We start from the raw sequence: 893,285 nt of genomic DNA, 5'->3' as shown, positions 1-893,285 counted from the left end.
ACTGCTGCTGTTCCGAGCCGCCAGCCGGTGCTGCCGGGGCAGCGCCTTCGCCGGCGTTGATCGGGCTGATGCTGCCGCCCTCTTCCGCCAGCGCGGCCTTCAGCGACAGGCGCAGGCGGCCCTTCTCGTCGGCCTGAATCAGCTTGACGCGGACCTGCTGGCCTTCCTTCAGCCAGTCCTTGATGTCCTTGACACGCTCGTTGACGATTTCCGAGATGTGCAGCAGGCCGTCCTTGCCCGGCAGGATGTTGACGATGGCGCCAAAGTCCAGCAGCTTCAGCACGGTACCGGCGTAGATCTTGCCCACTTCGGCTTCCGCGGTGATGCCCTCGATGCGGCGCTTGGCTTCGGCCATGCCTTCGGTCGAGGTCGAGGCGATGGTGATGGTGCCGTCTTCCTGGATGTCGATGGTGGTGCCGGTTTCCTTGGTCAGCGCCTGGATGGTCGAACCGCCCTTGCCGATCACTTCGCGGATCTTGTCCGGATGGATCTTCATGGTGATCATGCGCGGTGCGTGCGCCGACAGCTCGGTGCGGGCGTGGCCCATCGCTTCCTGCATGTTCGACAGGATATGCAGGCGGCCTTCCTTGGCCTGCGCCAGCGCAACCTGCATGATCTCCTTGGTGATGCCCTGGACCTTGATGTCCATCTGCAGCGCGGTGATGCCGTTGTCGGTACCCGCCACCTTGAAATCCATGTCGCCCAGGTGATCTTCATCGCCCAGGATGTCGGTCAGCACGGCGAACTTGTTGCCCTCCAGGATCAGGCCCATGGCCACGCCGGCCACGTGCGCCTTGACCGGAACGCCGGCGTCCATCAGCGCCAGGCAGCCGCCGCAGACCGAAGCCATCGACGACGAGCCGTTGGATTCGGTGATTTCCGACACCAGGCGGATGGTGTAGGCGAACTCATCGTCCTTCGGCAGCACCGGGATCAGTGCGCGCTTGGCCAGGCGGCCGTGGCCGATTTCGCGGCGCTTCGGGCTGCCCACGCGGCCGGTCTCGCCGGTGGCGAACGGAGGCATGTTGTAGTGGAGCATGAAGCGGTCGCGGTACTCGCCGGCCAGCGCGTCGATGATCTGCTCGTCGCTCTTGGTGCCCAGCGTGGCCACCACCAGCGCCTGGGTCTCGCCGCGGGTGAACAGCGCCGAGCCGTGCGCGCGCGGCAGCACCGACGAACGGATCTCGATCGGGCGCACGGTGCGGGTGTCGCGGCCGTCGATGCGCGGCTCGCCGTTCAGGATCTGGCCGCGAACGATCTTCGCTTCCAGGTCGAACATGATGTTGCCGACTTCCACCTTGTCGGCTTCGACGCCGGCCTCGGCCAGCGCGGCGGCGACATTGGCCGACACTTCCTTCAGCTTCTGGCTGCGCGCCGACTTCTGGCGCAGCTGGTAGGCCTCCTGCAGCAGCGGCAGCGCGACTTCGGTGACCTTGGCGATCAGCGGCTCGTTCTTGGCGGCCGGGGCCCAGTCCCACTCCGGCTTGCCGCCTTCGCGCACCAGTTCATGGATGGCGTTGATGGCGGTCTGCATCTGCTCGTGGCCATAGACCACGGCGCCCAGCATCACGTCTTCCGACAGCTGGTTGGCTTCCGATTCCACCATCAGCACGGCGCGCTCGGTACCAGCGACGATCAGGTCCAGGTCAGAGGTGGCGAGCTGCGAGCGGGTCGGGTTCAGCAGGTACTGGCCGTCCTTGTAGCCGACGCGCGCGGCGCCCACCGGGCCGCTGAACGGGATGCCCGACACGGCCAGCGCGGCCGAGGCGCCGATCAGCGCGGGGATGTCGGCGGGCACATCCGGGTTCAGCGACACCACATGCACCACCACCTGCACTTCGTTGTAGAAGCCTTCCGGGAACAGCGGGCGCAGCGGACGGTCGATCAGGCGCGAGGTCAGGGTCTCGTTTTCCGACGGACGGCCTTCACGCTTGAAGAAGCCGCCGGGGATCTTGCCGGCGGCGTAGGTCTTCTCGATGTAATCGACGGTCAGCGGGAAGAAGTCCTGGCCCGGCTTCGGGTTCTTGGCGGCGACCACGGTCGCCAGCACCACGGTGTCTTCCACATCGACCAGCACGGCGCCGCCAGCCTGGCGGGCGATTTCGCCGGTTTCCATGCGGACCTTGTGCTGGCCCCACTGGAATTCCTTGACGACCTTGTTGAACATGGACATGTGCATTCCTTGACTTGCGTGCTGGCCGCGCGATTCACGCAATGACACGCGCGCGGCCGGCGACGCCTGCGTTCTCAGCCGCAGGCAAACTGCCGGGTTGCCGGTCGCGGTCGCAGGGAAGTGCTATGCCATTCCAGCATGGCACCGGCGTTGCCGATGCCGTGCTGGAATGACACAAAGCCCTGTTTCCTTGCCCGATCCGGGTGTTGGATAAAAAGAACAACTTACTCCGTTGCGCGGCTTGCCGCAACGGCGCCCGCGCCATCGACATGGCCGGGCGGCGTGAAGCGAAAATCACTCCATTCACCGCTTGCACCCTGGCGACACGGAGTCGGCCGCCAGAAATGCAAAATGCCTGCCCAGCAATGCTGAAGCAGGCATCGAGGCCTCACGCGAAACCGTGCAAACCCTGGAATCGCGCTGCCATCGGACGCAACCTTACTTGCGCAGACCCAGCTTTTCGATCAGGGCGCGGTAACGGTCGGCATCGTTGGACTTGAGGTAGTCCAGCAGGCGGCGACGGCGGCTCACCATGCGCAGCAGGCCGCGGCGGCTGTGGTGGTCCTTCATGTTGGCCTTGAAGTGCGGGGTCAGTTCGTTGATGCGGGTGGTCAGCAGGGCCACTTGCACTTCGGGGCTGCCAGTGTCGTTGGCGCCACGTGCGAACTGCTTGATGACTTCGGACTTGTTGATATCGGCGACTGCCATGATGATTTCCTTTCACTTGCGAACGCTACAGCGCGGGATGCGCCGCATGCGTCGTGCCATGTAATTGACTGGCTAGTGCCGCCACCGGACCGGGGCCAGGTAACGACAGCCGCGGATTATAGCCGAAAAGCCGGCGCAGGAGTACCCGCCGCCCCGCCGCTCACGGACGCTCCATCCGGCAGGTGGTCGGCAGCGTGGTCTGCGCCGCCTTGAGCTTGCGCACGGTGCGGAAGCCATAGCCCGAGCCCTCGTTGTCGAAGCGCACGGCGCCGCCCTGGCGCTCCATCACCGACACGTACAGCGGCTGCAGCACCTGGTGGTCGTCGGCCCGCACCGTGGCCTCGTGGAAGTCGTTGACGTAGCGCATGTGCTCGAGCGCGCGCGCCACCTTGACCGCGTCGGTGGAGCCGGCCTGCGTGATCGCGCGCGCCAGCATCTCGACCATCATCTGCATGCGCAGGTGGACGTAGTCGTCCTTGGGCTCCGGATAGCGCGCGCGGAATTCCTGGTAGAACGCGTCGGACGCCGCGCCGCCCACATTGGGATGCCACTCGGCCACGGCCAGCACGCGCCCGACCCCGGCATCGCCCATCGCCGCCGGCGCGCCCAGGCCATTGCCGTAGAAAGTATAGAACTTGGCCCGCAGCCCGCCCTCGCGCGCGGCCTTGACCATCAGCGTCAGGTCGTTGCCCCAGTTGCCGGTGATGACCGCATCGGCCCCGCTGGCCTTGATCTTGGCGATATAGGGCGCGAAGTCCTTGATCTTGCCGATCGGGTGGAACTCGTCGCCGACGATCTGGATATCGGGCCGGCGCGCCGCCAGCATCTCGCGCGCCGAGCGTGCCACCTGGTGGCCGAAGCTGTAGTCCTGGTCGATCAGGTAGACGCGGCGCACCGCCTGGTCCTGGCGAATGACCTCGGTCAGCGCCTGCATGCGCATGTCGGCGCTGGCATCGAAGCGGAAATGCCAGAAGCTGCAGTTCTCGTTGGTCAGGCTGGGATCGACCGCCGAATAATTCAGGAACAGCACGCGCGCGTCCGGCTGGCGCGCGTTATGGCGGTTGATGGCCGCCACCAGCGCCCCCGCCACCGCCGAGCTGTTGCCCTGCAAGACAAAGGGGATGCGCTTGTCGGTCAGCGCGCGCAGCTGGATCAGGCTTTCATCGACATTGCCCTTGCTGTCGAAGGTGACCAGCTCGAGCGGCCGCGCGCCCTCGGCGGTCTTGACGCCGCCGCGCGCATTGATGCGCTCGATCGCCAGGCGCAGGTTGCGCGCCACCGCTTCGCCGGCATTGGCGAACGGGCCGGAGAGGCCATCGATCATGCCCAGCCGGATCGGCTCCTGCGCGGATGCGCCCGCCGCTGCCGCCAGCAACAACCCGCCCAGCCATCCCCGCCACCGCGCCGCAACCGTCATTCGTCTCTCCTGGAAAGCGCTGGATGGTACGGCAGCGTCCCGCTGCCGGCAAATACCGGCGCAGACCGCATCCGCACCGCCAGTTCCATGGAGAACCGGCCGCGTTATCGGCAGATCCGCACAAAAGCAGCGCCGAACGCACACACTTGCCGCTGCCGGACTACACTGGCGGTATCCACACCCCATACATCGATCGAGGTCCAGCCATGAATTCCGTCTTCGCCAAGGGCGCGCGCCGTCTCGTGCTGGCGCTGGGCGTCGCCATGCTGTCCGCCTGCGCCACGCTGATGCCGGAGCAGGAAGGGACGCGGCTGGTGGGCCAGCCGCAGGCAGCGGTGCAGGGCATGTTCGGGCCGCCCACCGACGTGTTCCCGCTGCGCGATGGCACCACGCGCTGGATCTACTCGAAGCAGCCGATGGGCCAGTATGCCTATGGCGCCGACTTCGACCGCAACGGCAACCTGACCGCGTTCCGCAACATGCTGTCGACGCCGGAACTGTACAAGGCGCAGGTCAACACCTGGACCAAGCGCGACGTGGCCGAGCACTTTGGCATGACGCGGCTGCCGATCAGCTACTACCCGCGCATGCGCAACGAGGTCTGGTCCTACCGCTTCCGCCACGAAGACGTATGGCCGTCGCTGTTCCACTTCTATTTCGACGATGCCGGCGTGCTGCGCCGGACCCAGATCACGCCCGACCCGCTCTACGACCCGGACGAGCGCCGCCTGTTCTGACTGCGCCCATGAAAAAGCCCGCCATCCCCGGGTCGGGAATGGCGGGCCTGGTCCGTACGTTCGGGCCGGGTAGGCCTTCCGCCGTCAGCGCAGGGGCCTGGGTCAGATCTGCGGGTTGATCTTTTGCACGGCCTTGTCGTGCAGCTTGTTCAGCGCGGCCAGGTAGGCCTTGGCCGAGGCCGCGACGATATCCGGGTCGGTGCCCACGCCGTTGACGATGCGGCCGGCCTTGGACAGGCGCACCGTCACTTCGCCCTGGGCCTCGGTGCCGCCGGTGATGGCGTTCACCGAATACAGCACCATCTCGGCGCCGCTGGCCACGCGCGACTCGATCGCATGCAACGTGGCATCGACCGGGCCGTTGCCCTCGCCCTCGCCGCTCTGCTCCTGGCCGTCCATGCTGAACACCACGCGCGCATGCGGTCGCTCGCCGGTCTCGGAGCGCTGCGACAGCGAGATAAAGCGGAAGTGCTCGTTGGCGTCGTGCTGGGCTTCGTTCGAGACGATGGCGACGATGTCCTCGTCGAAGATCTCGGCCTTCTGGTCGGCCAGCTCCTTGAAGCGCGTGAAGGCGGCGTTGACCTCGCTCTCGCTTTCGAGCTCGATGCCCAGCTCCTGCAGGCGCTGCTTGAAGGCATTGCGGCCCGAGAGCTTGCCCAGCACGATCTTGTTGGCGGTCCAGCCCACGTCTTCGGCGCGCATGATCTCGTAGGTGTCGCGCGCCTTGAGCACGCCATCCTGGTGGATGCCCGAGGCATGCGCGAAGGCGTTGGCGCCGACCACGGCCTTGTTCGGCTGCACCGCGAAGCCGGTGATCTGCGACACCAGCTTGGACGCCGGCACAATCTGCGTGGTGTCGATGCCGAGGTCCAGGTTGAAGTAGTCGCGGCGCGTCTTCACCGCCATCACCACCTCTTCCAGGCTGGTGTTGCCGGCGCGCTCGCCGAGGCCGTTGATGGTGCATTCGATCTGGCGCGCACCGGCCATCTTGACCGCCGCCAGCGAATTGGCCACGGCCATGCCGAGGTCGTTATGGCAGTGCACCGACCACACCGCCTTGTCCGAGTTGGGAATGCGCTCGCGCACCGAGCGGATCAGCTCGGCATAGCCTTCCGGCACGGCATAGCCCACGGTATCGGGCAGGTTGATAGTGGTCGCGCCCTCGGCGATCACGCCTTCGAGCACGCGGCACAGGAAGTCCATGTCCGAGCGGCTGCCGTCTTCCGGCGAGAACTCGATATCGTCGGTGAACTGGCGCGCAAATCGTACCGCCAGGCGCGCCTGCTGGTAGACCTCGTCCGGCGTCATGCGCAGCTTCTTCTCCATGTGCAGCGCGGAGGTGGCAATGAAGGTGTGGATGCGGAACGAGTTGGCCGGCTTGAGCGCCTCGGCCGCGCGGGCAATGTCCTTGTCGTTGGCGCGGGCCAGCGAGCAGATGGTGGAGTCCTTGACCACCTGCGCGATCGAGCGGATCGCCTCGAAGTCGCCGTTGGAGCTCGCGGCGAAACCGGCCTCGATCACATCGACCTTCAGGCGTTCCAGCTGGCGCGCGATGCGGATCTTCTCCTCGCGCGTCATCGAGGCGCCGGGCGACTGCTCGCCGTCACGCAAGGTGGTGTCGAAAATGATGAGTTTGTCAGACATGGTGTGGAGCTCCTGATTGCTTGTCGTGTGCTGTCCCCGGCATGCTGCGGCCGGGGCTTTACCGCCTGTTCCGCGCTCCACGGCTGTGGAATGCAAAACGCCCCGGCGTGCATGAAGCAGGCCGGGGCGTTGGAAAATTCCTTGCGGATTTCGCGCTAAGGGTGAGTCCGTCCTTAGCGCGCGCGCGTCCCGACCTGATGGCCTAGTAGGCCACCTAGGGTGGTGCGGGCGATTAGGACTTGGCGCGAAATCATGGCTGCGACTATAGCCGACTTGGCGCGCACGCGCAACACAGGGTTTTGCCGCACGCGCCGTCCGCGGAGGCTCAGCCCTTGGGCGGGATACGCAGCTTCTGGCCCGGGTAGATCTTGTCGGGGTGGCTCAGCATCGGCTTGTTGGCCTCGAAGATCTTGTTGTAGTCGGCGCCGTTGCCGTAGGCGGCCTGCGCGATCGCCCACAGCGTGTCGCCCTTGACCACGGTGTGCCAGCCCGATTCCGCGGACTCGACGTTGACCGACATCTTGTCCTCGACCTTGTCGACGCCTTCGACATTGCCGGCGCACAAAATGATCTTCTCGCGCGTGGCCTGGTCGGGTGCCACGCCGAACACGGTGACAAGTCCCTGCGAGCCGTCGACCTGCACCATCAGCCCGGTCGCGTCCAGCCCCATCTTCCTGATATACGCCTCGATCGCGTCGCCCGCGGCGCGATTGGCGGCATCGACCTTCTCCGCCGATGCATCCGCCGCGGCTGCTGCCTGCGCGGCCTTGGCCTCGCCGGTGCCGAACAGCTTTTCTCCCGCTTCCTTGATGAAGTCGAACATGCCCATGACATCCTCCTGACGGTGGGTGGAAAACACTGCAGAGTGCCACGCCCGGATGGCCGCGGCATGAAAACAATTGTGAATCCCGCAATGCATGAAGGGCGCCTGAGCGCCCTTCTGCGATTTATTCCCGCGGCTTCTTCTCGATCGCCGGCTTGCCATGCATGGCTCGCCAGGCCCACAGCACATAGCCCGAAATCGCATAGGCCACGAACAGCCCGAACAGCGCCACCGGCGGATCGGTCGAGACCACCACGAACAGCACCAGGACCAGCACCATCATGCCGAACGGCACGCGGTAGCGCACGTCGAGCGCCTTGCCGCTGTAGAACGGCGCGTTGGATACCATCGACAGCCCCGCGTACAGCGTGATGCCGAACGCCACCCACGGCATCCACAGCTCCTTGACCGGCAGCTTGTTATCGATCACCAGCCAGACGAAGCCGGCCACTAGGGCCGCCGCGGCCGGGCTCGGCAAACCCTGGAAGAAGCGCTTGTCGACCACGCCGATATTGGCATTGAAACGCGCCAGCCGCAGTGCCGCACAGGTGCAGTAGACAAAGGCTGCTATCCAGCCCCACTTGCCGAGGTCATGCAGGATCCATTCGTACATCACCAGCGCCGGCGCGACGCCGAACGAGGTCATGTCCGAGAGCGAGTCATACTGCTCGCCGAACGCGCTTTGCGTATTGGTGATGCGCGCCACGCGCCCGTCCATGCCATCGAGCACCATGGCCGCGAAGATGGCGATGGCGGCGGCGTCGAAGCGCATGTTCATCGCCTGCACGATGGCGAAGAAGCCGGCGAACAGCGCCGCGGTGGTGAAGGCGTTGGGCAGCAGGTAGATGCCGCGCCGGCGCGGGCGCTGGTAGACGATATCGTGGTCGTCGACGGCTTCGTCGTCGAAGTCGTCGTCGGCGCCGCGCAGCTGGTTGTGGCGGAACGGCCGCAGGTGGGTCACGTTGCCGCTGCCGCTGCGCTTGTTACGTCGATGGAAGGCAACCATCACTGTCCTCCGGTCAGGCCGCCGCTCACTGCACGTCGAGTTCGGCGAGGATGGTCGACGAGGCCGACACCTTCTCGCCGATGGTCACGCGCGGGCGTGCGTCGAGCGGCAGGTACACGTCGACGCGCGAGCCGAAGCGGATAAAGCCGTAGCGCTGGCCACGCGAGAGATTGTCGCCGGCCTTGGTGTAGCACAGGATGCGGCGCGCCACCAGGCCCGCCACTTGCACCAGCGTCACCAGCTGGCCGTCGGCCGCGCGCCGGATCAGCACCGCGTTGCGTTCGTTCTCGGTCGACGCCTTGTCGAGGTCGGCATTGACGAACTTGCCGGGAAAGTATTCGACCTTCTCCACCGCGCCGTCGACCGAGACGCGGTTCGAGTGCACGTTGAAGACATTCATGAAGACGCTGATCTTCAGCGCCTCGCGCTTGGCGTACGGATCCATCGTCTTCTCGACCACGACGATGCGGCCGTCGGCCGGGGCCAGCACGGCATTGGGCTGCGACGGGATCGGACGCGGCGGGTCGCGGAAGAACTGCAGCACGAACACCGTGATGATCCAAAGCGGCAGCGCCCACCAGAAGCCCGCGCTGGCATGCACCAGCAGCGAGATGACAAAGGCGCCGGCCAGGAACGGCCAGCCTTCACGGGCGATCAGCGGATGAGGATAGTTCATGCAGTACGTGTTTCGGTGGATACAGGCCAGGGCAAGGCGGCCTGGCGGCGGCACGCACGTGCCGCGCGCGCTGCCGGCCGCCGCGGGGAGCAGCATCCGGCACGCCTTGCCCGAAAAGTTCGACAAGGATAACAAAAAGCCGTTCAGGTCCCGGCAATCCCCTTCCGATGATAGAAGGGCAAGGCACGGAACGCTGAACGGCTTCGGCCCGCCGCCGTGCGGCGCGGGCCATCAGGCAGCGCTGTGAATCAGTTCTTCGACTGGTCGACCATCTTGTTCTTGGCGATCCACGGCATCATCGCGCGCAGCTTCTCGCCCACCACTTCGATTTCGTGCTCGGCGTTCAGGCGGCGGCGCGAGATCAGGGTCGGGGCGCCGGCCTTGTTCTCCAGCAGGAAGCTCTTGGCGTATTCGCCAGTCTGGATGTCCTTCAGGCACTGCTTCATCGCCTTCTTGGTCTCCTCGGTCACCACGCGCGGGCCGGTGACGTACTCACCATATTCGGCGTTATTGGAGATCGAGTAGTTCATGTTGGCGATGCCGCCTTCGTAGATCAGGTCGACGATCAGCTTCAGCTCGTGCAGGCACTCGAAGTAGGCCATTTCCGGCGCGTAGCCGGCTTCCACCAGGGTCTCGAAGCCGGCCTTGATCAGCTCGACGGTACCGCCGCACAGCACGGCCTGCTCGCCGAACAGGTCGGTTTCGGTTTCTTCGCGGAAGTTGGTCTCGATGATGCCGGCACGGCCGCCGCCGTTGGCGGTGGCGTACGACAGCGCGATGTCACGGGCGGCGCCGGACTTGTTCTGGTGCACGGCGATCAGGTGCGGCACGCCGCCACCTTGCGTGTAGGTGGCGCGCACGGTGTGGCCCGGGGCCTTCGGCGCGATCATGATCACGTCGAGGTCGGCGCGCGGGATCACCGCACCGTAGTGCACGTTGAAGCCGTGGGCGAACGCCAGCGCGGCGCCTTCCTTGATGTTGGCGTGCACTTCGTTCTTGTACACGTCGGCGATCTGCTCGTCCGGCAGCAGGATCATGACCACGTCGGCGTTCTTGACGGCCTCGGCCACTTCCTTGACCTGCAGGCCGGCGTTGACGGCCTTGTTCCACGACGCGCCGCTCTTGCGCAGGCCGACCGTCACATTGACGCCCGAATCCTTCAGGTTCAGCGCGTGGGCATGGCCCTGCGAGCCGTAGCCGATGATGGTGACGTTCTTGCCCTTGATCAGGGAGAGGTCGGCGTCCTTGTCGTAAAACACTTTCATGATGATTCCTTCAATCTCTGTCTTTTGTATGAGAGGAGCGGCATCCTCGCGCGCATCGTGTGCGCCCGGATCGCGCCGCCCCGGGGATACTGCGTGAAGCCGTTGCGTGAGCCGGGGCCGGTCAGACCTTCAGGATGCGCTCGCCGCGGCCGATGCCCGAGCCGCCGGTACGGACGGTTTCGAGGATGGCGGTGCGATCGATCGCGTCCAGGAACGCATCGAGCTTGACGCCGTTGCCGGTCAGCTCGATGGTGTAGGTCTTCTCGGTGACATCGATGATGCGGCCGCGGAAGATGTCGGCGGTGCGCTTCATTTCCTCGCGTTCCTTGCCGACGGCGCGCACCTTGACGAGCATCAGCTCGCGCTCGATGTGCGCGCCTTCGGTCAGGTCGACCACCTTGACCACTTCGACCAGGCGGTTCAGGTGCTTGGTGATCTGCTCGATCACGTCATCCGAACCGGTGGTGACGATGGTCATGCGCGACAGCGAGGAGTCCTCGGTCGGCGCCACGGTCAGCGTCTCGATGTTGTAGCCGCGGGCCGAGAACAGGCCCACCACGCGCGACAGCGCGCCGGCTTCGTTTTCCAGCAGGACCGAAATGATGTGTCGCATTTACAGGTCCTCCGCGCCGAGCAGCATTTCGGAAATGCCCTTGCCGGCCTGGACCATCGGCCAGACGTTTTCGGTGGGATCGGTCTGGAAGTCCAGGAACACGGTACGGTCCTTCAGGCGGAATGCTTCGCGCAGCGCCGGCTCGACGTCCGAGGTCTTCTCGACGCGCATGCCGATATGCCCGTAGGCCTCGGCCAGCTTGACGAAATCAGGCAGCGCGTCCATGTAGGAGTGCGAGTAGCGGTTGTCGTACTCGATCTCCTGCCACTGGCGCACCATGCCGAGGTAGCCGTTGTTGAGCGAGCAGATCTTCACCGGGGTGTCGTACTGCAGGCAGGTCGACAGCTCCTGGATGCACATCTGGATCGAGCCCTCGCCGGTGATGGTGACGACCTCCTTCTCGGGGAAGGCCTTCTTGATGCCCATCGCGTACGGCAGGCCCACGCCCATCGTGCCCAGGCCGCCGGAGTTGATCCAGCGGCGCGGCTCGTTGAACTTGTAGAACTGCGCGGCCCACATCTGGTGCTGACCGACGTCGGAGCAGATAAAGGCGTCGCCGTGGGTCAGTTCCCAGATCTTTTCCACCACGTACTGCGGCTTGATGATCTCGGAGCTGCGGTCGTACTTCAGGCAGTCGACCGAGCGCCATTGCTCGATCTGCTCCCACCACCTGGCCAGCGCCTCGCGCTTGGGCTTGATGTCGCTGGCCTTGATCTGGGCGATCAGTTCCTGCAGCACATCCTTGACGTTGCCGACGATGGGGATGTCGACCTTGACGCGCTTCGAGATCGACGACGGGTCGATATCGATATGGATGATCTTGCGCGCCTGCGAGGTGAAGTGCGCCGGGTTGCCGATCACGCGGTCGTCGAAGCGGGCCCCGATGGCGATCAGCACATCGCAGTTCTGCATGGCCATGTTGGCTTCATACGTGCCGTGCATGCCGAGCATGCCGACGAACTGCTTGTGAGTGCCGGGAAACGCGCCCAGGCCCATCAACGTGTTGGTCACCGGGTGGCCGGTCATTGCCGCCAGCTGGCGCAGCTCGTCGCTGGCATTGGCCAGCACCACGCCGCCGCCGCTGTAGATGTACGGGCGCTCGGCGTTCTGCAGCAGCGCCACGGCCTTGCGGATCTGGCCCGAGTGGCCCTTGTTGACCGGATTGTACGAGCGCATGTCGATCGACTTGGGGTACTCGTACTTGCAGGCATTGCGCGAGACATCCTTGGGGATGTCGACCACCACCGGGCCGGGACGGCCGGTCGAGGCAATGAAGAACGCCTTCTTGATGGTCGCTGCGAGGTCGCGCACGTCCTTCACCAGGAAGTTGTGCTTGACGATCGGGCGGGTGATGCCGACGGTGTCGCACTCCTGGAAGGCGTCCTGGCCGATGGCGTGGGTCGGCACGTTGCCGGTGATCACCACCATCGGGATCGAGTCGAGGTAGGCGGTGGCGATGCCGGTGACGGCATTGGTCACGCCGGGACCGGAGGTCACCAGGGCGACGCCCACCTTGCCCGTGGCGCGTGCATAGCCATCCGCGGCATGGACCGCGGCCTGCTCGTGGCGCACCAGGATGTGCTCGAACTTGGTTTGCTTGTGGAGCTCGTCGTAGATATACAGCACTGCGCCGCCGGGGTAGCCCCAGACGTACTCGACGCCTTCTTCGGCAAGTGCGTGAACGAGAATTTCCGCCCCGATCATTTCGGGTGCGGCAGATGAATTGCTGTCGGCGTGGGAGAATTCCGCGCTGGGCATGTTCATTTCAGTCCTTTGCAATTTTCGGCAAAAAATTGTTTGGATGCTCTCTGCCGAACTTGTGGCTCGGGTTCAAGCGGTGCGCGTCTGCATGGAAGACCGCCTCATAAGCGGCCGGATGAGACAACCACTGATGTCGTGTGAACCGTCGATGATACTGCAATGCACCAGCGCGGTCTACGGTTGTTTAGGCCGCCGGCGTCGGCAAGTTCCCCGGATTTGCAAAATCTTTTGCGCAGCGCCATGTATGTCCCGCCATACAAAACGGTACAGCACGGCCAAATTTTGCTAGCATCCCAGCACCTCGGGGCGCCGCGCGCCCCCGGCAGCACATTCACCAGAACCGGGCCCGGGTCCCGGCGCAACAAGCCCCAACCGCCTGAATGGCCACCGACCAGGAACTGTCCGCCTTTCTTGCCAGCGTCGAGCGGCGCGCCTTCAAGCAGGCCGTGTTCGCCGTCCGCGACGACGAGGCCGCGCTGGACATCGTCCAGGACGCCATGATCAAGCTGGCGGAAAAATACGGCGACAAGAGCGCCGCGGAACTCGCGCCGCTGTTCCAGCGCATCCTGCAGAACACCATCCATGACTGGTTCCGGCGCCAGAAGGTACGCAATACCTGGGTCTCGCTGTTTTCCAGCCTGCGCGACGACCGCGACGGCGGCGACGACAGCGACCTGCTGGAGACGCTCGAGGCACAGGCCGGCTCGGAATCGGCCGAAAGCAGCGCCGACAAGGTCGAGCGTGCCCAGGTCATGCACATCATCGAGCAGGAGATCCAGCGCCTGCCCACGCGTCAACGCCAGGCATTCCTGATGCGTTACTGGGAAGATATGGACGTCGCCGAAACCGCGGCCGTGATGGGCTGTTCCGAAGGCAGCGTCAAGACGCACTGTTCCCGTGCCACGCATACACTTGCGCAGGCCCTGCGCGCACGGGGGGTCCGACTATGAGCAGAAACGACAAAGAAATCCGCGAGCGCCGGTTTGCGCATGAGGTTCGCGCCGCACTCGACGCCGGCGCCGACGCCTTGCCGGCCGATATTTCCGAACGGCTTGCCGCCGCGCGCCGGATGGCGGTCGCCCGCAAGAAGGCCGAGGCGCCCGTGCTGGTGCCGCAGCTTGCCATGCCGGGCGCGCACGCGCCGCTGTTCGACGACGATGCCTCGCCGCTGCACCGCGCCGGCGCCTGGCTGCGCCGGCTGGGCCTGGTCTGGACGCTGGTTGCGCTGGGCGCCGGCCTGGTGGGCATCTACCACTGGCAGGAGCAGAAGCGCATCGAGGAACTGGCCGATATCGACGCCGCCATGCTGCTCGACGACCTGCCGCCCACCGCCTATGCCGACGAGGGCTTCCACGTGTTCCTGAAGCACGGCCAATAGCATGGCGTCCCCGCTTCCCCGTCCCGACGCCCTGCGCCGCCGGCTGGCCGCCCTGCTGGCCGGCGCAGCCGCCTGGTGCGTACTGCTTCCCGCCCCGGCGCAGGCACAGGGAGCTTCCGCGGTGGACGGAGCCGCTGGCCCCCAGGCGGCCCGGCCGGTCAGCGCGAAGCCTGCCTGGGCCGACCTGAGCCCGGTCAACCAGCGCATCCTGGCGCCGCTGCAGCCGCTGTGGGACAGCCTGCCGGAGCTGAACCGCCACAAGTGGCTGCGCATCGCCGCGCGCTATCCGAAGTACTCGCCGGCCGAGCAGGCCCGGCTGCAGGCGCGCATGGCGGAGTGGGTCAGGATGACCCCGCAGCAACGCCGGCTGGCGCGCGAAAACTACCAGATCACCCGCTCGCTGCCGACCGAGAAGAAGGCCGAGGCCTGGGACAAGTACCAGCAGTTGCCCGAAGAGCAGAAAAAGAAGCTGGCCGCCGCCGACCGCGTGCCGCGCCGCCCCGGCGCCGTCAGCGCGCTGCCCAGCGGCAAGCGCCTGCCCAGCGACACCAGCCGCCAGCTGCGCCATGAACACAAGGCGGGCGCGAGCCACGCTGCCCACCCGGCTGGCACACCGGCCAGCGAGGGCGCGACGCTGCCAGCAGCCGCCGCGGTCACGGCAGCTGCCGTGACCGCGGCGTCCGCCCCTGCCGCTGCCACTCCGGCATCGCCCGCAAGCGCCGCGCTCCCCGCGGCCGGCGCGCCGGCATCCGCGGCAGCCCAGGCTACCACCGAAGCGACGGCCGCCGCGTCCGACGCGACCGTGCGCCAGTAATTGGCGGGCCATTTGGCATAATCGCCGTTTGAGGCCGGCCAGCGCACGCGGGCCAGCTTCTTCGCCAGGCCCGCACCGGCATCCGCATGCCGCGCGCCGGCGCCCTGTTCAGAACGCCATCGATGCCCGCTGCCACCCTCGACCCCGTACCCCCTGCCGCGTCCGCGCCGGCCGCCCCGCCGCTGCGCCGCCGCCTCGCCTGCATGCTTTATGAAGGCGTGCTGCTGTTCGGCGTGCTGAGCGCCTCGACCGCCGCCTACCTGCTGGTGCGTCCGCTGCTGCAGAAACTGGGCGCGGACGGGCCGCTGGTGATCCAGCTGTGGAGCTTCATCGTGATGGGGCTGTATTTCACCTGGTTCTGGCAGCGCAACGGCCAGACGCTGGCGATGCAGACCTGGCGCATGCGCGTCGAAAACGCCGCCGGGTTGCCGCCGCGCTGGCCGCAGGCGGCGCTGCGCTACGTGCTGGCGTGGCTGTGGCTGCCGCCATCGGCCGCGGTCGGGCATATGCTCGGGCTGGTCAAGGGCCCGTTCGTCGGCGTGCTGTGCGCCGGCCTGCTGGTCTGGATCCTGCTGGCCTGGCTGGACCCGCGCCGCCAGTTCCTGCACGACCGCCTGGCCGGCACGCGCCTGACCGACCTGCGCACCAAGCCATGAGCCTGGGCGCCGCCGGCATCCGCCGCGTCGCGGTGACCGTGCAGGCGGCCGCAGCGCTGGGCATTGCCGCGGCGCTGGTACGGACGGCGGCCTGGCCCTGGCCCGGCGCGCTCGCCGCCGGCGCGGGGCTGATCCTGGGCGGCTTCGCCTGCGGCATTGCCATCGCCTTCGCGCTGAGCGGGCGCGGCCTGTGGGTCGGCCGCGCCGACCACCCGCCCGCGCCGCCCCCTGAACTTGCCGCCACCCGCAGGCCGCTGCGGCTGGCGGAGGCGTTGCGCTGCTACGGCGCCGAATGCCTGGCGGTGCTGCGCATGTTCGACTGGCTGCAGCCCTTCCGCGCGCGGGCACCGTTTGTGCCGCCTGACCCTGCCCGGCCCGGTCGCGATGCCCCGCCGGTGCTGCTGGTCCATGGCTATGCCTGCGGCCAGGCGATCTGGCTCGACATGCAGCCGGCGCTGGCCACCGCCGGCTACCGCTGCCACGGGATCGACCTGGAACCCGTGTTCGGCGACATCGACGACTACGCGCGCGCGCTGCTGGCCGCGATGCGGCGCATCCGCGCCGAAAGCGGGCGCGCGCCGCTGCTGCTCTGCCACAGCATGGGCGGCCTGGCCGCGCGGGCCGCGCTGCAGCTGGCCGGCGACGAGGACCTCTGCGCCGGCATCGTGACGCTGGGCAGCCCGCACCACGGCAGCGCGCTGGCGCGCTTTGGCGGCGGCCACAATGCGCGCCAGATGCGTTGCGGCAGCCCCTGGCTGCGCGCGCTCGCGGCGGCCGAAACGCCGCGGCTGCGCGCGCGCATGATCTCGATCTTCAGCTGGCACGATTCGATCGCGGGGCCACCATGCACCGGGTGGCTCGACGGCGCCGGCCATATCCCGCTGTCCGGCATCGGCCATGTGTCGCTGCTGCGCCATCCCGCCGCGGTGCGTGCCGTGCTCGACGCACTGGCCGAGCTGTCCGCGCGCGGCCGCTGAGCTGGCCGCTGAACCGCCCGCGGGTGGGCCCATGCAGCGGCTGTCCCGCGGCCGCAACGATTCACATGTCAGTCATGTTTTCGTCACCGTCGCGTCATGGCTGGCTGGCTGAATGCAGCCATCGCCGCAACCGGGACTGGCATGGTGCAAGCAATCCGATCTGCCCGCGGGTATCTGTCGAAGGCCTCGCAACTGGCGCCATGGCTGCGCCGCAGCGCTGACAGCGGCCCCGCCGCGCCGGTGACCGCCTTCATGGCGCCGGCACTCGATGGCGCCGCGCTAGCGCCGCCGCGCGAAGCGCAGGAAACCTATCCCCCCGAGCCGCACCCGATCCAGCGCTACCGCGCCATCTGGCTGTCTGACATCCACCTGGGCACCCCCGGCTGCCAGGCCGACTACCTGCTGGATTTCCTCAAGCACAACGAATCCGACCAGCTCTACCTGGTCGGCGACATCATCGACGGCTGGCAGCTGCGCCGGGGCTGGTACTGGCCGCAGAGCCACAACGACGTGGTGCAGAAGCTGCTGCGCAAGGCGCGCAAGGGCACCGAGGTGATCTATGTGCCCGGCAACCACGACGAAGCCGCGCGCCAGTTCGATGGCATGGCCTTCGGCGACATCACCGTGCGCGAAGAGGCGATCCACGTCACCGCGAGCGGACGCCGCCTGTGGGTGGTGCACGGCGACCTGTTCGACGGCGTGGTGCAGCACGCGCGCTGGCTGGCCTACCTGGGCGATTCGCTCTACACCATGATCCTGGCGCTAAACCGCCACTTCAACCGGCTGCGCGCGCGCCTGGGCTTTCCGTACTGGTCGCTGTCGCAGTACCTGAAGCACCAGGTCAAGAACGCGGTCAACTACATCGGCTCGTTCGAGAGCGCGATGGTCGACGAGGCGCGCCGCCGCGGCTGCGACGGCGTGGTCTGCGGCCATATCCACAAGGCCGAGATCCGCGAGGTCAACGGCCAGCTCTACTGCAACGACGGCGACTGGGTCGAAAGCCTGTCGGCGCTGGTCGAAACCCTGGAAGGCGAACTGAAGATCGTCTACTGGACCACGCTGCTCGACGCGCCTGCGTCCGCCGTGCGCCGCCGGCGCCGCGCTGCCGTGGCCGGCTGAGCCGCGCCGGTCGTACCTGCTTCGCATGGCTCCATCCGCCCGGCGCCATCCGCATTGCCCTTCCACCGCGCCCAAGGAGGCTGCATGAAGATCCTGATCGTCACCGATGCCTGGGAACCGCAGGTCAATGGCGTGGTGCGCACGCTCAAGTCCACGCGCCGCGAACTGGAGGCGATGGGCCACACGGTCGACATGATCACGCCGCTGGAATTCCGCACGGTGCCATGCCCGACCTATCCCGAGATCCGGCTGTCGCTGCTGCCGGGCGCGCGCGTGCGGCGGCGCATCGAGGCCTTTGGCCCCGACGCCCTGCACATCGCCACCGAAGGCCCGCTCGGGCTGGCCGCGCGCAGCCATGCGCTGCGCCGCAAGCTGCCCTTCACCACCGCCTACCACACGCGCTTTCCGGAATATGTGCAGGCGCGCTTCGGCATTCCGCTGGCCTGGACCTACCGATTCCTGGGCTGGTTCCATGGCCGCGCCCAGGCGGTGATGGCGCCGACGCCGGTGGTGCTGGACGACCTGCGGCGCTACGGCATCAACAACGCCGTGCTGTGGACGCGCGGCGTGGACCTGGACGTGTTCACGCCGCAGCGCGCCAATGTGCTCAACACCGCCCACCCGATCTTCCTGTACGTCGGCCGCGTGGCGGTGGAGAAGAATGTCGAGGCGTTCCTGGCGCTGGACCTGCCCGGATCCAAATGGGTGGTCGGCGACGGCCCGGCGCTGCCGGCGCTGCGCGCGCGCTATCCCGGCGCCAACTACCTGGGCGTGCTGAGCCAGCCCGAGCTGGCGCGGGTGTATGCTTCCGCTGACGTGTTCGTGTTCCCGAGCCGCACCGACACCTTCGGGCTGGTGCTGCTGGAAGCGCTGGCCAGCGGCCTGCCGGTGGCAGCGTATCCGGTCACGGGCCCGATCGACGTGCTCGGCGACAGCCCCGCCGGCGTGATGCACGAAGACCTGCGCGAGGCCTGCCTGGAAGCGCTGCGCATCGACCGCGCCACGGCCCGGGCCCATGCCGAGCGCTTCTCGTGGCGCGCCGCGTCCGAGCAGTTCCTGGCCCACCTGCGGCCGTTCGCCGCTCCCAGGCCAGGCCGGGGCGGCGCAGCGGCCTCACCCGCCACAGCCCAGCCTTCCGCCCCGCAAACCCATGCCGAAACCGCATCCGGAACTGCCGTCCGACCCGCCAATGCAGAGGCCGCCGCCCGCCATGCAGAGCGCTGACTACTCGATCGACCAGAATCCGCACAAGGGCAACCGGGGCCTGGCGCGCGCCTGGCATGCGGCCATCAATTCGCTGTCCGGGCTGCGCTATGCGGTGCTGGAGGAGAGCGCGTTCCGCCAGGAGCTGACCCTGGTGGTGATCCTGACGCCGTGCGCCTTCCTGTTGCCGGTGACGGCGGTCGAGCGCATCCTGCTGCTGGGCACGCTGCTGGTGGTGCTGATCGTGGAGCTGCTCAACTCCAGCGTCGAGGCCGCGGTCGACCGCATCTCGCTGGAGCGGCACAGCCTGTCCAAGCGCGCCAAGGACTTCGGCAGCGCCGCGGTGATGCTGGCGCTGGTGCTGTGCGGCGGCACCTGGATCACCATCGCCGGGCCGCACGTGCTGCGGTGGGCGCAGGCGCTGGCGGGCTGATCCGGCCCGGGACAGGTGTAGCGGGGCGCGGCGGGGGCGCAGCATGGGCAAGGCAGGCCGATTGCTTATAATCGCTACCCTGCCCCCGACTTACCGATCGCACCGATCGCCCGGACGCCCATGGAACCGAAACCGCAAACCGGACCCCGCCGCACCAGGGACCGCATCCTCGACGTCTCGCTGCGCCTGTTCAACGAAGTCGGCGAGCCCAACGTCACCACCACCACGATCGCGGAAGCGATGGAGATCAGCCCCGGCAATCTCTACTACCACTTCCGCAACAAGGACGACATCATCAATTCCATCTTCGTGCGCTTCGAGCAGGAGATGGAGCGCCGCCTGAAGATGCCGGACGACCACAAGGCCACGCTCGACGAAAGCTGGGGCTACCTGCAGTACATGTCCGAGTTCCTGTGGAACTACCGCTTCCTGTACCGCGACATCAACGACCTGCTGGCGCGCAACCGGATGCTGGAGACCAACTTCAAGCGCATCGTCGAGCAGAAGCAGCGCTTTGCGCACGAGATCTGCCGCCAGTTCATCGAGGACGGCGAGATGGAAGCCACGCCCGAGCAGGTCGAGGCCATCTGCACCAACATGGTGGTGGTCGCCACCTACTGGCTGTCGTTCCAGTTCGTGCAGCATCCGCGCCAGTACAACGATCCGGAGCAGATCCGCGGTTACCTGCACGGCTCGAGCTACCACATCTTCTCGATCCTGGCGCCCTACCTGCGCGGTCGGGCACGGGAGGCATTCGACCAGCTGGCGCGCGACTACGCGGCAGCCAAAGCCGCCGGCGCGGCAAAGGAAACGAAGTGAAATCCGTCTGCGTGTATTGCGGGTCCAGTCCCGGCAATCGTCCCGAATACGCCGAGGGGGCGCGCCTGCTCGGCCGCACCTTGGCCGAAAACGACCTGACGCTGGTGTACGGCGGCGGCAAGGTGGGCCTGATGGGCATCGTCGCCGATGCCGTGCTGGAACATGGCGGCCGTGCCATCGGCATCATCCCGGAAGCGCTGATGCAGAAGGAGGTCGGCCATCGCGGCCTGACCGAGCTGCACGTGGTGCGCAACATGCACGAGCGCAAGCAGATGATGGCCGACCGCGCCGATGCCTTTGTCGCCATGCCCGGCGGCGTGGGCACCTTCGAGGAACTGTTCGAGACCTTCACCTGGCTGCAGCTGGGCTACCACGCCAAGCCGGTGGGCCTGCTGAACCTGGCCGGGTTCTACGATGGCATGCTGGGCTTCCTGTCGCACGCGGTGCGCGAAGGCTTCCTGAAGCAGGTGCACGCCGAGCTGCTGCACGTGGGCGACACGCCCGCCGGCCTGCTGCAGCAACTGGCGGCCGCGCCGCGCGTGCGTGTCGACAAGTGGCAGGAGGCGCGCGACCAGACCTGAGCGCGCGCCGGCTGCCGGGCCTGCTTCAGAAGGAGGAGCCCGGCTGCTGCAGGAACGCCTGTTCCTCTGCCGTACTCGGCCGGCCCAGCACCGCATTGCGATGGGGGAAGCGGCCAAAGCGCGCGATGATCACGCGGTGCTTCTCGGCCCACTCGACGGCATCCACCACCCCGCCGCTGGCTTCGCGCAGCAGCGTCATCAGGCGCACTGCCTCGTCCTGGTCTTCCAGCGACTCCGAATGCTCGAACGGCATGTAGCAGAACATGCGGTGGTAGTCGGTCGGCAGCGCGCGGTCCATGCCGCTGGCGACGATGCGCCGGGCCAGTGCCAGCGCCTGCGCATCGGTGCCGAAGCTGCGCGGGTCGTTGCGGAACATGTTGCGCGGGAACTGGTCCAGCAGCACCACGCGCGCGCACGCGCCTTCCGGCGTCACCGACCAGTCGTCCGGCGCCCCGTCGCAGGCGACCTGCCAGTCAGACAGGAAGTTCGCGCGAATCTGCGCATCGAACGCATCCGACTTGGTGAACCATTGCGGACGCGCCGTATTCCAGGCGGCCGAACCGGGCTGGTCGAACCAGGAATCCAGCACACGCAGGGCGTCTTCAGGCAGTTGAGCTGTCATCGGCAGGGAAACCTTTCGAGGTAGAAACGGGAGCCTTGGCGCCTCAGCGCGCCACGTTGCGCATCCAGTCGGCGGTCTGGAAAAAGGCCTGCATCAGGCGCAACTGCAGGCCTTCGGGCAGGCCGATGTCCTGCATCGCCAGCGCCATGCAGCGCATCCACTGGTCGCGCTCGCTGACGCCGATCTCGAACGGCATATGGCGCGCGCGCAGGCGCGGATGGCCGAAGCGCTCGATAAAGTGGTTGGGACCGCCCAGCCAGCCGCACAGGAACCAGAACAGCTTGTCGCGCGAGCCCTCCAGCGACGGCGGATGCAGCGCGCGCAGCCCCGCGAACTGCGGCTCCAGGTCCATCAGGTCGTAGAAGCGGTCGACCAGTTCGCGCACGCGCGCCTCGCCGCCCACCAGTTCAAAGGCAGTGACCTCGGCATTGCCGGGCTTGTCGTCGGATTCAGTACTCATCACACACTCGGTCTGCGGCGGCGCCGGCACGCGGGCTCAGGCATCGCGCAAGGTGGCCAGCGCGGGCTGGCGCAGCACTTCGCGCAGGCCCAGCCAGCCGCCGGCAAAAGCGCACAGCATGCCAGAAACCACGCCGACCGGCACGATCCACGCATTGAAGCGATACGGGAAATCGAACACGAACTGCGACAGCCCCCAGCCCACCGCGATCGCGCCGAGGCTGGCCAGCAGGCCGGCGAGGCCGCCCACCACCAGGAACTCGGCATACTGGGTCTGCCGCACCAGCGCGGCCGAAGCGCCCAGCGCCTTGAGCAGGCCCGCGTCGCGCATGCGCTCGTCGCGCGCGCCGGACAACGCCGCGTACAGCACCGTCACCCCCGCGGCGAGCGTGAACACGAACAGGAACTCCACCGCCGCGATCACCTGGTCCAGGATGTCCTGGATCTGGCGCAGGATCATGTCGGTGTTGACCACGGTGATGTTGGGAAAGGCCGCGATCAGCCGGTTGCCCAGCGCGGCGCTGGCGGGCGGCAGGTGGAACGAGGTGATGTAGGTCTCGGGCATGCCCTGCATCGCCCGCGGCGGCAGGATCACGAAGAAGTTGACCCGCATCGAGCCCCAGTCGAGCTTGCGCAGCGAGGTCACGCGCGCCTGCACCGGCTGGCCGGCCACGTCGAAGCGCAGCGTGTCGCCGAGCCGGATGCCCAGGGTCTTGGCGATGCCCTCTTCCACCGACGCGCCAGCCTCGTCGCCGTCGGACCCGTTCGACCAGCGTCCGGCGATCACGCGGTTGCCCTCCGGCAGCGCATCGGTATAGGACAGGTTGAACTCGCGCTCGACCAGGTTGCGCGCGCGCCCGTCCTCGAAGCTGTCGCCGCGGATGGTGCGCTCGCCGATATGGGTCAGGCGCCCGCGCACCATCGGGTAAAGCAGGTCGGTGATGCCGGCGCTGGCCAGCATCTGGCGCAGCGGCTCGCGCTGGTCCGGCTGGATATTGATGATGAAGCGGTTGGGCGCGTCGGCCGGCGTGGCGTTGCGCCAGGAATCGACCAGGTCGTTGCGCGTCATGCCGAGCAGCAGCAGCGCCATCAGCCCCACCGCCAGCGCCACCGTCTGCAGCACCGTGACCGCGCGACGGCGCTCCAGCACCGCCAGCGCAAAGCGCCACCCCATCGCCGCGCGCCCGCGCAGGCGTCCGCGCAGCAGTCGCGACAGCAAGGTCAGCAGGCCCAGCGCCAGCACGCCGAACACCATCCCCGCGGCGACAAAGCCCCCGGCGGTGGTCAGACCCAGCTTCAGGTCGCGCGCGGCCACCAGCAGCAGCGCGACAAAGGCGCCCAGCCCGAGCGCGTAGGCCACCCAGGCCGACACCGGCGGCAGCCCGATATCGCGCCGCAGCACCCGCAGCGGCGCGACCCGCGTCAGCGCCAGCAGCGGCGGCAGCGCAAACCCGGCCAGCAGCACCAGCCCGGCCAGCACGCCCACTATCGCCGGCAGCAGCGACGGCTGCGGCAGCGACACCTTGAGCAGCCCGCCCAGCGACAGCAGCAAGCCATAGTGCGCCAGGTAGCCGAGCAGCACGCCGGCGAGCGCGCCGGCGGCCCCGACCAGCAGGAATTCCAGCCCGAACGCCCGCAGGATCTGCCCGCGCGACAGCCCCAGGCACTTGTAGACCGCGCAGGCATCGGTGTGGCGCTGCATATAGCGGCGCGCCGACATCGCGATCGCCACCGCCGCGATCATCGACGACAGCACCGCCACCAGCGACAGGAAGCGCTCGGCGCGGTCCAGCGTGGCGCGCATCTGCGGCTGACCCGATTCCAGCGACTCGACCCGCGTATTGCGCAGCTGGCGGCGTTCGATCTCGTCCAGCGCCCATTTCTGGAAGGCCGCGCCGGCGGCGTCGGGGCCAGCCACCAGCAGCCGGTAGGTGACGCGGCTGCCCCAGCCGATCAGCCCGGTGCTGTCCAGGTCCGACAGCGGCATCAGCACGCGCGGCGCGAAGTTCATGAAGCCGGTGCCGCGGTCGAGTTCCTGCGTGATGATGCGGTCGATGCGGAAGCTGCGGCTGCCCAGCCGCAGGTTGTCGCCCACCGCGACGCCGAGCGCGCCCAGCAGCGCCTCGTCGACCCATACCGTACCCGGCGCGGGAATGCCTTCCGCGGGCGCGTCCGGCGCGCCCGGCGTGCCGGTCACCCTGAGCCGGCCGCGCAGCGGATAGCCGTCGGTCACCGCCTTGAGCGCCGCCAGCTGGCTGGGCGCCTCGGCGCCGGCCTGGGCCTTGCCCTCGGCGGTGGCCATGCTCGGGAAGGTCACGGTCTGCGCCACCGCCAGGCCGGCTGCGCGGGCCCGCTGCGCGAACGCGGCATCGAAGGGCTGGTCGGCCACCAGCAGCACGTCGGACGCAATCATCTGGCGCGCGTCGCGCTCCAGGCCCAGCCGCATGCGGTCGGCCATGAAGCCCACGCTGGTCAGCGCGGCCACGGCCAGCACCAGCGCAAACAGCAGCAGGTAGAGCTCGCCCGCCAGCCAGTCGCGCCGGGCCATGCGCAGCGCCTGGCGCCAGGCGGAGAATTTGCCGCCAGCGGCGGCTTGCAGTCCGGCGGATGAGGCGTCGGATTGGGCGGCGGTGGCCGGGACGTCGATGGCGGACTCGGAGGGCATCGGTTGGTTGGTTCTTGGTTGCTGGCGCCGGTGCGCCTCGGGTCAGTCAGACAATGCAAAAAAGCTGGCCGGAACGGCCGGGCCGCTAGCGCGGCACATCGTGCCGGGTACCGCCGCGCAGGCTGGCATGGAGCCGGCGCACCCCGCGCCACAACTTCGGCAGCAGCCACACCGAGCCCACCAGAAACACCGCCAGCAGCACCAGGAACAGCACCGGCACGAAGAACGCCAGCAGCAGGCTGCCGGTGGCGGTCAGGTCCTCAGTGAATGAGGCCGTCCAGTTGGAAAACGGTTCCGGCGACACGTTGATCAGCGCGCGTGTGCCGGCCTTGACCGCATGCGCGGTGCCGGCCAGCGTGCCGCCGATCAGGCCCGCCGCCACCACCCATTGCGGATCCAGCTGACCGAACGCGGCAGCCGCCAGGATCGCCCCGGCCGGAATGCGGATGAAGGTATGGATGCCGTCCCAGACGGTGTCGAAGGCCGGCACCTTGTCGGCGACGAACTCGGCCACGGCCAGCACCGCGGCCACGCCAATCACCCACCAGGACTCCAGCGGCTGCAGCCCGGGCGGCAGTTCCAGCCAGCCCAGCCGCGCCAGCACCCCGGCGGCCAGCACGGCAAGATACAGGCGAAATCCGCTGGCCCAGGACATGCCCGCGGCCAGCGCGGCGGTTTCCAGCATGGCGCTCCTTGCAAGGGTCCGGCGCAGGCCGGTACGGAGACCGGCGCGCCCTGGCAAGGAGTGTAATACGGACCGGCCGGACCGGTCCGAGGCGCGGCCCGGCCGTGGCTCAGCTGCCTTCCTTGCCGTCCGGGCCAAACCACGGCAGCGCCTCCTGGGGAGTCAGGATGCCCGCCGGCTCTGCCATGGTATAGCCCGGCAGCGCCTCGATCCGCCGCGCAAAGGCCGGATCGGCCAACAGGGCGAGCAGCGCGGCCATCCAGCCGGCGGTCTGGTCGTTCTTGCGCAGCGCCAGGTAATAGGCCTCGCGCGTGAGCGGCACGAACGCCAGCCCGTGAGCCTCGGCGTTCATGCGAAGCCCGAAACCGGCCTGGGCGCGGCCGCTATGCACGGCTTCCGCCACTTTTTCATTGCTGAACTCGGTTTCGTCGTAACCATTGACCAGGTCGGGATACAGGCCCTCGGCGGCCAGCAGCTGGTCGAACAGCATGCGCGTGCCGGAGCTGCGCTGCCGGTTGACGAAGCGCGCCTGGCTGCGCGCCAGGCCGCGCAGATCGTGCACCTCGCGCGCCAGCTCCGGGGCCAGGATCAGGCCCTGCTCGCGCCACGCCAGCCGCAGCAGCCGCACGGCGCCGGGTCGCAGCCACTTGCGCAAGGTCACATGCGCCACCGAGCCCGCGGTCTGCACCGGCGAGACATAGAACCCGGCCAGCTCCGACTGGCGCTCCTGCAGGCAGATCAGCCCTTCCACGCTGCCGCAGAACACCGTGTCGAGCTGCAGCGGACTGCCGGCCGTGCCCAGCGCGGCGGCCAGCACTTCCACCGCCGGGTCATGGCTGCCGGTGAAATGCACGCACGACTGCGGCTGCTGGGCGTCGTCCAGGTCGGCGATGAACTCCGCCATGGCTCGCTGCACCGCCGGCTCGATCGACTCGCGCAGGCGCAGCTCGGCGCGCAGCAGGCGCTCGCCGAAGCGCGTCAGCGACGCGCCGCGCCCGCGCTCCATATCCAGCATGCTGCGACCGAGCATCTCTTCCCACGACCGCATCACGCCCCAGGCGTGGCGGTACGACAGCCCGATCTCGCGCGCGGCACGGTGCAGCGATCCGGTTTCGCGCACCGCCTTGAGCAGCTGGAACACCTTGGCATTGGCGCGCGGATTGTCGTCGGAGGCGATCACCGGAAACAGGTCGAAGCGGAAGGTCATAGGTTCCCCGCTACATATTTACTTGTCGATCTCGGCTGGACCACAATGAATACCCCATTCTTATGTTGTTTTGCCGAATTCTCCCTGAGATCCGAAGGCAAAATCAATTATGTCGGTAAAAACATAACAACGAGGAGATCGCCCATGTCCCGCCGTGCCCAACCCTTGCGCCGCCGCGCGCGCCACCTCGTCGTGTCCGCCGTGCCGCTGCTGTGCCTCGGCCTGCTGTCGGCCGCGCAGGCCGGCGAGATCAAGCTCGCCACCACCACCAGCACCGAGAACTCGGGCCTGCTGAAGCACCTGTTGCCGCGTTTCGAGCGGATATCAGGCGTCACGGTGAAAGTCATCGCCGTCGGCTCGGGCAAGGCCATGAAGATGGGCGAGATGGGCGATGTCGACGTGCTGCTGGTGCACGCGCGCAAGATGGAAGACGCGTTCGTCGCCGCCGGCTACGGCGTGAACCGGCGCGACGTGATGTACAACGATTTCATCGTGGTCGGGCCAGCCAGCGACCCGGCCGGGGTCAAGGGCGGCAAGGACGTGCTGGCCGGGTTCCGCAAGCTCGCCGCCAGCGGCAGCAAGTTCATCTCGCGCGGCGACAATTCCGGCACCGACGTGATGGAGAAGGACTACTGGAAGCAGCTCGGCATCGAGCCCAAGGGCCAGCCGTGGTACGTCAACGCCGGCCTGGGCATGGGCGAGGTGCTGACCATGGCGGCGCAGATGCCGGCCTATACGCTGTCGGACCGCGCCACCTACGGCGCCTACCGCGCCAAGACCGGCCTGGCGATCGCCATCGAGGGCGATCCGAAGATGTTCAACCCGTATGGGATCATTGCGGTCAACCCCGCCAGGCATCCTGGCACCAACTACAAGGATGCGATGAAGCTGGTGGAGTGGATTACGTCAAGGGAAGGACAGGACGCGATTGCGGGGTACAAGGTCGAGGGCGAACAGCTGTTCTTCCCCACTGCCCACGCAAAGTAGGGGTCGCGGCCCCCCTCGTCCAGGCTCAACCTGCCTCGGCCTCGAGCCGGGGCAACTGCGGCAGATCCGCCGCCACCTCCGCGATCATGCGGCGGATCCACATCACGTCCGGCGCGGCATGGCAGCGCTCGTGCCACAGCTGGTAGAAGCGCATGCGCGGGAACGATACCGGCGAAGGCACCATGCGGATCGGCAGGTACTGCGCATAGTGCGCGGCGAACTGCCGACCGGTGGTGAAGACCATGTCGGTCTTCATCAGCACATACGGCACCAGCCCGAAATACGGCAGCGTCACCTGGATATTGCGCTTGTAGCCCTGCTCGGCGAGCGCCTGGTCGATCATGCTGCGCTGCATCGACGCGTAGGGCGCCGGCGCCAGGTGGGGCATTTCCAGGTAGTGCTTGAGCGTCAGTCCCTTGCGCGCCAGCGGATGTTGCGCGCCCAGCATGCACACCACCTCGTCGTCGAACAGCGGCGAAATATGCAGGTGCTCCGGCGGCGACAGCCAGTTGCCGACCACGATATCCAGCTGTCCCTGCTCGAGGTCGTCGAGAAAATCCGACGACGACGTCATCGGGTGCACGAACAGCTTGGCGCCCGGCGCCAGCCGGCGCACGCGCTCGACGATATTGGGCAGGAAGAAGGCGTCCAGGTAGTCGGGCGCGCCAAGGTGGAAGGTGCGCGTGGTGGTGGCCGGGTCGAACTGCTGCGGCGGCCGCGCGATGCGGTCCATCGCCGCCAGGCTCTGCTCGGCCAGCGCCAGCAGCTCGCGGCCGCGCTCGGTGGGCACCATGCCGTTTTTGCCCCGCACCAAAATGGCGTCGCCGGTGATCTCGCGCAGGCGCTTCAGGGTATTGCTGATGGCGGGCTGGGACTGGCCTAGACGCACGGCGGTGCGGGTCACGCTCTGCTCGGTGAGCAGGGTGTGGAGCACCCGCAGCAAATAGGTATCGAGATGGTCGCGTCCGTGCATGGCGATGGCGGCCCTCCGGCGCGGCCGGATGGGTGGCGTGGGGGATGGGAACGGCGCATAGTGTATGACAGGCACCCCACAATTGGTCAAATCCGCATGCCGCTCGGTGCGGCCGGGCACCGACGGGCGTGCCCGCTGATGGCGCATATCACCTGGGTCGAATATTGCATGAAACGTAGCGATGCTATGTTTCCGCCATCCCCAAGAGAGAGAAGACCATGGAGACGCAAACCATCCGCTTTTTCCACCGCGGCCAGGTCAAGGAAGTATCCGACGCCCCCATTACCCGCACCGTGCTGCAGTACCTGCGTGAAGACGCGCGCTGCACCGGCACCAAGGAAGGCTGCGCCGAAGGTGACTGCGGCGCCTGCACCGTCGTGGTCGGCGAGCTGCAGGACGGCGGCGACGTCGAGTTCAAGGCGGTCAACGCCTGCATCCAGTTCCTGCCCACGCTCGACGGCAAGGCCCTGATCACGGTCGAGGACCTGCGCCAGGCCGACGGCAACCTGCACCCGGTGCAGGAAGCCATGGTCGAGTGCCACGGCTCGCAGTGCGGCTTCTGCACCCCCGGCTTCGTGATGTCGCTGTGGGCGCTGTACCAGCAGCACACCCCGGGCGGCACGGCGCCGTCGCGCCAGACCATCTGCGACGCGCTGACCGGCAACCTGTGCCGCTGTACCGGCTACCGCCCGATCATCGATGCCGGCGAACGCATGATGGCCCTGCCCGCCCCCACCGCGAACAAGCTCGACCCGCGCCAGATCGCCGACACGCTGCGCAACCTCAAGCGCGGCGAAACCTTCCGCTACCGCGCCCAGGGCCAGGAGTTCTTCGCCCCGCGCACCGCGGCCGAGTTCGGCGCGATCAAGGCGGCGCAGCCCGATATCCGCATCCTGGCCGGCAGCACCGACGTGGGCCTGTGGGTCACCAAGCAGTTCCGCGAGCTGGGCAATCTGCTCTACGTGGGCCAGGTCGAAGACCTGAACCACATCGAGCAACGCGACGGCATGATCGAGATCGGCGCCGCCGTGACGCTCGAAAAAGCCTACGCCGCACTGAACGCCGCGCACCCGGAGCTGGAAGAACTGTGGAAGCGCTTCGCCTCGCTGCCGATCCGCAATGCCGGCACGCTGGGCGGCAATATCGCCAACGGCTCGCCGATCGGTGATTCGATGCCGGCATTGATCGCGCTGGGCGCGGAAGTGGTGCTGCAGCACGGCGAGACGCGCCGCACGCTGCCGCTGGAAGACCTGTACCTGGCATACCAGAAGACCGCTATGCAGCCGGGCGAATTCGTCGCCGCGCTGCGCGTGCCGGTGGCCGGCCCGCAGCACTTCCGCACCTACAAGCTGTCCAAACGCTTTGACGAGGATATTTCCGCCGTGTGTGCCGCGTTCGGCATCACCGTGCAGGACGGCATCGTCACGCAGGCCCGCATCGCCTTCGGCGGCATGGCCGCGACGCCCAGGCGCGCTGCCGCGACCGAGGCGGCGCTGACCGGCCAGCCGTGGAATGAAGCCACCGCGCGCGCCGGCATGGCGGCGCTGGAGCAGGACTACACGCCGCTGTCCGACATGCGCGCGACCGCGTCGTACCGCAGCCGCGGCGCCGCCAACCTGCTGTACCGGTTCTGGCTGGAAACCAACGCCGACGCGCTGCCCGCCGCAGCCGTCAATGTCCGCGCCCCCGGCGCCGGCATCAACGCCACCGCAACCGCGGCCGCCACGGCCTGAGCCAGAGAACAAGGAACGAAATCGGCATGAACAAGCAAACCGAACCCTTCCTGCTCGACGCCGCCGCCGAACAGGTACCCCAGGTCGGCATCTCGCGTCCGCACGAATCCGCCCACCTGCACGTGGCCGGCACCGCCACCTACACCGACGACATCCCCGAGCTGGCCGGCACGCTGCACGCCGCGCTCGGCATGAGCACCCGCGCGCACGCGCGCATCAAGTCGGTCTCGCTCGACAAAGTGCGCGCCGCACCGGGCGTGGTCGACGTGCTGACGGTGGACGACATCCCCGGCACCAACGACTGTGGCCCGATCATCCATGACGACCCGATCCTGGCGCGTGGCGTGGTGCAGTTCATCGGCCAGCCGGTGTTTATCGTGGTGGCGACCTCGCATGATGCGGCCCGCCGTGCCGCGCGTCTCGGCGTGATCGACTATGAAGACCTGCCGCCGGTGCTGTCGCCGCAGGCCGCGCACGCGGCCGGCAGCTATGTGCTGCCGCCGATGCACCTGACGCGCGGCGAACCGGCCGCGCGCATTGCCGGCGCGGCCCACCAGGACAGCGGCACGATCCACCTCGGCGGCCAGGAGCAGTTCTATCTCGAAGGCCAGATCTCGTACGCCGCGCCGCGCGAGAACGACGGCATGCACGTGTGGTGTTCGACCCAGCACCCGACCGAGATGCAGCACGCGGTCGCGCATATGCTGGGCTGGCATGCGCACCAGGTGCTGGTCGAGTGCCGCCGCATGGGCGGCGGCTTCGGCGGCAAGGAATCGCAGTCGGCGCTGTTCGCCTGCTGCGCAGCACTTGCGGCGTGGAAGCTGATGTGCCCGGTCAAGCTGCGCCCGGACCGCGACGACGACATGATGATCACCGGCAAGCGCCATGACTTCGTGTTCGACTACAGCGTCGGCCACGACGACGAAGGCCATATCGAAGGCGTCAAGGTCGAGATGGTGTCGCGCGCCGGCTTCTCGGCCGACTTGTCGGGCCCGGTGATGACCCGCGCCATCTGCCATTTCGACAACGCCTACTGGCTGCCGAACGTGCAGATCGACGGCTACTGCGGCAAGACCAACACGCAGAGCAACACCGCCTTCCGCGGCTTCGGCGGCCCGCAGGGCGCGTTCGCGGTCGAGTACATCCTCGACAATATCGCCCGCACCGTCGGCAAGGATTCGCTCGACGTGCGCCGCGTCAACTTCTACGGCAAGACCGGGAACAACGTCACGCCCTACGGGCAGACCGTGGAAGACAATGTCATCCACGAGCTGATCGACGAACTGGTGGCCAGCAGCGAATACCGCGCCCGCCGCGAGGCTACACGCGCGTTCAACGCCACCAGCCCGGTGCTGAAGAAGGGTATCGCCATCACCCCGGTGAAGTTCGGCATCTCGTTCAACGTGGCCCACTACAACCAGGCCGGCGCGCTGGTGCACGTCTACAACGACGGCTCGGTGCTGGTGAACCACGGCGGCACCGAAATGGGCCAGGGCCTGAACACCAAGGTGGCGATGGTGGTGGCGCACGAGCTCGGCATCCGCATGGAACGCGTGCGCGTGACCGCGACCGACACCAGCAAGGTGGCCAATACCTCGGCCACCGCGGCCTCGACCGGCGCCGACCTGAACGGCAAGGCCGCGCAGGACGCGGCGCGGCAGATCCGCGAGCGCCTGGCCGCGTTTGCCGCGCGCAAGGCCGGCGTGGAGCCGTCCGAGGTGCGCTTCAACGATGACCTGGTCAGCGCCGGCGAGCTGCGCCTGTCGTTCGGCGAGCTGGCGCGCGAAGCCTATGTGGCGCGCGTGCAGCTGTGGTCCGACGGCTTCTACACCACGCCCAAGCTGCACTGGGACCAGAAGACGCTGCAGGGCCGCCCGTTCTACTACTTCGCCTACGGCGCCGCGTGCTCCGAGGTGCTGGTGGACACGCTCACCGGCGAATGGAAGCTGCTGCGCGCCGATGCGCTGCACGACGCCGGCCGCTCGCTGAACCCGGCGATCGATATCGGCCAGGTCGAAGGCGCATTCATCCAGGGCATGGGCTGGCTGACCACCGAGGAACTGTGGTGGAACAAGGACGGCAAGCTGATGACGCACGCCCCGTCGACGTACAAGATCCCGACGGTCAACGACTGCCCCGAGGAATTCAACGTGCGCCTGTTCCAGAACCGCAACGTCGAGGACAGCATCCACCGCTCCAAGGCGGTGGGCGAACCGCCGCTGCTGCTGCCGTTCTCGGTATTCTTCGCGATCCGCGACGCCGTGGCCGCGCTGGGCGACTACCGCATCAACCCGCCGCTGAAGGCCCCGGCCACCAGCGAGGCGATCCTCGATGCTGTCGATGCCGTGCGCGCGGCGGCGGCGCAAGGGGCTGCTCGGGTGGCTGCTCCCGCAGCCTGAACGGTGGCAAGGAAGCGCGCGCCTGCGGACGCCCCGGACTTTCCCCCCTCGACTGCGTTGACAGGCGAGGGGCCGGCGGAAGAAGCAGGCGCGCGCCACCACTGACGCAAGCGATACCACAAGCGATACCACGCATCACCACAAGGCCCCCGACCATGCAGGACGCACCGCTCAAACCCTTCCGCTTCGCCGACGCCGCCCGCATGGTGCGCGCCGGCGTGCCGGTGGCGATGGTCACCATCGTCGAGGTCAAGGGCTCGGCGCCGCGCGAGGCCGGCATCCGCATGCTGGTCAGCGCCGACGACCTGGTCGGCACCATCGGCGGCGGCCACCTGGAATGGCGCGGCATGGACATCGCCCGCGAGATGCTGGTGCGTGGCGAGCCGCGCCGGATCGAGCGCATTCCGCTTGGCCCGGCGCTGGGGCAGTGCTGCGGCGGCGTGGTGCAGCTGGCGTTCGAAGTGCTGGGCGAGGCCGACCTGGCCTGGCTGGATGCGGTCGAGCGCAATTTCGCCGCGCAGCGCGCGCTGCAGCGGCAGGTGCCGGCCAGCGGCGCGGTGACCTTTTGCGACAGCCGCGCGGTGCTGGCCGGCGTGGAGCTGCAAGCGGACGGCAGCTGGACCGACACGCTGGTGCCCGACACCATGCACGTGGTGCTGTTCGGCGCCGGCCATGTCGGCCATGCGCTGGTCAAGGTGCTGGCCACGCTGCCGTGCCGCGTGCACTGGGTCGACGAGCGCGACACGCTGTTCCCCGGTGGCCTGCCCGACAACGTCGAGGCCGAGCCCAGCGACACACCCGAGGCCGTGGTCGCGCAGGCGCCGGCGGGCAGCTATTTCCTGGTGATGACGCACAGCCATGCGCTCGACCAGACCCTGTGCGAGGAAATCCTCAAGCGTACCGATTTCGCCTACTTCGGGCTGATCGGTTCCAAGACCAAGCGCGCGCGCTTTGAACACCGCATGGCCGAGCACGGCATCGACCCGGCCCGGTTTGCGGAAATGACATGCCCCATGGGGGTTCCCGGGATCACCGACAAGGCTCCGGCTATGATTGCGGTTGCCATCGTCGCCCAGCTGCTCCAGGTCCGCGAACAGCGCCTTGCCGCGCTGCGTGCGGGCCGCACGGAGACGGTGCATCCCTGAACCCGTGCCGCCGGCGCTGCCGGCCGGCACAGAAAAGCCCAGAAACGAGGCCCCCATGACCATCGATGCCGCGCTCGCGGAACAGATCCGCCGCACCCCCAAGGCCGAACTGCATGTGCATATCGAAGGCACGCTTGAGCCGGAACTGATCTTCCGGCTGGCGCAGCGCAACCAGGTGGCGCTGCCCTACCCCAGCGTCGACGCGCTGCGCGCCGCCTATGCCTTCACCGACCTGCAATCGTTCCTGGACATCTACTACGCCGGCGCCAGCGTGCTGCTGACCGAGGAAGATTTCTTCGACATGACCATGGACTACGTCAAGCGCGCCGTCGCCGACAACGTCCGCCACGCCGAGATCTTCTTCGATCCGCAGACCCATACCGCGCGCGGCGTGCCGATCGGCGTGGTGATCGACGGCATTGCCGATGCGCTGGCGCAGGCGCGCACCGAATACGACTTTTCCAGCAGCCTGATCCTGTGCTTCCTGCGCCATCTGTCGGAGGAAGACGCGTTTGCCACGCTGGAGGCGGCGCTGCCCTACCGGGACCGCTTCGTCGGTGTCGGGCTCGATTCGTCCGAGAAAGGCAACCCGCCGGAGAAATTCGCGCGCGTGTTCGCCCGGGCGCGCGAACTCGGGCTGCACCTGGTGGCGCACGCTGGCGAGGAAGGTCCGGCGCAATACGTGACCGATGCGCTCGACATCCTGAAGGCAGAGCGCATCGACCACGGCGTGCGCGCCATCGACGACGCCGCGCTGGTCGAGCGCCTGGCGCGCGAGCGCGTGGCGCTGACGGTGTGCCCGCTGTCGAACGTCAAGCTCAAGGTCTATCCCGACCTGCGCGACCACCCGCTCAAGCGCATGCTGGATGCGGGCGTGGCAATCACGCTGCATTCGGACGACCCGGCCTACTTCGGCGGCTATATGAATGCGAACTGGGAAGCCACCTTCGACGCGCTGCCGCTGGACGCGGCTGACGCGCACAAGCTGGCCCGCAACAGTTTTGAAGCGGCCTTCCTGCCCGCCATGCAGAAGGCCGAGTTCCTGGCGGAAGTCGACCACTTCTGGTCCGCGCCGCCCAAGTCCCCGCCCGCGACGGCCCCCGCGGCCTGAGCACGGCGCATGCCAATAGCCCGGCCTGCTGCTTGCACCATACGGTGCCGCGCGGGCCGGCCACAAGAGACAAACCATGACGAACCCCGCTACTGACTCCCGTACCCGCGCCATCCGCGGCCGCGTGCTGCATTTCCTGCGCGACCCGCAATTCCATGAGGACGCGTATCAGTATTGGGACGACGGGGTGCTGATCGTCACCGACGGGCGCATCGCCGCCGCCGGCGACTACGCGCAACTGGCCGCGCGCATCCCGGCCGGCGCCGAGGTCATCGACCACCGCGGCAAGCTGATCGTGCCCGGCTTTATCGACACCCACGTGCACTACCCGCAGACCGACATGATTGCGTCGCCGTCGCCGGGCCTGCTGCACTGGCTCGACACCTACACCTTCCCCGAAGAGCGCCGCTTTGCCGACCCCGACTACGCGCGCGGCGTGGCCGGCTTCTTCACCGAGGAGCTGCTGCGCAACGGCACCACCAGCGCGGTGGTCTGGAGCACGGTGCACAAGGCCTCGGCCGACGCCCTCTTTGCCGAGAGCGAGGCGCGCAACCTGCGCATGGTCACCGGCAAGGTGATGATGGACCGCAACTGCCCCGAATTCCTGCGCGACACCGCCGAAAGCGGCGCACAGGACTCGGCCGACCTGCTGTCGCGCTGGCATAACAAGGGGCGCCTGTCGTACGCGATCACGCCGCGCTTCGCGCCGACCTCGACCGAGGCGCAGCTGGCGGCCTGCGGCGAGCTTGCGCGCGCCTACCCCGACGCCTTTATCCAGACCCACGTGGCCGAGAACCGCGACGAGGTCAAATGGGTGGCCGAGCTGTTCCCGGACGCGCGCAGCTACCTGGACGTCTACGACCGCTATGGCCTGCTGCGCCCGGGCGCGATGTACGGCCACGCCATCTACCTGGACCAGGACGACCGCCGCCGGCTGGACGACAGTGGCGCCGCGGTGGCGCACTGCCCGACTTCCAACCTGTTCCTCGGCAGCGGCTTCTATGACTTCCACCAGTCCGATGCCAACCGCCTGAACGTGACGCTGGCCACCGACGTCGGTGGCGGCACCTCGTTCTCGATGTTCCGCACCATGAACGCCGCGCACAAGGTGGCGCGTATGGGCGGCTACTATCTGACCGCGCTGCGCATGTTCTACCTCGCCACCCGCGCCGCGGCCGAGGCGCTGGGCTGGACCGGCCGCGTCGGCAGCTTCAGCGAAGGCTGCGAGGCCGACTTCATCGTGCTCGACCCCAAGGCCACGCCGCTGATCGCACGCCGCAGCAACCGCTCGGAAACGCTGGAAGAAGAGCTGTTCGCCTTTGCCATGCTGGGCGACGACCGCGTGATCGACAGCGTCTATGTGATGGGCGAGCCGGCCAGCGTCCCGGCAGCCTGATCCGCCACACTTTCCGCATCCGTGGCCCGCCGCACCCGCGGCGGGCGCGCCCTTACCGCTTCCGCCGTCCCACCGGCTTGACGACCGTCAAGACTGCTTTCGACAAAGCCTTCTAACCTTGCGGTTCCGCCGCGGCCACTCTGCCTTGCCGCGCACCGATACCGAACGACCGCAATCAGAAGGTTCTGCATGACCGCATATCAATCCGCTCAATCCGTCGACCCCGCCCCCGGGCGCGCCCATGCCCCGCAGCAGGCTCCGCTGCCGGAACCGATCGCGCCGGACGCGCCGCTGCCGTCGCGCAAGATCATCCGCGGCTGGCTGATCCCGCTTGGCCAGCGCAGCACGCCGCGCGCGCTGATGCTGTTCGGCTTCGATTACCTGCTGTTCGGCGCCGTGCTGGCCGGCGTGGTGCTGGCGCCGCACTGGGCCGCCAAGCTGGCGCTGGGCGTGCTGGCCGGGCTGGTGATCGCGCGCCTGTTTATCATCGGCCACGATGCCTGCCACCAGAGCCTGACCCCGCGCCGCGGCCTGAACAAGTGGCTGGGCCGGCTGACCTTCCTGCCCTCGCTGACACCGTACAGCCTGTGGGAAGTCGGCCATAACGTGGTCCATCACGGCTACACCAACCTGAAGGGCTTCGACTTCGTCTGGGCGCCGTATTCGCTCGAGGAGTTCAACGCGCTGCCGCGCTGGCGCCGGGTGATGGAGCGCATCTACCGCACCGGCTTCGGCCCGGGACTGTATTACCTGGTCGAGATCTGGTGGTGCAAGCTGTTCTTCCCCAGCAAACGCCAGATGGCCACGCGCCGTTCGGTCTTCACCGGCGATTGCGTGCTGGTGGCGGCGTTCGGGCTGGCCTGGATCGGCGCGCTGGCGGGGCTGGCACTGGCCACGCAGCAGTCCGTCTGGATGCTAATTGGCGCCGGCTTCGTGCTGCCCTTCCTGGTGTGGAACATCACCGTCGGCTTCGTGCTGTACGTGCACCATACCCACACCAGCGTCGCCTGGTACGACACCAAGACGATGTGGGCCAAGGCCCAGCCGTTCGTTTCCACCACCGTGCACCTGCGCTTCCGCCATGGCATCGGCGCGGCGCTGCATCACATCATGGAACACACCGCGCACCACGTCGACATGAGCGTGCCGCTGTACCGCCTCAAGCGCGCGCAGGCGCTGCTGGAGCACGCGCTGCCGGGCCGCATCATCATCGAGAATTTCTCGTGGCGCTGGTATTTCGACACCGCGCGCCGCTGCAAGCTCTATGACTTCAAGGCGCTGTGCTGGACCGATTTCCGCGGCCGCCAGACCAGCGACAACGCGCCGGTGCCGGCCTGAGCCCCGTGCCGGCCGCCAGCGGCGGTGGACGCGCCACCGCCGCCGCGGTTATAATCGCCGCTTCCATTGGGGAGTAGCCGCCCTGCTCTCGCCGCGCCGCGCAATGCGGACTCCGGCAGACAGGGGCGTACGTCAACAGACTTGACCGCTTGCGGTTATGGCGTGCGCAGCTCCGGACCCGCCTGGCCAGACCGGCCCAGGCAGCGTCCATGCCTGGCGAGACCGATGACCATCCCTTTCTGGCCGGGCCGGGAAAGGGTTGCGTCATTGGCATCTCGCGATGCATTGCGGCCCGGTTACCCCACAAGACCAATATGGAAGCCTTCCTCGTCTCCACAGGCATCGTCGCCCTCGCAGAAATGGGCGACAAGACGCAATTGCTGTCGCTGGTGCTGGCCGCGCGCTACCGCAAGCCGGTGCCCATCATCCTCGGCATCCTGATCGCCACGCTGTTCAACCACGGCTTTGCCGGCGCGCTCGGCGGCTGGATCACCCACGTGGTCGGCGAAAGCCTGCTGCGCTGGATCCTGGGCCTGGGCTTTATCGCGATGGCCGCGTGGATGCTGATCCCCGACAAGCTCGACGACGCCGAGCAGGCCAAGCCGGTCAAGGGCTTCATCGGCATCCTCGGCACCACCCTCGTCGCCTTCTTCTTTGCCGAGATGGGGGACAAGACCCAGATCGCCACGGTGGCGCTGGCGGCGCGCTTCAGCGATGCGGTGCTGGCGGTGGTCATGGGTACCACCTTCGGCATGATGATCGCCAATGCACCCGCCGTATTGCTGGGCGACCGGTTCGCCAACAAGATGCCGATCGGCCTGGTGCACAAGGTTGCCGCCGGCATCTTCCTGGTGCTGGGGGTGCTGGCGCTGCTGAATATCGGCGGATAAAGCGCCAGGCAAAAAAAAACGGGGCACAAGGCCCCGTTCAAACCCTCGCCGGTCCGGTACTGACGGCTGCCAACTGCGCAACCCTCCGGACCGTCGATCACCGATGCTCGGATTTCGCGGGCCGGCCCTGCAAGCGCCGGCCCCAATGCTTCTCAGTTCAGAAACACGTTAATTCGTCGTCTTGGCACCGCCTTCGAACCACTGCCCCAGCAGCGCGCGTTCGTCGTCGGTGATCTGCGTCACGTTGCCCAGCGGCATCGCCTTCTGCTGCACCGCCTGCTGGTAGATCAGCTGGGCGTGGGCCTTGATCTCCTCGGGCGTCTCGAGCTTGATGCCCTTGGCCGCGGTCGGCATCATCTTCGGCTGCTCGGCGTGGCACTGCACGCAGCGCGCGTTCATCACTTCCTGCACCTTGGCGAAGCTGACCGCCGCGGTGGCCTCGCCATCGGCCTTGGCCACGGCCGGGCGCGGCTGCGGCGCGATCATCACGGCGACAACGCCCAGCGCGGCGACGCCGGCGGCCGGCCACAGCACGTTGATCTTGCCCTTGTGCTTCAGGATGAAGAACTGGCGGATCAGCACGCCCGACAGCATGATCAGGATCAGCACCACCCAGTTATATTTGTGGGCGTAGGTCATGCTGTAGTGGTTCGACAGCATCGCGAACAGCACCGGCAGCGTGAAGTAGGTGTTGTGCACGCTGCGCTGCTTGCCGCGCTTGCCGTGGATCGGGTCCACCGGCTGGCCGGCCTTCAGTGCCGCGACCACCTTGCGCTGGCCCGGGATGATCCACGCCAGCACGTTCGCGCTCATGATCGTCGCGATCATCGCGCCGGTCAGCAGGAACGCCGCGCGGCCCGAGAAGATATGGCACGCGACGTAGGCAGCGGCGGCGATGTAGATCGCCACCAGGATGCCGACCAGGCGGTCGTTCTTGTTGAACAGGCGGCAGATGCTGTCATAGACGATCCAGCCGATCAGCAGGTACGACACCGCGAAGCCGACCGCCGCGCCGGGCGACATGTCGAATACGTTCTTGTCGATCAGGAACGTGCTGGCGTTGAACAGGTACAGCACCACCAGCAGCGCAAAGCCGCTCATCCAGGTCGAATACGACTCCCAGTAGAACCAGTGCAGGTTCTCCGGCAACTGCTTGGGCGCGGTCAGGTACTTCTGCGGGTTGTAGAAGCCGCCGCCGTGCACGGCCCACAGTTCGCCGTCGACACCCTTCTCCTTCAGGTCCGGCGCGGTGGGCTTGGTCAGGCTGTTGTCCAGCCACACGAAATAGAACGAAGAGCCGATCCATGCGATGGCGGTGATGACGTGCACCCACCGCAGCAGCATATTGGCCCAGTCGAGGATATAGCCTTCCATGTCTTGTCTCCTGTTTCCCTATGCCACCGCTTCAGCTGCCGCGGTAGGTCGAGTACGACCAGGGCGAAACCAGGAGGGGCACGTGATAGTGCGCGTTGACATCGGCAATGCCGAAGCGCAGCGGCACCACGTCCAGGAAGGCCGGCTCGGGCAGCTTCACGCCCTGGGCGCGGAAATAATCGCCGGCGGCGAATTCCAGCTCGTACACGCCCGCGGCGAGGTTGGCGCCTTCCAGCAGCGGCTGGTCGCAGCGGCCGTCGTGGTTGGTGACCACGGTCTTGAGGGTTTCGCGACGATTGTCGACAATTTTATGGAGAGTAATCGACATGCCCTGCCCGGGGGTGCCGGCAGCGGTGTCGAGAACATGGGTGGTCAAGCGTCCCATCGTATTTGTCCTTTTGCGATTGGGTTGTGAGGGGCGCCGCTGCCTTCACTAGCACCATGTGTGGGATGGTGCCCGCTCGGTACGTCTGGTAACGCATCCCGGCGCTGGGTTGGTGCGTGGCGACAATGCGCCTGCACTTCCCCGTTGGCAATTCAGGGATTTCCCTGAGTTGTCGAAAACCTGAGTTGGTTTTGTTGACAATATTGAGGCCGTAACCAAATAATTGTCAACAATTTTTGGATCACCGTACCCTGATACGCAGGATTTACGGTGCCCTGCCTGACCTGCCGGTGCCACGATGTCCAAGAGCCTGAAGCTGATTGCCGCCAACGCCGAATCCAAGGCCGACGCTGACCTGACCGAGATCCCGGGCAAGCCCGCCAAGCCCGCGCGCAAGGGCTCGGTCGAGGAGCGCATGTACCACGAGATCTACGACGCGATCATGGAGCACCGGCTGCCGCCGCGCACCAAGCTTACCGAGCATTCGCTTTGCGAGATCTATGCCACCGCGCGCCACACCGTGCGCAAGGTGCTGTCGCACCTGGCGGCGGATGGCATGGTCGACCTCGAGCCCAACCGCGGCGCGTTTATCGCCAGCCCGTCCACCGACGAGGCGCACGACATGTTCGAGCTGCGCCAGATGCTGGAGCGCGCGGTGCTGGAAAAGCTGGCCGGCATGGCCGACGTCAAGGCCGTGATCGCCCCGCTGCGCCAGATGGTGGCCAATGAGCGCCAGGCCTTCCTGACGCACGACCGTCCCAGGTGGATTCGCCTGTCGGCCGAATTCCACACCGCGCTGGCGGAACTTTCGGGCAATGCGCTGCTGGTCAACATGATGCGCCGCCTGGTGTCGCGCACCACGCTGATGATTGCCAGCGTGGAAGCGCCGGGCAACAACGCCTGCTCGTTCGACGAGCATGAGGAAATCCTCGACGCCCTCGAACAGGGCAATGCCGCCCTGGCCCAGTCGCGCATGGCGCACCACCTTGGCGCCTGCGCCGACCGCGTGCAGCCGGACGAACCGGGCAACTTCGATCTTCGCAGCGTACTAGGCCGCTCCACCTAGCACGGTGTTCCCGTCACGCCCCCGCAAGAAGAAGGCAGCAGGCCCGTCGTCAGTACCGCGCCCAGGCAGTGCAAACGAGAGCGCGGCGACGGCGGGCCCATAACAACACCGACCAAACTGCCGGCACGGACGTGGCGTTCCCATCAAACCAAAGGAGAGGAGACGCACCAATGAATTCCGCAAGCACCACGGTCCCGACGGACCTCACCAACGAGCGTTTGCCTTCCGGGCGCCTGCTCGCGCTCGGGTTGCAGCACGTTCTGGTGATGTACGCCGGCACGGTTGCCGTGCCACTGATCGTGGGTGGCGCGCTCAAGCTGCCCAAGGACCAGCTGGCGTTCCTGATCAACGCCGACCTGTTCGCCGCCGGCCTGGCCACGCTGATCCAGGCCATCGGCTTCTGGAAGTTCGGCATCCGCCTGCCGGTGATGATGGGCGTGACCTTCGCCTCGGTGGCACCGATGATCGCCATCGGTACCGATCCCAATGTCGGCCTGCTCGGCATCTACGGCGCGGTGATCGCGTCAGGGATCTTCGGCATCCTGATCGCGCCGCTGATGGGGCGCATGCTGGGATTGTTCCCGCCGGTGGTGACCGGCACCGTGATCACGCTGATCGGCGTGTCGCTGATGCGCGTGGCCATCAACTGGTCGGCCGGTGGCCAGCCCACCACGCGCGCCGTCATCGACGGCGTCGTCAAGGAAGTGCCGAACCTGGCTTATGGCGACCTGGCCAACCTCGGCATCGCCGGCCTGACGCTGATCATCATCCTGCTGCTGACCAAGTACGGCCGCGGCCTGGTCGCCAACTGCGCGGTGCTGCTCGGCATCATCATCGGCACGCTGGTGGCGATGGGCCTGGGCAAGGTGTCGTTCGACGGCCTCGATGAAGCCAGCTTCGTCGCCGTGATCACGCCGCTGCATTTCGGCATGCCGACCTTCGAAGTGACCGCGATCCTGTCGATGTGCATCGTCATGCTGATCACGCTGGTGGAGTCGACCGGCATGTTCCTGGCGCTGTCGGACATCACCGGCAAGAAGCTGAGCAACGAGGACCTGACCCGCGGCCTGCGCGCCGACGGCCTGGGCACGGTGATCGGCGGCTTCTTCAACACCTTCCCCTACACCTCGTTCTCGCAGAACGTGGGCCTGGTCACGGTGACCGGCGTGCGCTCGCGCTACGTCGCGGCAGCCGGCGGCATCATCCTGATCGCCTTTGGCCTGTTTCCCAAGATGGCCCACGTGGTGGCCTCGGTGCCGCAGTTCGTGCTGGGCGGCGCGGGCATCGTGATGTTCGGCATGGTCGCCGCCACCGGCATCCGCATCCTGGGCTCGTGCGATTTCAACCGCAACCGCCACAACCTGTTCATCGTCGCCATCTCGATCGGCTTCGGCATGATCCCGACGCTGGCGCCGACGTTCTTCCAGTACCTGCCCAAGTGGACCGACCCGTTCACGCACAGCGGCATCGTGCTCGGCACCATCGTGGCGGTGGCGCTGAACCTGTTCTACAACGGCATCCAGTCGCGCGAAGAGGCCATGCGCAACGCCGCGGCCAACTCGCACGGCACCGAGTAATCGAAGTACCGGCAACGCAGGGCCGGCCCGTAAGGTTCCGGCCCTGGATGCAGACCGGCGCCGCCGCCGGCACGACTGGCATGTTCATTGCATGACCATCGGCGCCTGCGGCGGGACGGCGGTGCCGGGTAGTTTCCTGAAGCAAGCAACGACACATGACAAACGATAACTATCCACGCGATCTCATCGGTTACGGCGCCCGCCCGCCGCACGCCCGCTGGCCTGGCGGCGCGCGCGTCGCGCTGCAGTTCGTGCTCAACTACGAAGAAGGCGGCGAGAACTGCGTGCTGCACGGCGATGCCGCCTCCGAGCAGTTCCTGTCCGAGATCGTCGGCGCCGCGGCCTACCCCGACCGCCACATGAGCATGGAGGGCATCTACGAATACGGCTCGCGCGCCGGCGTCTGGCGCATCCTGCGCGAGTTCGAGAAGCGCGGCCTGCCGCTGACCATCTTCGGCGTGTCGATGGCGCTGCAGCGCCATCCGGAACTGACCCGCGCCTTCGTCGAGCTGGGCCACGAAATCGCCTGCCACGGCTGGCGCTGGATCCACTACCAGAACATCGACGAAGCCACCGAGCGCGAGCACATGCGCATCGGCATGCAGATCATCAAGGACCTGACCGGCGAGCTGCCGTTGGGCTGGTACACCGGCCGCGACAGCCCCAACACGCGCCGCCTGGTGGTCGAGCATGGCGGCTTCCTGTATGACTCCGATTACTACGGCGACGACCTGCCGTTCTGGACCGAGGTGGAAGTCAGCGGCGGCGAGAAGAAGCCGCACCTGGTGGTGCCGTACACGCTGGACTCGAACGACATGCGCTTCGCCACGCCGCAGGGCTTCAACACCGGCGAACAGTTCTTCCAGTACCTGAAGGATGCGTTCGACGTCTTGTATGACGAAGGCGACCCCGGCGGGCAGGACAGCCCCAAGATGCTGTCGATCGGCATGCACTGCCGCCTGCTCGGCCGCCCGGGCCGCTTCCGCGCGCTGCAGCGCTTCCTCGACTACGTGCAGGGGCACGACAAGGTGTGGATCTGCCGCCGTGTCGATATCGCCCGGCACTGGGCCGCCACCCACCCCTACACTCCCCGGAATCAAGCATGAGCCAGACCTACACCATCGCCCAACTCAACACCATGCCGGTCGCGGAATTCGTGCAGGTGCTGGGAGGCATTTACGAACATTCGCCCTGGTTTGCCGAGACCGCCGCCGCGCAACGCCCCTTCGCCGATGGCGCCGCGCTGGCGCAGGCGCTGCGCCAGGCTGTCGATGAAGCCGGCGAGGCGGCGCAGCTGAAGCTGGTGCGTGCCCACCCGGAACTTGCCGGCAAGGCGGCCGTGCGCGGCGAGCTGACCGCCGAGTCGACGCGCGAGCAGAGCGGCGCCGGCCTGAACCAGTGCACGCCCGAGGAGTTCGACCGCCTGCAGTCGCTCAATGCGGCGTACAACCAGAAGTTCGGCTTCCCGTTCATCCTGGCGGTGCGCGGCTACGACCGCCACGGCATCATCGCCGAGTTCGCGCGCCGCATCGAAAACACGCCGCAGCAAGAGTTGCAAACTTGCATCAGCCAGATCCATCGCATTGCACAGTTCCGTCTTGACGACTTAGTATCCGCCTGAGCAAAAAAGCGTCACCTGTATAACAAAAAAACGCTGTACCCCGATGCCGCCGGCCTCCCATGCAACACCACACCGAGCCCCGGCCAGGCGGCACGAATAAAAGCACAAAGACATGACAAGAACCCGTCAGGGACCCAGTACACAACGTTCCAAGCAGGATCAAAACCACGGAGGTCTAACAATGCAGAAGCAGTACAAGCCGGCGTTCAAGCTGGCGGCGGTAGCGGCTACCCTTTTTTCCGGCGCGGCCATGGCCCAGTCCAGCGTCACGCTGTACGGCCAGGCTGACATGTTCGTCGGCGGCGTGAAGAGCCCGGGCTCGGGCGAGCGCGCATGGGTGGCCAATTCGGGCGGCATGCAGACGTCTTACTGGGGCATCAAGGGCACCGAAGACCTGGGCGGCGGCACCAAGGCCATCTTCGACCTGAACGGTTTCTTCCGCACGGACGCCGGCCGCAGCGGCCGCTTCGAAGGCGACTCGATGTTCAGCCGCAACGCCTATGTCGGCCTGCAGAACGACAAGGCCGGCACCATCAAGCTGGGCCGCAACACCACGCCGTACTTCATCTCGACCATCCTGTTCAACCCGCTGGTCGACTCGTATGTGTTCTCGCCGACGATCTTCCACACCTACTTCGGCGCGGTCAGCGGCGCCGTTGCTGATCCCGGCATCATCGGCGACTCGGGCTGGAACAACTCGGTGGTGTACAGCACGCCGAACTTCGGCGGCCTGACCGCCAACTTCATCTACGGCTTTGGCGAGCAGCCGGGCGCCGCGGGCAAGCAGAAGTTCGGCGGCAACGTCCTGTACTTCAACGGCCCGTTCGCCGCGACCGTGGCCTACCAGCAGGTCCGCTTCAACAGCGTGCCGACTGATATGTCCGACATCGGCCTGTCGCGCCAGGACGCCGCGCAGATCGGCCTGTCCTATGACTTCAAGGTGGTCAAGCTGTTCGCGCAGGGCCAGTACATCAAGACCCGCGCCACCACCGCGCCGTCGGGCGACATCAAGCACATCGACGGCCAGTTCGGCGCCTCGGTGCCGATCGGCGCGGGCAACCTGCTGGCGTCGTACGCCTACGGCAAGGTCGACAACTCGCTGGGCGACTTCAAGCGCAATACCTTTGCCGTCGCCTACGACTACAACCTGTCCAAGCGCACCGACGTGTACGCCGCCTACTACTACGACAAGATCACCGGCATCGAGCACGGCGATACCTTCGGCGTGGGCGTGCGCCACAAGTTCTGATGCGCTGAGCGCGTCACCCGCAGCACTGGAGCCCGTCGTTTCCGGCGGGCTTTTTCATTGGCGGCGAGGCGCATCGCACGTCACCGGCCCGCCCCGGCAATGCTGCGCCGCGCCATGCCGGACGCGGACCCGCGCCGGATGGGAAGTTGCCGCTCCATAGGCGGATTCAATTGGATTGGCCCCGGCGCGCTTCCTAGATTGGTGTTCCAGGCCTCAAAAACCAATGACAGCGAGGTGACACATGCGGCGATACGCGAAGACCCGGTCTGAACTGATGGCCATCCTGAACCAGTGCCTCGACAACAACCCCGAGTGCGGCGAGTGCGAGCTGCACGCGGTGCGAATGCACCAGCCTGACCATACCGGTTGCAACTGGAGCGCCGAGGTCGATTTCCCGCAGGAGTCCGTCGACAACCTGGGACACCAGCTCGCAGCGGCAAAATCGATCATCGTGGTCATGCGCGAGCAGTACAACGTGCTGCAATAGCCACCACGCCAACCGCCCCTGGCCGCTCGGATGCGGCGGGGCAACAAACAAAAAGGCCGGGTCATCGACCCGGCCTTTTGCATGGCATACGCTGCGCGACGACTCAGCGCACCGCGTTGCACTCGGCCACGGCAACGGCCGTCATATTGACGATCCGGCGCGTGGTGGCCTGCGGGTTCAGGATGTGCACCGGCTTGGCCGCGCCCAGCAGGATCGGGCCCACCGTCACGCCCTGCCCGCCCGTGATCTTGAGCAGGTTGAAGGCAATGTTGGCGGCGTCCAGCGTCGGCATCACCAGCAGGTTGGCGCTGCCGGCCAGCTTGGTCGACGGCAGGAAGTGGCGGCGCACATCCTCGACCAGCGCGGCGTCGCCCTGCATCTCGCCTTCGACCTCCAGGTGCGGCGCCTCGCGCGCCAGGATTTGCGCGGCCTCGCGCATCTTGCGCGCCGACGGGCGCGTCGACGAGCCGAACATCGAGTGCGACATCAGCGCCACCTTGGGCTGCAGGCCGAAACGCGCGATCTCTTCCGCGGCCAGCTGCGTGATGGCCGCCAGCTGTTCCGCGCTGGGATCGTCGTTGACGAAGGTGTCGGTGATGAACAGCGTGTACTTCTCCAGCATCAGCGCGTTCATCGCCGCGAACACATGCGCGCCCGGCGCCAGGCCGATCACGTCGCGCACGTGCTCGAGGTGGGCCTCGAAGCGGCCCACCGTGCCGCACAGCAGCGCGTCGGCGTCACCCATATGCATCAGCATGGTGCCGATCAGCGTGTTGGAGCGGCGCAGCGCCACCTTGGCCATGTCCGGGGTCACGCCGTCGCGGCCGCGCAGCGCGTGGTAGGCCTCGTGATAGGCGCGGTAGCGCGGATCGTCCTCGGGGTTGATCAGCTCGAAGTCCACGCCTGGCTTCAGGCGCAGGCCGGCCTTGTCGATGCGCATCTGGATCACGTGCGGGCGGCCGATCAGGATCGGACGCGCCAGGCCTTCGTCGACCACCGACTGCACCGCGCGCAGCACGCGCTCTTCCTCGCCCTCGGCATAGGCGACGCGCTTGGGCGCGGCCTTGGCGGCCGAGAACACCGGCTTCATGATCAGGCCGGTGTGGTAGACGTAGGTCGACAGCTGCTGGCGATACGCCTCCAGGTCCTTGATCGGGCGCGTGGCCACGCCGGACTCTTCGGCGGCCTTGGCCACCGCCGGCGCGATCTTCTCGATCAGGCGCTGGTCGAACGGCGTCGGGATGATGTAGTCCGGGCCGAACTTCAGCTCGCGGCCACCGTAGGCCGCGGCCACGGCATCGTTCAGCTCGGCCTCGGCCAGCTCGGCGATGGCCTTGACGCAGGCCAGCTTCATCGCTTCCGTGATCTTGGTGGCGCCGCAATCGAGCGCGCCACGGAAGATGTACGGGAAGCACAGCACGTTGTTGACCTGGTTCGGGTAGTCCGAACGGCCGGTGGCGATGATGCAGTCCGGGCGCGCGGCCTTGGCCACTTCCGGACGGATCTCGGGCTCGGGGTTGGCCAGCGCCAGGATGATGGGCTGGTCGGCCATGGTCTTGACCATCTCGGCGGTCAGCACGCCGGCGGTCGAGCAGCCCAGGAAGACGTCGGCGCCCTTGACGATGTCGGCCAGCGTGCGGGCCGAGGTGTCTTGCGCGTAGCGGGCCTTGTTGGCTTCCATGCTGGCGTCGCGGCCAACGTAGATTACGCCCTTCGAGTCCACCACCGAGATGTTCTCGCGCGTCACGCCGAGGCTCACCATCGTGTCGAGGCATGCAATCGCAGCCGCGCCGGCGCCCGATACGGCGACCTTCACCTTGGCAATGTCCTTGCCGACGATCTTCAGGCCGTTCAGCAGCGCTGCAGTCGAAATGATCGCGGTACCGTGCTGGTCGTCATGGAACACGGGAATATTCATGCGCTCGCGCAGCTTCTGCTCGATGTAGAAGCACTCCGGCGCCTTGATGTCTTCCAGGTTGACGCCGCCCAGCGTGGGCTCCAGCGCGGCGACGATCTCGACGATCTTGTCCGGGTCGCGCGCGTCGAGCTCGATGTCGAATACGTCGATGCCGGCGAACTTCTTGAACAGGCACCCCTTGCCCTCCATCACCGGCTTGCCGGCCAGCGGGCCGATGTCGCCCAGGCCCAGCACCGCGGTGCCGTTGGTGACCACGGCCACCAGGTTGGCGCGCGAGGTGTACTCCGCGGCGGTGGCGGGGTCCTTGGCGATTTCCTCGCAGGCGTACGCTACGCCCGGCGAATAGGCCAGCGACAGGTCGCGCTGGTTGGACAGCGCCTTGGTCGCGGTGACCTGGATCTTGCCCTTGGTGGGGCTGCGGTGGTATTCCAGCGCGGCGAGGCGCAGCTGCGCTTCAGGACTGTTCGGGGCATGTTGCGGTGCATCACCGCTGGTCTTGCTGCTCATTGGCTCGTCCGGAAAATGGCCCGGACCGGAAGCGCCCCTCTCCCGCCATGGTTCGGCCCGGCTCAAGCGACAAGCCGGCAGCGAAGGACAAGCTCTGGCAGCGAAACTGACGATTCCGGCAGCCAGGCCGGAAAAATCGAGCAGCTATTCTAGCCCACGCGCCCGCGCAAAGTACCACCGCGGCACGCCCGCAGGCCGCATTTTGCGCGGATTCTGGCCGTTAAACAGCTTTTACCATTGGGTATGCAATGGCGGTGCAGAAGCATGCTCCTGCATGCATCCGCACGCATCGCCCCGCCGGGCCTGGGGCCGCTGATTGCGGCCGCGCTATTTGGCGTTCTTTTCCACCTCCAGCGTCACGCGGCGGGGACGGCCGCTGTCGGACGGGAAGTCGGTGAAGGCACTGCGGATCAGGTAGGGCATCATCGCCGGCAGGCTGCCGTTCTCGGCCCGGTTCTGCGCGGTGACCTGGTAGACCCGCTTGCCGCTGGCCGCGTCCTTGAAATACACCCGCAGGCTGGAGAACGTCACCGGCACGTCGCGCACCACCGTCTGCGGCGGCCAGTAGCCCGGACCCCACGGGCCCCACGGCCCCCAGGGGCCCCACGGCCGGTAATACCCTGGTCCCCAGTAAGGGCCCCAGGGGCCGTACCACGGGTCCGGATAGACCGTTTCGGCGACGCGCACCAGCCCCGGCGCGGAGTCATAGTCCATGCTGACCAGATAGCGCGCCTGCCGGGCAGGCACCTGCTCGAAGCCCACCCCGGCCAGCGCCACCGCCAGCCACTGCTCATAGGTCTGCCGGTCGAGCTGGGCCGCCTGCTCGGCGCTGCGCTCGAAGCTGTAGGTGCGCGGCGCGTCGTTTTGCCAGCCGGGCTGGCGGAACGCCGTGACATCGGTGGTCACGGTGCTGGCGCACCCCGTCAGCAGCAGCGCCGCCAGCAGCGCCAGCGCGCCCCACATCCTGCGCAGCCCCGGCCACCGCCCCGCTGCCCCTTCATCGCCGACACCGCCTGCGCGCTGCCACATAGTGCTACCTCGCTCTTCTGCCTACTGAAACCCTGCGTGTCTCTGAGACCACGCCGGCGGCGCGGAATTCCCCGCGCCCGCTTGGTGCGGCGCCCGCCAGACCGCGCCCCGACCCCTTGGCTACAATGAGGACTTCAGCGCCATGCTTTGCTTGCACGCGCCTGGCCGCCTCCTTTTTCCTAACGGTCTTCCGAAGACAGGATCCCTCCATGCTGCGCACCGACACGCCCGTTACCGTCTATCGCAAGGACTATACCCCGCCGCCGTTCGCCATCGACCACGCCGCGCTGGTGCTGGAGCTCGATCCGCAGCGCACCGTGGTCACCAGCACGCTGCGCTTCGCGCGCACGGCCGGCGCGCCTGACGCGCCGCTGGTGCTGGCCGGCGAAGAACTCGAACTGATCGGCGTCAGCCTGGACGGCAAGCCGGTGGCCAACGCCACCCAGGACGGCGGCACGCTGACGCTGCCCGGCCTGCCGGCGCAGGGCACGCTGGAAATCACTACCGCATGCCAGCCCGCGGCCAACACCACGCTGTCGGGCCTCTATGTGTCCAACGGCAACTTCTTCACCCAATGCGAGGCCGAAGGCTTCCGCCGCATCACCTATTTCCTCGACCGCCCCGACGTGATGGCGACCTACCGCGTCACGCTGCGCGCCGACCGCGCCGCCTATCCGGTGCTGCTGTCCAACGGCAACCTGGTGAGCCAGCGCGAACTGCCCGACGGCCGCCACGAGGCCGTGTGGGAAGACCCGTTCCCCAAGCCGTCGTACCTGTTCGCGCTGGTCGCGGGCAAGCTCGAATGCATCGAGGAAAAGATCCAGTCCGCCTCCGGCAAGGACAAGCTGCTGCAGGTGTGGGTCGAGCCGCGCGACCTCGACAAGACCCGCCACGCCATGGATTCGCTGGTCCATTCGATCCGCTGGGATGAGCAGCGCTTCGGCCTGGAGCTCGATCTCGACCGCTTCATGATCGTCGCCGTCGGCGACTTCAACATGGGCGCGATGGAGAACAAGGGCCTGAACATCTTCAACACCAAGTACGTGCTGGCCAACGCGGAAACCGCCACCGACACGGACTTCGCCAATATCGAGGCGGTGGTCGGCCACGAGTACTTCCATAACTGGACCGGCAACCGCGTGACCTGCCGTGACTGGTTCCAGCTGTCGCTGAAGGAAGGCCTGACAGTGTTCCGCGACCAGGAGTTCTCGGCCGACATGATGGGCTCGGAATCGGGCCGCGCGGTCAAGCGCATCGAGGACGTGCGCGTGCTGCGCCAGGTGCAGTTCCCCGAGGACGCCGGTCCGATGGCGCATCCGGTGCGCCCCGACAGCTACGAAGAGATCAACAACTTCTACACCGTCACGGTGTACGAGAAAGGCGCCGAGGTGGTGCGCATGTACCAGACCCTGCTGGGCCGCGAAGGCTTCCGCAAGGGCATGGACCTGTACTTTCAGCGCCACGACGGCCAGGCCGTGACCTGCGACGACTTCCGCGCCGCCATGGCCGATGCCAACGGCCGCGACCTGACCCAGTTCGGGCTGTGGTACAGCCAGGCCGGCACGCCGGTGGTGACCGCGCGCACCGCGTGGAGCGGCGACGACGGCAGCCTGACGCTGACACTGACGCAACGCTGCCCCAAGGTCGGCATCGAGACCCGCGCCGGCACGCCCGACAAGCAGCCCTTCCACATCCCCTTCGCGCTCGGCCTGCTGGGCGCCGACGGCAACGACCTGCCGCTGCAGCTCGAGGGCGAAAGCGCACCCGCCGGCACCACGCGCGTGCTCGACTTCACGCAGGCCGAGCAGAGCTTCCGCTTTATCAACCTGCCGCGCGGCGCCGAGGCCCCGCTGCCGTCGCTGCTGCGCAACTTCTCCGCGCCGGTGATCGTCGATGCCGAGTACACCGACGCGCAGCTGACCTTCCAGCTGTCGCACGACAGCGACGCCTTCAACCGCTGGGAAGCCGGCCAGCGCCTGGCCACGCGCGCGCTGCTGCAGCTGGTGGCCGACGTGCAGGCCGGGCGCGAGCTCAGGCTCGATCCCGCGCTGGTGCGCGCCATGCGCGCGGTGCTGACCGACGACACGCTCAACCCCGCCTTTCGCGAGCAGGCCCTGGTGCTACCCGCCGAGGCCTACCTGGCCGAGCGCATGGGCGTGGCCGATCCCGCCGCGATCCACCGCGCCCGCCAGTTCATGCGCGAAGGCCTGGCGCGCGCGCTGCAGGCGGACTGGCTCGCCGCCTACGACGCCAATGCCACGCCGGGCCCGTATTCGCCCGATGCCGCCTCGGCGGCGAAGCGCGCGCTGCGCAACCTCGCGCTTGGCTACCTGGCCGACAGCGGCGACCCCGCGATGCACGCGCTGGCCGACCAGCAATACCAGAATGCCGACAACATGACCGACCGCTTCGCCGCGCTGTCGGCGCTGGTCAACAGCTTCGCCCCCGGCCGCGAGCATGCGCTGGCGGACTTCTACCAACGCTTCGAAGACGATGCGCTGGTGATCGACAAGTGGTTCTCGCTGCAAGGCATGCAGCGCGGCAGCGTCGGCCCGCAGCCCGGTGGCCCGCACGCCGGCAAGCGCACCATCGACACCGTGCGCGCGCTGATGGAGCATCCCGCCTTCAACCTGCGCAACCCCAACCGCGCGCGCTCGCTGATCTTCAGCTTCTGCTCCGGCAACCCCGCGCAGTTCCACGCCGAGGACGGCTCGGGCTACCGCTTCTGGGCCGACCAGGTGCTGGCGCTTGACGCCATCAACCCCCAGGTGGCGGCGCGCCTGGCGCGCGTGATGGACCGCTGGCAAAAGTACGAACTGGCGTTGCGCGACCGCATGCGCGCCGAGCTGGAACGCGTCGCCGCCTGCACCACGCTGTCGCGCGACGTGCGCGAGATCGTCGGCAAGGCGCTGGCCGGCTGAGCGCGACCGGCCGACGCCCCCCGATGCCCGGCCCCGGCGCGGCCGGGCATGTAGAATTGCGGCCATCCAAGGAGAACCAACCATGACTCGCATCAGCCTGACCCGCTACCTGGTCGAGGAGCAGCGCAAGCACAACACCATCCAGCCCGAACTGCGGCTGCTGATCGAAGTGGTCGCGCGTGCCTGCAAGGCCATTTCCAACGCTGTCAGCAAGGGCGCCCTCGCCGGCGTGCTGGGCTCGGCCGGCACCGGCAACGTCCAGGGCGAAACCCAGCAGAAGCTGGACGTGATCGCCAATGAAGTGCTGCTCGACGCCAACGAATGGGGCGGCCACCTGGCCGCGATGGCTTCGGAAGAAATGGAATCGTTCTACGAGATTCCCAACCGCTACCCGAAGGGCGAATACCTGCTGATGTTCGACCCGCTCGATGGCTCGTCGAATATCGACGTCAACGTCTCCATCGGCACCATCTTCTCGGTGCTGCACATGCCCAAGCCCGGCCAGACCGTGACCGAGGCCGACTTCCTGCAGCCCGGCACGCACCAGGTCGCCGCCGGCTACGCCGTGTACGGCCCGCAGACCACGCTGGTGCTGACGGTCGGCAACGGCGTGCACATGTTCACGCTCGACCGCGAGGCCGGCAGCTTCGTGCTGACCCAGTCCAACGTCACGATTCCGGAAGACACCAAGGAATTCGCCATCAACATGTCGAACATGCGCCACTGGGCCCCGCCGGTGCGCAAGTACATCGACGAGTGCCTGGCCGGCGACGAAGGCCCGCGCGGCAAGAACTTCAACATGCGCTGGGTCGCATCGATGGTCGCCGACGTGCACCGCATCCTGACCCGCGGCGGCATCTTCATGTACCCGTGGGACAAGCGCGAACCGGAAAAGCCCGGCAAGCTGCGCCTGATGTACGAAGCCAACCCGATGGCGATGCTGGTCGAGCAGGCCGGCGGCGCCGCCACCAACGGCGAGCAGCGCATCCTCGACGTGCAGCCGACCAAGCTGCACCAGCGCGTCTCGGTGATCCTGGGCTCGAAGAACGAAGTGGAGCGCGTCACGCGCTACCACCAGGAAGCACAAGCGAAGGCCTGATCGCGGCCCGGCTGCGCGAAAGCGGGGCGCATTGCCCTAATGCCGTTCAGCTAACCACCGTCGTTCCCGCGCAGGCGGGAACCCAGTGACTTTTAAAGACGCTGGATTCCCGCCTGCGCGGGAATGACGGTAGTGTTGGATACGTTAACTGAACGGCATTGGGCGCACTGCCCCCGTTTTTTCGTGCGTGCGCCGGATGGCATCGGCGACACAAAGGGCTTCACAAGGCTGGAAAACGCTGCTACTATTGCGGGCTGTTCCAGATCGCCGGAACAAGTTGCCGAAGTAGCTCAGTCGGTAGAGCAGCTCATTCGTAATGAGAAGGTCGGGGGTTCGATTCCTCTCTTCGGCACCACCAGAATTCCAAGGCCCAGCCCGCACAAACCCGGACAGCGTCACGCTCTCCGGGTTTTTTGTTGGCTGCGTTCTTGCGATGACGGCGGTGTAGAGGGGGGCAGCGGCAATGCCGCCGGCTGGCGCCCCAGCCGTTGCGCCCACCAGTAGCGGAAGGGGTGATCCAGATCGGGATAGAGCACCGGCTGGCTGAAGCAGCCGGCACGCTTCATCAGGAGATAGGCGGCAAGCATGGCCGCCCAGAAAGCTAGCAGTTCCACGATCACGGCCGCCGCGGATGTCGGGGTGGCCGTTTTCATTATAGGCAGCCGCCTCCGGCATGGGGCCGATGGCGCACCCCGTGGATACCCTAGGCGCCAGGATTCGCTCAGTACACCTCCGGCACGATCATCTCCTTCGGCACCGGCTGGCGCACGTAATCCTCGTGTCGCTCGCGGCCGGGCAGCACCACCGTGGGGCTCTCCACTTCGCCGTACGGCACCAGGCTCAGCAAGTGATGGATGCAGTTCAGCCGCGCACGCTTCTTGTCGTCGGCCTGCACCACCCACCACGGCGCCTCCGGGATGTGGGTGCGCTCGAGCATGATCTCCTTGGCCCGGGTGTAGTCTTCCCAGCGGCGCTGCGATTCCAGGTCCATCGGGCTGAGCTTCCACTGCTTGAGCGGGTCATGGATGCGGCTGAGGAAGCGCAGGCGCTGCTCGTCATGCGTGATCGAGAACCAGTACTTGATCACCTGGATGCCGGAGCGCACCAGCATCTTTTCGAATTCTGGCACCGAGCGGAAGAACTCTTCGTACTGGTCGTCGGTACAGAAGCCCATCACGCGCTCGACCCCGGCGCGGTTGTACCAGCTGCGGTCGAACAGCACGATCTCGCCGGCGGCGGGCAGGTGCGCGACGTAGCGCTGGAAGTACCACTGGGTGCGTTCGCGGTCGTTGGGCGCGGGCAGCGCGGCGACGCGGCAGACGCGCGGGTTCAGCCGCTGGGTGATGCGCTTGATCACGCCGCCCTTGCCGGCGGCGTCGCGCCCCTCGAACAGGATCACGACCTTGTGCCCGGTGGCGGCGACCCAGCTCTGCAGCCGCACCAGTTCGCCTTGCAGCCGGAACAGCTCGCGGAAATATTTCCGGCGGTCGTCCTGCTCGGCCTGGTCGTCCAGGTGCACAGGATCGCCAAAGGCCTCGCTGGCCTCGCGGTCGTCCAGTTCCAGTTCGATCTCTTCGTCGTAGTAGTCGGCCACCTCGTTGTGGATGCGCCGCACCAGCTCTGCTTCACCCGGTCTCATCTTCTTGCTCTCCCTGTGGATACAACGCGCTCGCGGCGATGCTGGCATGGCCGTATTGCAGCCGCGTGAAGGCGGAGCAGGTTGCCCTGCCCCGCCCCGCGCGTGATACGCCTTTCAGCCCGCGGGATTGATGTTGTGGTTATGGCGGAACAGGTTGTCGGGATCGTAGCGCCGCTTTACTTCCACCAGCCGGTCGTAGTTCGGCCCATAGGCGGCACCGACGCGGTCGACTTCCTCTTGCGTGAGGAAGTTGACATAGACGCTGCCCAGCGCGAACGGCGCGGCCGCGCGGAACACCTCGCGCGCCCAGCCGATGCAGCGGTCGTCGTCCGCGGGGCTGTCCCAGCGCCCGTGGAGGTTCATGACGAACTTGGCGTCGCGGTTGGCGTAGGCGGTAGCGTCAGGGGCGACGCGATTGGTCTGCCCGCCCATCGCGCCGATAAAGACCTCGCATTGCGGCGACGGCAGCTTGCCGATCTGCTCGATCAGCATCGTGATCAGCCCATCGTCCAGCCCGGCGAAGTTGTGCGACTTCCAGTAGTTGCGCGCACCCGGTGTCAGCAGCGGATCGAAGGCCTGCTGCCACGCGGTGAGCGGCATTGGCCCCAGGTGCTCGCCATACGGCGTGCCGAGCCGGCGCAGCGGCTCGACCAGTTGCGGCCCCTGCTCCGGCGGGCCGATATAGCAGATCGCCAGCGCCGCCACCGGCTTGCCGTGCACCTCGGGCGGCAGGAACGGCAGCGGCGGCGCCTGCCGCAGCACCACCCACACGGTCAGTTCGTCGGGCATCGATTCATACAGTTCGCGATAGGCCGGCAGCACGCTGGCGGCCTGCTCCAGCGGATAGACGACCAGTCCGCCATAGACCTGCGGCCCGACCGGATGCAGCCGGAACTCGAACATCGTCACCACGCCGAAGTTGCCGCCGCCCCCGCGCAGCGCCCAGAACAGGTCGGCGTTCTCGTCGCTGCTGGCGCGCACCAGCTTGCCGTCGGCGGTGACGACCTGAGCCGACACCAGGTTGTCGACGGTGGTGCCGAACTTGCGGCTGAGCCAGCCGAAGCCGCCGCCCAGCGTCAACCCGGCGACGCCGGTGGTGGAGTTGATGCCGAGCGGCGTGGCCAGGCCTTGCGCCTGCGCTTCGTGGTCGAAGTCGCGCAGCGTGGCGCCCGGCTCTACCCATGCGCGTTGCGCGTGGGGATCGATGCGCACCGAGCGCATCGTCGACAGGTCCAGCACCATGCCGCCCTCGCAGATCGCCAGTCCGCCGATATTGTGGCCGCCGCCGCGTACCGACAGCAGCACGCCGTGCTCGCGCGCGAAGTTCACCGCCGCCGCAACGTCGGCAGCGCCCGCAGCCTGCACGATCCACTGCGGATGCCGATCGATCATCGCGTTCCAGATCTGGCGTGCGTCGTCATAGCCGCCGTCGCCCGGCTGCAGCAAGCGTCCGCGCAACTGCGCCTTGAGTGCCTCAATATGTTCCTGCGATGGCTGGGCCATGATTTGCCTCCCGATGCTGGTTGGAAACATCGGACGGCACGCGGCGTCACGAGCAAAAAAATGGCCACGAGGACCGATGACTTCATCATTTAAGGCAGGCACCGCCGGAATGTAAATGCGCGCTGCGTCCCGGCGCATTCCGCGGGTGAGGCCAAATCCTGCGGTGGCCGCGCGGCCTATCATGGAGGCACGGCGGCACGGTGCCCGCGCGCCGTGCGCCTGCACGATGAACACTGCCAGCCAACCTCCCCTGTTCCTGTGCGGCGACGTGATGACGGGTCGCGGCATCGACCAGATCCTGGCGCATCCCAGCCAGCCGCTGCTGCATGAATCGTATGTGCATTCCGCGCTCGACTACGTGCGCCTGGCGGAACGCAAGGCCGGCCCGATCGCGCGCCCCGCTGGGCCCGACTATCCGTGGGGCGACGCGCTGGCGGAACTGGCAAGCCGCGCCGCGCGGCCGCGCATCGTCAACCTGGAAACCGCCGTCACCACCAGCGACGATGCCTGGCCCGGCAAGGCCGTGCACTACCGCATGCATCCGCGCAACGTCGATTGCCTGCAGGCTGCCGGCATCGACTGCGCGGTCCTGGCCAACAACCATGTGATGGACTGGGGCCGCGCTGGCCTGGCCGATACGCTGGACACGCTTGATGGCGCGCACATCGCGCACGCCGGCGCCGGCCCCGACGAGGCCAGTGCCGCACGCGCCGCGGTGCTGCCGCGGCCCGGCGGTGGTCGCGTGGTGGTGCTTGCATTCGCCATGCCGAATGCCGGCACACCGGCGGCGTGGCGCGCCACCGCGGGGCACTCGGGGGTGAACCTGCTGGACGACTGGTCCGCGGCCTCGCAAGAACGCATTGCCGCGCAAGTCCATCAGCTGCGGTGCCCTGGCGATGTGATGGTGCTGTCGATCCACTGGGGCCCGAACTGGGGCTACCACATCGATCCCGCGCAGCGCGCCTTCGCCCGCGCGCTGGTCGAGCACGCCGGCGTCGACATCGTGCACGGCCATTCCTCGCATCACCCGCTCGGCATCGAGCTGCATGCCGGCAAGCCGATCCTGTACGGCTGCGGCGATTTCATCAACGATTACGAGGGCATTGGTGGATACGATAGCTACCGCCCGGACCTGGCGCTGATGGCATTCGTCAGCTTCGATGACGGCGGCAGCGCGGACCTGCGGCTGGTGCCCTTGCGGCGCAGCCACTTCCGGCTGGCGTATGCGCGCGAAGTCGACATGGCCTGGCTGCAAGCCATGTTCGAAGCACAGGGACGCGCGCCTGGCACACGCGTGGCGCGCAGCGGGCTGCACGAGTTGCGGCTGTGGGCGGCATAAGCGCAAGCCGTCCGTGCCACGCTCCCGGTACTTGCCGAATGGGCTGCAGGAAACAGAAAGGCCAGCGCGATGGCTGGCCTTCCCGTTCATTCAAAGTGCCACGTGTGTCGGTTCGGTGTAACGCTTCCACAGAGTGCTGATCCGCTTCTGCATTCATTGCCCAACACTAGCTCGATCGCCCATCCTGCGGCACCCCAGGACATACCTGCAGGATAGTACAAATCCCCGCGGATCAAAGCGGGATCGAAAAGGCGCGCGTTTCAGCCGACGGTGATGCGGTCGTCGAGCAGCCGGATCTGGCCGCCGGGCTTGTCTTCCATCACTTTGAGCACGCGGCTGCCCACCTGCAGCGTGACCCCGCCATGGATGCGCCGCGGGGCGTCGATGACGGCATCGGCGGCGGGCTGCATCTGCTGTCCCAGCTCGGTCAGGCGCGCCTCCAGCTCGAACAGGTCGCGCGACAGCTTGAACAGCGTCGCGCGCGCCTTTTCACGCAGGTCGCCGACGGCACGCTCGGGGTGCTTGGCAAAGAAGTCCACCAGCTGCCTGACCTTGTTCTGCTCCTCCAGCATGCGCCGGCGCTCGGCCTCGAGCGCGGCGCGCTGCGCGTCGGCATAGGGATTGAGGCCCACCTGGATGCTGGTGGCGGTGCCGGCCGGCGCGCCCAGCACCGCGGCGCGCACCGCCAGCAAGGCGCGGCTGCGGCCACCGCTGATGCTGCCCTGCACGCCGGTGCCGCCCACCACGATGCGCTGGCCCGCGGCGACGTCGCTCTGGCGGATGCCGCTGTCGACGGTGACTTCGGTGCCGGCCTCGACCACCGCGTTCTCGATGAAGCGCGCCTTCACCACGCCCTTGCAGCGCACGCTGGCGCGGCTGATGCCGCCTTCGGCATGAGCGCTTTCGGACTTGCCGATAATGCCACCCTTGACGACGACGTTGCCGCCGGCCTCGACGCTGGCGGCTTCGATGGTGCCTTCGACCACCACGTCGCCGGTGACATTGACCGACATGCCGGTGCGGATGTCGCCCGAGACGCGCAGCGTGCCGTCGAACGCCACGTTGCCGGAGTGCAGGTCCACCGATTCCACCTGCACCACGGGACTGACCGAGATGCCGTAGACGCCGACCACCGGGGATCCAGCGATCACCGCGCGCAGCAGTCCGGGGTCGTCCGGATCCGTCGCCGCGCCGGTCAGGCCCTCGGCAAACGGCGGGTCGTCGACCGCATCGGCGGCAATCGGCTTGCCGAACACGTCGACCCCGGCATGGCCCGGCACCGCTGCAATGCGCCGCATCAGCGGCGTGCCGGGGCTCACCAGCAGCAGGTTGCCCAGCTCGCGCAGGTCGACCTTGCCGGCATCGTCGTCGCTGTGCGCCGGCTTGCGTGGCTCCAGCAGGTTGATGAAGCGCGCCGGTTCGCCCTGCCGCGGCGCAATCCCTGCGGCGATGGTGCGCAATTCGCAGCCGCCTTCGGCCAGCGCGGCGTCCAGTGCGAGCGCCTGGATCGGCGCCACCACGCCGAGCTCCGCCGCGGCGCGGCGGATCTCCTCCGCGCTGACCGGCCGCCCCCCCTCTGGCGGCATCAGCGTCAGCCGCACGGCCAGGCCGTCGGCGCTGATGTCGAGTTCGAACGCGCCGTCGACCAGCGCGCCGATGGTGGCATCGATCTCATGCTCGGCCCGCTGGCATTGCGCCAGGAACTGCGCCACCGCACGCGCATCCAGCCGCGCGCCAGACCAGCCCAGTCCCTCCAGGCACTGCTGCAGCGTGGCTGGGTCCGGCGGCAGCCGGCCCGGCTGCGGCGTGTAGCGTGCGTGCACCTGTTCGCCTGGCTCGGCAAGCTCCAGGCGCAGTCCCGATTCATGCGTCATGCGTCCCCTGAATCGTCTGGCGGCGACGGCGGCTGCCGGCGCTCTGCTTGTTATCGATTCATCACCAACGGCAGGCGCGCCGGGAACTTTAGCGCACAACAGCCGCGCGGCGGGCACCGGGCGGGTTTTCGGTAAACTGTCGCCATTCGGGGCGCGCCGCGCTCCGCAGCCTGTGCAGTCCTCTCCATGTCAAATACCCACGAAATCCGCCCCGGCCAGTCCATCGAGCTGCTCAAGGAACTCCATATCCTGACGCGCGACGGCAAGATGAACCAGGACAGCCGGCGCAAGCTCAAGCAGGTCTACCACCTGTTCCAGTTCATCGAACCGCTGCTGCAGGAGGTCAAGGCAGCGCGCGGCCGCGTCACGCTGGTGGACCACGGCGCCGGCAAGTCATACCTGGGCTTCATCCTCTATGACCTGTTCTTCAAGGCACTGCAGGACGACTCGCATATCTACGGCATCGAGACTCGTGAAGAACTGGTGAAGACCTCGCAGGCGCTCGCGGCGCGGCTGGATTTTCCGGGGATGTCGTTCCTGAACCTGTCGGTGGCGGAATCGATCACCTCGCCGCAGCTGCCGCCCACCGTCGACGTGGTCACCGCGCTGCATGCGTGCAATACCGCCACCGACGACGCCATCCGCTTCGCGCTGGCCAAGCGCGCGCAGCACATCGTGCTGGTGCCCTGTTGCCAGGCCGAGGTGGCCAGCGTGCTGCGCAAGCACAAGGGCAAGCTGCTGGCGGGCAATCCGCTGACCGAGATCTGGCGCCACCCGCTGCATACGCGCGAGTTCGGCAGCCAGGTGACCAACGTGCTGCGTTGCCTGCAGCTGGAGGCGCACGGTTACCAGGTCAGCGTGACCGAGCTGGTGGGCTGGGAACACTCGATGAAGAACGAGCTGATCATCGCCCAGTACAAGGACCTGCCGCGCCGCCGCCCGGCCGAGCGGCTGGAAGAGGTGCTGGCCCGGCTGGGGCTGGAAGAAATGCGCGAGCGCTTCTTCACCGAGCCGGTCGCGGCGGCGTAACTACGCCTTCCCCGGCCTCGGACCCGGGTTCGTCCTCGCCCGACATCCAGCGTTGCCAGCCCTCGTGGCCGAGGCGGCGCATGACCGCCTGGTTGCGCTCGTAGATGTCCGCCGCGTCGGGAAACGCCGCCGTCGCGCGCGCAATCGAGTCCTCGCGCAGCAGATGCAGGATGGGGTACGGCGCGCGGTTGGTGTAGTTCTCGATATCGTCCGGCTCGGTCCCGGCAAACTGGTAGTGCGGATGGAAGCTGGCGAGCTGCAGCGTGCCTTCCAGCCCCAGGCTGGCGAGCAGGCGCTCGGCGAAGTACAGCAGGTCGTTGAAGTCGAGGAAATCCGCCACCGCGTGCGGCAGAATCAGCAGGGTGGTGTCGATCTGCGCCGGGTCGGCATTGGCCAGCAGGCGCAGTTCGCGCTCGAGGTCATCCATCACGTCGGGCGCCTCGGTGACGGCGCTGACGACGTAGCGCACCTGCTCCTTTACGTACACGCTCTTGGCGAACGGGCACAGGTTGAGCCCGATCACCGCGCGTTCCAGCCAATGGCGGGTGGCGGCAATAACGGCATCGTCGGGCTGGCGGGCGGAGTGCGTGGCGGAAGACATGATGGCAAGGCGTGGCAAAGCGTCATTCTAGCGCTGCCGCAGGCTCTATAATCCGCGGCGGAAACACCCCACCCTCCCGAGCCCCGCCGATGCCCTCTCCCACCACACCCGCCCCTGCCCCAGCCACTCCAGACGTTGCCGTGATCGGCGGCGGCCCGGCCGGGTTGATGGCGGCCGAAGTGCTGGCCGCGCAGGGCGCCAGCGTGGCGGTCTATGACGCCATGCCGTCGGTCGGCCGCAAGTTCCTGATGGCGGGCAAGGGCGGCATGAACCTGACCCATGCCGAGCCGGAGCCGGCCTTCCTGGGCCGCTACGGCGCGCGCACTGGGCAGCTGGCGCCGATGCTGGCGGACTTCGGCGCGCAGGCTCTGCGCGACTGGGTCCATGGACTCGGCATCGAGACCTTCGTTGGCAGCTCCGGCCGCGTCTTCCCCACCGACATGAAGGCCGCGCCGATGCTGCGCGCGTGGCTGCACCGGCTGCGCGAGTCGGGCGTGCAGTTCCATATGCGCCATCGCTGGCTGGGTTGGGACGATGGCGACGGCGCCGGGCATGCGCTGCGCTTCGCCACGCCGCACGGCGACACGGTCGTGCACGCACGCGCCGTGGTGCTGGCGCTGGGCGGTGCCAGCTGGGCCAGGCTGGGTTCCGATGGCGCATGGGTGCCGCGCCTGGCCGAGCGCGGCGTCGAGATCGCGCCGCTGCGGCCGGCAAACTGCGGATTCGACGTGGCATGGAGCGAGGACTTCGCCGCGCGCTTTGCGGGCGCGCCGGTCAAGCCGGTGGCGATCGCGCTGAATGACCGTGACGGACACGCGCACTACCGCCAGGGCGAATTCGTGATCAGCCGCGACGGCATCGAAGGCAGCCTGGTCTACGCGCTTTCCGCACCGATCCGCGACCGCATCGAAGCCGATGGCGAGGCCACCATCCACCTCGACCTGCTGCCTTCGCACAGCGCCGAACAGGTCAGCGCGCAGGTCGAGCATCCGCGCGGCTCGCGTTCGCTGTCCAGCCACCTGCAGAGCCGCCTCGGCATCACCGGCGTCAAGGCCGGCCTGCTGCGCGAATGCCTGTCGCGCGACGCCATGCTCGATCCCGGCACGCTGGCCGTGTCGCTGAAGGCGCTGCCCCTGCGCGTGCTGCGCCCCCGCCCAATCGACGAGGTCATCAGCAGCGCCGGCGGCGTGCGCTTCGAAGCGATGGATGCCAGCCTGATGCTGCGCGCCCTGCCCGGCGTGTTCTGCGCGGGCGAGATGCTGGACTGGGAAGCGCCCACCGGCGGCTACCTGCTGACGGCCTGCTTCGCCAGTGGCCGCACCGCGGCGCTAGGGGCCGCGGCTTACCTGAAGCAGGCTTGACTGCAAAAGCCGGTAAGCGGACTGCAGTGTAGTCGTAACGCTCGCGCGATTGTTTGAACAGGCACCGGCATGGCGCCCGCCGCCCTCAGTCGAGCCGGTGTGCCGCCAGTTCCAGCCTTTCGTTGGTCCGCTCATAGCGCGACGTGAACTCTGCCGTGAACAACACCACGCGACTGAGTTCGGGCGCATACCAGACCACCGCCTTGTATGGGACCGGGCCGGCTCCGTTCGAGCCAAAGCCATAGAAGGGACGCTGCACATAACCGTCGTAGGTAATACGGATAGCGCGGTAGGCGCCGGCGGCCACGCGTACCGTGGATTCACCGGTGGCCACGCCATCGAGCTGGGTCTCGAAGCCGGTTCCGGCCTGACGATACGACACCCGCCAGCGGTTGCCGACCTTCACGTTGGCCGGCACCCATCCGCCCGGCGGCGCGGCCGAGTCAAACTCTCCGCCTGCCGGCGTGGCAATGCGATCGACGCGGCCATCCATCAGCTCGATCCGGCCACCCTGGTTAAAGATGACGCGATCGTTTTCGATACGGTCCACGCGATACCGCACCTCCTGGCGTGTGCCGGTCAGGGTGTCGGTCAGCTGGTAGCGCCATTCCTCCCCAACGCGCGGCGAGCCCGCGCTGGCGCCGGCCGACACGCCCGCCGCAGCGGGCGCTTGCGCCGCGGCGGATGCCGCAGTCATTGCAGTCGCAGGCGCCGGGGCAGAGGGCCGGTAGCCCGCCAGCGCTGCGGCGCCGCGCGCGCGGATCTCCGGAATCCACGATGCAGGCACTGCCGCCTGGCGCAGTTGAGCCCCCGCCGTGGCCGGCCCGGGCGCGCCAACCAGGATGCCGATCAGGCGTCCGGTCTCATCGAACAGGCCGCCGCCGGTCGCGCCGTCCTCGGGTGCGACGGATGCCTCGATACGGTCGAGCTTACCGTTGGTGGCAGCCTGCAGGCCCGCCACGGTTGCCTGGCGCAAACTCACCGCGGTGCCGGCGACCGAGGCCGCCAACACCTTCTGACCGAATCCGGGCGCTGCCCCGGACGCGATCTGCGCGGCTGGCGCGCTCAGGTTAGGTACCTTGAGCAGGCACAGCCCGCGCTCGACATCGGGCGCTTCCAGCGAGGCGCCGTAGCTGATGTTCTCGCGCCGCACCGCGATCGAGCGCGCGCCGGCCAGCACTTGGCATGCAGTCACTACCTGCCCCGGCGCAATCACCACGCCCAGGCCCGCGCCCAGCGGCGTTTCCTGCGGGCCGTACGGCAAAGATGCTCTGCGAAACAGTCGAGAGCGATGGCTCGGCCCCCACCGCGATGGCAGGCGTGGCAGCGATACAAAGCAGGCCGATGGCAGCAGGCAGATAACGTAGGCGCATGGATATGGCGGGGAAACGAAACAGCAATGAAGGCGACGGAGGACGACTGCCAGGGCACCCCTGGCACCACGAACCTCAGCGCGGCGGCAACAGGTGGCGCAGGTCGTCCATGGCCACCGGCTGCGCGCTGCGCGCGCCGGTCTGCGTGATGGCCAGCGGCGCCGCTGGCGCAGCCGATGCCTTGGTGTCAGCGCCAGACGGACTCTGCGGCGCGCCGGAACCAGTCACCGCCGTGGCGGGCTTTTCGGCATTGGCCGCGACCAACGTGGCCGGGGCCACGTCGCGCGAATTGATCACCACGGTCTCGCCCATCCCCACGCGGATCAGTTCCGGATAGTCATAGGCCGCACCGGACGAAACGTCCACCGCCACGCCGATCGCGCCGCCAAAAATGATATTGCCGAACGCCATCGCCTTGGTGGCCGATACCACCGTGGCCTGGCCGGTTTCCATGCCATCCTTGTCGCAGCGAACCATCAAGTCGCCGTAGGCCCGGCTGACCGTGGCGGTGCCGGGAGTGGTTACATGGAAGGTGCCTTTGCTGTTCACCATCTCGCATCGTGCGCCGGTGACAGGGCTTTGGGACTGGTGGGTTTCGACGGAGACTACCTGGGTCGTGCCGCCGACAATCGACGCACAACCGCTCGCCAGGCAAGTGCTGACGAGGACCAACGACAGAGATGACCGCATGTTCCCGTAAATTTTGTTTTTTGGGCGTCTTGTTCTTGTGCCTGACGTCTTGCAGGACGCAGGGCGCCGCTAATGTAGCGCGACGACTTCCATCGGGCTGCCCCTGCTTTGGTGGGGTAGCCGCCTCGCAATGCCGCTCGCAACGCGGCGGGACGTGAGCCCATCGCCGGTGGACACACCGCAGCCCACCGGTTGGTTATCGACGCAGCGTGACGCGCCTTTAGCCACCGACGCCGCCAGCGCCGCCAACGATGCTGAGCGCCACCGCCTCGGCCACTTCGATGCCATCGATCGCCGCGGAATAGATGCCGCCCGCATAGCCCGCGCCCTCGCCCGCCGGGTACAGGCCCTTGACGTTGACGCTCTGGTAGTCATCATTGTTGCGGCGGATGCGCAGCGGCGACGAGGTGCGTGTCTCGACCCCGGTCAGCACCGCATCGTGCAGCGCGAAGCCGGGCAGCTTCTTGTCGATCTCGGGAATGCCTTCGCGGATCGCCTCGATCACGTAGTCGGGCAGCGACGTGCTCAGGTCGGTCGGCGTCACGCCCGGCTTGTAGGAAGGCTCGACCGATCCCAGCGAGGTCGACGCGCGGCCGGCGATAAAGTCGCCGACCAGCTGGCCCGGCGCGTTGTAGTTGCGCCCGCCCAGCTCGAACGCGCGCTCTTCCCACTTGCGCTGGAACTCGATGCCGGCCAGCGGGCCGCCCGGGTAGTCTTCCGGCGTGATGCCGACCACGATGCCGGCATTGGCGTTGCGCTCGGCGCGCTTGTACTGGCTCATGCCGTTGGTCACCACGCGGCCCGGCTCCGACGCCGCGGCCACCACGGTGCCGCCCGGGCACATGCAGAAGCTGTACACCGAACGGCCATTGCTGCAGTGGTGCACCACCTTGTAGTCGGCCGCGCCCAGCAGCTTGTTGCCGGCGAACTTGCCGAAGCGGCTGCGGTTGATCAGCCCCTGCGGATGCTCGATGCGGAAGCCCAGCGAGAACGGCTTGGCCTCCATGAACACGCCGCGCTCGTGCAGCATCTGGAAGGTGTCGCGCGCGCTGTGGCCCACCGCCATGATGACGTGGTCGGCCACAAGATACTCGCCGTTGGACAGCTTCAGGCCGCGCACCCGGCCGCCGTCGATATCGATATCGTCGACGCGGGTCTCGAAGCGGATCTCTCCGCCCAGCTCGATGATTTCGGCGCGCATCTTCTCGACCATGCTGACCAGCCGGAAGGTGCCGATATGCGGGCGCGCCTTGAACAGGATGTCTTCCGGCGCGCCGGCGCGCACGAACTCGTGCAGCACCTTGCGGCCATAGTGCTTGGGGTCCTTGATCTGGCTGTACAGCTTGCCGTCCGAGAAAGTACCTGCACCGCCTTCGCCGAACTGCACGTTCGACTCGGGATTGAGCACGCTCTTGCGCCACAGGCCGAAGGTGTCCTTGGTGCGCTCGCGCACTTCCTTGCCGCGCTCCAGGATGATGGGGCGAAAGCCCGACTGCGCCAGGATCAGGCCGGCCAGCAGGCCGCACGGGCCCATGCCGATCACCACCGGGCGCGGATGCGGACCGCCCTGCGGCGCGCGCGCGACGAAGTGGTACGCCATGTCGGGCGTCACGCTCCAGTTCGGCTTGCCGGCCATGCGGCGGATGGCCGCGGCCTCGTCGCGCACCTCGATATCGATGATGTAGGTCAGCTTGATATCCGAGCGCTTGCGCGCATCGTGGGCACGGCGGAATACGGTATAGCCGATCAGGCCGTCTCCCTTGACGCCGATCTGCGCGGCACCGGCGCGCACGGCGGCGTCGAGGTCGCTTTCGGTATGGTCGAGCGGGAGTTTGACTTCACTTAGACGTAGCATGGGAACCTGGGAACTGCGGCCGGGGGGTTGGGCACACCAATGTGCCAGGCCGGCCGGAGCGCAATTTTATCGCCTTTGGCGCGCCGGGTCGGGAATCCGCAGCGGCACCGGCCGGGCAGCCGGACGCGGACGGTGCCAGGGCAGCGCCAGCCGCGCCCGCAACCGTGCCAGCCACCCCGGCGGCACCATCACCGACAACGCCCCGCCCCGGAGCGCCGACACCGTCAGCCAGCCGCGCGCGGGAACGATCCAGGTGTCGCCGGCGCGCAGGCGCCGTTGCGGCATGTGGCAGTGGCCGGCGAGCCATTGCATCGGCCCGGCCAGCGCCATCTCGCCGGCGGCGGCGTGCAGCACGGTGCCGGCCGCTACATGCAGCCGCAGGGCCTGGCCGGCCGGCAGTGGCATCACGGTAGAGGTGTCGTTGAGATCGCTTGGCATGGCAGGACTCCGGTAGCAGGCACAGGACTCCAGCCTATCGACCGCCTCGCGCGCGCGGCAGGCACAAGGCCACATCGCGGCGACCGGAACAGCAGCCAGGATTTTCGCCTGTTACGATACAGCGCCCCCGCCTCTGTATCTGTACCGATGCGGCCCGCCACGCCACCATGCCGCCATGGAAACCACCCCGCTCTATCGCCAGCTTGCAGGCCATTACCGCCGCGCCATCGACTCCGGCACGCTCGCCGCCGGCGACCGCATGCCGTCGGTGCGCGCGCTGATGGCGCTGCACGGCGTGAGCCTGTCGACGGCGCTGCAGGCCTGCCGGCAACTGGAAAGCGACGGCCTGCTCGAAGCGCGGCCGCGCTCGGGCTACTTCGTCGCCGCGCCGCGGCACGCAGCGCTGGCCGCGCTGTCCGAGCCCGCCGCCGCGCTGCCCGACCCGGCCCAGTACGTCGGCATCCACCAGCGCATTTCGGGCCTGCTCGCGCGCGGCCAGCACGAGCACGTGCACACCAACCTGGGCGGCGCCTACTGCGCGCCATCGCTGTACCCGACCGAGGCCCTGCGCAGTGCCGCGACGCGCGCGCTGCGCCGGCATCCGCAACTGTTCGGCGAGGGCGTCGAGCCCGATGGCTACCAGCCGCTGCGCGCCGCGATTGCGCGGCAGGCGCTGCACAACCGCGTGCAGCTGGCGCCGGAGCAGATCGTCATTACCAACGGCTGCACCGAGGCGCTGAACCTCGCCTTGCGCGCGGTGGCGGGTCCGGGCGATGTGATCGCGGTGGAGTCGCCCACCTACTACGGCCTGCTGCAGATCCTGGAAAGCCTGGGCATGCGCGCGCTGGAAATCCCGTGCAGCCCGCAGACCGGCATCTCGCTCGAGGCGCTGGAGCTGGCCGCGCAGCACTACGACAACATCCGCGCGGTGGCGGTGGTGCCGAACCTGCAGAACCCGCTCGGCTGCATCATGCCCGACGCGCACAAGGCGCGGCTAGTGCAATGGTGCGAGGCGCGCGGCATCGCGCTGATCGAGGACGACTGCTTTTCCGCCACCGCAGACAGCGACGCGCCGCCGGCGGCGGCCAAGGCCTGGGATGGCAGCGGCAACGTGATCCACTGCGCTTCGCTGCACAAGGTGCTGGCCCCCGGCATGCGGCTGGGCTGGATCGCCGCAGGCAAATGGCAGGCGCGTGTCGAGATGCTGAAGTTCGGACTGTCGCGGCCCAACGAGATGCTGTCGCAGATGGCCGCGGCGGATTTCCTGGCATCCGGCGCGCATGACCGTCACCTGCGCCGGCTGCGCACGCGGCTGCGCGCGCAGCGCGAATGGTTCGCGCAGGCCATCGCCACCAGCTTTCCCGCCGGCACGCGGCTGGGCGCGCCGCGCGGCGGCATGCACCTGTGGGTGGAGCTGCCCGCGCAGGTCTCGTCCGAGGCGGTGTTCGACCAGGCGCTGCAGGCCGGCATCCGCGTGATGCCGGGCGTGATGTTCTCCAACGCCGGGCGCTTCGACCACTGCCTGCGCATCAACTGCGGCGCCCCGCGCTCCGCGCAGATCGAGCGCGCGCTCGGCACGATCGCCGCAATCGTGCAGCGGCTGGCGGGCTGAGCGATGCGGAGATTGCCGCAGCGCCTCCCGCCGATTTGCAACAACCCTCCCTTTTTGCCAGCGCCTCGCCTATCCTAGTGCGCTGGTGTGCACGCGCCCGTCCGGCTGGTCCCCGGAACCCGATCGCATCGGTTGCCACGGCCGCCGCGCACCTCCACGACAAGAACAAGGAGAATGGCCTTGACCAGTACATCCGTGGCGCCGTCCGCCCAGGGTAGCGCCGACCCTGCCCGCACCCTTCCCGACGATTACCAGGCCCTGTTCCAGCTGGCGCCGGTGTCGCTGTGGCTGGAAGACTTCAGCGCGGTGCGCGAGTGCTTCGCGCAATGGCGGCAGCAGGGCATCACCGACGTGCGCCCGCACCTGCGTGCCGATCCGCGGCGGGTGGCGCAGTGTTCCGCGCTGATCCGCGTGATCGCGGTGAACCGGCGCACGCTGGAGCTGTTCCGCGCGGCCGACTTCGACGACCTGGTGGCCAACCTCGACACCGTGTTCCGCGACGACATGTTCGAGCAGCATGTCGAAGAACTCGGCCAGCTGTGGGACGGCGCCAACGGCTTTGCCAGCCAGACCGTTAACTACGCGCTGGACGGCACGCGGCTCGACATCCAGCTGGAGGCCACGGTGATGCCCGGCCACGAACAGACCTGGGAGCGCGTGCTGCTGTCGATCAAGGACATCACCCCGCGCCTGCGCACCGAGCGCGAGCTGCGCCGCAGCGAGCAGTATGCGCTGGGCCTGTTCGAGCATTCGCCGGTGTCGCTGTGGGTCGAGGACTTCAGCGCGGTCAAGGTGCTGATCGACGAGGTGCGCGCCGCCGGCATTACCGACTTCCGCACCTTCCTCAACGTCCATCCCGACTTTGTCTCGCGCTGCATGCAGGAAATCCGGGTGCTCGACGTCAACCAGCAGACCCTGCTGATGTTCGGCGCCGACAGCAAGGCGACGCTGCTGTCGCGGCTCGGCGACGTGTTCCGCGACGACATGCGCGCCCACTTCGCCGAGCAGCTGATCGACCTGTGGCATGGCCGGCTGTGGCAGCAGCGCGAGGTCATCAACTACGCGCTCGATGGCCGCGCCGTCGACGTGTTCATGCAGTGGTCGGTGTTTCCCGGGCGGGAGGCGGACTGGGACCAGGTGCTGGTGTCGCTGACCGATATCACGGCGCGCAAGAAGGCCGAGGCCTATGTCGAGTTCCTCGGCAAGCATGACGTGCTGACCAAGCTCTACAACCGCGCCTACTATGAGGACGAGCTGGCGCGGCTGGGCCGCAAGGGCCCGTGGCCGGTCAGCGTGGTGGCGGTGGACCTGAACGGGCTCAAGGTGGTCAACGACCAGTTCGGCCACGCCGACGGCGACAGCCTGCTGCGCCGCACCGGCGAGGTGCTGAAGAAGGCGGTGGGCGAGCAGGCCTGCGTGGCGCGCACCGGCGGCGACGAATTCATGGTGCTGCTGCCTGGACGCGACGAGCGCGGTGCGGCCACCGTGGTCGAGCAGATCGGCAAGGTGGTCGAACTGAACAACCAGTTCTACCCCGGCACGCGGCTCAGTTTCTCCATCGGCCACGCCACTTGCCAGCAAGGCGAGCGCCTGGGCGACATCGTCAAGCTGGCCGACAGCCGCATGTACCAGGCCAAGCGCGACCACTACGCCGCGCTCGCCAACGAACGCCGCCGCGACTGAAGGCGCGGCGCTTCAGGGCGTTGCTTCAGCCCGGCGTGCACTCGCCGCGCATCAGCGCCCATTCCTCGCACTGCTTGCCCGACGGAAAGGTGCAGAGGCCGGTCTGCCCCGCCGGCGTCGACACGATCTGCAGCTTGCCGCCGCGCTGCGCGCAGTTGACCGAGGCGGGGTTGGCCATGCCGATAGCGGCGCCGGTGCTGGCGGGGCGCTCGGCGGGCGTGGTAGTGCAGGCGGCCGCGGCAAGGCTAGCGGCCAGCCAAAGGGCGACGGGAAGAAAGCGCATCGGCATCTCCGGCAGGAAACAGGTCTGCAAAACGAAAGAGCCGGCTGGCGCCGGCTCTTTTGCTGCTTACAGGTAGACGATCAAACCCACGCCCAGCACGATCAGGCCGAACTTGGCCACGTAGTAGAGCTGGCGGTTCCAGGCCTTGAAGCGGCGGCGGTATTGGCCGCCCAGCCAGACAAAGCGGAACAGCTTGTTGATCATGCCGGTCTGGTCGTGCTCGTCGTTGGGCGAGCTGGCCGCGGTCATGACTTTGCGGCCCATCCAGTGGTTGAATTTCGCGGCCCAGCCGTAGCGCATCGGGCGCTCGATATCGCAGAACAGGATCAGCCGGTTGGCGTCGCTGCGGTTCTCGGCCCAGTGCAGGTAGGTCTCGTCGAACACCACGCCCTCGCCGTCGCGCCAGCTGTGGCGCTCGCCGTCGACTTCGATAAAGCAGCGGTCGTCGTTCGGCGTGGCCAGGCCCAGGTGATAGCGCAGCGAGCCGGCAAACGGGTCGCGGTGCGGATTGAGCTTGCCGCCCGGCGGCAGCTCGGCGAACATCGCCGCCTTGACCGTGGGCAGCTCGCGCAGCAGCGCCACGGTCTTGGGGCACAGCTGCTCGGCCGACGGATGCTGGGCCTCGTACCACTTCAGGTAGAAGCGCTTCCAGCCGTACTTGAAGAAGGAATTGAAGCCGGCGTCGTCGTTCTTGTCGGCGGCCTTGATCTTGCGCATCGCCGCCAGGGCCAGGCCTTCATCGCGGATCTCCGGCCAGGCGGCGCGCAGCTTTTCCAGGTCGGGGAAATTGTCGACCGGGATATACGGGGTGCGCGGCACGCCCGAGAACGCGTACATGAAGCAATTGATCGGCGCCACCAGGGCCGAATGGTCCAGCAGCTGGCGCCAGATGCGCAGGCGCACCTTGCCGCGGAAGTGCACATACAGGATGGCACCGAGGTAGCCCGCGACGATTATCCACTTGATCACCGAAATCCTCCTGGTCAGCCGCCTCCGCTGCATGGCGCGCCGCGGCCGGCTGGGCGAAAACCGGTATTTTAACGAAACCGCGGGGGCACCGCAGCTTGCGCCGGGTGCGGCACATGGCGGGGCCGGATGTCAGCGCCGGATAGCAGCGGATCAGGCGTCGCCGCGCGACTGGCGGGCGATGCGCTCGATCAGCGCGCGCGCATCGTCGGGCTGGCCCTGCAGCGTCAGCAGGCGCGCGTTCAGGACCAGGTTCTCCAGCACCAGCTTGGCGGTCGAGGCCCACATCGTGGCCAGCAGCGCCTCCACCGGCAGGCCGGATGCTTCCAGCTCGCTGGAGCGTTCGGCGATCAGGCGGCAGGCCAGCCGGCGCAGCGCGGCGTCATCGAACGGCAGGTCGGCGTAGTCGATCGGGTCTTCCTTTTCGACTTCCGTCATCAGTTGCAACAGGGTGTCTTCGGTCATGGGCAGACTCCTGGCGGGGGACGTCACTACACGCGGAAATCCGCGGCCATGTCGGCATCGGTGCGCGCTTCCAGCCGCCCCGAACGGCAGGCGGCGACAAACTGGTCGTAGTCGCGCTCGACCTGGTCGGCATAGCCATTGGCATAGCCTACCATCACGTCGGCCATGCGGTCGCTGCGGCCCAGGTAGCCGCTGACTTCTGCGGCCAGGCCGCCGGCCTTGGCGTGGGCCCGGGCCAGCACCCAGCCACACAGCGCGGCATAGCGGCCGAGCAGGTCGGCATCCATCAGTTCGATCTGTGCCGACAGCTTCATGTCGCGCAGCTGCCGCATATAGAAGTGCCGCCCGCGCGGGCCCCTGGTCCAGCCCAGGAACAGGTCGCTCGCCGCCTGCATCAGGCGCTGGCCCTCGACCACGCGGCGGCCCTCGTGCCCGCACGGCGCGCTCTTGTAGTAGCGCGCCACCACCGAGCGGGTCGCCTCCTTCACCTGCAGGAACAACGGCTTGTCATGCTGGTCCACCAGCAGCTGGATCAGGCAGCGGGTGCCGACGCTGCCCACCCCCACCACCTTGAAGGCCTGATCATGGCGGGTGAAGTGCCCGAGCAGCCGGCGCCGGTCCGGCGCCAGGGTCGACAGATATTCCTTGAACGCCTGCGCGATCGCCTGGTCCGGATCGGCCACGGTCATCCAGTCGTCGCCCGGCTCGAACAGGGTCTGCCTGCCGTGCACGTGGAATACGGCGGGCGGCGCATCGAGGATCTTCCAGCGCTCGCCGATGCGCTCGGCAAGCTTGGGCAGCAGCGATTCATGGGTGCGGTCGGCGGCGCGCTCCATGCCGCGCCGGATGCGCTTCTGCACCTCGGGCGAGGTTTCCTTCTGGATCAGCCGGTCGAACGTGATGCGGTCGTACCAGGTGTCGAGCATGCCCATCCCGGCGTAGTCGGCCATGCGCCGCTGATAGCTGCCCAACGCCGCGCGCACCGCGTCTTCCGCCACCCCTGGGCCATGCCGCAGGTGGCGCACCGCCACCACGAAGCTTGCGCACAGGCGCTTCAGATCCCACTCCCACGGGCCGGGGCTGGTTTCGTCGAAATCGTTGAGGTCGAACAGCAGCGCGCGCTCGGGCGTGGCAAAGCCGCCGAAGTTGGCTAGGTGGCAGTCGCCGCAGATCTGCATGGACAGGCCGGAATCGGGGGTGCCGGCAAGATCGTGCGCCTGCAGGATGGCGCTGCCGCGAAAGAAGGCGAACGGGGACTGGATCATGCGGCCGTAGCGCAGCGGCACCAGCCGGGGCACCCGGCCCTCGCTGCTGAGCTGCAGTAGCACGACCGGATCGCGGTCGACCTGGCCGATGGCCTCGTGCGCGCCGCGCGGCACCTGCTGGCGCAGCGCCTTGCCGCGCTCGCGCCGGGTTGCGACCGGCGTGGGATCGGCATCCGGTGCCGGCGCCGAGGAGCTTTCCTGACGTATCGCCACATTGCCTCCCATGCCGGCGCCGCCGGCCGTTGCCACATGTGCAGTCGCTGCAACCGAAGCTAATGCAGCGCGCGCCGGCTTGTCAATCGACAAGCCGGCGCGCAGCGGTCAGACAGGCAGGCGGGAGAGCGGCTTCAGAGCGCCGGCGGCTGGCGACGGAAGCCGACGCCGAAGCGGTTCCACGCGTTGATGGCCGAGATCAGCAGCGTCAGGTCGGCCATTTCCTTTTCCGAGAACTGCTCGCGCAGCGCCTGGTAGTCCGCATCCGGCGCCTGGCTTTGCGGCAGCAGCGTCAGCGCCTCGGTCCACGCCAGCGCGGCGCGCTCGCGCGGGGTGAACCAGCTCACTTCGCGCCAGGCCGGCAGCAGGCTCAGGCGGCGCTCGCTTTCGCCGTGCTTGCGCGCGTCGGTCACGTGCATGTCCAGGCAGAAGGCGCAGCCGTTGATCTGCGAGGCGCGGATCTTGACCAGTTCCTTCAGCGTGGTTTCCAGCGAGCAGCGCGCCAGGTAGACCTCGACGCCGATCATTGCCTTGTAGGCGTCGGGGGCCACGTCTTGCCAGTTCATCCGTTCTTCCATGATCGATCTCCTTGAGCGGGTTCAGCAGGTTGGATTCAGGTTCGATGCAGCGGGCGCTGTTCGGCGCCCGACGGGATGAAAGATAGACCCCCGCATTGGCTCCGTACACTGCCAATTTTTGGCAAAATCAGTAGACCAATCGAGATCAACCCCATCCGCCATGGAACTGCACCTGGCCCTGGACCACGCCGGCGACCTGACCGCGCAGATCGTCCACCACATCCGCGACGCGATCCAGGGCGGCCGGCTCGAAGCCGGCGCGCGCATGCCGCCGTCGCGCCTGCTCGGCACGCAGCTGGGCGTGGCGCGCAAGACCGTGACCACCGCCTACGAGCGGCTGGTGGCGGAAGGCTGGCTGCACGCGCGCGTCGGCGACGGCACCTATGTTGCGCAGGGCCTGGCGCGGCCGGCGGTGCGCATCGCCGCAGCGCCGGTGCTGCCGCCGGCGGTGCAGCGCTGGCTGGCCGTGCCGACGCCGTTCCTGGCCCCGACGGGCGGCGCCCGCTATGCGTTCCAGCCGGGCCAGGCCGATACCACCCGCTTTCCGCACGAAGCCTGGGCGCGCTGCGTGCGCGCGGCGCTCGCGGCCGAGCGCACGCGGACGCCCGGCCCGGCCGATGCCGCCGGCGAGATGCCGCTGCGCCAGGCGATCGCGCGCCATATCGCCTTTACCCGCGGCGTGCAGAGCACGCCCACCGACATCCTCGTCACCAGCGGCGCGCAGCAGGGCATCGACCTGCTGGGGCGGCTGCTGCTCGGGCCGGGCGCGGTGGTGGCGATGGAGGATCCCGGCTACCCGATGGCGCGCGCCCTGTTCCAGGGGCTTGGCGCGCGGGTCGTGCCGGTGCCGGTCGACGACGAAGGACTGGTGGTGGCGGCGCTGCCCAACGACGCCAGCCTGGTCTATGTCACGCCCTCGCACCAGTCGCCGCTGGGCGTGCCGATGAGCCTGGCGCGGCGCCAGGCCCTGCTCGACTGGGCCGCACGCCGCCATGCGGTGATCCTGGAAGACGACTACGACAGCGAGTTCCGCTACGGCGGCCAGGCGCTGGACGCACTGCAGACGCTGGACCGGCACGGCCGCGTGGTCTACCTGGGCACGTTCTCCAAGACCCTGGCGGCCAACCTGCGTGGCGGCTATGTGGTGGTGCCGCCGTGGTTGATGCCGGCGGCACGCAAGGTCAAGCACCTGATGGACTGGTACACGCCGACGCTGCTGCAGCAGGCGCTGGCGCGCTTCCTGTCGGAAGGCCACCTGCTGCGCCATATCCGGCGTTCGCACGCACGCCATGCCCAGCGCCGCGCGCGCTTGCTGGCACGGCTGCAGGGCGACCTGTCGCCGTGGCTCGAGCCGCTGCCGGCAGTGGCCGGCTTCCACCTGGCGGCACGGCTGCGGGTGCCGGTGACCACCGAGGCGCTGGTGTCGATGGCGCGGCTGGCGGACCTGGAACTGGCCACGCTGGACCCTTGCTATGCCAGTCCGCCCCCCAGTTGCGCCGGGCTGCTGCTGGGCTTCGGAGCGATCGACCTGCTGGATATCGACCCTGCCCTGGACCGGCTGGCGATGGTACTCTCTGCCTTGGCTCCCGCCCCGCCACGCCCCGCGTGACGCGGCCGGCACCAGGGCGCGCGAGCCACGCACGGCAAGCAGGTGACACACCTTCGACATGGCGCCTCAGTCATACTTGCCGGACAAATTTGCTGTGAACAAAACGGATGTACGAAAGTCTCATTCGCACTTCCAAACAACCCGAGTCGCGTTCATGACCAAGCGTTTGTTGTCCGCCATGCGTCAGTACGCATGGTTTGCAGGGGTGAAGCACCATGTCGTGCAGGGCGTCGAAGCCCTAGCCGAGCTGCTCAAGTCCCCGTCCGCCGCGGCGCGTGCCGTCGCGGCCATCGTTGCCGAAACCGAGCAGGGCGTACAGGTCTGGGTCTCGTACTTCGGCAAGCCGCTGGACCCGCACACCAACTATGTGCTGTGGCCGAACCGGGCGTTGCGTCCGGCGCGACGGCGCATCCAGCCCTCTCCCATCGAGCTGCTGCAGAACCAGCGACGGCGCGACGACTAGTCGCGCTCGCATCTCCGCTGATCCCAGCACCGCGCGCCGGCAGCGCTCAGGCGTCGGCCCAGCGCCGCAGCAGGTTGTGATAGACGCCGGTCAGGCCGATCACCGATTCGTGCGCCTGGCCGAGTTCCTGCGCCACCTGGCGGATGCGTCCATCCAGCTCGAACAACATCGCGCGCTGGCCGTCGTCGCGCACCATGCTCTGGATCCAGAAGAACGACGACACCCGCGCGCCGCGCGTGACCGGCGTCACGTGGTGGATGCTGGTGGCCGGGTACAGCACCATGTGCCCGGCCGGCAGTTTCACGCGCTGCTGCCCGTAGGTGTCCTCGATCACCAGTTCACCGCCGTCGTAGTCTTCCGGTTCGGTCAGGAACAGCGTCGCCGACAGGTCGCTGCGGATGCGGAAGCTGGTGCCGCGCAGATAGCGGATCGCGTTGTCGACATGGTTGGCAAAGGTATGACCGCCCTCATAGCGGTTGAACAGCGGCGGATAAACCTTCAGCGGCAGCGCCGCCGAGAAGAACAGCGCATGGTTGCCCAATGCATCCTGGATCAGGTCGCCGACCTGCCGCGCCGCCGGCGAACCCTCGGGCAGCTGCAGGTTGCGCTTGGCCAGCGCCGACTGGTAGCCCGAGGTTTCGTTGCCATCTGTCCACGGCGCCGCGTCGATGAGCTCGCGCACGTGCGCGACCTGGGCCTTGGTCAATACGTCGGGAATCTGCAGCATCATGATGGCTTGTACGTCGGGATAAATCGGCAGGCGCCCATTGTATGGGAAGCCCGCAAAGGCCCCGAACAAGAATCATTACTGTTTGATCCCGGGCAGGCGGCGCCTTCACTACAATGGTTTGAGGTATGCCGTCATCGACAAGGAGCAGACATGTCCGAACCGCTACACGACGAAGCGCTGGTCAATCTCTACCTGGAACGCATCTCGGCCCTTTCGGTCAGCGCCTTCGATGGCGCCGACGTCAGCGGCGAACTCGATGCGGTGATGCGCGAAGCCGTGACCAAGTGCCAGGCCGCCGGCGGGCCGCAGGCTCAGGGAACGCTGACGGTGCTCGCCGCGCGCTTGCGCGATCGCGCCGAGGCGGCCGAACGCGAAGACCAGCCGCTGGTGCGCGACACCTTCAGGCTTGCGGCGGAACGCGTGCCGGCCTGATGTCGATGCGCTGCAAGTCCAGGCGTGGACTGGCCGCATTGGCATCGATCTTGAAACGCTAAGGAAATCTGGCCGGACGGCCTTTGGAACCACGCCTTGAGGCTTGCGGCGGGTGCCGCTGGTACAAGGTGTTGGTTGCGGGGGCAGGACTTGAACCTGCGACCTTCGGGTTATGAGCCCGACGAGCTGCCAACTGCTCCACCCCGCGTCTGAAGGAGATGGATTATGGGTGATCCGATGGCGCATGGCAAGCACTATTTGCGTCGGCACAGCAAATCGTTCGCCGCCGCGGGCAAGCCGATACATCACAACGTGATATAAACCGCTGCGCGCGCGAGGGCTAGCGGCGCTTATTCGGCAGGTCCCAGCAGGCGATCGACCAGCGCATAGCCCGCGCCGAACGCAGCCACCTCGGCCGCATGGCGCGTGGAAAACTGCTGCGGCCCGCTGGCGAGCAGTTCGGTATCGCCCGCATCGGCCGGATCGGCACCTTCCTGCGATACGCGCACCTCGTAACCCCAACGGCCGATGCTACCCTGCCCCTGCGGCGACACAAGGACATAGACGTCCATGCCGCGATATGCCTCGACACGCCAGTCAGCGTTGTCCATGCGAGCGACTCCCGGATCCATGATGGTTCTTCGAGACTAGGAGGCGACACGCGCGACCGCAAGGCATAACGCGAGCGCGCGGCAAGACGGTACACACAAGCTGAGCCGCAAAGAAAAAGGGCTTCCGTTTCCGGAAGCCCTCTTCTTTCTGCATAGGTGGCGCGGCTGGCAGGATTCGAACCCACGACCCCTTGGTTCGTAGCCAAGTACTCTATCCAACTGAGCTACAGCCGCACGCGAGAAAAAGATTATAACTCAGTTTTCGTTTTTGTGAAGCCCCCTACCAACTTTTTTGCGATCTTTATTGGAACGGGTCGTCACGAGCCTGCGCCGGCGCTGCCCGCCAGTGGGCTTTTCCTATAATGGCAGACTGAAGAAGTGATCCGGACCATGAACAAGGCATTTGTCAAAGAGTCCTCGGGCGACGAGCACGACGACCTTCCCGAAGGCGCAACCCCGCTGCCTCCCGGCACCAAGAACTACATCACCGCGCAAGGCTACGCGCGCCTGCGCGACGAGCTGATGCACCTGATCGATGTCGAGCGGCCCGACGTGGTGCAGATCGTGTCGTGGGCGGCGTCGAATGGCGACCGCTCCGAGAACGGCGACTATCTCTATGGCAAGAAGCGCCTGCGCGAGATCGACCGCCGCATCCGTTTCCTGACGCGCCGCCTGGACAAGGCCGAAGTGGTCGACCCGTCCCTGCAGGGCGACAACGACCAGATCTTCTTTGGCGCCACCGTCACCTACGCGCATGCGTCGGGTGAAGAGACCACCATCACCATCGTCGGCATGGACGAGGTCGATCTCGAACACAACCACGTCAGCTGGATCTCGCCGATCGCCAAGGCGCTGCTCAAGGCGCGCGAAGGCGACACCGTGGCGTTGCGCACGCCGGCCGGCGTCGAGCAGATCGATATCCTGGAAGTTCGCTACCCCGCGAAGAAACAATAGGCGCGCGGGCCCGCCTAATTGTCGTTGCGGTCGCGGAAGATGCGAATGACGTCGGGGTTGCGGCGCAGCCCGCGCATCACGTTGGCCAGGTGCAGGCGGTTCTGCACCTGGATGATGAACTGCATGTAGGTGGCTTCCTGCTGGCCGGCGTCCTGCTGCTCCATCGCCACGTGGGCAACGTTGGCGTCGGCCGCGGTCAGGTCCGCCGCCACGCGCGCGACGATGCCCTTGACGTTGCGCACCATCACCTTGATCGACACATCGAAGGCGCGCGTGGTCTTCTTGGCCCACATCACGTCGATCCAGTGCTCCGGATCCTTGCTGTGCAGGCGCTTGGCGATCTTGCAGTCCTGCACGTGGATCTGCAGTCCCTCGCCCTTGCCGAGGTACCCGACGATCGAATCGCCCGGGATCGGGCGGCAGCACGCCGAGAAGATCATCGACATGCCTTCGTCGCCGGTGATCGGCACCGCGGGTGCTTCCTCGCCGGCAAAGGTCTGCACCGCCGCCAGCAGCGCGCTGTCGACATCGCCGGACAGCTCCTGCAGCAGGATCTCCATGCGCTTGGCCACCACCGCCGGCACGCGCCGGCCCAGTGCCAGGTCGGCGAAGATGTCCTCGCGCTGCTTGTTGCCGGTCCACTGGATCATGCGGTCCCACACCGACTGCGGCACCGCCTTCAGCTCGATTCCGAGCTGGCGCGCCGACTGCTCCAGCAGGCGCTCGCCCAGCTGGATCGCTTCGTCCAGCTTGGTGGTCTTGAGGTAGTGACGGATCGCCGCGCGCGCCTTGCCGGTGCGCACGAACGACAGCCACGCCGGATTCGGCTTGGAGTACGGCGCCGTCACCACTTCGACAATGTCGCCGCTCTTGAGCTCGGTGCGCAGCGGCAGCATCTCGTTGTTGATCTTGACTGCGACGCACTGGTTGCCCAGGTCGCTGTGCACCGCGTAGGCGAAGTCCAGCGCGGTGGCGCCGCGCGGCAGCGCGCGGATATGGCCCTTGGGCGTGAACACGTAGACCGCGTCCGGGAACAGGTCGATCTTGACGTGCTCGAGGAATTCCTGCGAATCGCCGGTCTGGCTCTGGATATCGAGCAGCGACTGCAGCCACTGGTGCGCCTGCTGCTGGATATCGTTGGCGTGGTCGGCCTGGTGCTTGTACATCCAGTGCGCGGCCACGCCGGCCTCGGCGATCTGGTGCATGTCGCGCGTGCGGATCTGGAACTCCACCGGCGTGCCGAACGGCCCCACCAGCGTGGTGTGCAGCGACTGGTAGCCGTTGATCTTGGGGATCGCGATGTAGTCCTTGAACTTGCCCGGCATCGGCTTGTACAAACCGTGCAGCGCGCCCATCGCCATGTAGCAGTGCATCTGCGTTTCCACCACCACGCGGAAACCGTACACATCCAGCACCTGCGAGAACGACAACTGCTTGTCATGCATCTTGCGGTAGATGCTGTACAGCGTCTTCTCGCGCCCGGACAGCTCGGCGACGATGCCGGCATCGGCCAGCCCCTTCTGCGCGGCCTCGAGGATGCGCTTCACCACTTCGCGCCGGTTGCCGCGCGCGGCCTTGACGGCTTTTTCGAGCGTGGCGTAGCGGAACGGCGAGCCGACCTTGAACGACAGCTCCTGCAGCTCGCGATAGATCGTGTTGAGACCGAGACGGTGCGCGATCGGCGCATAGATCTCCATGGTCTCGAGCGCGATGCGGCGGCGTTTTTCGGGCGGCACGAAGTCGAGCGTGCGCATGTTGTGCGTACGGTCGGCCAGCTTCACCAGGATCACGCGCACGTCGCGCGCCATCGCCAGCAGCATCTTGCGGAAACTTTCCGCCTGCGCCTGCTCGCGGCTCTGGAACTCGAGCTTGTCCAGCTTGGTCAGGCCATCAACCAGTTCGGCGACCTTGGGGCCGAATTTCTCGGCCAGCTCGCTCTTGGTGATGCCCTGGTCTTCCATCACGTCGTGCAGCAACGCCGCCATGATGGACTGTACGTCCAGCTTCCAGTCCGCGCACAGCTCGGCCACCGCCACCGGATGGGTGATGTAGGGCTCGCCGCTCTGGCGGTACTGGCCCAGGTGGGCCTCGTCGGAAAACTGGAAGGCCTCGCGCACGCGCGCCAGGTCGGGCGCCTTCAGGTACGCGAGCTTCTCCATCAGCCGGGTGATGGAGATGACCTGCTGGCGCGGCGGCACCGCCGGCTGCGAGGTCGGGCCGAAGAAGTGCCGGTATGACTGCGCCAGCACTGCATCGATAAACAGGCTGTCGGCTGCCGGTGGCGTCACTGGCTGCACCGCGGCCGGTTCGTCATGCGCGGCCGCGCCGCGCGCCTTGCCCGGGGCCAGCGCGGGTGCGACGGCGCGCTCGCCGACGACATCGTCGCCGAGCGGATCGGGAAGATTGGGAGCGCCGGTGCGCGCGTTCACGGAAGACTGGCCCGGAATGGTGCGCTTACGCGCCGCGGGCGGGGCCGCATCGCCAGGCGCCGGCACGACCGCGGTCGGCGACGGCTGGGATGGAGGCTTGGAGGGCGGATGCGGCGATGGCATGGCGGCGGCCCGGGGAATCCGGCTGGGTAGCCTGGAACTGTGCTGGCACGATGCAGGGATGAGCCATGGGCCGCCTGGTGGATCAGGTCGGGACCTTTTTCAGCATCTCGATGCCGACCTGGCCCGACGCGATCTCGCGCAGTGCCACCACGGTCGGCTTGTCCTTCGCTTCGACCTTGGGCGTGTGGCCCTGCACCAGCTGGCGCGCACGATACGTGGCCGCCAGCGCGAGCTCGAAACGATTCGGAATGTGTTTCAGACAATCTTCGACGGTAATACGCGCCATATCAAATCCACCTTGGGACAAAACCTTACGTTGGGTTGCTATTTTACAGCACGCGGCGGGAAACGCCGGCGGCGCCCCGCGCGGCTGTCATCGGCAGGCATCGTTTCAGTGGATGCCAAGCTCGATGAACAGCTCCGCGTGCCGCGCCTTCTGCGAGGAAAAGCGCAGCCGCGTGGCGCTGATGATGTTGCGCAACTGCTCCAGCGCATCGTCGAACACCTCGTTGATGATGACGTAGTCCGACTCCGAGGCGTGGGCCATTTCGCTGCCCGCGGCCAGCAAGCGGCGCACGATCACATTGGGCTCGTCCTGGCCCCGCTTCTTCAGGCGCTCTTCCAGCGCGGTCAGCGACGGCGGCAGGATGAAGATCTCCACCGCGTTGGAAAAGCGCTGGTGCACCTGCTGCGCGCCCTGCCAGTCGATCTCGAGCAGCACGTCGTTGCCTTGCGCCATCTGCTGCTCGATCCACACGCGCGAGGTCGCGTAGTAGTTGCCGTGCACCTCGGCCCATTCCAGGAAGTCGCCGCGGTCGCGCGCGGTGCGGAAGCCGTCCACCGTGACGAAGTGGTATTCGCGGCCGTCCTCTTCGCCCGGGCGCGGTGCGCGCGTGGTGTGCGAGATCGACAGGCGGATCGCCGGGTCCTGCGCCAGCAGCGCGTTGACCAGCGTCGACTTGCCCGCGCCCGAGGGCGCCACCACCATGAAGAGGTTGCCGGGGTAGACGGTGTCGATGGCGGTGTGCGAGGTCGGAGCGGAGGCCGATGGAGAAGTTGGGCTCATGATGTTTCGGTGACTGTCTTACTCTAGATTCTGGACCTGCTCGCGCATCTGCTCGATCAGCAGCTTGAGTTCCATCGAGGCATCGGCCAGCTCCTTGGCGGCGGCCTTGGAGCCCAGCGTGTTGGCCTCGCGGTTGAGCTCCTGCATCATGAAGTCCAGACGCTTGCCGACCTGGCCGCCCTTCTTCAGGATATGGCGCGTTTCGTTCAGATGCGCCTGCAGCCGCGACAGCTCTTCGGCGATATCGATGCGGATGCCGTAGACGGTGGCTTCCTGGCGGATGCGCTCGGCGATCTCGTCGCGGCTCATCGCCGGCATGCCGTTGGGCGCGGCCAGGTTGAAGGCCTCCTGCAGGCGCTCGGTCAGCTTTTCCTGGTGATGCGCGATCAGTTGCGGGATGGTCGGGGTCAGGCGCTCGACGATCGCCAGCATGGCGTCGATGCGCTCGGTCAGCGTGGCCTTGAGCGCGTCCCCCTCGCGGCGGCGCGCTTCCAGCAGGTGGTCAAGCGCCTCGCGCGCGGCGCCGAGCACGGCCTCGCGCAGCGACTCCTGCGACAGCTCCGGCTCGACCAGCACGCCGGGCCAGCGCAGGATCTCGCCCATACGCAGGGTGCCGGCGCTGCTGAAGGTGGCGGCCACGGTGGTCTCCAGCGCGCGGATCTGCGCCAGCAGCCCGTCATTCAGCGCCAGCGTGGCGCCGCCGGCATCGGTGCGCTGCAGGTTGATGCGGCATTCCAGCTTGCCGCGCGACAGCTCGGCCATCAGCATCTCGCGCAACGCCGGCTCGAACGCGCGGCACTCCTCGGGGGCCCGGAACAACAGGTCGAGGAAACGCGAATTGACAGTGCGGAATTCCACCGAAACGGACGCGGTGCGCCCGCTGGGCTCGCCCTGCGCGTTGGTCAATGGCGCCTGGCGCGTCGCCAGGCCGTAGCCTGTCATGCTGTGGATCATTGGTTGTTCTCGTGATTGGCGCCGCACCGGCCCGAAGCGGCCGCGGCCTGCCCGGCGGACACCCGCCCGGCAGCCGCGCGCACAGCCTGTGGGGGCGCCCTCAAAACGTTGAAAGGCGGGCAATAACGCCCGTATTTGTGTTCTTTACAAGTGACCGATTAGCCCGGACAATCCGGAGGCAAATCCGTCCGGAGGCAAATCCGCGGGGGCAACTCCGGTCCTAGTCCTAATCCCATGACAGAGCCAAAGGGCACGCCACAACCGAAGAGTGCACCGCTGCCCGTCGGCACGCTGCTGTCCAACTATCGTATTGTAAAGAAGTTGGCCAGCGGGGGGTTCAGTTTCGTCTACCTGGCCACCGACGAAACCGGCGCGCCGGTCGCCATCAAGGAGTACCTGCCGTCGTCGCTGGCGCGGCGCAACCCGGGCGAACTGATCCCCGTGGTGCCCGACGAAAACGCCGCGGCGTTCCGGCTGGGCCTGAAGTACTTCTTCGAAGAGGGCCGCTCGCTGGCCCGCATTTCCCATCCCAGCGTGGTGCGCGTGGTGAACTTCTTCCGCGAGAACGCCACCGTCTACATGGTGATGAACTACGAGCTGGGCAAGACGCTGCAGGAGCATGTGCTGGCGGCCCGGCAGCAGGGCCGCGCCAAGGTGCTGCGCGAGCATTTCATCCGCAAGGTGTTCCACGACCTGATGAGCGGCCTGCGCGAAGTGCATATCCACAAGCTGCTGCACCTGGACATCAAGCCGGGCAACATCTACCTGCGCGAGGACGAGTCCCCCATCCTGCTGGATTTCGGCGCCGCGCGGCAGACCCTGACCATGGAGGCCGCACGCTTCCAGCCGATGTACACGCCGGGCTTTGCCGCTCCGGAACTGTACGGCAAGCACACTGACCTGGGCCCGTGGACCGACATCTACAGCCTGGGCGCGACGCTCTACGCCTGCATGGCCGGACTGCCGCCGCAGGAAGCCAACCAGCGCGAAAAGGACGACCGCATGGGCGAGGCGCTGGTGCGGCTGCGCAGCAGCTACACCAACGGCCTGGTCGACCTGGTCGAGTGGTGCCTGCGGCTGGAGCCCTCGGGCCGCCCGCAGAGCGTATTCCGGCTGCAGAAGGAATTGCGCGAGCAGACCAACGCGCTGGGCGAGCAGGCGCTGGCGCCCGCGACCCAGGCCCCGGCACCCGCTCCCATGCCGCCGGAAAAAGCGCCCGCGACCTCGCGCTTTCTGACGCTGCTGCGCCGGCGTGACGAGCCGGCACCGGGCGCGAGCGTCGACTGAATCACAAACCCGACCGCAGCGCCCGCGCGCGCGGCCGGGCCATCGAACCCCAAAGAAAGCCATCCAGCCAACATGCGATTCTCTGTCTACCAGGAAAGCAGGAAAGGCGGCCGCCGCATCAACCAGGACCGCATGGGCTATTGCTTCACGCGCGACGCGCTGCTGATGGTGCTGGCCGACGGCCTGGGCGGCCACGCCCACGGCGAAGTCGCCGCGCAGCAGGCGCTGCAGACCCTGGCGCGCCAGTTCCAGCTGCAGGCGCGGCCCGCGGTGCGCAACCCGGCCGAGTTCCTGCAGGACACCATCATGCTGGCGCACCGCGAGATCCACCGCTATGCCGAAGCCAACCAGATGGCCGACGTGCCCCGCACCACGGTGGTCTGCTGCCTGGTGCAGCACGGCCAGATCCACTGGGCCCACGCCGGCGATTCGCGCTATTACCTGCTGCGCAAGGGCCGGCTGCTGACGCGCACGCGCGACCACTCCAAGATCGAGAACCTGCTGCAGCAGGAGCGCGTGCTGCCGATGGAGGTGGCCAACCACCCCGAGCGCAACAAGCTCTACAACTGCCTGGGCTCCCCCAACCTGCCGCTGATTGACCTGGGCGGGCCGGTGCGGCTGGAACCGGGCGACGTCGCCCTGCTCTGCTCCGACGGCCTGTGGGGCCCGCTGGACGAGCCGGTGCTGGTCGACAAGCTGTCGCGCTTGTCGGTGGTGCAGGCAGTGCCGGCGCTGATCGACCAGGCGCTGCAGCAGGCCGGCGAAGGTGCCGACAACACCACCGGCATCGCCATGATGTGGGAGCTGGACAACAACACCGCCAGCCAGGATGCGGTGATGACCGACACCCTGCCGCTCAACGCCTTCACCACCTCGATCCTCGAGCGTAACGGCACCGACAGCGACCTGCTGTCCGAGGAAGAGATCGAGCGCTCCATCGCCGAGATCCGCGCCGCCATCGACAAGACCAGCAACCTGATGCGGTGATGGCACCGGCAAGGTCCGGCCGGGTCGGAGCGCCAGCGCGCACCGGCCGGCAGCGGTAGAATCGCGGTCTCTCCTTTCTACCCTTTGCGGACAAACCATCTCATGCGACCCAGCGGCCGCGCAGCCGATGCGCTGCGTTCCATCAGCCTTACCCGCCACTACACCCGCCACGCCGAAGGCTCGGTCCTGTGCGCCTTTGGCGATACCAAGGTGCTGTGCACCGCCAGCGTGCTGGCCAAGGTGCCGCCGCACAAGAAAGGCAGCGGCGAAGGCTGGGTCACGGCCGAGTACGGCATGCTGCCGCGCGCCACGCATACGCGTTCCGACCGCGAGGCCGCGCGCGGCAAGCAGACCGGCCGCACCCAGGAAATCCAGCGCCTGATCGGCCGCGCCATGCGCTCGGTGTTCGACCTGGCGGCGCTGGGCGAATACACCCTGCATCTCGACTGCGATGTGCTGCAGGCCGACGGCGGCACCCGCACCGCGGCTATCACCGGCGCCTTTGTCGCCGCCCACGACGCGGTCGCGACCATGCTGCGCGACGGCCTGATCGCCGCCAGCCCGATCCGCGACCATGTCGCCGCGGTCTCGGTCGGCATGGTCGACGGCGTGCCGGTGCTGGACCTCGACTACGCCGAGGACAGCAACTGCGACACCGACATGAACGTGGTCATGACCGGCAGTGGCGGCTTTGTCGAAGTGCAGGGCACCGCCGAGGGCGCGCCCTTCAGCCGCGCCGACCTCGACGCCATGACGCGCCTGGCCGAAGCCGGCATCGCCCGGCTGGTACAGCTCCAGCGCGAAGCGCTGGGCCTGGCCTGAGCCACGGAGCCCGCGATGCAACGCCTGGTACTGGCCTCCAACAATCCCGGCAAGCTGCGCGAATTCGGCGCGCTGCTGGCGCCGCTCGGCTTTGACGTGGTAACGCAGGGCGAGCTTGGCATCCCCGAGGCCGAAGAGCCCTTCGCCACCTTTGTCGAGAACGCGCTGGCCAAGGCCCGCCACGCCAGCCGGCTTGCCGGCCTGCCCGCGCTGGCCGACGACTCCGGCATCTGCGTGCAGGCGCTGGGCGGCGCGCCCGGGGTCTATTCCGCGCGCTATGCGCAGATGGCGGGACAGGCCAGGTCGGATACGGCCAACAACGCCTACCTGGTTTCTCAGCTGGCCGGCAAGCTGAACCGGCACGCGTACTACTACTGCGTGCTGGTGTTCGTGCGCCACGCCGATGACCCGTGCCCGATCATCGCCGAAGGGGTGTGGCACGGCGAGGTCGTCGACGCGCCGCGCGGCGCCGGCGGCTTCGGCTACGACCCGCACTTCCTGCTGCCGGCGCTGGGCAAGACCGCGTCCGAGCTGCCGCCGGAAGAGAAGAACCGCGTCAGCCACCGTGCCCAGGCGCTGCGCGCCCTGGTGGCCAGGCTGCAGGCCGAGGCCGCGGAGCCTGCGACCCGATGATTCCGATCGTACCGGCCTCCGCGTCCGTGCCCGTGGACAGCAAGCAGCTGTGGCTCAAGCCCGGGCAGATCAGCCTGCCCGGTTCGCCGCCGCTGTCGCTGTACGTGCATATCCCGTGGTGCGTGCGCAAGTGCCCGTATTGCGATTTCAACTCGCACGCCGCGCCCGGCGCGGACAATCACGAGATTCCGGAAGATCTCTACCTGGACGCGCTGCGCGCGGACCTGGAGCAGTCGCTGCCGCTGGTATGGGGCCGCCCGGTGCATACCGTGTTTATCGGCGGCGGCACCCCCAGCCTGCTGTCGGCGGCGGGCATGGACCGGTTGCTGTCGGATATCCGAGCCCTGCTGCCGCTCGACGCCGATGCCGAGATCACGATGGAGGCCAATCCCGGCACCTTCGAAGCCGACAAGTTCGCCAGCTACCGCGCCAGCGGCATCAATCGGCTGTCGATCGGCATCCAGAGCTTCAACGACCGGCACCTGCAGGCGCTGGGACGCATCCACGGCGGCACCGAGGCGCGCCGCGCCATCGACATCGCCCAGGCCAGCTTCGACAACATCAACCTGGACCTGATGTACGCGCTGCCCGGCCAGACCCTGCAGGAATGCCAGGCGGACGTCGAAGCCGCGCTGGCCTACGGCACCACGCACCTGTCCCTGTACCACCTGACGCTGGAGCCGAACACGCTGTTCGCAAAGTTTCCGCCGGCGCTGCCGGATGACGACACGGCGTACGAAATGCAGGACTGGATCGAAGCGCGAACGGCCGCGGCGGGCTATCGGCACTACGAGACCTCGGCGTATGCAAAGCCGCATCGCGAGGCGCGCCACAACCTCAACTACTGGCGCTTTGGCGACTACCTCGGCATCGGCGCCGGCGCGCACGGCAAGCTGTCGTTCCCGCAGCGCGTGCTGCGCCAGATGCGGCACAAGCATCCGGCAACCTACATGGCGCAGGCCATGGCCGGCAACGCGGTGCAGGAAGCGCGCGACGTCGGCGCCGACGAACTGCCGTTCGAGTTCATGCTCAATGCGCTGCGCCTGACCGACGGCGTGCCGGCCTCGAGCTTCCACGACTACACCGGGCTGCCGCTGCACACCATCAGCAAACAGCTGGCCGAGGCCGAGAAGAAGGGACTGCTCGAAGCCGACCTGACCACGATCCGGCCCACCGAACTGGGCCGGCGCTTCCTCAATGACCTGCAGGAGATGTTCCTGAAGGACTGAGCGGCCCGCACCCCGGCAGCGTTAAAAAAAGGCCACGCAAGCGCGTGGCCTTTTACTTCTGGCAAACGTCAGGCTGGCACGTCAGTACGGCGTGGCCATGTCGTTGGCCACGCGCGCGCGCATGCCCACTTGCAGGCTGCCCAGGTTCGACTGCGTCACCGTGGCGAGGCGGCCGTCATCGAGCCGCACGTTGACGCGATAGACCGTCTGCGTATTGCTGCCGGCGCGCTTCTCGATCTGGTTGCCGGCCACGGCGCCGACCACGGCGCCGCCGATGGTCGCCGCGGTCTGGCCACGCCCGCCGCCGATCTGGTGGCCCAGCAGGCCGCCCGCGGCGCCGCCGATCACGGTGCCCAGCAGGCCCGAGCTGCCCTGCGTGGTGGTGACCGGCTCGATCGATTCCACGCGGCCGTAGTAGACCGCACCGGCCGGCGCCTGCGAGGTGTGCGGGTTCTGGTAACCCGGGGGCGGCGCGTTGTAGCCGGTGTTGTAGCCCTGGTCGTAGCCGCTGCCATACGGCGCCGCACAACCGGCCAGCGCGGCCGCCGCGGCCACCGGAACGATCAACCATGTCTTGCTAGGGGTTCGCATTTTTCGCATTTTGAGTTCTCCTCTGTTGCCTGGCGAAAGCCGGGGATGCGGCACACACCGCAGTGCCCGGTACGACCATATGAGCGCTGGCGCGATATGAAGGTTCCTTCTTGTCAGACAGAGCCCGACAGCACGGCCAGAAGATGTGGCAAGAAATTTACGGCTGCCTCCACGCCGCGGCACAAGTCCCCATCAAGCCTCGCGGGGCTTGTATAATGCGCGGCCAGACCGTTGCGTCTGCATGCGGCACTGCGCCGGAGGCCCCGCCCTTTCGCGCTACAATGCCCGCACTTTTCCGGAAGCGTGGCCGAGTGGTTTAAGGCAGCAGTCTTGAAAACTGCCGATGGGGTGACCCATCCGTGAGTTCGAATCTCACCGCTTCCGCCATTCCTCATTCCACCGCGTTCCGACACCCTCCAGCGAATCAGCCGGAAACCCAATAGAGGCGCGGCTTTGGGGGTATTTTTCTTCTTGCCGCCTCCACACCGCTCCGACACAATCCGACCATCGAACAGGGGTCAGAACGGGGGTGGGAAATGGCAACACGGCAACTGCATCGGCTCACGGCGCTGAAGATCGGCAAGCTGGATGTACCGGGGCATTACCCGGACGGCGGCAACCTCTATTTCCAGATCTCTCAGACTGGCTCGCGCTCCTGGATCTTCAAGTTCACGCTACGCGGCCGGTCGCGCGAAATGGGGCTGGGCCCCCTGGCTTCCGTCTCGCTGGCTGCAGCGCGCGCAGAAGCCTCAAAATGCCGGGACCTTCTTCGGGATGGAGTCGATCCGATTGAGGCGCGGAAGGCCAAGCAGCGGCAACGCATGCTCGAATTGTCAGGACCGCGCCTATTCAAGGCTGCAGCGGCCGACTACATCGCCAAGCATCGTGCCGGGTGGAAGAACAAGAAGCACGCCCAACAGTGGACAAACACGATCGCCACCTACGCAGGCCCAATCCTTGGTGATCAAGACGTGCGCGACGTCGACACGGCCATGATCTTGCAGGTGCTGCAGCCGATCTGGATCAAGAAGCGCGAAACAGCGTTCCGACTACGTGGGCGCCTCGAATGCATACTCGATGCCGAAAAGGCGCTCGGACATCGCGAGGGAGAGAATCCGGCACGCTGGCGCGGCCACCTCGACAAGCTGCTCCCCAAACAAAATCGGCGCAAAAAGATCAAGCATCACCCAGCGCTACCGTGGCAGGAAATTCCGGGCTTTATGAAGGAACTGCGCGAGCAGCGCGGGACTGCCGCTCGCATGCTCGAGCACTTAATCCTGACGGTTGTCCGCACCCAGGAGGTCCAATTTGCGAGACCCGAGGAATTCGACATGCGTTATCGCGTCTGGACTGTACCGGGCGAACGCATGAAGATGGAATTGCCCCTACGTGTGCCAATGACCGATCGCCTCGTCGAGTTGGTTGAGGCAGCATTGCCTGGCGCGCGAGACGGCTGGCTCTATCCGGGCCGGAAGAAGGGGAAGCCGCTTTCCAACATGGCTATGCTGAAGCTGCTTGAGCGAATGGGTTACGGACATGTCACCGTGCATGGCTTCCGCTCGACCTTCCGGGATTGGGTGGCGGACTGCACGGAATATGCGGACTCGCTTGCAGAAATGGCGCTGGCTCACGCCATCCAGAACGAAAGCGAAGCGGCCTACCGTCGGGGCGACATGCTTGAGCGCCGGCGCAAGTTGATGAGGGACTGGGCGCACTACTGCTCCGGCCAAACAGCAGCAGCCATTCCACTGGATCAGAGCGCCACGCCGCAATCGGCGTGCAACTGATGGGGCTGGGAGTTGCTGATTAGCGCCGAGTGAAATCTTGGCGACGGCATAGGGATACAGATGTGGTTGGGCGCTTCCCTACTCTCGAAACTGGTCAACCGATAGAGCTACCGGCACAATTTAGCGAGCACTGCCTTCGGAGTTTTGGTGACAAACCAAGACGCTTTATAAATCAAGGCCTTGCGCAACTCGCAAATTGCAAAACCAAGGTCAACCAAGGTAACCAAAGGCCAACCCAGCCCACCATAGGTGCAATTTAGGTGCAGTCCGGCTTAGGCAACTGAGCGTGAAAAGCGCCCTGGAGGCACCGCGCCCGGCCGCTTCACTGTCAGCCAGTCCCGAGAGCGCTTGCCAGATCGATAGGTGGAGCCGGCACGTTTGCCGACGACGCCCTCCAGCCCCAGCGTTAACGCATGGCCGTACAGCCAGGCGCCGTCCTCGACGCTGTCCACATAGAGCAGCCCCGGCGGCGGCTCGACAGGCTCGCGCGGGATGGTCTTACGCTCGCACAGGAGCATGGCCCGCAGCTCGGCCAGCGTCGGCGCCGGCGGCGGCCGGCTGGCCATGGCATCACCCCTTGATGTTTCGTGGGTCGTGTCCGAAGGAGTTGCGCTCACGGATCTGGCCGTCGCGGCCGTGGATCAGGAGCTCGACCTGCTCGCGCTTGGCTCGCTCAGTGCCGGCGGCAATGGCTTCGTCCTGGGTGGCGAATTTCTGTTGCTGGCCCTCCCAGCCTTCGGCCTCAACGACCCAACTGTCACCGGCGGGCACGACGTGGATGTTCTTGCCTGGCATGGCTGTCTCCTGGATGTTGATGCAGCCAGTCTCTGCTCGACGCTTGGCCGGCGCTATCAGGCGCCGTCCGACAGCAGGCAGGTGGAAGCGCCTAGAACGGCAGCTCTGGGGCGGCCACGGAAGGGGGTTCCTTGGTCTGCCGCACGATGGGCGCCGCCTCGGTGGCCATGGCTTCAGCCGGAAAGAGGGTCATGAAGGTGCGGGCGACTTCCGGGTCGCGGCACGCCAGCCAGTCGTTCCATTGCTGCCGCGGCACGATAACCACCGATCGCTTTTCCTTGCCGGAGGCGTGCATCCGATTCATGACGGGGTGCTTGTCCGCGTTCACAGTCAGCATGGTGAACGAGTAGGCGCCGTCGGGCCAGTCGCGCCAGAGGCCGGCGATGCCAAAGGCCGGCTCGCCAGGGAGCCAGATCTTGTACCGCGTCGACTTGGGCCCGGCCTCGTAGTGGGGTTCGTAGACCGCGGTGGCCGGAATCAGGCAGAGCTGGCCCTTCTTCCATGGGCCGCTGAACGTTTGCTTCTCCCCCACCGTCTCCGACCTGGCGTTCATGGTGTCGTAGGGGCGGACGCCTTGCGGAACGCGTGAGCGCGGCTCCAGGCCAAAGCTGGCCAGCACGCTGTTCCGCCGGCCGCCACCGTCCAGGCGCACGATGGGGGCAGCGTAGTCTGGCCAAGCCTCGGGCTTCCACTCGGCAGGCGGCGGCTCGACTCCGAAGATGTCCCGCAGGATCTGGCGCTGCACTGGGCCGTAGTTGGTACACATCAGCGTCTCCTTGCCAATCATGACCGCCGCCGGCGAGCACCTCGCGCGGCCGCCGTGTCTACGTTGTCGAACACCTCTTCCGCCGCGGCCTCGCCGACACCAGCTTCGCCCTGCATCATCCACGTCTCCTCGGCCAGCTCGCGCCGCAGTGCGGCCAGGATGATGTGGGCAGCCGAGCTGTTCATCATGCTGTCGTAGATCGGAAAGCATGCCGCAAACTGGGCAGCACGCCGCACCGTGCGCTGCAGCCGCGCAATCTCCCACAACAGCGCCCGAACCTCGGGGGTCCGGTTGCGCTGGTACATGGCGCGCATCTCTGTCGGGGTCAACGGCGCGCGAAAGTGATGACCAGCCGCACGCCGCGTCCGCAGCTCTGCCTGATCGCCGTCGACCAGGTCTTGCGCCCGGAATGCTGCTGTGAGCTTCGGGATCTCATCCGTCCGTCAGGAGCTACTACTGTATAAAAACACAGCATATCGAAAAGGGCGCCGCTAAAAGTCGTGGGGGGTCGGGAAAAAGGTAACCTTGGTAACCTCGACGCGGAAATCGTCCGCAAAGCCTTGTCAGATAAGGAATTCCGGGTTTCTGCAAAAAGGTAACATTGGGGTAACTTTAGGGTAACTAAATTACCTTTTCGAAAGGTAACCTCTACAGAAACCGACCTTCAATAAAATCAACGACTTAGCACCAGGTTACCTTTTTGGTTACCTCAGATTACCTTTGCAAGGTAACCACCTCCCCCTTGTAAATCAATGAGTTAGCGCCGCTTTTCGGGGCTGGTTACCGAAGTTACCTTTTTCCTGACCCCTCCCCGCTCCTTAACTTGCCGATCACGCCATATGTGTTGCATAGCGCACAATTGGGGCGGTTCCTGTCACCCTGCCTGGCGACCGCTGCCGCATAGCGAAGGCGCATAAATCCGCGTAAGGCGATGCACCCTGCCGACCGCCCGCCCCCATAGCACTGGCGCGGCTCCGCGGGCTTCATGCAACTGCATAAAAACCACTCGATGAAGCGAGCGGGTGAGGCGGGGTCTCCACCGCGCGCACTACGATGTAGACTCTGGTTCTCTTCATCTTTACTCCACGTCTTGTCCACAGCTATGCCCAATGACGCCACCCCAACGCAGCAGGCCGTCCCAAATCCTCCAGCATTGAGCTTGGAGGACGTTTTCAAGAAATCGGGTGTACCGACGCACACCTTTGTCGAGCCAAGCGAGTTCAACCGTGTCGTTGTTGCATTACGGACCCCGGGCCGCGGCCTTATCGTGGAGGGCCCGTCCGGCATTGGTAAGACTTCGTGTATCAGACGAGCAGTGGAGCGGCTGCAATATGGGGACTCCTGCACCTGGCTATCGGCACGCCGATCGGCCGACGTCGCCCGCATTGCAGGTCTCAAGGGGCAGTCAAACGTAGGCTTGGTCATCATCGACGATTTTCACCGCCTTCCGGACGAGTTGAAGCTGCAGCTGACGGACTTGATGAAGCTTGCGGCAGACGAAGAAGACGTTGGGACCAAAATTGTCTTGATCGGTATCAACAGAGCCGGCCAGTCACTTATTGACGTCGCCCCAGATCTGCTACACCGAATTGAAATTATTCGATTGGCGCGGACCAATATCGAACGGTTGATCGAACTGATCAACCGCGGTCAATATGCGTTGAACTGTGAGATCGCGGCCTGGGAAGACATCGCGGGCGAGGCCGAAGGAAGCTTTGCGATGGCACAGATTCTTTGCCACGAAGCATGTTTGCAAGCTGGCGTGATTGAGCGTTGCCAAGGGACCGTTACGATTGAGACGAGCGTGCCCGCGATGCGTGAGGCCGTAATTCGAGAACTGTCAGCGCGCTTTACCCCAGTCGCGCGGGATTTTGCTACAGGGAACCGACTTCGCCGCGAAGGCCGCGCCCCCTATTTGCATCTACTGAGATGGCTATCAACCACGGAGCAGGGTGTGTTGGATACACGTGACGCCATCGCAGCGAATCCAAAAATGAAGGGAAGTGTTTCTCAAGTGATCGAAAAAGGTCACTTGCGCACACTCATCTCTAACAATACTGAGATCGGCAACCTAATTCACTTCGATGCACAGAGCCAGTTGCTCACTGCGGAAGACCCGAAGTTTCTGTATTTCATTCGCCATCTAATTTGGTCGAATTTTTCGCGACAGATCGGTTATTTCAATCTCGACTTCACAAGCAAGTACGACTTCGCGCTATCGTTTGCGGGGGAAAATCGTGAAATTGCTGAGCGCCTTTGCGAGAAGCTCATGGAAAGAGAAATCCAGGTCTTCTACGACATGCACGAACAGCATCGCATCGTCGCAAATGACGTCGAAGAATACCTGGCACCAATCTATCGAGCGGAAGCCAGGTACGTAGTTGCGATCCTAAGCAAGGACTACCCCCGCAAGATTTGGACGAAGTTTGAATCCGGCGAGTTTGCAGAGCGTTATGGCAGCAATGTAATTTCGATCGTGTGCTCTGACTGGGTCCCAGGCGCCATCGATCCTGTTTCCGCAATTGGCTATCTTTCCTATGATTTGAACGGTGACCGAGAAGCGCAAATCGAGCATATCGCCGATGTTATCGCAGCAAAACTCACCTCGGATCGCACAGAGGAACTCGCTGCTGCAGCGAAGGAAGCGGAGAACGCAGCCAACGACCTTTTTTATGACGGATCGAAGTAGAGTCAATCGGAGAGCCGGTAGCTTGAAAAGCGTACGACCTCCTCCTCCAGCCAGTAGTTGAGTTCTTTGAGCCGCTCTTGCAGCGGCTCAATTTCATTTCGCGCGAAGACCAATGCGGCCTTCTCGGCGTCACCGAACCCGCCCGTGTTGTTCGGGATAATGCCCATCAGTTGCGGCGGCACGCGATGCGCAGCCAACTGGTCGTCGCGGGTCACATTCTTGATGTTCCAGAACTCGTCCTTGGCTGCCACCTCGGAGACCGGCAGCAGTTGGATGCCGTCCTTCTTCCCTCCTGGCGCGTACATAAACAGGTTGCGGAAGTTACCGGGCCCCTTGGACTCCTTGAGCGCTTTCCGCAGGACATCGACGTCTTCCTGCTTTTGCGCGGCATCGGTCATGTACAGGATGAAGCCGGCGTGGCTGCCATTCTTGTAATAACGCCGGCGGAAGAGCGTGGCCGATTCGTTGAGCCAGGTGGCATTGAGCGCCGACAGGTATTCGGGCAGCCCATACACCTCCTGGTTGATGTCCGGCTCCAGCAGGTGAAAGATGCTGCCGCGCTTGAAGGTGTGCTTGTCCTGCCAGTTCTGCACGAAGTGGTAGGTCTCCAGATCCACGCCGCGGCGAACGTACTTTGCCATGGCCGGCTCCAGTGCGATGGGCTGGCCCAGCACGTTGTCACGCCGCTCCAGATAGCCATTGCCGAACACCAAAAAATCCTGCACCCACCTCGCGAAGGCCGAGCGCGACAGCAGCTTGTGGGGAATGAACGTGGAGACCAGGATGTTGCGCTTCACGTAGATCGGAGAGCTGTTGTGCACGGCCGCGCGGAAGCTCCGCGCCAGGCCATCCCAGGGCAGCGGCGGCTCGTACCAGTCGCCGACGCGCATGCACTCCACGTAGTCGAGCAGCTCGCGACGATCTAGGACAGCCACCGGATCGCCGAAGCTGAACGCCTCCACAGACGCAGCGCGCGCCGGCTCGGCCGGCACAGATGCGGCGCCATGGGACGCGCCGCGGTATTTCTTGCGGGTCATGAGAACTCCAGAATGCTGGTATTGGTGGTGGTCACGCCTTCGATCGGCTCGTGCGCTAGCGCGTGCATGCAAGCCCAGGCCAGATCGGCGTGGCTGGTTTCTTCCGAGCGGCCGGCCTGGTAGGTGACCCGGCCGCCCGCAGCGGTGGTGGTCTTGCGGATCGACATGAACGACGCGGCGAAATCCGTCCAGCCGGCGTCAAACTCCAGACGCCCCTTGCTGATGACGTCGGTGGCCTTGAGCACCAGGCCGGTCTTCACGTCGACTGAATAGGTGAAGCCTTGTGCCTCCGGGCGTGTTTTGAGGACGACTTTGTAGACGGCATCGCCGACGCCGGTGCGGTCGATGCCGATGTAGGTCACGTTGTAGCGCTCGCACACCTTCAGGATGGCCGCGGCCTGCTCTTCGTAGTCGATGCCGCGGAACTGGTGTTTCTCCAGCACTCGGAACTTGCCGCCGGGCACCAGCGGCGGCGCGACCACCACTAGTGCGGCGCTGTCGCCGCCGCCACCGTTGGGGTCATAGCCCACCCACACTTCACGGTTGCCCAGCGGCCGCGGCGACCAGTGGCGGAAGTCTTCCCAGACTTCCCAGCTGTCTACCATGCAGCGCATCAGCATCGACAACGGGAAGACGGATGCCGTGTCGTCAATGAAGCCGCACATCAGCAGGTTCTCGAAGTCGGCGTCGCTGTACTCGCGGCGCAGCTGCTCCAGGTCGAACAGGTTGCAGCCGCCGCGCACCGCATCCTCGACGGTCACCACCTGGCGCCACTGCCCGTCCGCGCAGCGCCGGCCTGCCTGAAGATGCGCGTGGCTCACGTCTACCTGCACATGCTGATCTTTCCTGCGTCCGCGGTTGAACAAGGCGCCTGACCAGAAGGGATACGCCTCATGCGCCAGGCTTGATGGCGTCGAGAAATACGTCTGCCGCCACTTCGCATGGATGGCCATGCCGGAAGCCACCTTGCGCAGCTCCTGGAAGCGTTGAATCCAGAAATACTCGTCCAGATACAGGTTGCCGTGGTAGCTCTGGGCCGTGCGCGCATTGGTGCCGAGGAAGTACAGCGTCGCCCCATTGGGCAGCACCAGCGGATCGCCCTTCAACTCCACGCCCGCGGAATCCTTGGCAAACTGGATGATGTAGTGCTTGAAGACGTGGGCCTGCGCCTTGCTGGCCGACAGGAAAACCTGGTTGCGGCCGGTGGTCAGTGCGTCGATGAAGGCTTCGCGGGCGAAGTACCAGGTCGCGCCGATCTGGCGGCTCTTCAGGATGTTGCGGATGCGCTCGACCAGGCCGGCCTCGTACCAGACGCGCTGATAGTCGAACATCGAATCCATGAAGGCGTCGACCAGCTGGTCCTGCTCCTCGTCGCTGATCGCATTGCGCTCCGGCTTCTTGCGCGGGCCTTTGTTGCGGTTGGCCACCTTCGGATTGAGATCGGCCTCGTTGCCGGTGCACTCGTATCGGCGCACGCGCGCCAGGCGCTCGATCTGCCGGCCCAGCAGATCGATCTCCTTGTAATCCTTCCCTTCCTTCTTCTCCTTGGCCACCAGCAGCGCCATGCGCGCTTCGATGCTGGTCCCGATGCGCTCCACGGCATCAGCCTTGTCCCACTCGTCGCGCCGCTTCCAGCTGTGCACGGTCACGGGCTTCACGCGAAGCATTTCCGCGATGCGCGCGACCCGATAGCCCTGCCAGTAGAGCGCGCGCGCGATGCGCCGCGGCTCCATTTCTGGATCGAATGAATGGATGGAAAGAGGCGGAAGCGTAGTCATGCCGCAACGCTACCGGTCGCGCGCGCGCGTGCCACGTGAGCGGTGTTGTGGCGCTGTTTCGCACAACACGATTGCGTTGCCCGCGCGTGGCGGCCCGCCCAACATGGCAGCACGACGTAACCACACGGAACCACGACCGAAGAGGAACCCATGGCCGGCAAGAACCCGAAGTTTTTCCGCATTGCCACCGAAGGCGCGACCAGCGACGGCCGCGTGATTGACCGCGAGATGCTGGTGCAGATGGCGGCGAGCTACGACCCGGACACCTACGGGGCGCGCATCAACCTGGAGCACATCCGCGGCATCGTGCCCGATGGCCCGTTCAAGGCGTACGGTGACGTGCTGGCGCTCAAGACCGAGGAGGAAGGCGGCAAGATGCGCCTCTATGCGCAGCTGGACCCCACCGCCGAGCTGATCGCCTTCAACAAGGCGCGGCAGAAGGTGTTCTGCTCCATGGAAGTGAACCCGGATTTCGCCGACACCGGCGAAGCCTATCTGGTTGGCCTGGCCGTCACCGACAACCCGGCAAGCCTGGGCTGCGAAATGCTTCAGTTCAGCGCCAAGGCGAAGACCAACCCGCTGGCCGAGCGCAAGCAGGATCCGAACAATCTGTTCTCCGAAGCCGTGCCGGTCGAACTGGACTTCTCCGCCGACACACCCAGCGCCGCGCCGGGGGCCGGTTTTGCCGCCAGCATCAAGAAGCTCTTCGCGCGCCAAGACAGGTCCGAAGCCGGCAACGATGCGCGCCACGCCGATACCCAGGAAGCCGTCCAGACCATCGCCAGGGAAGTGCAGTCGCTGGGCGAGACGTTTGCCAAGGCCATCGACGGTATGACACAGCGCCTGGATGCCTTGCAGGCCGACCAGGCCAAGGACAAGGAAGCGTTCAGCGCGCTCAAGGGCGCGCTGGAGAAGAAGGAAGACTTCCGCCGTCGCCCGCCCGCCACCGGCGGCGATGGCAGCGCCATCGAAACCGACTGCTGAGCCTGCCCCCGGACAGCGACACAACAACCCACCGGAGCCAACTCAATGCGCAACGATACCCGCCGCAAGTACGCGGCATACGAAGCCAAAATCGCCGAGATCAACGGCGTCGAGCGCGTGGACCGCAAGTTCAGCGTGCAGCCCAGCGTCCAGCAGAAGCTCGAAACGAAGGTGCAGGAATCCAGCGAATTCCTGGGCAGGATCAACGTCTACGGGGTGACCGAGCAGGAAGGCGAGAAGATCGGCCTCGGCGTGTCGGGTCCGGTGGCCAGCACCACTGACACCGCGGCGCAGGACCGCCAGACCCGCGACATTGCGACGCTGGATGACCGCAACTACCGCTGCGAGCAGACCAACTCGGACACCCACATCACTTACCGCATGCTGGATGCCTGGGCCAAGTTCCCCGACTTCCAGACCCGTATCCGCGACGCCATCCTGCGTCGCCAGGCGCTGGATCGCATCATGATCGGCTTCAACGGCGTGAGCCGCGCCGCCACGTCAAACCGCGCCACCAACCCGATGCTGCAGGACGTCAACAAGGGCTGGCTGCAGCACCTGCGCGAGGAAGCCCCGGAGCGCGTGATGAAGGATGGCAAGGCGGTGGGCAAGATCATCGTCGGCGGCCCGGACACCGATGCCGCGCGCGACTATGCCAGCCTCGACGCCCTGGTGTTCGACCTGTGCAGCCACCTGGTGGCGCCGTGGTACGCCGAAGACCCCGACCTGGTGGTGGTGTGCGGCCGCCAACTGCTGGCCGACAAGTATTTTCCGCTGCTGAACAAGGACCGCGACCCGACGCAGAAGCTGGCGACCGACATCATCATGAGCCAGAAGCGTATCGGAAACCTGCCGGCTGTGCGGGTGCCCTACTTCCCGCCGGCTGCCCTGCTGGTCACGCGCCTGGACAACCTGTCGATCTACTACCAGGAAGGCTCGCGCCGGCGCACGATCGTCGACAACGCCAAGCGCGACCGCATCGAGAACTACGAGTCCAGTAACGACGCGTACGTCATCGAAGACCTGGCGTGCGCCGCCATGGCCGAGAACATCGAGGTGGCCGCCGAATGACGAGCCCCGCCCGAAATCATTTCCTGCGCGTGAGCGCGCAGCGGGCGGCAGCCGCCGCCGAGGCCGACAACCCGCTGCACCACGCTTCGGGCCATGAGCTGATGCTGGCGCAGCTGGCGGAGCACAAGCGCCAGCTCAAGCAGATCCAGTCGATCGAGCGCAAGGCCGATGCCAAGCGCGCCATGCTGCCCGCCTATGCGGCCTGGGTGCAGGGTGTGCTGGACGCCGACACTGGCGTGCAGGACGAGGTCTTCATGCACGTGATGGTCTGGCACATCGACGTGGGCGACTTCGCCGGCGCCCTGCCGCTGGCCAGCTACGCCATCCGCCACGGCCTGGTGATGCCTGACCAGTACCAGCGCACCACGGCGTGCCTGATCGCCGAGGAGTATTCGGCCATGACGATCAAGGCCGTGGAAGCCGGACAGCCGGTCGACGTCGACGCCCTAGGCGAGGTCGGCATGCTGGTCAACGACCAGGACATGCCCGACGAAGTGCGCGCCAAGCTGCACAAGGCGGTCGGCTACGCCCATGCCGCACTGGTCGACACCACGCCGGCCGAGCGCCAGCAGGAGCGCCGCGAGTTCGCGCTGCGCAACCTGCGCCGTGCACTGGAGCTGCACGACAAGGTCGGCGTCAAAAAGGATATCGAGCGCCTCGAGCGCGAAATCAAGAACGCAGCAGCAGCCGGCGCCAAGGAGGGCGACGGCCGCAGCTGACACCGAGCGTGACCCCGCGCATCAGGCGGCACGGGGCATCCCATGGGCGCACCGGCCACATGCCGGCCAACCCTGACGATTGCCCCGTCCACCGCCTCCACGACCAGCGAACCCATGTCATCTTTCATCGCCACCGCTGCGGCAGCCGCCGGCCAGAACCTGATCGCCAACGATGGATTCTTCCCGGACATCGACGTCGACCAGGCTTCGGCCGCCATGCGTCAGGACGGCACCGTGACACCGGATCGCCTGCGCGCGGCGCTGATCGAGGCCGCCTTGTCGGTCAACGCCGAACTGGCTGGCTGGAAGGCAGCCCAGCAAGCCTTTGGCCATGCCTCCCTGGAGTCGGTACCCGCCGGACAGGTCGACGGCAGGTCTGCCAATCTGCACCGCTACCTGCGCGCGCTGTATTGCCAGGCCCGTGCCGGGCTGATTGAGCGATACCGCGACTACGACGCCACGGCGGCCGGCAACAAGACGGCCGAGGCGCTGCTGCAAGCGGTGGAAGACCTGCGGCGCGACGCGCGGTGGGCCATCAGCGACCTGCTGGGCATCACCCGTACCACTGTGGAGCTGATCTGATGCGCGTGCGAACCCTCCAAGGTGACACCGTCGACGCGGTCTGCCAACGCGTCTACGGGCGCACCGCCGGCGTTACCGAGGCCGTACTTGCGGCCAATCCCGGCCTGGCCGATCTCGGTCCGGTTCTACCCCACGGCACGGTCATCGACCTGCCCGACACCTCTCCACAGCCAGCCGTCCAGCGCGTGCAGCTGTGGGACTGATCCAAGGATTCGACCATGGCTGAACCCATTTCCACCGGCACCACCACCGCCATTGCCGTGACCGGCGTTGGGGCCATCACCCTGCTGCCGGGCGTGGACGCGGCGACGGTGCTGGGCGCCTTTGCCGGCGCCGCGGTATTCGCGCTCAATTCCGACGACATGTCGACAGCCAAGAAGCTCGCTTTCCTGGTGCTGTCCATCGTGGCGGGCTGCCTGGCCGCACCGTTGGCTGCTGCGCTGATCGCCAAGGCGCTGCCCACCGACGCAGAGGTGAGCCACGGCGTCGGCGCGCTGGTGGCCTCCGCGGTGATCGTCAAGCTGCTGTTGGTGCTGATCCGCGTGGCCGGCAATGGAGACCGCCTCGTCGGCTACTTCCGCGGTAACGGACAAGGAGGCAACAAGTGACGATACTCTTCTTCATCCAGGCAGCGCTGTGCGCGCTGATCGCCATGCGCCTGCTGCTCTTCCGACGCGCAGGCGCCGCTCACCGGCCTTGGGCCGCGCGTCTGGCCTATGTGCTGATCGTGCTGGCGGGCGCCGTGACCATCGGCGTGCTTTTCGGCCGCTACGAGTGGGCCATGCTCGCTCAGAACGGTATCACCGCGGTGCTGTGCCTCGCCTTGTATGCCGTGCGGGGCAACGTGGTGGAGCTGTTCCGCATGGCGGAGGCCGACGGTGGCGGCTCTTGGCTCGTTCGCTTCCTACGGAGTTCCTGCGATGACCATCCTGCGAGCCGGTGACGTTGGCGCGGATGTACGCGAGCTGCAGCGCCTGCTGCGCGAGCGTGGCGCCCAACTGGAGATGACTGGCGACTTTGACGCCGCGACACTCGCAGCCGTGCGGGCCGCGCAGGCACGATACGGCCTGGTGGTCGATGGTATCGCCGGGCCAAAAACGCTCCTGGCCCTGCAGCGCGACACGCGGCAACCGGCGCATCTGAGCGCCGCCGATCTGCAGCGTGCCGCCGACGTGCTGGAGGTGCCCCTGGCGGCATTGCGGGCGGTGAATGAGGTGGAAAGCCGCGGTTCCGGCTTCCTGGCGGATGGCCGCCCGGTGATCCTGTTCGAGCGGCACATCATGTTCCGGCAACTAAAGGTGGCTGGCCGTGACGCTGACGCGCTGGCACGCCAGTACCCGAACCTGATCAACGCCGCACGGGGCGGCTATGCAGGCGGTGCCGCGGAGCACATGCGGCTCGCCCGAGCCGCTGACATCGATGAAGCGTGCGCGCTGGCTGCGGCCAGCTGGGGACTCTTCCAGGTGATGGGCTATCACTGGGAGCGCCTGGGCTACCCCAGCGTGCAGGCGTTTTCAGCTTGCATGCGCGACAGCGAAGCCGCCCAGCTCGACGCGTTCGTCCGGTTCATCCTCGCGGATCCGGCACTGCACAAGGCGCTCAAGGCTCGCCGCTGGCCAACGTTCGCCAGCCTTTACAACGGCCCGGCATACCGCGAGAACCTCTATGACGTGAAGCTGGCACGCGCCTTCGCGCGCTATGACGCCGAAGAAAAGGAGCCGGCATGAATCGCACCCTGGCCCTCTTCCTCGCCGTCGGCGTGCTGCTGCTGGGTGTCGCCGGCACCGGCGCCTGGATGACGGATCGCTACCAGGCCGCGCAGAAGCGCGCCAGCGACGCCGAAGCAATGACGGCCAGTCTAAGGTCACAACTCGACAGCACCGAGGCCGGCGTCATCAAGGTGACCGAGTATGTCGACCGAGTGCATACGGTCTATGTCAAGGGCGACACCATCATCAAGGAGATCCCGCGCTATGTCCCTGCTCAAGCTGACGCCTCTTGCACTATTCCCATTGGCTTTGTGCGCCTGCATGACGCCGCCGCTGCCGGCACCGTGCTCGGTCCGGGTGCCGGAGATACTGATGCGGCCAGCTCGGGAATTGCACTCTCTGCCGTCTCCCGCGCCATTGCCGGCAACTACACCGTCTGCCACGCAAACGCCGAGCAACTGAACGCCCTGCAGCAGCTGCTCCGTGACCAGGGCGCGATCATCATCGGGGAGGCCCCCGCGCCATGATGAAGCCCAACAGCCTGCGCGAAGCGCTGACGGCGGCGGTGCCGGATCTGGCCCGCCATCCGGAGAAGCTCCATGTGTTCGTGGACGAAGGCCGCCTGGTGGCTACTGGCGCCAGGTCGCTATCCTTCGAGTACCGGTACACGCTGACACTGATCGTGACTGACTTCGCGGCCGGATCCGACGAAATCATGGTGCCGGTTCTGGCCTGGCTGCGCGTCAATCAGCCCGAGTTATTCTTCAGCCCGGCACAGCGAGAGGACGGTGTGAAGTTCGAGGCCGATATCCTGAACCACACCACCGTGGATCTGGCCCTGAAGCTGCCGCTGACCGAGCGCGTCACGGTGCGTGTCAACGGGACCGGATACCAGGTAGAGCACCATCCGGAACCTGTCAACGAAGACGACGATCCGTCTACGTGGCGGCCGGCAGCGCCATGAGCGACTTGCGCGCCCTGGAGGCGTGGGCAGGCGTCCTGCTGGCGAACCTGGGCGCACCAGCCCAGCGCGCGCTGGCGCGGGCCGTGGCCACGGAGATGCGCCGCCGCCAGGGTGCGCGCATCGCCGAGCAGCGCAATCCCGACGGGTCGGCCTATGAGCCGCGCAAGCCTCAGCTGCGGCTACGGCCGGGGCGCGTGCGCCGCGCGATGTTCGCGCGCCTGCGCACTACCCGCTTTCTCAAGATGGAGACGAGTCCGGACGCCGCCGTGGTGACCTTTGTCGGCCGCGCGCAGCGCATCGCCGCAGTCCACCAGTTCGGGCTGCGTGATCGGGTCAACCGGGCCGGCCTCGAGGTCACGTACCCACAGCGCGTGCTGCTCGGCTTTGACGACGCCGACGTGGACCGCATCACCGATCTCGTGCTCGCACACCTCACCGCCTGAGACTGGCTGTTGTACAGCCGGATCTCACAACACCCGCCGCGTGACCGGTTCGCGCGCGCACGGCACGCTGGCGGGCATGGACTCCACCACCGAACTCGCCCGCCTGATCGAGAATCTAATCCGCCTCGGCACCGTTGCCGAGGTTGATACGGCCACCCCGCCGCGCGTGCGCATTGCCACGGGCGGCATCACCACCGATTGGCTGCCTTGGCTTGAGCGGCGCGCTGGCGCCACCCGCACCTGGAACCCACCGACCGTAGGCGAACAGGTGGTGATGCTGTGTCCAAGCGGTGAGCCGCGCAACGGCGTCATCCTGACGGGTCTGCCGTCCGACGCACGAGATGTGCCCAGCCACAGCGCCGACGAAACCGTCACCCTCTACCCGGACGGCGCCATCACGCGCTACAACCACGTCGCCGGCGCGCTAGAGGTGTCCGATGTCAAGACCGTGCTGCTCCGGGCCGGGCAGCAGGTGGTGGTGGAGTGCCCGCAGACCACCTTCAAGGGCAAAGTCACCGTCGAAGGTCTGTTCAGCTACCAGGGCGGTATGTCCGGTGAGGATGGCAGTGGTGGCGCGGGCACGCAAATCCGCGGCAACATCACGCACACCGGCGGCAGCCTGTCGTCCAACGGCGTGGTCCTGGACAGCCACGACCACGGCGGCGTCCTGCGGGGCGGCGACTGGACGGAGGGCATCCAGTGAGCTACCGCGGCATGAACGCCGGCACCGGTCGGACGCTGACCGACCGCGAGCACATCGCGCAATCGGTGCGCGACATCCTCACCACGCCGATCGGCACGCGTGTCATGCGGCGCGACTACGGCTCCCTGCTGCCGCAGCTGGTCGACCAGCCACTGCACCGCGGCACGCTTCTGCGCGCCATGTCGGCGTCGGTCATGGCCTTGGTCCGGTGGGAACCCCGACTGCGTGTCACCCGGGTGGCATTCGAGGCCGGGGCAAATGGCGCCCTATCCATCGACATCGAGGCCGAGCGAGTGGACGGACCGCGCGCTGAGGCAACCCGCCTGCACATCCCCCTGCGCGGAGGCACCCCATGACCACCACGCCCATCGACCTGTCCCGCCTGCCTGCGCCGAACGTGGTCGAGGTGATCGACTACGAATCCCTGCTGGCCGAACGCAAGGCGCATTTCGTTTCGCTGCATCCCGTGGCCGAACGTGCGGCGGTCGAGGAAACGCTCAAGCTCGAATCCGAACCGATCGTCAAAGCGCTGCAGGAATCGGCCTATCGCGAGATGGTGCTGCGCCAGCGCGTGAACGACGCGGCGCGCGCCGTCATGCTGGCCTACGCCGAGGATGCCGACCTGGACCACCTTGGTGCGCTGTTCGGCGTCAGGCGCTTGACCCTGACCCCTGCGGATCCCGAAAACGGCATTGCCGCGGTGATGGAGAGCAACTCGGACTTCCGCAAGCGCATCCAACTGGCGCCGCAAGGCTTTTCGGTAGCAGGCCCGGCCGGCGCCTACCGCTCGCATGCGCTCGGCGCCGACGGCCGCGTTCTCGACGCACTGGCCACCAGCCCGGCGCCCTGCGAGGTGGTGGTGACGATCCTTTCGCGTGAAGGCAACGGCCAGGCGCCACAGGACTTGATCGACGCGGTGGCCGGCGTGCTGGGCGCGGATGACGTGAGGCCGCTCACTGATCTGGTCACAGTTCAATCGGCGGAGATCGTGCCCTACCGGGTACGCGCGAAAATTTACACCTTTCCCGGTCCGGATTCGGGTGTGGTGCTGACCGAGGCCAATGCACGCCTGGCAGCCTATACCGCGGAGACGCACCGCATCGGCCGTGAAGTCACGCTGTCGGGCCTGTACGCGGCCCTGCATGTGGACGGGGTCGAGCGCGTAGAGCTGCTGGAGCCCCTAGCCAACGTCAACGCGTCGCAGACCCAGGCAACCTACTGCAGCGGCACCGATGTTCAGCATGGTGGCATCTATGGCTAACCTGCTGCCCCCCAACACGACGCCGCTCGAGCGCTACCTGGCCGAGGCCAACACCCGGCTGGGCGCCGTCCCGTCTCCCCTTCGCACGTTGATGCGGCCGGACGAAGTCCCGGCGTCCGTCCTGCCCTGGCTCGCCTGGCACATGGGCGTGGACGCCTGGAAAGCCTATTGGCCCGACCAAGTCAAGCGCGCCCGTGTCAAGGCCGCGATCCCGATTGCACGCAAGAACGGCACCGCCGCAGCCGTCCGGGAGGTCGTTGCTGCCTTCGGCGCCAACATCGCTCTGCGCGAGTGGTGGCAGGAGACCCCGAAGGGCACGCCCGGCACGTTCTCGCTGGTTCTGACCATCAGCGGCCGCGACGGCCAGGCCGCGACCGCGGCATTCGTCGCTGACGTGATCGCGGAAATCGACCGTACCAAGCCAGTACGCGCGCACTACACCGTCACCCAGGGCCTGCAGGCGCAGGGTGGCCTCGCATTCGGCGGTGGGGCGCGCGCCGCCATCTACACCCGCCTCTCTCTTTCGGACGCCTGAGACATGCCAGGACTACTTTTCAAGCTCACCAGCGCTGGCCGCGCCGCCCTGGTCAACTCGGAGAACACCGGCACCGTATCGCGCCAGGTGGTGTCGGTCGGCATCGCAACCGCACCGTTTGCGCACAATGATGGCCTGACCGCGTTGCCCAACGAGCGCGCGCCGCGCTTGACCACCGTGGCGGGCGATACCGTCGCGGACGACACGATTCACGTGACCATGACGGACAACTCGGCCGACCAGTACACCATGTACGGGTTCGGCCTGTACCTGGACAACGGCGTGCTGCTCGGCACCTACGGCCAGGACACGCCCATCGTGGAGAAGTCGCCGGCGGCGATGATGCTGCTGGCGACCGATATCCTGCTGACCACGGTCGACACCGCGGCGCTGACGTTCGGCAACACATCGTTCCTCAATCCGCCCGCCACCACCACGGTAAAGGGTGTGGTCGAGCTCGCCGACAACACCGAAACGCAAATCGGCACGGACGCAACGCGGTCCGTCACGCCGGCAGGCCTCTCGTCGCGCACCGCAACCGATACGCGCACCGGCCTAGTCGAGCTGGCCACCAACAGCGAAACCCAAGCCGGCACGGACGCAACGCGGTCCGTCACGCCGGCCGGCCTCTCGTCGCGCACCGCGACCGAAACGCGCACCGGGCTCTTGGAAATTGCCACGCAGACGGAGGTAGACCAGGGAACCGATGATGCTCGCGCCGTGACCGCCAAGAAGCTGCTCGCGCGACTAAAGCTGCTGGGATTCGGCGGGGTCGGCACCGAGGGCGCCATCACCGATATGGATGACGCCAGCGTGCCCGGCGGTTTGCTCTATGTTCCCGGCGCAGCAATCAATGTCCCGCTGAACCTCGGGCCAGGTGTGGCGCTGCATCGCCCGTACGGAACCGCTGGCTTTCAGCTCTTCTCTCCCTATAGCTCCGACCGCATCGTATTTCGCCGTCGCACCAGCAATGCGTGGCAGGCTTGGAAGGAACTCGCCCTTCTCGATAGCCCAACCTTTGTCGGCACTCCGCTGGTCCCGACTGCAGCCAAGGGCACAACCACCAAGCAAGCCGCGAGCACTGAATTCGTGATGGCGGCTATCGCCGACCTGGTCGCCTCGTCTCCGGGCACCCTCGACACGCTCAAGGAGCTGGCCGAGGCGCTGGGGAACGACCCGAATTTTGCGACCACCGTCACGACGCAGCTCGGCAACAAGTTCGACAAGGCCGGCGGCGTGATCGGCCTGCAAACGTCCGGCTGGCCCGCCATCAACGCGCCGACCGCTCGAATCATCGACGGGGGGAATACGCAAGCTGCGAACGGGCCCAGTGGCGGCTTGGCTATCGAGTCATACGGGCCTGGCGTGCAGCTCATTGACCGGTCCGCAGGCGCTCGCAATGCTCGGTTGATGGCGGACGGCAGCATTCTGTCAGTGTCCTTCGACACCACTGCCGCGCCTGGCAGCTACGCATACCAGTTCCTGTTCAGCGCCGATGGATACATGGCAGTCGGCGGGCCGCTTTCGTCCGCTGCAGCCATTCGTATGGGGCTGCCGATACCTGGCGGAGCCGTTTCGCAGCATGGCATCTACAACAACGTGGAGTTCAACGAAACGGCCACGAGCACCGGAGCCACCTATTCGTCGATCCCGAGGGTCAAGGACGCCGCCTTCACGATGGCAAACCTTGTCGGCTTCTTCGCACCCACGCCAGTGGTTGGCGACAGTGCGACCGTGACAGAGTACGCCGGTCTTATGGCAAATGACGTGACGGTGCCGAACATTCTGCGCAAGATCGGCGCGCGGCTTCGCATGGGCGCAGGCCCTGACAAGTGGAACCTGTATGGGGACGGTACCGCATCGAACCACCTCGCAGGCAAGCTGCTGCTCGGCACTACTGCGGACAACGGCAATCTGCTGCAAGTCGCTGGGTCGGCCAGCATCGCTACCCGCCTATACCGCGGCCTGGACGCTGACCTTGCGGTCGGGGCAACCTCCATTGCAGGAATCCAGAATGCTGCCACCGGCAACGACAGCTACATCAACACGGCCCGGTTTTCGAACGACACGCAACCGGCCGGCATCAACATTGGCAAGTCGCGCGGCGTCACCGTAACGACCCAGGGCGCCGTCCTGTCCGGCGACCCGCTCGGCCATGTCAATTTCTGTGGCTCGGATGGCACCGCCATGAACGTCGCTGCCCAGGTCGAGGTTGTCGCGAGCGAGAACTACACGACCACGGCCCGCGGCGCGCATATGGATTTCCGCACCACCGCGCCGGGGACCACTGCGCGGGCCGTGAAGATGCGCCTTGCAGACAACGGCGAGCTGCGCATCGGCAACACCGCGACCGATGGAAGCGGCGCGAAACTGCAGGTAACCGGCTACGCGACGGCTGACACCCCGCCGGCCGGCGACAGCACGCGCAAGCTGGCGACGACCGCTTGGGTCATGTCGACTCTGCTAACCGCCTCTGTTGGGCAAATCATCATCGAGCCGCGCACCACCGCGCGCGCAGGCTGCTTGAAGCTGAACGGCGCGCTACTTAAGCGTGCGGACTACCCCGAGCTGTGGGCCTACGCTCAGGCAAGCGGCGCAATCGTGACGGATGCCGCATGGCTCGCCGGCTCCTGGGGATGCTTCTCCCACGGCGATGGCAACACGACGTTCCGCATCCCTGAGTATCGCGGCGAATACCTGCGGTTTTGGGACGACGCACGCGGCGCGGACGCTGGCCGGGGCATCGGTGTGTTCCAGGACAGCCAGAACAAGACGCACGCGCACGCCGCGTCCGCTACACCAGTCGGCGACCACAACCACGGTGCCTGGACCGATGCGCAAGGCTGGCACGGTCACGGCGTCAACGATCCCGGCCATGCCCACAGCTTCCAGACCTGGACCGGCGGAGGGGCCACCGGCGCGGGACGCGTCTCTGGTTCTTACGTAACGAACGCCGACGCGTGGGCCGGTACATCCGCCTCATATACCGGCATCTCGATCGCCGGCGATGGCTCGCACGCACACAACGTAGGGATCGGCTACGCCGGCAATCACAGCCACACCATCACGGTCAATGCAGACGGCGGCGCAGAAGTTCGGGTTCGCAATATCTCCGCGCTCGCCATGATCCGTGCCTTCTAAGGAGATTTCCGCAAATGATGATCCACCACTACGACAGCCATACCGGCCAGTACATCAGCAGCGCGCTCGCCGACCCGGACCCGCGCAACCCCACCGCCTGGCTGCAGCCGGCCTTTACCACGCTCGTACCGCTGCCGGAGCGCAATCGCTACGAATGGCCATTTTTCCACGATGGCGCATGGGTCATGCTGCCGGATTACCGGGGGGTCATTCTGTACCGCACTGAAAGCGGCGAGCCGGCCGAGCTGGGCGTCCCAGGCGTTACGCCCCAGGAGGCGGGCCTTACTCCGGATCCGCGGCCGTCCGAGCTGCACCGCTGGACCGCCGAAGGCTGGGCGCTCGACGCTGCCCTCGTCGCCGAGCGCACCCGTGCTTCCGCGATGGCCGAGTTCGACCGCCTGATGGCGATCGCCAGGGAAGCAAACGCTGGCAAGGCAGACGCCTACGCGGCGGGCTTGCTGGACGCCGTAGGGACCGCCCTGTTCAAAGCGTGGTCCGCCTATCAGCTGGACCTGGTGCGCGTGGTCAATTCGACTGACTTCCCCGTCGTGGCCGACTGGCCCGAGGCGCCGAACGTCGAAGCCATCACGGCAGCCATTGAGGCAGAGGAAGCGGCAAAGGCTGCAGCCCGCGCCGAGTATGACGCCCTTCTGGCCCTGGCAAACGAAGCGACGGCAGGCAAAGCGGAGCCCTACGCGGCAGGGCAACTCGACGCCGTGCAGAAGGCGATCTACGAGGCCTGGGTGTCCTTCCTGCTGCAGCTGCAGCACGTCGCGTTGGCGCCGACATTCCCCCTCGGTGTCACGTGGCCCACGCAACCAGATGAGGCAGCCATCGAGGCAGGGGTTCATGCCAAGGACGGTGCGGCCAGTGCCGACGAGGGCTCGTAACCACTGACCGCCGGGGCGCCAAGGCGTAGCGCCCTCAACTATTCGTTGTGCGGCTTCTGCCTACAACAGGAACCGCACGACAACCTCGCGCGTGCGCAGCATCCTGCCGGGACGATGCTTTCCATCGTCTGCCAATCTCCCGGAGGACTGCATGGCAACCGACTACCACCACGGCGTACGCGTCATCGAGGTCAACGATGGCACCCGCCCAATCCGCACTATCGCCACGGCCATTCCGGGCCTGGTGACCGTCGCCGAGGACGCCGATGCCACGGCGTTCCCCCTCGACACCCCCGTATTGCTGACGAACCCGCAGGCAGCCATCGGCAAGGCCGGCACCAAAGGCACGCTGCGCGCGAGCCTCGAGGCCATCACCGACCAGGCCAACCCGATGACGGTGGTCGTTCGTGTCGCCGAGGGCGCCACCGAAGCAGAGACCACCAGCAACCTGATCGGTACCACCAACGCCGCCGGCCGCTACACCGGCATGAAGGCCCTGCTGGCGGCGAAGACGCGTTTCGGCGTGACGCCGCGCATTCTGGCCGTGCCTGGGCTCGATAAGCTGGAGGTCGCCACGGCGCTCGCTTCGATCTGCCAGAAGCTGCGGGCCTTCGGCTATGTCAGCGCGCATGGCTGCGCCACCAAGGAAGAGGCGGTGGCCTACCGCGAGAACTTCGGCCAGCGCGAGCTGATGCTGCTGTGGCCAGACTTCGTGGGCTGGGACACAGCCAACAACGCCGAGCGCAACCTGTGGGCAACCGCCCGGGCGCTGGGCTTGCGCGCAAAGCTGGACGAGACGGTCGGGTGGCACAAGACAATCTCCAACGTCCCGGTCAACGGCGTCACCGGCGTCTCGAAGGACATCTACTGGGATCTGCAGGATCCGGCGACCGATGCCGGCTACCTCAACAGCAACGAGGTCACCACGCTGATCAATTTCGAGGGCTTCCGCTTCTGGGGCTCGCGCACCTGCAGTTCCGAGCCGCTGTTCGCCTTCGAGAGCGCCACCCGCACCGCGCAGATCCTGGCAGACACCATGGCCGATGCCCACGCCTGGGCCATCGACCTGCCGCTCACGGCTTCGCTGGCCCGCGACATCGTCGAGGGCCTCAATGCAAAGTTCCGCGAGTGGACGCGTCTTGGCTACCTGATGGGCGGCACCGCTTGGCTGGATGGCGGCATCAACACCAAGGACACGCTCAAGGACGGCAAGCTGTGGATCGACTACGACTACACGCCGGTCCCGCCGCTGGAAAACCTGCAGCTGCGCCAGCGCATCACCGACCGCTACCTGATGGACTTCGCCGCGTCGGTGAACGGCTGATAGCGGGCATTCAAGAGAGGAAACCACCATGGCAATGCCACGCAAACTCAAGAACTTCAACGTCTTCGCCGACGGCGTGAGCCACGTCGGCGAATGCGAGGAGATCATCCTGCCGAAGCTGACGCGCAAGCTCGAGGAATACCGCGCGGGGGGCATGAACGGCCCCATCGACCTGGACTTCGGTAACGAGAAGCTGGAGCTGGAAACCACCTACGGCAGCATCATGCGCGAGATCCTGAAGCAGTACGGGGTGACGCGAGCCTCTGCCGCGATGGTGCGCTTCGCCGGCGCCTACCAGCGCGACGACACGGGCGACATGGACGCGGTCGAAGTCGTCGTGCGCGGTCGCCACACCGAGCTTGACTTCGGCACCGGCAAGGTCGGTGACAGCAGCCAGTTCAAGGTCAAGTCGTCGCTCGCCTACTACAAGCTGACGATCAACGGCGAAGTATGGGTCGAGATCGACCACGAGAACTTCATCGAGGTCGTGTTCGGCGTAGACCGTCTGGCCGAGCAGCGCCGCGCGATGGGCCTGTAACGCCAGCCTGCTGACAGTCCGCTGGCCCGCTCTGGGCCAACTAGCCAACCTTTTCGAGAGCCATCATGAACGAAGTGAAATCCGAAACCATCACCCTGGATACCCCGATCAGCCGCGGCAAGGAACTCATCACCGCCATCACCGTGCGCAAGCCTGCTGCAGGCGAGCTGCGCGGCTGCAGCCTGGTCGACCTGATGCGCATGGAGGTCACCGCGCTGCACACGGTGCTGCCCCGCATCACCACGCCGACCCTGACCGCCCATGACGTGAGCCAGCTGGATCCGGCGGACATGACGCAGCTGGCCACGGCGGTGAGCGGTTTTTTGCTGCCGAAGGCGGCGAAGGCCGAGGCCTACCCGCCCGAGTCGAAGACGCCATCGCCGACGTTGCAGTGATTTTTCATTGGCCGCCTGACCGTCTGTTTGAGATGGGGGTGGCCGAACTGATGGAGTGGCGCGAGCGCGCCAGGCAACGAAGCGGATCCGACGAATGAGCGTGCCACGCAACCTGAGACTGGAGGTCGTCCTGCAGGCGGTGGACCGCCTCACCCGACCTTTCCGCAATGCCATGGGCAGCAGCACCGAGCTGGCCCGCACGGTGCGCGCCGCGCGCGACCAGCTGAAGGAGCTGAACCGGACCCAGGCCAACATCGACAGCTTCCGCAAGCTGTCCAAGGACGCTGCGATCGCGGGCAACCAGCTGCGTGCCGCGCAGGCCCACGTCAAAGCGCTGGCACAGGAAATGGACAGCGCGGAGCGGCCCTCGGCCGCCATGACGCGCAACTTCAACGCGGCGGTCCGCGAAGCCCAGATGCTCAAGCAGCGTGGCGTCGAGCTGCAGCAGAGCCTGGAAGGGGTGCGCGGCCGGCTGCAGGCTGCCGGCATCAGCACCACCTCGCTGCGGCAGGCCCAGGGCGACCTGCGCAGCCAGATCGCCCTGGCCACCCAGGCGCTGACGCAGCAGGAGGCGCGGCTGAAGGCAGTCGGGGAGCACCAGCGCCGTCTGGCCGCCGCCCAAGCGGGCTATGTGAAGGGAATGGCTACCCGCAATGCCATGCTGGGTGCCGGCGTTTCGGTGTCCGCGGCAGGCGGCGTGGCCCTGACGCCAATCGCCAAGGCGGTGAAGGACTATGTGTCCTTCGAGGACGCCATGCTTGGCATTGCCCGGCAGGTCCAGGGCGCGCGTGACGAAGGTGGCAACCTGACCGCCGTGTACTACGACATGGCCAGGCAGATCAAGCTGTTGGGCGAGGAGCTGCCCATTCCCACCACGGCCATCGCCGAGATGGTAACCGCCGGAGCGCGCATGGAAGTGCCTCGCGAGGAGCTGGTCGCCTACACCCGAACCGTCGCCATGATGGCCACCGCCTTCGACGCGGTGCCGGACGAGATTGCCGAGAGCATGGGCAAGGTGGCGAAGAACTTCCGCATCCCGATCAACCAGGTCCAGGCGCTCGCCGATTCGATCAACTACCTGGACGACAACGCCATCAGCAAGGGCGGGGACATCATCGATGTGCTGAATCGGATCTCCGGCGTCGTGTCGACGGTCAAGATGTCCTCGTCGGACGCCGCCGCGCTGGCCTCGACGCTGTTGACGCTGGGCGAGCGCCCGGAGACCGCCGCCACCGCCGTCAACGCCATTGTCCAGAAGTTCGCCGCGGCCGAGAAGGGCACCAAGAAGTTCCAGGCGGCGATGAAGGAAATCGGGCTGTCCAGCGCCGCCGTTCAGCAGGGCATGGCCACCGATGCCACCGGCACCCTCTTCCAGGTGATCCAGGCGGTGCAGAAGTTGCCAAAGGACAAGCGCATCGGCGTGATGGTGGAGCTGGTCGGCATGGAGCATTCCGACACGCTGGCCAAGCTGGTCGACAAGCCGGACGAGTTTCGCCGCCAGCTGGAGCTGGCCAACGGCCGCGGCGCCGAAGCATCCATGTCGCGCGAGTTCGCCGCGCGCCAGGAGACCATCTCAGCCCGCTGGCAGCGGCTGCAGAACCAGCTGTTCAACGGCAGCAGCGCTGCCGGAGAGGCGATGCGCTCGACCATAGTCGGGCTGATGGACACCGTGGGAGAGCTGGTCAGCCGCTTCAACGCCTTCGCCCAGGCAAATCCGACGCTGGTCGGGTGGTTGATGAAGGGCGCCGCGGCGGCAGGCGTGCTGCTGGCCGCCATGGGCGCACTGACGCTCGCGATGGCTGCGACATTGGGGCCGCTGGTGATGACGCGCTATGGGCTGCAGATGCTGGGTATTCGGCTCTCCACGCTGGTGCCATCGCTTGCGCGCGCCTCGGCGGCCTCCTCCCTGCTGGCGCGTGGCGCACAGGTGCTGGGAAGCGTTGGCGGCCGGCTGGCGCCGGTGTTTAGCGCCGCCACCAGCGCGGCCGGCCGCTTCGGCGCACTGCTGGCCGGCGCAACGAGCCGGGCCGGGGCACTCTTCAACGTCCTGCGAGGGCTGGCACTCCTGCCGTTTGCCTGGCCGATTCTGGCCGCAGTGGCGGCATTGGCCGCGGGCGCCGCGCTGGTCTACAGGTATTGGGCACCCATTCGCGCCTTCTTCACCGGCCTGGGCAGCGGCATCGCCAGCGCCTTGGGCCCGACGGCCGCCGGCTTCGCTGACGCTTTCATGCGCTCGGTGGCGGCGGCGTGGCGGCTGGTGACCGCCATTGGAAGCGTGGTCATGGCCATTCCGGGCGTCAGCGCTGCGTTCGGCCTGGTGCGGCAGGTCGTTGGGCCGCTGCTCTCCAACCTGTGGGGCTGGCTGACGCGCCTCATCGCGCCGGTGCAAGACATTGGCGGCGCCGCACAGTCCATGGGACAAAAGATCGGCCAGGCCATCGGCACGGTGCTCGGCATGCCGCTGCGTCTGGCGACGGCCTTCTATGACGCCGGGGCGCAGGTCATGGCTGGCTTTGCCAATGGCATCACCAGCGGGCTCGCCCGCGTGCGCGACGCCGTATCCAGCGCAGCCGGCGCGGCGGTGACCTGGTTCAAGAAGAAGCTGGGGATCCACTCCCCCAGCCGCGTCTTCGCCGAGCTGGGCGGCTTCACCATGGCGGGGCTCGAGCGCGGGATCAACCAAGGCCAAGGCGGGCCCATGAGCGCCATTGCCCGGATCACACAGGCACTGGCCAGCGTTGGCGCTGGCGTGGCGGTGGGGACCACCCCCGCGGTGGCCGCCGTGAAGTTCGATACGCGGCCGCCCGTGTCGGCGATGGCGGGCACCGCGGCGCCGGCCCCGGTGCAGCAGGCCGCGCCCATCACCATCAATGTCTACGCGGCACCGGGCATGGACGAACGGGAGATTGCGCGCCTGGTGGACGAGAAGCTGCGGCAGGCCGAGACTCAGCGCGCCGCCCGCGACCGCTCCCGACTTACCGACAGGGATTGACACCATGATGATGGCCCTCGGGCAATTCGTGTTCAGCCTGGACACCGCGCCCTACCAGGACTTCCAGCAGCAGATCGGGTGGCGGCATCCGGCAAACAGCCGCACCGGCCGCCGGCCGGCCCGCCAGTTCCTCGGTCCGGACGACGAGACGATCACCCTTGCCGGCGTGCTGGCGCCGGAACTGACAGGCGGCGACGACTCGATCGATGACCTGCGCAAGCTTGGCGACAGCGGCGAGGCCCACGTGCTCATCGAGGGCACCGGGCGGTACTACGGCCTTTTCGTGGTGGAGACCATGCAGGTCACGCGTACCTACTTCTTCCAGGACGGCAAGGCCCGACGCATCGAGTTCACCCTCAAGCTGACCCGGGTGGACGACGAGGCCGAAGCGCTGATCGGCAGCGGCCTGGGCGAGGAGGCGGAATGATGTTCTCAGCCGTCCGAGCCGAGCCGCGCACAGCCACCGGTCGGGAGCCGCGCCCGGTCTACCAGCTGGTCCACAACGGGACGAACATCACCTCTCGCTTCCAGGGGCGGCTGATGTCCCTCACCCTGGCGGACAACCGCGGCTTCGAGGCTGACCAGCTCGACATCGAGCTGGACGACCACGACGGCATGCTGGACCTGCCCGAGAAGGGTGTGCGGCTGGCGCTCGCGCTTGGCTGGAGCGACGCGGGGGTGGTCGACAAGGGCATCTTCAAGGTGGACGAGATCGAGCACAGCGGCCCGCCCGACCGGCTCACCATTCGCGCGCGCAGCGCCGACCTGGGCAGCGACCTGACGACGCGCAAGGAGCGCAGCTTTCGCGACAAGACCATCGGCGCCCTGGTGCGCGCCATCGCCAGCCGCAACCAGCTCGCGGCAGTGGTGGCGCAGCAGCTGGCCGACCAAGTCATCGAGCACCTGGATCAGACTGGCGAGTCGGATGCCAATCTGCTGTCCCGGCTGGCGAAGGACTACGACGCGATCGCGACGGTGAAGCAGGGAAAGCTGCTCTTCATAAAGGCCGGCGAGGCATTGAGCGCGTCCGGTATTGCCCTGCCGATGGTCACCATCACGCGATCGTCCGGGGACACCCATTCGTTTGGCATTGCCGACCGTGACAACTACAACGGCGTCAAGGCGTTCTACCAGGACACACGCGGCGCGAAGAAGGGTGAGGTGGTCATCGACGCGTCGAATGCCGCAGCGGTCAGTGAGAAGCCGGCCAAAGGCAAAAGGGAGCAGTCCGTTGCTACGGCGCCCAACCCGGACAACGTGAAGGTGCTGCGGCATACCTACGCCTCGAAAGCCAACGCAGAACGGGCGGCGCGAGCGGAATGGGAGCGGATTCAGCGGGGCATGGCGACCTTCACGGTCACGCTCGCCCGCGGGCGGCCGGATCTGTTTCCCGAGCTGCCCGCTGCCGTGCGCGGTTGGAAGCCGCAGATTGATAACACCAGATGGGTCATCACCAAGGTCACGCATCAGCTCACAGACCGGGGATACACGACTGCGTTGGAATTGGAAATCAAGCCGTCGTCGCTCGCCGAGGCAGATCAGGGATAGAGGGAACGCCGCCTCGTTCGAGGTGAGCCGAATAACACCAGGCTGAGGTGCTTCACGGGCGTGCGACGCATCATTGCAACGCCTTATCTGGAAGCAACGACGTAGGACCGTTGTCGGCCAGTTTGAGCCAATCAGCCTCAGAATTCGATGACTGAAACGAGCGCTTGAGCGGCCATTGACACCACCATCCGTCGAATATCGGCCGCAATCGGAATATGGCGGAAAGGAGACGCCGCGTGCTTCCTTCACCGGAGCGGCCTGGGTTTCGCGAAGCGGGCGACCGTTAGGAGCGGCAGCAGATCATTGATGACTTGAGCTGTCTCGACATGATGTCTCCTCTCTCTTTCGTTCAGACCCTGCGGCATGAACGCCGAGCCTACCTCGCCTTGACGAAGGTGGACAAGCCGTCGATCACGTCCCTGGCCGATGACAAGGCCAATGCAATGGCAGTGTGCGGCGCGCTGGCGAAATGCTGGATCATGGGTGGCAGCCGCCTGCGGGAACCCATTCCTGTACTGACTCGCGTGATCGTTACGGTAGCGAGGAAGCGCGGGTGGACCAGGTCGCCGCCGGGGTCTGCACCGGATACGTGACGCACCCTCGCAGATACCCTGAAGCCTTTGTAGATTGCGTTGTTCTGAGACATGTTCGGTCTCCGTTTATCACCGGGCATACGCGGATATCCCGGGAGGTGTCCGATTTGCTTTCGGCGTCAAGGTAGCGATGTCATCGCGAGCCTTTGCCTCTCCATAGTCAAACGCCGCATCGAGGCTGTGAAAGTAGCCGGTACCATCCATGAGCTCGTAGGAATGTACGCTGAGAAGATTGCCTCTGACGGGCCGGCGGTCCGTACGAGCAATCGAGTAGCGTACGACGTAACCGATCGTTCCAACCAACTGGGTGGGACCGAGGTGTTGCTCAACTTCGATCAACACTTCGTATTCACCGATCGTGACGCGTCTTTGCATATCTGACCTCCGCTCTCGGCCTCCGTTCATTCATCCGGACCAAGAATAACGTCCACGGCGGCGCGCCCTGCCAGTTCCGCCACGAGGTAAGCCCAACGCCTGGAATACGGTCCGCCAAAGACTTTGATTCGCCTACCAATCGCCGCGACGCCCGGCGGCCTCATGGGTCCCTCGACCTGGAACCAGATATCGAACATGTCCTTGGATGACATATGGAGATCGACATGGATATCGAACCCACGATACTCGGTCACGCGCTCCATAGCCATCTTCAATATTCCTGGAGTGAATTTGTCAACGTAATGCTCTACCCAGTAGCAATCAAAGCTGATCTGAGTCCGGAGCAGCAGGATCGAACCATAGGCACCTGCCCACTAGGTCGCCAAACTTCCCGGAGACAGTTTGGCTTCGCTGAGTAACATACGTTTCCGGGAGGGCATTGGCACGGCCGAACCGAAGCGGCAATCATACCCACCTGAAGTTCGGCATCACGTCACGATGCTCGTCTACCCCGACTCCGCCCAATTCGTTGATGACCTGCTTCAAGGCCTCCTTAGATTTCGAATCGCAGCTGGCTATCATCAGGAAGTGGCCGGGTGTCGTTTGCGCATTCTGCCGCCACAGCCCAAGGCGGCCGATCCTGACGCCGACCAATCCGCCGGCCCACCAGCCGATGATCGCGCCAAGCATGACAGCACCAACATACGCAACGGCCGTGGCACCGGCGCCCACGGAGACTCCATATCGCAAGATGACAAGCGCGCCCACAACCGCGCCGACGAATATTCCGGCGAGCGCCGCCTCTTCGCGGTACGTAGTCTGGCCGATGTCGGTCGCAGGAAAACCCTCAACTGGCTGATTGTCGCGCTGGACAAACCACGGCCCTTTGACGCGGGCCGGGGTACCGGCCAAATCGCCGCATCGCACTTGTGCCAGTCGTGCCGTGGCGGTGTCTTTCAGACTGAAATACAACAGCGTACGCATGAAGTCACCTCAATCTCGGTTTCCATTTCTAGCGAGCCGGCGGATGCCAGCCTGACTACCGCGACCGATGCTCCTGATGGCCCTGGTTCGAGTACAGGACGGTGAGCGCAGGTCTGGCCAGCCTTCGTTGACAGCGCGATCCCAGTCAATCAGCAGCGTGATGGCCTGATGCCATCTTGACGCTGCCAATCGCATGACGCCGAATCGCTGGGTGTTGCTTCCCTTCTGCGGCCTGCCTTCCAGGCGGTCGCGTAGAAGGCGCGTGACATGGATCGTCCGGTAAGTGGTCTCGGTGGATTCTCTCGGCACGATATCTTCCTTCATTGCCTGCCAGGGTGGCATGGGAACGGCAGTGTTGAACAGCTGTCACCGTTGTGGGCGCTGATCTTCCAGTGCCGACGGGTAATCATTTCCACCCATAGCGCATTGCTCAGGATCGTTACGGCATCTTCATTACGATGAGAGCACGGCTGCGCCAACCTGAAACGCGGAAGCGCAGCAACGAAGGCGGACACCAGCTTTTCGATCGGACTTGCGGAGAGGCGTCTCTCTCGCCAGACCTCGATTGCACCGATCCTGGCGAAAGATTGTCTTGCGTGGCTAATGGGGGATTGGGCGAACGGCGGTCGCCTCGTGGCATCTTGCATGAATGTTCCCGGAATCCCCATGAGTGACTTCAGGAGTCACCAGTCCTAAGACGTCATCGAGGGGGAGAGCCCGGAAACGAGTGCTTGGCAGACCAGAAGCACTTCGCTTCTGAAACGCTGCACCTAGTAGTATAGAGGGGTGATGCACATCGCCCTAACCCGCTTACAAATTGGCCAGGCTGGAGGCGCTGCGTCACGCACCTGCGGTGCCTGCTGGCGCGGACCGTTCGCCCGCTTCTGACGCTACACTGAATTGAATGGCCAGAGCCGTTGCCCCGGACGACATCGTCTCCGCCTCCATGTAGCCACAAGGTCCGAAATGAACCGCCTTCGGTACTCGGTGAACCTGTCCTATGAGATCCTGGATCCCACGGCAGACTTTCTGTTGCTTGTCGAAGCGGCAAAAACTGCAAGACAGTTCGTCGTCTCCGAGCATCTGGCGCTCACGCCACCGTTGCACGCCGCTCGCCACACGGGCCCACTCTGCAACCGCCTGCTCAGAATACGTGCGAATACGGGCCCGCTGGCCATCCGCTATGAAGCGGTGGTGGACATCGACCATCGCCTGGACGACGGCATGTCATTGACAGAGGTACCCGTCGCCGAACTCCCCTTCGAGGTACTTTCCTACCTGGCCCCGAGCCGGTATTGCGAATCCGACCGCATGATGGAATTCGCCATGCGCGAGTTTGGCGCCATGCGCCCCGGCTATTTGCGTGTGTACGCGATCCGGGAGTGGGTGCGCAACCATGTGCGCTTTCTTTCGCGATGCACCAATGAGCGCACCTCGGCGATCGATACGATTGTCGAGCGCACCGGCGTATGCCGGGATTTTTCTCACCTGATGATCGCGATCTGCCGCGCCCTGAGTATTCCCGCCCGTATGTCCAGCAGCGTGGACTATGGCGCCGATCCTGCCTTGGGCGCGCCGGACTTTCACGCCGTGGTCGAGGTGTTCCTGTCGGGCGGCTGGTACCTGCTCGATCCCTCGGGAGTGTCCATTCCGACTGGCCTGCTGCGCATCGGCACCGGCCGGGATGCCGCCGACATTCCGTTTGCCGCCATATTCGGCAAGGTCGCGTCGGAGCGGCCTTTTATCGAGATCCAGCCAATAGCTGACCCGGCTGCCGGCATTGGCCTGCCACTCGCAACGACAAGCGCCATCTCCACCTGGTGACCGGCATTAGCGCGCTTCGCCTTTATCCCCTCGATCTCCATGGCGGCGTTCCAGTCTTCGTATGCTTCAATCGGTTCCATGGCCTCGTCGACGAACGATGCCGCACGTTCCGCGGCAGCGGTCGGTCCCAGAAGAACATCTTCCCGACCGCCATCCTCCGTCTTCGGCGGCAGCAACATGTCTTCGAGAATGCCGCGAAGTTCCGAGGTATCCCATGACTTGCCAAGCCTCGTTTTTCTGTGCTGATAGTGGCGAACTTCCGAGTCTTGCTCGGCGGTAAGTGGCAAGCCTGGGAACGTCTGGCCTGAGTCAGGGTGGATCATGGTGCGCCTCCCTATCGGTCGGCTTACGTGGAATGAAGAGGTATCACCTTGCCGTGATATCGCGACTTGCCAGGCCCTTGCCCGGCTTACGACTTCCTCTTGGCGAGACCGTCGGTCCGCACCCGCGACTGAACAGTGCTAAACGGCGTTGCCGGTGCGACAGGCTTCTTCGGTTGCTTTGGTTTTTTCGCTTCGCGGTTGCCGCGTAGTTGGCTTTTTGCCATGAGAACTCCTATTGTGTTGCTTGCCGGTTGGCAACCCCAGCATACGCGCATAATCCTTGGCAAAGGGAATTACTTCGTCGAACTTCGTATGGCGCCAAGGCGTGAGAGTCCCTGTCCCTCGCGTCGCGACTGAACCCTTCCGCCTCGACCCAGTTGAGTACCCACCATCAGCAAAGTTTTGCTGGTTGTTCCTGCCCGAGGCTTCGCGCAGCCTTCGCCAGGTGCTCAGCTTGCGAGCTCATTGAGCGCGCATGAGGATCCGCGAGTGATAGCTGCAGAGGCTGCCCCGTCAATACCGGTCATTGCTTCTGGCCCCCGTGGGCGACCGAATAGGGTCGAGAGGCGTCTCCGGCGCCAAGCCGCCGGCAACAGGAGATGCCGGCGGCCGAGACCGGTTATCAAGAGCCACTGAGCAACCCAGCGGCAGGTCATCCCCGCGGTATTCCCGCACCGCCGAGATTGCGCGCAGGGGCCCAGTATGGGTCTCCGGCGCTTTCTGTCATGCACTCATACACATCCGACGTGGCCATGGTTGCGAGGGAGCCCACCGAGAATTCCTTGCCGCTCCACCGGCAAACGGCTGGAGGATTCGGTTGCAGCAGCCAGGCTGCCAGCACCACGCTCGCGAAGAGGGTCAGGATGATGGCGAATTGGGCAAATAGCAGCATGTGACACGCCGTGCCACTGCTTTGCCTGCAATCTGGCAATTGCCGTTGACCGGACCGCGATGCAGGCCTGATGTTCGGGCCGTTGAGATGGTCTAGCCATTCATCGAGATCGCGCACGATGCTGCGATAGTGGGCGCGTGAGATGTCGCTGGGAATTTGGCCGCCATAGTCCTCCAGCAAAACACGATAAATCGCCGCGGTTTCAACGCCTTCTGCAGCGGCAATGCGCTCGACGCGTCGTCCGATATTGAAACGTTGGCGTAGCAGCAACGGTCGGTCGTCTGGCGCCTCCGCGCTCAGTGTCACATGGTTGGTTTGATTAAACGTTGGTGCGGCAAACGTTGCACTGCCGCCGATGACCTGGCCTACGTTCCCGAGAAATTTGAAGCGCGATTCCATGCTCTTTTGAGACGGTCGCGCAGGTGCCAGTGAGGCGTGTCGCCACGCCACCGCCCTGGTGGTTGAAGCGAGAACCGCAATTTGACGGCATGTTGCACGCAGCATGTGTGCCACCAAAGTAGGGGGTGCGGCAGCACTTCCTACTTTGTGCGCTTCTTCTTTCCGCCGACATTGATAGTCACCGGCTCGTTCTGCTGGTAGTCGCCCTCGATGTTCTTCACTTCGCCAACTTGGCCATGGAACACCATGCCAATGCGGCCCGGCGTAGCAACTGGCGGTTGCATGCCGCTGATCAGCGCTAGTACGCCAGTTCGGCCTCGGGCGTCGAGCATTCGATACCCAGCAATTACAGCCTCTTCCTCTGCTGCCAGGCTGGACATGTTGCGGCGGCCGGTCACAACGTAAAGAACGTCCACGCCAACTGACGCTGCGATGTGCAGGAATTCCGCATTAGGCATAGCCGAGCCCTTCTCCCAAGCCAACTGGGAACCCTTCGAAGCGCCGCCCAGAGCGGCAAAGGCAGGTTGAGAGTAGCCAAGACGCTCACGTTCCTCTTTTAGTCGAGCGCCGATGCCGACTCTAATTTCTGTACCATCGCCGTTGACCATATCAGTTTTCTGTACCATAATCGGCGTGTAGTGCATCACTATCCCGCACAAGTATATCCGCCATGCACCGCGCCAAAGTCCCTGTCTCCCGTGCCCCGCGGGGCGTTGATTCAAAGAATCGGGTCACTGTCAGCCTGATGCCCGACGAATTGGAACGCCTCGCGAAGCGGGCAAAGCTGGAAAACCGCTCCGCATCGAGCCTGGCCCGTCTCTTCATCGTGGCAGGCATGGACGCCGAAGACGGCCGCGCTCCCAGCGCGTCGTGACCATTCCCCTTTCTGTCGAGGACAGCATGTATCCCGATCCGAAACGAGTGCGCGACAACCGCATCACCCTCCGCCTCGATGATTACGAGTTCGCCTTGGTCACCGCGCTGGCCAACTATGTCGGCGAGCAACCCGCGACGCTGGTCCGTGAAACGTTGCTTAACCAAGCGCGGCTTCTACTGCCCGTCGAGGCCAATGTAGAGCCTCGCCGCGCCTGACCCAAGACGACGAAGAGCCGCTCAAAAGATGCCGGAAATCGACCTGCACTTCACCGACCAGGAACTGGCCGCGTTGGAGCGCCTGCGTCAGCAGCAAGGGCTGGCGTCCCTGCAGCAAGCTGCCGAATGGCTTGCGAAGACATCCATCCGGCACGCCGCCGAGCGTATGACGGGCAAACGACGTGCTTTCAAATTGGTAGTACCTCCGGGGAAAACGCTGTGAAACTGACCTGCCCACATTGCGAATCGCGCATGAAGATCCGCACTAGCCGCGTGATATCGCTGCTCTCGAAAGAGAGCTACTGGCAATGCCCCAACATCGAGTGCGCCTACACCTGCAAGGCCATCACCTCGGTGATCTCTACCATCGCGCCCAGCATGCGCCCCAACCCCAAGGCGTACCTGCCCGTCGGCAAGGTACGTCCGGGGCTGATGGACGAGCGGCAGATGGACCTGCTGCCGACCTGACCCCGGCCTAGCCCCTCTCCCTGTTGATTCCTGGCTTCATGCCCCTACCCCCGGGGCGTGTGGGACTCTTTTTGCCTGAAGATTCATGAACCCATCGCTGCACAGCGAAGTCACCGGTCGCCTGCTGCGCGACTATGCCTTCAAGTCGAAGCGCGGCGGCGAGAAGCTGGAGGACGGCAAATGCCCGGCCTGCGGCAAGAAAACGCTGTGGGCGTTCGGCAATGCACCGTGGGTCGTGCGCTGCAACCGCCTGAACCATTGCGGCGCCGAGCTGCACATCAAGGAGCTCTATCCCGACCTGTTCGAGAGCTGGAGCGACCGCTTCCAGTCCACGCCCGAGAACCCCAAGGCCGCCGCCGACGCCTATATGCGCGACAGCCGCGGCTTCGACCTCGCCAAGGTACGCGACTGGTACGCCCAAGAGAGCTACTACAGCCACGAGCTGAGGATCGGCAGCGCCACCGTGCGCTTCGCGCTGGGCGCCGGCATCTACTGGGAACGCATCATCGACCAGGCGTACCGCTTCGGCTCGCGCAAGGCCACGTTCCAGGGCAGCTACAGCGGTATGTGGTGGCAGCCGCCGGTGCTGCAAACATCCAGCGCCGACGAGCTGTGGATCGTGGAAGGCGTGTTCGACGCGATCGCCCTCTGGCACCACGACGTGCCGGCAGTGGCGGCCCTGTCCTGTGTCAACTACCCGGGCACGGCGCTGGCCGCGCTGGCCGAGCAATGCGCCGCAGCTGGCCGGGCCCGTCCGAAGCTGGTCTGGGCTCTCGATGCCGACCCCGCTGGCACCCGCTACGGCAAGCAGTGGCTCAAGCGCAGCCGCGAGGCCGGCTGGGAAGCCTCGATCGCGCTGCCCAAGCAGATCGGCGCGAAGAAGCGCGACTGGAACGACCTGCACCAGCTCGGCAAGCTGTCCGCACAGGACCTGGATGAGTACCGCCACCTGGGCGCGCTGGTGGCCGCGCCGAGCGCGGCGGAGAAGGCACGGCTCATCTATGGGCGCACCGGCGTGAGCCAGTTCCCCTTCGACTTCGACAGCAAGCTGTACTGGTTCAAGATGGATCTGGAAGCGCTCAACCGCGAGATGGATGCCGTGCGCAGCGCGCACGACGACATGGATGAGTCGGAGATCCGCGACGAGGCCATGCTCAAGGCCGGCGTGGTGACGAACATCGCCACCTGTCTGCCCACCGTTCTGTACTACCAGGCCAACGCCGCCACCGACGAGGCCTGGTACTACTTCCGCGTCGCCTTCCCCCACGAATCGGAGCCGGTCAAGAACACCTTCACCAGCTCGCAGATCGCCTCGGCGCCCGAGTTCAAGAAGCGGCTGCTGGCCGTCGCGCCGGGCGCCTTCTACACCGGCACCGGCGGGCAGCTGGACGCCTACCTCAAGGAACAGATGCACCGCATCAAGAGCGTGCAGACGATCGACTTCGTGGGGTACAGCAAAGAGCACGGCTGCTATGTGTACGCGGATGTCGCAGTCAAGGACGGCAAGCTGTACACACTCAACGACGAGGATTTCTTCGACGTGGGGCGCCTGTCGATCAAGACTATCGGCGGCTCCGCCGGGCTCTCGCTGAACTCGGACCTGAAGGGATTCCGTCATGACTGGCTGGAGCTGATCTGGCGCGCCTTCGGCGCCAAGGCGATCGTGGCGCTGGCCTTCTGGCTGGGCAGCCTGTTCGCCGAGCAGATCCGCGAGGGCGAAGGGGTCAAGCAGAAGAGCTTCCCGTTCCTCGAGGTGGTTGGCGAGCCCGGCGCCGGCAAATCCACGCTAATCGAGTTCCTGTGGAAGCTGTGCGGCCGCCGCGACTACGAGGGCTTCGACCCGTCCAAGTCCTCGCTGGCGGCGCGCGCGCGCAACTTTGCCCAGGTGTCCAACCTGCCGGTGGTGCTGATCGAAGGCGACCGTGGCGAGGATGGCGCCAAGGTCAAGGGCTTCGACTGGAACGAGCTGAAAACCGCCTACAACGGCCGCAGCACGCGAGCCCGTGGCGTCAAGAACGCCGGCAACGAGACCTACGAGCCGCCCTTCCGCGGCGCGGTAGTCATCAGCCAGAACGCCGAGGTCAACGCCAGCGAGGCCGTGCTGCAGCGGATCGTTCACCTGTACTTCGACCGGGCCGGCCAGAACCCGGACACCTTTGCCGCGGCGCGGGCGCTGGAGCAGATGCCGGTGGAAGACGTCTCCGGCTTCCTGCTCACCGCGATCCTCAAGGAGCGCGAGATCCTCGCCTCCTACGTCGAGCGCATGCCGGTCTACCAGGACCACCTGGTCAAGCACCCCGACGTCAAGCACCAGCGCCTGGTCAAAAACCACGCCCAGGTGATGGCGCTGGTCGACTGCCTCGGACACGTGGTGCCGCTGCCCAAGGAATACCGCGATGCGGCGATCAAGCAACTGGTGACCATGGCGGTGGAGCGCCAGCAAGCTATCGGCGCCGACCACCCGCTGGTGCAGGAATTCTGGGAACTGTACGACCACATCGAATCGGCGGAGGAAGACCACGCCGTTCTCAATCACGCCCGGGGGGATGGCGGAACCATCGCCATCAGCCTGCGGCACTTCGAACAGGTGGCGAACGACCGTCGCCTCAACATGCCTCCGCTCACTGAGCTGAAGCGGGTGCTGCGCACCTCGCGGCAACGCAAGTTCATCGAGCTGAGGGTTGTCAACAGCGCGATCAATGCGCGCCACAACGCCGAGTATCCCGCCGCGCCAAAGCGGCCGACCACGGTCAAGTGCTGGGTCTTCGAGGATCGCTCGGGCAATAAAGGAGCTTGAGCATGAATGCCTTTCTCGTCTATGTCGTCTCGCACAGCGGCGTGCGCATGCAGTTCGCCGCAATCGCGCGCAGCCGCCTTGATGCGCAGCTCGGCGCGCTGGACCGCCTGACCGAGCCGCCCCGCTTCTGCTGCGCGCGCGCTATCGGGAGGGTCGCCTGATGCTCCCGCTTCTCAATCTCTGGATGATTGCTACAGCGATCGGCTCGATCTACCTGCTCAACGCGGGTGCCAAGCGCGCCCGCTGGGGCTCCCTGGTAGGACTGCTGGGCCAGCCGGCCTGGCTGTACCTGACGGCCGCGACCGGCGAGCCCGGCATGTTCTGGGTGAGCCTGTTCTTTACCGTGTGCTACGGCCGCGGCGTGTGGGATGGCTTCGTTCGCCGCGGAGCCCTCCATGGATAAGCCAGCCATCACCGATGCCGACCTGCGCCGCGCCCATCGCGCCATGCGAATCGCTACGCCGTTCGACGCCATGTCCGACCTGCTGCGCACCGCCCTGGCGGCGGCGGCTCGAGCCATGGCCAGCCGCGAACGGCAGCGGACGACACGCTGCTCCGCAGGGCGCATTTCTGACCTGAAGTGCCGCGCCGCCGGCGACTTCGACGATTGACCCAGCACTGGAGACACCATGCCAGCCAGCAAACACCGCAAGTCTCGCCGGCCGCGCCCCGCGCGCACCTGCGGCTTGCCTGTGATGTTCCGCTTCAGCCGCAACGCCGAGGTGGACCTGCAGCTCATCCCGCATGTCGAGCTGAGCAAGATCCTCGACGGTACTGCCACCGAGGCCGCATGGCACACGCTCGCCTTCCGCATCAATGTCGGGCAGGTGGTGGCTTCCCTCTATTACGCCGACAACCAGGCGCTGCGCGATGCCATGGATGCTGCCGTGATGGCGGTGTCCGCAGTGGGCAAACGGTTGGCGAGCCGTGGCGCGCTTGGCGTCACTGGCGACGAGTTCCGCGCGATCGGCCAGGGCCTGAACCTGACCGACGACATGCAGCGCGCCTGCACCCGCCGCCAATTGCTGGCGGCAACGCTGCGGGCAGAACGCCGCGCAACCGCCCAAGGCCCGGTAGCAGCCGGCCAGATCATTCACCTCGCAGAAGCAGCATGACCGACATCACGACCTCCCCCAAACCTGTGCCCTATGTCCAGCGCGTGGCGCAAATTATCTGCACCGGCCTGTACCCCGAGGCCGACGCGGCCGGCAAGACGCTGGCGGATTTCCCGAAATCGACCCGCGAAAACCTGTTGACCATCGCCGAGGCGATCCTGCTGGAAACCGCCACGGAAGCGCAGTCGGCGCAGCGCTACGCCTGGTGGGTGACGGCCCGCGACGAACTCGACGGCTTGGCGCCAGCGCAGCTAATCATTGGCGGGGCGCTCGACACGACTGAAGGCACGCCGCTGGCGATCGATGCCCACCAGCGCAAGCACTTCCTGAAGCCATGGCGCGAGAGACTTGCCATGCTGCTGCAGTTGCTGGTGTTGCCGCAGCATGAGGCTGGCGCCTTGGCCGCCTTCGCGCCGTCGCGTTCGTGGAGCGGCGCCGGACTGGAAGCGGCCCTGGGCTTGACCCAGTGCATCGGGGGGTCGAAATGAGAGCAATTCGCATCAAAGACGTAATCCAAAAGGTCAGCCTGAGCCAGTCGACGATCTACGCGATGATCGCCAAGGGACACTTCCCAAAGCCTTTTGAGTTGACTGCGGGACGTGTCGCATGGCTTGAAGAAGATATCGACGCGTGGCTGGCAGAAAAGGCTGGCCGCGCGGCGGCAGCGGCTGGTCCGCAGCGGATTTCCGGGATGGCGCAGGCACAACTGGGGTGAAAACTGGGGTTGGGGTAGGCTGACGATGCGAGACCCAAACCAGATAAGGTTTGGCGGGAGGTGTTAGACCCCCACCGCTTCCGCCAGACAACGAAAACGGCCCACACCACTGACTGGTGCGGGCCGTTTTTCATTGGGCGTCGTCGTGCACGCCTTGTTTCAGCAGCCGGTAGGCCTCGGCCTCGGATATTCGCAGCCGGTACTTTGTGGCCAGCACGCGCGCCAGCCCGCGGGCCGCGCCCGGAGGGCTGTGCCGCAGCTGCTCGCGGTAGGCCTCGACCTCATAGCGCAGGCGCCAGCGCCGGCTGGCCAGGTAAAGCACGCCCATCAGGCCCCAGCTGCGCCAGAACTGGCGCACGTGGACCTTCTCGTGCTCGATCAGCGCCTGGCTGGCGCCGGGGCGCAGCAGGATCAGCGGGCCGGGCGTGAAGCCGTCAAACCCGCGCGGGATCAGCCAGCGGGTTTCGATGACCAGACACAGGGGCGAGCGGCAGCAGCGAAGCATGCCTCTAGCATAGCGCGCCGGCCGTGCGCGTGCGTGCGGGGTCTGGCTGCCCGGTCAGGCGGCGGCACGCAGCGGTGCGGCCGGTGCAGCCGGGGTCGCCGGCATGCCGGCCTGGCCGCGCGAACGGCCCGAGCTCAGGTAGCCGGCGATCGATTCCTGCGTGACCTCGCCCAGGTAGGCGCCGTCGGCGCCCATCACCGGCAGCCAGCTGGTGTTGTGCTGGTACATGCGCGACAGCACGATGCGCAGGTGCTCGTCGAACGCTGCAGTGGCGGCGAACGGGCGCATCACGTCGCGGCACTGGCCCTGACCCGAACGCGCATCGCGGCGCGTGACGTAGCCCAGCGCCACCTGCGCGTCGTCCACCACCGGCAGGTGGCGCACGTCGGCGTCGTCCATCACGCCCAGCGCCTCGGCCAGCGGCATGCCCGGGTGGCAGCTCGGCGGCATGGTGGCGGCATCGCCGGCGCGCACCAGCAACAGGCGCTTGAGCGTGTTGTCATGGCCGACGAAGGCCTGCACGAACTCATCTGCCGGATGCGCCAGCAGCGCGTCGGGGTGGTCGAACTGCACCAGCTTGCCGCGGCGGAACACCGCGACCTTGTCGGCCAGCTTGATCGCCTCGTCGATATCGTGCGAGACCATGATCACGGTCTTGCCGAGCTGGCGCTGCATCTGCAGGAATTCGTTCTGGATGCTCTCGCGGTTGATCGGGTCGACCGCGCCGAAGGGCTCGTCCATCAGCAGCAGCGGCGCGTCGGCCGCCAGCGCGCGAATCACGCCGATGCGCTGCTGCTGGCCGCCGGACAGCTCGCGCGGATAGCGCGACAGCAGCCGGTTGGGATCGAGCTGCACCATCGCCATCAACTCGCGCGCGCGTTCGCGGCACTGCTTCTTGTCCCAGCCCAGCAGGCGCGGCACCACCATGATGTTTTCTTCGATGGTCATGTTGGGGAACAGGCCGATCTGCTGGATCACGTAACCGATCTTGCGGCGCAGCGTCACGCCGTCGAGTCCGCGCGTATCCTCGCCTTCGATGCGCACCGTGCCCGAGGTCGGCTCGATCAGCCGGTTGATCATCTTCAGCGTGGTGGTCTTGCCGCAGCCCGACGGGCCCAGGAAGACGCAGATCTCGCCGCGCGGCACCGTCAGCGACACGGCGTCGACGGCGCGCATCTCGGTGCCGTCTTTCTGCGGGAAGGACTTGGTGAGTTGGTCGAGTTCGATCATAGCCGGATTCCTTTCGGCGTCAGCGCCCGCTGCAACCACTGCAGGAAGGCGTCCGCCACGATGGCGAGCAGGCTGACCAGGACCGCGCCCACCGCCAGCTTGCTCATGTTGCTCTGGCTGATCGCCTGCAGGATCAGCACCCCAAGGCCACCCGCGCCGATGATGGCGGCAATGGTGGCTACCCCGATATTCATCACCACGGCGGTGCGCACGCCGCCGAGGATCACCGGCACCGCCAGCGGCAGGTCCACCAGCCGCATGCGTTGCCAGGTGGTCATGCCGATGCCGCGGCCCGCTTCCTGGATGCCGGGGTCGACATTGGCCAGTGCGGTGTAGGTGTTGCGCATGATCGGCAGCAGCGAGTACAGGAACACCGCCGTCACCGCCGGCACGTAGCCGAGCGCATGGCCGAAGCGCGCGAAGATCGGGATCATCAGCCCGAACAGCGCGATCGACGGCAGCGTCAGCACGATCGTCGCCAGCGCCAGCAGCGGCGTCGCCAGCGCGCGGAAGCGCGTGATCAGGATGCCCAGCGGCACCCCGATCAGGATCGCCAGCCCCACCGCCGAGCCCACCAGCGCGAGATGCTCGCCGGTCAGTTTGAGCAGCGTGGGCCAGCTGTGTTGCAGGTATGCGAACAAGTCCATGCGGCCCTCCTCAGATCAGTCCGTGGCCGCGCAGGAAATCCTCCGCCACCTTGTCCACCGGCTGCTGGCCGATGTCCACCTTGTAGTTCATGTCGGTCATGCTCTGGTTGTCGAGCGTGGCCGCGAGCGCGTTGAGCAGGCCGGCCAGCTCCGGATGCTGGTCGAGCACGGCCTTGCGCACCACCGGCGCCGCGTTGTACGGCGGGAAGAAATGCTGGTCATCCTCCAGCAGCACCAGGTCGAAGCCCTTGACGCGGCCGTCGGTGGCGTACACCAGGCCCAGTTCGACCTGGTTGTTCTTCAGCGCGGTGTAGACCAGGCCCGGATCGAGCTGGATCACGTCGCGGCGCGAGAACGGCAGCTGGTACAGCGCCTTGAGCGGCTCCAGCCCGTCCGGACGCGCCGCGAATTCCATGTCGACGGCGAACGGATGGCTGGCGTCGGCGCCGGCCTTGCGCATCTGCTCGGCAAAGGCCGACAGCGTGGTCGCGCCGCTGGCGGCCGCACGCGCCTTCGGCATGGCCAGCGCATAGGTGTTGTTGATGCCCGAGGCGTCGAGCCACACCAGCCCGCGCGCGCCGTCCATCTGCTTGACGCGCGCATAGCTTTCCCGCGCATCGAGCTTCTCCTCGACCTTGTTGAACACGATCAGCGCGGTGCCGGTGTAGTCCCACACCACGTCGAGCTGGTCGTTCTCCATCGCCTGGCGCATCAGCGTGCTGCCCAGGCCGGCGGTCAGCTCGGCATCGAAGCCCTTGGCGCGCAGGTAGCGGGTGGTCATCGACGACAGCAGCAGCTGTTCGGTGAAGTTCTTGCCGCCCACGCGGAGGGCGGCGCCCGCGGCCCGGGCCTCGGGCGCGGTGGCCAGCGCCAGGCCTGCGGCGAAGGCGGTCACCGCCGCCACCAGCAGCACGACCCGGCGCGCGCGGCGGCGGATGTATTGCATCTGCTTTTCCATGTCGGTGTCTCCCAGTTCAGCGCGCCAGGCCGCGGCGGCGCAGGTACAGCTGGCCGGCGGCGGCAAACAGTGCATCGAGCGCCAGCGCCAGCAGCGCGGTGGCGGCGGCGCCCAGCAGCAGCAGCGGCTGGTTGTTCAGGTAGATGCCCGGGAAGATCAGCTCGCCCAGGCTGTTGGCGCCGATCAGAAACGACAGCGGCACGGTGCCGACGTTGATCACCAGCGCGATGCGAATGCCGGCCAGCATCACTGGCAGCGCGTTGGGCAGCTCCACCCGCAGCAGGCGCTGGGCCGGGGTCATGCCGATGCCGCGCGCGGCTTCCAGCAGCGTGGGCGAGACATTGCGCAGGCCCTCGTAGGTATTGCGCACGATCGGCAGCAGCGAGGCCAGCCACAGCGCCAGGATGGCGGGCCGCTCGCCGATGCCGAGCACGGCCAGCGCCAGGGCCAGCACCGCCAGCGACGGCACGGTATTACCGACGTTGAAGACCTGCATCAGCCGGTCAGCCCAGCGCCGCATGCACGGGCGGCTCAGCGCGATGCCCGCCGGGATGCCGGTGGCCAGCGCCAGCGCCATCGACAGCACCACCAGCCGCAGGTGATCGGCGACGTCGTAGAGCAGGCGCTCCTGGTACTGGCGGATCACGTCGACGCCGATCCAGGCCACCAGTGCGGCCAGCGCGGCAAGCGTCAGTCCCGCCCAGGCCAGTGCCCGTGCCGGTTGCTTTGACATACTCTCCCCTTCTCCCGGCCCAAAAAGCGCGCAGCACGCCACTTTCCGGCGACGGAAAACAATATGGGCTGGTGTGTGCGGAGATGGGGCGCCACCAGTCCCGGTTCAGATTGCATTGCCGCCATGACCGGCACGATTGCCGGCGGACGGTCTGTGGATTCGTCCGCCGTGGGCGGGGAATCTCGATTGACGGGATGCCGTGGACGGCAGTCCCTGAAGCGGCGCAACCGGCGGTGCAAGCACATCGCGAACGGTTGGCCAGTGGCAGCGCAAGTATTGAAGTTTTCCGACGCGCCGCCGGTCCATCGGCCGTTGACTGGCAAGGGCTGGCGGTACTTTCCCCACCCCGCTTCTCGCATCAACGGATGACAAAGAGAGCGCTATTATAGCGATCTTCATCGATCTTGTCATCTTTGGCCTTTCTCGAGCCCATCTGGCACCGATCTTCGGGCTTCCCGGCGCCGCTACCGCAGGCTCAGGACCCGGCACACGCAGCGGGGCGATCGTTCTGAAATCGAAGCAGCGGCATGCGAGACTTGACGCACCAGCAGAACAATCTGTTGCCCGTGCGCCCTCTACTCTTTCCCCGCCAAACCACTAAATTGACGAGGTAGCTGAAACGACGGACCGCCGCCATCGACGCGCCGGACCGCCCCACAGGAGCAAGACATGGATACCCGTACCCTCGCCACCATTCCCGCCGCTGCCGCGGAAAGCGTGCAGCGCTCGCGCACCGTCGACCGCGTGGTGCGCGGCATCGCCACCTCGGACGGCGCCGGCGTCAAGCTGACGCGCGTGCTGACGCAGAACCTGCAGCGCCGGCTGGACCCGTTCCTGATGCTCGATGCCTTCGGCACCGACAGCAAGGACGACTACATCGGGGGCTTCCCCGATCATCCGCACCGCGGCTTCGAGACCATCACCTATATGCTGGCCGGGCGCATGCGCCATCGCGACAGCGCCGGCAACGAGGGCCTGCTGCAGAACGGCGGCGCGCAGTGGATGGTGGCCGGCGCCGGCGTCGTCCACTCGGAAATGCCCGAGCAGGAGGACGGCCGCATGGAAGGCTTCCAGCTGTGGCTGAACCTGCCGGCCGCCGACAAGATGACGGCGCCGTGGTACCGCGACCTGCCCGCCGCCGAGATCCCGACGGTGGCGCTGGAGCATGGCGCCACAGTGCGCGTGCTGGCCGGCGCGAGCCATGGCGTGGCGGGCGCGATCACGCGTCCGGTGACCGAGCCGGTCTACCTCGACGTCGAGCTGCCGGCTGGCCAGGACTTCACGCAGGCGCTGCCGGCCGGGCACAACGCCTTTATCTACGTGTACCGGGGCGAAGTCTCGGTCGGCACGGGCGATGACCGCGCCGTGGTCGAGGCGCAGCACATGGGCGTGCTGGACAACGCCGGCCAGGCTGACGGCGTCATCGTCAGGGCCGAGGCCGACGCGCGCTTCCTGCTGATCGCCGGCCGCCCGCTGAACGAGCCGATCGCGCAGTACGGCCCGTTCGTGATGAACACGCAGGAGCAGATCTACCAAACCCTGGCGGATTTCCGCGATGGGCGGTTTGCGACTGCTACGAGCGCGTAATCCGGCGCTGTTCTGCTCTCCAGTGTCACAAGACCGCCGCCTCCGGCAAGGAGGCGGCGGTTTTTTTCGTGCTGCTGCCGGCATGCGACTTGCAACCACCCGCCAACCGTTGCACAGACTGGACACCGGCCCGATTCGGGCCTTCCGGGCCCCGCGCACTTATATAATTCATCACCAATATCCGGCATCACGAAACCATGATGAATGCTGCAATGCGTCGCGGCGATGCTGCGCCACGCACTGCCGCGCTTTGACGCATCCCCGTTGCTGCCACTACAACAACCCGAGCCGCCTCAGTGACATCACAACTCCCTCCCCGGCTGGCGCTGGCCCATATCAGCAAGCGCTACCCGGGCGTCGTCGCCAACGACGACGTCAGCCTCAGCGTTGCGCCCGGCGAGATCCATGCCGTGCTGGGTGAAAACGGCGCCGGCAAGTCCACCCTGATGAAGATCATTTTCGGCGCGGTCCGACCGGATGCCGGCGAGATGCACTTCAACGGGGCGCCGGTCAGCATCGGCAGCCCGCACGACGCCCGCAACCTGGGCATCGCCATGGTGTTCCAGCATTTCTCGCTGTTCGACACGCTGACCGTCACCGAGAACATCGCGCTGGGCCTGCCGGCCGCACAGCAGGGCAATATGAAGCAGCTGGCCGAGCGCATCCGCGCCACCGCCGAACGCTACGGCCTGCCGCTGGAGCCCAGCCGTCATGTGCATACGCTATCGGTGGGCGAGCGCCAGCGCGGCGAGATCGTACGCGCGCTGCTGGCCAGCCCGCAGTTGCTGATCCTGGACGAGCCCACCTCGGTGCTGACGCCGCAGGCGGTGGAAACGCTGTTCGTCACGCTGCGCCAGCTGGCCGCCGAAGGCACCAGCATCCTCTACATCAGCCACAAGCTCGACGAGATCCGCGCGCTGTGCCATCACGCCACCGTGATGCGCATGGGCAAGGTCACCGGTGTATGCGATCCGCGCCAGGAAACCGCGGCGTCGCTGTCGCGGCTGATGATCGGCGGCGAGCCGCCGCGCGAGGCGCGCGTGGCTGCGCAGCGCGGTCCGGTGCGGCTGAGCGTGCAGGGCCTGTCGCTGCCGCGCGCGCACGCGTTCGCGACCGAGCTGAGCCAGGTTTCGCTCGATGTCCACGCGGGCGAGATCGTCGGCATCGCCGGGGTCTCGGGCAACGGCCAGCAGGAGTTGCTGGCAGCGCTGTCCGGCGAAGACACGCGCGCCGATGCCACCTCGGTGCAGCTCGAAGGCAAGCCCGCGGGCCGCCTCGATGCGCGCCAGCGGCGCCGAGCCGGACTGGCCTTCGTGCCGGAAGAGCGCCTGGGCCGCGGCGCGGTGCCGGGCATGAGCCTGGCCACCAATATCCTGCTGTCGCACCAGACCCCGCCCTATGTCCGGCAAGGCATGATCTCGCCCGGCGCCGCCAGCGGGCTGGCCTCGGCCGTGATCAACCGCTTCCGCGTCAAGGCCAGCGGCCCCCACGCGCTGGCGCGCAGCCTGTCTGGCGGCAACCTGCAGAAATTCATTGTCGGCCGCGAGATCGAAAGCGGCCCGAAGGTACTGATCGTGGCGCAGCCCACCTGGGGCGTCGACGTCGGCGCCGCGGCGCAGATCCACAACGAGATCCTGGCGCTGAAGGCCACCGGCTGCGCCATCCTCGTGGTATCGGAAGAACTCGACGAACTGTTTGCGATCTGCGACCGGCTGCACGTGATCGCCAAGGGCCGGCTGTCGCCGTCGGTCTCCGCCGAGACCGCCACGCGCGAGCAAGTCGGACTGTGGATGAGCGGATTGTGGGATGGCGGCCCGGCCCGGCCCCATGCCGGCACGGAGGTGGCAAGCCATGGCTGATGTGCGCACCCTGATGCCTCGCTCCCCGCTGACGCTGGCGCCACGCGGCATGCCCTCGCGCGCGATGGCCTACGCCTCGCCGGTGCTGGCGCTGGCGCTGACGCTCCTGTTCGGGGCGCTGCTGTTCCTGGCGCTCGGCAAGGACCCGGTGGCCGCGCTCAAGGTGTTCCTGGCCGATCCGCTGCGCGACAAGCGCGCGATCGGCGAGGTGCTGCTCAAGACCGTGCCGCTGGTGCTGTGCGCGCTGGGCCTGTCGGTGTGCTACCGCGCCAACGTGTGGAATATCGGCGCCGACGGCCAGCTGATTGCCGGCGGCATCTGCGCCGGCGCGGCGGTGCTGGTTTTCGATGTGCCGGGACAAACGATCAACGGCACCGTGGTGCTGGTGCTGGCGTCGCTGGCTGGCATCGTCGGCGGCATGGCGTGGGCATCGCTTACCGCGCTGCTGAAGGACCGCTTCAACGCCAACGAGATCCTGGTCTCGCTGATGCTGACCTATATCGCGCAGCAGCTGCTGCTGTGGGTGGTCAACGGGCCGCTGAAGGATCCCAACGGCATGAATTTTCCGCAATCGAAGGTGTTTTCGTCCGAATACCTGCTGCCCAACCTGATGACGGGCTCGCGGCTGCACGCCGGCTTTGTGGTGATGCTGGTGCTGGTGGCGGTGATGACGGTGTTCGTGTTCCGCAGCTTCGCCGGCTACCGGTTGCAGGTGGGCGGCACCGCGCCGGCCGCGGCGCGCTATGCGGGCTTCTCGGCGCGCAGCGCGCTGTGGAGCGCGCTGCTGATCTCGGGCGCCACCGCGGGCCTGGCGGGCGCGTTCGAAGTGGTCGGGCCGATCGGGCAGTTGCTGCCGTCGATCTCGCCGGGCTATGGCTTCACCGCCATCATCGTCGCCTTTATCGGCCGGCTGCATCCGGTCGGGACCGTGTTCGGCGGCATCATGATGTCGCTGTTCTATATCGGCGGCGAGATGGCGCAGTCGCGCCTGGGCCTGCCTTCGGCCATCGGCTGGGTGTTCCAGGGCATGCTGCTGTTCTTCCTGCTGGCATGCGACACGCTGATCGACAACCGCCTGCGCTGGCGCGCCACCACGGCCTGAGCGGAGCCCACCAAAGACATGGAACAACTCGCTCCCCTCATCGCCACCGCCATCAACGCCGGCACGCCGCTGCTGCTGGCAGCGCTGGGCCTGCTGATCAACGAACGCTCGGGCGTGCTCAACCTGGGCGCCGAAGGCATGATGCTGGTCGCCGCGGTGGCCGGCTTCATGGTCGGCTACCAGACCCAGTCGCCGCTGCTCGGCTTCGCCGCCGGCGCGCTGGCCGGCATGCTGATGGCCACGCTGTTCTCGTGGCTGGCGCTGGTGCTGGCCACCAACCAGGTCGCCACCGGGCTGGCGCTGTCGATCTTCGGCACCGGGCTGTCGGCCTTCATGGGCCAGCGCTTCGTCGGTTTCGCCATGCCGGCGCAGGCCAAGGCCGTGCCGGGACTGGCCGACCTGCCCTTTGTCGGGCCGGCGTTCTTCCAGCATCACTGGATGGTGTATTTCAGCCTGCTGCTGTGCCTGGCCATCATGTGGTTCCTGTTCCGCACGCGCGCGGGGCTGACGCTGCGCGCGATCGGCGAATCGCCGGAATCCGCGCACGCGCTGGGGTACCCGGTGCGCACCATCCGCTTCGGCACGCTGCTGTTCGGCGGCGCCTGCTGCGGGCTGGCGGGCGCCTACCTGTCGCTGGTCTACACCCCGATGTGGGTCGAGAACCTGGTGGCGGGCCGCGGCTGGATCGCGCTGGCGCTGACCACCTTTGCCACCTGGCGCCCGGGCCGCGTGCTGGTGGGCGCGTGGCTGTTCGGCGCCGTGACCATCCTGCAGTTCTACCTGCAGGGGATCGGCGTAGCAGCGCCGCCGCAGTTCCTGTCGATGCTGCCCTACGCCGCCACCATCGTGGTGCTGGCGCTGATCTCGCGCAATCCGGCGTGGATACGCCTGAACATGCCGGCGTCGCTGGGCAAGCCGTTCCGCCCCGGCAACGCCTGATCGTTTTTTTTGACGGAAATCCCCGAGCCATCAACGATTCACACAAGGAGAAATCATGATCGTCACGCGCAGGAAGACCCTGGCGGCGCTGGCCGCCACCGCCGTGCTGGCCCTGGCCGGCTGCGGCAAGAAAGAGGCCGACAAGCCCGCCGAAACCGCCGGCGCCGCCTCCGCGCCGGCTGCCGGGCAGGCCGCCGAGCCGCTCAAGGTCGCGTTCGTCTATATCGGCCCGGTCGGCGATGCCGGCTGGACCTTTGCGCATGACAACGGCCGCAAGGCGGTCGAAGAGAAGTTCGGCAACAAGGTCAAGACCACCTTCGTCGAGAACGTGCCCGAATCCGCCGCCGACGCCGAGCGCGTGTTCCGCGACCTGGCCAGCCAGGGCAACAAGCTGATCTTCGGCACCACCTTCGGCTATATGGAGTCGATGCTCAAGGTGGCGAAGGAATTCCCTGACGTGAAATTCGAGCACGCCACCGGCTTCAAGACCGCCGACAACCTGGCCCAGTACGACGTGCGCACGTATGAAGGCGCCTACCTGGCGGGCGTGGTCGCCGGCAAGATGAGCAAGACCGGCAAGATGGGGGTGGTGGCGTCGGTGCCGATCCCCGAGGTGATCCGCAATATCGACTCGTTCACGCTGGGGGCGCGCAGCGTCAACCCGAACGCCACGGTCAAGGTGGTGTGGGTCAACAAGTGGTTCGATCCGGGCAAGGAACGCGAAGCCGCGACCACGCTGATCGGCCAGGGCGTCGACATGCTGATGCAGAACACCGACTCCGCCGCCGTGGTGCAGACGGCGCAGGAAAAGGGTGTGCATGCCTTCGGCTGGGACAGCGACATGACCAAGTTCGGCGACAAGGCCCACCTGGCCGCGTCGGTGATCTCGTGGGGCGTCTACTACAACAAAGTGGTCGAAGACGTGCTGAACAACCAGTGGAAGAACAGCACCACGTGGTGGGGCCTGAAGGAAGGCATGATCGACCTGAAGAGCTACAACGCCGACGTGCCGGCTGACGTCAAGGCCCTGGTCGACGAGCGCAAGAAGGGCATCATCGACGGCACCGCGCCGATCTGGAAGGGCCCGATCAAGGACAACACCGGCAAGGAACAGCTGGCCAGGGACCAGGTCGCGGACGACAAATTCCTGCACGGCGTGAAGTTCTATGTCGAGGGCGTGGAAGGGAAGATTCCGGGTTGAGCATCCGCGCGCACCTCCGGAACTTGAAGCCGGCGAGACCGGCCCAACCTCTCTGCGTATGCGCCAGTGTCAGGCGCCCGCCATGTGAAGGAGGCCTCTCATGTTGAAGCGTTTTTCGGCCCTGTGGACGCTGGTTCGCCGCGACGGCCGCCTGTTCTGGTATGCGCTGCGCCATCCGGACGCGCCCGCGTGGCTCAAGCCCGCCGCCCTCGGCCTGCTGTTCTACGCGATCTCGCCGATCGACCTGGTGCCCGACGTGGTTGCCGGCCTGGGGCTGGTCGACGACGTGGTGCTGATCCCGCTGGCCGTCCACCTGATCCTGAAGCGCCTGCCGCCGCATATCCTGCGCCAGGCGCAGGCGCGCGCGACCGCCACCACGGTCCGGCCACACTGAAGCGGCCAACAAAAAAATCCCCGGGACACCGAGTGCCCCGGGGATTTTTCATGCCTGCGCAAAACCGCTTTCAGTGCGGCAGCAGGATGGTCGAGCCGGTGGTCTTGCGCGCTTCCAGGTCGCGGTGCGCCTGCGCCACTTCGGACAGCGCGTAGCGCTGGCGGATGTCGACCTTGACCTTGCCGGTGGTGACGGCGTCGAACAGGTCGGCCACCATCGGCTCGAGCAGTTCGCGGTGCACCACGTAGGTCATCAGCGTCGGCCGCGTCAGCCGCAGCGAGCCCTTGTTGCCCAGCACCGACAGGTCGAACGGCGGCACCGGGCCCGAGGCGTTGCCGAAGCTGACCATGGTGCCGCGCGGCGCCAGGCAGTCGAGCGAGCCGCGGAAGGTATCGGCGCCGATCGAGTCATAGACCGCCGGCACACCCTTGCCGTTGGTGATCTCCCTGACCCGCTCGACGAACGACTCGCGCGTATAGACGATGGTGTGGGCACAGCCGTTGGCGCGCGCCAGTTCGGCCTTCTCGTCGCTGCCGACGGTGCCGATCACGGTCACGCCCAGCGCCTTCAGCCACTGGCACGCGATCAGGCCGACGCCGCCCGCGGCGGCGTGCAGCAGTACGGTGTCGCCCGGCTGCACCTTGTAGCTGTCGCGGATCAGGTACTGCGCCGTCAGCCCCTGCAGCATCATCGCCGCGGCGGTGTCGAACGGGATCGCGTCGGGCAACCGCACCACGATGTCGGCCGGCATCACGCGCACCTGCGCATAGGCGCCGGTGGGACGGCCGGCATAGGCGACGCGGTCGCCCACGGCCACGTGGCGCACGCCCTCGCCCACCGCCTCGACCACGCCGGCGCCTTCCATGCCGAGCCCGCCCGGCAGCGGCTGCTTGTACAGGCCGGTGCGGAAATAGACATCGATATAGTTCAGGCCCACGGCCTCGTGGCGCACGCGCACTTCGCCGGGGCCGGGGTCGCCCACCTGCACGTCGACCCACTGCATGACTTCGGGACCGCCGGTCTGCTCGATCCGGATGGCTTTGCTCATCTGCGTCGCTCCTTGTTTTGGTGAGGCATCGATCGGGAATGCGGGGAACTTCAGCTGGCCTGCGCCGCGCCGTTCTCGCGCGCAAGCCCGGCCAGCAGCAACTCGGCGCTGGCCACGTTGGTCGCGCATGGCACGTTGTGCACGTCGCAGGCGCGCACCAGCGCGTTGATATCGGGTTCGTGCGGCTGCGGCGTCATCGGGTCGCGCAGGAACACCACCGCGCTGACGCGGCCTTCGGCCAGCTGCGCGCCGATCTGCAGGTCGCCGCCCCACGGGCCCGACAGCATGCGCGTGACGTCGAGCCCGACTTCGTCGATCAGGCGCCCGCCGGTGGTGCCGGTGGCAAGCAGTTCGCACTGCGACAGGAAGGCGCGATGGCGCGCGGCGAAGGCGACTATGTCGTCCTTCTTGTGGTCATGGGCGATCAGCGCGATACGGGGCCGGGTCATCAGGGCTTCCTTGTGGCGGAGTACGGTAAACGTCGGAAAAAACTGCAGCTCAGAACGTGCCCGGGAAGGCGCCGCCGTCGAGCAGGATGTTCTGGCCGGTGATGTAGCCGGCATGGCGGCTGCACAGGAAGGCGCAGGTGGCACCGAACTCGGCCGGCTCGCCGAAGCGGCGCGACGGATTGGCCGCGGCGCGGCGCTGCGCCACTTCCTCGACGCTCAGGCCGGCCTTTTTCGCGCCGCCTTCCATGGTCTTGAACAGGCGGTCGGTATTGAACGGGCCCGGCAGCAGGTTGTTGATGGTGACGCCGTGCTGCGCCACTTCGCGTGCGACGCCGGCAACGAAGCCGGTCAGGCCGGAGCGCGCGCCGTTGGACAGGCCCAGCACATCGATCGGCGCCTTGACCGCGCCGCTGGTGATATTGATGATGCGGCCCCACTTGCGCGCGATCATGCCGTCGACGGTGGCCTTGATCAGCTCGATCGGGGTCAGCATGTTGGCGTCGAGCGCGGCCAGCCAGTCGCTGCGCTCCCAGTCGCGGAAATTGCCGGGCGGCGGGCCGCCGGCGTTGTTGACCAGGATGTCGAGATCGCCCAGCTTGGCCACCGCGTCGAGCGCGGCCTTGCGGCCTTCGGGCGTGGTGATGTCGGTCGCTACCGCGATCACGCGGCGGCCATGGCGCGCGCGCAGGTCGGCCGCGGCCTTTTCCAGCGCCTCGGCGCCGCGCGCCACGATCACCACATCGACGCCCTCGGCCGCCAGCGCATCGGCGCAGGCGAAGCCCAGGCCCTTGCTGGCGCCGCATACCAGCGCATGCTTGCCGCGCAGTCCCAGATCCATACGTTTCTCCCTTGTCTGTTGTCCGTGACGGACCCGCGCCGGGCGGGCCCGCAAATCAGTTTTTCCTTGCCGACAGCAAATACATGCCGCCCAGCACCAGCGCGCTGCCGGCCAGCTGCACGCCGCTGACAGGCTCGCCGAGCAGCCAGAAGGCCAGCAGCAGCGTCGACACCGGACCGATCATGCCGGCCTGCGACGCCATCGGCGCGCCGATGCGCGACACCGCGACCATGGTCAGCGACACCGGCAGCACGGTGCAGAACACCGCGTTGACCAGCGACAGCCACATCACCGGCGCCGGCTGCGCCAGTTCCGCCAGCGGGCGGCCCAGCACCAGGTACTGGATCACGCAGCAGGCGGTCGACACGCACATGGCATACGCTACCAGCCGTAGCGAGCCGATGCGCCGCACCAGCTCGCCGCTCAGGATCAGGTAGACACCGTAGGTGATGGCGCTGCCCAGCACCAGCGCGCCGCCCAGCCACACCTGGCTGCCGCTGACATCGAGGTCATGCGCGAACACCAGCACGATGCCCGCATAGGCCAGCAGCAGCGACAGCCACTGGTGCCTGCCGATCGGCCGGCGCAACAGCAGCGCGGTGGCCAGCAGCACGAACGACGGCGTCAGGAACAGGATCAGCCGCTCCAGCCCGGCGGTGATGTACTGCAGGCCGATGAAGTCCAGGAAGCTGGACAGGTAGTAGCCGATAAAGCCAAGAAACACCACCCGGCCTCGGTCCGCCCACGACAGCGGCGCCAGCCGGCGCGACTGCCACCAGCCGATCGCCATGAACAGCGGCACCGCGAACAGCATGCGCAGCGTGATCACCATCACGGCATCGACGTTGTAGCGGTACATCAGCTTGGCGACAATCGCCTTGGCGGAGAACAGCACCGCGCCCACGGCGGCGATGACAAGGCCCGAGCGCTGCGGCGAAGGCAGCGCGGCGGGCATGGCGAGAGACTTGTGGGAGGCGGGCACGAAGAATACGGGGAAAGCGAGGGACAGCGGACGGGCACGGCGGCCCCGCAAACGACCCGACGATTGTATTCGAAAAGGCGCGAGGGCATCGGACGCCGCCCCGGCCGCGCGCGCCACCTGTTTTGCGGCCTTCCTCGGTATACTCTGGGTCACCTCCAGCCACCGCACCCTTTTCGTGCCCCAGCCCGCCGACACGCCTTCCGGCAAGCCCGCCGCCGACTATGACTTCACCGAGCAGGTGGGCCACCTGCTGCGGCGTGCCTACCAGCGCCATGTGGCGATCTTCCAGCAGACCATCCCCGATTCGCAGCTGACCGCGGCGCAGTTCGTGGTGCTGTGCGCGGTGCGCGACCGGCAGCCGTGTTCGATGAACGAGGTGGTGCGCGCCACCGCGATCGACCAGGCCACGGTGCGCGGCATCATCGACCGGCTCAAGTCGCGCAAGCTGATCGCGGTCTCGCACGATCCCAACGACCGGCGCAAGGTGGTGGTGACGGTCACGCCCGCCGGGCTGGCCCTGATCGAGGAGACCGTGCCGTTCGCCAAGGAGATCTCGGAGCAGACCTTCGGCAATTTGAATCCGGCCGAGCGCGTGGCGGTGACTTACCTGCTGCGCAAGATGAGCGAGATTGATGAGGGGAATGGCGGCTAGCGCCGTCGAGGGGTTTTCTCCCCTCTCCCGCTTGCGGGATGTATGGACCGGGGACATAGGTGACAGGTGTGCGAGGACATGGTTGACACTCCCGGGCAGATATCTGCCCGGGAGAACGAACCATGCCGTGGAGCGCCCGAGACACCATGAGCCTTCGCCTGGAGTTCATTGCCCTGGCGTCCCAGCCGGGATGCAACCGTCGGGAGCTGTGCCGACGGTTCTCGATCAGTCCGCAAACCGCTTATAAGTGGCTGGCCCGGCATCGGCAGGAAGGCGCCGCGGGCTTGGCCGACCGGCCCCGGCGGCCGCACCACAGCCCCGAGCGCACCGCTGATTTCCTGGAGGAACTGGTGCTGATGCTGCGCCGCGAACACCCGACCTGGGGTGGGCGCAAGATCAGCCGCAGGCTGTCCGACCTGGGCCACGCCGAGGTGCCTGCGCCCAGCACGGTGACCTCGATCCTGCATCGGCATGGTCTGATCGATCCGCAGGCCAGCGCCCAGGCCACCCCCTGGCGACGGTTCGAGCACGACGAACCCAACGAGCTGCTGCAGATGGACTTCAAGGGTCAGGTGCCCAATGAGCACGGCGTCTGCTTTCCGCTCACGCTGATCGACGACCATTCCCGCTTCAACCTGTGCCTGGCAGCCTGCGCGGACCAGCGCCGCCAGACGGTGCAGCAGCAGCTGATCGAGGCCTTCCGCCGCTACGGCCTGCCCCGGCGCATCACCATGGATAACGGCCCTCCATGGGGAGGCGGCGACGAAGAGGGACTGGGCTACACCAGGCTGACGGTCTGGTTAATGCAACTGGGCATCCGGGTCAGCCACTCACGGCCCTATCACCCACAAACACAGGGCAAGGACGAGCGGTTCCACCGCACCCTGAAGGCCGAAGTCCTGCAGCACCGCCGTTTCGTAGACAACACCGAGGCGCAGCAGGTCTTCGATCGATATCGGTACGTGTACAACCACGAGCGGCCCCATCAGGCCCTGGACATGCAGGTGCCGGCCCAACGCTATCGCGTGAGCAACGTGGCCTACCCGGAGGCGCTGCCGGAGGTGCAGTACCAGAGCGGCGACCGTGTCTACAAGGTCGACAGCAGCGCACGGATCATGGTTGGCAACCGGCGCATCAAGATCGGCAAGGCGTTCATCGGCCAGTGGATCGCGCTACGCCCGACCCGGCGCGACGGCGTGTTAACCATATGGTTCAGCCGCTTTGAAATCGGCGAAATTAGTCTGCACGCCGCAGCGGCGTGCAGGCCACAAGCATCACCTAGGGACGTAACCCCCTGACGTCTACAATGTGTCCACCATGTCCTCGCACATGCGTCCACCATGTCCCCGGTCTATACAGCGGGAGAGGGGCCGGGGGAGAGGGCAGGCGCTTGCGTACCGCGGCGGCCGTACTTCGTCGACGCTCCCGCCTTCACCCCAACCCTCTCCCGCAAGCGGGAGAGGGAGTACACAGTCGGCGCTTGCTTACGCCTTCGATGCCATCGCCGCCAGCACCGTCTCAGGCACGAATGGCGGCCGGCGCAGCCGCACCCCCAGCGCATCGAACAGCGCATTGGCAAGCGCCGGCGCGCCCGGCAGCGAGGCCGATTCGCCCGCACCCAGCGGCGGCTCTGACTGGCGCGGCATCAGCACCACGTCGATCGACGGGATTTCCGGGAAGGTCAGCAGCGGATAGCTGCCCCATTCGCGGCTGGCGACGCCGTCGGCATCGAAGCGGACCTGCTCCTTCAGCACGCGGCTGAGGGTCTGCACCACGTTGCCGTGGATCTGGTGACGCACGCCGTCCGGGTTGACGACCATGCCGGTGTCCTGCCCCACCACCACCTTGTCGATGGCGATGCGGCCCGTGCCCGCGTCCACGGACAGGTCCACCACCCACGCGGCCCAGGCCGCGCCGAAGCCAGGGAAGCGGCTGTGAATATAGCGCGCATATGCCACGCCCCGTCCGCGCAGCCGGCCGTCGGCATCCGGCACGCCGCGCGCTCCGGCCGCGCCGCGCTGCCAGCCGGCCGCGTCGGCGACGGCGCGCAACAAATCCGCGGCGCGCTGGTCCGGCAAGTGGCGCAGGCGGAATTCCACCGGATCGGCGCCCGCTTGCGCCGCCAGCTCGTCGATCACGCACTCGTGCGCGAAGGCATTGGGCAGCGCCGACACGCCGCGCAGCCACGACGCGCGCACGATCGCCGGCGTGTCGTCGCAGCCGATGCGGCGCGCGGCATAGGCGTAGGGCGGCACCGCGGTGCGGTCGCCCATCTCGAGCGTGCGCGGGGCATTGGACACGGCGCCGGTCAGCACCAGCGCCAATGTGGGCGCATCGTTGGACGGATAGCGGCTGGTGAAGTCGTAGCCCAGCAGCGCGCCGTCGGCGCCGAGCGTGGCGCTGACATCCATCAGCTGGGCCGCGCCCTTGGGCTCCCACAAATGCTCCTGCTCGCGCGACAGCTGCACGCGCACCGGCCGCCCGACCGCGCGCGACAGCAGCGCCGCGTCGGCGCAGACGTCGTCGGCGCAATTGCGGCCGTAGCAGCCGGCCGCCTCCATGCGCACGATCTCGATGCGGTCCTCGCCCAGCCCGCACAGCCGGGACAGGTCGATGCGCAGCATGTGCGGGTTCTGCGTGCCGGACCATACCGTCAGGCCCTCTTCGTGCCAGTCGGCCACGGCGCAGGACGGGCCGATGGAGCCGTGCATCTGGTACGGCCACACGTAGCGCCGCTGCAGTACCGTGCCGGCGCCGTCGGCGGGCAGCTCGCCCTCTGTCAGCAGCTCGCGCCGCGTGGCGGGGTTGGCGCGCAGTGCCGGCTCCGGATCGTCCAGCGCGGGCAACGGCGGCACCGGCTTCCATTGCACGCGCAGGCGGCGCGCGGCCTGCACCGCATATTCCTCTCGCTCGGCCACCACGCCGACGAAGTCGCCCTGCACCACCACCTCGACCAGGCCAGGCACGTCGCGCACCGAATCGCGATCGATGGCCAGCAGGCTATTGCCGACGAAGGCGCCGCTGTCGCGCCCCGCATACGGCGGGCGCACCACGCGGCCGTGCAGCATGCCGGGCACGCGCACGTCGTGGACGAAAGTCAGTGCGCCGCGCGCCTTGTCAGGGATATCGACGCGCGCCGCCGCGCGGCCGACGATGCGGTAGGACCCGACCGGCTTGACCGGCACGTCTTCGGCCAGCGGCAGCTCAACGTGTTCGCCGGCCACCAGCGCGGCGTAACGGATGCTGGCCTGCGTGCCGCGCACGCGGAATACGCCGTTCTCCGCTTCCAGCGCGGAGGCGTCGACGCCGAGCTGGAGCGCGGCCCGCGCCTGCAGCCACGCGCGCGCCTGCGCAGCGGCGCGGCGCAGCGGCAATGCCGAGATCTGGATCGAGGCGCTGGCGATGGTCGGGCCCTGGTTGGGCGTGGCCTCGGTATGGCCCAGCACCATGCGCACGTGCTCGAGCGGCACATCGAGTTCTTCGGCAACGATCTGCGCCAGCGCGGTGCGGATGCCGGTGCCGAGGTCGACGTGGCCGTTGAAGGCCAGCACCTCGCCGCTGTCTCGCACGGCGATAAACAGGTCCGGCAGCGCGGGCACATAGTCCGACGCCGCGCCGGGCTGGCCCGGCGCCGGGCGCGCGGCGGCCTGCGGGGCGCGCGTGACCAGCAGCACGCCGGTGGCCTGCAGCAGCGCCAGCCGCAGCGCGCGCGGCGTGGCGGCGTCGGCCTGTGCCGGGGGTTGCAGCTGGGTTGCCGTCATCGCTTCATTCTCTCCTTCATCGGCCGCTGCGCGGGGCCGCCGCGCATGTCAACGTTATACTGCCAGCCAACAGGCACACCGCAAAAACACCCACCATGACCACCAAGACTGCGGCCGCGTCCACCACCCGTCGGGCGGCAGCCGGCACCCGGGCCCGGCAGGCGCAGGACAGCCGCGAGCGCATCCTGAAGGCGGCTATCAAGGTCTTCGCCCAGCGCGGCTACGACGGCGGCCGCATCGAGCGCATCTCGTCGCTGGCCAAGACCTACGACCGGATGATCTACTACTACTTCGGCAGCAAGGAGAAGCTGTTCGTCGAAGTGCTGGAGACCATCTACCTGCAGCTCAACCAGGCCGAGCAGCAGCTGGAGCATGAGCTCGACGCCGCCGACCCGGTGCGCGCGCTGTCGCAGCTGATCGACTTCGTCTGGCAGTACTACCTGGACCATCCCGAGTTCGTCGCCATCCTGACCAGCGAGAACATGAGCCAGGGCAGGCACGCGAAGAAGTCGGTGCGGCTGCGCGAGATCTCCAGCTACGCGCTGTCGGTGCTCGACGGCATCCTCGCGCGCGGCAAGGCCGCCGGACTGTTCCGCGCCGACGCCGGCGCGCGCGACGTGTATATGGTGATCGCTTCGCTCGGCTACTTCTATAACTCCAACCATCATACGCTCAGCGCCTTCCTGGGCGAGCCCATGATGAGCCCGCCGGCGCTGGCGCACTGGCGCGATGTGATCCAGCAGACCGTGCTGCGCACGGTGGCCGTGCCCGGCGCCGTGCCGGAGGCGCATGTGCCACCCGCCGCCACGCCGCGCAAGGCGGCACGCGCCAGGCGCGCGGCGGCGGGCTAAGACCGGCACGGGCGCCATCGGCCAGGCTCAGGCGGCGGCGCGCACGCCCGCCACCTGCGCCAGCGCCTCATCCCGCGTCAGCACCGTGGCGTACTTCTGCGCCATGTCGAACAGGTTGGCATCATGCGGTCCCAGCGCGCGGTCGCCCACGCAATCCGACACCACCAGCGGGCGGAAGCCCAGCGACATCGCGTCGACCACGCTGGCGCGCACGCAGCCGCTGGTAACGCAGCCGGCGACCAGCAGCGTCTGCACGCCGCGCTGCGTCAGCCATGCCGCCAGCGAAGTGCCGAAGAACGCCGACGGCACCGTCTTGCGCACCACCAGCTCGCCCGCCGCGGGCGCCAGCTCGGGCACGATCTGGCTGTTGTGGCCGTCTTCCTTCAGCGTCAGCATGCCCGGCACCTTCAGCGTGAAGATGTTGTGGTCGCTGTCGTCGTCGGCGAACACGATGCGGCTGTGCGCCACTGGCCAGCCCTGTTCGCGCGCGGCGCGCAGCAGCGGCTGGGTGTTGCGGATGGCCTCGGGAATATTGCCGCCGCCGAACACCGCCGGATCGGCAAAGCCGTTGACGAAGTCGATGATCAGCAGCCCGTACGGTGCCTTCAGTGGAATCGACGCGCCGAAGCCCTGGCGCTGGTAAGTCTGCACTGCGTCATCCATGGCGCGAGTCCTTGTCTGCCTTGTAGAGCGAGGCGGCCGGAGCATGGTGTCCGTCCATCACCTTGCCGCGCACCACCACCGGCTCGCCGTCGAGGCTGACGGTGCAGTGGCGCACGGGGATATCGATATGGCAGGCGGTGGTGCGGCTGCCGCCGGCTTCGTTGTTGGGGCCGAACGAGCACAGGAAGTTGCCCTCGTAGGCGCGCGCATCCATGCCGATGGTGGCCTCGCGGTCGTACATCGCCAGCGCCGACCAGCTCGCGCGCGGCTGCAGGCCCCAGCCGATATGCGACATGGCATACGCTTCCGGGTCGTTGAACGAGGCCATGTAGTCGGCCAGCAGCTCGGCATCGACGCCGCCTTCGATGCGGCGCACGTAGCCGGCCTCGACCGTGATGCGGATCGGCGCCTGCAGATAGGACTTCATCGGCAGCAGGATGTCGCCGCGGTCCAGCACGATGGTGCCGTCGGTGCCGCCCTCGTCGGGCCAGGCCAGCACGAAGCCGCTCGGCCAGTGGTCCCAGCGCCCGGGCTCGTCGACAAAGCCATACTCGCTGATCGCGGGGAATTCGCCCAGGCGGCAGCGCAGGTCCATGCCCGCGTCGGACACGATATGCATCTCGCGCGCCTTGCCCAGCCGCTGCGTGGCGGCCTTGACGCGGGCGCGGTCGGCCTCGGTCGGCACCAGCCGCGCCAGCACCTCTGGCGGCTCGACCGCCAGCAGGATCTTGGTGCCGCCGGACAGGATCTCGTGCTGCTCGGGCGAGAACAGCAGCGTCATCAGGTCCAGCACCAGGTCGCTCGCCTTCAGCGCGGCGATCGCCGCCGGATTCCCGGTCAGCGGCGTGGTGCCCAGGTAGGCCAGCGCATCGCGGCTCAGTGCCTTCTCGCCGTTGACCGGCGGCAGGTCGAGCCGGTTGACGATGGCGCCCATCGACGCCGCCGCCACCATGGCCGTGCGCAGCGTTTGCGGATGCGTGGCCGCGCCGGTCAGCACGGTGACGGTCTGTCCCGGCTGCAGCTTCGACAGCGTCAGCACCTGCTTCCACGCTGCCGTCAGGTCGTAATCGCTTACGGGCATGTTCGCTCCCTTCAGTTGAGCGGCGCGCCGAGGAAATCGCCGAAGGCGCGGTAGAAGCCGGCCTCGTCGTCCCACGGAATCATGTGGCCGGCATTGGCGACGTGCGCGACCAGCAAGGCCGGCAGCAGCGTGCGCATCTCCTGCACGTCTTCGGCGCGAATCACGTCGCCGCGGCCGGCGGTCATCAGCAGCGCCGGCACGGCGACGTGCGGCAGGTCGGCGTGGATATCGTCCTGATGAAATCCGTTGAAGCTGGCCAGGATCGCGCGCTCGTCGCAGGTATGCAGCCATTGCGCGCGCAGGCGCAGCTGGTCTTCGGTCCAGGTGGGGCAGAAGGCGCGCATGCCTTCGGCGTCGATGCCCTGCTGCGCCAGACGGATCGAATCGATGTACCACGGCAGTTGCGACGGGTAGGCGCGGCGCCCCGGGCCCGACACCGGCGGATCGACCAGCACCAGCCGCGTCAGGCCCGCGGGCTTGCCGCGCGCAGCGCGGATGCCGATACGCGCGCCCATCGAATGGCCGACCACGGCATAGCGCTGCAGTCCCAGCGCCGCGGCCAGGGCCACCACGTCGGCGGCCTGCGCATCGAGGCTGTAGTCCAGCTCGGGGCCGGACTGCGACAGTCCGCGGCCGCGCACGTCGAGCACATAGGTATCGAACTGCTGCCCGAAGCGCTCGCCGACAAAGCCCCAGGTCACCGCGGGGCTGGTGATGCCCGGCACGATGATCACGGCATCGCGCTGCGCGCGCGCGCCCGCCTGTCCACCATAGCGCAGGTAGTGCTGGCGGATGCCGTTGGCGTGGACGTGGGCGCCGTAGAGAAAGGTGCTGTCTGCCATGTCCCGCCCCTTCAGTACGCGCCCGACAGCAGCGCGCCGGCGCCCGGCACCACCGGCTCCAGCCCCAGGCGCTTGAGCAGCGCATACGTGGTGGCGACGGCGGCGGTCACGACCGGCTTGCCGGTCATGGCCTCGACCTTCGCAATCGCAGGCAGCGACGGCATCTGCACGCAGGCCGACAGCACGATCACGTCGGCATCGGCGGTGTTCATCTGCGCGACGATCTCCGGCAGCCTGGCCGGGTCATGGCGGCCGACGTCGAGGTTGTCGGGGATCTCCAGCGCGCGGTAGTCGACCACCTCATAGCCTTCGTTGCGGATGTAGTCGACCACCAGCTCGGTCAGCGGCTTCATGTACGGCGCCACCACCGCGATGCGCTTCGCGCCCATCACCTTGAGCGCATCGACCAGCGCGCCGGCGCTGGTGATCACCGGCGCGTCGCCGCCGTTCTCGGCGGTATGCGCCTGCAGGCGCTGCTCGGAGACGCGGTGGTAGCCGTGGCCCATCGCCATGATCGCCACCAGGCAGGCGTAGCCGAGCACGTCGACGCGGGCGTCGCTCAGTTCCACCGCGCAGCGGTCGGATTCCGCATCCATCGCGGCCAGTTCTTCCTTGACCACTTTCTTCATCCGCATCCGGCTCGAATGGAAGGTGAAGCGTTCCGGGCGCACCAGCTGGCGCGCGGCCAGCATCGCCGGGATTTCGGTTTCCATGGTGGTGTTGGAGCTCGGCACGATCTGGCCGATTCGGAAAACTTTCTGCACTGTCGACTCCGTCATCTGTTTGTCTGCCCTTGGTTGCGCTTTGGTCGCGCTCCCGGTCGGTCTGCCTGCAGCGGCCCAGGGGCCTGCATGCTGCGAACGATTGTAGTGTACACACTTTATATAGGCAAACAGATTCTGCACCGGCAGCGATTCACTCGTTCAGTGCACACTGAATCCATGAATCCCTGCTTTTGCGCACGATTTCGCCATTGCAGCGCATCATTGCAAATTCATCACATCATCATCAGGGTTTTCCATAGGTTCCCGGCATTTCACCTTTACCTCGATATTTTGAGTGTGTACACTCGTTTTCAACGGTCGGCCGCATGGCCGCCCCAGCCCCCATCGACCTTGTGTCATTGCCAGGAGAAATAACGTGCAAGGCAAACCGCGAATCGCAGTTGTCGGCGCCGGACTCGGAGGGACGGCCGCGGCCGCCCTGCTGCAGCGAGCCGGCTTCCAAGTCAGGCTGTATGAGCAGGCACCGGCGTTCTCGCGCCTGGGCGCGGGCATCCATGTCGGGCCCAACGTGATGAAGATCATGCGGCGCATCGGCATCGAGGACGCGCTCAACGACATGGGCTGCCACCCTGACTACTGGTACAGCCGCGACGGCCTCACCGGCGAGGTGATCGCGCAGATCCCGCTGGGCGACTACGCGGTGCGTCACTACGGCGCCAGCTACCTGACCGTGCATCGCGGCGACTTCCACAAGCTGCTGACCGACGCCGTCGCCCCGGGCACGCTGTTCTTCAACAAGAAGCTGGAAAGCGTCACCGACCAGGGCGATGTGGTGCAGCTGCGCTTCACCGACGGCACGGTCGAAGAGGCCGACATCGTGATCGGCGCCGACGGCGTCAACTCACGCATCCGCGAGACCCTGCTGGGCGCCGAGCCGCCCAAGTACACCGGCTACGTCGCGCACCGCGCAGTGTTCCCGATCTCCCGCGTCAAGGGCTTCACGCACGAGCGCTGCACCAAGTGGTGGACCGATGACCGCCACATGATGGTCTACTTCGACACCAGCAAGCTCGACGAGATCTACTACGTCACCGGCGTGCCCGAGCCTGAATGGGACATGAGCAAGAGCTGGGTGCCGAGCAGCATCGAAGAGATGCGCGCCGCCTTCGACGGCTGGCACGAAGGCGTGCAATCGCTGATCGAAGGCACGGTCGAAGTGACCAAGTGGCCGCTGCTGGAGCGGGACCCGCTGCCGCTGTGGAGCCGGGGCCGCCTGGTGCTGCTGGGCGATGCCTGCCACCCGATGAAGCCCCACATGGCGCAGGGCGCTGCGATGGCGATCGAGGATGCTGCCATGCTGACGCGCTGCTTCACCGAAGCCGGCACCGACGACTACGCCGCCGCCTTCGCGCTGTACGAGGCCAACCGGGCCGAGCGCGCCGGCAAGGTCCAGCTCGTTTCGCACAACAACACCTGGCTGCGCAGCAACGAGAACCCGGACTGGTGTTTCGGCTACGATGTGTTCAACGTGCCGCTAGTGTCGGCCGGGAGCAAGCCGCTGTCCGAAGCCGCCTGATCGCCTGACCGCCCTGCCCGCCGCCGCCCTTCGCCAGAATGGGGCGCGGCGCTGCGATGCGTGATGTTCAAACCGCCCCCAGCCCCCGATGAACACGCCCCGCCCCCTGACCCTGCAGGTCAACCACGCCGAGCACACGCTCGAGGTGGCGCCTGACACGCCGCTGCTCTACATCCTGCGCAACGACCTGTGCTGCAACGGGCCCAAGTACGGTTGCGGCCTGGGCCAGTGCGGCGCCTGCACGGTGCTGGTGGACGGCCTGCCGGCGCGTTCGTGCGTGCTGCCCATCAAGGCCGTGGTGGGCCACGCGGTGACCACGCTCGAAGGCCTGGGCACGGCACAGCATCCCGACCCCGTGCAGCAGGCCTTTATCGAAGAACAGGCCGCGCAATGCGGCTACTGCCTGAACGGCATGATCATGACCGCCAAGGCGCTGCTGGCGCAGAATCCCGATCCCGACGAAGCCCAGATCCGCGAAGCCTTGCGCTTCAACCTGTGCCGTTGTGGCACGCATGTGGAAATCGTGCGCGCGGTCAGGCGGGCCGCGGTGCTGCAGCGGCAGGCCACGCAAGGGGCGGCGTCGTGAGCGCCGGCATCGTGCAAGCGACCACGCCGGCCACGGCACTGGCCGCCGGCGTGCCGCCGGGCGCCGCCGATTGCCTGGTGGCCCATGTACTGACACCGCCGGGCCTGCGCTGGGTCGACGGCGAGCCGCTCGCGGCGCGCCTGCTGCATGCCGAGCGCGACGCCGCGCTGGCGCTGCCGGGCATCCGCTCGGTGGTGATCCGCAACAACTTCGCCGGCGTGGCCGCGGTCTCGGCCGGCCAGGCCGCCGACGCGGCGCGTGCACTGCGGGCGCGCTGGTCTGGTCCGCCGCGCGCCGACGCCACCCCTGCGGCGCGCCACACACTGGCGCAACGCGGCGATCCCGCGGATGCGCTCGAACACGCCCGCGCATCCCACACGCAGCATTACCAATGGCCACTGGCAGGCACCCGCGACGATGCCTGCTGCACCGTTGTCGCCGACTGGCGCGACGGCACGCTGACCGTATGGCTGCCAGCCACGCGCCCCGGCGCGCTGCGCGCCGAACTCGCAGCGCTGCTGGGCATCGCGCCAACCCAGGTGCAGCTGGTCTGCTGGCAAGCGCCTGACGACCGCGCCGACCCCGCGCTGCTGGCGCCGCACGCTGCCGCCGACGCGGCGCTGCTGGCGCACGCCAGCGGCCAACCGGTGGTGCGCCGGCTGTGCGCTGCCGAGGTGGGACTGGCCGATGCCGCGCTCGCCATCCGCGTCGATAGCGCGCGCACCGGCGCCAACGTCGACGCCTACGCAGCCACGCTGTCCGGCGCCACGGCCCCCGCTTCACCGCTGGCGCTGTGGCTGACGCATACGCGGGCGCCGGTGACGGACAGCCTCGATGCGGGCCATGGCGGCGACGCTGCGCTGCCGCCGTATCGCATCCCGCATGTCGAACTCGCCGTGTCCGGCGACCCGGTGGCATTCGCCGCCGCGCCGCTGACGGCAGCGCGCGCGCAGGTGTTCGCGCGCGAATCCCATCTGGACGAGCTTGCCGCCGCAAGCGACGCCGACCCGGTGGCGCTGCGCCTTGCGCACCTGGACGACGCGCGCGGCACAGCGCTGGTGCGGCAGGTGGCCGAGCGCGCCGGCTGGGACCTGGACGCCAATGCCGCCGCGCCACGCGCCAGCTCTGCCGCGGGCAATGTGCGGCGCGGCCGCGGCTTTGCCTACGCCCACACCATCGACCATGACGCCGGCCAGAGCTGGTCGGCGTGGGTCGCGGAAGTCGAGGTCGACGGCACCACCGGCGAGCTGGCGGTCACGCGCGTCACGGTCGGCCACGACAGCGAATCGTTGCCGCCACCGCAAGCCGCCGCGACGATGCGCTCGATGCCGCGCTCGATCGAGCGGGACGTCGCAGCCACCGCGCTGCAGCTGACCGCCGCCACGCCTGGATTCGACACCTGGCCGGCCAACGCGCGTGTTGCCGGCGAAACCTTGCCTGCCGTGCCGGCCCAGGCCCTGCCGGAAGTGCGGCTGGCCGGCACGCTGGCCACGCACGATGCGCTGGCTGCCAGCCCCACGGACTCGATGCCGGCGGCCGCCGCCGTCGCCAATGCTATCTACGATGCGACCGGCGTGCGCCTGCGCAAGCCGCCGTTCAGCGCCGAACGCATCCGCCTGGCACTGGCCGAGGCCAGCCCCGGCAACAGAAGCAAGAAGCGCGGCTGGATCGCGGCGGCCGCCGCCGCCGCGGCCGGCGTGTGCGCCACGCTGTTGCCGTGGCGCGCGCCGATCGCGCCGGTGGCGCCGCCCGAGGCCGGCTTCTATTCCGCTGCCACGCTCGAACGCGGCCGGCTGGTGGCCGCCGCCGGCGACTGCGCGGTCTGCCATACCGCGCCCGGCGGCGCGAAGAACGCCGGCGGCCTGCCGCTGGAAACGCCCTTCGGCACGGTCTACAGCACCAACATCACGCCGGATGCGAAGACCGGCATCGGCAACTGGTCGTTCGCCGCATTCGAGCGCGCCATGCGCGAAGGCATCCACCGCGACGGCCGGCGCCTGTATCCGGCGTTCCCGTACACCGCCTTCGCCAAGATCAGCGATGGCGACATGCAGGCGCTGTACGGCTACCTGATGTCGGCCGAGCCGGTGACCTCCGCGGTGCCGCCGACGCAGCTCGCCTTCCCGTTCAACCTGCGCCCCCTGCTGGCAGGCTGGAACCTGCTGTTCCATCGCAACGAACGCTTTACGCCAGACCCGTCGCGCTCGGCGCAATGGAATCGCGGCGCATACCTGGCCGAGGGGCTGGGCCACTGCAGCGCCTGCCATTCGCCGCGCAACGCGCTCGGCGCCGAGCAAGGCGGGCGCCGCTACCTGACCGGCGGCAGCGCCGAAGGCTGGGAAGCGCCGGCGCTGACCGCACTGTCGCAGGCGCCGGTGCCATGGACCGAGGCCGCGCTGTTCACCTACCTGCGCGGCGGCTATGCGCCGCACCATGGTGCCGCGGCGGGACCAATGGCGCCCGTGGTGGAAGAGCTTGCGCAACTGCCCGAGGACGATGTGCGCGCGATCGCGCATTACGTCGCCTCGTTCGGCGCGCCCGCACCGGCACCGTCGGTGCTGGCCGCGCAGGCGGCGCAGGTCGAACAACGCAGCCAGCAGGCCGCGCGCACCCTGGGCGGTCCCGCCGAACGCCTGTACCAGAGCGCCTGCGCGGTCTGCCACCAGTCGGACCAGGGCATCGCGCAGTTTGGCGTCAAGCCATCGCTGGCGCTCAATACCAACCTGCACAGCAAGCTGCCGGACAACGTGATCCAGGTGCTGCTGCGCGGCATGCCGGCACCGCCCAACAGTGAACTGGGAGCGATGCCGGCCTATGCCGACACGCTCGACGACCAGCAGATCGCGCAACTGGCGCAGTACCTGCGCGCGCGCTTTGCGCCCGACAAACCCGCATGGCAGGACCTGGAGAACACCGTCGCACGGCTGCGCGCGGCGCCTGCCCACTGAACCACCGGAGCCCCGTGCACCACGCTGGCGGGCCCTGCGCAGCGGCGCCGGGAGCGCGGGCGTGACCGAGCCTGCGCCAGCCGGCCTGCGCGCGGGAAAACCCCGAGGAGAGAAACGCAATTCGGCCTTGCCCGCCAGTTTCATGTAGCTTACGCTGAACGATCATGTAGTGCGCACTACATGAGTGCCAGCGGGCACGCAGCGGTGCCTCCCCGCACAAGGACGGCGCGCCGCAAGCGGCGGACAAGAACATAAAACCATAAGAGTGGCCCTTTACATCACCGGACGCGCTGGCGCGGGCCTTGCATGGCTCCGCCGGACCAACCGGGACACCGGGCCTGACCAGACCAAGGGTAGACAACCAGGAGTGACTATGTCGTATCAGTATCAGGAAGCTGTTGCAGGCGTGCTACCGGGTTAGTTCTAGCCTCGCCAAGTGGAAGCCATCGTCCCAGACGCATTTCGCAGCAGCTGGCATCACGTGCCAGCCAGCTTCGCCCCGCGCGTGCTTCCGAGTTCCAGAACCAGCCTATAACGAGACAGGTAGACAAACATGTCGTCATCCATTTCATCCATGGCCACCACGACCATCCCGGACGCCACGCTAGGCTCGGCCCCGCAGCCCAGCGCGCGCGCAGCGTCGTCGCAACCCATCACGATCGAGCAAGGCATCCGCGCCGCCGGTGTTGGCCGCTTCCAGTACCGGCTGTTCGTCATCTTTGGCCTGGTGTGGCTTGCCGACGCGATGCAGGTGCTGTCGATCGGCTTCACCGCGCCGTCGATCGCGGCGACCTTCGGCATCCCGGTGCCGACGGCGCTGCAGACCGGCACCATGTTCTTCGTCGGCATGCTGATCGGCGCGTTCGTGTTCGGCCGGCTGGCCGACCGCATCGGCCGCCGCCCGGTGCTGATGATGGCGGTGGTCATCGATGCCATCTGCGGCGTCGCCTCGGCCTTCGCGCCGGACTTCCAGTGGCTGCTGCTGCTGCGCTTCCTGACCGGCATCGGCGTCGGCGGCACCCTGCCGGTCGACTACACCATGATGGCCGAGTTCCTGCCGTCGGACCGGCGCGGCCGCTGGCTGGTGCTGCTGGAGTCGTTCTGGGCGGTCGGCACCATCCTGCTGGCGATCCTGGCGCTGATCGCGGTGTCGCGCGGCAATGATGCGTGGCGGCTGATCTTCCTGGTCACCGGCATCCCGGCGCTGGTCGGCGTGGTGTTCCGCTTCTTCGTGCCCGAGTCGCCGCTCTATCTGAATAAATCGGGGCGCTCGGACGAGGCCCGCGCGGTGCTGCAGCGGGTGGCCGCGGCCAACCGCGTGCCGGTGGAGATCGGCGCGCTGCAGCCGCAGAAGATGGAGCGCAAATCGGTGTTCGCGCTGTTCGCGGCCGGCTGCCGGCGCCGCACCATCTGCCTGCTGGCGGCGTGGATGCTGATCTCGATCGCCTATTACGGGGTCTTCGTCTACCTGCCGGTGAAGCTGGCGGGCCAGGGCTTCGGCTTCATGCGCGGCCAGGTGTTCCTGATCGTGCTGGCGCTGGTGCAGCTGCCGGGCTTCGCGCTGGCCGCGCATGGGGTCGAGCGCTGGGGCCGCAAGCCGACCCTGATCGGCTTCCTGCTGCTGAGCGCGGCGGGCTGCATGCTGTACAGCCTGGGCCAGTCCCCGGCGCTCGTGATCGGCTCGACCCTGCTGATGAGCTTCTCGCTGCTCGGCACCTGGGGCGCGCTGTACGCCTTCACGCCCGAGGTGTACCCGACCGACCTGCGCGCCAGCGGCATGGGCACCGCGGGCGCGATGGCGCGTTTCGGTGGCCTGTTCGCGCCGTCGATCATCGCGCCGATCATGGCCAGCCAGTTCACGCTGGCGCTGGCGCTGCTGTCCACGTTCCTGGCCGTGGCGGCGCTGGCCATCTTCCTGGTCGATATCGAGTCGAAGGACCGCGCGCTCGACTAGGCCGGCGGCGCCACGGGGCAACCGCGGGGGCGCTGCCGGGCGCGGCGGCCCGCTTCCATTACAATCCGGCTGCAACGGCGCGGCGCGCGAGCCCCAACCGGCCTCGCGCGCCCGCTTCACTCGCCATCCCGCCGAGCCCTCGCCGCCAGCCATGAAACAAGACCCGCGCTTTCCCAACCTCTTCATCCTCGACCACCCGCTGATCCAGCACAAGCTCTCGCACATGCGCGACAAGGAAACGTCGACGCGCACGTTTCGCGAACTGCTGCGCGAGATCACGCTGCTGATGGGCTACGAGATCACCCGCAACCTGCCGCTGACCACGCGCCGCATCGAGACCCCGCTGGTGGAGCTGGACGCGCCGGTGATCGCCGGCAAGAAGCTGACCATCGTGCCGGTGCTGCGCGCGGGCGTGGGCATGAGCGACGGCCTGGTCGAGCTGATCCCGTCGGCGCGCATCGGCCATATCGGCGTGTACCGCGACGAGCAGCACCGCCCGGTGGAATACCTGGTGCGCCTGCCGGCCCTGGAGGACCGCAGCTTCATCCTGTGCGATCCGATGGTCGCCACCGGGTATTCCGCCGCGCACGCGGTGGAGGTGCTCAAGCGCCGCGGCGTCAAGGACGAGGCCATCACCTTCGTCGCGCTGGTCGCCGCGCCCGAGGGCGTGGAAGTGTTCCAGAAGGCGCATCCCGGGGTGAAGCTGTTCGTCGCCTCGCTCGACAGCCACCTGGATGCCGATGCCTATATCGTGCCCGGGCTGGGCGATGCGGGCGACCGGCTGTTCGGCACCAAGAACTGACGGCACGGACTCGGGCTGGCCGGCGCTTGACCGGCCTCAATAGCCCGCCTGGAGCGGCTCCCTACACTGGCGGCAAGCGCCGGCGCAACCACGCCGCCCGCCACTATCCACACCAAGGGAGCCACGCATGGAAGCCTTCAAGATCCTGTTCAGTACCAGCACCGGGCTGATGAGCCTGGGCGTGATCGTCTTCATCATCGGCATGGGCTGGTTCTTCGCCCGCATGTTCGCGCGCAAGATGCGCGAGGATGGTGAAGCGGCGAAAACCAGAGATGCGGCGCAGCGGCGTTGACGGTCAAAGAACCGGCGCCCTGCCCCCTCTCCCGCAAGCGGGCGAGGGGAGCAATCCGGCAGGACTCTCTTACTTCTTCTTCCCCAGCAAACTCCCCAGCACCCCACGAATCAGCTCGCGCCCGACCTGCGATCCCACCGTGCGCGCGGCCGACTTCGCCATCGATTCCAGGATCGAATCGCCGCGGCCGCTCTTGCCGGTGCCTTTGGTCAGCGTGCCGAAGATATCGCCGGCGGTGCCGAGCCAGCCGCTGTCCTGCTCGCCCGCCTGCTGCCCGCCGGGCGCGCCGCCCGCGCCCTTGCCGCCATTGGCTACCGTCGGCACGCTGCCGCGCAGCTTTTCATAGGCGGATTCGCGGTCGACGGTCTTCTCATAAGTGCCGGCCACCAGCGAGTTGGCAATCAGTTGCTTGCGTTCGTCGTCCGTCGCCGGGCCAATGCGGCTGCCGGGCGCCAGCACCCAGGCGCGCTCCGTCACGCACGGCGTGCCCTTGGCGTCGAGGAACGACACCAGCGCCTCGCCCACGCCCAGTTCGCCGATGGCGGTTTCCAGGTCCAGCTTCGGGTTGGCGCGCATGGTGGTGGCCGCCACCTTGACCGCCTTCTGGTCGCGCGGGGTGAAGGCGCGCAGCGCGTGCTGCACGCGGTTGCCCAACTGCCCCAGCACCGTGTCCGGGATATCGACCGGGTTCTGCGTGACGAAGTACACGCCCACGCCCTTGGAGCGCACCAGGCGCACCACCTGCTCGATCTTGTCGAGCAGCGCCTTGGGCGCGTCGTTGAACAGCAGGTGAGCCTCGTCGAAGAAGAACACCAGCTTGGGCTTGTCCAGGTCGCCGGCCTCGGGCAGCTTCTCGAACAGTTCGGACAGCATCCACAGCAGGAAGGTCGCGTACAGCCGCGGCGAGTTCATCAGCTTGTCGGCGGCCAGGATATTGACCACGCCCTGGCCCTTGTCGGTCTGGATGAAGTCTTCCAGGTTCAGCATGGGCTCGCCAAAGAAGACGTCGCCGCCCTGCGACTCCAGCGCGATCAGCCCGCGCTGGATCGCGCCCACCGAGGCGGCCGAGATATTGCCGTATTCCGTGGTGAACTGGCTGGCGTTGTCGCCGACGTACTGAAGCATCGCGCGCAGGTCCTTGGCGTCGAGCAGCAGCAGGCCGTTGGCGTCGGCAATGCGGAACACCAGGTTCAGCACGCCCTGCTGCGTATCGTTCAGCTCCAGCATGCGCGACAGCAGCAGCGGCCCCATGTGCGAGACCGTGGCGCGCACCGGGTGGCCCTTCTCGCCGAACACATCCCACAGCGTGGTGGGGCAGCCGCCCCAGACCGGCTCGGGCAGGTTCAGGTCGGCAAGCCGCTGCTTGAGCTTGTCCGACGGCTGGCCGGGCTGCGAAATGCCGGTCAGGTCACCTTTGACATCGGCCATGAACACCGGCACGCCCAGGCGCGAGAACCCCTGCGCCAGCGTCTGCAGCGTGACGGTCTTGCCAGTGCCGGTGGCGCCGGTGATCAGCCCGTGCCGGTTGCCCATCTGCGGCAGCAGCACCAGTTCATGTTCGGCATTCTTGGCGATGAGGATGGGGTCGGCCATGATGTTTCTGGATTCCGTGAGGGTCGGTTAGGACTCGAGTGAGTCCGGGCGGCGCAGGCAGGCCCGCGTGATAAAATCCTGGGCTGATTATAGCCAGCCGCCAGGCATATCCGTCACCTGGCGCGCGCCGCCCGCCCGCCTTGCCGATGCAGCCGCGGCGCGCCTGGCGACCCCGCACAACATCACCGCAGATCACCGCATTCCGCTTCGGAGAGAATCATGGCCGGTCACTCGAAATGGGCCAATATCAAACACAAGAAAGCCGCCGCCGACGCCAAGCGCGGCAAGATCTGGACCCGCCTGATCAAGGAAATCACCGTGGCCGCCAAGCTCGGCGGCGGTGATCCAGACTCCAACCCGCGCCTGCGCCTGTCCATGGACAAGGCCATGGACGCCAACATGCCCAAGGACAACATCCAGCGCGCGATCCAGCGCGGCGTGGGTGGCCTGGAAGGCGTGAACTACGAGGAAATCCGGTACGAAGGCTACGGCCTGAGCGGCGCCGCGATCATCGTCGACTGCCTCACCGACAACCGCACCCGCACCGTGGCCGAAGTGCGCCACGCGTTCTCCAAGCACGGCGGCAACATGGGCACCGAAGGTTCGGTGGCGTTCATGTTCACTCACTGCGGCCAGTTCCTGTTCGCCCCCGGCACGCCGGAAGACAAGCTGATGGAAGCCGCGCTGGAAGCCGGCGCCGACGACATCGTGACCAACGACGACGGCTCGATCGAAGTCACCTGCCCGCCCAACGATTTTTCCGCGGTCAAGGCCGCGCTGGAAGGCGCCGGCTTCAAGGCGGAAGTTGCCGACGTGGTGATGAAGCCGCAGAACGAGGTCAGCTTCAGCGGCGACGACGCCGCCAGGATGCAGAAACTGCTCGACGCCCTGGAAAACCTGGACGACGTGCAGGAAGTCTTCACCAACGCGGTGATCGAAGACTAAAACGGTAACAAGCTCCCCAACGGCGGCAGCCCGGCTTTCAAGACCCAGCTGCCGCCTTTTTGCATGCGTTTCTTTTCTGGCAGTGGATCATGAAAGTATTGGTTGTCGGCTCGGGTGGACGTGAACACGCGCTGGCCTGGAAATTGGCCCAGTCGCCCAAAGTGCAGGTGGTGTACGTCGCGCCCGGCAACGGCGGAACCGCGCTCGACAAGCGCCTGCAGAATGTTCCGCTGACCGATCCCGAGGTCATCGCGGCGTTTGCCGAGCGCGAGGGCGTGGCCTTCACCGTGGTCGGCCCCGAGGCCCCGCTGGCCGCCGGCATCGTCGACATCTTCCGCGCCAAGGGGCTGCGCATCTTCGGGCCGACCCAGGCCGCGGCGCAGCTGGAATCGTCCAAGGATTTCGCCAAGGCGTTCATGCAGCGCCACGGTATTCCCACCGCCGCCTACCAGACTTTCGCCGACGCCGCCCAGGCGCATGCCTACATCGACGCGCAAGGCGCGCCGATCGTGATCAAGGCCGACGGCCTGGCCGCGGGCAAGGGCGTGGTGGTGGCAATGACGCTCGAGGAAGCGCACCAGGCCGTCGACATGATGCTCGACGGCAACAAGCTGGGCGACGCCGGCGCGCGCGTGGTGATCGAAGAGTTCCTGGAGGGCGAGGAAGCCAGCTTCATCGTGCTGGTCGACGGCAAGAACGTACTGGCGCTGGCCACCAGCCAGGACCACAAGCGCCTGCTCGACGCCGACGCCGGCCCCAACACCGGCGGCATGGGCGCGTATTCGCCGGCGCCGGTGGTCACGCCCGCGCTGCACGCGCGCGCGCTGCGCGAGATCATCCTGCCGACGGTGCGCGGCATGGAAAAGGATGGAATCCCGTACACCGGCTTCCTCTACGCCGGCCTGATGATCGACCAGGATGGCAACCCGAAGACGCTGGAATTCAATTGCCGCATGGGCGATCCGGAAACCCAGCCGATCCTGGCGCGCCTGAAGACCGACCTGGTCGATGTGATGGAAGCCGCCGTCTCCGGCAAGCTCGACAGCATCGAGCTGGACTGGGACCGCCGCACCGCGCTGGGCGTGGTGATGGCCGCCCACGGCTATCCGGACGCTCCGCGCAAGGGCGATGCCATCACCGGCATCCCTGCCGAAACTGACGACAGCGTGACCTTCCACGCCGGCACCACGCTCAAGGACGGCACCCTGCTGACCTCGGGCGGGCGCGTGCTGTGCGTGGTCGGCCTGGCCGACACCGTCAAGGCTGCGCAGCGCGCCGCCTATGCCGCGGTCGAGCAGATCCGCTTCGACGGCATGCAGTACCGCACCGACATCGGCTACCGCGCCATCAAGCGCTGAGCGGTCGCCGGCGGCCTCTGGCGACCGGTTCCACCGACCAACAGGCCGCCCAGCCGGTACAATCGTGACAATGCTGTGACGCAACCGGCAGCCGACTGGCTGCCGGCGTGCCATCCGGCCGGTCCATTCGTCGGTTTATCCGATTCAGCCCACCATGATCGATTCCCAGGCAGTCCGTGCCTATCTGCTCGGTCTGCAAGACCGCATCACCGATGCCATCGGTGCCATCGACGGCCAGCCGTTCCTGACCGACGCCTGGGAGAAACCGCCCACCGAACGCCTGCGCGGCAGCGGCCGCACCCGCATCCTCGAAGGCGGCGCGGTGATGGAGCGCGCCGGCGTGGGCTTCTCGCATGTCAGCGGCGACACCCTGCCGCCGTCGGCCACGGCCAACCGGCCGGAACTGGCGGGGCGCAGCTTCGAAGCCATGGGCGTGTCGCTGGTGTTCCATCCGCGTAATCCCCATGTGCCGACGGTGCATATGAACGTGCGCTGCTTCCTCGCGCTCAAGCCGGGGGCGGAACCGGTCTGGTGGTTCGGCGGCGGCATGGACCTGACGCCCTACTATGGCAACGCCGGCGACTGCACCCACTTCCACCGCACCTGCCAGGAGGCGCTGGCGCCGTTCGGCGACGAGCTGTATCCGCGCTTCAAGCAGTGGTGCGACGAGTATTTCTTCCTGAAGCACCGCAACGAGGCGCGCGGCGTCGGCGGGATCTTTTTCGACGATTTCTCCGCGCTCGGCTTCGAGCGCAGCTTCGCCATGATGCAGGCGGTCGGGGACGCCTTCCTGGAGGCATACCTGCCGATCCTGCAATCGCGCAAGGACACGCCCTACGGCGAGCGCGAGCGCGCCTTCCAGGCCTACCGGCGCGGGCGCTACGTCGAGTTCAACCTGGTGTTCGACCGCGGCACGCTGTTCGGCCTGCAATCGGGCGGCCGCGCCGAATCCATCCTGATGTCGATGCCGCCGCTGGCGGCCTGGCGCTATGACTGGCAACCGGAGCCGGGCAGCCCTGAAGCGGCGCTGTACACCGACTTCCTGCCCGCGCGCGACTGGGCCTGACGGCTGAGCCATGGCCCATCCCCCGCACCCCCGCAAGCCCGCCGCCGACGCGGGCGCCTCGCCGCAGCCCGGCGCCGCCCGCCCCTACCGCCTGGGTATCCTGGGCGGCACCTTCGACCCACCCCACGTCGGCCACCTGGCGCTGGCGCGGCTGTGCATCGACCACCTCGGCCTGGACGAGCTGGTGTGGATTCCCACCGGCCAGTCCTGGCAGAAGGGTGACGACGTGACCCCGGCCGCCGACCGCCTGGCGATGACCGAGCTGGCCGCGGCGGCGCTCGGCGACAGCGGCGCCAGAGTCCGCGTCAGCCGCATGGAAGTGGACCGCGCCGGCCCCAGCTACACCATCGACACGGTGCGACAGCTGCGCGACGAATACGGCCCCGAGGCCTCGCTGTGCTGGCTGATGGGCGCCGACCAGCTGCTGCGCCTGCACACCTGGCATGGCTGGCAGGAACTGTTCGCGCACGTGCACTTGTGCACCGCGACACGGCCTCGCTTTGCCCTGGAGGCGCTGGAGGGTCCGGTGCTGGCCGCGCTGGCCGAGCGCCAGGCCGACACGCACCTGATACAATGCACGCCCTCCGGCCGGATGTGGATCGACCAGACGCTCGCCGTCGACCTCTCTTCCACCCATCTGCGCCAGCGGCTGGCGGCCGGCCAGCCGGCAGATGACCAACTGCCGCCCGGCGTGGCACACTACATTGCCAGCCACGGGCTGTACCGCAACGCCCCGGCCCGGGCATGACCAGGGTTGCATCGACCCCGGCGCCCACCCCCCAAACCGATCTGAGCTGAACAAGAAGACACCCATGGATATTCGTAAACTGCAACGCGCCATCGTCGACGGCCTCGAGGATGTCAAAGCGCAGGACATCAAGGTGTACGACACCAGCCACCTGACGGAACTGTTCGACCGGGTGGTGATTGCCAGCGGGACATCCAACCGCCAGACCAAGGCGCTGGCAGCGTCGGTGCGGGATACGGTGAAGGAAGCGGGCGGCCATATCGTGGCGGTCGAGGGCCTGGAAACCGGCGAATGGGTGCTGGTCGACTGCGGCGATGCCGTGGTCCACATCCTGCAGCCGCAGTTGCGCCTGTACTACAACCTGGAAGAGATCTGGGGCGACAAGCCGGTGCGCATGAAGCTCGCCAGCGGCGCCCGCGGCCTGGCCAAGGCCAGCGAGCCGATCGACGAGGACGAGGACGAGGCCCCGGTGCGCACCGTGCGCCGCGCCAGCAACCTGCGTCCGGCGCTGGCCCGCCTGCCGGAGGGCATGAAGGAGCCGTCGCCGCCGATGGGCCACGAGGACACCGACGCGGACGCCATCGCCACCATCCGCAAGCCAGCCCGCAAGACCGCCACCAAGACCACGGCCAGCAAGACCGCCGGCACCCGCGCCGCCGCGCCGCGCAAGACCGCCGCCGGCACCACCGCACGCAAGACCGCGACCAAGACGGCCACCAAGACTGCGGCCAAGCCGGCACCCGCCAGGAAGGCACCCGCCAAGACCGCCGCCGCCAAGCCGGCCGCGCGCAAGCGCGCCACCCGCTCGGCCTGAGTCCGGTGCGCGGCCGTTGGGCGTCAGTCCGGCGGCCGCGCTGCCCCACTGCATCACCGCATCGTCTGACTCATGCAACTGGTGATCGTGGCCGTCGGCCACAAGATGCCCGGCTGGATCGAAACCGGCTTCAGCGAGTACGCCAAGCGCATGCCGCCCGAGCTGCGCATCGAGCTGCGCGAGGTCAAGCCCGAAACCCGCTCGTCCAGCAATAACGCCGCCACCGTGATGCAGCGCGAAGCCGCGCGCATCGAGACGGTGCTGGGCAGCCTGTCGAAGCAATGCCGCATCGTCGCGCTGGACGAGCGCGGGCGCGACTTCACCACGGTGCAACTGGCCGCGCAGCTGACCGACTGGCAGCGCGAGGGCGGCGACGTGGCCTTCCTGATCGGCGGCGCCGACGGGCTCGATCCCGCGCTCAAGGCCCGCGCCAGCACGCTGATCCGGCTCTCCAGCCTGACCCTGCCGCACGGCATGGTGCGCGTGCTGCTGGCCGAGCAGCTGTACCGCGCGTGGTCCGTCACGCAGAACCACCCCTATCATCGGGCCTGATTCCGGCCGTCGCCGGAAGGCCCCCGCCGCGATGCCCGACACCCTGCACGACTACCTCTACCTCGCCTCGCAAAGCCCACGCCGCCGCGAGCTGCTGACCCAGCTCGGCGTGCGCTACGAACTGTTGCTGGCCGACGACGACGAAGACGCCGAAGCGCTCGAAGCGGTACTGCCCGGCGAAAGCCCCGACGACTATGTCCAGCGCGTGTGCGCGCTCAAGGCCGAAGCCGCGCTGCGCCGCCGCGAACGCCGCGCGCTGCCGGACGCGCCGGTGCTGACCTCGGACACCACGGTCTGCCTCGGCGGCCGCATCCTCGGCAAACCCGCCGACGGCGCCGACGCCGCGGCCATGCTGGGCGCGCTGGCGGGCACCACCCATCGCGTGCTGACCGCGGTGACGGTGGTGTCGACCACCGGCATGCGCCATGCGCTGTCGGTTTCCGAAGTCACCTTCCGACCGCTGCAGCGGGCCGAGATCGAGCGCTACGTCGCCAGCGGCGAGCCGCTGGGCAAGGCCGGCGCCTACGGCATCCAGGGCCGCGCGGCCGAGTTCGTGGCGCGGATTGCAGGCAGCTATTCAGGTATCATGGGCTTGCCCTTGTTTGAGACGGCCGCGTTACTTCGCCAGGCCCACCTGCAGTTCTGAGCCGCGGCTTCCGTGCCCAGACAAGACCCGGCCCCGCGCCGGGCCACCCTCTACCGCCGGGCCACCGGCGACGCGTTTCACCCGCTATGACTGAAGACATACTCGTCAACATCACGCCCCAAGAGACCCGCGTCGCCATCGTGCAGCAGGCCGCCGTCCAGGAGCTGCATGTCGAGCGCACGCTCACGCGCGGGCTGGTCGGCAACATCTACCTGGGCAAGGTGGTGCGCGTGCTGCCCGGCATGCAGTCAGCCTTTATCGACATCGGCCTGGAGCGCGCCGCCTTCCTGCACGTGGCCGACATCTGGCATCCGCGCGACCCGGACCGCAATAATTCCACCCCGCAGCTGGCCATCGAGAAGACCCTGTTCGAGGGCCAGGCGCTGATGGTGCAGGTGATCAAGGACCCCATCGGCACCAAGGGTGCGCGGCTGTCGACCCAGGTCAGCATCGCCGGGCGCACGCTGGTGTACCTGCCGCAGGACCCGCATATCGGCATCTCGCAGCGCATCGAAGGCGAGGTCGACCGCGAGGCGCTGCGCAGCCGCGTGCAGGGGCTGGTGCCCGGCGACGAGCGCGGCGGCTTTATCGTGCGCACCATCGCCGAGGAAGCGACCGACGAGGAACTCGGCAACGATATCGCCTACCTGCGCAAGATCTGGGGCGCGATCCGCCAGAACGCCACCACCCTGCCCGCGCCCAGCCTGCTCTACCAGGACCTGAACCTGGCCCAGCGCGTGCTGCGCGATTTCATCAACGACGCCACCGGCGTGATCCAGATCGACTCGCGCGAGAACTACCAGATGCTGCTGGAGTTCGCCAAGGAATACACGCCGGCGGTGCTGCCGCGGCTGTCGCACTACACCGGCGAGCGGCCGATCTTCGACCTGTTCAATATCGACGCCGAGATCGAGAAGGCGCTGTCGCGGCGGGTCGACCTGAAGTCGGGCGGCTACCTGATGATCGACCAGACCGAGGCGATGACGACCATCGACGTCAACACCGGCGGCTACGTGGGCGCGCGCAACTTCGACGACACCATCTTCAAGACCAACCTGGAAGCGGCCCACACCATCGCGCGCCAGCTGCGGCTGCGCAACCTCGGCGGCATCATCATCATCGACTTCATCGACATGGAGAACGTCGAGCACCGCGACGCGGTGCTGTCCGAGCTCAAGCGCGCGCTGTCGCGCGACCGCACCCGCATCACCGTCAACAGCTTCTCGCAGCTGGGCCTGGTCGAGATGACGCGCAAGCGCACGCGCGAGTCGCTGGCGCATGTGCTGTGCGAACAATGCCCGGTGTGCCAGGGCAAGGGCCAGGTCAAGACCCCGCGCACGGTCTGCTACGACATCCTGCGCGAGATCATGCGCGAATCGCGCCAGTTCAACCCGCGCGAGTTCCGCATCCTGGCCTCGCAGGAAGTGATCGACCTGTTCCTGGAAGAAGAAAGCCAGCACCTGGCGATGCTGGGCGACTTCATCGGCAAGCCGATCTCGCTGCAGGTGGAATCGACCTTCCACCAGGAGCAGTACGACATCATCCTGATGTGAAGCGGCCGGCGCGCTTTTCCGCCACCGCCATAGCGAAACAGCCCGCCGACCGGCGGGCTGTCTTGCTTTACGGCCGGATCACCACGTGCGGGCTGATCACCAGCGCCGGTTCGGGCTGGTAATACACCGGCGGGGGCGGCGGCGCCTGGTACACGACCGGGCGGTCCTTGCACTTGCGCTCTTCCTTGTACTCGCCGTTGTCCTTCCACTTGCGCTTGATCTTGCAGTTGCCGACCCAGAATTCTTCCTTGTAGTCGTCGCCCTTGTCATAGCGGCCATGGTGCCGCCCATAGTAACGGTCATCGTCGTCCCAGTCGTCGTCGGCATGGGCGGTGGCACAGAAGGCGCCGAGGAGCACGGGCAGGACCACGAGGGATACCAGGAGACGGGGCTTCATGTCGGAACGGGCAAGAACAGGTTGGGGCGAGGCTAGCACGCGTGCGCGCACTGCAGTGTTTCAAGCTGTTTAATTACGTAACCGCGAGCGTAAGCACGAACGTCACGATGCATCGACGGCGGTTGTCCGATGGCTGGCGCACGCGGGATTGCGGACTCGGTAATGGCCCTAGCCCATTTCCGTTTGCCATCCGCTATAACTAAACGAAGGTAGTCAGCGGTCTTCGCACGGAGACCGCGCCCGGCTGTCCGCGCGAGTTGTTCCGCCGCGGCACCGCCGGTCGGCAAGCAAGGAGTCCGGCATGAACGCCACGAACCATGGGGCCTGTGTGCTGGCCCTCCTGTTGTCGGTCGCGTGCGCGCCATTGCCGATCGCCAGGCGCGCCCCCGCGCCGCCGCCCCAGGCCAGGGTCGAAGTCCCCGAGGCGCCCAAGGAGCGCGCCACGCCGATCGCGCCCAAGGTCATCAACATTGCCGCAGCCTGCAAGCGCACCGAGGAAGACGGCTTCCGCGAAGACGCGCTGATGGACGTCACGGCCAACGAGGTGCGCGCGCTGAAATGGAAGCTGTGGGTATCGCGGCGCGGCAGTTGCGAGTTCAACCTGGTGCAGTTCCGCCAGGTCCGCGCGACCCCGCACATCGAGCTGCAGGCCATCGACGGCAGCCAGTGCAAGCTGCTGGTGTGGCAGGATCCGCGCCGCGTCACGCTGGCGCATAACCGCTGCGAGAAGTACTGCACGCCCGGCATCTACGAGCAGGCGTGGCCGGTGCTGTTCGATCCCAAGAGCGGTGCCTGCGCCGAAGTGCGCTGAGCCCTCCGGCGCCGCCGCACCGCGGCGCCGCTACTTCGCCTTCGGCACTCTGCCCATCAGGTAGAACTCGTCGTTCGGGCGCATGCCGATGGTATTGGCCATGCGGTTCGACAGGCCGAAGAACGCCGTGATCGCGGCAATATCCCACGCGTCCTCGTCGGAAAAGCCATGTGCGCGCAGCGCGTCGAAATCGGCCTCGTCGACTTCATGCGAAGCGGTGCAGACCTTCATGGCAAAGTCGAGCATGGCGCGCTGGCGCGGCGGGATGTCGGCCTTCAGGTAATTCACCGCGACCTGGTCCGCGACCAGCGGCTTCTTCTCGTAGATGCGCAGGATCGCGCCATGCGCGACCACGCAGTACAGGCACTGATTGGCGGCGGATGTGGCCACCACGATCATTTCGCGCTCGCCCTTGGTCAGGCCGCCGTCCTTGAGCATCAGCGCATCGTGATAGGCAAAGAAGGCGCGGAACTCGTCGGGACGGTGCGCCAGCGCCAGGAACACGTTGGGAACGAAGCCGGCTTTTTCCTGGACTTCCAGGATGCGCGTGCGGATATCGTCGGGGAGGTCGGCCAGCTGCGGGATGGCGTAGCGGCTGATCGGGAATGCCGTGTCAGACATGGTGGTCTCCGGTTGGATTGGCGTCATCGTCGTGAGGCTTCTGCACCAATACTAACGGATCGCGCGCAAGCCGGCAGGCCGCATGTCGCCCATGCGTCGCACGGACAGATGCCGGCCGGATCAGGCATACTACGCACCTTCCGAACCAGGCGGCCCCCCTGACCGCGCTACTGTTCCCGATGAAACGCATTCTCATCGTCAAGCTGACCTCGCTCGGCGACATGGTGTTCACCCAGCCGCTGGTGGCTGACCTGCAGCGCGCCTTTCCCGGCGTCAAGATCGACTGGATCGCCGACTCCTACTGCGCCGACGTGCCGCGCTGGAACCCGAATATCGATCGCGTGATCGCCGCGCCGCTGCGCGGCTTCAAGAAGGCGCGCAGCTGGGCCGGCCTGCGCGAGATCTTCGCTGCCCTGCGCGCCTTGCGCCGCGAGAAATACGATGCGGTGCTGGACGTCCACGGCGTCTACAAGAGCGCCATCGTCACCTTCCTCGCCCGCACGCGCCGTCGCTATGGCTACCCGGTGCAGGAGCTGGGCGAGAGTGGCGCGCGCTTCGCCTACAACCATGTGTTCCAGCCGTTCATGGAAGAGGATTGCGCGCGCAATCGCATGCGCCGCGCCGTCAGCCGCGCGCTCGGCTACGAAATGACCCGGGAGATGGACTACGGCCTGCAAATGCCGGCGGACACGCCGGCTGCCGCCGCCAAGGGCCCGTACGCAATGCTGTTCCACGCCACTTCCAGCGAGGAAAAAAAGTGGCCGGTGGCCGACTGGATCAGCGTCGGCAGCGCCATTTCGGCGCGCGGCCTGCGCGTGCTGGTGCCCTGGGGCAATGATGCCGAGCGCCTCGAAGCCGAGACCATCGCCGCCAGCGTGCCGGGCGCCGAGGTGATGCCGCGCCTGAGCATCACCGGCGTGGCGCAGATGGTGGGCAAGGCGTCGCTGGTGGTCGGCATGGACACCGGCTTCGTGCATATTGCCGACGCGCTGCGCCGGCCCACGGTGATCCTGTTCACCACCACCTCGCGCCACCTGTACGGCGTCGATGCGCCGGGCCGCGCGGTGTCGCTGGGCGGCGGCGGCGTGGTGCCGCAGCGGGCCGAGGTGCTGGCAGCCATCGACGAAGTGATGCCCAAGGTCACTGCGACAAACTGAAACCCCGGCACGGAAATTAAAAAAGGGCCGGCGCCAATGCGCCGGCCCTTTTTGCTTGATGGTTCCCCGCCGCCTAGTGGCTGGCGAACTGGATACGGTGCAGCCCGGCGTACAGGCCATTGGCCGCGAGCAGCTCCGCGTGGGTGCCGGTCTCGGCGACGCGGCCGTGGTCGAGCACCGCAATGCGGTCGGCATTCTCGATGGTCGACAGCCGGTGCGCGATCACCAGCGTGGTGCGGCCCTTCATCAGCTCCTCCAGCGCCGCCTGCACCTGCCGCTCCGATTCCGAGTCCAGCGCCGAGGTGGCCTCGTCCAGGATCAGGATCGGCGCATCCTTGTACAGCGCGCGCGCGATCGCCAGGCGCTGGCGCTGGCCGCCGGACAGCTTCATGCCGTTGTCGCCGATATTGGTCTGCACGCCCTCGGGCAGGCCCTTGACGGTTTCGGTCAGGTAGGCCGCCGCCAGCGCGCGCTCGACGCGGGCCATGTCGATCTCGCTGCCGGGCTGCGCGCCATAGGCCACATTGGCCGCGACCGTGTCGTTGAACAGCACCACGTCCTGGCTGACGAAGGCGATCTGGTTGCGCAGGTCCTTCAGCGCCAGCTCGGTCAGCGGCACGCCGTCGAGCAGGATGCGCCCCGAAGTCGGATCGAAGAAGCGCGGCACCAGGTTGACCAGCGTGGTCTTGCCGCTGCCCGACGGGCCCACCAGCGCCACCACCTCGCCCGGGCTGACGCGCAGGTCGATGCCTTCGAGCGCGGCGCGCGGCGCCTCGCCGTAACGGAAGCCGACCTGCTCGAAAGCCAGTTCGCCACGGGCACGGCCGAGCGGCTTGCCGCCATCCTGCGGCTCGACCGGTTCGTCGATCAGCCGGAAGATCATCTCGGCGGCGGTGATGCCGCGCGTCAGCGGCTGGTTGATGTCGGTCAGGTGCTTGAGCGGCGAGATCAGCAGCAGCATCGCCATCACGAAGCCGGTAAAGCCGCCCACCGTGGTCTGGTTGGCCTGCGCCTGCACCATCGCGATGGTGATGATCACCGACAGCGCCAGCGCCGCCAGGAAGGCCGTGACCGGCTGGTTCAGCCCGCCCGCCACCGCCATGCGCATCGAGTAGTTCTTGAGCCGCTCGGCCACGGTGCGGAAGCGCTGCAGCTCATAGGCCTCGCCGCCATGCAGCTTGACCACCTTGTAGCCGCCCACGGCCTCTTCGACCACGTAGGCGGCATTGTTGGTATAGGTCTGGTGATCGCGGTTGAGCTTGCGCAGCCGGCGGTTGATCTTCGACATCAGGTAGCCGATCACCGGCAGGATCACCGCGACGATCAGCGTCAGGCGCCAGTTGGTGTAGAACAGGTAGATCAGCAGCGCGACCACGGTCAGCGAATCGCGCACCAGCGTGATGAATACGCTGGTCAGGATCTGCAGCACCTGGTTGACCTCGAAGATCACCGCGTTGATCAGCGACGCCGCGGTATTGCGGTGGTAGAACGACGCCGGCGCCTGCAGCAGGCGCTCGAACATCTGCAGCCGCATCTTCAGCAGCACGCGGTTCGAGATCAGGTTGAGCAGGTAGCCCGAGGCAAACTGCGCCACGCCGCGGATCAGCGCCACGCCGGTCAGGATCGCCGGCACATGCCACAGCGTGCCGGCGTAGTCGCCGCCGAAGCCCTTGTCGAGCAGGTCGTTGACGACCTTGGGGATCACCCCTTCGCTGGCGGCCACCACCGCCATGGCGAGGATGGCGCCGATGAAGATGCGCAGCTCGGGGCGCAGGTAAGACCAGAGCCGGCTGGCCATGCTGGACGGCACGGCGGCACCTGGCGAAATGGGCGGTTTGGATGTGGTCACTGGGTTTTCTTCTGGGTGATGGCGGCGTTGCGGCACCAGGGCGCGGCGCTAGCCCGGCCGCTTCTGGCGCGCGACGCGCAGGAAGGGCCTGACGAAGACCTGGAACAGGAAACGCTGGTAGACATAGCGGCGCAGATAATAGCCGACACTGCGGCGCGCCTTGTCGGTGGCGTCGAGGTCTGCGCGGTGCGTTTCCAGCGACGAGGCCTCGGCCAGTTCGGTCAGGCCGATGCAATACGGGACCACGGCGCGCACCGAGACCAGCCCGCGCCGCTCGAATGCGGACCAGTAGTCGGCGGCGCACCAGGTCGGCTGCAGCCCCGCCACCAGCCGCTCGGCGGCGGCGCGGGTGACGACATAGCCATGCGCGCGCCACCATTCGCCATAGCGGCGCACCAGCTTGCGCTGCGGGCCCAGCGGCCTGGTGCCCCAACGGGTGAATTTGTCGACATGCGACAGCAGCACGACCTCCGGGCGGGCTGGGTCCATCTGAGACGCCAGCGCCTCGAGCACCGCCGGCACGTCATCGCCCAGCAGTGCATCGTCTTCCAGCACCAGCGCCAGGCTGGCGCCGTCCTCGAGCATCTTGCGGTAGACCCCCAGATGGCTCAGCGCGCAGCCGATCTCGCCGCGGCTCATCGGGCGGTAGCTGGTGCTGGCGGCCTGCGCATCGTAGCGGCGCGCGACCTCGTCCTCGGCCAGCGCGCGTCCGTTCACCGCGGCAAACACCTGGAACGGCACGCCCAGGCGCGTCAGCTGGCCGGCAATGCGCTGGCGACGCGCCCCGGCGCTTTCGAGATTGATCACATAGGCGCCTATCATGCCGCCACCGCCGGTGCGTGGCCGATCCGGCGTGAAAGAGAGATCGATGCGGCGGCGATCGATGCGGCACATGCCACCAGGGATAAAACCGTTTCCATCCCTGTGAATCGGGACCAATGTGCTCGTGTCATCAATTTGGCAACTGAGATCTGGGCTTCGGCGCGCGCGGCGCGCACCGGCAAATCGAAGGCAGGCGGCCGCGGGGCCACTGCGCCGGTGCGGTAGAATACGCGCTCTTCCATCAGCGCCCGGCTGACGGCGACGCCGGCGGCTGGCCGGCCTGGCCCGGACGGGGCGCGCCCCTACGTTCCATGAAAGTCTCCGCCGTCATCATTACCAGGAATGAAGCTCACAATATCGGGCAATGCCTTGAAAGCGTGTCCTGGTGCGAAGAGGCGATTATAGTGGATTGGGCCAGCACGGACGACACGGTGGCGATCGCGCGTGCCGCCGGCGCCACCGTGATCCAGACCGACGACTGGCCAGGTTTCGGCCCGCAGAAAAACCGCGCGGTCCAGGCCGCCAGCGGCGACTGGATCCTCAGCCTGGACGCCGATGAACGCGTCACTCCCGCGCTGCGCGACGAAATCCTGAACCAACTGCAGCAGAACGACGCCCGGGCGCTGGCGCTGCCGCGCCTGTCCGCTTTCTGCGGCACCTTTGTGCGCCACGCCGGCTGGTATCCGGACTACGTCACCCGGGTCTTCCGCAACGGCCGCGGCCGCTTCACCGATGATCTCGTGCACGAACATCTGAAGGTGGACGACCCCGTCACGCGGCTGCGCGAGCCGCTGGTGCACTACAGCTACCGCTCGCTGTCGGACGTGCTGCGCAAGATCGACAGCTATTCCAGCGCCGGCGCGCAGCAGGCCTATGCCCGCGGCAAGCGCAGTTCGGTCGCGTCGGCGGCGGGCCACGGCCTGTGGGCGTTCGTGCGCACCTATTTGCTCAAGCGCGGCTTTCTCGACGGCGGCGCCGGCTTCGGCGTCGCGCTGATGAATGCGCAGGCCAGCTACTACAAGTACGCCAAGCTGGCGCAGCTGCACGCCGCCGCCGAAAACAAGGCCGCCGGCTGAGGCGCCCGACGCGGCCGCGCGCCGCCCCACCCTTATCTTCTCGATCGATGAAAGTTGGCATCTCCTGCAATCGCTTCGGCGCCGGCGGCGGCCTGGAGCGCTACGCGCTCGACATCAGCAGCGCCATGGCGAAGCGCGCCGGTACCGAAGTCTCGGTCTACGCGCGCCGCTTCGACGCCGGCGTGGCGACGTCCGCCGGGGTCGCCGCGCATCGCATCGTGGTGTCGTGGCTGCCGGGCAAGCTGCGCGACCGCTATTTCTCGTGGCGGCTGCAGGGGCTGCGCGACGCCGGCGAAGTGCTGATCGGCTGCAACCGCGTGCGCGGTTCCGATATCGCCATCTGCGGCGGCACGCATCGTGGCTATCTCGCCGCGCGCGGCACGCCGGCGCGGCGCTCGGACCAGTGGCAGATCGATCTCGAAAGCGCGCAATATGCCGGCGCGCACCGCGTGGTGGCGCATTCCGCGCTGATGCGGCGCGAAGTGATCGAGCTGTACGGGATCGCGCCCGAGCGCGTCGAGCTGGTCTACCCGCCGGTCGACACACAGCGCTTCACACCGGTCGATGACGTTGCGCGCGCGGCGCTGCGGCGCGAATTCGGCTTCGGCGACGACGAGATCGTGTTCCTGTTCCCGTCATCGGGCCATGCGCGCAAGGGCTTCGACCTGCTCGCCGATTATTTCTCGCGCTCGGACCTGCCGATCACGCTGGCGGTGGCCGGCCGCCCGGTCGGGCGCACCATCGCGCGCGTGCGCGAGCTGGGCTACAGCAGCCGCATCGATGCGCTCTACCGCGCCGCCGATTTCACCATCCTGGCATCGGGCTATGAGCCGTTCGGGCTGGTGGGGGTGGAGTCCGTGCTGTGCGGCACGCCGCTGGTGTTTGCCGACAACATCGCCTGCCTGGAGGTGATCCGGCCGCAGGCGGTGCATGCGTTCTCGCGCGAGCGCAGCGAGACCCTGGACCATGCCATCCGCGCCGCGGTGGAGTCGGTGCGCAGCGGCCAGGCGCGGCTGGCGAACCCGCTGGCGCTGCTCGACTACGACCCCGGCATCGAACCCCATGTCGACACCCTGCTGCGGCTCGCTGCCGATGCGCGCGCCGCGCGGCACTCCTGACGTACCGCGCCGCAGGAACGCAGGCGCTTATTCGTAGACCGTGTTGACAGCGTCCGCCGAAAGCACCTGCCGCAGCGCCGTCAGCGCCTCATCGGAAGGCACCACCTGCCAGTCGGGGCCGAGCATGGCCTCGCAGCTGGCGGACTTCGCCTCGTAGCGGATCCGCACCGGCAGGCCCTGAGCGCCGCTGGCACGCGCCAGGTGAGGCATCAGCAGCTCGCGCAGCATGCCGGTCGACGAATTGCCGTTCATCGACAGCCGCACCGCGCTGGCAAAGCGCACGCGCGCGGCGACCAGGTCCATCACCGATTCCGCGGTGAAGCGAACGCCGCCGGTGAAGGTATCGTGGCGCGCGTTGCCGGTGGCGATCAGCAGCTCGTCCTCGCGGAACATCTGCCGGTTGGCGTCGAAGACCTCATTGAACACGGTCATCTCGACCAGGCCGGTGCCGTCGTCTAGCGTGACGATCAGCATCTTGCCGCGCTGAGTCATCTGCGTGCGCATGCCGCTGATCACGCCGGCAATGGTCTTGCCGCGCACGTCGCGGCCGAAGCCGCCGCCGTTGCCCTGCACTTCCTTTTCCAGCCCGGCCAGCGTGCCCTTGTTGAAGCGGCGCACCTCGTCGCGGTAGGCGTCGAACAGGTGGCCCGAGAAGTAGTAGCCGAGCGCCTGCTTTTCCTCCTGCAGCGTGCGCTTGGGGCTCCAGCGCGGCTCGTCGAGCAGCTCCGGGCGGTGCGCATCGCCGGCGTCGCCCATCAGGTCGAACAGCGACACCTGGTTGGCCGATTCGGCCTTCTGCTCGGCGGCTTCCATCGCGATCGGCACCGACGCGAGCAGCTGCGCGCGGTTGTCGTTGAGGCTGTCGAAGGCGCCGGCGCGGATCAGCGCCTCGATGGTGCGGCGGTTGACCTGGCGGCGGTCGACCCGCTCGCAGAAGTCGAACAGGTCCTTGAACGCCCCACCCTCTTCGCGCGCGCGCAGGATGTCTTCGATCGCGCCCTGCCCGCTGCCCTTGATGCCGCCCAGGCCGTAGCGGATGGTCCTGGGGTCGGTCGGTGCAAAGCGGTATTCGCTGGCGTTGACGTCCGGCGGCAGCACCGCGATCTTGTTGAGCTTGCAGTCCTCGTAGAGGATCTTGACCTTGTCGGTGTCGTCCATGGCCAGCGACATGTTGGCTGCCATGAATTCGGCCGGATGGTGGGCCTTGAGCCACGCGGTGTAGTACGCCAGCAGCGCATACGCGGCCGCGTGCGACTTGTTGAAGCCGTAGCCCGCGAACTTCTCCATCAGGTCGAAGATGTCGTCGGCCTGCTGCGCGGACAGGCCGTTCTTGTCGGCGCCCTCGCGGAACATCACGCGGTGCTGCGCCATTTCCTCGGGCTTCTTCTTGCCCATGGCGCGGCGCAGCAGGTCGGCGCCGCCGAGCGAGTAGCCGCCGATGATCTGCGCCATCTGCATCACCTGCTCCTGGTAGACCATGATGCCGTAGGTCTCTTTCAGGACAGGTTCGACGCGCGGATCTGGATACTCGACCTTCTCGCGGCCGTGCTTGCGCGCGCAGAAGCTGGGGATCAGGTCCATCGGGCCCGGGCGGTACAGCGCCACCAGCGCGATGATGTCCTCGAAGCGGTCAGGCTTGGCATCCTTCAGCATGCCCTGCATGCCGCGGCTTTCCAGCTGGAACACGGCGACCGTGTTGGCGGTCTTGAGGATGTCGAAGGCAGGGCCGTCGTCGAGCGGGATATGGCTGCAGTTCCAGTCGGCCTTGCTCGGGTCGAGGCGGCGGATATAGCGCTCGGCCCAGTCCAGGATGGTCAGCGTGGTCAGTCCCAGGAAGTCGAACTTGACCAGGCCGGCGGCCTCGACGTCGTCCTTGTCGTACTGGCTGACCACGCCGCTCATGCCGTCGTTCTGCGCGCCCTGCGTGTACAGCGGGCAGAAGTCGGTGAGCTTGCCCGGCGCGATCAGCACGCCGCCGGCGTGCATGCCGACATTGCGGGTCATGCCCTCGACGCGCTGCGCCAGCTCCAGCAGCTGGCGCACTTCTTCCTCGTTGCGCTCGCGCTCGGTCAGCAGCGGCTCTTCCTTCTTGGCCTCTTCGATGGTGACCAGCTTGCCCGGCTTGAACGGGATCAGCTTGGCGATGCCGTCGACAAAGCCGTAGCCGAGGTCGAGCACGCGCCCCACGTCGCGCACCGCGGCCTTTGCGGCCATAGTGCCGAAGGTGGCGATCTGCGACACCGCGTCCTTGCCGTACTTCTCCTTCACGTAGGTGATCACGCGATCGCGGCCGTGCTGGCAGAAGTCGATATCGAAGTCGGGCATCGAGACCCGTTCCGGGTTCAGGAAACGCTCGAACAGCAGCGCATACTTGAGCGGGTCCAGGTCGGTAATGCCGAGCGCATACGCCACCAGCGAACCGGCACCCGAGCCGCGGCCCGGGCCCACCGGCACGCCGTTGTTCTTGGCCCAGTTGATAAAGTCCGCCACGATCAGGAAGTAGCCGGGGAAGCCCATCTTGATGATGGTGCCGGTCTCGAACTCCAGCCGTGCGTAGTATTCGGGGCGCTTCGCCTCGCGCACCGCCTCGTCGGGGAACAGCACCGCCAGGCGCTTCTCCAGCCCGTCCTTCGCCATGAAGACGAGGTAGTCGTCGAGCGACATGCCGTCCGGCGTCGGGAACAGCGGCAGGCGCGGCTTGCCCAGCTCCAGCGTCAGGTTGCAGCGGCGCGCGATCTCGACCGCGTTCTCCAGCGCCGACGGGATGTCGGCGAACAGCGCGCACATCTCGTCCTGGGTCTTGAAGTACTGGTCGGTGGTGAAGCGCCGCGTGCGGCGCGGGTTCGCCAGCAGTTCGCCCTCGGCGATGCAGACGCGCGCCTCGTGCGCGGTGTAGTCGTCCGGCGTCATGAACTGCACCGGATGCGTCGCTACCACCGGCAGCTGCAGCGCTGCCGCAAGTTGCACCGCCTGCTGCACGTAGGCGTCAGTGCCGGCATGGCCGGCGCGCTGCAACTCGATATAGAAGCGCTGCGGGAACACCGAAGCCCAGTGCTGCGCGGCACGGCGCGCGCCATCCGCATTGCCGTTGGCGAGGGCCATGCCGATATCGCCACCCATCGCGCCCGACAGCGCGATCAGCCCGGTGGCCAGTGGCATGTCGTCTTCACCGGGCTCCAGGAACCACGACGGATCGATCTCGGCGCGGCCGCGGTACTGGTTGCCCAGCCACGCGCGCGACAGCAGCATGCACAGGTTCAGGTAGCCGCGCCGGTCCTGCACCAGCAGCAGCAGGCGCGCGGGCTTGTCGCGGTCCTCGGCGTTGGTCAGCCACACGTCGGCGCCGACCACCGGCTTCACGCCCTTGCCGCGCGCTTCCTTGTAGTAGCGGATCAGGCCGAAGGCGTTGGCAAGATCCGTCAGGGCAAGCGCGCCCATGCCATCGGCGGCGGCGGCCTTGACGGCATCATCGAGGCGGACAATGCCGTCCACGATGGAGTATTCGGAATGCAGGCGGAGGTGTACGAAGCGGGGTGCAGACATGGGCGACATTGTACCGGCTCGGCCCGCCGGCATGCCGCCAATGTTGCGTGCCACGGAAGGCGGTGCCCGGCGGCGCAAAGCTGATGAGCGTGCTGGGGAATGCGCCGCGGGAAGCCTGCGCGCACGCTATAATTTCGCCTTTCCAATCAGGCAGTTATCGCAAGCTTTCGGCGCCCCTCGGGAGGCCGCCGCGCCGGCGCAGTTTCCCATGCAGATCGTCAATATTTCCGCTTACAAGTTTGTCTCGCTGGACGACATCGAGACCCTGCGCCCGGCCATGCGCGAGCGCTGCGAGGCGGCGGGCCTGAAGGGCACGATCCTGCTCGCGCCGGAAGGCATCAACATGTTTTTGGCCGGCCCGCGCGCAGCGATCGACGGCTTCATGGCGTGGCTGCATGCCGATGCGCGCTTTGCCGATATCGCGCCCAAGGAAAGCCTGTCGGACCACCAGCCCTTCAAGCGCATGCTGGTGCGCGCCAAGAAGGAAATCATCACCATGAAGATGCCGCTGATCCGCCCCGAGGCGGGCCGCGCGCCATCGGTGCGGCCGGTGGACCTGAAGCGCTGGCTGGACCAGGGGCACGACGACGAAGGCCGTCCGGTGTTGATGCTCGATACGCGCAATGACTTCGAGGTGGCGGTCGGCACCTTCGACAACGCGGTCGAGTACGACATCGCCAAGTTCAGCGAATTTCCCGACGCCGTCGCCGCGCACAAGGCCGAGCTGGAAGGCAAGACCGTGGTCTCGTTCTGCACCGGCGGCATCCGCTGCGAGAAGGCCGCGATCCATATGCAGGAAGTCGGCATCGAGCGCGTCTACCAGCTAGAGGGTGGCATCCTGAAGTACTTCGAGGAGGTCGGTGGCAGCCACTATCGCGGCGACTGCTTCGTCTTCGACTACCGCACCGCGCTGAACCCCAGCCTGGAACCGGCCGGGCCCAGACAGTGCTTTGCCTGCCGCGCCGTGGTCACGCCCGAGCAGCAGCAAAGCCCGCACTATGTGGTCGGCAAGAGCTGCCCGCACTGCATCGGCGGCAAGGACCGGGCGGCGGCTTAAGCGGTAATGCAGCTCCGATAACGCATCACCTTCTACTGTCATTCCCGCGCAGGCGGGACAATGCGCGGGTGCGCATTGGACGTCCGGAGGACGGCCCGCAGGGTGAGCGGCAGCGAGCAATCCAGCGTCGTTCCCGTTCCCTGCGGGATAAAGTCACTGGGTTCCCGCCTGCGCGGGAACGACAAAGGTGGTGGCTCAGGCCGCCAGCAGGTGGTAGAGGTTGCGCAGCATGCCTGCGGTGGCACCCCAGATAAAGCGCTGGCCGCCGTTCTCGCGCGGATAGGGCATGGCGTAGAACATGCGTTCGCCGTCAACCCAGCGGAACAGGCGCCGCTCATGATGCGACGGGTCCATCAGGAAGGCCAGCGGCACTTCGAACACATCGGCCACTTCCGAGGCGTCCGGCCGCAGCGTGAAGCCATCGCGCACCAGGCCCACCACCGGGCTCACGTGGAAGCCGGTGCCGGTGATGTAATCCGGCAGCGCGCCCAGCACCTCGACATAGTCGCGGGCCAGCCCCACTTCTTCTTCGGTCTCGCGCAGCGCGGTGTCGATGCGGTTGACGTCCCACGACTCCTGCCGACCGCCGGGAAAGCTGATCTGCCCGGCATGCGCGCTGAGGTTGGCATTGCGCTGCGTCAGCAGCACCGTCAGGCCATCGCTGCGCTCGACCAGCGGCACCAGCACCGCGGCATCGCGCAGCCCGCGGCTGCGATCGTAGACCCGTGATTCGTCGGTCAGCTCGGGCGCCCACGCCGGCGGGGCCTGGAAGCGGTGCCGGATGAAGTCGACCTGCAGGCGCGGTGCGCTCAGCGCACCGTTGCGCAGGTCGGTATCGATGACGGGAAGGGATTCGGGATCGAAGGCGGGACGCATAACATCGCAAGTATGACAGAAGCGCGCCATCTGGCGACGCAGCAAAGCGCGGCCCTGGACCCGCGCCCCCATGCAAAAAGGGCACCCTGGGGTGCCCTTCCTGAGGAAACGCTGGCCGGGTCGCCCCGGCCGGCATGTCCGGCTTACTGCGCAGCCTTGGCAGCGACAGCGGCCTTCGACACCAGCTTTTCCTTGATACGTGCGGACTTGCCCGAACGCTGGCGCAGGTAGTACAGCTTGGCGCGACGCACGTCGCCGCGGCGCTTCACTTCGATGCCGGCGATCAGCGGCGAGTACAGCTGGAACGTACGCTCCACGCCTTCACCCGACGAGATCTTGCGCACGATGAAGGACGAGTTCAGGCCGCGGTTGCGCTTGGCAATCACGACGCCTTCGTAGGCCTGCACGCGCTTGCGGTTACCTTCGACCACGTTGACGCTGACGACGACGGTGTCGCCGGGCGCGAATGCGGGGATGGTCTTGTTCGCGGTCAGGCGCGCGATCTCTTCCTTCTCGATCTGTTCGATGAGGTTCATCGTTTCTTCTCCGTAACCATCGTGCCGGCGTTGTATGCCCCAGGACTTCCCGGGCCCCGGCAGAGGATGGGGTTTTACCTGGCGGGAGTTTCCCCCCGCCCTTCCTTCGCCGCCCATTCCGACAGGTATTTCTCGTCGGCACGGGTCAGCAAACCTTGTGCGCGCGCTGCCTCGATCAGGTCGGGGCGCTTGCGCGCGGTATTGGCCAGCGCCTGCTGGCGCCGCCATTTTTCAATCTCGGCATGATGGCCCCCGAGCAGGATGTCGGGGACCCGCACGCCTTCATATTCTTCCGGCCGGGTGTAGTGCGGGCAATCCAGCAGGCCGTTGACAAAGCTGTCCTGCACCGCCGATTGCGCGTCGCCCAGCACACCGGGCAGGTGGCGCACCACCGCGTCGATCAGCGCCATCGCCGGCAGTTCGCCGCCCGACAGCACGAAATCGCCGAGGCTGATTTCCTCGTCCACGCGGCGGTCGATCAGCCGCTGGTCGATGGCCTCGTACCTGCCGCACAGCAACACCAGGCCCGGGCGCTGCGCCAGCTCCATGACCTTGGCATGCGTCAGCGTCTTGCCCTGCGGCGACATCAGCACCACATGCGGCCGCGGCACGCCGGCCTGCGCCTGCGCCGCCACCGCGGCATCGATGGCATCGTCCAGCGGCTTGGCCAGCATCACCATGCCGGGACCGCCGCCATAGGGCCGGTCATCGATGGTACGGTAGTTGTCGACGGTGAAATCGCGCGGATTCCAGCTGCGCAACGCATACCGCTGCTGCTTGGCCGCCCGGCTGGTAATGCCCCAGTCGGTCAGCGCACGAAACATTTCGGGAAACAGCGTGATCACGTCGAACTGCATCCGCTCTCTCCCTTCTTTATCCCGCAACTGCGCAGGCACTGCTTAGTAATCGAGCCCCCAGTCCACCACGATGCGCTTGCCGGCGATATCCACCGTGCGCAGGAACGCGTCGACAAATGGAATCAGCCGTTCGCCGGCCTTGCCGTCGGGCTGCACGAAGGCAACCTGCAGGATCTGGTGGGCACCGTTGTCGATCAGCCCGGACACCTCGCCCAGCAACTCGCCTTGCTCGTTGCTGACGCTGCAGCCGATCAGGTCAACCCAGTAGAACTCATCTTCTTCCGGCGCCGGAAAATCCGCGCGCCGGATCCACACGCGACGGCCACGCAGCGCTTCCGCAAGATTGCGGTCGGCCACGCCGGCAGCCTGTGCCACCACGGTACCGCTGTGCTCGCGCGACTGCGCAATCTTGACGCAGACGGGCTCGGCCCGGTCCGCGCCGGCCGCCACCAGCCCCGCCTGCGGCGGGCTCAGCAACCACCAGCGGCGGGCGTGCAGCAACGCCGACGCATCGTCGGCATGCGGCTGGACCTTGATCCAGCCACGGATGCCATAGGCAGCGCTGACATAGCCGACCTCCACCAGGTCTTCCGGCAGGGGCTCGGCATACTGCAGCGCCGCAGGCAGCCTGAGCGCCTTGGCGGGCTCGGCCTGCGGCCGGTTCAGCGGCAGTTTCGACGGCCGCTGGGCGCCCTGCTTTCGCTCAGTCACGTGTGCGCGTGTTCCAATGCAAACGCGCCCCGCCGGTCGAGGCAGGGCGCGTTGCATGCGGCAATCAGGCAGCAGCCTTGGCGCCTTGCTTGACCAGGCGGGCAACGGTCGGCGACAGCTGGGCGCCGACGCCTTGCCAGTAGGCCAGGCGGTCTTGCGACAGGCGCAGGCCTTCTTCACCTTCGGTTGCCAGCGGGTTGTAGAAACCAACGCGCTCAATGAAACGACCATCGCGACGGTTGCGCGAGTCGGTGGCGACGATGTTGAAGAACGGGCGCTTCTTGCTGCCGCCGCGAGCCAGACGGATAACGACCATGGAATGATTCCTCAGAAAACGGGGTGTTCAAGGGCGTTCGAACACGAAACGCAAGAGTATAGCCCAATTCCCGAGGCCAAACAAACACTTAGGTGGTTGACGCGTGAACGCGGCGCAGGCATCGTGGCAAAAACCGCGACAGGAGGGCACACATGCGCCCCGCTCTGCACTTCATGGCTGGCATGGTACCGCGTACGCTGCTGGCGCTGATGGTATTGGCAACGGGCCAGTCCGCGCTGGCCGCGCTGCCGCTGGACCAGCTGCGCCTGCCGCCCGGCTTCCGCATCGAGGTGCTGACCGACGACGTGCCGGGCGCGCGCGCCATGGCCATGTCGCCGTCCGGCACGCTCTTCGTGGGCTCGCGCAGCGAAAAGGTCTATGCGGTCAGCGATGCGCTCGGCACGCGCCCGCGGGTGCGCACCGTGGCCACCGGCTTGCGCAATCCGCTCGGCGTGGCCTTCCATGAGGGCAGCCTGTACGCGTCCTCGGTCTCCAGGATCGTGCGGCTCGACCAGATCGAGTCCCGCCTGGACCAGCCGCCCGCGCCCAGGGTGGTGAGCGACCGCTTCCCGTCCGACGGCCACCACGGCGGCAAATTCATCGGCTTCGGCCCGGACGGATACCTGTACGTCGCCACCGGCGCCCCGTGCAACGTGTGCGAGCCCGACGAAACCCGCTATGCCAACATCGTCCGGATGAAGCCCGACGGCACCGGCCTGCAGGTGATGGCGCGCGGCGTGCGCAACACCGTCGGCTTCGACTGGCACCCCGCCACGCGCGAACTGTGGTTCACCGACAACGGCCGCGACCGCATGGGCGACGACGTGCCCGACGACGAACTGAACCGCGTCACCGCGCCCGGCCAGCATTTCGGCTACCCGTACTGCCATGCCGGCAACGTCGCCGACCCGGAATTCGGCGGCAAACGCCCCTGCTCCGAATTCGTGCCGCCAGTGGCTCGCCTGGGCGCGCACGTCGCCGCGCTCGGCATGCGCTTCTACACCGGCACGCAATTCCCGCCGGACTACCGCAACAACGTCCTGATCGCCGAGCATGGGAGCTGGGACCGCAGCGAGCCTTCCGGCTATCGCGTGGTCCGCGTGGTGCTGGACGGCGCCGGCAAGGCCGTGCGCCAGGAGGTGTTCGCACAGGGCTGGCTGCGCGGCGGCAGGCCCTGGGGCCGTCCCGCCGATGTCCTGGTCGCGCCGGACGGTTCGCTGCTGGTCAGCGACGATCACGCAGGGGCGATTTACCGCATCCGCTACCAGCCCTGAATCCGGCTGAAAGCCCCGCCCGGCGCGGCTTTGTGCGGGCGAAACAATCCGTTACACCGGTAACGGGATTGGCATAGGCGCCCCGATGCCCCATGCGTACCATGAACCCATCTTCCAACAGCAACACAGCGCGACAGGACCCTGGGAATCCTCATGCTCACCCGCTCTCTCCTGCGCGACCTGGTGGCTGGCATCCTGGTGGCCTCGGGCCTGGTCGGCGCGGTAGGCGCCAGCCATGCCCAGGTCGCGTTCTGGCAACAAGTCCGTTCCGATGGCCGGCCCGCCCGGATCCAGTCCGGCGATGGCTGGCAGATGGCCAGCGTGCGCGCCGAAAGCCGTGAACACGTGCAGGCGCAGATCGACCGGATGGAGGCGCGCGCCCGCGCCGACGACCGCCTCAGCGGCCGCCGCGCCGCGCTCGCCGGCGCCCGCGACGACAACCGTGGCCGCGGCCAGGAACGCAATCCTCCCAATGACGCCCGCAACGACCCGCGCCAGGGCCAGATCGGCCCCGGCTGGCAGGCGCGCGGCCGCGACAACGGCCGCTGATCGCAGCAGGCGCCGCTTCCTGGCGGCTGCTCCCCGGCAGCTTAATACCGCGCCCCGCCCCTCGCTGCGGAACTCCGCCCCCGCCCGGCCTGTCTCTACTTAAGTGTGTGCCCCGATACGGGGCGCGCGCACAGGCTGCCGCCCGGCGCTGTCCGGGGCTCACAGCGTGCCGTCATGTGCGGACGGCAATCGAACTGACCTGCCTCTGCCCGACACCTCCTGCCGGGACCCGACCAAGACGGCCCGGGCGCAGCCTCCAGAATGACAATAATTCTGTGAGGTCTGTCATGTCACCCCTGCTTAGCGACCTGGCCGAACACGCGGGCCAGCTATCGCTGTCGATCCTGTTCATGGGCATCCTGACCGTGGTTCTCTACAGCGAAACCCATATCAGCGAGCACGCCTCGGCCTTTATCCGCGGCCTGATCGCCGGCGGCTGGCATTAGCGCCGCTGGCGCCTTTTGACGCACTTCCCTTCCTTGCCCTGACTGCCGGCGTACAATGTGGGCCGGCCGGTACTCTTGTGCCGCCACTTCCCGTGCCGGCGCAACGCCGGCCTGCATCCCAAGGCCTGAAACTATCGTTCCGACCATGCCCGCAGCCACGCCAGCCCGCCACGCCTCTCCGCTCGCCGCTTCCTCCGCGCGCGGCAAATCGAAGCTGCTGACGGTGGCGCTGGCGTTCCTGTTCGGCAGCCTGGGCGCACACCGCTTCTACCTGGGCGGCCTGCGCGACCTGTATGGCTGGGCGCACCTGCTGGCGCTGCTGGCCGGCGCCATCGGCGTGGCCTCGATGGCCACCGGCGCGGGCAGCCCGGCCCTGAACTGGACCTTTGCCGTGGCCGGCGGCATTTCCGTCATCAGCGCCTTCCTGGCGGCGATCGTCTATGGGCTGCGCCCCGACGACAAATGGGACGCCCGCTTCAACCCGCACGGCAAACCCACGCGCTCGGGCTGGCCGGTGGTGATCCTGGTGATCCTGTCGCTGCTGATCGGTACCGGCCTGCTGATGGCAGGGCTGGCCATCAGCTTCCAGACCTTCTTCGAGTCGCAGGTCGAGGCCGCGCGCGAACTGTCCCAGTAGGCCCCAGTAGGCGCCTGCCCACGGCTCCCCTGGCGCATCGCTTGTGCGCGGTCAATGCGGCCGCAAACGCCGGTTTCCCTTTCTGCCAATTCGCCCATACTGGTAGAGCCGTCCGATCCTGGCGGCGCGTCGCGCGGCGAGGCCATGCCCCGGCAGCGCAAAGGAGCAAGAATCGACATGCCAAGCTATGAGGAAGGACGCCTGGCGGCGATCGCCGTCCGGCTGGCGCTGTCCTCGGGACTGCCGCCATCGAGCGCCAAGGCCGCGCTGGAACTCGCCAGCAGCATGATCGGCGACCAGCAGGCCACGGCAGCCGACCTGAAGACTCAGAACAGCGAACCCTGCGGATCGTCCTTGCCGCTGGGCCCCGCCGCCGGCGAGCGAAAACGCGAAGTATCCAGTTCAAACCGGTTGTAGCGGAAGCCGAGCCGTTCGGCGGCCTTGTAGAAGCGCTGGCGCAGCAAGTCCGCCCACACGCCGGTCCCGCGCATGCGCGTGGCAAAGCTCGCATCGTAGGCTTTGCCTTCGCGCATGTCCCGCACGCGGTTCATGACCCGCTCGGCCCGGTCTGGGAAGTGCGCCTGCAGCCATTCCTCGAACAGCGGCCGCACTTCCCACGGCAATCGCAGCACGATGTAGTTCGCATAGACGGCGCCCGCCTCGCGCGCCGCTTCCAGCACGCGCTCCAGGTCGGGTTCGGTGATGAAGGGGATCACCGGGGCGATGCTGACCCCGACCGGGATGCCGGCGTCGGTCAGCGTGCGGATGGTGCGCAGCCGGCGCGACGGCGTAGCCGCCCGCGGCTCGAGCGTGCGCGCGATGCCGGCGTCGAGCGTGGTGATGGTCAGTGCCGCCACCGCCAGCCGCTTGGCCGCCATTGGCGCGAGCAGGTCGATATCGCGCTCGATCAACGACGACTTGGTGATCAGCGCCACCGGGTGGTCGCATTCGTGCAGCACTTCCAGCAGGCTGCGCGTGATGCGCTGTTCACGCTCGATCGGCTGGTAGGCGTCGGTGTTGACGCCCAGCGCGATGGTCTCGCAACGGTACGACGGCCGCGCCAGCGCTTCGCGCAGGCGCTCGGCGGCGTTGGTCTTGGCATAGAGCTGGGTTTCGAAGTCCAGCCCCGGCGACAGGTCCAGATAGGCGTGCGTCGGGCGGGCGAAGCAGTAGATGCAGCCGTGCTCGCAGCCGCGGTAGGGATTGAGCGAAACGTCGAACGGGACATCCGGCGAGGCATTGCGCGTCAGCACGGAACGGGCACGTTCGAGATGGACTTCGGTGCGTAGCGGCGGCAGCGGCGCGTCGTCCGCGCCCGCAATTGCCTCGGGCGCCGCGGCGGTGTCTTCCGGCGCCGGACCCCAGCCATCGTCGAACGCCTCGCGCTGGTCACGCTCGAAACGCCCCTGCAGGTTGCTGACGGCCCCGCGGCCCTTGCGCGCCGCGGGCGGGCGCGCGCCGGCCTGCGGCGCCTGCGCGTCGGCATCGGCATCGCGCCGCGTCGCGCCGGCGAGGGGCCTTGCGGGGAATTTGGGGTTTGGCGGGGGGCGCTCCATGCTGGCCTTCGTTACGCGGCCTGGCTCTTCTCCTCGACCGAGATGGCCAGTGTCTCCTTGATCTCTTCCATCACCACATAGCTCTTCGACTGCGCCGCGCCCGGCAGTTGCAGCAGGATATCGCCCAACAGCCGGCGGTACTCGCCGATCTCGCGGATGCGCGCCTTGATCAGGTAGTCGAAATCGCCCGAAACCAGGTGGCATTCCAGCACTTCCGGAATGCGCAGCACCTCGCGGCGGAACTGCTCGAACATATTGCCCGACTTGTTGCCCAGCGAGATCTCGACGAACACCAGCAGCGCACTGCCCAGCAGTGCCGGGTTGAGCCGTGCGTAGTAGCCCATGATGACACCATCGCGCTCCAGGCGCTTGACGCGCTCGATGCACGGCGTGATGGTCAGCCCGACCGCCTCGGCCAGGTCCTTCATCGACATCCTGCCGTCGCTCTGCAGCGCGGTCAGGATCTTACGGTCGAGCCGGTCGAGCGTGCGCTGGGGCTGGCGACTCGTTCTCATGAGTTTTTCCTGTTTTCCTGAGAAATTCGGTAACTATGACTGGAATTCATTCAATAGTATAGAGACAAATCCTCTATACCGTAGTCATCGCAGTTGGAGCCCCCGAAATGCGCGTTCTCGTACTTGGCAGTGGCGTGATTGGCGTCACCAGTGCGTGGTACCTGGCCAAAGCCGGTCACGAAGTGACCGTGGTCGACCGCGAGTCCGGTCCCGCGCTCGGCACCAGCTTTGCCAATGCGGGCCAGATCTCGCCCGGCTACGCGTCGCCGTGGGCGGCGCCCGGCGTGCCGCTCAAGGCGATCAAGTGGATGTTCCAGGAACATGCGCCGCTCAGCATCCGCCCCGACGGCACGCTGTTCCAGCTGCAATGGATGTGGCAGATGCTGCTGAACTGCAGCGCCGGGCGCTATGCCGTCAACAAGGAGCGCATGGTGCGGCTGGCCGAGTACAGCCGCGACTGCATCCGCGCGCTGCGCGCGGAAACCGGCATTGCCTACGAAGGCCGCCAGCAAGGCACGCTGCAGGTGTTCCGCACCGACGAGCAGCTGCAAGGCGCGGCCAAGGACATCGCGGTGCTGGAGCAGGCCGGGGTCCCCTACCAGTTGCTTTCGCGCGAAGAACTCGCCGCGAGCGAACCGGCACTGGCCGCCGTCCGCCACAAGCTGGCCGGCGGCCTGCGCCTTCCCAATGACGAAACCGGCGACTGCGCGCTGTTCACCCAGCGCCTGGCCAGCATGGCCGGCACGCTCGGCGTCCGCTTCCTGTACAACCGCTCGATCGACGGACTGATGAGCCAGGGCGATGCCGTCACCGGCGCCGTGGTCGATGGCGAGCCGATGGCGGCCGACCTGGTGGTGGTGGCGCTGGGCAGCTGGTCGAGGCAGCTGGTCAAACCCTTCCTGCGCGGCATGTCCAACCTGCCGGTGTATCCGCTCAAGGGCTTTTCGATCACCGTGCCGCTCAGCGATGCCTCGCGCGGGCCGGTATCGACGGTGCTGGACGAGACCTACAAGGTGGCCCTGACCCGCTTCGACGACCGCATCCGTGTCGGCGGCATGGCGCAGATCGTCGGCTATGACCGCAGCCTCGATCCGGCCAAGCGCCGCACGCTCGAGCATGTGGTGACCGACCTGTTCCCGGGCGCCGGCGATGTCAGCCAGGCCACCTTCTGGACCGGCCTGCGCCCGATGACGCCGGACGGCACCCCCATCGTCGGCCCGACCCAGGTGCGCGGCCTGTGGCTGAACACCGGCCACGGCACGCTCGGCTGGACCATGGCCTGCGGCTCCGGCCAGCTGCTGTCGGACCTGGTCTCGGGCAAGTCGCCGGCGATCCGTGCCGACGACCTGTCGGTCGGCCGCTACCTGAAGCCGGCACGCCATCACCTGGCGCCGCGTCCGGCAGCCGCCTGATATAAGCCGGTTTTCTCCCAAACAAAAAAGGGCGGCCCTTGCGGGTCGCCCTTTTTCTATCCGCGCGCAACGATCAGAACTGCTCGGCGCTCAACGCATTGACCGGCGCCCCGCCGCTGACCACGGCATCGCGCAAGGCCGATGCCTGCGACAGGATGTGCTCGGCAAAGAAATGCGCAGTGGCGATCTTGGCGTCGTGGAAGGCCGGATCTTCGGCGCGCTTCGCGTCAGCGGCCAGCATGGCGCGGCCGAACTGCCAGCCGGAGAACACGATGCCGCACAGCTTCAGGTAAGGCACGCTGCCGGCGAAGACCGCGTTCGGGTCCGACTTGGCGTTGGCGACGACGAACTCGACCACGGCTTCCAGCGCGGCGCGACCCTTGGCCAGCTGCGCCTGCACCGCGGTAAACGCCGCGCCGCCATGACGGCCGAGCGCGGACTCGGTCTCGGCAATCTGCGCGCAGATCTCGCGTGCCACGGCGCCGCCGTCGCGCACGGTCTTGCGGCCAACCAGGTCGTTGGCCTGGATCGCCGTAGTGCCTTCATAGATCGGCAGGATGCGCGCGTCGCGGTAGTGCTGCGCCGCGCCGGTTTCCTCGATAAAGCCCATGCCGCCGTGCACCTGCACGCCGAGGCTGGTGACATCGATCGACAGCTCGGTGCTCCAGCCCTTCACCACCGGCACCATGAACTCGTAGAACGCCTGGCTCTGCTTGCGCACCGCGTCGTCGGGATGCTGGTGCGCCGCGTCGCTGGCGGCCGCGGCCACGTACGCCACCGCGCGCGCGCCTTCGGTCAGCGCGCGCATGGTCATCAGCATGCGCTTGACGTCGGGGTGGTGGATGATGGTCACCGCCTCGCGCGCCGAGCCATCGACCGGGCGGCTCTGCACGCGCTCGCGCGCGTAGGCCACCGCCTGCTGGTAGGCGCGCTCGGACACCGCGATGCCCTGCATGCCGACCGAGAAGCGCGCCGAGTTCATCATGATGAACATGTACTCGAGGCCGCGGTTCTCTTCGCCCACCAGCGTGCCGATCGCGCCGCCATGGTCACCGAACTGCAGCACTGCCGTGGGGCTCGCCTTGATGCCCAGCTTGTGTTCGATCGAGACGCAATGCACGTCGTTGCGCGCCCCGGTGCTGCCATCGTCATTGACCAGGAACTTGGGCACGATGAACAGCGAGATGCCCTTCACGCCTTCGGGCGCGTTGGGAGTGCGGGCCAGCACGAGATGCACGATGTTCTGCGCCATGTCGTGCTCGCCGTAAGTGATGAAGATCTTGGTGCCGAACACCTTGTAGGTGCCGTCGCCCTGCGGCTCGGCGCGGGTGCGCACCGCGGCCAGGTCCGAGCCCGCCTGCGGCTCGGTCAGGTTCATGGTGCCGGTCCACTCGCCCGAGATCAGCTTGGGCAGGAAGGTGGCCTTCTGGGCGTCGGAACCCGCCGTCAGCAGCGCCTCGATGGCGCCGTCGGTCAGCAGCGGGCACAGCGCGAACGACAGGTTCGCGGTATTCAGCATCTCGTTGCACGCCGTGGCGATCAGCTTGGGCAGGCCCTGGCCGCCGAATTCCTGCGGATGCAGCACACCCTGCCAGCCGCCCTCGCCGAACTGGCGGAAGGCTTCCCTGAAGCCCGGCGTGGTGGTGACCACGCCGTCCTTCCAGCTGCTCGGATCGAGATCGCCGGCGCGGTTCAGCGGCGCCACGACCTGCTCGTTGAACTTGGCGGCCTCGTCGAGCACGGCCTCGGCGGTGTCGCGGGTGGCTTCCTCGAAGCCGGGCAGCTGGCTGACGGCCTCAAGGCCGGCCAGCTCGTTCATGACGAACAGCATGTCCTTGATCGGCGCACGGTAGGTCATCGATGTCTCCCAACATGTATGAAAAAGCCGTTCGCGGGTCGCCCCCGGAACGGCTCGTTACTTGCTGCCTGCTGCTATCCATGCCGGCCCCAATGCGGTCGGCACGGCCGGCGCGGCATCAGCCCAGTGCTGCCACCAGCTCCGGCACCACGGTGTTCAGGTCGCCCACCAGGCCGTAGTCGGCCACGGAGAAGATCGGGGCCTCGGCATCCTTGTTGATCGCCACGATCACCTTGGAATCCTTCATGCCGGCCAGGTGCTGGATCGCGCCCGAGATACCGACGGCGATATACAGCTGCGGCGCGACGATCTTGCCGGTCTGGCCGACCTGGTAGTCGTTCGGCACGAAGCCAGCGTCCACGGCGGCGCGCGAGGCGCCCAGCGCGGCGTTGAGCTTGTCGGCCAGCGGCGTCAGCACCTTGGTGTAGTTCTCGCCCGAGCCCACGCCACGGCCACCCGAGACGATGATCTTGGCGGCGGTCAGTTCCGGACGGTCGCTCTTGGCCACTTCGCGCGAAACGAATTGCGAAACGCCTGCATCGGCAACGGCCGGCAGGGTCTCGACGGCGGCCGAGCCACCTTCGGCAGCAGCGGCGTCGAAGGCGGTGCCGCGCACGGTGATGACCTTGATCTTGTCTTCCGACTTGACCGTGGCGATGGCGTTGCCGGCGTAGATCGGGCGCTCGAAGGTGTCCGGCGCGTCGACCTTGGAGATTTCCGAGATCTGGGCCACGTCCAGCTTGGCGGCCACGCGCGGCAGGATGTTCTTGCCGTACGGGGTGGCCGGGGCCAGGATGTGCGAGTAGTCGTTGGCGATGGCCAGCGCCTGCTCGGCCACGTTCTCGGCCAGGCCGTCGCCGAAGTAGGCGGCGTCGGCCAGCAGGACCTTGGTCACGCCGGCGATCTTGGCGGCGGCATCGGCCGCGGCCTTGGCGTTGGAACCGGCCACCAGCACGTGCACGTCGCCGCCGCATTGGGCTGCGGCGGTCACGGTGTTGAGCGTGGCGCCCTTGATCGATTGATTGTCGTGTTCAGCAATGACGAGTGCAGTCATGTTATTTCTCCCCGCGCTCTCAGATAACCTTGGCTTCGTTCTTCAGCTTCTGCACCAGCGTCGCGACGTCCGGCACCATCACACCCGCGCTGCGCTTGGGCGGCTCGACCACTTTCAGGGTCGACAGGCGCGGCTTGACGTCGACGCCGAGGTCTTCCGGCTTGACGGTGTCCAGCGGCTTCTTCTTCGCCTTCATGATGTTCGGCAGCGTGACGTAGCGCGGCTCGTTCAGGCGCAGGTCGGTAGTCACCACCGCCGGCAGGCTCAGCGACAGCGTTTCCAGGCCGCCGTCGACTTCACGCGTGACCGAGGCCTTGCCGTCGGCGACCACCACCTTCGAGGCGAACGTGGCTTGCGGCAGGTTGGCCAGCGCGGCGACCATCTGACCGGTCTGGTTGGAGTCGTCGTCGATGGCCTGCTTGCCCAGGATCACCAGTTGCGGCTGTTCCTTGTCGATCAGCGCCTTCAGCAGCTTGGCCACGGCCAGCGGTTGCAGGTCTTCGTTCGATTCCACCAGGATGCCGCGGTCGGCACCGATGGCCATCGCGGTGCGCAGGGTTTCCTGGCACTGCGTGACACCGCACGACACCGCGACCACTTCGGTGGCAACGCCGGCTTCCTTCAGGCGCACGGCCTCTTCCACGGCGATTTCGTCGAAGGGGTTCATGCTCATCTTGACGTTGGCCAGATCGACGCCCGAACCGTCCGCCTTGACGCGGACCTTGACGTTGTAATCCACCACCCGCTTGACTGCGACGAGTACTTTCATGCGCTCACTCCACTGATAGCTGATAGTCAGAAATTTTGTTCGCTCGTCATTATAACCACCGGGTTGGCGGCTCTCCTATTTTTCGAACGATCGTACTATTTTATCGGCAAAATGATGCCGGGCATAGGCCCGGCACCTTTTTACCGGTCAGGCGATTGTGCCGCAAAGCCACGCCGGCAGGCCTCGTCCGATTGGATGAAACCCTCGAGTGACGCCGGCTCACCAGGAAATTACCAGGCGGTAATGACCGATTCCTTGAAGGTCGATGTGACGTATTGCTTGATTTCCGGCGAATGGTAGGCCTTCACCAGCTTGGCCACCCAGGGCTTGCTCTTGTCGGCGTCGCGGATCGCGATCAGGTTGGCGTACGGCCCCTTCGGACCCTCCATGGCGATCGCGTCCTTGGTCGGCGACAGGCCCGCGGACTCGGCATAGTTGCCGTTGATCGCGGCGGCATCCAGGTCATCCAGCGAGCGCGGCAGTTGCGCGGCGTCGAGCTCGACGATGCGGATCTTCTTCGGGTTCTCCGCGATGTCCAGCGGCGTTGCCTTCAGTCCCGCGTTGGGCTTGAGCTTGATCACGCCCTTGCTCTGTAGCAGCAACAGGCCGCGGCCGCCGTTGGTGGGGTCGTTGGGCACGCCCACGCGCGCACCCTGCTTGAGTTGGTCGAGCGACTTGATCTTCTTCGAGTACACGCCCATCGGGAACGTCACCGTGTAGGCAATATGCGTGAACTTGTAGCCGCGGTCCTTGATCTGGGCTTCCAGGTACGGCAGGTGCTGGTAGCTGTTGGCATCCAGGTCGCCGGCGGCCAGCGCGGCATTGGGCTGGACGTAGTCGCTGAACTCGACCACCTGGATATTGAGGCCGTCCCTGGCGGCGACCTTCTTCACCTGTTCCATGATCTGGGCGTGCGGGCCGCCGGTGACGCCGATCCTGATCGGCTTGTCCTGGGCGATCGCGCCAGCGGACAGCGAGGCGCCGAGCGCGGCGCCGAGAATCCATTGCAGCAGGTTGCGACGTTGCATGATTGCGTTCCTATCTCAAAAAAGTCTGGGTTCAGCGATGGCTGATGCGGCGGACCAGCCAGTCGCCGAAGCTCTGCACAGCCTGCACGAACACGATCAGGATCACCACCACCGCCACCATCACCTCGGTGATGTAGCGCTGGTAGCCATAGCGGATGCCGAGGTCGCCCAGTCCGCCGCCGCCGATCGCGCCGGCCATGGCCGAATAGCCGACTAGGCTGACGAAGGTGATGGTCAGGCCGGCGACGATGCCGGGCATGGCCTCGGGCAGCAGCACCTTCCACACGATCTGGCGCGTGGTGGCACCCATCGACTGCGCCGCCTCGACCAGGCCCTTGTCGACCTCGCGCAGCGCGCTTTCGACCAGGCGCGCGATAAACGGGATCGCCGCGATGGTCAGCGGCACGATCGCCGCGGTGGTGCCGATCGACGAGCCGACGATAAAGCGCGTGAACGGGATCACCACCACCAGCAGGATGATGAACGGGATCGAGCGCACCGCGTTGACCACCACGCCGATGGTGCGGTTGAACAGCGGGTGCGACAGCACGCCGCCGCGGTTGGTCAGGTGCAGCAGCACGCCCAGCGGCACGCCCAGCAGCGCGCCGACCACGCCCGAGATCGCCACCATCAGCAGGGTCTCGTTGAACGAGGTCAGGAACAGGTCAAACATTTCAGACCACATGCTCGAACTCCTCCACCACGACGCCTTGCGCCTGCAGGTATTCCATTGCTGCCTTCACATCGGCCAGTTCGCCGGTCGCCATGATCGCCAGCGAGCCGAAAGCCTGCCCCTGGATCTCGTCGATATGGCCGTGCAGGATATTGAAGTCCAGCCCGTAGCGGCGGATCGCCTGCGCCAGCACCGGCTGGTCGACGCCCTCGCCGGTGAAGGCGAGGCGGTAGACGTGGTCGCGCCCGTTGCCGAGCCGGCTTTCGACGCGCTTGAGCACGCTCGCCGGCAGTTCCTGCGAGATGACGTCGCCGATCATGGCGCGCGTGACTTCGTGCTGCGGGCGCAGGAATACGTCGATCACGCGCCCGGTCTCCACCACCTGGCCGGCTTCGAGCACGGCCACGCGGTCGCAGACCTGCTTGATCACCTCCATCTGGTGCGTGATCATCACGATGGTCAGGCCCAGCTCGCGGTTGATCTGCTTGAGCAGATCCAGGATGGAACGGGTGGTTTCGGGATCGAGCGCGGACGTGGCCTCGTCCGACAGCAGCACCTTGGGCTTGCTCGCCAGCGCGCGCGCAATGCCCACGCGCTGCTTCTGCCCGCCGCTGATTTGCGCCGGGTAGCGGTCCTTCAGCGCCGACAGCCCGACCAGCTCCAGCAGCGGCAGTACCGTCGCTGCAATCTCAGCCCTGGGCTTGCCGGCCAGCTCCAGCGGCAGCGCCACGTTGTCATAGACGGTGCGCGACGACAGCAGGTTGAAGTGCTGGAAGATCATGCCGATGTCGCGCCGCGCCAGGCGCAGCGCGCCCTTGTCCAGCGCGGTCAGGTCCTGGCCGGCGACGATGACGCGGCCGCTGGTGGGCCGGTTCAGCAGGTTGATGGCGCGCACCAGCGTGCTCTTGCCGGCGCCGCTGCGGCCGATGATGCCGAAGACTTCGCCCGCCGCAATCGACAGGCTGACGTCTCGCAATGCATGCACGTCGCCAGACGCGCCCGGGAAGCGCTGCGACAGTCCTTGCAGTTCGATCATGGAAAAGGTGACCAAAAGAAAACGGCAACAGGCGAGGGATCTCCAGCGCTGTTGCCGCTCGTTATTTTTCTGAAGCGCGTATTTTATGCGATTCGCTTCATACCATAAACGACTTTTTGCCGATGTCTTTATGCGTTCCCGGCATATAAAGACCTGATAAGTCGATCACGAGGCACGCCAGGACGGCGGCCGCTTGTCGATAAAGGCTTGCACCCCCTCCAGCGCCGCATCGTCCATCATGTTGCAGGCCATGGTCTGGCCGGCCAGCTGGTAGGCAGCCTCGATGCCCATCTCGAGCTGGCGGTAGAACAGCCCTTTGCCGGCAGCAACGGCGGCGGCCGGCTTGGCGCAAATGCTGGCGGCCAGCCGCGCCACTTCGGCGTCGAGGTCGTCGGCCGGCACCACCCGGTTGACCAGCCCGCGCTCGCGCGCACTGGCGGCATCGATCATGTCGCCGGTCAGCAGCATCTCCATGGCCTGCTTGCGGTGCAGGTTGCGCGACAGCGCCACGCCCGGGGTCGAGCAGAACAGGCCCAGGTTGACGCCCGACACGGCAAAGCGCGCATCGTCCGAGGCCACGGCCAGGTCGCACATCGCCACCAGCTGGCAGCCGGCCGCGGTGGCAATGCCGTGGACCCGGGCGATCACCGGCTGCGGCATCTGCTGGATCGCCATCATCATGCGCGTGCAGCGGTCGAACAGGCGCCGGTAGTAATCGTGCGACGGCGCCGCGCGCATCTCGCGCAGGTCGTGGCCGGCGCAGAAGGCCTTGCCCGCGCCCGCCAGCACCACCACGCGCACGCTGGGGTCGGCGGCGAGCCGGCGCAGCGCATCGGTGAGCGCATCGAGCAACCCTTCGGACAAGGCGTTGAACGCCTGCGGCCGGTTCATGGTCAGGCGCGCCACGCCGGCGGCGTCGCGCGATTCGGTCAGCAGCGGCGCGTCGACGCGCGCATCGTTCTCGGCCATGGCGGCGGTCTCCTATTGCTCCAGCAGCACCTTCAGGTGGGCCAGCACGCTGCGGCCCAGCGCGCTGAGGTTGTAGCCGCCCTCGAGGCAGCTGACGATGCGGCCCTGCGCATGGGTGCGTGCTACCTCGACCAGCTGGCCGGTGATCCAGGCGTAGTCCTGCTCCACCAGGCCCATCTGGCCCAGGTCGTCCTCGCGGTGCGCGTCGAAGCCGGCCGAAATGAACAGCATCTGCGGACGGAATTCATTGAGGCGCGGCAGCCAGATGGTCTCGACCACCTCGCGCACCGCCATGCCATTGCTGTAGGCCGGCAGCGGGATGTTGACCATGTTCGGCGCCAGGTGCTCGGTGCCGCTGTAGGGATAGAACGGGTGCTGGAAGATGCTGCACATCATCACGCGCTCGTCGCCGCGGAACGCCGCTTCGGTGCCGTTGCCGTGATGCACGTCGAAGTCGATGATCGCCACGCGCTCCAGCCCATGCGCCTGCAGCGCATGGCGCGCGGCAATGGCCACATTGTTGTAGAAGCAGAAGCCCATGGCGCGGCCGGGCTCGGCGTGGTGGCCGGGCGGGCGCACGCAGCAAAACGCGTTCTCGAATTCGCCGGCGATCACCGCATCGGTGGCCGCCACCGCCGCGCCCGCGGCCAGCGTCGCGGCGGCGAGCGTGTGGGCGTTCATCGAGGTGTCCGGATCGATCGCGTAGTAGCCGCTCGACGGGCTGGCACTTTCGAGCGCGTCGACGTGCTCGGGCCGGTGCACGCGCTCGAGCTGCTCGCGCGTGGCGGGCGGCGCCTCGCGGCGCTCCAGCAGCCCGTCCAGGCCATGCGAAATCAGGTGATCCTCGATCGCCTGCAGGCGCTCCGGACACTCGGGGTGGAAGTGCCCCATCTCGTGCCGCTGGAACTCGGGGTGCGTGTAATAGCCTGTCGGCATCTCTTATCGTCGCAATGGGTTGCAGTGCGTCGCCATGTTGTCTCCAAACGTTACGTTAGCACACGCCACGCCTGGCCACCCAGCAGCGCCGGCGCGCCATGCCGCACCCGCCCCGCCGCGGCTGCCGCGGTGGCATCCGCTATACTCGGTGCGACTTGCAAAGGACACCATGACCGACACCCAGCGCTCACTGCGACGCCCCCTGCTGGGCGCCGCGCTTTCCGCTGCCGCACTCGGACTCTGCGGCCTCTCCCCCAGCCTGCTCGCCGCCGGCAAACGCCGCGTCAGCGTGCGCGAGGAAGAAATCGAACCCGGCCGCTACCGCGACAACCCGCAAGCACGTGCCTTTATCGACGAGATGGTGGCGCGCCACGGCTTTGACCGCGGCACGCTGCAGGACTGGTTCGGGCAGGCGGTCTACTCGGCCACCGTGGTGCGGCTGATCATGCCGCCCGCCACCACCGGCCGCAAAAGCTGGCGCACCTACCGCTCGCGCTTTATCGAGCCGATCCGCATCAATGCCGGCGTGCGCTTCTGGCAGGACAACCGCGACACGCTGCGCCGCGCCGAGGCCGAGTTCGGCGTGCCGGCCTCGGTCATCGTCGGCATCATCGGCGTCGAAACCATCTACGGCCGCGACATGGGCTCGTTCCGCGTGCTCGATTCGCTGTCGACGCTGGCCTTCGACTACCCCGACACGCCGAACCGCGCGGCACGCTCCACGCTGTTCCGCAACCAGCTGGCCGACTACCTGCTGTGGTGCCGCGACACCCGCACCGACGTCTACTCGGTGCTGGGCTCGTATGCCGGCGCCATCGGCATTCCGCAGTTCATGCCGACCAGCCTGCGCGAATACGCCATCGACTACGACAACAACGGCCACATCGACCTGCGCAACAGCCCCACCGACGCCATCGGCAGCGTGGCGCGCTTCCTGCAGCTGCACGGCTGGGAGCCGGGCCGTCCGGTGGTGTGGCGCATCGCCCCCGACGCCGGCAGCCTGGGTATCGCCACCGCGGCGGCCGATGGCGAGCCGTGGCCGACCCGCACCCTCGACCAGCTGACCCGCGCCGGGCTGCGCGTGGACGAACCCATCAACCTGGCGCGCGAAGGCCAAACCGGCGTGCTGGTGGTGGACCTGCCCACGCCGGACCAGCCCACCGAGTACCTGCTGGGCCTGCGCAACTTCTATGTGCTGACGCGGTACAACCGCAGCTTCTTCTATGCGCTGGCGGTGTACCAGCTGGGTGAGGCGGTCAAGGCAGCGATGGGCTGAGGCGGCACGGCCAAAATCAAAAAGGCCTCGCATCAGCGAGGCCTTTATTTTTTTCGGCGCTGCGGATCAGGCCGGGAACACGCCAGTCGACAAGTAGCGGTCGCCGCGATCGCACACCACGAAGACGATGGTGGCATTCTCGACTTCCTCGGCAACGCGCAAGGCCACGCACAACGCGCCGGCGGCGGAAATGCCGCAGAAGATGCCCTCTTCCGATGCCATGCGGCGCGCCATGTGCTCGGCATCGCCCTGGCTCACCGGCTCGGTGCGGTCGATGTACTTGGGATCGTAGATCTTGGGCAGATACGCTTCGGGCCACTTGCGGATGCCCGGGATGCGCGAGCCTTCGGCCGGCTGCGCACCGACGATCTGGATCGCGGGATTCTGCTCCTTGAGGTAGCGCGACACGCCGGTGATGGTGCCGGTGGTGCCCATCGCCGAAACGAAATGGGTGATGCGGCCGTCGGTATCGCGCCAGATCTCGGGGCCGGTGCCCTCGTAGTGCGCCTGCGGGTTGTCCGGGTTGGCGAACTGGTCCAGGATCACGCCCTTGCCGTCGCGCTCCATCGAATCGGCCAGGTCACGGGCATACTCCATGCCGCCCTTGACCGGGGTCAGGATGATTTCGGCGCCGTAGGCCGCCATGCTCTGCCTGCGCTCGAGGCTCAGGTCCTCGGGCATGATCAGCACCATCTTGTAGCCACGGATGGCGGCCGCCATGGCCAGCGCGATGCCGGTGTTGCCCGACGTTGCCTCGATCAGCGTATCGCCCGGCTTGATGCGTCCGCGCGCTTCGGCCCGGGCGATCATCGACACCGCCGGGCGGTCCTTGACCGAACCGGCCGGATTGTTGCCTTCGAGCTTGCCGAGGATCACATTGCCGCGCGCGTCGTTGGCGGCGCCGGGGATGCGCTGCAGTCTGACCAGCGGCGTATTGCCGATGGTGTCTTCAATTGTCTTGTAGGCCATGGGGCGAAGGAAGGTCAAAACGGGGGATGCCGGGGGATTCCAGTTCGCCGGCCATTGTAATCCAGACCCCTATCCCCTCGCCGGCAGGCGGGATTTGCGCCGCCTGCCGGCGTCTGTCGTGGCTCAGGCCTCTTCGCGGTTGCCTTCGCCCAGCAGGTGGTACAGCAGGATGCAGCCGAAGGTAGCGGTGCCGATGCCGCCCAGCGTCATGCCGCCCAGCTTCAGCGTCAGGTCGCCGGCCGCCACCGTCAGCGTGGCGCCCACCGTGATCAGGTTGCGCGAACTGGAGAAATCCACGTGGTTCTGCACCCAGATGCGGCCCGCGGTGGCGGCGATCAGGCCGAACACGACGATGGTCAGGCCGCCGATCACCGGCCCGGGGATGGTCAGGATCAACGCGCCGAACTTGGGCGAGAAGCCCAGCAGGATGGCCACGGCGGCGGCCACCACGAAGATCAGCGTCGAATAGATCTTGGTGACCGCCATCACCCCCATGTTCTCGGCATAGGTGGTCACGCCGGTGCCGCCACCGCTGGCCGACAGCATGGTGGCGATGCCGTCGCCGATAAAGGCACGGCCGATGTACGGATCCAGGTTGCGCCCCGTCATCACGCCGATGGCCTTGATATGGCCCAGGTTCTCGGCCACCAGCACGATCGCCACCGGCGCGATCAGCAGCATGGCGCCGAGCTCGAACGTCGGGGCGGTAAACGCCGGCAGGCCGAACCAGCTGGCAGCGGCCACGCCGGAGAAATCGATCGGTTTGCCCAGTCCCATCACATTGGTGCCCAGGTAGTAGGCAACGTAGCCGGCCAGGCCGCCGATCAGCACCGGCAGGCGGCCGACCATGCCGGGCGCGCGCACCGCGACCAGCCCCACCGCGACCACGGTGAGCAGCCCCACCCAGGTATCGAGCGCCGCGCCGCTGACCGCCTTGACTGCCACCGGCGCCAGGTTCAGCCCGATCGCCGCGACGATGGCGCCGGTCACCACCGGCGGCATCAGCTTTTCCACCCAGGCGTACCCCACCGCCTGCACCACCAGGCCGATCAGCGTGTACAGCGCACCCGCGGCAATGATGCCGCCCAGCGCCACCGGGATATTGAGGTTGGGGCCGCTGCCGGCATAGCCGGTGGCGGCGATCACCACCGCGATGAAGGCAAAGCTGGAGCCCAGGTAGCTGGGCACCCGGCCGCGCACGCAAAGGAAAAAGATCAGCGTGCCGATGCCGGAAAACAGGATGGCGATATTCGGGTTGAAGCCCATCAGGATCGGCGCGATGGCGGTCGAGCCGAACATCGCCACCACGTGCTGGATCCCGGCCAGCAGTGTCTGCCCCGCGGGCAGCCGCTCATCGGGGCCGATCACGCCCTCGGTCTTGAGCCGCCATTGCGGCAGGAATCCCGCGTCCTCGCCATTCGCCATATTGTCTTGCTCCCTGTGGTCCGGGCTGGCCACCGGATCGGCGGCCGCCGCGCTTGTGCCTGGTTGTTAGGTTGTGGAATGCCGGTCGGCAGCCGCGCGGCAGGTCCTGCCTGCGCGGCGTCCGCATGATACTCCGCCGCCACGGGGGCTGCGAAGCCGACAAGCTTTAGCACAACGCATACCAGCCACAACGCACCCGGCCGCAGCACGACCGGGCCCAGGGCAGCAGTGGCGGTGCTAGCGGGCCGGCTTTGCCGGTGCAGGCGTTGCCTTTGCCCCCTTGGCGGGCGCCGGCGTGGCAGCGGAAGGCGCAGTGGACGGCGCGGCGGTGGGCGCCGCGGATGGCGCGCCCTTGCCGGCGATGGTCAGGCCGGCGTCCTGCAGCTTGGCCACGGACTTGGGCCCGATGCCGCTGACGCGCTCGGCCAGGTCGGCAGCGTCCTTGTACGGCCCGCGTTTGTTGCGCTCTTCGACGATGTGGCGGGCCGTGGCCGGGCCCACGCCCTTGACCGAGGTCAGCGCTGCTTCGTCGGCGGTGTTGACGTCGACCGCGGCATGTGCGGTGCCGCCGGCAAGCAGGCACAAGGTTGCCGCGAGGGAAATGAGGGAAAAACGCCGGGCAAGTTGCCGGATCCAGTGCATGGCCATGAAGGCTCTCCTTTCCTGTGGATGGTCTGAGGTACCACCCCCGCCGGGGCGGCGAGGTCAGGTCAGGATAGGGGCGCGCCGCGAGCGCGGCGCATGCGGCAACAAAAGTTGACACCGGCCGCACGAAAGCGTGTCGGCCGGCGTGAAGCAGGAACGATGCGGGCTTCAGCCGTTGCGCTCGAGCAGCCAGCGGCAGTAGCGCGCCACGCCTTCCTCGACGGTCAGGAAGCGCTCGCCGTAGCCGGCGCCGCGCAGCTTGGACACATCCGACTGCGTGAAGCACTGGTACTTGCCGCGCAGTGCGTCGGGAAACTTGACGTACTCGACCAGCCCTTCCTGTACCAGGTCGTCCAGCGACAGCGGCGGCTTGCCTTCGGCCTCGCGCAGCGTGTTGACCACGGTCGCGGCGATGTCGTTGAACGGCTGGGCGCGGCCGGTGCCCAGGTTGAAGATGCCGGACTTCTCCGGATGGTCGAAGAAGAACAGGTTGACCTTGACCACGTCCTCGACCGAGATGAAGTCGCGGCTCTGCATGCCAGGGCCATAGCCGCCGTATTCGCCGAACAGCTTCACCGTGCCGTCGGCGCGGAACTGGTTGAAGTTGTGGAACGCCACCGAGGCCATGCGGCCCTTGTGCGTTTCGCGCGGACCGTACACGTTGAAGTAACGGAAGCCGACGATCTGCGACAGCGCCGATGGCAGCCGGCGCCGCACGATCTGATCGAACAGGAACTTCGAGTAGCCGTAGACGTTGAGCGGTCGCTCGAACTCGCGGTCTTCGCGGAACACCTGCGAGGCGCCGTAGGTCGCCGCCGACGATGCGTAGAGGAACTGCGTGCCCTGCTCCAGGCAGCTCTCCATCAGCGACAGCGTGTAGCGGTAGTTGTTCTCCATCATATAGCGGCCGTCGGTCTCCATGGTGTCGGAGCACGCGCCTTCATGGAACACCGCGCGGACCTTGCCGAACTCGCCGCGGGCAAAGCGCGCGAGGAAGTCCTGCTTGTCCAGGTAATCGGAGATCTCGCAGTCGACCAGGTTGTGGAACTTGTCGGCGCGGGTCAGGTTGTCGACGGCGATGACGTTGGTCTCGCCGCGTTCGTTCAGGCCCTTGACGAGATTGCTGCCGATAAAACCCGCGGCGCCGGTGACGATGATGGTCATGGTCGGATCAGGATGGGGCGCCGCGCCTCAGGCAGCGGCGCCGAACAATTCGGGATAAGTGACGACGGCGGTGCCCAGCTTGCCGACCACGATGCCGCCGGCGCGATTGGCATGCTGTACGGCTTCCTTGAGCGGCACGCCCGCACCCATCATGGTGGCGAGCGTGGCGATCACGGTGTCGCCGGCACCGGATACATCATAGACCTCGCGCGCCTGGGCCGAGACGTGCAGCACTTCAGCTTCGGTATAGAGCGTCATGCCCTCTTCCGAGCGCGTCAGCAGCAGCGCCTCGAGCTGCAGCGCGCGGCGCAGGTTCTGCGCGCGGATGGTCAGGTCGGCCTCGGTCTTCCAGGCGCCGACCACGGCACGCATCTCGGCACGGTTGGGGGTGATCAGCGTGGCGCCGCGGTAGCGCGAGTAGTCGTCACCCTTCGGGTCGACCAGTACCTTGCGGCCGGCCGCGCGGCCGGCGTCGATCATGCGCGTGACATGGGTCAGCCCGCCCTTGCCGTAGTCGGACAGCACTAGCACCTGGTAGTCGTTGACCAGCCCCTGGAAGCGGTCCTGTACCGCGAGCAGCACTTCGTGCGCCGGCGTGTTTTCGAAATCGACGCGCAGCAGCTGCTGCTGGTGCGCCACCACGCGCAGCTTGATGGTGGTGTTGATCTTGGCATCGCGGTGCAGGTAGGGCTGCACGTGGCTCTCGGCCAGCAGCGCCTCGAGCGTGCGCGCCGGCTCGTCGTCGCCGACCACGCCCAGCATGCCGACGCGTGCGCCCAGCGCCGCGGCGTTGCGGGCGACGTTGGCGGCGCCGCCCAGGCGCTCGTCGCTGCGCTTGACCTGCACCACCGGCACCGGCGCTTCGGGCGAAATGCGCTCGACGTCGCCGAACCAATAGCGGTCCAGCATCATGTCGCCGACCACCAGGATATGGGACTGCCGGATCTGCTCCTGCGGAATGACGGTCTTGTTCATGAAGATCCTTGGCAATATCGCGGCGGCAGCGGCCGCCGCGTTAGCTTATCGGTTGATGAGTCCGTTGACCCGCCGGCGCCTCAGTCGTTCGCCGCGGGCGCAGCCTTGCGGGTCGGGCGGCCGATGGCGTGATACTCCACGCCGGTCTCGCGCATCGCCTCGGGCTCATACAGATTGCGTCCATCGAAGATCACCGGCGACTTCAGCCGCCGCTTGATCTGCCCGAAGTCCGGGCTGCGGAACACCTTCCATTCGGTCACAATCGCCAGCGCGTCGGCGCCGTCGAGCGCATCCATCTGGTGCTGGTGGAAGCTCACGCGCGCCGCGCCGCCCGGCACGTCGGCCAGGTCGGCCTCCAGCACCCGGCGCGCCTCGGCCATCGAGACCGGGTCATGCACGCGCAGCGACGCGCCGCGCGACACCAGCTCGCGCGCCAGCACGCGCGACGGCGCCTCGCGCATGTCGTCGGTGTTCGGCTTGAAGGCGAGGCCCCAGACCGCGAACACGCGGCCGCTCAGGTCGTCGCCGAAACGGCGCACGATCTTCTCGCCCAGCACGCGCTTCTGCGCGCCGTTGACGGCTTCCACCGCCTCCAGCACGCGCATCGGCTTGCCGTGGTCGGCGGCGGTGCGCATCAGCGCCTGCACGTCCTTGGGGAAGCACGATCCGCCGTAGCCAGCGCCGGCATAGAGGAAACTGTAGCCGATGCGCGGGTCCGAGCCGATGCCCATGCGCACCAGCTCGATATCGGCGCCGACCTCGTCGGCCAGGTTGGCGAGCTCGTTCATGAACGAGATGCGCGTGGCCAGCATCGAATTGGCGGCGTACTTGGTGAACTCGGCCGAGCGCACGTCCATGTAGAAGGTGCGCTCGTGATGGCGGTTGAACGGCGCGTACAGCTGCCGCATGGTGGCCTGCGCGTGGCGGCCGGCGGCGTCGGCATTGCAGCCCAGCACGATGCGGTCGGGGCGCATGAAGTCTTCGACCGCGGCGCCCTCCTTCAGGAACTCGGGGTTCGACACCACCGAGAACTGCAGGTCTTCCAGCCCGCGCACGGCCAGTTCCTCGCGGATCGCGGCGGTGACGCGGTCGCCGGTGCCCACCGGCACGGTCGACTTGTCGACCACCACCTTGAAGCCGGTCATGTGGCGGCCGATATTGCGCGCCGCCGCCAGCACGTACTTGAGGTCGGCCGAGCCGTCTTCGTCCGGCGGCGTGCCCACCGCGATGAACTGCACGTCGGCATGCTCGACGCTGGCCCCGACGTCGGTGGAAAAGGTCAGGCGGCCGGCCTCGCGGTTGCGCTGGATCAGTTCCTGCAGGCCCGGCTCGTAGATCGGCACGCCGCCCGCGTTGAGCAGCGCGATCTTCTGCTCGTCCAGGTCCAGGCAGAACACGTCGTTGCCCTGCTCCGCAAGGCAGGCGCCGGTGACGAGACCGACGTAGCCGCTGCCGATAATGGTGACTTTCATAGCTTCAATTCACATCCGTTGCATGGCCGCCGGGAATCAGCCGAGCGTTTCGGAACGCCGCGGGGCATAGGTCTCCCAGCGGTTGCAACCAGGGCACTGCCAATAGAACAGCCGCGCACGGAACCCGCATTCGCGACAGGTATAGCGCGCCAGGTTGCGCGTTCGCAGTTGCAGCAGGTCGCGGATGGCGGTGGTTTCCTGGGCCTCGTCGCCGTCTTCGGCAACTTCGGCCTGGCCGGGCGTGGCCTCGACCACCGCGGCCTGTGCCGCGGGCGCGGCGGCCACTGCCGCCTGCGCCTCGAAGTACTTGGTCAGCGCCAGCAGCGTGGGCTGGCGGCGCAGCTGGTCGCGCATCAGGCACGCCGCGGCTTCGGGGCCGTTCACTTCCAGTTCGGCCTTGTACGCGGTGTCGAGCACCTCGGGCGCGAGCTTGCCCTTGAGCAGGCCGCGCAGCCATTCCAGCGCCACGCCTTGCTCGTTCAGGGCGGCATAGGCCTTGACCACGCGCTCGGCCACCAGCGGCAGGAAGGAGGCGTCCTGCTGCTCGATGCCGAGCCAGTGGCCCAGTGCCGCGCGCGCATCGCCCGCCGCCGCGGCGACATCGCCCAGCAGGATCGGCGCGCGCACGTTGGCGGGATTCTCGGCCACGGCCTGGTTCAGCCATTTCACCGCGTCTTCGGGGCGCTTGCGCTGCAGTGCGTCCTGCGCCAGCTCGCAGCAGAACTGCGCGATCTGCAGGCTGTAGCTCTTCTGCTCCAGCGACTGCAGTTCACGCGCGGCATCGATCGCCTTCTGCCATTCCTTTTCGACTTCGTAGAGCTCGAGCAGCACGCGCTTGGCCGACGCCGCGTAAGGCCCGGACATCAGCCGGCGCAGCGATTCCTCGGCACGGTCCAGCAGGCCCGCGCGCAGGTAGTCCTCGCCCAGCTCGAACAGTGCATGCTCGCGCTCGGGCTCGGGCAGGTCGGGGCGCGTGGCCAGGTTCTGGTGCACGCGGATGGCGCGCTCGGTTTCGCCGCGGCGCCGGAACAGCGCGCCCAGCGCAAAGTGCAGCTCGGTGGTTTCCGGGTCCAGCCGCGCGACTTCGACAAAGGCGTCGATGGCCTTGTCGGGCTGCTCGTTGAGCAGGAAATTGAGTCCCTTGAAGTAAGAGCGCGGCAAGGCGCCCTGCTCGCTGATCATCTGGCGCACGTCGAAGCGCGCCGCCATCCAGCCAAGGCCAAAGACAAGTGGCAGCACCAACAGCCACCAGGTTTCGAACATCATGGATCAGACTTTCGGGCCGACTACGTTATAGGGAGACTTGCTGTCGCGCGGCACCGGCGCGGTGCTTGCCGGCGCCGCCGATGGCGCCGTCGCGGACGCCCTGGCGTCCGCGACGGCGCGCCGCAGCCTGGCCAGTTCCATGCGCTGGCGCATCAGCCCCGGCGCCACCGAGGCCAGCGCCGCCACCGCGCCCAGCGCGAACGCGGCAAACAGGATCAGGATCAGCGGCGCATGCCAGACGGCATTGAAGAACAGCTGCAGCGAGGCTTCTGCGGTATTGCGCAGGGCCAGCACGAACAGCAGCACGAATACGACGATGCGGACGATCCAGGCAAACAGTTTCATGCGGGTAGGCGGCGAGGCAGCATGGCGTTGGGGCGGGCAAGCACAAAGCCTGCGGCTGGCAGGACGCCCTGTGCAAGGCCCGGCAAAGACCCCGGCATTGTAACGGAATCACTTCACGGATTCGGTAACGTGGCGGTAACGGCGTGCCGGAGCGCACCGCAGAAGTCGGCGCTCTGCCTTGCAGGCGCGGGAGCGTGCCGCCCCGGCCCGCATCGATCCCAAAAAAAAGCGCCCCAAGGGGCGCTTTTTTACAACTCAGTAGCAGGCAGTGCCAGTCGAAATCAGGAGCGGATGAAATCCAGTCCGCTCTCGTGCAACCCCGTCGGTGCGGCGGATGCCGCGCCCTGGCCTGCCTTGCCGGGCAGGGCTTGCGCCGTGCCGCCGGAATGGCCGTTGCCGTTGGCGCCCGCAGGCACCGGCTGGCTGCGGTCAACCCGTTCGCGCAATTCCTTGCCCGCCTTGAAGTGCGGCACCCGTTTTTCAGGTACCAGCACCCGTTCGCCGGACTTGGGATTGCGCCCCACGCGAGGCGGACGCCGGTTCAGACCAAAACTGCCAAATCCGCGGATCTCGATGCGGTGGCCGTCGGCCAACGCTTCGGACATCGCGTCGAGTATCGTTTTCACCGAGATGTCCGCATCCCGCAGCAGCAGCTGGGGGAAGCGGGCAGCCAGTTTTTCGACAAGCTCCGACTTGGTCATGGGCATACGCGCAAGCGCGGGGGACTGCGATTACTGGTTGTCCTGGCCGAGCTTGGCCTTCAGCAGGGCGCCGAGGTTGGTCGTGCCAGCCGTGCCGGTGTCGGCCTGGAACTTCTGCATCGCTTCCTGCTGCTCTGCGCTGTCCTTGGCCTTGATCGACAGGTTGATGTTGCGCGACTTGCGGTCGACGTTCACCACCAGGGCGGTGATCTGCTCGCCTTCCTTCAGCACGTTGCGGGCATCTTCCACGCGGTCAGCGGAGATTTCCGAAGCGCGCAGGTAGCCTTCGACGTCGTCGGCCAGCTGGACCACGGCACCCTTGGCGTCAACGGCCTTGATCGTGCCCTGAACCAGCGAACCCTTGTCGTTGGCCGAGATGAAGTTGTTGAACGGATCGCCCGACAGCTGCTTGATGCCCAGCGAGATGCGTTCCTTGTCGACATCGATGCCCAGCACCACGGCTTCAACTTCGTCGCCCTTCTTGTACTTGCGCACGGCCTCTTCGCCGGACTCTTGCCAGGACAGGTCGGACAGGTGCACCAGGCCGTCGATGCCACCAGGCAGGCCGATGAACACGCCGAAGTCGGTGATCGACTTGATCTGGCCGCTCAGCTTGTCGCCCTTCTTGTGGTTGCGCGAGAAATCGTCCCACGGGTTGGCCTTGCACTGCTTCATGCCCAGGCTGATACGACGCTTGTCTTCGTCGATATCCAGCACCATGACTTCGACTTCGTCGCCCAGCTGGACAACCTTCGACGGGGCCACGTTCTTGTTGGTCCAGTCCATTTCCGACACGTGCACCAGGCCTTCGATGCCGGCTTCGATCTCGACGAACGCGCCGTAGTCGGTCAGGTTGGTGACCTTGCCGAACAGGCGGGTGCCTTGCGGGTAGCGGCGCGAGATGCCGACCCACGGATCTTCGCCCAGCTGCTTCACGCCCAGCGAGACGCGGTTCTTTTCCTGGTCGAACTTGAGGATCTTGGCGGTGATTTCCTGGCCAACCGACAGCACTTCGCTCGGGTGGCGGACACGGCGCCAGGCCAGGTCGGTGATGTGCAGCAGACCGTCGATGCCGCCCAGGTCAACGAACGCACCGTAGTCGGTGATGTTCTTGACGATACCGTTGACGATGGCGCCTTCCTTCAGGGTTTCCATCAGCTTCTGGCGCTCTTCGCCCAGCGTGGCTTCGACCACGGCGCGGCGCGACAGCACAACGTTGTTGCGCTTGCGGTCCAGCTTGATGACCTTGAATTCCAGGGTCTTGCCTTCGTACGGGGTGGTGTCCTTGATCGGACGCACGTCAACCAGCGAGCCCGGCAGGAACGCGCGGATGCCGTTGACCATCACCGTCAGGCCGCCCTTGACCTTGCCGGTCACGGTACCCGAGATGATTTCGCCGTCTTCCAGGGCCTTCTCGAGGTTCAGCCACGAGGCCAGGCGCTTGGCCTTGTCGCGCGAGAGGATGGTGTCGCCATAGCCGTTCTCGAGTGCGTCGATGGCCACGGAGACGTAGTCGCCGGCCTGCACTTCGAGTTCGCCCTGGTCGTTCAGGAACTCCTCCACCGGCACAAATGCCTCGGACTTGAGGCCGGCGTTGACGACCACGAAGTTGTGGTCGATGCGCACGACTTCAGCGGAGATCACTTCGCCAGCCTTCATATTGGAGCGGGCGATCGATTCCTCGAACAGTGCGGCAAAGGATTCGTTAGTTTGCAGGTCGGACATAAACGTAAGGTGAAATCCGCAATACGCTGGCCGGCGCGACGATCGCGCTCAGTCTGCCAGGGCAGCGGGGTCAGGTTTGACAAAAGCCAGCCAGGGCACGGGCCCGGACTGACGCCATCGGGTACGGAAGGGGCACGCCGCTTCTACGGATGCGCCCGCTGCATGTCATGCATCGGGCCGCACAGCGGCAAACCACTCCAGCACCTGCGCCACCGCCTGATCCACCGTCATGTCGGAGGTATCGAGCAGCTTTGCATCCTCGGCGGGACGCAGCGGTGCGGCGGCACGGGTACGGTCCCGCGCGTCGCGCGCCTCGAGGTCACGCAAAAGGTCTTCGATATTAGCAGAAATTCCCTTATCAATCAATTGTTTATAGCGCCTGCGCGCACGCGCCTCGACGCTCGCGGTCAGGAACACCTTGAGCTGCGCGTCCGGGAAGATCACGGTACCCATGTCGCGGCCGTCCGCCACCAGCCCGGGCAGCTTGCGAAAGCTGCGCTGCAGCTGGGTCAGCGCGTCGCGCACCGGCTGGTGCACGGCGATGGCCGAGGCGCGGTTGCCGATCGCCTCGGCGCGGATCGCCAGGCTCACCTCCTCGCCTTGCAGCCAGACGCGGTCCGGCCCGAACTTCACATCGAGGCGCGAAGCGATCCGCGCCAGGGCGTCCATGTCGGCCAGGTCAACACCCACGCGGTCGCTGGCCAGCGCTACCAGCCGGTACAGCGCACCGCTGTCGAGCAGGTGGAAGCCCACCGCGTCGGCAACCTTGTGCGCAACCGTGCCCTTGCCGGAGGCGGTCGGTCCGTCAATGGTGATGACGTTGACGATAGTCATTGCTTATGATACCCAGAGAAACGATTGATTATTAATTCTATTGAGAATCATTATCATTTGATCCATGGCATTGCGCCGCAAACAGCAGCGCATCCCTCAGTATTGGTCGCGAGGCAATCTACCATGGCAAAAACCCTGACGTTCGGCATCATGCACCTCGGCATCGCGTTCAGCGTGACCTATGCGCTGACCGGCAGCCTGGCCGTGAGCGGCGCCGTCACCTTTATCGAACCGGCCATCAATACCGTGGCCCACTACTTCTTCGACAAGTACTGGGACAAGCGCCAGCACCGCCAGCCGCCGGCCACCCGCGACAGCGCCGCAGCCCCGGCCCGCAACGGCGCCGACACCGGCCTGGTCAGCGCGTGACGCCGGCAAATACGCTGAAATAGTCCGGGAACGTCTTCGCCACGCAGCCCGGATCGTTGATCCGCACCGGCAACGGGCCGAACGCCGCCAGCGAGAAACACATCGCCATGCGATGGTCATCATAGGTGCCAATGCCGTCGGCCGGGGTCTGCCACGGCTGCGGCGGCGTCACGCGCAGATAGTCGGCGCCCTCCTCGACCACCGCGCCCAGCTTGCGCAGTTCCGTCGCCATCGCGGTGATGCGGTCGGTTTCCTTGACGCGCCAGCTGGCGATATTGGTCAGCGTGGTGGTGCCTTCGGCAAACAGCGCTGCCACCGCCAGCGTCATGGCGGCATCGGGGATATGGTTGCAGTCCAGCTCGATGCCGTGCAGGCGCCCGTCGTCGCGCTCGGTGCCGCGCACCTCGATCCAGTTATCGCCCGCCATCACGTTGGCGCCCATGCGGTTGAGCGCATCGGCAAAGCGTACATCGCCCTGGATGCTGGCCATGCCGACGCCTTCCACTCGCACCGGACCGCCGCCGATCGCGCCGGCGGCGAGGAAATACGAAGCCGACGACGCATCGCCCTCGACAAAGATCTCGCCCGGCGAGCGGTAAGCCGCCCCTGCCGGCAAGATGAAGCGCTCCCAGCCCTGCCGCTCCACCTCGATGCCGAAGCGCGCCAGCAGGTTCAGCGTGATCTCGATATACGGCTTGGAGATCAGCTCGCCCACCACTTCGATCTCGATGCGGCCGCTGGCGGACTGCGCCAGCGGCAGGCTCATCAGCAGCGCGGTCAGGAACTGGCTCGAGACATCGCCGCGCACGCGGATCGGCGCGTCGATGCGCAGGCTGGCCGGCTGGATATGCAGCGGCGGGAAGCCTTCGTTGCCAAGGTAGTCGATCACCGCGCCGACCTGGCGCAGGCCGTCGACAAGGTCGCCGATCGGCCGCTCATGCATGCGCGGCACGCCGGACAGCTTGTAGCTGCCGCCCTGCAGCGCCAGCGCGGCAGTCAGCGGACGGATCGCGGTGCCGGCGTTGCCCATGAACAGCTCGGCCGACTTGTTGGGGAAGTTGCCGCCGGCGCCGGTGACGATGTAGTCGGCGCCTTCCTGCCGCCAGGCCACGCCCAGCGTGCTCAACGCCTGCAGCATCACGCGGGTGTCATCGGAATCGAGCAGGTCGCGCACGCGGGTCTCGCCGTTGGCCAGCGCGGCCAGCAGCAGTACGCGGTTGGAGATGCTCTTCGAGCCCGGCAGCCGGACGGTGCCGTGGGCGCGGGTCAGGGGGCCTAGCGTCAGGTGTTCCATGGATGTCGTGGGCGCCGGGGCGCCGCGGTCAGGCGATGGGCCAGGGCCATCAGGGTTCGATATGGTTGTTGCCCGCGGCACGCTCGGCGCCCCAGGCCAGGCGGGTCTTGCTGGCGCGCGTGAAAATGCGCTCGAGCGCGTCGCCGTCGCCCTTCTCGATCAGCGTCTTCAGGTGCGCCAGCACCGACTGGTAGGTATTCAGTTCGCGCAGCAGCGCGTCGCGGTTGGCGACGCAGATGTCCCGCCACATTTCCGGAGACGAGGCTGCGATCCGCGTGAAGTCGCGGAAGCCGCCGCCCGCGAAATCCAGCTTCAGCGCCGCATCTTCGGCGTTGGCCACCTGCGCCACCAGCGCGTACGACAGCACGTGAGGCAGGTGGCTGACCGCGGCAAACACCGCGTCGTGCTGGACCGCCGACATCACGTGGCAATGCGCGCCAGCGCTTTCCCACATGGCGCGCACCGCGGCAACATCGGCGCGCGCGTTTTCCTGCAGCGGACACAGCACGGTCTTCTTGCCGTCGTACAGGTCCGGCAGCGCGGCCTCGACGCCGTTGAGCTCGCGCCCGGCGATCGGATGGGCGGGCACGAACTGCGCGGCCTTGTCGCCCAGCGCGGTCTTGGCGGCGATGATCACGTCGGACTTGGTGCTGCCGGCATCGGTGACGATGGTGCCCGGCTGCAAGTGCGGCTCGAGCGCATGCAGCAGCGCAAAATTCTGCGCCACCGGCGCGCACAGCACGATCACGCTGGCGCCGCGCGCGGCATCGGCCAGCGTCGCGGCCTCGTCGATCACGCCCAGGTCCAGCGCCTTCTGCAGCGAAGCCGCCGAGCGCCCGACCCCAACCACCGTGCCCACCACGCCGGCGCGCTTGAGCGCCAGCGCGAGCGAGCCGCCGATCAGGCCGACGCCGACAATGACAACACGGGAAAAATGCAATGCACTCACAATCACAGGCCGCAAGCGGCGGTAGTTCGGTTCAGACCGAGATCAATCAATGGGTGGCACGACCACCGGCGTTTGCGGCGGCCGGCCTCAGGCCAGCGCCCGCTCCAGCGCCGCGATAAACGCCGCGTTTTCTTCCCGCAAGCCGATGGTCACGCGCAGCCAGCGCGGCAGGTTGTAGTTGCCCACCGGCCGCACGATCACGCCCTGCCGGAGCAAGGCCAGGTTCACGCGCGCGCCGGCGCCGTCATCGTCGCCCACGCGCACCAGCACGAAGTTGCCGGACGACGGCACGTATTCCAGGCCGAGCCGGTCGAACGCTTCGGTCAGCTGCCGCTTGCCGTCGCGGTTCAGCTCGGCGCTGCGGCGCAGGAAATCGGTATCCGCAAGCGCGGCGATGGCGGCGGCCTGCGCTACGCTGTTGACATTGAACGGCTGGCGGATGCGGTTGAGCAGGTCGGTCAGTTCCGGCTGCGCCACCGCATAGCCGATGCGCAGGCCCGCCAGGCCATAGGCCTTGGAGAACGTGCGCGACACCATCAGGTTGGGGTAGCGGCGCACCCAGGCAATCGCGTCGTATTGCTGGTCGGCATCAAGGTACTCGTTGTAGGCCTCGTCCAGCACCACCACGACATGGCGCGGCACCCGCTGCAGGAACGCCTCGATCTGCGCGGCCGGCAGGAAGGTGCCGGTCGGGTTGTTGGGATTGGCGATAAACACCAGGCGCGTATCCGGCGCAATCGCCGCGGCCATCGCGTCGAGGTCGTGGCCGTAGTCGCGCGCGGGCACTTCGATGGCGCGGGCGCCGATCTCCTGGGTGGCCAACGCGTACACCGCGAACGAGTACTCGGCATAGACGATCGACTGGCCCGGCTCCACCAGCGCATGCGCGGCCAGTTCCAGGATGTCGTTGCTGCCGTTGCCCAGCGTCAGCCAGTCGGCGGGCACGCCGAAGCGCGCCGACAGCGCGCCCTTCAGCGCAAAGCCGTTGGCATCGGGATAGCGGCCCAGTTCCGCCACGGCCGCGGCCACCGCAGTGCGCGCCGATTCCGGCATGCCCAGCGGATTCTCGTTGGAGGCGAGCTTGACGATGCCGGCCTCATCCAGGCCGAACTCGCGCGCGACTTCGGCAATCGGCTTGCCCGCCACGTATGGCGAAATCGCCCGCACATAATCCGGCCCGAACACCGTGGCGCCGCCTTGCTTGCCCTGCTCTGCCATCTTGTCTCCTTGTGCTGGTCCGGCTGCTTTACTTGCTCGACGGATACGAGCCGAGCACCTTCAGGTAGGCGGCGTTGCGGCGCAGCTCTTCGATCGCGCGCGCCACCGCCGGCTCATGCTGGTGCCCTTCCACATCAACGTAGAAGTAGTATTCCCACGCGCCGCTGCGCGCCGGGCGCGACTCGAAGCGGCACATCGACACGCCGTTCTCGGCCAGCGGCGCCAGCAGCTGGTACACCGCGCCGGCCTTGTTGGGCACCGACAGGATCAGCGAGGTCTGGTCGCTGCCCGAGGGCTCGGTCTCATAGCGGCCGATCACGGCAAAGCGCGTGCGGTTGTGCGGATCGTCCTGGATATGCGTGCGCACCAGGTGCAGGTGGTAGCGGTTGGCAGCGGACTCGGCGGCAATCGCGGCCACCGTGGGATCTTCGCTGGCCATGCGCGCCGCTTCCGCATTGCTCGACACCGCCTGGCGCTCGAGATGCGGATAGTTGGCGGTCAGCCAGTGCTGGCACTGCGCCAGCGCCTGCGCATGCGCGCGCACCACCGTGACGCCCTTCATGTCGGGCGTCGACGCCATCAGGTTGTGGTGCACCTTGAGCGCGATCTCGCCGCTGATCTTCAACGAAGTCTGCAGGAACAGGTCTAGCGTGCGCGACACCGCGCCCTCGGTGGAATTCTCGACCGGCACCACGCCGTATTCGACCGTGCCCGCCTCGACCGCGCGGAACACCTCGTCGATGCTGGGGCAAGGCACGCCCGACACCTCGTGGCCGAAATGCGCGTACAGCGCCTGCTCCGAGAACGTGCCGGCCGGCCCGAGGAATGCCACTTCCAGCGGTTTCTCCAAGCCGCGGCAGGCGGACATCACCTCGCGCCAGATTGCCGCCACGCTTTCGCCCAGCAGCGGGCCCGGGTTGGCGCCCTGCACCTTGCGGATGACCTGCAGCTCGCGCTCCGGACGGAACACCGGCGCGCCGTACTTCTTCTTGACCTCGCCCACCTCGAGCGCCAGCTTGGCGCGGCGGTTCAGCATCGCCAGCAGCTCGCGATCCACGGTATCGATCTGCTCGCGCAGCGGCCCCAGCTCGACCGACAGCTTGCGCTCGGCATCACTCAGGTGGCTGTCGCCGTTCTGCGGCGCATTGGGCGGCGTCTCCTCGCGCGCGGGGGTGCGGTCTTGGCTTGTCATGTTGTATCAATCCGGTGGGCCGTCGGGCGCGGCCAGAAAACTGCCCGCGCGGGCCGGCATGCCGTGGCTGGCATGCGCGACCCGCTGGCGGGAATGCGCGTCAGGCGGAGGTCCGCTCGAACTCGCGCATAAAGTCGATCAGCGCCATCACGCCTTCCAGCGGCATGGCGTTGTAGATGCTGGCGCGCATGCCGCCCACGGTCTTGTGCCCCTTCAGCTGCACCAGGCCGTTGGCCCTGGCTTGCTGCAGGAAGGCCTCGTTGCGCGATTCGTCGCCCAGGAAGAACGGTACGTTCATGCGCGAGCGGCAGCTGGGATGGATCTCGTTGCGATAGAAATCGCTCTGGTCGAGGTAGTCGTACAGCGCCGACGCCTTGGCGATATTGCGCTGTTCGATCGCGGGCACGCCGCCCTGGCGCTTGAGCCACTGGAACACCAGGCCGGCGATATAGATCGCATAGGTCGGCGGGGTGTTGTACATCGAGTTGTGCTCGGCCACCAGGCGCCAGTTGAACGCCGACGGGCACAGCGGATGGGCATGGCCGATCAGGTCTTCGCGCACGATCACGATGGTGACGCCGGCCGGGCCGATGTTCTTCTGCGCGCCGCCGTAGACCACCTGCACGCGCGACCAGTCGATCGGGCGCGACAGGATGTGGCTGGAGGCATCCGCCACCACCACGCGGTCGCCCTTGACCTGGCCAATATCGGGGATGTCCTGAAACTCCACGCCGACGATGGTCTCGTTGGTGCACAGGTGCACGTAGCCCGCATCGTCCGACAGCTTCCAGTCGGCCACGTCCGGAATGCGGTGGTATTTCTGCGCCTCGCTGCTGGCGGCGATATTGACCGCGCCGTAGCGGCGGGCCTCCTGTTCGGTCTTGACCGACCAGGTGCCGGTGACGACGAAGTCGGCCTTGGGCGCGTCGGCATGGCGCAGGCGCATCAGGTTCAGCGGCACGATGCCGTTTTCACCGATGGCGCCGCCCTGCAGGAACAGCACGCGGTAGTTGGCGGGAATATGCAGCAGCTCGCGCAGGTCGGCGATGGCCTGGTTGTGGATGCCTTCGAACTCGCGGCTGCGGTGGCTCATCTCCATCACCGAAACCCCGGTCCCGCGCCAGGACAGCATCTCCTCGGCAGCCTGTTGCAGCACTTCGGCAGGCAGCGCTGCCGGGCCGGGCGAGAAGTTATAGACGCGTTCGGCCAATGCACGCTGCATCATGCCGGCAAGAGCGGGATTCTGGGGATCGTTCATGAGACGGGGGGATGGAAAAATGGCTGCCGGTGTTACCCAAGCAGCCATTATCCCTCAAACCCGCGCCCCGTTGGGCGCCCGGGGTCAGCCCCGGGTTGCCGCGCACGCCCGAACGGTGTCGGACGGGCGGCGGGCGGATCCGTTGCGGATCACGCCGGCATCACTTCGAAGCGGCGGTGATTTCCTTCTCGGCGGCGTCGCGCATCGACTTGCCGACCTGCGGGCCGTACTTCTGCATCATCGAGCCCCAGATTTCCTGCGTTGCCTTGCCCTGGTTGGCCATGAACTTCTGGCCGGTCGGCGACTTCAGGAAGGTGGTCAGGTCCTTCAGTTCCTGCGTGGTGTAGTACTTGCCGAAGGCATCGTAGTGCGCCTGGATGGCATCCTTGCGGAAGCCGTCGGTGGTGAACGCCGTGCCGGCGCCGTCCACGACGCGCTGGACCGCGCCGTTCTTCTTCAGCTTTTCAACCGCGGCCTGCTTCTGCTTGTCGCTCAGGGTCTTGTTTTCGACCAGCACCTGCTCGAGGACCAGCGGCGCTTCCTGCTTGGCGCCTTGCTGCCAGTTCTCTGCCTGGCCCTTCACAGCCTGGTCTGCCTGCATGACGGAAAGCAGTTCCTTGATAGCTGCCGTCTTTTCCGCGTCCTGTGCGTGGGCATGCTGCGCCATCATGAAGGTCGGGACAAAAGCAGCCAGAACAGCGATACGTCGATAGGTTTTGAGCATTGTGACTCCCTGGTAAATACGTCCGTTTTAGTCCGGACAGCCGCGAGGCGAGTTCCGGCTGGCGTCCTATTGTTGCAACAATTTACGTTTGGTCTTAAGGATTCGCGTCGGCATCCGCACCTGCGGCACCTTCAGCACCTTCGGCGCCTTCCGCACCCTCTGCCTCGTCAGGCTCCTCGCCGTTGCCGCCGTTGTCGGCATCGCTTTCAACGATGCGCTGCAGCCCGGACAGCTTGGTGCCCTCGTCCACGTTGATCAGCGTGACACCCTGCGTGGCGCGGCCCATTTCGCGGATTTCCGCCACACGGGTACGGATCAGCACGCCGCCGGTGGTGATCAGCATGATCTCGTCCTCGGGCGAAACCAGTGCAGCAGCCACCACACGGCCGTTGCGCTCGCTCGTCTGGATCGCAATCATGCCCTTGGTGCCACGGCCATGTCGAGTGTACTCGGCGATCGGGGTACGCTTGCCATAGCCGTTCTCGGTCGCGGTCAGCACGCTGCCGCGCACGCCCGCATCCGCAGATTCTTCAGCGGTCTCGGCCGGCGCCACCAGCATCGCGATCACGGTCTGGCCGTCTTCCAGGTTCATGCCGCGCACGCCGCGCGCCTGGCGGCCCATCGGACGCACATCGTTCTCGTCGAAGCGCACGGCCTTGCCGGCGTCCGAGAACAGCATCACGTCGTGCTGGCCATCAGTCACCGCCGCGCCGATCAGGTAGTCGCCTTCGTCAAGGTCGACCGCGATGATGCCGGCCTTGCGCGGGTTGGAGAACTCAGTCAGCGCCGTCTTCTTGACCGTGCCGCGCGCGGTCGCCATGAAGATGAAGTGCTCGGCGTCGAACTGCCGCACCGGCAGGATGACGTTGATCTTCTCGCCTTCCGACAACGGGAACATGTTGACGATTGGTCGCCCGCGCGAGTTGCGCGACCCCTGCGGCACCTCGTAGACCTTCAGCCAGTACAGGCGTCCGCGGTTGGAGAAGCACAGGATGTAGTCGTGGGTATTGGCCACGAACAGGGTATCGATCCAGTCGTCTTCCTTGGTCGCGGTGGCCAGCTTGCCCCGGCCGCCACGCTTCTGGGCGCGATATTCGGAGATCGGCTGGCTCTTCATATAGCCGCTGTGCGATAGCGTGACCACCATGTCCTGCGGGGTGATCAGGTCCTCGGTATCCAGTTCGGTTGCGTTCAGCTCGATCTGCGAGCGGCGCTCATCGCCGAATTCGGCGCGGATCGCCGTGAGTTCGTCGATGATGATGGTAGTAATACGCTCCGGCCGCGCCAGGATATCGAGCAAGTCGGCGATTACCGCCATGATGTCGCGATATTCCTGGACGATCTTGTCTTGTTCGAGCCCCGTGAGGCGTTGCAGGCGCATTTGCAGGATTTCCTGCGCCTGGCTGTCGGACAGCCGGTACAGGCCGTCGGCCTGCATGCCGAATACCGCCGGCAACCCGTCCGGCCGGTACGAGGCGCGCCCGCCCGGGGTTTCGCCTTCCGCCCGGGCCAGCATGTCGCGCACCAGCGCCGAATCCCATGCCTTGCTCATCAGTTCCTGCTTGGCGATCGGCGGCGTCGGGGCGGCCTTGATGATGGCAATGAACTCGTCAATATTGGCCAGCGCCACGGCCAGGCCTTCGAGCACATGGCCGCGCTCGCGCGCCTTGCGCAGCTCGAACACCGTACGACGGGTGACGACCTCGCGGCGGTGCGCCAGGAAGTACTCCAGCATCTGGCGCAGGTTCAGCAGGCGCGGCTGGCGGTCGACCAGCGCCACCATGTTCATGCCGAAGGTGTCCTGCAGCTGGGTGTTCTTATATAGGTTGTTGAGGACGACCTCGGGCACCTCGTTGCGCTTGAGCTCGATCACCACCCGCATGCCGGACTTGTCCGACTCGTCGCGGATGTCCGAGATGCCTTCGATCTTCTTCTCGGTGACCAGCTCGGCGATGCGCTCCAGCAGGGTGCGCTTGTTGACTTGGTACGGCAGCTCGTCGACGATGATGGCCTGGCGCTGGCCGCGGTCGATATCCTCGAAGTGCGTCTTGGCGCGCATCACCACGCGGCCGCGGCCGGTGCGGTAGCCTTCGCGGACGCCCTGAATGCCATAGATAATGCCGGCGGTCGGAAAATCCGGCGCCGGAATCAATTCAATCAGCTCGTCCACCGTCGCCTGCGGGTTGCGCAGCAGGTGCAGGCAGCCGTCGACGATTTCATTCAGGTTATGCGGCGGGATATTGGTGGCCATGCCCACCGCAATACCCGACGAACCATTGATTAGCAGATTGGGAATACGCGCCGGGAGAATCGAGGGCTCTTTTTCAGAGCCGTCGTAGTTGCTGTCGAAATCGACGGTTTCCTTGTCGATGTCGTGCAGCATCTCGTGGGCGATTTTCGACAGCCGGATTTCGGTATAACGCATGGCCGCGGCGTTATCCCCGTCCACCGAACCGAAATTCCCCTGGCCGTCGACCAGCATGTAGCGCAGCGAGAAGTCCTGCGCCATGCGGACGATGGTGTCGTAGACTGCGGTATCGCCGTGCGGGTGGTACTTACCAATCACATCCCCGACGATACGGGCCGATTTCTTGTAGGCGCGGTTCCAGTCGTTGTTGAGCTCGTGCATCGCATACAGCACGCGCCGGTGCACCGGTTTCAGGCCATCCCGGACATCGGGAAGCGCGCGCCCGACGATCACGCTCATGGCGTAATCCAGGTAGGAGCGGCGCATTTCCTCTTCTAGGGAGACCGGAAGGGTTTCTTTTGCGAATGGATCCATTGCGGCGTGGTTTATGCGGCAGGTTTAAGCAAATGACAGGCCCTTTGGCACGCGGCGCCGGTGGGCGCCCGACGGCTGGGCAACGTGCCATTCTAACATGCCGGCACCCCCTGCCCGGCGCTCTCCGGACAGGCCCCGCGAGAGCCCCCGGCGACCGCTGCTGAAACCCGGAATCCCTGATGCCACAAGGCTTTGCGGGCGATACAAGACCCATGTTGCACAAACACCACAGGCCCAAAACCCATGCGGCGAATCGAATATATTTACTTCTTAGGAAACGACCCTTGTGGCACAATTCCCCAGCGAAGAGCCAGACATTGTTCGAAGTGGAGCATCCACCACATCGAGAATGTTATACTCCGAAGAATGTATGACTTGTTTTCGTCCATTTGCTCGCAGTAACCCTGCGGTGATCTCATCCTGAGAGGAGAAATATGAAAAAATTTGCCAAGCTCGCGCTCGTTGCAGCTACCGCAGTAATGGCTGCATCCGCTCAAGCTCAGTCCGTCCCTTATGAAAAGAAGGCAGTGAACGACAACTGGGGCAACGGTACGAGCGAGTACGTGTGGAAGAATGGCACGAACGAGCTCTGCTGGCGCGACAGCTCCTGGACCCCGGCCACGGCCAACGCGCTGTGCGACGGCGCCCTGGCCCCGGCCGTAGCGGCACCGGCCCCGGCTCCGGTGGCCCCGCCGGTTGTCTCCAGCGAGAAGGTCACTTTCGCTGCTGACACCCTGTTCGACTTCGACAAGGCTGTGCTGAAGCCCGAAGGCAAGGCCAAGCTGGACGACCTGGTCTCGAAGCTGCAAGGCATCACCCTGGAAGTCATCATCGCCGTTGGCCACACCGACTCGTTCGGCTCGGACAAGTACAACGATCGCCTGTCGATCCGCCGCGCTGAATCGGTCAAGGCTTACCTGGTGAGCAAGGGTGTTGAAGCCAACCGCGTCTACACCGAAGGCAAGGGCAAGCGCCAGCTGAAGGTCGATCCGAAGTCGTGCAAGGGCAACCGCAAGTCGCAGATCGCCTGCCAGCAGCCGAACCGCCGCGTGGAAGTCGAAGTGGTCGGCACCCGCAGCGCACGTTAATCGGAACCCTTCCGATCCAAGAAGCCCAGCGCAAGCTGGGCTTTTTTTTTGGTACAGTTGCCCGGACTGTCCCCCTTCCTCCACCCGCCGCGGCCAGCGCCGCCGGACCCGCATACGATGACGTTGCAATCGCACACCCTCCCCGCAGCCGACGCCGCCAGCCAGCACCCGCCGCGCCGGAATGCCGACCCCAAGGAAATCGACAAATTCAGCGAACTGGCCCACCGCTGGTGGGATCCGCAAAGCGAGTTCAAGCCGCTGCATGAGCTGAATCCGCTGCGCCTGGGCTGGATCGATGGCATCGCCGCACTGGCGGGCAAGCGGGTGGTCGACGTGGGCTGCGGTGGCGGCATCCTGTCAGAGAGCATGGCGCGCCTCGGCGCCACCGTGCGCGGCATCGATCTCTCCAGCAAGGCGCTGAAGGTGGCGGACCTGCATAGCCTGGAGTCCGGCGTTGCCGTGACCTACGAGGAGATCGCCGCCGAAGCGCTGGCCGCGCGCGAGCCGGCCAGCGTGGATGTGGTGACTTGCATGGAGATGCTGGAACACGTGCCGGACCCGGCATCCATCGTGCAGGCGTGCGCGACACTGGTCCGTCCCGGTGGCCATGTTTTCTTCTCGACCATCAACCGCAACCTGAAGGCGTACCTGCTGGCCATCGTCGGCGCCGAATACGTGCTCAACATGCTGCCGCGCGGCACCCACGACTACGAAAAGTTCATCACGCCCTCCGAACTGGCCCGCTTCGCGCGCCAGGCCGGCCTGGACCTGGTCGAGATGCGCGGCATGACCTACAACCCGCTGTCGCAGGTCTATACGCTGGGCCAGGACACGGACGTGAACTATCTGATGGCGTTCCGCCGGGTGGCGGCATGAGCGCGGCAATCGCAGGGGTTTTCTTCGATCTCGACGGCACCCTCGCCGACACCGCGCCGGACCTGGCTGCGGCGGCGAACCGGCTGGTGGTCGAACGCGGCCGCCCGCCGGTGGCCTATGAGAAGCTGCGCCCCGTGGCCTCGCATGGCGCGCGCGGACTGCTGGGCGCCGCGTTCGGCTTGCGTCCGGAGGATGCCGAATTTCCGGCCCTGCGCGATACCTTCCTGGATTACTACGAAGCCGACATCGCGGTGCACACGCAGCTGTTCGACGGCATGCCGCAGGTGCTGGCCGCGCTCGAGGCGGCCGGCATCCCCTGGGGCATCGTCACCAACAAGATCGCGCGCTTCACGGTGCCGCTGGTCGCCGCGATCGGCCTGGCGCCCCGCGCCAGCGCCGTGGTCAGCGGCGACACCACGCCGCACGCCAAGCCCCACCCCGCCCCGTTACTGCATGCCGCCGCGAGTGCCGGCGTTGAACCGAGCCGCTGCGTCTATGTCGGCGACGACCTGCGCGACATCCAGGCCGGCAAGGCCGCCGGCATGATCACGGTGACCGCCGCCTATGGCTACTGCGGCGACGGCGACCCGCCCGAGGCCTGGGGCGCCGACCACCTGATTCGCCACCCGTCTGAGCTGATCCCGCTGCTGGTGCCCGCCGCGATCGCCTGAAAGTGCGCTGGCAGTATCCGGAGACACGGCCTGGAACTCCCCAAGACAGCTTGCGTCCAACCGGGTACAATCCAGCTTCCTCACTGGGGCCGACCTGGTTTCGACGTGGGTTACAAAGCAGTGGAGGGCATACCGAGGACCCGTCACCTCGTTAATCAATGGGAATGCAATAACTGCTAACGACGAACGTTACGCACTGGCAGCCTAAGGGCCGCCGTCCTCGCACTGGCTCGCTGACGGGCTAGGGTCGCAAGACCACGCGAGGTCATTTACGTCAGATAAGCTCCGGAAGGGTCACGAAGCCGGGGACGAAAACCTAGTGACTCGCCGTCGTAGAGCGTGTTCGTCCGCGATGCGCCGGTTAAATCAAATGACAGAACTAAGTATGTAGAACTCTCTGTGGAGGGCTTGCGGACGCGGGTTCGATTCCCGCCGGCTCCACCAGTATTCAGTCCGATGCAGTACCAGCAGGACCAGAAACCCGCGACAGCTCAGGCTGCGCGGGTTTTTCTTTGTCCGGCCGCGCCACCGGCATGCGCCGGAAAAAACAACATCCCCAGATTTGGGGATGCCGGGCGCGCCACGCAGGTCCATGATGCGATGCGGGCGATCCGCGACTCGCCCGCTGCCACTTCGAGCCCTCGTCCACCCGGCCGAGGGCTTTTTCTTTTGGTGCGACGGTCAGGGACGGGAAAATTTCCGACCCCAAAATAGGCCAAGCCTTATCGCTTCACGAGGGTGCGGGTCCTATCGTAGCAAGGAACTTTGACTGGCATGCCGCTGGTTGTCATTGGCTGGATCCGCGCACGCCGCGGGAATTTGACGAGGCAAGCCGCATCCCTGACCCTGCTATGAACCGAACCCAACTGTTCCATCTCCTGCGCCGCTGGCTGGTCGTGGTGGCGTGCTTCGCGGCACCGCACCTGGCCCATGCGAAGTGCACTGCCACGCCATCGTTGCCTTATGACCAGACCCTCGACAGCATGGCCATCGCGGTCAACCTTGCCGAAGGCAGCACGATTCCGGGAACGGTGCGCAGCTACCAGTTCAGCGGCAGCTGCGCCAACGTGCAGCCGTGGGTGGTGCCTGGCGCCCCTATCGTCTCGTGCTACTACGGGTCCGGCACCGAAGTGAGGCCGGGCGTCTATTCCACCGGTGTCCCGGGCGTCGGCATCCGCCTGCGCAATGCCGCCGGCCAGCCGATGACCAATGCTTCGGGCGTCTGGTGCGACACCCGCTCGGCCAACCTGGGCCAACTCAATGCCGACCTGTCCTATTCCGTGTCGGTGACCATCGAATTCGTCAAGACCGGGCCGATTTCGACCGGCAACCTCGATCCCGCCCAGACCCGTTTTGGCTTCGGCGTCTATAACGGGTCGGTGGAAGGCGCGCTGGGCGGCACGGGCAACCGCGACAACTACATCGGCTTTTCCGGCACCATCGCAACACGCGAAATCGCTTGCAATGTCGTTGCCCCCCCTACCGTGAGCCTGCCCGCGATCAGCGCCAGGACGCTCGCAACGCAAGGCGCCGGCGGTAACACGCCGTTCTCCATCCAGCTGACCTGCAACAGCGCGGCCATCGTCGGCATGACGCTGGACGGCGCCGCCGGCACGCCGGTCATGTCCGCGGCGGCCGGCATCCTCGGCCTCAGCAACGCCGCGGACCCTGGCGCGGCGAGCGGCACGGGCGTGCAGATCATGAATGCCAGCGGCACCGCGCCGGTACCGCTGCAGGTGCGCAATGCCATGGGCAGCATCCAGGCCAACGTACCCGCAACCTATCGTTTCGGCGCCCGCTATGCCAGCCTCGGCGGCACCCCTTCGCCGGGTAACGTCAGCAGTTCGATGGTGTTTACGCTGGACTACCAGTAAGGGCCATCGCGGCAGTGACGTACCGGAGGCATGGTTCATCGCTACATCCCGGACCGAAGGACTACAATAGCCCGCTGCAGTCCTTCAAGGCTTTCGCGATGTCCGACCATCCCCGCTTCACCATCAACCGCTCCATGATCGCCCTGGTTCCGGAACAGCCGTTCCTGGACTGGATCCAGGCGGTCGATCCCCAGCCCGTGGCCGGCCTCACGCTGGAGCAGGTGCGCGAAGACCAGAGCGTGTTCCTGCTGCCCGAGGAACTCGCCGACACCCACGAGAACGCCGTCCACTGGGTCGAGAAGCGCTGGCAGGATTTCTTCGAATTCATGCTCGGCGAATGGTTCGACGACTCGGCATGGCCCGAGGAACTGTCGCTGAAGATGTTTCGCGAGTGGTTCAGCGTGCGCTATCACTCGATGGTGTTCGACATGGCGCCCGACGTGCCGGTGATGCACGACGACTGGGACGACGAGGACGATTCGTCCGAATTGCTGCACTGATCTCCCGGCTGCCCCTCAAAGGAAGCGGTCAAGTATCTTGCGGCTGTGCTTGTCCAGCGCCATCAGGTCGCGGATCAGGTAGTGGATGCCGTGCGTGTCCGAGATCAGCAGCGTGCTGCCGGCCAGGCGCCGGATCGCTTCTTCGCCGCGCAACACCAGGTCGGTCTGGCCGCGATCGGTCTTGACCGTCCACACGCTCGGCGTGGCGTAGGTCGACACACTGACGATGCGCTCGATTTCCGGCATGAACTCGCGCGAGGCCAGTTCCGCCTCGATCATGTCGCGCTCGGCGATCGGCAGGTCTTCCAGCCGCGGAATCCATACCACCTCATGCCCGTCCGCGCTCATCATGCCGATGCCGCCCTGCGGCGCCGAGATCGGGAAGGCGCGCACCGGCACCACGCCTTCATGGACGGTGCCGTCCTCGGCGATCAGCACCAGGCGGCCGAACGGGTTGCGGTCCAGCGTGAACACTGGGGTCGGCGCGGCGGCGGCGATGTCATTGAGCATGGGCAGTCTCCGGAATCTGGATGGCCTCTTCGGTGTCGTCGTCTTCGGTATCGACATTGCGCGCCTGCGCCTGGTAGAGCTTGTAGTACGCGCCTTCGCGCAGCAGCAGTTCGTCGTGGCTGCCCACTTCGACGATCTGGCCGCGGTCCATCACCACCAGCCGGTCGGCCTTGCGCAGCGTCGACAGGCGGTGCGCAATCGCAATGGTGGTACGGCCCTGCACCAGGTTGTCGAGCGCCTTCTGGATTTCCTTCTCGGTGGCGGTGTCGACCGACGAGGTGGCCTCGTCCATGATCAGGATGCGCGGGTTGATCAGCAGCGCGCGCGCAATCGAGATGCGCTGGCGCTCGCCGCCCGACAGCGCCTGGCCGCGCTCACCCACCAGCGAGTCATAGCCATGCGGCAGCCGCAGGATGAACTCGTGCGCATGCGCGGCGCGCGCCGCGGCGATGATCTCGTCGCGCGTGGCGTCCGGCTTGCCGTAGGCGATGTTGTCGGCAATCGTGCCGAAGAACAGGAACGGCTCCTGCAGCACCAGGCCGATATGGCGGCGGTACTCCGAAACCGGCAATGAGCGGATATCGACCCCGTCGACCCGGATCGCCCCTTCTGAGACGTCGTAGAAGCGGCAGATCAGGTTGACCAGCGTGCTCTTGCCCGAGCCGCTGTGGCCCACCAGCCCGATCATCTCGCCCGGCGCGATCGACAGGTTCAGCCCGCGGATCACCGCGCGGTTGCCGTAGCGGAAGCCCAGGTCGCTCATGTCGATGGCACCCTCGACCCGGTCCAGCCGGGCCGGCCGCGTGGGCTCCGGCACGCTCGACACATGGTCGAGGATGTCGAAGATGCGCTTGGCGCCGGCGGCGGCTTTCTGGGTCACCGAGACGATGCGGCTCATCGAATCCAGCCGCGTATAGAAGCGGCTGATATAGGTCAGGAACGCCACCAGCACGCCCACCGTGATGGCGCTGTGCGAGACCTGCCAGATGCCGAACACCCACACGATCAGCAGCCCGATCTCGGTCAGCAGTGTCACCGTCGGCGTGAACAGCGACCACACCGCGTTGACGCGATCGTTGATTGCCAGGTTGTGCTTGTTGGCCTCGCGGAAGCGCGTGACTTCGCGCTTCTCCTGGGCGAATGCCTTGACCACGCGGATGCCGGGGATGGTGTCGGCGAGCACGTTGGTGATCTCCGACCAGATCCGGTCGATCTTCTCAAAGCCGTGGCGCAGGCGGTCGCGCACCAGGTGGATCATCCAGGCGATAAACGGCAACGGCACCAGCGTCACCAGCGCGAGCCACGGGTTGATCGAAACCAGGATCACCGCCGTCATCAGGATCATCAGCACGTCGGTGGCGAAGTCCAGCAGATGCAGTGACAGGAACACGCAGATGCGATCGCTTTCCGAACCGATGCGCGCCATCAGGTCGCCGGTACGCTTGCCGCCAAAATACTCGAGCGACAGCTTTAGCAAATGTTCATACGTTGTCGTGCGAAGATCCGCGCCGATGCGCTCCGATACCCGCGCCAGCAGGTAAGTTCGCGCCCATCCCAGCGACCACGCCACCAGCGCGGCCCCGAGCAGCCCCGCCAGGTAGAGCCGCACCAGCCCATAGTCGATCGGCACCCCGTTCTGGAACGGGATCAGGACCCGGTCCATCAGCGGCATGGTCAGGTAAGGCGGCACCAGCGTGGCGGCGGTCGACAGCAGCGTCAGGAGGAAGCCGCCCAGCAGTTGCCAGCGGTATGGGCGCGCAAAGCGCCATAGCCGCAACAGCGCCCAGGTCGACGGCGGCGTTTCCAGCTCGCGGCTGCATTGCGGGCACTGTTCTTCGTCCGGCGGCAGCGGCGCCTTGCAGGTCGGGCACAACACCTCGCCCGCCGCGGTGGCCGGGCGCGAGGCGGCGGCGTCGCGCTGGGCCTCGAACTGGTCCGCCAGCCGCAAAGCGGCGGGATTGTAACCAAGCGTATATCGCCAGGTGGCGAGCCGGCCGGCGGGGCCGGTCAGTTCCAGCGTGCCCACCCCCGCGTGGTCGGTATGCGACAGGCGCAGCGCCGGGGCGATGTTCCATTCCCGCACATTTTTTTCGCCGGGGGCGCGGGCAACGATGCGCTGGTCGGTCACAACCAGCCACCCTTGGGTAAAATGCAGCCTCGCGTCGAGGTCCAGTGCCAGTCCGGCCAGCACAGTCTCGCCGGGTCGGAGCCACGATCCGGTTTCAGTCCGCCAGGGTTCATCGGCGGCGGTGGCGGTAGGGACAGGCAGGGAGGACTGGGTCATGGATGGCGCGGCGTGCGTCCAGGGATTGCGGACATAACTTGAAACAATTTAGACCGGGCACGCGCTGGCGGCCCGCGAATTCGCCCGCAGTATACATAACGACGAACGCGCGGGTAGCCCTGATGCATTGCACAATCACTTTTACACCAAGAAAGTCAACCCGCTCTGTGCTGTAACGTTACTGAAAGGTTAGGCTTCCATTTCTCGGGCGTTCCGCCCACTGCCTCAAGCTAATTCAATGAAAAAGAAGGACATTGAGATTTTCGATGTCATGTCGCTGCGCGGCCCGAATATGTGGACATATCGGCCCGTTCTGGAGGCATGGGTCGATATCGGGGAACTGGAGGACTTTCCCTCCAACACGATTCCGGGGTTCTACGAGCGCCTGTCGGCCTGGCTGCCGTCGCTGATCGAGCATCGCTGCAGCATCGGCGAACGCGGCGGCTTCCTGCAGCGGCTGAAGGAAGGCACCTGGCCGGGCCATATCCTGGAACACGTGACGCTTGAGCTGCAAAACCTGGCGGGGATGCCGGGCGGCTTCGGCAAGGCGCGCGAAACGCCGGTGCGCGGCGTGTACAAGGTGATCGTGCGTGCCTGGCACGAGGAAGTCACCCGCGCCGCCCTGTTCGGCGCGCGCGACCTGGTCATGGCCGCGATCGAGGACCGCCCCTACGACGTAGGGGCCACGGTGGAGCATCTGCGCCGCCTGGTCGACAAGCATTGCCTGGGCCCCAGCACCGCCTGCATCGTCGATGCCGCGGACGACCGCGACATCCCGGCGATCCGCCTGTCGGACGGCAACCTGGTGCAGCTGGGCTACGGCGCGCGCCAGCGCCGCATCTGGACCGCCGAGACCGACCGCACCAGCGCCATCGCCGAAAGCATCTCGCGCGACAAGGACCTGACCAAGAGCCTGCTGGACTCCTGCGGCGTGCCGGTGCCGGAAGGCCGCCTGGTCGAATCGCCGGAGGACGCCTGGGATGCCGCCGAGGACATCGGCGTGCCGGTGGTGGTGAAGCCCTATGACGGCAACCATGGCCGCGGCGTGTTCACCAACCTGATGACCCGCGAGGAAGTGGAAACCGCCTATGGCGTGGCCATCGAAGAAGGCAGCGGCGTCATCGTCGAGCGCTTCATCCCGGGCAACGAGCACCGCCTGCTGGTGGTGGGCGGCCGCCTGGTGGCCGCGGCCATGGGCGAGACCGCCAGCGTGGTCGGCGACGGCAAGTCCACCATCGACGAGCTGATCGAGCTGCAGATCAATTCCGATCCGCGCCGCGGCAGCACCGAGGACCACCCGCTCAACCGCGTGCGCCTCGACTCCGCCGCGCGGCTGGAGCTGAAGCGCCAGGGCATGGACGGCAGTTCGGTGCCGCCGGAAGGCCGCACCGTGCTGATCCAGCGCAACGGCAACGTCGCCTTCGACGTCACCGACCGCGTGCACCCCAGCGTCGCCGCGCATGCCGCGCTGGCCGCGCGCGTGGTGGGGCTGGATATTGCCGGCGTCGACCTGGTGGCCGAGGACATCTCGCGCCCGCTGCACGAACAGCGCGGCGCCATCGTCGAAGTCAACGCCGGCCCCGGCCTGCTGATGCATATCAAGCCCGCCGAGGGCACGCCGCGCCCGGTCGGACGGGCCATCGTCAACCACCTGTTCCCCGAGTCGGAAGACGACCAGGGCCGCATCCCGGTGGTGGGCGTGACCGGCACCAACGGCAAGACCGTGGTGGCGCGCCTGGTCGCGCGCCTGTTGCAACTGTCGGGCAAGCATACCGGCCTGGCCTGCAGCGACGGCCTGTTCCTGGACCGCCGCCAGGTCGAAAGCGGCGACCGCGCCAACTGGGAAGCCGGCCACCGCATCCTGATGAACCGCGCGGTCGAGGCCGCCGTGTTCGAGAACGACAGCGGCAGCATCCTGTCCGAGGGCCTGGCCTATGACCGCTGCCAGGTCGGCGTGGTCACCAACTTCGACCAGCCCGACCACCTCGGCGACTATTACGTCGAAGACGAAGACCGCATGTACAACGTGCTGCGGACCCAGGTCGACGTGGTGCTCAAGGACGGCGCCGCCGTGCTCAACGCGCGCGACGAACGCCTGGTCGAGATGGCAGGACTGTGCGACGGCGACGTGATCTTCTTCGGCCTGACCCCGGAGCTGCCGGCGATCATGTCGCACCGCGCCGCCGGCAAGCGCGCGGTGTACGTGCGCGAAGGCAAGATCGTGCTGACCACCGGCAACAGCGAGACCGCGCTGGTCGACGTGGCCGCGGTGCCGCTGACCTACGCCGGCCGCGTCGCCTTCCAGATCGAGAACGTGCTGGCCGCGGTCGCTGCCGGCTGGGCGCTGGGCATCTCCAATGACCTGATCCGCGCCGGCGTGGTGACATTCGATGTGGGCCAGGTCGACGTGCCGGGCCGCTTCACGCTGTTCGAGCGCAACGGCGCCACGGTGGTGGTCGACGATGCCCACAACGCGCCCGCGCTGGAAGCACTGGCGACTGCGCTGGACCGCTTCCCGGCCGAGCGCCGCATGGTGGTCTATGGCGCCGGCGTGCAGCGCCGCGACGACGACCTGGTGCGCCAGGGCAAGGTCCTGGGCCAGCATTTCGACCGCGTGTTCCTGTGCGAGGACCGCAGCGTCAAACGCGCCCTGCCCGACGCCGAGGCGCGCGCGCTGCTCAAGCAGGGCCTGTACGAAGGCCGGCGCGTGACCAAGATCATCGACGAAGGCACGCGCGCCAGCGCCATCGAAAACGCCCTCGGCCAGCTGGTGCCGGGTGACCTGCTGGTGCTGCAGTGCGACGAGGCCGCCACCGGCGCCACTGTCGACCTGGTGCACCACTGGATGGGCCAGCCCGCCCGCCGCGCCTGACGCCCCCAGCCCAACCGCGCATAGAAGACACGGAAACCGTTCTATGGAAGTCTCCCGTATCCGGGCCCTGCGGGGCCCGAACCTGTGGTGCCGCCACACCGCCATCGAGGCGATCGTGGCGTGCCAGGACACCGCCAACATGCTGTCGGCCCTGCCCGGCTTCGAAGACCGGCTGCGCGCCCGCTTTCCCGAGATCGGGCCGCTGCGCCCGGACGAGGAATCGGTCGAGCTGTCGCTCGCCCACGTGCTGGAGGTGACCGCGCTGCGCCTGCAGGCCGCCGCCGGCTGCCCGGTGACGTTCAGCCGCACCGCGCAGACGGTCGAGCCCGGCATCTATCAGGTGATCGTGCAATACAGCGAGGAAGAAGTCGGCCGGCTCGCCTTCGAACTGGCCGAGGCACTGTGCCAGGCCGCGCGCCACGACACCCCGTTCGACCTCGCCGACGCGCTGCACCGACTGCGCGAGCTGGACGAGGACGTGCGCCTCGGGCCGAGCACCGGCTCGATCGTCTACGCCGCGGTCGCGCGCGGCATCCCGTACCGGCGCCTGACGCAGGGCTCGATGGTGCAGTTCGGCTGGGGCAGCAAGCAGCGCCGCATCCAGGCGGCCGAGACTGACCGCACCAGCGCCGTGGCCGAATCGATCGCGCAGGACAAGGAACTGACCAAGACCCTGCTGCACGCCGCCGGCGTGCCGGTGCCGCTGGGCCGCTCGGTGCGCAGCGCCGAGGAAGCCTGGGCCGCGGCGCAGGAAATCGACGCGCCGGTGGTGGTCAAGCCGCGCGACGGCAACCAGGGCAAGGGTGTCGCGGTGCGCATCCGCACCCGCGAGGAAGTGATGACCGCCTACGAGGTGGCCTCGGACATCAGCTCCGACGTGATCGTCGAGCGCTATATCCCGGGCCACGATTTCCGCCTGCTGGTGGTCGGCAAGCAGCTGGTCGCGGCCGCGCGCCGCGATCCGCCGCAGGTGATCGGCGACGGCGTGCATACCGTGCGCCAGCTGGTCGAGGAAGTGAACCGCGACCCGCGCCGCGGCGAAGGCCATGCCACCTCGCTGACCAAGATCCGCTTCGACGATATCGCGCTGGCGACGCTGGCCAAGCAAAACCTGACCGCCGACTCAGTACCGGCCGCCGGCACCCGCGTGGTGCTGCGCAACAACGCCAACCTGTCCACCGGCGGCAGCGCCACCGACGTGACCGACGACGTCCATCCCGACATCGCCGCGCGCGCCGTGGCGGCGGCGCAGATGGTGGGCCTGGACATCGCCGGCGTCGACGCCGTGTGCGAGACCATGCTCAAGCCGTTCGAGGAACAGGCCGGCGGCATCGTCGAGGTCAATGCCGCGCCCGGCCTGCGCATGCACCTGCAGCCGTCGTACGGCAAGGGCCGCGCGGTCGGCGAAGCCATCGTCTCGACCATGTTCGCGGACGGCGACGACGGCCGCATCCCGGTGGTGGCGGTGTCGGGCACCAACGGCAAGACCACCACGGTGCGGCTGATCACCCATATCATGGCCAGCAGCGGCCTGCGCATGGGCATGACCGGTACCGACGGCGTCTATATCCAGGGCGAGCGCATCGACACCGGCGACTGCAGCGGCCCGCGCAGCGCGCGCAACGTGCTGCTGCACCCTGACGTCGACGCCGCCGTGTTCGAAACCGCGCGCGGCGGCCTGCTGCGCGAAGGTCTGGCCTTCGACCGCTGCGACGTGGCGGTGGTAACCAACGTCGGCGAAGGCGACCACCTGGGCCTGTCGTACATCAACTCGGTCGAAGACCTGGCGGTGCTCAAGAGCGTGATCGTGCAGAACGTGGCGCCGCACGGCATGGCCGTGCTCAACGCCGCCGACCCGATGGTGGTGCGCATGGCCGACGCCTGCCCCGGCAGCGTCACCTTCTTTGCGCACGATCCCGACCAGCCGGCCATGGCCACGCACCGCGCGCAGGGCAAGCGTGTGGTGTTCGTCGATGGCGGCGACATCGTCGCCGCGGAAGGCGATGCCGAGGTGCGCATCGCGCTGGCGGAGGTCCCGCTGACGCGCAACGGCACCATCGGCTTCCAGGTCGAGAATGCGATGTCGTCGATCGCCGCGGCGTGGGCGCTGGGCATCGACTGGTCGGTGATCCGCCGCGGGCTGGCCACCTTCGTCAACGATGCGCAGACCGCGCCCGGACGCTTCAATGTGTTCGACTACCGCGGCGCCACGCTGATTGCCGACTACGGCCACAACCCGGATGCCATCCTGGCGCTGTGCAACGCGATCGAATCCATCCCGGCCAGGCGGCGGGTGGTGGTGATCAGTGGCGCGGGCGACCGCCGCGACGACGACATCCGCCGCCAGACCCAGATCCTGGGCGGCGCGTTCGACGAGGTCGTGCTGTACCAGGACCAGTGCCAGCGCGGCCGCGCCGACGGCGAGGTGCTGGCGCTGCTGCGCGAAGGCCTGCAGGGCGCGCAACGCGCCAGCCACGTCGAGGAAATCCGCGGCGAGTTCCTGGCCATCGACACCGCGCTGTCGCACCTGCAGCCGGGCGACCTGTGCCTGATCCTGGTGGACCAGGTGGAAGAGGCGCTGGGGCATATCGCCGGGCGCATCGCGCAGGGCTGAACGGTCCGCTGATGCACAAAGGCCAGCTCCGTGGAGCTGGCCTTTTGCTTTGGCGTGGGTCTCAATGCCGCCCCGGCAGCGACAACCGCCGCTCCAGCCTGTGCTGCAGCCCTGACAACCCCGTGCTCAGCACCCAGTAGATCGCCGCCACCGCCAGGTACAGCGGCAACGGCTGGTAGGTGGCGGCAATCACCTCCTGCGCGGTGCGCAGCAGCTCGGTGACGGTGATCACCGATACCAGCGAGGTATCCTTGATCAGGCTGATCAAGCTGTTCGACAGGCTCGGCACCGCCAGCCGCAGCGCCTGCGGGCCCACCACGTAGCGCAGCGCCTGCGCCGGCGTCAGGCCCAGGCTGTAGGCCGCCAGCCACTGCCCCCGCGCCACGCCGAGGATGGCGCCGCGCATGCTCTCCGACAGGTAGGCGCCGACGTTCAGGCTCAGCGTCAGCACGCCCGCGGGCGTCGGCTCCAGCGCGATGCCGATGCCGGGCAGCCCGTAGTAGACCACGAAGATCTGCACCAGCAGCGGCGTGCCGCGCATGATGCTGACGTAGCCGCGCGCCATCGCCTTGAGCACACGGCTATGGCTGATGCCCATCAGCGCCACCACCGTGCCCAGCATCAGCCCGAACACCATCGACCACAACGCGAACTTGATGGTCAGCAGCGTGCCCTGCAGCAGCACGGGCAGGGAGTCGATGACGAGCTGGAGAGCGGGCATGGCGTGGCGGCGCGAAAAGGATCAGCAATAAGGGGCGAAAAGCAAAGCGGCGCGGCAGCCATGCAGGCCGCCGCGCCGCGACATGATAACGCCCTGCCGGCCGGCTTACTTGGCCGGCTTGATCGGCTTACTTGATCGGCTTGCCGGCGGGCTTGGTCACATCGGTGCCGAACCACTTCACCGACAGTTTGCCGAGCGTGCCGTCCTTGGCCAGGTCCTCCAGCGCATGGTTGATGGCCTGCGCGAACTTGGGATTGTCCTTGCGGAACGGGATCGCCACCTGGGTGGTGGCGCCCGCCACGATCGCGCCCGGCCGCAGCGGCAGGTTGGTGGTCTTGACCAGGTACGCGACCATCAGCCGGTCGTTCAGCGCGGCGTCGACGCGCTGTGCCGCCAGGTCGCGCAGGTATTCCGGCGCGCCGGGATAGGTCTTGACCTCGATGCCGGCCACGGACTTGGCCAGGTCGTTGTAGTTGCTGCCCAGGCTGACGCCGAGCTTGTGGCCCTTCAGGTCTTCCAGCGACTTGAACTGGCGCTTGTCATCCTTGCGCTGGATCAGTTGCGCATCCGAGTAGACGTAGGGCGTGGAAAAATCGAGCACCTGCTGGCGCTGCGGCGTGACATTGACCTGGTTGACGATGATGTCGAACTTGCCCGCCTGCAGGCCGGCGATGATGCCGCTCCATTCGGTGGTGACGAACTCCGGCTTGACGCCGAGCTTGCCCGCCACGGCCCGCGCCACGTCGACGTCGAAGCCTTCCAGCTCGTTCTTTGCGCCACGGAAGCCGAACGGGGGATAGGTGCCCTCCAGCCCGATCTTCAGCACGCCGGCCTGCTTGACGGTGTCGAGCAGGTCGGCGGCATGGGCCGCGGTGGCCGCCAGGCCGGCGCCGGCCACCAGGGAAGCGGCCAGCAGGGATTTGAACCAGCCAGTACGAAGCGATCGCATATGTTCTCCAGTCGATGCGGATAAGCAGTGTGGGGCAGCGCCGGCCGGCCTCTTTTGGAGCGCCGCCGGCTGGTTGTGCTGCTATGAGCCTATATCGGGCTCCACACTACCGCAAACACTATCGAATGCTAAATATCGATTCATCATGGCTAAATAACCGCGAGGCCCGGTTCCGCCCCGCGCGGCCCGCCCCGCCCTACTGGTAGGCCTTGTCGTTGGGCGCCGCGAACAGCGCCTTCATGTCGGCCGACAGCGGGTAGTTCATGTTGATGCCGCGCGGCGGGATCGGTGCCATGAACCACTTGTTGTACAGCTTCTCGGCGCGGCCGCTGGTCTGCAGGTCGGCGATCACGCCGTCGGCCAGCTTCTTGAACGAGGGATCGTCCTTGCGGAACATGCAGGCGTAGTTCTCGGTCTGCAGCGGCGCGCCCACCACCACCCACTCGGAAGCATTTTTGGCCTTGGTGCGCTCGCCGTACAGCAGCGGCTCGTCCATCACGAACGCCGCGGCACGGCCGGTTTCGAGGATCAGGAAGGACTGGCCGTGGTCCTTGGTGCTGATCAGGTTCATGTTCATGGCCTTCTCGCCGTTCATCTTGACCAGCAGGCGCTCGCCGGTGGTGCCGGCGGTGGTGACCACGTTGCGGTCCTTCAGGTCGGCAAACTCCTTCACGCCCGAATCCTTCTTGGTCAGCATCTTGATGCCGTAGACGAACAGGCTGTTGGAGAACGCGACCTGCTTCTGCCGCTCCAGGTTGTTGGTGGTGCTGCCGCATTCGATGTCGATGGTGCCGTTCTGCACCAGCGGAATGCGGTTCTGCGAGGTGATCGGCGTCAGGCGCACCTGCAGGTTGGGCATCTTCAGCTCGCTTTTGACCTTGTCGACGATCTGCAGCAGGATCTCATGCGAGTAACCCATGACCTCCTTGCCGTCGGTGTACGAGAACGGGATCGACGATTCGCGGTAGCCGAGCGAGATCACCCCGCTGTCCTTGATCTTCTTCAGCGTGTCGCCGTCGGCGGCATGGGCGGCGCCGGCGGCCAGCAGCAGCGTCGCTGCCGCAAGCGCGCGGCGGGTGGCGGATCGGTGGGGGTGCAGCGTTTGCATGTGGCGCTCCTTGTAGTGGGGCTTGGTCATTGAGGCATGTTTCACGGACAGCTTCAGGTACTGCAGACTTGCCGGTACGGCAACAACCCATGCTCGGCCGCGGCGCTAGGCGCGCGCGGCGTCGAAATCTTCTGCGTCGATGGCGGGACGGCGCCCCGCCAGGCGGTCGGCCAGCAGGCCGGCACTGCCCATCGCCAGCGTAAACCCCAGCGCGCCGTGGCCCAGGTTGAGCCACAGCCCTGACACCCGCGATGGCCCCACCAGCGGCAGGCCGTCCGGCGTGGCCGGACGCAGCCCCGCCCACGGCTGCAGCTGCGCCAGCGGCTGGTCCGGCACGATGCCGGGAAACAGCGCGCGGGTCTGGGCCACCAGCGTGCCGACCCGCTCCGGGTCGATGCGGGTGCCACCGCGCACCAGGTCGGCCATGCCCGCCACCCGCAGTGTATTGCCGATGCGGGCATAAACGATCTTGTTGGCAAAATCCGTCACGCTGATATGCGGCGCGGGCGCGCCGCCGGCCAGCGGCACCGTGATGCTGTAGCCCTTGAGCGGCCACAGCATCGGCCTGACCCCGAGGGGGCGCAGCAGCGGCACGCTGCCGATGCCGCCCGACATGATCACCACGTCGGCGGGCACCACCCCGGCCGGCGTGCGCACCCCGGTGACGCGCCCGCCCTGCTGCACCAGCCCTTGCACGACGGTGCCAAAGCGCATCGACACGCCCGCGTACGCGCCATCTTGCAGCAACCGTGCCAGCGACAGGCAGAAGCGATGGCAGTCGCCCACCTCCTCGCTTGGGGTATGGATGGCGCCGGCGATCTGGTCGCGGATGCAGGCCAGTGCCGGTTCCAGCGCCACGCAGGCATCGCGGTCCAGCGCCTGCTGCTCGCAGCCCAGGCTGGCCTGGTAGTCGAGCAGCCGGCAGGCCGAATCGAACGCCGCCGCGTCGCGGTGCACCACCAGCTTGCCGCGCCGCGCAAAATGGAAGCCGGCGCCGCCGTCGTCATGCTGGTGCCGGGCCACGAAGGCCTGCATCAGGTCGCGCGAATAGAAGCCCAGCCGCAGCAGCTTGCGCGTAGTCGCTTCGCTGGTGGCGGCATTGCAGGCCGACATGAAGGCGGCCAGCCAGCGCCACTGTGCCGGGTCGGCCACCGGGCGAAAGCGCATGGGCGAATCGCGCCGCAGCAGCCAGCCCGGCACCTTGGCCATCACGCCCGGCCCCGCCAGCGGCGCCACGTAGCTGTAGCTGAGCTGCCCGCCATTGGCAAAGCTGGTTTCCTCGCCGGGGCCGTCGTGGCGCTCGAGCACCGTCACCTGGTGGCCATCCTCGGCCAGGCGCCACGCCGTCGTCATGCCCACCACGCCCGCGCCCACGATCACCACCTGCATTGCCTTTCCTTTGCTTGCGTCCATCAGGCAGAGCCTAGTGCAAGCGCGCCGGCTTGCCCAATGCGAATACGTGCCAGAATATGTCTTCAGGCTATGGCTGTTCCCTGCCCGCCTTGCGCCCCCTATCCCCCACCCCCGAGATGCCATGCGCCTGCGCCAGATCGAAGTGTTCCGCGCCGTGATGCTGACCGGCACCGTCAGCGAGGCCGCGCGCCTGCTGCACGTGTCGCAGCCGGTGGTCACGCGCGTGCTGCAGCATGCCGAGGCCTCGCTCGGCTTCCGGCTGTTCGAGCGCGTGCGCGGACGGCTGCAGGCCACGCCCGAGGCCAACGCGCTGTACGGGGATGTCGAAAGGCTATATGGCGAGATCGAACGCGTGCGCCGGGTCTCGGAAAGCCTGCGCCACAAGGGCGCCGGCCGGCTGCGCGTGGCCGCCACGCCGAGCCTGGCCAACCCGCTGCTGGTGCCGGCGGTGCGCAGCTTCTGCGCGCGCCACCCCGACACCCAGGTGCAGGTGCTGACGCACCATACCGACGAGATCGTCGGCGCGCTGCTGGCCAACCAGATCGACCTGGGCTTTGCCTTCGCTCCGCCCGGCCACGAGGCCATTTCTAGCGAGCCGGTGGCCAGCGGCCGCATGCTGCTGGCGGTGCCGCGCGCGCAGCCGCTGCCCGCCGGTGGTCGCCGCCACGTGGTGCCGATGCAGCGGCTGATGGAGCGCGCCTTCATCGGCTATGACGACAACAGCTCGCTCGGCCTGCTGGTGCGCCAGACCCTGGCGCGGCACGCGCTGGAACCGCGCTCGACGCTCGAGGTGCAGACCTACTCGCTGGCGCTGGCGCTGGTCGACGCCGGCCTGGGCATGACGCTGCTGGACCAGTACACCGCGCTCAGCGCGAGCGCGGAGCGCGTCGCGCTGCATGACGTGGCGCCGGTGCTGCCGTTCGAGATCCAGATGCTGCGCGCCAGCCACCGCGCTGGCTCGAGCCTGGCCGACGACCTGCGCGACCAGTTCGCGCAGGCCGCCGCGGCGCTGGCGGCAACGCTGCCGCAGCGGCTGGAAGCGCCCACCGCAAGCTTCGACGCCGCCCCCGCCAGGCGCCGCGACTGACGGGAGCACAGATTGACAGCCGCGCGCGCCGTGCACCATCATCAAGCCGCCTGCAGGCACAACCTGCCAGCGCAATCCTGCCTATGTTCGTCCTGACCCTGATCCTGCTCGTCCTTGTCAGCGCCTTTTTCTCGATCTCCGAGATCGCGCTGACCGCTGCCCGCCGCACCAAGCTGCAAGTGCTGTCCGAACGCGGCGACGGCCGCGCCACGCGCGTGCTGTTGCTGAAGGAAGAGCCCGGCAACTTCTTCACCATCGTGCAGATCGGGGTCAACAGCGTCGCCATCCTGGCCGGTATCCTGGGGGAAAAGCATGTGTCCGACCTGCTGCTGGAAACGCTGTCGCCCTACATGCAGGTAGTGCACGCGCAGCGCACCGCCAATATCGGCTCGTTCCTGATCGTGACGCTGCTGTTCATCCAGTTCGCCGACCTGATCCCCAAGCGCATCGCCATGACCTTTCCCGAGGCCTGCGCGCTGGCGGTGATCGACCCGATGCTGACGCTGCTGCGCGTGCTCAGGCCGCTGGTGTGGGTCTTCAACGCCGCCGCCGATGCCATGCTGCGGCTGCTGCGGCTGCCGACAAAGCCGGTCGACCAGATCACCACCGAGGACATCGCCGCGATGGTCGATGCCGGTGCCGAGGCCGGCGTGCTGCACAAGCATGAGCTGCATCTGATCGAGAACGTGTTCGAACTCGACTTCAAGGGCATCACCGCGATCATGACGCCGCGCGACGAGGTGGTCTACCTGAGCCTGGACGAGCCGGCCGACAGCGTGCGCCGCAAGCTGGTCAACCAGCCGCACGCGCAATACCCGGTGTGCGGGCACGATCTCGACGACGTGCAGGGCTATATCGATTCGAAGGACATCCTGCAGCTGCTGCTGGCCGATGAAAGCGCCGCGGTGATGGGCAATATCGGCCGCTACCACGACAAGAACGTGCTGGTGATCCCCGATACGCTGACACTGTCCGAATCGCTGACGCGTTTCCGCGAGATGCACCAGAGCTTTGCCGTGGTCATGAACGAGTACGGGCTGGTGGTGGGCATCGTCACGCTGGACGACATCGTCGGCGCGCTGATGGGCGACATCCTCTATTCGAGCGAAGACGAGCAGATCGTGCGGCGCGACGACAGCTCGTGGCTGGTCGATGGCCTGACGCCGCTGGTCGACCTGAAGAAGGCGCTGGAGCTCGACACCCTGCCCGGCGAGGACTACGTCGATACCGCGGCCGGACTGGTGATCTATGCGCTCAAGCGCATCCCGAAGAAGTCCGAGTCGATCACCGTGGCGGGCTATCGCTTCGAAGTGCTGGACATCGACCATCACAAGATCGACCAGCTGCTGGTGTCCCGGCTGCCGCCAGCACCGGAGGCTGATGCGGCGGCGCCAGCCTAGCGGCGTCGGCCTGGCGATAGCGCTCTAGCGTATCCGGCAGCCGGAACCACGCCACGTAGCCAAACGCGGCCACCACCGCAACCGCCGCCACCACGCCGAGCCGCGACGGCGCCACCGAGCCCCGCGGCGCCGGCCCGTGCAGCGTGCGGTAGGCCGTTCCCAGCAGCGCGATCCACGCCAGCCCGAGCGCATAGCCTGCGGCCACGTCGGACAGCCAGTGCATGCCCAGGTACAGCCGCGACACACCGATCGCCGCCACCGCCACCACGGTCAGCGCCAGCACCGGAATGCGCACGCGCCACGGCTGGCGCAGGCACATCAGGAAGGCCAGGAAGCCGTAGGTGACCATGCTGCTGGTGGCGTGGCCGCTGGGGAAGGAGTACGACTCGAGGCCGCTGTATATGCTGGCCGGACGCACCCGCGCCATGCCCAGCTTGAGCGCCATCACGCAGGCGCGCGCGCCGAGCAGCGCGGCCGCCCAGTACAGCGCCACGATCCAGGCCCGGCGCCAGCACAGCCACGCGAACACCGCCACACCCACCGCCACCGAAATACGCCCGCCGCCGAGCTCGGTCACGGCCACCATCACCAGGTCGAGCCAGTCGCTGCGCAAGGCGCGCAGTGCCGCGTACACCTGCTGGTCAACGTGCACCACGTCCGCGTTCTCCGCGACCTCGCCGGCCAGCCAGAACAGCGCGCTGCCGCAGGCCAGCAGCACGGCGCCGGCCAGCAACACCAGCAGCAGCTCGGCCACGTCGCGCTCGAGCACGCGCAGCGTCAGCGCGTCCAGCCGCCGCGGCCGCGCCGCCACGCGCGACGACAGCGCGCCGGCACCCCACAGTCGCCAGCGGTCCAGCCAGCGCACCACGGGCCGCAACAGCGCCACCAGCAGCGGCACCAGGCTCAGCAGCAGCAACGTCACCAGCGCAAACAGCGCCAGCAGCCCCAGTGCCGTGCCCGGCGTGAGCCAGCTTTGGACCAGCTCGCCCGCGCGCGCCGCCGCGTCAGTCACCGGATGCCTTCGCCGTGCCGGCGATTCTGGCGATGTTGGCGCGAGCTGGAGCCTCGCAATCGGTGAACGCGTCGGTCAGGAACAGTCGCGGGCGCTGTGCCAGGTGGCCCAGGAAAGCCGCGCGGCGGCGCATGAATTCGGCCCACAGCGCATCGCCCTGCAAGCCGGTGCGTGCGGCCAGCAAGGCGCGGTTCTCGGCGAAGACGTCGAGGCTGTGGGCATCGAACACGTCCGGCGGCGCGGCCAGCCTGAGCAGGTCGAGATCGAGCACGGTGTCGGCGCCCGCGCAGCTGGGTCGATGGCCGCGCGTATCGAGCACGATCTGCGCGGCACGGTCCAGCACCGCGCGCGCCTCACCGGGCGCGACCGTTTCGATCATCGCCGCGGAAGCGGCTTCGTTGTGCTCGCAGCCCGCCACGTAGACCGCGTCATGGCACAGCACCGCCAGCGCCTGCGCGCGGTCCAGCGCCACGCCGCGCGCATGGGCGGCCTCGAACATTTCCAGGATATGGCGGCGGTCGTGGTAGCGCCGGTACGGCGTGTCGTGCAGCGCCAGCACGTCGAGCACCGCCTGGCGCGGCAGGAAATCCAGGCAGGACAGCGCCGCGGGCCAGTCTGGCGCGAAGCGCGGCACCTCGCCCTGCGGCGTCGCCACCGGCTCGCTGAACACATCGGCGCGGCGCACCCAGAGCAAGGACGGATCGCGCATGGCGCGGTAGACCACCACCGGTGACAGGTCGGCCTCGAAGCGCCCGATGCCTACCGCCGAATAGGCACCGCCCTTGTAATGCCGATACGGCATGCCGTAGACCAGGTCTGGATCGGCCGGCAGTTCGGACGGCTCGCCATGAAAGACCTGTGCGGCGGGAGCTTTGTCGGTGGGCTGGGTCATGGTGCGGCATCCTGCGTTGCGGATCGCCATGATAGTGCACCGGCCGGCGCGTACGGCGGGTACCGCAGCCGCGGCACAAAACCGGCCGCGGAAAAAACAAAACCGACGCGCACTTTCGTGGGCGTCGGCCTGAGTTTTACTACGCTGTTGTTGCCTGCCGGTGGTCGATGCCGACAGCTTCTTGTTTTGGCGGAGAGGGTGGGATTCGAACCCACGGTACCGTCGCCGGTACGCCTGATTTCGAGTCAGGTACATTCGACCACTCTGCCACCTCTCCGGTAACTTGTTGCCGTGTGGCGAAACCGAGATTATAGCCATGCTCTGCCAGCCGATGCAAGAGGCTGGCAGCAGATTTTTTGCGGCGCGTTAGCGGCGCCTTATAGCTCCGGCTCCAGGCGGGTGGTGCCGCCCATGTACGGCTGCAGCGCGGCCGGCACCGTGACCGAGCCGTCGGCGTTCTGGTAGTTCTCCAGGATCGCCACCAGCGTGCGGCCGACGGCCAGGCCCGAGCCGTTCAGCGTGTGCACCAGTTCCGGCTTGCCCTGCCCCGTGCGCATGCGGGCCTGCATCCGGCGCGCCTGGAAATCGCCCATGTTGGAGCACGAGCTGATCTCGCGGTAGGTGTTCTGAGCGGGAATCCACACTTCCAGGTCGTAGGTCTTGGTGCTGCCGAAGCCCATGTCGCCGGTGCACAGCACGATGGTGCGGAACGGCAGCTCCAGCTTCTTCAGGATCGCCTCGGCGTGGCCGGTCAGCTGCTCGAGCGCGTCGAAGGACTGGTCGGCGGGCACCACCTGGACCAGCTCGACCTTGTCGAACTGGTGCTGGCGGATCATGCCGCGGGTGTCCTTGCCATACGAACCGGCTTCCGAGCGGAAGCACGGCGTATGCGCGACGAAGCGCAGCGGCAGCTTCTCGCCGGCGACGATGGCATCGCGCACGATGTTGGTCAGCGGCACCTCGGCGGTGGGGATCAGGTAGAAGTTCTCGATCCGTTCGCCATCCTCGCTGCCGACCTTGCGCGGCACCTTGAACAGGTCTTCCTCGAACTTGGGCAGCTGGCCGGTGCCGCGCATCGACGCGGCGTTGACGATGTACGGCACATACATTTCGGTATAGCCGTGCTCCTGCGTATGGGTGTCGAGCATCAGCTGCACCAGCGCGCGGTGCAGGCGCGCCATGCCGCCGCGCAGCATCGAGAAGCGCGAGCCGGTAACCTTTACCGCGGTGTCGAAATCCAGCCCCAGCTTCTCGCCCACGTCGACGTGGTCGCGCACGGCAAATTCGAACTGGCGCGGCTCGCCTACGCGGCGCACTTCGACGTTCTGGGTCTCGTCGTTGCCCACCGGCACGCTGTCGTGCGGCAGGTTCGGGATCGACAGCATCAGCTCGCCCAGGTGCGCCTGGATCTCGTCCAGCCGCGCGGCCGAAGCCTTGAGCGTGTCGCCGATGCCGCCCACTTCCGCCATCACGGCCGAGGCATCCTCGCCCTTGCCCTTGAGCATGCCGATCTGCTTGGACAGGCTGTTGCGACGCGCCTGCAGTTCCTCGGTCTGGGTCTGCAGTTGCTTGCGTTCGGCCTCGAGTGCCTGGAACGCCGCCACGTCTAGTTGGTAGCCGCGCGTGGCAAGGCGTTGCGCCACGGCGTCGATGTCTTTGCGGAACAGCTGGATGTCGAGCATGTTGCTAAGGTGGAGTGCAGGGCCAGCGACATGCCGGCGGACCCGCCATTTTACTGCACACAGGTTAGCAAGCCGTCAAACCTGTTCGCCCGACTTGCCGCCCTTGCCGCCATCTTTCGCGCCATCCTTCGCCTTCGTGGCGCGCTGTTCGCGATGCCAGGCCTGGTCCAGCTCGCGCAGGTGGCGCAGCTTCTCGGCGATCTTGCCTTCCAGCCCGCGCGGCACCGGCTGGTACCAGCCCTGCGCCTTGAGGTCGTCCGGGAAGTAATGCTCGCCGGCGGCATAGGCCTCGGGCTCGTCGTGCGCGTAGCGGTAGGCGTGGCCGTAGCCCAGCTCCTTCATCAGCCGGGTCGGCGCGTTGCGCAGGTGCACCGGCACCGCGCGCGACTTGTCCTTGGCGACGAAGGCGCGCGCGGCGTTGTAGGCGTTGTAGCCGGCGTTGGACTTGGGCGCGACCGCCAGGTAGATCAGCGCCTGGCCGAGCGCCAGCTCGCCCTCGGGCGAGCCCAGCCGCTCGTAGGTCTCGGCCGCGTCCAGCGTGATGCGCGCGGCGCGCGGATCGGCCAGGCCGATATCCTCCCACGCCATGCGCACGATGCGGCGCGCCAGGTAGCGCGGGTCGGCGCCGCCATCGATCATGCGGCAAAACCAGTACAGCGCGGCGTCCGGGTCCGAGCCGCGCACCGACTTGTGCAGCGCGCTGATCTGGTCGTAGAAGGCATCGCCGCCCTTGTCGAAGCGGCGCAGGTTCTCGGACAGCGCACTGCCCAGCAGCGCGGTATCGATCTGCGCGGCGCCGGCATTGCGCGCGGCGCGCGCGACGATCTCGATGTTGTTCAGCAGCTTGCGCCCGTCGCCATCGGCCGAGGCGACGATCAGCTGCAGCGCTTCGTCCTGCCAGCTGATGCCGCCCAGTTCCTCGGAGGCGCGCAGCGCCAGCTGGGTCAGTTCGGCATCGTCCAGGCTCTTGAGCACGTAGACCGCCGCGCGCGACAGCAAGGCGCCGTTGACCTCGAACGACGGGTTCTCGGTGGTGGCGCCGATAAAGGTGAACAGCCCGCTTTCCACGTGCGGCAGGAACGCGTCCTGCTGGCTCTTGTTGAAGCGGTGTACTTCGTCGACGAACACCAGCGTGCGCCGCCCGTGGGCGCGGAACTGCTCGGCGCGCTCGACCGCCTCGCGGATGTCCTTGACCCCCGACAGCACCGCCGACAGCGCGATGAATTCGGCGTCGAACGCATCCGCCATCAGCCGCGCCAGCGTGGTCTTGCCCACCCCGGGCGGCCCCCACAGGATCATCGAATGCGGCTCGCCCGACTCGAACGCCACGCGCAGCGGCTTGCCTGCGCCAAGCAGGTGCTGCTGGCCGATCACCTCGTCGATGGTGCGCGGGCGCAGGCGCTCCGCCAGCGGTTGCCGGGAACGGTCGGGAGATTCGGAAAACAGCGTGTCCGCCACGGTAGTCAGGCCCTGTCAGGGCGCCGGATGCAGAACGCCACAGTGTAGACCATCGGCGCCGGCCGCTAGCGCGCGCTCAGGCGGCAAACGCCACCACGTCCTCGATCTCGACGCGGATGCCGATGCGCTCGCCCACGGCGTGGTTGTGGTGCGAGGGCACCAGCGCCAGCACGCGGCCGCCGCTGGCCAGGCGCAGCGTGTACAGGATCTCGGCGCCGCGGAAGGCCTTGTGCACGACCTCGGCGCGCATCGGGCTGGCGTCGTCGTGGATGATGTCGTCGGGGCGCACCAGCACGTCGACCGCCGCGCCGGCCGGCAGATCCAGCGGCACGGCCGGGCGCAGCAGGCCCAGTTCCAGTTCGATCTGCGCGGCATCGCGCACCCGCCCCGCCATCAGCACGCCCTGGCCGATAAAGCCGGCGACGAAGCGCGACGCCGGGCGGTGGTACAGGTCGTGCGCGCTGCCCCATTGCTCGATCACGCCGTCGTGCATCACACCGATCTCGTCGGCCATGGCAAAGGCTTCGTGCTGGTCGTGCGTGACCAGGATGGCGGTGGTGCCCTGCGCCTTCAGGATCGCGCGCACTTCCAGGCTCAGGCGTTCGCGCAGGTCGACGTCCAGGTTGGAGAACGGCTCGTCGAGCAGCAGCAGTTCCGGGCGCGGCGCCAGCGCGCGTGCCAGCGCGACGCGCTGCTGCTGGCCACCCGACAGCTCGTGCGGATACTGGCGTCCGGCGCCGTCCAGCCCCACCAGCTGCAACACCTCGTCCACCCGCGCCGCGCGCTCCGCCCGGCTCGCGCGGGTCAGGCCGAAGCCGACATTGGCCGCCACGTCCAGGTGCGGAAACAGCGCGTAGTCCTGGAACACCATGCCGATGCGGCGCTGCTCCGGGGCCAGCAGCGTGCCCGACGAGGACACGGTCTGCCCGTCCAGCACGATGCGCCCGTCCTGCAGCGGCTCGAAACCGGCAATGGCCCGCAGCACCGTGGTCTTGCCGCAGCCGCTGGGCCCCAACAGGCAGGCGATATGGCCGCGCGCCACCGAGAACGACAGGCCCTTGACCACGGCATGGCGGCCGAAGGCGTGACGGATACGCTCCACCTCGATGACAGCCGGAGCGGGTGCGGCCGCATCCGGAGCATCGGCACGGGTAGCCGGACGAGTGCGGGCCTGGGTGCCGGGCAGGCGTGAATAGGAATCGGTTCGCATGTGCGCATTATAGGGACGTGCCGGCCCGTGCGGCCGGTGTCCCGGCTTCGCCCGACGCGCCGACGCCGCCGGCATTGCTAGAATGCGTCAGCCCGCACACCGCGCCGCCAGGCACAGGTCCGGCGGGCGGCACTTTGCTCACCGTTCCCGCGCATGCTCCTGTCCAGCCGCCGCCGCTTCCATCCCCTGACCCTGGCCACCGTGGCGATGGCGCTGCTGATCGCCGTGCCGGTGCTGGTGATCGCCTCGGCCGTGCTGCTGCCCGCGGGCGACACCTGGCGCCACCTGATCGACACGGTGCTGGCCGAATACGTGCTCAATACGGTATGGCTGCTATGCGGCGTCGCCGCGGGCGTGCTGCTGCTGGGCGTGACCACCGCGTGGCTGGTCTCGACCTGCCGTTTCCCCGGCCATGCCGTGATGGAATGGGCGCTGGTGCTGCCGATGGCGATGCCGGCCTACGTAATCGCCTACGCCTACACCGACGCGCTGCAGTTCGCCGGCCCGGTGCAGGGCTGGCTGCGCGAGCTGACCGGCTGGCGCGCGCGCGAGTACTGGTTTCCGGAGATCCGCTCGCTCGGCGGCGCGATCGCGCTGTTCTCGCTGGTGCTGTATCCGTATGTCTACCTGACCGCGCGCGCCGCCTTCCTGCAGCAGAACCAGAACACGCTCGAGGCCGCGCGCCTGCTTGGCCATGGCGCCTGGAGCCGGCTCTGGCGCGTGGTGCTGCCGCTGGCGCGACCTGGCATCGTCGCCGGTACCGCGCTGGCGATGATGGAAACGCTGGCGGACTTCGGCACCGTCGCCTATTTCGCCATACCGACCTTCTCCACCGGCATCTACCGCGCCTGGTTCTCGCTGGGCGACAAGAACGCCGCGGCGCAGCTGTCGGCCTGCATGCTGCTGTTCGTCGCCGCGATCCTGCTGATGGAGCGCGCCAGCCGCGGCCGCGCGCAGGTGTTCGGCAACCAGCGCCGCGCCACGGCCTGGACCCTGGGCGGTGCGCGCGGCTGGCTGGCGCTGGCGGCGTGCCTGGTGCCGGTGCTGCTGGGCTTCGTGGTGCCCGCGCTGATGCTGTGCCGCATGGCCTTTACCGATGGCGACGCCCAGTTCGGCCCGCGCTTCGTCGGCCTGGTGCGCAACAGCTTCCTGCTGGCCAGCGCCACCGCGCTGGCGGCCGTGGCGGTCGCGCTGGCGGTGGGCTATGCCGCGCGCGCGGTCAACGGCAAGCGCAGCTGGCTGATGCGCGGGCTGACCCGGGTGTGCGGCATGGGCTATGCGCTGCCGGGCTCGGTCATCGCGGTGGGGGTGCTGGTGCCGGTGGCGCGGCTGGACAATGCGCTGTCGGCCTGGCTGCAGCAGCAGTTCGGGGTCTCGGTGGGGCTGCTGCTGACCGGCGGCATCGCCGCGCTGGTCTATGCGCTGCTGGTGCGCTTCCTGGGCGTGGCGCTGCAGACCGTCAACGCCGGGCTGGGCAAGATCACGCCCAGCATGGACGCCGCCGCGCGCAGCCTTGGCCATGGCCCAGGGGCCACGCTGCGCCGCGTGCATTTGCCGATGCTGCGCGGCAGCCTGCTGACCGCCGCGCTGATCGTCTTTGTCGACGTGATGAAGGAATTGCCGGCCACCTTCGTGATGCGGCCGTTCAATTTCGACACGCTGGCGGTGCAGGCCTACAACCTGGCCGCCGACGAACGCCTGACCGAGGCCGCCACCGCCTCGCTGGTGATCGTCGCGGTCGGGCTGCTGCCGGTGATCGTGCTGTCGCGCACGATCCGCCGCCAGGCCCAGCACTGAGCCGCGCTGGCCGCGCTAAAGTCGCGCGCACCTCGCGCCGATAGCCTCTTATGGCCCGGCATCCGCCCGGGCGCGACCCGCGGCATGCCCGCCGCGCAAGAGCCTATGCTGCGATATCACATCCTGCTGTTCAAGTTGAACCGGCTCAGCCGCACCAGGCTGAGCGGCGTGGAAGAAGTCTCGCTGGCCGGACAGCTGGCCGAGATGATCGGCTCGGCCGACACCGCCGCGCGCGTGATCGACGACCTGTTCGACCATGCCAACCCTCAGGTACGCCGCATCGCCCTCAACGCGGTCCGCCGCGCGCGGCAATTTTCGGCGCCCGCGCTGCAGCCGGCACTGGTGCGCCGCATGGCCGATGCCGAGGCGGCGGTGCGCCACGATGCCGTATGGATCGTGCAGGAGACCCGCATGGATGGCGCCGAACTGCGCGCCGCGCTGCGCCGGCTGGCCGGCAAGGTGCAACTGCCATGGGATGCCGAGCGCGCCCGCGCCAACCCGGGCGATACCGCGCTGGCGGCACAGGTGCGGGCGCGCATGGCGCTGGACAAGCTGCTGGAGAAGAGCGCCGCAGAGCGCAACCAGGCGCTGGCGGCAATGGCGCTGGGCTCGCCCCCGCACCAGCCCTATGCCGAAGGCACGGTCGGCCACAAGGGGCTGCTGCATCGGGCGCTGGTGCGCAGACAGGCGGGGCGGCGACTCAACAGCAGCGTCAAGCTGACGTTCCGCAAGGTTGAACCGACGCAGGTGACGGGGAACAAGCGGTTCTTGCTGTGACAGCAAGGGTCTGGCTGCCGACAAATTGGCAACCGCTTGTTTGCTCCTTCTCCCGCGCGCGGGAGAGGGAGCAAACCAGAGTCAAGCCATCCTTCGGCTTTACTTGAACCCCGCCCGATCCACCAGCTTCTGCGCCTGCGGCTGGTACTTGCCCAGCTCGGCCACGTTGATGGCATCGGACTTGAACTCGCCCAGCGCCTCGAGCACGGGGTTGCTGACTTTCACGCCCCTGACCACCGGCCATTCGTTGTTGCCGTCGGCAAAGTACCGCTGCGCCTCGTCGCTGGCCAGGTACTCCAGGAACTTGACCGCCGCTTCCTTGTTCGGCGCGTGCTTGAGCATGCCGCCGCCCGAGACGTTCATGTGCACGCCCTGGCTCGACTGGTTGGGCCACACCACGCCCAGCTTTTCGGCCACGGCCTTGTCTTCGGGCTTGGTCGACTTCAGCAGGCGCGCGATGTAGTAGGTGTTGGCAATGGCCACGTCGCACTCGCCGGCGGCAACCGCCTTGAGCTGGTCGGTGTCGCCGCCCTTGGGCACGCGTGCCAGGTTGGCGGCCACGCCGCGCGCCCATTGCTCGGTTCGGGCCTCGCCGTCGTGGGCGATCAGGCTGGAGATCAGCGACAGGTTGTAGACATGGCCGCTGGAACGCGTGCAGACCTTGCCCTTCCACTTGGGATCGGCCAGGTCTTCATAGTTGGCAATGTCGCCGGCCTTGACCGCGGCCTTGTTGTAGGCGATCACGCGGCCGCGTGCCGAGAAGCCGAACCACTCGCCATTGGGATCGCGGTAGTTGGCCGGGATGCGCGACTCCAGCACCTTGGACTTCACCGGCGCGAACACGCCGGCTTGCTGGGCGCGCCACAGGCGCCCGATATCCACCGTGATGAACACGTCCGCCGGGCTGTTGGCGCCTTCGTTGCGAATGCGCTCCAGCAGCGGATCTTCCTGGCCTTCGATGCGGTTGATCTTGATGCCGGTCTGCTTGGTGAAGTTGGCGTACAGCGCCTCGTCGGTCTGGTAGTGCCGCGCGGTGTAGAGGTTGAGCACCTTTTCCTGGGCCGCCGCGGCAAGCGGCAGCGTCAGCAGGGCCAGTGCCGCGGCGCGCGGCAGCAAGGTTCGGATGGTGGTTTTCACGCGGTTGGCTCCCCAGCATGGTTTGGGCAGCCGCCGGGCACCCCCAAGGCCGCCCGGTGTTTGGATTCCGGTTAGCGGAAAACAATATTGATTCTTGTTCAGGCGGTCAAATTACATTTCTGTCATGTTGGGCGGCGCTTGCGCCGGGTCAAGATGACCCGTCAACACCGGCATGAACGCGGCCTCAGCCGCGCCGCACCCACACCACCTTGCCGGCCTTGATTCCCAGTGTGCGTCGCTGCGGGTTGTAGTCCATGGTGCCGGGGAACTGCTGGCCGTCGCGTTCGCCCAGCCGCCAAGTGCAGCCTTGCAGCAGGCCGATGGCTTCGGCCTCGGGCTTGCCGACCAGCGCGTCGTCGGCCAGCTTGTCCGCCGCACAGCCGGCCGGCGTGCCGAGCGAACCTTGCGGGCCCGGCGCCGGTGCCGGCGCCGCTGGCTCCGTCGGGGCGGCCGCGCAGCCGGCCATCAACGCGCCGCCCGCGGCCAGCCACAGCAGTTGATGGGTCCGGCTGCGCATCATGGCAAGCATCGTAATCATTGGGAGGCTCCTGTCAGGGGTGGCGAGTCAGAGGATTCTGGGACACATGGTGCCGCATGGGGTTCAGTTTCTTTTCACTCAGATCTGAAACTTTTGCCGGATTGGCGCGGCGACGGCGTTTTCGCTGTCTGGTCCGCGCTTGACCTGGATAAACCAGCCTATAACCCATGGGTGCTATCAAGGAATCAGGCAGGCCTGGCAACGGCCAGGCCCATTCGCCCCACCCGTACCCACTGGGAGAAACGCATGACCGCAATGATGAAAGCCGCCATCTTTGTCGAGCCCGGCCGGATCGAACTGGCCGACAAGCCCATCCCCGATGTCGGCCCCAACGATGCGCTGGTCCGCATCACCACCACCACGATCTGCGGCACCGACGTGCATATCCTCAAGGGCGAATACCCGGTCGCCCGGGGCCTGACAGTGGGCCACGAGCCGGTCGGCGTGATCGAGAAGCTGGGCAGCGCGGTGGCCGGCTACCGCGAAGGCCAGCGCGTCATTGCCGGCGCGATCTGCCCCAACTTCAATTCCTACGCGGCGCAGGATGGCGTGGCCTCGCAGGATGGCAGCTATCTGGTGCCGCAGGGGCTGTGCGGCTGCCATGGCTACAAGGCTACCGCGGGCTGGCGTTTCGGCAACCTGATCGACGGCACCCAGGCGGAATATGTGCTGGTGCCCGATGCGCAGGCCAACCTCGCCCCGATCCCGGACGGGCTCACCGATGAGCAGGTGCTGATGTGCCCCGACATCATGTCGACCGGCTTCAAGGGCGCGGAAAATGCCAACATCCGCATCGGCGACACCGTCGCGGTGTTCGCGCAGGGTCCGATCGGCCTGTGCGCGACCGCTGGTGCCCGGCTCTGCGGCGCCACCACCATCATCGCCATCGATGGCAACGATCACCGGCTCGAGATCGCGCGCAAGATGGGCGCGGACGTCGCGCTGAATTTCCGCAACTGCGACGTGGTGGATGAAATCATGAAGCTGACGGGCGGCCGCGGCGTCGATGCCTCGATCGAGGCGCTCGGCACCCAGGCGACCTTCGAGCAGGCGCTGCGCGTGCTCAAGCCCGGCGGCACGCTGTCCAGCCTGGGGGTGTATTCCAGCGACCTGACCATCCCGCTGTCGGCGTTTGCCGCCGGGCTGGGCGACCACAAGATCAACACGGCGCTGTGCCCCGGCGGCAAGGAACGCATGCGCCGCCTGGTAAACGTGATCGAATCGGGCCGCGTCGACCTGGGCCTGCTGGTGACCCATCACTACCCGCTGGAGGATATCGTCGCGGCGTACGACCTGTTCGCCAACCAGCGCGACGGCGTGCTGAAGATCGCCATCAAGCCGCACTGAGCGGCACTGAGCGGCACTGAGCCGCAGCAGGCGCCGGCTCGCGTGCGGCTCAGCCCCGGGCGCGGTTGGCCAGGGTCTTCATCGCGTCGGCGGGCAGCGGGCCGTGGCAGGTACGTTCGCCGCCGGCCTCGCTGACCACCAGCCATACCTGGCCAGGCTTGTCCTTCGGATGCAGCAGCCAGGCCGGGCCGCGCGCGTTGCTGCTCGGCGGCAGGTCTTCCAGCACGCCGGTGCTGGTCGATTGCAGCATCACCGCACATTCGTTGGCGGGCACGCGGGTGGCCGCGAGGAAGGCCGGATTGCCGACCACCTCGGGCAACGCCGAGTCCGGCGCGCGCAGGAAGGCATCGACGTCGAACTTGCTGGCGCCGCCGCCGCTGCTGGCGCATGCCGCCAGCGCGAGCAAGCCAGCGCCGGCCAGCAACGCCGCGCCACCGCGACGATACATTCCGCCCGATCCTGACGACCCTTCGTGCGCATCGATCATGGCGGCCCTCATTGCTTCATCACGTCGGCGCCCTTGGGCACCGTGAACCGGAACGCATCGGCCGCCAGCGGCGGGTTCTTCTGCATGCCGGTGAAGGTCAGCAGCGTGGTGTTGCCGAACGCGTCGCGCAGCTCCATCGCCTCGAGATTGCCGCCCTTGAAGCCGATGCCGATGCGCTCGAACTGCGTGTCCTTGGCCTTGGGCGTCAGCTCCAGCCATTCCACGCCATCGCGCGTCGGCCCGTTCCTGACCACGAAGTTCTTGTCGAGATCGTTGCTGCCGAACAGGATCGCCGCCGGGCTGGAGCCCAGCGCGCCGTCGAGCTTGCGCTCGGTGACCTGGTTCAGGTCCTTGTCATAGATGTACAGGGTCTGGCCGTCGGCCTGCAGCAGCTGCTCGTAGGGCTTGGTATAGCGCCAGGTGAACTTGCCCGGGCGCGAGAACACGAAGGTGCCGCTGGAGGTGCCGGTCACCTTGACGTTGGCGCCCTGCCCCTTGACCTGGCGCTGCGTAAATTCGCCGCGCGCGCTCTTCACGCCGGTCACAAAGCTCTGCAGCTGGTCGGTGGCGGCGGCGTGGGCCGGCGCCTGCAGCGCAAACATCGCCAGCGCGGCGCAAGCCGACACGAGGATGCGGTTTCGCATGGTTGGGGTCCTGGTAGTGGTAGGGGTGGTGCCGCGCACCGCCGTATCGCATAGGGGCCGGGCGCGTGCGACCTGTCCATTTAGAGCCGCCGCCGGCGCGGGGATTCCGCGCGCCGCGCGCCGGCGGGTAACCGGATATTACGAGGGATATGCCGAAGGCCGCGCGAGCGGCGCTCAGTCATCTTCCCTCGCGGCGCCGCCACCCTGCACCAGGATGTCGCGGTTGCCGTTGCCCGACATGGCCGAGACCAGCCCGGCCTTCTCCATGTCCTCGAGCAGCCGCGCGGCGCGGTTGTAGCCGATGCGCAGGTGGCGCTGCACCAGCGAGATCGACGCGCGCCGGTTCTTCAGCACCACCTCGACCGCCTGGTCGTACAGCGGATCGGCTTCGCCGCCACCACCACCGATGCCGGCGCCGCCGCCGAAACCATCGCCACCGCCGCCGTCATCGGTCAGGCCGCCTTCCAGGATGCCCTCGATGTAGTTGGCCTCGCCCGACTCCTTGAGTTTTTCCACCACGCGGTGGACTTCCTCGTCCGAGACAAAGGCGCCGTGCACGCGCACCGGCAGGCCAGTGCCAGGCGCCAGGTAGAGCATGTCGCCCATGCCCAGCAGCGTTTCGGCGCCCTGCTGGTCGAGGATGGTGCGCGAATCGATCTTGCTGCTGACCTGGAATGCGATCCGGGTCGGCACGTTGGCCTTGATCAGGCCGGTGATCACGTCCACCGACGGGCGCTGCGTGGCCAGCACCAGGTGCAGGCCGGCGGCGCGAGCCTTCTGCGCGATGCGCGCGATCAGCTCTTCCACCTTTTTGCCAACCACCATCATCAGGTCGGCCAGCTCGTCGATGACGATGACGATGGTGGGCAGCTTGTCCAGCGGCTCCGGCGCGTCCGGGGTCAGGCTGAACGGGTTCGGGATCTTCTCTTCCTTCGCCGCGGCCTCGTCGATCTTCTTGTTGTAGCCGGCCAGGTTGCGCACGCCCAGCTTGCTCATCAGCTTGTAGCGGCGCTCCATCTCGCCGACGGCCCAGTTCAACGCGTTGCCGGCCTGGCGCATGTCGGTCACCACCGGGCACAGCAGGTGCGGGATGCCTTCGTAGACGCTCATTTCAAGCATCTTCGGGTCGATCAGGATCAGGCGCACGCTTTCGGGCTTGGCCTTGTACAGCAGCGACAGGATCATCGCGTTGATGCCCACCGACTTGCCCGAGCCGGTGGTGCCGGCCACCATGCAGTGCGGCATGCGCGCCAGGTCGGCCACCATCGGCTTGCCGGCAATGTCCTTGCCCAGCGCCATGGTCAGGCTGGACGCGCTCTCGTTGTAGACCTGCGAGCCCAGGATTTCCGACAGCCGCACGGTCTGGCGCTTCGGGTTGGGCAGCTCCAGCCCCATGTAGTTCTTGCCGGGGATGGTCTCGACCACGCGGATCGACACCAGCGACAGCGAACGCGCCAGGTCGCGCGCCAGGTTCACCACCTGGCTGCCCTTGACCCCGGTGGCGGGCTCGATCTCGTACCGGGTGATGACCGGGCCCGGGTAGGCCGCCACCACCTTGACCTCGACCCCGAAGTCCTTGAGCTTTTTCTCGATCAGGCGCGAGGTGAATTCGAGGGTTTCGGCGCTGACGGTTTCCTGGTGCGGCGGGATCGGGTCCAGCAGCGACAGCGGCGGCAGGTCCGAGTCCTGGATATCGGCGAACAGCGGCTGCTGCTTCTCGCGCTCGACGCGCTCGTGCTTGGGCACGGCCTGGGGGCGCACGATCTGCACCGGCGCCGCCTCTTCGATGCGCACGCGCTGGACCTCGACGGTTTCCTTGCGCTCGGTCTTGGCAGCCTCGCCGATGATGCGGTCCTGCTTACTCTCGCGGCGGGCCTTGAAGCCCAGGAACAGGGTCTCGACAAAGCCGCCGATCTGCTCGGCCACGGAGAGCCACGAGAAATGGAAGAACAGCGACAGCCCGATCGCCAGCAGCAGCAACAGCAGCAGGGTTGCGCCGGTAAAGCCCAGCGCCACCTGCAGCCAGCCGCCGAGCAGGTCGCCCAGCACCCCGCCGGGCGCGCGCGGCAGCGCGGCGCGCAGCGGGTACATGCGGATCGCCTCCAGGCCCATGCTGGAAAACAGTGTCAGCGCGAAGCCGATCCAGCTGACGGTGACGCCCTGGCGGTGCAGGCCGTGGTCGGTGCGCTCGGGCAGCTCGGCGGTCAGCGTGCGCCAGCCGCGCCAGCAGCGGCGCACCAGCAGCACCGCCAGCCAGTAGGCGGAAAAGCCGAAGATGAAGAACAGCACATCCGCCACCCAGGCGCCGACGCGGCCGCCCAGGTTATGGATATCGGCCACCTGGTTGGCATGGGACCAGCCGGGATCGGTCTTGCTGTAGCTGGCCAGCACGCACAGGAAACCCAGCGTGACGGCCAGCAGCAGGAACCAGCGGACCTCGCCCAGCAGTTTGCCGATGCGGGATGGCAAGGCTGAGGGATCGGTGCGGGTGGTCGTGGTAGCTCGGGCCATGCCTGGTTGAAACTCGCGTGTTAGGGGATTCCGGATCGGTTTCGGACCGATGCCGCCGGCGGACGGCGCTGGTTAGCCGGGTGACGGACAGGCATCGTGGCGGCCATTTTAACGTGGCCCGAGACTATCGCACCCATTGGAATTTGCAACAGTGAGCAAATGCGGCTCCTCTTATAATGTCGCTTTCGAGCAATGCCGGTGCGCACCATGCGGCACCGGCCACAGGAACGCATCATGGCAAAACACGCAAAAGTGCTGATTCTCGGTTCCGGTCCCGCCGGCTACACCGCCGCGGTCTACGCGGCCCGCGCCAACCTGGAACCGGTGCTGATCACCGGCCTGGCCCAGGGTGGCCAGCTGATGACCACCACCGACGTCGAGAACTGGCCGGGCGATGCCAAGGGCGTGCAGGGCCCCGAGCTGATGCAGCGCCTGCTGGCGCACGCCGAGGAATTCAAGACCGAAATCATCTTCGATCACATCCATACCGCCAAGCTGGTCGACGAGCACGGCCAGCCGGCCCGCCCGTTCACGCTGATCGGCGACGCCGGCGAATATACCTGCGACGCGCTGATCATCGCCACCGGCGCCTCGGCCCAGTACCTGGGCCTGCCGTCCGAAGAATCGTTCATGGGCCGCGGCGTGTCGGCCTGCGCCACCTGCGATGGCTTCTTCTACAAGAACCAGGAAGTGGCCGTGGTCGGCGGCGGCAATACCGCCGTCGAAGAAGCGCTGTACCTGTCGCATATCGCCAGCAAGGTCACCGTGATTCACCGCCGCGACAGCTTCCGCGCCGAGCCGATCCTGGTCGACCGCCTGCTGCAGCGCGAGAAGGAAGGCCGCGTGGTGATCCGCTACGACAGCGTGCTGGACGAAGTGCTGGGCGACGAGTCCGGCGTGACCGGCATCCGCGTGCGCGGCACCAAGACCGGGCAGACCGAAGACCTGAAGCTGGCCGGCGTCTTTATCGCCATCGGCCACAAGCCCAACACCGACCTGTTCACCGGCCAGCTGGCCATGGAAAACGGCTACCTGGTGACCAAGTCGGGCCTGCAGGGCGATGCCACCGCCACCAGCGTGCCGGGCGTGTTCGCCGCCGGCGACGTGCAGGACCACGTCTACCGCCAGGCCATTACCAGCGCCGGCACCGGCTGCATGGCCGCGCTGGACGCGCAGCGCTTCGTCGAAGCCCTGAAGTAAGCAACCCCTCCGCCGGCCGCTCATCACCGCCGCCGGCGCGTCACACGGGCGCGGGCCCGCCCGGGGCCCCGCCAGTCGATATAATCGGCGCCGAGCCTCCGGAGATTTTTTTCAATGACGCACGGCGCCCGCAAACCCGACCGACCGCCCCAACGCCTCGGCCTGAACGACCTTGCCAGGCTGCGCGACACTCTCAAGGCCGAGACCGAGCGCCGCGAAGCCGAGCGCCTCGCCGCCGAGCAGGCGGCCGAACGGGCCCGCGCCGAAGCCGATGTGTTCCGCACCAGCGTGGGCCAGGTCAGCCAGCTGCGCGACCGCAACCGCGCCCACCATCCCCCCAGCAAGCCCGCGCCCGTGCCGGTGCAGTCGCAGCGTAACGACCAGGCGGTGCTGCAGGCGTCGCTGTCGGACGAGTTCGATGTCGAAAGCCTGCTCGAGACCGACGAGACGCTTTCGTTCCGCCGCCCCGGCATCGGCATGGACGTGGTGCGCAAGCTGCGCCGCGGCGAATGGGTGCCGCAGGACAAGGTCGACCTGCACGGCCTGCGCAGCGACGAGGCGCGCGAGGCGCTGGCCGAGTTCCTGCGCCGCTCGGTGCGCAACGGCGTGCGTTGCGTGCGCGTGATCCACGGCAAGGGCCTGGGCTCGCCCGACAAGCTGCCGGTGCTCAAGGGCAAGGTGCGCAGCTGGCTGGTGCAGAAGGAGGAAGTGCTGGCCTTCGTGCAGGCGCGCGAGGCCGAAGGCGGCGCCGGCGCGCTGATGGTGCTGCTGCGCCAGCCGCGCGCCTGACGCCGCGCCCGGATGCATCTTCCGCTCGAGTTGCTGATGGGGCGGCTGCCCCTGATCCTCCACATCATGGAGGTGATCGGCGTGCTCGCCTTCGCGGTTTCGGGCGTGGTCGACGCGCGCAAGCAGCGCCTGGACGTGGTCGGCACCTTCGTGGTGGCGTTTGCCACCGCCTTCGGCGGCGGCACCGTGCGCGACGTGCTGCTCGACCGGCGCCCGTTCTACTGGGTCGACCATGAAGGCTATGTGCTGCTGATCTTCGCGATGTCGTTCGGCGCGTCGTTCGTGCTGCGCGTGGTCAGCCGGGTGGCCTCGGACCGGGCCATGATCGTGGCCGACGCCATCGGGCTCGGGCTGTTCTCGGTGACCGGCGCCTCGCTGGCGCTGGTGGCGCAGATGACGCCCACCGTGGCGGTCATGATGGGCATCATCTCGGCCGTGTTCGGCGGCGTGGTGCGCGACGTGCTGTGCAATGAAGTGCCGATGATCCTGCGCGACCGCTCGCCCTATGCCACCTGCTCGTTCATCGGCTGCTGGATCTATATCGGCCTGACCTGGGTCGAGGTGCACCAGGAGGCGGCGCTGCTGACCGGCGCGCTGGCGATCATCGCCATGCGCCTGGCGTCGGTGCGCTATGGCTGGAAGCTGCCCAGCTGAGCGGCGGCCAAGGCGTACCCGCCAATGAAAACGCCGCCCTGCAAGGCGGCGTTTCGCTTGGATCTGGTCGATGACTCAGACCGCGGCTTCGTCCTGCTCACCGGTGCGGATGCGGATTACACGCTCGATTTCCGTGACGAAGATCTTGCCGTCGCCGATCTTGCCGGTGTGGGCGGCTTTGACGATGGCGTCCAGCACGGTATCGAGCTGGTTCTCGGCCACCACTACTTCGATCTTGATCTTGGGCAGGAAGTCGACCACGTACTCGGCGCCGCGGTACAGCTCGGTATGCCCTTTCTGGCGGCCAAATCCCTTTACTTCGGTCACCGTCAGCCCGGTCACGCCGACGTCAGCCAGGGCTTCACGCACCTCGTCGAGCTTGAACGGTTTGATGATGGCGGTAATCTGCTTCATGACTGGCCCCTGTTTATCGTTTGTTCACGCGCCTGGCGGCGCATCGCCGCGGACGCGGCGCTCTCCGGAGGGCATTTTAACAGCCCTTGCGCGCTTGCATTTCCGCCAGCGCCACGGCCGGCGCGGCCATTGCGTGGGCTGGCGCGCATCCGGAGCCGTTCGCGCCTGTGGATAACCCTGTGGGCAGCCGCTGGAGAACCTGTGCATAAACCGGCACTCCAGCGCCAAGTCAACCGGGCCCGGCGCTCAGTCCGGCACCTTCTCCAGATCCGCCAGCCACACCACCGACTCCGAATCACTGGGCGCGCGCCAGTCGCCGCGCGGCGACAGAGAGCCACCCGAGCCGACCTTGGGCGCATTTGGCACGCACGAGCGCTTGAACTGGCTGGTGCGGAAGAAGCGGTCCAGGAAGATCGCCAGGTTGCGCTTGATGTCGGGCAGGCCGTACTGCTTGCGCACCACATGCGGGCCGTTGGGCCAGATGCCGCGCTCGCGGTCGCCCCAGGCATGCTGCGCCAGGAAGGCAATCTTCGACGGGGCAAAGCCGAAGCGCAGCGTGTAGTAGAGGTTGAAGTCCTGCAGCTCGTACGGGCCGATGGTGCTTTCGGTCTTCTGCTCGGGGCCGTGGTTGCTGTCGCCGGGAATCAGCTCCGGGCTGATGTCGGTATCGAGCACCGCCAGCAGCACGTCGGAGCCACCCTCGCCCACCTGCCCGGTCTCGGCGACCCAGCGCACCAGGTGCGAGATCAGCGTCTTGGGCACGCTGGCGTTGACGTTGTAGTGCGACATGTGGTCGCCCACGCCATAGGTGCACCAGCCCAGCGCCAGCTCGCTCAGGTCGCCGGTGCCGATCACGATGGCATGGTTGTAGTTGGCCAGCCGGAACAGGTGGTTGGTGCGCTCGCCCGCCTGCACGTTCTCGAAGGTCACGTCGTAGACCTTTTCACCGGCGGCATAGGGGTGGCCCAGGTCCTTCAGCATAGCCAGGCACGACGGCCGGATATCGATCTCGGTCGCGCTGCAGCCCACCACCTGCATCAGCTGGCGCGCCTGCTGCAGCGTGCGGCCGCTGGTGGCAAAGCCCGGCATGGTGTAGGCAAGGATATTGGCGCGCGGCAGGCCCAGCCGGTCCATCGCCTTGGCGCACACCAGCAGCGCGTGGGTGGAATCCAGCCCCCCCGAGACGCCGATCACGACCTTGCTGATCTTGCTCGCCGACAGCCGCTGCACCAGCGCCTGCACCTGGATGTTGTAGACCTCCATGCAGCGTTCGTCGCGCTGACGCGGATCGGCCGGCACGTAAGGGAAGCGCGCCACGTTGCGCTCCAGCGGCAGCGACTTCTCCAGCGTCAGGTCGAGCGGGAAGCGGACCACGCGGAACTGGTCCACCTCGGCCTTGTGCCGCCGCACCGAGTGGCCGAAGGTGACCTGGTGCATGCGCTCTCGCGACAGCCGCTCGACGTCGATATCGGCGAACAGCAGGTGCGAGGTGTCGGCAAAGCGCTCGGACTCGGCCAGCAGCTCGCCGTTCTCGCAGATCAGCGCCTGGCCGTCCCAGGCCAGGTCGGTGGACGACTCGCCCTTGCCGGCCGAGGTGTACAGGTAGGCCGCCAGGCAGCGCGCCGACTGCTGGGACACCAGCTGGTGCCGGTAGCCCGACTTGCCCACCACGATATTCGATGCCGACAGGTTGACCAGCACGGTGGCCCCGGCCAGCGCCGCGAACGACGACGGCGGAATCGGCACCCATACGTCCTCGCAGATTTCGGCGTGGAAGCGGAAGTCGGGGATGTCTTCGAGCTCGAACAGCAGGCCGGCGCCGAACGGCACCTGCTGGCCCAGCAGTTCGATCGAATCGACCGCGGCGTTGTCGGCGGCGCTGAACTGCCGCGCCTCATAGAACTCCCAGTAGTTGGGCAGGTAGGTCTTGGGCACCACGCCCTGGATGCGCCCTCGCGCCACCACCACGGCGCAGTTGAAGAGCTGATGCTCGACCCGCAGCGGCATGCCCACCACCAGTGCCGCCGGCAGCTTGCGCGAGGCCTCGACGATGGTGGCCAGCGCCGCCTGGCAGGCATCCAGCAGCGCGCGCTGGTGGAACAGGTCGTCGCAGGTGTAGGCCGACAGCCCCAGCTCCGGGAACGCGACCAGCACGGCGCCGCGCTGCGCCGCCTGCGTCGCCAGGGCAATGGTCTCGTTGGCGTTGAAGGCCGGGTCGGCCACGCGGCAGACCGGCACGCCCACCGCGACGCGCGCAAAGCCATGCGAATACAGGTTGAAAAACAGGTTTTTCATATCGGGCCTTGGTGTTGGGAGTCGTGCGGTGGGCCGTTGGACCAGCCGCAAGCGTGCGGGTCGCCCGCGGCATCCGTGGATGCCTGCGAAAGCACTATTGACCAGGATGCTCCATTTTACGACGCCAACTCCGGCGCGGGGTTTCCGGTAGACTCGACCGGTCCACAGAGGGAACTGGTGCAATGCAGTCTGAACCATGCGTGCCCGGGCAGGGCCAGCCGGCACGGCAAACGCGCAGCGAAGCGGGCGACGCCGCCCCGCAATACCGTACGGAGATCGTCTCCGACCTGGGCCAGATCGATGCCGCCGCCTGGGACGCCCTGGTGGCCCGCCACGCCGACGCCACGCCCTTCCTCAAGCACGCCTTCCTGCATGCGCTGCACGCCAGCGGCAGCGCATGCCCGGACACCGGATGGCATCCGCGCTACCTGACCCTATGGGCGCCGCCCTCGGCCGGCCGCCCGCAACGGCTCGCCGCCGCCATGCCGCTATACGCCAAGGCGCATTCCTATGGCGAGTATGTCTTCGATTGGGCCTGGGCCGACGCCTATGCGCGCAACGGCATCGAGTACTACCCCAAGTGGCTGGCGGCGATCCCGTTCACGCCGGTACGCGGCGCGCGGCTGCTGGCCGAAGACGCCGAGGCGCGCCGGCTGCTGCTGCAGGTGGCGCTGGCGCTCGCCGCCGACAGCCAGATGTCGTCGCTGCACATCCTGTTTCCGGACGAGGCCGAGGCCGCGCTGATGGCGCAGGCCGGCATGCTGATGCGGCACGGCGTGCAGTTCCACTGGACCAATGACGGCTACGGCAGCTTCGACGACTTCCTCGCCACGCTGTCGCAGAAGAAGCGCAAGAACATCCGCGCCGAGCGCCGTCAGGTGGCGCAGGCCGGCATCACCTTCCGCCGCCTGCGCGGTGCCGAGATCGACGACGAGGCGTGGAAGTTCTTCAACCGCTGCTATCGCCAGACCTACCGCGAGCACCATTCCACGCCCTACCTGAACCTGGACTTCTTCCGCCGCATCGGCGCCGCCATGCCGCAGCACCTGCTGCTGGTGATCGCCGAGCGCGCGGGCCAGCCCATCGCCAGCTCGCTGCTGGTCTACGACGCGGCGCCGGAAGTCAGCACGCTCTACGGGCGCTACTGGGGCGCGCTGGAATACCACCCCTGCCTGCATTTCGAGACCGCGTACTACCAGCCGCTCGAGTTCTGCATCGAGCATGGCATCGGCACCTTCGAGGGCGGCGCGCAGGGCGAGCACAAGATGGCGCGCGGCTTCCTGCCGGTGGCCACGCGCTCTGCCCACTGGCTCGCGCACCCGGCCTTCGCCGATGCCGTCGAGCGCTTCCTGGCGCGCGAGCGCCAGGGCATCGACGCCTACCTGGACGAGCTGGGCGAACGCAACCCGTTCGCGCGCGCCTGACGCCTGCGTCGCTCAGCGCCACATGCGCCGCAGCGTGTCGTCGCCCAGCATGTAGTGATGAAACAGCGATGCCATCGCGTGCAGGCCGATGACCAGGTAGAACGCGGTGCCCAGGGTTTCGTGGAGGTCCTTGACGCTGTCCTTCAGCGCCGGATCGGGTGCGACCAGTGCCGGCACTTCGATGCCCAGTGCCGGCAGCGCCAGCAGATGGCCGCCGGCATTCATCGCCAGCAGGCCCAGCAACGGCTGGGCCAGGATGAACAGGTACAGCACCCAGTGCATGGCCGCGCCGGCCAGCTGCATCCAGCGCGCGCCCGGCTCTGGCGCGGGCGCGCCGCGCAGCAGGCGCCACAGCAGGCGCGGCAGGGCCAGCACCAGCACCAGCGCGCCGGCCCATTCATGCACCGCCATGGCCAGCGCGCGCGGCGGCGTGCCCCTGGCGAAGCTGCCCTTCAGCTCGATCGCGGCATAGGCCAGCGCCACCAGCACGAACACCGCCCAATGGAAGGACACCGCCAGCCGGTCATAGCGGCGCGACGACGGCAGGGTGTGCGGCGATGCCTGGATTTCGGTCACGGGTTGCATGGGGACTCCTGTTGTCAGTACCCGCCCAGCGTAGCGCACGCCACCTGGCCGGGTGCTAACGCGCATCAAGCACACGGCAATAAAAAACCCCGCCTAAGCGGGGCTGCAGGGTGCTTGTTCAGCGAGCGTTCAGCTTACTTCTTGTAGTTGGCGACGCCGTCGGTGATTTCCTTGTGGGCTTCCTCGATGCCGGCCCAGCCTTCGACCTTGACCCACTTGCCGGCTTCCAGTGCCTTGTAGTGCTCAAAGAAGTGCTTGATCTGGTCCAGCAGGTTTTGCGGCACGTCGGACAGGCCCTTCATGTAGGCGGTGGCCGGCGACAGCTTGTCGACCGGCACAGCGACCAGCTTGGCGTCGACGCCGGACTCGTCGGTCATCTTCAGCATGCCGAGTGCGCGGCAGCGCACCACGGCGCCGGCGAGGATCGGGAACGGCGACAGCACCAGCACGTCGACCGGGTCGCCATCGCCCGACAGCGTCTGCGGGATGTAGCCGTAGTTGGCCGGATAGCGCATGCCGGTGCCGATGAAGCGGTCGACGAACAGCAGGCCGGTTTCCTTGTCGGCCTCGTACTTCACCGGATCGCTCTGGGCCGAGATCTCGATGATGACGTTGAAATCGTTGGGGATGTCCTTGCCCGGGGATACGAGGTTGAAGCTCATGCGGTTCTCCAGATGCCTGCGCTGTGTTGTCGGATGGCGGGCATTATAGCGGCTCGCGCCTGACCGGTTGCTGACAAGCCGCCGCCCGTCGTGGCTTCCCCAGCCCGCTGCAACGCGTTGCAGCGACGCCGGCGTCGGCGATAATGGCGCATTCTTCAGCCGACACTGAATAGCCGCAGCCCCTGCTGCCCCCAATGCTGCCCCGGAGCCAACCATGCACGCCCAGCACTTCGTCGCCAACCGCCTGATCGCGCCCGACAACGGCCTGCGCATCAAGGTCTTCGATCCGTCCAACGGCGAGCCCTTCGCCGAGATTGCGCGCGGCAACGCCACCGATATCAACGTCGCCGTCCATGCGGCACGCCAGGCCGCCGACGGCGCCTGGGGCCAGATGGCCCCGGCCGAGCGGGTGCGCCTGCTCAACCGCGTCGCCGTGGCGCTGATCGCCCACGAGGAAGAACTGGCCGCGCTCGAGGCCCGCGACACCGGCAAGCCGCTGCGCCAGGCGCGCGCCGACGCCCGCGCGGTGGCGCGCTACTTCGAGTTCTACGCCGGCGCGGTCGACAAGCTGCACGGCCAGACCATTCCCTACAACCCCGGCTACACCGTGCTGACGGTGCGCGAGCCGCACGGCGTGACCGGCCACATCATCCCGTGGAACTACCCGCTGCAGATCTTCGGGCGCAGCGTCGGCGCCGCGCTGGCCGCGGGCAACGCCTGCGTGGTCAAGCCGGCCGAGGATGCCTGCCTGTCGCTGCTGCGCGTGGCCGAGATTGCCGCCGAGGCCGGCCTGCCCGAAGGCGCGCTCAACCTCATCACCGGCTACGGCCACGAGGCCGGCGCCGCGCTGGCGCGCCATCCCGGCATCCACCACATCTCGTTCACCGGCTCGCCCCAGACCGGCAAGCTGGTGTCGCAACTGGCCGCCGAGAACCACGTGCCGGTGACGCTGGAGCTAGGCGGCAAGTCGCCGCAGATCGTGTTTGCCGATGCCGACCTCGATGCGCTGGTGCCGGTGGTGGTCAACGGCATCGTGCAGAACGCCGGCCAGACCTGCTCGGCCGGCAGCCGCCTGCTGGTGGAGCGACCGGTCTATGACCTGCTGCTGGACCGGCTGGCCTCGGTATTCGAATCGCTGCGTGTAGGCCCGTCCGAGCTTGACCTGGAATGCGGCCCGCTGATCAGCCGCAAGCAGCAGCAGCGCGTTTGGGACTTCGTCTCGGACGCCCAGCACGCCGGCGTGGCGGTGATGGCGCAGGGCCAGATCGTGGCCGAGGCGCCCGAGGCCGGCTACTACCAGGTGCCGATGCTGTTCCGCGACGTGCCGCCCGCGCACCGGCTGGCACAGGAGGAAGTGTTTGGCCCGCTGCTGGCAGCGATGCCGTTCGACACCGAGGCCGAAGCCATCGCGCTGGCCAACGGCACGCCCTACGGGCTGGTGGCCGGGGTCTGGACCCGCGACGGCGGGCGCCAGCTACGCCTGGCGCACAAGCTGCGCGCGGGCCAGGTCTTTATCAACAACTACGGCGCCGGCGGCGGCGTGGAGCTGCCCTTCGGCGGCAGCGGCCAGTCCGGCTATGGCCGCGAGAAAGGCTTCGAGGCCCTGTACGGATTCACCACCCTGAAAACCATCGCCATTCAACATGGGTAACATCAATTTCCTGTCGGTCGCCTTCGCCATCTTCTTTTTCTGGATGGCCTGGCATGTGCGGAACAAGCGCGCCACCAATCCTTCCGGCATGCCGCGGCTGCAGGTGTTCAAGCGCAAGTGGGGCGACGTGGTCGGCGACCGCGTGCACTGGTGCCTGTATGTCGCGCTGCCGTTCCTGCTGGCGCTGATGATGGTGGCGAATGCCCTGAGGGGGCGCGGGCCGTTTTCGCACTAGCCCCGCCCTGCACCGAACATCACCAAAACACTGAGGAGACAAGCCATGAGACTGGCCAACAAGGTAGCGATCGTCACCGGCGGCGGTTCCGGCTTCGGCGAAGGCATTGCCCATACCTTTGCGCGCGAAGGCGCCAACGTGGTGGTGGCCGACCTGCGCGAGGATGCCGCCGAGCGCGTCGCCGCGGCGATCCGCGACGCCGGCGGGCGCGCCCGCGCGGTGCGCGCCGATGTCTCGCGCGAAGCCGACACCGAGGCCATGCGCGAAGCCGCCCTTGCGGTCTTCGGCGACGTGCATATCGTGGTCAATAACGCCGGCACTACCCATCGCAACAAGCCCATCCTGGAAGTTACCGAAGACGAGTTCGACCGCGTCTACGCCGTCAACGTCAAGAGCATCTACTGGTCGGCGCGCGCGTTCGTCCCGCATTTCCGTCGGCGCGGCGGCGGCGTGTTCGTCAACATCGCTTCCACCGCCGGCATCCGGCCGCGTCCGGGGCTGGTCTGGTACAACGGCAGCAAGGGCGCGGTGATCACCGCCAGCAAGGCCATGGCCGCGGAGCTGGGCCCGGACAATATCCGCGTCAACTGCGTCAACCCGGTGATCGGCGCCACCGCGCTGCTCGAGGAATTCATGGGCATGCCCGACACGCCCGAGAACCGCGCAAAATTCCTCGCCACCATCCCGATGGGGCGCATGTCGACGCCGCAGGACGTGGCCAACGCCTGCCTGTACCTGGCCTCGGACGAAGCGGCCTTCATCACGGGCACCTGCATCGAAGTGGACGGCGGCCGCTGCGTCTGAATACGCGCGCTTTCGTCCTTCTGCTTGCCCAGTCGTACCGTAGCTGTAAGAACGCGTCACACAGAAACGCATTTCCTCAGGAGACAGCATGACAACGACCGCAGTGAACCCCGGCGTCAGCGACGCCGCCTTTGAAGACGCCACCTACCGCAAGGTCAGCTGGCGCCTGGTGCCCTTCCTGCTGCTGTGCTACGTGGTGGCCTACCTGGACCGCGTCAACGTGGGCTTCGCCAAGCTGCAGATGCTGAACGACCTGCAGTTCAGCGAGACGGTCTACGGCCTGGGCGCCGGCATCTTCTTCATCGGCTACTTCCTGTTCGAAGTGCCCAGCAACGTGATCCTGCACAAGGTCGGCGCACGGATCTGGATCGCGCGCATCATGATTACCTGGGGCGCGATCTCGGCGGCGATGATGTTCGTCACCACGCCGACCATGTTCTACGTGCTGCGCTTCCTGCTGGGCATTGCCGAGGCCGGCTTCTTCCCCGGCATCATCCTGTACCTGACCTACTGGTACCCGGCCAACCGCCGCGGGCGCACCACCACCTTCTTCATGACCGCGATCGCGCTGTCGGGCGTGATCGGCGGGCCGCTGTCGGGCTGGATCATGCAGTCGTTCAACGGCCACAACGGCTGGGCCGGCTGGCAGTGGATGTTCCTGCTGGAAGGCATTCCGTCGATCCTGGTGGGGCTGTGGGTGCTGGCCTACCTGGATGACCGCATCGCCCACGCCAAATGGCTGTCGGCCGAAGAGAAGGCGCTGCTGGAGCGCAATATCGCCAGCGAGGACGCGCACAAGGAAGACCCGCCGATCCGCACCGTCATGTCCAGCCCGCGCGTGTGGCTGATGAGCGCGATCTACTTCTGCTTCGTCATGGGCCTGTACGGCGTCAGCTTCTGGCTGCCGACCATCATCAAGCAGACCGGCGTCAAGGGCGCGCTCGATATCGGCCTGCTGACCGCCATCCCCTATGGCTGCGCGGTGGTCGGCATGGTGCTGGTGGCGTACAGCGCCGACCGCAGCGGCGAGCGCCGCTGGCATATCGCGGTGCCGGCGCTGGCGGGCGCGCTCGGGCTGCTGCTGTCGGTGCAATGGCACGGCGATACCACGCTGGCGATGGTGGCGCTGACGCTGGCGACGATCGGCATCCTGACCACGCTGCCGCTGTTCTGGAGCCTGCCCACGGCGTTCCTGGCCGGCACCGGCGCGGCCGCGGGCATTGCGCTGATCAACTCGCTCGGCAATCTCGCCGGCTTTCTCAGCCCGTATGCGGTGGGCTGGCTCAAGGACCTGACCCACAGCACCGATTCCGGCATGTACCTGCTGGCCGCGTGCCTGGTGGTCGGTGCCGCGCTGACGCTGTCGGTACCGAAGCGGCTGGTGAGCCGGAAGTGAAGTCGCGCGCGCGCCGCTTGCCGGCGCGAATGCGCCGTCGACTGACGCGGATGTAGGACCGCGCCCGGCAGTGTCGCCTGTTCCTTGGCCCTAGCATGGAAAAGAGACACCCGGAGTGATCCCGACGGGGTCCTCCGGGGCATCTGATTTTCAAGCTTGCCAAGGAGGCCACGATGCCGCAACTGCCCCCGTTTGCCCCTACCCGTACACTGAAGGTGGTCGAAGCGCGCCTGGCACGCCGCTCGCGCGTCAAGCGCCTGGTGCTCGCGCTAAGCGCCGGCGTGGTCGCGCTGCTGGCCCTGGTGCCAGCCGCCAGCCATGCGCAGGCACCCGTGGTCGATGCCAATCCCGCGCCGGCAACCCCGGCCGCACCAGCGACTGCTGCACCGGCCCCTGCGCCAGGCACCATGGTACCGACGCCGGGCGTCACCACGCCGCCCGCCACGACCGTGCCGCCGGCCGCCACCGTGCCGCCCTCCACCACAGTGCCGCCAGCGGCCACCATGCCGCCTGCCACGCAGCCCGCGCCCGGCATAACGGCGCCGGCCACTGCGGCGCCGCCGCCAACCGCTTCACCGCTACCCGCGCCCACCGGCACGCCACCAGCGGTGCCCGCGCCGCCGCCGGTGGCAGCCCCGTCGCAGCCCCAACCGCCCCTGACCGTGCCGCCCCCGCCGCCGCCGCGCGACGCGATGGTGCAGCGCCAGGCCGGCCCGGTGTCCTATATCTGCGGCGGCGTGGCCGAGGACGAGCAGGTCGCGCTGCAATCGCAGGCGCGCAAGTACAACATGAGCCTGCTGTTCACGCAGGGCGCGCGCGGCGAGTACCTGTCGGATGTCGACGTCAAGCTGATGCGCGGCGGCAGGGAAGTGGCGAGCTTTGTCGCCGACGGGCCGCGTTGCCTGTTGAAGGCGCCGTCGGGCACGTACAACGTGCGTGCGACGTACCAGGGGCGGACCAAGACCATGACGGTCAGCACCAACAGCAAGAATGCGCAGATGCGGTGGTAAGGCGTTGACGCACGGTTAGCGCGCTGAAGCACAGATGCGCTTTGCAAGACCGCTTGGGTACTCCCTCTCCCGCTTGCGGGAGAGGGTCGGGGTGAGGGCGGGAGTATCAACGAAGTGAAGGTGGTCGCTGTTGCTACCGCCTGCCCTCACCCCCGGCCCCTCTCCCGCGCGCGGGAGAGGGGAGCAAACCCTCACCCCGCCTGCCCATCCCCCAGCATCTGCGCCACCGATCCCGCCGTCCCCGCCGCCCGCTCACCCAGCAGCCGGTGCAGCGTCCCCAGCAGTTCATCCTCGTTATACGGCTTGCCCAGGTACACGTTGACGCCGATTTCCTCGGCGTAGCGGCGGTGCTTGTCGGCAGTGCGCGAGGTGATCATCACCAGGGGCAGGTGCGCGGTGCGCGCGTCGGAGCGTACGTTGCGGGTCAGGTCGAAGCCATCCATATGCGGCATCTCGATATCGACCAGCATCGCGTCCGGCATCACGTCCTGCAGCTGCTTCAGCGCGTCAACGCCGTCGCGCGCCAGCACCACGTGGTAGCCGGCGCGGCCCAGCAGGCGCTGGGTGGCCTTGCGCACGGTCAGCGAATCGTCGACCACCATCACGGTAGGCTGCGTCGCCAGCCCGGCCACCGGCTCCGCGGTGCCGTCGCGCGCCAGTTCCGCGACCGCGCCTGGTTGCGGCGCGACGGCCGGCTGCTGCGTCGATTGCGGCAGTGCCGGCGGATCGAGCGGCCGCGAGCGGCCGCGCTCGCGCACGAAGCGCTGCGCCAGCACCACCGGGTTATAGATCAGCACGATCTCGCCATCGCCGAGCGTGGTCGCGCCGGCGATGCCCTCCAGCCGCGCCAGGTGCGGGCCGATGTGCTTGACCACCACTTCGCGATTGCCGGCCACGTCGTCGACATGCACGGCGACGCGCTCGGCGCCGCTGCGCACCACCACCACCGGCGAGTACTTGCGCCCCGCGGGCGCGGCCTCGCCCTGTTCCAGCAGCGCGCCGAAGTAGAAGAACGGCACCTCGGCGCCGGCCACGGTAACACGCCCGTGGTTGTACGCGTCCAGCAGCGCCGGCGCGCGCAGTTGCTGCACCTGGTCGATCATGCCGCTGGGGACCGCATAGCGGCGCGCGCCCAGCGCGAACACCAGCACCTGCGTGATGGCCGTGGTCAGCGGCAGGTGCACGGTGAAGGTAGTGCCCTGCCCCGGCTGCGACGCCAGCGTGATGCGCCCGCCCAGCGCCACGGTCTCGGCCCGCACCACATCCATGCCCACGCCGCGGCCGGCCAGTTCGGACACCGCTTCCGCGGTGGAAAAGCCGGGGGTGAAGATCATCTCGGTCAGGCGTACCTCGCTGGCGTCGTCGTCCGGCGCCAGCAGCCGGCGCTCGACCGCGCGCGCGCGGATGCGCGCCAGGTCCAGCCCGCCGCCGTCGTCGATGAAATGCAGCACCACCTCGTTGCCTTCCTGCTGCACTTCCAGCGTCAGCGCGCCGGTGACGGGCTTGCCCGCGGCGCGGCGCTGCGCGGCGGGCTCGATGCCGTGCGCCACCGCGTTGCGGATCAGGTGCTCGATCGGGCCGGCCATGCGGTCCAGTACCGAGCGGTCGATCTCCACCGTGCCGCCCTTGATCAGCAGCCGCACTTCCTTGCCGGTCTCGGCCGCGGCCTGCCGCGCGACGCGGTAGAGCCGCTCGGCCAGCGCGTCGAACTGCACCATGCGCGCCTGCATCAGGCCGCGCTGCAGCCCGCGCGTCAGCCGTGCCTGCGCGGCCAGGTCGCCGGCGGCGCGGTCGAAGCCGCGCTGCAGGTTCTGCTCGACAGTGGCGACGTCGTTGACCGACTCGGCCATCATCCGCGTCAGTTCCTGGAAGCGCGTAAAGCGGTCGAACTCGAGCGGGTCGAATTCCTGCTTGTGCTGCGCGTCGGCAATGCGCGACGCCATCTGCGATTCGGCCTGGATCTCGATCTCGCGCAGCTGGCCGCGCAGGCGCGCGACGTTGTCGTTCAGTTCGCCCAGGTAGGCGCGCATCGCCTCGAGCTCGCTGTCCAGGCGCGCGCGCGTGGCGCCGACCTCGCCGGCCTCGTTGATGAGTGTGTCGAGCGCGCGAGCCTGCACGCGCACCAGGGCGCGCTGCGGCTCGGCCGATGCCAGGGGAGCCAGCGGAGCGGCCTGCGGCATCGGCACCATCACGTCGGACGGACCGGGCACCGCGGGCAATTCGGGCACAGACGCCGCTGCGGTGGAATCGCCGGACCCTTCGGCGGCTTCAGGCTGCGTCGTGGCGGCGTCGGCCGCCGGTTCCGGATCGGCCAGGCCGTTGACCACATCGGCATCGTCGGCCGGCAGCAGGCGGCCGGCCTGCAAGGCCTCGGCATGCGCCAGGATGCGGTCGTACCAGGCGTAGAGCCGCTCGAACACCTTTGGCGCAACCGGCTGCTGGCCCTGCCCGCGCAGCGTGCTGTCAAGCAGCGTCTCCATCTCGTGCGCGGCCTGTCCCAGCGCCATCGCGCCGGCCATGCGCGCGCTGCCCTTGAGCGTATGCAGCGCGCGCAGCACCAGCCCGCCATGGCGCGCGTCGTCGGGCGCGGCTTCCCAGCCGCGCAACAGCTTGCCCAGCTCGGGCAGCGAGCCCTGCGCCTCTTCCAGGAAGATCTGCACCAGCGCCGGATCCGGTGCGGTAGCGGCGTCGGCGACGGGCGCCTCGGGCGCGCGCGGCGCCGTCGGCAGCGCGATCACCACCGCGTCATGGGCAGTGACAGGCGGCACGTCGGGTGCCGACTGTGCCGCGGCCGGCAGCCGGCCGAATACTTGCGCCATTGCGTCATCGGCCCCGGCCGGCGGCGGCGCGGGCAGCGCCACGCGCGGGCGCAGCAGCGCGCGCTCGCCGAACTCGACCAGGCTGCGGCGCAACGCGGCATCGGCCTGCGGCCAGATGCCGGCGGCAAACTGGTGCAGCATGCCGCGCATGCGCTCGGCGGCCTGCTCCAGCAAGCGGAAATCGCCCGCATGCATCGCCACCGGATGCGAGCCCAGCTGCAGCAGCAACGCTTCCAGCGCCTCGGCAATCTCGCGCACCGGCTCCAGGCCCACGGTCGACGCGCTGCCCTGCAGCGTGTGGGCGACGCGCAGTGCCAGCTCGCTCGGGCATGGATGGGCCTCATGCCGCCATTCGGAGATATCGGTGGCGAACTGACGCAGCAGGCCATCGGCCTCCTGCAGGTAGACGTTGTATAGCGCCAGGCCGATGCGCACCGGACCGATGACCTTGTAGTGATCGTCCTCGTCCGACAGGCCACCGGCCAGGCGGAACGGGATCACGTTGTCGTCGGGCGTGCCGGCGTCCGCGGTTGCGGCTGCCTCCGGATGCTCGTTCCGCGCATCATCCCCAGCCACCTCAGGCGCGGCCGGCTCGATCTCCGGCTCGATCTCCGGCCCAGTGCCGGCATCGCGCACCGTCTCGGCGGCTGCCACCAGCGGCGCGATGTCGTGCCATGCCGCGGCGTCGCCGTGCAGCCGCGCCACCCATGCCGACAGTTCGGCATGCGCGCGGCGCAGCAGCGCCAGCAGCGCCGGCGCCGGCTCGCGCGCCTCGGCCAGCCACAGGTTCATCACCTGCTCCACCGCCCATGCCGCCTCGCCGTAGCGATGCAGGCCGACCATGCGGCTGGAGCCCTTGAGCGTATGGAACGCGCGCCGCAGCCGGCTGAGTGTGTCGGCATCGCGCAGTGCCTCGACGCCGGCGCCAAGGTCACCGGCGATGCCGCCCAGCACCTCGTCGGCCTCGTTCAGGAAGATGTCCAGCAGCTCGGCATCGATGGCGGCGTGGTCGCCGGCCGCGGGCATGGACGGCGTGGACGGCATGGCGGAGCCGGCCGGCACCGGCGCGGGCTCCGCCGGGATCGCGGCGAGCGCCATCACCAGGCGCGCGCCGGCGTCGTCGCTGCCGGCAAGCCAGGCGTTGCACTGCGTGACGGCATCGGCGGCCTGGCGGCGCAGCGCGGCATCGTCGTCGATCTCGGCCTGGTCGGCCAGCGCCTGCAGCGCCGCACGCAGCCGCTGCACCGCCGGCGCGTCGGCAACGGCGCCGGCACGCAGCGCTTCGTCGACGGCGGCGCGCGCCGCGTCGAGCGGATCCTGCGGCGCGTGCGCGTCACCCGCGGCCGCAACCTCCGGCAATGCCTCGGCGTGGCGGGCACGGCCGAATTCGAGCGCATCGGCGAACGCATGGACCGCGCCCAGTTCCGCGGCCACCGTGCGCAGCAGCGCCGCGCGCGCGCCGGCGTCGGCAAGCTCGCCCTCATCGGCAAGCATTGTCTTGACGGCCTCCACTGCAGCGCTGGCCTGCGCGGCATCACCCGCCAGCACGCCCGGCAGCGCCGGCGACGCCTGCAGCTGCGCCAGCGTGCCCGCCAGCGCGGCGAAGGCCTGGCGTGCGTCGCGCAGGTGCGCGGCGCCGTCGGGACGCGCCGCATTGCGGTCATAGCTGTCGAGCCAGGATTCGCCACTGTCCAGTTGCGCGCGCAGTTGCGCCACGGCTTCGCTGCGCTGCGCCTGGGCCCGCGCCTCGTTCACCATGCGCGCCAGCCAGGCCGGCGCGGCGGCGGCAGGGTCCGCCAGGCAGGCGGCCAGCGCGCCGCACTGCGCGGCAAAGTGCGCCGCGGCCGGATGGGCGGATTGTCCGTGCACGCGCCACGGCAGCGCCAGCGCGCGCGACAGGAACAGCGCGATGCCGGCGGCGCCGAGCGCGTCGCCCGCATCGCCCGCATCGCGCTCGCGCCCCGGCATCGCGGCCTGCGCCAGGCAACGCTGCAGCGCCGGCTGCGCCAGCGGCTGCGCGGCCTCGGCCAGTGCGGCCAGCGCGATCTCCCACGCGGCCTGGTCGGCGGCGGCGGCGCGTTCCAGCCCGGCCGCGGCCTGCTGCAGGTTGCGCGTGTCGATCGGGTCGAGCCAGCCGTAGTAGCGCAGCCGGAAATCGGCATGGGCCTGCGCGTGGGCGGCATCGAGGCGGAACGCCGCCAGCGTGCGCGCGATGTCGGCGCGCAGCGCCACCGCGTCGTTGTCGCTATCCTCGCGGCCCTCGGCCAGTCCGGTGCAGACCAGCAGGAACACCGCGTCGTTCAGCAGCGCCTGCGGCACGCGCACATGGCCCTGCTGGTACTGTCGCAGCAGCAGGTTGGCGCGGCCGGCAAAGCGCTTGGCCAGCAGGTCCGATGGCAGCAGGCCCAGCGCCAGCGCGCGGCACACCAGCCCGAGCACGTGCCAGACGCCGCGGTCGGGATGGTCGGCGGCGCGGCGCGCTTCCTGCTCGTTGGCACGCAGTGCATCCAGCGCTGCGTGCAGCGGCAGCCAGGCTTCGCGCAGCAGCGCCGCGTCAGCGCATGGCGTGGGCAGGCGCAGCGCCTTGAGCAAGGCCGATTCAAACTGCTGGCGCGCGCGCGTGACCGCGGCCGGCCCCTGCGCGGGCAGCAGCATGCCAGGCAGCATCTGCAGCTCGTCGAGCCACAGATCGGCGGGATGCACGCGTTCCTCGCCCAGCCTGGCAAGCACGGCCGCATAGGGCTGGAACAGGCGCAGCGGGGCCTCTTCGTCGCCGGCCATCAGGTCGTCGACATATTCGGCCAGCGCCTGCACGCCGGCGCGGAATACCGCCAGCGCCTCGGGGCCGGCGGCAACGGTGCCGGCATCGAGGGCGTCGAGCAGCCGGCGCAGCGCCTGGCAATACGGATCGGTTCCGCGCAGCCCGACGATATGCACCGCTCCGGCAGCCTGGTGCAGGTGCTGGCCGGCCAGGCGCAGCGAGGTGGTATCGCGCGCGCCCAGCGCCTCGGGCGCCTGGCGCACTTCATCGACATAGTGGCCCAACTCCGCGGCGGCGTCTTCGAGCGCGCTGCGCAGGCTGGGCGCCAGCCACGCCAGGCCGGACAGGTCACGCGCGGCGCCGCCGTCGGGCGATGGCTGCGCGCTGGCCGGCAACGGGGCGGGTTCGGGTTCAGGCATGGCGTCGGGGCCTGCCGGCATGCCGGCTGCGGCCGCGTCGCGCGGGATCGGGGAATTCAGGGACATGACGGCTTCCAGTGCGGCGCCGGCAAGGCAGCCGCAGGCCGCCCGCCGCAACGGGCGGCGGGGGCGGAGTTGGCATAAGGCGCGGGGCCGCGGTGCGCGGAAGCGGTCGCAGGCGTCATCCGGCCACTCAGGCGATCTTGAAGCGCGACACCGAGTTGCGCAGCTCCTCGCTCAGCAGCGTCAGCTGGCGCACCGACTGCGCGGTCTGGCGCGTGCCGGTGGTGGTCTGCTCGGTGACCTGCAGGATGCGTTCGATATGGCGCGCCACGGTGGTGGCCAGGTCGGCCTCGTGCGAGGTGGACTGCGAGATCTGCTCGATCAGCTCGGCGAGCTGGCGCGACACGCGCCCGATCTCGACCAGCGCGGCACCGGCGTTATCCGACAGCCGCGCGCCCTCGACCACGCCCTGGGTGCTGCGCTCCATCGCGTGCACCGCGTCCTGGATATCGGTCTGGATGGTGCGGATCAGCGCGCCGATCTGCTTGGTGGCCTCGCCGGAGCGTTCGGCCAGCCGCTGCACTTCTTCGGCCACCACCGAGAAGCCGCGCCCGGCCTCGCCCGCCGACGCCGCCTGGATGGCTGCGTTCAGCGCCAGCACGTTGGTCTGCTCGGTAATGTCAGAGATCAGCTCGACGATTTCACCGATCTCCTGCGACGACTCGCCCAGCCGCTTGATGCGCTTGGAGGTTTCCTGGATCTGCTCGCGGATGTCGTTCATGCCGGCAATCGCGTTCTGCACCGCCTGCTGGCCCTGTTCCGCGGCGGACAGCGAGGCGCGCGCCACGTTGGCGGACTCGGCCGCGCCGCGCGATACCTGCGTGATGCGGTCGGCCATCTCCACCACCGACTCGCCGGTCTGGCGGATCTGGCGCGACTGCTCTTCGGTGGTCGACACCAGCTGGGTCGAGGTGGCCTGCACCTGCCCCGAGGCCTGCGTCACCTCGCCCGCGGTCTGCTGCACCCGGCCGACCAGCTCGCGCAGTTCTTCCACGGTGTAGTTGACCGAATCGGCAATCGCGCCGGTGATGTCCTCGGTCACGGTGGCCTGGCGCGTCAGGTCGCCGTCGGCGATGTCCTGCAACTCGTTCATCAGCTGCAGAATGGCCTTCTGGGTGTTGTCGTTGTTGCGCTTTTCGTCAAGCCGGCGGGCCTCGGCCTCGCGCTCGCGAGCCTCGGCTTCGAGCGCGCGCATGCGCGAATCGCGCAGGTACAGCGCGGCCAGGCCGACCAGGCACAGCAGCGTCAGCGCCGCCGACACCACGGTCGCGCCCAGCGTCACCGGGCGGCTGCGCGCCGACTCCGCGTAGGCGCGCTGCAGTGCCGACAGTTCGGCGCGCAGCGCCTCGTTGTCGTTGAAGATCTGCTGCTGCGCGCGCTTGGCGGCGATCAGCCCGGGCAGGTTCTGCAGGATGGTCTGGGTGGTCTTCTGCACCGCCTCGAAGCGCTGCGACAGCTGCTGCAGGTAGCCGCGCGTCTCCTCGTCGGTGGCGGCGGACAGCCGCAGCGCCTCGCTGCCGTTGAGCAGGCCGTCCAGGGTCTCGCGGAAGGTGTTGGTGTCCTTGCCCAGCAGGAACGCCGTCTCGGGGTTGACGCCTTCGCCGGCCAGGAACTCGTTCAGGTTCTTGCCCAGGCGCTGGGTCAGCATCACCAGCTGCGCCGAGGCCGCCACCTCGCGCGCATTGGCGCCGGACTGCAGCTTGATCGCGGCCACCTGTTCGGCGGCTTCGAGCAGCTCGGGGTTGGAGGCGTTGAAGATCTGCAGGGTCTGGCCGATGGTGGTCAGCACCGGCTGCTGCGCCAGCACGTCGGCGGCGCTTTTCTCGGAACGCAGCCAGGACTGCATGGCGGCCTGCAGCAGCGGCTCGGCCGCGCCGGTGGTGGCGCGCACGCGCTTTTCGTCGCTGCCCTGCTGCAGCGCCTTCAGGTCGCCCGAGAGCGCGTCGCGGGACTGGCGCAGCTGGGTGAAGGCCTGCGCATTGCCCAGCAGCGCGACCGGCACCGCCTTGCCCAGGCGCTGCGAGTGCATCAGCATGTCGCCGGCCACCTCGATCTGCGCGGCGGCATTGTTGGCGATGCGGTTATCCAGGTACACCGAGCCCAGCAGCGCCACCAGCGACACCACCACGCCCACGGTCAGCAGCCGCTGCTGCGAGGCGAACGGCATGCGGCCCAGCCAGCGGCCGAGGTGCTCCAGCGGGGTCGCGCCCAGCCCCGCGGCGGCGGGCGGCACGGGCGCCGGTTCGGGGCCCCCGGCATAGGCCATGCCGGGCCCGTCCGCAAAGTCCGGACCTTCCGGACCACCAGCGAGGCCGATAGCGGCGTCGGCTGCCGGCGTGCGCCGGCCCAGGCTGAAATTCTTGAAACCCATGGCACCCCCTTTCGTTTTATCGTTGTCATCCCCGGCGGCTCGTGCCGGGTGCGGCAGGCCATGGCCTGCGCGCCGTCATTGTCCGTGCCTGGCGTGAGCAGCCGCGCGCGTCAGGCGGCGGCCCGGCCCGCCTGCAGGAAGGCGGGCGCGTCCAGCAGCGCGCGCACGTCCAGCACCTGCCAGTCGCGCCCATCCCGGTCGGCATAGCGCTGCCCTTCCCAGGCCGGCGCCGGATCTGCGCCGGCGGCAGCGGCGTCGCCGTGCGGCAAACCCAGGTCGGCGGCATGGCGCAGGCCGGCCACGCGCGTGGCCAGGATCGCGCAGGCGCGTTCCGCGTCGCGCGACAGCACCACGATCTTGCTGCCCGGCTGCAACGGCGTCGGCGCGCCGCCGCAGAACAGGCTGAAATCGATCACTCCCAGCAGGCTGCCGCGCGCGTTGACCAGGCCGCTGTACCAGGGTTGTGTCAGCGGCACCGGGCTGGGCTGCCGCATATCCAGCACCTCGCCGGCATCGGCCAGCGGCAGCAGCCAGTGGCGCGCGCCCACCTGCAGCGCCAGGTAGCTGTCGGCGGCCGGCAGGCTGCGCGCCTCGCGCAGGCGCCGGGCCAGCATGGCCTGGTAGTCCTGCAGGCGGGTGTGGCGGGCGCGGAGGTCTTGGCGTGGCGCGTTCATGGCGGTCCCCGGAACAGGTGGCTGTGGCTTGCCGTGCGGCCGGCGCGGGCGGCGGGCGGCGGGCGGCGGGCGGCGGGCGGGATTAGTGCGCCAGCGCGGCGATCTTGCCCAGCAGCTCTTCGCCGTCGACGGGCTTGACGATGTAGTCCGACGCGCCCTGGCGCATGCCCCAGATGCGGTCGGTGTCCAGGCCCTTGCTGGTGCACATGATCACAGGGATGTCCTTGAAGCGGTCGTCGCGCTTGATCGCGCGGGTGGCCTGGTAGCCGTTCTGGCCCGGCATCACCACGTCCATCAGGATCAGGTCGAAGGCTTCGGCCTGCAGGCGGGCGAAGGCCTGCTCGCTGTTGCTGGCCACCGCGACCTTGAAGCCGCGCTTGCCGAGCAGGTCGGACATGAACAGGGCTTCGGTCGGGGAGTCGTCGACGATCAGGATCTTGTGAATGGCGGTCATGAGGTTTTCCTTCGATTCGTACATGGCGTGCCTGCCGTTCAGGCGGGCAACGCCTCGCCCGCGGACGGGCATGGCAGGCAGGCCTGCACGGCCTGCAGCAGCGCGTCGCGGGTAAATGGCTTGGCAAGGTGGTCATGCGCGCCGACCAGGCGGCCGCGCGAGCGGTCGAACACGCCGTCGCGCGAGGACAGCATGATCACGGGGATGGCGTGGAAACGCGGACTCTTCTTGATCAGCGAACAGGTCTGGTAACCGTCCAGCCGGGGCATCAGGATGTCGCAGAAGACCAGGTCGGGGTGCAGCTCGCCCACCTTGGCCAGCGCCTCGAAGCCGTCCTCGGCCAGCATCACCTGGTACCCGGCCTGTGCCAGGAAGATTTCCGCGGTACGGCGGATGGTGCTGGAATCGTCGATGACCAGCACCTTGCGGCGCGGCGGTGGAGCGATCCCGGGCTTGGGGTCCGGATTGATGTCCGGCGCGGCACCCGGAACAGGAGCGCCAGGCGCCACACCGTGGGCGCCGGCGGTATTGACCCGCTGGTTTTCTTCTAGATGAGCGACCCGCATGTTGTTCCCGCGACCAGCGGCTCCTGGCGGAGCGCCGGCAAGCACCAGAGAACACCCGTGCGGAGCAGCGCGACCCATGCGCGCCCCGACGGACCCCCGAAATTCTTTTTATTTCCCTTCCAAGGCCGGGCTGAGCCCGGCAGCGGCGATGCGTGATCCCCGCATCTGCCCGCTGTCCTCCCCGCCGCGGGCGGAGGGACAGCCAGTCATTTTTGCAACAGAGTGTGACAAGACGCCGGGGGGCCGTCAATCCGGTGCGGCCAGCCCCCAGCGGCGTTCTGTCGCATCGGCGCGACGGGCGCGCCGGCCGTATTGTTGTTCTTCTGGATCGTGGCCGCTCAGATCGCGACCATCTCGAAATCTTCCTTGCGCGCGCCGCATTCCGGGCAGGTCCAGTTGATCGGCACGTCTTCCCAGCGGGTGCCGGGGGCGATGCCGTCTTCCGGCGCGCCTGCGGCTTCGTCGTAGATCCAGCCGCAGATCAGGCACATCCAAGTCTTGTATTCCATAACAGGCTCTGGCCACTCTCCATTAAAATCCAGCGCAGATGGTACCGAAACCGTGCCGCCGGCGCCAGCCGCGCGAGGGCCGGAATCGGGCCAGTTCCGCCGTGTTCGCACCCGTTAGCGCCTTGTTAGCGCAGGATTGACTGGCAATTGCAGCGAACTTCTGCTGTTTTTGCGGCATGTCAACGCCAGGCCCCTGGCCCGCCGAACACGATCCCTGCAGTCCTGTCCTCACCTCAACGCCATGTCCCGTAATCAGCAGCTTTTCGACCGCGCCCAGCAGACCATTCCCGGGGGCGTCAATTCGCCCGTGCGCGCCTTCCGTTCGGTAGGCGGCACGCCGCGCTTCATCACGCGCGCCGAGGGCCCGTATATGTGGGACGCGGACGGCCAGCGCTATATCGACTACATCGGCTCGTGGGGCCCGATGATCGTCGGCCACGCCCATCCGGAGGTGGTGCGCGCGGTCCAGGAAACCGCCGCGCACAGCTTCTCGTTCGGCGCCCCGACCGAGGCCGAGATCACCATGGCCGAGGAAATCTGCAAGCTGGTGCCATCGATCGAGCAGGTGCGCCTGGTCTCTTCCGGCACCGAGGCCACCATGAGCGCGCTGCGCCTGGCGCGCGGCTTCACCGGCCGCGACCTGATCATCAAGTTCGAAGGCTGCTACCACGGCCATGCCGACAGCCTGCTGGTCAAGGCCGGTTCCGGCCTGCTGACCTTTGCCGACACCACCCGCAACGCGCCGTCGTCGGCCGGCGTGCCGGCCGACGTGACGCGCCATACCATGGTGCTGGAGTACAACAACGTCGAGCAGCTGGAGCAGGCCTTTGCCAAGCATGCCGGCGAGATCGCCGCGGTGATCGTCGAGCCGGTGGCCGGCAACATGAACCTGGTGCGCGCCAGCGATGCCTTCCTGCAGGCCATGCGCGACCTGTGCACACGCGACGGCGCGGTGCTGATCTTCGACGAAGTCATGACCGGCTTCCGCGTGGCGCTGGGCGGCGCGCAGGCGCACTACGGCATCCGTCCCGACATGACCTGCCTGGGCAAGGTCATCGGCGGCGGCATGCCGGCGGCGGCGTTCGGCGGACGGCGCGACATCATGGCTAGCCTGGCACCGCTGGGCGGCGTCTACCAGGCCGGCACGCTGTCGGGCAACCCGCTGGCGGTGGCGGCGGGCCTGACCACGCTCAAGCTGATCCAGGCACCCGGCTTCTATGACCGCCTGGCCGCGCAGACGCGCAAGCTGGCCGATGGCCTGGCCGACGCGGCCCGGGCCGCTGGCGTGCCGTTCGCCGCGGATGCGGTCGGCGGCATGTTCGGGCTCTATTTCCGCGACGGCGTGCCCGGCAGCTTCGCCGAAGTCACGCAAAGCGACACCGCCCGCTTCAACCGCTTCTTCCATGCCATGCTGGACCACGGCGTCTATCTGGCGCCGTCGGCGTTCGAAGCCGGCTTCGTCTCCGCGCAGCACGACGACGCCATCCTGGATGCCACCTTCGAGGCCGCGCGCAAGGCCTTCGCGGCGGCCTGAGGCCACGCGTGCCGCCCGGCGCCAGGTTGCGCCGGCGGCGCACGCGTGACGACAAGGGCGGTGCGCTACACTTGGAGTTCGTCCAATCGCCGGAGCCTCCGATGCGCGCATCCTCGTCCCCTTCGCTGTCCACCCGCTCGCCGCTGTCCGTGTTGCGCTGGCTGGTGCTGGCGGTCATGGCCAGCCTGCTGTCGGCCTGCGGCTACAACGACTTCCAGGCCAAGGACGAGGCGGTCAAGGCGGCCTGGGGCGAAGTCATCAACCAGTACCAGCGCCGCGCCGACCTGATCCCCAACCTGGTCAACACGGTCAAGGGCTACGCCTCGCACGAGCGCGAAACGCTCGAAGCCGTGACCAGGGCGCGCGCCGCCGCCACCAGCATCCAGGTCTCGCCCGAGACCCTGAACGACCCCGAAGCCTTCAAGCGCTTCCAGCAGGCGCAGGGCGAATTGTCCGGCGCGCTGTCGCGCCTGCTGGCGGTGTCCGAGAACTACCCGCAGCTCAAGGCCGATGCCTCGTTCCGCGACCTGCAATCGCAACTGGAAGGCACCGAGAACCGCATCACCGTGGCACGCCAGCGCTATATCGCCGCCGTGCAGCAGTACAACGTGCTGGCGCGCAGCTTCCCGACCAACCTGACGGCGATGATCTTCAAGTACCCGGTCAAGCCTTCGTTTACCGTGGAAAACGAGAAGGCCATCTCCACGCCGCCCGCGGTCAAGTTCTGATCGGCATGGCAGCGATGCGCCAACTCCGGCGTTGGTTCCACCTGCACGGCTGGCTGGCCGCCGCCCTGCTGTGGCTGGCGGCCCTGCCGGGCGGCCCGGCGCTGGCGGCCGACGGCTTCGTTGCGGTGCCGCCGCTGACCCAGCGCGTCACCGACCTGACCGGCACGCTGACGCCGCAGCAGCGCGGCGCGCTGGAAAACGTGCTGGCCGAATACGAGCAGCAGCGCGGCAGCCAGATCTTCGTGCTGATGGTGCCGACCACCGATCCGGAGCCGATCGACGCCTACAGCATCCGCGTGGCCGATGCCTGGCGCGCCGGGCGCCAGGGCATCGACGATGGCGTGATCGTGCTGATCGCCAAGGACAACCCGCCCGGTCTGCGCAAGATGCGGCTGGAAGTGGGCCGGGGCGTGCAGGGCTCGCTGACCGACGCCATGTCCAAGCGCATCCTGCAGGACGTGATGGCGCCCCACTTCCGCCAGAACGACTTCTACGGCGGGCTCGCGGCCGGCATCTCGGCGATCCAGGCCACCATCGACAAGGAAGGCCTGGCGGCGCCGCAGCGCAAGGCGCAGCAAGCTTCAGCGCTTGACGAATGGCTGCCGGCGCTGCTGCCACTGGCGATCATCGTGTTCTTCTTCCTGAGCGCCATGCTGCGCCGGCGCGGGCCGCAGATCGTCACCACCCGGCGCGGCCGCGACGTGATCGCGGGCGGCCTCGGCGGCCTGGGCGGCTACACCATGGGGCAGGACTGGGGCCGGCGCAGCGGCGGCTGGGGCGGAGGCTTCGGCGGCGGCGGCGACATCGGCGGCGGCTTCGGCGGCTTTGGTGGGGGTGGCGGCGGGGGCTTCGACGGCGGCGGCGCGTCCGGCAACTGGTGACAGCACGAGGAACGACGACCATGCCGCATCTCAAACGCGCCCTGCACCATATCGCCACCACCGCCGGCACCGCGCGCAGGCACTTTCCGCCGGAAGCGCAGCAGCAACTGCACCACGCCGTGCACGCCGGCGAATCCAGCCACCGCGGCGAGATCCGCGTGGTGATCGAGGCCAGCCTGCCGGTCGGCGACGCCTGGGCCGGCGTCACGCCGCGCGAGCGCGCGCGCTTCCTGTTCGGCGCGCTCGAGGTCTGGAACACCGCGGACAAGACCGGCGTGCTGCTCTACATCAACCTGGCCGACCATGCCGTCGAACTGCTGGCCGACCGCGGCATCGACGCCAGCGTGGGGCCCGCCACTTGGCGCGAACTGTGCGATGAACTGGCGCAAGGCCTAAGGCAGGACCTGTCGGTGCGGCCGGTGCTGGTCACGGTGGCGCGCATCCATGGCCTGCTGGCCACGCACTTCCCGTCGGACGGCGGGCATAACCCGAACGAGCTGGACGATCGGCCGGTGTTTTTGTAATCCGCTAGCGCCCCGGATCAGCTTGCGGCAGCCGCCTCGCGGCGCGCGCGCCGCCCGCCGATCGCATACCACACCGCCGCCAGCACCTGCAGCGTCACCAGGGCCGCCCACGCCACCAGGTGCGCCGCCCCGGGGTAATGGCCGCCGGTCGCGGGCCACAGGTCGAGCACGAAGCCGACGCCCACCTGGCAGGCAAAGGTCGACAGGAACACGGTCAGGGTCAGCGCCGTGGTGGCGCGGCCGATCAGTGCATCGGGAAAGCTGCGCGCCAGCACCGCGTAGGTCAGGATGCCGCTGGAGCCGAACACGCCATAGGCGGCCCACAGCAGCACCGGCGGCAGCGGCACCTGTGCCATCAGCAGCAGCTGGACCACGATAAAGCCGGTCATGCCGGCGCCGGCAAAGGCATAGAGGCTCACGCCCAGGCGCTCCAGGTGGCGCGCGGCCCAGCCCGAGCCGACGCAGCCTGCCATCATGGCAAAACCGATCACCGATACCAGCCGCGCGCTGGTACCCGCGTCGTAGCCGGACACATCGCGCAGGAAGGCGCCCACCCACAGCGTCTGCACCGCCAGGAATACGCCCTGGTTGAGCAGCGTCAGCGGCACCACGCGCCAGAAGCGCTCGCTGCCCAGGATCTGGCGCGTTCCGCGCAGCTGCTCGCGCAGGCTTTCCTTGCCGACGCGGGGCTTGTCGGGCGCGCTGAACCACAGCAGCGCCGCCATCGCCAGCGACACGCCGGCCAGGCCGATGCTGACGGTGCGCCAGTCGGTCAGCGACAGCAGCCACGACAGCGGCGTGCCGACCAGCACCGCGCCCAGACCGCCGATGGCCATCACCACGCCGTTCAGCAAGGGCATGCGCGACAGCGGGAACCACATCGACAGCGCCTGGATGGCGGCGCCCAGGCACACCGACACGCCCACGCCGATCAGCAGCCGTCCGGCGGCCAGCCCGGCCATGCCGGGTGCGAGCGCGAACACCAGCGAGCCGGCCACCGCCACCAGCAGCATCGCCGCCTCGGTACGGCGCGGGCCGTAGCGGTCCAGCAGGATGCCCGCCGGCAGCTGGGCGCAGGCAAAGCCAAGGAAATAGAAGCTGGTGAGCAGGCCCAGGTCGCCGGCATTGAGCCCGAGCTCGCGCGTCAGGTGCGGCGCGAAGCCCAGGTTGACGCCGCGGAACACATAGGACACCAGGAAGCCCAGCGAAAACACCGCGAGCACGCGCCAGCGCGCGCTGGCCGCCGCACCGGCGGCCGGTTGCGGATGCGTGGGCTGCGAGGGCACGGAAGACAAGTTGGAAGTCGAAGTCGTCATGATGGCATGCATTGTCTTCCCCATCCCGGTGCAAAGCCAACGAAAGATACCTGCGGCAATTGTGAGTAAAATTTGACGGCCATGGCCAAAGCCCCCGCCAGACCCGCCCCCCGTCCCGCCCGACACCCCGTCCACCTGCCGCCGCTGCAAGCGCTGCGTGCACTGGAGGCCGCCGCGCGCCACCGCAGCTTCTCGCGCGCGGCCGAGGAGCTGGCCCTGACCCACAGCGCCATCAGCCACCATGTTCGCGCGCTGGAAACCAGCCTGGGCACCAAGCTGTTCCAGCGCAGCGGCAGCCAGATGGCGCCCACCAGCGTGGGCGCGCGGCTGGCCGAACAGGTGCGCGGCGCGCTCGACGACATCGAAAGCGCGCTGCGCGAGGCCGGCAACAGCGCCGCACCGCCGGTGATCCGGCTGCAGGTCAGCGTGATGGCCGACCTGGCCAACGCCTGGCTGATCCGGCGCCTGCCCAGCCTGCACGCCCAGGTGCCGTCGCTGGACCTGCACCTGCGGCTGCATGCGGAGATTACGCCGCCGGACCCGTACAGCGTCGATGTCGGCATCTGGCACCAACGCATCGACCTGCCCGGCTTCGAGTGCCACAACCTGATCGAAGACCATGTGATCGCGGTGGCCAGCCCGGCGCTGCTGGCGCGCTACCCGGGCTTTACGCTGGCCGACGTGCCGCGCCTGCCGATGCTGCGCTTTGCCCTGCGCCCCTGGCGCGACTGGCTGGAGGCCGCCGGCCTGCCCGGCGACGAACCGGAGCGTGGCCCGATCTTCCAGGATGCCGGCCTGATGCTGCAATCCGCCGTGGCCGGGCTGGGCGTGGCCACGGCGCGCGCTCAGCTGGCGCACGACTACCTGGCCAGCGGCGAGCTGGTGCAGATCGGCCCCACCCGGATCCCGTCGAGCCTGCATTACTGGGTGACCTGGCGCGAAGGCAACCCCCGCGAAAAGGCCATCCAGCAGTTCCATGCCTGGCTGCAGGAACAGGTGCGGCTGGAAGGCGCGCACACGCCTGCCGTGGCCGCCGGCAATGCCGGGCAGTTTCATCCGTGAAATTGTTTGGCGCGGCCAAGTTGGCAATACGAATCATTTTCGTCTAGCCCCGGAAAATCAAGGGCTTGCCGTCTGCGCAGGTCGCACTGCCGCCGGCAAATCCAGGGCGTCGGCATGCCCGGCGAGTTTCATGGATGCAACCATTCGGTTCAGCGTGCCCGCCGCCCTGAAAAACTTGCACGCCCCATCCAAACAGATGAGAAGCGGGCGAGCCGCTCAGCCGCGATTCCTCCGAAGGCTTGTCAACGCGCCCATTGTTTCCATCGCGCCGCTCCTGCCGGCGCGGGCCCGGCACCAAAAGGCTGAGGTCCGCAATGTCACCCCATGTCAGCGGAAGATGTATGCACTTCAAATCCTTGTATCGGAAATGAAACTGTTTTGAAGGGCCGTGAGGTGCAGTATCGGGGCCCTTCATGGCGGGCGTTTCAAATTTTGCACTCCCACATTCAGGTGGGCCCGGCACGGCAAAAATGCCTCCAGGTTCACTGGGGGTTGCGATTCAGTGCCCAGAACATCCCTTTGCCATCGCAAAACTTTTTGCGACGCAACACGAGGATGGCGCCGTGCGTAACAAGAGCGGAACGTTTTCGCACGCGCGGATCCTGCGCTGGGCGCTTCACAACATCACGTTCCCTTTCTTTTCAATGACTTAGCCCGTCATGGCACATTCGTCGCAGATATGTCGGCGCGAACAGAAGCCCGGAACAAAGGGGAAGTCTGAAACGAAAGCGGCAAACATACTGGCACGCGTTCGCCGAGGATCAGTTTCAGGACGACCCCGCAACCCAGGGCGGGAATTGGACTGGCGCTGTAAGCGGGGGCCACGCGGCAGGAACTGGCCCGCATCGGCACCCGCCATGACATGGGGTCGACAAGATAAAGCGGAGGTCATTCAGGCGCACGGGCCGCAAGCGCAAGCAAGCGGTCCGTGCCACCTGAATCCCGCGGCAAGCCGGCATGCCGGTGTGCCCGGACAACAACGGGGTGGAACAACAGAAATTGGGGAGCGCGCCGCGCGGCATCACCACGATGCGCCGGCGCAAGCCTTAGAGCCAACGGAGCGAGCGGCCGGCCATGCCGGCCGCCAGTTCCGCAAAAAACAAGAATCCGGGGAAATCTCATGAGCGCGTACGCCAACCGCCCGCTGCTGTATCTGTCGCAGCACCATGACGCCACGCTGTGCCGGCTGTTCGCCCAGCGCGGCTGGAAAATCAGCTTCGCGTCGAACCTGCAGGATCTGCACGCCCTGCCTCCCGGCAATCAGCCGCTGGCCGCGCTGCTGGACCTGCAAGGCGGCTTCGGCGACGCCGAACTGGAAGCCTTCGAGCCCTGGCTGGCGCAGCGGCATATCGGCTGGATCGGCATCGTCGCCGGCGAGCATGCGCTGAGCGAGAGCGCGCGCCGCTTGCTCGGGCTGTATTTCGTCGACTACCACACCGCCCCGCTCGAGCACCCGCGCCTGGCGGAGGCCCTCGGCCATGCGCTCGGCATGGCGCGGCTGCGGCCCGGCGCCCAGCATGAGGCCCCGCGCACGGCCAGGCCCGATGGCATGATCGGCAGCTGCCCTGCCATGCAGTCGCTGTTCCGCGGCATCGAGAAGGTATCGCGCTGGGACACGCCAGTGCTGATCTCGGGCGAATCCGGCACCGGCAAGGAACTCGCCGCGCAGGCCATCCACCGCGCCTCGGCGCGGGCCTCGCGCCCGTTCATCGCGGTCAACTGCGCGGCGATCCCGCCCACGCTGCTGATGTCGGAGCTGTTCGGCTACGAGCGCGGCGCCTTCACCGGCGCCACCAAGCGCAAGCCGGGCCGCATCGAGATGGCCCAGGGCGGCACCCTGTTCCTCGATGAAATCGGCGACATGCCGATCGAAAGCCAGACCAGCCTGCTGCGCTTCCTCGAGACCGGACGCATCGAGCGGCTTGGCGGCACCGAGTCGGTCGAGGTCGATGTCCGCATCATCTCCGCCACCCACGTCGACCTGGAGGCCGCGATCGCCGCCGAACGCTTCCGCGGCGACCTGTACCACCGGCTGTGCGTGCTGCGCGTGCGCCAGCCCCCGCTGCGCGAGCGCGGCAGCGACATCCTGCTGATCGCCGAACACGTGCTGGACACCGTGCGCAAGCAGTCGCCGGCGCGCATCCGTGGCTTCTCGCCGCTGGCGCTGCGCGCGATCCAGCTGCACACCTGGCCCGGCAATGTGCGCGAGCTGATCAACCGCATCCGCCACGCCGCCGCGATGTGCGAGGACGGCGTGATCCAGCCTGAAGACCTGGAACTGGCCGCGCCCGCCGACGACCGCCCGCTCACGCTGGCCGCGATCCGCGAAGCCGCCGAGCAGAACGCCATCGTCGAAGCGCTGCAGCGGCACCATGAACGGCTGATCGACGTGGCCGCCGAACTCGGGATCTCGCGGGTGACGTTGTTCCGGCTGATGCGCGACTACAAGCTGCAGGTGAAGAAGGGGGACCTGGGGTTGATCTGCGTGCAGGGCTAGCACCGACGTATCCCACTGGAGGATCGCCCCATGTCCCCTGACGCCTACCTCGAGATGGCCGACACCGAGGCCAGCCACTGGTGGTTCCGTGGCCGGCGCGAGATCGTCGCCACCATCCTCTCCGGCATGGCCTTGCCGCGCGACGCGGCTATCCTCGAGATCGGCGCAGGCACCGGCGGCAATCTGGCGATGCTGTCGCAATTCGGCAGGGTCAGCGCGGTGGAAATGGACGACACTGCGCTGCGCCTGGCACGAGAGAAGACTGGCGACGCGTGCGACCTGCGCCATGGCAAGTGCCCCGACCAGATGCCGTTCGCCGGGCGCAGCTTCGACCTGGTGTGCCTGCTCGACTGCCTCGAGCACATCGCCGACGATGCCGGCTCGCTCGACTGCGCGGCAACGCTGCTGAAGGCGGGCGGCGCGGTCTTCATCACCGTGCCCGCCTACCAGTGGCTATGGAGCGCGCACGACGTCTTCCTGCATCACCAGCGCCGCTACAGCAAGCGCTCGCTGCACGCGCTGGCCAGCCGCTGCGGGCTGCACGTGGAGCGGATGTCGTATTTCAACACGATGCTGTTCCCGCTGGCCGTCGCCGCGCGCATGGGCGACCGGCTGCGTGGCAGCTGCCACGCGACCGGCGCCGGCCTACCGGCTGCGCCGGTCAACCACGTGCTGCACCGCGTGTTTCGCGCGGAGCGCCACTGGCTCGCGCGCGGCTCGCTGCCGTTCGGCATTTCGCTGATGGCCGTGCTGCGCGCATCGTGAACGCCGGCGGCACCGCGCCCGGGCTGCGCCAATTCACGCGGTTCCTGTTTTCCGGCGCCACCTCGACCGGCGTGCATGTCGCCATCACGGCCACGCTGATCACCGCGCTCGATGCTTCGCCCGTGGCGGCCAACTGCGTCGCGTTCGTATGCGCGACGGCGTGCTCGTACCTGCTCAATACCCTGTGGAGCTTTTCTTCGCGCTTGCGCCACCGCACCCTCGGGCGCTTTGCCGGCGTCTCGCTGCTTGGCCTGGCGCTGACGGTGGGTATTTCGTGGAGCGCGCAACGGCTCGGCGCGAGCTATTGGGCCGGGCTGGCGGTTGTGGTGCTGACCGTGCCCGTATTCACCTACCTGCTGCACCGGGCCTGGACCTACCGCGACTGACTCGCGGCAGGGTGCCAGTGGCAGCGTGCTTCAGCGGCCGTTGCTGACTTGCCCGCGATCGATCCGGATCACGCGCCGTCCCGATGCCATGATCCGGCCTTGCCCCGTCTCCTGGTAGCGGCGCCGCACCAGGTAGATCGGCCGGCCCTTGGCCTCGTCGTAGATGCGCCCGACATACTCGCCCACCACGCCCAGGCCGATCAGCTGGATGCCGCCGAGAAACAGCAGCGCCGACAGCAGCGACGCATAGCCCGGAACATCGATGCCCAGCACCAGCGTACGCGCCACGATAAAGGCGCCGTAGCCGAACGCCCCCAGCGCGATCGCCACGCCGATATAGGTCCAGCTGCGCAGCGGCATGGTGCTGAAGCTGGTAATGCCCTCGAGCGCGAAGTTCCACAGGCGCCAGCCCGAGAACTTGGAATGCCCGGCGCTGCGCGCCTCGCGCTCGTACGGCACGATCACGGTGCGGTAGCCTACCCAGGCGAACAGGCCTTTCATGAAGCGGCGTCGCTCCGGCATCTGCTTGAGGGCGTTGACCACGACGCGGTCCATCAGGCGGAAGTCGCCTACATTGACCGGCAGCTTCTGGTCCGACAGCCGGTTATGGACGCGGTAGTACGCGCCCGCGGTCACGCGCTTGAGCCACGAATCGCAGGCGCGGCTGCTGCGCTGCGCCAGCACCACCTCGGCGCCTTCGCGCCAGCGCCTGACCAGCTCGGGGATCAGCGCGGGCGGGTCCTGCAGGTCGGCGTCGATGGGAATCACCGCATCGCCCAGGGCCTCGTCGAGCCCGGCGGTCAGCGCCGCCTCCTTGCCGAAGTTGCGCGTCAGGTCGACCACGCGCACGCGCGGGTCGCGGTGCGAATAAGCGATCAGCTGGTCCAGCGTATCGTCGGTACTGCCGTCGTTTACCAGCACGAGCTCGAAGCGGATCGCGTCGATGGCTTCGAGCACTGGAATGACGCTGGCGAAGAATCTGCCGATGCTTTCGGATTCGTTGTAGCAGGGCACCACCAGAGACAGCAGCCTGCTTTCGTATGGACCCGACATGATGCTCTCCCCGGACGGCGTGGCGTAGGTGGAAGCCGTCTTGCTTGCGCGGTCATGCGCATGATCTTGTTATCGGCGCGGCTGCCGGATGGCATTGCACGTCGTGCGTGCCGGTCCTGCCGTGCGCTGCTTTCGTCTGCGTCGCTGCGGAAAATGCAGCGGCGACGCATCAATGGGTTCGCTTCATTCTGGGCAGGCGAGCAGGGATATACAAGCACTACCGGGGTCTCCGGCCAAGCGCGAAAATCCGCCGTGCGCGAGCGTTTCCAGGTTGAATCACCACCTGAATCGGCCGCGCGCCCGCATGGCATCTGGATTCCAGCGGGTCTCGAGCGAAGCGTGGCCTCCCGCCGTCATCGGTCCGCGTTTCTGCCCTGAAACGCCGTGCGCCCGCCAATCCGAGCCTGGCGAAGCCCGATGCGTCATGACGAAGCCGCATCTTTTCGTGGCCAGGTCCGCCAAAGGCACGGTGTGTGGCGCGCTCCGGCTCATCCTTTCGGCGCAGCGCCGGCGGCACATCGCCATCTCGCTTCACCGGCCGTCGCCCGACAAGAAATTAAGCACGATTCGAACCGGAAACGCTGGCCCGGTCCAGCCCGACCAGGCGGGGCCGGTCCCACATGCCAGGCCGGAAAAAACTCCGGAAAAACAAGGCATTTCCGGCAATGGCGCACTCCTTGCAACCAGCAACGCGCCCGCGGGCCGCATTGGGGAAGTGCGCGCCAGACAGATGGGACCGGCCAATCATCGAAGCCTTCGCGAGACACCATGAAAACCAATACCACCTGGGTCGGGGCAACCGGCACGCAAAGCCCGCTTCAGCAGTGCGCCAAACAGCAGTGGTTCTGGCCCGCACTCTATGGGCTCAGTGTGTTCTCGCTCATCTCATTCGCCGGTGCCCGCCTGCTGGTGGACGCGGATACGTTGTGGCACATCGCCGCCGGTAAATGGATGCTTGCCAACCTGGCCGTGCCGTCCACCGATCCATTCTCGTTCTCGTTTCACGGCGCCAGATGGGTGCCGCATGAATGGCTCGCCGAAGTCATCCTTGGCGCCTCCCATGCGTGGCTCGGCTGGGCCGGGCCGGTGCTGGTCACCGCGCTGGCGACCGCCATCACGCTGACGGTGCTGTTGCGGTTCCTGCTGCGCTATATCGAACCCCTGCACGCGTTCAGCGGGACACTGCTCACCTTCCTGACGCTGGCCCAGCACCTGGTCGCCCGCCCTCACGCCATGGCCTGGCCGCTGATGGTGATCTGGACCGCGCAGCTGGTGCTGGCACGCGAGCAGGGCAAGCGGCCGAGCCTGTGGCTGCTGCTCGTCATGCTGGCGTGGGCCAACCTGCATGGCAGCTTCCTGCTTGGCATCGGGCTGGCGGCCGCGCTGGCCGCCGAAGCCGTCCTTACCGAAAAGCAGCCGGTCCGCAGCGCAAAGGCATGGGCACCCTTTCTGGCACTTACCGTGCTGACGGGCTTGCTGACACCCAACCGCCTGGATGGCCTGCTCTTTCCGTTCCACGTCTCCGGCATGAGCTATACGCTCAGCGTCATCGGCGAGTGGAAGGCACCGGATTTCCGCCTGGTCCAGCCGATCGAGCTGTGGCTTGGCTTTGTGCTGTTTGGCGCGCTCTACTTTGGCTTCCGCCTCCCGGCGATGCGGATCTTGATGTGCTTCGGGCTGGTCCACCTGACGCTGATCGCCGCGCGCTATGCCGAACTGCTGGGGCTGCTGGCCCCGCTGTTGCTGATGCCGGGCATCGGGCCCCAGCTGCGCGCGGCGATCCGGCCGGAGGTCAGGCTGCGCCTGCCGCCAACGCTGCTTCGGACCCTGACCGCGTTATGCCTGGCACTGTTCATGGCCAGCATCGTGCTGCTCGCCAAGGGTATTCAGCACGATCATCGGCGCATCCAGCCCCGCGAGGCCGTCAGCGCGGCCCTGGCGGCAGGTGGCGGCGGGCCGGTCTTCAACAGCTACAACTTCGGCGGCTACCTCATCTTCTCTGGCATTCCCCCGCTCATCGACGGTCGCGCCGACCTCTACGGCGACGATTTCGTGCGCAGGTATATGAAGGCCTATTCCGGCGATGCCAAGGTGCTGCAGGCCATGTTCGAGGAATACCAGATTCGCTGGGCAGTCCTGGAACCCAGCAGCCCTGCATCGAAGTGGGTCGATGATTTGCCGGGCTGGCGAAAGGTGCATCAGGATGATGTTGCCATCGCCTATGTCCGCGAACGATAGCGCCCTCGGCAGCACGCTCGTGCGCGTATCCGGCTAGCGGGATACGCAGGCCTCCTGGTGCGGCACGGCGCGGCCCGTCATGGCCGGGGCGAGTGGCGCCATGCCTCGCCGCCCGCGACAGCCAGCGCTGCCTGCAACCGCCGCGCTTATAACCAGGTCTCGCGCAGTCGGCGGGGCTACGTGCGCCGCCGTCTCCATTCTGCAGTCCCTGTAGCCATGCAGCGCGCCAGCTGCGATCGGCTACATCCTCTTCAGCCCCCCGGCTTGCGTCCTCGCGAACAACCTCGCGACGGCTGCCCACGAACCCGCTCCATCGGCATGCGGCAGCTGCTGCGAAAGCGCGCAGGCTGCTGCATGAAGGCAAGCCTTGCCGCACCTGCGTTCTCCGCTGGATTCGATTGCGGCCGCCTGCGCGCAGGCCGGGGCTTGCCGCGCGCAAGCGCCGTCCCGCGCCCCATGTTTCCAAGCTGAATCACGCCACCGCCCAAGGCTGCAAGCCTTATCGCACAAGGGCTTTGAGCATACGTCCGGGAATTCCGCCGACCGTCTCACACCTCGGCTCCGGTGCACAACGTTTCGATCCGGAAACGTAGTCCTCTGCAAGAGATGCCCTCATCCGTCAGTCTGGCCGGCAGCGGCACATGGGGCCGGGGCAGGCAGGAAGACTACGGCTTGTGATGCATGCCGCCCCTCGGTGCGATCGCCCTCTCATGCTTTTGGATGACGTTGCTGAACCGCTCGCATCAGCCCGTCGCACGTGGGCACGTTGCGCGATCTAGTGCATTCGTAGCGGGCCCTCGAATGGCTTGCCAGCGCCGCGTTTCCACCCAGCAACGAAGGCCCGCCGGAATGCCACCCGCAGCCTTGCCAGGCCCGCGGCGATCGCACCGCGCTACCCGCAAACCCTTGTGGCACAACGGTTTGCGCTGGCCTGGCCCGCCGTTTGCCTATGCCAGGCATCCGGCAGCGCAGTCCTGGTTGCCGCGATGGCGGCGCAACGATCGCCGCCATCGAAACCAAAAACGATACGGGGAACCTCACCATGCCAGTCGTGCGCCAATCTGCGATGTCACACCGGAATACCGGCCACGCTGCTGCCGCCAGGGGCGCTGGCAGCGCGCCATTCCGTTGCATGGCTCGCTCGGGCCATGTCCAGCATGCCGCGCGTTGCATGCATGCGTCGGCGCTACGCCGGCTGCAATCACGCAACCCGCGCACCGAGCACGGCGGTCCCGGCCGGTGGCCGTTTCATGCCTGCGCAATCTGCGCCCCGCCCTGCTGCCGGGTTTCCAGGCGCTGATATCCGGTGCCATCCAGAGCCCTTTTCGCAGTTCCGTAGTCCTGCAGTGCTTGTTCCCAACCAAAGGAGTTTGTCATGCAAAACCTGACCACCATGTTCAAGCAATTCATCCGTGACGAAGACGGCGTGACCGCCATTGAATACGGCCTGATTGCAGCGCTCATCGCCGTCGTGATCATCGTTTCGGTTCGCCTGATCGGCACGAACCTGAACATCATCTTCGACTTCATCGGCGACACCCTCACCAACGCCTTGCCCGCCTGATAGCTGGCGAGCCCGCATGGCTGTCCGGTTCCGGGCGGCCATGCGGCACACACTTTCAACTAGCAAGCAACACTGACCGGAGACGCCAAATGTCGAAGCTCATCGCCAGCTCAACCGGCTTCCTGCGCGACGACCGCGGTGTCACGTCCATCGAATACGCATTGCTGGGCAGCCTGATCGCCATGGCAATCGTCGGCTCCGTGTCCGCGCTCGGCGAAACCGTGCAAGGCATGTACGAACAGATTGCCGCCAGGATGCCCTGAGGCATCCGTATCCGAACAGCCCATACCTGAACCCAACCTAGCTGCCAGCGCCGTCACCATGCAAGCCGCCACCGCCCTCGCGCCCTTCATCGGCCCCGTCACCATCGGCATCGTGCTCGCCGCCGCGGCCATCGACCTGAACCGTAGGCGCATTCCCAACTGGCTGACCTTCGGCGCGTGGATTGCCGCGCTGCCGGTGATGGCAGCCATGCACGGCCTGGCTGCCGGCGCGCTGGCGTGGCTGTCGGGCTGGATGGTGGGCCTGGTGCTGTTCCTGCCCTTCTACCTGCTGCGCGGCATGGCCGCCGGCGACGTCAAGCTGATGGCTGCCGTGGGCGCCTGGCTGGGCGCCGGCATGGCCCTGAAGATCGCGCTGGCCACCTTCGTGATCGGCGGGCTTTGGGCACTGATCCAGGTGTTTGCGACCGGACAGGGGCGCACCACCCTCGCCCGCGTGGGACACATGCTGAAAGCCTCCGTGGCGCATGGCTCGCAGTCCGTGCCACCCCAGGCCGCAGGGTCCGCTGGCTCCATGCCCTACGGCGCAGCGATTGCCGCGGGAACGCTGACCATGCTCTTTGCAGGCACCTGACGCAAGCAAGACTGCGCACCGCCGGCAGCGCCAGCCTTCGGCAATGAGAACGAACTGAACAGGGAACGGGGGACGCAATGAACGAGCATCACGACACAGGTCACGCACCACGGCTGCTCGAGCCCGTGGCGACCGGCAGGAATGTCCATGCCGAGCCTGCCACGCCCGGGCTGCCGCCGTGGCACGTGCTGCCGCGCACGATTGCCGATACCGGGCTGGAGGTCACGCAGTTGCTCGGGCTGCTGATGAAGGCCGCCTACCAGCACCGCACCGTCACGCTCGCGGTACTGACCGACACCCTCAAGCTGCCGGCCCTGGTGGTCAATGAAGTCGCAGCCGTCGCCGTGCGCGAGCGCCTGCTGGAGATCGCGCACCGCGGCGCCAGCGACCTCGATGTGCGCTTCCGCCTGACCGATGCCGGTTATGTCCGCGCCGGCGAAGCCGGGGCGCGCTGCAGCTATGTCGGCACGGCGCCGGTCACGCTGGACGCATACATCGACGCAGTCAAGCACCACTCGGTCAGCCACGCCAGCGTGACCAAGGCGGATGTTACCGCGGCCTTCCATGACCTTGTGATCCCGGTCCATCTGCTGGATTCGATCGGTATGGCGCTGAACACCTGCCGTGCGCTGATGATCTACGGCCCGGCAGGCAGCGGCAAGACCTACCTGGCACAACGGCTGGGCTCGCTGCTGCCCGGCGCGGTACCGGTGCCACACGCCATCACCGTGGGCGGCGAGATCATCCAGGTATTCGACCCGCTGGTCCACGTGCCCTGCAACGACGGCGAAGCGTCGCTGGCGCACCGTTCGCTGGACCGGCGCTGGACGCTGTGCCACCGCCCGGTGGTGCTGTCCGGTGGCGAGCTGACGCTGTCCACGCTGGACCTGCGCTATGACCGCACCTCGGGCTTCTACCAGGCGCCCCCCCACATGAAGGCCAACAACGGCATCTACATCGTCGATGACCTGGGCCGGCAACTGGTGGGGGTCGCCGAGCTGCTCAACCGGTGGATCGTGCCGCTGGACCGCTCCGTGGACATGTTCACGCTGCACACCGGCGTGCGCTTCTCGGTGCCGTTCGACGTCTGGCCGGTGTTCTCGACCAATCTCGAACCGGCGGCGCTGGGCGACGATGCCTTCCTGCGCCGGCTGGGCAGCAAGCTCTTTGTGGGACCGCTGTCGGTGGACGACTACCGTGAGGTGTATCACCGCACCGCCGCCGACTTCGGGCTGACCAGCACCGACGCCGTGTTCGATTTCCTGGTGGACAGCCTGCACTACGCCAGCGATACGCCGCTGCTGGCCTGCATTCCGCGGGACCTGCTGCGCCTGGTGGATTCCGGCGTGCGCTACCACGGCCACGCCACGTACGTGACCGAGGCAGGCCTGCTGTCCGCGTGGCAGACCTATTACGGACTGCGCACGGCGGCGGAACCGATGCCGCACCGCGCCGCCACCCACCGATGGGCGGACGATCACCGCGCCGCCAGCTGAACTGCACTACCGAAGTTTCGGGACAACTGTAGGGGAGAGTCATCATGAAGAACACACGTGCAATCCTGATGCTGCTGGTTGCCCTCGTCGCCGGCGTGGCGGCGGTGGTGTCGGCGTCGCGATGGCTGGTCCAGCAGTCGTCCGGCTCGGTCAAGCAAGTGGTGGTCGCGGCCAACGACCTCAATCTGGGCCAGCCGCTCAACGGCGGCCAGCTGCGCATGGTCAGCTGGCCGACTGGCAGCGTGCCGCCCGGCGCATTTACTGACCTGAAGGCGCTGGAAGGCCGCGTGGTCCGCACCAGCCTGCAGCGCGGCGAGCCCATTCTCGACGCCAAGCTGGCACCGGTCGGAACCAAGGGTGGCCTGTCGGCGGTGATCAACGACGGCAAGCGTGCCATCACGGTTCGCGTCAACGATGTGGTGGGGGTGGCCGGCTTCGCACTGCCGGGCAACTACGTCGACGTGATCGTCAACACCAACGAAGAAGCGAAGACTAACCAGAACAGCAGCATCTCGAAGATCGTGCTCGAGAAGATCCTGGTGCTGGCGGTCGCGCAACAGGTTAGCCGCGACGAAACCCAGCCCAAGGTGGTCAACGCCGTGACGCTCGAAGTCACGCCCGACCAGGCCGAGAAGCTCGACGTCGCACGCAGCGTGGGCACGCTCTCGCTGGTGCTGCGCAACCAGATGGACGTGGCCGACATCAACACCGGCGGCGCCACCAAGGGCACGCTGCTGGGCAAGGCACCGGAGGCGCCGCCCAAGGTCGTGACCAAGACCGAGACCCGCACCGTGGTCAAGACGCGCACGGTGGCGACAGCCCCGGCACGCGGCAACTGCATCGGCGTGCTGTCGGGTATGCACGGCGGCATCGAGTGCTTCTGAGCACCGGCACCACAGCATCCAACGAATCCTGAGCTGCAACACAGCCTCTCCGGGGGGAGATTCAAAATGAACCAGAAACGATCCGAAGCCGCAGGCGGCACCCGCATCCTGGTGCTGGCCGCCTTCCTCTGCACGCCCATGGCCGCCGCGGCGCAGGCCGCCGTCGAGGCAGGCAACGTGACCCGGGCCACCGCACCGGCCGCCGCCAAGGCACCGCAGGGCCCGATGCAGATGACCATCAGCATGACGCCCGGTGCCGCCGCGCCAGCCGCGCAGGCCCCGGCAGCGACTTCCGCGGAGGCGCGCGGCCCCAACTGCACCGGCGCCATCCGCAGTGAATCGAGCGTGATCGTGGCGGTCGGCAAGTCGCAGCTGATCACGCTGCAGGAGCCGGTACGCAACCGCACCTTGGGCAACCCGGGCGTGGTGCAGGCCACCATGGTGTCGCCGCAGACGCTCTATGTGCTGGGCCGCACGGTGGGAACCACCAACATGATCGTGCAGGGCCGCAGCGGCAGCTGCAGCATCATCAACGTGGTGGTCAACGCCGACGCCGGCGGGCTGCAAACCTCGCTCGGCCAGCTGCTGCCCGGCGAGCCCGGCATCCGCGTCACCACGGCCGCCGACAACCTGGTGCTGACCGGCAGTGTCACCAACGCGCAGGCCGCACAGCAGGCGATGGAAATTGCCCAGGCTTACGCCAACGCTGCGCACAATGGCGACGGCAACGCCAGCGGCGGCAACAAGAAGGGCAACGTGCTGAACATGCTGTCGGTCGATACCCCGCAGCAGGTGATGCTGGAAGTGAAGGTGGCCGAGGTGTCCAAGACGCTGCTGAACCAGCTCGGTTCCTCGGTGAACCTGCAGGGCGGCTTCGGCTCCTGGAGCGGCGGCCTGGTGACGTCGCTGCTGACCGGCGCGTCTACCGCCATCTTCGGCAGCAAGGCCAACAACCGCCCCTTCGAGTTCGCGATCGACGCGCAGAAGAACGACAGCCTGGTCAAGATCCTGGCCGAGCCGAACCTGGTCACCATCAGCGGCCAGGAAGCCAGCTTCCTGGCAGGCGGAAAGATCTATATCCCGGTGGCACAGACCAACGTGCTCAACGGCGCCGGCACCGTTACGCTGCAGGAAGAAGAGTTCGGCGTAGGCCTGAAGTTCACGCCCACGGTGCTCGCCAACGGCCGCATCCACCTGAAGGTGGCCCCGGAAGTGTCCGAGCTGTCCCCGACAGGCGCCACCATCCGCGGCGGCACGCTGTCGGGCCAGACCATCTTGCCGGTGATCACCACCCGCCGCGCCTCTACCACGGTGCAGATGCGCGATGGCGAGAGCTTCGCCATCGGCGGCCTGCTGACCGACAGCGCGCGCGGCTCTCTCAAGGCGCTGCCGGGCGCCGGCGAAGTACCGGTGCTGGGCACGCTGTTCCGCAGCACGCAATACCAGCAGGACCTGTCCGAGCTGGTGTTCATCATCACGCCGCGCCTGGTCAAGCCGATGCAGACCAGCAACTATCCGCTGCCGACCGACAGTTTCTCCACGCCCAACCCGCTGTCGCTGTACTTCATGGGCAATATGGAAGGCGACGGCAAGCGTCCGACCCAGCCGGCCCCGGCGCCGTCGCAGCCCGCCGCGCCGGCCGCGGTGCCCGCCGCACCGCCGGCGGCACCGCGCAGCGAAGGCGCGCCTGCCACCGCGGTCTCGGCCGTGCCGACCCGCAGGCCGCTGGACGAGCCGGCGCCGGCCGCGTCGCCAGCCGCAGCGGCAGCCAGCCCGCGTCCGTCCCTGCCCGCGCCCGCTGCCCCCGCGCGCAGCAGCGCGGTGGCGCCGGCACCCGCCGAGGACACTGCCGCGCGCATTGCCCGCATCGAGGCTACCGCGGCCCGGCTGGCGCAGGCCAGGGCCGCGTCCAGCGCCGGCCGCACCGCATCGGGCGGCAACTGACCCGCCGCGCCAACCGCAGAACCGGAGAACGACCATGAACAAGACCCTGAAGCTTACGCGCGGCGCCACCGTGGTGGTGCTGGGCGGCCTCGCCTGCCTGGGCCTGTCAGGCTGCATGACGACTACGCCCGTATGGGACGGCCAGCGCGGCGTGGCGCTGGCCACTGTCACGCAGATGCAGATCATCAATCCCGACGCCCCGGCCGGCCTGCCGACCGTCACCGGCACCGACGGCAAGACCGCGGTGGCGGCGATGAAAAACTTCGACCGTTCGCTGTCGAAGGGCCAGCAAGGCGGGTCGCCATCGATGACCATCGATTTCGGCGCCGGCGGCTATGGCGGCGTTGGCATGGGCGGCGGCGGTGGCCGCTGAGCACCGGAACCAGGGGGAGGCGATCATGTCTACATCGCGCTTCGCACGACCCACGCTGACGCGGCGCAGGCGCCAGCGTGGCGCAGTGGCCATCATCGTCGGGTTGTCGCTGGCCGTGCTGATGGGCTTTGTCGGGCTGGCGCTCGACCTGGGCAAGCTCTATGTCACCAAGAGCGAACTGCAGAACAGCGTCGATGCCTGCGCGCTGGCGGCCGCGCGCGATGTCACGGGCGCCACGCCGCTGCTGGTGTCCGAGGCCGCCGGCCTCACCACGGGCACCAGCAACGCCGCCCTGTTCCAGGGCAAGGCCGTGGAGATGTTCGAGGACCTCAACGTCACCTACAGCGATACGCCTGACAACAACTTTTACCCCAAGAGCGAGGTTCCCTACGCGCTCGACAAGATCAAATACGTGAGATGCACGGCCGAGCGCACCGGCATCACCCACTGGTTCATCCAGGTCCTCAATGCGCTGCCAGGGATGAATATCCAGCCCAGCACCGTCAATGCCATGGCGGTCGCCACCACCACCAGCGCGCAGACCGCCTGTGCCATTCCGGTCTATATCTGCACGCCGCAAACGGCGAATCCGGTGAGAACCGCCTACAACCGGGGCGACTGGATCAAGTCCAAGGACGAGAAGGACCCCTACGGTCCCGGCAGCTTTGGCTGGGCTGACCTTACGCCTCCCGGCGGCGGCGCTTCCGAGCTGGCGGACCTGCTGGCCGGCTCCGGACAGTGCGACCTGTCGGTCGTGGGTGCCAAGGTCGGCCAGCCAGGCAGCATCTCGTCGCTGATCCCGGCGTGGAATACCCGCTTCGGCATCTATAGCGGCTCCTACAAGGGGCCCGAGGATGGCACGCCGGACTTCGCCGGTTATGCCTACAGCGTCACGACATGGAATCCGCCGAACGGCGGCAACGCCTACCCGGACTTCATCCAGAAGCGGGCCGCCAACCAGCCGTACCAGACCGACGCGAACAGTGGATTGTCGACCAAGGGCAAGCCGTCGACCACGGCGGTCCACCAGGCCGGCGCCGACCGCAGGCTGGTACAGGTACCGGTGGTGAACTGCAATGACCTGGCATCCACCAAGCAAGCGACGGTGGACTCCTGGGCCTGCATGCTGTTGGTGCAGCCGATGCAGGATCCGAGCGTAAAGGATGTGACCTACATCGAGTACCTCGGCGATTCGAAGGACCCCACCAGCCCGTGCGCGACCCAGGGCGTGCCCGGATCCAGTACGGGCAACGGTCCTCGCGTGCCGGTACTGGTGCAATAGGAGCCGATCATGAAGCGATGCAGGCAACGCAGGTGCAATCGCCGCGGCGCGGTCGCCGTGGAGTTCGCGCTGGTCCTGGTGCCCTTGCTGATGCTGGTGACCGGGGTCGCGGAGTTCGGGCGCGCCATCTACCAGTACAACGCCCTGGCCAAGGCCACGCGCGACGCGGCGCGCTTCCTGTCGCAGTACGCGCCGAGCGAGCCGAACTACCCGGTGGACCAGGCCAAGTGCATCGCCGTCTACGGCAAAACTACCTGCGACGGCACGGTGCTGGTGAAAGGCCTCAGCACATCGATGGTGGTGGTGTGCGACCGCGTCGATTCGAGCGGTTGCGCCGGCAAGCAATTTGCCAACGTCGCCATCTACGAAGGCGGCGGCAGTTCCGGCACGCCAGCGGGGACCATCAACCTGGTGGCAGTGAAGATCTCGGGCTTTACCTACTCACCCATGCAGAGCTACCTCAATGTTGGGGCCCTGGCGTTCTCCGACATCACAACGGTAATGAGGCAGGTGCTATGACCCCGATCCGTGCCCAGCGCCTGCGTTCGCGCCAGACCGGCGCAGCCGCCATCGAGTTCGCCCTGGTCGCCAGCATCTTCTTCATGCTGCTGATCGGCATTGCCGAGTTTTCGCGCGTGCTGTTCTACTGGAACACCGCCGGCGAAGCCACCCGGCTGGGTGCCCGCATCGCGGTGGTGTGCGACGTCACCGACACCGCCATCAAGGAGCGGATGACGCATCTGATGCCCCTGCTGAAGGCCAGCAATATCCAGGTAGCGTTCGAGCCCAGCGGTTGCGACGCCGACGACGACTCGGCGCGCAGCACCTGCCGCTCGGTCACCGTCAGCGTGGCCGACGTCACGGTCAAGACCTTTATTCCGGTGGTGCCGATCACGGTGTCGCTGCCTCCGTTCTCGACCACGCTGCCACGGGAGAGCCTCGACTCCTCCACCGGCGGCAAGATCTGCAACTAGCGCGCATGAACCAGGAGCACACCATGCTCAGAATTCTGATCGTTTCCGAAGACGCCGACCGGCTGGCCGAGATCCACCGGATCAGCGCCGCGGTGGGCAACTTCCAGGCCATGACGCTGCAAGAAGGCCTGGGCCGTTTCCCCCTGCATGCCAGCCGGCTGCGCATGGCGGACCTGCTGGTCCTCGAGCTGCCCGTCATCGGTGCCCAGCAAATCCAGGCGGTCGAATTGCTGCGCCAGCAGCATCCCGAGCTGCCGTGCATCCTGGTCACGCCGGCGCCCAGCTCGGAGGTGCTGATCAAGGCGATGCGCGCCGGTATCCGCGACGTCCTGCCATGGCCGCTGGACAAGGCCCAACTGGCCGAGGCGCTCAGGCGCGTGGAAGCCACCCACGTGCCGCGCGCGCAGGACAACGGGCAGGTGATCTCCGTGATCTCCTGCAAGGGCGGTGCCGGGACCAGCTTCATCGCGGCCAACCTGGGCGATGCGCTGGCGCGGCACCTGGGCAAGCGCGTGCTGGTGGTGGACCTGAACCGGCACTTCGGCGACCTGACCTATATCGTCAGCGACAAGATCCCGCCGTCGACGCTGCCCGAGATCTGCAGCCAGATCGACCGCATGGACAGCGCCTTTCTCGAGGCCTGCCTGGTGCACGTCGACAACGGCTTCGACATGCTGGCCGGCGCCTCCGACCCGGTCAAGGCCAGCCAGATCCAGAAGGACAAGCTGGAGTGGATCCTCTCGGTGGTGCAGCCGGCCTACGACTTCGTGATCTTCGACCTGGGCCAGAGCATCGACCCGCTGTCGATCGGTGTGCTCGACCACAGCGACCGCATCTGCGTGGTGGCCGAACCCGCCATCTCCTTCGGCCGTCCGGGACGCAGGCTGCTCGATATCCTCAGCGCCCTGCACTACCCCGCCGACAAGGTCCGCCTGGTGCTCAACCGCACTGGCCGCAAGCACGAGATGCCGCGCGCAACGATGGAAGAGATTTTCGGCATGAAGGCCGCCTTCACGCTGCCCGATGACGCGGCCGCGGTGGATGAGGCCATCAGCCACGGCGAGCCGGTGGCCAAGCTGAGCCGGCGCAGCGCCATGACGCGTGCGCTGCAGGCGATGGCTACGCAGCTCTGCACGCCGGCCGAGGCCGAGCGGCGCAGCCGCACCGAAACCGCATCGCCGCTGCGCCGGCTGATGCTGCGCGCGAAGAGCACCTGATTTCACCGATTGCAGCCGACCGCCACGGTCATCCGCAGCCGCTAACGAGGAGTCCATCATGTCGATCCGAGAACAACTGGCCAATGCCGAGCCTGCTTTCACCGTCAACGGTCACGCTGCGATCCAGTTTGCGACCTCGGCAGCGTCCGTATCGGGCGGCTACCATCAGCTCAAGCGCGACGTACATGAAACGGTGCTCGACCGCGTCGAGCTCGAGCGGCTGGCACGCTATCCGCAGGAGCAGGTGCGCCAGGAGATCACCGCGCTGGTCAACCTGATCGTCGACGAGCAGAAGGTGCTGCTCAACGACAACGAGCGCCGCCAGCTGACCGTCGAGATCTACGACGAGATGTTCGGCTTCGGCCCGCTCGAGCCGCTGCTGAAAGACCCGACCGTGTCGGACATCCTGGTCAACACCGCGCGCCAGACCTACGTGGAACGGCGCGGCAAGCTGGAGCTGACCGACGTCGTGTTCTACGACGACGCGCACCTGATGAAGGTGATCGAGAAGATCGTGTCGCGCGTCGGGCGCCGCATCGATGAAACCAGCCCGATGGTCGACGCGCGCCTGCCGGACGGCTCGCGTGTCAACGCGATCATTCCGCCCTCGGCCATCGATGGGCCGCTGCTGTCGATCCGCCGCTTTTCCGTGAATCCGCTGCAGGTGGCCGACCTGGTCAACCTGCGCAGCCTGACACCGCCGATGGCGCAGCTGCTGCAGGCGCTGTCGCAGGCCAAGGTCAACGTGCTGGTGTCCGGCGGCACCGGCAGCGGCAAGACCACGCTGCTGAACATCCTGTCCGGCTTTATCCCTGAGGACGAGCGCGTGGTCACGATCGAAGACGCCGCGGAACTGCAGCTGCGCCAGCCCCACGTGCTGCGGCTGGAAACGCGCCCGCCCAATATCGAAGGCAAAGGCGAAATCACGCAGCGCGCGCTGGTGCGCAATGCACTGCGCATGCGCCCGGACCGCATCATCCTGGGCGAAGTGCGCGGTGGCGAGGCGCTGGACATGCTCAACGCGATGAACACCGGCCACGAAGGCTCGCTCACCACCATCCACGCCAACACCCCGCGCGATGCGCTGACACGGCTGGAAAACATGGTCAGCATGGCGGGCCTGACCATGCCGGCCAAGGCCATGCGGCAGCAGATCGCCTCGGCCATCACGGTGATCGTGCAGGCCGCGCGCATGACCGACGGGCGCCGCAAGATCATCAGCATCCAGGAGATCACCGGCATGGAGGGCGACATCATCAACATGCAGGAGATCTTCACGTTCCAGCGCACCGGGGTGGACAAGGACGGCACCGTGCGCGGCAACTTCCGCGCCACCGGGGTCTATCCCAAGTTTGCCGAGCGGCTGCGCGTGTTCGGCGTGGGACTGCCTGACGATACCTACGACCCCGCCAAGCGCTACGAAGTCTGACCGGCCAGGGCACATACCAATACGATCCATCCGGGGGAGCTACACATGAGCACGATCTTCTACGCCTTCGGCATCCTGCTGTTCGTCGCCGTGGTGCTCTGCGTCGAGGGCATCTACCTGTGGTGGAACAATGCCCACGGACCCGCGGCCAAGCGTATCGAAGCGCGGCTGCGGGCACTGTCGGCCGGCGGACACGTTGGTGCCGAGCAGCTCTCGATCCTGAAGAAGCGCCTGCTGGCCGACTCGCCGCGCATGCAGCAGTGGCTGATGCGGGTGCCGCGCATCGGCGCGCTCGATCGCTGGCTCGAACAGTCCGGCAGCAGCTGGTCGGTGGCCCAGTTGTTCGGGTACTGCGCGATGGTGGTGCTGTGCACGGTCGCACTGATTCCGCTGTTGCCGGTACCGGCTTCACTGGTGATGCTCGGCGCGGTGCTGGCCGCCATGCTGCCGATGCTGCACGTGGTACGCCTGCGCGGCAAACGGCTCAAGCAGCTCGAGGCCCAACTGCCCGATGCGGTCGACATGATCAGCCGCGCCCTGCGCGCCGGGCACTCGTTCAGCGGGGCGCTCAGCATGGTCGGGCAGGAAATGAAGGCGCCGATCGGGCCGGAGTTCCGCACCACCTTCGAAGAGATCAACTACGGCGTGGCGCTGGACGAAGCCATGACTAACCTGGCCATGCGCGTGCCGGTGGCCGACCTGCGCTACTTTGTCATCGCGGTGCTGATCCAGCGCGAAAGCGGCGGCAACCTGGCCGAGATCCTCGACACGATCGGCACCATGGTGCGCGAACGCCTGAAGCTGTTCGACAAGATCCGAGTGCTGTCGGCCGAAGGCAAGATGTCGGCATGGGTGCTCGGGCTGCTGCCCTTCTGCACCGCCGGCCTGATCCTGGTGGTCAACCCCGGCTTCATGAACGTGCTGTGGGAAGACCCGCTGGGCCTGCGCATGATTGGCGGGGCGTTGGTGTCGATGAGCTTCGGCGTGCTGTGGATGCGCAAGATCATCCGGATCCGGGTCTGAGACGCCGGCTGCGGTTGCCTCAGGGCAGTACCAGAAGAAGCAGGGCTTGGACAGCCATACTGACGGGAGTCCATCATGCAAGAGATTTTCCAGGGGTTCCAGGGCGACCAGATGATCGTGCTCGTGCTGATCTTCGTGGCCGCGTTCGGTACGGTGTTCGGCGTGCTCTATGTGCTTGCGCCCCACCGGCTGCGGGGGCGGGCCGAGCAGATCGCCGGCCAGGCCGGGCCATTCCAGCCTGACTCGGGTCGGCAGCAGGCACTGATCGAACAGCTGGTGAAGTGGGCGCAGCCGGTATCGCGGCTGTCGCTGCCCAAGGAAGGCTGGGAGAATTCACAGCTGCGCGTGCGTTTCATGAATGCCGGCTGGCGCAGTGCAAGCGCCGCGCCGCTGTACTTCGGTGCCAAGACGGTACTTGCCGTCGGCCTGCCGATGCTTGGACTGCTGGCTGTCAGCAGCCAGCCCGGCCAGCAAAGCCAGCAGCTCATGTTCGTGCTGCTGGCGGTGCTGGGCGCGATTGGCTATTACCTGCCGAATCTGGTCCTCGCCCGCAAAGTCTCCCAACGCCAGCGCACCGTCTTCGAAGAATTCCCCGACGTGATCGACCTGCTGACGGTCTGCGTCGAAGCCGGCCTCGGCCTGGACGCGGCGCTGATGCGCGTGGCCGACGAGCTGGCGCTGCGCTGCCCGGTGCTGGCCGATGAACTGCAGCTGATGCTGCTGGAGCTGCGCTCGGGCTTCTCGAAGGAAAAGGCGCTGACCAACCTGTCGCTGCGCACTGGCGTTGAAGACGTCGACAAGTTTGCGTCGATGCTGGTCCAGGCCGACCGCTTCGGCACCAGCCTGGGCGAGTCGCTGCGCGTGCTGTCCGACATGCTGCGCACCAAGCGCCGCATGCGTGCCGAGGAGCAGGCCGCCAAGATTGCGCTGAAGCTGCTGTTCCCGTTGATCTTCACCATCTTCCCGTCCTTGCTGCTGGTGTTGCTGGGGCCGGCCTTTATCCAGATCTATCGCGTGCTACTGCCAACCATGGCGGGACAAGGAGGATAAACCCCCCGGGAAACCGCGACAGTTTCCCCCGGCTGTCTCCCGGTGCAATGCCGGCAAGACAGTCACTTGCCCGGAACCCAGGTTCCGGGCTTTTTTGCTTTGCCGGACGAGTCCCGGGGCTTGACCGGACGTTCTGGCTTCTGAAGAATGCAGGCAATCCCCCCTGCTGGCGCCGAGTCCTTGCAGCGCGCCCTACCGCCTGGAGTCCCGATGAAGCTACGCATCCTGAGTGACCTCCACATCGAACACAACCTGCCGCAGTCCGTACCCGCATGCGACGCCGACCTCGTGATACTGGCCGGCGACATCGCCAACGGCCGCGACGGCATCGACTGGGCCGTAAGCACGTTCAGCCAGCCGGTGGTCTACGTGCCGGGCAACCACGAGTACTACGAGAGCAATTTCGACACCGTCGACCAGCAGATGGCCGAGGCCGCGGCCGCGCATCCGCGGGTGCGCCTGCTCAATGGCGAGGTGGCGGAATTCGACGGCGTGCGCGTCATCGGTACGACGTGGTGGACCGACTACACGCTGTTCGGCACCGACCGGCGCGACGAGGCGATGCAGGCGTGCGCCAAAGCGATGTACGACCACCGGCTGATCGAGATCCGCGGCGACGATGGCCACATGCGCCAGTTCACGCCGCAGGACGCCCTGGCACGCCACCGGGCCGCATCTGACTGGCTGCAGGCGCAGCTGGCCCTGCCCTACGCCGGCAAGACTGTCGTGGTCACGCACCATGGCCCGGACCTGGGCAGCCTGGATCCGCGCTTCTCGCACGACCTGGTCTCCGGCGGTTTCCTGTCCCGCCGCCCCGACCTGGTGGCGCAGGCAGACCTGTGGATCCACGGCCATACCCACACCAGCTTCGACTACTGTGTCGACAACTCGCGCGTGGTGTGCAACCCGCGCGGCTATGTCAGCCGCCGTACCGGGGAGCTGGAGAACAAGGCATTCGACTGGTGCTGCGTGGTTGAGGTCTGACGCAAACCGACCCGCGCACCGCCGCGTAGGCCATCCAAACAAAAACCCCCGCGGACTCGCGCCCGCGGGGGTTTTTTCATCGCAGCCTGCCCTGACGGGCAGTGGCTGGGGATGGATTACATCATGCCTTCCATGCCGCCCATGCCGCCCATGCCGCCCGGCATTGCCGGAGCCGACTCTTCCTTCGGCGTTTCGGCCACGGCGCAGTCGGTGGTCAGCATCAGCGAAGCCACCGAAGCGGCGTTCTGCAGTGCGGTGCGGGTGACCTTGGTCGGGTCCAGCACGCCCATTTCCACCAGGTCGCCGTACTCGCCCGAAGCGGCGTTGTAGCCGTAGTTGCCCTTGCCTTCGATGACCTTGGCAACGACGACCGACGCTTCTTCACCGGCGTTCAGCACGATCTGGCGCAGCGGCTCTTCCATCGCGCGCAGCACGATCTTGATACCGGCGTTCTGGTCGGCGTTGTCGCCTTGCAGGGCCGAGATCGCGGCGCGGGCGCGCAGCAGGGCCACACCACCGCCGGGGACGATGCCTTCTTCCACCGCAGCACGCGTGGCGTGCAGGGCGTCTTCCACGCGGGCCTTCTTTTCCTTCATTTCGACTTCGGTGGCAGCGCCAACCTTGATCACGGCAACACCGCCGGCCAGCTTGGCCACGCGCTCTTGCAGCTTCTCACGGTCGTAGTCCGAGGTCGCTTCTTCGATCTGGGCGCGGATCTGCTTGACGCGGCCTTCGATCGCCGATGCGTCGCCGGCGCCGTCGATGATGATGGTGTTTTCCTTGCCGATCTCGATGCGCTTGGCCTGGCCCAGGTCGTTCAGGCTGGCCTTTTCCAGCGTCAGGCCGACTTCCTCGGCGATGACGGTGCCGCCGGTCAGGATGGCGATGTCTTCCAGCATGGCCTTGCGGCGGTCGCCGAAGCCCGGGGCCTTGACGGCGGCGGTCTTCAGGATGCCACGGATGTTGTTGACCACCAGGGTCGCCAGGGCTTCGCCCTCGACGTCTTCAGCGATGATCAGCAGCGGGCGGCCGGCCTTGGCCACTTGCTCCAGCACCGGCAGCAGGTCGCGGATGTTGCTGATCTTCTTGTCGAACAGCAGCACGAACGGGTTGTCCAGGGCGACAACCTGCTTTTCCGGGTTGTTGATGAAGTACGGCGACAGGTAGCCGCGGTCGAACTGCATGCCTTCCACGACTTCCAGCTCGTCGGCCAGCGACTTGCCGTCTTCGACGGTGATCACGCCTTCCTTGCCGACCTTGTCCATGGCTTCGGCGATGCGCTCGCCGATCGAGGCGTCGCTGTTGGCCGAGATCGCGCCAACCTGGGCGATTTCCTTGCTGGTGGTGGTGGGCTTGCTGATCTTCTTCAGCTCTTCCACGGCGGCGCCGACAGCCTTGTCGATACCGCGCTTCAGGTCCATCGGGTTCATGCCGGCGGCGACGAACTTCATGCCTTCACGCACGATCGACTGGGCCAGCACGGTTGCGGTGGTGGTACCGTCACCGGCGTTGTCGCTGGTCTTGGAAGCCACTTCCTTGACCATCTGGGCGCCCATGTTCTGCAGCTTGTCCTTCAGCTCGATTTCCTTGGCCACGGACACGCCGTCCTTGGTCACGGTCGGGCCGCCGAAGCTGCGCTCCAGCACCACGTTGCGGCCCTTCGGGCCCAGGGTCACCTTGACTGCGTTGGCGAGGATGTTCACGCCTTCGACCATCTTGGCACGTGCGGCGTCGCCGAACACTACGTCTTTTGCTGCCATGTTCTGAATCTCCTGAAATCTGTACGGGTGGGGCTACAAGTAACGGATTACTTGTTGACCACGGCCATGATGTCTTCTTCGCGCATGACCAGCAGTTCCTGGCCATCCACCTTCACGCCCTGGCCGGCATACTTGCCGAACAGCACGCGATCGCCGACCTTGACGTCCAGGGCGATGTTGTTGCCCTTGTCATCCTTCTTGCCGGGACCGATTGCCAGCACTTCGCCTTGATCGGGCTTCTCGGCAGCGTTGTCGGGAATCACGATACCGGACGCGGTCTTGGTTTCGTTGTCCAGACGCTTCACGATCACGCGGTCGTGCAGAGGACGCAGATTCATACGGACTCCTAGATACAAAGTGAGTTTTTGATCACAAATCGGCCGGCTACCGAGGCGACGGCCGTCAGAAATGTTCAGGTGTCGCAGAGGCTGTTAGCACTCACCCCTGACGAGTGCTAATTATAGGGACGGGGTAGGGGCATTTCAAGACAGGCGCTGGATGCGGGTTTTCCCGGAGGACGGGCGCAGCGCACATGGAGATCCGGCGCCGAGGGTGGCGCCGGTTGCCGGTGGCTGGCGTGATGCTACTTGCCGCCCTTCACGGTCGTGTAAGCGGTAATCAGGTTCCGATAGTCGGGAATATGGTTGGAGAACAAAGTCCCCAGCCCTTCGATGTCGTTGCGCCAGTCGCGATGAAGCTCGCAGGCCACGCCGAACCACGTCATCAGCTGGGCGCCGGCCTCGGCCATGCGGTGCCACGCGGATTCGCGCGTCACCTCATTGAAAGTCCCGGAGGCATCGGTCACCACGAACACATCGTAGCCGTCTTGGATCGCCGACAATGCCGGAAACGCCACGCAGACTTCAGTCACCACCCCGGCGATCAGCAGTTGTTTCTTGCCGGTTGCCTTGACCGCCTTGACGAAGTCCTCGTTGTCCCACGCATTGATCTGGCCAGGGCGTGGAATAAACGGCGCATCGGGGAACATCGCCTTGAGCTCCGGCACCAGCGGCCCGTTGGGTCCGTCCTCGAAGCTGGTGGTCAGGATCGTCGGCAGCTTGAAATACTTGGCCAGATCCGCCATGGCGAGGACGTTGTTCCTGAACTTGTCCGGCTCGATGTCGCGCACCAGCGACAGCAGGCCGGCCTGATGATCCACCATCAGCACCGCTGCCTGGCTCTTGTCCAGACGCTTGTAGGTCTTGCTCATCTTCCGCTCCTGTGAATGCGCGTCCGGTTCCGTCGGACACGCGTGGTGAAAATCCTGTGCAATCGGCATTGCCACCGGGCCCTACTCGACCCTTACCCCCGACAACGCCACCACCTTGCGCGTCTGCTGCGTCTGCGTTTCGATATAGCGCGCGAACTGCTCCGGGGTCAGCTTCATCGGCACCATCCCCTGCGCCGCAAAGTGCTTCTCCACGAAATCCTGTTCGTCGAGGATCTCGCGGATGGTGGCATTGAGCTTGTCGACCACCACGCGCGGCACCCTGGCCGGCGCCAGCACGCCGTAGACCGCCGAGATATTCATCTCCTTGTAGCCGGCCTCGTCGAAGGTGGGGACCTGGGGCAGCGCGCGCGTGCGCTTGTCGCCGCTGACCGCCAGCACCTTGAGCTTCTTCGCCGCGACGAAGCTCTGGATCGTCGGCAGCGCCGGGAACGTCATCAGGATCTGTCCGCCGACGACATCGGCCACCGCGGGCGCCGAGCCCTTGTATGGCACATGCACGAGGTCCGTGCCGGCCAGCTTGTTGAACAGCGCGCCCATCAGGTGCGGCTGGCTGCCGGCACCGAACGAACCGTAGCTGAGCGCCTGCGGGCGGGCCTTTGCATAGGCCGCCAGCTCCTTGACGCTGTCCACCGGCAGGCTGCCCGATACCGCCATCACCAGCGGCACATAGCCGATCGCGGCCACCGGCGCGAAATCGCGCGCGACGTTGTAGGGCACCGAGGGCAGCACCACAGGGTTGAGCACGAAGGTGGCGTCGTTGGTCAGCAGAAGCGTGTAGCCGTCGGGCTGCGCCTTGGCGACCGTGTCGGCGCCGATCACGGTGTTGGCGCCGCTCTTGTTCTCCACCACCACCGGCTGGCGCAGCTTCTCGGACATGCGCTGGGCCAGTTGCCTGGCGATGATGTCGGTCGTGCCACCGGGTGCGTAGGGCACTACCATGCGGATCGGCTGTGCGGGATAGGCTTGTGCGAGGGCGGCGCCTGTGCCGGCGAAGCAGGCCAGGCCGAGCACGGCGGCGCACAGCGCGCGAGGGATGTGAGTGTTCCGGTCCATCATGTCTCCGTCTGTCGTTGTCAGGCGTTCCGGCTCGTGCGGCCGGATCTCCGTTCAGTTGAACAACCAGGGTTCGCGCTGCCGCCGCGCTTGCTCGTAGGCGTCTGGGCGCGGCTCACCGGGTATCGGCAATGCCCTGGCTGCGCGCGCTGGTGGGCACGTTGTGGTCGTGCTCGCGGGGCGGTTGGGGTTGGTCATGTGTCTCCTTGCTAGTCCTCAATTCATTGCTGCGGATAGAATGCGTGCATGACTTCCGCCGCCAAACCCACCGCCCCCGTCGACCACGACACGCCGCGCAAGCTTGAAGAAGGCCATCGGGACTACGTCGCGGCGCTGGCGCGCGGACTGGCGGTGATCCAGGCGTTTACCGACACCACGCCGGAAATGACGCTCAGCGAAGTCGCCCAGGCCACCGGCATGACGCCCGCCAGCGCGCGCCGTGCCTTGCTGACACTGCAGGCACTGGGCTACATCGGCGCCAACGGGCGGCGCTTCGTGCTGCTGCCCAAGGTGCTGTCGCTGGGTGCCGCCTTCCTCAGCTCGATGAACCTGCGCGACATCGTCCAGCCCTTCCTGCAGGAAGTGGCCGAGCGCTTCCGCGACTCGGTCTCGCTCGCCATCCTCGACGGCGACAGCGTGGTCTACCTGGCGCATGTGCCCAGCCAGCGCCGCATCGCGTTCCGCGCCTCGGTCGGCTACCGGCTGCCGGTGCATTGCACCTCGCTCGGCCTCGCCTTGCTCGCCCATGCGCCCAAGGCCCAGCAGAACAAGGTCCTGGACAAGGCGCCGTTCCAGAAATTCACGCCGAAGACGCTCAGCGATGCCGATGCGCTGCGCGCGGCGCTGGCGCGCACGCTCGAACAGGGCTATGCGCTCCAGGAGGGCCAGCTCGAGCTCAACGTCCTGTCGATCGCCGTGCCCGTGCGCGACCCGCAGCAGCGCGTGATCGCCGCCATCAACTGCTCCACCGAGACCGAGCGCACCAGCCCCGACGAGCTGGTCGCGACGCGGCTGCCGGCACTGCGCGAGGCGGCCGCGATGATCGAAGCCGCCATCCGGCGGGCGCCTACGCTGGCGCATTCGATCCTGGCGGCTTCCTGAGCGCCGCGGCGCTTAAGCCGCCTCCTCCGGCTCGATCACCACATCCAGCGTCAGCAACTGGTAGCCGTCACGCTGCGGATGGGGCACCACCTCGACGATATGGTCATCGATGGTCGAGAAGATGCAGTCGACCGGGTTGGCGGGGTCGCCCTTGAAATAGATCTGCGACGTCAGCGTGCGGTATCCCGGCTGCACCACCCGGTAATGGATATGCGGCGCGCGCTGGCGGTTGCGGCCCAGGCGCCGCATCAGCACGCCCACCTCGGTGTCCTCGCGCCCGATGATGTAGCCGCCCGGCCGCACCGTGAAGATCCGGAAGCCGCCCTCGGCATCGCAGCGCAGCTTGCCGCGCAGGTTGTCTTCGAACTGGGAGTCGTCTTCGTTTTCGTAGCGCCCAAACTGGTTGGGCTGCCACACGATCAGCGTCGCGCCCGGCACCGGCCGCCCCGTGCGCGCATCCAGCACGCGGCCGCGCACCTCGAGCCGCTGCCCGGGCTCCTCCGCCGTCGCCAGGTGGCAGGGATTGCTGCCTTCAGCTACCTGGTCCTTGGGGAACGGGCCGGTCACGTTCTGCGGCGTGGCTTGCGCGCCGGTGCGCGCCAGGTCCAGCGCGCGCATGGTCAGGCCCATCATGTCGCACAGCATGATCAGCTCATCCTGCGCGGCCACCCGGCCCAGCCAGTTGGCAATGCGATAGAGCTGCGCATCGGTCAGCTGCAGCTCGTCGAGCATGGCGTGGAAATGCCGCAGCGCCACGCCGAATTGCGCCTGCAGGGCAGCGTCCGAGCCGGGCGCGCCGGTGCACATGGCGTCCAGCGCGCGCTGCAGGGTGTAGTTGTCCCGGGTGCTCATGGTTGTCTCCGTATTCTGGTTATTGGCTTGCGGCCGACAGGTCGATCGCGCGCGCCAGCAAGGTCCGGTCAGCCTTCAGCTTGTGCTTGGCGGGCTTGTGCGTCGGGGTGTGCGGGATCGCCTCGACGGTGGCGATATAACGCGGCAGCTTGTGAACGGCCAGGCGGCCGCGCGCCCAGGCGAGCAGTTCGGCCGCATCGGCCGACTCGCCGGCGCGGAACTGCACCGCCAGCAGGATTTCTTCCTCGCCGAGTTCCGCCGGCACGCCGATGGCCGCCGCTTCTTCCACCGCCGGATGCTCGCCGAAGATGCGGTCGAGCTCGGCGCCCGACACGTTCTCGCCCTTGCGCCGGATCACATCCTTCTTGCGCGCGACAAAGACGTAGTAGCCATCCTCGTCCTGGCGCACCAGGTCGCCGGTGGCGAACCAGCCGTCGCGGAATGCCGCCTCGGTCTGGCCCGGGTCACGGTAGTAGCCTTGCATCAGCGTAGGTGTGCGGATCAGCAATTCGCCCTCGCCGCCAGGGGCCACCTCGGCGCCCTCATCGTCGACGATGCGAGCCTGCGGCAGCGGCACCGCCGGATCCGGATGCGGCGAGATCAGGCCCATGGTGCCCAGCTTGTGCGGGCCGTCGAACGGATTGGCGATCACGCCCGGGATTTCCGTCATGCCGTAGCATTCGATCAGCCGCGGCACGTGGAACTCGTGCTTCATCACGCGCACCATTTCCTCGGTCTGCGGCGCGATAAACATCTTGGTGATGCGGTGAGCGGGCACGAACTCGGCCCGCGGGCGCCGGGCCAGGATGCTGCCGGCCGCCGCCACCAGGTTCACCTCCGTCGCGCCGGTCTCGGCGGCAAAGCGCCAGAACGACGACGCCGAGAACCTGCGCATCAGCACCAGGCAGCCGCCGCAAGCCAGCGCCCCGCCCACCGAATACATCAGCGCATTGATATGGAACAGCGGCATCACGCACATCACGCGCTCGTCGGGCTGCAGCTGCAGCCGGCCGACGAAGGCTTCGGCAGTGAGCACGCAGCCGCGGTGGCTGTGCATCGCGCCCTTGGGGAAGCCCGTGGTGCCGGAGGTGTAGATGATCAGCGCGGTGTCCCCGTCGCTGCCGCCGTCAGCAAGTTCGCTGGCAAACTCACCGGTGGCCGCCGCCATCGACTGGTCCAGCGTCGGCACGCCGTGGTCGCCGGGCTCGTTGGCGCGCAGCCAGACTGCACCGCCGAGCGCGCGGGCGATGTCCGCGCCGGTTTCGAGCGTGGCCGGCGCGCACACCAGTCCGCACACCTGCGCATGTTCGAACACGTACAGTGCCTCGTCCAGGCGGTATTCCGGGTTGGCCGGCACCATGGTTGCGCCGATGCGCGCCAGCGCGAACAGCAGCACGACCGTGGACGGATGGTTGGCGGACAGCACGCCGACGCGGTCGCCGCGGCGCACGCGCATGGCCTGCGCCAGCCATCGCGCGGCCTGCGCGATCCGCGCCTCGAGCTCGCGATAGCTCCAGGTCTGGCCCTCGAACAGCAACGCCGGCTTGTCCGGATGCGCCGCCACGCGAGCCGCGAGGAAGCCGGTCAGCGTGAAGTCGTGCGCCGGGTACTGCCTGAGCACGTCGAGCGGCGCCATCACACCGATGTGGTTGGCAGGCGCGTTCATGATGCTTGCGCCGGCGCGGCGCTGTAGGCGATGGCGTGTTCGGCGGCATCGGCCAGGATGAAGCCGATCGGCTGGCGGCGTTCCTCTTGCAGGTGGGCGATCAGGCTGGCCACGCGCGCCAGCAGCGGCACGCCCTTGAGCGCGGTGGCGGGATAGCCGGCATCGAGCAGCACGGCGGGGATCGCGCCCGAAACATTGAGCGGGAGGGGCTTGCTGTAGTGCTCGGGCACGGCGGCGGCTACCGCTTCCAGCGCGGCCACGTGGTCGCCCGCGATACCCAGCTCACGCGCGACGGCTAGCAGCCGGTGCGCGCGCGGATCCCCCAGCTTGTGCGTCGGATGGCCAAAGCCGGGCAGCGGCTTGCGCGCCTGGCGCACGGCCCGGACCACGGAGTTGGCGCTCTCGGCCAGTGTGCCGTGTTCCCGGCCGACCAGCACTTCCTCAAGCAGCTGGCCCGCGGTTTCCGACGCACCCAGGATCACCGAGCCGCAACCCAGCACGCCAGCCGCCACCGCGCCCTGCAACGCATCCGGCGCGGCCGCCAGTGTCATGCGCGCGGCCTGCACCGAGGGGACCAGGCCATGCTCCGCGATCGCGACGAGGCAGGCATCGGTGATCGCCACCAGCTTGGCGTCAGGCTCGCGGCCGGTCAGCAGGAACAGGAAGTAGGCGGTGAAGCCGGTCTTGCCGATCAGGGCCTCGCTCAGGTTTTTGCCATGTACCGATACGCCGTGGATATCCACCTGCGCGATGCTGGTCTGCCCGGCTGCATGGGGTTGTTTCGCGTCCGCCACGTTGTCTCCTATGTTTGCGCTACGCGCAAATTAATGCGGTATGCGAATTATTCTAGAGGGCCGTCCGGGGTAGCGCAAGAACGGTAAACCCGCATCGGGCCATCGTCGCAGTGGCTGGTACTGCATGTAGCGTGAGGTGGCTCCACGGCCGACGTCTACCGCTATTTCGGCGGCAAGGACGGTTTAGTCGGGGGGTGGAGCGGCCGTGCGACCGCTGCCTGGGAAAGACCGAGGAAGGTGTCGATGTGTCGCACTGCGAGGCGGCGCAGCCTGGACGGGCAGGGATTCTTCAGGCGGAGAGCGCTAGAAACTCGCGGCAAGCCCGAACGACACCCCGGAGACGTTATTGCCGAAGACATAGCGCACCACCGCGCGGATCCGGGTCACGAACACTTCGTGGGCGCTGGTGTCGAGTTCCAGGCCGGTGCCCAGCGTGGTGAGGTAATTGAACCCCAGCGCTCCTGCCTGGTTTCCGAAGTAATGCGAGTGCGACAACTCCAGCACGTAGCGCACCGGCCGGTCGAGCGCGCGCAGCCCGGTCGGCGCGCGCCAGCGCGCGTACAGGCTGGCGGTCTGCGCGGCGGACGAAGCCTCCACGCCCGACGAGGTGCCGAAGCTGCGCAGGTAGATATTGGTATAGCGCAGCTCGACGTCGATATCGCGGTTGTCGCGGTGGCTTTCCCAGTCGAGCATCACCGAGCCGCCCAGGCCATAGGCATTCATCGCGCCGTCGTCGAGGAAGGCGATGTCGCGCTCGGTCTTGTGCTCGACCGCGAACTGGGCGATGGACAGGTCGCTGGCAACGCGGCCGATCGATGCGTTGAAGATCGGGCGGAACACCAGTTCCTTGCTGGGGATCAGCGGGAAATCCCAGCCGATGCCAACCGTGCCGGCGAAGGTGTTCCACTTGGCCGGCAGCCTGCGGGACTCGCGCCCGTCGGTGGCGACAAAGGCCGGGTCGTAGCGGTTGTAGGCAATCGACCCTTCCAGGTAAAGCGGGAACGACTGGCTCAGCGTGAAGCCGCCGCCGAGCTGCCACAGGGTCAGGTCGGGGTTGTCGGTGCTGGCATTGCTGATCGAAAGCGAGCTGGATGCGAGGTCTGGCACGACCGCAAACGACATCAGCGTCAGCACGGCACTGGCGTGCTTCTGCACATTGGTGCCGACCACGCGAAACGCCGGCTGGGTCTGGGCCAGCGCGGGCATCGGCGCGGCCGCAAGGCCGGCCATCAGCATCAACACCAGGGGGCCTTGCGCTCGCATCGTTTCCCTCATCCGCTCCTGTGCCATCGCTCCCTGCGCCGCCACGCTGACCACAGTGTCATGCACGGCATCGCGTTTTCGTGGAGGCCATGGTGGCGGAAGCGCGTCCACGGCAGAAGTGAATCTTCTTGCCGCCGAATTAAAGGAAATGAAAGCCACTTGAGTCCAGCGTGCCGGCGCGGCCGCGGCGGCGCGCTTGTAGGAACAATGCCGGCATCGCATCGGCGCATGCCCGACAGCGCTAACCCGGCCCGCTGCCTAGACTGGCCTTGTCGCCGCGTGGCCTGCCACGCAGGCATGTGCGGCAAACGTCGCGCTGGACCCGACCAGGCCGGCGCTTCCGACCCTAACCCTGGAGGTATTCCATGGATCCGAAACAACCCGCTCGCCATACCCGAATCGCCAGCGTGATTGCGGCAAGCCTGGCAGGCCTCAGCTGCGCCGCAGCCATCGCGCAGACCGCCACGCCCGCCACTCCGGCCACGCCGGCAACCCCCGCCGCGCAGGGCATGCCGGCAACCCCCGCCACCCCCGCAACGCCTGCCGTGCCGGCCACCGCGGCCAGCCCCGCCGGCCAGGGCACCGCGCCCGGCGTGACCCAGATCCAGCCGCCGAAGGACCCGCTGGTCGAGCGTCGCGAGGCACGCCGCGAAGCCGCCGCCGAATACAAGGCGAAGAAAAAGGCCGCCAAGCAGGAGCGCAAGGTCGAGAACAAGGCGGCGGACGCAAACGCCCGCCAGGAAATGGCTGCGCCGAAGCAGTGACGCAGCGGTCGCGGCGGTGTTGCCGCACCAATGCAAACGGGCCCCGCGGGGCCCGTTTTGCCGTGTCAGTCGGCCAGTCCGCTGGCGTCGATATAGCCCAGCGCTTCGGTGACGGCGCGCCGCGCCTTCAGCACATAGCAGACCCGCCGCTCCTGGATCGACAGCGCCAGCACGTCGGCCTGCACCAGCTCCGAGAACACATGGCCGGCGCGCCCCAGGCTCAGTCGCGCCACCTGCGCCAGGTCGGTGGCAGGCAGCCCGGCCTCGCCTGCGTCGAGCAGCGCGCGGCAGATGCGGATGCGCGCGGGTTCGGTCATCAGCGCCAGCGTCAGCGTACTTTCCTGGGTCTCCATGATCACACCTCGGTTCTCCGGGCACGGCACCCGGGCCGGGCAAGATGCGGCGTCGGGGGCCATCCGGGGGGTCATTCTTGCCGCGCGGCCTGGCGCCCGCGGTTTTTCCCCGTTCTACGCGGCTCGCCCCGCAAAGGCAATAGGGTGCTGCCACGGCCAGGCCAACACGGGCGGGATTACAACAGGGCCCGCGCTGTGCCCGGCCGCGCTCAGGCCATCACAAACGGCAATTGCCGCTGGCGCTTGCCGGTCAGCGTGAACAGCGCATTGGCCACCGCCGGCGCGATTGGCGGCACGCCGGGTTCGCCCAGCCCGGTGGGGTTGTCCTGCGACGGCACGAAGAACACGTCCACCACCGGCGCGTCGGTGATGCGCGGCGGCGGATAGTCGGGGAAGTTGCTGTTCTTCACCGCGCCGTTCTCGATCTCGATGGCAAACCCCGGCCGGGTCATGGCCAGCCCGAACACGCACGCACCCTGGATCTGGGCCTCGGCCGACAATGGATTGACCACGCGGTTGGCATGCACGCCGGCGGTCACGCGATGCACGCGCGGCTCGCCCTTCACCAGCGAGACGTCGACCACATAGGCCACCACGGTGCTGAACGACTCATGCACCGCCACGCCCCAGGCATGCCCCTTGGGCAGCTTGCGCTTGCCGTAGCCGGCCTTCTCCACCGCCAGCTGCAGCGCGGCGCGATGGCGCGCATGCTTCTTTTCGTCGAGCCGCGCCAGGCGGAATGCCACCGGGTCCTGCCTGGCGGCGGCGGCCATCTCGTCGGCCAGCGTTTCCTTGACGAAGGCGGTATGCGTATTGCCGACCGAGCGCCACCACAGCACCGGCACGTCCACCTGCGGGTGGTGCACCGACATCTGCAGCGGCAGGTCGTAGTCGTTCTCGACAATGCCCTCGGTCATGGTGGCGTCGACGCCGTTCTTGACCATGAACGGCTCGAACGGCGTGCCTTTCAGGATCGACTGGCCGACGATGGTGTGCTGCCAGCCCACCACCTTGCCCTGCGCGTCCAGGCCGATGCGGGCGCGGTGCAGGTGCAGCGGGCGGTAATAGCCGCCGCGGATATCGTCCTCGCGGCTCCACACCACCTTGAGCGGCTCGGTGTGGCCCGCGGCGACCCAGGCCTTGAGCACGTTGGCCGCTTCGACGATGTAGTCGGAGGTCGGCACCGCGCGCCGGCCGAAGCCGCCGCCGGCCATCATGGTGTTGAGCACCACCTTGTCCGGCGCCAGCCCCAGCGTGCGCGCCACCGCGGCCTGGTCGACGGTCTGGAACTGCGAGCCGACCCAGACCTTGACTGACTGCACCTTGCCGCCGGCCACCTCGGGCTGCAGCGTGCAGTTCAGCGGCTCCATCGGCGCGTGCGCCAGGTAGGGGAAGCGGAAGTCGGCCTCGATCTTGCGCGGCGCGCCGTTGATGGCAGCGGCGATATTGCCCTCGCCCGCGCGCGCGACGGTGCCGGGCCGCGCGGCCAGCTTCGCGTATTCATCGAACAGGGCCTGCGACGAGACTGTCGAGCCAGCGTCTTCCCACTGGACCTCGAGCGCATCGCGGCCCATCTTGGCCGGCCAGTAGCCGCTGGCGATCACGGCCACGCCGCTGCCGCCGCGGTCGACCGGCACCTGCAGCACGCCGCGCACGCCCGGCACCGCTCGGGCCTTGTCGGCGCTGAAGCTTTTGACCTTGCCGCCGAAGCGCGGCGGCCGCGCCACCACCGCCACCACCATGCCCTTGAGCTGGGTGTCGATGCCGAACGGCGTGGTCGCTTCCATCTTGCCGCGCGCATCGAGCCGCGGCGTGGGCTTGCCGACGATGCGGAACTGCGCCGGGTCCTTCAGCGTGACCTGCTGCGGCACCGGCAGCTCCATCGCCGCCGGCGCCAGTTCGCCGAAGGTAGCGCGCTGGCTGCCGGAGCTGACCACGCCCTGCTCCACCTTGCAACTGGCCGGGTCGACCTTCCAGCGCTGCGCCGCGGCCGCGACCAGCATCGCGCGGGCGCGCGCGCCGAGTTCGCGGTACTGCTGGAACGAGTGGTTCAGCGCGGTGGAGCCGCCGGTCATCTGCATGCCGAAACCGGGGTCCTTGTACGGATCGCCGGCCGGGGCCAGTGCCGCGCGCACGTTGCGCCAGTCGGCATCCAGCTCTTCGGCCAGCGCCATCGGCAGCGCGGTATGCACGCCCTGGCCGAATTCGAGCCGGTTCACGGCCACGGTCACGGTGTTGTCCGGCGCGATGATCAGGAACGCCTGCGGCGCTGCCGGCGGCGCCTTGGGCTTGGCGCCTTCCTGCGCCTGCGCCAGCGGTGCCACGCCCAGTGCCAGCCCGCCGCCGGCCAGGCCGGTCAGCTTCAAGAAACTGCGGCGGTCCAGCGTCGCCACGCCGGCGTCGGCACGCGCTTCGCCGCTGTTGCCTGCCTGGCCGCCGGCCAGGGCTTCGATGCCTCGGATACGCATATCGGTTCGCTCCCGCTCAGGCCAGCGCACGGGCGGCGTCTTTGATCGCCGCGCGGATGCGCTGGTACGTGCCGCAACGGCACAGGTTGCCGGCCATGGCCTGGTCGATGTCGGCGTCGGTGGGCCGCGGCTTGCTGCGCAGCAGGCCGACGGCGCTCATCACCTGGCCGTTCTGGCAGTAGCCGCACTGGGCGACATCGTGCTTGAGCCAGGCGTCCATCACGGCGCGCCCGACGCGGTCGCTGCCGATGCCTTCGATGGTGGTGATGCGCGCCCCGGCGACGGCGGAGGCCGGCGTCACGCAGCTGCGCGTGGCCTGGCCGTTGACGTGCACGGTGCAGGCACCGCACGCGGCCATGCCGCAGCCGAACTTGGTGCCGGTCATTTCGAGGTTGTCGCGCAGCGCCCACAGCAGCGGCGTGGACGGGTCCACGTCGACTTCGCGGGTCTTGCCGTTGACGTTGATGGAGAGGGTGGTCATTTGGGGGACACTCCTTGGGTACGTTGCCCGCTGGTCATTGCCTGTGCGCCGCAGCCTGGCGCAACGGACAAGTGAGGATAGTGCAATTTGCGGCACCTTGCCGGAGGCTTTGCGCCCTAACCTGCCCGTGGGTGCGGGTTGCACGAACTTTGTGCAAGGAACGGCTGTCCCTCATGGATTGCCTTGCCATCCCGGCGGGATTCCGGTGTGATCCGGTTCCCGCCGCTGAAACAGTGCCATCGACTATTCCAGAAAATTCGTTTCCCGCGGCCGGCACCGCACCGGCCCACAACCCTGCTGCCGCGCCGGGCACGACCGCCTTGCCAGCAGCCCGCACTCGCACCGCATCGTCACCGTCGATAGCGCGGCTCGACAGCATCCAGGCCCTGCGCGGACTGGCCGCCGCCATGGTGGTGGTCTACCACTCCGGGCTCACGCTGGGCGGCCCCAACGCGCCGGTGCTGAACTGGCTGACCCACAACGTGATCAAGCGCGGCCATGTCGGCGTCGATGTGTTCTTCGTCATCAGCGGCTTCATCATCGCCTGGGTCGCGGTGCTGGCGCGGCCCAGGCCGGAGCGTCCGCTCAGCTTCATGATCCGGCGCCTGTGCCGGCTGGCGCCGCCGTACTGGACCATGTCGGCGCTCCATGCACTGCTGCTCAACCCGGTCACGCCGGCGCTGTTCGCCGCGTCGCTGGCATTCCTGCCAACATCCACCGGCCATGCGCCCTACTACGGCTATCCCGCGCTGTACGTGGGCTGGTCGCTCAATTACGAGCTGGCGTTCTACGCGGTGTTTGCGCTCGGGCTGCTGCTGGCGGGGCGGCGCGCGCTGCTGGTGGTGCTGGGGGTATTCTTGCTGTTCACGCTGGTGCTGCCGTGGTGGCGCTTCGGCACGCTGGTGACCGATCCCGCGCAGGGCTATCCGTTCGCTTCGCCGTGGCTGGCCATGGTCAGCAATCCGCTGGTGCTCGAGTTCCTGCTGGGCTGCGGGCTGGCGTGGGCCTACGCGCGCTGGCGCCACTTGCTGACGCCGGCACTGGCGCTGGCGCTGCTGGCCATCGGCAGCGCGGCGTTCGCACTGTCGCTGCCGATGGTCGGGCCGGATTTCAGCCTGGCGGGACGGGGCTTGCCCGCGGCGCTGCTGGTGGCCGGCGTGGTCGCCGCCGAGCACACCGGCATGCTGCGCGTGCCGCGCGCGCTGATCTGGCTGGGCGAACTGTCCTACGCCCTCTACCTGACCCATCCGACCGTAATCGAAGCGGTCAAGCGCCTGATGCCCGAACTGGGCGCGCACCAGACCGCCATGCAATTGCTGCGCTTTGCCATCGACGCCGGCCTGGCGCTGGCGCTGGCCTGGCTGCTGCACCGCTGGGTCGAGCTGCCCGGCATCGCGGCCGGGCGCCGGCTGGCACGCGGCTAGCGTTGCGGCAGGCCGGCCAGGAACAGGTACAAGGCGGTCAGCTCGGTATCGTTCATGCGGCCGAACGAATCGAACGGCATCACGCGGCTGAGCGCGCTGCCGTCGGGCCGCTTGCCGCTGCGCATCATCTCGATGAACGCGGCAGGCTCGGTGTAGCGGGCCATGGCGCCGCCGGGCACCGGGCGCAGGTCGGCGGCCGCGGGCCAGTCGGGCGGCGCTCCCGGGATCTTGCCGCCACGGAACGCCGGCCCGTGGCATCCCAGGCAGACATTGGCCACGTAGGCGCCATAACGCGGCGTCGGCTCGGGCACCAGCGCCGCCTGCGCCGGCAGGCTGTGGTCGATCTTGGACGCCGCGTCCTGCACCACCCCCACCCCATACAGCGCGCGCACCAGCCACGGCATGGTGATCTCGGCGGGGGCGCCCATCGCCGCGGGCAGGCTGCGCAGGTAGCCGATCAGCGCGCCGAGGTCCTCGTCGCTGAGCCGGTTGTAGTCTTCGCTGGGCATGACCAGCAGCGGGCGCAGCGATGGCGCCACGCCATGGCGGATGCTGCGCACCCAGTCCACTGGCTCGTAAGCGGCAATGGCGGGGTTGGCGCGGGTCAGGTCCGGCGCGCGCACGCGCAGGCCGCCGGGGTCGTCGATCACCTGCTTGCCGCCCCCGCCGGCGCCATGGCATTCCATGCAGCCGCGCGATTCATACAGGTACTTGCCGTGGGCGATGGACGCGGGATCCTCGCGGATGGCAACGGGCGCGACCGGGACTTCCACCACGCGCTGCGCCTTGCGCTCGCCCACCCATGCCGCGCCGTACGCCGCCGCGGCGGCAACCACGGCCGTGCCGGCAAGCCCCCATGCCGCCATCCGCAGAATCCGCGCCATTTGCCTTCCCCTGTCCGCCGCACTGGATGCCGCAGCTTGCGGCCAGTGCCCCGGGGGCTGTCGGTGGGAAAGGCAACATAGCGCAGCGCCGGCGGCGCTCAGGACAGTCCGGCCGGGGCGCGGTCGATGAAGCCGGTCATGCGCGCCAGCCGGCCATCGGCCGACACCGTGGCAAAGTCGGTGCCGACCACCAGCGCCGCTTCGCCCGCGGGCCCAAGCTCCCAGGTAAAGCGCAGGTGCTCCCCGTGCGCATCGACCGGGCTCACACGGGTAAAGCGGAAACCAGGAAACTTCGCCTGCACCGCGGCGATCATCGCATCGATGCCGGCATGGCCGTCGCCCCGCATCAGCGGATCCACATAGCAAGCCGTTTCCGTCCACGCCGCCGCGATCAGCTCGCGCCGGCGCGCGGCATCGGTCTCGTTCCAGGCGGCGAGGTAGCGGTCGGCAAGCGTGGCGGCGTGTGCGACCTGCGGGGATTGGGTGGCAGCGGACATGGCGTTCTCCTTGGGTTGACTGGTCAGGGACTCGGGGCCTGGCGTCAGGCCATGGCTGCATGATCGGCGCGGGGGCGCGGCGGCGCGATTACCGGCGAGGTTATCGGCGTGGATACCGGCATCGCGGACCCAGGCGCTTGCCGCCCTACCAAAAAATCGCCCCCAACACCAGAGGCAAGTAACCCCCCAACCTGCCCCCTGTCCTGCCGATGGCCACGCGCTTATCCTCGCTACATTGCCCATACGCTGGGCGGCAGTCTGTCCGGGCGTTTCGGGGGCATGCCGCCGGGCGCGCCGGCCACGCCGCCTTCTTCCCACCCGCATCGCACCGCCTTTGCCTCGTTCTCGTCCATGACGCCCGATACGGCCCCGCCGATCCCTCCGGCCGCTTCAGCCCCTTCCGCCGCGCCGCGCCGCTGGCTGCCCTTGCTGCTGGCCGGCGCCTGCTACTTCGTGCTTGCGGCGGCGGCGCTGTGGCTGGCGCGGCTGCCCGGGACCGTGGCCTCGGTGTGGCTGCCCAATGCGTTCGGGCTGGGCCTGCTGCTGCAGCGGCCGCGCGTGGAGGCGCCGTGGCTGCTGGCCGGCATGCTGGTGGCCAGCGTGCTGGCCAACCTCGGTGCCGGCGACAGCGTCGGCACGGCGCTGATGCTGACCGGCGCCAACCTCGCGGAGATGCTGTCCGCGCTGCTGCTGTTGCGCCTGCTGGACCGGCATGGCGTGACCGGGCGCCACGGCCCGCTGGCCGCGTTCGGCGTGATGCTGGCGGTAGGCGGCATCCTGGCGCCGATGGTCGGCGCCACCGCCGGCGCGGCGGCCATCGCCGCGGTCGCGGGCAGCCGCTTCGCGGCGGTGTGGTGGACCTGGTGGCAGGCCAGCGCGCTGGGCATGGCTCTGCTGCTGCCGCTGATGCTGTCGATGACCGCGGTGCGCGTGCGCGCCGCCGCCGCGCGGCCGATGCTGGCGCCGCAGGCGGGCGCGCTGGCGCTGAGCCTGGCCATCGGCGCGTTCGCGCACTGGCAGGGCCACGACCCGTTCGCGGCGATGTCGCTGCCGCTGGTGCTGCTGGCGCTGGCCGGCAATCCCTTTGCGACCGCGCTGCTGGCGCTGGTGGCCACGCTGTGCCTGCAGGCGCTGATGCTGCTGTCGCACCGCCATGAAGCGGTGCCGCTGTCGGCCGCGGTGATCATGGTGCTGCCGGTCTGCATCGCTTACCTGACCGAACAGAACCGGCACGGCCGCGCCAGCCTGCGCAGCAGCGACAAGCGCTTCCGCCAGGCCATGGAGCATTCGGCCATCGGCATGGCGCTGGTCGACATGGACGGCCGCTGGCAGACCGTCAACCGCGCCATGACCGAGCTGCTCGGCTACAGCGCGGCCGAACTGCGCGAGCTGAGCTACCAGCAGCTGACCCACCCCGAGGACCTCACCGGCGACCTGCGCCAGGTCGCCAACCTGTTGTCGGGCAAGGTCGAGGCCTATCGCCTGGAAAAGCGCTATCGCCACAAGGACGGCCACTACCGCCGGGTGCTGCTGGCGGTTTCGCTGGTGCGCGACGAGCAGACCGGCGAGCCGCAGCACTTCATCACACAGGTGGAAGATATCCACGCGCGCAAGCTGGCGCAGCAAGAGCTGGAACGGCTGTCGCGGCGCATCCAGCTGGCGGTCGAAGCCGGCGGCGTGGGCATCTGGGAATGGGACCTGGCCAGCGCCGGCATCACCTGGGATGCGCGCATGCATGCGCTGCACGGCACCGACCCGGCCGGCGGCGCGCCGCTGTCTGAGCAATGGATCGCGCTGCTGCATCCCGACGATGTCAGCCGCGTGCGCGGCGAGATGCGCCGGGCCATCCGCGGCGAGGCGGCGTTCGACACCGAATACCGCATCGTGCGCCCGGGCGGCGAGGTGCGCCACGTGCGCGCCATGGCGATGGCAACCCGGGGCGCCGACGGCACCGCCCAGGCGCTGGTTGGCACCAACTGGGACACCACCGAGCAGCGCCGGCTGACCGAGGCGCTGTTCGAGGAGAAGGAGCGCCTGCATATCACGCTGCGCTCGATCGGCGATGCGGTGATCTGCACCGACGCCACCATGCACGTGACGTTCATGAACCCGATCGCGGAACAGCTGACCGGCTGGACCATGGCCTCCGCCACCGGGCTGCCGCTGGAGCGGGTCTTCCGCATCGTCGACGAGACCACCGGCGAGCCCATCCCGAGCCCGGTCGAGGCCTGCCTGCGCACGCTGACGCCGGCCTACCTGCAGGAAGGCGCGGTGCTGCAAAGCCTGACCGGCGAGCGCCACGACGTGCAGGATTCGGCCGCGCCGGTGCTGACCGCGCGCGGCGCGGTGCTGGGCGCGGTGCTGGTGTTCCAGGACATCACCGCCGCGCGCGCGCTGCAGCGCGAGCTGGCGCGTTCGGCCATGCACGATGCGCTGACCGGCCTGCCCAACCGCACCTGGTTCGAGAAGCGCCTGCGCGAGTCGTGCGACGCGGCGCGGCTGCACGGCCATCGCGCCGCGCTGTGCTTTATCGACCTGGACCGCTTCAAGATCGTCAACGACACCGCCGGCCACGGCGCCGGCGACGTGCTGCTGCGCGAGCTCGGTTACATGATCCGCAACCATGTGCGCCCGGACGACGTGCTGGCGCGCCTGGGCGGCGACGAGTTCGCGCTGCTGCTCAAGGATTGCACCGTCGACCAGGCCGAGCAGGTCTGCCAGGGCGTGATCGATGCCATTCGCGGGCGCCGCTTCCCGTGGGAAGGACGCGTGTACGACGTCGGCGCCAGCATCGGCATCGCCGCGATCGACCTCGACGTGCCGCCGGTGAGCGAACTGATGAGCCGCGCCGACGTGGCCTGCTATGCGGCCAAGGCCGCTGGCCGCAGCCGGGTCTCGGTGTACCGCCGCGACGAGAGCGACGCGCGCCGCCACCACCGCGAGCTGGAAGTAGCCGCCGGCATCCACTCGGCGCTGGAGGCCAACCGCTTCCGCCTGTTCGCGCAGGAGATCCGCGCGCTGCAGCCGGAACACGAAGACGACGCCAGCGGCCATCGCCATATCGAGATCCTGGTGCGCATGGTCGACGAGCACGGCGAGCTGATCCTGCCCGGCGCCTTCATTCCCGCCGCCGAGCGCTACGACCTGATGGGCCATGTCGACCGCTGGGTCATCCGCAACGTGCTGCGCGGCTACGGCGAACGGCTGGGCGCGGTGCCGGGGCTGTCGGTGTCGATCAACCTGTCGGCCAACTCGCTGGGCGAGCCCTTCCTGCTGCCGTTCCTGCATGCCGAACTGGAGGCCAGCGCCCTGCCCGCCAGCCGCATCCGGCTGGAGATCACCGAAACCGCGCTGATCAACAACATGGCCGCGGCCAATCGCCTGGTGGCGGAGATGCGCAGCGCCGGCTGCACCGTGTCGCTGGACGACTTCGGCTCGGGCCTGTCGTCGTTCGCGTACCTGAAGCAGTTCCCGGTGGACTATCTCAAGATCGACGGCAGCTTTATCCGGCAGCTGGCCGACAACGCGGTGGACCGCGAGATCGTCAGCTCGATCAACGACATCGGCCACCGGCTGGGCGTGCGCACGGTGGCGGAGTGGGTCGAGGACGAACGCACCCTCGACGCGCTGCGCGCGATCGGCGTCGATTACGCGCAGGGCTATGCGATCGGGCGGCCGGTGGCGCTGGACGTGTTCCTGGCCGGGTACGCGCACCGCGACCCGCAGGCCTCATAGCTCGCCGGCCTGTCCGCGCAGCGGCCGTGATACATTCGGCGCCTGTCCGCGTGACCACCTGGCCGCCTGGCCGAAACCAAGGGGAACCCGTTGTCGCTCGTGTCCGACCCGATGCCGGCGCCGCTGTATGCGCGCGTCAAGCAGCACATCAGCAGCCGGATTGCTGACGGCAGCTGGCCGCCCCATCACCGCGTGCCGTCCGAGACCGAGCTGGTCGAGGCGCTCGGCGTCAGCCGCATGACTGTGCACCGCGCGCTGCGCGAGCTGACCGCCGAGGGCATGCTGGTGCGGCTGCAGGGCGTTGGCACGTTCGTCGCCGAGCCCAAGCGGCGCACCGCGCTGTATGCGGTCAACAATATCGCCGACGACATCGCCGCGCGCGGGCATCGCCATCGCGCCCGCGTGGTCAGCCTGGCGGCCGAGCGCGCCGGTCCGGCGCAGGCCGCGGCGCTGGAAGTTGCGCTGGAAGCGCGGGTGTTCCATTCGGTGATCGTCCACTACGAGGACGACGTGGCCATCCAGCTGGAAGACCGCTATGTCAATGCCGCGGTCGCCCCTGACTACCTGACGCAGGATTTCAGCAGCGAAACCCCTTACCAGTACCTGTCGCGCATTGCCCCGCTGACCGAAGGCGAGCACGTGGTCGAGGCCGTGCTGGCGCTGCCGGGAGAGTGCGAGCTGCTCGCCATCGAACGCGGCGAGCCGTGCCTGCTGATCCGCCGCCGCACCTGGTCATCCGGGCGCGTGGTGACGTCGGTGCGGCTGGTGCATCCGGGTTCGCTGCATCGGCTGGAAGGCCGCTTCACGTCCTGATCCTTGCCCGCGCGGTCGCACTCACCCGGCCGCCATCCCGCGTCACCGCGACGCCCGCCGCGCCTCAGCCATGTTCCGGCTGCGTGGCTGCAAAGCTCGGCCGCTCGCGCATCGCCGCGTGCGCGCGCCGCACGTTCGGGCACTTCTGCAGCAGGTCTGCCCCCTCGGGGAACATGCCCACATAGGCGATGATCGGCGCCAGCAACAGGTCCGCCATCGACAGCGTCGCGCCCACCAGGTAGTTGCGTTCGCCGTACACCTGCTCGAGCACCTCGAGATGCCGGGCGATCTCCGGCAGCGCGGCGTCGATCACCGCGCGGTCCGGCTGGCCGTTTTGCCCCTTCGGGAAGATGTACTGCAGCACGTAGCGCCGGATCATTGCATCGTAGGCATGGGCGTTGATCAGGCTGATCCACTGCTCGCCGCGCGCCTGGGCCGAAGGCCGTCCCTGTGGCAGCAGGCTGGGCCCGTCGAAGGCATCGTCGATGTAGCCGAGGATGGCCCGGGTCTCGTAGAACGAGATCGGCCCATCGCACAGCACCGGGATGCGGCCGAACGGATTGAGCGCGAGCACTTCCGGCGCATGCGGCGGCAACGGCCTGAGCGTATAGGCCACGCCCTTTTCCGCGAGCGCCATGCGCACCGTGCGGCAGTAGCTGCTGCGCGGATCGCCGATCACCACCACCGTCGCAGCGCTGCCGTCCGGGTCCAGGTAGTCGACCAGGCGGTTGTACACCGACTGCCACCCGGTCGCGTGGCCATCGCGCGATTGCGTGTCCGGGAAGCCGCTGTGCCGCATGTGCAGGTGCGTGCCGCCCTGCTGCGCCGTCAGCGTGACCTCGATCAGCGTCTTGACATGCGGCGGCATGGGCCCGGCTTCGGCCTGCCACGTATAGGCGAGGAAGTCGGCGCGGGCCACCACCTGGTACTCGCCGTGGACGGCATGCCTGGAACCGTCGCGGCCGGCCATCACGATGCGGTACTTGCCGCCCACGCGGGCGTCGGCGCTGGCCTCGAGCACGCTCATGCCGCGCGGGCAGTGCCAGGTGGCCAGCGCTGCCTGGTCTGTCAACGCATCGAACACCTTCTCGCGCGGCGCGCGGATGAAGCGGGTCATTTCCAGATGAAAGCTAGCGGCTTCGGTCATGATTCGTTCCCTTGGTCCTTGGTTGCACGGCCGGTGTCTGCGCTGACACCGGCGGCGTGGGTACGCTCGACAAATTCGACGAGGCGGTCCAGGTTGCCTTCCCAATGGCATCGATAGGCCTCCAGCCAGTCGCGCGCGTCCCGCAGAGGGTCCGCGCGCAGATGGCAGATGCGCCAGCGCGCGCTGACCTCGCGCTCGATCAGCCCGGCATCGGCCAGCACGCGCAGGTGCCGGGAGATGGCCGGAGCCGACATGGCGAACGGTCGCGCCAGCTCGCTGACCGGCGCATCCCCTTGCGCGAGCCGGTCAAGGATCGCGCGACGGGTGGGATCGGCCAGGGCGGCAAAGATGGTTGTAAGCGGATCGACGGGAGATGGCATGCGCTCATTTAACGCATTGGTTAAATGAAAGTCAAGGTGAAGCCTTGCAGATCCCCGGGAATACCCTGATTCATACGAACTTGTATATACAGGAATATACATGCCTATGCGTTGACCCAAAGCGCGCGTTCCAGACCTGCAAGACCGAAGGAGTTTCCCCGTGACCCAGACCCCCACCCAACCGACGCGTTTCCGCGACACCGAAATCCGCGCTCCGCGCGGCACCACGCTGACCGCCAGGAGTTGGCTGACCGAAGCGCCGCTGCGCATGCTGATGAACAACCTCGACCCAGAGGTCGCGGAGAACCCGAAGGAACTGGTGGTCTACGGCGGCATCGGCCGCGCCGCCCGCAACTGGGAATGCTATGACCGCATCGTCGAGGCGCTGACCCGGCTGGAAGACGACCAGACCCTGCTGGTGCAATCGGGCAAGCCGGTCGGCGTGTTCCGCACCCACCGCGACGCCCCGCGCGTGCTGATCGCCAACTCCAACCTGGTGCCGCACTGGGCCAACTGGGAACACTTCAACGAGCTCGACGCCAGGGGCCTGGCCATGTACGGCCAGATGACCGCCGGCAGCTGGATCTACATCGGCAGCCAGGGCATCGTGCAGGGCACCTATGAAACCTTCGTCGAAGCGGGCCGCCAGCACTACGGTGGCGACCTGAAGGGACGCTGGGTGCTCACCGCGGGCCTGGGCGGCATGGGCGGCGCACAGCCGCTGGCGGCGACGCTGGCCGGTGCGTGCTCGCTCAATATCGAATGCCAGCAGAGCCGCATCGACTTCCGCCTGAAGACCCGCTATGTCGACGAGCAGGCCACCGACCTCGACGACGCGCTCGCCCGCATCGACCGCTACACCGCGCAGGGCAAGGCGATCTCTATCGCGCTGTGCGCCAACGCCGCCGAAGTGCTGCCCGAGCTGGTGCGCCGCGGCGTGCGCCCGGACATGGTCACCGACCAGACCAGCGCCCACGACCCGCTCAACGGCTACCTGCCCGCCGGCTGGAGCTGGGACGAATACCGCGAGCGCGCGCAGCGCGAGCCGGCGGTGGTGGTGAAGGCGGCCAAGGCCTCGATGGCCGCGCACGTGCGCGCCATGCTGGACTTCCAGAAGCTCGGCGTGCCGACCTTCGACTACGGCAACAACATCCGCCAGATGGCCAAGGAAGAAGGCGTGGCCAATGCCTTCGACTTTCCCGGCTTCGTGCCCGCCTATATCCGTCCGCTGTTCTGCCGCGGCATCGGCCCGTTCCGCTGGGCCGCGCTGTCGGGCGATCCGCAGGACATCTACAAGACCGACGCCAAGGTCAAGGAACTGATCCCCGACGACGCGCACCTGCACCGCTGGCTCGACATGGCGCGCGAGCGCATCAGCTTCCAGGGCCTGCCGGCGCGGATCTGCTGGGTGGGCCTGGGCCTGCGCGCCAGGCTGGGCCTGGCGTTCAACGAGATGGTGCGCAGCGGCGAGCTGTCGGCGCCGGTCGTGATCGGCCGCGACCATCTGGACTCGGGCTCGGTCGCCAGCCCCAACCGCGAGACCGAGGCCATGCAGGACGGCTCTGACGCCGTGTCCGACTGGCCGCTGCTGAACGCGCTGCTGAACACCGCCAGCGGCGCCACCTGGGTCTCGCTGCACCACGGCGGCGGCGTGGGCATGGGCTTCTCGCAGCATTCCGGCGTGGTGATCGTGTGCGACGGCACCGATGAAGCGGCCGCGCGCATCGCCCGCGTGCTGCACAACGACCCCGCCACCGGCGTGATGCGCCATGCCGACGCCGGCTACCAGATCGCCGTCGACTGCGCGCGCGAGCAGGGCCTGGACCTGCCGATGCTGCGCGACTGATCGACGCTCACGCACCCAGTGTTTGCTCCCCTCTCCCGCTTGCGGGAGAGGGGCGGGGGAGAGGGCGGGCGTGTGCAATAGCGACACGCTTTCCACATGGAGACGCCGGCCCTCTCCCCCGGCCCCTCTCCCACTGACGTGGGAGAGGGGAGCAAACCCACGCATTCCACCGGAGACAACCGCATGCCACCCAATATCACTGCGCCCGCCTACGACGGTGCAGCCGGCGCCCACACCCCAGCGCTGTCGCGCACACGCGCCATCGCCGCCATCACCATCGGCAACGGCCTCGAGTTCTACGATTTCGTGGTCTACAGCTTCTTCGCCACGCTGATCGGCCGCCTCTACTTCCCCGTCGACAACCCCACCGGCCAGTTGCTGATGTCGTTCGCCACCTTCGGCGTCGGCTTCCTGATGCGTCCGCTCGGCGGCCTGCTGATCGGCATGTACGCCGACCGCGCCGGGCGCAAGCCGGCGGTGGCGCTGACGCTGTGGCTGATGGGCCTGAGCTCGCTGATCTTCGTGGTGACGCCGCCGTACGCGCAGATCGGCATCCTCGCGCCGGTCATGGTGGTGATCGCGCGGCTGGTGCAGGGCTTCGCCATCGGCGGCGAGATGGGCGCGTCAACCGCGCTGCTGCTGGAATACGCCGACGACCGCACGCGCGGCTTCTATACCGCCTGGCAGCCGTTCAGCCAGGGCCTGGCGGCGCTGCTGGGCGCGATCACCGGCCTGGTGCTGAGCAACCTGCTGGCACCGGTCGAGCTCGAATCATGGGGCTGGCGCCTGGCCTTCCTGATCGGCATCCTGGTGATTCCGGTCGGCCTGCTGATCCGCCGCCGCCTGGAAGAGACCGCCACGCCGGCGCACCACGGCGAACACGCCGCGCAATGGCCGCTGCTGCGCCAGCATGCGCGCGAGGTCTTTGCCAGCATCCTGCTGATGATCGGCCTGGCCTCTTCCACCTATATCGTCGTCTACTACCTCAGCAACTACGCCGTCAGCGTGCTGAAGATGCCGCTGTCGCTGGGCATCTGGGCCGGCTGCGTCGCCGCGGCGGTGCAGGTAGTGCTGTCGCCGTTCGCCGGCTGGCTGGCCGATCGCGTCGGCCGCAAGCCCGTGGTGCTGTGGTCCCGCGTGGCGCTGCTGGCGATGGTCTATCCGGCGTTCGTGCTGATCAATGCCGAGCCCTCGCTGGCGCGGCTGCTGGTGGTGGTGGCGTGCCTGTCGGTGCCGATGTCGATGACCGCGCCGGCGTCGATGGTGCTGGTCAGCGAGGTGCTGCCCAAGCGCCTGCGCGCCACCGGCCTGTCGATCGCCTACTGCGTCGCCATCGCCATCTTCGGCGGCTTTGCGCAGTACTTCTCGACCCAGCTGATCCAGGCCAGCGGCGACGCCAACGCCCCCGCGCTGTACGTGATCGGCTGCGGCGTGGTGTCGCTGCTTGGCCTGCTGATGGTGCCCGAGACGCTGGGGCGCCGGCTGAAATGAGCGACCTGGCAGACTTCGCGCCGGTGACCGACGCCACTGCCGCCGGCCACGACACAGTCTGGCGCGGCCGCCGCGATGCCGGCGAGGCCGGGGACACCCGTCGCCTTTTCGATATCGTCGCCGGCGCCGCCACGCCGCGCACGCCCGGCGTGCCGGTGCTGCTGGGCTTCTGTTGCGATGCCGGCGTAGTGCGCAACCAGGGTCGCCCCGGCGCGGCCGCGGGCCCGCGCGAGATCCGCCGCGCGCTGGCAGGCGTGCCGGCGCACGGCATCGGCCGCCTGATCGACGGCGGCGACATCCACTGCGACGGCGATGCGCTGGAGCCCGCGCAGCAGCGGCTCGGGCAAGCCGTCGCCGCCGAACTGGCGGTCGGCGCCTGGCCGCTGGTGCTGGGCGGCGGGCACGAAGTGGCCTGGGGCACGTGGCAAGGCCTGCGCATGCACCTCGATGCGCGCGGCGACCGCGGCCGCGTGCTGATCGTCAACCTCGACGCGCATTTCGACCTGCGCGCCAGCCGCCCCGGCAGCTCCGGCACCCCCTTCGACCAGATCGCCGCCGACTGCCGCCAGCGCGGCCTGCCGTTCGACTACGCCTGCCTGGGCGTCAGCCGGCTGGCCAACACCGCCGCGCTGTTCGCCCGCGCGCACGCGCTGGGCGTGCGCCATGTCGAGGACACCGAGATGCAGGAGCGCCACCTCGACGCGCGCCTGGCCGAGCTGGAGCGCTGGGTCGCCGATGCCGACCACGTCTACCTGACCATCGACCTCGACGTGCTGCCCGCTGCAGTCATGCCCGGCGTCTCGGCCCCGGCCGCCTACGGCGTGCCGCTGGCGGTGGTCGAGGCCATCGCCACACTGCTGCGCGACAGTGGCAAGCTGCGCGTGGCGGACCTTGCCGAGTTCAACCCGCGGTACGACCGCGACGGCTGCGGCGCAAAGGTGGCGGCAAGATTGTGCTATCGCCTGCTCGGCGGCTGAAACCGCAACCACCGCCAACGCCCCGGCGGTGTACTCCCTCTCCATCACGGAGAGGGAGCAAACCCCTGTAGTCCAGGCTCTTTCGGTCCCTTGTCACCGCCCGATTCCTCGGGTTTACACCTAGCCGCACGTTCGGATTACCGAACACCCCTACCCGTATCCGATCCGGCTTCCCGAACAGTGCGCCGGCATCACATCATTTTCCCCTTTGTATTCAATAGCTTGCATAGCTCCGGCGCGACCTTGGCGCTGGCACGGCACGTGCAATATAGGCCGCCGCTCACAGCGCCAGACAGGTACGCCGGCACGCCCCCAGCGTCCCGGCCGATGCCAAAAAACAAAGGAGGACACACCCATGACCGACCCTGCCTTGCCCACCCCCGTCGCCATCCCGGCGCACCCCTGGCACCTGTTGCCGCGCTGAACCTGACACGGCCGGCCCGGCGCCCCGACGTCGCACCAGCCTTCCCGCAATACACAGACGCCCGTCCCGGCAACCGGGAACGGTCGCACAGGCCTGATCCACGATGAAACTGAATCGACTGCCCACCCTGATCTTCATTGCGATGTTGCTAGGCGTGCTGGCCGGCACCGCCGCGCACAACCTGGCGCCGGACGCCGCCACCGCCAAATCGATTGCCAACCACCTGTCCATCCTGACCGACATCTTCCTGCGGATGATCAAGATGATCATCGGCCCGCTGGTGTTCGCCACGCTGGTGGCCGGCATCGCCAGCATGGGCGACGGCCGCGCCGTCGGCCGCATCGGCATGAAGGCGATGATGTGGTTCATCGGCGCCTCGGTCACCTCGCTGCTGCTCGGCCTGGTCATGGCCAACCTGCTGCAGCCCGGCCACGGCATGAACCTGGCTCTGCCTGCGGCGGACGCCAGTTCGAACCTGAAGACCGGCGCACTGAACCTGCGCGACTTCATCGCGCACATGTTCCCCAAGAGCTTCGTCGAAGCAATGGCGAACAACGAGATCCTGCAGATCGTGGTGTTCTCGCTGTTCTTCGGCTTTGCGCTGGGCACCGTCAAGGACGGCGTCGGCAAGCCGGTGCTGCAGGGCATCGAGGGCCTGGCCGACGTGATGCTGAAGGTCACCAACTACGTGATGGCGTTCGCCCCGGTGGGCGTGTTCGGCGCGATCTCGGCCGTGATCACGGCCCAGGGCCTGGGCGTGCTGTTGGTCTACGCCAAGCTGCTGGGCAGCCTGTACCTGGCGCTGGCGCTGCTGTGGGTGGCGCTGATCGCCGGCGGCTACTGCTTCCTGGGCCGCGACGTGTTCCGCCTGCTCAAGCTGATGCGCGCGCCGCTGATGATCGGCTTCGCCACCGCCAGCAGCGAATCGGCCTACCCCAAGGTGATCGACCAGCTGACCCGCTTCGGCGTCAAGGAGCGCATCACCAACTTCGTGCTGCCGCTGGGCTATTCGTTCAACCTGGACGGCTCGATCATGTACACGTCGTTCGCCGCGCTGTTCGTGGCGCAGGTGTACGGCATCGAGCTGTCGCTGACCCAGCAGATCACCATGCTGCTGGTGCTGCTGGTTACCAGCAAGGGCATCGCCGGCGTGCCGCGCGCCTCGCTGGTGGTGGTCGCCGCCGTGCTGCCGATGTTTGGCCTGCCCGAGGCCGGCATCCTGCTGGTGCTGGGCATCGACCACGTACTCGACATGGGTCGCACCGTGACCAATGTGCTTGGCAATGCGATTGCCACCGCCGTCGTCGCCAAAAGCGAAGGCGCCATCGGCGCGCCGGTACCGTCCGAGGAGGATGAACCCGCCGCGGATACCACCACCGGCCTGGCACCTGCCCAGGTCCTGGCGGCCAAGTAACACCGTCCGCCAGGCGTGCCAGGGCCCGGTTGCCGATCAGGCAACCGGGCCTTTTTGCATTCTGGCGCCGGCACCCCTCCTTGGTGTGGTAAAAGTAGGCACCGCGCCGGCCGCCCGCCCTGCCCGCGCGGCGGCTTTGCCACCTGCGGCTTTGCTTCCTGCTTCACCAGACCCTGATGACCGGCCCGCTCCATCCTTCCGGCGAGACCACCCGCGCCACCACCGCCCCCCCTGCTGCATCCGCGGCGGCCAACGGCTCGCGCCTGCCTTACGGCCTGCGCGGCGTCGCGCCGCTGCTCGCCCTGCTGGCGCTGGCCGTGCTGGTCGGCCTGGCCGGCGCGCTCGGCTACCGCTACACCTACGACACCGCGCTTGCGCGCCAGGCCGAACGCGGCCAGGTGCAGCTGCGGCTGTACACGCAGGCGCTGGAAAGCGAGCTGGCGCACTACGACTACGTGCCCGGCCTGCTGTCGCTCGACGAGCGCATCGCCGCGCTGCTGCTGCGCCCCGACGACGCCGCGCGCACTGCGCGCGCCAACGAATACCTGAGCGCGCTGAACACGCGCGCCGGCACGCGCGTGATCTATGTGCTGGATGCGCACGGCAAGGTGCTGGCCACCAGCAACTGGCAGCGCCCGGACAGCTATCTCGGCGAAGACCTGAGCTTCCGCCCGTATTTCCGCTCGGCCATGGAGGGCCAGCTGGGCCGCTTCTACGGCGTCGGCACCACGCGCAGCGAATCCGGCTACTACCTGTCGGCGCCGCTGGGCGAGCGCGACAACCCGGTCGGCGTGGCGGTGGTCAAGATCGGCCTGGAACCGCTGGAAAACCGCTGGCAGGGCGCCGACAGCCAGATGCTGCTGACCGACGAGAACGGCGTGGTGATCCTGGCCTCGGACCCGTCGTGGAAGCTGGCCGCGCTCCGCCCGCTGTCGGCCGAGACCCGCGAGCGCCTGGCGCGCAGCCTGCAATACAACCGCGCGCCACTGCCGCAGTTGCCGCTGACCCGGGTGCGCAAGCTGGACAATGGCAACGGCAGCGGCAACGGCAACGGCAGTGCTGTCAACACCAGCAGCGACGAGCTGGTGCGCCTGCGCCGCGGGCCGCCGATGCTGGCCCAGCATGCCGCGCTGCCCGGCACCGACTGGCAGCTGACGCTGCTGACCAATACCTCGCAGGCGCGCGTGGCCGCGCTCAACACCGCGGCGCTGGCCGGCGTGCTGACCGCCTTCGTGCTGCTGCTGGGCGCGGCCTGGAACGTGCGCCGGCGCATCATCAACGAGCGCCTGGCGGCGCGCGCGGCGCTGGAGGCGGCCAACAGCGAACTCGAACGCAAGGTGGCCGAGCGCACCGCCGACCTGTCCACCAGCAACCAGCGTCTGCAGGCCGAGGTCACCGAACGCATCCGCGCCGAGACCGTGCTGCGCCAGGCCCAGGACGGGCTGCTGCAGGCCGGCAAGCTGGCCGCGGTCGGGCAGATGTCGACCGGCATCGCGCACGAGCTGAACCAGCCGCTGGCGGCGCTGCGCACCATCTCCGGCAATACCGGCAAGTTCCTCGAGCGCGGCGACTATGCCACGGTGCGCGCCAACCTCGACACCATCATCGGCCTGGTCGAGCGCATGGGCCGCATCACCGGCGCGCTCAAGTCGTTCGCGCGCAAGCCCGGCCACGGCAGGCGCCAGGCGAACCTGGCCGAGGCGGTGGACAACGCGCTGTTCCTGCTGCAGACCCGCATCGACGCGGTGCAGCCGGCGCTGCAGCGCGATGTCGGCCCGGCGCTGGCGGTGGTGTGCGACCCCAACCGGCTGGAGCAGGTGCTGGTCAACCTGCTCGGCAACGCGCTCGACGCGGTGGCCGGCAAGCCCGGCCCGCGCATCGCCCTGCATGCGCACGTGGCCGGCGGCATGGTCCACCTGACCGTGCGCGACAACGGCGCCGGCCTGTCCGAGGAAGCCTTCGCGCGGCTGTTCGAACCGTTCTTCACCACCAAGCCCGCGGGCCAGGGGCTGGGGCTGGGCCTGACGCTGTCGGCCGGCATCCTCAACGAGAACGGCGGCAGCCTGTCCGCCACCAACCATCCGGACGGCGGCGCCTGCTTCACGCTGGTGCTGCCGCTGGCGCTGGAATCCCATTCACAGGATGCCGAACATGCCGGCTGATCTGACCGTACTGGTCGTCGAAGACGATGCCGACGTGCGCCTGGGCTGCGAGCAGGCACTGCGCCTGGAGGGCATTGCCACGCGCGGCGTGGGCAGCGCCGAGGCCGCGCTGCGCGAGGCTGGCCCCGGCTACGCCGGCGTGGTGGTCAGCGACATCCGCCTGCCCGGCCAGGACGGCATGGCGCTGCTGGCGCAATTGCGCGCGCGCGACCCCGCGCTGCCGGTGATCATGATCACCGGCCACGGCGACGTCGGGCTGGCGGTGCAGGCGATGAAGCAAGGCGCCTACGACTTCCTGGAAAAACCGTTCTCGCCCGAGCAGCTGGTGGATGCCACCCGCCGCGCGCTGGAGCAGCGCCGGCTCGCGCTGGAAGTATCAGAACTGCGAGAACGGCTGGCCGGCCGCGAGAAGCTCGAAACCCGGCTGATCGGCGATTCGCCCGCGGTCGAGCGGCTGCGGCGCCTGATCGCCGACCTGGCCGGCACCGACGCCAACGTGCTGATCCACGGCGAGACCGGCACCGGCAAGGAGCTGGTCGCGCGCTGCCTGCACGAGGCCAGCCAGCGCCATGCGCGCAACTTTGTCCCGATCAACTGCGGCGGCCTGCCCGAGCAGCTGTTCGAAAGCGAGATCTTCGGCCACGAGGCCGGCTCCTTCACCGGTGCCGCGCGCCGCCGCATCGGCAAGGTCGAGCATGCCGAAGGCGGCACGCTGTTTCTCGACGAGATCGAGAGCATGCCGATGCCGCTGCAGATCAAGCTGCTGCGGGTGCTGCAGGAGCGCGTGGTGGAACGGCTGGGCTCGAACCAGCCGGTGCCGGTCAACACCCGCGTGGTGGCCGCCACCAAGGCCGACCTGCGCGCGCTGTCCGATGCCGGCCAGTTCCGCGCCGACCTGTACTACCGCCTCAACGTGATCACGCTGGAGCTGCCGCCGCTGCGCGAGCGGCGCGAGGACGTGCCGGCATTGTTTGAACATTTCGTCGCGCAGGCCGCGTTGCGCTTCGAGCGCGACGCGGTGCCGGCCACGCCGGCGGAACTGTCGGCGCTGGTGGCCTACCCGTGGCCGGGCAATGTGCGCGAGCTGCGCAACCTTGCCGAGCGCCATGTGCTGGGCCTCGGCTGCAACCCCGGCCAGGGCGCGACCGCACCCGAGGCCATGCCGCTCGCGCAGGCCGTCGAGCAGTTCGAGCGCGCGCTGATCGCCGACGCCATGCGCCGCCACGACGGCAACCTCAGCCGCGCCAGCGAAGCGCTGGGCGTGGCCAAGACCACGCTGTTCGACAAGGTGCGCAAGTACGGATTGTGAAACAGACGGTAACGCGGTGTTTGCAGCGGTACCGCCAAGCGGAACCGTTAGACGGAACCGTTAGGCGGAACTGTTTGGCGGAACTGTTTGGCGGAACTGTGAAGCGCCCGCTGAATTCAGCACGCGCTGCAGACATTGCAGTCATGGGAACCATGACGAAGCTCACGGGTCTGCACTGACAACCCTGTTGTCATCACGATGCACTCAATGTGCGTTAAGAAACAAAAGCCCCGCAGATTTATGTTTTTTCCTACAGATACTTTGTCGTTTGCGGCATATTATTAGCTTCCAGCAAATCAGCATCGGGACATCCAATACATTGGGATCGCGCTGCGCTTGCTGGAAATGCACAAAAGATCAAAACAACCACAAAAAGCAGTCCGGCCGGCGGGGGAGCGGGCCGGGCACACAGGGTCAGTCAACTGTTGGCAGTGACAAACGCGCGGCGCCAGTGCCAGGGGCCGCGTGCGCCATGACGGCGCGACTGCCTATGGACTACGGGTGATGGGATGAAACTTGATCCGGCACTGGCTGAAAAGCCTTACTACAGCACGCGGACAGCGGCAAAATTGCTCAACGTCTCACTGGGCACGGTCCAGAAGATGGTCGAGCGCGGCGAACTGGGGGCCTGGAAGACCAACGGCGGCCATCGGCGCATCCACAAGGAAACCGTGCATCGACTGCTGGCGACGCGCATCGGGCCCGAGTCGGCGTCGCCGCACGGGCTCGACCTGGTGGTGTTCCACCCCAACCACCAGGAGGCGCAGCGCATCCACAGCCAGCTTGCCAAATGGGGCCTGCCGCTCAAGAGCGTGGTGGTGGACGATGTGCTCGACACCGTCATCACCTCGGTCAGCGAGCATCCGCGCGTGGTGCTCTACTACGTCGACGAGCTCAACGATGCCGAGTCGGCCACGGTCGAGAAGCTGCAGAACTTCTTTGCCAGCCAGCACGTGATCTTTGCCGTCATCACCAACCGTCAGGCCTATGACGGCGTGGCCGATGCGCTGCAGCACTGGGGCATCATGGTGTTCCTGAAGACGCCCTCGCTCGAAGAGGTCAAGGGCTTCCTGCGCGCGCAGCTGATGATGGGCCGCGCCGCCTGAAGCTTCAGGTCACGCCTCGGGCCACGCTTCAGGCCACGGCCGCCGGCCTTGGCACTGGCCGGCCGGCGCCGCCACCGTCCGCCTGTGCCAGCATCCAGCCGTACAGGTTGCGCGGGTCGGGCGGCATCGCCACCAGTTCAACCGCGGTGCCGGCGCGATGCGCCTGCGCCGCGGCGTAGAGCCAGCGCAGCGCGGCATAGTCTTCCAGCGCAAACCCCACCGAATCGAATACGGTCACCTCGTCCGCCGCGGTGCGGCCAGGCGCATGGCCCGACAGCACCTGCCACAGCTCGGTCACGGGCGCGTCGGCGGGTAGTTGCTGGATCTCGCCCTCGATGCGGGTCTGCGGTTCGTACTCCACCACGATGCGCGCGCGGCGCAGGATGTCGGCATGCAGTTCGGTCTTGCCGGGGCAGTCGCCGCCGACCGCATTCAGGTGCATGCCCGGCCGCACCAGGTCCGGCGTCAGGATGGTGGCGCGGGTCTTGTCGGCGGTGACGGTGGAGACGATGTCGGCGCCGGCCAGCGCGGCCTCGATCGAATCCGCACGCCGGATCGCCAGGCCAGGCACCGCGGCAAGATTGCGCATCAGCCGCGCGCTGGCGGCGGGATCGATGTCATAGGCGGCGATCTCGCGCACGCCCAGCATCGCGTGGAACGCCAGCACCTGGAATTCCGCCTGCGCGCCATTGCCGATCAGCGCCATGGTGGCCGCGCCCGGCCGCGCCATGGCGCGCGCCGCCAGCGCCGAGGTGGCCGCGGTGCGCAGCGCGGTCGCCAGCGTCAAGTCGGCCAGCATCAGCGGAAAGCCGGTCTCCACCTCGGCCAGCAGCCCGCACGCCATCACCGTGGGCATGCCGTGCTGCGCATTGCGCGGATGGCCGTTGACGTACTTGAACGCATACTGGCTGCCGTCGCTGACCGGCATCAGCTCGATCACGCCGCGCGCGGAATGGCTGGCCAGCCGCGCCGACTTGTCGAAATCGGCCCAGCGCGCGAACGCCTGGCGCACCTGTGCGGCCAGGTCGACGATGGCGGCCTGCGGGCCGATCGCGGCCACCAGCCGGGCAACATCGGTTGCGTCGAGAAACAATGTTCGGACGGTGTTCTTCATGACCCTCTCCCTCGCTGTTGCTGCCGTGCCTGCGCTCAGGCCGCCGCCGCGGCGACGCCGCCACCGCTGCTGCGATCCAGCCGCAGCGTCATGCAATAGGCGCCGCCGCCTGACAGCATGAACGGCGACAGGTCGACCTCATGCAGTTGGTAGCCGCGCCGTGCCAGCTCGGTGCGCAGGTGCGGCGTGGTGCGAGTCATCACCACCTGGTCGTCGAGGTTGACCGCATTGACGCTGAAATGGCGCAGGTCGTCGGCGCTGGCCTCGATGCGCAGCCGCGCCGGCACGCGCGCGCGCAGCTCGCGCAGCGCCGCCGCGCTGAATGCCGGCGGGTAGTACAGCACCTCGCCGCCCGACAGCGGGCAGAAGCACACGTCGAGGTGATAGCTCTGCTCGGTGGCCAGCTCCAGCGCCACCACGTCCTTGCCGAAATAGCCCGACACCGCCTGCGCTGCCTCATGCGACGAACGCGGTCCGAAGCCGGCCCAGAAATGGCCGCGCCCCGCGTCCCAGATGCAATCGCCGGCGCCTTCCTGGTAGCAGCCCTCCGGCAGCAGCGCGACTTCGTCGAGCAGGCCGCGCTCGCGCAGCTTGCCGAAGATGTCGGCGAACGGCGCTTCCTCGCCGCGGCGCTGCGGATAGCGGAAGCGCGCCAGCAACGCGCGCCCGTCCAGCACCACGGCGGCGTTGGCCGGGAACACCATGTCGGGCAGCCCAGGCGTGCCGGGTGCCAGCTCCACCGCGAAGGCCGCGCGGCCAAGCGCGTCGCGCAGCGCGTGGAACGACTGCATCGCATTGCGGTGCATGCCGTGCGGATCGCGCGCCCAGGCGGCCGGATCCATCCACGGATTGATGCTGTACGACACGTCGTAGAAGGTCGGCTCGACCAGCAAGATGGTGGGGGTCTGGATCACGACGGCTCCTGGTTGGCATGGCGGGTTCGACGGCATCTCGTCAGGGAAATCCATCCGTCGATTCAATTCTGGTGCAAGCACGCGTTAGCCAAAAGCCAGCAAACTGCCCGGTTTGCGCCTACCATTGTGCAAAACGGCAGGCTCTACTGTCGTTTTGCCAATCCCCCCCTTTGCCCCTATGGATGCCACCGACCAGCAGTTGATTGCCCTCCTGCGCGACAACGCGCGCACGCCGGTGACGGCACTGGCGCAAGCGCTGCGCGTGTCGCGCGCGACCGTGCAGAACCGCATCGACAAGCTGGAACAGGAAGGGCTGATCGTCGGCTACACCGTGCGCCTGCGGCCCGAGGCCGAGGCGCACCGCATCCGCGCCTGGATGACGGTCGCCGTCGACGGCAACAAGACCCGCACCGTGCTGCAGGCGCTGCGCGGCGAGCCCAACGTGCAGGCGCTGCACACCACCAACGGCCGCTGGGACATCATCGCCGAGCTGCGCGCCGACACGCTCGAGGCCTTCGACCGCGCGCTCGACCGGATCCGGCTGATCGACGGCATCAGCGCCACCGAAACCAGCATCCTGCTTTCGACCTACAAATAGGGGCGCATCGCCCTGCCGTGCCCTTGTGCGGTGCGGCATGCCCCATCACCGGGATGCGCTGCACCAAGGACGACCCGATATATCACCCCGTGATATATTACGCGCACCATTCCAAAGCGCCCCCCGTCCCAAGAATGCCAACCGCCCCCGTCTCCGCCCTGGCGCATAACGCCCGTGCCTGGCTGCGCACATTCGTTCCCTTGCCCGTCGCCGCCAGCCGCAAGGAGCGCCTCAAGAGTTGCTTCGGCGCCCTGCTGGGCCTGCTGTGCACCGAATGGATCAGCAACCAGACCCTGGGCGGCTTCAACCCCTGGTTCGTCGCGCCGATGGGCGCCTCGGCGGTGCTGCTGTTCGCGGTGCCGGCGTCACCGCTGGCGCAGCCGTGGTCGATCATCGGCGGCAACTTGATCGCCGGTGTGGTCGGGGTGGCCTGCGCACGCTGGATCCCCGATCCCGGCCTTGCCGCCGCCGTCGCGGTAGCCGTCGCCATCGCCCTGATGTTCCAGTTCCATTGCGTGCATCCGCCCAGCGGTGCGGTGGCCATCACCGCGGTCTTCGGCGGGCCGGCGGTCAGTGCGCTGGGCTTCGGCTTCGTGGCGGTGCCGGTGCTGTTCAACTCGATGCTGCTGCTGATGATGGCGCTCGCCTTCAACAACCTGTCGCGCCGGCGCTACCCGCATCGACCGCCCGAGCCCGCGGTGCAGCATGGCACCCGGGACGTCCCACCCACCCAGCGCGTCGGCGTAACCCGCGCGGACCTGGATGCGGCACTGAAGATGCGCGGCGAATTCCTGGATATCGAGGAAGACGACCTCGAACAGATCCTGGTCGCGGCGCAGCTGCGCGCCTATCGCCGTCATTTCGGCAACGTGCTGTGCGGCGAAATCATGTCGCGGGACGTGATCACGGTGACACCCGACCAGCCCGCGCATGAAGCCGGGCACTTGCTGTCGCGGCACCGCATCAAGGCGCTGCCGGTGGTGGATGCGACGCGCAAGGTGATTGGCATCGTCACGCAGAGCGATTTTTTTGCGGCGCAGCGCGATACCGGCGCGCGACGTCTGGCCGGCACCGTGCGCAACCTGATGACGCATGCCGTGGTCACGGCGCGGCCCGAGCAGCCGATGGTGGAACTGGCGCAGGCGTTCTCCGATGGCGGGCTGCATCATGCGCCGGTAATCGATGACCAGCGGCGGGTGGTGGGGATGGTGACGCAGTCGGATTTGGTGGCGGCGTTGCTGAAGAGTGGGGTGATGGCGGTGCCGGATTAACGGGCTGGCGGTCTACTGCTTGTCCGACGTTGGCGTTATTCTGGCTGGGCGCTGTGGATGACATGCTATCAGCGCTTGAACCGCCTGGTTCCGCCCTGCTGGGCGGGTCACTTTTTGGCCGAGCGCCAAAAAGTAACCAAAAAGCGCGTCGCCTGTGCGGCTGGCAATCAATTTCACGGCGTTGGTCGTTCGAGCGGTGGTGCTTTCCGTTTGGGCGTGGTTGCCCGTCCGACCCTGCTACGCTATGTGAGTCAGGGACGGTGCCTACGATTACCCACTATTGAACGATCCCAACAGGGTGTAGGCAGCCTGCTGCGGGCGATATCGCGGGGACGCCTTCGGCTGCTGCGCAGGCTCAATATGCGCTGATGGTCTTTGGGTCTTTGAGCCTTTGCGCGATCGCGGTCGAAGGCTCGTGCGATTGGCGAGCCGGCTCACCCCCGGCAGCGCCAAGCGAGCGCAGCGAGGCGTCCCGTGCCAGTGCCCAAGCTCTGCGATAGGGCCGGCGCAGCAGCCGAAGGCGTTCCTACGGTAAGGCTCGCAGCAGGGACCACTCCGCGCTCTGGGCTCGTTCAACCATCATTCCAGCGCCCCACCCACCGTCGCGCACCACCGCGGCAGGCAGTCCAGCTATGTGAGGAAGCACAGCCCCGTACGAAAACCGTGCGCACACTACGATAAGACATGCCGCCCGCAGGGCAGTAAACGCGTTTTTTGGTTACTTTTTGGCGCTCGGCCAAAAAGTGACCCGCCCAGGGGGGCGGAACCAGGCGGTTCAAGCGCCGACAGCATGTCACCATCAGCGCCGCCCCCCTTTCCCAGCCCCCCACCCTCCATAAGCTATATTTACGCCGTCCCCGTCACACCCAACCCCCCAGGGGACAAACGGAGACCCCAACCATGAGTTCCGGCCAGTTAATCGAGAAAATCGCCGCCGTCTTCGCGCTGATCGTGCTGATCGGCGGCTCGCTGCTGGTCCTGGCGCCGTTTACCACGGCCCTGCTGTGGGGCGCGATCCTGGCGTTCAGCTCCTGGCATCCCTACACCGTGCTGTCGCGCTGGCTCGGCAACCGGCGCGGCCTGGCCGCGCTGATCTGCGTGCTGCTGGCCACGGTGATCGTGCTGGGCCCGTTCGTCTATGCCGGCGCCAGCTTCTCCGCGCACCTGGATGACCTCGCCGCGCTGGTCGACCGCTATATGGAGCAGGGGCTGCCGCAACTGCCGCTGTGGCTGAGCAGCCTGCCCTATGTCGGCTCTTATCTGCAAAGCTCGTGGGACAGCCTGATCAATGCCGATTCCGAGATGGTCGCCAACCTGCGCAAGCTGATCGCGCCGGTCGGCCACGTGCTGCTGGGCGCGGGGCTGTCGATCGGGGCCGGGCTGGGGCAGCTGGCGCTGTCGATCATCCTGGCGTTCTTCTTCTACACCGGCGGCGAGTTCGCCATTGCCTGGCTGCGCGCCGGCATGCGCCGCATCGCCGGCGAGCGCGCCGACCACCTGCTGGAGCTGGCGGGCAGCACCGTCAAGGGCGTGGTCTACGGTGTGCTCGGCACCGCCTTCATCCAGGCCGTGCTGGCCGGCATCGGCCTGTGGATCGCGGGCGTGCCGGGCGCTGCCATCCTCGGCTTCGTGACCTTCTTCCTGTCGGTGGTGCCGGTCGGGCCGCCGCTGGTGTGGCTGCCGGCCGCGCTGTGGCTGTACCACACCGGCGCCACCGGCTGGGCCATCTTCCTGGTGGTGTGGGGCGTGGGCGTGGTCAGCATGGCCGACAACATCGTCAAGCCGCTGCTGATCAGCAAGGGCACCGGCATGCCGCTGATCTGGATCATGCTGGGCGTGCTCGGAGGCGCGCTGGCGTTCGGCTTCCTGGGCGTGTTCATCGGCCCGACGCTGCTGGCGGTGGCCTATGCCCTGCTGCGCGACTGGACCATCGGCTCGCAGGGTGAGCTGCAGCGCGACCTGCGGCAGGGCGCGGCGCTGGCATCCGCGCCGGCACCGGCCGCAGCGTCGGCACCAACGACGGCCCCGGCCGTGGTCGACAACCCCGATGTGCCGCCGGCAGCCACCGGCAAGCGATCCGGCTGATGGCGGCACACGACGTACCCCCAGCCCCGCCGGACGCCGCACTCCCCGACACCTCGCCGGCCGCACTGCACCGGCTGGTGGCCTGCGAATACTGCGACGCCGTCTACGAGCGCACCCCGATCGCAGCGGGCGAGCGCGCGCTGTGCCTGCGCTGCGGCGGCCAGCTCTACCGCGAGAGCCGGCGCCACTACCATCGCCTGCTGCCGCTGGTGATCACCGCGCTGATCCTGTTCCTGATCTCCAACGCCTACCCCATCGTCGAGATGGACCTGAAAGGGGTGCGCACCCAGACCACGCTGCTGGGCGCAGTCCAAGCGCTGTATGCGGACCAGATGGCGCTGGTGGCGGCGCTGGTGTTCGCCACCACCATCCTGTTCCCGCTGTCCGAATTGCTGATGATGATCTACCTGCTGGTGCCGATGGCGCAGCACCGCATGCCGCCCGGCTTCGACCGCATCGTGCGCGGCATCCGCCAGACCCGTCCCTGGGGCATGATCGAGGTCTTCATGATCGGCGTGCTGGTGACGCTGGTGAAGCTGTCGACCATGGCGCGCGTGCTGCCGGGCATTGCGCTGTGGTCGTTCGCCGCGCTGGTGATCGTGCTGGCGGCGATGCTGTCGTTCGATCCGCGGGACCTGTGGCGCCACCTGGAAACACCCGACGACAAGGCCGCGTCGGCCGACGGGGAGACTCGATGACGCAAGCGCAGCGACCGCCGCCGCCCGCCGGCCGCCTGGCCCGTCCGCGCCAGCTCGCACGCGAGGTGGTGGCGGAACTGACCGACGACGACGAGAACACCCCGCTGCCGCAGGTGCCCACCGCCAGCCGGCTTGGGCTGGTGTCGTGCCACGCGTGCGACCTGGTCAGCCCGCGCACGCTGGAAGGCGCGGCCTGCCCGCGCTGCGGCGCCACCCTGCACCATCGCAAGCCCGACAGCGTGGCGCGCACCTGGGCCTTCCTGCTGGCTGCGTACATCCTCTACATTCCTGCCAACATGCTGCCGGTGATGGTGACGCAGTCCATCCTCGGCACGCAGCAGGACACCATCCTGTCGGGCGTGATCTACCTGTGGCTGTCCGGCTCGCACATGCTGGCCGTGCTGGTGCTGATCGCCAGCATCGTGGTGCCGCTGCTGAAGATGGCGATCCTGACCTTCCTGCTGCTGTCGGTGCATTTCCGCTCGAGCTGGCGGATCCGGCAGCAGACCCGGCTGTACGGCCTGGTGGAGGTAATCGGCCGCTGGTCGATGCTCGATATTTTCGTGGTGGCGCTGCTGGCCTCGCTGGTGCGGGCCGGGGCGCTGGCCACCATCATCCCCGGCGGCGGCGCGCTCGCCTTCGGCGCGGTCGTGGTGCTGACCATGCTGGCCTCGCTGAGCTTCGATCCGCGCCTGCTGTGGGATTCGCTGGAACCTGACAATGCCCGACACTGACAACCAAGCCCCCGTGCCGGCCGGCGCCATGCCGCCGTCCCCGCCACCTCCGCCTTCATCCGGCCTGCCGCGGCCCGAACGCCGGCGCCGCGCGCGCTGGCTGCCCTCGCTGGTGTGGCTGATCCCGATCGTCGCCGCGGTGGTCGGGATCTCGCTGCTGATGCACACGCTGGCGTCGCGCGGGCCCGAGATCACCGTGACCTTCCGCACCGCCGAAGGCCTCATCCCCGGCAAGACCGCGGTGCGCTACAAGGACGTCGATATCGGCCTGGTCAAGTCGGTGCGCCTGGCGCGCGACCGCTCGCACGTGGTGGCGACGATCGACCTGACCAAGGACGCCGAAAACTTTGCGGTGGCCGACACCCGCTTCTGGGTGGTGCGCCCGCGCTTCGCCGCCAGCGGCGTGTCGGGGCTGGAGACGCTGCTGTCCGGCGCCTATATCGGCGTCGACGCGGGCAAGTCGAAGGACTCCGCGCGCGACTTCAAGGGCCTGGAAGTGCCGCCGGTGGTGACCACCGACGCCTCGGGCAAGCAGTTCGTGCTGCGCGCGTCCGAGCTGGGCTCGCTCGATATCGGCTCGCCGGTCTACTACCGGCGCGTGCTGGTCGGCCAGGTGGTGGCCTACCAGCTCGACCCCAACGGGCGCGACATCACCCTGCGCGTGTTCGTCAACAAGCCCTATGACAAGCTGGTCACCGCCGACACGCGCTTCTGGCATGCCAGTGGGGTCGACCTGAAGCTCGATGCCGGCGGGCTCAAGCTGTCGACGCAATCGCTGGTGACGGTGCTGCTCGGCGGCGTCGCGTTCCAGGCGCCGGACCACACCACCGCCACCGACGCGGCCGCCGAGAACACCCAGTTCCTGCTGGCCGGCGACCAGGCCGAGGCGATGAAGGAGCCGGAAGAACTGGCGCCGACGCTGGCGGTGCTCAATTTCGACCAGTCGGTGCGCGGGCTGTCGCCAGGCGCGCCGGTGGACTTCCGCGGCGTGGTGGTGGGCCAGGTGCGCTCGATCGGCATCGAGTTCCAGCGCGAGAAGCGCGCCTTCCGCATGCCGGTGGTGGTCGAGCTGTACCCGTCGCGCATGGGCTTCCGCGAACGCGACATCCAGGACCGCGAACGCGCGCGCAAGATCATCGAGGGCCTGCTGCAGCGGGGCATGCGCGCGCAACTTCGCACCGGCAACCTGCTCACCGGCCAGCTGTACGTGGCGCTCGACTTCTTCCCCAAGGCGGCGCCGGTCAAGGTCGACCTGGACGCGCCGATTCCGGAATTCGCCACCACGCCGGGCACCTTCGACCAGCTGCAGGCGCAGGTGGGCGACATCGTCAACCGCATCGACAAGGTGCCGTTCGACCAGATCGGCCAGGACCTGCGCACCACGGTGACGAGCCTGAACAAGACCCTGGCCACCGCCGACAAGCTGGTGCAGCAGCTCAATGGCGATGTCGCGCCGCAGGTGCTGGCCGCGCTGCAGGACGCGCGCAAGACCCTGACCGCAGCCAACGGCACGCTGGCGTCGGACGCGCCGCTGCAGCAGGACACGCGCCGCATGCTGCAGGAACTGACGCGCACCGCCACGTCGCTGCGCACGCTGACCGACTACCTTGAACGCCATCCTGAAGCGCTGCTGCGCGGCAAGCCGGAGAAAGAATGATGAAGCGCCTTCCGCTCACGCTGGCCTGCGCCAGCTTCGCCGCGGCGGTACTGGCAGGCTGCGCCTCGCCCGAGCCGCGCTACTACACGCTGTCGCAAGGCCCGGGCGCCGTGGCGGCGCCAGCGCCCGCAGCGGCACCGTCGACGGACACGCTGTGGCTGGAAGTGGCGCCGGTGCGCGTGCCGGAACGCCTCAACCGGCCGCAACTGGTCGTGCGCGATGGCCGCAGCGGCAACGACAGCAGTAGCGGCAACGATGCCGGCGTGCGCCTGCTGGACCTGTCGCGCTGGTCCTCGCCGCTGCCGGACGAGCTGCGCGATGCGCTGTCGCAGCGCCTGCAGGCCACGCTGGGCGCGGTCGATACCTACCAGCAGGGGCTGTCCGACGTGCAGCCGCTGTACCGCATCACCACCGAAGTGCTGCGCCTGGACGCCGACGTGGGCCAACGGGCCGGCGCCACCATCAACTGGACCGTGCGCCGGCTGCCCGATGGCAAGGTGGTCAGTGGCAGGACCCAGGCCGAACTGCCGGCGCCGGGCGCGGTCGACGGCGTGGTGGCGGCGTATCGCGAGATCGTCGCGAGTACCGCGAACGATATCGCGGCCGGGGTTCAGGCGCTGCGGCGCTAGCCGCCGCTGCGGACGGCCGCGTCGAGGTCGTGCCGGGCCGTGGCCATGGCCGCCAGGCATTCGGCCGCGCCGCCCTGCACCAGCCGGACCGAACAGGCCAGCATCAGGTTCTTGCCCAGCCCGAAGTCCTCGACGGTAAAGCCGCGCGCATCCAGCGGGGTGCCGTCGGCATCGGTGGCCACCGTGACGCGCTCGCGCAGCGTGCCGGCATCGGCGCTGTAGGCCCACACGGGCTTGCCCAGCGCCACCGCAAAGCCGACTTCGAACGCCGTGCCGGAATCCGCCTCGCCGGGGCCGCGGAAGTCATCCAGGTTGGCCATCACCATGTCCGCGCGCCGCAGCAGCGCGATATTGGCGTCATAGATCCAGCGTGCGGTGTCGGGGCCGGACAGGCCTTCGGGCGCGGACTGGTCGAGCGGATACAGGCCGGTGAAGCCATGCGCCGCGCACAGCGCCTTGAGGTGCTCGCCCCAGGCGCGCGCATCCTTGCGAAACACGTCGAAGCCGGCGAGGTAGATGGTGGTCATGGCACGTGGCAGCAGCGTGGCGCGGCGCCAGGCCGCAAGGATTGCAGCATAACCCGCCGCCCGAACATCGCACAGCTTGCGCGCTCACGTCCGGTCGGGCGCCGGCGCGGCGCCGGCCCTTGCGCTAACATTGCCGGTCACGCCTCGACCTCCTCCGCCCCATGCCCGCTCCCCAGATCCTCCAGGTCGGCCCGCTCGCGCCGCAGACCAATGCCACCCTGCAGCAACAGTACGGCGCCGCGGCGCTGTGGCAGCAGGCCGATGCGCTGGCCTGGGCGCGCAGCGAGGGGCAGCGGGTGCGCGTGGTGGTGACCTCGGCGCGCCACGGCTGCAGTGCCGCGCTGATCGATGCGCTGCCGCGCCTGGAAGCCATCGTCAGCTTCGGCGTCGGCTATGACGCGATCGCGCTGGAGGCCGCCCGCGCGCGCGGCATCCAGGTCAGCAATACGCCCGACGTGCTCAACGACTGCGTCGCCGACCTCGCCTTCGGGCTGCTGCTCGACGCGGCGCGCGGCATCGCCCATGGCGACCGCTTCGTGCGCGCCGGGCGCTGGCCGCAGGGGGGCTTCCCGCTGACCACGCGCGTCTCCGGCAAGAAGCTGGGCATCCTCGGCCTGGGCCGCATCGGCGAGATCGTCGCGCGGCGCGCGCAGGGCTTCGACATGGAGATCGCCTACCACAACCGCCGCCCGCGCGCAGGCGCGCCGTGGCGCTTCGAAGCGGACCTGAAGGCGCTGGCAACGTGGGCCGACTTCCTGGTGGTGGCCACCGTCGGCGGGCCCTCGACCGCGGGGCTGGTGTCGCGCGAGATCCTCGATGCGCTGGGTTCGCGCGGCATCCTGGTCAACGTGTCGCGCGGCAGCGTGGTCGACGAGGCGGCGCTGGTCGCGGCTCTCGCCGAAGGCCGGCTCGGCGGCGCGGGGCTCGATGTGTTCCAGGACGAGCCCAACGTGCCGCCGGCGCTGCTCGCCATGGACCATGTCGTGCTGGCGCCGCACATGGCCAGCGGCACGCACGAGACGCGCGCCGCCATGACCGCGCTGACCCTGCAGAACCTCGACGCGTTCCTGGCCGGCGGCAAGGTGCTGACGCCGGTGCCCTAGGGCGTCAACCGGCAGGCACCGCGTGCCTATACTTGAGGCACCGGCTCCAGCCTAGCCTGCGGGCCGGCGTCAGGAGGCATCATGGCACGCAAGTTTATCGATTGCCGCGAGTATCCGAGCGACACCCACTGCACGGTCGCGCTGAGCGCCGACAGCGAGGACGAACTGCTCGAAGCCGCGGTCCAGCATGCGGTGGCGGTGCACAAGCATCAGGACACGCCTGAGCTGCGCAGCCAGCTGAAATCCATGTTCAAGGAAGGCACGCCGCCGGCCTGAAGCCGGCAGGGCTGGCGCCGCGCAGGCGCCAGCCGTCCCCCACGCCGGGGCTCATTCGCAGCCCCTGATACAGCACTTATGCCGGTTGGAATACTCCTGACGCCCGTCATGGCGCATCATTGACGCCGCGCTATATACAGACGTATATTGCGCCTGACAGTCCACCCGCTCCGGCCTTGCCGCGCCTGCCCTTGCATGCCGGCGGCCGCTTCCCGAGGATTCCGTTTCCGATGCCTGCCTTCCATTCCCGCCGCCGCGGGTTGCTGCTGGCCGCCGCCGCGATGCTGGCGCTGGCCGCCCCGCCCGCCTTCGCCGCCGACCTGGTGGTGTCCGCCGCAGCCAGCCTGACCAACGCCTTCAAAGCGCTGGCCGAGTCCTACGAGCGCGCCCACCCCGGCACGCACGTGGTGCTGAACTTCGGCGCCTCGGACGTGTTGATGCAGCAGATCGTCAAGGGTGCGCCGGCCGATGTGTTCGCCTCGGCCGACCAGGAGGCGATGAACAAGGCCGAGGCCGAGAAGGTGATCGCGCCGGCCTCGCGCCGCAACTTCGCAGCAAACCAGGTGGTGCTGATCGTGCCGGCCGACAGCAAGCTGGCGATCGCCTCGCTGCAGGACCTGACGCGCCCCGAAGTCCGGCGCATCGCCTACGGCAACCCGGCCTCGGTGCCGGTGGGCCGCTACACCCGCGGTGCGCTGGAAGCGGCCGGGCTGTGGGACGCGGTCGCCGCCAAGGGGGTGCCGGCGCAGAACGTGCGCCAGAGCCTGGACTACGTCGCGCGCGGCGAGGTCGAGGCCGGCTTCGTCTTTGCCACCGACGCCACTGTGATGCCCGACAAGGTCAAGGTCGCGGTGCGCGTGCCCAGCCGCACGCCGGTGACCTACCCGATCGCCGTCACCAGCCAGGCGCGCCAGCCGCAGCAAGCGGCGCAGTTTGTCGACTATGTCGCCTCGCCGGATGGCCAGGCGATCCTGTCGCGCTTCGGCTTCCACAAGCCCTGAGGCCGCGCCGCGCACGCCATGGATGCCGTCTGGGTACCGCTGCTGCTGTCACTGAAGGTGGCGGGCTGGGCCACCGCGCTGAACGCCGTGCTCGGCGTCGGCGCGGCGTGGGCGCTGGCGCGCTGGCGCTCGCCGCTGCGCGACGTGGTCGACGCGGTGCTGACGCTGCCGCTGGTGCTGCCGCCGACGGTGCTGGGCTACTACCTGCTGGTGCTGGTGGGACGCCGCGGCGTGTTCGGCGAGTGGCTGGCGCGACTGGGCATCGAACTGGTCTTTACCTGGCAGGGCGCGGTGCTGGCCTCGACCATCGTCGCCTTCCCGCTGGTGCTGAAGTCCGCGCGCGCCGCCTTCGAAGGCGTCGACCACCAGCTGGAAAACGCCGCGCGCGTGCTGGGCGTGCCCGAGGCCGGCATCTTCTTCCGCGTCACGCTGCCGCTGGCGGCGCGCGGCATCATCGCCGGCGTGCTGCTGGCCTTTGCGCGCGCGCTGGGCGAATTCGGCGCCACGCTGATGATCGCGGGCAACCTGCCCGGCCGCACGCAGACGCTGTCGGTGGCCATCTATGAGGCGGTCCAGGCCGGCGACGACAATACCGCCAACCTGCTGGTGCTGGTGACCTCCGTCACCTGCGTGCTGCTGCTGGTGATTGCCGGACGCCTGGTGCCGGCGGCCGCGCGCAATCCCGCTGAACTCTACGAACGCCGGCGCTTGCGTCCGCGCGTGCGCTAACACCAGGACCACGCATATCGCCATGAGCATGCACGTCAGCATCCGCAAGCAGATGGTCTCGGCCGACCGCCACTTCGGGCTCGATATCGAATTCGATTCGGCCAGCCGGCGCATTGCGTTGTTCGGCCCTTCGGGCGCGGGCAAGAGCCTGACGCTGCGCGCCATCGCCGGCCTGCTGACCCCGGACAGCGGCCGCATCGTGCTGAACGGCCGCACCCTGTTCGACGCCGACGCCGGCATCGACGTGCGTCCGCAGGAGCGCCGGGTGGCCTACCTGTTCCAGGAATATGCGCTGTTCCCGCACCTGACCGTAAGCCAGAACATCGGCTTCGGCCTGGCGCGCGGCTGGCGCAATCCGCGCCGCGGCGCGGTGCATCCGCAGGCGCAGCGCTGGATCGATGCCTTCGGCCTGGCCGATATCGCCGGCAACTATCCGGCGGAGATCTCCGGCGGCCAGAAGCAGCGCGTAGCGCTGGCGCGCGCGCTGGTGGCGCAGCCCGACATCGTGCTGCTGGATGAACCGTTCTCGGCGCTGGACCCCGCGCTGCGCGCGCGCATGCGGGCAGAGCTGCGCACGCTGCAGGCCAGCCTCGACGTGCCGATGCTGGTGATCTCGCACGACCCCGCCGATGTCGAGGCGCTGGGCGACCACGTGCTCGAAATCCGCGAAGGCCGCATCTTCGGCAGCGGCACCAGCCGCCACCACCCGCCGGTCTACGCGCCGGTGTCGGCGCGCGTGGCCTGAGCCGCGCGCAGCAGGTCGACGTACGCGCCTTCGACCAGGGCGGACGCGGGAACGCCCAGGCGGGCCAGCAGGGCGTGGGCCTCGGCCACGCCGTCCGCCACGCTCTCCGCATCGGCCAGCACCACTTCAAGTTCCAGGAAATCGCCGAGTGCCTCGACCCGGTCCAGGTGCACGCGCGTGCGTCCGGCCAGGTACAGCGTGCGCAGCTTGCGCACCCGCCCGCCTTCGCCGTGCGCGGCGGCCAGCGCGGCGCGCAGCGTGCCGGGCGACGGCGTCGGCGACAGGATGTAGAAGCTCTCCTTCGGCCCGGCCTCGTCGGCGCGCGCGTAGAAGATCAGTTCGCCGCGGTCCGGCGCGAACTCGCGCAGCTTGAGCCGCCCGTTGGCGCAGCGGAAGAAGGTATCGTCCTGGCGGATGTATTCGGGCCCGTGGTCGGCCAGGGCGGCGGCGCGCGGCAACAGCGCCTCGACGCTGTCGATGCGGGCCTTGATCTCGATGTTCCTTGGCATCCGTGTTCCTTCAGGTCAACCGGTCAGCAAGCGCGCCGCAATCACCCCACCACGCCGAGGATCACGCTCGAGGCCTTGAATATCGCCACCGCCGCCACGCCCGCCTGCAGCCCCAGCGCCTCGACGCTGCCGTTGGTGACGATCGCGGCCACCGTGCCGCCGCCGTCGAGTTCGATCACCACCTCGGCGTTCACCGCACCGGGCATCACGCGCGCGACCACGCCCGCCAGCTGGTTGCGCGCCGACAGCCGCAGGCCCGGTTCGGGCAGCCCCACCAGCACCGACGATGCCTTGATCAGCGCAAACGCCTCGACGCCCTCGGCAAGCTCCAGCGTCTCGACGCTCTCGTGCGTGATGGTCGCGACGATGCGCTGCCCGCCGGCAAGCTCAAGCTCGACCTCGTCGTTGACTGCGCCGCCCTTGACGCTGGCGACGCGCCCGAACAGCTTGTTGCGCGCACTGGTCTTGATCATCATTCGCCTCATCAGGTGGATATCGTCGGCCACGCCTTCGCCCAGCCGCGACAGCTGCGCGACAAAGCGCCGGTGCTCGTCCTCGAGCGCGCGATAGGTGCGGATCAGCTGTTCGCCGCGCGCGGTCAGGCGCGTGCCGCCACCGCCCTTGCCGCCCGCGGCGCGCACCACCAACGGCTCGCCGGCGCTGTTGTTCATCGCATCGATGGCGTCCCACGCGGCCTTGTAGCTGATGCCGACGGCGCGCGCGGCGGCCGTGATCGAGCCGTGCTCGCCAATGGCGGCGAGCAGCGCGATGCGGTCCTTGCCGCCCCAGTCCTGCGAGCCGGAGCGGAACCAGATGGCTCCCTGGAGTTCAAGCATTGGGGGTCGGGCGCCGCTGGCCGGCACCGCATTGAAGTCCGAAACGCGGTTATGGTAATCCCATTTGGCGCCGGCTCTCGCGCAAAGAAGAACGCCCGCTACGCCATGATGTGCACGCCGCCGTCCACGTACACGGTATTGCCGGAAATGCGGCGCGCGTACGGCGTGGCCAGGTAGGCGGTGGCGAAGCCCACGTCCATGATGTCGACCCCTTCGCCCAGCGGCGCTCGCCCGGCGGCGTCGGCCAGCAGCAGGTCGAAGTCCTTCAGCCCCGACGCCGCGCGCGTCTTCAGCGGTCCCGGCGAGATCGCATGGACGCGGATGCCGCGCGGCCCCAGTTCATGCGCGAGGTAGCGGCAACTGGCCTCCAGCGCGGCCTTGACCGGGCCCATCAGGTTGTAGTTGGGCACCACGCGGCGGGCGCCTTCATAGCTCATCGCGAACAGCGTGCCGCCTTGCGTCATCAGCGGCACGGCCAGGCGCGCCATGCGCACGAACGAGTGGCACGAGATATCCATGGCGCGCGCAAAGCCTTCGGCCGACGAGTTGAGCAAGCCGCCCTGCAGGTCTGCCTGCGGCGCGAAGGCGATCGAATGGACCACCGCGTCGAGCCGGCCCCACACGCTGTCGATGCGCGCGAACAGCGCCGCCATCTGCGCCGGGTCTTCGACGTCCAGCGGCATCAGGATCGGCGCCTGCACGGACTCGGCCAGCGGCGCGACATGCGGGTAGGCCTTGTCGTTCAGGTAGGTCATGGCCACCTCGGCGCCCAGCTCGCGAAAGGCGCGGGCGCAGCCCCAGGCGATCGAATCGGCATTGGCCACGCCGGCCACCAGTACGCGGGCGCCGACAAGCGGCGGATGAGGGACGTTGACCATGGGGGCTCCTGTCGAAATCCGGGGCGGAATCCTGTCCTCAGCTGCGCGGCGCGGCCTTGCGCCTGCCAGGCGCGCGCGAGGACTGTGGCTTGCCGCTGTCGGCATGGCCGGGCGCACCGGCCGTCTCTGGCGGCTGCGCCGTTGCGGGCGTCTCGGCTGCCTCCGGCGCATCGCCCGTGCCAAGGATCTCCGCGACCTCGCGATAGCGCGCCAGCCGCTCGCCCGCCAGCGGGCCGCTCACGGTCATCACGCGATGCGCCGCCGCCATCAGCTTGCGCCGGGTCTCGCGGTCCGGCACCAGCGCCGGCAGGGCCCGGATCGCGCGCTGAGGGTCGAGCCGGACGATAAAGCTCTGCTGGCGCACCGCGGTCTTGAACGCGGCCAGGTCGGCATGGCCGCCGTTGGTTTCGGTCGCCTGCTGCTGCTCGCGCGCGATGCGACGCAACAGGTTGAAGGGCCGCTCCTCGATCGCGCTGGGCCGTTCGACGACATAGGCCAGCACGCGCACGAAGGCCTCCAGCGTGCCGCCCTGCGCGATCGCCGCCTCGGCATCGCGCAGGCGCCGCGCCGCCAGTTCCTCGCGCAGCGCCACCGTGACGGGCGACTCCAGGTTGGCCGGCGCCTGCGCCTGCAGCCCGACCAGCGCCGCCATCGCGGGCGCCTGGTAGATTGCCTCGAACACCTGCTCGTAGCAGGCATCGCGCCAGTCGCGGAACTGGTCGAGCGCGCGCACGATCTGTTGCGAGGCCGCCTGCTCCAGCGTCAGCAGAGGATTGTCCGGCGCGACCGGCGCGCGATGCTCGCGCACCCATGGCGCGAGCGCGCCGATCCAGGCCATCCACGGGTTCATGTCGGTTGCCAGCGTGCGTTCCAGCCGCGCGGGATGCAGCGCGCGCATCCATTGCGCGCTGAACTCGCTGGAGAAAGCGCGCACCCACGGCGAGGCAAAGGTGTCGTAGACATGCTGGTTGATCTCGGCCACGCGCCGCACCACCTCGAAGGCACGCTCGTCGTCGCGGCCATCGTCCAGCGCCAGGATGTCGGCGATGCCGCGGCGCTCGAAGCGCACCAGGTAGCGCCCTTCGACCAGCTCGCGATGCGGCAGGTCCGGCGCGATGTCTTCGATTTTGGCCTCGTACAGTCCCGGCGGCAGCACGTCGATCAGGTCCAGCGCGCAGAACAGTTCACTGTGCTCGCGGTTGGCCACGCCGGCGGAGACGAAGATGCCCAGGTGGCCCACGGTCGGGTGCAGGCAGTAGACAATGACCTGGTCGTTGGCGACCAGCTCGTCGTCGCTCGCATACAGGTCCGGGATCCAGTTCAGCGCCTGCTGCGGCGGCGTAATATTGTCCCCCCACGAGGCAAAGATGATCACCGGCGCGCGCACGTTGCGCAGATCCACCACGGTCTTGCCGTCGCTGCTGCGCACCGCCCCGGCCGTGAGCCGGTTGCCGACGAACAGCTGCTGCACGATCCAGTCGATCTCGGCGCGGTTCATCAGGAAATGGCCGCCCCACCAGCGCTCGAAGTCAAGGAAACGCGGGCCTTCGGTATCGACGCGCGCGTAGACGTCGTAGAGCTTCTGCCACAGCGTGTTGGCGGGATTGAGCTGCTCGAAGTTCTGCACCAGCCAGGCGCCGTCGAAGCGGCCATTGCCCAGGTCGGCCGCCAGCGATGCCAGCCACGACCCGCCCAGCAGGCCGCCGCTGTAGCGCATCGGGTTGCGCCCGCGCACGCCGGACCAGTACGCCAGCGGCGCGCCGGCCAGCAGCAGCGGACCGGTGCGCTCGGGCGCCACCGCGGCCAGCATCATCAGCGCCCAGCCGGCCTGGCAGTTGCCGATGACAAAGGGCTTGCCGGGCGCATCGGGGTGCCGCTCGCCGACGATGCGCAGGAACGCAGCCTCGGCGCGCGCCACGGCCTCGATGGTCTGGCCCGGGCAGGGCTCGTGGAAGAAGGTGATGAAGTAGCACGGATGGCCGGTGCGCAGCGCGATGCCGATCTCGCTGTCGGCCTTGAAGCCACCGATGCCGGGGCCATGGCCGGCGCGCGGATCGATCACGACGAAGGGCCGCCTGGCGGGATCGGTCGGGCTGCCGGCGGGCGGCACGATGCGCAGCAGCGCGTAGTTGGCGGGCTCCGGCAACTGGCGGCCATCGGCCAGCAATTCGTGTTCGAACACCAGCACCGGGGGCATGCCCTCGCGCTCATGCTCGGCCGACAGATTGCCGCGCTGGCGCAGGATGTCGAGCAGCAGCACGCTGCGCTGCCAGGCGTCATGGGCGTACTCGAGAAACGGCCGGGCCAGTGCGCCAAACGGGTCTGCATGCGCCAGCCCGCGCGTTGGCGTGTCAGGCGTGGAAGTCGCGGTGGCAGTGCCGTCCTGCGGCAGGACGGCGCGTTCGCGTGCGGTCATGGCACTCCCCCTGGTGGACGCCAAGCCGGGATTCCGCGCGCGTGGCGCGCGGCCGGCGTGACGCTTGTTGCCCTGCAACAAAAACAAGCCTAGCAGCGGCGGCGGCGCGGTGCAACCCGCGGCTGGTTGGGGCCGGCTACCGCGCCGCGGGCCGCTTCCATGTTCATCGCCCTGCCCTAATTGGCGCCTATACTGGGGCACGGCGCCTTGCGCATTGCAGCAACCGGCGTCCATTCAACCCCGGTACCCGGGCCGCTGCTTTATCCACTGACCATCGCACGGAACGTCGTCATGACTGCTGCCTCGCCTGCCATGTCCGACCTGGCCGCACCGGCCGCGCCGGCGCCGGACAAATACGCCACGCTGCTGGCGCGCTGTGCCGGGCTGCCGCCCATCCCCACCGCGGTGGCGCATCCGTGCGATGCCGCGTCGCTGGGCGGCGCGCTGCAGGCGGCGCAGATCGGCCTGATCGTGCCGATCCTGGTCGGTCCCGCGGCGCGCATCCGCCGGGTAGCCGCGGAGCACGGCATGGTGCTGGGCGACACCGTCATCATCGACACGCCGCACAGCCATGCCTCGGCCGCGCGCGCGGTCGAGGCGGTGCGCGCCGGCGAGGCCGAACTGCTGATGAAAGGCAGCCTGCATACCGACGAACTGCTGCACGAGGTCACCGCGTCGTCCAGCGGGCTGCGCACCGGGCGGCGCCTGTCGCATGTGTTCGCGATGGACGTGCCGCGGTACCACAAGCCGCTGTTCATCACCGACGCCGCGGTCAACATCTTCCCCACGCTGAACGAGAAGGCCGATATCTGCCGCAATGCCATCGACCTGCTGCGCACGCTCGGGATCGAGCGGCCCAAGGTGGCGATCCTGTCCGCGGTCGAGACCGTCACCGACAAGATCCCCTCCACCATCGACGCCGCCGCGCTGTGCACCATGGCGCGGCGCGGGCAGATCACCGGCGGCGTGCTCGACGGCCCGCTTGCCTTCGACAACGCCATCAGCCGCGAGGCCGCGATCACCAAGGGCATCGATTCGGACGTCGCCGGCGACCCCGACATCCTGCTGGTGCCGGACCTGGAAGCCGGCAACATGCTGGCCAAGCAGCTCACCTTCCTGGCCGGGGCCGAAGCCGCCGGCATCGTGCTGGGCGCGCGCGTGCCCGTGATCCTGACCAGCCGGGCCGACAGCGTGCGCGCGCGCATCGGCAGCTGCGCCATCGCGGTGCTGCTGGCCCACGCCCGCCGCGGCGCCGAAGCCGCGGCACAGGTCTGACCTGAGCGGCGCCACCTGCGCACTGACAACGGAGCTTTACAGCGTGACCACCTTCCACACCGCCGCGCCCGCCGTCATCCTCGTCGTCAACGCGGGCTCGTCCAGCGTCAAGGTCTCGGTCTACGCTGTGCCCGAGGCCGCGCACGGCAATGCCGACATCAACCCGGTGCTGAGCGCGCACGGCCAGATCGAAGGCATCGGCGTCGCGCCGCGGCTGCGCGCCACCATGGCCGACGGCCGCGTGGTTGCCGACGAGACCTTCCCGCAGGCGCAGGTGGCCGACCACGATGCCGCCTTCCGGCTGGTGCGGCTGGTGCTGAGCGTGGGCCTGCGCGACCACCCGCCGGTGGCGATCGGCCATCGCGTGGTGCATGGCGGCGCCGGCTACGCGCAGGCGGTGTGCATCGACGACACCGTGCTGCAAAACCTGGAAGCGCTGGTGCCGCTGGCGCCGCTGCACCAGCCGCACAACCTGACCGCGATCCGTGCGGTGCGCCAGGCCATGCCTGAGTTGCTGCAGGTGGCGTGCTTCGACACCGCTTTCCACGCCGGGCACGACGTGCTGGCGCAGCTGATGGCGCTGCCCTATGCGTATTTCGAGCGCGGCATCCGGCGCTATGGCTTCCATGGGCTGTCGTACGAGTACATCGCGCGCCGGCTGCGCCAGGTCGCCCCGGACCTGGCCGAAGGCCGCGTGGTGGTGGCGCACCTGGGCAACGGCGCCAGCCTGTGCGCGATGCGCGACGGCCTCAGCGTCGACAGCACCATGGGCCTGACCGCGCTCGACGGCCTGCCGATGGGCACGCGCTGCGGCGCGGTCGATCCGGGCGCGCTGCTGTGGCTGGCGCAGCAAGGCATGAGCGCCGCCGAGATCCAGGCGATGCTGTACCAGGAATCGGGGCTGAAGGGACTGTCCGGTATCAGCAGCGACATGCGCGCGCTGCTTGCCAGCGACGCGCCGCGCGCGCGGCTGGCAGTGGATTTTTACGCCTACCGCGCCGCGCAGGAGATCGGCAAGCTCGCCACGACGCTGGGCGGGCTCGACGCGCTGGTATTCACCGCGGGCATCGGCGCCAACTCGCCGCCCGTGCGGGCGCGCATCTGCGAACACCTGGCCGGGCTGTTCGGCATCACGCTCGATGCCGGCGCCAACGGCAACAACAGCCAGCGCATCAGCCGCGACGACAGCCGCGTGCCGGTGCTGGTGCTGCCGACCGACGAAGAAGGAATGATTGCGTTGAGCACCGCGCGCATCCTGCGCGACAGCGGCAAGCTGTAGGTCAATCGGCCAGGTAGTGCGCGCGCAGCTGCGCGACGTCGACCTGCAGCGCGTCGCGCAGGTAGTTGCCGACGCTGCCCCAGCCCGCGTCGATGGCCTGCATCGACGCGTCGAGGTAGCTGGCCCGGACTTCCAGCAGCGGCATCATCACCGCGGCATCGATGCCGAGCCCGCCCATCTGCGCCAGTGCGGCTGCATTGAACTGCGCGTTGCGCTGGTTCGATTCCAGGTAGTTGGCCAGGATATCGTCCTGCCCCACACCCAGCGCGGCCAGCAACAGCAGCGCGGCAAAGCCGGTGCGGTCCTTGCCCGCGGTGCAGTGGAACAGCAGCGTCTGGCCCCCCTGCACGGTCTGCATGAAGCCGCCGAAGGCTTCGCGATAGCGCACCGGGAAATCGCGGTACACCTCGAGCATGAAGGCATCCATCTGCGCCGGCGTGCTGGCGCGCAGGCGCGGCATCAGCACATCCATCGCCATGCTGCCTTCCAGCACCGGCACCGCCTGCCAGCGGAAGCGCTGGCCGAAGGCCGCTTCGCCCGGCGACTTCTCGCCGGGCGAGCGGAAATCCACCACCATGTCGAGCCCGAGCGCCTGCAGCCGCGCCAGGTCAGCGTCGCTCGCCAGCGCCGGGTTACCGCTGCGGTAGAGCCGGCCGTGGCGCACGCGACGGCCTTCCGCGCCCACCAGCCCGCCCAGGTCGCGCGCGTTGCTGATGCGTTCGAACACCAGGTCCGGCACGTTTGGCACGTTCGGCACGGTGCCGGTTACCGCCGGTGTTGGCGGCATGGCCGCGAGGGCATGCGGACAGGCCGAGCGTTGAAGCCACTTGAGCATTATTCTTTCCAGTTTGTCGTTGCCGGGCTCGCGGGTGCCGGTGCGGGCGCTTCAGCGCTCGCGGTACGCCGGCACGTGCCAGCGCAGGTGGCAGCCGGCGATATAGCGCCGGTCCAGCCGCGCCACCAGCTTCCACACCGTCAGCGCGCCGGCGTCGATATCGACCCAGGCCCACGGATGCCTGGGGTCGCCTTCCTTCACCAGTTCCACCGAACGGATCTTCGCATACCGTGCCAGCGCCTTGCGCAGCGCCGCCGGGTCCAGCCCGGCCTTGAGACCGCGTACTAAAACCTTCATGGTCGGCTCCAATTATTTCAGATCACTCCGGCTCGTGCCTCACCTACCCCAGCGCGGCGCCGGTGTTGGATCATGCGGACTGCCGCGGAGGCCTTGTATGGCGAGCCTCTCACTGGTATGACGCGCGCGGCGGCCGGAGAATCCGACGATCTGCCCTCGCCTTGATCTTGCGCATGACGGCCGTAACTATCCCGCTCCGGTCCTCGACATCGCCCGCTGCGCGCCGGAAAATTTCAGACAGCTCGAACTACAAGGAATGTCGGCAATGCCAGAACTTCCCGCCTCCCAGCCGCCTGCCCCTGCCGCCCCCGTCGTCGGCACACCTGCGGCCACACCAGCCCCCGCAGCCACACCCAGGCTGACCCTGCACTGGGGCCTGTTCGCAGCCGCCGCCGCGCTGATCGCGGTGCTGGCGATCCCGCAGCCCGACGGGCTCACCATTGCCGGCCAGCGCATGCTGGCGATCCTCGCGTTCGCCATCGTGGTGTGGATCACCGAGGCGGTGTCGTACGAAGCCAGCGCCATCATGATCACCTCGCTGATGGCCGGGCTGATCGGCTTTGCGCCGACCGTGAACGACCCCTCAATCCAATACGGCACCTCGAAGGCGCTGGGCATGGCCTTGGCCGGATTCTCCAATACCGCGCTGGCGCTGGTCGCGGCGGCGCTGTTCATTTCTGCGGCGATGACGGTGACCGGGCTCGACCGGCGCATCGCACTGGTGACGCTGTCGGCAATCGGCACCAGCACGCGCCGCATCCTGATCGGCACCATCGCGGTCACCGTTGCGCTGAGCCTGGTGGTGCCCAGCGCCACCGCGCGCAGCGCCTGCGTGGTGCCGATCATGATGGGCGTAATCGCCGCGTTCGGGGTCGACAAGAAGTCCAATATCGCCGCCGGCATCATGATCACGGTGGCGCAGGCCACCAGCATCTGGAACGTCGGCATCCAGACCGCCGCCGCGCAGAACCTGCTGACGGTCGGCTTCATGGACAAGCTGCTGGGCGAGCGCATCACCTGGCTGCAATGGCTGATCGCGGGCGCGCCATGGGCGGTGGCCATGTCGGTGGTGCTCTATGTGCTGGTGCGCTGGCTGCTGCCGGCCGAGACCGAGGCCATTCCGGGTGGCAAGGAGGCGGTGCAGCGCGAGCTGTCCGCGCTCGGACCGATGAGCGGCCCGCAGAAGCGGCTGGCCGCGGTGTCGCTGGGCCTGCTGCTGTTCTGGGCCACCGAGGGCAAGCTGCACCGCTTCGACACCGCCACAGTGACCTTCGTCGGGCTGGTGATCCTGATGCTGCCGCGCCTCGGCGTGATGGACTGGAAGACCATGCAGCAGCGCACGCCGTGGGGCACGCTGATCGTGTTCGGGGTCGGCATCAGCCTGGGCACCGCGCTGCTGTCGACCCAGGCCGGGCAGTGGCTGGGCCAGTTCGTGGTCACGCACTCGGGGCTGGCGGCGCATGGCGCGCTGCTGGTGTTTGCGATCCTGTCGGCCTTCCTGATCCTGATCCACCTGGGCTTTGCCAGCGCCACCGCGCTGACCGCGGCGCTGCTGCCGATCCTGATCTCGGTGCTGCAGACCCTGCCAGGCGATATCAACCGCGTCGGCATCACCATGCTGCTGGGCTTTACCGTCAGCTTCGGCTTTATCCTGCCGATCAACGCACCGCAGAACATGGTGTGCCTGGGCACCGAGACCTTCAACGGACGGCAGTTCGCGCGCATCGGCATCCCGGTCACGATCATCGGCTACGCCATGATGCTGCTGTTCGCCGCGACCTATTGGCGCTGGCTGGGCTGGGTATAAGCAAAACCCGCAAACCCGCTAACCGGGGGCTCGCGCGGGGCGCGCGGCGGCTGGCACAATACGCGCCATGAAACGCCTGTGCTCCGCCCTGCTCAAGCTGCTGCTGCTCGCCGCGATCGGCGGCGCGCTGCTGGCCGCCATCGCCATTCTCGCCGCCGACCGGCAGCTGCCGTCGCTCGACGCGCTCACCGCCTTCCGCAATACGCCGGACTACGTGCCCATCGACAGGATGCCGCGCGCGCTGACCGAGGCCGTGGTGGCGATCGAGGACGAACGCTTCTACCTGCATGACGGCATCGACTACGTCGGCGTGATCCGCGCGGGCGTCGCCAACCTGTCGGACGAGCTGTCGCAGGGGGCGTCGACCATCACCATGCAGGTGGCGCGCAATTTCTACCTCTCGCGGGAGAAGACCTACACGCGCAAGCTGTACGAGGTGCTGCTGTCGTACCGGATCGAAAAGGCCCTCGGCAAGGACGAGATCCTCGAGCTGTACCTGAACAAGATCTACCTGGGACAGGGCGCCTATGGCTTTGCCGATGCCGCGCAGACCTACTTCGGCAAGCGGCTGGACCAGCTGACGCTGGCCGAGTGCGCGATGCTGGCAGGCCTGCCGAAGGCGCCCTCGGCGAACAACCCGGTGGCCAATCCCCGGCGCGCGCGTCAGCGGCAGGTGTATATCCTGCAACGCATGCTGGAGCTGGGGCGGATTTCGCGCGGCGAGTACGACGGCGCCCTGCTGGAGCCGTTGCGCCTGCGCTGAGCGGCGCAGGCAAGCGCGGCGCCGCGCCTGCTATTCGAGCATGGCGCGGTGCCGGCCCAGCGCCTCGCGCACGATCTCCAGCAGCCCGCTGCCTGCATCGGCGTCGACATGCCCCAGCAAAGCCCGGCGCATGCGCGGTTCCCAGAAGCGCTTGATATGCCCGGCGATATCCGCGACCGCCTCCTCGCGATCGGGCATGGCTTCGAAGAAGCTGCCGATCTGGTTGGCCATGGTGACAAGGTTATCGATCTTCATGCCAGGCTCTCGTGGGTGCTGCCGTGCTGCAGCCGTTGGGGATGGGCATAGACCACGTGCGCGCCGGCGCGCACGAAGCCGGCCAGTGTGATGCCGGCCTGTCCGGCCAGGCGCACCGCCAGCGCGGTGGGGGCGGACACCGCCGCCAGCACACCGGCGCCGATCGTGGCGGCCTTCAGCACCATTTCATAGCTGGCGCGGCTGGTCACCAGCACCGCGCCGCCGGCGATATCCTCACCACTGCGGGCCAGCGCGCCGGCCAGCTTGTCGAGCGCGTTGTGGCGGCCCACGTCCTCGCGCACCAGCGAGACGTGGCCGTCGGCGCGCAGCCATGCGGCGGCATGCGTAGCGCCGGTGTGGCGCTGCAGGGCCTGGCGCAGTTGCAGTTGTACGAAGGCGGCCTGGATCACGTCGGTATGGAAGCTCGCCGTGCTGTGCACCGGCGCGGGGGTCCGCATCACCTGTTCCAGCGATTCGGTACCGCATAGCCCGCACCCGGTGCGCCCGGCCAGCGCGCGGCGCCGGTCCTTGAGCCGCATGAAGGCTTCCGATGCAATCTCCAGCTGCACCGCAATGCCGTGCTCGCGCGCGTCGATCTCGATGTCATAGACCTCGCCCGCGCTGCCGACGATGCCTTCGCTCAGGCTGAAGCCGAGCGCGAAGTCCTCCAGGTCGGCCGGCGTGGCCAGCATCACCGCATGCGAGATGCCGTTGTACTCCAGCGCGACGGGCACTTCCTCGGCGACCTCGTCAGGCCCCAGCATCAGCTCGCCGCCGCGCCAGCGGTTGACCGCGAAGGTGCTGTGGGTGGCGGTCGCGGCGTCTTCCGCCGCGGCCGGATCGCGTTGCGGCGACTGCATGCAGCGCATCATCGCATCGCCCTCGGCTCAGCCCGCGGCCTGCGCTGGATCGGCGCTGGCTGCTTCCAGCAGCCGCAGCTGCGTGGCGTTGAAGTCCTGGTACTGGCGCTGCCATGCCGACGGCTGCGCCACCGGCAGCACCTGCACCGCGGTCACCTTGTACTCGGGGCAGTTGGTGGCCCAGTCCGAGTTGTCGGTGGTGATCACGTTGGCGCCGGACTCGGGGAAGTGGAAGGTGGTGTAGACCACGCCCGGCTGCATGCGCTCGCTGACGATGGCGCGCAGCACGGTGTCGCCGGCCCGGCTCTGCACCCCGACCCAGTCGCCGTCCTTGATGCCGCGCTCTTCCGCGTCGTGCGGATGGATCTCGAGCCGGTCCTCGGCATGCCAGTGGACGTTGTCGGTGCGCCGCGTCTGCGCGCCGACGTTGTACTGCGACAGGATGCGACCGGTGGTCAGGATCAGCGGGAAGGCACGCGTGATTTTCTCGGTGGTGGGCACGTATTTGGTGATGATGAACTTGCCCTTACCGCGCACGAAGGCATCGATATGCATGGTCGGCGTGCCTTCCGGCGCGTCGGCATTGCACGGCCACTGGATGCTGCCGAGCTGTTCCAGGCGCTGGTAACTGACGCCGGCGAAGGTCGGCGTCAGCCGCGCGATCTCGTCCATGATCTCGGACGGATGCTGGTAGTCCATCGGGTAGCCGAGCGCGTTGGCCAGTAGCATGGTGGCTTCCCAGTCGGCATAGCGCGCCTTGGGTGGCATCACCTTGCGCACGCGCGAGATGCGGCGCTCGGCGTTGGTGAAGGTGCCGTCCTTTTCCAGGAAGGACGAGCCCGGCAGGAACACGTGGGCGTACTTGGCGGTCTCGTTGAGGAAGATGTCCTGCACCACGATGCATTCCATCGACGACAGCGCCTCGGACACGTGCTGCGTGTTCGGGTCCGACTGCACGATGTCCTCGCCCTGGCAATACAGGCCCTTGAAGCTGCCCGCCAGCGCGGCCTCGAACATGTTGGGAATGCGCAGGCCCGGCTCGGGGCTGATCTCGACATTCCAGGCATCTTCGAACAGGCCACGCACGGTCGAGTCCGACACGTGGCGATAGCCCGGCAGCTCATGCGGGAACGAGCCGATATCGCACGAGCCCTGCACGTTGTTCTGCCCGCGCAGCGGGTTCACGCCCACGCCCTCGCGGCCGATATTGCCGGTGGCCATGGCGAGGTTGGCGATGCCCATCACGGTGGTCGAGCCTTGCGCATGCTCGGTCACACCCAGGCCGTAGTAGATCGCGGCGTTGCCGCCGGTCGCGTACAGGCGCGCGGCGCCGCGCAGCTGTTCGGCGGGGATGCCGGTGACGCTCTCCATGGCCTCGGGCGAGTTCTCCGGCAGCGCGACAAAGTCGCGCCACTGCTGGAAGGCGCGGTCCTCGCAGCGCTGGGCGATAAAGGCCTCATTGAGCAGGCCTTCGGTGACGATGACGTGCGCCAGCGAGGTCACCAGCGCGACGTTGGTGCCCGGGCGCAGCTGCAGGTGGAAGTCGGCACGGATATGCGGCGAATCGACCAGGTCGATGCGGCGCGGGTCGACCACGATCAGCTTCGCGCCGGCGCGCAGGCGCTTCTTCATGCGCGAGGCAAAGACCGGGTGGCCATCGGTCGGGTTGGCGCCGATCACCATGATCACGTCGGCCTTTTCCACCGACTTGAAGGTCTGCGTGCCTGCCGATTCGCCCAGCGTCTGCTTCAGCCCGTAGCCGGTCGGTGAATGGCACACGCGCGCGCAGGTGTCGACGTTGTTGTTGCCGAATGCCGCGCGCACCAGCTTCTGCACCAGGTAGCCCTCTTCGTTGGTGCAGCGCGACGACACGATGCCGCCGATCGAGTCCTTGCCGTGCTTTGCCTGGATGCGCTTGAACTCGGACGCGGCATAGTCGATCGCCTCTTCCCACGACACCTCGCGCCACGGGTCGGTGATCTTCGCCCGGATCATCGGCTTGAGGATGCGGTCCTTGTGCGTGGCGTAGCCCCAGGCAAAGCGGCCCTTTACGCAGGCATGGCCCTCGTTGGCCTTGCCGTCCTTGTACGGCACCATGCGCACCACTTCATTGCCCTTCATCTCGGCCTTGAACGAACAGCCCACGCCGCAATAGGCGCAGGTGGTCACGGCGCTGTGCGAGGGCTGGCCCAGCCTGATGATGGAAGTCTCGGTCAGCGTCGCGGTCGGGCACGCCTGCACGCAGGCGCCGCACGAGACGCAGTCCGACTCCATGAACGGCTGGCTGGTGCCGGGCGAGACGCGGGAATCGAAGCCGCGTCCGCTGATGGTCAGCGCGAAGGTGCCCTGGGTTTCTTCGCAGGCGCGCACGCAGCGGTTGCAGACGATGCACTTGGAGGGATCGTAGGTGAAGTAAGGATTGGACTCATCCTTCTTCATCTGGGTGTGCGTGGCGATCGGGGCCGATTCCGGACCGCCGTCGTTGTAGCGCACTTCGCGCAGGCCGACCACGCCGGCCATGTCCTGCAGCTCGCAGTTGCCGTTGGTGGGGCAGGTCAGGCAATCGAGCGGGTGGTCGGAGATATACAGCTCCATCACGCCGCGGCGCAGGTCGGCGAGCTTGTCGCTCTGGGTCTTCACCTTCATGCCGGCTTCCACCGGCGTGGTGCATGAGGCCGGATAGCCGCGCCGCCCTTCGATCTCGACCAGGCACAGCCGGCACGAGCCGAAGGCTTCCAGGCTGTCGGTGGCGCACAGCTTGGGCACGGCGATCTGCGCCTCCATCGCGGCGCGCATCACCGAGGTGCCGGCCGGCACGGTGACGCTGACGCCGTCGACCTCCAGGGTGACCATGTCGGTCGAGGGGCTGGCGGGTGTGCCGAAATCAATCTCGTTGCGGGCGTTCATGGCGGTTTGTCTCCCGTGTCTCTGCTGGACCTGGCTCAGGCGGCCCTGGCCGGATTGGATGCGAGGCCAAAGTCCTCGGGGAATTCATTCAGTGCGGACAGCACCGGGTAGGGCGTCATGCCGCCCATCGCGCACAGCGAGCCGTTGAGCATGGTGTCGCACAGGTCGCGCACCAGCTGCACATGCCGCACCGGTTGCTCGCCGGCGATGATGCGATCCATCACTTCGACGCCGCGGGTCGATCCGATCCGGCACGGCGTGCATTTGCCGCACGATTCGATCGCGCAGAACTCCATCGCGTAGCGCGCCTGCTTCGCCATGTCGACGGTCTCGTCGAACACCACGATGCCGCCGTGGCCGACCACGCCGCCGAACGCGGCATAGGCCTCGTAGTCCAGCGGCACGTCGAAGCGCGACTCGGGCAGGTAGGCGCCCAGCGGCCCGCCCACCTGCACCGCGCGGATCGCGCGGCCGCTGCGGGTGCCACCGCCGTAGTCGACCAGCAGCTCGCGCAGCGTGACGCCGAACGCCTTCTCCACCAGTCCGCCGCGCTTGATGTTGCCGGCCAGCTGGAACGGCAGCGTGCCGCGCGAGCGGCCCATGCCGAAGTCGCGGTAGAACTGCGCGCCGCGCGCCAGGATCACCGGCACCGTGGCCAGCGAGATCACGTTGTTGATCACCGTGGGCTGGCCGAACAAGCCCTTCAGCGCCGGCAGCGGCGGCTTGGCGCGCACCACGCCGCGCCGGCCTTCCAGGCTCTCCAGCAGCGCGGTTTCCTCGCCGCAGACATAGGCGCCGGCGCCCTTGCGCACTTCGAGATGGAAGCGCCTGCCGCTGCCGCGGATGTCGTCGCCGAGCCAGCCCGCGGCGCTGGCGATGCCGATCGCGCTTTGCAGCACGGCGATCGCATGCGGGTATTCGGAACGGCAGTAGATGTAGCCCTGCTCCGCGCCCACCGCCAGGCCGGCGATGGTCATGCCTTCGATCAGCATGAAGGGATCGTCTTCCATCACCATGCGGTCGGAGAAGGTGCCCGAGTCGCCTTCGTCGGCATTGCAGACGATGTACTTGGTTGCGGACTGAGCGCCGAGCACGGTCTTCCACTTGATGCCGGTCGGAAACGCCGCGCCGCCGCGGCCGCGCAGGCCGGAGTCGGTGACTTCCTGCACGATCTCGGCGGGCTGCATGGCGAGCGCGCGTTCCAGGCCGGCGTAGCCCTCGTGCGCACGGTAGTCGTCCAGCGACAGCGGGTCGGTGATGCCGACGCGCGCGAAGGTCAGGCGCTCCTGCCGTTGCAGGAACGGGATCTGGTCGGTCGGGCCGTGTGCCAGCGCGTGCGCGCCGCCCTGCAGCAGGCCGGCATCGAACAGCCCCGGCACGTCGGCCGCGCTGACCGGGCCGTAGGCCACGCGGCCGGCGGCGGTCTGCACCTCGACCAGCGGCTCGAGCCAGAACATGCCGCGCGAACCGTTACGCACGATGCGCACGGCTTCGCCGCGCGCGGCGGCCTCGCTGGCGATTGCGCGCGCGACCTCGTCGGCGCCCAGCGCCAGCGCGGTGGAGTCGCGCGGCACGAACAGGGTGGTGACGGTGCTCATGCCTGGGCCTCCGTTTCGGCGGGGGTGGACGGCGCGCGCAGTCCGCGCACCAGCGCGTCGAAGCGCGCGGCATCGACATAGCCGTGCAACTGCTCGCCGACCATCACGGCCGGGCCGCAGGCGCACTGGCCCAGGCAATAGACCGGCTCCAGCGTCACCTGCCCGTCCGCGCTGGTTTCATGGAAGCCGCAGCCCAGCGCGCGCTGCGCGTGCTCGGCCAGCGCCTCGGCGCCGACCGCCTGGCACGCCTCGGCGCGGCACACCTGCACCACGTGGCGGCCGGCGGGCTGCTGGCGGAAGTGATGGTAGAAGGTGATCACGCCATGCACCTCGGCGCGCGACAGGTTCAGCGCGCGGGCGATCACAGGCACGGCGGTGTCGGGAATAAAGCCCTGGGTGTCCTGGATCTCGTGCAGGATCGGCAGCAAGGCGCCCGGCATGTGCTGGCGTGCCGCGACGATGGCGGCGATGTGCGCGGCATCGGCGGATGCCGGCGCACCGGAGGCACGGGGTGCGTGGGGGGCGATGTCTGGCATGGCGTCTCCTGTGAGGGCTCGCCAGGACCGGCCAAAGTGGCTGCCGGATCCCGCTTATATGCTATTTTTTTCCTATTTCCGGGCTATCGAATCGCCGCTTCGCCCGTTAGGCGGACTATATGAGAGTGACAGCGCCCCTTCAATAAGCTATTTTCTACATATGCTCCGCATCTCGATCCAACCCCACCTGCAAATCCGGGACGACGCCCGGCCGGGCGCCGAGCCGCTGGACGTGTCGCGCCTGGTGGCCCTGCTCGGCTATATCGGCGAATCCGGCAGCATCAGCCAGTCGGCCCAGGCGGTGTCGCTGTCGTACCGCTATGCCTGGGGCATCCTGCGCGATGCCGAGGCGCTGTTCGGCGGCCCGCTGATCGACAAGACGCGCGGACGCGGCAGCGCGCTGACGCCGCTGGCGCAGCAGCTGGTGTGGGCCAGCAAGCGGATCGGCGCGCGGCTGTCGCCGACGCTGGACAGCCTGGCGTCCGAGCTGGAGATCGAGCTGAAGAAGCTGATGGCGCAGCCCGAGGCCACGGCGCGACTGCATGCCAGCCACGGCTTCGCGGTGGCGGCGCTGCGCGATTTCCTCGACGAGCAGCAGGTGCGGCACGACCTGAAGTACTGCGGCAGCGTCGAGGCCGTGGCGGCGCTGGCCGAAGGCGCTTGCGACATCGCCGGCTTCCATGTGCCGGTGGGCGAGTTCGAGCATGGCATGTGGCGCCACTTCACCACCTGGCTCAAGCCCGAGACCCATTGCCTGGTGCACCTCGCGGTGCGCAGCCAGGGGCTGTTCGTGCGGCCGGGCAACCCGCTCGGGATCCATACGCTCGAGGACCTGACCCGGCGCGAAGTGCGCTTCGTCAACCGGCAGGTCGGCTCCGGCACGCGGCTGCTGCTGGACCTGATGCTGGCGGCGCGCGGCATCGACGGCGCGCGCATCGAGGGCTACAGCAATGGGGAGTTCACCCACGCCGCAGTGGCGGCGTACATCGGCAGCGGCATGGCCGACGTGGGCTTCGGCGTCGAGACCGCGGCGCGGCGCTTCGGGCTGGCCTTCGTGCCGGTGATCAAGGAGCGCTACTTCTTTGCCATCGAGCGCGCCAAGCTGCGCAGCCCGGCGCTGGCCGGCGCGGTCGGGGCGCTGACCAGCGAGGCCTTCCGCCAGCGCGTCAATGCGCTGCCCGGCTATGACGGCACCCTGACCGGCACCGTGCAGACCTTGCCGGAAGCCTTCCCGGATTACCGCGACACGCCGCCGCGCTAGCGTCGCAGCAACGACAGCCGGTCAGGATGGCCGGCCCACTGCTCGTGGTCCGGCAGTGGTCCCTTCGCCTGCATCAGCGGCAGCCAGTCCGGCCGCCGCGACAACTCGGCGTTGAGCGCAAGGAAATGGCGCTGGTCCTCGGGCAGGTCATGCTCGGAATAGATCGCGCCGACGGGGCACAACGGCACGCACATCGAGCAGTCGATGCATTGGTCGGGATCGATGGCAAGGAAGTTCGGCCCTTCGTGGAAGCACGACATCGGGCAGACTTCCACGCAGTCGGTATGGCGGCACTGGATGCAGGCATCCGTCACGACAAAGGTCATGGGGCAGTCACGGCACGGCAGGGAAAACAGTGCGTGATGGTAACGGCCGGCCGGGGCGCGTGGGGCACCCCGGCTTGTGCGACTTCTTCAAATCCGCTGAATCGGCGGGGCACCGCGCACGGCCCGCACCGCCGTAATGCCGTTCAGTTAGCCACCGTCGTTCCCGCGCAGGCGGGAACCCAGTGACTTTTAAAGACGCCTGCGCGGGAATGACAGTAGTGTTTGATACCTTACCTGAACGGCATTGCGCGCCGCCGCTTCAGGCACCGCCGCAGTTACCGCAGGCTCAGGCGGTCTCGCGCATCAGCTCTTCCTTGCGCGCGGCCATGGACTGCGCCACGTCGCGCAAGTTGACCTTTTCCTTGATCACGTTCTTGAACAGCTCGCCTTCCTCTTCCTCGACGTGGTGCGAGACGTATTCCGACAGCACCGTGAAGTTGGCCTCGAGCATGTCGCCGGCGGGATCCTCCTCGATCGCGGCGATCAGGTCCTTGGCGACCTGGTGCTCGACCTGGGCCTCGTCCAGCATGTCGTCGATCTCGTCGCTGACGCCCCGCAATGCCGGATAGAAGATTTCTTCCTCGATGGTGGCGTGCACCGTAAGCTGGTGGCATACGTCGAGCGCGATCGATTCCTTCTCGTCGCGGTCCTCGGTGTCCTTGAACGCCTTGAACTGCTTCTTGACCGCGCGGTGGTCGTCCATCAAGGCACCGAGTGCCTCGGCCTGGTCTGCGGGGATCTTCGACTTGTCCACGGTTCTCTCCTGGGTGGGGAGCCGGCACTCCGGCTTCGACCCGCAAGGAAGGCAGGTTCCGTGCCCGCGCCGCATCAGGCGCCGTGGCGCGCGCATGGCGGGCCGGCCTGCGTGTCATTGCAATTCCTGCGCGAAGCCTTGTAATTGTGCCCGCGGCGGCGCGTGGGACAGCGCATGACGTCCTCGCATCGCCTTTGCGCGCCGGTATAGCACCGGTATAGCGTTGCGCCGCTTTGATGGGGGCCGGCACGCGCGGCATGAAAGTTGCGGCAGCTACGGCAACCGTTGCGTTATCGCGCAACCAGCCGGAACAGAATCCTCTGTCCGGACCGCTCTCACCAGCGTGCGGCGCGCGCGCCGTCCGACACCATCATGCCGACCACCTTCCTCTACTCCAATTGCGCCGATGCTGCGTCGGCGGTCCAGGACGAACTGCAGGCCGCCAGCGCCGCCGGCTATGGCATCGACCCGCACCACGTGTTCTGGGAGGCCGCGCCCGCGTCGGTGGCGGCACTGCAGCGCCCGCGACTGCGCGCATTGCAGCACCAGGTGCAACCGGGCGACGCGGTGGTCGCGCTGCGCCTGTGCAGCCTGGGCTGGAGCGTGCCCGAAGTGCTGGCGACGGTCCGGCGCTTCCGCCTGCTCGGCGTGGCGCTGTACTGCGTGCAGCTGTCGCGGGATGACCTTGCCAGCGCGACGCCGCCCGAAGCGGTCGAGGTATTGCGCGCGGTGGCCGCGCTGGAAGGCGCCACCCGCAGCGTGCGCGTGCGCGAGAGCCTGGCCGCGGCCAAGGCCATGGGGCGCCAGGTGGGCCGTCCGCCCAAGCACACGCCCGAGCAGCGCCATGCGATCCTGAGCGCGCTGTCGGCAGGCTATTCGGTCAGCGAGACCGCGCGGCGCTTCAGCACGTCGCGTCAGACCGTGCTGCGCATCCGCGCCGCCGAGCCACTGGCGCAGCGCGCGGCCGCCATCGCCCTGGCCGACGCCGAAGAATCCGCCACCGAAACGGCAACGGAATGAAACCCGGCGCAGCGACGCGCGGCACGGCATTGTCGCGCCCGGCCACGTCTGGCTGGCTGCCATGACCGATCGCCCACCCAACGCCACGGACCTGCCTGCGGCACTGGTCGATGCCAGCGGATTGCCCGAGGCCACGCCCCTGCCCACTCGCTTCGCCAGGCCCACCCTGCTGCTCGAAACGCTGCTGGCGACGCGGCTCGAATTGCTCAGCCGCGACCACGGCTGGCCGCCGCATACGCTGGCGCAGCGCCGCGCCGTGCTGATGCGGCTATGGGAGCAGCGCACGCCTGGACTGTTCGAGCAGGACGGCACCGCCGACAGCATCGAACGCTGCCTGCAGGCAGCATTTGCCGAAGCGGCCGCCGGACGCCGGCTGGAAGCGGCGCTGCAGTTCAAACGCGCGTACTACCTGGTTTGCTGCACGGCATCGTCCGGCAGCCGTGCGCGTCTGCATGGCGACGGCGGGCCGGGCTAGCGCGCGCGTTCTGTTGTCACGCACAGACCGCGCGCAGCGTCTCGTCCCACTCCGCCACGAAGCGGTCGATGCCGAAGCGCTCGCGCGCCACCCGGCAGCCGCGCTCGCCCCAGGCGCGCGCCAGTTCCGGATCGTCCAGCAGTTCGCGCATCACGCTGACCAGCACCTCGACGCGCGTATCGACATAGCCGTTGTTGCCGCTCTGGATCACGGTGGCCAGCTCGGTGGTGGCCAGGCCCACCACCGGCACCCCCAGCATCATCGCCTCCACCACCGCCAGCCCCAGGCTGGTGTAGCGGATCGGGTTGAAGAAGAAGCGGTAGCGCGCGACAAACGCCGCCAGCTCCGGGTTCGGTATCTCGCCCAGTCCGCCCGCCTCCTGCGCCGCCATCCCCACCAGGTCCAGCGGCACCTGCTCGCGCACGCGCGCGAACAGGTCGGCACCGAGCCGGCGGCCGCGCCGCGACAGGTGGTTGACCACGCTAATGCCGCGCGCCAGTTCACCGCTGTATTGCACCGCCTCGTCGACCAGCACGCCGTGTTCGATCACGCGGCACGGCGTGACGCCGTTGTCCCACATCAGCGCGTTGAACGGCGTCACATGCACCAGCAGCATCGACGGATCTTGCACCGGATGCAGCGTGTTGGTCGGGTGTTCCTGCGGCGGATCGTGCTCCAGGTAGATCGCCGGCAGCGCGCGCTGCGCGGCGCTGAGCAGGTCCACGCGGTCATGCTCGTAATGGTGGCGGTGCTGGTACAGCACGCAGTCGAAGCGGCCGGCCGGGACCGCGTCGTAGGGCACCTCGTGCACGTTGGCGCCCCACGGCAGCGCGCCGCCGGCGCCGGCATAGCCGGGCGTGCCGTCATCGCGCGTAACCAGGTACAGCTCGTGCGGGATCTGCGACAGGTAATACAGATAATTCCCGTGCACGTGCCAGGTCAGGATGCGCAGCCGCCTAGCCATGGCCGCGCTCCTGGGCCGCCAGCGCCAGCGCGGCCTCCACCACGCTGGCCACGCTGACATTCGACGCGCACGGGTGCCCGGCAAGCGGGCAGCGCTGGTGCATGCACGGGCGGCATGGCGGCTGGTCGGCCAGCACGCGGTGCAGCGTGGTGTCGAGCGGCGCCCAGCGCGCGCTGTCGCTGCCGCACGAGACCACCACGCTGGGCGTGCCTACCGCAGCGGCAATATGCGAGGCGCCGGTGTCATTGCACAGCAGCAGGCGCGCATCGCGGATGAGCGCAGCCAGCGTGCCCAGCGCGGTCTGCCCGCACAGGTTGACCACCGGCTTGCCCAGGCGCCGCGCCAGCTGCGCCACCAGCGCGGCCTCGTCGCGGCTGCCGGTCAGCACCACCTTCCAGTGGCGCCGCAGCGCGCGGCCGGCCTCGGCAAAGCGCTCCACCGGCCAGCGCCGCGACAGCATGCGCGCGCCGGCGTGCAGGCAGACATAGTCGCCGGCGACGAGCCCGTGCTCGGCGGCCAGCAGCCGCCAGCTGGCATGGTCGAGCGGGCGCAGCGGAAACGCCAGGCTGCGGTCCGCGCACGGATAACCCAGCGCCTGCATCAGCGCCAGCAGCCGCTCGACCTCGTTGCCCTGCGGCCAAGGCACCAGCACGCCGGTGCGGTCGCAGCGCGCCGCCGCCGGGTCCGGACAGAAGCCGGCCATGCGCCGGGCGCCCAGGCGCTGCACCACGGCGTTGGTCAGCGCGCCGCTGCCGTGCAACTGTATCGCCAGGTCGAAGCGCGCCGCGTGCGCGGCCGCGTAGAACGGGCCCGCCGCCGCTTCGGCGCAAGGTTGCTCGGGCATCCCCGGTGCGCCGGGAAACACCATCAGGTCATCCACCAGCGCACTGAAGCGGGACACGAATTCCTGTGCCCACGGCAGGCCGATCAGCGTGATGCGGGCCTCGGGCTCGCCCGCGCGCAGCGCCCGCAGCGCCGGCACCGCGCACAGCATGTCGCCCAGCTGCAGCGCGCGGAACACGGCGATGCGCCGCACGCGCGCTGGCGCCGCGCGGCGCCGCGCCGCATGCTGCGGATCCCGCGCGCGGGGCAAGGCCGTGAGCGGCTCGACGCATGCGCTCATAGGAACACCACCCGGAAGGCCAGCGCGCCGCGCAGCCGCCAGTACAGCGACAGCGGCGGTATCAGCATCGAGGTAAACGCCATCTCGGCCACATGCGCCGGCGTCAGCGCCGCGCCGCGCAGGCGCCGCGCGCAGAATGCCGCGGTAAATCCGAGCCACAGCAGGCCCGCCGCCGCAGCCACAACCGGCGCGCCAGCCAGCCACGCGATCGGCGCGACCAGCAGCGCCAGCACCGTCAGGTAGTAATGCCAGGGCGGCACGCGGCGGATGCGCTGCCGGTACAGGCGCGGATGCTTCTTGTACAGCAGCGCATCGAAATACACCTTGGCCTGCGCCGCGACGCTGCTGCCCCAGGCAGCGGGCCGCACCGGATGCGCCACCACCGCCGCCGGCGCACGCCCCACCGGGCAGACCTGCTCGATCAGGCGGAACTGCAGGTCCGAATCCTCGCGCCAGGCGCGCGTGAAGCGTTCGTCGAAGCCGCCGATGCGCAGCAGCGCGTCGCGCCGGACGAAGCAATTGGCGGTGACGAACTCGGCGTGCGCAAGGCCGCCGGTATCGCGCTCGTGGTCGGTGGGCCGCGCCGGCAGCGGCACGCGCACGGTGCCCGCGACCGCGCAGCACTCGGGCTGCTCCGCCAGCGCGGAGCAGCCCGCTTCGAGCCAACCGGGATCCGGCACGGTGTCGTCGTCGGTAAACGCAATCACGGACGCGCGCGCGCGGCGCCAGCCCGCATTGCGCGCGCCCGACGGCCCCTGCGTGCCCGGCACCGGTACATAGCGCAGCGCATGGTACGGATGCTGCGCGGCCATCAGCGCCACCAGCCGTTCGATGCGGGCCTCGCAGCCATCGTCGGCGACGATGATCTCGTACGCGTGCGCGGCCAGGCGCTGCGCGCACAGCGCCTGCAGGCAGCGCGCCAGCAGTGCCGGCCGGCGCCAGGTGGGCACGACCACCGAAACCCTTGGTTCAGGCTTGTCCATGCGCGCCTCCCGTCTGTCCCTGGGCGCCTCCGGCGCCGGGTTTCTCCAGCAGGAACGGGCCGATCACCAGCGCGTCCAGCGGCGAGGTCCAGAAGCACTCCACCGCATCGCGCGGCGTGCACACGATGGGCTCGCCACGCGTGTTGAACGAGGTGTTGACCAGGATCGGCACGCCGGTGCGGCGCTCGAATGCGGCCAGCAAATCGTAGTAGGCCGGGTTCTGATCGCGGCGCACGGTCTGCACGCGCGCGGTGCCGTCGACGTGGCAGACCGCGGGAATGCGCGCCGCCTGCTCGGGACGCACGTCGTAGATGAACAGCATGAACGGCGCTTCGCCGCTGCCGGGCTTGGCCGCGCTGAACCAGTCCTGCGCACGCTCCTGCATCACCACCGGCGCCACCGGGCGGAAGTCTTCGCGGTCCTTGATCTGGTTCAGCCGCTGCTGCATGCCGGGATCGATCGGCGAGGCCAGGATCGAGCGCGCGCCCAGCGCGCGCGGGCCGAACTCCATGCGGCCCTGGAACCAGCCGATGATCTTGTTCTGCGCCAGCAGCTCGGCGGTCTGCCCGGCCAGGTCGTCGAGCCTGCGGTAAGGCAGCTTGGCCCAATCGAGGAAGGCCGCGATCTCGTCCTCGCCATACGCCGGCCCCAGGTAGGCGTGTGCCATCGACCATTGCCGCGCCGGACGTCCGCGTTGCAGGAAGTCAATCCACAGCGCCGCGCCCAGCGCGGTGCCGGCATCGCCGGCGGCCGGCTGCACCCAGACCTCGTCGAACGGGCTCTGGTCGCGCACGCGCGCGTTCATCACGCAGTTCAGCGCCACCCCGCCGGCCATGGCCAGCTGCCGTTCGCCGGTGGCCTCGGCCAGCCAGGTAGTCATGCCGACCACGGTTTCCTCCAGCACCTCCTGCAGCGAGCGCGCGATATCGAAATGCGCGGCGCCGAAGGCCTCGCCGCGCTGGCGCGGCGGCCCCAGCAAGGCTTCCAGGTCGGGCTGCGCCACCCGGTAGCCGCCTTCGGCATCGCGCCGGACCATGTCGCGGAACACGCCAAGGTGCGCAGGCTTGCCGTAGGAGGCCAGCGCCATCACCTTGTACTCGTCCGACGAATGCAGGAAGCCAAGGTGGCGCGTGACGCGCTCGTACAGCAGGCCGAGCGAGTCCGGCAGGTCGATCTGCTTGATGCGCCGGTACTCCTTGCCGTCGAACACGCCGTAGCTGGTGGTGGCGCGCTCGCCGCGGCCGTCCATGGTCAGCACCGCGCAGCGCGCGAACGGCGCCGCCAGGAAGGCGCTGGCTTCATGCCCCATGTGGTGCTCGACGAAATGCCAGCGGAACGGCCCGTCGTGGCGCACGCCGCGAAAGCGCGCGGCCAGGTGGTGCGGCGCACCGCTGGCCAGTTGCCGCGGCGCGTTGACCACGTACGACAGGAACAGCGGATCCCACGGCGACTCATGCCCATTGGCGGCGCCGTGCGCCGACGGCTCCAGCGGCAGCGTCACGGTGGCGTCATGCCGGCGCGCGCCCAGCATCAGCGCGGGGTCGAACGCGTAGGCAACATGATCGACGTCGCGCAGCGCGATGCCGGCCTCGCCCAGGCAATAGTCAATGGCGTGGAACGGCAGCTCCCACGCCGTGAACGGCACCGGGCGCTTGCCGTGCTTGATATGGGTGAAGCGTTCGTCCTCCGCCGCGGCGATGACTTCGCCATCGCGCACCAGGCAGGCGGCGGAGTCATGGTAGGCAGCGTTAATGCCAAGGGTGTACATGGTCGGCCTCGTCATGGGGTAGGTGGCGGGTTGCACTGTCGTCCGGCATGGGCGGCAAGGCGTCGAACTCGGCGGGCGCCGGTGCAGCCACAGCGACTGCGCCGGGCCACGGCAGTTCGACCGCGGGCATGCTGTCGGGATTGCCGCCCAGCAGCGCCAGCGCGGCCTGCACCGCGTGCGCGGCCGGCACGTCTTCCAGGCAGCGATGATGTCCTTGCGGGCACATGCTCTTGTAGCAATAGCGGCACGGCACATCGGCAAACAGCGTACGGTGCGGCACCTGCCAGGGCGTGTGCTGCGGGTTGGTCAGCGCGTACAGGTCGACCACCGGCGTGCCCAACGCGGCGGCCAGGTGGACCGGCCCGGTGTTGTTCGACACCAGCAGGTCGGCGGCTTCCAGCAAAGCGCCCATTTCGCCCAGGCGCAAGGCGCCGGCGAGCGGCACCACGCGCGCGTGGCCGGCGGCGGCGCAGACCGCGCGCACGATGTCGTGCTCGGCGGCATCGCCGGTCACCAGCACGTGCGCGCCGGCCTTCACCGCCAGCGCGTGCGCCACCTGGGCAAAGCGCGCCGGCGGCCAGCGCCGCGACGGCGCGCTGGCACCGGGATGCACCACCACCACCGGCCCGCTGCGGCCGCCGCGGATCGCGGCCAGGCGCCCGGCGAGCGCGGTGCGGTCCGCCGCCAGCACGCGAAAGCGCAGGCGCGTATCGCATGCGACGGCTCCGACCTGCGCCACCAAGTCGAGCTGGCGCTGCGCCTCGTGGCGCGGACGCTGGCCCGGCTGCGTGCCCGGCTCGGTGTCGGGGACCCAGTCGCTCAGCAACGTGTAGGGGTTCTCGCGGCAGCAGGCCAGCCGCAGCGGAATGCCCGCGAGCGCGCACAACACCGCGGCGGGCAAGGGGCTCTGGCTGTAGACGGTAAAGATCACGGCCGCGTCGAAGCGGAAGCGCGCCAGCCAGCGTGCGCACGCGGCAATTTCCGGCCCGGGCGCCGGTGCCGCCTGGGCCCCGGCGTGCCTGGCCCACGGCGCGTCCCAGGTCAGCACGCGGCTGACCATCGGCAGATGCGGCGCCAGCGCCGCGGCGCTGTGCGAGGTCAGCAACGTCAGCCGGCGGCCCGGCAGCGCATCCGCCAGGGCTTGCATCGCCGGCGTGCTCATCAGCACGTCGCCCATATTGTCGAGGCGCACGCACAGCACGCTGCGCGCGGAGTGCCAGTTCATGGCGCCTCCGCATGGCATGGTGACGCGGCTGTCGATGCGGCAGCGCCGACCAAGTCAGCGGCCCGCGTGCGCGCCACCACCAGGCGCGCGGCGTCCTCTAGCGTGGGCACCACGTAATCGGCCTGACGCGCGGGCGAAAGCTGCCATTCGGTCTCGTTGCCGCAGTCGACCAGCACGGTGGTGCAGCCTGCGCGGTTTCCGGCTTCGACGTCATTGAGGATATCGCCGATCATCCAGGACCGCGCCAGGTCGAGCCGCCATGCCGCGGCCGCCTGCAGCAGCAGCCCGGGCATGGGCTTGCGGCACAGGCACGCGCGCGCGTAGGGCGCCACCTGCCCTTCTGGATGATGCGGGCAATACAGGAAGCCACTCAGCGCCGCGCCATGCTCGGCAAACATGGCGGCCAGCCGTTCGCGTACCGGCACCAGTTCGGCCTCGGTATGCAGGCCATGGGCCACCCCGGGCTGGTTCGTCACCACCACCAGCGGCAGGCCCAGGCCGCCCAGCAGCCGCAGCGCGGCGGCGGCGCCTGGCGCAAGCCGCATGTGCGCCGGATCGACGTTGTAGGGGACGTCGTGCAACACGGTGCCGTCCTTGTCCAGCAGCACGGCCGCCCGTAGCGCGGGGGCAAGGCTCATGGCCACGAGGTCTCCTTCATGGGCAGCACCATCACCTCGGGGATCACGGTTTCTTCCGGCTGCGTCAGCACGAAGCGCACCGCGTTGGCGACATTGGCCGGGTCCTGCAGGTTGTCCTGGTCGATGTCGGGAAAGCGGTCGAGCAGGAACGGCGTGCGCATGCCGCCCGCGACGATCGCCGACACCTTGATCCCGTGCGGCCGCAGTTCCGCATGCAGCGCGTGCGAGAAGCCGAGCAGGCCCCACTTGGTGGCGTGGTACGCCGAGGCATTGGGCCAGGCGCGCTTGGACGCGGTCGAGGCGATGTTGACGATATGCCCCCCGCCCTGCGCCTTCAGCACCGGCACGGCGGCATGCGCCATCAGGTAGGGGCCGTACAGGTTGACCATCAGTACCTTGCGCCAGGTCTCGGCATCGACCTCGTCCACCGGCAGCGTGATGTCGATGGCGGCGTTGTTGACGATGCCGTCGAGGCGCGTGCCGCGCGCGCGCACGGCTTCGAAGGCGGCGCGCACGGAAGCGGGGTCGGAGACATCGAGGTGCAGCGGCCACGCCTGCGCGCCGGCATCGGCCAGCCCCCCGGCGCTGTCGTGCGCGAGCTTGTCGTCGATATCGGCCACGATCACGGCGGCGCCGGCGGCGCTCAGCGTGCGGCAGATCGCGGCGCCCAGACCCCGGCCAGCGCCGCTGACGAGATAGGTGCGGTCCTGCAGCGGCATGGCGGCCTCGATGTGCGCCGCGGGTCGTGACGAAGGCGAAGTTGGCATGGTGGTTCCCTGGCGATCGGTGTGTGGATGGACTGTGATTCGGACGACGAATCGGACAACGAAGCGGACATCGGTGCTGGCACCCTGTCGGCTGCGGCATGCCGCGATCAGGACAGCATGGCCGGGTGCGCAGGCTTGCTGCCGGTGCGAAATGTGTGCCAACAGTCAGGCAAAAGCGCGGCTGCAGGTATCAGCCGGCGGGCTGCGCGCGCATGCAGGACCCTTGCGCCACGGCCCGCAGCAGCATCGCCACGCAGCCGGCAAAGGCCTCGTCGTACCATGCGTTGGCGCCGCTGACGGCAACCACGATGCCGTCCACCACGGCGGCGCCGCCGAGCAGGGTGTCGTCGCTGCGCAGCCGGTGCGGGCTACAGTGGACCACCTGCGCGCTGGCCATGCCGGTGCGCCAGCTCAGGCTGGCCTTGGCGCGCGCATAGCGGCTGTAGTCGGCATCCCAGGCCTCGCGCGACGGCAGCGAATGCTCATAGAGAATCGCTTCCTCGAAGGCGCAATCGCCGGGCTGCAGCGTCGGATCCATCACGACCACATGCATGCAGCCGCTTTCGCCGACGGCCTTGTCGCGCAGCGAGGCCTGCAGCATCGGCAGGGCCAGTTCGACCGCGCGCCGCGCCGCGGCGGGATCGCTGAAGCGGCTGGCGCCGGCATGGGAGGCGCGGGGCGGCTGGCCCGCATCGGGGGTCATGGGCATGGGCAACTCCATCGATGGTTGAACGGCAGGCCGCCACCGAAACGTGTGCAGCGCGTGCAGCAAGACCTGCATGAGCGCCATCGACACAGCAAACATCGGGCCGGTTGCAACGCTGCGCAATGCCGGCCGGCAAATGAAAGATCGGTAAGCGCAAATTACAAAGGGGCGGCGTAAGAATGACCAAACCGCGTCTCGGGGAAGCCGGTGCGGCTTCTTCGCAATGCGCTTCGCCATGTCGTGGAGAACCGCTATAACGCTTCTGCGTCGGTTCCCGCGACACGAGTTTTTTCTCTCTGAATTGCAGCGACTGCGGATGGCACGCTAGCTGCGAGGGCCACCTCCCATCCCGCCCGCGTTCGCGGGCACGGCGGCAAACCACCGGAGCCCACCATGCGCAAGATCGCGCTGATCAGCGAACATGCCTCGCCACTCGCCAGTGTCGGCAGCACCGACTGCGGCGGCCAGAACATCTATGTGGCGCATCTTGCAAGGCAGCTTGGCAGCCGCGGCTACCAGGTGGATGTGTTCACGCGGCGCGACAAGGCGCTGTTGCCCGAGGTGGTGGCGTTCGCGCCCAACGTGCGCGTGATCCACGTCACCGCGGGACCGCCGGTGCAGATACCGAAGGAGCAGCTGCTGCCCTATATGGAGGACTTCGGCGCGTTCCTGGCCGACTTCGTGCGCCGCGATGCCACCGGCTACGACGTGCTCCACGCCAACTTCTTCATGTCCGGGCTGGCCGCGCTGCGCGCGCGCCACACCCTCGGCATCCCGCTGGTGATGACCTTCCATGCGCTGGGCAAGGTGCGGCGGTTGCACCAGGGCAGCACCGACGGCTTCCCCGACGATCGCTTCGGCATCGAGGACGCGCTGGTGCGCGAGGCCGACTGCGTGGTGGCGGAGTGTCCGCAGGACCTGGACGACCTCGTCAACCTCTACGGTGCCGATCCCGCGCGCGTGCAGACCGTCCCGTGCGGCTTCGACGCGGCCGAGTTCGCGCCGGTGCCGCGCGACGCGGCGCGGCGCGCATTGGGCTGGCCGTCGCATGGCTTCCGCGTGCTGCAGCTGGGCCGGCTGGTGCCGCGCAAGGGCATTGACAACGTGATCCGTGCGCTCGGCTGCCTGCGCCGCGACACTGGTCTCGACGCCACCCTGTACGTGGTCGGCGGCAACGCCGAGCAACCGAGCGTGCAGGCCACGCCGGAAATCGGCCGGCTGCAGGAAGTGGCCAACGCCGAGGGCGTGGCCGAGCGCGTGGTGTTTACGGGCCGGCGCGGGCGCGACACTCTGCGCCTGTTCTACAGCGCCGCCGATGTCTTCGTGACCACGCCGTGGTACGAGCCGTTCGGCATCACGCCAGTGGAGGCGATGGCGTGCGGCGCGCCGGTGATCGGCGCCGACGTCGGCGGCATCCGCTCCACCGTGGTGGACGGGCACACCGGCTTCCTGGTGCCGCCCAAGGCGCCGGCGGCGCTGGCGGCGCGGCTGGCGCAGCTGGCCGCCAACCCTGCGTTGGCGCGCCAGCTGGGCGAAGCGGGCCGGCGCCGCGCGCAGGCGCATTTCACCTGGGCCGGCGTGGCCCGGCAGATGGAGGCGGTCTATGAGCGCGTCTGCGCCGGGACTCCGGCGCTGCAGGCCGGAGCCCGCCGCGCCGCGGCCTGACGCCGGCACGGCGGCAGGCCGCGGCAGCAAGCGGCCACGAGCAAGCAATGCAAGGAGAGCGGAAATGAAGGAAAGCGATCGCAAGCGCATCCTGGTCACCGGCGGCGCGGGATTCCTCGGCTCGCACCTGTGCGAGCGGCTGGTACGCGCCGGACAGGACGTGCTGTGCGTGGACAACTTCTACACCGGCACCAAGGAGAACATCGCGCACCTGCTGGGCCGGACCAATTTCGAGCTGCTGCGGCACGACGTCACCTTCCCGCTGTATGTGGAAGTCGACGAGATCTACAACCTCGCGTGCCCGGCCTCGCCGGTGCATTACCAGCACGACCCGGTGCAGACCACCAAGACCAGCGTCAACGGCGCCATCAACATGCTGGGACTGGCCAAGCGGCTCAGGGCGCGCATCCTGCAGGCCTCCACCAGCGAAGTCTATGGCGACCCAGAGCATCATCCGCAGCAGGAAGGGTACTGGGGCCACGTCAATCCGGTCGGCATCCGCTCCTGCTACGACGAAGGCAAGCGCTGCGCCGAGACCCTGTTCATGGACTACCACCGCCAGCATGGGCTGGACGTGCGCATCGCGCGCATCTTCAACACCTACGGACCGCGCATGCACCCGGCCGACGGCCGCGTGGTCTCGAACTTCATCACCCAGGCGCTGGCCGGGCAGCCGCTGACGGTTTACGGCGACGGCGCGCAGACGCGTGCCTTCTGCTATGTCGACGACATGGTCGACGCGCTGATCCGGCTGATGGAAGTGCCCGCCAGCGGCATGCCGGTCAACCTGGGCAACCCGCGCGAAACCACCATGCTCGAGATCGCGCAGGCGGTGCTGCGCGCCACCGGCTCGCCGTCGCGCATCGAGATGCGCCCGCTGCCGGCCGACGACCCGCACCAGCGCTGCCCCGACATCACGCTGGCGCGCCAGCTGCTGGGCTGGGAGCCCCACACCGCGCTCGAAGACGGCCTGCGCCGTACCGTCGATTACTTTGCCGCGCGGCTGGCCGCGCAGGCGCATGCCGAAGGCGCGCCCGGCAACGTGGTGCCGGTGTCGGCCACCGCGCGCGAAGCGCGTGCCGCGCTCAGTTGACGGCGTGCCGGAGCGCGCGAGGGGGCGGCATGGGCACGGCGATGGTGGTCGATCTCGCCGCCGCGGTAACCGTGATCTCGCCGCACCTGGACGATGCCGTGTTCAGCTGCGGCGGGCTGATCGCGGCCGCGCGCGCGGCGCGCGTGGTGACCGTGTTCGCGGGCGTGCCGCCGGCCGACATGGCGGCCCCCGACTGGGACCAGGCGGCCGGCTTCGCCAGCGCCGAGCAGGCGGTGCTGTCACGCCGCCGCGAGGACAACCACGCACTGACCATGCTGGGCGCGCACGCGGTGTGGCTGGACTTCTGGGACAGCCAGTATGGGCGCCGCTACACCGCGCAACAGCTTGCCGATGCGCTGCACACCGTGCTGCTGACGCAGACCGAGGGCGTGGTGGTGGCACCGCTGGGGCTGTTCCATTCCGACCATGCGCTGGTGCATGACGCCTGCCGGCTGCTGATGCTGGCCGCGCACGCGCACGGCCCCGCCTGGAGCGCACCGCATGCAGTCGCCCCCACAGCCGCACCGCCGCCCGTGCAGTGGCTCTACTACGAAGATGCGATCTACCGCCGCATGCCCGGCCTGCTGCAGCAACGCCTGGTGCAATGCCGGGACAGCGGCCTGCGTGCCACGCCCGTCAACCTGCCGGTGACGCAGTACCTGACGCAGAAGAGCTACGCATTGAACGCTTACCAGAGCCAGCTGCAGCTGTTCAGCGAAGACCGGCTGTGCGACCTGTGCGCGCCCGAGCGCTACTGGATGCTGCAGCCGGCCGGCGCCGGGCCTGACTGAGCCCTGAGTCCTCCTGCCAATACCCATGCCGATACCAGCTACCGCCTCCGCGTCCCGCACTTCTCCGCGCCCCCATCCTTGCGACATCAGCGTGGTGGTGCTGACGCACAACCGGCGCGATTCGGTGCGCACCGCGCTGGCGCGCCTGAGCGCTCTGCCGGAACGCCCGCCCATCGCCGTGGTCGACAACGCCTCGGACGACGGCACCGCCGCCATGGTGCGCAGCGAATTCCCGCACGCCGCGCTGCTGCGCAGCGCGCGCAACCTCGGCGCGGCTGGCCGCAACCTGGGCGCGGACTGGGCCCGCACCCGCTATGTCGCCTTCTGCGATGACGATTGCTGGTGGGCACCGGGATCGCTGTCGGCGGCCTGCGCCATGTTCGAGCGCCATCCGCGCGTGGCCGCGCTGACGGCGCGCATCCTGGTGGGCGAGCACCGCGGCGAAGACCCGACCTGCGCGCGCATGGCGGCCAGCCCGCTGCCCTCGGCGATGCTGCCGGGCCGCGCGATCCTGGGCCTGATGGCGGGCGCCACCGCGTTCCGCACCGATGCCTTCCGCCAGGCCGGCGGCTACCATCCGCGCTTCTTCCTCGGCGGCGAGGAAACGCTGCTGGCGCTGGACCTGGCCGCGCATGGCTGGCAGCTGGTGTACGCGCCGCAACTGGTGGTGCACCACCATCCCAGCCCGCTGCGCAACCCCGCGCAGCGCCGCTCGCTGCTGGCGCGCAATGCGATCTGGTCCGCCTGGCTGCGGCTGCCCTGGCATGTGGCGCTGGGCGAGACCGCGGCGGCATTGCCACAGCTGTGGCGCTGCCAGGGATGGCGCGGCCTGGCGGAGGTGCTGGGCGGCATGCCATGGGTATGGCAGGAGCGGCGCGTGATCCCGGCAGAAGTGCTGAAGCTGCGCCGCCGGCTGCGCGAGCCGAGCGCCTGAGACACGAGCGCGCGCCTGCGGCGCGGGCCGCCGCGGTTGCGCTACGCTTCCTGCGCGTCCTGCGCGGAGCGCACCGCCAGCGATCGGATCGCCGCCACCAGCTCGCCCACCCGCACCGGCTTGGACAGGTGCAGCTGGAACCCTGCCATCAGCGCGCGCATACGGTCCTGCGGCTCGGCGTGGCCGGACAGCGCGATCGCGGTCATGCGCTTGCCCAGCGGCACCTGCATCTGCGCCTCGAGCCGCCGCACCCGGCGCAGCACGGTGTAGCCGTCCTCGTCTTCCAGCGCGAGGTCGCACAGCAGCACCTGCGGCCACTGGCCGGGGTGCGTGCCGGCCAGCAGCGCGATCACGTCGTCGCCGCGCTGCTGCGCGATGGCATGGGCGCCATAGTCTTCCAGCGAGGCGCTCAGCACCTCGCGCGTGGGCTCGTCGTCATCCAGCAGCAGCACGCGCAGGCCCTTGAGCGCCTGCGCATCCGGTGCCTCGGGCGCCTCGGGCGCGGGCCCGGCGCCTGGCGCGGCACCCGGAGCGGCGACCGGCGCGCGGCGCGGCTCGGGCTCCTGCACGGCGCGCATCGGCATCAGCAGCTGGTACGCGTGCGCGGGCCCGTCGGCGGTCAGCGTGACGCCATGCTCGGCCAGCCATTCGTGCAGGCCCTGCACGTCCGGCAACGGCAGATCGCCCGGCGTGGCGGACAGCCGCAGGCCGGCCTGGCCGTCCAGCCGCTCGAGCCGCAGTTCCAGCCGCCCGCCCGGCTCGATGGTGGCGATCATGTGCTGGCACAGCTCCCAGATCGCCTTCTGCAGCACGCCCGGATCGCCGGTGACGCGCAGCTCCGACTCGCTCTGCACCGTGAACAGGTTGACATGGCGCTCGGCGATCAACTCGCGCAGCCCGTCGACCACGCTGGCCAGCAGGATCTCCAGCCGCACCGGCTGCAGGGCCAGGCGCCGTTCGGCCCGCTCCAGCTCGCGCTGCTGTTGCTGCAACTGCCACATCTGGGTGTAGATGCCGCCGCGCTCCAGCAACGTGGCGTGGTTGCCGTCTTCGACGATGCGACCGTGCTCCATCACCAGGATGCGGTCGGCATCGACGATGGTCGAGAGCCGGTGCGCGATGATCAGCGCGGTGCGCCCGCGCGCGACTGCGGACAACTCCTGCTGGATCGCGCGCTCCGAGCGCGTGTCAAGCGCCGAGGTGGCCTCGTCGAACACCACGATGGGCGGGCGCTTCAGCATCGCGCGCGCAATTGCGACGCGCTGGCGCTCGCCGCCCGACAGGCGCACGCCACGCTCGCCCACCTGGGTTTCGTAGCCGTCGGGCAGGCGATCGATAAAGGCGTCGAGTTGCGCCGCGCGCGCCGCGGCGACGATGTCGGCACGGGTGGCGCCTTCGCGGCCATAGCCGATGTTGTAGGCGATGGTGTCGTTGAACAGGATGGTGTCCTGCGGCACGATGCCGATCAGTTCGCGCAGGCTGCGCTGCGTCACCAGGCGCAGGTCCTGGCCGTCGATGCTGATGCTGCCGCTGTCGGGCTGGTACAGCCGGAACAGCAGCCGCGCCAGCGTCGACTTGCCCGAGCCGCTGCCGCCGACCACCGCCACGGTCTGGCCGGCACCGGCGCGGAAGCTGACGTCCCACAGGGTCTGGTGGCTGGGGTCATAGCTGAAGTTGACGCGGTCGAACACGATCTCGCCACGGCTCACGCGCAGCGGGCGCGCGGCCGGCGCATCGCTGTCCTCGCCGGGCTTCCCATGCGCGTCGAGCAGCGCGAACAGCCGCTCGACGTTGGTCATGGCGTCGTTCGACTCGCGGAAGATAAAGCCCAGCGTGTTGAGCGGCAGCACCACCTGGATGATGTAGGCATTGATCAGCACCAGGTCGCCCACCGACAGCGAGCCCTGGATCACCCGCTGCGTGGCCAGCAGCATCACCGCGCCGACCCCCACCGCGATGCACACGCTCTGCCCGATATGCAGGGCCGACAGCGCATACTGGTTTTCCACGCTGATGCCGATCCAGCGCTGCAGCATCTCGGACAAGCGCCGGGTCTCGAACGACTCGCGCGCGAAAAACTTGACGGTGTCGTAGTTGAGCAGGCTGTCGACCACCTTGCTGTTGGTGGTGGCCTCGACCGCATTGACCTGGCGCTGCACGCGCATGCGCCGCTGCGTGAAGACATAGGTAAAGCCCGCGTACAGCACGAACACGCCGAGGATGATGGTGGCGAAGGCCGCGCCATAGGCACCGATCATGATCGCCAGCACCGATACGATCTCCATCAACGTCGGCACGATGGTGAAGACCGCCACGCCCAGCAGGAAGCCGATCGCCGCGGTGCCCTTCTCCAGGTCGCGGATCACGCTGCCGGTGGCGCGCTGCGCGTGGAAGCGCGCGCCCAGCGCATGCAGGTGCGCAAAGGCGCGTTCCATGAAGCCCGCCACCGTGCTCTGCGTCACGTAGGCAAAGACCACGTCGCGCAGCTCGCTGAAGGCGTTGCCGAGCAGCCGCAGGATGGCATAGGCCAGCACCAGGAACACCGGCATCGCCACCAGCCCCAGGCGCGCGGCATCGGTGCCGGCCGCGGCTGGCGTGACCTCGTCGACCACCAGCTTGAGCATCAGCGGCACCGCCACGGCACAGGCCTTGGCCAGCAGCAGCAGCGACACCGCGACCAGCACGCGGGCGCGGAAGCGCCAGATCGCGCGGAACAGTTCGGCGGCGATGCGGCGGCGGGAGGCGGGACGGATAGTCTGGGGCATGCGCGCGGTTCAGGCGTCAGTCGTTCGGTGCGGCAAGGCAAGGCGCGCGGTGGCGTGGCCGGCGCGCGGCCATGGGAGAAAGCAAGGGGAGAAGGCAAGTTCCATACCGATCGCACCGCGGCGCCATGGCGCGAAACCTGCAGCGGATCGGTAGCAGCGCGTGCGCTGCGCCACCGTCATCCGCCATGCCCGAGCGCAACAAGCCGCCTGTCAGCCGCGGCGAACTGAACGAATGCCGGCGCTGCCCGTTGTGGCGCAACGCCACCCAGGGCGTGCCCGGCGCCGGCGCGGCGCATGCACGCATCATGCTGGTGGGCGAACAGCCCGGTTCGCAGGAAGACCTGCAAGGCTCGCCCTTTGTCGGGCCGGCCGGGCATTTGCTCGATGAAGCGCTGCAGGCCGCGGGCCTGGACCGCGACAAGCTCTTCATGACCAACGCGGTCAAGCATTTCAAGTTCGAATGGCGCGGCAAGCGCCGGCTGCATAAATCGCCGGCGCAGCAGGAGATCGAGGCCTGCAACCTGTGGCTGGAGCGGGAGCTGGAGACAGTGCACCCGACGGTGGTGGTCGCGCTCGGCGCCACCGCGGCGCGCGCGGTGCTGGGCCGCAAGAGCGTGACGCTGGCAGGCATGATGGAGACACCGGTCGAGCACGAGGGGCGGCTGGTGATCGCCACCTACCACCCCTCGTTTGCCCTGCGCCAGCGCAGCGACGAGGCGCGTGCCGCGGCCTTCGACCGCATCGTGCGCAGCCTGCAGGCTGCCGCGCGGCTGGCGCGCGGCGCGAAGCCCTGACCGCGTCAGGACCGGTTTACGGTTGGCGGCGCATCGGGATCGCGGCTGCCGGGATCGTGCAGGTCACGCGAGCCGACCCCCGGCGGCATCTCGCCCTTGCCGGCCAGGTCCGGCTTGCGCGCCGGTTGGTCGTCCTTGCGGTGTGATGCCGCATGCTCCCAGTCGGCACGGGCGCGCTCGCGCGCGCGCTGGTTGTCCGCGGCGTTTTCCTTCAGTTCACGGTCATCCAGGCCCTGGCGCCGGTCCAGCGCCGGATCGTTCGACGTATCGTGCTTGCTGTGCTTCATGACGCCTCCGCTGAAGTGGGCCGCAATCGCGGGCCAACGCTGAAGTGCGCGCAACTTCCGTTCCCGCGGCACTGGCGCCGCCGCGGCACTGGCGCCGCCGCGGCCCGCGCCTGCTGACGCCGCATCGCCCGTCGCCGCCGCGTCCTTGTAACAACCACCGGCGCTTGTAGAAAGTGCGTTGCGCCGGTGCCCCGTCCGGCCCCGTGCGGCCCCGTGCGGCAGCACGCGAGATGGCCCGGCAAATGCTTTTGCCGTACCAGCATGGCAGCGTTTGACAGGAGACCCAGATGCAATCCACCATCCCCCTCGCCGCGGCCGTCGCGCTGCTGTGCGCGCTCGCCGGCGGCACCCTGGCGCAGCAGCCCGAAACCGGCGTGCGCACCGACAAGGGCCCCAAGGGCAGCCAGACCATACCGCCGCCAGGCGCCAGCGTGGCGCCGGGCAGCACGCCGGGTGCCACGCCCACCAACCCTGGCGGGCTGGCCAGGGATCTCGGCGACGTGCCCAAGGAGCCGCACACCGCGGGCGGCCTGCCCGGCCGCGACAAGCCCAAGCCGGCCTCGGAAAGCGCCGGCAAGGCCGACCGCGACGGCCTGCACGGCAAGCCGCGCAAGGGCACCGGCGGGGCCTCGATCGACCAGACCCGCGTGCCGGACGCCAAGGGGCGCTGATTTTCTTCAGGGCATCAGCACGAAGCGCTGGCGTGCGCCCCGGGCCTGCGCCGCCCACACGCGCCCGATCGCTTCCAGCGGCTCGGCGACGATATCGATCTCCATGCGCCCGGCGGCGGTATGCCGGCACAGTTCGGCGTAGGCCTGCGCCTGCGCCGCGATGGGCGCGTGGTAGTACGCGAAGCCCATGATGTCGAAGCACGCCTGGCGCGCGGCGGCGCCGGCTAAGGTGATGGTCGGCGCGACCGTGGTGCCGATATGGACCAGCCGGCCGCCGTGGCCGAGCGCCAGCAGCGCGGCTTCGGCGGGCGCCCCGCACAGGTAGTCCAGCACGATATCGACGCTGCCGTCGGCCGCATTGCGGTAGGCGTCGAGCAGGTCGCCGGGCTGGTCGAGCGGCACTACCGCATCGGCGCCCAGCCGGCGCGCACGTTCCAGCGCGCGCACGTCGCGCCCGGCGGCGATGACGCGGCCGGCGCCGAGCAGCTTTGCCGCGGCCACGGCGAGCAACCCGGAGATGCCGGTGGCGCCCAGCACCAGCACGGTTTCGCCCGGCTGCATGCGCGCGCGCCACGACAGCGGCAGCCATGCCGCGAGGCCGGCATTGCCGAGCGCGGCCGCGCGCCCATCGTCGATGCCGTCCGGCACCGAGAAGGTGAGCGCCGGGTCCACCAGCGCGCGCTGCGCCATCGAGCCGTACGGCGCACGCGGCGCATTGACGTTGAAGTAGACGCGCTGCCCGTCGGCGAGGCGCCCCACGCCCTCGCGCCCCACTACGAAGCGGCCCGCGCCCGGCTTGAGGTAGTGGCGGCCTTCGGCAATCGCCATGTCCAGCCGCGTCAGCGCTGACGCGGCAACCTGGACCACGACCTTGCCGGGTTCGGCGACCGGGTCGTCGAACTCCTGGTACACCGGCGCCTGGCCGGCGAGCGATACCGCTGCTTTCATCTCTGTTTCTCCTGTTGCTGGTCCCGGCCGGCTGCGGCTTGGCATTGCCGCCCGGGCAGATTACAATGCAATCGATTGCACTACAAGCGCAAAGCCTGGTGGCATCCGGGCCGATTGTAGGAACCATCGCGGCCTTGCGTCCAATCCACTTTTTGCCGGTATTCCGATAACCAGGCGGTATGGCGTGGCGCCTGCCGCACGCTTGCACCCAGCGATGAGCAAACCCACCATCAAGCAGATTGCCCAGGCCCTCGACGTGCATCCGTCGACGGTATCGCGCGTGCTCAACCCGCAGACGCGCCACCGCATCGGCGATGAACTGGTGGCGCGCGTGCTGAAGGCGGCGCAGGACCTGCACTACTCGCCCAATCGCATCGCCGCGGCGCTGCGCACGCGGCGCTCGGGCACCATCGGCGTGGTGGTGCCGGACATCGGCAGCCCGGTGTTTCCGCCGATCGTGCTCGGCATCGAGTACGCGCTGGCGCGGCACCGCTATATCCCGATCGTCGCCAATGCCGGCGGCGACAAGGCGCGCCAGATGTTTATCGTCGACCAGCTGCTGGCGCGGCAGGTCGACGGCCTGATCCTGGCCACCGCCGAGCGCAACGACCCGGTGGTGGAGCATTGCCTGTCGCAAGGCGTGCCACTGGTGATGGTCAACCGCAGCGACGATGCCGGGCGCGTGTCCAGCATCGTCGGCGACCACCGCCGGGCGATGGCGCTGGCCGTGGGCCACCTGCACGCGCTGGGCCACCGGCGCATCGCCCATGTGGCCGGCCCGTCCAATCTGTCGACTGGCCACGAACGCGAAGCGGGCTTCCTGCAGGCGGTGGCGGAACTGGGCCTGCCTGCCTCGCACTGCCCGGTGGTGCGGGCGCCGGCCTACACGGAAGCGGCCGGCCAGGCCGCGTGCGCGCAACTGCTGGCGCAACGCCGGCGCGTCACCGCGGTGGTGGCCGCCAATGACTTCCTGGCGCTGGGCTGCTATGCGGCCGTCAACGCCGCGGGCGGCAGCTGCCCGTCGGACCTGTCGGTGGTCGGACACAACGACATGCTGCTGATGCATGCGGTGTCTCCCGCGCTGACCACCATCCGCGTGCCGTTCTACGAAATGGGCACGCGTGCCGCCGCGCTGATGCTGGGTGCGCTGGATGGCAGCGCCACCACCACGGCGCGGACCCTGCTGGCGCCCGAACTGGTGGTGCGGGGCTCGACCCGGCCGCTGTAACGCTGGCGTTCGCAAGGGCGCCGTTTTTTTGACATCTCGTGCAATCGATTGCACAAATCCCCCAGCAGAGCTACACCATGGATCTCCGACAGCTTCGCTACTTCAAAGTGCTGGCCACGCTGCAGCACTTCGGCCGCGCCTCGGCAGCGCTGCATATCGCGCAGCCGGCGCTCAGCCGCCAGATCCGCCTGCTCGAGGAAGAGCTGGGCGTGCGGCTGCTGGAGCGCCACGTGCGCGGCGCCACGCCCACGCCGGAGGGCCTGGTGCTGCTGGACCGCGCCTCCTTCCTGCTGCGCTACGCCGACCAGGTCAAGGTGGACATCGCCGACCTCGCCGCGTCGCCGCGCGGGCTGGTGGCGCTGGGGCTGACGCCGGCGCTGGCGCCGCTGCTGTTTATCCCGCTGGCCGAAACGCTGCGCGAGCGCTATCCGGAGATCCGGCTGCGGCTGGTGGAGAACTTTGCACCGACGCTGCAAGATGCGCTGCTGCAAGGCACGCTCGACGTCGGCCTGCTGAGCGGGCCGGTGTCGAGCCCCGGGGTCTCGGTGGTGCCGCTGGTGGCGGAGAGCCTGTGCGCGATCGGGCCGTGGGACGACGCCTCGCTGGGCGATGGGCCGGTGGAGATCGAACAGCTGCAGGGCCTGCCGCTGATCCTGACCGGCGTGCCAAAGTCAGGCGTGCGGCTGGCGCTGGAAGCACTGGCGGCGCGCCAGGGACTGGAGCTGCAGGTCACGATGGAGGTGGAATCGATCGAGGTAGCCAGGCGACTGGTGACGCGCGGCTTCGGCTGGACCGTGCATTTTGCCGCGGCGATACGGGATGAACTGCAGGCGCAGCGGCTGCAGGCGGTGCCGATCCGGGGGCTGGAGCTGCATCGGATGATCGGCTATGCGGCCGCGCGGCCGCCGTCGCGGGCCTCGCTTGCGGTGATGGAGACGCTCAGGCGTGTGGCGACGGAGTTGGCGGTGGAGGGGGATTGGCCGAATAGTCGGGTGTTGGGGGAGATGGGGGGTGGATCTTAGTAGGCGTTGGCGTTGTTTTGGGGTGGGCGGTGTTGGTGACATGCTGTCAGCGTTTGAACCGCTTGGTTCCGCCCTCCTGGGCGGGTCACTTTTTGGCCGAGCGCCAAAAAGTAACCAAAAAGCGCGTTTACTGCCCTGCGGGCGGCATGTCTTATCGTAGTGTGCCTGGGGGCTTTCGTACGGGGCTTTACTTCCTCACATAGCGGGACTGCCTGCCGCGGTGGTGCACGACGGTGGTAGGGGCGTTGGAATGATGGTTGAACGAGCCCAGAGCGCGGAGTGGTCCCTGCTGCGGGCCTTACCGTAGGAACGCCTTCGGCTGCGCTGCGCGCCGGCCCTATCGCAGAGCTTGGGCCCTGGCACTGGACGCGTCGCTGCGCTCGCTTGGCGCTGGCAGGTGGGGCTATTGAAGGCCCGACTTCGTTGATGCCGCTCGGCCAAAAAGTGACCCGCCCAGCAGGGCGGAACCAGGCGGTTCAAAAGCCGACAGCATGTCATCAACAGCGACTATCCCACAATGAGAGAGCCGCCTTGCCGAACACGCAGAGCCGATCCCTTTCGCCCCCGACGCGCAGCTAAGCCACCATCGGCATGCACCACCTTTCCATCCACCATCGTCAGCACCGAACGGATGCGATGGATGTCTTCGACCGGGACGGTCAGGTAGGGCTTGTCGAGCACCGCCAGGTCGGCCAGCTTGCCCGCCTCGAGCGTGCCGCGCGAAGTCTCGTCGAACGAAATCCAGGCCGCGTTGGCGGTGTACAGCCGCAGCGCTTCCAGCCGCGACAGCCGGAAGTCCTCCTTGCGTCGGACCTCCTTGCCGATCGAATAGCCGCCGACGTGGAACTCCAGCGCGCGCCAGACGCCGGGAATGCCGATACGCGTGGCATCGGTGCCGCCGGCTACTTTCAGCCCGTGCTGCAGGGCCAGCCGCACCGGCGGCGCGGCCTCGGCCACGTGGTGGTCGTTGGCGTGGCCGATGGCGCTGGCCTCGAAGTACGGCCCCATCTGCACCGTGTAGGCAAGCCCGAGCGCTTTCATGCGCCGGAACGTTTCCGGCTTGCCGGTGTTCAGGTGGGCCATGGCCCAGCGCAGCTTGCCCAGGTCGTGGCGCTTGCCCACTTCCTCGAACACATCCAGGATCGCGCTGGCGGCATCGTCGGTATAGGCGTGGATCTCGACCGGATAGCCGCGGCTGGCGGCAAAGGTTGCCACCTTGAGCAGTTCCTGGCGGTCCTTCGCCGACGGCTGGAATCCGGGCCCCATCTTCACGCCGTCGTCCATGCCGAACACCAGCATTTCGCCCGGCCCCAGGAAGCGCAGCTTGCCGTCGCCCATGCGCGGCGGCAGGTAGGCCAGCGTGTTGCGGAACCAATCGGCCTCGCTGCCCGCGACCAGCGTCGGGATGCGGTAGCCGACCCGCAGCGACAGGCTGTCTTCGCGCCACAGCGCGAACAGCGGATCGTAAGAAGGGCCAGGTCCGGCGGTAGGGTCGATCAGCGCGGTCACGCCCAGGCTGTTGAGCCGGCCGAAGAAGGCCTGCAGGCTGGCCTTGGGGTCGACCTGGCTCTGCGCCAGGATGCGCCCGAACAGCGCCGACAGCGGCCGGATCGCGCCGAAGATCCGGCCGGTGAGGCGGCCTTCGCCGTCGCGCTCCATGCGGACGCCAGGCGGCAGCGCATCGGGCTGGTCGAGCCTGAGCACCTCGATCGCCTTGGCGTTGACCAGCGCGTAGTCGTACAGGTACTGCACGTAGGCCGGATTGTCGGGCAGCAGCGCGGTCAGCTCGGCCGGGGTCGGCGCGCGCTTCTCGGTGAACTGGTCGGGGTGCCAGGAACCGGTCACGGCTACCCACTTGCCCGGGCCGCGCGCCAGCGCGGTCTTGCGCAGCTGTTCCAGGCCCGAAGCCAGGCTGGTGGTTTCGCCCTCGTACCAGTAGGTCTCGAAGACATAGCTCTGGCCGCCGCGGATGGCGTGGATATGGGTGTCGATCAGGCCTGGAATCACTGTGCGCCCGCCCACGTCGATGACCTCGGTAGCCGGGCCGGCCAGGCGGCGGATCTGCGGGTTGGTGCCCACCGCGACGATGCGCTCGCCGCGGATGGCGATGGCCTGCGCCACCGTATCGGCGGCGTCCATGGTCAGCACCGTGCCGTTGACCAGGATACGGTCGGCGTGCGCGGCGGCGGCCTGCGCCTGTGTTCCCCAGGCCGCCATCAGGCAACCAACCGCCATGGCATGTGCCAGGGCCCGTGCAATGCATCGCATAACAGTGTTCCGTGTGTCAGTGGAAGCGGCGCCCGCAGGGACGGACGCCAGTGCTGCAGCGTTACTGGCCCGGCTGCGCGCCCGAGCGCTTGACGATGGGCTCGAGCTTGGCGATGTCGGCGGCGATCAGCTTGTCGAACGCTGCCGGCGTCGACGGCTTGGCCTCGGCGCCTTGCGCCGTCAGCTTGTCGCGCGTCGCCGGCGCGCCCAGCGCCTGCTGCATCGCCGTGTTCAGGCGCGCCACGATCTCCTTGGGCGTGCCTGCCGGTGCCAGCACGCCGAACCAGGCATCGAACACATAGCCCGGCACGCCCGCTTCGGCGATGGTGGGTACGTCCGGCAGCGACGGCACCCGCGCCGCGGTGGCCACGCCCAGGATGCGCAGCTTGCCGTCCTTGACGAACTGCAGCGCGGTGATCGACGGCGCGAAGAACATGTCGACGCGCCCGCTCATCACATCGGTAATCGCCGCCGGCGCGCCCTTGTACGGGATATGCCGGGTCTGCACGCCGGCGGTCACGTTGAACAGCTCGCCGCTGAGGTGCGACGAGCTGCCGCTGCCGGCCGAGCTGTAGGTGACCGAATCCGGCCTGGCGCGCGCCGCGGCCAGCAGGTCCTTGAGCGTGCGGTACGGGCTGGAGGCGCTGACCACCAGCAGATACGGCATGGTCGCCACCGTGGAGATGCCCTTCAGGTCGCGCGTGGTGTCGTACGGCAGCTTCGGGTAGAGCGTGGGATTGACTGCATGGCCGGCGGAGGTCAGCAGCAGCGTGTAGCCGTCGGCGGGGGCCTTGGCCACCACCGCGGTGCCGATGGTGCCGCCGGCGCCAGGCCGGTTGTCGACCACGATCTGCATGTTCGACGCGGAACTCATCTCGGCGCTGACGATGCGCGCGAGCAGGTCGGTGGCGCTGCCGGCGGCAAATGGCACCACCATGCGGATCGGCTTGTCGGGATAACTGTCGGCGTGCGCGGCGCCATGCAGCAGCGGCAGGCACAAGGCGGCAGCCAGCGTGGCGCGCAGCATGTGGCGGAATCTCATGTGGGGTCTCCTGGATCGTTGGTGTCTTGGTAATGGGCCGGGGCGCAGCGCCCTCAGAACACGTGGCGCATGCCCAGCGCAAAGGTCTGCGGATCGGCGCCGGCGGAAATGCCCAGCTCGTTGATCGCAAAGTCGTAGGTGGCGTTCTTCTTGTTGAAGATGCGGCTGTAGAAGCCGAACACCGAGGTGCGCTTGGACAGCGGGTATTCGTAGCCGACGGTGGCCTGCACCGCGCCGGTGTCCGGCCCGCTGCGAAAGAAGCCGACGGTCTCGGTGGCACTGCCGCGGCCGTTGCCGGCATAGCCGACGCCGGCGCGCAGGCTGCCGGTCCACAGTTTCTGCACCACCGAGGCGTAGTACGCATCGCGCTTCAGGTCACCGGTGGCGGTGCGGTAGTGCAGCCGTTCGTAGATGGCGGAGACCTTGGTAGTCGGGAACTGGTACGACAGGCCGATCTTCATGCCTTCGTCGTCGCGGCCCGCGGTCTGGTAGTTGTTGTGGCGCTCGTAGGCCAGCACCACGTTCAGCGGGCCGTTGTCATAGGCCCCGGCAAACGACCACAGGCTGGGGTTGCGCGGCACCGTGGTGCGCTCTTCATTGACGCCCCAGGTCACGCCGCCGCTGAAGCCGTTCCACTTCGGGCTGCGGTAGTGCAGGCTGTTCTTCTGGCGGCGGTCGAAGGCGCTGGTGTCCTGTACGTTGTCGGAGGTCGGCGTCGAACCGTTGCCGATCAGCGCCATGTAGCCGGCCGTGGTCGGATAGAACGGATCGTAGGACGACGTGGCTTCCAGGTAGGGCGTGGTCCAGTTGCCCATGAAGAAGCTGCCGGCCGACCCGGCCAGCCCGAGACGCGTATTGCGGCTGGCAAGTTGCCCGCTTCCCGTATCCAATGAGATATTGCTTTCGATCTGCCAGATCGCCTTGACGCTGCCCACCAGCGCTTCCTCGCCGCGCATGCCGAACACCGAGCGGTTGTTGGTCAGGCGGCCGGTGCCGCCCAGCTTGGTGCCATCGGACGCCGTCGATGCGTCCGAATACTCCATCGACGTATTCAGCCGGCCATACAGCGTAACGTGGCTCTGCGCCGAAGCGACGGTGCAGCAGGCCGCGAGCGCCGCAAAGGTGGCGCCCGCAAGGGGGTTCTTCATGTTGTCTCCAGTGTCGGTCTTGCGCCTGTCCGAATCGATACGGGGATGCCTGCCCCGCCCCGTGCACGAAATCGCGGGCAGCAGCGACCCCTGCCCGGACTACGGCATCAGCAATTTCTGGATTCTTGATTGCGCTATCTCATGCGGCGGATGTACGCGGCGATGCAGCGTGAGGGGATTCTAGAAATCGGCCATCGCAGCGTCCATTCGCATTTTCTTTTGGTCACCATATCGATTTGTTATCGTGATGGCCGACCATGCTGGCATGGACATCGGCAGCATAGGGCGCGGGCGCGGGGCCCGGTAGTGGGCGGTCTTGTGTCGCTGCGTTCCAGCCATGGGACGCCGTGGACACAGGTAGTGCGGGAAGTGCGCACGGCGTGGAGCGTGCGCGAAGTGCGGCAATCGCGGGACAACAAAAAAGGGCCTGGCGGCCCTTTTTTGTTTCGTGCGGTCTGGACGATCCGGGGATCAGCCAGCGAAGTTCTTGCCGGCGAAGTCCCAGTTCACGACATTCCAGAATGCCTCGACATACTTCGGACGGGCATTGCGGTAGTCGATGTAGTAGGCGTGCTCCCACACGTCGCAGGTCAGCAGCGGCTTGGCGTCGGTGGTCAGCGGCGTGGCGGCGTTGGAGGTGGACACCAGGTCCAGCGAGCCGTCGGCCTTCTTGACCAGCCAGGCCCAGCCCGAACCGAAGGTGCCGACGGCAACCTTGGTGAACTCTTCCTTGAACTTGTCGAACGAGCCCCACTTGGCGTTGATGGCATCGGCCAGTGCGCCGGTCGGCTGGCCGCCGCCGTTGGGCTTCAGCGAATCCCAGTAGAAGGTATGGTTCCACACCTGGGCGGCGTTGTTGAAGATGCCGCCCGACGACTTCTTGACGATCTCTTCCAGGGTCGCGTTCTCGAACTCGGTGCCCTTGATGAGGTTGTTCAGGTTGGTGACGTAGGTCTGGTGGTGCTTGTCATGATGGAACTCCAGCGTCTCCTTGGAGATGTGCGGAGCCAGTGCATCATGCGCGTACGGAAGCGGGGGGAGCTTGTGTTCCATTGTTCTGTCTCTGTGGGTTGGGGTTGTTGGGTCCGGAATTGCCGATTGTAGGGGACTTGCAAGACCCACGCAAACCGCGGCGCAAAGCCCCCTGCTCCGATGTTAGTTTGTCCGCGCGCGGCTTTCCGGGAGATTTCGGCGCGCCCTTTCGGACCCGTGCCGCACGCGCATGGGAGGCGTTCCCGGCGCCGCGCGGCGGCTCAGAAATCCGGCAGCTTGGCCTGCACGCCGGCGATCGCCAGGTCGGCCACGCCTTCGGCCAGGTGCGCCTCAACCACGCTGCCGGCACGGATCTCGGCGGGGGCGCGCAGCGCGCGTCCGCGCTGGTCGAGCAGCACCGCATAACCGCGCTCCAGCGTGCGTTGCGGCGCCAGCAACTCGAGCGCGCCGGCGCTGCGCGCCAGGCGCTGGCCGGCGCGCTCGTGCTGGCGCAGCGCGGCGGCCTGCAGCCGCTGCCACAGGCGCGCCACGTCGGCGTGGGCCGCGGCGGCGTCGGGGCGGCATGCGCGCCAGCGCATCGCCAGCAACTGGTGGCGATGGCGCTGCGACACCACGGTGTCACGCAATGCCGACCGCAAATGTCGCGCCAGATTGTCGACCTGCGCGCGGCGCTCCTGCAGCTGCGCCTGCGGGCTGCGCACGCGCCGCGCCAGCCAGTCGAGGTGCTGCGCGCGCAGGTCCAGCCCGCGGCGCAGGCATTGCCTGAGCGCATCGCGCGCGCGCAGCGTCTGCGCGAGCAGGTGCGCGCGATCTGGGCTGACCAGCTCGGCCGCGCCGGTGGGCGTCGGCGCGCGCACGTCGGCGACAAAATCGGCAATGGTGAAATCGGTCTCGTGGCCGACGCCGGAGACCACCGGCAGCGTGCAGCGCGCGATCGCCTGCGCCACCACCTCTTCATTGAACGACCACAGGTCTTCGATGCTGCCGCCGCCGCGGCACAGGATCAGCACGTCGCATTCGGCGCGCGCGGCCGCCGCGTCGAGCATGTCGGCGATCTTCTGCGCCGCGCCCGTGCCCTGCACCGGCACCGGATAGACCACCACCGGCACATGCGGCGCGCGCCGCCGCAGCGTGCTCAGCACATCGCGCAGCGCCGCGGCCTGCAATGACGTGATCACGCCGATGGTGCGCGGCTGCGCCGGCACCGGGCGCTTGCGCTCCGGCGCAAAGAGCCCGGCCTGCGACAGCTTTTCCTTGAGCCGCAGGAAGGCTTCATACAGATTGCCGAGGCCGGCGCGGCGCATGGCCTCGACCCCCAGCTGCAACTCGCCGCGCGCCTCGTACATCGAGACCACGGCGCGCACCTCGACCGCCTCGCCCTCGCGCGGCTGGAAGTCGACATGCTGGTTGCGCCCGCGAAACATCACGCAGCGGATCTGCGCGCGCGCGTCTTTGAGCGAGAAATACCAGTGGCCGCTGGCGGCGCGGGTGAAGTTTGAGATTTCGCCCCGTACCCAGGCGAGCGGGAAACTGCGTTCCAAAACGCGCGCGATCGCGTGGTTGAGTTCACCGACCGGGATCACCTCGCGGCCGCTGCGCGGTGTGGTGGCGGAAGGGTCACGCGAAAAATTCGGCAGGTCAGACATGGCGAAGCCGCGGACGTGCGGCGTGGATCAGACATGTCCACAGCATAACTGCAATGTCAAGGGGGTAGCGCTGATGGCACAGGGCTACCCGGGAAGCCGCATGGGTTCGTGCAAGCCTTTGATTCTTATGCGGTTTATGAGCGCAACAAAAATTAGGCAATATAACCATTTCTCTTTTGCATCAACCACTTACATCGCCGCCCAAGGGCTTGTTCACAAAGTTATCCACAGCCGCTCTGGATAAAATGCGTTGTAGAGAACACTTTTTCGGGCTGCGTGGCGGGTAGCCCGCATATTGGATGCGCCAAGCGCCTCGCCCTGCGCCCGGCCGACGGGCGCTAGAAGGCAGCTCCGTCATGGAACGCTTCTGCTGCATTTGCACATTTTCTCGGCACCACCAAAAAAACCGCTGCTATTCAAGAACTTGTGCAACTTCTCCCGGATTTGTCCACAAGCCATCCACAGCGCTCTCCCTCCTCGCTGTGGACAAGCCCCGCCTTGGACCGCTCCGGCTCGCCGCAGTGCCGGCCTACGGCGAATAAGCCTGTCTGCCTGTTTTTTAAGCACGGGTTCCGAGTCCCTTTGGAATCAATGGCTTACGAAAACTCTCAGGCACCTTTCCACAAGCGCTCCACAGTACTGTCCCGCTGCTTTGTGGAAAGTCGTGCGCTTACGCACAGAAGCCGGGGCTGAAACCGTGGCAGCAGTCGCTGCGGCACGTGCCGGATGCGCCTCAGCGGCTGCCGAACGCTATTGCATAAAATTTAAGCAGCACCTGCTTTGCCTTTTCCGATCAATGAGTTAGCCATCTTGTCCGGCAGCTTTCCACAATCGATCCACAACACTGTCCCTGCCGGCTGTGGAAAGCAGCAGCCTGCGCGGCAGTGACACGATGCGCGCCGGAGACAGGCGCGCTTCGTCCCTTGCCGCGCGCCAGGCCGCGGGTTAGAGTGGCGCCTGTTTTTTCAGAGCAATGCCGGAGCGCGCAGCAAGGCATCATGCCGACGCGCCTCAAGGCATGCCGACAGGTGGTTTGGGGTTTCGTAATTCGGTTGTCGATCCCGGGGGTCCAATTGTTTTCCATCATTCAAGCGGCCGGCTGGCCGATCTGGCCGCTGTTGCTCGCCTCGGTCATCGCGCTGGCTTTGATCGTCGAACGGTTCCTGTCGCTCAAGCGCAGCAAGGTGCTGCCGGCGAAGCTCTATGAAGAAGCGCTGGCGGCCGCGCAGCAGCGCCGTGCCACGCCGGAAGTGGTCAACACGCTGGAACAGAATTCACCGCTGGGGCGCGTGCTGGCCGCCGGGCTGCGCCACGTGGTGCTGCAGCCGCATACCTCGCGCGATGCCGCCAAGGACGTGGTCGAGGAAGCCGGCCGCGTGGTCGCGCACGAGCTCGAGCGCTACCTGAACGCACTCGGCACGATCGCCTCGGTAGCGCCGCTGATGGGGCTGCTGGGCACGGTGATCGGCATGATCGAGATCTTCGGCAGCCAGGGCGGCACCGGCACCAGCCCCGAGCAGCTGGCGCACGGCATCTCGGTGGCCTTGTACAACACCGCCTTCGGGCTGATCGTGGCGATCCCGGCGCTGATCTTCTGGCGCTACTTCCGCCGCCGCGTCGACGACTACGTGGCCGAACTGGAATTCCGCGCCACCTCGTTCCTCGACGCCATCCTGCCGCAGCGCCGCGCCTGAGCGCGGCACGCCTACCCGAACGCCATGCACTTCCGTTCCCGCCAGCGGCGCGAAGAGCCGGAGATCAACCTGATCCCGCTGATCGACGTGCTGCTCGTGATCCTGATCTTCCTGATGATCACGACCACGTACTCGCGCTTTACCGAGCTGCAGATCCAGCTGCCCACCGCCGACGCCGAGCGCGCGCGCCAGCAGCCGCAGGAGATCGTGGTGTCGGTGTCCGCGCGCGGGGTCTACTCGGTCAACAAGCAGGTGATGGAGCACAAGGACGTCACCAGCCTGGCCGACCAGCTGCGTACCGTTGCGGGCCACGGCGGCCAGCCGCCGGTGGTGATCGTCAATGCCGACGCACAGGCAACGCACCAGGCCGTGGTCAACGTGATGGAGGCCGCGCGGCTGGCCGGGCTGTCGCGCCTGACCTTCGCCACGCAGAGCGCGCAGCCGCGCTGACCTCTCGGGCGGGCCTGCGCGCCAGCGGGCCGCCGGCGGGCTTGCCCCATGCGCACGGCAATGCCCATAATGGTTGGGCCGCCCCGAGGGGCGAAGCCGCGAGCGCACTACAATCGCATCCCGACCATCGACTCTCGCCCGCCGCGTCCATGCCCGTTCCCCGCCATGCCCTTGCCGACTTCGTGACCGCCCAATGGCAACGCCGGGGCTGGTTCGCGTGGGTCATGCTGCCGTTCTCGCTGCTGTTCGGCCTAGTCGCACGGGTGCGCCGCCATGGCTACCAGCGCGGCTGGTTCAAGTCGACGCGGCTGCCGATGCCGGTGGTGGTGGTCGGCAACGTCACCGTGGGCGGCACCGGCAAGACCCCGGCGGTAATCGCGCTGGCGCATGCGCTGACCGAGGCCGGGCTGCGGCCCGGCGTGGTCTCGCGCGGCTACGGCGTGCAGCTGAAGCACCCGCGCCGGGTCAAGCCGACCTCGCAGGCCGGCGACGTCGGCGACGAACCGCTGCTGATCGCGCGCGCCACCGACGTGCCGGTCTGGGTCTACCCGGACCGCGCGCTGTGCGCGCAGGCCATGCTGGTGTCGCACCCCGGCATCAACGTGCTGCTGCTCGACGACGGCCTGCAGCACTACAAGCTGCAGCGCGACTTCGAGATCGTGATGTTCGACGCGCGCATGGGCGGCAACGGCCTGATGCTGCCGGCCGGCCCGCTGCGCGAGCCGCTCTCGCGCCCGCGCGACGCCACCCTGATCAACGACCCCAACTTCCGCGCCACCCCCGACCGCCCCGGCGTGTACGGCATGCGCCTGGAACTCGACGACGCCTGGCAGCTCGCCGATCCCACCATGGCGCGGCCGCTCAGCGCCTTTGCCGGACGGCGCGTGCTGGCCGCCGCTGGCATCGGCAATCCCGAGCGCTTCTTCGCCAGCCTGCGCGGCGCCGGCCTGGCGCCGAAGACGCTGCCGCTGCCCGACCACTATGACTTCGTGGTCGACCCGTTTGTCGACCATCCCGATGCGCTCGCTGCCGACGTGATCCTGATTACCGAGAAGGATGCCGTAAAATGCGAGCGCTTCGACGACCCGCGCATCTGGGTCGTGCCCACCAGGCCCGTGATCGACGCGGGCCTGATCGATAAAATCCGCCGCGCCGTGCAGGCGCAAATCCAACCCGCGCCGACCGCGCCGGCCGCCGCAAGCGGCGCCGCCGGGCGCAACGAGGAACACCGAGATGGACAACCGGCTGCTTGAAATCCTGGTCTGCCCGCTATGCAAGGGCAAGCTGGAATACGACCGCGCCGCGCAGGAGCTGATCTGCCACGCCGACAAGCTGGCCTACCCGATCCGCGACGGCATCCCCGTGATGCTGGCCGATGAGGCCCGCCAGTCGGTGCCGGGCCGCGTGATCGAGCCGGACGCGCCGGCGGGCAACTGAGCAGCGCGGCCATGACCCTGCCCGCGTTTACCGTCGTCATTCCCGCGCGGCTGGCCTCGACCCGCCTGCCCGACAAGCCCCTGGCCGATATCGGCGGGCGCCCGATGGTGGTGCGCGTGGCCGAGCGCGCGCACGCGTCGTCGGCGCAGCGCACCGTGGTCGCCACCGACGCGCCCGCGGTGGCACAGGCCTGCGCCGCGCACGGCATCGAAGCCGTGCTGACCCGCGCCGACCACCCGTCCGGCACCGACCGCCTGTCCGAGGTCGCGGCGCAACTGGGCCTGGCCGACGACGCCATCGTCGTCAACGTGCAGGGCGACGAGCCGCTGATCGAGCCGGCGCTGATCGACGAAGTGGCGCTGCACCTGGCGCATCACGCCGACTGCGCCATCGCCACCGCGGCCCATCCGCTGCACGACAGCGCCGACGTGTTCAACCCCAACGTGGTCAAGGTCGTGTGCGACGCCGCCGGCCGCGCGCTGTATTTCTCGCGCGCGCCGATACCGTGGGCGCGCGACGCATGGTCGGGCGTGCCGGCCGTGCCCGCCGCATCGGCCCGGGTGCCGCTGCCCGACATGCCGGTGCTGCGCCATATCGGCCTGTACGCCTATCGCGCCGGCTTCCTGCGCCGCTTCCCGACGCTGGCGGCGGCGCCGCTGGAGCAGGCCGAGGCGCTGGAGCAGTTGCGCGCCATGTGGCACGGCGAGCGCATCGCCGTGATGCAGACCGCCGCCGCGCCCGCGCCCGGCGTCGACACCCAGGCCGACCTGGAGCGGGTGCGCGCGCTGTGGGCGCAGTCGATGGCCCAGGAAGGGCCCTGACCGCCATCCCTCGGCATCCCGCCGACGCCGGCAGGGCCGCCGCGCGGGTTGCCTGCCCGCTCAGGTCGATTCTGCTGCAACCGAACCGGGGGGCCGATTTCGGGCCGAATCCCCGCTGCCTCATGGCATAATGCTTGCCGATACAGAGCCGCCCCGCTGGCGCGAGCATTCGCGCCGCCGGCCAAGGCTCGGTGGGGAGATAAAGATAGAGCCCGTCCGGTGCGCCGCGCCGCCATCCCCCTGGCAGCCGCCGCCGGCCGTACGCGTGGGTACGCCTGAGCCGTGCCCGCGCTGAACGCAGTCAGCGCGCACCGGGACCGCAGTCAGTCTCGCGTCAAGTTACGGCGTTACCCTCCTTCTGATCTCCCGCCATACCGGATTAAAAACTCTGAGGACCCGTAAATGCGTTTGATCCTGTTGGGCGCGCCTGGCGCCGGCAAAGGCACGCAAGCCAAGTTCATCTGCGAGAAGTTCGGCATTCCGCAAATCTCCACCGGCGACATGCTGCGCGCCGCGGTGAAGGCCGGCACGCCGCTGGGCGTGGAAGCCAAGAAGGTCATGGACGCGGGTGGACTGGTGTCGGACGACATCATCATCGGCCTGGTGAAGGACCGCCTGAAGCAGGACGACTGCAAGAGCGGCTACCTGTTCGACGGCTTCCCGCGCACCATTCCGCAAGCCGAGGCGATGAAGGACGCGGGCGTGGCGATCGACTACGTGCTCGAGATCGACGTGCCGTTCGACGCCATCATCGAACGCATGAGCGGGCGCCGCGTGCACGTGGCATCGGGCCGCACCTACCACCTCAAGTACAACCCGCCCAAGGCGGAAGGCATCGACGACGAGACCGGCGAACCGCTGATCCAGCGCGACGACGACAAGGAAGAGACCGTCAAGAAGCGCCTCGACGTCTACTCGCAGCAGACCCGTCCGCTGGTCGACTACTACTCGGCATGGGCCGCCAACGGCGACGCCGCGGCCAAGGTAGCGCCGCCGAAGTACCGCAAGATCCTGGGCGTCGGCAATGTCGACGAGATCACGGCGCGGGTGTTCGAGGCGTTGAAGTAAATGTCTTGCTGGTGCAGACAGCGATAAAAAAAGCGGCCTTCCGGCCGCTTTTTTTATGGCCAATGGACCGTGTCGCCAATCGGCGCTTAGGCACCGCTATCGCCGATTTCTTCGCCTGGCCCCTCTTGCACATCGGCCCCGCCCCCGTACAATGCTTAACGTTTACGTAAACGGAAACCATACCGAGGAGACACCATCGTGGACATCAAGGACAACGTCTTCATCATCACCGGCGGCGCCTCCGGCCTTGGCGCCGGCACCGCCCGGCTGCTCGCCAAGGCCGGCGCCAGGGTTGTCATTGCCGACCTGAACGAGGCCGCCGGGCAGGCGCTGGCAGCCGAGACCGGTGGCCGCTTCGTGCGCTGCGACGTGACCTCGGAAGCCGATGGCCAGGCCGTGGTCGCGGCGGCGCAGTCGCTTGGCCGCCTGGCCGGCCTGGTCAACTGCGCCGGCATTGCCACCGCCAACAAGACCGTGGGCAAGAACGGTCCGCATCCGCTCGATGCCTTCGACAAGACCATCCGCATCAACCTGATCGGCACCTTCAACATGATCCGCCTGGCCGCCGCGGCGATGGTGCAGAACGCCCCCGACAGCGAGGGCGAACGCGGCGTGATCATCAATACCGCCTCGGTGGCGGCGTTCGACGGCCAGATCGGGCAGGCCGCCTATGCCGCGTCCAAGGGCGGCGTGGTCGGCATGACGCTGGCGATCGCGCGCGACCTGGCGCGCGACGGCGTGCGCTGCATGACCATCGCCCCCGGGCTGTTCGAGACCCCGATGCTGCTGGGCATGCCGCAGGAGGTGCAGGACGCGCTGGGCAAGATGGTGCCGTTCCCGTCGCGGCTGGGCCGGCCCGCCGAATATGCGAAGCTGGCGCGCTCGATCATCGAGAACCCCATGCTCAACGGCGAGGTGATCCGCCTGGACGGCGCGATCCGGATGCAGCCCAAGTAAAGCCTGGCTGCTGCCCGCTCAGCCGGGCAGCAGCATTACCAGCATCAGCCCCGGCGCCGCCGCCGGCACCAGCGTCAGCTGCTCGAACTGCAGCGCGCCCTGGCGCGGATGGCGAAAGCCGCGGCGTCCGCCCTCGCGGTCTTCCACGTCCTGCGACAGCCAGGCGGCGCGGAAGTCGGCGCTCTCCGCCATCAATCCCTCGATCAATGCCCGCGTCGGCGCCGCATCGGCGTGGCGGATGCTGTGCGCGCGGAATTCGGCCACCAGGCGTGCGGCGCGGTGCGGCCAGTCCTGCACCAGCGCCTGCAGCGCCGGCGACAGGAACATTGCGCGCAGCAGGTTGCGCTCGGTGGCGGCGGCGTCAAGCCAGCCGATGAACAGGTCCGCGGCCGCGGCGTTCCAGGCCAGCGCGGTCCATTGGCGGTCGAGCAGGTACGCCGGTCCGTCGATCGCATGCACGCTGGCCAGCACCGCGGGCGGCACCGGCTCACCGCCGGCGTGCTGAGGATCGCGCCGGCCGGCCAGTTCGAACAGATAGGCGCGTTCGGCGCGCGACAGCCGCAGCGCCGCGGCGAGGCTGGCGAGCGCGCGCGCCGACAGCGCCACCGGCCGGCCCTGCTCCAGCCACGTGACCCAGGTCGTGCTGAGGCCCGCCAGTTGCGCGACCTCCTCGCGGCGCAGCCCCGGAGTGCGCCGGCGCTGGCCGGGCGCCAGCCCCACGTCCGCCGGCGCCAGGCGTTCGCGGTGCGCGCGCAGGAAGGCGCCGAGCACGGCTTCGCGCGAGGCGGGCGGGGATGGCGGATCTTCAGTTCGGGCGAGTGGCGGCATGGCAGGCTGGTGGCGCTTATACCAGGATAAAGCGATGACTTGTACCGGGAAAACAGCCCGCCTACAGTATGCCGAACCCGCCTCGCGGGCAATCCCCCTCCCCGACAACAACAGCCCCGCCCGACCTGGCTCGGCCGCGGCTTATAGGAGCCCAGCACCATGCAGCAACAGGAACTCGTCGCCGCCCAGTTCGGCGCCACCGCCAGCGCCTATCTCACCAGCGCGGTCCACGCCAGCGGCGCCGACCTGCAGCAACTGAAGGACGAACTGGCCGCGCTGATTCCCGCGGCCAACCGCGCGCGCAGCCGCGTGCTCGACCTGGGCTGCGGCGCCGGCCATGCCAGCTTTGCCGCCGCCGCGGTAGCGGGCGAGGTGACCGCTTACGATTTGTCGGCCGACATGCTGGCGGTGGTCGAGGCCGCGGCGCGCGAGCGCGGGCTGGCCAACCTGCGCACCCGCCAGGGCGCGGCCGAGCAACTGCCGTTCGACGATGCCAGCTTCTGCGCGGTGGTGTCGCGCATGAGCGCGCACCACTGGCGCGACGTGCCGGCCGCGCTGGCCGAGATCCGTCGCGTGCTCAAGCCCGGCGGCAAGGTGGTGATGATCGACATCGCCGGCGCGCCGGACCCGCTGCGCGATACCTGGCTGCAATCGGTCGAGTTGCTGCGCGACCCCTCGCACGTGCGCGACTACACCCCGGCGGGCTGGCGCGCGATGTTCGAAGCCGCGGGCTTTGCCGCGGATGCCATCGCCGTATCGGCGACCTGGCGCATCGGCATCGAGTTCGACAGTTGGGTGCAGCGCATGCGCACGCCGCCGGTGGCGGTGGACGCGATCCGGCACCTGTGGCAGGTGGCGCCCGCGGAAGTGCGCGAGCACTATCGCGTGCAGGCAGACGGCAGCTTCGAGCTGGAAGCGGTGATGGTCACCGCGCGCTGACAGGAGCAAGCCTGCTCAGGCCGCGGCGCTGATCGTCGGCGCCTCGGCCCGCACCGTCAGGCGCCGCACCAGTTCCCACACCGCCGCCGCGGCCGGCGACAAGGAGCGGTCCTCACGCCGCACCATGACGATGCTGCGTTCCTCGCACGGCACCAGCGGGCGCCACACCAGCGGCGACGCCGCCGGCAGCGGCAGCGAGAACGACGGCAGCACCGATGCGCCGATGCCGGCCTCGACCATGCCGAACACGCTGGCCGAATGGCCCAGCTCCTGCACCACCTGCGGCACCACGCCGTGGCGGCCGAACACGCGGTCGATCAGCGGCCGGCTGCCCGAGGCAAAGTCCAGCAACACCAGCCGCATCCCATGCAGCGCCGACCACGGCACCGATTCCGCCTGCGCCAGCGGATGGTCGCGCCGGCAAACGAAGCAGAACGGGTCGGTCGCCACCGGCTCCACCAGCAGGCCGTCGCGCACCAGCGGGTCGATCAGCACGCCGAAGTCCACCGCGCCGGCGCGGACCTGCTCCAGCCCGTCGGCCTGGACGTTGTCGCGCACGGTCAGGCGGATTTCCGGATATTGCGCGGCGCAGGCGGCCACGTAGAGCGGCATCAGCCGGGCGGAAATGGTCGGCGCGCCGGCTATCACTACGCGACCGCGATAGCGCTCACCTAGCTGCCGCGTTTCTTCGAGGGTGTCGTCCAGTTGCCCGAGCAGCCGCTCCAGCGCCGGCGCCAGCGCATGGCCGGCCTCGGTCAGCACCACTTCGCGCGTGGTGCGGTCAAGCAGGCGCACGCCGAGCGCGTCTTCCAGCTCGGCAACGCCCCGGCTGACTGCCGGCTGGGTCAGTCCGACCGCGTCCGCCGCCCGGCTGAAGCCGCCGCTGCTGGCCACGGCCAGGAACACGCGCAACTGCCGCAATGTGTAATTCATGCAACAACCGGATAAATAGATTCTATAAATGAATTTGCATTCTAGACCCGGCTAGCGTCCAATACTAGGCAAAACCCTAACATCGCAGGATTTCACCCGCAGTCATGTCCCGTATTGTCCGCAATCTCAAGAAGCTTTATGACCTGATCGACGGCTTTGTGCTCGTCATGCTGACCGCCATCGCCATCGCGCTGGCCGCGCCCGAACTCGGCACCGGCGACGGCCCGCTGCAGCTCGGCGTAGTGACCAGCCTGGGCGTGGCGCTGGTGTTCTTCCTGCACGGCGCGGCGCTGTCGCGCGACAAGCTGGTGGCGGGCGCCAAGCACTGGCGCCTGCACGTGTTCGTGCAGGTCTTCACCTACGTGGTGTTCCCGGTGGTAGGCGCGCTGCTGATGCTGTCGCTGCGCAATACGCTGCCGGCCGACCTGCTGCTGGGGGTGTTCTTCCTGTGCGCGCTGCCGTCCACGGTGTCGTCGTCGGTGGCCATGACCTCGATGGCGCGCGGCAATGTCTCGGGCGCGATCTTCAACGCCACCATCTCGGGCCTGATCGGCATGCTGGTGACGCCGCTGCTGATGGGGCTGGTGATCAGCGCCAGCGGCGCGTCGATGCCGCTGGGCAAGGCGCTGACCGGCGTGGCGCTGCAGCTGCTGCTGCCGTTCGCGCTGGGGCAGCTGCTGCGCCCGCTGATCGGCAGCTGGCTCGCAAAGAAGAAGCACATCACCAACAAGGTCGACCGCGGCGTGATCGTGCTGATCGTCTATTCGTCCTTCTGCGACGCCACCGCCGAAGGCCTGTGGCACCAGTACCAGTGGCAGACCATCGGCGCGGTGATGGGCATCGCCGCGGTGCTGCTGTTCGTGGTGCTGGGCTTCACCACGCTGACCGCGCGCCGGCTGGGCTTTTCCGTCGAGGACGAGATCACCGCGGTGTTCTGCGGCTCGAAGAAGAGCCTCGCCAACGGCATCCCGATGGCCAAGATCCTGTTTGCCGGCCATCCGGCGCTGGGCCTGCTGGTGCTGCCGCTGATGGTCTATCACCAGCTGCAGCTGATCGTCTGCTCGGTGATCGCGTCGCGCTATGCCAACCGCGATGCGCTGCTGGAGGACCAGGCCCCGGCGCGCGCCTGAAGCGCGCCACCGTGAAAAAACCGGGGCGTGCCCCGGTTTTTTTTGCGCCTGCCGCCCGCGCGGCTGGTCAGACCGACGGATTCTTCGACAGCGGCGGATTGCGCGCGAAGTACGAGCGGATGCCCTTCAGGATGGCATTGGCCAGCTGTTCCTGGTGCGCGTTGTCGTTGAGCTTGCGCTCTTCTTCCGGATTGCTGATGAAGGCGGTCTCGATCAGGATCGACGGGATGTCCGGGGCCTTCAGCACGGCAAACCCGGCCTGTTCGACGCGGGCCTTGTGCAGCTTGTTGATGCCGCCGATCTCTCCCAGCACGGCCTTGCCCACCAGCAGGCTGTCGTTGATCTGCGCGGTGGTCGACAAGTCCAGCAGCACGCGCGCCACCTGCGCATCCTTGTTGCCCATGTTGGCGCCGCCGATCAGGTCGGACGCGTTTTCCTTGTTGGCCAGCCAGCGCGCCGCGGTGCTGGACGCGCCGCGCTCGGACAGCGCGAACACCGACGCGCCGCGCGCCTCGGGCGACAGGAAGGCGTCGGCGTGGATCGACACGAACAGGTCTGCCTGCACCCGGCGTGCCTTCTGCACGCGCACGTTCAGCGGCACGAAGAAATCGGCGTCGCGCGTCATCATCGCGCGCATATTGGGCTGGGCGTCGATCTTGGCGCGCAGCCGGTGCGCGATCTGCAGCACCACGTCTTTCTCGCGCGAGCCGGCCGCGCCGATCGCGCCGGGGTCTTCGCCGCCATGGCCGGGGTCGATCGCCACGGTCAGCAGGCGGCGCATCTTGAACGGACGCTCGGCGGTGGGATTGTCGCGCGCGACCGGCGGCACCACCGGGGCATTCGGGGCCGGCACCGGCGGCACCGGCGCCGTGGACGGTGTCGATGGCCGCGGCCGGGCCGCGGCCACCGGCGGCGGTGCGGTGGTGGGCGGCACCTCGCCCTTCTCGTCGAAGCGGCGCACCAGCGCGCCGATGGCGTCTTCCTCGGCGCCGGCCGGTGCGCCGGCGATGCCTTCCGCGCCCGGCGCCGGGTCGGAAGTGGCAAAGCGGCGCTGCTTTTCCTCGGTGTCGCGCACCAGCTTCCACAGCGGGTCGGGCGGGTTGACCGGGTACAGGTCGAACACCAGCCGGTTGCGGTAGCTGCCGATGGGCGCCAGCGTGAACACCTGCGGCGCCACGTTTTCCTTCAGGTCGAACACCATGCGGACCACGCGCGGGCGGTTCTGGCCGACGCGCACGGTCTGGATATACGGATCGTTCGGCGTGATCTTGGCTACCAGCTCGCGCAGCGTGGGCGACAGGTCGAGGCCGTCGATGTCCACCACCAGCCGGTCGGGGTCGCGGATCATCTGGTGCACCGCGGCCAGCGGCGAGTCCGATTCGATGGTAACGCGGGTGTAGTCCTCCGCCGGCCACACGCGCACCGCGACGATGCCGGCGCCGAACGCGATCTGCGGACCGGCCAGCGTCAGCACGGCGGTGCCGGCGCCCAGCTTCAGCGCCTGCGCCATCCATTTGCGGCGCGCCTGCATGAGGCCGTCGGGTCCATCGGGGCGGTCGGTGGCAAGTCGCTTGATCAGCATGCGTTCAGCAAGGTAAGTCCAGTGGGAGTATAGGCGCGCAGCGTCGCGATCCGCCGCTCGCCGGTGTCATCGGCGCCGGCCATGTCCGATTGGAGCAACACGTGCAGGTCGGGTTCCCCCAGCAGGCGCCCGGCCTTCTCCGGCCACTCGACCAGGTTGAAGGCCGGTTCGGCGAAGCAGTCGCGAAAACCCGCGTCGAGCCACTCTTCGGGATCGGCAAAGCGGTACAGGTCGAAGTGGTAGACCGTCAGCGGCGAGCCGTCGGCGCGCGCGACGTCATAGGGCTCGCACAGCGTATAGGTGGGGCTGCGGACCTTGCCCGCATGGCCCAGCGCGCGCAGCACGGCGCGCGACAGCGTGGTCTTGCCGGCGCCCAGGTCCCCGGACAGCTGCACGTGCACCGTGCGCGGCGGCATGGCCTGCACGGCGGCGGCCAGCGCGGCGCCCAAGCGCGCGGTGGCGGCTTCGTCGGGCAGCGTCAGGGTGCGTTCTTCGAGCAAGGGCATTGCGTACAATTCAGGAATGATCGACCGAGTCGCCCCCGGGCAGGCGGATGCGCCGCCCACACCAGTACCAAAAACCAGCGGCCATGCGGCCGCGGGCCCGGGGGAGCTTGCGGCGCTGGCCGCGTCGATCCGCGCATGGGGCGCGGCGCTGGGCTTTGCCTCGGTGCGCATCGCCGATGTCGACCTCGCGCACGCCGAGCCCGGACTGCTGGCCTGGCTGGCGCAGGGCTACCACGGCGACATGGATTATATGGCCAACCACGGCCTGCGGCGCGCCCGTCCGGCCGAACTGGTGCCCGGCACGGTGCGCGCGATCGTGGCGCGCATGCCCTATGTCCCGGTTGCCGGCGCGCACGCGCAGGCCGCCGACTGGCGCCGCCACGAGCTGGCGCGGCTGGACGACCCGGCCACCGCGGTGGTGTCGCTGTACGCACGCGGACGCGACTATCACAAGGTGCTGCGCAGCCGCCTGCAGCAACTGGCCAGCCGGATCGAGGCCGAGATCGGCAAGTTCGGCTACCGCGTCTTTACCGATTCGGCCCCGGTGATGGAAGTGGCGCTGGCCAGCCAGGGCGGACTGGGCTGGCGCGGCAAGCATACGCTGCTGCTGGACCGCGACGGCGGCTCGATGTTCTTCCTCGGCGAAATCCTGGTCGACATCCCGCTGCCGGCCGATCCGCCCGAATCCGGCCATTGCGGCAGTTGCCACCGCTGCCTGGACATCTGCCCGACACGGGCCATCGTCGCGCCCTACCGGCTCGATGCGCGCCGCTGCATTTCCTACCTCACCATCGAGCACAAGGGCGCGATCCCGGTGGAATTCCGCGCCCCGATGGGCAACCGCGTCTACGGCTGCGACGACTGCCAGCTGGCCTGCCCGTGGAACAAGTTCGCGCACGTGGCCACGGTGCCGGACTTCGATGTGCGCAATGGCCTGGACGCGCCCGACATGGTGGCGCTGTTCCAATGGACCGAAGCGGAATTCAACCAGCGCCTCGAAGGCAGCCCGATCCGCCGCATCGGCCACGAGCGCTGGCTGCGCAACCTGGCGGTGGGGCTGGGCAACAGCCTGCGCACGGCATTGTCGGGCACGCGCGCCGAAGACGCGGCACTGGCCGCACGCATCCGTGCGGCATTGCTGGCGCGGCGCGAGACCGCCACCCCCATGGTGCAGGAACATATCGACTGGGCCCTGGCGCAGGGCGGCCCGCCGGCGCAACGGGCCGGCTGATCACCAGCCCCCCGCTCAGGTCAGCTCACCAGCGCCAGCCACAGTGGCGTGGTGACGATCGCGGCCACCGTCATCAGCGAGATCGTCGCCGCCACCATCGGCCCGTTGCCGCCCATGCGCACGGCCAGGATGTAGGCACTGGAGGCGGTCGGCAGCGAGGCGTACAGCACCACGATCTGGTATTGCAGCGCGGTCAGCGGCAGGTGCCGCCCCACCAGCCAGGCCACGCACGGCATCGCCACCAGCTTGACCCCGGTCCACCACGCCACCGGCCCGGCGGTGCCGGTGGCGCCGCTCATCTGCAGGCCGGCGCCCACCGTCATCAGACCCAGCGCGGTCGACGCCGAGCCGAGCCGGTTCAGCGTCATGCCCAGCACCTCGGGCGCGTGCAGCCCCATCAGGTTGGTCGCCAGGCCGCCGGCGGTGGCCAGGATCAGCGGGTTGCGCGCCAGTTCCTTCCACAGCGCGGCCTGGCCATGCCGGGCCAGCGCCCACACCGCCGCCACGTTGCATAGCGGCACGGTGCAGCCGACGATCACCGCCATCAGCGCCAGCCCTTCGGAGCCGCCCAGCCGCGCGGCCAGCGCCAGCCCGATATAGGAATTGAAGCGAAACGCGGTCTGCAGCCCCGAGGCGAAGCTGACCGGGTCCGGGCGCAGCACCCATTTGACGGCGTAGCCGCCGGCCAGGCCGGTGGCCAGCACCAGCAGCGCCAGCCCCAGCATGGCCGAGGTCGAGGAGAAATCCAGCACCGCGGTATTGGTCGACTGCAGCAGCAGGGCCGGGAACAGCACGAAGTAGACCAGCCGCTCCACCCCGCCCCAGAAGGCGCGGTCGAACGGGGAATAGCGCACCAGCAGCCAGCCGATCAGGATCAGGCTGAAGTCCGGGACCAGCAGGAGGGCGGAAGACATCTATGGTTGTTGTTGTAGTGGCAGTGGCATGGCGCGGCACTGCCCGGGCAGCCATCGCACAGAAACAGCCGCGGGGAGAGATAACGGCAAAAAAGCCGGAATGTGCAGACTAGGGCAGATACGGATAGGTATTTTTCCAGATTTCGGGCAGCATGACATGCCAAGTTGTACGCCTGCCGCCATGTTGTCCCGCATCTGTACCACGCGCCTGCGCGTGGACACCCTCCTCCGCTCCCGCTTCTGCCCTGGCTTCCGGCCGGGCCGCCGCCTGCGCCTGGCCGTCGTGCTGGCGGCGCTCGGCGCCGCGGCCGTGGTACATGCCGTGCCGGGGCCGGCGCGCGCGGTCGAGATCGCCGGCGTGCGTTTCGACGACGCGGCGCGCGTGGGCGGCAAGGAACTGCAGCTCAATGGCGCGGCGCTGCGCACCGGCTTCCTGACCAAGGGCTACGTGGCCGCGCTGTACCTGCAAGAAAAGGCTCGCAATGCGGCCGTGGTATTGGGCACGTCCGGCGCCAAGCGGCTACAGTTACGCATCCTGCGCGAGACCGAGCCACCGGCGGTGGTTCGCGCGATCCGCCAGGGCATGCGCGACAACCACAGCGAGGCGCAGATGCAGGCGCTGGCGGCGCGGCTGGTACAGTTCGAGCGCACCCTGGGCGAGATCGGCACCGCGCACAAGGGCGATGTCATCAACCTGGATTTTTCGCCGCAAACGGGGACGGTCGTGGCCATCAACGGCACGCCGCGCGGCCGGCCGATTCCCGGCGAAGACTTTTACCAGGCGCTGCTGCGCGTGTACCTGGGCGAACGCCCGGTCGACGCCGGCGTCAAGCGCGGCCTGCTGGGCGGCTGACCCAGATTACGCTGCCGGCGCACCGCCCGACCTGTGGCACTGCGACGGTTTTTTTGCTTTCCGGGCGGCACCCTGCCCGGATTTCTGACGGGAGACATGATCTCATGCAAGCTGGCAAACTCGCACTGACCCTGGCCCTGGCGGCCGCCGCCACCGCGGCGCAAGCCCAGAGCTACCCCACCAAGCCGATCCGCCTGATCATTCCGTTCGCCCCCGGCGGCACCACCGACATCGTCGGCCGTGGCGCGGCGGACCAGATGAGCCGCATCCTGGGCCAGCCGGTGGTGGTGGAAAACCGCGCCGGCGGGGGCGGTTCGATCGGCGCCGACGCCATCGCCAAGGCCGCGCCGGACGGCTACACCATCGGCATCTCGACGGTCTCGACCATGGCCGTGAACCCGGCCTGCAACCCCAAGCTGTCGTACGATCCGATCAAGGACTTCAAGCCCATCACCAACCTGGCCAACGTGGCCAACGTGATCGCGGTGAACCCGAACTTCCCGGCCAAGGACTACAAGGAGTTCCTGGCCGTGCTGAAGGCCAACCCGGGCAAGTATTCGTACGCGTCGTCGGGCACCTGCGGCTTCGGCCACATGCTGGGCGAGCAGTTCAAGGTCTCGACCAAGACCTTCATGGTCCATATCCCGTACCGCGGCGCGGGCCCGGCGCTGAACGACGTGCTGGCCGGCCAGGTGCCGATCATGGTCGACAACCTGCCGTCGTCGATGCCCTACATCAAGGCCAACAAGCTGCGCCCGATCGTGGTGGCCTGGAACAAGCGCCTGGACTCGCTGCCCAACGTGCCGACCTTCGGCGAAATGGGCCTGAAGGAGCCGAACGATCCGGCCTGGTACGGCCTGGTGGCGCCGGCCGGCACGCCTGACGAGGTCATCAAGAAGCTCAACGAAGCCGCGGTCAAGGCCCTGCAGGACAAGGACTTCCAGCAGCGCCTGCGCACCGCCGGCGCCGAGCCGTCGGGCAACACGCCGGCGCAGCACGCGGCCGAGATCAAGAAGGAATTCGACAAGATGAAGAACCTGGTCAAGGTGCAGAACATCAAGCTGGAGCAGTAATCCTGCCGGTGTGACACCAACCGCCAAAGGGCCGCCGCGAGGCGGCCTTTTTTTCTGCCTCCGCCGAAAAGCACTAAAATCCAGCATTCGCCCCAGCCTGACCGCCATGCCCGCATCCTACGACGCCATCCTTACCGCCCCGTTCGGCAAGATCGGAGTGCGCACGGACGGCGCGCGCATCCGGGCCATCGTGTACCTTCCCGGGCACGTCGAGGGGCTTGCCCCCGCCGATGCGCTGACGCAGCGGCTGGCGGCGCAGCTGGCGGCCTATTACGACGATCCCGACAGCGCTTTCGACGTGCCGCTGGCCGCCGCCGGCAGTGCCTTCCAGCAGCGCGTGTGGCGGGCCATCTGCGCCGTGCCGCGCGGCGCCACCACCACCTACGGCACCATCGCCGAAGCCATCGGCGCGATGCCGCGCGCGGTCGGCCAGGCGTGCGGGCAGAACCCGTTCCCGATCCTTGTGCCCTGCCATCGCGTGGTCTCGGCGCGCGGCATCGGCGGGTTCTCGCACCATGCCGAGGACGGCTTTTACCTCGAGGTCAAACGCTGGCTGCTGCGCCATGAGCGCGCCATGCTGATATGAGCGGCGCCCCGGCGGCAGCCGAGCTCACCGCCGTCGCCAGCGCTGCCGACCTGGCCCTGGTCAGCCGCTTCTGCGATGCGCTGTGGCTGGAAGACGGACTTTCTCGCAACACCATCGACGCCTACCGGCGCGACCTGACGCTGCTGGCGCGCTGGCTGCAGCAGGAGCAGCGCGGCGAGCTGCTAGGCGCCGACGACGGCGCGCTGTCGGCGTACTTCAGCGCGCGCCATACGCAGACGCGCGCGTCGTCCGCCAACCGGCGCCTGGCGGTGTTCCGCCGCTTCTACCAGTGGGCGCTGCGCGAGCACCTGGTGCAGACCGACCCCTGCCTGCTGCTGCGCCCCGCCAAGCAGCCGCCGCGCTACCCCAAGACGCTGACCGAGGCCCAGGTCGACGCGCTGCTGGAGGCGCCCGACACCGACACCCCGCTGGGGCTGCGCGACCGCACCATGCTCGAGCTGATGTACGCCAGCGGGCTGCGGGTGTCGGAACTGACCCAGATGAAGACCGTCGAGATCGGCCTGAACGAGGGCGTCGCGCGCGTGGTCGGCGGCAAGGGCGACAAGGAGCGCCTGGTGCCGTTCGGCCAGCAGGCCGGCGACTGGCTGCGGCGCTACCTGGCTGACGCGCGTCCGGTGCTGCTGGCCGGGCGCGCCTGCGACGCGCTGTTCGTCACGCAGCGCGGCGAGGGCATGACGCGGCAGGCGTTCTGGCATCTGATCAAGCGCCACGCGCGCGACGCCGGCGTGCATGCCCCGCTGTCGCCGCACACGCTGCGGCATGCCTTCGCCACGCACCTGCTCAACCACGGCGCCGACCTGCGCGTGGTGCAGCTGCTGCTGGGGCACGCCGACATCTCCACCACCCAGATCTATACCCACGTCGCCCGCGAACGCCTGCGCGAGCTGCACCAGCAGCACCATCCGCGCGGCTAAACGGCACACGGGATCGCCATGAGCAAGACCAAGCACGTCTCCGAAACCCCTGCCACCCAATTCCTGCGCAAGCAAGGCGTGACCTTCGGCGAACACCCTTACGACTATGTCGAGCACGGCGGCACCGGCGAATCGGCGCGCCAGCTGGGCGTGCCCGAGCATGACGTGATCAAGACCCTGATCATGGAAGACGAGCGCGCGCAGCCGCTGGTGGTGCTGATGCACGGCGACTGCTCGGTCTCGACCAAGAACCTGGCGCGCCAGACCGGGCGCAAGAGCGTGCAGCCGTGCAAGCCCGAGGTGGCGCAGCGGCACAGCGGCTACCTGGTGGGCGGCACCTCCCCGTTCGGCACGAAGAAGCGCATGCCGGTGTACGTGGAAGCGACCGTGCTGGAGCTGGCGCGCATCTATATCAACGGCGGGCGCCGCGGCTACCTGGTCAGCCTGGACCCGAAGCTGCTGCCCGCGCTGCTCGACGCCCAGCCGGTGCAGTGCGCGCTGCCCGACTGAACTTGCCGGCCGCGTGGCGCCGCTTCAGACCGAAGCAAGCCTCCACGCCAATCCGGGTAGTCACAGTCGTGGCAAGGCCCCTGCCGCGCTACAATCGCGCCAGCCTGAAAACATCCCACTCCACATGGCCAATCTGCTTTTTGCCCTTGCCGCCTACCTGATCGGCTCCGTTTCCTTCGCTGTGGTCGTCAGCAAGCTGATGGGGCTGCCGGACCCGCATTCCTACGGCTCGGGCAACCCCGGCGCCACCAACGTGCTGCGCACCGGCAACAAGAAGGCGGCAATCCTGACGCTGATCGGCGATGCCCTGAAGGGCTGGCTGGCGGTCTGGCTGGCGGCGCGCTTCGGCCCGGCGCACGGCCTCACCGACACCGGCCTCGCCATGGTTGCGCTGGCAGTGTTCCTGGGCCACCTGTTCCCCGTGTTCCATCGCTTCGCCGGCGGCAAGGGCGTGGCCACCGCGGCCGGCATCCTGCTGGCGATCAACCCCATCCTGGGCCTGGGCACGCTGGCCACCTGGCTGATCATCGCCTTCTTCTTCCGCTACTCGTCGCTGGCGGCGCTGGTAGCGGCGATCTTCGCGCCGTTCTTCCATGTGCTGATGAACGGTGTCGACGTGATGGCGGGAGCGATCTTTGCGATCAGCGTGCTGCTGATCGCGCGGCACCGGCAGAATATCGCCAAGCTGCTGGCCGGGAAGGAAAGCCGGATCGGGGAGAAGAAGAAGGTTTGAACATGCAATCGGCCGGCAAACGCAACGGCTGACCGCATCAGCACGCGGGCGGGGTACTCCCTCTCCCGCTTGCGGGAGAGGGCTGGGGTGAGGGCGGGAGCGTCCACGAAGTTCCCGGGCCTCATGCTTGCCACACGCCTGCCCTCACCCCCGCCCCTCTCCCGCAAGCGGGGTGTATAGACCGGGGACATGGTGGACGCATGTGCGAGGACATGGTGGACACATTGTAGACGTCAGGGGGTTACGTCCCTAGGTGATGCTTGTGGCCTGCACGCCGCAGCGGCGTGCAGGCTAATTTCGCCGATTTCAAAGCGGCTGAACCATATGGTTAACACGCCGTCGCGCCGGGTCGGGCGTAGCGCGATCCACTGGCCGATGAACGCCTTGCCGATCTTGATGCGCCGGTTGCCAACCATGATCCGTGCGCTGCTGTCGACCTTGTAGACACGGTCGCCGCTCTGGTACTGCACCTCCGGCAGCGCCTCCGGGTAGGCTACGTTGCTCACGCGATAGCGTTGGGCCGGCACCTGCATGTCCAGGGCCTGATGGGGCCGCTCGTGGTTGTACACGTACCGATATCGATCGAAGACCTCCTGCTGCGCCTCGGTGTTGTCCACGAAACGGCGGTGCTGCAGGACTTCGGCCTTCAGGGTGCGGTGGAACCGCTCGTCCTTGCCCTGTGTTTGTGGGTGATAGGGCCGTGAGTGGCTGACCCGGATGCCCAGTTGCATTAACCAGACCGTCAGCCTGGTGTAGCCCAGTCCCTCTTCGTCGCCGCCTCCCCATGGAGGGCCGTTATCCATGGTGATGCGCCGGGGCAGGCCGTAGCGGCGGAAGGCCTCGATCAGCTGCTGCTGCACCGTCTGGCGGCGCTGGTCCGCGCAGGCTGCCAGGCACAGGTTGAAGCGGGAATGGTCGTCGATCAGCGTGAGCGGAAAGCAGACGCCGTGCTCATTGGGCACCTGACCCTTGAAGTCCATCTGCAGCAGCTCGTTGGGTTCGTCGTGCTCGAACCGCCGCCAGGGGGTGGCCTGGGCGCTGGCCTGCGGATCGATCAGACCATGCCGATGCAGGATCGAGGTCACCGTGCTGGGCGCAGGCACCTCGGCGTGGCCCAGGTCGGACAGCCTGCGGCTGATCTTGCGCCCACCCCAGGTCGGGTGTTCGCGGCGCAGCATCAGCACCAGTTCCTCCAGGAAATCAGCGGTGCGCTCGGGGCTGTGGTGCGGCCGCCGGGGCCGGTCGGCCAAGCCCGCGGCGCCTTCCTGCCGATGCCGGGCCAGCCACTTATAAGCGGTTTGTGGACTGATCGAGAACCGTCGGCACAGCTCCCGACGGTTGCATCCCGGCTGGGAAGCCAGGGCAATGAACTCCAGGCGAAGGCTCATGGTGTCTCGGGCGCTCCACGGCATGGTTCGTTCTCCCGGGCAGATATCTGCCCGGGAGTGTCAACCATGTCCTCGCACACCTGTCACCTATGTCCCCGGTCCATACATCCCGCAGGCGGGAGAGGGGAGCAAACAAGCGGGGCCGTCAGACCGTAGCCGCTCCAAACACCATCTCCACCCGCAGCCCGCCCCCCTCGGCATTCACCAGGTTCAGCTTCCCCCCCGCCTGCCGCACCAGACGATCCACGATCGCCAGCCCCAGCCCGGAATGCGCATTGCCGCCGCGCGCCGGGTCCAGCCGCACGAACGGCAGCGTGGCGCGTTCCTTGTCGTGGTCGGGAATGCCGTCGCCCTGGTCTTCCACCACCAGCATGTAGCCGTCCGGCGTGCGCGAGGTCGCGATGCAGACCGGCGGCTTGCCATAGGCGTAGGCGTTGTCGACCAGGTTGCCGACGATGCGGTCAAGCTGCGTGGCGATCATGCGGAAGCCTTCGCCCGCGCCCAGCGACAGCACCACCTGGCGCTCCTGCTCGGCCAGCGAGGCGGCCAGCTCGTTGACGCGCCGGTCCACCGGCACCGGCCGCGCGGTCGACTCGCTGGTCTGCGCGAAGCTCAGGAACTGCTCGACGATGGCCGCCATTGAGTCGACGTCGCGCGTGACCCCGGCCGCGGCCTTGGGGTCGGCCAGCATCTCGGCGCGCAGGCGCAGCCGCGCCAGCGGTGTCTTCAGGTCGTGGGCGATGCCGGCCAGCATGGTGTTGCGTTCCTGGTCGATGCGCGCGAGGTCGGCCACCATGCGGTTGAAGCGCTCGATCAACTGGCGCAGCTCGTGCGGGCCGCGCTCGCGCAGCGGCGGCACGGCGTGCTGGCGCGACAGCAGCGCGGCCGCGTTCGCCATGTCGCGCACCGGGCGCTGGATCTGCCACGCGATCAACACGGCGAACACGATCGCCACGCCCACCACCAGCATCACCCCCGGCACCAGCCGGTTGTCCGGCGGCGGGTTGTGGACCCAAAGGATCGGCATCGCGATCCAGTCGGCGCGGCTCGGCAGCTTGATCCAGATGCGCGGCGTGGTCTCGTCCTCCAGCCGGATCTCGGTGCCTTGCGGCAGGCGGCTGATGAACTGCTCCACCAGCCGGCGCGAGCGCCCGCCCTTGGGCGCGGTGGCGTGCTCGTCGGCATCGGCGGTGTTGGCGGTTTCCACCAGGCTGGGCAGCTTCGCCGGGGGCCGCGCATCGAGCGCGCGCTCGATGCTGTCGAGCTGGAACAGCATCTGCTCCACCGAATAGTCGACCTGCTGCTGGCGCCGGTCCATGCGCAGGATGGCCAGCCACGAGAAATGGCTGATCACCAGCACCGCGGCGATCAGCAGCGCAATGCGGCCGAACAGGGTATCGATACGTCGCAACTTCATCGGGAAGCAGTTCTGGCGGCGCCGGATTATTCGGGGAAGCCCGCGGGAATCTCTTCCGCTTCGTCGGGCACGAAGGTGTAGCCGCGGCCGCGCACGGTCTGGATATAGCGCGGGCGCTGCGCGTCCTCGTCCAGCAGCCGGCGCAGGCGCCAGATCTGCACGTCGATGCCGCGGTCGCTGATGCCGCTGGCGCTGCCGTACATCAGCTCGACGATGCGCTCGCGCGACAGCACTTCGAGCGGATGCATCAGCAGCAGCTTGAGCAGCGCGAACTCGGTATCGCTGATCGACAGCGCCTGGCCGGCACGCGTCAGCGTGCGCTGGCGGAAGTTGACGCGGAACGGGCCGAAGGCGACCGACTCGCGGTCCTCGGGCGCCGCCGCCGGGCGCGCCAGCTTGCGGCGCAGCACGGCGTTGATGCGCGCCAGCAGCTCGCGCGGCGAGAACGGCTTGCCGAGATAGTCGTCGGCGCCGATCTCGAGGCCGACGATGCGGTCGATCTCGTCACTGCGGGCGGTGAGCAGGATCACCGGGATATCGTCGTTGCGGGCGCGCAGGTTGCGCAGCGCGGTCAGGCCGTCGACCTTGGGCATCATCAGGTCCAGCACGATCAGCGCCGGCCGCTCGCGCTCCAGGCGCGCCTGCAGGCCGTCGCCGTCATGCATTACCGAGACGGCGAAGCCCTGCTGGGTCAGGTACTCGCGCAGCAGGTCGCGCAGTTCGGGATCGTCGTCGACGACAAGGATCTGGGTAGGCTGGTTCGTTCGCATAGGCACATGATAGTCAGCCCCGGCGCCACATACGCCGGCGGGGCCGGACGGTTTTGTTTCCGCAAGTTACACCCGGGGTCCTGGTAATCCTCTGTAATAAATCGGCCGGACACCGAAATACGGGCGTCCGCGCCCGCACATTATCCTTGCCGCATGACTTGCCGCCGGCGCCGCCCAGCGCGCGCCCCACGCGCCGCACGGCCGGCAGGCGCCCATGCCGATGCGGCATACTGCGGCATCGTCACTTGCCAGCAGAACACGACGGTGCGCCACGCGCACCGTTCCCAGGATTGCGGACATGTCCAACCCCGAACAAGGCCAACCTAACCCCTCCCTTCCCCCGTCTTCGCGCCCGCCGCACAGAAACCGGCGCCGGCTCTATGCCGGGCTGCTGGTGCTGCTGCTGGCCGGGGGCGGCTGGTACTGGTATGCGCAGCGCGGCGACGCCCCCAAAGGCGCCGCGGCGGGCCCCGGCGGAGCCAGCGGACCCGCGGCGGGAGGCCCGGGCGGTCCGGGAGCTCCCGGCGGTCGTGCCGGCATGCCGCGCTCGCCGGTGGTGGTCGCCACCGTGGCCCAGCGCGACATGGACGTGGTCCTGAACGGGCTCGGCAACGTGACCCCGGTCTCCAACGTGACCGTGCGCGCGCAGGTGTCCGGGCCGCTGCTCAAGGTGCTGTTCAAGGAAGGCCAGATGGTCAAGGCCGGCGACGTGCTGGCCGAGATCGACCCGCGCCCGTTCCAGGCCGCGCTCGACCAGGCCGTGGGCCAGCTCGCGCGCGACCAGGCGCTGCTGCAGAACGCCAGGCTGGACCAGCAGCGCTACCGCACGCTGCTGGGCCAGGACTCGATCTCCAAGCAGCAGGTCGATACCCAGGACGCGCTGGTGCGCCAGTACGAGGGCGTGGTCAAGACCGACCAGGGCAATGTCGCCAACGCGCGCCTGCAGCTGGGCTACACGAAGATCGTGGCGCCGGTGTCGGGCCGCATCGGCCTGCGCCAGGTCGATCCCGGCAATATCGTCAATACCAGCGACACCAACGGCATCGCGCTGATCACGCAGATCCAGCCGATCGCGGTGATGTACACCATCCCCGAGGACAATCTGCCCTCCGTGCTGAAGAAGCTCAACGCCGGCGAAAAGCTGCCGGTGCAGGCCTGGGACCGCCAGGTGCGCAACCAGCTTGGCGAAGGCACGCTGCTGACCACCGACAACCAGATCGACACCACCACCGGCACGGTCAAGCTCAAGGCGGTGTTCCCCAACGCCGACGGCATGCTGTTCCCCAACCAGTTCGTCAACGTGCGCACGCGCGTCGATACGCTCCGGGACGCCACCGTGATCCCGGTGGCGGCGATCCAGCGCGGCCAGCAGGGCACCTTCGTCTATACCGTCGACGAAGCCAGCCAGGTCAAGGTGCAGGTGGTCGAGCTGGGCCCCGGCGACGGCACCCGTACCGCGGTGCTCAAGGGGCTGCAGCCCGGCCAGCGCGTGGTGGTCGACGGCGCCGACCGGCTCAAGGAAGGCATGACGGTCGAAACCGTCGACCCGGCCGCGCGCGCCGCCGCGGTAACGCCGGCCAGCCAGCCGCGCGCGCGCGGACGGCGCCATCGCGATGGCGCTGGCGCTGCCAGCGGCGCGCAGGCCGATACCGCCCCGGCGGCCGCTTCGGCGCCGCAAGGCGAACGCCGCCGCCACCGCGAAGCCGGCGCCAGCGCACCGGCCGCGCGCGCGCCGCAGCCGTAAGGACGCCGCATGAACCCGTCCCGCCTCTTCATCGAGCGCCCGGTCGCGACGGCGCTGCTGATGCTGGCCATCCTGCTGTCCGGGCTGGTGGCCTACCGGCTGCTGCCGCTGTCGGCGCTGCCCGAGGTCGACTATCCCACCATCCAGGTCACCACGCTCTACCCCGGCGCCAGCCCGGACGTGATGACCTCGTCGGTGACCGCGCCGCTGGAGCGCCAGTTCGGCCAGATGCCGGGCCTGAAGCAGATGTCGTCGTCCTCGTCAGGGGGGGCGTCGGTGATCACGCTGCAGTTCGAGCTGACGCTGCCGCTGGACGTGGCCGAGCAGGAGGTGCAGGCCGCGATCAACGCCGGCAGCAACCTGCTGCCATCGGACCTGCCGATGCCGCCGGTCTACAGCAAGGTCAACCCGGCCGACGCGCCGATCATGACCATCGCCATGACCTCCGACACCATGCCGCTGCCCAAGCTGCAGGACATGGTCGACACGCGCGTGGCGCAGAAGATTTCGCAAATCCAGGGCGTGGGCCTGGTCACCATCAGCGGCGGCCAGCGCCCGGCGGTGCGGATCCAGGCCAACCCGGCCGCGCTGGCGTCGCTGGGCATGTCGATCGACGACCTGCGCACCGCCATCGGCGCGTCCAACGTCAACGGCGCCAAGGGCAGCTTCGACGGCCCGCAACGGGCCTCCACCATCGACGCCAACGACCAGCTGCGCTCGGCCGACGAATACCGCCAGATCATCCTGGGCTACAAGAACGGCGCGCCGATCCGCATCACCGACGTCGCCGAGATCGTCGACGGCCCCGAGAACAGCCGGCTGGCCGCATGGGCCAACGACAAGCCCGCGATCGTGCTGAACATCCAGCGCCAGCCCGGCGCCAACGTGATCGAGGTGGTCGACCGCATCAAGGCGCTGCTGCCGCAGCTGCAGAACGCGCTGCCGGCGTCGGTGCACGTGCAGCTGCTGACCGACCGCACCACCACCATCCGCGCGTCGGTCGAGGACGTGCAGTTCGAGCTGCTGCTGGCGATCGCGCTGGTGGTGCTGGTGATCTTCCTGTTCCTGCGCAATATCCCCGCCACCATTATCCCGGGCGTGGCGGTGCCGCTGTCGCTGGTCGGCACCTTCGGCGTGATGTACCTGGCCGGCTTCTCGATCAACAACCTGACGCTGATGGCGCTGACCATCGCCACCGGCTTCGTCGTCGATGACGCGATCGTGATGATCGAGAACATCATGCGCTACATCGAGAAGGGCGATTCGCCGATGCAGGCGGCGCTCAAGGGCTCGAAGCAGATCGGCTTCACCATCATCTCGCTGACGTTCTCGCTGGTGGCGGTGCTGATCCCGCTGCTGTTCATGGGCGACGTGGTCGGGCGGTTGTTCCGCGAGTTCGCGATCACGCTGGCGGTGTCGATCCTGATCTCGGCGGTGGTGTCGCTGACGCTCACGCCGATGATGTGCGCGCGGCTGCTGCACCATGTGCCGGAAGAAAAGCTGTCGCGCTTCCACCGCGCCACCGGCCGCTTCTTCGACAACGTGATCGAGCGCTACGGCCGCGGCCTGGAGTGGGTGCTCGACCGCCAGAAGGCCACGCTGGTGGTGGCGGTGGCCACGCTGGCGCTGACGGTGCTGCTGTACCTGCTGGTGCCCAAGGGCTTCTTCCCGGTGCAGGACACCGGCGTGATCCAGGGCATCACCGAGGCCGCGCAGACCACCTCGTTCAGCGCCATGGCGCGCAAGCAGGAGGCGGTGGCCAAGGTGGTGATGCAGGACCCCGCGGTGGCGAGCCTGTCGTCGTTCATCGGCGTGGACGGCACCAACGCCACGCTCAATGCCGGGCGCATGCTGATCAACCTCAAGCCCAAGGACGAGCGCGATCCGATCGACGTGGTGACGCAGCGGCTGCAGCAGGCGGTGCACGACCTCGGCGGCGTGTCGCTGTTCACGCAGCCGGTGCAGGACCTGACCATCGAGGACAAGGTCTCGCGCACGCAGTACCAGTTCACGGTGGAAGACCCCGATCCCGCGACGCTGGCGACGTGGGTGCCGAAGCTGGTCGAGCGCCTGCGCCAGGAGCCCGAGCTGCGCGATGTCACCAGCGACCAGCAGAACAACGGCCTGCGCGCCTATGTCGATATCGACCGCGACGCCGCGGCGCGCTTCGGCATCACCACCGCGGTGATCGACAGCGCGCTGTACAGCGCCTTCGGCCAGCGGCTGGTGTCGACCATCTTCACGCAGTCGAGCCAGTACCGCGTGGTGCTCGAGACCATGCCGGAATTCCGCACCAGCCCGCAGTCGCTGGCCGACCTGCGGCTGCCGTCCTCGTCCGGCGGGCAGGTGCCGCTGGGCGCGTTCGCGCGCATCACCGAGCGCACCGGGCCGCTGGTGATCAACCACCAGGGGCAGTTCCCGGCGGCGACGATCTCGTTCAACCTGGCGCATGGCGAGTCGCTCGGCGCCGCGGTCGACAAGATCACCAGGGTGGAGCAGGAACTGGGGCTGCCGATCTCGATGCAGACCAGCTTCCAGGGCGCGGCGCTGGCGTTCCGCGCCTCGCTGTCGAACACGCTGTGGCTGATCCTGGCCGCGGTGGTGACCATGTATATCGTGCTGGGCGTGCTGTATGAAAGCACCATCCACCCCGTCACGATCCTGTCGACGCTGCCGTCGGCCGGGGTCGGCGCGCTGCTGGCGCTGCTGGTGGCGGGGCAGGACCTGGGCATCATCGCCATCATCGGCATCATCCTGCTGATAGGCATCGTCAAGAAGAACGCGATCATGATGATCGACTTCGCGCTCGAGGCCGAGCGCGAGCAGGGCATGTCGCCGCGCGACGCGATCTTCCAGGCCTGCCTGCTGCGCTTCCGCCCGATCCTGATGACCACCATGGCCGCGCTGCTGGCGGCGCTGCCGCTGATGCTGGGCTCGGGCATCGGCAGCGAGCTGCGCCGGCCGCTGGGCGTGACCATGGTCGGCGGCCTGCTGGTCAGCCAGGTGCTGACGCTGTTCACCACGCCGGTGATCTACCTGGCCTTCGACCGCGTGGCGACGCGCGTGAAGGGCTGGCGCAAGCGCCGCTTCGGTGATCCGGAGGAAGGCGGCACGGGCGAGGAGCCGGTCTGAGCATGAATCTCTCGGCCGCCTTTATCCATCGCCCGGTCGCGACCGCGTTGCTGACGCTCGGCATCCTGCTGGCCGGGCTGGCGGCACTGCGGCTGCTGCCGGTGTCGCCGCTGCCGCAGGTCGACTTCCCCACCATTTCGGTATCGGCGTCGCTGCCGGGCGCCAGCCCGGAAACCATGGCCGCCACCGTGGCCACGCCGCTGGAGCGCGCGCTCGGCACCATCGCCGGCGTGACCGAGATCACCTCGAGCAGCTCGCTGGGCTCGACGCGGGTGACGCTGCAGTTCGACCTGTCGCGCAATATCGACGGCGCCGCGCGCGACGTGCAGGCCGCCATCAACGCCTCGCGCGCGACGCTGCCGACCAGCCTGCCCAACAACCCGACCTACCGCAAGGTCAACCCGGCCGACGCGCCGATCATGATCATCGCGCTGACCTCGCCGACCATGACGCGCGGGCAGCTGTACGACGCGGCCTCGACCATCCTGGCGCAGAAGCTGTCGCAGGTCGAAGGCGTGGGCCAGGTCACCATCGGCGGCGCCTCGCTGCCGGCGGTGCGGGTCGAACTGAACCCGACCGCGCTCAACAACTACGGCATCTCGCTCGAGGACGTGCGCAACACCATCAGCGCGACCAACGCCAACCGGCCGCTGGGCACGCTGGAAAACGCCAGCAACAACTGGCAGGTCTACGCCAACGACCAGGCGATGAAGGCGGAAGACTACATGCCGCTGATCATCCGCTACGCCACGCCGGGCACGTACTCGTCGGCGTCGGCCGGGGCATTGATCGCCAGCACCGCCAACGCCACCGCCAGCGGCGGCGTCAGCACCAGGGTGGTCAACGGCGTCACCGTGACCACGCTCACCACCAGCAGCGGCACCACCACCATCACCAGCGGCGCCACCGGCGGCACCAGCGCCACCAGCGGCCCGAATGCGTTCGCGGTGCCGGTGCGGCTGCGCGATGTCGCCAACGTGGTCGATTCGGTGCAGGACATCCGCAACGCCGGCTCGGCCAACGGCAAGCCGTCGGTGCTGCTGGTGCTGAACCGCTCGCCCGGCGCCAACATCATCGAGACCGTCGACCGCGTCAACGAGATGCTGCCGCAGCTGCAGAAGATGATCCCGGCGGCGATCTCGATGGACGTGATGATGGACCGCACGCCCACCATCCGCGCCTCGCTGCGCGAGGTCGAACACACGCTGATGATCTCGGTGGCGCTGGTGATCATGGTGGTGTTCGTGTTCCTGCGCAACGTGCGCGCCACGCTGATTCCCAGCGTGGCGGTGCCGGTTTCGCTGATCGGCACGTTCTCGGTGATGTACCTGGCCGGGTTCTCGCTGAACAACCTGTCGCTGATGGCGCTGACCATCGCTACCGGCTTCGTCGTCGACGATGCCATCGTGGTGCTGGAGAATATCTCGCGCCATATCGAGGACGGCATGAAGCCGCTGGCGGCGGCGCTGCGCGGCGCGCGCGAGGTCGGCTTCACGGTGCTGTCGATGAGCCTGTCGCTGATCGCGGTGTTCATCCCGCTGCTGATGATGGGCGGCATCGTCGGCCGGCTGTTCCAGGAATTCGCGATCACGCTGTCGGTGGCGATCCTGGTGTCGCTGGTGGTCTCGCTGACCACCACGCCGATGATGTGCGCGCGCATGCTGCGGCCGGTGGAGCCGGAAAAACAGGGACGCTTCTTCCGCGCCACCGAGCGCATGTTCCAGTGGCTGCATGACGGCTATGCGCGTTCGCTGTCGACCGCGCTGCGGCTGAGCCCGCTGGTATGGCTGGTGCTGCTCGCCACCATCGCGCTCAACGTGTACCTGTATGTGATCGTGCCCAAGGGCTTTTTCCCCCAGCAGGACACCGGGCGGCTGATCGGCTTTATCCGTGCCGACCAGGCCACCTCGTTCCAGGCCATGCGCGGCAAGCTCGACAGCTTCATCAGGATCGTCCAGTCCGACCCGGCGGTGGTCAACGTGACCGGCTTTACCGGCGGCTCGCAGCGCAATACCGGGCAGATGTTCGTCACGCTCAAGCCGCTGTCTGAGCGCAAGGAATCGGCCGACGCCATCATCGCCCGGCTGCGCGGCAAGCTGGCCAAGGAGCCCGGCGCCAGCCTGTTCCTGCAGTCTGTGCAGGACATCCGCGTGGGCGGGCGCCAGAGCAGCTCGCAGTACCAGTTCACGCTGCAGTCCGACGACCTGGAGGTGCTGCGCGCGTGGGAGCCCAAGGTGCGCGCGGCGCTGTCCAACCTGAAGGGGCTGGAGGACATCGACACCGACACCAACGACAAGGGCCTGCAGACTTCGGTGATCATCGACCGCGACGCGGCCTCGCGCCTGGGCGTGACCGCGCAGCAGGTCGATGCGGTGCTGAACGATGCCTTCGGCCAGCGGCTGGTGTCGACCATCTACCATCCGCTGAACCAGTACCGCGTGGTGATGGAACTGAGCCAGGAATACCTGCAGGGACCCGATGCGCTCAAGGACATCTACGTGGTCACCGGCAACGGCAACCGCGTGCCGCTGGCCGCATTCGCGCGCGTTACGCCCAGCAGCACGCCGCTGGGCGTGAACCACCAGGGCCAGTTCGCGGCCTCGACGATCTCGTTCAACCTGGCCGAAGGCACTTCGCTGTCGCAGGCGACCGACGCCATCAACCGCGAGATGGCGCGCATCGGCGCCCCGGAGACCCTGCGCGCCAACTTCCAGGGCGGTGCCAAGGCGTTCCAGGACTCGCTCAAGAGCCAGCCGATCCTGATCCTGGCGGCGCTCATCACGATCTATATCGTGCTGGGCGTGCTGTACGAGAGCTATGTGCACCCGCTGACCATCCTGTCGACGCTGCCGTCGGCCGGCGTGGGTGCGCTGCTGGCGTTGCTGGCCTCGAAGACCGACTTCAGCATCATCGCGCTGATCGGCGTGATCCTGCTGATCGGCATCGTCAAGAAGAACGCGATCATGATGATCGACTTCGCCATCGACGCCGAGCGGCGCGAGGGGCTGTCGCCGCGCGACGCCATCTACCGCGCCTGCCTGCTGCGCTTCCGCCCGATCCTGATGACCACCATGGCCGCGCTGCTGGGCGCGGTGCCGCTGGCGCTGGGCCGCGGCGATGGCGCCGAGCTGCGCGCGCCGCTGGGCATTTCCATTGTCGGCGGGCTGGTGGTGAGCCAGCTGCTGACGCTGTACACCACGCCGGTGGTCTACCTGACGCTGGACCGCTGGCGCCTGAAGGTGAAGGCCTGGCGCCAGCGCCGCCGCGGCGCCGGCACGCCCGACCAGCCGGCCGCCGTCTAGATTTGCGAAGACTCGACATGAATGCTTTTACCCGTTTCCTGTCCCATGCCCTGCCGGTACCACTGGCGTGCGCACTGCTGCTGGCCGGCTGCGCCGTCGGCCCCGACTACCAGCGTCCCGACGCGCCGGTGTCAGAAACCTTCAAGGAAGCCGATGCCGCAACGCCCGCCTGGACCGGCGACTGGAAACCCGCCGAGCCGCAGGACGCGCTGGCGCGCCCCGACTGGTGGACCGTGTTCGGCGATGCGCAGCTCGACGCGCTGATGGCCGAGGTGCAGATCTCGAACCAGAACATCAAGGCCGCCGAAGCCCAGTACGGCCAGGCGGTGGCATCGCTGCAGGCGGCACGCGCCGGCTTCTTTCCGCTGGTCGATGCGCAGGCCGGCGCCTCGCGCGCACGCGGCGTCACCGGCAACACGCTCAACGGGCAGAACGCCACGCTGGGGGCGACCTGGGAGCTCGACGTGTGGGGCCGCGTGCGGCGCCAGGTCGAAAGCAGCGAGGCCAGCGCGCAGGCGAGCGAGGCCGACCTGGCCTCGACCCTGCTGTCGACGCAGGCCACGCTGGCGCAGAGCTACTTCCTGCTGCGCGTGGCCGATGCGCAGAAGGCGCTGCTGGACCGCACCGTGGCCGACTACCAGAAGTCGCTGCAGCTGGTGCAGAACCAGTACGCGGCGGGCACCGCGCAGCGCTCCGACGTGCTGCAGTCCGAGACCCAGCTCAAGAGCGCGCAGGCGCAGCAGATCGACATCCAGATCACGCGCGCGCAGCTCGAACATGCCATCGCCGTGCTGGTGGGCAAGCCGCCGGCAGCGCTGTCGCTGGCCGCCGACGAGTTCCGCGCCGCGCCGCCGCGCGTGCCGGCGGCGGTGCCGTCGCAGCTGCTGGAACGCCGCCCCGACATCGGCGCGGCCGAGCGGCGCATGGCGTCGGCCAATGCGCAGATCGGCGTGGCGCAGGCGGCCTACTATCCGACCCTGTCGCTGTCGGCCAGCGGCGGGCTGACCGCCAGCACGCTGGCGCGCTGGATGTCGCTGCCGGACCGGATCTGGTCGATCGGGGGCGGCCTGGCCGGCACGCTGTTCGACGGCGGTGCGCGCCGCGCCGCCAAGGCGCAGGCGGTGGCCGCCTACGACCAGACCGTGGCCAACTACCGCCAGACCGTGCTGGGCGCGTTCCAGGAAGTCGAGGACAACCTCGCCGCGCAGCGGCTGCTGGAACAGGAGGCGGTGGTGCAGAACGACGCGCTGCGCTCGGCGCGCGAGGCGCTGGCGCTGGTGAACAACCGCTACCGCGCCGGTACCGCCGGCCTGCTCGACGTGCTGACGGCGCAGACCAGCGCCTACACCGCCGAGCGCACCGCGCTGTCGATCACCGGCCGCCAGTACACCGCGGCGGTGGTGCTGATCAAGGCGCTGGGCGGCGGCTGGCACGCGCAGCCGGCGGGTGGTGGCGACAGCGCAAGTCCCGGCGGGCAAACCGCCGCGCCCGCGACCGTCGGGCAGCGCTAGGCGCCGCGCTGCGGCGCGCTCGGCAGCGGCTGCGCGCAGATGCGCTCGCGCAGCCAGGTGGCGGCCTTGCCCAGCGGCCGCTGCTTGTGCCACACCAGCTCCATCGCCACCGGCCAGTCCTGCTGCTGGAACGCCAGCGGCGGCGACACCAGCTGCGCCGCGGCCGGCGAATTGGCCACAACGTGCCACGGCACGAAGGCCCAGCCCAGCCCGCGCTTGACCAGTTCGACGATCACCCACTGGCTTTCCACCCACCACACGTCGGCGGCCACGCGCAGGCGCATCTTTTCCTCGCTGTCGGTGCGGGTCGCGACCATCAGCTGGCGGTAGCGCTTGAGCTCTTCCCAGTCCACCCGCTGCGACGCCAGCGGATGGTCGGGCGCGCACAGGATCTGCATCGGCATCCAGCCGAGCGCATGGAAGCCCAGCTCCGGCGGCAGCACCTCCTGGCGCCACATGATGCCGAGGTCGGCGCCGCCCTCCAGCACCAGCCGGCTGACGTCCTCCATCAGCGGGAACAGCAGTTCCAGCTCGACCGCCGGGAAGCGCCCGGAAAACTCCACCAGCAGCGCGCCCAGCGTCTCTTCCGGATAGAGCTCGTCGACCGCCAGCACCAGCCGCGTCTCGACGCCCTCGCCCAGGCTCTTGGCCACGCCGCGGAAATGCTCGCAGCGCTCCAGGATCACACGCGCCTCGGCCAGCAGGCGCTCGCCGGCCGGGGTCAGCACCGGGTAGCGGCCGCTGCGGTCGAACAGCGCGTTGCCGGCATCGATCTCGAGGTTGGACACTGCCGCGCTGACCACCGACTGGGCCTTGCCCAGCCGGCGCGCGGCGGCCGAGAACGAGCCCGTGTCGGCCGCCGCGACAAAGGCCTGCAATTGCTCCAGCGAGAGACTCATCCGTACCTCCGCTACCTTATCCATCTGTTAAACCGATGGTATCCAACTTGGCAATCCCTGCCCAGCAGATAGACTAGGCCCCATCGTGTTTGCCCGCAAGGAGAAACAATGCGCAAAACCTGGGACCGGATCCGCCATGCCGTTGGCTTCGAGGTGGTCGGCCTGTTGATCTTCGCCCCGCTGGCGAGCTGGGCCTTCGGCTATGAACTGCACCAGATGGGGCTGATCGGCGCGGTCGCCTCGCTGATCGCCACCGGCTGGAACTACCTGTACAACGTGCTGTTCGACAAGGGCATGCTGCGTTTCACCGGCCAGCTGCGCAAGTCGGTGCCGGTGCGCGTGCTGCACGCGCTGCTGTTCGAACTCGGCCTGCTGGTGGTGTTCCTGCCGTCGGTGGCGTGGTACCTCGATATCAGCCTGCTCGACGCGCTCATCATGGACATCGCCGTGGCCGGCTTCTACATGGTCTACGCGCTGGTCTACAACTGGCTGTACGACATCGTGTTCCCGGTGCCGGCGCTCAAGCCGCAGGCTGGGCCCGCGGCCGACGCCAAGCCGGAAGGCGCCGCGCTGGGCTGAGCGCGGGTTTTTCCCGACCCCGGAAGCCGAGCGCCGGGTCATTCCCGTCTTGCCGCCACCGGTCGAATCGTTATACTCCATAACAAAATCGATTCGCCCGGAGGCGGCGCCGCACGCGCGGCCCCGGCGCGACCTGCACGCGGGAGACACCATGAAGATCGCAATCGCCGGAGGCGGTATCGGCGGCCTGACACTGGCGCTGCTGTGCCACCGCCACGGCATCGAGGCCGAGGTCTGGGAGGCCAGCGAAACGCTGCGCCCGCTGGGCGTGGGCATCAACCTGCTGCCGCACGCGGTGCGCGTGCTGTCCGAGCTGGGCCTGCGCGATGCGATCGCCGCGATCGCGGTCGAGACCTCGTCCCTGTCCTACTACAACAAGCTGGGTCAGCGCATCTGGCATGAGCCGCGCGGGCTGGCCGCAGGCTATGACTGGCCGCAGTTCTCGATCCATCGCGGCGAATTCCAGATGCTGCTGCACCGCACCGTGGTCGAGCGCCTTGGGGCCGGTTCGGTCCATACCGGCCACAGCTTCGAGTCCGTGCTGGATACCGGCGCGCACGGCCAGGCGCGCTTTGTGCTGCGCCGTCGCGGCGACAACGCCGCGGTCGAGGCCAGCGCCGACGTGCTGGTCGGCGCCGACGGCATCCATTCGGCGGTGCGCCGCCATTTCTATCCCACTGGCGACCTGCCGCGCTTCTCGCGCCGGCTGCTGTGGCGCGCGGTCACAGAGGCGCCGCCCTACCTGGACGGCCGCTCGATGTTCATGGCCGGGCACCAGGACCAGAAGTTCGTCGCCTACCCCATCTCCGAACCGCTGCGCCGCCAGGGCCGCTCGCTGGTCAACTGGATTGCCGAGCTGCGCGTGCCCGACAGCGTGCCTGACACGCCGCCGCGCAGCGACTGGAACAAGCAGGTCGACAAGTCGGTGTTCCGCGCGCGGTTTGCCGGCTGGCAGTGGGACTGGATCGACATCCCCGCGCTGATCGACGGCGCCGACGCCATCTACGAATTCCCGATGGTCGACAAGGACCCGCTGCCGCGCTGGACCTTCGACCGCGTCACGCTGCTGGGCGACGCCGCGCACCCGATGTACCCGATCGGCTCGAACGGCAGCGCCCAGGCCATCCTCGACGCGCGCTATTTGATCGACAGCCTGCTCGGCACCCGCGACACCGGCTACGCGCTGCGCGAATACGAGGCCGAGCGCCTGCCCCGCACCGCCGGCATCGTGTTGCGCAACCGCATGAACGGCCCTGAACAGGTGATGCAACTGGCCGAGGAACGCGCACCACAGGGGTTCAGCGATATCGAGCAGGTGATCCCCCGGGCGGAGCTGGAAGCGATTTCGCTGCGGTACAAGCAGCTGGCGGGATTCGACCGGCAGTCGATGCAGGGCAAGGTTTAGCGATACCTTTACTTCGCCGGGTGGGTACTCCCTCTCCCCTCACGGGGAGAGGGCCGGGGTGAGGGGCGGTCTAGCAAGCGACCACGGCAACCGAAGCCGATGGTTTTATCCTGAAGGCGTCAGCCTTGGACGCGCCTGTCCCTCACCCCCTGCCCCTCTCCCGCAGGCGGGAGAGGGGAGCAAACCAGCGGGATGGAAAACACATAAGATCATTCAGCTTCGAGGAGAACAACCATGGCGTCCCACACTCCTGCCAGGCGCACCTGCCTGGCACTCGGCATCGCCCTAGCCTTCACCGCGACCACCGCCCTCGCCGACATCACCGTCGGCGTCAGCCTGTCGACCACCGGCCCGTCCGCTTCGCTCGGCATCCCGCAGAAAAACACGCTGGCCTACCTGCCGCAGCAGATTGGCGGCGAGCCGGTGCGCTACATCGTGCTGGACGATGCCTCGGATCCGACGCAGGGCGCCAAGGCGGCGCGCCGCTTCGTCGCCGAGGACAAGGTCGACATCATCCTGGGCTCGTCCGCGGTGGCGCCGTCGATCGCCATTGCCGAGGTCGCCGACGAAGCCCAGACCGTGCAGCTGGCGTTCTCGCCGATCGAGCTCAAGCCCGGGCGCGGCGCATGGACCTTCCGGCTGGCGCAGCCGGTGCGGCTGATGGCCAATGCCGTGGCCGCCACCGCCAAGACCCAGGGCGTCAAGACCATCGGCTTTATCGGCTTTGCCGATGCCTACGGCGAAACCTGGCTGAAGGATTTCACCGCCGCCGCCAGCGCCAACGGCATCCGCCTGATCGCCACCGAGCGCTACGGCCGCGCCGACACCAGCGTGACCGCGCAGGCGCTCAAGCTGATCGCCGCCAAGCCCGATGCCATCCTGATCGCCGGCGCCGGCACCGGCGCCGCGCTGCCACACACCACGCTGCGCGAGCGCGGCTACGGCGGCACGCTGTACCAGACCCACGGCGCGGCCACCAAGGACCTGATCCGCATCGGCGGGCGCCTGGTCAACGGCGCGATCCTGCCGGCCGGCCCGGTGATCGTGCCGGAGCAGCTGCCCGCCGGCGACCCGGTGCGCAAGCCCGGGCTGGACTACGTCACCCGCTATGAAAAGCAGTACGGGGCCGAGACCCGCACGCAGTTCGGCGCCCATGCCTACGATGCCGGGCTGGTGCTGGAGCGCATCGTGCCGGTGGCGCTGAAACACGCCCGCCCCGGCACGCCGGCCTTCCGCCAGGCGCTGCGGCACGCGCTGGAAACCGAGCGCGACATCGTGGTCTCGCACGGGGTGCTGAACTTCAGTGCGCAAGACCACTATGGCTTTGACCAGCGTGGTCGGGTTATGGTGACAATAGAGAACGGCAACTGGAAACTGCTCAAATGATTCCCGACGCATCCGCTACACCGCCCGCCACCCCCGCGCGGCGGGCCCGCACCGCCGCAGCCCCCGCGCGGCGCAGGACGCGCGATGCGCTGGCGCCCGACCCGGCCGCCGGCGACGGTGCCGAGGCCGGCTTCGACCCGCATGTGCCGAACATCGACTACGGCGTGCTCGACAACCTGGTCGGCTACGCCATCCGCCGCGCGCAGATCCGCATCTACGAAGACTTCGTGCAGTCGCTGGCGCAGTGGCAGATCACCCCGCCGCGCTTCTCGGCGCTGGTGATCATCTCGCGCAACCCGCACCTGAAGCTGACCGAGCTGGCGCAGATCCTGGGCATCGCTCGCTCCGGCGCGGTGCTGCTGGTGGATGCGCTCGAAGCCATGAAGCTGGTGGCGCGCCGCCCCGCCGCGGGCGACCGGCGCGCCTATAGCCTGGTGCTGACCCCGGCCGGCCGCCGCACGCTGGAAGCCGCCACGCAGGCGGTGGTGGCGCACGACGCCCACGTCAGTTCCGCGCTGAGCGAAGCCGAGCAGGCCACGCTGAAAGCGCTGCTGGCACGGCTGGGGCCGCCGCGCGCCGGCTGAACCGCCGCGCCATCGCAACTGTCATCCGCTTGCGGGCGGCCATGCGTTAACATGGCCGCCATGCCAAGAACCCTAGCCGCGCCCACCGCAGCGCGACCCGGCGCGCCGCTGCGCCGCCTGTCGCCACTGCTAACGCCCCTCCTTGCCGCCGTGCTGCTGACCGGCGGTCCGGCGCTGACGCCGGCCTACGCCAAGCCGCCCGCCAAGGCAGTCAAGGCGGCCAAGGCAACCAAGGCGACCAAAGCCGCCAAGCCCGCAAAGGCGTCCAAGGCCACCACCGATCCGGCGCTGGTCAGCGCCGGCGTGCCCGCCCCGGTGGCCGCGGCGCTGCGTCGCGCCGGCGTGCCGGCCGCGGCGGCCAGCTTCTACGTGGTGCGGCTGGGCGAAAGCACTGCGCGCGCGAGCTGGAACGCGCAGCAGCCGATGAACCCGGCCTCGACCATGAAGCTGGTCACCACCTTCGCCGGCCTGCAGCTGCTCGGGCCCGACTACCGCTGGCAGACCTCGCTCTACGCCGACGCGCAGCCGGGCTTCGACGGCACCGTCAACGGCAACGTCTACCTGCGCGGCCACGGCGATCCCAAGCTGGTGCCGGAGGAAATGGCCAAGCTGGTGGCGCGGGCGCGCGCCGGCGGCGCCAACACCATCAACGGCGACCTGGTGCTGGACCGCAGCTATTTTGCCGATGGCCTGGATGGCAACGGCACCATCGACGGCGAAGTGCAGCGCGCCTACAACGTCGGGCCCGATGCGCTGCTGTACGCCTTCAAGACGCTGTCGTTCACGCTGACGCCGGACCCTGCGACGCAAACTGTGGCGGTCAGCGTCACGCCCGAGCTGGCACAACTAAAGCTCGACAACCGCCTCACGCTGACCAACGGCCGCTGCGGCGACTGGCAGAGCAGCGCCAGCCCGACCGTGCTCCCGCAAGCCGACGGCACCGTGCTGGCGTCGTTCTCGGGCGACTATTCCAGCGACTGCGGCGAGCACGTGCTCAATATCGCCACGCTGTCGCATGCGGAATTCACCTGGGGCGGCTTTGTCGCCGAGTGGCAGCGCGCCGGCGGGCGCTTTGCCCGGCTGCCGGCACTGCGCAGCGGCAAGGTGCCGCGCGGCGCGGTGCTGCTGGCGCGCCACTACGGCCTGCCGCTGGCCGATATCGTGCGCGACATCAACAAGTTCTCGAACAACGTGATGGCGCGCCAGCTGTTCCTGACCATTGGCGCCGAGATGGACCGCGGCGGGCCCGCCAGCACCGGCCGCTCGATCCGCGTGGTGCAGCGCTGGCTGGCGCGCCAGGGGCTGGACATGCCGGGGCTGGTGCTCGACAACGGCTCGGGCCTGTCGCGCGCGGAGCGCATCAGCGCCTACGACATGGCGCGGCTGCTGCAGCAGGCCGCGGCCAGCCCGGTGGGGCCGGTACTGATCGACTCGCTGCCGGTGCTTGGCGTCGACGGCACGCTGCGCAACCGCCTGACCCGCGCCAGCGCGGCCGGCAGCGGCTACCTGAAGACCGGCACGCTGGCCGATGTGCGCGCGCTGGCAGGCTACGTCGATGCCGCCGAAGGGGGCCGCTACGTGGTGGTCAGCATGATCAACCATGCCAACGCCGCCCAGGCGCAAGAGGCGCACGACGCGCTGCTGCAGTGGGTGTATCGCGGGGCGCCCTGACACCGCGGCGGCCGGGCTGCGGCGCGGCGCCGTGGCCTGCTGCCAACGCCGCGGCGGCATTTTGTTAAGCGCTCGCTTACCAGCGCGCCATCCCACCCTATAATGCCAGGGTGCCGGCCGCGTCCTGCGGCGGCAGCCTTCCGGGCCGGCCTTCGGCCCCGGGCCGCATCGCCCCCGCTTCCTCTGACATGACTTCCCGACAACCCCCGGTGTGGTTGCGCCTCTGGCATCGCTTCGCACCGGCCGAACGCGCCGGCTTTATCGATGGCGCGCGCCGCTTTGCCCCGTCCCTGCCCGCGGTATTTTCCTGGGGCCTGGTCACCGGCGTGGCCATGAGCAAATCCGTGCTGACCGTGCCCGAGGCCATCGGCATGTCGCTGCTGGTCTACGCCGGCTCGGCGCAGCTGGCGGTGCTGCCGCTGTTCGCCGCGGGGCTGCCGCTGTGGACCATCTGGCTGACCGCGGCCATGGTCAACCTGCGCTTCGTCATCTTCAGCGCCGGCATGCAGCCGCATTTCAGCTACCTGACGCTGGCGCGGCGCACGGTGCTGGGCTTCTTCAACGGCGACCTGCATTTCGTCTACTTCCTGCAGAAGTACAGCACGCCCGGCTACGAGCCCGGCAAGGAAGGCTACTTCTGGGGCATGGCGCTGACCAACTTCTGCATGTGGCAGGTGTCGTCGATCATCGGCATCGTGCTGGCCAGCCTGTTCCCCGACAGCTGGGGCCTGGGGCTGGCCGGCACCATGGCGCTGATCCCGGTGATGATCGCCACCATCAACTCGCGCTCGACGCTGATGGCGGTGGTGATTTCCGCGGTGCTGGCGCTGCTGTGCTTCGACCTGCCGTACCGGCTCGGGCTGGTGGTGGCAGTGGTGGGCGCGATCGCCGCCGGCATGGCCAGCGACGAACTGGCCGCGCGCGCCGCGCTGCGCGGCATCCAGCGGCGCAAGCAGGCACCGCTGGCCAAATCCCCGGCCAAGCCGGCGCCGGAGCCTGCCGACGTACCGGGAGACCGCGCATGAGCCATACCGAAGTCTGGATCGCGCTCGTCGGCATGGCGGTCGTCACCGTGATCACGCGCGCGCTGTTTCTGATGGCGGGCGAACACATCACCGTGCCGGACCGCATCCAGCGCGCGCTGCGCTATGCGCCGGCAGCGGCACTGGCCGCCATCATCCTGCCGGACCTGATGACCTGGCAGGGGCATTTCACCGTGGCGTTGTCGAACTACAAGCTGATGGCCGGGGTGGCGGCGACGGTGTTCTACCTGCTGACCCGGAAGATGGTGGGGATGATTGCGGTGGGGATGGCGGTGTATACGGCGTTGCGGTTGTTGGCGGGGTAATGTCGACGGCTGCGTGCCTGGCACGCGCCGGCCCTACCCCCCAAACGCCGCCGCCGCCCGCTCCAGCCGGTCGCGCACCCCGGCCCAGTCCTGCCCCTCGGGCAACACCTCGAACACCAGCTGCGTGTACCCCTGCCGGTCGAGCTTGCGCAGCAGCCGGTACAGCTCCTGCGCATAAGCGGCGGCATCGGCAGGCGCCTGCACCCAGGTGCAGCGCTGGTCGGCCAGCGGCGCGCGCCCGACCCATGCCACGCGGGCATCCGCTGGCAGCGCTTGCAGGCGCGCGGCAGCGGCCTGTGCATCGGCCAGCAGCAGCGGCGTGTGCGGCGCGTAGTGGGCCTTCAGCGTGCCCGACGCGCGCGGCGCGGCGGCGTCCGGCGGCAGCGGGGCCTCGCCTAGCACCTGCGCCAGCATCCCCACCGTGACCGCGCCCGGGCGCAGCAGCACCGGGCCGATGCCCTGGTCCAGCCGCGACAGGTCGACGATGGTCGATTCAATGCCGACCTCGACGCCATCGCCCTCCAGCACATAGACCGCGTCGCCGAATTCCTCGCGCACATGCTGCGCGGTGGTCGGGCTGACCTGGCCGAACTTGTTGGCGGACGGCGCCGCGATGCCGCCGCGACCGCGCTTGAAGCGCGACAGCAGCGCCTGCGCCACCGGATGCGACGGGCAGCGCAGGCCGATGCTGTCCTGCCCGCCGGCGACGGCGGCGTCGATATGCGCGGCGCGCTTCAGGATCAGCGTCAGCGGGCCGGGCCAGAAGGCGTCGATCAGCTGTTGCGCGGCCGCGGGCACGTCGTCGGTCCAGTAGCCGATGTCGGCACCGTCGACCACGTGCACGATCACCGGATGGTTCGACGGCCGGCCCTTGAGCGCGAAGATGCGGCCGACCGCCGCGGGGTTTTCTGCGTCGGCGCCAAGGCCGTAGACGGTCTCGGTCGGAAAGGCGACCAGTTGCCCGGCCTCGAGCAGGCGGACGGCTTCATCCAGTTCGGCGGCCGTGGGCGTGCGCGGCGACATCGTGTTCCTTCAAAAGGTGGCGTGGCGGTCGACGGAAATTCAGAGCGGGATATGCAGCGCCTGCGCGGCCGCCCGGAACGCGGCGTCGGCGGCCTCGGCATGCTCGCCGATGCAGTTGACGTGCCCCATCTTGCGCGACGGGCGCGCATCGCTCTTGCCGTACAGGTGCAGCTTGGCGCCGGGTTGCGCCACGACTTCGTCCCAGGCCGGCGTGCGCTCCAGGCCGAACTCGAACCACACGTCGCCCAGCAGGTTCAGCATCTTGCCGGCCGAATGCTGGCGCGTGCTGCCCAGCGGCAGCCGCGCCATGGCGCGCACCTGCTGCTCGAACTGGCTGGTCTCGCACGCGTCCATGGTGATATGGCCGGAATTGTGCGGGCGCGGCGCCATTTCGTTGGCGACCAGCGAGCCATCGGTCAGCACGAAGAACTCGATGCACAGCACGCCGACATAGCCCATTTCGGTGGCAATGGCGGCGGCGGCGGCGCGGGCGCGCTCGGCGATCTCGGGCGAGACGCTGGTCGACGGCATCTCGGTCGAGAACAGGATGCCGTCGCGGTGCACGTTCTCGGCCAGCGGCCAAGTCGCGGTGGCGCCGTCCGCGCCGCGCGCGGCCAGCACCGACACCTCGTACGCCAGCGGCAGCATCTGCTCCAGCACGCACGGCACGTGCTGCATCGCCTTCCACGCGGCGCGCACGTCGTCGCGCGTCTTCACGCGCGCCTGGCCCTTGCCGTCATAGCCCATGCGCGCGGTCTTGAGGATGCCGGGCAGCACGTGATCGGGCAACTGGTCGACGTCGGCGTCGTGCTGGATCACCCAGTGCGGCGCGGTCGGCACGCCGGTGCGCTCGGCACACGCGGCGAAGAACTTCTTCTCGCCGATGCGGTTCTGCGCGATCGACACGCAGTAGCCGCGCGGCGCGACGAACGCGCCCAGCTGCTCGAGCCGGTCCAGCGACAGCGACGGCACGTTCTCGAACTCGGTGCTGACCGCCTGGCACAGCTTGCCCATCTCGGCCAGCGCGGCCTCGTCGGTGTACTGCGCGCAGATATGCTTGTCGGCGACCACGCCGGCCGGGCTGTCCTGGTCCGGGTCGAGCACGCACACGCGATAGCCCATCGCCTGCGCCGCATGCGTGAACATGCGGCCGAGCTGGCCGCCGCCCAGCATGCCCAGCCACGCGCCGGGCAGGATGGGCGCGTCGGGACGGTCGACGCCGAATTCGGCGCGCGATTCCGGCGTGTGGGCTTCGGAGAGGTGGGGATGGATATCGGTAGGCATTGCTCGGTTCCGTGTGGGTCCGGAGGGTTACAGCGGCAGCATTACAGCGGCAAGGTCATCGCGCGCGCAGCTTCGGTCTGCTTCGCGCGGAAGGCTTCCAGCGCGGCAGCCAGCGCGTCGTCGGTCGTCGCCAGCGTGGCGATCGCGTGCAGCGCGGCGTTGGCCGCGCCCGCTTCGCCGATGGCGAAAGTGGCCACCGGCACGCCCTTGGGCATCTGCACGATCGACAGCAGCGAGTCCTCGCCGCGCAGGTACTTCGACGGCACCGGCACGCCGAACACCGGCACGATGGTCTTGGCGGCGATCATGCCGGGCAGGTGCGCGGCCCCGCCGGCACCGGCGATGATGGCACGCAGGCCGCGGCTGCGGGCGCTCTCGGCATAGCTGAACATGTCGTCGGCCATGCGGTGCGCGGACACCACCTGGGCTTCGAACGGCACGCCGAAATCCTTCAGCATCGCCACGGCGTGCTGCATCACGTCCCAGTCGGAACTGCTGCCCATGACGACGCCGACCAATGGCTTATCTTGCTTGCTCACTTTATCTGTTCCTTCTGTTGTCGTTCCCGCGAATGCCCAGGGGGCAAGTGGGCGGGAACCCAGTGACTTTGTCTTTGGCATCAACGCAGCGCAAAAGACGCTGGATTCCCGCCTGCGCGGGAATGACGAAGTGACTTACTTCAACTCTTCGCCCGTCAGGCGCGTCAGCGCCTCGCGGTACTTCGCCGCGGTCTTCTCGATCACGTCGTCCGGCAGCTGCGGCGCCGGCGCGGTCTTGGGCCAGGGCTTGCCGTCGATGCGCACGGCTTCGAGCCAGTCGCGCACGAACTGCTTGTCGAACGACGGCGGGTTGGTGCCCACCTGGTACGAATCGGCCGGCCAGAAGCGCGACGAGTCGGCGGTCAGCACTTCGTCCATCAGCGTCAGCACGCCGTTGTCGTCCAGGCCGAACTCGAACTTGGTGTCGGCGATGATGATGCCGCGCGTGGCGGCGAACTCGGCCGCTTCCTTGTACAGGCGGATCGAGATCTCGCGCATCTGGCGCGCCAGCGCGATGCCGATGCGGGCCTCGACCTCGGCGAACGAGATGTTCTCGTCGTGCTCGCCCATCTCGGCCTTGGCCGCCGGCGTGAAGATCGGCTCGGGCAGCTTCTGCGCGTTCTGAAGGCCCGGCGGCAGCTCGATGCCGCACACCTTGCCGGTGGCCTGGTAATCCTTCCAGCCGCTGCCGGCAAGGTAGCCGCGCACCACGGCCTCGACCAGGATCGGCTTCAGGCGCTTGACCACCACCGCGCGGCCCCTGACCTGCTCCACTTCATCCGCGGCTACCACGGTCTCGGGCGCGATACCGGTCTCGTGGTTCGGCACGATGTGCGCAAGCTTGCGAAACCAGAAGCTCGCCATCTGGTTCAGCACGCGGCCCTTGTCGGGGATCGGCTCGCCCATGATGACGTCGAACGCCGACAGGCGGTCGGTGGTGACGATCAGCAGCTTGTCGTTGCCGACGGCATAGTTGTCGCGCACCTTGCCGTGGCCCAGCAGCGGCAGCGAGTTGATGGAGGACTGGTAGAGAGCGTTGGTCATGATGGTTCCGATCGAACGGAGGTAAAGCACAGCGTCCGCAAAAAACACTGACGCTTAAAAATGCGTCGTCCCCGCGGAGGCGGGGACCCAGTGACTTTTGCCTTTGGTCAGCGCCGTGTGAAAGACGCTGGGTTCCCGCCTGCGCGGGAACGACGGTTGAGACTTACTGCACGACCTGCGCCAGCTTGCCCGACTTGTACTGCTGCGCGATCTCGCTCAGCGCCACCGGCTTGATCTTGCCGGCCTGGCCCTCGCAGCCGAACGCCAGGTAGCGCGCCTTGCACACCTGCTTGGCCGCTTCGCGGGCCGGCTTCAGGTATTCGCGCGGGTCGAACTTGCTCGGGTTCTCGACGAAGAAGCGGCGGATCGCGCCAGTCATGGCCAGGCGGATGTCGGTGTCGATATTGATCTTGCGCACGCCGTACTTGATCGCTTCCTGGATTTCCTCGACCGGCACGCCGTAGGTTTCCTTCATGTCGCCGCCGAACTTGCGGATTTCTTCCAGCAGTTCCTGCGGCACCGACGACGAGCCGTGCATCACCAGGTGGGTGTTGGGGATGCGGGCGTGGATTTCCTTGATGCGGTTGATCGCGAGGATGTCGCCGGTGGGCTTGCGGGTGAACTTATAGGCGCCGTGCGAGGTGCCGATGGCGATCGCCAGCGCGTCAAGCTGGGTGGCCTTGACGAAGTCGGCGGCCTGCTCGGGATCGGTCAGCAGCATCGAGTGGTCCAGCTTGCCTTCGGCGCCGATGCCGTCTTCCTCGCCGGCTTCACCGGTTTCGAGCGAGCCCAGGCAGCCCAGCTCGCCCTCGACGGTCACGCCGATGGCGTGCGACAGCTGCACCACCTTGCGCGTCACGTCGACGTTGTATTCGTAGTCGGCCGGGGTCTTGCCGTCTTCGCGCAGCGAGCCGTCCATCATCACCGACGAGAAGCCCAGGTCGATCGCGGCCTGGCAGATCGCCGGCGACTGGCCGTGGTCCTGGTGCATCACCACCGGGATATGCGGATAGGCCTCGACCGCGGCTTCGATCAGGTGGCGCAGGAAGTGCTCACCGGCGTATTTGCGGGCGCCGGCCGAGGCTTGCATGATCACCGGAGCGTTGACCTCGTCGGCCGCCTGCATGATGGCCTGCACTTGCTCGAGGTTGTTCACGTTGAAGGCCGGCAGGCCGTAGCTGTTCTCGGCTGCGTGGTCCAGCAGCTGGCGCATCGAAACGAGTGGCATGTCTAACTCCTAAATGAAAATGGGATGTCTCGGTATTCTTCTGTCGGCGCTCAATGCCCCACCCTGACGATCTTCAGGGTGTTGGTACCGCCCGGCTGCCCCATCGGCTCGCCGATGGTCAGCACGATGAAATCGCCCCGCTGCACCACGCCCTGCGCCAGCAGCAGCTCCTCGGCCTGCTCCAGCGCGGTATCGCGGTCGGTGCTCGACTGCAGCGGCAGCGGCACCACGTTGCGGTACAGCTGCATCTTGCGCTGCGACGCCAGGTTGGGCGTCATCGCGTAAATCGGTACATGGATGCGGTGCCGGCTCATCCACAGCGCGGTCGCGCCGGAATCGGTCAGCGCCGCGATCGCCTTCACCTGCAAATGATAGGCGGTGAACAGCGCCCCCATCGCCACCGACTGGTCGATGCGCGAGAAGGTCTGGTTCAGGAAATCGGTGTCGAGCTGCACCACCTCGGACTTCTCGGCCTCGATGCAGACCGCGGCCATGGCCTCCACGGTCTCGACCGGATAGCGGCCGGCGGCGGTCTCGGCCGACAGCATCACCGCGTCGGTGCCGTCCAGCACGGCGTTGGCCACGTCCGAGACCTCGGCGCGGGTCGGCACCGGGTTGACGATCATGCTTTCCATCATCTGCGTGGCGGTGATGGTCAGCTTGTTGGCCTCGCGCGCCAGCCTGATCATGCGCTTCTGCAGCGCGGGCACGGCGGCGTTGCCGACTTCCACGGCGAGGTCGCCGCGCGCCACCATGATGCCGTCGGAAGCCTGCAGGATTTCTTCCAGCACGCCCGGATGGATGGCCTCGGCGCGCTCGATCTTGGCGATCATGCGGGCCCGGTGGCCGTGCGGCTGGCCGGCCACGGCGGCCAGCTGGCGCGCCATTTCCATGTCGGTGGCGTTCTTGGGGAAGCTCACCGCGAGGTAGTCCGCGCCCAGGGCCATGGCGGTCTTGATGTCGTCCATGTCCTTGGCGGTCAGCGCCGGCGCCGACAGCCCGCCGCCCTGGCGGTTGATGCCCTTGTTGTTGGACAGCTCGCCGCCCACGCGCACGGTGGTGAAGATCTCGTTGCCCAGCACGCGGTCGACCACCAGCACGATCAGGCCGTCGTTGAGCAGCAGCAGGTCGCCCGGACCGACGTCGCGCGGCAGGTCCTGGTAGTCCAGGCCGGCGCGCTCTTCGTTGCCGAGCTTGCAGTTGGAATCGAGGATGAAGGGCTCGCCCGCCTTGAGCAGGACCTTGCCATGCTCGAACTTGCCCACGCGGATCTTGGGACCCTGCAGGTCGGCCATGATGGCGACCTCGCGCCCGCACGCCTGCGCCGCCTCGCGCACCAGCCGGGCGCGGTCGAGATGGTCCTGGGCGGTGCCGTGCGAAAAGTTCAGCCGCACCACGTCGACCCCCGCCGCGATCATGCGGGTCAGGATTTCCAGCGAGCTGGAAGCGGGGCCGATGGTGGCGACGATCTTGGTGGAACGGGTCATGCGGGGATTTCCTTGGTGAAGGACGAGGCCCGGCATGGCGCCAGACCTTGGCGGATGCTTCAGCCTGCTGCGCGCTGTTCCAGCACTTCAAAGGCGGGCAGCTTCTTGCCTTCCAGGAATTCCAGGAATGCGCCGCCGCCGGTCGAGATATAACCGACGCGGTCGGCGATGCCGTACTTGGCGATGGCGGCCAGCGTGTCGCCGCCGCCGGCGATCGAAAACGCCTTCGATTCGGCGATGGCTTGCGCCAGCACCCTGGTGCCGTTGCCGAACTGGTCGAACTCGAACACGCCCACGGGGCCGTTCCAGACGATGGTGCCGGCGGCCTTGAGCTGCTCGGCCAGCATCGCGGCGGTCTTCGGGCCGATGTCGAGGATCATGTCGTCGTCAGCCACGTCCTTGACCTCCTTGACGGTGGCCGTGGCGGTCGCGCTGAATTCCTTGGCGCAGACCACGTCCACGGGAATGGGCACCGAGGCGCCGCGCTTGGCCATGATGTCGATGATGGCCTTGGCGTCGGACACCAGATCGGCTTCGGCCAGCGACTTGCCGATCTTCAGGCCGGCGGCCAGCATGAAGGTGTTGGCGATGCCGCCGCCGACGACCAGATTGTCGACCTTGTCGGCCAGCGACTTCAGGATGGTCAGCTTGGTCGAAACCTTGGAGCCGGCCACGATCGCCACCAGCGGTCGTGCGGGCTGGCCCAGGGCCTTGCCCAGCGCGTCGATCTCGGCGGCCAGCAGCGGGCCGGCACAGGCGATCGGGGCGTATTTGGCGATGCCGTGGGTGGTGGCCTCGGCGCGGTGCGCGGTGCCGAAGGCGTCGTTGACGTAGACGTCGCAGAGCTTGGCCATCTTCTGCGCCAGCTCGTCGCTGTTCTTCTTCTCGCCCTTGTTGACGCGGCAGTTTTCCAGCAGCACCACCTGGCCCGGCGCCACTTCGACGCCGTCGACCCAGTTCTGCACCAGCTGGACCGGCTTGCCAAGCAGTTCGGACAGGCGCGCGGCGATCGGCGCCAGCGAGTCTTCGGGCTTGAACTCGCCCTCGGTCGGGCGGCCCAGGTGGGACGTGACCATCACCGCGGCGCCGGCGCCCAGGCAAGCCTCGATGGCCGGCACGGAGGCGCGGATGCGGGTGTCTTCGGTGATGTTGCCGGCGTCATCCTGCGGCACGTTCAGGTCGGCACGGATGAACACACGCTTGCCGGAGAGTTTGCCTTGGGAAATCAGATCGGAAAGACGCAGGACAGAGGTCATGACGGTGGATGGCGCGAGATTTCGCTGCTGATTCGGGGAAACCGGCATTTTACCTGAACGCGATCGGGGCTTTGCCGAATCCGGACCGTGGCGGATGGCGAAGCGCCCCGGGGCGCACAAACCGGGCCGCGCGACGCGCGCTGCCTGTCCGACTCCCCACCAAAGAAGGGTCGTCCGCGTTTCCGTGAGGCTCCCGAGTGCGGTAATGTACGCAACGTCTGCTACAACAGACACGCAATCACGCCAGAGCCGGTCTACAAACGGCCAAGACAAGCGGCGGCCGACACGGCCAATCACACGCAGCCAGAACAACAAAGCATGCCGGGGTGCGAGCGGACGCACCGCCGGCGCCGCGCATTATTTCGTCGCGAATGCAAGGGGTAAGTCAGATGAATGAAGTCGACATGCACGGAGCAATCCGCGGCTTGTACGAGGGGATTCCAGATCCCATTGCCTGGCACGACAGCCTGCGCGCCCAGCAATTGGGCGTGCGCCAGGAAACCGCACGCACGCAGCGCAAGGCGGTGTTCCACAAGACCGGCTGCAACCGCAAGGCCCAGCCCACGCATCCGCTCGCGCACCTCGGCGCGACGCTGGACCTGGCCTGAACACGCACGCCTCGCAACTAGCCGGCCTGCCCCGGCGGCACGCGCGCCGCCGCACGGGTAAAGTGCCAAAAATAAAAGAAATAAAAAGAAGGAAAGCCATGAGCGACACACAGATGCACGACACCATTCGCGCGCTGTACGAGGGGATTTTCGACGCCGATGCCTGGCAGCGCAGTCTGGGCGCACTGTGCCAGGCCAGCGGCAGCAGCCACGCGCACCTGCTGGTGCTCGATACCGTGCACGAGCGCGTGCTGGTGCACCAGGAGGTCAACCCGATGCCCGAGGCCGTGGCCGCCTACCGCGAACAGTTCGCCGCGATCGATCCGGCGCTGCCGTTCGCCCGGCGCATGGCGGTGGGCAGCTGGTATATCGATTCGCGCGAGCTGGGGCCGCAGGTCATGCGGCAGTCGCCCTTCTACGGCGAGTTCCTGCGGCCGATCGAACAGTCGTCGGTGATGGCCTGCCTGATCGAGCGCCAGCCGCACTACGACGTGTTCCTGTCGCTGCAGCGCCCGCATGGCCACGACCATTACTCGCCCGAGGACGCGCGCGCGCTCGACTGGGCCATCCCGCACGTGCGCCAGGCCATGGCGCTGCGCGAGCGCACCCACCAGGTGTCGGCGCTGGCGCATGCGTCGTCGCAGCTGATGGAGCGGCTGCCGTTCGGGGTGATCGTGTTCCGCGACGACGGCAAGCCGCTGATGGCCAACAGCATCGGCGAAGCCTGGGTGCGGCGGCTGCTGCCGGCGGTGTCGATCGAGACCAGCGTCGGCGCGGCACCGTTTGCCGCGCGCGACGATGGCGGCTGGACTTTGTCGCGCCCGTTCGCGGACGCGTTGCGGGCGGTGTGCAACCCCGCCAGCGCGCAGCCGGCGCAGGCGCTGCGCGCCGTCGACGGCGCGGGCCGGCAGGCACAGGTGATCCTGCTGCCGCTGCCCGCGGCCCATCACCTGGCGCTGGACTGGCAGCGCCCGCGCGTGCTGGTGGCGATCCACGAACCGGGCGCCGCGCCGATGACGCTGCCGACCGTATTGCGCGACCTTTACGCCCTGACGCCGGCGGAGATCCGGCTGGCGCTGCAATTGTCTTCGGGCATCGGCCTGCCCGAGGCCTGCGAGTTGATCGGGATCCGGCGCGAGACCGGGCGCACCCAGCTCAAGGCGATTTTCACCAAGACCGGCACCGGCACGCAGGCGCAGCTGGCGCACCTGCTGACGCGGCTGGGCGTGCGCGCCTAGCCGCGCAGCCCGGCTCCGGCCGCGCCGGGGCGGATCAGTCGACGAATCAGTCGATCGACGCGCCCACGGTCTTGACCACGCCCGCCCACTTCTGGCGGTCGGCCTTCACCGTGGCCTTGAACTGGTCCACGGTCTCGACCCGCGGCGTGTTGCCGGCATCGATCAGCTTCTGGCGGATCGCCGGCGTTTCCAGCGCGACCTTGACCGCGTCATTGACCTTGCGCGCGATCTTCGGGTCCAGCCCCCTGGGCCCGAACAGGCCGAACCAGATGGTGCTGTTGAAGCCGGGCAGGCCGCTCTCGGCAATGGTCGGCACGTCGGGAATCACCTGCACCCGCTGCTTGGTGGTCACGCCCAGCAGGCGCACCTTGCCGGCGCGGAACTGCGGCAGCACGCTCTGCACCTGGTTGAAGATGCAGCAGACCTCGCCCTTCACCACTGCCTGCAGCGCATCCGGGCCGCCCTTGTAGGGCACGTGCACCATGTCCAGGCCGGCGCGCGCATTGAACTCGGCAAACGCCAGGTGCGTGCCGGTGCCGTTGCCGGTGGAGGCAAAGTTGTACTTGCCGGGATTGGCCTTGACCTTCTCGATGAACTCCTTGACCGACTTGACGTCGAGCACGGCCGGGTTGACGGTCAGCACGTTGGAGACTTCGACCAGCGGCGCGATCGGGGTGAAATCGGCGTCGGCATCGAACGGCAGGGTCTTGTACAGCGCCGGGTTGATGCCGTGCGTGGCGGCGGTGCCGAGCAGCAGCGTGTAGCCGTCCGGCTTGGCATGCGCCACCACCTCGGAGGCAACGTTGCCGCCGGCGCCCGGCCGGTAGTCATAGACGATGGTGGTCTTCAGCGACTTCTGCAGCGATTCCTGCAGCGTGCGGCCGACGATGTCGACGCCGGAGCCGGCGGTAAAGCCCATCAGGATCGTCACCGGCTGCGTCGGCCATTCGCCCTGCGCGTGGGCAGGCATGCTGACCGTGCTCACGGCAGTGGCGGCGCACAGCGCGGCCACGCGGACGGCGGAACGGAAGGACAAGCGCGGAAGCAGGCGGGACGAGTTGGGCATGGGGGCACCGTCGGTGAATATCACAAGGAAGCGGCCCGGCGCGGCGGACTCGCGGCGGACCTGAGCGATGGCCGGGATCTGAGCCCCGGGCCAGCGCAACAAGATAGCAAGGTTCCTGCCAAAACCAAACGACTGAGTTTGCCTGAAGGTATGCCGTGCGGGCATATGGCAGCCCACTGCTGCGCGGCCTGGCGCTTCAGCGCCGCAGCAGTCCCACCAGTTCGTCGACATCCGGCAGCGGCGCGCCGGTGCCCGCGGCGTGGTCGTCGTCGGCTTCCAGCAGGCCATCGGCCAGCGCGCGCTTGTCGCGGTGCAGCTCGACGATGCGCTCCTCGATGGTGCCGGCATTGATCAGCCGGTACACCGTGACCGGGCGCTGCTGGCCGATGCGGTGCGCCCGGCCCATGGCCTGGTCTTCGGCGGCGGGGTTCCACCACGGGTCGGCGATGATCACGTAGTCGGCCGCTGTCAGGTTCAGGCCGAAGCCGCCGGCCTTCAGGCTGATCAGGAAGACATCGCCCTCGCCCGCCTGGAACGCGGCCACGCGGCGGGTGCGCTCGGCCGCGGGGGTGGCGCCGTCCAGGTATTGCAGCGCCAGTCCAGCGCGCTCCAGCCCCTGGCGCAGCAGCTGCAGGAAATCGACGAACTGGCTGAACACCAGGGTCTTGTGGCCACTGGCGGCCAGTCCGCTGGCCAGTTCGACGAAGGCGCGCACCTTGGCGCCTTCGTTCAGCTGGCCGCTCAGTTGCCCGCCCACTTCGGGCGTGACCAGGCGCGGATCGCAGGCGGCGCGGCGCAGCCGCATCAGCTGCGCCAGCACGTGCAGGCGCGCCTGCGCCTGGTGCTGGGCCTGCGCCAGCGCCCGCGCCTTCGCGCCGGCGGGCGCATCGCGGGTGGCCTTGCGCGCGGCTTCGACGCGTGCGAGCGCGGCCTCGGCCTCGGTCTGCGCCTGGCGGCGCAGCGCCTCGTAGTGCGCGGCTTCGACCGGCTCGGGCTCGACCCGGATCACCAGCTCGGTACGCGGCGGCAGCTCGTCCAGCACCTGCGCCTTGGTTCGGCGCAGCACGAACGGCGCGATCATGCGGCGCAGCCGCAGGCGCGCCTCGCGGCTGCCGGCGCGTTCGATCGGGTTGGCAAAATACTCGTTGAAGCGGGCCAGCGAGCCCAGCAGGCCCGGATTGCAGAACCGCATCACCGACCACAGCTCGGCCAGCCGGTTCTCCACCGGGGTGCCGGTCAGCGCCATGCGGAAGTCCGACGGCAGCGCGAACATCGCCTGCGCCCGCCGCGTGACCGCGTTCTTGAAGGCCTGCGCCTCGTCGGCCACCACGGTATGCCAGGTGCGCGCGCAGAAAGCGTCGCTGGCCTGCTGCAGCAGCGTGTACGAAACGATCACCAGGTCATGCGGGCCGGCCTGCGCCAGCAGCGCGTCGCGATCGCCCTCGGCATAGACGTGGACGTTGAGCGTGGGCGCGAAACGCCGCGCCTCGGCGGCCCAGTTGCCGCACACCGAGGTCGGCGCGATCACCAGCGCCGCGCCGTCCGCGCCGCGCGCGACCAGCACCGCCAGCGCCTGCAGGGTCTTGCCCAGGCCCATGTCGTCGGCCAGGCAGGCGCCCAGGCCGGAAGCGGCCAGCGTCATGGCCCAGCGGTAGCCGGCTTCCTGGTAGGGGCGCAGCTCGGCCGCCAGCGTTGCCGGCAGCGCGATTTCGCGCTCGCGCGCGGCGCGCAGCCGGGCGATACGGGTGCGGAAGTGCGCGTCGGGATCGACGCCGGCGCCGGCCAGCACGTCGTCCAGCCATGGCGTGGCCATCTGCGGCACGCGGATGCCCTCGGGCATCCGCTCGCCTACGCCGGCAAGATCGCGCAGCCGGCCGCGCAGCATCTGCGTCAGCGCCACGTAGACGCCCTGCCCCATCGGCACGAAGCGCCCGGCATGGCTGCCGGTCCAGTCGATCAGCTTGCCCAGTTCCAGCACCAGCCCCTCGGCCACGCGCAGCTCGCCCGCCAGCTGGTACCACGCACCGCGGCTCTCGATCTGCACCCCCAGCTGCGGCAGGTCGGCGGGCAGCACGCGCAGTTCCTTGCCGCGCGGCCATTCGACCGCCTGCACCGCGGGCAGCGCCGGCAGCGCCTCGACCACCGCGAGCGCATCCTCGGGATCGTCCAGCGTCCATGTGTACTCGCCGCCGGGCGGCGACAGCGCCACCAGCTGCGGCAGCGCGGCGAAGACTTCGGCCACGCTGGCCAGCTCGGCGTCGAGGTCGCGTTGGGTGGACAGGGTCTCGCCGCGCACCGTCGCCATCAGCCGTTCGCGCCCGGCGCCGGGCGCCAGCCGCGGCCCGAGCGGGCCCAGCGGCGTCACCACCAGCCGCAGCGAGATGCCGCGCCCCACCGGCGCCACTTCGGCGCGAAGCCGTGCCTCGGCCTCGACCGCGCGCGAGCCGGCCGCGGCATCGGCCTGGATCTGGAACTGGCCGGCCAGCGCGCGCAGGGTCTGGTCGAGCCGGGCGTGGCCTTCCTCGGGAACGGCCAGGCCGTTGCCGATCAGCCGCGCGGCCTCGAACTGCGCCGGGGTATAGCGGATCAGCCGCAGTCGGTGCGGGCCGTCGCGCAGCAGCGTGAACTGTCGCAGCGCCTCGGCTTCCTGGCGCGCGGCGGCGGGCAGCAGCGCCTCCAGCGCCGGCGCCTCGCGCACCGGGGGGAACAGGCGCAGCACGTAGCGGCCGGCGCTGCGCACCGCCTCCAGCGCGGGCGCGTCCTCGACCACGTCCAGCGTCTGCGTGGGCGCGTGGGCCAGCACCACGCCCGGGTGCCCGGCCAGCGCCATCAGCGCCATGGCGCGATCGAGCACGTAGCGGCGGTGGTGCGAGGCATCGCGGCGGATGGCGCGCGCCACGCGCGCATCCCATGGCTCGAGCCGGTCATCCTCGGCGATGCGCGCCAGCGGCACCGGCCGGGGCTTGCCCCAGCCCTTCGGGCCGCGCACCTGCTCGAGCGGCTCGATCGTGCCGGGCGCGCCGTCGGCGTCCAGCGTCAGCGCCCACAGCAGGCGCCGCGCGGGCTGCGCCGCGCAGGCCGCGGCCCCGGGGTCGGTACCGGCGAGGGCGCGCAGCGCATCCAGCGCCTGCTGCCAGTCAGGTAGCGGCGGTTCAATGGACGCTGACTCGGGCGGCGATTTGGAGGCGGCGTGTGTAGTCAGGGGCACAGCATGATTCGATGGAACGAGGGTTCAACCTCCACCGTCATTCCCGCCTGCGCGGGAATCCAGTGACCTATAAAGACGCTGGGTTCCCGCCTGCGCGGGAACGACGAGCGGTTGACCGAACGGCATCGCCACAAAAAGAGGCATTCTAGACCGCCGCCGCGCCCGCGCTGCGTTGTGACCCATGCCCCCGGGGCTTACAATATCGTTTTTGCTATTTCCACGGCGCAGGAGAACAGACATGTCGATGGCGGATCGCGACGGCAAGATTTGGATGGACGGCAAGCTGATCGAGTGGCGCGACGCCAAGATCCACGTGCTGACGCATACGCTGCACTACGGCATGGGCGTGTTCGAGGGCGTGCGCGCCTACAAGACCCCCGAAGGCACCGCTATCTTCCGCCTGAAAGAGCACACCCGCCGCCTGTTCAATTCCGCCAAGATCTTCCAGATGGCGATGCCGTTCGACGAGGCCACGCTGGAAGCCGCCACGCGCGAAGTGGTGCGCGCCAACAACCTGGAATCCTGCTACATCCGCCCGATCGTGTGGATCGGCTCGGAAAAGCTGGGCGTCTCGGCCAAGGGCAACACCATCCACGTCGCCATCGCGGCGTGGCCGTGGGGCGCCTACCTGGGCGAGGAAGGCATGGAGCGCGGCATCCGCGTGAAGACCTCGTCGTTCACCCGCCACCACGTCAACGTGTCGCTGGTGCGCGCCAAGGCCAGCGGCTACTACATCAACTCGATCCTGGCCAACCAGGAAGCCACCGGCCTGGGCTACGACGAAGCGCTGCTGCTCGACACCGACGGCTACGTCAGCGAAGGCTCGGGCGAGAACGTCTTCATCGTGCGCAACGGCGTGATCTACACCCCCGACCTGGCCTCGTGCCTGGACGGCATCACCCGCGACGCCACCCTGACCATCGCGCGCGACCTGGGCATCGAAGTGCGCGAGAAGCGCATCACCCGCGACGAGATGTACTGCGCCGACGAAGCCTTCTTCACCGGCACCGCCGCCGAGGTCACGCCGATCCGCGAGCTGGACGACCGCATCATCGGCGAAGGCCGCCGCGGCCCGGTGACCAAGCAGATCCAGGACGCCTTCTTTGCCGCCGTCGGCGGCACCGACGAAAAGTACAAGAAGTGGCTGACGCTGGTGTAAGCACCGGCCGGCAGCCGCGTGCCAGTCGCCCGCCCGTGCGGGCGCGGCACGCCCCTTGTTTTGACGAACAATACGTTTTATTCCCTGCAACACCATGACGCAAACCGCGACCATCATCGAAATCGGCGCCGAAGACATTCCGCTGCACTGCCCGACCGCCAACACCCCGGCCTGGAACTACCATCCGCGCGTGTTTCTCGACGTGGCCGACACCGGCGAAGCCAAGTGCCCGTACTGCGGCACCGTGTACAAGCTCAAGCCGGGCACCGTGCTGAAGGGCCACCACTGACCCGAGCCGCCTGCCATCGCACCTCCCTGACGCTCCGGGCCGCCCACAGGCGCCCCGGAGCGTTGGCGTTGCCGGCGCCCGCGCCGCTGCGCCCGTGCCGGCTCCTTGCGCCCCTTCCATGAAGAAAGCCCTCGTCATCGCCCCCAACTGGATCGGCGACGCCCTGATGGCGCAGCCGCTGTTCGCGCTGCTCAAGGCGCGCCATCCGCGCCTGGTCATCGACGCCCTCGCGCCCAAGTGGGTCGCGCCGGTGCTCGCGCGCATGCCGGAAATCGGCCGCGTGTTCCCGTCGGACCTTGCGCACGGCAAGCTGCAGCTGTCGGCGCGGCTGATGTTCGCGCAGCAGCTGAAGAACGAAGGCTATGACCTGGCCTACGTGCTGCCGAACTCGCTCAAGTCGGCGCTGATCCCGTGGCTGGCCGGCATTCCGCTGCGCATCGGCTACCGCGGCGAAGCGCGCTTCGGCATGCTCAACGTGCGCCACGCCAATCCGCCGCGCGACCACCGCCCGCCGATGGTGGAGCACTACGCCCGCCTGGCGCTCAAGCCCGGCGCGCGCCTGCCCGACAACCTGAGCGAGCCGCGCCTGCGCGTGGACCCGGCGCGCGTGGCCGCCACGGCGGAGCGCTTCGGCCTGGCCCCGCACACGCGCGTGATCGCGTTCTGCCCGGGCGCCGAGTTCGGCCCGGCCAAGCGCTGGCCCGCGGCCCATTTCGCGAAGCTGGCGCAGATGCTGCGGCGCTCGTACCCGTACGCGCAGATGATCGCGCTGGGCTCGGCCAAGGACGCCGAGATCGCCGCCGAGATCACCAGCGAGGCCCCGTTCGTGCGCAACCTGTGCGGCCAGACCTCGCTCGACGACGCGGTCGACCTGCTGGCGCTGTCCGAAGCCGCGGTCTGCAACGATTCGGGCCTGATGCACGTGACCGCGGCGCTGGGCCGGCCCCAGGTGGCGGTGTACGGCTCGAGCGATCCGCGCCACACGCCGCCACTGTCACAGGCAGCGAGTATCATGTGGCTGCAGCTGGAGTGCAGCCCGTGCTTCAAGCGTGAGTGCCCGCTGGGCCACCTGCGCTGCCTGAAAGAGATCGAACCGGAAATGGTGTTCGTCGAGCTGCGCAAGCTGCTGCACCGGCCCTGACCGCCTGACGTCCCTGCCGCCCCTGCCCTAGCCACGTCCATTGCCAACATGCCTCGCTTTGCCCGCCTGTTCGATTCCGCCGAAGACATCGTCGACGCTTTCCGCGAAGCGCTGAAGCTGCGCGACGCCGAAGGCGCGCTGCGCCTGTGGCTGGACGAAGACTCGATCACCTGCGTGCTGCCCGACGGTCAGCGCCTGATCGGCCACGAGCAGCTGCGCCAGGCATTCTCGCAGCTGCTGGAAGAACAGCCGGTGCTGGTTGACGCCATCGAAACCAGCAGCCACGCGTCGATGGCCGTGTCGATCTTCGACGTGACCGAGGCGCTGCGCTTCGGCAGCGACCGCGTCGAGGCCGACCTGTACGTGCACACCACCTACGTGCTGATGCAGAACCACGAAGGCTGGCGCCTGGCCCACATCCACTGCAGCCCGGCCAACGCGGTGCAGGTTGCCGCCGTGGCCGCCACGCCGGGCCAGGCGCTGCACTGAACCCGCGGCCGCGCAGCGGCCCGCTGCAACACAAGCCGGCATGACGCAGCTTCCGCACCACCGACTGCCCTACGCCGTCCAGGCAGATCCCGACAGCGCGCACGGCTATGGCGAGGACACGCCCATGCCCTGGTGGCTGCGCGGCGGCCACGCCCAGACCATCATCCCCGCGCGCTTCACGCGCCGCCCGCCGCGCGTCGGCTTCCGCCGCGAACGCTGGGCCACGCCCGACCAGGACTTCATCGACCTCGACTGGACCACCCACACGGTGCAGGCGCAGACGCCGCTGGTGGTGATGTTCCACGGCCTCGAGGGCGACTCCGGCAGCCACTACGCGCAGGCGCTGATGCATGCGCTGTCGCTGCGCGGCTGGCAGGGCGTGATCCCGCATTTCCGCGGCTGTTCCGGCGAACTCAACCTGGCGCCGCGCTTCTACCATTCGGGCGATTCGGCCGAGATCCGCTGGGTGCTGGAGCGCATGCGCCAGCACCACTGCGCCGGCGGCCGCAAGTTGCTGGTGGTGGGGATCTCGCTGGGCGGCAATGCCTTGCTGCGCATGCTGGGCGAAGACGGCAGCGGTGCCGCTTACGTGCACGCGGCCGCGGCGATTTCCGCGCCGCTCGATCTCGCCGCCGGCGGCGCCGCACTGTCGGCCGGCTTCAACCTGGTCTACACGCGCATGTTCCTGCAGACGCTCAAGCGCAAGTCGCTGGCCAAGCTGGAGCAGTTCCCGGGCCTGTTCGACCGCAACACCATGCTGGCCAGCCGCGACCTGTACACCTTCGACAATGTCGTCACCGCGCCGCTGCACGGCTTTGCCGATACCGACGACTACTGGCGCCGCGCCGCCAGCAAACCCGTGCTGCGCGACATCGCCGTGCCCACGCTGGTGCTCAACGCGCGCAACGATCCCTTCCTGCCGGCGCGGCACCTGCCCGGCCCGGCCGACGCCAGCGCGCAGGTCTGGCTGGAACAGCCCGAGCACGGCGGCCATGTCGGCTTCATGACCCCGCCCGCGGGCTGGCGCCGGCACCTGCCACTGCAGGCCGACGGACGCTTCGGCGGCCATATCGAATGGCTGCCGGCACGGATCCTGAAATTTTTCGACAGCATGATGTAAGGCGGACGCCGTCCGCCGGGAGGCAATGATGGACGAGATCGTCAGGCAGGCCATGGCACGCTGGCCCAACGTGCCCAATGCCTATGGCTGGCTCACGCTGGACCGCCGCGGGCAGTGGCGCCTGCGCAATGAATACGCGCAGCAGCACGGACTCTCGGGCGACCCCATCCGCCATGAGGCGCTGATCGGCTTTATCGAGCGCAACTACCAGTGCGACGAGCGCGGCTGCTGGTATTTCCAGAACGGGCCGCAGCGGGTCTTCGTGACGCTGGGCTATGCGCCATGGATCGCGCGGCTGCACCAAGGCACGCTGCAGACCACCACGGGACAGGCTTTCACGCTACAGGGCTGCTTTGCCGACGAACACGGCAACGTGGTGCTGGCAGGCACCATCGCCGGCATGGCGCCGGCGTTGCAGGCAGCGCTGCTGCACGACCACGACCTGGAGCAGTTCAGCGGCGCCAGCACCTGGCATGGCGAAGCCTGCGGCGCCGATCTGGGCGTGTTCCACCACGATGGCCGCGACCTGCCGATCGAGCCGATTGCCGAGAGCGAGGTGCCGAAGCGCTTTGGCTTCGTGCGCCAGCCGGCGGCGCCGGCCGGCTGAGCCGCACCAACCTCGAACCTCAGTTCGGCATGCCCTTGTTGTCCTGCTTGTCCTCGCGGTACTGGCGCTCCAGCTGGTGCAGGCGGGCATCGACCTCGGACAGCGTATAGAAGTCGCCGTCGCCCGCCTTGCGCGCGATCTGCAGCTGTTCGATGGCGGCCTGGTAGGCGCCATCCATCGCATACTTTTCGGCCAGCGCCTGGTGTTGCTGCAGCCGCTTGCCCTGGCCGGCGTAGGCGCGCGCCAGCATCTCCCACCATTCGCTGCGGCCGGTCTCCTGGCGCGTGCGCTCGCGCAGGAAGCGTACGGCTTCGTCATGGCGGCCGGAGCCGATCAGGGTCTCGGCGTAGGCCACCGCCACCGCGTGCGACAGCGGGAAGGCCTTCATCGAGGCGCTGGCCTGCGACAGCGCCTCGGGCACGCGGCCCTGCGCGCGCGCCAGTTCCACCGCCATCACGTCGAGCATCGGGCTGCCTGAGCTGGCGCCGGGGATGTTGCCGTACAGGCGCCGGGCTTCGGCCAGCTCCTGTTCGGCGGCCGGATAGCGGCGCAGGCGCTGCTCGACGAACGCCAGCGCGTAGTGCAGCGCCGGCGCGCGCAGCGCCGACGCCCCGGCCAGTTGCGTGCGCAGCGCCGCGCGCAGGTTCTGCAGCTCGCTCGGCGACGCTTCCTGGATCACGCGGGCACGCATGCGCGCGAACTCGTACTCAGGCGTGTTGGGTACCTTGCGCTGGCTGGCATGGCTGACGCGGTCCTGCATGTCGGCGATGCGCTCAGAGGTGAGCGGGTGGGTGCGCACATAGGACGGCACCGAATTCTCGGCGGTGCCCGAGGCGCGCTGCAGCCGCATGAAGAAATCGGGCATGCCCTGCGGATCGAAGCCCGCCGCGGTCAGGATCTGGAAGCCGACCCGGTCGGCCTCGCGCTCCGCGCCGCGCGAGAACGACAGCTGGTTGGCAATGGCGGCGCCCTGCCCGCCCATCGCCAGCGCCGCCGCCGCATCCGGGCTGCGCGTCGCGGCCAGCCCGGCCAGCACCATCGACGCCAGCGCAATCCACATCGACTGGTCCTGCTGGGTGATGCCGCGTGCGATGTGCCGCTGCATCACGTGGCCGATTTCATGGCCCAGCACCGAGGCCAGTTCGGATTCGGTATCGGACTGCACCAGCAGTCCGGTGTGCACGCCGATATAGCCGCCCGGCAGCGCAAAGGCGTTGATGCTGCGGTCACGCACCGCGAACAGGTCGAAACCGGTGGCGAAGGTGCCGGCGCCAGTCGAACCGGAGATGTTCTGGCGCCGCGCCGCCTGCACCAGCCGGTAGCCGAGCGCGTTCAGGTAGTCGGACAGCAGCGGATCGGGCACGTACAGCGGATCGCGCCGGATATCGCGCATGATGCGGTCGCCCAGGCGTTTTTCCATGTCGGGCGACAGCGACGCGGTCGACGGGTCGCCGAGGTCCGGCAGCTGCACGCCGCCGGCCTCGACCACCGCGTTGTTGGTGCGCAGGCCGAACTCGGATTTCTGGCCCGCCTTGACGCTGCGGTTCAGGTTGTCGTAGACCTGGTCCGCCGCCTCGACCGAGGTGGCGGGCGCCGGCGCACGCGGCGCAGCCACCGGCGTCGCTGGCGCCGCTGCCGGGCGCGGCGTACCCTGGGGCCAGGCCGGTGCCGCCAACGTCAGCACCAGCAGCGCCGCCAGCGGCCGCCGCCATGGCGCCCAGGCGCCGCCGCGATGTGACGCGGAACCGGCAGGAACGGCATTTGCCACGGCGCCACGGCCGCGTGCGGCAGACCTGCGAAGCGATGGGTGTTTTGGCATGTTGCTATGATAGCGGCCTCCCGTGGCCGTTCCCATCGGACGCGTCGGTCGGACCTTTCGGGGCAACACCGGCGGCACCGGCGGCCCCATGCATGCAGTTCGCCCGAAGCCCTCGATCATGACTCAGCTCACCCATTTCGACACCGCCGGACAAGCCCACATGGTCGACGTCGGCGACAAGGCCAGCACCCATCGCGTCGCGGTCGCCACCGGCACCATCACCATGCAGCCCGCCACCTTCGCCCTGGTGCGCGACGGCAGCGCCAAGAAGGGGGACGTGATCGGCATCGCCCGCGTGGCGGCGATCATGGCCACCAAGCGCACCGCCGACCTGATCCCGCTGTGCCACCCGATCGGCCTGACCAAGGTGGCGGTCGAGTTCGCGCTGGACGAGGCCAGCGCCACCGTGGCCTGCACCGTGCGCACCGAGACCCGCGGCCAGACCGGCGTGGAGATGGAGGCACTGACCGGCGTGCAGGTCGCGCTGCTGACGATCTACGACATGTGCAAGGCGGTGGACCGCGGCATGGTGATCGGCAATGTGAAGCTGCTGGAGAAGCATGGCGGCAAGTCCGGGGACTGGGTGGCGGCGAGTTGATACTTGCCGTCGCGGCACGGCTTGCGTGATGCCCGCGGTACGCCCGGCGAGGGCGGACGCGGCCTCTTCTTACGCCATATTCCTTCCCTGGTAATAAAGGTAACGCCGCATTTCCACACGCGCCGTCCGCGGCATCCGCGCGCGACAATTTGGTATTCAATATGATTGCGGGCTGCCAGGGATCGCGGCCGGCTGACCCTGTCCGCGGCGCGCGCGGGGATGAGGTGGATACCATGAACGGGCGCATGCTCTGCCAGATCGCCCTGGCACTCGCGGCCACGGCCGCCAGCGGCGCCGCCCTTGCCGGGCGGGCCGATCTCCATGATGCCGCCTGGCATGGCGGCGATCTGCGCGACGGCATGGTGAAGACGCGCACCAGCGTAGGCGTCGGCATCTATCTCGGGCCCGGCGCGTTCTACGGTGGCTATCCCTATGGCTACCCCGCTCCGTACTATTACCCGCCCGCCGTGGTCGCGGTGCCCGCGGCGCCGCCACAGTACATCGAGCAAGGCCCCAACGGCCCGGTGCCGGCCCCCGGCCCAGACGGCGTCATGCCGCAGCAGGGCTGGTGGTACCACTGCAGCCAGCCGGAAGGCTACTACCCTTACGTCGCATCCTGCCCCGGCGGCTGGCAACGCGTGCCGGCACAGCCGCCGGCCAATTCCTGATACGGGGTGACACCATGCATGCCCTGATCCGCGCCACGCTGGCCGTGGCCACCCTCACCCTCGGCGCCTGCGCCGTGCTGCCCTCCGGGCCCAGCGTGATGGCGCTGCCGGGCACCGGCAAGAACTTCGACCAGTTCCGCGCCGACGACTACAACTGCCGGCAATTCGCCTTCGGGCGCGTCGGCGGGGTGTCTTCGGCCCAGGCGGCCAACAATGCCGCGCTTGGCAGCGCCGCGGTGGGCACCGCGCTGGGCGCCGCCGCCGGCGCGGCCTTCAACGGCGGATCGGGCGCGGCAGTGGGCGCGGGCATCGGCCTGCTCACGGGCGCGGCGGTCGGTGCCGGCAACGCGCAATACGCCGGCTATGGCACGCAGCAGCAATACGACGCCGCCTACGTGCAGTGCATGTACGCCAGCGGCAATCGCGTGCCAGTGCCGGGACGCGTGGCCGCAGTCCCGGCGCCAGCGCCGCGGTACTACTATCCGCCGCCTCCGCCGCCGGTCTACTACAGCCCGTATCCGTACTACTAGGTCAGTCCCGGCCCAGTTCCGCAAGCCGCCGCGAGCGGTCGACCACCCAGCCGCAGAACGCCTGCGGGCGCTGGTCCGCCTGCACGCCGCGGCACGCCTGCGCGATCGTCGCGTACTGCGCGGCCTCGTCGCCAAGGTAATACCAGCGCAGGCGCTCCATCCACTGCCGGCCTTGCGCGGCATCGCCCGTCAACGCCAGCAGCCATGCCGTGCGCGCGATCATGGCCGGCGTGGGCAGCAGGTGTACCGCGGCGACATGCGCGGGCAACAGCGCCGCGGCATTCTCCGGCGTGATCGCGGCCTGCCCCGCCGCATCGGCCTGCGCGTGCTGGCGGAACCAGAAGCGCGGCATCGGCAAGGCCTGGCGGCCTTCGCTGCTGGCATACTCGCGCGCTTCGGCACGGCGATAGTCCTGCCACATGGTGCCCAGCACCACCGCGGCCACCGCGACAAACGCCAGCGCCAGCCCCCGCGCCACCGGCAACGGCACACGCCAGCGCCCGAAGCCGGATGGCTCCAGCCATCCGAGCATGAAGCAGAACGGCAGGAAGAAATACAGGTAATGCAGCGGGTATTCCAGCATCGAATGCGCGCACAGCATCGCCAGCCAGGTCAGCACCAGCACGGTCTGCCTGCGCTCCTCGACATCGCCATGCCACAAGCGCACCCGCACCACCCGCCACAGCCACGCCAGCAGGATCACGCCCACGCCAGCGGTGCCGACGATCCCGGTCTTCGCCAGCAGATCGAGAATCGCGTTGTGGGCGTGCAGGGACATCTCGACCTTCACGCCGACCTGATCGAGCTGCTGGAATTGCGCCCAACCGAACTCACCCCAACCGACGCCGAACCACGGGTGGGCACGGAACATGGCGATGGCGTGCGCCCACAGCGCGCCGCGCGCTGAGATCTGGTCTTCGGCTTCGAGCTGGGCGATGGTGTCGAACAGGCGCCAGTCGAAGGCCTGCCCTGCAACCTTGATCGCGGGTTGCAGTATCAAGAGCATCGCGACCATGGCAACGGCAGCGACGACCAGTCCGACCGGGCGCTGCATCGGATCCGGACCGCGGCGCTCGCCCCGCGCCAGCCACGCTGCAATCAACGCGTAGCACGCGGCAAGGCCCACATGCAGCACGCCGGTACGCGAGCCGGACAGCACGATGCCGCTTTCCAGCAGGACCACCGCGGCCAGCCACATCGGAAAACGCAAACGGCCACGCGAGGCCAGCCACACCGACGCAACCAGCGCCAGGCCGTGGACGGTGGCCTGGTGGTTGGGCTGGTTCAGGTTGCCCCAGAGGCGGCGGTTGGTGTCGTAGAAATAGGTGGAGACGAGGCCGAAGGAGCGGGGTTCGAGGTGGAACAACTGCACCCATTGCGACACGGTACCCAGCAGGCCCGCGATCAGGAGCGCAACGGCGAGGGCGTCACCAGTATCCGATTCGCTGCCGGACTGCGTGCTGCGGTACCACCATGCGGCAGATGCCACGGCTGCGCCTAGCGACAGCGTCAGGACCGTCATCAGGCGGCTGCCGGAAAAGTCGGCGTGTCCCAGGCTCGCGAAGATCAGGCTGACGACGACAAGCCATAGGAATAGCAGTGAGATTAGCGGCAGTGATGCAGACGACGTAGCGGTCGTCGTCACCGGCCTGCGGACCACTTGGAAAGCAATGACAGCAACCGCGGCAATGCCACACAGCGCGGCGGCCCATTCGCCGTAGAACGTGGCTAGCGGCAGCGTGTGTCGGGAGACCAGCAGCGGGATGACGATTGCTGCGATGAGAACAGCCGACGAGAAATTTGGCCGGGACGGCGGCATTGCGGCGCCTGGATTGGGAAAAGGCGCATGATAGCTTGGGCAATAAAGAAAAAGCGCCCAAAGGCGCTTTTTCCAACAATTTGATACAGTGGTTATTACACGCCCGTTTCTGCCTGAGTGCATACCGGTGCTGCGGCGCGAGCAAGGGTCCAGGTTATGGTGGCCGAACCTGCAGCAATAGTAGGCGTCATCGTAACTACACAACCGCGGGCAGCTGCGTTTCCGGTGATAGTCAAAACGGGTACGCCACCAACAGCGGCCAAGGCGGCCGTACCATTAGTCAGAATCATATCGCCTGCACCGTTCAGACCTGCAGTAACGCCAACTTCCGCATACGTGTCGCAAGAGGCGGTTGCCGCGGCGTTTTCCTGCAGACACTGGGCAATTGCTTGCTTAACAGATGCAGTAGCCGCGATGTTGCCCGACCACCGGCTACGCGTCACATAATCCTGATACTGCGGAATCGCAATCGCCGCCAGGATACCAATGATCGCCACCACGATCATCAGTTCGATCAGCGTAAAGCCCTTCTGGACGCGGCGGCCCAGCTTCTTCAGTTGTTGTACCCGTTGCATGATTTGACCCCTCGAAGAGATTTTGGTTAAGCGTTGCACGTCTTCGGTTTCGTGACGCGGGGACGATTGAGCAGCAAGTGTGCCAGGCGCATCCCCCATCGGTAGGGGGTGAAAAGCGACAAATTTCGTCACCCGTCGGGGTGAGGCTTGCCGGTTGCGCCAAAAATTGTCACCTGGGACCGCTATCACAGGCAAGCGCGACAAAAAGTGCGATCACTCACATGAGTTAGTTGGCGCGGGCACCGACACGCCCGGCGTCGCTTCCAATGAAAAAGGGCGGCCAGTTGGCCGCCCTTCTTGTACAGGCTGTTGCCGTCAGGCGGTCTGTGCCGACCGGCGGCTCAGCAGCTTGCCGATGATCACCACCAGGATCGCGCCGGCGGCGCCAAAGACCAGGTGGGCGTGCGGCACGTGGACTTCGAACCAGGCCGCGTCGACCGGGTCGCTGACCAGCATTTCGCCGGCGAGATAGCCGAGCAGCGCGGCGCCCAGCACGATGATGACCGGGAAGCGCTCCATCACCTTGAGCAGGATGGTGCTGCCGAACACGATCAGCGGGATCGACAGGCCCAGGCCGACGATCAGCAGCAGCAACTGGCTGCCTTCCGGGCCCTTCTGCGCGGCGGCGGCCACCGCGACCACGTTGTCCAGCGACATCACCAGGTCGGCGATCAGGATGGTGCGGATGGCGGCCCAGATATTGTCCTTGGCGTCATGGCCGTCTTCGTCGTCCTCGCCGGTCAGCAGCTGCACGCCGATATAGACCAGCAGCACAGCGCCGATGATCTTCAGGTAGGGCAGGCTCAGCAGCTTGACCGCGGCCACGGTCAATACCACGCGCATGATGATGGCGGCGGCGCTGCCCCAGAAGATGGCTTTCTTCTGCTGGGCGGGCGGCAGGTTGCGCGAGGCGAGCGCGATCACCACCGCGTTGTCGCCGGACAGGACGATATTGGTCAGGATGATCGATCCCAACGCAATCCAGAAAGTGGTGGAAGACAGCAGTTCCACGGGGAGGCTCCTCGAGTTCTATGTGGTGGTGCGCCCCGTCATCCGACGGGATTTTGGATGTCTGAAAGCGCAGACATGACTGTTTAACGCATCAACCTTTCGATTAGATTTCAATTCTGTAATCTTTGGGTCGAGCGTGGCAGCCAGGCCACTTCGAGGGCCGGAAAAGACAATGCCCCCGCAGGGCGGGGGCATTTCAAGCCGGGGCCTTCTCCGCCAGGGCGGAGAAAGCGCTGGACTGCCTGTTACAGCATTGCCTTCAGCAGGCGGCCCATTTCCGACGGGTTCTTGGTCACCTTGATACCGCAGGCTTCCATGATTTCCAGCTTGGCCTGGGCGGTATCGGCACCGCCCGAGATCAGCGCGCCGGCGTGGCCCATGCGCTTGCCCGGAGGCGCGGTCACGCCAGCGATGAAGCCGACCACCGGCTTCTTCATGTTGTCCTTGATCCAGTTGGCCGCGTTGGCTTCGTCCGGACCGCCGATCTCACCGATCATGACCACGGCGTCCGTTTCCGGATCGTCGTTGAACATCTTCATCACGTCGATGTGCTTCAGGCCGTTGATGGGGTCGCCACCGATACCGACGGCCGACGACTGGCCCAGGCCCAGCGCGGTCAGCTGGCCCACGGCTTCGTACGTCAGCGTGCCCGAGCGCGACACCACGCCGATGCGGCCCTTCTTGTGGATGTGGCCCGGCATGATGCCGATCTTGATTTCGTCCGGCGTGATCAGGCCCGGGCAGTTCGGCCCCAGCAGCAGGGTCTTCTTGTTCTCGCGGCGCATGCGGTCCTTGACTTCCATCATGTCGCGCACGGGGATGCCTTCGGTGATGCAGACCACCAGGTCCAGGTCGGCGTCAACGGCTTCCCAGATCGCGGCAGCGGCGCCTGCGGGCGGCACGTAGATGACCGACACGGTGGCGCCGGTCTGGGCCTTGGCGTCCTTGACGCTGGCGTAGATGGGAATGCCTTCGAAGTCTTCGCCGGCCTTCTTCGGGTTCACGCCGGCGACGAAGGCGTTCTTGCCGTTGGCGTAGTCGCGGCAGCCACGGGTGTGGAACTGGCCGGTCTTGCCGGTGATGCCCTGGGTGATGACTTTGGTGTCTTTGTTGATCAGAATCGACATGCTTTCGTCCTTTGCTTGACTTTGGCAGCGCGGGCAAAGGCCACGCGCGCTGCCGAAGTTCGCTTGTATTGGGTAACGGCGCCTCGGCTTACTTGCCGGCGGCGGCAGCCACGACCTTCTGGGCGGCTTCTTCCATCGTGTCGGCCGAGATGATCGGCAGGCCCGAGTCAGCCAGCATCTTGCGGCCCAGCTCTTCGTTGGTGCCCTTCATGCGCACGACCAGCGGCACCGTCAGGTGCACGGCCTTGGAAGCCGAGATCACGCCTTCGGCGATCACGTCGCAACGCATGATGCCGCCGAAGATGTTGACCAGGATGGCCTGCACGTTCGGGTTCTTCAGCATCAGCTTGAAGGCTTCGGTCACCTTCTCGGTGGTGGCACCGCCGCCCACGTCGAGGAAGTTGGCCGGCTCGCCGCCGAACAGCTTGATGGTGTCCATGGTGGCCATGGCCAGGCCGGCGCCGTTCACCAGGCAGCCGATGTTGCCGTCCAGCGAGATGTAGGCCAGGTCGAACTTCGAGGCTTCGATTTCGTTGGCGTCTTCTTCATCCAGGTCGCGGTAGGCGACGATTTCCGGATGGCGGAACAGCGCGTTCGAGTCGAAGTTGAACTTGGCGTCGAGCGCGATCACCTTGCCGTCACCGGTCAGGATCAGCGGGTTGATTTCGGCCAGCGAGGCGTCGGTTTCATAGAACGCCTTGTACAGGCCTTGCAGGGCCTGGCGGGCTTGCGCCACGCTTGCGTCGGGCACGCCGATCTTGCGGGCGATATCGTCGGCGTCAGCGTCGGTCAGGCCGGTCGACGGCTCGACGATCAGGGTGTGGATCTTTTCCGGGGAGTGGGCAGCGACTTCCTCGATGTCCATGCCGCCTTCGCTCGATGCCATCAGCGCGATCTTCTGCGACACGCGGTCCACCACCAGCGAAACGTACAGTTCCTTCTTGATGTCGGCGCCTTCTTCGATCAGCAGGCGGTTGACCTTCTTGCCTTCCGGACCGGTCTGGTGCGTGACCAGCTGCATGCCCAGGATGTTGGACGCGTAGGTCTTGACCTCGTCCATGCTCTTGGCAACCTTGACGCCGCCGCCCTTGCCGCGGCCACCCGCGTGGATCTGCGCCTTGACAACCCACACCGGGCCGCCGAGCTGTTCTGCGGCCTTCAGGGCCTCGTCAACCGAGAACGCGGGGATGCCGCGCGGAACCGGCACATTGTATTTGCGCAGGATTTCCTTGCCTTGATACTCATGGATATTCATGCGTGTTTCCTTTCGGGTAGGCGTAAAAGGTAGAAGGGAAGAATCTGAAAGAAGACGAACTCTCTCGTCGGGCTGGCCGATCCTGAGAATCAGCCGGAGGTGCCGGTCGGCCGGTCGGCCGGGACAGCGTCGTTGCCGTCGATTGCGTGACCACCGCGGTCGCCATTGGCCGCGGGCTGCTGCGCCTGAGGCGCGGATGCGACGGCAGGCGCGGCCTCGGCCCTTGCCTTGGGCGTCGGCTGGTGACCATACCAGCGCGGGTAAAACTGACGAACCACCTCGCCGTCGAAACGCAGGGCGTGGCAGCCGTTCAACTGATAGGGCGGCTCCGGATTCGGATCGTCCTCGCCGTTGTCGCGGATACTGATGACCTCGCCGGCAAAGGCCTGGATCGCGGTGCTCGGCAGCACGCCGGCGGCTTCGGTCAGGTGCGAGCAGCCGTGCATGCCGCCCAGGCGCTCGCGCACCGCCTTGCGAAAGCCCTTGCGCAGGTTCAGCCCGATCAGCTTGCGGTAGGCCGGGCCGATCGTGTCGCAATGGGACGGGTACGGCACCCAGTCCGAGCAGGCCTCGGCATCCAGCACCGTCATTTCCTCGTCGATCGTGATGCGCAGCCACAGGTCATGCAGCGGCTGGCCTTGCGGGCGGATGCGGTCGCCGGCCAGTTCGATATCACGGGGCTTGGTGTCGGTCAGGCGCACCTCGATGTCCCACAGGCCGTCTTCCCTCTGGTACGCCTCGGCCGCAATGGCGCGACGGTGACGCAGGGAGCGGTTGACGGGCTGGGACAGAGGCATGGCCAGGCTGGGATGCAGACGAGAGGACGAGAATACGGAGATAGCGGTAATACGGGGGGCTGGGGCACCGTGGTGCCGCGGCACCGAATAACCCGGGGAGTTTAACATGCCATGCCGCGTTGGCCGGGAACATCCTTGTGCGGCAACTGTCGCGCCCGAATTGTCGGCCGACCATGGCACCGCGGCAAGCCGGGGTGCCTTGCCGCAATGCACCAGCAGGCACCGGCTTCCCGGCCGCGACAAAGGTCGGCTGCCGGCAGGGCGCGATGACGCAACGCAGCGAAATACACATGACGGCATCGCAGGTACTGCACTAACCTGCCACGCGACGCTGGCTCAGTCCGCGTCGCCGTAGTCCTCGTCCGCGCCCTGGATGATCTTGCCGACCACCGCACGCGAAAAGCCGCGTGCCACCATGAAGCGGATCTGCTTGGCCCGCGCCTCTGGCGTGTCGGGCGGCGTGCCGAAGCGCTTGCGCCAGACCTCGCGCGCGCGCTCGGCTTCGGTGGCGCGCAGGCGCTCCTGCAGTTCGCCCAGCTGCTCGCTGGCGAGCTTGTGGGTCTTGGCCTCCTGCATCACGCGCGCGGTGCCGTAGCGGGCGCCGCGGCGATGCACCAGGCTGTCGGCGAAGCGCTGGTTCGACAGCCAGTTCTCGCGCTCCAGCGCATCCAGCAGCTGTTCCAGCTGCTCGGGCGACTCGGCATGCGGCGCCAGCTTGCGCGCCAGCTCGGCGCGGCTATGCTCGCGGCGCGACAGGTAGCCGACGGCGCGGGCCTTCAGCGACAGCGGGGGACGGGTTGCCATGGGTGACCGGGATCAGCGGTTGGGAGGACAGCGCCGCGGGCCAAGCAAAAAGGCCGGGGCATCGGCGATGCCCCGGCCTTCCCGGATGGCGCGGCGGTCGCCGGCGCGGTCAGTCTTCGACCGTTGCCGCCGCGGCTGCGGCGGTGGGGTTCATGGCCACCACGCCCAGTGCCGCGCGCACCTTGTTTTCAATCTCGGCGGCAATGTCGGGGTTCTCGCGCAGGTATTCGCGGGCGTTGTCCTTGCCCTGGCCGATCTTGTCGCCGTTGTAGCTGTACCAGGCGCCGGACTTCTCGACGATCTTGGCGTCCACGCCCAGGTCGATGATCTCGCCCTGGCGCGAGATGCCCTGGCCGTAGAGGATGTCGAAGAAGGCTTCGCGGAACGGCGGCGATACCTTGTTCTTGACCACCTTGACCTTGGTCTCGTTGCCGATCACGTCGTCGCCCTTCTTGATCGAGCCGATGCGGCGGATGTCCAGGCGCACCGAGGCGTAGAACTTCAGCGCATTGCCGCCGGTGGTGGTCTCGGGCGAACCGAACATCACGCCGATCTTCATGCGGATCTGGTTGATGAAGATCACCAGGCAGTTGGTGCGCTTGATGGTGCCGGTCAGCTTGCGCAGCGCCTGGCTCATCAGGCGGGCCTGCAGGCCGGGCAGGGAGTCGCCCATTTCGCCTTCGATTTCGGCCTTCGGCACCAGTGCCGCCACCGAGTCGATGACGATCAGGTCGATCGAGCCCGAGCGCACCAGCGCATCGGTGATTTCCAGGGCCTGCTCGCCGGTGTCGGGCTGCGAGATCAGCAGGTCTCCGACATTGACGCCGAGCTTGGAGGCATAGTTGACGTCGAGCGCGTGCTCGGCATCGATAAAGGCGCAGGTGCCGCCCAGCTTCTGCATCTCGGCCACGACCTGCAGCGTCAGCGTGGTCTTGCCCGAGGATTCCGGCCCGTAGATCTCGACCACGCGGCCGCGCGGCAAACCACCGACGCCAAGCGCGATGTCCAGGCCGAGCGAACCGGTGGAAACCACCTGGATGTCCTTTTCGACCTCGCCGTCGCCCAGGCGCATGATCGAGCCCTTGCCGAACTGCTTCTCGATCTGGGAGAGCGCGGCGGCAAGCGCCTTCTGCTTCTCGGCGCTCACGCCGGCACCTGCCTTCTTGTCGTCCATGGTCGTCCTTGAGTCAATGGTGTATAAATAGGCCGCATGTGGCGCGGCACCGGCATTTGCCGGCATCAGCGCCGGCCCGGCTGTCTGCGCGGCCGCACTCCAGGGAGTCTCCCCGGGCGGCCCTAGCGGAACGTGCGGGTACTGTATAAAAAAACAGTATGCTTGGCAAGCCCCTTCGCGCCCCCGTGCCTGTTGCGCACCGGTGCCGGCTATGCCGGCCAGGGTGGAGACAACCATGCGCATTCTGATCGCCGAAGATGACGACGTGCTGGCCGACGGCCTGACCCGCTCGCTACGCCACTCGGGCTACGCCGTCGACCATGTCGCCAATGGCCTGGAAGCCGATTCGGCCCTGTCGACCCAGACCTTCGACCTGCTGATCCTCGACCTGGGCCTGCCGCGCATGTCCGGGCTGGAAGTGCTCAAGCGCCTGCGCGCGCGCGGCGCGATGCTGCCGGTGCTGATCCTGACCGCCGCCGACAGCGTCGACGAGCGCGTCAAGGGTCTGGACCTCGGCGCCGACGACTACATGGCCAAGCCCTTCGCCCTGTCCGAGCTGGAAGCGCGCGTGCGTGCGCTGGTGCGGCGCGGCGCCGGCGGCGGTGCCACGCTGATGCGCCACGGGCCGCTGGCGTACGACCAGGTCGGGCGCATCGCGTATCTCAATGACCAGATGCTGGAGCTGTCCGCGCGCGAGATCGGCCTGCTCGAGATCCTGCTCACGCGCAGCGGCCGCCTGGTGTCGAAGGAACAGCTGGTGGACCACCTGTGCGAATGGGGCGAGGAAGTCAGCAACAATGCCATCGAGGTCTATGTGCACCGCCTGCGCAAGAAGATCGAGGTGGGCGGCATCCGCATCGCGACCGTGCGCGGGCTGGGCTACTGCCTGGAGAAATTCCAGCCGGCGGTGGCCGCGCCGCATTGATCCAGCCACCGCAGGCCATGCGAACGACCTGAGCGCAACCTCGCCCACATGAGCCTGCTGCGACTGCCCTGGCGGCGCGCCACCCGCGCCGCGCCGCCTCCGCCCCCTCCCACGCCGGACGCCACCGACCAGGACCTGGCCGACGCGCTGCCGCACCTGGAGGAAAGCACGGCCCACCCCGCGCCGCGCTCGCTGTTCGGCGAGATCCTGGACTGGATGCTGGCGCCGCTGCTGCTGCTCTGGCCGATGAGCATCGCGGTGACCTACCTGGTGGCCAAGTCGATCGCCAACGGTCCCTTCGACCGCGCGCTCGAAGCCAGCGCCATCGTGCTGTCGCAGCAGGTGCGCGAGGTCAATGGCCGCGTCACGCTGCAGCTGCCGCTGTCGGCACGCGAGATCCTGCGCGCCGACGAGACCGACAACATCTACTACCAGGTGGTCGGCAAGCGCGGCGAGTACATCGCCGGCGACCAGGACCTGCCCCTGCCGTCCGAGGACGACCAGGGCCACGCCGGGCTGGTGTCGCTGCGCGATGACCGCGTGGCCGGCAACGACGTGCGCGTGGCGTATACGTATATCGAGCTGAAGCAGGTCAGCGGCACCCAGCCCGTGCTGGTGCAGGTGGCCGAGACCCTGGACAAGCGCGCGCGGCTGGCCAACGAGATCATCAAGGGCGTGATCCTGCCGCAGTTCGTGATCCTGCCGCTGGCGGTGGTGCTGGTGTGGTTCGGGCTGTCGCGCGGGCTGGCGCCGCTGACCGCGATCCAGCAGCGCATCCGCGCGCGCAACCCGGGCGATACCAGTCCCATCGACGAACGCGCCGCGCCGCAGGAGATTACGCCGCTGGTGGGCTCGTTCAACGACCTGCTGGCGCGGCTGGACCAGTCGGTGCAGACCCAGAAGCGCTTTATCGCCGATGCCGCGCACCAGATGAAGACCCCGCTGGCGGGCCTGCGCATGCAGGCCGAGCTGGCGCAGCGCGAGCAATCGCCGGAAGAACTGCGGCGCTCGCTGGCACAGATCGCGGGCAGCTCGGAACGCACCGCGCACCTGGTCACTCAGCTGCTGGCGCTGGCGCGCATGGAAAACCTGGCCGGCACCGGCGGCATGGCCGCGCTGGACCTGGCGGCGCTGGCGCGCGAAGTGGTCAAGGACTGGCTGCCGCAGGCGTGGGCGCGCGACATCGACCTGGGCCTCGATGCCGACGACCATCCGGTGATGGTCCAGGGCAACCGCCTGATGCTGACCGAGATGCTGAACAACCTGCTCGACAACGCCATCCGCTACACGCCGCGCGGCGGCCGCGCCACGGTGCGGGTCAGCGCCGACGCCTTCGAACCGTTCGCCTATCTCGACGTGGAAGACACCGGCCCGGGCATTGCACCGTCCGAGCGCGAGCGCGTGATGGAGCGCTTCTACCGCGTGCTGGGCACCAACACCGAAGGCAGCGGCCTCGGCCTGGCGATCGTGCGCGAAATCGTGCAGCAGCACGGCGGCGACGTCCAGATCTCGGACCACGTCTACCAGCAATCGCCACGGCTGGCCGGCGCGCATTTCCGCGTGACGCTGCGCCGTCCCGAGAGTTTTCCGCCCGCATGAACGACACCCCTGCTCCCCGCAGCACCGAGGCACGCCATCGCCTCGCCTGGCATCGCAACCTGCGCTGGATCTGCGGCCTGCTCGCGGTCTGGTTCACGGTCACCTTCGTGGTGGCGTGGTTTGCACGCGACCTGCGCTTCGACTTCTTTGGCTGGCCGTTCTCGTTCTGGGTCGGCGCGCAAGGCGCGCTGGTGGTCTATGTGCTGATGGCCGCGCTCTACGCCTGGCGCATGAACCATGACGATGCCGAGGCCGAAGCCAACAGCGCGGCGCCGCAGGCGGCAATGCCATCGCAAGGCGCCTCGCGCGGACCTGGCGCGGATGCTGCATAGCCGCACGCCCGCAACGCGCATATCTGCGCGGAGCGCATGCGCCCAGGCCCCGCAGCGCAGCATCGGCTGCCCTGCCCGCGGCTAGCGTATACCCCGACGTTTTTTGCCGCCGGCGCGCCGGAATCTGTCAGAACGCAGTAAGTTTCGCCACCCACAATCCTCTGCAACTCTGGGCATAGGCCAGCCGCGCGGTGCTTCCCGCGCGCCACGTCCGCCCGAGATCCATTCCAGACGGAGGAGACAAATGGCAAACGTGCAAAACGTTGCGGTGCCCGGAGGGGGCGCGCAGAACGCACCGATGACTGCCGAAGAGCGCAAGGTGATCTTTGCCTCGTCGCTGGGCACGGTGTTCGAGTGGTACGACTTTTACCTGTATGGCTCGCTGGCGGCGATCATCGCCAAGCAGTTCTTTGCCGGGCTGGACCCGACCTCGGCCTTCATCTTCGCGCTGCTCGCGTTTGCCGCCGGCTTTATCGTGCGGCCGTTCGGCGCGCTGGTGTTCGGCCGCCTCGGCGACATGATCGGGCGCAAGTACACCTTCCTGGTAACGATCCTGATCATGGGCGTGTCGACCTTCATCGTCGGCCTGCTGCCCGGCTACGCCACCATCGGCTGGGCCGCGCCGATCATCCTGATCGCGCTGCGCATGCTGCAGGGCCTGGCGCTCGGCGGCGAGTACGGCGGCGCCGCGACCTACGTGGCCGAACACGCCCCGCACGGCAAGCGCGGCGCGTACACCTCGTGGATCCAGACCACCGCCACGCTCGGCCTGTTCCTGTCGCTGATCGTGATCCTGCTGTGCCGCGAGGCGACCGGTCCGAACTTCGAGGTCTGGGGCTGGCGCATCCCGTTCCTGCTGTCGATCCTGCTGCTGGGCGTGTCGGTCTATATCCGGCTGTCGATGAACGAATCGCCGGCGTTCCAGCGCATGAAGGCCGAGGGCAAGACCTCCAAGGCACCGCTGACCGAGTCGTTCGGCCAATGGCGCAACCTGAAGATCGTGATCCTGGCGCTGCTGGGCCTGACCGCCGGCCAGGCCGTGGTCTGGTACACCGGCCAGTTCTACGCGCTGTTCTTCCTGACCCAGGTGCTCAAGGTCGATGCCAAGACGGCCAACCTGCTGATCGCGGGCGCACTGGTGATCGGCACGCCGTTCTTCATCTTCTTCGGCGCGCTGTCGGACAAGATCGGCCGCAAGTGGATCATCATGGCGGGCTGCGCACTGGCCGTGCTGACCTACTTCCCGCTGTTCAAGGCCCTGACCCACTATGCCAACCCGGCGCTGGAGCGCGCCCAGCAAAGCGCCCAGATCGTGGTGACGGCGGATCCGAAGCAGTGCTCGTTCCAGGGCAGCCCGATCGCCCGCGAGATCGACTTCCGCAGTTCGTGCGACATCGCCAAGCGTACCCTGGCCCAGGCCTCGGCAAGCTATGAAGTGGTCGAGGCCCCGGCCGGCACCGTGGCCAGCGTCAAGATCGGCGACAAGGAGATCAAGGCCTTCGATGCCAAGCTGGTGAACGGCCACAGCTTCGACGATGCCAGCAAGCAGCAGATCGCGGCGTTCAAGAAGGAAGTGGGCAGCTCGATGGCCGCGGCCGGTTACCCGACCAAGGCCGACCCGGCGCAGATGAACACGATCATGGTGCTGGTGATCCTGGTCATCCTGGTGATCTACGTCACCATGGTGTACGGCCCGATTGCCGCCATGCTGGTGGAACTGTTCCCGACCCGCATCCGCTACACCTCGATGTCGCTGCCCTACCATATCGGCAACGGCTGGTTCGGCGGCCTGCTGCCCACCATCTCGTTCGCGCTGGTGGCCCAGAACGGCAACATCTACTACGGCCTCTGGTACCCGATCATCATCGCTGCGCTCACCTTCGTGGTCGGCGCGCTGTTTATCCGCGAGACCAAGGACGTGAACATCTACGCCAACGACTGAGCGGTCGTGCGGCACTAAGCAGAACGGCAGGCCCGCGGGCCTGCCGTTTTTTTATGCACGGAGGCCTCGTGCAAAATCTTCGCCGGAAGGTGTTGACAGCTTCGAAAGCGCAGGTATAATCTCAGTCTTCGTTGGCGAATTAGCTCAGTCGGTTAGAGCGACGGAATCATAATCCGCAGGTCCGGGGTTCGAGTCCCTGATTCGCCACCATCTATTTGAAAAGCCGCGATCCCGAAAGGGTTCGCGGCTTTTTGCTTTGGTTCTCGCGGACAGCCGTTCCGGGCAACGCCACGGGGTCCTCCAAGTCGGACGACCCCGCAGGCAACGCTTACCAGTAGCGCACGCGCCCGGTGTCGATATGCACGAACTGGTCGGACTCGTAGTAGCCGACGCCGCCGCCCTGCAATGACTTGGCGGCATCGCGCACATCGGCCAGCGACACGCCGGCGAGCCGGATGTCGATGGCCTTGCCGTCCATATGCAGGCTGTGCCTGGCTACCCCGCCGCCGCGCGAATTGCGCAGGCGCGAATTGGTGGCCGGGCTGCGGTAGCCGGAAATGACCTGGAACGGCTTGTCGGTACCCAGTTCGCGGCGCACCTGGAACAGCAGGTCGAACAGCTGCGGATCGATGGTGCCGACCTTGCCGGAATAATGGTCGCGCAGGAAGCCGTTGAGCGTGGTCAGCGCGTCGGGCACGAAACGGTCGCCCACGGCATAGACCAGCGACACGCGCTCGCCGGTGTGGGTGTGGTCGAAAGCCAGCGTGCGGGCATCCGGCAGGCCGGCCAGCGCCTGGTTGGCGGGCAGGTTCGCGGGCAGGCTTGCCAGCGCGCGGCGCGGCGCCAGCGGCATCAGTCCGGCGGCGAGCGCCAGGGTTCCGGTGGTATGAAGAAAGCGGCGGCGTGCCTTGCGCGTCGCGTCAGTCATGGTACTTCCTCTGAATGTGCGGGGTGCGGCGCCTCAATGGATGACGCCGGAAGCGCTTGCCACAGCGCGCTGCTGGGGGCGACCGTTGCGTTGCCGCAGCGCCTTGTCCAGCAATTTGTCGTGACCGTAGATGTCAGGCAGGAAGGATACACGACCATCGGCGCGCGCGATGACGGTGCCGTAAGCCAGCACCACCGGCAACGGCTGCTGCAGGCGCACCGTGTTCGACTTGCCACGTGCCATCGCCTCGCGGATCCGGGTCTCGTTCCAGTCCGGCATATCGTGCAACACGAACTGCGCCAGCGCTACTGGGGCTTCCACGCGGATGCAGCCGTGGCTGAAGTCGCGCCGGTCGCGCTTGAACAACTGCGGCGACGGGGTGTGGTGCAGGTAGATGTTCTCGTTGTTGGGAAATACGAACTTGATGTCGCCCAGCGCATTGAGCGGGCCGGGCCGCTGGCGGATGCGCAGGCTGCCGTTCAGCACCGCCTCCAGGTTCTCCTCGGACAAGGTGGTCACGGCCTTGCCGTCGCCGCCGACGAACTCCAGCCCCTGCCGGTTGAAATAGCCCGGATCGCGGCGCAGCCGCGGCACCGTCTCGCGGCGCGCGATCGACGGCGGGATATTCCAGTACGGGCTGAATTCGATATAGCGCATGTCCTCCTCGAACAGCGGCGTGCGCGTATCGAGCGCCTTGCCGACGATCACCTTCATCTCCAGCTTGATGTCGAGCTTGCCGTCGCGGATTTCATAGGCGCGCAGCATGAACTCCGGCACGTTGACCACGATCATGCGGGGGCCGTCCAGCGGGGTCCAGCGCAGGCGCTCCATGGTGAGTTCGATCTGCCGCACGCGCTCGGCGATGGGCAGGTTCAGCTGCGCCAGCGTGGCCGCGCCGATCACACCGTCGGGCTGCAGCCCATGGCGCGACTGGAAGGCCTTGACGCCATCGACCAGCGCGCCCTCGTAGCGCTGCGGCGCCTGCGTGCCGGCCGGCAGGTCGCCCAGCGCCACCAGGCGCGCGGTCAGCGCGGCTGCCCCGGCCCACGGCTGGCCCGGCGTCAGCTTGCTGGCCGACAGCGGCGGCAGCGGCTGCTGCCACACCGGCTGCCGGCCGATGTCGCGGTAGCGGGCCAGGGCCTGGCGCAGCGTGCCGTACAGCGGGAATGTCGGCGCCGCCTGGCGGACGGCATCGGGCAGGCGGTGCTGGGCAACGGCATCGCGCAGCCAGGTGGCGGCATCGAAAGGCCGTTCGGCTGGCGGCGCGAAATTGGCATGGACCGCGCGCGGGTTGATGCGGCCGCCGTGCAGGTCGGACAGCATCCGTTCCATGGCGGCGCTCAGCGCCGCGTCGAGCCGGGCCGCGGCATCGGGCGGGAGCGCCGGGCCATGGGTGGCCTGGGTCACCGCCTGGCGCAGGGCTTCGGCATCGTAGTCGCGCGGATCGAGGCCATCGGCGGCCACGGCGGCCAGCGCGTCCACCGCTTGGCGCGCCTCCGGCACAGGCCGGCCCTGCACGAACCACATCGGCTCGTTGGCGAAGGCCGGAACGGCCAGCCACGTGGCACAGGCAATGGCGACGGCGCCGAAGCGGCGCACGGCAGCATTCAGGGTCTGGGGCATCGGGCGGATAGCTCGGATTCGTCACAGATGCCCACAGTCTACCCGCGATGGCCGATGGGCGCGGCAGCGCGCATGCCGCGGCAAACCCGCCAGGTGACGTTCACCACACCAGCTGGTGCCGGCGCGCGTAGTCCACCATCTCGACCAGCGAGCCCACATGCAGCTTGGCCATGATGTTGGCCTTGTGCGTGCTGACGGTCTTGCTGCTGATCAGCAGCTGCGCGGCGATCGACTTGTTGGAATGCCCGCGCGCGAGGTATTGCAGGATGGTGATCTCGCGGTTGCTCAGGCGCGGCAGGCCGGCCTGCTGCTGCTCGCCGAGCTGGCGCACCGTCTCCAGCGTCTGCAGCGGAAACACCAGATAGCCGCTCAGCACGCCGCGCACGGCCTGCATCACTTCCTCGACGCCGCGCTGCTTGACCACGAAGCCATGGGCACCGGCGCGCAGTGCCCGGACCGGCGCCTGGGCGGTGTCGTTGCCGGACAGCACCAGCAGCGGCACGCCGGGCAGCGTGGCGACCACCCTGCGAACGAAGTCGATGCCGGGATTGCCGAAGCGTTCGACGTCGACCAGCACCAGGCCGGGCCGGTGCTCGCGGGCGAGGCGGTAGCCCTCGCGGACTCCATCCGTTTCCAGGACCTCGCCGATGCCAAACTCGGCGGCGAGTTCGGCGCATAACAAGGTGCGGAACCTCGAGGGTTCGTCGACGATCAGCGTTGGGGGCAATTCAGGGCTCCTTGACAACTGGCGGGGAATTGGCCAGGGGACTGGCAATGCCAAGGTTAAGGTCCCTGAGGAGCCCTGATGCGCCGAATTCTCACTGCGCGGACGCAGCAGATTCTGCACAAGAGTCAGGCTTTTCCTTCGATGACGCGGCTGGCGTCAAGTGGCTGCCGCGCCGGTCATTCGGTCCCGCTCATTCCGTCCCGGCCGGCAGGAAGCGCGGCGCCGGCGCGGAGCGCGGCACCTCGCGCTCGCCCTGCTGATAGAGACGATACGTGCCCCGCGCCTGGTTGTGCGGGTGGCGTGCGGCCTCGTCCAGCGTCAGCACGCGCGCGAAGCACACGTCGGTGCCGCCCAGCACGGACTCCCAATGCGTGCTGGGCCTGGCGGCAATCGCCGCGGCGATGCGGGCCTTGACCGCCGGCCACTGCGCGCGGTCGTACTGCGCGGCGGGGTCGATATCGGTCAGCTCCAAACGCTCGAGCAATTCGCGGTAGAACTGCGGCTCCAGCGCACCGAGCGTGATGGCGCGCCCGTCCGCACACGGGAACACGTCATAGAACGGCGAGTCATGGAACGGGCTCGGTTGCGGGCCGCCCAGCGTGCCAGCCGCGCGCGACACCTGCACCAGCGAGCCGAGCATGGCCACGATGTCGGTGATGGCGGCGTCGACCACGCAGCCCTCGCCGCTGGCGCGCGCGCTGAGGATGGCGCTGGTGATGCCGAACGCCAGCCCGAGCGCGCCGGTGGCATCGCCCATCACGGTCGGCGGCACCATCGGCAGGCTGCCTTCGCGCGCGGCCATCGACAGCAGGCCGGTCAGCGCGATGTAGTTGAGGTCATGTCCGGCGCTCTGCGACAGCGGTCCGGTCTGGCCCCAGCCGGTCATGCGGCCGTAGACCAGGCGCGGATTGCGGGCATGGCAGGCCTTGGGGCCCAGTCCCAGGCGCTCCATCGCGCCGGGACGCAGGCCCTCGATCAGCGCGTCGGCGCCGGCGACCAGGTCGAGTGCGGCGGCCACGTCCGCGGGCGCCTTCAGGTTCAGCTGCACCACGCGCTTGCCGTGCTCGAGCTCCATCTCGGCCGGCACCGGCTGGCCGCGCAGGATGCGGCGCGCGTCGGGAGCCACCGGGCGGGTCACCAGCGTGACCTCGGCGCCGAGGCCGGCCAGCATGGCGCCGCACAGCGGGCCGGGGCCAATGCCTTCGAATTCCACGACCTTGATGCCGCGCAGGGGCTGCAGGTTGCCGCGCTCACTCATGATGGTTGTCTCCGGTTCGCCGCCTGCGCGCGCTGTGGCGGGAGGCGGCTGGTATTGGTGGTTGGATCGTCTGCCCGTTACCGCACGGCGGGCCATGCGGGCCCTGGGGCTCGGCAGCATGCTACGCGTCGCCGCGCTGACGGGGCAATGGCCAAATGCGTCAGCCGGAATGACGGAATACGTCAGTGGACCGGCCAACCGGTTATCGCACCAGTAAATCCGACAATTCCGATCCGACTTGATCTGAATCGCCTCCTGGCGGGACACTAGGGGGCATGATGGTTCCAGATGGCGTTGCGGCCACATGGCCGCGGCGCTTCCGACAGCCCCCATCCAGGAGATCCCGCCATGACCAATATCGTCCTCGCCACCGACGGCTCGGCCTTCAGCGACGCCGCTGCGCGCTTTATCGCCGAAGGCAAGCTGCTGCAGAACAGCTTCACCGTGCATGTCGTCCATGTCGCGCCCGAAGTCAGTGGCCAGGTGCGCGCCTTCGTCAGCAAGGAAACCATCGATGACTGGCACAGGGAAGCCAGCGACAAGGCGATGGCGGCGGTCTGCGATATCCTCGCCGCGGCCAATGTGCCGTTCGAGCGGCACCCGCTGCACGGCTTCGCGCCGGAGCGCATCGTCGCCTACGCGAACTCGGTCGACGCCGCGGCCATCGTGATGGGCACGCACGGGCGCGGCTCGTTCTTCGATGCCGTGATCGGTTCGGTGGCGGGCCGGGTGCTGGCCCAGGCGGACTGTCCGGTGGTGCTGGTCAAGACCCCGGAAAAGAAGGGTTAAGCCCCCGAGTGACGGGCGGTGCCGCAACGGCGCCGCCTTGCGGCAGGCTTCAGGCGCCCCACAGGGGCGCTTCGTCCATCAGCGCGACCTGTTCGCGCAATTCCAGGATCCGGTCCTGCCAGTAGCGCGCGGTGCCGAACCACGGGAAGGCGGCCGGAAAGGCCGGGTCGGCCCAGCGGCTGGCCAGCCACGCGCTGTAGTGCAGCAGCCGGAGGGTGCGCAGCGCTTCCACCAGCCACAGCTCGCGCGTCTGGAATTCCGCAAAATCCTCGTAGCCGGCGACGATATCGGCAAGCTGGCCTTGCATCGCCGCGCGGTCGCCCTCGAGCAGCATCCAGATGTCCTGGATCGCGGGGGCCATGCGGCTGTCGTCGAAGTCGACGAAATGCGGGCCGGGCTCGCCATGGGCGCCGCCGCGAGCATCGTCCTCGTCGATCCACAGCACATTGCCGCGATGGCAGTCGCCATGGACGCGCAGCAGCCGCACGTCGCCGGCGCGCTCATAGCAGCGCTGCACGCCGTCCAGCGCCAGCTGCGCCACCGACTGCCAGGCCGGTAGCAGATCGGCGGGAATGCAGCCGCTGGCAAGCAGCCAGTCGCGCGGGGCAATGCCGAAGGTGTGCAGGTCCAGCGCCGGACGCGCCTGGTAGGGCTGGGCCGCGCCCAGCGCATGGATGCGGCCGATGAACCGGCCGAGCCAGGTCAGCGTATCGGCGCGGTCGAGCGCCGGCTCGCGCCCGCCGCAGCGGGGGAAGACGGCAAAGCGGAAGCCCGCGTGATGCAGCAGCGTGCCGGCCTCGCCCGGCGCCAGCGCCATGGCCGGCACGGCGGGAATTTCGGCATCGGCCAGCTGCTGCACGAACGCGTGTTCTTCCAGGATGGCCGCATCGGTCCAGCGGCCCGGGCGATAGAACTTGGCAATGACCGGCGCGGCGTCCTCGATGCCCACCTGCCAGACGCGGTTCTCGTAGCTGTTGAGCGCCAGCAGGCGCCCGTCGGGGCGCAGGCCCGCGCCCTCGAGCGCGTCCAGCATCAGCTCCGGCGTCAGGCCGGCGTACGGAACACCGGAGGGCACACCAGAGTCGGCGGGGGCGTCGGACGCGTGCATGGTGCCGGCCGGCTTCGCGTCAGCGCGCCGGCTTGCGGTTGCCGCCGAGCAGCGCCGCCTGTGGCGCCGGACGGCGGTTGCGCGCCGGTGCCGGCGCGGCGTCATTGGGCTGGCGCGCGGGCTGGGCGGTGGCGCGTTGCGGGCGTGCCTGGTCCTGGCCGTCGCGGCGCGGCGCGGGATTGCGCGCGCCGGCGGGCTGGGCGGCACGATTGCCGTTGGCGGCGCCGTTGCCGCGCTGGCCCTGGCTTTGGCCCTGGCGCGGCGCGCCCTGCGCCGGGCGGGCAGGACGCTGGCGCTGCGCGCCCTCGCCGTCGCCGGCCGGACGCGCCTCGGCCCGTCCGCGGCCCTGGCCCTGGCCGCCACCGCCGCGCTGCTGGCGGCCCTTCTGGATCGGCTCGGGCGCGATGCTGGGATCGACCTCGAAGCCCGGCAGCACGGTCTGTTCGAGCTTGCGCTTGATCAGGCGCTCGATATCGCGCAGCAGCGCCAGCTCGTCCACGCACACCAGCGAGATCGCCTCGCCCTCGGCGCCGGCACGGCCGGTGCGGCCGATGCGGTGGACGTAGTCCTCGGGCACGTTGGGCAGGTCGAAGTTGACCACGTGCGGCAGCTGGTCGATGTCGATGCCGCGCGCGGCGATATCGGTCGCCACCAGCAGCCGCAGCGTGCCTGCCTTGAATTCGGACAGCGCACGGGTGCGTGCCGACTGGCTCTTGTTGCCATGGATCGCCAGCGCCGACAGGCCGTCCTTGGTCAACTGCTCGGCCAGCCGGTTGGCGCCATGCTTGGTGCGCGTGAACACCAGCACCTGGTGCCAGTCATGCTGGCGCACCAGGTGGGCGAGCAGTTCGCGCTTGCGTTCGCGGTCGACCGGATAGACGCGCTGGTCCACGGTCTCGGCGGTGGTGTTGCGCCGCGCGACTTCGATCGACGCCGGATTGTTCAGCAGGCGGTCGGCCAGCGCGCGGATGTCGTCCGAGAACGTCGCCGAGAACAGCAGGTTCTGGCGCTTGGCCGGCAGCACATTGAGGATCTTGCGGATGTCGTGGATAAAGCCCATGTCGAGCATGCGGTCGGCTTCATCGAGCACCAGAAGTTCCACCTGCGACAGGTCGATGGTGCGCTGTGACACGTGGTCCAGCAGGCGGCCGGGCGTGGCCACGACGATCTCCACGCCACGCTTGAGCTGCTCGATCTGCGGGTTGATGCCGACCCCGCCGAACATCACCATCGAGCGCAGGCGCAGGTACTTGCCGTAGTTGCGCACGCTCTCCTCGACCTGCGCCGCCAGTTCGCGCGTGGGCGTCAGCACCAGCGCGCGCACCGCCACACGGCCGCTGCGCGGGGCGGCGCCGCCATGGCGCGCCGCGGTTTCGGACAGCAGCTGCAGCATCGGCAAGGTAAAGCCGGCGGTCTTGCCGGTGCCGGTCTGGGCGCCGGCGAGCAGGTCGCCGCCCTTGAGGATGGCGGGAATTGCCTGGGCCTGGATGGGAGTCGGGGTGGTGTAGCCCTGTTCGGCTACGGCACGCACAATCTTTTCGGACAAGCCGAGTTCAGAAAAAGACATGAATTGCTGCTTGGGCCATCGCTGCGCACGCGGTGCGCCAACGCCGGATGGCTCCTTGTAATCGATCGGAATCGGAACGCGAACGCCGGGAAGCCGGCCTGGCAGGGCACCGGCCCGCCCGCGAAGGAAAGAGCGGTAGTGTACCAGTCCGACGCAAGCGGGTTATGCACCGGATTCACACGCGAATGCGCGGCGGCGCACAGCGAATCCGCGCAGGTGGCGCTGCGCTATCATGACGGCCTCGGTCCGCCCGCTGCCACGGGCCGGCACGTCGCCCCGCCTGCCCCGGAAAGCCGCCATGCGCTTGCGTTTCCTCGAAGACCAGGAAGTCACACTGCTCGCGGCCATCCCGGTCGGGATCGTCGCCGCCATCGCCACCACCCTGTTCAAGGAGGCGCTGGACGGCGCTGGCTTCGTGCTGTTTTCCAGCCATGCCGACGTGGTCACGGTGTTCGCGACGCTGGCGCTGGCGTGGCGCGTGGTGGTGCCGGCCGTCGGCGGCGCGCTCGCGGGCGGCCTGCTGGTGCTGGCCAACCGGCTGGCCAGCACCCACCCAGGCGCCACAGACTATATGGAAGCGGTCGCCAACGGCAGCGGCCGGCTGCCGGTGCGGATCACGCTGCTGCGCGCGCTGTCCTCTTTTTTCTCGATCGTCAGCGGCAGCTCGGTCGGCAAGGAGGGCGCGATGATCCAGCTGGCGGCGCTGTGCGGGTCGCTGTTCCCGTCGACCCGGATCGAGCGCGGCGGCGGCTCCAACATGCGCCGCATGCTGACCGCCTGCGGCGCCGCGGCCGGCCTGGCCACCGTCTACCACACCCCGTTTTCCGCCGCCGTCTTTGTCGCCGAAGTCGTGTTCGGCGCGCTCGCGGTGCAGCGCCTGATGCCGCTGTTCCTGGCCTCGGTCGCCGGCGCCATGGTCAGCCAATGGCACGGCGGGCTGCAGCCGCTCTACCCTGGCCTCGATATCGCTCCCGACCTGCGCCCGCAGATCCTGCTGGCCGCGGCGGCGCTGGGCGTGGCCGCCGGCATCGCGGGCGCGCTGTTCCTGCGCGCCTCCGGCTTCGCGCGCAGCCGCTTCGCAGCGCTGCCGGGCGGGCCGGTGGCGCGGCTGGCGCTAGGCGGCGCGCTGGTCGGCGTGCTGGCGATGGCGGTGCCGGAGGTGGTCGGCAACGGCTTTTCCACCATTCAGACCCTGCTGCAGGAGCAGCCGCTGAGCGTGCCGGTGGCGGCCGTGCTGCTGGCCAAGCTGGCGGCGACGGTGATCAGCATGGGCTCGGGCGCGGTCGGCGGCGTGTTCACGCCGTCGCTGTTCGTCGGCGCGGCGCTGGGACAGCTGCTGGCGCTGGGCATGCAGGGCACGGCGACGGGCGCGGCGCCGCTGCTGCCGCTGGTGGGCATGAGCGCCTTCCTGGCGGCCACCAGCCAGGCGCCGCTGATGTCGGTGCTGATGGTGTTCGAGATGACGCTGGCGCCGGCGCTGCTGCTGCCGTCGATGATCGGCGCGGTGGCCGCTTATTACACCGCCTCGCGCTGCCAGACGCTGTCGCTGTACAGCGTGATCGCCGAGCGCGCGCAGGCATCGGCGGCCGCCGAGCATGCCCGCACGCTGACGCTGGCCGGCCTGTGCGACCCGACCGACACCGTGCTCGATCCCCACGCCACGCTGGCCGCCGCCGCCGACAAGTTCGCCGAGACCGGCACGCGCTACCTCTACCTGGTGCAGGCCGACGGCCGCCTGCTGGGCGCGCTGTCGATCCACGCCTTGCAGCGCGCGCAACGCGAGGGCGCGCCCGACGACGTGCTGGCGCTGGCTGAGCGCGATTTCCCGGCGCTGACGCCCGACTCGCGGCTGCGCGACGCCCTGGCCGTGTTCGCCGAGCACGGCATCAACCGGATCCCGCTGGTGCGCGACCCGGCCGGGCGCGAACTGATGGGCACGGTGTCCAAGCAGCGCGTGCTGCAAGAGGCATCCTGCCTGTTCTGACGCCGCTTCCCTGCCACACTGCCCCACACCAAGCCGGCGCCGGCGAGGTAAAATGCGCGGTTGCCCGCCGTTCGGCCACGGCCCGCGGGCCATCCACCCACCGCACCGCCCTTTTTGTCGGAGTTCCCCATGCCAGCAGGTCGTGATACGCGCCGCGAGGCGCCGGAGTCCATGACATCCAGCCGCCTGCGCAAGCGTTGGGCCGGACTGGCGTGCGGCACGGCGCTGCTGCTCGGCGCGGCGGTGGCCGCGGCCCAGCCGGTGCGCGCGATCCCGGGCGATGCCGCGGCGGCCAGGCTGGTCATCGACGCGCCGTCGGCCGGCGCGCCGCAAACCGCCACGCTCGACGGCAAGCGCGTGGGCGTGGCGCCGGGCCTGCGCCTGTTCGGCACCGACAACCAGTTGCTGGCCAGCGCCGCGGTGGCGGGCCAGAAGCTGCCGGTGCGGTACAAGCTGGACCTGTACGGCCAGCTGCTGACCGCGTGGGTGCTGAGCGAGGCCGAACAGCAGGCGCTGAAAAAATAACCAACCCCGAAGTGCGACCGGCGTGCCCCACGCGCCGGCCGTGTTGTTGCAACACCCTGATGCCCCCAGGTCAACCACTGAGATCGGCATATGAAGAAAGTTTTCGTCAAGACGTACGGCTGCCAGATGAACGAGTACGACTCGGACAAGATGGTCGACGTCCTCAACGCCAGCCAGGGGCTGGAAGCCACCGACAACGTCGAGGACGCGGACGTGATCCTGTTCAACACCTGCTCGGTGCGCGAGAAAGCGCAGGAGAAGGTGTTCTCGGAACTGGGCCGGATGAAGGCGCTCAAGGCCGCCAAGCCCGACCTGGTGATCGGCGTGGGCGGCTGCGTGGCCAGCCAGGAAGGCGCCAGCATCGTCTCGCGCGCGCCCTATGTCGACGTGGTGTTCGGCCCGCAGACGCTGCACCGCCTGCCCGACCTGATCGCGCGCCGCCAGCGCACCGGCCAGTCGCAAGTGGACATCTCCTTTCCCGAGATCGAGAAGTTCGACCACCTGCCGCCCGCGCGCGTCGAGGGCCCGAGCGCGTTCGTGTCGATCATGGAGGGCTGCTCCAAGTACTGCAGCTACTGCGTGGTGCCGTACACGCGCGGCGAGGAAGTGTCGCGCCCGTTCGAGGACGTGCTGGCCGAAGTCGCGGGCCTGGCCGACCAGGGCGTGCGCGAAGTCACGCTGCTGGGTCAGAACGTCAATGCCTACCGCGGCAAGATGGGCGACACCGCTGAGATCGCCGACTTCGCGCTGCTGATCGAATACGTGGCCGAGATCCCGGGCATCGAGCGCATCCGCTACACCACCAGCCATCCCAAGGAATTCACTTCGCGCCTGGTCGAGCTGTACGGCCGCTGTGACAAACTGGTCAACCACCTGCACCTGCCGGTGCAGCATGCGTCCGACCGCATCCTGATGGCGATGAAGCGCGGCTACAGCGTGCTGGAATACAAGAGCATCATCCGCCGGCTGCGCGCGCTGCGCCCGGACATGTCGATGTCGTCGGACTTTATCGTCGGCTTCCCCGGCGAGACCGATGCCGATTTCGACAAGCTGATGGCGATGATCGAGGAAATCGGCTACGACACCTCGTTCTCGTTCATCTTCAGCCCGCGTCCCGGCACGCCCGCGGCCAACCTGCACGACGACACCCCGCGCGAGGTCAAGCTCCAGCGCCTGCAGCGGCTGCAGGCCACGATCGAGGAAAACGTGCAGCGCATCAGCCGGAACATGGTCGGCACGGTGCAGCGCATCCTGGTCGAGGGTCCGGCGCGCAAGGACCCGACCGAGCTGCATGGCCGCACCGAGAACAACCGTGTGGTCAACTTCGCCCTGCCGGGGGTGCCGCAGGCGGGCCGCGACCGGCTGGTCGGCCAGCTGGTCGATGTCAGCATCACGCAGGCGTTCCCGCACTCGCTGCGCGGCGAGATCGTGGTGCGACAATAACGCACCAGCAACCGAGGCCATCGCCCACCGATGAAAATCCCCTCCGCAGAATTTGTCGCCCCGCGGGACGACAACACCCGGCTGCAGAACCTGTGCGGCCCGCTCGACGAGAACCTGCGCCAGATCGAGCAGGCGCTGGACGTGACCATCCAGCGCCGCGGCCATCGCATGACCATCCGCGGCGGCCACGCGCAGGACGCCGCGCTGGCCCTCGAGCGCTTCTACAACCAGGCGCGCACGCCGCTGTCGATCGACGACGTGCAGCTGGGCCTGGTCGAGACGCGCCAGCTGAGCGCGCATGGCAGCTACCTGCCCGGCAACGGCGAGGACGACGAGGCCGAGCGCGAGGAAGGCGACGAATCGCCGGTGCTGCATACGCGCCGCACCGGCCTGCAGGGACGCACCGTGGCGCAGCGCGACTACCTTCGCAATATCCTGTCGCACGACCTGACCATGGGCATCGGCCCGGCCGGCACCGGCAAGACCTACCTGGCGGTGGCGTGCGCGGTCGACGCGCTCGAGCGCGACGCGGTCAAGCGCATCGTGCTGACGCGCCCGGCAGTGGAAGCCGGTGAACGGCTCGGCTTCCTGCCCGGCGACCTGGCGCAGAAGGTCGACCCCTACCTGCGCCCGCTGTACGACGCGCTGTACGACCTGCTCGGCTTCGACCGCACGCAGAAGATGTTCGAGCGGCAGATGATCGAGATCGCGCCGCTGGCGTACATGCGCGGGCGCACGCTGAACCATGCCTTCATCATTCTGGACGAGGCGCAGAACACCACGCCCGAGCAGATGAAGATGTTCCTGACCCGCATCGGCTTCGGCTCCAAGGCGGTGATCACCGGCGACACCACGCAGATCGACCTGCCCAAGGGCCAGAAGAGCGGTTTGGTGGAAGCGCAGCACGTGCTGCGCGACGTGCGCGGCATCGCCTGTACCCGCTTTACCAGCATCGATGTGGTGCGCCATCCGCTGGTGGCGCGCATCGTCGATGCCTATGACGAATATCACGCCCAGCACAAGGACGCTTAATTGAAATCGCAGAAATCCCAGTCTTCCGGCGTCAGCCTGACCCTGTTCGACGGCGAAGGCCGCGCGCGCAAGAGCGCCGCGCACGCGCTGCGCGTGCAGCTGCCCGACGGCCGCAGCCTGACGCTGGACCTGACACAGGCCGCCGACGGCGTGGTCGCGCTGCTGGCCGAGCACACCGATACCCGGCAGCAGGCCGGCCTGCTGGTGCGTCCGGACAACCATGACGCGCTGTCGGTGGCGGTGACCGCCGCGCCGCTGACCACCACCACCGGCACCCCGGCCACGCCGCCGGCGCTGGAGCTGGAAGTCCAGCACGGCGACGACATCGCCAAGGGCAACGGCCTGCCGGCGCGGCGCAAGCTGGAGACCTGGGTCAAGTCGGCGCTGTACGCCGACGCCGCGCTGACCATCCGCTTCGTCGGCGAGGAAGAAGGGCGCACGCTGAATCGCACCTATCGCGGTAAGGACTACGCCACCAATGTGCTGACCTTCGCCTACGCCGAGCACGAGGAAGACCCCGTCACCGGCGACATCGTGCTGTGCTGCCCGGTGGTGGAAGCCGAGGCGCGCGCGCAGCGCAAGCCGCTCGAGGCGCACTATGCCCACCTGGTGGTACATGGCGTGCTGCATGCGCAAGGCTACGAGCACGAAGACGACGCCGAGGCCGAGGAAATGGAAGCGATCGAGACCGAGACGCTGCAGGCACTCGGCTATGCCGATCCCTACCGGGCGGAGAAGGCCGACCGGGCCGCGTGATGCGGCTGCCGCAGGCGGCGCCGGCGAGCGTCTCCTGCGGCACATCCAGCGTGCCGCCACGACCCGCCGTCACGGGACAGCCGGGCTTTTAGTGTATCCTTCAGACGATCTCCACCACGCGCTCGCCGCGAAATGAACGACCCCTATCCCAGTTCGAAGCCCGCTTACCTGAAGCAGGCCGATCGGCCCAGATCGCTGCTCGAACGCCTGTCAGACCTGATCTCCCCCGAGCCGGACACCCGCGCGGAATTGCTTGAAGTGCTCCAGGAAGCGCATGAGCGCAGCCTGATCGATGCCGATTCCCTGTCGATGATCGAGGGCGTGTTCCAGGTGTCCGAACTGACCGCCGCCGACATCATGGTGCCGCGCGCGCAGATGGATATGGTCCATATCGCCGACGCGCCGGAGACCTTCATCCCCTTCATGCAGCAGACCGCGCACTCGCGCTTCCCCGTCTACGAAGGCAGCCGCGACAACATCATCGGCATCTTGCTGGCCAAGGACCTGCTGCGCTACTACACCGACCCCGCCTTCGACCTGCGCGAGACCCTGCGCCCGGCGGTGTTCATCCCCGAATCCAAGCGCCTGAACATCCTGCTGCGCGACTTCCGCATCAACCGCAACCACATCGCCATGGTCGTCGACGAATACGGTGGCGTGGCCGGGCTGGTGACGATCGAGGACGTGCTGGAGCAGATCGTCGGCGATATCGAGGACGAGTTCGACCTCGACGAAGACCAGGACAATATCCTGCCGATGCCCGACGGCAGCTGGCGCGTGCACGGCCTGACCGAGATCGCGCAGTTCAACGAAGCCTTCGGCACGGCCTTCTCCGACCACGATGTCGACACCGTCGGCGGGCTGCTGTCCAACCACGTGGGCCATGTGCCCCATCGCGGCGAAATCATCACGCTGCCACCGATCCGCTTCGAGGTGCTGCGCGCCGACGCGCGCCAGGTGCACCTGCTGCAGGTGCACCGCGAAGCCAACACCGATAGCGCCAGCGCGGCCAGCGCATGAAGCTGCCCGCCCCGCTCCCCAACGGCGCCGCTGCCGACGCCGGCGCCACCGGCGTGCCCGGCACGCGCGCGCCTTCGCGCGCCGCGACGCTGGCGCGGCTGCTGCTGGCCGGCGTGCTCGGCATCGCCCATACCCAGGCTTTCGCCCCGCACGACTGGTGGTGGCTGCAGATCCTGTCGCTGGCCGGCCTGGCCGCGCTGATCGCCGATGCGCCGCGCACGCGCGCGGCCGGCGCCATCGGCTATGCCTTCGGGCTGGGCTGGTTCCTGTCCGGCATCTGGTGGCTCTATATCAGCATGCACGTGTACGGCGAGATGCCGTCGTGGATGGCCGCGCTGGCGGTGGTACTGTTCTCGGGCTTCCTGTCGCTCTACCCCGCGCTGGCCGGCGCGCTCTGGCACCGGCTCACGGCGCGCCTGCCCGCGGGCACGCTGATCGCTCCGCTGGCGTTCGGCGCGGCATGGGGCCTGACTGAATGGCTGCGCGGCGTGGTGTTCACCGGCTTCCCGTGGCTGTCGGGCGGCTATGCGCATGCCGACGGCCCGCTGGCGGGTTTCGCGCCGGTGCTGGGCGTCTACGGCATCGGCGCGCTGGCCGCCGCCGTGGCGGCGCTGCTGGCCGCGGCGGTGCGCGGGCTCGGCCAGGGCGAACGGCGGCGCGGGCTGGGCGCGCTGGCGCTGGCGCTGCTGTTGCCCGCCGCCGGCGCGGCGCTGGCGCCGCTGGCGTGGACCACGCCCGCCGGCCAGCCGCTGACGGTGCGGCTGCTGCAAGGCAACGTGGCGCAGGACATCAAGTTCGAGCCCGCCGGCATCCAGCGCTCGATCGAGCTGTACCGCGACATGATCACCGCGGTGCCGGCCGACCTGGTGGTGACGCCCGAAACCGCGTTCCCGGTGATCCTGCAGGAGCTGCCGGTCGACGTCGCCGTCGCCGTGCGCGACTTCACGCTGGAAAGCGGCACCACGGTGCTGTTCGGTGCCGCCGGCGCCGATTCCCCGGTCGACTTCACCAACAGCGTGTTCGGCCTGGGTCCGGAAACCGAGCGCCTGTACCGCTACAACAAACACCACCTGGTGCCGTTCGGCGAATTCATCCCGCTGGGCTTCCGCTGGTTCGTCGACATGATGAAGATGCCGCTGGGCGACTTCCGCCGCGGCGGGCTGGACCAGGCCTCGCTGCCGGTGCGGGGCGTGCGCGTGGCGCCGAACATCTGCTACGAGGATTTGTTTGGCGAAGAAATCGCGCAGACGCTGCGCCAGCAGCCGGCGCCAGCCAACCTGCTGGCCAATCTGACCAACCTGGCGTGGTTCGGCGACACCATCGCGCTGGACCAGCACCTGCAGATCTCGCGCATGCGGGCGCTGGAAACGCGCCGCCCGATGCTGCGCTCGACCAATACCGGCATGACCGCGGTGGTGCGCCCCGACGGCTCGGTGCAGCAACGCCTGCCGACTTTCACCGTCGGCACGCTGACGGCCGAGGTGCAGGGCATGCAGGGGCTGACGCCCTATATCCGCTGGGGGAATGCGCCGGTGCTGGCGCTGATCGCGCTGGTGCTGGGGATGGCGGCGTGGCGCGTGCGCAAGGCGGGAAGTAGCCGCTGAAGGCCCCGCGCCAGACACAAGTTTAGGCGGGCACCGGACCGGGCGGGATCACCGCTGCGGCTCCGGCACCGCCGGTGGCGCGTCAGGTGTGCGCCGGCAGGTTCAGTTCAGCAGCCCGGTCACCACGGACACGGTGGCCGCGGCGATCATGACCGCGATTGCGACCAGATAAGGTTTGCGAGAAAGAAGTGCCATGATCCGAAAGTCCCCATCAATAATGTCAATCGCAACGCTCTGAAACGGGTTGCTTACTCGTACTGTATACAAAAACATTATCGGCAAGCAGCGGCGCGACTTGAAATCGGGGTCAGTATTTTCCCGATGCGTTGCGCAAGGCCGACATCGGCCGGCCAGCCTGGCCATCGGTGCGTGCCCTATCGGGCCCCGCCAAACAGGGCGCCGCGCCAAAAAGCCGATAGAATTCAGGGTTTGGCAAATCCGTATGCGGCGGCTCCGGCACGCGCTGCGCGGCCTCGGCTTGCCTCCGCTTGCCTCTACCTAGTCTTCCTATGCTGACCTTCCAACAAATGATTCTGACCCTGCAGGCCTACTGGGACCGGCAGGGCTGCGCGCTGTTGCAACCCATCGATCTGGAGGTCGGCGCCGGCACTTCCCACGTACACACCTTCCTGCGCGCGATCGGCCCCGAGCCCTGGCGGGCCGCCTACGTGCAGCCGTCGCGGCGTCCCAAGGATGGCCGCTACGGCGAGAACCCGAACCGGCTGCAGCACTACTACCAATACCAGGTGGTGCTCAAGCCCGCGCCGGAGAACATCCTGGAGCTGTACCTGGGCTCGCTCGAGGCGCTCGGCCTGGACCTGAAGCAGAACGACATCCGCTTCGTCGAGGACGACTGGGAAAACCCCACGCTGGGCGCCTGGGGGCTGGGCTGGGAGGTCTGGCTCAACGGCATGGAGGTGACCCAGTTCACCTACTTCCAGCAAGTGGGCGGCATCGACTGCAAGCCCATCACCGGCGAAATCACCTACGGCATCGAACGCCTGGCGATGTACCTGCAGAAGGTCGAGAACGTCTACGACCTGATCTGGACCGAGTGGGTCGAGAACGGCGAGACGCGCCGCCTGACCTACGGCGACGTGTACCACCAGAACGAGGTGGAGCAGTCCACCTACAACTTCGAGCACAGCAACACCGAGATCCTGTTCCGCCATTTCGCCGAGCACGAGGGCGAGGCCAAGCGGCTGATGGGCAATGGCGACGGGGTTGAGCCCGGCCAGGACAGCGGCACGCGCCTGGCGCTGCCCGCCTACGAACAGGTGCTCAAGGCCGCCCACACCTTCAACCTGCTCGATGCGCGCGGCGCGATCTCGGTCACCGAGCGCGCGGCGTATATCGGCCGTATCCGCAACCTGTCGCGCCAGGTGGCTCAGGCCTACTACGACTCGCGCGAGGCCCTCGGCTTCCCGATGTGCGGCCAGCGCGACGGAGCGCGGGCATGAGGCTGCTGGCGCGCAGCGCGCTGGGCTGCGCCCTGGCCCTCGCCACGCTGGCCGCGGCCGGCAATGCCGCCGGCGCGCGCGCGCAGGCCGCTCCCAGCGCGCAGGTACTGATGCTGCCGGCCGAACTGAGCAATGTGTGCGAGGCCGACGCGCAGGCGCTGCAGCTGGCGATGGCGCGCCAGTGGCGGCCGTCGCTGAATGCGCTGGACCAGTGGACGCAGCTGGTGCGCTCGTTCTCGTGCGACCTCTCCGGCCAGCGTGACCTGGGCTGGCACCGAGTGCCGCTGCGCGCCTATGAAAGCGCGATCCGCTACCCCCTGACCTGGGTCGAAACCGAGACCCACAACGGCCGCACCCGGCGCAAGGTCAAGACCTACTACTCGGCCGGGCAGCTGCCGCCGAAGATCGATTTCTGGGTGGGCGGGCGCATCGACGAGATCCGCTACGACAAGCGCCTGCGCCGCATCGACGCGCGCTTCCCGGCGGCGGGCAGCCGCGGCGGCAGCAATGGCGCCGCGAGCGCCGCCGCAGCAGCCGCCGCGCAATGCGCCTACACCACGCTGCAATTCCGGCAACAGAACGGCCTGTGGCTGCTGTCCGGAGTCGAACCTAATCTTTCGCCGCGCTGCTGAGCCAGGCTGCGCGCGCTACAACCTGTTGGATACGATTCATGTCGCAACCCATGACCGACTCGCTGCTGATCGAACTGTTCACCGAAGAGCTGCCCCCCAAGGCGCTGGCGCGCCTGGGCGACGCCTTCGCGCAGGGCCTGTTCGCCGGCCTGGGCGAGCGCGACCTGCTCGAGCCTGGCGCCACCGTGACGCCGTTCGCCACCCCGCGCCGCCTGGCGGCACTGGTCAGCGGCGTGCGCCGCAACGCGCCGGACCGCGAGCAGCGCGAGAAGGTCCTGCCGCTGTCGGTGGCGCTGGACGCCAACGGCGAGCCGACCGCACCGCTGGCCAAGAAACTCGCCGCGCTGGCCAAGTCGGTCGGCGTTGCCGAGATCGACTGGCAGTCGCTGGAGCGCGCCTCCGACGGCAAGGCCGAGGCCTTCTTCTACCGCTATACCGCGCGCGGCGCCGAGCTGGCCGCCGGGCTGCAGTCCACCCTGGAAGACACCGTGGCCAGGCTGCCGATCCCCAAGGTCATGAGCTACCAGCGCCCGGACGGCAGCACGGTGCATTTCGTGCGCCCGGCGCACAGCCTGATCGCGCTGTTCGGCGCCGAGATCCTGCCGGTGACGCTGCTGGGACTGCAGGCCAGCAACCTGACCCAGGGCCACCGCTTCCTGTCGCACGGCGCGATCGAGATCCGCCACGCCAGCGACTATGCGCAGCAGCTGGAATCGGCCGGCCGCGTGGTGGCCAGCTATGCCGAGCGCCGCGAGCGCATGCGCAGCGCGCTGCTGCAGGAGGCCGGCGCCGACCAGGTCATCATGCCCGAGTCGCTGCTCGATGAAGTCAACTCGCTGGTGGAATGGCCGGTGGTGTACGCCTGCCATTTCGAGGAAGCGTTCCTGGCGGTGCCGCAGGAATGCCTGATCCTGACCATGCAGACCAACCAGAAGTACTTTGCGCTGACCGATGCCGACGGCCACCTGCGCAACCGCTTCCTGATCGTGTCGAACCTGGCCACCGAGACGCCGCAATCGATCATCAGCGGCAACGAGCGCGTGGTGCGTCCGCGCCTGGCCGATGCCAAGTTCTTCTTCGACCAGGACCGCAAGAAGACCCTGGCCTCGCGCGTGCCGCAACTGGCCAGCGTGGTCTACCACAACAAGATCGGCACGCAGCTGGACCGCGTGCAGCGCCTGCAGCAGATCGCCGGCCATGTCGCCGATGCGCTCAACGCCGCCGGCGTGGCCACCGACAAGGCCGCGGCGATGCGCGGCGCCGAACTGGCCAAGGCCGACCTGCTGACCGACATGGTGGGCGAGTTCCCCGAGCTGCAAGGCACCATGGGCACCTACTACGCCCGCCACGACGACGAAGCCGAGGACGTGGCGCTGGCCTGCTCCGAACACTATCGCCCGCGCTTCGCCGGCGATGCGTTGCCGGCAAGCGCGGTCAGCACCGCGGTGGCGCTGGCCGACAAGCTCGAGACCCTGGTCGGGATCTGGGGCATCGGCCTGCAGCCCACCGGCGAGAAGGACCCGTTCGCGCTGCGCCGCCACGCGCTCGGCATCCTGCGCATGCTGATCGAAAAGCCGCTGGCGCTGTCGCTGTCGTCTCTGCTGGCGCTCACGCAGCAGACCTTCGCCGGCATCGCCGCGGTCAAGCCGGCGCCCGAGGCCATCCTCGACTTCCTGTACGACCGCGTGCGCGGCTACCTGAAGGACAAGGGCTACACCACCAACGAAGTCGAGGCCGTGGTCAGCCTGCGCCCGGACCAGCTGCATGACATCCTGGGCCGCATGGAAGCGGTGCGCACCTTCGCCGCGCTGCCCGAGGCCGAGGCCCTGGCCGCCGCCAACAAGCGCATCACCAACATCCTGCGCAAGAACACCGAGCCGGTCGGCGCGGTGAACCCGGCGCTGTTCCAGGAAGACGCCGAAGGCGCGCTGCACGCCGCCATCGAGCGCGTGCGCCCGGCCGTCGAGGCCGCCTTCGCCAGCGGCGACTTCACCGCCGCGCTGCGCGACCTGGCGCAGCTGCGCGACGCCGTCGACCAGTTCTTCAACGACGTGATGGTGATGGCCGAGGACGCACAGCTGCGCGCCAACCGGCTGGCGCTGCTGGCCTCGCTGCATGCGCTGGCCAACCGCGTGGCCGACATCTCCAAGCTGGCCGCCTGAGCGGCGCCCGCAGCCAAGCCCCAAGCAACCGCCGGAGCCGCACATGCCGCAGACGCCGCCCAAGTTTGTCATCCTGGATCGCGACGGGGTAGTCAACCTCGACAGCGACCAGTTCATCAAGACCCCCGATGAATGGGTGCCGATCGACGGCAGCCTGGAAGCCATCGCCGCGCTCAACCAGGCCGGCTACCGCGTGGTCATCGCCAGCAACCAGTCCGGCATCGGCCGCGGGTTGTTCGAGATGAGCGCGCTCAACGCCATGCACGAGAAGATGCACACGGCGCTGGCGCGGCTGGGCGGGCGCGTCGAGGCGGTGTTCTTCTGCCCCCATACCGCCGCGGACGGCTGCGAATGCCGCAAACCCCGCTCGGGCATGCTGGAACAGATCAGCGAGCGCTTCGGCATCGAGCTGCGCGGCGTGCCGATCGTCGGCGATTCGCTGCGCGACCTCGAAGCCGGCGTCGCGGTCGGCTGCGCGCCGCACCTGGTGCGCAGCGGCAAGGGCCTGAAAACGCTCGACAAGGGAGGGCTGCCGCCCGGCACGCAGGTGCACGACGACCTGCGCGCCTTTGCCCGCTGGCTGACCGGCAACGACGGCGGACAGCGCCAGCCGGCCCAGAGCGGCCCGAGCGGTCCGATCGGCCCCAGCGGCCAGGGCGGGCATGCCGCCGCCGGCTGACCGAGCCTGCGGCCCACGCGTCCGCACCCATTCCCTTTTTGCGCCCCCCGCATGACGTTCCTTCGTTCCCTGTTGTTCGCGCTGTACCTGCTGGTACTGACGCCGCCCTACGCCTGCGCCTGCTTCCTGGTGTTCCCGTTCATGAATGCCGACCAGCGCTTCCGCTTCGTGCGCGGCTGGCCGCGGCTGGTGATCGGCGCCGCCCGCGTCATCTGTGGCATCCAGTACCGCATCGAAGGCCATGAGCACATGGACGGCATGCTGGACAAGCCGGTGGTGCTGCTGTCCAAGCACCAGTCGGCCTGGGAAACCGTGGCCTACGTCGCGCTGATGCCGAAGCCGCTGTGCTTTGTGTTCAAGCGCGAGCTGCTGCTGGTGCCGTTCTTCGGCTGGGCGCTGGGCATGCTGAAGATGGTCCATATCAACCGCAAGGAAGGCACCCGCGCCTTTGCCTCGGCCGTGCGCCAGGGCCGCGAGCGTCTTGCCGAAGGCGCCTGGATCATCATGTTCCCGGAAGGCACGCGCACCCCTTCGGGGCTGGAAAAGACGCGCTACAAGAGCGGCGGCGCGCGGCTGGCGGTGGAAACCGGTGCCTGGGTGCTGCCGATGGCGGTCAACTCCGGGCGGGTGTGGCCGCGCAACAAGTTCCTCAAGTATCCCGGCATGGTGACGATTTCGGTCGGCCCGCCGATCTCCTCGGCCAACAAGACCGCCGACCAGCTCAACCAGGAAGTGGCCGACTGGATCGAACGCGACATGCGCCGCATCGACCCGGACAGCTACCAGGCCGCGCAGCGCAGCGAGTCGGCCGCATGAAGCTGCTGCGACCCGCCGCGGAGGCCGACGGCGCGCAGCTGGAGCTGCCGCTGGCGGAGGCCGTCCACGCGCCGCCGCAGCCGGCGGCGCCGCTGGCACCGGACTCGCCGCATCCGCAGCAGGCCCCGGCCTGGCCGGTGCCGCAGCCCAATGCGCGCCTGCTGCAGATCGGCGAGCGGCCGCTGCACTACACCCTCAAGCGCTCGGCGCGCCGCACCATCGGCTTCACCATCGACGACCGCGGCCTGTCGATCACCGCGCCGCGCTGGGTCACGCTGGCCGATATCGAGGCAGCGATCCTGGAAAAGCAGCGCTGGATCTTCAACAAGATGGGCGAGTGGCGCCACCGCGAAGCGCGCCGCGTGCTGCCGACGGTGCAGTGGCGCGAGGGCGCGGCCCTGCCCTTCCTCGGCCAGCCGCTGACGCTGACGCTGGAGTCGCCGATCGGCGCGCTGCTGTTCGATGCCGACCGCCGCGTGCTGCACCTGGCGCTGCCGGCCCATGCCGACGAGCAGCAGATCAAGGACCGCGTGCAGGGCTGGCTGCAGCAGCAGGCGCGGCGCGTGCTGGCCGAGCGTCTGGACCTCTATGCCGCCAGGCTGGGCGTGCGCCACACCGGCTTCGCGCTGACCTCGGCCGCGACGCGCTGGGGCAGCTGCACCGCCGACGGCAAGATCCGGCTGAACTGGCGCCTGATGCATTTCCCGCTGTCGATGATCGACTATGTCGCCGCGCATGAACTGGCGCACCTGAAGGAAATGAACCACGGCCCGCGCTTCTGGGAAACCGTGGAGTCGATCTTTCCCGAGTTCCGCGACGCCCGCGCGCAATTGCGCGCGCACCCGCCCGAGCTGCTGCCGACGTTCTGAGGGCCGCTATCGGTACCGGACTGGCCCCGGTGGGTTTCGGCCAAAGGCACTAAAATGGCGCCTTCCCATACCGATAACAGTTGAAGGCCCCTCCCATGCGACTCCTCCACACCATGCTGCGCGTCGGCGACATGCAGCGCTCCATCGATTTCTACACCCGCGTGCTCGGCATGCAGCTGCTGCGCCAGAGCGACAACCCCGAGTACAAGTACCGCCTCGCCTTCGTCGGCTACGGCCCCGAGAGCGAAACCGCGGTGCTGGAGCTGACCTACAACTACGGCGTCGACAGCTACGACCTCGGCACGGCCTATGGCCACATCGCGCTGGAGACCGACGATGCCGCGGCCGCCTGCGACCGCATCCGCGCCGCGGGCGGCAAGGTCACGCGCGAGGCCGGTCCGGTCAAAGGCGGCACCACCGTGATCGCCTTCGTCGAAGACCCGGATGGCTACAAGATCGAGCTGATCGAGCGCCATTCCACCCGCGACGCCAGCCGTCCCTGAAGGCCGGCGCCGTGAGCCCGGAGAGCATCGCGCGCCAGCCGCTCGACGCCACCGCCATCGGCCTGATGGTGGTGCTGTGCGCCGCCTGGGGACTGCAGCAGGTGGTGATCAAGGTGACCGCGCCGCTGATGGGCGCGGTGCTGCAGGCCGGCGTGCGCTCGGCGGTGGCGGCGCTGCTGGTATTCGGCTTCGCGGCGTGGCGCGGCACCCCGCTGTGGCGGCGCGACGGCACGCTCAACGCTGGCCTGCTGGCCGGGCTGCTGTTCGGGGCGGAGTTCTTCTGCATCTTCGTCGGCCTGGGGCACACCACGGCCTCGCGCATGGCGGTGTTCCTGTACACCGCGCCGATCTTCACCGCGCTGGGACTGCATATGGTGGTGCCTGGCGAACGGCTGCGTCCCGGCCAGTGGCTGGGCGTGGCGCTCGCGTTCGCAGGGATGGCGCTGGCCTTTGCGGATGGCATCGCCGCGCCGTCATCTCAGGGCAGCACGCTGCTGGGCGATGCGCTCGGCATCCTCGCCGGCGCGCTGTGGGCGGCCACCACCGTGGTGGTGCGCGCCAGTCCGCTGGCCGGCGCACCGGCCAGCAAGACCCTGCTGTACCAGCTGGCGGTGTCCGCGGTGATGCTGCTGGGCATGGCGCTCGCCGGCGGCCAGACCGCCACCGTGCAGATCGACGGCGTGGTGCTGGCCAGCCTGTTCTACCAGTCGGTGCTGATCGCCTTTGCCAGCTACCTGACCTGGTTCTGGCTGCTGCAGCGCTACCTGGCGTCGCGGCTGTCGGTGTTTTCCTTCCTGACGCCGCTGTTCGGGGTCGCCTTCGGCGTGGTGCTGATGCACGATGCCGTGGGCCCGCGCTTCGCGGTGGCGGCGGTGCTGGTGCTGGCGGGGATCGTGCTGGTGAATCGGCGGGGGTGAGGGGCTGGACGGGTTGCGTTAAAACCCGTTGGCCTTGCTTTGTGTAGTGCCCTGCTAGCCCACCCCTCACCCCGGTCCCTCTCCCCATGAGGGGAGAGGGGGAACACCTTGCTCAGGCGAGTTCGGGCGGCTTGGGAGCACCCAAAACCATCCCGCCTAGCCGGCGTCCCGGGTTTAGCGGCGCGACTCGAATGAGAACATGCCCAGCGCGTCGCGCACTTCTTCCAGCGTCTGCTGAGTCAGCGCGCGCGCCTTCGCGGTGCCCTGGCGCAGGATGTCGAAGACATAGTCCGGATCCTTGGCCAGCGCTTCGCGGCGCTCGCGGATCGGGGCCAGCATGTCCTGCAGCACGCCCTCGATGCGGCGCTTGAGCACCATGTCGCCGAGCCCGCCGCGCTGGTAGTGTTCCTTCAGCGCCTGGACTTCCTCGGTGTTCGGGTCGAACGCATCCAGGTAGGTGAACACCACGTTGCCCTCGACCTGGCCGGGGTCCGCCACGCGCAGGTGGTTGGGATCGGTGTACATGCTGTGCACCGCGGCCTTGATCTGCTCGGGCGCGGCCCCCAGCGCGATCGCGTTGCCCATCGACTTGCTCATCTTGGCCTTGCCGTCGACGCCGGGCAGGCGGCCGAATTGCGGAATCATCGCCTTGCACTCGGGCAGCACGTCGCGGCCAACCTGGTGGTTGATGCGGCGCACGATTTCGTTGGTCTGCTCGATCAGCGGCGCCTGGTCCTCGCCCACCGGCACCACCTCGGCCTTGAAGCCGGTGATGTCGGCCGCCTGCGAGGCCGGATAGCACAGGAAGCCGGCCGGGATGTCGCGGCCAAAGCCGCGCGCCTGGATTTCTTCCTTGATGGTCGGGTTGCGCTCCAGCCGCGCCACCGTGACGAAGTTCAGGTACATCAGCGTCAGCTCGGCCAGCGCGGGCAGGTGCGACTGCACCGTGATGGTGGTCTTGGCCGGGTCGATGCCGACCGCCAGGTAGTCCAGCGCCACCTCCAGCACGTTGCGGCGCACCTTGTCGGGATCGTGCGCGTTATCGGTCATGGCCTGGGTGTCGGCCAGCAGCAGGTACTGCTCGTGCGAATCCTGCAGCGCGACGCGGCTCTTGAGCGAGCCGACGAAGTGGCCGAGGTGCAGCGGGCCGGTGGGACGGTCGCCGGTCAGGATCACGGGACGCCGGTTGGTTTGGCTGGTTTGGGCTGTCATGGGACGGTCTTGCACGGAAATAGTCGCGGGAGAATCGGGATGCTTTGGGAATGCGGGAATTACGCTGCCGCGCTCAGGCGGCCTGGCCCGAAGGCTTGTCGCCCAGGCGCCGGGCCAGCTCGACATACTCGCCGACCGGCACTTCCTCGGCGCGCCGGCCCAGGTCGAAGCCCATGGCTTCGAAATCGACCTGGTCGCGCAGGAACGACAGCGTATTGCGCAGCACCTTGCGCCGCTGCGAGAACGCCGCCGTGACCACGTCGCCGAGCACGGTGATGTCGCAATCGGCATGCGGCGAACGCAGCCGGCCGTCGCCGTGGCGCGGCCACGGGATCATGCGGACCACCGCGGAGTCGACCTTGGGCGGCGGATTGAAGGCGCCCGGCGGCACGTCCAGCACGTGCTCCATGTAGTACCGCACCTGCAGCATGATCGACAAGCGGCCGAAGGCCTTGCTGCCGGGCTCGGCGACCATGCGTTCCACCACCTCTTTCTGCAGCATGAAATGCTGGTCGTGCACGTGGTCGGCAAACTCCATCAGATGGAACAGCAGCGGGCTCGAAATGTTGTACGGCAGGTTGCCGACGATGCGCAGCGGGCGGCCCGGCACGGCCAGCTTGTCGAAGTCGAAGTCGAGCGCGTCGCCGGCGTGGACCTGCAGGCGGTCGCCATAGCGGCGGCGCAGCCGCTCGACCAGGTCGCGGTCCAGTTCGACCACCTGCATCTGCGCAATCCGCTCGAGCAGCGGGTCGGTCAGCGCGCCCAGGCCCGGCCCGATCTCGACCAGCACGTCGCCGGCCTGCGGGCTGATGGCATTGACGATGCCGTGGATGATGGTGTCGTCGACCAGGAAGTTCTGCCCGAATCGTTTGCGGGCCACATGGCCCTGGTGCACGTTAGAACGCATGATGTATTAGTCCGGCGTCAGCAAGGCGGCTGCGTGCCGGAAGGGGTATGGCCCGGGGCACCGCCGCCGGGCCGTCGGCCGTTGGCGTGGCCAGACATGATAACCGCCGTGCGGATGGCCTCGATCATGCTGCCGTGCTCGGCCTGGCCGGTGCCGGCGAGGTCGAGCGCGGTGCCGTGGTCCACCGACGTGCGGATGAAGGGCAGCCCCAGCGTGATGTTCACGCCGCGGCCGAAGGTGCCGTACTTGAGCGGCGCCAGCCCCTGGTCATGGTACATCGCCAGCACGCAGTCGGCATCGCGCAGGTGGCGCGGCTGGAACAGCGTGTCGGCCGGGAACGGCCCGCGCGCATCGATGCCGGCATCCTTGGCCTGCGCCAGCGCGGGCGTGATGATGTCGATTTCTTCGCGGCCCATATGGCCGCTTTCGCCGGCGTGCGGGTTCAGGCCCGTGACCAGGATGCGCGGCCGCGCGATGCCGAAGCAGCGGCGCAGGTCGGCATCGATGATGGCCAGCGTCTGCACCAGCAGCAGCACCGACAGAGCATCGGGCACCGCGCGCAGCGGCAGGTGGGTGGTGGCCAGCGCCACGCGCAGCATGGCGTCGTCGTGCGCCGGCTGCGGGCCAGCCAGCATCATCACCACGCGCGGCACGCCGGCGCTTTCGGCAAGGTACTCGGTATGGCCGGTGAAGGGCACGCCGGCGTCGTTGATGGTGCTTTTCTGCACCGGCGCCGTCACCATCGCGGCATAGCGCGGCGCGGCGCCACCCTGTGCGCGGCAGCCACCGATGGCGGCATCGAGCAGCTTCAGCACATAGCGGCCATTGCGCGCGTCGAGCCGCCCGGCCTCGCACGCCACCGCCAGCGCGATGTCCTCGATCACCACGCCGCCGTCGGCAAGGCGCCGCTCCCAGGCGTGGGTGACGCCCAGCGCCTCGGCCCGCTCGGCCAGCATGCGGGCATCGCCCAGTACATGGAAGCGGTAGGCCCCGCCGTCGATGCCATGATTGGCGCCCGCCAGCTGCAGCAGCGCCGCGATGGTGATATCGGGGCCGATGCCGGCGGGTTCACCGGTGGAAATGGCCAGGGCTAGCGGATCGGGCATGTCGGGTCGGCGCTTTGGTGCGGACAGGCGGATCAGGGGCCGGCGCTTCAGCGCTGCCGGTTGACCCGGTATTCCACGTACGCCTGCGAGCGCAGCTGGCGCACCCAGTCATCATAGGCGGCGCGCAGTTTTTGTTCGCGCACTTCGGCACGGGCGAAGTCGCGCTGCTTCTCCGGCGACAGCTCGGTCTCGCGGCGGTTCAGCACCTGGATCAGGTGCACGCCGAACTGCGTGACCACGGGCTCGGAGATCTCGTTGGGACGCAGCCGGCTCATGGCCTGCTCGAACTCGGGCACCAGCTCGCCCGGCGACACCCACCCCAGGTCGCCGCCGTTCTGCGCCGAGCCGTCCTGCGAGAAGCGCTTGGCGGCGTCGGCAAAGTCGCCGCCATGGGTGATGCGGTCGCGCAGCGTGCCGAGCTGGCGGCGCGCCTCGGCCTCGGGCATGTTGGGGCCGGTGCGGATCAGGATGTGGCGCACCTGGGTCTGCGTGATCTTGCCAGCCGCGGCCGGGCCCGAGGCCGGCGCCGCGCGCTTGGCCACCAGCTTGATCACGTGGAAGCCGGCGGCGCTCTCGACCACCTGCGGCGCCACCGCGCCGGGCTGCAGGTCGACCACGGCATTGGCGAACAGCGCCGGCAGGCGGCCGATTTCGCGGAAGCCCATGGCACCGCCTTGGGCCGCTTCGGGGCCTTCGGAGCTGCTTTGCGCCAGCTGCGCGAAGTCGGCCCCGCCCTGGGCCTGCTTGAGCAGCCCCTCGGCCTTGGCGCGCAGCGCCTGCTTCTGCGCGTCCGAGGCATTCTCGGGCACGCGCACGAGGATCTGCGCCATGTTGTATTCGGTCGGGCCGCCGGCCGCGCCCTGGCCGCCGCGCGCCGCCAGGTAGTTGTCGATCTCGCCGTCGTAGACCTGCACCTTGGAATCGACTTCGCGCTCGCGCAGGCGGATCACCTGCACCTGCTTGCGCAGCTCGTCGCGGTACTTGGTCCAGGTCATGCCGCTGCCCTCGACCCGGCGGCGCAGCTCGGCCGCGTTCATCTGGTTCTGCTGCGCCACGGATTCGATGGCGCGGTCGACTTCCTGGTCGGTCACGCGGATGCCGGCGTCCTGCGCGGCCTGGGTCTGCACGCGCTCCATCACCAGGCGCTCGAGCACCTCGCCGAGCAGGTCGGCGCGCGCCGGCACCGGACGGCCGCCGGCACGCAGCTGGCTCTCGATCTCGTCGGCGCGGTCAAGCAGTTCGCGCCGCGTGATCACGCTGTTGTTGACCACCGCCACCACTTCGTCGATCAGCTGCGAGCGCTTCTGGCCGCCGGCCTGGGGCACGCCGAGCTTGGGCTGGCTGGACGGCGCGGTGACGTCGGACGCCTGCGGCACGAAGATGCCGCTGGTGCGCGGCGTTCCGGGCGCCTTCAGTTGCGCGGCGGCGGGCACCGCCATCGCGGCCAGCACGGCCGGCAGCAGCAGCCGGTGCCAGGACGTCAGCAAAAAGGAAAACACGGCGAATTCTTGACGTTTCATCGTAATCCGTCATTCATAGTGATCGAACTGGGTCGTCGGCACCGGCTTGGCCGAAACCGGCTCGTAGCCCGGCACGTTCAGGCGCAGGATGTTCAACGGGTTGGACCCGATCTTGGAAAGGCCACGGAACTCCACCTGCAGGAAGACCCGCCCGGTGTAGCCCTGGGTGGTGTTGCGGAAACGCTGGTAGACCACGCGGCCGACCCAGCAGTCCGCCGCGTACTCGACGCCGGCCAGCGCATCGACCATCTGGCTGGCGGTCAGGTCGAAGGCGAAGCGCGCAATGCCGTAGGCACGGCGCGTGATCGGCCACTGGCTCGACAGCTCGAACTGGTCGATCGCGGTGTTGTCGGTCACCGAGGTCGGCCGGCGGTAGCGGTAGCCGGCGTTGAACACCTTGCGCGACTCCGGGCGGTACGTGAACGCCACGTTGCCGTAGTTGACCCGGTCCGAATCGGGGTTGTACTGCACCCCCGCATCCAGATAGTAGCCGCGGAACAGCTGGATGGTGGTAGCGGCCAGCAGGTCCGACGAGCCCGACTTGGGATCGGCCAGCGTGCCGTTGAGCTGCACGCGCTGCCCGGTGAAGTCATAGCGCTGCGCAATGGTGCCGCGGAAGCGCTCGATGCCGGTATCGGACTCGATCAGGCGCGTGGTCACGCCGCCGGTCAGCTTGTTGTTGTCGGCGATGCGGTCATAGCCGGTGAACGGGTTTTCGCTGAAGATCTGCCCGTAGCCGAAGTCGGACTGCACCGTGTCGAACAGCGGGAACTGGCTCTGGTCGCGGAACGGCGTGTAGACATAGAACAGGCGCGGCTCGAGCGTCTGCACGTAGTTGACCCCGAACAGGCGGCTGATGGTCGGCGCGTCGCGCTCGAAGGTCATGCCCGAATCCAGGCTGACGGTCGGGATCGCGCGCGACAAATTGTTCTGCGCGGTCGGCGTGTTGGTGGCCGCTTCCATCTGGTACTGCGCCGCGTTGAACGACACCTTGGGCGTTACGTACCAGCCGGCGCGCACGATCGGGTAACTGATGCTGGGCTGGAAATACATGCGCTCGCCCTGCGGCTGCTGGAAGCCGGTGGACGTCAGCGGGATGCGGAAGCGGGTGTAGTCAGCTTCCATCTGCACGTCGAAGCCGCCCAGGTCATAGCGGATGTACTTGCCGTTCAACTGCGGCACGCGCTCGTACGACGGCTCGCTGGGGCGCAGCGTCTGGAACTTCTGCACCCGCGCCAGCAGGGTGAAGTCCTGCCAGTTGTAGGTGACGCCGCCCTCCTGCGTGTACTGCCGCAGCGTCGATTGCGACACGCTGCGGTTGAAGTCGTCCGGGTAGCGGTCGTCGGAAACCCGGTTCAGGTTCAGGTACGCGGCCAGCCCCGGCGCCAGCCGCTGGGTATGCTGCAGCGAATAGGCCCAGCGGTTCGAGTTGGTCTTCCTGTCGTCCGGCAGGAACTCGGCGCGCACGCGCCCGGAGTAGGTCTCGCTCAGGTAGCGGTATTCGCCGCCGAGCTGCAGGCCGCGCTCGGTCATCAGCCGCGGATAGATGGTCAGGTCGCGGTTGGGCGCGATATTGACGTAGTACGGCGCGGTCAGGTCGAAACCCGACTTCGAGCTGTAGCCCATCAGCGGCGGCAGGAAGCCGCTGCGGCGGTCGTCGTTCAGCGGGAAGCTGAACGCGGGCGCGGCCGCGACCGGCACGCCGAAGAAGTTCAGCACGCCGCCGTAGGCCACGCCCACCTGGCGGTCGCTGTCCAGGTCGATCCGGTTGGCGCTGAAATACCAGTCGGCATTGTCGGGCGAACAGGTGGTGTACGACGCCTGCCGGGCCGTGCTGCGGTTCTGGTCGAGGAAGTCGATGCGCTCGGCCTTGCCGGTGCCGCCGGTCTGCTGGAAGTAGTAATCCGGCGACAGCATGTAGCCTTCGTTGGCCTCGACCTTGAGCCGCGCTTCCGGGCCCACCGCCAGCGCGCCGCCGCGCGACATGCGCACATTGCCCTGGGCGAAAGCCTCGTCGGTGTCCTGGTCGTAGGTCAGCTTGTCGCCCTTGATCACGCCGCCGTCGCGGCGCAATTCGGCATGGCCTTCGAGTTCGACGCCGCGCTCGCTGTAGCCGGTCATGCGGTCGGCTTCGATGAAGGTGGGGGCGTCGGGATCGGACTCGCCCCTGGCGGACGGCTCGGCCAGGCGCGGCACCAGCTCGCCGGACTCCACCGGCAGCGGCGGCGCCGGCGGCGCGGCTTCGAACACCGGCTCGACCTGGTCGAGGTCGGGGATCGCCGAGCCGGTGATCTGCCCATGGGCGCCGGCCGACAGGCCGGCCATGGCCAGCACCAGCGGGCGCAGCGCGCCTGCGTGCAGGCCCCCGGCGCGCCTGGCACGGGCCGGGGCGCTGGGGAAGGCAGGCGAAGGCAAGGCCCTGTTGTTCGGTGATCGTTGTGATTCGGTCATTCGCACGGGTGGTCAGTCTCGGCACGGGCAGCGGCTCGCCTGCAGGCCGCCAGGCCCCCGCCGGGGCAGGCTGCGGGGCAACGCGGCCCCTCCCGGAGGCCACCGGCGCCCCGGTCTGGTCGGGTATTATACGGGGCAACCCGGGGTGCTCTTGCCGCTTACTTTCGGTTTCATTTCCGGCGTCATCGAGGGCGGCTTTCACTTTCGTTCCGCCCCCGCGCCCCATCCCCACACGTGCCTCCGACAAGTACCTGTATGGCAGCTCTTCCTCACGACCCGCGCCTGGACCAGCTCAAGGCCTGGGTGGCCGGACTTGGACCGGCATGGTCCGCCGATCCCGATTCCTGCGTCCCGGCCTCGGCCGATGCCAGCTTCCGGCGCTATTTCCGCGTCCGAACCGGCCATCGCGCGCATCCCACCGCGATCGTGATGGACGCCCCGCCGGCGCACGAGGACTGCCGCCCGTTCATCCATGTCTGCGGGCTGTTCGGCGCCGCCGGCGTGACCGTGCCGACGGTGCTGGCGCAGGACCTGGAACAGGGCTTCCTGCTGCTGGCAGACCTTGGCAGCCAGACCTACCTGTCGAAGCTGGACGATTCCTCCGCGCACGGCCTCTACACCGACGCCGCCGCCGCGCTGGTCCGGATCCAGGCGGCCACGCGCCCCGGCGAGCTGCCCGCCTACGACCGCGCGCTGCTGCAGCGCGAACTCGACCTGTTCCCGCAGTGGTACGTGGCCAGGCACCTCGGCGCCACGCTGTCCGAGGCCCAGCAGGCCGACTGGCACGAAGTGACGGAGGCGCTGCTTGCCAACAACCTCGCCCAGCCCCAGGTCTATGTGCACCGCGATTTCCACTCGCGCAACCTGATGGTGCTCGAGGGCACCGCCAACCCGGGCGTGCTTGATTTCCAGGACGCGGTGACCGGGCCGATCACCTACGATGCGGTGTCGCTGTGGCGCGATGCCTATATCGAATGGGACGAAGAGCAGCAGCTCGACTGGCTGATCCGCTACTGGGAACGCGCGCGCAAGGCCGCGCTGCCGGTCAACCCCGACTTCGGCGAGTTCTACCGCGACTTCGAGTGGATGGGGCTGCAGCGCCATCTCAAGGTGCTGGGGATCTTCGCCCGCCTGTACCACCGCGACGGCAAGGACGGCTACCTGGCCAACCTGCCGCTGGTGATGAAGTACACGCGCCAGGTGGCCGGGCGCTATACCGAACTGCGCAAGCTGATCCGCCTGCTGGACGCGCTCGAAGGCGTGGCCAGCCCGGCCGGCTATACGTTCTGACGCCATGCGCGCCGACGATTCAGGTCCGGACCAGCGCCCTGCACCCGCCATCACCGCCGCCGGCGAATGGCTGGCCGGGGCGCGCGCGCTCGCGCCGATGCTGCTGGGCGTGGTGCCGTTCGGGCTGATCTACGGCGTGCTGGCGGTCGGCGCCGGCATGCCCGCGTGGCTGGCCTGCGCCATGAGCGCGATCGTGTTCGGCGGCGCCTCGCAGATGATCCTGACCCAGCTGTGGACCGCCGGCACCCCGGCAGTGGTGGTCACGCTGACGGTGGCGATGGTCAACCTGCGCCACGCGCTGTATTCCGCCACCATCGCCCCGACCCTGGCACACCTGCCGCGGCGCTGGAAGGCGCTGATCGCCTACCTGCTGACCGACGAGGCCTTTGCCGCGATGACGCACCGGCTGGGCGACACCGGCCCGCGCGCCCGCCATCGCCACTGGTATTACTTTGGCGGCGGCTTCGCGCTGTGGGCCAGCTGGCAGCTGTCGACGCTGGCCGGCGTGCTGGTCGGCGCCCAGGTGCCGCGCCACTGGCCGCTGGATTTCTTCCTGCCGCTGACCTTTATCGGCATCATCGTGCCGGGCCTCAGGCACCGCTCGCATGTCGCCGCGGCGCTGGCGGCCAGTGCGCTGGCGGTGGCCTGCTACAGCCTGCCGCACAAGCTCGGCCTGATGGTGGCGGCGCTGGGCGGCATTGCCGTCGGCATGCTGGTGCTGGGACGCGGCAACCGCGCCGGTCCTCGTGCCGCCAGCCACGCCGCCGATGCCGACACTGCCAGCACCGCCGGCAAGGAGGCCGCATGAGCGCGCTGACGCTGCTGTGGGTGTTCCTGGCCGCGGGCCTGGCCACCTTCCTGATCCGCCTGTCGTTCATTGCCGTCGAAGGCCGGGTGCGGCTGCCGTCGTGGTTTCGCACCGCGCTGCAGTTCGTGCCGGCCGCGATGCTGTCGGCGCTGATCGCGCCCGACCTGCTGATGCACCAGGGCGAGCTCGCCCTGACCCCGACCAACGCCAGGCTGGTGGCCGGCGTGGTCGCCATCCTGATTGCCGCACGTACCCGCAGCGTGGGCTGGACCATCGCCGGCGGCATGGCCACGCTGCTTGCCCTGGAGGCCCTGTTCCGATGAAGGTGATGATTTTTGCCGCCGGCCGCGGCGACCGCATGCGTCCGCTGACCGATGCCTGCCCCAAGCCGCTGCTGGCGGTGGGCGGCAAGCCGCTGATCGTCTGGAAGATCGAAGCGCTGGCGCGCGCCGGGTTGCGCGACATCGTCATCAACCACGCCTGGCTGGGCGCGCAGATCGAGGCGGCGCTGGGCGATGGCAGCCGCTTCGGCGTGCGCATCGCCTACTCGGCCGAGGGCGAGGCGCTGGAAACCGCCGGCGGCATCGCCAAGGCCCTGCCGCTGCTGTCGCACGACCCGGTCCGCGGCGAGATCTTCCTGGCGGTGTCCGGCGACATCTTCTGCGACTACGATTTCCGCGCGCTGCTGCCGCGCGCGCAGGCGCTGGCGGGCGCGGCCGCGCCGCACATGCACCTGGTGATGGTGCCGAACCCGCCGTTCCATCCGCGCGGGGACTTCGCGCTGGACGATCACGGCCGGCTCTCGCTCGAGGCCGAGCCGGCCAGCGGCGCGCGCCTGACCTTCGGCAATATCGGGCTGTACGACACCCGCCTGTTTACCGATATCGTGCCGGGCACGCGGGTGGCCATGACGCCGATCTACCATGCCGGCATCGCCGCCGGCACCGCCACCGGCGAGCGCTTCGATGGGCGCTGGGAGAACGTCGGCACGCCGGCACAGCTGGCCGAGCTGGACGCGATGCTGTCGGCCGCACCGGGGCGCTAGCGCGCGCGACTTTGGCGCCACTGGCGCAGCGGCGCCGCCAGCGGCGGTAGAATCGGCCTGATCCTTCTTCTCCAGGCCTGACCATGTCCGCACCTGACACCGCCCTCCTCGCCGCCTGCCGCGAACGCCGCGCCCGGGTGCTGCAGCACCTGCGCGCCGGCGGCGGCGGCGTGGCGATCCTGCCCACGGCGCCGGAAGCCATGCGCAACCGCGACAGCGACTATCCGTACCGGCACGACAGCTACTTCTATTACCTGAGCGGCTTCACCGAGCCCGAAGCCGCGCTGGTGCTGGTGGCCGGCGCGCCCGGCGAGCCGGCCGAGGCCGACCGCAGCATCCTGTTCTGCCGCCCCAAGCATGAAGAGCGCGAGATCTGGGACGGCTTCCGCTTCGGCCCGGAAGGCGCGCGTGCCGCGTTCGGCTTCGACGAAGCGCATTCGGTCGAAGAGATCGACGCCACGCTGCCGCCACTGCTGGCCAATCGCGCGCAGGTAGCCTACCCGCTGGCCGATTCGATCCGCACCGACATGCAGATGCGCCGCTGGCTCGACGCGGTGCGCATGCAGGGCCGCGCCGGCGTGGCCGCGCCGTCGGTGGCGCTCGACATCCGCACGCTGCTGGATGAAATGCGGCTGTTCAAGGATGCAGGCGAGCTGGCCATCATGCGCCGCGCCGCGGCGATTTCCGCCGGCGCCCATGTGCGCGCGATGCAGGCCAGCCGCGCCGGCCTGCGCGAATACCACCTCGAGGCCGAGCTGCTCTATGAATTCCGCCGCCATGGCGCGCAGAGCGTGGCCTACAACTCGATCGTCGCCACCGGCCCCAACGCCTGCGTGCTGCACTACCGCGCCGGCCCGGCCGAGCTGAAGGACGGCGACCTGTGCCTGATCGACGCCGGCTGCGAGCTGGATGGCTACGCTTCCGACATCACCCGCACCTTCCCGGTCTCGGGCCGCTTCTCGCCGGCGCAGCGCGAGCTGTATGACCTGGTGGTGGCCGCGCAGCAGGCCGCCATCGCCGAAACGCGCGCCGGCGTGCCCTACAACGTGCCGCATGACGCCGCCGTGCGCGTGCTGGCCCAGGGCATGCTCGACACCGGCCTGCTCGACCGCAACAAGGAAGGCACGCTCGACGACGTGCTGGCCAGCGGCAGCTACCGCCGCTTCTACATGCACCGCACCGGCCACTGGCTGGGCATGGACGTCCATGACGTGGGCGAGTACCGCGTCGCCGGCCACAGCGGCGAGGGCGAGCGGCCGTGGCGGCCGCTGCAGCCCGGCATGGTGCTGACCATCGAGCCCGGCATCTACGTGCGCCCGGCCGAGGACGTGCCCGAGCGCTACTGGCATATCGGCATCCGCATCGAGGACGACGCCGTGGTCACCGAGGGCGACTGCGAGCTGATCACGCGCGGCGTTCCGGTACTGGCCGACGAGATCGAAGCGCTGATGCGCGACCGCGCCCCCGCCGGAGGCGAGCGATGATCAGTTGGCTGCGCAGGATCCTGCCGGGCCAGGGCGGCGCCCGCGACCAGGCCGGCAGTGCCCGGCGACCCGATCCGTCCGAACCGTTCATCGTCAACCTGTACGACGACCGCGTGGTGGTGCACCGTCCCGACGGCCAGCGCGAGGAGCTCGCCTGGAACGTGCTCGAGCGCGTGGTGGTGCGGGTCTCCGACCGCGCGCCGTGGGCCGGCAGGGCCTGGCTGATCCTGATCGGCGCGCCGGACTCGGGCCAGGGCTGCGTGGTGCCGTTCGATGCCGCCAACCAGGCCGCGCTGCTGCTGCAGCTGCGCGCGCTGCCGGGCTTCAACCAGCAAAAGCTCGACAACGCACTGCGCGACGCCGCGGCCGGCAAGTCGCGCTCGGACGCGATCTGCTGGAAGCGCGGCACCGAAGCCCAGCCCGGAACCGACGCAGACCAGGCAGGAGACAGTGACCATGGCGGCCCCGCAGCCTGATTTCAACGGCCCGGCCGATATCGCCATCGTCGGCGGCGGCCCGGTCGGGCTGGCGCTGGCCTGCCAGCTGTTGCGCACCACCGGATGGCGCGTAGTTCTGGTCGACGCCGCCACGCCGGCGCGCGCGGCGCGCGACCCGCGCGCGATCGCGCTGTCGCATGGCAGCCGCCAGCTGCTGGAGCAGATCGGCGCATGGCCGGTGCCGGGCAGCCCGATCGAGCATATCCATGTGTCGCAGCGCGGCCGCTTCGGCCATGTCCGCCTGCACCATGACGACTACGGCGTGCCCGCGCTCGGCTACGTGGTGCGCTACGGCGAGCTGTGCAACGTGCTCGAGCGGGCGCTGGCGCAGGCCGCGCACGCAGCCGGCGAAGGCCAGCTGCGGCGGATTTTCGAAACCCGCATCGAGCGGATCGAGCAGGATCCCGTGCCGCGCGCCGCCGACGTGGCGGACACCGGCATCGTGCATCTGAAAGGGACGGGCCACGACGGCCAGGCGGCACGGTTTGCCGCACGCGTGGCGGTGCAGGCCGAGGGCGGGCTGTTCCATGAACAGGCCGCGCACCAGGGCCGCGGCGCGCGCACGCGCGACTACCGCCAGACCGCGGTGATTGCCCATGTCACCTGCTCGCGCCCGCAGCCCGGCTGGGCCTGGGAGCGCTTTACCGAGGAAGGCCCGCTGGCGCTGCTGCCGCACGAGGAGCACGGCACCCCCGGCTACGCGCTGGTGTGGTGCTGCCCGCCGGAACAGGCCGCGCGCCGCCTCGCGCTGCCGGACGCGCAGTTTGCCGCCGAGCTGGACCACGCCTTCGGCGACCGCATGGGCCAGTTCACGCTCGCGGGCAAGCGCCATGCCTTCCCGCTGGGGCTGAACGCCGCGCCGGTCACGGTCAACGGGCGCGTGGTCGCGGTCGGCAATGCCGCGCAGACGCTGCATCCGGTGGCCGGACAGGGGCTGAACCTGGGCCTGCGCGATGCCTTTGCGCTGGCTGACTCGCTGCGCGGCGCCTGCAGCCCGCGAGCGCTGCAGGCGTTTGCCGGCCGCCATCGCCTCGACCGCGCCGTCACCATCGGCGTGACCGACCTGCTGCCGCGCGTGTTCGGCGTGGCCTACCCGCTCGCGGCCCATGCCCGCGGCGCGTCGCTGGCGGCGCTGGCATGCCTGCCGCCGCTGCGGCATGCGCTGGCGCGCCACATGATGTTCGGCATGCGCCGCTAAGGCGCCGGCCGGCCGCTGCCAGTGGCGCTTGCGCCACTGGCGTTGCGGCACGGCGCCACAGTCATCGCCGCCATGCGCCGTGGATGCTCAAATCTTGGGCAACAGCGACCGATTGGCGGTAGAATCCTGCCCTCGCACATGTCCCGATCCACCGCCGGCAGCAGTTTCGGCAGGGGCATGTTTTTCCGTTTCGTCTCTGTTTCCCTCCGGCCTCAGGGCAGGCTGTCCCGGTCCGTCGCGCGCATGGCGTGCAGCACAGCCGGGGTAGCCGGGACGGGCCACCAGAACGGCCGCTTCACGCCACAACCGCCACCACTGCCGTGCAGATCGGACCTCACCAACTCCGCAACAACCTGTTTGTCGCCCCGATGGCGGGCGTGACGGACCGGCCCTTCCGCCAGCTGTGCAAGCAGCTGGGCGCGGGCTACGCGGTGTCGGAAATGGTCGCGTCCAACGCCCAATTGTGGAAGAGCGAGAAGACCATGCGCCGCGCCAACCACGCCGGCGAGGTCGAACCGATCGCGGTGCAGATCGCCGGCGCCGAGCCGGCGATGATGGCCGAGGCCGCGCGCTACAACGTCGACCGTGGCGCGCAGATCATCGACATCAACATGGGCTGCCCGGCCAAGAAGGTGTGCAACGTCGCCGCCGGCTCGGCCCTGCTGCAGAACGAGCCGCTGGTGGTGCGCATCGTCGAGGCGGTGGTCGCCGCGGTCGGCGAGCGCGTGCCGGTGACGCTGAAGATCCGCACCGGCTGGAACCGCGAAAACCGCAATGCGCTGCGCATCGCGCGCATGGTCGCGGACGCCGGCATCAGCATGCTGACCATCCACGGCCGCACCCGCGCCGACCTGTACCACGGCGACGCCGAGTACGAGACCATTGCCGCGGTCAAGGCGGAGCTGTCGATCCCGGTGGTCGCCAACGGCGACATCACCACGCCGCAGAAAGCCAGGGAGGTGCTGGCGCTGACCGGCGCCGACGCGCTCATGATCGGCCGCGCGGCGCAGGGCCGGCCCTGGCTGTTCCGCGAGATCGAGCACTTCCTGAAGACCGGCGAGATGCTGCCGTCGCCGGAAGTGGCCGAGATCCGCGCCATCATGAACGCGCACCTGGAAGACCACTACGCCTTTTACGGCGAGTTCACCGGCGTGCGCACCGCGCGCAAGCACATTGCCTGGTACACGCGCGGGCTGCGCGGCGCCAACCTGTTCCGCCACCGCATGAACACGCTGGAAAGCACCGCCGAGCAGCTGGCGGCGGTCAATGCGTTCTTCGACGAGCAGGCGCAGATTTCCGACCGGCTGGTGTATGTCGACGACGCGGCGCAAGACAAAGACGAAGCGAACAACAACAAAAACGGGGAGTTGCTTGCCGCATGAGCCGCAACGCTATCGACCAGTGCATCCGGGAAAGCCTGGATACGTACTTTCGCGACCTGGACGGCGAAGAGCCGTCGAACATGTACAACATGGTGCTCGAGGCGGTCGAACGGCCGCTGCTGGAAGCCGTGATGGTGCGCGCCGAGCGCAACCAGTCGCTGGCGGCCGCCTACCTGGGCATCAATCGCAATACGCTGCGCAAGAAACTGCAGCAGCACGGTTTACTTTGAATTTGAAGCGTTTCCCACTGCCATGATCAAGCAAGCCCTACTCTCCGTTTCCGACAAGACCGGCATCGTCGAATTCGCGCGCGAACTGAACGCGCTCGGCGTCACGCTGCTTTCCACCGGCGGCACCGCCAAGCTGCTGGCCGACAGCGGCCTGCCCGTAACGGAGGTGGCCGACTACACCGGCTTCCCGGAAATGCTCGACGGCCGCGTCAAGACGCTGCACCCCAAGGTCCACGGCGGCATCCTGGCGCGCCGCGACCTGCCCGAGCACATGGCCGCGCTGGCCGAACACAATATTCCCACCATCGACCTGCTGGTGGTGAACCTGTATCCGTTCCAGCAGACCGTGGCCAAGGATGACTGCACGCTGCCGGACGCGATCGAGAACATCGACATCGGCGGCCCGACCATGCTGCGCTCGGCGGCCAAGAACCATCGCGACGTGACCGTGATCGTCGACCCGGGCGACTACGCCGTGGTGCTCGATGAAATGCGCGCCAACGGCAACAGCGTCGGCTACGACACCAACTTCCGCCTCGCCACCAAGGTGTTCGCGCACACCGCGCAGTACGATGGCGCCATCACCAACTACCTGACCAGCCTGGGTGCCGACAAGTCGCACCAAGGTCGCAGCGCCTACCCGCAAACGCTGAACCTGGCCTTCGACAAGGTGCAGGAAATGCGCTACGGCGAGAACCCGCACCAGTCGGCGGCGTTCTACCGCGACCTGAAGGCGGTCGACGGCGCGCTGGCCAACTACGTGCAGCTGCAGGGCAAGGAGCTGTCGTACAACAACATCGCCGACGCCGATGCCGCGTGGGAGTGCGTGAAGTCGTTCGACGCCGCCAGCGGGGCTGCCTGCGTCATCATCAAGCACGCCAACCCGTGCGGCGTGGCGCTGGGCGCCAGCGCGCTCGAAGCGTATGACAAGGCCTTCAAGACCGACTCGACCTCGGCCTTCGGCGGCATCATCGCCTTCAACGTCGAGCTGGACGAAGCCGCCGCCCAGGCCGTGGCCAAGCAGTTCGTCGAAGTGCTGATCGCGCCGTCGTTCAGCGCCGCCGCGCGCGCGGTGTTCGCGGCCAAGCAGAACGTGCGCCTGCTGGAGATTCCGCTGGGCAAGGGCATCAACCAGTTCGACTTCAAGCGCGTCGGCGGCGGCCTGCTGGTGCAGAGCCCCGACGCCAAGAACGTGCAACCGTCCGAGCTGCGCGTGGTGACGCGCCGCCACCCCACGCCGAAGGAAATGGACGACCTGATGTTCGCCTGGCGCGTGGCCAAGTTCGTCAAGTCCAACGCCATCGTGTTCTGCGGCGGCGGCATGACGCTGGGCGTAGGCGCCGGCCAGATGAGCCGCGTCGATTCGGCCCGCATCGCCAGCATCAAGGCGCAGAACGCCGGCCTGACCCTGGCCGGCTCGGCGGTGGCATCGGACGCGTTCTTCCCGTTCCGCGACGGCCTCGACGTGGTGGTCGATGCCGGCGCGACCTGCGTGATCCAGCCGGGCGGCTCGGTGCGCGACGACGAAGTGATTGCCGCCGCCGACGAGCGCGGCATCGCGATGGTGCTGACGGGCACGCGGCATTTCCGGCATTAAGCACTCCCGATCCCATCGGGTTGCTCCCCTCTCCCGCCTGCGGGAGAGGGGCCGGGGGAGAGGGCAGGCGCTGGCATGCCACTGGCCGTACTTCGTGGACACTCCCGCCCTCACCCCAACCCTCTCCCGCACGCGGGAGAGGGAGCACGCAAAAGGTCGTGTAAACGCCAACGGGCATCTCCTGCATTTCCTGCATTTCCCTCCTTTGATGCCACGCCTTGCGCAACCCTCCGCGCAAAAAGCAATACACTAGTCGGCGTCCTCCCTACCCCATCCCCATGCGAATCCTAGGCATCGACCCCGGCCTGCGCACCACCGGCTTCGGCGTGATCGAGAAGCAGGGCAACAAGCTTGCCTACATCGCCTCGGGCACGATCAAGAGCGACGGCAATGCCAACCTGCCGGAGCGGCTGAAGACGCTGTACGACGGCATCAGCGAGGTGTCGCGGACCTATGCGCCCGACTGCGCGGCGATCGAGAAGGTCTTCGTCAACGTCAACCCGCAGTCCACACTGCTGCTCGGCCAGGCCCGCGGCGCGGCGATCTGCGGGCTGGTCGGCTATGGCCTGCCGGTGTTCGAATACACCGCGCTGCAACTCAAGGTGGCGGTGGTCGGCTATGGCCGCGCCAACAAGGCGCAGGTGCAGGAAATGGTGACGCGGCTGCTGATGCTGCCCGGCCAGCCCGGCAGCGATGCGGCCGATGCGCTGGGCGTGGCGATCTGCCATGCCAACGGCGGCGATACCCTGGGCACGCTGGCCGGCCTGGCGCCGGACCTGGTGCGCAAGGGCATGCGCGTGCGGCGCGGCCGCCTGGTCGGCTGAGCAGCGTTCGCGCTGCCGCCGCCGCATACGCGCTTGCGCGTCTTTTACAATCGGGGCTTGGTCCCACCACAGGAACGCTGCATGCCTAGCCAGTCCCGAGTGCCGCGCCCGCGCGCCAGCCTCGCCCGTGTTGTTGCCGCCTGCCGCCGCTGGCTGTTGCCGACCGTTGCCGCCGCGGCATGCGCGGCGCTGGTTGCCGGCTGCGCCACCGCGCCGCGCCCCAAGCGCGCCGCAGCGCCGGCTGCGCCGGCGCCGGCGCCCGCCGCGAGTGCTCCGGCCGCGGTGACGGCGCCGCCGTCCAAGCCGCTGGTGATCGCGCACCGCGGTGCCAGCGCGCTTCGTCCCGAGCATACGCTGGCCGCCTACGCCAAGGCGATCGAGGACGGCGCCGACGCGATCGAGCCCGACCTCGTCATGACGCGCGACGGCGTGCTGGTGGCGCGCCACGAGAACGACATCACCGGCACCACCAACGTGGCCGAACTGCCGCAGTTCGCCGAGCGCAAGCGCACCAAGGTGATCGACGGCGAGCGCCTGACCGGCTGGTTCACCGAGGACTTTACGCTGGCCGAACTGAAGACACTGCGCGCGCGCGAGCGCATCCCGCGCCTGCGCCCGGCCAATGCGCGCCTGAACGACCAGTTCGAGGTGCCGTCCTTCGACGAGATCGTGCGGCTGGCCGAGCAGGCCGCGCTGCGCACCGGCAAACCCGTCGGCATCTATGCCGAACTGAAGCACCCCAGCTACTTCCGCGGCATCGGCCTGCCGCTCGAGGACAAGCTCGCCGCGGCGCTGCGGGCGCAGCCCTACCTGCGCAATGCGCCGGTATTCATCCAGTGTTTCGAGAGCGGCAGCCTGCGCGCGCTGCGGCGCACGCTGGGCAACGGCTTGCCCAACGTCAGGCTGGTCCAGCTGATCGGCAACCCGCGCAAGGGCCCGGCCGACTGGAAGCTGGCCGGCGACGGCCGCACCTATGGCGACATGCTGGGCACGACCGGCCTGCGCGAAATCGCGGCCTACGCCGACGGCATCGGCCCGGAGAAAAGCAGCGTGGTGCCGCGCGATGCGCAGGGTGCCCTGGGCGCGCCGACCGCGGTGGTGCAGCAGGCCCATGCCGCCGGACTGTTCGTGCATCCGTACACCTTCCGACCGGAAAACAGCTTCCTGCCCAAGGCGCTGCAGAGCGGCGGCGACGACGCCACGCGCAGCCCGGCCGGCATGGAACGCGAGGTGCAGGCCTTCGTCGCGGCCGGCATCGACGGCTTCTTCACCGACGACCCGGCGCTGGGCCGGCGCGCGGTCGATACCCCGGCGCGCTGAGCCGGCCGGGCGGCCGCCGCGCTACACTGGCGGCCGCCTCTTTCCTGACCTCCTGTTTTTTCCCGCACCATGATCGGACGCATCGCCGGCAACCTTATCGAGAAGAATCCCCCGCACTTGCTGGTCGACTGCCACGGCGTCGGCTACGAGGTCGACGTGCCGATGAGCACCTTCTACAACCTGCCCGCGGTGGGCCAGCCGGTGACCCTGCTGACGCAGCTGATCGTGCGCGAGGACGCGCACCTGCTGTACGGCTTCGGCAGCGCGGCCGAGCGCAACACCTTCCGCGAGCTGATCAAGATCACCGGCATCGGCGCGCGCATGGCGCTGGCGGTGTTGTCGGGCATGTCCGTGCCCGAGCTGGCGCAGGCGATCACGCTGCAGGAAGCCGGGCGCCTGACGCGCATTCCCGGCATCGGCAAGAAGACCGCCGAGCGCCTGCTGCTGGAGCTCAAGGGCAAGCTCGGCGCGGAACTGGGCCACGCGCCCGGCACGCCGGCGGTGCCCGACAGTGCCGTCGACGTGCTCAATGCGCTGCTGGCGCTGGGCTATTCCGAGAAGGAAGCCGCCGCGGCGATCAAGCAGGTGCCGGCCGGCACCGGCGTGTCCGAGGGCATCAAGCTGGCGCTGAAGGCGCTGTCGAAGGGTTGAGCCCGGGGTTGCGCCGCAAAATGGCGCGTAGAATGGCGCTTTGTTGCCGCAGTCCGGGCCCCTGACCACCATGATCGAAACAGACAAGCTTGCCGCCCCCGCCCGCGTGATCGCCGCCACCCCCGCCTCGTCGCAGGAGGAGGCGTTCGAGCGCGCGCTGCGGCCCAAGCTGCTGGACGAGTATGTCGGCCAGGAAAAGGTGCGCGGGCAGCTGGACATCTTCATGCATGCGGCGCGCAAGCGCCGCGAGGCGCTCGACCATGTGCTGCTGTTCGGCCCGCCCGGGCTGGGCAAGACCACGCTGGCCCACATCATCGCGCGCGAGATGGGGGTCAACCTGCGCCAGACCTCCGGCCCGGTGCTGGAGCGCCCCGGCGACCTCGCCGCGCTGCTGACCAACCTCGAAGCCAACGACGTCCTCTTCATCGACGAGATCCACCGGCTCTCGCCGGTGGTCGAGGAAATCCTGTACCCGGCGCTCGAGGACTACCAGATCGACATCATGATCGGCGAGGGCCCGGCGGCGCGCTCGGTCAAGCTGGACCTGCAGCCGTTCACGCTGGTGGGCGCGACCACGCGCGCCGGCATGCTGACCAACCCGCTGCGCGACCGCTTCGGCATCGTCGCGCGGCTGGAGTTCTATACCGCCGAGGAACTGGCCCGCATCGTCAGCCGCTCGGCGCAGCTGCTGCACGCCCGCATCGATCCGCAAGGCGCGCTGGAAATCGCCCGGCGCGCGCGCGGCACGCCCCGCATCGCCAACCGGCTGCTGCGCCGCGTGCGCGACTATGCCGAGGTCAAGGGCGACGGCACCATCACGCGCGAGATGGCCGATGCCGCACTCGCCATGCTCGACGTCGACCGCGTCGGCTTCGACCTGATGGACCGCAAGCTGCTCGAGGCGGTGCTGCACAAGTTCGGCGGCGGCCCGGTCGGCGTGGACAACCTCGCCGCCGCCATCGGCGAAGAGCGCGACACCATCGAAGACGTGCTCGAGCCCTACCTGATCCAGCAGGGCTACCTGCAACGCACTCCGCGCGGGCGCGTCGCCACTGCGGCGGCCTACCGGCATTTCGGCCTGGCCAGCCCGCAAGGCATGGCAGGCGACGGCGGCGAACTGTTTGGCGACACCTGAAACTGGGCGGGCGCGGTGTGCCATGGCGCACATACCGCGATCAATTAAACGTTTTAATTTCGCACCCCAAATTTTTTCGAAGTGGATTGCTGGCCGGTGGCCGATTGTCCACAATGGCTTCATCGGCACCTGCCCGGTGCCATGACGGCTGTGTCCGCCGGGGCACGGCTCCTTTGCAAACCTGTCAAGGAAAGCCATGATCCGCCAGTGTTCCAGCCTGCTCGCCGCACTTTTCGCCCTGGCCGCTTTCAGCGCCGGCAGCGCCAACGCCCAGCGCCCGCCGGCCCCGGTCGGCGTGGCAGAAGAAGCGGTCATCAGCGGCAAGATCGTCGATATCGATCCCGAAACCAAGGCGGTGCTGGTGCAGGGCCCGCGCGGCAATGTGGTCGAGCTGGTGGGCGGCGACGAGGTGCGCAATTTCGGCCAGATCCGCAAGGGCGACATCCTGACCGTGGCGCGCGGCGCCGCGCTGGTCGCGGCGCTGGAGCCGGTCGACAGCAAGGCGACGGCACTGGCCGAATCGGTCGACCGCACCACGCGCGCGGCCGAGGGCGGCAAGCCCGGCATCATGCGCGAGATCACCACCACGGTGACCGCCCAGATCACCAAGGTCGACCCGGCCAAGCGCCAGCTCACCTTCCGCGGCCCGCGCGAGACGCTGCGCACGGTCAAGGTCGAAGACCCCGCCATCGACCTGAAGGGTATCAAGCAAGGCCAGATGGCCAAGATCGTCTACCGTGAAGTCGTGGCCATTACGGTCAGGGCGCCAGCGGCAGCCGCAGCAAACTGAGCCACTGAATCAGGCGCGGTACTTTTCCCATCAGGAGGTTACCTATGAATCGTCGCCACTTTGTCACCCGCGTCGCCGGGTCGGGCCTGCTCGTCGCCACCGTGATGGCCGCGGGCTGCACCACCACCGGTACCAGCGCCTCGAACGATCCCGCCGCCAAGCGCAAGGAAATCGATGCCGGCGTCGATGGCGCGCTGAACCGGCTGTACTCGTCGGTCAACGGCTCGCGCGAGCTGGCCCAGCGTGCGCAGGGCATCCTGGTGTTCCCGCGCGTGATCGCGGCCGGCCTGGTGGTCGGCGGCGAGTATGGCGAAGGCGCGCTGCGCTCGCGGGGTTCGACGGTGGGTTACTACAGCACCGCGCAGGCCTCGGTCGGCCTGACCGCCGGCGGGCAGTCCAAGGCGATCATCATCATGTTCATGACCCCGGATGCCTACAACAAGTTTGTTTCCAGCAAGGGCTGGACCGCCGGCGCCGATGCCAACGTGGCGGTGGCCAAGGTCGGCGCCAACGGCCAGCTCGATACGCTGACCACGCAGCAGCCGGTGGTGGGCTTCGTGCAGACCAATGCCGGGCTGATGTTCGACGTCTCGGTGAACGGCTCCAAGATTACCAAGCTGGACATCTGACGCGGCCGCGGTACAGCGCCCGCTCTCTCTCGCCATGCTTGCGATTCCCGGCTTCGGCCGGGAATTTTCGTTTACGGGCGGCTGGCACGGCGGATTGCGTGGCCCGCTGGCATAATCGCGCCCAAACATGGCGCGCCAGCGCCTCCGACCGGGAGCCCCCATGTCCGCCGTCCCCGCCAGCACGACCCAACCGGGCCGCGTCTACCGTTACTACGACTTCGTCATGGTGGCCTTCGTCACCGTGCTGCTGTGCTCGAACCTGATCGGCGCGGCCAAGGCGGCGCAGGTCACACTGCCGCTGATCGGCACTGTCACCTTCGGCGCGGGCGTGCTGTTCTTCCCGGTCTCGTACATCTTCGGCGACGTGCTCACCGAGGTCTACGGCTACGGCCGCGACCGGCGCGTGGTGTGGGCCGGCTTTGCCGCGCTGGCCTTCGCCACCTTCATGAGCGTGGTGGTGCTGAACATGCCGGTCGCGCCGTTCATGGCGGACTACCAGAAGAGCCTGCAGGACGTGTTCGGCAATACCTGGCGCATCGCGCTCGGCTCGCTGGTGGCGTTCTGCTGCGGCAGCTTTACCAACAGCTATGTGCTGGCCAGGATGAAACTGTGGACCGGCGGCCGCTGGCTGTGGACGCGCACCGTCGGCTCGACGCTGGCCGGCGAGCTGGTGGACTCGTCGCTGTTCTATGTGATCGCCTTCTACGGCATCTGGCCGCTGGAGCAGGTGGTCCAGGTGGCGGTGGCGCAGTACGTGCTGAAGACCGGCTGGGAGGTGGTGATGACGCCGGTCACGTACAAGGTGGTGGGCTTCCTGAAGCGGGCCGAGAACGAAGATTACTTCGACCGGCATACCAACTTCACGCCGTTCCGCGTCCGGGTCTAGCGCCGCGCTATGGCACGCGCCGGTCCGCCTCGTCCAGCGCCAGGTTCTCGAGGTGGCTGACGTCGCCCCACTGGGCCAGCGTCAGGTGGGTGCTGTCGCTGCGCAGGCGGTTGACGCTGGCATTGAGCAGCTCGTGCTGGCGGGGCGCTTCCAGCGTCATGCCGGTGGCCTCGCGGTAGAGGCAGTCGAGCACGCCGCCGTGCGCCACCAGCGCGATGCGTTCGCCGGGGTGCCGGCGCGACAGCGCCAGCACCGCGTCGACCGCGCGCTCATGGAAACCCAGCAGCGACTCGCCCTCGGGCGGCGCGTAATCGGGAACGCGCGCCTGCCAGCGGGCAAAGTCTTCCGGCAGGTGCTCGGCCACCTCGGCGTAGGTCTTGCCCTGCAGCGCGCCGTAGCTGCGCTCGCGCAGCCGCGCATCGGCGCGCACCTGCAACCCCAGCGCTTCGGCCAGCGGCGCGGCGGTTTCCAGCGCGCGCGACAGGTCGCTGGAATACACCGCATCGATCGGCTCGCCCGCCAGCGCATTTGCCAGCGCGCGTGCCTGCGCATGGCCGGTCTCGTTCAGCGGAATATCGAGCTGGCCCTGCAGCCGACGCTCCCGGTTCCAGGCCGTTTCGCCGTGGCGGATCACGATCAGGTGGGTAAAGGCCAGCGAATGCGGCCCGGGGCTTTGCGACATGCCGTTTCCTTCGGGGTTGCTGCGGGTGCTTGCCAGGGCCGTCCTGCCCGGCGTCAGGCCGCCGATGACTTGGCCAGCTTCGGGTTCAGCGTATAGGTGCCGGTCAGGCTGGCCTGCGCCAGCACGTGGCCCTGGATCGCCTCGCGCACCTGGGTGCCGGTAAAGGTGCCTTCCAGCGGGAGCCGGTCGAAGTCGAGCGCATACAGCGTGAACACGTAGTGGTGCAGCAGCGCGTCGTTCCACGGCGGGCACGGACCGTCATAGCCGTAATAGTCGCCCTTCATGTCGGCATCGCCGGCGAACCAGCCGGTGTAGTCGTTGATGCCGTGGCGCAGGCCGCCCGCGGTGGCGGTGCCGCCGGTGGCTTCCGGGCCCGGCTTGCCGCGCGCGATCACGCCATCGCTGTGCGAACCCGCGGCGATCGAGGTCAGGCCGGGCGGGACGTCGACCAGCACCCAGTGGAAGAAGTCCACGCGCGGCAGCGAGGCCGGCACTTCGCGGCCTTCCTGGTTGACGTCGTCGCCCTTGCTGGGGACGTCGCGGTCGTGGCAGATCAGCACGAACGAGCGCGTCTCGGCCGGCGCGTCTTCCCAGTGCAGGTCGGGATTGCGGTTGTTCGACAGGGCCACGTGGGCGGCGGCGTCGGGCACGCAGAAGGCAAACTCGCCGGGGATCGGCGCGTTGTCGTTGAAGGACTTGCTCCAGAGTTTCATTTGTCTCTCCTGTCTTGATGCCGCGCCGGAAACGCGGCAACCTCGAATCGGTTCAGGCCGGCGCCACGCGCAGCCAGAACGTGACCGGACCGTCGTTGACCAGGCTGACCTGCATCATCGCGCCGAACTCGCCGGTCTGCACATGCGGATGCGCAGCGCGCGCCCGCGCCACGAAATGCTCGTACAGGCGCCGGCCGTCCTCGGGCGAGGCCGCGGGGGTGAAGCTCGGCCGCGTGCCGCTGTTGGTATCGGCCGCCAGCGTGAACTGCGACACCACCAGCAGCCCGCCCGGATTGCCGTTGCCGTCGATGTTCTGCACCGGCAGGTTCATCTTGCCGTCCGCATCGGAAAACACCCGGTACGACAGCATCTTGGCCAGCAGCCGCTCGGCCTGGGCCTCGGTGTCGCCGCGCTCGGCGCAGACCAGTGCCAGCAGGCCGGCGCCGATTTCGCCGGTGGTGCGGCCTGCGACCGTGACGCGGGCCTGGGCCACCCGCTGGATCAGCGCGATCATCGCCGCCTCAGGCCAGCGTCACGCGCGCAAAGCGGCGCTTGCCGACCTGCACGACGTAGGTGCCCGCGGCCACCCTGGTGGCCTTGTCGCTCACGGTGGCGCCGTCGATCTTGACGCCGCCCTGCTCGATATTGCGGTTGGCTTCCGAGGTCGACGGCACCAGGTTGGCCTGCTTGAGCAACTGCGCGATGCCCAGCGGCGCACCTTCCAGGCTCACCGCCGGGATGTCGTCCGGCACGCCGCCGCGCGCACGGTGGTTGAAGTCTTCCAGCGCCTTCTCGGCATCGGCCTGGCTGTGGAAGCGCGCCACGATCTCCTGCGCCAGCAGCACCTTGCAGTCGCGCGGGTTGCGGCCGGCGGCGATCTCCTGCTTCATCAGGTCGATCTCGCTCATCGGGCGGAACGACAGCAGCGTGAAGTACTGCCACATCAGGTCGTCCGAGATGCTCATCAGCTTGCCGAACATCTCGTTGGGGGCCTCGGTCACGCCGACGTAGTTGCCCTTGGACTTGGACATCTTCTCGACGCCGTCCAGGCCCACCAGCAACGGCATGGTCAGGATGCACTGCGGCTCCTGGCCGTATTCCTTCTGCAGCTCGCGCCCAACCAGCAGGTTGAACTTCTGGTCGGTGCCGCCCAGCTCCAGGTCGGACTTCAGCGCCACCGAGTCGTAGCCCTGCATCAGCGGGTAGAGGAACTCGTGCACGGAAATCGGAATCCCGGAGCGGAAGCGCTTGGTGAAGTCGTCGCGCTCCATCATGCGCGCCACGGTGTACTTGGCGGCGAGCTGGATCATGCCGCGCGCGCCAAGCGGATCGCACCACTCGCTGTTGTAGCGGATCTCGGTGCGGGCCGGGTCGAGCACCAGGCTCGCCTGGCGGTAGTAGGTCTGGGCGTTGGCCTCGATCTGCTCGCGCGTGAGCGGCGGGCGCGTGCTGTTGCGGCCCGACGGGTCGCCGATGGTCGAGGTGAAGTCGCCGATCAGGAAGATCACCTGGTGGCCGAGGTCCTGCAGCTGGCGCAGCTTGTTCAGCACCACGGTATGGCCGATATGGATGTCGGGCGCGGTCGGGTCCAGGCCCAGCTTGATGCGCAGCGGCACGCCGGTGGCCTCGCTGCGCGCCAGCTTCTGCGCCCACTCCGCTTCGATCAGCAGCTCGTCGCAGCCGCGTTTGGAGATTTCCAGGGCCTGCATCACCGAGGGCGTCAGGGGGTATTTGGCCGGTGCGGCCGAGGCAACTTCAGTCATCACGTAAGTCTTTGAAATACTTGAAATTTTAGGAAATCTGCCGACAGCCGCCAGGGCCGGATTTTGGTATAATCCGCGTTTCCGGGCGCCTGCGGAAGCCTTTCCGGTGCGCCACCCGTCACTTTGCTCGGCAGTTTGCACAGCAAGGCAGGCGGCCAAAATTACTGAATACTGACAGCACGCGCCGCACCTCGGGGGAGGAAGGCAGACGAGACACATCGTCCCCGGCAGCGGGCTCAGACCAAGGTTGAATTTTACGTGATGTGGTCCAGACTCCGCGAAGTTTTCGCGCGTGAGCTGGTGGTGCTGGTCGATCCGACCAACCCCCAGCATGCGCGGCGGCGCAAACAACTGACGGCCTCGGTCGGTGCGATCTTCACGCTCGGCATGGCCGCGGCCATGGGTGTCGCGCCCCGCAGCGCCTACGACGATCCGCGCGCGCCCCGCACCCAGCAGGCGCTGCGCATGCCCGACGTGCGCGAACAGCTCGAACAGCTCACCGACAGCCAGGCCGTGTACGTGCGCGAAGAGCGCATGCAGCGTGGCGACACCATTGCCAGCCTGCTCAAGCGCCTGGGCGTGGACGATGCCGACGCGCAGGCGTTCATCGTCAAGAACCCGACCGCGCGCGGCCTGTTCAACCTGAACCCGGGTCAGGCGGTGCAGGCGGAAATCGACGAGAGCAACACGCTGGTGTCGCTGCAGGCCAACCTCGGCGGCGACGCTGCGGCCTCGCGCGAACTGGTGATCGAGCGCGTGCGCGCCGCCAGCGGCGACACCGCCGCCGCATACAAGGCCAAGGTGCAGCGCGTCGACAACGACGTGCACTACGAGATGACCTCGGGCGCGATTTCGTCCGGCGGCTTCTTCAAGGCCATGGACGCGGCTAACGTGCCCGACGAAGTGGTGCAGCAGATGCTGTCGATCTTCTCCGGCGTGATCGACTTCCACCACGACATCGCCGCCGGCGACCGCTTCCGCATCATCTATGAAGCGGGCTTCCGCGACGGCACCTTCGTGCGCAACGGCCGCGTGGTCGCGGTCGAGCTGATCAACCGCAACCAGCTGCACCAGGCGCTGTGGTTCGCGCCCGAGGGCAGCAAGGACGGTGGAGCCTACTACACCTTCGACGGGCGCAGCATGAAGCGGCCGTTCCTGCGTTCGCCGGTGGAGTTCTCGCGCGTGTCGTCGGGCTTCGGCGGCCGAGAGCATCCGCTGCATCACGACTGGGCCCAGCACAAGGGCGTGGACTTCGCCGCCCCGACCGGCACCAAGGTGCTGGCCACCGGCGACGGCGTGGTCGAGTTCGTCGGCCAGCAGAACGGCTACGGCAACATCATCATCCTGTCGCATCCCAACGGCTATTCCACCTACTACGCGCACCTGTCCGGCTTTGCCGGCATGCGCCAGGGCCAGACGGTGCGCCAGGGCCAGCTGATCGGCTATGTCGGCGCGACCGGCTGGGCCACCGGCCCGCACCTGCACTACGAGTTCCGCTTCAACGACGTGCCGCAGAACCCGCTGACCATCACGCTGATGGAATCCCCGGCGCTGACCGGCAAGTCGCGCCAGGAATTCCTGACCTACACCAGCGGGCTGCTCAGCCGCATCAACGCGCTGCGCACCTACAACGTGCTGACCGCCGCCAACTGACCGCGTCGACCGTGATCCCCGTGCCCGGCAGCGAACGCTATATCGGCATCATGTCCGGCACCAGCATGGACGGTGCCGACGCGGTACTGGTCGATTTCAGCGGCGCGCGCCCCGCGGTGCTGGCGGCCGCCAGCCAGCCCTTCCCCGACACGCTGCGCGCCGCCTTCGGCGCCCTGCAGCAGCCGGGCGAGGACGAGATCCACCGCGAGGCGCTGGCGGCCAATGCGCTGGCGCAGGTGTACGCCGACTGCGCCGCCGCGCTGTTGCGCGAGGCGCGTGTCGATGCCGCCTCGGTGGCCGCCATCGGCGCCCACGGCCAGACCATCCGCCATCGGCCGGGCCTCTACGACGGCATCGGCTATACCCGCCAGAGCCAGCATCCGGCGCGGCTGGCTGAGCTGACCGGCATCGACGTGGTGGCGGACTTCCGCAGCCGCGACATTGCCGCCGGGGGACAGGGCGCACCCCTGGTGCCGGCGCTGCACCACGCGCTGTTCGGCAGCGACGCCGAGACCCGCGTGGCCTGCAATATCGGCGGCATCTCCAACATCAGCATCCTGCCGGCAGCGGGGCCCATCAGCGGCTTCGACTGCGGGCCGGGCAATGCGCTGCTCGACTACTGGATCGGCCGCCACCGCGGCCTGGCCTTCGACAACAACGGCGACTGGGCCGCAAGCGGGCGCGTCGACGCCGCGCTGCTGGCGCAGTGCCTGGCCGAGCCCTACTTCAGCGCGCCGCCGCCCAAGAGCACCGGGCGCGACCTGTTTCATCCCGACTGGCTGGAAGCGCGGCTGGCAGCATTCCCGCAGCTCGCGCCGGCCGACGTGCAGGCGACCCTGGCGGCGCTGACCGCCGAGGCCATCGCGCGTGACGTGCGCGCCAGCGCGCCCGCCGCGCGGCGGCTGATCGTGTGCGGCGGCGGCGCGCGCAATGCCTTCGTGATGGCCCGGCTGGCGCAGGCCCTGCCAGGCGTGGCCATCGAAACCTCCGACGACTACGGCGTGCCGGTGTCGCAGGTCGAAGCCATCGCCTTTGCCTGGCTCGCGCGCCAGTGCCTGCTGCGCCTGCCTGGCAACGTTCCCACCGTGACCGGCGCCGCCGGGCCGCGCGTGCTGGGTGCGATCTACCCGCGCTGAACCGCGGCGCCGCCCTCCCCTGCATCGACCCAATCCATGAACACCTGCGCCAGCGGCGATGCCCGCATGGCCGGCGAGTGCGCCAGCACCACGCGCTGCGGCGTCACCGGCTCGCGCAGCGGCCGGCAGGCAATCGGCACGCCGTCATAGCTGCGGTCGCCCACGGGCCGCGTGCACGACAGCGCCACGCCATAGCCATGCGCCACCAGCCCGCGCTGCATCTCGAAGGTCTGCGTGTACTGGTGCAGCGCCGGGCGCAGCCCATGGGCCCAGAACAATGACAGGAAGTATTCGCGGGTCTGTGGAATGTCCTCGAGGATCAGCCGCTCGGCAGCGAGGTCGGCCAGGCTGACATCGGCGCCGCTCGCCAGCGGATGGGTGGCTGGGAGCAACGCGTAGGGCGCCAGCTCCGCCAGCGTGCGCCGCTCGGTGCGGGCGTCGAATCCCAATTCATAGGTCACCGCCAGTTCCGCCTTGCCGGCCTGCAAGGTGCGATGGACGGTGGCGAGGTCGGCCTCGAACAGCGTCACCGAGATGCCGGGGTGCCGCACGCGCAGTCCCGCCAGCAGGCGCGGCACGAAGTAGGGGCCCAGGTCCTGGAAGCAGGTCAGCGACAGCTGGCCACTCAGGCCCCGACCGGCGCCGTCATCGGCGGCAAGCCCCGCCGCCAGCGCGAGCACGTCGCGGGCCTTGCCCAGCAGGCGCTGCCCGGCCGGGGTTAACGACAGCCCGCGGCTGACCTGGCGCCGGAACAGCGGCTCGCCCAGCGAATCCTCCAGCTGGGCGATAGCGGTCGATACCGACGGCTGCGACACATGGCGCGCCCGGGCCGCGGCGCTGATGCTGCCGTGCTCGGCGGCGGCGACGAAGTACTCGAGCTGGCGGAAGGAGAAAGGGATCATGATTTCCTATATCGCAACATAGGAAATATATGCTTTTCCTATCCCATGCGCATGGCGATACTGGGCCCATCGCCCCCACACAAATCGCCATGGATATCACCCGGGAACAGATCGACACCTACCAGCGCGACGGCGTGCTGGTCTTGCGCGGCGCCTTTACCGACTGGGTCGAGCGCCTGCGCGAAGGCTTCGCGCAGAACCTGGCCGCGCCCGGCCCCTTTGCCATCGAGAACGTGCGCGCCGGCGAGGGCGGGCGCTTTTTCGAGGACTATTGCAACTGGCAGCGCATTGCCCCGTTCGCCGCCTTTATCCGCGACTCGGCCGCGGCCGGGATCGCCGGCCGCATCATGCAGTCGCAGGCGGTGCAGGTGTTCCACGAGCACATCCTGGTCAAGGAGCCGGGCACCGCCAAGCCCACCCCATGGCACCAGGACCTGCCCTACTACTGCGTCGATGGCACCCAGACCGCGAGCTACTGGATTCCGCTGGACCCCGTCACGCAGGCCAACACACTGCGCGTGGTGGCCGGCTCGCACCGCTGGCCGCGACTGGTGCGGCCCAAGCGCTGGGCCAGCAACGAGAATTTCTATGGCGGCGACGACGCCTTCATGGAAATGCCCGATGTGGAAGACGGCAGCCACACGCTGCTGGCGCCGGAACTGGAACCGGGCGATGCGGTGGTGTTCGACTTCCGCACCGTGCACGGCGCCGCCGGCAATACCGGCACCGGACGGCGGCGGGCGTTCTCGGCCCGTTTCGTCGGCGACGACGTGCGCTTCATGCAGCGGCCCGGGCGGACCTCGCCGCCGTTCCCCGGCATCGGCCAGCAGACCGGCGAGCGCCTGCGCGAGGACTGGTTTCCGGTGGTCTGGCGCGCCAGCCAGTAAGCTGGAGCGCACCCAAGAAAAAACGCACCCGAAGGTGCGTTTTTTTGTGCAAGCGGGATCGCTCAGACCGAGAACGACGAGCCGCAACCGCAGGTGGTCGAGGCATTCGGGTTCTTGATCACGAACTGCGCGCCGTTGATGTCTTCCTTGTAGTCGATCTCGGCGCCGACCAGGTATTGGTAGCTCATCGAGTCGATCAGCAGGGTGACGCCGTTCTTGACCATGGTGGTGTCGTCTTCGTTGACTTCCTCGTCGAAGGTGAAGCCGTACTGGAAGCCGGAGCAGCCGCCGCCCTGCACGAACACGCGCAGTTTCAGCTCGGCATTGCCCTCTTCCTCGATCAACTGCTTGACCTTGTCGGCGGCGCTGTCGGTAAAGACGAACGGTGCCGGCACGTCCTCGGTAACGGGTGCCTCTGCGACTGCGTTCATGGGGTGTTCTCCTGTTTAGATACGCCTGTATTCTAAGCGCTACTGGGAAATCGTGCCGAAACCTTGTGTTTTCAAGGGGTTCCCGGCATCGAAGTCGCCGCTACGCGGCTTTTTCAGTGGGACTGGCATCGGCTGCCAGAGTTTCGCCGTCAGCAGCGGCCGCTTCGGTCACTTGAGCCACCGGCGCCGCTTCGACCAGGTTCGGCAACGCCTTGACCTCGCCCTGCACCACCGGCATCAGGCGGCCCTCGACCAGCGCGCCCTGGTGCATTTCGAGCGCGGCATAGCGCACGTCGCCCAGCACCCGCGCCTGCGGCTGCAACTCCAGCAGGTCGGCAGCCTGCACCGGGCCCTTGACGGTGCCGTTCAGCACCAGGTGGCCGACGCTGATCTCGCCTTCAACCATGCCCTTCTCGCTGACCACCAGCATGCTGGGCTTGCCCGGCGCGGCGGTCACGTTGCCGCGCACGCGTCCGTCCAGGCGCAGGCCGCCGGCAAACACCAGGTCGCCATCGATGGCGGTGTCTTCGCCGATCAGGGTGTCGATCGAAAGGCCCTTCTTCTTGGAAAACAGCATGACTCTCACTCCTCTCTCGTTCGTGCCAGGCTGGCCTGCCCTTGGCGCAAGCGCGCCGGCAAGTGGACTTGCCGTCGGCGACAGGGCGTGATTGTAGCCGCGTGCGGCCGGATACCCCACAAAAGTATGGCGGCCTGCTTACTATGACGGCAGCACAGCGCGCTTCCTTAGCCCGCGGACGAAAAAAAACCGCACGGCCAGCGTGCGGTTTTTCTGGTCTCGCAAGATCCGGCAGGGCCGGATCCGCGAAAACGCATCAGCGCTTCGAGAACTGCTTGCGACGACGCGCCTTGTGGAAGCCGACCTTCTTACGCTCGACTTCACGTGCATCGCGCGTGACGTAGCCAGCCTTCGACAGGGCCGACTTCAGGGTCGCATCGTAGTCGATCAGGGCGCGGGTGATGCCGTGGCGCACTGCGCCGGCCTGGCCGGTTTCGCCGCCGCCGGTGACGTTGACCTTGATGTCGAACGTTTCAGCGTGAGCGGTCAGTTCCAGCGGCTGGCGCACGATCATCAGCGAGGTTTCGCGAGCGAAATACTCTTTGATGGGTTTGCCGTTGACGACGATGTCGCCCTTGCCCGACTTGATGAAGACACGTGCCACAGCGCTCTTGCGGCGGCCAGTACCGTAATTCCAGTTACCGATCATGGATTGGCCTCCTTAGATTTCCAGCGCCTTGGGCTGCTGCGCTTCGTGCGGATGCTCGGCTTCGGCGTAAACCTTCAGCTTCTTGATCATCGCGTAGCCCAGCGGACCCTTCGGCAGCATGCCCTTGACAGCCTTTTCCAGGGCACGGCCCGGGAAACGCTGCTGCATCTTGCCGAACGTCGTTTCGTAGATACCGCCCGGGTAGCCCGAATGGCGATAGTACTTCTTGTCCGTTTCCTTGGTACCCGTGACACGCAGCTTGGCTGCATTGACGATGATGATGTAATCACCCGTGTCGACGTGCGGAGTGAATTCCGGCTTGTGCTTGCCGCGCAGACGGCGTGCCACTTCGCTGGCGACACGGCCGAGGACTTTGTCCGTCGCGTCAATCACGTACCAGTCGCGCTTTACCTCATGAGGCTTGGCGGAAAAGGTCTTCATGATTTTTCCTGACTATTAGTTCGTGCCCGTAATCCGACTCGCGAAGGCTTGTGCTCGCCCCTGCAAGTCTTGTGGCCGCCTTTGAGGTGGCCGGGTGCTGCTGTCTTCTTCCGCGGGCATGACGGAAAAGCCCTCGATTATACTGGCGGCCGTAGCGAGCGCACAAGCAAAGACTCAAGTTTTCGTCAAGATCGACGCCGATCGCCGCGGTTCTGGGGCCGCCCAATGCACTTGAAGTGCCAACGGCATTTGTTCAGGCGAAAAAAAACCCAAGCGTTTGAGCTTGGGTTTGAATCCACCAAAGGAGGAGGGTGGAGGAGACACCTGGAGATCGACGGAGAGACCTGCGGGCGGTGCGGAGGGCTTGGCCCGGGGGCTTCGCTTTCGCACTCTGGCGCGCTGTCTGCGCCGTCGTTCAATGATTGGAATTATACCTAGGGTTTGTCCGGATGCAAGGGAAATTTGCAGTGCGAAATGTGATTTCGTATTACGAAACGTTGCCTGACCCCGCCAGCCTTGTTTCAAACCCTTGAAAATCAATAACTTACCGAACCAAGCAAGGTTTCATCGCAATGACATACTAGAGGAAACCCTCAGGTTTTCTAAGGTTATCGGCAGCGATGCCCCGAACTTGACCTTGCCATATACTGAGAAAAGCAAGATTCGAGATCACGCGCTTGTGATCGAAAACCGACAAAACAAAGCACAGGAACGAACAAAATGGAATGCAAAGTAACATGGATGGGCGTCGACGGCATGAGCTTCGTCGCCCAGACCGGCAGCGGCCATATCGTTGCCATGGACGGCGCGCCCGAAGGCGGTGGCCACAACCTGGCCCCGCGGCCCATGGAAATGGTGTTGCTGGGCACCGGCGGCTGCACCGCCTATGACGTCGTGCTGATCCTCAAGCGCGGCCGCCAGGACGTTACCGGCTGCAGCGTGCAGCTGCAGGCCGAACGCGCCGGCGAAGATCCCAAGGTGTTCACCCGCATCAACTTCCATTTTGTGGTCACCGGCAAGAATCTCAACCCCGCCACGGTCGAGCGCGCGATCAAGCTGTCGCACGAGAAGTACTGCTCGGCGTCGATCATGCTGGCCAAGACGGCCGAGATCACGCACACGCTGGAGATCGTCGAAGGCTGATGGAAATTTGGCCGGCCCGATGCGCCGCTCGGGCGCCGGGCCATGCCGATGACTGAAGCAAAGCAGGCCGATAAGCCGGATTCTGTGCGCGCCGCCCGCCTTGCGGCGCGCGGCGCGTGACAACCATTCCTCTAGGCCGGCTGTTACCAGCCGGCTCCAGCTCCCTACCCGCAGACTCAGCGGGCCGCTTCATCGCCTGCCTATTTGGGATTGCTCCAGGTGGAGGTTACCGCGTTTCACCCTTCCCGCCGGGCGAACCCGGCGGCAAGACTCGTCTCTGTGGCCCTATTCCGCACGTTGCCGTGGATGGCTGTTAGCCAACACCCTGCCCTGTGGAGTCCGGACTTTCCTCCCCCTGCACCTTGCGGTACAGGCAGCGGTTGCCTGGCCTGCTTTGCGGCCCGCAGTCTAACACCGATTGCTGCCGCTTGCCGGGGCGTCAGCCGGCATCGCCGTCACGGCGCCGGCCGGGACGGAATACGGTGGCATCGGTGTAGAAGTCGGGGTCCGCGTTGTCCTCGCACCAGCCCGGGATGCCCATCACCGGCAGCGGCGCAAAGCTGCGTCCGCCAAGCAACGCGCCGGCATCGGCCGCGGCCTGCAGTGACCCGGCAAGCACCGCATCGAGTGCGGGATCGCCGGGTACGAGCGGCAGTGTCCACGCGTGCGCCGTCACCGCCTTGTACGGTTGCACCAGTTTTTCGAGCAAGGCGTGGCCGAATGGCACCACCGCGCAGTCCCTTCCCCACCGGGACCGACCATCGACAAACAGCGGCCCCCACGCAAACCCCCTGAGCGCCGCGGTCATGCCCGCGTCGGTGCTGAGGAACAGCACCGCGTTCTCGTCGAACAGCGTCGCCGCATCGCGCACGCCACCGCGCGCGGTCTGTACGCCCTCGCGGGCGATGACCTCGGCCTGGATCTGGTTCAACAGGCGCTTGGTCCGCGGGAAATGCAGCCAGATCAGCGCGTTGAAGAAATCGTGAAGATTGTCGCGGGTGGGGACTGCACCGGTGGTGTCGATATGCGCTTCATAGGCGCTGCCGTGCGGCAGGGCGTGCTGGGCGATGAAGCGCAACGGCAGCCCGCGCGCATTGCGCAGGTCCAGTGCCGCGGCGCGGGCATCGAGCGCGCTGCGCAGGTCGGCGCCGCCCTGCACTGCCGCGGCCAGCGCGGCGCCGTGTGCGGCAAAAGGCCGGAACCACGGCCGGGACCAGTCGATTCCGGCCAGCGCGGCGGCGAAGTGCTCGCCGGCCGCGGTCTGCTGCGTGCGCAAGGCGTCAGCGTGCCTTCCAGCGCAGCGTCTCGCCGCCGCGCAGCGGCACCAGCGTGGTGTCGCCGTAAGGCAGCTCGGCCGGCAGTTCCCAGTCCTCGCGCGCCAGCGTCAGCGTGCCGGTGTTGCGCGGCAGCCCGTAGAAAGCCGGGCCGTTGAAACTGGCGAAGGCTTCCAGCTTGTCGAGCGCGCCGGCGGCGTCGAAGGCTTCGGCATACAACTCCATCGCATGCAGCGCGGTATAGCAGCCGGCGCAGCCGCACGCGTGCTCCTTCAGGCCGCGCGCGTGCGGCGCGCTGTCGGTACCCAGGAAGAAGCGCTCGCTGCCCGAGGTGGCGGCGGCCACCAGTGCCTCGCGGTGGGTTTCGCGCTTGAGCACCGGCAGGCAGTAGTAGTGCGGGCGGATGCCGCCGGTGAAGATGGCGTTGCGGTTGTAGAGCAGGTGGTGCGCGGTGATGGTGGCGCCGACCGGGCCGCTCGCGTCGCGCACGTACTGCGCCGCATCCTTGGTGGTGATGTGCTCGAACACCACCTTCAGCTCGGGCATGTCGCGGCGCAGCGGCGTCATCACCTGCTCGATGAACACGGCCTCGCGGTCGAAGATGTCGATCGCCGGGTCGGTGACTTCGCCGTGCACCAGCAGCGGCAGGCCTTCGCGCTGCATCGCTTCCAGCGCGGGATAGCAGCGGCGGATATCGGTCACGCCGGCGTCGCTGTTGGTGGTGGCGCCCGCCGGGTACAGCTTGACGCCGTGCACGAAGCCGCTGGCCTTGGCCGCCGCGATTTCCTCGGGGCTGGTGTTGTCGGTCAGGTACAGCGTCATCAGCGGCTCGAACTGCATGCCGGCCGGCAGCGCCGCCAGGATGCGGGCGCGATACGCCTGTGCCTGCGCCACCGTGGTCACCGGCGGCTTCAGGTTGGGCATGACGATGGCGCGGGCGAACTGGCGGGCGGTGTCGGGCAGCACGGCGGCCAGCGCCGCGCCGTCGCGCAGGTGCAGGTGCCAGTCGTCCGGGCGGGTGATGGTGAGCTTCTGGGTCATGGCTAGCTTGGGGCCGGCCGCGGGCGGCGGCGGGCGTTCGTCGAAATCAGAGAATCAGGATGGCGCGGTAGTCGTTGACGTTGGTGCGCGTGGGGCCGGTGACAACCAGGTCGCCGATCGCATCGAACAGGCCCCAGGCGTCGTGCGCGTCCAACTGGCGCTGGCCCGGCAGGCCGGCGGCCTCGGCGCGCGCCAGCGTGGTCGGGTCGGCCAGCGCGCCGGCATTGTCTTCCGAGCCGTCGATGCCGTCGGTGTCTGCGGCGATCGCGTGCACACCGGGCATGCCTGCCAGTTCGACCGCCAGCGACAGCAGGAACTCCGAGCAGCGCCCGCCGCGCGCCTTGCTGGCGCCGCCGCCGGCCGGCAAAGTGACCGTGCACTCACCTCCGGAAATCAGCGCCACGGGCGTGGCGAACGGGGCATTGTACGCGCGAATCTCGCGCACCAGTGCGGCATAGACGCGGGCCACTTCGCGCGCCTCGCCGGTTACGGTATCGCCCAGCACCACCGGCGTGATGCCGCGCTGGCGGAACAGCGCGGCGGCGGCCTCGAGGCTGCCGTGGGCGGTGGCGATCATGATGTTGTCGACCCGATCGAACAACGGATCGCCGGGCTTGGGCGTCTCCGCCACCTCGCCGCGCGCGCCGCGTTCCAGGTGCGACTGCACGCTGGCCGGCACCTGCGCGCCATAGCGGCGCAGGATCTGCAGCGCGTCATCGAACGTGCTCGGGTCCGCCACGGTCGGGCCCGAGGCGATCGCGCTGGGATCGTCGCCGGCCACGTCCGAGACGATCAGCGCGGTCACCGGCGCCTGGCTCGCCTGCGCCAGCCGGCCGCCCTGGATGCGCGAGATGTGTTTGCGCACGATGTTCATGTCGGTGATCGGCGCGCCACAGCGCAGCAATTCCCGGGTGGTCGCCTTCAGGTCGGCCATCGGGATGCCCTCGGCCGGCAGCGACAGCAGGCTCGAGCCACCGCCCGAGACCAGCACCAGCAGCCGGTCCTGCGGCGTCAGCGACTGCACCGCGGCCAGGATCTCGGCCGCGGCCTGCTCGCCCGACTCGTCGGGCACCGGATGGCCGGCCTCGATCACGCGGATATGGTCGGTCGGCATGCCGTGCGCGTAGCGCGTCACCACCAGCCCCTCCAGCGTGGCCTTGCCGGCGTAGGCGCGCTCGACCGCCGCGGCCATCGACGCGGCGGCCTTGCCCGCGCCCACCACTAGCGTGCGTCCGCCGGCGTGCGGCGGCGGCAGGTGCTGCGCGACGATCTGCAGCGGGTCGGCCGCCGCCACCGCGGCGTGGAAGGTCTCGAGCAACAGTGCGCGGGCGTCCCCCGCAAACCCGGCGCTCACAGCGCCTCCGCGATGGCGCGGCCCAGGTCGGCGGTACCGGCCTTGCCGCCGATGTCGCGCGTCAGCGGCGCGTGCTCCGGCCCGGCCGCCAGCACCTGCTCGATCGCGCCCAGCACGGCGGCGCCCGCCTCGTCATGGCCCAGGTGCTCCAGCATCATGGCGCCGCACCAGATCTGCCCGATCGGGTTGGCCACGCCGCGCCCGGCGATATCCGGGGCCGAGCCGTGCACCGGCTCGAACAGGCTGGGGAAGGTCCGGTCCGGGTTGATGTTGCCCGACGGCGCGATGCCGATGGTGCCGGTGCAGGCCGGGCCCAGGTCGGACAGGATATCGCCGAACAGGTTGCTCGCCACCACCACGTCGAACCAGTCCGGATGCTGGACGAAATGCGCGGTCAGGATATCGATGTGGTACTTGTCGACCTTGATGCCGGGATAATTTGCCGCCATCGCCTCGACCCGCTCGTCCCAGTACGGCATCGTGATCGAGATGCCGTTGGACTTGGTCGCCGAGGTCAGGTGCTTTTTCGGGCGCTTCTGGGCAAGTTCAAAGGCGAACTTCAGGATGCGGTCGACACCGGTGCGGCTCATCACCGTTTCCTGCACCACGATCTCGCGCTCGGTGCCGGGGAACATGCGGCCGCCGATGCTGGAGTATTCGCCCTCGGTGTTCTCGCGCACCACGTAGAAATCGATGTCGCCGGGCTGGCGGCCGGCGAGCGGGCTGCGGATGCCCGGCATCAGCCGCACCGGACGCAGGTTGACGTACTGGTCGAACGAACGGCGGAACTGCAGCAGGGAGCCCCACAGCGAGACATGGTCGGGCACCGTATCCGGCCAGCCCACCGCGCCGAAATAGATGGCGTCGTACTTGACCAGCGTGTCGAACCAGTCGTCCGGCAGCATCTTGCCGTGGCGGGCGTAGTAGTCGCAGCTGGAAAAATCGAAGTGATCCCACTGGAAGTCGATGCCGAAACGGCGCGCCGCGGCGTCCATCACGCGGATGCCCTCGGGCATGACTTCCGTGCCGATTCCGTCTCCGGGAATCACGGCAATCTTGTATTGGCTCATCGTTCTCGGGATTGCTAGCAGGTAGGGTGGCGCCGGGGTTGGTCCCCTTCGACCGTACTGGAGCGCCCGCGGCTTGCTTGGCAGCGGCGCGGGCGCGCGGGATAATGCCTGCATTCTATTGCAAAGCGGCAGCCCCCTGCCGACCGGTGCCCCGACATGTGCCAGCTGCTAGGCATGAACTGCGCCACGCCGACCGACGTGACGTTCTCCTTCACCGGCTTTGCCGCGCGCGGAGGCCTGACCGACCACCACGCCGACGGCTTCGGTGTCGCCTTCTTCGAAGACAAGGCCTGCCGCCTGTTCATCGACAACCAGTCCGCCGGCACCTCGCCGGTGGCGGACCTGATCAAGCGCTATCCGATCAAGTCCAAGAACGTCATCTCGCATATCCGCAAGGCCACGCAGGGCACCGTGCTGCTGGAGAACTGCCACCCCTTCATGCGCGAGCTGTGGGGCCGGCACTGGATCTTCGCCCACAACGGCGACCTCCACGGCTTTACCCCTTTCCTGTCCGGCGTCTACCAGCCGGTGGGCGACACCGACAGCGAGCTGGCCTTCTGCACGTTGATGCAGGGGCTGCGCAAGCGCTTCCCGGGCTCGCAGCCGCCGCTGAACGAACTGGGACACGCGCTGGCCGACATTACCCGCGAGATCACCCTGCACGGCGTGTTCAACTACCTGCTGTGCAACGGGCAGGCGCTGTTCGCGCACTGCTCGACCCGCCTCTACTACATCGTGCGGCAATGGCCGTTCTCGACCGCGCACCTGATCGACGCCGACCTGTCGATCGACTTCGCGCAGGTCACCACGCCGGACGACCGCGTCGCCGTGATCGCCACCGCGCCGCTGACCGACAACGAGACCTGGACCCAGTTCGCCCCGGGCGAACTGATCATGTTCGAGCACGGGCGTCCGACCATGACGCTGAGCGTGCCGATCCCGCCCGAGGTGCAGGCCAAGAACGCGGCCAATACTGCCTGTACCTGAGCGCTTCCGGCACAAGGAAAAAAGGGACGCCGAGGCGTCCCTTTTTCCATGAGTCGGCAGTCCGCTCAGTGATGCAGGATCTTCGACAGGAACTGTCGCGCGCGCTCCGAACGGGCGTCGATATTGCCGAAGAACTCTTCCTTGTCGGCGTCTTCGACGATCTTGCCCTGGTCCATGAAGATCACGCGGTTGGCCACCTTGCGCGCGAAGCCCATTTCGTGGGTCACGCACATCATGGTCATGCCTTCCTGCGCCAGCTGCACCATCACGTCCAGCACTTCGTTGACCATCTCCGGATCCAGCGCGGAGGTCGGCTCGTCGAACAGCATGCAGATCGGGTCCATCGACAGCGCGCGCGCGATCGCCACGCGCTGCTGCTGGCCGCCCGACAGCTGGCCGGGGTACTTGTCGGCCTGGCTCTTCAGGCCCACGCGCTCCAGGTATTTCATGCCCTTGGTCATGGCCTCGTCCTTGGAGCGGCCCAGCACTTTCATCTGCGCGATGGTCAGGTTCTCGGTGATCGACAAGTGCGGGAACAGCTCGAAGTTCTGGAACACCATGCCGACGCGCGAGCGCAGCCTGGGGAGGTTGGTCTTGGGATTGCCCACCGAGGTGCCGTCGACCAGGATGTCGCCCTTCTGGAACGGCTCGAGCGCATTGACGGTCTTGATCAGCGTGGACTTGCCCGAACCCGAGGGCCCGCACACCACCACCACTTCACCCTTGGCAACCTTGGTGGTGCAGTCGGTGAGCACCTGGAACGAGCCGTACCACTTGGAGACGTTATTAATTTCGATCATACAGCCACCTTTTTCTGGTAACGCTTGACCAGCAGCGAAGCGGAGAAACAAATGATGAAGTACACCAGGCCGGCGAACAGCAGCATCTCGACGATGCGGCCGTCGCGCTCGCCAATGCCGTAGGCCTGGCCGAAGAAGTCAGCCAGCGCGCTCACGTACACCAGCGAGGTATCCTGGAACAGGATGATGCCCTGCGTCAGCAGCAGCGGCACCATGTTGCGGAACGCCTGCGGCAGGATCACCAGCCGCATCGACTGCCCGTAGGTCATGCCCAGCGCCTGCGCGGCGAACATCTGCCCGCGCGACACGCTCTGGATGCCCGCCCGGATGATCTCGGAGTAGTACGCCGCCTCGAACAGCGCGAACGCCACCAGCGCCGAAGTCATGCGCAGGTCGGTCGCCGGCGACAGGTTGAAGATGCCCTGCAATACCTGCGGGATGATCAGGAAGAACCACAACAGCACCATCACCAGCGGGATCGAGCGGAAGACGGTCACGTACCCCTGCGCGAACCAGTTCAGCAGCCGGAACGACGACAGCCGCATCATCGCCAGGATGGTGCCCCAGATGATGCCGACCACCACCGCGGTGACGGTGATCTTCAGCGAGACCATCATGCCCTCGCCCAGCACGTGCAGCGTGGCCGGGTTGATCGAGGTGAAATCGAAGGAATAAGCCATGGCGCCCCCTTACTTGCCGCCGATAAAGCCGGGCACGCGCGTGCGGGCCTCGACCCAGCGCATCACCAGCATCACGGTGACGTTGATCAGCGCGTACATCAGCGTGACCGCGATGAACGATTCATACGGACGCGCGGTGTAATCCACCAGCTGGCGCCCCTGCGCGGCCAGCTCCAGCAGGCCGATGGTCGACGCCACCGCAGAGTTCTTGAAGATGTTCAGGAACTCGGAGGTCAGCGGCGGCACGATCACGCGGAACGCCATCGGCAGCAGCACGTGGCGGTACGTCTGCGGCAGGGTGAAGCCCATCGCCAGGCCGGCGTTCTTCTGCCCGCGCGCCAGCGAGTTGATGCCGGAGCGCACCTGCTCGCACACCCGCGCGGCGGTAAATGTCCCCAGGCACAGCATGGCGGCCAGAAACTGCTGCGCGAACGGGTTCATCTGCTTGATCGCCTCGCCGCCGGGCAGCAGCTCGGGCGCGACGAAGTACCAGATGAACAGCTGCACCAGCAGCGGGATGTTGCGGAAAATCTCGACATAGGTGGCGGCAATGCCGGCCAGCCACTTGTTCGGCACCGTGCGCAGCACGCCGAGCACCGAACCGATGACCAGGGCAATGACCCAGGACGAAAGCCCCAGCGCGAGCGTGACCTTGAGGCCGGAGATCATCCAGTCCAGGTAGGTCTCGTTCTGGGCGGCCTGTTCGAGGAAAACTCCCCAATGCCAGTTGTAGTTCATGTTGCGTCCTCAAAAAGAAACGGAAGGACGAGCCTTCCGTTTCGCAGTGCTGTCAACGGCAGGTCAGTCCAGCGCCTTGTCGTTAGGCGCCTTGATCAGCGTCTTCATGTCTTCGGACAGCGGGAAGTCCAGGTTCAGGCCCTTGGGCGGAACCGGTTGCATGAACCACTTGGTGTACAGGGTGTTGATCGAGCCGTCCTTCATCATGCCGGAGATGACGTTGTCGGACAGCTTCTTGAACTGCGGGTCGTCCTTGCGGATCATGCAGCCATAGGACTCGCGCGATTGCGGCTTGCCCACGACGATCCAGTCTGCGGGGTTCTTGGCCTTGGCGCGTTCGCCGTACAGCAGCGCGTCATCCATCATGAAGGCGACCGCGCGGCCCGATTCCAGCGTCAGGAACGACTGGCCGTGGTCCTTGGTGCTGATGATGTTCACGCCCAGCTTCTGCTCGTCGTTCATCTTGCGCAGCAGGCGCTCCGACGTGGTGCCGGCGGTGGTGACGACGTTCTTGCCCTTCAGGTCGGCCCAGTCCTTGATGCCGGCGTCCTTCTTCACCATGATGCGCGTGCCGATGATGAAGATGGAGTTGGTGAAGGCGACCTGCTTCTGGCGTTCCAGGTTATTGGTGGTCGAGCCGCACTCGATATCGATGGTGCCGTTCTGCAGCAGCGTGATGCGGTTCTGCGAGGTGATCGGGATTTCCTTGACCTGCAGGTTCGGCAGCTTCAACTGGTCCTTGATGGCTTCCACGATCTTCATGTTGATATCGTAGGAATAGCCGACCTGGCGCACGCCGCCGAGGTTGTAGTTGAACGGAATCGACGATTCACGCACGCCGAGCGTGATGACGCCGGTGTCCTTGATCTTCTTCAGCGTGCCCGTCAGTTGTTCGGCTGCCTGTGCCGTCCCGCACATTACACCCCCGGCAATCATCAGGGCAGCCAACTTGGCGAAATTCATAACATCTCCTTGACCATGAAGAGAAAGCGGGATTCTAAGAATAAAACCCCCACTGGTGAAACAGTATTGCGCAGCATCCGCCGCAATACAACTGGGTTTTCTCCTAGAACCCCACTTCGGGGCAATCCGTGCGCAGCGCGTCCGGATACGACAACGCGGCCTCCGGCGCTTGCCGGAGACCGCGTCTGACGGTCATGGAGCCGGGGGCCGGGGCGATTATTGCGCTGCACCATACGAGTGCCTCGCCCCGGGCCTGCCTGCCCCGATCAGGGGTACAGGCCGCGCATTTCGCGCGCCTGCAGGATACGCGTACAGGCCACGATGAACGCCGCCGTGCGCAGCGTCACCTTGTTTTCCTGTGCCACTTGCCAGATTGCCCGGAAGGCTTCTTGCATGATCCGTACCAGGCGCTGGTTGATCTCTTCCTCGGTCCAGAAGAAGCTGGAGAAATCCTGCACCCATTCGAAGTAGGACACGGTCACGCCGCCGGCGTTGGCGATCACGTCCGGGCAGACCAGGATATTGCGCTCGCGCAGGATGTCATCGGCCTGCGGGGTGGTCGGGCCGTTGGCGCCCTCGATCACCAGCTTTGCCGTGATCTTCGGCGCGTTTTCGGGGGTAATCTGGCCTTCCAGCGCGGCCGGGATCAGGATGTCGCAGTCGACTTCCCAGAACTGCTCGGTGCGCAGGACTTCGCCGCGGAAGCCGTCGATGGTGCCGCTGTGCGAGGCGTATTCCATCATCGCCGGCACGTCCAGGCCGGCCGGGTCGAACAGCGTGGTGCGGTGGTCCTGCACCGCCACCACCTTGGCGCCGGCCTCATGGAACAGCTTGGCGGCGACAGCGCCGACGTTGCCGAAGCCCTGCACCGCCACGCGCGCGCCCTTGACCTCGAGGCCGATATTGCGCGCGGCCTCGGAGCCGACCACGAACACGCCGCGGCCGGTGGCCTCGTGGCGGCCCAGCGAGCCGCCCAGCGAGATCGGCTTGCCGGTCACGACGCCGGTCGAGGTGCTGCCCGAGTTCATCGAATAGGTGTCCATCATCCACGCCATCACCTGTGCGTTGGTGTTGACGTCGGGCGCCGGGATGTCCTTGCTCGGCCCGATGATGATGTTGATTTCGCTGGTGTAGCGGCGCGTCAGGCGTTCCAGTTCGGCATGCGACAGCGTGCGAGGGTCGACGCGGATGCCGCCCTTGGCGCCGCCGTACGGCACGTTGACCGCCGCGTTCTTCACCGACATCCAGGCCGACAGCGCCATCACCTCGGACAGCGTCACGTCCTGGTGGAAGCGCACGCCGCCCTTGCCCGGGCCGCGCGACAGGTTGTGCTGCACCCGGTAGCCCTCGAAATGGGCGATGGTGCCGTTGTCGAGTTCGATGGGCACGTCGACGATCAGGGCGCGCTTGGGGCGCTTCAGGGTCTCGACCCAGCGCGCCAGCGAGCCCAGGTAGGGCGTGACGCGGTCGACTTGCTGCAGGTAGATGCCCCAGGGGCCGAGGTTGTCGGCATTGAGGTAGGACGGAAGTGCGTGCTTTTGGCCAGCAGTGTTGGTCGGTGCTGCGGAAGACATCGGGGTGGATTCCGGGGTGGAAGATGGGCGCAAGCTTAGGCTTGGCGGCCGCTCGGAATCCAATGCCGTTTGCTCATCGGGTTATGCAAGCGATGCATAACGTTGGGGCGGTTTGCTCCCTCTCCCGCTTGCGGGGAGAGGGGAGAACACAATCGCTACGCTGCCGTCAACGACGCCCACACCTGGTCCACCAGCTGCCGCTTGCGCCGCGCTCCCGCGCGCCGCTCGCCACCGTTCTCGCCCGGCTTCTCGCGATACAGCCGGATCTCCATGTCGATCGACAGCGGCAAGCCTCGCGCCGACTCGGCCCGTACCAGCCGGCCCGCCGCGACGTCGTCGCGCACCGCGCTTTCGGGCAGGAAGGCCATGCCGTGGCCAGACAGCGCCATCACCTTGAGCGCCTCGGCCATATCGGTCTCGTAGCATTTGTCCAGCTTGAGCGCCTCTGCGGTTTCGGCCAGCAGCAGGTCGACCATGCGGCCGAGAAAGGCGTTGGGCGTATAGCTGAGGAACGGCACCGGTTTCTTGTCGGTACCCGGCAGCCGGAATTGCGGCTTGCCGGCGGCATCCGGCACGCTGTAGGGCGACAGCCGTTCGGTACCGAGCACCAGCATGTCGTACCGTGACGGATCGAGCTGGATGGCCTGGCGCGCGTGGTGGTAGACCATCACCAGGTCGCAGCCGCCTTCGACCAGCATCAGCACCGCGTCATGGACGTTGAGCGCGCGCAGCCGGCACGGCAGCGTGCCGAGCTTGCGCTCCAGCGCCTTGAGCCACTCCGGGAAGAACGTCAGCGACAGCGTATGCGGCACCGCGAATTCCAGCACTTGCGCGTTGGCCGAGCGCTGGCCGCGCATCAGCGCGCGGGTCTCGCTGACCTGCGCCAGCATGGCCAGCGCCTGCTCGTAGAACACCTTGCCGGCCGGCGTCAGGCTGGTGGGATAGCTCGAGCGGTCAATCAGCTCGGTGCCGACCCACGCCTCCAGCGACTGGATCCGGCGCGAGAACGCCGGCTGCGTGACGTGGCGCAGTTCGGCCGAGCGCGAGAAGCTGTGCGTCTCGGCCAGGCTGACGAAGTCTTCAAGCCATTTGATTTCCATGACGCGGATTATCCACCGGCGCGCGGCGCTTCGCCACCTGCCGCCTCAGCCCCGGTGGGCCCAGCCGGTCATGCGCTTCTCCACCACCGCGAACAGCTCGTACATCGCCATCGCCATCACCGCGATCACTACCAGTCCGGCGAAGGCCAGCGGCATCTTCATGGCGGAGCCGGCCGACACCAGCAGGTAGCCGATGCCCTCGTTGGCGGCATTCATCTCCGACACCGTGGTGCCGACAAAGGCCAGCGTGATCGCGACCTTCAGCGAGGCGAAGAAATACGGCAGCGCGCGCGGCAGGCCGACCTTGAACAGCACGTCGCGCCGTTTGGCGCCGAGCACGCGCAGCACGTCTTCCAGTTCCGGCTCGAGCGTGGCCAGCCCGGTGGCGATATTGACCATGATCGGGAAGAACGAGATCAGGAACGCAGTCAGGATCGCCGGCCCGGCGCCGAGTCCGAACCATACCACCAGGATCGGCACGAAGGCAGCCTTGGGCAGCGCGTTGAAGGCGGTCATCAGCGGGTAGCTTGCGGCGTAGAGCAGCCGCGACGAGCCCATCGCCAGCCCGAGCAGCACCCCCACGCCGATGGCCACGCCAAACCCGACCATGGTGGTCCAGAAGGTGCGCCACGCATGGCCGGCGATCACGTCCGCGTAGTCCACCAGCGCGGCCACGATCGCGGACGGCGTGGGGAGGATGAAGTCGGAGACGTCGAAGGCCATGCACGCGCCCTGCCACAGCAGCAGCACCGCGGCCAGCAGCAGCCACGGCGCCACGCGCTGCACGCGGCGCTCCTGAGCGGAAGTCAAGGTCATCATCATCGTCAGGTTGTCTCAGTGTTGGCGCACATGGCCGATCTTCTCGCGCAGTTCATGCACCAGGTCGGCAAAGGGCTCGGTATAGGTCAGCGCGAGATCGCGCGGGCGCGGCAGGCCGATCTCCTTGCGCATCACGATGCGGCCGGGGCGCTGGCTCATCACGTAGACCGTGTCGGCGAGAAACACAGCCTCGCGCAGGTCATGCGTGACCAGGATCACGTTGAAACGCTGCGCCTGCCACAGCTCGCGCAGCACGCACCACAGTTCCTCGCGGGTGAAGGCGTCGAGCGCGCCGAAGGGCTCGTCGAGCAACAGCATGCGCGGCTGGTGGATCAGCGCGCGGCAGATCGACGCGCGCTGCTGCATGCCGCCGGAGAGTTGCCACGGGTATTTGTCCTCGTAGCCGCCCAGGCCAACGGTATGCAGCAGCCGGCGGGCACGATCGACGTATTCATCGCGGCGCGCGCGCAGGGTCGAGCGGTAGGGCTCGACGATCTCCAGCGGCAGCATCACGTTGTCGAGCGTGGTGCGCCATGGCAGCAGCGTCGGCGCCTGGAACGCCATGCCAACCTGCTTGAGCGGCCCGCTCACCTTCTCCCCGGCAATCCTGACGATGCCGCGCGTGGCCGGCCTCAGCCCGGTGGCCAGTTTCATGAAGGTGGACTTGCCGCAGCCGGACGGGCCGACGATGGCGATGAACTCGCCCGGGGCGGCCTGCAGCGACAGGTCTTCGACCGCGAACTCGCCCTGGCGCGCCAGCGTGTCGTCGTAGGCCAGCCAGACCCGGTTGAAATCGACAAAAGGCTCGACGGGTGCGGTCGCTGCGGTCGCGGCCGTTGCGGCAGCCGGCATGGATTCAGCCAGGCGCGCCATCATCGCAGCACATCCAGTTCGGCCGCGCCCGGCAGGTACGCGTCGGTCCACAGCGCATCGGCGTTGATACGGCCCTTGGTGCCGAAGGCATCGGCCACCTGCGAGGCCATCAGCGACAGGCGCGGCTTGCTGATGCGGCCAAAGCCTTCGGCCCTGGCATCGGGTGAGCGGACCACGCTGTCCAGCGCCAGCTTGAGCCGGCGCGTTTCCAGCTTCTCGTCGATGATGCCGTCGCGCGCCTTGAGCGCGCGGATGCCCTCTTCCGGACGGGCGATCACGTCGCGCGCCGACTTGCTGAAGGCGCGCAGGAACGCCTTCACCGCCCCCGGATTCTTCTTGATGAATTCCTCGGACGCGATCACGGCGTTGCCGTACAGCTTCACGCCGAACTGCGGATACGGCAGCACCACGATGTCCTCGTCCTTCACGCCGCGCGCATTCAGGTTCAGGATCGACGTGAACGAGAAGCCGGTGATGGCGTCGAGGTCGCCGCGCACCAGCATGGTTTCGCGCAGCGTCGGGTCCATCGCCTGCCAGTTGAATGACGATGCCTGCAGGCCGTTGGCCCGGGCGAAGATCGGGAAGGCGCGGCGGCCGGCGTCGAACACCGGTGCGCCCAGGCGCTTGCCGGCCAGGTCCTTCGGCGCGCGAATGCCCGACTTCCTCAGCGCCAGGATGGCCGCGGGCGTGTTGTTGTAAACCATCATCACCGCCACCGGCTTGTTCTTCGCGTCGGGGTTGTTGCCGTAGAACTCCATCACCGACGACATGTCGGCGAAGCCCATGTCATAGGTGCCCGAGGCCACGCGGTTGACCACGTTGCCCGAGCCGTTGCCGGCATCGATCGAGACCTCGAGCTTTTCGGCCTTGTAGTAGCCCTTCTGCTCGCCGAGCAGGAACAGTGCCGCCGGCCCTTCGAAGCGCCAGTCGAGCTGGAACCGGACCTTGGTGGCCGCGGCCTGCGCGTGGGCGGCGGCGGCGAATTGTGTCGACAGCACCAGGCTGGTGCCGAGCATGGCGCCCAGCTTCAGCAGGCGGCGGCGAGCCGTGTGGGATTGGGGCATGACATCTCTCCGTGGATAGTGATTTCGGAGGGATCCATCCGCAAGGGACATGCCAGCCTTGCAGGCCCCGTTTCAGGGCGTGCCCGCGCGTGATTGTCGAACCAGAAATGGGCGCGACGATTGCTGCAATAGCATCGTCGGCAGCAATTGCCGACAATCCGTGCCGCGCCCTGGTGCGAACCGGCGCAGCCGGGTCGGCCCATGGCGGCTCAGGCGTCCTGGGTGGCGTCGCCCACGTCGAGCGCAAGCGCCTCGCCGCCGACGGCGTCGCCGCCTTTGGCGGCGGCGCGCGCCTGGATGTCCCACATCTCGGCATAGCGTCCGCCCGCTCGCATCAGCTGCGCATGGGTGCCGCGCTCGACGATGCGCCCGTGGTCCATCACCAGGATCTGGTCGGCATGGACCACGGTGGAGAGCCGGTGCGCGATCAGCAGCGTGGTGCGGTTCTGCGCCAGGCGCATCAGCTCGGCCTGGATCGCCTGCTCGGTGCGCGAATCCAGCGCCGAGGTCGCTTCGTCGAACACCAGCACCGGCGGGTTCTTCAGCAGCGTGCGCGCGATCGCCACGCGCTGCTTCTCGCCGCCGGACAGCTTCAGGCCGCGCTCGCCCACGGGGGTGTCGTAGCCCTGCGGCAGCTCGCGGATAAAGGCGTCGATCTGCGCCGCCTGCGCCGCGGCGATGACTTCGTCGCGGGTCGCGTCGGGGCGGCCGTAGGCGATGTTGTAGTAGATGCTGTCGTTGAACAGCACGGTGTCCTGCGGCACGATGCCGATGGCCCGGCGCAGGCTGTCCTGGGTGATGGTGCGGATATCCTGGCCGTCGATCTCGATCGCGCCGCCGCCTACGTCGTAGAAGCGGAACAGCAGCCGCGCCAGCGTCGACTTGCCCGAGCCGCTGTGGCCCACCACCGCGGTGGTGCTGCCCGCCGCGATGGTGAAATCGACGCCGTCCAGGATCAGGCGGTCGGACTCGTAGCTGAAGCGCACGTCGCGGAAGCGCACCTGCGCGCCGTCGACCCGCAGCGCCGGCGCGTCCGGCGCGTCGGCCACCTCCTGGTGCGTGCCCAGCAGCACGAACATGCGGTCCATGTCGGTAGTGGCCTGCTTGATCTCGCGGTAGATCACGCCGAGGAAGTTCAGCGGGATGTAGAGCTGGATCATCAGCGTGTTGACCAGCACCAGGTCGCCCAGCGTCAGCTTGCCGTCGACCACGCCCACCGTGGCGCGCCACAGGATCAGGATCAGGCCGATGGCGATGATGGCCTGCTGGCCGAAGTTCAGGAACGACAGCGAGTTCTGCGAGCGGATCGCCGCGGTGCGGTACTTGCGCAGGTTCTCGTCGTAGCGCTGCGCCTCGTAGGCTTCATTGCCGAAGTACTTGACGGTCTCGAAGTTCAGCAGCGAATCGATCGCCTTCTGGTTGGCGCGCGAATCGAGCTCGTTCATGCGGCGGCGGAAATGCGTGCGCCATTCCGTTACCACGATGGTGAAGACGATATAGCCGACCAGCGCGCAGCCGGTGATGGCGGCGAACCAGATGTCGTAGTGCAGGATGAAGAAGCCGACCACCAGCGCCATTTCCACCAGCGTGGGCAGGATGCTGTACAGCGAATACGAGATCAGCGACTGGATGCCGCGCGTGCCGCGCTCGATGTCGCGGCTCATGCCGCCGGTCTGGCGGTCCAGGTGGAAGCGCAGCGACAGCGCATGCAGGTGCCGGAACACCTGCAGCGCAATCTCGCGCACGGCGCCCTGCGTGACCTTGGAAAAGAGGATTTCCCGTAACTCGGTGAACAGCGTCGCGGACAGTCGCAGCATGCCGTAGGCGACGATCAGCCCCACCGGCACCGCCAGCAGCGCGCGCGGATCGCCGGCGCTGATGTTCATGCTGTCGATCAGCCGCTTCATCAGCACCGGCACGCCCAGGTTGGCGACCTTGGCCGCCACCAGGCAGGCCAGCGCCAGCATCACGCGCCACTTGTAGTGCCAGACGTAGGGCAGCAGGTTGCGCACGGTCTGCCAGTCGCTGCGGGGGGCGCGCTGGCCGGGAAAGAGCTTGACCGAGGCAGTGTCGGGGGCCTGCTCGGCGGTCGTGGAATAGCGGCGCATACGATAGAATTCGGGCCAATGCGCGATTGTCGCAGAGATCGCGTTGCGCGGCTGGCGAAGGGTTTTTTCGCCGCGCCCGCCCCTCTCCCGTTGTCCACCAGACTGCCTCATGAACGCTCCCCACACCGTCCCCGCCCTGCCCGCCGGCAAGAATCCCGCACTGCGCGTGGTACCGATGCCCGCGGACGCCAACGTACATGGCGACGTGTTCGGCGGCTGGATCATGTCGCAGGTGGATATCGCCGGCTCGATCCCGGCGGTCGAGCGCGCGCAGGGGCGCGTCGCCACCGTCGCGGTCAATTCCTTCCTGTTCAAGCACCCGGTGTTCGTCGGCGACCTGGTGAGTTTCTACGCCGACATCGTCAAGACCGGACGGACCTCGATCACGGTCGAGGTTGAGGTCTATGCGCAGCGCATGCGCCACAGCAACGAGATCGTCAAGGTGACCGAGGCCACGCTGACCTATGTGGCCACGGACGAGTCGCGACAGCCGCGGGTGTTGCCGACGGCTTGAATGGATAGTGAGCGCCCTCGATTCCCGATCGGTTTGCTCCCTCTCCCGCTTGCGGGAGAGGGTCGGGGTGAGGGCGGGCGCTGGCCGAAGCTATCGCGCTGGAAAAAACCGTTGGCCCTGCTTTTTATGGTTCCTTGCTAGCCCGCCCCTCACCCCGGCCCTCTCCCCGTGAGGGGAGAGGGAGAACACCTTGCTAAGGCAAGCTCGGGGCGGCTTGGGAGCATTTCACGCAAACTTCATAAAATCCGGCTTCCGCTTCTCGAAGAACGCGCTGAACGCCTCCTTCGCCTCCGGCGCCACCAGCATGCGCCGGAACACCGCGCCCTCGTCGGCCATCTGTTTTTCCACTTCCGCCATCGCGCCCGCCTTCATCAGGCGCTTGGTCTCGCGCAGTGACGACGCCGGCAGGGCCGCCAGCTTGCGTGCCTGCGCCAGGGCGAAGTCATGCAGCTCGGCCACCGGCAGCACCCGCGTCACCAGCCCGATCTCCAGCGCCTCCTGCGCGCTGAAGGCCTCGCCCAGCAGCAGCTTCTCGGCGGCGCGCTGGTAGCCGACCAGGCGCGGCAGCAGCAGGCTGGAGGCGGCCTCCGGGCACAGCCCCAGCTGCACGAACGGCAGCGACAGCTTGGCGGTGTCGGACGCATAGACCAGGTCGCAGTGCAGCAGCAGGGTGGTGCCAACGCCCACCGCCGCGCCGCTGACGGCCGCCACCACCGGCTTGCTGGCATGGCTGATCTGGTACAGGAACTGGAACACCGGGGCGGCTTCGGCGCCCTCGCCCGCGCTGGGCGGGCGCTGCATGAAATCCTCGAGGTCGTTGCCGGCGGTGAAGACTTCGGGCTTGCCGCGCAGCAGGATGGCGCGCACCGCGGGATCGGTGTCGGCCGCGCGCAGCGCGTCGGCCAGCGACTGGTACATCGCCGCGGTGATGGCGTTCTTCTTGTCGATGCGGTCGAATTCGAGCGTCAGGATGCCTTGCTCGATGCTGGTACGGATGCTCATGGTGTCTTCCTCTCTGGTGGCCGTGGCGATCAGACGCGCTCGAAGATGCCTGCGGCGCCCATGCCCGTGCCGACGCACATGGTGACCATGCCGTACTTCAGGTTGTGGCGGCGCAGCGCGTGCACCACCGTGGCCGAGCGGATCGCACCGGTGGCGCCCAACGGGTGGCCCAGCGCGATCGCGCCGCCCATGCGATTGACCCGGGCGGGATCCAGCTGCAGGTCGCGCATCACCGCCAGCGACTGCGCGGCAAAGGCTTCGTTCAGCTCGATCCAGTCCAGCTGGTCCTGGGTCAGGCCCGCCGCCTTCAGCGCCGCCGGGATCGCTTCCTTGGGGCCAATGCCCATGATCTCGGGCGGCACGCCGCGCACCGCGAACGAGACGAAGCGCGCCAGCGGTACCAGGTTGAACTGCTTCAGGATCTTCTCCGAGACCAGGATCAGCGCGCCGGCGCCGTCGGAGGTCTGCGAGCTGTTGCCGGCGGTGACGCTGCCCTTGTTGGCAAACACCGGGCGCAGCTTGCCCAGGCCCTCGAGCGAGCTATCCGGGCGCGGGCCTTCATCCAGCGCGATGGTGCGCGTCTTCACGCTGACCTGGCCGCTGGCCAGATCAGGGAAGCGCTCGACGGTCTCGACTGGCGTGATCTCGTCGCGGAACTCGCCGGCCTGCTGCGCAGCGATGGCCTTCTGGTGCGACGCCAGCGAAAACGCGTCCTGGTCCTCGCGGCTGACCTGCCACTGCTGCGCCACCTTCTCGGCGGTCAGGCCCATGCCGTAGGCAATGCCGACGTTCTCGTCGCGGGTGAAGATCTCCGGCGACATCGACGGCGAGTTGCCCATCATCGGCACCATGCTCATCGACTCCACGCCGGCGGCGATCATCACGTCGGACTCGCCCACGCGGATGCGGTCGGCGGCCATCGCCACCGCGCTCAGGCCCGAGGCACAGAAGCGGTTGACGGTGATACCGCCGACGGTGTTGGGCAGCCCCGACAGCAGCGCGCCGATGCGGGCCACGTTCAGGCCCTGCTGGGCCTCGGGAATGGCGCAGCCGACGATGGCGTCTTCGATCAGCTTCGGATCCAGGTCGGGCACCTGTGCCACCGCGGCCTTCAGGATGGTGGCCAGCAGGTCGTCGGGGCGCGTGTGCTTGAAGGCGCCCTTGGGGGCCTTGCCGATCGGCGAGCGGGTGGCCGCAACGATGTATGCGTCTTGCAGTTGTTTCATGATGTCGGTTCCTCGCTTGCCCAGTTAGTTGCGCACCGGCTTGCCGGTCTGCAGCATGCCCATGATGCGCTCCTGCGTCTTGCCGGTACCCAGCAGGTCGACGAAGGCCTTGCGCTCCAGCGCCAGCAGCCATTCCTCGCTGACCAGCGCGCCGGCGTCGACGTCGCCGCCGCACACCACTTCGGCGATGCGGGTGGCGATCAGGAAATCGTGCGCCGAGATAAAGCCCCCGTCGCGCATGTTGACCAGCGACGCCTTGATGGTGGCCACGCCCGAACGGCCGGCAACCGGGATCAGCGTCGGCAGCGGCGCGCGATAGCCGGCGTCGGCCAGCGCGCGCACGGCGTTCTGCGCCACGTACAGCAGTTCATGCACGTTGAAGACGATCTGGTCGGACGGCTGCAGGTAACCCATCTGGCGCGCTTCCAGCGCCGAGGCCGAGACCTTGGCCATGGCCGCGCTCTGGAAGCGGCTGGTCAGGAACTGCAGGTAGTTGGTGCTGCCCGCGGCCTGCGCCGCACGCGCGGCCGCCAGCGCGGCTTCCTTCAGGCCGCCGCCGGCTGGCACCAGGCCCACGCCCACTTCGACCAGGCCGATATAGGTTTCCAGTGCGGCCACGCGCGCGGCGGAATGCAGCATCAGCTCGCAACCGCCACCCAGCGCAATGCCCGACGCCGCCGACACCACCGGCACCGCGGCGTACTTCACGCGCATCATGCCGTCCTGGAACTTCTTCACGAACGGCTCGATGCCCTTGGCGCCGCCCATCATGAAGGCGGGCATCGCCGCTTCCAGGTTGGCGCCGGCCGAGAACGGGCCGCCCGGCGCGCCCAGCTGCAGCGAGGTCGGCTGCCACACCACCAGGCCCTTGTAGCCGGCCTCGGCCAGGTCGATGGCGCGGGTCAGGCCGTCGATCACGTCGGGCCCGATGGTGTTCATCTTGCTCTTGAACGAGACCACCAGCACGTCGTCCTGGCCCTCGCCCACCCAGATGCGCACCGCGTCATTCTCTTCGACGGTGCGGCCGGCCTTGCGCGGGTCGGCCGCGGCGGTGCCCTGGAGCGCGGCGCGGAAGGCCTGGCGCTGGTACACCGGCAGCGTGCTGCGCGCGACGAACGACTGCGTCGCCGGCGACCACGAACCAGCCGCCGCGTGCACACCCTGGTTGTCGGCGACGGGGCCAGAGAACACCCACGCCGGCAGCGGCGCGCCCGACAGCGCCTTGCCGCCCTCGACGTCTTCCTTGACCCACTCGGCCACCTGCTTCCAGCCTGCCGCCTGCCAGTCCTCGAACGGGCCCGAGTTCCAGCCGAAACCCCAGCGAATCGCCAGGTCGATATCGGCGGTCGAGCCGGCGATCTGCTCCAGGTACACGGCGATGTAGTGGAACACGTCGCGGAACACCGCCCACAGGAACTGCGCCTGCGGGTTGGTTGACTCGCGCAGCAGCCGGATGCGCTCGGCCGGTTCCTTCTTCAGCATGCGCACCACGATCTCGTCGGCCTTCTTGCCGGCATCGACATACTGGCCGGTGCTGGCGTCGAGCACCTTGATCGCCTTGCCTTCTTTCTTGTAGAAGCCGGCGCCGGTCTTCTGGCCCAGCGCGCCCGCGTCGACCAGGCCCTTGAGCACGGCCGGGGTCTGGTAGACCGGTGCGAACGGGTCGTCGTGCAGGTTGTCCTGCATGGTCTTGATCACGTGCGCCATGGTGTCGAGGCCGACCACGTCCGCGGTGCGGAAGGTGGCGGACTTGGCGCGGCCCAGCTTGGAACCGGTCAGGTCGTCGACCACGTCGAACGGGATGCCGAACTTCTGGGCCTCGGCGAACACCGCCAGGATCGAGAAGATGCCGACACGGTTGGCGATGAAGTTTGGCGTGTCCTTGGCGCGCACCACGCCCTTGCCGAGCGTGGTGGTCAGGAAGGCTTCCAGCTGGTCGAGGATCTCCGGCTGCGTGGTCGCGGTCGGGATCAGCTCGACCAGATGCATGTAGCGCGGCGGGTTGAAGAAGTGCACGCCGCAGAAGCGCGACTTCAGGTCACTATCAAAGCCGTCGGACAGCGCGGTGATCGACAGGCCCGAGGTGTTGGTGGCGAAGATCGCGTGCGAAGCCAGGTGCGGCGCGACCTTCTTGTACAGGTCGTGCTTCCAGTCCATGCGCTCGGCGATCGCCTCGATGACGAGGTCGCACTCCTTGAGCAGGGCGATATCGTCTTCGTAGTTGGCTGCCTGGATCAGGCCGGCCTCTTCCTTCAGGCCCAGCGGCGCGGGCGACAGCTTCTTCAGGTTGTCGATGGCGCGCAGCGCGATGCCGTTCTTCGGGCCTTCTTTTGCAGGCAGGTCGAACAACACCACGGGCACACGCGCGTTGATCAGGTGGGCGGCAATCTGCGCGCCCATGACGCCGGCACCCAGCACGGCGACTTTCTTGACGATGAAATTGGACATGCTCGCTCCTGGATTAGTGAGCGTTGAGGTGAGAGATTCTTCGGGCGCTGCTATTGCTGCGGGCCTGCTCCCCTCTCCCATTTATGGGAGAGGGGTTGGGGGAGAGGGCAGGCGCTTCGACGAAGTGCCTCGGCATAACGAGCTCCTGCCCTCTCCCCCGGCCCCTCTCCCGCGCGCGGGAGAGGGGAGCAAACCAGCGGGAGCGGAAACGCCCCGGAAAATCAGAACAAATCCGCGTCCAGCGCCATCAGCGACGCGGAACCCGCGCGCGCCTTGCGGATCTCGCCGGCCGTTTCCGGCAGCAGCTTGGCAAAGTAGAAGCGTGCCGTGGCCAGCTTGGCGGTGTAGAACTTGTCGCCGCTGCCCTGCTTCTCCAGCGCGATCTTGGCCATGCGGGCCCAGAAGTACGCGAACACCAGGTGACCGACCACGCGCAGGTACGGCACAGCGGCGGCACCGACTTCGTCGGCGTTGCCCATCGCCTTCATGCCGATTTCCATGGTCAGCTTCTGCACCTTGTCGCCCAGGTCGGCCAGCGGGTTGACGAACTCCTGCATGGCTTCGCTGGTGCCTTCGGCCTCGACGAATTCCTGCACGATCTTGCCGAAGGCCTTCATCTTCGCGCCCATGTCGCCCAGGATCTTGCGGCCCAGCAGGTCCAGCGCCTGGATCGTGTTGGTGCCTTCGTAGATCATGTTGATGCGGGCGTCGCGCACGTATTGCTCCATGCCCCATTCGGAGATGTAGCCGTGGCCGCCGAATACCTGCATGCCCTCGTTGGTCGCGGTGAAGGCGTTGTCGGTCAGGAACGCCTTGATCACCGGCGTCAGCAGCGCGACCAGGTCGCCGGCCTGCTTGCGCACCGCCTCGTCCGGGTGCGACAGCTCGCGGTCGATCTGCAGCGCGGTCCAGTAGCTGAACGCGCGGCCGCCTTCGGCGTAGGCGCGCTGGGTCAGCAGCATGCGGCGCACGTCGGGATGCACGATGATCGGGTCGGCGGCCTTCTCGGGCGCCTTGGGGCCGGTCAGCGAACGCATCTGCAGGCGGTCCTTGGCGTAGGCGACCGAGTTCTGGTACGCCACCTCGGTCAGGCCCAGGCCCTGCGCGCCCACGCCCAGGCGCGCCGCGTTCATCATCACGAACATGGCGTTCAGGCCCTTGTTCGGCTCGCCCACCATCCAGCCGCGCGCGCCGTCCAGGTTCATCACGCAGGTGGCGTTGCCGTGGATGCCCATCTTGTGTTCGATCGAGCCGCACTGGATGCCGTTGCGCTCGCCCGGGTTGCCGCTGGCATCGGGGATGAACTTGGGCACCACGAACAGCGAGATGCCCTTGGTGCCCGCGGGCGCGTCCGGCAGGCGCGCCAGCACCAGGTGGATGATGTTCTCGGCCAGGTCGTGCTCGCCGGCGGAGATGAAGATCTTGGTGCCGGTGATCAGATAGGAACCGTCGGCCTGGGGCTCGGCCTTGCTGCGCAGGATGCCCAGGTCGGTGCCGCAATGCGGCTCTGTCAGGCACATGGTGCCGGTCCACACGCCGGACACCAGCTTGGGCAGGTAGGTCTGCTGCAGCTCCGGCGTGCCGTGTGCGTGCAGGGCCTCATAGGCGCCGTGCGACAGGCCCGGGTACATGGTCCAGGCCTGGTTGGCCGAGTTCAGCATCTCATAGACCACGTTGTTGACCACGATCGGCAGGCCCTGGCCGCCGAACGCGGGATCGCACGCCAGCGCCGGCCAGCCTGCCTCGACATACTGCTGGTAGGCTTCCTTGAAGCCGGTGGGCGCCTTGACCACGCCGTCGCCGACGTAGGTGCAGCCTTCGCGGTCGCCCACCTGGTTGAGCGGGAACACCACGTCCGAACAGAACTTGCCGGCTTCCTCGATGACCTGGTTGATGGTGTCCGCGTCGATGTCCGCGTGCGGCGGCATCGCCTTGAGTTCGGCTTCGGCGCCGAGCAGTTCATGGAGCACGAACTGCATGTCGCGCAACGGTGCGGTGTACTGGCCCATCAGAGACTCCTTGGAGTTGTGCGATGCCGCCACGCCGCCCGTCCCGCTTGCGCGCGACGGCCCGACCGGGCGACCTCAGGTACGGTAAGACTGAATCAGTTTGTTGAGCGCGACCATGGCAAGCTCGGCGCTGTCGGGCAGGCGCAGGAAACGGGCGTCATGATGCAAGCCTAGTTCAAGGCTGTACATCTCGAACAGCATCAGGCGCGGATCGCAGTCCGCGCGCAGATGCCCCTCTTCCTTGGCCTGGTTGATGGCGCGGGTCAGCGCTGCCCGCCAGATGGTGACGCTCTTGACCAGCTCGTCACGCACCAGGCTGCCGGCACGGTCGTCATACTCCACCGCGCCGCTGATGTAGATGCATCCCGTCGTCACTTCCTGGATGCGCTTCTCCATCCAGCGCCGCACCATCGACCACAGCCGGGGCAGTCCGCGCGGCTCTTGCAGCGAGGGGTAGAACACCTCCTGCTCGAACCGGCGGTGATACTCCCGCACCACCTCCACCTGCAGGTCCTCGCGCGAACCGAAATGCGCGAACACGCCGCTCTTGCTCATCTGCATGCGTTCCGCGAGCAGGCCGATGGTGAGACCTTCGAGCCCGTCGCGGGACGACAATTCCAGTGCGGCATCCAGAATCGCCACGCGCGTCATCTCGCCCTTGCGCATGGGCGAGGGCGACGAGGCGGCGGATTCGAGACGGGCTGACTGGTGTCGCATGTTTTTTCTCCGTTCTGCGGGGCCTGTCGCGGCTCCGCGTATGACCCTGACGTTGCATTCATTGCTTGCGGGCGGCCGGCGGATTTGCCGGTGCATACCGCGAATGCACGCAGTCTAAGCCAAAAAAGAACGGTCGTTCAGATTATTCTGGCGCGGCACCTGCCCATCAAGCTTTTAATTAGACCGCTGTTTCTAAACGGACTGCAATGCAGCATGTCCGCCAGCCGCGATGCTGCAACCGGTTTCAGCGTGGGCGTTGCCGCATGGCAGCAAACGCACACCGGCAGGCCGTTTCAGTAGCGGCCAGTGACGCCGGCGATGATCACGCCCAGCCGCAGCAGCATATAGGCCGCCCAGTTGGCCAGCCGGTGCAGCGGCGAGCGCCGCGCATGCACGTCGGGCAGCACGCGCACGCTGCGATGCGCAATGGCCCGCTCCAGCGCTTCACGCAGTTCAGCGGCGAAGGCCGCATCATAAACGGCAACGTTGGCCTCGCGCGCGAGCAGCAGGCTGAACGGATCCATGTTGCTGGAACCGACCGTGGCCCAGGCCTCGTCGACCACGCCGACCTTGGCGTGCAGGAAGCTCTCGGCGTATTCGTAGATCTCGACCCCGGCCTCGAGCAGCGAGGCATAGAGCGCATGGGTGGCGTAGTGCTGCAGCCGGTATTCGACCATGCCCTGCAGCAGCAGCCGCACGCGCACGCCGCGCTCGCGGCAGGCCAGCAGAGCGCGCCGCATCTTGTGGCCGGGCAGGAAGTAGGCGTTGGCCAGGATCACGTCGTGGCGCGCGGCGCCCAGCGCGCGCAGGTATTCGCGCTCGATGGTGCGGCGGTTGCGCAGGTTGTCACGCAGCAGCAGCGCGGCGCGGATGCCGCCGGTCGCCTCCGGGCGCGGCGGCAGGTCGGTCACCAGCGGATAGTCGGCGACCGCCGCGGCACGCTCGCTGCCGCGCGCCTCGCGCAGCGAGAGCCGCCACCACAGCCGCTCCGACGACAGCGCGATGCGGTCCACCAGCGGCCCGCTGACCTGCACCGCGAAGTCATAGCGCGGCCCCAGGTTGGCGCCTTCGAAGGGCCCGTGGTTGTGGTCGTCGATGATGTTGATGCCGCCGACGAAGGCGACATGGCGATCGATCACGGCGAGCTTGCGGTGCAGCCGGCGCAGGTGGCGCCGCGCCAGGCGGAAGCCGCGCAGGGCGCGGTAGACCCGCAGCCGCACGCCGCCCGCGCGCAGGCGCTCGGCCAGCTCGGCGGGCATGTCGCCGGCGCCGAAGCCGTCCACCGTCACGCGCACCGCGACCCCGCGCGCGGCGGCACGGATCAGCGCATCGGCGACGGCGCGGCCGATCTCGTCGTCGGCATAGATGTAGGTTTCCAGCATAACCTGGAACGCGGCCTGGTCGATCGCGGCGATCAGCGCCGGAAAGAAGTCCTGGCCGCCGTGCAGCAGCCGCACCGTGTTGCCGGTGGTGGGCCTGCCGCGGCGCCAGGCCCAGCGCAGCATGTGGTGGCGATAGGTCGGCTCGCCGGTGGTGGCGGTGTCGTGCACCGGGACGTCCTCGGCCTGGGCGGAGTGGGAGATCCGTGACATGCCGTGATTATCGGACAGTTTGCGGCGTGCAAGGCGCCGCCTGCACATTGGCGCGCTGAACTCTGCTATCGTCGATGCCGATGCGCTGCGCGCCGATGCCGGCGACCAGGCAGACTCCCGACGCCCCTACGGAAACCATGGTGAAGGTATTCGGCATTACCGGCTCGTCCGGCAGCGGCAAGACCACGCTGCTGGATCAGCTCATCCCCTGCTTCGTCGGCGCCGGCCTGCGCGTGGCCGGCGTCAAGCACACCCACCACGGCTTCGATCCCGACACGCCCGGCAAGGATTCGTGGCGCATGCGCGCGGCCGGCTGCGCCAACGTCGTGCTGGTCGGCGCCCGCCACCTGACGCTGATGCGCCATTACCCCGAGACCGTGCCTTCGCCCGAGCTCGACGATGCGCTCGCGGTGCTGCCGCCCGACACCGACCTGGTGCTGGTGGAAGGCTACAAGCGCAGCGATTTTCCCAAGCTGGAGGTGTTCCGCCCCGCGCTGGGCCGCGCGCCGCTGTGGGACGAGGTGCCGGGCGTGGTGGCGGTCGCGAGCGACGATCCCGCCGCCGTCGCCGCCATGACCACGCTGCCGGTGCTGGACCTGAACGATCCGCACGCGGTGTTCGCCTTTATCCGCGACTATCCCCTGTCCGGCCAGCCTCAGGCGTAATGCAGTTGACTGTCGTTCCCGCGCAGGCGGGAACCCAGTGACTTCAAAAGACGCTGGATTGCTCGCTACCGCTCACCCTGCGGGCCGTCCTCCGGACGTCCAATGCGCATCCGCGCATTGTCCCGCCTGCGCGGGAATGACAGCAGTGTTTGATGCCTTGACTGCACGGCGTTACAGCCTCAGGCGGCCTTGTCCGCGGGCGCGTCTCGCTCCACCATTTCGCCCAGCGGATGGCCGAGTTCCGCCACCAGCGGCACGTGGTCGGAGCGTTGCGCCCAGTCGCGGCCGGTCAGCGCGTGGGCGCGTTCGATCTCGTAGCCGCGCACATAGATGCGGTCGAGCTGCCACCATGGCATATGGCTGGGGAAAGTATGCAGCCGCGCGCCGCGCGCGTGCGAGGCCTCGACCGCGCCCAGCGTATTGCAGATCTGCGCGTCGAGCCGGTGGTTCCAGTCGTTGAAGTCGCCGGCGATCACCAGCGGCACGCCAGCCGGCACCACGTTCTGCACCCGCTCCACCAGCGCCTCGGCCTGGCGCGCGCGGCTGCGCGCAAACAGGCCGAAATGCACGCAGATCAGGTGGGTCTCGACGCCGTGCACGTCCGCCACCGCGTGCAGCAGCCCGCGCTGCTCGAAGCGGTGGTCGGAAATATCGAGGTTCTCGGACATCAGGATCGGGTGGCGCGACAGGATCGCGTTGCCGTGATGGCCGTAGTCGTAGACCGCATTGCGGCCGTAGACCGAATGCGGATAGGCGTCAGTGGCAAGGTAGTTGAGCTGGGTGTGTTCGGGGTCGAACAGTGCTGCCGCCACCAGGCGGTCGTTGCGGTCCTGCACTTCCTGCAGGAAGACGATGTCCGCGTCCATCGCATGCAGGCCGGCACGCACGTTCTGGATGCGCGGGCGTCGCGCGATGCCGGTCACGCCCTTGTGGATGTTGTAGGTGACCACGCGCAGCTTCATGGCTGCCCTCCGACGGCGGCGTGGCGGCTGGCATCGCTGCCCATCGCGTCCACTGTGCCCGGCGCGCCGGCACCGCCCGCGCGCCACGCCAGCTGGCGGATGGCGTCGGCGTTGCTGCTGGAAAAGCATTGCTGCGCCGCCTGTTGCCATGGCAGCCACTTGTATTGCAGGTGTTCGCGTGGCGCCAGCGTCACCGGTAGCGCCTCCGCCACGCGCAGGCCGAACCAGTGCTCGGTATTGCGCGTGACCCCTTCGGCGTAGCGGTGGCGCCACTGCGGGTAGATGTCGTACTGGATGGCGTGGCCCCAGTCGGTCAGCTGGTGCTCGCCGGCGATGATGCCGGTTTCCTCGGCCACTTCACGCGCGGCGGTCAGGGCCAGGGGTTCGTCCAGGGTGTCGAGGCTGCCGGTGACGGACTGCCAGAACCCGGGGCGATCGGCGCGTTCCAGCAGCAAGACTTGAAGATCTGGCGTGTAAATCACCACCAGCACGGATTCCGGGATCTTGTAGGACATGGGTCTGGGCCAAAGGACAAACCCAAGGATAGCGCAGGCGCGCGCGCTTGCCACGGGAAAGCGCCGCGGCGCCTGTGCGTGGCGCCGCAAATTCTTGACTGATCAGGCGGCGCTGCGCGCGCCCTGCATGCCATGCGGGGCGAGGTAGGGTTCGGTGCTGCCGTGGCGCTGCCAGGTGTCGAACACCTGCGGCGATTCGCCATGGCCCCAGGCCGCGCGCAGCTGCTCCATCAGCGGCGCCAGCGCGTGGCGGTAGCGCCTGGAGGCGGCATGCGCGTGGGTGGCCAGGGCCTCGGCGCGCTGCCGCGCTTCGCCCTGCAGCCGCGTGCGCTCCTGCGCGATTTCCTTCTCGCGCTGGCCCAGCGTGTTGTACTTCTGGATCAGGAAGCGCTGGTAATCGCCGCCATCCATGCCCTGCGCCGCCTGCGCGTTGACCTGCTCGAAGCGCAGCACGATGCTGCCGGTTTCCTGCTCGATATGGGCGGCCTCGGCGTCCAGCGCCTGCAGCGCCTCCTGCACGCGCTGCGCGTCGCGGCGCAGCGCCTGCACCTGCGCGGCCTCGTCCTCGAACACGCGCTGCGCATCGAGGTAGGCCTGCACCACCGGTTGCGGCGCCACCACCAGCAGCGGGTCGGCGCCGTCGGCGCGCTGGCCGGCAAGCAGGGCATCGTCGGCCAGGCGCAGGTTGCCGAGCTCGTCGAGCCAGCGCCCGCGCGTCATCACCACGCCGACGGTGTCCAGCGCCAGCCGGCGCAGGGCCTCGGCGCGCTGCATCTCGACCGGCTCGGCCACCGGCTGGGGCGACGCCGCCTGCACCGCGTGGGCGATGTCCGGCACGCAGGCGGCCACCGTGGTTGCTACCGATTCGGACATGGCCTGCGCCGCGCGGCGCTGGGCGCGGCGCAGCTCGAAACGGGCCAGCAGCATCATGATCAGCCCCGCCGCCAGCCAGGTCAGGATGGTCTCCTGGTGAGCCAGCAGGAACTGGCGGATCAGTTCGGTATCCAGGTTCAGGTTCACGAATTTCCTCCCGAGTGCCGGGAACCTTCATGACAGGGCCCCTCGGCAAATTGCGTGTCAAAGGAAGGAGACCGGCCCGCCGCCGGCTTCGTTCCGACCGGTAACAAATCGAAACCAATGCACCGGTGCACCGGCATTGCGCATAAGGAAAAAAAGCCGCGCATTCGCGCGGCTTTCTTGCGGATCGAACCGGACCCGGTCAGGCGTTGGGCTTGGGTTCGGCGCTGCGCAGGCGGATATGCAGCTCGCGCAGCTGCTTCTCGTCGACCGAGCTCGGCGCCTGCGTCAGCAGGTCCTGGGCGCGCTGGGTCTTGGGGAAGGCGATCACGTCGCGGATCGAGTCGGCGCCGGCCATCATGGTGACGATGCGATCCAGGCCGAAGGCCAGGCCGCCGTGCGGGGGCGCGCCGTACTGCAGCGCGTCGAGCAGGTAGCCGAACTTGGCGCGGGCTTCCTCGTCGTTGATCTTGAGCGCGCGGAACACCTTGCTCTGGATGTCCGAACGGAAGATCCGCACCGAGCCGCCGCCCATTTCCCAGCCGTTCAGCACCATGTCGTAGGCCTTGGCCAGGCACTTGCCCGGGTCGGTCTCGAGGTATTCCAGGTGCTCGTCCTTGGGGCTGGTGAACGGGTGGTGCATCGCCACCCAGCGCGCGTCTTCCTCGTCGTACTCGAACATCGGGAAGTCCACCACCCACAGCGGCTTCCAGGCGTCCTCGAACAGGCCGTTGGCCTTGCCGAAGTCCGAATGGCCGATCTTCAGGCGCAGCGCGCCGATCGAGTCGTTGACCACCTTGGCCTTGTCGGCGCCGAAGAAGATGATGTCGCCGTCCTGGGCGCCGGTGCGCTTCAGGATCTCGGCAATGGCGGCGTCGTGCAGGTTCTTGACGATCGGCGACTGCAGGCCGTCGCGGCCCTTGGCGACTTCGTTGACCTTGATCCAGGCCAGGCCCTTGGCGCCGTAGATGCCGACGAACTGGGTGTAGGCATCGATCTCGCCGCGCGAGATGGCGCCGCCGCCCGGCACGCGCAGGCCGACCACGCGGCCGCTCTCGCTGTTGGCCGGGCCCGAGAACACCTTGAAGTCGACGTCCTTCATGACCTCGGTCAGCTCGGTGAATTCCAGCTTGACGCGCAGGTCAGGCTTGTCCGAGCCGAAGCGGGCCATGGCCTCGCGGAACTCCATCACCGGGAACCTGGCGTCGAGGTCGACGTCGATGGCGTTCTTGAACACCGTGCGCATCATGTCCTCGAACAGGTCGCGGATCTCCTGCTCGGTCAGGAACGAGGTCTCGCAGTCGATCTGCGTGAATTCGGGCTGGCGGTCGGCGCGCAGGTCTTCGTCGCGGAAGCACTTGGTGATCTGGTAGTAGCGGTCGAAGCCAGACACCATCAGCATCTGCTTGAAGATCTGCGGCGATTGCGGCAGCGCGAAGAAGTGGCCCGGATTGACCCGCGACGGCACCAGGTAGTCGCGCGCGCCTTCGGGCGTGCTCTTGCCCAGCATCGGCGTCTCGATGTCGATGAAGCCCTGCGCGTCCAGGAACTTGCGCACCTCCATCGCCACCTTGTAGCGCAGGCGCAGGTTGTACTGCATCTGCGGGCGGCGCAGGTCGAGCACGCGGTGCGTCAGGCGCGTGGTTTCCGACAGGTTGTCGTCGTCGAGCTGGAACGGCGGCGTGACCGACGGGTTCAGCACGGTCAGCTCGTGGCACAGCACCTCGATCTTGCCCGAGGTCAGGTTGGCGTTCTCGGTGCCGGCCGGGCGCGGGCGAACCTTGCCGGTGATGCGGATGCAGAACTCGTTGCGGATCTCTTCCGCGGCCTTGAACATCTCGGGGCGATCCGGGTCGCACACCACCTGCACCAGGCCCTCGCGGTCGCGCAGGTCGATGAAGATCACGCCGCCATGGTCGCGGCGGCGCTGGACCCAGCCGGTCAGGGCCACTTCCTGGCCCGAGAATTGTTCGGTCACCAGACCGCAGTAGTGAGTACGCATGGAGGACATAAGGAGATTCCCGGTAAAACGCGGCCGCCCGATTGCATCGCGCAGCCCGTGATCAGTTTGGAGGCTCAAGGATCGGTCGTCTGGACCGGCTCCTCGCTGCTGGACCTGCCGGCCGCACTCGCCGCACTTGACGGGGCTGCCGGCCGGGGCGCGCTGCCGTTCTTGCGCGGCAATTCGGCCGGTGCCACCACGCCCATCGAGACGATGTACTTGAGCGCGGCGTCGACGGTCATGTCGAGCTCGATGGTGTCGGCCTTGGGCATCATCAGGAAGAAGCCCGAGGTCGGATTAGGGGTGGTCGGCACGTAGACGCTGACGTACTCGCCTTGCAGGTGGTTCTGCACGTCGCCGCCGGGGCGGCCGGTCAGGAAGGCGATGGTCCACGAGCCCTCGCGCGGGTACTGCACCAGCAGCGCCTTGCGGAAGGCATTGCCCGACGACGACAGCAGCGTGTCCGAGACCTGCTTGACGCTGGTGTAGATCGGCCCCACCACCGGGATATGGCCCAGCAGCGCTTCCCACCAGCGCACCAGGCGCTGGCCGATGAAGTTGTGCGCGAGCAGCCCGACCAGCAGGATGAACAGCAGCGTCAGGATCGCGCCCAGTCCGGTCACGCGCTTGCCGAACATCAGCCGGTCCGGCCGCCAGGCTTCGGGCAGCAGCGCCAGGCTCTGGTCCATCGTGCCGATGATCAGGCTGAGCACCCACAGCGTGATGCCCAGCGGCACCAGCACCAGCAGCCCGGTCAGGAACCAGGTCTTGAGAGCGGAAGTCTTCTTGGCTACCACGGGCGGGTCCGGCTCAGTGGCAGGCGCAGGCGCTGCCGCAACCGCCGGCGGCCGGCGCCGCGGTAGCCGCAGCGGTGCCGCTCGACGACGATTCAGCCGCCGCCGGCGCGCTGGCCGCAGCCGCAGTGCCGCCAGTTGCGCCGGTTGCAGCAGGCGCGCCGGCGCCGCCGCCGCTGCCGCCGCGGAAGTCGGTCACGTACCAGCCCGAGCCCTTCAGCTGGAAGCCGGCAGCGGTCAGCTGCTTCTTGAACGCGCCGGCGGCGCCGCAAGACGGGCAGTCCGTCAGCGGGGCATCGCTCATTTTCTGCAGCACATCGCGCCCGTGGCCGCAGGCGTCGCAACGGTAGGCATAGATCGGCATGGTGTTATTTCGCGAGAAAACTTGGGAATCGGTACCAGGGCAGGCATCGCCGCCAGCCATGGCGGCCGTGGGAATATCCCGCGCGGCGATGCAAAGCCTTGAATTATAAACCGTTCCGGGGCTGCCTGATCGGTGGAAATAAGGGGGTGGACGCCCCCGCGCGGTCAGGCGATATGGACTTCCTTGACCGGCGCGTGATCTGCAATCCACTGCGGCAGCAGCGAGCCGATCACCATGCCGCTGATCGAGAACAGCAGGCCGACCATCTGCGGCGGCACCACGGCATCGGCAAAGGCGACCTCGCAGGTCAGCCAGGACGACAGCCCCAGCAGGATCGCCGCCAGCCCGCCCTGGCGGGTGGCATGCTTCCAGAACATGCCGAAGGCCAGCGGCACGAACGACGACACCAGCGTGACCTTGTAGGCATTTTCGACCATATGGAAGATCGACAGGTGCGAGTTCAGCGCGAACAACGTCACCAGCGTGGTGAACACCAGCACCACGGTCTGCATCACGCGCAGGAACTGCTTGTCGTCGAGATGGCGGAAGTACGGCCGCAGGATGTTTTCGGCAAAGGTCACCGACGGCGCCAGCAGCGTCGCCGAGGCGCAGCTCTTGATCGCCGACAGCAGCGCGCCGAAGAACATCACCTGCGCGAACATCGGTGCGTGCTGCAGGATCAGCTGCGGCAGGATCAGCTGCGAATCGGTGTCGATATACTTCGCCACCATGCCCGGATCGATCAGCGTGGCCGAGTACGCCAGGAACATCGGGATAAAGGCGAAGCAGAAGTACAGCACGCCGCCCAGCACCGACGCGCGCCCGGCGATCTGCTCGGTGCGCGACGAGGTCACCCGCTGGAACACGTCCTGCTGCGGGATCGAGCCCAGCATCATGGTGAACAGCGCTGCCGCAAAGCCGATGATCTGCACGAAATCGAGCGACGGCAGGAACTCGAACTTGCCGGCCGCGGCCGCGTGCGACACCACCGCCGTCACGCCGCCGGCCTGGCCACTGACCTCGTAGCCGATATACATCATGCCGATCACGATGATGATCATCTGGATGAAATCGGTGATCGCCACCGACCACATGCCGCCGAACAGCGTATAGACCAGCACGCTGGCGGCGCCGATCATCATGCCGGCCTCTTGCGACAGCGCGCCGTCCGACACGGTATAGAACACCAGCCCCAGCGCCTTGATCTGCGCCGCGACCCAGCCCAGGTAGGAGACCACGATGCACAGCGTGGTCAGCACCTCGGCCAGCCGGCCATAGCGGTTGTGGTAGTAGTCGCCGATGGTCAGCAGGTTCATCCGGTACAGCGGCCGGGCAAAGAACAAGCCGACCAGGATCAGGCACAGCGACGACCCGAACGGGTCGGACACCACGCCCGACAGGCCTTCCTTCAGGAACACGGCGGGGATGCCCAGCACCGTCTCCGAGCCGAACCAGGTGGCGAAGACGGTGGCGGTGACGATATGGAACGGCAGGCTGCGCCCGGCGACGGCGAAATCGGTGGTGTTGCGAACGCGCAGCGCCGCCCACAGGCCGATGCCGACCGAGATTACCCAGTAGATGATGACAAACCAGATCAGCATGCCGCTGCCCTATGCAGAAGGTGCCCTTGTGGCGAGAAACCGAATGCCGGGCGGCTGGGCGCGGATGCGCGCACGGGGCCCGGAGTCCAATTCATCGGTCGGGGCCGCATATCGGGGTGCCTGGCGCGTCCCGACGAGGCGGGCAACGCGGCGGGGGCCCGCGGTCGTAGCCGAATCAAAACGCGGATTATAGCGACGCAGACCGGCGCGGGCGAAAAAAATTCCCCGCTGGCGCGAATGCGCCACGCGGGGCACCGCCTGCGCCACAGGGCGACCGGCCGGAGGTGGCTTCAGGCGCCGCGCCGGCGCCATACCTGCCAGCGCTCCTGCCCCTGGAACACCGGCAGCGGCGCGGCCGAGGGCCGGTCCTCGATGCGCGCGAAGGCCGGCGCCAGCAGCGCATCGAGCTCAGCCTCGGGCATCGCGAACGGCGGCCCGCCGCGGTTCTCGCCCAGGTAGAAGTAGCCCGCCAGCAGCCCGCCCGACGGCAGCAGTTGCGCCACCCGGGCGCCATAATCGGCCCGCAGCGCGGGCGGCAGCGCGCACAGGAAGGCGCGCTCGTAGATCAGCTCGCACGCCGGCTGCGGCGTGAAGGCGAAGAAATCGCCCTGCTGCACCACCGCCCCGGCCGGACCGAGCGCGCGCCGCGCCGAGGCCACCGCCTGCGGCGAGAAGTCGATCGCCGTCACCGGCCAGCCGCGCTCGAACAGCCACGCCGCTTCCCAGCCGTTGCCGCAGCCCGGCACCAGCGTCGGACATGGCGCGCGGCCTTCGATAAAGTGGCGGAATTCCTCAGGCACGCCGCCCAGGTCCCAGGGCGTGAAGCCTTCCTTGAAGCGCTCGTCCCAGAATGCCGGGTCGCCGGCGTTGCGCGTGCTGAAGCTCGGCACCGGCCTGGTGGTATCGCCCATGGGTCTGTCTCCGTCCCTTGTGATGTTGTCCTGCGCCTACCAGTAGCCGGCCCAGCCCAGCACGTGCGTGAGCACGATGCCGGCGACAAAGCCGCCCACCAGCAGCACCGCGGTGCCGAGCAGCCGGTTGGTGCGGCGCTGCTCCAGCACCAGCATCGCCAGCAGCTTGTCCTGCTCGCCGTTGCTGGTGAGCGCGCGCCGCTCCAGGAACTGGTGCGCCAGGCGCGGGAAGTCGGGCAGCATCTTGGCCCACTGCGGCGCCTCGACCTTGATCCGCTCCCACGCGCCCTGCCAGCCCACCTGCTCGTGCATCCAGCGCTCCAGGAACGGCTTGGCGGTCTTCCACAGGTCCAGGTCCGGGTCGAGCTGGCGGCCCAGCCCTTCGATATTGAGCAGCGTCTTCTGCAGCAGCACCAGCTGCGGCTGGATCTCGACGTTGAAGCGGCGCGAGGTCTGGAACAGCCGCATCAGCACCATGCCGAGCGAGATTTCCTTGAGCGGCTTGTCGAAGTACGGCTCGCAGCAGGCGCGCACCGCGCTTTCCAGTTCCTCCACGCGGGTCTCGGGCGGGACCCATCCCGATTCCACGTGCAGCAGCGCCACGCGGTGGTAGTCGCGGCGGAAGAAGGCGATGAAGTTCTGCGCCAGGTAGTTCTTGTCGAATTCCGACAGCGCGCCGACGATGCCGAAGTCGAGCGCGATATAGCGGCCGAAGGTCTCGGGCTGCACCGACACCAGGATGTTGCCCGGGTGCATGTCGGCATGGAAGAAGCCGTCGCGGAACACCTGGGTGAAGAAGATCTCGACGCCCTCCTCCGCCAGCTGGTGCATGTCGACGCCGGCGGCCTTGAGCGATTCGGTGCGCGAGATCGGGATGCCGTGCATCCGTTCCATCACGAACACCGTGCTGCTGCACCAGTCCCAGAACACCTCGGGCACCAGCAGCAGGTTGGTATCGGCAAAGTTGCGGCGCAGCTGGCTGGCATTGGCCGCCTCGATCATCAGGTCGAGCTCGTCGTGCAGGTACTTGTCGAACTCGGCCACCACCTCGCGCGGCTTCAGGCGCTTGCCATCGGCCCAGAAACGCTCGAGCCAGGTCGCCATGTCGCGCATCAGCGCCAGGTCGCTGTCGATCACCGGCAGCATGCCGGGGCGCAGCACCTTCACCGCGACCTCGCGGCCGTGGCATGGGCCGCCCTTGAGCGTGGCGAAGTGCACCTGCGCGATCGAGGCGCTGGCCACCGGCTGGTGCTCGAAGGTCTCGAACAGCTGGTCCAGCGGGCGCCCGAGCGAGCGTTCGATGATCCTGACCGCGACCGCCGAATCGAACGGCGGCACCTGGTCCTGCAGCTTGGCCAGTTCGTCGGCAATGTCGGGCGGCATCAGGTCGCGCCGGGTCGACAGCACCTGGCCGAATTTGACGAAGATCGGGCCCAGCCGCGTCAGCGCCAGCCGCAGCCGCACGCCGCGCGGCATCTCAAGCTTGCGGCCGATGGTGATGACCCGTACCAGGAAGCGAATCCTGCGGCTGCTGAAGCCCGAGAGCACCAGCTCGTCCAGGCCGTAGTAGAGGATGACGAAAAGGATCTTGCCAAGGCGCAGGAGGCGGGTCATTCGGGAGTCTTCACGGGGCCGGGCAGGCAGTCAGTGGATGATCGGAAGAAAGCGCGGCTGGGCCGGCTCAGCGGTGCGGCGACGGCAGCGTGCCGGATGGACCGGACTGACCCGGCGCGGGCGGCGTGCCGCCGCGCTCCAGACGCTCCAGCCGCTTCTCCAGCCGCGCCAGGCGGTCGCGCAGCCGGCCCACGTCGGCGCCGAACTCGTCCAGCGCGGCGTGGCGCACCAGCGTCGGCTGCTCGTCGAGCAGGTAGTCGGTGACGTTGTCGACCAGCGCGCGGCCCACGCGCGTGGCCTGTTCATGGACCTGGCGCGCGCCATCGACCACGCGCTGCGCCACGCTGTCGCTGACCGGCCCGCCCAGGATGCCGCGCAGCGCGCGCGACAGGTCCTCGGCGGCATCCCAGCGCAGGTTGCGCGCCAGCGTCGAAACCGTGTTGGCCAGCTCGGCGTCGCCCTCGATGCGCACATGGCGCATGGCGGCGGCCTGGCCGCCTTCGGCCACGTCGGCGGCCACCAGCGGCCACTGCTGCAACGGCACGCGCAGCGTCACCGCGGGCGCCTCGGCCGCGGGCGCAAGCTCGGTGCAGCCGTGTTCGGTCACCCTCAGCGACAGCTCGAAGGCGGCGGCATCGAAACGGATCACGCGTCCGGCAAACGGCGCCAGCTGGTTGCGGGCCCACGGCTCCTGCTCGAGCAGGTGGTTCAGTGCCGAGACGGCAGGCGTGGCCAGGGCGGAAGGCAGAGTATTCATGACAGCGCGGTGGGCGGGCAGGCGGCGACGCGCGGGACCGGCGTCGCAAACAAAAAGGCCCACGCTTTCGCGTGGGCCTCCATTCTAAGCTACTCCCCCCGGCGCATCACCGCCGCGGGGTGCGGCATCAGGACTCTTGCTGGATCCCGGCCAGCAGCCAGCCGCCGCTGCCGGAGACCGGCTTGGCCAGGTTCCAGACCTCGCCGAACGGCTGCGCCGCCTCGCCCGCCTTCTCGCGGATCATGCCCGAGAAACGCACGCTGGCCACGTGCTGGGCCGGCGAGGACTCGATGCCGAGCAGCTGGGCTTCGAGCGTGACCACGTCGGTCTTGTTGACTTCGGCGCCGCGCTCGGCCAGGTCCATCTTGATCTCGGCGAACATTTCCGGCGTGGTGAACTCGCGGATATCGTCCAGGTTGCCGGCATCCCAGGCGGCCTGCAGGCGCACGAAGTGGACCTTGGCATTGCGCAGGAACGATTCGGCGTCGAAGTCGGCCGGCACGCCCCACGGCTGCTGCGCCACCGAACCGGCGGCAGCGGCGCCAGCGACGGCACCGGCGGCGGGCAGGACCGGGCTGCCAGACACGTTGCCCACGTTACCCGACACCGGCGGCGTCGGCTCGCCGCGGAACATCGGCTCGGCATCGCGGCCCAGGTTCGGCGCATGGCCGGCACCGGCGTAGGCCGGCTGCGCGGTACGCTTGCTGCCGCCGCGGAACTTGCGGATCAGCCAGATCGCGGCAAAGGCCACCAGCGCAATCAGGATCAGGTTGGACAGGAAGGTCAGTGCCGCGCCGCCCAGGCCGAAGTGCGACAGCAGCCAGCCGATGCCCAGGCCGGCGGCGATGCCGCCCAGGATGCCGCCCCAGTTGCGCTTGGGCGCCGCGGCCGCGGCCGCGCCGGCTGCCCCGGCGGTGGCTGGTGCCGCCTGCTGTGCGGGTTGCTGCGCCTGCTGCGTGGGCGAAGTGGGCTGGGTCTGCTGGCGCTGGGTCACTGACTCGGACTGCTTGCCAATGCTGCGCGAGCCGCCCATGCGCTTGGCCTCGGCGTCGAAGGCCATGCCGACGGCCAGCGCCGTGACCAGCGACCCCACCAGGAATTTTCCACGAATTGACGACATATGCTGTTATCCCCTGTCAGTTTCACCCATATACGGGCGAGCATGGCGATTTCAAGTGTTCTTAATACTTGCGTCCGACATGGAGCGCCACCACTCCGGCCGTCAGATTGAAGTATTCGACATTCTCCAGGCCCGCATGTTCCATTAAGCGTACAAGCGAAACCTGGTCTGGATGCATTCTGATCGATTCCGCGAGATAACGATAGCTCGGGGCATCTCCTGCCACGCGCTCGCCCAGCCACGGCAGCACCTTGAACGAATAGACGTCGTAGGCCTTCTCCAGCGGTTTCCAGACCTTGGAGAACTCCAGCACCATGACCTTGCCGCCCGGCTTGACCACGCGACGCATCTCGGCCAGCGCGGCTTCCTTGTGCGTCATGTTGCGCAGGCCGAAGGCGACCGTGACCAGGTCGAAGTAGTTGTCGGGGAACGGGATCTTCTCGGCGTCGCACAGCGCCACCGGCGTGACGATGCCTTTGTTGAGCAGCCGGTCGCGGCCCACGCGCAGCATCGACTCGTTGATGTCGGTCAGCCAGACCTGTCCGGTCGGCCCGGCCTGCTTCGCGAACGCCTTGGCCAGGTCGCCGGTGCCGCCGGCGATGTCCAGCACCTTGTGGCCCGGGCGCACCCCTGCCTGCGCGATGGTGAACATCTTCCACAGCCGGTGCATGCCGCCCGACATCAGGTCGTTCATCACGTCGTACTTGCTGGCCACCGAATGGAACACGCCGGCAACCTTGCCGGCCTTTTCCGTTTCGTCGACCTTTTCGAACCCGAAGTGGGTTTCACTCATCTTTCAAGACTCCAGGATTGTCGGGGGCGGCTCAGTGGTGGCCGCAGCCGTGCCCGCCGCCGGCGGCGGGCATCGGGGTGTCGCGATCGGCGCCGGCCGCTTCCAGGCGCTGCAGGTAGTCCTGCCACAGCGCGTCCTGGTTGTCGCCCAGGCGGTACAGCAGGTCCCAGGAATAGATGCCGGTGTCGTGGCCGTCGGAGAAGCGGATCTGGATGGCGTAGTTGCCGACCGGCTCCACCGCCTCGACGCCGACCTCGCGCTTGCCGGTCTGCAGCACCTCCTGCCCCGGGCCATGGCCCTGGACTTCGGCGGAGGGCGAATACACGCGCAACAGCTCGAACGGCAGCCGGAAGCTGCGGCCGTTGTCGAAGCCGATCTCGAGCACGCGCGATTGCGTGTGGACCGTCAGCGCGGTGGGATGGGGGGTGTCTTTTTCCAGGCCTGCCATGGTGATCGCGGCCCAGTGACGGGCGCTCCAGAGGGGTGATTGCCGCGCAATGCCGCCTTGGCTGCCGCGGCAGCCCGCATCACGCTTCGCATACGACCCGATAGCTTACCCCAGGCTCGCCGGCTTGCGCAGCCCGGGCTGCTTCGGCGTCCTGCGGCACGTAGCGCAGCCGGCGCTGGTGGAAGGCCGCCACGGTGCTGCGGTGCGCAATGCTGACGATCGCCGTTTGCGGTAGCTGTTCCACCATCAGCTGGTACATGGCGCGCTCGGTGTCCTCGTCCAGCGCGCTGGTGGCTTCGTCCAGGAACAGGTAGTCCGGCTGCTGCAGCAGCGCGCGCGCAAAGGCCAGGCGCTGCTGCTCGCCCGGCGACAGCCGCAGCGACCAGTTGTCGAACACGTCGAGCTGGTCCGCCAGCGCGGCCAGGCGGGTCTGGCGCAGCGCTGCCTGCAGCACGTCCTTGCTGTGTTCGGTGCCGGCGTCCGGGTAGGCCAGCGCATCGGCCAGCGTGCCGATCGGCAGGTAGCTGCGCTGCGGCAGGAACAGCCGGCGCGCGCCCTCCGGCATGGTCACGGTGCCGCTGCCGTACGGCCAGATCCCGGCGAGCGCGCGGAACAGTACGCTCTTGCCGCAGCCCGACGGGCCGCTGACCAGCCAGCGCTCGCCCGGCGCTACCGTCAGCGAAAACGGCGCCACCAGCGGCCGCTGGCCCACCGCCGCGCCGCGTGGGGCGCGCACCGGCAAGGCCAGCGCCAGGCTGTCGATGGCGATGCCGTCCTGCGGCTGGCCGTGGTACGCCACCTCGATATCGCGGCTGCCGTCCTGCGATGCCTCCTGCCGCTCGGCCACGCGGATCGCTTCCTGGAAGTCGATCAGGCGGTTGGCCGCCGCCTTCCAGCCCACCAGCGTGGCATAGCTGTCGACGAACCACGACAGCGCGCCCTGCACCTGCCCGAATGCCGAGCTGGTCTGCATCAGCCCGCCCAGCGTCATCTTGCCGGCGAAGTAGCGCGGCGCCGCCACCAGGATCGGGAAGATGATGGCGAACTGCGCGTAGCCGGAACTGACGAAGGTCAGCCGCCGCGTATAGCGCATCAGCTGGTTCCAGTTGGCGCGGATGCGGTCGAAGCGCGCGCGCAGCCCCGCCTGCTCGGTGGGCTCGCCGCGGTACAGAGCCACCGGCTCGCTGTTCTCGCGCAGGCGCACCAGCGTGAAGCGGAAGTCAGCCTCGTATTGCTCCTGCTGGAAGTTCAGGCCGATCAGCGGGCGGCCGACCACGTGCGCCACCAGCGAGCCGATCACCGCATAGCCGGCCGCGAACCACACCATATAGCCCGGGATGGTCCACTCGGTGCCGCCCAGCGCAAAGCTGATCGGGCCCGACACGGTCCACAGGATGCCGACGAAGGACAGCAGGGTCACCACCGAATTGAGCAGCCCCAGCGACAGCGACAGCGCGCCGTCGGTGAACAGCCGCAGGTCATCGGCGATCCGCTGGTCGGGGTTGTCGGTAGCGTGGGTCTGTTCGATGCGGTAGTAGGCCTGGTGCCCGAGCCAGTGCCCCATGAAGCGGCCGGTCATCCAGGTACGCCAGCGCATCTGCAGCATCATGGTGTAGTACTGGCGCGAGATCGCCGCGACGATAAAGAACGCTGCGATCCACGAGAAGCGCAGCAGCAGCACCTTGAACGAGGCATAGTCGCGCTGCTCCAGCGCGTTGTAGAACACGCGGTTCCATTCGTTGAGCAGCACGTTGATATAGACGATGCCCAGGTTGAGCACCACCACCAGCGCCAGCAGCCCCAGCCCGGCGAGGCGGTCTTCGGATTTCCAGTAAGGCTTGATCAGCGCCCAGGTCGCGCTCATGCGCAGCCGGCTCTGGATCTTCAGGGCCTGGGCCGGTACAGCAGGGCCCGGTACGGTGACGGAGGTCGGGGTCGAGGACATAGCGGCAGCTTTCTGGCCCCCCAGCGCGCTGCCGGGCCGGGCCTGTTGTTCTGGTGCCGCGGCGCATTCGCGACCGCGGCGGCATCAGCATTCAGACGGTGGCTGGCCGGCGCGGGTTCCGCGCCCCGCTTCAGGCGTCGCCCGCCTCGACCAGCGCAAGCGCCGTACGCAGCGCCGGCAGCCGGCTGGCCAGTTCCTGCACGCGCACGGGGTCCGCCGCGCGCTGCGGCGCGGCCCAGATCGCCTCGGGGAAATGCGTGTCCCAGCGGTAGCGCGGAATGATGTGCCAGTGCAGGTGCGGCACCATGTTGCCGAACGCCGCCAGGTTGACCTTGTCGGGCGCCATCACCTCGCGCACCACGCGCTCGACGCGCGCCACCAGCCGCATCAGCCAGGCCTGGTCGCCTTCATCCAGGTCGCTCAGCTCGGCCACGTGATCGTTCCAGACGATGCGGCAGAAGCCGGGGAAGCGGTCATGCTCGACCAGGATCAGGCGGGCTCGGTCGCCCATCCAGACCAGTTCGCCGCCGTCGGTTTCGCAGAGGGGGCAGTTGGGAGAGCGCGTCATGGCGATGGCTTACACCAGCACGCGCTCGATGCCACCCGCATTGGCCTTCGCCACATACTCCGGCATCCAGTTCTCGCCCAGCAGGTGCTTGGCCATCTCGATCACGATGTAGTCCGCCTGCACCGACGCATCTTCCTTGTAGCGCGACAGCCCCTGCAGGCACGACGGGCAGCTGGTCAGGATCTTGACGTCCCCGGTGAAGCCGTCGGCGCGCAGCTTGTCGGCGCCCTTGGTCATTTCTTCTTCCTTGCGGAAGCGGACTTGGGTCGAAATGTCAGGACGGGTCACCGCCAGCGTGCCGGACTCGCCGCAGCAGCGCTCGTTCTTCTCGATCTTGCCCAGGCCGGCGTTGCCGCCCATCAGGTCGTTGACCAGCTTGGTCGGATCGACCGTCTTGATCGGCGTGTGGCAGGGATCGTGGTACATGTAGCGCGTACCGGTCACGCCTTCCAGCTTGACGCCCTTCTCGAGCAGGTACTCGTGGATGTCGATGATGCGGCAGCCCGGGAAGATCTTGTCGAATTCATAGCCGGCGAGCTGGTCGTAGCAGGTGCCGCAGCTGACCACCACGGTCTTGATGTCGAGGTAGTTCAGCGTGTTGGCGACGCGGTGGAACAGCACGCGGTTGTCGGTGACGATCTTCTCGGCCTTGTCGTACTGGCCGTTGCCGCGCTGCGGATAGCCGCAGCACAGGTAGCCCGGCGGCAGCACGGTCTGCACGCCGACGTGCCACAGCATCGCCTGCGTCGCCAGGCCGACCTGCGAGAACAGCCGCTCCGAGCCGCAGCCCGGGAAGTAGAACACCGCTTCCGTTTCCGGCGTGGTCGCCTTCGGGTCGCGGATGATCGGCACGATCTCGTTGTCTTCGATGTCGAGCAGCGCGCGCGCGGTCTTCTTGGGCAGGTTGCCCGGCATCTTCTTGTTGATGAAGTGGATCACCTGCTCGCGCACCGGCGGCTTGCCGACCGTCGCGGGCGGATGCGCGGTCTGCTTCCTGGCGATCTTCTTCAGTACGTCGTTGCCCAGGCGCTGCGCCTTGTAGCCCCAGTCGATCATGACCTTGCGGGTCAGGTTGATGGTCTCGGGGTTGGTGGCGTTGAGGAAGAACATCGACGCCGCGGTGCCGGGGTTGAACTTCTTCTGCCCCATCTTGCGCAGCAGGTTGCGCATATTCATCGACACGTCGCCGAAGTCGATCTTGACCGGGCACGGCGTCACGCACTTGTGGCACACGGTGCAGTGGTCGGCCACGTCGGAGAACTCGTCCCAGTGCTTGACCGAAATGCCGCGGCGGGTCTGCTCTTCGTACAGGAAGGCCTCGACCAGCAGCGAGGTCGCCAGGATCTTGTTGCGCGGGCTGTACAGCAGGTTGGCGCGCGGCACGTGGGTGGCGCACACCGGCTTGCACTTGCCGCAGCGCAGGCAGTCCTTGACGCTCTCGGCAATGGCGCCGATGTCGCTCTGCTGCATGATGATCGACTCATGCCCCATCAGCCCGAACGACGGCGTATAGGCGTTGCGCAGGTCGGCGCCCGGCAGCAGCTTGCCCTTGTTGAAGCGGCCCTGCGGATCGACCTTCTGCTTGTAGGCGCGGAAGTCGCCGATCTCTTCCTCGGTCAGGAATTCCAGCTTGGTGATGCCGATGCCATGCTCGCCCGAGATCACGCCATCCAGCGAACGCGCCAGGTCCATGATGCGGGCCACCGCGCGGTGCGCGTCCTGCAGCATGTCGTAGTCGTCGGAATTGACCGGGATGTTGGTGTGCACGTTGCCGTCGCCGGCATGCATGTGCAGCGCGACGAAGACGCGGCCGCGCAGCACCTGCTTGTGGATCTTCTGGGCTTCATCCAGGATCGGCTTGAACTCGCCGCCGTTGAAGATCTTGCGCAGCTCGGCGCGGATCTCGGTCTTCCACGAGACGCGGATGGTGCGGTCCTGCAGCAGATGGAACACGGTGGCGTCCGGCTGCTGCTGCAGCCGCGCCTCGAACTCCTGCCCCAGCAGCCCCAGCCCGTGCCCGATCAGCGAGGCCTTGGCCTGCGCCAGCGGCGTGTCCAGATGGCCTTGCAGGTAGCGCCAGCGCGCGCGGATCTCGCGCAGCAGCGTCAGCGCGTGCTGCACGCGGTCTTCCAGCAGCTCGGCGCTGGGGATCTCGTTGGCGTCGTCGCTGCGGCCCAGCGGCAGGTTGCCGCGCGCGAAGAAGGCTTCCAGCGTATCGACCAGCTGCAGCTTGCTCTTGATCGACAGCTCGATATTGATGCGCTCGATGCCGTCGGTGTACTCGCCCATGCGGTTGAGCGGGATCACCACGTCTTCGTTGATCTTGAAGGCGTTGGTGTGCTTGGCGATGGCGGCGGTGCGCGAGCGGTCCAGCCAGAACTTCTTGCGCGCCTCGGGGCTGACGGCGATAAAGCCTTCGCCGCTCTTGCCGTTGGCCATGCGGATCACTTCCGAGGTGGCGCGCGCCACGGCGTCTTCATCGTCGCCGACGATATCGCCGATCAGCACCATCTTCGGGAAGGCGTTGCGCTTGCTCTTGGTGGCGTAGCCGACCGCGCGCAGATAGCGCTCATCCAGGTGCTCGAGGCCGGCCAGGATGGCGCCGCCCGGCTTTTTGGTCTCGGCGTCGAGGTAGTCCTTGATCTCGACAATGCTGGGGATGGCGTCGCGCGCCTGGCCGAAGAACTCCAGGCACACGGTGCGGATGTGCTTGGGCATGCGGTGCAGGATCCAGCGCGCGCTGGTGATGATGCCGTCGCAGCCTTCCTTCTGCACGCCCGGCAGGCCCGCCAGGAACTTGTCGGTGACGTCCTTGCCCAGGCCTTCCTTGCGGAACTTGCGCCCCTCGATCGCCAAGGTCTCGGTGCGCAGCACCTTCTCGCCCGGTGCGCGGTTGCCGTCCGACCACTTCAGCTCGAAGGTGGCCACCGGCACGTCGTGGATCTTGCCCAGGTTGTGGTCCAGCCGGGTGATCTCCAGCCAGTTGCCCTCCGGGTCCACCATGCGCCACCAGGCCAGGTTGTCGAGCGCGGTGCCCCACAGCACGGCCTTCTTGCCGCCGGCATTCATGGCGACGTTGCCACCGATGCACGAGGCGTCGATCGAGGTCGGGTCGACCGCGAACACCAGCCCGGCCCGGTCGGCCGCGTCAGCGACGCGGCGCGTCACCACGCCGGCGCCGGCGAAGATAGTGGCGACCTTGTGCGGCACGCCCGGCAGGTCGGTCTGCTCGACCGGCCCGAGCTGCTCCAGCTTCTCGGTATTGATCACCGCGCTCATCGGCGTCAGCGGCACGGCGCCGCCGGTGTAGCCGGTGCCGCCCCCGCGCGGGATGATGGTCAGGCCCAGCTCGAAGCAGCCCTTGACCAGGCCGGCGATCTCTTCCTCGGTGTCCGGGGTCAGCACCACGAACGGGTATTCCACGCGCCAGTCGGTGGCGTCGGTCACGTGCGACACGCGCGACAGCCCGTCGAACTTGATGTTGTCCTTCTGCGTGACGCGGCCCAGCACGCGCTGCGCGCGCTTGCGCAGGTCGTAGGCGGCGGCGAATTCGTTCTTGAAGTCCTCGATCGCCTGCTTGGCGAAGGCGACCAGCTGCTCCACGCGATGCGAGCGGTCCTCGGCGGCGGGCTCAGCGTGCTCGGCACGGTCGGCGGCGCGGCGCTTCTCGATCTCGTTCAGGCGGTGGTGCAGCGCGCTCACCAGCATCTGGCGGCGCTTGGGATTTTCCAGCAGGTCGTCCTGCAGGTAGGGGTTGCGGCGCACCACCCAGATATCGCCCAGCACCTCGTACAGCATGCGGGCGGAGCGGCCGGTGCGGCGCTCGCTGCGGAGTTCGTCCAGGATGCGCCAGGCTTCCTCGCCGAGCAGCCGGATGACAATCTCGCGGTCCGAGAAGGACGTGTAGTTATAGGGAATTTCACGCAGGCGCGGCGGGGCGTCCTGCGCGGCGAGCTTGGCGTCGAGCACGAGTGGGGCGTTCATGGGGGGACCGCTTCCTGCTGCGCACGGGGACAGTGCGCGAATCGTTCAGTAAAGGGCGATTGTACTGCAAGCCCTGCTTTCGCCGCACCGCAACATGACGGAATCCTTGTCGGAACAAGGGATTAGCGCCTCTCCGGGGCGCCGGATGCGCCCCGAAAAACGGCCCGGCGGGCGCCGGAATCAGAACCAGGCCTTCACCGTGTGCGCAATGTTCTGCCAGAAAGTATCCGGAATCCACATCAGCGCGGCGGTCATGACCAGGTAGCGCAGGAACTTGCCGACCGCCATCCAGGCCAGGCTGGGCCAGAACGACAACCGCAGCCAACCCGCCAGAGTGCACAATGGATCACCAACACCGGGCAGCCACGACAGCAGCAGCGTGGGCGGGCCCAGGCGGCGCATCCAGCGGAAATAGCGGGCATCGAGCTTGGGCTTGGGCGGCTTGCGCGCGTGGGCGCGGTGCTCGAGGTGCTCGGCCTCGTGCTCGCGCGCGCGGCGCCGCTTGTGGTAGCGCACCAGCGCCAGCTTGGCGGCGTAGCCCAGCCACCAGTCGATCGCGCCGCCGACGGTATTGCCGGCGGTGGCCACCAGGATCGCCGGCCAGAACATCTGCGGATTGAGCTTGACGTAGCCGAACACTGCGGGCTCGGAGCCGAGCGGCAGCAAGGTGGCCGACACCAGGCTGACCACGAAGATCGCGGGCAGGCCTACCTTGGGCAAGGCAACGGTTTCGAACAGCCAATCGAAGAAGGCTTCCATGTAAGGGGGCAGGGCCGGTGGCGCGGCTCATTCTAGCGGGCCGTGCCCCAAACGGGGCGCGGGCAAACCACATGGCACCTGTGCGGGATTTGTGATTAACTGTTAGAGCCTGTCGGGGCCAAACGTTCGCCGGCCGTGCCGATGCGCCGGCCGCAAGGTTCGCTGGCGCACCAACAGCAGTTGCAGCGGCAGCACCAATATCACGAATTAGCCGTCCTATAGCCGTCTTAAGCGGCAGTACCGCGTCGTGGCCAGTCCCGCGCTTTGCTTTGGGGATCTGGGTATTGGTCATGCGCGTCCACCCCACATGGAGACAAGCATGGCGATTCCGATCCGCCTGACGGTCAACGGCAAGCCCGTTGACGCGCAGGTAGAACCCAACACCCTCCTGGTCCAGTTCCTGCGCGAACAGCTGCGCCTGACCGGCACCCACGTCGGCTGCGACACCGCGCAATGCGGCGCCTGCACGGTCCACCTGGACGGCCGCGCGGTCAAGTCGTGCAACCTGCTGGCGCTGCAGGCGGACGGCGCCACCGTGACCACCATCGAAGGACTGGCCGGGGACAAGGTCGGCAACGGCCTGCACCCGATGCAGGAGGCCTTCCGCGAATGCCACGGGCTGCAATGCGGCTTCTGCACGCCGGGCATGGTGATGAGCGCGACCGCACTGGTCCAGGAACATCCCGACGCCGACGCCGCCACCATCCGCAAGCACCTGGAAGGCAACCTGTGCCGCTGCACCGGCTACCACAACATCGTGCGCGCGGTGCAACAGGGCCAGGCGGGCATGCAGGGCGCCGCGGCCAGCGCTGAATAAAGGGGAGACCGCCATGAACGCACCTGAAAACCAGCGCCTGGTGGGCGCCTCCGTCAAGCGCAAGGAAGACTATCGCTACCTGACCGGCAACGGCCAGTACACCGACGACATCGTGCTGCCGCAGCAGAGCTACGGGTACTTCCTGCGCTCGCCGTATGCGCACGCGCGCATCCGCGCCATCGACAAGAGCGCGGCGGAGTCCGCGCCCGGCGTGATCGCCGTGCTGACCGGCGCCGAACTCGCCGCCGACAAGGTCGGCGGCCTGCCCTGCGGCTGGCTGATCCACAGCATCGACGGCACGCCGATGAAAGAGCCGCCGCACCCGGTGATCGCCCACGACAAGGTGCGTCACGTCGGCGACCAGGTGGCGCTGGTAATCGCCGAGACCCTGCAGCAGGCGCGCGACGCCGCCGAGCAGATCGATGTCGACTACGAAGAGCTGCCGCCCGTGGTCGGCGCCGCCGATGCCGCGTCGGCATCGACGCTGGTGCACGACGACGTCCCGGCCAACACCTGCTACACCTGGGGCCATGGCGACAAGGCCGCCACCGACGCCGCCTTCGCCAAAGCCGCGCACGTGACCACGCTGGAGATCGTCAACAACCGGCTGATTCCCAACGCGATCGAGCCGCGCGCGGTCAACGCCAGCTATGCGCGCCAGGACGACAGCTACACCGTCTACGTCGCCAGCCAGAACCCGCATGTCGAGCGTCTGCTGATGGGCGCGTTCGTGCTGGGGCTGCCGGAATCGCGGCTGCGCATCATCGCGCCCGACGTCGGCGGCGGCTTCGGCTCCAAGATCTTCCTGTACCCGGAGGACGTGGCGCTGACCTGGGCCTCGAAAAAGGTCGGCCGGCCGGTCAAGTGGACCGCGGATCGTAGCGAATCCTTCCTGACCGACGCGCATGGCCGCGACCACGTGACCCGGGCCGAGCTCGCGCTCGACGCCGACGGCAAGTTCCTGGCGCTGCGGGTGCATACGGTCGCCAATATGGGCGCCTACCTGTCGACCTTTGCCAGCAGCGTGCCGACCATTCTCTATGCGACGCTGCTGGCCGGCCAGTACGCCACCCCGGCGATCTACGCGGAGGTCAAGGCGGTGTTCACCAACACCGCGCCGGTCGATGCCTACCGTGGCGCGGGGCGGCCCGAAGCGACCTTCGTGGTCGAGCGCCTGGTCGAAACCGCCGCGCGCGAGCTGAACCTCGATCCGGCCGAGCTGCGCCGCAAGAACTTTATCCGCCAGTTCCCGTACGCCACCCCGGTGGGCCTGACCTACGACACCGGCGACTACGAGCCCTGCCTGGCGCGCGCGCAGGAACTGGCCGACGTCAAGGGCTTCCCGGCACGGCGCGATGAGGCAAAGCAGCGCGGCAAGCTGCGCGGCCTCGGTTATTCCTGCTACATCGAAGCCTGCGGCCTGGCGCCTTCCAACATCGCCGGCGCGCTCGGCGCGCGCGCGGGCCTGTTCGAGGTGGGCGAGATCCGCGTGCACCCGACCGGCACGGTGACGGTGTTCACCGGCTCGCACAGCCATGGCCAGGGGCACGAGACCACCTTCGCGCAGGTAGTGGCGGATCGCCTCGGGCTGCAGCTCGACCAGGTCGAGATCGTGCACGGCGACACCGGGCGCGTGCCGTTCGGCATGGGCACCTATGGCTCGCGTTCGCTGGCGGTGGGCGGCTCGGCCATCGTCAAGGCGCTCGACAAGATCGAGACCAAGGCCAAGAAGATCGCCGCGCACCTGCTGGAGGCATCGGACAGCGACATCGAGTTCAGCAACGGCGTGTTCCGCGTGGCCGGCACCGATCGCACCAAGACCTTTGGCGAGGTCGCGCTGAGCGCCTACGTCCCGCACAACTACCCGCTCGACAAGCTGGAGCCGGGCCTGAACGAAAACGCGTTCTACGACCCGACCAACTTCACCTACCCGTCCGGCGCCTATGTGTGCGAGGTGGAGGTCGACCCCGACACCGGCGCGTCGCAGGTGGTCAAGTTCACCGCGGTCGACGACTTCGGCAACATCATCAACCCGATGATCGTCGAGGGCCAGGTGCATGGCGGCATCGGCCAGGGGCTGGGCCAGGCCATGCTGGAGCAGTGCGTCTACGACAACGACAGCGGCCAGCTGCTGACCGGCTCGTACATGGACTACGCCATGCCGCGCGCCGGCGACCTGCCCGACTTCACCGTCGAGACCGCCAGCGGCACGCCATGCACGCACAACCCGCTGGGCGTGAAGGGCTGCGGCGAGGCCGGCGCCATCGGCTCGCCGCCGGCGTTCATCAACGCGCTGGTCGATGCGCTGTCGCCGCTGGGCGTGAAGGACGTGCAGATGCCCGCCACGCCGCATCGCGTGTGGCAGGCGATCCAGGCCGCGCAGCCCCAACCCTGAGCCACCGCACCTCAAAGGAAACCGACATGTACGCATTCAACTTTGAACGCGCCGCGGATGCCAAGGCGGCAGTGGCCAAGCTCAAGGCCGATCTCGACGCCAAGTTCCTCGGCGGCGGCCAGAGCCTGCTGGCGGCGATGAAGCTGCGGCTGGCATCGCCGTCGACGCTGGTCGACGTCGCGCGCATCCCCGGCATGGCCGAGATCCGCGTCGAAGGCAAGGAGATCGTCATCGGTGCCGCCGCCCGCCATGCCGACGTCGAAGCCAACGCCGAGGTGCGCCAGCGCATCCCGGCGCTGGCGGCGCTGGCCGGCGGCATCGGCGACCGCCAGGTGCGCGCGATGGGCACCATCGGCGGCGCGCTGGCCAATGACGATCCGGCGGCGGACTACCCGGCCGGCGTGCTGGGACTGGGCGCGACCGTGGTCACCGACCGCCGCAGCATCGCGGCCGACGACTTCTTCAAGGGTCTCTACGAGACCGCGCTGGAAGCGGACGAGCTGATCACCGCGGTGCGCTTCCCGATACCGGACCAGGCCGCCTACGCCAAGTTTGCGAACCCGGCGTCGCGCTTCGCGCTGGTCGGCGTGCTGGTGGCGCGCACCGGCAACACGGTGCGCGTCGCGGTCACGGGCGCGGCAGACAGCGTGTTCCGTTGCCAGCCGCTGGAGCAGGCGCTGTCGGCGAATTTCACCGCGCAGGCGGCGCGCGGGGTGAAGGTCGATGCATCGAGGCTGAACAGCGACCTGCATGGGTCGGCGGAGTACCGGGCGCATCTGATTCCGGTGCTGGCGGCAAGGGCGGTGGAGGCGGCGCTGAAGGGTTAGTGCGTCTCCATTGCCGCATGTTGTCTCCCCTCTCCCGCAAGCGGGAGAGGGGAGCAAACCGCTGGCGTGCCAGGCGCGTCGGCAAACCAGAACGCCCATGCTCCCCACCTCCATCGACGACACCCTCGCCCGGCTCGCCCACCAGCAATATTTCGCCGACCGCGAAACCGCGACGGTGCTCTACCTCGCGCTGCGCATGCAACGCCCGCTGTTCCTCGAAGGCGAACCCGGCGTCGGCAAGACCGCATTGGCGCAGGCCATGGCCGGCGTGCTCGGCACGCGGCTGCTGCGGCTGCAGTGCTATGAGGGGCTCGATGCCGCCAGCGCGCTGTATGAATGGGACTACCCGCGGCAAATCATGGCGTTGCGCCTGGCCGAGGCGCGCGGCGAGCGGCCCGAGGCGCAATCGCTGTACCACGACGACTACCTGCTCAAGCGCCCGCTGCTGGAGGCGTTGCTGCCCGACCCCGCCGCGCCCGACGTGCCGCGCGTGCTGCTGATCGACGAGATCGACCGCGCCGACGAGCCCTTTGAAGCGTTCCTGCTCGAAGTCCTGTCTGAATTCCAGGTGTCGATCCCGGAGATCGGCGTGATCCGTGCCGAGCGCCCGCCGCTGATCGTGATCACCTCCAACCGCACGCGCGAGGTGCATGACGCGCTCAAGCGCCGCTGCCTGTACCAATGGGTTGGCTATCCGGAGCGCGAGCGCGAGCTGCAGATCGTCGCGGCGCGGGCGCCCGAGGCTGCGGCCGCGCTGCAGGCGCAGGCGATCGATTTCGTGCACCGGCTGCGCGGCATCGACCTGTTCAAGGCGCCTGGCATCGCCGAGGCCATCGACTGGTGCCGCGCGCTGGCCGCACTGGGCACCACCGAGCTCGATCCACAATCGGTGCGCGATACGCTGGGCGTGCTGCTCAAGTACCAGGACGACCTGGCGCGCGTCGACGGCCCCACCGTGGCGGAATTGCTGGCGGGCGCCACGCCGGGAGCCTGAGCTGTGCCAATGCTTCACGCCGGCGCGCGCAGCGGCGGTCCGCCAGCGGGACTGCCGGTCCTGGCGCGCAACGTCACCCACTTCATGCGGCTGCTGCGCGACGGCGGCTTTGCGCTGTCGCCGGCGCACGCGGTCGATGCGCTGGCCGCGCTGCGCGTGGTGGATATCGGCCAGCGCGACGAGGTGCGCGCCGCGCTGGCGGCGCTGGTGCTGTCCGGCCCCGACCAGCGGCCGCTGTTCGATGCGGCCTTCGACCTGTTCTGGCGCGACCCCGACTGGGAAGGCAAGCTGCGCGCGCTGCTGCTGCCGCGCGTCGACGCGGGCGCGCCGCCGCCCAAGCGCAGCAACCGGCTGGCCGATGCGCTCGCCGCGCGCCAGCCAGACATGCCATCGCGCGCGGCGCAGACCGAAGCAGAACGCGTCCACGTGCCGCTGACCTTCTCCGACCAGGAACGCCTGGCGCAGCGCGATTTCGAGACCCTCAGCGCGCAGGAATGGCGCGCGCTGCAGCACCTGGTGCGCACCCGCCGCGCCCGCCTGGCGCTGCAGCGCACGCGCCGGCTTCGCGCCGCCACCTGCGGCACCCACGCCGACCTGCGCGCCAGCGCGCGCCTGGCGGTGCGCCAGCACGGCGAGTGGCTGCGCTGGAAATTCCGCAAGCATGCCGAGCGCAAGCCGCCGCTGGTGCTGCTGCTCGACATTTCCGGCTCGATGAGCCAGTACTCGCGCGCGGTGCTGTACTTCTGCCACGCGCTGATGCAGTCGCGCGAACGGCTGGCGGTGTTCCTGTTCGGCACGCGGCTGACCAATATCACCCGCTCGCTGCGCGAACGCGACCCGGACGAGGCCGTCGCCGTCATCACCGGCCAGGTGCGCGACTGGGCCGGCGGCACCCGCATCGGCGCCGCGCTGGCGAGCTTCAACCGCCACTGGGCGCGGCGCACGCTGTCCGGGCGCGCCACCGTGCTGCTGGTCACCGACGGCCTGGACCACGAGCAGATCGAGCTGCTGGGCGAGGAGATGGCGCGGCTGCGCCGCTTTGCCCACCGCATCGTCTGGCTCAATCCCCTGCTGCGCTACCCCGGCTTCACGCCGCAGGCGCGTGGCGTGCAGGCCATCCTGCCTTACGTCGACGCGCTGCGGCCGGCCCATAACCTGGACAGCCTGCTGGCGCTCGAGACGCTGCTGTCCGACCACGGCGGCCCCGCCCGGGCCGCCAGATCCGCCACTACCGCCACGCCCTACAAGGAAGCCCCGCCATGGAAATGAACCAGAGCCAGCGCCTGCCGGTCCCGCAGCAGGTGGCATGGGAAGCGCTCAACGACACCGAGCTGCTCAAGCAATGCATCCCCGGATGTGAGAGTATCGAGCCCGACGGCGACCACGCCTACCTGCTGGCCATGACGGCCGCGGTGGGCCCGGTCAAGGCGCGCTTCAAGGGTCGCATGGCGCTGGAAGACATCCAGGCGCCCGACAGCTACACCATCCGTTTCGACGGCCAGGGTGGCGCGGCGGGCTTCGGCAAGGGCAGCGCCCAGGTCCGGTTGGAACCAGACGGGGATGAAACTGTCCTGACCTATACCGTCAACGCCCAGGTGGGGGGCAAGATCGCCCAGATCGGCTCGCGGCTGGTGGACGCCGCGGCACGCAAGATGGCTGATACCTTCTTTGCGCGCTTCACCGAGGCCGTCACCCCTGACGCCACAGACAGCACGCCAGCGGCCGAGGGCGCCCCCGCCGCAGCCGCCGGCGATAGCCCCGATAACGAACCGACAGAACAAGCGAAGCGGAAACGATCATGGACAGCGTGGATCTCGAAGTCCTGAAGAACAGCGTGCAGTGGCAACAGCAAGGCCATCGCGTGCTGCTGGTGACGGTAGTGCGGACCTGGGGCTCGTCGCCCCGGCCCGAGGGTGCGATGCTGGCGGTGCGCGACGACGGCCTGGTGGTGGGCTCGGTCTCGGGCGGCTGCATCGAGGACGACATCATCGACCGCGTGCGCCGGCAAGGCATCACCTCGGACCGGCCCGAGGCGATCAAGTACGGCATCAGCGCCGAGGAGGCGCACCGCTTTGGCCTGCCGTGCGGCGGCACCATCGAGCTGGTCGCCGAGCCGCTCAAGCCGGCCAGCGGCATTGCCGAACTGCTCGATGCCGTAGAGAACGGCCGCCTGGTCGCACGCACGCTGGACATGGCCACCGGCGTGGCCACGCTGGGCCCGGCCAGCGCCACCGACGGGCTGGCGTTCGACGGCAAGACCCTGCTGACCATCCACGGCCCGCGCTACCGCATGCTGGTGATCGGCGCCGGACAGCTGTCCAAGTACCTGTGCCAGATCGCCGTCGGCCTGGGCTTCCAGGTCACCGTGTGCGACCCGCGCGAGGAATACACCGAGACCTGGGACATCCCCGGCGTCACCATGGTGCGCACCATGCCGGACGACACCGTCACCGACATGAAGCTGGACGAGCGCTGCGCGGTGATTGCGCTGACGCACGACCCCAAGCTGGACGACCTGGCGTTGATGGAAGCGCTGCGCACCCGCGCCTTCTATGTTGGCGCGCTCGGTTCGCGCCGCAACAACCAGGCGCGCCGCGAACGGCTCAAGGAATTCGACCTGACCGAGCTGCAGCTGGCACGGCTGCACGGCCCGGTGGGCATCTATATCGGCAGCCGCACGCCGCCGGAGATCGCGATATCGATCCTGGCCGAGGTGATCGCGGCCAAGAACCATGTGTCGCTGCCCGACATCCTGCAGGTGGAAGGCGCCAAGGCCGCGCGCGAAATGGCGGCCAGCACCGGCAGCAGCTGCGACGTGGCGCCCGATCCTGCCTGACGACCCCGCGAGTGCCGCCATGACCGCCGCCCCCAACGCTCCCCTGCTCCGCACCGACCTGCCCACCGGCATCCTGCTGGCCGCGGGCTTCGGCCGCCGCTTCGATGCCGCCGGCCAGCGCAACAAGCTGCTTGAAGTCCTGCCGGGTGGCCGCACGGTGGCGTGGCGCAGCGCGCGCACGCTGGCGGCGGCCCTGCCGGAGTCGATCGCCGTGATCCGCCCCGGCAACCCGGCGCTGGCCCAGGAATTGCGCCGGGGCGGCTGCCGCGTACTGGAGGCGCCCGAGGCCGAAGCCGGCATGGGCGCGGCGCTGCGCGCCGCCGTCGCGGCGACGCCGGAAGCGCGCGGCTGGGTGGTGGCGCTGGCCGACATGCCGTGGCTGCCGATGGAGCTGATCCGCGCGGTAGCGCTGACCATCACCTCGCCCGACACCATCGCCGCGCCGTGGCGCAACGGGCAACGCGGCCATCCGGTGGGCTTTGGCGCGGCCTGGCGCGACGCCCTGCTGGCGCTGGACGGCGACGAAGGCGCGCGCGCGCTGCTGAAGGACAAGCCGGTGACGCGGATCCTGACTGAGGACGAGGGGGCGTTCCGGGATATCGATACGCCGGCGGATTTGCGCTGAGACGCACGCATACGGCAGGGCTTCGCTCTGCTGCTGGTGTCCGGCTTGCGGTGGTTCAAACGCTAACGCCGCGCGCCGTCGTGCAAACAGCGTTGGCCTCAGCCGCCGCCCTGCTGCCCCTCGGCCATCTCGCTCGTCTTCACCGCCATGATGAAATCATTGCGGTGTAACCCTTTGATCTTCTTCGTGCGCCATGACACCGTCGCATGTCCCCAGCCGAAGCTGATCTCGGGATGATGCCCCTGCGCCTCGGCCAGCTGGCCGACGCCGGTCACGAAGGCCAGCGCCTGCGCGAAATTGCCGAAGGTGAAACGCCGTTCGAGCCGCGTCGCGCCATCGGCCAGTTCCCAGCCGGGCGCCTGCTGCAGCAGGGCCTCGGCCTCGTCGGGCGTCAGCGGCGGCACGCCGCCGCGGCAAGGCGTGCACGATTGCGCTGCCAGGTTTTCTTCGCTCATGGTCTTGCTCCCCGACCGCAACGCGCCGTCTCTATGCGCCTTCGGTCTCGGTCAATGCGCGCAGATATTCACGGCTCCACCAGTGCACATCCTGCGCGCGGATGCGCTCCAGCAGTTTCTGGTGGCGCTGCTGGCGCTCGGCCAGCGGCATGTGCAGCGCCTGCTGGATCGCCTGCGCGGTGGCGCGTGTGTCGTAGGGGTTGACCAGCAGCGCCTCGCGCAGCTGCTCGGCGGCGCCGGCAAAGCGCGACAGCACCAGCACGCCCGGATCCTCCGGGTCCTGCGCCGCGATGAACTCCTTGGCCACCAGGTTCATGCCGTCGCGCAGCGGCGTCACCAGCGCCACGCGGCTGGCGCGGCACAGCCCGGGCAGCCGCTTGCGCGCGGTGGTGCGGTGGATATAGCGCACCGGCATCCAGTCGAGCTCACCGAACTCGCCGTTGATCGAGCCGCTCAGCTGCTCCATCTCGCGGCGCAGGTCGACATAGGCGTCGACCGATTCGCGCGAGGGCGCGGCGATCTGCACCAGCGTTGCGCTCGAGCGGTTCTCGGGGTACTCGGCCAGCAGCCGGTAGAACGCCTTGAGCCGCTGCGGCAGGCCCTTGGAATAGTCGAGCCGGTCGATGCCCAGCAGCAGCCGGCGGCGCGCATATTGCGCGCACATCATCTCGTAGGTTTCCTGCGCTTCCTCGCCGCGGCCCAGTTCCATGAACTCGTCGACGTCGATGCCGATCGGGAACGCCTGCGCCCGCACCGTGCGGTGGAAGGCGCGGTAGCGGTGCTCGCCCATCGGCTCGGCCTGCGCTTCGGCCTGCACGTAGCGCGAGAAATGCTCGACATCGGCATGGCTCTGGAAGCCGAGCAGGTCGTAGGCAAACAGCGCGCGCATCAGCCACTCGTGCTGCGGGATCGCGGCCAGGATCAGCGGCGGTGGCAGCGGCACGTGCAGGAAGAAGCCGATCTTCTGCCCGCAGCCGATCGCGCGCAGCTCGGACGCCAGCGGGATCAGGTGGTAGTCGTGGATCCAGATGATGTCGTCGGGCTGCAGCAGCGGCGCCAGCTTGCGCGCGAACAGCTGGTTCACGCGCCGGTAGCCGTTGAGGAAGTTGGAATCGAAATCCGCCAGGTCGAGCCGGTAGTGGAACACCGGCCACAGCACGCCGTTGCTGTAGCCCAGGTAATAGGCGTCGTGGTCCTCGCGGCTCAGGTCGACGGTGGCCAGCGTGACATTGCCGGCTTGCTGCAGGTGCAGGTCGCCTTCGCCGGGCGTGCCACCCTGGGCGGTTTCCAGCGCCTTGCCGCTCCAGCCGAACCACAGGCCGCCGGTCTGCCGCAGGGCCTCGGACAGCGCGACGGCCAGGCCGCCCGCGGCGACGTTGCGTGGATCTGCAACCCGATTGGATACCGCTACAAGTCTTGGCATAGATGTTCTTTTTCAGTTCCTTGTTCTTGGTGCCGGCGCTGCCTGCCGCGCGCGGGGTGCCGCCCTCCCGCTCGCGCGTCGCCTCTCAGATCACCGTATCCCACGGCGCCGACAGCCGCATGGCGCCATTGATCAGGCCGACCATCGAATAGGTCTGCGGGAAATTGCCCCACATCTCGCCGGTCACCGGATGGGTATCCTCGGACAGCAGCCCGAGCGGGTTGCGCGCGGCCAGCATGGCCTCGAAGATTTCGCGCGCCTGGTCGCGGCGGCCGATGCGCGCCAGCGCGTCGATGCGCCAGAAGGTGCAGATATTGAACGCGGTCTCGGGCTTGCCGAAATCGTCCGGGGCCTCGTAGCGGCGCATATAGGGGCCATCGCACAGCGAAGTCTCCAGCGCCTTGACGGTGGCGATGAAGCGCGGGTCGCGCGGGTCGATGAAGTTGACCTCGGCCATCAGCAGCACGCTGGCGTCGAGCTCGCGGCCACCGAAGCTCTCGGCAAAGGCCTGGCGCGACTCGCTCCACGACTCGGCCAGGATCTGCTCCTTCATGCGATGGGCGTGGCTGTGCCAGTACGCGGCGCGCTCGGGCAGCACCAGCTTCTCGGCGATCTTGGCCAGCCGGTCGCAGGCGGCCCAGCTCATCAATGCCGACGAGGTATGCACGCGCGCCCGCGTGCGCAGCTCCCACATGCCGGCGTCGGGCGTGCCGAACACCCGCACCGCCTGCTCGCCTACGGTTTCCAGCCGGCCGAATTCGGCGGCGCCGCCGCGATGCAGCAGCCGGTGGTCATGGAAGGCCTGCGCCGCGCCCAGCACCACGTTGCCATAGACGTCATGCTGGAAGTGCTCCTGCGCCTGGTTGCCGACGCGCACCGGCCCCATGCCGCGGTAGCCGGGCAGGTGGTCGAGCATGCTTTCGGGCAACTCGCGCTCCAGGCCGATGCCGTACAACGGCTGGATATGGCCGTCCTGCGACTGCATCACCACGTTGGACAGCCAGCGCAGGTAGTCCTCCATGGTGCCGACCTCAGACAGGCTGTTGAGCGCGCGCACCACAAAGAACGCGTCGCGCAGCCAGCAGAAGCGGTAGTCCCAGTTGCGGCCGCTGCCCGGCGCTTCCGGAATGCTGGTGGTCATGGCCGCGACGATGGCGCCGGTCTCTTCGTACAGCGACATCTTCAGCGTGATGGCGGCGCGGATCACCGCGTCCTGCCATTCGCGCGGCACCGCCAGCCGGCGGCTCCACAGGCGCCAGTAGGCGGTGGTCTCCTGCTCGAAATCGCGCGCGGTCTCTTCCACGCCGTGCGCCAGGGTCTCGTCCGGGCCCAGGATGAAGTTATGCCCGCGCGTGACCAGGAACGGCGTATGCGACAGCACGTAGGCAAGCGGCGCGTCGGTGGTCATGCGCAGCGTCATGTCGTCGCCGATGTAGCGCACGTGGCTGCTGCCGCGCGTGATCTGCGGCGCCTTGCGGCCCCATTCGAAGCGCGGCGCCACCACCACGCGCACACGCGGCGCGCCGCGCACCGGGCGCATGCGGCGGATCAGCGTGGTCGGGCGGAAATAGCGTCCAAGCCGGAAAAAGCGCGGGGCGAAGTCGGTGATCTCCAGGCAGTTGCCGTGGATGTCCGTCAATCGCGTGCGCAGCACCGCGGTATTGGGCTCGTACCACTGCCGCGACGAATGGAAGTCCTCGATCTCGATCGAGAAATGGCCGGCGTTCTCGCTGGGGTCCAGCAGCGCATTGAACACCGGGTCGCCGTCGAAGCGCGGCAGGCAGGACCAGACGATGCGTCCGCGGCAATCGACCAGCGCCGAGATGGCGCAGTTGCCGATCATGCCAAGCGACAGCGACGGGTTGGCGAAGCGCGTGCCGCCGTCGACGGTTCGATTCACGCCCTCGGTCGGCGGCTTGCCCAGCTCGGCCGGGCTGCTCGGGTTGGTCACGTCGGGTTCTCCGTTACGATGTCGTGGGGCGCCGGCCGCGGCCTGGCCCGGCCTCGTGGGGCACGGCGCGCGGTGCGCCGGCGCTTGCGGATGACGCCAGCGCATGCGCCGAGCGGTGCAGCCAGCTGCGCAGCGCCGCCGGGCCGGGCACGCTCACCGCGGCGACGGTCTCGCGCTGGCCCACCAGCACGCCCAGCCCGCCCAGCTTGCGCACCGCGGCGAAGCCGGGCTCGTCGGTCATGTCGTCGCCGGCAAAGAGCGGCACGCGCTCGGCAAACGGCGCGGTCTTCATGAAGGCCGCGATGGCATCGCCCTTGTCGACGCCGGCCGGCTTGATCTCGACCACCATCTTGCCCGGCAGCGCTTCCAGGCCGACCGCATGGCGCAATACGTCAGTGACGGCGGCATCGACGATGCCGGCCAGCTCGGGTGCCTGCCGGTAGTGGATCGCGACCGCGACCGACTTGCGCTCCAGCCGCAGCGCCGGGTAGGCGCGCACCAGCGCTTCCAGGTGGGGAATCAGCGGTTCGAGCCCGGGGGCGTGGGTCTTCGACACCATGCCGCCGTCGGTGCGGAATTCGGCGCCGTGGATGCCGGCCGCGGGCAATTGCAGCGGCTGCAGGAAGTGGTCGAGTTCGAGGATCGGCCGCCCGGAGATGACGGCCAGCGCGCCGTCCAGACGCTGGTACAGCGTGCGCAGCGTGCCGACCAGTTCTGGTTCGATCTGCACCAGTTCGGGCCGCGGGGCCAGGTCGGCCAGCGTGCCGTCGAAGTCGAGAAACAGGGCGGTATTGGGTTCGATTAGCGGTAGCTGTGGCATCGCGTGAAACCGTAACACGTCGTTTTGACCGGCGTCCACCGGGCGCCGTCCTACATGGCGCAAGCGTAACCCCGGGCCGATGCAAGTGCGACGCCGGCCTGCCCGCCCACATTCCCGCCCGACCGCAAGTGAATGCCGATCCACTCCGTCAGGCGTGGCCGTGGTGTGGCGGGCACTGTCGCCAGGGGGCTGCCGGGTCTCACGGCCGGGGTGCGCGAGGCCGGCATCCTTTATCATTGACGGTTTCCGCCAGAATTTCCCGGCTTTTTTGCGCGCCTGCCGCGCGCGCGCCGGCCAGCCCCGAGACCATGACCCGCCAGTCCGCCGCCCGACCCGATTATTTGAAGAAGATCCTGACCGCCAAGGTCTATGACGTGGCGCAGGAAACCGAACTGACCTACGCTCACCAGCTGTCGGCCCGCACCGGCAACTCGGTCTGGTTCAAGCGCGAGGACACCCAGCCGGTCTTCTCCTTCAAGCTGCGCGGCGCGTACAACAAGATGGCCTCGCTGTCGCCGGAAGAGCTCAAGCGCGGCGTGATCGCCGCGTCGGCCGGCAACCACGCGCAGGGCGTGGCGCTGGCCGCGGCCCGGCTGCAATGCAAGGCCATCATCGCCATGCCGGTGACCACGCCGCAGGTGAAGATCGACGCCGTGCGCGAGCGCGGCGGCCAGTGGGTCGAGATCATGCTGCACGGCGAGTCCTACAGCGACGCCTACAACCACGCCGCGGTGCTGGAGAAGAAGCACAAGCTGACCTTCATCCACCCGTTCGACGACCCCGAGGTGATCGCCGGCCAGGGCACCATCGCCATGGAAATCCTGCGCCAGCACCCGGGCCCGATCCATGCCGTGTTCGTCGCCATCGGCGGTGGCGGGCTGATCTCCGGCGTCGCCGCGTACATCAAGGCGGTGCGTCCCGAGATCAAGGTCATCGGCGTGCAGACCGTCGATTCGGACGCGATGAAGCGCTCGGTCGATGCCGGCAAGCGCATCGAGCTGAAGGAAGTGGGCCTGTTCTCGGACGGCACCGCGGTGAAGCTGGTCGGCAAGGAGACCTTCCGCGTCACGCGCGAACTGGTCGACGACATCATCCTGTGCGATACCGACGCGATCTGCGCGGGCGTGAAGGACGTGTTCCAGGACACCCGCAGCATCCTCGAGCCGGCCGGCGCGCTGGCGGTGGCGGGCCTGAAGGCCTACGCCGAGCGCGAGAAGCTCAAGGGCCAGCACCTGGTGGCGATCGCCTGCGGCGCCAACATGAACTTCGACCGCCTGCGCTTTGTCGCCGAACGTGCCGAGGTGGGCGAGGCCCGCGAAGGCGTGTTCGCCGTGACCATCCCGGAAGAGCGCGGCAGCTTCAAGCGTTTCTGCGAGCTGGTCGGCACGCGCAACGTGACCGAGTTCAACTACCGCATCGCCGACACCAGCATGGCGCATATCTTCGTCGGCGTGCAGATCGCGAGCCGCGCCGAAAACGACAAGATCGCCGCCAGCTTCCGCAAGCACGGCTTCGACACGCTCGACCTGTCCAACGACGAGCTCGCCAAGCAGCATATCCGCTACATGGTGGGCGGGCGCTCGGCGCTGGCGCACGACGAGCTGCTGTACCGCTTCGAGTTCCCGGAGCGCCCGGGCGCGCTGATGAAGTTCCTGTCGAGCATGAGCCCGAACTGGAACATCAGCCTGTTCCACTACCGCAACCAGGGGGCGGACACCTCCAACATCCTGGTCGGCATCCAGGTGCCGAAGAACGAGAAGCGCGCCTTCCGCGCCTTCCTTTCGACGCTGGGTTACGTACACTGGGACGAGACCGACAACCCGGTGTACAAGCTGTTCCTGTCCTGATTGTCCCGATATCCGCCGAGCGCCCCATGAGCCTCCCCGAACACTCGCCGCTGGGCAAGCCCTCGGCCTACAAAACCGAGTACGACGCCACCCTGCTGTTCCCGATCCCGCGCCAGCCCAAGCGCACCGAGATCGGCTTGCCCGAGGGCAGGCCGGTGCCGTTCTTCGGCGTCGACATCTGGAACGCGTACGAGCTGTCGTGGCTGAACCTGAAGGGCAAGCCGCAGGTGGCGCTGGCCACCTTCATCATCCCGTCGGACACGCCCAACATCGTCGAGTCCAAATCGTTCAAGCTTTACCTGAACTCGTTCAACCAGACCCGGATCGCTTCGCCCGAAGCGCTGCAGCAGCTGCTGCACCATGACCTGTCCGAAGCCACCGGCGGCACCGTGCAGGTGCGGCTGGTGACCGAAGCGGAGCTCGGCACGCAGAAGATGGGCGAGCTCGACGGCCTGCTGCTCGACCGCCTCGACATCGAGGTGGACCGCTACGAGCCAGCGCCGGAACTGCTGAGCGCGGACCAGGAAGAGACGCCGGTGGAAGAAACACTGGTGTCGCACCTGCTCAAGTCCAACTGCCTGGTGACCGGCCAGCCGGACTGGGGCAGCGTGCAGATCCGCTACGTCGGCGCGCCGATCAACCAGGAAGGGCTGCTCAAGTACCTGATCTCGTTCCGCAACCACAACGAGTTCCACGAGCAATGCGTCGAGCGCATCTTCATGGACGTGATGCGCCAGTGCAAGCCGGTCAAGCTGGCGGTGTATGCGCGCTATACGCGGCGTGGCGGGCTGGATATCAATCCGTTCCGCACCAACTTCAATACGGCGTGGCCGGATAACAAGAGGAATGCGCGGCAGTAAGCCGGTGTTTTCCGCTAGGTCTCGACCGTAGTTCTCTCGGAAGTCCGCGACGGTAGCTCTCTACCGCGCCATTTGCTCCCCTCTCCCGCTCGCGGGAGAGGGGACCGTCCTGCGCCACATGCAGCGGCAACGTTGCTTGCTGGCCGACTTTAGTACCCCCAACCCTCCCGACGCCCCCGCGGCACAGCTCAAGTTGTAACCGTCCTTGAATTAATTAACGCAAAAATTAATATGGGCTGAACACCCCAATTCCGCCGAGCCAGCCGCCATGCCCCGCAAACCCGCCTCTCCCAAGCCCCCCAGGCGCAGCCCGGGCCGACCGGCGGCGGGCCAGCCCGGCCAGCGCGAGCGCATTCTCGACGCGGCGACCGAGCTGTTCTCGCGCCAAGGCGTGGCCGGCACGCCGGTCAAGGCCATCGCGGCGCTGGCCGGCGTCACCCCGGCACTGGTGCACTACTACTTCAGCGACCGCGACCTGCTGCTCGATGCCGTGATCGAAGAGAAGGTGCAGCCGCTGGTGGCCCGCTTCTTTGCCGGCAGCCAGCCCGGCGACGAGCCGCTGGAAATGCTGGTCGGCATCGCCACCCGGCTGATCCGCGCCGTCGCCGAGACGCCGTGGTTTCCGGGCCTGTGGATCCGCGAAGTGGCCAGCGACGACGGCGCGCTGCGCGAGCGCGTGCTCAAGCGCTTCGCGCTGGATCGCGCCGGGGCGCTGATGGCGCCGCTGGCGGCGGCGATTGCGCGCGGGCAGCTCAATCCCGGCCTGCAACCGGCGCTGGTGGTGCCGTCGCTGATCGGGCTGACGCTGCTGCCGCTGGCGACCACGCATATCTGGCGCCGGCTGCCCGGCGCGGAAGCGGTCGATACCGACGCGCTGGTGCGCCATGTCACGGCGCTGCTGACGCATGGGCTGGCCGCGGCGCCGGCAACGGCGCAGCCAAGCACGCCCGCAGGCACCGCCAAACGGAAGGGCCGCACCGCCAGGCATTCGCCGGAGTCCGCATGAACCACGCTGCTTCCATCCATCGTTCGCCCCTGCGCATAGCGCTGCGCGGTGCTGCCCTGCTCGGCGCCGCGTTGCTGGCCGCCGCTTGCGGCAACGCCCGCACCGATAGCTGGCAAGGCTACGTCGAAGGCGAATTCGTCAGCGTGGCCTCGCCCTTCGCCGGGCGCCTCGACGCGCTCTCGGTGCAGCGCGGCCAGCAGGTCGGCCAGGGCGCGGCGCTGTTCGCGCTCGAAGCCGACGACGAGCGCGCCGCGCGCCAGCAGGCCGAAGACCAGCTGCGCGCCGCCGAAGCCACGCTGCAGGACCTGAAGACCGGCAAGCGCCCGCTCGAAGTCGAGGTCAGCCGGGCCCAGCTCGCGCAGGCGCAGGCGCAGGCCCAGCGCAGCGCCGCGGCCTTGCGGCGCGACCAGCGCCAGTACGAGATCGGCGGCATCGCCCGGGCGCAGCTCGACGAATCGCGCGCGCAGGCCAACAGTGACGCCGCGCGCGTGCGCGAACTGCAGCGCGATATCGACGTGGCGCGCCTGCCGGGACGCGAGGCGCAGCAGGCGGCGCAGGCCGCGCAGGTGGCGGCCGCACGCGCCGCGCTGGCGCAGGCGCAGTGGAAGCTGTCGCGCAAGACCGTCGCCGCGACGCAGGCCGGGCTGGTCTACGACGTGCCCTACCGCCTGGGCGAATGGGTGCCGGCGGGCAGTCCGGTGGTGCGCATGCTGCCGCCGGGCAACGTCAAGGTGCGCTTCTATGTGCCGGAAACCGTGGTCGGCGCGTTGCGCAACGGCCAGGCGCTGCAGGTGCGCTGCGACGGCTGCGCCGCGCCGGTGGCCGCCACCATCACCTATGTCGCCAACGAGGCCGAGTACACGCCGCCGGTGATCTACAGCAACGAGACCCGGCGCAAACTGGTGTTCCTGGTCGAGGCGCGGCCGTCCGCCGCCGACGCGCCCAAGCTACGGCCCGGCCAGCCGGTGGAAGTGGTGCGGCAATGAACACGAGCGCCAACGGCAGCCGCAACAACCTCGGCCTCGCCATCGACGTGCGCGGCCTGAACAAGCACTTCGGCGACAAGCATGTCGTCAATGACCTCTCCATGCAGGTCGCGCGCGGCGAGATCTTCGGCTTCCTCGGCCCCAACGGCAGCGGCAAGACCACCTCGATCCGCATGATGTGCGGCCTGCTGACGCCGGACTCCGGCGCGGGCACCTGCCTGGGCTACGACATCCTGACCGAGTCCGACCAGATCAAGCGCCGCGTCGGCTACATGACGCAGAAGTTCTCGTACTGGGACGACCTGTCGATCCGCGAGAACCTGGACTTCGTCGCGCGCGTGTACGGCATGCCGAATCGGCGTGAAGCCGTCGAGCGCGCGCTCGAAGACCTGGGCCTGGCGACGCGCTCGGCGCAGCTGGCCGGCGCGCTGTCAGGCGGCTGGAAGCAGCGCCTGGCGCTGGCGGCGTGCCTGCTGCACGAGCCCGAGCTGCTGCTGCTCGACGAGCCCACCGCCGGCGTCGATCCCAAGGCGCGGCGCGACTTCTGGGAGCAGCTGCACCAGCTGGCCGCGCGCGGCATCTCGGTGCTGGTCAGCACGCACTACATGGACGAGGCCGAGCGCTGCCACAAGCTTGCCTATATCGCCTACGGCAGGCTGCTGGCGCAGGGCACCGCCGATGAAGTGGTGGCGAGCCAGCGGCTGTCGACCTGGAGCGTGGAAGGCGACGACCTGGCGACGCTGTCGGCGCAGCTGCAAGGCGCGCCGGGCGTGGAGCAGACCGTGGCCTTCGGCACCGCGCTGCACGTGACCGGGCGCGATGCGCAGGCGCTGGCCGACACCCTCGCGCGCCTGGCCGGCCCGGGCCGGCGCATCGAGCAGGCCCAGACCAGTCTGGAAGACGTGTTCATCCACATGATGAGCGGCGCCGAGGACAACATGGCTCGCAAGACCGGGGAGGCGTCATGACGCCCGCCGCGCGCAAGCCATACACCTCTGCACGCTTCTCGCTGCAGCGCTGGTGGAGCATCGTGCTGAAGGAATTCCTGCAGTTGCGGCGCGACCGCGTCACCTTCGGCATGATCGTCGGCCTGCCGATCATGCAGTTGCTGCTGTTCGGCTTTGCCATCAACACCGATCCGCGCCAGCTGCCGACCGCGGTGATCGCCGCCGACCAGAGCGAGTTCACGCGCTCCTTCATCGCCAGCATGGAACAGTCGACCTATTTCAAGCTGGTCGGCACGCTGCCCGACGAGCGCGCCGGGCGCGAGGCGCTGATGAAGGGCGAGGTCCAGTTCGTGCTGACCATCCCGCCCGACTTCACGCGCCGGCTGCTGCGCGGCGAGCGGCCGGCGCTGCTGGTCGAGGCCGATGCCACCGACCCGGGCGCCACCGGGCAGGCCATCGCGGCGCTGGCGCAGCTGCCCTACCGCGTCGCCGCGCACGACCTGAAGGGAGCGCTGGCGCCGCTGGCCGGCGGCAAGCCGCCGTTCGAGGTGCAGGTGCAGCGGCTCTACAACCCCGAGGGCATCACCCAGTACAACATCATCCCCGGGCTGATGGGCGTGATCCTGTCGATGACCATGGTGATGATGACCGGGCTGGCGATGACGCGCGAACGCGAGCGCGGCACCATGGAGAACCTGCTGGCCACGCCGGTGCGGCCGCTCGAAGTGATGACCGGCAAGATCGTGCCGTACATCTTCATCGGCCTGATCCAGTCCACCATCGTGCTGCTGGCCGCGCGCTGGGTCTTCAGCGTGCCCTTTGTCGGTTCGGTGCTGGCGGTGTACCTGGCGGCGCTGCTGTTCATCGCGGCCAACCTGACCGTGGGCATCACGCTGTCATCGCTGGCGCAAAACCAGCTGCAGGCGATGCAGCTGACCTTCTTCTACTTCCTGCCCAACATCCTGCTGTCCGGCTTCATGTTCCCGTTCGCCGGCATGCCGGGCTGGGCGCAGGCGATCGGCAACATCCTGCCGATGACCTACTTCCACCGCATGGTGCGCGGCATCCTGCTCAAGGGCAACGGCTGGTTCGAGCTGTGGCCCAATGTGTGGCCGATGGCGCTGTTTATCGTGGTGGTGATGGCGATCGCGGTGCGCTTCTACCGGCGCACGCTCGATTGAAGGAGCTGCCCATGCAACGTCTCACCTTCCTGTTCGCCGCCGCGCTGCTGTGCGACTGCGCGGTCGGTCCCGATTTCCGCGTGCCCGCGCCGCCGGACGACGCCGGCTACGTGCCGGGTCCGCAGCCGGTGGCGACCGTTGCAGCGGACGGTGCCGACGCCGCGGGGCAGGCCCACGCGCAGACGCTGGCCGCGGGCGCCGATGTCCCGGCGCAGTGGTGGACGCTGTTCCGCAACCCGGCGCTGGACGCGACCATCCGCGCCGCGCTCGCCGCCAGCCCGACACTGGCGCAGGCCCGCGCGCGGCTGACGCAAGCGCAGGAGAACCTGGCCGCCCGCACCGGCGCGACGCGCTGGCCTGCCATCGACGCGAAGCTGGACACCGCGCGCCAGCAAATCGATTTACAGTCGATGGGCATCACCGCCATCCCCAGCCCTGGCCCGTTCACGCTGTACGGCGCGACGGTGCAGGTGTCCTATGCGCTGGACCTGTTCGGCGGCCAGCGGCGCGAGCTGGAAGGCCTGCAGGCCGCGGCCGACTACCAGCGCTACGAGCTCGAGGCCGCGCGCCTGGCGCTGGCCGCCAACATCGCCACCGCGGCCATCCGCGAAGCCGGCCTGCGCGCGCAACTGGCCGACACCGCCGCGATGGTGGCGGCGCAGCAGCGCCAGCTCGGCATCACCGAGGCCCGCCTGCGCGCAGGCGGCGTCGCGCGCGTCGAGGTGCAGCGCCGGCGCGCCGAGCTGGCGCAAACCCAGGCGCTGGTGCCGGCGCTGCAGCGCCAGCTCGATGCCACCCGGCACCAGCTGGCGGTCTACACCGGCCAGACCCCGGCCGCGGCCGCACTGCCGGAATTCCATCTCGACGCGCTGCAGCTGCCCGACACGCTGCCGCTCAGCCTGCCCGCCACGCTGGCGCGCCGCCGGCCCGATATCCGCGCGGCCGAGGCGCTGCTGCACCAGGCGTCGGCCAATATCGGCGTGGCCACCGCCAACCTCTATCCGCAGGTCACGCTGAGCGCCAGCGGCGGCACCCAGGCCACCGCGGCGCGCGACCTGTTCAGCAGCCTCAACGTCTGGAGCCTGGCCGCCGGCCTGGTGCAGCCGGTGTTCCGCGGCGGCGAACTGCAGGCGCGCAAGCGCGCCGCGGAAGCCGCGTACGAACAATCGCTGGCCGCATACCGGCAAGCGGTGCTGCAGGGCCTGCAGAATGTCGCCGACGCGCTGCGTGCGCTCGAGGCCGACGCCGCCGCGCTGCGCGAACGCGCCGACAGCGCGCGCCAGGCGCGCGATACGCTGGCGGTGGTGTCGGAGCAGTACCGTCTCGGCGGCGTCAGCCAGCTGGCGCTGCTGGACGCCGAACGGCAGTCGCGCCAGGCCGCGCTGGATCTGGCGCAGGCGCGCGCCGACCGGCTGGCGGATTCGGCAGCGCTGCTGCAAGCGCTGGGGGGTGGGTGGTGGCAGGAGTCGCCGGATACGAACGCGGCGGCGCTGTCATCACGCTAGCACGGCAGCGCGATCGGCATTCACTTCCTGTCGGTCTGGGTGTACCAGTAGGTGCGCTTGCGCTTGCCGATGCCTGGCGGCGAGATCTTCTGCGCGCCCAGCGACGAAGTATTGTCGCCGCCCCCGGGACCGATCTGATTGCCGCCACCGATCAGCACCGGCACGTTGCTGGTGTTGCCCGACTTGTCCGTGACGGCAACCACGCCGAACACCGGCGACGGCGGCAAGCCACCATTGTTGAACACCACGTGGCGGTTGTTGTTGATGCCCTTGCCGGTCAGGAACGACACCGCATACCCGCGGGCAGTGCCAAGGTCGGGATAGCAGGCGCCGGCCTTGGGAACGCTTGGCTGGTTGGTCCCGAAGTAGGTATAGCCGGCCACGGTGAGCGGCGCGTTGACCACCTTCTCGCCGGCGCCCAGGGTCAGGTAGAACCCCTTTGCGGTCGTCGCATCGGCATATTCGGTGGTGGTGGCGTCGAACAGGCTGCTCTCGGTCAGCGGCGTCCAGGTCGATGGCAAACCGCCGGTGAGTGCGGTGTCCTTCAGCATGTAGAACCGGTTGACAACGTTGTAGGCCAGTCCCGGCGTGGTGCTGGTGGTGTATAGCGGATGCTCGCGGTCGCCACTGCCGATCATCACCGCATCGTAGGCTCCGGTGGTGATGACGTCGGGCGGGTACATGAACTTGCGCGCATCGTTGGTATCCTGTGCGCCGCCCAGTGCGGCGAACTTGCCCAGCGTCCACGCAGCCGGCCCGGTGCCAGCCGCCGTCTCGAAATCGAGCCGCCAGATATTGCCGCCGACGTCGCCGACATAGCCCTTGTCGATCAGCCCGTCGCCGTTGCGATCGACCACCGCGACGTCGGACGGAATCGCGCGGCTCATGCCGGCCGGCGTGCTGCAGACCGTGTCGGCAAGGCCGGAGCAATTCGCCAGCCAGGCGCGCACCACATTGCCTTCGAACGCGTCGAAGACAATGACACCGCGCCCCTGCGCGCCGCTGCCGCCGCCCTTCGACGGCTCCGCGTCCTCACCCGGATCGTAGCCCGCACCCATCACCACCAGCGGGTTGTCATAGCCCTTGACGCGGATCACGCGCGGCTGCGACCAGGTCTGGCCGAGTTCGGCAATCGCGCTGCTGTCGGCTTTCCACAAGAACTGCGGCGCCATCGGGTCCGTCACGTCCAGCGCATAGACCAGCCGCCCGCCGCGACGCGCGGTCAGGTAGATCACCACACGCGGCTTCGACGGGTCGCGCAGGTCCTGGTACACCGTGGTGGTACCGTCGAAGAAGTAGTCGCGCGGCCGGGCGCCCGAGCCCGTCGGTGATCCGCTCAGCTGCACCTCCGGCGCGTTGGTATAGAGCCGGCTGAGCTTGCCGTAAAACTCCGGCGGGACGAAGCCCCACAGTTCCCCGCCCGGACGCACGCCGCCGATACCGGTGGCCTGGTTGCCGTTGACCGCATGGAACACGCCATCGTTGGCGCCGTAGAAAACCACCACGCCGGTGCTGCCGCCGTAGTTGATCACCACCGGCCGTGAATGCAGTACGTCCCCGTGGACGGAACCGCGCACCGTCACGTCTCCGCCCGGACCCGCCTGGAGTTCCTTGCCGGCCACCGTGCTTTCCTTGAGCGCATACACGTCCCGGCCGCGCACCCAGTTGATGAGGTTGGCGACATCGCCCGCGGCGCTGTTCAGCGCCGACTGCCCGGTCGCGCCGGTCAGCGCGGCATTGCCAGTATCGAACGACACCAGCGCCTTGCTGGTCTTGCTGCAGCCACCGCTGGGGCAGGTATAGAGCTTGCGCGCCGACTGGTCTCTGATGATCTGCGCGCGCAGCATCTCGCCCGCTCCGCCCTTCTCGACGATCTCGCCGTCGCCGCCAACGGTGCCGCTGACACCGTCGGCCGAATCCAGCGCGCCCGCGGCGCCCGATGGACTATTGACCCAGAAGCCCTTGGCCGGCCACCCCGCCACGGCGCTGCCGGTATAGCTGTTGCCGCTGAACCCCTGGGGCGGCTCGGCGGTCCAGAAGCTCTTGGCGTTGGGCGAGATGAAACCCGTACCGGCACTGCTGATCGCACTCTGCTGGTCTTTCCCGGGCGGATTGGCGTCCAGCACCACGATCTGGTTCTTGTTGTCGTAGCCGAGCTTGTACTGCTTCAGGTTGCCCATCCACCGCGGCGCCGCGGTGGCGTCGGGCCGGAACATGCCGATATAGATCTGGTTCAGGTACGAACCCTGCCCGTTGACGCTGACCGGCAGGCTTACCGACGAGAACACGTTGTTGATCGCCTGCATCTCGTTGAAGATCTGCAGCAAGGCGTCGACCATGGCCTGGACATCGCCGAGCTCGACCACATAGCGCTTGCCGCCGGCGTTGTCGGCCATGCTGCGGGTCGATTCGACATAGTCCGGGTTCCTGCCGTCGGTGACTGCAATCGTGTAGGTGATGATGTTCTGGTTGTTGTCGAGATTGCCGTTGATGTCGGTCTCGTACATGAACCGCGCCCACTCATCGCCCCAGTTGCTGGCGTACTTGTCCTTGCCGGCCTCGAGCTTGAGCGGGGTCAGCTGCCTGGTCGTGGCACCGGCGGCCACCAGCGAGTCGTAGGCGACCGATCCGGTGTCCTGCGGCTTGCCGTTGTTGACGGCGTTGGCGATATAGATGACGAAGTTCTTCTGGCAGGGATTGGTGATGGGCGAGGTGTACTGCGTGCCCGACAAGCCCTTCCGGCCTCCGAAGAAGGCCCACGCCTCCTGCATGCCGGCGCCGACCTGCGAATTGTTGGAGTTGTCGGCCTGGCGATCGATGGTCGTGATGTACTTGAGGAATTCGGCGCCGTTCTTGGCGTCCATCACCGGCAACGTGTACGGGGCCGCCGCCGGATGGCGAAACCTGCCGCCGACGTTGTTACCGGTGCCGAACATCATCAGCCCCATGTTGATGTTGCCGGTCAGCTGCGGGTTGGTCACCAGCGTGTTGACCGCGCGGTACAGCGCGCATTGGATCGCGCCGACATCGGTGCCCGCGTTGTTGGCGCTGACCACGCTGGCGCCGTTCGCGTCGACGGCATCGCATCCTTTGATAGTGGTCGAAGCATTCCACGTCGAAGCATTGTCCAGCAGCAACAGGACATTGGGCTTGGTGCCGGCATTGGTCTGCAGGCCGGTGAACAGGTCAATGTCTTCCGCCCGCACCCCTTGCCATCCGGCCAGGGTCAGCAGCATGGCGAAGCCGGCATGCGCGAAACAGGTGCGCAGGCGAAAGGTCAGGTTCGAGGCGCAACGGCGGCGGGCAGGGTTCGTCATGCGGGTTCCCGTGCTAGGCATGGTGAAAGGTTGGCGCTGCGGCTTCGACGTCACGGGCATACCGAGCCGGTCGGCATCCGCACCGCCACACCCTGGTGGACGGTGGCCGCGGCACCCGTGGCGGCGGCGTCATTCACCGTGGCGGCGACGTCCCACTGGGTGGCATTGCACAGCGAATTGCCGGCGTTGTTGCCGGCCGTGACGATGCCGGTGTTCTGCACGTTGCTGCCGACGAAGCAGGACACGTCGTCGGGATCGGCCAGGTCCAGCTCGACGTTCTTCATCGGCTTGCTGGCTACGCACTCCGGCTTGGCCACCTGGGCGATGTAGTCGGCCCGGCCATCGGCGCTGACGTCCACCGGCACGCTGAGTGCCGCCGGTGCCTTGGTGAAGTCGTCCGAGATCACCTGTTCAATGGCCTGCTGCGCGACGTCGCGCGCCTCCATCGCGTTTTGCTGGTTCGCCGCCACCTTGACGTTGATCAGTCCGGAGTTGACCATCGCCACCGCGATCAGCAAGAACAACACCATGAACACCAGGGTCACGACCAGCGTGACCCCGGTTTGCCTGCGGCGCGGCGCCGTGCCGGATGACCTTTTCATTGCATGCCTTGACGGTTTCGGGTGATGGCGGCCTTCGGCCTATTGCTCGCGCAGCCCGGCGACGTTGACCAGGCGCGCCACCTGGGCGTAGACATGGCGCTTGTAGCCGTCGTTGAAGGGTCCGCTCGCCATCGCGCGGCCCAGGTCGTAGGTGCGGTTGTCAGCCTGGCCGCCGGAAGGCCGCAGCGTGCGGGCCAGCACGTCGACACGCACGGTGGTGACGTTGCCCCAGTTGGCGAGCGCATTGGTCCAGTCGTAGCCCGGCACGACCGCACAGGCGGCGGCGTTGTTGGCGCCCGGGTCTTCCACGTAGCAGTCGGCGGAGCCATTGCTGTCGAGATCCATGCCGTAGCGGACATGCATGTCCTGCACGCCCTGCGCGACCGAGCGTGCCTGGAATGCGCCATTGACCAGCTCTGCCATCTTCAGGGTGGGAATGCCGTCGCCGCCGTTGGTGCAGCGGTCGCAGCCGGCAAGGTAGAAGACGCGCACCACGGCCTGGCGCAGTTCCGCGCGCATGCCGGGATCGCAAGCCTTGGTGCGCAGCGGGAAAGCCGCGGCCGCGCTGGCGTCGAAAACGAAAGACACACTGTCGTCGGGACAGGCAGAGACCTGCAGGTAGGGCACGCCGGGCACCGGCGCCGCCACAGGGGTGGTCGACACGCGTCGGACCACCAGCACTTCCGAGTTGGCCGACATATCGGGAAGGCACGGAGCCACCACGCCCGGGGCATAGCCGGCTAGCGCCAGCGGCACGGTGGTGCCGGCATCGAATCCCAATGCCGCTGGATCGGTGGCACACAGCGCCGGACCCGCAAGGGTCGCGCCGCGCGCAATGCTGCCCACACCAAAGAACCCCGCCAGCTCCACCTCGCGCCGGATCTGCTCCAGCGCGTAGCGCCCGTTCTCCACCTGTTCGGCCGATTTGGCGAACTCGGTGCGCGACAGGCTGTTGGCGTAATACAGGCTCGCCAGCGCGGTCAGCAGCACCAGGCCGATGGTGATGCCGATCATCAGCTCGATCAGCGAGATGCCGCGCTGGCGGCGCAGGCGCGTGGCGCGGGCCCGGGATGAAGGCACGGAAAAATGCGGCGCGGTCATGACACGGTCCCGAGGGTGCCGATGCGGATCTGCGTACTGACCGCGCGGCGATAGGCGTCGTTGCCGTACTGGTTCTTGCCGCATCCGAGCGCCGGCGCGGCCGTGGTGGCCAGCCCCTGCCACGCCACGGTGATGCGGTAGACCTGGTTGACCGCGTCGACGGTCTCGATGCAGCCGCGCGCGCCGATCATCGCGCCCACCGCTTGCGCGGGATCGACTGCGCTGGCGCCCGGACGCATCTCGGCGTTGCCGAGCAGGGCCGCATTCCAGGCTTGCAGGTCGGCGTTGGCGGTGGCGTTCTGCGCGGCGCTGCCCTGTGTGCATGCGGCCGGCGGCGCGGCCGCGCTGCCCAGCTGCATGCCGGCGGCGCCGTTGGCATAGCACGCTGCCACCTGCCGGTTGGCGTTCAGGCGCGCGGCCATGTCCTGCAGCAGCGCCAGCGCCTGCACGCGCTGGTAGGACTCCATCTCGGTCTGGCCCGAGCGCGCCACCAGTCCGGCGGTGCCCAGCAGCGCGACCAGCAGGATCACCACCGCCACCAGCACTTCGATCAGCAGGAAGCCGGCCTGCGCGCGGCGCGCCGGCCCGCGCCACCGCGGCTTCGCGATGCGCGTCATGTGCAGGCTCCGTTGGTGGAGGCAATGCGGCCGGTCTCACTGACCTGCACGCACACGCGCGTGGTGGCCGAGGTATCGCCGCCGTGCGCGAACTCGAAGGTCATCGCCGCGCCGGTCAGCCGGCCGTCGTTGCCGACTGCCAGACCGCCGGCCGCACTGGGCGTAATGGCCACCCCGCCATAGGGCCCGAACGAACGTACCGTCTCGGCGCCCGCGCTCACGGTCCACCCTGCCGTCCACGCGGCGCCGGCCGGGGCCAGCGACACCGTGGCATTGCGCTTGACCGCTTCGCTGCGCGCCAGCACCAGCGCTGAAGCGAGATCGAGCGAAGCGCTGCGCACGCGCTGGCTGGCGAGCAGCGCGGCAAAGGAAGGCGCCGCCGCGACCGCCAGGATCGCAAGAACCGACAAGGCGCACAGCAGCTCGATCAGCGTAAAGCCGCGGCGTGCGCGCCGCCGGCGATCATTCGCGCGGGACAGATCGGGCCGCATGGTCAGTTCCAGCAGTCGGTGCCGGCGCCCGACGCGGACTTGGCGCCGGCACTGGTCAGCGTCAGCGTGCCGCAATCGGTGTCGCTGAGCTGGCTGCCCTTGGGCGTGGCGACGATGCTGTAGCGCGGCGGCGGCGCCGCGCCCGGTGTCACCGTGACGTCGTAGCGCGTGGCCAGACCGGCAGGCACCGACATGCCGAGCGCGTCGAGGTCGGCGGCATAGGCGCGGTTGTCGACCAGGAAGCGCTCCTGCGCGCCCGAGACCTCCAGCATGAAGGACTCGATCGCCGCGCGGTTGGAGCGCACGACATAACGGCTGTAGTTGGGAATGGCAACGGCGGCAAGAATGGCGATGACCGCCACGGTGATCATTACTTCGATCAGCGTGAAGCCATGCGGCGGCCTGCCCCGGCATGGCATGCCGGCAGCCCCCTGAGTCCCGTCGGCCCGGATTCCTGCGTAGGATCCGACCCCCGGGATGACCCTGAATATGACCCGAAACGGCGGGTTGACCCTCCCACCGTGTCGCACTGCCGGGCTTCTGTGTCCCATGCTCGCGCTCCGCTACTCATTATGTTCCGGACGACCGAATTCCGGAGGTTATGGCGCGGAGTGTAAGTCACGATCTGTTAAGCAGGTAAGGAAAATACGATGCGGGCGGGCCGGCGTTGTAGCGAAGTGACAGTGGCGTGGCCGCGTGTCATCAGGGCTAAAGATTGCGCCCGGCGCGGTCGTTAATCCGGCGCCATCGCTTCACCGGTGCGCAGGCGGCCGCACCTGTGCAACAATCGTTACATCCTTGAAGCCGGAGCCACCATGCCGTCCGATCCCCCCGCCGCATCCCGGCCCGGGACACCAACGCCAACATCGCCACCAGCGCCGCCCCACGACCTGGAGGCATTGCTGGAATTGCTGCGCCGCGGCTTTCCCGCCCTCAGCACGCAGTTCCAGGGCGGTGCCCGCTACCTGCTCGACCATCCGCAGGACGTGCCGGTGCTGTCGATGCGCAAGATCGCGGCCAGCGCCGGGGTGCAGCCCGCCACCCTGGTGCGGCTGTCGCAGCATCTGGGCTTCGAGGGTTGGCAGGCCATGCGCGAGCTGTTTGTCGAAGCGCTGCGCGGCGGCACCCAGCCGTATGCGCGGCGCGCGCGCAAGGTGGTACGCGAAAGCAGCGCCAGCCGCATGCTGGGCGAGATGCTCGAGGCACAGCACCACAACCTGGACCGGATCGCCGCCAGCAACGAGAAAACGCTGCCGCAAGCCGCCGAGCTGCTGTCGCACGCGGCCTGCGTGCATGTGGCGGGCTTCCGGGCATGCTTCCCGATCGCCTTCACCTTCCACTATGTCTACCGGCTATTCCGCAGCACCGTGAACCTGATCCGCGCCGATGCCGGCACGCTGGAGATGGAGCTGCGCGGGCTGGCGCCCAAGGATGCAGTGGTGGTGGTCAGCTTCGCCCCGTATTCGCAGGAGAGCATCCGCGTGGCCGGAGCCGCGCGCGAGTGCGGCTGCAAAGTGATCGCGCTGACCGACAGCACGGTGGCGCCGATCGCGCTGGCGGCGGACTGCACGCTGCTGTTCTCGGTCGAAAGCCCGTCGTTCTTCCCGTCGATCACGGCCGGCGTGGCCGTGGTCGAGGCGCTGGTCGAACAACTGCTGGCGCGCAAGGGCAAGGGCGCCATCCGCGCGCTGGAGCAGGCCGAGGGCGAATTGCACCGCACCGGCGCCTACGTGACCTCTGGCCACGGCTGAGCGCGCGGCCGGCCGAGATCGTGGCCGGCCGGCTTACTGCGTGCACTTCTCCCGATACGCCTGCTGCAGCGCCTGCTTCGGCCGGTCCCGTTCCAGCTCCGGCACCGTGCGGCCCTGGGCGGTTTCGATGGCCGACCCGGTGGCGCGGTACTCGCGCTTGGGCGCCTGCGCAATCTGCTCGGCCAGCGCGCGGCACTCGTCCGACTGGATGCTGGCCGGCGTCGCCGAGGGGTCGGGACGGTAAGGGCTGGTGCCTTGCTGCACGGCTTCATTGATGGCGGCGGCGGCACCGCCCTGGTCCTGCGTCTGCGCATGCGCGCCGCATGCCACCGCCAGGGCGCCAAGGGCGCAAAGGGCGACTAGGGCGGCAATGCGGTTCAGGATTCGCTGGCGTCTTGGCATGATGCGATGTCTCCTCTGGCTCGACGTTTCAGGCAAATACCGCGAGCTTAATCGTTCCCGCGCGGCCTGGCACTACCGGCATTTGCGGCACTTGCGACATTACCGGCCTGCGGGCCCTCTCCGGCTTCGGCTTGCTGCGCGGCCTCACGCCAGTCCTGGCGCTGCCGCCGCATCTGTCCCAGCGCCATGCGTGTCATGCTGGCCCACCCGGACGGCCGCGGATCCGCCAGCATGCTGAGCGCGCGGGCGTAATCGAGCGTCAGGCCCGGGGTCCAGGCCATGGTCTTGGCACGCTTGCGGATCTGCGCCGCCACCCATAGCTCGGGCGTGGTGAGCAGGCGCCACAGCGGCCGCCAGCCCCGCGCCTGGCGCCAGACCCGGGCCGATGCGCCTTCCAGCGCCGCTTCGAGCGCGTGCGAGACCGTGCTGGAGCAGTTGCGGTAGGTCAGGTTATAGGTGGTGTCCTGCCGGTACGCGTCCCAGAAGCGGCGCAGGCGCTCGGGGTCGTAGTTGCGGATGCGCACCTGTACCGTCGACGGGCACCAGGCGCGCGCCTCGGTCTGGTAGTCGGGCTGGTACTTGCCCGGCACGTCGTTCTCGCGGGTGGCGCGCAGGATGCGGGTGAATTCGTCCGGCGCGCGGTCGATCTCTTCGGCCGGGTACAGGCTGATGTAGATGCCTTCCGGCGATTCCAGCGCGGCATGGCCGGTGGAGATGACCCCGTCGCGGTCGACCGCGGCGATATAGCGGTCCACCAGCGGCTGGCGGCGCGCTTCGCCGCGGGCGGAGCCAACCGGGGTCCAGACGTGCACCGTCAGCGCAGGCTCGCCGGGCCCGGGCGGGCCGTCCCACAGCGTCAGTTCGGGCGCGTCGCTGGCCGTGTGGAGCGTCTGCGCGGTATCGGCCGGCACCGCATCGGCTTGGTCCATGCCGGGGTTGTGGTCCAGCCGGCGCAGGCGCGAGGCCAGCAGCAACAGGTTCCAGCCGCCGAAGATCAGCCCCAGGCCAAGGCAATACGGCACGGTGCCGACATAGTTGGTCGGGTACGGCTGATAGAAGAAGATCGCGACCAGGATCTCGAACACGCCCACGGCCATCGCCAGGCGCCAGGTGCGGAAGCGCACCACCCGCGCCGACACGATCTGCAGCAGCCCGTCGGCCAGGAACAGCGTGGCGAAGATCATCGACAGCACGAAGTGGCCGTGATGGTGGCCGGCCAGGATCAGCAACGCGGCAAAGCAGAACGATACGCCCTTGACCTGGCGCAGCGTGCGCTGCCCGCCGATGCCGCTGCGCGCCACCACCAGCGTGGCCAGGCCTTCGAGCAGCAGCACCACCGCGAACGGCGTCATCGGGAAGTAGATGGCGTTGTCCAGTGCATCGACGAACGCCACCACGCCCAGCAGCACGCTCACACAGCCCAGCCACAGCAGGCCGCGCCAGCGCGTGCGCAGGTAGTCGACGCCCAGCAGGATCATTACCAGTCTTGCCATGTCCGCTTATCCCCTTTTTTTGTTGGCCGCCGCTTGTTGTCGGCCGCAGCCCGTGGTTCGAGCACAGACGCAAAGCGCTGAGGAAGCCGGAACGATGCCGTCAGGCGCTAGCCGCGGCGATGCTCGCCGCCCTCCTCGCGCTCCAGTTCCCAGTCGCGGCGCATCATGACGTAGGTGAACGAGGTGGACCAGCCGATCAGGATCAGGCCGACCAGCGGCTCGATACTGGCGATCAGGCGGCTGGCGCCCACCGGCACGATATCGCCCAGGCTCTGCGTGGTAAAGGTTTCCAGCGCGAAGTAGGCGTACCGCAGCGCGCCCGGCTGCGCGCGCGCGGCCTCGACCCCGGGCACCGCCACCCCGGCCAGCCCGCCCAGCCCCAGCATGCGATCGGCAAACCAGAAGCCCGCGGCAAACACCAGCGCCTCGAGGCAATGGACCAGAATGATGCAGACGATCAGCACGCCGATATTCATGCGCCCGCTCCAGCGCCGCGGATGCATCGCGGACAGCAGGCGCAGCGCCTCGTAGTGGATGCCGACCACCGTCACGGTCAGCACGGCGGCGCACAGCAGGGCCAGCGAATAATGTTCGGCGGAGGTTTCCATGCGCGGGGGCGCTCCCGTATGACGTCAGTGCAGTCGGGATGGTACGGATCGGGACGGGCAAAAAAATGACGCCCTCCAAAATAACACCGGAAGGCGTGGGGGAAAACCAGGACGCGCTACGTGGCCCGCGCGCATCGTGCGCCGGCGGCCCTGGCAGAGGGTCAGGAGGCGGCCTGGCGGCCGCTGTTTTGCAAGGCGCGACGCGGCGCCGTGGTTCAGTTACCGGATTTGCACGACAGGTTCACGTACAGCCCGCCGCCCCAGTTGAAGCTGTTGTTGCCGCTGACCTGGACCTGGACCACGTCGTTGGCGGCGACCGGTGTGGTCGCCGGTGTCGAGCAGGTGCGCTCGCTGTTGTCGAGCGCGCATTGCGTCGCGTCGGTGATGGGCAGCACGTCGACCCGGTCCAGCGCCGTGCCGCTGGCGACACGGTGCGCCGTGACCGTGTACTTCGCCTTGGCCGGTACCTGGCCCGCCAGGATCGCGGTCAGCGTGAAGCCGCCCTCGCAGGCCACCGGCATCACCGCGCCGAAGTACGGGTCGCTGCTCTGCAGCGACAGCCCGGTACCGGTCATGACATAGGTGCCGACGCCGCCCGGCGGCGCCGTGACGGCGAAGTTGGCGGTGTAGACGGTGGCGCCCGTGCCGGGCTCGCCGGGGTCGCCGGGGTCGCCCTTGTCTCCCTTCTCGCCTTGCTCGCCCTGATCGCCCTGTTCGCCTTTCTCTCCGGCGGGACCGGGCGCACCGTCGGCACCTGCGGGGCCCGGGGGCCCGACCGGGCCGGTCAGGCCGACCACCGAGATCCCCGCCGGCCACCCGTCCGCCGTCTTCGGCCCGAACAGCGTGCTGGTGGCGGTATTCAGGTAGAAGCTGCCCACCGCGCCGTCCGCCGCGGTGGGATCGGCCGCGCCATGCAGCAGCGTCGCGCCCGGCGCCCCGGCCACGCCTTGCGGGCCGATCAGCGACACACCGGCGGGCCACTCGCCGCCGGCCTTCGGGCCGTACAGCGTCGAACTCGAGACATTGAGGTAGAAATCGCCATCGCTGCCCATGTCCGCGGTGGGCGCATTGGTGCCGGACAGCATGGTCTTGCCATCGGCGCCGGCGGGGCCGGGCACGCTGGCGGCCGGGCCAGCCCCCGCGGTGGTGGAATCGCCACCGCCGCCGCCGCAACCGGCGAGCAGGATGGCAAGGCACGCGAGCGGAAGCGCCGCGCGTTTCAGGTCGATCTGTTGCATGGTGGAAGCCCCCCGGTTTTCGTGGATTGAAGTCCCGGTGCGATGCCGGGTAGCTCCAATCTAGAAAGAGAGGCGACTGCAATAAATCGTGCATTGGCATGGGCTGTTTCAACCCTGAAGCGCCAGCCAGGACACAAAAAATACCCCGGTCATTGCCATGCCCGGCAGTCAGGTCAACCTGCAAAAAGGTCCGTGAAAATGCGGGGCCAGACCATCGGAATGGCCCGGTCGGGCCCCGGCGCCGGCTTCGGCCAAATGGTTGAATATCGGATGAATTGCGAACGGCAGCGCCAGTAATAGGCCGACGCGGCAGCGTTCAAAGAAGAAACAAAACCGCACGATTTACCCCTTTGAGAGGGTATGTTCCGTGGCGGCTGCGGCCCTGGCGCCGATGGCAGTGCCATGCACTATGCTGAAGACTCCAACAGTTCTGCGTGGAGGCCACCGTGCACAAGTTCCTTCCCATCGCCACGGCCATCGTGCTGTGCGGCGCCACCGGCATGGCATTCGCCCATAACTGTCCCAACGAGATGAAGGCCATCGATGCCAAGCTGTCGACCAACCCGAAGCTCTCTACGGAGGACGCCGCCAAGGTCTCCAAGCTGCGCGCCGACGGCGAGGCCTATCACAAGGCCGGCAAGCATGATGAATCGATGAAGTCGCTGCTCGAGGCGAAAAAGATCCTGGGTATCTGACAGCCGATGCCCGTCACAAAAAAACCGCCACGCGTCGGGCGTGGCGGTTTTTCAATTTCTGGCCTCAGGAGCCTGACCCGACCTGCTGGATCACGCCGTTGGGCGCCACCAGGTAATACTCTGCGCCGATCCCGACCCATCGCGTACCTTTGCGCGGCGCGGGCAGGTTGTACTGCTTGTAGTCGTCGATCACATACTGGCGGTCACGGAACTCGGTGGGCAGCCGGTCGCCCTTCTTCCACTGCTGCACCTGCACATAGGGCGAGCTCTGCGCCTCCGGCGCGGACGCCGGCATGGGTTCGGTCATCGGCCTGGACCTGGCACCGCCCTGCGCCATCGCGAACGGCGCCGCCAGCACGCTTGCCGCCAGCAACAACACTGGCATCGCTTTCTTGCTCTTCATCGTGATCTCCTTGCGTACGGGAAAACCGAACTGCCGGAGGATCCGACAGCATCTACCAGATTAGTCACAAATGCCGCCAAGCGGGCATCCGGCGGCCGTGGCGCGATGGGCAAGCGCGCGCGCGCGCGTGTTCACAATTGTTTGCCGGTCAGGCCCCCATTCGGGGGGGCGCCTCAGGCGCCACCCGTGTCTAGAATGCTCGCACAGAAACAATTTGTTACCAGCAGTTGCCGCCCAGCCCATTGCCGCGGGCCGCACTGCGGGCCCCGCCGACGGCGCCACACCGCGCCCGTGCGGCGCCGCTATCCATGTTCCCTGGCTTGCGCGCCTGGACGCGCTTCGCACCGCGGGCTTCATTCCCTGCCAGAGAACACCAAGACAGGGGACTCTCCGTGTTGCACGATGCCGGTCTATTCCTGGCACTGGTCAATCCCGCCATTGCCTTGCTGCTTGCCCTCTGCTTCCTGTTTGCATGGCACCATGAACGCACGCGGCCCCATCTGCTGCAGATGGGCGCCTGCTATCTGCTGGCCGCCGCGGCCATCGGCCTGCAAGTCCTGTGGCCGCCGCGCGCTGGCGGCGGGACCGCCACAGTCACCGGCGCGCTCTACCTGGGCAGCGCCGTGCTGCTGCTGCGCGGCATGCTGGCCCGCATCGGCGCGCGCCCCGACCGCTGCGCGGCGGTGGCGCTGCCGCTCGCGTTGTTCGGCATGGTGGCGTGGTTCGACCTGGTGTATCCGAGCCTGGTCGCGCGCATCTACGTCATCAATGTCGGCATCGCGCTGATCCTGCTGCCGGGGGTCGCGCCGCTGGCGCGGCTGCGCACCGGCCGCACCGTCGACCGGGTGCTGTTCTGGGTGTACCTGGTGTTCGCGCTGCAGTTCCTGCCGCGCACGCTGCTGGCGCTGGCGCCTGCGGCCGTGCACGATGCCGCCGTGCTGCCGACCGCCTACTGGCTATGGCTGCAAGCCACACTGGCCTTGCTGCTGCTGGCGCTCGGACTGGCCCTGCTGGCGGCGACCGCGCAGGACGTGATCGACGACCTGCGCCATGAACGCGATACCGATCCGCTGACCCAGCTGCACACGCGCCGCAGTCTCGAGACCCTGGCCGCGCGCCAGATCCCGCCGCGCCCGGGCGAGGCACTGAGCGTGCTGCTGTGCGACCTGGATTTCTTCAAGTTCATCAACGACAACTACGGCCACAGCGCCGGCGACGCGGTGCTGGCGCAGGTCGGCCGCGTCATCGCCGCGGGCATCCGCCGCCGCGATATCGCCGCGCGCCTGGGCGGCGAGGAATTCGTCGTGCTGCTGCCCGACACCCCGCACGAAGCGGCGCTGCAACTGGCCGAGCGGCTGCGCGAAACGCTCGAGCAGACCAGCATGGAGGCCCTGCCCGGCATGCGCAACGTGACCGCCAGCTTTGGCGTGGCCACCCTGCGGCCCGGCGAAGACCTGGAAGCGCTGCTGATGCGCGCGGACAACGTGCTGTACGCGGCCAAGAACAACGGCCGCAACTGTGTCGAGTGGGAGCGTGAGGCCGGCTTGCCGGCGCTGGTCTGAAACCTGTGGACGGTGGCCTCCCGGCAATGCGATGACTACGCGACCGCGTGCGTGCCGCCGGTATCGAACTCGGGACCGGCATAGTCTTCGTCCACCGCCACGCTGCCGTCGAGCAGGCGCTGGCTCCAGTGGTCGAGCGCCACGCGCGCGGCCTGGCTGACATGGCGGCCCTGTGCCAGCCGCACCGCGGCCGGCGTCTCGAGTCCGAACGCGCGCGCCGTGCCCCATACGATGCTGTCGCGCGCAAAATCCGTGATCGCGCGCTCGACGCACAAGCCGCTGTCTGCCACGGCCGAAGCCACGAACACCTCCGGGTGCCGGCGCGTCCAGTCGAGCACGTTGCCGATCTGGCGCACGCCGCCGGCGCGGCAGGCAGCGATAGCGCCGTCGCGGCCCCCGTCGATCATGGCAAAGACGATATCGGCGCCGGCCTGGGCCTGCGCGGTGACGGCGCGGCTGGCGAGTTCCGGATCATGCTGGTTGCCGCAGAAGGTGGTCAGCGCCGTCACGCCCGGCGCAGCAATGCGCACGCCATGGAGGAACGCCGCACGGCCCTTCAGGCCCGGGCGCACCTTTTCGCCGGACAGGTGCGCCACCACCCCGGTGCGCGAATCCGTTGCCGCCAGCACGCCGGCAAGGAAGGCGGACTGTTCCTGCAGCACGGTGTAGCTGGCGGTATTGGCACCCAGCACGCTGCCCTGCGTGACCACGAAACGGCGCAGCGGATGGCGCGCGGCGGCCACGGCGACAGGATAGTCGCCCTGGCCGCCGTGGGCGACGACCAGGTCCGGTTCGCTTTCGCACAGCGCGAGCACGGCGGCGGCGCGCGCCTGCGGGTCCGGGTCGGCAATCCATGCCACCGCGACATCGTGGCCGGCATCGCGCGCGCGCATGGCGCCGGCATGGCCGGCCTCGTTGAAGCTGCCACGTCCCTCGGGTCCGAACAGCACTACCTGGATGCGCGCGCTCATGACAGCGTCGCCCCGGTGGCCGCAACCACCGGCCCCCATGCCTGCACCTGCTGCCGCACGTAGGCGGCGAAGGCCTCGGGCCGTCGCTCGGCCAGCACGAAGCCCTGGGCTTCCAGGCGGCCGCGCACGGCCGGTTGTTGCAGGATGTCCTGCAGGGGCTGATGCAAGCGTTGCACGATGTCCTCGGGAAGATTGGCCGGCGCCGAGACGCCGACAAAGTTTTCGGCCACCAGGCCGGGATAGCCGGCTTGCGCCACGGTAGGCAGCCGCGGCGCCTGCGGCACCCGCTGGGCCGCGGTCACGGCCAGCAGGCGCAGGTCGCCGGATTGCAGGAACGGCAGGTTCTGCGGCAACGCGTCCACCGCGAACGGAATTTGCCCGCCGAGCAGGTCGGTGCGCATGGGCCCTGCGCCCTTGTACGGGACATGGGTCAGCTTCAGCCCGGCCTGCTGGCCGAACAGCTCGCCGACGATATGCGCCACCGACGCCGCGCCGCCGCTGCCGAACGGCACCGGATCGCGCTGCGCGCGGATCCACGCTGCCAGTTCCGCCAGGCTGCGCGCGGGCACCGACGGATGCACCGCGAACACCATCGGCACCGCGCCGATGTAATGCACATGGGTAAAGCTGTGCACCGGGTCGTAGCTGGGCCGCCGGAGCAGGAACGGCGAGATGCTCAGCGCGGCCGAGTTCGACATCAGCAGCGTGTAGCCATCGTTCGGCGCGGCGGCCACGGCCGCGGCGCCGATGGTGGAGCCCGCACCCGGGCGGTTGTCGGTGACGAACGGCTGCCCCAGCCGCTCTTGCAACAGCGGTGCCAGCAGGCGCGCGACGATGTCGCTGGATCCGCCGGGCGGGAACGTCACCACCAGCCGCACCGGATGCCGCGGCCATGCCGCGCCGCGCTCCGCACGCACGGGTAGCCCGGCCAGGGCTGGCAGCGCCAGCAGGCGCGCCATGCATTGTCTTCTGGAAACCACGATGCGTTCCTCGCCTTACAAGCGATGGCGCAGGCCGACGCCGCCGCCAAACTTGTTGCCGCGCACGCCCATGAAGGCCGGCAGCGCATAGGCACCGCTGATGCGGTTGAAGTCGGCTTCGGCGTAGACGCTGGTGCGCCGCGACAGCGCGTACTCGGCCACGCCGGTCAGCATCAGCCGATGGCCGCTGGCGGCAGTCTGCCGGTCATAGCCAGCGGCGATCGAGAGCGCCAGGGCGGGCGTCGCCTGCAGCGTGGCACCGCCGGTCAGCACATGGTTGCGGGTCGGGCCAAGGCGATAGCGGTGGTCCAGGTAGCCGAGCGCCAGCTTGACGCGGCCAAGCTGGCTGCTGCCGCCGATGCCCCAGATCGTGCGCGCTTCGGCGGTCGGCAGCGCATCGGTACGCTGCAGCAGTGCTCCCACGTCGGTCCGCGCCGTGGTCCAGGCCAGCGCCAGGCCCCGGCTGCTGCCCGCCGTCGCATCGCCAGGCACTTCGCCGAAGGTGTAGTGCGCCGCCGCCGAGAACGCGCCCAGCCGGCCCACGTACTTGACCATGTTGTCCTGCCGCGGACCGGTGTAGCCGTTGAGGATCGCCACCGCATCCAGGTTGGGATGGCCATAGGGCTGGAAGCGGAACGTGGCATCGTAGGCCGTGGTGAACTGGCGGCCGAAGGTCAGCTTGCCCCACGTCCGGTGCTCGATGCCCAGGTACGACTGGCGGCCGAACAAGCGGCCCCTGCCCTGCGTGCCGACTTGCCCGTAATTGGCGGTCGCCGTGCCCTGCAGCGAAGTGCCGGTGGTCAGGTCGAAACCGCTTTCCAGCGTGAACAGCGCAGCCCAGCCTCCGCCCAGCGCCTCGATGCCGCGCATGCCCCAGCGCGAGCCGCTGAAGTAGCCTTCGCCCAGCTCGGCCAGCCGCTGGTCCGCGCGGTTGTTGTCCGAGTAGCGCATCATGGTGTCGATCAGGCCATAGACCGAAACCGATGGTGCTGGCTGCGCGCGGACCGGATCGATGACACCGCAGCCCATGCCCGCCACCATGCCGGCCATTGCCACGGGCATGGCATAGCCGCGTCCTGCATTCCACACCCTCACGGGCACCTCCGTTTGCATACAAAATGAGAATGCAAAATATAGAGCTTGGCCGAGAGCGCGCATACGAATGTGTGCGCATGAGGTCATGCGGTTTGTGCGGGCTGTGCTGGGCCGCGCGGCCCGCTCGCACGTACCGGGCCCCAAAATGCAGAACCCCCGCAGGGCGGGGGTTCGATGGCAACTGGCAGGCTTCCGTCGCGCTGCTCAGAACGGAATATCGTCGTCCATATCCTCGAAGCCATTCGAGGCCGGCTGCTGCGGACGGCGTGCGGCGCCGCCCTGCTGGCCGCCACCGCCCTGGGCACCACGGCCGCCGCCATAGCCGCCGCCCGACGCTTCGCGCTGATAACCGCCGCCACCGCCACCGGCGCCGTAGCCGCCTTCATCACCGCCACCGCCGCCACCGCCCTGGCGCGAACCCAGCATCTGCATCTGGTCGGCAACGATCTCGGTGGAGTACTTGTCCTGGCCGGACTGGTCCTGCCACTTGCGGGTGCGGATGCGGCCCTCGATATAGACCGACGAGCCCTTGCGCAGGTACTGGGCGGCGATCTCGGCCAGCTTGCCGAACATCGCCACGCGGTGCCATTCGGTGGCTTCCTTCATCTCGCCGGACTGCTTGTCCTTGTAGCGGTCGGTGGTGGCCAGGCGCAGGTTGGTGACGGCGTCGCCGCTGGGCATGTAGCGCGTTTCGGGGTCTGCGCCGAGGTTGCCGACGAGAATGACTTTGTTGACCGATGCCATGTGAATGTTCTCCAAAAGCCACGCGCGGTGTTGAAAAGCGTGGCAATACGATAACGGTGAAAGCGGGTTGTAGTGTGACGCCGTAGTTTGACTCGATACGCCGGCGACGTAAACGAACATCGCGCCCCCGCCAGAATGCCGGGTGGCGCGATGATGCTAGGCCTCTTTCCGGCCCGAAAGCTTTACGAAATGATGCGAAACCAGCCGCCGACTCAGGCCGCGGTCGCCGGTGCGGCTTCCTGCCCGCGCGCCGGCGGCGACTTCATGCTCCAGGCGATTATAAGCCACAGCAACAACACCGCCGCGCAGCCGACGAACACGGCACTGCGGCCCTCGTGCTTGAGCAGCCAGCCGCCCGCGACACCGCCCAGGAACAGGCCCAGCGCCTGTGTGGTGTTGTAGACGCCGAGCGCCGCGCCGCGCGCGGCCGCGGCGTAGCGCGACACCAGCGACGGCTGCATCGCCTCCAGCACGTTGAAGGCAACGAAGAACAGCAGCAAGACCCCCACGATCGCCCACAGCCCGTGCACCGCGGCAAACAGCAGCTGCACCGCGGTCATCAGCGCGACCGCGCCCAGCAGCACCGGGCGCACGCGGCCATAGCGCTCGGCCGCCATCATCGGGCCCAGCATCAGCACGAACGACACCAGCACCACCGGCAGGTAGACCTTCCAGTGCTGATCCAGCGGCATGCCGGCATCGGCAAGCATCGCCGGCACCACCATGAACATCGCCACCTGCGACGCGTGCAGCGCCAGCACGCCGACGTTGAGCCGCGCCAGGTCGCCATTGAGCAGCACCTTGCGGAACGGCAGCCGCACCGGGTGCGGCGGCGGCGGGGTCGGCACCAGGAACACGGTCACGCCGATGGCGACCAGGCCCAGCACCGACATCAGCCCGAAGATGCCGGACATGCCGATGCTGTGCAGCAGCGGCGAGGCAATCACCAGCGACAGCGCGAAGGTCAGCCCGATGCTGCCGCCCACCATCGCCATGGCCTTGGTGCGATGGCGCTCGCGGGTCAGGTCGGCGATGCAGGCGGTGATGGCGGCGGAGATCGCGCCCATGCCCTGCAGCGCGCGTCCGGCGATGATGCCGGACAGCGTGTCGGAGAACGCTGCCACCAGGCCGCCGGCGATGAACAGCAGCAGGCCGCCCACCATCACCGGCTTGCGCCCGACGCGGTCGGACAGCCAGCCCAGCGGGATGTGCAGGAACGCCTGCATCAGGCCGTAGATGCCCATGGCCAGACCCACGCGCTGGGCGTCCTGCCCGTCGGGCAAGGCCCGGGCGTATTCGGCAAAGACCGGCAGGATCAGGAACAGGCCCAGCATGCGCAGGGCAAAGATGCTGGCCAGCGACACCGCGGCGCGCAGTTCAGCGCGCGTCATGCGTTCGCGCGCGGAGGCCTGGGATGCATCGGCGGCACCCGTTTCCGGGGAAGTGTCCGGGGAAGAAGACTGGATCGACGGCATTGCGATCGTGGGATCGTGTGGATTCGGGGTCGGGCTGGTTGCCGGTGGGCGGCAATGGTCGGGTCCGCTGGTAGCCGGACAACCCCGGAAACCGAAGTTGGGTATATTAACAGGTTTGCTCCTTCGCGCTTCCCGGGTCACCTGGCCATGCCGGCTGCCCCCGAGAGTGCGCCCGGGCGCGCATTCCGGCCGGGGCGGCCCGCCTGGCGACGACTTTTCGGCATATGGAAGAAATCAAGATCCGTGGGGCGCGTACCCACAACCTGAAGAACATCAATCTCGACCTGCCGCGCAACCGGCTGATCGTGATCACGGGCCTGTCCGGTTCGGGCAAGTCCTCGCTGGCCTTCGACACGCTCTATGCCGAGGGCCAGCGCCGCTACGTGGAATCGCTGTCCGCCTACGCGCGCCAGTTCCTGCAACTGATGGAAAAGCCCGACGTCGACCTGATCGAGGGGCTGTCGCCGGCGATTTCGATCGAGCAGAAAGCCACCAGCCACAACCCGCGCTCGACCGTCGGCACCGTCACCGAGATCCACGACTACCTGCGCCTGCTGTACGCGCGCGCCGGCACCCCCTACTGCCCCGACCACAACCTGCCGCTGCAGGCGCAGAGCGTGTCGCAGATGGTCGACGCGGCGCTGGCGCTGCCGGAAGACACCAAGCTGATGATCCTGGCACCGGTGGTGGTCGACCGCAAGGGCGAGCACTCCGACCTGTTCGACAGCATGCAGGCGCAGGGCTTCGTACGCTTTCGCATCCGCTCGGGCGGCGGCACCGCGCACGAGGCGCAGGCCCGGGTCTACGAGGTCGACGCGCTGCCCAAGCTGAAGAAGACCGAAAAGCACAGCATCGACGTGGTGGTCGACCGGGTCAAGGTGCGCGCCGACATCAAGCAGCGCCTGGCCGAGTCGTTCGAGACCGCGCTGCGGCTGGCCGACGGCCGCGCGCTGGCGCTGGAGATGGACAGCGGCAAGGAGCACACCTTCAGCTCGCGCTTTGCCTGCCCGATCTGCTCGTACTCGCTGCAGGAGCTGGAGCCGCGCCTGTTCTCGTTCAACAACCCCATGGGCGCGTGCCCGAGCTGCGACGGGCTGGGACAGATCACGTTCTTCGACCCGAAGCGCGTGGTGGCCTTCCCCAACCTGTCGCTGGCGTCGGGCGCGATCAAGGGCTGGGACCGCCGCAACCAGTTCTACTTCCAGATGCTGCAGAGCCTGGCGGCGTACTACGAGTTCGACACCGACACCGCCTTCGAGGACCTGCCCGAGAACGTGCAGCAGGTGGTGCTGCACGGCTCGGGCGAACAGGAAATCCCGTTCACCTATATCAACGAACGCGGCCGCACCACGGTGCGCGAGCATGTGTTCGAAGGGATCATCCCCAACCTGGAACGCCGCTACCGCGAGACCGATTCGGTCGCGGTGCGCGAGGAACTGGCCAAGTACCAGAACAACCAGCCCTGCCCGGCCTGCCACGGCACCCGCCTGCGCACCGAGGCGCGCCACGTCAAGCTGGGCGACGGCGAGCAAGCGCGCGCGATCTTCGAGATCAACGGCTGGCCGCTGCGCGACGCGCTGACCTACTTCCTGACGCTGGACATGCACGGCGCCAAGCGCGAGATCGCCGACAAGATCGTCAAGGAGATCACCGCGCGGCTGAACTTCCTCAACAACGTCGGGCTGGATTACCTGTCGCTGGAGCGCAGCGCCGATACGCTGTCAGGCGGCGAGGCCCAGCGCATCCGGCTGGCATCGCAGATCGGCTCGGGCCTGACCGGCGTGATGTACGTGCTGGACGAGCCCTCGATCGGCCTGCACCAGCGCGACAACGACCGCCTGATCGGCACGCTCAAGCACCTGCGCGACATCGGCAACTCGGTGCTGGTGGTCGAGCATGACGAAGACATGATCCGCGCCTGCGACTACGTGGTCGATATCGGCCCCGGCGCCGGCGTGCACGGCGGCATGATCGTGGCCGAGGGCACGCCGCGGCAGATCGAGGCATCGCCGGCTTCACTGACGGGGCAGTACCTGTCCGGCCAGCGCCGCATCGAAGTGCCGAAGCAACGCACCGCGCCCGACGACGAGCGGCTGCTGCGCATCGTCAACGCCAGCGGCAACAACCTGCGCAATGTCACCGCCGAAGTGCCGGTGGGGCTGCTGACCTGCATCACCGGCGTGTCCGGCTCGGGCAAGTCGACGCTGATCAACGACACGCTCTACCACGCGGTGGCGCGCCACCTGTACGGCTCGACTCCCGAGCCGGCGGCGCACGACCGCATCGAGGGGCTGGAGCACTTCGACAAGGTTATCAACGTCGACCAGAGCCCGATCGGCCGCACCCCGCGCTCGAATCCGGCCACCTACACCGGCCTGTTCACGCCGATCCGCGAACTGTTCGCCGGCGTGCCGTCGGCCAAGGAACGCGGCTACGATCCGGGCCGGTTCTCGTTCAACGTCAAGGGCGGGCGCTGCGAATCGTGCCAGGGCGACGGCGTGCTCAAGGTCGAGATGCACTTCCTGCCCGACGTGTACGTGCCCTGCGACGTCTGCCACGGCAAGCGCTACAACCGCGAGACGCTGGAGGTGCTGTACAAGGGCAAGAACATCTCCGAGGTGCTCGACCTGACCGTCGAGCAGGCGCATGAGTTCTTCAGCGCGGTGCCGGTGGTGCGGCGAAAGCTGCAGACCCTGCTCGACGTGGGCCTGGGCTATATCCGCCTGGGACAATCGGCGACCACGCTGTCCGGCGGCGAGGCGCAGCGCGTGAAACTGTCGCTGGAGCTGTCCAAGCGCGATACCGGGCGCACGCTCTACATCCTGGACGAGCCCACCACCGGCCTGCACTTCCACGATATCGAACTGCTGCTCAAGGTCATCCACAAGCTGCGCGACCAGGGCAATACCGTCGTCATCATCGAGCACAACCTCGACGTCATCAAGACCGCCGACTGGCTGATCGACATGGGGCCCGAAGGCGGCGCCGGCGGCGGCCAGGTAATCGCTCGCGGCACGCCGGAGGCGGTGGCGAAGAGCAAGGCGAGTTTTACGGGGAAGTATCTGGCGCCGTTGCTAAAGCGCGCGTGATGCGCGGATCGGCCGGCGGGCCGAGGCTCAATCCAGCCCCGCGGCCGGCAACACCCGCGCGCGCCTCGCCGCGCCACCCTGCGGCAACTCGATCACCACGCCGCCCCCGCTGTCGGCACCATGACCTGTCAATGCGGTGATGACCACCTGGTGCGTGACCATCAGGTAGGGCCCGCCGCGCGGGTCGAGCCCGTCGATCAGCCGCGACAGTTGCGCGACCTGCGCGTCGCGCCGCTGCGCATCCGCGCCGAAGAATGAATTGAGCAGCGGCTGCACCTGCACCGGTCCCAGCCCCATTAGCCGCGCCGTGTCCTGGCAGCGGCACCAGGCGCTGCTCCACACCTGCGTCGGCCGGAAGCCGGCGGCCTTCCAGCTCGCTCCCAGCCGCGCCGCCTGCTCGCGTCCGCGCGCGTCGAGGTTGCGCTGGGTGGCGCAATCCGCCAGCCGGAAGCCGGGCGGGTCGCCCACGCCCGGCGCGCTGGCATGGCGCAACACCACCACGACATTCGGGTGCCGAAGTTCGCTCACCGCGATCTCGCGCTGTGATCCCGGAGCGACCTGCGCGGCAGCAAGCGTCGGAACGATGGCAAGCATGGCAAGCCATCTGCAACAGGCGGGCATGGACGGCTCCTGGGATGGTGGGCCAACTCATCCGGTATAGCAGGCGCTGGCTTGCTTTCGCTACCTCGCGCCCTACCATGAAGCGGACGGCGACACCCATCGCACAGGAGCCACGCCATGGAACTGACGGTTGTACCGGTCACCAAGCCGGAAGCCACCAACTTCATCTTTGGCCAGTCGCATTTCATCAAGACCGTGGAAGACCTGCACGAGGCGCTGGTGGGCACGGTGCCCGGCATCCGCTTCGGGCTGGCGTTCTGCGAGGCGTCGGGCAAGCGGCTGGTGCGCTGGTCGGGCACCGACGAGCACCTGATCGACATGGCCTGCGAAAACGCGCGCGCCATCGGCGCGGGCCACAGCTTCCTGATCTTCCTCGGTGACGGTTTCTTCCCGGTGAACGTGCTGGGCGCGGTGCGCGCGGTGCCGGAGGTTTGCCGGATCTACTGCGCGACCGCGAACCCGACGCAGGTGATCATCGCGCAGACGGATGTGGGGCGCGGCGTGGTGGGAGTGATCGACGGCGCCTCGCCCGTGGGGATCGAGACCGAGGCCGATGTGGCGGAGCGCAAGGCCTTGCTGCGCAAGTTCGGCTACAAGCTGTAGCCGTGCCGCTCAGGGCCGCGCCGCCTGCACGGTCGAGACCGGCGCCACATCGTCTTCTTTCATGCGGCTGCGGTTGAGCACGCCGGCCTGCTCCAGCACCGGATAGGCGGTGGCGCAGAACAGCGAGTTCAGCCGCTTCAGTTCGCTGATCACGTCCAGGTGCAGCGAGCTGGTCTCGATGCTCTCCGCTGTCTGCACCGCCACGCGCTGCAAATGGGTGCGCGCGTACTTGCGCTCCAGTTCGCGGAAGTTGGCTTTTTCCGCCATCAGCGCCTGCGCGCTCTTCAGGTCGCCATTGAGAAACACCGACAGCCCCAGCCGCAGGTTGGCAACCAGGCGCGCGTGCATCTCGGCAATCTCCTGCATGCCGGCCTCGGAGAACATCAGGTTGTGGGCGATCTTCTTGTCCTTGGTATCGAGCAGGATGCGCTCGATGATATCGCCCGCGTGTTCGAGGTTGATGGTGAGCGAGATGATCTCGGTCCAGCGCTGGCCGTCGCGCTCGTCCAGCGCTTCCAGGCTGATGCGGGTCAGGTAAAGCTTGATCGCGGTGTAGAGGTCGTCGACCTCGTTGTCGATGCGGCAGGTGGCGGTGGCCAGCTTGGCGTCGTTGGTGCGCAGCACGCGCAGCATGTTGTCGAGCATCTGCTCGATGCGGTCGCCGATGCGCAGCACTTCGCGCGCGGCGTTGGACAGCGCCAGCGTGGGCGTCGACAGCGCGGCGGTATCCAGATGGCGCGGCGTGACCTGGCTGTCGCCGGTATTGCGTCCCGGCAGCACCTTTTCGCACAGCCGCGCCAGCGGCGCCGTGGCGCCGAGCAGCAGCACCGCCAGCGCAACGTTGAACAGCAGGTGGAAGTTGACGATCAGCCGTTGCGGCTCATGATCGAGCAGCGCCAGCAGCTCCTCGGCCTGGCCCAGCAGCGGCAGCGCGATCAGGCAGCCCAGCAGGCGCGACAGCAGGTTGCCCAGCGTCACGCGCTTGCCTGGCTGGTTGTTGCCCGAGGTGGTCAGCAGCGCCGACACGCCCGAGCCCAGGTTGGCGCCCAGCACCAGCGCCAGCGCCACGTGGATCGACACCACCCCGGCCGACGCCAGCGCACCGCAGAACAGCACCACGGCCAGGCTGGAATAGCACAGGATGGTCAGGAACGCGCCGACCAGCATGTCCAGCCCCGAATCGCCGGTCAGCGAGGCGAACAGCACCTTGACGCCGGCGGCCTGCACCACCGGCCGCGTCGCGATCGAGATCAGTTCCAGCGCCAGCGTGATCAGGCCCAGGCCGATCAGCACGCGGCCGACGTGGCCGGGCTTGCTGCCTTTCCAGGTAAGGTGGCAGATCACGCCGACGAAGATCAGCAGCGGCGACAGCCACGACAGGTCCAGCGAGAACACCTGCACCATCAGCGCGGTGCCGACGTTGGCGCCCAGCATGATCGCCAGCGCCGGCGCCACGGCGATCAGGCCCTGGCCGACGAAGGAGCTGACGATGACCGCGGTGGCGTTGCTGCTCTGGACCAGCCCGGTCACGCCCAGGCCGGCAAGAAAGGCGGTGAAGCGGTTGGAGACGCTGGTCGACAGCACATGGCGCAAATTGGCGCCATAGACGCGCAGGATGCCGACCTTGACGATGTTGGTGCCCCAGACGAGCAGGGCCACGCCCGATAACAGGTGAAGGAGAACGCCCATGGTGCGCCTTTGTGTGACCGGTGCCGAATACTGACTGGAGGCTCCGCCCGGTCATCGTGTCGTTGTCAAGGGCTCATTATGCGCCCGGCCCCCGGCACCGGCAACGGCATGCGCCCGCGTTGCGGGGCGCGGGCAACATGGCAACGCCGCCATCGTCAGCGCCATGACGATGCGGCAGCGCAGCGCCGGCGGCGCTGCCAGGGTCCGGCTCAGGGCAGCGCGACCTTGATGCCGAGCCCGACGAAGATAGCCCCGGCAGCGCGGTCCAGCCAGCGCCCGGTGGCCGGCCGCCGGCGCAGCCAGGCGCCCAGCCAGCCAGCGCACAGCCCGAACAGCGAGAACACCACCGCGGTCTGCAGCATGAAGACCACGCCCAGCAGCAGGAACTGCAGGCCGGGATGCGCGGCATCGGCGCGCACGAACTGCGGCAGGAACACCAGGAAGAACAGCGTCACCTTGGGGTTCAGCATGTTGCCCAGCACGCTCTGGCGAAATACGCGCGCGAGCGGCGCGGCATCGACCTCACCGCCCTGCGCCAGACCGCCCTTCGCACGCAGCGCCTGAATGCCGATCCAGATCAGGTAGGCCGCGCCGGCGTACTTGATCAGCTGGAAGGCCAGCGGCGAGGAACGCAGCACCGCGGCCAGCCCGACCGCGGCGATCACGGTATGGAACAGGCAGCCGACCGAAAAGCCCAGCGCCGCCACCAGCCCGGCGCGACGCCCCTGCGCCATGCCGCGCGCCAGCACCTGCAGGTTGTCCGGCCCCGGGGCCACGGTCACGGCGACGGAGGTCAGCAGGAACAGCAGCAGGTCAGGCATTGGCACTCCTTGCGTGGATCTTTACGCGGGCGCGCATCGCTCAGTGCCCCTCGAACTTGCACACGGTGAACAACGGCAGCCCGGCGCCGTGCAGCAGCTTCGACCCGCCCAGCTCGGGCAGGTCGACGATGGCAGCGCCCTCGACCACGGTCGCGCCCAGGCGCTCGAGCAGCTTGCGCCCGGCCATCATGGTGCCGCCGGTGGCGATCAGGTCGTCGACCAGCAGCACGCGGTCGCCGGCCTTGCAGGCATCGGCGTGGATCTCGACCGTGGCGCTGCCGTATTCCAGTTCGTATTCCTCGGCCACGGTCTGGAACGGCAGCTTGCCCTTCTTGCGGATCGGCACGAAGCCGAGGTTCAGCTCGTACGCGACAATCGCGCCCAGGATAAAGCCGCGCGCATCGATGCCCGCGACAAGGTCCAGCTGCGCGTCCATATAGCGGTGCACGAACACATCGATCAGCACGCGCAGGGTCTTGGGGTCCTGCAGCAGCGGCGTGATGTCGCGGAACATGACGCCGGGCTGGGGCCAGTCCGGCACGGTCCGGATGCGCTCGCGCAGGTAGCCGGTGACGTCGCCGAGGTCGGGGGACTGGATGATGGAATCTGCCATAGGAGTCGGGAGGATGGGCGCGCGGCGCGCCGGTCAGAAAGCGGTGGCGGCGACATGCGGACGGCGTGGTAACCCATTACCACCCGCGCCACCGGGGCGCCCAGCACAATGGTCCTGCCGGCCGGACGGGCTGCCCGCGCCGGCTTGCCGCGTCCGGCACCCGCCGGACATCCGTAACCATACAGGAGACCACGATGGCAAAAAAGATTCTGATGCTGGTGGGCGACTACGCCGAGGACTACGAAACCATGGTGCCGTTCCAGGCGCTGCAGATGGTGGGCCACACCGTCCATGCCGTCTGTCCCGACAAGCACGCGGGCGACGCGTGCGCCACCGCAATCCACGATTTCGAGGGCGACCAGACCTACAGCGAGAAGCGCGGCCACAACTTCACCCTCAATGCCACCTTTGCCGAGATCGACCCGGCCGGCTACGACGCGCTGGTCATCCCGGGCGGGCGCGCCCCCGAATATCTGCGCCTGAACGCGCGCGTGCTGGAAATCGTGCGGCACTTCGCCCAGGCCGGCAAACCGATTGCCGCGGTGTGCCACGGCGCCCAGCTGCTGGCGGCCGCGGGCGTGCTCGAAGGCAGGACTTGCTCCGCCTACCCGGCCTGCGCGCCGGAAGTGAAGCTGGCCGGCGGCACCTATGCCGAGATCCCGGTCGACCAGGCCCACACCGACGGCAACCTCGTCACCGCCCCGGCCTGGCCGGCGCATCCGGCCTGGCTGGCGCAGTTTCTTGCGGTGCTGGGCACGCGGATCGTACATTAGTGCTTTCCGCACGCGGCGCCCCCACGCGTGATGCATGGCTTGCCGAGGCCGGCCATGCCCAGCCTGCCGGCCGCGCCGCCCGCCAGGGAGCCCTTGATGTGTGAAATCTTTATCCGCGCCAATCCGGCGTCTTACCAGAGCCAGTCGCGCTCGCTGCGCCTGCACGGCGCGGCCACCAGCATCCGCCTGGAAAGTCTGTTCTGGGAAGTGCTGGAAGAACTGGCGCAGCGCGACGGCATGACCGTCAACCAGCTGATCACGCGCCTGCACGACGAACTGACCGAACACCGCGGCAGCGAAGCCGTGGCGGGCAACTTCTCGTCCTTCCTGCGGGTGTGCTGCCTGCGCTACCTGATGCTGCAGGGCAAGGGCCGCATCCCCGCCGATCGCGACGTGCCGATCCGCTCGCTGGATTCGCGCGCGGTGCTCGACAACCTGCCGGAATCCTGGGTCGAGCCGCGGCCGCACTGAGGTTTGCTGCTTTAAATGGCTTGCTGCAGCGCGGTTCCGTCGCTCAGCCGTTCAGGATGCGCGTTTCCGCGGCCTCCAGCGCCTCGGGCGGGCCGCGCAGCACGACGATATCGCCGGGCTCCAGCACGGTCTCGGGCTGTGGATCGAAGGCGCGGATGCCGCGCCGGCGCACCGCCGTCACCTCGACCCCGATGCGCTCCAGCCCCAGCACGCCCAGGCGCCTGCCCACCGCGGTGGATTGCGGGCCGAGCGACACCGAATGCAGCCGCACCGAGTCGCGCTCGACCATGTCCTCTTCGTCGTCGCGCCCATGGAAATAGCCGCGCAGCAGGCTGTAGCGCGCGTCGCGAGCCTGCTGCACGCCGCGCACCACGCGGCGCATCGGCACGCCCAGCAGCACCAGTGCGTGCGAGGCCAGCATCAGGCTGCCTTCGATGATCTCGGGCACCACCTCGGTGGCGCCGGCCTTCTGCAGCGTGTCCAGCTCGGAATCGTCGACCGTGCGCACAATCACCGGCAGCGCCGGCGCCAGCTCCTGCACATGGTGCAGCACCTTCAGCGCCGATTGCGTGTTGGCATAGGTCACGATCACCGCGGCGGCGCGGTGCAGGCCCGCGGCGATCAGCGCCTCGCGCCGGCCCGCGTCGCCGTAGACCACGGTATCGCCCGCGGCGGCGGCCTCGCGCACGCGGTCGGGGTCCAGGTCGAGCGCCACGTAGTTGATGCCCTCGCGCTCCAGCATGTGCGCCAGGTTCTGCCCGCTGCGGCCGAAACCGCAGATGATGGCGTGCTTTTCTGTCTGCAGGCTCTGCGCGGCGATGCGGGTCATGTTCAGCGACTGCATCAGCCATTCGTTGGCGGCAAAGCGCAGCACGATGGCGTCGCTGTACTGGATCAGGAAAGGCGCCGCCAGCATCGACAGCAGCATCGACGCCAGGATCACCTGGATCAGCACCGGGTCGACCAGATTCAGGCCGTCGATCTGGTTCAGCAGCACGAAACCGAACTCGCCCGCCTGCGCCAGCCCCAGCCCGGTGCGGATGGCCACGCCCTGGCGCGAGCCGAACACGCGCGCCAGCGCCGCGATCAGCAACAGCTTGAACAGCACCGGCACCACCAGCAGCGCCAGCACCAGCCAGATATGGTCGAGCACCACGCGGATATTGAGCAGCATGCCGATGGTGACGAAGAACAGGCCCAGCAGCACGTCGCGGAACGGCTTGATGTCTTCCTCCACCTGGTGGCGGTAGGGCGTCTCGGAGATCAGCATGCCCGCCATGAAGGCGCCCAGCGCCATCGACAGCCCCAGCCGCTCGGTCAGCGCCGCCATGCCCAGCGTGACCAGCAGCAGGTTCAGCATGAACAGTTCCTGCGAGCGCCGCGCCGCCACCACATGGAACCAGCGGCTCATCAGGCGCTGTCCCAGGAAGAAGATCGCGCCCAGCGCCACCACGATCTTGAGCGTGGCCAGGCCGAGCGCCATCACCAGGTCGCCCGGGTCGCGCGACAGCGCCGGAATCACGATCAGCAGCGGCACCACTGCCAGGTCCTGGAACAGCAGGATGCTGATGATGTTGCGGCCGTGCTCGCTCTCCAGCTCCATGCGCTCGGACAGCATCTTGGACACGATCGCGGTGGAAGACATGGCCAGGGCCCCGCCCAGCGCCACCGAGGCCTGCCACGACAACGGGAACAGCCAGTTGAAGGCCCAGCTGGCCGGCACCACCGCCAGCATCGACAGCACCACCTGCGAGCCGCCCAGCCCGAACACCAGCCGCTTCATCGCGCGCAGCTTGGCCAGGCTGAATTCCAGCCCGATCGAGAACATCAGGAAGACCACGCCGAATTCGGCCAGGTACTTGGTCTGCGCGGTGTCGCTGGCCAGCCCCAGCGCATGCGGCCCGATCAGGATGCCGACCGCCAGGTAGCCCAGCATCGGCGGCAGCTGCAGCATGCGGAACGCGACCACGCCGAACACGGCGGCGGCCAGCAGCACCAGGGTCAGTTCCAGCGGAGAATGCATCAGGCGGTCAGGGTGACCGGCGAGGCGCGCGGCCGACCCGGCACGGGCACCCTGCCGGCGGAAATACGGCGAGCACGGGCGAGCGCGGCGCGCGCCGTGGGTCGGCCAAGGTGCGGTCGCATTCGTTGGTATACTTCGTCGCCATGATAGCTAATTTCGATGCGGATCGAGCACTCAGGCTCGCCCGCGACACGCTCCAGACCGAAGCCGATGCGGTTTCCGCACTTTCCGGCCGCCTGAACGGCGACTTTGCCCGTGCCGTGCAGCTGATCCTGCAATGCACCGGGCGCGTGGTCGTTTCCGGCATCGGCAAGTCCGGCCATATCGGCCGCAAGGTCGCGGCCACGCTGGCCTCGACCGGCACCCCCGCGTTCTTCGTGCACCCCGCCGAAGCCAGCCATGGCGACCTCGGCATGGTCACGCGCGACGACGTGCTGATCGCCTTCTCCAATTCCGGCGAGACCGGCGAGCTGCTGTCGATCATTCCGATCGTCAAGCGCATCGGCGCGCGCCTGATCTCAGTCACCGGCAACCCCGACTCCAACCTCGCCAAGCTGGCCGACGTCCACCTGGACGCGGCGGTAGAAAAGGAAGCCTGCCCGCTTAACCTGGCACCGACCGCCAGCACCACCGCCGCGCTGGCGCTGGGCGACGCGCTCGCGGTGGCGGTGCTCGATGCGCGCGGCTTCGGCGAGGAAGACTTCGCCCGCTCGCACCCCGGTGGCGCGCTCGGACGCAAGCTGCTGACCCACGTGCGCGACGTGATGCGCACCGGCAACGCCGTGCCCGAGGTGCGCGAAAGCACGCCGCTGGCCCAGGCGCTGATGGAAATCACGCGCAAGGGCATGGCCATGACCGCGGTGGTGGATCCGGACGGACGCGCCATCGGCGTGTTCACCGACGGCGACCTGCGCCGCCTGCTGGAAACGCCGCGCGACTGGAAGACCGTGCCGATCGGCGAGGTCATGCACCGCAACCCGCACGTGGTCAACCAGGACCAGCTGGCGGTGGAAGCCGTACAGGTGATGGAAGCCAACCGCATCAACCAGCTGCTGGTGGTGGACGACGACGGGCGCCTGACCGGCGCGCTGCATATCCACGACCTGACCCGCGCCAAGGTCATCTGAGCCGGCGCACGAACGACGGCACCAGCAGCACAACGCCAAGGACACCATGCAGGCACTCCTCGCCTCCCTCAGCGGCATCGTCATGCGGCTGCTGCCGCTGCTGCTGATGGCCATCGTGGCGGGCAGCACGTTCTGGCTGGTCCAGATCAACTCCCCCAAGGAAGACCAGGCCGCGCAGACCGCCAAGAAGCACGAGCCGGATTACTTCATGGACCGCTTCTCGGCCACCGAGCTGGCGCCCGACGGCAGCACCAAGATCCGCTTCACCGGCGAGCGCATGGTCCATTTCGAGGACGACCAGACCTACGAGGTCACGCGCCCCGCGATGCGCGCCTACGAGCCGGACCGCCCGCCGGTGACCGCGCGCGCCGACATCGGCCGCATGAACGCCGAAGGCACGGTGATCGACCTGTACGGCAATGGCTACGTGCTGCGCCAGCAGGGCAAGGATCCGTCCAAGGATCCGCAGCTGACCGCGGCGTCGAGCTATTTCCAGCTGCTCGTCAATGACGACATCGTCAAGACCGACAAGCCGGTCAAGCTGACGCGCGGCCCGTCGGTCATGACCGCCAACGGACTGATCTTCAACAACGTCACCCGCGAAGTACAATTGCTCGGCAATGTACGCGGCACCATCATCACCGGACCGTCCCCGGGCCGCGCGCCAGGGTCCTGACTCCTGGTCCGGCGCAGCCGCGCACGCGATGCCGGCCGGCACCACCCTGCAGCGCGCCGAAGTCCGCGCAAACCGCACCACTACGCATCCAGACGCCCTCAAGCAACCCTGCCAACATGACCGCTTCCCTGACGACATCGTCCCGTCGACGCACCGCCCCGGCCCTGCTCGCGCTGGCCCTGGCCTTCGGCCTGCTGGCCCAGCCTGCCCTTGCCGAGCGCGCGGACCGCGACAAGCCGATGGTGCTCGAGGCGGACAACGCCAGCTATGACGACGTCAAGCAGATCTATACGCTGACCGGCAACGTGGTGCTGACCAAGGGCACCATGATCCTGAAGTCCGACGCCGCCGAACTGCGCACCGACCCCGAGGGCTACCAGTTCGCCGTGGCCACCTCGAAGCCTGGCAAACAGGCTTATATCCGCCAGAAGCGCGAGGGCGTCGACGAATACATCGACGGCTGGGGCGACCGCATCGAATACGACGGCAAGCAGGAATTTTCCAAGCTGATCGGCAATGCCCGCATGGCGCGGCTGCAAGGCGCCAAGCTGGTCGACGAGATCCGCGGCGCGGTGCTGACCTATGACAGCCGCAAGGAACTCTATACCGCGGCGGGCGGCGGCAGCGGCGATGCCGCGGCGGCCAACCCGTCCGGCCGCGTGCGCGCGGTGCTGTCACCGCGCCAGGACCAGAAGTCCGGCACCGCAGGCGGCTCGCCGCTGGACCTGAAGTCGGCGCCCGCGCCCGCCAACAAACCCTGACCGTACCCATGACCGATACCGCCACCATTGCCGACAAGCCTGTCGTCGAAGCCAACTCCGTACTGCCCGGCGGCAGCACGCTGGTCGTGCGCCACCTGAAGAAGCGCTATGGCTCGCGCACGGTGGTCAAGGACGTCTCGCTCGACGTCAAGAGCGGCGAGGTGGTCGGGCTGCTCGGCCCCAACGGCGCGGGCAAGACCACTTCGTTCTACATGATCGTCGGCCTGGTGGCGCTGGACGAAGGCGACATCGTGCTCGACGGCGACCACATCAGCGGCCTGCCGATCCACGAGCGCGCACGCATGGGGCTTTCGTACCTGCCGCAGGAAGCCTCGGTGTTCCGCAAGCTCAACGTCGAGGAAAACATCCGTGCGGTGCTGGAACTGCAGCTCGACAAGGGCAAGCCGCTGGCCAAGGCCGAGATCGAACGCCGCCTCGATGCCCTGCTCGACGACCTGCAGATCGCGCACCTGCGCAACAACCCGGCGCTGTCGCTGTCCGGCGGCGAGCGCCGCCGCGTGGAGATCGCGCGCGCACTGGCATCATCGCCGCGCTTCATCCTGCTCGACGAACCGTTCGCCGGCGTGGATCCGATCGCCGTGGGCGAGATCCAGCGCATCGTCAGCTTCCTGAAGGCGCGCAATATCGGCGTGCTGATCACCGACCACAACGTGCGCGAGACGCTCGGCATCTGCGACCACGCCTACATCATCAGCGAAGGCACGGTGCTGGCCGCGGGCCAGCCCGAAGACATCATCGCCAATGACGCCGTGCGGCGCGTCTATCTGGGCGAGAACTTCCGCATGTGACAACACGGCTGCCCGCGCGGGCAGCCATGGACCGCGCGGCGGGGAGAGCCAGCGGCGATCACGGCGCATAAGCGATAGCAATTTCCGTTCCAACATCGGAAAGATGCGCATAAAATAGGTCGCATGAAACCGTCGCTACAGCTCCGCCTCTCCCAGCACCTGGCACTGACCCCGCAGCTGCAACAGTCGATCCGGCTGCTGCAGCTTTCCACGCTGGAATTGCAGCAGGAAGTCGAACAGGCGCTGACGGAAAACCCGCTGCTCGAGCGGGAGAACGACTGGATCGAAAGCCCGCTGCGCGTGGCTGCCGATGGCTCGGTCAACCTCCAGAGCGCGCCAGCGCCCGCCCCCGCCGAGCCCCAGGGCAATGGCGACGCACGCGCCGAAGGCGCCGCCGATGACAACTACAGCGACAACAGCAGCGGCGACGATTATGGCAGCGGCGACTGGAGCCTGGACGATTTCGCCCGCCGGCCGCAAGGCGACGAGGACGAAAAGACGCCAATGCAGCTGCGCGATGCCGAGCCCACGCTGCGCGAATACCTGATGGAGCAGCTGACGCCGCTGAAGATCTCGGCGCGTGACAAGGGCCTCGCCATCTTCCTGATCGAATCGCTCGATGACGATGGCTACCTGAGCGCCTCGCTCGAAGAGATCTGCGCGGAACTGCCGGAAGAACTCGAGTTCGACCCCGACGAAGTCCACGCCATCCTGACGCTGCTGCAGAGCTTCGATCCGCCCGGCGTGGGCGCGCGCAATGCCGCCGAATGCCTGGCGCTGCAATTGCGCCGCCTGACGCACCCGCAGCGCGAACTGGCGCTGACCATCGTCACGCATCACCTGGAGCTGCTGGCGGTACGCGACTACACGCGGCTGAAGAAAGCCCTGCAGGTCGATGAAGTCGCGCTCAAGGCCGCGCATGACCTGATCCGCTCGCTGGCACCGTACCCAGGCCATGCGTACAGCCGCCCCGAGGCCGATTTCGTCGTGCCGGATGTGTTCGTGCGCAAGAGCGGCGGCGGCTGGATCGCGCAACTCAATCCGGATGTGATGCCGAGGCTGCGCATCAACGATATGTATGCCCAGATCCTGCGTGGCGCCAAGGGCGAGACCGGTACCGCCGGACTGCAGCAAAAGCTGCAAGAGGCACGGTGGCTGATCAAGAATATCCAGCAAAGGTTCGACACGATCCTGCGTGTCTCGCAGGCCATTGTCGAGCGTCAAAAGAACTTTTTCACCCACGGTGAAATCGCCATGCGCCCCTTGGTTTTGCGGGAGATTGCCGATACACTGGGTTTACACGAGTCAACCATCTCCCGGGTGACGACCAATAAATACATGGCCACGCCGATGGGTACTTTCGAACTGAAGTACTTCTTTGGCAGCCACGTGTCCACCGAAACCGGTGGCGCGGCTTCATCAACGGCCATCCGCGCCTTGATCAAGCAACTGATAGGAGCCGAAGACCCGAGGAATCCCCTTTCCGACAGTCGCATCGCCGAACTGCTGGGCGAGCAGGGCTTCGTTGTCGCACGCCGAACCGTCGCCAAATATCGTGAAGCCTTGAAAATCCCCGCAGTCAATCTCCGCAAGTCTTTGTAGCCGAGCCCACCGCCTGCCTGGTGAGGCTCTTTCAGAAGGAGAAGCGCTATGAACTTCAAGATCAGTGGACACCACCTGGACATCACGCCCCCTCTGCGTGAGTACGTGGAAACGAAGCTGGAGCGAATCGTCAGGCATTTCGATCAAGTCATTGGCGTTAGCGTGCTGCTCTCTGTCGACAATCACAAGGAAAAGGACCGGCGTCAGTACGCGGAAATCAATCTGCATCTAAAGGGCAAGGACATCTTTGTCGAGGCGCATCACGAAGACCTGTATGCGGCGATCGACGCACTCGTCGACAAGCTGGACCGTCAGGTGATTCGCTACAAGGATCGCGTGCAAGGCCACGACCGTGAAGCGGTCAAGTACCAGATGGCCGCAGCGCAAATGCAGCAATAAACCCGTGCCCGGCAGCCCCGCAGAGGGCTGCTGAACCAAGGATTCCACAGGCAAGCCGCGCCCCGCGCGGCTTTTTTGCACTTTGGCGCCATGCTGGCTGTGGCAGCGGAGCAAACCCTGTCACGCATGGAAGCCCGAAATGTTCGCAAGCGCAGCGCCAAGGTGTATGCTGCGCCATACAAAGAGAGAGAAATCGTGGCCGCGCCTGCTAGCGCTGCACCGCACAATGCCGGGGTAGCCCCTGCTCTATAATGGGCCGGACGTCTCCCCGCCCGCAGCGGTCAGAGAGCCAGCCGCTGCCCGGCGGAACGATCCGCCCGCTAACTGAAATCCTGCGCATCGCCCATGAATCGTTTGGCCAAATTGCTGCCACCCGGCAACATCACCCTCGACGTCAGCGTCACCAGCAAGAAGCGTGTGTTCGAGCAGGCCGGGCTCCTCTTCGAGAACAACCATGGCGTGGCGCGCGCCATCGTCACCGACAACCTGTTCGCGCGCGAGTCGCTTGGCTCGACCGGGCTGGGCGCCGGCGTGGCGATCCCGCACGGGCGCATCAAGGGCCTGAAGCAGCCCCTGGCCGCGTTCATGCGCCTGGCCGAGCCGATCCCGTTCGAATCGCCGGACGGCAAGCCGGTTTCGCTGCTGATCTTCCTGCTGGTGCCGGAACAGGCCACACAGCAGCACCTGGAAATTTTGTCCGAGATCGCGCAATTGCTGTCGGATCGCGACATGCGCGAGGGCCTGGCGACCCTGCCCACGCCCGATGCCGTGCACGACCTGCTGATCGCATGGCATCCCTGATCCACTGATTCCTCTTTAGCGGGCCGGCACCAGACCGGGCAGGCGCCACGCGCTTCGAACACCGCCTTACCAGCCATACCGCATGGAACTCACCGGCGTCACCTCCCAGTCCATCTTCGACGACAACGCAGCCGACCTCAAACTCTCGTGGGTCGCTGGCCTGGAGGGCGCGGACCGCGCCTTTGACGTGGAATTCGCCCGCGAAGCGACCTCCGCCGCAGACCTGGTGGGCCACCTCAACCTGATCCACCCGAACCGGATCCAGGTCCTCGGCAAGCCCGAAATCACGTACTACCAGCGGCTGGACGACGAGACCCGCAAGCGCCAGATGGGCGAGCTGATCCTGCTGGAGCCGCCGTTCCTGGTGATCGCCGACGGCATGGAGCCGCCGCCGGACCTGGAACTGCGCTGCACGCGCTCGTCGACGCCGCTGTTCACCACGCCGGTGTCGTCTGCCGCGGTGATCGACCACCTGCGCCTGTACCTGTCGCGCATCTCGGCGCCGCGCGTGACCATGCACGGCGTGTTCCTCGACATCCTCGGCATGGGCGTGCTGATCATGGGTGAATCGGGCCTGGGCAAGAGCGAACTGGGCCTGGAACTGATCTCGCGCGGCCACGGGCTGGTGGCCGACGACGCCGTCGATTTCGTCCGGCTGGGGCCGGATTTCATCGAGGGCCGCTGCCCGCCGCTGCTGCAGAACCTGCTGGAAGTGCGCGGCCTGGGCCTGCTCGACATCAAGACCATCTTCGGCGAGACCGCAGTGCGGCGGAAGATGAAGATCAAGCTGGTGGTGCAGCTGGTGCGGCGCAACGACGGCGAATTCGAGCGGCTGCCGCTGGATTCGCAGTACCTGGACGTGCTCGGGCTTCCCATCCACATGGTCAAGATCCAGGTTGCGGCCGGCCGCAACCTGGCCGTGCTGGTCGAGGCCGCCGTGCGCAACACCATCCTGCGCCTGCGCGGCATCGACACGCTGCGCGACTTCATGGACCGCCAGCGCGCCGCGATGCAGGCCGATGCGGTCTCGCGCGGCCAGGGCCGGCTGCTGTAAGCCACCGTCCGCCACGGTTTTCAATTGCTTACAACGGCGTGGCAACCGTTCGTCAACGTTTCTCAGGCATGCTCCGTTTTGTGCTGTAATGGGCATCACGCCCGTTACGGAAGCTGCAACGCCGACCCCGGCGCGCGGCGACAAGGTTGTCCACCCCCGAGGAGAGCAAGCATGAAGACCCTGATTGCAGTGTGCGCGCTGGTGACCCCGCTGTTCGCAGCCAGCGCGTTTGCGCAGACCGCCACGCCGGCCACCCCTGCTACGCCGGCCAAGCCGTCGGCGGCGGCTCCGGCAACGCCTGCCGTGCCGGCCACGCCTGCTACCCCCGCCAATCCGGACAAGCCCGCGGCCAATACCCAGCAGGACAAGATGAAGGCCTGCAACGCGCAGGCCTCCGGCAAGAAGGGCGACGAACGCAAGGCCTTCATGAAGGAATGCCTGTCGAAGTCCGGCGCGCCCAAGACCCAGCAGGAAAAGATGGCGGCCTGCAGCAAGTCGGGCAAGGGCAAGAAGGGCGACGAATACAAGGCCTACATGAAGGAATGCCTGTCGAAGGCAGCCTGAGCGCCACCACAGGCGAAATGGCGAACCAAATGGCGAACCGGGAGGTTCGCCATTTTTTCTGCTGTCAAACAGCTGTCATGACGCAGCCGGCACCTGATGCTATGCTTCAGGTGCTATGCGCATCATCCTCATCACCGGCATATCCGGTTCCGGCAAGTCCGTCGCACTGAACGTCCTCGAAGATGCAGGCTATTACTGCGTGGACAACCTGCCGGCGCAGTTCATCCCTGAACTGACCCGCTACCTCGACGCTCAGGGCTACACGCACCTGGGCGTGGCTACCGACATCCGCAGCCGCGAATCGCTCGACCAGTTGCCCGACACCGTGCGGGCGCTCGCCGCCGAGCACCAGGTCGAGGTGATTTTCCTGACCGCCAGCACCGATGCCCTGGTGCAACGCTACTCCGAGACGCGGCGCCGCCATCCGCTGTCGGCGCGCACCGAAGGGGCAGCCGGCGGCGGCGGCGCCTTCAACGACACGGCGCTGATGGAAGCGATCGAGATGGAGCGCGCGCTGCTGAGCCCGCTTGCCGAAGCCGCGCACCGCATCGACACCAGCAATGTGCGCACCAATACGCTGCGCAGCTGGATCAAGGAGCTGATCCGTGACGACAGCCAGCGCCTGACGCTGCTGTTCGAGTCGTTCGGCTTCAAGCACGGCGTGCCCAGCGATGCCGACATGGTGTTCGACGTGCGCTCGCTGCCCAACCCGTACTATGACCTCGCGCTGCGGCCGCTGACCGGGCGCGACGTGCCGGTGATCGACTTCCTGCAGGCCCAGCCGATGGTGCTGGCAATGGCCGAGGATATCCGCGCCTACGTGGAAAAGTGGCTGCCAAGCTTCATTGCCGACAACCGCAGCTACCTGACCGTGGCGATCGGCTGCACCGGCGGGCAGCATCGCTCGGTCTATATTGCCGAAAGGCTCGCCAACTATTTCCGGGCACATGGTAATGTGCTGGTCAGACACCGAGAGCTCGCACCGGCGGGCTGACGCACGCGGCATGGCACCCCGGGCTGCACGGGGCCTCTGAGCGCGGCGTCGGCCTGGCGGCCCAATGCTGCGCGACCCAAGCCTGCACCGCATGTCCTCGACCGACCTCTACCGTCCCGCAGGGTCCGAAGACCCGCCCCGGACGCTCGACAACCTGCCGCTGTTCCCGCTGCACACTGTGCTGTTTCCCGGTGGACGGCTGCCATTGCGCGTGTTCGAGGCGCGCTATGTCGACATGGTGCGCAACTGCCTGCGCGACAGCGCGCCGTTCGGCGTCTGCCTGATCGCCAGCGGCGAGGAAGTGGCCCGGCCCAATCAGCCCACCGTGCCCGAGCTGGTCGGCTGCCTCGCGGAAATCGTCGACTGCAACATGGAGCAGCTGGGCGTGCTGCTGATCCGCGCGCGCGGCCGCGAGCGCTTCCATATCATCAGCCACGAAACCCGCGACGACGGCCTGCTGGTGGCGCGCGCCGAAGTGCTTCCCCCCGATATCATCGACTGCAAGCTGGAACTGCTGGGCGAATGCCTGGACGCGCTGCGACGCATCGTCACGCGGCTGCACGCCGAGCAGCCCGACCGCATGCCGTTCGACGAGCCCTACCTGTGGGACGACCCGAGCTGGGTCGCGAACCGGCTATGCGAACTGCTGCCGGTGCCGCTGAAGGCCAAGCAGATGCTGATGGCTTTGCCGGACGCGGGCATGCGCATCGAGATCGTGCACCGCTACATGCGGCAGAACCACATGCTGTAGGCGGCCGTCCCCCCCGCCCGGCTCCCGCTTCAGAACAAACCCACCCGCGCCTGATCCTCCAGCAGCCGGCGCACCGGAGCGGGTGTGCCCAGCGCATCGAGATCGTCGAGCGACAGCCAGCGCTGCCCGGCCGGCGTCGCGCTGTCCTGTCGCAGCACCTTCCCCTCCGCATTCAGGTCGACCCGGATGGCGCGGATCAGCAGGCGGAAGTGCGTGAACACATGGGTCAGCTCGCCGGCCAGCATGGCGCGCGCGGGGGTGCCGAAAGCGCGTGCGTAGTCGAGCGCGCGGGCCTCGGCGGCTTCCGCGTCGAAGGGCACGGTGTCGACCGGCATCTCCGGCAGGCTCCACAGGCCGCCCCAGATGCCGCTGTCCGGACGCAGGCGCAGCAGCACTTCACGTTCGCGCCGCACCAGCAGCATCACCGTGCTGCGCTCGGGAATCGCCGCGCGCGGCTTGGGCGCGGGCAGCACGGCGGTCAGGCCGTCGCGGCGCGCGACGCAATCGGCGGACAGCGGGCACGCCGCGGCATCAGCCAGGCAAGCGGGCTTGCCGCGCGAGCACACGGTCGCACCCAGGTCCATCAGCCCCTGCGTATAGGCGACCATGTCCTCGCCCTGGCAAGGGCCGGGCGCCGGCAAGGCCAGTCCCGCCAGCTGCCACATGCGCGTTTCCACCGCGCGCTCGCCCGGATGGCCATGGATGCCGAAGCAGCGCGCGAACACGCGCTTGACGTTGCCGTCCAGGATCGGAGAACGGACCCCAGCGCTGAACGCGGCAATGGCCGCCGCGGTAGAGCGGCCGATGCCCGGCAGCGTGACCAGCACCGTGGGGTCGGTGGGGAAGCGCCCGCCGTGCTCGCTGACCACCTGCATGGCGCAGCGGTGCAGGTTGCGCGCGCGCGAGTAATAGCCCAGCCCGGCCCACAGCGCCATCACCTGGTCGGCAGGCGCGGCCGCCAGATCCTGCACCGTGGGCAGTTGCGCGACGAAGCGCTGGAAATAGTCGATCACCGCGCTGACCTGGGTCTGCTGCAGCATGATCTCGGACAGCCAGATGCGGTATGGGTCGCGCGTGTTCTGCCACGGCAGGTCGTGCCGGCCATGCCGGCGCTGCCACGTGACAACGCGCGCGCCGAAGTCGGGGGGCACACAGAGGTCGTCAGGCAGGTCGGGAGCGGTGCGGGGGGCTGGTTTGCGGGGCATCGGTGTGGCAACTGCGTGGCGAGCGGACATGGGCATCGGCGCGCCAAAGAAAAAGGCGCCGCAAGGCGCGGCGCCACATGATATACCGGTCCGCGAGAGCGGCCCGGCTACGCTACCGCAAGGCTGGCACTGTCCGCATCCGCCGCCGGCCGCATCAACCGCTGGGCAAAGCCTTCGATCCGTCCGCTGCGTTCGTCCAGCCCGTTCAGCACTTCCTCCAGCTGGGCGATGCGGCTTTCCAGCGTGTCGGTGGCCTCGTGGATGCGCTCGATCGAATCGACACGCCGGCGCAGCTGCTTCTGGTGCTCGCGCACCTGCGCTTCCAGCGGCGTCATCACCGACTTGAGCCACACCTCGATATCGCGGTTGAGGCCGCGGAAATTCTCCAGCACGCGGCTGGCCATGGTGTTGAACGCGCTTTGCACCAGCTGCGGGCGCGAGCGCGTCAGCATGTTGACCGTGCCGAAATGCGCCTGCACCAGCCGCAGCGTCTCCTGCAGCTCGGCCAGGTAGCGCTCGGCGGTGAACTGCATCGGCGCGGGCAGCGTGAAGCCGTGCTCGGCATTGAAGCGCCGGTACATGCTTTCGATCAGCTGGTGCAGCTGGCCGATCTTGTTGTCGGCATCGCTGACCAGCCCGCTCAGCTGCGCGAACAATCCGTCCATGTCCTCGCGCAGGCCGCGCGAAAAGAAGCGCTCCTTCATCTGCTCGCGCGCGCTGCGCATGGTGCGGCGCACGTCGCGCAATTGCAGGCTCTTGATGATGTCGGCGCTGTGCCGGCCGAACACCAGGCGCAGCGCCTGGAACTTGCTGATGCTCTGCTCGAACTCGTCCTTCTCGCCCTGCACCCGCATCAGCATGTGCTTGACCATCGCATGGTTCTTGCCGCGCAAGCCGCGCAGTTCGAACAGCTGCTCGACGATATCGCGGCGGCGGCTTTGCAGCAGCTGCTGCGCGGCGCGCGCCATGTCCTGCACCAGCCGGTAGACCTGGTCGGAGACGATCTCGCGCCGGCGCGGAATCAGCTGGTCCGACAGCACGTGCTCGAACTCCGGCAGGCCGCTGCGCGCCAGCAGGGTGTCGTCGTGCGTGACCTTGGCCACCAGCCCCTTCTGCGCCGACACCGGATACACGCGCGACTGCTCGATGCCCAGCACCTGCGCGGTGGTCGACACCTGCCGCGCGATTTCCTGCGCGATCTCGCCGGGCTGGCGCAGCGGATCCCACAGGCCGTCGATCTTGTTGAGCACCGCCAGGCAGCCGCGCCGGTGCCCGGCGCCGACATGGCTGCGCCACAGCTCGAGGTCGCTCTTGGTCACGCCGGCGTCGGCGGCCAGCACGAACACCACCACGTGCGCATCCGGGATCAGCCGCAGCGTCAGCTCGGGCTCGGTGCCGATCGCGTTCAGGCCCGGCGTGTCGAGGATCACCAGGCCCTGGCGCAGCAGCGGATGCGGGAAATTGATGACGGCGTGGCGCCAGCGCGAAATCTCGACCATGCCCTCGGCATCGACCGCATAGGCGGCATCGGGGTCGTTCTCGTGGTACAGCCCCAGCGCCTCGGCCTGCTCGGGCGGCACGCGCATGGTCTGCACCACGTGCTGGAACGCCTCCAGCATGCCCTCGGGCGACGACGGGTCCAGCGGCACCGAATGCCAGTGCGATGCCGAAGTGCCGGCCTCGATGAAGTCGGCGGTGGAGGCGTCCTGCAGGCGCGTCTCGATCGGCAGCAGGCGGATGCTGGGCGGCTCGGCCTCGTCGTAGCGCAGCTCAGTCGGGCACATGGTGGTGCGCCCCGCCGACGACGGCAGGATGCGGCGCCCGTAGTCGGCAAAGAAGATGGCGTTGATCAGCTCGCTCTTGCCGCGCGAGAACTCGGCAATGAAGGCGACCTTGAGGCGGTCGCTGCGCAGCACGCTCTGGATGCGCTGCACCCGGTCGTCGGCCTGGGCATCGTACAGGTCGTGCTGCTGCAGCCAGGACTGGAATTCGGCCAGTGACTGGAGGACACCGGTTCTCCAGGCGCCGTATTGTTCGAATTGGTGGGCGAGCGTTGTCATGGACCTGATGGGCTGACGTGGTTTTGCCTCGGGGCCCGCCACCTGCGCGGCATGCCCGTGTTCACGCAATGCCGGTCCGCACCCCCTGCCGTTCACACGCGGCCGGCCATTTTGTAACTTTTTATGACTGCGCACACGATACAGGTTTCTACGGCGCTTTTGTGGAATTCGCGTCCCTTGGATGGCAGTGACCCCGCCAGTGTTGCGCCGACCCATCGACCCGCTGCAGCGGGCGATCCCTGCAGCACTCCGCCCGCTGGTCAGTGCTGGCAGTTGGTGCAATAGAAGGTGGAACGCTGGCCCTGCACGATCTGGCGCACCGGCTTGGCGCACACCTTGCATGGCAGGCCGGCGCGGTCGTAGACAAAACAATCGAGCTGGAAGTAGCCGCTGGCACCGTCGCTGCCGACGAAGTCGCGCAGCGTGCTGCCGCCGCGCTCGATCGCCTGCGCCAGGGTGTCCCGCACCGCCTGCGCCAGTCGGTCGCAACGCGCGCGGCTCAGACGCCCGGCCGGCGTGGTGGGATGGATGCCGGCACGGAACAGGCTTTCGGACGCGTAGATATTGCCCACGCCCACCACGATCGCGCCGGACAGCAGCACGGTCTTGATCGCGGCACTGCGGCCGCGCGTATGGTGGTGCAGCCAGGCGCCGTCGAAGGCGGAATCGAATGGCTCGATGCCGAGGGTGCTGAGCAACGGATGCGACGGCAGTTCCGCCTCGGGTAGCGTGGTCCAGAGGATGGCGCCGAAGCGGCGCGGATCGCGGAAGCGCAACACGATGGTGCCTGGCTGCTGGCCTGGCGCTGCTACCGACGCTGCGCCGGGCCCCGCGTCGAGCACCAGGTCGAAGTGGTCGTGCACGCCCGGCGGTGGTGCCTCGGGCAGCACCCTCAGCGTGCCCGTCATGCCGAGATGCACCAGCAGCCAGCCGGTGGGCTGCGCTGCGTCGGCGTTGACGCATTCGAGCAGCAGATACTTGCCGCGGCGCTCGATGCGGCGCACCAGGCGCCCGGCCAGGCGGCTTTCGAGTTCCGGGTCGACCGGCCAGCGCAGGCCCCGGTGGCGCACCGTGACCGCGGCGATGCGCCGACCCACCACATGCGGCAGCAAGCCGCGCCGGGTCACCTCGACCTCGGGCAATTCAGGCATCGAACCTCTCCGTTGGTTACCGCTCAAAACTGCTGCAGCGCCTGCTGGCGCCAGCCTGCGGCGCCAAGCAGCGCATTGTAGCGGCAGGCTACAATGCCCTTATCAATGCGCAATCTCCCATCCTTCGCCAGCGCGCGCCGGAGCACTCAATACATGTCGGACCTGATGCCGGACCTGATGCCGGACTCCACGTTGCAAGCCACCGCGGGCGGCGGCCTGACCACATCGCCGGGCGCCGGCTCGCGAACGGCGCGCCGTGCCGGCACCTTCGCCCGCTGGTGGCAGGCGCCGCGGCGCCATGTGCGCGCGCTGGCCGCCGGTGCGCTGCTGGCGGCGGCGGGCGCCAGCCACGCCGCGCCGCCCGACGGCGCAGGGTCCCTGCCCATGCTACAACTGGCCGCGGCGGACGCACCGGCGGCGGCCAAGCCGGCGCGGCCGGCACTGCCGTCGCTGGAGCTGACCGACGATATCGTCTATATGGTGCTGGCCGCCGAGATTTCCATCCAGCGCGGCCTGGTCGGTCCGGCCTACCGCACCTATCTGGAACTGGCGCGCCAGACCCGCGACCCGCGCTTCGCCCAGCGTGCCACCGAGATCGCCTTCAACGCGCGCATCCCGCAGCAGGCGCTTGACGCCGCGCGCCTGTGGAAAGAGATTTCTCCGGCCTCGCCGGCGGCCGGCCAGGTGCTGTCGACGCTGCTGGTACTCAACGGCCGCTGGGACGACGCCCGCCCGCTGCTGCAGCAGCAACTGGCTGCGGTCCCGGCCAGCCAGCGCGGCGATGCCATCCTGCAGCTGCAGCAGCAGCTGTCGCGCACCAGCGATCCGGCCGGTGCGGCCACGCTGCTGCAGGACCTGACCCGCAACGAAACCAAGCTGCCCGAAACCCAGCTGGCGCTGGCGCGCGCGCGCGAAGTCGCCGGCGACGAGCCGGGCGCGCTGGCCGCGCTGGACCAGGCCTTGCGGCTGCGGCCCGGCTATGAAGCGGCCGCGCTGATGTCGGCCGAACTGCGCGCCGAGAAGCAGCCCGACGAAGCCGTGGCGGTGCTCAAGCGCTTCCTGGAAAAGTCGCCCGAATCGGTCAACGGCCATATCACGCTGGCGCGGCTGTACCTGCTGAAGAACGACATGCCGGCGGCCCGCCAGGAATTCGAGACGCTGCGCAAGGTGGCTCCCGCCGATCCGCGCGTGCCGCTGGCGCTGGGTCTGACCAGCCTGCAGGCGAAGAACTACGGCGAGGCCGAGCAGTACCTGCAGGAATACCTGCAGCTGGTCGAAAAACAGCCCAGCGCCAACCCCGATATCGCCTACCAGTACCTGGCGCAGATTGCCGAGGAACGCAAGGACTACGCCGGCGCGATCCGCTGGCTCGACCGCATCGAAGACATCCGCCTGGCACCGGCGGCCACCGCCAAGCGCGCCCAGCTGCTGGCGCGCATGGGCAAGCTCGACGACGCCCAGGCGCTGTTCGGCGAGATGCTCAGCGACGCCGAGGACATCCCCGATCCCGGCCAGCGCTCGCAGCGCGTGACCGCCATCCGCCAGGCCGAAGTGGCCACGCTGATGGAAACCAAGGCCTACGACCGCGCCCGCAAGGTGCTGAACGACCGCATCGCGGCGGAGCCCGACAACGCCGACTGGATCTACGAGCTGGCCATGCTCGACGAGCGCCAGAAGCGCTACGCCAGCATGGAAACCGGCCTGCGCCGCGTGATTGCGCTGCAGCCTCAGCAGAAGCAGGGCTACAACGCCCTCGGCTATTCGCTGGCGGACCGCAACGAGCGCCTGCCCGAGGCGCTCAAGCTGCTGGAGCGTGCCTCCGAGCTGGGTCCGGACGATCCGTACATCATGGACAGCCTGGCCTGGGTCAAATTCCGCATGGGCGACCTGCAACCGGCGGCCGCGCTGCTGCGCAATGCCTATGCCAAGGCCCCCGAGGCCGAAATCGGCGCGCACCTCGGCGAGGTGCTGTGGCAGCTCGGCGAACACGACGAGGCCCGCAAGACCTGGACCGAGGCCGTGCGCATCGATCCCGAGAACGAGACCCTGATCGACACGCTGCGCCGCTACAAGGTCAACGTGCAGCCGTCCAAGTAAGCCCGTGCGCCGCGGCCGGCAAGCCCGGCTTGCGGCGCCGGATTCCCGTCAGCCCGGCGGCCGCCGCGCCGCCGTCCTCACGACCATGCCCATGAACCGATCCCGACGCCTGGCGCTGCTTTGGCTTGGCGCGCCACTGCTGCTGCAGGCGTGCGCCAGCGTGGCGCCGTCGCGCAGCTTCGATGTCGACCAGGACGCTGCCAGCCAGCAGTACACCGGCCGCTTTTCCGCCAGCTACGTGCGCTACGGGCGCGACGAGGGCGTGCAGGGCAGCTTCCGCTGGGAGGAGCAGGGCCGCAACGTGCGGCTCGACCTGGTCTCGCCGCTTGGCCAGACCCTGGCCGTGGTCACCGCCACGCCCTCGGGCGCCACGCTCGACCTGCCCAACCAGCCGCCGCGCAACGCGCCCGAGGTCGACACCCTGATGGAGGAAGCGCTGGGCTTTGCGCTGCCGGTGGCCGGCATGCGCGACTGGCTGCACGGGCGTCCCACCCAGGGCACGCCTGCGCGCGCCACGCGCGACGAGCTGGGCCGGCTGGCGACGCTGGCGCAGAACGGCTGGACCGTGCGCTACGTCGCCTGGCAGGAGACACCAGCCGCCGGGACCGCGGCCACCCAGGTGCCACGTCGCATCGACCTGGCCCGCGATGCCGGCAGCAATCCACTGTCGGTGCGGCTGGTGATCGATCCACAGACACCTTGACCACCGCCATAACAGGCGCAACCACGGCCCCCTTCACCCCACCATGCCACGCAGCCATCCCCTGCCCCCGCCCGAACTGCGCGACTGCCCCGCGCCGGCCAAGCTCAACCTGTTCCTGCATGTGACCGGCCGCCGCGCCGACGGCTACCACACGCTGCAGACCGTGTTCCAGCTGGTCGACTGGTGCGACACCCTGCATTTCCGCCGTCGCGACGACGGCGTGCTCACGCGCGTTACCGACTTGCCCGGCGTGCCGGCCGAAACCGACCTGGTGGTGCGGGCGGCGCGCGCCCTGCAGGCCGCGACCGGCACCACCTTCGGCGCCGACATCGCCATCGACAAGGTGCTGCCGATGGGCGGCGGCATCGGCGGCGGCTCTTCCGACGCCGCCACCACGCTGCTGGCGCTGAACCACCTGTGGGGCCTGGGGCTGACGCGCGCCGAGCTGATGCGGATCGGGCTGACGCTGGGTGCCGATGTGCCGGTGTTCGTGCTCGGACAGAACGCCTTTGCGCAGGGCATCGGCGAGGAGCTCACGCCGGTCGAGCTGCCCGACAGCTGGTTCGTGATCATCCACCCGAAACAGCACGTGCCGACCGCTGAAATTTTTTCGGACGAGTGCTTGACAAGGGATACGCCGGTCTCCATAATTGCGGTCTTCGCTGCTCGCACAAACAAATTCGATTTCGGTCGCAACGATCTGGAACCGATAGCAACAGCGAAGTTCGGCGAAGTCGCCCGAGCCCTGGCATGGCTGAAGCAACACAATCAGCATGCCCGGATGACCGGTTCCGGAGCCTGCGTGTTTGCGCGTTTTCCTGACGCAAAGACAGCGCAGCAGGTTTTGGAAGGGTTGCCACCCGAATGGGATGGCAGGTGCGTGAGAAGTCTGGCACATCACCCGCTCGCGACGTTCGCATAGCAAGTTATCGTTCGGCGCGGTACGGCAGTTTGGTACCACGAAGAACGGCCCGGTTGTGTAGGGGAGTCGCCAAGTTGGTCAAGGCACCGGATTTTGATTCCGGCATTCGAAGGTTCGAATCCTTCTTCCCCTGCCATTACTTCCTATAGTGTCCTAACGGAACACGATATCTCCAAGTCACCGGCTTCGCCGGTGACGCCAAGCTCCCCCAGCAGCAAGACAGGTGCCCCGAATGAGCAGCGAAGGCTTGATGGTATTTACCGGCAACGCCAACCCCAAACTCGCGGAGGCTGTCGTACAGCACCTCGGCATTCCGCTGGGCAAGGCTCAGGTTGGCCGTTTCTCCGACGGTGAAGTCCAGGTCGAAATCCAGGAAAACGTTCGCGGCAAGCACGTCATCGTGCTGCAGTCCACCTGCGCGCCGACCAACGACAACCTGATGGAACTGATGGTGATGGTCGATGCGCTCAAGCGCGCCTCGGCACGCAGCATCACTGCCGCCATGCCCTACTTCGGCTATGCCCGCCAGGACCGCCGCCCGCGTTCGGCGCGCGTGGCGATCTCGGCCAAGGTGGTCGCCAACATGCTGGAAGTCGCCGGCGTCGAGCGCGTGCTGACGATGGACCTGCACGCCGACCAGATCCAGGGCTTCTTCGATATTCCGGTCGACAACATCTACGCTTCGCCGGTACTGCTGGGCGACCTGCGCGAGAAGAACTACGGCGACCTGCTGGTGGTCTCGCCGGACGTCGGCGGCGTGGTCCGTGCCCGCGCGCTGGCCAAGGAACTGAACTGCGACCTGGCCATCATCGACAAGCGCCGTCCCAAGGCCAACGTGGCCGAGGTGATGAACATCATCGGTGAAGTCGAAGGCCGCAACTGCGTCATCATGGACGACATGATCGACACCGGCGGCACGCTGTGCAAGGCCGCCCAGGTGCTGAAGGAGCGCGGCGCGCTGAAGGTCTTCGCCTACTGCACGCACCCCGTGCTGTCGGGCGGCGCGGCGGCACGCATCGCGGATTCGGCGCTGGACGAAGTGGTGGTGTGCGACACCATCCCGCTGTCCGAGGAAGCCGCCAAGTGCACCAAGATCCGTCAGCTCTCGACCGCTCCGCTGCTGGCCGAGACCTTCACCCGCATCGTCAAGGGCGACTCGATCATGTCGCTGTTCGCGGGTTCCTGATAGAATCTACGGTTTTACCGCGTTGATCATCGTTGTCTGGTGATCAACGTTACTTGATCGGCGCATATTTTTGCCTTTGCGCCGCAACGAGGCTGTCTGGTCGCGGACAGCCTTCTTACTTTTGGAGTCATCATGAAAGTTGTCGCTTTCGAGCGTAGCGTACAGGGAACGGGTGCGAGCCGCCGCCTGCGCAATTCGGGCAAGACCCCCGGCATCATCTACGGCGGCGCCGCCGAGCCGAAGATGATCGAACTGGATCACAACGCCCTGTGGCACGCCCTGAAGAAGGAAGCGTTCCACTCGTCGATCCTCGACCTGGAAGTCGCTGGCAAGTCGGAAAAGGCGCTGCTGCGCGCATTCCAGATGCACCCGTTCAAGCCGCTGGTGCTGCACGTCGATTTCCAGCGCGTGTCGGCCAACGACAAGATCCACGTCAAGGTGCCCCTGCACTTCATGAACCAGGAAACCGCTCCTGGCGTGAAGCTGGGCCACGGCCTGGTCAACCACATCGTCAACGACCTGGAAGTGTCGTGCCTGCCGGCCGACCTGCCCGAGTTCATCGAAGTGGACGTCGGCGCGATGGAGCTGGGCCAGACCCTGCACCTGTCCGACCTGAAGCTGCCGAAGGGCGTGACCGTGATCACCCACGGTGACGACAACCCGGCCATCGCCAGCATCTCGCAACCGGCTGGTGCCGTGTCGGAAGCTGCCGAAGGCGGCGAAGCCGCTGGCGAAACCCCGGCCGCCTAAGCTGCCGCAGCGGTGGCGGCCCGCGGGCCGCGCCACGAAGAAACCGCCGCTCTTGCGGCGGTTTTTTTTCGCCCGGCAGCGGACTGCCGGTTTTTCGGTATCCTTGGCGCCTGTGGCGCAGTCCCGCGCGCCAACGACACAGTCACACGCATGATCAAGCTTATCGTCGGCCTCGGCAATCCCGGTGCGGAATACGAGGCCACCCGACACAACGCCGGCTTCTGGCTGGTGGACCAGCTGGCCCGCATGGGCGGCGCCACGTTGCGCGTCGAGGGCCGCTTCCACGGGCTGGCCGCGCGCGCGCGGCTCTGGGACCAGGAGATCTGGCTGCTCAAGCCGTCGACCTTCATGAACCGCTCCGGCCTGGCGGTGGTGTCGCTGGCGCGCTTCTACAAGGTCCTGCCCGACGAGATCGTGGTGGTGCATGACGAGATGGACCTGCCGGCCGGCGCCGCCAAGCTCAAGCGCGGCGGCGGCGCGGGCGGCCACAACGGCCTGAAGGACATCTCGGCCCACCTGGGCACGCAGGACTACTGGCGCCTGCGCGTGGGCGTGGGCCATCCGCGCAATGCGCCCGGCGGTGCCGGCGGGGGCCGCGAGGACGTGGTCAACTTCGTGCTCAAGCCACCGCGGCGCGAGGAGCAGGAAGCCATCGATGCCGCAATCGACCGCTGCATCGAGCCGCTCGGCCTGCTGGCCCGTGGCGATGCCGAGCGCGCCATGGCGCAGCTGCATACCGCGCGCTGAGCGCCGCACGCCAACCAGCATATTTTTGCGACAGCAGCATGAAAACGGGCCGCATCCGCGGCCCGTCGTCGTTTGGCTGCACCGGTCTGCAGTTGCAGACATAGTGTCATCAAAGTGCCATGGGCACCACCTAAATTGCGGGGTTTCCAATCGCGTCGGTATCGCATGGTTGCCGATGCGCATGACATCCCACAGGAGGAAAGCCCATGTCGTACCTGACCGACGAAGCGCGCGCCGCAAGCCGCGCCGCCAAGCCCGACGTTGACGTGCCCGGCCAGATGCTCGAGGACATCGTCGCCGCCAACCCGGCCCGCCGCCGGGTGCTGCGCGGCGGCCTGGGCCTGTCGCTGGTGTCGGCATTCGGCAGCGGCCTGCTGGCCGCCTGCGGCGGCGATGACGATCCCGCTCCGGCTCCGGCGCCCGCACCGGCCCCTGCACCCGCACCCGCTCCGGCCCCGGCACCGGCCACGCCGAGCTACGAGGTCACCTTCGAGCCGATCGCGAAGTCCACCGCCGACACCGTGGTGGTGCCCAGCGGCTACAGCGTCGACGTGCTGTTCTCCGCCGGCGACCCGGTCGAAGCCGGCGCCACCGGCTATGCCGGCGCCTTCCAGTCGTCGGCCGAGACCGAGCGCCAGGCCGGCGGCAACCACGACGGCATGCATTACTTCGCTCTGCCTGGCGTCGATCCGCAGAAGGGTGGCCTGCTGGCGATCAACCACGAGCTGCCGGACTACAACATCCTGTTCCCGACTGCCTACGACGCCGCCACCGCGAGCCCGGAGCAAAAGCGCATCGCCCTGTCGGCGGTCGGTATTTCCGTGATCGAAGTCGAGCTGGCCGCCAGCGGCAAGTGGCAGGTCAAGCGCGACTCGATCTACAACAAGCGCTACACCGGCAACACGCTGTACCGCGTCGGCGGCCCGGCCGCACCGGTGGTCGGCGCCACCGTGGTCGGCATGCTCAACAACTGCTCGAGCGGCCACACCCCGTGGGGCACTTACCTGACCTGCGAGGAAAGCACCGACAACTACATCGACCCGAACCAAGCCGACAACGGCTACGGCTGGGTGGTGGAGATCGACCCGTACGGCACGCTGGGCGCGCCGGCCAAGCGCACCGCGATGGGCCGCTTCGACCACGAGAACGTCGCCTACATCACCGACGCCAACAACAACGTGGCCTTCTACATGGGCGACGACGGCACCCCGGGCTGCATCTACAAGTTCGTGCCGAGCAAGGCCTTCGACCCGAACAACCGCGCCGCCAACGCCAACCTGCTGGACACCGGCACGCTCTACGTGGCGAAGTTCAACGCCGACGGCAGCGGCCAGTGGATCGAACTGTCGCAGGGCAAGAACGGCCTGACCGTCGGTGCCTCGGACCCGGGCAACTGGACCCAGTCGGCGGTGTCGCCGGCCCCGACCACGGTCGACTTCGCCACCCAGGCAGACGTGCTGATCAACACCAAGTCGGCCGCGCGCGTGGCCGGCGGCACGCTGATGGACCGCCCGGAGTGGATCACCGCGGCACCGGACAACACGCTCTACTGCACGCTGACCAACAACAGCGGCCGCCAGCAGACCGACGCCGCCAACCCGCGCAAGAACAACCTGCACGGCCACATCATCAAGTGGACCGAAGCCGGCAATTCGCCGCTGGCGACGACCTTCACCTGGAGCATCCTGCTGCAGGCCGGCGACCCGTCGCTGGCCACGGACAACCTGAAGGGCAACATCAACGGCGACACCTTCTCCAGCCCGGACGGCCTGCGCGTCGATCCCAAGGGCCGCCTGTGGGTGCAGACCGATTCGAGCACCAGCGCCACCTACACCGGCACCTTCGGCAACAACAGCATGTACTACATCTCGCCGACGGGCCAGTCGAAGCGCTTCCTGGCGGGTCCGACCGGTTGCGAGATCACCGGCATCGCCTACACGCCGGACCTGACCACCTGCTTCATCAATATCCAGCACCCGACCGGCAAGTGGCCGGATGCCGCCAAGCCGCCGCGCTCGTCCACCATCGTGGTGCGCCGTGCCGACGGCAAGCCGATCGGTGCCTGACCAGTGCAGTAGGCAGTAACCGTAGTAATTGGGGAAAGGTTAAGCCCCCGTCACCTTGCGGTGCCGGGGGCTTTTTTTGCACTGCTAAAGCCGCGATAGCGAGGCCCGGATAGCGAGGCCTGGCCAGGCGGGGCCCGAGTCAGGCCGCGTGCCGGGCTGCCGTCAGCAGCCGATACCGCTGCATCAGGACCTCATGGGTCTCGACGCGGTTCGGGTCCTTGGGAATGCACGCGACCGGGCAGACCTGCTGGCATTGCGGCTCGTCGAAGTGCCCGACGCACTCGGTGCACTTGTTGGGGTCGATTTCATAGATCTCGGGCCCCATCGAAATGGCTTCGTTCGGGCACTCGGGTTCACAAACGTCGCAGTTGATGCAGTCGTCGGTGATCATCAGCGCCATGGTGTTTCCTTCCTGCGGACACGCCCGCGCCCGACTGGCCGCGGTCTGACGTGTCTGAAGCCGTATTTTATTCCGCTTTGCCGATTTTCTCTTGCAGCCAGCGCTCCACCGACGGGAACACGAACTTGCTGACGTCGCCGCCCAGTACCGCGATCTCGCGCACGAAGGTGCCGGAGATGAACTGGTATTGGTCCGACGGGGTCAGGAACATGGTCTCGACGTCCGGCAGCAGATAGCGGTTCATGCCCGCCATCTGGAACTCGTACTCGAAGTCGGACACCGCGCGCAGGCCGCGCACGATCACGCGCGCATTGTTCTTGCGCACAAAGTCCTTGAGCAGCCCGGAGAAGCCCTCGACGCGCACGTTGGGATAGTGCCCGAGCACTTCGCGTGCAATGCTGATGCGCTCTTCGAGCGAAAAGAACGGGCGCTTGTTGGGGCTGTGCGCCACGCCGACCACCAGTTCGTCGAAGATGTTCGACGCACGGCGGACCAGATCCTCGTGTCCCCGGGTCATTGGATCGAAGGTGCCGGGATAGACCGCGCTGACCATACTTCCTCCTTGATCTGCCCGCTGCCGGCCGTGGAGGGGCCGCCTCTTGCGCCGGCCGGGCCGGCGTGGGTGCTGCGTCGCGAGCGTTGTGACAGCGGCGTAGTGTAACCCTAAATGCCCCGCTTGGAAGTCGCCGGAGGCACCGTTTTGCGGCAGTGCACCCAAGAACCGGTTCCGCAATCAGGAAGGGTCCCTTCCCCGTTCCGGAACCACCGCGCCACGGGCCTGGCGGATCAGCCGGCGCCGTTGCCCGGCACGCGGTGCTGCAGCAGGTGGAAATGCACCGCCCCCGCGCGCGCGTGCCGCACGATCTCGAGCGCGGCCGGCACCGGCGCGTCGGCGCCGGTCAGCGGGTGATCGGTCTCGACATAGACCGCCCCGCCCGGCCGCGACAGCCGCGCCGCGTGCGCCAGCGACGGGCCGATCCAGTCCTCGGCGAACGGCGGGTCCAGGAACACCACGTCGAAGCTGGCATCCGGCAGTTGCGCGGCAATGGCGAAGGCGTCGCCTTGCAGCACGCGCACCTGCCCGGCATCGAGCCGGGTCACGTTGTCACGCAATTGCCTGGCCACGCGCGCATTGGACTCGACCAGCGTCACCGCGGCCGCCCCGCGCGAGGCGGCCTCGAAGCCGAGCGCACCGGAGCCGGCGAACAGGTCCAGGCATTCCAGCCCGGACAGGTCCTGGCCCAGCCAGTTGAAGAGAGTCTCGCGCACGCGGTCGGGGGTCGGGCGCAGGCCCTGGGCGTCAGGCACCGGCAGCAGCGTGCGCTTCCAGCGTCCGCCGATGATGCGGACCTGCGCGGGTGCCTGGCGCGGCACGGGAGAGACGGGAGATCGCCCGCGAGGCGCGGGCGAGGGCAATCGGGAACGCGAATTCATGCCGTGATTGTAGAGCCTGCGGCAGGCTCCGCCGCAGGCGATGCCGCCGTCGTCGCCGACGTCTTCGCTAACATCACTGCCGCGAAGCCGTGGGCGCGGTGCGCACCGGCCCGCCAACGATCACCGTGGCCATATTGTCCGGGTGCACGTGACGCTGGAACGCCGCCCTGACCTGTTCGCGCGTGACCTTGCCGATCTGCGCGGTCCAGGTATCGAGGTAATCGAGCGGCAGCCCGTACCAGCCGATATTGGCCACGTTGGTCAGCAGCTTGCGGTTGTTGTCGATGCGCAGCGGGAAGCCGTTGACCAGGTTGTCCTTGGCCGCGCGCAGCTCCTTCTCGCTCGGGCCCTCGGCGACAAAGCGCGCCAGCACCTGGCGCACCAGCGCCAGCGCCTCGTCGGTCTGGGCCTTCTTGGTCTGCAGGCTGATGCCGAACGGCCCCGGCTGCTTGGACGGCGCGAAGTAGCTGTCCACGCCGTAGGTCAGACCGCGCTTCTCGCGCACTTCGTCGGTCAGGCGCGAGCTGAAGCCGCCGCCGCCCAGCACGTAGTTGCCCACCAGCAGCGCGAAATAGTCGGGGTCGCCCCGCGCGATCGCCGGCTGGCCCAGCGCCACGCTGGACTGCTGCGCCGGGTGCGGCAGGCGCTGCTCGCTGGGCGCGATCTTCAGCCGCACCTGCGGCAGCGTGGGCGCGGCACGGCCGGGCGGCAGCCCGCGCGTCAGCTGCTCGGCGATGGCCTCGGCCTGCTTGCGGTCGACCGCGCCGATCAGCGTCACCACCGCGCGCTGCGCGCCGTAGTTGTCGCGCCAGAAGCCGACGATGTCGTCGCGCGTGATCGACGCCACGCTCTCGGGGGTCGCGGCAACGCCGTAGGGATGGTCGGGATACATGGCCCGGGCCAGCGCCTTGTCGGCGATCACGCCCGGCTTGGTGTCGGCTTCGCGGATGGCGGTGATCAGGCGCTGCTTTTCACGCCCGACCACGGCATCGGGATAGGTCGGCGCCTTGATCAGCTGCGCCGCCAGCGCGACCGACTGGTCCAGCTCCGGCTGCGCGGTCAGGGTGCGCAGCCCGATGCCGCCGCGGTCGCCGCCGGCCGCGCCGCCGAAGGCGGCACCCGTATCGGCAAAGGCATCGGCGATCTTGGCCTCGTCGCGCGCCGGCTGGCCGTCCTGCGCGGCGGCGCCCTTGTCCAGCAGGGCAGCGGTCAGTGTGGCCAGCCCGGCCTTCCCCTGCGGGTCATAGCGGCTGCCGGCGTCGAAGTCGATATTGATGTCGAGCATCGGGATCGACGGGCTGTGCACAAAAAACACCCGGGCGCCGGTGGACGCGGTCCAGTGTTCGATCGGGATCGCCGCCTGCGCCAGCTGCGCGGCCAGCAGCACCACGGCGCCCAACGCGGCGCCGGCCAGTTTGCGCAGCGGGCGCCGCGCAGAAGTGATGGACTGGGTCATCGCCTTGTTCTCAGTGGCGCAGGCCCGACGGGGCCTGCGACTTGGGCTTGTTCGGGTCGATCGGCTGCGGCACCAGCGTGGCCACGGTGAGGTTGTCGTCATTGAAATACTTCGCCGCGACGGCCTGCACCTGGGCCGGGGTGACGGCCTTGATCTTGTCGAGCATGCGGTCGATCTGGCGCCACGAGATCTCCGAGATCTCGGCCACGCCGATCTCCATGCCCTGCCCGAATACCGAATCGCGCTTGTAGATCTGGCCGGCCACCACCTGCGCCTTGACGCGCTTGAGCTCTTCCGGCGACACGCCCTCGCGGGCGATGCGCTGGATCTCCGCGCGCAGCGCGCGCTCGATCTCGTCGGTGTTGTGGCCCGCCGCCGGCGTGCCGTCCAGCACGAACAGCGACTCGCCGCGGTTGATGCTGTCGTAGCCGACATTGACGTCGTCGGCCAGGCGCTGCTCGCGCACCAGTTCGCGGGTCAGGCGCGCGTTGTCGTAGCCGTTGAGCACCGCCGCCAGCACCTCGAGCGCATAGGGGTCGACGTCTTTCTCGACGTCGCGCAGGCGCGGCACCTTGTAGGCCATCACCATGTACTGGTTCTCGGCGGGCGCCTTGACCCAGATGCGCTTGATGCCCTTCTGCGCCGGCTCTTCCTGGTCCTTGCGCACCGGCAGCGCGCGCGGCTTGAGCTTGCCGTAGTAGCGCTCGGCCAGCGCGCGCACTTCGTCGGCCCTGACGTCGCCGGTGACGATCACGGTGGCGTTGTTGGGCACATACCAGTGGCGATACCAGTCCTTGACGTCGTCGACGCGCATGTTGACCAGGTCGTCCATCCAGCCGATCACCGGGTGGCGGTAGGCGGCGGCGGTGTAGACGGTAGCCAGCAACTGCTCATAGACCGTGCCGCGCGCGGAGTCGTCGGTGCGCAGGCGGCGTTCTTCCATCACCACCTTCATCTCGCGCTCGAACTCGTCCCGGGTGATGACCAGGTTGGCCATGCGGTCGGCTTCCAGCTCCATCATCTTGGGCAGGTATTGCTTGCCGATCTGCTGGTAGTACATGGTGAAGTCGCGGTTGGTCATGGCGTTCTCGCGCCCGCCGAGTGCCGCCACCTGCTTCGAGAATTCGCCCACGCCGACCTTGGGCGTGCCCTTGAACATCATGTGCTCCAGCATGTGGGCCACGCCGGTGGTGCCGCTGACCTCGTCGATGCCGCCCACGCGGTACCAGACCTGGTGTGCCACCGTCGGGGCGCGGTGGTCTTCCTTGACGATCAGCCGCAGGCCGTTGGACAGACGGTACTCGGTCGTGCCGTGGGCGGTGGCGCCGGCCGGCGCGGTCTGCGCCGCCGGCATCGGCGAGGCCACCACGCCCTGCGCCGCCGCGGGCAGCGCCCACGGCAACAGTGCCAGCAGCAGCGCGGGGATGGAGCGCCGCGCCAGCCGCGCGGCGCGTGCGGAAGGTGCCTGCAACGGCGGTGCGTGGCGTTGGATGCGCGTTTGGGCGGCGGCGTTGGTGCCTGGTACGCCCGGTGCGCCCGTTGCGGTCATGACAGCGCAATGGTTCATGCGACCCCGTCTGCTAAAATTTTGCCGATCGATTCGCGTGCGCGACGCTGCGCGCGAATCTGCCATGTAGTGAACTCATGTAGCGAACTATACGCAATCGCCGGCCGGGACCACAACGGTTTCTCCCCAGCCATCGCGAAGCCTGCGTAACCCATTGATTAATCACCGGTTGCCTGCTGGCATTGGCTGCCGCCAGGGTTTCGGCCCCGGTATTGACCCCGTTCCCCAATGTTTAGTTTCTGGAAGAAGCGCAAGGCCGAGCCGGCCCCCATCGAGGCGCCCGCGCCAGCCCCGGCCCCCACGCCCGAGGTGCCCGCGCCCGCACCGGCACCGTCCCCGACGCCAACGCCAACGCCAACGCCTTCGCCTTCGCCCGCCCCTGCGCCCGTGCCGGTTCCCGTGCCCGTCCCCGTGCCGGCGCAAGTGCCTCCGCCCGCGCCAGCGCCGGTGGCAGCCGAGGCGCTGGAACTGGTGCCGCCGCCCGCCCCCAGCGCCGAAGCCCGGCAGGGCTGGATGCAGCGCCTGCGCACCGGCCTGTCCAAGACCAGCCGCAACCTCGGCACGCTGTTCGTCGGCGTCAAGGTCGACGAAGACCTGTTCGAGGAACTGGAAACCGCGCTGCTGATGGCCGACGCCGGCGTCGAAGCCACCGAGTACCTGCTGGGCGAACTGCGCAAGCGCGTCAGGTCCGAGCGCATCGAAACCGCCGAGGGCGTCAAGGCGGCGCTGCGCGAGCTGCTGACGCAACTGCTGCGCCCGCTCGAAAAGACCATGGCGCTGGGCCGCGAGCAGCCGCTGGTGATGATGATCGCGGGCGTCAACGGCGCCGGCAAGACCACCAGCATCGGCAAGCTGTGCAAGCACTTCCAGCGCTATGACCAGAAGGTGCTGCTGGCCGCCGGTGACACCTTCCGCGCCGCCGCGCGCGAGCAGCTGACGATCTGGGGGGAACGCAACAACGTCACCGTGGTGGCGCAGGAAAGCGGCGACCCCGCGGCGGTGATCTTCGACGCGGTCAACGCCGCCAAGGCGCGCGGCATCGACATCGTCATGGCCGACACCGCCGGGCGCCTGCCGACGCAGCTGCACCTGATGGAAGAGCTGAAGAAGGTCAAGCGCGTGATCAGCAAGGCCATGCCGAGCGCGCCGCACGAGGTGCTGCTGGTCATCGATGCCAATACCGGCCAGAACGCCCTGCAGCAAACCCGCGCCTTCGACGACGCGCTCGGGCTCACCGGCCTGATCGTGACCAAGCTCGACGGCACCGCCAAGGGCGGCATCCTGGCGGCGATCGCGCGCCAGCGCCCGGTGCCGGTGTACTTCATCGGTGTCGGCGAGAAGGTGGAAGACCTGCAGCCGTTCAAGGCGGAAGAGTTCGCCGAGGCGCTGCTGGGGTAAATTCCAACGTCTTTCAAGACAAAACGCCCCGGCAATGCCGGGGCGTTTGTGCTTTGCCGGGGCGAAATACTATTCCGCGTCAGGCTGCGACTTCGGCTCCGCCTTCTGGAACGCCGGCAGTGCCATGCAGGTTTCATAGATCTTCGCGATCGCGGGATAGCGCGCCACGTCGATATTAAAACGCTGCGCGTTGAACACCTGCGGCACCAGGCACAGGTCGGCCAGCGTGGGCGTGTCGCCAAGGCAGAAACGCCCGGCCTTGCCGCTGCGATCGAGGTTGGCTTGCAGCGAGGCGAAGCCGAGCTCGATCCAGTGGCGGTACCAGGCGTCCTTGACCTCGTCGGTCACGCCCACCGTGTGCTTCAGGTACTTCAGCACGCGCAGGTTGTTCAGCGGATGGATCTCGCAGGCAATCTCCTGCGCCAGGCCGCGCACATAGGCGCGGTCCAGCGCCGTGCCGGGCAGCAGCTTCGGCTCGGGGTGGACCTCGTCCAGGTACTCGACGATGGCCAGCGATTGCTGCAGCACGTGCTCGCCATCGACCAGCGCCGGCACCAGGCCGTCGGGGTTCAACGCGCGGAACTCCGGCTTGAGTTGCTGGCCGCCTTCCTTGAGCAGGTGCACCGGCACGTAGTCATAGGACAGGCCCTTCAGTTCCAGCGCGATACGCACGCGGAACGAGGCCGAACTGCGGAAATAGCTGTAAAGCTTGAGCATTGGTTCAGACTACCTTGATGGTGAGATCGCCCACGCCGCCGACGTGGCACTGCATGACATCGCCCTTGACCACCGGCCCCACGCCCTCGGGCGTGCCGCTGAAGATCAGGTCGCCGGGCTGCAGCTCGAACAGCTTCGACAGGTACGACACCATCTCGGGCACCGACCAGATCAGGTCCGACAGATCGCCGCGCTGCTTTTCCACGCCATTGACCGACAGCGTGACCTCGCCCTTCTCGGGATGGCCGATGGCGGCGACCGGCACGATCGGGCCGATCGGCGCGGAACGGTCGAAGGCCTTGCCGGTCTCCCACGGGCGCCCGGTTTTTTTCGATTCGTTCTGCAGGTCGCGGCGCGTCATGTCCAGGCCCACGGCATAGCCGAACACATGGCCGGCGGCCTGCTCGACCGGGATGTCGCGGCCGCCCTTGCCGATCGCCACCACCAGCTCCACTTCATAGTGGCAGTTGCTGGTGCCCGGCGGGTACGGGAAGGCGCCCTCGGTGCCGTCGGCGACGTAGCTGACCGCATCGGACGGCTTGCAGAAGAAGAACGGCGGCTCGCGGTCGGGGTCCGAACCCATTTCCCGGGCATGGGCGGCATAGTTGCGGCCGACGCAGTACACGCGCCGGACCGGAAAGCTGGTGTGGCTGCCGCGCACAGGCACGCCGACGGGCGCGGGCGGGGCGAACACGAATTCGGTCATGCATCTCTCCAGATAGTTCTGATCGGTGCTGCGACGGGGCCCGGTGCCGGGCGCAGCAGGGCAACAGGATACACCGCGGGCCGGGGGCCTGCGTACGGCCGCATACAATGAATCCAGGCACGCTCGCAGCGCCGCCGCACCGGACTGGGGCGTCATCCCTGGCGCTGCCGGCGCGAATCTTGCATGGCGCACTGCAACAGAGCCAGCCATGACACGACGCCATCCGCCCCCCACGCCCACGCCGGCAACCGCGGCCCGCACCAGCCGGGTGCTGCGCATCCTGCTCGTGCGCGACCCGCTCGATGCCGATCCCCTCAACGTCGAAACCATCCGCAGCGGGCTGGTGAACGCGGGCTTCACCGAGATCCAGATCGTCGACGCCGACATGCGGCTGCCCGACGTGATCACCGCCACCCAGCCCGACATGCTGATCATCGCGTCCGAGTCGGCCGCGCGCGACACCATCGAGCACGTGTGCGTCTCGACCCAGCATGCACCGCGCCCGATCGTGCTGTTCACCGACAACGACGACAGCCAGCGCATCAAGGCCGCGCTGAGCGCGGGCATTACCGCCTATATCGTCGACGGCCTGCGCGCGGAGCGCGTCAAGACCGTGCTCGACGTCGCCTACGCGCGCTTCGAGCTGGACCAGCAGCTGCGCGCCGAACTCGACGCCACGCGGCTGAAGCTGGCCGAGCGCAAGGTGGTGGAGCGCGCCAAGGGCCTGCTGATGCAGGCGCGCGGGCTCAGCGAGGAAGACGCCTACAAGCGCCTGCGCAGCATGGCGATGGAACGCGGGCTGAAGCTGGTCGATGCCGCCCAGCGCGTGATCGACGTGATGGGCTGAGCGTCAGGGCCGAACGCCCGGCGCCAGCCGTCGCGGTGCAACGCCGCACGCGGCTGGTGCGCTGCACGTTCCTGGCGCGCCCCTATTTCCGCCTCGCTCAGCCATTGCCGTCGGCATTGCGCCGGCTGTGTCCGGACCGCGTCACCTACGCACCGACCTCGCTCATTTCATCTCCCTTTTCGCCCCGTTCCGGCACAACGCTCCCCGAAATGCTGCACCGCACAGTGCTGGCATACGCCTTGCGTTGTGCAGGCATCGGCCAACGGCGGCCGATCGACAATTCAGGCGGACACGGCCAACGCAGGCCGCGTCACGCCACGGACAACGGCGTCCCCGCAGCGCACCGGTCTTCTGGCGAAGCCGGCTGTGTCAGGGGACGCTTTTTTCTTGGAGCCATGCAATGCCCTCTCGCCTTAGCCATGCCAGGCCGCTGCACCCGGCCGTCCAGCACTCCGACGCCGCGGCCGTTGCCGACGCGGTACCGGCCAGCAGCGGCCGGCGCCGTGCGCTGGCCAGCATCGCCGGTGCCAGCGTGATGACGCTGGTCGATCCGCTGGTGCGCGCCGGCGCCTGGGCCGCGGGCTCCGACGCGCCGGAGAAGACCGAGGTGCGCATCGGCTTTATCCCGCTGACCGACTGCGCTTCGGTGGTGATGGCGGCCACGCTCGGGCTCGACAAGAAGTACGGCATCAAGATCACGCCGACCAAGGAAGCCTCGTGGGCGGGCGTGCGCGACAAGCTGGTCAATGGCGAGCTGGACGCGGCCCACGTGCTCTACGGCCTGGTCTATGGGGTGCAGCTCGGCATCGGCGGGCCAAAAAAGGACATGGCCGTGCTGATGAGCCTGAACCACAACGGCCAGGCCATCACGCTGTCGTCCAAGCTGGCAGAGAAAGGCGTGCGCGACGGCGCCAGCCTGAAGGCGCTGATGACGAAGGAAAAGCGCGACTACACCTTCGCCCAGACCTTCCCGACCGGCACGCACGCGATGTGGCTGTATTACTGGCTGGCGGCCAACGGCATCAACCCGATGCAGGACGCCAAGGCCATCACGGTGCCGCCGCCGCAGATGGTAGCCAACATGCGCGTGGGCAATATGGACGGCTTCTGCGTGGGCGAGCCGTGGGGCGCGCGTGCGATCGCCGACAAGATCGGCTTTACCGCCGAGACCACGCAGGCGATCTGGAAGAACCATCCGGAAAAGACGCTGGGTACCACCGCCGAGTTCGTGCAGAAGCATCCCAACACCGCGCGCGCGATGGTGGCGGCGGTGCTGGAGGCGTCGAAGTTCATCGATGCATCGGCCTCCAACCGCCGCAAGACCGCCGAGACCATCGCCGCGAAGTCCTACGTCAACACCGACATGGACATCATCCTCGACCGCATGCTGGGCCGCTACACCAACGGGCTGGGCAAGACCTGGGACGACCCCGACGCGATGAAGTTCTACCAGGACGGCAACGCGAACTTCCCGTTCCTCTCCGACGGCATGTGGTTCCTGACCCAGCACAAGCGCTGGGGCCTGCTCAAGGCCCACCCGGATTACCTCGCCGTGGCCCGGCAGGTCAACCGCATCGATATCTACAAGCAGGCCGCCACCGCCGCTCAGGTGCCGCTGCCCAGAAGCGACACGCGCAGCTCCAAGCTGATCGACGGCGTGGTCTGGGACGGCAAGGACCCGAAAGCCTATGCCGACGGTTTCAAGATCAAGGCCGCCGGCACGCCTGCCGCCTGATTCGCAGTGCCCTGACCAAAGGAGCCCGACGTGAATGCCATTGCCTCTACCACGCCCGACGCCGCAGCCGACCCCGACACCAAGGAACGGACACGCCGGCGCGAGCAGGAAATCTCCGCGCAGGCCCGGCGCGCGGCACGCCGCGAAGCCGCTGCCGCGCTGGTGCTCAAGGCGGTGCCGCCGCTGCTGGGCTTCGCCCTGTTCGTGCTGGCCTGGCACGGCATCGCCACCATGATCCCGGCCATCCCCACCCCTGGCGCGACGTGGAACGCGGCGGTACCGCTGTTTGCGGATCCGTTCTACCGCAACGGGCCCAATGACCAGGGCATCGGCTGGAACGTGCTGGCGTCGCTGGCGCGCGTGGCAGCGGGCTTCGGCCTGGCCGCGCTGGTCGGCATCCCGGCCGGCTTCGTGATCGGGCGCTTCGCCTTTCTGAACGCGATGACCGCGCCGGTGATCAGCCTGCTGCGCCCGGTTTCACCGCTGGCGTGGCTGCCGATCGGGCTGCTGCTGTTCAAGGCCGCCAACCCCGCCGCGATCTGGGCGATCTTTATCTGCTCGATCTGGCCGATGGTGATCAACACCGCGGTGGGCGTCACGCGCGTGCCGCAGGACTACCTGAACGTGGCGCGCGTGCTCGACCTGTCCGAGTGGAAGGTATTCACGCGCGTGCTGTTTCCCGCGGTGCTGCCTTACATGCTGACCGGCGTGCGGCTGTCGATCGGCACGGCCTGGCTGGTGATCGTCGCGGCGGAGATGCTGACCGGCGGCACCGGCATCGGCTTCTGGCTGTGGGACGAGTGGAACAACCTGAAGGTGGAGCACATCGTGATCGCCATCTTCGTCATCGGCCTGATCGGCCTGCTGCTGGAACATGCGCTACTGGCGCTGGCCCGGCGCTTCAGCTACGGCACTCATTGAGCGGCACGGGAGAGACGCCATGGACAAGTTCGTCAGCATCGAAAACGTCGGCCAGACCTTCAAGACCCGCAAGGGCCCGTTCGTCGCGCTGCGCGACATCCAGCTGCAGATCGCCGAGGGCGAGTTCATCACGCTGATCGGCCACTCCGGCTGCGGCAAGTCCACGTTGCTGAACCTGCTGGCGGGACTGGCCACGCCCACCGCCGGCGCGCTGATCTGCGCCGGGCGCGAAATCGCCGGGCCCGGGCCGGAGCGCGCAGTGGTTTTCCAGAACCATTCGCTGCTGCCGTGGCTGACCTGCTTCGAGAACGTCTACCTGGGCGTCGAGCGTGTGTTCGCGGCCAGCGAGAACAAGGCGCAGCTCAGGGCGCGCACGCACGACACGCTGGCGCTGGTAGGCCTGAGCCACGCCGAAGGCAAATATCCGCACGAAATCTCCGGCGGCATGAAGCAGCGCGTCGGCATTGCCCGCGCGCTGGCGATGGCGCCCAAGGTGCTGCTGATGGACGAGCCCTTCGGCGCGCTGGATGCGCTCACGCGTGCCCACCTGCAGGACGAGCTGCTCAAGATCGTCGCGCGCACGCGCAGCACGGTGGTGATGGTGACGCACGATGTCGACGAGGCCGTGCTGCTGGCCGACCGCATCGTGATGATGACCAATGGCCCGGCCGCCACCATCGGGGAGATCGTCGAGGTGGACCTGCCGCGTCCGCGCGACCGCGTGGCGCTGGCGGACGACCCGGCCTACCACGCCTGCCGCACCGCGGTGCTGGACTTCCTTTACCGCAAGCAGCGCAATCCGGCGCTGCACGAAGCAGCGTAGCGGCGGGCGAGGCGGCCATGGGCGAGGCCGCCGCGCTCCGCTATCATGAACCCAGCACACACTACCCCATGCCGCCATGACCACCACCGCCGCCCCATTCCCCGCCGCCCGCTATATCAAGGAGATCGGCCGCGGCGTCAACGGCGCGCGCGCGCTGCCGCGCGAGGACGCGCAGGCCCTGTTCGACGCCATGCTGGCGGGCCGCGTGTCCGACCTCGAGCTGGGCGCCATCCTGATGGCCTATCGCATCAAGGGCGAGGCGCCGCACGAGCTGGCCGGCATGCTCGAGGCCGCCCATGCGCACTGCCAGCCGCTGCCGGCGCCGCCGGACCGGCAGGTGGTGGTGATTCCCAGCTACAACGGCGCGCGCAAGCAGCCCAACCTGGTGCCGCTGCTGGCGCTGCTGCTGGCCCGCGAAGGCATCCCCGTCGTGGTGCACGGCACGCGCGTGTTCGAGGGCCGCGTGACCAGCATGGCGCTGTTCGAGGCGCTAGGGGTGCCCCTGTGCGCAAGCACCGCCGAAGCCGCGGCAAAGCTGCGCGATGGCGATGGCAATGGCCCGCTGGCGGTGCTGCCGGTGGATGTGCTGTCGCCCGGGCTGTCGCGCCTGCTGGAGCGGCGCACCGTGATCGGGCTGCGCAATTCCTCGCATACAGTGGCCAAGATGCTGCAACCCGTGGGCGAGCATTCGCCGGCCGAAGGCCTGCGCCTGTACAGCTACACGCACCCCGAATACCGCGAGACGCTGACCGACTACTTCTCGCACGAGCCCGCCAACGTGCTGCTGGCACGCGGCACCGAGGGCGAGGTGGTTGCCGATGCCCGGCGCACCGGCCGCATCGACTGGCTGCATGAAGGCCACCAGCAGACACTGGTTGGCCAGGCCGGGGGCTCGATCGGCGACGTGCCGGAGCTGCCGCCGGGCAGCGATGCCGGCCTGACGGTGGCCTGGATCCGGCGCGTGCTCGACGGCGCGGTGCCGGTGCCGGCGCCCATCACCATCCAGATCGAGGCCATCCGCGAATGCCTGCGCCAAGGCACGCGCGTGACCTGGGCCAGCCCGGTCTGAGGCGGCCCCGGCACTACCATCAGGGCTTGCGCGGGGGCAGCGGAATGCGCTCGGTCTCGCCCGGCACGTGCGGGAACTGGTCGTCCTCCCAGCGCTGGGCCGCGGCCTCGATCGCCACCTTGCTGCTGGCGACGAAATTCCAGTAGATAAAGCGGTGCCCGTCGGTCGGGTCGCCGCCCAGCAGCATCACTCGCGACGGCGCCGTCGCCGTCAGCGTCGCCGGCTGGCCCGGCGTCAGCACCACCATGTGTTCTGCCGGCAGCGGCTCGCCGTCGAGCGAGACCGCGCCGTCGACCGGATAGATGCCGCGCTCGGCGTGTTCGGCGGGAATCTCCACGCTGGCGCCGGCGTCCAGCTCGATCGCCACGTACAGCGTGCGGCTGAAGACCTTGACCGGCGAGGTCTGGCCAAACGCATCGCCGGCAATCACCACCATGCGCAGGCCGGGCCGCTCGATGCGCGGCAGCGTCGCGGCGGGATGGTGGAAGAACGACGGCTCGGCGCCCTCATGCTGCTGCGGCAGCGCCACCCAGGTCTGGATGCCGTGCAGGCGCGCGCCTTCCGGGCGCACATGCTCGGGCGAACGCTCCGAGTGCACGATGCCGTGGCCGGCCGTCATCCAGTTGACGTCGCCGGGGCGGATCGCCTGGTCGCTGCCGAGGCTGTCGCGATGGATGATCTCGCCTTCGAACAGGTAGGTAACCGTGGCCAGGCCGATATGGGGATGCGGACGCACATCGGCGCCTTGGCCCGGCGGCAGCTGCACCGGTCCCATATGGTCGAAGAATATAAAGGGGCCGACGGTCTGGGTCGCCGCGGCTGGCAGCAGCCGACGCACGGTGAAATCGCCCAGGTCGCGCACATGCGGCTTGAGCAAGTGTTCGATAGCAGACATAACTCCTCCGATCCGATAAGAGAGGCTCGCAAGCATGCCAGTGCGCCGCCCGCCGGTCGAGTGTAGCCGTTGCTGGAACAGTGCATTGCAGCGCCAGCCAGAACCCCGCTGCCACCGTGCGCTCTAACTACCAGTGCGCGATGGCAGCAGTGTCGTTGCCGTCTCTTTACGATGTGCCCAGCTATCTAAACAGGCAGAGCGATACCCGGGAACTATCGGGATCATCGGAACTCCAATTAGCACTCACCCGGCCAGAGTGCTAAGATGTGTTGCAGTGCCGCCGTTCCCCCAGGGGGCTGCGGCGCACCGGCAACCAAACCGCCGGACGCGAAAGGAGCCATTGAGTGAACGCAGTCTTGTCTGCCGACCAAACCCTGACGAACAACCGTCTGCCGACGGTGCCCCGGAACACGGGCAGCTTTGCGCTGACCTTTCCGGCGACCGTGGGCAACCTCGACAGCTATATCCAGGCTGTCCACCGCATTCCGCTGCTGACGGCAGAGGAAGAGCAACGCCTGGCGCGCGAACTGCGCGACCACGATTCCGTCGACGCAGCGCGCCGCCTGGTGATGTCGCACCTGCGGCTGGTGGTGTCGATCGCCCGCCAGTACCTCGGCTACGGCCTGCCCCACGCCGACCTGATCCAGGAAGGCAATATCGGCCTGATGAAGGCGGTAAAGCGTTTCGACCCGGATCAGGGCGTGCGCCTGGTGTCGTACGCGATGCACTGGATCAAGGCGGAGATCCATGAATACGTGCTGAAGAACTGGCGCATGGTCAAGGTGGCCACCACCAAGGCCCAGCGCAAGCTGTTCTTCAACCTGCGCAGCCACAAGCAGGGCAGCCACACCTTCACGCCGGAACAGGTCGAAGCCGTCGCGCGCGAGCTGAACGTCAAGCCCGAAGAAGTGATGGAGATGGAAACCCGCCTGTCGGGCGGCGACCTCGCGCTCGAAGGCCAGGTCGACGACGGCGAAGAGGAATTCGCCCCCATCGCCTACCTGGCCGACAACCATAACGAGCCGACGCGCGTGATGGAAGCCAAGCGCCATGACCGCATGCAGGTCGAGGGGCTGGAAGAAGCGCTGGGCAAGCTCGACGAACGCAGCCGCCGCATCATCGAAGCGCGCTGGCTCAACGTCGAGGACGACGGCTCGGGCGGCGCCACGCTGCATGAGCTGGCCGACGAGTTCGGCGTGTCGGCCGAGCGCATCCGCCAGATCGAGGCGGCGGCGATGAAGAAGATGAAGGGCGCGCTGCAGGCATTCGCCTGATCCACCGCAACCACGCAAAAGGCCGGTCCATGGACCGGCCTTTTTGTTGCCCGCGAAGCGTTGGTGCCACCGCTCGTGCGACATTATGCCGCACCCTCTTGCCCCGACTGCGTCAGGACAACAGCTGTTTCAGGTCGTGCGCGATGGGCTCCGGACCCTGGCCGTGGCGGATGAACAGTCGCAGCTTGCCCTGCGGGTCGAACACATAGCTGCCGGCGGAGTGATCCACGGTGTAGTTGTTGGGCGAGCTGCCCGGCACCTTGGCGTAGAACACCTTGAAGTCCTTGGCCAGCTTCTGCAGCGCGGCCTCGTCGGCCGGGCGCAGCCCGACGAAGCGCGGATCGAAAGCGGGCACGTACTGCGCCAGCAGCGCCTGCGTATCGCGTTCCGGGTCGACCGTGACGAACAGCACCTGCACGCGGTCCGCGTCCGGCCCCAGCTGCTCCACGACCGCCTTCAGTTCGGCCATGGTGGTGGGGCAGACGTCCGGGCAGTGGGTGTAGCCGAAGAACATCACCACCGCCTTGCCCTTGTAGTCGGCCAGGGTGCGCACCTTGCCGGTGTGGTCGGTCAGCGAGAAGTCCTTGCCGAAATCGGCGGCGCCGGTGATATCGACATTGCGGAACGACGCCTTCTGCTGCCCGCAAGCGGCGACGGCCAAGGCCAGCGCGGCCAGCAGGGAAAAGCGGCGGAAGGCGGCGAACAGGCCGGAAGCGGAGCTGAGGCGTGGCATGCGGGGGACGGGTCAGGGATGAGAAGGAAACAGCATGCAGTATCGCCGATCATGCTGCTGCGCTCGCGCCGGCGCGGCAAGATGCCGCAGCCGGCGCCCAGGCAGGCGCAGCTCAGACCTGCGGCACGAACTTGAAGTAATGATCGATCAGCAGCGCCGCGAACAGCAGCGACAGGTACAGGATCGAGAAGCGGAAGGTGCGCTGCGCCAGTTCGTCCGAATAGTTGCGGTACAGCTTCCAGGCATAGGCCAGGAAGCCCGCGCCCAGCGCCAGCGCAGCGGCCAGGTAAATGTAGCCGCTCATGCCGTAGACGAAGGGCAGCAGCGTCGCCGCGATCATCACCAGCGTGTACAGCAGGATGTGCAGCAGAGTGTAGCGCTCGCCGTGCGTAACCGGCAGCATCGGCAGCCCGGACTTGGCGTAGTCGGCGCGGCGGTAAAGCGCCAGCGCCCAGAAGTGCGGCGGGGTCCAGGTGAAGATGATCAACACCAGGAACCAGGCCTCGGCCGGCACCTCGCCCGCCACCGCGGCCCAGCCCAGCGCCGGCGGCATCGCGCCGGACAGGCCGCCGATGACGATGTTCTGCGGCGTGGCCGGCTTGAGCAGGATGGTGTAGACCACCGCATAGCCCAGGAAGGTGGCAAAGGTCAGCCACATGGTCAGGTCGTTGGCGTAGACATGCAGCAGCCACATGCCGGCGCCGCCCAGGATGGCGGAGAACACCAGCGTCTGGCGCGTGGTGATCTCGCCGGTGGCCGACGGCCGCCAGGCGGTACGGCGCATCAGCGCATCGATCTTCTGCTCGACCAGGCAATTGATGGCAAAGGCCGCGCCGGCCAGCAGCCAGATGCCGGCGGCGCCGCCGATCAGCACCGGCCACGGCACCATGCCGGGCGTGGCGAGGAACATGCCGATGATGGCGCAAAACACGGCCAGCTGCGTCACGCGCGGCTTGGTCAGGGCGGCATATTGCCGGGCCAGGTGCCGCATGCGGCTCAACTTGCCCAGGGAATGGGGATGGGTAGCGGTAACCACGGAAGGGGTCTTGTCTTTCATGTGGCGCGGGCGGCAGTCGGCACGGCAGCGGGGGCGCCGGCGGCCCGGGTCGTCAGCCCGATATTGTAGTGGAGACGGACCAGCAGCAGCAGCAGCACCGCGGCGCCGCCGTTATGCGCGACCGCCGCCACCAGCGGCCAGTCGAACACGATATTCGACAGCCCGGTGGCCAGTTGCAGCACCAGCGTCGCCAGCAGCCAGCCGGCCGCGCGGCTGAGCCCTTCAAGCCGGCGTGCACGTAGCCCGAACCACGCCAGGTAGCCCAGCACGATCACGGCAAAACCGCGATGGACCCAGTGGATCGCCACCAGCGCCGCGTGCGGGATGTAGTCGCCGTCGGCGGTCATGCCCAGCTGGCGCCACAGCGTGAAGCCATGGCGGAAGTCCATCTCGGGCACCAGCTGGCCGTTGCACAGCGGGAAGTCGGTACAGGCCAGCACCGCATAGTTGGTGCTGACCCAGCCGCCCAGGAAGATCTGGATCACCAGCAGCAGCAGGCCGATGCGCACCGGCCAGCGCAGCCGCGCCGCCTGCGGCGCGACCGGGTGCGGCGGGTCGTTGCGCGAGCCCAGCTGGATCAGCACCGCCAGCAGCGCCATGCCCAGCATCAGGTGCGTCACGACGATGATCGGCTGCAGCTTCAGCGTCACGGTGAAGGCTCCGAAGGCGCCCTGCACGCACACCAGCAGCAGCACGCCGGTGGCGAACCACGGCGACTGTTTAAGCTCCCTCCGCTTGACCCACGCCAGCACCATCAGCGTGATGATCAGCACGCCGACGGCCATGGCGAAGTAGCGGTGGATCATCTCGATCCAGGCCTTGGCCAGCGTCACCGGGCCGCTGGGCATCGCGGTCTCGGCGGCGCGGATCGGCTCCAGCGCGGCATGGGGGTTGGAATGCCCGTAGCAGCCGGGCCAGTCGGGGCAGCCCAGCCCTGAGTCGGTCAGGCGCGTGAAGCTGCCGAACATGATCAGGTCCAGCGTCAGGAACGCCGTGATCCAGGCAAGCTTGCGGTACTTGTTGCGGTCGCCCTTCACCATCACGTAGGACAGCGGGAACAGCGCGATCAGGACGCCGATGATGGCCAGTTGCAGCAGCATGCCGTCCCCTCAACCGATGCGCGAGACCTTGAGCAGCTTCTTCAGGTCGCCGCTCATCTTCTTGGGGTCCGGATCCTGCGGGAAGCGCATCATCAGGTTGCCCAGCGGGTCGACCAGGAACAGCGTGTCCTCGGCGCGCTTGCCCGGCTCGGCCGGCAGCCACTGCTGCGCGGCCTGGCGGTCGATGCGCAGGAAGCGCACGCCGGCGTAAGGCTCGTTGTAGGCGGAAACCAGGCGCTCGTCGATTTTGCCGTCGTCGGTGACCAGCCACACCGGCACGATGCGCAGGCGATCCTGCCCCTGTCCGGCGCGGATCTGGCGGATGGTGAACAGCTTCCTGGCGCAGGCCTCGTCGCAGGCGGACGGATCGGCGCTGACCAGCAGCCACTTTCCGCGGAACTGCTCCAGCGGCACGGCTTGGCCCTGCTCGTCGGTGACGCGCACCGGCGGCATCGGCCGCTGCGGGTCGACCAGCGCGCCGTAATTGGTGGCGCCGCCGCGCGGCTTGATCACGTAATAGGTGAAGTAGGAGGCAATCACCGGAGACGCGCACACCAGCAGCAGCATCAGCATCTGCAGGCGGCCACGGCGCGTGCGCGCGTCGATGCGGGGGTCGCGCGGCGAAGCCGCGGCGGCCGGGGCGGAGTCTTGCTGTGCCATGGAGTACGTCTGTCCTTTGTCTTCGGCAAGCCCATGCACCGCTGCGCGGCGCGTGGGCGGTCAATTCATTCGATCAGGGTCCGGCCAGGCGGCGCGCGCGGCGCCAGCCCAGCACGACCACCAGCACCACCGTCAGCGCGGCCAGCCCGAACCACTGGAAGGCATAGCCATAGTGCCGCTCGGCGCCGACGTCGGCAGGCGGCCAGTCGCGCGCCAGGCCGTCTCCGCTGTCGTTGCGCTGCTCGATCACCAGCGGGTGCAGGGCCAGCCCGGTTTCGGCGGTATACGGCGCGATCTCGAGGTTCTGGCGGATCCTGCTGCCAGCGGCCTCCTGGCCCAGGCTATAGACCCGCGGCACACCGGCCAGTGCCGTACCGGTGATGGTCACCTCGCCCTCGGGCGTCGGAAACGGCGCGATCCGGGTGCGGTCCTCGGCATCGCGCGGCAGCCAGCCGCGCAGCACCAGCACGGCGCGCATGGCGCCGGCCTCGCCCGGCGCCGCGCCGATCACCAGCGGCGTCACCACCAGGAAGCCCGCCCGGCTGTCGCCGCTGCGGCCGCCGGTGCCGTGGGGGCGATTATCCAGCAATACGGTGCGCGATGCGTCGAAGCGCCCGCTCACGCGCACCGCGCGGTCCGTCACAAGTTGTGACAGCGGCGCCGTGCCCAGCACCACCGGCGGCTGCGCCGCCAGCGCCTGCAGCCGCGCGGCGCGCGCTTCCTTCTCATGCGCGCGATTAAGCTGCCAGTTGCCCAGCGCACAGGTCACCGCGATCACGACCAGTGCGGCCGCCAACGGCAACGGGCTGGCGAAGCGGCGCCAGCTCATCGTCCCTGCGGCACTGTGAAGCGCGCCCCGGTGCGATAATGGGCCTGTGCGCCGCACGTCGCGCCGCGCCTGCCCCCAAACCGCCCCGCCATGCGCTTTGTCATCATCATTGCCTTCATCCTGATCATCGCCAGCCTGGCCTCGGCCCTGTTCTTCATGATGCGCGACCGCGGCAAGACGCCCAACATGATGCGCTCGCTGATGCTGCGCGTGGGCTTCTCGGTGGCGCTGTTCCTGTTCATCCTGTTCTCGAGCTGGATGGGCTGGATCCACAGCACCGGCATTCGCATTGCGCCCTGAACCGGCGCGCCGCGGCGGCCCCGCCCGGGGCCCGCAAAAGACAAACGCCGCAGGCTGGCCAGGCCCCTGCGGCGTTTCTCTTTTGCGTTGGCGCCGGCGGTCCCGGTCAGTCCCGGGGCCCGCCGGCCGGTACGGCAGCCGGTTACAGCCAGTACACCACGATGTAGAGGAACAGCCACACCACGTCAACGAAGTGCCAGTACCAGGCCGCGCCTTCGAAGGCGAAGTGGTGCTCGGGGGTGAAGTGGCCCTTCAGCACGCGGATCAGCACCACCGCCAGCATGATCGCGCCCATGGTCACGTGGAAACCGTGGAAGCCGGTCAGCAGGAAGAAGGTCGAGCCGTAGATGCCCGAGCTGAGCTTCAGGTTCAGGTCAGAGTAGGCGTGCATGTACTCGTAGACCTGGAAGCCCATGAAGATCGCTCCCAGCAGGATGGTCAGCGCCAGGCCCTGGATCAGCTGGCTGCGCTTGCCGGCCAGCAGCGCGTGGTGCGCCCAGGTCAGCGTCACGCCCGACATCAGCAGCAGCGCGGTGTTGATGGTCGGGATCGGCCACGGGCCCATGGTCTGGAAATTTTCCACCACGCCAGCCGGGCCGGTGTTGGGCCACACCGCGGCAAAGTCGGGCCACAGGATCTTGTTGTTCAGGTCGCCCAGCCACGGCATGGCGATGGCGCGGGCATAGAACAGCGCGCCGAAGAACGCGGCGAAGAACATCACCTCGGAGAAGATGAACCAGCCCATCGACCAGCGGAACGACAGGTCGATGTTCTTGCCATACATGCCGCCTTCGGACTCGCTGATGGCGTCGCCAAACCAGCTCTTGAGCACGAACAGGAACCACAGCAGGCCGAAGCCGCACAGGTACGGCGCCCAGGGCTGCCCGTTTACCCAACCGGCGGCGCCGGCACCCGTCATCAGCAGGCCGAAGCTTGCGGTGATGGGGTGGCGCGACGGGCCCGGTACGAAGTAGTACGGAGCGTTTGCGCGATTCGCACTCATTCTTTTATCTCCAGCTCAGAGTCTTTGATTCAGTATTCGTTGTCCCCGCCTTGGCACTGCAGGCCGCCCGCCTCCTGTGGGCCGGCCCCGCCGCCGCGGTTGCTTTGTTCTGCGACTGCTTTTGTTGTCTACCCTTCCTGCCTTGCTACGCCGACGCCTGGCTCACCACCATGCGCACGATCACCACCAGGATCGCGATGAACACCGCCGCCGCGATCAGCCCGGCGAGCACCACATGCACCGGGTTCAGCCGGGCCATGTCGCGTTCGTGCTCCGCGCCCTTGCGCAGGCCGATGAACGACCACAGCACCGCGCGCATGGTCTGCGCAAACGACAGCTTGCGCTTGACCGCGTCCTTCATCTCATCCATCGCCCGTCCTCCGCCTGGCCAGCCCCTGGCCTGCCGCTCGCCAGCCGCTCGCTTCAGATGCCCTTGCCGGCCGGCGCGGGCTGCGGCGCCAGCTGGCCCTCGGGCGCCTGCGCCACCGGCGTGCCCACCTCGAAGAAGGTGTACGACAGCGTAATGTTCTTCACATCCTTGGGCAGCGCGGGATCGATCACGAAGACCACCGGCATCTCGCGCGCCTCGTTCGCCTTGAGCGTCTGCTGCTTGAAGCAGAAGCACTCCAGCTTCATGAAATACTGGGTCGCCTGCTTGGGCGCGTAGCTCGGGATGGCCTGCGCCGAGATATCACGCGTCTGCCCGTTGGCCACCTCGTAGACGATCGTCGCCATCTCGCCGGGATGCACTTCCATGCTGTTCTTCACCGGCCGGAAGGCAAAGGGCCCGCGCGCGTTGGAGTCGAACTCCACCGTGATGGTGCGGCTCTTGTCGATCTGCGTGTTCTTGACCGCGCCGTGCAGCTCGCGCGTGGTGATCACGTTGATGCCGGTGATTTCGCAGATCTTCTTGTACAGCGGCACCAGCGCGTAGCCAAAGCCGAACATCACGGCAACGATCACCACCAGCCGCAGCATCATGCCGCGGTTGAACCGCTTGTCCGCCTCCCTGCCCGACTGCTGCTCGATGCTCATCTCGCTACCTGCCGCCTCAGCCGAAGAACTTCATCTTGGCGAAGAACCCCAGAAAGAAAACCACCACGATCGACAACAGGATCAGGCCAAGGCGCCGGTTGGCGGCCTTGTGGTCCGGGCGTGACGGGCTTTTGTCTGGAGACTGCATAACGGTCTTGATACCTGCCGGCGCGGGGGACGGACGTTGCCGCCCCCCGAGGCCTGGTTACGCGGGTGCCGCCTTAGCGGACCTGCGGGGGAACTTCAAAGGTGTGGAACGGCGCCGGCGACGGCACGGTCCACTCCAGGCCCTCGGCGCCATCCCAGGGCTTGTCCGAGGCCTGCTGGCCGCCGCGGTACGACGGCAGCACCACGAAGAAGAAGAAATACACCTGCATCAGGCCGAAGCCGAGCGCACCGATCGACGCGATCGCGTTGAAGTCGGCGAACTGGGTCGGGTAATCGGCATAGCGGCGCGGCATGCCGGCCAGGCCCAGGAAGTGCATCGGGAAGAAAGTCACGTTGAAGAAGATCAGCGAACCCCAGAAGTGGATCTGGCCCCGAGCCTCGTTGTACATGAACCCGCTCCACTTCGGACCCCAGTAGTAGAAGCCCGCGAACAGCGCGAACAGCGAGCCGGCCACCAGCACATAGTGGAAGTGCGCCACGATGAAGTAGGTGTCCTGCAGCTGGATGTCGATCGGCGCCACGGCCGGCATCAGGCCGGTGAAGCCGCCGATGGTGAACACGAAGATAAAGCCGATCGCGAACAGCATCGGGGTCTCGAAGGTCATCGAGCCGCGCCACATGGTGGCGATCCAGTTGAAGATCTTCACCGCGGTCGGCACCGCGATCAGCATGGTCGCGTACATGAAGAACAGCTGGCCGGTCACCGGCATGCCGGTCGTGAACATGTGGTGGGCCCACACGATGAACGACAGGATGGCGATCGAGGCGGTGGCGTACACCATCGAGCTGTAGCCGAACAGGCGCTTGCGCGCGAACGCCGGCACCACGTGCGAGATGATCCCGAAAGCCGGCAGGATCATGATGTAGACCTCGGGATGGCCAAAGAACCAGAAGATATGCTGGTACATCACCGGGTCGCCGCCGCCGGCGGCCGAGAAGAAGCTGGTGCCGAAGTGACGGTCGGTCAGCACCATGGTAATGGCGCCTGCCAGCACCGGCATCACGGCGATCAGCAGGTAGGCGGTGATCAGCCAGGTCCAGCAGAACATCGGCATCTTCATCAGCGTCATGCCGGGGGCGCGCATGTTGAGGATGGTCACGATGATGTTGATCGAGCCCATGATCGACGACGCGCCCATGATGTGCATGGCGAAGATGGCCATGTCCATGCCCGGGCCCATCTGCACCGACAGCGGCGCGTACAGGGTCCAGCCCGCGGCGGTGGCGCCGCCCGGCACGAAGAACGAGCCGGCCAGCAGCAGCGCGGCCGGAGGCATCAGCCAGAAGCTGAAGTTGTTCATGCGCGCGAACGCCATGTCGGAGGCGCCGATCTGCAGCGGGATCATCCAGTTGGCGAAGCCGACGAAGGCCGGCATGATCGCGCCGAACACCATCACCAGGCCGTGCATGGTGGTGAACTGGTTGAACAGCTCGGGGCGGAAGAACTGCAGGCCCGGCTCGAACAGTTCCAGGCGGATCAGCAGTGCCAGCACGCCGCCCGACAGCAGCATGATGAACGAGAACAGCAGGTACAGCGTACCGATGTCCTTGTGGTTGGTGGCGAACAGCCAGCGGCGCCAGCCATGCGGGTGATCGTGCGCGTGGTCGTCATGCGCGTGATCGTGCGGATGGGCGAGTGCGTCCGGGGTAGCAGTACTCATCGCAAATGCTCCTCTAATCCTGTTCTGTCTTCAGCGGGTCAGCCCGCGACGCGGTTGCCCGCGAGGCTGGCCTGCTTGTCAGCCTGAGCGGCCGGCTTGGCCTCGGCCTTCGGCGCTTCGCCGCCGGCCGCACCGCCGCCTTCGGGGAACTTGCCCGCGCGGGCACCCACGAATTCGCTCGGCTGGATCACTTCACCCGTCTTGTTGCTCCAGGCGTTGCGCGTATAGGTCATGACCGTAGCCAGCTCGGTGTCCGACAGCTGCTTCCACGACGGCATGCCGCCCTTGCCTTCCAGCAGCATGTGCATCTGGCCGGCCTTTGGGCCGTTCACGATCTTGGAGCCGTCCAGCGCCGGGAACGCGCCGCCGCCCTTGCCGTTGGGCTGGTGGCAGACCGCGCAGTTGGCCGCGTAGATCTTCTCGCCGCGCACCTTGGCTTCGTCCAGGGTCCAGGTCTTGTTGGGATCGTCGGCCTTGGCCGCCAGCTCCTTCTTCTTGCCGTCGACCCACTTGGTGTAGTCGGCGTCGGAGACCACGCGCACCACGATCGGCATGAAGGCGTGTTCCTTGCCGCACAGCTCGGCGCACTGGCCGCGGTACACGCCGATCTTCTCGGCCTTGAACCAGGTGTCGCGCACGAAGCCCGGGATCGCATCCTGCTTGACGCCGAAGGCCGGGATCATCCAGGCGTGGATCACGTCGTTGGCGGTGGTGACGATGCGGATCTTCTTGTTGACGGGCACCACCAGCTCGTTGTCCACCTCCATCAGGTAGGTGTTCGACTTGGCCTGCTCGTTGTTGATCTGCTCGCGCGGGGTGGTCAGGGTCGACACGAAGGAGATGCCCTCGCCTTCGCCCTTCAGGTAGTCATAGCCCCACTTCCACTGGTAGCCGGTGGCCTTGATGGTGACGTCGGAGTTGGTGGTGTCCTTCATCGCGACCACGGTCTTGGTGGCCGGCAGGGCCATCGCGATCACGATCAGGAACGGGACGATGGTCCACACCACCTCGACTGTGATGCTCTCGTGGAAGGAGGCGGGCTTGGCCCCCTTGGACTTGCGGTGCGTGAAGATGGAATAAAACATCACGGCGAACACCGCGATAAAGATCACCGTGCAGATGATCAGCATCATCCAGTTCAGCCAGTGAATCTGTTCGGCGATCTTGGTAACCGGCTCGGTCAGGTTGAGCTGGCGCACGGCGGGGCCGCCCGGCATGTCGCTGACCGCGGACGCCGCCTGGCTGGCAAGCAGGGACGCGCCGGCCAGACAAACTGCGGATGCCTTCTTCCACATTTTCATTTGTTATCTACCCAATTTACAGATTCAAATCTGTCCCCGCCGCCGCTTCCGCCGCCTCTCAGAGGCGGCGCAAGGCCGCTGCGAGCTCCTGCGCGAACTTGCGTCGCCGGTACGGGTCCACGTAACACCCCACCTGTACCGCACGCCGGCCCGAGCGCAGTGTCACCAGCGCGCGGAACGATTCACCCAGTTCGATCCGCACCCAGCACGGATTGAATTCCTGGCGCGTCACCCGTCCGGCGCTGGCTGTCTCCACGACCAGCGTGCCGTCGGTGATGCTGACGCGCTCATAGTCTGTCGCATGGCGCGCATACACAAGCAGGGCGATGCCCAGCCCGATCAGCTCGATGCTGGCAAAGGGCAGCACGAGCCACGACCCTTGCCAGGCGAAAAACAACGCGATGGCAAGCGAAACCGTGAGGATCGAGAGGTAAAACCAGCCGACCTGGCGTGGACTCAGCGAGCAGTTCCGCTTCATCAGCCAGTCGTGGGGCGAGGAGGAAGGTCCGTCGAGATTTCCGCCGGAGTCACCACCTGCCGTCTGGAATGCGATACCCAAGTCTTGCATCGCCAACCACTCTGCATCGGATGCACACCCGGGACGATGGCGTCCGGACCGCACAGTGCGTGCAAACCAGGACGTTCTTGTGCCAGGGGACCACTGCGACAAACTGGCGCATTATAGGGCGCTTCCCATACACGGACAAGGGCGCGACTTGACCGCAAGGCTTGCGCGCCACCTGATTCTGTGCATGGGCCGAAATGCTGCCATCGCCCTGCCCACCGCGCCGGCACTATGTTTGCGGCAATCGCGAGCCGGCGCAAGTTAACTCAGTTTTAACCTGCGCGACGCGGTTTTGCACGGCCGATCTGGTCCAGCGGCACCACTGCGCGGCCTTCGCCGTCGCGCGCCTGCGCGCCGCGCGGTGACAGCTTCCAGGCGTGGCCGTAGACGATCTCGAAGCTCAGCGGGATCACCCCGTCGGCGTTGCGCCGCCGCTCCAGCGCCTGCGTCAGCGCCTGGTACCAGGCGCGGCCGCGCAGGCCCTGCGGCGGCGCCCCGGCCGGCACGCGCAGGCCGCCGAAGGCCTGCACCTCGCGCAGCAGCGTGGCGGGCGACTCGTAGGTGACGGTCAGGGTTTCCATGTCCATCACCGGCGTCGACCAGCCGCTGTGCACCAGCATGTCGCCGATGTCGTGCATGTCGACAAAGCGCAACGTGTGGGGCGTGTCGTCGATCTCGGCAAAGGCTGCACGCAGTTCCTTCAGGGTGTCCGGGCCGAACAGCGAGAACAGCACCAGCCCTTCGTCGCGCGTCACCCGGTGCCACTCCGGGAACACGCGGTGCGGCTCGGGATGCCAGTGCAGGGCCAGGTTGGACCACAGCAGGTCGAAGCTCGCGGGCGCAAAAGGCAGTGTGGCAAGATCGCCCTGGACCAGGTCGAACAGCGGGCGCTTGCCCAGCATGCGGCCGATCCAGCCGGGCCGGCGCTGCGGGTCGCGCTGCCCGGCCTCGGCCAGCATCGCAGCGGAGATGTCCAGACCGGCGATCTGCGCATCCGGAAAGCGCGCGCGCAGCCCGGCCAGGCCCTGGCCGTGGCCGCAGCCGATATCCAGCGCGCGCTGCGGCGCCAGGCGGATCACCTCCATGCGCTCCTGCATGCGCCGGCCGATCTCGCCCAGCAGGAAGTCGAGCTGGCCGAAGCCGCGGCTGCGCCGGTCGAAGGCGAGCCGGATCAGGCGCGCGGGCGGCAGGAAGGCATCGGGAGAATCGGCGGCATGCAGGGACACGGGCAGACAGGGCAGCAAGGAAAACAGGAACCGGCGCGCGGACAGGCTCTGCCCCAGGCGCCGGACGAACAAGGCCGCCGCGCCCGATGGGCCGCGACCGGACGGCAAGTATACGCGCGCGCCGCGCAGGCTGCCGGCGCCGCCGGCCGCGCGTGGTCCAGTGCGCGCGAACAGCTGTTGCCCAGCGCCTGCGCGCTGTGCGGGGCGGTGCAGCGGCAGGTGGTGTGCGCGCCCTGCGCCGCCGACCTGCTGCGCCCGGTGCGGCGCTGCCCGGTGTGCGCGCTGGCGCTGGGGCGGCATTTCCAGTGCCCGGCCTGCGGCGCCTCGCCCCGCGCCTTCAACCATGCCCATACGCTGGGCGACTACGCCTCGCCGCAGGACCAGCTGGTGCTGGCGCTCAAGTTCGGCCACGCCCTGCCGCTGGCGGCGTGGATCGCCACCAGGCTGGCGGATGGCCTGCCCGGGGCCTGGGCCGCGGCCCGGCATGCCGCACCCGACCTGATCGTGCCGGTGCCGCTGTCGGCGCAACGGCTGGCCTCGCGCGGCTTCAACCAGGCCTGGGAAATCGCGCGGCCGCTGGCGCGCCGCCTGGGCCTGCGCGCCGACCCGGTGCTGCTGCAACGCCAGCGCGAAACCGGCAGCCAGCGCGCGCTGGACCTCGCCGCGCGGCAGGTGAACCTGCGCGGCGCGTTCGTGCCCACACGCGCCACGCGGCTCGACGGCCTGCACGTGGCGCTGGTGGACGATGTGATGACTTCCGGCGCGACCCTGCACGAGGCCGCCGCCGTGCTCAAGGCCCATGGCGCGGTCCGTGTCAGCGTGATTGTCGCGCTGCGCACGCCATAGCGGGCGGGATGACAGGGGCACGGGCGCGCGGTAAGCTGCGCACCGTTCTGACGAAGGGCGCCCGAGCGCCCGCCATCGCCCCGCATCATGTTCCACGTCGTCCTGGTCGAACCGGAAATCCCGCCCAATACCGGCAATGTGATCCGCCTGTGTGCCAACACCGGCGCGCAGCTGCACCTGGTCAAACCCCTGGGATTTCCGCTGGAGGACGCACGCATGCGCCGCGCGGGGCTGGATTACCACGAGTACGCCACCATGCGCGTGCACGACAGCTGGGATGCGCTGATGGCCAGCGAACAACCGGACCCGACGCGCATGTTTGCCCTGACCACGCGCGGCTCCACGCCGTTCGGCCAGGTGGCGTTCCGGCCGGGCGACTGGTTCGTGTTCGGCTCCGAGACGCGCGGACTGTCGCCCGAGCGCCGCGAGTGGTTCCCGCCCGCGCAGCGCATCCGGCTGCCGATGCGGCCGGACAACCGCAGCCTGAACCTGTCCAATACGGTGGCCGTGGTGGTGTTCGAAGCCTGGCGGCAAAACGGCTTCGTGGGCGGCAGCTGAAGCTGCCGCGGCGGTTTACTCCGGCTGCACGCCGGCTACGCGGATTACCTTGTCCCAGCGCGCCTTCTCGCTCGCCATGGTCTGGCGCAGCGATGCCGGCGCGGTGCCGGCCGGCACGAAATACTGCGCACGCATCTTGTCGCGCACGTCAGCGCTGCCGATGATCGCCACCAGTTCGCGGTAAAGGCGGTCGATCACCGCCTGCGGCGTCCCCGCGGGCGCCAGCACCGCTTGCCACGAAATCGCCTCGAAACCGGGGTAGCCCGATTCCGCCACCGTAGGCACCGACGGCAGCACCGCGGTGCGCCCCGTGGTGGTCACGGCCAGCACGCGCAGCTTGCCGGCATTGACCTGCGGCATCGCGATCGCCGGCACCATGAAGGCCGCCTGCACCTGTCCGCCCACCATCGCCGTGGTGATCTGCGGAAAGCCGGGATACGGCACGTGCTGCAAGTCGACGCCCGCCGTCGCCTTCAGCTGCTCCATCGCCAGGTGCGAGGCGCTGCCGTTGCCGGGCGAACCATAGTTCAGCTCACCCGGCCGGGACCGCGCCAGCGCGACGAACTCGCGCAGGTTGTGTACCGGCAGCCTTGCATCGACCACCAGCACGTTGGGCGAGGTCGCCACCAGCGTGACCGGCGCCAGCTGGCGGAACGGGTCGTAATTGAGGTTGCGCGACAGCGTGGGCGCTGTCACCAGCGGACCGTTGATGGTGAACAGCAGCGTGTAGCCGTCCGGCGCGGCGCGCGCGACCATGCCGGTGCCGATGTTGCCGCCGGCGCCCGGGCGGTTTTCCACCACCACCGGCTGGCCCAGTGCGGCGGCCAGCTTTTCGGTCAGGATGCGCGCGATCAGGTCGGGCGACGAGCCCGGCGGGAACGGCACCACCATGCGCAGCGGCCGCGCCGGCCACGGTTGTGCGAAAGCGCTGTTGGAAGCGCCGGCAGCGCAGGCGGCAGCGAGCGCGATCAGCGCCTGGCGTCGTGTTGACATGCGATGCGTAGACTCAGAAACAGGTGGAAACGAGGACGCTCATTCGTCGCGCGCGTCGCGCTGCAGCAGCTGCGCCACCGCGTCGGCGGCGCTGAGCCCGTCGAACAGCACCGCGCAGACCGCGCGCGCGATAGGCATCTCGATGCCATGCGTGGCGGCCAGCTCGGCCACCGCCTGCGCGCAGCGCACGCCTTCGGCAACATGCCCCAGGCCGGCCAGGATCTGCTCCAGGCTCTGCCCCGCCGCCAGCTGCTGGCCCACCTTGCGGTTGCGCGACAGGTCGCCAGTGGCGGTCAGGATCAGGTCGCCGACGCCGGCCAGGCCCATGAAGGTCTCGACCCGGCCGCCCAGCGCCAGGCCCAGGCGCGTCATCTCGGCCAGCCCGCGCGTCACCAGCGCGGCGCGCGCGTTCAGCCCCAGGCCCAGCCCGTCGCTGGCGCCGGTGGCGATCGCCAGCACGTTCTTGACCGCCCCGCCGACTTCCACGCCGGTCAGGTCATCGCTGCCATAGATGCGCATGGCGTGATGGTGGAAGGCCGCCTGGGCGCGGTCCGCCAGCGAGGGCTCGGTGCCGGCCACGGTCAGCGCGCACGGCAGCCCCAGCGCCACCTCGCGGGCAAAGCTGGGTCCGGTCAGCACGCCGTAGGCAAAGCCTTCGGTGCGCCCTACGGCGTCGAGCTCGGCCCGCACCATCTGGTGCGGCAGCAGGTGGGTGCCGGCCTCGAAGCCCTTGCACAGCCACAGCATCGACACCGGCTTCGCGCCGCGCGCAGCCAGCCGGCGCGTCATCTCGCGCAGGCCCGCCACCGGCGTCGCCACCACCACGATGCCGTCCGCATCGTCGGCGGCATGCGCGACCGCCTGCTCGAAATCCGCCTGCACCGCAAGCCGTTCGGACAGTGTCACGCCGGGCAGGTAGGCAGCGTTCTCGCGCGTGGCCGCGAGCGCCGCGAGCTGCGCCGGGTCGCGTCCCCACAACACTACGTCATTGGTGGCCGCGGCATGGCTGGCGAGGGCGGTGCCCCACGCCCCGGCACCCAGGAAGGTCAGTTTCATGGCAGCTCGAACAGTGGTTGGCGCAAGCGCTCTGGCCGCTTGCGCCAACGATGGTAGCCCAAAGGCAAAACGGGGCCGCAGCCCCGTTTCAGCGGAAGGCGCAGGACGCCTGGATCAGTGGCGAGCCTGGCTGCCGTCGGGCATGACGATGCCGCTGTTGCCGCCTTCGGCACCACCCTGGGCTTCTTCCATGGCGGCCTGGAGGCGTTGCTCGTACAGCGCCTGGAAGTTGATTTCCGAAAGGTGGATGGCCTGGAAGCCGGCGCGCGTGATCACGTCCGCGATATTGCCGCGCAGGTACGGGTACAGGATGGTGGGGCAGGCAATGCCCAGCAGCGGATCCAGCTGCTCGACCGGCACATTGCGGATATCGAAGATACCGGCCTGATGCGCTTCAACCAGGAAGGCGACCTTGTCCTGCACCTTGGTCGTCACGGTGCCGGTCACCACCACTTCGAAGATGCCTTCCTGCAGCTGCGAAGCGCCGACGTTGACCTGCACTTCCACCGACGGGGCTTCCGATTCCAGGAAGATGGCCGGCGAATTGGGCTGCTCCAGCGACATGTCCTTCAGGTAGACGCGCTGGATGTTGAAGAAAGGTTGATCGTCCTGCTGGGTGTTTTGCTGGTCGCTCATGAAAGGCTTCCGGGAGGATGGGCTGGATGCGTGTCGGGGACGGCGGCGGCAGCGCCTGGGGGTGCAGGGCCGGCCGGTTCCCGGTTGGAAAACGCATATGGTACATGACGCGAGTGGCGAATTCACCCGCGCCGGAGGGGATGGCGGGACCAGCCCGGGCGAAATCAGACGATTCTGCGCAGGGGCCGTCCCGATGCGCTGGCTCAGGCGGCCAGCAGCGGCACCAGGCCGCCCTGGCGGTCGAGCGCCGAGAGGTCGTCGAAGCCGCCCACGTGGGTGTCGTCGATATAGATCTGGGGCACGGTGCGGCGGCCGGTGCGAGTCATCATTTCTTCACGCTTGCCCGGTTCGCGGTCGATCAGGATCTTCTCGATCGTTTCCACGCCGCGGGACTTGAGCAGGCGTTCAGCCATGACGCAATACGGGCACACCACGGTGCTGTACATGACGACGCGGGCCATGTGGAGTCTCCTTGAATGCAATGGGCGCGCCCGACCTGGCCGGGACACGCCGTGACGGTTACGACGGGTTGCCGCGTTTACTTCACCAGCGGCAGGCCCGCCTGCTGCCAGGCGGCAATGCCACCTTCGAGCGCGTAGATCTCACTGTACCCGGCTTCCTTCAGCGCTGCCTGGGCCTTGCCCGAGCGCTGGCCGGTCTGGCATACGACGATGATGGGGGCAGCCTTGTCCTTTGCAAGCCCGGCCGCTCGCGAGGCCAGGTCGGCCAGCGGCGCGCTCTTGGCCTGCGGCAGGTGCCCCTTGGCGTACTCCGCGGGCTCGCGGATGTCGACCACGACGGCGCCGCGCTTGTTGATCAGCTGGGTCGCGGTGGCCGTATTGACCGACTTGCCGCCCGCGCTGCGCGAGATCGCGGGCCAGGCCAGCAGGCCGCCCGACACCACGGCGAGGGCGATCAGGGCGAGGTTGTTGTAGTCGGCGAAGAAATTCACGTTGGCTTTCCGGTAGGTTGGGTCGGCGGCATTATAAAATACGCGGTTTGGCGTCCAGGCCCTGCCGCTGCACGGCCATCCGCCATTGTCGCCTGTCCGAGACATGGGATGTTTACCGAATCCCGTCATGGCCTGTTTTCACGGCCCCTCCAGGTGACGGCACGGACGCATGCAGGTTACTTACTCTCTGGAAGCAGCAGCATGTACAAGCTTGTCCTTATCCGCCACGGCGAATCCACGTGGAACCTCGAAAACCGCTTTACCGGCTGGGTCGATGTCGATCTGACCGAGACCGGCGCCGCCCAGGCGCGCCAGGCCGGCAAGCTGCTCAAGGAAGCCGGCATGGGCTTCGACGTGGCCTACACCTCGGTGCTCAAGCGCGCCATCCGCACGCTGTGGCACGTGCAGGATGAAATGGACCTGATGTGGATTCCGGTGCGCAACGAATGGCGCCTGAACGAGCGCCACTACGGCGCCCTGGCCGGCCTGAACAAGTCCGAGACCGCCGCCAAGTTCGGCGACGAACAAGTGCTGGTATGGCGCCGCAGCTACGACACGCCGCCGCCGGCGCTGGAGCCGACCGATCCGCGCGCCTCGTACGACGATCCGCGCTACGCCAATGTGCCGCGCAACGAAATCCCGCTGACCGAGTGCCTGAAGGACACCGTGGCCCGCGTGATGCCGCTGTGGAACGAATCCATCGCACCCGACATCCAATCCGGCAAGCGCGTGGTGATTGCCGCCCATGGCAACAGCATCCGCGCGCTGGTGAAATACCTGGACCAGATTTCGGATGACGACATCGTCGGACTCAATATTCCCAACGGCACCCCCCTCGTCTACGAGCTCGACGCCGACCTGCGCCCCCTGCGCCACTACTACCTGGGTGACCAGGACGCCATCGCGGCTTCGCTCGCGGCCGTGGCCAGCCAGGGCAAGGCACGCTGAGATCCGCCCGGGCGGCCGCGCGCAGATGTGCGTCCGCCCACCCTGAGCCGGGACGGGACAGGCCCATTTCTCCACTCGCACTTATACTGTCGGACAAACCGCCCGGCGCCGGGCGGCCGCAGCCGGCATAATCCCCATACCGTACACCCGTACTTCGCGTACAAGTTCAGGCAGCCCTCATGCGCAAGACGCTCAAGAACATCAGCCTAGTTTCTGTCGGCCTCGTCGCCGGCGTGCTCGCCACGCTGCAGATTTCGGCGACCGCGCAGAATTCATCGGGGCCCCTGCCGCTGGACCAGTTGCGGCTGATGGCCGATATCTTCGGGCAGATCAAGCGCGAGTACGTGGAGCCGGTCGATGACAAGAAGCTGCTGACCGAAGCCATCAAGGGCATGGTCGCCAGCCTCGACCCGCATTCGTCCTACCTCGACGAGAAGGATTTCAAGGAACTGCAGGAAGGCACGCGCGGACGCTTTGCCGGCCTGGGCATCGAGATCTCGCAGGAAGAAGGCCTGGTCAAGGTGATCAACCCGATCGAGGACACGCCCGCCTTCCGCGCCGGCATCCAGCCCGGCGACCTGATCACCCGTATCGACGACAAGCCCGTGCGCGGCCTGCCGCTGGAGCAGGCGGTCAAGCGCATGCGCGGCGAGCCCGGCACCAAGGTCACGCTGACGATCTACCGCAAAAGCGAGGAACGCACCTTCCCGGTCTCGATCACGCGCGCCGAAATCCGCGTGCAGTCGGTCAAGGCCAAGATGCTGGACAACAATATCGGCTGGATCCGCCTGACCAGCTTCCAGGAACGCACCATTTCCGACTTGTCGCGCAAGCTCACCGAGCTGGCGCAGAAGAACCCCAACATGAAGGGCCTGGTGCTGGACCTGCGCAACAACGGCGGCGGCGTGCTGCAGGGCGCGGTTGGCGTGGCCGCGGCGTTCCTGCCGGAAGACGCCACGGTGGTGTCGACCAACGGCCAGGTGCCCGACGCCAAGCGCGTGTACAAGGCAACGTACAACAACTACCGCCTGTCGTCGCTGGAAGATGATCCGCTCAAGGACCTGCCCGCGCTGTACAAGAAGATCCCCATGGTGGTGCTGACCAACGCCTACTCCGCCTCGGCCTCCGAAATCGTCGCCGGCGCGCTGCAGGATCACCACCGCGCCCAGATCATGGGCAAGACCACCTTTGGCAAGGGCTCGGTGCAGACCGTGCGCCCGCTCACCAATGACACCGGCATCAAGCTGACCATCGCGTACTACTACACGCCGAGCGGCAAGTCGATCCAGGCCAAGGGCATCCGCCCGGATATCCCGGTCGACCAGAACCCCGAAGGCGACCCGGACGACGCGCTGATCACGCGCGAGATCGACACCGAGCGCCACCTGCACAACAAGCAGGAATCGGAAGAGCCGGAAATGACCGAGCGCGAGCAGCGCCGCGTCGAGGAACTGCGCCGCCTGGAAGAAGAGAACGCCAAGAAGACCCCGGAAGAGCGCGAAAAAGAGCGCCGCAAGAAGCCGGTGGAATTCGGCTCGGCCGACGACTTCATGCTGCAGCAGGCTATCGCCCAGCTCAACGGCCAGCCGGTCAAGCGCTCCAAGTCCAAGCTGGAAACGAACCCGCCCGCCGACAACGGCAAGGCGGCGAAGCCTTCGGGCAAGAGCGGCGCCAGGGGCGCCAGCGTACCGGCCGCCAAGCCGGCGGCACCGGCCCCCGGCAAGCAGCCGCCGGCCAGCGCGCCGATCGGCGAGCCGCTGGGCACGCCGACCGGCAAGGCACCGTGACCTGAGGCCTTTACGTGAGGCTGCCGGCATGAGCGACGCGATCCACGCAGGCCCGCAGGACGACCCGTCCGACGGCCTCGACGACGAACAGCTGCTGCGCTATTCGCGCCACATCCTGCTCGACGAGCTGGGCATCGAAGGCCAGCGGCGCCTGCTGTCCGGCCATGCCGTGGTAATCGGCGCCGGCGGCCTCGGCGCGGCCGCCCTGCCCTTCCTGGCCTCGGCCGGCGTCGGCCGCATCACCGTGGTCGACAACGACGAGGTCGACCTGACCAACCTGCAGCGCCAGATCATCCACACCACCGCCAACGTGGGCCGGCCCAAGGTCGACTCCGCCCGCGAAGGCATGCTGCGCATCAACCCCGGCCTGGATATCGTCACGGTGCCGGCGCGCGTGGGCGATGCCGAACTGGACCAGCTGGTGGCGTCGGCCAGCGTGGTGCTGGACTGCTGCGACAACTTCTCCACGCGCCAGGCCGTCAACCGCGCCTGCGTGCGCCACAAGGTCCCGCTGGTCTCCGGCGCCGCGCTGCGCTTCGACGGCCAGATCAGCGTCTTCGACCGCCGCAAGCCCGACGCGCCCTGCTACGCCTGCCTGTTCCCGCCGGCCGAACCCGCGCCGGAAGTCGCCTGCGCCACCATGGGCGTGTTCGCGCCACTGGTCGGCATGGTCGGCACCGTGCAGGCAGCCGAGGCCCTCAAGCTGCTTGCCAACGTGGGCGACAGCCTCGCCGGCCGGCTGCTGATGGTCAATGCGCTGTCGATGGAATGGACCACCATGCGGCTGGCGCGCACGCCGGATTGTCCGGTGTGCGGCGGGCACTGAGCCGGGCGAGGTTGATCCACGCCCGAGCGGCCATGCCTGTCTTGCCGGCCAGCCGCACTGGCTTCCGGCCCTGATTTCTCTATTCCGCTTACCGCGCCGTGTGCGCCAGCAGCCAGTCCGTCACGGCATCGCGGTCGCCGCGGAAGACGATGCGCGCCTCGCGCTGGGCGCGCTGGTAGTCATACATGGGGTCGTAGTAGTCGCGCAGCAGCACCTCGATCCAGCCGCGGTGCAGCGCTACCTCGCCGCACTCGGCCTGGCGCGCCAGCGCCTGGTCCAGCAGCGCCGACAGCCTGCCGTAGCGGGCGCCGCCAAGCCGCGGCGCGATCGCGGCCATGGCTTCGCGCAGGCGTGTGGCGTAGGTGTCGAAGCCTTCCACGCTGCCCTTCGTGTCGATGAATTCGGCCGCCAGTCCCTGCACGTAGTCGCGCAGCACGCGTTCGACGCGGTGTTCGAACGGCGCTTCCAGCCATACCAGCGGACTGGCCTGCATGCGATGCGACAGGGCCTGCGGCACGTCGCGGCTGCCGATGAAGCGGCCTTCGTCTTCCACCACCAGCGCGCGCCAGCCGGCGTCGAGATGGCGCAGCACGTCGATGGCGAGCGCGTTTTCGAAGTCGATTTGCGGCGGCTGCGGCAGTGCGCGGCGGCCGAACGCGGAGCCGCGGTGGCGCGCGTGGCCTTCCAGGTCGATCGACGCGGGGACGTCGGCCAGCACGTCGGTCTTGCCGCTGCCGGTCAGCCCGCCCACCACGAACCATGGCTGCGTGGCCGCCGCGGTATCGATGGTCTCGATCAGGAAGCCGCGCATTGCCTTGTAGCCGCCGGTCACTCGCGGATAGTCGACGCCCGCCTCGCGCAGCCACTGCTGCACCAGCTGCGAGCGCAGGCCGCCGCGGAAGCAATACAGGTAGCCGTCCGGATGCGCACGCGCAAACTCCGCCCAGGCGGCGATGCGCGCCGCCTTGCGCTGGCCCGACACCAGCTGGTGGCCCAGTTCGATCGCCGCCTGCTGGCCCTTCTGCGCATAGCACAGGCCGACCTCGTGGCGCTCGGCATCGTCCATCAGCGGCAGGTTGACCGCGCCGGGGAAGGCCCCGCGCGCGAACTCCAGCGGCGCGCGCACGTCCAGCATGGCGACGCCACTGAGGAACAGTTTGCGGAAGTCGGCGGTATCTGGACGCATCAGCGGGCGCATCAGCGGATCTCTACGGCCAGCGCGGCGCGGGCCACCATCTCGCCGATCGGGGCGAGCGCCAGCCCCTGGCGCTGGCATTCGGCCAGGAACTCGGCTTCGCCCGCGGGCTCGACCGCGACCAGCAGGCCGCCGCTGGTCTGGGGATCGCACAGCAACGCGCGTTGCGCCTCGGTAAGCGGCGCGATGCGGTGGCCGTAGCTGTCGAAGTTGCGCTGGGTGCCGCCCGGTACGCAGCCCTGGCCGATGTAGTCGGCCACGTCATCCAGCACCGGCACCGCGGCATAGTCGATGCGTGCGGTCAGTCCGCTGCCGTCGGCCATTTCGACCAGGTGGCCGAGCAGGCCGAAGCCGGTGACGTCGGTCATCGCGCGCACGCCGGGCAAGCGCCCGAAGGCGCTGCCGGGCCGGTTCAGCACGCACATCCAGTCGCGCGCCAGATGGCGGTTATCGTCGCGCAGCAGCCCCTTCTTCTCGGCCGTGGTCAGCACGCCGATGCCGAGCGGCTTGGTCAGGTACAGCCGGCAGCCGGGCGTGGCGGTGTCGTTGCGCTTCATGTGCGCACGCTCGACCAGCCCCGTGACCGCCAGGCCGAAGATGGGTTCGGGCGCGTCGATCGAATGACCGCCCGCCAGCGGAATGCCGGCGTCGTCGCAGGCGCGGCGGCCGCCGGCCACCACTTCGCGCGCCACCTCGGGCGGCAGCACGTTGACCGGCCAGCCCAGGATGGCGATGGCCATCAGCGGGTCGCCGCCCATGGCGTAGATGTCGCTGATCGCATTGGTCGCGGCGATGCGCCCGAAGTCGAACGGATCGTCGACGATGGGCATGAAGAAGTCGGTGGTGGACACCACGCCGCGCTGGCCGTCGGCGCCGTCCAGCGCATACACCGCCGCGTCATCGCGCGAGGCATTGCCCACCCACAGCCGCGGATCCAGGTGCTGCGCGCCGCTGCCGGCCAGGATCACGTCGAGCACCTTCGGGGAAATCTTGCAGCCGCAGCCGGCACCGTGGCTGTACTGCGTCAGGCGGATGGGACCGGTCATGAGCGTGGGCTCCGCGCGGCGCGCCGGCGGGTCAGGAGCCTTGGCCCCGCCGGCAACGCCTGGATGAAGAAAGGAATTGGAATGAGAAGGGTTACTGCAAGCTGGCGAGCAACCAGGCGGCGCCGATCGGCGCCGCGCGCTGGGGCGTGCCGCCCGTCGGAGCGGCCACGCCGAAGACGGCGGCTTATTGCTCGCCCGGCTCCATCTGCGACTGCAGGTAGTTCTGCAGCCCGACCTTGTCGATCAGATCGAGCTGCGTTTCCAGGTATTCGATATGTTCCTCGGTATCGGTGAGGATATCGACCAGAATTTCGCGGCTGACGTAATCGCCGACCGACTCGCAGTAGGCAATGCCTTCCTTGACGGTGGTGTGCGCGGTCTGTTCCAGCTTCAGGTCGCACTTGAGCATCTCGGGCGTGTCTTCGCCGAGCAGCAGCTTGTGCAGGTCCTGCAGGTTGGGCAGGCCGTCCAGCATCAGGATGCGGTCGATCAGGCGGTCGGCGTGCTTCATCTCGCCGATCGATTCCTTGTACTCCACGTCGCCGAGCTTCTTCAGGCCCCAGTGGCGATACATGCGGGCGTGCAGGAAATACTGGTTGATCGCGGTCAGCTCGTTCTTGAGCTGGGCGTTCAGATGCTGGATGACCTTCTTGTCACCTTTCATTGGCGGCTCCTGTTGCATCGGGCCCGCGCAAAAAATACGAAACGGCGCCAATGGCGCCGTGCAGTCAGAAAAAAGGAATGCGCAAAAACGCGCCGTGAACTGAACTTTCAGTTCATGGGCGCGTTCAGGCCACCAGCGCCTTGCGCTGGTCGTTCGCGACTGCCGGGTCCCGAGTGTCCATTATGGTACATGGGCCCGAAGCGGAACAGGAAGAAATCTCCACAACCTGGATGCTGGCGAGGGTCGCTACCGTGACATTGCGTACCGCGGCCACGCCTTCCTGCAACACCTGCTGCGCGCACTCGCGGCAACGGCCGCAGCACGTGCCGACGCCGAGCGTTTCAGCCAGTTCGTCGAGGGTCTCGACGCCCAGGTGCGCGGCACCGTGAATCTCACGATCGGTGATCTGGTTGCAGATGCAGACGTACACAAGTCCCTCCGTTGCGGCGCGGGACACCGGCATGTCCCTGCGAATGAAACGTCAGAATATCAGAGATCAATAATGATAACAATTCCCATTAAGCCACATCCACGGAGGTCGGGAAGGCGTCACCGGACGTAAAAAGAAGGCGGCTGGTGCCGCACTTGTCCGCGTTGGAAAGTGCCGCGCCAGCCGCCTTTTTGCCCCGGATAACCCTGATCGCGTCAGGGTCGTGCGATTTGCCGCAGGACTGCGGCCTGTTCCTCGGGATCGTATGTCTGCAGCAGCTGGTCGACCAGCGGTTCCAGCCGTTCGCAGTTCGCGTGCAGGATTTCCTGCTTGACCCGCAGCAGTTGCGCCGGATGCATGGAGAATTCGCGCAGTCCCATGCCCAGCAACAGCCGCGTCATCGACGGATCGCCCGCCATCTCGCCGCATACCGCCACCGGCACGCCGGCGCGGTTGGCTTCGCGGATGGTGCGCGCCACCAGTTGCAGTACCGCCGGATGCAGCGGGTCGAACAGGTGCGCCACGGCGTTGTCGGCGCGGTCGATCGCCAGCGTGTACTGGATCAGGTCATTGGTGCCGATGGACAGGAAATCCATCTTGCGCAGGAACAGCGGCAGCAACAGCACCGCCGCGGGAATCTCGATCATGGCCCCGACCTTCATGCCGGGATCGTACGGTTCGCCGCGTTCGTCGAGCTGTCGCTTGGCCTTGGCGATCAGCGCCAGGGTCTGGTCGATTTCGCTGGCATGCGCCAGCATGGGCACCAGCAGCCGCACCGGGCCGAAGGCCGAGGCGCGCAGCAGCGCGCGCAGCTGGGTCAGGAACATGCCGGGCTCGGACAGCGACCAGCGGATCGCGCGCAGGCCCAACGCCGGATTCAGCGCGGTCTCGAAGTCATCGGCGCGGCCGTCGCCGCGGGCGTCGAGCGGCTTGTCGGCGCCGATATCGATGGTGCGGATGGTAACCGGCAGCCCGTGCATGGCGTCGACCGCGCCGCGGTACGCCTGGAACTGCTCGTCCTCGCCCGGCAGCTCGTCGCGCCGGTTCATGAACAGGAACTCGGAACGGAACAGGCCGACGCCGACCGCGCCGGCGGCCAGCGCGGCGCCGGCGTCCTCGGCCATCTCGATATTGGCCAGCAGCTCGATCTCGATCCCGTCGAGCGTCACCGCCGGCGTATGGCGCAGGCGCTGCAGGCGCTTCTTCTCGAGCACGCGCTCGCTTTGCCGGTGGCGGTATTCCTCGAGGATGATGGCGGTGGGATCGACGATCACCAGGCCGGCGTCGCCGTCGATGATGATCCAGTCATCCTGGCGGATCAGCTCGCTCGCGCTCTGCACGCCGACCGCGGCCGGGATGTCGAGGCTGCGCGCGACGATCGCGGTATGCGAGGTGCGCCCGCCCAGGTCGGTGACAAAGCCGTGGAACACGGTGTGGCGGAACTGCAGCATGTCGGCCGGGGCAATGTCGTGGGCCACCACGATCACGCCGGGCGCGGGCTCGCCGTCGGCGGCCAGCGCTGGCACCGGCGCCGGCACCAGCACCGGGGCGCCGGCCAGCGCCTTCAGGATGCGCTCCACCACCTGCTGGATGTCGGCCTTGCGCTCGCGCAGGTATTCGTCCTCGATCTCGTCGAACTGGCGCATCAGCTCTTCGAGGCGCGTGGTCAGGGCCCATTCGGCGTTGTAGCGCCGGCCCCGGATCAGCGCCTCGGGCTCGCGCGCTAGCGCCTCGTCGTCGAGGATCATCGCATGCACGTCGAGGAAAGCGCCCATCTCTTCGGGCGCGTCGCGCGGCAGGTCGCGCTTGAGCGCGGCCAGTTCGGCGCGCACCGCGGCGCGCGCGGCGCGCAGCCGTTCCACCTCGGCGTCGAGCTGCTCTTCATCGACCAGGTAGTGCGACACGTCCAGCGCCGCGGGCGCAAGCAGGTGCGCGCGCCCGATGGCGACGCCGCGCGAGACCGGGATGCCGTGCAAGGCGAAAGGCATGTACCGCTCCGTCAGGAACGTTTATCAATTCGGGTCAAGGCCGCCGGCCTCACTCCCCTTCACCAAAGCGGTTGGCGATCAGTGCCAGCAGCGCGTCCATCGCCTCTTGTTCGTCGGGACCCTCGGTCTCGATCGTGATGGTCGAGCCGATCCCGGCTGCCAGCATCATCACGCCCATGATGCTCTTGGCATCGACCTGGCGTCCGTTGCGGGACATCTTGACCTGGCTGACGAAGCTGCCGGCGAGCTGGGTCAGCTTGGCGGACGCGCGTGCGTGCAGTCCGAGTTTATTGATGATGGTGGTGTCCCTCTGCAGCATATTTGTCGGGATGATTGGCGGTTTGATTCTGGACGGTGGTGGTGCCGACCTGCAGCACGCCCTGCGAGCCGCCGGCCAGCGCCTTGGTGGCGAGCTGGTCCAGCTTTTCGGCCCGGTAGCAGATGGCACGGACCAGCATGGGAAGATTGACGCCGGCCAGCACGCGCACGCGGCCCGGCTCGGCCAGGCGCGCGGCGATATTGGCGGGGGTGGCGCCGAAGATGTCGGTCAGGACCAGCGCGCCGTTGTCTTCGCAGATGGCATCCAGGCGGCGCCTGGCCTCGGCCAGCACGGCGGCGGGATCGGCATCGGGAAGGACGTCGATGGCTTCCAGCCGCTGCGGCTGGCCACAGTAGACGTGGGCGGCGCAATCGCGCAGGGCTGACGCCAGCGGGGTGTGCGCGATGATCAGGATGCCTGCCATGATGGTGAATCCGTTGGATTGCCCCGATTGTAGCAGGCGCCCCCCGCGCTCCCGCTGCCGGTCGGGGCCGGTGGCGCCTAGCTGCCGGCAGCGCTGACGGCGTGTTCCAGCGCGTCGATGAACATCGCCGCGACATGGAAGCCGGTCTGCTGGGTGATTTCCTGGAAACAGGTCGGGCTCGTCACATTGACTTCGGTCAGGTAGTCGCCGATGACGTCCAGGCCCACCAGCAGCAGGCCCTGCTCCCACAGCCCCGGCGCCAGCGCCTCGGCGATCTCGCGGTCGCGCCGGCTCAGCTCCTGGGCGCGGCCGGTGCCGCCCGCGGCGAGGTTGCCGCGCACTTCGCCGGCCATCGGCACGCGCGCCAGCGAATATGGCACGGGCACGCCGCCGATCAGCAGCACGCGCTTGTCGCCGTCCTTGATCGCCGGGATATAGCGCTGCACCATCAGCGAGCGGGCGCCGTCCTGGCCCAGCGTCTCGACGATCGCGGCCAGGTTCATGCCGTCCGCGCCGACCCGAAACACGCCCATGCCGCCCATGCCGTCGAGCGGCTTGACGATGATGTCGCGATGCTCGGCGTGGAAATCGCGGATACGCGCCAGGTCGCGCGTGACCAGCGTCGGCGTGATGAATTCCGGGTACTGCGCAATCGCCAGCTTCTCGGAATGGTCTCGGATCGCCCGCGGCTTGTTGAATACGCGCGCCCCCTGCGCCTCGGCCAGCTCCAGCAGCCAGGTGCTGGTCACGTATTCCATGTCGAAGGGCGGGTCCTTGCGCATCAGCACCGCGTCAAAGGCCGACAGCGGCTCGAGCGCGCTGTTGCCCTCGCGGTACCAGGCGCCGTGTTCGCCGCCATCGTCGCCGGTCAGGTGCAGGCGCGTGGCCACGGTCTCGACCGTGCGCCCCGAGAGCGCCAGCTGCGGCTGCAGGCACCAGTACAGCTCATGGCCGCGCGCGGCGGCCTCGGCCATCATGGCGTAGGTGGAGTCCTTGTAGGTCTTGAAGGTCTCCAGCGGATCGGTGATGAAGAGGATGCGCATGGCGGCGTTCAGATGATCGGGTTGGGGTCGGTCTTCTCGAGCTCCAGCGACGCCGCCAGCAAGGCCAGCCGCGCCACCACGCCATACATGTAGAAGCGGTTCGGCACCGCCGCGCCGGGCTTGGCGTGGCTGTCCGGGATGCCGTTGGGTGCAAAGGCCAGCGGCACGAAATGCATGCCCGGCGCATTCAGGTTCTCGTCGTTGCCGCGGCCGGTGTGCACGCGGTAGAAGCCGCCCACCACATAGCGGTCGATCATGTACACCACCGGCTCGGCCACCGCCTCGTTGACCTTCTCGAAGGTGTGCACGCCCTCCTGGATGATGACGTCGCTGACCTCCAGGCCCTCCTTGACCACGCTCATCTTGTTGCGCTCTTTCCGGTTCAGGCCCTTGATCTCGGACGGATCGCGCACGGTCATGATGCCCATGCCATAGGTGCCAGCATCGGCCTTGACCACCACGTACGGCGTTTCCTTGATGCCGTACTCGCGGTACTTCTTGGCGATCTTCTTCAGCACGCCTTCGACCGCGTCGGCCAGTTCCTCCTCGCCCACGCGCTCGTGGAAATTCACGCCGGTGGTACGGGCGAAGTACGGGTTGACCATCCACGGGTCGATGTCGATCAGCTTGGCGAACTTCTTCGCCACCTCGTCATAGGCGGAAAAGTGGCTGCTCTTGCGGCGCGTGGACCAGCCGGCGTGCAGCGGCGGCAGCAGGTACTGCTCGTTGATGTTTTCCAGGATCGGCGGAATGCCGGCCGACAGGTCGTTGTTGAGCAGGATCGAACACGGGTCGAAGTCCTTCAACCCCAGCCGGCGGCCCTTGGTGCCCAGGCGCGCCAGCGGCTCGACCACCAGGGTCTGGCCATCGGGCAGCTCGATCGGGGTCGGTTCGGTGATTTCCTCGGAAAGCGAGCCCAGGCGCACGTTCAGCCCGGCCTGGCGCATGATCAGCGACAGCCGCGCCACGTTCTGCAGGTAGAACATATTGCGGGTGTGGCGCTCCGGGATCAGCAGCAGGTTCTTGGCATCCGGGCAGATCTTCTCGATCGCCGCCATCGCCGCCTGCACCGCCAGCGGCAGCATCTCGGGGGCCAGGTTGTTGAAGCCGCCCGGGAACAGATTGGTATCAACCGGCGCCAGCTTGAAGCCGGCGTTGCGCAGGTCCACCGAGCAATAGAACGGGGGCGTATGCTCCTGCCATTCCAGCCTGAACCAGCGCTCGATGGACGGCGTCGCGTCCAGGATCTTCTTTTCCAGTTCGAGCAGCGGACCGTTCAGCGCGGTGATGAGATGCGGGACCATATCCATCCTATAGATCGTCTTAATCGTTCGCCCCGATTGTAGAGGAACGGCCAACCAGGCGCTGGCACACCCTTTATAAGGATATGCAGCGCCTGGCATAAGGGATAACGATATGGGGATGGGTGGCGCGAAATAAAGAGGCCGCGCCGGCGCCGGCGGCCTAGGCAAAAAAAAGCGCGGCGATGCCGCGCTTTTAAATGGCCTGACAGATACGGGGAGCGTTCTGCAGGTGGAGGAAACTGCCTCAATGGCAATGTATGTGCGCCGCACATTAAAGACAATTGAAGCTTTTTAAGATCGGAGTTAAGCACTTTGCGAAAAGCCCGCGCGCGGCGCGCGGGATTGTCTGCTTGCCCGCGCCGGCATTGGGTTCGCGGGTTTCGCTGGCGATCCGAGCAGGGGTCGCGATGGTCGTGTCCGCGGCACCACGCGTGATGGCCGCAGGCTTAATGTCTGCAACCCCGCTCAACGCGACAAAGAAAAAAGCCCGGCACGCGGCCGGGCAAAACTCCTGAGAGCAGATTCCCAATCAGCTCTCCAGCACAACCCCTTTGCGCTCAGCCTTCGTAGGCGGTCTCGCCATGCGAGGTGATATCCAGGCCTTCGCGCTCTTCGTCTTCCGGCACGCGCAGTCCGATCAGCATGTCCACCAGCTTGTAGGCGACGAAGGCCACCACGCCGGACCACACCACGGTGGTCAGCACGCCCTCGAACTGCACCCACAGCTGGCCGGCGATCGAGTAGTCATCGGCCACCTTGTTGGCGACGTAGTCGTAGATGCCGGTGCCGCCCAGGCTGGGCGCGGCGAACACGCCGGTCAGCAGCGCGCCGACGATGCCGCCCACGCCGTGCACGCCGAACACGTCGAGCGAGTCGTCCATGCCCAGCATGCGCTTCAGTCCGGTCACGCCCCACAGGCACAGCAGGCCGGCCACCAGGCCCATCACGATCGAGCCCATCGGGCCGACGAAGCCCGCGGCCGGGGTGATCGCCACCAGGCCGGCGACCGCGCCCGAAGCGCCGCCCAGCATCGACGGCTTGCCCTTGCCGATCCACTCGCCGAAGGTCCACGCCAGCACCGCGGCGCAGGTCGCCAGCAGCGTGTTGACGAAGGCCAGCGCGGCCGAGCCGTTGGCTTCCAGCGCGGAACCGGCGTTGAAGCCGAACCAGCCGAACCACAGCAGCGAGGCACCCACCATGGTGAAGGTCAGGCTGTGCGGACGGATCGCCTCGCGGCCGAAGCCGATGCGCTTGCCGAACATGAAGGCACCCACCAGCCCGGCCACGGCGGCATTGATGTGGACCACGGTGCCGCCGGCAAAGTCCAGCGCGCCCTTCTGGAACAGCCAGCCGGCCTTGGCCGTTGCGGCGGAGCCGGCGGCGGCGTCGGTGTAGGCGTCGGGGCCCGGCCAGAACCACACCATGTGGGCGATCGGCAGGTAGGCGAAGGTGAACCACAGCACCACGAACACCAGCACCGCCGAGAAGCGCGCGCGCTCGGCGAAGGCGCCGATGATCAGGCCGCAGGTGATGCAGGCGAAGGCGCACTGGAAGGCAAAGTAGCCCAGTTCCGGCAGCACCACGCCCTTGCTGAAGGTGGCGGCCACGGCGTCGACCGTCAGTCCCTTCATGAACAGCCGGTCGGTGCCGCCGAAGAAGGCATTGCCCTCGGTGAAGGCAAAGCTGTAGCCGTAGATGGCCCACAGCAGCGCCACCAGCGAGAAAATCACCAGGCACTGCATCAGCACCGACAGCATGTTCTTGGAGCGCACCAGCCCGCCATAGAACAGCGCCAGGCCTGGCAGCGTCATCAGGATCACGAACGCGGTCGAAACCAGCAGCCAGGCGGTGTCGCCCTTGTTGGGCACGGGCGCGGCCGGCGCTGCGGCGGCTTCAGCCGGTGCGGCCGCGGCTGGCGCTGCTGCAGGGGCGGCAGCGGGAGCCGCCGCAGCCGCGGCAGCAGCCGGCGCGGAAGTGGCGGCGGCCGAAGCCTCGGCGGCCGGCTTGTCCTGCGCCGCGGCCGGGGTCGACATGCCCACGCCGGCCGTGCCGACGGCCAGCGCCATCGCGCCCGCCGCCAGGAATCGCTTGATCCAGGTTTTCATGGAATTCACCTTTGTCTCTATGCTGTCTTGGGTCACAGGGCATCGCCGCCGGTCTCGCCGGTGCGGATGCGGATGACCTGCTCGATCGGGGCCACGAAGATCTTGCCGTCGCCGATCTTGCCGGTGCGGGCCGATTTCTCGACCGCCTCGATGGCACGCTCGACCACGTCGTCGGGCACCGCCACCTCGATCTTCACCTTGGGCAGGAAGTCGACGATGTATTCGGCGCCGCGGTACAGCTCGGTATGGCCCTTCTGGCGGCCGAAGCCTTTCACTTCGGTCACGGTGATGCCGGACACGCCCACGTCCGACAGCGCTTCGCGCACCTCGTCGAGCTTGAACGGCTTGATGACTGCGATGATGAGTTTCATCAGGATTCTCCTGGGAGCGGACCGGCATCAGTCCGCCCGGGCTGCGTCAGAGTTAGAAAGTCTTGGTGATCGAGGCCCAGGCCGCGGCCTTGCCCAGGTAGCGGCCGCGGTTGGCGCTGGTGTAGGCCACTTCCTTGGCGTTGGTGTCGACATAGGCGACCGCCAGCGCAAAGCCCTTGCCCAGGTCCTTGGTCAGGCCGATCTTCCAGTCGGTGTACGAGGCATCGCTGTTGTGCTTCACGCCCTGGTAGCCGACGTGCGCGTTCAGCGTCAGGTCCCAGAAGTTCAGCGGTACGTTGGCGCTCAGGTCGACGTAGTAGCTGTTCTTGCTGTCGGCCCAGCCAAACAAGTTGGTGACCGAGTGCGAGTACTTCAGGAACACCGGCCCCCAGCCAACCCCGGCATACAGCTCGGTGGTGTACGGGCGCGGGTTGTTGTAGCCGCCCGGGTAGTAGTACTCGAGCACGCCCAGGTCATAGGCGAACTCGGTGCCGGCCACCTTGAAGGTGTTCTTGAAGCCGCCGTAGAAGTCCATCTCGACCGGCGCCGACACCGCCGGGTTGGCGTCTTCCAGCCAGCTGATGCTGGAGTTCCAGTTGCCCAGGTAGAAGCCGCTTTCATGCGCGTAGTCGAAACCGCCCTGGATCGCCGGGCGCAGGTTGGTCTGGCTGATGCCGCGATAGCGGTAGTCCGTGACCAGCGACACGTTGGCCGTGAAGGTATGCGGCGAGGCCGGCTCGGCAGCCGGGGCCGCGGCGTCGGTGCTCTGCGCCAGGGCGCCGCCGGCGGCACTGGCCAGGACCACCGCGCTGACTGCAAGGGCCAACTTCTTCATGGGGTTTTTCTCCTTTTCCTGATGGCTCGGATTTCGTTTAGTTGGATTCCGGTAAAGCTTTGAGGCAGCTCGCCCTCACTACTGCAACTGCCGTGCCACCCCACGGAAAGCGGTGATCGACGCGCGCCGGCCAGCATCGCGGGCGGGCTTGAATCCGCCCCGCGGCGACGCCAGATCGGGTTAAAAGGTGTGAACGGCGCGGCGCCGGTGCTTTCGCCGGCGTGCCGCTGGGGCGATAATCGAGGTCTGACGGTGGCTGGGTACGGCCCGCGTGCAGGAGGGCCGCCCGCATTCAGGGCGCCCAATTCCTGTGCGAAAGCGCGCCATACGCCAGATGCCCAACCGGATTGGCACCAGTCAGGTGCGCAAAGGAGAAACCATGAAACCGACCGACCTCTTCAACGACCTGCAGAACAAGGTCAGCGAGGCGCTGCGCAATTCGCCGGCAAGGGACATCGAGAAAAACGTGCGCAGCATGATGACCCAGGGCTTTGCCCGGCTGGACCTGGTCACGCGCGAGGAATTCGACGTCCAGTCGCAGGTGCTGGCGCGCACCCGCGCCCGCCTGGAGGAACTGGAAAGCCGAGTGGCCGAGCTGGAGCGCCGCGCCGGCATCCCGCCCGGCGCCGGCTCGGTGGACTCGACCGGGGGCGCGTGAGCACGCCGGTCCCGCCGCCATCCCCCAGCCTCCCTGAAGGCCGCCATTCCTGGCGGCCTTTTTCGTTAACAGTTTCGTGCGGTTCGATGCCATGAGCCTTGCCGTCCTACGCAGCCGGGCCCTGACCGGCATCGCCGCGCCGCCGGTGCGGGTCGAGACCCACCTGGCCAACGGCCTGCCGGCCTTCACCATCGTCGGCCTGGCCGACACCGGCGTGCGCGAAAGCCGCGAACGCGTGCGCGCCGCCATCCTCAACAGCGGCTACGAGTTTCCCAACCGCCGCATCACCGTCAACCTGGCGCCGGCCGACCTGCCCAAGGAATCCGGCCGCTTCGACCTGGCCATTGCGCTGGGCATCCTCGCCGCCAGCGGCCAGATCCCTGCCGACGCGCTGGACGCGCATGAATTTGCCGCCGAGCTGTCGCTGTCCGGCGAACTGCGTCCGGTGCGCGGCGCGCTGGCCATGGCGATGGGGCTGGCGCGCGACAATGCCGCCCGCGCCGGCGCGGGCGAGACGCCGCGCGCGTTCCTGGTCGCCGCGGGCAACGGCGCCGAAGCTGCGCTGATCGAAGACCTGGCCGTGCATGCGGCCGCCACGCTGCGCCAGGCCTGCGACCACCTCGGTCCCGTGACCGAGGCGCGGCTGCCCCGCGCCATGCCGGCCTTGCTGCCCGCATCCGCCGAGCGCGGCCCCGACATGCGCGACGTGCGCGGCCAGGCGCAGGCGCGCCGCGCGATGGAAGTGGCCGCGGCCGGACAACACTCGGTATTGCTGGTGGGCCCGCCTGGCACCGGCAAGTCGATGCTGGCGCAGCGCCTGCCCGGCCTGCTGCCGCCGATGTCGCTGCAGCAGGCGCTGGAAGCCGCCGCGGTGATGAGCCTGACGCCGGGCGGCTTCCGCGCCGAGGCCTGGGGCGTGCGCCCGTGCCGCGCGCCGCACCACACCGCGTCAGGCCCGGCCATGGTCGGCGGCGGCGGCAATCCGCGTCCGGGCGAGATCTCGCTCGCGCACCACGGCGTGCTGTTCCTGGACGAGTTGCCCGAATTCGACCGCCGCGTGCTCGAAGTCCTGCGCGAGCCGCTGGAATCAGGCCGCATCACCATCGCCCGCGCCAACGGCCACGCCGACTTCCCCGCCTGCTTCCAGTTCGTGGCGGCAATGAACCCCTGCCCGTGCGGCTACCTCGGGCACCCCGACCGGCCGTGCCGCTGCACGCCAGACCAGGTGCGGCGCTACCAGTCGCGGATCTCGGGGCCCATGCTCGACCGCATCGACCTGCAGGTCGAGGTGCCCGCGCAGGACCAGGGCGAAATGCTTGACGGTCCGCCCGGCGAAGCCAGCGCTGTGGTGCGCGCGCGCGTGCTGGCCGCGCGCGAACGGCAGCTGGCCCGTCAGGGCAAGCCCAACAATGAGCTGGGCGGGCGCGAGATCGAGCAGCACTGCGCCATGGACCCGCAGGCTCAGGCCTTGCTGCGCGGCGCGATGACGCGGCTGGCCTGGTCGGCGCGCTCGTACTTCCGCGTACTGAAGGTGGCGCGCACCATTGCCGACCTGGCCGGGGCCGACGTGCTGAACGCCGCGCATGTGGGCGAGGCGATCCAGTACCGGCGCGCGCTGCGCATGGCCGGCTAGGGCGATCCGCGCCTCAAGCTTCTTCCGACCACTGCACGCCTTCGCGCGCCATGAACGCCGACGATGCCGCCGGGCCCCAGGTGCCGGCGGTATAGGGCCGCGGCCCCTCGTCCTGCGCGCGCCATGCCTCCAGGATCGGGTCGACCCAGGTCCATGCGGCTTGCAGCTCGTCGCGCCGCACGAACAGCGCCAGCCGGCCGCGAATCACGTCGAGCAGCAGGCGCTCGTAGGCCTCGGCGCGACGCGTGGTGAAGGCCGAGTCGAGGTTCAGCGCCAGGCTCAGCGGCTTGAGCTTCATGCCCTCGCCCGGCTGCTTCACCATCAGCGTCAGCCGCACCGCTTCTTCCGGTTGCAGCCGGATCACCATGCGGTTGGGCTGCAGCGTGCTGCCCGGGTCGAAGATGGAATGCGGCACCTCGGCAAAGTGGATCACCACCTCGGTCACGCGCTCCTGCATGCGCTTGCCGGTGCGCAGGTAGAACGGCACCTGGTTCCAGCGCCAAGTGCCCAGCTCGGCCCGCATCGCGACAAAGGTTTCAGTGCGGCTGTCGGGCGGAATGCCCTCTTCCTGCAGGTAGCCGCGCACCAGCTCGCCGCCGATGGCGCCGGCGGTGTACTGGCCGCGCACGGTGTTGCGGCGCACGTCCTCGGGCGACATCGGCCGCAGCGAGCGCAGCACCTTGAGCTTTTCATCGCGCACCGCATCGGAGTTGAGCGATGCCGGCGGTTCCATCGCCAGGATGCTTACCAGCTGCAGCAGGTGGTTCTGCACCATGTCGCGCATGGCGCCGGCCTCGTCGTAGAAGCCGCCGCGCGTGCCGACGCCCACGGTCTCGGCCACCGTGATCTGCACGCTGCGCACGAACGGCGTGCGCCACAGCGGTTCGAAGATCGAATTGCCGAAGCGCAGCGCCATCAGGTTCTGCACCGTCTCCTTGCCGAGGTAGTGGTCGATGCGGTAGGTGCGGTCCTCGCTGAAATAGCGGCTCACCACCTCGCCGATGTCGATCGCCGAGGCCAGGTCCACCCCCAGCGGTTTTTCCAGCACCAGCCGGGTGTCGTCGGCAATCAGGCCATGGCTGGCGAGGTTGTCGCAGGTCGTGGCGAACAGCCCCGGCGGCATCGCCATGTAGTAGATGCGCAGCGCGTCGTTGCGCAGCTGCGCCGCCAGCGCGGGATAGTCGCCCGCCTGCGAGGCGTCGACGTGCACGAAGTCCAGCCGCTGCAGGAAGCCTTGCCATTTGCCCGGCTCGAGATAGCGCGCATCGACAAACGGTTGTGCGCTCTCGTCGGCAAATTTGACAAAGGCCTCGCGGTCCCAGCGGTGCCGGCCCACGCCGATGATGCGGGTGCCGTCGGGCAGGTTGCCGTCGCGGTGGCACATGTAGAGCGAGGGCAGCAGCTTGCGCGCCGACAGGTCGCCGGCGCCGCCGAAGATGACCAGGTCGAGCGGCCGGGTGTCGGCAGTGCCGAAGGCAGAGACGGTGCGGGTGGTTTGCATGACGGACTCCTTGCGTGCCGTGGGGCATGGGGTGTAAGGCCGGGCGCGGGGGCAAGCCGGCATCGGACGGTCTTGAGGGCAGTCTGCCGGATCAGCGGGTCTCGGTCACCTTGCGCAGGTATTGCGGCTGGTCGGGATCGCGCCCGCGCGCCAGGGCCAGCGCGGGCGCGGCGACATAGAAGCTCTGGATCGCGCAGAGCGGATCCAGCAACGGCTGCCCCGCCGGCACCAGCGGCAACTCCACCGGACCACCCGCATCATCCGTGCCAGCCGGCGCCGCCAGCAGCACGCGCGCGCCGCGTGCGCGCATCTCGGCGGCCAGCGCCAGCAGCCCGCGCTGCTCCGCCCCGCGCGGCGCGAACACCAGCAACGGGTAGCCGCTACCGATAATCTCCATCGGGCCGTGCCGCACTTCGGCGCCGGAAAAAGCTTCGGCCTGGATGCCGGCGGTTTCCTTGAGCTTGAGCGCGGCCTCCTGCGCGATCGCCAGCCCGGCACCGCGGCCAATCACCATCATGCGCTGCGCGCCGCGCAGCGCCGGCACCAGCGCCGACCAGTCCTGCGCCGCTGCCGCGGCCAGCACGTCGGGCAGGCCGCGGCAGGCATCGAGCAACGCGCGCCCGCCGCCGCGCGCCGCCTCGAGCTGCCCGACCAGCAGCGCCGACATCGACAACATGGCGATATAGCTCTTGGTCGCGGCCACGCTATGCTCGGTGCCGGCCAGCAGCGGCAACGCATGCGCGCACGCCTGCGCCAGCGGCGACGCGGGCGCGTTGACCAGCGCCACGGTGGCGGCGGCGCCGGCGCGCAGCGCCTGCATGGTCTCGACCAGGTCCGGGCTGCGGCCCGACTGCGAGAACGCCACCGCCAGTTGCCCGGCGACGCGCAGCGCGCTGTCGTGCAGCGTCACCGTCGACATCGGCAGCGACGCCACCGGCACGCCCAGCCGGCGCGTGACCAGCGCGGCGAAATAGCTGGCGGCGTGGTCCGAGCTGCCGCGCGCCACGGTCAGTACCGCAGGCCAGTCATGCGCGGCCAGTTGCGCGGCCAGCGCCGCCACGCGCGGTGCGTCGGCCAGCTGCGCGGCCACCACGCCGGGCGCGCTCAGGGCTTCTTCAAGCATTCGCGACACAGCATTCTCCTTCGACATAAACAGTGCGCACCGACAGCGCGCGGTCCAGCACCACCACGTCGGCCCAGCAGCCCTCGGCCAGCATGCCGCGATCGGCGCTGCCGAGGTACTGCGCCGGATACAGCGATACGCGCCGCGACGCATCGGCCAGGTCCAGCCCGATCGAGACGAAGTTGCGCAGCGCCTGGTCCATGGTCAGCACGCTGCCGGCCAGCGTGCCGTCGGCCAGCCGTACGCTGCCATGGGCCTTGTAGACAGTCTGGCTGCCGAGGTGGTACGTGCCGTCGGGCATGCCCGCAGCGGCGGTGGCATCGGTGACCGCGTACAAGCGCGGAATCGCGCGCAGCGCGGCGCGGATGGCGCCGGGATGCACGTGCAGCAGGTCCGGGATCAGCTCGGCGAACTCGGCATGCGCCAGCGCCGCCGCGACCACGCCGGGCGCGCGGTGCCGCATCGGCGTCATCGCGTTGAACAGGTGGGTGAAGCCGCTGGCGCCGGCATCGAGCGCGGCCACCGCGTCTTCATAGGTGCCCAGGGTGTGGCCCAGCTGCACGCGCACGCCGCGCGCGGCCAGCTGGCGAATGATGTCGAGATGGCCCGGCAGCTCCGGCGCCAGCGTCACCACCTTCAGCGGCGCCGCCTCCAGGTATTGCGCCAGTTCTGCCGGCGTGGCGATGACCGAGGTGTCCGGCTGCGCGCCGAGCTTGCCCGGGTTAATGTACGGTCCTTCCAGGTGTACGCCCAGCAGCCGCGCCGCGCCGGCCGGACGCCCGGCACAGGCGCGGCCCAGCGCCTGCACGGCGGGCAGCAGTGCCGCGTGCGGCGCGGTCATGGTGCTGCCGAGCAGGCTGGTGGTGCCGAAGCGCACATGCGCGCGCAGGATCACCGGCACCGCAGCCTCGCCGTCCATGAAGTCCTTGCCGCCGCCGCCGTGGTTAAGCAGGTCGACAAACCCGGGCAACACGTACGGGGCATCGTTGCCAGCGGGCGTGACCGGCACGCCCTCGATGCGCGCGATGCGTCCGTCCGCGCCAGCATGGATCTCGCCGAAGACCCAGCCGGTCGGCGTCAGGATGTTTCCCTTCATGGCAATGCTCTCCAAATCATCGGCTGCCGCACCCGGCCACCGTCAGAACAGGTGGATGATGCCGGCATAGGCACCCTGCTGGTTCGCCCCCGCGCGCGGCATGGTGTCGGGCGAGGCCTCCACAGAAAACGTGGCGTTGTGCGAGTTGAATACCGAGGCAACTGTGCCGTACAGCGAGGTGCGCTTCGACAAGTCATACTTTGCGCCCAGTGTGACCAGCGTGCCATGCCCGCCGCCCCGGTTCAGGGTGGCGTAGTAGATACCGGACAGCAGCGTCAGCGCCGGCAGCGCGCGATAGTTGGCGCCTACCCATGCCATCTGGCTGCGCGTGGCGGCATACGGGTTCTCCGGCGTGGCCACGGTGCCGTCCGACGACACGCTCAGGTTGTAGCCGGCAAACAGGCGCAGGTCGTTGAGCGCATAGCTGCCGCCCAGCGTGTACTGGCGCGAGTTGACGTAGAGGTTGTCCATGCGGCCCTGGGCGTCGCGCAGTTCTTCGTAGATGCCGGCCAGGCTGAGGTTGCCCTGCGTGTATTTGACCGCCGCGCTCAGTTGCCTGCCGCGGTTGAAGCTGCCCGCCACGCCGTCGCTGCCCGCCTGCGCGCGCACGCTCAGCCCGCCCCAGGTGGGCGAGTTATAGGTCACGGCATTGGGGCGCGAGCCCCAGTTGCGGCCATAGACCAGCGTGGCGATCGAACTGGCCTGCAGGCCCATCGGGTCGAGCGCGCCGCTTTCATCGTCGGTCAGGCTCATGGCGCGGCCCAGCAGCAGCGCACCCCAGTCGTTGCCGGCCAGCCCCACCTGCGCACGGCGCCCGAACAGCGGATCGGAGCGTCCGGTGCCGGAGCTGACCATGCCCTCCAGATTGAACACGCCGCGCAGGCCGCCGCCCAGGTCCTCGGCGCCGCGCAGGCCCCAGAAGCTGACGCCGTACTGGTTGCTGCCGAAGCGCAGGGTGTCGGCATCGCCGCCGGGGCGGGCGATGCCGTTGACATAGTCGAGGCCGGCCACGGCGCGGCCATACAGTGTGATGCCGGTGCCGGCGGCCTGCGCGCAGGCGCTGCCGGCCGACGCCGCGAGCAGCGTCGTCAATGCAATGCGTTTCACGATCAATGGCTCCTGGATAGGCAATCGGACTCCACCGGCACGGCAGTCATGGCTGCCGCTGTCGCTTGCTGGCCGGTGGCAGGATCGACCGCAGCGCGGCTGCGGCGGCGGGGGTCAGTCGGGCCGGGCTTGCAGGGCACGCCGGAGCGCGGCCTCGTAGCTGTCTGCCGCATGGCCGAAGGCGATATGCGCGGTGTCGTCGCTGGTCCACATCAGCGGGCTGCCGGCCAGGCGAGCGGCCTGCGCCCGGGCGCGCTCGCGCACCACCACGCGCAGCCGCGTCAGCGCCACCACGCTGACGGCGGCGATATTGGCAGGGCCGCCAAGGGCGTCGATCCACCAGTCGGGATCGAAGCTGCCGGCCACGGCCGGATCCGGCACGGCCTGCTGCAGCGCCGCGCGGATCTCGCCCGCGACCTGCTCGGCTTGCGGGCCGAGCACCACCTGCACCACGTTGGGCGCGCGCTTGAGCACGCCGCGCACGCCCAGCGCCTTGAGCCGCGGCTCGGACACTGCGCCAATATCGGCCACGCTCAGCCGCAGCCGCGTGGTGCAGGCATCGACCACGACCAGGTTGGCGGCCCCGCCGAGCGCCTCGACATAGCGTTGCGCCACGCTGCCCGCGGCAGGCTGCGCGGCGTCGCCGGTGGGCGCCACGGGCGCGGCGTCGTCGCGGCCTGGCGTCGGCAGGTTGAAGCGGCGGATAACGACGCGGAACAGGCCGTAATAGACCAGCGCGTAAGCCAACCCCAGCGGCAGTGCCAGCCAGCCGCGGCTGGACAGGCCATAGCCCAGCACGTAGTCGATCGCGCCCGCCGAGAAGGTGAAGCCCAGCCGGATGCCGAGCAGGTGGCACAGCGCCATCGACAGGCCGGTCATCAGCGCGTGCAGGCCGTAAAGCACCGGCGCCAGAAACATGAAGCTGAATTCGATCGGCTCGGTGATGCCGGTCAGGAACGAGGTCAGCGCCATCGAGAACAGCATGCCGCCCACCAGTGCGCGCCGCGGCCGCGGGGTCTCGTGGTACATTGCCAGGCAGGCCGCGGGCAGCCCGAACATCATCACCGGGAAGAAGCCGGTCATGAACAGGCCCGCGCCGGGATCGCCGGCAAAGTAGCGGTGCAAGTCGCCAGCTACCATCGCGCCGGTGGCGGAGTCGGCATAGTTGCCGAACACGAACCACGCCAGCGTATTGATCAGGTGGTGCAGGCCGGTCACCAGCAGCAGCCGGTTCAGCAGCCCGAACACGAACGCGCCGGCCGAGCCCGCGGTGGTCAGCCAGGCCCCGGCCACGTTGATGCCGGCCTGCACCGGCGCCCAGGCAAAGGCCAGCATGATGCCCAGCAGCAGGCAGGCCAGCGCGGTGACGATGGGCACGAAGCGCTTGCCGGCAAAGAAGCCCAGATAGGGCGGCAAGGTGACGCCGCGGTAGCGGTTGTAGAGCCCGCCTGCGACCGCGCCGGCGACGATGCCGGCCAGCACGCCCATGTCGAGCGACTTGTCGACGGTCTTCATCACCGTGGTCAGCACCAGGTAGCCGATCGCGCCGGCCAGCGCCGCGGCGCCATTGTTGTCGCGGGCAAAGCCCACTGCCACGCCGATGGCGAACAGTAGCGCGAGGTTGGCAAAGACGGCGTTGCCGGCCTCGGCCATCACCGTGATGCCGAACACGTCGGGCTGCCCCAGGCGCAGCAGCAGGCCAGCCACCGGCAGCACGGCGATCGGCAGCATCAGCGTGGCGCCCAGGCGTTGCACCCTGGGCAATAAATCGATCTTCATTGACGGTCTCCTCGAAGCGGTGCGCGCATGGCGCGTGGGTCAGGCGCGGCGCTCACGCCGGCCAGTAGCGGCGACACGCCTCGCGCACCGCTGCGGCCGACGCCAGCTGCAGCAGTTCGGGCGCGCGTTGCCGGCAGTCGGCGTGCGAGAGCGTGCGCACCCGCGCCTTGGTAGCCGGCACCAGTCCGGCGTCGACCGACAGCTCGGTCACGCCCAGCCCCAGCAGCACCGGCACCGCCAGCGCATCGCCCGCGAGCGCGCCGCATACGCCGACCCAGCGCCCGTGGCGCGCCGCGCCCTCGGTGGTGGCGGCAATCAGGCGCAGCACCGCGGGATGCAGCGCGTCCATGCGCGCCGCCAGTGCGGGCTGGCAGCGGTCCATGGCCAGCGTGTACTGGGTCAGGTCGTTGGTGCCGATCGAAAAAAAGTCGGCGTGCGCGGCCAGTTGCTCGGCGAGCAGCGCGGCGGCCGGCACTTCGATCATCACGCCGACCTCGATGCCGGCATCGGCACCGGCTTCAGCGGCCAGCGCGCGGATGCGCGTGCGCCAGTGCAGCAGTTCGCCGACCTCGCTGACCATCGGTAGCAGGATGCGCAGCCGCGCCTGCGCCCGCACTGCCAGCAGGCCGCGCAGCTGGTCGTCCAGCAGTTGCGGGCAGGCTTGCGCCAGGCGCACCCCGCGCAGGCCCAGCGCGGGGTTGTCCTCGGGGGGCAGGCGCAGCCAGGCGGCGTCCTTGTCGGCGCCGATATCCAGCGTGCGCACGATCGCGCTGCGGCCGTCCAGCGCGTCGGCGATGGCCTGGCAGCGGGCGGTGTGGTCCCCGACCGTGGGCGCGGCGGCGCCGTGCAGGAACAGCAGCTCGGTGCGCAGCAGGCCCACCGCGTCGGCGCCTTGTGCGACGGCATGGCGGGCGTCGTCGACGCTGCCGATATTGGCCGCCACTTCGATGCGCACGCCATCGCGCGTGCAGGCCGCGGTGTGTGCGGCGCGCAGGTCGGCCTGGCGCTGCTGCGCGCGCAGCGCGACCGTGCTGGCGGCGGCGGCCAGCAGGTCGGCATCGGGGTCGGCATACAGGCGCGCATTGTCGCCGTCGGCGATGACCGGCGTGCCATCCGGCCACTGCTCCAGCGCACCGCCGAGCGCCACCAGGCACGGGATGCCGAGCTGGCGCGCCATGATGGCGGCGTGCGCGGTGGGGCCGCCGCGCACCATCACCAGCGCGGCCACGCGGTTGCGGTCCAGCCCGGTCAGGTCGGATGGGGTGAATTCGTCGGCAGCGAGCACCACGGATTGCGCGCCGTCCGCAAGGGGTACGCCGGCCGCTGCATGGACAGCGCCATGGCTCCCCGCCAGCGCGCGCAGCACGCGCTTGCCGAGGTCGAGCACGTCGGCGGCACGGTCGGCGGCGCGGCGGTCGACCATGGCGGACAGCGTCGCGGCTTCGGCGCGGGTGGCTTCGCGCCAGGCAAAGCCCGCACTCTTGCCGGCATCGATCAGGGCAGCGGCCGCCTGCCGCAGCGCCGGGTCTTCCAGCAGCGCGCGGTGCATGGCGAAAATGCCGGCCTCGGCGGGGGCCCGGCGCGCCTCGGCGGCCGCGCTGTCGTGCGCCAGTTGGGCATCGACCGCAACCAGCGCGGCACGCAGGGCGGCGCGCTCTGCGTCCACGCCCTGGCCGGCCTGGTCCGGATCCGGCGCCGTGTCGCGCCACCAGTGCAACGGGCCGATGGCGAGGCCCGGCGCAGCGGCCACGCCGGCGATGCAGCCAGGTGGCAGTTCTCCGCCCGGCGCAACCGGCGCCGCGCCTACGGGGAACACGGCGTGCGCTTCGCCGGCATCGGTGCGCTGCAGCTCGCGCGCCACCGCATCCAGCGCGGCGTCGGCATCGCGCCCGCTGGCGGCCAGTTCCACCGTGGCGCCTTCGTCGGCGGACAGCGCCAGCAGCGCCACCAGGCTCGCCAGGCTGGCCTGGCGACCGCCATAGTGCAGCGTCACCGTGGCATCCAGCCCTTGCATGGCCGCGCGCGCGCGTGCGGCCGGCCGCGCATGCAGGCCGCCGGCACAGGCCAGCGTGACCGTGCGCCGCCGCGTGGCCGCCGCGTGGGTGACATCGGCGACATCGGCTTGCGGAGCCGGCGTTGCAGCTGGCGCCGCGCCCACTGCGCCTGCCACCCGCACCTGCAGCACCACGGTGCGGCCCGCCTCGGCCAGGCCGGCGTCGGTGCGGTCGGCAACGGCGAAGGCATTGCCGTTGGCAACCGCCATCACCGTCACCAGGCTGCGTGCCTGCCGCGCCACGCGGTCGGCATCGAAGCGGATCAACGGGTCGCCCTGGCGCACCGCGGTCCCCTGCGCCACGCACGGCGTAAAACCGTCGCCGCGCAGCGACACGGTGTCGATACCGACATGCAGCAGCACCTGCGCGCCGCACGGCGCCTGCAGCGTCAGCGCATGCCCGGTCGCCGCCAGGTGCAGCACCACGCCGTCGCAAGGGGCCACTAGGGTATCGCCTAACGGATCGATGGCCACGCCCTCGCCGAACAAGCCCTCGGCGAAGACGGGATCGGGCACCGCCGCAAGCGGCAGCAGCACGCCGCGCAACGGCGCCAGCAGCAACAGGGTTTCGCTCGTCTCAGCCATTCTGCTTCCAGGGTGCGCGGCGGCCAGTGCGGAATGCGGCGGCGCCAGAGTCAGGGGAAAGATAAACGGCTCAAGACAACAAACATACCAGTGTAAACCACTATGATTAAGATGTATTAAATTGGTATGCATAGAGCACGCGACCGCAGTATCACACGCCGACCTCGCACCAAAGTTTGATTGAGCACATAACCCGCTTGCATTTCGGCATTTTCTGGAATGCCGATGGCGGCGCGAGGCTTCCTCATTGGCGCGACCTCTGCAATACCAATTGAGGGAGATCCTGCGCATGACGGCCGCATCACCTTCTACGCCCGATTTCCGCGAGAGGCCGGAAGATGTCCTAAAGTGGTATCATCGGCACCAAGTTTTGGTACCTACGAGGAGTCGCATGGATCAACGGCTGCAGGCTCTCAAGCCGGACGAGGCGGACGCCACGCCGATCTACCTGCAGGTGGCGCGCAAGCTCACCGCCGCCATCCAGGCGGGGCAATGGCGGGTGGGCGATGCGCTGCCGTCAGAGCGCACGCTGGTCGATTCGCTGGGGATTTCGCGCGTCACCGCGCGGCATGCGCTGCAGGTGCTGGCCGACGAAGGCACCATCACGCGCAACCGCGGCGCGGGCACCTTTATCGCCCCGCGCGCCGAGCCCAGGACGGCGCGCCTGGACAACTTCAGCGAGCTGGCGCGCCGGCGCGGCATGACGCCGGCGAGCGAGCTGGTGGGATTCGAGCGGCGCCGCGCCACCGCGCAGGAATGCGCGGAACTGGCCCTGCCCGAGGGCGACGAGATCGTCAGGCTGACACGGCTGCGCAAGGCCGACGGGCAGATCTACTGGATGGATGTGACCACGCTGGCGCTGGCCGTGCTGCCCGACGCCAGCGCTATCGGCGAATCGCTTTACGCTTACCTGGAGCGGATCGGCAAGCCGGTGCTGCGCGTCACCGAGACGCTGCGCGCGGTCGTCGCCACCGCGGAACTGGCCGCGCGCCTGGGCATCGAGCCGGGCGAGCCGCTGCTGCATATCCGCCGCACCGGCTACACCCATGGCGACAAGCCGGTCGAACTGACCGACGCCTACTGCCTGAACGATTTCTACGAACTGAAGCAATAGCGACCGGCGGCGGCCACGGGCGGCTCCACCGGCGGCGGGGGCGGGTCTTCTTCTGGCGGCAGCGGCAGGTCGGGGGGCACGCCCGGCGATGGCGGCTCGTCCGCCGGGGGCACGGTATGGCGCGGCTGCAGGCGCACACCGGCGATGGAGTTCAGCAAGGCGGGCATGCGGGGTCTCCGTGGCGGGGCTTCCTCCTCATTGAAGCAAACCCCGCCCGCCCGCGCTAGTGCGGATCCGGCGCCGGTCAGGCGTGCTGGCGGCGCACGAAGAACAGTGCCGCGCCCACCGCCATCAGCACGCTGCCGAAAAACCGGTTCTGCCACAGCACCGCGCGCGCATTGCGGAACAGCCCCTGCATGCGCGACGCCAGCAGCGCGTAGCCATGCATCACCACCAGGTCGACGCAGCACATGGTGGCCGCCAGGATCGCCAGTTGCAGCGCCAGCGGCCGGTTCGGGTCGATGAACTGCGGCAGCACCGCGACCATGAAGATGATGCCCTTGGGATTGGTCACGTTGGTCAGCAGGCCGGTGGCAAAGCGCCGGCGCCGGCTCATCACGGCCACCCGCACGGGGCCGCCGTCCTGCGCGGCACTGGCGTCCACCCGCGCACGCCATTGCTGGATGCCGAGATAGATCAGGTACAGCGCGCCGATGGTCTTGACCACCAGGAAGGCCTGCTCCGAGGCCAGCAACAGCGCGCCCAGGCCGCCGCCGGCCACCAGCAGCACGATCACCAGCCCGGCCTGCAGGCCGAAGATGGTGGTGGTGGTCCGGCGCAGCCCGTACGACAGGCCATGGCTCATCGACAGCACCGCACCCGACCCCGGCGACACCGCGATCACCCAGCACGCGGCGAAATAGGCCAACCAGACTTCCCAACGCATTTCGATTCTCCTTTGACGGCAACCATGCCGGGCGGCGCACTGCGCGCCGGCACCTGTGATTCATTGCGGCGCCGCGGCGCCTCAGAGCGGGTGGAACCCGCCCAGGAACTGCTCCACCTGCTCGCCCTGGCGCGCGTCGCGCGCGGCCTCGCCAGATTCCAATACCACGGCCTGGAAGGCGCGCGTGCCCACCGCCACCAGGCGCGCGCTGAGCCGGCGCGGCGACTGGTCCTGCGGCGACACGCCGCTGGCCTGCAGCTCCAGTCCGGCCAGCGGGCGGCCCGGCCGGTCCGCGCTCATGATGGTGACCGGCCGCGTGCGCGGCTCGCCCGACAGCGTGCCCAGGTTGGCCAGCAGGCCGGCCTGCATCGCCGCCAGGGCCTCGCGCCGCAGCGCTTCGTCGTCTGCTGGCAGGGTCACCACGCCGACAGCGAAGAGCGTGTCGTCGACGCGCGCGGCCTCCATCGTCATCGGCAGCTTGCGCCCGGCAATGATCACGTCGCGCGCGGCGCTGGTGGGCTTGCCGGGATAGAGCGCGGCGTAGCCGCCCTCGCCCGACTGGATGGTGCGCCAGTCATAGCGCGGCGAACAGGCGCACAGGGCCAGCGCAAGCAGCGCGGCGCAGCATGTCAGGGACCAGCGGGGCGCGGCAGCAGGGCTCGGCGGGGGCGGCAGGGGACGCATGGGAAAACGGGGCGGAAGCACAGGCTCGGGACGGCGCGCGCGGGCGCGATCGCCGGCGCGCGGAAGCCGGTATTATCCCGGAAGCCGCGCGCCAGTGCTTGCCGCGCCGCCTGTCCCACCTGTGCCGCCCCGCGAACCGCCATGCCTGCCTCCCGCCTCGCCCGAACTGCTGCCGCCAGCACCCGTCTGCACTGGCTGGCCGCGGGCGCGCTGCTGGCGGCCATGGCCGGCGTGTCCGCCGCCAGCCCGCCGCACCTGCCGCCGGCCACTGACCTCGCCGCCCACGGCGCCGACGCCGCGCGCCGGGGCGAGCCGCTGGTGGTGCTGGTGTCGATGCCGGGCTGCGGCTATTGCGACGCGGTGCGCCGCAATTACCTGGGCCCGCAGGCGGCCGCCGGCGAGATCGCCGTGCGCGAACTCGACATGACCGCCGACACCCCGCTGCGCGATGCCGACGGCAGCCACACCACCGCGCGCGCCTGGGCCCGCGCGCACCAGATCAGGGTGGCGCCGACGGTGCTGTTCCTGGACCGCCAGGGCCGCGCCGCCGCCAGCCCGCTGCGCGGCATGCAGCCCGACTTCTACGGCGCCTACCTGGAACAGGCGCTGGCGCAGGCGCGCGCCGCGGTCGCCGCGCGCAAGTGACGCAAGGGTTCCAGCGCATCACCGCAAGGCGGTACCGCACAGCACGCGAACGCCTGCCGCATTAGAATGTCCCACTGCTGACCGCCCTGCCCGGTCCTCCGTGCCCTAACGAAACGGCTCCAGCCGGATTCCCATGACCACTACCCCCGCCTCCAAGACCTCCCGCAAGCCCTGGCCCATCGTCGCCGCCGTGGTGGTGCTGGCGCTGCTGGGCTGGTTCGGCTACCGCGCGCTGTCGCCATCCGGTACCGCGCCGGCCGCCACCTTCACGCTGCTGTCCGGCGAAAAGGTCAGCACCGCCGACCTCAAGGGCAAGGTCTACCTGGTCAACTTCTGGGCCACCAGCTGCGCCACCTGCATCAAGGAGATGCCGGACATGGTCAAGACCTACGAACAGTTCAAGGGCAAGGGGCTGGAATTCGTCGCGGTGGCGATGAACTACGACCCGCCCATGTACGTGATGAACTTCGCCAAGACGCGCGGGCTGCCGTTCAAGGTGGCGATGGACAGCGACGGCAGCGCGGCCAAGGCCTTCGGCAACGTGGGCCTGACGCCGACCACCTTCGTGATCGACAAGGAAGGCCGCATCCTGAAGCGCTACGTCGGCGAGCCCGAGTGGGACGCGCTGCACAAGCTGCTCGACGGCGCGCTGGCAAAGTCCGCGTAACTTCCGCGCTGCGAACAGACGACAAAAGGTGCTCATCGAGCACCTTTTTTTCTTTCCTGACGCGATCCTGCGCGCGGCGGGTTGCGCGGGCGGGCTGTATGGATATACAGTTGGCGCCAGCCTTTGCCCAGCCCTTCCCCGGCCTTTCCTCAGCCTTTCGATCGCCCCCGCCCGTGACCCTGGACCTTGCCCCCGCCGCCGCAGCCCCCGATGCTGCCGCACCTGACACCGCAGCGCTCCCCACCTACCTGTCCCGGCTCAACCCGGAGCAGCGCGCCGCGGTCGAGCACGGCAGCGAGGCACCGTTGCTGATCATCGCCGGCGCCGGCTCGGGCAAGACCAATACGCTGGCGCACCGGGTCGCGCACCTGGTGCTGGGCGGCGCCGATCCGCGCCGCATCCTGCTGCTGACGTTCTCGCGGCGCGCCGCCGCCGAGATGGGCCGGCGCGTCGAGCGCATCGTCGACCAGGCGCTCGGCACCAGCACCGGCGCGGGGCGCGCGGCGCTGCAGTGGTCCGGCACCTTCCACGCCATCGGCGCGCGGCTGCTGCGCGAATATGCCGAGACCCTGGGCCTGTCCCCCGCCTTCACCATCAGCGACCGCGGCGATTCCGCCGACCTGATGCACGTGGTGCGCCACGACCTGGGGCAGTCCGAGACCGCCAGCCGCTTCCCGAAGAAGGAAACCTGCCTGTCTATCTATTCGCGCGTGGTCAACACCCAGGCACCGCTGGAAGACGTGCTCAGGCAGCAGTTCCCCCGCTATGCGATGTGGGCCGACGCGCTGCGCACACTGTTCGCCGGTTATGTCGAGGCCAAGCAGAAGCAGCACGTGCTCGATTACGACGACCTGCTGCTGTACTGGGCCCAGGCCATGGCCGAGCCCACCATCGCGCAGGACATGGGCGCGCGCTTCGACCATATCCTGGTCGACGAATACCAGGACACCAACGCGCTGCAGGCGTCGATCCTGCTGGGATTGCGGCCCGATGGCCGCGGCCTGACCGTGGTCGGCGACGACGCCCAGTCGATCTACGCCTTCCGCGGCGCCACCGTGCGCAATATCCTCGATTTCCCCGCGCGGTTCACGCCACCGGCGCAGCAGGTCACGCTGTCGCAGAACTACCGCTCGACCCAGCCGATCCTGCAGGCCGCCAACGCGGTGATCGGCCTCGCTGCCGAGCGCTATACCAAGGACCTGTGGTCCGAGCGCCAGTCAGCCGAGAAACCCGGCGTGATCGTGGTCAACGACGAGGCCGACCAGGCCCGTTTCGTGGTCGAGCAGGTGCTGGCGCGGCGCGAGGCCGGCCTGGCGCTGATGGCGCAGGCGGTGCTGTTCCGCGCCGCCGACCACAGCGCGCAGGTGGAGATCGAGCTGGCGCGGCGCAATATCCCGTTCGTGAAGTTCGGCGGCCTCAAGTTCCTGGAATCGACCCACGTCAAGGATGTGCTGGCGGTGGTGCGCTGGCTGGAGAACCCGCGCGACCGCATGGCCGGCTTCCGCACGCTGCAGCTGCTGCCGGGCATCGGCCCCAAGACCGCGGCACGCGTGCTCGATGCCATGGCGCTGACGACCGAGCCGCTGTTCTCGCTGCAGGAATTCGAACCGCCGCCGGCCGCCGCGCCCGCGTGGGCCGACCTGCTGGGGCTGGCGCGCGCGCTGATGGCGCCGACCTCGCCGTGGCCGTCGGAATTCGAGCAGGTGCTGGCCTGGTACGCGCCGCACCTCGAACGCCTGCACGACGATGCCGCCGCGCGCCAGGCCGACCTGCAGCAACTGGAGCGCATCGCCGCCACCTATGGCGCGCGCGAGCGCTTCCTGACCGAGCTGACGCTGGACCCGCCCAGCGCCTCCAGCGATGAATCCGGCGTGCCCTCTCGCGACGAGGACTACCTGATCCTGTCGACCATCCATTCGGCCAAGGGCCAGGAGTGGAAGGCGGTCTATGTACTGAATGCCGTCGACGGCTGCATGCCGAGCGACCTGGCCACGGGCACCACCGAAGAGATCGAGGAAGAGCGGCGGCTGCTGTATGTGGCGATGACGCGGGCCAAGGACCATCTCGACGTCATCGTGCCGCAGCGGTTCTATGTGCACCAGCAGGTGGGCTACGGCGACCGGCATGTGTATGCGTCGCGCACGCGGTTTTTGCCGAACAAGGTGATGCCCAACTTCTACAGCCGTTCGTGGCCACCGCCGCCGATGCCGGGGGAAGGGCCGGTCAAGCCCGCGTTGGCGCCGGTGGACCTGGCTGGGCGGATGCGGAATATGTGGCGGTGAGGTTCAACGCCCCCGCGCTGTGCTCCCCTCTCCCGCGCGCGGGAGAGGGGTTGGGGGAGAGGGCCGGCGTGTGGCAAGCATGAGGCGCCTCACTTCGTGGGGGCTCCTGCCCTCTCCCCCGCCCCTCTCCCGCAAGCGGGAGAGGGGAGAAAACAAGCAGTCGGCCTAAGGCCCTCACCGCTCATTAGTCTTCTGCTCAGGCCACCTTCTCCAGCAGCAACCCCTTCAGGTACTCTCCTTCCGGAAACGCCGCCAGCATCGGATGATCCGTGCCCGCCGACAGCCTGCGCAGGATGCGCGCATCCGCCCGCGCATCGGTCACCGCGCCGGCGACGATCTTCTGGAACAGCTCCATGCTGATCGCCCCGGAGCATGAGTACGTGAACAGCAGCCCGCCCGGGCGCAGCAGTTGCGTGCCGACCAGGTTGATTTCCTTGTATGCGCGCGCGGCGCGGTCGATATGCTGCGCCGACGGCGCGAACTTGGGCGGGTCCAGCACGATCAGGTCGAACTGGCGGCCCTCGGCGCGGAATTCGCGCAGCGTCTTGAACACGTCAGCGTCGAGCCAGGCCGCGCGCTCGGGATCGAAGCCGTTCAGCGTCACGTTGCCCGCGGCGATCTTCAGCGCCTCGCCCGACGAATCGATCGACGTCACCGCTTTGGCCCCGCCACGCAGCGCGGCCAGCGAGAAGCCGCCGGTATAGCAGAAGCAGTTCAGCACCTCGCGCCCTTCGGCGAGATCGCCGACCAGCTTGCGGTTGTCGCGCTGGTCGACATAGAAGCCGGTCTTGTGTCCGTTGCGCACGTCGACGTAATAACGCACGCCGTGCTCGGTGACCGACAGCGCCGGATCGGGCTCTGCGCCGGCGAGCACACCGGTCACCAGTTCCAGCCCTTCGCGCTGGCGCACCGCGGCGTCGGAGCGCTCATAGACGTTGGGGCAGCCGGTCTCCTTGACCAGCGCCTGCACGATCGCGGTCTTCCAGTGCTCGACCCCCGCCGAGTTGAACTGGCACACCAGCTGGCCCGCTGCGCCGTTGCCGTAGTAGTCGACGATCAGGCCGGGCAGCCGGTCCGATTCGCCGAAGATCAGCCGCACCGCGTCGCTGTCTTGCACCCACTGGCGCCGGTAGGCAATGGCCGCGGCCACGCGGCGCTTGAACAGCGCGTGGTCGACCGGCTCGTTCTCGTCGAAGGTCCACACGCGCGCGCGGATCTGCGATTCGGGGCTGTAGGCGGCCTTGGCCAGGAAGCGGCCGTCGGCGGCGCGCACGATCACGGTGGCGCCCGGCTCGCAGCGGCCTTCGGTGGTGGCGATGCCTGTGGCATAGATCCACGGGTGGCGGCGCAGCAGGGATTTTTCCTTGCCGGGTTTCAGGGTGATGGTGTTCATGTTGGTATGGGGAAGGAAGCATGCCGCGCCCCGTTGCGCTTTACACGCTGCGGGAGTGGCTCCCCTCTCCCGCGCGCGGGAGAGGGGTTGGGGGTGAGGGCGGGAGCATCAACGCAGTGACGGGCGTCGACATTGCCAACGCCTGCCCTCACCCCCGCCCCTCTCCCGCAAGCGGGAGAGGGGAGCAAACAATCGGGATAGAAAGGCTTACAGCAGCCTGCGTTACAGCACCACCTTCACCATCGGATGCGAAGTCAGCGCCCGGTACAGGTCGTCCAGCTGCTCGCGGCTGGTGACCCACACCGTCACGGTCAGGCCCAGGTAGTTGCCCTTGCTCGACGGGCGCATTTCCATCTTGCCGGCGTGGAAGTCCGGGTCGAACTCCTGCACCAGCGCGACGATGGCTTCGGCAAAGCCGTCCTGCATCGCGCCCATCACCTTGATCGGGAAATGGCTCGGGTATTCGATCAGCGACTGTTCCGGCGGGATCGCGCCGGGCTTGTTGCCGCTGCCTTGGTTGTCGGTCGTCATCTCGGATTCTCCGGCGCAGGGCCGGCGCGCCGCGGGGCGCACCGGCTCGCGCGCATTCAGGTCACTTGCGCTTGAACCACAGGCGGATGGTGTCCCACAGGCGGCCGAAGAAGCCGGCCTCGGGCACCTCTTCCAGCGCCACCACCGGGAATTCGGCCACCTTGTTGGTGCCGTCCATCAGCTTGACCATGCCCACCTGCTGGCCCGCCGAGATCGGCGCGATCAGCAGTTCCTGGCGCTCCAGCACCGGCTTCAGGCGCCCGCCGGTGCCCTTGGGCACGGTGACGAAGGTCTCGTTCTGGACGCCGATCTTGACCGTGCCGCTCTTGCCCTTGTAGATGTCCGGCGTGGCCAGCACCTGGCCCTTGTCGTACAGGCGCAGCGTGTCGAAGAACTGGAAGCCGTAGTTGAGGATCTTCAGGCTTTCCTGGGTGCGCACCTGTTCGGTGGTGGTGCCGATCACGATCGAGATCAGGCGGCGCGAGCCGTCCGGCACGTTGGCCAGCGGCCGCTTGGCCGACGAGATCAGGCAATAGCCGGCGGACTTGGTATGGCCGGTCTTGACGCCGTCGACGGTCGAGTCGATGTACAGCAGGCGGTTGCGGTTGGGCTGCCTGATCTTGTTATAGGTGAACTCCTTCTGCGAGTACATGCTGTAGTACTCGGGGAAGTCCTTGATCAGGCGCGTGGTCAGCGTCGCCAGGTCGACCGCGGTGGTGTAGTGGTTGGGATCGGGGATGCCGTCGGTATTGGTGAAGTGGGTGTTCTTCATGCCCATGCGCTGGGCCTCGCGGTTCATCATCGCGACGAAGCCCTCTTCCGAGCCACCGACGGCTTCGGCCAGCGCCAGCGCGGCGTCGTTGCCCGACTGCACGATCAGGCCCAGCAGCAGGTCCTGCACCGTGACCGGCTTGTTGGGCTCGATGAACATGCGCGACTCGTCGCTTTTGACCTTGAGCACCAGGTTGGTCGGCACCACCGCCTGGTCCAGCGTCAGGCGCTTTTCCTTGAGTGCCTCGAACGCCAGGTAGGCGGTCATCAGCTTGGTCAGCGAGGCCGGCTCGATGCGCGCATCGGCGTTCTGCGAGGCCAGGGCCTGGCCGCTGGTGACGTCATACAGCATCCACGACTTGGCTGCGACCTGCGGCATCGGCACGCCCTGCGCCAGCACGGCGGCGGGCGCGGTAGCCAGCACGATGGCGGCGGCGATGGCGGCGGGAGCAAAGGCGGACGAAAGGCGTGTCGTGGCTCGATTCAGCATGTTTCTGTTTTTCCGACGGTAAGAAGGTGGCGCGGGAAATTCCGGGATGGCGGGCGTGCCGGCCTTACCGGTCCCACGCATTGACGACGAGCTGCTTGATCAGGTGCAGCTTGCGGTGAAAGAAATGGTCGGCGCCGGGGATCACGATCACCGGCAGCTCCTGCGGGCGGGCCCAGTCGAAAACGCTGGCCAGCGGCACGGTGTCATCCTGTTCGCCATGGATCACGATGGTGTCGGCCGGCACCTGGGCGACTTCCCAGCGGCTGGCGGCGGTGCCGACCAGCACCAGGCGCTGCACCGGCGTGCCGGCCTCGGCCAGGCGGCGCGCCACGTGGGTGCTGACGAAGCTGCCGAACGAGAACCCGCCCAGCGCCAGCGGCAGCGTCGCGGCCTGCGCCGACCACGCGGTCTGCTGGCGCATCCAGGCCGCCACCGCGAGCAGGTCGTCCTGTTCGCCGATGCCGTTGTCATGCTCGCCGGCGGTCGCGCCGACGCCGCGGAAGTTGGGGCGCACGGTGGCATAGCCCAGCTGCACGAAGGCGCGTGCCAGCGTCTGCGCGACCTTGTTGTCCTTGGTGCCGCCGAACAGCGGATGCGGATGTGCCACCAGCGCCAGGCCTCGGGGCTCGCCTTGCGGCAGGTCCACCGACACGTCGATCGCGCCGACGGGGCCGGCGATGGAAAGTACCTGGGTATGCGCGTTCATAGGGCGTCAGGATGGCGATGAACCGGCTGGCTCAGGCCCGGAAATCCCGGGGCAAAAATGAAAAAACCGTCCGGCGTGCGGGCGGCGGGGTCTGGCATCGGCGCTGCGGCATCGGCAGCGCCGCGGACTTCGTTCTCGTTCAGCGGTCCACCATCAGCGATCCACCATCAGCCGCTCGACCGGCTTGCCCTTGAGCAGGTGACTGTCGATGATTTCATCGATGTCATGCTCGTCGACATAGGTGTACCAGATGGCCTCGGGGTAGACCACCAGCACCGGGCCGAGTTCACAGCGGTTCAGGCAGCCTGCCTTGTTGATGCGCACGCGGCCTTCGCCGCCGGCGATGCCCAGTTCCTTGCAACGCTTCTTGGCGTATTCCTGCATGGCCTTGGCGTTGTAGTTGGCGCAGCAGTTCTCGCCGGCCTCGCGCTGGTTCAGGCAGAAAAAGACGTGGTGCTGGTAGTAGCTGCGCATGCGTACGGTGTGAAGACGGCCCCGGACGGCGGCACGGCCCGGACGGCATTGAACGGAAGCTCGGAATTATACGGCGTTGCGAGCGGCGGGCCGCGATATGCGGCAGCTTTGCGCGCACTGCCATCCACCCCGGGGCCCTGCCAGGTGGCGCCTCGCGCACCCTGTGCCCGCCCGCCATTCCGGATCGCCGGAGCCGCCCCGTCCGGGATTCCGGAATCCCGGAGGTCCGGCGCCCGCCCGCGGCCAGCCTTTCCTTGTGAAACAAGCAGTTAGCAATACCGGTTGGACTGGCATGCCGGTTGCGAATTCCCGCCCCTGAACGCGCCGCAAGCGTGACGGCGCGCGCCCGCGCGGACCCGCCCGGGTACGGTCAACACCGAGGACGACATCATGAGGAAACCCTTCTACAAGATCCTGTACGTGCAGGTCCTGTTCGCCATCTGCATCGGCATCCTGCTCGGCCACTTCTGGCCCGACACCGGCGTCGCCATGAAACCGCTGGGCGATGGCTTCATCAAGCTGATCAAGATGATCATCGGCCCGATCATCTTCTGTACCGTGGTCACCGGCATCGCCGGCATGAGCGACATGAAGAAGGTCGGCCGCGTCGGCGGCAAGGCGCTGCTGTACTTCGAGGTGGTTTCGACCTTCGCGCTGCTGATCGGGCTGGGCGCCGCGCACCTGCTCAAGCCGGGCGTGGGCTTCAACATCGATCCCGCCACGCTCGACACCAAGGCCATCGCCCAGTACGTGTCAAAGGCGCACGGCCAGAGCACGGTCGAGTTCCTGATGCACATCATCCCCGACACCGTGTTCAGCGCCTTCGCCAACGGCGACATCCTGCAGATCCTGCTGGTGTCGCTGTTCTTCGGCGCCGCGCTGGCCGTGCTGGGCGAGCGCGCCCGCATCGTGGTGCAGTTGATCGAGCAGGTCTCCAAGGTGTTCTTCCATATCGTCCACGTGATCACCAAGGTGGCCCCGATCGGCGCCTTCGGAGCGATGGCGTTCACCATCGGCAAGTACGGCCTGGGCTCGCTGGTGCCGCTGCTCAAGCTGATCGGCACCTTCTACTTCACCGCCATCGTGTTCGTGCTGGTAGTGCTGGGCACGATTGCGCGCATGACCGGCTTCAGCATCGTGCGCTTTATCTCGTACATCAAGGAAGAACTGCTGATCGTGCTGGGCACCAGCTCGTCCGAGGCGGCGCTGCCGCACATGATGGAAAAGCTGGAGAAGCTGGGCTGCTCCAAGTCGGTGGTGGGCCTGGTGGTGCCGACCGGCTACTCGTTCAACCTGGATGGCACCAACATCTACATGACCATGGCGGTGATCTTCATCGCGCAGGCCACCGGCATCGAGCTGACGCTGATGCAGCAGCTGACCATCCTGGCGGTGGCGATGATCACCTCCAAGGGCGCCAGCGGCGTGACCGGCTCGGGCTTCATCACGCTGGCGGCGACGCTGGCGGTGGTGCCGACCATCCCGGTGGCGGGCATGGTGCTGATCCTGGGCATCGACCGCTTCATGAGCGAGTGCCGCGCACTGACCAACATCATCGGCAACGGCGTCGCCACGGTGGTGGTGTCGGCGTGGGAACGCGAGCTCGACCGCAAGCGCCTGGCGCGCGTGCTGCAGCACGGTGCCGGCGACGATGCCGACGCGCTTGGCGAAGCCGGCCAGCGCGCCGCCTGAACCCGCCGCGCGCGCTGCTGACCCGGCGGCGCGCCAGCGGGTATCATCGGCGCGACACCCTCGCGCGCCGATGCCACATTCCGACGACTTTCTCGCCGTGCATGATCCCGCCGCCACCCGCCCGGTGCACGCGCCGGCGGCCGGCAGCGGGCGCTGGTGGGGCTTTGCCGTCGCCCTTGCCGCGGGCCTGCTGCTGCTGTGCGCGCTGACCTGGCTGGTCTCGGTCCAGCGCGGCCTGGCCAGCCTGCAGCAAGGCACCGCGACGCGCGCCGACCGCTACGCCGCCACGCTCGAAAGCACGCTCGACCGCTACGAGTTCCTGCCCGCGCTGGTGTCGCTGCATCCCTTCGTGCGCGGGCTGCTCGCCGCCCCTGACGACGCGCAGCGCGTCGCCGCCGCCAACCAGTACCTGGCCGAGGTCAACCGGCGCGCGCATGCGTCGGCCACCTACGTGATCGCTGCCACCGGCATCGCGCTGGCGGCCAGCAACCACGGCCAGCCCGGCAGCTTCGTCGGCACCGACTACCGCTTCCGCCCCTACTTCCAGACCGCCGCGGGCGGCAAGATGGGGCGCTTCTACGCCATCGGCATCACCAGCGACGAGCCCGGCTACTACATCGCGCAGCCGGTCGAGGCCAACGGCAAGGTCATCGGCGTGACTGTGGTCAAGCTCAACCTGGAGTGGTTCCAGCGCGCCGGCAGCGGCGCCGAGCCGCTGATGGTCAGCGACGACCACGGCGTGATCTTCCTGTCGTCGGTATCGGCATGGCAGTACCGCACGCTGCGCCCGCTGCCGCCCGCGCTGCGCGCGGAACTAGAGCGGACCCGCCAGTACCATGGTCGCGCGGTCACGCCGCTGCCGCTGGAGCCACTGGCGTCGCCGGTCACGCGCTGGCTGGCCGACACCACGCTGCCGCAGGGCGCGCGCCTGGTCCGCGTGCGCGACGAGGCCGCCGGCGGCCGCACCACCTTCGCGCCGGACGGCGCCGAACGCGCCGACCGCTACCTGGAACTGAACCGCACCGTGGGCCCGGCGGGCTGGACCATGCAGGTGATGGCGCCGCTGGACCCGGTGCTGGCCAACGCCCGCAACGCCACCGTGGCCGCGGCGCTGGCCTATGCCTGCATCTGCCTGCTGCTGGTCAACTGGCGCCAGCGCCGCCAGCGCGCGCGCGACATGCAGTACAGCCGCCGTTTGCTGGAGGCCGCCTATGACCAGCTGGAACGCCGCGTCGAGGCCCGCACCGCCGACCTGATGGCGATCAACGAAAAGCTGGAAGACGAAGTCGCCGAGCGCACTCGCGCCGAAAGCGAACTGCGCGCGGCCCAGGACGAGCTGGTGCAGGCCAGCAAGCTGGCCGCGCTGGGACAGATGGCGGCCGGCATCACGCATGAGCTGAACCAGCCGCTGGCCGCGTTGCGCACGTTCTCAGACAACACCCGCGTGCTGCTGGAGCGCGGCCAGCTGGCCGCGGCCGAGGGCAACCTTACGGCGATCGCCGACCTGACCGAGCGCATGGGCAAGATCACCGGCCAGCTCAAGCTGTTTGCCGGCAAGGCGCGCCCGGTGCAGCGGCCGGTGGCGCTGCGCGCGGCGGTCGACCACGTGCTGGCGCTGCTGGCACCGCGGCTGGGCGCGGTCACGATCCACCTCGCTGGCCTGGATGCAGTGCCGGGCCTTGCCGTGCGCGCCGACGAACTGAAGCTGGAGCAGGTGCTGCTGAACCTGCTCGGCAATGCGCTCGATGCCATCGCCGCTGCCGCGCCGGCCGCCCCGGAACTCGGCCGCATCGACCTGGAAGTGCAGGCCGGCGAGCACGCCGTCACCATCGTCGTGCGCGACAACGGGACCGGCATCGCGCCGGAAGCGCTGCCGCGCCTGTTCGAACCCTTTTTCACCACCAAGGAAACCGGCCAGGGGCTGGGGCTGGGGCTGGCGATCTCGTCGTCGATCGTGCGCGAGTTCGGCGGCCAGCTCAGCGTCGCCAACGTCCCCGGCGGCGGCGCGCAATTCACGCTGGTGCTGGCGCGCGCGCCCGCCATCGATGCCGCGCCATCGGTTTCCGCGTCACCATGAGTACTGCGATGCAAGACGGTCTGCGTGTCCTGTTTGTCGAAGACGAGCCGCTGGTGCGGCAGGCCACCGCGCAAAGCCTGGAGCTGGCGGGCTTCCGCGTGCTGGCGCTGCCCTCGGCCGAAGCCGCGATCCCGCACCTGCACGGCGCCTTTGCCGGCGTGGTGGTGACCGACGTGCGCCTGCCCGGGGCGAGCGGGCTGGACCTGCTGCAGCACTGCCGCAACGCCGCGCCCGGCGTGCCGGTGATCCTGGTGACCGGCCACGGCGACATCACCATGGCAGTGCAGGCGATGCGCGAAGGCGCCTATGACTTCATCGAAAAGCCGTTCGGCGCCGACCGCCTTACCGACACCGTGCGCCGCGCGCTGGAACGGCGCGCGCTGGAACTGGAAAACCAGGCGCTGCGCCGCGAACTGGCCGGACCCGCCGCCGGCACGCGCATCATCGGCCGCTCGCCTGCGATCGAGCAGGTGCGCGCGCTGGTGGCCAATGTCGCGCCCACCGACGTGCCGGTGATGATCAACGGCGAGACCGGCACCGGCAAGGAACTGGTCGCGCGCAGCCTGCACGCGCTGTCGGGGCGTGCCGAGGGGCCCTTTATCGCGCTGAACTGCGGCGCGGTGCCCGAAGCCATCTTCGAGAGCGAGATGTTCGGGCACGAAGCCGGCGCCTTCACCGGTGCCGGCAAGCGCCGCATCGGCAAGCTCGAGCATGCCTCGGGCGGCACGCTGTTCCTCGACGAGATCGAGAGCATGCCGCTGGCGCTGCAGGTCAAGCTGCTGCGCGTGCTGCAGGAAGGATCCCTGGAGCGGCTGGGGTCGAATGCCTCGGTGACGATCGACGTGCGCATCGTCGCCGCGGCCAAGGGCGACATGGATGCGCTGGTGGCGCAAGGCACCTTCCGCGAAGACCTGTATTACCGGCTCAATGTCGTCACCATCGCGCTGCCGCCGCTGCGCGAGCGGCGCGAGGACATCGTGCCGCTGTTCGAGCATTTTTCGCTGGTGTCGGCGGTGCGCTACCAGCGGCCCGCGCCGATCCTGTCCGAGGCGCAGCGCCAGGCGCTGGCCCAGCGCCCGTGGCCGGGCAACGTGCGCGAACTGCGCAATGCCGCCGACCGCATGGTGCTGGGCGTGCCCGAGGGCGGCCAGGCCGGCGCGCAGGCGGCGGGCCCCGACGACACCGCGCCGCTGCGCGAACGCATGGAGCACTTCGAGCGCGCCGTGATCGCCGACGCGCTGGCGCGCACCGGCGGCGCGGTCAGCCAGGCCGCGGACCTGCTGCAAGTGGGCAAGGCCACGCTCTACGACAAGATCAAGCGCTACGGGCTGTGATGTCATGCGCGCTTCATCGCGCTGCCACGGCGCCGTCACATTGCCGGCCTATGCTTCGTATGCGGCTGCGGCATTGGCAGGTGCCCGCCGTGTGTATCAGTCTTCGTGGTAATTGATGGCCCCGCGCATGCGGGGCGTTTTTTTTCGGGTTGGATCGAGTCCAGCGGCGCTTCGCCGCTTCACACCCACCACACATTGCCCTCACCCCGGCTGGCCAGACTGGAGCCCTTCGCTCTCCGGAAACCGCCATGCCCTCCTTCGACTACGAACTCGTCATCGCCGGCGCCAGCTTTGCCGGTGCCGCCTGCGCCCTGGCCGCCGCGCGCGCCGGCCTGCGCGTGCTGGTGCTTGAACGCAAGACCGATCCGGGCGGCAAGCTCCACACCACCGGCATTCTGGTCAGGGAAGCGATCGAGCAGACCTGGCTGGGCCAGGCGCCGGCCGATTGCGTGCATCGCGTCGAGCAAGTGAAGCTGTACTCGCCGCGGCTGCGCAGCCTGAGCCTGAGCGCGCCCGGCTACTACTTCCACACCACCGATACGCCGCGGCTGATGCGCTGGCTGGCGGCGGAGCTGGTGCGCCACCGGGTCGAGCTGCGGCTGGGCCAGGCCTTCGTCGGCGCGGTGCCGCGCCACGGCGGCTGGCATGTCACCGGCGTGGGCCAGACGCGCTATCTGGTCGGCGCCGACGGCGCGCAGTCGCGCGTGGCGCAATGCGCCGGGCTGGGGCGCGCGCACAGCTTTCTGTACGGCGTGGAGTATGAATTCCCGGGGCTGTCGCTGCCCGAGCCGGACGCGCTGCACTGCTTCATCACGCGCCGCTTCGCGCCCGGCTATATCGGCTGGATCGCGCAGAACCCCACCGGCGTGCAGGCCGGGCTGGCGCTGCGCTACCTGCCGCGGCGCGGCCGCGCGCCGGACCTGGACGGACTGCTGGCGCATGTGCGCGAGCGCGCCGGCCTGCCCCAGCTGACGCGGCCGGCGGCGACCCGCGCCGGGCTGATCCCGTGCGGCGGCCCGGTGTGGCCGCTGGCGCGCGACGGCGTGATCCTGACCGGCGACGCCGCGGGCATCGTGTCGCCGCTGACCGCGGGCGGCATCCACTATGCCTTTGCCCACGGCGAGTCGGTCGGCGAAGCCGTGGCCGCGCATTTGCTGCGCTGCGGGCCCGCGCCGGAAGCCGTGGCCAGCGCCAGCGCGCCGCGCTTTCGCGCCAAGCGCGCGCTGCGCTGGATGTTCGAGCGCTTCCAGTGCGACTGGCCGTTCGACCTGATGCTGTATTCGCCGCCACTGCGCCGGGTCGCGGAGCAGATCTATTTCCACCAGCGCGGTTCGGAACCGGCAGCGCCGGCGCGCGCGGCGGCCAGCGCCTGACGGGCTAGAATGCCGGGCATGGAACAACCGCGCATCCTGGTGGTGGAAGACGAGCAGGCCATCGCCGACACCATCCTCTATGCCCTGCGCACCGACGGCATGCTGGCCGAGCACTGCACGCTGGGCGGCGACGCGCTCGCGTGCCTGCGTGCCGCGCGGGCCGACCTGGTGATCCTGGACGTTGGGCTGCCGGACCTGAGCGGCTTCGAGGTCTGCCGCACACTGCGCACCTTCAGCGATGCGCCGGTGATCTTCCTGACCGCGCGCCATGAAGAGATCGACCGCATCGTCGGGCTGGAGATCGGCGCCGACGACTACGTGGTCAAGCCGTTCTCGCCGCGCGAGCTGGCCGCGCGCGTGCGCGCCATCCTGCGCCGGGCCCGCGGCGGCGGCGCCACGCCAAAGCCCGGCGAGGCGGCCGGCTTTACCCACGACCAGGACGGCGCCCGCCTGGCCTACCACGGCCACTGGCTGGCGCTGACGCGCTACGAATACCTGCTGCTGGCCCTGCTGGTGGCGCATCCGGGCCGCATCTACTCGCGAGCGCAGCTGATGGACGCGGTGTGGGCGGGCGCGCTCGACACCAGCGACCGCACCGTCGACACCCATATCAAGACCCTGCGCGCCAAGCTGCGCGAGGTGTCTGCCGAGAGCGCCGAGCGCATCCGCACCCATCGCGGCATGGGCTATTCGCTCGAGCCCTGAGCGCGCGCCATGCATATCGGCCTGCGCATCTTCTTCGGCTTTTTCCTGATCGTGGGCCTGGCCACGGTGCTGACGCTGCGCGTGTTCGTGCAAGAGGTCAAGCCGGGCGTGCGCCAGGCCATGGAAGACACGCTGATCGATACCGCGCACGTACTGGCCGCGCTAGCCGCCGACGACCTCAAGGCCGGCCGCATCGCCGACGGCGCTTTCGCGCGGCATATGGCGGCGCTGCGCGAGGTGCCGGTCAATGCCGAGGTCTCGGGGCTGCACAAGGACAGCATCGGCTATCGTGTCTACGTCACCGATGCCAGCGGCATCGTGCGCTTCGACTCCACCGGCACCGACGTGGGCCGCGACTACTCGCGCTGGAACGACGTCTACCTGACGCTGCGCGGCAAGTACGGCGCGCGCAGCACGCGCGCCGACCCCGACGATGAGACCAGCACCGTGATGCACGTGGCCGCGCCGGTGCGTGACGTCGACAGCAATGGCGAGCGCATCATCGGCGTGTTGACCGTGGCCAAGCCCAATGCGGCGATGGCGCCGTTCATCGCGCGCAGCCAGCGCAAGATCCTGCTCTATGGCGGCCTGCTGATCGGCACCGCCTGCGTGATCGGGCTGGCCTGCACGCTGTGGCTGGTGCATGGCCTGAGCCGCCTGCGCGGCTACGCGCGCGCGGTGGCGGCCGGCGAGCGCGCCGAGATGCCGCTGCGCGGCGCGGGCGAGCTGGCCGAGCTGGGGCGCGCGGTGCAGGGCATGCGCGAGCGGCTGGAAGACAAGCAGTATGTCGAGCACTACATCCACACGCTGACGCACGAGATGAAGAGTCCGCTGGCCGCCATCGGCGGCGCGGCGGAGCTGCTGCAGGAAGAGATGCCGGCGCCCGACCGCCAGCGCTTCGTCGCCAATATCCGAACCCAGTCCGGACGGCTGGAAACCATGATCCGCAAGCTGCTGGCGCTGGCCGAGGTGGAACAGCGCCAGCGCCTGGAAGTGTGCGAGCCGGTGGTGCTGACGCCGCTGCTGGCGCAGCTGTGCGCCGAGCTGGAGCCGCGTGCGCGACAGCGCGGCGTCGCGCTGCAGTGCGAGGCGGAGGCCGGGCCTGACACCGACGCCGGCCACGCCAGCGGCCACGTCTGCGGCGACCCGTTCCTGCTGCGCCAGGCCATTGCCAACCTGCTCGACAACGCCATCGACTTCGCCCCGCCGGGCACCGCGGTCACGGTGCGGCTGGAACGTCGCGGCGACGCACTGGCCATCGCCGTGGCCGACCAGGGCCCCGGCATTCCCGACTACGCGCTGCCGCGCGTGTTCGAACGCTTCTACTCGCTGCCGCGCCCGCACGGTGCGGACAAGAGCACCGGTCTGGGCCTGTGCTTTGCGCGCGAGGTGGCAACGTTGCATCATGGCGACGTGACGCTGGCCAACCGCCCGGGCGGCGGCGCGCTGGCCGAGCTGGTCTTGCCGGCGGCCTAGCCCCCGTGCCGGCCGGACCGGCATAGACTGGGGCTTCTAACGTGACTGCGCTGAAACTCCCTATAATCGAACGACCGTTCATTTAGGGCACTTCCCATTGCCCGCCAGTAGTTCAGGAGACACCATGCCCGCCGCCAAGCAACTGCCCCAGGCCCTGCAGAACCTGGCCCTGCCCGTGATTGCCTCGCCCATGTTTATCGTCAGCTACCCGGAACTGGTGCTGGCGCAGTGCAAGGCCGGCATCGTCGGCTCGTTCCCGGCGCTCAATGCGCGCCCGGCCGAGTTGCTCGACGAGTGGCTGACCCGGATCGGGGACGAGCTGGCCGCCTTCAAGGCCGCCAATCCCGGCGCACCGGTGGGCCCGGTCGCGGTCAACCAGATCGTGCACGCCTCCAACGCGCGCCTGGAGCATGACATCAAGGTCTGCGTCGAACACAAGGTGCCGATCTTCATCACCTCGCTGCGCGCGCCGCCCAGGGAACTGATCGACGCCGTGCACAGCTACGGCGGCATCGTGCTGCACGACGTGATCAGCCTGCGCCATGCCGAAAAGGCGATCGAATCGGGCGTCGACGGCCTGATCCTGGTCGCCGCGGGCGCCGGCGGGCATGCCGGCATGCTGTCGCCGTTCGCGCTGGTGGGCGAGGTGCGCAAGATCTTCGACGGCCCGATCGCGCTGTCGGGCTCGATCGCCACCGGCGAGGCGGTGCTGGCCGCGCAGGCCATGGGCGCCGACTTCGCCTACGTGGGCACGCGCTTTATCGCCTCGCAGGAGGCGCACGCGGCAGAGACGTACAAGCAGTCGATCACCAGCTCGGCCGCCGCCGATATCGTCTACACCAACCTGTTCACCGGCGTGCACGGCAACTACATCCGCGAAAGCATCAGCAACGCGGGCCTGGACCCGGACAACCTGCCGGTGGCCGACAAGAGCAAGATGGACTTTTCCAGCGGCACCTCCAAGGCCAAGGCATGGAAGGACATCTGGGGCGCCGGCCAGGGCGTCGGCCAGATCCACGACATCCCCAGCGCCGGCGAGATCGTCGCGCGCATGAAGTCGGAGTACGATGCCGCCAAGGCGCGGCTGGGCATCGCGCGCTGACCGATCCCTCACCGGGCCGCGTGGCGGCCCTTTGTCCGACCATTGCCGCCTTCCAACCCCGACCTTTCGCCCGATCCTGACGCCGTGCCGAGCCACCGCCAGCGCGTGCTGCGCGCCGCCTGGGTGGCGCTCGGCGGGGTGTGCCTGCTGCTCGGCGTGATCGGCATCTTCCTGCCGGTGCTGCCGACCACGCCCTTCGTGCTGCTGGCCGCGGCCTGCTTCGCGCGCGGCTCGCAGCGCTTTCATGAATGGCTGCTGGGGCATCCGCGCTTCGGGCCGCTGGTCCACGACTGGCAGCGGCACCGCAGCATCCCGTTCAAGGCGAAGTGCCTGGCGCTGTCGATGATGTGGCTGTCGATGGGGACCACGGCGTGGCTGCTGCGCGGGCGGCCGCTGGTGTCGGCGGCGTTGCTGGCGTGCGCGGTGGGGGTCAGTGTGTGGATGGTGCGGTTGCCGACGCGGCCGGCGGAGGGTGGGAAGACTTGAGGCTTTCCGGACTATTGACGGCCTTTACTTCGTGGAGGCTCCTGCCCTCTCCCCCACCCCTCTCCCGCGCGCGGGAGAGGGGAGCGATTGCGTGGGGCGCTGACAAGCACTAACGCCCTCGCCGGCGGACGGTTTGCTTCCCTCTCCCGCCTGCGGGAGAGGGGCCGGGGGAGAGGGCCGGCGCGTCAACTGCGTCGGGCCCGTCAGCCGCCACTAGTTTTATTCGTACTTACGCGCATCCTCGATCAGCCGCCCATCCTGCGGCAACGAGCCCGCCGCCACGAACGCCACCTCGCCTCGCAGCCGCATCACCTCGCGCAGCGACTCCGCCACCGCGCGCTGCAACTCGGCATCCTCGCGCGTCGCCTCGCAGCGCAGCGTCATCACGTCGGCGCCCGGATCGCCCGTTACCACAAGCCGCGCCGCGCGGATTTCCGGATGGCGCCGCAGCACGTCGGCCACCTGGCCGGGATGCACGAACATGCCCTTGACCTTGGTGGCCTGGTCGGCGCGCCCGAGCCAGCCCTTGAGGCGGATATTGGTGCGGCCGCACGGGCTGGGCCGCTGCGACGACGCCGGCACCACCGCCGACAGGTCGCCGGTACCGAAGCGGATCAGCGGGTAGTCGCCGTTGCCCAGCACCGTCACCACCACCTCGCCGGTCTCGCCTTCGGGCATGGGGCGCGAGCCGCCGGGCTCGACGATCTCGACCAGCACGCCCTCGTCCACCACCCAGCCGTCGCCGCCTTCGGTTTCATAGGCGATCAGGCCGACATCGGCGGTGCCGTACATCTGCTGCACGCGCACCCCGCGATCCCGGAACCAGTTGCGCAGCGACGGCGGCAAGGCCTCGCCCGAGACCAGCGCCTTGGCCAGGCTGGTGCAGGGCGTGCCGAGCTCATCGCCGCGCTCCAGCAGCAGCTTGAGGAACGACGGCGTGCCGGCATAGGCGGCCGGCTGCAGGCTGGCCAGCGCCTGCACCTGCGAATCGGTCTGGCCAACGCCGGCCGGGAACACGCAGCAGCCCAGCCGGTGGGCGCCGCTTTCCATCATCATGCCGGCCGGGGTGAAGTGGTAGGAGAAGGTGTTGTAGACCAGGTCGCCGGCGCGAAAGCCCGCGGCGTGCATGGCGCGCGCGGTGCGCCACCAGTCGGCGTCGTGGCCGTCGGGCTCGTGGATCGGGCCGGGCGACTGGAACACGTGGCGCAGCTTGCCCAGCGGCGTCGCGTTGAGCCCGCCCAGCGGCGGCAGCGCGCGCTGTCGCACGCTCAGGTCCGACTTGCGCGTGACCGGCAGTTGGGCCAGCGCCGCGCGCGAGGTCAGCAGGCGCGGATCGACGCCATCCAGCAGTTCGGCAAAGTATGGCGCGTGTTCGCGCGCATGGGCCACCTGGCGTGCCAGGGCGGCAAGGAGCGCCTGCTCGCGGACTTCCGGCGCGCGGGTTTCGAGCGGATCGAAGTGTTCTGGCATGGTGCTGTGCGTCAGGGAAGGGGATGCGGCCTGCCCCGCGCCGAGGTGCGCGTGGTGACAAGCCGGGTGAAAAACGGTCGCTTGCTAGGCCAGCCAGCGCTTGCGGCGTCGGTAACTTTTGACGTCGCGGAACGACTTGCGGCCGGGGCCGTCGGCGTCGTTGGCGGCCACGCCCAGGTAGAACTCCTTGACGTCCTCGTTGGTGCGCAGCGACTCGGCGTCGCCATCCATCACCACGCGGCCGTTCTCGAGGATGTAGCCGTAGTCTGCGTAGCGCAGCGCCACCATCGTGTTCTGCTCGGCCAGCAGGAAGCTGACGTTCTCGCGCGAGTTCAGGCCGCGCACGATCTCGAAGATCTCCTCGACGATCTGCGGCGCCAGCCCCATCGAAGGCTCGTCCAGTAGGATCATCGCGGGCTTCGCCATCATGGCCCGGCCGATCGCGCACATCTGCTGCTCGCCGCCGGAGGTGTAGCCCGCCTGCGACTTGCGGCGCGTCTTCAGGCGCGGGAAGTATTCATAGATTTTCTCCAGCTCATCGCGGGTCTGGCCGCGCGACAGGCCGCGCGTGTAGGCGCCGGTAAGCAGGTTTTCCTCGATGGTCAGGTGCGCGAAGCAGTGGCGCCCTTCCATCACCTGGATCACGCCGCGGCGCACCAGGTCGTTGGGGGTAAGCTGGTCGACGCGGTCGCCGCGGTATTCGATCGAACCCTTGGTGACATCGCCGCGCTCGGCCTGCAGCAGGTTGGAGATGGCCTTGAGCGTGGTGGTCTTGCCCGCGCCGTTGGCGCCCAGCAGCGCCACGATCTTGCCCTCGGGCACTTCGAGCGAGACGCCCTTGAGCACCAGGATCACGTGATCGTAGATGACTTCGATGTTGTTGACGGACAGGAGGCTCATGGTGCGGGTCGTGGTGATGTGGCGATGTTGCGTTGGACTTTCAGCTTGCTGCCGGTGTACTCCCTCTCCCTCTGGGAGAGGGTTGGGGTGAGGGCGGGCGTCGCCACGAAGTGAATGGCCTCGCTATGGCCAGCGCCCGCCCTCACCCCCGCCCCTCTCCCGCTAGCGGGAGAGGGGAGCAAACCGTCGGGAGTCGGGGCCCATCAGCTCTTCGAACACGCCGGCGTAATCCCCTTCTCCTTCGCGTACTGCGCCGCGGTGGCCTTGAACAGCGGGTGGATCAGGCTCTTGTTGCCCTCGATCCAGTCCGACACCACCACCCACTTGCTGCCGTCCCACTGCTGGATCTTCACCTTGCCCGAGCCCTCATGGTTCTCGCAGCTGGTCTTGATCTCCGGCAGCAGGCCGGTGGCGCCCAGTTGCTGCAGGCGGGCATTGGTCAGGTTCAGGTTCTCGAAGGCCCAGCGCATTTGCTCGCCGGTCATGGGCTTGCCCTTGCCGAACTTGGCCTGCGCCACGCGCACCGCTTCCACCGTCACCACCGCCGCCGACACGCCGCGGTTGTACAGCACCGAACCCACCTTGTTCTTGTCCTGCATATTGCCCTTGCCGGCGCCATAGACCACCTTCTCGATATCGGCGATCAGCGGCACGTTCTTGCCGGCCACGTTCCAGGTCGCGCTCATGTAGCCCTTGGAGGCATCGCCGGCCGGCACCGTGTCTTCCTCGGAGCCCGCCCACCAGGAGCCGATCATCTTCTCGCGTGAGAAGCCAACCTTTTGCGCGGCTTTCAGCGCGGTCTGGTTCATCACGCCCCAGCCCCAGAAGATCACGTAGTCAGGGTTCTCCTGGCGGATCTTCAGCCACTGCGCGCCCTGCTCGTTGCCGGGGTGCGCCACCGGGATCTCGACCAGGTTGAACTTGCCCAGCCGCGCCTCGGCCTGCAGCGCCACGATCGGCTCCTTGCCATAGGCCGAGTCGTGGTACAGGTAGACGATCTTCTTGCCGGCCAGCGAGCCGCCGTTCTTGCTGGCCAGGTACTTGACGATAGCCGAGACCTGCATCTGGTACGTGGTCACCAGCGGGAACGCGTACGGGAACACCGAGCCGTCGACCGCATCGGTGCGGCCGTAGCCCATCATCACCAGCGGCACCTTGTCGGCCGCCGTCTTGTCGACCAGCGCGTAGGAGATGCCGGTCGACATCGCGTGGTACGCGGTGCCCTTGGTGGTGGCGTTCTTGGACTTCAGGCGCTCATAGCACTCGACGCCCTTGGCGTTGTTGTACTCGGTCTCGCACTCTTCCCAGCTCAGCTTGACGCCGTTGACGCCGCCGTCCTTGAGGTTGACGTAGTTGAGGTAGTCGATGAAGCCGCCATACCAGGACTGCCCGTTGGCGCCGTAGGGTCCCACGCGATAGCTCGGCAGCGCGATGAACTGCTCGTTGCTTTGCGCCAGTGCCGGCACCGCCGGCGCCAGCAGTGCAGCCGCGGCGCTGACCACCAGGGCGGCGCGTTGCACGTTTCGGATCAGGTTGGTCATGACAGTCTCCTTCGCCCTCGGTCGAGCGTTTCGTTATACGTCTGCTTCAATAATTCAGTCAGGAACTGCTATCAGGCAAAAACACCCCGCTCCGTCAGTGCGGGAACGGCCACAGCCTCAGCTTCTCCTTGGCGATCTGCCACAGCCGGGCCAGCCCGTGCGGCTCCACGATCAGGAAGAAGATGATCAGCCCGCCGAACACCATCAACTGGATGTGCGACACGGTGGCATTGGTAAAGGGCAGGTGCAGCAGCGATGCCAGCGGCGGCAGCACGTTGTCCAGGAAGATCGGCAGCAGCAGGATGAAGGCCGCGCCCAGGAACGAGCCCATGATGCTGCCAACGCCGCCGATGATGATCATGAACAGCACGCGGAACGACAGGTCCAGCGAGAACCCGTCCGGCTCGACCGAGCCCAGGTAGCAGAACGCATACAGCGCGCCGGCCACGCCGCAGTAGAACGAGCTGACCGCGAACGCCAGCAGCTTGGTGCGCATCAGCGGGATGCCGATGACTTCCGCCGCCACGTCCATGTCGCGCACCGACATCCAGGCGCGGCCGGTGGCCGAGCGCACCATGTTCTTGGCCGCCAGCGCCAGCACCGTGACGATGGCCAGCACGAACAGGTATTTCTTCACCGGCGTGTCGATGGCGTAGCCGAACAGGTCCAGCCGCTGCGCCGTGATCACGCCCGACGAGCTGTTGTTGGAGAACCAGGGGAACTTGGTCAGCGCCCACACCACGAAGAACTGCGCCGCCAGCGTCGCCACCGCCAGGTAGAACCCCTTGATGCGCAGCGACGGCAGCCCGAACGCCACCCCCACCAGCGCCGCCGACAGGCCCGCCAGGATAAAGGTCAGCAGCACCGGCATGCCTTCGATGCGCAGCTGGAAGTTGTAGGCCGCGTATGCGCCCACCGCCATGAAGGCCGCGGTCCCCAGCGACAGCTGGCCGGCATAGCCGGTCAGGATATTCAGCCCCAGCGCCGCCAGCGAGAAGATCAGGAACGGGATCAGGATGGCCGAGAACCAGTATTCCGAACCAATGAACGGGATCGCCACGAAGGCGATCGCCATCAGCACCGCAAAGCCGATGCGGTCCTGGCGGATCGGGAAGATCTGGCTGTCGGCGACATAGCTGGTCTTGAACTGGCCGGCTTCACGATAAAACATCTTTGTCTCCTTCCTGCTCGTCGCTCCCGCGAAGGCGGGAGCCCAGCGTCTTTGAAGCGTTAGCGGTGAAAGTCACTGGATTCCCGCCCACGTGCCCTTTGGGTATGCGCGGGAATGACGGGCTTAAACGCGATCAATGTGTTTCTCGCCAAACAACCCTTCCGGCCGCACCAGCAGAAACAGCAAGGCAAACACATACGGGAACCACCCCTCGATGCCGCCGAAGTTGCCGCCGAACATCGACTGGAACACCGGCGGAATATAGATCTCGGCCAGCTTCTCCGAGGCACCGATGATCAGTCCGCCGACGATGGCGCCGGGCACCGAGGTAAAGCCACCCAGGATCAGCACCGGCAGCGCCTTCAGCGCGGTCAGCGTCAGCGCGAACTGCACGCCATTGCGCGAGCCCCACAGCATGCCGGCCACCAGCGCGACGAAGCCGGCCACGCCCCAGACGATGGCCCAGATGTTCTGCAGCGGTATGCCCAGCGAAAGCGCGGCCTGGTGGTCGTCGGCCACTGCGCGCAGCGCGCGCCCGACCTTGGTGTACTGGAAGAACAGCGCCAGCGATCCCACCAGCACGCCGGCGATGGCCGCGGCGGCAAGGTCGAACTTGGAGATGACGATGTTGAAAGTGGTCAGGATCGATTCGATCGGCTCGTCGACAATGCCCAGGTTGATCGGGCGCACTTCATTGCCGAACAACAGCGGCCCTAGCCCTTCCAGGAAGAACGACAGCCCGATGGTCGCCATGAACAGCGTGATCGGCGGCTGGTTGACCAGCTTGCGCAACACGAAGCGCTCGGTGCTCATGCCCACCAGGATCATCACCACGAAGGCGCCGATCACCGCGGCCCACATCGGCATGCCCTTGTCCATCAACCCCACCACCGCCAGCGCGGCAAAGTAGACCATCGCGCCCTGGGCAAAGTTGAACACGCCCGAGGCCTTGTAGATCAGCACGAAGCCCAGCGCCACCAGCGAGTACATCAGTCCCGACAGCAGGCCGCCGAGCAGGATTTCAAAGAAGAACGTCATGGTTCAGACCCTCAGTGCGAAGTGCCCAGGTATGCCTTGATCACGTCAGGGTTGCCCTTGACCTCTTCCGGCGTGCCGTCGCCGATCTTCTTGCCGTAGTCCAGCACCACCACGCGGTCGGAAATATCCATCACCACGCCCATGTCATGCTCGATCAGCACGATGGTGGTGCCGAACTGACGGTTCACATCGAGGATGAAGCGGCACATGTCCTGCTTCTCTTCCACGTTCATGCCGGCCATGGGTTCGTCGAGCAGCAGCATCGATGGCTCGGCCGCGAGCGCGCGCGCCAGCTCGACGCGCTTCTGCAGGCCATACGGCAGGCGCCCCACCGGGGTCTTGCGGATCGACTGGATTTCGAGGAAGTCGATCACCTCCTCCACCTTCTGCCGGTGCCGCATCTCTTCGTTGCGCGCCGGGCCCCACCACAGCGCGTGCGCGAACCACGAGGTGCGGAACTGCGTGTTGCGGCCCGTCATGATGTTGTCCAGCACCGTCATGCCCTTGAACAGCGCGATGTTCTGGAACGTACGCGCAATGCCCTGGCGCGCCGCGGCGGTCGGGTGCATCTGCTTGCGCTCCTCGCCGCGGAACACGATGCGTCCATGCTGCGGGTGGTAGACGCCGTTGATCACGTTCAGCATCGAACTCTTGCCGGCGCCGTTGGGGCCGATGATGGCGCGCACCTCGTGCTCGCACACGTCGAACGAGATATCGGTCAGCGCCTTGACCCCGCCGAACGACAGCGAGATATGCTGCAGGTCCAGGATCACCTCGCCGCCGGTGCGCGCCTGCGCGCCGGTGCGCTGCGCATGGCGCGTACCGGGATGCACGCCGCCGTCGTCCGCCAGCCCGGCGGGGGGCAGCGGTCCTGCCGGCGCCATCGCCCCGCCACCGCCCGCGCCGCTCGCATCGGTGCGCGCCGCCGCGGTCCATTCGCGCTTGCCGGCGCCTTGCCAGGCCACTTGTGTCATGTTGCTGCCTCCACCTGTGCTGTTATGGCGGTTATGCCGCGCGCCGCTACCGGCAGCCGCCTGGCATCCACCAGCTTCAGCGTGGCCGACACGCTGCCCTCGCGCCCGACTTCGAACTTGACGCGCGTCTCGATGAACTGCTCGGTCTTGCCCGCATAGAGCGCCTCGACCAGCACGCCGTACTTTTCCGCGATAAAGCCGCGCCGTACCTTGCGCGTGCGGGTCAGTTCGTCGTCGTCCGGGTCCAGCTCCTTGTGCAGCACCAGGAAGCGCGCGATCTGCGATCCGGCCAGCATCGGGTCGTTGGCAAGGTCTGCGTTCACCTGGTTTACGCATTCGCCGATCATCTCCAGCACGTCCGGCTGCGCGGCCAGGTCGACATAGCCCGCGTACGGGAGGTGGCGGCGCTCGGCCCAGTTACCCACCGCCTCGAAGTCGATGTTGATAAAGGCGCAGACCTGGTCGCGGCCGTTGCCGAAGGCCACCGCCTCCTTGATGTACGGGAAGAACTTGAGCTTGTTCTCGATGTACTTGGGCGCGAACATCGAGCCATCGGCGAGCTTGCCCACGTCCTTGGCGCGGTCGATGATCTTCAGGTGGCCGTCGGCGTCGATCACGCCGGCGTCGCCGGTCATGAAGTAGCCCTCGTCATTGATGGCCTCGCGTGTGGCATCGTCGCGCTTGTAGTAGGACTTGAGCAGGCCCACGCCGCGCACCAGCACCTCGCCGTTGTCGGCGATGCGGATTTCCATGCCCGGCGCGGCCGGTCCCACCGAGTCGAACTTGACCTTGCCGTCGGGCTGCAGGCACACATAGGCGCAGGTCTCGGTCTGGCCGTAGAACTGCTTCAGGTTCACGCCGATCGAGCGGTAGAAGCGGAACAGGTCCGGGCCGATCGCCTCGCCCGCGGTATAGGCCACGCGGATGCGGCTCATGCCCAGCACATTGCGCAGCGGGCCGTAGACCAGCGCCTCGCCCAGCGCATAGCGCGCGCGCTCGGCGAGCGATACCGGCTGACCGTCCAGGATGGCGGTGCCGCAGCGGCGCGCCACGTCCATGGCCCAGTGAAACAGCTTGCGCTTGATCCAGCCGGCATCCTCCATGCGGATCATCACCTGCGTCAGCAGGCCTTCGTAGATGCGCGGCGGCGCGAAGTAGTAGGTGGGTCCGATCTCGCGCAGGTCGGTCATCACCGTTTCGCGCGATTCCGGGCAGTTCACCGTAAAGCCCGCCACCATCGCCTGCGCATACGAGAACAGGTTGTCGCCGACCCACGCCATCGGCAGGTAGGACAGCACGTCGTCGTCGGCGTTGAGCTTGTCGAAGGCGCAGCCGTTGCGCGCCGAGCCGATCAGGCCATGGTGCGAATGGCACACGCCCTTGGGCTTGCCGGTGGTGCCGGACGTATAGAGGATGATCGCGGTGTCGTCGGGCTGCCCGGCGGCGATGGCCTCGTCATAGAAGCCCGGATGGGCCTGGTCGAACTCGCGCCCCAGTTCCTGCAGGCGCTCGTACGACATCAGCGAGGGATGGTCGTAGTCGAGCAAACCGCGCGGGTCTTCGAAGATGACGTGGCGCACCGCGCGGCCGGACTCGGCCAGCTGGGCTTCCACCTCGAGCAGCTTGTCGACCTGCTCCTGGTCCTCGACGATGGCGAATTCGATCTCCGCATCGTTGAGCACGTAGACCATCTCGTTGGCGATGGCGTCCTGGTACAGCGGCACCGGCACGCCGCCCAAAGCCTGCGCCGCGGTCATGGCCCAGTACAGGCGCGGACGGTTGTCGCCCACCACCGCCAGGTTCATGCCACGCTTGAAGCCGAGCGCGGCCAGACCACATGCCAGCGCCCTCACCTGCTGCGCCGCCTGGGCCCAGCTGTATGTCTGCCAGATGCCGAGATCCTTCTCGCGATACGCCGGATGCTCCGGCCGCTGCTGGGCGTGCGCCAGCAGCCATCGCGGGAAGGTCGTCGCCGACGATTCCTGCATCGCTGTCTCCTGTCCCTCCGGCGTGGGGGTCCACGCGCGGTGTCAAGCGTCGGTCCGGTGGTTATACTTGGCTTGTTTTGCCTGGCGGCAGTCATGCCGCAGCGCATCAAGCCCGTGGTGCCTTGTTTTGCGGCACTTCCCGGCTCCGTGGTGATCGTAAGATAGCCCATGCCTCCCACCCCGGTTGTCACGCCGGTGACAATTCCGGGTTAATCCCTACCGGAGCTTCCGCAGGCCATGCTCAACGATTTTGTCGACCGCTGCGTGTGGGCAGCAGACCTGAGTCCGGAGCAGCGCGAGCGCGTGCGTCGCGCCATGTTCGTGCACGAGTACAGCCAGGGCGACTACGTCTGCCACAAGGGCGACAAGGCCGAGCACTGGATGGGCGTGCTCGAAGGGATCGTCAAGATCACCACGGTGTCGCCGTCGGGCAAGTCGGTCACCTTCACCGGCGTGCCTACCGGCGGCTGGTTCGGCGAAGGCGCGGTGCTGAAGTCGGAGATCCGCAAGTACGACGTGATGGCGCTGCGCCGCTCGACCATCGCCTTCCTGCCGCGCGACACTTTTCAGTGGCTGCTGGATACCAGCCTGCCGTTCACGCGCTTCCTGCTGACGCAGTTCAACGAGCGCCTGGGACAGTTCATTGCGGCGGTGGAGTATGAACGGCTGCTCGACATCGATTCGCGCGTGGCGCGCGCGGTGTCGTCGCTGTTCAACGAGCACCTGTATCCCGGCATCGGCAAGACCCTGGAGATCTCGCAGGAAGAAATCGGCCTGCTCGCCGGCATCTCGCGCCAGCGCGCCAACCAGGCGCTGAAGGTGCTGGAACAGCAGGGGCTGGTGCGGGTGGACTACGGCGTGATCGAGGTGCTGGACCTCGACGGACTGCGGCAGTACGGGGAGTAAGTTGGGCAGCGCCATCGACGCCGAGACCCTGCGGGCGTATCGCGAAACGCACTACCGGGTGCTGGGCGACCCGCCGATGACCTTGCGCATCGACCAGCCCAGCGCCGCGCTGGCCGCGCTGCACCGCTCGCTGGGCGTGGACTGCAGCGCCTTCATCACCGCGGCCAACCCGTTCAGCCAGCGCTGCGACGATGCGGCCAACGCGCGCCGGCAACAGGCACTGGCACAGGATCTCGGCGCACTCGGACTGCGCGCGATCGAAGCCGCTGGCGAGCATCCTGATAACGGCTGGCCCGCCGAACCGAGCTTCCTGGTGCCCGGGCTCTCGCTGGCCGACGCGCGGGCGCTGGGCCAGGCATACCAGCAGAACGCCGTGGTATGGAGCGGCGCCGACGCGGTGCCGCGACTGGTGCTGTTGCGCTGACTGGACCGGCCAACGCGGGCCGACAAGCGATCAGTGCCCGTGGCCGCGATGGCCATGGTGGCCACGATGACCATGGCCATGGTGCCGATAGTGGTGATGCCGGTGGTGATGGTGCCGGTAATGGTGATGCCGGCCGCGCCACTCACCCCGCCCATACCAGCGCCGGCCGTCCCAGTAACGGTCGCCATGCCAGCCGTGATAGCGCGGCGCGTACACCACGGGCGGCGGCGGCGCCACATAGACCGGCGCCGGCGCGGCATAGACCGGTGCGCCGATATGCACGCCCACATCCACATGCGCCATCGCCGAACGCGCCGCGAGCAAGGACATGACGCCAGCGAGCAGCGCTGCAAAGAGAACCGGATGAGCCATGATGCGGTGTTGTCGTAAAGGAATGGGTGCACTCTACCGCGCATTCCTGTTACCAGATGCGGCGGATTGTTTCGGTATATAACGCGGTGTAAGCGGAATTGTGCGACCCGCAAGCGGGCACTTGAAACGGCAGCGGCCGCCCGCAGGCGGCCGCCGGTGGTGCGGCAAAGCCGGCCCGACTTACTTGCTATACACGTACACCCCACGCCCCGTCTTGCGCCCCAGGTAGCCAGCCGCCACCATCTCGCGCATCAGCATGGCCGGACGGTACTTCGGATCGGCGAACTCGGTGTACAGCACTTCCATCACCGCCAGCATGGTGTCCAGCCCGATCATGTCGGCCAGCGCCAGCGGTCCGATCGGATGGTTGCAGCCCAGCTTCATGCCCTCGTCGATCTCTTCCGGCGAGGCCAGACCTTCGCCCAGCACGCAGAAGGCCTCGTTGATCATCGGGCACAGGATGCGGTTGACGACGAAGCCGGGGCTGTTCCTGACCGTGATCGGGTACTTGCCCAGTTCCCTGGCCAGCGCTTCGACGGCGGCGTGGGTGGCGTCGCTGGTCTGCAGGCCGCGGATCAGTTCGACCAGCGCCATCACCGGCACCGGGTTGAAGAAGTGCATGCCGATAAAGCGGTCGGCGCGCGCCGTCACGGCGGCGAGCTTGGTGATCGAGATCGACGAAGTGTTCGACGCGATGATGACGTTGTCGCCGACGATGCCGTCGATCTGCTTGAGGATTTTGACCTTGAGGTCATAGTTCTCGGTCGCGGCCTCGATCACGATGTCGGCGGCCTTGAGATCGTCATACGACGTGCTGCCTTTGATGCGCGCCAGCGCGTCGGTCTTCTGCGCCTCGGTCAGCTTTTCCTTCTTGATCAGCCGGTCCAGGCTGCCCGACACCGTGGCCACGCCCTTCTGCACGGCGGCGTCGCTGATGTCGACCATCACCACGTTAAGACCCACCACTGCGCAGGCCTGGGCGATGCCATTGCCCATGGTGCCGGCACCGACGATGCCTACAGTCTTGATTGCCATCTTGTCTTCCTCTGCTTGCTTGGTTGAATGCTTGGATGCGTGGTTCAGGCCGCCTGCTCGCGCAGCGCGGCGATGATGCGTTCGGCATGGCCCTTGAGCACTTCCGGCTCCTGCATGTCGCGCGCGTGGCCGCGCAGCGACTGGTCGTTGTAGCGCGGCACGATATGGAAATGGATGTGCGGCACGGTCTGGCCCGCCGCGGCGCCGTTGAACTGGCCGATCGAGATGCCATCGGGGTTGAAGGCCGCGCGCACTGCGCGCGCCACGCGCTGGGTAGCGACGATGGCGGCCTGGGCGCCGCGCTCCGACAGGTCGAACAGGTTGACCGCGGCTTCCTTGGGCACCACCAGGGTATGGCCGTCGGCCTGCGGCATGATGTCCATGAAGGCGATGGTGTCGTCGTCCTCGTACACCTTGATGCACGGCATTTCGCCGCGCAGGATCTTCGCAAAGATATTGTTCGGGTTGTACTGGGTGTCCATGGTCTTGTGATGCGGTTGTCTCGGGGTTGGCTGCCGCCAGCGCTATGTTGCGCTTAGATGCGGCGCAGCATTCGAGTGTAACGCAGGGCGGCCCTTCACCGCGGCCGCCCTGCGCGATTACCGGTCAGCGCGTGGATCGGGGTCTACATATTGCGCCGGTACTGCCCGCCGACCTCGAACAGCGCATGCGTGATCTGCCCCAGGGAGCAGACCCGCACCGCATCCATCAGCACCGCGAACACGTTCTGGTTGTCGATCACCGCTTGCCGCAGCCGCTGCAGCATTGCCGGGGCTTCGTCGGCATGCGCCTGCTGGAACGCCTGCAGGCGCGCGAGCTGGCTCTGCTTCTCGGCCTCGCTGGAGCGCGCCAGTTCCAGCTTCTGCGGGACTGGGTCGCCCTCCGGGTTGCGGAAGGTGTTCACGCCGATCAGCGGCAGCGTGCCGTCGTGCTTGAGCTGCTCGTAGTAGAGCGATTCCTCCTGGATCTTGCCGCGCTGGTAGCCGGTCTCCATCGCGCCGAGCACGCCGCCGCGCTCGGCGATGCGCTCGAACTCCTGCAGCACCGCTTCTTCCACCAGGTCGGTCAGTTCCTCGATCAGGAAGCTGCCCTGGTTGGGGTTCTCGCATTTGGCCACGCCCCATTCGCGATTGATGATCAGCTGGATCGCCAGCGCGCGGCGCACCGATTCACCGGTGGGCGTGGTGATGGCCTCGTCGTAGGCGTTGGTGTGCAGCGAATTGCAGTTGTCGTAGATCGCGATCAGCGCCTGCAGCGTGGTGCGGATATCGTTGAAGTCGATCTCCTGCGCATGCAGCGAGCGGCCCGAGGTCTGGATGTGGTACTTCAGCTTCTGGCTGCGCTCGTTGGCGCCGTACTTGTCGCGCATGGTCACGGCCCAGATGCGGCGCGCGACGCGGCCCAGCACGCTGTACTCGGGATCCATGCCGTTGGAGAAGAAGAATGACAGGTTGGGCGCGAAATCGTCGATATGCATGCCACGCGCCAGGTAGGCCTCCACATAGGTGAAGCCGTTGGACAGCGTGAACGCAAGCTGCGAGATCGGGTTGGCGCCGGCCTCGGCGATGTGGTAGCCCGAGATCGACACCGAGTAGAAGTTGCGCACCTGGTGGTGCACGAAGTACTCCTGGATATCGCCCATCACCTTGAGCGAGAACTCGGTGGAGAAGATGCAGGTGTTCTGGCCCTGGTCTTCCTTGAGGATATCGGCCTGCACCGTGCCGCGCACGTTCTGCAGCACCCACGCGCGGATCTTGGCCTCTTCGTCGGCGGTGGGATCGCGGCCGTTGTCGGCGCGGAACTTGTCTAGCTGCTGGTCGATGGCGGTGTTCATGAACATCGCCAGGATGGTCGGCGCCGGGCCGTTGATGGTCATCGACACCGAGGTGCTCGGGCTGGTCAGATCGAAGCCGTCGTACAGCACCTTCATGTCGTCGAGCGTGGCGATCGACACGCCCGAGTTGCCGACCTTGCCGTAGATGTCGGGGCGCACATGCGGGTCTTCGCCATACAGCGTGACCGAGTCGAACGCGGTCGACAGGCGCTTGGCATCCATGCCCTGGGACACCAGCTTGAAGCGCCGGTTGGTGCGGAAGGCATCGCCTTCGCCGGCGAACATGCGCGTGGGATCTTCGTTCTCGCGCTTGAAGGCGAACACGCCGGCGGTGTACGGGAAGCTGCCCGGCACGTTCTCGCGCATCAGCCACTTCAGCACCTCGCCGTCGTCCTCGAAGCGCGGCAGCACCACCTTGCGCACCTTGGTGCCCGACAGCGTGGTGGTGACCAGGCCGGTGCGGATCTCCTTGTCGCGGATCTTCACCACGTATTCGTCGCCGCTGTAGGCCTCGCGCATCTGCGGCCACATCGCCAGCAGCTTGCGTTCGACCTGGCCCAGCGCGCTGTCGCGCTCGGCGGCCAGTGCAGCCAGCGCGTCCAGCGCGGCGCCATCGCCCTGCGCGGCCTGCAGCATGCGGCTGGATTCGCGCAGCTGCTGGCGCTCGCGCGCGATGCGGCTCTGCTCGGCGACACGGCGGTGGTAGGCGCGCACGGTGTCGGCCAGCTCGGCCAGGTAGCGGCTGCGCGCGGGCGGCACGATCACGTTCTGGCCAGTGGAGATGCGCCCCGCCAGCGCGGGCAGCGTGCCCGCCTTCACCTTCAGGCCATGTCCGGCCAGCGCCTCGCGCAGGCCCTGGTACAGCATGGTGACGCCGTCGTCATTGAAGCGTGACGCCTGGGTGCCGTACACCGGCATGTTTTCCGGCTTGCCGTGCCATTGCTCGCGGTTGCGCTGCACCTGCTTGGCCACGTCGCGCCAGGCATCCTGCGCGCCCTTGCGGTCGAACTTGTTGATGGCGACGAAGTCGGCGAAGTCCAGCATGTCGATCTTTTCGAGCTGGCTGGCGGCGCCGAACTCGGGCGTCATCACGTACAGCGACAGGTCCACATGCGGCACGATCGCGGCGTCGCCCTGGCCGATGCCGGAGGTCTCGACGATCACCAGGTCGAAGCCCGCCACCTTGCACGCGGCGATCGCGTCGGGCAGCGCCTGCGAGATCTCGGAGCCCGCCTCGCGCGTCGCCATCGAGCGCATGAAGATGTTCGGGTGGTTGATCGCATTCATGCGGATGCGGTCGCCCAGCAGCGCGCCGCCGGACTTGCGCCGCGACGGGTCGATCGAGATCACCGCGATCGACAGCGCATCCTGCTGGTCGAGCCGGAAGCGACGGATCAGCTCGTCGGTCAGCGACGACTTGCCGGCCCCGCCGGTGCCGGTGATGCCCAGCACGGGGATCGATGCCTGCTGCGCCTGCGCGTGCATCGCCGCCACCAGCGCGGCATCGGCCTTTCCGTTTTCGAGCGCGGTGATCAGCTGCGCCAGCGCGCGGCGGTCGCCCGCGGCAACGGGATCAAGAGAGGTCGGCGCGTAGCGGCTCAGGTCGAGGTCGCAGCGCTGCACCATGTCGGCAATCATGCCGGCCAGGCCCATGCGCTGGCCGTCTTCGGGGCTGTAGATGCGGGCCACGCCGTAGGCCTGCAGTTCGCGGATCTCGTCGGGCACGATCACGCCGCCGCCGCCGCCGAAGACCTGCACGTGCTCGCCGCCCTTGTCGCGCAGCAGGTCGACCATGTACTTGAAGTACTCGACATGGCCGCCCTGGTAGCTGGAGATGGCAATGCCCTGCGCGTCTTCCTGCAGCGCCGCGGTCACGATCTCCTCGACCGAGCGGTTGTGGCCGAGGTGGACCACCTCGCAACCGTGCGACTGCAGGATGCGGCGCATGATGTTGATCGAGGCGTCGTGGCCGTCGAACAGGGATGCCGCGGTGACGAAGCGCACCTTGTTGGCCGGGCCGGTGCCGGGCTGCACCGGCTTGGGCTGGGGCGCGCCGCGGCGCACATCATGGACATCGGAAAGGTCGGTCATTGTCTCCACCGTGTCGGGGTGTTGGCTGCGACCGCGGCGTCCGCCGGCGCCGTTCTGTGCCGGCTTGGCTGGAAACTCGCGGACTGCGCCCCGGAGTTGGGGCGGATCGATTGTATGACGTTGACGTTAACGTAAATCAATGGGGCGGAACCCGCACGGCGGGGCGCTGGCGCCCTTATAGAGTAGATGTCTGCAGGCTGCGGACAAACAAAAGGCCACCGTGTCGGTAGCCTTTGAGGCGCATCCTGATTGAGTACGACCGATTCACCGGCACAGCGCCCCGATCCGCGGGCACTCGCCGAATGCATCGGTGCTGTGCTCGTCGACCCGATGCCGCAGCGCGCGCAGCCACGCGGCCAGCCGCTGCATCGACCACGGTGCCGGCGTCTGCGCCAGCGTGAAGCGTGCTCCCGCACCATCGCCGGACAGCCAGACCCGATAGCCCTCGGGCAGCGACAGTTCCTGGCCCGGTTCCAGCCAGATATCGTTGGGATTGCCTTCCACCGTCAGCCACAGCTTGCCCGCCACCGCGCAGACGGTCTGCCCGTAACCGGCGCGCCAGCTCACCGGCTGTCCGGGTTGGTCCAGTTCGAAAGTCCGTAGTTCGCGCATGTTGTACTCCTTGTCAGCCCGGCGGTCATCGCGGGTACCGGAGCGTCCTGGATGAGGATGCCGGCGCCTTCGTCCGCCATGCTTCCATTATTCGCATCCCTCACTACAATCCCATGTACAGTTGTGAACAGTTTTCGATGGACTGTTCAGTAGTTTTTCCTGACAGTTGCCTGCCCCAGTCCCTTCCCGGCAGATCCGCCCATGAAACTCATCTTAGATGCTTCCACCGGAATTCCACTGACCGAGCAGATCGTCGAAGGCGTGAAGGCGTGGATCGGCAACCGCGAGGCACGCCCCGGTGCGCGGCTGCCGTCGATCCGGCAGCTTGCCGCGGAGAACGGCATCAGCCGTTTCCCGGTGATCGAGGCCTATGACCGGCTGGTGTCGCAGGGGCTGCTCGATTCGCGGCAGGGCTCGGGGTTCTATGTGGCGGACAGTCCGCTGGCGGGGCGCTCGGCGCGCGGCTGGTCGGATCCGAGCCTGGCGGAGGATCTGTCGGACCATATCCTGGAGCAGTTCAACCATCCCAGCGGCACCCTGAAGCTGGCGGGCGGCTTCGTCCCTGAAACCTGGCGCGACGTGGAGGGCCTGACGCAGGCGATCCGCGCGATCTCGCGCAACGAGATCGACAGCGTGATCCACTACGCCACGCCGATGGGGCATCCGGAGCTGCGCCGCCAGGTGCTGCTGCGCGTGCGCCAGCTGGGCATTGCGGCGGAGCTGCCGCAGGTGCTGATCACCACCGGCGCCAGCCAGGCGCTGGACCTGGTGGTGCGCCACCTGCTCAAGCCCGGCGACACGGTGTTCGTCGAAGACCCCGGCTACTACAACCTGTTCGGCCTGCTGCGGCTGCACGGGGTGCAGCTGGTGGGCGTGCCGCACACGCCCGACGGCCCCGACCCCGATGCCACCGAGGCGCTGCTGCGCCAGCACAAGCCCAAGCTGTTCTTCACCAACAGCGTGCTGCAGAACCCGACCGGCTCGACACTGGCGCCGCCGGTGGCGTTCCGGCTGCTGGAGCTGGCGCGCCGCCATGGCTTCCGCTTTGTCGAGGACGATATCTTCTCGGACTTCCAGACCCACTTCACCGACCGGCTGGCCACGCTCGACCAGCTCGAGCACGTGATCTACATCGGCGGCTTTTCCAAGACGGTGTCGGCCTCGCTGCGGATCGGCTACCTGGTGGCCGACAAGGCGCTGGTCAAGGACCTGGTCGATGTGAAGGTGCTGACCAGCGTGGCCGGCTCACACTTTGCCGAAGCGGTGACCGCGGCGCTGCTGGAGCGCGGCGGCTACCGCAAGTACGTCGAACGGCTGCGGCTGCGCGTGCGCGAGGCCGTCGCCAACGCGGTGCGGCAGTTGCATGGCAACGGCTGGGAGGTGTTCTGCCAGCCCTCCGGCGGCAACTTCCTGTGGGCGCGCCCGCCGGGCATCGAGGATTCGCGCGAACTGGTGGCACTGGGCGAGCAGTTTGGCGTGACGCTGGCGCCGGGCAACTACTTCCGCCCGGGCGGCGAGACCTCGGCGTGGATCCGCATCAACGCCGCCTATGCCAACGAGCCGCGCGCGGTGGCCTTCATGAAGGCGGCGGCGGAGCGCGGCGCGCGCTGACGCTCAGCCGCCGTGGTTATGCAGCACGGCATTGCGCCGCGCATAGGCGAAGTAGATCACCAGCCCCAGCGCCAGCCACACCAGGAAGGCGGCCCAGGTCAGCGCCTGCAGGTGGGCCATCAGAAACAGGCAGAAGCCGATCGATAGCAGCGGCACCACTGGCACGCCCGGGCAGCGGAACGCGCGCGGCAGTTCGGGCCGGGTCTTGCGCAGCACCAGCACCGCGACCGAGATCAGCGTGAAGGCGGCCAGCGTGCCGATATTGATCAGCTCGGCCAGCACGTTCAGCGGCACGAAGGCGGCAATCGCGGCAAACACCACGCCGACGGTCCAGGTGGCGAAATACGGCGTGGCATGCACCGGATGCACCGATGACAGCCGCTCCGGCAGCAGCCCGTCGCGCGACATGGCGAAGATCACGCGGGTCTGGCCGTAGGTCATCACCAGGATCACCGTAGTCATGCCCAGGATCGCGCCCAGGTCGACGAAGCCCGCCACCCAGTTCTGCCCGGCAAACTGCAGCGCCAGCGAGACCGGATGGTCCACGCCCGCAAACTTCGCGAACGGCACGATGCCGGTCATGATCGCCGCGACCACCACATACAGCACGGTGCAGACCGCCAGCGAGCCGATGATGCCGATCGGCAGGTCGCGGCGCGGGTTGCGCACTTCTTCCGCGGCCGAGGTCACGGCATCGAAGCCGATAAAGGCGAAGAACACCAGCGCCGCTGCATTGAAGATGCCGGCAAAGCCGAACGGCGCGAATGGCTGCCAGTTGGCCGGCTGCACGTGCCACACGCCAACCGCGATAAACAGCAGCACCACGCCGATCTTCACCGCCACCATCAGGTTGTTGACGCGCGCGGACTCGCGCACGCCGTAGGACACCACCCAGGTGATGGCCAGCATGATCAGGCACGCCGGCAGGTTCAGCACGGTCTGCACGCCCGGCACCGAGCCCGGCGCCGCGCTCAACGCCGCAGGCAGCTTCATGCCGAAGCCCGCCATCAGCGACTGGAAATAGCCCGACCAGCCCACCGACACCGCCGAAGTAGCCAGTCCGTATTCCAGCAGCAGGTCCCAGCCGATCATCCACGCGACGATCTCGCCCAGCGTGGCGTAGCTGTAGGTATAGATCGAGCCCGACACCGGGATCGCCGAGGCGAACTCGGCGTAGCACAGCGCGGCAAAGCCGCACGCCAGCGCGGCGATCACGAACGACACCGTCAGCGCCGGGCCCGCGGTCAGCGCGCCGGTGCCGGTCAGCACAAAGATGCCGGTACCGATGATGGCGCCGATGCCCATCAGCACCAGGTCGACCGGACCCAGCACCTTTTTCAGGCCGTCATCGCGCGCGACGGCCAGCATCGCGTCGATGTCCTTGGTGCGGAACAAGCTCATTCAGACTCCTGCAACGGTAGCCGGGCCCGCGACGGTAACGCGCGGGCCCGGAAAAAAGGGCGCTAGTGTACGCCGCTGGGCGGGCGCATGCGTCACTTGCGCCGGGCCAACGCGTTGCAGGAATGATAGGAAAGCCTTGCCTGCCCGGCACTGACGGCACGCAAGGCGCGCGCTCAGGCGTGCGCGAGGATATTGACCAGTTGCCCGAACGGGTCGCGCACAAAGAAGCGCCGCACGCCCCACGGCTCGTCGGCCGGGCCGTATTCGACCGCAAAACCGGCCGCCACCATGCGGCGGTGGGCCTCGTCGACATCGTCGACCTCGATCGACAGCGCGGGCACGGGCGTGCCGTTGCCGCCTTCCACGGCAAAGCTGACCTGGGTCCGTGCCGCGGCATCGCTGCCGTAGGTGCGGATCCAGCCGTGGTCCATCAGCAGGTCCAGGCCCAGCACGTCCTGGTAGAAGGCGCGGGCCTGGCCGGGATCTGCGGTGCCGATGTTGGCAACGATGCGGTTGACCTTCATGCCCGCGCTCCGCTGCTTACTTCGCCACCGGCATGGTGAACTCGGCGCCCTTGGCGATCGAGTCCGGCCAGCGCTGCATCACGCTCTTGTAGCGCGTGTAGAAGCGCACGCCCTCTTCGCCATAGGCATGGTGGTCGCCGAACAGCGAGCGCTTCCAGCCGCCGAACGAATGCCACGCCATCGGCACCGGGATCGGCACGTTGATGCCGACCATGCCCACCTGGATCTGCCGCGCGAACGCGCGCGCGATGCCGCCGTCGCTGGTGTAGCACGACACGCCGTTGCCGTACTCGTGCGCGTTGATCAGCGCCACCGCCTCGGCAAAGTCGTGCACGCGCACCACCGACAGCACCGGGCCGAAGATCTCTTCCTTGTAGATCGTCATCTCCGGCGTCACATGGTCGAACAGCGTGCCGCCGACATAGAAGCCGTTCTCGTGGCCATCGACCTGGTGGCCGCGGCCATCGGCCACCAGCGTCGCCCCCTCGGCCACGCCCTTGGCGATATAGCCCTCGACCTTGGCCTTGTGCGCGCCGGTCACCAGCGGGCCCATCTCGGCATCGGCCTCCATGCCGTTGCGGATCTTCAGCGCGCGGGCGCGTTCGGCCAGGCGCGGTACCAGCTTGTCAGCCACGTCGCCGACCGCCACGGCCACCGAGATCGCCATGCAGCGCTCGCCGGCCGAACCGTAGGCCGCGCCGATCAGCGCGTCGACGGCCTGGTCCAGGTCCGCATCGGGCATCACCACCAGGTGGTTCTTGGCGCCGCCCAGCGCCTGCACGCGCTTGCCGTGCTTCGTCCCTTCGGTATAGATGTACTCGGCAATCGGGGTCGAGCCGACGAACGACAGCGCCTGCACGTCCGGATGCGCGAGCAGCGCGTCGACCGCTTCCTTGTCGCCCTGCACCACGTTGAACACGCCGTCGGGCAGGCCGGCCTGGCGCAGCAGGTCGGCGATCAGCAGGCTCGGCGACGGATCGCGCTCGGACGGCTTGAGCACGAAGGTATTGCCGCACGCCAGCGCCACCGGGAACATCCACATCGGCACCATCACCGGGAAGTTGAACGGCGTGATGCCGGCCACCACGCCCAGCGGCTGGCGCAGGTTCCAGTTGTCGATGCCGCCGCCGATGTTGTCGGTGAAATCGGTCTTGAGCAGGTTGGGGATGCCGCAGGCGAACTCGACCACCTCGATGCCGCGCGTGACTTCGCCCTTGGCATCCGAGAACACCTTGCCGTGCTCGCGCGTGATCAGCGCGGCCAGATCGTCGTGGTGCTGGTCCAGCAGCTCCTTGAACTTGAACAGGATGCGCGCGCGGCGCAGTGGCGGGGTGTCGGCCCAGGCCGGGAACGCGGCCTTGGCGGCGGCGACGGCATCGGCCACATCCTGCGCCGTGCCCAGCGCGACGCGCGCGGCGACTTCGCCGGTGGCGGGGTTGAACACATCCGCCTGGCGCTGGCCGCCGGCGCGGCGCACGGTGCCGCCGATGAAATGATGGATTTCGGCCAGTTGCCGGTTTTCTGCGATGCTCACTTGGGGTTTCCTTCGATGGCCGCGGCGCGCAACACAGCGCGCCCCGGTGTGCACTCAGGGAGGCCGGGCCCGCGGGCCCGGCGGCAATGCGATGCGGCAGGCGCCGCTTACTTGATGTCCTGCAGCGCCTTCTTCACCGTATCGAACAGCTCGCCGATCTGCGCTTCGGAGATGATCAGCGGCGGCGAGAACGCCAGGATGTCGCCGGTGTAGCGCACCAGCACGCCCAGCTCCAGGCACTTGAGGAAGGCCTCGTAGGCGCGCGCGCCGGGCTGGCCCGGACGCGATTCCAGTTCGATGCCCGCCACCAGCCCGTAGTTGCGGATGTCCTTCACGTGCGGCGCGCCGCGCACGCCGTGCGCCGCGGCTTCGAATACCGGCGCCAGTTCGGCGGCGCGGCCGAACAGGTTCTCGCGCTGGTACAGGTCCAGCGTGGCGATGGTCGCCGCGGCGGCAACCGGGTGGCCCGAGTAGGTATAGCCGTGCAGCAGCTCGATCGTGCCCGGCGCGGCCGAATTGACCACGGCGTCATGCACTTCGCGGCGCACCGCGACGGCGCCCATCGGCACCGCGGCGTTGTTGATCGCCTTGGCCATGGTGATCAGGTCCGGCGTCACGTTGAAGCGCTCGGCCGCGGTGGCCGCGCCGAGGCGGCCGAAGGCGGTGATGACCTCATCGAAGATCAGCAGGATGCCGTGGCGGCTGGTGATCTCGCGCAGCTTTTCCAGGTAGCCGACCGGCGGCACCAGCACGCCGGCGGAGCCCGCGAGCGGCTCGACGATCACCGCGGCGACGTTGGCCGGGTCATGCAGCGCCAGGATGCGCTCGAGCTCGTCGGCCAGATGCGCGCCCCATTGCGGCTGGCCCTTGGAGAACGCAGCCTCGGCCAGGTTGTACGTGGCCGGCAGGTGGTCGGTGCCCGGCATCAGGTTGGCCGAGAAGGCCTTGCGGTTCGGTCCGATGCCGCCCACCGCCATGCCGCCGAAACCAACGCCGTGGTAGCCGCGCTCGCGGCCGATAAAGCGCGTGCGCTGGCCTTCGCCGCGCGCGCGGTGGTAGGCCAGCGCGATCTTCAGCGCGGTGTCGACCGACTCCGAGCCCGAGTTGGTGAAGAAGATCCGGTCCAGCCCCTGCGGCATGATCGCCGCCACCTTGGTGGCGGCCTCGAATGACAGCGGATGGCCCATCTGGAACGGCGGCGCATAGTCCAGCGTGGCCGCCTGGCGTGCCACCGCCTCGGCGATCTCCTTGCGGCAGTGACCGGCGGCCACGCACCACAGGCCGGCGCAACCGTCCAGGACCTGGCGGCCGTCGTGGGTGGTGTAGTACATGCCGCTGGCCGACGCCAGCAGGCGCGGCGCCGCCTTGTACTGGCGGTTGGCGGTGAAGGGCATCCACAGCGCATCGAGATCGGGAATCACGGTCTTGGCGGCGTCCATACGTTCTCCAGGAGGAATCGGGTCGGTGGGCGGCGCCGCGCTGGGGGCAGCGGCGGCGATGAAGGCCACTCTACCGGCGGCGGCTGGGCGACAAAATATACAGTCTGGACAACCGCGCCTTACCGTACAGTTTGATCACGCCAAACCGTATAGGCAAGCGGCCCGGCGCTGCCGTTCCGGGGCGCTTCGGCTGCGCCCCGCTCCTGCCGCCACATGGCATGCCACGTTGCACCGCGGCAATTTTCGGGGGATGGAGCGCCACCGGCCGCGACCGCGCCGCCAGCCGCTAAACTGTACAGGTCCACGCCCGCCCGAGTGCCCGATGCTGACCCTGAACCTGACCCGCAGCCGCCGCGACGGCGACACCCTGACCGAGCAGATCGTCGCCGGCATCGCCGCGCTGGTGGAACAGCGCGCGCTGCGGGCCGGGGCGGCGCTGCCGTCGGTGCGGCGCTTTGCCCAGCATCATCATGTCAGCACCTTCACCGTGGCCGAGGCCTATGGGCGGCTGACCGCACTCGGCTACCTGGCCGCGCGGCCCGGCTCAGGCTATACCGTGGCGCACCGCCACGCCCCGGCCGGCAATGCGCGCGCGCCGCAATGGGAGGCGCCGGGCCTGAACGCGGCCTGGCTGCTGCAGGACGTGTTCGCCGACCATTCGGTGCCGATCAAGGCCGGGGCCGGCTGGCTGCCGGGCGACTGGCTCAACGAGGAAGGCCTGCACCAGGCCATGCGTGCGTCGGCGCGCGTGCCGGCGGCGCAGCTGTCAGGCTACGGCCATCCATATGGCTTTGCGCCGCTGCGCGAGCACATTGCCGCGGGCCTGGGCCAGTACGGCATCCCGCTGCAGGCGCAGCAGGTGGTGCTGACCCAGGGCGCGACGCAGGCGCTGGACCTGGTGGTGCGCACGCTGCTGCGCGCCGGCGATACCGTGCTGGTGGAATCGCCCTGCTACTGCAACCTGCTGCAGATCCTGCGGCTGGCCGGGCTGCGCGTGGTCGGCGTGCCGCGCACGGCGGCGGGACTGGACACGGATGCACTGGAGGACGCGCTGCGCGCCCACGCCCCGCGCGCGCTGTTCATCAACACCGTGCTGCAAAACCCGACCGGCGCCAGCCTGACCAGCATGAATGCCTTCCGTGTGCTGCAGCTGGCCGAGCAGCACCGGCTGCTGGTGGTCGAGGACGATATCTACCGCGAGCTGGCGCCGGCGGGCTCGCCGATGCTGGCGGCCATGGACGGACTGTCGCAGGTGGTCTATGTCAACGGCTTTTCCAAAACCATCACGCCGTCGCTGCGGGTCGGCTACCTGGCGGCCAGCCCCGACCTGGCCAAGGCCTTCGCGCGCACCAAGATGGCGGTCGGCCTGACCTCATCGGAGGTGACGGAGCGGCTGGTGTATTCGGTGCTGACCAGCGGCCACTACGGGCGCCATGTGACGGCATTGGCCGAGCGGCTGCGCGCGCAGCAGGATCGCGTCACGGAAAAGATGGAAGCCCACGGGCTCGAGGTGCTGTTGCGCCCGGAAGGCGGGATGTTCGCGTGGGCGCGCCTGAACGAGGCCGTGCAGGCAAGCTGGCACGCCAGCCGGCGCGGCGGCCCGCTGCTCGGCAACCGGCTCGCCACGCTGGCGCTGGAACATGGCATCTGGCTGGCGCCGGGATCGTATTTCGAACCGGACGAAACCGACTCGCCATGGATCCGCTTCAACGTGGCCACGGGCGATGCGCCGCAGCTGTGGCAGTTCTTTGACAGCCTGGCGCAGGCGCGGCAGGCGGCTTGAGCTAGAGGGAGGCGGCCTGGCCGGCGCTCAGCTCCAGAGACGCTCGACCAGCCAGCCGGCGGTGGCGCAAACGCCTACCCAGGCGGCAAGACAGGTGGCAATAAAGCGATAGCTCATCTCGGTACGGTCAACAAAGTTATGACGGGGACGTGAATTTTTCGCTGGATCATACATCCATTCATGAATGTATGTAAGCGAAAGAATAGATTCCTTACGACTATCGCGGGTATGTTGTTGTGCATAAGGCACACGCTCGCAATACCGGCCCCCGCTTCCTGACCCAACCCAAACCCGCCCCTGATGCCATCGGGGGATGCCGCGGCACGCGCACGGGTCTCTGCTACCCTTGGGCCTGCCCGCCCGCTGCCGGACGATTCATCAGGATTTCAAGCGCAACGCACGTATTCCCCATGCATACCCAAGACCTGTCCGCCTGGACCCACAGCCACGCCTTCGACGCCGGCAACCGCGCCGCGGAACGCGGCACGCGCCTGGTCATGGTGATCACCGCCATCACCATGGTGGCCGAGATCGCCGCCGGGCTCTGGTTCAACTCGATGGCACTGCTGGCCGATGGCTGGCACATGAGTTCGCACGCGCTGGCGATCGGCCTGTCGGCCTTCGCCTATGCCGCCGCGCGGCGCTACGCCGGCGACTGGCGCTTTGCCTTCGGCACCTGGAAGATCGAAGTGCTGGCGGGCTTTGCCAGCGCGGTGTTCCTGCTGTGCATTGCCGCGCTGATGGCGGCGGGCTCGATCGAGCGGCTGTTCACGCCACAGGCCATCCACTATCGCGAAGCAATGGGCGTGACCGCGCTCGGGCTGCTGGTCAACCTTGGCTGCGCGCTGATCCTCGGCGGCCATGCGCATGGCCACGATCACGGCCATGACCATGGTCACCATCACGGGCACGACCATGGCCATCACCACCATGACCTCAACCTGCGCGCCGCCTATGTGCACGTGCTGGCCGATGCCGCGACCTCAGTGCTGGCGATCGTCGCGCTGGCCGGCGGCTGGTGGCTGGGCTGGTCGTGGCTGGACCCGGTGATGGGGCTGGTGGGCGCGGTGCTGGTCGGCCGCTGGGCCATCGGCCTGATGCGCCAGAGCGGCACGGTGCTGCTGGACCGCGAGATGGACCACCCGGTGGTGGACGAAGTGCGCGAGGTGCTGGCCGGGCTGGATCACGGCGACGAAAGCACCCGCGTTTCGGATCTGCATGTGTGGCGCGTGGGACGGCAGCACTTTGCCTGCATCGTCTGCCTGGTCACGCATGATGCCGCGCTGACGCCCCTGCGCGTGCGCGAGGCGCTGTCGGTGCACGAGGAACTGGTGCACGTGACGGTGGAGATCAGCCGCTGCGATGGGGATCACTGAAGCGATCACTGAGGCGATCACCGAGGCGAGCGCAGCGGCTCGCCCCCGGCTAGCGGGGAATCAGCTCAGCTCGCACCACATGCACAGCGGCGGCGTGTCCGCGGCGCGGTGGAATTCGCTCGATGCCATGACCTCGGGCGGCAGCTTGGCGGCCGGCACCAGCGTAAAGCCGTAGCGCGCGAAGTAGCTGGGGCAGCTGGAGGCCAGCAGCACCGCGCGCCGCGCGCCGTTGGCGCGGGCACGCATCAGCGCGGCACGCACCACGTGGGTGGCCACGCCCTGGTCGCGGTGTTCTGGCAGCACGGCCACGGAACGTATCACCACGGTATCGCCGCAGCGCTCACCAGCCGCGCAGCCAATGATCTGTGCGCCAAGGATGGCAACGTGGAAATGCTCGAGCAGCCGCGGCACGCCGTCCACCGGCAGCCCGCACCGTTCCAGCACCTCTCCCACGGCGGGAGCGTCGGTCGGCACGGCCACGCGGATGCGCAGGTCTTTCATCATCTGGAGCCTCTGTTTGTCACACTGCCTCGCGATGGGAAACGCCATGGAAGCCCGTACATGGCGGTGCCGCCAACTGGCGGCACGGGTTGCATGCAGGCCGGCGGGCCTGTCGGGCAACATTACCTGATTCGCTGCCGTTGATCCATTGGGGATAAACGGGTGTCCGGAACCTTTGCGGCATACCGGTCAGCGCGGGCGCGACACAGCCCGCCGCAGTCATGGCGCTGGCCGATGACAGGCGTGTGAAAGAAAGGGGAGCGGAGAGATCGCGCGCGACTGCGCAGGTGCGCCGGGCGCAATGCGCCCGCGCAGAAAGATGGAGGCGGGGATCCGGAATCGAACCGTCGTACACGGCTTTGCAGGCCGTTGCATAACCACTCTGCCACCCCGCCGCTGACCTCGCACCGGAGCGGCGCGACGTGCTGCGGGCCGCAGTGTAGCGGGAAATGAAAATCTTTGCAGGAGACCGCGCGACGCGACGCGCCGGCTCAGCCCTCGATCTCGCCCATGGCCGACTGGATGTAGTTCTGCAAGCCGACCTTGCGCACCAGCTCCAGCTGCGCCTCGAGCCAGTCGATATGTTCCTCGGTGTCTTCGAGGATATCGACCACCAGCTGGCGCGAAACATAATCGCCGACCGACTCGAAATACTTGATCGCGTCCTTGCAGCTGGCCTGCGACACCAGCTCCAGCTTCAGGTCGCAGCCGAGCATCTCTTCGGTGTTCTCGCCGACCAGCAGCTTGTCGAGGTCCTGCAGGTTGGGCAAGCCGTCGAGCAGCAGGATGCGCTCGATCAGCTTGTCGGCGTGCTTCATTTCCTCGATCGATTCCTCGTACTCATGCTTGCCCAGCGCGCGCAAGCCCCAGTGCCGGTACATGCGGGCATGCAGGAAGTACTGGTTGATGGCGGTCAGCTCATGGCGCAGCTGTGCGTTGAGCAACTGGATCACCTTCTTGTCGGTCTTCATGGCACTCCCCCAATGCCCCTGTGACAGGGACATGCGATGTCGCGATGGCACGACCACAGCAACGCCACGGCGAATCAGCCGCCGTGACTTCATGGTAGTCCCGCACAGGCGGACATCAAGCAATCCGGGGCCGCGCCGCGTCGTTCTTGCCGCACGAATTCCTTATTTCTCGGCCTGCTTGCGGATGCGAATGCCAATGGTTTTTATTCGGCTTTCATAAGCGCCCTGCACGACATCGCGACAATAAAAAACGGGCGCCGCGGTGTTTGCCGCGGCGCCCGCCCTTGGCGTTGCCATCGTTGCAGTTCAGTCCAGCTTCGCGCCCGAATCCGCCACCAGCGTCTTCAGCACCGGCCAGTCGCGCGCATAGAGCGCCTGCGCCTCGGCCGGCGTACTGCCCACGGTGCGCAGCCCCAGCGTGACCATGCGCTCCTGCATCTCGGGGGTCTGCAGGATGGCGCGCACCTCGCTCTCGAGCCGGGCCAGGATCGGTGCGGGCACGCCCACCGGCGCCACCAGCCCGATCCAGCCGACGGTCTTGAAGGCGCTGTCCTGCATGCCGGCCTCGGCGAAGGTGGGCATGTCGGGCAACGCGCTGCTGCGCTGCGTGCCGGTCACCGCCAGTGCCTTGAGCTTGCCGCTCTGGATGTAGGGCTTGGCGGTGAGGATGCTGGCGAAGCCAAATTGCACCTGCCCGCCGAGCAGGTCCTGCAGCATCGGCGCCTCGCCCTTGTAGGGCACGTGCGTGGCCTGGCCGTGCACCAGCTTGCTGTAGTAGGCGCCGCTCAGGTGCGACAGCGAGCCCACGCCCCACGAGGCATAGCTCAGCTTGCCCGGCCGGCTGCGCGCGTAGTCGCCCAGCTCGCGCACGGTGCGCGCCGGCACCGACGGATGGGTCACCAGCACCAGCTGCGCGTCGGCCAGCACGCTGATCATGCTCAGATCCTTGCGCGGGTCGTAAGGCAGCTTCTGGAACAGGAACTGGTTGGTCAGCACCGACTGCGTCAGCGTCATCAGCAACGTGTAGCCATCGGGCGATGCCTTGGCCACGGCATCGGTGCCGATGATGCCTGAAGCGCCGGCCTTGTTGTCGACCACCACCGGCTGGCCCAGCCGCTTGCTGAGCTTTTCGCCCATGGCGCGGGCAATGGTGTCGGTGCCGCCGCCGGCCACATAGGGCACGACAATGCGGATCGGCTTGGCGGGGTACGCCTGTGCCGCGGCCGGCAGGGCCATGCCGAGCGAAAGCCCGGCGACCAGGCCACTAGTGGCCAGCGTCAGCCATGCGCGTCGGTTCATGTTGTCTCCAGATCGGTTTTGGTTTTGGTGGACAACCTTAGTAGGCTTGAGAACTTACGTCCAATGCAATATTTTTCAGTTTTTGATGCGGAAATGGTTTAATTCATGGGCCTGAGGCAACTGCATCACTTCGTCACGCTGGTCGAGCAAGGCAGCTTCGCGCGCGCCGCCGCCGCGCTGCACCTGTCGCAACCGGCGCTGACGCGCAGCATCCAGGCGCTGGAGTCCGAGCTGGGCACGCTGATCGACCGCAGCTACGGCAAGGTACGCCCCACCGCCGCCGGCACACTGGCGCTGGCGCGTGCGCGCCGCATGCTGCGCGAGCAGCGCGAGCTGCGGCGCGACCTGCAATTGCTGGAGGACGTGGAGATCGGCACGATCCGCGCCGGCTTCGGGCCGTTTGCGGCCTCGTTCCTGCTGGACCCGGTGCTGGAGGCGCTGGTGCGCCGCTATCCGCGGCTGCGCATCGACCTCGAAACCGCCGACACGCCCGCGATGCGGCGTTCGCTCGAAGCCGAGCAGCTCGACATCTTTGTCGGCGAAAGCCGCAGCCTGGCAGAACTGGCACACCTGCAGATCGACCGGCTGCCGGCACTGGAAACGGCATTCTTTGTGCGCAGCGGCCATCCGCTGACCCGGCAGCGCCGGGTCACGCTGGCCGACCTGCGTGGCTACCCGGTGGCCGGGACCCGGTTGCCGCCGCATATCGTGCGCTACTTCCGCCAGGCCCTGCACGAGGCCAGCGGCGGCAGCGGCTCGCTGCCCGAGGACGAGCCCGGGCTGATGAGCGTCACCTGCAACGACATGCACGCGCTGCGCACGCTGCTGCTGGCGGTCGATGCCGTGGCCCTGGTGCCAGTGGCGATGATGGCCGAGGCGTGCGCGCAGCGCCAGGCCGTGGCCCTGCCGATGCATCCGCCCACCGCGCTGAAGGCGCAATATGGCATCGTCACGCTGGCCGGGCGCACCCCGTCGCCGGCCATGCGCGTATTCGCGGCGCTGGTGCATGAAGCGGTGGCGCAGACCGGCGCCTAGTCAGGGCCGGCCGGCGGGGCGGGCCGGCGCGATGCGAGGCGTTCAGCCAGCAGCCACCGCGGGCTGTCCGGCCGGGACCTCCGCCGGCAGCCGCGCGGCCATGCGCTGGCGCGAGCGCTCGGGGTTGACCACGCACAGCCCGGCCAGCGCCGCCACCACCATCAGCGCGCCGCACAGCGCCAGCCCCAGTTCAAAGCCGCGCGCGCCAGGCACGTTCTGCACCAGCACGCCCGTCACCAGCGGCGCCAGCACGCCGGCCACCGACGACACCGAGGCATCGATCGCCAGCACCGCGCCGCGCTGCCCGGCCGGGACCACCTCGGCCAGCATCGCCGGGCCGAGCGAATAGATCGCCGGCGCGCACACGCAGGCCAGCACCAGCAGCCCCACGCGCATGGCGGGCGTGGTGTCCGGCCACAGCAGCGACAGGAAGAAGCCGCCCGCCAGCAGCAGCATGCCGGCCGAGACCCGGCCGCGCGCCACCCGCGACGACACCCCGCGCGCGAGCAGGCGTTCCGAGCACCATGCGATCGCGATCGTCAGCGGCAGGTTGGTGCCGACGATCAGCGCGAACAGCTTGCCGCTGACGGCATGGTCGAAGCCCAGCCCGCTTTGCAGGTAGGCCGGGATCCAGGTCAGGCACAGCGCCAGGCCCCAGTACGCCGCCAGCCGCAAGGCAAAGCAGCCCAGCACGGTGGGATCGCTCAGCAGCACGCGATACGGCAGCCGCTGCGGCGCGCCGGTGTCCGCGGCGCCGTGCGTGGCCGGGCGTTCGTCGAGCGTGCCTTCGCGCCCGAGCGCGATCCACGCCACCGCCCACACCACCCCCAGCACCGCCAGCAGGTAGAAGTTGGTGCGCCAGCCCCAGTGCGCCGCCACCGCCGGGATCAGCAGCCCGGCCATCACGATGCCGATGCCCGCGCCCTGCGTCAGCACCGCCACCGGCAGGTTGCGCCGGTTGTTCGGAAACCACTTGTAGCAGGCGTGGATCGCCACCGGCGCGGCCGGTCCTTCCATGAAGCCGAGCAGCACGCGCGAGGCGATCAGCACCGCCAGGCTCGACGACAGCGCGATCGGGATCTGGCACAGCGACCACGCCAGCGCCATCACGATCAGCAGCCGCGAGGTCGGCGTGCGGTTGGCGAGAAAGCCGCCCAGCACGCCCGACACCGCGAACAGCCAGAAGAAGCTGCTGCCGACCAGGCCGAACTGCGCCGGCGTCAGCCCCAGCTCCGCCATCATCGGCGCGGCCAGCAGGCCCACCACCATCTTGTCCATGGCGTTGACCACCAGGAAAAAGAACAACAGCACCGCGGTCAGCCACGCTCGGCGGGGTTGGTAGGATGGATTCATGCGTGTCTCCCGGAAGTAAGGGATGCCCGCCGCGGCAGGCATCGCGGTTCATTCATTGATGCGCCGTCCCGGCGCCGGCGCGGCCGATATAGCCGAACAGGTAGGCGCCGACCTTGCGCATCTGGATCTCGTCCGAGCCCTCGGTGATGCGGTAGCGGCGATGGTGGCGGTAGATGTGCTCGAACGGCTTGTGGCGCGAATAGCCCAGCCCACCGTGCACCTGCATCGCGGTGTCGGCGGCCTCGCAGCACAGGCGATTGGCGGTGACATTGCACATCGAGACCTTGTCCGACAGGCGTTTCTCCACCTCCCGCTTGGGCATCTGGTCCATTTGCCAGGCGGTCTGGCGGATAAACACGCGCAGCATCTCGGCGCGCGTGGCCAGTTCCACCAGCGGGAACTGGATGCCCTGGTTGCGCGCCAGCTCCTGGCCGAAGGGCTTGCGCTGGCGCGCGTACTTCACGCTCTCGCGGATGCAGTAGTCGGCCGCGCCCAGGCTGGCGGCGGCCTGGCGGATGCGGTTCTCGTGCACGAAATGCTGGGCGATGGCGAGACCCGCGCCGGGCTGCCCCAGCACGGCGTCGTCCGGCACCCAGACCCCGGTAAAGCTCACGCGCGGATGGTCGGTGGGCATGTTGAAGGTCCACAGGTACTCTTCCACGCGCACGCCTTCGCTGTGCGCCGGCACCAGGAACGCGGTGATGCCGCGGGCATCGCCATCCTCGCCGCTGGTGCGCGCGAACAGCACCACGTGCGTGGCGGTGTGCAGGCCGGTGGTCCACATCTTCTCGCCGTCGATGCGCCAGCCGGCGCGCCCGCTGCGCGCCTCCGGACGCGCGCGCGTGGCCATGTGGGTGGCGTCGGAACCGTGCTCCGGCTCGGTCAGGCCGAAGCTCAGCTTGACGGTCTCGTCGAGCATGCCCGGGATCAGCGTGGCGCGTTGCGCGTCGCTGCCGAAATCGCGCAGCACCAGCACGAACGGCTTGTTGCCGACGATCGAATGCTCGTTCTGCAGGTCGTTGTGCAAACCCAGCCCCCTGGCCGCCAGGTGCTCGCGGATCACGGCCATCCACAGGTTGCCGCCATCGCGGCCGCCGTACTCGGCGGGCAGCGCGAAGCGCAGGTGGCCGGCGCGGTCGGCGCGGCGGCGCGCCTCGGCCAGCAGCGCCTCCCATTCGGGGCGCGGCAGGCCCTGGTTGTCGAAGTCGGTGCGGGCCCACTCGCGGCGGTGGTCGAAGAAGCGCTGGTTGTCGTGTTCGGCCTGCAGCGGTGCGATCTCCGCCTCGATAAAGGCATCGAGCTCGGCCAGGTAGGCCGTCAGCTCGGCCGGCAGCTGGAAATTCATGGAAGCGTCTCCTCGGGATCCACAATCTGGCGATAGCTGCTGTACCCGGGCTGGTCGACGGCAAGCTTGGCCAGCGTGACCGCCCACAGGTGGTCGGCAAGCCCCGGCGTGGCGGCATCGAGGCGCCCGCTGGCGATGCCCTCGCACAGGCGCCGGTTCAGTTCGGCAAGCGTGCCGTCGGCGCCCAGCAGCGCGCGCACGCGCTCATGCTCGGCGGCCTGCGCCGCGGGCGCGAGGCGCAGCTCGCGCGCGACGATGTCGAGCACGTTGGCGGCCACGCGCGCGTCGAAGGCAGCGCGGCCGCTCAGGGCTGGGATCGCGGTGTCACGCGTGAAGGCGATCACAGCGTCGATCAGTTCCGCGGCGTGGGGGGTGTCTGGCATGGTCAGTCTCCGCAGGCCGGGCCGGCCGGCGCAGGCTCGCGCGGCAGCAGCAGGTCGAGCAGGTCGATCTCGGTTTCGGAACTGCGCCGGCCGATCGCGGCGCGCTCCACGCTGCGCGGCCCGCCGCCTTCCGGCGCGCGCGACATGGTCTGGCAGGCGACGCCCCACTTGAGCACGCCGAAGATCTCCCAGAAGCGCACGCGCCCGGCATCGACCGTGCCGCCCGCGTCGGCATAGCCGGCAAACAGCTGCTCACGCGTGCCGAAACCACCCACCGGCAAGCCGGTGCTGCCGAAGCGCCAGGAATTCACGCACAGCCAGCCCAGGTCCGTCATGGGATCGCCAACATGCGCCAGCTCCCAGTCCAGCACCGCGCGCAGGCCCGTCTCGTCGACCATCAGGTTGCCGTTGCGGAAATCGCCATGGACCAGCGTGGTGCGCCCGGTGGCCGGCGCATGGCGCTGCAGCCAGCGGAAGGCCAGCTCGAACACCGGCCGCTGCTCGCCCGCCACCCGGTAGCGCCGCAGGTAGCCCTCGACTTCTTCGGCGGCATGGCTCTCGCGCAGCGGCGGCAGCGCGGCCCGGTCGATGCCGTGGATCGCGGCCAGCGCCTGTCCGCATTGGTAGGCCAGCCCTTCGCGCGCCCGCGCCAGCCGCGGCTCGCGCACGATGCGGCCGCCCAGCGTCTCGCCTTCGATGCGGTCCATTACAAAGCCGGCGCCGATGCCGTCCTGCGGCGCCAGCATCGCCCGCACCACCGGCACCGGCACCCCGGCGGCGCCGGCCAGACGCAGCAGCGCGGCCTCGGCCGCCATGCCCGCCTGGATTGCCGAGACCGTCGCCGCGGGCCGCCCCCGCGCGCCGGGATCGCGCCGCAGGATCATAGGCGCCGGCCCGTGCGGTCCGGCCAGCGTGAACGACCAGGTCTCCTGGCTGGCGCCGCCAGACAGGCGGCGCAAACCGCCGATGCCGGCCTCGGCATCGAAGCCGGGCAACTCGCGACGTACGACGCGGCGCAGGCCGGCCAACAGGCTGGCTTCCGCGTCGGGGAGCGTGGAAGGGTGCATCGGTCTCCGGGCAGTCCCGCATGGTCGCGGCACCGCTGAATTGATAATCTCAATTATGTTTTTGGCGAGTATGGTGGCCTGATACAGTTCATGACATCAGTAAAAACACGGACAAGCAGAGGCATGCGGAATCACTTCCGCACCGAATCGGGGTCGTCATGAAAGAAAAGCTGATCGCGCTCGAGGGCCATGCCGGCTATGCCGCGCCGCGCTATTCCAGCGGGCTGCGCACCACCCACCGGCTGCTCGAGGCGGGCCGGCGGCTGCTGCGCGAACGCACGCTGGAACAAGTGCCCATCCAGGAGATCTGTGCCCGCGCCGGCGTCACCACCGGCGCGTTCTACAGCCGCTTCGACGGCAAGGACAGCTATTTCAAGGCGCTGCAGGCGCTGGCGCTGGCCACGCTGCGCCAGGCCATGGCGGCGCGCCTGGCGCAGCTCGATAACGCGCCGACGACGCTGGAAAACGCGGTGCGCACCATGGCGCGCGACAGCCGCATCTGGGCCTGCCGCAATGAAGGCGTGCTGCGCGCCTCGCTGGTGGTGCGCGCCACCACCGGCGAAGACCCGATCCGGCAGCTCAACCGCCAGTACATCATCGACCTGGCCTCGCGCCTGGCGCGGCTGCATCCGGCCGGTCCGTCGCCCGAGCTGGAAATGCGCATCCGCTTCGCCCACCAGGCGCTCGCCGGCACGCTGCTGTATGCGCTGATCAACCGCGAAAGCATCTATGCGCTGTCGGACCGCCGGCTGGACCAGGAAATGGCACGGGTGTTCCTGCTGGCGGTGGCGTAGCGGCGGTCAAGTCGGAGCCACCATGGAAAAGAGGCCCCGCAGGGCCTCTTCGCAAGGTGCAGCTGCAGCCGGCGCCGTGCCGGCTTGGCTTGCCTTACTCCACCGTCACCGACTTCGCCAGGTTGCGCGGCTTGTCCACGTCCGTGCCTCGCGCGCACGCCGTGTGGTACGCCAGCAGCTGCAGCGGCACCACATGCAGGATCGGCGAGAGGTCGCCGTAGTGCTCGGGCATGCGGATCACCTGGATGCCGTCGGACGACTGGATCTGCGTATCGCTGTCGGCGAACACGTACAGGCGGCCGCCACGGGCGCGCACTTCCTGGATGTTGGACTTGAGCTTCTCCAGCAGCGCGTCGTTGGGGGCGACGGTGACCACCGGCATGGCTTCGGTGACCAGTGCCAGCGGGCCGTGCTTGAGCTCGCCGGCCGGGTAAGCCTCGGCGTGGATATACGAGATCTCCTTGAGCTTGAGCGCACCCTCCAGCGCGATCGGGTAATGCAGGCCGCGGCCGAGGAACAGTGCGTTCTCGCGGCGGGCGAAGTCTTCGGACCAGGCGATGATCTGCGGCTCCAGCGCCAGCACGCCGTGCAGCGCGGCCGGCAGGTGGCGCAGGTTGGTCAGGGCCTGGGCCTCGGCCTCTTCGGTCAGCAGGCCGCGGGTCTTGGCCAGCGACAGCGTCAGCATGTAGAGCGCGGCCAGCTGCGTGGTGAAGGCCTTGGTCGAGGCCACGCCGATCTCGGTGCCGGCGCGGGTCAGGAAGCGCAGTTCGGTCTCGCGCACCATGGCGCTGGTGGCGACGTTGCAGACCGCCAGCGTATGGACGTGGCCGAGCGCGCGCGCATGGCGCAGCGCGGCCATGGTGTCGGCGGTCTCGCCCGATTGCGAGATCACTACCACCAGCGCGCGCGGGTTGGGCACGGTGTCGCGGTAGCGGTATTCGCTGGCGACCTCGACCTGGGTCGGGATTTTGGCGATGCTTTCGAGCCAGTACTTCGCGGTGCAGCCGGAGTAGTAGCTGGTGCCGCAGGCCAGGATCAGCACGCTGTCGATGCCGGCGAAGACCTCGGCGGCGTTGTCGCCGAACAGGTCCGGCGACAGGCCTTCGACGCCCTCGAGCGTGTCGCCCAGCGCGCGCGGCTGCTCGAAGATTTCCTTCTGCATGAAGTGGCGGTACGGGCCCAGGTCCACCGACGCGGCGTGGGCTTCGACCACGCGCGCTTCACGCTCGACCGGGTGGTCGCCGGCGTCGTGGATGGTCACGCCGTCCAGCGTGATCTCGACCACATCGCCCTCTTCCAGGTAAATGATGCGGTTGGCGGTGCCGGCCACGGCCAGCGCGTCGGACGCCAGGAAGGATTCGTTCTCGCCCAGCGCCACCACCAGCGGCGAGCCGGCGCGCGCGCCGACCACGCGGCCCGGCTGGTCCTTGGCAAACACCGCGATGGCGTAGGCGCCGTGCAGGCGCTTGGTGACCGCGCGCACCGAGGCGAACAGGTCGCCGCGCGTGGCGCTGCTGGGATAGCTGTAGGCCTGGTGGATCAGGTGGGCGACCACCTCGGTATCGGTCTGCGATTCGAAGCCGTAGCCGACCGCGCGCAGCTCTTCGCGCAGCGGCTCGTAGTTCTCGATGATGCCGTTGTGCACCAGCGCGATGGTCTCGCCCGACAGGTGCGGGTGGGCGTTGACGGTATCGGGCTTGCCGTGCGTGGCCCAGCGCGTATGCGCCACGCCGGTGAAGCCGGACAGGCCGGACGCCTGAGTCTGCGCGTCGAGGTCGGCGACGCGCGACACGGTGCGCGCGCGCTCGACCGCATCGTCGCGCACGACGGCGACGCCGCACGAGTCATAGCCGCGATACTCCAGGCGGCGCAGCCCTTCGATCAGGACCGGAACGATGTTGCGCGTGGATACCGCGCCGACGATGCCACACATGCTGAACCCCCGTTTGCTGGCGCCTGCCCGCAGGCCGCTGGCGCCGGTTTGAATCCTGTGGCGCCGCCAGTCTCAGGCGGCCCCTGGTACTTACTGCTTCGGCTGCTTGACCGGACGCTGCCAGGCGTCGATGGTCAGTTGCTTGGCCCGCGACAGCGTCAGCTTGTCGGCCGGGGCCTCCTTGGTGAGCGTGGTGCCGGCACCCAGCGTGGCGCCGCGGCGCACCGTCACGGGTGCCACCAGTTGCGTATCGGAGCCGATGAAGACATCGTCCTCGATCACGGTGCGGTGCTTGTTCACCCCGTCATAGTTGCAGGTGATGGTACCCGCGCCAATATTGACGCGCGAGCCCACCGTGGCGTCGCCCACATAAGCCAGGTGGTTGGCCTTGCTGTGTGCCGCCACCTGTGCATTCTTGACCTCGACGAAGTTGCCGATATGCACGTCCTCGCCCAGCTCGGTGCCGGGGCGCAGGCGCGCGTACGGCCCGATGCGGCCGGCGGGCCCGATTTTGGCCTCATCGATATGGCAGAACGGGTGCACCTGCGCGCCGGCGCCGACGGTGCTGTTGCGGACCACGCAATGGGCGCCGATGCGCACGCCGTCTTCCAGGTGAACGCGGCCCTCGAACACGCAGCCGACGTCGATGGTGACATCGCGCCCGCAGGTGAGCTCGCCGCGCACGTCGATGCGGGCCGGGTCCAGCAGCGTCACGCCGGCCTCGAGCAGGCGCCGGGCCTGGTTGCCCTGGTGGATGCGCTCGACCTCGGCCAGCTGCAGCTTGCTGTTGACGCCCAGCGTCTCCCACACCGCCGCCGGCTGGGCCGAGACCGTCTCGACGCCGTCGGCGACGGCGCGCTCGACGGTGTCGGTCAGATAGTACTCGGCCTGGGCATTGTCGTTGCGTAGCGTCGACAGCCACTTGCGCAGGTGGCCGGTCGGGCACACGATAATGCCGGTGTTGATTTCGCGGATGGCCTTCTCGGCTTCGCTCGCGTCCTTCTGCTCGACGATGCGGACGATGCTGCCCGCCGCGTCGCGCACAATGCGGCCATAGCCGGTTGGGTCGGGCATTTCCACGGTGAGCACACCAAAGCGTTGAGCGCCGGCCTCGGCCACCAGTGCCTGCAGCGTCGCCGCGCTGGTGAGCGGCACGTCACCGTAGAGAACCAACGTAGGCTGGTTGTCGTCCAACAAGGGAAGTGCCTGCATCACCGCATGGCCCGTGCCCAGTTGCTGGGCCTGCTCGGCGAAGGCGACATCGTCAGCGGCCACCGCCTCGCGCACGCGCGCGGCGCCGTGGCCGACCACGACCACCAGCCGCGATGGCGACAGCGCACGGGCCGTATCCAGGACATGCGCGAGCATGGGCCGCCCGGCTACCGGGTGCAGCACCTTGGGCAAATCGGAATACATCCGCTTGCCCATGCCCGCGGCGAGAATGACGATATTCACAAGGAGACCCCTAAGTGAGTGTGTCCGAAAATATTCTGGAAAACGCCGTCCGGGTGTTTGGCCCGGTGTTTGGCAAAGTGCGCCGCCGGGGCTTGCCCAAGCCTGCCGCCGGGCCAGCGCATCTTCCCGCAAACCCTTGCCAGGACTTGGCTGGCGGGCAGCGAGCGGGCCCGGTTCCAATGCGCGGCGATTTTAACATGGCGCATTCTGCGCAACAGACCGTGGTTTCCGAATTTCACAATTGCTGGGCGCGGCGTATTTTGGTGATTGTGGGCGCCGCGGCGCTGTGCGCATGCAGCGCCATGAAGCTGGGTTACCAGCAGGGCGACCGCCTGGCGTACTGGTGGATCGACAATTATGTCGACGTCAGCGCAGCGCAGGAGCCGCTCACGCGCGAGGCGATCGCGCGCTTCTTTGCCTGGCACCGCAAGGCACAGCTTCCGGAAATCGCCAACCTGCTGCAGGAGGCCAAGGCCGACGTGCGCCAGCCGCTCACGCCGGCAAAGGTCGCGCACTTCCAGGACGCCTCGCAGGAACTGGCGCGCCGGTCTTTCGAGCAGGCCATGCCCGACATGGCCGACCTGCTGCTGACGCTGACGCCTGACCAGATCGCGCGCATGGAAAAGAAGTTTGCCGAGGGCAACGCCAAGTACCGCAAGAAATTCCTCAATGCGGATCCGGCCGAGCGCGAAGAAGCGCGCTACGACAAGGTAATGGAGTACGCCCGCCTGGTCTACGGCGGCTTCTCTCCCGAGCAGGAAAAGGCGATCCGCGCCAAGGTTGGTCCGGTGGTGCAGAATGCCGAGGCGCGCTACGCCGAGCGTGTCGCGCGCCAGCAGGAATGGATCAAGATGGTGCGCTACGTGCAGGCCACGCAGCCGCCCAAGGCGCAGGTGATCGACCTGCTGCGCCGCTTCCGCGAATACTGGCAGAACCCGCCTGCCCGGCACGCCGCCAGCCACGAAGCCGGCAACAACGCCGGCATCGCGCTGACCGTGGCGATCGCCAACCTGACCACGCCGGAACAGAAGGCGCATGCACAGGAGCGCTTCCAGAAATGGATCGACGACACGCATGCGCTGATGCGCGAGAAGGCGAATGCGCCGGTGCAGTCGGCCGCGGCGAACTGAAGCCGCATCGCCCTGACGCAAAAAACGCCCGCGCATGCGGGCGTTCTGCCATCCGGCTGCAGCAGGACTTACTGCGTCCCAGCCGGCTCCGCCGCCGGCGTGCGCTCGAAGCGCACGAACTCCATGCGGTTTTCGTCCAGGCTGCCGGCAAACGTCAGCGGCTGCTGCTGGAACGTGGTTTCACCGAACAGCGAGGCCTCGTCGACCTTGGCCAGGCCGGTCGCCAGCCCGGTGAACGGGAACAGCTCCGTATCCGCCAGGTGCGACGGCACCACGTTGCGCAGCGCCGAGAAGATATTGTCGATGCGGCCCGGGTTCTGCCGCTCCCACTCCTGCAGCATCTCGCTGACCTTCTTGCGCTGCAGGTTTTCCTGCGAGCCGCACAGGTTGCACGGGATGATCGGGAATTCCATCGCGCGCGCGTACGACGCGATGTCCTTCTCCGAGCAGTACGCCAGCGGGCGGATCACGATATGCGCGCCGTCGTCGGTGGCTAGCTTGGGCGGCATCGCCTTCATCTTGCCGCCGAAGAACATGTTCAGGAAAAAGGTGTTGACGATGTCGTCGCGGTGGTGGCCCAGCGCGATCTTGTTGGCGCCCAGCTCCTTGGCGGTGCGGTAGATCACGCCGCGGCGCAGGCGCGAGCACAGCGAGCAGGTGGTCTTGCCCTCGGGCACCTTCTCCTTGACGATCGAGTAGGTGTCCGCCTCGACGATCACATATTCCACGCCGACCGACTTCAGGTATTCCGGCAGGATGTGTTCCGGGAAGCCGGGCTGCTTCTGGTCCAGGTTCATCGCGATCAGCTTGAACTTGATCGGCGCGCGCTTCTGCAGCGCCATCAGGACCGACAGCATGGTGTACGAGTCCTTGCCGCCACTCATGCAGACCAGCACGGTGTCGCCGTCCTCGATCATGCCGAAGTCGCCGATGGCCTTGCCGGTTTGCGATTGCAGCCTCGTCTCGAGGCGATAGAAGTTGTTCGAGTGGCTCATGGAGCATCCTGTTGCGTGGCGCCCGCCGGATGGAATGGCCGGCGCGGCGCGAGGGGCAACATTTTACTTTAGGCGCCCGCGCACTGCAGCGGGCGCCCGCAGGACCGCTCAGGCCTGCTTGATATGGAACACCTCGACTCCGACCGAATCGCAATCCGGGTAGACGTCGGGCTTCTCGGTCGACACGCGCACGGCCCGCACCTTGGGATGCTTCAGCATGGCGCGCGCGACGTCGTCGCACAGCGTTTCCTGCAGGTGCACGTGGCCCTGCGCCATGCGCGCGGCCACGGTGTTGCGCATGAAGTCGTAGTCGACCACTTCGTCGAGCTTGTCCGCCTGCGGCGTGCATTCCTCCAGCGGCACGAACAGGTCGATATTGATCAGCACGCGCTGCTCGCCCTTCTTCTCGAATTCGTGCACGCCGATATTGATCTGGACTTCGTAGTTGCGCAGGAACATGCGTCGGCAGTCTTGCAGGCTGGGGTGGGAAAGGGCGGCGAGCATGGTCATGGGCGGAAAACGAAAGGGGGAAGTGTAAGGCGGGGGTGCCGCGCCGGTCAGGCGCGGCCGATGATGCAGGTCATTCGGTGAGGAACATCACGTCGCGCGCCAGCGGCATCAGGTGCTGGCCGCCGTCGACGTAAAGCGTGGTGCCGGTGACGGCGCGCGCCTGCGCCAGGTAGGCCACCGCCTGGGCGATGTCCTCGGGCGTGGAAGACTGGCCCAGCGGCGTCACGCGATGCGCGCGGCGGAAGCTCTGCTCCGACTGCTCGCCCGACACCAGCGTGATGCCCGGGGCCACGCCCACCACGCGCAGGCGCGGCGCCAGCGCCTGTGCCAGCTGCACCGTGGCGGTCTGCAGCGCGGCCTTGGAGAGCGTGTACGAGAGGAAGTCCGGGTTCAGGTTGTCGAGCTTCTGGTCGAGCAGGTTGATCACCACGCCGCGAGGTTCGACCGACTTCTCGGCGGCCTTGCTGGCGCCATCCGGGCCCGCGGCCGCGGCCAGCGCCTTGTGCAGTTCGCGCGCCAGCAGCAGCGGCGCGGCCACGTTGGTGCGCATATGCGTATCGAGCGACGCATAGGAAAAGCTGGTGGCGACGTCGTACTGGAACAGCGAGGCATTGTTGACCAGGCAGGTCGGCACGCCCAGCGCGGCGCTGCAATCGGCCACCAGCCGGCTGGTGGCGGCCTCGTCGGCCAGGTCAGCGCGCAGCACCGCGGCGCGGCGGCCCAGCGCCCGGATCTGCGTGGCGAGGGCTTCGGCCTCGTCGACCGAGCGATGGCAGTGCACGGCCACGTCCCAGCCCTGCGCCGCCAGTTCCAGCGCGATGGCGCGGCCAAGCCGGCGCGCGCCGCCGGTCACGAGGGCCACGCCGCGGGCGGCGGGCTGGCCAGCCGTATGGCCAGCCGCATGGCCAGCCGCATGGCCAGCCTGGCTGGCGGAAGTATCGGTTGCGGGCATTGCTACAATCGCAGGATGCAGAAAGCCGCTAGTTTACCCCTTCCCCCCGCCGACGCGCAGGCCGCTTCCGATACCCTTACGGCCCGTATTGGCGAATCGATCGATGCGGCCGGCGGCTGGATCGGCTTCGACCGCTACATGGCACTGGCGCTGTACGCGCCCGGCCTGGGCTATTACAGCGGCGGCTCGGCCAAGTTCGGGCGCGATGCCCGCGACGGCAGCGACTTCATCACCGCCCCCGAGCTGAGCCCGTTCTTCGCCCGCACGCTGGCGCGCCAGTTCGCGCCGCTACTGGCGCAGGGGATGCCGCGCCTGCTGGAATTCGGCGCCGGCACCGGCCGGCTGGCGGCGGACCTGCTGCTGGGGCTGGAACAGGAAGGCCAATTGCCCGACACCTACGCCATCGTCGAACTGTCGGGCGAGCTGCGCGCGCGCCAGCAGGACACGCTGGCCCGGCGCGCGCCGCACCTGGCCGAGCGCGTCACCTGGCTCGATACGCTGCCGGCCACCTTTGAAGGCGTGATCGTCGGCAATGAAGTGCTGGATGCGATGCCGGTGCAGCTGTATGCGCGCCGCGACGGCGGCTGGCATGAGCGCGGCGTGGCGCGCGCCGCGCCGCAGGGCGATGGCGGCGCGCCCGCGTTTCGCTTCGAGGACCGGCCACTGGCCGATGCCGACGTGCCGGCGGCGCTGCGCGCCATCCCCGGCGACCACGATCTCGTCACCGAGACCCATGCCGAGGCAGAGGGCTTTACGCGCGCGGTCGGCGCCATGCTGGCGCGCGGCGCGGCCTTCTTCATCGACTACGGCTTTCCCGGCAGCGAGTACTACCACCCGCAGCGCGCCGGCGGCACGCTGATGTGCCACTACCGCCATCATGCGCACCCGGATCCGTTCCTGTACCCCGGCCTGCAGGACATCACCGCGCACGTCAATTTCAGCGGCATCGCGCATGCCGCGGTGGAATCAGGGCTGATCGTGGCAGGCTTTGCCTCGCAGGCGCGCTTCCTGATGAATGCCGGCATCACCGAGCTGCTGATGGCGCTGGACCCGTCCGACGCGCGCGCCTTCCTGCCGCAGGCCAATGCGGTGCAGAAGCTGCTGTCCGAGGCCGAGATGGGCGAGCTGTTCAAGGTGATCGCGCTCACGCGCGGGCTCGACCGCGGACTGGAAGACAGCGAGCCGCTGGCCGGCTTTGCCCGCGGCGACCGCTGCCACGCCCTGTAAGGGCACCGGAGCCGCCATGCTGCGCTGGACCCTGACCATCTTCCTGAGCGTGATCATCCTGTCCGCGGCGCTGCCGTGGCTGCAGAAGGTCGGGCTGGGCCGGCTGCCCGGCGATGTGCGCTTCCGCGTGTTCGGGCGCGAGTTCGTGCTACCGTTCGCGTCGACGATCCTGATCTCGCTGATTGCGCTGGTGATCGGCAAGCTGCTGTAGCGCCTGCGTCCGCCAGCCAGGACGGACTCATTCGCCCGGCTGCGCCCCGAGCCGCTGCGCCACCGCCGCCACGCGCGCGGCATGGACCCGGTCCTTGATCTGTGCCACGTCATCCGCGCAGGCACGTGCGATGGCCCCCGCATCGACCGACGCCGCGGCCTCGCGCGCCGCCAGCAAGCGCGCGGCCTGCGGGTAGTCGCTGTGCTCGAATCCCTTGCGCCCGCGCTTGTCGGCCTCGCAGGCCTGCAGCGCCTGGGCGAAACGCGCGGGCTTGCGCAGTGCATCGCAGCGCTCCAGCAGCCGCACCACGGCGGCGGCGCTGAACTCCAGCGAGCGGTGGATATTGCCGTGCTCGCGCGCCACCACCACCGCCAGGTCGCGGCACTCGTTGGGCACGCGCAAGCGCGCGCAGACCTCTTCCAGCAGCTTGACGCTGCGCAGCTCGTGGCCGATATGGCGCGGCAACACGTAGTCAGGCGTGGTGCCCTTGCCCAGGTCATGCACCAGCGCGGCAAAGCGCACCGGCAGCGGCGCGCCCAGTGCCGCGGCGCAGTCGATCACCATCATCACGTGCACGCCGGTATCGACCTCGGGGTGGAAGTCGGCGCGCTGCGGCACGCCCCACAGCCGCTCCAGCTCGGGCAGCAGGCGCGCCAGCGCACCGCATTCGCGCAGCACCTCGAACATGCGCGACGGCCGCGCCTCCATCAGGCCGCGCGCCAGTTCCTGCCACACGCGCTCGGGCACCAGCGCATCGACCTCGCCCGCGGCGACCATCTCGCGCATCAGGCGCATGGTCTCGGCGGCGACGTTGAAGTCGTGGAAGCGCGCGGCGAAGCGCGCCAGCCGCAGGATGCGCACCGGGTCTTCGGCAAAGGCGTCGGAGACATGGCGGAACAGGCGCGCGGCCAGGTCGCGCTGGCCGCCGTGAGGATCGATCACGGGCCCGGTCAGGTTGCCGTCGGCATCGACCGCGCGCGCCATCGCGTTGATGGTCAGGTCGCGCCGGACCAGGTCGTCCTCGAGCGTGACATCCGGCTCGCAGTAGAAGGCAAAGCCCTTGTAGCCCATCGCGGTCTTGCGCTCGGTGCGGGCCAGCGCGTATTCCTCCTGCGTGCGCGGATGCAGGAACACCGGGAAATCCTTGCCGACCGGGCGGTAGCCGGCGGCTTCCATCTCGGCCGGGGTCGCGCCGACGACCACGTAGTCGCGGTCCTGGCTGGGCTTGCCCAGCAGTTCGTCGCGGATCGCGCCGCCCACGGCATACACCTGCATGGTTGTGGCCTTTTCATGCGCCGGCACGGGTCACCCGCTAGTGGCCGGTGCCGGCGTGATTGCTAGTGGGTGACGATTATCGCATCGGCACGGTCCGGGGCCAGGCGGTACGGTTCGTCGTCGGCCAGGAAGTCGCGTTCCTCGCGCGCGCCGGCAATCCATTGCTGCAGCGCCGGCAGCGCCAGCATGAAATCGGCATAGGCCTTGGCGTCTTCGCGGTCGTCCGGCAGGTGGATGCCGTAGGTGGCGAAGCGGCTCACCACCGGCGCAAAGAACGCGTCGGCGACGGTGAAGGTGCCGAACAGGAACGGCCCGCGCTCGCCATGCTGCTTGCGCAGCCCGTCCCAGATCGCGGCGATGCGCTCGACCTCGCGCTGCACCGCGACGTTCCAGCCACGGCCGGGCAGCACCGCGGTCACGTTCATCGGCAACTGGCTGCGCACGTTGCCGAAGCCCGAATGCATCTCGGCGCAGACCGCGCGCGCCACCGCGCGCTGGGCGGCGTCGGCCGGCCACAGCTGCTTCTCGGGAAAGCGCTCCGCCACGTATTCGGAGATCGCCAGCGAATCCCACACGGTGACGTCGCCGTCGACCAGCACCGGCACCTTGCCCGCGGGCGAGTAGCGGGCGATCTCGGCGGCGAAGCTGCCGGTGAACAGGCGCACCTGCACTTCCTCGAAATCAATGCCGGCCTGGCGCAGCAGCAGCCACGGGCGCAGCGACCAGGAGGAATAGTTCTTGTTGCCGATGACGAGCTTCATCGTGAGGTCCTTGGGGGAGGAAACGGAGGGAGATACGGCACGGACGCGGGCCGCGATCCACGCGCCGCGGCCCCGCGGGACGGCGGGGAAGCCGCGCGCCGGACCAGTCATTTTGCCAGCGCGGCCGCCCGCGTCAAAGTGAAATGCGCTCGCAACCGATATGAAATCCGGTCACATAGGCCGTGCCGCGGCTGGCGCCTCAGCGGTGCACGCTGGCGCGCATGTGGGTCAGCGCGGCATCGCGGTTGCGCCCGGACAGCGCGTCGGTCATGACGGCCTCCAGGTGTACGGGATGCAGGTTCAGTTCCGGCGCCAGCGGGCGCTCCAGCACATTGTCCAGCTGCATCGAATCCAGGTTGTCGCGCGACAGCAGCGGCTCGCCCGGCATATGCTCCATGACCGCGGCCTGCACCCGCGCCAGCGCATCGGGCAGCGCGATCACCGGGCGCGGATGACCCGAGGCGCGCCCGGCAAAGCGCACCAGTTCCTCCAGCGTATAGACCTGCGGCCCGCCCAGCTCATAGCCATGGCCGATGGTGGCCGGGTTCACCATGGCGTTCAGGTAGGCCTGCACCACGTCCTGCACGAACACCGGCTGGAAGCGCGCATGCGCGCACGCCAGCGGCACCACCGGCGCGAGCTGCTGCATATGGGCGAACAGGTTGAGGAAATGGTCGTCGGGGCCGAACACCACCGAGGGCCGGAAGATGGTCCAGTCCAGCCCGCTGGCGCGCACGATGCGCTCGCCGTCGCCCTTGCTGCGCAGGTACATCGACGGTCCGTTGCTGTCGGCGCCGAGCGCGCTCATATGCAACAGCCGGCGCACGCCCGTGGACAGGCATGACGCCACAATCTGCCGCACCAGTTCCACATGCGCGCTGGCGAAGGCCTCGCCGTAGGGATCGGCGCGCTCGCCGTGCAGTACGCCCACCAGGTTGACGACGATGCCGTCGACGCCGAGCGAGCCGATCGCGTCGTCGAGCGCGGCATTGTCGGCCAGGCCCAGTTCCACCACCTCGACGCGCGGCAGCAGCAGCAGGTGCTGCGCATGCTCGACATTGCGCGTACCGACCACGATGCGGTCCGGGGCGATGGGGGAATCGGGATTGGCGCCGGGTTCCAGCGGCGCGCCCGAGGCCGAGGCGGCGCCGGCCAGGCGCGAGACGAGATGGCTGCCGATAAAGCCGGCGCCACCGATAACGAGGACGTTGCTGGTCTGCATGTTGCCTCCGTGCCAGGAAAGAAGCACGCCGCGGCACCCGCGCCAGCCCGGGCCTGCTGCGCTACGCCGGCAGGCCCGTCGTGCCCGCCCCATGCCGGGGCGGGCGGACCAGAACAGACGACTTCAGGGCAGGCTGGTGGTGGTCACCGCCGACGGCGCGACCGTGCCCAGGCGCGACTTCAGCGACTGCGGCCGGCCACTCATCAATGCAGCATAGTACGTAGCGTTGGAAAGCACATTCTTCACATAGCCGCGCGTTTCATTGAACGGGATGGTCTCTGCAAAGATCGCGCCTTCCACCGGCCGCGCCAGCGTGCTGCGCCAGGCCTTGGGCCGGCCCGGGCCGGCGTTGTACGCGGCCGAGGCCAGCGTCCACGAGCTGTCCAGGTCGGTCAGCACCATGTTCAGGTAATTGGTGCCGAGCTGGATGTTGATGGTGGGATCGCCCATCATCGACGGCGAAAAGTCGCTCATGCCGATCTTGCGCGCCACGTATTTTGCCGTGGCCGGCATCACCTGCATCAGGCCATGCGCCCCCGCCGACGAGCGCGCATTCATGATGAAGCGCGATTCCTGGCGGATCAGGCCGTACACCCATGCCATGTCCAGGCCGACCTCGTCGGTGGCGCGCTGCATGATGTCGCGGTACGGCATCAGGAAGCGCAGCGCGAAGTCATGCTCGTTGCGGGTGCGGTCGGCCGAGTTGACGGTACGGTCGAGCAGCTCGAGGCGGCGCGCATATTCGGCCGCGGCCAGCAGCTCGCGGTCGCTCATGTTGCGCAGCTCCCAGTTCCACTCGCGATTGCCCTCGAAGCGCAGGTTCATGGCGTAGAACTTCTGCGCGCGCTGAAAACCAGGGCGCGCGCGCATTGCCATGGCCTCGGCGTCGCTGACGGTGGTGCGCGGCGGCAGCGTGATGCGGTTGCCCAGTTCCTCGCTGGCGAGCTGGCCGTAGAAGTTGAACTGGCCGGCAATCTGCTGGAAGTTCTGCTGGGCCTCGGTGTCGCGGCCATCAACCTTGAGCGCGCGGCCGTACCAGTAGGTCCAGGCGGGGTCCTTGGCGCGCAGCTCCGGGCGCATCAGCTCGACCGCCTGGCGCACCTGTTTCCAGTCGCCCTGGCGCAGCGCGGCGCGCACGCGCCATTCCTGGGTGTCGTCGGACAGCCACTGGTTGCCGCCCAGGTCCATCTGGCGGCGATAGTAGCCGGCCGCCTCGGGCAGCAGCTTCTTGGCTGCGAACTGGCCGATCACACCCCACGCCGCACCCTGCTCGTCGCGCGACAGCGTGCCCTGGGCCGTGGCCAGGTAGGCCGCCGCCTGCGACGGGTCCGAGCGCGCCATCTTGACGATGGTGGCCAGGGTGTCGCCGTCCACGCGCGCGTCAGGCAGCAGCGCGGCGATCTTGCCGGCCAGCGTGACGTAGTTCTGCTCCAGCGCCAGGCGCGACTGGAAGGCCACGTCGCTGCGCTGGATCTGCTGGCTCTGCGCCAGGTAGCCGATCAGGTCGACGCAGCCTTCGCCGTAGTATCTGGGATCGCTCAGCACGTTGCGCGCATCGGCAGCGACGTTCTGGCCCTTGAGCGCGCGCGACAGCAGCGCATAGCACTCGACCTGGGTATCGTCCTTGAGCGCGAACTGCGGATACTCCGCATCGAAATTGGCCCAGTCGCGCTTCTTGCCCAGCACCAGCAGCCAGTCATTGCGCATGCGGTCGGCAATCGCGTCGCCCTTGTAGCGCTGCAGGAACACGCGCACCTGGTCGTCCGGCGCATCGATACGGGCCAGGCCGCTGGCGTCGAACAGCTGCGGCTTGATGCGGAAGTACTCGACATAGGACGGCACCGGGTAGTCCACCAGCGTGGCCGAGATCGCGTAGGCGCGTTCGACGTCGTTCTTGCGCGCGGCTTCGCGCAGCGCGGTGAAGGCCTCGTCGGGATCGCTGGGGATCACCGTCGACGGCGCGCGCGTGACCGCCTGCGGGCGCTTCTGCGCGTGGACGGGCGTGACAAGCAATGCACATGCAAGCGCGATCCAGGCGGCCCGCCCTGCACGCTGCAGATATACTCCCTTCAGCATTCTTCTTCCTTGTCGATGACGGCGGCGCCCGCGCCTGCACCGTGTGCCGAAAACCGCGGCGCCGCCGTCCGTGTTGGTTCGGACGAGGGCATTATCCCACGCCATGTCTTCCATTCCTGCGACTAGCTCCATCCCTGCCGACGAGCGCCGCGCGCTGCGCGCGCAACTGCTGGCGCAGCGCGCCGCCCTGCCCGCGCGCGCCGCCGCCGATGCCCGCATCGCCGCCGCGCTGTCCGAACTGCTGGCGGGCCTGGCGGTGCGCTGCCTGGGCTTCTACTGGCCGATCCAGCAGGAGTTCGACGCGCGCGCCGCGGTGGCGCAGTGGCTCGCCGCCGTGCCCGGCCGCCATGCCGCGCTGCCCTCGGTCAGCCGGCCCGGCACGCCGCTGGATTTCCACCTGTGGGCGCCGGATACGCCCATGGCCACCGGCCACTACGGCATCCCGGTGCCCGACGGCACCGAGGCCGCCATGCCGGATGCGCTGATCATTCCCTGTGTCGGTTTCAGCCCGGACAAGTTCCGCCTGGGCTACGGCGGCGGTTTCTACGACCGCACCCTGGCAGCGATGGCGCAGCGCCCGCTCGCCATCGGCATCGGCTACGACGCCTGCCGCATTGCGCTGCAGGCGCAGCCGCATGACATCGCCATGGACTGGATCGTGACGGAGTCGGGCGCGTTCTAGCCCGGAGCGGGCCCGGTGCCCTGCACCAGCTCATCGACCAGCGCGCGCATGCAGCGCCAGTGCGAGCCTTCCCAGAACACCCGCAGGCAGCGGTCGCAGGTGACGAAGCTGCGATGGCGCGCCAGCACACCGTCGGGCACGCGCCCGGCCGCGCCGGACGCATCCAGCGCGCGCAGCGGCGCATTGCAGTCCAGGCACAGCGAAAACGGCCGGGCGCTGCGCGCCAGGTCCAGCCGCGCGAAGATCTCGCGCACCTGCTGGCGCGACTTGAGCGCGCGCACATAGCAGCCGTGCGTGATGCCGCGCCGCTTGAGCAGCTCGCGGTCGCGCGTCAGCACGATGCGGCCCTCGTCGACCGCGATGCGCTCGATCTCGCTGTCTTCGAAATGGTTGTCGTAGAGCGTGTCGAAACCGGTCATGCGCAGCAGATGCGCCAGCCCGCCCAGGTGGGCGTCGGCGACAAAGCGCATCACGCGCAGCGGCTGTTCGCGTACCCGCAGCAGCGGCGACACGTCGATCCGTTCGAACTTGGGATAGACCGAGACCCGGTCGCCATCACGCAGCTGCCGCTCGAACCCGCTCGACTCGCCGTTGACCAGGATCAGCTCGACCTCGGTATGCGGCACCCCCAGCGCCTCGATCATGTGCTTGACCGTGGCGGCGCGCGCGCACACGCACGACAGGTCGCGCCGGCGCTGGTCCGGCGCGAGGAAGTCGTTCAGTTCTTCGTAGAAGCGGAAGGTGGCGGTGACCATGGGGCGAGTATGGCACCGATTGTGGCGGGCGTGGCCGGCAGCTGAAGCTTGCTGCCTACGCCCGCAGCAAGCTCCCCTCTCCCGCTTGCGGGAGAGGGGTGGGGGTGAGGGCCAGGCGGATCAAAGGCCGAAGGCGGTGGGTTTACACCGTTGGCCTCGCTTGATGTGGTTCCTAGTCAAACCACCCCTCACCCCAACCCTCTCCCCATGAGGGGAGAGGGAGAACACCTTGCTTAGGCTAGTTCGGGCGCCTTGGGAGCACCTAAAACAGCTCTCTCCTTCAGCATTGTCCTTACAGCTTCAGGCGCTGCCAGATCGCCTTGGTGGCGCCGGCTGCGTTGAGCGTATAGAAATGCAGCCCCGGCACGCCTGCGGCCAGCAGCCGCTCGCACAGCGCGGTGACCACGTCGAGGCCGAAGGCGCGGATCGACTCGCGGTCGTCGCCGAAGCTCTCCAGCCGCTTGGCCACCCAGCGCGGCACTTCGGCGCCGCACATCTCGGAGAAGCGCATCAACTGCGAGTAGTTGGTGATCGGCATGATGCCCGGCACGATCGGCACCTCGACGCCCAGCGCGCGCACGTCGTCGACAAAGCGGAAGTAAGCGTCGGCGTTGTAGAAGTACTGCGTGATCGCCGAGTCGGCGCCGGCCCTGACCTTGCGCACGAAGTTGTCGAGGTCATGGCGCGGCGACTTCGCCTGCGGATGGTATTCGGGGTACGCCGCGACCTCGATATTGAACCAGTCGCCGGTCTCGGCGCGGATGAACTCGACCAGCTCGTTGGCGTAGCGGAACTCGCCGATCTCGCCCATGCCCGACGGCATGTCGCCGCGCAGCGCGACGATATGGCGGATGCCGCCGTCGCGGTACTGCTGCAGGATCGCGCGGATGCTCTCGCGCGACGAACCCACGCACGACAGGTGCGGCGCGGCCTCGATGCCTTCGCGCTGGATTTCCAGCACGGCGTCGAGCGTGCCCTGCTGCGTGGTGCCGCCGGCGCCGAATGTCACCGAGATGTACTTGGGCTTGAGCGGTGCCAGCTGCGCGCGCGTGTTGCGCAGCTTCTCGGTGCCCTCCGCCGTCTTGGGCGGGAAGAATTCAAAGCTGAAGTAGCGGTCTTGCATGATGGTGGCGCGCCGCGTTGGCGCGGCGCGCAAATAGGGTCAGGCGGGTCAGTCGTCGCGGTTGCCCAGCAGCAGGCTGGCCAGCAGCCACGAGATCACGCTGTACAGGATGGAGCCCAGCAAGGCCGCCCAGAAGCCGCCGACGGTAAAGCCGGACAGCAGGTTGCCGACGAACAGAAACAGCAGCGCATTGATGACGAAGATAAACAGCCCCAGCGTCAGCAGCGTGACCGGCAGCGTCAGGATCACCAGCAGCGGACGGATCAGCGTATTGACCAGGCCCAGCACCAGCGCCGCCAGCATCGCCGAGCCGAAGCTCTTGATGTGGATCGACGGGATGATGTAAGGCAAGACGAACAGAGCGACGGCGTTGATGATCCAGACGACCAGTAGTCTCATGACGGTTCCTTGGTTGGCTCAATGGCGGGGGCTGCGTCCCTCTCCCGCAAACAGGAGAGGGCGTTCCTTCTTGCTACGCGCATCAATAGCGGTAGTGATCCGCCTTGTACGGGCCTTCCTTCTTCACGCCGATGTACGCTGCCTGCTGCTCGGTCAGCTCGGTCAGCTGTGCGTTCAGCTTGCGCAGCTGCAGGCGCGCGACCTTCTCGTCCAGGTGCTTGGGCAGCGTGTAGACGCCGACCGGGTACTTGCCGCTGTCGCGTTCCTGCCAGAGCTCGATCTGCGCGATGGTCTGGTTGGCGAACGAGCTGCTCATCACGTACGACGGGTGGCCGGTGGCGCAGCCCAGGTTGACCAGGCGGCCCTTGGCCAGGATGATCAGCTTCTTGCCGTCGGGGAACTTGACATGGTCGACCTGCGGCTTGATCTCGTCCCACTCGTACTTCTCGATCGAGGCGATGTCGATCTCGTTGTCGAAGTGGCCGATGTTGCAGACGATGGCCTGGTCCTTCATCCTGGCCATGTGGTCATGGGTGATCACGTGGTAGTTGCCGGTGCAGGTGACGAAGATATCGCCATGCTCGGCGGCGTAGTCCATGGTGACCACGCGGTAGCCTTCCATTGCGGCCTGCAGCGCGCAGATCGGGTCGATCTCGGTGACCCACACCTGCGCCGACAGCGCGCGCAGCGCCTGCGCGCTGCCCTTGCCCACGTCGCCGTAGCCGGCCACCACGGCAATCTTGCCGGCGATCATCACGTCGGTGGCGCGCTTGATGCCGTCGACCAGCGATTCGCGGCAACCGTACAGGTTGTCGAACTTGCTCTTGGTGACCGAGTCGTTGACGTTGATCGCCGGGAAGCGCAGCTCGCCCTTCTGCGCCATCTGGTACAGGCGGTGCACGCCGGTGGTGGTTTCCTCGGTCACGCCGCGGATCGCTTCCAGGTTGCGGCTGTACCAGCTGGGGTCCCTGGCCAGCTTTTCCTTGATCGCGGCGAACAGGAAGGTTTCTTCCTCGCTGCCCGGGTTGGCGATTACCGAAGCGTCCTTTTCCGCGCGCGCGCCCAGGTGCAGCAGCAGCGTGGCGTCGCCGCCGTCGTCGAGGATCATGTTGGGGGTGCCGCCGTCAGCCCAGTCGAAGATGCGGTGCGTGAAGTCCCAGTATTCCTTCAGCGATTCGCCCTTGAAGGCGAATACGGGCGTGCCGCCCGCGGCGATAGCAGCAGCGGCGTGGTCCTGGGTCGAGAAGATATTGCACGAGGCCCAGCGCACGTCGGCGCCCAGCGCCTTGAGCGTCTCGATCAGCACGGCGGTCTGGATCGTCATGTGCAGCGAGCCGGCGATGCGCGCGCCCTTGAGCGGCTGCGCGGCGGCGAACTCGTCGCGGATCGCCATCAGGCCGGGCATCTCGGTCTCGGCAATGGCGATTTCCTTGCGGCCCCAGCCGGCCAGGTTGATGTCGGCGACGAGGTAGTCCTGCTTCAGGTCGGTCACAGCGTTCATGTTTCACTCCCGGTGAAGAGTGGCACGCAGTTGACGAGTACGGGAATCTGGCGGCCGTGGCATGGCGCTCGGGCCATGCAAAGCTCGCGGATAGGTCGACTCGCTTCCGTGCGGACCACGGATCAGCGAGCGCCGTTGAAGACAGTCCGAGCCTGGCGGATGGCAGGGGCGGCTGTGCCGCCGGCCGCGCGATGTGCTTCGCGGGCCTCCATCCGTTGCAACGCTCCTCGGAGTGGCGGTATTGTAGCGTGCCCGGAGGCCTTGCGCACCGGCCCTCCTTGATTTCCGTACAGATGATTCCAACGCCACCCCGCACCCTGACCATCGCTGGCTCCGACTCCGGCGGCGGCGCCGGCATCCAGGCCGACCTGAAGACCTTTTCCGCGCTGGGCTGCTTCGGCATGAGCGCGATCACCGCGATCACCGCGCAGAACACGCTGGGCGTGACCGGCGTGCATGCGATCCCGGCCGACATGGTGGCTGCGCAGATCGACGCGGTCGCCGGCGATATCGGCGTGGATGCGGCCAAGACCGGCATGCTGGGCACCGCCGCCATCGTCGAGGCCGTGGCCGCGGCGGCGGACCGGCACGGCATGCGCAAGCTGGTGGTGGACCCGGTGATGATCTCGACCTCGGGCGCGACGCTGTCCGACGACGCCACCACGCAGGCCATGGTGCGGCTGCTGTTCCCGCGCGCGCTGCTGGTCACGCCGAACCTGCCTGAGGCTTCTTACCTGCTGGGCCGCAGGATCGCGCGCCGCGCCGACATGGAACAGGCCGCCGCCGACCTGATCGCGCTGGGCTGCCCGGCCGTGCTGCTCAAGGGCGGGCACCTGGAAGACGATGGCGCGGCGGGCCTCGCCGGCGGGCTGGACGACATGCTGATGTTGAAGGACGGAACCGTGCGCGTGTTCACGCACCCGCGCGTCGAGACGCGCAACCTGCACGGCACCGGCTGCACCCTGGCGGCGGCGATCGCGTCGCAGCTGGCGCGCGGCGATGCGCTGGAAGCGGCCGTGGGGAGCGCGCTGGACTATGTGGCGCAGGCCATCGCGGCCGGCGCAGGCTTGCGGCTGGGCAGCGGCAACGGGCCGCTGAACCACGCCTTCGCGCCGCGCGCGCTGGGCTGAGCGCGCGTCACCGAGTGTGTCAGTTGCCGCCGCTGGACAACGGCACCAGCTTGAATGCGGCACGCGCCACGCACACCACGTTGCCGTCGGCATCCTTCACCTCGCCCTCGCAGAACGCAATGCGCGCGCCGCGGCGCAGGCAGCGTGCTTCCAGCGTCAGCTCGCCGCGCGCGGCGGCGAGGAAATGGGTCGACATGTCGATGGTGATCACGCCGGTTTCCGTCGGCGCATGCGAGCGCGCGGCGCCGCTCAAGGTGAAGTCGAGCGTCGCCATCAGCGTGCCGCCATGCACGTCGCCGCGGCTGTTCACCAGTTGCGGATGCGCCGGCAGGCGGGTGCGGCAGTAGCCCTCTTCGATCAGCTCCGGCTGCAGGCCGAAATAGCGCATCAGCGGCACGTCGATGCCGAAATAGGGCTTTTCAGGCGTGCCGGGGGCGGCGGGGATGATGGCGGGGAGCTGGGTCGACATGGTGGGCGGGGCTGGGTGGTTGGCGGGGAATGCTGGCCAACATCATAGCGGCGGGTCTTGCATCGGTTCCCGGCGCTGGGCGAATGTCGCACAAATCTTTGGAAACGCGATGGCCGTCGCCAGCGGCGGTTTGCTCCCCTCTCCCGCTTGCGGGAGATACATTTGGCTCAGAGAGTCTGCCGCATCGCCACGCGCTGCCGCAGCCCCGCGGCACGCTGCGCCGCCAGGGCCTGCGACAGCAACGGGCAAAGCTCGCTGTCCTGCAGCTGCCGGAAGCCCATCGACGCATAGAACGGCGCATTCCAGCGCAGATGCGCGAACGTGGTCAGGCCCAGCGAGCGCAGTCCGCCGGCACGCGCCCAGTCCTGCACGGTGCCGACCAGCGCGCGCCCGATGCCGCGCCGGCCATGGTCGGGATGCACGTCCATCTCGTCGAGATAGCCGCATGTGCCATGGCAGCTGGCCAGCGCGAAGCCGGCCACTTCGCCGCCATGCTCGGCCACCCACAGGCGCCCTTCGCGCTGCGCTGCGGCCAGTGCCGGCTGCGGCGTGCTGACCAGGCGCAGCAGGGCCGGCAGGTCGCCCTCCGGGAACAGCGCGGCTGCGGCCAGCTCGATATCCGGCAGCCGCGGCAGGTCGTCCACGGCCGCCAGGCGAATGCGCGGGGCGGCCACGGCGCCCTCAGCCGGCCGGGAACAGGCTGACGAGCCGGGCCACCGCGGCCGGCACGTCGTCGGCCTCGGTGACAGCGCGCACCACGGCCGCGCTGCCGACGCCGACCGCCAGCACTTCGCGCAGGTTCGACGCATTGACGCCGCCGATGCCGACCAGCGACGGGATCACCGGCTGCATCAGCATCACGTAGGCGCGGAACCGGCCCATGCCCTGCGGCTGGGTCGGCATCACCTTAGTAGTGGTGGGGAAAATCGCCCCCAGCGCCAGGTAGCTGGGGCGGATCGCCGCGACGCGCAGCATCTCGGCGTAACCGTGCGTGGACACGCCCAGCCGCAGCCCGGACGCGCGGATCGCGTCGAGGTCGGCATCGTCCAGGTCTTCCTGGCCCAGGTGGATGCCGTAGATGCCGCTGTGCGCGCCATGGGCGGCGTGGTAATCGAGCGCCGCCCGCCAGTGGTCGTTGATGAACAGGCGCGACGACGAGCCCTGCATGGCTTGGGCCGCGCGCGCAATCTCCGCGCGCACCGCGGCGGCGTCGCCGGACTTGAAGCGCAGCTGCAGCGTGGGCACGTTCAGCGGCGCCAGGCGCTCGATCCAGTCGGCGTTCGGCACCACCACGTACAGGCCCAGCGCGGGGCACGGCGCGAACGGCGCGACGGTGTGCTCGGGCGCCACCAGCGCGGCGTGGCGCACGTGCGGGAAGCGCGCGAAGTCGGACGGCCAGTCGGCCGAGCCCGGGGCCCAGGCGCGCGCCAGGCACAGCGCATCGTGGGCCGGGAAATGCAGCGACAGGCAGGCCAGCAGCACCGCGACGAAGGCTGGCGAATGCGGCTGGCCGGTATCCGCGGCGACCGAGAACACCCACGTGCCCATCGGCGAGCGCACCGTGTCGATCCACTGGCCGCCTTCGCGGTCGGTCTCGATCAGTGTGGCGCCGGCGGCGCCAACGCGCGCGATGGTGTCGGCATCGGCTTCGCCGTCGGACAGCAGCACGTCGTGGGCGCCGGGCTGCGCCGGCGCGTCCTGCAGGTGCCAGGCCTGCCACGGCTTGTCGTCGACGCCGAAGGTATCGCCATAGTGTTCCAGCACCGCCTGGCGCAGCGGGCCGTCGCTGGGGGCGTGCACGGCGCGGCGGGTCATGCGCGCTGCTCCGTGTCGTCGGCATGCCAGAACGGCATGCCCACCACCGGGGTGCTGGCCTGCGCGACTTCGCGCTCGGGCATCGGCCCGGCCAAATAGGCGGTGCGGCCCGCGGCCACGGCCTGGGCGAAGGCGCGTGCCATGTCGACCGGGTAGGCGGCCTGCGCCACCGCGGTGTTGAGCAACACGCCGTCGTAGCCCCACTCCAGCACCTGCGCCGCATGCGACGGCAGGCCCAGGCCGGCATCGACGATCAGCGGCGTATCCGGCAGGCGCTCGCGCAGCACCCGCATCGCGTGCGGGTTGACCGCGCCGCGGCCGGTGCCGATCGGCGCGGCCCACGGCATCAGCGCCTGGCAGCCGACGTCGAGCAGGCGGCGGCACAGCACCAGGTCCTCGGTGCAGTACGGCAGCACCTTGAAGCCGTCCTTGATCAGGGTCTCGGCCACGGCCGGCAGGTTGAGCGTGTCGGGCTGGAGGGTGTAGTCGTCGCCGATCAGCTCGAGCTTGATCCACGGCGTCTCGAACACCTCGCGCGCCATCATCGCGGTGGTGATGACCTCCTGCGCGGTGAAGCAGCCGGCGGTGTTGGGCAGCACCGGCACGTTCAGCGCCTTGAGCATCTGCCAGAACGCCTGGCCGCCCTCGCCATCGCCGACCGCGCCCTGGCGGCGCAGCGCGACCGTGATCATGGCGGGGGTGGAGGCCTGCACGGCCGCTTCCAGCGTGGCCGGCGACGGATAGCGCGCGGTGCCGAGCAGCAGGCGCGAGCCGAATGATTCGCCATACAGCACGAACGGGTCGCGCAGGGTTGCGGAAGGTTCGAAGGTCATGGGTCAGCCTCCCGTCACGGGTTGCACGAGGTCGATGCGGTCGCCGGCCGCAAGAGGAGTGTTGGCGTGCGCGGCGCGCGGCACGAACTGGCCGTTGACCGCCGCGGCAAAGGGGGGCGCGATCTGCGCCGCGCTGACCGCGTCCGCCAGCGTGGCGGATTCGGCAAGGGCGAGCGGTCGGCCGTTGAGCAGGATATCCATGTCAGTGTTGCGTTAATGCAGCGTTCCGGAGCGCGCGCCAACGGTGGGCGCCGGCGCTTCCGTCACCGCCTCGATCATACCGGGCCAGCGCAGCGCGGCAGGCACGGCATGCGCGGCGGGATCGCCGTTGAGCAGCGCGCCCACCACCGCGCACGCGGCCTCGGTCACCGCCGGGGCGATCAGGAAGCCGTGGCGGTACAGGCCGTTGACGCGCACCACGCGCGCGCGCTGGTCGACGCGGATCGCCGGCAGGTGGTCGGGGCGGGTCGGGCGGCGCTGCACGTTCAGCTCCAGCACGCGTGCCTCGCCGAAGGCCGGGTGCAGCGAATGCGCGGCCGACAGCAGCTCCAAGGCGGAGCGCACGCTCATCGGCGAATCGTCCTCGCTTTCCAGCTCGGTCGCGCCGATCACATACAGGTCGTTGGGCTTGGGCGCGATATAGATCGGGTAGCGCGGATGCAGCAGGCGCACCGGGCGGTGCAGCTTGACGTCGGGCGCATGCACGCGCACCACTTCGCCGCGCAGCCCACGCAGGCCGGGCTTGCTGCCGCCGGGCTGCGCCGGCCACGCGCCGCGTGCCCCCAGGCCACGGCAGTCCAGCACCACATCGGCGTGGATGCCAAGCTGGGGCAGCGAGCCGGCATCGACCTCGCCCGCCTCCCACACGCAATGCACGCCTTCGCTGACCGCGCACGACAGCAGCGCGCGCAGCGCGCCGCGGTTGTCGAGCTGGCCTTCGCCGGCCAGCAGCAGCCCCTGCGGAAAGCGGCCCGCCAGCGCCGGCTCGGCCTCGCCCACGCCTTTGCCGTCGAGCGCGCGCAGCCGCTCCGCCACCAGCTCCGGCGGCGCCACCGCGCGCACGCGGCTGGTGAACAGCGACATCTCGGCGCGGTCGCGCGCATGCCAGACCACCAGCGTGCCGTCTTCCTGGAAGAAGACCGGCTCCGCCAGCTCCGCCAGTTCGGCCAGCCATGCGCGCCACAGGTCGACGCTGGCGAGGCCAAGGTCGACGATGCGGCGCTCGGCGATGGCCGACTCGGCCAGCGGCGCCAGCATGGCCGCGGCCACATAGGCGGCCGAGCCCGCGCCGTCCGGGCCGGCCCGCTCCACCAGCGCCACGCGGGCACCGCTGCGGACCAGCAACCAGGCAGCCAGGCGGCCGGCAAGGCCGGCCCCGAGGATGGCGACGTCAAACGACTGCACTGCTGTCATGAGGGTGTTGTACCGGGCGCGCCAATGCGGCCGCGTCCGGCCTCCTTGTTATGGGTGCCGCCGCGCGGGGCGCTGCGCGGCGGCGGATCTTGCGCGGGCATGGCTTGCGAGGCCATGCCCGTCCTGCCGTGACTTCGGCAGATTTTATGCAACTGCCTTACGAGTAGATCTTGCTGCCCTTCTTCAGGAACTCGATCGACTTCTCTTCCATGCCCTGCTGCGCTTCCTTGGGCAGCGAGGCGGCGTAGTCGCGCACTTCCTGCGTGATCTTCATCGAGCAGAACTTCGGCCCGCACATCGAGCAGAAGTGGGCGATCTTGGCGCCCTCGGCCGGCAGCGTGGCATCGTGGTACGAACGCGCGCGTTCCGGGTCGAGGCCCAGGTTGAACTGGTCTTCCCAGCGGAACTCGAAGCGCGCCTTGGACAGCGCGTTGTCGCGCAGCTGCGCGCCCGGCCAGCCCTTGGCCAGGTCGGCGGCATGGGCGGCGATCTTGTAGGTGATGATGCCCTCGCGCACGTCTTCCTTGTCCGGCAGGCCCAGGTGCTCCTTGGGCGTGACGTAGCACAGCATGGCCGTGCCCATCCAGCCGATATTGGCCGCGCCGATGCCGCTGGTGATGTGGTCGTAGCCGGGGGCGATGTCCGTCACCAGCGGTCCCAGGGTGTAGAACGGCGCCTCGTAGCAATGCTTGAGTTCTTCGTCCATGTTGGCCTGGATGCGCTGCAGCGGAACGTGGCCCGGGCCCTCGATCATCACCTGCACGTCGTGCTTCCACGCCTTGGCGGTCAGCTCGCCCAGCGTGCGCAGCTCGCCGAACTGAGCCTCGTCGTTGGAGTCGGCGATGCAGCCCGGACGCAGGCCGTCGCCGAGGCTGAACGACACGTCATAGGCCTTCATGATCTCGCAGATCTCGTCGAAGTGCGTGTACAGGAAGTTTTCCTTGTGGTGCGCCAGGCACCACTTGGCCATGATCGAACCGCCGCGCGAGACGATGCCGGTGACGCGGTCGGCGGTCAGCGGCACGTAGCGCAGCAGCACGCCGGCGTGGATGGTGAAGTAGTCCACGCCCTGCTCGGCCTGCTCGATCAGCGTGTCGCGGAACATCTCCCAGGTCAGGTCCTCGGCGATGCCGCCGGTCTTGTCCAGCGCCTGGTAGATCGGCACCGTGCCGATCGGCACCGGCGAATTGCGCAGGATCCATTCACGGGTTTCGTGGATATGCTTGCCGGTGGACAGGTCCATGATGGTGTCGGCGCCCCAGCGGATCGACCACACCATCTTTTCCACTTCTTCGGCCAGCGACGAGGTCACCGCCGAGTTGCCGAGGTTGCCGTTGATCTTGACGCGGAAATTGCGCCCGATCGCCATCGGCTCCAGTTCGGTGTGGTTGATGTTGGCGGGAATGATGGCGCGGCCCGAGGCGATTTCCTGGCGCACGAATTCCGGCGTGATGTCTTCCGGACGCAGCGGCAGGCCGGCGCCCAGTGCGTTGCCGGGATGCTGGCGCAGCAGCGCCTTGTATTCCGGCTTGTCGTACAGCGCCTGCAGGTTGAGCGACTCGCGCAGCGCCACGTATTCCATTTCCGGCGTGATGATGCCCTTGCGCGCATAGTGCATCTGCGACACGTTGGCACCGGCCTTGGCGCGGCGCGGGTTGGTCAGCTGGGCAAAGCGCAGGTGCGCGGTGGCCGGGTCGTTGGCGCGGTCGCGGCCGTATTCCGACGACAGGCCTGGCAGCACCTCGGTGTCGCCGCGTTCCTCGATCCATTTGGCGCGCACGGCCGGCAGGCCGGCCTTCAGGTCGATATGCACGTCCGGATCGCTGTACGGGCCCGAGGTGTCGTACACCGGGATCGGCGGATTGGGCATCTCGCCCTTTTCCGTGCGCGTCGAGGTCTGCAGGATGGTGCGCAGCGGCACGCGGATATCCGGGCGGCTGCCGGTCAGGTAGGTCTTGCTCGAAGCCGGGTAGGCAAATTTCTGGTCGAGATCGCTTTCGAGCGATTCGAAGGATGCAGCGGGGGCAGTACGGGCCATGGGTGTCGTCCTCTCTCTCTTGCGGGGTGGACGAAACCAGGAGCCCTGTGAGCGCCGCCTGGCTTGTGGCCGAGGTGGCGAGTCCCGTAGGGACAAGAGGCTTGGTCTTGCTGAAACTTCCCACGCCGGTACTAACCGGATCGGGTTCGAAGGGACTCTCTCAGCCGCGCGGCCCATCCGCACGGCACCCCTGTTTCATCCAACGGGGTGAATTTAAGCACAGAGCACCGGTGGGCGCCAGTGCCAGTTGGCCACCGTGGGTGGTGCCACAGCTGTGCAAAAAGGTATCGAATCGCGCATGCTGCATCGCAAAAAGACACTGTAAGCGCTCCACCATGCACTCATGCGCGCGCGGCCGTGATCTACCATGCAAGCAAACGGCCAGCCCCGAACCAGGAGACACCATGACCGACGCCGCCACGCACCGCGTCTTCAACCAGGTGCCGGATCTCGCGCACTACAACCTGTTCGACAGCGATCCCATGGTGCGGGCCGCGCTGGAACGCCTGGGCGGCGGCTGGCACGCCGATGCGCTGCGGCAGTTCGGCGCGCGGCTGGGCGAGCCGGAAGTGCAGCAATGGGCAGCCGATGCCAACCGCCATGCGCCCGAGCTCCACACCCACAGCCGCATCGGCGAGCGCATCGACACGGTCGAGTTCCACCCCGGCTGGCACGCACTGCTGGGGCTGCTGCGCGGCCAGCAACTGCAGGCCCTGCCGTTCGCGCAGCCGCGCGCGGGCGCCTGGGCGGCGCGCACGGCAGGGTACTTCCTGCAGGCGCAGGTGGAATCGGGCTCGCTGTGCCCGCCCACCATGACCTTTGCCAGCATCCCGGTGCTGCGCAAGGAAGCCGCGCTGTTTGCCGAGCTGGAACCGCGCCTCTATGCGGCCGAACATGATGCGCGCGACCTGCCCTGGCGCGACAAGACCGCGATCATGATCGGCATGGGCATGACCGAGAAGCAAGGCGGCTCCGACGTGCGCGCCAACACCACGGTGGCGCGCCCGGTGCGTGGTGAAGGCCGCGGCGCAGAATACGCGCTGACCGGACACAAGTGGTTCTTCTCCGCGCCGATGTGCGATGCGCATCTTGTGGTCGCGCGCATGGGCGCCGAAGACGGCCCGCTGTCGTGCTTCTTCGTGCCGCGCTTTCGCGACGACGGCAGCCGCAACGCGGTGCAGATCCAGCGGCTCAAGGACAAGCTCGGCAACCGCTCCAATGCCAGCAGCGAAGTCGAGTTCCGCGACGCCACCGGCATCCTGATCGGCGAGGAAGGCCGCGGCATCCCCACCATCATCGAGATGGCCACCAGTACGCGGCTGGACTGCGTGATCGGCAGCGCCGCGATCCTGCGCGCGGCCTACGTGCAGGCGCTGCACCATACGCGCCACCGCAACGCCTTTGGCCGCCTGCTGTGCGACCAGCCGCTGATGCGCAACGTGCTGGCGGACCTGGCGCTGGAATCCGAGGCCGCCACGCTGCTGATGATGGAGCTTGGCCACGCCTTCGAGCACGCCGAAGGCGATCCGTTGGCTGCGGCATGGAAGCGCGTGGTCACGCCCGCGGCGAAATTCTGGATCTGCAAGCGCACGCTGGAGGCCACCGGCGAAGCGATGGAAGTCTGGGGCGGCAACGGCTATGTCGAAGAGGGGCCGATGGCGCGGCTGTACCGCGAGGCGCCGGTCAATTCGATCTGGGAAGGCTCGGGCAACATCATGTGCCTGGATGTGCTGCGCGCACTCCAGCGCAATCCGGACGATGGCGCGCGGCTGCTGCAGGACCTGTCGCGCCGCGCCGGCGGCCACCCCGCGGTGCGCGCCGAACTGGCCTCGCTGCAGGCCATGCTGCGCGAGAACGCCGACCAGCTCGAAGCCAGTGCGCGCCGCTTTGCCCAAGGCCTGGTGCTGACTGCGCAGGCGGCACTGATGCTGGCGCATGCCGACCGCGAGAACGCGGAACTGTTCGTCGCCAGCCGGCTCGGGCGCCAGCACGGGCGCGTGTTCGGCACGCTGGACGCGGATGCCGGCACGCTCTGGCGGGTGGCGTCGCGCGGCTTCGAGGGCTAGGCCTCCATCGATTCCAGCACCCGCAGCATCACGCGCGGCGCATAGCGGATCAGGTCGTGCGCGCGCTCGCCGATCATGATCGCGGGCGCATTGGTGTTGCCGCCGATCAGCGTGGGCATCACCGAGGCATCGACCACGCGCAGCCCTTCCACACCGCGCACGCGCAGCTGCGGGTCCACCACCGCCATCGCATCCATGCCCATGCGGCAGGTGCCGACCGGGTGGTAGATGGTGTCGGCGCGCGCGCGGATCAGCTCGCGCACGGCGGCATCGTCGCTGCCATCCGCGCGCAGGCCGGCCGTGTAGAGCTCGCGCCCGCCGAAGCAGGCCAGCTGCGGCTGCGCCAGGATGCTGCGCACGATGCGCACGCCGGCCACCATGTCGTCGAGGTCGCGCGTGTCGCTGAGGTACTTCGGATCGATCAGCGGCGCGCGCCGTATATCGGGTGCGGCGAGCCGGACCTCGCCGCGGCTGCGCGGGCGCAGCAGGCAGACGTGGCAGGAATAGCCATGGCCGAGATTCAGCCTGCGCATATGGTCGTCGGCCAGGCCGACCACGAAATGCAACTGCAGATCGGGCTCGGGCAGCGCCGGGTGGCTGCGCAGAAAGCCGCCGGCCTCGGCGAAGTTGCTCGACATCATGCCGGCGCGCTCGCGCCGGTAGCGCAGCATTTCGGACAGCAGCCTGGCGACGCCACCGAACGACACCCCGAACAGCTCGGGCACGGCGGTGCGCTTGTGCAGCACCACGTCGAGATGGTCCTGCAGGTTGGCCCCCACGCCGGGCAGGTCATGCACCACGTCGATACCATGCTCGCGCAGGTGCGCGGCGGGTCCGACCCCCGAAACCATCAGCAGCTGCGGCGAGCCGAACGTGCCCGCGCACACGATCACGTCGCGACGCGCGCGCAGCAGCTGCTGGCGGCCGTCACGCTGCACCAGTACCCCGGCGGCGTGGCGGCCTTCGAAGACGATGCGCAGGGCCTGCGTGTCGGTCAGCACGCGCAGCCGCGCCCGGCCGCCGTTGCAGGCACGGTCGCGCGCATTGCCGCCGTGCAGGTAGGCGCGCGCGGCATTCCAGCGCTCGCCCGCGTGCTGCGTGACCTGGTACCAGCCGATGCCCTCCTGCTCTTCGCCGTTGAAATCGTCGTTGCGCGGATAGCCGGCCTGCTGCGCGGCTTCGATGAAGCGCTCGGCGAACGGGTTGGGCGTGCGCAGGTCGCTGACATGCAGCGGGCCGTTGCCGCCGTGCAGCGGATCGTCGTCGCTGCCAGCCAGGCGCTCGTTGCATTCGGCGCGCCGAAAGTACGGCAGCACGTCGTCCCAGGACCAGCCATCGCAACCCGCGTCGGCCCAGGCATCATAGTCGGCGGGCCGGCCGCGGGTGTAGATCATGGCGTTGATCGACGAGCAGCCGCCTAGCCCGCGCCCGCGCGGCTGGTAGCCGCGGCGGCCGTTCAGGCCCGGCTGCGGCACGGTGTGGAAGCCGTAGTTGCGCGCCCCCGCGCGCGGCAGCATCGCCGCCAGCCCGGCGGGTGTGCGCACCAGCACATGGTGGTCGTGGTGCCCGGCCTCGATCAGCGCAATGGTGTCGTCGCCGCTGTCGGCCAGGCGCCCCGCCAGCGCACAGCCCGCCGAGCCCGCGCCGACGATGACGTAGTCATAGGTGGTTTCCATCTGTCTCCCCGCGAGTCCGCAGGCGGCGCGCATGCGTGAGCCGGGCCGCGCCGGCGCGCGCCCTGTCCGTCCAGCGGATGGCAAGCCGTGAGATTCAGTGTAGGCGCTGGCTGCGCCGGCTCAAGGCCGGAGCGGGCGGCGACAATCAAAGGCACGGGCTTGACGGAGAGGCGCGCGAGCGCGCCGGACGGGCGTTTGAATCGGCTTGCTGGTAGCAAGCTTCCATTGTCTTGGCCGGCGCGCTGCCTTATCTTGCGCGATGGTGCGCGAATGTGCGCGGAAATCCTGGAGCGCAGCCATGCGAGAAGTTCCCGACCTGTCGTCCGTCTTCGGTGCGATGCATGCCGCCTCGCGGCGCGACCAGCTGCCCGCGTGGACCGTGCGTGCCGACCGCCTGCAGCGCCTGCGGCGCCTGGTGACCGAAAACCAGGCCGAAATTGCCGCCGCGATCCACGCAGACTTCACCAATCGCCCGCGCCAGGAAACCGCGCTGCTGGAGGTGTTCCCCAGCCTGGCCGGCATCGACGATGCGCTGCGCCACGGCAAGCGCTGGATGCGCGTGCGGCGCGCGCCTACCGGGTTCTGGTTCCGCCCGGGACGCTCGCGCCTGGTGCCGCAGCCGCTCGGCGTGGTGGGCATCGTGGTGCCCTGGAACTATCCGCTGTACCTGACCGTCGGCCCGCTCGCCGGCGCGCTGGCGGCAGGCAACCGCGCCATGGTCAAGCTGTCGGAATACACGCCGCGTTTCGCGGCATTGTTCGCGCAACTGGTGCCGCAGCACTTCGCCCCGGACGAGATCATGGTGATCAACGGCGATGCGGAAGTGGCCAGCGCCTTCACCGCGCTGCCGTTCGACCACCTGCTGTTCACAGGCTCGACCGCGGTCGGCCACCATGTGATGCGCGCGGCGGCCGCCAACCTGACCCCGGTGACGCTGGAGCTGGGCGGCAAGTCGCCGGCCATTGTCGGCGCCGGCGCCGACCTGGAGCGCGCGGTCGAGCGCATCCTGGTGGGCAAGCTGATGAACGCGGGGCAGACCTGCATCGCGCCGGACTATGTGCTGGTGCCGGAGGACCTGCGCGGTCGACTGGTGGAGGCGGCGCGCCGCTGCGTGGGCCGGCTCTATCCCGACCTGGCGCGCAACCCGGACTACACCAGCATCATCAGCCCGCGGCATTTCGCACGGCTGACAGGGCTGGTCGATGAGGCCGCCGCGCAAGGTGCGACCGTGGTGCCGCTATCGGAGGCGCAGCCGGATGCGCAGGCGCGGCGGCTGCCGCCGGTGCTGCTGCTGGACGTGCCCGACCGCGTGACCGCGATGCGCGAGGAAATCTTCGGACCGGTGCTGCCGGTGGTGACCTACCGTACCCTGGACGAGGCGGTGGACTACATCAACGCGCGCCCGCGGCCGCTGGCGCTATACGTGTTCGAGCGCGACCGCGGCGCCATCGCCCATGTGATGCAGCAGACCGTCGCCGGCGGCGTTACCGTCAACGACACCCTGTTCCATATCGCCCAGGACGGCCTGCCGTTCGGCGGCGTCGGCGCCAGCGGCATGGGTGCGTACCATGGGCAGGCGGGCTTCGATACCTTTTCGAAGGTGAAGCCGGTGTTCCACCAGGCCAGCCTGAACGGCGCCGGCCTGCTCAAGCCGCCTTACGGCAAGACCTTCGACACCATGCTGCGCCTGCTGCTGCGCTGAGCGCGGGCGTCGCTCACGACGCCAGCATCGGCCGCCCGAGCATGCGCGACAGCACCGCCTCGGGCGAATGGGTGTGGTCCGAAATCGCCTGCGGCGCCAGGTAGATGGTCTGCTCCATCATCGCGCGCCCGCGCATGGCGGCATGCAGAAGCTGGTCGCTGAAGACGATCCAGGTCGAACCCGGCGGGAAGTGGAATTCCTGCTGCGGCACGTTGGCCTGGTAGTCCAGGTCGGCCTTGGCCAGGTCATGCAGCTGCAGCATGCGATGGTCGTATTCCGAGCGGCGGCGCTTGGTGATATGCAGCAGCTTCATCAGCGCCGCCTGTCCCGGCCACATGCCGTGGGTTTTCGGCACGAACTTCCGCGCAAAGTCGCCGAACGGCTCGCCCACCCGCCACACGCGCGGCGCGGCCGGGTCGATATTGTGGAACACGCGCAACAAGCGCTTGCCCAGCATCGGGTTGGACGGGAATGAATCGACGTGCAGGCGGGTGTCGTCCTTGCGCCAGCTGACCGGGCGCCCGGCGATCTCGCTGGGCCGCAGCGAGGTGCCGGCGCGGGTCATGTGCGGGATGTATTCGGGGAACAGCGTGCGGATCAGCGACTCGCTGCTGTCGGCGTAGCGGCGGATCAGCGTGTACAGGTCGGCCAGGTCCTGCGGACTGCCCTGCGCGCCGCGCACCGCGGTGTCGTCGGCGCGCAGGTTGATGTTCTTGGACTTGCCGTCGGAATAGCGGCTGTCGAGGAAGCGCTCTTCGCCCGGCTGGAACTGGAACTTCAGGTTGGGGAAGTAAAGTACCGCGCCTTGCTCCAGTTCGCGACGCAGCGTGGCGCGCGCTTCGGGGGTGACCTCGGGCGCCCACTCCGTATAGGGCTGCGGACGGATCAGGTCGAGCTGGCCGGCAGCAGACGGCCGGGCGGCGGGCGACGGGGCAAGGACAGGCGCTTCGGACATGGCATCCTCTGGGAACGGTTACCCGTGTTGGAGTGGCCGCCGTGGCGGCGGCAGGGCGTGGCGGAATTTTACTCCGTGCGCCGGCCGTGGCGTCGGCGTCACGCGGCAGCTGGACCAGGATCAAACCCGCGCAAAAAACCCCGCGGGCCCTTGCGGGCCGGCGGGGCTTGCCGTCAGGAGCTGACGCGGACGCGGCGCTTACAGGCCAGCCGCGGCGCGCAGCGCAGCCGCCTTGTCGGTGGCTTCCCACGAGAATTCCGGCTCTTCGCGGCCGAAGTGGCCATAGGCCGCAGTCTTCTCATAGATAGGGCGCAGCAGATCCAGCATCTGCACGATGCCCTTCGGGCGCAGGTCGAAATGCTCCTGCACCAGCTCCGCGATCTTGGCGTCCGGAATCTTGCCGGTGCCTTCGGTGTAGACCGTCACGTTGATCGGCCGCGCCACGCCGATGGCGTAGCTGACCTGCACCTGGCACTGCCGCGCCAGGCCCGAGGCCACCACGTTCTTGGCCACGTAGCGCGCCGCGTAGGCCGCCGAACGGTCGACCTTGGACGGATCCTTGCCCGAGAACGCGCCGCCGCCGTGCGGCGAGGCGCCGCCGTAGGTGTCGACGATGATCTTGCGCCCGGTCAGGCCGCAGTCGCCCTGCGGCCCGCCGATCACGAAGCGCCCGGTCGGGTTGACCAGGTACTTGGTTTCCTTGAGCATCTCGGCCGGCAGCACCGGCTTGATGATCTCCTCGATCACGGCCTCGCGGATCTGCGCCTGGGTGATGTCGGGCGAATGCTGGGTCGACAGCACCACGGTGTCCACGCTGTGCGGCTTGCCGTCGACATAGCGCACCGTGACCTGCGACTTGGCGTCCGGGCGCAGCCACGGCAGGCGGCCGTCGCGGCGCAGCAGCGACTGGCGCTCGACCAGGCGGTGCGCGTAGTAGATCGGGAACGGCATCAGTTCCGGGGTCTCGTCGCAGGCGTAGCCGAACATCAGGCCCTGGTCGCCGGCGCCCTGGTTCAGGTAGTCGTCCGAGGCACGGTCGACGCCCTGGGCGATGTCGGGCGACTGCTTGTCATAGGCCACCAGTACCGCGCAGCCCTTGTAGTCGATGCCGTAATCGGTGTTGTCGTACCCGATGCGCTTGATGGTGTCGCGCGCGATCTGGATGTAGTCGACGTTGGCGGTCGTGGTGATTTCCCCGGCCAGCACCACCAGACCGGTGTTGCAAAGCGTCTCAGCTGCCACACGCGCATACTTGTCCTGCGCCAGGATGGCGTCCAGGACGGCGTCGGAAATCTGGTCGGCGACCTTGTCGGGATGGCCTTCGGAGACGGATTCCGAAGTAAAAAGGAAGTCGTTTGCCACGAACTTATTCTCCAGGTTGGCTATTGCGTGCCAGCCTGTTCGGTTCATGGCGGCGACGCTTTAGCGGTATTTCAGGCAGCCCGGTTAGAGCCGCATCGCCCCGCAAGTTGTCAGTTAACTCGGCGATACACGCTATTATACGCGCCTGCAGGCGTCGTTGCAGCGCCACAGGCGTGCGGTACGACACCTTGCCGGCATGCCGGACCAACGCCTGCCTGCCCGTCTGATCCCGGCACAGACCCGGCGGCGGACTTGCCTGGACCCTTTTTGCGCGCCTGATGACTTTTTTATTCTGGCTGATCTCCCGTTTTCCGCTGCGGCTGCTGCAGGCCGCGGGCGGCGCGCTGGGCCTGCTGATCGCACGACTGCCGGGCCGCTATGGCCAGCGCCTGCGGGAGAACTTCCGTCTCGCCTTCCCCGACGCCACCGACGCGATGATCGACGAGGCCGCCCGTTCGGCCGGGCGCATGATCATCGAGATGCCCTACTTCTGGAGCCGCTCGCGGATCGGCGCGAAGCTGTACGGCTTCGACGACCACCTTTGGCCCGAACTGGCTAAGCTGCAGGCGCGCGGCAACGGCATCATCATCCTGACTCCGCACTTGGGCTGCTTCGAGGTGCTGCCGCAATCCCACGCCCTGCATCGCCCGGTGACCGCGCTGTTCAAGCCGCCGCACCAGCCGTGGCTGCGCGACTGGATCGAGAAGATGCGCACCCGCCCCGGCATGCACATGGCGCCGGCGACGCCGCGCGGCGTGCGCATGCTGGTGAAAGCGCTCAAGCGCGGCCAGGCGGTGGGTATCCTGCCCGACCAGGTGCCCAGCGGCGGCGAAGGCAACTGGGCGCCGTTCTTCGGCAAGCCCGCCTACACCATGGCGCTGGTGCACCGGCTGCAGCAACTGACCGGCGCGCCGGTGGTCGCGATCTTCGCCGAGCGGCTGCCGCGCGGCGCCGGCTACCGCGGCCATCTGCGCGTGATCGAGGACGGCGGCATGCTGCCGGACGATCCCGCCGCCGCCGCCGCGGTCATCAACCGCACCATCGAAGATCTCGTGGGCCTGTGCCCGACGCAATACCTGTGGGGCTACAACCGCTACAAGCAACCCGCCGGAGCGGGCACCCCTGGCACCCCGGACACGCCGGCTACCGAGGGCACGGATTCCGAGCCGGCGACTGATCGATCGACTTCATGAGCCGTGTGTTCACGTGGCTCGGCATCGGCCTGCTGACCGTGCTGGGCAAACTGCCCTATCCCTTCGTCGCGCGCTTCGGCGAGGCGCTGGGCAGCCTGCTGTACCGCATCCCCAGCGAGCGGCGCCGGGTGGTGCAGGCCAACCTGCGCCTGTGCTTCCCGGACCGGACCGAGGCCGAGATCGACGCGCTGTCGCGCCAGAGCTTCCGCATCCTGTTCCGCAGCTTCGCCGAGCGCGGCATCTTCTGGACCGGCAGCGAGGCGCAGATGCGCCGCTGGGTACAGATCGACGACCAGGCCGGCCTGGTTGCGCTCGACGGCACGCCGCACATCCTGGTGACGCTGCACCTGGCGGGCGTGGAAGCCGGCGCGATCCGGCTCACCATCCACCTGCGCGAGCATGTCGGCCGCTCCGGAGCATCGCTCTATACGAAGCAGAAGAACGCGCTGTTCGACGGCTTCCTCAAGGCGGCACGCGGGCGCTTCGGCGCCAACATGATCTCGCGCAACGACAGCGCGCGCGACATCCTGCGCTGCCTGAAGAAGGGCGAGGCGCTGCAGCTGATCGCCGACATGGACTTCGGCGAGCGCGATTCGGAATTCGTGCCGTTCTTCGGCGTGCAGGCGCTGACGCTGACCTCGGTATCGCGGCTGGCGCGCCTGACCGGCGCCAGGGTGGTGCCGATCTACACCGAGATGCTGCCCGACTACCAGGGCTACGTGCTGCGCGTGCTGCCCGCCTGGGACGACTACCCGGGCGCGAGCGTGACCGACGACACGCGCCGCATGAATGCCTTTTTCGAGGACTGCATCCGCCCGCGCGTACCTGAGTACTATTGGGTGCACAAGCGCTTCAAGCACCGCCTGCCGGGCGAGCCCGAGATCTACTGAGCGCAACTGACGCTACTGCGCTGAGCGCCCCGGCAGGTCCGGCGCCGCGCCGCTACAATCCCCACCATGAAACTCAAGTTCACCAAGATGCATGGCGCCGGCAACGACTTTGTCGTGCTCGACGGCATCCACCAGCAGATCGACCTGACCCCGGCCCAGTGGCGCGCGCTGGCCAGCCGGCATTTCGGCGTGGGCGCGGACCAGATCCTGATCGTCGAGAAGCCGACGCGCCCGGACGTCGATTTCCGCTACCGCATCGTCAATGCCGATGGCAGCGAGGTCGAGCACTGCGGCAATGGCGCGCGCTGCTTCGTGCGCTTTGTCACCGAGCAGGGCATGACCGACAAGCGTTCGGTGCGCGTCGAGGTGATGAACGGCGTGATCACGCTGACGCTGCAGGACGATGGCCAGGTCACGGTCGACATGGGCGCGCCCGAGCTGGAACCGGCGCGCGTGCCGTTCCGCGCGCAGGGCCTGCCCACCCATGCCGAGGGCGCCGACACGCTGTACGGTCTCGAGGTCAACGGCCGCACCGAATGGATCTCGGCGGTGTCGATGGGCAACCCGCACGCGGTGCAGGTGGTGGACGATGTCGAAAACTTCCCGGTGCTGCAGGACGGCCCGGTGATCGAGCACCACCCGGCCTTCCCCAACCGCGTCAACGCCGGCTTCATGCAGGTCGAAGACCGCCACGCCATCCGCCTGCGCGTCTACGAGCGCGGCGCCGGCGAGACCCTGGCCTGCGGCACCGGCGCCTGCGCGGCGGTGGTGGCCGGCATCCGGCGCGGCCTGCTGGATTCGCCGGTGCGGGTCCACACCCATGGCGGCGAGCTGACCATTGCCTGGGACGGCGGCGCCGAACCGGTGCGCATGACCGGCCCGGCCACCACTGTGTTCGAAGGCAGCATTGACCTGGCGGCCCTGCCGGCCTGACCATAGGGGCTGCGCGCCCCTTTTCACTCCCCTGCAGCGCAGTCACCGGGGCGCCCGATTCCCTGATCCCGCAGATCATCGCGAATGGAGCGCCCATGCCGCTGGACGATTTCCGCATCACCTCGGGCAAGCGATTCCGCCTTGCCGACTTCGACCCGGGCAGCAAGCCGCTGTCATGCGGCAAGAAAGAGGAAGACCTGGCCCGCATCATCGAGCTGAGCAACGCGCTCGACGCGCAGCAGGACATCTTCTATGCCGAGCACCGCCGCAAGCTGCTGGTGGTGCTGCAGGGCATGGACACCAGCGGCAAGGACGGCACCGTGCGCGGCGTGTTCCGCAGCTTCGATCCGCTGGGCATCCGCGTGGTGGGCTTCAAGGCGCCGTCACCCGAGGAGCTGGCGCGCGATTTCCTGTGGCGTATCCACCTGCAGGTGCCGAAGTCGGGCGAGATCGTGGTGTTCAACCGCAGCCACTACGAAGACGTGCTGATCACCCGCGTGCACCAATGGATAGACGGCGCCGAATGCGAACGGCGCTACCGCCAGATCCGCGAATTCGAGTCGATGCTGACCGAGACCGGCACCACCATCGTCAAGTGCTTCCTGCATATTTCGCGCGACGAGCAGAAGTCGCGGCTCGAGGCACGGCTGGCGGACCCGGAGAAACACTGGAAGTTCGATACCCAGGACCTGGCCGAGCGCAAGCACTGGAAGGCCTACATGGACGCCTACGAGGCCGCCATCATGGCCACCAGCACGCCCGAGTGCCCCTGGTACGTGGTGCCGGCCGATTCCAAGACGCACCGTAACCTGATGGTGGCCGAGATCATGACCCGGGTATTCGCGGACCTGAAGCCGGCTTATCCACCCGCGCGTCCGGAACTGGCCAGGATCAAGGTCGACTGAGCCCGCGCGCGCCGGCCGGGCTCAGCCGCCGTTGCCGCGATGCACGTCGTGCGTGACGAAGGGCTGCTCGCGGCTGGGCATGGCCAGCCAGTGCGGATGGCGCAGGGTCTGGCGGATATCCTCGAGCCCGCTGGTCCAGTGCTCGTGCATGGTCAGCGGGCCGAACTGGTAGTCCTTGGCCAGGTTCTCGAACGACTTGTCGCGGTAGATCAGCTGGATCACGTTGCGTCGCGCATCGCACGACTGCTCGGCCGCGCGCCGGTACCACTCGTTGTCGCGCTTTGACTGCGGCACCAGCGCCATCACCTCGTTGAGCATGCGGCGCAGGTTCTGCTGCTCGCGCATATAGTCGGTGATGGCCCGGGTGCGGCTGGAATACTGGATGTCCTTCTGGCGCTCGGCCACGTCGATCAGGTCGTGCGGCAACTTGCCGCGCGCGCTCCACAGGTCGACCTGGAAGATCAGCGCGTCGCGCCGCGGCTGCGCGGTCAGCACCTCGGCCAGCGGCGTGTTCGAGACCAGCCCGCCGTCCCAGTAGTATTCGCCATCGATCTCCACCGCCGGAAAGCCCGGGGGCAGCGCGCCCGAGGCCATGAAATGCTCGGCGCAGAGCTTGTCGCGGGTATTGTCGAAATAGGCGAAGTTGCCGGTGCGCACATTGACCGCCCCCACCGAGACCCGCATCAGGTCGGGACGATGATTGATCAGGTCGAAGTCGGCAAAGCGCTCCAGCGTGGCCTTCAGCGGCTTGGTGTCGTAGAAGCTGGCATGGGTCGGGTCCGAGTAGCGCGACATCAGCGCCGGCCAGCTGCGCGGCTGGAAAAAGCCGCGCTGGCCCTCCAGCATGGCGCGCGCCGCGTGCAGGCCGTCGAACCAGATCCGCATCGGCTCGGGCCAGCTTGCCGCTTCATCGGCAAACCAGGTGTAGGACAGGCTGGGCAGCCACGGCTGCGCGCAGATGTGTTCCCAGAACGCCCGCAGCTGCTCGACCCGGCGCTGCGGGGGATTGCCGGCGATGATGGCCGCGTTCAAGGCACCGATCGAAATGCCGGCGACCCAGTTAGGGAAGATGCCGCCGTCGGCCAGGCCCTGGTACACGCCGGCTTGGTAGGCGCCCAGCGCGCCGCCGCCCTGCAGCACCAGCGCGCGCACGGCATAGGCCTCGTGCGCGGGCCGATCGGGCGCCTTGGCCGCCTTGCGCACCGGCTTGCGCGGCCGCACCTGCGCGCCGCGCTCGGCCAGCGACTCGCCGTTGGCGGCGGACTCCGCCGTTGGGGACGGCGTTGCCGCCTGCCGCACTGCCCGTTCCTGCCGCTCCTTTGCCGCCACGCCGCGCTCCCTCCCAGTCTGAAAGTCAGCCGTGTGCCTACCGGCCACGCCCCGGGCGCTGGCTGCCAGCGCCCGGCCTCTGCAACGGTTTCAGACGCCGTAGCGCTGACGATAGGCCGCCACGGCCTCGCGCGAGGCGCCCAGCGCCGGATCCTGCGAGGCATCGAGATAGGCAAGCAGGTCCTTCAGGCTGGCGATGGCGATCACCGGGATGCCGAATTCGCGCTGCACATCCTGCACCGCCGAGTGGGTGCCGACCTGCTCGGCGGTGCCGCTCTTTTCCATGCGGTCCAGCGCGATCAGCACCGCGGCGGGCTCAGCGCCAGCCGCGCGGATCAGGTTGACCGACTCGCGCACCGAGGTGCCGGCGGAGATCACGTCGTCGATGATCACCACCCTGCCCTGCAGCTTCGCCCCGACCAGCGTGCCGCCCTCGCCGTGGTCCTTGGCTTCCTTGCGGTTGTACGCGAAGCCGACATCACGTCCCATGCCGGCCAGTGCCACTGCCGTCGCCGATGCCAGCGTGATGCCCTTGTACGCCGGCCCGAACAGCACGTCGAATTGCACGCCCGAGGCCAGCAGGGTTTTCGCATAGAATTGCGCCACCTGGCCCAGCATGCCGCCCTGGTTGAACAGGCCGGCATTGAAGAAGTACGGCGACTTGCGGCCGGCCTTGGTGACGAACTCGCCGAACGACAGCACGCCCGCGTCGAGCGCGAAGCGGATAAAGGTCTGGCTGAGATCAGTACCGGCTGTCGCCGCGGGCGGATTCTGCTGCGTCATCATTTCTCTCTGAATTCAAAATTTCCCCGAATGTTACGGATTATCAGCGCCAACCTCAACGGCATCCGCTCCGCGTCGAAGAAGGGCTTTTTCGACTGGATGGGCAAGCAGGACGCAGACATGGTCTGTGTGCAGGAACTGAAGGCGCAGGCCGCCGACATGACGGAAGCGTTTCTGGCGCCACACGGCTACCACGGCTTTTTCCATTACGCCGAGAAAAAGGGCTACAGCGGCGTCGGACTCTACACGCGCCACAAGCCTGAGCGGGTCATCACCGGCTTCGGCAATGCCGAATTCGACAGCGAGGGCCGCTATGTGGAAGTGCAGTACCCGCACCTGGCGGTGATTTCGGTGTACGTGCCGTCCGGCTCGAGCGGCGAGGAACGCCAGCTGGCAAAGTTCCGCTTCATGGAGGCATTCCTGCCGCACCTGCTGCAGCTGAAGGCCAGCGGGCGCGAGATCGTGCTGTGCGGCGACGTCAACATCGCGCACAAGGAAATCGACATCAAGAACTGGAAGGGCAACCTGAAGAATTCAGGTTTCCTGCCGGAGGAGCGCGCCTGGATCGGCGAGCTGTTCGACGTGCACGGCTATGTCGACGTGTTCCGCAAGCTGGACCCGCGTCCGGACCAGTACACGTGGTGGAGCAACCGCGGCCAGGCCTATGCCAAGAACGTTGGCTGGCGCATCGACTACCACCTCGCCACGCCGAAGATAGCCGACACTGCGCAGCTGTGCTCGATCTACAAGGACGAGAAGTTCAGCGACCACGCGCCGCTGTCGATCGACTATAACTTTCCGCTCTGACAGCGGGCTGGTCAGGCCGATTCAGGCCGCCCGGATTTCTTCCAGCAGCTCCGGGTGGCGGTCCAGCAGCCGCAGCAGCTTCACCAGCGCCAGTGGCGGCTTGGTCCGCCCGGTTTCGTACCGCGAGAACGCATTGACGCCACCGCCGAAGATTTCGGCGGCCTCGCGCTGGTCCAGGCGAAGCTTCTTGCGGACTTCGGTGATATAGGACGGATCGACGAGGGCGGCATTGACTTGCCGATTGAAGGCAAGCATTGCCTCGCTCACCCAGTCGCTATCACGGGGCAGCACGCCCTCGCCGCACTTGGGGCACCATTGCCCGGATACATTCGGGATCACCGTGGTCTCACCGCGGTACGTATAGGGCATGTCGCGCATTCCCGCCACCAGTTCCGCGCCACCGCACTCGGGACACTTCATCCTGCCTCCTCCGGCTGTTCGTCTGGGTGTTGTTACCTTGGCTTGAAGGAAACGACCAACACCTCGCTGGCAACGGTGAGCTTCACATACAAGGCGCCATGCGGCGTGACGGGCCGGTAGACGTCCTGCCAGATCCGATGGTCGTCGTACGTTGTCATGCTCTTGTAGAAGTCCGCTGGCTGGAGGCGGGCCAGGATGTCGCGCACCCCGCTCCTGCACAGGCCCATCATCGCCGCATGGGAATACGCGGCATACGTCATTTCCATCTTGCCCGCCAGCAACAGGGCCTTCACATCCCGCAGCTTGTAATGCGCCGACCCCTTCTCCATGTAAACTAACCTACTGGGTTAAATCCCGCAACCCGCGAACTGTGCCAAAGCGCAGGACTCCAATTGGTACAAACCCCTGCGACAGGCCCCCATCCCCGCTACAATGCGGGTTCGCCCCTGCGCCCGGCAGGAGAGGTTTCGCATTCCCGCATTTCAAAGAGCGAGTCAGCCATGGTTTTCAAAGTGTTCGTCGATGGTCAGGAAGGCACCACCGGTCTCCGGCTGCTTGACTATCTTTCCGGTCGTGCCGACGTGGAACTGCTGCGCATTGCCGAAGACAAGCGCAAGGACCCGGCCGAACGAGCACGATTCCTGAATGCCGCCGACGTCGCCTTCCTCTGCCTGCCCGACGTGGCCTCGCGCGAGGCGGTGTCGCTGGTGACCAACCCGAACACCTGCGTGATCGACGCCAGCACGGCGTTTCGCACTGCCGACAACTGGGCCTACGGCCTGCCCGAGCTGGCGCGCGGCCAGCGCGACAAGATCCGCGCCAGCAAGCGCATCGCGGTGCCGGGCTGCCATGCCAGCGCCTTCGTGCTGGCGGTGCGCCCGCTGGTGGATGCCGGCGTGCTGCCGGCCGACTACCCGCTGTCGGCGTTCTCGCTGACCGGCTACAGCGGCGGCGGCAAGTCGATGATTGCCGAGTTCGAAGCCGGCGGTAACCCGAAGCTGAACAGCCCGCGCCCCTACGCGCTGGGCCTGGAGCACAAGCACCTGCCGGAAATGCGCGTGCAGGCCGGCCTGGCGCAGGCGCCGATCTTCAACCCCATCGTCGGCAATTTCCTGAAGGGCCTGGCGGTGACGGTGCCGGTATTCGCCGAGCGCCTGGCGCGCAAGGTCAGCCCCGAGCAGATCGTCGAGATCTATCGCCAGCACTATGAAGGCGAACAGTTCGTGCGTGTGATGCCGTACAACAGCGCCGACAACCTCGACGGCGGTTTCTTCGATGTGCAGGCCAACAACGACACCAACCGCGTCGACCTGTTCGTGTTCGGCAATGCCGAGCGCCTGAACCTGGTGGCGCGGCTGGACAACCTGGGCAAGGGCGCGGCCGGCGCGGCGGTGCAATGCATGAACGTGCATGTGGGCGCCGACGAGGCCAGCGGACTGCGCGCCTGAGGCCTGCCATTCCCGCACGTCAAAAAGGCCGGCACTGCCGGCTTTTTTGTTGCTCGCTGCTGCGTCGGGCTACACGCGCTGCAGCGCGCGCAGCGCGTCGACCAGCCCGGCCCCCTGGAAGGCGCGCTCGCGCCCCAGGTCGGTGGCCGCAGCGCACAGGATGGTCTTGACGGTCTCGGGCTGGCCCATCAGTTCATTGTTGCGCGACAGCAGCAGCGCCGCGACCCCCGACACATGCGGTGCCGCCATGCTGGTGCCGTCCATCGATGCCAGCGTGCCGCCGGGCACGGTCGAGGTGATCTTCTCCCCCGGCGCTACCAGGTCGGGCTTGATGCGGCCATCGCCGGTGGGACCGTGGCTGGAAAAGTAGGAGATGCCGAAGCGGTAGGGGTCGGTGCGATGGGTCGCGCCCACCGTGATCACGGCGCGCGCATTGCCGGGATCGGTGATGGTCTGACCGCGGAAGCCGGCGCCCATGTGTTCGGCGGCAAAGGCCTCGTCGTAGCCATAGTTGCCGGCCGCCGCCACCACGATCACGCCGCTGGCCACCAGGCGGTCGCACTCGACGCATACCGGCGTGCTGCCGCAGGCGTAGCTGCGCACGTCGTGGCGCAGCGCCACGCTCAGGTTGATGCCATGCACCGATTGCCGGTCGCGGCTCTGGTTGAGCCAGCGTACGTATTGCAGCGCGCCCAGGATGCCGAACTCGTCGCCCCTGCCCTGCGCGTCGAAAATGCGCAGGTCGAGCAGTTCGATGCGCGGGCAGATGCCGCTGACATCGCCGGCCTCCATCAGTTCGGGCGGCAGCGGCATCGGGTCCGGCCGCGCCAGGTAGGCCGACGCCGGCCAGCCGGCGCCGATGATGCCCGCCACATGCGTGCCGTGGCTGCCGCCGGGAGCCACATACTGCGCCGGGTCATCGTGGCTGATTTCCAGCAGCGGCTCGATCACCGACCAGTCGATGATGCGCCCATGCGCCAGGTCCTCGGCAATCGCGGCGACCCGCTGCCTTAGTTCCGCCTCGCCAGGCCCGCGCTTGCCCTTGGGCATGGGCGGCAAGCGGCCACTGGTAATCGCCGACAGGCGCGTGAAGTCCAGCGTCCTGACCACGCGCGACAGCCGCGGCGCGATCAGCCCGTCGCGCACCGGCAGCGGCCCGTCCAGCTTGAGCGGATCGAAGAAGGCCGGATGGCGCGCGTCGATGCCGGAATCGATCACCGCCCAGCGCACGCCCTGTCCGCCGGTATCGAACACGCGGATGGCCGCATCGGCCTTGACGGTCTTGCGCGAGGCGAACACCGCGTGCTCGGCCGGCCGGTTGACGGAGATGCGCCATAGCGGCGAGATGGCGGCGGCAGCGGCGACGTCCCCGGCAGCCATGCCGGCTGCCGGCTTGGCAGCGTCCTCCACATGGTCCTCCCGCAGGCAGTCCCACAGCGTCTCCAGCACCTGGCGGCTGGCCTGCGTGACGCGCCGCGTCAGGCCTCCGGGCGGGAAACTGTCGTCGTGCAGGCCCAGCAGCGTCAGCGCGACGTACTGCGCGGCGACATTGACCAGCCGCCCCAGCGCCTGTCCGGCCGGCGCGGCGAGGCCGCCGAAGCGGGTACGCGCCGCGGTGTAGCCGATGTCCTTGAAGCGCGCCAGCGCCGCCTCGCTGCCGACATGGGCCAGCACCGATTCGCCCAGCCAGCGCACCAGCGCATCGCCGGTCAGGCTCAGCGCCAGCGCGCTGCGCGCGGCGGGCGTCCACCTGATGTCGGCCATCGGCACGCGCACCTCGCGCTGCCACCAGGCGGTAAGCGGCAGCAGGCGCAGCATGTCGAAGAAGTCGATCTGCGCCAGCAGGTGGGATTCATTGGCGGCAAGGAAGCGCGGGCCGGCTTCGTCGGCTGCCGGCCCGGCCAGCGCCGGCAGGCGCCGCAGCACCGCGGCGCGCAGCGCGGCTATGCCGGCGCCGTGGTGCGGGGTCAGCAGCAGGCCGCGCGGCACCTCGAACGATTCGCCGGACGCATACAGCAGCCAGACTTCGGAGCTGACCGGCAGGTCGCTGGTGAAGCGGTCGGGCTCGGCCTCGCAGCCGGCGAAGATCAGCATATACGCGGCCCGCCGTTCCGACGGGCTCATGCGGTTCAGGCTCATGCGGGTCCCCCTTGCGGTTGTCGCATTGTCCCTGGCGCCGGCTTCAGGCCATCAAGGCGCTGTGCGGAATGCGGCGCGGATGGCCGCGGCGCCGTTCCGTGCTTCAGCGCTTCAGCGGCTTTTGCCGGTCCTCGTCGCCGGCATCGACCGGCGCAGCGCCCAGCCCCGCCATATTGGGGCGGTAGGGCGGCAGCTTGTCCACCGTGGTGTGGATCGCGCGCGCGTACAGCGGCAGCACCTCGGGCAAGTGCTTTTCCAGGTCGGCGATGCGGCTGCGCCCGGACGGATGGGTCGACAGGAACTCGGCGCCGGACTGCGAGACCTTGCCCATCTTCTGCCACAGCGACACCGCCGCGCGCGGATCGTAGCCGGCGCGCGCAGCCACATCCATGCCGATCAGGTCGGCCTCGGATTCGTCCGAGCGGGAAAAGCGCAGCGTCAACAGGTGCGCGCCGGTGCCCAGCGCCATATTGCCGAGGTTGCCGAAGCCGAACAGCTGCGAGATCACGTTGGCGCCCAGGTTGGTAATCTCGGACTTGGCGGCGCGCTCGCGCGCATGCTCCTGCAGCGCGTGCGCGATCTCGTGCCCCATCACCATGGCGACTTCGTCGTCGGTCAGCTTGAGCTGGTCGAGCAGCCCGGTATAGACCGCGATCTTGCCGCCCGGCATGCAGAAGGCATTGACCTGCTTCGAGCCGATCAGGTTGATCTCCCACTGCCATTGGCGCGCGCGCTCATTCCAGCGCGCGGTCTGCGGCAGCAGCCGCTTGCCGATGGCGCGCAGGCGCACCAGCTGCGGGTGATTGTCGGGCGCCAGGGCGCGCTTGGCGATGGCCTCCTGCTTGAGCTGCTCGTACTCCTGCACGGCCTGCTGCTCGATCACCTCGGCCGGCACGATATTGCGCACCGCCGAGCCGCCCGGGTTCAGCCGGATGCCAGCGGCACTGCCGTCCTGCGGCTGCGCCGGCGCCGGCACGCTCCAGCCGAGCGGCAGCACGGCCGCGGCCAGCGCCAGCGCACGGGCCAGCCGCAGTCGGAAGGGACGCTGAACACCTTGGAGGCGGCGACGCATGGGCGATTCCTTGGGCGCAATCGGAGAGCAGGCAAACAGGTGGTGCAATAATACACGGCGCCCGCGCAGCCGCGCGGGCGGCACACGGCCGCCCCATCCATGAATTTCCAGACCTATCTCGATATCTTCCGCAACCGCCGCATCGGCGCCATGCTGATGCTGGGCTTTGCCTCCGGCCTGCCGCTGGCGCTGACCTCCGGCACGCTGCAGGCGTGGATGACGGTCGAAGGGCTGGATATCAAGACCATCGGCTTTTTCTCGCTGGTCGGCCAGGCCTATATCTTCAAGTTCCTGTGGGCGCCGTTGATGGACCGCTACACGCCGCCGCTGATGGGGCGCCGGCGCGGCTGGCTGCTGCTGACCCAGGTCGGGCTGGTGCTGGGCATCGCCGGGATGGCGTTCTGCCCGCCGCAGCAGGCGCTGTGGATGCTGGCGGCGCTGGCCACGCTGGTGGCGTTCCTGTCGGCCTCGCAGGACATCGTCTTCGACGCCTACAGCACCGACGTGCTACGCCCGGCCGAGCGCGGCGCCGGCGCCGCGGTCAAGGTACTGGGCTACCGGCTGGCGATGCTGGTCTCGGGCGGCCTCGCGCTGTGGCTGGCCGACCGCGTGCTGGGCTGGCAGCAGACTTACCTGCTGATGGCGGCGCTGATGGGCGTGGGCATCCTGACGCTGCTGTGGGCGCCCGAGCCCGACGTGCCCGCGCGCGCGCCGCGTTCGCTGGAAGAAGCGGTGGTGGGCCCGCTGCGCGATTTCTTCGCGCGCCCGGGGGCCTGGTGGCTGCTGCTGCTGATCGTGCTGTACAAGCTCGGCGACGCCTTTGCCGGCAGCCTGTCGACCACCTTCCTGATCCGCGGCGCGGGCTTTTCGGCGGGCGAGGTCGGCATCGTCAACAAGACCCTGGGGCTGGCCGCGACCATCCTCGGCGCGCTGTTCGGCGGCACGCTGATGGTGCGGCTGGGCCTGTACCGCTCGCTGATGCTGTTCGGCGTGCTGCAGGCGGTGTCGAACCTGGGCTACTGGATCCTGGCGGTGACCCCGCCGCACCTGTGGACCATGGGCGCGACCATCGCGGTCGAGAACCTGTGCGGCGGCATGGGCACGGCGGCCTTCGTGGCGTTGCTGATGACGCTGTGCAACCGCTCGTTCTCGGCGACGCAGTACGCGCTGTTGTCGGCGCTGGCGTCAGTGGGCCGGGTCTACGTGGGCCCCACATCCGGCTATATGGTCGAGGCCTGGGGCTGGGCGCCGTTCTATCTCGGCACCGTGGTAGTGGCACTGCCCGGCGTGATGCTGCTCTGGGCGATGCGCCACACCGTGCACCGCTACGAGGCCCAGGCGCGCGAAGCGGTCGCCTGAGCGGCCCGGCTTATTCCTTGTAGTAGACGATCTGGTGCGAGCTGGCGATCAGCTCGCCCGCGGCGCTCCACAGCTGCGCGCGCTGGTCGAAGAAGCCCTGGCGGAACACCTGCGCCTGCGCGCTTGCCAGCACATGGCTGTCGCCCAGCGCCGCCAGCGTGGCCGCATCGGCATGGAAATACGTGGTCATCGACACCGTGCCGGCCGGCACGAAGCCGGCGCGCTTGAGGAAGATGCGCGGGTAGAAGCTGTCGGCCCACGCCGCCACCGCGGCGAAGTCCGGCGTGCGCGCCGGTGCGTCGCGCAGCCAGAACTGGGTCAGGCTGTCGGGGTGCTCGGTGCCGGCCTCGGCGGTCGGCTTGGCGCCGCGCACCGGCCGCATGTCGTAAGCCTTGAGCCAGCGCACCGGCGCAAACCCGCCCATTCCCGGCAGCGTGTCGGCGGCCGGCACTTCCGGCATCACCGCTTCGCCGCAGGCCCAGGTGTCGCGCCGCACCGCGAACATCGCGGTAGCGGTGGTGGCGACGGCGTCGCCCTGGCGCAGTTCCAGGGTCCAGTGCTGGGTCGAGCGGTTGGTGCGGACCGGACGCGCCTCGATCTCGAACGGGCCCTCGGCAATGGGGCCGGCAAAGTTGACGGTCAGCGAGACCGGCTCGCCCAGGCGCTGCCGGTGGTTCATGGCCGCCTGCAGCAGGGTGGCGGCCGTGATGCCGCCGAACGGGCCGATCATGTTCCAGTACGCCGGCGTGGTGCGGCCCTGGAAGCGGTGTTCGCCGGCCGGCACCAGGGCCAGCGCGTCGTCGAAGGGATGGAGCTGGCTGGAAGCAGCGGCGGCGTGGATCTGGGGCGCAGTGGACATGGCGGAAGCAGGCTGGTCTCGAAATAGAACGATCGTTCGCTAGCTGCCTACACTAACCGTAGTCAGCGTTCCGGTCAAGCGCGGCCATGTCCCCGGCCGCGCCGCGCTACGGTTCATCCCCGCGCCCGCCGCCGCAAAGGCAGCGCCCAGCCGAGCTGGTTGGCAACCACGCCCAGCAGCACCAGCGCCATGCCGGCCACCTGCAGCGGGCCCAGCACCACGCCGAACACCATCACGTCGATGACGATCGCCACCAGCGGGTAGATGAATGACAGCGTGGCGATCGATACCACCGACAGCCGCTGGAAGGCGCCGTACAGCAGCGTGTACATCACGCCGGTATGCACCAGTCCGAGCGCCAGCAGCGCGGCCCAGGTAACGCCGCCATAGCTGCCCGCCGGCGGGTGCGCCAGCGGGGCCAGCATCAGCACGCCCAGCACCATCTGCAGCCCGGCGATCTGGCCCGGCGGGATCGCCTGCAGCCGCCGCGTGGCCAGCGTCGTCACGGCGTACAGCAGCGCCGCCAGCAGGCCCAGGCCGATGCCGGCCAGCATCGATGCGCCGCCGGCGCCGTGCTCGAGCCCGGTGATCAGCATCACGCCGGCAAAGGCCAGCAACAGCCACGGCAGCCGCGCGAACGGGAACGGCTCGCGCTGCAGCACCGAGGTCAGCAGCAGCAGGAAAAATGGCTGGGTGTGGTAGACCACCGTGGCAATGGCGATGCCGCTGTACGCGTACGCCGAGAACAGCGCCAGCCAGTTGAGCACCAGCGTGACGCCGCCCAGCACCAGCCAGCCAGCCTGGGCGCGGGACATCCGCACCCACCCGCGCTGCAAGGTCAGCGCGCCCAGCAGCGCGGCGCCGCCGAACAGGCAGCGGAAGAACACCACATCCAGCGGCGGCTGGCCGCTGGTCACCACGAACCAGCCGATGGTGCCTGACAGCACCATGGCGGCGGCCATGCGCCAGGTGCCGCCCGGCCGGGATTGTTGCGAAGGCATGAGGAACTCCGGTTTAGCCAATGGCCGCATTGTTCCACTCGGCACGGAAGTCAACAATGTGGCGGCAACTCAATTAGTATTTGACGACAGGTCAAAGACAGGAGGTTCGGCATGCTGGATGCGCCACTCAATGCAATGGCGGTGTTTGCTCGCGTGGTCGAGTGCGGCAGCTTCTCGGCCGCCGCGCAAGACCTGGGCATGACGCCGTCGGCGGTCAGCCGTCATGTCTCCCGGCTCGAAGCCCGGCTCGGCGCGAGCCTGCTGCAGCGGACCACGCGCGCGTTCGCGCTGACCGAGCTGGGCCAGTCGGTCTACGCCGCCTGCGCGCGCATGACCGCCGCCGCGCGCGAGGTCACCGCCCTCGCCGGCGAACATGGCGGCGCGCCGCACGGCGTGCTGCGCGTCAGCGCGCCCGTGTCGTTCGGGCAAGCCTGGCTGGCGCCACGGCTGCCGCCGTTGCTGGCGAAATACCCGGGGCTGGACCTGCAGCTGACGCTGGCCGACCGCATGGTGGACCTGGTCGAAGAGGGCCTCGACGTGGCCGTGCGCATCGCGCGCGAACTGGCGCCGGGCCTGGCCGCGCGTCCATTGCGCGAGGTGCGCTACCGGCTGGTCGCGTCGCCAGGCTATCTGGCCCGCCATGGCGCGCCAGCCGCGCCGGCTGACCTGCCGGCCGCGCGCTGCCTGTACCTTGGCTACGGCAATTTCGGCGAGCGCTGGACGCTGCGCCACCACGCCGGCGGCGACAAGGTGGAGGTCCGCATCCCGCCGCGCCTGACGCTCAACAACAGCCTGGCGATCATGAGCATGGTCGAGCGCGATGCCGGCATCGGGCTGGTGCCGGATTTCTCGCTGGGCGATGCGCTGGAGCGCGGGCGGGTCGTCACCGTGCTGGGCGACTGGGACATCCTGGAGCCCTACATCGGCACGGCGTATGCGGTGTACACGCCGACGCGGCACGTGCCGCCCAAGGTGCGAGCCTTTGTCGACCACCTGGCGGCGAGCGCCGGCGAGGCGCCGCGTTAAGGGTTCGCTGGCGCGCGGGGGCTAGCTCCCGGCCTGCCCCAGCACCCGGCGCAGCAGCCACAGCATCGCTTCACGCACGCCGCCGGCATCGGCGCCGGCTTCGATCTCGAGCGCGGCGCGGTCGAACGCCGCTGACAGCAGCGGCGCCACGCCGCCTGCTTCCACGCCCGCCGCCGCCAGCCCCTCGCGCAAGGTGCGGGCCGCGTTGGCCTCGTCGAGGGCCAGCATCTCGCGTAATCCCAGCACGGCCGGGCCCTCCACCAGCAGCAGGCGGGTGCGTCCGGGTACCGTCATCGCGTGCAGATAGGCTTGCGCCCCATCGAGCAGGGCATGGGGCGCGTCTTGCCCCGCCGGCGTGGCAGCTTCGATATCGGCGGCGACGGCCGCGGCTTCTTCGGCCAGCACGTGGCGGAACAGGTCGCGCTTGTCGGCGAAGTGGTGGTACAGCGCGCCGCGCGTGATGCCGGCGGCGGCGCAGACGTCAGGCGTCGAGGTCTCGGCGTAGCCGCGGCTGACGAACAGGGCGCGGGCGGCCTCGGTCAGCGCCTGGCGGGTGGCTTCGGTACGTTCGCGGTTGGTGCGGGCCACGTTCTGGTGTCCTTGCAAACATGCAGCCTGTATCTTAATATCTATTTACATACAGACTGCATGTATTTAACGAGGAGCCATCATGAAAGTCACCAGCTATTACCCGGTCATCATGACCGCCGACGTGGCCGGGACGGCCGCGTTCTACCAGCAGCATTTCGGCTTCACGGCCCTGTTCGCCAGCGACTGGTACGTGCACCTGCAACTGTCGGACGACACCACGGTCAACCTCGCCGTGCTCGACGGCAGCCACCAGACCATACCGGCGCCCGCGCGCGGCCAGCGCGCGCAGGGATTGCTGCTGAACTTCGAGGTGGAAGACCCGGATGCCGTCCATGAGCGCCTGCGCGCGGCAGGACTACCGATCCTGCAGCCGCTGCGCGACGAGGCCTTCGGCCAGCGGCATTTCATCACCGCCGATCCCAACGGCGTGCTGATCGACATCATCAAGCCGATCCCGCCGTCGGCGGAGTTCGCGGCGCAGTACCAGGCCGGCGCGCTGCCGGCCTAGGCGGCAATAGCCGTTCAGGCCGCGCAGACCCGGTACACCGCCAGGCTGCCGCGCCAGTTGACGCCCCAGCTGACGGTCACGCCCTCGTGCATCACGACGCGGTCGATCACGCGCAGGCCGACCTTGGGCGCCAGCGCCTCGAAGTCGCTGATGGTCAGCACGCGCACGTTGGGCGTGTTGTACCACTGGTAAGGCAGCGATTCCGACACCGGCATGCGGCCGCGGAACACCGACAGCCGGTGCGGCCAGTAGCCGAAGTTCGGGAACGAGACAATGCACTCGCGCCCCACCCGCAGCGTGTCGCGCAGCACCTGCGCGGTGTTGTGGATGGTCTGCAGCGTCTGCGACAGGATCACCGTGTCGAAGCTCTTGTCCTCGAACAGCGCCAGCCCGCCCTCCAGGTTCTGCTGGATGACATGCACGCCCTTCTGCGCGCAGGCCAGCACGCCTTCGTCGCGGATCTCGATGCCATAGGCCTGTACCTCGAGCTCGTCCTGCAGCACGCGCAGCAGGCTGCCGTCGCCGCAGCCCAGGTCGAGCACGGTGGAGTTGGGTTCGATCCAGCGCGCGATCGCGCGGAAGTCGGGGCGCAGCGCCAGGATATTGGGATTGGCCAGGGCGTTCATGCGCCGATCTCCTCAGCGATGCGGTCGTAGTAGGCGCGCATCAGGTTGTGGTAGCGCGGGTCGTCGAGCAGGAAGGCATCGTGGCCGTGGGGGGCGTCGATCTCGGCGTACGAGACCGGGCGCTTGTTGTCCAGCAGCGCCTTGACCAGTTCGCGGCTGCGGCTGGGGGCGAAGCGCCAGTCGGTGCCGAAGCTGGCGACCAGGAAGCTGGCCCTGGTCTGCGCCATGGCACGTGTCAGGTCGCCGCCGTGGGCCAGCGCGGGATCGAAATAGTCGAGCGCGCGTGTGATCAGCAAATAGGTGTTGGCGTCGAAGTACTCGGCGAACTTGTCGCCCTGGTAGCGCAGGTAGCTCTCGACCTGGAACTCGACGTCGAACGAGAAGCGGATGTCCTCGCTCTTGAGCTCGCGGCCGAATTTCTCGGCCATGTCCTCGTCCGACAGGTAGGTGATATGGCCGATCATGCGCGCCACGCGCAACCCGCGCTTGGGCTTGACGCCGTGCGCGTAGTAGTTGCCGCCATGGAAGTCGGGGTCCGACAGGATCGCGCTGCGCGCCACTTCGTTGAAGGCGATGTTCTGCGCCGACAGCTTGGGCGTGGAGGCGATCACGATGCAGTGGCGCAGGCGCTCCGGGTACATCAGGCTCCAGGCCACCGCCTGCATGCCGCCCAGGCTGCCGCCCATCACCGCGGCAAACTGCGTGATGCCGAAGGCGTCGGCCACGCGCGCCTGCGCATTGACCCAGTCTTCCACCGTGACCACCGGAAAGGCCGCGCCATAGGGCGCGCCGGTGGCCGGGTTCAGGCTCATCGGCCCGGTCGAGCCGAAGCACGAGCCCAGGTTGTTGATGCCGATGACGAAGAAGCGGTTGGTATCGAGCGGCTTGCCGGGACCGACCATGTTGTCCCACCAGCCCACGTCGCGCGGGGCGTCGGCATAGACGCCGGCGACATGGTGCGAGGCGTTCAGCGCGTGGCACACCAGCACCGCGTTGGAGCGGTCCGCGTTGAGCGTGCCGTAGGTCTCGACCATCAGGTCGTAGCCGGCGATGGACGAGCCGTTGCGCAGCTTCAGCGGCTCGGCAAAGTGCATGCGCTGCGGCGCGACCACGCCGACCGAATCCGGCGGCAGGTCGAACGCGGCAGGCGCGGCGGTCGGCAGGGCGACATCAGTCATGGAATCCGGCCCGTGGCGAACGGGCATAAAAAAACCCGACCGGCATTTGCGTATCAAGCGTCGCAGCCAAGTCGGGATTCGCTGGATTCCTTGCGGGATTCCGCGTGCCGGCGCCAGCCACTGCCGTGGTGGCATGGGGCGCCGACCCAACCTCTTTAGCCGCATTTATAGTGGCGAGCCACGGACCCTGTCCTTGGCTGCCGCGCGCCCGCAAGCCAGTCATCAAATCGGCGCGACCGGGCAATTATAGAGCAATCGGCCCGGCTGGTTGCATTCAGCCCAGCAGCACGCGCAGATGCGCCTCGGCATGGTCCGATGGCGACTTGCGGAAACCGCTCTTGGCATAGCGGTGCCACTGGCCCTGCACCGCCGCCATGATCAGCGCGGCGCGCGCGGGAATATCGGCATCCGCGGGAAACGCGGCCTGGGTCACCGCGACCTTCAGGCACTGGCGCAGCGAAGCCTCGATGCGGTCCACCACCTGGTTGATGCGCTCCTGCAGCCGTTCATGCTCGCCCACCAGGGCTTCGCCGGTCAGCACGCGCGTCATGCCGGGGTTCTTTTCCGCGAACGACAGCAGCATGCGCACGATCGCCTGCGCCTGGCGCAGGCCGTGTTCTTCCTTGTCGGTGATCTGGTTGATCAGCCCGAACACGGTCTGCTCGATAAAGCCGATCAGCCCCTCGTACATCTGCGCCTTGCTGGCGAAATGCCGGTACAGCGCCGCCTCGGACACGCTCAGGCGCGCGGCCAGCGCCGCGGTGGTGATCTTTTCCCCGCGCGGGTGCTCCAGCATGGTGGCCAGCGTCTGCAGGATCTGCACGCGGCGCTCGCCGGGGCGCGGACGCTTGCGCGCCGGCGCCGCCGGCTGCTGGTCGGCGTCCGGCTCGCTGCCCGCGATGACCGCCTCTGGTTCGCGCCCGTTGCTTTGCGTCATGACCCGGTTCTCCGCATTCGTCGTTGGAGTTGATGCATCGATTGTACTTTTATGTCCACATAGGTCGGCCGGTTCGGCACGCGGGCACGCACGCGCGGCACGTTGCCGGGCTGCGCCTGCGGCGCCTGGGTCTCGGCCGCCACCAGCGTCACGGAGCGCTCCTGCACTGCGTGGCCGGCGCGGCGGCGGTCCTCGGCCTCGAGCGTCGAGCGCACCGCGGCGTCGCGCCGGCTGCCGTCGTCATGCGCGGCGGAGGGACCGGCAGGCACCACGTGCGGACGCGACGGCGCAAGCGTGCGCAGGTAGCCGGTCACCCACGCGGTACGGATGCCGATGCCGGTGTAGCGCTTGAGATGCGATACGGTGTCTTCCACCAGCACCGCGCGATGCGGCGCGATGCGCGCCTGCGCCAGCAGCCGGCGCAGCATGCGGCGGTCGGGCTTGGGCCGCAGGTGGCCGTGCACCCACATCTGCTCGATCGCCACCACGCGCTCGAAGCAATGGTGGATGCCGGCGATGTCCAGCACCGCGCGCGCATAGTCCTGCGGCGCGTTGGTGACCAGGATCTTGCGCCCGGGCAGGCGCCGCAAGTGGGCGGCGAGGCCACGCCGCACCCGCACCATCTCGGCCAGTGCCGGGAATTCATGCGCGGCGCGCAGGAAATCCGCGGGGTCGACGCCGTGGTGGCGGATCATGCCGAGCAGCGTGGCGCCGTAGCGCTGCCAGTAGTCCACGCGCACGCGGCTGGCGGTGGCCTCGTCGCAGCCGAGCACGCGCGCCACGTAGGCGGTCATCAGCCGGTTGATCGCCGGGAAGATCGCGTGCGAGGCGTCGTGCAGCGTGTTGTCGAGGTCGAACAGCCAGACCGTGTCGCCCGAGGTATTGCCCGCGGGACGGCGGCGGAGGCGAGCGCGGACACGGCGCGGTGAGGGAAGACTGGAAGGCACGCCGGGCAGCTCGGAAGGTGGTGGGATATGCCGGAGCGGCCGGCGGGGGCCGGCGCCGCTCCGGGGCTCCGCTCAGTGCGAGCGGATCATGGTGCCGAAGGCCTGCTCGGTCAGGATTTCCAGCAGCAGCGAATGCTCGATACGGCCGTCGATGATGTGCACGGAATGCACGCCGCTCTTGGCCGCGTCCAGCGCCGACGAAATCTTCGGCAGCATGCCGCCCGAGATGGTGCCGTCGGCGAACAGCTCCTCGATCTCGCGCGCGGACAGGTCAGTCAGCAGGTTGCCCTTCTTGTCCATCACGCCCGGGATGTTGGTCATCATCACCAGCTTCTCGGCCTTGAGGATCTCGGCCATCTTGCCGGCGACCACGTCGGCGTTGATGTTGTAGGCCTGGCCGTCGTCGGAGAAGCCGATCGGCGAGATCACCGGGATAAAGGCGTCGTCCTGCAGCGCCTTGACCACCGCCGGGTTGATCGCCTCGATGTCGCCGACATAGCCGATGTCGATGAACGCGCCCGGGTTCTCGCGGTCGGGCATCTGCAGGCGCTTGGCGCGGATCAGGCCGCCGTCCTTGCCGGTCAGGCCGACGGCCTGGCCGCCGTACTGGTTGATCAGCATCACGATGTCCTGCTGGACTTCACCGCCCAGCACCCACTCGACCACTTCCATGGTCTCTTCGTCGGTGACGCGCATGCCCTGCACGAAGGTGCCGACCTTGCCCACCTTCTTCAGCGCCTCGTCGATCTGCGGGCCGCCGCCGTGCACTACCACCGGGTTCATGCCGACCAGCTTCAGCAGGATCACGTCGCGCGCGAAGCCGTGCTTGAGCTTCTCTTCGGTCATGGCATTGCCGCCGTACTTGACCACGATGGTCTTGCCGTGGAACTTGCGGATATACGGCAGGGCCTCGGCGAGGATCTCGGCCTTCAGTGCGGGAGCGATGGCGGCCACCGCGGTCGCGGCAGGCCCAGGGTTGTCGGCGTTCATGGGGGACATCCGTGAGAATCAACAGGTATGATGGCTTAGCCGCCGCGTCCCCGGGGGGAAGCCCGACGGATCGCCCCCGGGGATCGCCCGAAAGTGCGCCATCCGGCCACGGCAGGCGCCGATTTTACAAGAAACCGCGCGGGGCGAAAGCGCGCCGGCCCAATGCGGCGCGGCGAACCGGCCGCAAGCGGCCTGCGGGGCACCAGTGCGTTCCGTCGATGCAACAACCGCACCGCTTCGTAGCCGTTTGGCCCGGGCGGCGGCGCAGTGTTCCCGAATCGCTTCCATCATGCCTGACCGAAATTCCCGCGCCGCCTCCCCAATGCGGAGACAACCATGAGCGACGCCGCCGCAGTGCTGACCGGCCAGTTGCGTCCGGTCGAACATTGCAGCCGCTGCGGCGCCGGCTTTGTCTGCGGCTACGTGGCGGGACTGCCGACGTGCTGGTGCGCCAGCCAGCCGCTGCTGCCGGCACGGCAGATCGTGCCGGGCCAGCACTGCCTGTGCCCGGCCTGCCTGGCGGCCCGGAGCCAAGCAAGTCAGGCGCCGGATTCCGAAACCGTTCCCGCTTCTGCACCCGATCCGGCGGCCGGCTGACGCGCCGGCGCGGCCGCCACGCCGCTGTCCCACTGCATCGCCAGCATCCCGGCGACGATCAGCGCCGCGCCGGCCAGCCGCGCCGGCGTCAGCGCGCGCACCGCAAACCCCGCCAGGCCGAACTGGTCCACCAGCAGCGCGGCCAGCACCTGCCCGGCCACCACCGCGGCGATAAAGCCGGCGGCGCCCAGCCTGGGCGCCACGATCAGCGCGGCCGAGATATAGAACACCCCCAGCACCCCGCCGCTCCACAGCCAGGCCGGCGCCTGGGCCAGTGCCGCCGGCGATGGCAGCGGCACCCGCATCAGCCACAGCACCGGCAGCAGCGCCACCAGGCTGACCAGCAGCGACACCAGCGTGGCCGACAGCGGATGGCCGAGCATGCGCCCGAGCGTAGCATTGGCCCCGGCCTGGAACGGGATCGCGGCACCGGCCAGCACGGCGGTGCCAAGCGGCAGCCAGAGCGATGACGGGATCGAAAACGACAGCTGGGTGCCTGACATGGCGCGCTCCATAGGGCAAGATGCGATGCCAGCAGTTTGAAATATCGCTTTGCGAATTTCCAATTCTGCTTTCGTACGTTTAATATTCGCCGAATGAATAGCCTACGCGGAATCGACCTCAACCTGCTGGTGGTGCTGGAAGCGCTGCTGGCGGAGCGCCATATCTCCCGCGCCGCGCTGCGGCTGCACCTGAGCCAGCCGGCGGTCAGCCATGCCCTCGGGCGGCTGCGGCAGCTGCTCGACGACCCGATCCTGGTGCGCGGCAAGGGCGGGCTGGTGCTGAGCGCGCGCGCGCACGAACTGTCCGGCCCGCTGGCCGAGGCGCTGGCGCAGGTGCGCATCCTGCTGGGGCCGAGCGGCTTCCAGCCGGCGACCGCGCGGCGCAGCTTCCGGCTGGCGATGTCCGACTATGGCGCGCTGGTAGTGCTGCCGCGGCTGCTGCGCGCGGTGCGCAAGGCCGCGCCCAATATCGACCTGGTGGTGTCGCAGGCCAGCCGCGAAGGCATGACCGCGCAGGTGGCCGACGGCGAGATCGACATGGCTTTGGGGGTGTTCAGCCACCAGCCCGAGGGCGTGCAGTCCGCCGAGCTGTTCCGCGAAAGCTATGCCTGCGCGGTCGATGCCGCCACCGTGCGCGATACCGGCCGGCTCGACCAGGTGGCCTACCTGGCGCGCTCGCACGTGCTGGTCGCAACGCACAGCGAACGGATGGACGCGATCGACACGGCCGTGGCCAGGCTGGGGGGACGGCGCAAGATCGCCTGCGTGGTGCCGCACTGGAGCGTGGCGCCGGCGCTGATCGCCGGGACCAACCTGGTGCTGACCACCGCGCGGCGCAGCCTGGCCGCGCTCGAGGACGACCCGCGCTACGCCGTGTTCGCGCCGCCGTTCGCGCTGGATGACTTCACCTTCACCATGATCTGGCACCAGCGCACCGAGGCCGATCCCGCCCACGCCTGGCTGCGCGAGCGCGTGCTGGCGGCGGCGTCGAGCCCGGAAGCGGACGAGCCGATCAGCCTGCGCGGCTGACGGCCCGGCGCCGGCATCCCGGCCGCGCCAGTTGTTGCTCAGTGCTTGTGGTCGCCGTGCCCGGCGTGACCGCCGGCGGCAGCAGGCACCATGCTGCGCACTTCGGCCGTGACCTTCTGCTCGACGACCTTGCCGCCCTGCTCGATCTTCAGCGTGATGGGCACGGTATCGCCGGGCTTGAGCTGGGCCTTCAGGTCCATCAGCATCACGTGGTAGCCGCCCGGCTTCAGTTCGACGTTCTGCATCCTGGGCAAGTCCAGCGACTTGACCTGGCGCATGCGCATCACGTTGCCTTCCATCTTCATCTCGTGCAGCTCGGCCGCCGCCACCGGCGACGACACGCCGACCAGCTTCGCATCCTGGTGCGCGTGCAGCACCATGAAGGCGCCGGAAGCGGTCTGGGTCGGCACCGTGCCGCGCACCCAGGCGTTGCTGACATCGACCTGGGCCAGCGCGGCACCCGATGCCAGCGTAGCGGCCAGGGCAAAGGAAGCGGCCAGCGTGGCCGGGCGGAATTTGGCTTGCATCAAAGGCTCTCCTGAAAGCAGACATTAGACCATGGCGAGGACCGCCCTGCCTGCGCCCGGCGTGGCCGCCGGGCACGCGCGCTCGAGCGCGCAACCAGCCAGTCTGGCAGCCGCCGCGGCAGCGCGCCAATGCGGCAAGGTGTCGCACGCGCGGGCGCCCCGCGGCGGCATTGATACACTCGCGCCATGCGCCCCGCCCCAGCCATGACCCGCCTGCCTGACTTCCCGTTCCTGTCGCCCCTGCCGGCCGGCAGTTCGGCGCGCCATGGCCAGGTGACGCTGCGCCGGCTGTTCTGGCTGCGCTGGGCGCTGCTGGGCGGACAGGCGCTGACCGTGCTGGTGTGCGAGCCGATTGCCGGCATCCGCCTGCCTTACACGCCCTTGCTGGTGGTGCTGGGGCTGCAGGCGCTGTTCAACCTGCTCACCGGCCTGCGGCTGCGCCAGCACACGCGGCGCAACAGCGCGCCCGGCGAGGCCGAACTGATGGGCCAGCTGCTGGTCGACCTGACCGCGCTGTCGGCGATCCTGTTCTACACCGGCGGCGCCACCAACCCGTTCGTCTCGTTCTACCTGCCGGGGCTGGCCATCGCCGCGGCGATCCTGCCCTGGCGCCAGGTGATTGCGCTGGCGCTGTACGCGCTGGCCTGCTACACGGTGCTGCTGATCGAATACGTGCCGCTGGACCTGCACAACCCGGACAACGCGGTGACCTACCACCTGGCCGGCATGTGGCTGAACTTTGTCGCCAGCGCGGTGATGATCGCGCTGTTCGTGGCGCGCCTGTCGGGCGTGCTGCGCCAGCGCGAGGCGCAGCTGAACCTGGCACGCGAGCAGCTGTTGCGCGAAGCGCGCGTCGAAGACCTGAACGGCCAGGCCGCCGCGGTCGCGCATGAAATCGGCACGCCGCTGGCGACGCTGGCGGTGATTGCCGGCGAGCTGCGCGCCGATGCCTCCGACCCGGGCCGCGGCGCCGCCGCCATCAGCGGCTACCTGCCCGACCTGCAGACCATGGAGCAGCAGCTGGCGCTGTGCCGCTCGACCCTGGCGCGGCTGCGCGAAGACCCGGCCACGCTGGCGCCGCGGCGCATCGACGGCTGGCTGCCGGCGTTTGCCGAGCGCTGGCAGCTGCGCCATCCCAATGCCAGCCTGCAGGCCGTGGCCACGCCGGGCGCCGGCGCGCAGTCGGTCGAAACCGCGCGCGTGGGCCAGATCCTGACCATCCTGCTGGACAACGCCGCGCGCAGCCAGCAGGCCGCAGGACGCGGCGCGCAGCCGCTGCAGTTGCAGATCGCCATGGCCCCGGGCAACACCGCGCCGTGGCTGTCGTTCCGCGTCGCCGACCAGGGCGACGGCATTCCTGAAGCGCTGCGCGGCCAGCTCGGCGAAACCCCGGTGGCCAGCCAGCACGGCGGCCAGGGCATCGGACTCTACCTGGCGCAAAGCGCGGCCCGGCAGATGGGCGGCGAACTCGCCTGGCATGACCGCCCGGGCGGCGGCACCGTCGCCGAACTGCGCCTGCCCGCACTGTCGACGCTCTCCACATCGGCGGCTGCCACCACCATGCCTTCCACCTCATGACCGATACCCTCAAGCCGGTACCCGAAACGCCGGTACCCGAAGCCACCGCACCGGCCGGCACGCCCTTCCTGGTAATCGACGACGACGAAGTCTTTGCCGGCACGCTGGCCCGCGCGCTGACGCGCCGCGGCTATGCCGTGGCCGTGGCGCATGACGGCCGCACCGCGCTGGCGCTGGCGGCGCGCACCGACTTTGCTTACGTCACGCTGGACCTGCACCTGGAGCCGCCGCCCGAAGCCGGCAGCACTGCGCCCGCCGAGTCCGGGCTGCAGCTGGTGGCGCCGCTGCGGCAGGCACTGCCCGATGCGCGCATCCTGATCCTGACCGGCTACGCCAGCATCGCCACCGCGGTAGCGGCGGTCAAGCAGGGCGCCGACGAATACCTGGCCAAGCCGGCCAATGTCGATTCGATCCTGACCGCGCTGATGGCGGGCGTGTCCGAGGACGCGGCGCAGGCCGCGCTGGAAGAGCCGGTGCCGCTGTCGGTGGCGCGGCTGGAGTGGGAGCATATCCAGCGCGTGCTGGCCGAGCACGGCGGCAATATCTCCGCCACCGCGCGCGCGCTGAACATGCACCGGCGCACCTTGCAGCGCAAGCTGGGCAAGCGGCCGGTATCACGCTGAAGGCGCGGAAAACGCTGAACGGGTCTCCAATGCAAAAGGCCGCGCAAATGCGCGGCCTTTTGCATGCCGTGGCATGGCGCCGCCTTACAGGCGCAGCTGGACGTAGTCCCAGTCCAGCCCGTCGGCGCCGTCCGGCGGTGCGCCGCTGTCGGCAATGCGCATGGCATCGCCGGCATGGCGGTCCGCCAGCGTGAACAGCGCGCCCGAATCCAGTGCCAGCGTCGCCGCCGCGGCGGCAGCCGCGCCGAGGGTGCCCGATTGCGCGGCTTCGGCCGCCGGCATCGCCGGACGGATGCAAAGGAAGGCCGTGGCAGCGGCCAGCGCGGCCAGAAGGCCGCCCGTGGCGAGCACGACCCGGCGGGTCTTGTAATGGACCATGTGATTTCTCCTGCCAGTGGGTTGAGGGGGATGCGGTGGCTCCCGCACCGGTCAATCGACCGTCAAGGTGCGCAAGGGTCGCATCGCCCGGCAGCGCCGGCCAGCGGGCTTACCAATGCTTACGAGCCTTACCGGGATGTGGCAGGTCGAAACGCACGGACATGAAAAAGGCGCACCGTGGTGCGCCTTCGCTTGGCCGGTTGCAGGCTTTACAGCACGTAGCGCGACAGGTCCTCGTTGCCGGCGAGGTCGCCCAGGCGTTCCTCGACATACGCCGCGTCGATCGTCACGGTGTCGCCGGACGACTTGCTGGCGTGGAACGACAGGTCTTCCAGCAGCCGCTCCATCACCGTGTAGAGCCGGCGCGCGCCGATGTTCTCGACCTTCTCGTTGACCGAGAACGCAATCTCGGCAAGACGGCGGATGCCGTCCGGCGCGAACACCAGGTTGACCTCTTCGGTGTTCAGCAGCGCCTGGTACTGCTTGGTCAGGCTGGCATCGGTCTGCGTCAGGATGGCCTCGAAGTCCTGCACCGACAGCGATTCCAGTTCCACGCGGATCGGGAAACGGCCCTGCAGCTCGGGGATCAGGTCGCTCGGCTTGGACAGGTGGAACGCGCCCGAGGCGATGAACAGGATATGGTCGGTCTTGATCATGCCGTACTTGGTGTTCACCGTGGTGCCCTCGACCAGCGGCAGCAGGTCGCGCTGCACGCCCTGGCGCGACACCTCGCCGCCGCCGATATCGCTGCGGCTGGCGATCTTGTCGATCTCGTCCAGGAACACGATGCCGTTCTGCTCGACGTTGGCGATGGCCTTGTGCTTGAGCTCCTCGTCGTTGACCAGCTTGGCGGCCTCTTCGTCGATCAGCAGCTTGAACGCTTCCTTGACCTTCATCTTGCGGCGCGCCTTCTTGCCCTGGCCCAGGCCGGCGAACATGGTGCGGATCTGCTCGGTCATGTCTTCCATGCCCGGCGGGCCCATGATGTCCATGCTCGGCATGCCGGCGGAGACCTCGAGCTCGATGTCCTTGTCATCGAGCTGGCCTTCGCGCAGCTTCTTGCGGAACACCTGGCGCGTATTGGAATCCTTCTCTTCCGGTTGCGAGAAGCCGATATCGCGCGGCGGCGGCAGCAGCACGTCGAGCAGCCGGTCTTCGGCGGCGTCCTCGGCCTTGGTGCGCACCTTCTTCATCTCGGATTCGCGGGTCTGCTTGATCGCCATCTCGGCGAGGTCGCGCACGATGGTGTCGACGTCGCGGCCGACATAGCCCACCTCGGTGAACTTGGTCGCCTCGATCTTGATGAAGGGCGCGTCGGCCAGCTTGGCCAGGCGCCGCGCGATCTCGGTCTTGCCGACGCCCGTCGGCCCGATCATCAGGATGTTCTTGGGGGTGATTTCCTGGCGCAGCGGCTCGGCCACCTGCTGGCGGCGCCAGCGGTTGCGCAGCGCCACCGCCACGGCCTTTTTGGCCTTGTTCTGGCCGATGATGTGCTTGTCGAGTTCGGAAACGATTTCCGACGGGGTCATGGTGTGCGACATGGTATCCGTTCAGTTGGGGCGCGGTGCGCGGGGGCGTACGCCGGCCCCCGCTGGTGCCAGCGGCTTATTCCAGCGTCTCGATGACGAAATTGGTGTTGGTATAGATGCAGAGCTCGCCGGCGATGGTCAGCGCCTTCTCGACCACGTCCTTCGGCGCCATCTCGGTGTTCTCCATCAGCGCCTTGGCCGCCGACTGCGCATACGCGCCGCCCGAGCCGATCGCGGCGATGCCGCCTTCGGGATCCAGCACGTCGCCGTTGCCGGTGATGACCAGCGTGGTGTCGCGGTCGGCGGTGATCAGCATGGCCTCGAGCCGGCGCAGCGCGCGGTCCGAGCGCCAGTCCTTGGCGAGGTCGACCGCGGCGCGCGTCAGGTTGCCCTGGTATTTCTCCAGCTTGGCCTCGAAGCGGTCCAGCAGCGAGAAGGCGTCGGCGGTGCTGCCGGCAAACCCGACCAGCACCTTGCCGTTGTAGATGCGGCGCACCTTGCGCGCGGTGCCCTTCATCACGATATTGCCGAGCGTGACCTGACCATCACCGCCCAGCGCGACCTGATTGCCGCGGCGGACGCTGACGATGGTAGTGCCGTGATACTGTTCCATGGTGGCTTCCGTGAATATGTCAGGACCGTAGTTGGCGACGCCCCCACGCCGTTTCAAGCCCTGTCGTGCACCTCGCCGGCACGGCGGCAGTCTGACCAATATAGGATGCCGGCCACGACCGGTGGCGGCGCCCCGAAAACAAAAAGGGCCATGCGCGACGCATGGCCCTTCGGCAAACGCGCCGGCCAGTGGGCCAGCGCGCCGCATTCATCACTTCACCCCATCAGTCCGCATAGACGCCGGCCTTCTTGATCACCGGGGTCCACTTGTTGATCTCGGCGCCCAGGAAGGTGCGGAGCGAATCCGGCGTGGCGCGCTGCGCCGGCACGGCCTCGGCGCCCAGCTCGGCCATCTTGGCGCGGAAGGCCGGGTCGGCCACCGACTTCTGCAGCGCCGCCGACAGCTTGTCGATCACCGGCTTGGGCGTGCCCTTGGGCGCGTACATGGCGTGCCAGATCTTCACTTCGACGCCCGGCAGGCCCTGCTCGGCGGCGGTCGGGATGTCCTTGAAGGCTTCCACGCGGCGCGACTGCATGGCCGCGTACGGCTTGAGCGCGCCCGCCTTGAGTTGGCCGGCGATATTGGTGGTCTGGTCGCACATCAGGTTGACCTGGCCGCCCAGGATGTCGGTCAGCGCCGGCGCGGTGCCCTTGTACGGCACGGTGGTCAGCTCGGTCTGGATTGCGCTCTGGAACAGCAGGCCGCACAGGTGCGAGGCCGAGCCGATGCCGGCATTGGCCAGCGACAGCTTGCTGGCGTTGGCCTTGATGTACGGCACCAGGTCCTTGAAGGTGTTGGGCGGCAGCGACTTGTTGCCCACCAGCACCATCGGCACGTCGGCGATCTCGCCGACCATCTCAAAGTCCTTGAGCGGATCGAAGCCGAGGTTGCGGTACAGCGCCGGGGCGGTGGACATGCCGATATGGTGGATCAGCACGGTGTGGCCATCGTTCTTGGCCTGGACCACCTTCTTGGCGCCGATGGTGCCGCCGGCACCGCCGAGGTTCTCGATCACGATGGTCGCGCCCAGGTGCTTGGACATGATCATGGTCAGTTCGCGCGAGACCTTGTCGGTCGGGCCACCCGCGGCGAACGGCACCACCGCCGTCACCGGCTTGCTGCCCGGATATTCCTGGGCGTACGCGCCCGTCGCCACACCCATCGCGCTGACTGCCATAGCGGCCGCGACCATCTTTGCCACTCGTTTCATGCTCTCTTCTCCTGGTTCCCGGTAATACCCGTCTGCAATGCGTTGCCGCCGGCCCGGCGCCCGCGTGGGCGGGCGCACTGGCGCGGTCTCGCTGGCCGCGCTTGGACCATGCCGGCTGGCTTCGCTGCCCACCGTAAACGGCAAGGGCGGGGCTTGATGTTAACAACAGCAGACAATAGGCAGGTATAGGGGCTAACCCGCCTGCAATCCGCCGCATATGGCGGGAAAGCGTGAAGAACTGGCAGCAATCGCCCACAAAGTCAGCGTTTCGCGACAGCCGCCGCCGGCTAGCGGAAGAAACCGAGCATTTCCTCCAGCAGCGGCTCGGGAGCTTCCTCGGGGATGTAATGGCCGCAGGGCAGCGCGCGCCCGCTCACGTCGGCGGCCACTTCCTGCCACAGCGCCAGCGGCTCGAAGCAGCGCGCCACCACGCCGTGCTCGCCCCACAGCACGCGCAGCGGCAGCGCCAGGCGGCGTCCGGCCTCGCGGTCGGCGCGGTCGTGCTCGAGGTCGATGGTGGCGGCGGCGCGGTAGTCCTCGCACATGGCGTGCACGCGCGCCGGGTCGCGCATCGCCGCGGTGTAGGCGGCCATCGCGTCCGGGGCGAACGCAGACAGGCCGGCGTGGCGCAGGCCCATCAGCTTCTGGATGTAGAAATCCGGCTCGGCGTTGATCAGGGTCTCGGGGAACGGCGCCGGCTGGATCAGGAAGAACCAGTGCCAGTAGGCGGCGGCAAATGCCATGCTGGTGCGCTCGTACATGGCCAGCGTGGGCGCGATGTCGAGCAGCATGGCGCGGCTGACCTCCTCGGGATGGTCCATGCAGAGCCGGTGCGAGACGCGCGCGCCGCGGTCATGGCCGCACAGCGCAAAGCGATGGAACCCGAGGGCGGCCATCAGCGCCACCTGGTCCTGCGCCATGGCGCGCTTGCTGTAGCGCTCGTGGCCGGCATTGCCGGGCGGCGCCGCACTGCTGCCGTAGCCGCGCAGGTCGGTGGCGATCACGGTGAAGTGGTCGGCCAGCGCCGGCGCCACCCGGTGCCAGATCAGGTGGCTTTGCGGGTGGCCGTGCAACAGCAGCAGCGGCGGCCCCGAGCCGCCCCGCACCCCGGCGATCTCGACCTCGCCGACCTGTTGCCGGAACGGTTCGAAATTCGGGAACAGCAGCGCGCTCGCGTCATTCAGCATGGGGGTCTCCGGGTTCAGTGGTCCTGTGGCGATCATAGGCGCAATCCGCCGCCCCAGCTGACGCAACTGAATTGCATCAACCGGAGGGCTATGGTTAAATCCGGCCATGACCCGTCCCAGTCCGGACCGGCCGGCGCTGGCGCCGGAACCGGCAGACCCGACCCCGGCGGCCCTCGAGGCCGCCCATGAACGCCTGCGCCAGCTGGGCGCGCGCGTGACCCAGCCGCGGCTGTGCATCCTGGCCTGCCTGATCGGCAGCGACGAGGCGCTGACGCACCAGGCCGTGATCGACCGGCTGCCCGAGGCCGGCGAGACCATCGACCGCGTCACCGTCTACCGCGTGCTGGACTGGCTGGTGGACCAGGGCGTGGCGCAGAAACGCGCCGGCAACGACCGCGTGTTCCGCTTCAGCCTGGTCGAGCACGAAGCCGCGCGCGCGCAGGAGCATCGCCAGCACAGCCATTTCCACTGCACCCGCTGCGACCGCACCTACTGCCTGGACGATGCCGCCGCCCCGGCGCAGCCGGCCGCGCCGCGCGTGCCCAGCGGCTTTGCCATCGAACATGTCGAACTGACCGTGAACGGCGTCTGCGCCGAGTGCGGCAAGCGTACGCGCGCCGCCCACTGACCGGCACGCATTTCCCGGAGAACCAACAATGTCCAAACTGATTCCGGTCACGATCCTGACCGGCTTCCTCGGCAGCGGCAAGACCACCCTGCTCAAGCGCATCCTGAACGAGCAGCACGGCATGAAGATCGCCGTGATCGAGAACGAGTTCGGCGAAGAGAACATCGACAACGAGATCCTGGTGCAGGATGGCCGCGAGCAGATCGTGCAGATGAGCAACGGCTGCATCTGCTGCACCATTCGCGGCGACCTGGTGCAGGCGCTGTCGACGCTGCTGACGCGCCGCGACGCCGGCGAGATCGACTTCGACCGCGTGGTGATCGAGACCACCGGCGTGGCCAACCCCGGCCCGGTGGCACAGACGTTCTTCATGGACGAGGAAATCGCCTCGCGCTACCTGCTCGACGCGGTGATCACGCTGGTCGACGCCAAGCACGCCCACCTGCAGCTCGACAAGCAGGAGGAGGCGCAGCGCCAGGTCGGCTTTGCCGACGCCATCTTCATCACCAAGTCCGACCTGGTGAGCGAAGGCGACGTGGCCGAGCTGCGCCACCGCCTGCTGCATATGAACCCGCGCGCGCCGATCCGCCTGGTCAATTTCGGCGAGGCCCCGATCGACACCATCTTCGACCTGCGCGGCTTCAACCTGAACGCGAAGCTCGAGATCGATCCCGAATTCCTGCGCGCCGACGACCACGACCACGACCACGACCATGAGCACGGCGACCATTGCGACGCCGACTGCGGCCACGACCACGGTCATGACCACGGCCATGGGCATGGCCATGCGCACGACCACCATCACCACCACCACCACACCGACCGCATCGCGTCGTTTGTCTTCCGCAGCGACAAGCCCTTCCACTACGGCAAGCTGGAAGAATTCCTGTCCGGCATCCTGGCGGTCTACGGGGAAAAACTGTTGCGCTACAAGGGCGTACTATATATGGAGGGGGTGGACCGCAAGGTGGTGTTCCAGGGCGTTCACCAGCTGATGGGCAGCGACATCGGTGCCAAGTGGGAAGACGAGACCCCGGGCACGCGCATGGTGTTCATCGGCGTGGACCTGCCCAGCGACGCCATCCTCAAGGGCCTGGAGAACTGCCTGGCCTGAGTGCGCCTGCCGTCCCATGGGCGGCATCCCTTCCGACACCGCCGCGCGGCTGCCCCCCGTTCGGGGTACCGGGGAAATACCGAAGCGCCAGCCGGTTTTCCCCATATCTCCGAAAAATTTGTTCAAGTACAATAGGCCGGATTTGATACCGGTGGCGCACCTTTTTCCCGCCACCGGTGTCCGGTCCACCGCTAGCCGGTGGACTTGCAGGGCGGCGGTCGTCGTCAGCATGAGGCAGGCCGCCAGCAGGTGCGGTCGCAGTGCTTCGTGCGGAGACCGCCTGTTCCGCTTGGGGTACCCCGACGCGCGCCGTCACTGACTGACGCGAGAGAGAGGTGTCCCCATGACAGCCGCAACGAAGACCAAAGAAAGCCGCAGCAAGACTGCTAGTGCAGCGGCAGAGACGCTCAAGGCGCAGCCTGTGAAGGCCGCGCCCGCTCCCCGCGGCAGTACGGCGAACGCCGAAGCGGGCGCAAGGAAGGGAGGCCCGCGAAGCAGCAAGACTGCAGCCAGCCAGAGTGAAACAACCGTGGCGCGCAAGCGCGCGGACAGCGCACCCGCGCGGACTGAGACGCCGCCGGCCGCATCAACAAGAGAATCAGCAGCAACCATGAGCAGCAACAAACTTCTGACTGAAGCTGAAATCCTGAAGATGAGCGACAAGGATTACATGAACGAAGCGCAGCTCGCTTTCTTCAAGCATCGCCTTGAACAGCTGCGCGACGAAATCCTGAAGAACGCTGACCAGACCACGGAACACCTGCGCGAAACCGTGATCGTGCCGGATCCGGCCGACCGCGCCACCATCGAGGAAGAACACGCGCTGGAACTGCGCACGCGCGACCGCGAGCGCAAGCTGCTGAAGAAGGTCGAACAGTCGCTGCAGCGCATCGAGTCCGGCGACTACGGCTGGTGCGAGGAAACCGGCGAGCCGATCGGCGTGCCGCGCTTGCTGGCCCGCCCCACCGCGACGCTGTCGCTGGAAGCGCAGCAACGCCGCGAACTGCGCCAGAAGCTGTTCGGCGACTGAAGCACGGCGCGCCGGCCAGCCTGCGCAACATGACGGCCCGGGTACCCGGGCCGTTTGTTTTTGGGCTCCGCACCAGCCCTTGTCGCGCCAGGACCACGGCCTGCCATTGAGAATCATCCGGCTGTTGCCGCCGCGGCCTTTCTGGTAAATTCGCAACCTTGTTGCAACAGCGCGCCCGCGACCTATGCGCGCTGCGTTGCTCCCTCCACATTCCCTGCTGCTGTCATGGCTGATCGCCTGCCCGTCACCGTGCTGTCCGGTTTTCCCGGCGCCGGCAAGACCACGCTGCTGAACCACCTGCTCGCGCATAGCGCCGGCCGGCGTGTCGGCGTGCTGGTCTGCGGCGCGCAGGACGGGCAAGCACTGGCGCCCTTGCCGCCCGGTTGCGAGGCCACGCTGCTGCCGTCGGGCGAGCCGCTGCTTGCCGAAGCCGCAAGGCTGGCCGCCACGGACCGTTTCGACGCGCTGCTGGTCGAGGCCGACGGCCTGGACGAGCCGCTGGCGATCGCCGAAGGCTTCCTGTTCGAGGCCGAGCATGGCGCGGGGTCCGACGCGGCCGTACTGCCCGACACGCTGGTGACCGTGGTCGATGCCGCCACCGTGCTGCGCGACCTCAACGAAGCCGAGTTCCTCGCCGACCGTGGCCTGGCGCAGGGCCAGGACGACGACCGCACCGTGGCCGAAGTGCTGGTCGCGCAGATCGAAGGCTGCGACGTGATCGTGCTGAACAAGGCCGACCTCGTCGGCGCCGCCGAGCTGGCGCAGCTGCGCGCGGCCCTGCAGGCGCTGAACCCGCGCGCCGACATCGTCGAAGCCCGCTTCGGCGAGGTGCCGCCCGGGCGCGTGCAGGGCACCGGCCGTTTCGACTTTGAAGCCGCCGCCGATGGCGCCGGCTGGCTCGCCGCGCTGCGTGGCGAGGCGCCGGCGGCGGACGCCGCCAGCGGCGTCTCCACGCTGGTCTACCGCCGCCGCCGCCCGTTCCACCCGCAACGCTTCGCCGACCTGATCCATACCGAATGGCTGCGCGAGCATGGCAGCGTGCTGCGCTCCAAAGGACTGTTCTGGCTGGCGAGCCGCATGGAGACCGCGGGCGACTGGAACCAGTCCGGCGGCGTCTGCCGCCATGGCGGCGCTGGCGCCTGGTGGGCGGCGCTGGACCCGGCGGAATGGCCGGCCGACGCCGCCGAGCGCGCGGAAGTCGAGGCCGACATGCACGATGGCGGCGCCCAGGCGCCGTTCGGCGACCGCCGCCAGGAACTGGTGCTGATCGGCCTGGACCTGGACCATGCCGCGCTGCAGGCCCGTCTCGACGCCTGCCTGCTGAGCGATGCCGAGATGGCCGCCGGGGCAGATGCCTGGGCCGCCTATCCGGACCCGTTCCCAGCCTGGGTCGATGATTTCGACGACGACCACGACCATGGCCACGATCACAGCCATGGCGATGACTGCGGCTGCGGCGATCCCGGCCACGATCACGGTCACGGCCACCCGGGCGGCAATCCCCATGCGCACTGACTGGTTCGTCCGCCTGCGCGCGCACGGCCCGGGCCTGTGGTCCGCGCTGTGGCTGGCGCTGTGCCTGCTGCTGGCGCAGCATGCCGGGCTGACCCACCGCATCGTCCACGGCAGCCTGCTCGCGCCGGCCGGCGCCCCGGCGGCCGCCAACACCGGCGCCGCGTCGGACACTGACACGCACCCGCTGGCCCAGGCCTTCAGCGGGCATTCGTGCGTGCTGTTCGATGGCGCCACCGTCGCCGACACCCATTGCGGCAAGCTGCCGCCGCTGCAGCTTGCCTACGGCAAGCCGGTCAAGCCCGCCAGCCTGGCCTGGCGCTGGCCCGACCTGCCCTCCGCCCAGCCCTTCCAATCGCGCGCCCCGCCGGCGCCGGCCATCGCCCTCGCCTGATCCGGGACGCGGCCAGCGCCGCGCACCCGCCGTCTTACGCATTCCGAGCTGAACACGCGCCCTGCGGGCCGCGCCGCCATGCCCATCGCGGGTGTGCCGCGCGTGGCCGGACGCCGCCGTGCCAGCCGGGCCGATTGCCACTGCATTGCTCCGCGCGCCATGTCGAAGAACCGTTACACCGTCCGCCGTTACACCCAGCCTGCCGCCCCGCGCCTGACTCCGCTGGCGGCACTTGCCGCCTCCCTGACCGCCACGCTGGCTACCGCCCTGGTGGCGCCCGCCGCGCTGGCGCAGACCGCCACGGTGCCGGCCGTCGAGGCCGCTCCTCCCGCCGCCGTGCCTGCTGCCGCTCCAGCCAGCCCGGCAGGCGCCACGCTGCGCGAAGTCGTGGTCACCGCCAACCCGCTGGGCAGCGACCTGAACGACATGGTGGCGCCGGTCTCCACGCTGGGCGGCGAAGCGCTGACGGTGCGCCAGGCCAGCACGCTGGGCGAGACCCTCGACAAGCTGCCCGGCGTGTCGTCGACCTACTTCGGCCCCAACGCCAGCCGGCCGGTGATCCGCGGCCTGGACGGCGACCGCATCAAGGTGCTGCAGAACGGCGGCAGCACGGTCGACGCCTCGACGCTCTCTTACGACCACGCCGTGCCGGTGGATCCGCTGGTGGCCGAGCGCATCGAAGTGGTGCGCGGGCCGGCGGCGCTGATGTACGGCGGCAATGCCATCGGCGGCGTGGTCAACGTGATCGACAACCGCATCCCCAAGGAGCCGATCGAAGGCATCGGCGGCGCGGTCGACGCTAGCGCCACCGCCGGCGGCGACCAGGCCCGCAACGCCAGCGCGCTGATCGAGGCCGGCAACGGCAGGTTTGCCGTCCACGCCGACGCTTTCGCGCGCAAGACCAGCGACCTGCGCATCCCCGGCTACGCGCGCAGCGACCGCCTGCGCAACGCCGAGCCGCTGCCCGACGGCGAGGCCGAACCCTACGGCCGCCTGCCCAATACCAGCGCCGACCAGCAGGGTGGCTCGCTGGGCGGCTCCTACACCTGGGCCGATGGCTTCCTCGGCGCCAACTACAGCGCCTACCGCAACGACTACGGCACGCCCGCCGAAGACGCGGTGCGGCTGAAGATGAAGCAGGACCGTTTCGCGCTCGAAGGCGAGGCGCGCAACCTGGCCGGCAATACCGGCGGCTGGTTCGAGTCGGTCAAGGGCAAGGTCAGCTTCACCGACTACGAGCACCGCGAAATCGAGGACGGCGAGACCGGCACCATCTTCAAGAACCGCGGCTGGGATGCGCGCTTCGAGGCCCGCCACGCGAAGATCGGCAACCTGACCGGCGTGGTCGGCACGCAGTTCGGGCACACCAACTTCTCGGCGCTGGGCGAAGAAGCCTTCGTGCCCAGCACCAACACCGACAACGCCGCGCTGTTCCTGTTCGAGGAACTGCCGCTGACCGCCGGCGGCGACCTGAAGCTGAACTTCGGCGGCCGGCTCGACCACAGCAGCGTCAAGGCCAGCGCCAACGGCAATGACCGCTTCGCCGACGCCAATCGCAGCTTCAACGCCACCAGCGCCTCGGCCGGCCTGCTGTACAAGGTGAACCCGGCGTGGTCGCTGACCAGCAACCTGTCCTACACCGAACGCGCGCCGACCTTTTACGAGCTGTACGCCAACGGCCCCCACGTGGCCACCGGCGCATGGGAAGTCGGCGATCCCAATGCCAACAAGGAGCGCGCCACCTCGATCGACCTGGGCGTGCGCTTCAAGTCAGGCGCGCACAGCGCCGGCGTGTCGGGCTACTACAGCCGCTTCGCCAACTACCTCGCACTCAACGCCACCGGCCGCGCGCGCGACGAGGCCGGCGACGTGGTCGCGGCCGGCAGCCCGGACGCGCTGCCCGAGTTCCAGTACCTGGGCGTGCCGGCGACGCTGTACGGCTTCGAAGCCGAAGGCAAGACGCGCCTGCTGCAGAAGATGCTGACCAGCAGCGACACACTGGACTTCGAGGCGCGCGCCGACTACGTGCGCGGCGAGAACCGCGACACCGGCGAGCCGCTGCCGCGGCTGGCGCCGCTGCGCCTCGGCGGCGCGCTGGTGTATGGCGCCGGGCCCTGGGGCGCGCGCGTGGATGTCACGTATGCGGCCAAACAGACGCGCGTGCCGTCCAACGACACGCCGACCGATGCCTACACGCTGCTGAGCCTGGCGCTGACCTACAAGTTCAAGGTGGCGGGGACGCAAACCCTGGTGTACCTGCGCGGCGACAACCTGACCAACCAGGACGCGCGCAATGCGGGCTCGATCCTGCGGGATATCGCGCCGATGGCTGGCAGGAGTGTGAAGGTGGGGTTCAGGACGTCGTTCTGAAGACAAGACTGCGGTGCGGGTGGGGGCGGTACTTCGTGGAGGCACCGGCCCTCGCCTCCACACACTTCAAACAAACCTAATCCCGATTCACCACCCACTCCCCTTCGACCTGCGCCGCCCCCACCCGCGCCAGCGCCCCCACCGTCTGGGCGCAGATCTCCGCCATCTGCTGCCCCGGCATGAAGCGCTCGCGCATGTGGGCCATCAGCGGCGCCGCCTCCATCCACGCGGCCAATCCCGCCAGCGTCATCCGCTGCGCCTCGAGCAGCTTGAATTTCACCAGCACCTTGACCGCATGGGCTGCATTGCGCGCCGGGTCGGCGCTCAGGTACGCCAGGCGTCCCTGCGCGCGTTCGACCGCCGCCGCGACGTCGGTGAACACGCTGCCGTGGCCGGGGATCACCACGCGCACATCGAGCTGCGCGATGCGCGCCAGCACCGCCGCCTGTTCCGCGAAGCCGCTCTCGCCCTCCAGCTCGGGAAAGATCACGCCGAAGCCGTTTTGCCACAGCGCGTCGCCGGAAATCAGGATGCGCTCGGCCGGCGCGAACAGCATCACCGCGTGCGGGTCATGGCCGGGGGCCGCCACCACCTGCCAGTCGATGCCCCCCAGGCGCAGCGTGTCGCCGTCGTTCAGCACGCTGTCGTAGGTAAAGCGGTCGCACTGCTGGCCGGTAGCCTTGTAGCTGAGCGCATCGGTATCCCACGCCGCCACGGCCTCGGCCTCGGCCGCGGGGATCGCGGTGCGCGGCTGCCAGCGTGCCTGCAGCGCGGCGTTGCCGCCGCAGTGGTCGGAATGCAGATGGGTATTGATCACGCGCGCCAGCGGCCGGCCCTGCAGCGCGGACGCCACCAGCGCCACCGTCTGCGGCGCGTGGGTGACGTAGCCGGTGTCGACCAGCGCGGTATCGTCGCCGTCGGCAAACAGGATGTTGTTGGCCGACAGCCAGCCGCGCTCGAATACGCGCATGGTGGCCGGCAAGCGCGGCACGGTGCTTTCGCTCACGACGATGTCTCCTCGCCCGCCAACCATGCGGCGCGCCGCGGCAGTTGCGCCCAGATGCGGCGCTTGTCTTCGTCGCCGGCCGAAGACCAGCCGGCAATCTCCTCGATGGTGCGCAGGCAGCCCTCGCAATAGCCGCTGGACGGGTCCATGCGGCAGACGTTGCGGCACGGCGACGGCACCGGCGTTGCCCGCAGCGCGGCATCGGCCTGCCTGGCCAGTTCCGCGGCGAGCGAGGCGGGCGAGCGGGGCATCGTAGCCATGGCGTTGCGCGCGCTCGCCACTCAGCCCGCCGCGCGCGCGGCCTTGGCCGCGACCTTCTGGTTGAAGCGGCCGGCGTCGATCAGGTGGCGCTCGTGCACGCCCTCCGAGATCTTGTCCTCGCCGTCCCACGCGCTCAGCTGGAAGCGCAGGCGGCGCCCGTCGACCTCGACCAGCTCGCCCCTGACCGTCACGGTCATGCCCGGCGGCGTCGGCGCCAGGTGCGAGAAGCTGACCAGCGTGCCCAGCGACTGCTCGCGCGGCCAGTCCAGGTGCTCGCGCAACATCTGCAGGCAGGCGCACTCCATGATGCCGACCAGGTAGCCGGTGGCCAGCACGTCCGGCATCTCGGGGCAGCCCGGGATATCGTCATACAGGCGCGGCACCGTGGCCTTGGGCGGCACCGTGTATTGCCAGGTAAATGCCAGGCCGGCGCGCAGGTCCGGGCTCATGCCGCGGCTCCGGGAGTGGCTGCGATCGCGACATCGGCCACTTCGGCCCCGGTCATCTGCTGCAGCTGGTGCGGGGTCAGGTTGAACACCGCATGCGGATGGCCGGCCGCGGCCCACAGGCTGTCATGGCGGAACAGGTCCTGGTCCAGCAGCATCACCGGCGCCACCGCATGGCCGATCGGGCAGACGCCGCCGATGGCATAGCCGGTCTTCTCGCGCACGAAGCGCGCGTCGGCCTTGCCCAGCGCGCCCACGCGCGCGGCCACCTTGGCCTCGTCGACGCGGTTGCTGCCGCTGGCGATCACCAGCACCGGCGCATCGTCGGCGACGCGGCGGAAGATGATCGACTTGGCGATTTCGGCCACGCTGCAGCCCAGCCCGGCGGCAGCCTCGGCCGAGGTCTTGCCGGTCGCGGGCAGCATCACCACAGGCCGGTCGTGGCCGAGGCCGGCCAGCAGGCCGGCCACGCGTTGTGCGGACTCGGGCAGCGCTTCGTCAGGTGTCGTCATGCGTTCTCCTGTTTGCGCCCGCGCGCCTTACACGCAGGCCGGCGCCGCGTCGCTGGCGGCGGCCCATTTGGTCAGCAGGGCGCGGCCCACGCGCGAACTGTTGGCGCGGCCGATCGCCTGCGAGATGTAGTCGCCGGCGCGCACCACCGCTTCCAGGTCGATGCCGGTGTGGATGCCCATGCCATGCAGCATGTAGAGCACGTCCTCGGTGGCGACGTTGCCGGTGGCGCCCTTGGCGTAGGGGCAGCCGCCCAGGCCCGCGACCGAGGCATGGAAGATCGCGATGCCCACTTCCAGGCTGGCCAGGATGTTCGACAGGGCCTGGCCGTAGGTGTCGTGGAAATGGCCCGAGAGCCGGTCCAGCGCAAACTCCGCCGCCGCGGCGCGCATCACTTCCTGCACGCGCACCGGCGTGCCCACGCCGATGGTGTCGGCGATGTCGATCTCGTCGCAGCCCAGCTCGCGCATGCGGCGCACCACGTCGACCACCGAGCTCACCGGCACCTCGCCCTGGTACGGGCAGCCGAGCGCGCACGAGATGCTGCCGCGCAGGCGCACGCCCTGCTCCTTGGCCGCCGCCGCCACCGGCGCGAAGCGCTCGATCGACTCGGCGATCGAGCAATTGATGTTCTTCTGCGAAAACGCCTCGCTGGCCGCGCCGAAGATCACGACCTCGTCGGCCCCGGCCGCGATCGCGCCCTCGAAGCCCTTCATGTTCGGCGTCAGCGCCGAATACAGCGTGCCCGCGCGGCGCTGGATGCGCGCCATCACGTCGGCGCCGTCGGCCATCTGCGGCACCCATTTGGGCGACACGAACGAGGCGGCCTCGATATTGACGAAGCCGGCGTCGGTGAGCTGGTTGATCAGCGCGACCTTCACGTCGGTCGGCACCATCGCCTTCTCGTTCTGCAGGCCGTCGCGCGGGCCCACTTCAACGATCTTCACGTAGTTCGGCATGGTCATGGCTGTCTCCTGTCGTTTATCCGGTGGGGTATGGTTGGCTCGTATGGCGGGGGGCTGCGCAGCCGGTCAGTAGCCGCGCTGCAGGTCGACCACGCCCGCGATCGGCTGCCCGGCGCGCAGTGCGCGGATCTTGCCGGCGATCTGCGCGATGCTGTCCTCGCGCAGTGTCAGCGCCGAGATATGCGGGGTAATGGTGATGCGCGGCTCCTGCCAGAACGGGTGCTCGGCGGGCAGCGGCTCGGTGCGGAACACGTCCAGCGTCGCGCCCGCGACCTGGCCGGCCTGCACCGCCGCGAGCAGGTCGGCTTCGACCAGGTGCTGGCCGCGCGCGACATTGATCACGTAGGCGCCCTGCGCCAGCTTGCCGAACAGTTCGCCGTTCAGGATGTTCTCGGTCTGCGGCGTCAGCGGCAGCACATTGACCAGCACGCGCAGCCCGTCCAGGAACGGCGCGCGGCCGGCATCGCCATGGAAGCCCACCACGCCCTCGACGGCGCGGGCGGTGCGGCTCCAGCCGCGTACCGGGAAGCCGAAGCCGGCCAGCATGCGGGCGATATGCGTGCCCAGCGTGCCGATACCCATCACGCCGATGGTGAAGTCTTCGCGGCGGTGCGGCTTGAGGAATTTCCACTTGCCGGCCTGCGCCTGGGCGGCGTAATCGTCCAGCCGGCGGAAATAGCGCAGCACGGCAGAGGTGACGTATTCGGCCATCTGCGCCGCCATGCCGGCGTCGTCCAGCCGCACGATCGGCACGCCGGCCGGCAGTGCCTGCGGATCCTCGTCGCGCAGGCGCAGGATGCCGTCGACGCCGGCACCGAGGTTGAACACCGCCTTCAGGTCGGTGCGGCCACGCAGCATCTCGACCGGCGGGCGCCAGACCACGGCGTAATCGGCAGCTTCGCCGCGGCTGTCGTCCCAGGTCACGCAGGTGGCTTCCGGCAGCGCCTGGGCGAAACCTTCGATCCATGGCTCGTAACGGCCATCCGGAACGTACAGCTGCAACTTCATGATGTCTCCAGCGACTGTGGTGGTTCAAAGGGCTATTTTGGCAGAGGAATGCGCCGCGGGGGCGGATGACGGGAGCGCCACCAATGGAAAATGCCCCGCGCTGGCAGGGCATTTCCCGGGTTTTCGCGGCTCGCGCGCGCTTGTGCGACGGCGCCAGGCGGCGCGCGGGCCGCTAGTGGTAGTTCATGTTGAGCGTCGCGATAGCGCTCACGCGCCCGCTGGTCACGCCCTGGCTGGTCTTGAAATACCGTGCGGTCATCGGAATGCTGACGCTCTCGTTGTCGCTGGTGGTCCGCACATACGGAGACGACACCATATTCAGCGTCACCGGCACCTTGCCTTGCAGCACCTGTATCCCGACGCCGGTGGCCATGCCGCCGCCGGCCTGGTTTGCCAGCACGCCCGGGGCATTCGATGCGTCCGCCGTCCCGTCCAGTTCGTAGGCAATGCTGATGCCGGCATCGCACACCAGCGCAATGCTGAACGGCGTCGCGCCTTGCGTCGAACCAACGCCGCCGAAGCTCTGCAGGCTGGTGGTCGGCAGCTCGACGATGATGTTGCTGTTGATGACGCGGCAGCCGGCGGTCCGGATATTGACCTGCGTACTGGTGAAGTTGGCCAAGGTGGCGATGATGCCGCCATACACGGATGTGGCGGTGGGGTTCTGGAACGCGATCACGCCCGGCGTGACCGGCCCGGTCTTGATCAGCTGGACGCGATACAGCGCTGGCGGCAGATAGGCGCCGCGCATATTGGGCAGCGTCTGCTGCGCACGCGGCCAGGTCTGCACCATGGATTGGGTGATATCGGCCGGCTGCACGCTTAGGGTGTTCGACCACCCGGTGCGGATGCCGATGCCAGGGACGCCGGTTTCATAGACGCCGACGCCGGCCGCCGGCGTCATCGGCATGGCATAGCCATAGCTCCATGTTTCGAGGGGATCGCAAACGATGTACGCGGAATTGGCGCCCACCCAGCCGGTGTCGAAGAGGATGCTGCCGTTGGGCTGGTCCCGCGCAACGGTGAGGCTGGCCGGCAACGCCATGGTCGAACTGACGCCGGTGCCACTGCACGCCGCCCCGGCGGTGCCGGAAGTCAGCAAGGCCCAGAGAAGAATCCGGCATAGCGTTCGTAGCATGGCAATTGCGGGGTGACAGGCTGAAGGTCCGCAATTCTAGGCACGACGCATCCGACCCGCGAATAGGAGGTGTCTCAAGTTCCGCGGGAAAATTCATAGCCGAGTTTCCTCGCTCCCTCTGCCATTTCCGGCCCGGCGCCGTGACGCCGGACCGGTAGCCGCATGTCTATTTCCCTGCAAACGCCAGCAGTTGCGCTCCTTCCGCCACCTGCTCGCCAACGCCGTACAGGATTTCGCTGACCACCCCGTCGGCCGGCGCGCTGATGGTGTGCTCCATCTTCATCGCCTCCATCACCAGCAGCGGCGTGCCGCGCGTGACGGCGCTGCCGGCCTCGACCATCACCGCGATGACCTTGCCCGGCATCGGCGCGGTCAGCTTGCCGCCCTCGCCCTCGGTTTCACCCGCGTGGGCGAGCGGGTCGAGCCACGCCAGGCTCACATGCCGGCCGGCGTAGAAGACGTGGAAGGTATCGCCATCGGCATGCACCCGCCCGTGCGTGCGCCGCGTGCCCAGGTTGACGCGAAGATCGTCCGCCTGGCAGGTATAGGCAAAGGGCGCGGCCTGGTCGGCGTAGATCAGCGTGCTGCCGCGCGCATTGCAGTCCAGCTTCACGTCGAGCACCTGCTCGCCATAGCCGAAGCGCAGCACGCGCGACACGCCGCCATTGAGGCGCCAGGCGCCGGCGTGGGTCCACGGCGAATGCGGATCGGCTGCATCGATGCGCAGCTCGCGCGCCTCGCGATCCAGCAGCGCAGCCACCGCCAGCGCGATCACTTCCATGCCGACCGGCGCGGGCGGCGGGAACAGGACCGCCTCGTTGCGCTCGATCAGGCCGGTGTCGAGATCGGCGGTACGGAACGCCTCCGACTTGACCAGCCGCTGCAGGAACGCCACGTTGGTCGACAGCCCCACCACGTGGTAGGCCGCGAGCGCCTGGCGCATGCGCGCCAGCGCCTCGTCGCGGTCCTTGCCCCAGACGATCAGCTTGGCGATCATCGGGTCGTAGAACGGGCTGATGGTGTCGCCCTCGCGCACGCCGGCGTCGATGCGCACGCCGGCCGGGCCGTGGGCATCCTCGCCGCGCATGAACTGCACCGCCGGCGGCGTGCGCAGGAAGCGCAGCGTGCCGGTGGACGGCAGGAACTGCTTGTCGGGGTTCTCGGCGTAGATGCGCGCCTCCAGCGCGTGGCCGTCGATGCGCAGTTGGTCCTGCGTCAGCGGCAACGCTTCGCCGGCGGCAACGCGCAGCTGCCATTCGACCAGGTCCTGACCGGTGATCATCTCGGTGACCGGATGTTCGACCTGCAGGCGCGTGTTCATCTCCATGAAGTAGAACGAGCCGTCCTGGTTGGCGATGAACTCGACCGTGCCAGCGCCCACGTACCCGACGGCTTTTGCCGCGGCCACCGCTGCTTCGCCCATGGCGCGGCGACGCTCCTCGGTCATGCCGGGCGCCGGCGCTTCCTCCAGCACCTTCTGGTGGCGCCGCTGCACCGAGCAATCACGCTCGAACAGGTAGACGCAGTTGCCGTGGGTATCGGCGAACACCTGGATCTCGATATGGCGCGGGCGCGTCAGGTACTTCTCGACCAGCACCTTGTCGTCGCCGAAGCTGGCCGAGGCCTCGCGCTTGACCGACGCCAGCGCGGCCTCGAAGCCGTCGCCGGACTCGACCACGCGCATGCCCTTGCCGCCGCCTCCCGCGCTGGCCTTGAGCAGCACCGGATAGCCGATGCGGTCGGCCTCGCGCCGCAGCAGCGCCGGGTCCTGGTCCTCGCCGTGGTAGCCCGGCACCAGCGGCACCGACGCCTTTTCCATCAGCTGCTTGGCCGCGCTCTTGCTGCCCATCGCGTGGATCGCGGAGGCCGGCGGGCCGATAAAGACCAGCCCCGCCGCGGCGCAGGCCTCGGCGAAGGCTTCGTTCTCGGACAGGAAGCCGTAGCCCGGGTGGATCGCCTGGGCGCCGGTCTCCCTGGCCATCTCGATGATGTGGTCGGCGCGCAGGTAGCTGTCGCGCGCGGCGGCGCCGCCGATATGCACGGCCTCGTCGCAGAAGGCGACGTGGCGCGCCTCGGCGTCGGCATCGGAATACACCGCGACGGTGCGGATGCCCAGCCGGCGGCAGGTGGCGGCCACGCGGCAGGCGATTTCACCGCGGTTGGCGATCAGGATCTTGTTGAACATGCGCCCTCCTTGTTATCCCCTAACCGGGATATTACGGCGGCGCGCCGTCCAGCGGGCACTTTCCTGTCACATCATCCCGCGTAGCCCTCGGCGCGGATATCGAGGCGGGCCAGCAGCGCGCGGTCGCGGTCGGCCTGCGGGTTGCCGGTGGTCAGCAGCTTTTCGCCGTAGAAGATCGAATTGGCGCCTGCCATGAAGCACAGCGCCTGCAACGCTTCATCCATGGCCTCGCGGCCGGCCGACAGGCGCACCATCGCCTGCGGCATGGTGATGCGCGCCACCGCGATGGTGCGGACGAACTCGAACGGGTCCAGCGCCTCGGTGCCGGCCAGCGGCGTGCCCTCGACCTGGACCAGGTTGTTGATCGGCACCGACTCCGGATACGGGTCCATGTTGGCCAGCTGCGCGATCAGGCCAGCGCGCGCCTCGCGCGACTCGCCCATGCCGACGATGCCACCGCAGCAGACGTTGATACCGGCGTCGCGCACATGGCCGATGGTGTCGAGCCGGTCCTGGTAGGTGCGCGTGGTGATGATCTTGCCGTAGAACTCGGGCGAGGTGTCGAGGTTGTGGTTGTAGTAGTCCAGGCCGGCTTCCTTGAGCTGCTGCGCCTGCTCGGCCTTGAGCATGCCCAGCGTGACGCAGGTCTCCAGGCCCATCGCCTTGACTTCGCGCACCATGTCCATCACCGGCTCCAGGTGGCGGTCCTTGGGGCTGCGCCAGGCGGCGCCCATGCAAAAGCGGGTGGCGCCATTGGCCTTGGCCGCGCGCGCGGCGTCCAGCACTTCTTCAAGCGCCATCAGCTTCTCGGCCTTGACGCCGGCATCGTGGTGCGCGCTCTGCGGGCAATAGCCGCAATCCTCCTCGCAGCCGCCGGTCTTGATCGACAGCAGCGTCGACAGCTGCACGGTGTTGGCATCGAAGTGTTCGCGGTGCACCTGCTGGGCGCGGAACAGCAGGTCGTTGAACGGCAGCGCGAACAGCGCGGCGACGTCATCGACGCGCCATTTGGCGTCGTCGGGCAAGGCATGCGGGCGCGCGGTCTGGCGCAGCGATTCGGCGGAGATGGTGGCAACGGTGTGAGCTTGGGTCATGGTCAATGAGATTTTGTTGTTTTCAGGCGGCCAGGCCGGCAGCCTCGGCCTGGTAGCGGGTGGCGGCCGTCAATAGCGGCGCAAGGTCGAGCCGGCCGGCCGCGGCGGCGGGCGCCAGTTGCCACGGCAGCTCGCCCAGGCACGGCGCGTCGAGCGACGCGTGCAGCGTGGCGATGTTCTCGTCGGCCAGCAGCATCTCGGGATCGACCCGGTTGGCGATCCAGCCGGCCAGCGGCAGGCCGCGCGCGCGGATGGCTTCGGCGGTCAGCACAGCGTGGTTCAGGCAGCCGAGCCGGATGCCGACCACCATCACCACCGGCACGCTCAGCATCACGGCAAGGTCGGCGGTGTTCCAGCGCACGGCGCCGGCATCGAGCGGCACGTTGAAGCCGCCCACGCCCTCCACCACCACGGCATCGGCCTGGCGGCGCAGCGCGTCGAAGGCGGCACGGATCGGTGCGCGCGTGATGCGCACGCCTTCCTGCGCCGCGGCCAGGTGCGGCGAGCATGGCGTGCGCAGCAGGAACGGGCAGGTCTGGCCCAGCGGCACCGCGACCGAGCTGGCGGCGCGCAGCTGCGCCACGTCGTCGTTGTGCCAGTGGCCGTCGCGCCATTCGCTGCCGCTGGCCACCGGCTTCATGCCCGCGGTGCGGTAGCCGGCGGCACGGAGTGCATGCAGCAGCGTGGCGCTGGCGTGGGTCTTGCCGATGCCGGTGTCGGTGCCGGTGACGAAGCAGGCGAACGGTGCAATGGGCGGGACGTGCGTGTGTGGGTTCATGCGGCCTCCCGCTGCGCCACCGCGGCGCTCAGCGCATCCAGCAGGCGCTGCACATCGGCTTCGGTGTGCGCCGCCGACAGCGTGATGCGCAGCCGCGCGGTGCCCTCCGGCACGGTCGGCGGACGGATCGCGCCGACGCGGATGCCGTCGGCTTCCAGCGCGGCCGACAGCGCCAGCGCGGCGCCGTTGTCGCCGACGATCAGCGGCTGCACCGCGGTCTGGCTGTCGCCCAGGGTCCAGCCAGCGATCGCGGCGAGCTGGGCCAGCCCTTCGCGCAGCAGCGCGATGCAGCGCGCCAGTTGCGCGCGGCGCTGCCGGCCCTCGTCGCCTTCGATGATGGCGAGGCTCGCCAGCAGCGCATGCGCGACCGCGGGCGGCGCGGCCGTGGTGTAGATATACGGCCGCGCGGTGTTGACCAGGTGTTCGATGATGGTCTCGTGCGCGGCGACGAAGGCGCCCGCCACGCCGGCCGCCTTGCCCAGCGTGCCGATGTAGATAAAGCGCTCGGACGACAGCCCGAGCGCTTCCAGCACGCCGTGCCCGTGCTCGCCGAGCACGCCGAAGCCGTGGGCATCGTCGACGACGATCCAGGCGTCATGACGCTCGGCCAGCTCCAGCAGCCTGCGCAGCGGCGCGACGTTGCCGTCCATGCTGAACACACTGTCGGTGACGATCAGCTTGCGTGCGCTGGTGCTGGCCGCAAGCAACGCTTCCAGCGCAGCGGTGTCGCAATGCGGGTAGCGCTGCACCTCGGCACGCGCCAGTCGCGCGCCGTCGATCAGCGAGGCATGGTTGAGCGACTCGCAGAACAGCGTCGCGCCGGCAGTGCCGAGCGCGGTCAGCACGGCCATGTTGGCCATGTAGCCGGTGCAGAAGTACAGCGTGCGCGCCTGCGCGATGTACGGCGCCAGCCAGCGTGCCAGTTCGGCCTCGAGCTGCGCATGCGCGAGCGAATGGCCGCTGACCAGGTGCGAGGCGCCGCTGCCGGCGCCATAGCGCTGCGCGCCTTCCACCAGCGCGGCGACCACTTGCGGATGGTTGGCCAGCCCGAGGTAATCGTTGCTGCAGAAGGTCAGCAGAGATTCCACCCCGGTGCCGTCCTCGCCCACGGCCTGGTGCGGCGCGCAGGCGGTGTGGGCAATGCGGCGGCGGCGCGTCAGCGCCAGCGCATGGCGCTGTTCGGCGGCCTGCTTCAGTTGTTCAAGCAGCATGGCGCACCTCCTTGCCCGCGGTCTCGTTCACTTGCTCGGTCACGTCGTCGAGCGTGGCCAGCATCCGTTCGCCCAGCCAGCGCGCCTGCGCGGCGTCGAAGACGTAGGGCGGCATCACGTAGAGCGTATTGCCGATCGGGCGCACCAGCAGCTCGCGCGCACGCGCGGCATGGTGGAAGCGCGCGGCGAAGTCGGTGCCGGCAACGTCGTCGCGGACATCGGCGGCCCAGATCAGGCCACGCTGGCGCACATGCTGCACGCGTGCGTCGGCGGCGAGCGCGGCCATGCCCTCGGCCAGCCACTGCGCGCGCTCGCGGTTGCACGCCAGCACATCATCCTGCACGAACAGGTCCAGCGTGGCCAATGCCGCGCGGCAGGCGAGCGGGTTGCCGGTGTACGAATGCGAATGCAAAAAGCTGCGCGCGAGCTCGTCGGCGACGAAGGCGCGCTGGATTTCCGGGCGCGACAGCACCAGCGACAGCGGCAGGTAGCCGCCGCTGATGCCCTTGGACAGGCACAGGAAATCGGGCCAGGCATGCGCGGGCAGCGGCGCCTCGGTGCCGCGCGACTGCTCCCACGCGAAGAAGGTGCCCGTGCGTCCGCACCCCACCGCGATCTCGTCGGCGATCAGGTGGACGCGGTAGCGGTCGCATAGCGCGCGCACGCCATCGAGGTAAGACGGGTCATGCATCGCCATGCCGGCGGCACCCTGCACCAGCGGCTCGACGATCAGCGCGGCAACGGCGCCGGCGCGCTCGCGCAGCAGCGCCTCCAGTTCCGCCAGCGCGCGCGCCGCCACGTCGGCGGCGGTCTCGCCGCGCCGGGCCTGCCGTGCATCGGGCGACATCACCACATGCGCGCGGCGGATCAGCGCGTCGTAGGCATCGCGGAAGATCTCCACGTCGGTCACGGCGAGCGCGCCCACGGTTTCGCCGTGGTAGCCGTGGCGCAGGCAGACGAACTCGCGCTTGGCCGGCAGGCCGGTGTTGCGCCAGTAGTGGAAGCTCATCTTCAGCGCGATCTCGACCGCCGAGGCGCCGTCCGAGGCGTAGAAGACATTGCCGAGCGCGCCGCCGGTCAGCGCCGACAGGCGCTCGGCCAGCTCGACCGCGGGCGCATGCGTGCAGCCCGCCAGCATCACATGCTCGAGCGTCTCCAGCTGGCTTGCCAGCGCGGCGTTGATGCGCGGGTTGGCATGGCCGAACAGGTTGACCCACCAGGAGCTGGTGGCGTCGAAGTAGCGATGGCCGTCGGCATCGTGCAGCCACGGGCCTGCGCCGCGCACGATCGCCAGCGGCACGGCGTCATCGTCCGGACGCAGGCGCGTGCACGGATGCCAGACGGCGGCGCGGCTGCGCTCTCCGAGCGCCGGTTCGCCGCTGCCGGGGGAAAGGGACAGGTGGTCCAAGATAGCCCTCCTTGGTTGGCCGTCCGCGCTGGCGCCGCCGGCAGGGCCGGTCGGCGCGATGGTCGCGGACGGATAGGGAGGGTCATGGTAGGGAGGACTTCCGCGGCTTGGCAATGCCGCAGGATTTTTCCCGTTAGCGCAGCTTTGACGGGATTTGGCGAAGGTTGGCGGCAAGAAGCGCTGCCCTTGTGGCTAGCGTGCCGCCATCTCCACGCAATCGCCCGCAGTCTTTATTTGAACTCAGGCCGGACGCCACGACGGCGTGCGCTTCTCCAGGAACGACTTCACCCCTTCCCGCCCCTCTTCCGAAGCGCGGATCTTCGCGATGCGGTCGGCCGTGTCGGCCAGCAGGTCGTTGTCGATCACGCGCCCGGCGATGTCCTGCACCAGCCGCTTGCTCTCGCGCACGGCGTTGGGGCTGTTGGCGACCAGCGCGGCGGTCAGTTCGGCGACCTTGGCGTCGAGCGCCTCGGCAGGCACCACCGCGTGCAGCAGGCCCAGGCGCAGCGCCTCGGCCGCGTCGAAGCGCTCGGCGGTGATGAAGTAGCGGCGCGCGGCCTGCTCGCCCATGGCGCGGATCACGTACGGGCTGATGGTGGCGGGCAGCAGGCCCAGGCGTGCCTCCGACAGGCAGAAATGCGCGTGCTCGGCTGCCACCGCGATATCGCACGCGGCCACCAGCCCCATGCCGCCGGCATAGGTGTCGCCCTGGATGCGCGCGATCACCGGGCGCGGGCACGACCAGATGGTGTGCAGCATCTGCGCCAGCGTCAGCGCATCGGCTCGGTTCTGGTCGTCGGAGTAGCCCGCCATCTTCTTCATCCAGTTCAGGTCGGCGCCGGCGCAGAAGGCCGGGCCGCTGCCGGCCAGCACGATGACGCGCACCTCGTCCATGTCGCCCAGCGCGCGGAAGGCGCCGGTCAGCTCGGCGATCACGGTCTCGTTGAAGGCGTTGCGCACGTCGGGCCGGTTCAGCGTGACGGTGGCGACGTGGTTGGCGATATTGACGGTCAGGGCAGTGAATTCCATGGTTCGCTCCGTTGGCGGATATGGCGCATATAGCGGATAGGGATGATGCGGCTCAGGTGCCCGGATCGAAGGGCAGCCCCAGCGAGCGGAAGAACTCGCCCACCTCCGGCAGCCACACCGGGATGCCTTCGCGCGCGCTGAACAGCCGGTGCGAGTCGGCGCCGAACTCGCCCACGTCGACCAGCCGGGCCTGCGCCGCGGGGCCGCTGGCGCGCGTCTTGAAGGCGTTGAACATGCGGCCGGGCAAGGGCACCGGCCAGTAGCTGTCGTTCTCGCCATAGACCCACAGCGAGGGGTAGCGTGCCACGCTGCCGTAGGCGGCGAAGGCATCGACCAGGCGCTCTTCCCAGTCGGGGCAGTTCAGGTTGCGCAGCCCGCCGGCAAAGTTGACCACGCCGCGCACGCCGGGATAGGCGATGGTGCTGAACGCCATGGTGGTCAGCCCGCCATGCGACTGGCCGATCACGACGATGCGGTCCATGTCGACATAGGGCTGTGTCGCCATGTAGTCGAGCGTGGCGACGACGTCGTCGGCCTGCATCATGCCGTTGGTCTCGATGTCGCAGCTGCCGCCGATATAGGCGCCGCCCGAACGCGCGAAGCCCTGTCGCATCGGCAGCACCACCACGTAGCCCCGGCGCAGGAATTCCACGCTCTGCGCCGGAAAGCGCGCGCGCCCCTGCATGCCGGGCCGGCCCGGCGCCTTGCCGTGGTTGATCACCACCAGCGGGAACGGCCCGGCACCGGCCGGCTTGAACACCGTGGCTTCCAGGTCGATGCGCGACGGGATCGCGGCCTTGGGCAGCATCACCACCTGCTCCTGGAAACGCACGCGCGCCGCCGACTGGCCGTTGCCGTCCGCCATCTGCGCATGGCCGCACAGCGGTGCCAGCACGGCAAGCACCGTGGCCAGGGCGAGGCGGTGGAACAGGCGGGCGTTGCGGCGCATCAGCAGTCAGGCAGTATCGGTATGGCGTGGTCTACATGCGGAACACGCCGAACTTCATCTCGTCGATCGGCGCATTGAGGCTGGCCGACAGGCCCAGCCCCAGCACCGTGCGCGTCTGCGCGGGATCGATCACGCCGTCGTCCCACAGCCGCGCGCTGGCGTAGTACGGGTGGCCCTGGTGCTCGTACTGGTCGCGGATCGGCTGCTTGAAGGCGTCCTCTTCCTCCGCGCTCCACTTTCCGCCCTTTGCTTCGATGCCATCGCGGCGCACCGTCGCCAGCACGCTCGCGGCCTGCTCGCCGCCCATCACCGAGATGCGCGCGTTCGGCCACATCCACAGGAAGCGCGGCGAATACGCGCGCCCGCACATGCCGTAGTTGCCGGCGCCGAACGAGCCGCCGATGATCACCGTGAACTTGGGCACCTGTGCCGTCGCGACCGCGGTCACCATCTTCGCGCCGTTGCGCGCGATGCCCTCGTTCTCGTACTTGCGCCCGACCATGAAGCCGGTGATGTTCTGCAGGAACACCAGCGGGATCTTGCGCTGGCAGCACAGCTCGATAAAGTGCGCGCCCTTGAGCGCCGACTCCGAAAACAGGATGCCGTTGTTGGCGACGATGCCGACCGGATAGCCCCAGATGCGCGCGAAGCCGCAGACCAGCGTGGTGCCGTAGCGCGCCTTGAACTCGTCGAACTCGGAGCCGTCGACCAGGCGCGCGATCACCTCGCGCACATCGTACGGCTTGCGCGTATCGGTCGGGATCACGCCATACAGCTCTTCCACCGGATACAGCGGCTCGACCGGCTCGTGCAGCCGGATCTGGTCCGGCTTGCGCCGGTTCAGGTGCTGCACGATATTGCGCGCCAGGCTCAGCGCATGGTGGTCGTTCTGCGCGAAGTAGTCGGCCACGCCGGACAGGCGCGTATGCACGTCGGCGCCGCCCAGGTCCTCGGCGCTGACTTCCTCGCCGGTGGCGGCCTTCACCAGCGGCGGGCCGCCCAGGAAGATGGTGCCCTGGTTCTTGACGATGATCGCCTCGTCGCTCATCGCCGGCACGTAGGCGCCGCCGGCGGTGCACGAGCCCATCACCACCGCGATCTGCGGGATGCCGCGCTTGGACAGGTTGGCCTGGTTGTAGAAGATGCGGCCGAAGTGGTCGCGGTCGGGGAAGACCTCGTCCTGGTTGGGCAGGTTGGCGCCGCCGGAATCGACCAGGTAGATGCACGGCAGGTGGTTCTCTTCGGCGATCTCCTGCGCGCGCACATGCTTCTTGACCGTCATCGGGTAATACGTGCCGCCCTTGACGGTGGCGTCGTTGCAGACGATCACGCATTCTTGCCCGGCCACGCGGCCGATGCCGGTGATGATGCCGGCGCCGGGCGCGGCATCGTCGTACATGTCGTACGCCGCCAGCTGCGACAGCTCCAGGAACGGCGTGCCGGGATCGAGCAGCTGCTGCACGCGCTCGCGCGGCAGCAGCTTGCCGCGCGCCAGGTGCTTGTCGCGCGCGGCCGCGCCGCCGCCTTCGGCCAGCTTGGCGATCTTTGCCTTGAGGTCGGCCACCAGCGCCCGCATGGACTCGGCATTGGCCTTGAAGGATTCGGAGCGGGCGTTCAGTTTGCTTTCGAGCGTGGGCATCTCGGAGTCTCTTGCCAGATAGGGTTGTGCGCCGCCTGCCGCCGTCCTGCCGCGGCCGGCCTCAGCCGGCTGCCTTGGGCAAGGGGTGCCCGGGCATCAGGTCGTAGGGATGCTTCCAGCCCGGCAAGGCGCGGAAGCGCTCGGTCCACTCGTGGATATGCGGATATTCCTTGCGCCAGTGCACGCCGATCTCGTCATCGAAGAAGACGTAGCCCGCCAGCGAGAAGTCGGCGATGGTGGGGCGCTCGCCCAGCACGAAGTCGCGTCCGTCCAGGTGTGCGTTCAGTACGTTCCACGCGCCTTCGCAGCGCGCGCGGAAGAACTCCAGCACGGCGGGATCAGGCGACCTGGCGAAGGTGCGCATGAAGCGATAGGTGGCGGTGTACGAGGTGAACTTGTGGTTGTCGAACAGCAGCCAGCGCAGCACCTCGGCGCGCTCGGCTTCGTTGCGCGGGCCGAACGCATCCAGGCGCGTGGCCAGCGTCTCGAGGATGGCGCCGGACTGCGACAGGCGCTGGTCGCCGAACTCCAGCACCGGCACCTCGCCCATCACGTTGATGGCGCGGTATTCCGGGGTGCGGGTCTCGCCGTTGAAGAAATCGACAAAGCGCGCCCGCCACAACGACTGGCCGCGCTGCACGCCGACGGTTTCCAGCAGCTGTGCCACCTTGTAGGCGTTGCCGGACTGGGCAAAGCAATACAGCAGGTACTCCGGCTCGTTCTGCTTGTCGATGCTCATGGTCTCTCCCCGATGATGTCGCCATCCACATAAAGCCAGCGCGGCGCCTCACCCGGGGCGCGCGCCTCGCAGACAAAGCGGCTGCGCTCATGCAGCCGCCAGGCGCGCCCGCCTGTCTTGTAGCGCGCCACGAATTCCACTTCGGCATGTGTATCGTCCTGCTGCGCATGCGCCTTGACCGCCAGGCCCAGCCAGCGCGTCGCGGTGTCGGGCACCAGGTCGGCCGGGCAGGTCGACGCATGCCAGGTCTGGCGCAGCCAGTCGATGTCGTTCAGCACATAGGCGCTGTAGCGCGAGCGCATCAGCGCCTCGGCATTGGGCGGCAGCGCCTCGCCGCGGTGAAAGCGGCCGCAGCAGGCGTCATAGTCCGCACTGCCGCACGGGCACGGCACCGGGCCGGCCTTGGGCAGGCGCTGCGCCGCCCTGGTTGCCTTCGCCGCCCTTGCGCCCGTCATCCCACCAGCTCCGGCAGCTCGCGCATATCGGTGAAGATGGTGCGCGCGCCGGCCTCGCGCAGCTGCGCGGCATCGTTGCGCGCGGCGTAGCCGAACACCGTCATGCCGGCCGCCACGCCCGCGGTCACGCCGGTCGGGCTGTCCTCCACCACGGCGCAGCGCGCGGGCTCGACGCCCATGGTGCGCGCGGCCAGCAGGTACACGTCCGGCGCCGGCTTGCTGCGCGCCACCTCGGTGGCCGAGAAGATATGCTCGCGCTGGTCCTGCTGGAACAGCTCGACCAGCCCGGTCTTGGTCAGCTGCAGCTTGACCTTGACGCGGTCCGCACCCGACGCCACGCACACCGGCATGCCGGTGGCGGCGACCGCACGGATGGCCTCGCGCACATGCGCCACCGCCGCGACCTCTTCTTCCAGCACGGCATTGCGGCGCGCCAGCCAGGTCGACAGCCAGTTCTCGGGCAGCGGCGCGCCACGCATGCGTTCGATCATGTCAAGTTCTTCGCGCACCGCGCGGCCCAGGAACAGGCGCGTGGAGTCTTCCAGCGAGATCTCGATGCCGAGCTCGTTCAGCATCTGGTTGAGCACGCGGTTGACGATGGGCTCGCTGTCGACGAGCACGCCGTCGCAATCGAAGATCACACAATCGAAGCGGCCGGAATGGCCAGGGGTTGCTGCAGTCATGCGGGTTTCTTTTCCTTGGAATCGAGGTTGGGCACGGCCCGGAGCTCGGTCTGGCGACGGCTCTTCAGGTGGGCCTCGACCTGGTCGAAGCGGTCGAAGCCCCAGAACGGCTCGCCGTCGACGATGACGAAGGGCGAGCCGAACACGCCCTTGGCCATCGCCACCTCGATCTCGGCCTTGAGCTGGTCCTTGATCTGGTAGCTGGTGGCACCGGCATCGAGCGCCTGCACGTCCACGCCCAGCGGCTCGGCCAGCTTCATGATCTCGGCCGGCTCGGCGATGTTGATATCGTCGACGAACAGCGCGCGGTACACCGAGCGGGCGAAAGCCGCGGCCAGGTCGTCGCCGTGATGGTTCTGCAGCCACAGCATGGCGCGCGCGGCATGCGTGGTCGGCAGCGGGAAATGCGTGGGGCGCTTGTATTCGATGCCGTGAAAGCGCGCGGTGCGCTCGAAATCGCGCCAGCTGTAGTCGCCCTTGAGCGGCAGCTGCGGCAGCGGCGACGCGCCGGTGGTCTTGAACACCACGCCCAGCAGGATCGGATGCCAGGCGACATTGCGCCCGTACTTCTGCGCCAGGTCGTCGATACGGGTGCTGGCGAAATAGCCGTAGGGCGAGGAGAAATCGAAGTAGAAGTCGATCGCTGCGGTCATGTCGGGGGCCCTATTCTTGTGGTTGCAGGTCCGGTTGCGGGAAGGCGTGGCGCGGGCGCTGCACACCCGCCTCGCCTGCTCATCGTACGCGCAAATGGCGGCGCTAGGCCAGCGCGCGCGCGATCAGGATCTTCTGGATGTCGCTGGTGCCCTCGTAGATCTGGCACACGCGCACGTCGCGGTAGATCCGCTCGACCGGGAAGTCGCTGACGTAGCCGTAGCCGCCGAACACCTGGATCGCGTCGGAACAGACCCGCTCGGCCATCTCGCTGGCGAACAGCTTGGCCATCGCCGCCTCCTTCAGGCACGGGCGCCCGGCATCGCGCAGCGCGGCGGCGTGCCACACCATCTGGCGCGCGACGTCGATGCGCGTGGCCATCTCGGCCAGCCGGAACTGCACCGCCTGGTGCTGGAACAGCGGCTGGCCGAAGCTCTCGCGTTCCCTGGCATACGCAAGTGCCGCTTCAAACGCGGCGCGCGCCATGCCGATGCTCTGCGAGGCGATGCCGATGCGGCCGCCCTCCAGCCCTGACAGCGCCATCTTGTAGCCGCCGCCCTCGTCGCCGAGCAGGTTCGCCGCCGGCACGCGGCAGTCCTCGAGCAGGATCTGCGCGGTGTCCGACGAATGCTGGCCCAGCTTGTCCTCGAGCCGCGCCACCACGTAGCCTGGGGTCGAGGTCGGCACGATGAAGGCGCTGATGCCGCGCTTGCCGGCGGCCTTGTCGGTCACCGCCAGCACGATCGCGACGTCGGCATTCTGCCCGCTGGTGATGAACTGCTTGACGCCGTTGAGCACGTAGTGGTCGCCGTCGCGGACCGCCGTGGTGCGCAGCGCCGAGGCATCGGAGCCGACATGCGGCTCGGTCAGGCAGAACGCGCCCAGCATCTCGCCGCGCGCCAGCGGCACCAGCCATTGCTGCTTCTGCGCCTCGCTGGCGAACGACATCAGCATGCTGCACACCGGGCAGTTGTTGACGCTGATGACGGTGGAGGTGCCGCCATCGCCGGCCGCGATCTCTTCCAGGATCAACGCCAGCGACAGGTAGTCGAGCCCGGCGCCGCCATACTGCTCCGGCACCGCCACGCCGTACGCGCCCAGCGCTGCCAGCTGGCGGTGCACGTCCTTGGGGAAGGTCTTGTCGCGGTCCCACTGCGCGGCCTGCGGCGCGATCACTTCCTGCGCGAACTGGCGCACGGCGTCGCGGATCATTTCCTGTTCGGGGGTCAGCAGCATGTCGGTTCGGTGGTCAGGTGTGCGGGCGCCCTTACCAGGGGATGGGCGTGCCGTCGTAGTTGTGGAAGGTGCCGTTGTCGCGGCGCTTGACGCTGGCCAGCACCTGGCGCATGCCCTTGACGCTCTGCTGCACGGTCAGGTCGGCTTCCTGGCCGCCCATGTCGGTCTTGACCCAGCCCGGATGCAGCGCGACGCAGGTGGCGTGGCGCGCATCCAGCGCCACCGCGCGCAGCGCCGCGTTGGCGCCCGCCTTGCTGACACGGTACAGCCAGCTGGTGCTGTGCTCCATCGCGCCGATGCTGCCCATGCGCGAGGACAGCACCGCCAGCACGCCACCATGGCCGGACTGCCCGGCCTCGACATAGGGCAGCAGCAACGGCAGCGCCATCATTGGCCCGAGCACGTTGACATGCATGACGCGGTCGAATTCCGGCGGCGTGACCGGCTGCGCGCTTTCGGTGCGCGGCCCCATCACGCCGGCGTTGTAGACCGCGACATCGAGCGCCTCGCCATCGAGCTTCCAGCCCAGGCCCGCCACCGCGCCGGCATCGGACAGGTCGGCCTGGTGCGCCTCGGCGCCGAGTGCCTCCAGCGCACCGACGCCTTCGGGCGTGCGCGCCGCCGCGATGACGCGCCAGCCGTCGGCACGGTACTGGCGCACGAATTCAAGGCCGATGCCGCGCGAGGCACCGAGGATGAGGGCGGTTGGCAAGGTGGGCCTCCCTTTTTCTGGTTTCGCTCCCCTCTCCCATTTATGGGAGAGGGGAGCAAACAAAGCGGGAACGGGTCGCGTTACAGGATCTCGATCCCCACCGCCGTCGCCTCCCCGCCGCCGATGCACAGGCTCGCCACCCCGCGCTTGCCGCCGGTCTTGCGCAGCGCGCCGATCAGCGTGGTCATGATGCGCGCGCCCGAGGCGCCGATCGGGTGGCCCAGCGCGCAGGCGCCGCCGTGGATGTTGACCTTGTCGCGCGGGATCTTAAGGTCGTGCATCGCCGCCATCGGCACCACGGCGAAGGCCTCGTTGATCTCGAACAGGTCGACGCTGTCGGTGTTCCAGTCGAGCTTGCGGTACAGCTTGGCGATGGCCTCGACCGGCGCGGTGGTGAACCAGCCCGGTGCCTGCGCATGGGTGGTGTGGCCCAGCATGCGCGCGATCGGCTGCAGGCCCAGCGCCTTCGCGGTCGAGGCGCGCATCATCACCAGCGCCGAGGCGCCGTCGTTGATCGACGACGACGAGGCCGCGGTGATGGTGCCGTCCTTGGCAAAGGCCGGCTTGAGCGACGGGATCTTGTCGAGCTTGATGCGGCGCGGGCCTTCGTCGGTGTCGATCACGGTGTCGCCGCCCTTGCCCGATACCGTCACCGGCGCAATCTCCCAGCGGAAATCGCCGTTCTCCGTGGCCTGCTGCGCGCGGCGCACGCTTTCGATCGCGAACTCGTCCTGCTGCTGGCGCGTGAAGCCGTACTTGGCGGCGCAGTCCTCGCCGAAGGTGCCCATGGCGCGGCCCTTGTCATAGGCGTCTTCCAGGCCATCCAGCATCATGTGGTCGTAGATCATGCCGTGGCCGATGCGATAGCCGCCGCGGCCCTTGGGGATCAGGTACGGCGCATTGGTCATGCTTTCCATACCGCCGGCGACCGCGATCTCGAACGAGCCGGCGACCAGGCCGTCATAGACGGTCATGGCCGCGCGCATGCCCGAGCCGCACATCTTGTTGACGGTGGTGCAGCCCGTGCCCAGCGGCAGGCCCGCGCCGAGCGCGGCCTGGCGCGCCGGGGCCTGGCCCTGGCCGGCGGGCAGCACGCAGCCGAACACCACTTCCTCTACCTGCTCGGGCTTGAGCCCGGCGCGCTCGACCGCGGCGCGGATGGCCACGGCACCCAGTTGCGGCGCGGTGACGCTGGCGAATTCGCCCTGGAACGCAGCCATCGGCGTGCGGGCGGCTGAAACGATGACGATCTCTTCCATGTCGGGTCTCCTGGATCGGTAGGTAGGCGTTCAGTGGTGTCGGTTAAAGGCGTCAGCGGATCGACGCCTGCGGCGGTTCGCCGTACTGGCGGTAGGCCGCGGCCAGCTGCTCGTGCAGCTCGTCGTTGTTGCTGGCGGCCATGCCCAAGTCGCGCAGCAGGCCGTCGGACACGCCGTAGATCCAGCCGTGCACGGTGATGGCCTGGCCGCGGGCCCAGGCGTCCTGGATCACGGTGGTCTGGCAGACGTTGTTGACCTGCTCGATCACGTTGAGCTCGCACAGCCGGGTATGGGCGTCTTCCTCGCGCAGGATCGTTCCGAGGTAGGACTCATGCTTGTCGGCCACGTCGCGCACATGGCGCAGCCAGTTGTCGGCCAGGCCGATGCGCTCGCGCTTGAGCGCAACCTTGACGCCGCCGCAGCCATAGTGGCCGACCACGGTGATATGGCGCACCTTGAGCACTTCCACCGCGAACTGGATCACCGACAGCGCGTTCAGGTCGCTGTGCGCGATCACATTGGCGATGTTGCGGTGGACGAACACCTCGCCCGGGGCCAGGCCCAGGATCTGGTTGGCCGGCACGCGCGAATCGGAGCAGCCGATCCACAGGTATTCCGGCGCCTGCTGGTTGGCCAGGCGCGTGAAGAAGGCCGGATCTTCCGCATTGACGCGGTCGACCCAGTCGCGGTTGTTGCGGAACAGCTGGGCGATGGCGTCATTCATGCGACTCTCCTTGCAGGACCGGCAGCGGGCTGTGGGTGGGGCGGTGGGCCGGGTTGATCGACGGACGGCTCGGCGCCGTAGCGGTGAATGAATCGCTCTGAAGCGTGATAGGCAAAAAAGTCATGGACATGTCCGGCCAGCAGCCGGTCCTTGTGGCTCTGCCACATGGCAGGGTCAAAAAAATCCGCATGGTGTCGCAGGAACGCCGCGCCTACGCGCGGGTCGCCCAGCAGGAAGGTGCGGAAGGTCTCGGGAAAGATGTCGTGCGGACGCACGGTGTACCAGACTTCGCCCGACATCTCCTCTTCCTCGTTGCGCGGCTGCGGCACGTGGCGGATGTTGCAGTCGGTCAGGTACTCGATCTCGTCGTAGTCGTAGAACACCACGCGCCCGTGGCGCGTGACGCCGAAGTTCTTGTACAGCATGTCGCCCGGGAAGATGTTCGCGGCAATCAGCTCCTTGATCGCGTTGCCGTATTCGATCACGCCGTGCTCGACCTGCGCGTCGGAACCCTCCTGCAGGTAGATGTTCAGCGGCGTCATGCGGCGCTCGATATAGACGTGGCGCACCACGATCTCTTCGCCGCCGTCCTTGGCGCGCTGGTATTCGATCATCGAAGGCGCGTGCTGCTCGAACTCGCGCACCAGCGCATCGTCGAAGCGCGACAGCGGGAAGGCGACGTCAGAGTATTCCAGCGTATCGGCCATGCGGCCGACGCGGTCGTGCTGCTTGACGAGCTGGTACTTCGACTTGACCAGCTCGCGCGTGGTTTCCTTGGGCGCCGGGAAAAAATCGCGGATCACCTTGAACACGTACGGGTACGACGGCAGCGTGAACACCAGCATCACCAGCCCTCGAATGCCGGGCGCGACGATGAACTTGTCCGACGAATGCTGCAGGTGGTGCAGGAAATCGCGGTAGAACAGGTTCTTGCCCTGCTTCTGCAAGCCCAGCGAGGTATAGATCTCCGCGCGCGGCTTGCGCGGCATGATGTCGCGCAGGAAGGTCACGTAGGCCGACGGGATCTCCATGTCGACCATGAAGTAGGAGTGCGTGAACGAGAACAGGATCAGCAACTGTTCCTTCTTCAGCAGCACCGTGTCGAGCACCAGCTTGCCCGACGGCCCATGCAGGATCGGGATCGCCAGCGGGAAGGTGCGGTCGCCGTTGACGATGCGGCCGATGATGAAAGCCGCCTTGTTGCGGAAGAACAGCGACGACAGCGTATGGATCTGGAAATTCGGCGCGATGCGCAGGTCGCCGAAATGCTCGCCGACGGCGCGCACCACGTAGCCGATGTCGCGCTGCAGGTCTTCGAACGGGCGCTCGAGCTGGAAATTGTGGACGATGCGCTCAAAGCACGCGGCCATGCCGTCGCGGCTGCCCGGGTAGTAGGCGCGGAAGGTCGGGCGCGTCGGTGATTCCTCGTTCTCGATGTACTCGGTCGAGATCGCCGGACGCACGAAGATGAAATCGTTGTTGAAGTACGAGCGGTGCAGGATGCGCGTGCACACCGAGTTGAAGAAGGTCTCGGCCAGCTCGGGCTGGTGGTGGTTGGTCAGCAGCCCGATGTAGTGCAGCTTTATCTGCTGCCAGATCTCGTCTTCGATGTTCTCCGCGTCGTACTCGTCTTCCAGGATCACGCTGGACTCGCGCACGCGCTCGTTATAGAAGGCGATGCGGTCGCGCTGGATCTGCTGCAGCCCGTGCCAGTCGCCGGCTTCGAACTTCAGCTTAGCCTGGTGGCTGACCTCGCGGAACAGGCGGTAGTGCTTGTCGAACCCGTCGAGCATCGTTCTCGCCACATCGTAGGCAATCTGCGAGGAGAGCAGTTTGGGGAAGTGGGACATGGGTCGACGGGGACGACTGCGTGACGGTCTTGCGACAGGTAATGAGATTGTAAATGGGTTCCGGGCAATGGCCCCGGATGTCCGGGGACGCCGGAGGTGATTCCGGCGCCCCGCGCACGGTTACATCGTTTCGGCGAACAGCTCGCGGCCGATCAGCATGCGGCGAATCTCCGAGGTGCCGGCGCCGATCTCGTACAGCTTGGCGTCGCGCCACAGGCGCCCGGCCGGGTATTCATTGATATAGCCGTTGCCGCCCAGGATCTGCACGGTCTCGCCCGCCATCCAGGTGGCCTTCTCCGCGGTGTACAGGATCACCGCGGCGCAGTCCTTGCGCACCTGGCGCACGTGGTCGCTGCCGAGCCCATCCAGGTTCTTGCCGACCGTGTACAGGTAGCTGCGCGCCGCCTGCAGCGTGGTGTACATGTCGGCCACCTTGCCCTGGATCAGCTGGAATTCGCCGATGCTCTGGCCGAACTGCTTGCGGTCGTGGATATACGGCGTGACCACGTCCATGCACGCCTGCATGATGCCGACCGGCCCGCCGGACAGCACCGCGCGCTCATAGTCCAGGCCGCTCATCAGCACCTTGGCGCCGCCGTTCTCGGCACCGAGGATGTTTTCCACCGGCACTTCCACGTCCTCGAACACCAGCTCGCCGGTGTGCGAGCCGCGCATGCCCAGCTTGTCCAGCTTCTGCGCCACCGAGAAGCCCTTCATGCCCTTCTCGACGATAAAGGCGGTCATGCCGCGCGCGCCCAGCTCGGGCTCGGTCTTGGCGTACACCACCAGCACGTCGCAGTCCGGGCCGTTGGTGATCCACATCTTGGTGCCGTTCAGCACGTAGCGGTCGCCCTTCAGTTGCGCGCGCAGCTTCATGCTAACCACGTCGGAGCCGGCGTTGGGCTCGCTCATCGCCAGCGCGCCGATCCATTCGCCCGAGACCAGCTTGGGCAGGTACTTCGCCTTCTGTGCCGGCGTGCCGTTGCGATGGATCTGGTTCACGCACAGGTTGGAATGCGCGCCGTACGACAGGCCCACCGAGGCCGAGGCGCGGCTGATTTCCTCCATCGCGATCATGTGGGCCAGGTAGCCCATGTTGGCGCCGCCGTACTCCTCGGCCACCGTGATGCCGAGCACGCCCAGGTCGCCCATCTTCTTCCAGGCGTCCATCGGGAACTGGTCGGTGCGGTCGATCTCGGCCGCGCGCGGGGCCAGTTCGGCCTGGGCCCAGTCGCGCACGGCACCGCGCAGCATTTCGATGTCTTCGCCCAGATCGAATTTCAGGCCTGGCAATTCAGTCATGATGGTCTCCTGTAGGAATCGGTGTGTCGGTGTGTCGGTGTGTCTATGAGGTTCCGGGTTCGCCGGATCGATCGGTTCAGACGTGGCCCAGCGTCTTGACCACGCACAGCGTCATCAGCATGGTCGCCACCGGCTTGCGGCGGCCTTGCTGCTCGACGTAGACATCGCCCTGCGCCACGATCAGCGTGCGCCCGGGCTTGAGCACCCGCCCCACCGCCACCAGGCGTTCGCCCTGGGCGGGGGACAGCAGGTTGATCTTGTACTCGGCGGTCAGGCCCGCCTCTTCCTCGCCGACCAGCGTCAGCGCGGCATAGCCGCAGGCGCTGTCGGCCAGCGCGCCGACCACCCCGCCGTGGAAGAAGCCGTGCTGCTGGGTCACGCCCTCGGACCACGGCATCGCCAGCTCCACCTCGCCGCGCTGCACGCGCGCCAGCTCGGCGCCGAAGGTCCGCATCAGTCCCTGGCGCGAAAAGCTGGTGGCAATGGCGTCGGCGCGCGCGGCGGACAGCGGTTCCGGTTCAGCGGGCACGGCATGGTCGAAGGAGGCGGTCATGGCGGGTTCCGATATGGGGGCCGGTTTGACGGACAGCGCACGGCCACGCGCGTTGTCCGGCTATTCTATTTACGTTTACGTAAACGTCAATGCGTGATCGCACGTAGGCATGTCCGGGTGGCGTTCAGGCGGCATGGCTCTGGTCCGGCGCATCGCCGCCGGTCTGTGCAGCCAGCAACGCCCTGCACTGGCGCTCGTGCTGGTCGATCTCGGCCAACTGCGCCTGCAGGTCTTCCATCTGGCGCTCCAGCGTGCGCCGGTGTGCCGCGAGCGCCGCCAGGAACCGGTCCAATTGCGGGGCGGTATCGCGCGGTGATTCATACAGATCAAGGATCTCGCGGATCTCATTGAGAGTAAGCCCCAACCTCTTGCCGCGCAGCGTCAGCTTCAGCCGGGTCCGCTCGCGGCCGTTGTAGACCCGCTTGCGCCCGCCCGGCCCTTCGCGCTGCGGCGACAGCAGGCCCTGGTCCTCGTAGAAGCGGATGGCGCGCGGCGTGACGTCGAATTCACGGGCGAGATCGGTGATGGTGTAGGTGGCGGAAGCCGCCGCTGGCGTCGCTGACATGGCGTGACCAAAGAAAGTGAACGGTCGTTCGTTGCGAAGTCAAGTTTTCGCTTAAGATGGAAACGAACCCGTATGGTTGACGTTTACGTTAGCGTCAACCAGATCGGCTGGCAACCGGTGCTTGCACGCCCCACTCGCGCACGATCGGGGACGTGCCGGCAGAACGAGAAAGCCCGCGCCCCGGCGCCAGGCTTCGACCACGAGACCCCTCATGAATGCACTCGAACACCAGCTCCAATATCCGTTCGGCGACACCATGCCCGCGGCCGGCACCAGGCAGGAAGTCGCCCCCGGCGTCTACTGGCTGCGCATGCCGCTGCCGTTCGCGCTCGACCATATCAACCTGTGGCTGCTGCGCGACCGCCTGGACGGACGAGACGGCTGGACCATCATCGACTGCGGCATCACCAACGACACCATCAAGGCGCACTGGGAAACGATCTTTGCCAACGAGCTGGAAGGCCTGCCGGTGGTGCGCGTGCTGGTCACGCACAGCCATCCCGACCACGTGGGCCTGGCGCACTGGCTGTGCCGGCGTTTCGACGTGCGCCTGTGGATGAGTCTGGGCGACTACATGAGCGCGCGCGTGATGGGCAGCGGCACCGGGGCCGGGTCGAGTGCCGGCGGCGAGGCCGCCGCCGCGCATTTCGCGCTGCATGGCCTGACCGATGCCGACAGCCAGGAGAAGCTGCGCGCGCGCAAGACCTATTACCCGTCGCTGGTGCCCGACCTGCCGACGCAATACCGCCGTCTGATGGAGGGCGACACGGTGCGCATCGGCACCGACGTGGCGACCTCCGGCTGGCGCGTGATCACCGGCTTCGGCCATTCGCCCGAGCACGTGGCGCTGTATAACGCCGCCACCAATGTGCTGGTCTCCGGCGACATGGTGCTGCCGCGCATCTCGACCAATGTCAGCGTGTTCGACATGGAGCCCGAGGCCAATTCGCTGCAGCTGTACCTCGATTCGCTGGGCAAGTACGAGCCGCTGCCGCAGGACGTGCTGATCCTGCCGTCGCACGGCCGCCCGTTCCGCAACCTGCATACCCGCATCCTGCAGCTGCGCGAGCACCATGCCGACCGCCTCGCCGAAACGCTGGAGGCGTGCCGCGCCAAACCCTGCAGCGCGCACGACATCGTCAGCGTGATCTTCAAGCGCCAGTTCGATATCCACCAGATGACCTTCGCCATGGGCGAGTCGCTGGCCCACCTGCACTGCCTGTGGCACCGCGGCGCGCTGGTGCGCGAAACCGGCGACGACGGCGTGATCCGTTTCCGCGCCGCTTGATTTCACCCCAAGCTTTTGCCCGTCGTTCCCGCGAAGGCGGGAACCCAGTGACTTTTTTGCCCGCCGGAAAACGGCAAGACGCTGGATTCCCGACTACGCGGGAATGACAGTGGCTATGCGGTGCGTTCCCGCGAGCAAGGACCGCCTCAGTTCGCGGCCGCCAGCGCCGCCAGGTAGCGCACCCCGTCGACGGCGCGGCTGCCGTACCAGGACAGCATCTCGCCGTCGACCAGCAGCACCGGCTTGCCGAGCTGGCGCTCGAGCGCGTCGGCATGGTCTTCGGTAAAGCGGTAGGGCTCGGTCGACAGCAGCACCAGGTCGAGTTCGCGCACCAGCGCATCGTTCCAGCGGAAGGTCGGATAGCGCTCGCCGGGCGCATTGGGACGGCTGCAGTCGCCGCCTTCGCAAGCCTGCACGGTGTCCGCGCCGGCAGGCCAGGTTTGCCAGTTGGCCAGCGCCAGCATGCGGCTGATATAGGTGTCGCGCGACACCGTCATCCACGGGTCCTGCCAGATCGCGTAGAGCACGCGCCGCGCCGGCCACGGCCGCATGCGGATGGCATCTAGTTGCGCCTGCAGCGCCGCGCACAGGGCTTCGGCGTCGGCATGGCAGCCGAAGATCCCGCCGAGCAGCCGGTACAAGTCGAGGTTGTCCTCGGGCGCGCACGGATGGGTGACGATCACGTTGGGCACGAAGCCGCGGATCTCGTCCACGGTCTCGCGCCGGTTCTCGTCGATATTGACCACCACATGGGTGGGCGCCAGCGCGCGCAGCCGCGCCACGTTGACGTCCTTGGTGCCACCCACCTTGGGCACGGCGCGCACCGCCGGTTCCGGGTGGATGCAGAAGCCGGTGCGCGCCACCATCTGACGCGCCAGTCCGAGCGCGAACAGCAGCTCGGTCACCGACGGCACCAGCGAGGCGATCCGCACCACGCCGGTGGCGGCGGCATGCTGCTGGCCGATGGCGTCGCGCCACATCTCAGGGCTCCCCGGATGCGTCGGCACGGCGCGGCTTGCGCGGCGCGCCCGCGGCGAGCGCGTCGTACAGCCAGCGCGGCATCACGTGCAGCAGCGCCGCCACCACGCCCATCGGCCACGGGATCACGCGGAAGCGCCGGCCCGCCGCGATCACGCGCACGGCCTTGCGCGCAAACACGTCGGCATCGGTCAGGAACGGCATGCGGTACGGGTTGTGCGCGGTCATCGGCGTGCGGATATAGCCGGGCGCGATCGTGACCACGCGGATGTCGTGGCGGCGCTGCTCCAGCCGCAGGCTTTCGAGCAGCTTGATTACCGCCGACTTGGACGCGCTGTAGGCCCCGGCCCCGGGCAGCCCGCGCACGCCTGCCACGCTGGCAATACCCACCAGCGTGCCGCGCCGCCCAAAGTGGCCGGGTTCGCGCGCCTGCATCGCATGCAGGAACGGCTGGAAGGTGGTCAGCACGCCGAACCAGTTGGTCTCCATCACCTGGCGGAAGGCGTCCAGGTCTTCGCGCTCGCTGGCCACCGTGCCGACCGAGACCCCGGCATTGGCAATCACCACGTCCGGGCAGCCGAACTGAGCGACGAAGTCTTCCGCCGCCCGCGCCATCGCGTCGGCATCGCGCACGTCGGCGCCATAGACGCGCACCGCGCCCGGGTTGGGCAAGGTGGCCACGAACTGGCGCAACGCGTCCTCGCGCCGCGCCACCAGGCCCAGGATGGCGCCCTGCGCGGCGTATTCGCGCGCAAGCGCCTGGCCCAGGCCGCTGGAGGCGCCGGTGAGGAAGACTTTGAGGGGATGCATGAGGGCGGGGACTCTGAACGAAAAAACGGCTGGTACAGGATACCAGCCGTTTGGCTTGCCACAGGTCCTTGCTCCGTGGATGGGAGCAAACCCTCAGCCCATCACATCTTCTTCGCCTTGATCTGCTCCACCAGGTAGTCCATGGTCTGCACCGCGCCCTGCTTGTTGCCGGTGATCGACGGCGAGGTCACGTACTTGCCCTGCACCACCACGGTCGGCACGCCGTCGATCTTGTAGGCGTCGGCGATCTTGTTGGCGCGCTGCGAATTGGTTGTCACCGTGAACGAGTTGTACGCATCCACGAAGGCCTTGCGGTCGACGCCGTTCTTGGCCATGAAGTCGGCGATCTCGTTGGTATCGGTCAGGCGCTTGCGGTCGACGTGGATCGCGTTGAAGACCTTCATATGCATGGCGTCGAGCTTGCCGATGGCTTCAAGCGCGTAAAAGATCTTGGTGTGCGGCAGCAAGTCGTCGCGGAACGCGACCGGCACGCGCTTGAACACCACATTGCCGCCCTGCTTCTTGACCCAGGCTTCCAGGTCCGGCTCGAAGTCATAGCAGTGCGGGCAGCCATACCAGAAGAACTCGGTCACCTCGATCTTGCCCGCCGCGACCGGCTGGGGGGTCTTCAGGACCTGGTATTCCTTGCCCTCGGTGGGTGCCGCCTGCGACGGGGCGGACATCAGCAGGCCGCCCACGGCGGCGAACATGGCGAACAGTGCGGCGAGTTTTTTCATTTGAGAACGGCCTTGCGGTTTGGACGATGAGCGTATGACAGCGGCGGCGGCACCCGGTTCATCGGCGCGCCCGCCGCGTATGGCGGGAACCTGTTGCTGCGGTGTTGCGGCGGTTACCGGGTATTAAGCGGTGCCGCCTACTGCTTGGTAAAGCGGATCACCGAAGCCTCGAAACCGGACGACTGCAGCCGGTCACGTGCCTTGTTCATGTCTTCGATGCGGTTGAACGGCCCCAGGCGCACCCGGTACATCTTGACCCCGTTGACGTCACGCTCCGTGATGCGGGCCTCGAAGCCCTGCATCGCCAGGTTGGCCTTCTGGCGGTCGGCGTCGTCCGACGAGCGGAACGCGCCCACCTGCAGCAGGTAGCCCACCTTGTGCGCGTCGGCCTGGGCGATCTCGGCGATCGGGTCGGACACCGGCTTCTCGGCGGGCTTGGTGGCGAGCGGCTTGTCAGCCGGCTTCTCGACGGGCTTGTCCAGCGGCTTGTCCACCGGCTTCTCCGCCGGGCGGGTCGCCACCGGTGGCTGTCCGTTCTGCTTGGGCTCGGGCTCCGGCGCCTGGCCCACCGGCTTGGCGGGGGTCTTGCTCCACAGCGGCTTGTTCGGGTCGCTCGGGCCTTCGTCGGCGCGCTGGGCCGGGGCCGGCAGCTGGCTGGTGACGTTGCCGGGCTCGCTCGGCCGGGGGGCGTGTTTCTGCTGGAACGGCGTCGGCGACTTGGTGATGTACAGGGCGACCACCACGGCGATGGCCAGCCCGACGATCAGCCCGAGCACCAGGCCCAGGAACGTACCGCCGCGCTGCTGGCTGCGGCGGACATTGCGCGACTCGCGCTTGCGTTGCTGTTGCATGAAGTCCTCTTCGGTGATGCCGGGATTATAGAGCCAGTGCCGCCGCCGGCCGCACCGGATCGTGTCCCCGGGGCCGGCGGGTGCCGGGCGCCGGCTGCGTGCTTACATGCGGCGCGGGGCGGACACGCCGATCACTGCCAGGCCGTTGCGCAGCACCTGGCGCGTGGCGGCCAGCAGCGCCAGGCGGGCGCGCTTGACGGCTTCGTCGTCGACCAGCACGCGGTCGGCGTTGTAGAAGGCGTGGAAGTCGCCGGCCAGGTCGCGCAGGTAGAACGCCACCGCGTGCGGCGCCAGTTCGGCCGCGGCGGCCGCCAGCATGTCCGGGAACTCGGCCAGGCGCTGTCCCAGCGCCAGCGCCTGGGCGCTGGCTTCGGCGGCGGTCACGGCGGCCAGGTCGGCGCCGGCCAGCTCGGCCAGGCGCGCTTCCCAGTCCGCGCCGCCCCACGACTCGAAGATCGAGCAGATGCGGGCATGGGCGTACTGGACGTAGTACACCGGGTTCTCGTCGTTCTGCTTGAGCGCCAGGTCGACATCGAACACGAACTCGGTATCGGCCTTGCGCGACAGCAGGAAGAAGCGCACCGCGTCGCGGCCGCGGGTGAAGTGCGCGGGCCAGTCGGCCACGCCCTGCTCCAGGCAGCCGCGGATGGTCTCGTCGCCGCCGTTAGACCATTCGATCAGGTCGCGCACGGTGACGTAGGAGCCGGCGCGCTTGGAGATCTTGACCTCCTCGCCGTTCTTCATCACGGTGACCATCTTGTGCAGCACGTAGTCGGGATAGCCCTGCGGGATGCCGAGGTCCAGGCCCTGCAGGCCGGCGCGCACGCGCGCGATGGTGCCGTGGTGGTCGCTGCCCTGCACGTTGATGACCTTGGTGAAGCCACGCTCCCACTTGGTGGTGTGGTAGGCCACGTCCGGCACGAAGTAGGTATAGGTGCCGTCGCTCTTCTTCATCACGCGGTCCTTGTCGTCGCCGTCGTCGGTGGTGCGCAGCCACAGCGCGCCCTCGCTCTCGTAGGTCTTGCCTTTACCGATCAGCGACTGCACCGCGGCGTCGACGCGGCCGTCGCTGTACAGCGACGACTCCAGGTAGTAGCGGTCGAACTTGACGCCGAAGGCCTGCAGGTCGATGTCCTGCTCGTTGCGCAGGTAGGTCACGGCGAACTTGCGGATCGAGTCGATGTCCTCGACATTGCCCGATGCGGTCACCGGCTCGCCATCGGAGGCGCTGACGGTCTTGCCGGCGAGGAAGTCGGTGGCGATGTCGGCGATGTAGTCGCCGTTGTAGGCGGCCTCGGGCCAGCTGGCATCGCCCGGCTTGAGGCCGCGCGCGCGCGCCTGCACCGACAGCGCCAGGGTCTGGATCTGCACGCCGGCGTCGTTGTAGTAGAACTCGCGGTGCACGTGCCAGCCCTGCCACGACAGCAGGTTGGCGAGCGCATCGCCCAGCGCCGCCTGGCGGCCGTGGCCGACGTGCAGCGGGCCGGTTGGGTTGGCCGAGACGAACTCCACCAGCACATGGCCATGCACGCCGCGCTCGCGCGCGCCGTAGTGGTCGCCCTGGTTCAGCACCGCGCGCAGCACGTCGGCCTTGGCCGCCGGCGTCAGGCGCAGGTTGATGAAGCCGGGGCCGGCGATCTCCATGCTCGCGACCAGCTCCTGCGCGCGCGCATCGGCCTGCACCGCGGCGACGATGCGCTGCGCCAGCTCGCGCGGCTTGCTCTTGAGCGCGCGCGCGACCTGCATGGCGACATTGCAGGCAAGGTCGCCATGGGCGGCCACCTTGGGCCGCTCGAAGGTGACCGCGGGCAAGGTGGCATCGGCCGGGGCGAGCGCGCGCACGGCATCGGTGAACGCGGCGGCAAGATTGGAGGTCTGAACAGGCAGCATGGATGTCTGAAGCCCTGGGGGCTGGTATTCGGGCGCAGGCCCTGCGGGCCACGCCGGTGCCACGAACGCGGCAAGTGACGGCGAATCAACGCCGCGCCGCGTGCCAGGCATGGGAATCGGAAAACGCGCAATTTTATCAGGTGCTATGCTGACATCATGCGCAAGGACGGCCACGGACCACAATCCGCTCCGGCGGCCGCGCCAGACCGTGCCCGAACCGGCGCGGCATCCCGCCCCGGGGACGCCGCCCACCGTACTCCGTGAAAGGAAAAACCATCATGCTGATCACCTTCAAATCCCACGCCGCGCAGGACCTGATCATGATGAAGGACCTGGCCGTGACGCTCCTGGGCATCATCGGCAAGCATCTCGGGGAACGGGGGGTGATCACCGTCGAAGAACTGCCGCACGCGATCCACAAGCTCGAGGCAGCCGTGGCCGATGCGCGCCGCGCGCATCCGGCCGACACGGCCATCGAGGCCCGGCCCGATGCCGAGGAAGAAGAGGAAGAGCCGCTGCACCTGGGACAGCGGGCCTATCCGTTCCTCGACATGCTGCGCGCCTCGCAGCGCGAAGGGGCCAATGTCCTCTGGGGCGTCTGAGCAGGGCCTGCTGGCCGCAGGACATTGAGCGCTGCGCGCCAGTCCAGCGCCCGCGGATAAAAAAACACCCGGCACCACAACTGGTGGCCGGGTTTCCGGACGAGGGTTCCGGAAAGGGGGGAATTCCGGCGGAGCCCCGCTGGCGGGCCAGGGGGTCTCCGATCAGGCCTTGTCGGCCAAGTCCGCGCGCTTATTCCTCATCGGCATGGTGCCGGCCATTGGCCAGCAGCAGCCCGATCACCGCGCCGACGGCCGCGGCAATCGCCACCGCCTTCAGCGGGGATTCGGCCACACGGTGCTGGGCCTGCACCACTGCGCCATCGACGCGTTCGCGCGCGCGCATCATACCGTCGGCTGTCTGGGCGCGCAGGCGGTGCGCCATGTCGCTCGCGCGTTCGCGCAGGCGGTGGCCGGCCTGCAGGCTCTCGGCAGAGCCCTCGCGCGCCAGCACCTGGATGGTGTGCTCGAGCTGCGAGATCAGCGATTTCACTTCGCTGGATACCGGCGCCGCAGCCTCGCGCGTATCGCGCGCGGCATGCTTGATATGGCGGATCGCACTGTCGGCACTGTCGGACAGGTGGTTCAGTTCCTTCCGGACTTTAGGGTTCTGCGTCAGCATACGGTCTCCTCAGATTCGGATCGACGAGGGCGTGATGCCGGCTTGCGCCGGCTTTATCGTCCCCTGCGAACGAGTCCCATCACCGCGGCGACCAGCGCCACGACCAGGAAGATGAAGAACAGGATCTTGGCGATTTCCACGGCGCCGGCGGCAATCCCGCCGAAGCCGAAAATCGCGGCGATCAGGGCGATGACGAAAAATACGAGTGCATATTGCAGCATGGCTAGGCTCCCGAAGATTTCGGACCAGGCCAGGCGCACTGGCTGGGCCCATGTGAGGCTTGCGCCAACGGGTGCAAGCTCATAGCCTCATCGTAGAAAGCCACGCTTCGTGCCAATACCGACAGGCAGCCGATTCCGCTGTAAGTCGAGTCCTACAACCCCCGCAGCGCGCCACGCGGGGCCGCGCGGCGCGGCCCCGGAGGCCGTTTCCGGGTTGACCCATGGCGGTCGATGTGATTCCATGGGCCCTCCCTTGGCGCCGCGGCGGGCGAGCGCGCCTTCATGATAGGAACAGCCCCATGTTCAAGCAGTCGTTTCTCCCTCACACGCTGTTGCTCGCGGGCGGCATCCTGCTGACCCTGGCGGTGCTGGTGGCGTCGGAAACCGGCAATATCCGCCTGCGCGAAAGCTATACCGACGTGATCCGCTCGCAGCGCCTGCAGACCGAGCTGGCCGCGCTCAACGGCGAGCTGGTCAATGCCGAGGCCGGCCAGCGCGGCTTCCTGCTGACCGGCAAGGAAAGCTACCTGGAGCCGTACTACAAGGCGCTGCCGCGCATCGCCGAGCTGATGGCGCAGATCCGCGCGGGCTACGCCAATGACCCCGAGGGCCTGAAGCAGTTCGGCGATACCTCCAAGCTGGTCAACAGCAAGCTCAACGAGATGGCGCTGACGCTGGTGTACGGCAAGCGCGACCTGGAAGTGGCGCTGGACCTGATCCGCACCGACTACGGCAAGCAGACCATGGACAACGCGCGCCGCGGGCTCGACCAGCTGCAGGCGCGCGAGGCCGGTGCGGTCTCGCACCGGCTCGAAGGTGCCGAAAACGACGTGCAGCTGTCGCGCTACGGCATCGGCCTGCTCACCGCCATCAACATCATCCTGCTGATGGCGGTCGGCATCGGCCACGCCAAGCGGCTGTCGATGGCGGAGGCGGTGCGCACCCAGCTGGAAGAGGAAAGCGTGCGGCTGGACCGCAAGGTTCGCGCGCGCACGCGCCAGCTGTCGGCGCTGGCGGCCCACCTGCAGCGCGTCACCGAAGACGAGAAGACCCGCCTTGCGCGCGAACTGCATGACGAACTCGGCGCCATCCTGACCGCGATCAAGCTGGACCTGCACTGGGTGCGCCGCAAGGTACAGGCGGACCAGCCGGTGGCGGCCGAGCGCCTGACGCGCGTGATGCTGCACGTGGACCAGGGCATCCAGATCAAGCGCCGCCTGATCGAGGACCTGCGCCCCACCGTGCTGCTCAACCTGGGCCTGCGCGCGGCAGTCACGCAACTGGTCGAGGAAGTCGGCGCGCGCAACAACTGGGAGACCGACGTCAGCGTGCCCGAAGACCTGCCGGCGCTGCGCGACGAAGCCGCGATCGCGCTGTACCGCATCGTGCAGGAATCGCTGACCAATGCCAGCAAGTACTCCGAGGCCCGGCATGTCGAGGTGTCGCTGGCGTGCCAGGGCGAACTGCTGACGCTGACCGTGCGCGACGACGGGAAGGGCCTGCCGCCGGACTTCGACGCCGGCAGCACGGCCGGCCACCACGGCTTGCTGGGAATGGAGCAGCGCGTCACCGCGCTGGGCGGCAGCATGCAGATCGATTCGTCACCGGATGCCGGGGTCCGGATCCGGATCGAGGTGCCGCTGACCGCATCGGTGCTGGCGCCCGCCGAGGAACCGGAGAGTCCGGAGCCGGCACGCGCCTGAAGGCGCCGCGCTAGGGCGCCGCGTGTTCCTCGATCACGCGGAACACCTGCTCGAGTTCCAGCGACTTGTCGAAGAAGTAGTCGGCGCCCGCCTCGGCGCACTGGCGCCGGTACATCTCGAGCTGGGCGTGGTTGGTGTAGACGATGCGCACCGTGCCGTTGTCAGCGCGCTGCATCGCGCGCAGCACGTTGATGCCGTTACCCTGGCGCAACTGCAGGTCGACGATGGCGACATCGTACTTGCTGGCGGCGAGCAGGCGCAGCGCCATGGCCTCGGTGTCAGCCCAGTCGACGTTCTCGATAAACGGGAAATCCTTCAGGTATTCGAGCAGCATGCCGCGCAGGACCGCCGAATCTTCAATCAGCAGCACGTTCAGCGCCCGGTAGGAAGTGTTCGAATCCTGCTCCGACATATTGTGTATTGCGGGTACCCTTCCGGGGCGGCCCGCGCGGGGCCGCGATTGAACTGCTATTCCACCAGGCCGTTCTTGATCGCGTAGTAGGTCAGGTCGGCGTTGGTCTTCATGCCCATTTTCTCCAGGATGCGCGAACGGTAGGTACTGACGGTCTTGACGCTGAGGAACAGTTCGTCGGCGATCACCGAGACCGACTGCCCGCGCGACAGCTTGCAGAAGATCTGGAACTCGCGCTCGGACAGCATCTGATGCACCGGCTGCTCGGTCGGCTTGTCGAGCCCGCCGATCAGCAGGTCGGCCACCGTGGCGCTGACGTAACGGCGGCCCTGCGCCACCGTGCGGATCGCCTTGACCAGGTCGTCGGGTGCGCTTTCCTTGGTCAGGTAGCCGGACGCGCCGGCACGGATCAGGTTGATCGCGTACTGGTCTTCCGGGTACGTCGACAGGATCAGCACCGGCAAGTCGGGCTTGCGCTGACGGATCAGCTTGAGCACGTCGATGCCGTTGCGGTCCGGCATCGAGATGTCCAGCACCAGCACGTCGAATTCGCCATCGCGCAGCTGCGCCATGACTTCGTCGCCACTGCCGGCCTCGCCGGTCACCTGGATATCGGGTTCTTCGGAAATGAACTGTCGCAGCCCGGCACGCACAATCTCGTGGTCGTCGGCGATCAGGACGCGGATCATGGGGGGCTCCACGGGTTTAGCGGACCGGCACTTCGGCCCGGTGCACGTCGGGTGCAGGCGGAACCGCTTGCGATGTTGTCATTGTAGTGCCGCGCGCGCGCTCAGGCTGTCGGTGTCAGGCTGACAATGGGGCTGACGACACGGCGTGGCGGCAAGGCCGGCCGCGGGCACGCCGAGGCTGCCGCAAAAGCAAAGCGGGACGGATCAGATCCGTCCCGCTTTGCTGCGGCGCGTCAGGCCCGTGAACTTCCCTGGAGGGGGCCCGGCGCGGCCTGCACCGGTAGAGGCTGTGGCTAGTACTGCAAGCGACTACCCGGGTGCTTACTGCGCTTTGGCGCCGGCTTCCGCGCCGGCACTGACGCCCACGTTCGCGTCGGCCTTCGACTTCTTGGTCGACTTGGCGGCGTGCTTGCCATGCTTGGCCTTGCTGCCGGCCTCTGCCTTGGCCGAGCCGGTGGCGTCGGCGGCGGTGCCCACGCCCTTGTCGACGGCGGCGCCCGCGGTCGACAGGCCCTTGTCAGCCGCCGTGCCCGCTGCCGACAGGCCCTTGTCGGTCGCCGCGCCGGCGGTCGACAGGCCCTTCTCGGCCGCGCCCGCAGCACCCGTGGCGGCGCCGCCGACGGCGTTCAGGCCACCCTGTGCCGCCGCAGTGGGCGAGGGCGTGGTCACCGAGGCACCGACATCGGCCTTGGCGCCGACGGCAGCGCCGGTACCTTGGGCCATGGCCAGCGAGGAAGCCGCGGCGATCGACAGGGCGGACAGGGAGAGCAGCAGTTTCTTCATGGACAGACTCCTTTCAGGATGCCCCACGGCGAAACATTCGCCGCGGTGATCACGCTGGTGATTGCGTGTATCGAGCCCTCAGTCTAGGGAGCCGGACTGCGGCGGTCTGTGAGCAGTTGAAAGGCACTGTAAGGAGTTGTGAGGCGGCCCGCACGCCACCTCGGCAGCGCCGTGCGGGCCATCGGCAGCGCTTTTCCTGCTGCATCAACGGGCTGGCGGCGGGGCACCGCCGCCGCCGCTGCCGCCCGGTCGTCGCACCCGGTTACAGGTTGGGCGCGAGCGCGCGCGCCAGCGCGGCGCGGTCCTCATGGCGGCGCGCGACCATGTCGTCGAGCTGGTCCTGGCCGATCTTGCCGATGGTGAAGTAGGTCGACTCGGGATGCGCCAGGTAGAAGCCGCTGACCGAGGCCGCCGGCGTCATCGCCAGCGACTCGGTAATGCCCATGCCGATCTCGGCCGCGTCGAGGAATTCGAACATCGGGCCCTTGACGGTGTGCTCCGGACAGGCCGGATAGCCGGGCGCGGGACGGATGCCACGGTATTTCTCGGCGATCAGCTCGTCGTTGCTCAGGGTCTCGGCGGCGTCATAGCCCCACAGGTCCTTGCGCACGCGCTCGTGCAGGCATTCGGCGAAGCCCTCGGCGAGGCGGTCGGCCAGCGCCTTGAGCATGATCGCGCTGTAGTCGTCGTGGTCGGCCTCGAACTGGGCCTCCTTCTTGTCGACGCCCAGGCCCGCGGTGACGGCGAACATGCCGACATAGTCGGCGATGCCGCTGTCCCTGGGCGCGACAAAGTCGGCCAGGCAGCGGTTGGGCCGGCGCACGCCGTTTACCACCGGGCGCTCGCTCTGCTGGCGCAGGTTGTGCCAGGTCAGCGCGACCTTGGTGCGGCTCTCGTCGGTGTAGATCTCGATATCGTCGTCGTTGACGGTGTTGGCCGGCAGCAGCGCGATCACGCCGTTGGCGGTGAGCCAGCGGCCCTGGATCAGGCGCGACAGCATCGCCTTGCCGTCCGAGAACACCTTGCGCGCCGACTCGCCCACGATCTCGTCGTTGAGGATGTCGGGGAATTTGCCGGCCAGGTCCCAGGTCTGGAAGAACGGGCCCCAGTCGATGTAGTTGGCAAGTTCCGCCAGGTCGTAGTTGCGGAACACGCGGCGGCCGATGAACTTCGGCCTGGGCGGCACGTAGTTGCTCCAGTCGATCGGCGTCTTGTTGGCGCGCGCCTGCGCCAGCGTCACCATCGGCGTGGCCTTCTTGTTGGCGTGCTGGGTGCGGATGCGCTCGTAGTCGCTCTTCAATTCGTCCAGGTACCTGGCCGCGCCCTCATCCGACAGCAGGCTCGACGCCACGCTGACCGAGCGCGAGGCGTCCGGCACGTACACCACCGGGCCTTCGTAGTTGGGCGCGATCTTGACCGCGGTATGCACGCGCGAAGTGGTGGCGCCGCCGATCAGCAGCGGGATTTTCTTCACGCGGAAATAGTCGTCGCGCTGCATTTCCGACGCGACGTACGCCATTTCTTCCAGCGACGGCGTGATCAGCCCCGACAGCCCCACGATGTCCGCGCCCTCGACCTTGGCCTTGGCCAGGATCTCGTTGCACGGGACCATCACGCCCATGTTGACCACTTCGAAGTTATTGCACTGGAGCACCACCGAGACGATGTTCTTGCCGATGTCGTGCACGTCGCCCTTGACCGTGGCGATCACGATCTTGCCGCGCGCCTTGACGTCGCCGCCGGCCTCGGCCAGCAGGCGCTTCTCTTCCTCGATAAAGGGCAGCAGGTGCGCCACCGCCTGCTTCATCACGCGCGCGCTCTTGACCACCTGCGGCAGGAACATCTTGCCGGCGCCGAACAGGTCGCCGACGATGTTCATGCCATCCATCAGCGGGCCCTCGATCACCTCGATCGGGCGGCCGCCGCGCGCCGCCACCTGCTGGCGCACTTCCTCGGTGTCCTCGACGATAAAGGTGGTGATGCCGTGCACCAGCGCGTGCGCCAGGCGCTCGGCCACCGGCACCGGCTGCTCGGGCGTGCCGCGCCAGGCCAGGTTCTCTTCCTTCTTCGCGCCGCCACCCTTGTAGCGGTCGGCGATTTCCAGAAGGCGGTCGGTGGAATCCTCGCGGCGGTTCAGCACCACGTCCTCGACGCGCTCGCGCAGTTCGGGATCGAGCTGGTCATACACGCCGAGCTGCCCGGCGTTGACGATGCCCATGTCCATGCCAGCGCCGATGGCGTGGTACAGGAACACGGTGTGGATGGCCTCGCGCACCACGTCGTTGCCGCGGAACGAGAACGACACGTTCGAGACGCCGCCGCTGACCTTGGCGTACGGCAGGTTCTGCTTGATCCAGCGCGTGGCCTCGATGAAGTCCACCGCGTAGTTGTTGTGTTCCTCGATGCCGGTCGCGACCGCGAAGATGTTCGGGTCGAAGATGATGTCTTCCGGCGGGAAGCCGACTTCATTGACCAGGATGTCGTAGCTGCGCTGGCAGATCTCGGTCTTGCGCGCGAAGGTGTCGGCCTGGCCCTTCTCGTCGAAGGCCATCACCACGCTGGCCGCACCGTAGCGGCGGATCAGCTCGGCGTGATGGCGGAACTGTTCCTCGCCCTCTTTCAGCGAAATCGAGTTCACCACCGGCTTGCCCTGCACGCACTGCAGGCCGGCCTCGATCACCTCCCACTTGGACGAATCCAGCATGATCGGCACGCGCGCGATGTCGGGCTCGGACGCGATCAGGTTCAGGAAGCGAACCATCGCGGCCTTCGAATCCAGCATGGCCTCGTCCATGTTGATGTCGATGATCTGCGCGCCGTTCTCGACCTGCTGGCGCGCCACCGCCAGCGCCTCGTCGAACTGGCCGTTCAGGATCATGCGCGCGAAGGCCTTGGAGCCGGTCACGTTGGTGCGCTCGCCGACGTTGACGAACAGCGTGTCGTCGTCGATGGTGAAGGGCTCGAGGCCGGACAGGCGCATCGGGCGCGGGGGCAGTTTGTTATCGCTCATGTTGTCGGGCTCTCGGGCTCAGGCGGCGTCGCGATACTGGCCGGGCCAGCTGCGGGGTTTCTTGTCGGCCACGCGCTGGGCGATGGCGGCGATATGCTCGGGGGTGGTGCCGCAGCAGCCGCCCACCAGGTTCACCAGCCCGGAGGCCGCGAACTCTTCCACCAGCGACGACGTGACCTCCGGCGTTTCATCGAAGCCCGTGTCGCTCATCGGGTTGGGCAAACCCGCGTTGGGGTAGCACGACACCGCGGCATCGCAGATCTTGGCCAGCTCGGCGATATACGGACGCATCAGCGTCGCGCCCAGCGCGCAGTTCAGGCCGAAGGTGACCGGGCGCGCGTGGCGCAGGCTGTTCCAGAACGCCTCGACGGTCTGCCCCGACAGAATCCGGCCCGAGGCATCGGTGACGGTGCCGGAGATCATCACCGGCACGCGCTCGCCGGTGTCCTCGAACAGCTGGTCGATGGCGAACAGCGCGGCCTTGGCGTTGAGCGTGTCGAAGATGGTCTCGACCAGGAACACGTCGGCGCCGCCTTCGAGCAGCGCCTTGCCTTGTTCGTAGTACGACTCGCGCAATTCCTCGAAGGTGACGTTGCGCGCGCCGGGATCGTTCACGTCGGGCGAGATGCTGGCGGTCTTGGGCGTCGGGCCGAAGGCGCCGGCGACGAAGCGCGGCTTGTCGGGCGTGCTGTACTTGTCGCAGGCGGCGCGCGCCAGGCGCGCGGCCTCGACGTTCATCTCGTACGCCAGCCCGGCCATCTTGTAGTCTTCCTGCGCCACGCGCGTGGCGCCGAAGGTATTGGTCTCGATCAGGTCGGCGCCGGCGGCGAGGTATTGCTCGTGGATCTCGCTGATGACCTGCGGGCGCGTCAGCAGCAGCAGCTCGTTGTTGCCCTTGACGTCGACCTTGTGGTCGGCGAAGCGCGTGCCGCGGTAGTCGGCCTCGCTCAGCTTGTAGCGCTGGATCATGGTGCCCATGGCGCCATCCAGGATCAGGATGCGTTCTTGCAGCAGCCGGGGCAGCTCGGCAGCCCGGGTGTAGGGGCGCGGTGCGGCCGCGCGGGAATCAGGGGCACTCATGGCGGGGAACTCAGGAAAGGCGGGGCCGGCGGAGCTTCGACGGTAGGCCGCGGTGGCCGATGGCGGCCAAAGAGGTGCGATTTTATCAGGTGTATCAAGGCCTTGCGGGCGCCGTCGGTTGCCTGCCGGACGCTCTGGCGCCTACACTGAGAGACGTAAACATCACCGTCCGGCGACTCGCGCCGCACCGCTTCCGACCATGCAACACCTGTCCCCGACCGATGCCCACGCCTTGCTGGCGCAATCGCCCGAGACGCTCTTCATCGACTGCCGCAGCGAGATGGAATACCTGTTCGTCGGCCATCCCAAGGGCGCTCACAACGTGCCCTGGAACGACGGGCCCGACTGGGAGGTCAACCCGCATTTCGTGCAGATGGTGAAGAAGCTGGCCGGGCAGGCCTCGGCGCGGCCGGTGCTGCTGATCTGCCGCAGCGGCAACCGCTCGTCCGCCGCGGCACGCGCGCTCGAGGGCGCGGGGTTCTCCAACGTCCGCTTTGTGCTGCACGGCTTCGAGGGCGACCTCGACGCGGAGCGCCACCGCAATACGCTCAACGGCTGGCGCCACGACGGGCTGCCGTGGGAGCAGTACTGAGCCATCGCACTCCGCCGCAAGCAAGCAAAAGCCCGCCGAAGCGGGCTTGGTCCTCGTCGCGAAACCGGGCGGGCGGCGGCTCGGGCGCCGGCCCGGCGTGGCCGCTCAGTGCATCACCAGCGGGTGTGTCATCACGTTGTCGAACTTGCCGAGGAAGTCATCGACCTCCTCCACCGATGGCTCGCTTTCGATCAGCCGCTTGACGTCGGCACGGAAGCTCTCGGCGAGCTGGCCGCCGAGGAAAATCTCGCGCTTCAGGTTCTTGTCGACAATTTCGTAGCCCCCGAATTCGAGCGGCGCTTGCTCGACATCCGCACCGAATTCGACGATGCAGTAGTTGTCGCTGTTGTAGATCATTTGCATGGCACACCTCCTGGGCGTCATGGATGGGCGGCTCGCCCTTGTGGTTCTTGCCTCAGTTGTTGCCATGAGGGGGCGCCGCGGCTTTACCTCCAAACTTGGGGTGACGGGCGGGATATCAAGTTATTCGCAAGTTATTCGGTGCCTGTCACCACGTTGCCACGATTTTCTGCCTTACATGAATTGGGCATCGGCCAATGCAACAAGTTTCTTGAGCCTGGAACATCAGTGTGTTGCTTGTCACGGAACGTCGCACTGGCCCCCGCATGCGGCGCTCCCCAAAAAGGCGTCCAGCGCGGCGTGGAAGCGTTCCGGCTGCTCCACGTGCACCAGGTGCGCCGCTTGCGGCACCACCTCGAGCCTGGACCCGGCGATCGCCGCGGCAATGCTCTGTGCCATCGCCACGGTGGCGCCCTGGTCCTGCTCGCCCGCTATTACCAGCGTAGGACAATGAATGCGGGAAAGCGCGCCCGCCAGGTCAAAAGCCATGATGGCCTCGGCCACACCCACGTATCCGCGTACCGGAGTCGCCACCAACATGTCGCGGATACGCAACACTTCCTCGGGATGTGACGCATGGAACGCCGGCGTCAGCCAGCGGCCCAGGGTGGCATCGGCCAGGCCCGCCATGCCATGGGCCTCGGCCTGGCCGATTCGGTTGTGCCACATCGGGTGCGCTTCCATCGGAGTCTGGCTGTTGGTCGCCACCAGCGTCAGTGACAGCAGCCGCTCCGGATGGCGCAGGCCCATGCTCTGCCCGATCATCCCGCCTACCGAGATGCCGCAGAAATGCGCCTGCGGGATCTGCAGCGCATCCATCACCGCGACCACGTCATCGGCAAGCCGCGTCATGGTGTAGGGCCCGAGCGGGGCATCGCTGGCGCCGTGGCCGCGCAGGTCCGGTCGCACCACGCGGTAGCGCCCGGCCAGATGGCGGGCAGTGATGTCCCACAGGGTATGGTCGGCAGCCAGGGCGTGGGTCAGGATCACCCAGGGCCCGTCGGCGCCGTCCAGGCGCACGTGCAGGTCGGCGCCGTCGGCGTGGATGCGGCGGGTTTCGGTGGGCGGCGTGGCAACGGTCATGGCTGGGACTCCTTTCGGTCAAGCATGCGTGGACATGGGCGCACCGGCGGCGCAAACCTGCAGCGCTACGGTCCTTCCTTGCCGCGGTACACCAGGTCGATCTGGGTGCCGTCGGGCTCGGTCTGGCGCAACCGCACCGGCATCCAGCCAAGCGACGGCGCCAGCCAGACCTCGACGCGGCGCCGGTCGTTGGCGCGGCGCGGCAGCCGCACAAAGTGCTTGGCGCGCACCACGCCCTGGCCGGTGTCGACCTCGACCTCTCCAACATACTGCACTTGCATCGGTTCGACATCCCGGGTGTCGGCCACCTGGAACGATTCCGTCACACCGGGCGTGACGTAGCGCTGCGGATTGCCGCGCACCAGCCCCACCAGCTGCAGGAAGACGCTGAAGCGGTCCTGCGCGCCCGGCGGGAACGGCGCCTGCGCGCCCGAGGCAAAGGCCACGGTGCCGGCCGCGGTGTCGATGCGCGAGGCCTCGACCTTGTTGCGGCGGCGCTCTTCATAGCGTTCCGGCAACAGCCCCTGCTCGGTCACCGCGCCGCTGCTCTGGAAGGCAAAACGGAACCACAGCACGCGGGTCTCGACCGCGAGCCGGTAGCGGCTGCCGTCCTGCTCCCAGCGGATCAGGCCGTCCGGGTTCTGCACGCCGTTGACGAAGCTGGCGTAATGCATGGTCGCCGACGGCGGCGCGCTGTAGCGCACGCCGTTGACCCCGCCCTGTGGCCCGCCGGACGGGGCCGGCGCGGCGGTGGCTGCGGACGCGGCCGCGCTGCCTTCGCCGCCGCTGCCGGTGGCCATCTCGGTAGCGCCCTGCGGGCTGGCGGCAAGCGGTGGCGCCGGCTCTGGTGCGGGGGCCGGTGCGG

The 893,285-nt window shown here is 68.1% G+C and carries 840 protein-coding genes, 8 tRNA genes, 2 other RNA genes, 2 pseudogenes and 3 riboswitches (2 of these 855 running past the window's edge); of the genes and pseudogenes, 391 read left to right on the top strand and 461 right to left on the bottom strand.

All coding sequences use genetic code 11. The annotated features are described in order from the left end of the window. From pnp to ACEI37_RS15775, 3 genes are all read right to left on the bottom strand, one after another. Nucleotides 1-2,173, bottom strand: partial view of a polyribonucleotide nucleotidyltransferase gene (gene pnp / locus ACEI37_RS15785; RefSeq protein WP_373379681.1) — the 5' portion only. The gene continues 2 nt to the left of window position 1, outside the view; the window shows 2,173 of its 2,175 coding nt (coding positions 1-2,173); the start codon lies at nt 2,171-2,173; the stop codon is cut by the window's left edge — 1 of its three bases falls inside, at nt 1. Between the two features lie 438 nt (nt 2,174-2,611). Next, complete coding sequence (gene rpsO, locus ACEI37_RS15780) at nt 2,612-2,881, bottom strand: 30S ribosomal protein S15 (protein ID WP_010809136.1); 270 nt, start codon at nt 2,879-2,881, stop codon at nt 2,612-2,614. 160 nt (nt 2,882-3,041) lie between these two features. Beyond that, nucleotides 3,042-4,298, bottom strand: coding sequence for a branched-chain amino acid ABC transporter substrate-binding protein (locus tag ACEI37_RS15775; protein WP_062797748.1), 1,257 nt, complete (start codon nt 4,296-4,298; stop codon nt 3,042-3,044). 206 nt (nt 4,299-4,504) lie between these two features. Between ACEI37_RS15775 and ACEI37_RS15770 the strand changes: the two genes are divergently transcribed. After that, nucleotides 4,505-5,035 (top strand): hypothetical protein, encoded by a 531-nt coding sequence (locus ACEI37_RS15770; RefSeq protein ID WP_373379680.1) that lies wholly within the window; start codon nt 4,505-4,507, stop codon nt 5,033-5,035. A 102-nt stretch (nt 5,036-5,137) separates the two neighbouring features. Here the strand turns inward: ACEI37_RS15770 and ACEI37_RS15765 are convergent, their stop codons facing one another. The 4 genes from ACEI37_RS15765 to ACEI37_RS15750 all read right to left on the bottom strand — a co-directional run bounded on the left by ACEI37_RS15765 (nt 5,138) and on the right by ACEI37_RS15750 (nt 9,184). Further along, entirely contained in the window at nt 5,138-6,679 is a 1,542-nt protein-coding gene (locus ACEI37_RS15765) for a 2-isopropylmalate synthase (protein WP_373379679.1), read from the bottom strand. Between the two features lie 325 nt (nt 6,680-7,004). Continuing rightward, on the bottom strand, nt 7,005-7,508 hold the full coding sequence (lysM, locus tag ACEI37_RS15760) for a peptidoglycan-binding protein LysM (protein WP_092314068.1): 504 nt from the start codon (nt 7,506-7,508) through the stop codon (nt 7,005-7,007). 118 nt (nt 7,509-7,626) lie between these two features. Then, nucleotides 7,627-8,508 carry a CDP-diacylglycerol--serine O-phosphatidyltransferase gene (pssA, locus tag ACEI37_RS15755; RefSeq protein WP_111519553.1) on the bottom strand — a complete coding sequence of 294 codons (882 nt, stop codon included), beginning with the start codon at nt 8,506-8,508 and terminating at the stop codon, nt 7,627-7,629. A 25-nt stretch (nt 8,509-8,533) separates the two neighbouring features. Then, on the bottom strand, nt 8,534-9,184 hold the full coding sequence (locus ACEI37_RS15750) for a phosphatidylserine decarboxylase (protein WP_092314072.1): 651 nt from the start codon (nt 9,182-9,184) through the stop codon (nt 8,534-8,536). On the opposite strand from ACEI37_RS15750, the gene ACEI37_RS15745 reads away from it, so the two are divergent. Next, entirely contained in the window at nt 9,183-9,431 is a 249-nt protein-coding gene (locus ACEI37_RS15745) for a hypothetical protein (RefSeq protein ID WP_373379678.1), read from the top strand. The two genes, ACEI37_RS15750 and ACEI37_RS15745, sit on opposite strands and share 2 nt — an antisense overlap. A 1-nt stretch (nt 9,432) precedes the next feature. Here ACEI37_RS15745 and ilvC read toward each other — a convergent pair whose 3' ends face one another. The 3 genes from ilvC to ACEI37_RS15730 form a co-directional block, all read right to left on the bottom strand. Then, a complete protein-coding gene (gene ilvC / locus ACEI37_RS15740; protein WP_012352318.1) occupies nt 9,433-10,449 on the bottom strand; it encodes a ketol-acid reductoisomerase in 1,017 nt (338 codons plus the stop codon). Between the two features lie 121 nt (nt 10,450-10,570). Continuing rightward, the gene (ilvN, locus tag ACEI37_RS15735) at nt 10,571-11,062 is read right to left on the bottom strand and encodes an acetolactate synthase small subunit (protein WP_012352317.1); all 492 of its coding nucleotides are present in this window, start codon (nt 11,060-11,062) and stop codon (nt 10,571-10,573) included. Next, entirely contained in the window at nt 11,063-12,826 is a 1,764-nt protein-coding gene (locus tag ACEI37_RS15730) for an acetolactate synthase 3 catalytic subunit (protein ID WP_373379677.1), read from the bottom strand. A gap of 377 nt (nt 12,827-13,203) precedes the next feature. On the opposite strand from ACEI37_RS15730, the gene ACEI37_RS15725 reads away from it, so the two are divergent. The 10 genes from ACEI37_RS15725 (at nt 13,204) to ACEI37_RS15680 (ending at nt 20,803) form a co-directional block, all read left to right on the top strand. After that, nucleotides 13,204-13,773, top strand: coding sequence for an RNA polymerase sigma factor (locus ACEI37_RS15725; protein ID WP_062797734.1), 570 nt, complete (start codon nt 13,204-13,206; stop codon nt 13,771-13,773). Further along, nucleotides 13,770-14,201 carry a DUF3619 family protein gene (locus tag ACEI37_RS15720; RefSeq protein WP_062797732.1) on the top strand — a complete coding sequence of 144 codons (432 nt, stop codon included), beginning with the start codon at nt 13,770-13,772 and terminating at the stop codon, nt 14,199-14,201. Before ACEI37_RS15725 ends, ACEI37_RS15720 begins: the two co-directional genes overlap by 4 nt. A 1-nt stretch (nt 14,202) precedes the next feature. Then, the gene (locus tag ACEI37_RS15715) at nt 14,203-15,015 is read left to right on the top strand and encodes a DUF3106 domain-containing protein (RefSeq protein WP_373379676.1); all 813 of its coding nucleotides are present in this window, start codon (nt 14,203-14,205) and stop codon (nt 15,013-15,015) included. A gap of 122 nt (nt 15,016-15,137) precedes the next feature. Beyond that, a complete protein-coding gene (locus ACEI37_RS15710) occupies nt 15,138-15,671 on the top strand; it encodes an RDD family protein (RefSeq protein WP_373379675.1) in 534 nt (177 codons plus the stop codon). Beyond that, on the top strand, nt 15,668-16,648 hold the full coding sequence (locus ACEI37_RS15705; RefSeq protein ID WP_373379674.1) for an esterase/lipase family protein: 981 nt from the start codon (nt 15,668-15,670) through the stop codon (nt 16,646-16,648). Before ACEI37_RS15710 ends, ACEI37_RS15705 begins: the two co-directional genes overlap by 4 nt. A gap of 141 nt (nt 16,649-16,789) precedes the next feature. Next, entirely contained in the window at nt 16,790-17,767 is a 978-nt protein-coding gene (locus tag ACEI37_RS15700; RefSeq protein ID WP_373379673.1) for a UDP-2,3-diacylglucosamine diphosphatase, read from the top strand. Between the two features lie 84 nt (nt 17,768-17,851). Further along, the gene (locus ACEI37_RS15695) at nt 17,852-18,991 is read left to right on the top strand and encodes a glycosyltransferase family 4 protein (RefSeq protein WP_373379672.1); all 1,140 of its coding nucleotides are present in this window, start codon (nt 17,852-17,854) and stop codon (nt 18,989-18,991) included. Further along, nucleotides 18,918-19,403, top strand: a complete 486-nt coding sequence (locus tag ACEI37_RS15690) for a diacylglycerol kinase (RefSeq protein ID WP_373379671.1) — start codon at nt 18,918-18,920, stop codon at nt 19,401-19,403. The genes ACEI37_RS15695 and ACEI37_RS15690 overlap by 74 nt, the downstream gene beginning before the upstream one ends. 120 nt (nt 19,404-19,523) lie before the next feature. After that, the gene (locus ACEI37_RS15685) at nt 19,524-20,222 is read left to right on the top strand and encodes a TetR/AcrR family transcriptional regulator (protein WP_018005421.1); all 699 of its coding nucleotides are present in this window, start codon (nt 19,524-19,526) and stop codon (nt 20,220-20,222) included. Then, nucleotides 20,219-20,803 carry a TIGR00730 family Rossman fold protein gene (locus ACEI37_RS15680; RefSeq protein ID WP_373379670.1) on the top strand — a complete coding sequence of 195 codons (585 nt, stop codon included), beginning with the start codon at nt 20,219-20,221 and terminating at the stop codon, nt 20,801-20,803. Before ACEI37_RS15685 ends, ACEI37_RS15680 begins: the two co-directional genes overlap by 4 nt. A 25-nt stretch (nt 20,804-20,828) precedes the next feature. On the opposite strand, the gene ACEI37_RS15675 is transcribed toward ACEI37_RS15680, so the two are convergent. The 5 genes from ACEI37_RS15675 to ACEI37_RS15655 all read right to left on the bottom strand — a co-directional run bounded on the left by ACEI37_RS15675 (nt 20,829) and on the right by ACEI37_RS15655 (nt 26,441). Next, nucleotides 20,829-21,425, bottom strand: a complete 597-nt coding sequence (locus tag ACEI37_RS15675; protein ID WP_373379669.1) for a DUF924 family protein — start codon at nt 21,423-21,425, stop codon at nt 20,829-20,831. A 43-nt stretch (nt 21,426-21,468) separates the two neighbouring features. After that, nucleotides 21,469-21,885 carry a group II truncated hemoglobin gene (locus ACEI37_RS15670; protein WP_373379668.1) on the bottom strand — a complete coding sequence of 139 codons (417 nt, stop codon included), beginning with the start codon at nt 21,883-21,885 and terminating at the stop codon, nt 21,469-21,471. A 36-nt stretch (nt 21,886-21,921) separates the two neighbouring features. Further along, complete coding sequence (locus ACEI37_RS15665) at nt 21,922-24,549, bottom strand: ABC transporter permease (protein WP_373379667.1); 2,628 nt, start codon at nt 24,547-24,549, stop codon at nt 21,922-21,924. A gap of 85 nt (nt 24,550-24,634) precedes the next feature. After that, the gene (locus ACEI37_RS15660) at nt 24,635-25,234 is read right to left on the bottom strand and encodes a DUF4126 domain-containing protein (RefSeq protein WP_265919057.1); all 600 of its coding nucleotides are present in this window, start codon (nt 25,232-25,234) and stop codon (nt 24,635-24,637) included. Between the two features lie 109 nt (nt 25,235-25,343). Next, the gene (locus ACEI37_RS15655) at nt 25,344-26,441 is read right to left on the bottom strand and encodes a substrate-binding domain-containing protein (RefSeq protein ID WP_116294675.1); all 1,098 of its coding nucleotides are present in this window, start codon (nt 26,439-26,441) and stop codon (nt 25,344-25,346) included. Nucleotides 26,442-26,585: 144 nt separating this feature from the next. Between ACEI37_RS15655 and ACEI37_RS15650 the strand changes: the two genes are divergently transcribed. Continuing rightward, nucleotides 26,586-27,428, top strand: a complete 843-nt coding sequence (locus tag ACEI37_RS15650; protein ID WP_373379666.1) for a substrate-binding domain-containing protein — start codon at nt 26,586-26,588, stop codon at nt 27,426-27,428. Between the two features lie 25 nt (nt 27,429-27,453). Here ACEI37_RS15650 and ACEI37_RS15645 read toward each other — a convergent pair whose 3' ends face one another. Beyond that, the gene (locus ACEI37_RS15645) at nt 27,454-28,401 is read right to left on the bottom strand and encodes a LysR substrate-binding domain-containing protein (protein ID WP_010809162.1); all 948 of its coding nucleotides are present in this window, start codon (nt 28,399-28,401) and stop codon (nt 27,454-27,456) included. Between the two features lie 218 nt (nt 28,402-28,619). Between ACEI37_RS15645 and xdhA the strand changes: the two genes are divergently transcribed. From xdhA to ACEI37_RS15610, 7 genes are all read left to right on the top strand, one after another. Next, nucleotides 28,620-30,134: a xanthine dehydrogenase small subunit gene (gene xdhA, locus ACEI37_RS15640; protein ID WP_373379665.1), complete on the top strand. Its 1,515-nt coding sequence runs from the start codon at nt 28,620-28,622 to the stop codon at nt 30,132-30,134. A gap of 26 nt (nt 30,135-30,160) precedes the next feature. Further along, a complete protein-coding gene (gene xdhB / locus ACEI37_RS15635) occupies nt 30,161-32,533 on the top strand; it encodes a xanthine dehydrogenase molybdopterin binding subunit (RefSeq protein WP_373379664.1) in 2,373 nt (790 codons plus the stop codon). A 155-nt stretch (nt 32,534-32,688) separates the two neighbouring features. Then, a complete protein-coding gene (gene xdhC, locus ACEI37_RS15630; RefSeq protein ID WP_373379663.1) occupies nt 32,689-33,678 on the top strand; it encodes a xanthine dehydrogenase accessory protein XdhC in 990 nt (329 codons plus the stop codon). Nucleotides 33,679-33,733: 55 nt separating this feature from the next. After that, nucleotides 33,734-34,789 carry an adenosine deaminase gene (locus ACEI37_RS15625; protein WP_062797700.1) on the top strand — a complete coding sequence of 352 codons (1,056 nt, stop codon included), beginning with the start codon at nt 33,734-33,736 and terminating at the stop codon, nt 34,787-34,789. 76 nt (nt 34,790-34,865) lie between these two features. Beyond that, nucleotides 34,866-36,185 carry a guanine deaminase gene (gene guaD / locus ACEI37_RS15620; protein ID WP_373379662.1) on the top strand — a complete coding sequence of 440 codons (1,320 nt, stop codon included), beginning with the start codon at nt 34,866-34,868 and terminating at the stop codon, nt 36,183-36,185. Nucleotides 36,186-36,374: 189 nt separating this feature from the next. Then, nucleotides 36,375-37,523 carry a fatty acid desaturase gene (locus ACEI37_RS15615; RefSeq protein WP_373379661.1) on the top strand — a complete coding sequence of 383 codons (1,149 nt, stop codon included), beginning with the start codon at nt 36,375-36,377 and terminating at the stop codon, nt 37,521-37,523. A 50-nt stretch (nt 37,524-37,573) separates the two neighbouring features. Continuing rightward, a riboswitch (yybP-ykoY riboswitch) is annotated at nt 37,574-37,809 on the top strand. Nucleotides 37,810-37,837: 28 nt separating this feature from the next. Continuing rightward, nucleotides 37,838-38,413, top strand: a complete 576-nt coding sequence (locus ACEI37_RS15610; RefSeq protein ID WP_373379660.1) for a TMEM165/GDT1 family protein — start codon at nt 37,838-37,840, stop codon at nt 38,411-38,413. Nucleotides 38,414-38,581: 168 nt separating this feature from the next. Here the strand turns inward: ACEI37_RS15610 and ACEI37_RS15605 are convergent, their stop codons facing one another. Both ACEI37_RS15605 and uraH read right to left on the bottom strand, forming a co-directional pair. Next, a complete protein-coding gene (locus ACEI37_RS15605) occupies nt 38,582-39,787 on the bottom strand; it encodes a urate hydroxylase PuuD (protein ID WP_373379659.1) in 1,206 nt (401 codons plus the stop codon). A gap of 31 nt (nt 39,788-39,818) precedes the next feature. Further along, a complete protein-coding gene (gene uraH, locus ACEI37_RS15600) occupies nt 39,819-40,172 on the bottom strand; it encodes a hydroxyisourate hydrolase (RefSeq protein WP_373379658.1) in 354 nt (117 codons plus the stop codon). Nucleotides 40,173-40,470: 298 nt separating this feature from the next. On the opposite strand from uraH, the gene ACEI37_RS15595 reads away from it, so the two are divergent. The 6 genes from ACEI37_RS15595 (at nt 40,471) to ACEI37_RS15570 (ending at nt 46,172) form a co-directional block, all read left to right on the top strand. Further along, nucleotides 40,471-41,238 carry a GntR family transcriptional regulator gene (locus ACEI37_RS15595; RefSeq protein ID WP_373379657.1) on the top strand — a complete coding sequence of 256 codons (768 nt, stop codon included), beginning with the start codon at nt 40,471-40,473 and terminating at the stop codon, nt 41,236-41,238. A gap of 170 nt (nt 41,239-41,408) precedes the next feature. After that, nucleotides 41,409-42,815, top strand: coding sequence for a nucleobase:cation symporter-2 family protein (locus ACEI37_RS15590; RefSeq protein ID WP_373379656.1), 1,407 nt, complete (start codon nt 41,409-41,411; stop codon nt 42,813-42,815). A 155-nt stretch (nt 42,816-42,970) separates the two neighbouring features. Continuing rightward, complete coding sequence (puuE, locus tag ACEI37_RS15585) at nt 42,971-43,921, top strand: allantoinase PuuE (RefSeq protein ID WP_373379655.1); 951 nt, start codon at nt 42,971-42,973, stop codon at nt 43,919-43,921. Next, nucleotides 43,918-44,436 carry a 2-oxo-4-hydroxy-4-carboxy-5-ureidoimidazoline decarboxylase gene (uraD, locus tag ACEI37_RS15580; protein ID WP_373379654.1) on the top strand — a complete coding sequence of 173 codons (519 nt, stop codon included), beginning with the start codon at nt 43,918-43,920 and terminating at the stop codon, nt 44,434-44,436. The genes puuE and uraD overlap by 4 nt, the downstream gene beginning before the upstream one ends. Nucleotides 44,437-44,617: 181 nt before the next feature. Then, nucleotides 44,618-45,685: a porin gene (locus tag ACEI37_RS15575; RefSeq protein ID WP_373379653.1), complete on the top strand. Its 1,068-nt coding sequence runs from the start codon at nt 44,618-44,620 to the stop codon at nt 45,683-45,685. A gap of 241 nt (nt 45,686-45,926) precedes the next feature. Continuing rightward, a complete protein-coding gene (locus ACEI37_RS15570; RefSeq protein WP_012352285.1) occupies nt 45,927-46,172 on the top strand; it encodes a hypothetical protein in 246 nt (81 codons plus the stop codon). Nucleotides 46,173-46,275: 103 nt separating this feature from the next. Here ACEI37_RS15570 and ACEI37_RS15565 read toward each other — a convergent pair whose 3' ends face one another. Together ACEI37_RS15565 and ACEI37_RS15560 are read right to left on the bottom strand one after the other, a co-directional pair. Then, on the bottom strand, nt 46,276-48,597 hold the full coding sequence (locus ACEI37_RS15565; protein ID WP_373379652.1) for an NADP-dependent malic enzyme: 2,322 nt from the start codon (nt 48,595-48,597) through the stop codon (nt 46,276-46,278). Between the two features lie 327 nt (nt 48,598-48,924). After that, nucleotides 48,925-49,560 carry a DUF4136 domain-containing protein gene (locus ACEI37_RS15560; protein WP_373380268.1) on the bottom strand — a complete coding sequence of 212 codons (636 nt, stop codon included), beginning with the start codon at nt 49,558-49,560 and terminating at the stop codon, nt 48,925-48,927. A gap of 275 nt (nt 49,561-49,835) precedes the next feature. Here ACEI37_RS15560 and pepN point away from each other — a divergent pair, with 275 nt between their 5' ends. From pepN to ACEI37_RS15545, 3 genes are all read left to right on the top strand, one after another. After that, a complete protein-coding gene (pepN, locus tag ACEI37_RS15555) occupies nt 49,836-52,547 on the top strand; it encodes an aminopeptidase N (protein WP_373379651.1) in 2,712 nt (903 codons plus the stop codon). Between the two features lie 82 nt (nt 52,548-52,629). Continuing rightward, on the top strand, nt 52,630-53,646 hold the full coding sequence (locus ACEI37_RS15550; RefSeq protein ID WP_018006958.1) for a class 1 fructose-bisphosphatase: 1,017 nt from the start codon (nt 52,630-52,632) through the stop codon (nt 53,644-53,646). A gap of 279 nt (nt 53,647-53,925) precedes the next feature. Further along, nucleotides 53,926-54,001: transfer RNA gene (locus ACEI37_RS15545), tRNA-Thr, on the top strand. A 40-nt stretch (nt 54,002-54,041) separates the two neighbouring features. On the opposite strand, the gene ACEI37_RS15540 is transcribed toward ACEI37_RS15545, so the two are convergent. The 3 genes from ACEI37_RS15540 to ACEI37_RS15530 form a co-directional block, all read right to left on the bottom strand. Then, complete coding sequence (locus ACEI37_RS15540; protein ID WP_373379650.1) at nt 54,042-54,299, bottom strand: hypothetical protein; 258 nt, start codon at nt 54,297-54,299, stop codon at nt 54,042-54,044. Nucleotides 54,300-54,367: 68 nt separating this feature from the next. Continuing rightward, a complete protein-coding gene (gene ppk2, locus ACEI37_RS15535) occupies nt 54,368-55,285 on the bottom strand; it encodes a polyphosphate kinase 2 (protein ID WP_373379649.1) in 918 nt (305 codons plus the stop codon). Nucleotides 55,286-55,399: 114 nt separating this feature from the next. Beyond that, nucleotides 55,400-56,788: an FAD-binding oxidoreductase gene (locus ACEI37_RS15530; protein ID WP_373379648.1), complete on the bottom strand. Its 1,389-nt coding sequence runs from the start codon at nt 56,786-56,788 to the stop codon at nt 55,400-55,402. Between the two features lie 226 nt (nt 56,789-57,014). Between ACEI37_RS15530 and ACEI37_RS15525 the strand changes: the two genes are divergently transcribed. Further along, nucleotides 57,015-58,127 (top strand): CapA family protein, encoded by a 1,113-nt coding sequence (locus ACEI37_RS15525; RefSeq protein WP_373379647.1) that lies wholly within the window; start codon nt 57,015-57,017, stop codon nt 58,125-58,127. 260 nt (nt 58,128-58,387) lie between these two features. Here ACEI37_RS15525 and ACEI37_RS15520 read toward each other — a convergent pair whose 3' ends face one another. Next, nucleotides 58,388-60,001 carry a FapA family protein gene (locus ACEI37_RS15520; protein WP_373379646.1) on the bottom strand — a complete coding sequence of 538 codons (1,614 nt, stop codon included), beginning with the start codon at nt 59,999-60,001 and terminating at the stop codon, nt 58,388-58,390. Between the two features lie 186 nt (nt 60,002-60,187). On the opposite strand from ACEI37_RS15520, the gene ACEI37_RS15515 reads away from it, so the two are divergent. Further along, a complete protein-coding gene (locus ACEI37_RS15515) occupies nt 60,188-61,030 on the top strand; it encodes an SAM-dependent methyltransferase (protein WP_373379645.1) in 843 nt (280 codons plus the stop codon). On the opposite strand, the gene ACEI37_RS15510 is transcribed toward ACEI37_RS15515, so the two are convergent. After that, the gene (locus tag ACEI37_RS15510; protein WP_373379644.1) at nt 61,005-61,631 is read right to left on the bottom strand and encodes a DUF1415 domain-containing protein; all 627 of its coding nucleotides are present in this window, start codon (nt 61,629-61,631) and stop codon (nt 61,005-61,007) included. The genes ACEI37_RS15515 and ACEI37_RS15510 overlap by 26 nt on opposite strands. Nucleotides 61,632-61,720: 89 nt before the next feature. On the opposite strand from ACEI37_RS15510, the gene ACEI37_RS15505 reads away from it, so the two are divergent. Continuing rightward, on the top strand, nt 61,721-62,992 hold the full coding sequence (locus ACEI37_RS15505) for a TIGR03862 family flavoprotein (protein WP_373379643.1): 1,272 nt from the start codon (nt 61,721-61,723) through the stop codon (nt 62,990-62,992). A gap of 85 nt (nt 62,993-63,077) precedes the next feature. Here the strand turns inward: ACEI37_RS15505 and ACEI37_RS15500 are convergent, their stop codons facing one another. From ACEI37_RS15500 to ACEI37_RS15485, 4 genes are all read right to left on the bottom strand, one after another. Next, nucleotides 63,078-64,172, bottom strand: coding sequence for a serine protease (locus ACEI37_RS15500; RefSeq protein ID WP_373379642.1), 1,095 nt, complete (start codon nt 64,170-64,172; stop codon nt 63,078-63,080). 268 nt (nt 64,173-64,440) lie between these two features. Continuing rightward, the gene (locus tag ACEI37_RS15495; RefSeq protein WP_373379641.1) at nt 64,441-64,917 is read right to left on the bottom strand and encodes a hypothetical protein; all 477 of its coding nucleotides are present in this window, start codon (nt 64,915-64,917) and stop codon (nt 64,441-64,443) included. Between the two features lie 358 nt (nt 64,918-65,275). Beyond that, a complete protein-coding gene (locus ACEI37_RS15490) occupies nt 65,276-66,910 on the bottom strand; it encodes an NAD(P)/FAD-dependent oxidoreductase (RefSeq protein WP_373379640.1) in 1,635 nt (544 codons plus the stop codon). Nucleotides 66,911-66,976: 66 nt separating this feature from the next. Beyond that, nucleotides 66,977-67,348 (bottom strand): hypothetical protein, encoded by a 372-nt coding sequence (locus ACEI37_RS15485; RefSeq protein ID WP_373379639.1) that lies wholly within the window; start codon nt 67,346-67,348, stop codon nt 66,977-66,979. A 175-nt stretch (nt 67,349-67,523) separates the two neighbouring features. On the opposite strand from ACEI37_RS15485, the gene ACEI37_RS15480 reads away from it, so the two are divergent. Then, nucleotides 67,524-68,960: a PLP-dependent aminotransferase family protein gene (locus ACEI37_RS15480; protein ID WP_373379638.1), complete on the top strand. Its 1,437-nt coding sequence runs from the start codon at nt 67,524-67,526 to the stop codon at nt 68,958-68,960. A gap of 174 nt (nt 68,961-69,134) precedes the next feature. Continuing rightward, nucleotides 69,135-70,643 (top strand): diguanylate cyclase domain-containing protein, encoded by a 1,509-nt coding sequence (locus ACEI37_RS15475; protein ID WP_373379637.1) that lies wholly within the window; start codon nt 69,135-69,137, stop codon nt 70,641-70,643. A 25-nt stretch (nt 70,644-70,668) separates the two neighbouring features. On the opposite strand, the gene ACEI37_RS15470 is transcribed toward ACEI37_RS15475, so the two are convergent. The 5 genes from ACEI37_RS15470 to ACEI37_RS15450 form a co-directional block, all read right to left on the bottom strand. Further along, nucleotides 70,669-70,926 (bottom strand): DUF333 domain-containing protein, encoded by a 258-nt coding sequence (locus ACEI37_RS15470; protein ID WP_373379636.1) that lies wholly within the window; start codon nt 70,924-70,926, stop codon nt 70,669-70,671. A gap of 66 nt (nt 70,927-70,992) precedes the next feature. Then, on the bottom strand, nt 70,993-71,895 hold the full coding sequence (gene lpxO / locus ACEI37_RS15465) for a lipid A hydroxylase LpxO (RefSeq protein WP_373379635.1): 903 nt from the start codon (nt 71,893-71,895) through the stop codon (nt 70,993-70,995). Between the two features lie 150 nt (nt 71,896-72,045). Then, nucleotides 72,046-72,357: a hypothetical protein gene (locus ACEI37_RS15460; protein WP_111519011.1), complete on the bottom strand. Its 312-nt coding sequence runs from the start codon at nt 72,355-72,357 to the stop codon at nt 72,046-72,048. A 26-nt stretch (nt 72,358-72,383) separates the two neighbouring features. Next, nucleotides 72,384-73,736: a DUF2252 domain-containing protein gene (locus ACEI37_RS15455; RefSeq protein WP_373380267.1), complete on the bottom strand. Its 1,353-nt coding sequence runs from the start codon at nt 73,734-73,736 to the stop codon at nt 72,384-72,386. 233 nt (nt 73,737-73,969) lie between these two features. After that, on the bottom strand, nt 73,970-74,413 hold the full coding sequence (locus tag ACEI37_RS15450) for a carboxymuconolactone decarboxylase family protein (protein ID WP_373379634.1): 444 nt from the start codon (nt 74,411-74,413) through the stop codon (nt 73,970-73,972). Between the two features lie 160 nt (nt 74,414-74,573). Between ACEI37_RS15450 and ACEI37_RS15445 the strand changes: the two genes are divergently transcribed. Both ACEI37_RS15445 and ACEI37_RS15440 read left to right on the top strand, forming a co-directional pair. Next, nucleotides 74,574-76,022: a PLP-dependent aminotransferase family protein gene (locus ACEI37_RS15445; RefSeq protein WP_373379633.1), complete on the top strand. Its 1,449-nt coding sequence runs from the start codon at nt 74,574-74,576 to the stop codon at nt 76,020-76,022. A gap of 154 nt (nt 76,023-76,176) precedes the next feature. Continuing rightward, nucleotides 76,177-76,485 (top strand): hypothetical protein, encoded by a 309-nt coding sequence (locus ACEI37_RS15440; protein ID WP_018006974.1) that lies wholly within the window; start codon nt 76,177-76,179, stop codon nt 76,483-76,485. A 46-nt stretch (nt 76,486-76,531) separates the two neighbouring features. Here the strand turns inward: ACEI37_RS15440 and ACEI37_RS15435 are convergent, their stop codons facing one another. Next, on the bottom strand, nt 76,532-77,215 hold the full coding sequence (locus ACEI37_RS15435) for a Fe2+-dependent dioxygenase (RefSeq protein WP_373379632.1): 684 nt from the start codon (nt 77,213-77,215) through the stop codon (nt 76,532-76,534). Between the two features lie 150 nt (nt 77,216-77,365). On the opposite strand from ACEI37_RS15435, the gene ACEI37_RS15430 reads away from it, so the two are divergent. Continuing rightward, nucleotides 77,366-77,647, top strand: a complete 282-nt coding sequence (locus tag ACEI37_RS15430) for a hypothetical protein (protein ID WP_018006976.1) — start codon at nt 77,366-77,368, stop codon at nt 77,645-77,647. Between the two features lie 132 nt (nt 77,648-77,779). Here ACEI37_RS15430 and ACEI37_RS15425 read toward each other — a convergent pair. The 3 genes from ACEI37_RS15425 to ACEI37_RS15415 form a co-directional block, all read right to left on the bottom strand. Next, nucleotides 77,780-77,855: transfer RNA gene (locus ACEI37_RS15425), tRNA-Met, on the bottom strand. 142 nt (nt 77,856-77,997) lie between these two features. Next, nucleotides 77,998-78,258 carry a hypothetical protein gene (locus ACEI37_RS15420; RefSeq protein ID WP_062797485.1) on the bottom strand — a complete coding sequence of 87 codons (261 nt, stop codon included), beginning with the start codon at nt 78,256-78,258 and terminating at the stop codon, nt 77,998-78,000. A 157-nt stretch (nt 78,259-78,415) separates the two neighbouring features. Then, nucleotides 78,416-78,492: transfer RNA gene (locus ACEI37_RS15415), tRNA-Arg, on the bottom strand. A 156-nt stretch (nt 78,493-78,648) separates the two neighbouring features. Between ACEI37_RS15415 and greB the strand changes: the two genes are divergently transcribed. Continuing rightward, nucleotides 78,649-79,212, top strand: a complete 564-nt coding sequence (gene greB, locus ACEI37_RS15410; RefSeq protein ID WP_373379631.1) for a transcription elongation factor GreB — start codon at nt 78,649-78,651, stop codon at nt 79,210-79,212. Nucleotides 79,213-79,226: 14 nt separating this feature from the next. Here greB and ACEI37_RS15405 read toward each other — a convergent pair whose 3' ends face one another. The 4 genes from ACEI37_RS15405 to ACEI37_RS15390 form a co-directional block, all read right to left on the bottom strand. Continuing rightward, complete coding sequence (locus tag ACEI37_RS15405) at nt 79,227-81,641, bottom strand: bifunctional (p)ppGpp synthetase/guanosine-3',5'-bis(diphosphate) 3'-pyrophosphohydrolase (RefSeq protein WP_373379630.1); 2,415 nt, start codon at nt 81,639-81,641, stop codon at nt 79,227-79,229. Nucleotides 81,642-81,846: 205 nt separating this feature from the next. Next, complete coding sequence (gene rpoZ / locus ACEI37_RS15400) at nt 81,847-82,050, bottom strand: DNA-directed RNA polymerase subunit omega (RefSeq protein WP_006578656.1); 204 nt, start codon at nt 82,048-82,050, stop codon at nt 81,847-81,849. 105 nt (nt 82,051-82,155) lie between these two features. After that, nucleotides 82,156-82,752, bottom strand: a complete 597-nt coding sequence (gene gmk / locus ACEI37_RS15395) for a guanylate kinase (RefSeq protein WP_373380266.1) — start codon at nt 82,750-82,752, stop codon at nt 82,156-82,158. A gap of 96 nt (nt 82,753-82,848) precedes the next feature. Further along, nucleotides 82,849-83,784 (bottom strand): YicC/YloC family endoribonuclease, encoded by a 936-nt coding sequence (locus ACEI37_RS15390; protein WP_373379629.1) that lies wholly within the window; start codon nt 83,782-83,784, stop codon nt 82,849-82,851. A gap of 234 nt (nt 83,785-84,018) precedes the next feature. On the opposite strand from ACEI37_RS15390, the gene ACEI37_RS15385 reads away from it, so the two are divergent. The 5 genes from ACEI37_RS15385 to hemW all read left to right on the top strand — a co-directional run bounded on the left by ACEI37_RS15385 (nt 84,019) and on the right by hemW (nt 88,742). Beyond that, nucleotides 84,019-85,071 (top strand): serine/threonine protein kinase, encoded by a 1,053-nt coding sequence (locus ACEI37_RS15385; protein WP_373379628.1) that lies wholly within the window; start codon nt 84,019-84,021, stop codon nt 85,069-85,071. A gap of 72 nt (nt 85,072-85,143) precedes the next feature. Continuing rightward, complete coding sequence (locus ACEI37_RS15380) at nt 85,144-86,058, top strand: PP2C family serine/threonine-protein phosphatase (protein ID WP_373379627.1); 915 nt, start codon at nt 85,144-85,146, stop codon at nt 86,056-86,058. Nucleotides 86,059-86,160: 102 nt separating this feature from the next. Continuing rightward, the gene (rph, locus tag ACEI37_RS15375) at nt 86,161-86,880 is read left to right on the top strand and encodes a ribonuclease PH (protein ID WP_111519003.1); all 720 of its coding nucleotides are present in this window, start codon (nt 86,161-86,163) and stop codon (nt 86,878-86,880) included. Between the two features lie 15 nt (nt 86,881-86,895). Continuing rightward, the gene (rdgB, locus tag ACEI37_RS15370) at nt 86,896-87,513 is read left to right on the top strand and encodes an RdgB/HAM1 family non-canonical purine NTP pyrophosphatase (protein ID WP_373379626.1); all 618 of its coding nucleotides are present in this window, start codon (nt 86,896-86,898) and stop codon (nt 87,511-87,513) included. Further along, entirely contained in the window at nt 87,510-88,742 is a 1,233-nt protein-coding gene (gene hemW, locus ACEI37_RS15365) for a radical SAM family heme chaperone HemW (RefSeq protein ID WP_373379625.1), read from the top strand. Before rdgB ends, hemW begins: the two co-directional genes overlap by 4 nt. Nucleotides 88,743-88,823: 81 nt before the next feature. Here hemW and ACEI37_RS15360 read toward each other — a convergent pair whose 3' ends face one another. Then, nucleotides 88,824-89,333: a glycine zipper 2TM domain-containing protein gene (locus ACEI37_RS15360; RefSeq protein ID WP_062802078.1), complete on the bottom strand. Its 510-nt coding sequence runs from the start codon at nt 89,331-89,333 to the stop codon at nt 88,824-88,826. Nucleotides 89,334-89,630: 297 nt separating this feature from the next. Here ACEI37_RS15360 and ACEI37_RS15355 point away from each other — a divergent pair. After that, nucleotides 89,631-89,720 (top strand) — tRNA-Ser (locus ACEI37_RS15355). Nucleotides 89,721-89,869: 149 nt separating this feature from the next. Then, nucleotides 89,870-91,120 (top strand): tyrosine-type recombinase/integrase, encoded by a 1,251-nt coding sequence (locus tag ACEI37_RS15350; RefSeq protein ID WP_373379624.1) that lies wholly within the window; start codon nt 89,870-89,872, stop codon nt 91,118-91,120. A 272-nt stretch (nt 91,121-91,392) separates the two neighbouring features. Here the strand turns inward: ACEI37_RS15350 and ACEI37_RS15345 are convergent, their stop codons facing one another. The 4 genes from ACEI37_RS15345 to ACEI37_RS15330 all read right to left on the bottom strand — a co-directional run bounded on the left by ACEI37_RS15345 (nt 91,393) and on the right by ACEI37_RS15330 (nt 92,986). Continuing rightward, the gene (locus ACEI37_RS15345) at nt 91,393-91,686 is read right to left on the bottom strand and encodes a hypothetical protein (RefSeq protein WP_198036349.1); all 294 of its coding nucleotides are present in this window, start codon (nt 91,684-91,686) and stop codon (nt 91,393-91,395) included. Nucleotides 91,687-91,690: 4 nt separating this feature from the next. Further along, entirely contained in the window at nt 91,691-91,915 is a 225-nt protein-coding gene (locus ACEI37_RS15340; protein WP_116378359.1) for a DUF2188 domain-containing protein, read from the bottom strand. A gap of 91 nt (nt 91,916-92,006) precedes the next feature. Continuing rightward, a complete protein-coding gene (locus tag ACEI37_RS15335) occupies nt 92,007-92,681 on the bottom strand; it encodes an SOS response-associated peptidase (protein WP_373379623.1) in 675 nt (224 codons plus the stop codon). Nucleotides 92,682-92,698: 17 nt separating this feature from the next. Then, the gene (locus tag ACEI37_RS15330) at nt 92,699-92,986 is read right to left on the bottom strand and encodes a hypothetical protein (protein WP_116378358.1); all 288 of its coding nucleotides are present in this window, start codon (nt 92,984-92,986) and stop codon (nt 92,699-92,701) included. An 854-nt stretch (nt 92,987-93,840) separates the two neighbouring features. Here ACEI37_RS15330 and ACEI37_RS15325 point away from each other — a divergent pair. Then, complete coding sequence (locus tag ACEI37_RS15325; RefSeq protein WP_373379622.1) at nt 93,841-95,370, top strand: TIR domain-containing protein; 1,530 nt, start codon at nt 93,841-93,843, stop codon at nt 95,368-95,370. Nucleotides 95,371-95,372: 2 nt separating this feature from the next. Here ACEI37_RS15325 and ACEI37_RS15320 read toward each other — a convergent pair whose 3' ends face one another. Next, complete coding sequence (locus ACEI37_RS15320; RefSeq protein WP_373379621.1) at nt 95,373-96,407, bottom strand: phage portal protein; 1,035 nt, start codon at nt 96,405-96,407, stop codon at nt 95,373-95,375. Continuing rightward, the gene (locus ACEI37_RS15315; RefSeq protein ID WP_373379620.1) at nt 96,404-98,185 is read right to left on the bottom strand and encodes a terminase ATPase subunit family protein; all 1,782 of its coding nucleotides are present in this window, start codon (nt 98,183-98,185) and stop codon (nt 96,404-96,406) included. Before ACEI37_RS15315 ends, ACEI37_RS15320 begins: the two co-directional genes overlap by 4 nt. Before the next feature lie 150 nt (nt 98,186-98,335). Here ACEI37_RS15315 and ACEI37_RS15310 point away from each other — a divergent pair, with 150 nt between their 5' ends. From ACEI37_RS15310 to ACEI37_RS15195, 24 genes are all read left to right on the top strand, one after another. After that, the gene (locus ACEI37_RS15310; RefSeq protein WP_373379619.1) at nt 98,336-99,169 is read left to right on the top strand and encodes a GPO family capsid scaffolding protein; all 834 of its coding nucleotides are present in this window, start codon (nt 98,336-98,338) and stop codon (nt 99,167-99,169) included. Between the two features lie 45 nt (nt 99,170-99,214). Then, nucleotides 99,215-100,240, top strand: a complete 1,026-nt coding sequence (locus ACEI37_RS15305) for a phage major capsid protein, P2 family (protein WP_373379618.1) — start codon at nt 99,215-99,217, stop codon at nt 100,238-100,240. Continuing rightward, the gene (locus ACEI37_RS15300; RefSeq protein WP_373379617.1) at nt 100,237-100,959 is read left to right on the top strand and encodes a terminase endonuclease subunit; all 723 of its coding nucleotides are present in this window, start codon (nt 100,237-100,239) and stop codon (nt 100,957-100,959) included. Before ACEI37_RS15305 ends, ACEI37_RS15300 begins: the two co-directional genes overlap by 4 nt. 114 nt (nt 100,960-101,073) lie before the next feature. After that, the gene (locus tag ACEI37_RS15295; protein WP_373379616.1) at nt 101,074-101,541 is read left to right on the top strand and encodes a head completion/stabilization protein; all 468 of its coding nucleotides are present in this window, start codon (nt 101,074-101,076) and stop codon (nt 101,539-101,541) included. Then, complete coding sequence (locus tag ACEI37_RS15290; RefSeq protein ID WP_174078761.1) at nt 101,541-101,744, top strand: tail protein X; 204 nt, start codon at nt 101,541-101,543, stop codon at nt 101,742-101,744. The genes ACEI37_RS15295 and ACEI37_RS15290 overlap by 1 nt, the downstream gene beginning before the upstream one ends. Before the next feature lie 15 nt (nt 101,745-101,759). Beyond that, on the top strand, nt 101,760-102,149 hold the full coding sequence (locus ACEI37_RS15285; RefSeq protein WP_326347414.1) for a putative holin: 390 nt from the start codon (nt 101,760-101,762) through the stop codon (nt 102,147-102,149). Then, the gene (locus ACEI37_RS15280) at nt 102,146-102,484 is read left to right on the top strand and encodes a phage holin family protein (RefSeq protein ID WP_373379615.1); all 339 of its coding nucleotides are present in this window, start codon (nt 102,146-102,148) and stop codon (nt 102,482-102,484) included. Before ACEI37_RS15285 ends, ACEI37_RS15280 begins: the two co-directional genes overlap by 4 nt. After that, nucleotides 102,462-103,268 carry an N-acetylmuramidase domain-containing protein gene (locus tag ACEI37_RS15275; RefSeq protein ID WP_373379614.1) on the top strand — a complete coding sequence of 269 codons (807 nt, stop codon included), beginning with the start codon at nt 102,462-102,464 and terminating at the stop codon, nt 103,266-103,268. Before ACEI37_RS15280 ends, ACEI37_RS15275 begins: the two co-directional genes overlap by 23 nt. Next, nucleotides 103,265-103,777, top strand: coding sequence for a hypothetical protein (locus ACEI37_RS15270; protein WP_373379613.1), 513 nt, complete (start codon nt 103,265-103,267; stop codon nt 103,775-103,777). Before ACEI37_RS15275 ends, ACEI37_RS15270 begins: the two co-directional genes overlap by 4 nt. Beyond that, nucleotides 103,774-104,214, top strand: a complete 441-nt coding sequence (locus ACEI37_RS15265; RefSeq protein WP_373379612.1) for a phage tail protein — start codon at nt 103,774-103,776, stop codon at nt 104,212-104,214. The genes ACEI37_RS15270 and ACEI37_RS15265 overlap by 4 nt, the downstream gene beginning before the upstream one ends. Next, a complete protein-coding gene (locus ACEI37_RS15260; RefSeq protein WP_373379611.1) occupies nt 104,211-104,657 on the top strand; it encodes a phage virion morphogenesis protein in 447 nt (148 codons plus the stop codon). The genes ACEI37_RS15265 and ACEI37_RS15260 overlap by 4 nt, the downstream gene beginning before the upstream one ends. Nucleotides 104,658-104,733: 76 nt before the next feature. Beyond that, nucleotides 104,734-105,360, top strand: coding sequence for a phage baseplate assembly protein V (locus ACEI37_RS15255; protein ID WP_373379610.1), 627 nt, complete (start codon nt 104,734-104,736; stop codon nt 105,358-105,360). An 11-nt stretch (nt 105,361-105,371) separates the two neighbouring features. Beyond that, on the top strand, nt 105,372-105,716 hold the full coding sequence (locus ACEI37_RS15250) for a GPW/gp25 family protein (RefSeq protein ID WP_373379609.1): 345 nt from the start codon (nt 105,372-105,374) through the stop codon (nt 105,714-105,716). Continuing rightward, entirely contained in the window at nt 105,713-106,621 is a 909-nt protein-coding gene (locus ACEI37_RS15245; protein WP_373379608.1) for a baseplate J/gp47 family protein, read from the top strand. The genes ACEI37_RS15250 and ACEI37_RS15245 overlap by 4 nt, the downstream gene beginning before the upstream one ends. Then, on the top strand, nt 106,614-107,156 hold the full coding sequence (locus ACEI37_RS15240; protein ID WP_373379607.1) for a phage tail protein I: 543 nt from the start codon (nt 106,614-106,616) through the stop codon (nt 107,154-107,156). The genes ACEI37_RS15245 and ACEI37_RS15240 overlap by 8 nt, the downstream gene beginning before the upstream one ends. A gap of 3 nt (nt 107,157-107,159) precedes the next feature. Continuing rightward, nucleotides 107,160-110,297 (top strand): hypothetical protein, encoded by a 3,138-nt coding sequence (locus ACEI37_RS15235; RefSeq protein ID WP_373379606.1) that lies wholly within the window; start codon nt 107,160-107,162, stop codon nt 110,295-110,297. Between the two features lie 14 nt (nt 110,298-110,311). Further along, the gene (locus tag ACEI37_RS15230) at nt 110,312-111,187 is read left to right on the top strand and encodes a tail fiber assembly protein (RefSeq protein WP_373379605.1); all 876 of its coding nucleotides are present in this window, start codon (nt 110,312-110,314) and stop codon (nt 111,185-111,187) included. 151 nt (nt 111,188-111,338) lie between these two features. Continuing rightward, nucleotides 111,339-112,511, top strand: a complete 1,173-nt coding sequence (locus ACEI37_RS15225; protein WP_326347401.1) for a phage tail sheath protein — start codon at nt 111,339-111,341, stop codon at nt 112,509-112,511. Nucleotides 112,512-112,539: 28 nt separating this feature from the next. Beyond that, nucleotides 112,540-113,049, top strand: coding sequence for a phage major tail tube protein (locus tag ACEI37_RS15220; RefSeq protein ID WP_373379604.1), 510 nt, complete (start codon nt 112,540-112,542; stop codon nt 113,047-113,049). Between the two features lie 65 nt (nt 113,050-113,114). Beyond that, nucleotides 113,115-113,444 carry a phage tail assembly protein gene (locus ACEI37_RS15215; protein WP_373379603.1) on the top strand — a complete coding sequence of 110 codons (330 nt, stop codon included), beginning with the start codon at nt 113,115-113,117 and terminating at the stop codon, nt 113,442-113,444. 32 nt (nt 113,445-113,476) lie between these two features. After that, entirely contained in the window at nt 113,477-113,542 is a 66-nt protein-coding gene (locus ACEI37_RS15210) for a GpE family phage tail protein (protein ID WP_373380265.1), read from the top strand. After that, entirely contained in the window at nt 113,539-116,436 is a 2,898-nt protein-coding gene (locus tag ACEI37_RS15205; protein ID WP_373379602.1) for a phage tail tape measure protein, read from the top strand. The genes ACEI37_RS15210 and ACEI37_RS15205 overlap by 4 nt, the downstream gene beginning before the upstream one ends. Nucleotides 116,437-116,440: 4 nt before the next feature. Then, nucleotides 116,441-116,863 carry a phage tail protein gene (locus ACEI37_RS15200; RefSeq protein WP_326347399.1) on the top strand — a complete coding sequence of 141 codons (423 nt, stop codon included), beginning with the start codon at nt 116,441-116,443 and terminating at the stop codon, nt 116,861-116,863. Next, entirely contained in the window at nt 116,860-117,984 is a 1,125-nt protein-coding gene (locus ACEI37_RS15195; RefSeq protein WP_373379601.1) for a phage late control D family protein, read from the top strand. Before ACEI37_RS15200 ends, ACEI37_RS15195 begins: the two co-directional genes overlap by 4 nt. A 376-nt stretch (nt 117,985-118,360) precedes the next feature. Here ACEI37_RS15195 and ACEI37_RS15190 read toward each other — a convergent pair whose 3' ends face one another. From ACEI37_RS15190 to ACEI37_RS15175, 4 genes are all read right to left on the bottom strand, one after another. Further along, nucleotides 118,361-118,630: a GTP cyclohydrolase gene (locus tag ACEI37_RS15190; protein WP_116378373.1), complete on the bottom strand. Its 270-nt coding sequence runs from the start codon at nt 118,628-118,630 to the stop codon at nt 118,361-118,363. Nucleotides 118,631-118,646: 16 nt separating this feature from the next. After that, a complete protein-coding gene (locus ACEI37_RS15185) occupies nt 118,647-118,952 on the bottom strand; it encodes a hypothetical protein (RefSeq protein ID WP_240988806.1) in 306 nt (101 codons plus the stop codon). A 26-nt stretch (nt 118,953-118,978) separates the two neighbouring features. Next, nucleotides 118,979-119,215, bottom strand: a complete 237-nt coding sequence (locus tag ACEI37_RS15180; RefSeq protein WP_373379600.1) for a hypothetical protein — start codon at nt 119,213-119,215, stop codon at nt 118,979-118,981. A 202-nt stretch (nt 119,216-119,417) separates the two neighbouring features. Then, nucleotides 119,418-119,936, bottom strand: coding sequence for a hypothetical protein (locus ACEI37_RS15175; RefSeq protein ID WP_326347394.1), 519 nt, complete (start codon nt 119,934-119,936; stop codon nt 119,418-119,420). Nucleotides 119,937-120,902: 966 nt separating this feature from the next. Here ACEI37_RS15175 and ACEI37_RS15170 point away from each other — a divergent pair. Beyond that, nucleotides 120,903-121,760, top strand: a complete 858-nt coding sequence (locus ACEI37_RS15170; RefSeq protein WP_326347393.1) for a transglutaminase family protein — start codon at nt 120,903-120,905, stop codon at nt 121,758-121,760. A gap of 20 nt (nt 121,761-121,780) precedes the next feature. Here ACEI37_RS15170 and ACEI37_RS15165 read toward each other — a convergent pair. The 3 genes and pseudogenes from ACEI37_RS15165 to ACEI37_RS15155 all read right to left on the bottom strand — a co-directional run. Beyond that, nucleotides 121,781-122,083, bottom strand: a pseudogene (locus ACEI37_RS15165) (hypothetical protein); the annotation flags it as partial. A gap of 652 nt (nt 122,084-122,735) precedes the next feature. Further along, nucleotides 122,736-123,374, bottom strand: coding sequence for a hypothetical protein (locus ACEI37_RS15160; RefSeq protein WP_373379599.1), 639 nt, complete (start codon nt 123,372-123,374; stop codon nt 122,736-122,738). A gap of 140 nt (nt 123,375-123,514) precedes the next feature. Further along, entirely contained in the window at nt 123,515-124,018 is a 504-nt protein-coding gene (locus tag ACEI37_RS15155; RefSeq protein ID WP_373379598.1) for a helix-turn-helix domain-containing protein, read from the bottom strand. A gap of 101 nt (nt 124,019-124,119) precedes the next feature. Here ACEI37_RS15155 and ACEI37_RS15150 point away from each other — a divergent pair, with 101 nt between their 5' ends. The 11 genes from ACEI37_RS15150 to ACEI37_RS15100 all read left to right on the top strand — a co-directional run bounded on the left by ACEI37_RS15150 (nt 124,120) and on the right by ACEI37_RS15100 (nt 129,561). Next, entirely contained in the window at nt 124,120-124,248 is a 129-nt protein-coding gene (locus ACEI37_RS15150; protein WP_277915533.1) for a hypothetical protein, read from the top strand. Between the two features lie 26 nt (nt 124,249-124,274). Beyond that, nucleotides 124,275-124,466: a hypothetical protein gene (locus ACEI37_RS15145; protein ID WP_041232294.1), complete on the top strand. Its 192-nt coding sequence runs from the start codon at nt 124,275-124,277 to the stop codon at nt 124,464-124,466. A gap of 28 nt (nt 124,467-124,494) precedes the next feature. Next, nucleotides 124,495-124,689 (top strand): hypothetical protein, encoded by a 195-nt coding sequence (locus ACEI37_RS15140; protein ID WP_012352201.1) that lies wholly within the window; start codon nt 124,495-124,497, stop codon nt 124,687-124,689. Continuing rightward, nucleotides 124,686-124,934, top strand: coding sequence for an ogr/Delta-like zinc finger family protein (locus ACEI37_RS15135; RefSeq protein ID WP_012352200.1), 249 nt, complete (start codon nt 124,686-124,688; stop codon nt 124,932-124,934). The genes ACEI37_RS15140 and ACEI37_RS15135 overlap by 4 nt, the downstream gene beginning before the upstream one ends. Nucleotides 124,935-125,019: 85 nt before the next feature. Next, nucleotides 125,020-127,731, top strand: coding sequence for a toprim domain-containing protein (locus tag ACEI37_RS15130; RefSeq protein ID WP_373379597.1), 2,712 nt, complete (start codon nt 125,020-125,022; stop codon nt 127,729-127,731). A gap of 2 nt (nt 127,732-127,733) precedes the next feature. Continuing rightward, complete coding sequence (locus ACEI37_RS15125; RefSeq protein WP_326347388.1) at nt 127,734-127,892, top strand: hypothetical protein; 159 nt, start codon at nt 127,734-127,736, stop codon at nt 127,890-127,892. After that, complete coding sequence (locus tag ACEI37_RS15120) at nt 127,892-128,134, top strand: hypothetical protein (RefSeq protein WP_326347387.1); 243 nt, start codon at nt 127,892-127,894, stop codon at nt 128,132-128,134. The genes ACEI37_RS15125 and ACEI37_RS15120 overlap by 1 nt, the downstream gene beginning before the upstream one ends. After that, on the top strand, nt 128,127-128,342 hold the full coding sequence (locus ACEI37_RS15115; RefSeq protein WP_373379596.1) for a hypothetical protein: 216 nt from the start codon (nt 128,127-128,129) through the stop codon (nt 128,340-128,342). Before ACEI37_RS15120 ends, ACEI37_RS15115 begins: the two co-directional genes overlap by 8 nt. A gap of 18 nt (nt 128,343-128,360) precedes the next feature. Next, complete coding sequence (locus ACEI37_RS15110) at nt 128,361-128,846, top strand: hypothetical protein (RefSeq protein ID WP_373379595.1); 486 nt, start codon at nt 128,361-128,363, stop codon at nt 128,844-128,846. After that, complete coding sequence (locus tag ACEI37_RS15105; RefSeq protein ID WP_373379594.1) at nt 128,843-129,334, top strand: hypothetical protein; 492 nt, start codon at nt 128,843-128,845, stop codon at nt 129,332-129,334. Before ACEI37_RS15110 ends, ACEI37_RS15105 begins: the two co-directional genes overlap by 4 nt. Next, entirely contained in the window at nt 129,331-129,561 is a 231-nt protein-coding gene (locus tag ACEI37_RS15100) for an AlpA family transcriptional regulator (RefSeq protein WP_116378361.1), read from the top strand. The genes ACEI37_RS15105 and ACEI37_RS15100 overlap by 4 nt, the downstream gene beginning before the upstream one ends. A gap of 130 nt (nt 129,562-129,691) precedes the next feature. Here the strand turns inward: ACEI37_RS15100 and ACEI37_RS15095 are convergent, their stop codons facing one another. From ACEI37_RS15095 to ACEI37_RS15075, 5 genes are read right to left on the bottom strand one after another with little or no spacing between them, the layout of a single operon-like run. Continuing rightward, on the bottom strand, nt 129,692-130,066 hold the full coding sequence (locus tag ACEI37_RS15095) for a hypothetical protein (RefSeq protein WP_373379593.1): 375 nt from the start codon (nt 130,064-130,066) through the stop codon (nt 129,692-129,694). Nucleotides 130,067-130,120: 54 nt separating this feature from the next. Continuing rightward, the gene (locus ACEI37_RS15090) at nt 130,121-131,296 is read right to left on the bottom strand and encodes a betaine/proline/choline family ABC transporter ATP-binding protein (protein WP_373379592.1); all 1,176 of its coding nucleotides are present in this window, start codon (nt 131,294-131,296) and stop codon (nt 130,121-130,123) included. Further along, the gene (locus ACEI37_RS15085) at nt 131,293-131,943 is read right to left on the bottom strand and encodes an ABC transporter permease (RefSeq protein ID WP_012352190.1); all 651 of its coding nucleotides are present in this window, start codon (nt 131,941-131,943) and stop codon (nt 131,293-131,295) included. The genes ACEI37_RS15090 and ACEI37_RS15085 overlap by 4 nt, the downstream gene beginning before the upstream one ends. Before the next feature lie 10 nt (nt 131,944-131,953). Beyond that, nucleotides 131,954-132,889: a glycine betaine ABC transporter substrate-binding protein gene (locus tag ACEI37_RS15080; protein WP_373380264.1), complete on the bottom strand. Its 936-nt coding sequence runs from the start codon at nt 132,887-132,889 to the stop codon at nt 131,954-131,956. A gap of 28 nt (nt 132,890-132,917) precedes the next feature. Beyond that, nucleotides 132,918-133,634 (bottom strand): ABC transporter permease, encoded by a 717-nt coding sequence (locus tag ACEI37_RS15075; RefSeq protein ID WP_373379591.1) that lies wholly within the window; start codon nt 133,632-133,634, stop codon nt 132,918-132,920. A 669-nt stretch (nt 133,635-134,303) separates the two neighbouring features. Here ACEI37_RS15075 and ACEI37_RS15070 point away from each other — a divergent pair. The 6 genes from ACEI37_RS15070 (at nt 134,304) to ACEI37_RS15045 (ending at nt 140,716) form a co-directional block, all read left to right on the top strand. Further along, nucleotides 134,304-135,221, top strand: coding sequence for a pirin family protein (locus tag ACEI37_RS15070; RefSeq protein WP_373379590.1), 918 nt, complete (start codon nt 134,304-134,306; stop codon nt 135,219-135,221). 296 nt (nt 135,222-135,517) lie between these two features. Next, the gene (locus ACEI37_RS15065; RefSeq protein ID WP_373379589.1) at nt 135,518-137,080 is read left to right on the top strand and encodes an ABC transporter ATP-binding protein; all 1,563 of its coding nucleotides are present in this window, start codon (nt 135,518-135,520) and stop codon (nt 137,078-137,080) included. Continuing rightward, nucleotides 137,073-138,182: an ABC transporter permease gene (locus ACEI37_RS15060; RefSeq protein WP_373379588.1), complete on the top strand. Its 1,110-nt coding sequence runs from the start codon at nt 137,073-137,075 to the stop codon at nt 138,180-138,182. Before ACEI37_RS15065 ends, ACEI37_RS15060 begins: the two co-directional genes overlap by 8 nt. Nucleotides 138,183-138,200: 18 nt before the next feature. Then, entirely contained in the window at nt 138,201-139,121 is a 921-nt protein-coding gene (locus ACEI37_RS15055; protein ID WP_373379587.1) for an ABC transporter permease, read from the top strand. Nucleotides 139,122-139,176: 55 nt separating this feature from the next. Continuing rightward, nucleotides 139,177-140,322 (top strand): BMP family ABC transporter substrate-binding protein, encoded by a 1,146-nt coding sequence (locus tag ACEI37_RS15050; RefSeq protein ID WP_373379586.1) that lies wholly within the window; start codon nt 139,177-139,179, stop codon nt 140,320-140,322. A 100-nt stretch (nt 140,323-140,422) separates the two neighbouring features. Continuing rightward, entirely contained in the window at nt 140,423-140,716 is a 294-nt protein-coding gene (locus ACEI37_RS15045) for a YkvA family protein (protein ID WP_373379585.1), read from the top strand. A 70-nt stretch (nt 140,717-140,786) separates the two neighbouring features. Here the strand turns inward: ACEI37_RS15045 and ACEI37_RS15040 are convergent, their stop codons facing one another. From ACEI37_RS15040 to ACEI37_RS15025, 4 genes are read right to left on the bottom strand one after another with little or no spacing between them, the layout of a single operon-like run. Continuing rightward, complete coding sequence (locus ACEI37_RS15040) at nt 140,787-141,764, bottom strand: quinone oxidoreductase (RefSeq protein WP_252674420.1); 978 nt, start codon at nt 141,762-141,764, stop codon at nt 140,787-140,789. A 50-nt stretch (nt 141,765-141,814) separates the two neighbouring features. Continuing rightward, the gene (locus tag ACEI37_RS15035) at nt 141,815-142,213 is read right to left on the bottom strand and encodes a methylglyoxal synthase (RefSeq protein ID WP_373379584.1); all 399 of its coding nucleotides are present in this window, start codon (nt 142,211-142,213) and stop codon (nt 141,815-141,817) included. Nucleotides 142,214-142,262: 49 nt separating this feature from the next. Further along, nucleotides 142,263-143,051, bottom strand: a complete 789-nt coding sequence (locus ACEI37_RS15030) for an SDR family oxidoreductase (protein WP_116382223.1) — start codon at nt 143,049-143,051, stop codon at nt 142,263-142,265. A 55-nt stretch (nt 143,052-143,106) separates the two neighbouring features. Next, complete coding sequence (locus tag ACEI37_RS15025) at nt 143,107-144,006, bottom strand: DMT family transporter (protein ID WP_373379583.1); 900 nt, start codon at nt 144,004-144,006, stop codon at nt 143,107-143,109. A 202-nt stretch (nt 144,007-144,208) separates the two neighbouring features. Here ACEI37_RS15025 and ACEI37_RS15020 point away from each other — a divergent pair, with 202 nt between their 5' ends. Next, complete coding sequence (locus ACEI37_RS15020) at nt 144,209-144,685, top strand: MarR family winged helix-turn-helix transcriptional regulator (RefSeq protein ID WP_373379582.1); 477 nt, start codon at nt 144,209-144,211, stop codon at nt 144,683-144,685. A gap of 122 nt (nt 144,686-144,807) precedes the next feature. Next, on the top strand, nt 144,808-145,983 hold the full coding sequence (locus ACEI37_RS15015) for an IS481 family transposase (RefSeq protein ID WP_174080471.1): 1,176 nt from the start codon (nt 144,808-144,810) through the stop codon (nt 145,981-145,983). A gap of 186 nt (nt 145,984-146,169) precedes the next feature. On the opposite strand, the gene ACEI37_RS15010 is transcribed toward ACEI37_RS15015, so the two are convergent. Next, nucleotides 146,170-148,446 carry a molybdopterin cofactor-binding domain-containing protein gene (locus tag ACEI37_RS15010; protein WP_373379580.1) on the bottom strand — a complete coding sequence of 759 codons (2,277 nt, stop codon included), beginning with the start codon at nt 148,444-148,446 and terminating at the stop codon, nt 146,170-146,172. Nucleotides 148,447-148,541: 95 nt separating this feature from the next. On the opposite strand from ACEI37_RS15010, the gene ACEI37_RS15005 reads away from it, so the two are divergent. Further along, a complete protein-coding gene (locus ACEI37_RS15005) occupies nt 148,542-149,297 on the top strand; it encodes a TetR/AcrR family transcriptional regulator (RefSeq protein WP_373379579.1) in 756 nt (251 codons plus the stop codon). Nucleotides 149,298-149,324: 27 nt separating this feature from the next. On the opposite strand, the gene ACEI37_RS15000 is transcribed toward ACEI37_RS15005, so the two are convergent. Genes ACEI37_RS15000 through ACEI37_RS14985 form a run of 4 tightly spaced genes read right to left on the bottom strand, consistent with a single transcriptional unit; the run spans nt 149,325 to nt 152,647 of the window. Continuing rightward, on the bottom strand, nt 149,325-149,960 hold the full coding sequence (locus tag ACEI37_RS15000; RefSeq protein WP_373379577.1) for an N-carbamoylsarcosine amidohydrolase: 636 nt from the start codon (nt 149,958-149,960) through the stop codon (nt 149,325-149,327). Beyond that, nucleotides 149,953-151,041, bottom strand: a complete 1,089-nt coding sequence (locus tag ACEI37_RS14995; protein WP_373379575.1) for a 2,5-dihydroxypyridine 5,6-dioxygenase — start codon at nt 151,039-151,041, stop codon at nt 149,953-149,955. The genes ACEI37_RS15000 and ACEI37_RS14995 overlap by 8 nt, the downstream gene beginning before the upstream one ends. A gap of 11 nt (nt 151,042-151,052) precedes the next feature. Continuing rightward, nucleotides 151,053-151,883: an alpha/beta fold hydrolase gene (locus tag ACEI37_RS14990; RefSeq protein WP_373379574.1), complete on the bottom strand. Its 831-nt coding sequence runs from the start codon at nt 151,881-151,883 to the stop codon at nt 151,053-151,055. A gap of 11 nt (nt 151,884-151,894) precedes the next feature. Continuing rightward, nucleotides 151,895-152,647, bottom strand: coding sequence for an Asp/Glu racemase (locus ACEI37_RS14985; RefSeq protein ID WP_062797424.1), 753 nt, complete (start codon nt 152,645-152,647; stop codon nt 151,895-151,897). Nucleotides 152,648-153,023: 376 nt separating this feature from the next. On the opposite strand from ACEI37_RS14985, the gene ACEI37_RS14980 reads away from it, so the two are divergent. The 6 genes from ACEI37_RS14980 to ACEI37_RS14955 all read left to right on the top strand — a co-directional run bounded on the left by ACEI37_RS14980 (nt 153,024) and on the right by ACEI37_RS14955 (nt 160,766). Continuing rightward, nucleotides 153,024-154,184, top strand: a complete 1,161-nt coding sequence (locus ACEI37_RS14980; protein ID WP_111518982.1) for an FAD-dependent monooxygenase — start codon at nt 153,024-153,026, stop codon at nt 154,182-154,184. Between the two features lie 88 nt (nt 154,185-154,272). Next, a complete protein-coding gene (locus ACEI37_RS14975; RefSeq protein ID WP_373379571.1) occupies nt 154,273-154,770 on the top strand; it encodes a (2Fe-2S)-binding protein in 498 nt (165 codons plus the stop codon). Then, nucleotides 154,767-157,718: a c-type cytochrome gene (locus ACEI37_RS14970; protein WP_373379570.1), complete on the top strand. Its 2,952-nt coding sequence runs from the start codon at nt 154,767-154,769 to the stop codon at nt 157,716-157,718. Before ACEI37_RS14975 ends, ACEI37_RS14970 begins: the two co-directional genes overlap by 4 nt. Before the next feature lie 553 nt (nt 157,719-158,271). Next, nucleotides 158,272-159,672, top strand: coding sequence for an MFS transporter (locus ACEI37_RS14965; protein WP_373379569.1), 1,401 nt, complete (start codon nt 158,272-158,274; stop codon nt 159,670-159,672). A gap of 151 nt (nt 159,673-159,823) precedes the next feature. Continuing rightward, nucleotides 159,824-160,474, top strand: a complete 651-nt coding sequence (upp, locus tag ACEI37_RS14960; protein WP_012352165.1) for a uracil phosphoribosyltransferase — start codon at nt 159,824-159,826, stop codon at nt 160,472-160,474. Nucleotides 160,475-160,601: 127 nt separating this feature from the next. Then, nucleotides 160,602-160,766, top strand: coding sequence for a DUF3149 domain-containing protein (locus ACEI37_RS14955; protein WP_373379567.1), 165 nt, complete (start codon nt 160,602-160,604; stop codon nt 160,764-160,766). A gap of 69 nt (nt 160,767-160,835) precedes the next feature. Here the strand turns inward: ACEI37_RS14955 and ACEI37_RS14950 are convergent, their stop codons facing one another. Beyond that, on the bottom strand, nt 160,836-162,359 hold the full coding sequence (locus tag ACEI37_RS14950) for a helicase HerA-like C-terminal domain-containing protein (RefSeq protein WP_373379566.1): 1,524 nt from the start codon (nt 162,357-162,359) through the stop codon (nt 160,836-160,838). Between the two features lie 219 nt (nt 162,360-162,578). Between ACEI37_RS14950 and ACEI37_RS14945 the strand changes: the two genes are divergently transcribed. From ACEI37_RS14945 to rng, 8 genes are all read left to right on the top strand, one after another. Beyond that, nucleotides 162,579-163,304 carry a YebC/PmpR family DNA-binding transcriptional regulator gene (locus ACEI37_RS14945; RefSeq protein WP_373379564.1) on the top strand — a complete coding sequence of 242 codons (726 nt, stop codon included), beginning with the start codon at nt 162,579-162,581 and terminating at the stop codon, nt 163,302-163,304. A gap of 89 nt (nt 163,305-163,393) precedes the next feature. Next, the gene (gene purD, locus ACEI37_RS14940; protein WP_026164314.1) at nt 163,394-164,662 is read left to right on the top strand and encodes a phosphoribosylamine--glycine ligase; all 1,269 of its coding nucleotides are present in this window, start codon (nt 163,394-163,396) and stop codon (nt 164,660-164,662) included. A gap of 154 nt (nt 164,663-164,816) precedes the next feature. Then, complete coding sequence (gene hemF, locus ACEI37_RS14935; RefSeq protein WP_373379562.1) at nt 164,817-165,728, top strand: oxygen-dependent coproporphyrinogen oxidase; 912 nt, start codon at nt 164,817-164,819, stop codon at nt 165,726-165,728. Nucleotides 165,729-165,738: 10 nt separating this feature from the next. Then, nucleotides 165,739-166,476 (top strand): nicotinate-nucleotide adenylyltransferase, encoded by a 738-nt coding sequence (locus ACEI37_RS14930; protein ID WP_373379561.1) that lies wholly within the window; start codon nt 165,739-165,741, stop codon nt 166,474-166,476. Between the two features lie 64 nt (nt 166,477-166,540). After that, nucleotides 166,541-167,290 (top strand): ribosome silencing factor, encoded by a 750-nt coding sequence (gene rsfS, locus ACEI37_RS14925; protein ID WP_373379560.1) that lies wholly within the window; start codon nt 166,541-166,543, stop codon nt 167,288-167,290. A 72-nt stretch (nt 167,291-167,362) separates the two neighbouring features. After that, complete coding sequence (gene rlmH / locus ACEI37_RS14920) at nt 167,363-167,842, top strand: 23S rRNA (pseudouridine(1915)-N(3))-methyltransferase RlmH (RefSeq protein WP_022533932.1); 480 nt, start codon at nt 167,363-167,365, stop codon at nt 167,840-167,842. 31 nt (nt 167,843-167,873) lie between these two features. After that, nucleotides 167,874-168,488, top strand: coding sequence for a nucleoside triphosphate pyrophosphatase (locus ACEI37_RS14915; protein ID WP_373379558.1), 615 nt, complete (start codon nt 167,874-167,876; stop codon nt 168,486-168,488). 86 nt (nt 168,489-168,574) lie between these two features. Continuing rightward, entirely contained in the window at nt 168,575-170,041 is a 1,467-nt protein-coding gene (gene rng / locus ACEI37_RS14910; RefSeq protein ID WP_373379557.1) for a ribonuclease G, read from the top strand. A 67-nt stretch (nt 170,042-170,108) separates the two neighbouring features. Here rng and ACEI37_RS14905 read toward each other — a convergent pair whose 3' ends face one another. Beyond that, complete coding sequence (locus ACEI37_RS14905; RefSeq protein WP_373379556.1) at nt 170,109-170,438, bottom strand: hypothetical protein; 330 nt, start codon at nt 170,436-170,438, stop codon at nt 170,109-170,111. Nucleotides 170,439-170,739: 301 nt separating this feature from the next. On the opposite strand from ACEI37_RS14905, the gene ACEI37_RS14900 reads away from it, so the two are divergent. Beyond that, nucleotides 170,740-171,249 carry a hypothetical protein gene (locus tag ACEI37_RS14900; protein ID WP_062797404.1) on the top strand — a complete coding sequence of 170 codons (510 nt, stop codon included), beginning with the start codon at nt 170,740-170,742 and terminating at the stop codon, nt 171,247-171,249. A 30-nt stretch (nt 171,250-171,279) separates the two neighbouring features. Here ACEI37_RS14900 and ACEI37_RS14895 read toward each other — a convergent pair whose 3' ends face one another. Continuing rightward, nucleotides 171,280-171,870 carry a peroxidase-related enzyme gene (locus tag ACEI37_RS14895; RefSeq protein WP_373379555.1) on the bottom strand — a complete coding sequence of 197 codons (591 nt, stop codon included), beginning with the start codon at nt 171,868-171,870 and terminating at the stop codon, nt 171,280-171,282. Between the two features lie 179 nt (nt 171,871-172,049). Here ACEI37_RS14895 and waaC point away from each other — a divergent pair, with 179 nt between their 5' ends. Next, entirely contained in the window at nt 172,050-173,027 is a 978-nt protein-coding gene (gene waaC / locus ACEI37_RS14890; protein ID WP_373379554.1) for a lipopolysaccharide heptosyltransferase I, read from the top strand. Between the two features lie 73 nt (nt 173,028-173,100). Here the strand turns inward: waaC and msbA are convergent, their stop codons facing one another. The 3 genes from msbA to ACEI37_RS14875 form a co-directional block, all read right to left on the bottom strand. Then, entirely contained in the window at nt 173,101-174,825 is a 1,725-nt protein-coding gene (gene msbA, locus ACEI37_RS14885; RefSeq protein WP_373380263.1) for a lipid A export permease/ATP-binding protein MsbA, read from the bottom strand. Nucleotides 174,826-174,924: 99 nt separating this feature from the next. Continuing rightward, nucleotides 174,925-175,698 carry a glycosyltransferase family 25 protein gene (locus tag ACEI37_RS14880; RefSeq protein WP_373379552.1) on the bottom strand — a complete coding sequence of 258 codons (774 nt, stop codon included), beginning with the start codon at nt 175,696-175,698 and terminating at the stop codon, nt 174,925-174,927. After that, on the bottom strand, nt 175,695-175,940 hold the full coding sequence (locus ACEI37_RS14875) for a hypothetical protein (protein WP_373379551.1): 246 nt from the start codon (nt 175,938-175,940) through the stop codon (nt 175,695-175,697). The genes ACEI37_RS14880 and ACEI37_RS14875 overlap by 4 nt, the downstream gene beginning before the upstream one ends. A 69-nt stretch (nt 175,941-176,009) precedes the next feature. On the opposite strand from ACEI37_RS14875, the gene ACEI37_RS14870 reads away from it, so the two are divergent. Both ACEI37_RS14870 and ACEI37_RS14865 read left to right on the top strand, forming a co-directional pair. Further along, nucleotides 176,010-176,774, top strand: coding sequence for a glycosyltransferase family 2 protein (locus ACEI37_RS14870; RefSeq protein ID WP_373379549.1), 765 nt, complete (start codon nt 176,010-176,012; stop codon nt 176,772-176,774). 47 nt (nt 176,775-176,821) lie between these two features. After that, entirely contained in the window at nt 176,822-177,892 is a 1,071-nt protein-coding gene (locus ACEI37_RS14865) for a glycosyltransferase family 4 protein (RefSeq protein WP_373379548.1), read from the top strand. A gap of 27 nt (nt 177,893-177,919) precedes the next feature. Here ACEI37_RS14865 and dnaE read toward each other — a convergent pair whose 3' ends face one another. Next, a complete protein-coding gene (gene dnaE, locus ACEI37_RS14860) occupies nt 177,920-181,435 on the bottom strand; it encodes a DNA polymerase III subunit alpha (RefSeq protein WP_373379546.1) in 3,516 nt (1,171 codons plus the stop codon). Nucleotides 181,436-181,643: 208 nt separating this feature from the next. Here dnaE and ACEI37_RS14855 point away from each other — a divergent pair, with 208 nt between their 5' ends. Beyond that, a complete protein-coding gene (locus ACEI37_RS14855; RefSeq protein WP_373379545.1) occupies nt 181,644-182,492 on the top strand; it encodes a sulfurtransferase in 849 nt (282 codons plus the stop codon). A gap of 195 nt (nt 182,493-182,687) precedes the next feature. Here the strand turns inward: ACEI37_RS14855 and ACEI37_RS14850 are convergent, their stop codons facing one another. The 5 genes from ACEI37_RS14850 to rpsP all read right to left on the bottom strand — a co-directional run bounded on the left by ACEI37_RS14850 (nt 182,688) and on the right by rpsP (nt 185,788). Next, nucleotides 182,688-183,368: a CoA pyrophosphatase gene (locus tag ACEI37_RS14850; protein WP_012352118.1), complete on the bottom strand. Its 681-nt coding sequence runs from the start codon at nt 183,366-183,368 to the stop codon at nt 182,688-182,690. A gap of 143 nt (nt 183,369-183,511) precedes the next feature. After that, a complete protein-coding gene (rplS, locus tag ACEI37_RS14845) occupies nt 183,512-183,904 on the bottom strand; it encodes a 50S ribosomal protein L19 (RefSeq protein WP_115662753.1) in 393 nt (130 codons plus the stop codon). 74 nt (nt 183,905-183,978) lie between these two features. Beyond that, nucleotides 183,979-184,761, bottom strand: coding sequence for a tRNA (guanosine(37)-N1)-methyltransferase TrmD (gene trmD / locus ACEI37_RS14840; protein WP_373379543.1), 783 nt, complete (start codon nt 184,759-184,761; stop codon nt 183,979-183,981). 42 nt (nt 184,762-184,803) lie between these two features. After that, nucleotides 184,804-185,472, bottom strand: a complete 669-nt coding sequence (gene rimM / locus ACEI37_RS14835) for a ribosome maturation factor RimM (RefSeq protein ID WP_373379542.1) — start codon at nt 185,470-185,472, stop codon at nt 184,804-184,806. Between the two features lie 64 nt (nt 185,473-185,536). Beyond that, a complete protein-coding gene (gene rpsP, locus ACEI37_RS14830; protein WP_373379541.1) occupies nt 185,537-185,788 on the bottom strand; it encodes a 30S ribosomal protein S16 in 252 nt (83 codons plus the stop codon). A gap of 152 nt (nt 185,789-185,940) precedes the next feature. On the opposite strand from rpsP, the gene ACEI37_RS14825 reads away from it, so the two are divergent. From ACEI37_RS14825 to ACEI37_RS14810, 4 genes are all read left to right on the top strand, one after another. Beyond that, the gene (locus tag ACEI37_RS14825; protein ID WP_373379539.1) at nt 185,941-187,062 is read left to right on the top strand and encodes a sorbosone dehydrogenase family protein; all 1,122 of its coding nucleotides are present in this window, start codon (nt 185,941-185,943) and stop codon (nt 187,060-187,062) included. A gap of 153 nt (nt 187,063-187,215) precedes the next feature. Further along, nucleotides 187,216-187,611 carry a hypothetical protein gene (locus tag ACEI37_RS14820; RefSeq protein WP_373379538.1) on the top strand — a complete coding sequence of 132 codons (396 nt, stop codon included), beginning with the start codon at nt 187,216-187,218 and terminating at the stop codon, nt 187,609-187,611. A gap of 287 nt (nt 187,612-187,898) precedes the next feature. Then, nucleotides 187,899-188,057, top strand: coding sequence for a hypothetical protein (locus ACEI37_RS14815; RefSeq protein ID WP_373379537.1), 159 nt, complete (start codon nt 187,899-187,901; stop codon nt 188,055-188,057). Between the two features lie 145 nt (nt 188,058-188,202). Continuing rightward, nucleotides 188,203-188,694 (top strand): NINE protein, encoded by a 492-nt coding sequence (locus ACEI37_RS14810; RefSeq protein WP_373379535.1) that lies wholly within the window; start codon nt 188,203-188,205, stop codon nt 188,692-188,694. Nucleotides 188,695-189,020: 326 nt separating this feature from the next. Here ACEI37_RS14810 and ACEI37_RS14805 read toward each other — a convergent pair whose 3' ends face one another. Together ACEI37_RS14805 and ACEI37_RS14800 are read right to left on the bottom strand one after the other, a co-directional pair. Then, entirely contained in the window at nt 189,021-190,250 is a 1,230-nt protein-coding gene (locus ACEI37_RS14805; protein ID WP_373379534.1) for a PA0069 family radical SAM protein, read from the bottom strand. Nucleotides 190,251-190,261: 11 nt separating this feature from the next. Further along, nucleotides 190,262-190,765 (bottom strand): Lrp/AsnC ligand binding domain-containing protein, encoded by a 504-nt coding sequence (locus ACEI37_RS14800; RefSeq protein ID WP_012352108.1) that lies wholly within the window; start codon nt 190,763-190,765, stop codon nt 190,262-190,264. Nucleotides 190,766-190,872: 107 nt separating this feature from the next. On the opposite strand from ACEI37_RS14800, the gene ACEI37_RS14795 reads away from it, so the two are divergent. Then, nucleotides 190,873-192,177 carry a D-amino acid dehydrogenase gene (locus ACEI37_RS14795; RefSeq protein WP_373379532.1) on the top strand — a complete coding sequence of 435 codons (1,305 nt, stop codon included), beginning with the start codon at nt 190,873-190,875 and terminating at the stop codon, nt 192,175-192,177. A 73-nt stretch (nt 192,178-192,250) separates the two neighbouring features. Here the strand turns inward: ACEI37_RS14795 and ACEI37_RS14790 are convergent, their stop codons facing one another. The 8 genes from ACEI37_RS14790 to ACEI37_RS14755 form a co-directional block, all read right to left on the bottom strand. Beyond that, on the bottom strand, nt 192,251-194,035 hold the full coding sequence (locus tag ACEI37_RS14790) for an acyl-CoA dehydrogenase (protein WP_373379531.1): 1,785 nt from the start codon (nt 194,033-194,035) through the stop codon (nt 192,251-192,253). Nucleotides 194,036-194,153: 118 nt separating this feature from the next. Next, nucleotides 194,154-195,089: an electron transfer flavoprotein subunit alpha/FixB family protein gene (locus ACEI37_RS14785; RefSeq protein WP_018007045.1), complete on the bottom strand. Its 936-nt coding sequence runs from the start codon at nt 195,087-195,089 to the stop codon at nt 194,154-194,156. Between the two features lie 19 nt (nt 195,090-195,108). Beyond that, nucleotides 195,109-195,858 (bottom strand): electron transfer flavoprotein subunit beta/FixA family protein, encoded by a 750-nt coding sequence (locus ACEI37_RS14780; RefSeq protein WP_062797375.1) that lies wholly within the window; start codon nt 195,856-195,858, stop codon nt 195,109-195,111. A 230-nt stretch (nt 195,859-196,088) separates the two neighbouring features. Next, the gene (locus ACEI37_RS14775) at nt 196,089-196,886 is read right to left on the bottom strand and encodes a MetQ/NlpA family ABC transporter substrate-binding protein (protein ID WP_373379530.1); all 798 of its coding nucleotides are present in this window, start codon (nt 196,884-196,886) and stop codon (nt 196,089-196,091) included. A 31-nt stretch (nt 196,887-196,917) separates the two neighbouring features. Further along, nucleotides 196,918-197,571 carry a methionine ABC transporter permease gene (locus ACEI37_RS14770; RefSeq protein WP_092308203.1) on the bottom strand — a complete coding sequence of 218 codons (654 nt, stop codon included), beginning with the start codon at nt 197,569-197,571 and terminating at the stop codon, nt 196,918-196,920. Further along, the gene (locus ACEI37_RS14765) at nt 197,561-198,595 is read right to left on the bottom strand and encodes a methionine ABC transporter ATP-binding protein (RefSeq protein ID WP_373379528.1); all 1,035 of its coding nucleotides are present in this window, start codon (nt 198,593-198,595) and stop codon (nt 197,561-197,563) included. Before ACEI37_RS14765 ends, ACEI37_RS14770 begins: the two co-directional genes overlap by 11 nt. A 165-nt stretch (nt 198,596-198,760) precedes the next feature. Next, nucleotides 198,761-199,564: an enoyl-CoA hydratase gene (locus ACEI37_RS14760; protein ID WP_373379527.1), complete on the bottom strand. Its 804-nt coding sequence runs from the start codon at nt 199,562-199,564 to the stop codon at nt 198,761-198,763. 12 nt (nt 199,565-199,576) lie between these two features. Beyond that, nucleotides 199,577-200,500 (bottom strand): histone deacetylase family protein, encoded by a 924-nt coding sequence (locus ACEI37_RS14755; protein WP_373379526.1) that lies wholly within the window; start codon nt 200,498-200,500, stop codon nt 199,577-199,579. A gap of 169 nt (nt 200,501-200,669) precedes the next feature. Between ACEI37_RS14755 and mltB the strand changes: the two genes are divergently transcribed. Beyond that, nucleotides 200,670-201,776, top strand: coding sequence for a lytic murein transglycosylase B (mltB, locus tag ACEI37_RS14750; RefSeq protein ID WP_373379525.1), 1,107 nt, complete (start codon nt 200,670-200,672; stop codon nt 201,774-201,776). A 66-nt stretch (nt 201,777-201,842) separates the two neighbouring features. Here the strand turns inward: mltB and cysM are convergent, their stop codons facing one another. From cysM to cmk, 11 genes are all read right to left on the bottom strand, one after another. Next, nucleotides 201,843-202,745, bottom strand: coding sequence for a cysteine synthase CysM (cysM, locus tag ACEI37_RS14745; protein ID WP_373379523.1), 903 nt, complete (start codon nt 202,743-202,745; stop codon nt 201,843-201,845). A 123-nt stretch (nt 202,746-202,868) separates the two neighbouring features. Beyond that, a complete protein-coding gene (locus tag ACEI37_RS14740; RefSeq protein WP_373379522.1) occupies nt 202,869-204,170 on the bottom strand; it encodes a solute carrier family 23 protein in 1,302 nt (433 codons plus the stop codon). A gap of 237 nt (nt 204,171-204,407) precedes the next feature. After that, nucleotides 204,408-204,818, bottom strand: coding sequence for a ComEA family DNA-binding protein (locus ACEI37_RS14735; protein WP_373379521.1), 411 nt, complete (start codon nt 204,816-204,818; stop codon nt 204,408-204,410). A 165-nt stretch (nt 204,819-204,983) separates the two neighbouring features. After that, nucleotides 204,984-205,979, bottom strand: a complete 996-nt coding sequence (gene rfaD, locus ACEI37_RS14730) for an ADP-glyceromanno-heptose 6-epimerase (RefSeq protein WP_373379520.1) — start codon at nt 205,977-205,979, stop codon at nt 204,984-204,986. A gap of 27 nt (nt 205,980-206,006) precedes the next feature. Continuing rightward, nucleotides 206,007-206,954 carry a D-glycero-beta-D-manno-heptose-7-phosphate kinase gene (gene rfaE1, locus ACEI37_RS14725; RefSeq protein WP_018007057.1) on the bottom strand — a complete coding sequence of 316 codons (948 nt, stop codon included), beginning with the start codon at nt 206,952-206,954 and terminating at the stop codon, nt 206,007-206,009. An 80-nt stretch (nt 206,955-207,034) separates the two neighbouring features. Beyond that, the gene (locus tag ACEI37_RS14720; protein ID WP_373379518.1) at nt 207,035-208,426 is read right to left on the bottom strand and encodes a UDP-glucose/GDP-mannose dehydrogenase family protein; all 1,392 of its coding nucleotides are present in this window, start codon (nt 208,424-208,426) and stop codon (nt 207,035-207,037) included. A gap of 36 nt (nt 208,427-208,462) precedes the next feature. Beyond that, entirely contained in the window at nt 208,463-209,692 is a 1,230-nt protein-coding gene (lapB, locus tag ACEI37_RS14715) for a lipopolysaccharide assembly protein LapB (RefSeq protein WP_373379517.1), read from the bottom strand. Nucleotides 209,693-209,695: 3 nt separating this feature from the next. After that, nucleotides 209,696-210,037, bottom strand: a complete 342-nt coding sequence (locus ACEI37_RS14710; RefSeq protein WP_373379516.1) for a lipopolysaccharide assembly LapA domain-containing protein — start codon at nt 210,035-210,037, stop codon at nt 209,696-209,698. Nucleotides 210,038-210,318: 281 nt separating this feature from the next. Beyond that, a complete protein-coding gene (locus tag ACEI37_RS14705; protein WP_111518906.1) occupies nt 210,319-210,738 on the bottom strand; it encodes an integration host factor subunit beta in 420 nt (139 codons plus the stop codon). Between the two features lie 30 nt (nt 210,739-210,768). Then, nucleotides 210,769-212,463, bottom strand: a complete 1,695-nt coding sequence (gene rpsA, locus ACEI37_RS14700; RefSeq protein WP_012352088.1) for a 30S ribosomal protein S1 — start codon at nt 212,461-212,463, stop codon at nt 210,769-210,771. A 165-nt stretch (nt 212,464-212,628) separates the two neighbouring features. Then, a complete protein-coding gene (gene cmk, locus ACEI37_RS14695) occupies nt 212,629-213,297 on the bottom strand; it encodes a (d)CMP kinase (protein WP_062797345.1) in 669 nt (222 codons plus the stop codon). 123 nt (nt 213,298-213,420) lie between these two features. Between cmk and ACEI37_RS14690 the strand changes: the two genes are divergently transcribed. Next, nucleotides 213,421-213,666, top strand: coding sequence for a DUF2061 domain-containing protein (locus ACEI37_RS14690; RefSeq protein WP_373379515.1), 246 nt, complete (start codon nt 213,421-213,423; stop codon nt 213,664-213,666). Here ACEI37_RS14690 and aroA read toward each other — a convergent pair. The 7 genes from aroA to gyrA form a co-directional block, all read right to left on the bottom strand. Then, nucleotides 213,656-214,960 (bottom strand): 3-phosphoshikimate 1-carboxyvinyltransferase, encoded by a 1,305-nt coding sequence (aroA, locus tag ACEI37_RS14685; RefSeq protein ID WP_373379514.1) that lies wholly within the window; start codon nt 214,958-214,960, stop codon nt 213,656-213,658. The two genes, ACEI37_RS14690 and aroA, sit on opposite strands and share 11 nt — an antisense overlap. A 49-nt stretch (nt 214,961-215,009) precedes the next feature. Then, on the bottom strand, nt 215,010-215,909 hold the full coding sequence (locus ACEI37_RS14680) for a prephenate dehydrogenase/arogenate dehydrogenase family protein (protein WP_112773899.1): 900 nt from the start codon (nt 215,907-215,909) through the stop codon (nt 215,010-215,012). A gap of 87 nt (nt 215,910-215,996) precedes the next feature. Then, nucleotides 215,997-217,127: a histidinol-phosphate transaminase gene (gene hisC, locus ACEI37_RS14675; RefSeq protein WP_373379513.1), complete on the bottom strand. Its 1,131-nt coding sequence runs from the start codon at nt 217,125-217,127 to the stop codon at nt 215,997-215,999. 28 nt (nt 217,128-217,155) lie between these two features. Beyond that, a complete protein-coding gene (gene pheA / locus ACEI37_RS14670; RefSeq protein ID WP_373379512.1) occupies nt 217,156-218,319 on the bottom strand; it encodes a prephenate dehydratase in 1,164 nt (387 codons plus the stop codon). A 100-nt stretch (nt 218,320-218,419) separates the two neighbouring features. Beyond that, nucleotides 218,420-219,577 carry a 3-phosphoserine/phosphohydroxythreonine transaminase gene (serC, locus tag ACEI37_RS14665; RefSeq protein ID WP_373379510.1) on the bottom strand — a complete coding sequence of 386 codons (1,158 nt, stop codon included), beginning with the start codon at nt 219,575-219,577 and terminating at the stop codon, nt 218,420-218,422. Between the two features lie 160 nt (nt 219,578-219,737). Beyond that, nucleotides 219,738-220,301, bottom strand: a complete 564-nt coding sequence (locus tag ACEI37_RS14660) for a DUF2059 domain-containing protein (protein ID WP_092308167.1) — start codon at nt 220,299-220,301, stop codon at nt 219,738-219,740. Nucleotides 220,302-220,395: 94 nt separating this feature from the next. Next, a complete protein-coding gene (gene gyrA / locus ACEI37_RS14655) occupies nt 220,396-223,083 on the bottom strand; it encodes a DNA gyrase subunit A (protein WP_373379509.1) in 2,688 nt (895 codons plus the stop codon). Nucleotides 223,084-223,517: 434 nt separating this feature from the next. Here gyrA and ompA point away from each other — a divergent pair, with 434 nt between their 5' ends. The 6 genes from ompA to ACEI37_RS14625 all read left to right on the top strand — a co-directional run bounded on the left by ompA (nt 223,518) and on the right by ACEI37_RS14625 (nt 228,092). Continuing rightward, nucleotides 223,518-224,171, top strand: a complete 654-nt coding sequence (gene ompA / locus ACEI37_RS14650) for an outer membrane protein OmpA (RefSeq protein WP_012352078.1) — start codon at nt 223,518-223,520, stop codon at nt 224,169-224,171. A 117-nt stretch (nt 224,172-224,288) separates the two neighbouring features. Next, nucleotides 224,289-225,047, top strand: coding sequence for a bifunctional 2-polyprenyl-6-hydroxyphenol methylase/3-demethylubiquinol 3-O-methyltransferase UbiG (gene ubiG / locus ACEI37_RS14645; protein ID WP_373379508.1), 759 nt, complete (start codon nt 224,289-224,291; stop codon nt 225,045-225,047). Further along, nucleotides 225,044-225,718 (top strand): phosphoglycolate phosphatase, encoded by a 675-nt coding sequence (gph, locus tag ACEI37_RS14640; RefSeq protein WP_373379507.1) that lies wholly within the window; start codon nt 225,044-225,046, stop codon nt 225,716-225,718. Before ubiG ends, gph begins: the two co-directional genes overlap by 4 nt. Nucleotides 225,719-225,803: 85 nt before the next feature. Next, nucleotides 225,804-226,162: a transfer-messenger RNA gene (gene ssrA / locus ACEI37_RS14635) on the top strand. Between the two features lie 407 nt (nt 226,163-226,569). Beyond that, nucleotides 226,570-227,592 (top strand): fimbrial protein, encoded by a 1,023-nt coding sequence (locus ACEI37_RS14630; protein WP_373379506.1) that lies wholly within the window; start codon nt 226,570-226,572, stop codon nt 227,590-227,592. A 98-nt stretch (nt 227,593-227,690) separates the two neighbouring features. Beyond that, entirely contained in the window at nt 227,691-228,092 is a 402-nt protein-coding gene (locus ACEI37_RS14625; protein ID WP_062802065.1) for a hypothetical protein, read from the top strand. A 15-nt stretch (nt 228,093-228,107) separates the two neighbouring features. On the opposite strand, the gene ACEI37_RS14620 is transcribed toward ACEI37_RS14625, so the two are convergent. Both ACEI37_RS14620 and ACEI37_RS14615 read right to left on the bottom strand, forming a co-directional pair. Then, a complete protein-coding gene (locus tag ACEI37_RS14620; RefSeq protein ID WP_252674485.1) occupies nt 228,108-228,602 on the bottom strand; it encodes a DUF1854 domain-containing protein in 495 nt (164 codons plus the stop codon). After that, entirely contained in the window at nt 228,592-230,886 is a 2,295-nt protein-coding gene (locus tag ACEI37_RS14615) for an ABC transporter ATP-binding protein (RefSeq protein WP_373379504.1), read from the bottom strand. Before ACEI37_RS14615 ends, ACEI37_RS14620 begins: the two co-directional genes overlap by 11 nt. A gap of 238 nt (nt 230,887-231,124) precedes the next feature. Between ACEI37_RS14615 and cphA (ACEI37_RS14610) the strand changes: the two genes are divergently transcribed. Continuing rightward, complete coding sequence (gene cphA, locus ACEI37_RS14610; protein WP_373379503.1) at nt 231,125-233,758, top strand: cyanophycin synthetase; 2,634 nt, start codon at nt 231,125-231,127, stop codon at nt 233,756-233,758. Between the two features lie 43 nt (nt 233,759-233,801). Continuing rightward, nucleotides 233,802-236,372 carry a cyanophycin synthetase gene (cphA, locus tag ACEI37_RS14605; RefSeq protein ID WP_373379502.1) on the top strand — a complete coding sequence of 857 codons (2,571 nt, stop codon included), beginning with the start codon at nt 233,802-233,804 and terminating at the stop codon, nt 236,370-236,372. 61 nt (nt 236,373-236,433) lie between these two features. Here the strand turns inward: cphA (ACEI37_RS14605) and ACEI37_RS14600 are convergent, their stop codons facing one another. The 4 genes from ACEI37_RS14600 to ACEI37_RS14585 form a co-directional block, all read right to left on the bottom strand. Continuing rightward, on the bottom strand, nt 236,434-237,093 hold the full coding sequence (locus ACEI37_RS14600) for an amino acid ABC transporter permease (protein WP_373379501.1): 660 nt from the start codon (nt 237,091-237,093) through the stop codon (nt 236,434-236,436). A gap of 127 nt (nt 237,094-237,220) precedes the next feature. Next, nucleotides 237,221-238,042 carry a transporter substrate-binding domain-containing protein gene (locus ACEI37_RS14595; RefSeq protein ID WP_373379499.1) on the bottom strand — a complete coding sequence of 274 codons (822 nt, stop codon included), beginning with the start codon at nt 238,040-238,042 and terminating at the stop codon, nt 237,221-237,223. A 196-nt stretch (nt 238,043-238,238) separates the two neighbouring features. Beyond that, entirely contained in the window at nt 238,239-239,150 is a 912-nt protein-coding gene (locus tag ACEI37_RS14590) for a glutamate/aspartate ABC transporter substrate-binding protein (protein WP_373379498.1), read from the bottom strand. A 105-nt stretch (nt 239,151-239,255) separates the two neighbouring features. Further along, the gene (locus tag ACEI37_RS14585; protein ID WP_373379497.1) at nt 239,256-240,539 is read right to left on the bottom strand and encodes a D-amino acid dehydrogenase; all 1,284 of its coding nucleotides are present in this window, start codon (nt 240,537-240,539) and stop codon (nt 239,256-239,258) included. Between the two features lie 145 nt (nt 240,540-240,684). Between ACEI37_RS14585 and ACEI37_RS14580 the strand changes: the two genes are divergently transcribed. Continuing rightward, on the top strand, nt 240,685-241,650 hold the full coding sequence (locus ACEI37_RS14580; protein ID WP_373379495.1) for a LysR family transcriptional regulator: 966 nt from the start codon (nt 240,685-240,687) through the stop codon (nt 241,648-241,650). Nucleotides 241,651-241,733: 83 nt separating this feature from the next. Continuing rightward, the gene (locus ACEI37_RS14575; RefSeq protein WP_373379494.1) at nt 241,734-243,050 is read left to right on the top strand and encodes a hemolysin family protein; all 1,317 of its coding nucleotides are present in this window, start codon (nt 241,734-241,736) and stop codon (nt 243,048-243,050) included. Here the strand turns inward: ACEI37_RS14575 and ACEI37_RS14570 are convergent. The 6 genes from ACEI37_RS14570 to ACEI37_RS14545 form a co-directional block, all read right to left on the bottom strand. Next, on the bottom strand, nt 242,935-244,062 hold the full coding sequence (locus ACEI37_RS14570; protein ID WP_373379492.1) for a phosphatase PAP2 family protein: 1,128 nt from the start codon (nt 244,060-244,062) through the stop codon (nt 242,935-242,937). The genes ACEI37_RS14575 and ACEI37_RS14570 overlap by 116 nt on opposite strands. Then, nucleotides 244,055-244,984 carry a DUF1653 domain-containing protein gene (locus ACEI37_RS14565; RefSeq protein WP_373379490.1) on the bottom strand — a complete coding sequence of 310 codons (930 nt, stop codon included), beginning with the start codon at nt 244,982-244,984 and terminating at the stop codon, nt 244,055-244,057. Before ACEI37_RS14565 ends, ACEI37_RS14570 begins: the two co-directional genes overlap by 8 nt. Before the next feature lie 157 nt (nt 244,985-245,141). Further along, nucleotides 245,142-245,231: transfer RNA gene (locus ACEI37_RS14560), tRNA-Ser, on the bottom strand. Nucleotides 245,232-245,331: 100 nt separating this feature from the next. Beyond that, a complete protein-coding gene (serS, locus tag ACEI37_RS14555) occupies nt 245,332-246,636 on the bottom strand; it encodes a serine--tRNA ligase (protein WP_373379489.1) in 1,305 nt (434 codons plus the stop codon). A 75-nt stretch (nt 246,637-246,711) separates the two neighbouring features. After that, nucleotides 246,712-248,094 (bottom strand): replication-associated recombination protein A, encoded by a 1,383-nt coding sequence (locus ACEI37_RS14550; protein WP_373379487.1) that lies wholly within the window; start codon nt 248,092-248,094, stop codon nt 246,712-246,714. A 76-nt stretch (nt 248,095-248,170) separates the two neighbouring features. Further along, entirely contained in the window at nt 248,171-249,304 is a 1,134-nt protein-coding gene (locus tag ACEI37_RS14545; protein WP_373379486.1) for an ABC transporter ATP-binding protein, read from the bottom strand. A gap of 153 nt (nt 249,305-249,457) precedes the next feature. Between ACEI37_RS14545 and ACEI37_RS14540 the strand changes: the two genes are divergently transcribed. Both ACEI37_RS14540 and ACEI37_RS14535 read left to right on the top strand, forming a co-directional pair. Continuing rightward, a complete protein-coding gene (locus ACEI37_RS14540) occupies nt 249,458-251,101 on the top strand; it encodes an ABC transporter permease (RefSeq protein WP_373379485.1) in 1,644 nt (547 codons plus the stop codon). A gap of 105 nt (nt 251,102-251,206) precedes the next feature. Next, nucleotides 251,207-251,878, top strand: a complete 672-nt coding sequence (locus ACEI37_RS14535) for a hypothetical protein (RefSeq protein ID WP_373379484.1) — start codon at nt 251,207-251,209, stop codon at nt 251,876-251,878. Between the two features lie 99 nt (nt 251,879-251,977). On the opposite strand, the gene ACEI37_RS14530 is transcribed toward ACEI37_RS14535, so the two are convergent. After that, entirely contained in the window at nt 251,978-253,015 is a 1,038-nt protein-coding gene (locus tag ACEI37_RS14530) for a Fe(3+) ABC transporter substrate-binding protein (RefSeq protein WP_373379483.1), read from the bottom strand. 184 nt (nt 253,016-253,199) lie between these two features. Next, complete coding sequence (locus ACEI37_RS14525; protein WP_373379482.1) at nt 253,200-253,553, bottom strand: hypothetical protein; 354 nt, start codon at nt 253,551-253,553, stop codon at nt 253,200-253,202. 246 nt (nt 253,554-253,799) lie between these two features. On the opposite strand from ACEI37_RS14525, the gene ACEI37_RS14520 reads away from it, so the two are divergent. Beyond that, nucleotides 253,800-254,900, top strand: coding sequence for an NAD(P)-dependent alcohol dehydrogenase (locus ACEI37_RS14520; protein WP_373379481.1), 1,101 nt, complete (start codon nt 253,800-253,802; stop codon nt 254,898-254,900). A 49-nt stretch (nt 254,901-254,949) separates the two neighbouring features. Here the strand turns inward: ACEI37_RS14520 and ACEI37_RS14515 are convergent, their stop codons facing one another. From ACEI37_RS14515 to ACEI37_RS14505, 3 genes are all read right to left on the bottom strand, one after another. Continuing rightward, entirely contained in the window at nt 254,950-255,348 is a 399-nt protein-coding gene (locus ACEI37_RS14515; protein WP_373379480.1) for a hypothetical protein, read from the bottom strand. A gap of 47 nt (nt 255,349-255,395) precedes the next feature. Then, nucleotides 255,396-256,031: an outer membrane lipoprotein chaperone LolA gene (gene lolA / locus ACEI37_RS14510; RefSeq protein WP_373379479.1), complete on the bottom strand. Its 636-nt coding sequence runs from the start codon at nt 256,029-256,031 to the stop codon at nt 255,396-255,398. 174 nt (nt 256,032-256,205) lie between these two features. Further along, nucleotides 256,206-258,542: a DNA translocase FtsK gene (locus ACEI37_RS14505; protein WP_373379478.1), complete on the bottom strand. Its 2,337-nt coding sequence runs from the start codon at nt 258,540-258,542 to the stop codon at nt 256,206-256,208. A 234-nt stretch (nt 258,543-258,776) separates the two neighbouring features. Between ACEI37_RS14505 and trxB the strand changes: the two genes are divergently transcribed. The 3 genes from trxB to ACEI37_RS14490 all read left to right on the top strand — a co-directional run bounded on the left by trxB (nt 258,777) and on the right by ACEI37_RS14490 (nt 261,185). Next, complete coding sequence (gene trxB, locus ACEI37_RS14500; protein WP_111519057.1) at nt 258,777-259,742, top strand: thioredoxin-disulfide reductase; 966 nt, start codon at nt 258,777-258,779, stop codon at nt 259,740-259,742. A gap of 114 nt (nt 259,743-259,856) precedes the next feature. Beyond that, nucleotides 259,857-260,531, top strand: coding sequence for a Smr/MutS family protein (locus ACEI37_RS14495; RefSeq protein ID WP_373379477.1), 675 nt, complete (start codon nt 259,857-259,859; stop codon nt 260,529-260,531). 12 nt (nt 260,532-260,543) lie between these two features. Beyond that, nucleotides 260,544-261,185 (top strand): trimeric intracellular cation channel family protein, encoded by a 642-nt coding sequence (locus ACEI37_RS14490; RefSeq protein ID WP_373379476.1) that lies wholly within the window; start codon nt 260,544-260,546, stop codon nt 261,183-261,185. 75 nt (nt 261,186-261,260) lie between these two features. On the opposite strand, the gene glnK is transcribed toward ACEI37_RS14490, so the two are convergent. Both glnK and ACEI37_RS14480 read right to left on the bottom strand, forming a co-directional pair. Then, nucleotides 261,261-261,599, bottom strand: a complete 339-nt coding sequence (glnK, locus tag ACEI37_RS14485; RefSeq protein ID WP_006162803.1) for a P-II family nitrogen regulator — start codon at nt 261,597-261,599, stop codon at nt 261,261-261,263. Nucleotides 261,600-261,845: 246 nt separating this feature from the next. After that, nucleotides 261,846-263,894 (bottom strand): NAD(+) synthase, encoded by a 2,049-nt coding sequence (locus ACEI37_RS14480; RefSeq protein WP_373379475.1) that lies wholly within the window; start codon nt 263,892-263,894, stop codon nt 261,846-261,848. Nucleotides 263,895-264,076: 182 nt separating this feature from the next. Here ACEI37_RS14480 and ACEI37_RS14475 point away from each other — a divergent pair, with 182 nt between their 5' ends. Next, on the top strand, nt 264,077-265,318 hold the full coding sequence (locus ACEI37_RS14475; RefSeq protein ID WP_373379474.1) for a GNAT family N-acetyltransferase: 1,242 nt from the start codon (nt 264,077-264,079) through the stop codon (nt 265,316-265,318). Nucleotides 265,319-265,330: 12 nt separating this feature from the next. Here the strand turns inward: ACEI37_RS14475 and ACEI37_RS14470 are convergent, their stop codons facing one another. Together ACEI37_RS14470 and ppa are read right to left on the bottom strand one after the other, a co-directional pair. Continuing rightward, nucleotides 265,331-265,903, bottom strand: coding sequence for a cytochrome b (locus tag ACEI37_RS14470; RefSeq protein WP_373379473.1), 573 nt, complete (start codon nt 265,901-265,903; stop codon nt 265,331-265,333). Nucleotides 265,904-266,037: 134 nt separating this feature from the next. Continuing rightward, entirely contained in the window at nt 266,038-266,565 is a 528-nt protein-coding gene (gene ppa / locus ACEI37_RS14465; protein WP_012352043.1) for an inorganic diphosphatase, read from the bottom strand. A 214-nt stretch (nt 266,566-266,779) separates the two neighbouring features. Between ppa and ACEI37_RS14460 the strand changes: the two genes are divergently transcribed. The 5 genes and pseudogenes from ACEI37_RS14460 to ACEI37_RS14440 form a co-directional block, all read left to right on the top strand. Beyond that, the gene (locus ACEI37_RS14460; protein WP_373379472.1) at nt 266,780-268,216 is read left to right on the top strand and encodes an aldehyde dehydrogenase family protein; all 1,437 of its coding nucleotides are present in this window, start codon (nt 266,780-266,782) and stop codon (nt 268,214-268,216) included. Continuing rightward, entirely contained in the window at nt 268,209-268,451 is a 243-nt protein-coding gene (locus tag ACEI37_RS14455) for a hypothetical protein (protein ID WP_010813008.1), read from the top strand. Before ACEI37_RS14460 ends, ACEI37_RS14455 begins: the two co-directional genes overlap by 8 nt. A gap of 45 nt (nt 268,452-268,496) precedes the next feature. Next, on the top strand, nt 268,497-269,255 hold the full coding sequence (locus ACEI37_RS14450) for an SDR family oxidoreductase (RefSeq protein ID WP_373379471.1): 759 nt from the start codon (nt 268,497-268,499) through the stop codon (nt 269,253-269,255). 88 nt (nt 269,256-269,343) lie between these two features. Beyond that, nucleotides 269,344-270,651 (top strand): MFS transporter, encoded by a 1,308-nt coding sequence (locus tag ACEI37_RS14445; RefSeq protein ID WP_373379470.1) that lies wholly within the window; start codon nt 269,344-269,346, stop codon nt 270,649-270,651. A gap of 686 nt (nt 270,652-271,337) precedes the next feature. Next, nucleotides 271,338-271,661 (top strand): annotated as a pseudogene (locus ACEI37_RS14440) (hypothetical protein); the annotation flags it as partial. Between the two features lie 191 nt (nt 271,662-271,852). On the opposite strand, the gene ACEI37_RS14435 reads toward ACEI37_RS14440, so the two are convergent. The 6 genes from ACEI37_RS14435 to ACEI37_RS14410 all read right to left on the bottom strand — a co-directional run bounded on the left by ACEI37_RS14435 (nt 271,853) and on the right by ACEI37_RS14410 (nt 282,297). Then, nucleotides 271,853-277,726: an Hpt domain-containing protein gene (locus tag ACEI37_RS14435; protein WP_373379469.1), complete on the bottom strand. Its 5,874-nt coding sequence runs from the start codon at nt 277,724-277,726 to the stop codon at nt 271,853-271,855. 127 nt (nt 277,727-277,853) lie between these two features. After that, nucleotides 277,854-280,094 (bottom strand): methyl-accepting chemotaxis protein, encoded by a 2,241-nt coding sequence (locus ACEI37_RS14430; RefSeq protein ID WP_373379468.1) that lies wholly within the window; start codon nt 280,092-280,094, stop codon nt 277,854-277,856. 110 nt (nt 280,095-280,204) lie between these two features. After that, a complete protein-coding gene (locus ACEI37_RS14425) occupies nt 280,205-280,768 on the bottom strand; it encodes a chemotaxis protein CheW (protein WP_373379467.1) in 564 nt (187 codons plus the stop codon). Nucleotides 280,769-280,850: 82 nt separating this feature from the next. Further along, the gene (locus ACEI37_RS14420) at nt 280,851-281,222 is read right to left on the bottom strand and encodes a PleD family two-component system response regulator (RefSeq protein WP_012352035.1); all 372 of its coding nucleotides are present in this window, start codon (nt 281,220-281,222) and stop codon (nt 280,851-280,853) included. A 38-nt stretch (nt 281,223-281,260) separates the two neighbouring features. After that, nucleotides 281,261-281,788, bottom strand: coding sequence for a response regulator (locus ACEI37_RS14415; RefSeq protein WP_373379466.1), 528 nt, complete (start codon nt 281,786-281,788; stop codon nt 281,261-281,263). A 338-nt stretch (nt 281,789-282,126) separates the two neighbouring features. Beyond that, a complete protein-coding gene (locus ACEI37_RS14410; protein ID WP_010813017.1) occupies nt 282,127-282,297 on the bottom strand; it encodes a rubredoxin in 171 nt (56 codons plus the stop codon). 241 nt (nt 282,298-282,538) lie between these two features. Here ACEI37_RS14410 and hemL point away from each other — a divergent pair, with 241 nt between their 5' ends. The 4 genes from hemL to ACEI37_RS14390 all read left to right on the top strand — a co-directional run bounded on the left by hemL (nt 282,539) and on the right by ACEI37_RS14390 (nt 285,964). Beyond that, nucleotides 282,539-283,831: a glutamate-1-semialdehyde 2,1-aminomutase gene (hemL, locus tag ACEI37_RS14405; RefSeq protein ID WP_373379465.1), complete on the top strand. Its 1,293-nt coding sequence runs from the start codon at nt 282,539-282,541 to the stop codon at nt 283,829-283,831. 101 nt (nt 283,832-283,932) lie between these two features. Then, complete coding sequence (locus ACEI37_RS14400; protein WP_116378276.1) at nt 283,933-284,559, top strand: LemA family protein; 627 nt, start codon at nt 283,933-283,935, stop codon at nt 284,557-284,559. A 5-nt stretch (nt 284,560-284,564) separates the two neighbouring features. Then, on the top strand, nt 284,565-285,440 hold the full coding sequence (locus ACEI37_RS14395) for a YgcG family protein (RefSeq protein WP_373379463.1): 876 nt from the start codon (nt 284,565-284,567) through the stop codon (nt 285,438-285,440). Between the two features lie 20 nt (nt 285,441-285,460). Then, the gene (locus ACEI37_RS14390; protein WP_062797253.1) at nt 285,461-285,964 is read left to right on the top strand and encodes a TPM domain-containing protein; all 504 of its coding nucleotides are present in this window, start codon (nt 285,461-285,463) and stop codon (nt 285,962-285,964) included. A gap of 17 nt (nt 285,965-285,981) precedes the next feature. Here ACEI37_RS14390 and ACEI37_RS14385 read toward each other — a convergent pair whose 3' ends face one another. Further along, the gene (locus ACEI37_RS14385; protein ID WP_373379462.1) at nt 285,982-287,280 is read right to left on the bottom strand and encodes a nitrate/nitrite transporter; all 1,299 of its coding nucleotides are present in this window, start codon (nt 287,278-287,280) and stop codon (nt 285,982-285,984) included. A gap of 81 nt (nt 287,281-287,361) precedes the next feature. Between ACEI37_RS14385 and ACEI37_RS14380 the strand changes: the two genes are divergently transcribed. The 4 genes from ACEI37_RS14380 (at nt 287,362) to ACEI37_RS14365 (ending at nt 291,990) form a co-directional block, all read left to right on the top strand. Continuing rightward, a complete protein-coding gene (locus ACEI37_RS14380; protein WP_373379461.1) occupies nt 287,362-288,342 on the top strand; it encodes a LysR substrate-binding domain-containing protein in 981 nt (326 codons plus the stop codon). A 1,120-nt stretch (nt 288,343-289,462) separates the two neighbouring features. Further along, nucleotides 289,463-290,839: a sigma 54-interacting transcriptional regulator gene (locus tag ACEI37_RS14375; RefSeq protein WP_373379460.1), complete on the top strand. Its 1,377-nt coding sequence runs from the start codon at nt 289,463-289,465 to the stop codon at nt 290,837-290,839. 30 nt (nt 290,840-290,869) lie between these two features. After that, complete coding sequence (locus ACEI37_RS14370; RefSeq protein ID WP_373379459.1) at nt 290,870-291,604, top strand: class I SAM-dependent methyltransferase; 735 nt, start codon at nt 290,870-290,872, stop codon at nt 291,602-291,604. Next, nucleotides 291,601-291,990: a GtrA family protein gene (locus ACEI37_RS14365; protein WP_373379458.1), complete on the top strand. Its 390-nt coding sequence runs from the start codon at nt 291,601-291,603 to the stop codon at nt 291,988-291,990. The genes ACEI37_RS14370 and ACEI37_RS14365 overlap by 4 nt, the downstream gene beginning before the upstream one ends. 30 nt (nt 291,991-292,020) lie before the next feature. Here the strand turns inward: ACEI37_RS14365 and ACEI37_RS14360 are convergent, their stop codons facing one another. Then, nucleotides 292,021-293,043 (bottom strand): glycosyltransferase family 2 protein, encoded by a 1,023-nt coding sequence (locus tag ACEI37_RS14360; RefSeq protein ID WP_373379457.1) that lies wholly within the window; start codon nt 293,041-293,043, stop codon nt 292,021-292,023. Between the two features lie 424 nt (nt 293,044-293,467). Here ACEI37_RS14360 and ACEI37_RS14355 point away from each other — a divergent pair, with 424 nt between their 5' ends. The 17 genes from ACEI37_RS14355 to ACEI37_RS14275 all read left to right on the top strand — a co-directional run bounded on the left by ACEI37_RS14355 (nt 293,468) and on the right by ACEI37_RS14275 (nt 310,356). Further along, entirely contained in the window at nt 293,468-293,815 is a 348-nt protein-coding gene (locus ACEI37_RS14355) for a hypothetical protein (protein WP_373379456.1), read from the top strand. Further along, nucleotides 293,812-295,281 (top strand): hypothetical protein, encoded by a 1,470-nt coding sequence (locus tag ACEI37_RS14350; protein ID WP_373379454.1) that lies wholly within the window; start codon nt 293,812-293,814, stop codon nt 295,279-295,281. Before ACEI37_RS14355 ends, ACEI37_RS14350 begins: the two co-directional genes overlap by 4 nt. Nucleotides 295,282-296,656: 1,375 nt before the next feature. Continuing rightward, entirely contained in the window at nt 296,657-296,845 is a 189-nt protein-coding gene (locus tag ACEI37_RS14345; RefSeq protein WP_111518802.1) for a Flp family type IVb pilin, read from the top strand. An 89-nt stretch (nt 296,846-296,934) separates the two neighbouring features. Then, nucleotides 296,935-297,108: a Flp family type IVb pilin gene (locus ACEI37_RS14340; RefSeq protein ID WP_373379453.1), complete on the top strand. Its 174-nt coding sequence runs from the start codon at nt 296,935-296,937 to the stop codon at nt 297,106-297,108. Between the two features lie 58 nt (nt 297,109-297,166). Then, entirely contained in the window at nt 297,167-297,700 is a 534-nt protein-coding gene (locus ACEI37_RS14335) for a prepilin peptidase (protein ID WP_373379452.1), read from the top strand. 77 nt (nt 297,701-297,777) lie between these two features. Continuing rightward, nucleotides 297,778-299,196 carry an ATP-binding protein gene (locus ACEI37_RS14330; protein ID WP_373379451.1) on the top strand — a complete coding sequence of 473 codons (1,419 nt, stop codon included), beginning with the start codon at nt 297,778-297,780 and terminating at the stop codon, nt 299,194-299,196. A 44-nt stretch (nt 299,197-299,240) separates the two neighbouring features. Continuing rightward, a complete protein-coding gene (gene cpaB / locus ACEI37_RS14325; RefSeq protein WP_373379450.1) occupies nt 299,241-300,080 on the top strand; it encodes a Flp pilus assembly protein CpaB in 840 nt (279 codons plus the stop codon). A 66-nt stretch (nt 300,081-300,146) separates the two neighbouring features. Beyond that, complete coding sequence (locus ACEI37_RS14320; protein ID WP_373379449.1) at nt 300,147-302,024, top strand: type II and III secretion system protein family protein; 1,878 nt, start codon at nt 300,147-300,149, stop codon at nt 302,022-302,024. Between the two features lie 34 nt (nt 302,025-302,058). Then, nucleotides 302,059-302,397 (top strand): hypothetical protein, encoded by a 339-nt coding sequence (locus tag ACEI37_RS14315; RefSeq protein ID WP_373379448.1) that lies wholly within the window; start codon nt 302,059-302,061, stop codon nt 302,395-302,397. A 25-nt stretch (nt 302,398-302,422) separates the two neighbouring features. Continuing rightward, a complete protein-coding gene (locus ACEI37_RS14310) occupies nt 302,423-303,679 on the top strand; it encodes a pilus assembly protein TadG-related protein (protein WP_373379447.1) in 1,257 nt (418 codons plus the stop codon). Between the two features lie 9 nt (nt 303,680-303,688). Further along, a complete protein-coding gene (locus tag ACEI37_RS14305; RefSeq protein WP_373379446.1) occupies nt 303,689-304,198 on the top strand; it encodes a TadE/TadG family type IV pilus assembly protein in 510 nt (169 codons plus the stop codon). Further along, entirely contained in the window at nt 304,195-304,653 is a 459-nt protein-coding gene (locus ACEI37_RS14300) for a TadE/TadG family type IV pilus assembly protein (protein ID WP_373379445.1), read from the top strand. The genes ACEI37_RS14305 and ACEI37_RS14300 overlap by 4 nt, the downstream gene beginning before the upstream one ends. A 23-nt stretch (nt 304,654-304,676) precedes the next feature. Continuing rightward, the gene (locus ACEI37_RS14295; protein WP_373379444.1) at nt 304,677-305,870 is read left to right on the top strand and encodes a CpaE family protein; all 1,194 of its coding nucleotides are present in this window, start codon (nt 304,677-304,679) and stop codon (nt 305,868-305,870) included. A gap of 58 nt (nt 305,871-305,928) precedes the next feature. Then, on the top strand, nt 305,929-307,299 hold the full coding sequence (locus tag ACEI37_RS14290; protein WP_373379443.1) for a CpaF family protein: 1,371 nt from the start codon (nt 305,929-305,931) through the stop codon (nt 307,297-307,299). Nucleotides 307,300-307,344: 45 nt separating this feature from the next. Next, on the top strand, nt 307,345-308,322 hold the full coding sequence (locus ACEI37_RS14285; protein WP_373379441.1) for a type II secretion system F family protein: 978 nt from the start codon (nt 307,345-307,347) through the stop codon (nt 308,320-308,322). Between the two features lie 75 nt (nt 308,323-308,397). Continuing rightward, a complete protein-coding gene (locus tag ACEI37_RS14280; RefSeq protein WP_062797207.1) occupies nt 308,398-309,372 on the top strand; it encodes a type II secretion system F family protein in 975 nt (324 codons plus the stop codon). A gap of 210 nt (nt 309,373-309,582) precedes the next feature. Then, nucleotides 309,583-310,356, top strand: coding sequence for a metallophosphoesterase (locus ACEI37_RS14275; RefSeq protein ID WP_373379440.1), 774 nt, complete (start codon nt 309,583-309,585; stop codon nt 310,354-310,356). A gap of 116 nt (nt 310,357-310,472) precedes the next feature. On the opposite strand, the gene groL is transcribed toward ACEI37_RS14275, so the two are convergent. From groL to ACEI37_RS14255, 4 genes are all read right to left on the bottom strand, one after another. Then, entirely contained in the window at nt 310,473-312,116 is a 1,644-nt protein-coding gene (groL, locus tag ACEI37_RS14270) for a chaperonin GroEL (RefSeq protein WP_116294456.1), read from the bottom strand. Nucleotides 312,117-312,163: 47 nt separating this feature from the next. Then, on the bottom strand, nt 312,164-312,454 hold the full coding sequence (gene groES, locus ACEI37_RS14265) for a co-chaperone GroES (protein ID WP_008644494.1): 291 nt from the start codon (nt 312,452-312,454) through the stop codon (nt 312,164-312,166). Between the two features lie 245 nt (nt 312,455-312,699). Beyond that, entirely contained in the window at nt 312,700-313,326 is a 627-nt protein-coding gene (ycaC, locus tag ACEI37_RS14260; RefSeq protein WP_373379439.1) for an isochorismate family cysteine hydrolase YcaC, read from the bottom strand. 81 nt (nt 313,327-313,407) lie between these two features. After that, entirely contained in the window at nt 313,408-314,400 is a 993-nt protein-coding gene (locus ACEI37_RS14255; protein WP_373379438.1) for a Bug family tripartite tricarboxylate transporter substrate binding protein, read from the bottom strand. 246 nt (nt 314,401-314,646) lie between these two features. Here ACEI37_RS14255 and ACEI37_RS14250 point away from each other — a divergent pair, with 246 nt between their 5' ends. Then, nucleotides 314,647-315,501, top strand: coding sequence for an IclR family transcriptional regulator C-terminal domain-containing protein (locus ACEI37_RS14250; RefSeq protein ID WP_373379437.1), 855 nt, complete (start codon nt 314,647-314,649; stop codon nt 315,499-315,501). Nucleotides 315,502-315,513: 12 nt separating this feature from the next. Here the strand turns inward: ACEI37_RS14250 and ACEI37_RS14245 are convergent, their stop codons facing one another. From ACEI37_RS14245 to ACEI37_RS14230, 4 genes are all read right to left on the bottom strand, one after another. Then, nucleotides 315,514-316,353 carry a protocatechuate 3,4-dioxygenase gene (locus ACEI37_RS14245; protein ID WP_373379436.1) on the bottom strand — a complete coding sequence of 280 codons (840 nt, stop codon included), beginning with the start codon at nt 316,351-316,353 and terminating at the stop codon, nt 315,514-315,516. 19 nt (nt 316,354-316,372) lie between these two features. Then, a complete protein-coding gene (locus tag ACEI37_RS14240) occupies nt 316,373-318,019 on the bottom strand; it encodes a class I adenylate-forming enzyme family protein (protein WP_373379435.1) in 1,647 nt (548 codons plus the stop codon). Continuing rightward, the gene (locus ACEI37_RS14235; protein WP_373379434.1) at nt 318,016-318,813 is read right to left on the bottom strand and encodes a citryl-CoA lyase; all 798 of its coding nucleotides are present in this window, start codon (nt 318,811-318,813) and stop codon (nt 318,016-318,018) included. Before ACEI37_RS14235 ends, ACEI37_RS14240 begins: the two co-directional genes overlap by 4 nt. A gap of 303 nt (nt 318,814-319,116) precedes the next feature. After that, nucleotides 319,117-320,076, bottom strand: a complete 960-nt coding sequence (locus ACEI37_RS14230) for a hypothetical protein (RefSeq protein ID WP_373379433.1) — start codon at nt 320,074-320,076, stop codon at nt 319,117-319,119. Nucleotides 320,077-320,441: 365 nt separating this feature from the next. Between ACEI37_RS14230 and ACEI37_RS14225 the strand changes: the two genes are divergently transcribed. Further along, the gene (locus ACEI37_RS14225; RefSeq protein WP_373379432.1) at nt 320,442-320,840 is read left to right on the top strand and encodes a hypothetical protein; all 399 of its coding nucleotides are present in this window, start codon (nt 320,442-320,444) and stop codon (nt 320,838-320,840) included. 65 nt (nt 320,841-320,905) lie between these two features. Here the strand turns inward: ACEI37_RS14225 and ACEI37_RS14220 are convergent, their stop codons facing one another. The 3 genes from ACEI37_RS14220 to ACEI37_RS14210 all read right to left on the bottom strand — a co-directional run bounded on the left by ACEI37_RS14220 (nt 320,906) and on the right by ACEI37_RS14210 (nt 324,142). Further along, nucleotides 320,906-321,193 (bottom strand): ArsR family transcriptional regulator, encoded by a 288-nt coding sequence (locus tag ACEI37_RS14220; RefSeq protein ID WP_373379431.1) that lies wholly within the window; start codon nt 321,191-321,193, stop codon nt 320,906-320,908. 209 nt (nt 321,194-321,402) lie between these two features. After that, nucleotides 321,403-323,661: a molybdopterin cofactor-binding domain-containing protein gene (locus ACEI37_RS14215; protein ID WP_373379430.1), complete on the bottom strand. Its 2,259-nt coding sequence runs from the start codon at nt 323,659-323,661 to the stop codon at nt 321,403-321,405. A gap of 16 nt (nt 323,662-323,677) precedes the next feature. Then, a complete protein-coding gene (locus ACEI37_RS14210; RefSeq protein ID WP_373379429.1) occupies nt 323,678-324,142 on the bottom strand; it encodes a (2Fe-2S)-binding protein in 465 nt (154 codons plus the stop codon). A 320-nt stretch (nt 324,143-324,462) separates the two neighbouring features. Between ACEI37_RS14210 and ACEI37_RS14205 the strand changes: the two genes are divergently transcribed. Next, a complete protein-coding gene (locus tag ACEI37_RS14205) occupies nt 324,463-325,566 on the top strand; it encodes an acyltransferase family protein (RefSeq protein WP_373379428.1) in 1,104 nt (367 codons plus the stop codon). Here the strand turns inward: ACEI37_RS14205 and ACEI37_RS14200 are convergent. Beyond that, complete coding sequence (locus tag ACEI37_RS14200; protein WP_373379427.1) at nt 325,563-326,450, bottom strand: cytochrome c; 888 nt, start codon at nt 326,448-326,450, stop codon at nt 325,563-325,565. The genes ACEI37_RS14205 and ACEI37_RS14200 overlap by 4 nt on opposite strands. 98 nt (nt 326,451-326,548) lie before the next feature. Next, entirely contained in the window at nt 326,549-326,947 is a 399-nt protein-coding gene (locus ACEI37_RS14195) for a nuclear transport factor 2 family protein (RefSeq protein WP_373379426.1), read from the bottom strand. Nucleotides 326,948-327,298: 351 nt separating this feature from the next. Between ACEI37_RS14195 and ACEI37_RS14190 the strand changes: the two genes are divergently transcribed. Beyond that, a complete protein-coding gene (locus ACEI37_RS14190) occupies nt 327,299-330,682 on the top strand; it encodes a diguanylate cyclase (protein WP_373379424.1) in 3,384 nt (1,127 codons plus the stop codon). Between the two features lie 111 nt (nt 330,683-330,793). After that, complete coding sequence (gene hutC / locus ACEI37_RS14185) at nt 330,794-331,495, top strand: histidine utilization repressor (protein ID WP_373380262.1); 702 nt, start codon at nt 330,794-330,796, stop codon at nt 331,493-331,495. A 64-nt stretch (nt 331,496-331,559) separates the two neighbouring features. On the opposite strand, the gene ACEI37_RS14180 is transcribed toward hutC, so the two are convergent. Then, nucleotides 331,560-332,642 carry an SRPBCC domain-containing protein gene (locus ACEI37_RS14180; RefSeq protein ID WP_373379423.1) on the bottom strand — a complete coding sequence of 361 codons (1,083 nt, stop codon included), beginning with the start codon at nt 332,640-332,642 and terminating at the stop codon, nt 331,560-331,562. Beyond that, the gene (locus ACEI37_RS14175) at nt 332,639-333,022 is read right to left on the bottom strand and encodes an ArsR/SmtB family transcription factor (protein WP_373379422.1); all 384 of its coding nucleotides are present in this window, start codon (nt 333,020-333,022) and stop codon (nt 332,639-332,641) included. The genes ACEI37_RS14180 and ACEI37_RS14175 overlap by 4 nt, the downstream gene beginning before the upstream one ends. A gap of 160 nt (nt 333,023-333,182) precedes the next feature. Between ACEI37_RS14175 and hutU the strand changes: the two genes are divergently transcribed. From hutU to ACEI37_RS14140, 7 genes are all read left to right on the top strand, one after another. Continuing rightward, a complete protein-coding gene (hutU, locus tag ACEI37_RS14170) occupies nt 333,183-334,868 on the top strand; it encodes a urocanate hydratase (RefSeq protein ID WP_373379421.1) in 1,686 nt (561 codons plus the stop codon). A gap of 183 nt (nt 334,869-335,051) precedes the next feature. After that, the gene (locus tag ACEI37_RS14165; protein WP_373379420.1) at nt 335,052-336,359 is read left to right on the top strand and encodes an MFS transporter; all 1,308 of its coding nucleotides are present in this window, start codon (nt 335,052-335,054) and stop codon (nt 336,357-336,359) included. Next, nucleotides 336,356-337,336: a formimidoylglutamase gene (gene hutG, locus ACEI37_RS14160; protein ID WP_373379419.1), complete on the top strand. Its 981-nt coding sequence runs from the start codon at nt 336,356-336,358 to the stop codon at nt 337,334-337,336. Before ACEI37_RS14165 ends, hutG begins: the two co-directional genes overlap by 4 nt. Before the next feature lie 527 nt (nt 337,337-337,863). After that, the gene (locus ACEI37_RS14155; protein ID WP_373379418.1) at nt 337,864-339,174 is read left to right on the top strand and encodes a dicarboxylate/amino acid:cation symporter; all 1,311 of its coding nucleotides are present in this window, start codon (nt 337,864-337,866) and stop codon (nt 339,172-339,174) included. A 176-nt stretch (nt 339,175-339,350) separates the two neighbouring features. Continuing rightward, complete coding sequence (locus ACEI37_RS14150) at nt 339,351-341,336, top strand: ATP-binding protein (RefSeq protein WP_373379416.1); 1,986 nt, start codon at nt 339,351-339,353, stop codon at nt 341,334-341,336. Then, a complete protein-coding gene (locus ACEI37_RS14145; RefSeq protein WP_373379415.1) occupies nt 341,326-342,645 on the top strand; it encodes a sigma-54-dependent transcriptional regulator in 1,320 nt (439 codons plus the stop codon). The genes ACEI37_RS14150 and ACEI37_RS14145 overlap by 11 nt, the downstream gene beginning before the upstream one ends. Before the next feature lie 509 nt (nt 342,646-343,154). Further along, entirely contained in the window at nt 343,155-343,751 is a 597-nt protein-coding gene (locus ACEI37_RS14140) for a helix-turn-helix domain-containing protein (RefSeq protein ID WP_018007160.1), read from the top strand. 28 nt (nt 343,752-343,779) lie between these two features. On the opposite strand, the gene ACEI37_RS14135 is transcribed toward ACEI37_RS14140, so the two are convergent. Further along, entirely contained in the window at nt 343,780-344,865 is a 1,086-nt protein-coding gene (locus tag ACEI37_RS14135) for an ornithine cyclodeaminase (RefSeq protein ID WP_373379414.1), read from the bottom strand. Between the two features lie 35 nt (nt 344,866-344,900). Beyond that, nucleotides 344,901-345,779, bottom strand: coding sequence for a dimethylarginine dimethylaminohydrolase family protein (locus ACEI37_RS14130; protein ID WP_373379413.1), 879 nt, complete (start codon nt 345,777-345,779; stop codon nt 344,901-344,903). A gap of 178 nt (nt 345,780-345,957) precedes the next feature. On the opposite strand from ACEI37_RS14130, the gene ACEI37_RS14125 reads away from it, so the two are divergent. From ACEI37_RS14125 to ACEI37_RS14095, 7 genes are all read left to right on the top strand, one after another. Next, nucleotides 345,958-346,377 (top strand): Lrp/AsnC family transcriptional regulator, encoded by a 420-nt coding sequence (locus tag ACEI37_RS14125; protein ID WP_183283943.1) that lies wholly within the window; start codon nt 345,958-345,960, stop codon nt 346,375-346,377. A gap of 134 nt (nt 346,378-346,511) precedes the next feature. Next, nucleotides 346,512-347,648: an HPP family protein gene (locus ACEI37_RS14120; RefSeq protein ID WP_373379412.1), complete on the top strand. Its 1,137-nt coding sequence runs from the start codon at nt 346,512-346,514 to the stop codon at nt 347,646-347,648. Nucleotides 347,649-348,548: 900 nt separating this feature from the next. Next, a complete protein-coding gene (locus ACEI37_RS14115) occupies nt 348,549-349,733 on the top strand; it encodes an AI-2E family transporter (protein ID WP_373379411.1) in 1,185 nt (394 codons plus the stop codon). Continuing rightward, on the top strand, nt 349,733-350,431 hold the full coding sequence (locus tag ACEI37_RS14110; protein ID WP_373379410.1) for a paraquat-inducible protein A: 699 nt from the start codon (nt 349,733-349,735) through the stop codon (nt 350,429-350,431). Before ACEI37_RS14115 ends, ACEI37_RS14110 begins: the two co-directional genes overlap by 1 nt. Continuing rightward, a complete protein-coding gene (locus ACEI37_RS14105; RefSeq protein WP_373379409.1) occupies nt 350,428-351,165 on the top strand; it encodes a paraquat-inducible protein A in 738 nt (245 codons plus the stop codon). The genes ACEI37_RS14110 and ACEI37_RS14105 overlap by 4 nt, the downstream gene beginning before the upstream one ends. Then, nucleotides 351,152-352,822, top strand: coding sequence for an intermembrane transport protein PqiB (locus tag ACEI37_RS14100; RefSeq protein ID WP_373379408.1), 1,671 nt, complete (start codon nt 351,152-351,154; stop codon nt 352,820-352,822). Before ACEI37_RS14105 ends, ACEI37_RS14100 begins: the two co-directional genes overlap by 14 nt. Next, nucleotides 352,819-353,451: a membrane integrity-associated transporter subunit PqiC gene (locus tag ACEI37_RS14095; RefSeq protein ID WP_373379407.1), complete on the top strand. Its 633-nt coding sequence runs from the start codon at nt 352,819-352,821 to the stop codon at nt 353,449-353,451. Before ACEI37_RS14100 ends, ACEI37_RS14095 begins: the two co-directional genes overlap by 4 nt. Here the strand turns inward: ACEI37_RS14095 and ACEI37_RS14090 are convergent. Then, entirely contained in the window at nt 353,448-353,978 is a 531-nt protein-coding gene (locus ACEI37_RS14090) for a nucleoside 2-deoxyribosyltransferase (RefSeq protein ID WP_373379406.1), read from the bottom strand. The genes ACEI37_RS14095 and ACEI37_RS14090 overlap by 4 nt on opposite strands. A 161-nt stretch (nt 353,979-354,139) precedes the next feature. On the opposite strand from ACEI37_RS14090, the gene ACEI37_RS14085 reads away from it, so the two are divergent. From ACEI37_RS14085 to ACEI37_RS14065, 5 genes are all read left to right on the top strand, one after another. Further along, nucleotides 354,140-355,081 carry a 2-hydroxyacid dehydrogenase gene (locus tag ACEI37_RS14085; RefSeq protein ID WP_373379405.1) on the top strand — a complete coding sequence of 314 codons (942 nt, stop codon included), beginning with the start codon at nt 354,140-354,142 and terminating at the stop codon, nt 355,079-355,081. Nucleotides 355,082-355,162: 81 nt separating this feature from the next. Beyond that, complete coding sequence (locus ACEI37_RS14080) at nt 355,163-355,357, top strand: DUF1059 domain-containing protein (RefSeq protein WP_111518674.1); 195 nt, start codon at nt 355,163-355,165, stop codon at nt 355,355-355,357. A gap of 230 nt (nt 355,358-355,587) precedes the next feature. Continuing rightward, nucleotides 355,588-356,358, top strand: a complete 771-nt coding sequence (modA, locus tag ACEI37_RS14075; RefSeq protein ID WP_373379404.1) for a molybdate ABC transporter substrate-binding protein — start codon at nt 355,588-355,590, stop codon at nt 356,356-356,358. An 18-nt stretch (nt 356,359-356,376) separates the two neighbouring features. Then, on the top strand, nt 356,377-357,087 hold the full coding sequence (gene modB, locus ACEI37_RS14070; RefSeq protein ID WP_062797125.1) for a molybdate ABC transporter permease subunit: 711 nt from the start codon (nt 356,377-356,379) through the stop codon (nt 357,085-357,087). A gap of 22 nt (nt 357,088-357,109) precedes the next feature. Next, complete coding sequence (locus tag ACEI37_RS14065) at nt 357,110-357,832, top strand: sulfate/molybdate ABC transporter ATP-binding protein (RefSeq protein WP_373379403.1); 723 nt, start codon at nt 357,110-357,112, stop codon at nt 357,830-357,832. On the opposite strand, the gene ACEI37_RS14060 is transcribed toward ACEI37_RS14065, so the two are convergent. From ACEI37_RS14060 to ACEI37_RS14045, 4 genes are all read right to left on the bottom strand, one after another. Then, on the bottom strand, nt 357,802-358,341 hold the full coding sequence (locus ACEI37_RS14060; RefSeq protein WP_373379402.1) for a class IV adenylate cyclase: 540 nt from the start codon (nt 358,339-358,341) through the stop codon (nt 357,802-357,804). The two genes, ACEI37_RS14065 and ACEI37_RS14060, sit on opposite strands and share 31 nt — an antisense overlap. 41 nt (nt 358,342-358,382) lie before the next feature. Continuing rightward, a complete protein-coding gene (locus ACEI37_RS14055) occupies nt 358,383-359,177 on the bottom strand; it encodes a TOBE domain-containing protein (RefSeq protein WP_373379401.1) in 795 nt (264 codons plus the stop codon). A gap of 98 nt (nt 359,178-359,275) precedes the next feature. Continuing rightward, nucleotides 359,276-360,055, bottom strand: coding sequence for an enoyl-ACP reductase FabI (gene fabI, locus ACEI37_RS14050; protein ID WP_373379400.1), 780 nt, complete (start codon nt 360,053-360,055; stop codon nt 359,276-359,278). Nucleotides 360,056-360,092: 37 nt separating this feature from the next. Next, a complete protein-coding gene (locus tag ACEI37_RS14045; protein ID WP_373379399.1) occupies nt 360,093-362,471 on the bottom strand; it encodes a DUF3141 domain-containing protein in 2,379 nt (792 codons plus the stop codon). A gap of 291 nt (nt 362,472-362,762) precedes the next feature. Here ACEI37_RS14045 and ACEI37_RS14040 point away from each other — a divergent pair, with 291 nt between their 5' ends. Then, on the top strand, nt 362,763-363,746 hold the full coding sequence (locus ACEI37_RS14040) for a phosphate acetyltransferase (protein ID WP_373379398.1): 984 nt from the start codon (nt 362,763-362,765) through the stop codon (nt 363,744-363,746). 43 nt (nt 363,747-363,789) lie between these two features. Further along, nucleotides 363,790-365,025: an acetate/propionate family kinase gene (locus tag ACEI37_RS14035; protein WP_373379397.1), complete on the top strand. Its 1,236-nt coding sequence runs from the start codon at nt 363,790-363,792 to the stop codon at nt 365,023-365,025. 1 nt (nt 365,026) lies between these two features. Here the strand turns inward: ACEI37_RS14035 and ACEI37_RS14030 are convergent, their stop codons facing one another. Beyond that, entirely contained in the window at nt 365,027-365,860 is an 834-nt protein-coding gene (locus ACEI37_RS14030; RefSeq protein ID WP_373379396.1) for a tyrosine-protein phosphatase, read from the bottom strand. Nucleotides 365,861-365,911: 51 nt separating this feature from the next. Continuing rightward, on the bottom strand, nt 365,912-366,157 hold the full coding sequence (locus tag ACEI37_RS14025) for an RNA-binding protein (RefSeq protein ID WP_373379395.1): 246 nt from the start codon (nt 366,155-366,157) through the stop codon (nt 365,912-365,914). A 265-nt stretch (nt 366,158-366,422) separates the two neighbouring features. Here ACEI37_RS14025 and ACEI37_RS14020 point away from each other — a divergent pair, with 265 nt between their 5' ends. Beyond that, nucleotides 366,423-367,964, top strand: coding sequence for a DASS family sodium-coupled anion symporter (locus tag ACEI37_RS14020; protein WP_373379394.1), 1,542 nt, complete (start codon nt 366,423-366,425; stop codon nt 367,962-367,964). Nucleotides 367,965-368,031: 67 nt separating this feature from the next. Next, the gene (locus ACEI37_RS14015) at nt 368,032-368,727 is read left to right on the top strand and encodes a transglycosylase domain-containing protein (protein WP_373379393.1); all 696 of its coding nucleotides are present in this window, start codon (nt 368,032-368,034) and stop codon (nt 368,725-368,727) included. Nucleotides 368,728-368,757: 30 nt separating this feature from the next. Here ACEI37_RS14015 and ACEI37_RS14010 read toward each other — a convergent pair whose 3' ends face one another. Genes ACEI37_RS14010 through ACEI37_RS13990 form a run of 5 tightly spaced genes read right to left on the bottom strand, consistent with a single transcriptional unit; the run spans nt 368,758 to nt 374,883 of the window. Continuing rightward, on the bottom strand, nt 368,758-368,982 hold the full coding sequence (locus tag ACEI37_RS14010; RefSeq protein ID WP_018008943.1) for a formate dehydrogenase subunit delta: 225 nt from the start codon (nt 368,980-368,982) through the stop codon (nt 368,758-368,760). Then, complete coding sequence (gene fdhD / locus ACEI37_RS14005) at nt 368,979-369,854, bottom strand: formate dehydrogenase accessory sulfurtransferase FdhD (RefSeq protein ID WP_373379392.1); 876 nt, start codon at nt 369,852-369,854, stop codon at nt 368,979-368,981. Before fdhD ends, ACEI37_RS14010 begins: the two co-directional genes overlap by 4 nt. A gap of 15 nt (nt 369,855-369,869) precedes the next feature. Beyond that, nucleotides 369,870-372,749 (bottom strand): formate dehydrogenase subunit alpha, encoded by a 2,880-nt coding sequence (fdhF, locus tag ACEI37_RS14000; RefSeq protein WP_373379391.1) that lies wholly within the window; start codon nt 372,747-372,749, stop codon nt 369,870-369,872. A gap of 35 nt (nt 372,750-372,784) precedes the next feature. Next, complete coding sequence (locus ACEI37_RS13995) at nt 372,785-374,347, bottom strand: formate dehydrogenase beta subunit (protein ID WP_373379390.1); 1,563 nt, start codon at nt 374,345-374,347, stop codon at nt 372,785-372,787. After that, nucleotides 374,344-374,883, bottom strand: coding sequence for a formate dehydrogenase subunit gamma (locus ACEI37_RS13990; RefSeq protein ID WP_373379389.1), 540 nt, complete (start codon nt 374,881-374,883; stop codon nt 374,344-374,346). The genes ACEI37_RS13995 and ACEI37_RS13990 overlap by 4 nt, the downstream gene beginning before the upstream one ends. Nucleotides 374,884-375,043: 160 nt before the next feature. Here ACEI37_RS13990 and ACEI37_RS13985 point away from each other — a divergent pair, with 160 nt between their 5' ends. After that, the gene (locus ACEI37_RS13985) at nt 375,044-376,144 is read left to right on the top strand and encodes a substrate-binding domain-containing protein (RefSeq protein WP_373379388.1); all 1,101 of its coding nucleotides are present in this window, start codon (nt 375,044-375,046) and stop codon (nt 376,142-376,144) included. Here the strand turns inward: ACEI37_RS13985 and fdxA are convergent. Further along, nucleotides 376,141-376,470, bottom strand: a complete 330-nt coding sequence (gene fdxA, locus ACEI37_RS13980) for a ferredoxin FdxA (protein ID WP_373379387.1) — start codon at nt 376,468-376,470, stop codon at nt 376,141-376,143. The two genes, ACEI37_RS13985 and fdxA, sit on opposite strands and share 4 nt — an antisense overlap. Nucleotides 376,471-376,756: 286 nt before the next feature. Then, entirely contained in the window at nt 376,757-377,224 is a 468-nt protein-coding gene (locus tag ACEI37_RS13975) for a hemerythrin domain-containing protein (protein WP_373379386.1), read from the bottom strand. Between the two features lie 372 nt (nt 377,225-377,596). On the opposite strand from ACEI37_RS13975, the gene ACEI37_RS13970 reads away from it, so the two are divergent. Both ACEI37_RS13970 and ACEI37_RS13965 read left to right on the top strand, forming a co-directional pair. Continuing rightward, nucleotides 377,597-378,244 (top strand): recombinase family protein, encoded by a 648-nt coding sequence (locus ACEI37_RS13970; protein ID WP_373379385.1) that lies wholly within the window; start codon nt 377,597-377,599, stop codon nt 378,242-378,244. Between the two features lie 61 nt (nt 378,245-378,305). Further along, the gene (locus tag ACEI37_RS13965) at nt 378,306-378,719 is read left to right on the top strand and encodes a hypothetical protein (protein ID WP_373379384.1); all 414 of its coding nucleotides are present in this window, start codon (nt 378,306-378,308) and stop codon (nt 378,717-378,719) included. A gap of 16 nt (nt 378,720-378,735) precedes the next feature. Here the strand turns inward: ACEI37_RS13965 and ACEI37_RS13960 are convergent, their stop codons facing one another. The 8 genes from ACEI37_RS13960 to ACEI37_RS13925 all read right to left on the bottom strand — a co-directional run bounded on the left by ACEI37_RS13960 (nt 378,736) and on the right by ACEI37_RS13925 (nt 386,890). Then, nucleotides 378,736-379,683, bottom strand: coding sequence for a glycosyltransferase family 4 protein (locus ACEI37_RS13960; protein ID WP_373379383.1), 948 nt, complete (start codon nt 379,681-379,683; stop codon nt 378,736-378,738). After that, nucleotides 379,676-380,677, bottom strand: a complete 1,002-nt coding sequence (locus ACEI37_RS13955) for a glycosyltransferase family 9 protein (protein WP_373380261.1) — start codon at nt 380,675-380,677, stop codon at nt 379,676-379,678. The genes ACEI37_RS13960 and ACEI37_RS13955 overlap by 8 nt, the downstream gene beginning before the upstream one ends. Nucleotides 380,678-380,802: 125 nt before the next feature. Beyond that, entirely contained in the window at nt 380,803-381,789 is a 987-nt protein-coding gene (locus ACEI37_RS13950) for a glycosyltransferase family 2 protein (protein WP_373379382.1), read from the bottom strand. After that, the gene (locus ACEI37_RS13945; protein WP_373379381.1) at nt 381,776-383,557 is read right to left on the bottom strand and encodes a carbamoyltransferase; all 1,782 of its coding nucleotides are present in this window, start codon (nt 383,555-383,557) and stop codon (nt 381,776-381,778) included. Before ACEI37_RS13945 ends, ACEI37_RS13950 begins: the two co-directional genes overlap by 14 nt. Next, nucleotides 383,538-384,782: a glycosyltransferase family 9 protein gene (locus ACEI37_RS13940; RefSeq protein WP_373379380.1), complete on the bottom strand. Its 1,245-nt coding sequence runs from the start codon at nt 384,780-384,782 to the stop codon at nt 383,538-383,540. The genes ACEI37_RS13945 and ACEI37_RS13940 overlap by 20 nt, the downstream gene beginning before the upstream one ends. Further along, nucleotides 384,779-385,420, bottom strand: a complete 642-nt coding sequence (locus ACEI37_RS13935) for a D-glycero-alpha-D-manno-heptose-1,7-bisphosphate 7-phosphatase (RefSeq protein ID WP_373379379.1) — start codon at nt 385,418-385,420, stop codon at nt 384,779-384,781. The genes ACEI37_RS13940 and ACEI37_RS13935 overlap by 4 nt, the downstream gene beginning before the upstream one ends. Next, on the bottom strand, nt 385,417-386,187 hold the full coding sequence (locus ACEI37_RS13930; protein WP_373379378.1) for an SDR family oxidoreductase: 771 nt from the start codon (nt 386,185-386,187) through the stop codon (nt 385,417-385,419). The genes ACEI37_RS13935 and ACEI37_RS13930 overlap by 4 nt, the downstream gene beginning before the upstream one ends. 190 nt (nt 386,188-386,377) lie before the next feature. Continuing rightward, a complete protein-coding gene (locus ACEI37_RS13925) occupies nt 386,378-386,890 on the bottom strand; it encodes a hypothetical protein (RefSeq protein WP_373380260.1) in 513 nt (170 codons plus the stop codon). Nucleotides 386,891-387,286: 396 nt separating this feature from the next. Between ACEI37_RS13925 and ACEI37_RS13920 the strand changes: the two genes are divergently transcribed. The 4 genes from ACEI37_RS13920 to ACEI37_RS13905 all read left to right on the top strand — a co-directional run bounded on the left by ACEI37_RS13920 (nt 387,287) and on the right by ACEI37_RS13905 (nt 391,376). Beyond that, nucleotides 387,287-388,558, top strand: a complete 1,272-nt coding sequence (locus ACEI37_RS13920) for a glycosyltransferase family 4 protein (RefSeq protein WP_373379377.1) — start codon at nt 387,287-387,289, stop codon at nt 388,556-388,558. Between the two features lie 64 nt (nt 388,559-388,622). Next, a complete protein-coding gene (locus tag ACEI37_RS13915; RefSeq protein ID WP_373379376.1) occupies nt 388,623-389,651 on the top strand; it encodes a UDP-glucuronic acid decarboxylase family protein in 1,029 nt (342 codons plus the stop codon). Nucleotides 389,652-389,680: 29 nt separating this feature from the next. Then, complete coding sequence (locus tag ACEI37_RS13910) at nt 389,681-390,442, top strand: PIG-L deacetylase family protein (protein WP_373379374.1); 762 nt, start codon at nt 389,681-389,683, stop codon at nt 390,440-390,442. 25 nt (nt 390,443-390,467) lie between these two features. After that, the gene (locus ACEI37_RS13905; RefSeq protein WP_373379372.1) at nt 390,468-391,376 is read left to right on the top strand and encodes a glycosyltransferase family 2 protein; all 909 of its coding nucleotides are present in this window, start codon (nt 390,468-390,470) and stop codon (nt 391,374-391,376) included. 41 nt (nt 391,377-391,417) lie between these two features. Here the strand turns inward: ACEI37_RS13905 and ACEI37_RS13900 are convergent, their stop codons facing one another. Continuing rightward, nucleotides 391,418-394,141, bottom strand: a complete 2,724-nt coding sequence (locus ACEI37_RS13900; RefSeq protein WP_373379371.1) for an ABC transporter transmembrane domain-containing protein — start codon at nt 394,139-394,141, stop codon at nt 391,418-391,420. Between the two features lie 185 nt (nt 394,142-394,326). Between ACEI37_RS13900 and ACEI37_RS13895 the strand changes: the two genes are divergently transcribed. Beyond that, nucleotides 394,327-394,935, top strand: coding sequence for a UdgX family uracil-DNA binding protein (locus ACEI37_RS13895; protein ID WP_373379370.1), 609 nt, complete (start codon nt 394,327-394,329; stop codon nt 394,933-394,935). A 5-nt stretch (nt 394,936-394,940) separates the two neighbouring features. Here ACEI37_RS13895 and ACEI37_RS13890 read toward each other — a convergent pair whose 3' ends face one another. After that, nucleotides 394,941-395,222, bottom strand: coding sequence for a hypothetical protein (locus ACEI37_RS13890; protein WP_373379369.1), 282 nt, complete (start codon nt 395,220-395,222; stop codon nt 394,941-394,943). 287 nt (nt 395,223-395,509) lie between these two features. Here ACEI37_RS13890 and ACEI37_RS13885 point away from each other — a divergent pair, with 287 nt between their 5' ends. Beyond that, nucleotides 395,510-395,893 (top strand): hypothetical protein, encoded by a 384-nt coding sequence (locus tag ACEI37_RS13885; RefSeq protein ID WP_373379368.1) that lies wholly within the window; start codon nt 395,510-395,512, stop codon nt 395,891-395,893. A 6-nt stretch (nt 395,894-395,899) separates the two neighbouring features. Here ACEI37_RS13885 and ACEI37_RS13880 read toward each other — a convergent pair whose 3' ends face one another. Next, nucleotides 395,900-396,841: a zinc-binding dehydrogenase gene (locus ACEI37_RS13880; RefSeq protein ID WP_373379367.1), complete on the bottom strand. Its 942-nt coding sequence runs from the start codon at nt 396,839-396,841 to the stop codon at nt 395,900-395,902. A 214-nt stretch (nt 396,842-397,055) separates the two neighbouring features. Here ACEI37_RS13880 and ACEI37_RS13875 point away from each other — a divergent pair, with 214 nt between their 5' ends. After that, on the top strand, nt 397,056-398,069 hold the full coding sequence (locus ACEI37_RS13875) for a LacI family DNA-binding transcriptional regulator (protein ID WP_373379366.1): 1,014 nt from the start codon (nt 397,056-397,058) through the stop codon (nt 398,067-398,069). 77 nt (nt 398,070-398,146) lie between these two features. Then, complete coding sequence (locus tag ACEI37_RS13870; protein ID WP_373379365.1) at nt 398,147-399,091, top strand: LysR substrate-binding domain-containing protein; 945 nt, start codon at nt 398,147-398,149, stop codon at nt 399,089-399,091. 507 nt (nt 399,092-399,598) lie between these two features. On the opposite strand, the gene ACEI37_RS13865 is transcribed toward ACEI37_RS13870, so the two are convergent. The 5 genes from ACEI37_RS13865 to xseA form a co-directional block, all read right to left on the bottom strand. After that, nucleotides 399,599-401,326, bottom strand: coding sequence for an amidohydrolase (locus tag ACEI37_RS13865; RefSeq protein ID WP_373379364.1), 1,728 nt, complete (start codon nt 401,324-401,326; stop codon nt 399,599-399,601). Nucleotides 401,327-401,420: 94 nt separating this feature from the next. Next, a complete protein-coding gene (locus tag ACEI37_RS13860; RefSeq protein ID WP_373379363.1) occupies nt 401,421-402,401 on the bottom strand; it encodes a tripartite tricarboxylate transporter substrate binding protein in 981 nt (326 codons plus the stop codon). A 53-nt stretch (nt 402,402-402,454) separates the two neighbouring features. Beyond that, a complete protein-coding gene (locus ACEI37_RS13855) occupies nt 402,455-403,549 on the bottom strand; it encodes a porin (protein ID WP_373379361.1) in 1,095 nt (364 codons plus the stop codon). 471 nt (nt 403,550-404,020) lie between these two features. Further along, the gene (gene sodB, locus ACEI37_RS13850) at nt 404,021-404,602 is read right to left on the bottom strand and encodes a superoxide dismutase [Fe] (protein WP_012351891.1); all 582 of its coding nucleotides are present in this window, start codon (nt 404,600-404,602) and stop codon (nt 404,021-404,023) included. A 200-nt stretch (nt 404,603-404,802) separates the two neighbouring features. Continuing rightward, entirely contained in the window at nt 404,803-406,188 is a 1,386-nt protein-coding gene (xseA, locus tag ACEI37_RS13845; RefSeq protein ID WP_373379360.1) for an exodeoxyribonuclease VII large subunit, read from the bottom strand. 1,073 nt (nt 406,189-407,261) lie between these two features. Between xseA and ACEI37_RS13840 the strand changes: the two genes are divergently transcribed. The 7 genes from ACEI37_RS13840 to ACEI37_RS13810 all read left to right on the top strand — a co-directional run bounded on the left by ACEI37_RS13840 (nt 407,262) and on the right by ACEI37_RS13810 (nt 412,615). Further along, complete coding sequence (locus ACEI37_RS13840) at nt 407,262-407,882, top strand: MotA/TolQ/ExbB proton channel family protein (protein ID WP_026164567.1); 621 nt, start codon at nt 407,262-407,264, stop codon at nt 407,880-407,882. Between the two features lie 24 nt (nt 407,883-407,906). Then, entirely contained in the window at nt 407,907-408,332 is a 426-nt protein-coding gene (locus ACEI37_RS13835) for an ExbD/TolR family protein (protein ID WP_373379359.1), read from the top strand. 149 nt (nt 408,333-408,481) lie between these two features. Beyond that, nucleotides 408,482-409,585 carry a tetraacyldisaccharide 4'-kinase gene (gene lpxK, locus ACEI37_RS13830; protein ID WP_373379357.1) on the top strand — a complete coding sequence of 368 codons (1,104 nt, stop codon included), beginning with the start codon at nt 408,482-408,484 and terminating at the stop codon, nt 409,583-409,585. Further along, nucleotides 409,566-409,769, top strand: a complete 204-nt coding sequence (locus ACEI37_RS13825) for a Trm112 family protein (protein ID WP_012351886.1) — start codon at nt 409,566-409,568, stop codon at nt 409,767-409,769. Before lpxK ends, ACEI37_RS13825 begins: the two co-directional genes overlap by 20 nt. A gap of 11 nt (nt 409,770-409,780) precedes the next feature. Next, the gene (gene kdsB / locus ACEI37_RS13820; protein WP_373379356.1) at nt 409,781-410,590 is read left to right on the top strand and encodes a 3-deoxy-manno-octulosonate cytidylyltransferase; all 810 of its coding nucleotides are present in this window, start codon (nt 409,781-409,783) and stop codon (nt 410,588-410,590) included. A 402-nt stretch (nt 410,591-410,992) separates the two neighbouring features. Next, nucleotides 410,993-411,658: an adenylate kinase gene (gene adk, locus ACEI37_RS13815; protein ID WP_373379355.1), complete on the top strand. Its 666-nt coding sequence runs from the start codon at nt 410,993-410,995 to the stop codon at nt 411,656-411,658. A gap of 198 nt (nt 411,659-411,856) precedes the next feature. After that, nucleotides 411,857-412,615 (top strand): 3-hydroxyacyl-CoA dehydrogenase, encoded by a 759-nt coding sequence (locus ACEI37_RS13810; protein ID WP_373379354.1) that lies wholly within the window; start codon nt 411,857-411,859, stop codon nt 412,613-412,615. 18 nt (nt 412,616-412,633) lie between these two features. Here the strand turns inward: ACEI37_RS13810 and ACEI37_RS13805 are convergent, their stop codons facing one another. Further along, on the bottom strand, nt 412,634-413,443 hold the full coding sequence (locus tag ACEI37_RS13805) for a helix-turn-helix transcriptional regulator (RefSeq protein ID WP_373379353.1): 810 nt from the start codon (nt 413,441-413,443) through the stop codon (nt 412,634-412,636). Nucleotides 413,444-413,602: 159 nt separating this feature from the next. Here ACEI37_RS13805 and ACEI37_RS13800 point away from each other — a divergent pair, with 159 nt between their 5' ends. Continuing rightward, nucleotides 413,603-414,382, top strand: a complete 780-nt coding sequence (locus tag ACEI37_RS13800; RefSeq protein ID WP_373379352.1) for a class I SAM-dependent methyltransferase — start codon at nt 413,603-413,605, stop codon at nt 414,380-414,382. A 15-nt stretch (nt 414,383-414,397) separates the two neighbouring features. Here ACEI37_RS13800 and ACEI37_RS13795 read toward each other — a convergent pair whose 3' ends face one another. Beyond that, complete coding sequence (locus ACEI37_RS13795; RefSeq protein WP_252674630.1) at nt 414,398-415,315, bottom strand: LysR family transcriptional regulator; 918 nt, start codon at nt 415,313-415,315, stop codon at nt 414,398-414,400. A 104-nt stretch (nt 415,316-415,419) separates the two neighbouring features. Here ACEI37_RS13795 and ACEI37_RS13790 point away from each other — a divergent pair, with 104 nt between their 5' ends. Continuing rightward, complete coding sequence (locus tag ACEI37_RS13790; RefSeq protein ID WP_373379351.1) at nt 415,420-416,445, top strand: bile acid:sodium symporter family protein; 1,026 nt, start codon at nt 415,420-415,422, stop codon at nt 416,443-416,445. A gap of 67 nt (nt 416,446-416,512) precedes the next feature. On the opposite strand, the gene ACEI37_RS13785 is transcribed toward ACEI37_RS13790, so the two are convergent. Both ACEI37_RS13785 and tsaE read right to left on the bottom strand, forming a co-directional pair. Continuing rightward, nucleotides 416,513-418,027, bottom strand: coding sequence for an N-acetylmuramoyl-L-alanine amidase (locus ACEI37_RS13785; RefSeq protein ID WP_373379350.1), 1,515 nt, complete (start codon nt 418,025-418,027; stop codon nt 416,513-416,515). Further along, nucleotides 418,021-418,533, bottom strand: a complete 513-nt coding sequence (tsaE, locus tag ACEI37_RS13780; RefSeq protein ID WP_116330435.1) for a tRNA (adenosine(37)-N6)-threonylcarbamoyltransferase complex ATPase subunit type 1 TsaE — start codon at nt 418,531-418,533, stop codon at nt 418,021-418,023. The genes ACEI37_RS13785 and tsaE overlap by 7 nt, the downstream gene beginning before the upstream one ends. Before the next feature lie 16 nt (nt 418,534-418,549). Here tsaE and queG point away from each other — a divergent pair, with 16 nt between their 5' ends. Further along, the gene (gene queG / locus ACEI37_RS13775) at nt 418,550-419,764 is read left to right on the top strand and encodes a tRNA epoxyqueuosine(34) reductase QueG (protein WP_373379349.1); all 1,215 of its coding nucleotides are present in this window, start codon (nt 418,550-418,552) and stop codon (nt 419,762-419,764) included. Nucleotides 419,765-419,784: 20 nt separating this feature from the next. Here queG and ACEI37_RS13770 read toward each other — a convergent pair whose 3' ends face one another. Beyond that, nucleotides 419,785-420,678 carry an AEC family transporter gene (locus ACEI37_RS13770; RefSeq protein ID WP_373379348.1) on the bottom strand — a complete coding sequence of 298 codons (894 nt, stop codon included), beginning with the start codon at nt 420,676-420,678 and terminating at the stop codon, nt 419,785-419,787. A gap of 157 nt (nt 420,679-420,835) precedes the next feature. Between ACEI37_RS13770 and ACEI37_RS13765 the strand changes: the two genes are divergently transcribed. From ACEI37_RS13765 to plsY, 6 genes are all read left to right on the top strand, one after another. Continuing rightward, nucleotides 420,836-421,531 carry a chalcone isomerase family protein gene (locus ACEI37_RS13765; RefSeq protein WP_373379346.1) on the top strand — a complete coding sequence of 232 codons (696 nt, stop codon included), beginning with the start codon at nt 420,836-420,838 and terminating at the stop codon, nt 421,529-421,531. Nucleotides 421,532-421,635: 104 nt separating this feature from the next. Further along, complete coding sequence (locus ACEI37_RS13760; protein ID WP_373379345.1) at nt 421,636-422,604, top strand: tripartite tricarboxylate transporter substrate binding protein BugE; 969 nt, start codon at nt 421,636-421,638, stop codon at nt 422,602-422,604. 106 nt (nt 422,605-422,710) lie between these two features. Then, nucleotides 422,711-423,190, top strand: coding sequence for a methylated-DNA--[protein]-cysteine S-methyltransferase (locus ACEI37_RS13755; protein WP_373379344.1), 480 nt, complete (start codon nt 422,711-422,713; stop codon nt 423,188-423,190). Continuing rightward, nucleotides 423,187-424,125 carry a site-specific tyrosine recombinase XerD gene (gene xerD / locus ACEI37_RS13750; RefSeq protein WP_373379342.1) on the top strand — a complete coding sequence of 313 codons (939 nt, stop codon included), beginning with the start codon at nt 423,187-423,189 and terminating at the stop codon, nt 424,123-424,125. The genes ACEI37_RS13755 and xerD overlap by 4 nt, the downstream gene beginning before the upstream one ends. A gap of 18 nt (nt 424,126-424,143) precedes the next feature. After that, nucleotides 424,144-424,635: an aminoacyl-tRNA deacylase gene (locus ACEI37_RS13745; protein ID WP_373379341.1), complete on the top strand. Its 492-nt coding sequence runs from the start codon at nt 424,144-424,146 to the stop codon at nt 424,633-424,635. Between the two features lie 124 nt (nt 424,636-424,759). Further along, nucleotides 424,760-425,368, top strand: coding sequence for a glycerol-3-phosphate 1-O-acyltransferase PlsY (plsY, locus tag ACEI37_RS13740; RefSeq protein ID WP_111518543.1), 609 nt, complete (start codon nt 424,760-424,762; stop codon nt 425,366-425,368). A 233-nt stretch (nt 425,369-425,601) separates the two neighbouring features. Here the strand turns inward: plsY and ACEI37_RS13735 are convergent, their stop codons facing one another. The 3 genes from ACEI37_RS13735 to ACEI37_RS13725 form a co-directional block, all read right to left on the bottom strand. Beyond that, nucleotides 425,602-426,780 (bottom strand): IS481 family transposase, encoded by a 1,179-nt coding sequence (locus tag ACEI37_RS13735; protein WP_373379340.1) that lies wholly within the window; start codon nt 426,778-426,780, stop codon nt 425,602-425,604. 121 nt (nt 426,781-426,901) lie between these two features. Further along, the gene (locus tag ACEI37_RS13730) at nt 426,902-428,173 is read right to left on the bottom strand and encodes an ATP-binding protein (protein WP_373379339.1); all 1,272 of its coding nucleotides are present in this window, start codon (nt 428,171-428,173) and stop codon (nt 426,902-426,904) included. A 26-nt stretch (nt 428,174-428,199) separates the two neighbouring features. Further along, the gene (locus ACEI37_RS13725; RefSeq protein WP_373379338.1) at nt 428,200-428,943 is read right to left on the bottom strand and encodes a response regulator; all 744 of its coding nucleotides are present in this window, start codon (nt 428,941-428,943) and stop codon (nt 428,200-428,202) included. Nucleotides 428,944-429,241: 298 nt separating this feature from the next. On the opposite strand from ACEI37_RS13725, the gene ACEI37_RS13720 reads away from it, so the two are divergent. From ACEI37_RS13720 to ACEI37_RS13705, 4 genes are read left to right on the top strand one after another with little or no spacing between them, the layout of a single operon-like run. Further along, on the top strand, nt 429,242-430,687 hold the full coding sequence (locus ACEI37_RS13720) for an MdtA/MuxA family multidrug efflux RND transporter periplasmic adaptor subunit (protein ID WP_373379337.1): 1,446 nt from the start codon (nt 429,242-429,244) through the stop codon (nt 430,685-430,687). A gap of 9 nt (nt 430,688-430,696) precedes the next feature. Then, nucleotides 430,697-433,819, top strand: a complete 3,123-nt coding sequence (locus ACEI37_RS13715) for an MdtB/MuxB family multidrug efflux RND transporter permease subunit (RefSeq protein ID WP_373379336.1) — start codon at nt 430,697-430,699, stop codon at nt 433,817-433,819. Between the two features lie 2 nt (nt 433,820-433,821). Then, the gene (locus ACEI37_RS13710; protein WP_373379335.1) at nt 433,822-437,121 is read left to right on the top strand and encodes an efflux RND transporter permease subunit; all 3,300 of its coding nucleotides are present in this window, start codon (nt 433,822-433,824) and stop codon (nt 437,119-437,121) included. A gap of 17 nt (nt 437,122-437,138) precedes the next feature. Then, entirely contained in the window at nt 437,139-438,632 is a 1,494-nt protein-coding gene (locus tag ACEI37_RS13705; protein WP_373379334.1) for an efflux transporter outer membrane subunit, read from the top strand. Here the strand turns inward: ACEI37_RS13705 and ACEI37_RS13700 are convergent. Further along, entirely contained in the window at nt 438,629-439,531 is a 903-nt protein-coding gene (locus ACEI37_RS13700; RefSeq protein WP_018008891.1) for a LysR family transcriptional regulator, read from the bottom strand. The two genes, ACEI37_RS13705 and ACEI37_RS13700, sit on opposite strands and share 4 nt — an antisense overlap. Nucleotides 439,532-439,639: 108 nt before the next feature. Between ACEI37_RS13700 and ACEI37_RS13695 the strand changes: the two genes are divergently transcribed. The 7 genes from ACEI37_RS13695 to ACEI37_RS13665 all read left to right on the top strand — a co-directional run bounded on the left by ACEI37_RS13695 (nt 439,640) and on the right by ACEI37_RS13665 (nt 446,504). Further along, complete coding sequence (locus ACEI37_RS13695) at nt 439,640-440,110, top strand: PACE efflux transporter (RefSeq protein ID WP_373379333.1); 471 nt, start codon at nt 439,640-439,642, stop codon at nt 440,108-440,110. A 151-nt stretch (nt 440,111-440,261) separates the two neighbouring features. Continuing rightward, nucleotides 440,262-441,515: a flavin-dependent oxidoreductase gene (locus ACEI37_RS13690; RefSeq protein WP_373379332.1), complete on the top strand. Its 1,254-nt coding sequence runs from the start codon at nt 440,262-440,264 to the stop codon at nt 441,513-441,515. Nucleotides 441,516-441,749: 234 nt separating this feature from the next. Further along, nucleotides 441,750-442,901 carry an ABC transporter substrate-binding protein gene (locus ACEI37_RS13685; protein WP_373379331.1) on the top strand — a complete coding sequence of 384 codons (1,152 nt, stop codon included), beginning with the start codon at nt 441,750-441,752 and terminating at the stop codon, nt 442,899-442,901. Next, nucleotides 442,898-443,485 (top strand): MarR family winged helix-turn-helix transcriptional regulator, encoded by a 588-nt coding sequence (locus ACEI37_RS13680; RefSeq protein ID WP_373379330.1) that lies wholly within the window; start codon nt 442,898-442,900, stop codon nt 443,483-443,485. Before ACEI37_RS13685 ends, ACEI37_RS13680 begins: the two co-directional genes overlap by 4 nt. Before the next feature lie 51 nt (nt 443,486-443,536). Further along, the gene (gene dacB / locus ACEI37_RS13675; protein ID WP_373379329.1) at nt 443,537-445,156 is read left to right on the top strand and encodes a D-alanyl-D-alanine carboxypeptidase/D-alanyl-D-alanine-endopeptidase; all 1,620 of its coding nucleotides are present in this window, start codon (nt 443,537-443,539) and stop codon (nt 445,154-445,156) included. Nucleotides 445,157-445,344: 188 nt separating this feature from the next. After that, nucleotides 445,345-446,181: an AzlC family ABC transporter permease gene (locus ACEI37_RS13670; protein ID WP_373379328.1), complete on the top strand. Its 837-nt coding sequence runs from the start codon at nt 445,345-445,347 to the stop codon at nt 446,179-446,181. Then, nucleotides 446,178-446,504: an AzlD domain-containing protein gene (locus ACEI37_RS13665; protein ID WP_373379327.1), complete on the top strand. Its 327-nt coding sequence runs from the start codon at nt 446,178-446,180 to the stop codon at nt 446,502-446,504. The genes ACEI37_RS13670 and ACEI37_RS13665 overlap by 4 nt, the downstream gene beginning before the upstream one ends. Nucleotides 446,505-446,537: 33 nt before the next feature. Here ACEI37_RS13665 and ACEI37_RS13660 read toward each other — a convergent pair whose 3' ends face one another. From ACEI37_RS13660 to ACEI37_RS13630, 7 genes are all read right to left on the bottom strand, one after another. After that, the gene (locus tag ACEI37_RS13660; RefSeq protein ID WP_373379326.1) at nt 446,538-447,527 is read right to left on the bottom strand and encodes an L-threonylcarbamoyladenylate synthase; all 990 of its coding nucleotides are present in this window, start codon (nt 447,525-447,527) and stop codon (nt 446,538-446,540) included. A gap of 39 nt (nt 447,528-447,566) precedes the next feature. Continuing rightward, entirely contained in the window at nt 447,567-448,811 is a 1,245-nt protein-coding gene (locus tag ACEI37_RS13655; protein ID WP_112773700.1) for a 5-(carboxyamino)imidazole ribonucleotide synthase, read from the bottom strand. A 41-nt stretch (nt 448,812-448,852) separates the two neighbouring features. Next, nucleotides 448,853-449,350 carry a 5-(carboxyamino)imidazole ribonucleotide mutase gene (purE, locus tag ACEI37_RS13650; protein WP_373379325.1) on the bottom strand — a complete coding sequence of 166 codons (498 nt, stop codon included), beginning with the start codon at nt 449,348-449,350 and terminating at the stop codon, nt 448,853-448,855. Nucleotides 449,351-449,485: 135 nt separating this feature from the next. Beyond that, nucleotides 449,486-450,394 (bottom strand): phosphoribosylaminoimidazolesuccinocarboxamide synthase, encoded by a 909-nt coding sequence (locus tag ACEI37_RS13645; RefSeq protein ID WP_116378176.1) that lies wholly within the window; start codon nt 450,392-450,394, stop codon nt 449,486-449,488. A gap of 163 nt (nt 450,395-450,557) precedes the next feature. Then, a complete protein-coding gene (gene fba, locus ACEI37_RS13640; protein ID WP_018008879.1) occupies nt 450,558-451,622 on the bottom strand; it encodes a class II fructose-bisphosphate aldolase in 1,065 nt (354 codons plus the stop codon). A gap of 50 nt (nt 451,623-451,672) precedes the next feature. After that, the gene (pyk, locus tag ACEI37_RS13635) at nt 451,673-453,109 is read right to left on the bottom strand and encodes a pyruvate kinase (RefSeq protein WP_373379324.1); all 1,437 of its coding nucleotides are present in this window, start codon (nt 453,107-453,109) and stop codon (nt 451,673-451,675) included. 59 nt (nt 453,110-453,168) lie between these two features. After that, a complete protein-coding gene (locus tag ACEI37_RS13630) occupies nt 453,169-454,365 on the bottom strand; it encodes a phosphoglycerate kinase (RefSeq protein ID WP_373379323.1) in 1,197 nt (398 codons plus the stop codon). A 389-nt stretch (nt 454,366-454,754) separates the two neighbouring features. Between ACEI37_RS13630 and ACEI37_RS13625 the strand changes: the two genes are divergently transcribed. Together ACEI37_RS13625 and ACEI37_RS13620 are read left to right on the top strand one after the other, a co-directional pair. Next, on the top strand, nt 454,755-454,973 hold the full coding sequence (locus ACEI37_RS13625; protein ID WP_373379322.1) for a hypothetical protein: 219 nt from the start codon (nt 454,755-454,757) through the stop codon (nt 454,971-454,973). A 98-nt stretch (nt 454,974-455,071) separates the two neighbouring features. After that, nucleotides 455,072-456,211, top strand: coding sequence for a helix-turn-helix transcriptional regulator (locus ACEI37_RS13620; RefSeq protein ID WP_373379321.1), 1,140 nt, complete (start codon nt 455,072-455,074; stop codon nt 456,209-456,211). 46 nt (nt 456,212-456,257) lie between these two features. Here the strand turns inward: ACEI37_RS13620 and ACEI37_RS13615 are convergent, their stop codons facing one another. Together ACEI37_RS13615 and ACEI37_RS13610 are read right to left on the bottom strand one after the other, a co-directional pair. Further along, the gene (locus tag ACEI37_RS13615) at nt 456,258-457,277 is read right to left on the bottom strand and encodes a Bug family tripartite tricarboxylate transporter substrate binding protein (RefSeq protein WP_373379320.1); all 1,020 of its coding nucleotides are present in this window, start codon (nt 457,275-457,277) and stop codon (nt 456,258-456,260) included. A 196-nt stretch (nt 457,278-457,473) separates the two neighbouring features. Continuing rightward, on the bottom strand, nt 457,474-460,479 hold the full coding sequence (locus ACEI37_RS13610; RefSeq protein WP_373380259.1) for a DEAD/DEAH box helicase: 3,006 nt from the start codon (nt 460,477-460,479) through the stop codon (nt 457,474-457,476). Nucleotides 460,480-460,723: 244 nt separating this feature from the next. Here ACEI37_RS13610 and ACEI37_RS13605 point away from each other — a divergent pair, with 244 nt between their 5' ends. The 6 genes from ACEI37_RS13605 to ACEI37_RS13580 all read left to right on the top strand — a co-directional run bounded on the left by ACEI37_RS13605 (nt 460,724) and on the right by ACEI37_RS13580 (nt 465,290). Beyond that, complete coding sequence (locus tag ACEI37_RS13605) at nt 460,724-461,644, top strand: branched-chain amino acid transaminase (RefSeq protein WP_062796961.1); 921 nt, start codon at nt 460,724-460,726, stop codon at nt 461,642-461,644. A 94-nt stretch (nt 461,645-461,738) separates the two neighbouring features. Further along, entirely contained in the window at nt 461,739-461,933 is a 195-nt protein-coding gene (locus ACEI37_RS13600; protein WP_010812205.1) for a zinc-finger domain-containing protein, read from the top strand. A gap of 118 nt (nt 461,934-462,051) precedes the next feature. Further along, the gene (gene waaF, locus ACEI37_RS13595; RefSeq protein WP_373379319.1) at nt 462,052-463,074 is read left to right on the top strand and encodes a lipopolysaccharide heptosyltransferase II; all 1,023 of its coding nucleotides are present in this window, start codon (nt 462,052-462,054) and stop codon (nt 463,072-463,074) included. Between the two features lie 48 nt (nt 463,075-463,122). Then, complete coding sequence (locus tag ACEI37_RS13590) at nt 463,123-463,563, top strand: nuclear transport factor 2 family protein (protein WP_012351840.1); 441 nt, start codon at nt 463,123-463,125, stop codon at nt 463,561-463,563. 40 nt (nt 463,564-463,603) lie between these two features. Further along, on the top strand, nt 463,604-464,683 hold the full coding sequence (locus ACEI37_RS13585) for a YheT family hydrolase (protein ID WP_373379318.1): 1,080 nt from the start codon (nt 463,604-463,606) through the stop codon (nt 464,681-464,683). Nucleotides 464,684-464,711: 28 nt separating this feature from the next. Next, complete coding sequence (locus ACEI37_RS13580; RefSeq protein ID WP_373379317.1) at nt 464,712-465,290, top strand: DUF2946 family protein; 579 nt, start codon at nt 464,712-464,714, stop codon at nt 465,288-465,290. 19 nt (nt 465,291-465,309) lie between these two features. On the opposite strand, the gene ACEI37_RS13575 is transcribed toward ACEI37_RS13580, so the two are convergent. Beyond that, nucleotides 465,310-467,109, bottom strand: coding sequence for a M48 family metalloprotease (locus tag ACEI37_RS13575; RefSeq protein WP_373379316.1), 1,800 nt, complete (start codon nt 467,107-467,109; stop codon nt 465,310-465,312). A gap of 118 nt (nt 467,110-467,227) precedes the next feature. On the opposite strand from ACEI37_RS13575, the gene moaC reads away from it, so the two are divergent. The 3 genes from moaC (at nt 467,228) to ACEI37_RS13560 (ending at nt 468,905) form a co-directional block, all read left to right on the top strand. Beyond that, complete coding sequence (gene moaC, locus ACEI37_RS13570) at nt 467,228-467,707, top strand: cyclic pyranopterin monophosphate synthase MoaC (RefSeq protein ID WP_373379315.1); 480 nt, start codon at nt 467,228-467,230, stop codon at nt 467,705-467,707. Between the two features lie 233 nt (nt 467,708-467,940). Next, on the top strand, nt 467,941-468,375 hold the full coding sequence (locus tag ACEI37_RS13565; RefSeq protein ID WP_373379314.1) for a hypothetical protein: 435 nt from the start codon (nt 467,941-467,943) through the stop codon (nt 468,373-468,375). A 14-nt stretch (nt 468,376-468,389) separates the two neighbouring features. Beyond that, nucleotides 468,390-468,905, top strand: a complete 516-nt coding sequence (locus ACEI37_RS13560) for a hypothetical protein (protein WP_373379313.1) — start codon at nt 468,390-468,392, stop codon at nt 468,903-468,905. Between the two features lies 1 nt (nt 468,906). Here ACEI37_RS13560 and ACEI37_RS13555 read toward each other — a convergent pair whose 3' ends face one another. From ACEI37_RS13555 to recA, 8 genes are all read right to left on the bottom strand, one after another. After that, nucleotides 468,907-470,724, bottom strand: a complete 1,818-nt coding sequence (locus ACEI37_RS13555; protein ID WP_373380258.1) for a PglL family O-oligosaccharyltransferase — start codon at nt 470,722-470,724, stop codon at nt 468,907-468,909. A 95-nt stretch (nt 470,725-470,819) separates the two neighbouring features. Further along, nucleotides 470,820-471,299 carry a prepilin-type N-terminal cleavage/methylation domain-containing protein gene (locus ACEI37_RS13550; RefSeq protein ID WP_252679485.1) on the bottom strand — a complete coding sequence of 160 codons (480 nt, stop codon included), beginning with the start codon at nt 471,297-471,299 and terminating at the stop codon, nt 470,820-470,822. A 315-nt stretch (nt 471,300-471,614) separates the two neighbouring features. Then, nucleotides 471,615-472,310: a TerC family protein gene (locus tag ACEI37_RS13545; protein ID WP_062796942.1), complete on the bottom strand. Its 696-nt coding sequence runs from the start codon at nt 472,308-472,310 to the stop codon at nt 471,615-471,617. A 245-nt stretch (nt 472,311-472,555) separates the two neighbouring features. Beyond that, complete coding sequence (sucD, locus tag ACEI37_RS13540; RefSeq protein WP_062796940.1) at nt 472,556-473,437, bottom strand: succinate--CoA ligase subunit alpha; 882 nt, start codon at nt 473,435-473,437, stop codon at nt 472,556-472,558. 88 nt (nt 473,438-473,525) lie between these two features. Then, nucleotides 473,526-474,692 carry an ADP-forming succinate--CoA ligase subunit beta gene (sucC, locus tag ACEI37_RS13535; RefSeq protein ID WP_092307810.1) on the bottom strand — a complete coding sequence of 389 codons (1,167 nt, stop codon included), beginning with the start codon at nt 474,690-474,692 and terminating at the stop codon, nt 473,526-473,528. A gap of 89 nt (nt 474,693-474,781) precedes the next feature. Next, nucleotides 474,782-475,489 carry a DUF2889 domain-containing protein gene (locus ACEI37_RS13530; protein WP_115708258.1) on the bottom strand — a complete coding sequence of 236 codons (708 nt, stop codon included), beginning with the start codon at nt 475,487-475,489 and terminating at the stop codon, nt 474,782-474,784. Nucleotides 475,490-475,825: 336 nt separating this feature from the next. Then, nucleotides 475,826-476,293 (bottom strand): recombination regulator RecX, encoded by a 468-nt coding sequence (recX, locus tag ACEI37_RS13525; protein ID WP_373379312.1) that lies wholly within the window; start codon nt 476,291-476,293, stop codon nt 475,826-475,828. A gap of 109 nt (nt 476,294-476,402) precedes the next feature. After that, nucleotides 476,403-477,467 carry a recombinase RecA gene (gene recA, locus ACEI37_RS13520; protein WP_373379311.1) on the bottom strand — a complete coding sequence of 355 codons (1,065 nt, stop codon included), beginning with the start codon at nt 477,465-477,467 and terminating at the stop codon, nt 476,403-476,405. A gap of 235 nt (nt 477,468-477,702) precedes the next feature. Here recA and ACEI37_RS13515 point away from each other — a divergent pair, with 235 nt between their 5' ends. From ACEI37_RS13515 to ACEI37_RS13495, 5 genes are all read left to right on the top strand, one after another. Further along, nucleotides 477,703-478,392, top strand: a complete 690-nt coding sequence (locus ACEI37_RS13515; RefSeq protein ID WP_115679437.1) for a response regulator transcription factor — start codon at nt 477,703-477,705, stop codon at nt 478,390-478,392. 48 nt (nt 478,393-478,440) lie between these two features. Beyond that, nucleotides 478,441-479,991, top strand: coding sequence for a sensor histidine kinase N-terminal domain-containing protein (locus ACEI37_RS13510; RefSeq protein ID WP_373379310.1), 1,551 nt, complete (start codon nt 478,441-478,443; stop codon nt 479,989-479,991). Then, on the top strand, nt 479,988-480,323 hold the full coding sequence (locus ACEI37_RS13505) for a DUF4212 domain-containing protein (RefSeq protein WP_373379309.1): 336 nt from the start codon (nt 479,988-479,990) through the stop codon (nt 480,321-480,323). The genes ACEI37_RS13510 and ACEI37_RS13505 overlap by 4 nt, the downstream gene beginning before the upstream one ends. A gap of 244 nt (nt 480,324-480,567) precedes the next feature. Continuing rightward, on the top strand, nt 480,568-482,265 hold the full coding sequence (locus tag ACEI37_RS13500) for an MFS transporter (RefSeq protein WP_252679501.1): 1,698 nt from the start codon (nt 480,568-480,570) through the stop codon (nt 482,263-482,265). A 133-nt stretch (nt 482,266-482,398) separates the two neighbouring features. Next, nucleotides 482,399-482,475, top strand: a tRNA-Met gene (locus ACEI37_RS13495). A 118-nt stretch (nt 482,476-482,593) separates the two neighbouring features. Here the strand turns inward: ACEI37_RS13495 and ACEI37_RS13490 are convergent. The 4 genes from ACEI37_RS13490 to ACEI37_RS13475 form a co-directional block, all read right to left on the bottom strand. Next, a complete protein-coding gene (locus ACEI37_RS13490; protein ID WP_373379308.1) occupies nt 482,594-483,193 on the bottom strand; it encodes a YcbK family protein in 600 nt (199 codons plus the stop codon). A gap of 33 nt (nt 483,194-483,226) precedes the next feature. Continuing rightward, complete coding sequence (locus tag ACEI37_RS13485) at nt 483,227-484,816, bottom strand: murein L,D-transpeptidase (protein ID WP_373379307.1); 1,590 nt, start codon at nt 484,814-484,816, stop codon at nt 483,227-483,229. A gap of 100 nt (nt 484,817-484,916) precedes the next feature. Then, on the bottom strand, nt 484,917-485,543 hold the full coding sequence (locus ACEI37_RS13480) for a LuxR C-terminal-related transcriptional regulator (protein ID WP_373379306.1): 627 nt from the start codon (nt 485,541-485,543) through the stop codon (nt 484,917-484,919). Nucleotides 485,544-485,733: 190 nt separating this feature from the next. After that, nucleotides 485,734-486,801 (bottom strand): CaiB/BaiF CoA-transferase family protein, encoded by a 1,068-nt coding sequence (locus ACEI37_RS13475; RefSeq protein ID WP_265919341.1) that lies wholly within the window; start codon nt 486,799-486,801, stop codon nt 485,734-485,736. A 348-nt stretch (nt 486,802-487,149) separates the two neighbouring features. Here ACEI37_RS13475 and ACEI37_RS13470 point away from each other — a divergent pair, with 348 nt between their 5' ends. Then, nucleotides 487,150-487,590, top strand: coding sequence for a universal stress protein (locus ACEI37_RS13470; protein ID WP_373379305.1), 441 nt, complete (start codon nt 487,150-487,152; stop codon nt 487,588-487,590). Between the two features lie 49 nt (nt 487,591-487,639). On the opposite strand, the gene ACEI37_RS13465 is transcribed toward ACEI37_RS13470, so the two are convergent. Next, on the bottom strand, nt 487,640-488,698 hold the full coding sequence (locus tag ACEI37_RS13465) for a serine/threonine protein kinase (protein ID WP_373379304.1): 1,059 nt from the start codon (nt 488,696-488,698) through the stop codon (nt 487,640-487,642). A gap of 19 nt (nt 488,699-488,717) precedes the next feature. Beyond that, nucleotides 488,718-490,265, bottom strand: a complete 1,548-nt coding sequence (locus ACEI37_RS13460) for a DEAD/DEAH box helicase (RefSeq protein WP_373379302.1) — start codon at nt 490,263-490,265, stop codon at nt 488,718-488,720. 298 nt (nt 490,266-490,563) lie between these two features. Between ACEI37_RS13460 and ACEI37_RS13455 the strand changes: the two genes are divergently transcribed. The 15 genes from ACEI37_RS13455 (at nt 490,564) to ACEI37_RS13385 (ending at nt 506,667) form a co-directional block, all read left to right on the top strand. Further along, nucleotides 490,564-492,249, top strand: a complete 1,686-nt coding sequence (locus tag ACEI37_RS13455) for a ClcB-like voltage-gated chloride channel protein (RefSeq protein ID WP_373379300.1) — start codon at nt 490,564-490,566, stop codon at nt 492,247-492,249. A gap of 129 nt (nt 492,250-492,378) precedes the next feature. Further along, nucleotides 492,379-492,774: a hypothetical protein gene (locus ACEI37_RS13450; protein ID WP_373379299.1), complete on the top strand. Its 396-nt coding sequence runs from the start codon at nt 492,379-492,381 to the stop codon at nt 492,772-492,774. A 90-nt stretch (nt 492,775-492,864) separates the two neighbouring features. Next, nucleotides 492,865-494,217: a tRNA (N6-isopentenyl adenosine(37)-C2)-methylthiotransferase MiaB gene (gene miaB, locus ACEI37_RS13445; protein WP_111518443.1), complete on the top strand. Its 1,353-nt coding sequence runs from the start codon at nt 492,865-492,867 to the stop codon at nt 494,215-494,217. Nucleotides 494,218-494,247: 30 nt separating this feature from the next. Beyond that, nucleotides 494,248-495,249: a PhoH family protein gene (locus tag ACEI37_RS13440; protein WP_373379298.1), complete on the top strand. Its 1,002-nt coding sequence runs from the start codon at nt 494,248-494,250 to the stop codon at nt 495,247-495,249. Further along, the gene (gene ybeY, locus ACEI37_RS13435) at nt 495,250-496,005 is read left to right on the top strand and encodes an rRNA maturation RNase YbeY (protein ID WP_373379297.1); all 756 of its coding nucleotides are present in this window, start codon (nt 495,250-495,252) and stop codon (nt 496,003-496,005) included. Nucleotides 496,006-496,137: 132 nt separating this feature from the next. Beyond that, nucleotides 496,138-497,025, top strand: a complete 888-nt coding sequence (locus ACEI37_RS13430; protein ID WP_373379296.1) for an HlyC/CorC family transporter — start codon at nt 496,138-496,140, stop codon at nt 497,023-497,025. Beyond that, nucleotides 497,022-498,629, top strand: a complete 1,608-nt coding sequence (lnt, locus tag ACEI37_RS13425) for an apolipoprotein N-acyltransferase (protein WP_373379294.1) — start codon at nt 497,022-497,024, stop codon at nt 498,627-498,629. The genes ACEI37_RS13430 and lnt overlap by 4 nt, the downstream gene beginning before the upstream one ends. Before the next feature lie 509 nt (nt 498,630-499,138). Then, nucleotides 499,139-500,089: a glycine--tRNA ligase subunit alpha gene (gene glyQ, locus ACEI37_RS13420; protein WP_373379293.1), complete on the top strand. Its 951-nt coding sequence runs from the start codon at nt 499,139-499,141 to the stop codon at nt 500,087-500,089. Further along, nucleotides 500,086-500,721 carry a hypothetical protein gene (locus ACEI37_RS13415; protein WP_373379292.1) on the top strand — a complete coding sequence of 212 codons (636 nt, stop codon included), beginning with the start codon at nt 500,086-500,088 and terminating at the stop codon, nt 500,719-500,721. Before glyQ ends, ACEI37_RS13415 begins: the two co-directional genes overlap by 4 nt. A gap of 38 nt (nt 500,722-500,759) precedes the next feature. Next, nucleotides 500,760-502,883, top strand: a complete 2,124-nt coding sequence (gene glyS, locus ACEI37_RS13410) for a glycine--tRNA ligase subunit beta (RefSeq protein WP_373379291.1) — start codon at nt 500,760-500,762, stop codon at nt 502,881-502,883. Nucleotides 502,884-502,926: 43 nt separating this feature from the next. After that, nucleotides 502,927-503,562, top strand: a complete 636-nt coding sequence (gene gmhB, locus ACEI37_RS13405) for a D-glycero-beta-D-manno-heptose 1,7-bisphosphate 7-phosphatase (protein WP_373379290.1) — start codon at nt 502,927-502,929, stop codon at nt 503,560-503,562. Nucleotides 503,563-503,613: 51 nt separating this feature from the next. Then, on the top strand, nt 503,614-504,378 hold the full coding sequence (locus ACEI37_RS13400) for a lysophospholipid acyltransferase family protein (protein ID WP_373379289.1): 765 nt from the start codon (nt 503,614-503,616) through the stop codon (nt 504,376-504,378). Then, nucleotides 504,375-505,247, top strand: a complete 873-nt coding sequence (locus tag ACEI37_RS13395) for a M48 family metallopeptidase (RefSeq protein ID WP_373379288.1) — start codon at nt 504,375-504,377, stop codon at nt 505,245-505,247. Before ACEI37_RS13400 ends, ACEI37_RS13395 begins: the two co-directional genes overlap by 4 nt. A gap of 95 nt (nt 505,248-505,342) precedes the next feature. Then, nucleotides 505,343-505,750, top strand: coding sequence for a lactoylglutathione lyase (gene gloA, locus ACEI37_RS13390; protein ID WP_112773740.1), 408 nt, complete (start codon nt 505,343-505,345; stop codon nt 505,748-505,750). A gap of 65 nt (nt 505,751-505,815) precedes the next feature. Further along, on the top strand, nt 505,816-506,667 hold the full coding sequence (locus ACEI37_RS13385; RefSeq protein ID WP_062802042.1) for a DMT family transporter: 852 nt from the start codon (nt 505,816-505,818) through the stop codon (nt 506,665-506,667). 174 nt (nt 506,668-506,841) lie between these two features. On the opposite strand, the gene trpS is transcribed toward ACEI37_RS13385, so the two are convergent. The 5 genes from trpS to ACEI37_RS13360 all read right to left on the bottom strand — a co-directional run bounded on the left by trpS (nt 506,842) and on the right by ACEI37_RS13360 (nt 513,863). Then, complete coding sequence (trpS, locus tag ACEI37_RS13380; RefSeq protein ID WP_373379287.1) at nt 506,842-507,879, bottom strand: tryptophan--tRNA ligase; 1,038 nt, start codon at nt 507,877-507,879, stop codon at nt 506,842-506,844. A 73-nt stretch (nt 507,880-507,952) separates the two neighbouring features. Next, nucleotides 507,953-508,786, bottom strand: a complete 834-nt coding sequence (gene rsmA, locus ACEI37_RS13375) for a 16S rRNA (adenine(1518)-N(6)/adenine(1519)-N(6))-dimethyltransferase RsmA (protein ID WP_373379286.1) — start codon at nt 508,784-508,786, stop codon at nt 507,953-507,955. A gap of 17 nt (nt 508,787-508,803) precedes the next feature. Further along, the gene (gene pdxA / locus ACEI37_RS13370; protein ID WP_373379285.1) at nt 508,804-509,892 is read right to left on the bottom strand and encodes a 4-hydroxythreonine-4-phosphate dehydrogenase PdxA; all 1,089 of its coding nucleotides are present in this window, start codon (nt 509,890-509,892) and stop codon (nt 508,804-508,806) included. A 47-nt stretch (nt 509,893-509,939) separates the two neighbouring features. Beyond that, nucleotides 509,940-511,412, bottom strand: a complete 1,473-nt coding sequence (locus ACEI37_RS13365) for a peptidylprolyl isomerase (protein ID WP_373379284.1) — start codon at nt 511,410-511,412, stop codon at nt 509,940-509,942. Nucleotides 511,413-511,421: 9 nt separating this feature from the next. After that, nucleotides 511,422-513,863, bottom strand: a complete 2,442-nt coding sequence (locus ACEI37_RS13360) for an LPS-assembly protein LptD (protein ID WP_373379283.1) — start codon at nt 513,861-513,863, stop codon at nt 511,422-511,424. A 255-nt stretch (nt 513,864-514,118) separates the two neighbouring features. On the opposite strand from ACEI37_RS13360, the gene ACEI37_RS13355 reads away from it, so the two are divergent. From ACEI37_RS13355 to ACEI37_RS13275, 17 genes are all read left to right on the top strand, one after another. Next, entirely contained in the window at nt 514,119-515,153 is a 1,035-nt protein-coding gene (locus tag ACEI37_RS13355) for an aminoglycoside phosphotransferase family protein (protein ID WP_373379281.1), read from the top strand. A 4-nt stretch (nt 515,154-515,157) separates the two neighbouring features. Continuing rightward, entirely contained in the window at nt 515,158-515,961 is an 804-nt protein-coding gene (locus ACEI37_RS13350; protein WP_373379279.1) for an AzlC family ABC transporter permease, read from the top strand. Then, a complete protein-coding gene (locus tag ACEI37_RS13345; RefSeq protein ID WP_373379278.1) occupies nt 515,958-516,284 on the top strand; it encodes an AzlD domain-containing protein in 327 nt (108 codons plus the stop codon). The genes ACEI37_RS13350 and ACEI37_RS13345 overlap by 4 nt, the downstream gene beginning before the upstream one ends. After that, nucleotides 516,281-517,006, top strand: a complete 726-nt coding sequence (murU, locus tag ACEI37_RS13340) for an N-acetylmuramate alpha-1-phosphate uridylyltransferase MurU (protein WP_373379277.1) — start codon at nt 516,281-516,283, stop codon at nt 517,004-517,006. The genes ACEI37_RS13345 and murU overlap by 4 nt, the downstream gene beginning before the upstream one ends. A gap of 83 nt (nt 517,007-517,089) precedes the next feature. Continuing rightward, nucleotides 517,090-518,490 carry an aminopeptidase P N-terminal domain-containing protein gene (locus tag ACEI37_RS13335; protein ID WP_373379276.1) on the top strand — a complete coding sequence of 467 codons (1,401 nt, stop codon included), beginning with the start codon at nt 517,090-517,092 and terminating at the stop codon, nt 518,488-518,490. Then, nucleotides 518,487-518,966 carry a hypothetical protein gene (locus ACEI37_RS13330; RefSeq protein ID WP_373379275.1) on the top strand — a complete coding sequence of 160 codons (480 nt, stop codon included), beginning with the start codon at nt 518,487-518,489 and terminating at the stop codon, nt 518,964-518,966. The genes ACEI37_RS13335 and ACEI37_RS13330 overlap by 4 nt, the downstream gene beginning before the upstream one ends. Next, nucleotides 518,947-520,185: a UbiH/UbiF/VisC/COQ6 family ubiquinone biosynthesis hydroxylase gene (locus ACEI37_RS13325; protein ID WP_373379274.1), complete on the top strand. Its 1,239-nt coding sequence runs from the start codon at nt 518,947-518,949 to the stop codon at nt 520,183-520,185. The genes ACEI37_RS13330 and ACEI37_RS13325 overlap by 20 nt, the downstream gene beginning before the upstream one ends. Nucleotides 520,186-520,505: 320 nt before the next feature. Beyond that, entirely contained in the window at nt 520,506-521,567 is a 1,062-nt protein-coding gene (gene dusB, locus ACEI37_RS13320) for a tRNA dihydrouridine synthase DusB (RefSeq protein WP_373379273.1), read from the top strand. Further along, the gene (locus tag ACEI37_RS13315; RefSeq protein WP_010813887.1) at nt 521,564-521,797 is read left to right on the top strand and encodes a Fis family transcriptional regulator; all 234 of its coding nucleotides are present in this window, start codon (nt 521,564-521,566) and stop codon (nt 521,795-521,797) included. The genes dusB and ACEI37_RS13315 overlap by 4 nt, the downstream gene beginning before the upstream one ends. 22 nt (nt 521,798-521,819) lie before the next feature. Beyond that, complete coding sequence (gene purH, locus ACEI37_RS13310; RefSeq protein WP_373379272.1) at nt 521,820-523,394, top strand: bifunctional phosphoribosylaminoimidazolecarboxamide formyltransferase/IMP cyclohydrolase; 1,575 nt, start codon at nt 521,820-521,822, stop codon at nt 523,392-523,394. A 278-nt stretch (nt 523,395-523,672) separates the two neighbouring features. Further along, the gene (gene ruvC, locus ACEI37_RS13305) at nt 523,673-524,218 is read left to right on the top strand and encodes a crossover junction endodeoxyribonuclease RuvC (RefSeq protein WP_012351785.1); all 546 of its coding nucleotides are present in this window, start codon (nt 523,673-523,675) and stop codon (nt 524,216-524,218) included. An 81-nt stretch (nt 524,219-524,299) separates the two neighbouring features. Beyond that, nucleotides 524,300-525,538 carry a glycerophosphodiester phosphodiesterase gene (locus ACEI37_RS13300; RefSeq protein WP_373379271.1) on the top strand — a complete coding sequence of 413 codons (1,239 nt, stop codon included), beginning with the start codon at nt 524,300-524,302 and terminating at the stop codon, nt 525,536-525,538. A 69-nt stretch (nt 525,539-525,607) separates the two neighbouring features. Further along, nucleotides 525,608-526,189, top strand: a complete 582-nt coding sequence (gene ruvA / locus ACEI37_RS13295; protein ID WP_373379270.1) for a Holliday junction branch migration protein RuvA — start codon at nt 525,608-525,610, stop codon at nt 526,187-526,189. Nucleotides 526,190-526,259: 70 nt separating this feature from the next. Next, nucleotides 526,260-527,324 carry a Holliday junction branch migration DNA helicase RuvB gene (gene ruvB / locus ACEI37_RS13290; protein ID WP_373379269.1) on the top strand — a complete coding sequence of 355 codons (1,065 nt, stop codon included), beginning with the start codon at nt 526,260-526,262 and terminating at the stop codon, nt 527,322-527,324. A gap of 196 nt (nt 527,325-527,520) precedes the next feature. Further along, nucleotides 527,521-528,114, top strand: coding sequence for a hypothetical protein (locus ACEI37_RS13285; RefSeq protein WP_373379268.1), 594 nt, complete (start codon nt 527,521-527,523; stop codon nt 528,112-528,114). A 44-nt stretch (nt 528,115-528,158) separates the two neighbouring features. Beyond that, nucleotides 528,159-528,743 carry a YSC84-related protein gene (locus ACEI37_RS13280; protein ID WP_373379267.1) on the top strand — a complete coding sequence of 195 codons (585 nt, stop codon included), beginning with the start codon at nt 528,159-528,161 and terminating at the stop codon, nt 528,741-528,743. Nucleotides 528,744-528,903: 160 nt separating this feature from the next. After that, the gene (locus tag ACEI37_RS13275; protein ID WP_373379266.1) at nt 528,904-529,629 is read left to right on the top strand and encodes a queuosine precursor transporter; all 726 of its coding nucleotides are present in this window, start codon (nt 528,904-528,906) and stop codon (nt 529,627-529,629) included. A gap of 7 nt (nt 529,630-529,636) precedes the next feature. On the opposite strand, the gene ACEI37_RS13270 is transcribed toward ACEI37_RS13275, so the two are convergent. Genes ACEI37_RS13270 through tyrS form a run of 4 tightly spaced genes read right to left on the bottom strand, consistent with a single transcriptional unit; the run spans nt 529,637 to nt 532,787 of the window. Next, nucleotides 529,637-530,311, bottom strand: a complete 675-nt coding sequence (locus tag ACEI37_RS13270; protein ID WP_373379265.1) for a histidine phosphatase family protein — start codon at nt 530,309-530,311, stop codon at nt 529,637-529,639. Between the two features lie 53 nt (nt 530,312-530,364). Next, nucleotides 530,365-531,024, bottom strand: coding sequence for a YbhB/YbcL family Raf kinase inhibitor-like protein (locus ACEI37_RS13265; RefSeq protein WP_373379264.1), 660 nt, complete (start codon nt 531,022-531,024; stop codon nt 530,365-530,367). 52 nt (nt 531,025-531,076) lie between these two features. Further along, a complete protein-coding gene (dtd, locus tag ACEI37_RS13260; protein ID WP_373379263.1) occupies nt 531,077-531,538 on the bottom strand; it encodes a D-aminoacyl-tRNA deacylase in 462 nt (153 codons plus the stop codon). Nucleotides 531,539-531,545: 7 nt separating this feature from the next. Then, nucleotides 531,546-532,787 carry a tyrosine--tRNA ligase gene (gene tyrS / locus ACEI37_RS13255; RefSeq protein ID WP_373379262.1) on the bottom strand — a complete coding sequence of 414 codons (1,242 nt, stop codon included), beginning with the start codon at nt 532,785-532,787 and terminating at the stop codon, nt 531,546-531,548. Between the two features lie 261 nt (nt 532,788-533,048). On the opposite strand from tyrS, the gene ACEI37_RS13250 reads away from it, so the two are divergent. Both ACEI37_RS13250 and ACEI37_RS13245 read left to right on the top strand, forming a co-directional pair. Continuing rightward, nucleotides 533,049-534,440 carry a M23 family metallopeptidase gene (locus ACEI37_RS13250; protein WP_373379261.1) on the top strand — a complete coding sequence of 464 codons (1,392 nt, stop codon included), beginning with the start codon at nt 533,049-533,051 and terminating at the stop codon, nt 534,438-534,440. A gap of 50 nt (nt 534,441-534,490) precedes the next feature. Further along, complete coding sequence (locus ACEI37_RS13245; RefSeq protein ID WP_373380257.1) at nt 534,491-535,576, top strand: anhydro-N-acetylmuramic acid kinase; 1,086 nt, start codon at nt 534,491-534,493, stop codon at nt 535,574-535,576. On the opposite strand, the gene ACEI37_RS13240 is transcribed toward ACEI37_RS13245, so the two are convergent. Further along, nucleotides 535,564-536,478, bottom strand: a complete 915-nt coding sequence (locus ACEI37_RS13240; RefSeq protein WP_373379260.1) for a LysR family transcriptional regulator — start codon at nt 536,476-536,478, stop codon at nt 535,564-535,566. The genes ACEI37_RS13245 and ACEI37_RS13240 overlap by 13 nt on opposite strands. Nucleotides 536,479-536,567: 89 nt before the next feature. On the opposite strand from ACEI37_RS13240, the gene ACEI37_RS13235 reads away from it, so the two are divergent. Beyond that, a complete protein-coding gene (locus ACEI37_RS13235) occupies nt 536,568-537,365 on the top strand; it encodes a phytanoyl-CoA dioxygenase family protein (RefSeq protein WP_373379259.1) in 798 nt (265 codons plus the stop codon). Between the two features lie 62 nt (nt 537,366-537,427). Here ACEI37_RS13235 and erpA read toward each other — a convergent pair whose 3' ends face one another. The 4 genes from erpA to rplM form a co-directional block, all read right to left on the bottom strand. Beyond that, entirely contained in the window at nt 537,428-537,796 is a 369-nt protein-coding gene (gene erpA, locus ACEI37_RS13230; protein WP_010813904.1) for an iron-sulfur cluster insertion protein ErpA, read from the bottom strand. 100 nt (nt 537,797-537,896) lie between these two features. Further along, the gene (locus tag ACEI37_RS13225; RefSeq protein ID WP_373379257.1) at nt 537,897-538,373 is read right to left on the bottom strand and encodes a polymer-forming cytoskeletal protein; all 477 of its coding nucleotides are present in this window, start codon (nt 538,371-538,373) and stop codon (nt 537,897-537,899) included. Nucleotides 538,374-538,629: 256 nt separating this feature from the next. Further along, entirely contained in the window at nt 538,630-539,022 is a 393-nt protein-coding gene (gene rpsI, locus ACEI37_RS13220) for a 30S ribosomal protein S9 (protein ID WP_012351769.1), read from the bottom strand. 12 nt (nt 539,023-539,034) lie between these two features. Then, nucleotides 539,035-539,463, bottom strand: a complete 429-nt coding sequence (rplM, locus tag ACEI37_RS13215; protein ID WP_010813907.1) for a 50S ribosomal protein L13 — start codon at nt 539,461-539,463, stop codon at nt 539,035-539,037. Between the two features lie 720 nt (nt 539,464-540,183). Here rplM and ACEI37_RS13210 point away from each other — a divergent pair. Continuing rightward, on the top strand, nt 540,184-540,606 hold the full coding sequence (locus tag ACEI37_RS13210) for an OsmC family protein (RefSeq protein ID WP_373379256.1): 423 nt from the start codon (nt 540,184-540,186) through the stop codon (nt 540,604-540,606). Nucleotides 540,607-540,661: 55 nt separating this feature from the next. On the opposite strand, the gene rnpB is transcribed toward ACEI37_RS13210, so the two are convergent. The 5 genes from rnpB to ACEI37_RS13185 all read right to left on the bottom strand — a co-directional run bounded on the left by rnpB (nt 540,662) and on the right by ACEI37_RS13185 (nt 545,345). Then, nucleotides 540,662-541,002, bottom strand: an RNA gene (rnpB, locus tag ACEI37_RS13205) — RNase P RNA component class A. 43 nt (nt 541,003-541,045) lie between these two features. After that, nucleotides 541,046-541,882, bottom strand: coding sequence for a DUF3025 domain-containing protein (locus ACEI37_RS13200; protein ID WP_373379255.1), 837 nt, complete (start codon nt 541,880-541,882; stop codon nt 541,046-541,048). Nucleotides 541,883-541,886: 4 nt separating this feature from the next. Further along, nucleotides 541,887-542,921 carry a dihydroorotase gene (gene pyrC, locus ACEI37_RS13195; RefSeq protein WP_373379254.1) on the bottom strand — a complete coding sequence of 345 codons (1,035 nt, stop codon included), beginning with the start codon at nt 542,919-542,921 and terminating at the stop codon, nt 541,887-541,889. A 46-nt stretch (nt 542,922-542,967) separates the two neighbouring features. Then, on the bottom strand, nt 542,968-544,275 hold the full coding sequence (locus ACEI37_RS13190; protein ID WP_373379253.1) for a glycerate kinase: 1,308 nt from the start codon (nt 544,273-544,275) through the stop codon (nt 542,968-542,970). After that, entirely contained in the window at nt 544,272-545,345 is a 1,074-nt protein-coding gene (locus tag ACEI37_RS13185; RefSeq protein WP_373379252.1) for a tartrate dehydrogenase, read from the bottom strand. Before ACEI37_RS13185 ends, ACEI37_RS13190 begins: the two co-directional genes overlap by 4 nt. Nucleotides 545,346-545,501: 156 nt before the next feature. Between ACEI37_RS13185 and ACEI37_RS13180 the strand changes: the two genes are divergently transcribed. Next, nucleotides 545,502-546,332, top strand: a complete 831-nt coding sequence (locus ACEI37_RS13180; protein ID WP_111518363.1) for a class II glutamine amidotransferase — start codon at nt 545,502-545,504, stop codon at nt 546,330-546,332. A 65-nt stretch (nt 546,333-546,397) separates the two neighbouring features. Here ACEI37_RS13180 and ACEI37_RS13175 read toward each other — a convergent pair whose 3' ends face one another. The 10 genes from ACEI37_RS13175 to ACEI37_RS13130 all read right to left on the bottom strand — a co-directional run bounded on the left by ACEI37_RS13175 (nt 546,398) and on the right by ACEI37_RS13130 (nt 557,051). After that, nucleotides 546,398-547,132 carry an amino acid ABC transporter ATP-binding protein gene (locus ACEI37_RS13175; RefSeq protein ID WP_373379251.1) on the bottom strand — a complete coding sequence of 245 codons (735 nt, stop codon included), beginning with the start codon at nt 547,130-547,132 and terminating at the stop codon, nt 546,398-546,400. After that, nucleotides 547,129-547,812 carry a glutamate/aspartate ABC transporter permease GltK gene (gltK, locus tag ACEI37_RS13170; RefSeq protein ID WP_373379249.1) on the bottom strand — a complete coding sequence of 228 codons (684 nt, stop codon included), beginning with the start codon at nt 547,810-547,812 and terminating at the stop codon, nt 547,129-547,131. Before gltK ends, ACEI37_RS13175 begins: the two co-directional genes overlap by 4 nt. Before the next feature lie 9 nt (nt 547,813-547,821). Beyond that, a complete protein-coding gene (locus ACEI37_RS13165; protein ID WP_092307685.1) occupies nt 547,822-548,550 on the bottom strand; it encodes an amino acid ABC transporter permease in 729 nt (242 codons plus the stop codon). A 63-nt stretch (nt 548,551-548,613) separates the two neighbouring features. Further along, a complete protein-coding gene (locus ACEI37_RS13160) occupies nt 548,614-549,513 on the bottom strand; it encodes a glutamate/aspartate ABC transporter substrate-binding protein (protein ID WP_373379248.1) in 900 nt (299 codons plus the stop codon). A 266-nt stretch (nt 549,514-549,779) separates the two neighbouring features. Continuing rightward, nucleotides 549,780-551,087, bottom strand: coding sequence for a Glu/Leu/Phe/Val dehydrogenase (locus ACEI37_RS13155; protein WP_373379247.1), 1,308 nt, complete (start codon nt 551,085-551,087; stop codon nt 549,780-549,782). Between the two features lie 155 nt (nt 551,088-551,242). Further along, nucleotides 551,243-552,187, bottom strand: coding sequence for a LysR substrate-binding domain-containing protein (locus ACEI37_RS13150; protein WP_373379246.1), 945 nt, complete (start codon nt 552,185-552,187; stop codon nt 551,243-551,245). A 45-nt stretch (nt 552,188-552,232) separates the two neighbouring features. After that, nucleotides 552,233-553,006, bottom strand: coding sequence for an ABC transporter permease (locus tag ACEI37_RS13145; protein WP_026164555.1), 774 nt, complete (start codon nt 553,004-553,006; stop codon nt 552,233-552,235). Between the two features lie 15 nt (nt 553,007-553,021). Further along, nucleotides 553,022-553,882, bottom strand: coding sequence for an ABC transporter ATP-binding protein (locus ACEI37_RS13140; protein WP_373379245.1), 861 nt, complete (start codon nt 553,880-553,882; stop codon nt 553,022-553,024). Further along, the gene (locus ACEI37_RS13135) at nt 553,879-554,943 is read right to left on the bottom strand and encodes an ABC transporter substrate-binding protein (protein ID WP_373379244.1); all 1,065 of its coding nucleotides are present in this window, start codon (nt 554,941-554,943) and stop codon (nt 553,879-553,881) included. Before ACEI37_RS13135 ends, ACEI37_RS13140 begins: the two co-directional genes overlap by 4 nt. A gap of 209 nt (nt 554,944-555,152) precedes the next feature. Further along, nucleotides 555,153-557,051 carry an ABC transporter ATP-binding protein/permease gene (locus ACEI37_RS13130; protein WP_373379243.1) on the bottom strand — a complete coding sequence of 633 codons (1,899 nt, stop codon included), beginning with the start codon at nt 557,049-557,051 and terminating at the stop codon, nt 555,153-555,155. A 109-nt stretch (nt 557,052-557,160) separates the two neighbouring features. On the opposite strand from ACEI37_RS13130, the gene ACEI37_RS13125 reads away from it, so the two are divergent. Continuing rightward, nucleotides 557,161-557,565 (top strand): acyl-CoA thioesterase, encoded by a 405-nt coding sequence (locus tag ACEI37_RS13125; protein ID WP_062796782.1) that lies wholly within the window; start codon nt 557,161-557,163, stop codon nt 557,563-557,565. A 225-nt stretch (nt 557,566-557,790) separates the two neighbouring features. Here the strand turns inward: ACEI37_RS13125 and ACEI37_RS13120 are convergent, their stop codons facing one another. The 6 genes from ACEI37_RS13120 to clsB form a co-directional block, all read right to left on the bottom strand. Further along, nucleotides 557,791-558,567, bottom strand: a complete 777-nt coding sequence (locus ACEI37_RS13120) for an enoyl-CoA hydratase (RefSeq protein ID WP_265922354.1) — start codon at nt 558,565-558,567, stop codon at nt 557,791-557,793. A 29-nt stretch (nt 558,568-558,596) separates the two neighbouring features. Beyond that, complete coding sequence (locus ACEI37_RS13115) at nt 558,597-559,796, bottom strand: acetyl-CoA C-acyltransferase (RefSeq protein ID WP_373380256.1); 1,200 nt, start codon at nt 559,794-559,796, stop codon at nt 558,597-558,599. 21 nt (nt 559,797-559,817) lie between these two features. Continuing rightward, complete coding sequence (locus ACEI37_RS13110; RefSeq protein ID WP_373379242.1) at nt 559,818-562,241, bottom strand: 3-hydroxyacyl-CoA dehydrogenase/enoyl-CoA hydratase family protein; 2,424 nt, start codon at nt 562,239-562,241, stop codon at nt 559,818-559,820. Nucleotides 562,242-562,462: 221 nt separating this feature from the next. Next, nucleotides 562,463-564,250, bottom strand: coding sequence for an acyl-CoA dehydrogenase C-terminal domain-containing protein (locus ACEI37_RS13105; protein WP_373379241.1), 1,788 nt, complete (start codon nt 564,248-564,250; stop codon nt 562,463-562,465). Between the two features lie 75 nt (nt 564,251-564,325). After that, on the bottom strand, nt 564,326-564,916 hold the full coding sequence (locus tag ACEI37_RS13100; protein WP_025583452.1) for a TetR/AcrR family transcriptional regulator: 591 nt from the start codon (nt 564,914-564,916) through the stop codon (nt 564,326-564,328). Nucleotides 564,917-565,260: 344 nt separating this feature from the next. After that, on the bottom strand, nt 565,261-566,607 hold the full coding sequence (clsB, locus tag ACEI37_RS13095) for a cardiolipin synthase ClsB (RefSeq protein ID WP_373379240.1): 1,347 nt from the start codon (nt 566,605-566,607) through the stop codon (nt 565,261-565,263). 92 nt (nt 566,608-566,699) lie between these two features. On the opposite strand from clsB, the gene mobB reads away from it, so the two are divergent. Then, complete coding sequence (gene mobB / locus ACEI37_RS13090) at nt 566,700-567,224, top strand: molybdopterin-guanine dinucleotide biosynthesis protein B (RefSeq protein ID WP_373380255.1); 525 nt, start codon at nt 566,700-566,702, stop codon at nt 567,222-567,224. 179 nt (nt 567,225-567,403) lie between these two features. On the opposite strand, the gene ACEI37_RS13085 is transcribed toward mobB, so the two are convergent. From ACEI37_RS13085 to ACEI37_RS13005, 17 genes are all read right to left on the bottom strand, one after another. Then, nucleotides 567,404-568,186 (bottom strand): endonuclease/exonuclease/phosphatase family protein, encoded by a 783-nt coding sequence (locus ACEI37_RS13085; RefSeq protein WP_062796766.1) that lies wholly within the window; start codon nt 568,184-568,186, stop codon nt 567,404-567,406. Then, nucleotides 568,183-568,701, bottom strand: a complete 519-nt coding sequence (nudB, locus tag ACEI37_RS13080) for a dihydroneopterin triphosphate diphosphatase (RefSeq protein WP_373379239.1) — start codon at nt 568,699-568,701, stop codon at nt 568,183-568,185. The genes ACEI37_RS13085 and nudB overlap by 4 nt, the downstream gene beginning before the upstream one ends. Before the next feature lie 102 nt (nt 568,702-568,803). Continuing rightward, nucleotides 568,804-569,715, bottom strand: coding sequence for a hypothetical protein (locus tag ACEI37_RS13075; protein WP_373380254.1), 912 nt, complete (start codon nt 569,713-569,715; stop codon nt 568,804-568,806). A gap of 205 nt (nt 569,716-569,920) precedes the next feature. Beyond that, complete coding sequence (aspS, locus tag ACEI37_RS13070; protein ID WP_373379237.1) at nt 569,921-571,729, bottom strand: aspartate--tRNA ligase; 1,809 nt, start codon at nt 571,727-571,729, stop codon at nt 569,921-569,923. A gap of 65 nt (nt 571,730-571,794) precedes the next feature. Then, on the bottom strand, nt 571,795-572,517 hold the full coding sequence (locus ACEI37_RS13065) for a DUF502 domain-containing protein (protein ID WP_111519039.1): 723 nt from the start codon (nt 572,515-572,517) through the stop codon (nt 571,795-571,797). A gap of 13 nt (nt 572,518-572,530) precedes the next feature. After that, the gene (locus ACEI37_RS13060; protein WP_373379236.1) at nt 572,531-572,878 is read right to left on the bottom strand and encodes an FmdB family zinc ribbon protein; all 348 of its coding nucleotides are present in this window, start codon (nt 572,876-572,878) and stop codon (nt 572,531-572,533) included. Nucleotides 572,879-573,042: 164 nt separating this feature from the next. Then, nucleotides 573,043-574,479: a sodium:solute symporter family protein gene (locus tag ACEI37_RS13055; RefSeq protein ID WP_373379235.1), complete on the bottom strand. Its 1,437-nt coding sequence runs from the start codon at nt 574,477-574,479 to the stop codon at nt 573,043-573,045. A 290-nt stretch (nt 574,480-574,769) separates the two neighbouring features. Next, a complete protein-coding gene (locus ACEI37_RS13050; RefSeq protein ID WP_373379234.1) occupies nt 574,770-575,390 on the bottom strand; it encodes a methyltransferase domain-containing protein in 621 nt (206 codons plus the stop codon). Nucleotides 575,391-575,426: 36 nt separating this feature from the next. Beyond that, on the bottom strand, nt 575,427-577,004 hold the full coding sequence (gene ubiB, locus ACEI37_RS13045; protein ID WP_373379233.1) for a ubiquinone biosynthesis regulatory protein kinase UbiB: 1,578 nt from the start codon (nt 577,002-577,004) through the stop codon (nt 575,427-575,429). 67 nt (nt 577,005-577,071) lie between these two features. Then, nucleotides 577,072-577,761 carry an SCP2 domain-containing protein gene (locus tag ACEI37_RS13040; protein ID WP_373379232.1) on the bottom strand — a complete coding sequence of 230 codons (690 nt, stop codon included), beginning with the start codon at nt 577,759-577,761 and terminating at the stop codon, nt 577,072-577,074. A 127-nt stretch (nt 577,762-577,888) separates the two neighbouring features. Beyond that, nucleotides 577,889-578,881 carry a Tim44 domain-containing protein gene (locus tag ACEI37_RS13035; protein ID WP_373379231.1) on the bottom strand — a complete coding sequence of 331 codons (993 nt, stop codon included), beginning with the start codon at nt 578,879-578,881 and terminating at the stop codon, nt 577,889-577,891. A 61-nt stretch (nt 578,882-578,942) separates the two neighbouring features. Continuing rightward, nucleotides 578,943-579,674, bottom strand: a complete 732-nt coding sequence (ubiE, locus tag ACEI37_RS13030; protein ID WP_252679644.1) for a bifunctional demethylmenaquinone methyltransferase/2-methoxy-6-polyprenyl-1,4-benzoquinol methylase UbiE — start codon at nt 579,672-579,674, stop codon at nt 578,943-578,945. A 31-nt stretch (nt 579,675-579,705) separates the two neighbouring features. After that, nucleotides 579,706-580,122 carry a gamma-butyrobetaine hydroxylase-like domain-containing protein gene (locus ACEI37_RS13025; RefSeq protein WP_116294255.1) on the bottom strand — a complete coding sequence of 139 codons (417 nt, stop codon included), beginning with the start codon at nt 580,120-580,122 and terminating at the stop codon, nt 579,706-579,708. A 79-nt stretch (nt 580,123-580,201) separates the two neighbouring features. Continuing rightward, the gene (locus ACEI37_RS13020) at nt 580,202-582,067 is read right to left on the bottom strand and encodes an ABC transporter ATP-binding protein/permease (RefSeq protein ID WP_373379230.1); all 1,866 of its coding nucleotides are present in this window, start codon (nt 582,065-582,067) and stop codon (nt 580,202-580,204) included. 130 nt (nt 582,068-582,197) lie between these two features. Continuing rightward, on the bottom strand, nt 582,198-582,635 hold the full coding sequence (locus ACEI37_RS13015) for an HIT family protein (protein ID WP_116308623.1): 438 nt from the start codon (nt 582,633-582,635) through the stop codon (nt 582,198-582,200). Nucleotides 582,636-582,644: 9 nt separating this feature from the next. Continuing rightward, nucleotides 582,645-586,619, bottom strand: a complete 3,975-nt coding sequence (locus ACEI37_RS13010) for a DUF3683 domain-containing protein (protein ID WP_373379229.1) — start codon at nt 586,617-586,619, stop codon at nt 582,645-582,647. Between the two features lie 180 nt (nt 586,620-586,799). Then, entirely contained in the window at nt 586,800-587,378 is a 579-nt protein-coding gene (locus tag ACEI37_RS13005; RefSeq protein ID WP_373379228.1) for a YqaA family protein, read from the bottom strand. 319 nt (nt 587,379-587,697) lie between these two features. Between ACEI37_RS13005 and ACEI37_RS13000 the strand changes: the two genes are divergently transcribed. The 8 genes from ACEI37_RS13000 to ACEI37_RS12965 all read left to right on the top strand — a co-directional run bounded on the left by ACEI37_RS13000 (nt 587,698) and on the right by ACEI37_RS12965 (nt 595,872). Then, complete coding sequence (locus tag ACEI37_RS13000) at nt 587,698-588,195, top strand: (2Fe-2S)-binding protein (RefSeq protein WP_373379227.1); 498 nt, start codon at nt 587,698-587,700, stop codon at nt 588,193-588,195. A gap of 13 nt (nt 588,196-588,208) precedes the next feature. Next, on the top strand, nt 588,209-590,590 hold the full coding sequence (locus ACEI37_RS12995; RefSeq protein ID WP_373379226.1) for a xanthine dehydrogenase family protein molybdopterin-binding subunit: 2,382 nt from the start codon (nt 588,209-588,211) through the stop codon (nt 590,588-590,590). A gap of 26 nt (nt 590,591-590,616) precedes the next feature. Then, entirely contained in the window at nt 590,617-591,417 is an 801-nt protein-coding gene (locus tag ACEI37_RS12990; protein ID WP_373379225.1) for a xanthine dehydrogenase family protein subunit M, read from the top strand. 97 nt (nt 591,418-591,514) lie between these two features. Continuing rightward, nucleotides 591,515-592,411: an AAA family ATPase gene (locus ACEI37_RS12985; protein ID WP_373379224.1), complete on the top strand. Its 897-nt coding sequence runs from the start codon at nt 591,515-591,517 to the stop codon at nt 592,409-592,411. A 9-nt stretch (nt 592,412-592,420) separates the two neighbouring features. Continuing rightward, nucleotides 592,421-593,680 (top strand): VWA domain-containing protein, encoded by a 1,260-nt coding sequence (locus tag ACEI37_RS12980; protein ID WP_373380253.1) that lies wholly within the window; start codon nt 592,421-592,423, stop codon nt 593,678-593,680. Continuing rightward, a complete protein-coding gene (locus ACEI37_RS12975) occupies nt 593,671-594,237 on the top strand; it encodes a CoxG family protein (protein ID WP_373379223.1) in 567 nt (188 codons plus the stop codon). Before ACEI37_RS12980 ends, ACEI37_RS12975 begins: the two co-directional genes overlap by 10 nt. Beyond that, a complete protein-coding gene (locus tag ACEI37_RS12970; RefSeq protein ID WP_373379222.1) occupies nt 594,210-595,247 on the top strand; it encodes an XdhC family protein in 1,038 nt (345 codons plus the stop codon). Before ACEI37_RS12975 ends, ACEI37_RS12970 begins: the two co-directional genes overlap by 28 nt. Before the next feature lie 19 nt (nt 595,248-595,266). Next, complete coding sequence (locus ACEI37_RS12965) at nt 595,267-595,872, top strand: NTP transferase domain-containing protein (RefSeq protein WP_373379221.1); 606 nt, start codon at nt 595,267-595,269, stop codon at nt 595,870-595,872. 98 nt (nt 595,873-595,970) lie between these two features. On the opposite strand, the gene ACEI37_RS12960 is transcribed toward ACEI37_RS12965, so the two are convergent. From ACEI37_RS12960 to otsB, 4 genes are all read right to left on the bottom strand, one after another. Beyond that, the gene (locus ACEI37_RS12960) at nt 595,971-596,327 is read right to left on the bottom strand and encodes a 4a-hydroxytetrahydrobiopterin dehydratase (protein ID WP_373379220.1); all 357 of its coding nucleotides are present in this window, start codon (nt 596,325-596,327) and stop codon (nt 595,971-595,973) included. A gap of 31 nt (nt 596,328-596,358) precedes the next feature. Continuing rightward, entirely contained in the window at nt 596,359-597,750 is a 1,392-nt protein-coding gene (gene otsA / locus ACEI37_RS12955; RefSeq protein WP_018008747.1) for an alpha,alpha-trehalose-phosphate synthase (UDP-forming), read from the bottom strand. A gap of 85 nt (nt 597,751-597,835) precedes the next feature. Beyond that, nucleotides 597,836-599,701 (bottom strand): glycoside hydrolase family 15 protein, encoded by a 1,866-nt coding sequence (locus ACEI37_RS12950; protein WP_373379219.1) that lies wholly within the window; start codon nt 599,699-599,701, stop codon nt 597,836-597,838. Between the two features lie 13 nt (nt 599,702-599,714). Beyond that, complete coding sequence (otsB, locus tag ACEI37_RS12945; RefSeq protein WP_373379218.1) at nt 599,715-600,521, bottom strand: trehalose-phosphatase; 807 nt, start codon at nt 600,519-600,521, stop codon at nt 599,715-599,717. Between the two features lie 308 nt (nt 600,522-600,829). Here otsB and ilvA point away from each other — a divergent pair, with 308 nt between their 5' ends. From ilvA to ACEI37_RS12910, 7 genes are all read left to right on the top strand, one after another. Next, entirely contained in the window at nt 600,830-602,368 is a 1,539-nt protein-coding gene (gene ilvA, locus ACEI37_RS12940) for a threonine ammonia-lyase, biosynthetic (protein WP_115706203.1), read from the top strand. A 26-nt stretch (nt 602,369-602,394) separates the two neighbouring features. Next, on the top strand, nt 602,395-603,228 hold the full coding sequence (gene queF / locus ACEI37_RS12935; protein WP_373379217.1) for an NADPH-dependent 7-cyano-7-deazaguanine reductase QueF: 834 nt from the start codon (nt 602,395-602,397) through the stop codon (nt 603,226-603,228). Nucleotides 603,229-603,496: 268 nt separating this feature from the next. Then, on the top strand, nt 603,497-604,234 hold the full coding sequence (locus tag ACEI37_RS12930) for a TetR/AcrR family transcriptional regulator (protein ID WP_373379216.1): 738 nt from the start codon (nt 603,497-603,499) through the stop codon (nt 604,232-604,234). After that, nucleotides 604,231-605,220 carry an HlyD family secretion protein gene (locus ACEI37_RS12925; RefSeq protein WP_373379215.1) on the top strand — a complete coding sequence of 330 codons (990 nt, stop codon included), beginning with the start codon at nt 604,231-604,233 and terminating at the stop codon, nt 605,218-605,220. The genes ACEI37_RS12930 and ACEI37_RS12925 overlap by 4 nt, the downstream gene beginning before the upstream one ends. Continuing rightward, on the top strand, nt 605,217-606,188 hold the full coding sequence (locus ACEI37_RS12920; protein WP_373379214.1) for an ATP-binding cassette domain-containing protein: 972 nt from the start codon (nt 605,217-605,219) through the stop codon (nt 606,186-606,188). The genes ACEI37_RS12925 and ACEI37_RS12920 overlap by 4 nt, the downstream gene beginning before the upstream one ends. Beyond that, a complete protein-coding gene (locus tag ACEI37_RS12915; RefSeq protein ID WP_373379213.1) occupies nt 606,185-607,348 on the top strand; it encodes an ABC transporter permease in 1,164 nt (387 codons plus the stop codon). Before ACEI37_RS12920 ends, ACEI37_RS12915 begins: the two co-directional genes overlap by 4 nt. 11 nt (nt 607,349-607,359) lie before the next feature. Then, nucleotides 607,360-608,853 carry an efflux transporter outer membrane subunit gene (locus ACEI37_RS12910; RefSeq protein WP_373379212.1) on the top strand — a complete coding sequence of 498 codons (1,494 nt, stop codon included), beginning with the start codon at nt 607,360-607,362 and terminating at the stop codon, nt 608,851-608,853. A gap of 20 nt (nt 608,854-608,873) precedes the next feature. Here the strand turns inward: ACEI37_RS12910 and ACEI37_RS12905 are convergent, their stop codons facing one another. The 6 genes from ACEI37_RS12905 to ACEI37_RS12880 all read right to left on the bottom strand — a co-directional run bounded on the left by ACEI37_RS12905 (nt 608,874) and on the right by ACEI37_RS12880 (nt 615,400). Next, nucleotides 608,874-612,089, bottom strand: coding sequence for a pilus assembly protein (locus ACEI37_RS12905; protein WP_373380252.1), 3,216 nt, complete (start codon nt 612,087-612,089; stop codon nt 608,874-608,876). A 131-nt stretch (nt 612,090-612,220) separates the two neighbouring features. Continuing rightward, entirely contained in the window at nt 612,221-612,772 is a 552-nt protein-coding gene (locus tag ACEI37_RS12900) for a pilus assembly protein (RefSeq protein ID WP_373379211.1), read from the bottom strand. Between the two features lie 39 nt (nt 612,773-612,811). Further along, nucleotides 612,812-613,873, bottom strand: a complete 1,062-nt coding sequence (locus tag ACEI37_RS12895; RefSeq protein WP_373379210.1) for a PilW family protein — start codon at nt 613,871-613,873, stop codon at nt 612,812-612,814. After that, nucleotides 613,870-614,490, bottom strand: a complete 621-nt coding sequence (gene pilV, locus ACEI37_RS12890; protein WP_373379209.1) for a type IV pilus modification protein PilV — start codon at nt 614,488-614,490, stop codon at nt 613,870-613,872. Before pilV ends, ACEI37_RS12895 begins: the two co-directional genes overlap by 4 nt. After that, nucleotides 614,487-614,981: a GspH/FimT family pseudopilin gene (locus tag ACEI37_RS12885; RefSeq protein ID WP_373379208.1), complete on the bottom strand. Its 495-nt coding sequence runs from the start codon at nt 614,979-614,981 to the stop codon at nt 614,487-614,489. The genes pilV and ACEI37_RS12885 overlap by 4 nt, the downstream gene beginning before the upstream one ends. Nucleotides 614,982-614,983: 2 nt before the next feature. Further along, complete coding sequence (locus ACEI37_RS12880) at nt 614,984-615,400, bottom strand: type IV pilin protein (RefSeq protein WP_373379207.1); 417 nt, start codon at nt 615,398-615,400, stop codon at nt 614,984-614,986. Between the two features lie 396 nt (nt 615,401-615,796). Between ACEI37_RS12880 and ACEI37_RS12875 the strand changes: the two genes are divergently transcribed. Beyond that, nucleotides 615,797-616,732: a MurR/RpiR family transcriptional regulator gene (locus tag ACEI37_RS12875; protein WP_373379206.1), complete on the top strand. Its 936-nt coding sequence runs from the start codon at nt 615,797-615,799 to the stop codon at nt 616,730-616,732. A 33-nt stretch (nt 616,733-616,765) separates the two neighbouring features. On the opposite strand, the gene ACEI37_RS12870 is transcribed toward ACEI37_RS12875, so the two are convergent. The 4 genes from ACEI37_RS12870 to ACEI37_RS12855 all read right to left on the bottom strand — a co-directional run bounded on the left by ACEI37_RS12870 (nt 616,766) and on the right by ACEI37_RS12855 (nt 620,473). Beyond that, nucleotides 616,766-617,134: a hypothetical protein gene (locus ACEI37_RS12870; RefSeq protein WP_373379205.1), complete on the bottom strand. Its 369-nt coding sequence runs from the start codon at nt 617,132-617,134 to the stop codon at nt 616,766-616,768. Between the two features lie 47 nt (nt 617,135-617,181). Beyond that, nucleotides 617,182-618,627 (bottom strand): HdeD family acid-resistance protein, encoded by a 1,446-nt coding sequence (locus tag ACEI37_RS12865; RefSeq protein ID WP_373379204.1) that lies wholly within the window; start codon nt 618,625-618,627, stop codon nt 617,182-617,184. 107 nt (nt 618,628-618,734) lie between these two features. Then, nucleotides 618,735-619,235, bottom strand: coding sequence for an ion channel (locus tag ACEI37_RS12860; protein WP_373379203.1), 501 nt, complete (start codon nt 619,233-619,235; stop codon nt 618,735-618,737). 215 nt (nt 619,236-619,450) lie between these two features. Beyond that, on the bottom strand, nt 619,451-620,473 hold the full coding sequence (locus ACEI37_RS12855; RefSeq protein ID WP_373379202.1) for a collagen-like protein: 1,023 nt from the start codon (nt 620,471-620,473) through the stop codon (nt 619,451-619,453). A gap of 446 nt (nt 620,474-620,919) precedes the next feature. Here ACEI37_RS12855 and ACEI37_RS12850 point away from each other — a divergent pair, with 446 nt between their 5' ends. Continuing rightward, nucleotides 620,920-621,168: a hypothetical protein gene (locus ACEI37_RS12850; RefSeq protein WP_116381887.1), complete on the top strand. Its 249-nt coding sequence runs from the start codon at nt 620,920-620,922 to the stop codon at nt 621,166-621,168. A gap of 64 nt (nt 621,169-621,232) precedes the next feature. Here the strand turns inward: ACEI37_RS12850 and ACEI37_RS12845 are convergent, their stop codons facing one another. Beyond that, a complete protein-coding gene (locus ACEI37_RS12845) occupies nt 621,233-621,571 on the bottom strand; it encodes an RcnB family protein (protein WP_373379201.1) in 339 nt (112 codons plus the stop codon). Between the two features lie 392 nt (nt 621,572-621,963). Here ACEI37_RS12845 and ACEI37_RS12840 point away from each other — a divergent pair, with 392 nt between their 5' ends. Next, nucleotides 621,964-623,133, top strand: a complete 1,170-nt coding sequence (locus ACEI37_RS12840; protein ID WP_373379199.1) for a diguanylate cyclase — start codon at nt 621,964-621,966, stop codon at nt 623,131-623,133. A gap of 35 nt (nt 623,134-623,168) precedes the next feature. Here the strand turns inward: ACEI37_RS12840 and ACEI37_RS12835 are convergent, their stop codons facing one another. The 5 genes from ACEI37_RS12835 to ACEI37_RS12815 all read right to left on the bottom strand — a co-directional run bounded on the left by ACEI37_RS12835 (nt 623,169) and on the right by ACEI37_RS12815 (nt 628,398). Further along, complete coding sequence (locus tag ACEI37_RS12835; protein ID WP_373379198.1) at nt 623,169-624,104, bottom strand: BMP family ABC transporter substrate-binding protein; 936 nt, start codon at nt 624,102-624,104, stop codon at nt 623,169-623,171. Further along, entirely contained in the window at nt 624,101-625,063 is a 963-nt protein-coding gene (locus tag ACEI37_RS12830; RefSeq protein WP_373379197.1) for a Bug family tripartite tricarboxylate transporter substrate binding protein, read from the bottom strand. The genes ACEI37_RS12835 and ACEI37_RS12830 overlap by 4 nt, the downstream gene beginning before the upstream one ends. Nucleotides 625,064-625,099: 36 nt before the next feature. Further along, nucleotides 625,100-626,146 (bottom strand): porin, encoded by a 1,047-nt coding sequence (locus ACEI37_RS12825; RefSeq protein WP_373379196.1) that lies wholly within the window; start codon nt 626,144-626,146, stop codon nt 625,100-625,102. A gap of 237 nt (nt 626,147-626,383) precedes the next feature. Further along, a complete protein-coding gene (locus tag ACEI37_RS12820; protein WP_373379195.1) occupies nt 626,384-626,923 on the bottom strand; it encodes a single-stranded DNA-binding protein in 540 nt (179 codons plus the stop codon). Nucleotides 626,924-627,135: 212 nt separating this feature from the next. Then, on the bottom strand, nt 627,136-628,398 hold the full coding sequence (locus ACEI37_RS12815) for an MFS transporter (protein ID WP_373379194.1): 1,263 nt from the start codon (nt 628,396-628,398) through the stop codon (nt 627,136-627,138). 224 nt (nt 628,399-628,622) lie between these two features. Between ACEI37_RS12815 and uvrA the strand changes: the two genes are divergently transcribed. Further along, a complete protein-coding gene (uvrA, locus tag ACEI37_RS12810; RefSeq protein WP_373379193.1) occupies nt 628,623-631,487 on the top strand; it encodes an excinuclease ABC subunit UvrA in 2,865 nt (954 codons plus the stop codon). Between the two features lie 27 nt (nt 631,488-631,514). On the opposite strand, the gene ACEI37_RS12805 is transcribed toward uvrA, so the two are convergent. Further along, the gene (locus tag ACEI37_RS12805) at nt 631,515-632,081 is read right to left on the bottom strand and encodes a histidine phosphatase family protein (protein ID WP_373379192.1); all 567 of its coding nucleotides are present in this window, start codon (nt 632,079-632,081) and stop codon (nt 631,515-631,517) included. A gap of 144 nt (nt 632,082-632,225) precedes the next feature. On the opposite strand from ACEI37_RS12805, the gene ACEI37_RS12800 reads away from it, so the two are divergent. Continuing rightward, entirely contained in the window at nt 632,226-632,711 is a 486-nt protein-coding gene (locus ACEI37_RS12800; RefSeq protein WP_373379191.1) for an adenosine-specific kinase, read from the top strand. A 9-nt stretch (nt 632,712-632,720) separates the two neighbouring features. On the opposite strand, the gene ACEI37_RS12795 is transcribed toward ACEI37_RS12800, so the two are convergent. The 3 genes from ACEI37_RS12795 to ACEI37_RS12785 all read right to left on the bottom strand — a co-directional run bounded on the left by ACEI37_RS12795 (nt 632,721) and on the right by ACEI37_RS12785 (nt 635,834). Then, entirely contained in the window at nt 632,721-634,400 is a 1,680-nt protein-coding gene (locus ACEI37_RS12795) for a Na/Pi cotransporter family protein (RefSeq protein ID WP_373379190.1), read from the bottom strand. 209 nt (nt 634,401-634,609) lie between these two features. Next, the gene (locus tag ACEI37_RS12790) at nt 634,610-635,221 is read right to left on the bottom strand and encodes a LysE family translocator (protein ID WP_373379189.1); all 612 of its coding nucleotides are present in this window, start codon (nt 635,219-635,221) and stop codon (nt 634,610-634,612) included. 40 nt (nt 635,222-635,261) lie between these two features. Continuing rightward, on the bottom strand, nt 635,262-635,834 hold the full coding sequence (locus tag ACEI37_RS12785) for an adenine phosphoribosyltransferase (RefSeq protein ID WP_111518227.1): 573 nt from the start codon (nt 635,832-635,834) through the stop codon (nt 635,262-635,264). A 194-nt stretch (nt 635,835-636,028) separates the two neighbouring features. On the opposite strand from ACEI37_RS12785, the gene ACEI37_RS12780 reads away from it, so the two are divergent. Beyond that, nucleotides 636,029-636,607 carry a DJ-1/PfpI family protein gene (locus ACEI37_RS12780; RefSeq protein ID WP_373379187.1) on the top strand — a complete coding sequence of 193 codons (579 nt, stop codon included), beginning with the start codon at nt 636,029-636,031 and terminating at the stop codon, nt 636,605-636,607. 96 nt (nt 636,608-636,703) lie between these two features. After that, complete coding sequence (locus ACEI37_RS12775) at nt 636,704-637,078, top strand: ribbon-helix-helix domain-containing protein (RefSeq protein WP_373379186.1); 375 nt, start codon at nt 636,704-636,706, stop codon at nt 637,076-637,078. Nucleotides 637,079-637,121: 43 nt separating this feature from the next. On the opposite strand, the gene ACEI37_RS12770 is transcribed toward ACEI37_RS12775, so the two are convergent. Beyond that, nucleotides 637,122-639,101 (bottom strand): cation:proton antiporter, encoded by a 1,980-nt coding sequence (locus ACEI37_RS12770; protein ID WP_373379185.1) that lies wholly within the window; start codon nt 639,099-639,101, stop codon nt 637,122-637,124. Between the two features lie 143 nt (nt 639,102-639,244). Between ACEI37_RS12770 and ACEI37_RS12765 the strand changes: the two genes are divergently transcribed. The 11 genes from ACEI37_RS12765 to ACEI37_RS12715 all read left to right on the top strand — a co-directional run bounded on the left by ACEI37_RS12765 (nt 639,245) and on the right by ACEI37_RS12715 (nt 648,639). Continuing rightward, entirely contained in the window at nt 639,245-640,228 is a 984-nt protein-coding gene (locus ACEI37_RS12765; RefSeq protein WP_373379184.1) for an SIS domain-containing protein, read from the top strand. A gap of 46 nt (nt 640,229-640,274) precedes the next feature. Further along, nucleotides 640,275-640,904, top strand: coding sequence for an LPS export ABC transporter periplasmic protein LptC (lptC, locus tag ACEI37_RS12760; RefSeq protein ID WP_111518221.1), 630 nt, complete (start codon nt 640,275-640,277; stop codon nt 640,902-640,904). 116 nt (nt 640,905-641,020) lie between these two features. Further along, complete coding sequence (gene lptA / locus ACEI37_RS12755) at nt 641,021-641,665, top strand: lipopolysaccharide transport periplasmic protein LptA (protein WP_373379183.1); 645 nt, start codon at nt 641,021-641,023, stop codon at nt 641,663-641,665. Between the two features lie 8 nt (nt 641,666-641,673). Then, nucleotides 641,674-642,474: an LPS export ABC transporter ATP-binding protein gene (gene lptB / locus ACEI37_RS12750; RefSeq protein ID WP_115708053.1), complete on the top strand. Its 801-nt coding sequence runs from the start codon at nt 641,674-641,676 to the stop codon at nt 642,472-642,474. 123 nt (nt 642,475-642,597) lie between these two features. Then, nucleotides 642,598-644,076, top strand: coding sequence for an RNA polymerase factor sigma-54 (locus tag ACEI37_RS12745; RefSeq protein WP_373379182.1), 1,479 nt, complete (start codon nt 642,598-642,600; stop codon nt 644,074-644,076). A gap of 48 nt (nt 644,077-644,124) precedes the next feature. After that, nucleotides 644,125-644,475, top strand: coding sequence for a ribosome hibernation-promoting factor, HPF/YfiA family (hpf, locus tag ACEI37_RS12740; protein WP_010814386.1), 351 nt, complete (start codon nt 644,125-644,127; stop codon nt 644,473-644,475). A 345-nt stretch (nt 644,476-644,820) separates the two neighbouring features. Further along, nucleotides 644,821-645,276: a PTS sugar transporter subunit IIA gene (locus ACEI37_RS12735; protein WP_373379181.1), complete on the top strand. Its 456-nt coding sequence runs from the start codon at nt 644,821-644,823 to the stop codon at nt 645,274-645,276. A gap of 82 nt (nt 645,277-645,358) precedes the next feature. Further along, nucleotides 645,359-646,330, top strand: coding sequence for an HPr(Ser) kinase/phosphatase (hprK, locus tag ACEI37_RS12730; protein ID WP_012351664.1), 972 nt, complete (start codon nt 645,359-645,361; stop codon nt 646,328-646,330). A gap of 171 nt (nt 646,331-646,501) precedes the next feature. Beyond that, complete coding sequence (locus tag ACEI37_RS12725) at nt 646,502-646,894, top strand: PsiF family protein (protein ID WP_373379180.1); 393 nt, start codon at nt 646,502-646,504, stop codon at nt 646,892-646,894. Between the two features lie 115 nt (nt 646,895-647,009). Beyond that, a complete protein-coding gene (rapZ, locus tag ACEI37_RS12720; RefSeq protein ID WP_373379179.1) occupies nt 647,010-647,888 on the top strand; it encodes an RNase adapter RapZ in 879 nt (292 codons plus the stop codon). Nucleotides 647,889-647,979: 91 nt separating this feature from the next. Next, nucleotides 647,980-648,639 (top strand): LON peptidase substrate-binding domain-containing protein, encoded by a 660-nt coding sequence (locus ACEI37_RS12715; protein ID WP_373380251.1) that lies wholly within the window; start codon nt 647,980-647,982, stop codon nt 648,637-648,639. 29 nt (nt 648,640-648,668) lie between these two features. On the opposite strand, the gene mutY is transcribed toward ACEI37_RS12715, so the two are convergent. The 3 genes from mutY to mutM all read right to left on the bottom strand — a co-directional run bounded on the left by mutY (nt 648,669) and on the right by mutM (nt 653,055). After that, nucleotides 648,669-649,844: an A/G-specific adenine glycosylase gene (mutY, locus tag ACEI37_RS12710; RefSeq protein WP_373379178.1), complete on the bottom strand. Its 1,176-nt coding sequence runs from the start codon at nt 649,842-649,844 to the stop codon at nt 648,669-648,671. 107 nt (nt 649,845-649,951) lie between these two features. Then, nucleotides 649,952-651,904: a dynamin family protein gene (locus tag ACEI37_RS12705; RefSeq protein WP_373379177.1), complete on the bottom strand. Its 1,953-nt coding sequence runs from the start codon at nt 651,902-651,904 to the stop codon at nt 649,952-649,954. A 260-nt stretch (nt 651,905-652,164) separates the two neighbouring features. Continuing rightward, a complete protein-coding gene (gene mutM, locus ACEI37_RS12700) occupies nt 652,165-653,055 on the bottom strand; it encodes a bifunctional DNA-formamidopyrimidine glycosylase/DNA-(apurinic or apyrimidinic site) lyase (RefSeq protein WP_373379176.1) in 891 nt (296 codons plus the stop codon). A 153-nt stretch (nt 653,056-653,208) separates the two neighbouring features. On the opposite strand from mutM, the gene ACEI37_RS12695 reads away from it, so the two are divergent. From ACEI37_RS12695 to ACEI37_RS12660, 8 genes are all read left to right on the top strand, one after another. Continuing rightward, complete coding sequence (locus tag ACEI37_RS12695) at nt 653,209-655,152, top strand: tetratricopeptide repeat protein (RefSeq protein ID WP_373379175.1); 1,944 nt, start codon at nt 653,209-653,211, stop codon at nt 655,150-655,152. A gap of 91 nt (nt 655,153-655,243) precedes the next feature. Beyond that, entirely contained in the window at nt 655,244-655,855 is a 612-nt protein-coding gene (lolB, locus tag ACEI37_RS12690) for a lipoprotein insertase outer membrane protein LolB (RefSeq protein ID WP_373379174.1), read from the top strand. A 43-nt stretch (nt 655,856-655,898) separates the two neighbouring features. After that, nucleotides 655,899-656,777 carry a 4-(cytidine 5'-diphospho)-2-C-methyl-D-erythritol kinase gene (gene ispE / locus ACEI37_RS12685; RefSeq protein ID WP_373379173.1) on the top strand — a complete coding sequence of 293 codons (879 nt, stop codon included), beginning with the start codon at nt 655,899-655,901 and terminating at the stop codon, nt 656,775-656,777. A gap of 59 nt (nt 656,778-656,836) precedes the next feature. Next, nucleotides 656,837-656,913 (top strand) — tRNA-Gln (locus ACEI37_RS12680). A 96-nt stretch (nt 656,914-657,009) separates the two neighbouring features. After that, on the top strand, nt 657,010-657,963 hold the full coding sequence (locus tag ACEI37_RS12675; RefSeq protein ID WP_062796633.1) for a ribose-phosphate pyrophosphokinase: 954 nt from the start codon (nt 657,010-657,012) through the stop codon (nt 657,961-657,963). Between the two features lie 132 nt (nt 657,964-658,095). Beyond that, nucleotides 658,096-658,713, top strand: a complete 618-nt coding sequence (locus tag ACEI37_RS12670) for a 50S ribosomal protein L25/general stress protein Ctc (RefSeq protein ID WP_012351653.1) — start codon at nt 658,096-658,098, stop codon at nt 658,711-658,713. Between the two features lie 150 nt (nt 658,714-658,863). Continuing rightward, nucleotides 658,864-659,460 carry an aminoacyl-tRNA hydrolase gene (pth, locus tag ACEI37_RS12665; protein ID WP_373379172.1) on the top strand — a complete coding sequence of 199 codons (597 nt, stop codon included), beginning with the start codon at nt 658,864-658,866 and terminating at the stop codon, nt 659,458-659,460. A 206-nt stretch (nt 659,461-659,666) separates the two neighbouring features. Next, complete coding sequence (locus tag ACEI37_RS12660; protein ID WP_373379171.1) at nt 659,667-661,526, top strand: PhoX family phosphatase; 1,860 nt, start codon at nt 659,667-659,669, stop codon at nt 661,524-661,526. 139 nt (nt 661,527-661,665) lie between these two features. Here ACEI37_RS12660 and ACEI37_RS12655 read toward each other — a convergent pair whose 3' ends face one another. The 5 genes from ACEI37_RS12655 to ACEI37_RS12635 all read right to left on the bottom strand — a co-directional run bounded on the left by ACEI37_RS12655 (nt 661,666) and on the right by ACEI37_RS12635 (nt 666,383). Next, entirely contained in the window at nt 661,666-661,926 is a 261-nt protein-coding gene (locus tag ACEI37_RS12655; protein ID WP_012351650.1) for a YfhL family 4Fe-4S dicluster ferredoxin, read from the bottom strand. Nucleotides 661,927-661,993: 67 nt separating this feature from the next. Further along, on the bottom strand, nt 661,994-662,479 hold the full coding sequence (gene coaD, locus ACEI37_RS12650; protein WP_062796627.1) for a pantetheine-phosphate adenylyltransferase: 486 nt from the start codon (nt 662,477-662,479) through the stop codon (nt 661,994-661,996). A gap of 233 nt (nt 662,480-662,712) precedes the next feature. Then, nucleotides 662,713-663,360, bottom strand: coding sequence for a 16S rRNA (guanine(966)-N(2))-methyltransferase RsmD (rsmD, locus tag ACEI37_RS12645; protein ID WP_373379170.1), 648 nt, complete (start codon nt 663,358-663,360; stop codon nt 662,713-662,715). 73 nt (nt 663,361-663,433) lie between these two features. Next, complete coding sequence (locus ACEI37_RS12640) at nt 663,434-664,816, bottom strand: M16 family metallopeptidase (RefSeq protein WP_373379169.1); 1,383 nt, start codon at nt 664,814-664,816, stop codon at nt 663,434-663,436. A 10-nt stretch (nt 664,817-664,826) separates the two neighbouring features. Beyond that, on the bottom strand, nt 664,827-666,383 hold the full coding sequence (locus ACEI37_RS12635) for a M16 family metallopeptidase (RefSeq protein ID WP_373379168.1): 1,557 nt from the start codon (nt 666,381-666,383) through the stop codon (nt 664,827-664,829). Between the two features lie 228 nt (nt 666,384-666,611). Between ACEI37_RS12635 and ftsY the strand changes: the two genes are divergently transcribed. Continuing rightward, entirely contained in the window at nt 666,612-667,781 is a 1,170-nt protein-coding gene (gene ftsY / locus ACEI37_RS12630; RefSeq protein ID WP_373379167.1) for a signal recognition particle-docking protein FtsY, read from the top strand. Between the two features lie 69 nt (nt 667,782-667,850). Here ftsY and maiA read toward each other — a convergent pair whose 3' ends face one another. Then, nucleotides 667,851-668,498, bottom strand: a complete 648-nt coding sequence (maiA, locus tag ACEI37_RS12625; RefSeq protein WP_373379166.1) for a maleylacetoacetate isomerase — start codon at nt 668,496-668,498, stop codon at nt 667,851-667,853. 4 nt (nt 668,499-668,502) lie between these two features. Next, nucleotides 668,503-669,204, bottom strand: coding sequence for a fumarylacetoacetate hydrolase family protein (locus tag ACEI37_RS12620; protein ID WP_116336046.1), 702 nt, complete (start codon nt 669,202-669,204; stop codon nt 668,503-668,505). 208 nt (nt 669,205-669,412) lie between these two features. Here ACEI37_RS12620 and ACEI37_RS12615 point away from each other — a divergent pair, with 208 nt between their 5' ends. From ACEI37_RS12615 to ybiB, 5 genes are all read left to right on the top strand, one after another. Further along, nucleotides 669,413-670,051: an ANTAR domain-containing response regulator gene (locus ACEI37_RS12615; RefSeq protein ID WP_373379165.1), complete on the top strand. Its 639-nt coding sequence runs from the start codon at nt 669,413-669,415 to the stop codon at nt 670,049-670,051. A gap of 400 nt (nt 670,052-670,451) precedes the next feature. Continuing rightward, nucleotides 670,452-671,786: a CmpA/NrtA family ABC transporter substrate-binding protein gene (locus ACEI37_RS12610; RefSeq protein ID WP_373379164.1), complete on the top strand. Its 1,335-nt coding sequence runs from the start codon at nt 670,452-670,454 to the stop codon at nt 671,784-671,786. Between the two features lie 30 nt (nt 671,787-671,816). Continuing rightward, complete coding sequence (gene ntrB / locus ACEI37_RS12605; RefSeq protein WP_373379163.1) at nt 671,817-672,707, top strand: nitrate ABC transporter permease; 891 nt, start codon at nt 671,817-671,819, stop codon at nt 672,705-672,707. A 19-nt stretch (nt 672,708-672,726) separates the two neighbouring features. Then, a complete protein-coding gene (locus ACEI37_RS12600; RefSeq protein ID WP_373379162.1) occupies nt 672,727-673,530 on the top strand; it encodes an ABC transporter ATP-binding protein in 804 nt (267 codons plus the stop codon). A gap of 76 nt (nt 673,531-673,606) precedes the next feature. After that, the gene (gene ybiB / locus ACEI37_RS12595) at nt 673,607-674,599 is read left to right on the top strand and encodes a DNA-binding protein YbiB (RefSeq protein WP_373379161.1); all 993 of its coding nucleotides are present in this window, start codon (nt 673,607-673,609) and stop codon (nt 674,597-674,599) included. A 19-nt stretch (nt 674,600-674,618) separates the two neighbouring features. Here the strand turns inward: ybiB and ACEI37_RS12590 are convergent, their stop codons facing one another. Further along, entirely contained in the window at nt 674,619-675,494 is an 876-nt protein-coding gene (locus tag ACEI37_RS12590) for a pirin family protein (RefSeq protein WP_373379160.1), read from the bottom strand. Nucleotides 675,495-675,838: 344 nt separating this feature from the next. Between ACEI37_RS12590 and rpoH the strand changes: the two genes are divergently transcribed. Continuing rightward, a complete protein-coding gene (rpoH, locus tag ACEI37_RS12585; protein WP_373379159.1) occupies nt 675,839-676,768 on the top strand; it encodes an RNA polymerase sigma factor RpoH in 930 nt (309 codons plus the stop codon). A 112-nt stretch (nt 676,769-676,880) separates the two neighbouring features. Here the strand turns inward: rpoH and ACEI37_RS12580 are convergent, their stop codons facing one another. The 5 genes from ACEI37_RS12580 to ACEI37_RS12560 all read right to left on the bottom strand — a co-directional run bounded on the left by ACEI37_RS12580 (nt 676,881) and on the right by ACEI37_RS12560 (nt 681,147). Then, nucleotides 676,881-677,501 (bottom strand): SCO family protein, encoded by a 621-nt coding sequence (locus tag ACEI37_RS12580; protein ID WP_092307490.1) that lies wholly within the window; start codon nt 677,499-677,501, stop codon nt 676,881-676,883. Between the two features lie 112 nt (nt 677,502-677,613). Next, nucleotides 677,614-678,558, bottom strand: a complete 945-nt coding sequence (gene cyoE / locus ACEI37_RS12575) for a heme o synthase (protein ID WP_092307488.1) — start codon at nt 678,556-678,558, stop codon at nt 677,614-677,616. Further along, nucleotides 678,555-679,658 carry a heme A synthase gene (locus ACEI37_RS12570; protein ID WP_116294191.1) on the bottom strand — a complete coding sequence of 368 codons (1,104 nt, stop codon included), beginning with the start codon at nt 679,656-679,658 and terminating at the stop codon, nt 678,555-678,557. Before ACEI37_RS12570 ends, cyoE begins: the two co-directional genes overlap by 4 nt. Nucleotides 679,659-679,667: 9 nt before the next feature. Further along, nucleotides 679,668-680,318, bottom strand: a complete 651-nt coding sequence (locus ACEI37_RS12565; RefSeq protein ID WP_373379157.1) for an SCO family protein — start codon at nt 680,316-680,318, stop codon at nt 679,668-679,670. Nucleotides 680,319-680,391: 73 nt separating this feature from the next. Beyond that, nucleotides 680,392-681,147 (bottom strand): SURF1 family protein, encoded by a 756-nt coding sequence (locus ACEI37_RS12560; protein ID WP_373379156.1) that lies wholly within the window; start codon nt 681,145-681,147, stop codon nt 680,392-680,394. A 90-nt stretch (nt 681,148-681,237) separates the two neighbouring features. Between ACEI37_RS12560 and ACEI37_RS12555 the strand changes: the two genes are divergently transcribed. Continuing rightward, nucleotides 681,238-681,447, top strand: a complete 210-nt coding sequence (locus ACEI37_RS12555) for a twin transmembrane helix small protein (RefSeq protein ID WP_373379155.1) — start codon at nt 681,238-681,240, stop codon at nt 681,445-681,447. Nucleotides 681,448-681,589: 142 nt separating this feature from the next. On the opposite strand, the gene ACEI37_RS12550 is transcribed toward ACEI37_RS12555, so the two are convergent. The 8 genes from ACEI37_RS12550 to ACEI37_RS12515 all read right to left on the bottom strand — a co-directional run bounded on the left by ACEI37_RS12550 (nt 681,590) and on the right by ACEI37_RS12515 (nt 688,406). After that, a complete protein-coding gene (locus ACEI37_RS12550) occupies nt 681,590-682,450 on the bottom strand; it encodes a cytochrome c oxidase subunit 3 (RefSeq protein WP_373379154.1) in 861 nt (286 codons plus the stop codon). 145 nt (nt 682,451-682,595) lie between these two features. After that, entirely contained in the window at nt 682,596-682,820 is a 225-nt protein-coding gene (locus ACEI37_RS12545; RefSeq protein WP_373379153.1) for a DUF2970 domain-containing protein, read from the bottom strand. A gap of 53 nt (nt 682,821-682,873) precedes the next feature. Then, nucleotides 682,874-683,485, bottom strand: coding sequence for a cytochrome c oxidase assembly protein (locus ACEI37_RS12540; RefSeq protein WP_373379152.1), 612 nt, complete (start codon nt 683,483-683,485; stop codon nt 682,874-682,876). Nucleotides 683,486-683,501: 16 nt separating this feature from the next. Next, nucleotides 683,502-683,633, bottom strand: a complete 132-nt coding sequence (locus tag ACEI37_RS12535; protein ID WP_018008673.1) for a cytochrome oxidase small assembly protein — start codon at nt 683,631-683,633, stop codon at nt 683,502-683,504. Nucleotides 683,634-683,706: 73 nt separating this feature from the next. Then, the gene (gene ctaD, locus ACEI37_RS12530; RefSeq protein ID WP_018008672.1) at nt 683,707-685,314 is read right to left on the bottom strand and encodes a cytochrome c oxidase subunit I; all 1,608 of its coding nucleotides are present in this window, start codon (nt 685,312-685,314) and stop codon (nt 683,707-683,709) included. Between the two features lie 38 nt (nt 685,315-685,352). After that, nucleotides 685,353-686,615 carry a cytochrome c oxidase subunit II gene (gene coxB / locus ACEI37_RS12525; protein WP_373379151.1) on the bottom strand — a complete coding sequence of 421 codons (1,263 nt, stop codon included), beginning with the start codon at nt 686,613-686,615 and terminating at the stop codon, nt 685,353-685,355. A gap of 58 nt (nt 686,616-686,673) precedes the next feature. Continuing rightward, nucleotides 686,674-687,183: a DUF2244 domain-containing protein gene (locus ACEI37_RS12520; protein WP_018008670.1), complete on the bottom strand. Its 510-nt coding sequence runs from the start codon at nt 687,181-687,183 to the stop codon at nt 686,674-686,676. Between the two features lie 269 nt (nt 687,184-687,452). Beyond that, on the bottom strand, nt 687,453-688,406 hold the full coding sequence (locus tag ACEI37_RS12515; RefSeq protein ID WP_373379150.1) for a methyltransferase domain-containing protein: 954 nt from the start codon (nt 688,404-688,406) through the stop codon (nt 687,453-687,455). Between ACEI37_RS12515 and ACEI37_RS12510 the strand changes: the two genes are divergently transcribed. Then, the gene (locus tag ACEI37_RS12510; protein WP_373379149.1) at nt 688,395-689,252 is read left to right on the top strand and encodes a ComF family protein; all 858 of its coding nucleotides are present in this window, start codon (nt 688,395-688,397) and stop codon (nt 689,250-689,252) included. The two genes, ACEI37_RS12515 and ACEI37_RS12510, sit on opposite strands and share 12 nt — an antisense overlap. A gap of 87 nt (nt 689,253-689,339) precedes the next feature. After that, nucleotides 689,340-689,810, top strand: a complete 471-nt coding sequence (gene trmL / locus ACEI37_RS12505) for a tRNA (uridine(34)/cytosine(34)/5-carboxymethylaminomethyluridine(34)-2'-O)-methyltransferase TrmL (RefSeq protein WP_373379148.1) — start codon at nt 689,340-689,342, stop codon at nt 689,808-689,810. Nucleotides 689,811-689,825: 15 nt separating this feature from the next. On the opposite strand, the gene ACEI37_RS12500 is transcribed toward trmL, so the two are convergent. From ACEI37_RS12500 to ACEI37_RS12480, 5 genes are all read right to left on the bottom strand, one after another. Further along, entirely contained in the window at nt 689,826-690,803 is a 978-nt protein-coding gene (locus ACEI37_RS12500) for a Bug family tripartite tricarboxylate transporter substrate binding protein (protein ID WP_373379147.1), read from the bottom strand. Between the two features lie 39 nt (nt 690,804-690,842). Then, nucleotides 690,843-691,859 (bottom strand): NAD(P)H-dependent glycerol-3-phosphate dehydrogenase, encoded by a 1,017-nt coding sequence (locus tag ACEI37_RS12495; RefSeq protein ID WP_111518147.1) that lies wholly within the window; start codon nt 691,857-691,859, stop codon nt 690,843-690,845. Nucleotides 691,860-691,973: 114 nt separating this feature from the next. Beyond that, nucleotides 691,974-692,495, bottom strand: coding sequence for a protein-export chaperone SecB (gene secB / locus ACEI37_RS12490; RefSeq protein ID WP_062796574.1), 522 nt, complete (start codon nt 692,493-692,495; stop codon nt 691,974-691,976). A 203-nt stretch (nt 692,496-692,698) separates the two neighbouring features. Beyond that, nucleotides 692,699-692,956 (bottom strand): glutaredoxin 3, encoded by a 258-nt coding sequence (grxC, locus tag ACEI37_RS12485; RefSeq protein WP_115705686.1) that lies wholly within the window; start codon nt 692,954-692,956, stop codon nt 692,699-692,701. Between the two features lie 77 nt (nt 692,957-693,033). Next, on the bottom strand, nt 693,034-693,447 hold the full coding sequence (locus ACEI37_RS12480) for a rhodanese-like domain-containing protein (protein ID WP_012351614.1): 414 nt from the start codon (nt 693,445-693,447) through the stop codon (nt 693,034-693,036). Nucleotides 693,448-693,648: 201 nt separating this feature from the next. Here ACEI37_RS12480 and gpmA point away from each other — a divergent pair, with 201 nt between their 5' ends. The 3 genes from gpmA (at nt 693,649) to ACEI37_RS12465 (ending at nt 697,008) form a co-directional block, all read left to right on the top strand. Then, nucleotides 693,649-694,395, top strand: a complete 747-nt coding sequence (gpmA, locus tag ACEI37_RS12475; RefSeq protein WP_092307459.1) for a 2,3-diphosphoglycerate-dependent phosphoglycerate mutase — start codon at nt 693,649-693,651, stop codon at nt 694,393-694,395. Nucleotides 694,396-694,574: 179 nt separating this feature from the next. After that, nucleotides 694,575-696,182, top strand: coding sequence for a S41 family peptidase (locus ACEI37_RS12470; protein WP_373379146.1), 1,608 nt, complete (start codon nt 694,575-694,577; stop codon nt 696,180-696,182). 28 nt (nt 696,183-696,210) lie between these two features. Beyond that, nucleotides 696,211-697,008, top strand: coding sequence for a ThiF family adenylyltransferase (locus ACEI37_RS12465; RefSeq protein ID WP_373379145.1), 798 nt, complete (start codon nt 696,211-696,213; stop codon nt 697,006-697,008). 88 nt (nt 697,009-697,096) lie between these two features. Here ACEI37_RS12465 and mnmH read toward each other — a convergent pair whose 3' ends face one another. The 12 genes from mnmH to ACEI37_RS12405 all read right to left on the bottom strand — a co-directional run bounded on the left by mnmH (nt 697,097) and on the right by ACEI37_RS12405 (nt 708,732). Continuing rightward, nucleotides 697,097-698,194 carry a tRNA 2-selenouridine(34) synthase MnmH gene (mnmH, locus tag ACEI37_RS12460; protein WP_373379144.1) on the bottom strand — a complete coding sequence of 366 codons (1,098 nt, stop codon included), beginning with the start codon at nt 698,192-698,194 and terminating at the stop codon, nt 697,097-697,099. 11 nt (nt 698,195-698,205) lie between these two features. After that, the gene (selD, locus tag ACEI37_RS12455; protein ID WP_373379143.1) at nt 698,206-699,249 is read right to left on the bottom strand and encodes a selenide, water dikinase SelD; all 1,044 of its coding nucleotides are present in this window, start codon (nt 699,247-699,249) and stop codon (nt 698,206-698,208) included. A gap of 184 nt (nt 699,250-699,433) precedes the next feature. After that, entirely contained in the window at nt 699,434-699,913 is a 480-nt protein-coding gene (gene bfr, locus ACEI37_RS12450) for a bacterioferritin (protein WP_012351604.1), read from the bottom strand. 124 nt (nt 699,914-700,037) lie between these two features. Continuing rightward, nucleotides 700,038-700,343 carry a bacterioferritin-associated ferredoxin gene (locus ACEI37_RS12445; RefSeq protein WP_026164535.1) on the bottom strand — a complete coding sequence of 102 codons (306 nt, stop codon included), beginning with the start codon at nt 700,341-700,343 and terminating at the stop codon, nt 700,038-700,040. 215 nt (nt 700,344-700,558) lie between these two features. Then, nucleotides 700,559-702,331 (bottom strand): phosphoenolpyruvate--protein phosphotransferase, encoded by a 1,773-nt coding sequence (ptsP, locus tag ACEI37_RS12440; RefSeq protein WP_373379142.1) that lies wholly within the window; start codon nt 702,329-702,331, stop codon nt 700,559-700,561. A gap of 49 nt (nt 702,332-702,380) precedes the next feature. After that, entirely contained in the window at nt 702,381-702,650 is a 270-nt protein-coding gene (locus ACEI37_RS12435; protein ID WP_018008656.1) for an HPr family phosphocarrier protein, read from the bottom strand. Then, nucleotides 702,619-703,074, bottom strand: a complete 456-nt coding sequence (locus tag ACEI37_RS12430) for a PTS sugar transporter subunit IIA (RefSeq protein ID WP_062796549.1) — start codon at nt 703,072-703,074, stop codon at nt 702,619-702,621. The genes ACEI37_RS12435 and ACEI37_RS12430 overlap by 32 nt, the downstream gene beginning before the upstream one ends. 77 nt (nt 703,075-703,151) lie before the next feature. Next, nucleotides 703,152-704,117 (bottom strand): glutathione synthase, encoded by a 966-nt coding sequence (gene gshB, locus ACEI37_RS12425; RefSeq protein WP_373379141.1) that lies wholly within the window; start codon nt 704,115-704,117, stop codon nt 703,152-703,154. An 8-nt stretch (nt 704,118-704,125) separates the two neighbouring features. Next, nucleotides 704,126-705,421 (bottom strand): glutamate--cysteine ligase, encoded by a 1,296-nt coding sequence (gene gshA, locus ACEI37_RS12420; protein WP_062802025.1) that lies wholly within the window; start codon nt 705,419-705,421, stop codon nt 704,126-704,128. 557 nt (nt 705,422-705,978) lie between these two features. Further along, the gene (gene amt, locus ACEI37_RS12415) at nt 705,979-707,526 is read right to left on the bottom strand and encodes an ammonium transporter (RefSeq protein WP_373379140.1); all 1,548 of its coding nucleotides are present in this window, start codon (nt 707,524-707,526) and stop codon (nt 705,979-705,981) included. A gap of 32 nt (nt 707,527-707,558) precedes the next feature. Continuing rightward, nucleotides 707,559-707,897 carry a P-II family nitrogen regulator gene (locus ACEI37_RS12410; RefSeq protein WP_010814843.1) on the bottom strand — a complete coding sequence of 113 codons (339 nt, stop codon included), beginning with the start codon at nt 707,895-707,897 and terminating at the stop codon, nt 707,559-707,561. Between the two features lie 52 nt (nt 707,898-707,949). Continuing rightward, nucleotides 707,950-708,732: a TorF family putative porin gene (locus tag ACEI37_RS12405; RefSeq protein ID WP_373379139.1), complete on the bottom strand. Its 783-nt coding sequence runs from the start codon at nt 708,730-708,732 to the stop codon at nt 707,950-707,952. Nucleotides 708,733-709,111: 379 nt separating this feature from the next. On the opposite strand from ACEI37_RS12405, the gene ACEI37_RS12400 reads away from it, so the two are divergent. Then, complete coding sequence (locus tag ACEI37_RS12400; protein ID WP_012351595.1) at nt 709,112-709,390, top strand: accessory factor UbiK family protein; 279 nt, start codon at nt 709,112-709,114, stop codon at nt 709,388-709,390. A gap of 91 nt (nt 709,391-709,481) precedes the next feature. Then, the gene (locus ACEI37_RS12395) at nt 709,482-711,023 is read left to right on the top strand and encodes a YifB family Mg chelatase-like AAA ATPase (protein WP_373379138.1); all 1,542 of its coding nucleotides are present in this window, start codon (nt 709,482-709,484) and stop codon (nt 711,021-711,023) included. 13 nt (nt 711,024-711,036) lie between these two features. Here the strand turns inward: ACEI37_RS12395 and zwf are convergent, their stop codons facing one another. From zwf to ptsP (ACEI37_RS12365), 6 genes are all read right to left on the bottom strand, one after another. Next, the gene (zwf, locus tag ACEI37_RS12390; RefSeq protein WP_373379137.1) at nt 711,037-712,524 is read right to left on the bottom strand and encodes a glucose-6-phosphate dehydrogenase; all 1,488 of its coding nucleotides are present in this window, start codon (nt 712,522-712,524) and stop codon (nt 711,037-711,039) included. Nucleotides 712,525-712,615: 91 nt separating this feature from the next. Continuing rightward, nucleotides 712,616-713,647, bottom strand: a complete 1,032-nt coding sequence (locus ACEI37_RS12385) for an SIS domain-containing protein (protein WP_373379136.1) — start codon at nt 713,645-713,647, stop codon at nt 712,616-712,618. Then, on the bottom strand, nt 713,640-714,743 hold the full coding sequence (gene nagA, locus ACEI37_RS12380; protein WP_373379135.1) for an N-acetylglucosamine-6-phosphate deacetylase: 1,104 nt from the start codon (nt 714,741-714,743) through the stop codon (nt 713,640-713,642). The genes ACEI37_RS12385 and nagA overlap by 8 nt, the downstream gene beginning before the upstream one ends. Nucleotides 714,744-714,785: 42 nt before the next feature. Further along, complete coding sequence (locus ACEI37_RS12375) at nt 714,786-715,850, bottom strand: porin (protein ID WP_373379134.1); 1,065 nt, start codon at nt 715,848-715,850, stop codon at nt 714,786-714,788. Between the two features lie 114 nt (nt 715,851-715,964). Then, entirely contained in the window at nt 715,965-717,629 is a 1,665-nt protein-coding gene (nagE, locus tag ACEI37_RS12370; protein ID WP_373379133.1) for an N-acetylglucosamine-specific PTS transporter subunit IIBC, read from the bottom strand. Nucleotides 717,630-717,681: 52 nt separating this feature from the next. Then, nucleotides 717,682-720,267, bottom strand: a complete 2,586-nt coding sequence (gene ptsP, locus ACEI37_RS12365; protein ID WP_373379132.1) for a phosphoenolpyruvate--protein phosphotransferase — start codon at nt 720,265-720,267, stop codon at nt 717,682-717,684. 391 nt (nt 720,268-720,658) lie between these two features. Here ptsP (ACEI37_RS12365) and ACEI37_RS12360 point away from each other — a divergent pair, with 391 nt between their 5' ends. After that, nucleotides 720,659-721,381, top strand: coding sequence for a GntR family transcriptional regulator (locus ACEI37_RS12360; protein ID WP_116294147.1), 723 nt, complete (start codon nt 720,659-720,661; stop codon nt 721,379-721,381). Here the strand turns inward: ACEI37_RS12360 and ACEI37_RS12355 are convergent. The 3 genes from ACEI37_RS12355 to ACEI37_RS12345 all read right to left on the bottom strand — a co-directional run bounded on the left by ACEI37_RS12355 (nt 721,363) and on the right by ACEI37_RS12345 (nt 722,951). Then, nucleotides 721,363-721,548: a hypothetical protein gene (locus ACEI37_RS12355; RefSeq protein WP_373379131.1), complete on the bottom strand. Its 186-nt coding sequence runs from the start codon at nt 721,546-721,548 to the stop codon at nt 721,363-721,365. The genes ACEI37_RS12360 and ACEI37_RS12355 overlap by 19 nt on opposite strands. A gap of 77 nt (nt 721,549-721,625) precedes the next feature. After that, nucleotides 721,626-722,267 carry a LysE family transporter gene (locus ACEI37_RS12350; protein WP_373379130.1) on the bottom strand — a complete coding sequence of 214 codons (642 nt, stop codon included), beginning with the start codon at nt 722,265-722,267 and terminating at the stop codon, nt 721,626-721,628. An 81-nt stretch (nt 722,268-722,348) separates the two neighbouring features. Then, nucleotides 722,349-722,951: a hypothetical protein gene (locus ACEI37_RS12345; protein ID WP_373379129.1), complete on the bottom strand. Its 603-nt coding sequence runs from the start codon at nt 722,949-722,951 to the stop codon at nt 722,349-722,351. 141 nt (nt 722,952-723,092) lie between these two features. Here ACEI37_RS12345 and ACEI37_RS12340 point away from each other — a divergent pair, with 141 nt between their 5' ends. The 3 genes from ACEI37_RS12340 to ACEI37_RS12330 all read left to right on the top strand — a co-directional run bounded on the left by ACEI37_RS12340 (nt 723,093) and on the right by ACEI37_RS12330 (nt 726,545). Further along, the gene (locus ACEI37_RS12340) at nt 723,093-723,596 is read left to right on the top strand and encodes a thioredoxin fold domain-containing protein (RefSeq protein ID WP_373379128.1); all 504 of its coding nucleotides are present in this window, start codon (nt 723,093-723,095) and stop codon (nt 723,594-723,596) included. Nucleotides 723,597-723,729: 133 nt separating this feature from the next. Further along, on the top strand, nt 723,730-724,263 hold the full coding sequence (locus ACEI37_RS12335) for a TlpA disulfide reductase family protein (protein WP_116335989.1): 534 nt from the start codon (nt 723,730-723,732) through the stop codon (nt 724,261-724,263). 173 nt (nt 724,264-724,436) lie between these two features. Beyond that, nucleotides 724,437-726,545: an ATP-dependent helicase gene (locus tag ACEI37_RS12330; protein ID WP_373379127.1), complete on the top strand. Its 2,109-nt coding sequence runs from the start codon at nt 724,437-724,439 to the stop codon at nt 726,543-726,545. A gap of 196 nt (nt 726,546-726,741) precedes the next feature. On the opposite strand, the gene ACEI37_RS12325 is transcribed toward ACEI37_RS12330, so the two are convergent. From ACEI37_RS12325 to ACEI37_RS12305, 5 genes are all read right to left on the bottom strand, one after another. Beyond that, complete coding sequence (locus ACEI37_RS12325; RefSeq protein WP_373379126.1) at nt 726,742-727,938, bottom strand: class I SAM-dependent rRNA methyltransferase; 1,197 nt, start codon at nt 727,936-727,938, stop codon at nt 726,742-726,744. Nucleotides 727,939-728,160: 222 nt separating this feature from the next. Continuing rightward, the gene (locus ACEI37_RS12320) at nt 728,161-728,469 is read right to left on the bottom strand and encodes a YbeD family protein (RefSeq protein WP_252681914.1); all 309 of its coding nucleotides are present in this window, start codon (nt 728,467-728,469) and stop codon (nt 728,161-728,163) included. A gap of 61 nt (nt 728,470-728,530) precedes the next feature. Next, nucleotides 728,531-729,730 (bottom strand): D-alanyl-D-alanine carboxypeptidase family protein, encoded by a 1,200-nt coding sequence (locus ACEI37_RS12315; protein ID WP_111521800.1) that lies wholly within the window; start codon nt 729,728-729,730, stop codon nt 728,531-728,533. 64 nt (nt 729,731-729,794) lie between these two features. Further along, entirely contained in the window at nt 729,795-730,436 is a 642-nt protein-coding gene (locus tag ACEI37_RS12310; protein WP_012351581.1) for an alpha/beta hydrolase, read from the bottom strand. A gap of 153 nt (nt 730,437-730,589) precedes the next feature. Then, complete coding sequence (locus tag ACEI37_RS12305; RefSeq protein WP_012351580.1) at nt 730,590-730,910, bottom strand: ferredoxin; 321 nt, start codon at nt 730,908-730,910, stop codon at nt 730,590-730,592. Between the two features lie 390 nt (nt 730,911-731,300). On the opposite strand from ACEI37_RS12305, the gene ACEI37_RS12300 reads away from it, so the two are divergent. From ACEI37_RS12300 to ACEI37_RS12265, 8 genes are all read left to right on the top strand, one after another. Continuing rightward, on the top strand, nt 731,301-732,602 hold the full coding sequence (locus tag ACEI37_RS12300; protein WP_115686669.1) for a dicarboxylate/amino acid:cation symporter: 1,302 nt from the start codon (nt 731,301-731,303) through the stop codon (nt 732,600-732,602). Nucleotides 732,603-732,672: 70 nt separating this feature from the next. Beyond that, on the top strand, nt 732,673-734,679 hold the full coding sequence (locus ACEI37_RS12295; protein WP_373379125.1) for an ATP-binding protein: 2,007 nt from the start codon (nt 732,673-732,675) through the stop codon (nt 734,677-734,679). Between the two features lie 8 nt (nt 734,680-734,687). After that, nucleotides 734,688-736,013: a sigma-54-dependent transcriptional regulator gene (locus tag ACEI37_RS12290; protein ID WP_373379124.1), complete on the top strand. Its 1,326-nt coding sequence runs from the start codon at nt 734,688-734,690 to the stop codon at nt 736,011-736,013. A 248-nt stretch (nt 736,014-736,261) separates the two neighbouring features. After that, nucleotides 736,262-737,386 carry an NAD(P)/FAD-dependent oxidoreductase gene (locus tag ACEI37_RS12285; protein WP_373379123.1) on the top strand — a complete coding sequence of 375 codons (1,125 nt, stop codon included), beginning with the start codon at nt 736,262-736,264 and terminating at the stop codon, nt 737,384-737,386. 9 nt (nt 737,387-737,395) lie between these two features. Further along, nucleotides 737,396-738,091 (top strand): two-component system response regulator CreB, encoded by a 696-nt coding sequence (gene creB / locus ACEI37_RS12280; protein WP_373379122.1) that lies wholly within the window; start codon nt 737,396-737,398, stop codon nt 738,089-738,091. 9 nt (nt 738,092-738,100) lie between these two features. After that, nucleotides 738,101-739,567 (top strand): two-component system sensor histidine kinase CreC, encoded by a 1,467-nt coding sequence (gene creC / locus ACEI37_RS12275; protein WP_373379121.1) that lies wholly within the window; start codon nt 738,101-738,103, stop codon nt 739,565-739,567. 124 nt (nt 739,568-739,691) lie between these two features. Continuing rightward, nucleotides 739,692-740,669, top strand: coding sequence for an NAD(P)H-dependent flavin oxidoreductase (locus tag ACEI37_RS12270; protein WP_373379120.1), 978 nt, complete (start codon nt 739,692-739,694; stop codon nt 740,667-740,669). Between the two features lie 84 nt (nt 740,670-740,753). Continuing rightward, the gene (locus tag ACEI37_RS12265; protein WP_373379119.1) at nt 740,754-741,155 is read left to right on the top strand and encodes a YbaN family protein; all 402 of its coding nucleotides are present in this window, start codon (nt 740,754-740,756) and stop codon (nt 741,153-741,155) included. A gap of 219 nt (nt 741,156-741,374) precedes the next feature. On the opposite strand, the gene ACEI37_RS12260 is transcribed toward ACEI37_RS12265, so the two are convergent. The 7 genes from ACEI37_RS12260 to ACEI37_RS12230 form a co-directional block, all read right to left on the bottom strand. Beyond that, entirely contained in the window at nt 741,375-742,625 is a 1,251-nt protein-coding gene (locus ACEI37_RS12260) for a phenylacetate--CoA ligase family protein (RefSeq protein ID WP_373379118.1), read from the bottom strand. Between the two features lie 84 nt (nt 742,626-742,709). Next, the gene (locus ACEI37_RS12255; protein WP_018003769.1) at nt 742,710-743,525 is read right to left on the bottom strand and encodes an ABC transporter ATP-binding protein; all 816 of its coding nucleotides are present in this window, start codon (nt 743,523-743,525) and stop codon (nt 742,710-742,712) included. A gap of 203 nt (nt 743,526-743,728) precedes the next feature. Next, nucleotides 743,729-745,066: an ABC transporter substrate-binding protein gene (locus tag ACEI37_RS12250; RefSeq protein ID WP_373379116.1), complete on the bottom strand. Its 1,338-nt coding sequence runs from the start codon at nt 745,064-745,066 to the stop codon at nt 743,729-743,731. 94 nt (nt 745,067-745,160) lie between these two features. Continuing rightward, nucleotides 745,161-746,237, bottom strand: a complete 1,077-nt coding sequence (locus tag ACEI37_RS12245; protein WP_062796485.1) for a branched-chain amino acid ABC transporter permease — start codon at nt 746,235-746,237, stop codon at nt 745,161-745,163. Nucleotides 746,238-746,360: 123 nt separating this feature from the next. Continuing rightward, the gene (locus ACEI37_RS12240; protein ID WP_062796483.1) at nt 746,361-747,275 is read right to left on the bottom strand and encodes a branched-chain amino acid ABC transporter permease; all 915 of its coding nucleotides are present in this window, start codon (nt 747,273-747,275) and stop codon (nt 746,361-746,363) included. 11 nt (nt 747,276-747,286) lie between these two features. Next, entirely contained in the window at nt 747,287-748,249 is a 963-nt protein-coding gene (locus ACEI37_RS12235) for an ABC transporter ATP-binding protein (protein ID WP_373379115.1), read from the bottom strand. Further along, a complete protein-coding gene (locus ACEI37_RS12230) occupies nt 748,246-750,237 on the bottom strand; it encodes a long-chain fatty acid--CoA ligase (protein ID WP_373379114.1) in 1,992 nt (663 codons plus the stop codon). Before ACEI37_RS12230 ends, ACEI37_RS12235 begins: the two co-directional genes overlap by 4 nt. 237 nt (nt 750,238-750,474) lie before the next feature. On the opposite strand from ACEI37_RS12230, the gene ACEI37_RS12225 reads away from it, so the two are divergent. Both ACEI37_RS12225 and ACEI37_RS12220 read left to right on the top strand, forming a co-directional pair. Next, entirely contained in the window at nt 750,475-751,143 is a 669-nt protein-coding gene (locus ACEI37_RS12225) for a Crp/Fnr family transcriptional regulator (protein ID WP_354685648.1), read from the top strand. A gap of 1 nt (nt 751,144) precedes the next feature. Beyond that, complete coding sequence (locus ACEI37_RS12220; protein ID WP_373379113.1) at nt 751,145-751,567, top strand: DUF3293 domain-containing protein; 423 nt, start codon at nt 751,145-751,147, stop codon at nt 751,565-751,567. Nucleotides 751,568-751,597: 30 nt separating this feature from the next. On the opposite strand, the gene ACEI37_RS12215 is transcribed toward ACEI37_RS12220, so the two are convergent. The 5 genes from ACEI37_RS12215 to ACEI37_RS12195 all read right to left on the bottom strand — a co-directional run bounded on the left by ACEI37_RS12215 (nt 751,598) and on the right by ACEI37_RS12195 (nt 757,511). Then, a complete protein-coding gene (locus ACEI37_RS12215; protein WP_373379112.1) occupies nt 751,598-751,897 on the bottom strand; it encodes a hypothetical protein in 300 nt (99 codons plus the stop codon). Between the two features lie 222 nt (nt 751,898-752,119). After that, nucleotides 752,120-753,022 carry a 3-hydroxybutyryl-CoA dehydrogenase gene (locus tag ACEI37_RS12210; protein WP_373380250.1) on the bottom strand — a complete coding sequence of 301 codons (903 nt, stop codon included), beginning with the start codon at nt 753,020-753,022 and terminating at the stop codon, nt 752,120-752,122. Next, nucleotides 753,019-753,456, bottom strand: coding sequence for an HIT family protein (locus tag ACEI37_RS12205; RefSeq protein WP_373379111.1), 438 nt, complete (start codon nt 753,454-753,456; stop codon nt 753,019-753,021). The genes ACEI37_RS12210 and ACEI37_RS12205 overlap by 4 nt, the downstream gene beginning before the upstream one ends. A gap of 143 nt (nt 753,457-753,599) precedes the next feature. Beyond that, nucleotides 753,600-756,899 carry a fused isobutyryl-CoA mutase/GTPase IcmF gene (gene icmF, locus ACEI37_RS12200; RefSeq protein ID WP_373379110.1) on the bottom strand — a complete coding sequence of 1,100 codons (3,300 nt, stop codon included), beginning with the start codon at nt 756,897-756,899 and terminating at the stop codon, nt 753,600-753,602. 264 nt (nt 756,900-757,163) lie between these two features. Beyond that, complete coding sequence (locus tag ACEI37_RS12195; RefSeq protein WP_373379109.1) at nt 757,164-757,511, bottom strand: DUF2917 domain-containing protein; 348 nt, start codon at nt 757,509-757,511, stop codon at nt 757,164-757,166. A 201-nt stretch (nt 757,512-757,712) separates the two neighbouring features. Between ACEI37_RS12195 and ACEI37_RS12190 the strand changes: the two genes are divergently transcribed. Then, nucleotides 757,713-759,122: a PLP-dependent aminotransferase family protein gene (locus ACEI37_RS12190; RefSeq protein ID WP_373379108.1), complete on the top strand. Its 1,410-nt coding sequence runs from the start codon at nt 757,713-757,715 to the stop codon at nt 759,120-759,122. A 3-nt stretch (nt 759,123-759,125) separates the two neighbouring features. Here ACEI37_RS12190 and ACEI37_RS12185 read toward each other — a convergent pair whose 3' ends face one another. The 4 genes from ACEI37_RS12185 to ACEI37_RS12170 all read right to left on the bottom strand — a co-directional run bounded on the left by ACEI37_RS12185 (nt 759,126) and on the right by ACEI37_RS12170 (nt 764,020). Then, nucleotides 759,126-760,523, bottom strand: coding sequence for an amino acid permease (locus ACEI37_RS12185; protein WP_373379107.1), 1,398 nt, complete (start codon nt 760,521-760,523; stop codon nt 759,126-759,128). A gap of 173 nt (nt 760,524-760,696) precedes the next feature. Beyond that, complete coding sequence (locus tag ACEI37_RS12180; RefSeq protein WP_252682451.1) at nt 760,697-761,047, bottom strand: VOC family protein; 351 nt, start codon at nt 761,045-761,047, stop codon at nt 760,697-760,699. 16 nt (nt 761,048-761,063) lie between these two features. Next, nucleotides 761,064-762,581: a CoA-acylating methylmalonate-semialdehyde dehydrogenase gene (locus ACEI37_RS12175; RefSeq protein WP_373379105.1), complete on the bottom strand. Its 1,518-nt coding sequence runs from the start codon at nt 762,579-762,581 to the stop codon at nt 761,064-761,066. A gap of 107 nt (nt 762,582-762,688) precedes the next feature. Beyond that, entirely contained in the window at nt 762,689-764,020 is a 1,332-nt protein-coding gene (locus tag ACEI37_RS12170) for an aspartate aminotransferase family protein (RefSeq protein WP_373379104.1), read from the bottom strand. A gap of 322 nt (nt 764,021-764,342) precedes the next feature. On the opposite strand from ACEI37_RS12170, the gene ACEI37_RS12165 reads away from it, so the two are divergent. Then, on the top strand, nt 764,343-765,803 hold the full coding sequence (locus ACEI37_RS12165) for a PLP-dependent aminotransferase family protein (RefSeq protein WP_373379103.1): 1,461 nt from the start codon (nt 764,343-764,345) through the stop codon (nt 765,801-765,803). Between the two features lie 410 nt (nt 765,804-766,213). Continuing rightward, entirely contained in the window at nt 766,214-767,179 is a 966-nt protein-coding gene (dmeF, locus tag ACEI37_RS12160) for a CDF family Co(II)/Ni(II) efflux transporter DmeF (protein ID WP_373379102.1), read from the top strand. Nucleotides 767,180-767,239: 60 nt separating this feature from the next. Here the strand turns inward: dmeF and ACEI37_RS12155 are convergent, their stop codons facing one another. The 4 genes from ACEI37_RS12155 to ACEI37_RS12140 form a co-directional block, all read right to left on the bottom strand. Next, nucleotides 767,240-767,683 (bottom strand): GNAT family N-acetyltransferase, encoded by a 444-nt coding sequence (locus tag ACEI37_RS12155; RefSeq protein WP_062796456.1) that lies wholly within the window; start codon nt 767,681-767,683, stop codon nt 767,240-767,242. Between the two features lie 317 nt (nt 767,684-768,000). Beyond that, a tRNA-Cys gene (locus ACEI37_RS12150) sits at nt 768,001-768,075 on the bottom strand. A 96-nt stretch (nt 768,076-768,171) separates the two neighbouring features. Next, nucleotides 768,172-768,651: a bacterioferritin gene (gene bfr, locus ACEI37_RS12145; RefSeq protein ID WP_373379101.1), complete on the bottom strand. Its 480-nt coding sequence runs from the start codon at nt 768,649-768,651 to the stop codon at nt 768,172-768,174. A 306-nt stretch (nt 768,652-768,957) separates the two neighbouring features. After that, nucleotides 768,958-769,950: a Bug family tripartite tricarboxylate transporter substrate binding protein gene (locus ACEI37_RS12140; protein ID WP_373379100.1), complete on the bottom strand. Its 993-nt coding sequence runs from the start codon at nt 769,948-769,950 to the stop codon at nt 768,958-768,960. 105 nt (nt 769,951-770,055) lie between these two features. Between ACEI37_RS12140 and ACEI37_RS12135 the strand changes: the two genes are divergently transcribed. Beyond that, entirely contained in the window at nt 770,056-770,985 is a 930-nt protein-coding gene (locus ACEI37_RS12135; RefSeq protein ID WP_373379099.1) for a LysR family transcriptional regulator, read from the top strand. 42 nt (nt 770,986-771,027) lie between these two features. On the opposite strand, the gene ACEI37_RS12130 is transcribed toward ACEI37_RS12135, so the two are convergent. From ACEI37_RS12130 to ACEI37_RS12115, 4 genes are read right to left on the bottom strand one after another with little or no spacing between them, the layout of a single operon-like run. Next, nucleotides 771,028-772,338, bottom strand: coding sequence for an MFS transporter (locus tag ACEI37_RS12130; RefSeq protein ID WP_373379098.1), 1,311 nt, complete (start codon nt 772,336-772,338; stop codon nt 771,028-771,030). A 52-nt stretch (nt 772,339-772,390) separates the two neighbouring features. Continuing rightward, nucleotides 772,391-773,683: an acyl-CoA dehydrogenase family protein gene (locus ACEI37_RS12125; RefSeq protein WP_373379097.1), complete on the bottom strand. Its 1,293-nt coding sequence runs from the start codon at nt 773,681-773,683 to the stop codon at nt 772,391-772,393. After that, on the bottom strand, nt 773,680-774,066 hold the full coding sequence (locus ACEI37_RS12120; protein ID WP_373379096.1) for a DUF6285 domain-containing protein: 387 nt from the start codon (nt 774,064-774,066) through the stop codon (nt 773,680-773,682). The genes ACEI37_RS12125 and ACEI37_RS12120 overlap by 4 nt, the downstream gene beginning before the upstream one ends. 2 nt (nt 774,067-774,068) lie before the next feature. After that, nucleotides 774,069-775,133: a phosphotransferase family protein gene (locus tag ACEI37_RS12115; protein ID WP_373379094.1), complete on the bottom strand. Its 1,065-nt coding sequence runs from the start codon at nt 775,131-775,133 to the stop codon at nt 774,069-774,071. Between the two features lie 158 nt (nt 775,134-775,291). On the opposite strand from ACEI37_RS12115, the gene ACEI37_RS12110 reads away from it, so the two are divergent. Next, on the top strand, nt 775,292-775,927 hold the full coding sequence (locus tag ACEI37_RS12110) for a TetR/AcrR family transcriptional regulator (RefSeq protein ID WP_373379093.1): 636 nt from the start codon (nt 775,292-775,294) through the stop codon (nt 775,925-775,927). Nucleotides 775,928-776,021: 94 nt separating this feature from the next. Here ACEI37_RS12110 and glmS read toward each other — a convergent pair whose 3' ends face one another. Continuing rightward, the gene (gene glmS, locus ACEI37_RS12105) at nt 776,022-777,860 is read right to left on the bottom strand and encodes a glutamine--fructose-6-phosphate transaminase (isomerizing) (RefSeq protein WP_373379092.1); all 1,839 of its coding nucleotides are present in this window, start codon (nt 777,858-777,860) and stop codon (nt 776,022-776,024) included. Between the two features lie 90 nt (nt 777,861-777,950). Then, nucleotides 777,951-779,315, bottom strand: coding sequence for a bifunctional UDP-N-acetylglucosamine diphosphorylase/glucosamine-1-phosphate N-acetyltransferase GlmU (gene glmU / locus ACEI37_RS12100; RefSeq protein ID WP_373379091.1), 1,365 nt, complete (start codon nt 779,313-779,315; stop codon nt 777,951-777,953). A gap of 302 nt (nt 779,316-779,617) precedes the next feature. Between glmU and ACEI37_RS12095 the strand changes: the two genes are divergently transcribed. Next, nucleotides 779,618-780,445 (top strand): DUF6279 family lipoprotein, encoded by an 828-nt coding sequence (locus ACEI37_RS12095; protein ID WP_373379090.1) that lies wholly within the window; start codon nt 779,618-779,620, stop codon nt 780,443-780,445. A 68-nt stretch (nt 780,446-780,513) separates the two neighbouring features. Here the strand turns inward: ACEI37_RS12095 and ttcA are convergent, their stop codons facing one another. From ttcA to ACEI37_RS12080, 3 genes are all read right to left on the bottom strand, one after another. Next, the gene (gene ttcA / locus ACEI37_RS12090; RefSeq protein WP_111521703.1) at nt 780,514-781,440 is read right to left on the bottom strand and encodes a tRNA 2-thiocytidine(32) synthetase TtcA; all 927 of its coding nucleotides are present in this window, start codon (nt 781,438-781,440) and stop codon (nt 780,514-780,516) included. Nucleotides 781,441-781,548: 108 nt separating this feature from the next. Next, the gene (locus ACEI37_RS12085; protein WP_082818824.1) at nt 781,549-781,950 is read right to left on the bottom strand and encodes a dihydroneopterin aldolase; all 402 of its coding nucleotides are present in this window, start codon (nt 781,948-781,950) and stop codon (nt 781,549-781,551) included. Nucleotides 781,951-782,020: 70 nt separating this feature from the next. Beyond that, the gene (locus ACEI37_RS12080) at nt 782,021-782,902 is read right to left on the bottom strand and encodes an SDR family oxidoreductase (RefSeq protein WP_373379089.1); all 882 of its coding nucleotides are present in this window, start codon (nt 782,900-782,902) and stop codon (nt 782,021-782,023) included. Nucleotides 782,903-782,917: 15 nt separating this feature from the next. On the opposite strand from ACEI37_RS12080, the gene ACEI37_RS12075 reads away from it, so the two are divergent. Next, a complete protein-coding gene (locus tag ACEI37_RS12075) occupies nt 782,918-784,129 on the top strand; it encodes a class I SAM-dependent methyltransferase (RefSeq protein ID WP_373379088.1) in 1,212 nt (403 codons plus the stop codon). 16 nt (nt 784,130-784,145) lie between these two features. Beyond that, nucleotides 784,146-784,340 (top strand): DUF2905 domain-containing protein, encoded by a 195-nt coding sequence (locus ACEI37_RS12070; RefSeq protein WP_012351539.1) that lies wholly within the window; start codon nt 784,146-784,148, stop codon nt 784,338-784,340. A 27-nt stretch (nt 784,341-784,367) separates the two neighbouring features. Here the strand turns inward: ACEI37_RS12070 and ACEI37_RS12065 are convergent, their stop codons facing one another. The 4 genes from ACEI37_RS12065 to ACEI37_RS12050 form a co-directional block, all read right to left on the bottom strand. Then, nucleotides 784,368-785,615, bottom strand: a complete 1,248-nt coding sequence (locus ACEI37_RS12065; RefSeq protein ID WP_373379087.1) for a multifunctional CCA addition/repair protein — start codon at nt 785,613-785,615, stop codon at nt 784,368-784,370. Between the two features lie 62 nt (nt 785,616-785,677). After that, the gene (locus ACEI37_RS12060; RefSeq protein ID WP_373379086.1) at nt 785,678-786,376 is read right to left on the bottom strand and encodes a glutathione S-transferase family protein; all 699 of its coding nucleotides are present in this window, start codon (nt 786,374-786,376) and stop codon (nt 785,678-785,680) included. Between the two features lie 199 nt (nt 786,377-786,575). Beyond that, the gene (locus ACEI37_RS12055; RefSeq protein ID WP_111521698.1) at nt 786,576-787,598 is read right to left on the bottom strand and encodes a complex I NDUFA9 subunit family protein; all 1,023 of its coding nucleotides are present in this window, start codon (nt 787,596-787,598) and stop codon (nt 786,576-786,578) included. A gap of 123 nt (nt 787,599-787,721) precedes the next feature. Further along, nucleotides 787,722-789,674: a transglycosylase SLT domain-containing protein gene (locus ACEI37_RS12050; RefSeq protein ID WP_373379085.1), complete on the bottom strand. Its 1,953-nt coding sequence runs from the start codon at nt 789,672-789,674 to the stop codon at nt 787,722-787,724. A 103-nt stretch (nt 789,675-789,777) separates the two neighbouring features. On the opposite strand from ACEI37_RS12050, the gene ACEI37_RS12045 reads away from it, so the two are divergent. Continuing rightward, nucleotides 789,778-790,356 (top strand): 5-formyltetrahydrofolate cyclo-ligase, encoded by a 579-nt coding sequence (locus ACEI37_RS12045; RefSeq protein WP_373379084.1) that lies wholly within the window; start codon nt 789,778-789,780, stop codon nt 790,354-790,356. Here ACEI37_RS12045 and ACEI37_RS12040 read toward each other — a convergent pair. The 4 genes from ACEI37_RS12040 to ahcY form a co-directional block, all read right to left on the bottom strand. Then, nucleotides 790,353-791,111 carry a Mut7-C RNAse domain-containing protein gene (locus tag ACEI37_RS12040; RefSeq protein WP_373379083.1) on the bottom strand — a complete coding sequence of 253 codons (759 nt, stop codon included), beginning with the start codon at nt 791,109-791,111 and terminating at the stop codon, nt 790,353-790,355. The two genes, ACEI37_RS12045 and ACEI37_RS12040, sit on opposite strands and share 4 nt — an antisense overlap. Nucleotides 791,112-791,403: 292 nt before the next feature. Continuing rightward, the gene (gene metF / locus ACEI37_RS12035; RefSeq protein ID WP_111521693.1) at nt 791,404-792,234 is read right to left on the bottom strand and encodes a methylenetetrahydrofolate reductase [NAD(P)H]; all 831 of its coding nucleotides are present in this window, start codon (nt 792,232-792,234) and stop codon (nt 791,404-791,406) included. Between the two features lie 48 nt (nt 792,235-792,282). Further along, nucleotides 792,283-792,633, bottom strand: a complete 351-nt coding sequence (locus ACEI37_RS12030) for a phage holin family protein (RefSeq protein WP_092317742.1) — start codon at nt 792,631-792,633, stop codon at nt 792,283-792,285. Nucleotides 792,634-792,715: 82 nt separating this feature from the next. Continuing rightward, nucleotides 792,716-794,134 carry an adenosylhomocysteinase gene (ahcY, locus tag ACEI37_RS12025; RefSeq protein WP_373379082.1) on the bottom strand — a complete coding sequence of 473 codons (1,419 nt, stop codon included), beginning with the start codon at nt 794,132-794,134 and terminating at the stop codon, nt 792,716-792,718. 120 nt (nt 794,135-794,254) lie between these two features. Continuing rightward, nucleotides 794,255-794,369, bottom strand: a riboswitch (S-adenosyl-L-homocysteine riboswitch). A gap of 58 nt (nt 794,370-794,427) precedes the next feature. Here ahcY and thiD point away from each other — a divergent pair. After that, nucleotides 794,428-795,264, top strand: coding sequence for a bifunctional hydroxymethylpyrimidine kinase/phosphomethylpyrimidine kinase (gene thiD, locus ACEI37_RS12020; protein WP_373379081.1), 837 nt, complete (start codon nt 794,428-794,430; stop codon nt 795,262-795,264). A 19-nt stretch (nt 795,265-795,283) separates the two neighbouring features. On the opposite strand, the gene ACEI37_RS12015 is transcribed toward thiD, so the two are convergent. From ACEI37_RS12015 to thiC, 7 genes are all read right to left on the bottom strand, one after another. Then, nucleotides 795,284-795,733: a PaaI family thioesterase gene (locus ACEI37_RS12015; RefSeq protein ID WP_018004680.1), complete on the bottom strand. Its 450-nt coding sequence runs from the start codon at nt 795,731-795,733 to the stop codon at nt 795,284-795,286. Between the two features lie 167 nt (nt 795,734-795,900). Continuing rightward, nucleotides 795,901-796,407 (bottom strand): GNAT family N-acetyltransferase, encoded by a 507-nt coding sequence (locus tag ACEI37_RS12010; RefSeq protein WP_373379080.1) that lies wholly within the window; start codon nt 796,405-796,407, stop codon nt 795,901-795,903. A 7-nt stretch (nt 796,408-796,414) separates the two neighbouring features. Then, a complete protein-coding gene (locus tag ACEI37_RS12005; RefSeq protein ID WP_373379079.1) occupies nt 796,415-797,548 on the bottom strand; it encodes a thiamine phosphate synthase in 1,134 nt (377 codons plus the stop codon). Then, nucleotides 797,545-798,381: a thiazole synthase gene (locus ACEI37_RS12000; RefSeq protein WP_373379078.1), complete on the bottom strand. Its 837-nt coding sequence runs from the start codon at nt 798,379-798,381 to the stop codon at nt 797,545-797,547. The genes ACEI37_RS12005 and ACEI37_RS12000 overlap by 4 nt, the downstream gene beginning before the upstream one ends. Before the next feature lie 3 nt (nt 798,382-798,384). Then, nucleotides 798,385-798,582: a sulfur carrier protein ThiS gene (thiS, locus tag ACEI37_RS11995; RefSeq protein ID WP_012351522.1), complete on the bottom strand. Its 198-nt coding sequence runs from the start codon at nt 798,580-798,582 to the stop codon at nt 798,385-798,387. Between the two features lie 12 nt (nt 798,583-798,594). After that, a complete protein-coding gene (locus tag ACEI37_RS11990; protein ID WP_373379077.1) occupies nt 798,595-799,794 on the bottom strand; it encodes an FAD-dependent oxidoreductase in 1,200 nt (399 codons plus the stop codon). Between the two features lie 157 nt (nt 799,795-799,951). Then, nucleotides 799,952-801,832 (bottom strand): phosphomethylpyrimidine synthase ThiC, encoded by a 1,881-nt coding sequence (gene thiC / locus ACEI37_RS11985; RefSeq protein ID WP_373379076.1) that lies wholly within the window; start codon nt 801,830-801,832, stop codon nt 799,952-799,954. Nucleotides 801,833-801,932: 100 nt separating this feature from the next. After that, nucleotides 801,933-802,034: riboswitch (TPP riboswitch) on the bottom strand. Nucleotides 802,035-802,236: 202 nt separating this feature from the next. Between thiC and ACEI37_RS11980 the strand changes: the two genes are divergently transcribed. Then, nucleotides 802,237-803,898: an acyl-CoA dehydrogenase family protein gene (locus tag ACEI37_RS11980; protein WP_373379075.1), complete on the top strand. Its 1,662-nt coding sequence runs from the start codon at nt 802,237-802,239 to the stop codon at nt 803,896-803,898. Here ACEI37_RS11980 and ACEI37_RS11975 read toward each other — a convergent pair. Continuing rightward, the gene (locus ACEI37_RS11975) at nt 803,895-805,574 is read right to left on the bottom strand and encodes a GMC family oxidoreductase (protein WP_373379074.1); all 1,680 of its coding nucleotides are present in this window, start codon (nt 805,572-805,574) and stop codon (nt 803,895-803,897) included. The genes ACEI37_RS11980 and ACEI37_RS11975 overlap by 4 nt on opposite strands. Before the next feature lie 298 nt (nt 805,575-805,872). On the opposite strand from ACEI37_RS11975, the gene ACEI37_RS11970 reads away from it, so the two are divergent. After that, nucleotides 805,873-807,276, top strand: coding sequence for a coniferyl aldehyde dehydrogenase (locus ACEI37_RS11970; protein ID WP_373379073.1), 1,404 nt, complete (start codon nt 805,873-805,875; stop codon nt 807,274-807,276). A gap of 13 nt (nt 807,277-807,289) precedes the next feature. Here the strand turns inward: ACEI37_RS11970 and ACEI37_RS11965 are convergent, their stop codons facing one another. After that, nucleotides 807,290-808,231, bottom strand: coding sequence for a Kdo hydroxylase family protein (locus ACEI37_RS11965; protein ID WP_373379072.1), 942 nt, complete (start codon nt 808,229-808,231; stop codon nt 807,290-807,292). A 198-nt stretch (nt 808,232-808,429) separates the two neighbouring features. Further along, nucleotides 808,430-809,593, bottom strand: coding sequence for a methionine adenosyltransferase (gene metK, locus ACEI37_RS11960; RefSeq protein WP_010813318.1), 1,164 nt, complete (start codon nt 809,591-809,593; stop codon nt 808,430-808,432). Nucleotides 809,594-809,871: 278 nt separating this feature from the next. Between metK and ACEI37_RS11955 the strand changes: the two genes are divergently transcribed. The 4 genes from ACEI37_RS11955 to ACEI37_RS11940 all read left to right on the top strand — a co-directional run bounded on the left by ACEI37_RS11955 (nt 809,872) and on the right by ACEI37_RS11940 (nt 813,514). Further along, nucleotides 809,872-810,786, top strand: coding sequence for a lysophospholipid acyltransferase family protein (locus ACEI37_RS11955; protein ID WP_373379071.1), 915 nt, complete (start codon nt 809,872-809,874; stop codon nt 810,784-810,786). Beyond that, complete coding sequence (locus ACEI37_RS11950) at nt 810,783-811,676, top strand: lipid A biosynthesis lauroyl acyltransferase (RefSeq protein WP_373379070.1); 894 nt, start codon at nt 810,783-810,785, stop codon at nt 811,674-811,676. The genes ACEI37_RS11955 and ACEI37_RS11950 overlap by 4 nt, the downstream gene beginning before the upstream one ends. A gap of 66 nt (nt 811,677-811,742) precedes the next feature. Further along, on the top strand, nt 811,743-812,609 hold the full coding sequence (gene dapF / locus ACEI37_RS11945; RefSeq protein WP_373379069.1) for a diaminopimelate epimerase: 867 nt from the start codon (nt 811,743-811,745) through the stop codon (nt 812,607-812,609). Between the two features lie 95 nt (nt 812,610-812,704). Beyond that, nucleotides 812,705-813,514, top strand: coding sequence for a polyphosphate kinase 2 family protein (locus tag ACEI37_RS11940; RefSeq protein WP_373379068.1), 810 nt, complete (start codon nt 812,705-812,707; stop codon nt 813,512-813,514). A 21-nt stretch (nt 813,515-813,535) separates the two neighbouring features. On the opposite strand, the gene ACEI37_RS11935 is transcribed toward ACEI37_RS11940, so the two are convergent. After that, nucleotides 813,536-814,843 carry a patatin-like phospholipase family protein gene (locus ACEI37_RS11935; protein ID WP_373379066.1) on the bottom strand — a complete coding sequence of 436 codons (1,308 nt, stop codon included), beginning with the start codon at nt 814,841-814,843 and terminating at the stop codon, nt 813,536-813,538. Nucleotides 814,844-814,933: 90 nt separating this feature from the next. Next, on the bottom strand, nt 814,934-815,629 hold the full coding sequence (gene pyrE, locus ACEI37_RS11930) for an orotate phosphoribosyltransferase (RefSeq protein ID WP_373379064.1): 696 nt from the start codon (nt 815,627-815,629) through the stop codon (nt 814,934-814,936). A 27-nt stretch (nt 815,630-815,656) separates the two neighbouring features. Between pyrE and ACEI37_RS11925 the strand changes: the two genes are divergently transcribed. Further along, nucleotides 815,657-816,433, top strand: a complete 777-nt coding sequence (locus tag ACEI37_RS11925; protein ID WP_111521677.1) for an exodeoxyribonuclease III — start codon at nt 815,657-815,659, stop codon at nt 816,431-816,433. 21 nt (nt 816,434-816,454) lie between these two features. Here the strand turns inward: ACEI37_RS11925 and ACEI37_RS11920 are convergent, their stop codons facing one another. Continuing rightward, entirely contained in the window at nt 816,455-816,853 is a 399-nt protein-coding gene (locus ACEI37_RS11920; protein WP_240073480.1) for a type II TA system antitoxin MqsA family protein, read from the bottom strand. Nucleotides 816,854-816,885: 32 nt separating this feature from the next. Then, nucleotides 816,886-817,182 carry a type II toxin-antitoxin system MqsR family toxin gene (locus tag ACEI37_RS11915; protein ID WP_373379063.1) on the bottom strand — a complete coding sequence of 99 codons (297 nt, stop codon included), beginning with the start codon at nt 817,180-817,182 and terminating at the stop codon, nt 816,886-816,888. Between the two features lie 171 nt (nt 817,183-817,353). On the opposite strand from ACEI37_RS11915, the gene argC reads away from it, so the two are divergent. Beyond that, nucleotides 817,354-818,301: an N-acetyl-gamma-glutamyl-phosphate reductase gene (argC, locus tag ACEI37_RS11910; RefSeq protein WP_115679169.1), complete on the top strand. Its 948-nt coding sequence runs from the start codon at nt 817,354-817,356 to the stop codon at nt 818,299-818,301. Between the two features lie 69 nt (nt 818,302-818,370). On the opposite strand, the gene ACEI37_RS11905 is transcribed toward argC, so the two are convergent. Next, on the bottom strand, nt 818,371-820,440 hold the full coding sequence (locus tag ACEI37_RS11905; protein WP_373379062.1) for a S8 family peptidase: 2,070 nt from the start codon (nt 820,438-820,440) through the stop codon (nt 818,371-818,373). Nucleotides 820,441-820,543: 103 nt separating this feature from the next. Then, nucleotides 820,544-821,512, bottom strand: coding sequence for a M48 family metallopeptidase (locus ACEI37_RS11900; protein ID WP_373379061.1), 969 nt, complete (start codon nt 821,510-821,512; stop codon nt 820,544-820,546). 99 nt (nt 821,513-821,611) lie between these two features. Between ACEI37_RS11900 and ACEI37_RS11895 the strand changes: the two genes are divergently transcribed. Next, on the top strand, nt 821,612-822,871 hold the full coding sequence (locus ACEI37_RS11895; RefSeq protein WP_111521671.1) for a muropeptide transporter: 1,260 nt from the start codon (nt 821,612-821,614) through the stop codon (nt 822,869-822,871). A 10-nt stretch (nt 822,872-822,881) separates the two neighbouring features. On the opposite strand, the gene ACEI37_RS11890 is transcribed toward ACEI37_RS11895, so the two are convergent. Together ACEI37_RS11890 and ACEI37_RS11885 are read right to left on the bottom strand one after the other, a co-directional pair. Further along, the gene (locus ACEI37_RS11890) at nt 822,882-823,730 is read right to left on the bottom strand and encodes an acyl-CoA thioesterase (protein ID WP_373379060.1); all 849 of its coding nucleotides are present in this window, start codon (nt 823,728-823,730) and stop codon (nt 822,882-822,884) included. A 113-nt stretch (nt 823,731-823,843) separates the two neighbouring features. Continuing rightward, nucleotides 823,844-824,731 (bottom strand): DMT family transporter, encoded by an 888-nt coding sequence (locus tag ACEI37_RS11885; RefSeq protein WP_373379059.1) that lies wholly within the window; start codon nt 824,729-824,731, stop codon nt 823,844-823,846. Between the two features lie 111 nt (nt 824,732-824,842). On the opposite strand from ACEI37_RS11885, the gene ACEI37_RS11880 reads away from it, so the two are divergent. Next, complete coding sequence (locus ACEI37_RS11880; protein WP_373379058.1) at nt 824,843-825,757, top strand: LysR substrate-binding domain-containing protein; 915 nt, start codon at nt 824,843-824,845, stop codon at nt 825,755-825,757. A gap of 21 nt (nt 825,758-825,778) precedes the next feature. Here the strand turns inward: ACEI37_RS11880 and ACEI37_RS11875 are convergent, their stop codons facing one another. Continuing rightward, nucleotides 825,779-826,345 (bottom strand): TetR family transcriptional regulator, encoded by a 567-nt coding sequence (locus ACEI37_RS11875; protein ID WP_373379057.1) that lies wholly within the window; start codon nt 826,343-826,345, stop codon nt 825,779-825,781. An 82-nt stretch (nt 826,346-826,427) separates the two neighbouring features. Between ACEI37_RS11875 and ACEI37_RS11870 the strand changes: the two genes are divergently transcribed. Then, a complete protein-coding gene (locus ACEI37_RS11870; protein WP_373379056.1) occupies nt 826,428-826,856 on the top strand; it encodes a VOC family protein in 429 nt (142 codons plus the stop codon). Between the two features lie 14 nt (nt 826,857-826,870). On the opposite strand, the gene metW is transcribed toward ACEI37_RS11870, so the two are convergent. The 5 genes from metW to argB form a co-directional block, all read right to left on the bottom strand. After that, nucleotides 826,871-827,482 carry a methionine biosynthesis protein MetW gene (gene metW / locus ACEI37_RS11865; RefSeq protein WP_062796341.1) on the bottom strand — a complete coding sequence of 204 codons (612 nt, stop codon included), beginning with the start codon at nt 827,480-827,482 and terminating at the stop codon, nt 826,871-826,873. Continuing rightward, nucleotides 827,479-828,660 (bottom strand): homoserine O-acetyltransferase, encoded by a 1,182-nt coding sequence (locus ACEI37_RS11860; RefSeq protein ID WP_373379055.1) that lies wholly within the window; start codon nt 828,658-828,660, stop codon nt 827,479-827,481. Before ACEI37_RS11860 ends, metW begins: the two co-directional genes overlap by 4 nt. A 274-nt stretch (nt 828,661-828,934) precedes the next feature. Beyond that, nucleotides 828,935-829,597: a nucleoid occlusion factor SlmA gene (gene slmA, locus ACEI37_RS11855; protein WP_116381747.1), complete on the bottom strand. Its 663-nt coding sequence runs from the start codon at nt 829,595-829,597 to the stop codon at nt 828,935-828,937. Beyond that, nucleotides 829,594-830,544: a pyrimidine 5'-nucleotidase gene (locus ACEI37_RS11850; RefSeq protein WP_373379054.1), complete on the bottom strand. Its 951-nt coding sequence runs from the start codon at nt 830,542-830,544 to the stop codon at nt 829,594-829,596. Before ACEI37_RS11850 ends, slmA begins: the two co-directional genes overlap by 4 nt. A gap of 72 nt (nt 830,545-830,616) precedes the next feature. Next, nucleotides 830,617-831,534, bottom strand: coding sequence for an acetylglutamate kinase (argB, locus tag ACEI37_RS11845; protein ID WP_039008462.1), 918 nt, complete (start codon nt 831,532-831,534; stop codon nt 830,617-830,619). A 336-nt stretch (nt 831,535-831,870) separates the two neighbouring features. Here argB and ACEI37_RS11840 point away from each other — a divergent pair, with 336 nt between their 5' ends. After that, the gene (locus tag ACEI37_RS11840; protein ID WP_373379053.1) at nt 831,871-832,131 is read left to right on the top strand and encodes a cysteine-rich CWC family protein; all 261 of its coding nucleotides are present in this window, start codon (nt 831,871-831,873) and stop codon (nt 832,129-832,131) included. Here ACEI37_RS11840 and ACEI37_RS11835 read toward each other — a convergent pair. Beyond that, the gene (locus ACEI37_RS11835) at nt 832,074-832,634 is read right to left on the bottom strand and encodes a DMT family transporter (protein WP_373379052.1); all 561 of its coding nucleotides are present in this window, start codon (nt 832,632-832,634) and stop codon (nt 832,074-832,076) included. The genes ACEI37_RS11840 and ACEI37_RS11835 overlap by 58 nt on opposite strands. Nucleotides 832,635-832,727: 93 nt before the next feature. On the opposite strand from ACEI37_RS11835, the gene ACEI37_RS11830 reads away from it, so the two are divergent. Further along, complete coding sequence (locus ACEI37_RS11830; protein ID WP_373379051.1) at nt 832,728-833,663, top strand: LysR family transcriptional regulator; 936 nt, start codon at nt 832,728-832,730, stop codon at nt 833,661-833,663. Nucleotides 833,664-833,701: 38 nt separating this feature from the next. Here ACEI37_RS11830 and ACEI37_RS11825 read toward each other — a convergent pair whose 3' ends face one another. Beyond that, a complete protein-coding gene (locus ACEI37_RS11825; RefSeq protein ID WP_373379050.1) occupies nt 833,702-834,190 on the bottom strand; it encodes a copper chaperone PCu(A)C in 489 nt (162 codons plus the stop codon). Nucleotides 834,191-834,376: 186 nt separating this feature from the next. Between ACEI37_RS11825 and ACEI37_RS11820 the strand changes: the two genes are divergently transcribed. Both ACEI37_RS11820 and ACEI37_RS11815 read left to right on the top strand, forming a co-directional pair. After that, complete coding sequence (locus ACEI37_RS11820) at nt 834,377-835,768, top strand: ATP-binding protein (RefSeq protein WP_373379049.1); 1,392 nt, start codon at nt 834,377-834,379, stop codon at nt 835,766-835,768. Further along, nucleotides 835,765-836,391: a response regulator transcription factor gene (locus tag ACEI37_RS11815; protein ID WP_373379048.1), complete on the top strand. Its 627-nt coding sequence runs from the start codon at nt 835,765-835,767 to the stop codon at nt 836,389-836,391. The genes ACEI37_RS11820 and ACEI37_RS11815 overlap by 4 nt, the downstream gene beginning before the upstream one ends. An 84-nt stretch (nt 836,392-836,475) precedes the next feature. Here ACEI37_RS11815 and ACEI37_RS11810 read toward each other — a convergent pair whose 3' ends face one another. The 5 genes from ACEI37_RS11810 to ACEI37_RS11790 all read right to left on the bottom strand — a co-directional run bounded on the left by ACEI37_RS11810 (nt 836,476) and on the right by ACEI37_RS11790 (nt 841,308). Further along, a complete protein-coding gene (locus tag ACEI37_RS11810; protein ID WP_115679152.1) occupies nt 836,476-836,769 on the bottom strand; it encodes a hypothetical protein in 294 nt (97 codons plus the stop codon). A gap of 209 nt (nt 836,770-836,978) precedes the next feature. Further along, nucleotides 836,979-838,310, bottom strand: coding sequence for an ATP-dependent protease ATPase subunit HslU (hslU, locus tag ACEI37_RS11805; RefSeq protein ID WP_373379047.1), 1,332 nt, complete (start codon nt 838,308-838,310; stop codon nt 836,979-836,981). Nucleotides 838,311-838,374: 64 nt separating this feature from the next. Beyond that, complete coding sequence (hslV, locus tag ACEI37_RS11800; protein WP_012351483.1) at nt 838,375-838,911, bottom strand: ATP-dependent protease subunit HslV; 537 nt, start codon at nt 838,909-838,911, stop codon at nt 838,375-838,377. A 223-nt stretch (nt 838,912-839,134) separates the two neighbouring features. Then, nucleotides 839,135-840,121, bottom strand: coding sequence for a tripartite tricarboxylate transporter substrate-binding protein (locus tag ACEI37_RS11795; protein ID WP_252681475.1), 987 nt, complete (start codon nt 840,119-840,121; stop codon nt 839,135-839,137). Between the two features lie 287 nt (nt 840,122-840,408). Then, complete coding sequence (locus ACEI37_RS11790; RefSeq protein ID WP_373379045.1) at nt 840,409-841,308, bottom strand: alpha/beta fold hydrolase; 900 nt, start codon at nt 841,306-841,308, stop codon at nt 840,409-840,411. 106 nt (nt 841,309-841,414) lie between these two features. Between ACEI37_RS11790 and ACEI37_RS11785 the strand changes: the two genes are divergently transcribed. From ACEI37_RS11785 to ACEI37_RS11760, 6 genes are all read left to right on the top strand, one after another. Continuing rightward, nucleotides 841,415-841,936 (top strand): Fur family transcriptional regulator, encoded by a 522-nt coding sequence (locus ACEI37_RS11785; RefSeq protein WP_373379044.1) that lies wholly within the window; start codon nt 841,415-841,417, stop codon nt 841,934-841,936. Between the two features lie 28 nt (nt 841,937-841,964). After that, the gene (locus tag ACEI37_RS11780; protein WP_373379043.1) at nt 841,965-843,050 is read left to right on the top strand and encodes a GTP-binding protein; all 1,086 of its coding nucleotides are present in this window, start codon (nt 841,965-841,967) and stop codon (nt 843,048-843,050) included. Between the two features lie 610 nt (nt 843,051-843,660). Next, entirely contained in the window at nt 843,661-844,080 is a 420-nt protein-coding gene (gene dksA / locus ACEI37_RS11775; protein ID WP_010813282.1) for an RNA polymerase-binding protein DksA, read from the top strand. 225 nt (nt 844,081-844,305) lie between these two features. After that, nucleotides 844,306-845,595, top strand: coding sequence for a GTP-binding protein (locus tag ACEI37_RS11770; RefSeq protein ID WP_373379042.1), 1,290 nt, complete (start codon nt 844,306-844,308; stop codon nt 845,593-845,595). Beyond that, a complete protein-coding gene (locus ACEI37_RS11765) occupies nt 845,585-845,986 on the top strand; it encodes a hypothetical protein (protein WP_373379040.1) in 402 nt (133 codons plus the stop codon). Before ACEI37_RS11770 ends, ACEI37_RS11765 begins: the two co-directional genes overlap by 11 nt. 159 nt (nt 845,987-846,145) lie before the next feature. Further along, nucleotides 846,146-848,356, top strand: a complete 2,211-nt coding sequence (locus tag ACEI37_RS11760) for a TonB-dependent receptor (RefSeq protein ID WP_373379039.1) — start codon at nt 846,146-846,148, stop codon at nt 848,354-848,356. A gap of 76 nt (nt 848,357-848,432) precedes the next feature. Here the strand turns inward: ACEI37_RS11760 and ACEI37_RS11755 are convergent, their stop codons facing one another. The 27 genes from ACEI37_RS11755 to ACEI37_RS11625 form a co-directional block, all read right to left on the bottom strand. After that, the gene (locus ACEI37_RS11755) at nt 848,433-849,389 is read right to left on the bottom strand and encodes an MBL fold metallo-hydrolase (RefSeq protein ID WP_373379038.1); all 957 of its coding nucleotides are present in this window, start codon (nt 849,387-849,389) and stop codon (nt 848,433-848,435) included. Next, nucleotides 849,359-849,613, bottom strand: coding sequence for a DUF1289 domain-containing protein (locus ACEI37_RS11750; protein ID WP_373380331.1), 255 nt, complete (start codon nt 849,611-849,613; stop codon nt 849,359-849,361). Before ACEI37_RS11750 ends, ACEI37_RS11755 begins: the two co-directional genes overlap by 31 nt. 30 nt (nt 849,614-849,643) lie before the next feature. Next, nucleotides 849,644-850,072 carry a thioesterase family protein gene (locus tag ACEI37_RS11745; protein ID WP_373379037.1) on the bottom strand — a complete coding sequence of 143 codons (429 nt, stop codon included), beginning with the start codon at nt 850,070-850,072 and terminating at the stop codon, nt 849,644-849,646. Next, nucleotides 850,069-850,581, bottom strand: coding sequence for a YbaK/EbsC family protein (locus ACEI37_RS11740; RefSeq protein WP_373379036.1), 513 nt, complete (start codon nt 850,579-850,581; stop codon nt 850,069-850,071). The genes ACEI37_RS11745 and ACEI37_RS11740 overlap by 4 nt, the downstream gene beginning before the upstream one ends. A 27-nt stretch (nt 850,582-850,608) precedes the next feature. Next, entirely contained in the window at nt 850,609-851,544 is a 936-nt protein-coding gene (locus ACEI37_RS11735; protein WP_373379035.1) for a hydroxymethylglutaryl-CoA lyase, read from the bottom strand. Nucleotides 851,545-851,610: 66 nt separating this feature from the next. After that, nucleotides 851,611-852,552: a 2-hydroxyacid dehydrogenase gene (locus ACEI37_RS11730; RefSeq protein ID WP_373379034.1), complete on the bottom strand. Its 942-nt coding sequence runs from the start codon at nt 852,550-852,552 to the stop codon at nt 851,611-851,613. A 172-nt stretch (nt 852,553-852,724) separates the two neighbouring features. Continuing rightward, nucleotides 852,725-853,690 (bottom strand): fimbrial protein, encoded by a 966-nt coding sequence (locus ACEI37_RS11725; RefSeq protein WP_373379033.1) that lies wholly within the window; start codon nt 853,688-853,690, stop codon nt 852,725-852,727. 166 nt (nt 853,691-853,856) lie between these two features. Then, nucleotides 853,857-855,875, bottom strand: coding sequence for an acetyl-CoA carboxylase biotin carboxylase subunit (locus ACEI37_RS11720; RefSeq protein WP_373379032.1), 2,019 nt, complete (start codon nt 855,873-855,875; stop codon nt 853,857-853,859). Nucleotides 855,876-855,946: 71 nt separating this feature from the next. After that, nucleotides 855,947-856,969, bottom strand: coding sequence for a biotin synthase BioB (bioB, locus tag ACEI37_RS11715; RefSeq protein WP_373379031.1), 1,023 nt, complete (start codon nt 856,967-856,969; stop codon nt 855,947-855,949). A 22-nt stretch (nt 856,970-856,991) separates the two neighbouring features. Next, nucleotides 856,992-857,747, bottom strand: coding sequence for a dethiobiotin synthase (gene bioD, locus ACEI37_RS11710; protein ID WP_373379030.1), 756 nt, complete (start codon nt 857,745-857,747; stop codon nt 856,992-856,994). Then, on the bottom strand, nt 857,744-858,958 hold the full coding sequence (gene bioF, locus ACEI37_RS11705) for an 8-amino-7-oxononanoate synthase (protein WP_373379029.1): 1,215 nt from the start codon (nt 858,956-858,958) through the stop codon (nt 857,744-857,746). The genes bioD and bioF overlap by 4 nt, the downstream gene beginning before the upstream one ends. Further along, on the bottom strand, nt 858,948-860,366 hold the full coding sequence (gene bioA / locus ACEI37_RS11700; protein ID WP_373379028.1) for an adenosylmethionine--8-amino-7-oxononanoate transaminase: 1,419 nt from the start codon (nt 860,364-860,366) through the stop codon (nt 858,948-858,950). The genes bioF and bioA overlap by 11 nt, the downstream gene beginning before the upstream one ends. A gap of 240 nt (nt 860,367-860,606) precedes the next feature. Next, nucleotides 860,607-861,395 (bottom strand): enoyl-CoA hydratase/isomerase family protein, encoded by a 789-nt coding sequence (locus ACEI37_RS11695; RefSeq protein ID WP_373379027.1) that lies wholly within the window; start codon nt 861,393-861,395, stop codon nt 860,607-860,609. A 52-nt stretch (nt 861,396-861,447) separates the two neighbouring features. After that, the gene (locus ACEI37_RS11690; RefSeq protein WP_373379026.1) at nt 861,448-862,344 is read right to left on the bottom strand and encodes a dienelactone hydrolase family protein; all 897 of its coding nucleotides are present in this window, start codon (nt 862,342-862,344) and stop codon (nt 861,448-861,450) included. 31 nt (nt 862,345-862,375) lie between these two features. Continuing rightward, complete coding sequence (locus ACEI37_RS11685; protein ID WP_373379024.1) at nt 862,376-863,983, bottom strand: carboxyl transferase domain-containing protein; 1,608 nt, start codon at nt 863,981-863,983, stop codon at nt 862,376-862,378. A gap of 61 nt (nt 863,984-864,044) precedes the next feature. Further along, complete coding sequence (locus ACEI37_RS11680) at nt 864,045-864,722, bottom strand: glutathione S-transferase family protein (protein WP_373379023.1); 678 nt, start codon at nt 864,720-864,722, stop codon at nt 864,045-864,047. Next, nucleotides 864,719-865,177 carry a YchJ family protein gene (locus ACEI37_RS11675; protein ID WP_373379022.1) on the bottom strand — a complete coding sequence of 153 codons (459 nt, stop codon included), beginning with the start codon at nt 865,175-865,177 and terminating at the stop codon, nt 864,719-864,721. The genes ACEI37_RS11680 and ACEI37_RS11675 overlap by 4 nt, the downstream gene beginning before the upstream one ends. Further along, nucleotides 865,174-865,860 carry an HAD family phosphatase gene (locus tag ACEI37_RS11670; RefSeq protein WP_115663316.1) on the bottom strand — a complete coding sequence of 229 codons (687 nt, stop codon included), beginning with the start codon at nt 865,858-865,860 and terminating at the stop codon, nt 865,174-865,176. The genes ACEI37_RS11675 and ACEI37_RS11670 overlap by 4 nt, the downstream gene beginning before the upstream one ends. Then, nucleotides 865,857-866,513, bottom strand: coding sequence for a 2-hydroxychromene-2-carboxylate isomerase (locus ACEI37_RS11665; protein ID WP_373379021.1), 657 nt, complete (start codon nt 866,511-866,513; stop codon nt 865,857-865,859). Before ACEI37_RS11665 ends, ACEI37_RS11670 begins: the two co-directional genes overlap by 4 nt. A gap of 103 nt (nt 866,514-866,616) precedes the next feature. After that, nucleotides 866,617-867,747, bottom strand: coding sequence for an acyl-CoA dehydrogenase family protein (locus ACEI37_RS11660; RefSeq protein ID WP_373379020.1), 1,131 nt, complete (start codon nt 867,745-867,747; stop codon nt 866,617-866,619). A 31-nt stretch (nt 867,748-867,778) separates the two neighbouring features. Continuing rightward, a complete protein-coding gene (locus ACEI37_RS11655) occupies nt 867,779-868,459 on the bottom strand; it encodes an SDR family oxidoreductase (RefSeq protein ID WP_062796281.1) in 681 nt (226 codons plus the stop codon). Between the two features lie 80 nt (nt 868,460-868,539). Continuing rightward, nucleotides 868,540-869,718, bottom strand: a complete 1,179-nt coding sequence (locus ACEI37_RS11650; RefSeq protein ID WP_373379019.1) for an acetyl-CoA C-acetyltransferase — start codon at nt 869,716-869,718, stop codon at nt 868,540-868,542. A 52-nt stretch (nt 869,719-869,770) separates the two neighbouring features. Then, nucleotides 869,771-870,442 carry a carbonate dehydratase gene (can, locus tag ACEI37_RS11645; RefSeq protein ID WP_012351453.1) on the bottom strand — a complete coding sequence of 224 codons (672 nt, stop codon included), beginning with the start codon at nt 870,440-870,442 and terminating at the stop codon, nt 869,771-869,773. Further along, nucleotides 870,439-872,292 (bottom strand): bifunctional isocitrate dehydrogenase kinase/phosphatase, encoded by a 1,854-nt coding sequence (gene aceK, locus ACEI37_RS11640; protein WP_373379018.1) that lies wholly within the window; start codon nt 872,290-872,292, stop codon nt 870,439-870,441. The genes can and aceK overlap by 4 nt, the downstream gene beginning before the upstream one ends. 120 nt (nt 872,293-872,412) lie before the next feature. Then, entirely contained in the window at nt 872,413-873,594 is a 1,182-nt protein-coding gene (locus ACEI37_RS11635; RefSeq protein WP_373379017.1) for an isovaleryl-CoA dehydrogenase, read from the bottom strand. A 76-nt stretch (nt 873,595-873,670) separates the two neighbouring features. Then, on the bottom strand, nt 873,671-874,147 hold the full coding sequence (locus ACEI37_RS11630) for a PaaI family thioesterase (protein ID WP_373379016.1): 477 nt from the start codon (nt 874,145-874,147) through the stop codon (nt 873,671-873,673). 124 nt (nt 874,148-874,271) lie between these two features. Beyond that, nucleotides 874,272-874,712, bottom strand: coding sequence for a MerR family DNA-binding transcriptional regulator (locus ACEI37_RS11625; RefSeq protein ID WP_373379015.1), 441 nt, complete (start codon nt 874,710-874,712; stop codon nt 874,272-874,274). 211 nt (nt 874,713-874,923) lie between these two features. On the opposite strand from ACEI37_RS11625, the gene ACEI37_RS11620 reads away from it, so the two are divergent. Continuing rightward, the gene (locus ACEI37_RS11620; protein WP_373379014.1) at nt 874,924-876,000 is read left to right on the top strand and encodes an MBL fold metallo-hydrolase; all 1,077 of its coding nucleotides are present in this window, start codon (nt 874,924-874,926) and stop codon (nt 875,998-876,000) included. Between the two features lie 146 nt (nt 876,001-876,146). Here the strand turns inward: ACEI37_RS11620 and ACEI37_RS11615 are convergent, their stop codons facing one another. The 5 genes from ACEI37_RS11615 to argS all read right to left on the bottom strand — a co-directional run bounded on the left by ACEI37_RS11615 (nt 876,147) and on the right by argS (nt 881,266). After that, nucleotides 876,147-876,980 carry a helical backbone metal receptor gene (locus tag ACEI37_RS11615; protein WP_373379013.1) on the bottom strand — a complete coding sequence of 278 codons (834 nt, stop codon included), beginning with the start codon at nt 876,978-876,980 and terminating at the stop codon, nt 876,147-876,149. Nucleotide 876,981: 1 nt separating this feature from the next. After that, entirely contained in the window at nt 876,982-877,788 is an 807-nt protein-coding gene (locus ACEI37_RS11610; protein ID WP_373379012.1) for an SDR family oxidoreductase, read from the bottom strand. A 101-nt stretch (nt 877,789-877,889) separates the two neighbouring features. After that, nucleotides 877,890-878,525 carry a thiol:disulfide interchange protein DsbA/DsbL gene (locus tag ACEI37_RS11605; RefSeq protein ID WP_373379011.1) on the bottom strand — a complete coding sequence of 212 codons (636 nt, stop codon included), beginning with the start codon at nt 878,523-878,525 and terminating at the stop codon, nt 877,890-877,892. Nucleotides 878,526-878,662: 137 nt separating this feature from the next. After that, nucleotides 878,663-879,376, bottom strand: a complete 714-nt coding sequence (locus tag ACEI37_RS11600) for an SPOR domain-containing protein (protein ID WP_111520517.1) — start codon at nt 879,374-879,376, stop codon at nt 878,663-878,665. A gap of 102 nt (nt 879,377-879,478) precedes the next feature. Beyond that, nucleotides 879,479-881,266 (bottom strand): arginine--tRNA ligase, encoded by a 1,788-nt coding sequence (argS, locus tag ACEI37_RS11595; protein WP_373379010.1) that lies wholly within the window; start codon nt 881,264-881,266, stop codon nt 879,479-879,481. Nucleotides 881,267-881,544: 278 nt separating this feature from the next. Between argS and ACEI37_RS11590 the strand changes: the two genes are divergently transcribed. Then, complete coding sequence (locus ACEI37_RS11590; RefSeq protein ID WP_115703022.1) at nt 881,545-881,868, top strand: DUF1840 domain-containing protein; 324 nt, start codon at nt 881,545-881,547, stop codon at nt 881,866-881,868. Between the two features lie 190 nt (nt 881,869-882,058). Here the strand turns inward: ACEI37_RS11590 and ACEI37_RS11585 are convergent, their stop codons facing one another. Further along, the gene (locus ACEI37_RS11585; RefSeq protein WP_111520520.1) at nt 882,059-882,487 is read right to left on the bottom strand and encodes a DUF883 family protein; all 429 of its coding nucleotides are present in this window, start codon (nt 882,485-882,487) and stop codon (nt 882,059-882,061) included. Nucleotides 882,488-882,540: 53 nt separating this feature from the next. Next, nucleotides 882,541-882,708 (bottom strand): DUF1328 domain-containing protein, encoded by a 168-nt coding sequence (locus ACEI37_RS11580; RefSeq protein ID WP_010812883.1) that lies wholly within the window; start codon nt 882,706-882,708, stop codon nt 882,541-882,543. Between the two features lie 299 nt (nt 882,709-883,007). On the opposite strand from ACEI37_RS11580, the gene ACEI37_RS11575 reads away from it, so the two are divergent. Continuing rightward, nucleotides 883,008-884,411: a CHASE3 domain-containing protein gene (locus ACEI37_RS11575; protein WP_373379009.1), complete on the top strand. Its 1,404-nt coding sequence runs from the start codon at nt 883,008-883,010 to the stop codon at nt 884,409-884,411. Nucleotides 884,412-884,421: 10 nt separating this feature from the next. Here ACEI37_RS11575 and ACEI37_RS11570 read toward each other — a convergent pair whose 3' ends face one another. The 5 genes from ACEI37_RS11570 to ACEI37_RS11550 form a co-directional block, all read right to left on the bottom strand. Then, nucleotides 884,422-884,823, bottom strand: a complete 402-nt coding sequence (locus tag ACEI37_RS11570) for a response regulator (protein WP_373379008.1) — start codon at nt 884,821-884,823, stop codon at nt 884,422-884,424. 56 nt (nt 884,824-884,879) lie between these two features. Then, nucleotides 884,880-885,512 (bottom strand): response regulator transcription factor, encoded by a 633-nt coding sequence (locus tag ACEI37_RS11565; RefSeq protein ID WP_012351438.1) that lies wholly within the window; start codon nt 885,510-885,512, stop codon nt 884,880-884,882. A gap of 321 nt (nt 885,513-885,833) precedes the next feature. After that, nucleotides 885,834-886,295, bottom strand: coding sequence for a hypothetical protein (locus tag ACEI37_RS11560; protein ID WP_252677875.1), 462 nt, complete (start codon nt 886,293-886,295; stop codon nt 885,834-885,836). Nucleotides 886,296-886,557: 262 nt separating this feature from the next. Then, on the bottom strand, nt 886,558-889,305 hold the full coding sequence (metH, locus tag ACEI37_RS11555) for a methionine synthase (protein ID WP_373379007.1): 2,748 nt from the start codon (nt 889,303-889,305) through the stop codon (nt 886,558-886,560). Nucleotides 889,306-889,323: 18 nt separating this feature from the next. After that, nucleotides 889,324-890,385 carry a homocysteine S-methyltransferase family protein gene (locus ACEI37_RS11550; protein WP_111520524.1) on the bottom strand — a complete coding sequence of 354 codons (1,062 nt, stop codon included), beginning with the start codon at nt 890,383-890,385 and terminating at the stop codon, nt 889,324-889,326. A 199-nt stretch (nt 890,386-890,584) separates the two neighbouring features. On the opposite strand from ACEI37_RS11550, the gene ACEI37_RS11545 reads away from it, so the two are divergent. Then, complete coding sequence (locus tag ACEI37_RS11545) at nt 890,585-890,977, top strand: rhodanese-like domain-containing protein (protein ID WP_018006652.1); 393 nt, start codon at nt 890,585-890,587, stop codon at nt 890,975-890,977. Between the two features lie 105 nt (nt 890,978-891,082). Here ACEI37_RS11545 and ACEI37_RS11540 read toward each other — a convergent pair whose 3' ends face one another. The 3 genes from ACEI37_RS11540 to ACEI37_RS11530 form a co-directional block, all read right to left on the bottom strand. After that, a complete protein-coding gene (locus tag ACEI37_RS11540) occupies nt 891,083-891,340 on the bottom strand; it encodes a DUF3567 domain-containing protein (protein WP_012351433.1) in 258 nt (85 codons plus the stop codon). Between the two features lie 237 nt (nt 891,341-891,577). Continuing rightward, nucleotides 891,578-892,420 (bottom strand): alpha/beta fold hydrolase, encoded by an 843-nt coding sequence (locus tag ACEI37_RS11535; RefSeq protein ID WP_373379005.1) that lies wholly within the window; start codon nt 892,418-892,420, stop codon nt 891,578-891,580. A 65-nt stretch (nt 892,421-892,485) separates the two neighbouring features. Beyond that, nucleotides 892,486-893,285, bottom strand: the 3' portion of a protein-coding gene (locus ACEI37_RS11530) for a DUF3108 domain-containing protein (protein WP_373379004.1). It continues 217 nt past the right edge of the window; the window shows 800 of its 1,017 coding nt (coding positions 218-1,017); its start codon lies off the right edge, out of view; it ends in the stop codon at nt 892,486-892,488.

Origin of the sequence: Cupriavidus nantongensis (genome assembly GCF_041726985.1) — a bacterium.
GTDB lineage: Bacteria > Pseudomonadota > Gammaproteobacteria > Burkholderiales > Burkholderiaceae > Cupriavidus > Cupriavidus nantongensis_A.
This window is presented reverse-complemented; position numbering and strand designations above follow the sequence as displayed.

What these genes read in the sequence shown, in the direction of transcription:
- rpsO (WP_010809136.1), bottom strand. Translation starts at nt 2,881, where the DNA reads ATGGCAGTCGCCGATATCAACAAGTCCGAAGTCATCAAGCAGTTCGCA.
- ACEI37_RS15775 (WP_062797748.1), bottom strand. Translation starts at nt 4,298, where the DNA reads ATGACGGTTGCGGCGCGGTGGCGGGGATGGCTGGGCGGGTTGTTGCTG.
- ACEI37_RS15770 (WP_373379680.1), top strand. Translation starts at nt 4,505, where the DNA reads ATGAATTCCGTCTTCGCCAAGGGCGCGCGCCGTCTCGTGCTGGCGCTG.
- ACEI37_RS15765 (WP_373379679.1), bottom strand. Translation starts at nt 6,679, where the DNA reads ATGTCTGACAAACTCATCATTTTCGACACCACCTTGCGTGACGGCGAG.
- lysM (WP_092314068.1), bottom strand. Translation starts at nt 7,508, where the DNA reads ATGGGCATGTTCGACTTCATCAAGGAAGCGGGAGAAAAGCTGTTCGGC.
- pssA (WP_111519553.1), bottom strand. Translation starts at nt 8,508, where the DNA reads ATGGTTGCCTTCCATCGACGTAACAAGCGCAGCGGCAGCGGCAACGTG.
- ACEI37_RS15745 (WP_373379678.1), top strand. Translation starts at nt 9,183, where the DNA reads ATGCAGTACGTGTTTCGGTGGATACAGGCCAGGGCAAGGCGGCCTGGC.
- ACEI37_RS15750 (WP_092314072.1), bottom strand. Translation starts at nt 9,184, where the DNA reads ATGAACTATCCTCATCCGCTGATCGCCCGTGAAGGCTGGCCGTTCCTG.
- ilvC (WP_012352318.1), bottom strand. Translation starts at nt 10,449, where the DNA reads ATGAAAGTGTTTTACGACAAGGACGCCGACCTCTCCCTGATCAAGGGC.
- ilvN (WP_012352317.1), bottom strand. Translation starts at nt 11,062, where the DNA reads ATGCGACACATCATTTCGGTCCTGCTGGAAAACGAAGCCGGCGCGCTG.
- ACEI37_RS15730 (WP_373379677.1), bottom strand. Translation starts at nt 12,826, where the DNA reads ATGAACATGCCCAGCGCGGAATTCTCCCACGCCGACAGCAATTCATCT.
- ACEI37_RS15725 (WP_062797734.1), top strand. Translation starts at nt 13,204, where the DNA reads ATGGCCACCGACCAGGAACTGTCCGCCTTTCTTGCCAGCGTCGAGCGG.
- ACEI37_RS15720 (WP_062797732.1), top strand. Translation starts at nt 13,770, where the DNA reads ATGAGCAGAAACGACAAAGAAATCCGCGAGCGCCGGTTTGCGCATGAG.
- ACEI37_RS15715 (WP_373379676.1), top strand. Translation starts at nt 14,203, where the DNA reads ATGGCGTCCCCGCTTCCCCGTCCCGACGCCCTGCGCCGCCGGCTGGCC.
- ACEI37_RS15710 (WP_373379675.1), top strand. Translation starts at nt 15,138, where the DNA reads ATGCCCGCTGCCACCCTCGACCCCGTACCCCCTGCCGCGTCCGCGCCG.
- ACEI37_RS15705 (WP_373379674.1), top strand. Translation starts at nt 15,668, where the DNA reads ATGAGCCTGGGCGCCGCCGGCATCCGCCGCGTCGCGGTGACCGTGCAG.
- ACEI37_RS15700 (WP_373379673.1), top strand. Translation starts at nt 16,790, where the DNA reads ATGGTGCAAGCAATCCGATCTGCCCGCGGGTATCTGTCGAAGGCCTCG.
- ACEI37_RS15695 (WP_373379672.1), top strand. Translation starts at nt 17,852, where the DNA reads ATGAAGATCCTGATCGTCACCGATGCCTGGGAACCGCAGGTCAATGGC.
- ACEI37_RS15690 (WP_373379671.1), top strand. Translation starts at nt 18,918, where the DNA reads ATGCCGAAACCGCATCCGGAACTGCCGTCCGACCCGCCAATGCAGAGG.
- ACEI37_RS15685 (WP_018005421.1), top strand. Translation starts at nt 19,524, where the DNA reads ATGGAACCGAAACCGCAAACCGGACCCCGCCGCACCAGGGACCGCATC.
- ACEI37_RS15675 (WP_373379669.1), bottom strand. Translation starts at nt 21,425, where the DNA reads ATGACAGCTCAACTGCCTGAAGACGCCCTGCGTGTGCTGGATTCCTGG.
- ACEI37_RS15670 (WP_373379668.1), bottom strand. Translation starts at nt 21,885, where the DNA reads ATGAGTACTGAATCCGACGACAAGCCCGGCAATGCCGAGGTCACTGCC.
- ACEI37_RS15665 (WP_373379667.1), bottom strand. Translation starts at nt 24,549, where the DNA reads ATGCCCTCCGAGTCCGCCATCGACGTCCCGGCCACCGCCGCCCAATCC.
- ACEI37_RS15660 (WP_265919057.1), bottom strand. Translation starts at nt 25,234, where the DNA reads ATGCTGGAAACCGCCGCGCTGGCCGCGGGCATGTCCTGGGCCAGCGGA.
- ACEI37_RS15655 (WP_116294675.1), bottom strand. Translation starts at nt 26,441, where the DNA reads ATGACCTTCCGCTTCGACCTGTTTCCGGTGATCGCCTCCGACGACAAT.
- ACEI37_RS15650 (WP_373379666.1), top strand. Translation starts at nt 26,586, where the DNA reads ATGTCCCGCCGTGCCCAACCCTTGCGCCGCCGCGCGCGCCACCTCGTC.
- ACEI37_RS15645 (WP_010809162.1), bottom strand. Translation starts at nt 28,401, where the DNA reads ATGCACGGACGCGACCATCTCGATACCTATTTGCTGCGGGTGCTCCAC.
- xdhA (WP_373379665.1), top strand. Translation starts at nt 28,620, where the DNA reads ATGGAGACGCAAACCATCCGCTTTTTCCACCGCGGCCAGGTCAAGGAA.
- xdhB (WP_373379664.1), top strand. Translation starts at nt 30,161, where the DNA reads ATGAACAAGCAAACCGAACCCTTCCTGCTCGACGCCGCCGCCGAACAG.
- xdhC (WP_373379663.1), top strand. Translation starts at nt 32,689, where the DNA reads ATGCAGGACGCACCGCTCAAACCCTTCCGCTTCGCCGACGCCGCCCGC.
- ACEI37_RS15625 (WP_062797700.1), top strand. Translation starts at nt 33,734, where the DNA reads ATGACCATCGATGCCGCGCTCGCGGAACAGATCCGCCGCACCCCCAAG.
- guaD (WP_373379662.1), top strand. Translation starts at nt 34,866, where the DNA reads ATGACGAACCCCGCTACTGACTCCCGTACCCGCGCCATCCGCGGCCGC.
- ACEI37_RS15615 (WP_373379661.1), top strand. Translation starts at nt 36,375, where the DNA reads ATGACCGCATATCAATCCGCTCAATCCGTCGACCCCGCCCCCGGGCGC.
- ACEI37_RS15610 (WP_373379660.1), top strand. Translation starts at nt 37,838, where the DNA reads ATGGAAGCCTTCCTCGTCTCCACAGGCATCGTCGCCCTCGCAGAAATG.
- ACEI37_RS15605 (WP_373379659.1), bottom strand. Translation starts at nt 39,787, where the DNA reads ATGGAAGGCTATATCCTCGACTGGGCCAATATGCTGCTGCGGTGGGTG.
- uraH (WP_373379658.1), bottom strand. Translation starts at nt 40,172, where the DNA reads ATGGGACGCTTGACCACCCATGTTCTCGACACCGCTGCCGGCACCCCC.
- ACEI37_RS15595 (WP_373379657.1), top strand. Translation starts at nt 40,471, where the DNA reads ATGTCCAAGAGCCTGAAGCTGATTGCCGCCAACGCCGAATCCAAGGCC.
- ACEI37_RS15590 (WP_373379656.1), top strand. Translation starts at nt 41,409, where the DNA reads ATGAATTCCGCAAGCACCACGGTCCCGACGGACCTCACCAACGAGCGT.
- puuE (WP_373379655.1), top strand. Translation starts at nt 42,971, where the DNA reads ATGACAAACGATAACTATCCACGCGATCTCATCGGTTACGGCGCCCGC.
- uraD (WP_373379654.1), top strand. Translation starts at nt 43,918, where the DNA reads ATGAGCCAGACCTACACCATCGCCCAACTCAACACCATGCCGGTCGCG.
- ACEI37_RS15575 (WP_373379653.1), top strand. Translation starts at nt 44,618, where the DNA reads ATGCAGAAGCAGTACAAGCCGGCGTTCAAGCTGGCGGCGGTAGCGGCT.
- ACEI37_RS15570 (WP_012352285.1), top strand. Translation starts at nt 45,927, where the DNA reads ATGCGGCGATACGCGAAGACCCGGTCTGAACTGATGGCCATCCTGAAC.
- ACEI37_RS15565 (WP_373379652.1), bottom strand. Translation starts at nt 48,597, where the DNA reads ATGAGCAGCAAGACCAGCGGTGATGCACCGCAACATGCCCCGAACAGT.
- ACEI37_RS15560 (WP_373380268.1), bottom strand. Translation starts at nt 49,560, where the DNA reads ATGTGGGGCGCGCTGGCGCTGCTGGCGGCGCTGCTGCTGACGGGGTGC.
- pepN (WP_373379651.1), top strand. Translation starts at nt 49,836, where the DNA reads ATGCTGCGCACCGACACGCCCGTTACCGTCTATCGCAAGGACTATACC.
- ACEI37_RS15550 (WP_018006958.1), top strand. Translation starts at nt 52,630, where the DNA reads ATGACTCGCATCAGCCTGACCCGCTACCTGGTCGAGGAGCAGCGCAAG.
- ACEI37_RS15540 (WP_373379650.1), bottom strand. Translation starts at nt 54,299, where the DNA reads ATGAAAACGGCCACCCCGACATCCGCGGCGGCCGTGATCGTGGAACTG.
- ppk2 (WP_373379649.1), bottom strand. Translation starts at nt 55,285, where the DNA reads ATGAGACCGGGTGAAGCAGAGCTGGTGCGGCGCATCCACAACGAGGTG.
- ACEI37_RS15530 (WP_373379648.1), bottom strand. Translation starts at nt 56,788, where the DNA reads ATGGCCCAGCCATCGCAGGAACATATTGAGGCACTCAAGGCGCAGTTG.
- ACEI37_RS15525 (WP_373379647.1), top strand. Translation starts at nt 57,015, where the DNA reads ATGAACACTGCCAGCCAACCTCCCCTGTTCCTGTGCGGCGACGTGATG.
- ACEI37_RS15520 (WP_373379646.1), bottom strand. Translation starts at nt 60,001, where the DNA reads ATGACGCATGAATCGGGACTGCGCCTGGAGCTTGCCGAGCCAGGCGAA.
- ACEI37_RS15515 (WP_373379645.1), top strand. Translation starts at nt 60,188, where the DNA reads ATGTCAAATACCCACGAAATCCGCCCCGGCCAGTCCATCGAGCTGCTC.
- ACEI37_RS15510 (WP_373379644.1), bottom strand. Translation starts at nt 61,631, where the DNA reads ATGTCTTCCGCCACGCACTCCGCCCGCCAGCCCGACGATGCCGTTATT.
- ACEI37_RS15505 (WP_373379643.1), top strand. Translation starts at nt 61,721, where the DNA reads ATGCCCTCTCCCACCACACCCGCCCCTGCCCCAGCCACTCCAGACGTT.
- ACEI37_RS15495 (WP_373379641.1), bottom strand. Translation starts at nt 64,917, where the DNA reads ATGGTGAACAGCAAAGGCACCTTCCATGTAACCACTCCCGGCACCGCC.
- ACEI37_RS15490 (WP_373379640.1), bottom strand. Translation starts at nt 66,910, where the DNA reads ATGCTACGTCTAAGTGAAGTCAAACTCCCGCTCGACCATACCGAAAGC.
- ACEI37_RS15485 (WP_373379639.1), bottom strand. Translation starts at nt 67,348, where the DNA reads ATGCCAAGCGATCTCAACGACACCTCTACCGTGATGCCACTGCCGGCC.
- ACEI37_RS15480 (WP_373379638.1), top strand. Translation starts at nt 67,524, where the DNA reads ATGGAAACCACCCCGCTCTATCGCCAGCTTGCAGGCCATTACCGCCGC.
- ACEI37_RS15475 (WP_373379637.1), top strand. Translation starts at nt 69,135, where the DNA reads ATGGCCTTGACCAGTACATCCGTGGCGCCGTCCGCCCAGGGTAGCGCC.
- ACEI37_RS15470 (WP_373379636.1), bottom strand. Translation starts at nt 70,926, where the DNA reads ATGCGCTTTCTTCCCGTCGCCCTTTGGCTGGCCGCTAGCCTTGCCGCG.
- ACEI37_RS15460 (WP_111519011.1), bottom strand. Translation starts at nt 72,357, where the DNA reads ATGACCGAAGACACCCTGTTGCAACTGATGACGGAAGTCGAAAAGGAA.
- ACEI37_RS15450 (WP_373379634.1), bottom strand. Translation starts at nt 74,413, where the DNA reads ATGGAAGAACGGATGAACTGGCAAGACGTGGCCCCCGACGCCTACAAG.
- ACEI37_RS15445 (WP_373379633.1), top strand. Translation starts at nt 74,574, where the DNA reads ATGGAACTGCACCTGGCCCTGGACCACGCCGGCGACCTGACCGCGCAG.
- ACEI37_RS15440 (WP_018006974.1), top strand. Translation starts at nt 76,177, where the DNA reads ATGACCAAGCGTTTGTTGTCCGCCATGCGTCAGTACGCATGGTTTGCA.
- ACEI37_RS15435 (WP_373379632.1), bottom strand. Translation starts at nt 77,215, where the DNA reads ATGATGCTGCAGATTCCCGACGTATTGACCAAGGCCCAGGTCGCGCAC.
- ACEI37_RS15430 (WP_018006976.1), top strand. Translation starts at nt 77,366, where the DNA reads ATGTCCGAACCGCTACACGACGAAGCGCTGGTCAATCTCTACCTGGAA.
- ACEI37_RS15420 (WP_062797485.1), bottom strand. Translation starts at nt 78,258, where the DNA reads ATGGACAACGCTGACTGGCGTGTCGAGGCATATCGCGGCATGGACGTC.
- greB (WP_373379631.1), top strand. Translation starts at nt 78,649, where the DNA reads ATGAACAAGGCATTTGTCAAAGAGTCCTCGGGCGACGAGCACGACGAC.
- rpoZ (WP_006578656.1), bottom strand. Translation starts at nt 82,050, where the DNA reads ATGGCGCGTATTACCGTCGAAGATTGTCTGAAACACATTCCGAATCGT.
- gmk (WP_373380266.1), bottom strand. Translation starts at nt 82,752, where the DNA reads ATGGTGGTGGCGCCCTCGGGCGCGGGCAAGTCGACGCTGGTCAACGCG.
- ACEI37_RS15390 (WP_373379629.1), bottom strand. Translation starts at nt 83,784, where the DNA reads ATGATCCACAGCATGACAGGCTACGGCCTGGCGACGCGCCAGGCGCCA.
- ACEI37_RS15385 (WP_373379628.1), top strand. Translation starts at nt 84,019, where the DNA reads ATGACAGAGCCAAAGGGCACGCCACAACCGAAGAGTGCACCGCTGCCC.
- ACEI37_RS15380 (WP_373379627.1), top strand. Translation starts at nt 85,144, where the DNA reads ATGCGATTCTCTGTCTACCAGGAAAGCAGGAAAGGCGGCCGCCGCATC.
- rph (WP_111519003.1), top strand. Translation starts at nt 86,161, where the DNA reads ATGCGACCCAGCGGCCGCGCAGCCGATGCGCTGCGTTCCATCAGCCTT.
- rdgB (WP_373379626.1), top strand. Translation starts at nt 86,896, where the DNA reads ATGCAACGCCTGGTACTGGCCTCCAACAATCCCGGCAAGCTGCGCGAA.
- hemW (WP_373379625.1), top strand. Translation starts at nt 87,510, where the DNA reads ATGATTCCGATCGTACCGGCCTCCGCGTCCGTGCCCGTGGACAGCAAG.
- ACEI37_RS15360 (WP_062802078.1), bottom strand. Translation starts at nt 89,333, where the DNA reads ATGCGAACCCCTAGCAAGACATGGTTGATCGTTCCGGTGGCCGCGGCG.
- ACEI37_RS15350 (WP_373379624.1), top strand. Translation starts at nt 89,870, where the DNA reads ATGGCAACACGGCAACTGCATCGGCTCACGGCGCTGAAGATCGGCAAG.
- ACEI37_RS15345 (WP_198036349.1), bottom strand. Translation starts at nt 91,686, where the DNA reads ATGGCCAGCCGGCCGCCGCCGGCGCCGACGCTGGCCGAGCTGCGGGCC.
- ACEI37_RS15340 (WP_116378359.1), bottom strand. Translation starts at nt 91,915, where the DNA reads ATGCCAGGCAAGAACATCCACGTCGTGCCCGCCGGTGACAGTTGGGTC.
- ACEI37_RS15335 (WP_373379623.1), bottom strand. Translation starts at nt 92,681, where the DNA reads ATGTGTACCAACTACGGCCCAGTGCAGCGCCAGATCCTGCGGGACATC.
- ACEI37_RS15330 (WP_116378358.1), bottom strand. Translation starts at nt 92,986, where the DNA reads ATGTACCAGCGCAACCGGACCCCCGAGGTTCGGGCGCTGTTGTGGGAG.
- ACEI37_RS15320 (WP_373379621.1), bottom strand. Translation starts at nt 96,407, where the DNA reads ATGACCCGCAAGAAATACCGCGGCGCGTCCCATGGCGCCGCATCTGTG.
- ACEI37_RS15315 (WP_373379620.1), bottom strand. Translation starts at nt 98,185, where the DNA reads ATGACTACGCTTCCGCCTCTTTCCATCCATTCATTCGATCCAGAAATG.
- ACEI37_RS15310 (WP_373379619.1), top strand. Translation starts at nt 98,336, where the DNA reads ATGGCCGGCAAGAACCCGAAGTTTTTCCGCATTGCCACCGAAGGCGCG.
- ACEI37_RS15305 (WP_373379618.1), top strand. Translation starts at nt 99,215, where the DNA reads ATGCGCAACGATACCCGCCGCAAGTACGCGGCATACGAAGCCAAAATC.
- ACEI37_RS15300 (WP_373379617.1), top strand. Translation starts at nt 100,237, where the DNA reads ATGACGAGCCCCGCCCGAAATCATTTCCTGCGCGTGAGCGCGCAGCGG.
- ACEI37_RS15295 (WP_373379616.1), top strand. Translation starts at nt 101,074, where the DNA reads ATGTCATCTTTCATCGCCACCGCTGCGGCAGCCGCCGGCCAGAACCTG.
- ACEI37_RS15290 (WP_174078761.1), top strand. Translation starts at nt 101,541, where the DNA reads ATGCGCGTGCGAACCCTCCAAGGTGACACCGTCGACGCGGTCTGCCAA.
- ACEI37_RS15285 (WP_326347414.1), top strand. Translation starts at nt 101,760, where the DNA reads ATGGCTGAACCCATTTCCACCGGCACCACCACCGCCATTGCCGTGACC.
- ACEI37_RS15275 (WP_373379614.1), top strand. Translation starts at nt 102,462, where the DNA reads ATGACCATCCTGCGAGCCGGTGACGTTGGCGCGGATGTACGCGAGCTG.
- ACEI37_RS15270 (WP_373379613.1), top strand. Translation starts at nt 103,265, where the DNA reads ATGAATCGCACCCTGGCCCTCTTCCTCGCCGTCGGCGTGCTGCTGCTG.
- ACEI37_RS15265 (WP_373379612.1), top strand. Translation starts at nt 103,774, where the DNA reads ATGATGAAGCCCAACAGCCTGCGCGAAGCGCTGACGGCGGCGGTGCCG.
- ACEI37_RS15260 (WP_373379611.1), top strand. Translation starts at nt 104,211, where the DNA reads ATGAGCGACTTGCGCGCCCTGGAGGCGTGGGCAGGCGTCCTGCTGGCG.
- ACEI37_RS15255 (WP_373379610.1), top strand. Translation starts at nt 104,734, where the DNA reads ATGGACTCCACCACCGAACTCGCCCGCCTGATCGAGAATCTAATCCGC.
- ACEI37_RS15250 (WP_373379609.1), top strand. Translation starts at nt 105,372, where the DNA reads ATGAACGCCGGCACCGGTCGGACGCTGACCGACCGCGAGCACATCGCG.
- ACEI37_RS15245 (WP_373379608.1), top strand. Translation starts at nt 105,713, where the DNA reads ATGACCACCACGCCCATCGACCTGTCCCGCCTGCCTGCGCCGAACGTG.
- ACEI37_RS15240 (WP_373379607.1), top strand. Translation starts at nt 106,614, where the DNA reads ATGGCTAACCTGCTGCCCCCCAACACGACGCCGCTCGAGCGCTACCTG.
- ACEI37_RS15235 (WP_373379606.1), top strand. Translation starts at nt 107,160, where the DNA reads ATGCCAGGACTACTTTTCAAGCTCACCAGCGCTGGCCGCGCCGCCCTG.
- ACEI37_RS15230 (WP_373379605.1), top strand. Translation starts at nt 110,312, where the DNA reads ATGATGATCCACCACTACGACAGCCATACCGGCCAGTACATCAGCAGC.
- ACEI37_RS15225 (WP_326347401.1), top strand. Translation starts at nt 111,339, where the DNA reads ATGGCAACCGACTACCACCACGGCGTACGCGTCATCGAGGTCAACGAT.
- ACEI37_RS15220 (WP_373379604.1), top strand. Translation starts at nt 112,540, where the DNA reads ATGGCAATGCCACGCAAACTCAAGAACTTCAACGTCTTCGCCGACGGC.
- ACEI37_RS15215 (WP_373379603.1), top strand. Translation starts at nt 113,115, where the DNA reads ATGAACGAAGTGAAATCCGAAACCATCACCCTGGATACCCCGATCAGC.
- ACEI37_RS15205 (WP_373379602.1), top strand. Translation starts at nt 113,539, where the DNA reads ATGAGCGTGCCACGCAACCTGAGACTGGAGGTCGTCCTGCAGGCGGTG.
- ACEI37_RS15200 (WP_326347399.1), top strand. Translation starts at nt 116,441, where the DNA reads ATGATGATGGCCCTCGGGCAATTCGTGTTCAGCCTGGACACCGCGCCC.
- ACEI37_RS15195 (WP_373379601.1), top strand. Translation starts at nt 116,860, where the DNA reads ATGATGTTCTCAGCCGTCCGAGCCGAGCCGCGCACAGCCACCGGTCGG.
- ACEI37_RS15190 (WP_116378373.1), bottom strand. Translation starts at nt 118,630, where the DNA reads ATGTCTCAGAACAACGCAATCTACAAAGGCTTCAGGGTATCTGCGAGG.
- ACEI37_RS15185 (WP_240988806.1), bottom strand. Translation starts at nt 118,952, where the DNA reads ATGCAAAGACGCGTCACGATCGGTGAATACGAAGTGTTGATCGAAGTT.
- ACEI37_RS15180 (WP_373379600.1), bottom strand. Translation starts at nt 119,215, where the DNA reads ATGGAGCGCGTGACCGAGTATCGTGGGTTCGATATCCATGTCGATCTC.
- ACEI37_RS15175 (WP_326347394.1), bottom strand. Translation starts at nt 119,936, where the DNA reads ATGCGTACGCTGTTGTATTTCAGTCTGAAAGACACCGCCACGGCACGA.
- ACEI37_RS15170 (WP_326347393.1), top strand. Translation starts at nt 120,903, where the DNA reads ATGAACCGCCTTCGGTACTCGGTGAACCTGTCCTATGAGATCCTGGAT.
- ACEI37_RS15160 (WP_373379599.1), bottom strand. Translation starts at nt 123,374, where the DNA reads ATGGAATCGCGCTTCAAATTTCTCGGGAACGTAGGCCAGGTCATCGGC.
- ACEI37_RS15155 (WP_373379598.1), bottom strand. Translation starts at nt 124,018, where the DNA reads ATGCACTACACGCCGATTATGGTACAGAAAACTGATATGGTCAACGGC.
- ACEI37_RS15150 (WP_277915533.1), top strand. Translation starts at nt 124,120, where the DNA reads ATGCCCGACGAATTGGAACGCCTCGCGAAGCGGGCAAAGCTGGAAAAC.
- ACEI37_RS15145 (WP_041232294.1), top strand. Translation starts at nt 124,275, where the DNA reads ATGTATCCCGATCCGAAACGAGTGCGCGACAACCGCATCACCCTCCGC.
- ACEI37_RS15140 (WP_012352201.1), top strand. Translation starts at nt 124,495, where the DNA reads ATGCCGGAAATCGACCTGCACTTCACCGACCAGGAACTGGCCGCGTTG.
- ACEI37_RS15130 (WP_373379597.1), top strand. Translation starts at nt 125,020, where the DNA reads ATGAACCCATCGCTGCACAGCGAAGTCACCGGTCGCCTGCTGCGCGAC.
- ACEI37_RS15125 (WP_326347388.1), top strand. Translation starts at nt 127,734, where the DNA reads ATGAATGCCTTTCTCGTCTATGTCGTCTCGCACAGCGGCGTGCGCATG.
- ACEI37_RS15120 (WP_326347387.1), top strand. Translation starts at nt 127,892, where the DNA reads ATGCTCCCGCTTCTCAATCTCTGGATGATTGCTACAGCGATCGGCTCG.
- ACEI37_RS15115 (WP_373379596.1), top strand. Translation starts at nt 128,127, where the DNA reads ATGGATAAGCCAGCCATCACCGATGCCGACCTGCGCCGCGCCCATCGC.
- ACEI37_RS15110 (WP_373379595.1), top strand. Translation starts at nt 128,361, where the DNA reads ATGCCAGCCAGCAAACACCGCAAGTCTCGCCGGCCGCGCCCCGCGCGC.
- ACEI37_RS15105 (WP_373379594.1), top strand. Translation starts at nt 128,843, where the DNA reads ATGACCGACATCACGACCTCCCCCAAACCTGTGCCCTATGTCCAGCGC.
- ACEI37_RS15100 (WP_116378361.1), top strand. Translation starts at nt 129,331, where the DNA reads ATGAGAGCAATTCGCATCAAAGACGTAATCCAAAAGGTCAGCCTGAGC.
- ACEI37_RS15095 (WP_373379593.1), bottom strand. Translation starts at nt 130,066, where the DNA reads ATGCTTCGCTGCTGCCGCTCGCCCCTGTGTCTGGTCATCGAAACCCGC.
- ACEI37_RS15090 (WP_373379592.1), bottom strand. Translation starts at nt 131,296, where the DNA reads ATGATCGAACTCGACCAACTCACCAAGTCCTTCCCGCAGAAAGACGGC.
- ACEI37_RS15085 (WP_012352190.1), bottom strand. Translation starts at nt 131,943, where the DNA reads ATGGACTTGTTCGCATACCTGCAACACAGCTGGCCCACGCTGCTCAAA.
- ACEI37_RS15080 (WP_373380264.1), bottom strand. Translation starts at nt 132,889, where the DNA reads ATGCAATACATCCGCCGCCGCGCGCGCCGGGTCGTGCTGCTGGTGGCG.
- ACEI37_RS15075 (WP_373379591.1), bottom strand. Translation starts at nt 133,634, where the DNA reads ATGTCAAAGCAACCGGCACGGGCACTGGCCTGGGCGGGACTGACGCTT.
- ACEI37_RS15070 (WP_373379590.1), top strand. Translation starts at nt 134,304, where the DNA reads ATGGATACCCGTACCCTCGCCACCATTCCCGCCGCTGCCGCGGAAAGC.
- ACEI37_RS15060 (WP_373379588.1), top strand. Translation starts at nt 137,073, where the DNA reads ATGGCTGATGTGCGCACCCTGATGCCTCGCTCCCCGCTGACGCTGGCG.
- ACEI37_RS15055 (WP_373379587.1), top strand. Translation starts at nt 138,201, where the DNA reads ATGGAACAACTCGCTCCCCTCATCGCCACCGCCATCAACGCCGGCACG.
- ACEI37_RS15050 (WP_373379586.1), top strand. Translation starts at nt 139,177, where the DNA reads ATGATCGTCACGCGCAGGAAGACCCTGGCGGCGCTGGCCGCCACCGCC.
- ACEI37_RS15045 (WP_373379585.1), top strand. Translation starts at nt 140,423, where the DNA reads ATGTTGAAGCGTTTTTCGGCCCTGTGGACGCTGGTTCGCCGCGACGGC.
- ACEI37_RS15040 (WP_252674420.1), bottom strand. Translation starts at nt 141,764, where the DNA reads ATGAGCAAAGCCATCCGGATCGAGCAGACCGGCGGTCCCGAAGTCATG.
- ACEI37_RS15035 (WP_373379584.1), bottom strand. Translation starts at nt 142,213, where the DNA reads ATGACCCGGCCCCGTATCGCGCTGATCGCCCATGACCACAAGAAGGAC.
- ACEI37_RS15030 (WP_116382223.1), bottom strand. Translation starts at nt 143,051, where the DNA reads ATGGATCTGGGACTGCGCGGCAAGCATGCGCTGGTATGCGGCGCCAGC.
- ACEI37_RS15025 (WP_373379583.1), bottom strand. Translation starts at nt 144,006, where the DNA reads ATGCCCGCCGCGCTGCCTTCGCCGCAGCGCTCGGGCCTTGTCATCGCC.
- ACEI37_RS15015 (WP_174080471.1), top strand. Translation starts at nt 144,808, where the DNA reads ATGCCGTGGAGCGCCCGAGACACCATGAGCCTTCGCCTGGAGTTCATT.
- ACEI37_RS15010 (WP_373379580.1), bottom strand. Translation starts at nt 148,446, where the DNA reads ATGACGGCAACCCAGCTGCAACCCCCGGCACAGGCCGACGCCGCCACG.
- ACEI37_RS15005 (WP_373379579.1), top strand. Translation starts at nt 148,542, where the DNA reads ATGACCACCAAGACTGCGGCCGCGTCCACCACCCGTCGGGCGGCAGCC.
- ACEI37_RS15000 (WP_373379577.1), bottom strand. Translation starts at nt 149,960, where the DNA reads ATGGATGACGCAGTGCAGACTTACCAGCGCCAGGGCTTCGGCGCGTCG.
- ACEI37_RS14995 (WP_373379575.1), bottom strand. Translation starts at nt 151,041, where the DNA reads ATGCCCGTAAGCGATTACGACCTGACGGCAGCGTGGAAGCAGGTGCTG.
- ACEI37_RS14990 (WP_373379574.1), bottom strand. Translation starts at nt 151,883, where the DNA reads ATGGCAGACAGCACCTTTCTCTACGGCGCCCACGTCCACGCCAACGGC.
- ACEI37_RS14975 (WP_373379571.1), top strand. Translation starts at nt 154,273, where the DNA reads ATGAACACGCCCCGCCCCCTGACCCTGCAGGTCAACCACGCCGAGCAC.
- ACEI37_RS14965 (WP_373379569.1), top strand. Translation starts at nt 158,272, where the DNA reads ATGTCGTCATCCATTTCATCCATGGCCACCACGACCATCCCGGACGCC.
- upp (WP_012352165.1), top strand. Translation starts at nt 159,824, where the DNA reads ATGAAACAAGACCCGCGCTTTCCCAACCTCTTCATCCTCGACCACCCG.
- ACEI37_RS14955 (WP_373379567.1), top strand. Translation starts at nt 160,602, where the DNA reads ATGGAAGCCTTCAAGATCCTGTTCAGTACCAGCACCGGGCTGATGAGC.
- ACEI37_RS14950 (WP_373379566.1), bottom strand. Translation starts at nt 162,359, where the DNA reads ATGGCCGACCCCATCCTCATCGCCAAGAATGCCGAACATGAACTGGTG.
- ACEI37_RS14945 (WP_373379564.1), top strand. Translation starts at nt 162,579, where the DNA reads ATGGCCGGTCACTCGAAATGGGCCAATATCAAACACAAGAAAGCCGCC.
- purD (WP_026164314.1), top strand. Translation starts at nt 163,394, where the DNA reads ATGAAAGTATTGGTTGTCGGCTCGGGTGGACGTGAACACGCGCTGGCC.
- hemF (WP_373379562.1), top strand. Translation starts at nt 164,817, where the DNA reads ATGATCGATTCCCAGGCAGTCCGTGCCTATCTGCTCGGTCTGCAAGAC.
- ACEI37_RS14930 (WP_373379561.1), top strand. Translation starts at nt 165,739, where the DNA reads ATGGCCCATCCCCCGCACCCCCGCAAGCCCGCCGCCGACGCGGGCGCC.
- rsfS (WP_373379560.1), top strand. Translation starts at nt 166,541, where the DNA reads ATGGATATTCGTAAACTGCAACGCGCCATCGTCGACGGCCTCGAGGAT.
- rlmH (WP_022533932.1), top strand. Translation starts at nt 167,363, where the DNA reads ATGCAACTGGTGATCGTGGCCGTCGGCCACAAGATGCCCGGCTGGATC.
- ACEI37_RS14915 (WP_373379558.1), top strand. Translation starts at nt 167,874, where the DNA reads ATGCCCGACACCCTGCACGACTACCTCTACCTCGCCTCGCAAAGCCCA.
- rng (WP_373379557.1), top strand. Translation starts at nt 168,575, where the DNA reads ATGACTGAAGACATACTCGTCAACATCACGCCCCAAGAGACCCGCGTC.
- ACEI37_RS14905 (WP_373379556.1), bottom strand. Translation starts at nt 170,438, where the DNA reads ATGAAGCCCCGTCTCCTGGTATCCCTCGTGGTCCTGCCCGTGCTCCTC.
- ACEI37_RS14900 (WP_062797404.1), top strand. Translation starts at nt 170,740, where the DNA reads ATGAACGCCACGAACCATGGGGCCTGTGTGCTGGCCCTCCTGTTGTCG.
- ACEI37_RS14895 (WP_373379555.1), bottom strand. Translation starts at nt 171,870, where the DNA reads ATGTCTGACACGGCATTCCCGATCAGCCGCTACGCCATCCCGCAGCTG.
- waaC (WP_373379554.1), top strand. Translation starts at nt 172,050, where the DNA reads ATGAAACGCATTCTCATCGTCAAGCTGACCTCGCTCGGCGACATGGTG.
- msbA (WP_373380263.1), bottom strand. Translation starts at nt 174,825, where the DNA reads ATGGCCAGCCGGCTCTGGTCTTACCTGCGCCCCGAGCTGCGCATCTTC.
- ACEI37_RS14880 (WP_373379552.1), bottom strand. Translation starts at nt 175,698, where the DNA reads ATGATAGGCGCCTATGTGATCAATCTCGAAAGCGCCGGGGCGCGTCGC.
- ACEI37_RS14875 (WP_373379551.1), bottom strand. Translation starts at nt 175,940, where the DNA reads ATGGAAGAGCGCGTATTCTACCGCACCGGCGCAGTGGCCCCGCGGCCG.
- ACEI37_RS14870 (WP_373379549.1), top strand. Translation starts at nt 176,010, where the DNA reads ATGAAAGTCTCCGCCGTCATCATTACCAGGAATGAAGCTCACAATATC.
- ACEI37_RS14865 (WP_373379548.1), top strand. Translation starts at nt 176,822, where the DNA reads ATGAAAGTTGGCATCTCCTGCAATCGCTTCGGCGCCGGCGGCGGCCTG.
- dnaE (WP_373379546.1), bottom strand. Translation starts at nt 181,435, where the DNA reads ATGTCTGCACCCCGCTTCGTACACCTCCGCCTGCATTCCGAATACTCC.
- ACEI37_RS14855 (WP_373379545.1), top strand. Translation starts at nt 181,644, where the DNA reads ATGCAGATCGTCAATATTTCCGCTTACAAGTTTGTCTCGCTGGACGAC.
- ACEI37_RS14850 (WP_012352118.1), bottom strand. Translation starts at nt 183,368, where the DNA reads ATGCGTCCCGCCTTCGATCCCGAATCCCTTCCCGTCATCGATACCGAC.
- rplS (WP_115662753.1), bottom strand. Translation starts at nt 183,904, where the DNA reads ATGAACCTCATCGAACAGATCGAGAAGGAAGAGATCGCGCGCCTGACC.
- trmD (WP_373379543.1), bottom strand. Translation starts at nt 184,761, where the DNA reads ATGCAGTTCGACGTGATCACGCTGTTTCCCGAAATGTTTCGTGCGCTG.
- rpsP (WP_373379541.1), bottom strand. Translation starts at nt 185,788, where the DNA reads ATGGTCGTTATCCGTCTGGCTCGCGGCGGCAGCAAGAAGCGCCCGTTC.
- ACEI37_RS14825 (WP_373379539.1), top strand. Translation starts at nt 185,941, where the DNA reads ATGCGCCCCGCTCTGCACTTCATGGCTGGCATGGTACCGCGTACGCTG.
- ACEI37_RS14820 (WP_373379538.1), top strand. Translation starts at nt 187,216, where the DNA reads ATGCTCACCCGCTCTCTCCTGCGCGACCTGGTGGCTGGCATCCTGGTG.
- ACEI37_RS14815 (WP_373379537.1), top strand. Translation starts at nt 187,899, where the DNA reads ATGTCACCCCTGCTTAGCGACCTGGCCGAACACGCGGGCCAGCTATCG.
- ACEI37_RS14810 (WP_373379535.1), top strand. Translation starts at nt 188,203, where the DNA reads ATGCCCGCAGCCACGCCAGCCCGCCACGCCTCTCCGCTCGCCGCTTCC.
- ACEI37_RS14805 (WP_373379534.1), bottom strand. Translation starts at nt 190,250, where the DNA reads ATGGAGCGCCCCCCGCCAAACCCCAAATTCCCCGCAAGGCCCCTCGCC.
- ACEI37_RS14800 (WP_012352108.1), bottom strand. Translation starts at nt 190,765, where the DNA reads ATGAGAACGAGTCGCCAGCCCCAGCGCACGCTCGACCGGCTCGACCGT.
- ACEI37_RS14795 (WP_373379532.1), top strand. Translation starts at nt 190,873, where the DNA reads ATGCGCGTTCTCGTACTTGGCAGTGGCGTGATTGGCGTCACCAGTGCG.
- ACEI37_RS14790 (WP_373379531.1), bottom strand. Translation starts at nt 194,035, where the DNA reads ATGACCTACCGTGCGCCGATCAAGGACATGCTGTTCGTCATGAACGAG.
- ACEI37_RS14785 (WP_018007045.1), bottom strand. Translation starts at nt 195,089, where the DNA reads ATGACTGCACTCGTCATTGCTGAACACGACAATCAATCGATCAAGGGC.
- ACEI37_RS14780 (WP_062797375.1), bottom strand. Translation starts at nt 195,858, where the DNA reads ATGAAAGTACTCGTCGCAGTCAAGCGGGTGGTGGATTACAACGTCAAG.
- ACEI37_RS14775 (WP_373379530.1), bottom strand. Translation starts at nt 196,886, where the DNA reads ATGCAACGTCGCAACCTGCTGCAATGGATTCTCGGCGCCGCGCTCGGC.
- ACEI37_RS14770 (WP_092308203.1), bottom strand. Translation starts at nt 197,571, where the DNA reads ATGTGGTCTGAAATGTTTGACCTGTTCCTGACCTCGTTCAACGAGACC.
- ACEI37_RS14765 (WP_373379528.1), bottom strand. Translation starts at nt 198,595, where the DNA reads ATGATCGAACTGCAAGGACTGTCGCAGCGCTTCCCGGGCGCGTCTGGC.
- ACEI37_RS14760 (WP_373379527.1), bottom strand. Translation starts at nt 199,564, where the DNA reads ATGGCCGAGAACGATGCGCGCGTCGACGCGCCGCTGCTGACCGAATCG.
- ACEI37_RS14755 (WP_373379526.1), bottom strand. Translation starts at nt 200,500, where the DNA reads ATGCCGACAGGCTATTACACGCACCCCGAGTTCCAGCGGCACGAGATG.
- mltB (WP_373379525.1), top strand. Translation starts at nt 200,670, where the DNA reads ATGACCGACACCCAGCGCTCACTGCGACGCCCCCTGCTGGGCGCCGCG.
- cysM (WP_373379523.1), bottom strand. Translation starts at nt 202,745, where the DNA reads ATGGCCTACAAGACAATTGAAGACACCATCGGCAATACGCCGCTGGTC.
- ACEI37_RS14740 (WP_373379522.1), bottom strand. Translation starts at nt 204,170, where the DNA reads ATGGCGAATGGCGAGGACGCGGGATTCCTGCCGCAATGGCGGCTCAAG.
- ACEI37_RS14735 (WP_373379521.1), bottom strand. Translation starts at nt 204,818, where the DNA reads ATGGCCATGCACTGGATCCGGCAACTTGCCCGGCGTTTTTCCCTCATT.
- rfaD (WP_373379520.1), bottom strand. Translation starts at nt 205,979, where the DNA reads ATGACCATCATCGTCACCGGCGCCGCGGGTTTTATCGGCAGCAATCTC.
- rfaE1 (WP_018007057.1), bottom strand. Translation starts at nt 206,954, where the DNA reads ATGAACAAGACCGTCATTCCGCAGGAGCAGATCCGGCAGTCCCATATC.
- ACEI37_RS14720 (WP_373379518.1), bottom strand. Translation starts at nt 208,426, where the DNA reads ATGAAAGTCACCATTATCGGCAGCGGCTACGTCGGTCTCGTCACCGGC.
- lapB (WP_373379517.1), bottom strand. Translation starts at nt 209,692, where the DNA reads ATGATGTTCGAAACCTGGTGGCTGTTGGTGCTGCCACTTGTCTTTGGC.
- ACEI37_RS14710 (WP_373379516.1), bottom strand. Translation starts at nt 210,037, where the DNA reads ATGAAACTGTTTGCCTGGATCGTCCGCATCGTCGTATTCGTGCTGCTG.
- ACEI37_RS14705 (WP_111518906.1), bottom strand. Translation starts at nt 210,738, where the DNA reads ATGACCAAGTCGGAGCTTGTCGAAAAACTGGCTGCCCGCTTCCCCCAG.
- rpsA (WP_012352088.1), bottom strand. Translation starts at nt 212,463, where the DNA reads ATGTCCGACCTGCAAACTAACGAATCCTTTGCCGCACTGTTCGAGGAA.
- cmk (WP_062797345.1), bottom strand. Translation starts at nt 213,297, where the DNA reads ATGACTATCGTCAACGTCATCACCATTGACGGACCGACCGCCTCCGGC.
- ACEI37_RS14690 (WP_373379515.1), top strand. Translation starts at nt 213,421, where the DNA reads ATGGCAAAAACCCTGACGTTCGGCATCATGCACCTCGGCATCGCGTTC.
- aroA (WP_373379514.1), bottom strand. Translation starts at nt 214,960, where the DNA reads ATGGAACACCTGACGCTAGGCCCCCTGACCCGCGCCCACGGCACCGTC.
- hisC (WP_373379513.1), bottom strand. Translation starts at nt 217,127, where the DNA reads ATGGCAGAGCAGGGCAAGCAAGGCGGCGCCACGGTGTTCGGGCCGGAT.
- pheA (WP_373379512.1), bottom strand. Translation starts at nt 218,319, where the DNA reads ATGACAAGCCAAGACCGCACCCCCGCGCGCGAGGAGACGCCGCCCAAT.
- serC (WP_373379510.1), bottom strand. Translation starts at nt 219,577, where the DNA reads ATGAACGATCCCCAGAATCCCGCTCTTGCCGGCATGATGCAGCGTGCA.
- ACEI37_RS14660 (WP_092308167.1), bottom strand. Translation starts at nt 220,301, where the DNA reads ATGCTCAAAACCTATCGACGTATCGCTGTTCTGGCTGCTTTTGTCCCG.
- gyrA (WP_373379509.1), bottom strand. Translation starts at nt 223,083, where the DNA reads ATGGATCCATTCGCAAAAGAAACCCTTCCGGTCTCCCTAGAAGAGGAA.
- ompA (WP_012352078.1), top strand. Translation starts at nt 223,518, where the DNA reads ATGAAAAAATTTGCCAAGCTCGCGCTCGTTGCAGCTACCGCAGTAATG.
- ubiG (WP_373379508.1), top strand. Translation starts at nt 224,289, where the DNA reads ATGACGTTGCAATCGCACACCCTCCCCGCAGCCGACGCCGCCAGCCAG.
- gph (WP_373379507.1), top strand. Translation starts at nt 225,044, where the DNA reads ATGAGCGCGGCAATCGCAGGGGTTTTCTTCGATCTCGACGGCACCCTC.
- ACEI37_RS14630 (WP_373379506.1), top strand. Translation starts at nt 226,570, where the DNA reads ATGAACCGAACCCAACTGTTCCATCTCCTGCGCCGCTGGCTGGTCGTG.
- ACEI37_RS14625 (WP_062802065.1), top strand. Translation starts at nt 227,691, where the DNA reads ATGTCCGACCATCCCCGCTTCACCATCAACCGCTCCATGATCGCCCTG.
- ACEI37_RS14620 (WP_252674485.1), bottom strand. Translation starts at nt 228,602, where the DNA reads ATGCTCAATGACATCGCCGCCGCCGCGCCGACCCCAGTGTTCACGCTG.
- ACEI37_RS14615 (WP_373379504.1), bottom strand. Translation starts at nt 230,886, where the DNA reads ATGACCCAGTCCTCCCTGCCTGTCCCTACCGCCACCGCCGCCGATGAA.
- cphA (WP_373379503.1), top strand. Translation starts at nt 231,125, where the DNA reads ATGAAAAAGAAGGACATTGAGATTTTCGATGTCATGTCGCTGCGCGGC.
- cphA (WP_373379502.1), top strand. Translation starts at nt 233,802, where the DNA reads ATGGAAGTCTCCCGTATCCGGGCCCTGCGGGGCCCGAACCTGTGGTGC.
- ACEI37_RS14600 (WP_373379501.1), bottom strand. Translation starts at nt 237,093, where the DNA reads ATGCCCGCTCTCCAGCTCGTCATCGACTCCCTGCCCGTGCTGCTGCAG.
- ACEI37_RS14595 (WP_373379499.1), bottom strand. Translation starts at nt 238,042, where the DNA reads ATGCGATCGCTTCGTACTGGCTGGTTCAAATCCCTGCTGGCCGCTTCC.
- ACEI37_RS14590 (WP_373379498.1), bottom strand. Translation starts at nt 239,150, where the DNA reads ATGCAAACGCTGCACCCCCACCGATCCGCCACCCGCCGCGCGCTTGCG.
- ACEI37_RS14585 (WP_373379497.1), bottom strand. Translation starts at nt 240,539, where the DNA reads ATGCAGGTGGTGATCGTGGGCGCGGGCGTGGTGGGCATGACGACGGCG.
- ACEI37_RS14580 (WP_373379495.1), top strand. Translation starts at nt 240,685, where the DNA reads ATGCGCCTGCGCCAGATCGAAGTGTTCCGCGCCGTGATGCTGACCGGC.
- ACEI37_RS14575 (WP_373379494.1), top strand. Translation starts at nt 241,734, where the DNA reads ATGTTCGTCCTGACCCTGATCCTGCTCGTCCTTGTCAGCGCCTTTTTC.
- ACEI37_RS14565 (WP_373379490.1), bottom strand. Translation starts at nt 244,984, where the DNA reads ATGGCGATCCGCAACGCAGGATGCCGCACCATGACCCAGCCCACCGAC.
- serS (WP_373379489.1), bottom strand. Translation starts at nt 246,636, where the DNA reads ATGCTCGACATCCAGCTGTTCCGCAAAGACATCGACGCCGTGGCGCAA.
- ACEI37_RS14545 (WP_373379486.1), bottom strand. Translation starts at nt 249,304, where the DNA reads ATGCGAACCGATTCCTATTCACGCCTGCCCGGCACCCAGGCCCGCACT.
- ACEI37_RS14540 (WP_373379485.1), top strand. Translation starts at nt 249,458, where the DNA reads ATGCTCCTGTCCAGCCGCCGCCGCTTCCATCCCCTGACCCTGGCCACC.
- ACEI37_RS14535 (WP_373379484.1), top strand. Translation starts at nt 251,207, where the DNA reads ATGCTGCGATATCACATCCTGCTGTTCAAGTTGAACCGGCTCAGCCGC.
- ACEI37_RS14525 (WP_373379482.1), bottom strand. Translation starts at nt 253,553, where the DNA reads ATGATTACGATGCTTGCCATGATGCGCAGCCGGACCCATCAACTGCTG.
- ACEI37_RS14520 (WP_373379481.1), top strand. Translation starts at nt 253,800, where the DNA reads ATGACCGCAATGATGAAAGCCGCCATCTTTGTCGAGCCCGGCCGGATC.
- ACEI37_RS14515 (WP_373379480.1), bottom strand. Translation starts at nt 255,348, where the DNA reads ATGTATCGTCGCGGTGGCGCGGCGTTGCTGGCCGGCGCTGGCTTGCTC.
- lolA (WP_373379479.1), bottom strand. Translation starts at nt 256,031, where the DNA reads ATGCGAAACCGCATCCTCGTGTCGGCTTGCGCCGCGCTGGCGATGTTT.
- ACEI37_RS14505 (WP_373379478.1), bottom strand. Translation starts at nt 258,542, where the DNA reads ATGGCCCGAGCTACCACGACCACCCGCACCGATCCCTCAGCCTTGCCA.
- trxB (WP_111519057.1), top strand. Translation starts at nt 258,777, where the DNA reads ATGGCAAAACACGCAAAAGTGCTGATTCTCGGTTCCGGTCCCGCCGGC.
- ACEI37_RS14495 (WP_373379477.1), top strand. Translation starts at nt 259,857, where the DNA reads ATGACGCACGGCGCCCGCAAACCCGACCGACCGCCCCAACGCCTCGGC.
- ACEI37_RS14490 (WP_373379476.1), top strand. Translation starts at nt 260,544, where the DNA reads ATGCATCTTCCGCTCGAGTTGCTGATGGGGCGGCTGCCCCTGATCCTC.
- glnK (WP_006162803.1), bottom strand. Translation starts at nt 261,599, where the DNA reads ATGAAGCAGATTACCGCCATCATCAAACCGTTCAAGCTCGACGAGGTG.
- ACEI37_RS14480 (WP_373379475.1), bottom strand. Translation starts at nt 263,894, where the DNA reads ATGAAAAACCTGTTTTTCAACCTGTATTCGCATGGCTTTGCGCGCGTC.
- ACEI37_RS14475 (WP_373379474.1), top strand. Translation starts at nt 264,077, where the DNA reads ATGCAGTCTGAACCATGCGTGCCCGGGCAGGGCCAGCCGGCACGGCAA.
- ACEI37_RS14470 (WP_373379473.1), bottom strand. Translation starts at nt 265,903, where the DNA reads ATGCAACCCGTGACCGAAATCCAGGCATCGCCGCACACCCTGCCGTCG.
- ppa (WP_012352043.1), bottom strand. Translation starts at nt 266,565, where the DNA reads ATGAGCTTCAACCTCGTATCCCCGGGCAAGGACATCCCCAACGATTTC.
- ACEI37_RS14460 (WP_373379472.1), top strand. Translation starts at nt 266,780, where the DNA reads ATGCACGCCCAGCACTTCGTCGCCAACCGCCTGATCGCGCCCGACAAC.
- ACEI37_RS14455 (WP_010813008.1), top strand. Translation starts at nt 268,209, where the DNA reads ATGGGTAACATCAATTTCCTGTCGGTCGCCTTCGCCATCTTCTTTTTC.
- ACEI37_RS14450 (WP_373379471.1), top strand. Translation starts at nt 268,497, where the DNA reads ATGAGACTGGCCAACAAGGTAGCGATCGTCACCGGCGGCGGTTCCGGC.
- ACEI37_RS14445 (WP_373379470.1), top strand. Translation starts at nt 269,344, where the DNA reads ATGACAACGACCGCAGTGAACCCCGGCGTCAGCGACGCCGCCTTTGAA.
- ACEI37_RS14435 (WP_373379469.1), bottom strand. Translation starts at nt 277,726, where the DNA reads ATGTCCCTGAATTCCCCGATCCCGCGCGACGCGGCCGCAGCCGGCATG.
- ACEI37_RS14430 (WP_373379468.1), bottom strand. Translation starts at nt 280,094, where the DNA reads ATGGGTTTCAAGAATTTCAGCCTGGGCCGGCGCACGCCGGCAGCCGAC.
- ACEI37_RS14425 (WP_373379467.1), bottom strand. Translation starts at nt 280,768, where the DNA reads ATGAACGCGCCACGCCAAGACCTCCGCGCCCGCCACACCCGCCTGCAG.
- ACEI37_RS14420 (WP_012352035.1), bottom strand. Translation starts at nt 281,222, where the DNA reads ATGACCGCCATTCACAAGATCCTGATCGTCGACGACTCCCCGACCGAA.
- ACEI37_RS14415 (WP_373379466.1), bottom strand. Translation starts at nt 281,788, where the DNA reads ATGCGGGTCGCTCATCTAGAAGAAAACCAGCGGGTCAATACCGCCGGC.
- ACEI37_RS14410 (WP_010813017.1), bottom strand. Translation starts at nt 282,297, where the DNA reads ATGGAATACAAGACTTGGATGTGCCTGATCTGCGGCTGGATCTACGAC.
- hemL (WP_373379465.1), top strand. Translation starts at nt 282,539, where the DNA reads ATGTCCCGTAATCAGCAGCTTTTCGACCGCGCCCAGCAGACCATTCCC.
- ACEI37_RS14400 (WP_116378276.1), top strand. Translation starts at nt 283,933, where the DNA reads ATGCGCGCATCCTCGTCCCCTTCGCTGTCCACCCGCTCGCCGCTGTCC.
- ACEI37_RS14395 (WP_373379463.1), top strand. Translation starts at nt 284,565, where the DNA reads ATGGCAGCGATGCGCCAACTCCGGCGTTGGTTCCACCTGCACGGCTGG.
- ACEI37_RS14390 (WP_062797253.1), top strand. Translation starts at nt 285,461, where the DNA reads ATGCCGCATCTCAAACGCGCCCTGCACCATATCGCCACCACCGCCGGC.
- ACEI37_RS14385 (WP_373379462.1), bottom strand. Translation starts at nt 287,280, where the DNA reads ATGACGACTTCGACTTCCAACTTGTCTTCCGTGCCCTCGCAGCCCACG.
- ACEI37_RS14380 (WP_373379461.1), top strand. Translation starts at nt 287,362, where the DNA reads ATGGCCAAAGCCCCCGCCAGACCCGCCCCCCGTCCCGCCCGACACCCC.
- ACEI37_RS14375 (WP_373379460.1), top strand. Translation starts at nt 289,463, where the DNA reads ATGAGCGCGTACGCCAACCGCCCGCTGCTGTATCTGTCGCAGCACCAT.
- ACEI37_RS14370 (WP_373379459.1), top strand. Translation starts at nt 290,870, where the DNA reads ATGTCCCCTGACGCCTACCTCGAGATGGCCGACACCGAGGCCAGCCAC.
- ACEI37_RS14360 (WP_373379457.1), bottom strand. Translation starts at nt 293,043, where the DNA reads ATGTCGGGTCCATACGAAAGCAGGCTGCTGTCTCTGGTGGTGCCCTGC.
- ACEI37_RS14355 (WP_373379456.1), top strand. Translation starts at nt 293,468, where the DNA reads ATGACGAAGCCGCATCTTTTCGTGGCCAGGTCCGCCAAAGGCACGGTG.
- ACEI37_RS14350 (WP_373379454.1), top strand. Translation starts at nt 293,812, where the DNA reads ATGAAAACCAATACCACCTGGGTCGGGGCAACCGGCACGCAAAGCCCG.
- ACEI37_RS14345 (WP_111518802.1), top strand. Translation starts at nt 296,657, where the DNA reads ATGCAAAACCTGACCACCATGTTCAAGCAATTCATCCGTGACGAAGAC.
- ACEI37_RS14340 (WP_373379453.1), top strand. Translation starts at nt 296,935, where the DNA reads ATGTCGAAGCTCATCGCCAGCTCAACCGGCTTCCTGCGCGACGACCGC.
- ACEI37_RS14335 (WP_373379452.1), top strand. Translation starts at nt 297,167, where the DNA reads ATGCAAGCCGCCACCGCCCTCGCGCCCTTCATCGGCCCCGTCACCATC.
- ACEI37_RS14330 (WP_373379451.1), top strand. Translation starts at nt 297,778, where the DNA reads ATGAACGAGCATCACGACACAGGTCACGCACCACGGCTGCTCGAGCCC.
- cpaB (WP_373379450.1), top strand. Translation starts at nt 299,241, where the DNA reads ATGAAGAACACACGTGCAATCCTGATGCTGCTGGTTGCCCTCGTCGCC.
- ACEI37_RS14320 (WP_373379449.1), top strand. Translation starts at nt 300,147, where the DNA reads ATGAACCAGAAACGATCCGAAGCCGCAGGCGGCACCCGCATCCTGGTG.
- ACEI37_RS14315 (WP_373379448.1), top strand. Translation starts at nt 302,059, where the DNA reads ATGAACAAGACCCTGAAGCTTACGCGCGGCGCCACCGTGGTGGTGCTG.
- ACEI37_RS14310 (WP_373379447.1), top strand. Translation starts at nt 302,423, where the DNA reads ATGTCTACATCGCGCTTCGCACGACCCACGCTGACGCGGCGCAGGCGC.
- ACEI37_RS14305 (WP_373379446.1), top strand. Translation starts at nt 303,689, where the DNA reads ATGAAGCGATGCAGGCAACGCAGGTGCAATCGCCGCGGCGCGGTCGCC.
- ACEI37_RS14300 (WP_373379445.1), top strand. Translation starts at nt 304,195, where the DNA reads ATGACCCCGATCCGTGCCCAGCGCCTGCGTTCGCGCCAGACCGGCGCA.
- ACEI37_RS14295 (WP_373379444.1), top strand. Translation starts at nt 304,677, where the DNA reads ATGCTCAGAATTCTGATCGTTTCCGAAGACGCCGACCGGCTGGCCGAG.
- ACEI37_RS14290 (WP_373379443.1), top strand. Translation starts at nt 305,929, where the DNA reads ATGTCGATCCGAGAACAACTGGCCAATGCCGAGCCTGCTTTCACCGTC.
- ACEI37_RS14285 (WP_373379441.1), top strand. Translation starts at nt 307,345, where the DNA reads ATGAGCACGATCTTCTACGCCTTCGGCATCCTGCTGTTCGTCGCCGTG.
- ACEI37_RS14280 (WP_062797207.1), top strand. Translation starts at nt 308,398, where the DNA reads ATGCAAGAGATTTTCCAGGGGTTCCAGGGCGACCAGATGATCGTGCTC.
- ACEI37_RS14275 (WP_373379440.1), top strand. Translation starts at nt 309,583, where the DNA reads ATGAAGCTACGCATCCTGAGTGACCTCCACATCGAACACAACCTGCCG.
- groL (WP_116294456.1), bottom strand. Translation starts at nt 312,116, where the DNA reads ATGGCAGCAAAAGACGTAGTGTTCGGCGACGCCGCACGTGCCAAGATG.
- groES (WP_008644494.1), bottom strand. Translation starts at nt 312,454, where the DNA reads ATGAATCTGCGTCCTCTGCACGACCGCGTGATCGTGAAGCGTCTGGAC.
- ycaC (WP_373379439.1), bottom strand. Translation starts at nt 313,326, where the DNA reads ATGAGCAAGACCTACAAGCGTCTGGACAAGAGCCAGGCAGCGGTGCTG.
- ACEI37_RS14255 (WP_373379438.1), bottom strand. Translation starts at nt 314,400, where the DNA reads ATGGACCGGAACACTCACATCCCTCGCGCGCTGTGCGCCGCCGTGCTC.
- ACEI37_RS14250 (WP_373379437.1), top strand. Translation starts at nt 314,647, where the DNA reads ATGACTTCCGCCGCCAAACCCACCGCCCCCGTCGACCACGACACGCCG.
- ACEI37_RS14245 (WP_373379436.1), bottom strand. Translation starts at nt 316,353, where the DNA reads ATGAGCACCCGGGACAACTACACCCTGCAGCGCGCGCTGGACGCCATG.
- ACEI37_RS14240 (WP_373379435.1), bottom strand. Translation starts at nt 318,019, where the DNA reads ATGAACGCGCCTGCCAACCACATCGGTGTGATGGCGCCGCTCGACGTG.
- ACEI37_RS14230 (WP_373379433.1), bottom strand. Translation starts at nt 320,076, where the DNA reads ATGCGAGCGCAAGGCCCCCTGGTGTTGATGCTGATGGCCGGCCTTGCG.
- ACEI37_RS14225 (WP_373379432.1), top strand. Translation starts at nt 320,442, where the DNA reads ATGGATCCGAAACAACCCGCTCGCCATACCCGAATCGCCAGCGTGATT.
- ACEI37_RS14220 (WP_373379431.1), bottom strand. Translation starts at nt 321,193, where the DNA reads ATGGAGACCCAGGAAAGTACGCTGACGCTGGCGCTGATGACCGAACCC.
- ACEI37_RS14215 (WP_373379430.1), bottom strand. Translation starts at nt 323,661, where the DNA reads ATGCGTATCCGAGGCATCGAAGCCCTGGCCGGCGGCCAGGCAGGCAAC.
- ACEI37_RS14210 (WP_373379429.1), bottom strand. Translation starts at nt 324,142, where the DNA reads ATGACCACCCTCTCCATCAACGTCAACGGCAAGACCCGCGAAGTCGAC.
- ACEI37_RS14200 (WP_373379427.1), bottom strand. Translation starts at nt 326,450, where the DNA reads ATGGCGCGGATTCTGCGGATGGCGGCATGGGGGCTTGCCGGCACGGCC.
- ACEI37_RS14195 (WP_373379426.1), bottom strand. Translation starts at nt 326,947, where the DNA reads ATGTCCGCTGCCACCCAATCCCCGCAGGTCGCACACGCCGCCACGCTT.
- ACEI37_RS14190 (WP_373379424.1), top strand. Translation starts at nt 327,299, where the DNA reads ATGACGCCCGATACGGCCCCGCCGATCCCTCCGGCCGCTTCAGCCCCT.
- hutC (WP_373380262.1), top strand. Translation starts at nt 330,794, where the DNA reads ATGCCGGCGCCGCTGTATGCGCGCGTCAAGCAGCACATCAGCAGCCGG.
- ACEI37_RS14180 (WP_373379423.1), bottom strand. Translation starts at nt 332,642, where the DNA reads ATGACCGAAGCCGCTAGCTTTCATCTGGAAATGACCCGCTTCATCCGC.
- ACEI37_RS14175 (WP_373379422.1), bottom strand. Translation starts at nt 333,022, where the DNA reads ATGCCATCTCCCGTCGATCCGCTTACAACCATCTTTGCCGCCCTGGCC.
- ACEI37_RS14165 (WP_373379420.1), top strand. Translation starts at nt 335,052, where the DNA reads ATGCCACCCAATATCACTGCGCCCGCCTACGACGGTGCAGCCGGCGCC.
- hutG (WP_373379419.1), top strand. Translation starts at nt 336,356, where the DNA reads ATGAGCGACCTGGCAGACTTCGCGCCGGTGACCGACGCCACTGCCGCC.
- ACEI37_RS14155 (WP_373379418.1), top strand. Translation starts at nt 337,864, where the DNA reads ATGAAACTGAATCGACTGCCCACCCTGATCTTCATTGCGATGTTGCTA.
- ACEI37_RS14150 (WP_373379416.1), top strand. Translation starts at nt 339,351, where the DNA reads ATGACCGGCCCGCTCCATCCTTCCGGCGAGACCACCCGCGCCACCACC.
- ACEI37_RS14145 (WP_373379415.1), top strand. Translation starts at nt 341,326, where the DNA reads ATGCCGGCTGATCTGACCGTACTGGTCGTCGAAGACGATGCCGACGTG.
- ACEI37_RS14140 (WP_018007160.1), top strand. Translation starts at nt 343,155, where the DNA reads ATGAAACTTGATCCGGCACTGGCTGAAAAGCCTTACTACAGCACGCGG.
- ACEI37_RS14135 (WP_373379414.1), bottom strand. Translation starts at nt 344,865, where the DNA reads ATGAAGAACACCGTCCGAACATTGTTTCTCGACGCAACCGATGTTGCC.
- ACEI37_RS14125 (WP_183283943.1), top strand. Translation starts at nt 345,958, where the DNA reads ATGGATGCCACCGACCAGCAGTTGATTGCCCTCCTGCGCGACAACGCG.
- ACEI37_RS14120 (WP_373379412.1), top strand. Translation starts at nt 346,512, where the DNA reads ATGCCAACCGCCCCCGTCTCCGCCCTGGCGCATAACGCCCGTGCCTGG.
- ACEI37_RS14115 (WP_373379411.1), top strand. Translation starts at nt 348,549, where the DNA reads ATGAGTTCCGGCCAGTTAATCGAGAAAATCGCCGCCGTCTTCGCGCTG.
- ACEI37_RS14110 (WP_373379410.1), top strand. Translation starts at nt 349,733, where the DNA reads ATGGCGGCACACGACGTACCCCCAGCCCCGCCGGACGCCGCACTCCCC.
- ACEI37_RS14105 (WP_373379409.1), top strand. Translation starts at nt 350,428, where the DNA reads ATGACGCAAGCGCAGCGACCGCCGCCGCCCGCCGGCCGCCTGGCCCGT.
- ACEI37_RS14100 (WP_373379408.1), top strand. Translation starts at nt 351,152, where the DNA reads ATGCCCGACACTGACAACCAAGCCCCCGTGCCGGCCGGCGCCATGCCG.
- ACEI37_RS14095 (WP_373379407.1), top strand. Translation starts at nt 352,819, where the DNA reads ATGATGAAGCGCCTTCCGCTCACGCTGGCCTGCGCCAGCTTCGCCGCG.
- ACEI37_RS14090 (WP_373379406.1), bottom strand. Translation starts at nt 353,978, where the DNA reads ATGACCACCATCTACCTCGCCGGCTTCGACGTGTTTCGCAAGGATGCG.
- ACEI37_RS14085 (WP_373379405.1), top strand. Translation starts at nt 354,140, where the DNA reads ATGCCCGCTCCCCAGATCCTCCAGGTCGGCCCGCTCGCGCCGCAGACC.
- ACEI37_RS14080 (WP_111518674.1), top strand. Translation starts at nt 355,163, where the DNA reads ATGGCACGCAAGTTTATCGATTGCCGCGAGTATCCGAGCGACACCCAC.
- modA (WP_373379404.1), top strand. Translation starts at nt 355,588, where the DNA reads ATGCCTGCCTTCCATTCCCGCCGCCGCGGGTTGCTGCTGGCCGCCGCC.
- modB (WP_062797125.1), top strand. Translation starts at nt 356,377, where the DNA reads ATGGATGCCGTCTGGGTACCGCTGCTGCTGTCACTGAAGGTGGCGGGC.
- ACEI37_RS14065 (WP_373379403.1), top strand. Translation starts at nt 357,110, where the DNA reads ATGAGCATGCACGTCAGCATCCGCAAGCAGATGGTCTCGGCCGACCGC.
- ACEI37_RS14060 (WP_373379402.1), bottom strand. Translation starts at nt 358,341, where the DNA reads ATGCCAAGGAACATCGAGATCAAGGCCCGCATCGACAGCGTCGAGGCG.
- ACEI37_RS14055 (WP_373379401.1), bottom strand. Translation starts at nt 359,177, where the DNA reads ATGCTTGAACTCCAGGGAGCCATCTGGTTCCGCTCCGGCTCGCAGGAC.
- fabI (WP_373379400.1), bottom strand. Translation starts at nt 360,055, where the DNA reads ATGGTCAACGTCCCTCATCCGCCGCTTGTCGGCGCCCGCGTACTGGTG.
- ACEI37_RS14045 (WP_373379399.1), bottom strand. Translation starts at nt 362,471, where the DNA reads ATGACCGCACGCGAACGCGCCGTCCTGCCGCAGGACGGCACTGCCACC.
- ACEI37_RS14040 (WP_373379398.1), top strand. Translation starts at nt 362,763, where the DNA reads ATGACTGCTGCCTCGCCTGCCATGTCCGACCTGGCCGCACCGGCCGCG.
- ACEI37_RS14030 (WP_373379396.1), bottom strand. Translation starts at nt 365,860, where the DNA reads ATGCTCAAGTGGCTTCAACGCTCGGCCTGTCCGCATGCCCTCGCGGCC.
- ACEI37_RS14025 (WP_373379395.1), bottom strand. Translation starts at nt 366,157, where the DNA reads ATGAAGGTTTTAGTACGCGGTCTCAAGGCCGGGCTGGACCCGGCGGCG.
- ACEI37_RS14020 (WP_373379394.1), top strand. Translation starts at nt 366,423, where the DNA reads ATGCCAGAACTTCCCGCCTCCCAGCCGCCTGCCCCTGCCGCCCCCGTC.
- ACEI37_RS14015 (WP_373379393.1), top strand. Translation starts at nt 368,032, where the DNA reads ATGAAACGCCTGTGCTCCGCCCTGCTCAAGCTGCTGCTGCTCGCCGCG.
- ACEI37_RS14010 (WP_018008943.1), bottom strand. Translation starts at nt 368,982, where the DNA reads ATGAAGATCGATAACCTTGTCACCATGGCCAACCAGATCGGCAGCTTC.
- fdhD (WP_373379392.1), bottom strand. Translation starts at nt 369,854, where the DNA reads ATGATGCGCTGCATGCAGTCGCCGCAACGCGATCCGGCCGCGGCGGAA.
- fdhF (WP_373379391.1), bottom strand. Translation starts at nt 372,749, where the DNA reads ATGAACGCCCGCAACGAGATTGATTTCGGCACACCCGCCAGCCCCTCG.
- ACEI37_RS13995 (WP_373379390.1), bottom strand. Translation starts at nt 374,347, where the DNA reads ATGAGCACCGTCACCACCCTGTTCGTGCCGCGCGACTCCACCGCGCTG.
- ACEI37_RS13990 (WP_373379389.1), bottom strand. Translation starts at nt 374,883, where the DNA reads ATGCCAGACATCGCCCCCCACGCACCCCGTGCCTCCGGTGCGCCGGCA.
- ACEI37_RS13985 (WP_373379388.1), top strand. Translation starts at nt 375,044, where the DNA reads ATGCTCCGCATCTCGATCCAACCCCACCTGCAAATCCGGGACGACGCC.
- fdxA (WP_373379387.1), bottom strand. Translation starts at nt 376,470, where the DNA reads ATGACCTTTGTCGTGACGGATGCCTGCATCCAGTGCCGCCATACCGAC.
- ACEI37_RS13970 (WP_373379385.1), top strand. Translation starts at nt 377,597, where the DNA reads ATGCCGACCACCTTCCTCTACTCCAATTGCGCCGATGCTGCGTCGGCG.
- ACEI37_RS13965 (WP_373379384.1), top strand. Translation starts at nt 378,306, where the DNA reads ATGACCGATCGCCCACCCAACGCCACGGACCTGCCTGCGGCACTGGTC.
- ACEI37_RS13960 (WP_373379383.1), bottom strand. Translation starts at nt 379,683, where the DNA reads ATGGCTAGGCGGCTGCGCATCCTGACCTGGCACGTGCACGGGAATTAT.
- ACEI37_RS13955 (WP_373380261.1), bottom strand. Translation starts at nt 380,677, where the DNA reads ATGCTGTGCGCGGTGCCGGCGCTGCGGGCGCTGCGCGCGGGCGAGCCC.
- ACEI37_RS13950 (WP_373379382.1), bottom strand. Translation starts at nt 381,789, where the DNA reads ATGGACAAGCCTGAACCAAGGGTTTCGGTGGTCGTGCCCACCTGGCGC.
- ACEI37_RS13945 (WP_373379381.1), bottom strand. Translation starts at nt 383,557, where the DNA reads ATGTACACCCTTGGCATTAACGCTGCCTACCATGACTCCGCCGCCTGC.
- ACEI37_RS13940 (WP_373379380.1), bottom strand. Translation starts at nt 384,782, where the DNA reads ATGAACTGGCACTCCGCGCGCAGCGTGCTGTGCGTGCGCCTCGACAAT.
- ACEI37_RS13935 (WP_373379379.1), bottom strand. Translation starts at nt 385,420, where the DNA reads ATGAGCCTTGCCCCCGCGCTACGGGCGGCCGTGCTGCTGGACAAGGAC.
- ACEI37_RS13930 (WP_373379378.1), bottom strand. Translation starts at nt 386,187, where the DNA reads ATGCCAACTTCGCCTTCGTCACGACCCGCGGCGCACATCGAGGCCGCC.
- ACEI37_RS13925 (WP_373380260.1), bottom strand. Translation starts at nt 386,890, where the DNA reads ATGACCCCCGATGCGGGCCAGCCGCCCCGCGCCTCCCATGCCGGCGCC.
- ACEI37_RS13920 (WP_373379377.1), top strand. Translation starts at nt 387,287, where the DNA reads ATGCGCAAGATCGCGCTGATCAGCGAACATGCCTCGCCACTCGCCAGT.
- ACEI37_RS13915 (WP_373379376.1), top strand. Translation starts at nt 388,623, where the DNA reads ATGAAGGAAAGCGATCGCAAGCGCATCCTGGTCACCGGCGGCGCGGGA.
- ACEI37_RS13910 (WP_373379374.1), top strand. Translation starts at nt 389,681, where the DNA reads ATGGGCACGGCGATGGTGGTCGATCTCGCCGCCGCGGTAACCGTGATC.
- ACEI37_RS13905 (WP_373379372.1), top strand. Translation starts at nt 390,468, where the DNA reads ATGCCGATACCAGCTACCGCCTCCGCGTCCCGCACTTCTCCGCGCCCC.
- ACEI37_RS13900 (WP_373379371.1), bottom strand. Translation starts at nt 394,141, where the DNA reads ATGCCCCAGACTATCCGTCCCGCCTCCCGCCGCCGCATCGCCGCCGAA.
- ACEI37_RS13895 (WP_373379370.1), top strand. Translation starts at nt 394,327, where the DNA reads ATGCCCGAGCGCAACAAGCCGCCTGTCAGCCGCGGCGAACTGAACGAA.
- ACEI37_RS13890 (WP_373379369.1), bottom strand. Translation starts at nt 395,222, where the DNA reads ATGAAGCACAGCAAGCACGATACGTCGAACGATCCGGCGCTGGACCGG.
- ACEI37_RS13885 (WP_373379368.1), top strand. Translation starts at nt 395,510, where the DNA reads ATGCAATCCACCATCCCCCTCGCCGCGGCCGTCGCGCTGCTGTGCGCG.
- ACEI37_RS13880 (WP_373379367.1), bottom strand. Translation starts at nt 396,841, where the DNA reads ATGAAAGCAGCGGTATCGCTCGCCGGCCAGGCGCCGGTGTACCAGGAG.
- ACEI37_RS13875 (WP_373379366.1), top strand. Translation starts at nt 397,056, where the DNA reads ATGAGCAAACCCACCATCAAGCAGATTGCCCAGGCCCTCGACGTGCAT.
- ACEI37_RS13870 (WP_373379365.1), top strand. Translation starts at nt 398,147, where the DNA reads ATGGATCTCCGACAGCTTCGCTACTTCAAAGTGCTGGCCACGCTGCAG.
- ACEI37_RS13865 (WP_373379364.1), bottom strand. Translation starts at nt 401,326, where the DNA reads ATGGCGGTTGGTTGCCTGATGGCGGCCTGGGGAACACAGGCGCAGGCC.
- ACEI37_RS13860 (WP_373379363.1), bottom strand. Translation starts at nt 402,401, where the DNA reads ATGAGATTCCGCCACATGCTGCGCGCCACGCTGGCTGCCGCCTTGTGC.
- ACEI37_RS13855 (WP_373379361.1), bottom strand. Translation starts at nt 403,549, where the DNA reads ATGAAGAACCCCCTTGCGGGCGCCACCTTTGCGGCGCTCGCGGCCTGC.
- sodB (WP_012351891.1), bottom strand. Translation starts at nt 404,602, where the DNA reads ATGGAACACAAGCTCCCCCCGCTTCCGTACGCGCATGATGCACTGGCT.
- xseA (WP_373379360.1), bottom strand. Translation starts at nt 406,188, where the DNA reads ATGTCTGACCTGCCGAATTTTTCGCGTGACCCTTCCGCCACCACACCG.
- ACEI37_RS13835 (WP_373379359.1), top strand. Translation starts at nt 407,907, where the DNA reads ATGCACTTCCGTTCCCGCCAGCGGCGCGAAGAGCCGGAGATCAACCTG.
- lpxK (WP_373379357.1), top strand. Translation starts at nt 408,482, where the DNA reads ATGCCCGTTCCCCGCCATGCCCTTGCCGACTTCGTGACCGCCCAATGG.
- ACEI37_RS13825 (WP_012351886.1), top strand. Translation starts at nt 409,566, where the DNA reads ATGGACAACCGGCTGCTTGAAATCCTGGTCTGCCCGCTATGCAAGGGC.
- kdsB (WP_373379356.1), top strand. Translation starts at nt 409,781, where the DNA reads ATGACCCTGCCCGCGTTTACCGTCGTCATTCCCGCGCGGCTGGCCTCG.
- adk (WP_373379355.1), top strand. Translation starts at nt 410,993, where the DNA reads ATGCGTTTGATCCTGTTGGGCGCGCCTGGCGCCGGCAAAGGCACGCAA.
- ACEI37_RS13805 (WP_373379353.1), bottom strand. Translation starts at nt 413,443, where the DNA reads ATGCCGCCACTCGCCCGAACTGAAGATCCGCCATCCCCGCCCGCCTCG.
- ACEI37_RS13800 (WP_373379352.1), top strand. Translation starts at nt 413,603, where the DNA reads ATGCAGCAACAGGAACTCGTCGCCGCCCAGTTCGGCGCCACCGCCAGC.
- ACEI37_RS13795 (WP_252674630.1), bottom strand. Translation starts at nt 415,315, where the DNA reads ATGAATTACACATTGCGGCAGTTGCGCGTGTTCCTGGCCGTGGCCAGC.
- ACEI37_RS13790 (WP_373379351.1), top strand. Translation starts at nt 415,420, where the DNA reads ATGTCCCGTATTGTCCGCAATCTCAAGAAGCTTTATGACCTGATCGAC.
- ACEI37_RS13785 (WP_373379350.1), bottom strand. Translation starts at nt 418,027, where the DNA reads ATGCTGATCAAGCGACTTGCCACCGACCGCCCCGATGGACCCGACGGC.
- tsaE (WP_116330435.1), bottom strand. Translation starts at nt 418,533, where the DNA reads ATGCCCTTGCTCGAAGAACGCACCCTGACGCTGCCCGACGAAGCCGCC.
- queG (WP_373379349.1), top strand. Translation starts at nt 418,550, where the DNA reads ATGATCGACCGAGTCGCCCCCGGGCAGGCGGATGCGCCGCCCACACCA.
- ACEI37_RS13770 (WP_373379348.1), bottom strand. Translation starts at nt 420,678, where the DNA reads ATGTCTTCCGCCCTCCTGCTGGTCCCGGACTTCAGCCTGATCCTGATC.
- ACEI37_RS13765 (WP_373379346.1), top strand. Translation starts at nt 420,836, where the DNA reads ATGCCAAGTTGTACGCCTGCCGCCATGTTGTCCCGCATCTGTACCACG.
- ACEI37_RS13760 (WP_373379345.1), top strand. Translation starts at nt 421,636, where the DNA reads ATGCAAGCTGGCAAACTCGCACTGACCCTGGCCCTGGCGGCCGCCGCC.
- ACEI37_RS13755 (WP_373379344.1), top strand. Translation starts at nt 422,711, where the DNA reads ATGCCCGCATCCTACGACGCCATCCTTACCGCCCCGTTCGGCAAGATC.
- xerD (WP_373379342.1), top strand. Translation starts at nt 423,187, where the DNA reads ATGAGCGGCGCCCCGGCGGCAGCCGAGCTCACCGCCGTCGCCAGCGCT.
- ACEI37_RS13745 (WP_373379341.1), top strand. Translation starts at nt 424,144, where the DNA reads ATGAGCAAGACCAAGCACGTCTCCGAAACCCCTGCCACCCAATTCCTG.
- plsY (WP_111518543.1), top strand. Translation starts at nt 424,760, where the DNA reads ATGGCCAATCTGCTTTTTGCCCTTGCCGCCTACCTGATCGGCTCCGTT.
- ACEI37_RS13735 (WP_373379340.1), bottom strand. Translation starts at nt 426,780, where the DNA reads ATGCCGTGGAGCGCCCGAGACACCATGAGCCTTCGCCTGGAGTTCATT.
- ACEI37_RS13730 (WP_373379339.1), bottom strand. Translation starts at nt 428,173, where the DNA reads ATGAAGTTGCGACGTATCGATACCCTGTTCGGCCGCATTGCGCTGCTG.
- ACEI37_RS13725 (WP_373379338.1), bottom strand. Translation starts at nt 428,943, where the DNA reads ATGCGAACGAACCAGCCTACCCAGATCCTTGTCGTCGACGACGATCCC.
- ACEI37_RS13720 (WP_373379337.1), top strand. Translation starts at nt 429,242, where the DNA reads ATGTCCAACCCCGAACAAGGCCAACCTAACCCCTCCCTTCCCCCGTCT.
- ACEI37_RS13715 (WP_373379336.1), top strand. Translation starts at nt 430,697, where the DNA reads ATGAACCCGTCCCGCCTCTTCATCGAGCGCCCGGTCGCGACGGCGCTG.
- ACEI37_RS13710 (WP_373379335.1), top strand. Translation starts at nt 433,822, where the DNA reads ATGAATCTCTCGGCCGCCTTTATCCATCGCCCGGTCGCGACCGCGTTG.
- ACEI37_RS13705 (WP_373379334.1), top strand. Translation starts at nt 437,139, where the DNA reads ATGAATGCTTTTACCCGTTTCCTGTCCCATGCCCTGCCGGTACCACTG.
- ACEI37_RS13700 (WP_018008891.1), bottom strand. Translation starts at nt 439,531, where the DNA reads ATGAGTCTCTCGCTGGAGCAATTGCAGGCCTTTGTCGCGGCGGCCGAC.
- ACEI37_RS13695 (WP_373379333.1), top strand. Translation starts at nt 439,640, where the DNA reads ATGCGCAAAACCTGGGACCGGATCCGCCATGCCGTTGGCTTCGAGGTG.
- ACEI37_RS13690 (WP_373379332.1), top strand. Translation starts at nt 440,262, where the DNA reads ATGAAGATCGCAATCGCCGGAGGCGGTATCGGCGGCCTGACACTGGCG.
- ACEI37_RS13685 (WP_373379331.1), top strand. Translation starts at nt 441,750, where the DNA reads ATGGCGTCCCACACTCCTGCCAGGCGCACCTGCCTGGCACTCGGCATC.
- ACEI37_RS13680 (WP_373379330.1), top strand. Translation starts at nt 442,898, where the DNA reads ATGATTCCCGACGCATCCGCTACACCGCCCGCCACCCCCGCGCGGCGG.
- dacB (WP_373379329.1), top strand. Translation starts at nt 443,537, where the DNA reads ATGGCCGCCATGCCAAGAACCCTAGCCGCGCCCACCGCAGCGCGACCC.
- ACEI37_RS13670 (WP_373379328.1), top strand. Translation starts at nt 445,345, where the DNA reads ATGACTTCCCGACAACCCCCGGTGTGGTTGCGCCTCTGGCATCGCTTC.
- ACEI37_RS13665 (WP_373379327.1), top strand. Translation starts at nt 446,178, where the DNA reads ATGAGCCATACCGAAGTCTGGATCGCGCTCGTCGGCATGGCGGTCGTC.
- ACEI37_RS13660 (WP_373379326.1), bottom strand. Translation starts at nt 447,527, where the DNA reads ATGTCGCCGCGCACGCCCACGGCCGCCGAACTGGATGAAGCCGTCCGC.
- ACEI37_RS13655 (WP_112773700.1), bottom strand. Translation starts at nt 448,811, where the DNA reads ATGCCTACCGATATCCATCCCCACCTCTCCGAAGCCCACACGCCGGAA.
- ACEI37_RS13645 (WP_116378176.1), bottom strand. Translation starts at nt 450,394, where the DNA reads ATGACCAACGCTCTCTACCAGTCCTCCATCAACTCGCTGCCGCTGCTG.
- fba (WP_018008879.1), bottom strand. Translation starts at nt 451,622, where the DNA reads ATGCCACTCGTTTCGATGCGCCAGCTGCTGGACCACGCAGCCGAGAAC.
- pyk (WP_373379324.1), bottom strand. Translation starts at nt 453,109, where the DNA reads ATGACCCGTTCCACCAAGATCGTCGCCACCATCGGCCCCGCTTCCAGC.
- ACEI37_RS13630 (WP_373379323.1), bottom strand. Translation starts at nt 454,365, where the DNA reads ATGACCTCTGTCCTGCGTCTTTCCGATCTGATTTCCCAAGGCAAACTC.
- ACEI37_RS13625 (WP_373379322.1), top strand. Translation starts at nt 454,755, where the DNA reads ATGAATGAAGTCGACATGCACGGAGCAATCCGCGGCTTGTACGAGGGG.
- ACEI37_RS13620 (WP_373379321.1), top strand. Translation starts at nt 455,072, where the DNA reads ATGAGCGACACACAGATGCACGACACCATTCGCGCGCTGTACGAGGGG.
- ACEI37_RS13615 (WP_373379320.1), bottom strand. Translation starts at nt 457,277, where the DNA reads ATGCCCAACTCGTCCCGCCTGCTTCCGCGCTTGTCCTTCCGTTCCGCC.
- ACEI37_RS13605 (WP_062796961.1), top strand. Translation starts at nt 460,724, where the DNA reads ATGTCGATGGCGGATCGCGACGGCAAGATTTGGATGGACGGCAAGCTG.
- ACEI37_RS13600 (WP_010812205.1), top strand. Translation starts at nt 461,739, where the DNA reads ATGACGCAAACCGCGACCATCATCGAAATCGGCGCCGAAGACATTCCG.
- waaF (WP_373379319.1), top strand. Translation starts at nt 462,052, where the DNA reads ATGAAGAAAGCCCTCGTCATCGCCCCCAACTGGATCGGCGACGCCCTG.
- ACEI37_RS13590 (WP_012351840.1), top strand. Translation starts at nt 463,123, where the DNA reads ATGCCTCGCTTTGCCCGCCTGTTCGATTCCGCCGAAGACATCGTCGAC.
- ACEI37_RS13585 (WP_373379318.1), top strand. Translation starts at nt 463,604, where the DNA reads ATGACGCAGCTTCCGCACCACCGACTGCCCTACGCCGTCCAGGCAGAT.
- ACEI37_RS13580 (WP_373379317.1), top strand. Translation starts at nt 464,712, where the DNA reads ATGGACGAGATCGTCAGGCAGGCCATGGCACGCTGGCCCAACGTGCCC.
- ACEI37_RS13575 (WP_373379316.1), bottom strand. Translation starts at nt 467,109, where the DNA reads ATGCCAAAACACCCATCGCTTCGCAGGTCTGCCGCACGCGGCCGTGGC.
- moaC (WP_373379315.1), top strand. Translation starts at nt 467,228, where the DNA reads ATGACTCAGCTCACCCATTTCGACACCGCCGGACAAGCCCACATGGTC.
- ACEI37_RS13565 (WP_373379314.1), top strand. Translation starts at nt 467,941, where the DNA reads ATGAACGGGCGCATGCTCTGCCAGATCGCCCTGGCACTCGCGGCCACG.
- ACEI37_RS13560 (WP_373379313.1), top strand. Translation starts at nt 468,390, where the DNA reads ATGCATGCCCTGATCCGCGCCACGCTGGCCGTGGCCACCCTCACCCTC.
- ACEI37_RS13555 (WP_373380258.1), bottom strand. Translation starts at nt 470,724, where the DNA reads ATGCCGCCGTCCCGGCCAAATTTCTCGTCGGCTGTTCTCATCGCAGCA.
- ACEI37_RS13550 (WP_252679485.1), bottom strand. Translation starts at nt 471,299, where the DNA reads ATGCAACGGGTACAACAACTGAAGAAGCTGGGCCGCCGCGTCCAGAAG.
- sucD (WP_062796940.1), bottom strand. Translation starts at nt 473,437, where the DNA reads ATGTCGATTCTGATCAACAAAGACACCAAAGTCATCACCCAGGGCATC.
- sucC (WP_092307810.1), bottom strand. Translation starts at nt 474,692, where the DNA reads ATGAATATCCATGAGTATCAAGGCAAGGAAATCCTGCGCAAATACAAT.
- ACEI37_RS13530 (WP_115708258.1), bottom strand. Translation starts at nt 475,489, where the DNA reads ATGCCTCTGTCCCAGCCCGTCAACCGCTCCCTGCGTCACCGTCGCGCC.
- recX (WP_373379312.1), bottom strand. Translation starts at nt 476,293, where the DNA reads ATGGCAACCCGTCCCCCGCTGTCGCTGAAGGCCCGCGCCGTCGGCTAC.
- recA (WP_373379311.1), bottom strand. Translation starts at nt 477,467, where the DNA reads ATGGACGACAAGAAGGCAGGTGCCGGCGTGAGCGCCGAGAAGCAGAAG.
- ACEI37_RS13515 (WP_115679437.1), top strand. Translation starts at nt 477,703, where the DNA reads ATGCGCATTCTGATCGCCGAAGATGACGACGTGCTGGCCGACGGCCTG.
- ACEI37_RS13510 (WP_373379310.1), top strand. Translation starts at nt 478,441, where the DNA reads ATGAGCCTGCTGCGACTGCCCTGGCGGCGCGCCACCCGCGCCGCGCCG.
- ACEI37_RS13505 (WP_373379309.1), top strand. Translation starts at nt 479,988, where the DNA reads ATGAACGACACCCCTGCTCCCCGCAGCACCGAGGCACGCCATCGCCTC.
- ACEI37_RS13500 (WP_252679501.1), top strand. Translation starts at nt 480,568, where the DNA reads ATGGCAAACGTGCAAAACGTTGCGGTGCCCGGAGGGGGCGCGCAGAAC.
- ACEI37_RS13490 (WP_373379308.1), bottom strand. Translation starts at nt 483,193, where the DNA reads ATGACTGACGCGACGCGCAAGGCACGCCGCCGCTTTCTTCATACCACC.
- ACEI37_RS13485 (WP_373379307.1), bottom strand. Translation starts at nt 484,816, where the DNA reads ATGCCCCAGACCCTGAATGCTGCCGTGCGCCGCTTCGGCGCCGTCGCC.
- ACEI37_RS13475 (WP_265919341.1), bottom strand. Translation starts at nt 486,801, where the DNA reads ATGAGTGAGCGCGGCAACCTGCAGCCCCTGCGCGGCATCAAGGTCGTG.
- ACEI37_RS13470 (WP_373379305.1), top strand. Translation starts at nt 487,150, where the DNA reads ATGACCAATATCGTCCTCGCCACCGACGGCTCGGCCTTCAGCGACGCC.
- ACEI37_RS13465 (WP_373379304.1), bottom strand. Translation starts at nt 488,698, where the DNA reads ATGCACGCGTCCGACGCCCCCGCCGACTCTGGTGTGCCCTCCGGTGTT.
- ACEI37_RS13460 (WP_373379302.1), bottom strand. Translation starts at nt 490,265, where the DNA reads ATGTCTTTTTCTGAACTCGGCTTGTCCGAAAAGATTGTGCGTGCCGTA.
- ACEI37_RS13455 (WP_373379300.1), top strand. Translation starts at nt 490,564, where the DNA reads ATGCGCTTGCGTTTCCTCGAAGACCAGGAAGTCACACTGCTCGCGGCC.
- ACEI37_RS13450 (WP_373379299.1), top strand. Translation starts at nt 492,379, where the DNA reads ATGCCAGCAGGTCGTGATACGCGCCGCGAGGCGCCGGAGTCCATGACA.
- miaB (WP_111518443.1), top strand. Translation starts at nt 492,865, where the DNA reads ATGAAGAAAGTTTTCGTCAAGACGTACGGCTGCCAGATGAACGAGTAC.
- ACEI37_RS13440 (WP_373379298.1), top strand. Translation starts at nt 494,248, where the DNA reads ATGAAAATCCCCTCCGCAGAATTTGTCGCCCCGCGGGACGACAACACC.
- ACEI37_RS13430 (WP_373379296.1), top strand. Translation starts at nt 496,138, where the DNA reads ATGAACGACCCCTATCCCAGTTCGAAGCCCGCTTACCTGAAGCAGGCC.
- lnt (WP_373379294.1), top strand. Translation starts at nt 497,022, where the DNA reads ATGAAGCTGCCCGCCCCGCTCCCCAACGGCGCCGCTGCCGACGCCGGC.
- glyQ (WP_373379293.1), top strand. Translation starts at nt 499,139, where the DNA reads ATGCTGACCTTCCAACAAATGATTCTGACCCTGCAGGCCTACTGGGAC.
- ACEI37_RS13415 (WP_373379292.1), top strand. Translation starts at nt 500,086, where the DNA reads ATGAGGCTGCTGGCGCGCAGCGCGCTGGGCTGCGCCCTGGCCCTCGCC.
- glyS (WP_373379291.1), top strand. Translation starts at nt 500,760, where the DNA reads ATGTCGCAACCCATGACCGACTCGCTGCTGATCGAACTGTTCACCGAA.
- gmhB (WP_373379290.1), top strand. Translation starts at nt 502,927, where the DNA reads ATGCCGCAGACGCCGCCCAAGTTTGTCATCCTGGATCGCGACGGGGTA.
- ACEI37_RS13400 (WP_373379289.1), top strand. Translation starts at nt 503,614, where the DNA reads ATGACGTTCCTTCGTTCCCTGTTGTTCGCGCTGTACCTGCTGGTACTG.
- ACEI37_RS13395 (WP_373379288.1), top strand. Translation starts at nt 504,375, where the DNA reads ATGAAGCTGCTGCGACCCGCCGCGGAGGCCGACGGCGCGCAGCTGGAG.
- gloA (WP_112773740.1), top strand. Translation starts at nt 505,343, where the DNA reads ATGCGACTCCTCCACACCATGCTGCGCGTCGGCGACATGCAGCGCTCC.
- ACEI37_RS13385 (WP_062802042.1), top strand. Translation starts at nt 505,816, where the DNA reads ATGGTGGTGCTGTGCGCCGCCTGGGGACTGCAGCAGGTGGTGATCAAG.
- trpS (WP_373379287.1), bottom strand. Translation starts at nt 507,879, where the DNA reads ATGACAGCCCAAACCAGCCAAACCAACCGGCGTCCCGTGATCCTGACC.
- rsmA (WP_373379286.1), bottom strand. Translation starts at nt 508,786, where the DNA reads ATGCGTTCTAACGTGCACCAGGGCCATGTGGCCCGCAAACGATTCGGG.
- pdxA (WP_373379285.1), bottom strand. Translation starts at nt 509,892, where the DNA reads ATGCCCGATCCGCTAGCCCTGGCCATTTCCACCGGTGAACCCGCCGGC.
- ACEI37_RS13365 (WP_373379284.1), bottom strand. Translation starts at nt 511,412, where the DNA reads ATGAAACGTCAAGAATTCGCCGTGTTTTCCTTTTTGCTGACGTCCTGG.
- ACEI37_RS13360 (WP_373379283.1), bottom strand. Translation starts at nt 513,863, where the DNA reads ATGACCGAATCACAACGATCACCGAACAACAGGGCCTTGCCTTCGCCT.
- ACEI37_RS13355 (WP_373379281.1), top strand. Translation starts at nt 514,119, where the DNA reads ATGGCAGCTCTTCCTCACGACCCGCGCCTGGACCAGCTCAAGGCCTGG.
- ACEI37_RS13350 (WP_373379279.1), top strand. Translation starts at nt 515,158, where the DNA reads ATGCGCGCCGACGATTCAGGTCCGGACCAGCGCCCTGCACCCGCCATC.
- ACEI37_RS13345 (WP_373379278.1), top strand. Translation starts at nt 515,958, where the DNA reads ATGAGCGCGCTGACGCTGCTGTGGGTGTTCCTGGCCGCGGGCCTGGCC.
- murU (WP_373379277.1), top strand. Translation starts at nt 516,281, where the DNA reads ATGAAGGTGATGATTTTTGCCGCCGGCCGCGGCGACCGCATGCGTCCG.
- ACEI37_RS13335 (WP_373379276.1), top strand. Translation starts at nt 517,090, where the DNA reads ATGTCCGCACCTGACACCGCCCTCCTCGCCGCCTGCCGCGAACGCCGC.
- ACEI37_RS13330 (WP_373379275.1), top strand. Translation starts at nt 518,487, where the DNA reads ATGATCAGTTGGCTGCGCAGGATCCTGCCGGGCCAGGGCGGCGCCCGC.
- ACEI37_RS13325 (WP_373379274.1), top strand. Translation starts at nt 518,947, where the DNA reads ATGGCGGCCCCGCAGCCTGATTTCAACGGCCCGGCCGATATCGCCATC.
- ACEI37_RS13315 (WP_010813887.1), top strand. Translation starts at nt 521,564, where the DNA reads ATGAGCCGCAACGCTATCGACCAGTGCATCCGGGAAAGCCTGGATACG.
- purH (WP_373379272.1), top strand. Translation starts at nt 521,820, where the DNA reads ATGATCAAGCAAGCCCTACTCTCCGTTTCCGACAAGACCGGCATCGTC.
- ruvC (WP_012351785.1), top strand. Translation starts at nt 523,673, where the DNA reads ATGCGAATCCTAGGCATCGACCCCGGCCTGCGCACCACCGGCTTCGGC.
- ACEI37_RS13300 (WP_373379271.1), top strand. Translation starts at nt 524,300, where the DNA reads ATGCCTAGCCAGTCCCGAGTGCCGCGCCCGCGCGCCAGCCTCGCCCGT.
- ruvA (WP_373379270.1), top strand. Translation starts at nt 525,608, where the DNA reads ATGATCGGACGCATCGCCGGCAACCTTATCGAGAAGAATCCCCCGCAC.
- ruvB (WP_373379269.1), top strand. Translation starts at nt 526,260, where the DNA reads ATGATCGAAACAGACAAGCTTGCCGCCCCCGCCCGCGTGATCGCCGCC.
- ACEI37_RS13285 (WP_373379268.1), top strand. Translation starts at nt 527,521, where the DNA reads ATGATCCGCCAGTGTTCCAGCCTGCTCGCCGCACTTTTCGCCCTGGCC.
- ACEI37_RS13280 (WP_373379267.1), top strand. Translation starts at nt 528,159, where the DNA reads ATGAATCGTCGCCACTTTGTCACCCGCGTCGCCGGGTCGGGCCTGCTC.
- ACEI37_RS13275 (WP_373379266.1), top strand. Translation starts at nt 528,904, where the DNA reads ATGTCCGCCGTCCCCGCCAGCACGACCCAACCGGGCCGCGTCTACCGT.
- ACEI37_RS13270 (WP_373379265.1), bottom strand. Translation starts at nt 530,311, where the DNA reads ATGTCGCAAAGCCCCGGGCCGCATTCGCTGGCCTTTACCCACCTGATC.
- ACEI37_RS13265 (WP_373379264.1), bottom strand. Translation starts at nt 531,024, where the DNA reads ATGAAACTCTGGAGCAAGTCCTTCAACGACAACGCGCCGATCCCCGGC.
- dtd (WP_373379263.1), bottom strand. Translation starts at nt 531,538, where the DNA reads ATGATCGCGCTGATCCAGCGGGTGGCCCAGGCCCGCGTCACGGTCGCA.
- tyrS (WP_373379262.1), bottom strand. Translation starts at nt 532,787, where the DNA reads ATGACTGAAGTTGCCTCGGCCGCACCGGCCAAATACCCCCTGACGCCC.
- ACEI37_RS13250 (WP_373379261.1), top strand. Translation starts at nt 533,049, where the DNA reads ATGTGGTCCAGACTCCGCGAAGTTTTCGCGCGTGAGCTGGTGGTGCTG.
- ACEI37_RS13245 (WP_373380257.1), top strand. Translation starts at nt 534,491, where the DNA reads ATGTCCGGCACCAGCATGGACGGTGCCGACGCGGTACTGGTCGATTTC.
- ACEI37_RS13240 (WP_373379260.1), bottom strand. Translation starts at nt 536,478, where the DNA reads ATGATCCCTTTCTCCTTCCGCCAGCTCGAGTACTTCGTCGCCGCCGCC.
- ACEI37_RS13235 (WP_373379259.1), top strand. Translation starts at nt 536,568, where the DNA reads ATGGATATCACCCGGGAACAGATCGACACCTACCAGCGCGACGGCGTG.
- erpA (WP_010813904.1), bottom strand. Translation starts at nt 537,796, where the DNA reads ATGAACGCAGTCGCAGAGGCACCCGTTACCGAGGACGTGCCGGCACCG.
- ACEI37_RS13225 (WP_373379257.1), bottom strand. Translation starts at nt 538,373, where the DNA reads ATGCTGTTTTCCAAGAAGAAGGGCCTTTCGATCGACACCCTGATCGGC.
- rpsI (WP_012351769.1), bottom strand. Translation starts at nt 539,022, where the DNA reads ATGATCGGTAACTGGAATTACGGTACTGGCCGCCGCAAGAGCGCTGTG.
- rplM (WP_010813907.1), bottom strand. Translation starts at nt 539,463, where the DNA reads ATGAAGACCTTTTCCGCCAAGCCTCATGAGGTAAAGCGCGACTGGTAC.
- ACEI37_RS13210 (WP_373379256.1), top strand. Translation starts at nt 540,184, where the DNA reads ATGGAATGCAAAGTAACATGGATGGGCGTCGACGGCATGAGCTTCGTC.
- pyrC (WP_373379254.1), bottom strand. Translation starts at nt 542,921, where the DNA reads ATGACCCAGAAGCTCACCATCACCCGCCCGGACGACTGGCACCTGCAC.
- ACEI37_RS13185 (WP_373379252.1), bottom strand. Translation starts at nt 545,345, where the DNA reads ATGAGCCAATACAAGATTGCCGTGATTCCCGGAGACGGAATCGGCACG.
- ACEI37_RS13180 (WP_111518363.1), top strand. Translation starts at nt 545,502, where the DNA reads ATGTGCCAGCTGCTAGGCATGAACTGCGCCACGCCGACCGACGTGACG.
- ACEI37_RS13175 (WP_373379251.1), bottom strand. Translation starts at nt 547,132, where the DNA reads ATGATCGAAATTAATAACGTCTCCAAGTGGTACGGCTCGTTCCAGGTG.
- gltK (WP_373379249.1), bottom strand. Translation starts at nt 547,812, where the DNA reads ATGGCTTATTCCTTCGATTTCACCTCGATCAACCCGGCCACGCTGCAC.
- ACEI37_RS13165 (WP_092307685.1), bottom strand. Translation starts at nt 548,550, where the DNA reads ATGAACTACAACTGGCATTGGGGAGTTTTCCTCGAACAGGCCGCCCAG.
- ACEI37_RS13160 (WP_373379248.1), bottom strand. Translation starts at nt 549,513, where the DNA reads ATGAATTTCGCCAAGTTGGCTGCCCTGATGATTGCCGGGGGTGTAATG.
- ACEI37_RS13155 (WP_373379247.1), bottom strand. Translation starts at nt 551,087, where the DNA reads ATGTCTTCCGCAGCACCGACCAACACTGCTGGCCAAAAGCACGCACTT.
- ACEI37_RS13150 (WP_373379246.1), bottom strand. Translation starts at nt 552,187, where the DNA reads ATGGAAATCAAATGGCTTGAAGACTTCGTCAGCCTGGCCGAGACGCAC.
- ACEI37_RS13145 (WP_026164555.1), bottom strand. Translation starts at nt 553,006, where the DNA reads ATGATGACCTTGACTTCCGCTCAGGAGCGCCGCGTGCAGCGCGTGGCG.
- ACEI37_RS13140 (WP_373379245.1), bottom strand. Translation starts at nt 553,882, where the DNA reads ATGATGGCGCGCCTGGCTGAATCCATGCCGGCTGCCGCAACGGCCGCG.
- ACEI37_RS13135 (WP_373379244.1), bottom strand. Translation starts at nt 554,943, where the DNA reads ATGCCCCAATCCCACACGGCTCGCCGCCGCCTGCTGAAGCTGGGCGCC.
- ACEI37_RS13130 (WP_373379243.1), bottom strand. Translation starts at nt 557,051, where the DNA reads ATGCGCCGCTATTCCACGACCGCCGAGCAGGCCCCCGACACTGCCTCG.
- ACEI37_RS13125 (WP_062796782.1), top strand. Translation starts at nt 557,161, where the DNA reads ATGAACGCTCCCCACACCGTCCCCGCCCTGCCCGCCGGCAAGAATCCC.
- ACEI37_RS13120 (WP_265922354.1), bottom strand. Translation starts at nt 558,567, where the DNA reads ATGAGCATCCGTACCAGCATCGAGCAAGGCATCCTGACGCTCGAATTC.
- ACEI37_RS13110 (WP_373379242.1), bottom strand. Translation starts at nt 562,241, where the DNA reads ATGTCCAATTTCATCGTCAAGAAAGTCGCCGTGCTGGGTGCCGGCGTC.
- ACEI37_RS13105 (WP_373379241.1), bottom strand. Translation starts at nt 564,250, where the DNA reads ATGGGCCAGTACACCGCACCGTTGCGCGACATGCAGTTCGTGCTCCAT.
- ACEI37_RS13100 (WP_025583452.1), bottom strand. Translation starts at nt 564,916, where the DNA reads ATGCGCAAGGGCGAGATGACGCGCGTGGCGATTCTGGATGCCGCACTG.
- clsB (WP_373379240.1), bottom strand. Translation starts at nt 566,607, where the DNA reads ATGTGCAGGCGGCGCCTTGCACGCCGCAAACTGTCCGATAATCACGGC.
- ACEI37_RS13085 (WP_062796766.1), bottom strand. Translation starts at nt 568,186, where the DNA reads ATGAAGCTGCGCGTGGTCACCTACAACATCCACAAGGGCGTGACCGGC.
- nudB (WP_373379239.1), bottom strand. Translation starts at nt 568,701, where the DNA reads ATGTCCTACAAGATCCCGGAATCCGTGCTGGTGGTGATTTACACGCCA.
- aspS (WP_373379237.1), bottom strand. Translation starts at nt 571,729, where the DNA reads ATGTCCTCCATGCGTACTCACTACTGCGGTCTGGTGACCGAACAATTC.
- ACEI37_RS13060 (WP_373379236.1), bottom strand. Translation starts at nt 572,878, where the DNA reads ATGCCGATCTATGCCTACCGTTGCGACGCCTGCGGCCACGGGCGCGAT.
- ACEI37_RS13055 (WP_373379235.1), bottom strand. Translation starts at nt 574,479, where the DNA reads ATGCTGATCTGGTTTGTCATCATCTACTGGGTAATCTCGGTCGGCATC.
- ACEI37_RS13050 (WP_373379234.1), bottom strand. Translation starts at nt 575,390, where the DNA reads ATGGGCGATACCACCAGGCCGGTGCCGAGCTTCAGCACGCGCAACGCC.
- ubiB (WP_373379233.1), bottom strand. Translation starts at nt 577,004, where the DNA reads ATGACCCGCCTCCTGCGCCTTGGCAAGATCCTTTTCGTCATCCTCTAC.
- ACEI37_RS13040 (WP_373379232.1), bottom strand. Translation starts at nt 577,761, where the DNA reads ATGAATACTCTGCCTTCCGCCCTGGCCACGCCTGCCGTCTCGGCACTG.
- ACEI37_RS13035 (WP_373379231.1), bottom strand. Translation starts at nt 578,881, where the DNA reads ATGTCGTCAATTCGTGGAAAATTCCTGGTGGGGTCGCTGGTCACGGCG.
- ubiE (WP_252679644.1), bottom strand. Translation starts at nt 579,674, where the DNA reads ATGAGTGAAACCCACTTCGGGTTCGAAAAGGTCGACGAAACGGAAAAG.
- ACEI37_RS13025 (WP_116294255.1), bottom strand. Translation starts at nt 580,122, where the DNA reads ATGGCAGGCCTGGAAAAAGACACCCCCCATCCCACCGCGCTGACGGTC.
- ACEI37_RS13020 (WP_373379230.1), bottom strand. Translation starts at nt 582,067, where the DNA reads ATGTCCTCGACCCCGACCTCCGTCACCGTACCGGGCCCTGCTGTACCG.
- ACEI37_RS13015 (WP_116308623.1), bottom strand. Translation starts at nt 582,635, where the DNA reads ATGACGCGCTCTCCCAACTGCCCCCTCTGCGAAACCGACGGCGGCGAA.
- ACEI37_RS13010 (WP_373379229.1), bottom strand. Translation starts at nt 586,619, where the DNA reads ATGAACGCCCCACTCGTGCTCGACGCCAAGCTCGCCGCGCAGGACGCC.
- ACEI37_RS13005 (WP_373379228.1), bottom strand. Translation starts at nt 587,378, where the DNA reads ATGGAAGCCTTCTTCGATTGGCTGTTCGAAACCGTTGCCTTGCCCAAG.
- ACEI37_RS13000 (WP_373379227.1), top strand. Translation starts at nt 587,698, where the DNA reads ATGGCGATTCCGATCCGCCTGACGGTCAACGGCAAGCCCGTTGACGCG.
- ACEI37_RS12995 (WP_373379226.1), top strand. Translation starts at nt 588,209, where the DNA reads ATGAACGCACCTGAAAACCAGCGCCTGGTGGGCGCCTCCGTCAAGCGC.
- ACEI37_RS12990 (WP_373379225.1), top strand. Translation starts at nt 590,617, where the DNA reads ATGTACGCATTCAACTTTGAACGCGCCGCGGATGCCAAGGCGGCAGTG.
- ACEI37_RS12985 (WP_373379224.1), top strand. Translation starts at nt 591,515, where the DNA reads ATGCTCCCCACCTCCATCGACGACACCCTCGCCCGGCTCGCCCACCAG.
- ACEI37_RS12980 (WP_373380253.1), top strand. Translation starts at nt 592,421, where the DNA reads ATGCTTCACGCCGGCGCGCGCAGCGGCGGTCCGCCAGCGGGACTGCCG.
- ACEI37_RS12975 (WP_373379223.1), top strand. Translation starts at nt 593,671, where the DNA reads ATGGAAATGAACCAGAGCCAGCGCCTGCCGGTCCCGCAGCAGGTGGCA.
- ACEI37_RS12970 (WP_373379222.1), top strand. Translation starts at nt 594,210, where the DNA reads ATGGACAGCGTGGATCTCGAAGTCCTGAAGAACAGCGTGCAGTGGCAA.
- ACEI37_RS12965 (WP_373379221.1), top strand. Translation starts at nt 595,267, where the DNA reads ATGACCGCCGCCCCCAACGCTCCCCTGCTCCGCACCGACCTGCCCACC.
- ACEI37_RS12960 (WP_373379220.1), bottom strand. Translation starts at nt 596,327, where the DNA reads ATGAGCGAAGAAAACCTGGCAGCGCAATCGTGCACGCCTTGCCGCGGC.
- otsA (WP_018008747.1), bottom strand. Translation starts at nt 597,750, where the DNA reads ATGCCAAGACTTGTAGCGGTATCCAATCGGGTTGCAGATCCACGCAAC.
- otsB (WP_373379218.1), bottom strand. Translation starts at nt 600,521, where the DNA reads ATGCCACAGCTACCGCTAATCGAACCCAATACCGCCCTGTTTCTCGAC.
- ilvA (WP_115706203.1), top strand. Translation starts at nt 600,830, where the DNA reads ATGACCCGCCAGTCCGCCGCCCGACCCGATTATTTGAAGAAGATCCTG.
- queF (WP_373379217.1), top strand. Translation starts at nt 602,395, where the DNA reads ATGAGCCTCCCCGAACACTCGCCGCTGGGCAAGCCCTCGGCCTACAAA.
- ACEI37_RS12930 (WP_373379216.1), top strand. Translation starts at nt 603,497, where the DNA reads ATGCCCCGCAAACCCGCCTCTCCCAAGCCCCCCAGGCGCAGCCCGGGC.
- ACEI37_RS12925 (WP_373379215.1), top strand. Translation starts at nt 604,231, where the DNA reads ATGAACCACGCTGCTTCCATCCATCGTTCGCCCCTGCGCATAGCGCTG.
- ACEI37_RS12920 (WP_373379214.1), top strand. Translation starts at nt 605,217, where the DNA reads ATGAACACGAGCGCCAACGGCAGCCGCAACAACCTCGGCCTCGCCATC.
- ACEI37_RS12915 (WP_373379213.1), top strand. Translation starts at nt 606,185, where the DNA reads ATGACGCCCGCCGCGCGCAAGCCATACACCTCTGCACGCTTCTCGCTG.
- ACEI37_RS12910 (WP_373379212.1), top strand. Translation starts at nt 607,360, where the DNA reads ATGCAACGTCTCACCTTCCTGTTCGCCGCCGCGCTGCTGTGCGACTGC.
- ACEI37_RS12905 (WP_373380252.1), bottom strand. Translation starts at nt 612,089, where the DNA reads ATGCTGCTGACCCTGGCCGGATGGCAAGGGGTGCGGGCGGAAGACATT.
- ACEI37_RS12900 (WP_373379211.1), bottom strand. Translation starts at nt 612,772, where the DNA reads ATGAAAAGGTCATCCGGCACGGCGCCGCGCCGCAGGCAAACCGGGGTC.
- ACEI37_RS12895 (WP_373379210.1), bottom strand. Translation starts at nt 613,873, where the DNA reads ATGACCGCGCCGCATTTTTCCGTGCCTTCATCCCGGGCCCGCGCCACG.
- pilV (WP_373379209.1), bottom strand. Translation starts at nt 614,490, where the DNA reads ATGACGCGCATCGCGAAGCCGCGGTGGCGCGGGCCGGCGCGCCGCGCG.
- ACEI37_RS12885 (WP_373379208.1), bottom strand. Translation starts at nt 614,981, where the DNA reads ATGCGGCCCGATCTGTCCCGCGCGAATGATCGCCGGCGGCGCGCACGC.
- ACEI37_RS12880 (WP_373379207.1), bottom strand. Translation starts at nt 615,400, where the DNA reads ATGCCATGCCGGGGCAGGCCGCCGCATGGCTTCACGCTGATCGAAGTA.
- ACEI37_RS12875 (WP_373379206.1), top strand. Translation starts at nt 615,797, where the DNA reads ATGCCGTCCGATCCCCCCGCCGCATCCCGGCCCGGGACACCAACGCCA.
- ACEI37_RS12870 (WP_373379205.1), bottom strand. Translation starts at nt 617,134, where the DNA reads ATGCCAAGACGCCAGCGAATCCTGAACCGCATTGCCGCCCTAGTCGCC.
- ACEI37_RS12865 (WP_373379204.1), bottom strand. Translation starts at nt 618,627, where the DNA reads ATGGCAAGACTGGTAATGATCCTGCTGGGCGTCGACTACCTGCGCACG.
- ACEI37_RS12860 (WP_373379203.1), bottom strand. Translation starts at nt 619,235, where the DNA reads ATGGAAACCTCCGCCGAACATTATTCGCTGGCCCTGCTGTGCGCCGCC.
- ACEI37_RS12855 (WP_373379202.1), bottom strand. Translation starts at nt 620,473, where the DNA reads ATGCAACAGATCGACCTGAAACGCGCGGCGCTTCCGCTCGCGTGCCTT.
- ACEI37_RS12845 (WP_373379201.1), bottom strand. Translation starts at nt 621,571, where the DNA reads ATGAAGAGCAAGAAAGCGATGCCAGTGTTGTTGCTGGCGGCAAGCGTG.
- ACEI37_RS12835 (WP_373379198.1), bottom strand. Translation starts at nt 624,104, where the DNA reads ATGAGCGCGCGCATCCAGGTAGTGCTGTTCGGACCCGAGGGACGTGGC.
- ACEI37_RS12830 (WP_373379197.1), bottom strand. Translation starts at nt 625,063, where the DNA reads ATGGCGCGCCTGCTGGCGCTGCCAGCCCTGGCCGGGCTACCCGTGCGT.
- ACEI37_RS12825 (WP_373379196.1), bottom strand. Translation starts at nt 626,146, where the DNA reads ATGCCCGTGGCAATGGCCGGCATGGTGGCGGGCATGGGCTGCGGTGTC.
- ACEI37_RS12820 (WP_373379195.1), bottom strand. Translation starts at nt 626,923, where the DNA reads ATGGCATCGGTCAACAAAGTCATTCTCGTCGGCAACCTCGGCGCAGAC.
- ACEI37_RS12815 (WP_373379194.1), bottom strand. Translation starts at nt 628,398, where the DNA reads ATGCCGTCGATCCAGTCTTCTTCCCCGGACACTTCCCCGGAAACGGGT.
- uvrA (WP_373379193.1), top strand. Translation starts at nt 628,623, where the DNA reads ATGGAAGAAATCAAGATCCGTGGGGCGCGTACCCACAACCTGAAGAAC.
- ACEI37_RS12805 (WP_373379192.1), bottom strand. Translation starts at nt 632,081, where the DNA reads ATGCTTGCCATCGTTCCGACGCTTGCTGCCGCGCAGGTCGCTCCGGGA.
- ACEI37_RS12800 (WP_373379191.1), top strand. Translation starts at nt 632,226, where the DNA reads ATGGAACTGACGGTTGTACCGGTCACCAAGCCGGAAGCCACCAACTTC.
- ACEI37_RS12795 (WP_373379190.1), bottom strand. Translation starts at nt 634,400, where the DNA reads ATGGGCGTTCTCCTTCACCTGTTATCGGGCGTGGCCCTGCTCGTCTGG.
- ACEI37_RS12790 (WP_373379189.1), bottom strand. Translation starts at nt 635,221, where the DNA reads ATGCCTGACCTGCTGCTGTTCCTGCTGACCTCCGTCGCCGTGACCGTG.
- ACEI37_RS12785 (WP_111518227.1), bottom strand. Translation starts at nt 635,834, where the DNA reads ATGGCAGATTCCATCATCCAGTCCCCCGACCTCGGCGACGTCACCGGC.
- ACEI37_RS12780 (WP_373379187.1), top strand. Translation starts at nt 636,029, where the DNA reads ATGGCAAAAAAGATTCTGATGCTGGTGGGCGACTACGCCGAGGACTAC.
- ACEI37_RS12775 (WP_373379186.1), top strand. Translation starts at nt 636,704, where the DNA reads ATGTGTGAAATCTTTATCCGCGCCAATCCGGCGTCTTACCAGAGCCAG.
- ACEI37_RS12770 (WP_373379185.1), bottom strand. Translation starts at nt 639,101, where the DNA reads ATGCATTCTCCGCTGGAACTGACCCTGGTGCTGCTGGCCGCCGCCGTG.
- ACEI37_RS12765 (WP_373379184.1), top strand. Translation starts at nt 639,245, where the DNA reads ATGATAGCTAATTTCGATGCGGATCGAGCACTCAGGCTCGCCCGCGAC.
- lptC (WP_111518221.1), top strand. Translation starts at nt 640,275, where the DNA reads ATGCAGGCACTCCTCGCCTCCCTCAGCGGCATCGTCATGCGGCTGCTG.
- lptA (WP_373379183.1), top strand. Translation starts at nt 641,021, where the DNA reads ATGACCGCTTCCCTGACGACATCGTCCCGTCGACGCACCGCCCCGGCC.
- lptB (WP_115708053.1), top strand. Translation starts at nt 641,674, where the DNA reads ATGACCGATACCGCCACCATTGCCGACAAGCCTGTCGTCGAAGCCAAC.
- ACEI37_RS12745 (WP_373379182.1), top strand. Translation starts at nt 642,598, where the DNA reads ATGAAACCGTCGCTACAGCTCCGCCTCTCCCAGCACCTGGCACTGACC.
- hpf (WP_010814386.1), top strand. Translation starts at nt 644,125, where the DNA reads ATGAACTTCAAGATCAGTGGACACCACCTGGACATCACGCCCCCTCTG.
- ACEI37_RS12735 (WP_373379181.1), top strand. Translation starts at nt 644,821, where the DNA reads ATGAATCGTTTGGCCAAATTGCTGCCACCCGGCAACATCACCCTCGAC.
- hprK (WP_012351664.1), top strand. Translation starts at nt 645,359, where the DNA reads ATGGAACTCACCGGCGTCACCTCCCAGTCCATCTTCGACGACAACGCA.
- ACEI37_RS12725 (WP_373379180.1), top strand. Translation starts at nt 646,502, where the DNA reads ATGAAGACCCTGATTGCAGTGTGCGCGCTGGTGACCCCGCTGTTCGCA.
- rapZ (WP_373379179.1), top strand. Translation starts at nt 647,010, where the DNA reads ATGCGCATCATCCTCATCACCGGCATATCCGGTTCCGGCAAGTCCGTC.
- ACEI37_RS12715 (WP_373380251.1), top strand. Translation starts at nt 647,980, where the DNA reads ATGTCCTCGACCGACCTCTACCGTCCCGCAGGGTCCGAAGACCCGCCC.
- mutY (WP_373379178.1), bottom strand. Translation starts at nt 649,844, where the DNA reads ATGCCCCGCAAACCAGCCCCCCGCACCGCTCCCGACCTGCCTGACGAC.
- ACEI37_RS12705 (WP_373379177.1), bottom strand. Translation starts at nt 651,904, where the DNA reads ATGACAACGCTCGCCCACCAATTCGAACAATACGGCGCCTGGAGAACC.
- mutM (WP_373379176.1), bottom strand. Translation starts at nt 653,055, where the DNA reads ATGCCTGAATTGCCCGAGGTCGAGGTGACCCGGCGCGGCTTGCTGCCG.
- ACEI37_RS12695 (WP_373379175.1), top strand. Translation starts at nt 653,209, where the DNA reads ATGTCGGACCTGATGCCGGACCTGATGCCGGACTCCACGTTGCAAGCC.
- lolB (WP_373379174.1), top strand. Translation starts at nt 655,244, where the DNA reads ATGAACCGATCCCGACGCCTGGCGCTGCTTTGGCTTGGCGCGCCACTG.
- ispE (WP_373379173.1), top strand. Translation starts at nt 655,899, where the DNA reads ATGCCACGCAGCCATCCCCTGCCCCCGCCCGAACTGCGCGACTGCCCC.
- ACEI37_RS12675 (WP_062796633.1), top strand. Translation starts at nt 657,010, where the DNA reads ATGAGCAGCGAAGGCTTGATGGTATTTACCGGCAACGCCAACCCCAAA.
- ACEI37_RS12670 (WP_012351653.1), top strand. Translation starts at nt 658,096, where the DNA reads ATGAAAGTTGTCGCTTTCGAGCGTAGCGTACAGGGAACGGGTGCGAGC.
- pth (WP_373379172.1), top strand. Translation starts at nt 658,864, where the DNA reads ATGATCAAGCTTATCGTCGGCCTCGGCAATCCCGGTGCGGAATACGAG.
- ACEI37_RS12660 (WP_373379171.1), top strand. Translation starts at nt 659,667, where the DNA reads ATGTCGTACCTGACCGACGAAGCGCGCGCCGCAAGCCGCGCCGCCAAG.
- ACEI37_RS12655 (WP_012351650.1), bottom strand. Translation starts at nt 661,926, where the DNA reads ATGGCGCTGATGATCACCGACGACTGCATCAACTGCGACGTTTGTGAA.
- coaD (WP_062796627.1), bottom strand. Translation starts at nt 662,479, where the DNA reads ATGGTCAGCGCGGTCTATCCCGGCACCTTCGATCCAATGACCCGGGGA.
- rsmD (WP_373379170.1), bottom strand. Translation starts at nt 663,360, where the DNA reads ATGAATTCGCGTTCCCGATTGCCCTCGCCCGCGCCTCGCGGGCGATCT.
- ACEI37_RS12640 (WP_373379169.1), bottom strand. Translation starts at nt 664,816, where the DNA reads ATGACCCAGTCCATCACTTCTGCGCGGCGCCCGCTGCGCAAACTGGCC.
- ACEI37_RS12635 (WP_373379168.1), bottom strand. Translation starts at nt 666,383, where the DNA reads ATGAACCATTGCGCTGTCATGACCGCAACGGGCGCACCGGGCGTACCA.
- ftsY (WP_373379167.1), top strand. Translation starts at nt 666,612, where the DNA reads ATGTTTAGTTTCTGGAAGAAGCGCAAGGCCGAGCCGGCCCCCATCGAG.
- maiA (WP_373379166.1), bottom strand. Translation starts at nt 668,498, where the DNA reads ATGCTCAAGCTTTACAGCTATTTCCGCAGTTCGGCCTCGTTCCGCGTG.
- ACEI37_RS12620 (WP_116336046.1), bottom strand. Translation starts at nt 669,204, where the DNA reads ATGACCGAATTCGTGTTCGCCCCGCCCGCGCCCGTCGGCGTGCCTGTG.
- ACEI37_RS12615 (WP_373379165.1), top strand. Translation starts at nt 669,413, where the DNA reads ATGACACGACGCCATCCGCCCCCCACGCCCACGCCGGCAACCGCGGCC.
- ACEI37_RS12610 (WP_373379164.1), top strand. Translation starts at nt 670,452, where the DNA reads ATGCCCTCTCGCCTTAGCCATGCCAGGCCGCTGCACCCGGCCGTCCAG.
- ACEI37_RS12600 (WP_373379162.1), top strand. Translation starts at nt 672,727, where the DNA reads ATGGACAAGTTCGTCAGCATCGAAAACGTCGGCCAGACCTTCAAGACC.
- ybiB (WP_373379161.1), top strand. Translation starts at nt 673,607, where the DNA reads ATGACCACCACCGCCGCCCCATTCCCCGCCGCCCGCTATATCAAGGAG.
- ACEI37_RS12590 (WP_373379160.1), bottom strand. Translation starts at nt 675,494, where the DNA reads ATGTCTGCTATCGAACACTTGCTCAAGCCGCATGTGCGCGACCTGGGC.
- ACEI37_RS12580 (WP_092307490.1), bottom strand. Translation starts at nt 677,501, where the DNA reads ATGCCACGCCTCAGCTCCGCTTCCGGCCTGTTCGCCGCCTTCCGCCGC.
- cyoE (WP_092307488.1), bottom strand. Translation starts at nt 678,558, where the DNA reads ATGAAAGACAAGACCCCTTCCGTGGTTACCGCTACCCATCCCCATTCC.
- ACEI37_RS12570 (WP_116294191.1), bottom strand. Translation starts at nt 679,658, where the DNA reads ATGCTGCTGCAACTGGCCATCATCGGCGTCCTGATCGCGCTGTTCCCG.
- ACEI37_RS12565 (WP_373379157.1), bottom strand. Translation starts at nt 680,318, where the DNA reads ATGGCACAGCAAGACTCCGCCCCGGCCGCCGCGGCTTCGCCGCGCGAC.
- ACEI37_RS12560 (WP_373379156.1), bottom strand. Translation starts at nt 681,147, where the DNA reads ATGAGCTGGCGCCGCTTCGCCAGCCCGTTGCCGTTGGCGGCCGCACTG.
- ACEI37_RS12555 (WP_373379155.1), top strand. Translation starts at nt 681,238, where the DNA reads ATGCGCTTTGTCATCATCATTGCCTTCATCCTGATCATCGCCAGCCTG.
- ACEI37_RS12550 (WP_373379154.1), bottom strand. Translation starts at nt 682,450, where the DNA reads ATGAGTGCGAATCGCGCAAACGCTCCGTACTACTTCGTACCGGGCCCG.
- ACEI37_RS12545 (WP_373379153.1), bottom strand. Translation starts at nt 682,820, where the DNA reads ATGGATGAGATGAAGGACGCGGTCAAGCGCAAGCTGTCGTTTGCGCAG.
- ACEI37_RS12540 (WP_373379152.1), bottom strand. Translation starts at nt 683,485, where the DNA reads ATGAGCATCGAGCAGCAGTCGGGCAGGGAGGCGGACAAGCGGTTCAAC.
- ACEI37_RS12535 (WP_018008673.1), bottom strand. Translation starts at nt 683,633, where the DNA reads ATGCAGTCTCCAGACAAAAGCCCGTCACGCCCGGACCACAAGGCCGCC.
- ctaD (WP_018008672.1), bottom strand. Translation starts at nt 685,314, where the DNA reads ATGAGTACTGCTACCCCGGACGCACTCGCCCATCCGCACGATCACGCG.
- coxB (WP_373379151.1), bottom strand. Translation starts at nt 686,615, where the DNA reads ATGAAAATGTGGAAGAAGGCATCCGCAGTTTGTCTGGCCGGCGCGTCC.
- ACEI37_RS12520 (WP_018008670.1), bottom strand. Translation starts at nt 687,183, where the DNA reads ATGCAAGACTTGGGTATCGCATTCCAGACGGCAGGTGGTGACTCCGGC.
- ACEI37_RS12510 (WP_373379149.1), top strand. Translation starts at nt 688,395, where the DNA reads ATGCAGGGACACGGGCAGACAGGGCAGCAAGGAAAACAGGAACCGGCG.
- trmL (WP_373379148.1), top strand. Translation starts at nt 689,340, where the DNA reads ATGTTCCACGTCGTCCTGGTCGAACCGGAAATCCCGCCCAATACCGGC.
- ACEI37_RS12500 (WP_373379147.1), bottom strand. Translation starts at nt 690,803, where the DNA reads ATGTCAACACGACGCCAGGCGCTGATCGCGCTCGCTGCCGCCTGCGCT.
- ACEI37_RS12495 (WP_111518147.1), bottom strand. Translation starts at nt 691,859, where the DNA reads ATGAAACTGACCTTCCTGGGTGCCGGGGCGTGGGGCACCGCCCTCGCC.
- secB (WP_062796574.1), bottom strand. Translation starts at nt 692,495, where the DNA reads ATGAGCGACCAGCAAAACACCCAGCAGGACGATCAACCTTTCTTCAAC.
- grxC (WP_115705686.1), bottom strand. Translation starts at nt 692,956, where the DNA reads ATGGCCCGCGTCGTCATGTACAGCACCGTGGTGTGCCCGTATTGCGTC.
- gpmA (WP_092307459.1), top strand. Translation starts at nt 693,649, where the DNA reads ATGTACAAGCTTGTCCTTATCCGCCACGGCGAATCCACGTGGAACCTC.
- ACEI37_RS12470 (WP_373379146.1), top strand. Translation starts at nt 694,575, where the DNA reads ATGCGCAAGACGCTCAAGAACATCAGCCTAGTTTCTGTCGGCCTCGTC.
- ACEI37_RS12465 (WP_373379145.1), top strand. Translation starts at nt 696,211, where the DNA reads ATGAGCGACGCGATCCACGCAGGCCCGCAGGACGACCCGTCCGACGGC.
- mnmH (WP_373379144.1), bottom strand. Translation starts at nt 698,194, where the DNA reads ATGCGTCCAGATACCGCCGACTTCCGCAAACTGTTCCTCAGTGGCGTC.
- selD (WP_373379143.1), bottom strand. Translation starts at nt 699,249, where the DNA reads ATGACCGGTCCCATCCGCCTGACGCAGTACAGCCACGGTGCCGGCTGC.
- bfr (WP_012351604.1), bottom strand. Translation starts at nt 699,913, where the DNA reads ATGAAAGGTGACAAGAAGGTCATCCAGCATCTGAACGCCCAGCTCAAG.
- ptsP (WP_373379142.1), bottom strand. Translation starts at nt 702,331, where the DNA reads ATGCCTTTCGCCTTGCACGGCATCCCGGTCTCGCGCGGCGTCGCCATC.
- ACEI37_RS12435 (WP_018008656.1), bottom strand. Translation starts at nt 702,650, where the DNA reads ATGCTGCAGAGGGACACCACCATCATCAATAAACTCGGACTGCACGCA.
- ACEI37_RS12430 (WP_062796549.1), bottom strand. Translation starts at nt 703,074, where the DNA reads ATGGCAGGCATCCTGATCATCGCGCACACCCCGCTGGCGTCAGCCCTG.
- gshB (WP_373379141.1), bottom strand. Translation starts at nt 704,117, where the DNA reads ATGCGCATCCTCTTCATCACCGATCCGCTGGAGACCTTCAAGACCTAC.
- gshA (WP_062802025.1), bottom strand. Translation starts at nt 705,421, where the DNA reads ATGGTCCCGCATCTCATCACCGCGCTGAACGGTCCGCTGCTCGAACTG.
- amt (WP_373379140.1), bottom strand. Translation starts at nt 707,526, where the DNA reads ATGAAAACCTGGATCAAGCGATTCCTGGCGGCGGGCGCGATGGCGCTG.
- ACEI37_RS12410 (WP_010814843.1), bottom strand. Translation starts at nt 707,897, where the DNA reads ATGAAACTCATCATCGCAGTCATCAAGCCGTTCAAGCTCGACGAGGTG.
- ACEI37_RS12405 (WP_373379139.1), bottom strand. Translation starts at nt 708,732, where the DNA reads ATGAAGAAGTTGGCCCTTGCAGTCAGCGCGGTGGTCCTGGCCAGTGCC.
- ACEI37_RS12400 (WP_012351595.1), top strand. Translation starts at nt 709,112, where the DNA reads ATGAAACCGACCGACCTCTTCAACGACCTGCAGAACAAGGTCAGCGAG.
- ACEI37_RS12395 (WP_373379138.1), top strand. Translation starts at nt 709,482, where the DNA reads ATGAGCCTTGCCGTCCTACGCAGCCGGGCCCTGACCGGCATCGCCGCG.
- zwf (WP_373379137.1), bottom strand. Translation starts at nt 712,524, where the DNA reads ATGCAAACCACCCGCACCGTCTCTGCCTTCGGCACTGCCGACACCCGG.
- ACEI37_RS12385 (WP_373379136.1), bottom strand. Translation starts at nt 713,647, where the DNA reads ATGCTTGAAGAAGCCCTGAGCGCGCCCGGCGTGGTGGCCGCGCAGCTG.
- nagA (WP_373379135.1), bottom strand. Translation starts at nt 714,743, where the DNA reads ATGAAGGGAAACATCCTGACGCCGACCGGCTGGGTCTTCGGCGAGATC.
- nagE (WP_373379133.1), bottom strand. Translation starts at nt 717,629, where the DNA reads ATGAAGATCGATTTATTGCCCAGGGTGCAACGCCTGGGCGCCACGCTG.
- ptsP (WP_373379132.1), bottom strand. Translation starts at nt 720,267, where the DNA reads ATGGCTGAGACGAGCGAAACCCTGTTGCTGCTGGCGCCGTTGCGCGGC.
- ACEI37_RS12360 (WP_116294147.1), top strand. Translation starts at nt 720,659, where the DNA reads ATGGATCAACGGCTGCAGGCTCTCAAGCCGGACGAGGCGGACGCCACG.
- ACEI37_RS12355 (WP_373379131.1), bottom strand. Translation starts at nt 721,548, where the DNA reads ATGCCCGCCTTGCTGAACTCCATCGCCGGTGTGCGCCTGCAGCCGCGC.
- ACEI37_RS12350 (WP_373379130.1), bottom strand. Translation starts at nt 722,267, where the DNA reads ATGCGTTGGGAAGTCTGGTTGGCCTATTTCGCCGCGTGCTGGGTGATC.
- ACEI37_RS12345 (WP_373379129.1), bottom strand. Translation starts at nt 722,951, where the DNA reads ATGCGTCCCCTGCCGCCCCCGCCGAGCCCTGCTGCCGCGCCCCGCTGG.
- ACEI37_RS12340 (WP_373379128.1), top strand. Translation starts at nt 723,093, where the DNA reads ATGCCTGCCTCCCGCCTCGCCCGAACTGCTGCCGCCAGCACCCGTCTG.
- ACEI37_RS12335 (WP_116335989.1), top strand. Translation starts at nt 723,730, where the DNA reads ATGACCACTACCCCCGCCTCCAAGACCTCCCGCAAGCCCTGGCCCATC.
- ACEI37_RS12325 (WP_373379126.1), bottom strand. Translation starts at nt 727,938, where the DNA reads ATGAACACCATCACCCTGAAACCCGGCAAGGAAAAATCCCTGCTGCGC.
- ACEI37_RS12320 (WP_252681914.1), bottom strand. Translation starts at nt 728,469, where the DNA reads ATGACGACCGACAACCAAGGCAGCGGCAACAAGCCCGGCGCGATCCCG.
- ACEI37_RS12315 (WP_111521800.1), bottom strand. Translation starts at nt 729,730, where the DNA reads ATGCTGAATCGAGCCACGACACGCCTTTCGTCCGCCTTTGCTCCCGCC.
- ACEI37_RS12310 (WP_012351581.1), bottom strand. Translation starts at nt 730,436, where the DNA reads ATGAACGCGCATACCCAGGTACTTTCCATCGCCGGCCCCGTCGGCGCG.
- ACEI37_RS12305 (WP_012351580.1), bottom strand. Translation starts at nt 730,910, where the DNA reads ATGCGCAGCTACTACCAGCACCACGTCTTTTTCTGCCTGAACCAGCGC.
- ACEI37_RS12300 (WP_115686669.1), top strand. Translation starts at nt 731,301, where the DNA reads ATGAGGAAACCCTTCTACAAGATCCTGTACGTGCAGGTCCTGTTCGCC.
- ACEI37_RS12295 (WP_373379125.1), top strand. Translation starts at nt 732,673, where the DNA reads ATGCCACATTCCGACGACTTTCTCGCCGTGCATGATCCCGCCGCCACC.
- ACEI37_RS12290 (WP_373379124.1), top strand. Translation starts at nt 734,688, where the DNA reads ATGCAAGACGGTCTGCGTGTCCTGTTTGTCGAAGACGAGCCGCTGGTG.
- ACEI37_RS12285 (WP_373379123.1), top strand. Translation starts at nt 736,262, where the DNA reads ATGCCCTCCTTCGACTACGAACTCGTCATCGCCGGCGCCAGCTTTGCC.
- creB (WP_373379122.1), top strand. Translation starts at nt 737,396, where the DNA reads ATGCCGGGCATGGAACAACCGCGCATCCTGGTGGTGGAAGACGAGCAG.
- creC (WP_373379121.1), top strand. Translation starts at nt 738,101, where the DNA reads ATGCATATCGGCCTGCGCATCTTCTTCGGCTTTTTCCTGATCGTGGGC.
- ACEI37_RS12270 (WP_373379120.1), top strand. Translation starts at nt 739,692, where the DNA reads ATGCCCGCCGCCAAGCAACTGCCCCAGGCCCTGCAGAACCTGGCCCTG.
- ACEI37_RS12260 (WP_373379118.1), bottom strand. Translation starts at nt 742,625, where the DNA reads ATGCCAGAACACTTCGATCCGCTCGAAACCCGCGCGCCGGAAGTCCGC.
- ACEI37_RS12255 (WP_018003769.1), bottom strand. Translation starts at nt 743,525, where the DNA reads ATGAGCCTCCTGTCCGTCAACAACATCGAAGTCATCTACGATCACGTG.
- ACEI37_RS12250 (WP_373379116.1), bottom strand. Translation starts at nt 745,066, where the DNA reads ATGACCAACCTGATCCGAAACGTGCAACGCGCCGCCCTGGTGGTCAGC.
- ACEI37_RS12245 (WP_062796485.1), bottom strand. Translation starts at nt 746,237, where the DNA reads ATGTTTTATCGTGAAGCCGGCCAGTTCAAGACCAGCTATGTCGCCGAC.
- ACEI37_RS12240 (WP_062796483.1), bottom strand. Translation starts at nt 747,275, where the DNA reads ATGACGTTCTTCTTTGAAATCCTGCTCGGCGGCCTGCTGTCGGGACTG.
- ACEI37_RS12235 (WP_373379115.1), bottom strand. Translation starts at nt 748,249, where the DNA reads ATGACACAAGTGGCCTGGCAAGGCGCCGGCAAGCGCGAATGGACCGCG.
- ACEI37_RS12230 (WP_373379114.1), bottom strand. Translation starts at nt 750,237, where the DNA reads ATGCAGGAATCGTCGGCGACGACCTTCCCGCGATGGCTGCTGGCGCAC.
- ACEI37_RS12225 (WP_354685648.1), top strand. Translation starts at nt 750,475, where the DNA reads ATGCTCAACGATTTTGTCGACCGCTGCGTGTGGGCAGCAGACCTGAGT.
- ACEI37_RS12215 (WP_373379112.1), bottom strand. Translation starts at nt 751,897, where the DNA reads ATGTCCTTGCTCGCGGCGCGTTCGGCGATGGCGCATGTGGATGTGGGC.
- ACEI37_RS12205 (WP_373379111.1), bottom strand. Translation starts at nt 753,456, where the DNA reads ATGGACACCCAGTACAACCCGAACAATATCTTTGCGAAGATCCTGCGC.
- icmF (WP_373379110.1), bottom strand. Translation starts at nt 756,899, where the DNA reads ATGACCGACCTTTCCGATGTCCATGATGTGCGCCGCGGCGCGCCCCAG.
- ACEI37_RS12195 (WP_373379109.1), bottom strand. Translation starts at nt 757,511, where the DNA reads ATGCGCGAACTACGGACTTTCGAACTGGACCAACCCGGACAGCCGGTG.
- ACEI37_RS12190 (WP_373379108.1), top strand. Translation starts at nt 757,713, where the DNA reads ATGAAACTCATCTTAGATGCTTCCACCGGAATTCCACTGACCGAGCAG.
- ACEI37_RS12185 (WP_373379107.1), bottom strand. Translation starts at nt 760,523, where the DNA reads ATGAGCTTGTTCCGCACCAAGGACATCGACGCGATGCTGGCCGTCGCG.
- ACEI37_RS12180 (WP_252682451.1), bottom strand. Translation starts at nt 761,047, where the DNA reads ATGAAGGTCAACCGCATCGTTGCCAACATCGGCACCGCAGATCCCGGC.
- ACEI37_RS12170 (WP_373379104.1), bottom strand. Translation starts at nt 764,020, where the DNA reads ATGGACGCCGCCAAGACCGTGATTCCCGATCTCGATGCGCTGTGGATG.
- ACEI37_RS12165 (WP_373379103.1), top strand. Translation starts at nt 764,343, where the DNA reads ATGCTGACCCTGAACCTGACCCGCAGCCGCCGCGACGGCGACACCCTG.
- dmeF (WP_373379102.1), top strand. Translation starts at nt 766,214, where the DNA reads ATGCATACCCAAGACCTGTCCGCCTGGACCCACAGCCACGCCTTCGAC.
- ACEI37_RS12155 (WP_062796456.1), bottom strand. Translation starts at nt 767,683, where the DNA reads ATGATGAAAGACCTGCGCATCCGCGTGGCCGTGCCGACCGACGCTCCC.
- bfr (WP_373379101.1), bottom strand. Translation starts at nt 768,651, where the DNA reads ATGAAGACCGACAAGAAGGTGATCCAGTTGCTCAACGCACAGCTGCGC.
- ACEI37_RS12140 (WP_373379100.1), bottom strand. Translation starts at nt 769,950, where the DNA reads ATGAACCGACGCGCATGGCTGACGCTGGCCACTAGTGGCCTGGTCGCC.
- ACEI37_RS12135 (WP_373379099.1), top strand. Translation starts at nt 770,056, where the DNA reads ATGGGCCTGAGGCAACTGCATCACTTCGTCACGCTGGTCGAGCAAGGC.
- ACEI37_RS12130 (WP_373379098.1), bottom strand. Translation starts at nt 772,338, where the DNA reads ATGAATCCATCCTACCAACCCCGCCGAGCGTGGCTGACCGCGGTGCTG.
- ACEI37_RS12125 (WP_373379097.1), bottom strand. Translation starts at nt 773,683, where the DNA reads ATGAATTTCCAGCTGCCGGCCGAGCTGACGGCCTACCTGGCCGAGCTC.
- ACEI37_RS12120 (WP_373379096.1), bottom strand. Translation starts at nt 774,066, where the DNA reads ATGCCAGACACCCCCCACGCCGCGGAACTGATCGACGCTGTGATCGCC.
- ACEI37_RS12115 (WP_373379094.1), bottom strand. Translation starts at nt 775,133, where the DNA reads ATGCACCCTTCCACGCTCCCCGACGCGGAAGCCAGCCTGTTGGCCGGC.
- ACEI37_RS12110 (WP_373379093.1), top strand. Translation starts at nt 775,292, where the DNA reads ATGAAAGAAAAGCTGATCGCGCTCGAGGGCCATGCCGGCTATGCCGCG.
- glmS (WP_373379092.1), bottom strand. Translation starts at nt 777,860, where the DNA reads ATGTGTGGCATCGTCGGCGCGGTATCCACGCGCAACATCGTTCCGGTC.
- ACEI37_RS12095 (WP_373379090.1), top strand. Translation starts at nt 779,618, where the DNA reads ATGAAGCTGGGTTACCAGCAGGGCGACCGCCTGGCGTACTGGTGGATC.
- ttcA (WP_111521703.1), bottom strand. Translation starts at nt 781,440, where the DNA reads ATGAGCCACTCGAACAACTTCTATCGCCTCGAGACGAGGCTGCAATCG.
- ACEI37_RS12085 (WP_082818824.1), bottom strand. Translation starts at nt 781,950, where the DNA reads ATGACCATGCTCGCCGCCCTTTCCCACCCCAGCCTGCAAGACTGCCGA.
- ACEI37_RS12080 (WP_373379089.1), bottom strand. Translation starts at nt 782,902, where the DNA reads ATGCCCGCAACCGATACTTCCGCCAGCCAGGCTGGCCATGCGGCTGGC.
- ACEI37_RS12075 (WP_373379088.1), top strand. Translation starts at nt 782,918, where the DNA reads ATGCAGAAAGCCGCTAGTTTACCCCTTCCCCCCGCCGACGCGCAGGCC.
- ACEI37_RS12070 (WP_012351539.1), top strand. Translation starts at nt 784,146, where the DNA reads ATGCTGCGCTGGACCCTGACCATCTTCCTGAGCGTGATCATCCTGTCC.
- ACEI37_RS12065 (WP_373379087.1), bottom strand. Translation starts at nt 785,615, where the DNA reads ATGCAGGTGTATGCCGTGGGCGGCGCGATCCGCGACGAACTGCTGGGC.
- ACEI37_RS12060 (WP_373379086.1), bottom strand. Translation starts at nt 786,376, where the DNA reads ATGAAGCTCGTCATCGGCAACAAGAACTATTCCTCCTGGTCGCTGCGC.
- ACEI37_RS12055 (WP_111521698.1), bottom strand. Translation starts at nt 787,598, where the DNA reads ATGCAGACCAGCAACGTCCTCGTTATCGGTGGCGCCGGCTTTATCGGC.
- ACEI37_RS12050 (WP_373379085.1), bottom strand. Translation starts at nt 789,674, where the DNA reads ATGCTGAAGGGAGTATATCTGCAGCGTGCAGGGCGGGCCGCCTGGATC.
- ACEI37_RS12045 (WP_373379084.1), top strand. Translation starts at nt 789,778, where the DNA reads ATGTCTTCCATTCCTGCGACTAGCTCCATCCCTGCCGACGAGCGCCGC.
- ACEI37_RS12040 (WP_373379083.1), bottom strand. Translation starts at nt 791,111, where the DNA reads ATGGTCACCGCCACCTTCCGCTTCTACGAAGAACTGAACGACTTCCTC.
- metF (WP_111521693.1), bottom strand. Translation starts at nt 792,234, where the DNA reads ATGCAAGACCGCTACTTCAGCTTTGAATTCTTCCCGCCCAAGACGGCG.
- ACEI37_RS12030 (WP_092317742.1), bottom strand. Translation starts at nt 792,633, where the DNA reads ATGAGACTACTGGTCGTCTGGATCATCAACGCCGTCGCTCTGTTCGTC.
- ahcY (WP_373379082.1), bottom strand. Translation starts at nt 794,134, where the DNA reads ATGAACGCTGTGACCGACCTGAAGCAGGACTACCTCGTCGCCGACATC.
- thiD (WP_373379081.1), top strand. Translation starts at nt 794,428, where the DNA reads ATGATTCCAACGCCACCCCGCACCCTGACCATCGCTGGCTCCGACTCC.
- ACEI37_RS12015 (WP_018004680.1), bottom strand. Translation starts at nt 795,733, where the DNA reads ATGTCGACCCAGCTCCCCGCCATCATCCCCGCCGCCCCCGGCACGCCT.
- ACEI37_RS12005 (WP_373379079.1), bottom strand. Translation starts at nt 797,548, where the DNA reads ATGACCCGCCGCGCCGTGCACGCCCCCAGCGACGGCCCGCTGCGCCAG.
- ACEI37_RS12000 (WP_373379078.1), bottom strand. Translation starts at nt 798,381, where the DNA reads ATGACCTTCGAACCTTCCGCAACCCTGCGCGACCCGTTCGTGCTGTAT.
- thiS (WP_012351522.1), bottom strand. Translation starts at nt 798,582, where the DNA reads ATGGATATCCTGCTCAACGGCCGACCGCTCGCCCTTGCCGAATCCGCC.
- ACEI37_RS11990 (WP_373379077.1), bottom strand. Translation starts at nt 799,794, where the DNA reads ATGACAGCAGTGCAGTCGTTTGACGTCGCCATCCTCGGGGCCGGCCTT.
- thiC (WP_373379076.1), bottom strand. Translation starts at nt 801,832, where the DNA reads ATGGCCCGTACTGCCCCCGCTGCATCCTTCGAATCGCTCGAAAGCGAT.
- ACEI37_RS11980 (WP_373379075.1), top strand. Translation starts at nt 802,237, where the DNA reads ATGACCGACGCCGCCACGCACCGCGTCTTCAACCAGGTGCCGGATCTC.
- ACEI37_RS11975 (WP_373379074.1), bottom strand. Translation starts at nt 805,574, where the DNA reads ATGGAAACCACCTATGACTACGTCATCGTCGGCGCGGGCTCGGCGGGC.
- ACEI37_RS11970 (WP_373379073.1), top strand. Translation starts at nt 805,873, where the DNA reads ATGCGAGAAGTTCCCGACCTGTCGTCCGTCTTCGGTGCGATGCATGCC.
- ACEI37_RS11965 (WP_373379072.1), bottom strand. Translation starts at nt 808,231, where the DNA reads ATGTCCGAAGCGCCTGTCCTTGCCCCGTCGCCCGCCGCCCGGCCGTCT.
- ACEI37_RS11955 (WP_373379071.1), top strand. Translation starts at nt 809,872, where the DNA reads ATGACTTTTTTATTCTGGCTGATCTCCCGTTTTCCGCTGCGGCTGCTG.
- ACEI37_RS11950 (WP_373379070.1), top strand. Translation starts at nt 810,783, where the DNA reads ATGAGCCGTGTGTTCACGTGGCTCGGCATCGGCCTGCTGACCGTGCTG.
- dapF (WP_373379069.1), top strand. Translation starts at nt 811,743, where the DNA reads ATGAAACTCAAGTTCACCAAGATGCATGGCGCCGGCAACGACTTTGTC.
- ACEI37_RS11940 (WP_373379068.1), top strand. Translation starts at nt 812,705, where the DNA reads ATGCCGCTGGACGATTTCCGCATCACCTCGGGCAAGCGATTCCGCCTT.
- pyrE (WP_373379064.1), bottom strand. Translation starts at nt 815,629, where the DNA reads ATGATGACGCAGCAGAATCCGCCCGCGGCGACAGCCGGTACTGATCTC.
- ACEI37_RS11925 (WP_111521677.1), top strand. Translation starts at nt 815,657, where the DNA reads ATGTTACGGATTATCAGCGCCAACCTCAACGGCATCCGCTCCGCGTCG.
- ACEI37_RS11920 (WP_240073480.1), bottom strand. Translation starts at nt 816,853, where the DNA reads ATGAAGTGTCCCGAGTGCGGTGGCGCGGAACTGGTGGCGGGAATGCGC.
- ACEI37_RS11915 (WP_373379063.1), bottom strand. Translation starts at nt 817,182, where the DNA reads ATGGAGAAGGGGTCGGCGCATTACAAGCTGCGGGATGTGAAGGCCCTG.
- argC (WP_115679169.1), top strand. Translation starts at nt 817,354, where the DNA reads ATGGTTTTCAAAGTGTTCGTCGATGGTCAGGAAGGCACCACCGGTCTC.
- ACEI37_RS11905 (WP_373379062.1), bottom strand. Translation starts at nt 820,440, where the DNA reads ATGAGCCTGAACCGCATGAGCCCGTCGGAACGGCGGGCCGCGTATATG.
- ACEI37_RS11900 (WP_373379061.1), bottom strand. Translation starts at nt 821,512, where the DNA reads ATGCGTCGCCGCCTCCAAGGTGTTCAGCGTCCCTTCCGACTGCGGCTG.
- ACEI37_RS11895 (WP_111521671.1), top strand. Translation starts at nt 821,612, where the DNA reads ATGAATTTCCAGACCTATCTCGATATCTTCCGCAACCGCCGCATCGGC.
- ACEI37_RS11890 (WP_373379060.1), bottom strand. Translation starts at nt 823,730, where the DNA reads ATGTCCACTGCGCCCCAGATCCACGCCGCCGCTGCTTCCAGCCAGCTC.
- ACEI37_RS11885 (WP_373379059.1), bottom strand. Translation starts at nt 824,731, where the DNA reads ATGCCTTCGCAACAATCCCGGCCGGGCGGCACCTGGCGCATGGCCGCC.
- ACEI37_RS11880 (WP_373379058.1), top strand. Translation starts at nt 824,843, where the DNA reads ATGCTGGATGCGCCACTCAATGCAATGGCGGTGTTTGCTCGCGTGGTC.
- ACEI37_RS11870 (WP_373379056.1), top strand. Translation starts at nt 826,428, where the DNA reads ATGAAAGTCACCAGCTATTACCCGGTCATCATGACCGCCGACGTGGCC.
- metW (WP_062796341.1), bottom strand. Translation starts at nt 827,482, where the DNA reads ATGAACGCCCTGGCCAATCCCAATATCCTGGCGCTGCGCCCCGACTTC.
- ACEI37_RS11860 (WP_373379055.1), bottom strand. Translation starts at nt 828,660, where the DNA reads ATGACTGATGTCGCCCTGCCGACCGCCGCGCCTGCCGCGTTCGACCTG.
- slmA (WP_116381747.1), bottom strand. Translation starts at nt 829,597, where the DNA reads ATGACGCAAAGCAACGGGCGCGAACCAGAGGCGGTCATCGCGGGCAGC.
- argB (WP_039008462.1), bottom strand. Translation starts at nt 831,534, where the DNA reads ATGAACGCCGACAACCCTGGGCCTGCCGCGACCGCGGTGGCCGCCATC.
- ACEI37_RS11840 (WP_373379053.1), top strand. Translation starts at nt 831,871, where the DNA reads ATGAGCGACGCCGCCGCAGTGCTGACCGGCCAGTTGCGTCCGGTCGAA.
- ACEI37_RS11835 (WP_373379052.1), bottom strand. Translation starts at nt 832,634, where the DNA reads ATGTCAGGCACCCAGCTGTCGTTTTCGATCCCGTCATCGCTCTGGCTG.
- ACEI37_RS11830 (WP_373379051.1), top strand. Translation starts at nt 832,728, where the DNA reads ATGAATAGCCTACGCGGAATCGACCTCAACCTGCTGGTGGTGCTGGAA.
- ACEI37_RS11825 (WP_373379050.1), bottom strand. Translation starts at nt 834,190, where the DNA reads ATGCAAGCCAAATTCCGCCCGGCCACGCTGGCCGCTTCCTTTGCCCTG.
- ACEI37_RS11820 (WP_373379049.1), top strand. Translation starts at nt 834,377, where the DNA reads ATGCGCCCCGCCCCAGCCATGACCCGCCTGCCTGACTTCCCGTTCCTG.
- ACEI37_RS11815 (WP_373379048.1), top strand. Translation starts at nt 835,765, where the DNA reads ATGACCGATACCCTCAAGCCGGTACCCGAAACGCCGGTACCCGAAGCC.
- ACEI37_RS11810 (WP_115679152.1), bottom strand. Translation starts at nt 836,769, where the DNA reads ATGGTCCATTACAAGACCCGCCGGGTCGTGCTCGCCACGGGCGGCCTT.
- hslU (WP_373379047.1), bottom strand. Translation starts at nt 838,310, where the DNA reads ATGTCGCACACCATGACCCCGTCGGAAATCGTTTCCGAACTCGACAAG.
- hslV (WP_012351483.1), bottom strand. Translation starts at nt 838,911, where the DNA reads ATGGAACAGTATCACGGCACTACCATCGTCAGCGTCCGCCGCGGCAAT.
- ACEI37_RS11795 (WP_252681475.1), bottom strand. Translation starts at nt 840,121, where the DNA reads ATGAAACGAGTGGCAAAGATGGTCGCGGCCGCTATGGCAGTCAGCGCG.
- ACEI37_RS11790 (WP_373379045.1), bottom strand. Translation starts at nt 841,308, where the DNA reads ATGCTGAATGACGCGAGCGCGCTGCTGTTCCCGAATTTCGAACCGTTC.
- ACEI37_RS11785 (WP_373379044.1), top strand. Translation starts at nt 841,415, where the DNA reads ATGACCCGTCCCAGTCCGGACCGGCCGGCGCTGGCGCCGGAACCGGCA.
- ACEI37_RS11780 (WP_373379043.1), top strand. Translation starts at nt 841,965, where the DNA reads ATGTCCAAACTGATTCCGGTCACGATCCTGACCGGCTTCCTCGGCAGC.
- dksA (WP_010813282.1), top strand. Translation starts at nt 843,661, where the DNA reads ATGAGCAGCAACAAACTTCTGACTGAAGCTGAAATCCTGAAGATGAGC.
- ACEI37_RS11770 (WP_373379042.1), top strand. Translation starts at nt 844,306, where the DNA reads ATGGCTGATCGCCTGCCCGTCACCGTGCTGTCCGGTTTTCCCGGCGCC.
- ACEI37_RS11765 (WP_373379040.1), top strand. Translation starts at nt 845,585, where the DNA reads ATGCGCACTGACTGGTTCGTCCGCCTGCGCGCGCACGGCCCGGGCCTG.
- ACEI37_RS11760 (WP_373379039.1), top strand. Translation starts at nt 846,146, where the DNA reads ATGTCGAAGAACCGTTACACCGTCCGCCGTTACACCCAGCCTGCCGCC.
- ACEI37_RS11755 (WP_373379038.1), bottom strand. Translation starts at nt 849,389, where the DNA reads ATGGTTGGCGGGCGAGGAGACATCGTCGTGAGCGAAAGCACCGTGCCG.
- ACEI37_RS11750 (WP_373380331.1), bottom strand. Translation starts at nt 849,613, where the DNA reads ATGCCCCGCTCGCCCGCCTCGCTCGCCGCGGAACTGGCCAGGCAGGCC.
- ACEI37_RS11745 (WP_373379037.1), bottom strand. Translation starts at nt 850,072, where the DNA reads ATGAGCCCGGACCTGCGCGCCGGCCTGGCATTTACCTGGCAATACACG.
- ACEI37_RS11740 (WP_373379036.1), bottom strand. Translation starts at nt 850,581, where the DNA reads ATGACGACACCTGACGAAGCGCTGCCCGAGTCCGCACAACGCGTGGCC.
- ACEI37_RS11735 (WP_373379035.1), bottom strand. Translation starts at nt 851,544, where the DNA reads ATGACCATGCCGAACTACGTGAAGATCGTTGAAGTGGGCCCGCGCGAC.
- ACEI37_RS11730 (WP_373379034.1), bottom strand. Translation starts at nt 852,552, where the DNA reads ATGAAGTTGCAGCTGTACGTTCCGGATGGCCGTTACGAGCCATGGATC.
- ACEI37_RS11725 (WP_373379033.1), bottom strand. Translation starts at nt 853,690, where the DNA reads ATGCTACGAACGCTATGCCGGATTCTTCTCTGGGCCTTGCTGACTTCC.
- ACEI37_RS11720 (WP_373379032.1), bottom strand. Translation starts at nt 855,875, where the DNA reads ATGTTCAACAAGATCCTGATCGCCAACCGCGGTGAAATCGCCTGCCGC.
- bioB (WP_373379031.1), bottom strand. Translation starts at nt 856,969, where the DNA reads ATGACCCAAGCTCACACCGTTGCCACCATCTCCGCCGAATCGCTGCGC.
- bioD (WP_373379030.1), bottom strand. Translation starts at nt 857,747, where the DNA reads ATGAACCCACACACGCACGTCCCGCCCATTGCACCGTTCGCCTGCTTC.
- bioF (WP_373379029.1), bottom strand. Translation starts at nt 858,958, where the DNA reads ATGCTGCTTGAACAACTGAAGCAGGCCGCCGAACAGCGCCATGCGCTG.
- ACEI37_RS11695 (WP_373379027.1), bottom strand. Translation starts at nt 861,395, where the DNA reads ATGGAATTCACTGCCCTGACCGTCAATATCGCCAACCACGTCGCCACC.
- ACEI37_RS11690 (WP_373379026.1), bottom strand. Translation starts at nt 862,344, where the DNA reads ATGCGCCGCAACGCCCGCCTGTTCCACCGCCTCGCCCTGGCCACGGTG.
- ACEI37_RS11685 (WP_373379024.1), bottom strand. Translation starts at nt 863,983, where the DNA reads ATGCCCACGCTCGAAAGCAAACTGAACGCCCGCTCCGAATCCTTCAAG.
- ACEI37_RS11680 (WP_373379023.1), bottom strand. Translation starts at nt 864,722, where the DNA reads ATGAGCATCGACAAGCAGAACGAGCCGGAGTACCTGCTGTATTGCTTT.
- ACEI37_RS11675 (WP_373379022.1), bottom strand. Translation starts at nt 865,177, where the DNA reads ATGACGGGCGCAAGGGCGGCGAAGGCAACCAGGGCGGCGCAGCGCCTG.
- ACEI37_RS11670 (WP_115663316.1), bottom strand. Translation starts at nt 865,860, where the DNA reads ATGACTGCAGCAACCCCTGGCCATTCCGGCCGCTTCGATTGTGTGATC.
- ACEI37_RS11665 (WP_373379021.1), bottom strand. Translation starts at nt 866,513, where the DNA reads ATGACCGCAGCGATCGACTTCTACTTCGATTTCTCCTCGCCCTACGGC.
- ACEI37_RS11660 (WP_373379020.1), bottom strand. Translation starts at nt 867,747, where the DNA reads ATGCTGCTGACCCCCGAACAGGAAATGATCCGCGACGCCGTGCGCCAG.
- ACEI37_RS11650 (WP_373379019.1), bottom strand. Translation starts at nt 869,718, where the DNA reads ATGGAAGAGATCGTCATCGTTTCAGCCGCCCGCACGCCGATGGCTGCG.
- can (WP_012351453.1), bottom strand. Translation starts at nt 870,442, where the DNA reads ATGAATGACGCCATCGCCCAGCTGTTCCGCAACAACCGCGACTGGGTC.
- aceK (WP_373379018.1), bottom strand. Translation starts at nt 872,292, where the DNA reads ATGTCCCACTTCCCCAAACTGCTCTCCTCGCAGATTGCCTACGATGTG.
- ACEI37_RS11635 (WP_373379017.1), bottom strand. Translation starts at nt 873,594, where the DNA reads ATGACTGAATTGCCAGGCCTGAAATTCGATCTGGGCGAAGACATCGAA.
- ACEI37_RS11630 (WP_373379016.1), bottom strand. Translation starts at nt 874,147, where the DNA reads ATGACCGCCTCCTTCGACCATGCCGTGCCCGCTGAACCGGAACCGCTG.
- ACEI37_RS11625 (WP_373379015.1), bottom strand. Translation starts at nt 874,712, where the DNA reads ATGTCAGCGACGCCAGCGGCGGCTTCCGCCACCTACACCATCACCGAT.
- ACEI37_RS11620 (WP_373379014.1), top strand. Translation starts at nt 874,924, where the DNA reads ATGAATGCACTCGAACACCAGCTCCAATATCCGTTCGGCGACACCATG.
- ACEI37_RS11615 (WP_373379013.1), bottom strand. Translation starts at nt 876,980, where the DNA reads ATGTGGCGCGACGCCATCGGCCAGCAGCATGCCGCCGCCACCGGCGTG.
- ACEI37_RS11610 (WP_373379012.1), bottom strand. Translation starts at nt 877,788, where the DNA reads ATGCATCCCCTCAAAGTCTTCCTCACCGGCGCCTCCAGCGGCCTGGGC.
- ACEI37_RS11605 (WP_373379011.1), bottom strand. Translation starts at nt 878,525, where the DNA reads ATGAAAAAACTCGCCGCACTGTTCGCCATGTTCGCCGCCGTGGGCGGC.
- ACEI37_RS11600 (WP_111520517.1), bottom strand. Translation starts at nt 879,376, where the DNA reads ATGCAACAGCAACGCAAGCGCGAGTCGCGCAATGTCCGCCGCAGCCAG.
- argS (WP_373379010.1), bottom strand. Translation starts at nt 881,266, where the DNA reads ATGCTGCCTGTTCAGACCTCCAATCTTGCCGCCGCGTTCACCGATGCC.
- ACEI37_RS11590 (WP_115703022.1), top strand. Translation starts at nt 881,545, where the DNA reads ATGCTGATCACCTTCAAATCCCACGCCGCGCAGGACCTGATCATGATG.
- ACEI37_RS11585 (WP_111520520.1), bottom strand. Translation starts at nt 882,487, where the DNA reads ATGCTGACGCAGAACCCTAAAGTCCGGAAGGAACTGAACCACCTGTCC.
- ACEI37_RS11580 (WP_010812883.1), bottom strand. Translation starts at nt 882,708, where the DNA reads ATGCTGCAATATGCACTCGTATTTTTCGTCATCGCCCTGATCGCCGCG.
- ACEI37_RS11575 (WP_373379009.1), top strand. Translation starts at nt 883,008, where the DNA reads ATGTTCAAGCAGTCGTTTCTCCCTCACACGCTGTTGCTCGCGGGCGGC.
- ACEI37_RS11570 (WP_373379008.1), bottom strand. Translation starts at nt 884,823, where the DNA reads ATGTCGGAGCAGGATTCGAACACTTCCTACCGGGCGCTGAACGTGCTG.
- ACEI37_RS11565 (WP_012351438.1), bottom strand. Translation starts at nt 885,512, where the DNA reads ATGATCCGCGTCCTGATCGCCGACGACCACGAGATTGTGCGTGCCGGG.
- ACEI37_RS11560 (WP_252677875.1), bottom strand. Translation starts at nt 886,295, where the DNA reads ATGAAGAAACTGCTGCTCTCCCTGTCCGCCCTGTCGATCGCCGCGGCT.
- metH (WP_373379007.1), bottom strand. Translation starts at nt 889,305, where the DNA reads ATGAGCGATAACAAACTGCCCCCGCGCCCGATGCGCCTGTCCGGCCTC.
- ACEI37_RS11550 (WP_111520524.1), bottom strand. Translation starts at nt 890,385, where the DNA reads ATGAGTGCCCCTGATTCCCGCGCGGCCGCACCGCGCCCCTACACCCGG.
- ACEI37_RS11545 (WP_018006652.1), top strand. Translation starts at nt 890,585, where the DNA reads ATGCAACACCTGTCCCCGACCGATGCCCACGCCTTGCTGGCGCAATCG.
- ACEI37_RS11540 (WP_012351433.1), bottom strand. Translation starts at nt 891,340, where the DNA reads ATGCAAATGATCTACAACAGCGACAACTACTGCATCGTCGAATTCGGT.
- ACEI37_RS11535 (WP_373379005.1), bottom strand. Translation starts at nt 892,420, where the DNA reads ATGACCGTTGCCACGCCGCCCACCGAAACCCGCCGCATCCACGCCGAC.